This window comes from Stenotrophomonas sp. S4 (assembly GCF_054187805.2).
In genome coordinates this window covers 1,583,472-2,479,220 of record NZ_CM196188.1, presented here as the reverse complement: position 1 = coordinate 2,479,220, position 895,749 = coordinate 1,583,472, and the positions used below count along the sequence as shown (strand labels likewise).

General features: G+C 65.9%; 858 protein-coding genes, 16 tRNA genes, 1 other RNA gene, 4 pseudogenes and 1 riboswitch (2 of these 880 running past the window's edge). Of the genes and pseudogenes, 409 read left to right on the top strand and 470 right to left on the bottom strand.

Annotation, left to right across the window (positions count from 1 at the left end; all coding sequences use genetic code 11):
- The 3 genes from ACUZUJ_RS11625 to ACUZUJ_RS11615 all read right to left on the bottom strand — a co-directional run.
- Window positions 1-573, bottom strand: partial view of a TFIIB-type zinc ribbon-containing protein gene (locus tag ACUZUJ_RS11625; protein WP_458220030.1) — the beginning only. Its footprint begins 780 nt before the window's first position; the window shows 573 of its 1,353 coding nt (coding positions 1-573); it begins with the start codon at window positions 571-573; the stop codon falls past the left edge of the window.
- Window positions 574-593: 20 nt separating this feature from the next.
- Entirely contained in the window at window positions 594-1,733 is a 1,140-nt protein-coding gene (locus ACUZUJ_RS11620; RefSeq protein WP_119006311.1) for an SPFH domain-containing protein, read from the bottom strand.
- A gap of 101 nt (window positions 1,734-1,834) precedes the next feature.
- A complete protein-coding gene (locus ACUZUJ_RS11615) occupies window positions 1,835-2,719 on the bottom strand; it encodes an NAD(P)-dependent oxidoreductase (protein ID WP_458220029.1) in 885 nt (294 codons plus the stop codon).
- 416 nt (window positions 2,720-3,135) lie between these two features.
- Between ACUZUJ_RS11615 and ACUZUJ_RS11610 the strand changes: the two genes are divergently transcribed.
- Window positions 3,136-4,632 (top strand): helix-turn-helix domain-containing protein, encoded by a 1,497-nt coding sequence (locus ACUZUJ_RS11610; protein WP_458220028.1) that lies wholly within the window; start codon window positions 3,136-3,138, stop codon window positions 4,630-4,632.
- A gap of 58 nt (window positions 4,633-4,690) precedes the next feature.
- On the opposite strand, the gene ACUZUJ_RS11605 is transcribed toward ACUZUJ_RS11610, so the two are convergent.
- From ACUZUJ_RS11605 to ACUZUJ_RS11535, 15 genes are all read right to left on the bottom strand, one after another.
- Window positions 4,691-4,927: a hypothetical protein gene (locus ACUZUJ_RS11605; RefSeq protein WP_458220027.1), complete on the bottom strand. Its 237-nt coding sequence runs from the start codon at window positions 4,925-4,927 to the stop codon at window positions 4,691-4,693.
- Between the two features lie 40 nt (window positions 4,928-4,967).
- Window positions 4,968-6,212 carry a hypothetical protein gene (locus tag ACUZUJ_RS11600; protein ID WP_458220026.1) on the bottom strand — a complete coding sequence of 415 codons (1,245 nt, stop codon included), beginning with the start codon at window positions 6,210-6,212 and terminating at the stop codon, window positions 4,968-4,970.
- A gap of 20 nt (window positions 6,213-6,232) precedes the next feature.
- Window positions 6,233-6,580 carry a hypothetical protein gene (locus tag ACUZUJ_RS11595; protein WP_049445054.1) on the bottom strand — a complete coding sequence of 116 codons (348 nt, stop codon included), beginning with the start codon at window positions 6,578-6,580 and terminating at the stop codon, window positions 6,233-6,235.
- 47 nt (window positions 6,581-6,627) lie between these two features.
- Window positions 6,628-7,212, bottom strand: a complete 585-nt coding sequence (locus ACUZUJ_RS11590) for a RebB family R body protein (RefSeq protein ID WP_049445056.1) — start codon at window positions 7,210-7,212, stop codon at window positions 6,628-6,630.
- Window positions 7,209-7,445, bottom strand: coding sequence for a RebB family R body protein (locus tag ACUZUJ_RS11585; protein WP_005416652.1), 237 nt, complete (start codon window positions 7,443-7,445; stop codon window positions 7,209-7,211). Before ACUZUJ_RS11585 ends, ACUZUJ_RS11590 begins: the two co-directional genes overlap by 4 nt.
- A gap of 70 nt (window positions 7,446-7,515) precedes the next feature.
- Entirely contained in the window at window positions 7,516-7,788 is a 273-nt protein-coding gene (locus ACUZUJ_RS11580) for a RebB family R body protein (RefSeq protein WP_005416651.1), read from the bottom strand.
- Between the two features lie 60 nt (window positions 7,789-7,848).
- On the bottom strand, window positions 7,849-8,115 hold the full coding sequence (locus ACUZUJ_RS11575) for a RebB family R body protein (RefSeq protein WP_006446865.1): 267 nt from the start codon (window positions 8,113-8,115) through the stop codon (window positions 7,849-7,851).
- Between the two features lie 26 nt (window positions 8,116-8,141).
- Complete coding sequence (locus tag ACUZUJ_RS11570; RefSeq protein WP_005416649.1) at window positions 8,142-8,411, bottom strand: RebB family R body protein; 270 nt, start codon at window positions 8,409-8,411, stop codon at window positions 8,142-8,144.
- A gap of 43 nt (window positions 8,412-8,454) precedes the next feature.
- Window positions 8,455-8,745: a RebB family R body protein gene (locus tag ACUZUJ_RS11565; RefSeq protein ID WP_049445059.1), complete on the bottom strand. Its 291-nt coding sequence runs from the start codon at window positions 8,743-8,745 to the stop codon at window positions 8,455-8,457.
- Window positions 8,746-9,045: 300 nt separating this feature from the next.
- Window positions 9,046-10,356, bottom strand: coding sequence for a transporter (locus ACUZUJ_RS11560; protein WP_458220025.1), 1,311 nt, complete (start codon window positions 10,354-10,356; stop codon window positions 9,046-9,048).
- Between the two features lie 49 nt (window positions 10,357-10,405).
- Window positions 10,406-11,155: a hypothetical protein gene (locus tag ACUZUJ_RS11555; RefSeq protein WP_049445064.1), complete on the bottom strand. Its 750-nt coding sequence runs from the start codon at window positions 11,153-11,155 to the stop codon at window positions 10,406-10,408.
- Between the two features lie 13 nt (window positions 11,156-11,168).
- Window positions 11,169-11,873 (bottom strand): C39 family peptidase, encoded by a 705-nt coding sequence (locus ACUZUJ_RS11550; RefSeq protein ID WP_049445066.1) that lies wholly within the window; start codon window positions 11,871-11,873, stop codon window positions 11,169-11,171.
- Between the two features lie 99 nt (window positions 11,874-11,972).
- Window positions 11,973-13,295, bottom strand: a complete 1,323-nt coding sequence (locus tag ACUZUJ_RS11545; RefSeq protein ID WP_049445067.1) for a FapB/FapC family functional amyloid domain-containing protein — start codon at window positions 13,293-13,295, stop codon at window positions 11,973-11,975.
- A 42-nt stretch (window positions 13,296-13,337) separates the two neighbouring features.
- Window positions 13,338-13,907: a FapB/FapC family functional amyloid domain-containing protein gene (locus tag ACUZUJ_RS11540; RefSeq protein ID WP_458220065.1), complete on the bottom strand. Its 570-nt coding sequence runs from the start codon at window positions 13,905-13,907 to the stop codon at window positions 13,338-13,340.
- 41 nt (window positions 13,908-13,948) lie between these two features.
- The gene (locus ACUZUJ_RS11535) at window positions 13,949-14,479 is read right to left on the bottom strand and encodes a FapA family amyloid fibril periplasmic chaperone (protein WP_458220024.1); all 531 of its coding nucleotides are present in this window, start codon (window positions 14,477-14,479) and stop codon (window positions 13,949-13,951) included.
- Between the two features lie 396 nt (window positions 14,480-14,875).
- Here ACUZUJ_RS11535 and ACUZUJ_RS11530 point away from each other — a divergent pair, with 396 nt between their 5' ends.
- Window positions 14,876-16,231, top strand: coding sequence for a sigma-54 interaction domain-containing protein (locus tag ACUZUJ_RS11530; RefSeq protein WP_458220023.1), 1,356 nt, complete (start codon window positions 14,876-14,878; stop codon window positions 16,229-16,231).
- On the opposite strand, the gene ACUZUJ_RS11525 is transcribed toward ACUZUJ_RS11530, so the two are convergent.
- The 5 genes and pseudogenes from ACUZUJ_RS11525 to ACUZUJ_RS11505 form a co-directional block, all read right to left on the bottom strand.
- Window positions 16,232-16,540 carry a DUF6958 family protein gene (locus ACUZUJ_RS11525; RefSeq protein WP_049445075.1) on the bottom strand — a complete coding sequence of 103 codons (309 nt, stop codon included), beginning with the start codon at window positions 16,538-16,540 and terminating at the stop codon, window positions 16,232-16,234. It lies immediately after the preceding gene.
- Window positions 16,533-16,892, bottom strand: a complete 360-nt coding sequence (locus tag ACUZUJ_RS11520; protein WP_235434903.1) for a GFA family protein — start codon at window positions 16,890-16,892, stop codon at window positions 16,533-16,535. The genes ACUZUJ_RS11525 and ACUZUJ_RS11520 overlap by 8 nt, the downstream gene beginning before the upstream one ends.
- 105 nt (window positions 16,893-16,997) lie before the next feature.
- Window positions 16,998-17,069 (bottom strand): annotated as a pseudogene (locus ACUZUJ_RS11515) (GFA family protein); the annotation flags it as partial.
- 68 nt (window positions 17,070-17,137) lie between these two features.
- Window positions 17,138-18,019 (bottom strand): TolB family protein, encoded by an 882-nt coding sequence (locus ACUZUJ_RS11510; RefSeq protein WP_049445079.1) that lies wholly within the window; start codon window positions 18,017-18,019, stop codon window positions 17,138-17,140.
- Window positions 18,016-19,056, bottom strand: coding sequence for a hypothetical protein (locus tag ACUZUJ_RS11505; RefSeq protein WP_049445082.1), 1,041 nt, complete (start codon window positions 19,054-19,056; stop codon window positions 18,016-18,018). Before ACUZUJ_RS11505 ends, ACUZUJ_RS11510 begins: the two co-directional genes overlap by 4 nt.
- 91 nt (window positions 19,057-19,147) lie before the next feature.
- Here ACUZUJ_RS11505 and ACUZUJ_RS11500 point away from each other — a divergent pair, with 91 nt between their 5' ends.
- Genes ACUZUJ_RS11500 through ACUZUJ_RS11485 form a run of 4 tightly spaced genes read left to right on the top strand, consistent with a single transcriptional unit; the run spans window position 19,148 to window position 21,195 of the window.
- The gene (locus ACUZUJ_RS11500) at window positions 19,148-20,074 is read left to right on the top strand and encodes a LysR substrate-binding domain-containing protein (protein WP_049445083.1); all 927 of its coding nucleotides are present in this window, start codon (window positions 19,148-19,150) and stop codon (window positions 20,072-20,074) included.
- A complete protein-coding gene (locus ACUZUJ_RS11495; RefSeq protein WP_101765517.1) occupies window positions 20,071-20,532 on the top strand; it encodes a helix-turn-helix domain-containing protein in 462 nt (153 codons plus the stop codon). Before ACUZUJ_RS11500 ends, ACUZUJ_RS11495 begins: the two co-directional genes overlap by 4 nt.
- Before the next feature lie 10 nt (window positions 20,533-20,542).
- Window positions 20,543-20,968 (top strand): VOC family protein, encoded by a 426-nt coding sequence (locus ACUZUJ_RS11490; RefSeq protein ID WP_049445088.1) that lies wholly within the window; start codon window positions 20,543-20,545, stop codon window positions 20,966-20,968.
- On the top strand, window positions 20,965-21,195 hold the full coding sequence (locus tag ACUZUJ_RS11485) for a hypothetical protein (RefSeq protein ID WP_049445090.1): 231 nt from the start codon (window positions 20,965-20,967) through the stop codon (window positions 21,193-21,195). The genes ACUZUJ_RS11490 and ACUZUJ_RS11485 overlap by 4 nt, the downstream gene beginning before the upstream one ends.
- 7 nt (window positions 21,196-21,202) lie before the next feature.
- Here ACUZUJ_RS11485 and ACUZUJ_RS11480 read toward each other — a convergent pair whose 3' ends face one another.
- Entirely contained in the window at window positions 21,203-21,898 is a 696-nt protein-coding gene (locus tag ACUZUJ_RS11480; RefSeq protein WP_458220022.1) for an HAD family hydrolase, read from the bottom strand.
- A 180-nt stretch (window positions 21,899-22,078) separates the two neighbouring features.
- Between ACUZUJ_RS11480 and ACUZUJ_RS11475 the strand changes: the two genes are divergently transcribed.
- Window positions 22,079-22,936, top strand: a complete 858-nt coding sequence (locus ACUZUJ_RS11475) for a hypothetical protein (RefSeq protein ID WP_458220021.1) — start codon at window positions 22,079-22,081, stop codon at window positions 22,934-22,936.
- An 18-nt stretch (window positions 22,937-22,954) separates the two neighbouring features.
- Here the strand turns inward: ACUZUJ_RS11475 and ACUZUJ_RS11470 are convergent, their stop codons facing one another.
- Window positions 22,955-23,695, bottom strand: coding sequence for a DNA/RNA non-specific endonuclease (locus ACUZUJ_RS11470; protein WP_014037250.1), 741 nt, complete (start codon window positions 23,693-23,695; stop codon window positions 22,955-22,957).
- Between the two features lie 333 nt (window positions 23,696-24,028).
- Window positions 24,029-25,042: a DUF4034 domain-containing protein gene (locus ACUZUJ_RS11465; RefSeq protein ID WP_049445098.1), complete on the bottom strand. Its 1,014-nt coding sequence runs from the start codon at window positions 25,040-25,042 to the stop codon at window positions 24,029-24,031.
- 162 nt (window positions 25,043-25,204) lie between these two features.
- Here ACUZUJ_RS11465 and ACUZUJ_RS11460 point away from each other — a divergent pair, with 162 nt between their 5' ends.
- Complete coding sequence (locus ACUZUJ_RS11460) at window positions 25,205-26,779, top strand: S15 peptidase family protein (protein WP_458220020.1); 1,575 nt, start codon at window positions 25,205-25,207, stop codon at window positions 26,777-26,779.
- Window positions 26,780-26,933: 154 nt separating this feature from the next.
- Here ACUZUJ_RS11460 and ACUZUJ_RS11455 read toward each other — a convergent pair whose 3' ends face one another.
- Window positions 26,934-28,787, bottom strand: coding sequence for a hypothetical protein (locus tag ACUZUJ_RS11455; RefSeq protein ID WP_197621900.1), 1,854 nt, complete (start codon window positions 28,785-28,787; stop codon window positions 26,934-26,936).
- Window positions 28,788-28,836: 49 nt separating this feature from the next.
- Window positions 28,837-29,838 carry an NUDIX hydrolase gene (locus ACUZUJ_RS11450; RefSeq protein ID WP_049445107.1) on the bottom strand — a complete coding sequence of 334 codons (1,002 nt, stop codon included), beginning with the start codon at window positions 29,836-29,838 and terminating at the stop codon, window positions 28,837-28,839.
- A 459-nt stretch (window positions 29,839-30,297) separates the two neighbouring features.
- Here ACUZUJ_RS11450 and ACUZUJ_RS11445 point away from each other — a divergent pair, with 459 nt between their 5' ends.
- Window positions 30,298-32,460 (top strand): type I secretion system permease/ATPase, encoded by a 2,163-nt coding sequence (locus ACUZUJ_RS11445; protein ID WP_049445110.1) that lies wholly within the window; start codon window positions 30,298-30,300, stop codon window positions 32,458-32,460.
- Window positions 32,457-33,878, top strand: coding sequence for an HlyD family type I secretion periplasmic adaptor subunit (locus ACUZUJ_RS11440; RefSeq protein ID WP_049445112.1), 1,422 nt, complete (start codon window positions 32,457-32,459; stop codon window positions 33,876-33,878). The genes ACUZUJ_RS11445 and ACUZUJ_RS11440 overlap by 4 nt, the downstream gene beginning before the upstream one ends.
- 43 nt (window positions 33,879-33,921) lie before the next feature.
- On the opposite strand, the gene ACUZUJ_RS11435 is transcribed toward ACUZUJ_RS11440, so the two are convergent.
- Window positions 33,922-35,562 (bottom strand): fatty acid--CoA ligase, encoded by a 1,641-nt coding sequence (locus tag ACUZUJ_RS11435; RefSeq protein ID WP_049445116.1) that lies wholly within the window; start codon window positions 35,560-35,562, stop codon window positions 33,922-33,924.
- A 127-nt stretch (window positions 35,563-35,689) separates the two neighbouring features.
- Here ACUZUJ_RS11435 and ACUZUJ_RS11430 point away from each other — a divergent pair, with 127 nt between their 5' ends.
- On the top strand, window positions 35,690-36,364 hold the full coding sequence (locus ACUZUJ_RS11430) for a response regulator transcription factor (RefSeq protein ID WP_049445118.1): 675 nt from the start codon (window positions 35,690-35,692) through the stop codon (window positions 36,362-36,364).
- Here the strand turns inward: ACUZUJ_RS11430 and ACUZUJ_RS11425 are convergent.
- Genes ACUZUJ_RS11425 through ACUZUJ_RS11410 form a run of 4 tightly spaced genes read right to left on the bottom strand, consistent with a single transcriptional unit; the run spans window position 36,258 to window position 43,331 of the window.
- Complete coding sequence (locus tag ACUZUJ_RS11425) at window positions 36,258-39,704, bottom strand: hybrid sensor histidine kinase/response regulator (RefSeq protein ID WP_458220019.1); 3,447 nt, start codon at window positions 39,702-39,704, stop codon at window positions 36,258-36,260. The genes ACUZUJ_RS11430 and ACUZUJ_RS11425 overlap by 107 nt on opposite strands.
- A 35-nt stretch (window positions 39,705-39,739) precedes the next feature.
- Window positions 39,740-40,225, bottom strand: coding sequence for a MaoC family dehydratase (locus tag ACUZUJ_RS11420; protein ID WP_049445123.1), 486 nt, complete (start codon window positions 40,223-40,225; stop codon window positions 39,740-39,742).
- Window positions 40,222-41,100, bottom strand: coding sequence for an alpha/beta fold hydrolase (locus ACUZUJ_RS11415; RefSeq protein ID WP_458220018.1), 879 nt, complete (start codon window positions 41,098-41,100; stop codon window positions 40,222-40,224). Before ACUZUJ_RS11415 ends, ACUZUJ_RS11420 begins: the two co-directional genes overlap by 4 nt.
- A gap of 32 nt (window positions 41,101-41,132) precedes the next feature.
- Entirely contained in the window at window positions 41,133-43,331 is a 2,199-nt protein-coding gene (locus tag ACUZUJ_RS11410; protein ID WP_233490761.1) for a TonB-dependent receptor, read from the bottom strand.
- A gap of 198 nt (window positions 43,332-43,529) precedes the next feature.
- On the opposite strand from ACUZUJ_RS11410, the gene ACUZUJ_RS11405 reads away from it, so the two are divergent.
- From ACUZUJ_RS11405 to ACUZUJ_RS11390, 4 genes are all read left to right on the top strand, one after another.
- Window positions 43,530-44,534: an extracellular catalytic domain type 1 short-chain-length polyhydroxyalkanoate depolymerase gene (locus tag ACUZUJ_RS11405; RefSeq protein WP_049445131.1), complete on the top strand. Its 1,005-nt coding sequence runs from the start codon at window positions 43,530-43,532 to the stop codon at window positions 44,532-44,534.
- Window positions 44,535-44,619: 85 nt separating this feature from the next.
- Window positions 44,620-44,976 (top strand): excalibur calcium-binding domain-containing protein, encoded by a 357-nt coding sequence (locus ACUZUJ_RS11400; RefSeq protein WP_152682146.1) that lies wholly within the window; start codon window positions 44,620-44,622, stop codon window positions 44,974-44,976.
- Window positions 44,977-45,110: 134 nt separating this feature from the next.
- A complete protein-coding gene (locus ACUZUJ_RS11395) occupies window positions 45,111-45,926 on the top strand; it encodes a S1 family peptidase (protein ID WP_101766408.1) in 816 nt (271 codons plus the stop codon).
- Between the two features lie 33 nt (window positions 45,927-45,959).
- Window positions 45,960-46,628 (top strand): hypothetical protein, encoded by a 669-nt coding sequence (locus tag ACUZUJ_RS11390; protein ID WP_080347514.1) that lies wholly within the window; start codon window positions 45,960-45,962, stop codon window positions 46,626-46,628.
- Here ACUZUJ_RS11390 and ACUZUJ_RS11385 read toward each other — a convergent pair.
- Genes ACUZUJ_RS11385 through msuE (ACUZUJ_RS11375) form a run of 3 tightly spaced genes read right to left on the bottom strand, consistent with a single transcriptional unit; the run spans window position 46,585 to window position 49,275 of the window.
- Window positions 46,585-47,619: a methionine synthase gene (locus tag ACUZUJ_RS11385; protein WP_049445137.1), complete on the bottom strand. Its 1,035-nt coding sequence runs from the start codon at window positions 47,617-47,619 to the stop codon at window positions 46,585-46,587. The two genes, ACUZUJ_RS11390 and ACUZUJ_RS11385, sit on opposite strands and share 44 nt — an antisense overlap.
- A 39-nt stretch (window positions 47,620-47,658) precedes the next feature.
- Window positions 47,659-48,636, bottom strand: a complete 978-nt coding sequence (locus ACUZUJ_RS11380; RefSeq protein ID WP_049445140.1) for a DUF1852 domain-containing protein — start codon at window positions 48,634-48,636, stop codon at window positions 47,659-47,661.
- Window positions 48,637-48,693: 57 nt separating this feature from the next.
- Window positions 48,694-49,275 (bottom strand): FMN reductase, encoded by a 582-nt coding sequence (gene msuE / locus ACUZUJ_RS11375; protein WP_049445141.1) that lies wholly within the window; start codon window positions 49,273-49,275, stop codon window positions 48,694-48,696.
- 176 nt (window positions 49,276-49,451) lie between these two features.
- Between msuE (ACUZUJ_RS11375) and ACUZUJ_RS11370 the strand changes: the two genes are divergently transcribed.
- Both ACUZUJ_RS11370 and ACUZUJ_RS11365 read left to right on the top strand, forming a co-directional pair.
- Complete coding sequence (locus ACUZUJ_RS11370) at window positions 49,452-50,366, top strand: LysR family transcriptional regulator (protein WP_014647226.1); 915 nt, start codon at window positions 49,452-49,454, stop codon at window positions 50,364-50,366.
- On the top strand, window positions 50,366-51,235 hold the full coding sequence (locus ACUZUJ_RS11365; protein WP_049445144.1) for a methylenetetrahydrofolate reductase: 870 nt from the start codon (window positions 50,366-50,368) through the stop codon (window positions 51,233-51,235). Before ACUZUJ_RS11370 ends, ACUZUJ_RS11365 begins: the two co-directional genes overlap by 1 nt.
- Window positions 51,236-51,265: 30 nt before the next feature.
- Here the strand turns inward: ACUZUJ_RS11365 and ACUZUJ_RS11360 are convergent, their stop codons facing one another.
- Window positions 51,266-51,544, bottom strand: a complete 279-nt coding sequence (locus ACUZUJ_RS11360) for a hypothetical protein (RefSeq protein ID WP_049445147.1) — start codon at window positions 51,542-51,544, stop codon at window positions 51,266-51,268.
- 216 nt (window positions 51,545-51,760) lie between these two features.
- Between ACUZUJ_RS11360 and ACUZUJ_RS11355 the strand changes: the two genes are divergently transcribed.
- Both ACUZUJ_RS11355 and ACUZUJ_RS11350 read left to right on the top strand, forming a co-directional pair.
- On the top strand, window positions 51,761-52,288 hold the full coding sequence (locus ACUZUJ_RS11355) for a DUF6622 family protein (RefSeq protein ID WP_049445150.1): 528 nt from the start codon (window positions 51,761-51,763) through the stop codon (window positions 52,286-52,288).
- A 108-nt stretch (window positions 52,289-52,396) separates the two neighbouring features.
- The gene (locus tag ACUZUJ_RS11350) at window positions 52,397-52,774 is read left to right on the top strand and encodes a hypothetical protein (RefSeq protein ID WP_049445154.1); all 378 of its coding nucleotides are present in this window, start codon (window positions 52,397-52,399) and stop codon (window positions 52,772-52,774) included.
- A gap of 190 nt (window positions 52,775-52,964) precedes the next feature.
- Here ACUZUJ_RS11350 and ACUZUJ_RS11345 read toward each other — a convergent pair whose 3' ends face one another.
- A complete protein-coding gene (locus ACUZUJ_RS11345) occupies window positions 52,965-53,867 on the bottom strand; it encodes a LysR family transcriptional regulator (RefSeq protein WP_049445157.1) in 903 nt (300 codons plus the stop codon).
- Between the two features lie 109 nt (window positions 53,868-53,976).
- On the opposite strand from ACUZUJ_RS11345, the gene ACUZUJ_RS11340 reads away from it, so the two are divergent.
- The 5 genes from ACUZUJ_RS11340 to ACUZUJ_RS11320 all read left to right on the top strand — a co-directional run bounded on the left by ACUZUJ_RS11340 (window position 53,977) and on the right by ACUZUJ_RS11320 (window position 59,403).
- Window positions 53,977-55,098, top strand: coding sequence for a 4-oxalomesaconate tautomerase (locus ACUZUJ_RS11340; protein ID WP_049445158.1), 1,122 nt, complete (start codon window positions 53,977-53,979; stop codon window positions 55,096-55,098).
- Window positions 55,099-55,173: 75 nt separating this feature from the next.
- Window positions 55,174-56,232: an ABC transporter substrate-binding protein gene (locus tag ACUZUJ_RS11335; protein ID WP_458220017.1), complete on the top strand. Its 1,059-nt coding sequence runs from the start codon at window positions 55,174-55,176 to the stop codon at window positions 56,230-56,232.
- A gap of 14 nt (window positions 56,233-56,246) precedes the next feature.
- A complete protein-coding gene (locus ACUZUJ_RS11330; protein WP_049445162.1) occupies window positions 56,247-57,080 on the top strand; it encodes an ABC transporter ATP-binding protein in 834 nt (277 codons plus the stop codon).
- A complete protein-coding gene (locus ACUZUJ_RS11325; RefSeq protein WP_458220016.1) occupies window positions 57,064-57,840 on the top strand; it encodes an ABC transporter permease in 777 nt (258 codons plus the stop codon). The genes ACUZUJ_RS11330 and ACUZUJ_RS11325 overlap by 17 nt, the downstream gene beginning before the upstream one ends.
- Before the next feature lie 129 nt (window positions 57,841-57,969).
- A complete protein-coding gene (locus ACUZUJ_RS11320; protein WP_101765500.1) occupies window positions 57,970-59,403 on the top strand; it encodes an OprO/OprP family phosphate-selective porin in 1,434 nt (477 codons plus the stop codon).
- 87 nt (window positions 59,404-59,490) lie between these two features.
- On the opposite strand, the pseudogene ACUZUJ_RS11315 reads toward ACUZUJ_RS11320, so the two are convergent.
- Window positions 59,491-59,844: pseudogene (locus ACUZUJ_RS11315) on the bottom strand (fasciclin domain-containing protein); the annotation flags it as partial.
- Window positions 59,845-59,973: 129 nt separating this feature from the next.
- Here ACUZUJ_RS11315 and ACUZUJ_RS11310 point away from each other — a divergent pair.
- Window positions 59,974-60,360, top strand: a complete 387-nt coding sequence (locus tag ACUZUJ_RS11310) for a GFA family protein (protein ID WP_510468040.1) — start codon at window positions 59,974-59,976, stop codon at window positions 60,358-60,360.
- 196 nt (window positions 60,361-60,556) lie between these two features.
- Window positions 60,557-61,750 (top strand): hypothetical protein, encoded by a 1,194-nt coding sequence (locus ACUZUJ_RS11305; protein ID WP_458220014.1) that lies wholly within the window; start codon window positions 60,557-60,559, stop codon window positions 61,748-61,750.
- Window positions 61,751-61,756: 6 nt separating this feature from the next.
- On the opposite strand, the gene ACUZUJ_RS11300 is transcribed toward ACUZUJ_RS11305, so the two are convergent.
- Window positions 61,757-62,149, bottom strand: a complete 393-nt coding sequence (locus ACUZUJ_RS11300; protein WP_049445174.1) for a response regulator — start codon at window positions 62,147-62,149, stop codon at window positions 61,757-61,759.
- A 323-nt stretch (window positions 62,150-62,472) separates the two neighbouring features.
- Between ACUZUJ_RS11300 and ACUZUJ_RS11295 the strand changes: the two genes are divergently transcribed.
- Both ACUZUJ_RS11295 and ACUZUJ_RS11290 read left to right on the top strand, forming a co-directional pair.
- The gene (locus ACUZUJ_RS11295; protein WP_235434911.1) at window positions 62,473-62,793 is read left to right on the top strand and encodes a hypothetical protein; all 321 of its coding nucleotides are present in this window, start codon (window positions 62,473-62,475) and stop codon (window positions 62,791-62,793) included.
- 69 nt (window positions 62,794-62,862) lie between these two features.
- Window positions 62,863-63,624: a DUF72 domain-containing protein gene (locus tag ACUZUJ_RS11290; RefSeq protein WP_458220013.1), complete on the top strand. Its 762-nt coding sequence runs from the start codon at window positions 62,863-62,865 to the stop codon at window positions 63,622-63,624.
- Between the two features lie 174 nt (window positions 63,625-63,798).
- Here ACUZUJ_RS11290 and ACUZUJ_RS11285 read toward each other — a convergent pair whose 3' ends face one another.
- Complete coding sequence (locus tag ACUZUJ_RS11285; RefSeq protein ID WP_049445180.1) at window positions 63,799-65,046, bottom strand: arsenic transporter; 1,248 nt, start codon at window positions 65,044-65,046, stop codon at window positions 63,799-63,801.
- A 275-nt stretch (window positions 65,047-65,321) separates the two neighbouring features.
- Window positions 65,322-65,759 carry a winged helix-turn-helix transcriptional regulator gene (locus ACUZUJ_RS11280; protein ID WP_080347515.1) on the bottom strand — a complete coding sequence of 146 codons (438 nt, stop codon included), beginning with the start codon at window positions 65,757-65,759 and terminating at the stop codon, window positions 65,322-65,324.
- A 73-nt stretch (window positions 65,760-65,832) separates the two neighbouring features.
- Here ACUZUJ_RS11280 and ACUZUJ_RS11275 point away from each other — a divergent pair, with 73 nt between their 5' ends.
- Window positions 65,833-66,762: an aromatic alcohol reductase gene (locus ACUZUJ_RS11275; protein WP_049445182.1), complete on the top strand. Its 930-nt coding sequence runs from the start codon at window positions 65,833-65,835 to the stop codon at window positions 66,760-66,762.
- Window positions 66,763-66,804: 42 nt separating this feature from the next.
- On the opposite strand, the gene ACUZUJ_RS11270 is transcribed toward ACUZUJ_RS11275, so the two are convergent.
- From ACUZUJ_RS11270 to ptsP, 4 genes are all read right to left on the bottom strand, one after another.
- A complete protein-coding gene (locus ACUZUJ_RS11270) occupies window positions 66,805-68,058 on the bottom strand; it encodes a carbohydrate porin (RefSeq protein ID WP_458220012.1) in 1,254 nt (417 codons plus the stop codon).
- Between the two features lie 14 nt (window positions 68,059-68,072).
- Window positions 68,073-69,779, bottom strand: a complete 1,707-nt coding sequence (locus ACUZUJ_RS11265) for a PTS fructose transporter subunit IIC (protein ID WP_458220011.1) — start codon at window positions 69,777-69,779, stop codon at window positions 68,073-68,075.
- Window positions 69,780-69,865: 86 nt separating this feature from the next.
- Window positions 69,866-70,822: a 1-phosphofructokinase gene (gene pfkB, locus ACUZUJ_RS11260; RefSeq protein WP_458220010.1), complete on the bottom strand. Its 957-nt coding sequence runs from the start codon at window positions 70,820-70,822 to the stop codon at window positions 69,866-69,868.
- Window positions 70,819-73,329: a phosphoenolpyruvate--protein phosphotransferase gene (gene ptsP / locus ACUZUJ_RS11255; RefSeq protein ID WP_458220009.1), complete on the bottom strand. Its 2,511-nt coding sequence runs from the start codon at window positions 73,327-73,329 to the stop codon at window positions 70,819-70,821. The genes pfkB and ptsP overlap by 4 nt, the downstream gene beginning before the upstream one ends.
- Window positions 73,330-73,485: 156 nt before the next feature.
- Here ptsP and ACUZUJ_RS11250 point away from each other — a divergent pair, with 156 nt between their 5' ends.
- From ACUZUJ_RS11250 to ACUZUJ_RS11240, 3 genes are all read left to right on the top strand, one after another.
- Window positions 73,486-74,499: a LacI family DNA-binding transcriptional regulator gene (locus ACUZUJ_RS11250; protein WP_458220008.1), complete on the top strand. Its 1,014-nt coding sequence runs from the start codon at window positions 73,486-73,488 to the stop codon at window positions 74,497-74,499.
- Entirely contained in the window at window positions 74,460-74,939 is a 480-nt protein-coding gene (locus ACUZUJ_RS11245; protein WP_458220007.1) for a Rap1a/Tai family immunity protein, read from the top strand. Before ACUZUJ_RS11250 ends, ACUZUJ_RS11245 begins: the two co-directional genes overlap by 40 nt.
- A 256-nt stretch (window positions 74,940-75,195) precedes the next feature.
- A complete protein-coding gene (locus tag ACUZUJ_RS11240) occupies window positions 75,196-76,488 on the top strand; it encodes an NADH-quinone oxidoreductase subunit D (RefSeq protein WP_458220064.1) in 1,293 nt (430 codons plus the stop codon).
- Between the two features lie 9 nt (window positions 76,489-76,497).
- Here ACUZUJ_RS11240 and ACUZUJ_RS11235 read toward each other — a convergent pair whose 3' ends face one another.
- From ACUZUJ_RS11235 to ACUZUJ_RS11215, 5 genes are all read right to left on the bottom strand, one after another.
- A complete protein-coding gene (locus ACUZUJ_RS11235; protein WP_458220006.1) occupies window positions 76,498-77,154 on the bottom strand; it encodes a TetR family transcriptional regulator in 657 nt (218 codons plus the stop codon).
- A 56-nt stretch (window positions 77,155-77,210) separates the two neighbouring features.
- Complete coding sequence (locus ACUZUJ_RS11230) at window positions 77,211-77,786, bottom strand: TetR/AcrR family transcriptional regulator (RefSeq protein ID WP_458220005.1); 576 nt, start codon at window positions 77,784-77,786, stop codon at window positions 77,211-77,213.
- Window positions 77,787-77,862: 76 nt separating this feature from the next.
- Complete coding sequence (locus ACUZUJ_RS11225) at window positions 77,863-79,392, bottom strand: TolC family protein (protein ID WP_510468039.1); 1,530 nt, start codon at window positions 79,390-79,392, stop codon at window positions 77,863-77,865.
- 2 nt (window positions 79,393-79,394) lie between these two features.
- Window positions 79,395-82,442, bottom strand: a complete 3,048-nt coding sequence (locus ACUZUJ_RS11220; protein ID WP_119006272.1) for an efflux RND transporter permease subunit — start codon at window positions 82,440-82,442, stop codon at window positions 79,395-79,397.
- On the bottom strand, window positions 82,439-83,527 hold the full coding sequence (locus tag ACUZUJ_RS11215) for an efflux RND transporter periplasmic adaptor subunit (protein ID WP_458220003.1): 1,089 nt from the start codon (window positions 83,525-83,527) through the stop codon (window positions 82,439-82,441). Before ACUZUJ_RS11215 ends, ACUZUJ_RS11220 begins: the two co-directional genes overlap by 4 nt.
- Window positions 83,528-83,909: 382 nt before the next feature.
- Here ACUZUJ_RS11215 and ACUZUJ_RS11210 point away from each other — a divergent pair, with 382 nt between their 5' ends.
- The 3 genes from ACUZUJ_RS11210 (at window position 83,910) to ACUZUJ_RS11200 (ending at window position 88,895) form a co-directional block, all read left to right on the top strand.
- Window positions 83,910-84,995 (top strand): AraC family transcriptional regulator, encoded by a 1,086-nt coding sequence (locus ACUZUJ_RS11210; protein WP_014037210.1) that lies wholly within the window; start codon window positions 83,910-83,912, stop codon window positions 84,993-84,995.
- 392 nt (window positions 84,996-85,387) lie between these two features.
- Complete coding sequence (locus ACUZUJ_RS11205) at window positions 85,388-85,999, top strand: DUF3313 family protein (protein WP_458220002.1); 612 nt, start codon at window positions 85,388-85,390, stop codon at window positions 85,997-85,999.
- Window positions 86,000-86,246: 247 nt separating this feature from the next.
- Window positions 86,247-88,895, top strand: a complete 2,649-nt coding sequence (locus ACUZUJ_RS11200; protein ID WP_458220001.1) for an excinuclease ABC subunit UvrA — start codon at window positions 86,247-86,249, stop codon at window positions 88,893-88,895.
- Window positions 88,896-89,001: 106 nt separating this feature from the next.
- Here ACUZUJ_RS11200 and ACUZUJ_RS11195 read toward each other — a convergent pair whose 3' ends face one another.
- Window positions 89,002-89,955: an alpha/beta fold hydrolase gene (locus tag ACUZUJ_RS11195; RefSeq protein ID WP_101765486.1), complete on the bottom strand. Its 954-nt coding sequence runs from the start codon at window positions 89,953-89,955 to the stop codon at window positions 89,002-89,004.
- 168 nt (window positions 89,956-90,123) lie between these two features.
- On the opposite strand from ACUZUJ_RS11195, the gene ACUZUJ_RS11190 reads away from it, so the two are divergent.
- The 12 genes from ACUZUJ_RS11190 to ACUZUJ_RS11135 all read left to right on the top strand — a co-directional run bounded on the left by ACUZUJ_RS11190 (window position 90,124) and on the right by ACUZUJ_RS11135 (window position 99,893).
- Window positions 90,124-90,693, top strand: coding sequence for a TetR/AcrR family transcriptional regulator (locus tag ACUZUJ_RS11190; protein ID WP_101765485.1), 570 nt, complete (start codon window positions 90,124-90,126; stop codon window positions 90,691-90,693).
- A 61-nt stretch (window positions 90,694-90,754) separates the two neighbouring features.
- Window positions 90,755-91,231, top strand: coding sequence for a nuclear transport factor 2 family protein (locus ACUZUJ_RS11185; RefSeq protein ID WP_101765484.1), 477 nt, complete (start codon window positions 90,755-90,757; stop codon window positions 91,229-91,231).
- A gap of 328 nt (window positions 91,232-91,559) precedes the next feature.
- Window positions 91,560-91,892 (top strand): hypothetical protein, encoded by a 333-nt coding sequence (locus tag ACUZUJ_RS11180; RefSeq protein WP_101765483.1) that lies wholly within the window; start codon window positions 91,560-91,562, stop codon window positions 91,890-91,892.
- 368 nt (window positions 91,893-92,260) lie between these two features.
- The gene (paoA, locus tag ACUZUJ_RS11175) at window positions 92,261-92,908 is read left to right on the top strand and encodes an aldehyde dehydrogenase iron-sulfur subunit PaoA (protein ID WP_032127303.1); all 648 of its coding nucleotides are present in this window, start codon (window positions 92,261-92,263) and stop codon (window positions 92,906-92,908) included.
- The gene (locus ACUZUJ_RS11170; RefSeq protein ID WP_458220000.1) at window positions 92,905-93,855 is read left to right on the top strand and encodes an FAD binding domain-containing protein; all 951 of its coding nucleotides are present in this window, start codon (window positions 92,905-92,907) and stop codon (window positions 93,853-93,855) included. Before paoA ends, ACUZUJ_RS11170 begins: the two co-directional genes overlap by 4 nt.
- Window positions 93,855-96,059: an aldehyde oxidoreductase molybdenum-binding subunit PaoC gene (gene paoC / locus ACUZUJ_RS11165; RefSeq protein ID WP_458219999.1), complete on the top strand. Its 2,205-nt coding sequence runs from the start codon at window positions 93,855-93,857 to the stop codon at window positions 96,057-96,059. The genes ACUZUJ_RS11170 and paoC overlap by 1 nt, the downstream gene beginning before the upstream one ends.
- A 9-nt stretch (window positions 96,060-96,068) precedes the next feature.
- A complete protein-coding gene (locus ACUZUJ_RS11160; protein ID WP_458219998.1) occupies window positions 96,069-97,130 on the top strand; it encodes an XdhC family protein in 1,062 nt (353 codons plus the stop codon).
- Entirely contained in the window at window positions 97,106-97,732 is a 627-nt protein-coding gene (locus ACUZUJ_RS11155) for a nucleotidyltransferase family protein (RefSeq protein ID WP_458219997.1), read from the top strand. The genes ACUZUJ_RS11160 and ACUZUJ_RS11155 overlap by 25 nt, the downstream gene beginning before the upstream one ends.
- Before the next feature lie 54 nt (window positions 97,733-97,786).
- The gene (locus ACUZUJ_RS11150) at window positions 97,787-98,518 is read left to right on the top strand and encodes a hypothetical protein (RefSeq protein ID WP_458219996.1); all 732 of its coding nucleotides are present in this window, start codon (window positions 97,787-97,789) and stop codon (window positions 98,516-98,518) included.
- 329 nt (window positions 98,519-98,847) lie between these two features.
- Complete coding sequence (locus ACUZUJ_RS11145) at window positions 98,848-99,171, top strand: SEL1-like repeat protein (protein WP_479642934.1); 324 nt, start codon at window positions 98,848-98,850, stop codon at window positions 99,169-99,171.
- A gap of 22 nt (window positions 99,172-99,193) precedes the next feature.
- The gene (locus tag ACUZUJ_RS11140; RefSeq protein ID WP_458219995.1) at window positions 99,194-99,445 is read left to right on the top strand and encodes a hypothetical protein; all 252 of its coding nucleotides are present in this window, start codon (window positions 99,194-99,196) and stop codon (window positions 99,443-99,445) included.
- Between the two features lie 79 nt (window positions 99,446-99,524).
- The gene (locus ACUZUJ_RS11135; protein WP_458219994.1) at window positions 99,525-99,893 is read left to right on the top strand and encodes a hypothetical protein; all 369 of its coding nucleotides are present in this window, start codon (window positions 99,525-99,527) and stop codon (window positions 99,891-99,893) included.
- A 49-nt stretch (window positions 99,894-99,942) separates the two neighbouring features.
- Here ACUZUJ_RS11135 and ACUZUJ_RS11130 read toward each other — a convergent pair whose 3' ends face one another.
- From ACUZUJ_RS11130 to ACUZUJ_RS11120, 3 genes are all read right to left on the bottom strand, one after another.
- Window positions 99,943-100,413: a hypothetical protein gene (locus ACUZUJ_RS11130; RefSeq protein WP_510468085.1), complete on the bottom strand. Its 471-nt coding sequence runs from the start codon at window positions 100,411-100,413 to the stop codon at window positions 99,943-99,945.
- Window positions 100,414-100,770 (bottom strand): hypothetical protein, encoded by a 357-nt coding sequence (locus ACUZUJ_RS11125; RefSeq protein WP_336683683.1) that lies wholly within the window; start codon window positions 100,768-100,770, stop codon window positions 100,414-100,416.
- 457 nt (window positions 100,771-101,227) lie between these two features.
- A complete protein-coding gene (locus tag ACUZUJ_RS11120) occupies window positions 101,228-101,983 on the bottom strand; it encodes a tetratricopeptide repeat protein (protein ID WP_458219992.1) in 756 nt (251 codons plus the stop codon).
- Window positions 101,984-102,241: 258 nt separating this feature from the next.
- Between ACUZUJ_RS11120 and ACUZUJ_RS11115 the strand changes: the two genes are divergently transcribed.
- From ACUZUJ_RS11115 to ACUZUJ_RS11105, 3 genes are all read left to right on the top strand, one after another.
- Window positions 102,242-103,045 (top strand): mobilome CxxCx(11)CxxC protein, encoded by an 804-nt coding sequence (locus tag ACUZUJ_RS11115; RefSeq protein WP_458219991.1) that lies wholly within the window; start codon window positions 102,242-102,244, stop codon window positions 103,043-103,045.
- The gene (locus ACUZUJ_RS11110) at window positions 103,042-103,248 is read left to right on the top strand and encodes a hypothetical protein (RefSeq protein ID WP_458219990.1); all 207 of its coding nucleotides are present in this window, start codon (window positions 103,042-103,044) and stop codon (window positions 103,246-103,248) included. Before ACUZUJ_RS11115 ends, ACUZUJ_RS11110 begins: the two co-directional genes overlap by 4 nt.
- A gap of 477 nt (window positions 103,249-103,725) precedes the next feature.
- Window positions 103,726-103,881 carry a hypothetical protein gene (locus tag ACUZUJ_RS11105; protein ID WP_458219989.1) on the top strand — a complete coding sequence of 52 codons (156 nt, stop codon included), beginning with the start codon at window positions 103,726-103,728 and terminating at the stop codon, window positions 103,879-103,881.
- Between the two features lie 183 nt (window positions 103,882-104,064).
- Here ACUZUJ_RS11105 and ACUZUJ_RS11100 read toward each other — a convergent pair whose 3' ends face one another.
- From ACUZUJ_RS11100 to ACUZUJ_RS11070, 7 genes are all read right to left on the bottom strand, one after another.
- Window positions 104,065-105,294, bottom strand: a complete 1,230-nt coding sequence (locus ACUZUJ_RS11100; RefSeq protein ID WP_458219988.1) for a hypothetical protein — start codon at window positions 105,292-105,294, stop codon at window positions 104,065-104,067.
- A gap of 115 nt (window positions 105,295-105,409) precedes the next feature.
- Complete coding sequence (locus tag ACUZUJ_RS11095; RefSeq protein WP_458219987.1) at window positions 105,410-105,553, bottom strand: DUF3653 domain-containing protein; 144 nt, start codon at window positions 105,551-105,553, stop codon at window positions 105,410-105,412.
- Window positions 105,554-105,797: 244 nt separating this feature from the next.
- Window positions 105,798-106,664: a hypothetical protein gene (locus ACUZUJ_RS11090; RefSeq protein WP_197587586.1), complete on the bottom strand. Its 867-nt coding sequence runs from the start codon at window positions 106,662-106,664 to the stop codon at window positions 105,798-105,800.
- Window positions 106,665-107,238: 574 nt separating this feature from the next.
- A complete protein-coding gene (locus ACUZUJ_RS11085; RefSeq protein ID WP_406753191.1) occupies window positions 107,239-108,231 on the bottom strand; it encodes a P-loop NTPase family protein in 993 nt (330 codons plus the stop codon).
- 46 nt (window positions 108,232-108,277) lie between these two features.
- Window positions 108,278-110,143 carry a hypothetical protein gene (locus tag ACUZUJ_RS11080; protein ID WP_197587585.1) on the bottom strand — a complete coding sequence of 622 codons (1,866 nt, stop codon included), beginning with the start codon at window positions 110,141-110,143 and terminating at the stop codon, window positions 108,278-108,280.
- On the bottom strand, window positions 110,133-110,858 hold the full coding sequence (locus ACUZUJ_RS11075; RefSeq protein WP_458219986.1) for a hypothetical protein: 726 nt from the start codon (window positions 110,856-110,858) through the stop codon (window positions 110,133-110,135). The genes ACUZUJ_RS11080 and ACUZUJ_RS11075 overlap by 11 nt, the downstream gene beginning before the upstream one ends.
- A gap of 144 nt (window positions 110,859-111,002) precedes the next feature.
- Complete coding sequence (locus ACUZUJ_RS11070; RefSeq protein WP_458219985.1) at window positions 111,003-111,233, bottom strand: hypothetical protein; 231 nt, start codon at window positions 111,231-111,233, stop codon at window positions 111,003-111,005.
- Between the two features lie 905 nt (window positions 111,234-112,138).
- Between ACUZUJ_RS11070 and ACUZUJ_RS11065 the strand changes: the two genes are divergently transcribed.
- From ACUZUJ_RS11065 to ACUZUJ_RS11055, 3 genes are all read left to right on the top strand, one after another.
- On the top strand, window positions 112,139-112,468 hold the full coding sequence (locus tag ACUZUJ_RS11065) for a hypothetical protein (RefSeq protein WP_368850705.1): 330 nt from the start codon (window positions 112,139-112,141) through the stop codon (window positions 112,466-112,468).
- A 427-nt stretch (window positions 112,469-112,895) separates the two neighbouring features.
- Window positions 112,896-113,114, top strand: coding sequence for a hypothetical protein (locus ACUZUJ_RS11060; protein WP_197587583.1), 219 nt, complete (start codon window positions 112,896-112,898; stop codon window positions 113,112-113,114).
- A gap of 590 nt (window positions 113,115-113,704) precedes the next feature.
- Window positions 113,705-114,004 carry a hypothetical protein gene (locus tag ACUZUJ_RS11055; protein ID WP_083797339.1) on the top strand — a complete coding sequence of 100 codons (300 nt, stop codon included), beginning with the start codon at window positions 113,705-113,707 and terminating at the stop codon, window positions 114,002-114,004.
- A gap of 157 nt (window positions 114,005-114,161) precedes the next feature.
- Here ACUZUJ_RS11055 and ACUZUJ_RS11050 read toward each other — a convergent pair whose 3' ends face one another.
- Window positions 114,162-114,437 carry a hypothetical protein gene (locus ACUZUJ_RS11050; protein WP_135968493.1) on the bottom strand — a complete coding sequence of 92 codons (276 nt, stop codon included), beginning with the start codon at window positions 114,435-114,437 and terminating at the stop codon, window positions 114,162-114,164.
- A gap of 61 nt (window positions 114,438-114,498) precedes the next feature.
- On the opposite strand from ACUZUJ_RS11050, the gene ACUZUJ_RS11045 reads away from it, so the two are divergent.
- The 3 genes from ACUZUJ_RS11045 (at window position 114,499) to istB (ending at window position 117,591) form a co-directional block, all read left to right on the top strand.
- Window positions 114,499-115,113 carry a hypothetical protein gene (locus tag ACUZUJ_RS11045; RefSeq protein WP_197587582.1) on the top strand — a complete coding sequence of 205 codons (615 nt, stop codon included), beginning with the start codon at window positions 114,499-114,501 and terminating at the stop codon, window positions 115,111-115,113.
- A gap of 200 nt (window positions 115,114-115,313) precedes the next feature.
- Window positions 115,314-116,813, top strand: coding sequence for an IS21-like element ISPa36 family transposase (gene istA, locus ACUZUJ_RS11040; RefSeq protein WP_003097546.1), 1,500 nt, complete (start codon window positions 115,314-115,316; stop codon window positions 116,811-116,813).
- On the top strand, window positions 116,800-117,591 hold the full coding sequence (gene istB / locus ACUZUJ_RS11035; protein ID WP_003097544.1) for an IS21-like element ISPa36 family helper ATPase IstB: 792 nt from the start codon (window positions 116,800-116,802) through the stop codon (window positions 117,589-117,591). Before istA ends, istB begins: the two co-directional genes overlap by 14 nt.
- 174 nt (window positions 117,592-117,765) lie before the next feature.
- Here the strand turns inward: istB and ACUZUJ_RS11030 are convergent, their stop codons facing one another.
- The 5 genes from ACUZUJ_RS11030 to ACUZUJ_RS11010 form a co-directional block, all read right to left on the bottom strand.
- Window positions 117,766-118,143, bottom strand: coding sequence for a hypothetical protein (locus ACUZUJ_RS11030; protein ID WP_458219984.1), 378 nt, complete (start codon window positions 118,141-118,143; stop codon window positions 117,766-117,768).
- 121 nt (window positions 118,144-118,264) lie between these two features.
- A tRNA-Ile gene (locus ACUZUJ_RS11025) sits at window positions 118,265-118,367 on the bottom strand.
- Between the two features lie 1,170 nt (window positions 118,368-119,537).
- Entirely contained in the window at window positions 119,538-119,978 is a 441-nt protein-coding gene (locus ACUZUJ_RS11020) for an Imm44 family immunity protein (protein WP_430345640.1), read from the bottom strand.
- Between the two features lie 8 nt (window positions 119,979-119,986).
- Window positions 119,987-120,430, bottom strand: coding sequence for a hypothetical protein (locus tag ACUZUJ_RS11015; protein WP_458219983.1), 444 nt, complete (start codon window positions 120,428-120,430; stop codon window positions 119,987-119,989).
- 71 nt (window positions 120,431-120,501) lie between these two features.
- A complete protein-coding gene (locus tag ACUZUJ_RS11010) occupies window positions 120,502-120,981 on the bottom strand; it encodes a GNAT family N-acetyltransferase (protein ID WP_458219982.1) in 480 nt (159 codons plus the stop codon).
- 133 nt (window positions 120,982-121,114) lie between these two features.
- On the opposite strand from ACUZUJ_RS11010, the gene ACUZUJ_RS11005 reads away from it, so the two are divergent.
- A complete protein-coding gene (locus ACUZUJ_RS11005; RefSeq protein WP_458219981.1) occupies window positions 121,115-123,310 on the top strand; it encodes an AsmA family protein in 2,196 nt (731 codons plus the stop codon).
- 71 nt (window positions 123,311-123,381) lie between these two features.
- On the top strand, window positions 123,382-123,867 hold the full coding sequence (locus ACUZUJ_RS11000; RefSeq protein ID WP_049445281.1) for a TspO/MBR family protein: 486 nt from the start codon (window positions 123,382-123,384) through the stop codon (window positions 123,865-123,867).
- A 16-nt stretch (window positions 123,868-123,883) separates the two neighbouring features.
- Here ACUZUJ_RS11000 and ACUZUJ_RS10995 read toward each other — a convergent pair whose 3' ends face one another.
- Window positions 123,884-124,177 (bottom strand): hypothetical protein, encoded by a 294-nt coding sequence (locus tag ACUZUJ_RS10995; protein WP_032127324.1) that lies wholly within the window; start codon window positions 124,175-124,177, stop codon window positions 123,884-123,886.
- Between the two features lie 252 nt (window positions 124,178-124,429).
- Between ACUZUJ_RS10995 and ACUZUJ_RS10990 the strand changes: the two genes are divergently transcribed.
- The 3 genes from ACUZUJ_RS10990 to ACUZUJ_RS10980 are packed head-to-tail and all read left to right on the top strand — an operon-like array spanning window position 124,430 to window position 129,523.
- Window positions 124,430-126,667, top strand: coding sequence for an ATP-binding protein (locus tag ACUZUJ_RS10990; protein ID WP_049445284.1), 2,238 nt, complete (start codon window positions 124,430-124,432; stop codon window positions 126,665-126,667).
- Window positions 126,664-127,131 (top strand): response regulator, encoded by a 468-nt coding sequence (locus tag ACUZUJ_RS10985; RefSeq protein ID WP_049445287.1) that lies wholly within the window; start codon window positions 126,664-126,666, stop codon window positions 127,129-127,131. Before ACUZUJ_RS10990 ends, ACUZUJ_RS10985 begins: the two co-directional genes overlap by 4 nt.
- Window positions 127,124-129,523, top strand: a complete 2,400-nt coding sequence (locus ACUZUJ_RS10980) for a PAS domain-containing hybrid sensor histidine kinase/response regulator (RefSeq protein ID WP_049445290.1) — start codon at window positions 127,124-127,126, stop codon at window positions 129,521-129,523. The genes ACUZUJ_RS10985 and ACUZUJ_RS10980 overlap by 8 nt, the downstream gene beginning before the upstream one ends.
- Window positions 129,524-129,525: 2 nt before the next feature.
- Here ACUZUJ_RS10980 and ACUZUJ_RS10975 read toward each other — a convergent pair whose 3' ends face one another.
- From ACUZUJ_RS10975 to ACUZUJ_RS10965, 3 genes are read right to left on the bottom strand one after another with little or no spacing between them, the layout of a single operon-like run.
- On the bottom strand, window positions 129,526-130,227 hold the full coding sequence (locus tag ACUZUJ_RS10975) for a Rossmann-fold NAD(P)-binding domain-containing protein (protein ID WP_259337345.1): 702 nt from the start codon (window positions 130,225-130,227) through the stop codon (window positions 129,526-129,528).
- 1 nt (window position 130,228) lies between these two features.
- Window positions 130,229-130,903, bottom strand: coding sequence for a ChrR family anti-sigma-E factor (locus ACUZUJ_RS10970; protein WP_049445293.1), 675 nt, complete (start codon window positions 130,901-130,903; stop codon window positions 130,229-130,231).
- Window positions 130,900-131,523 carry a sigma-70 family RNA polymerase sigma factor gene (locus tag ACUZUJ_RS10965; RefSeq protein WP_049445296.1) on the bottom strand — a complete coding sequence of 208 codons (624 nt, stop codon included), beginning with the start codon at window positions 131,521-131,523 and terminating at the stop codon, window positions 130,900-130,902. The genes ACUZUJ_RS10970 and ACUZUJ_RS10965 overlap by 4 nt, the downstream gene beginning before the upstream one ends.
- 133 nt (window positions 131,524-131,656) lie before the next feature.
- On the opposite strand from ACUZUJ_RS10965, the gene ACUZUJ_RS10960 reads away from it, so the two are divergent.
- The 12 genes from ACUZUJ_RS10960 to ACUZUJ_RS10905 all read left to right on the top strand — a co-directional run bounded on the left by ACUZUJ_RS10960 (window position 131,657) and on the right by ACUZUJ_RS10905 (window position 146,707).
- Complete coding sequence (locus tag ACUZUJ_RS10960) at window positions 131,657-132,424, top strand: hypothetical protein (RefSeq protein ID WP_119006963.1); 768 nt, start codon at window positions 131,657-131,659, stop codon at window positions 132,422-132,424.
- Window positions 132,425-132,505: 81 nt separating this feature from the next.
- Window positions 132,506-133,456, top strand: coding sequence for an acyl-CoA desaturase (locus ACUZUJ_RS10955; RefSeq protein ID WP_458219980.1), 951 nt, complete (start codon window positions 132,506-132,508; stop codon window positions 133,454-133,456).
- A gap of 1 nt (window position 133,457) precedes the next feature.
- Complete coding sequence (locus ACUZUJ_RS10950) at window positions 133,458-134,735, top strand: NAD(P)/FAD-dependent oxidoreductase (protein ID WP_119006244.1); 1,278 nt, start codon at window positions 133,458-133,460, stop codon at window positions 134,733-134,735.
- Window positions 134,732-135,499 (top strand): DUF1365 domain-containing protein, encoded by a 768-nt coding sequence (locus tag ACUZUJ_RS10945; protein WP_119006243.1) that lies wholly within the window; start codon window positions 134,732-134,734, stop codon window positions 135,497-135,499. The genes ACUZUJ_RS10950 and ACUZUJ_RS10945 overlap by 4 nt, the downstream gene beginning before the upstream one ends.
- Entirely contained in the window at window positions 135,496-136,755 is a 1,260-nt protein-coding gene (locus ACUZUJ_RS10940) for a class I SAM-dependent methyltransferase (RefSeq protein WP_458219979.1), read from the top strand. Before ACUZUJ_RS10945 ends, ACUZUJ_RS10940 begins: the two co-directional genes overlap by 4 nt.
- Before the next feature lies 1 nt (window position 136,756).
- Entirely contained in the window at window positions 136,757-137,302 is a 546-nt protein-coding gene (locus ACUZUJ_RS10935) for a DUF2878 domain-containing protein (RefSeq protein WP_101765434.1), read from the top strand.
- Window positions 137,299-138,084 (top strand): DUF1295 domain-containing protein, encoded by a 786-nt coding sequence (locus tag ACUZUJ_RS10930; protein WP_101765433.1) that lies wholly within the window; start codon window positions 137,299-137,301, stop codon window positions 138,082-138,084. The genes ACUZUJ_RS10935 and ACUZUJ_RS10930 overlap by 4 nt, the downstream gene beginning before the upstream one ends.
- Window positions 138,081-139,154, top strand: coding sequence for an SAM-dependent methyltransferase (locus ACUZUJ_RS10925; protein WP_049445317.1), 1,074 nt, complete (start codon window positions 138,081-138,083; stop codon window positions 139,152-139,154). The genes ACUZUJ_RS10930 and ACUZUJ_RS10925 overlap by 4 nt, the downstream gene beginning before the upstream one ends.
- Before the next feature lie 8 nt (window positions 139,155-139,162).
- A complete protein-coding gene (locus tag ACUZUJ_RS10920; protein WP_049445320.1) occupies window positions 139,163-139,696 on the top strand; it encodes a lipocalin family protein in 534 nt (177 codons plus the stop codon).
- 298 nt (window positions 139,697-139,994) lie between these two features.
- A complete protein-coding gene (locus ACUZUJ_RS10915) occupies window positions 139,995-143,474 on the top strand; it encodes a DEAD/DEAH box helicase (RefSeq protein ID WP_458219978.1) in 3,480 nt (1,159 codons plus the stop codon).
- 282 nt (window positions 143,475-143,756) lie between these two features.
- On the top strand, window positions 143,757-144,383 hold the full coding sequence (locus tag ACUZUJ_RS10910) for a response regulator transcription factor (RefSeq protein WP_049445327.1): 627 nt from the start codon (window positions 143,757-143,759) through the stop codon (window positions 144,381-144,383).
- Complete coding sequence (locus tag ACUZUJ_RS10905; protein WP_458219977.1) at window positions 144,380-146,707, top strand: ATP-binding protein; 2,328 nt, start codon at window positions 144,380-144,382, stop codon at window positions 146,705-146,707. Before ACUZUJ_RS10910 ends, ACUZUJ_RS10905 begins: the two co-directional genes overlap by 4 nt.
- Here ACUZUJ_RS10905 and ACUZUJ_RS10900 read toward each other — a convergent pair whose 3' ends face one another.
- From ACUZUJ_RS10900 to ACUZUJ_RS10860, 9 genes are all read right to left on the bottom strand, one after another.
- Entirely contained in the window at window positions 146,708-147,463 is a 756-nt protein-coding gene (locus tag ACUZUJ_RS10900) for a SapC family protein (protein ID WP_014037169.1), read from the bottom strand. It abuts the gene before it with no gap.
- Between the two features lie 110 nt (window positions 147,464-147,573).
- Entirely contained in the window at window positions 147,574-147,846 is a 273-nt protein-coding gene (locus ACUZUJ_RS10895) for a hypothetical protein (RefSeq protein ID WP_005409616.1), read from the bottom strand.
- 385 nt (window positions 147,847-148,231) lie between these two features.
- Window positions 148,232-150,268: an elongation factor G gene (gene fusA / locus ACUZUJ_RS10890; RefSeq protein ID WP_049445332.1), complete on the bottom strand. Its 2,037-nt coding sequence runs from the start codon at window positions 150,266-150,268 to the stop codon at window positions 148,232-148,234.
- A gap of 414 nt (window positions 150,269-150,682) precedes the next feature.
- Entirely contained in the window at window positions 150,683-151,432 is a 750-nt protein-coding gene (locus ACUZUJ_RS10885) for a hypothetical protein (RefSeq protein ID WP_458219976.1), read from the bottom strand.
- 63 nt (window positions 151,433-151,495) lie between these two features.
- Window positions 151,496-152,257, bottom strand: coding sequence for a heme ABC transporter ATP-binding protein (locus ACUZUJ_RS10880; RefSeq protein ID WP_049445338.1), 762 nt, complete (start codon window positions 152,255-152,257; stop codon window positions 151,496-151,498).
- Window positions 152,254-153,297, bottom strand: a complete 1,044-nt coding sequence (locus ACUZUJ_RS10875) for a FecCD family ABC transporter permease (protein ID WP_049421974.1) — start codon at window positions 153,295-153,297, stop codon at window positions 152,254-152,256. The genes ACUZUJ_RS10880 and ACUZUJ_RS10875 overlap by 4 nt, the downstream gene beginning before the upstream one ends.
- Window positions 153,294-154,340, bottom strand: coding sequence for a heme/hemin ABC transporter substrate-binding protein (locus tag ACUZUJ_RS10870; protein WP_101765431.1), 1,047 nt, complete (start codon window positions 154,338-154,340; stop codon window positions 153,294-153,296). The genes ACUZUJ_RS10875 and ACUZUJ_RS10870 overlap by 4 nt, the downstream gene beginning before the upstream one ends.
- Window positions 154,341-154,391: 51 nt before the next feature.
- Window positions 154,392-155,768 (bottom strand): YncE family protein, encoded by a 1,377-nt coding sequence (locus ACUZUJ_RS10865; protein ID WP_049445531.1) that lies wholly within the window; start codon window positions 155,766-155,768, stop codon window positions 154,392-154,394.
- A gap of 122 nt (window positions 155,769-155,890) precedes the next feature.
- A complete protein-coding gene (locus tag ACUZUJ_RS10860) occupies window positions 155,891-156,919 on the bottom strand; it encodes an alpha/beta hydrolase (protein WP_049445345.1) in 1,029 nt (342 codons plus the stop codon).
- A 281-nt stretch (window positions 156,920-157,200) separates the two neighbouring features.
- Here ACUZUJ_RS10860 and ACUZUJ_RS10855 point away from each other — a divergent pair, with 281 nt between their 5' ends.
- Complete coding sequence (locus tag ACUZUJ_RS10855) at window positions 157,201-157,575, top strand: hypothetical protein (RefSeq protein WP_510468084.1); 375 nt, start codon at window positions 157,201-157,203, stop codon at window positions 157,573-157,575.
- A gap of 73 nt (window positions 157,576-157,648) precedes the next feature.
- On the opposite strand, the gene ACUZUJ_RS10850 is transcribed toward ACUZUJ_RS10855, so the two are convergent.
- The 5 genes from ACUZUJ_RS10850 to ACUZUJ_RS10830 all read right to left on the bottom strand — a co-directional run bounded on the left by ACUZUJ_RS10850 (window position 157,649) and on the right by ACUZUJ_RS10830 (window position 164,832).
- Window positions 157,649-158,020, bottom strand: coding sequence for a DUF805 domain-containing protein (locus ACUZUJ_RS10850; protein ID WP_101766402.1), 372 nt, complete (start codon window positions 158,018-158,020; stop codon window positions 157,649-157,651).
- Between the two features lie 210 nt (window positions 158,021-158,230).
- Entirely contained in the window at window positions 158,231-159,508 is a 1,278-nt protein-coding gene (locus ACUZUJ_RS10845) for a replication-associated recombination protein A (protein WP_458219975.1), read from the bottom strand.
- A gap of 230 nt (window positions 159,509-159,738) precedes the next feature.
- Window positions 159,739-160,377 (bottom strand): outer membrane lipoprotein periplasmic chaperone LolA, encoded by a 639-nt coding sequence (gene lolA, locus ACUZUJ_RS10840; RefSeq protein WP_049445350.1) that lies wholly within the window; start codon window positions 160,375-160,377, stop codon window positions 159,739-159,741.
- Between the two features lie 111 nt (window positions 160,378-160,488).
- On the bottom strand, window positions 160,489-162,432 hold the full coding sequence (locus ACUZUJ_RS10835) for a DUF3857 domain-containing protein (RefSeq protein WP_458219974.1): 1,944 nt from the start codon (window positions 162,430-162,432) through the stop codon (window positions 160,489-160,491).
- A 39-nt stretch (window positions 162,433-162,471) separates the two neighbouring features.
- Complete coding sequence (locus ACUZUJ_RS10830) at window positions 162,472-164,832, bottom strand: DNA translocase FtsK (protein WP_049445356.1); 2,361 nt, start codon at window positions 164,830-164,832, stop codon at window positions 162,472-162,474.
- Window positions 164,833-165,065: 233 nt separating this feature from the next.
- On the opposite strand from ACUZUJ_RS10830, the gene trxB reads away from it, so the two are divergent.
- Window positions 165,066-166,037: a thioredoxin-disulfide reductase gene (gene trxB / locus ACUZUJ_RS10825; RefSeq protein WP_458219973.1), complete on the top strand. Its 972-nt coding sequence runs from the start codon at window positions 165,066-165,068 to the stop codon at window positions 166,035-166,037.
- 121 nt (window positions 166,038-166,158) lie between these two features.
- Here trxB and ACUZUJ_RS10820 read toward each other — a convergent pair whose 3' ends face one another.
- The gene (locus ACUZUJ_RS10820; RefSeq protein WP_458219972.1) at window positions 166,159-167,667 is read right to left on the bottom strand and encodes an N-acetylmuramoyl-L-alanine amidase family protein; all 1,509 of its coding nucleotides are present in this window, start codon (window positions 167,665-167,667) and stop codon (window positions 166,159-166,161) included.
- Between the two features lie 191 nt (window positions 167,668-167,858).
- On the opposite strand from ACUZUJ_RS10820, the gene ACUZUJ_RS10815 reads away from it, so the two are divergent.
- Window positions 167,859-168,983, top strand: a complete 1,125-nt coding sequence (locus ACUZUJ_RS10815; protein ID WP_458219971.1) for a GNAT family N-acetyltransferase — start codon at window positions 167,859-167,861, stop codon at window positions 168,981-168,983.
- A 115-nt stretch (window positions 168,984-169,098) separates the two neighbouring features.
- Here ACUZUJ_RS10815 and ACUZUJ_RS10810 read toward each other — a convergent pair whose 3' ends face one another.
- Complete coding sequence (locus ACUZUJ_RS10810) at window positions 169,099-170,367, bottom strand: hypothetical protein (protein WP_101765427.1); 1,269 nt, start codon at window positions 170,365-170,367, stop codon at window positions 169,099-169,101.
- Window positions 170,368-170,439: 72 nt separating this feature from the next.
- Here ACUZUJ_RS10810 and aat point away from each other — a divergent pair, with 72 nt between their 5' ends.
- From aat to ACUZUJ_RS10795, 3 genes are all read left to right on the top strand, one after another.
- Window positions 170,440-171,180, top strand: a complete 741-nt coding sequence (aat, locus tag ACUZUJ_RS10805; RefSeq protein WP_101766401.1) for a leucyl/phenylalanyl-tRNA--protein transferase — start codon at window positions 170,440-170,442, stop codon at window positions 171,178-171,180.
- An 86-nt stretch (window positions 171,181-171,266) separates the two neighbouring features.
- Complete coding sequence (gene infA, locus ACUZUJ_RS10800; protein WP_005409596.1) at window positions 171,267-171,485, top strand: translation initiation factor IF-1; 219 nt, start codon at window positions 171,267-171,269, stop codon at window positions 171,483-171,485.
- An 89-nt stretch (window positions 171,486-171,574) separates the two neighbouring features.
- Window positions 171,575-172,069, top strand: a complete 495-nt coding sequence (locus ACUZUJ_RS10795; protein WP_458219970.1) for a hypothetical protein — start codon at window positions 171,575-171,577, stop codon at window positions 172,067-172,069.
- 57 nt (window positions 172,070-172,126) lie between these two features.
- On the opposite strand, the gene ACUZUJ_RS10790 is transcribed toward ACUZUJ_RS10795, so the two are convergent.
- The 3 genes from ACUZUJ_RS10790 to clpA form a co-directional block, all read right to left on the bottom strand.
- A complete protein-coding gene (locus tag ACUZUJ_RS10790; RefSeq protein ID WP_049445372.1) occupies window positions 172,127-172,414 on the bottom strand; it encodes a HigA family addiction module antitoxin in 288 nt (95 codons plus the stop codon).
- Window positions 172,415-172,422: 8 nt separating this feature from the next.
- Window positions 172,423-172,767 carry a type II toxin-antitoxin system RelE/ParE family toxin gene (locus ACUZUJ_RS10785; protein ID WP_233490860.1) on the bottom strand — a complete coding sequence of 115 codons (345 nt, stop codon included), beginning with the start codon at window positions 172,765-172,767 and terminating at the stop codon, window positions 172,423-172,425.
- Window positions 172,768-172,878: 111 nt separating this feature from the next.
- The gene (gene clpA, locus ACUZUJ_RS10780; protein ID WP_049445375.1) at window positions 172,879-175,164 is read right to left on the bottom strand and encodes an ATP-dependent Clp protease ATP-binding subunit ClpA; all 2,286 of its coding nucleotides are present in this window, start codon (window positions 175,162-175,164) and stop codon (window positions 172,879-172,881) included.
- 138 nt (window positions 175,165-175,302) lie between these two features.
- On the opposite strand from clpA, the gene ACUZUJ_RS10775 reads away from it, so the two are divergent.
- Window positions 175,303-176,115, top strand: a complete 813-nt coding sequence (locus tag ACUZUJ_RS10775) for an APH(6) family putative aminoglycoside O-phosphotransferase (RefSeq protein ID WP_458219969.1) — start codon at window positions 175,303-175,305, stop codon at window positions 176,113-176,115.
- Between the two features lie 79 nt (window positions 176,116-176,194).
- Here the strand turns inward: ACUZUJ_RS10775 and clpS are convergent, their stop codons facing one another.
- Window positions 176,195-176,521: an ATP-dependent Clp protease adapter ClpS gene (gene clpS, locus ACUZUJ_RS10770; RefSeq protein ID WP_005416477.1), complete on the bottom strand. Its 327-nt coding sequence runs from the start codon at window positions 176,519-176,521 to the stop codon at window positions 176,195-176,197.
- Window positions 176,522-176,633: 112 nt separating this feature from the next.
- Between clpS and ACUZUJ_RS10765 the strand changes: the two genes are divergently transcribed.
- The 8 genes from ACUZUJ_RS10765 (at window position 176,634) to ACUZUJ_RS10730 (ending at window position 182,088) form a co-directional block, all read left to right on the top strand.
- Entirely contained in the window at window positions 176,634-177,107 is a 474-nt protein-coding gene (locus tag ACUZUJ_RS10765; protein ID WP_458219968.1) for a hypothetical protein, read from the top strand.
- Between the two features lies 1 nt (window position 177,108).
- Window positions 177,109-177,570, top strand: coding sequence for an NUDIX hydrolase (locus tag ACUZUJ_RS10760; protein WP_049445384.1), 462 nt, complete (start codon window positions 177,109-177,111; stop codon window positions 177,568-177,570).
- Window positions 177,567-178,709 carry a tRNA 2-thiouridine(34) synthase MnmA gene (gene mnmA, locus ACUZUJ_RS10755; RefSeq protein WP_049445387.1) on the top strand — a complete coding sequence of 381 codons (1,143 nt, stop codon included), beginning with the start codon at window positions 177,567-177,569 and terminating at the stop codon, window positions 178,707-178,709. Before ACUZUJ_RS10760 ends, mnmA begins: the two co-directional genes overlap by 4 nt.
- On the top strand, window positions 178,706-179,320 hold the full coding sequence (gene hflD, locus ACUZUJ_RS10750; protein WP_032127363.1) for a high frequency lysogenization protein HflD: 615 nt from the start codon (window positions 178,706-178,708) through the stop codon (window positions 179,318-179,320). The genes mnmA and hflD overlap by 4 nt, the downstream gene beginning before the upstream one ends.
- Window positions 179,321-179,494: 174 nt before the next feature.
- A complete protein-coding gene (locus tag ACUZUJ_RS10745) occupies window positions 179,495-180,685 on the top strand; it encodes a methyl-accepting chemotaxis protein (protein ID WP_049445390.1) in 1,191 nt (396 codons plus the stop codon).
- A 98-nt stretch (window positions 180,686-180,783) separates the two neighbouring features.
- On the top strand, window positions 180,784-180,999 hold the full coding sequence (locus tag ACUZUJ_RS10740; RefSeq protein ID WP_014037139.1) for a hypothetical protein: 216 nt from the start codon (window positions 180,784-180,786) through the stop codon (window positions 180,997-180,999).
- A gap of 97 nt (window positions 181,000-181,096) precedes the next feature.
- Window positions 181,097-181,444, top strand: a complete 348-nt coding sequence (locus ACUZUJ_RS10735) for a hypothetical protein (RefSeq protein ID WP_101765423.1) — start codon at window positions 181,097-181,099, stop codon at window positions 181,442-181,444.
- A gap of 137 nt (window positions 181,445-181,581) precedes the next feature.
- The gene (locus ACUZUJ_RS10730; protein ID WP_101765422.1) at window positions 181,582-182,088 is read left to right on the top strand and encodes a hypothetical protein; all 507 of its coding nucleotides are present in this window, start codon (window positions 181,582-181,584) and stop codon (window positions 182,086-182,088) included.
- Window positions 182,089-182,197: 109 nt separating this feature from the next.
- Here ACUZUJ_RS10730 and ACUZUJ_RS10725 read toward each other — a convergent pair whose 3' ends face one another.
- Window positions 182,198-184,957: a bifunctional diguanylate cyclase/phosphodiesterase gene (locus ACUZUJ_RS10725; RefSeq protein ID WP_458219967.1), complete on the bottom strand. Its 2,760-nt coding sequence runs from the start codon at window positions 184,955-184,957 to the stop codon at window positions 182,198-182,200.
- A 130-nt stretch (window positions 184,958-185,087) separates the two neighbouring features.
- On the opposite strand from ACUZUJ_RS10725, the gene ACUZUJ_RS10720 reads away from it, so the two are divergent.
- Both ACUZUJ_RS10720 and ACUZUJ_RS10715 read left to right on the top strand, forming a co-directional pair.
- Window positions 185,088-187,190, top strand: a complete 2,103-nt coding sequence (locus tag ACUZUJ_RS10720; RefSeq protein WP_458219966.1) for a PAS domain-containing sensor histidine kinase — start codon at window positions 185,088-185,090, stop codon at window positions 187,188-187,190.
- A 4-nt stretch (window positions 187,191-187,194) separates the two neighbouring features.
- Window positions 187,195-188,967 carry an EAL domain-containing protein gene (locus ACUZUJ_RS10715; RefSeq protein ID WP_049445408.1) on the top strand — a complete coding sequence of 591 codons (1,773 nt, stop codon included), beginning with the start codon at window positions 187,195-187,197 and terminating at the stop codon, window positions 188,965-188,967.
- 94 nt (window positions 188,968-189,061) lie between these two features.
- Here the strand turns inward: ACUZUJ_RS10715 and ACUZUJ_RS10710 are convergent, their stop codons facing one another.
- The 4 genes from ACUZUJ_RS10710 to flgA all read right to left on the bottom strand — a co-directional run bounded on the left by ACUZUJ_RS10710 (window position 189,062) and on the right by flgA (window position 191,746).
- Window positions 189,062-190,282: an ATP-binding protein gene (locus ACUZUJ_RS10710; RefSeq protein ID WP_014037133.1), complete on the bottom strand. Its 1,221-nt coding sequence runs from the start codon at window positions 190,280-190,282 to the stop codon at window positions 189,062-189,064.
- Window positions 190,283-190,373: 91 nt separating this feature from the next.
- Window positions 190,374-190,712 (bottom strand): FlgN family protein, encoded by a 339-nt coding sequence (locus tag ACUZUJ_RS10705; protein WP_014037132.1) that lies wholly within the window; start codon window positions 190,710-190,712, stop codon window positions 190,374-190,376.
- The gene (gene flgM, locus ACUZUJ_RS10700) at window positions 190,709-191,014 is read right to left on the bottom strand and encodes a flagellar biosynthesis anti-sigma factor FlgM (RefSeq protein ID WP_005409579.1); all 306 of its coding nucleotides are present in this window, start codon (window positions 191,012-191,014) and stop codon (window positions 190,709-190,711) included. The genes ACUZUJ_RS10705 and flgM overlap by 4 nt, the downstream gene beginning before the upstream one ends.
- 75 nt (window positions 191,015-191,089) lie before the next feature.
- A complete protein-coding gene (gene flgA / locus ACUZUJ_RS10695; RefSeq protein WP_049442728.1) occupies window positions 191,090-191,746 on the bottom strand; it encodes a flagellar basal body P-ring formation chaperone FlgA in 657 nt (218 codons plus the stop codon).
- A gap of 141 nt (window positions 191,747-191,887) precedes the next feature.
- Between flgA and ACUZUJ_RS10690 the strand changes: the two genes are divergently transcribed.
- The 59 genes from ACUZUJ_RS10690 (at window position 191,888) to ACUZUJ_RS10400 (ending at window position 253,551) form a co-directional block, all read left to right on the top strand.
- A complete protein-coding gene (locus ACUZUJ_RS10690) occupies window positions 191,888-192,832 on the top strand; it encodes a chemotaxis protein (RefSeq protein ID WP_188489550.1) in 945 nt (314 codons plus the stop codon).
- A 149-nt stretch (window positions 192,833-192,981) separates the two neighbouring features.
- On the top strand, window positions 192,982-193,377 hold the full coding sequence (gene flgB / locus ACUZUJ_RS10685) for a flagellar basal body rod protein FlgB (RefSeq protein ID WP_005409576.1): 396 nt from the start codon (window positions 192,982-192,984) through the stop codon (window positions 193,375-193,377).
- Between the two features lie 3 nt (window positions 193,378-193,380).
- On the top strand, window positions 193,381-193,788 hold the full coding sequence (gene flgC / locus ACUZUJ_RS10680; protein WP_049442729.1) for a flagellar basal body rod protein FlgC: 408 nt from the start codon (window positions 193,381-193,383) through the stop codon (window positions 193,786-193,788).
- A 23-nt stretch (window positions 193,789-193,811) separates the two neighbouring features.
- Window positions 193,812-194,495, top strand: coding sequence for a flagellar hook assembly protein FlgD (locus tag ACUZUJ_RS10675; protein ID WP_014037129.1), 684 nt, complete (start codon window positions 193,812-193,814; stop codon window positions 194,493-194,495).
- A 32-nt stretch (window positions 194,496-194,527) separates the two neighbouring features.
- Window positions 194,528-195,751, top strand: a complete 1,224-nt coding sequence (flgE, locus tag ACUZUJ_RS10670; protein WP_014647063.1) for a flagellar hook protein FlgE — start codon at window positions 194,528-194,530, stop codon at window positions 195,749-195,751.
- A 32-nt stretch (window positions 195,752-195,783) separates the two neighbouring features.
- Entirely contained in the window at window positions 195,784-196,533 is a 750-nt protein-coding gene (locus ACUZUJ_RS10665) for a flagellar basal-body rod protein FlgF (RefSeq protein ID WP_101765417.1), read from the top strand.
- A gap of 103 nt (window positions 196,534-196,636) precedes the next feature.
- Window positions 196,637-197,422, top strand: a complete 786-nt coding sequence (flgG, locus tag ACUZUJ_RS10660; RefSeq protein WP_005416457.1) for a flagellar basal-body rod protein FlgG — start codon at window positions 196,637-196,639, stop codon at window positions 197,420-197,422.
- 22 nt (window positions 197,423-197,444) lie between these two features.
- Window positions 197,445-198,137, top strand: a complete 693-nt coding sequence (gene flgH / locus ACUZUJ_RS10655; protein ID WP_049442732.1) for a flagellar basal body L-ring protein FlgH — start codon at window positions 197,445-197,447, stop codon at window positions 198,135-198,137.
- A gap of 2 nt (window positions 198,138-198,139) precedes the next feature.
- Window positions 198,140-199,276, top strand: a complete 1,137-nt coding sequence (locus tag ACUZUJ_RS10650) for a flagellar basal body P-ring protein FlgI (RefSeq protein ID WP_101765415.1) — start codon at window positions 198,140-198,142, stop codon at window positions 199,274-199,276.
- Between the two features lies 1 nt (window position 199,277).
- A complete protein-coding gene (gene flgJ, locus ACUZUJ_RS10645; RefSeq protein ID WP_458219965.1) occupies window positions 199,278-200,477 on the top strand; it encodes a flagellar assembly peptidoglycan hydrolase FlgJ in 1,200 nt (399 codons plus the stop codon).
- Between the two features lie 8 nt (window positions 200,478-200,485).
- Complete coding sequence (gene flgK, locus ACUZUJ_RS10640) at window positions 200,486-202,366, top strand: flagellar hook-associated protein FlgK (protein ID WP_458219964.1); 1,881 nt, start codon at window positions 200,486-200,488, stop codon at window positions 202,364-202,366.
- Window positions 202,363-203,565 carry a flagellar hook-associated protein FlgL gene (gene flgL / locus ACUZUJ_RS10635; RefSeq protein ID WP_049442736.1) on the top strand — a complete coding sequence of 401 codons (1,203 nt, stop codon included), beginning with the start codon at window positions 202,363-202,365 and terminating at the stop codon, window positions 203,563-203,565. The genes flgK and flgL overlap by 4 nt, the downstream gene beginning before the upstream one ends.
- Window positions 203,566-203,989: 424 nt before the next feature.
- Entirely contained in the window at window positions 203,990-205,210 is a 1,221-nt protein-coding gene (locus tag ACUZUJ_RS10630) for a flagellin (protein ID WP_014037121.1), read from the top strand.
- A 72-nt stretch (window positions 205,211-205,282) separates the two neighbouring features.
- Complete coding sequence (locus tag ACUZUJ_RS10625) at window positions 205,283-206,473, top strand: flagellin (protein WP_510468083.1); 1,191 nt, start codon at window positions 205,283-205,285, stop codon at window positions 206,471-206,473.
- 86 nt (window positions 206,474-206,559) lie between these two features.
- Window positions 206,560-207,738 carry a flagellin gene (locus tag ACUZUJ_RS10620; RefSeq protein ID WP_075674529.1) on the top strand — a complete coding sequence of 393 codons (1,179 nt, stop codon included), beginning with the start codon at window positions 206,560-206,562 and terminating at the stop codon, window positions 207,736-207,738.
- Window positions 207,739-208,179: 441 nt separating this feature from the next.
- Window positions 208,180-209,598 (top strand): flagellar filament capping protein FliD, encoded by a 1,419-nt coding sequence (fliD, locus tag ACUZUJ_RS10615; RefSeq protein ID WP_075674530.1) that lies wholly within the window; start codon window positions 208,180-208,182, stop codon window positions 209,596-209,598.
- A gap of 128 nt (window positions 209,599-209,726) precedes the next feature.
- Window positions 209,727-210,143, top strand: coding sequence for a flagellar export chaperone FliS (fliS, locus tag ACUZUJ_RS10610; RefSeq protein WP_005416447.1), 417 nt, complete (start codon window positions 209,727-209,729; stop codon window positions 210,141-210,143).
- Complete coding sequence (locus ACUZUJ_RS10605) at window positions 210,140-210,433, top strand: hypothetical protein (RefSeq protein WP_010485909.1); 294 nt, start codon at window positions 210,140-210,142, stop codon at window positions 210,431-210,433. Before fliS ends, ACUZUJ_RS10605 begins: the two co-directional genes overlap by 4 nt.
- Window positions 210,430-211,008 (top strand): PilZ domain-containing protein, encoded by a 579-nt coding sequence (locus ACUZUJ_RS10600; protein ID WP_075674531.1) that lies wholly within the window; start codon window positions 210,430-210,432, stop codon window positions 211,006-211,008. Before ACUZUJ_RS10605 ends, ACUZUJ_RS10600 begins: the two co-directional genes overlap by 4 nt.
- Window positions 211,009-211,100: 92 nt before the next feature.
- A complete protein-coding gene (locus ACUZUJ_RS10595; protein WP_458220843.1) occupies window positions 211,101-211,733 on the top strand; it encodes a response regulator in 633 nt (210 codons plus the stop codon).
- A 323-nt stretch (window positions 211,734-212,056) separates the two neighbouring features.
- Entirely contained in the window at window positions 212,057-213,466 is a 1,410-nt protein-coding gene (gene rpoN, locus ACUZUJ_RS10590) for an RNA polymerase factor sigma-54 (RefSeq protein ID WP_458220841.1), read from the top strand.
- Window positions 213,467-213,480: 14 nt separating this feature from the next.
- Window positions 213,481-213,858 carry a response regulator gene (locus ACUZUJ_RS10585; protein ID WP_010485922.1) on the top strand — a complete coding sequence of 126 codons (378 nt, stop codon included), beginning with the start codon at window positions 213,481-213,483 and terminating at the stop codon, window positions 213,856-213,858.
- Window positions 213,855-215,357: a sigma-54 dependent transcriptional regulator gene (locus ACUZUJ_RS10580; protein WP_049442743.1), complete on the top strand. Its 1,503-nt coding sequence runs from the start codon at window positions 213,855-213,857 to the stop codon at window positions 215,355-215,357. The genes ACUZUJ_RS10585 and ACUZUJ_RS10580 overlap by 4 nt, the downstream gene beginning before the upstream one ends.
- Before the next feature lie 184 nt (window positions 215,358-215,541).
- The gene (locus tag ACUZUJ_RS10575) at window positions 215,542-215,958 is read left to right on the top strand and encodes a hypothetical protein (RefSeq protein ID WP_458220840.1); all 417 of its coding nucleotides are present in this window, start codon (window positions 215,542-215,544) and stop codon (window positions 215,956-215,958) included.
- Window positions 215,959-216,409: 451 nt separating this feature from the next.
- On the top strand, window positions 216,410-216,775 hold the full coding sequence (gene fliE, locus ACUZUJ_RS10570; RefSeq protein ID WP_014037113.1) for a flagellar hook-basal body complex protein FliE: 366 nt from the start codon (window positions 216,410-216,412) through the stop codon (window positions 216,773-216,775).
- Between the two features lie 13 nt (window positions 216,776-216,788).
- Window positions 216,789-218,435, top strand: a complete 1,647-nt coding sequence (gene fliF / locus ACUZUJ_RS10565; RefSeq protein ID WP_049442745.1) for a flagellar basal-body MS-ring/collar protein FliF — start codon at window positions 216,789-216,791, stop codon at window positions 218,433-218,435.
- 7 nt (window positions 218,436-218,442) lie between these two features.
- On the top strand, window positions 218,443-219,429 hold the full coding sequence (fliG, locus tag ACUZUJ_RS10560; RefSeq protein ID WP_024958226.1) for a flagellar motor switch protein FliG: 987 nt from the start codon (window positions 218,443-218,445) through the stop codon (window positions 219,427-219,429).
- Complete coding sequence (locus ACUZUJ_RS10555) at window positions 219,426-220,067, top strand: FliH/SctL family protein (protein WP_049442746.1); 642 nt, start codon at window positions 219,426-219,428, stop codon at window positions 220,065-220,067. Before fliG ends, ACUZUJ_RS10555 begins: the two co-directional genes overlap by 4 nt.
- Window positions 220,064-221,458, top strand: coding sequence for a FliI/YscN family ATPase (locus tag ACUZUJ_RS10550; protein WP_049442747.1), 1,395 nt, complete (start codon window positions 220,064-220,066; stop codon window positions 221,456-221,458). Before ACUZUJ_RS10555 ends, ACUZUJ_RS10550 begins: the two co-directional genes overlap by 4 nt.
- A 3-nt stretch (window positions 221,459-221,461) precedes the next feature.
- Complete coding sequence (fliJ, locus tag ACUZUJ_RS10545; protein WP_005416437.1) at window positions 221,462-221,929, top strand: flagellar export protein FliJ; 468 nt, start codon at window positions 221,462-221,464, stop codon at window positions 221,927-221,929.
- On the top strand, window positions 221,929-223,101 hold the full coding sequence (locus tag ACUZUJ_RS10540) for a flagellar hook-length control protein FliK (protein WP_458220839.1): 1,173 nt from the start codon (window positions 221,929-221,931) through the stop codon (window positions 223,099-223,101). Before fliJ ends, ACUZUJ_RS10540 begins: the two co-directional genes overlap by 1 nt.
- Window positions 223,102-223,238: 137 nt before the next feature.
- Window positions 223,239-223,754, top strand: coding sequence for a flagellar basal body-associated FliL family protein (locus ACUZUJ_RS10535; protein WP_049442749.1), 516 nt, complete (start codon window positions 223,239-223,241; stop codon window positions 223,752-223,754).
- A 10-nt stretch (window positions 223,755-223,764) separates the two neighbouring features.
- A complete protein-coding gene (gene fliM / locus ACUZUJ_RS10530; protein WP_014037106.1) occupies window positions 223,765-224,769 on the top strand; it encodes a flagellar motor switch protein FliM in 1,005 nt (334 codons plus the stop codon).
- Entirely contained in the window at window positions 224,766-225,101 is a 336-nt protein-coding gene (gene fliN / locus ACUZUJ_RS10525; protein ID WP_075674539.1) for a flagellar motor switch protein FliN, read from the top strand. The genes fliM and fliN overlap by 4 nt, the downstream gene beginning before the upstream one ends.
- Entirely contained in the window at window positions 225,098-225,517 is a 420-nt protein-coding gene (gene fliO, locus ACUZUJ_RS10520; RefSeq protein ID WP_014037105.1) for a flagellar biosynthetic protein FliO, read from the top strand. The genes fliN and fliO overlap by 4 nt, the downstream gene beginning before the upstream one ends.
- A 1-nt stretch (window position 225,518) precedes the next feature.
- Window positions 225,519-226,298 carry a flagellar type III secretion system pore protein FliP gene (gene fliP / locus ACUZUJ_RS10515; RefSeq protein ID WP_188489512.1) on the top strand — a complete coding sequence of 260 codons (780 nt, stop codon included), beginning with the start codon at window positions 225,519-225,521 and terminating at the stop codon, window positions 226,296-226,298.
- A 58-nt stretch (window positions 226,299-226,356) separates the two neighbouring features.
- Entirely contained in the window at window positions 226,357-226,626 is a 270-nt protein-coding gene (locus tag ACUZUJ_RS10510) for a flagellar biosynthetic protein FliQ (protein ID WP_005413254.1), read from the top strand.
- A 13-nt stretch (window positions 226,627-226,639) separates the two neighbouring features.
- A complete protein-coding gene (gene fliR / locus ACUZUJ_RS10505) occupies window positions 226,640-227,431 on the top strand; it encodes a flagellar biosynthetic protein FliR (protein WP_458220838.1) in 792 nt (263 codons plus the stop codon).
- Between the two features lie 279 nt (window positions 227,432-227,710).
- Window positions 227,711-229,846: a putative bifunctional diguanylate cyclase/phosphodiesterase gene (locus ACUZUJ_RS10500; RefSeq protein ID WP_049442752.1), complete on the top strand. Its 2,136-nt coding sequence runs from the start codon at window positions 227,711-227,713 to the stop codon at window positions 229,844-229,846.
- Window positions 229,847-229,975: 129 nt separating this feature from the next.
- The gene (flhB, locus tag ACUZUJ_RS10495; protein WP_014037101.1) at window positions 229,976-231,106 is read left to right on the top strand and encodes a flagellar biosynthesis protein FlhB; all 1,131 of its coding nucleotides are present in this window, start codon (window positions 229,976-229,978) and stop codon (window positions 231,104-231,106) included.
- 44 nt (window positions 231,107-231,150) lie between these two features.
- Window positions 231,151-233,211 (top strand): flagellar biosynthesis protein FlhA, encoded by a 2,061-nt coding sequence (gene flhA, locus ACUZUJ_RS10490; protein WP_170871758.1) that lies wholly within the window; start codon window positions 231,151-231,153, stop codon window positions 233,209-233,211.
- A gap of 145 nt (window positions 233,212-233,356) precedes the next feature.
- A complete protein-coding gene (flhF, locus tag ACUZUJ_RS10485; protein WP_458220837.1) occupies window positions 233,357-234,958 on the top strand; it encodes a flagellar biosynthesis GTPase FlhF in 1,602 nt (533 codons plus the stop codon).
- Entirely contained in the window at window positions 234,945-235,832 is an 888-nt protein-coding gene (locus ACUZUJ_RS10480; RefSeq protein ID WP_005416424.1) for a MinD/ParA family ATP-binding protein, read from the top strand. Before flhF ends, ACUZUJ_RS10480 begins: the two co-directional genes overlap by 14 nt.
- On the top strand, window positions 235,829-236,572 hold the full coding sequence (locus tag ACUZUJ_RS10475) for an RNA polymerase sigma factor FliA (RefSeq protein WP_458220836.1): 744 nt from the start codon (window positions 235,829-235,831) through the stop codon (window positions 236,570-236,572). The genes ACUZUJ_RS10480 and ACUZUJ_RS10475 overlap by 4 nt, the downstream gene beginning before the upstream one ends.
- A gap of 57 nt (window positions 236,573-236,629) precedes the next feature.
- Window positions 236,630-237,022: a chemotaxis response regulator CheY gene (cheY, locus tag ACUZUJ_RS10470; protein WP_005413247.1), complete on the top strand. Its 393-nt coding sequence runs from the start codon at window positions 236,630-236,632 to the stop codon at window positions 237,020-237,022.
- A complete protein-coding gene (locus tag ACUZUJ_RS10465; protein WP_006442968.1) occupies window positions 237,022-237,627 on the top strand; it encodes a protein phosphatase CheZ in 606 nt (201 codons plus the stop codon). The genes cheY and ACUZUJ_RS10465 overlap by 1 nt, the downstream gene beginning before the upstream one ends.
- A 2-nt stretch (window positions 237,628-237,629) precedes the next feature.
- Window positions 237,630-239,474, top strand: coding sequence for a chemotaxis protein CheA (locus ACUZUJ_RS10460; RefSeq protein WP_458220835.1), 1,845 nt, complete (start codon window positions 237,630-237,632; stop codon window positions 239,472-239,474).
- A 90-nt stretch (window positions 239,475-239,564) separates the two neighbouring features.
- Complete coding sequence (locus tag ACUZUJ_RS10455; RefSeq protein ID WP_014037096.1) at window positions 239,565-240,305, top strand: flagellar motor protein; 741 nt, start codon at window positions 239,565-239,567, stop codon at window positions 240,303-240,305.
- A gap of 1 nt (window position 240,306) precedes the next feature.
- On the top strand, window positions 240,307-241,323 hold the full coding sequence (gene motD, locus ACUZUJ_RS10450) for a flagellar motor protein MotD (RefSeq protein WP_014037095.1): 1,017 nt from the start codon (window positions 240,307-240,309) through the stop codon (window positions 241,321-241,323).
- A gap of 4 nt (window positions 241,324-241,327) precedes the next feature.
- A complete protein-coding gene (locus ACUZUJ_RS10445; protein ID WP_014037094.1) occupies window positions 241,328-242,110 on the top strand; it encodes a ParA family protein in 783 nt (260 codons plus the stop codon).
- Window positions 242,107-243,342 carry a chemotaxis protein CheW gene (locus ACUZUJ_RS10440; RefSeq protein ID WP_458220834.1) on the top strand — a complete coding sequence of 412 codons (1,236 nt, stop codon included), beginning with the start codon at window positions 242,107-242,109 and terminating at the stop codon, window positions 243,340-243,342. Before ACUZUJ_RS10445 ends, ACUZUJ_RS10440 begins: the two co-directional genes overlap by 4 nt.
- A 224-nt stretch (window positions 243,343-243,566) precedes the next feature.
- Window positions 243,567-243,875 (top strand): STAS domain-containing protein, encoded by a 309-nt coding sequence (locus tag ACUZUJ_RS10435; protein WP_014647026.1) that lies wholly within the window; start codon window positions 243,567-243,569, stop codon window positions 243,873-243,875.
- The gene (locus ACUZUJ_RS10430; protein WP_005409521.1) at window positions 243,872-244,237 is read left to right on the top strand and encodes a response regulator; all 366 of its coding nucleotides are present in this window, start codon (window positions 243,872-243,874) and stop codon (window positions 244,235-244,237) included. The genes ACUZUJ_RS10435 and ACUZUJ_RS10430 overlap by 4 nt, the downstream gene beginning before the upstream one ends.
- Before the next feature lie 45 nt (window positions 244,238-244,282).
- Window positions 244,283-246,277, top strand: a complete 1,995-nt coding sequence (locus ACUZUJ_RS10425; protein ID WP_458220833.1) for a chemotaxis protein CheA — start codon at window positions 244,283-244,285, stop codon at window positions 246,275-246,277.
- Window positions 246,278-246,659: 382 nt separating this feature from the next.
- Window positions 246,660-248,909 carry a methyl-accepting chemotaxis protein gene (locus ACUZUJ_RS10420; RefSeq protein ID WP_510468082.1) on the top strand — a complete coding sequence of 750 codons (2,250 nt, stop codon included), beginning with the start codon at window positions 246,660-246,662 and terminating at the stop codon, window positions 248,907-248,909.
- 158 nt (window positions 248,910-249,067) lie between these two features.
- Window positions 249,068-249,841: a flagellar brake protein gene (locus ACUZUJ_RS10415; RefSeq protein ID WP_119006213.1), complete on the top strand. Its 774-nt coding sequence runs from the start codon at window positions 249,068-249,070 to the stop codon at window positions 249,839-249,841.
- 218 nt (window positions 249,842-250,059) lie between these two features.
- Complete coding sequence (locus tag ACUZUJ_RS10410; RefSeq protein ID WP_119006212.1) at window positions 250,060-250,551, top strand: chemotaxis protein CheW; 492 nt, start codon at window positions 250,060-250,062, stop codon at window positions 250,549-250,551.
- A 136-nt stretch (window positions 250,552-250,687) separates the two neighbouring features.
- Window positions 250,688-251,071: a hypothetical protein gene (locus ACUZUJ_RS10405; protein ID WP_075674549.1), complete on the top strand. Its 384-nt coding sequence runs from the start codon at window positions 250,688-250,690 to the stop codon at window positions 251,069-251,071.
- Window positions 251,072-251,172: 101 nt separating this feature from the next.
- Complete coding sequence (locus tag ACUZUJ_RS10400) at window positions 251,173-253,551, top strand: methyl-accepting chemotaxis protein (RefSeq protein WP_101765399.1); 2,379 nt, start codon at window positions 251,173-251,175, stop codon at window positions 253,549-253,551.
- A 160-nt stretch (window positions 253,552-253,711) separates the two neighbouring features.
- Here ACUZUJ_RS10400 and ACUZUJ_RS10395 read toward each other — a convergent pair whose 3' ends face one another.
- Window positions 253,712-254,572: an IS3 family transposase gene (locus ACUZUJ_RS10395; RefSeq protein ID WP_101764920.1), complete on the bottom strand. Its 861-nt coding sequence runs from the start codon at window positions 254,570-254,572 to the stop codon at window positions 253,712-253,714.
- Window positions 254,569-254,862: a transposase gene (locus ACUZUJ_RS10390; RefSeq protein ID WP_087921478.1), complete on the bottom strand. Its 294-nt coding sequence runs from the start codon at window positions 254,860-254,862 to the stop codon at window positions 254,569-254,571. The genes ACUZUJ_RS10395 and ACUZUJ_RS10390 overlap by 4 nt, the downstream gene beginning before the upstream one ends.
- 772 nt (window positions 254,863-255,634) lie before the next feature.
- Between ACUZUJ_RS10390 and ACUZUJ_RS10385 the strand changes: the two genes are divergently transcribed.
- The 7 genes from ACUZUJ_RS10385 to ACUZUJ_RS10355 all read left to right on the top strand — a co-directional run bounded on the left by ACUZUJ_RS10385 (window position 255,635) and on the right by ACUZUJ_RS10355 (window position 264,004).
- Window positions 255,635-257,917, top strand: coding sequence for a methyl-accepting chemotaxis protein (locus tag ACUZUJ_RS10385; RefSeq protein ID WP_119006211.1), 2,283 nt, complete (start codon window positions 255,635-255,637; stop codon window positions 257,915-257,917).
- A 37-nt stretch (window positions 257,918-257,954) separates the two neighbouring features.
- A complete protein-coding gene (locus tag ACUZUJ_RS10380) occupies window positions 257,955-258,824 on the top strand; it encodes a CheR family methyltransferase (protein ID WP_014037084.1) in 870 nt (289 codons plus the stop codon).
- The gene (gene cheD / locus ACUZUJ_RS10375) at window positions 258,821-259,417 is read left to right on the top strand and encodes a chemoreceptor glutamine deamidase CheD (RefSeq protein WP_008264676.1); all 597 of its coding nucleotides are present in this window, start codon (window positions 258,821-258,823) and stop codon (window positions 259,415-259,417) included. Before ACUZUJ_RS10380 ends, cheD begins: the two co-directional genes overlap by 4 nt.
- Window positions 259,414-260,487, top strand: coding sequence for a protein-glutamate methylesterase/protein-glutamine glutaminase (locus ACUZUJ_RS10370; protein WP_119006210.1), 1,074 nt, complete (start codon window positions 259,414-259,416; stop codon window positions 260,485-260,487). Before cheD ends, ACUZUJ_RS10370 begins: the two co-directional genes overlap by 4 nt.
- A 317-nt stretch (window positions 260,488-260,804) precedes the next feature.
- Window positions 260,805-261,608: an alpha/beta fold hydrolase gene (locus ACUZUJ_RS10365; RefSeq protein ID WP_101765396.1), complete on the top strand. Its 804-nt coding sequence runs from the start codon at window positions 260,805-260,807 to the stop codon at window positions 261,606-261,608.
- A gap of 273 nt (window positions 261,609-261,881) precedes the next feature.
- Window positions 261,882-262,520, top strand: coding sequence for a hypothetical protein (locus ACUZUJ_RS10360; protein ID WP_119006208.1), 639 nt, complete (start codon window positions 261,882-261,884; stop codon window positions 262,518-262,520).
- A complete protein-coding gene (locus tag ACUZUJ_RS10355; RefSeq protein ID WP_458220942.1) occupies window positions 262,517-264,004 on the top strand; it encodes an XVIPCD domain-containing protein in 1,488 nt (495 codons plus the stop codon). The genes ACUZUJ_RS10360 and ACUZUJ_RS10355 overlap by 4 nt, the downstream gene beginning before the upstream one ends.
- Window positions 264,005-264,096: 92 nt before the next feature.
- Here ACUZUJ_RS10355 and acnB read toward each other — a convergent pair whose 3' ends face one another.
- Genes acnB through ACUZUJ_RS10340 form a run of 3 tightly spaced genes read right to left on the bottom strand, consistent with a single transcriptional unit; the run spans window position 264,097 to window position 267,358 of the window.
- Window positions 264,097-266,688 (bottom strand): bifunctional aconitate hydratase 2/2-methylisocitrate dehydratase, encoded by a 2,592-nt coding sequence (gene acnB / locus ACUZUJ_RS10350; RefSeq protein WP_458220941.1) that lies wholly within the window; start codon window positions 266,686-266,688, stop codon window positions 264,097-264,099.
- A gap of 40 nt (window positions 266,689-266,728) precedes the next feature.
- The gene (locus ACUZUJ_RS10345) at window positions 266,729-267,127 is read right to left on the bottom strand and encodes a type II toxin-antitoxin system VapC family toxin (protein ID WP_008267153.1); all 399 of its coding nucleotides are present in this window, start codon (window positions 267,125-267,127) and stop codon (window positions 266,729-266,731) included.
- Window positions 267,128-267,133: 6 nt separating this feature from the next.
- Window positions 267,134-267,358: an AbrB/MazE/SpoVT family DNA-binding domain-containing protein gene (locus ACUZUJ_RS10340; RefSeq protein WP_005409505.1), complete on the bottom strand. Its 225-nt coding sequence runs from the start codon at window positions 267,356-267,358 to the stop codon at window positions 267,134-267,136.
- A gap of 302 nt (window positions 267,359-267,660) precedes the next feature.
- Here ACUZUJ_RS10340 and acnA point away from each other — a divergent pair, with 302 nt between their 5' ends.
- Window positions 267,661-270,414 (top strand): aconitate hydratase AcnA, encoded by a 2,754-nt coding sequence (gene acnA / locus ACUZUJ_RS10335; RefSeq protein WP_458220940.1) that lies wholly within the window; start codon window positions 267,661-267,663, stop codon window positions 270,412-270,414.
- Between the two features lie 126 nt (window positions 270,415-270,540).
- Here acnA and ACUZUJ_RS10330 read toward each other — a convergent pair whose 3' ends face one another.
- Complete coding sequence (locus ACUZUJ_RS10330) at window positions 270,541-270,984, bottom strand: hypothetical protein (protein ID WP_014037078.1); 444 nt, start codon at window positions 270,982-270,984, stop codon at window positions 270,541-270,543.
- Between the two features lie 191 nt (window positions 270,985-271,175).
- Window positions 271,176-272,726 (bottom strand): BCCT family transporter, encoded by a 1,551-nt coding sequence (locus ACUZUJ_RS10325; protein WP_097048057.1) that lies wholly within the window; start codon window positions 272,724-272,726, stop codon window positions 271,176-271,178.
- Window positions 272,727-272,896: 170 nt separating this feature from the next.
- Here ACUZUJ_RS10325 and betI point away from each other — a divergent pair, with 170 nt between their 5' ends.
- The 6 genes from betI (at window position 272,897) to ACUZUJ_RS10295 (ending at window position 281,649) form a co-directional block, all read left to right on the top strand.
- Entirely contained in the window at window positions 272,897-273,487 is a 591-nt protein-coding gene (betI, locus tag ACUZUJ_RS10320; protein ID WP_014037076.1) for a transcriptional regulator BetI, read from the top strand.
- Window positions 273,488-273,525: 38 nt separating this feature from the next.
- Window positions 273,526-274,998, top strand: coding sequence for a betaine-aldehyde dehydrogenase (betB, locus tag ACUZUJ_RS10315; protein ID WP_101765391.1), 1,473 nt, complete (start codon window positions 273,526-273,528; stop codon window positions 274,996-274,998).
- 101 nt (window positions 274,999-275,099) lie between these two features.
- On the top strand, window positions 275,100-276,782 hold the full coding sequence (gene betA / locus ACUZUJ_RS10310) for a choline dehydrogenase (protein ID WP_119006204.1): 1,683 nt from the start codon (window positions 275,100-275,102) through the stop codon (window positions 276,780-276,782).
- Window positions 276,783-277,003: 221 nt separating this feature from the next.
- The gene (locus ACUZUJ_RS10305; protein ID WP_049443466.1) at window positions 277,004-278,680 is read left to right on the top strand and encodes a long-chain fatty acid--CoA ligase; all 1,677 of its coding nucleotides are present in this window, start codon (window positions 277,004-277,006) and stop codon (window positions 278,678-278,680) included.
- Window positions 278,681-278,841: 161 nt separating this feature from the next.
- On the top strand, window positions 278,842-279,714 hold the full coding sequence (locus tag ACUZUJ_RS10300; protein ID WP_458220198.1) for a crotonase/enoyl-CoA hydratase family protein: 873 nt from the start codon (window positions 278,842-278,844) through the stop codon (window positions 279,712-279,714).
- Between the two features lie 180 nt (window positions 279,715-279,894).
- Window positions 279,895-281,649, top strand: a complete 1,755-nt coding sequence (locus tag ACUZUJ_RS10295) for a hypothetical protein (protein ID WP_458220197.1) — start codon at window positions 279,895-279,897, stop codon at window positions 281,647-281,649.
- On the opposite strand, the pseudogene ACUZUJ_RS10290 reads toward ACUZUJ_RS10295, so the two are convergent.
- The 8 genes and pseudogenes from ACUZUJ_RS10290 to ACUZUJ_RS10255 form a co-directional block, all read right to left on the bottom strand.
- Window positions 281,646-283,821: pseudogene (locus tag ACUZUJ_RS10290) on the bottom strand (response regulator). The gene ACUZUJ_RS10295 and the pseudogene ACUZUJ_RS10290 overlap by 4 nt on opposite strands.
- Window positions 283,818-284,963, bottom strand: coding sequence for a cyclic di-GMP phosphodiesterase response regulator RpfG (gene rpfG, locus ACUZUJ_RS10285; RefSeq protein WP_014037069.1), 1,146 nt, complete (start codon window positions 284,961-284,963; stop codon window positions 283,818-283,820). Before rpfG ends, ACUZUJ_RS10290 begins: the two are co-directional and overlap by 4 nt.
- A 205-nt stretch (window positions 284,964-285,168) precedes the next feature.
- On the bottom strand, window positions 285,169-286,680 hold the full coding sequence (lysS, locus tag ACUZUJ_RS10280) for a lysine--tRNA ligase (RefSeq protein WP_049443463.1): 1,512 nt from the start codon (window positions 286,678-286,680) through the stop codon (window positions 285,169-285,171).
- A 183-nt stretch (window positions 286,681-286,863) separates the two neighbouring features.
- A complete protein-coding gene (locus tag ACUZUJ_RS10275; RefSeq protein ID WP_049443462.1) occupies window positions 286,864-288,504 on the bottom strand; it encodes an acetolactate synthase large subunit in 1,641 nt (546 codons plus the stop codon).
- Between the two features lie 63 nt (window positions 288,505-288,567).
- Window positions 288,568-289,953: an NAD-dependent succinate-semialdehyde dehydrogenase gene (locus ACUZUJ_RS10270; protein ID WP_049443461.1), complete on the bottom strand. Its 1,386-nt coding sequence runs from the start codon at window positions 289,951-289,953 to the stop codon at window positions 288,568-288,570.
- Window positions 289,954-290,616: 663 nt separating this feature from the next.
- Window positions 290,617-291,399: a helix-turn-helix transcriptional regulator gene (locus tag ACUZUJ_RS10265; protein ID WP_042358681.1), complete on the bottom strand. Its 783-nt coding sequence runs from the start codon at window positions 291,397-291,399 to the stop codon at window positions 290,617-290,619.
- A gap of 45 nt (window positions 291,400-291,444) precedes the next feature.
- A protein-coding gene (gene prfB, locus ACUZUJ_RS10260) for a peptide chain release factor 2 (RefSeq protein WP_014037064.1) occupies window positions 291,445-292,570 on the bottom strand; the annotation gives its coding sequence in 2 pieces (ribosomal slippage) (window positions 291,445-292,494 and window positions 292,496-292,570; 1,125 coding nt in all).
- A gap of 70 nt (window positions 292,571-292,640) precedes the next feature.
- Window positions 292,641-293,501 (bottom strand): LytTR family DNA-binding domain-containing protein, encoded by an 861-nt coding sequence (locus ACUZUJ_RS10255; RefSeq protein WP_119006198.1) that lies wholly within the window; start codon window positions 293,499-293,501, stop codon window positions 292,641-292,643.
- A gap of 175 nt (window positions 293,502-293,676) precedes the next feature.
- On the opposite strand from ACUZUJ_RS10255, the gene ACUZUJ_RS10250 reads away from it, so the two are divergent.
- Window positions 293,677-294,882 carry an acyltransferase family protein gene (locus ACUZUJ_RS10250; protein ID WP_458220556.1) on the top strand — a complete coding sequence of 402 codons (1,206 nt, stop codon included), beginning with the start codon at window positions 293,677-293,679 and terminating at the stop codon, window positions 294,880-294,882.
- Window positions 294,883-294,922: 40 nt separating this feature from the next.
- Here ACUZUJ_RS10250 and ACUZUJ_RS10245 read toward each other — a convergent pair whose 3' ends face one another.
- Entirely contained in the window at window positions 294,923-297,835 is a 2,913-nt protein-coding gene (locus ACUZUJ_RS10245) for a DUF2135 domain-containing protein (RefSeq protein WP_458220557.1), read from the bottom strand.
- A gap of 130 nt (window positions 297,836-297,965) precedes the next feature.
- Between ACUZUJ_RS10245 and ACUZUJ_RS10240 the strand changes: the two genes are divergently transcribed.
- Complete coding sequence (locus ACUZUJ_RS10240; RefSeq protein ID WP_049443482.1) at window positions 297,966-299,015, top strand: DUF1176 domain-containing protein; 1,050 nt, start codon at window positions 297,966-297,968, stop codon at window positions 299,013-299,015.
- An 83-nt stretch (window positions 299,016-299,098) separates the two neighbouring features.
- Here ACUZUJ_RS10240 and recJ read toward each other — a convergent pair whose 3' ends face one another.
- The 6 genes from recJ to ACUZUJ_RS10210 all read right to left on the bottom strand — a co-directional run bounded on the left by recJ (window position 299,099) and on the right by ACUZUJ_RS10210 (window position 307,937).
- A complete protein-coding gene (recJ, locus tag ACUZUJ_RS10235; protein WP_049443481.1) occupies window positions 299,099-300,856 on the bottom strand; it encodes a single-stranded-DNA-specific exonuclease RecJ in 1,758 nt (585 codons plus the stop codon).
- A 160-nt stretch (window positions 300,857-301,016) separates the two neighbouring features.
- The gene (locus ACUZUJ_RS10230; protein WP_014037058.1) at window positions 301,017-301,934 is read right to left on the bottom strand and encodes a 2,3-bisphosphoglycerate-independent phosphoglycerate mutase; all 918 of its coding nucleotides are present in this window, start codon (window positions 301,932-301,934) and stop codon (window positions 301,017-301,019) included.
- 4 nt (window positions 301,935-301,938) lie between these two features.
- Window positions 301,939-302,403 carry a transcription elongation factor GreA gene (gene greA, locus ACUZUJ_RS10225; RefSeq protein WP_026347191.1) on the bottom strand — a complete coding sequence of 155 codons (465 nt, stop codon included), beginning with the start codon at window positions 302,401-302,403 and terminating at the stop codon, window positions 301,939-301,941.
- Between the two features lie 8 nt (window positions 302,404-302,411).
- Complete coding sequence (gene carB, locus ACUZUJ_RS10220) at window positions 302,412-305,654, bottom strand: carbamoyl-phosphate synthase large subunit (RefSeq protein ID WP_049444856.1); 3,243 nt, start codon at window positions 305,652-305,654, stop codon at window positions 302,412-302,414.
- A gap of 148 nt (window positions 305,655-305,802) precedes the next feature.
- Entirely contained in the window at window positions 305,803-306,930 is a 1,128-nt protein-coding gene (gene carA / locus ACUZUJ_RS10215) for a glutamine-hydrolyzing carbamoyl-phosphate synthase small subunit (RefSeq protein WP_042358678.1), read from the bottom strand.
- 335 nt (window positions 306,931-307,265) lie between these two features.
- The gene (locus ACUZUJ_RS10210) at window positions 307,266-307,937 is read right to left on the bottom strand and encodes a 4-hydroxy-tetrahydrodipicolinate reductase (RefSeq protein WP_510468086.1); all 672 of its coding nucleotides are present in this window, start codon (window positions 307,935-307,937) and stop codon (window positions 307,266-307,268) included.
- 138 nt (window positions 307,938-308,075) lie between these two features.
- Between ACUZUJ_RS10210 and ACUZUJ_RS10205 the strand changes: the two genes are divergently transcribed.
- From ACUZUJ_RS10205 to ACUZUJ_RS10190, 4 genes are all read left to right on the top strand, one after another.
- Window positions 308,076-308,837 (top strand): 3-oxoacyl-ACP reductase, encoded by a 762-nt coding sequence (locus tag ACUZUJ_RS10205; RefSeq protein ID WP_458220558.1) that lies wholly within the window; start codon window positions 308,076-308,078, stop codon window positions 308,835-308,837.
- A gap of 4 nt (window positions 308,838-308,841) precedes the next feature.
- Window positions 308,842-309,237, top strand: coding sequence for a MerR family transcriptional regulator (locus ACUZUJ_RS10200; protein ID WP_458220559.1), 396 nt, complete (start codon window positions 308,842-308,844; stop codon window positions 309,235-309,237).
- Between the two features lie 55 nt (window positions 309,238-309,292).
- Window positions 309,293-309,874 carry an NAD(P)H-dependent oxidoreductase gene (locus ACUZUJ_RS10195; RefSeq protein ID WP_458220560.1) on the top strand — a complete coding sequence of 194 codons (582 nt, stop codon included), beginning with the start codon at window positions 309,293-309,295 and terminating at the stop codon, window positions 309,872-309,874.
- A 115-nt stretch (window positions 309,875-309,989) separates the two neighbouring features.
- Window positions 309,990-310,451, top strand: coding sequence for a DUF4304 domain-containing protein (locus tag ACUZUJ_RS10190; RefSeq protein ID WP_432591750.1), 462 nt, complete (start codon window positions 309,990-309,992; stop codon window positions 310,449-310,451).
- A 64-nt stretch (window positions 310,452-310,515) separates the two neighbouring features.
- On the opposite strand, the gene ACUZUJ_RS10185 is transcribed toward ACUZUJ_RS10190, so the two are convergent.
- From ACUZUJ_RS10185 to ACUZUJ_RS10175, 3 genes are read right to left on the bottom strand one after another with little or no spacing between them, the layout of a single operon-like run.
- Window positions 310,516-310,770 carry a DUF6587 family protein gene (locus ACUZUJ_RS10185; RefSeq protein WP_458220561.1) on the bottom strand — a complete coding sequence of 85 codons (255 nt, stop codon included), beginning with the start codon at window positions 310,768-310,770 and terminating at the stop codon, window positions 310,516-310,518.
- A complete protein-coding gene (gene feoB, locus ACUZUJ_RS10180; RefSeq protein ID WP_458220562.1) occupies window positions 310,770-312,635 on the bottom strand; it encodes a ferrous iron transporter B in 1,866 nt (621 codons plus the stop codon). The genes ACUZUJ_RS10185 and feoB overlap by 1 nt, the downstream gene beginning before the upstream one ends.
- A complete protein-coding gene (locus ACUZUJ_RS10175) occupies window positions 312,632-312,886 on the bottom strand; it encodes a FeoA family protein (protein WP_005409473.1) in 255 nt (84 codons plus the stop codon). The genes feoB and ACUZUJ_RS10175 overlap by 4 nt, the downstream gene beginning before the upstream one ends.
- 119 nt (window positions 312,887-313,005) lie before the next feature.
- Here ACUZUJ_RS10175 and ACUZUJ_RS10170 point away from each other — a divergent pair, with 119 nt between their 5' ends.
- The 6 genes from ACUZUJ_RS10170 to ACUZUJ_RS10145 all read left to right on the top strand — a co-directional run bounded on the left by ACUZUJ_RS10170 (window position 313,006) and on the right by ACUZUJ_RS10145 (window position 317,104).
- Window positions 313,006-313,794, top strand: coding sequence for an enoyl-CoA hydratase/isomerase family protein (locus tag ACUZUJ_RS10170; RefSeq protein ID WP_458220563.1), 789 nt, complete (start codon window positions 313,006-313,008; stop codon window positions 313,792-313,794).
- A 2-nt stretch (window positions 313,795-313,796) separates the two neighbouring features.
- A complete protein-coding gene (locus tag ACUZUJ_RS10165) occupies window positions 313,797-314,198 on the top strand; it encodes a VOC family protein (protein WP_458220564.1) in 402 nt (133 codons plus the stop codon).
- Window positions 314,195-315,091 (top strand): hydroxymethylglutaryl-CoA lyase, encoded by an 897-nt coding sequence (locus ACUZUJ_RS10160; protein ID WP_458220565.1) that lies wholly within the window; start codon window positions 314,195-314,197, stop codon window positions 315,089-315,091. The genes ACUZUJ_RS10165 and ACUZUJ_RS10160 overlap by 4 nt, the downstream gene beginning before the upstream one ends.
- A gap of 100 nt (window positions 315,092-315,191) precedes the next feature.
- On the top strand, window positions 315,192-315,962 hold the full coding sequence (locus ACUZUJ_RS10155; RefSeq protein ID WP_014037045.1) for an SDR family oxidoreductase: 771 nt from the start codon (window positions 315,192-315,194) through the stop codon (window positions 315,960-315,962).
- A gap of 49 nt (window positions 315,963-316,011) precedes the next feature.
- Window positions 316,012-316,578, top strand: a complete 567-nt coding sequence (gene yeiP / locus ACUZUJ_RS10150) for an elongation factor P-like protein YeiP (protein WP_005409468.1) — start codon at window positions 316,012-316,014, stop codon at window positions 316,576-316,578.
- The gene (locus tag ACUZUJ_RS10145) at window positions 316,568-317,104 is read left to right on the top strand and encodes a hypothetical protein (protein WP_101765377.1); all 537 of its coding nucleotides are present in this window, start codon (window positions 316,568-316,570) and stop codon (window positions 317,102-317,104) included. The genes yeiP and ACUZUJ_RS10145 overlap by 11 nt, the downstream gene beginning before the upstream one ends.
- Window positions 317,105-317,151: 47 nt before the next feature.
- Here the strand turns inward: ACUZUJ_RS10145 and ACUZUJ_RS10140 are convergent, their stop codons facing one another.
- The 4 genes from ACUZUJ_RS10140 to ACUZUJ_RS10125 form a co-directional block, all read right to left on the bottom strand.
- The gene (locus ACUZUJ_RS10140; protein ID WP_049444833.1) at window positions 317,152-317,847 is read right to left on the bottom strand and encodes a COG3650 family protein; all 696 of its coding nucleotides are present in this window, start codon (window positions 317,845-317,847) and stop codon (window positions 317,152-317,154) included.
- Between the two features lie 83 nt (window positions 317,848-317,930).
- The gene (locus tag ACUZUJ_RS10135; protein ID WP_049444831.1) at window positions 317,931-318,323 is read right to left on the bottom strand and encodes a nuclear transport factor 2 family protein; all 393 of its coding nucleotides are present in this window, start codon (window positions 318,321-318,323) and stop codon (window positions 317,931-317,933) included.
- Window positions 318,304-321,453: a multidrug efflux RND transporter permease subunit gene (locus ACUZUJ_RS10130; RefSeq protein ID WP_458220566.1), complete on the bottom strand. Its 3,150-nt coding sequence runs from the start codon at window positions 321,451-321,453 to the stop codon at window positions 318,304-318,306. Before ACUZUJ_RS10130 ends, ACUZUJ_RS10135 begins: the two co-directional genes overlap by 20 nt.
- A gap of 36 nt (window positions 321,454-321,489) precedes the next feature.
- Entirely contained in the window at window positions 321,490-322,638 is a 1,149-nt protein-coding gene (locus ACUZUJ_RS10125) for an efflux RND transporter periplasmic adaptor subunit (RefSeq protein WP_049444827.1), read from the bottom strand.
- A 129-nt stretch (window positions 322,639-322,767) separates the two neighbouring features.
- On the opposite strand from ACUZUJ_RS10125, the gene ACUZUJ_RS10120 reads away from it, so the two are divergent.
- Together ACUZUJ_RS10120 and ACUZUJ_RS10115 are read left to right on the top strand one after the other, a co-directional pair.
- Window positions 322,768-323,484, top strand: coding sequence for a response regulator (locus tag ACUZUJ_RS10120; protein ID WP_197622240.1), 717 nt, complete (start codon window positions 322,768-322,770; stop codon window positions 323,482-323,484).
- Complete coding sequence (locus ACUZUJ_RS10115) at window positions 323,484-324,560, top strand: ATP-binding protein (protein WP_049444824.1); 1,077 nt, start codon at window positions 323,484-323,486, stop codon at window positions 324,558-324,560. The genes ACUZUJ_RS10120 and ACUZUJ_RS10115 overlap by 1 nt, the downstream gene beginning before the upstream one ends.
- On the opposite strand, the gene ACUZUJ_RS10110 is transcribed toward ACUZUJ_RS10115, so the two are convergent.
- The 3 genes from ACUZUJ_RS10110 to ACUZUJ_RS10100 form a co-directional block, all read right to left on the bottom strand.
- Window positions 324,538-326,334, bottom strand: a complete 1,797-nt coding sequence (locus tag ACUZUJ_RS10110) for a DUF7844 domain-containing protein (protein WP_101765374.1) — start codon at window positions 326,332-326,334, stop codon at window positions 324,538-324,540. The two genes, ACUZUJ_RS10115 and ACUZUJ_RS10110, sit on opposite strands and share 23 nt — an antisense overlap.
- Window positions 326,335-326,374: 40 nt before the next feature.
- The gene (locus tag ACUZUJ_RS10105) at window positions 326,375-326,674 is read right to left on the bottom strand and encodes a DUF2388 domain-containing protein (RefSeq protein ID WP_014037036.1); all 300 of its coding nucleotides are present in this window, start codon (window positions 326,672-326,674) and stop codon (window positions 326,375-326,377) included.
- A gap of 62 nt (window positions 326,675-326,736) precedes the next feature.
- Window positions 326,737-328,125: a D-2-hydroxyglutarate dehydrogenase gene (locus ACUZUJ_RS10100; RefSeq protein ID WP_049444820.1), complete on the bottom strand. Its 1,389-nt coding sequence runs from the start codon at window positions 328,123-328,125 to the stop codon at window positions 326,737-326,739.
- A 169-nt stretch (window positions 328,126-328,294) separates the two neighbouring features.
- On the opposite strand from ACUZUJ_RS10100, the gene serA reads away from it, so the two are divergent.
- Complete coding sequence (gene serA, locus ACUZUJ_RS10095; protein ID WP_049444818.1) at window positions 328,295-329,536, top strand: phosphoglycerate dehydrogenase; 1,242 nt, start codon at window positions 328,295-328,297, stop codon at window positions 329,534-329,536.
- A 146-nt stretch (window positions 329,537-329,682) separates the two neighbouring features.
- On the opposite strand, the gene ACUZUJ_RS10090 is transcribed toward serA, so the two are convergent.
- Together ACUZUJ_RS10090 and ACUZUJ_RS10085 are read right to left on the bottom strand one after the other, a co-directional pair.
- Window positions 329,683-330,075 carry a hypothetical protein gene (locus ACUZUJ_RS10090; RefSeq protein WP_049444816.1) on the bottom strand — a complete coding sequence of 131 codons (393 nt, stop codon included), beginning with the start codon at window positions 330,073-330,075 and terminating at the stop codon, window positions 329,683-329,685.
- Window positions 330,075-330,689, bottom strand: coding sequence for an NUDIX hydrolase (locus ACUZUJ_RS10085; protein ID WP_080347507.1), 615 nt, complete (start codon window positions 330,687-330,689; stop codon window positions 330,075-330,077). Before ACUZUJ_RS10085 ends, ACUZUJ_RS10090 begins: the two co-directional genes overlap by 1 nt.
- A 133-nt stretch (window positions 330,690-330,822) precedes the next feature.
- Between ACUZUJ_RS10085 and ACUZUJ_RS10080 the strand changes: the two genes are divergently transcribed.
- Both ACUZUJ_RS10080 and ACUZUJ_RS10075 read left to right on the top strand, forming a co-directional pair.
- Window positions 330,823-332,298, top strand: a complete 1,476-nt coding sequence (locus ACUZUJ_RS10080) for an amino acid permease (protein ID WP_014037031.1) — start codon at window positions 330,823-330,825, stop codon at window positions 332,296-332,298.
- Window positions 332,299-332,380: 82 nt separating this feature from the next.
- Complete coding sequence (locus ACUZUJ_RS10075) at window positions 332,381-333,808, top strand: amino acid permease (protein ID WP_049444929.1); 1,428 nt, start codon at window positions 332,381-332,383, stop codon at window positions 333,806-333,808.
- A 67-nt stretch (window positions 333,809-333,875) separates the two neighbouring features.
- Here the strand turns inward: ACUZUJ_RS10075 and ACUZUJ_RS10070 are convergent, their stop codons facing one another.
- Window positions 333,876-334,250, bottom strand: a complete 375-nt coding sequence (locus tag ACUZUJ_RS10070) for a hypothetical protein (RefSeq protein ID WP_049444927.1) — start codon at window positions 334,248-334,250, stop codon at window positions 333,876-333,878.
- A gap of 251 nt (window positions 334,251-334,501) precedes the next feature.
- Between ACUZUJ_RS10070 and ACUZUJ_RS10065 the strand changes: the two genes are divergently transcribed.
- The 3 genes from ACUZUJ_RS10065 to mtnC all read left to right on the top strand — a co-directional run bounded on the left by ACUZUJ_RS10065 (window position 334,502) and on the right by mtnC (window position 336,492).
- The gene (locus tag ACUZUJ_RS10065) at window positions 334,502-335,143 is read left to right on the top strand and encodes a methylthioribulose 1-phosphate dehydratase (RefSeq protein ID WP_049445498.1); all 642 of its coding nucleotides are present in this window, start codon (window positions 334,502-334,504) and stop codon (window positions 335,141-335,143) included.
- Window positions 335,144-335,235: 92 nt separating this feature from the next.
- Window positions 335,236-335,793, top strand: coding sequence for a 1,2-dihydroxy-3-keto-5-methylthiopentene dioxygenase (locus ACUZUJ_RS10060; RefSeq protein ID WP_005409451.1), 558 nt, complete (start codon window positions 335,236-335,238; stop codon window positions 335,791-335,793).
- A gap of 3 nt (window positions 335,794-335,796) precedes the next feature.
- A complete protein-coding gene (mtnC, locus tag ACUZUJ_RS10055; RefSeq protein ID WP_049444925.1) occupies window positions 335,797-336,492 on the top strand; it encodes an acireductone synthase in 696 nt (231 codons plus the stop codon).
- A gap of 86 nt (window positions 336,493-336,578) precedes the next feature.
- On the opposite strand, the gene ACUZUJ_RS10050 is transcribed toward mtnC, so the two are convergent.
- The 6 genes from ACUZUJ_RS10050 to ACUZUJ_RS10025 all read right to left on the bottom strand — a co-directional run bounded on the left by ACUZUJ_RS10050 (window position 336,579) and on the right by ACUZUJ_RS10025 (window position 346,500).
- Window positions 336,579-339,197: a beta-mannosidase gene (locus ACUZUJ_RS10050; RefSeq protein ID WP_049444924.1), complete on the bottom strand. Its 2,619-nt coding sequence runs from the start codon at window positions 339,195-339,197 to the stop codon at window positions 336,579-336,581.
- Between the two features lie 91 nt (window positions 339,198-339,288).
- Window positions 339,289-340,515, bottom strand: coding sequence for an AGE family epimerase/isomerase (locus ACUZUJ_RS10045; protein ID WP_049444923.1), 1,227 nt, complete (start codon window positions 340,513-340,515; stop codon window positions 339,289-339,291).
- Window positions 340,512-341,507, bottom strand: a complete 996-nt coding sequence (locus ACUZUJ_RS10040) for a carbohydrate kinase family protein (protein ID WP_049444921.1) — start codon at window positions 341,505-341,507, stop codon at window positions 340,512-340,514. The genes ACUZUJ_RS10045 and ACUZUJ_RS10040 overlap by 4 nt, the downstream gene beginning before the upstream one ends.
- Before the next feature lie 7 nt (window positions 341,508-341,514).
- Window positions 341,515-342,828 (bottom strand): L-fucose:H+ symporter permease, encoded by a 1,314-nt coding sequence (fucP, locus tag ACUZUJ_RS10035; RefSeq protein ID WP_049444919.1) that lies wholly within the window; start codon window positions 342,826-342,828, stop codon window positions 341,515-341,517.
- Between the two features lie 60 nt (window positions 342,829-342,888).
- A complete protein-coding gene (locus ACUZUJ_RS10030) occupies window positions 342,889-343,938 on the bottom strand; it encodes a LacI family DNA-binding transcriptional regulator (RefSeq protein WP_014037023.1) in 1,050 nt (349 codons plus the stop codon).
- Between the two features lie 96 nt (window positions 343,939-344,034).
- Window positions 344,035-346,500: a GH92 family glycosyl hydrolase gene (locus ACUZUJ_RS10025; RefSeq protein ID WP_049444915.1), complete on the bottom strand. Its 2,466-nt coding sequence runs from the start codon at window positions 346,498-346,500 to the stop codon at window positions 344,035-344,037.
- Between the two features lie 1,045 nt (window positions 346,501-347,545).
- Between ACUZUJ_RS10025 and ACUZUJ_RS10020 the strand changes: the two genes are divergently transcribed.
- Both ACUZUJ_RS10020 and ACUZUJ_RS10015 read left to right on the top strand, forming a co-directional pair.
- Window positions 347,546-350,620 carry a TonB-dependent receptor gene (locus ACUZUJ_RS10020; protein WP_049444913.1) on the top strand — a complete coding sequence of 1,025 codons (3,075 nt, stop codon included), beginning with the start codon at window positions 347,546-347,548 and terminating at the stop codon, window positions 350,618-350,620.
- Window positions 350,621-350,844: 224 nt separating this feature from the next.
- Entirely contained in the window at window positions 350,845-351,039 is a 195-nt protein-coding gene (locus ACUZUJ_RS10015; protein WP_049444910.1) for a heavy-metal-associated domain-containing protein, read from the top strand.
- Window positions 351,040-351,117: 78 nt separating this feature from the next.
- Here ACUZUJ_RS10015 and cueR read toward each other — a convergent pair whose 3' ends face one another.
- The 3 genes and pseudogenes from cueR to ACUZUJ_RS10000 form a co-directional block, all read right to left on the bottom strand.
- A complete protein-coding gene (gene cueR, locus ACUZUJ_RS10010; RefSeq protein ID WP_049444908.1) occupies window positions 351,118-351,573 on the bottom strand; it encodes a Cu(I)-responsive transcriptional regulator in 456 nt (151 codons plus the stop codon).
- Between the two features lie 11 nt (window positions 351,574-351,584).
- On the bottom strand, window positions 351,585-354,086 hold the full coding sequence (locus ACUZUJ_RS10005; RefSeq protein ID WP_049444907.1) for a heavy metal translocating P-type ATPase: 2,502 nt from the start codon (window positions 354,084-354,086) through the stop codon (window positions 351,585-351,587).
- Window positions 354,087-354,260: 174 nt separating this feature from the next.
- Window positions 354,261-357,211 (bottom strand): annotated as a pseudogene (locus tag ACUZUJ_RS10000) (TonB-dependent receptor plug domain-containing protein).
- Window positions 357,212-357,824: 613 nt separating this feature from the next.
- Between ACUZUJ_RS10000 and ACUZUJ_RS09995 the strand changes: the two are divergent.
- Complete coding sequence (locus ACUZUJ_RS09995) at window positions 357,825-358,034, top strand: hypothetical protein (protein ID WP_197621925.1); 210 nt, start codon at window positions 357,825-357,827, stop codon at window positions 358,032-358,034.
- 127 nt (window positions 358,035-358,161) lie between these two features.
- Here ACUZUJ_RS09995 and ACUZUJ_RS09990 read toward each other — a convergent pair whose 3' ends face one another.
- From ACUZUJ_RS09990 to hisS, 16 genes are all read right to left on the bottom strand, one after another.
- Window positions 358,162-358,899 carry a copper homeostasis protein CutC gene (locus ACUZUJ_RS09990; RefSeq protein WP_049444901.1) on the bottom strand — a complete coding sequence of 246 codons (738 nt, stop codon included), beginning with the start codon at window positions 358,897-358,899 and terminating at the stop codon, window positions 358,162-358,164.
- On the bottom strand, window positions 358,896-359,894 hold the full coding sequence (locus ACUZUJ_RS09985; RefSeq protein WP_049444899.1) for a glycosylasparaginase: 999 nt from the start codon (window positions 359,892-359,894) through the stop codon (window positions 358,896-358,898). The genes ACUZUJ_RS09990 and ACUZUJ_RS09985 overlap by 4 nt, the downstream gene beginning before the upstream one ends.
- 51 nt (window positions 359,895-359,945) lie before the next feature.
- Window positions 359,946-360,968: a glucokinase gene (locus tag ACUZUJ_RS09980; protein ID WP_049444897.1), complete on the bottom strand. Its 1,023-nt coding sequence runs from the start codon at window positions 360,966-360,968 to the stop codon at window positions 359,946-359,948.
- Between the two features lie 84 nt (window positions 360,969-361,052).
- A complete protein-coding gene (locus ACUZUJ_RS09975) occupies window positions 361,053-361,337 on the bottom strand; it encodes a hypothetical protein (RefSeq protein ID WP_005409434.1) in 285 nt (94 codons plus the stop codon).
- Window positions 361,338-361,372: 35 nt separating this feature from the next.
- Window positions 361,373-362,962, bottom strand: a complete 1,590-nt coding sequence (locus ACUZUJ_RS09970; protein WP_049444895.1) for a calcineurin-like phosphoesterase C-terminal domain-containing protein — start codon at window positions 362,960-362,962, stop codon at window positions 361,373-361,375.
- A gap of 98 nt (window positions 362,963-363,060) precedes the next feature.
- Window positions 363,061-363,681, bottom strand: a complete 621-nt coding sequence (gene hisIE, locus ACUZUJ_RS09965) for a bifunctional phosphoribosyl-AMP cyclohydrolase/phosphoribosyl-ATP diphosphatase HisIE (protein ID WP_014037012.1) — start codon at window positions 363,679-363,681, stop codon at window positions 363,061-363,063.
- Entirely contained in the window at window positions 363,671-364,447 is a 777-nt protein-coding gene (hisF, locus tag ACUZUJ_RS09960) for an imidazole glycerol phosphate synthase subunit HisF (RefSeq protein WP_049444893.1), read from the bottom strand. The genes hisIE and hisF overlap by 11 nt, the downstream gene beginning before the upstream one ends.
- A complete protein-coding gene (gene hisA / locus ACUZUJ_RS09955; protein ID WP_049444892.1) occupies window positions 364,441-365,175 on the bottom strand; it encodes a 1-(5-phosphoribosyl)-5-[(5-phosphoribosylamino)methylideneamino]imidazole-4-carboxamide isomerase in 735 nt (244 codons plus the stop codon). Before hisA ends, hisF begins: the two co-directional genes overlap by 7 nt.
- Window positions 365,172-365,774, bottom strand: coding sequence for an imidazole glycerol phosphate synthase subunit HisH (gene hisH / locus ACUZUJ_RS09950; protein ID WP_024956882.1), 603 nt, complete (start codon window positions 365,772-365,774; stop codon window positions 365,172-365,174). Before hisH ends, hisA begins: the two co-directional genes overlap by 4 nt.
- Complete coding sequence (gene hisB, locus ACUZUJ_RS09945; protein ID WP_049444890.1) at window positions 365,771-366,844, bottom strand: bifunctional histidinol-phosphatase/imidazoleglycerol-phosphate dehydratase HisB; 1,074 nt, start codon at window positions 366,842-366,844, stop codon at window positions 365,771-365,773. The genes hisH and hisB overlap by 4 nt, the downstream gene beginning before the upstream one ends.
- Entirely contained in the window at window positions 366,841-367,935 is a 1,095-nt protein-coding gene (gene hisC, locus ACUZUJ_RS09940) for a histidinol-phosphate transaminase (RefSeq protein WP_049444888.1), read from the bottom strand. The genes hisB and hisC overlap by 4 nt, the downstream gene beginning before the upstream one ends.
- Window positions 367,932-369,227, bottom strand: coding sequence for a histidinol dehydrogenase (hisD, locus tag ACUZUJ_RS09935; RefSeq protein WP_049444886.1), 1,296 nt, complete (start codon window positions 369,225-369,227; stop codon window positions 367,932-367,934). The genes hisC and hisD overlap by 4 nt, the downstream gene beginning before the upstream one ends.
- Window positions 369,224-370,135, bottom strand: coding sequence for an ATP phosphoribosyltransferase (gene hisG, locus ACUZUJ_RS09930; protein ID WP_010482592.1), 912 nt, complete (start codon window positions 370,133-370,135; stop codon window positions 369,224-369,226). Before hisG ends, hisD begins: the two co-directional genes overlap by 4 nt.
- A 34-nt stretch (window positions 370,136-370,169) precedes the next feature.
- Window positions 370,170-370,478: a YerC/YecD family TrpR-related protein gene (locus tag ACUZUJ_RS09925; protein WP_005416326.1), complete on the bottom strand. Its 309-nt coding sequence runs from the start codon at window positions 370,476-370,478 to the stop codon at window positions 370,170-370,172.
- 410 nt (window positions 370,479-370,888) lie between these two features.
- Window positions 370,889-371,155: a hypothetical protein gene (locus tag ACUZUJ_RS09920; RefSeq protein ID WP_233490858.1), complete on the bottom strand. Its 267-nt coding sequence runs from the start codon at window positions 371,153-371,155 to the stop codon at window positions 370,889-370,891.
- A 26-nt stretch (window positions 371,156-371,181) separates the two neighbouring features.
- Window positions 371,182-372,579, bottom strand: coding sequence for a histidine--tRNA ligase (gene hisS / locus ACUZUJ_RS09915; protein ID WP_049444882.1), 1,398 nt, complete (start codon window positions 372,577-372,579; stop codon window positions 371,182-371,184).
- A 127-nt stretch (window positions 372,580-372,706) separates the two neighbouring features.
- On the opposite strand from hisS, the gene ACUZUJ_RS09910 reads away from it, so the two are divergent.
- A complete protein-coding gene (locus tag ACUZUJ_RS09910) occupies window positions 372,707-373,459 on the top strand; it encodes a Crp/Fnr family transcriptional regulator (protein WP_010482595.1) in 753 nt (250 codons plus the stop codon).
- Between the two features lie 101 nt (window positions 373,460-373,560).
- Here ACUZUJ_RS09910 and thrC read toward each other — a convergent pair whose 3' ends face one another.
- The 6 genes from thrC to ACUZUJ_RS09880 form a co-directional block, all read right to left on the bottom strand.
- The gene (gene thrC / locus ACUZUJ_RS09905) at window positions 373,561-374,847 is read right to left on the bottom strand and encodes a threonine synthase (RefSeq protein ID WP_458220228.1); all 1,287 of its coding nucleotides are present in this window, start codon (window positions 374,845-374,847) and stop codon (window positions 373,561-373,563) included.
- Between the two features lie 29 nt (window positions 374,848-374,876).
- Window positions 374,877-375,791, bottom strand: a complete 915-nt coding sequence (locus ACUZUJ_RS09900; protein WP_049445881.1) for a homoserine kinase — start codon at window positions 375,789-375,791, stop codon at window positions 374,877-374,879.
- Window positions 375,788-378,292 (bottom strand): bifunctional aspartate kinase/homoserine dehydrogenase I, encoded by a 2,505-nt coding sequence (gene thrA / locus ACUZUJ_RS09895; RefSeq protein ID WP_458220229.1) that lies wholly within the window; start codon window positions 378,290-378,292, stop codon window positions 375,788-375,790. Before thrA ends, ACUZUJ_RS09900 begins: the two co-directional genes overlap by 4 nt.
- Window positions 378,293-378,376: 84 nt before the next feature.
- Window positions 378,377-378,511, bottom strand: a complete 135-nt coding sequence (locus ACUZUJ_RS09890) for a hypothetical protein (RefSeq protein ID WP_005413160.1) — start codon at window positions 378,509-378,511, stop codon at window positions 378,377-378,379.
- 138 nt (window positions 378,512-378,649) lie between these two features.
- Window positions 378,650-379,600, bottom strand: a complete 951-nt coding sequence (locus tag ACUZUJ_RS09885) for a DMT family transporter (protein WP_458220230.1) — start codon at window positions 379,598-379,600, stop codon at window positions 378,650-378,652.
- A gap of 161 nt (window positions 379,601-379,761) precedes the next feature.
- Window positions 379,762-380,460, bottom strand: a complete 699-nt coding sequence (locus tag ACUZUJ_RS09880) for a helix-turn-helix transcriptional regulator (RefSeq protein ID WP_014036997.1) — start codon at window positions 380,458-380,460, stop codon at window positions 379,762-379,764.
- Between the two features lie 103 nt (window positions 380,461-380,563).
- Between ACUZUJ_RS09880 and ACUZUJ_RS09875 the strand changes: the two genes are divergently transcribed.
- The gene (locus ACUZUJ_RS09875; protein WP_235434940.1) at window positions 380,564-381,370 is read left to right on the top strand and encodes a DUF6491 family protein; all 807 of its coding nucleotides are present in this window, start codon (window positions 380,564-380,566) and stop codon (window positions 381,368-381,370) included.
- Here the strand turns inward: ACUZUJ_RS09875 and ACUZUJ_RS09870 are convergent.
- From ACUZUJ_RS09870 to ACUZUJ_RS09860, 3 genes are all read right to left on the bottom strand, one after another.
- Window positions 381,367-382,419 (bottom strand): linear amide C-N hydrolase, encoded by a 1,053-nt coding sequence (locus ACUZUJ_RS09870; RefSeq protein WP_014036995.1) that lies wholly within the window; start codon window positions 382,417-382,419, stop codon window positions 381,367-381,369. The two genes, ACUZUJ_RS09875 and ACUZUJ_RS09870, sit on opposite strands and share 4 nt — an antisense overlap.
- A gap of 67 nt (window positions 382,420-382,486) precedes the next feature.
- On the bottom strand, window positions 382,487-382,900 hold the full coding sequence (locus ACUZUJ_RS09865) for a DUF6691 family protein (RefSeq protein ID WP_049445878.1): 414 nt from the start codon (window positions 382,898-382,900) through the stop codon (window positions 382,487-382,489).
- Entirely contained in the window at window positions 382,897-383,334 is a 438-nt protein-coding gene (locus tag ACUZUJ_RS09860) for a YeeE/YedE family protein (RefSeq protein ID WP_049445875.1), read from the bottom strand. Before ACUZUJ_RS09860 ends, ACUZUJ_RS09865 begins: the two co-directional genes overlap by 4 nt.
- An 86-nt stretch (window positions 383,335-383,420) precedes the next feature.
- Between ACUZUJ_RS09860 and ACUZUJ_RS09855 the strand changes: the two genes are divergently transcribed.
- Complete coding sequence (locus ACUZUJ_RS09855) at window positions 383,421-383,744, top strand: ArsR/SmtB family transcription factor (RefSeq protein WP_458220231.1); 324 nt, start codon at window positions 383,421-383,423, stop codon at window positions 383,742-383,744.
- 3 nt (window positions 383,745-383,747) lie between these two features.
- On the opposite strand, the gene ACUZUJ_RS09850 is transcribed toward ACUZUJ_RS09855, so the two are convergent.
- From ACUZUJ_RS09850 to ACUZUJ_RS09830, 5 genes are all read right to left on the bottom strand, one after another.
- On the bottom strand, window positions 383,748-384,176 hold the full coding sequence (locus ACUZUJ_RS09850) for a BLUF domain-containing protein (protein WP_458220232.1): 429 nt from the start codon (window positions 384,174-384,176) through the stop codon (window positions 383,748-383,750).
- Between the two features lie 83 nt (window positions 384,177-384,259).
- On the bottom strand, window positions 384,260-385,393 hold the full coding sequence (locus ACUZUJ_RS09845) for a hybrid sensor histidine kinase/response regulator (RefSeq protein ID WP_458220233.1): 1,134 nt from the start codon (window positions 385,391-385,393) through the stop codon (window positions 384,260-384,262).
- A complete protein-coding gene (locus ACUZUJ_RS09840) occupies window positions 385,390-385,965 on the bottom strand; it encodes a chemotaxis protein CheB (RefSeq protein ID WP_458220234.1) in 576 nt (191 codons plus the stop codon). The genes ACUZUJ_RS09845 and ACUZUJ_RS09840 overlap by 4 nt, the downstream gene beginning before the upstream one ends.
- A complete protein-coding gene (locus tag ACUZUJ_RS09835) occupies window positions 385,965-386,789 on the bottom strand; it encodes a CheR family methyltransferase (protein WP_014036988.1) in 825 nt (274 codons plus the stop codon). The genes ACUZUJ_RS09840 and ACUZUJ_RS09835 overlap by 1 nt, the downstream gene beginning before the upstream one ends.
- A complete protein-coding gene (locus ACUZUJ_RS09830) occupies window positions 386,786-389,890 on the bottom strand; it encodes a response regulator (protein WP_458220235.1) in 3,105 nt (1,034 codons plus the stop codon). The genes ACUZUJ_RS09835 and ACUZUJ_RS09830 overlap by 4 nt, the downstream gene beginning before the upstream one ends.
- 151 nt (window positions 389,891-390,041) lie before the next feature.
- Between ACUZUJ_RS09830 and ACUZUJ_RS09825 the strand changes: the two genes are divergently transcribed.
- On the top strand, window positions 390,042-391,205 hold the full coding sequence (locus ACUZUJ_RS09825; RefSeq protein WP_424143697.1) for a two-component system sensor histidine kinase NtrB: 1,164 nt from the start codon (window positions 390,042-390,044) through the stop codon (window positions 391,203-391,205).
- Window positions 391,195-391,554 carry a response regulator gene (locus ACUZUJ_RS09820; RefSeq protein ID WP_014036985.1) on the top strand — a complete coding sequence of 120 codons (360 nt, stop codon included), beginning with the start codon at window positions 391,195-391,197 and terminating at the stop codon, window positions 391,552-391,554. Before ACUZUJ_RS09825 ends, ACUZUJ_RS09820 begins: the two co-directional genes overlap by 11 nt.
- A gap of 20 nt (window positions 391,555-391,574) precedes the next feature.
- Here the strand turns inward: ACUZUJ_RS09820 and ACUZUJ_RS09815 are convergent, their stop codons facing one another.
- Window positions 391,575-392,150, bottom strand: coding sequence for a TetR/AcrR family transcriptional regulator (locus tag ACUZUJ_RS09815; protein ID WP_049445860.1), 576 nt, complete (start codon window positions 392,148-392,150; stop codon window positions 391,575-391,577).
- 170 nt (window positions 392,151-392,320) lie between these two features.
- Here ACUZUJ_RS09815 and ACUZUJ_RS09810 point away from each other — a divergent pair, with 170 nt between their 5' ends.
- The gene (locus tag ACUZUJ_RS09810) at window positions 392,321-393,151 is read left to right on the top strand and encodes a universal stress protein (protein WP_049445979.1); all 831 of its coding nucleotides are present in this window, start codon (window positions 392,321-392,323) and stop codon (window positions 393,149-393,151) included.
- On the opposite strand, the gene ACUZUJ_RS09805 is transcribed toward ACUZUJ_RS09810, so the two are convergent.
- Window positions 393,099-393,992, bottom strand: coding sequence for a helix-turn-helix domain-containing protein (locus tag ACUZUJ_RS09805; protein ID WP_119006161.1), 894 nt, complete (start codon window positions 393,990-393,992; stop codon window positions 393,099-393,101). The two genes, ACUZUJ_RS09810 and ACUZUJ_RS09805, sit on opposite strands and share 53 nt — an antisense overlap.
- Before the next feature lie 145 nt (window positions 393,993-394,137).
- Between ACUZUJ_RS09805 and ACUZUJ_RS09800 the strand changes: the two genes are divergently transcribed.
- Window positions 394,138-394,698: a GNAT family N-acetyltransferase gene (locus ACUZUJ_RS09800; RefSeq protein WP_049445978.1), complete on the top strand. Its 561-nt coding sequence runs from the start codon at window positions 394,138-394,140 to the stop codon at window positions 394,696-394,698.
- Between the two features lie 7 nt (window positions 394,699-394,705).
- Here ACUZUJ_RS09800 and ACUZUJ_RS09795 read toward each other — a convergent pair whose 3' ends face one another.
- Window positions 394,706-395,170, bottom strand: a complete 465-nt coding sequence (locus tag ACUZUJ_RS09795; RefSeq protein ID WP_049445856.1) for a GNAT family N-acetyltransferase — start codon at window positions 395,168-395,170, stop codon at window positions 394,706-394,708.
- Window positions 395,171-395,334: 164 nt separating this feature from the next.
- On the opposite strand from ACUZUJ_RS09795, the gene ACUZUJ_RS09790 reads away from it, so the two are divergent.
- A complete protein-coding gene (locus ACUZUJ_RS09790) occupies window positions 395,335-396,225 on the top strand; it encodes a dihydrodipicolinate synthase family protein (protein ID WP_458220236.1) in 891 nt (296 codons plus the stop codon).
- A 34-nt stretch (window positions 396,226-396,259) separates the two neighbouring features.
- On the opposite strand, the gene ACUZUJ_RS09785 is transcribed toward ACUZUJ_RS09790, so the two are convergent.
- Window positions 396,260-396,336 (bottom strand) — tRNA-Arg (locus ACUZUJ_RS09785).
- 183 nt (window positions 396,337-396,519) lie between these two features.
- Between ACUZUJ_RS09785 and amaB the strand changes: the two genes are divergently transcribed.
- The 7 genes from amaB (at window position 396,520) to ACUZUJ_RS09750 (ending at window position 403,106) form a co-directional block, all read left to right on the top strand.
- Window positions 396,520-398,052 carry an L-piperidine-6-carboxylate dehydrogenase gene (gene amaB / locus ACUZUJ_RS09780; protein WP_049445849.1) on the top strand — a complete coding sequence of 511 codons (1,533 nt, stop codon included), beginning with the start codon at window positions 396,520-396,522 and terminating at the stop codon, window positions 398,050-398,052.
- The gene (locus ACUZUJ_RS09775) at window positions 398,052-398,855 is read left to right on the top strand and encodes an SDR family NAD(P)-dependent oxidoreductase (protein WP_458220237.1); all 804 of its coding nucleotides are present in this window, start codon (window positions 398,052-398,054) and stop codon (window positions 398,853-398,855) included. The genes amaB and ACUZUJ_RS09775 overlap by 1 nt, the downstream gene beginning before the upstream one ends.
- A gap of 137 nt (window positions 398,856-398,992) precedes the next feature.
- Complete coding sequence (locus ACUZUJ_RS09770; RefSeq protein WP_049445846.1) at window positions 398,993-399,277, top strand: DUF4190 domain-containing protein; 285 nt, start codon at window positions 398,993-398,995, stop codon at window positions 399,275-399,277.
- Between the two features lie 4 nt (window positions 399,278-399,281).
- Window positions 399,282-400,052: a class I SAM-dependent methyltransferase gene (locus ACUZUJ_RS09765; protein WP_049445844.1), complete on the top strand. Its 771-nt coding sequence runs from the start codon at window positions 399,282-399,284 to the stop codon at window positions 400,050-400,052.
- Window positions 400,053-400,060: 8 nt separating this feature from the next.
- A complete protein-coding gene (locus ACUZUJ_RS09760; RefSeq protein WP_458220238.1) occupies window positions 400,061-401,116 on the top strand; it encodes a quinone-dependent dihydroorotate dehydrogenase in 1,056 nt (351 codons plus the stop codon).
- A gap of 8 nt (window positions 401,117-401,124) precedes the next feature.
- Window positions 401,125-402,186 carry a UDP-N-acetylmuramate dehydrogenase gene (gene murB / locus ACUZUJ_RS09755; protein WP_458220239.1) on the top strand — a complete coding sequence of 354 codons (1,062 nt, stop codon included), beginning with the start codon at window positions 401,125-401,127 and terminating at the stop codon, window positions 402,184-402,186.
- A 32-nt stretch (window positions 402,187-402,218) separates the two neighbouring features.
- Window positions 402,219-403,106 carry a DMT family transporter gene (locus ACUZUJ_RS09750; protein ID WP_049445842.1) on the top strand — a complete coding sequence of 296 codons (888 nt, stop codon included), beginning with the start codon at window positions 402,219-402,221 and terminating at the stop codon, window positions 403,104-403,106.
- Window positions 403,107-403,245: 139 nt separating this feature from the next.
- On the opposite strand, the gene ACUZUJ_RS09745 is transcribed toward ACUZUJ_RS09750, so the two are convergent.
- From ACUZUJ_RS09745 to ACUZUJ_RS09730, 4 genes are all read right to left on the bottom strand, one after another.
- On the bottom strand, window positions 403,246-404,250 hold the full coding sequence (locus ACUZUJ_RS09745) for an aminoglycoside phosphotransferase family protein (protein ID WP_049445840.1): 1,005 nt from the start codon (window positions 404,248-404,250) through the stop codon (window positions 403,246-403,248).
- 99 nt (window positions 404,251-404,349) lie between these two features.
- Window positions 404,350-405,384 carry a heparan-alpha-glucosaminide N-acetyltransferase domain-containing protein gene (locus ACUZUJ_RS09740; RefSeq protein WP_049445838.1) on the bottom strand — a complete coding sequence of 345 codons (1,035 nt, stop codon included), beginning with the start codon at window positions 405,382-405,384 and terminating at the stop codon, window positions 404,350-404,352.
- The gene (locus tag ACUZUJ_RS09735; protein WP_049445835.1) at window positions 405,381-405,971 is read right to left on the bottom strand and encodes a TetR/AcrR family transcriptional regulator; all 591 of its coding nucleotides are present in this window, start codon (window positions 405,969-405,971) and stop codon (window positions 405,381-405,383) included. Before ACUZUJ_RS09735 ends, ACUZUJ_RS09740 begins: the two co-directional genes overlap by 4 nt.
- Before the next feature lie 97 nt (window positions 405,972-406,068).
- On the bottom strand, window positions 406,069-406,872 hold the full coding sequence (locus ACUZUJ_RS09730) for an APH(3')-II family aminoglycoside O-phosphotransferase (RefSeq protein ID WP_049445834.1): 804 nt from the start codon (window positions 406,870-406,872) through the stop codon (window positions 406,069-406,071).
- A gap of 128 nt (window positions 406,873-407,000) precedes the next feature.
- Here ACUZUJ_RS09730 and ACUZUJ_RS09725 point away from each other — a divergent pair, with 128 nt between their 5' ends.
- The 4 genes from ACUZUJ_RS09725 to ACUZUJ_RS09710 all read left to right on the top strand — a co-directional run bounded on the left by ACUZUJ_RS09725 (window position 407,001) and on the right by ACUZUJ_RS09710 (window position 410,709).
- Window positions 407,001-407,177: a hypothetical protein gene (locus ACUZUJ_RS09725; protein WP_235434936.1), complete on the top strand. Its 177-nt coding sequence runs from the start codon at window positions 407,001-407,003 to the stop codon at window positions 407,175-407,177.
- A 14-nt stretch (window positions 407,178-407,191) separates the two neighbouring features.
- The gene (locus ACUZUJ_RS09720; protein ID WP_458220240.1) at window positions 407,192-407,920 is read left to right on the top strand and encodes a GNAT family N-acetyltransferase; all 729 of its coding nucleotides are present in this window, start codon (window positions 407,192-407,194) and stop codon (window positions 407,918-407,920) included.
- 29 nt (window positions 407,921-407,949) lie between these two features.
- Window positions 407,950-408,666 (top strand): SDR family NAD(P)-dependent oxidoreductase, encoded by a 717-nt coding sequence (locus ACUZUJ_RS09715; protein ID WP_458220241.1) that lies wholly within the window; start codon window positions 407,950-407,952, stop codon window positions 408,664-408,666.
- A gap of 96 nt (window positions 408,667-408,762) precedes the next feature.
- Window positions 408,763-410,709 carry an EAL domain-containing protein gene (locus tag ACUZUJ_RS09710; protein WP_458220242.1) on the top strand — a complete coding sequence of 649 codons (1,947 nt, stop codon included), beginning with the start codon at window positions 408,763-408,765 and terminating at the stop codon, window positions 410,707-410,709.
- On the opposite strand, the gene ACUZUJ_RS09705 is transcribed toward ACUZUJ_RS09710, so the two are convergent.
- A complete protein-coding gene (locus ACUZUJ_RS09705; protein ID WP_049445826.1) occupies window positions 410,706-411,317 on the bottom strand; it encodes a TetR/AcrR family transcriptional regulator in 612 nt (203 codons plus the stop codon). The genes ACUZUJ_RS09710 and ACUZUJ_RS09705 overlap by 4 nt on opposite strands.
- A 104-nt stretch (window positions 411,318-411,421) precedes the next feature.
- Between ACUZUJ_RS09705 and ACUZUJ_RS09700 the strand changes: the two genes are divergently transcribed.
- On the top strand, window positions 411,422-412,498 hold the full coding sequence (locus ACUZUJ_RS09700; protein WP_458220243.1) for an MBL fold metallo-hydrolase: 1,077 nt from the start codon (window positions 411,422-411,424) through the stop codon (window positions 412,496-412,498).
- A 79-nt stretch (window positions 412,499-412,577) separates the two neighbouring features.
- Here the strand turns inward: ACUZUJ_RS09700 and ACUZUJ_RS09695 are convergent, their stop codons facing one another.
- Entirely contained in the window at window positions 412,578-412,874 is a 297-nt protein-coding gene (locus ACUZUJ_RS09695; protein WP_197621919.1) for a hypothetical protein, read from the bottom strand.
- Window positions 412,875-413,104: 230 nt separating this feature from the next.
- On the opposite strand from ACUZUJ_RS09695, the gene ACUZUJ_RS09690 reads away from it, so the two are divergent.
- On the top strand, window positions 413,105-416,224 hold the full coding sequence (locus ACUZUJ_RS09690; RefSeq protein WP_049445822.1) for a discoidin domain-containing protein: 3,120 nt from the start codon (window positions 413,105-413,107) through the stop codon (window positions 416,222-416,224).
- Between the two features lie 59 nt (window positions 416,225-416,283).
- Here ACUZUJ_RS09690 and ACUZUJ_RS09685 read toward each other — a convergent pair whose 3' ends face one another.
- The 9 genes from ACUZUJ_RS09685 to ACUZUJ_RS09645 all read right to left on the bottom strand — a co-directional run bounded on the left by ACUZUJ_RS09685 (window position 416,284) and on the right by ACUZUJ_RS09645 (window position 426,902).
- A complete protein-coding gene (locus ACUZUJ_RS09685; protein ID WP_101765347.1) occupies window positions 416,284-417,258 on the bottom strand; it encodes an ABC transporter substrate-binding protein in 975 nt (324 codons plus the stop codon).
- Window positions 417,259-417,274: 16 nt separating this feature from the next.
- A complete protein-coding gene (locus tag ACUZUJ_RS09680; protein WP_080347527.1) occupies window positions 417,275-419,020 on the bottom strand; it encodes an amino acid ABC transporter permease/ATP-binding protein in 1,746 nt (581 codons plus the stop codon).
- Window positions 419,017-419,568, bottom strand: a complete 552-nt coding sequence (locus ACUZUJ_RS09675) for a GNAT family N-acetyltransferase (RefSeq protein ID WP_049445818.1) — start codon at window positions 419,566-419,568, stop codon at window positions 419,017-419,019. Before ACUZUJ_RS09675 ends, ACUZUJ_RS09680 begins: the two co-directional genes overlap by 4 nt.
- The gene (locus ACUZUJ_RS09670) at window positions 419,565-420,785 is read right to left on the bottom strand and encodes a M20 aminoacylase family protein (protein ID WP_080347526.1); all 1,221 of its coding nucleotides are present in this window, start codon (window positions 420,783-420,785) and stop codon (window positions 419,565-419,567) included. The genes ACUZUJ_RS09675 and ACUZUJ_RS09670 overlap by 4 nt, the downstream gene beginning before the upstream one ends.
- 4 nt (window positions 420,786-420,789) lie before the next feature.
- Window positions 420,790-422,133: an LLM class flavin-dependent oxidoreductase gene (locus ACUZUJ_RS09665; protein WP_458220244.1), complete on the bottom strand. Its 1,344-nt coding sequence runs from the start codon at window positions 422,131-422,133 to the stop codon at window positions 420,790-420,792.
- 18 nt (window positions 422,134-422,151) lie between these two features.
- A complete protein-coding gene (locus tag ACUZUJ_RS09660; protein ID WP_119007859.1) occupies window positions 422,152-423,129 on the bottom strand; it encodes an MsnO8 family LLM class oxidoreductase in 978 nt (325 codons plus the stop codon).
- Window positions 423,130-423,143: 14 nt separating this feature from the next.
- The gene (locus tag ACUZUJ_RS09655) at window positions 423,144-423,521 is read right to left on the bottom strand and encodes a DUF3088 family protein (RefSeq protein ID WP_458220245.1); all 378 of its coding nucleotides are present in this window, start codon (window positions 423,519-423,521) and stop codon (window positions 423,144-423,146) included.
- Between the two features lie 142 nt (window positions 423,522-423,663).
- Entirely contained in the window at window positions 423,664-424,245 is a 582-nt protein-coding gene (gene msuE, locus ACUZUJ_RS09650; protein ID WP_458220246.1) for an FMN reductase, read from the bottom strand.
- 80 nt (window positions 424,246-424,325) lie between these two features.
- Window positions 424,326-426,902, bottom strand: a complete 2,577-nt coding sequence (locus tag ACUZUJ_RS09645) for a TonB-dependent receptor plug domain-containing protein (protein ID WP_458220247.1) — start codon at window positions 426,900-426,902, stop codon at window positions 424,326-424,328.
- 259 nt (window positions 426,903-427,161) lie between these two features.
- On the opposite strand from ACUZUJ_RS09645, the gene ftrA reads away from it, so the two are divergent.
- On the top strand, window positions 427,162-428,163 hold the full coding sequence (gene ftrA / locus ACUZUJ_RS09640) for a transcriptional regulator FtrA (RefSeq protein ID WP_458220248.1): 1,002 nt from the start codon (window positions 427,162-427,164) through the stop codon (window positions 428,161-428,163).
- 79 nt (window positions 428,164-428,242) lie between these two features.
- Window positions 428,243-429,487 carry a hypothetical protein gene (locus ACUZUJ_RS09635; RefSeq protein WP_119007855.1) on the top strand — a complete coding sequence of 415 codons (1,245 nt, stop codon included), beginning with the start codon at window positions 428,243-428,245 and terminating at the stop codon, window positions 429,485-429,487.
- 18 nt (window positions 429,488-429,505) lie between these two features.
- On the opposite strand, the gene ACUZUJ_RS09630 is transcribed toward ACUZUJ_RS09635, so the two are convergent.
- The 3 genes from ACUZUJ_RS09630 to ACUZUJ_RS09620 all read right to left on the bottom strand — a co-directional run bounded on the left by ACUZUJ_RS09630 (window position 429,506) and on the right by ACUZUJ_RS09620 (window position 431,738).
- Window positions 429,506-430,006, bottom strand: coding sequence for a hypothetical protein (locus tag ACUZUJ_RS09630; protein WP_119007854.1), 501 nt, complete (start codon window positions 430,004-430,006; stop codon window positions 429,506-429,508).
- A 91-nt stretch (window positions 430,007-430,097) separates the two neighbouring features.
- Window positions 430,098-430,685, bottom strand: coding sequence for a TetR/AcrR family transcriptional regulator (locus ACUZUJ_RS09625; protein ID WP_119007853.1), 588 nt, complete (start codon window positions 430,683-430,685; stop codon window positions 430,098-430,100).
- Window positions 430,686-430,793: 108 nt separating this feature from the next.
- Window positions 430,794-431,738, bottom strand: coding sequence for an AraC family transcriptional regulator (locus tag ACUZUJ_RS09620; protein ID WP_101766397.1), 945 nt, complete (start codon window positions 431,736-431,738; stop codon window positions 430,794-430,796).
- A gap of 108 nt (window positions 431,739-431,846) precedes the next feature.
- Here ACUZUJ_RS09620 and ACUZUJ_RS09615 point away from each other — a divergent pair, with 108 nt between their 5' ends.
- Window positions 431,847-432,686, top strand: coding sequence for an oxidoreductase (locus ACUZUJ_RS09615; protein WP_458220249.1), 840 nt, complete (start codon window positions 431,847-431,849; stop codon window positions 432,684-432,686).
- A gap of 48 nt (window positions 432,687-432,734) precedes the next feature.
- On the opposite strand, the gene ACUZUJ_RS09610 is transcribed toward ACUZUJ_RS09615, so the two are convergent.
- A complete protein-coding gene (locus tag ACUZUJ_RS09610; protein ID WP_458220268.1) occupies window positions 432,735-434,504 on the bottom strand; it encodes an oleate hydratase in 1,770 nt (589 codons plus the stop codon).
- A gap of 141 nt (window positions 434,505-434,645) precedes the next feature.
- Complete coding sequence (locus tag ACUZUJ_RS09605) at window positions 434,646-435,170, bottom strand: GNAT family N-acetyltransferase (RefSeq protein WP_101765336.1); 525 nt, start codon at window positions 435,168-435,170, stop codon at window positions 434,646-434,648.
- 165 nt (window positions 435,171-435,335) lie between these two features.
- Here ACUZUJ_RS09605 and ACUZUJ_RS09600 point away from each other — a divergent pair, with 165 nt between their 5' ends.
- The 7 genes from ACUZUJ_RS09600 (at window position 435,336) to ACUZUJ_RS09570 (ending at window position 439,245) form a co-directional block, all read left to right on the top strand.
- Window positions 435,336-435,791, top strand: a complete 456-nt coding sequence (locus ACUZUJ_RS09600; protein ID WP_458220250.1) for an SRPBCC family protein — start codon at window positions 435,336-435,338, stop codon at window positions 435,789-435,791.
- Window positions 435,792-435,801: 10 nt separating this feature from the next.
- A complete protein-coding gene (locus ACUZUJ_RS09595; RefSeq protein WP_049445795.1) occupies window positions 435,802-436,134 on the top strand; it encodes an ArsR/SmtB family transcription factor in 333 nt (110 codons plus the stop codon).
- Window positions 436,135-436,136: 2 nt separating this feature from the next.
- Entirely contained in the window at window positions 436,137-436,595 is a 459-nt protein-coding gene (locus ACUZUJ_RS09590) for an SRPBCC family protein (protein ID WP_458220251.1), read from the top strand.
- Between the two features lie 135 nt (window positions 436,596-436,730).
- Complete coding sequence (locus tag ACUZUJ_RS09585) at window positions 436,731-437,150, top strand: helix-turn-helix domain-containing protein (protein ID WP_049445792.1); 420 nt, start codon at window positions 436,731-436,733, stop codon at window positions 437,148-437,150.
- Window positions 437,147-438,013, top strand: a complete 867-nt coding sequence (locus tag ACUZUJ_RS09580; RefSeq protein ID WP_458220252.1) for an alpha/beta fold hydrolase — start codon at window positions 437,147-437,149, stop codon at window positions 438,011-438,013. Before ACUZUJ_RS09585 ends, ACUZUJ_RS09580 begins: the two co-directional genes overlap by 4 nt.
- Window positions 438,006-438,383, top strand: coding sequence for a DUF4180 domain-containing protein (locus tag ACUZUJ_RS09575; RefSeq protein ID WP_119007846.1), 378 nt, complete (start codon window positions 438,006-438,008; stop codon window positions 438,381-438,383). Before ACUZUJ_RS09580 ends, ACUZUJ_RS09575 begins: the two co-directional genes overlap by 8 nt.
- A 97-nt stretch (window positions 438,384-438,480) precedes the next feature.
- Window positions 438,481-439,245, top strand: coding sequence for a COG4705 family protein (locus ACUZUJ_RS09570; protein WP_458220253.1), 765 nt, complete (start codon window positions 438,481-438,483; stop codon window positions 439,243-439,245).
- Here the strand turns inward: ACUZUJ_RS09570 and ACUZUJ_RS09565 are convergent.
- Both ACUZUJ_RS09565 and ACUZUJ_RS09560 read right to left on the bottom strand, forming a co-directional pair.
- Window positions 439,242-440,024 (bottom strand): 3-hydroxybutyrate dehydrogenase, encoded by a 783-nt coding sequence (locus tag ACUZUJ_RS09565; RefSeq protein WP_458220254.1) that lies wholly within the window; start codon window positions 440,022-440,024, stop codon window positions 439,242-439,244. The two genes, ACUZUJ_RS09570 and ACUZUJ_RS09565, sit on opposite strands and share 4 nt — an antisense overlap.
- Window positions 440,025-440,085: 61 nt before the next feature.
- Complete coding sequence (locus ACUZUJ_RS09560) at window positions 440,086-440,565, bottom strand: tetratricopeptide repeat protein (protein WP_158297993.1); 480 nt, start codon at window positions 440,563-440,565, stop codon at window positions 440,086-440,088.
- A gap of 229 nt (window positions 440,566-440,794) precedes the next feature.
- On the opposite strand from ACUZUJ_RS09560, the gene ACUZUJ_RS09555 reads away from it, so the two are divergent.
- A complete protein-coding gene (locus ACUZUJ_RS09555) occupies window positions 440,795-441,136 on the top strand; it encodes a hypothetical protein (protein ID WP_152682156.1) in 342 nt (113 codons plus the stop codon).
- Window positions 441,133-444,339 carry a zeta toxin family protein gene (locus ACUZUJ_RS09550; RefSeq protein ID WP_080347525.1) on the top strand — a complete coding sequence of 1,069 codons (3,207 nt, stop codon included), beginning with the start codon at window positions 441,133-441,135 and terminating at the stop codon, window positions 444,337-444,339. Before ACUZUJ_RS09555 ends, ACUZUJ_RS09550 begins: the two co-directional genes overlap by 4 nt.
- Window positions 444,340-444,428: 89 nt before the next feature.
- On the opposite strand, the gene ACUZUJ_RS09545 is transcribed toward ACUZUJ_RS09550, so the two are convergent.
- Together ACUZUJ_RS09545 and ACUZUJ_RS09540 are read right to left on the bottom strand one after the other, a co-directional pair.
- Window positions 444,429-444,908, bottom strand: a complete 480-nt coding sequence (locus ACUZUJ_RS09545) for a hypothetical protein (protein WP_233490849.1) — start codon at window positions 444,906-444,908, stop codon at window positions 444,429-444,431.
- A 79-nt stretch (window positions 444,909-444,987) separates the two neighbouring features.
- Window positions 444,988-445,722, bottom strand: a complete 735-nt coding sequence (locus tag ACUZUJ_RS09540) for a hypothetical protein (protein WP_049445776.1) — start codon at window positions 445,720-445,722, stop codon at window positions 444,988-444,990.
- A 762-nt stretch (window positions 445,723-446,484) separates the two neighbouring features.
- Between ACUZUJ_RS09540 and ACUZUJ_RS09535 the strand changes: the two genes are divergently transcribed.
- Entirely contained in the window at window positions 446,485-447,060 is a 576-nt protein-coding gene (locus tag ACUZUJ_RS09535) for a 5' nucleotidase, NT5C type (protein ID WP_458220255.1), read from the top strand.
- Window positions 447,061-447,155: 95 nt separating this feature from the next.
- Here ACUZUJ_RS09535 and ACUZUJ_RS09530 read toward each other — a convergent pair whose 3' ends face one another.
- Complete coding sequence (locus ACUZUJ_RS09530; RefSeq protein WP_458220256.1) at window positions 447,156-447,995, bottom strand: type 1 glutamine amidotransferase domain-containing protein; 840 nt, start codon at window positions 447,993-447,995, stop codon at window positions 447,156-447,158.
- 96 nt (window positions 447,996-448,091) lie between these two features.
- Between ACUZUJ_RS09530 and ACUZUJ_RS09525 the strand changes: the two genes are divergently transcribed.
- The gene (locus ACUZUJ_RS09525) at window positions 448,092-449,015 is read left to right on the top strand and encodes a LysR family transcriptional regulator (RefSeq protein ID WP_458220257.1); all 924 of its coding nucleotides are present in this window, start codon (window positions 448,092-448,094) and stop codon (window positions 449,013-449,015) included.
- A 540-nt stretch (window positions 449,016-449,555) separates the two neighbouring features.
- Window positions 449,556-449,912, top strand: coding sequence for a hypothetical protein (locus ACUZUJ_RS09520; RefSeq protein ID WP_159360045.1), 357 nt, complete (start codon window positions 449,556-449,558; stop codon window positions 449,910-449,912).
- 91 nt (window positions 449,913-450,003) lie between these two features.
- Here ACUZUJ_RS09520 and ACUZUJ_RS09515 read toward each other — a convergent pair whose 3' ends face one another.
- The 13 genes from ACUZUJ_RS09515 to ACUZUJ_RS09455 all read right to left on the bottom strand — a co-directional run bounded on the left by ACUZUJ_RS09515 (window position 450,004) and on the right by ACUZUJ_RS09455 (window position 468,219).
- A complete protein-coding gene (locus ACUZUJ_RS09515) occupies window positions 450,004-450,924 on the bottom strand; it encodes a restriction endonuclease (protein ID WP_458220258.1) in 921 nt (306 codons plus the stop codon).
- Between the two features lie 214 nt (window positions 450,925-451,138).
- Window positions 451,139-452,746 (bottom strand): type I restriction-modification system subunit M, encoded by a 1,608-nt coding sequence (locus tag ACUZUJ_RS09510; RefSeq protein WP_458220259.1) that lies wholly within the window; start codon window positions 452,744-452,746, stop codon window positions 451,139-451,141.
- Window positions 452,743-453,882: an AAA family ATPase gene (locus ACUZUJ_RS09505; protein WP_458220260.1), complete on the bottom strand. Its 1,140-nt coding sequence runs from the start codon at window positions 453,880-453,882 to the stop codon at window positions 452,743-452,745. Before ACUZUJ_RS09505 ends, ACUZUJ_RS09510 begins: the two co-directional genes overlap by 4 nt.
- Entirely contained in the window at window positions 453,879-455,162 is a 1,284-nt protein-coding gene (locus ACUZUJ_RS09500; RefSeq protein WP_458220261.1) for a restriction endonuclease subunit S, read from the bottom strand. The genes ACUZUJ_RS09505 and ACUZUJ_RS09500 overlap by 4 nt, the downstream gene beginning before the upstream one ends.
- A complete protein-coding gene (locus tag ACUZUJ_RS09495) occupies window positions 455,152-458,148 on the bottom strand; it encodes a type I restriction endonuclease subunit R (RefSeq protein WP_458220262.1) in 2,997 nt (998 codons plus the stop codon). Before ACUZUJ_RS09495 ends, ACUZUJ_RS09500 begins: the two co-directional genes overlap by 11 nt.
- Before the next feature lie 67 nt (window positions 458,149-458,215).
- A complete protein-coding gene (locus tag ACUZUJ_RS09490; RefSeq protein ID WP_458220263.1) occupies window positions 458,216-458,425 on the bottom strand; it encodes a helix-turn-helix domain-containing protein in 210 nt (69 codons plus the stop codon).
- Window positions 458,426-458,884: 459 nt separating this feature from the next.
- On the bottom strand, window positions 458,885-460,450 hold the full coding sequence (gene guaA / locus ACUZUJ_RS09485; protein ID WP_458220264.1) for a glutamine-hydrolyzing GMP synthase: 1,566 nt from the start codon (window positions 460,448-460,450) through the stop codon (window positions 458,885-458,887).
- Entirely contained in the window at window positions 460,447-460,923 is a 477-nt protein-coding gene (locus ACUZUJ_RS09480) for a hypothetical protein (RefSeq protein WP_458220269.1), read from the bottom strand. Before ACUZUJ_RS09480 ends, guaA begins: the two co-directional genes overlap by 4 nt.
- Before the next feature lie 107 nt (window positions 460,924-461,030).
- Window positions 461,031-462,488: an IMP dehydrogenase gene (gene guaB, locus ACUZUJ_RS09475; RefSeq protein ID WP_026347169.1), complete on the bottom strand. Its 1,458-nt coding sequence runs from the start codon at window positions 462,486-462,488 to the stop codon at window positions 461,031-461,033.
- 518 nt (window positions 462,489-463,006) lie between these two features.
- On the bottom strand, window positions 463,007-463,885 hold the full coding sequence (gene folD / locus ACUZUJ_RS09470; protein WP_014036908.1) for a bifunctional methylenetetrahydrofolate dehydrogenase/methenyltetrahydrofolate cyclohydrolase FolD: 879 nt from the start codon (window positions 463,883-463,885) through the stop codon (window positions 463,007-463,009).
- A gap of 177 nt (window positions 463,886-464,062) precedes the next feature.
- Window positions 464,063-465,892, bottom strand: coding sequence for a monovalent cation:proton antiporter-2 (CPA2) family protein (locus ACUZUJ_RS09465; RefSeq protein WP_135968240.1), 1,830 nt, complete (start codon window positions 465,890-465,892; stop codon window positions 464,063-464,065).
- 218 nt (window positions 465,893-466,110) lie between these two features.
- The gene (gene moeB, locus ACUZUJ_RS09460; RefSeq protein WP_458220265.1) at window positions 466,111-467,247 is read right to left on the bottom strand and encodes a molybdopterin-synthase adenylyltransferase MoeB; all 1,137 of its coding nucleotides are present in this window, start codon (window positions 467,245-467,247) and stop codon (window positions 466,111-466,113) included.
- Window positions 467,248-467,307: 60 nt separating this feature from the next.
- On the bottom strand, window positions 467,308-468,219 hold the full coding sequence (locus tag ACUZUJ_RS09455) for a LysR family transcriptional regulator (protein WP_458220270.1): 912 nt from the start codon (window positions 468,217-468,219) through the stop codon (window positions 467,308-467,310).
- 119 nt (window positions 468,220-468,338) lie between these two features.
- On the opposite strand from ACUZUJ_RS09455, the gene ACUZUJ_RS09450 reads away from it, so the two are divergent.
- Window positions 468,339-469,373 (top strand): alcohol dehydrogenase catalytic domain-containing protein, encoded by a 1,035-nt coding sequence (locus ACUZUJ_RS09450; protein ID WP_458220266.1) that lies wholly within the window; start codon window positions 468,339-468,341, stop codon window positions 469,371-469,373.
- A 58-nt stretch (window positions 469,374-469,431) separates the two neighbouring features.
- Here ACUZUJ_RS09450 and der read toward each other — a convergent pair whose 3' ends face one another.
- The 7 genes from der to ndk form a co-directional block, all read right to left on the bottom strand.
- The gene (der, locus tag ACUZUJ_RS09445; RefSeq protein WP_014036905.1) at window positions 469,432-470,829 is read right to left on the bottom strand and encodes a ribosome biogenesis GTPase Der; all 1,398 of its coding nucleotides are present in this window, start codon (window positions 470,827-470,829) and stop codon (window positions 469,432-469,434) included.
- Window positions 470,830-470,846: 17 nt separating this feature from the next.
- Window positions 470,847-472,055, bottom strand: a complete 1,209-nt coding sequence (gene bamB, locus ACUZUJ_RS09440; protein ID WP_014036904.1) for an outer membrane protein assembly factor BamB — start codon at window positions 472,053-472,055, stop codon at window positions 470,847-470,849.
- Entirely contained in the window at window positions 472,055-472,693 is a 639-nt protein-coding gene (locus ACUZUJ_RS09435) for a YfgM family protein (RefSeq protein ID WP_032960761.1), read from the bottom strand. Before ACUZUJ_RS09435 ends, bamB begins: the two co-directional genes overlap by 1 nt.
- A 65-nt stretch (window positions 472,694-472,758) precedes the next feature.
- Complete coding sequence (locus ACUZUJ_RS09430; protein WP_458220267.1) at window positions 472,759-473,631, bottom strand: RodZ domain-containing protein; 873 nt, start codon at window positions 473,629-473,631, stop codon at window positions 472,759-472,761.
- 18 nt (window positions 473,632-473,649) lie between these two features.
- Window positions 473,650-474,435 (bottom strand): type IV pilus biogenesis/stability protein PilW, encoded by a 786-nt coding sequence (gene pilW, locus ACUZUJ_RS09425; protein ID WP_432591611.1) that lies wholly within the window; start codon window positions 474,433-474,435, stop codon window positions 473,650-473,652.
- Window positions 474,422-475,627, bottom strand: coding sequence for a dual-specificity RNA methyltransferase RlmN (rlmN, locus tag ACUZUJ_RS09420; RefSeq protein ID WP_510468081.1), 1,206 nt, complete (start codon window positions 475,625-475,627; stop codon window positions 474,422-474,424). Before rlmN ends, pilW begins: the two co-directional genes overlap by 14 nt.
- A gap of 10 nt (window positions 475,628-475,637) precedes the next feature.
- Entirely contained in the window at window positions 475,638-476,063 is a 426-nt protein-coding gene (ndk, locus tag ACUZUJ_RS09415) for a nucleoside-diphosphate kinase (RefSeq protein ID WP_008265389.1), read from the bottom strand.
- 321 nt (window positions 476,064-476,384) lie between these two features.
- On the opposite strand from ndk, the gene ACUZUJ_RS09410 reads away from it, so the two are divergent.
- From ACUZUJ_RS09410 to ACUZUJ_RS09400, 3 genes are all read left to right on the top strand, one after another.
- The gene (locus ACUZUJ_RS09410) at window positions 476,385-477,038 is read left to right on the top strand and encodes a TetR/AcrR family transcriptional regulator (protein ID WP_014646856.1); all 654 of its coding nucleotides are present in this window, start codon (window positions 476,385-476,387) and stop codon (window positions 477,036-477,038) included.
- Between the two features lie 39 nt (window positions 477,039-477,077).
- Entirely contained in the window at window positions 477,078-479,450 is a 2,373-nt protein-coding gene (locus tag ACUZUJ_RS09405) for a 3-hydroxyacyl-CoA dehydrogenase/enoyl-CoA hydratase family protein (protein WP_014036899.1), read from the top strand.
- A 99-nt stretch (window positions 479,451-479,549) separates the two neighbouring features.
- Window positions 479,550-480,758, top strand: a complete 1,209-nt coding sequence (locus ACUZUJ_RS09400; RefSeq protein ID WP_101765315.1) for an acetyl-CoA C-acyltransferase — start codon at window positions 479,550-479,552, stop codon at window positions 480,756-480,758.
- A 569-nt stretch (window positions 480,759-481,327) separates the two neighbouring features.
- Here ACUZUJ_RS09400 and galU read toward each other — a convergent pair.
- The 8 genes from galU to cmk all read right to left on the bottom strand — a co-directional run bounded on the left by galU (window position 481,328) and on the right by cmk (window position 489,614).
- Window positions 481,328-482,206 (bottom strand): UTP--glucose-1-phosphate uridylyltransferase GalU, encoded by an 879-nt coding sequence (galU, locus tag ACUZUJ_RS09395; protein WP_049445751.1) that lies wholly within the window; start codon window positions 482,204-482,206, stop codon window positions 481,328-481,330.
- Window positions 482,203-484,116, bottom strand: a complete 1,914-nt coding sequence (locus ACUZUJ_RS09390; protein ID WP_049445750.1) for a polysaccharide biosynthesis protein — start codon at window positions 484,114-484,116, stop codon at window positions 482,203-482,205. Before ACUZUJ_RS09390 ends, galU begins: the two co-directional genes overlap by 4 nt.
- A 3-nt stretch (window positions 484,117-484,119) precedes the next feature.
- Window positions 484,120-485,109, bottom strand: a complete 990-nt coding sequence (locus ACUZUJ_RS09385) for an MraY family glycosyltransferase (protein WP_049445748.1) — start codon at window positions 485,107-485,109, stop codon at window positions 484,120-484,122.
- A 3-nt stretch (window positions 485,110-485,112) separates the two neighbouring features.
- Window positions 485,113-486,291, bottom strand: a complete 1,179-nt coding sequence (gene lapB / locus ACUZUJ_RS09380) for a lipopolysaccharide assembly protein LapB (protein WP_005416232.1) — start codon at window positions 486,289-486,291, stop codon at window positions 485,113-485,115.
- A gap of 6 nt (window positions 486,292-486,297) precedes the next feature.
- Window positions 486,298-486,582 (bottom strand): lipopolysaccharide assembly protein LapA domain-containing protein, encoded by a 285-nt coding sequence (locus tag ACUZUJ_RS09375; protein ID WP_014036895.1) that lies wholly within the window; start codon window positions 486,580-486,582, stop codon window positions 486,298-486,300.
- Window positions 486,583-486,659: 77 nt separating this feature from the next.
- Complete coding sequence (locus ACUZUJ_RS09370) at window positions 486,660-486,965, bottom strand: integration host factor subunit beta (protein WP_049445746.1); 306 nt, start codon at window positions 486,963-486,965, stop codon at window positions 486,660-486,662.
- A gap of 87 nt (window positions 486,966-487,052) precedes the next feature.
- Window positions 487,053-488,738: a 30S ribosomal protein S1 gene (gene rpsA, locus ACUZUJ_RS09365; protein ID WP_005416230.1), complete on the bottom strand. Its 1,686-nt coding sequence runs from the start codon at window positions 488,736-488,738 to the stop codon at window positions 487,053-487,055.
- 198 nt (window positions 488,739-488,936) lie between these two features.
- A complete protein-coding gene (gene cmk, locus ACUZUJ_RS09360; RefSeq protein WP_014036894.1) occupies window positions 488,937-489,614 on the bottom strand; it encodes a (d)CMP kinase in 678 nt (225 codons plus the stop codon).
- A gap of 197 nt (window positions 489,615-489,811) precedes the next feature.
- Between cmk and ykgO the strand changes: the two genes are divergently transcribed.
- From ykgO to ACUZUJ_RS09330, 6 genes are all read left to right on the top strand, one after another.
- Window positions 489,812-489,937 (top strand): type B 50S ribosomal protein L36, encoded by a 126-nt coding sequence (ykgO, locus tag ACUZUJ_RS09355; protein ID WP_005409283.1) that lies wholly within the window; start codon window positions 489,812-489,814, stop codon window positions 489,935-489,937.
- A 172-nt stretch (window positions 489,938-490,109) separates the two neighbouring features.
- Window positions 490,110-490,412 (top strand): hypothetical protein, encoded by a 303-nt coding sequence (locus ACUZUJ_RS09350; protein WP_424143753.1) that lies wholly within the window; start codon window positions 490,110-490,112, stop codon window positions 490,410-490,412.
- Window positions 490,413-490,451: 39 nt separating this feature from the next.
- The gene (locus ACUZUJ_RS09345) at window positions 490,452-491,489 is read left to right on the top strand and encodes an agmatine deiminase family protein (protein ID WP_032130076.1); all 1,038 of its coding nucleotides are present in this window, start codon (window positions 490,452-490,454) and stop codon (window positions 491,487-491,489) included.
- Between the two features lie 159 nt (window positions 491,490-491,648).
- A complete protein-coding gene (locus ACUZUJ_RS09340) occupies window positions 491,649-492,536 on the top strand; it encodes a carbon-nitrogen hydrolase (RefSeq protein ID WP_458220904.1) in 888 nt (295 codons plus the stop codon).
- A gap of 14 nt (window positions 492,537-492,550) precedes the next feature.
- Window positions 492,551-493,081, top strand: coding sequence for a GNAT family N-acetyltransferase (locus ACUZUJ_RS09335; RefSeq protein WP_049442793.1), 531 nt, complete (start codon window positions 492,551-492,553; stop codon window positions 493,079-493,081).
- A 4-nt stretch (window positions 493,082-493,085) separates the two neighbouring features.
- A complete protein-coding gene (locus ACUZUJ_RS09330) occupies window positions 493,086-494,306 on the top strand; it encodes a TraB/GumN family protein (RefSeq protein WP_101765314.1) in 1,221 nt (406 codons plus the stop codon).
- Between the two features lie 89 nt (window positions 494,307-494,395).
- Here ACUZUJ_RS09330 and ACUZUJ_RS09325 read toward each other — a convergent pair whose 3' ends face one another.
- Genes ACUZUJ_RS09325 through ACUZUJ_RS09315 form a run of 3 tightly spaced genes read right to left on the bottom strand, consistent with a single transcriptional unit; the run spans window position 494,396 to window position 502,139 of the window.
- The gene (locus ACUZUJ_RS09325; protein ID WP_458220903.1) at window positions 494,396-497,479 is read right to left on the bottom strand and encodes an efflux RND transporter permease subunit; all 3,084 of its coding nucleotides are present in this window, start codon (window positions 497,477-497,479) and stop codon (window positions 494,396-494,398) included.
- A complete protein-coding gene (locus ACUZUJ_RS09320; RefSeq protein WP_458220902.1) occupies window positions 497,476-500,997 on the bottom strand; it encodes an efflux RND transporter permease subunit in 3,522 nt (1,173 codons plus the stop codon). The genes ACUZUJ_RS09325 and ACUZUJ_RS09320 overlap by 4 nt, the downstream gene beginning before the upstream one ends.
- Window positions 500,994-502,139: an efflux RND transporter periplasmic adaptor subunit gene (locus ACUZUJ_RS09315; RefSeq protein WP_014036886.1), complete on the bottom strand. Its 1,146-nt coding sequence runs from the start codon at window positions 502,137-502,139 to the stop codon at window positions 500,994-500,996. The genes ACUZUJ_RS09320 and ACUZUJ_RS09315 overlap by 4 nt, the downstream gene beginning before the upstream one ends.
- A gap of 205 nt (window positions 502,140-502,344) precedes the next feature.
- On the opposite strand from ACUZUJ_RS09315, the gene ACUZUJ_RS09310 reads away from it, so the two are divergent.
- Together ACUZUJ_RS09310 and ACUZUJ_RS09305 are read left to right on the top strand one after the other, a co-directional pair.
- A complete protein-coding gene (locus tag ACUZUJ_RS09310) occupies window positions 502,345-502,734 on the top strand; it encodes a c-type cytochrome (protein ID WP_049442797.1) in 390 nt (129 codons plus the stop codon).
- Between the two features lie 9 nt (window positions 502,735-502,743).
- On the top strand, window positions 502,744-503,205 hold the full coding sequence (locus ACUZUJ_RS09305) for a c-type cytochrome (protein WP_005416218.1): 462 nt from the start codon (window positions 502,744-502,746) through the stop codon (window positions 503,203-503,205).
- Between the two features lie 356 nt (window positions 503,206-503,561).
- Here the strand turns inward: ACUZUJ_RS09305 and ACUZUJ_RS09300 are convergent, their stop codons facing one another.
- Together ACUZUJ_RS09300 and ACUZUJ_RS09295 are read right to left on the bottom strand one after the other, a co-directional pair.
- Window positions 503,562-505,442 (bottom strand): ATP-binding cassette domain-containing protein, encoded by a 1,881-nt coding sequence (locus tag ACUZUJ_RS09300; RefSeq protein ID WP_101765312.1) that lies wholly within the window; start codon window positions 505,440-505,442, stop codon window positions 503,562-503,564.
- A 224-nt stretch (window positions 505,443-505,666) separates the two neighbouring features.
- Window positions 505,667-506,542: a LysR substrate-binding domain-containing protein gene (locus ACUZUJ_RS09295; protein WP_049442799.1), complete on the bottom strand. Its 876-nt coding sequence runs from the start codon at window positions 506,540-506,542 to the stop codon at window positions 505,667-505,669.
- A 102-nt stretch (window positions 506,543-506,644) separates the two neighbouring features.
- Here ACUZUJ_RS09295 and ACUZUJ_RS09290 point away from each other — a divergent pair, with 102 nt between their 5' ends.
- The 4 genes from ACUZUJ_RS09290 (at window position 506,645) to dbpA (ending at window position 510,141) form a co-directional block, all read left to right on the top strand.
- On the top strand, window positions 506,645-507,724 hold the full coding sequence (locus ACUZUJ_RS09290; protein WP_049442800.1) for a YeiH family protein: 1,080 nt from the start codon (window positions 506,645-506,647) through the stop codon (window positions 507,722-507,724).
- Between the two features lie 14 nt (window positions 507,725-507,738).
- On the top strand, window positions 507,739-508,341 hold the full coding sequence (locus ACUZUJ_RS09285; RefSeq protein ID WP_147416513.1) for a CbrC family protein: 603 nt from the start codon (window positions 507,739-507,741) through the stop codon (window positions 508,339-508,341).
- Window positions 508,342-508,385: 44 nt separating this feature from the next.
- Entirely contained in the window at window positions 508,386-508,658 is a 273-nt protein-coding gene (locus tag ACUZUJ_RS09280; protein ID WP_014036880.1) for a hypothetical protein, read from the top strand.
- 106 nt (window positions 508,659-508,764) lie between these two features.
- Window positions 508,765-510,141: an ATP-dependent RNA helicase DbpA gene (dbpA, locus tag ACUZUJ_RS09275; RefSeq protein WP_049461879.1), complete on the top strand. Its 1,377-nt coding sequence runs from the start codon at window positions 508,765-508,767 to the stop codon at window positions 510,139-510,141.
- 174 nt (window positions 510,142-510,315) lie between these two features.
- Here the strand turns inward: dbpA and ACUZUJ_RS09270 are convergent, their stop codons facing one another.
- The 4 genes from ACUZUJ_RS09270 to ACUZUJ_RS09255 form a co-directional block, all read right to left on the bottom strand.
- Window positions 510,316-510,852 carry an adenine phosphoribosyltransferase gene (locus ACUZUJ_RS09270; protein WP_014036878.1) on the bottom strand — a complete coding sequence of 179 codons (537 nt, stop codon included), beginning with the start codon at window positions 510,850-510,852 and terminating at the stop codon, window positions 510,316-510,318.
- Between the two features lie 590 nt (window positions 510,853-511,442).
- Window positions 511,443-513,008, bottom strand: coding sequence for a protein adenylyltransferase SelO (locus ACUZUJ_RS09265; RefSeq protein ID WP_458220567.1), 1,566 nt, complete (start codon window positions 513,006-513,008; stop codon window positions 511,443-511,445).
- Between the two features lie 32 nt (window positions 513,009-513,040).
- Entirely contained in the window at window positions 513,041-513,730 is a 690-nt protein-coding gene (locus tag ACUZUJ_RS09260; protein WP_049442804.1) for a glutathione S-transferase family protein, read from the bottom strand.
- Window positions 513,731-513,885: 155 nt separating this feature from the next.
- Window positions 513,886-514,095 (bottom strand): cold-shock protein, encoded by a 210-nt coding sequence (locus ACUZUJ_RS09255; protein WP_005416210.1) that lies wholly within the window; start codon window positions 514,093-514,095, stop codon window positions 513,886-513,888.
- A 302-nt stretch (window positions 514,096-514,397) separates the two neighbouring features.
- Between ACUZUJ_RS09255 and ACUZUJ_RS09250 the strand changes: the two genes are divergently transcribed.
- The gene (locus ACUZUJ_RS09250; protein ID WP_049442805.1) at window positions 514,398-514,886 is read left to right on the top strand and encodes a YaiI/YqxD family protein; all 489 of its coding nucleotides are present in this window, start codon (window positions 514,398-514,400) and stop codon (window positions 514,884-514,886) included.
- A gap of 13 nt (window positions 514,887-514,899) precedes the next feature.
- Here the strand turns inward: ACUZUJ_RS09250 and ACUZUJ_RS09245 are convergent, their stop codons facing one another.
- Window positions 514,900-515,769 (bottom strand): pseudouridine synthase, encoded by an 870-nt coding sequence (locus tag ACUZUJ_RS09245; RefSeq protein WP_101765309.1) that lies wholly within the window; start codon window positions 515,767-515,769, stop codon window positions 514,900-514,902.
- A gap of 124 nt (window positions 515,770-515,893) precedes the next feature.
- Between ACUZUJ_RS09245 and ACUZUJ_RS09240 the strand changes: the two genes are divergently transcribed.
- From ACUZUJ_RS09240 to ACUZUJ_RS09230, 3 genes are all read left to right on the top strand, one after another.
- Entirely contained in the window at window positions 515,894-516,442 is a 549-nt protein-coding gene (locus ACUZUJ_RS09240; RefSeq protein WP_049442807.1) for a YaeQ family protein, read from the top strand.
- A complete protein-coding gene (locus ACUZUJ_RS09235; protein ID WP_049442808.1) occupies window positions 516,439-517,623 on the top strand; it encodes a BaiN/RdsA family NAD(P)/FAD-dependent oxidoreductase in 1,185 nt (394 codons plus the stop codon). Before ACUZUJ_RS09240 ends, ACUZUJ_RS09235 begins: the two co-directional genes overlap by 4 nt.
- 91 nt (window positions 517,624-517,714) lie before the next feature.
- On the top strand, window positions 517,715-519,784 hold the full coding sequence (locus ACUZUJ_RS09230; protein ID WP_042359143.1) for an EAL domain-containing response regulator: 2,070 nt from the start codon (window positions 517,715-517,717) through the stop codon (window positions 519,782-519,784).
- A gap of 108 nt (window positions 519,785-519,892) precedes the next feature.
- Here ACUZUJ_RS09230 and fabV read toward each other — a convergent pair whose 3' ends face one another.
- The 6 genes from fabV to queA form a co-directional block, all read right to left on the bottom strand.
- Window positions 519,893-521,152: an enoyl-ACP reductase FabV gene (fabV, locus tag ACUZUJ_RS09225; protein WP_458220568.1), complete on the bottom strand. Its 1,260-nt coding sequence runs from the start codon at window positions 521,150-521,152 to the stop codon at window positions 519,893-519,895.
- 711 nt (window positions 521,153-521,863) lie between these two features.
- The gene (secF, locus tag ACUZUJ_RS09220) at window positions 521,864-522,844 is read right to left on the bottom strand and encodes a protein translocase subunit SecF (RefSeq protein ID WP_014036869.1); all 981 of its coding nucleotides are present in this window, start codon (window positions 522,842-522,844) and stop codon (window positions 521,864-521,866) included.
- Between the two features lie 15 nt (window positions 522,845-522,859).
- Window positions 522,860-524,716 (bottom strand): protein translocase subunit SecD, encoded by a 1,857-nt coding sequence (secD, locus tag ACUZUJ_RS09215; RefSeq protein WP_049442810.1) that lies wholly within the window; start codon window positions 524,714-524,716, stop codon window positions 522,860-522,862.
- A gap of 61 nt (window positions 524,717-524,777) precedes the next feature.
- A complete protein-coding gene (yajC, locus tag ACUZUJ_RS09210; protein ID WP_014036867.1) occupies window positions 524,778-525,122 on the bottom strand; it encodes a preprotein translocase subunit YajC in 345 nt (114 codons plus the stop codon).
- Between the two features lie 134 nt (window positions 525,123-525,256).
- The gene (gene tgt, locus ACUZUJ_RS09205) at window positions 525,257-526,387 is read right to left on the bottom strand and encodes a tRNA guanosine(34) transglycosylase Tgt (protein ID WP_458220469.1); all 1,131 of its coding nucleotides are present in this window, start codon (window positions 526,385-526,387) and stop codon (window positions 525,257-525,259) included.
- Window positions 526,388-526,584: 197 nt separating this feature from the next.
- A complete protein-coding gene (gene queA, locus ACUZUJ_RS09200; protein ID WP_458220468.1) occupies window positions 526,585-527,652 on the bottom strand; it encodes a tRNA preQ1(34) S-adenosylmethionine ribosyltransferase-isomerase QueA in 1,068 nt (355 codons plus the stop codon).
- A 211-nt stretch (window positions 527,653-527,863) separates the two neighbouring features.
- Here queA and ACUZUJ_RS09195 point away from each other — a divergent pair, with 211 nt between their 5' ends.
- Window positions 527,864-529,360, top strand: a complete 1,497-nt coding sequence (locus tag ACUZUJ_RS09195; protein ID WP_458220467.1) for an aminotransferase class III-fold pyridoxal phosphate-dependent enzyme — start codon at window positions 527,864-527,866, stop codon at window positions 529,358-529,360.
- A gap of 119 nt (window positions 529,361-529,479) precedes the next feature.
- A complete protein-coding gene (locus ACUZUJ_RS09190) occupies window positions 529,480-530,073 on the top strand; it encodes an LOG family protein (RefSeq protein WP_014036864.1) in 594 nt (197 codons plus the stop codon).
- A 19-nt stretch (window positions 530,074-530,092) separates the two neighbouring features.
- Here the strand turns inward: ACUZUJ_RS09190 and ACUZUJ_RS09185 are convergent, their stop codons facing one another.
- Entirely contained in the window at window positions 530,093-532,933 is a 2,841-nt protein-coding gene (locus ACUZUJ_RS09185) for a bifunctional diguanylate cyclase/phosphodiesterase (RefSeq protein ID WP_458220466.1), read from the bottom strand.
- Window positions 532,934-533,180: 247 nt separating this feature from the next.
- Here ACUZUJ_RS09185 and ACUZUJ_RS09180 point away from each other — a divergent pair, with 247 nt between their 5' ends.
- The 5 genes from ACUZUJ_RS09180 (at window position 533,181) to ACUZUJ_RS09160 (ending at window position 537,361) form a co-directional block, all read left to right on the top strand.
- A complete protein-coding gene (locus ACUZUJ_RS09180; RefSeq protein WP_229298213.1) occupies window positions 533,181-533,699 on the top strand; it encodes an RNA polymerase sigma factor in 519 nt (172 codons plus the stop codon).
- Entirely contained in the window at window positions 533,696-534,694 is a 999-nt protein-coding gene (locus tag ACUZUJ_RS09175) for a hypothetical protein (protein WP_458220465.1), read from the top strand. Before ACUZUJ_RS09180 ends, ACUZUJ_RS09175 begins: the two co-directional genes overlap by 4 nt.
- 40 nt (window positions 534,695-534,734) lie before the next feature.
- Complete coding sequence (locus ACUZUJ_RS09170) at window positions 534,735-535,331, top strand: IMPACT family protein (RefSeq protein WP_101766394.1); 597 nt, start codon at window positions 534,735-534,737, stop codon at window positions 535,329-535,331.
- Entirely contained in the window at window positions 535,324-537,096 is a 1,773-nt protein-coding gene (locus tag ACUZUJ_RS09165; protein WP_458220464.1) for an ABC transporter transmembrane domain-containing protein, read from the top strand. Before ACUZUJ_RS09170 ends, ACUZUJ_RS09165 begins: the two co-directional genes overlap by 8 nt.
- Window positions 537,097-537,166: 70 nt before the next feature.
- Window positions 537,167-537,361, top strand: coding sequence for a hypothetical protein (locus ACUZUJ_RS09160; protein WP_458220463.1), 195 nt, complete (start codon window positions 537,167-537,169; stop codon window positions 537,359-537,361).
- 218 nt (window positions 537,362-537,579) lie between these two features.
- Here ACUZUJ_RS09160 and ACUZUJ_RS09155 read toward each other — a convergent pair whose 3' ends face one another.
- From ACUZUJ_RS09155 to ACUZUJ_RS09145, 3 genes are all read right to left on the bottom strand, one after another.
- Window positions 537,580-538,704 (bottom strand): prephenate dehydrogenase, encoded by a 1,125-nt coding sequence (locus tag ACUZUJ_RS09155; protein ID WP_510468080.1) that lies wholly within the window; start codon window positions 538,702-538,704, stop codon window positions 537,580-537,582.
- Entirely contained in the window at window positions 538,701-539,609 is a 909-nt protein-coding gene (gene pdxY / locus ACUZUJ_RS09150; protein ID WP_049442819.1) for a pyridoxal kinase, read from the bottom strand. Before pdxY ends, ACUZUJ_RS09155 begins: the two co-directional genes overlap by 4 nt.
- 543 nt (window positions 539,610-540,152) lie before the next feature.
- On the bottom strand, window positions 540,153-541,352 hold the full coding sequence (locus ACUZUJ_RS09145) for an MFS transporter (RefSeq protein ID WP_458220461.1): 1,200 nt from the start codon (window positions 541,350-541,352) through the stop codon (window positions 540,153-540,155).
- A gap of 72 nt (window positions 541,353-541,424) precedes the next feature.
- On the opposite strand from ACUZUJ_RS09145, the gene ACUZUJ_RS09140 reads away from it, so the two are divergent.
- A complete protein-coding gene (locus ACUZUJ_RS09140; protein ID WP_075674721.1) occupies window positions 541,425-542,222 on the top strand; it encodes an AraC family transcriptional regulator in 798 nt (265 codons plus the stop codon).
- A 100-nt stretch (window positions 542,223-542,322) separates the two neighbouring features.
- Here ACUZUJ_RS09140 and dnaJ read toward each other — a convergent pair whose 3' ends face one another.
- The 4 genes from dnaJ to hrcA form a co-directional block, all read right to left on the bottom strand.
- On the bottom strand, window positions 542,323-543,447 hold the full coding sequence (dnaJ, locus tag ACUZUJ_RS09135; RefSeq protein ID WP_014036853.1) for a molecular chaperone DnaJ: 1,125 nt from the start codon (window positions 543,445-543,447) through the stop codon (window positions 542,323-542,325).
- A 154-nt stretch (window positions 543,448-543,601) separates the two neighbouring features.
- A complete protein-coding gene (gene dnaK, locus ACUZUJ_RS09130) occupies window positions 543,602-545,524 on the bottom strand; it encodes a molecular chaperone DnaK (protein WP_049446494.1) in 1,923 nt (640 codons plus the stop codon).
- Between the two features lie 182 nt (window positions 545,525-545,706).
- Window positions 545,707-546,222 carry a nucleotide exchange factor GrpE gene (gene grpE / locus ACUZUJ_RS09125; RefSeq protein WP_014036851.1) on the bottom strand — a complete coding sequence of 172 codons (516 nt, stop codon included), beginning with the start codon at window positions 546,220-546,222 and terminating at the stop codon, window positions 545,707-545,709.
- Window positions 546,223-546,285: 63 nt separating this feature from the next.
- The gene (gene hrcA, locus ACUZUJ_RS09120; protein WP_008266321.1) at window positions 546,286-547,350 is read right to left on the bottom strand and encodes a heat-inducible transcriptional repressor HrcA; all 1,065 of its coding nucleotides are present in this window, start codon (window positions 547,348-547,350) and stop codon (window positions 546,286-546,288) included.
- 115 nt (window positions 547,351-547,465) lie between these two features.
- Between hrcA and recN the strand changes: the two genes are divergently transcribed.
- Window positions 547,466-549,127: a DNA repair protein RecN gene (recN, locus tag ACUZUJ_RS09115; protein WP_101765294.1), complete on the top strand. Its 1,662-nt coding sequence runs from the start codon at window positions 547,466-547,468 to the stop codon at window positions 549,125-549,127.
- A gap of 93 nt (window positions 549,128-549,220) precedes the next feature.
- On the opposite strand, the gene ACUZUJ_RS09110 is transcribed toward recN, so the two are convergent.
- Entirely contained in the window at window positions 549,221-550,138 is a 918-nt protein-coding gene (locus tag ACUZUJ_RS09110) for a LysR family transcriptional regulator (RefSeq protein ID WP_458220460.1), read from the bottom strand.
- 97 nt (window positions 550,139-550,235) lie between these two features.
- Between ACUZUJ_RS09110 and ACUZUJ_RS09105 the strand changes: the two genes are divergently transcribed.
- On the top strand, window positions 550,236-551,501 hold the full coding sequence (locus ACUZUJ_RS09105) for an SGNH/GDSL hydrolase family protein (protein ID WP_458220459.1): 1,266 nt from the start codon (window positions 550,236-550,238) through the stop codon (window positions 551,499-551,501).
- 64 nt (window positions 551,502-551,565) lie between these two features.
- Here the strand turns inward: ACUZUJ_RS09105 and fur are convergent, their stop codons facing one another.
- Window positions 551,566-551,973 (bottom strand): ferric iron uptake transcriptional regulator, encoded by a 408-nt coding sequence (gene fur / locus ACUZUJ_RS09100; RefSeq protein ID WP_005409235.1) that lies wholly within the window; start codon window positions 551,971-551,973, stop codon window positions 551,566-551,568.
- 103 nt (window positions 551,974-552,076) lie between these two features.
- Between fur and ACUZUJ_RS09095 the strand changes: the two genes are divergently transcribed.
- Window positions 552,077-552,469, top strand: a complete 393-nt coding sequence (locus tag ACUZUJ_RS09095) for an outer membrane protein assembly factor BamE (RefSeq protein ID WP_014036847.1) — start codon at window positions 552,077-552,079, stop codon at window positions 552,467-552,469.
- Between the two features lie 35 nt (window positions 552,470-552,504).
- Here the strand turns inward: ACUZUJ_RS09095 and ACUZUJ_RS09090 are convergent, their stop codons facing one another.
- Window positions 552,505-552,762: an RnfH family protein gene (locus ACUZUJ_RS09090; protein WP_049445420.1), complete on the bottom strand. Its 258-nt coding sequence runs from the start codon at window positions 552,760-552,762 to the stop codon at window positions 552,505-552,507.
- A 3-nt stretch (window positions 552,763-552,765) separates the two neighbouring features.
- Window positions 552,766-553,191, bottom strand: coding sequence for a type II toxin-antitoxin system RatA family toxin (locus tag ACUZUJ_RS09085; protein WP_032959119.1), 426 nt, complete (start codon window positions 553,189-553,191; stop codon window positions 552,766-552,768).
- 57 nt (window positions 553,192-553,248) lie between these two features.
- On the opposite strand from ACUZUJ_RS09085, the gene smpB reads away from it, so the two are divergent.
- Window positions 553,249-553,752, top strand: coding sequence for an SsrA-binding protein SmpB (gene smpB / locus ACUZUJ_RS09080; protein WP_005409231.1), 504 nt, complete (start codon window positions 553,249-553,251; stop codon window positions 553,750-553,752).
- Complete coding sequence (locus tag ACUZUJ_RS09075) at window positions 553,749-554,180, top strand: GNAT family N-acetyltransferase (RefSeq protein WP_458220458.1); 432 nt, start codon at window positions 553,749-553,751, stop codon at window positions 554,178-554,180. Before smpB ends, ACUZUJ_RS09075 begins: the two co-directional genes overlap by 4 nt.
- A gap of 28 nt (window positions 554,181-554,208) precedes the next feature.
- Here ACUZUJ_RS09075 and ACUZUJ_RS09070 read toward each other — a convergent pair whose 3' ends face one another.
- Both ACUZUJ_RS09070 and ACUZUJ_RS09065 read right to left on the bottom strand, forming a co-directional pair.
- Window positions 554,209-554,781 (bottom strand): hypothetical protein, encoded by a 573-nt coding sequence (locus ACUZUJ_RS09070; protein WP_014036843.1) that lies wholly within the window; start codon window positions 554,779-554,781, stop codon window positions 554,209-554,211.
- 169 nt (window positions 554,782-554,950) lie between these two features.
- Window positions 554,951-555,412 (bottom strand): hypothetical protein, encoded by a 462-nt coding sequence (locus ACUZUJ_RS09065; RefSeq protein WP_458220457.1) that lies wholly within the window; start codon window positions 555,410-555,412, stop codon window positions 554,951-554,953.
- Between the two features lie 275 nt (window positions 555,413-555,687).
- Between ACUZUJ_RS09065 and ACUZUJ_RS09060 the strand changes: the two genes are divergently transcribed.
- From ACUZUJ_RS09060 to ACUZUJ_RS09045, 4 genes are all read left to right on the top strand, one after another.
- Window positions 555,688-556,320, top strand: a complete 633-nt coding sequence (locus ACUZUJ_RS09060; protein ID WP_101765290.1) for a DUF4388 domain-containing protein — start codon at window positions 555,688-555,690, stop codon at window positions 556,318-556,320.
- The gene (locus tag ACUZUJ_RS09055; protein ID WP_458220456.1) at window positions 556,295-556,996 is read left to right on the top strand and encodes a LuxR C-terminal-related transcriptional regulator; all 702 of its coding nucleotides are present in this window, start codon (window positions 556,295-556,297) and stop codon (window positions 556,994-556,996) included. The genes ACUZUJ_RS09060 and ACUZUJ_RS09055 overlap by 26 nt, the downstream gene beginning before the upstream one ends.
- A 177-nt stretch (window positions 556,997-557,173) precedes the next feature.
- Window positions 557,174-557,527: a transfer-messenger RNA gene (ssrA, locus tag ACUZUJ_RS09050) on the top strand.
- A gap of 156 nt (window positions 557,528-557,683) precedes the next feature.
- Window positions 557,684-558,892, top strand: a complete 1,209-nt coding sequence (locus ACUZUJ_RS09045) for a tyrosine-type recombinase/integrase (RefSeq protein ID WP_458220455.1) — start codon at window positions 557,684-557,686, stop codon at window positions 558,890-558,892.
- Between the two features lie 3 nt (window positions 558,893-558,895).
- On the opposite strand, the gene ACUZUJ_RS09040 is transcribed toward ACUZUJ_RS09045, so the two are convergent.
- The gene (locus tag ACUZUJ_RS09040; protein WP_458220454.1) at window positions 558,896-559,405 is read right to left on the bottom strand and encodes a hypothetical protein; all 510 of its coding nucleotides are present in this window, start codon (window positions 559,403-559,405) and stop codon (window positions 558,896-558,898) included.
- A gap of 456 nt (window positions 559,406-559,861) precedes the next feature.
- Window positions 559,862-560,659, bottom strand: a complete 798-nt coding sequence (locus ACUZUJ_RS09035; protein ID WP_458220453.1) for a KilA-N domain-containing protein — start codon at window positions 560,657-560,659, stop codon at window positions 559,862-559,864.
- A gap of 455 nt (window positions 560,660-561,114) precedes the next feature.
- On the opposite strand from ACUZUJ_RS09035, the gene ACUZUJ_RS09030 reads away from it, so the two are divergent.
- Window positions 561,115-561,780 (top strand): SOS response-associated peptidase, encoded by a 666-nt coding sequence (locus tag ACUZUJ_RS09030; RefSeq protein ID WP_458220472.1) that lies wholly within the window; start codon window positions 561,115-561,117, stop codon window positions 561,778-561,780.
- Window positions 561,781-561,787: 7 nt separating this feature from the next.
- Here ACUZUJ_RS09030 and ACUZUJ_RS09025 read toward each other — a convergent pair whose 3' ends face one another.
- From ACUZUJ_RS09025 to ACUZUJ_RS08885, 29 genes are all read right to left on the bottom strand, one after another.
- The gene (locus ACUZUJ_RS09025) at window positions 561,788-562,366 is read right to left on the bottom strand and encodes a hypothetical protein (protein WP_510468079.1); all 579 of its coding nucleotides are present in this window, start codon (window positions 562,364-562,366) and stop codon (window positions 561,788-561,790) included.
- Window positions 562,367-562,530: 164 nt separating this feature from the next.
- Complete coding sequence (locus ACUZUJ_RS09020; RefSeq protein ID WP_458220451.1) at window positions 562,531-562,920, bottom strand: hypothetical protein; 390 nt, start codon at window positions 562,918-562,920, stop codon at window positions 562,531-562,533.
- Complete coding sequence (locus ACUZUJ_RS09015) at window positions 562,920-566,432, bottom strand: TipJ family phage tail tip protein (protein WP_458220450.1); 3,513 nt, start codon at window positions 566,430-566,432, stop codon at window positions 562,920-562,922. The genes ACUZUJ_RS09020 and ACUZUJ_RS09015 overlap by 1 nt, the downstream gene beginning before the upstream one ends.
- On the bottom strand, window positions 566,429-567,046 hold the full coding sequence (locus ACUZUJ_RS09010) for a tail assembly protein (protein WP_458220449.1): 618 nt from the start codon (window positions 567,044-567,046) through the stop codon (window positions 566,429-566,431). The genes ACUZUJ_RS09015 and ACUZUJ_RS09010 overlap by 4 nt, the downstream gene beginning before the upstream one ends.
- Window positions 567,039-567,779 (bottom strand): C40 family peptidase, encoded by a 741-nt coding sequence (locus ACUZUJ_RS09005; protein ID WP_458220448.1) that lies wholly within the window; start codon window positions 567,777-567,779, stop codon window positions 567,039-567,041. Before ACUZUJ_RS09005 ends, ACUZUJ_RS09010 begins: the two co-directional genes overlap by 8 nt.
- Before the next feature lie 91 nt (window positions 567,780-567,870).
- Complete coding sequence (locus ACUZUJ_RS09000) at window positions 567,871-568,563, bottom strand: phage minor tail protein L (protein WP_458220447.1); 693 nt, start codon at window positions 568,561-568,563, stop codon at window positions 567,871-567,873.
- Window positions 568,560-568,958: a hypothetical protein gene (locus ACUZUJ_RS08995; RefSeq protein ID WP_197659328.1), complete on the bottom strand. Its 399-nt coding sequence runs from the start codon at window positions 568,956-568,958 to the stop codon at window positions 568,560-568,562. Before ACUZUJ_RS08995 ends, ACUZUJ_RS09000 begins: the two co-directional genes overlap by 4 nt.
- Window positions 568,959-568,960: 2 nt before the next feature.
- Window positions 568,961-569,479 (bottom strand): hypothetical protein, encoded by a 519-nt coding sequence (locus ACUZUJ_RS08990; protein WP_458220446.1) that lies wholly within the window; start codon window positions 569,477-569,479, stop codon window positions 568,961-568,963.
- A gap of 9 nt (window positions 569,480-569,488) precedes the next feature.
- Window positions 569,489-569,818, bottom strand: a complete 330-nt coding sequence (locus tag ACUZUJ_RS08985) for a phage tail protein (RefSeq protein WP_088476214.1) — start codon at window positions 569,816-569,818, stop codon at window positions 569,489-569,491.
- A complete protein-coding gene (locus ACUZUJ_RS08980; RefSeq protein ID WP_458220445.1) occupies window positions 569,815-572,604 on the bottom strand; it encodes a phage tail tape measure protein in 2,790 nt (929 codons plus the stop codon). The genes ACUZUJ_RS08985 and ACUZUJ_RS08980 overlap by 4 nt, the downstream gene beginning before the upstream one ends.
- Window positions 572,605-573,114: 510 nt before the next feature.
- The gene (locus ACUZUJ_RS08975) at window positions 573,115-573,414 is read right to left on the bottom strand and encodes a DUF1799 domain-containing protein (RefSeq protein ID WP_458220444.1); all 300 of its coding nucleotides are present in this window, start codon (window positions 573,412-573,414) and stop codon (window positions 573,115-573,117) included.
- An 8-nt stretch (window positions 573,415-573,422) separates the two neighbouring features.
- Window positions 573,423-573,731, bottom strand: a complete 309-nt coding sequence (locus tag ACUZUJ_RS08970) for a phage tail assembly chaperone (protein ID WP_164166315.1) — start codon at window positions 573,729-573,731, stop codon at window positions 573,423-573,425.
- Window positions 573,731-574,390 carry a phage tail tube protein gene (locus ACUZUJ_RS08965; RefSeq protein WP_458220443.1) on the bottom strand — a complete coding sequence of 220 codons (660 nt, stop codon included), beginning with the start codon at window positions 574,388-574,390 and terminating at the stop codon, window positions 573,731-573,733. The genes ACUZUJ_RS08970 and ACUZUJ_RS08965 overlap by 1 nt, the downstream gene beginning before the upstream one ends.
- A gap of 71 nt (window positions 574,391-574,461) precedes the next feature.
- Window positions 574,462-574,818, bottom strand: coding sequence for a DUF3168 domain-containing protein (locus tag ACUZUJ_RS08960; protein WP_458220442.1), 357 nt, complete (start codon window positions 574,816-574,818; stop codon window positions 574,462-574,464).
- Window positions 574,815-575,318: an HK97 gp10 family phage protein gene (locus ACUZUJ_RS08955; protein ID WP_458220441.1), complete on the bottom strand. Its 504-nt coding sequence runs from the start codon at window positions 575,316-575,318 to the stop codon at window positions 574,815-574,817. Before ACUZUJ_RS08955 ends, ACUZUJ_RS08960 begins: the two co-directional genes overlap by 4 nt.
- A complete protein-coding gene (locus ACUZUJ_RS08950; RefSeq protein ID WP_458220440.1) occupies window positions 575,315-575,665 on the bottom strand; it encodes a head-tail adaptor protein in 351 nt (116 codons plus the stop codon). The genes ACUZUJ_RS08955 and ACUZUJ_RS08950 overlap by 4 nt, the downstream gene beginning before the upstream one ends.
- Complete coding sequence (locus tag ACUZUJ_RS08945; protein ID WP_458220439.1) at window positions 575,662-576,141, bottom strand: head-tail connector protein; 480 nt, start codon at window positions 576,139-576,141, stop codon at window positions 575,662-575,664. The genes ACUZUJ_RS08950 and ACUZUJ_RS08945 overlap by 4 nt, the downstream gene beginning before the upstream one ends.
- Window positions 576,142-576,144: 3 nt before the next feature.
- Window positions 576,145-576,615, bottom strand: a complete 471-nt coding sequence (locus ACUZUJ_RS08940) for a hypothetical protein (protein WP_458220438.1) — start codon at window positions 576,613-576,615, stop codon at window positions 576,145-576,147.
- A gap of 61 nt (window positions 576,616-576,676) precedes the next feature.
- The gene (locus ACUZUJ_RS08935) at window positions 576,677-577,927 is read right to left on the bottom strand and encodes a phage major capsid protein (protein ID WP_458220437.1); all 1,251 of its coding nucleotides are present in this window, start codon (window positions 577,925-577,927) and stop codon (window positions 576,677-576,679) included.
- An 11-nt stretch (window positions 577,928-577,938) separates the two neighbouring features.
- Window positions 577,939-578,781, bottom strand: a complete 843-nt coding sequence (locus ACUZUJ_RS08930) for a head maturation protease, ClpP-related (protein ID WP_458220436.1) — start codon at window positions 578,779-578,781, stop codon at window positions 577,939-577,941.
- The gene (locus ACUZUJ_RS08925) at window positions 578,759-580,033 is read right to left on the bottom strand and encodes a phage portal protein (RefSeq protein ID WP_458220435.1); all 1,275 of its coding nucleotides are present in this window, start codon (window positions 580,031-580,033) and stop codon (window positions 578,759-578,761) included. Before ACUZUJ_RS08925 ends, ACUZUJ_RS08930 begins: the two co-directional genes overlap by 23 nt.
- Before the next feature lie 8 nt (window positions 580,034-580,041).
- A complete protein-coding gene (locus ACUZUJ_RS08920) occupies window positions 580,042-581,739 on the bottom strand; it encodes a terminase large subunit (protein WP_164166329.1) in 1,698 nt (565 codons plus the stop codon).
- Window position 581,740: 1 nt separating this feature from the next.
- On the bottom strand, window positions 581,741-582,154 hold the full coding sequence (locus ACUZUJ_RS08915) for a hypothetical protein (protein WP_458220434.1): 414 nt from the start codon (window positions 582,152-582,154) through the stop codon (window positions 581,741-581,743).
- A 182-nt stretch (window positions 582,155-582,336) separates the two neighbouring features.
- Entirely contained in the window at window positions 582,337-582,666 is a 330-nt protein-coding gene (locus ACUZUJ_RS08910) for an HNH endonuclease (protein WP_458220433.1), read from the bottom strand.
- Window positions 582,666-583,028 carry a DUF1064 domain-containing protein gene (locus tag ACUZUJ_RS08905; protein ID WP_458220432.1) on the bottom strand — a complete coding sequence of 121 codons (363 nt, stop codon included), beginning with the start codon at window positions 583,026-583,028 and terminating at the stop codon, window positions 582,666-582,668. The genes ACUZUJ_RS08910 and ACUZUJ_RS08905 overlap by 1 nt, the downstream gene beginning before the upstream one ends.
- Window positions 583,028-583,306 carry a hypothetical protein gene (locus ACUZUJ_RS08900; RefSeq protein ID WP_458220431.1) on the bottom strand — a complete coding sequence of 93 codons (279 nt, stop codon included), beginning with the start codon at window positions 583,304-583,306 and terminating at the stop codon, window positions 583,028-583,030. Before ACUZUJ_RS08900 ends, ACUZUJ_RS08905 begins: the two co-directional genes overlap by 1 nt.
- Window position 583,307: 1 nt before the next feature.
- The gene (locus ACUZUJ_RS08895; RefSeq protein WP_458220430.1) at window positions 583,308-583,790 is read right to left on the bottom strand and encodes a hypothetical protein; all 483 of its coding nucleotides are present in this window, start codon (window positions 583,788-583,790) and stop codon (window positions 583,308-583,310) included.
- Window positions 583,787-584,242, bottom strand: coding sequence for a hypothetical protein (locus ACUZUJ_RS08890; RefSeq protein ID WP_458220429.1), 456 nt, complete (start codon window positions 584,240-584,242; stop codon window positions 583,787-583,789). The genes ACUZUJ_RS08895 and ACUZUJ_RS08890 overlap by 4 nt, the downstream gene beginning before the upstream one ends.
- Entirely contained in the window at window positions 584,239-584,727 is a 489-nt protein-coding gene (locus ACUZUJ_RS08885) for a glycoside hydrolase family 24 protein (protein ID WP_458220428.1), read from the bottom strand. Before ACUZUJ_RS08885 ends, ACUZUJ_RS08890 begins: the two co-directional genes overlap by 4 nt.
- A 137-nt stretch (window positions 584,728-584,864) precedes the next feature.
- Between ACUZUJ_RS08885 and ACUZUJ_RS08880 the strand changes: the two genes are divergently transcribed.
- Window positions 584,865-585,554 (top strand): DUF4145 domain-containing protein, encoded by a 690-nt coding sequence (locus ACUZUJ_RS08880; protein WP_458220427.1) that lies wholly within the window; start codon window positions 584,865-584,867, stop codon window positions 585,552-585,554.
- Window positions 585,555-585,697: 143 nt separating this feature from the next.
- Here ACUZUJ_RS08880 and ACUZUJ_RS08875 read toward each other — a convergent pair whose 3' ends face one another.
- From ACUZUJ_RS08875 to ACUZUJ_RS08830, 10 genes are all read right to left on the bottom strand, one after another.
- Window positions 585,698-586,408, bottom strand: a complete 711-nt coding sequence (locus ACUZUJ_RS08875) for a hypothetical protein (RefSeq protein ID WP_458220426.1) — start codon at window positions 586,406-586,408, stop codon at window positions 585,698-585,700.
- Window positions 586,409-586,517: 109 nt separating this feature from the next.
- Window positions 586,518-586,916: a hypothetical protein gene (locus ACUZUJ_RS08870; RefSeq protein ID WP_458220425.1), complete on the bottom strand. Its 399-nt coding sequence runs from the start codon at window positions 586,914-586,916 to the stop codon at window positions 586,518-586,520.
- Window positions 586,913-587,215, bottom strand: a complete 303-nt coding sequence (locus ACUZUJ_RS08865) for a hypothetical protein (RefSeq protein ID WP_458220424.1) — start codon at window positions 587,213-587,215, stop codon at window positions 586,913-586,915. Before ACUZUJ_RS08865 ends, ACUZUJ_RS08870 begins: the two co-directional genes overlap by 4 nt.
- A complete protein-coding gene (locus ACUZUJ_RS08860) occupies window positions 587,212-587,715 on the bottom strand; it encodes a hypothetical protein (RefSeq protein ID WP_458220423.1) in 504 nt (167 codons plus the stop codon). Before ACUZUJ_RS08860 ends, ACUZUJ_RS08865 begins: the two co-directional genes overlap by 4 nt.
- Window positions 587,708-588,082: a Ref family recombination enhancement nuclease gene (locus tag ACUZUJ_RS08855; RefSeq protein WP_458220422.1), complete on the bottom strand. Its 375-nt coding sequence runs from the start codon at window positions 588,080-588,082 to the stop codon at window positions 587,708-587,710. Before ACUZUJ_RS08855 ends, ACUZUJ_RS08860 begins: the two co-directional genes overlap by 8 nt.
- Entirely contained in the window at window positions 588,082-588,369 is a 288-nt protein-coding gene (locus ACUZUJ_RS08850) for a hypothetical protein (protein ID WP_458220421.1), read from the bottom strand. Before ACUZUJ_RS08850 ends, ACUZUJ_RS08855 begins: the two co-directional genes overlap by 1 nt.
- Window positions 588,370-588,555: 186 nt before the next feature.
- A complete protein-coding gene (locus ACUZUJ_RS08845; protein ID WP_458220420.1) occupies window positions 588,556-589,119 on the bottom strand; it encodes a hypothetical protein in 564 nt (187 codons plus the stop codon).
- Window positions 589,120-589,123: 4 nt separating this feature from the next.
- Complete coding sequence (locus ACUZUJ_RS08840; RefSeq protein WP_458220419.1) at window positions 589,124-589,999, bottom strand: helix-turn-helix domain-containing protein; 876 nt, start codon at window positions 589,997-589,999, stop codon at window positions 589,124-589,126.
- A 22-nt stretch (window positions 590,000-590,021) separates the two neighbouring features.
- The gene (locus tag ACUZUJ_RS08835) at window positions 590,022-590,336 is read right to left on the bottom strand and encodes a winged helix-turn-helix domain-containing protein (protein WP_458220418.1); all 315 of its coding nucleotides are present in this window, start codon (window positions 590,334-590,336) and stop codon (window positions 590,022-590,024) included.
- A gap of 470 nt (window positions 590,337-590,806) precedes the next feature.
- Window positions 590,807-591,217 (bottom strand): hypothetical protein, encoded by a 411-nt coding sequence (locus ACUZUJ_RS08830; RefSeq protein ID WP_510468078.1) that lies wholly within the window; start codon window positions 591,215-591,217, stop codon window positions 590,807-590,809.
- A gap of 121 nt (window positions 591,218-591,338) precedes the next feature.
- Between ACUZUJ_RS08830 and ACUZUJ_RS08825 the strand changes: the two genes are divergently transcribed.
- The 18 genes from ACUZUJ_RS08825 (at window position 591,339) to ACUZUJ_RS08740 (ending at window position 599,700) form a co-directional block, all read left to right on the top strand.
- Entirely contained in the window at window positions 591,339-592,013 is a 675-nt protein-coding gene (locus ACUZUJ_RS08825) for an XRE family transcriptional regulator (RefSeq protein WP_458220416.1), read from the top strand.
- Between the two features lie 28 nt (window positions 592,014-592,041).
- Window positions 592,042-592,575: a hypothetical protein gene (locus ACUZUJ_RS08820; protein WP_458220415.1), complete on the top strand. Its 534-nt coding sequence runs from the start codon at window positions 592,042-592,044 to the stop codon at window positions 592,573-592,575.
- A 205-nt stretch (window positions 592,576-592,780) separates the two neighbouring features.
- Complete coding sequence (locus ACUZUJ_RS08815) at window positions 592,781-592,972, top strand: hypothetical protein (protein ID WP_005418759.1); 192 nt, start codon at window positions 592,781-592,783, stop codon at window positions 592,970-592,972.
- On the top strand, window positions 592,969-593,208 hold the full coding sequence (locus ACUZUJ_RS08810) for a hypothetical protein (protein ID WP_458220414.1): 240 nt from the start codon (window positions 592,969-592,971) through the stop codon (window positions 593,206-593,208). The genes ACUZUJ_RS08815 and ACUZUJ_RS08810 overlap by 4 nt, the downstream gene beginning before the upstream one ends.
- A complete protein-coding gene (locus ACUZUJ_RS08805) occupies window positions 593,205-593,468 on the top strand; it encodes a hypothetical protein (protein WP_458220413.1) in 264 nt (87 codons plus the stop codon). The genes ACUZUJ_RS08810 and ACUZUJ_RS08805 overlap by 4 nt, the downstream gene beginning before the upstream one ends.
- Window positions 593,465-593,800, top strand: coding sequence for a hypothetical protein (locus ACUZUJ_RS08800; protein ID WP_458220412.1), 336 nt, complete (start codon window positions 593,465-593,467; stop codon window positions 593,798-593,800). Before ACUZUJ_RS08805 ends, ACUZUJ_RS08800 begins: the two co-directional genes overlap by 4 nt.
- The gene (locus tag ACUZUJ_RS08795) at window positions 593,797-594,210 is read left to right on the top strand and encodes a hypothetical protein (protein WP_458220411.1); all 414 of its coding nucleotides are present in this window, start codon (window positions 593,797-593,799) and stop codon (window positions 594,208-594,210) included. Before ACUZUJ_RS08800 ends, ACUZUJ_RS08795 begins: the two co-directional genes overlap by 4 nt.
- A gap of 109 nt (window positions 594,211-594,319) precedes the next feature.
- On the top strand, window positions 594,320-594,562 hold the full coding sequence (locus ACUZUJ_RS08790; protein WP_458220410.1) for a hypothetical protein: 243 nt from the start codon (window positions 594,320-594,322) through the stop codon (window positions 594,560-594,562).
- A 91-nt stretch (window positions 594,563-594,653) separates the two neighbouring features.
- Window positions 594,654-595,037, top strand: a complete 384-nt coding sequence (locus ACUZUJ_RS08785; RefSeq protein ID WP_458220409.1) for a hypothetical protein — start codon at window positions 594,654-594,656, stop codon at window positions 595,035-595,037.
- A gap of 3 nt (window positions 595,038-595,040) precedes the next feature.
- Window positions 595,041-595,253, top strand: a complete 213-nt coding sequence (locus ACUZUJ_RS08780; RefSeq protein ID WP_046983583.1) for a hypothetical protein — start codon at window positions 595,041-595,043, stop codon at window positions 595,251-595,253.
- Window positions 595,250-596,146 (top strand): hypothetical protein, encoded by an 897-nt coding sequence (locus ACUZUJ_RS08775; RefSeq protein WP_458220408.1) that lies wholly within the window; start codon window positions 595,250-595,252, stop codon window positions 596,144-596,146. The genes ACUZUJ_RS08780 and ACUZUJ_RS08775 overlap by 4 nt, the downstream gene beginning before the upstream one ends.
- Window positions 596,139-596,840 carry a hypothetical protein gene (locus ACUZUJ_RS08770; RefSeq protein ID WP_458220407.1) on the top strand — a complete coding sequence of 234 codons (702 nt, stop codon included), beginning with the start codon at window positions 596,139-596,141 and terminating at the stop codon, window positions 596,838-596,840. The genes ACUZUJ_RS08775 and ACUZUJ_RS08770 overlap by 8 nt, the downstream gene beginning before the upstream one ends.
- Window positions 596,841-596,977: 137 nt before the next feature.
- Window positions 596,978-597,631 (top strand): hypothetical protein, encoded by a 654-nt coding sequence (locus ACUZUJ_RS08765; protein ID WP_458220405.1) that lies wholly within the window; start codon window positions 596,978-596,980, stop codon window positions 597,629-597,631.
- Window positions 597,628-597,822 carry a hypothetical protein gene (locus tag ACUZUJ_RS08760; protein WP_458220404.1) on the top strand — a complete coding sequence of 65 codons (195 nt, stop codon included), beginning with the start codon at window positions 597,628-597,630 and terminating at the stop codon, window positions 597,820-597,822. The genes ACUZUJ_RS08765 and ACUZUJ_RS08760 overlap by 4 nt, the downstream gene beginning before the upstream one ends.
- The gene (locus tag ACUZUJ_RS08755; protein ID WP_458220403.1) at window positions 597,819-598,403 is read left to right on the top strand and encodes a hypothetical protein; all 585 of its coding nucleotides are present in this window, start codon (window positions 597,819-597,821) and stop codon (window positions 598,401-598,403) included. The genes ACUZUJ_RS08760 and ACUZUJ_RS08755 overlap by 4 nt, the downstream gene beginning before the upstream one ends.
- The gene (locus tag ACUZUJ_RS08750; protein WP_458220402.1) at window positions 598,400-598,708 is read left to right on the top strand and encodes a hypothetical protein; all 309 of its coding nucleotides are present in this window, start codon (window positions 598,400-598,402) and stop codon (window positions 598,706-598,708) included. The genes ACUZUJ_RS08755 and ACUZUJ_RS08750 overlap by 4 nt, the downstream gene beginning before the upstream one ends.
- Window positions 598,709-598,719: 11 nt before the next feature.
- Window positions 598,720-598,953 carry a helix-turn-helix transcriptional regulator gene (locus tag ACUZUJ_RS08745; RefSeq protein WP_180843294.1) on the top strand — a complete coding sequence of 78 codons (234 nt, stop codon included), beginning with the start codon at window positions 598,720-598,722 and terminating at the stop codon, window positions 598,951-598,953.
- Window positions 598,954-599,214: 261 nt separating this feature from the next.
- On the top strand, window positions 599,215-599,700 hold the full coding sequence (locus ACUZUJ_RS08740; RefSeq protein ID WP_101765288.1) for a hypothetical protein: 486 nt from the start codon (window positions 599,215-599,217) through the stop codon (window positions 599,698-599,700).
- A gap of 14 nt (window positions 599,701-599,714) precedes the next feature.
- On the opposite strand, the gene ACUZUJ_RS08735 is transcribed toward ACUZUJ_RS08740, so the two are convergent.
- Window positions 599,715-600,176: a methyltransferase family protein gene (locus ACUZUJ_RS08735; protein WP_458220471.1), complete on the bottom strand. Its 462-nt coding sequence runs from the start codon at window positions 600,174-600,176 to the stop codon at window positions 599,715-599,717.
- Window positions 600,177-600,322: 146 nt separating this feature from the next.
- On the opposite strand from ACUZUJ_RS08735, the gene ACUZUJ_RS08730 reads away from it, so the two are divergent.
- On the top strand, window positions 600,323-602,344 hold the full coding sequence (locus tag ACUZUJ_RS08730) for an esterase/lipase family protein (protein ID WP_458220401.1): 2,022 nt from the start codon (window positions 600,323-600,325) through the stop codon (window positions 602,342-602,344).
- A gap of 18 nt (window positions 602,345-602,362) precedes the next feature.
- On the opposite strand, the gene ACUZUJ_RS08725 is transcribed toward ACUZUJ_RS08730, so the two are convergent.
- Complete coding sequence (locus ACUZUJ_RS08725; protein WP_235434919.1) at window positions 602,363-603,586, bottom strand: cytochrome P450; 1,224 nt, start codon at window positions 603,584-603,586, stop codon at window positions 602,363-602,365.
- Window positions 603,587-603,965: 379 nt separating this feature from the next.
- On the opposite strand from ACUZUJ_RS08725, the gene hchA reads away from it, so the two are divergent.
- Entirely contained in the window at window positions 603,966-604,838 is an 873-nt protein-coding gene (gene hchA / locus ACUZUJ_RS08720; RefSeq protein WP_049445438.1) for a glyoxalase III HchA, read from the top strand.
- A gap of 4 nt (window positions 604,839-604,842) precedes the next feature.
- Window positions 604,843-605,547, top strand: coding sequence for a PA1136 family autoinducer-binding transcriptional regulator (locus tag ACUZUJ_RS08715; protein WP_458220400.1), 705 nt, complete (start codon window positions 604,843-604,845; stop codon window positions 605,545-605,547).
- A 20-nt stretch (window positions 605,548-605,567) separates the two neighbouring features.
- Here ACUZUJ_RS08715 and ACUZUJ_RS08710 read toward each other — a convergent pair whose 3' ends face one another.
- Entirely contained in the window at window positions 605,568-606,794 is a 1,227-nt protein-coding gene (locus ACUZUJ_RS08710; RefSeq protein ID WP_101765284.1) for a cytochrome P450, read from the bottom strand.
- 400 nt (window positions 606,795-607,194) lie between these two features.
- Here ACUZUJ_RS08710 and ACUZUJ_RS08705 point away from each other — a divergent pair, with 400 nt between their 5' ends.
- The gene (locus ACUZUJ_RS08705; RefSeq protein ID WP_049445442.1) at window positions 607,195-608,052 is read left to right on the top strand and encodes an endonuclease/exonuclease/phosphatase family protein; all 858 of its coding nucleotides are present in this window, start codon (window positions 607,195-607,197) and stop codon (window positions 608,050-608,052) included.
- A gap of 19 nt (window positions 608,053-608,071) precedes the next feature.
- Here the strand turns inward: ACUZUJ_RS08705 and ACUZUJ_RS08700 are convergent, their stop codons facing one another.
- From ACUZUJ_RS08700 to ACUZUJ_RS08670, 7 genes are all read right to left on the bottom strand, one after another.
- Window positions 608,072-608,335, bottom strand: coding sequence for a hypothetical protein (locus ACUZUJ_RS08700; RefSeq protein WP_049414598.1), 264 nt, complete (start codon window positions 608,333-608,335; stop codon window positions 608,072-608,074).
- Between the two features lie 202 nt (window positions 608,336-608,537).
- Window positions 608,538-609,959 carry an efflux transporter outer membrane subunit gene (locus ACUZUJ_RS08695; protein WP_014646790.1) on the bottom strand — a complete coding sequence of 474 codons (1,422 nt, stop codon included), beginning with the start codon at window positions 609,957-609,959 and terminating at the stop codon, window positions 608,538-608,540.
- Window positions 609,953-610,690: an SDR family oxidoreductase gene (locus ACUZUJ_RS08690; RefSeq protein ID WP_049445446.1), complete on the bottom strand. Its 738-nt coding sequence runs from the start codon at window positions 610,688-610,690 to the stop codon at window positions 609,953-609,955. The genes ACUZUJ_RS08695 and ACUZUJ_RS08690 overlap by 7 nt, the downstream gene beginning before the upstream one ends.
- Window positions 610,691-610,754: 64 nt before the next feature.
- Entirely contained in the window at window positions 610,755-613,925 is a 3,171-nt protein-coding gene (locus ACUZUJ_RS08685) for an efflux RND transporter permease subunit (RefSeq protein WP_014036828.1), read from the bottom strand.
- Between the two features lie 112 nt (window positions 613,926-614,037).
- Entirely contained in the window at window positions 614,038-615,261 is a 1,224-nt protein-coding gene (locus ACUZUJ_RS08680) for an efflux RND transporter periplasmic adaptor subunit (RefSeq protein WP_014036827.1), read from the bottom strand.
- A gap of 91 nt (window positions 615,262-615,352) precedes the next feature.
- Window positions 615,353-616,123: an SDR family NAD(P)-dependent oxidoreductase gene (locus ACUZUJ_RS08675; protein WP_049445448.1), complete on the bottom strand. Its 771-nt coding sequence runs from the start codon at window positions 616,121-616,123 to the stop codon at window positions 615,353-615,355.
- On the bottom strand, window positions 616,120-616,347 hold the full coding sequence (locus ACUZUJ_RS08670; protein WP_014036825.1) for a hypothetical protein: 228 nt from the start codon (window positions 616,345-616,347) through the stop codon (window positions 616,120-616,122). Before ACUZUJ_RS08670 ends, ACUZUJ_RS08675 begins: the two co-directional genes overlap by 4 nt.
- A 147-nt stretch (window positions 616,348-616,494) precedes the next feature.
- On the opposite strand from ACUZUJ_RS08670, the gene ACUZUJ_RS08665 reads away from it, so the two are divergent.
- On the top strand, window positions 616,495-617,526 hold the full coding sequence (locus tag ACUZUJ_RS08665; protein WP_005409107.1) for a LysR family transcriptional regulator: 1,032 nt from the start codon (window positions 616,495-616,497) through the stop codon (window positions 617,524-617,526).
- A 191-nt stretch (window positions 617,527-617,717) separates the two neighbouring features.
- Here ACUZUJ_RS08665 and ACUZUJ_RS08660 read toward each other — a convergent pair whose 3' ends face one another.
- Entirely contained in the window at window positions 617,718-618,413 is a 696-nt protein-coding gene (locus tag ACUZUJ_RS08660; protein WP_010484399.1) for a YiaD family glycine zipper/OmpA-like lipoprotein, read from the bottom strand.
- Between the two features lie 140 nt (window positions 618,414-618,553).
- Complete coding sequence (locus tag ACUZUJ_RS08655; protein ID WP_119007684.1) at window positions 618,554-619,969, bottom strand: cryptochrome/photolyase family protein; 1,416 nt, start codon at window positions 619,967-619,969, stop codon at window positions 618,554-618,556.
- A 109-nt stretch (window positions 619,970-620,078) separates the two neighbouring features.
- On the opposite strand from ACUZUJ_RS08655, the gene ACUZUJ_RS08650 reads away from it, so the two are divergent.
- Entirely contained in the window at window positions 620,079-620,663 is a 585-nt protein-coding gene (locus ACUZUJ_RS08650) for an SMI1/KNR4 family protein (protein ID WP_101765282.1), read from the top strand.
- 19 nt (window positions 620,664-620,682) lie between these two features.
- Here ACUZUJ_RS08650 and ACUZUJ_RS08645 read toward each other — a convergent pair whose 3' ends face one another.
- Genes ACUZUJ_RS08645 through ACUZUJ_RS08630 form a run of 4 tightly spaced genes read right to left on the bottom strand, consistent with a single transcriptional unit; the run spans window position 620,683 to window position 626,300 of the window.
- Window positions 620,683-621,297, bottom strand: coding sequence for an inorganic diphosphatase (locus tag ACUZUJ_RS08645; RefSeq protein WP_458220399.1), 615 nt, complete (start codon window positions 621,295-621,297; stop codon window positions 620,683-620,685).
- A gap of 10 nt (window positions 621,298-621,307) precedes the next feature.
- Entirely contained in the window at window positions 621,308-622,675 is a 1,368-nt protein-coding gene (locus tag ACUZUJ_RS08640; protein WP_119007682.1) for a purple acid phosphatase family protein, read from the bottom strand.
- Entirely contained in the window at window positions 622,672-623,787 is a 1,116-nt protein-coding gene (locus ACUZUJ_RS08635) for an NHL repeat-containing protein (protein ID WP_049445457.1), read from the bottom strand. The genes ACUZUJ_RS08640 and ACUZUJ_RS08635 overlap by 4 nt, the downstream gene beginning before the upstream one ends.
- Window positions 623,787-626,300 (bottom strand): TonB-dependent receptor, encoded by a 2,514-nt coding sequence (locus tag ACUZUJ_RS08630; protein WP_458220470.1) that lies wholly within the window; start codon window positions 626,298-626,300, stop codon window positions 623,787-623,789. Before ACUZUJ_RS08630 ends, ACUZUJ_RS08635 begins: the two co-directional genes overlap by 1 nt.
- A 217-nt stretch (window positions 626,301-626,517) precedes the next feature.
- Between ACUZUJ_RS08630 and upp the strand changes: the two genes are divergently transcribed.
- Window positions 626,518-627,150 (top strand): uracil phosphoribosyltransferase, encoded by a 633-nt coding sequence (upp, locus tag ACUZUJ_RS08625; protein ID WP_005409099.1) that lies wholly within the window; start codon window positions 626,518-626,520, stop codon window positions 627,148-627,150.
- A 63-nt stretch (window positions 627,151-627,213) separates the two neighbouring features.
- Here the strand turns inward: upp and ACUZUJ_RS08620 are convergent, their stop codons facing one another.
- Window positions 627,214-627,693 carry an SRPBCC family protein gene (locus ACUZUJ_RS08620; protein WP_049445461.1) on the bottom strand — a complete coding sequence of 160 codons (480 nt, stop codon included), beginning with the start codon at window positions 627,691-627,693 and terminating at the stop codon, window positions 627,214-627,216.
- Window positions 627,674-628,099, bottom strand: a complete 426-nt coding sequence (locus ACUZUJ_RS08615) for an ArsR/SmtB family transcription factor (RefSeq protein ID WP_259337449.1) — start codon at window positions 628,097-628,099, stop codon at window positions 627,674-627,676. The genes ACUZUJ_RS08620 and ACUZUJ_RS08615 overlap by 20 nt, the downstream gene beginning before the upstream one ends.
- A gap of 59 nt (window positions 628,100-628,158) precedes the next feature.
- Here ACUZUJ_RS08615 and ACUZUJ_RS08610 point away from each other — a divergent pair, with 59 nt between their 5' ends.
- Window positions 628,159-628,452 (top strand): PsiF family protein, encoded by a 294-nt coding sequence (locus ACUZUJ_RS08610; protein WP_049445544.1) that lies wholly within the window; start codon window positions 628,159-628,161, stop codon window positions 628,450-628,452.
- Between the two features lie 83 nt (window positions 628,453-628,535).
- Here the strand turns inward: ACUZUJ_RS08610 and ACUZUJ_RS08605 are convergent, their stop codons facing one another.
- The 6 genes from ACUZUJ_RS08605 to rsmD all read right to left on the bottom strand — a co-directional run bounded on the left by ACUZUJ_RS08605 (window position 628,536) and on the right by rsmD (window position 633,351).
- Window positions 628,536-629,423 (bottom strand): MBL fold metallo-hydrolase, encoded by an 888-nt coding sequence (locus tag ACUZUJ_RS08605; protein WP_101765277.1) that lies wholly within the window; start codon window positions 629,421-629,423, stop codon window positions 628,536-628,538.
- A 120-nt stretch (window positions 629,424-629,543) separates the two neighbouring features.
- Window positions 629,544-631,274, bottom strand: a complete 1,731-nt coding sequence (ggt, locus tag ACUZUJ_RS08600) for a gamma-glutamyltransferase (RefSeq protein ID WP_458220398.1) — start codon at window positions 631,272-631,274, stop codon at window positions 629,544-629,546.
- A complete protein-coding gene (locus ACUZUJ_RS08595) occupies window positions 631,271-631,552 on the bottom strand; it encodes a YfhL family 4Fe-4S dicluster ferredoxin (RefSeq protein WP_004153175.1) in 282 nt (93 codons plus the stop codon). The genes ggt and ACUZUJ_RS08595 overlap by 4 nt, the downstream gene beginning before the upstream one ends.
- Window positions 631,553-631,684: 132 nt before the next feature.
- Window positions 631,685-632,176 (bottom strand): hypothetical protein, encoded by a 492-nt coding sequence (locus tag ACUZUJ_RS08590; RefSeq protein WP_004153167.1) that lies wholly within the window; start codon window positions 632,174-632,176, stop codon window positions 631,685-631,687.
- A 60-nt stretch (window positions 632,177-632,236) separates the two neighbouring features.
- Complete coding sequence (coaD, locus tag ACUZUJ_RS08585) at window positions 632,237-632,746, bottom strand: pantetheine-phosphate adenylyltransferase (protein ID WP_014036814.1); 510 nt, start codon at window positions 632,744-632,746, stop codon at window positions 632,237-632,239.
- A 26-nt stretch (window positions 632,747-632,772) separates the two neighbouring features.
- The gene (gene rsmD / locus ACUZUJ_RS08580) at window positions 632,773-633,351 is read right to left on the bottom strand and encodes a 16S rRNA (guanine(966)-N(2))-methyltransferase RsmD (protein WP_101765275.1); all 579 of its coding nucleotides are present in this window, start codon (window positions 633,349-633,351) and stop codon (window positions 632,773-632,775) included.
- Window positions 633,352-633,953: 602 nt separating this feature from the next.
- On the opposite strand from rsmD, the gene htpG reads away from it, so the two are divergent.
- Window positions 633,954-635,846 (top strand): molecular chaperone HtpG, encoded by a 1,893-nt coding sequence (gene htpG / locus ACUZUJ_RS08575; protein WP_458220397.1) that lies wholly within the window; start codon window positions 633,954-633,956, stop codon window positions 635,844-635,846.
- A 139-nt stretch (window positions 635,847-635,985) separates the two neighbouring features.
- Here htpG and ACUZUJ_RS08570 read toward each other — a convergent pair whose 3' ends face one another.
- A complete protein-coding gene (locus ACUZUJ_RS08570) occupies window positions 635,986-636,285 on the bottom strand; it encodes a hypothetical protein (RefSeq protein WP_458220396.1) in 300 nt (99 codons plus the stop codon).
- A 129-nt stretch (window positions 636,286-636,414) separates the two neighbouring features.
- Here ACUZUJ_RS08570 and ftsY point away from each other — a divergent pair, with 129 nt between their 5' ends.
- The 3 genes from ftsY (at window position 636,415) to ACUZUJ_RS08555 (ending at window position 639,248) form a co-directional block, all read left to right on the top strand.
- Complete coding sequence (gene ftsY / locus ACUZUJ_RS08565) at window positions 636,415-637,767, top strand: signal recognition particle-docking protein FtsY (RefSeq protein ID WP_458220395.1); 1,353 nt, start codon at window positions 636,415-636,417, stop codon at window positions 637,765-637,767.
- Window positions 637,768-637,848: 81 nt separating this feature from the next.
- Window positions 637,849-638,973: an A/G-specific adenine glycosylase gene (gene mutY, locus ACUZUJ_RS08560; RefSeq protein ID WP_458220394.1), complete on the top strand. Its 1,125-nt coding sequence runs from the start codon at window positions 637,849-637,851 to the stop codon at window positions 638,971-638,973.
- 5 nt (window positions 638,974-638,978) lie between these two features.
- Entirely contained in the window at window positions 638,979-639,248 is a 270-nt protein-coding gene (locus tag ACUZUJ_RS08555) for an oxidative damage protection protein (RefSeq protein WP_004153160.1), read from the top strand.
- Between the two features lie 74 nt (window positions 639,249-639,322).
- Here ACUZUJ_RS08555 and ACUZUJ_RS08550 read toward each other — a convergent pair whose 3' ends face one another.
- The 10 genes from ACUZUJ_RS08550 to ACUZUJ_RS08505 all read right to left on the bottom strand — a co-directional run bounded on the left by ACUZUJ_RS08550 (window position 639,323) and on the right by ACUZUJ_RS08505 (window position 646,277).
- A complete protein-coding gene (locus ACUZUJ_RS08550; protein WP_075674751.1) occupies window positions 639,323-639,775 on the bottom strand; it encodes a DUF6491 family protein in 453 nt (150 codons plus the stop codon).
- Window positions 639,776-639,882: 107 nt separating this feature from the next.
- Window positions 639,883-640,596: a lipoprotein-releasing ABC transporter ATP-binding protein LolD gene (lolD, locus tag ACUZUJ_RS08545; RefSeq protein WP_014036806.1), complete on the bottom strand. Its 714-nt coding sequence runs from the start codon at window positions 640,594-640,596 to the stop codon at window positions 639,883-639,885.
- Window positions 640,589-641,830, bottom strand: a complete 1,242-nt coding sequence (locus ACUZUJ_RS08540; protein WP_014036805.1) for a lipoprotein-releasing ABC transporter permease subunit — start codon at window positions 641,828-641,830, stop codon at window positions 640,589-640,591. The genes lolD and ACUZUJ_RS08540 overlap by 8 nt, the downstream gene beginning before the upstream one ends.
- A 23-nt stretch (window positions 641,831-641,853) precedes the next feature.
- The gene (locus ACUZUJ_RS08535; RefSeq protein WP_049445481.1) at window positions 641,854-642,303 is read right to left on the bottom strand and encodes a hypothetical protein; all 450 of its coding nucleotides are present in this window, start codon (window positions 642,301-642,303) and stop codon (window positions 641,854-641,856) included.
- Window positions 642,254-642,502, bottom strand: a complete 249-nt coding sequence (locus tag ACUZUJ_RS08530) for an FAD assembly factor SdhE (protein ID WP_005409080.1) — start codon at window positions 642,500-642,502, stop codon at window positions 642,254-642,256. The genes ACUZUJ_RS08535 and ACUZUJ_RS08530 overlap by 50 nt, the downstream gene beginning before the upstream one ends.
- 98 nt (window positions 642,503-642,600) lie before the next feature.
- Complete coding sequence (locus ACUZUJ_RS08525) at window positions 642,601-643,386, bottom strand: succinate dehydrogenase iron-sulfur subunit (protein WP_005409079.1); 786 nt, start codon at window positions 643,384-643,386, stop codon at window positions 642,601-642,603.
- Window positions 643,387-643,452: 66 nt separating this feature from the next.
- Window positions 643,453-645,243 carry a succinate dehydrogenase flavoprotein subunit gene (gene sdhA, locus ACUZUJ_RS08520; RefSeq protein WP_049445482.1) on the bottom strand — a complete coding sequence of 597 codons (1,791 nt, stop codon included), beginning with the start codon at window positions 645,241-645,243 and terminating at the stop codon, window positions 643,453-643,455.
- Between the two features lie 31 nt (window positions 645,244-645,274).
- Window positions 645,275-645,661: a succinate dehydrogenase, hydrophobic membrane anchor protein gene (gene sdhD / locus ACUZUJ_RS08515; protein ID WP_049400952.1), complete on the bottom strand. Its 387-nt coding sequence runs from the start codon at window positions 645,659-645,661 to the stop codon at window positions 645,275-645,277.
- Complete coding sequence (gene sdhC / locus ACUZUJ_RS08510; protein WP_024958620.1) at window positions 645,658-646,050, bottom strand: succinate dehydrogenase, cytochrome b556 subunit; 393 nt, start codon at window positions 646,048-646,050, stop codon at window positions 645,658-645,660. The genes sdhD and sdhC overlap by 4 nt, the downstream gene beginning before the upstream one ends.
- A gap of 56 nt (window positions 646,051-646,106) precedes the next feature.
- Window positions 646,107-646,277: a DUF1674 domain-containing protein gene (locus tag ACUZUJ_RS08505; RefSeq protein WP_005409075.1), complete on the bottom strand. Its 171-nt coding sequence runs from the start codon at window positions 646,275-646,277 to the stop codon at window positions 646,107-646,109.
- Window positions 646,278-646,316: 39 nt separating this feature from the next.
- Between ACUZUJ_RS08505 and ygfZ the strand changes: the two genes are divergently transcribed.
- Window positions 646,317-647,192, top strand: a complete 876-nt coding sequence (gene ygfZ / locus ACUZUJ_RS08500; protein WP_458220393.1) for a CAF17-like 4Fe-4S cluster assembly/insertion protein YgfZ — start codon at window positions 646,317-646,319, stop codon at window positions 647,190-647,192.
- Window positions 647,193-647,348: 156 nt separating this feature from the next.
- On the opposite strand, the gene ACUZUJ_RS08495 is transcribed toward ygfZ, so the two are convergent.
- A complete protein-coding gene (locus tag ACUZUJ_RS08495; RefSeq protein ID WP_458220976.1) occupies window positions 647,349-648,431 on the bottom strand; it encodes an ABC transporter ATP-binding protein in 1,083 nt (360 codons plus the stop codon).
- 352 nt (window positions 648,432-648,783) lie between these two features.
- Between ACUZUJ_RS08495 and zwf the strand changes: the two genes are divergently transcribed.
- The 5 genes from zwf to eda all read left to right on the top strand — a co-directional run bounded on the left by zwf (window position 648,784) and on the right by eda (window position 654,840).
- A complete protein-coding gene (zwf, locus tag ACUZUJ_RS08490; protein WP_049445486.1) occupies window positions 648,784-650,220 on the top strand; it encodes a glucose-6-phosphate dehydrogenase in 1,437 nt (478 codons plus the stop codon).
- Entirely contained in the window at window positions 650,217-651,224 is a 1,008-nt protein-coding gene (gene glk, locus ACUZUJ_RS08485) for a glucokinase (RefSeq protein ID WP_458220977.1), read from the top strand. Before zwf ends, glk begins: the two co-directional genes overlap by 4 nt.
- Window positions 651,221-651,946, top strand: coding sequence for a 6-phosphogluconolactonase (pgl, locus tag ACUZUJ_RS08480; RefSeq protein ID WP_458220978.1), 726 nt, complete (start codon window positions 651,221-651,223; stop codon window positions 651,944-651,946). The genes glk and pgl overlap by 4 nt, the downstream gene beginning before the upstream one ends.
- Window positions 651,947-652,004: 58 nt before the next feature.
- On the top strand, window positions 652,005-653,921 hold the full coding sequence (gene edd / locus ACUZUJ_RS08475) for a phosphogluconate dehydratase (protein WP_458220979.1): 1,917 nt from the start codon (window positions 652,005-652,007) through the stop codon (window positions 653,919-653,921).
- A 259-nt stretch (window positions 653,922-654,180) separates the two neighbouring features.
- Window positions 654,181-654,840 (top strand): bifunctional 4-hydroxy-2-oxoglutarate aldolase/2-dehydro-3-deoxy-phosphogluconate aldolase, encoded by a 660-nt coding sequence (gene eda, locus ACUZUJ_RS08470; RefSeq protein ID WP_049445493.1) that lies wholly within the window; start codon window positions 654,181-654,183, stop codon window positions 654,838-654,840.
- Window positions 654,841-655,167: 327 nt separating this feature from the next.
- Here eda and ACUZUJ_RS08465 read toward each other — a convergent pair whose 3' ends face one another.
- The 3 genes from ACUZUJ_RS08465 to ispG all read right to left on the bottom strand — a co-directional run bounded on the left by ACUZUJ_RS08465 (window position 655,168) and on the right by ispG (window position 658,012).
- A complete protein-coding gene (locus tag ACUZUJ_RS08465) occupies window positions 655,168-655,815 on the bottom strand; it encodes a response regulator (RefSeq protein ID WP_458220981.1) in 648 nt (215 codons plus the stop codon).
- A 201-nt stretch (window positions 655,816-656,016) separates the two neighbouring features.
- Window positions 656,017-656,766, bottom strand: coding sequence for a phosphatase PAP2 family protein (locus ACUZUJ_RS08460; RefSeq protein ID WP_119007670.1), 750 nt, complete (start codon window positions 656,764-656,766; stop codon window positions 656,017-656,019).
- Window positions 656,747-658,012 carry a flavodoxin-dependent (E)-4-hydroxy-3-methylbut-2-enyl-diphosphate synthase gene (gene ispG, locus ACUZUJ_RS08455; RefSeq protein ID WP_458220980.1) on the bottom strand — a complete coding sequence of 422 codons (1,266 nt, stop codon included), beginning with the start codon at window positions 658,010-658,012 and terminating at the stop codon, window positions 656,747-656,749. Before ispG ends, ACUZUJ_RS08460 begins: the two co-directional genes overlap by 20 nt.
- A gap of 114 nt (window positions 658,013-658,126) precedes the next feature.
- On the opposite strand from ispG, the gene ACUZUJ_RS08450 reads away from it, so the two are divergent.
- Both ACUZUJ_RS08450 and ACUZUJ_RS08445 read left to right on the top strand, forming a co-directional pair.
- Window positions 658,127-659,353: an ATP-binding protein gene (locus tag ACUZUJ_RS08450; protein ID WP_119007669.1), complete on the top strand. Its 1,227-nt coding sequence runs from the start codon at window positions 658,127-658,129 to the stop codon at window positions 659,351-659,353.
- Window positions 659,350-659,919 carry a response regulator transcription factor gene (locus ACUZUJ_RS08445; RefSeq protein ID WP_012510702.1) on the top strand — a complete coding sequence of 190 codons (570 nt, stop codon included), beginning with the start codon at window positions 659,350-659,352 and terminating at the stop codon, window positions 659,917-659,919. The genes ACUZUJ_RS08450 and ACUZUJ_RS08445 overlap by 4 nt, the downstream gene beginning before the upstream one ends.
- A gap of 129 nt (window positions 659,920-660,048) precedes the next feature.
- On the opposite strand, the gene pgi is transcribed toward ACUZUJ_RS08445, so the two are convergent.
- The 7 genes from pgi to pcnB all read right to left on the bottom strand — a co-directional run bounded on the left by pgi (window position 660,049) and on the right by pcnB (window position 666,145).
- On the bottom strand, window positions 660,049-661,563 hold the full coding sequence (gene pgi, locus ACUZUJ_RS08440; protein ID WP_458220952.1) for a glucose-6-phosphate isomerase: 1,515 nt from the start codon (window positions 661,561-661,563) through the stop codon (window positions 660,049-660,051).
- On the bottom strand, window positions 661,560-661,940 hold the full coding sequence (panD, locus tag ACUZUJ_RS08435; protein WP_006432456.1) for an aspartate 1-decarboxylase: 381 nt from the start codon (window positions 661,938-661,940) through the stop codon (window positions 661,560-661,562). The genes pgi and panD overlap by 4 nt, the downstream gene beginning before the upstream one ends.
- A gap of 87 nt (window positions 661,941-662,027) precedes the next feature.
- Window positions 662,028-662,525, bottom strand: coding sequence for a hypothetical protein (locus tag ACUZUJ_RS08430; RefSeq protein ID WP_458220953.1), 498 nt, complete (start codon window positions 662,523-662,525; stop codon window positions 662,028-662,030).
- Window positions 662,526-662,590: 65 nt separating this feature from the next.
- Window positions 662,591-663,430, bottom strand: a complete 840-nt coding sequence (panC, locus tag ACUZUJ_RS08425) for a pantoate--beta-alanine ligase (protein ID WP_049447197.1) — start codon at window positions 663,428-663,430, stop codon at window positions 662,591-662,593.
- The gene (gene panB, locus ACUZUJ_RS08420; RefSeq protein WP_004153072.1) at window positions 663,427-664,242 is read right to left on the bottom strand and encodes a 3-methyl-2-oxobutanoate hydroxymethyltransferase; all 816 of its coding nucleotides are present in this window, start codon (window positions 664,240-664,242) and stop codon (window positions 663,427-663,429) included. Before panB ends, panC begins: the two co-directional genes overlap by 4 nt.
- Window positions 664,243-664,276: 34 nt before the next feature.
- Entirely contained in the window at window positions 664,277-664,762 is a 486-nt protein-coding gene (gene folK, locus ACUZUJ_RS08415) for a 2-amino-4-hydroxy-6-hydroxymethyldihydropteridine diphosphokinase (protein WP_014036788.1), read from the bottom strand.
- Window positions 664,763-664,765: 3 nt separating this feature from the next.
- On the bottom strand, window positions 664,766-666,145 hold the full coding sequence (gene pcnB / locus ACUZUJ_RS08410) for a polynucleotide adenylyltransferase PcnB (RefSeq protein ID WP_119007667.1): 1,380 nt from the start codon (window positions 666,143-666,145) through the stop codon (window positions 664,766-664,768).
- Between the two features lie 52 nt (window positions 666,146-666,197).
- Between pcnB and ACUZUJ_RS08405 the strand changes: the two genes are divergently transcribed.
- Window positions 666,198-666,272: transfer RNA gene (locus ACUZUJ_RS08405), tRNA-Glu, on the top strand.
- Window positions 666,273-666,798: 526 nt separating this feature from the next.
- Here ACUZUJ_RS08405 and ACUZUJ_RS08400 read toward each other — a convergent pair.
- Entirely contained in the window at window positions 666,799-668,223 is a 1,425-nt protein-coding gene (locus ACUZUJ_RS08400) for a sugar porter family MFS transporter (RefSeq protein WP_119007666.1), read from the bottom strand.
- A gap of 190 nt (window positions 668,224-668,413) precedes the next feature.
- Between ACUZUJ_RS08400 and fdxA the strand changes: the two genes are divergently transcribed.
- The gene (gene fdxA, locus ACUZUJ_RS08395) at window positions 668,414-668,737 is read left to right on the top strand and encodes a ferredoxin FdxA (RefSeq protein ID WP_005409054.1); all 324 of its coding nucleotides are present in this window, start codon (window positions 668,414-668,416) and stop codon (window positions 668,735-668,737) included.
- Window positions 668,738-668,856: 119 nt separating this feature from the next.
- Here the strand turns inward: fdxA and ACUZUJ_RS08390 are convergent, their stop codons facing one another.
- The gene (locus tag ACUZUJ_RS08390) at window positions 668,857-669,372 is read right to left on the bottom strand and encodes a hypothetical protein (RefSeq protein ID WP_006432432.1); all 516 of its coding nucleotides are present in this window, start codon (window positions 669,370-669,372) and stop codon (window positions 668,857-668,859) included.
- A 32-nt stretch (window positions 669,373-669,404) separates the two neighbouring features.
- Complete coding sequence (gene dapA, locus ACUZUJ_RS08385; protein ID WP_049447188.1) at window positions 669,405-670,298, bottom strand: 4-hydroxy-tetrahydrodipicolinate synthase; 894 nt, start codon at window positions 670,296-670,298, stop codon at window positions 669,405-669,407.
- Between the two features lie 163 nt (window positions 670,299-670,461).
- Here dapA and ACUZUJ_RS08380 point away from each other — a divergent pair, with 163 nt between their 5' ends.
- The 10 genes from ACUZUJ_RS08380 (at window position 670,462) to ACUZUJ_RS08335 (ending at window position 676,381) form a co-directional block, all read left to right on the top strand.
- Window positions 670,462-671,022 (top strand): glycine cleavage system transcriptional repressor, encoded by a 561-nt coding sequence (locus tag ACUZUJ_RS08380; RefSeq protein WP_005409051.1) that lies wholly within the window; start codon window positions 670,462-670,464, stop codon window positions 671,020-671,022.
- A gap of 92 nt (window positions 671,023-671,114) precedes the next feature.
- Window positions 671,115-671,594, top strand: coding sequence for a peroxiredoxin (locus ACUZUJ_RS08375; protein ID WP_049447186.1), 480 nt, complete (start codon window positions 671,115-671,117; stop codon window positions 671,592-671,594).
- An 84-nt stretch (window positions 671,595-671,678) separates the two neighbouring features.
- Window positions 671,679-673,079, top strand: a complete 1,401-nt coding sequence (locus ACUZUJ_RS08370; protein ID WP_010484287.1) for a PhoH family protein — start codon at window positions 671,679-671,681, stop codon at window positions 673,077-673,079.
- Window positions 673,076-673,582 (top strand): hypothetical protein, encoded by a 507-nt coding sequence (locus ACUZUJ_RS08365; RefSeq protein WP_049447183.1) that lies wholly within the window; start codon window positions 673,076-673,078, stop codon window positions 673,580-673,582. The genes ACUZUJ_RS08370 and ACUZUJ_RS08365 overlap by 4 nt, the downstream gene beginning before the upstream one ends.
- Window positions 673,583-673,593: 11 nt before the next feature.
- Window positions 673,594-674,262, top strand: coding sequence for a YoaK family protein (locus ACUZUJ_RS08360; RefSeq protein WP_049447181.1), 669 nt, complete (start codon window positions 673,594-673,596; stop codon window positions 674,260-674,262).
- A 64-nt stretch (window positions 674,263-674,326) separates the two neighbouring features.
- Window positions 674,327-675,136, top strand: coding sequence for a bifunctional hydroxymethylpyrimidine kinase/phosphomethylpyrimidine kinase (gene thiD, locus ACUZUJ_RS08355; RefSeq protein WP_087922218.1), 810 nt, complete (start codon window positions 674,327-674,329; stop codon window positions 675,134-675,136).
- The gene (locus ACUZUJ_RS08350; protein ID WP_101765266.1) at window positions 675,133-676,059 is read left to right on the top strand and encodes an alpha/beta hydrolase family protein; all 927 of its coding nucleotides are present in this window, start codon (window positions 675,133-675,135) and stop codon (window positions 676,057-676,059) included. Before thiD ends, ACUZUJ_RS08350 begins: the two co-directional genes overlap by 4 nt.
- Window positions 676,050-676,126 (top strand) — tRNA-Arg (locus ACUZUJ_RS08345). The genes ACUZUJ_RS08350 and ACUZUJ_RS08345 overlap by 10 nt, the downstream gene beginning before the upstream one ends.
- Before the next feature lie 69 nt (window positions 676,127-676,195).
- Window positions 676,196-676,272: transfer RNA gene (locus ACUZUJ_RS08340), tRNA-Arg, on the top strand.
- A 32-nt stretch (window positions 676,273-676,304) separates the two neighbouring features.
- A tRNA-Arg gene (locus ACUZUJ_RS08335) sits at window positions 676,305-676,381 on the top strand.
- A 589-nt stretch (window positions 676,382-676,970) separates the two neighbouring features.
- Here the strand turns inward: ACUZUJ_RS08335 and ACUZUJ_RS08330 are convergent.
- Window positions 676,971-677,891: a LysR family transcriptional regulator gene (locus tag ACUZUJ_RS08330; protein ID WP_101765264.1), complete on the bottom strand. Its 921-nt coding sequence runs from the start codon at window positions 677,889-677,891 to the stop codon at window positions 676,971-676,973.
- A gap of 140 nt (window positions 677,892-678,031) precedes the next feature.
- On the opposite strand from ACUZUJ_RS08330, the gene ACUZUJ_RS08325 reads away from it, so the two are divergent.
- Window positions 678,032-678,733: a pirin family protein gene (locus tag ACUZUJ_RS08325; RefSeq protein ID WP_012510689.1), complete on the top strand. Its 702-nt coding sequence runs from the start codon at window positions 678,032-678,034 to the stop codon at window positions 678,731-678,733.
- A 56-nt stretch (window positions 678,734-678,789) separates the two neighbouring features.
- Here ACUZUJ_RS08325 and ACUZUJ_RS08320 read toward each other — a convergent pair whose 3' ends face one another.
- Both ACUZUJ_RS08320 and ACUZUJ_RS08315 read right to left on the bottom strand, forming a co-directional pair.
- The gene (locus tag ACUZUJ_RS08320; protein ID WP_101765263.1) at window positions 678,790-680,994 is read right to left on the bottom strand and encodes a TonB-dependent siderophore receptor; all 2,205 of its coding nucleotides are present in this window, start codon (window positions 680,992-680,994) and stop codon (window positions 678,790-678,792) included.
- 147 nt (window positions 680,995-681,141) lie between these two features.
- Window positions 681,142-681,837 carry an alpha/beta hydrolase gene (locus ACUZUJ_RS08315; RefSeq protein ID WP_049445631.1) on the bottom strand — a complete coding sequence of 232 codons (696 nt, stop codon included), beginning with the start codon at window positions 681,835-681,837 and terminating at the stop codon, window positions 681,142-681,144.
- Between the two features lie 184 nt (window positions 681,838-682,021).
- Between ACUZUJ_RS08315 and ACUZUJ_RS08310 the strand changes: the two genes are divergently transcribed.
- Entirely contained in the window at window positions 682,022-683,161 is a 1,140-nt protein-coding gene (locus ACUZUJ_RS08310; protein ID WP_049445633.1) for an MFS transporter, read from the top strand.
- Between the two features lie 81 nt (window positions 683,162-683,242).
- Here ACUZUJ_RS08310 and ACUZUJ_RS08305 read toward each other — a convergent pair whose 3' ends face one another.
- A complete protein-coding gene (locus ACUZUJ_RS08305) occupies window positions 683,243-684,361 on the bottom strand; it encodes an alpha/beta fold hydrolase (protein ID WP_049445635.1) in 1,119 nt (372 codons plus the stop codon).
- A gap of 185 nt (window positions 684,362-684,546) precedes the next feature.
- On the opposite strand from ACUZUJ_RS08305, the gene ACUZUJ_RS08300 reads away from it, so the two are divergent.
- The 4 genes from ACUZUJ_RS08300 (at window position 684,547) to ACUZUJ_RS08285 (ending at window position 691,427) form a co-directional block, all read left to right on the top strand.
- A complete protein-coding gene (locus ACUZUJ_RS08300; protein WP_101765262.1) occupies window positions 684,547-685,893 on the top strand; it encodes a c-type cytochrome in 1,347 nt (448 codons plus the stop codon).
- Window positions 685,890-686,816 (top strand): c-type cytochrome, encoded by a 927-nt coding sequence (locus tag ACUZUJ_RS08295; RefSeq protein WP_101765261.1) that lies wholly within the window; start codon window positions 685,890-685,892, stop codon window positions 686,814-686,816. The genes ACUZUJ_RS08300 and ACUZUJ_RS08295 overlap by 4 nt, the downstream gene beginning before the upstream one ends.
- Window positions 686,817-686,931: 115 nt before the next feature.
- Window positions 686,932-689,310, top strand: coding sequence for a TonB-dependent receptor (locus ACUZUJ_RS08290; RefSeq protein ID WP_049445638.1), 2,379 nt, complete (start codon window positions 686,932-686,934; stop codon window positions 689,308-689,310).
- An 8-nt stretch (window positions 689,311-689,318) separates the two neighbouring features.
- Window positions 689,319-691,427 (top strand): phosphocholine-specific phospholipase C, encoded by a 2,109-nt coding sequence (locus ACUZUJ_RS08285; protein ID WP_049445641.1) that lies wholly within the window; start codon window positions 689,319-689,321, stop codon window positions 691,425-691,427.
- A gap of 100 nt (window positions 691,428-691,527) precedes the next feature.
- On the opposite strand, the gene ACUZUJ_RS08280 is transcribed toward ACUZUJ_RS08285, so the two are convergent.
- The 4 genes from ACUZUJ_RS08280 to ACUZUJ_RS08265 form a co-directional block, all read right to left on the bottom strand.
- Window positions 691,528-693,123, bottom strand: coding sequence for an alkaline phosphatase D family protein (locus ACUZUJ_RS08280; RefSeq protein ID WP_458220844.1), 1,596 nt, complete (start codon window positions 693,121-693,123; stop codon window positions 691,528-691,530).
- Between the two features lie 10 nt (window positions 693,124-693,133).
- Window positions 693,134-696,067: a TonB-dependent receptor gene (locus tag ACUZUJ_RS08275; RefSeq protein WP_049445645.1), complete on the bottom strand. Its 2,934-nt coding sequence runs from the start codon at window positions 696,065-696,067 to the stop codon at window positions 693,134-693,136.
- Window positions 696,068-696,208: 141 nt separating this feature from the next.
- Entirely contained in the window at window positions 696,209-697,231 is a 1,023-nt protein-coding gene (locus ACUZUJ_RS08270) for a FecR family protein (protein WP_049445647.1), read from the bottom strand.
- Window positions 697,228-697,743, bottom strand: coding sequence for an RNA polymerase sigma factor (locus tag ACUZUJ_RS08265; RefSeq protein ID WP_049445649.1), 516 nt, complete (start codon window positions 697,741-697,743; stop codon window positions 697,228-697,230). The genes ACUZUJ_RS08270 and ACUZUJ_RS08265 overlap by 4 nt, the downstream gene beginning before the upstream one ends.
- 327 nt (window positions 697,744-698,070) lie before the next feature.
- Between ACUZUJ_RS08265 and aceE the strand changes: the two genes are divergently transcribed.
- Entirely contained in the window at window positions 698,071-700,743 is a 2,673-nt protein-coding gene (gene aceE / locus ACUZUJ_RS08260; protein WP_458220845.1) for a pyruvate dehydrogenase (acetyl-transferring), homodimeric type, read from the top strand.
- A 51-nt stretch (window positions 700,744-700,794) separates the two neighbouring features.
- Here aceE and ACUZUJ_RS08255 read toward each other — a convergent pair whose 3' ends face one another.
- Window positions 700,795-701,277 carry a hypothetical protein gene (locus tag ACUZUJ_RS08255; protein WP_049445652.1) on the bottom strand — a complete coding sequence of 161 codons (483 nt, stop codon included), beginning with the start codon at window positions 701,275-701,277 and terminating at the stop codon, window positions 700,795-700,797.
- A gap of 221 nt (window positions 701,278-701,498) precedes the next feature.
- On the opposite strand from ACUZUJ_RS08255, the gene ACUZUJ_RS08250 reads away from it, so the two are divergent.
- Window positions 701,499-703,829, top strand: coding sequence for a TonB-dependent receptor (locus ACUZUJ_RS08250; RefSeq protein ID WP_458220846.1), 2,331 nt, complete (start codon window positions 701,499-701,501; stop codon window positions 703,827-703,829).
- 120 nt (window positions 703,830-703,949) lie between these two features.
- Here the strand turns inward: ACUZUJ_RS08250 and ACUZUJ_RS08245 are convergent.
- The 12 genes from ACUZUJ_RS08245 to folP form a co-directional block, all read right to left on the bottom strand.
- Window positions 703,950-704,042: transfer RNA gene (locus ACUZUJ_RS08245), tRNA-Ser, on the bottom strand.
- 78 nt (window positions 704,043-704,120) lie between these two features.
- A complete protein-coding gene (gene csrA, locus ACUZUJ_RS08240; RefSeq protein ID WP_004152909.1) occupies window positions 704,121-704,324 on the bottom strand; it encodes a carbon storage regulator CsrA in 204 nt (67 codons plus the stop codon).
- A 147-nt stretch (window positions 704,325-704,471) separates the two neighbouring features.
- Entirely contained in the window at window positions 704,472-707,120 is a 2,649-nt protein-coding gene (gene alaS, locus ACUZUJ_RS08235) for an alanine--tRNA ligase (RefSeq protein ID WP_049445656.1), read from the bottom strand.
- 109 nt (window positions 707,121-707,229) lie between these two features.
- Window positions 707,230-707,721, bottom strand: coding sequence for a recombination regulator RecX (gene recX / locus ACUZUJ_RS08230; protein ID WP_049445658.1), 492 nt, complete (start codon window positions 707,719-707,721; stop codon window positions 707,230-707,232).
- A 110-nt stretch (window positions 707,722-707,831) separates the two neighbouring features.
- A complete protein-coding gene (gene recA, locus ACUZUJ_RS08225) occupies window positions 707,832-708,869 on the bottom strand; it encodes a recombinase RecA (RefSeq protein WP_010484252.1) in 1,038 nt (345 codons plus the stop codon).
- A 204-nt stretch (window positions 708,870-709,073) separates the two neighbouring features.
- Entirely contained in the window at window positions 709,074-709,709 is a 636-nt protein-coding gene (gene lexA / locus ACUZUJ_RS08220) for a transcriptional repressor LexA (RefSeq protein WP_005412936.1), read from the bottom strand.
- Between the two features lie 191 nt (window positions 709,710-709,900).
- Window positions 709,901-711,583, bottom strand: a complete 1,683-nt coding sequence (ubiB, locus tag ACUZUJ_RS08215; RefSeq protein WP_049445715.1) for a 2-polyprenylphenol 6-hydroxylase — start codon at window positions 711,581-711,583, stop codon at window positions 709,901-709,903.
- Between the two features lie 34 nt (window positions 711,584-711,617).
- A complete protein-coding gene (locus tag ACUZUJ_RS08210) occupies window positions 711,618-712,112 on the bottom strand; it encodes a CinA family protein (protein ID WP_005409020.1) in 495 nt (164 codons plus the stop codon).
- 122 nt (window positions 712,113-712,234) lie between these two features.
- A complete protein-coding gene (gene hflX, locus ACUZUJ_RS08205) occupies window positions 712,235-713,545 on the bottom strand; it encodes a ribosome rescue GTPase HflX (protein ID WP_049445660.1) in 1,311 nt (436 codons plus the stop codon).
- Between the two features lie 14 nt (window positions 713,546-713,559).
- Complete coding sequence (gene hfq / locus ACUZUJ_RS08200) at window positions 713,560-713,835, bottom strand: RNA chaperone Hfq (protein ID WP_004152891.1); 276 nt, start codon at window positions 713,833-713,835, stop codon at window positions 713,560-713,562.
- 96 nt (window positions 713,836-713,931) lie between these two features.
- Window positions 713,932-714,885, bottom strand: coding sequence for a tRNA (adenosine(37)-N6)-dimethylallyltransferase MiaA (gene miaA, locus ACUZUJ_RS08195; protein ID WP_049445662.1), 954 nt, complete (start codon window positions 714,883-714,885; stop codon window positions 713,932-713,934).
- Window positions 714,885-715,781, bottom strand: coding sequence for a dihydropteroate synthase (gene folP, locus ACUZUJ_RS08190; protein ID WP_049445664.1), 897 nt, complete (start codon window positions 715,779-715,781; stop codon window positions 714,885-714,887). The genes miaA and folP overlap by 1 nt, the downstream gene beginning before the upstream one ends.
- A 461-nt stretch (window positions 715,782-716,242) precedes the next feature.
- Between folP and ACUZUJ_RS08185 the strand changes: the two genes are divergently transcribed.
- Window positions 716,243-716,536, top strand: a complete 294-nt coding sequence (locus ACUZUJ_RS08185) for a transposase (protein WP_087921478.1) — start codon at window positions 716,243-716,245, stop codon at window positions 716,534-716,536.
- On the top strand, window positions 716,533-717,393 hold the full coding sequence (locus ACUZUJ_RS08180) for an IS3 family transposase (protein WP_101764920.1): 861 nt from the start codon (window positions 716,533-716,535) through the stop codon (window positions 717,391-717,393). The genes ACUZUJ_RS08185 and ACUZUJ_RS08180 overlap by 4 nt, the downstream gene beginning before the upstream one ends.
- A 215-nt stretch (window positions 717,394-717,608) precedes the next feature.
- On the opposite strand, the gene ACUZUJ_RS08175 is transcribed toward ACUZUJ_RS08180, so the two are convergent.
- The 3 genes from ACUZUJ_RS08175 to rlmE form a co-directional block, all read right to left on the bottom strand.
- Entirely contained in the window at window positions 717,609-717,794 is a 186-nt protein-coding gene (locus tag ACUZUJ_RS08175) for a hypothetical protein (protein ID WP_049482998.1), read from the bottom strand.
- A gap of 102 nt (window positions 717,795-717,896) precedes the next feature.
- On the bottom strand, window positions 717,897-719,831 hold the full coding sequence (gene ftsH, locus ACUZUJ_RS08170) for an ATP-dependent zinc metalloprotease FtsH (RefSeq protein WP_014036751.1): 1,935 nt from the start codon (window positions 719,829-719,831) through the stop codon (window positions 717,897-717,899).
- A gap of 69 nt (window positions 719,832-719,900) precedes the next feature.
- The gene (gene rlmE, locus ACUZUJ_RS08165; protein ID WP_005409014.1) at window positions 719,901-720,533 is read right to left on the bottom strand and encodes a 23S rRNA (uridine(2552)-2'-O)-methyltransferase RlmE; all 633 of its coding nucleotides are present in this window, start codon (window positions 720,531-720,533) and stop codon (window positions 719,901-719,903) included.
- Window positions 720,534-720,598: 65 nt separating this feature from the next.
- Between rlmE and yhbY the strand changes: the two genes are divergently transcribed.
- Window positions 720,599-720,904 (top strand): ribosome assembly RNA-binding protein YhbY, encoded by a 306-nt coding sequence (gene yhbY / locus ACUZUJ_RS08160; protein WP_004152868.1) that lies wholly within the window; start codon window positions 720,599-720,601, stop codon window positions 720,902-720,904.
- Between the two features lie 13 nt (window positions 720,905-720,917).
- Entirely contained in the window at window positions 720,918-721,292 is a 375-nt protein-coding gene (locus ACUZUJ_RS08155) for an Mth938-like domain-containing protein (RefSeq protein WP_119007646.1), read from the top strand.
- A gap of 27 nt (window positions 721,293-721,319) precedes the next feature.
- On the opposite strand, the gene ACUZUJ_RS08150 is transcribed toward ACUZUJ_RS08155, so the two are convergent.
- From ACUZUJ_RS08150 to surE, 5 genes are all read right to left on the bottom strand, one after another.
- Entirely contained in the window at window positions 721,320-721,808 is a 489-nt protein-coding gene (locus tag ACUZUJ_RS08150) for a hypothetical protein (RefSeq protein ID WP_458220918.1), read from the bottom strand.
- 179 nt (window positions 721,809-721,987) lie between these two features.
- Window positions 721,988-722,773: a peptidoglycan DD-metalloendopeptidase family protein gene (locus ACUZUJ_RS08145; protein WP_014036747.1), complete on the bottom strand. Its 786-nt coding sequence runs from the start codon at window positions 722,771-722,773 to the stop codon at window positions 721,988-721,990.
- Complete coding sequence (locus ACUZUJ_RS08140) at window positions 722,770-723,384, bottom strand: YqaA family protein (RefSeq protein WP_119007644.1); 615 nt, start codon at window positions 723,382-723,384, stop codon at window positions 722,770-722,772. Before ACUZUJ_RS08140 ends, ACUZUJ_RS08145 begins: the two co-directional genes overlap by 4 nt.
- Before the next feature lie 18 nt (window positions 723,385-723,402).
- Window positions 723,403-724,080: a protein-L-isoaspartate(D-aspartate) O-methyltransferase gene (locus tag ACUZUJ_RS08135; protein ID WP_075674795.1), complete on the bottom strand. Its 678-nt coding sequence runs from the start codon at window positions 724,078-724,080 to the stop codon at window positions 723,403-723,405.
- On the bottom strand, window positions 724,077-724,856 hold the full coding sequence (gene surE / locus ACUZUJ_RS08130) for a 5'/3'-nucleotidase SurE (protein ID WP_049445673.1): 780 nt from the start codon (window positions 724,854-724,856) through the stop codon (window positions 724,077-724,079). Before surE ends, ACUZUJ_RS08135 begins: the two co-directional genes overlap by 4 nt.
- Window positions 724,857-725,065: 209 nt before the next feature.
- Here surE and ACUZUJ_RS08125 point away from each other — a divergent pair, with 209 nt between their 5' ends.
- Complete coding sequence (locus ACUZUJ_RS08125; protein ID WP_075674797.1) at window positions 725,066-725,605, top strand: Smr/MutS family protein; 540 nt, start codon at window positions 725,066-725,068, stop codon at window positions 725,603-725,605.
- Between the two features lie 99 nt (window positions 725,606-725,704).
- Here ACUZUJ_RS08125 and truD read toward each other — a convergent pair whose 3' ends face one another.
- From truD to ACUZUJ_RS08075, 10 genes are all read right to left on the bottom strand, one after another.
- Window positions 725,705-726,736, bottom strand: a complete 1,032-nt coding sequence (gene truD, locus ACUZUJ_RS08120; protein WP_119007643.1) for a tRNA pseudouridine(13) synthase TruD — start codon at window positions 726,734-726,736, stop codon at window positions 725,705-725,707.
- Window positions 726,733-727,230, bottom strand: a complete 498-nt coding sequence (gene ispF, locus ACUZUJ_RS08115; RefSeq protein ID WP_005409005.1) for a 2-C-methyl-D-erythritol 2,4-cyclodiphosphate synthase — start codon at window positions 727,228-727,230, stop codon at window positions 726,733-726,735. The genes truD and ispF overlap by 4 nt, the downstream gene beginning before the upstream one ends.
- Before the next feature lie 34 nt (window positions 727,231-727,264).
- Window positions 727,265-727,963 carry a 2-C-methyl-D-erythritol 4-phosphate cytidylyltransferase gene (ispD, locus tag ACUZUJ_RS08110; RefSeq protein ID WP_458220917.1) on the bottom strand — a complete coding sequence of 233 codons (699 nt, stop codon included), beginning with the start codon at window positions 727,961-727,963 and terminating at the stop codon, window positions 727,265-727,267.
- Window positions 727,960-728,313, bottom strand: a complete 354-nt coding sequence (ftsB, locus tag ACUZUJ_RS08105; protein ID WP_049445679.1) for a cell division protein FtsB — start codon at window positions 728,311-728,313, stop codon at window positions 727,960-727,962. The genes ispD and ftsB overlap by 4 nt, the downstream gene beginning before the upstream one ends.
- 4 nt (window positions 728,314-728,317) lie before the next feature.
- Complete coding sequence (gene eno, locus ACUZUJ_RS08100) at window positions 728,318-729,610, bottom strand: phosphopyruvate hydratase (RefSeq protein ID WP_014036739.1); 1,293 nt, start codon at window positions 729,608-729,610, stop codon at window positions 728,318-728,320.
- 96 nt (window positions 729,611-729,706) lie between these two features.
- Window positions 729,707-730,036 carry a hypothetical protein gene (locus ACUZUJ_RS08095; protein ID WP_049445681.1) on the bottom strand — a complete coding sequence of 110 codons (330 nt, stop codon included), beginning with the start codon at window positions 730,034-730,036 and terminating at the stop codon, window positions 729,707-729,709.
- Window positions 730,036-730,383, bottom strand: coding sequence for a hypothetical protein (locus ACUZUJ_RS08090; RefSeq protein ID WP_049445683.1), 348 nt, complete (start codon window positions 730,381-730,383; stop codon window positions 730,036-730,038). Before ACUZUJ_RS08090 ends, ACUZUJ_RS08095 begins: the two co-directional genes overlap by 1 nt.
- The gene (gene kdsA / locus ACUZUJ_RS08085) at window positions 730,380-731,210 is read right to left on the bottom strand and encodes a 3-deoxy-8-phosphooctulonate synthase (RefSeq protein WP_458220916.1); all 831 of its coding nucleotides are present in this window, start codon (window positions 731,208-731,210) and stop codon (window positions 730,380-730,382) included. Before kdsA ends, ACUZUJ_RS08090 begins: the two co-directional genes overlap by 4 nt.
- A gap of 89 nt (window positions 731,211-731,299) precedes the next feature.
- Window positions 731,300-732,964 carry a CTP synthase gene (gene pyrG / locus ACUZUJ_RS08080; protein ID WP_014036735.1) on the bottom strand — a complete coding sequence of 555 codons (1,665 nt, stop codon included), beginning with the start codon at window positions 732,962-732,964 and terminating at the stop codon, window positions 731,300-731,302.
- A gap of 400 nt (window positions 732,965-733,364) precedes the next feature.
- Window positions 733,365-733,598: a hypothetical protein gene (locus ACUZUJ_RS08075; RefSeq protein WP_014036734.1), complete on the bottom strand. Its 234-nt coding sequence runs from the start codon at window positions 733,596-733,598 to the stop codon at window positions 733,365-733,367.
- A gap of 172 nt (window positions 733,599-733,770) precedes the next feature.
- Here ACUZUJ_RS08075 and parE point away from each other — a divergent pair, with 172 nt between their 5' ends.
- The 4 genes from parE (at window position 733,771) to ACUZUJ_RS08055 (ending at window position 738,373) form a co-directional block, all read left to right on the top strand.
- On the top strand, window positions 733,771-735,660 hold the full coding sequence (gene parE, locus ACUZUJ_RS08070) for a DNA topoisomerase IV subunit B (RefSeq protein ID WP_432591464.1): 1,890 nt from the start codon (window positions 733,771-733,773) through the stop codon (window positions 735,658-735,660).
- A gap of 140 nt (window positions 735,661-735,800) precedes the next feature.
- On the top strand, window positions 735,801-736,379 hold the full coding sequence (locus ACUZUJ_RS08065) for a GNAT family N-acetyltransferase (RefSeq protein ID WP_049445686.1): 579 nt from the start codon (window positions 735,801-735,803) through the stop codon (window positions 736,377-736,379).
- A 110-nt stretch (window positions 736,380-736,489) separates the two neighbouring features.
- Entirely contained in the window at window positions 736,490-737,986 is a 1,497-nt protein-coding gene (locus ACUZUJ_RS08060; protein ID WP_049445688.1) for a S10 family peptidase, read from the top strand.
- Between the two features lie 147 nt (window positions 737,987-738,133).
- Window positions 738,134-738,373: a hypothetical protein gene (locus ACUZUJ_RS08055; protein WP_152682153.1), complete on the top strand. Its 240-nt coding sequence runs from the start codon at window positions 738,134-738,136 to the stop codon at window positions 738,371-738,373.
- A gap of 17 nt (window positions 738,374-738,390) precedes the next feature.
- On the opposite strand, the gene ACUZUJ_RS08050 is transcribed toward ACUZUJ_RS08055, so the two are convergent.
- Both ACUZUJ_RS08050 and ACUZUJ_RS08045 read right to left on the bottom strand, forming a co-directional pair.
- Window positions 738,391-739,512 (bottom strand): inorganic phosphate transporter, encoded by a 1,122-nt coding sequence (locus ACUZUJ_RS08050; protein ID WP_014036730.1) that lies wholly within the window; start codon window positions 739,510-739,512, stop codon window positions 738,391-738,393.
- A gap of 13 nt (window positions 739,513-739,525) precedes the next feature.
- The gene (locus tag ACUZUJ_RS08045) at window positions 739,526-740,152 is read right to left on the bottom strand and encodes a DUF47 domain-containing protein (protein ID WP_004152833.1); all 627 of its coding nucleotides are present in this window, start codon (window positions 740,150-740,152) and stop codon (window positions 739,526-739,528) included.
- 292 nt (window positions 740,153-740,444) lie between these two features.
- On the opposite strand from ACUZUJ_RS08045, the gene ACUZUJ_RS08040 reads away from it, so the two are divergent.
- Entirely contained in the window at window positions 740,445-741,749 is a 1,305-nt protein-coding gene (locus ACUZUJ_RS08040) for a hemolysin family protein (protein WP_049445691.1), read from the top strand.
- Complete coding sequence (locus tag ACUZUJ_RS08035; RefSeq protein WP_014036728.1) at window positions 741,733-742,392, top strand: exopolysaccharide biosynthesis protein; 660 nt, start codon at window positions 741,733-741,735, stop codon at window positions 742,390-742,392. The genes ACUZUJ_RS08040 and ACUZUJ_RS08035 overlap by 17 nt, the downstream gene beginning before the upstream one ends.
- A 92-nt stretch (window positions 742,393-742,484) precedes the next feature.
- Here ACUZUJ_RS08035 and ACUZUJ_RS08030 read toward each other — a convergent pair whose 3' ends face one another.
- The 4 genes from ACUZUJ_RS08030 to ACUZUJ_RS08015 form a co-directional block, all read right to left on the bottom strand.
- Window positions 742,485-742,982, bottom strand: coding sequence for a pyridoxamine 5'-phosphate oxidase family protein (locus ACUZUJ_RS08030; RefSeq protein ID WP_101765247.1), 498 nt, complete (start codon window positions 742,980-742,982; stop codon window positions 742,485-742,487).
- 68 nt (window positions 742,983-743,050) lie between these two features.
- Window positions 743,051-744,046: an LLM class flavin-dependent oxidoreductase gene (locus tag ACUZUJ_RS08025; RefSeq protein ID WP_049445694.1), complete on the bottom strand. Its 996-nt coding sequence runs from the start codon at window positions 744,044-744,046 to the stop codon at window positions 743,051-743,053.
- A 190-nt stretch (window positions 744,047-744,236) separates the two neighbouring features.
- Entirely contained in the window at window positions 744,237-745,004 is a 768-nt protein-coding gene (locus tag ACUZUJ_RS08020; protein WP_049445696.1) for a sulfurtransferase, read from the bottom strand.
- Between the two features lie 294 nt (window positions 745,005-745,298).
- Window positions 745,299-745,664 (bottom strand): DUF6164 family protein, encoded by a 366-nt coding sequence (locus ACUZUJ_RS08015; RefSeq protein WP_049445697.1) that lies wholly within the window; start codon window positions 745,662-745,664, stop codon window positions 745,299-745,301.
- A gap of 70 nt (window positions 745,665-745,734) precedes the next feature.
- Here ACUZUJ_RS08015 and ACUZUJ_RS08010 point away from each other — a divergent pair, with 70 nt between their 5' ends.
- Both ACUZUJ_RS08010 and ACUZUJ_RS08005 read left to right on the top strand, forming a co-directional pair.
- Window positions 745,735-746,169, top strand: a complete 435-nt coding sequence (locus ACUZUJ_RS08010) for an FKBP-type peptidyl-prolyl cis-trans isomerase (protein WP_014036723.1) — start codon at window positions 745,735-745,737, stop codon at window positions 746,167-746,169.
- Entirely contained in the window at window positions 746,156-747,403 is a 1,248-nt protein-coding gene (locus ACUZUJ_RS08005) for a TIGR03862 family flavoprotein (protein WP_458220160.1), read from the top strand. Before ACUZUJ_RS08010 ends, ACUZUJ_RS08005 begins: the two co-directional genes overlap by 14 nt.
- Window positions 747,404-747,440: 37 nt before the next feature.
- Here the strand turns inward: ACUZUJ_RS08005 and ACUZUJ_RS08000 are convergent, their stop codons facing one another.
- The 4 genes from ACUZUJ_RS08000 to ACUZUJ_RS07985 form a co-directional block, all read right to left on the bottom strand.
- A complete protein-coding gene (locus tag ACUZUJ_RS08000) occupies window positions 747,441-747,902 on the bottom strand; it encodes a GNAT family N-acetyltransferase (RefSeq protein WP_458220159.1) in 462 nt (153 codons plus the stop codon).
- A gap of 75 nt (window positions 747,903-747,977) precedes the next feature.
- Window positions 747,978-749,600, bottom strand: a complete 1,623-nt coding sequence (locus ACUZUJ_RS07995; protein WP_100449783.1) for an FMN-binding glutamate synthase family protein — start codon at window positions 749,598-749,600, stop codon at window positions 747,978-747,980.
- A gap of 55 nt (window positions 749,601-749,655) precedes the next feature.
- Window positions 749,656-750,942, bottom strand: coding sequence for a nucleotide sugar dehydrogenase (locus ACUZUJ_RS07990; protein ID WP_458220158.1), 1,287 nt, complete (start codon window positions 750,940-750,942; stop codon window positions 749,656-749,658).
- Between the two features lie 134 nt (window positions 750,943-751,076).
- Entirely contained in the window at window positions 751,077-751,511 is a 435-nt protein-coding gene (locus ACUZUJ_RS07985) for a BLUF domain-containing protein (RefSeq protein ID WP_014036718.1), read from the bottom strand.
- Between the two features lie 131 nt (window positions 751,512-751,642).
- On the opposite strand from ACUZUJ_RS07985, the gene ACUZUJ_RS07980 reads away from it, so the two are divergent.
- Window positions 751,643-751,729: transfer RNA gene (locus ACUZUJ_RS07980), tRNA-Leu, on the top strand.
- A gap of 23 nt (window positions 751,730-751,752) precedes the next feature.
- Here the strand turns inward: ACUZUJ_RS07980 and hemN are convergent.
- Window positions 751,753-753,162 (bottom strand): oxygen-independent coproporphyrinogen III oxidase, encoded by a 1,410-nt coding sequence (gene hemN, locus ACUZUJ_RS07975; protein ID WP_049446459.1) that lies wholly within the window; start codon window positions 753,160-753,162, stop codon window positions 751,753-751,755.
- A gap of 44 nt (window positions 753,163-753,206) precedes the next feature.
- A complete protein-coding gene (locus ACUZUJ_RS07970; protein ID WP_049446087.1) occupies window positions 753,207-753,647 on the bottom strand; it encodes a group III truncated hemoglobin in 441 nt (146 codons plus the stop codon).
- A 179-nt stretch (window positions 753,648-753,826) separates the two neighbouring features.
- On the opposite strand from ACUZUJ_RS07970, the gene ACUZUJ_RS07965 reads away from it, so the two are divergent.
- On the top strand, window positions 753,827-754,114 hold the full coding sequence (locus ACUZUJ_RS07965; protein WP_049446085.1) for a hypothetical protein: 288 nt from the start codon (window positions 753,827-753,829) through the stop codon (window positions 754,112-754,114).
- Window positions 754,111-755,160: a 4Fe-4S dicluster domain-containing protein gene (locus ACUZUJ_RS07960; RefSeq protein ID WP_049446083.1), complete on the top strand. Its 1,050-nt coding sequence runs from the start codon at window positions 754,111-754,113 to the stop codon at window positions 755,158-755,160. The genes ACUZUJ_RS07965 and ACUZUJ_RS07960 overlap by 4 nt, the downstream gene beginning before the upstream one ends.
- A gap of 9 nt (window positions 755,161-755,169) precedes the next feature.
- On the opposite strand, the gene ACUZUJ_RS07955 is transcribed toward ACUZUJ_RS07960, so the two are convergent.
- On the bottom strand, window positions 755,170-755,406 hold the full coding sequence (locus tag ACUZUJ_RS07955; RefSeq protein WP_005416001.1) for a hypothetical protein: 237 nt from the start codon (window positions 755,404-755,406) through the stop codon (window positions 755,170-755,172).
- Between the two features lie 353 nt (window positions 755,407-755,759).
- Window positions 755,760-755,969, bottom strand: coding sequence for a helix-turn-helix domain-containing protein (locus ACUZUJ_RS07950; RefSeq protein ID WP_049446081.1), 210 nt, complete (start codon window positions 755,967-755,969; stop codon window positions 755,760-755,762).
- A 111-nt stretch (window positions 755,970-756,080) separates the two neighbouring features.
- Here ACUZUJ_RS07950 and ACUZUJ_RS07945 point away from each other — a divergent pair, with 111 nt between their 5' ends.
- Together ACUZUJ_RS07945 and crcB are read left to right on the top strand one after the other, a co-directional pair.
- A complete protein-coding gene (locus ACUZUJ_RS07945) occupies window positions 756,081-756,482 on the top strand; it encodes a helix-turn-helix domain-containing protein (RefSeq protein WP_005415999.1) in 402 nt (133 codons plus the stop codon).
- 22 nt (window positions 756,483-756,504) lie between these two features.
- Window positions 756,505-756,568, top strand: a riboswitch (Fluoride riboswitch).
- An 81-nt stretch (window positions 756,569-756,649) separates the two neighbouring features.
- Window positions 756,650-757,042, top strand: coding sequence for a fluoride efflux transporter CrcB (gene crcB / locus ACUZUJ_RS07940; protein ID WP_014036647.1), 393 nt, complete (start codon window positions 756,650-756,652; stop codon window positions 757,040-757,042).
- A 3-nt stretch (window positions 757,043-757,045) separates the two neighbouring features.
- Here the strand turns inward: crcB and ACUZUJ_RS07935 are convergent, their stop codons facing one another.
- The gene (locus ACUZUJ_RS07935; RefSeq protein WP_119007741.1) at window positions 757,046-757,879 is read right to left on the bottom strand and encodes an AraC family transcriptional regulator; all 834 of its coding nucleotides are present in this window, start codon (window positions 757,877-757,879) and stop codon (window positions 757,046-757,048) included.
- Window positions 757,880-757,975: 96 nt separating this feature from the next.
- Window positions 757,976-758,488 carry a P-loop nucleotide/nucleoside kinase family protein gene (locus ACUZUJ_RS07930; protein WP_049446079.1) on the bottom strand — a complete coding sequence of 171 codons (513 nt, stop codon included), beginning with the start codon at window positions 758,486-758,488 and terminating at the stop codon, window positions 757,976-757,978.
- A 261-nt stretch (window positions 758,489-758,749) separates the two neighbouring features.
- Here ACUZUJ_RS07930 and ACUZUJ_RS07925 point away from each other — a divergent pair, with 261 nt between their 5' ends.
- Both ACUZUJ_RS07925 and ACUZUJ_RS07920 read left to right on the top strand, forming a co-directional pair.
- Window positions 758,750-759,826 (top strand): alpha/beta hydrolase, encoded by a 1,077-nt coding sequence (locus tag ACUZUJ_RS07925; protein WP_458220157.1) that lies wholly within the window; start codon window positions 758,750-758,752, stop codon window positions 759,824-759,826.
- A gap of 90 nt (window positions 759,827-759,916) precedes the next feature.
- On the top strand, window positions 759,917-760,117 hold the full coding sequence (locus tag ACUZUJ_RS07920; RefSeq protein WP_088025576.1) for a hypothetical protein: 201 nt from the start codon (window positions 759,917-759,919) through the stop codon (window positions 760,115-760,117).
- Between the two features lie 32 nt (window positions 760,118-760,149).
- On the opposite strand, the gene ACUZUJ_RS07915 is transcribed toward ACUZUJ_RS07920, so the two are convergent.
- Entirely contained in the window at window positions 760,150-761,082 is a 933-nt protein-coding gene (locus ACUZUJ_RS07915; RefSeq protein WP_458220156.1) for a LysR family transcriptional regulator, read from the bottom strand.
- Between the two features lie 106 nt (window positions 761,083-761,188).
- On the opposite strand from ACUZUJ_RS07915, the gene ACUZUJ_RS07910 reads away from it, so the two are divergent.
- Window positions 761,189-761,809 (top strand): FMN-dependent NADH-azoreductase, encoded by a 621-nt coding sequence (locus ACUZUJ_RS07910; RefSeq protein WP_164162404.1) that lies wholly within the window; start codon window positions 761,189-761,191, stop codon window positions 761,807-761,809.
- A 57-nt stretch (window positions 761,810-761,866) separates the two neighbouring features.
- Window positions 761,867-762,631 carry a thioesterase family protein gene (locus ACUZUJ_RS07905; RefSeq protein WP_119007625.1) on the top strand — a complete coding sequence of 255 codons (765 nt, stop codon included), beginning with the start codon at window positions 761,867-761,869 and terminating at the stop codon, window positions 762,629-762,631.
- 15 nt (window positions 762,632-762,646) lie between these two features.
- Here ACUZUJ_RS07905 and ACUZUJ_RS07900 read toward each other — a convergent pair whose 3' ends face one another.
- Together ACUZUJ_RS07900 and ACUZUJ_RS07895 are read right to left on the bottom strand one after the other, a co-directional pair.
- On the bottom strand, window positions 762,647-762,916 hold the full coding sequence (locus ACUZUJ_RS07900) for a hypothetical protein (protein WP_042358614.1): 270 nt from the start codon (window positions 762,914-762,916) through the stop codon (window positions 762,647-762,649).
- Window positions 762,917-763,039: 123 nt separating this feature from the next.
- Entirely contained in the window at window positions 763,040-763,744 is a 705-nt protein-coding gene (locus ACUZUJ_RS07895) for an ArsR/SmtB family transcription factor (protein WP_458220155.1), read from the bottom strand.
- Window positions 763,745-763,849: 105 nt separating this feature from the next.
- Here ACUZUJ_RS07895 and ACUZUJ_RS07890 point away from each other — a divergent pair, with 105 nt between their 5' ends.
- Window positions 763,850-764,491, top strand: a complete 642-nt coding sequence (locus ACUZUJ_RS07890; protein WP_458220154.1) for a flavin reductase family protein — start codon at window positions 763,850-763,852, stop codon at window positions 764,489-764,491.
- Between the two features lie 10 nt (window positions 764,492-764,501).
- Here ACUZUJ_RS07890 and ACUZUJ_RS07885 read toward each other — a convergent pair whose 3' ends face one another.
- Window positions 764,502-765,023, bottom strand: coding sequence for a GNAT family N-acetyltransferase (locus tag ACUZUJ_RS07885; protein ID WP_458220153.1), 522 nt, complete (start codon window positions 765,021-765,023; stop codon window positions 764,502-764,504).
- Window positions 765,020-765,382: a hypothetical protein gene (locus tag ACUZUJ_RS07880; RefSeq protein WP_458220152.1), complete on the bottom strand. Its 363-nt coding sequence runs from the start codon at window positions 765,380-765,382 to the stop codon at window positions 765,020-765,022. Before ACUZUJ_RS07880 ends, ACUZUJ_RS07885 begins: the two co-directional genes overlap by 4 nt.
- Window positions 765,383-765,567: 185 nt before the next feature.
- Here ACUZUJ_RS07880 and ACUZUJ_RS07875 point away from each other — a divergent pair, with 185 nt between their 5' ends.
- The gene (locus ACUZUJ_RS07875; protein ID WP_458220151.1) at window positions 765,568-766,413 is read left to right on the top strand and encodes an AbiJ-NTD4 domain-containing protein; all 846 of its coding nucleotides are present in this window, start codon (window positions 765,568-765,570) and stop codon (window positions 766,411-766,413) included.
- A gap of 147 nt (window positions 766,414-766,560) precedes the next feature.
- Here the strand turns inward: ACUZUJ_RS07875 and ACUZUJ_RS07870 are convergent, their stop codons facing one another.
- The 4 genes from ACUZUJ_RS07870 to ACUZUJ_RS07855 form a co-directional block, all read right to left on the bottom strand.
- Window positions 766,561-767,805, bottom strand: coding sequence for an AAA family ATPase (locus ACUZUJ_RS07870; RefSeq protein WP_458220150.1), 1,245 nt, complete (start codon window positions 767,803-767,805; stop codon window positions 766,561-766,563).
- Between the two features lie 647 nt (window positions 767,806-768,452).
- A tRNA-Cys gene (locus tag ACUZUJ_RS07865) sits at window positions 768,453-768,526 on the bottom strand.
- A 66-nt stretch (window positions 768,527-768,592) separates the two neighbouring features.
- Window positions 768,593-768,668, bottom strand: a tRNA-Gly gene (locus tag ACUZUJ_RS07860).
- A gap of 142 nt (window positions 768,669-768,810) precedes the next feature.
- Window positions 768,811-768,886, bottom strand: a tRNA-Gly gene (locus ACUZUJ_RS07855).
- Between the two features lie 130 nt (window positions 768,887-769,016).
- Between ACUZUJ_RS07855 and ACUZUJ_RS07850 the strand changes: the two genes are divergently transcribed.
- A complete protein-coding gene (locus ACUZUJ_RS07850; protein ID WP_458220149.1) occupies window positions 769,017-769,418 on the top strand; it encodes a hypothetical protein in 402 nt (133 codons plus the stop codon).
- Window positions 769,411-769,839 carry a hypothetical protein gene (locus ACUZUJ_RS07845; protein ID WP_458220148.1) on the top strand — a complete coding sequence of 143 codons (429 nt, stop codon included), beginning with the start codon at window positions 769,411-769,413 and terminating at the stop codon, window positions 769,837-769,839. Before ACUZUJ_RS07850 ends, ACUZUJ_RS07845 begins: the two co-directional genes overlap by 8 nt.
- Before the next feature lie 23 nt (window positions 769,840-769,862).
- Here the strand turns inward: ACUZUJ_RS07845 and ACUZUJ_RS07840 are convergent, their stop codons facing one another.
- The 7 genes from ACUZUJ_RS07840 to ACUZUJ_RS07810 all read right to left on the bottom strand — a co-directional run bounded on the left by ACUZUJ_RS07840 (window position 769,863) and on the right by ACUZUJ_RS07810 (window position 776,683).
- Window positions 769,863-770,780, bottom strand: a complete 918-nt coding sequence (locus ACUZUJ_RS07840; protein ID WP_458220147.1) for an HlyD family secretion protein — start codon at window positions 770,778-770,780, stop codon at window positions 769,863-769,865.
- A complete protein-coding gene (locus ACUZUJ_RS07835) occupies window positions 770,777-771,505 on the bottom strand; it encodes an ABC transporter ATP-binding protein (protein WP_014036631.1) in 729 nt (242 codons plus the stop codon). Before ACUZUJ_RS07835 ends, ACUZUJ_RS07840 begins: the two co-directional genes overlap by 4 nt.
- A 10-nt stretch (window positions 771,506-771,515) precedes the next feature.
- A complete protein-coding gene (locus ACUZUJ_RS07830; protein WP_458220146.1) occupies window positions 771,516-772,655 on the bottom strand; it encodes an ABC transporter permease in 1,140 nt (379 codons plus the stop codon).
- Window positions 772,652-774,115: an efflux transporter outer membrane subunit gene (locus ACUZUJ_RS07825; protein ID WP_458220145.1), complete on the bottom strand. Its 1,464-nt coding sequence runs from the start codon at window positions 774,113-774,115 to the stop codon at window positions 772,652-772,654. The genes ACUZUJ_RS07830 and ACUZUJ_RS07825 overlap by 4 nt, the downstream gene beginning before the upstream one ends.
- Before the next feature lie 369 nt (window positions 774,116-774,484).
- A tRNA-Gly gene (locus ACUZUJ_RS07820) sits at window positions 774,485-774,560 on the bottom strand.
- Window positions 774,561-774,676: 116 nt separating this feature from the next.
- Window positions 774,677-775,783, bottom strand: coding sequence for an NAD(P)/FAD-dependent oxidoreductase (locus ACUZUJ_RS07815; RefSeq protein WP_458220144.1), 1,107 nt, complete (start codon window positions 775,781-775,783; stop codon window positions 774,677-774,679).
- Window positions 775,784-776,527: 744 nt separating this feature from the next.
- Window positions 776,528-776,683 (bottom strand): hypothetical protein, encoded by a 156-nt coding sequence (locus tag ACUZUJ_RS07810; protein ID WP_023103941.1) that lies wholly within the window; start codon window positions 776,681-776,683, stop codon window positions 776,528-776,530.
- A 29-nt stretch (window positions 776,684-776,712) separates the two neighbouring features.
- Between ACUZUJ_RS07810 and ACUZUJ_RS07805 the strand changes: the two genes are divergently transcribed.
- The 37 genes from ACUZUJ_RS07805 to ACUZUJ_RS07625 all read left to right on the top strand — a co-directional run bounded on the left by ACUZUJ_RS07805 (window position 776,713) and on the right by ACUZUJ_RS07625 (window position 808,947).
- The gene (locus tag ACUZUJ_RS07805) at window positions 776,713-777,465 is read left to right on the top strand and encodes a hypothetical protein (protein ID WP_023103940.1); all 753 of its coding nucleotides are present in this window, start codon (window positions 776,713-776,715) and stop codon (window positions 777,463-777,465) included.
- Window positions 777,466-777,583: 118 nt separating this feature from the next.
- The gene (locus ACUZUJ_RS07800) at window positions 777,584-777,796 is read left to right on the top strand and encodes an AlpA family transcriptional regulator (RefSeq protein ID WP_023103939.1); all 213 of its coding nucleotides are present in this window, start codon (window positions 777,584-777,586) and stop codon (window positions 777,794-777,796) included.
- Window positions 777,797-777,838: 42 nt separating this feature from the next.
- The gene (locus ACUZUJ_RS07795; protein ID WP_128730078.1) at window positions 777,839-778,714 is read left to right on the top strand and encodes a ParA family protein; all 876 of its coding nucleotides are present in this window, start codon (window positions 777,839-777,841) and stop codon (window positions 778,712-778,714) included.
- Window positions 778,698-778,946, top strand: coding sequence for a hypothetical protein (locus ACUZUJ_RS07790; protein ID WP_019726333.1), 249 nt, complete (start codon window positions 778,698-778,700; stop codon window positions 778,944-778,946). Before ACUZUJ_RS07795 ends, ACUZUJ_RS07790 begins: the two co-directional genes overlap by 17 nt.
- On the top strand, window positions 778,939-780,597 hold the full coding sequence (locus tag ACUZUJ_RS07785; protein WP_023835742.1) for a ParB family protein: 1,659 nt from the start codon (window positions 778,939-778,941) through the stop codon (window positions 780,595-780,597). The genes ACUZUJ_RS07790 and ACUZUJ_RS07785 overlap by 8 nt, the downstream gene beginning before the upstream one ends.
- A 15-nt stretch (window positions 780,598-780,612) precedes the next feature.
- On the top strand, window positions 780,613-781,173 hold the full coding sequence (locus tag ACUZUJ_RS07780; protein WP_023093474.1) for a DUF2857 domain-containing protein: 561 nt from the start codon (window positions 780,613-780,615) through the stop codon (window positions 781,171-781,173).
- 3 nt (window positions 781,174-781,176) lie between these two features.
- On the top strand, window positions 781,177-782,409 hold the full coding sequence (locus ACUZUJ_RS07775; RefSeq protein ID WP_028690964.1) for an STY4528 family pathogenicity island replication protein: 1,233 nt from the start codon (window positions 781,177-781,179) through the stop codon (window positions 782,407-782,409).
- Between the two features lie 318 nt (window positions 782,410-782,727).
- Window positions 782,728-783,507 carry a PFL_4669 family integrating conjugative element protein gene (locus ACUZUJ_RS07770; RefSeq protein ID WP_023103934.1) on the top strand — a complete coding sequence of 260 codons (780 nt, stop codon included), beginning with the start codon at window positions 782,728-782,730 and terminating at the stop codon, window positions 783,505-783,507.
- Entirely contained in the window at window positions 783,504-784,031 is a 528-nt protein-coding gene (locus ACUZUJ_RS07765; protein WP_128730080.1) for a DUF3158 family protein, read from the top strand. The genes ACUZUJ_RS07770 and ACUZUJ_RS07765 overlap by 4 nt, the downstream gene beginning before the upstream one ends.
- Window positions 784,032-784,104: 73 nt before the next feature.
- Entirely contained in the window at window positions 784,105-784,545 is a 441-nt protein-coding gene (locus ACUZUJ_RS07760) for a single-stranded DNA-binding protein (RefSeq protein ID WP_028690961.1), read from the top strand.
- Window positions 784,546-784,826: 281 nt separating this feature from the next.
- Complete coding sequence (locus tag ACUZUJ_RS07755) at window positions 784,827-786,839, top strand: DNA topoisomerase III (RefSeq protein WP_023103931.1); 2,013 nt, start codon at window positions 784,827-784,829, stop codon at window positions 786,837-786,839.
- A 519-nt stretch (window positions 786,840-787,358) separates the two neighbouring features.
- A complete protein-coding gene (locus tag ACUZUJ_RS07750) occupies window positions 787,359-788,966 on the top strand; it encodes a DNA cytosine methyltransferase (protein WP_207997089.1) in 1,608 nt (535 codons plus the stop codon).
- Between the two features lie 242 nt (window positions 788,967-789,208).
- Window positions 789,209-789,766 (top strand): hypothetical protein, encoded by a 558-nt coding sequence (locus ACUZUJ_RS07745; protein WP_023103929.1) that lies wholly within the window; start codon window positions 789,209-789,211, stop codon window positions 789,764-789,766.
- A 330-nt stretch (window positions 789,767-790,096) separates the two neighbouring features.
- Window positions 790,097-790,309, top strand: a complete 213-nt coding sequence (locus ACUZUJ_RS07740) for a hypothetical protein (protein WP_003290186.1) — start codon at window positions 790,097-790,099, stop codon at window positions 790,307-790,309.
- 21 nt (window positions 790,310-790,330) lie between these two features.
- Window positions 790,331-790,723: a hypothetical protein gene (locus ACUZUJ_RS07735; protein WP_023103928.1), complete on the top strand. Its 393-nt coding sequence runs from the start codon at window positions 790,331-790,333 to the stop codon at window positions 790,721-790,723.
- Between the two features lie 173 nt (window positions 790,724-790,896).
- The gene (locus tag ACUZUJ_RS07730; protein ID WP_017512402.1) at window positions 790,897-791,583 is read left to right on the top strand and encodes a hypothetical protein; all 687 of its coding nucleotides are present in this window, start codon (window positions 790,897-790,899) and stop codon (window positions 791,581-791,583) included.
- Between the two features lie 80 nt (window positions 791,584-791,663).
- The gene (locus ACUZUJ_RS07725; protein ID WP_017512403.1) at window positions 791,664-792,401 is read left to right on the top strand and encodes a DUF5983 family protein; all 738 of its coding nucleotides are present in this window, start codon (window positions 791,664-791,666) and stop codon (window positions 792,399-792,401) included.
- A 97-nt stretch (window positions 792,402-792,498) separates the two neighbouring features.
- A complete protein-coding gene (locus ACUZUJ_RS07720; protein ID WP_009459701.1) occupies window positions 792,499-792,777 on the top strand; it encodes a hypothetical protein in 279 nt (92 codons plus the stop codon).
- Between the two features lie 289 nt (window positions 792,778-793,066).
- Window positions 793,067-793,879, top strand: coding sequence for a hypothetical protein (locus ACUZUJ_RS07715; protein ID WP_023103925.1), 813 nt, complete (start codon window positions 793,067-793,069; stop codon window positions 793,877-793,879).
- 124 nt (window positions 793,880-794,003) lie between these two features.
- Window positions 794,004-794,357 carry a DUF3085 domain-containing protein gene (locus tag ACUZUJ_RS07710; protein WP_009459699.1) on the top strand — a complete coding sequence of 118 codons (354 nt, stop codon included), beginning with the start codon at window positions 794,004-794,006 and terminating at the stop codon, window positions 794,355-794,357.
- A 368-nt stretch (window positions 794,358-794,725) separates the two neighbouring features.
- Window positions 794,726-795,643, top strand: a complete 918-nt coding sequence (locus ACUZUJ_RS07705) for a DUF3577 domain-containing protein (RefSeq protein WP_128730085.1) — start codon at window positions 794,726-794,728, stop codon at window positions 795,641-795,643.
- Window positions 795,644-795,700: 57 nt separating this feature from the next.
- Window positions 795,701-796,390, top strand: a complete 690-nt coding sequence (locus ACUZUJ_RS07700) for a DUF3275 family protein (RefSeq protein WP_023103923.1) — start codon at window positions 795,701-795,703, stop codon at window positions 796,388-796,390.
- Between the two features lie 94 nt (window positions 796,391-796,484).
- Entirely contained in the window at window positions 796,485-796,808 is a 324-nt protein-coding gene (locus ACUZUJ_RS07695; RefSeq protein ID WP_023103922.1) for a hypothetical protein, read from the top strand.
- 101 nt (window positions 796,809-796,909) lie between these two features.
- Window positions 796,910-797,317 carry a hypothetical protein gene (locus ACUZUJ_RS07690; RefSeq protein ID WP_458220143.1) on the top strand — a complete coding sequence of 136 codons (408 nt, stop codon included), beginning with the start codon at window positions 796,910-796,912 and terminating at the stop codon, window positions 797,315-797,317.
- 16 nt (window positions 797,318-797,333) lie between these two features.
- The gene (locus ACUZUJ_RS07685) at window positions 797,334-797,594 is read left to right on the top strand and encodes a hypothetical protein (RefSeq protein ID WP_023095510.1); all 261 of its coding nucleotides are present in this window, start codon (window positions 797,334-797,336) and stop codon (window positions 797,592-797,594) included.
- A gap of 76 nt (window positions 797,595-797,670) precedes the next feature.
- On the top strand, window positions 797,671-798,321 hold the full coding sequence (locus ACUZUJ_RS07680) for a hypothetical protein (RefSeq protein WP_023095509.1): 651 nt from the start codon (window positions 797,671-797,673) through the stop codon (window positions 798,319-798,321).
- Window positions 798,322-798,385: 64 nt separating this feature from the next.
- The gene (locus tag ACUZUJ_RS07675; RefSeq protein WP_023095508.1) at window positions 798,386-799,495 is read left to right on the top strand and encodes a DUF6094 domain-containing protein; all 1,110 of its coding nucleotides are present in this window, start codon (window positions 798,386-798,388) and stop codon (window positions 799,493-799,495) included.
- A 51-nt stretch (window positions 799,496-799,546) separates the two neighbouring features.
- Entirely contained in the window at window positions 799,547-799,867 is a 321-nt protein-coding gene (locus tag ACUZUJ_RS07670) for a hypothetical protein (protein WP_023095507.1), read from the top strand.
- Between the two features lie 88 nt (window positions 799,868-799,955).
- Window positions 799,956-800,261: a hypothetical protein gene (locus tag ACUZUJ_RS07665; protein WP_023095506.1), complete on the top strand. Its 306-nt coding sequence runs from the start codon at window positions 799,956-799,958 to the stop codon at window positions 800,259-800,261.
- Window positions 800,262-800,396: 135 nt separating this feature from the next.
- Window positions 800,397-802,676 carry a helicase-related protein gene (locus tag ACUZUJ_RS07660; RefSeq protein WP_023095505.1) on the top strand — a complete coding sequence of 760 codons (2,280 nt, stop codon included), beginning with the start codon at window positions 800,397-800,399 and terminating at the stop codon, window positions 802,674-802,676.
- Between the two features lie 227 nt (window positions 802,677-802,903).
- Window positions 802,904-803,503: a PFGI-1 class ICE element type IV pilus protein PilL2 gene (pilL2, locus tag ACUZUJ_RS07655; RefSeq protein ID WP_023095504.1), complete on the top strand. Its 600-nt coding sequence runs from the start codon at window positions 802,904-802,906 to the stop codon at window positions 803,501-803,503.
- Window positions 803,500-804,141, top strand: coding sequence for a PilN family protein (locus ACUZUJ_RS07650; RefSeq protein WP_023095503.1), 642 nt, complete (start codon window positions 803,500-803,502; stop codon window positions 804,139-804,141). The genes pilL2 and ACUZUJ_RS07650 overlap by 4 nt, the downstream gene beginning before the upstream one ends.
- Before the next feature lie 14 nt (window positions 804,142-804,155).
- On the top strand, window positions 804,156-804,881 hold the full coding sequence (locus ACUZUJ_RS07645; RefSeq protein WP_033999121.1) for a TIGR03759 family integrating conjugative element protein: 726 nt from the start codon (window positions 804,156-804,158) through the stop codon (window positions 804,879-804,881).
- On the top strand, window positions 804,863-805,474 hold the full coding sequence (locus tag ACUZUJ_RS07640; protein WP_023095501.1) for a transglycosylase SLT domain-containing protein: 612 nt from the start codon (window positions 804,863-804,865) through the stop codon (window positions 805,472-805,474). The genes ACUZUJ_RS07645 and ACUZUJ_RS07640 overlap by 19 nt, the downstream gene beginning before the upstream one ends.
- Window positions 805,471-806,010 (top strand): integrating conjugative element protein, encoded by a 540-nt coding sequence (locus tag ACUZUJ_RS07635; RefSeq protein ID WP_023095500.1) that lies wholly within the window; start codon window positions 805,471-805,473, stop codon window positions 806,008-806,010. Before ACUZUJ_RS07640 ends, ACUZUJ_RS07635 begins: the two co-directional genes overlap by 4 nt.
- Before the next feature lie 4 nt (window positions 806,011-806,014).
- Window positions 806,015-808,201 carry a type IV conjugative transfer system coupling protein TraD gene (traD, locus tag ACUZUJ_RS07630; RefSeq protein WP_023095499.1) on the top strand — a complete coding sequence of 729 codons (2,187 nt, stop codon included), beginning with the start codon at window positions 806,015-806,017 and terminating at the stop codon, window positions 808,199-808,201.
- Complete coding sequence (locus ACUZUJ_RS07625; protein WP_023095498.1) at window positions 808,198-808,947, top strand: TIGR03747 family integrating conjugative element membrane protein; 750 nt, start codon at window positions 808,198-808,200, stop codon at window positions 808,945-808,947. Before traD ends, ACUZUJ_RS07625 begins: the two co-directional genes overlap by 4 nt.
- Before the next feature lie 53 nt (window positions 808,948-809,000).
- Here the strand turns inward: ACUZUJ_RS07625 and ACUZUJ_RS07620 are convergent, their stop codons facing one another.
- The 7 genes from ACUZUJ_RS07620 to ACUZUJ_RS07590 all read right to left on the bottom strand — a co-directional run bounded on the left by ACUZUJ_RS07620 (window position 809,001) and on the right by ACUZUJ_RS07590 (window position 823,305).
- Window positions 809,001-810,755: an ATP-binding protein gene (locus ACUZUJ_RS07620; RefSeq protein WP_023095497.1), complete on the bottom strand. Its 1,755-nt coding sequence runs from the start codon at window positions 810,753-810,755 to the stop codon at window positions 809,001-809,003.
- A gap of 17 nt (window positions 810,756-810,772) precedes the next feature.
- Window positions 810,773-813,523 (bottom strand): DEAD/DEAH box helicase family protein, encoded by a 2,751-nt coding sequence (locus ACUZUJ_RS07615; protein WP_128653394.1) that lies wholly within the window; start codon window positions 813,521-813,523, stop codon window positions 810,773-810,775.
- Window positions 813,523-815,241 (bottom strand): site-specific DNA-methyltransferase, encoded by a 1,719-nt coding sequence (locus ACUZUJ_RS07610; RefSeq protein WP_458220142.1) that lies wholly within the window; start codon window positions 815,239-815,241, stop codon window positions 813,523-813,525. Before ACUZUJ_RS07610 ends, ACUZUJ_RS07615 begins: the two co-directional genes overlap by 1 nt.
- 10 nt (window positions 815,242-815,251) lie before the next feature.
- On the bottom strand, window positions 815,252-817,024 hold the full coding sequence (locus ACUZUJ_RS07605; RefSeq protein ID WP_228383604.1) for an AIPR family protein: 1,773 nt from the start codon (window positions 817,022-817,024) through the stop codon (window positions 815,252-815,254).
- A 25-nt stretch (window positions 817,025-817,049) separates the two neighbouring features.
- The gene (locus ACUZUJ_RS07600; protein ID WP_033999115.1) at window positions 817,050-820,136 is read right to left on the bottom strand and encodes a TrlF family AAA-like ATPase; all 3,087 of its coding nucleotides are present in this window, start codon (window positions 820,134-820,136) and stop codon (window positions 817,050-817,052) included.
- Window positions 820,133-823,045, bottom strand: coding sequence for an SNF2-related protein (locus ACUZUJ_RS07595; RefSeq protein WP_033999112.1), 2,913 nt, complete (start codon window positions 823,043-823,045; stop codon window positions 820,133-820,135). The genes ACUZUJ_RS07600 and ACUZUJ_RS07595 overlap by 4 nt, the downstream gene beginning before the upstream one ends.
- A gap of 62 nt (window positions 823,046-823,107) precedes the next feature.
- The gene (locus ACUZUJ_RS07590) at window positions 823,108-823,305 is read right to left on the bottom strand and encodes a helix-turn-helix domain-containing protein (protein ID WP_023095491.1); all 198 of its coding nucleotides are present in this window, start codon (window positions 823,303-823,305) and stop codon (window positions 823,108-823,110) included.
- Window positions 823,306-823,512: 207 nt separating this feature from the next.
- On the opposite strand from ACUZUJ_RS07590, the gene ACUZUJ_RS07585 reads away from it, so the two are divergent.
- From ACUZUJ_RS07585 to ACUZUJ_RS07510, 16 genes are all read left to right on the top strand, one after another.
- Window positions 823,513-823,893, top strand: coding sequence for an integrative conjugative element protein, RAQPRD family (locus ACUZUJ_RS07585; RefSeq protein ID WP_033999109.1), 381 nt, complete (start codon window positions 823,513-823,515; stop codon window positions 823,891-823,893).
- Complete coding sequence (locus tag ACUZUJ_RS07580; RefSeq protein ID WP_003050225.1) at window positions 823,890-824,123, top strand: TIGR03758 family integrating conjugative element protein; 234 nt, start codon at window positions 823,890-823,892, stop codon at window positions 824,121-824,123. The genes ACUZUJ_RS07585 and ACUZUJ_RS07580 overlap by 4 nt, the downstream gene beginning before the upstream one ends.
- Before the next feature lie 16 nt (window positions 824,124-824,139).
- A complete protein-coding gene (locus tag ACUZUJ_RS07575) occupies window positions 824,140-824,499 on the top strand; it encodes a TIGR03745 family integrating conjugative element membrane protein (protein WP_023095489.1) in 360 nt (119 codons plus the stop codon).
- A gap of 12 nt (window positions 824,500-824,511) precedes the next feature.
- Complete coding sequence (locus ACUZUJ_RS07570; protein ID WP_023095488.1) at window positions 824,512-824,922, top strand: TIGR03750 family conjugal transfer protein; 411 nt, start codon at window positions 824,512-824,514, stop codon at window positions 824,920-824,922.
- Complete coding sequence (locus ACUZUJ_RS07565; RefSeq protein ID WP_003821110.1) at window positions 824,919-825,611, top strand: PFL_4703 family integrating conjugative element protein; 693 nt, start codon at window positions 824,919-824,921, stop codon at window positions 825,609-825,611. The genes ACUZUJ_RS07570 and ACUZUJ_RS07565 overlap by 4 nt, the downstream gene beginning before the upstream one ends.
- The gene (locus tag ACUZUJ_RS07560) at window positions 825,608-826,534 is read left to right on the top strand and encodes a TIGR03749 family integrating conjugative element protein (protein ID WP_458220141.1); all 927 of its coding nucleotides are present in this window, start codon (window positions 825,608-825,610) and stop codon (window positions 826,532-826,534) included. The genes ACUZUJ_RS07565 and ACUZUJ_RS07560 overlap by 4 nt, the downstream gene beginning before the upstream one ends.
- Window positions 826,524-827,954: a TIGR03752 family integrating conjugative element protein gene (locus ACUZUJ_RS07555; RefSeq protein WP_023464783.1), complete on the top strand. Its 1,431-nt coding sequence runs from the start codon at window positions 826,524-826,526 to the stop codon at window positions 827,952-827,954. Before ACUZUJ_RS07560 ends, ACUZUJ_RS07555 begins: the two co-directional genes overlap by 11 nt.
- The gene (locus ACUZUJ_RS07550; protein WP_023103901.1) at window positions 827,935-828,375 is read left to right on the top strand and encodes a TIGR03751 family conjugal transfer lipoprotein; all 441 of its coding nucleotides are present in this window, start codon (window positions 827,935-827,937) and stop codon (window positions 828,373-828,375) included. The genes ACUZUJ_RS07555 and ACUZUJ_RS07550 overlap by 20 nt, the downstream gene beginning before the upstream one ends.
- Window positions 828,375-831,242 carry a conjugative transfer ATPase gene (locus ACUZUJ_RS07545; RefSeq protein ID WP_023103900.1) on the top strand — a complete coding sequence of 956 codons (2,868 nt, stop codon included), beginning with the start codon at window positions 828,375-828,377 and terminating at the stop codon, window positions 831,240-831,242. The genes ACUZUJ_RS07550 and ACUZUJ_RS07545 overlap by 1 nt, the downstream gene beginning before the upstream one ends.
- 13 nt (window positions 831,243-831,255) lie before the next feature.
- Entirely contained in the window at window positions 831,256-832,020 is a 765-nt protein-coding gene (locus ACUZUJ_RS07540) for a DsbA family protein (RefSeq protein ID WP_023103899.1), read from the top strand.
- 178 nt (window positions 832,021-832,198) lie between these two features.
- Window positions 832,199-832,693 carry a RadC family protein gene (radC, locus tag ACUZUJ_RS07535; protein ID WP_023103898.1) on the top strand — a complete coding sequence of 165 codons (495 nt, stop codon included), beginning with the start codon at window positions 832,199-832,201 and terminating at the stop codon, window positions 832,691-832,693.
- Between the two features lie 161 nt (window positions 832,694-832,854).
- Window positions 832,855-833,301, top strand: coding sequence for a TIGR03757 family integrating conjugative element protein (locus ACUZUJ_RS07530; RefSeq protein WP_017514119.1), 447 nt, complete (start codon window positions 832,855-832,857; stop codon window positions 833,299-833,301).
- Entirely contained in the window at window positions 833,298-834,245 is a 948-nt protein-coding gene (locus ACUZUJ_RS07525) for a TIGR03756 family integrating conjugative element protein (RefSeq protein ID WP_023103897.1), read from the top strand. Before ACUZUJ_RS07530 ends, ACUZUJ_RS07525 begins: the two co-directional genes overlap by 4 nt.
- Before the next feature lie 9 nt (window positions 834,246-834,254).
- Window positions 834,255-835,649 (top strand): integrating conjugative element protein, encoded by a 1,395-nt coding sequence (locus ACUZUJ_RS07520; protein ID WP_128730093.1) that lies wholly within the window; start codon window positions 834,255-834,257, stop codon window positions 835,647-835,649.
- 5 nt (window positions 835,650-835,654) lie between these two features.
- A complete protein-coding gene (locus ACUZUJ_RS07515) occupies window positions 835,655-836,002 on the top strand; it encodes a hypothetical protein (RefSeq protein WP_077273848.1) in 348 nt (115 codons plus the stop codon).
- A 15-nt stretch (window positions 836,003-836,017) separates the two neighbouring features.
- Complete coding sequence (locus tag ACUZUJ_RS07510; protein ID WP_034006510.1) at window positions 836,018-837,538, top strand: conjugal transfer protein TraG N-terminal domain-containing protein; 1,521 nt, start codon at window positions 836,018-836,020, stop codon at window positions 837,536-837,538.
- A gap of 11 nt (window positions 837,539-837,549) precedes the next feature.
- Here the strand turns inward: ACUZUJ_RS07510 and ACUZUJ_RS07505 are convergent, their stop codons facing one another.
- The 3 genes from ACUZUJ_RS07505 to ACUZUJ_RS07495 form a co-directional block, all read right to left on the bottom strand.
- Window positions 837,550-837,915, bottom strand: a complete 366-nt coding sequence (locus ACUZUJ_RS07505; protein WP_049232029.1) for a DUF3742 family protein — start codon at window positions 837,913-837,915, stop codon at window positions 837,550-837,552.
- Between the two features lie 85 nt (window positions 837,916-838,000).
- A complete protein-coding gene (locus tag ACUZUJ_RS07500) occupies window positions 838,001-838,633 on the bottom strand; it encodes an RES family NAD+ phosphorylase (RefSeq protein WP_057380489.1) in 633 nt (210 codons plus the stop codon).
- A 12-nt stretch (window positions 838,634-838,645) separates the two neighbouring features.
- Window positions 838,646-839,272 (bottom strand): hypothetical protein, encoded by a 627-nt coding sequence (locus ACUZUJ_RS07495; RefSeq protein ID WP_023093422.1) that lies wholly within the window; start codon window positions 839,270-839,272, stop codon window positions 838,646-838,648.
- A 317-nt stretch (window positions 839,273-839,589) separates the two neighbouring features.
- On the opposite strand from ACUZUJ_RS07495, the gene mobH reads away from it, so the two are divergent.
- The gene (mobH, locus tag ACUZUJ_RS07490; RefSeq protein ID WP_458220140.1) at window positions 839,590-841,434 is read left to right on the top strand and encodes a MobH family relaxase; all 1,845 of its coding nucleotides are present in this window, start codon (window positions 839,590-839,592) and stop codon (window positions 841,432-841,434) included.
- Between the two features lie 80 nt (window positions 841,435-841,514).
- Here mobH and ACUZUJ_RS07485 read toward each other — a convergent pair whose 3' ends face one another.
- The 12 genes from ACUZUJ_RS07485 to ACUZUJ_RS07430 form a co-directional block, all read right to left on the bottom strand.
- Entirely contained in the window at window positions 841,515-844,166 is a 2,652-nt protein-coding gene (locus tag ACUZUJ_RS07485; RefSeq protein ID WP_458220139.1) for an excinuclease ABC subunit UvrA, read from the bottom strand.
- A gap of 25 nt (window positions 844,167-844,191) precedes the next feature.
- Window positions 844,192-845,970, bottom strand: coding sequence for a Na+/H+ antiporter NhaA (gene nhaA, locus ACUZUJ_RS07480; RefSeq protein ID WP_510468077.1), 1,779 nt, complete (start codon window positions 845,968-845,970; stop codon window positions 844,192-844,194).
- A gap of 143 nt (window positions 845,971-846,113) precedes the next feature.
- Window positions 846,114-847,427, bottom strand: coding sequence for a replication-associated recombination protein A (locus ACUZUJ_RS07475; RefSeq protein WP_128730101.1), 1,314 nt, complete (start codon window positions 847,425-847,427; stop codon window positions 846,114-846,116).
- A gap of 51 nt (window positions 847,428-847,478) precedes the next feature.
- The gene (locus tag ACUZUJ_RS07470) at window positions 847,479-848,786 is read right to left on the bottom strand and encodes an NAD(P)/FAD-dependent oxidoreductase (RefSeq protein ID WP_128730103.1); all 1,308 of its coding nucleotides are present in this window, start codon (window positions 848,784-848,786) and stop codon (window positions 847,479-847,481) included.
- Window positions 848,787-848,806: 20 nt separating this feature from the next.
- The gene (gene fghA / locus ACUZUJ_RS07465; RefSeq protein ID WP_128730105.1) at window positions 848,807-849,637 is read right to left on the bottom strand and encodes an S-formylglutathione hydrolase; all 831 of its coding nucleotides are present in this window, start codon (window positions 849,635-849,637) and stop codon (window positions 848,807-848,809) included.
- Window positions 849,638-849,691: 54 nt separating this feature from the next.
- Window positions 849,692-851,026 carry a DUF3422 family protein gene (locus ACUZUJ_RS07460; RefSeq protein ID WP_128730107.1) on the bottom strand — a complete coding sequence of 445 codons (1,335 nt, stop codon included), beginning with the start codon at window positions 851,024-851,026 and terminating at the stop codon, window positions 849,692-849,694.
- Window positions 851,027-851,208: 182 nt separating this feature from the next.
- Window positions 851,209-851,607, bottom strand: a complete 399-nt coding sequence (locus tag ACUZUJ_RS07455) for a VOC family protein (RefSeq protein WP_034007259.1) — start codon at window positions 851,605-851,607, stop codon at window positions 851,209-851,211.
- Between the two features lie 43 nt (window positions 851,608-851,650).
- Window positions 851,651-852,760, bottom strand: coding sequence for an S-(hydroxymethyl)glutathione dehydrogenase/class III alcohol dehydrogenase (locus tag ACUZUJ_RS07450; RefSeq protein WP_128730110.1), 1,110 nt, complete (start codon window positions 852,758-852,760; stop codon window positions 851,651-851,653).
- A 59-nt stretch (window positions 852,761-852,819) separates the two neighbouring features.
- A complete protein-coding gene (gene frmR / locus ACUZUJ_RS07445; protein ID WP_007182548.1) occupies window positions 852,820-853,095 on the bottom strand; it encodes a formaldehyde-responsive transcriptional repressor FrmR in 276 nt (91 codons plus the stop codon).
- Window positions 853,096-853,377: 282 nt separating this feature from the next.
- Window positions 853,378-854,268 (bottom strand): carbon-nitrogen hydrolase family protein, encoded by an 891-nt coding sequence (locus ACUZUJ_RS07440; protein WP_028690945.1) that lies wholly within the window; start codon window positions 854,266-854,268, stop codon window positions 853,378-853,380.
- Window positions 854,265-854,873 (bottom strand): GNAT family N-acetyltransferase, encoded by a 609-nt coding sequence (locus ACUZUJ_RS07435; RefSeq protein WP_023103883.1) that lies wholly within the window; start codon window positions 854,871-854,873, stop codon window positions 854,265-854,267. The genes ACUZUJ_RS07440 and ACUZUJ_RS07435 overlap by 4 nt, the downstream gene beginning before the upstream one ends.
- 1 nt (window position 854,874) lies before the next feature.
- Window positions 854,875-855,282 carry a ketosteroid isomerase-related protein gene (locus tag ACUZUJ_RS07430; RefSeq protein ID WP_023103882.1) on the bottom strand — a complete coding sequence of 136 codons (408 nt, stop codon included), beginning with the start codon at window positions 855,280-855,282 and terminating at the stop codon, window positions 854,875-854,877.
- 154 nt (window positions 855,283-855,436) lie between these two features.
- Here ACUZUJ_RS07430 and ACUZUJ_RS07425 point away from each other — a divergent pair, with 154 nt between their 5' ends.
- Window positions 855,437-856,342 (top strand): LysR family transcriptional regulator, encoded by a 906-nt coding sequence (locus ACUZUJ_RS07425; protein ID WP_023103881.1) that lies wholly within the window; start codon window positions 855,437-855,439, stop codon window positions 856,340-856,342.
- Window positions 856,343-856,492: 150 nt separating this feature from the next.
- Here ACUZUJ_RS07425 and uvrB (ACUZUJ_RS07420) read toward each other — a convergent pair whose 3' ends face one another.
- Together uvrB (ACUZUJ_RS07420) and ACUZUJ_RS07415 are read right to left on the bottom strand one after the other, a co-directional pair.
- On the bottom strand, window positions 856,493-858,469 hold the full coding sequence (gene uvrB / locus ACUZUJ_RS07420; protein ID WP_306725897.1) for an excinuclease ABC subunit UvrB: 1,977 nt from the start codon (window positions 858,467-858,469) through the stop codon (window positions 856,493-856,495).
- 375 nt (window positions 858,470-858,844) lie between these two features.
- The gene (locus ACUZUJ_RS07415; RefSeq protein ID WP_023835768.1) at window positions 858,845-859,276 is read right to left on the bottom strand and encodes a DUF488 domain-containing protein; all 432 of its coding nucleotides are present in this window, start codon (window positions 859,274-859,276) and stop codon (window positions 858,845-858,847) included.
- A gap of 484 nt (window positions 859,277-859,760) precedes the next feature.
- On the opposite strand from ACUZUJ_RS07415, the gene ACUZUJ_RS07410 reads away from it, so the two are divergent.
- The 3 genes from ACUZUJ_RS07410 (at window position 859,761) to ACUZUJ_RS07400 (ending at window position 863,758) form a co-directional block, all read left to right on the top strand.
- Window positions 859,761-860,702 carry a LysR family transcriptional regulator gene (locus ACUZUJ_RS07410; RefSeq protein WP_028698648.1) on the top strand — a complete coding sequence of 314 codons (942 nt, stop codon included), beginning with the start codon at window positions 859,761-859,763 and terminating at the stop codon, window positions 860,700-860,702.
- Window positions 860,703-861,216: 514 nt separating this feature from the next.
- The gene (locus ACUZUJ_RS07405; RefSeq protein ID WP_020924942.1) at window positions 861,217-862,383 is read left to right on the top strand and encodes a glutathione-independent formaldehyde dehydrogenase; all 1,167 of its coding nucleotides are present in this window, start codon (window positions 861,217-861,219) and stop codon (window positions 862,381-862,383) included.
- A 484-nt stretch (window positions 862,384-862,867) separates the two neighbouring features.
- Window positions 862,868-863,758: a LysR family transcriptional regulator gene (locus tag ACUZUJ_RS07400; protein ID WP_023103878.1), complete on the top strand. Its 891-nt coding sequence runs from the start codon at window positions 862,868-862,870 to the stop codon at window positions 863,756-863,758.
- Between the two features lie 22 nt (window positions 863,759-863,780).
- Here ACUZUJ_RS07400 and ACUZUJ_RS07395 read toward each other — a convergent pair whose 3' ends face one another.
- A complete protein-coding gene (locus ACUZUJ_RS07395) occupies window positions 863,781-864,074 on the bottom strand; it encodes a helix-turn-helix domain-containing protein (protein ID WP_009459591.1) in 294 nt (97 codons plus the stop codon).
- On the opposite strand from ACUZUJ_RS07395, the gene ACUZUJ_RS07390 reads away from it, so the two are divergent.
- Window positions 864,032-864,847: a substrate-binding domain-containing protein gene (locus ACUZUJ_RS07390; RefSeq protein WP_017514781.1), complete on the top strand. Its 816-nt coding sequence runs from the start codon at window positions 864,032-864,034 to the stop codon at window positions 864,845-864,847. The two genes, ACUZUJ_RS07395 and ACUZUJ_RS07390, sit on opposite strands and share 43 nt — an antisense overlap.
- A gap of 118 nt (window positions 864,848-864,965) precedes the next feature.
- Entirely contained in the window at window positions 864,966-865,934 is a 969-nt protein-coding gene (locus tag ACUZUJ_RS07385) for a Dyp-type peroxidase (protein WP_020924940.1), read from the top strand.
- Window positions 865,935-865,971: 37 nt separating this feature from the next.
- Here ACUZUJ_RS07385 and ACUZUJ_RS07380 read toward each other — a convergent pair whose 3' ends face one another.
- The 14 genes from ACUZUJ_RS07380 to ACUZUJ_RS07315 form a co-directional block, all read right to left on the bottom strand.
- Window positions 865,972-867,915, bottom strand: coding sequence for a tyrosine-type recombinase/integrase (locus ACUZUJ_RS07380; protein ID WP_023103875.1), 1,944 nt, complete (start codon window positions 867,913-867,915; stop codon window positions 865,972-865,974).
- 226 nt (window positions 867,916-868,141) lie between these two features.
- A tRNA-Gly gene (locus ACUZUJ_RS07375) sits at window positions 868,142-868,217 on the bottom strand.
- Window positions 868,218-868,510: 293 nt separating this feature from the next.
- Window positions 868,511-869,137 (bottom strand): CDP-diacylglycerol--glycerol-3-phosphate 3-phosphatidyltransferase, encoded by a 627-nt coding sequence (gene pgsA / locus ACUZUJ_RS07370; RefSeq protein WP_014036627.1) that lies wholly within the window; start codon window positions 869,135-869,137, stop codon window positions 868,511-868,513.
- Window positions 869,138-869,155: 18 nt separating this feature from the next.
- The gene (uvrC, locus tag ACUZUJ_RS07365) at window positions 869,156-871,000 is read right to left on the bottom strand and encodes an excinuclease ABC subunit UvrC (RefSeq protein ID WP_119007617.1); all 1,845 of its coding nucleotides are present in this window, start codon (window positions 870,998-871,000) and stop codon (window positions 869,156-869,158) included.
- Window positions 870,997-872,409, bottom strand: coding sequence for a hypothetical protein (locus ACUZUJ_RS07360; RefSeq protein ID WP_119007616.1), 1,413 nt, complete (start codon window positions 872,407-872,409; stop codon window positions 870,997-870,999). The genes uvrC and ACUZUJ_RS07360 overlap by 4 nt, the downstream gene beginning before the upstream one ends.
- Entirely contained in the window at window positions 872,406-872,894 is a 489-nt protein-coding gene (locus ACUZUJ_RS07355; protein WP_119007615.1) for a low molecular weight protein-tyrosine-phosphatase, read from the bottom strand. Before ACUZUJ_RS07355 ends, ACUZUJ_RS07360 begins: the two co-directional genes overlap by 4 nt.
- Window positions 872,891-873,664 carry a 3-deoxy-manno-octulosonate cytidylyltransferase gene (kdsB, locus tag ACUZUJ_RS07350; RefSeq protein WP_049446020.1) on the bottom strand — a complete coding sequence of 258 codons (774 nt, stop codon included), beginning with the start codon at window positions 873,662-873,664 and terminating at the stop codon, window positions 872,891-872,893. The genes ACUZUJ_RS07355 and kdsB overlap by 4 nt, the downstream gene beginning before the upstream one ends.
- A gap of 75 nt (window positions 873,665-873,739) precedes the next feature.
- A complete protein-coding gene (gene lpxK, locus ACUZUJ_RS07345; protein WP_119007613.1) occupies window positions 873,740-874,759 on the bottom strand; it encodes a tetraacyldisaccharide 4'-kinase in 1,020 nt (339 codons plus the stop codon).
- Window positions 874,759-876,507 carry a lipid A export permease/ATP-binding protein MsbA gene (gene msbA / locus ACUZUJ_RS07340; protein ID WP_075674846.1) on the bottom strand — a complete coding sequence of 583 codons (1,749 nt, stop codon included), beginning with the start codon at window positions 876,505-876,507 and terminating at the stop codon, window positions 874,759-874,761. Before msbA ends, lpxK begins: the two co-directional genes overlap by 1 nt.
- On the bottom strand, window positions 876,504-876,926 hold the full coding sequence (locus ACUZUJ_RS07335) for an ExbD/TolR family protein (protein ID WP_014036620.1): 423 nt from the start codon (window positions 876,924-876,926) through the stop codon (window positions 876,504-876,506). Before ACUZUJ_RS07335 ends, msbA begins: the two co-directional genes overlap by 4 nt.
- Before the next feature lie 3 nt (window positions 876,927-876,929).
- Window positions 876,930-877,592, bottom strand: coding sequence for a MotA/TolQ/ExbB proton channel family protein (locus ACUZUJ_RS07330; RefSeq protein ID WP_014036619.1), 663 nt, complete (start codon window positions 877,590-877,592; stop codon window positions 876,930-876,932).
- Window positions 877,593-877,595: 3 nt separating this feature from the next.
- A complete protein-coding gene (locus ACUZUJ_RS07325; protein ID WP_458220137.1) occupies window positions 877,596-879,995 on the bottom strand; it encodes a DNA internalization-related competence protein ComEC/Rec2 in 2,400 nt (799 codons plus the stop codon).
- A 59-nt stretch (window positions 879,996-880,054) separates the two neighbouring features.
- Window positions 880,055-881,398 (bottom strand): sensor histidine kinase, encoded by a 1,344-nt coding sequence (locus ACUZUJ_RS07320; RefSeq protein WP_014036617.1) that lies wholly within the window; start codon window positions 881,396-881,398, stop codon window positions 880,055-880,057.
- Window position 881,399: 1 nt separating this feature from the next.
- Window positions 881,400-882,071, bottom strand: coding sequence for a response regulator transcription factor (locus tag ACUZUJ_RS07315; protein ID WP_005415973.1), 672 nt, complete (start codon window positions 882,069-882,071; stop codon window positions 881,400-881,402).
- A 145-nt stretch (window positions 882,072-882,216) separates the two neighbouring features.
- Between ACUZUJ_RS07315 and ACUZUJ_RS07310 the strand changes: the two genes are divergently transcribed.
- Both ACUZUJ_RS07310 and ACUZUJ_RS07305 read left to right on the top strand, forming a co-directional pair.
- Window positions 882,217-882,984: a MipA/OmpV family protein gene (locus tag ACUZUJ_RS07310; protein ID WP_458220136.1), complete on the top strand. Its 768-nt coding sequence runs from the start codon at window positions 882,217-882,219 to the stop codon at window positions 882,982-882,984.
- A 30-nt stretch (window positions 882,985-883,014) separates the two neighbouring features.
- Window positions 883,015-883,299, top strand: coding sequence for a hypothetical protein (locus tag ACUZUJ_RS07305; RefSeq protein WP_014036615.1), 285 nt, complete (start codon window positions 883,015-883,017; stop codon window positions 883,297-883,299).
- 87 nt (window positions 883,300-883,386) lie between these two features.
- On the opposite strand, the gene ACUZUJ_RS07300 is transcribed toward ACUZUJ_RS07305, so the two are convergent.
- Complete coding sequence (locus ACUZUJ_RS07300; RefSeq protein WP_162838510.1) at window positions 883,387-883,527, bottom strand: hypothetical protein; 141 nt, start codon at window positions 883,525-883,527, stop codon at window positions 883,387-883,389.
- 182 nt (window positions 883,528-883,709) lie between these two features.
- Here ACUZUJ_RS07300 and ACUZUJ_RS07295 point away from each other — a divergent pair, with 182 nt between their 5' ends.
- Window positions 883,710-884,012, top strand: a complete 303-nt coding sequence (locus ACUZUJ_RS07295; RefSeq protein ID WP_197586696.1) for a hypothetical protein — start codon at window positions 883,710-883,712, stop codon at window positions 884,010-884,012.
- Window positions 884,013-884,143: 131 nt separating this feature from the next.
- Here ACUZUJ_RS07295 and ACUZUJ_RS07290 read toward each other — a convergent pair.
- The 3 genes from ACUZUJ_RS07290 to uvrB (ACUZUJ_RS07280) all read right to left on the bottom strand — a co-directional run bounded on the left by ACUZUJ_RS07290 (window position 884,144) and on the right by uvrB (ACUZUJ_RS07280) (window position 886,522).
- Window positions 884,144-884,218 (bottom strand) — tRNA-Val (locus ACUZUJ_RS07290).
- Window positions 884,219-884,316: 98 nt separating this feature from the next.
- Window positions 884,317-884,391, bottom strand: a tRNA-Val gene (locus tag ACUZUJ_RS07285).
- 106 nt (window positions 884,392-884,497) lie between these two features.
- The gene (gene uvrB / locus ACUZUJ_RS07280) at window positions 884,498-886,522 is read right to left on the bottom strand and encodes an excinuclease ABC subunit UvrB (RefSeq protein WP_049446011.1); all 2,025 of its coding nucleotides are present in this window, start codon (window positions 886,520-886,522) and stop codon (window positions 884,498-884,500) included.
- Between the two features lie 179 nt (window positions 886,523-886,701).
- On the opposite strand from uvrB (ACUZUJ_RS07280), the gene ACUZUJ_RS07275 reads away from it, so the two are divergent.
- Entirely contained in the window at window positions 886,702-887,196 is a 495-nt protein-coding gene (locus ACUZUJ_RS07275; RefSeq protein ID WP_235434946.1) for a GspH/FimT family pseudopilin, read from the top strand.
- Between the two features lie 52 nt (window positions 887,197-887,248).
- Here ACUZUJ_RS07275 and ACUZUJ_RS07270 read toward each other — a convergent pair.
- The 8 genes from ACUZUJ_RS07270 to ppnN form a co-directional block, all read right to left on the bottom strand.
- Window positions 887,249-887,325: transfer RNA gene (locus tag ACUZUJ_RS07270), tRNA-Asn, on the bottom strand.
- A 47-nt stretch (window positions 887,326-887,372) separates the two neighbouring features.
- Window positions 887,373-887,780, bottom strand: a complete 408-nt coding sequence (locus ACUZUJ_RS07265; RefSeq protein ID WP_014036610.1) for a type IV pilin protein — start codon at window positions 887,778-887,780, stop codon at window positions 887,373-887,375.
- A 23-nt stretch (window positions 887,781-887,803) separates the two neighbouring features.
- Window positions 887,804-891,559 (bottom strand): pilus assembly protein, encoded by a 3,756-nt coding sequence (locus ACUZUJ_RS07260; protein WP_049446008.1) that lies wholly within the window; start codon window positions 891,557-891,559, stop codon window positions 887,804-887,806.
- 13 nt (window positions 891,560-891,572) lie between these two features.
- Window positions 891,573-892,094 (bottom strand): pilus assembly PilX family protein, encoded by a 522-nt coding sequence (locus tag ACUZUJ_RS07255; RefSeq protein ID WP_049446006.1) that lies wholly within the window; start codon window positions 892,092-892,094, stop codon window positions 891,573-891,575.
- Between the two features lie 5 nt (window positions 892,095-892,099).
- On the bottom strand, window positions 892,100-893,257 hold the full coding sequence (locus ACUZUJ_RS07250) for a PilW family protein (RefSeq protein ID WP_049446004.1): 1,158 nt from the start codon (window positions 893,255-893,257) through the stop codon (window positions 892,100-892,102).
- 8 nt (window positions 893,258-893,265) lie between these two features.
- A complete protein-coding gene (gene pilV, locus ACUZUJ_RS07245) occupies window positions 893,266-893,763 on the bottom strand; it encodes a type IV pilus modification protein PilV (protein ID WP_014036606.1) in 498 nt (165 codons plus the stop codon).
- On the bottom strand, window positions 893,760-894,275 hold the full coding sequence (locus ACUZUJ_RS07240) for a pilus assembly FimT family protein (protein WP_014036605.1): 516 nt from the start codon (window positions 894,273-894,275) through the stop codon (window positions 893,760-893,762). The genes pilV and ACUZUJ_RS07240 overlap by 4 nt, the downstream gene beginning before the upstream one ends.
- Before the next feature lie 161 nt (window positions 894,276-894,436).
- Window positions 894,437-895,749 carry the 3' portion of a nucleotide 5'-monophosphate nucleosidase PpnN gene (ppnN, locus tag ACUZUJ_RS07235; protein WP_014036604.1) on the bottom strand. The gene runs 76 nt beyond the window's last position, so the window shows 1,313 of its 1,389 coding nt (coding positions 77-1,389); its start codon lies beyond the right edge, outside the window; it ends in the stop codon at window positions 894,437-894,439.

The following is an 895,749-nucleotide window of genomic DNA, read 5'->3' as shown; positions in this document are numbered from 1 at the left end:
GGGCAGCACCGCATCGGGCACCGCGCCGTTGGCGATCTGCTCGTTGACGCCGAATACATGGCGGCACCAGTGGCAACGTGCCGTCATCGTACTCTCGGTATTGACCGTCACCTCGGCGCCGCAGCCCGTGCATTTGAATGTCATCAGTGCCGAGGTGTCGGCGTCGATGTCACGTGCGCCGGAGGCGATGACCGTGCCGCGCAGCTGGTCGATGGCCTCGCCCAGCCCGAATTCCTCCTCCACGCGTGCGCCATGCCATTCGTGACGGCAGTACAGGCAGACCAGGATGTCGGTACCGGCCTTGGGCCGGATGTCGGTGGCGCCGCACTTCGGGCAGCGGTTGAGGCCGTCCTTCAGCTCGCTGGCCGACGTATCGATGGCCACAGGATCGGGCGCTTCCACTTCATCGCGGATGGCCTGTGGCAGTTTCGAGGTATCCAGCGGGAAGCTGCCGGGCAGGGGAGGGACGTCCTGCGGCGAACCGGGCCCATCCAACGACGCCGCCGGCAAGGGCGGCGGCGTCGCGGGCGCGGATCCGGGCAGCGGCGGTGGGCCGTTTCGGGGATCGGACATGTTCGTTGTGCGTCCTGCTGTTACAGGCCCAGTGCCTTGGCTTTCAGTGCGTCATAGTCGCCCTGGGTGATCAGGCCCAGGTCCAGCATTTCCTTGGCCTTCTTCAGCTTGGCCACCGGGTCATCCGCGGCCGGGGTGACCGGCTGCTGCATGCCACCCACACCGAACATGCCAGAGGCCATGCCGACGCCGACCAGGCCAGCCGCTCCGCCGTTCTCGCCGGCCGACTGGATGCCCTGGGCGACACTGGCCTGCAGGTTGGAATTGCCGCGCGAACCCGACAGCGCATCGGCGCGCTGCACGGTCTTCAGCAGTTCGCGGGTATTGGCGTCGTACTCGATCGAGACGATGGCGGTCTTGACGATGGCCAGGCCACGGTCCGACTTCCACTGGTAACCCTGTTCGACGGCGGCCGACAGGCTCTGCGCGAAGCCCAGCGAGTCCTGCTGCAGCTTGGTGATGCGGTTGCCCTTGCCCGGGTCGTTCGTATACAGGCTGAAGGCCGGGGCCAGCGAACCGACCACTTCATTGAACAGCTGGCTGGCGGCGGCGTTGTCCAGGTCGGTGAAGTCGAACACCTGGCCAGGACGCAGATAGCTGGCCGGCACGAAGTTCTTCACGAACAGGATCGGGTCGACGATCTTCAGCGTGTACGAACCACGCGTGACCGCACCCACCTGGGTGTTGAGGAAGCCGTCGTCCCAGTAGATTTCCGACTGGGTACCGAAGCGGTTGTCCGGCAGCTCCTTCAGCGAGACGAAGTAGGCCGCCTGCTGCGAGCCCGGTTGGCCGCCGAACTTGAAGCGCTCCCAGCTCTGCTTGATGAAGGTGCTGACCAGGCCGTCACCGGCGAAGATCGACTGCGAGTTCAGATCGTCCGAGCGCCACTCGTAGCCACCCGGTTCGGCGACGAATGCGGTGATCGCGCCGTCCTGGAACAGCAGCAGGCCGTAGCCCTCCGGCACGATGATCTTCGAGCCGTTGGTGATGATGTTGGACGAGCCGCTGGTGTTGGAGCCGCGGCCGGCGTTGGTGCCCTGCAGCACCGCCGCGAACAGGGCCGCCGTCGAGGGCAGGCCTGTCGGCACGGTGTAGAAGTCCTTCCACTGGTCGGCCAGCACACCACCGACCGCACCCTTCACCGCCTGTACCAGACCCATGTCCAACTCCCTGTGATTCGAGGGCAGGCACCATGCCTGCCGAGCTGGACTGAATATAGCAGCGGGCAGGGACCACTGTGGTGCCGGAAGATGAATCCGGATCAGGCCCCGCCGGTGGCCGGCGGGCGGCCCCGGATCGCCTGCAGCACGGCCGCCATGTCCAGCCCGCCCAGCCCCATCTGCTGCGCCCGCGCGAACAGTGCATCGCTGGCCTCGATCAGGGGGGCGTGCATGCCCGCCTCCCGCGCGGCATCGGCTACCAGGCCGCTGTTCTTCAGGACATCGGTGATCGAGGCCTGGACGGCGAAGTCCTCGTCGATCATCTTGTCGAGCTTGATCCGCGATACCTCGCTGGCCATCGGCCCGGCGTTGAGCACTTCGGCGAAGCGCGCCAGGGAAATGCCGTGGACCTCGGCGAAGTGCACGGCCTCGCCCAGTGCGGTGACAAGCGTGATCAGGTACAGGTTGACCGCCAGTTTCATGCGCAACGCCGCTGGCACCTGGCCGCACGCAATGCATTGCCGGCTCAGCGGCGCAAGCAGGGGCGAGGCCTCCGCAACGTCGGCATCCTCGCCGGCCAGCATGATGACCAGTTGCGCCGATTCCGCCTGCACCCGCGAGCCGGAGACCGGTGCCTCCACGTAACGTCCACCCGCCACGCGGATCTGTTCGCCCAGCGCCTGCGAATACGCCGCCGAGCTGGTGCCCATGTTGATCACCAGGCGGCCGTGAACGCGGGCAGGGAAGGTCGCCGTGTTCCGCCCCAGCACGCTGTCGATGGCCTCGTCGTTGGCCAGCATGAGAACGAGGGTGCGGCATGCAGAGAACACATCCTGCAGTTGCGTGACGGGCTGTACGCCGGCGATGCGTGCCGCTTCGTGGTTGCGCCCGGAGCGGGACCAGCCCAGCACGGTGTGCCCGGCCCGCGCGAGGTGGCCCGCCATCGGCGTGCCCATCACGCCCAGGCCGATGAATCCCAATGGCATGGCAGGTTCCCGATCATGGCAAGGCGCCCATCATGCCGCAGATCGGCGAAGGGCAGGTTGCGCGCAGCACATGCAGTTCACCACTCCCTGTGCTGCTTCGCAGGCAAAGATAATCCCGGATATTCACGTGATTATCATCACGATTTTAATGAAACTCGCCTTCGATAATCCCGGGGACGAATGCGCGTGTCTGCGCGTGGGGAACCGGGATCCGTCCGACGTCCGCTTCGTCGACCTACCGACGGCAACCCCCTGGGGGCATGGGGGCGGACAGTGTGCACGTTCACCTGCGTGTGCTGTGGCTGGCGCGAGGCGCGGCGGGGGCGTCGCAGCATCACGCAGTGAAGCCGCACGGTACCCATTGCGCGATCGCCCGCTGCAACGGCAGCGGGTTGCCATTCGAAAGGGGAGTTTCAATGCACAGGCAAGTCAGTGAGATGTTGCAGCGCGCCTATCGACCCCACCGGTCCTTGCCCGACCTGTTGGGCGCGTTCGTGAAGGAGTTTTCGCAACACCATGCAGTGCGAGGCGGCCGCGTCCATCTGCGCGGTTCCGGTGCAGGCCATCCGGACGGGGCCCCGATGGCGGACGCGGACGATGAAACCGGCGCCAGCCAGCGTCTGCCGATCCGCTATGCCGGTGAAGTGCTGGGCGAGCTGCAGCTGGAAACGCAGGCGGGGCGGCTGGACAGCAGTGCGCTGGCACTGGGTGAAGCATTCGCGCATCGCTGCGCGCACCTGATCAAGCGATACGAAGCACAGGCGTGGGCCGAGCAGGCGCTGAGCCGGCCGTTGCTGCTGGTGGGTACCTGCGATGCGCTGAAGCGGCTGGAGGAATTCATCGAGCGCGCTGCCGCCAGTTCACTGCCGGTGCTGCTGCGCGGCGAGTTCGGTACCGAGAAGATGGAACTGGCCGCCGCACTGCACAGCGGCAGTCCGCTGCGGCGGGGGCCCTTCATCGAGGTGAACTGCGCCCATCCCCAGGAGGAACCCTCGGACTGGTTCCGTCACGCGCGTGGCGGCACCCTGTACTTCCACGAAGTCGACGAGTTGCCGGTGGCGCTGCAGGGACAGCTCTCGCATTGCATCCGTGGCCTGCAGCCTGCATCGGGCGAGGCGGGTGCGGCACAGGCCATCCGGGTGATCGCGTCCACCAGCGCCGATCTGGAGCAGCGCGTGCGCGACCGGTTGTTCTCGCGGGCGCTGCTGGCCGGCCTCGAGTTCCTGACGGTGGATGTTCCTCCCCTGCGCGAGCGCACCGAGGACATCGGCGCACTGGTTGCGCGCTCACTGCAGATGCATGGCTTCAATCCGCAGGTAATCAGCGAGGACGTACTGCAGACGCTGCGCAGCCACGATTGGCCGGGCAACCTTCTGGAAATGGAGCGCGTGGTGGTTCGCCTAGCGGTCATGACCGGCGGCCGGAGCATCCGCCGCGAGGATGTGCTGCGGCATGCCCCCGGGTTGATGGCCGCCGATGATTCCGTTGGCGCCGACGCAGGGGCCGAGGCCCGCATGGACACGCCGGCAACGCAGGACAACGGGCGCGATGTCGCCGCAGCGGCGGCGGCAACGGCACAGGAAGGCCTGCACGATGGCCTGAAACGTGCCCTGGCCTATCTGAGGGACCATGCCGCGGAGCCGCTCACCCTGGGCGACCTCGCTCGCCAGGCCCATGTGAGCCAGTCGCACCTCGGCTTCCTGTTCCGCAGCGAGCTGGGCACGACCTTCAAGCTGCTGCTGCAGCAACTGCGTATCGAGCATGCCAAGCGGCTGCTGCGGGATGGGCAACGCCTGCGCATTACCGATGTCGCACTGCAGGTCGGCTTCGGTGACCTGAGCCACTTCGAGAAGAGTTTCCGGCGCGTGGTGGGGGTCAGCCCGCGCAGCTACCGGCGAACGCCGGATCAGTAAAACAAACGCCCCGGTGCAGGCGCGGGCCTGCCCGGGGCGTTGGGGGGCAGGCCAGGCGTTAGCGCGCGTTGGCTTCAGCAGCGCGCTGCACAGCCAGTTCGGCGGCTTCATCCGCACGGCGGGCGGCCTGGTTGGCGGCCTCGACCGCGCGTTGCGAAACCTCCATCGCGGCGCAGATGCCCTTTTCACTGGTGGCCATGGCGGCGTCCGCGAGTTCCTGGGCGATCTCCATCGGGGTTTTTCCCGCCGGATAGGCGGGGGTGGGCATGCCGGGAAGCGGGGTCGGGAAGGTCATCGTCGGTGCTCCTGCTGGGGATGAGGGGGGAACACCGTCGTCACGTTCCCCCAGGATATGGCGCAATGCCGCCTGGGCATCGGCCAGGATCTTCTGCGCCTGTTGCCGGGCCGCCAGGCGTCCGGCAGCAACGGCCGCGCCGGCTGCCGAGGCGAGCGCCTCCGTTGCTGCCTGCACGCCATCGCTTCCCGGCGCTGGAGGCGGGTTCACACCGTACCCGCCCGGTAGCCCACCTGCGCTTCATCGCCCAGGAAGTGACGGGGGGGCGGTAGTCCTGCAGGGTGATCACATTGTCCTCCACCTGTATCAGCGCCTGCCCTCTGGAGCCATCGACCGCGAACTGCACGCTGGCACCATCCTGCCCGAGCTGGCCACGCGAGACCGGGTGTTCGTTGAGGAATTCCTGCGCATCGCGCAGCTGCCACTGCGCGGCTTCGCGCAGGCCGTGGTCATCCCGCAGCAGGTCGGGGCTGTTGTCGAAGCACAATGCCATCTGCTGGGCGGCCAGTGAGATGCGTGCATAACCGATCTGCCGGTTCGCGGCCAGGCTTGCGGCAATCGCCTCGCGCACCTGCTCCGGCGACGGCAGCTGTGGCAGCTGCGGCCCGTCCAGGAAGTCGAACAGCATCGGCAGCAGCTGTTGCAACGCGCGGGTGGCACGACTCATTCGTTGCTCGCTGCTTCCGCCCCCTGCGCTTACGTGCTGGTAGAAACGGAAATAGTCGGCGAACTCAATGGGCCGGCGCGCGTGCAGCAGCGCGAAGCGGGCGGCGTCGGCCAGATCATCGCGCCCTGCGCTGGACATTCCCACCTCACCGGCCAGCTGGTGGAGCGCCACCGATTCACGGAAATCCAGCTGCTGCAGCAGGGGCGCATCGGCTGCGCCGATCGAGGCCAGGAAGGGCCGGAACGCACCGAGTTCGGTATTGGTCAGCAGCCGGTGCCTTGCCAGTACGCCCTGTGCCTCGCTGTGCGACAGGCGTGTCTCTTCGTCAAATTCCATGTGGCGCAAAGCACTGAGATCGCTGCTACCGAGGCTGAGCAGCTTGATCGGGCCGATCTGCAGGCCGATGCGCGGCAACCAGGTCATGCGTGAACCATGCAGGCCCTGCTGCACACCATCAAGCATCGCGCCCTCGTCGGCGAAGGCGTAACGGTGCTCATGTGATTCCATGGCCCACTTCAGCCAGTGCTCGCCGCCGTCGATGAACTGAAGGACATGCCTGCAGGATTGACTGATCAGGTTGGCCTGGGGGATGGAACGACCGGCAATGAAAACGCTCATGCGTGGCTCTCCTGGCGGCCTCACTGGGCCGGAAAATCCTTGAGGACGGTCGCAGCGGCACTGCCGACCCGGGTGAAGTCGTCGGTGGCCCCCTGCATCATGGTCTGCGCCTGCGTGAGCACCCTTGCATACTTTTCGTCCCCCGTCGCCAGGTACTGGGCCATGGCCACGCCGGCGGCGGTGGTCGCAATGGTAGAGACATTGCGCAGGGCATCGGCGGCATCCTGCACGGCGATCGCCGCAGACTGGGCCACCGACTGGTAGGCCTTGCCGGCGCCACTGGTCTTCACCACGGACGCGGACATGGTGGCCGTTTGCACATGGTTGATCACATCGATGACCTGGGCGTTGACGTAGCTCGGGTCCATACGGGCTCCTTGATGGGCGGGTGCGGCCGCAGGCGGCCTGCGCGGTGTCAGGCCCCGGCGTCAGGGTCGTCTGCCGGGGAAGGGGAGGCGGAGTCTGGCGCGGGATCCTGGGCGGGACCTGCGGCCGGATCCGGACCGGGCGTGGGGTCGGGCGCAGGACCGGGCGCGGGCGCTGCCGCATTGCCTGCGAGCGTTTCGAGTGCATGCAGGCTGCTGGTAGCGGCCGCAGCGTCGGCAGTGGCACCGTGGGTCTGTGCCTGCAGGACGCTGATGGCGGTCTTTCCTTCTGCGGTGGCCGCGGCGATCACTGCCGCAGGCGAAGGCGGCGCCGGCACCGGGCCGGGCAGGGGGATGACCTGCGGCGGTGGCGGCGGAGGGGGTTCCGGCGCGGGCGGCGGCACCGGCCAGGGGGCATTGATCATCTTCGCGCAGGTGGCGGTCACCGCTGCGTTGCTGACCATGCCCGCACCCTGCTGGCGCGCGACAGCGTTGTGCATGGCGGTGCCGAGCGTTTCCAGCATCACCATGTCCAGCATGCTGAAGGACTGCGCCGGCCCCTGGGCCACCAGCAGGGTCGACGCAGCGGTGACGCTGTCGACGATCTGGCTGTTGACGGTGTTCTCACTGTTCATGACGGAACGGCTCCCTTCTGGATGATCAGAGCCAGGACCTGTGCCAGGCTTGCGCCGGCGGTTACCTGGCCGCGTTGCTGGTTGGCCACCGCGTTCTGCATGGCAAGGCCGAGGCTGTCGGCCATCGCCAGGTACGTGGCGGACATCGCGAACGAGGGGGCGAGGGCGATCGCCACACCGGATCCGGCGCTGGTGGCTGCCAGCAGGTAGCCGGTGGCGGGCGATGCGGCCATCGATCAGGGGCCCGGCGTGACGCCGCCCTGAGCGGGGGCGCGGTGGTTGGCGTCACGCCGGGCCGACACGTCAGCGCAGGCCCAGGATTTCTCGGGTGGCCACGCCGTTGGAGGCGGTGTCGATCGCATACAGCGTAGACACCCCCTGGGTGGTCGACGCCTGCATGGTCACGTAGGACTGCTGCTGGTTGTTGGTGGCGTTGTGCGCGGCGTTGGACAGCGCCTGGCTGGTGGCCACGAACAGGTTGCCCATTGCGATGGCCGGTGCATCACCAAGCACCTTGGTGTTGACCTGCGAGACCGAATCGGTGATCTGGCTGTTGACGGCGGTGGGAAATGCCATGGTGGAAGCTCCTAGGATGGACAGCACTACAGGAACGGAGATTGCCGGCACTCAATGGATTCAGCCGAGAATCTTCCGGGTGGCGGCGCCGGTGGCGCCGGTATCGACGGCGTAGAGCAGCGCAACGCCCATCGTGGTCGCGGCCTGGGCCGTGACATACATCTGCTGCTGGGCGAGCGTCGCGTTGTGGGCGGCATTGGCCAGCGCCTGTGCGGTGGCCTGGTACAGCGTGCCCATTGCCGTGGCAGGCGCCACGCCCAGCACCTGCAGGTTGGCCTGGCTGACCGAGTCGGTGATCTGGTCGTTGACGGCCGTGGGAAATGCCATGGCTCAGCTCCTTGCCTGCCGGCGCATCACGCGCCGAGGATCTGCTTGGTGGCCACGCCGGTGGTGGCGGTGTCGATCGAGTAGAGCGTGGCCACACCCATGGTGGTGGCCGCCTGCGCCGTCACATAGGACTGCTGCTGCGCATTGGTGGCGTTGTGGGCGGCGTTGGCCAGCGCCTGCGCAGTGGCCTGGTACAGATTGCCCATGGCCACGGCGGGCGCGTCGCCCAGCACTTTGGTGTTGGCCTGGGTGACTGAATCGGTGATCTGGTCGTTTACAGCGGTCGGGAATGCCATGTCGATCTCCTTGGGGTTGGCGGGTCAGCTACGGAACGACGGATCAGGAACCCAGGCCGCGAACGCGGGTGCTGAGGATTTCCCTGCTTGCCACGGCGGTGGTTGCGGTATCGACCGAGTACAGCGTGGCCACGCCCATGGTGGTGGCCGACTGCGCGGTCACGTAGGACTGCTGCTGCGCATTGGTGGCGTTGTGGGCCGCATTGGCCAGCGCCTGTGCGGTGGCCTGGTACAGATTGCCCACCGCCACGGCGGGCGCATCGCCCAGCACCTTGGTGTTGGCCTGGGTGACCGAATCGGTGATCTGGTCGTTTACCGCGGTTGGAAATGCCATGTCCTGCTCCTGCGAAAGGGTGGAAGTGCGTGGTATCCAGTCTCACGGTGCGTTGCCTGCAGCGGCCTGGGCTTCACCGTGGGGCCAGAGTAGGAAATGGCGTCGCCGCCGGATTGGCGGAATCGACGGAGAATGCGGGCGGATCACCGTGAAGGTGCGGCGTGAATACGGCGGAACTGATGATCAACGCCGTCATCGCCAGCGCTGGCGGGTTGCCCGGGAGCACACACAGGGCCTGCAAAGGGGGGCCGCGATTCGGCGACGACGGGCAGCGGCCACGTCGTCGCCGGATCGGGCGGGTCAGAGCATGTACGGAATCTTGAATGCCAGGGTGAAGTCCGGCGCATCCGGGGTCAGCCCGATGCCCAGCAGGGTGACCAGCGTGGTGTGCTGGTTGAGCGCATAGGTCACGCCCAGATTCAGTGACGCCGCGTTGGCGTCGCTGCCGATCACCTTCATCCACTTGCCGCCCTGGAAACGGGTGGAGGCGCGGGCGCTGATGCGGTCGCTGAAGGACAGGCTGAGGCTGGTGCGCTCGTTGAACGCGAAGGCCACGCCGGCGCCGAAGTAGACCGAGCCACCCAGCTTCACATCACCCGGGTTGACCGTGTCGGGGTTGCTGTCGATGTCACTGAAACCACGCGGGAACGAATGCACGTAGCCGAGGTTGGCGAACAGGATCGCCGGATCGGCGGTCTTGACCATCGACAGGCCCACGTTGGCCTGCCACACGCCATTGCCGGTGGGTTGCTCCTTGGGCACGGCGAAGCGGATGTAGTCATCATCGTCGCGTTCGATCACCTTCCAGTCCAGGCCGTAAGGTGCGCGCCCGGTGGGAGCGGTCACGCCGGCGGTGAGCACGGTCTCCGGGCGCCAACCGCGCTCGCCGAACAAGCGGTAATTCGCGCTCAGGCCAATATCGCCCAGGCCGTTGCCATTGGTTTCTTCCTGCGCGATCGCGGCCGCCGCACCGCCGGCGCCACCCTTCTGGTAGACGGTGCGCCGCGCCAGGTAGGGCACGTCCAGGTTGAGCGTCAGGTTCGGGCTGACGCCCCAACGGGCGGCCAGATTGTAAGTGAGCGAATCGGATTCGACGTTCTCGATGGCGATGTTGCCGAGGAAGATCGCGTCCAGTGCGAGGAAGCCGTTGAGGGTGAGCTGCTTGCGGTCGTAACGGGCGTAGGTGAGGCTGTTCTCGACGGTGAAGCGGCGCGAGAACAGCGCCGATTGCTGCTGCTTCACGTCATCCACGCTGCGCCGCGATTCCTGCTTCGCCTGCTGCGCCTCGGCGGCGGTACTGGCGTAGCCCTCGCCACCCGGCGAAGATTGTAGAGTCGAGCCATGCTCGACTGCCGTAGCCGTAGCCGTAGCCGTAGCCGTAGATGGGGCCATCGGGCCAATCTTCCCACTCAGCCGCGCCTGCATGGCCTGCACCTGCATGTCCAGTTCGCGTAGTCGCCGCACTTCCTGTGCGTAGTTGGATTTCAGTTGCTCCAGCTGGTTGGCCAGTGCCTGCACGTCGGCGCCATCGTCCGCCGCGGGTGGCGCGGCGAAGGCAGTGCCCGCCAGCGCCGCCAGCGCCAACGGGGTGATCCTCATCAGGGTGTGCATGTTCGTGTCCTGCGTTGTGGAACGCTTCCCCCAACGCCGTGCCGTGGTGCTACCGGCCCGGCCCCATGCCGCGGTTCATCGCAATCGCCTGGGCCACGTTCTGGCTCAACGGCAGGTTGCCGCCCGCGGTATCCCGCACCAGCTCCAGCCGCAGCTGGTTGCTGGCGATCTGGCCGTCACCGTTCAGGGCGATGCCCTGGCCGACGCTGCCGTTGCGTATCCATTGCTGGACCAGGCCCTGGCCATCCACCTGCAACAGCAGGCGTGCCTGGTTGCCGTCCAGCACCGCAGAGGCCGAGAGGCCTGCATCCTGCGCACTGAGCGAATGCGCACCGTCACCCGACAGGGCCGGCACCGCGCCATTGCGGACCACCAGCGTGGTCGCATTGCGGGCGACGTTGCCATCGCCGGCCACCTGCACGCTCTGCACCAGGCCGCTGGCATTGGCCAGGCCACTGCTGTCGATGTGGCGCCCCTGCGTCTCCGGCAGCGGCGCATCTGCGGCGGTCACGTGCACGCTGGGCTGGAAGCTCAGTTTCGGGCTGCCGCCGCCACGGAAGTCCATGCCCAGGGTCAACGCCCCCTGCAGCACCGTTCCGTTGCCGGCCTGCCACTGCGAGACCATCGTCACCCCGAACCAGGCCACGGTATTGCCGCCCACGGTGTAGCGGCCCCGCATCAGGTTCAGTTCGGGATCCGGGATTTCCTTCAGGCCGCGGCCGGGCGCAGCATCCGCCGCCTGCAGGGGCAGGGCGGGGCACACCAGCAGCAGGACCATCAGCAGGGGGTGGCGGAACATGGCGGAGCCTCCTTCAGAACAGGTCGGCGTGGCTGAAGCCGAAGTCGACCAGTTCGGCATCGGTGATAGGCCCCTGCCGCGCGTACAGCGCGCGCGCACTGGGCCGTTCGCTGGGTTGCAGCAGGACCGTGTTGCGATCGAAATCACTGCCGATCACCACGAATACGGCGCGCGATGGCCACGCAGCGAGGAATTCAGGCAGCGCCAGGCTGCGGTTGCCAAGGATGGGATCAGCCACCTCGACCACGCCGTCGCGTACCTGCTTGAGCACCACGAAGTGGCGAAAGCCGCGCACGTCCATCAGGACAAGACCGGGAACGCGAAGCGTGCGCAGGCGTGCCTCATCGATGCGATAGCCGCGCCCGCGCATGCCCAGCGATTCCACGTAGCGCTTGATGTCGAGCAGCGAAAAGCCGCGCTCGGCCACCAGCGCCGGATCGGAGACCCCCATCATCCCTTCGATCACCGTGGCCTCGTCGGTATCCAGGTGGTAGGCATGGCGCAGGATGGTCGCCAGTGCGGCCGCCCCGCAGCTGTAATCGGTGTGCTGCCGCACCACGTTGCGGTAGCGCCGCTCCTGCATGCTTTCCACGTTCTGCTGCAGCAATGCGCCATTGGGCAGCACGCCGGCGAAACGGACATCGCCCGCCCATGCCGACGCGCTGCCCAGCAACAGCAGGCAGGCCAGCAGGCATATCGAGAGGCGGTAGCGGCTCATCGTGCTCTCCAGCAGCAGGAGGGAGCCCCTGCCCCAAGGGGGAGGAGGGACAGGGGCTCCCGGGAACCCGGCCATTGGCGGACGGCCGGGGTGGTGCGCTTACTCGCCGTTGCCGCCACCACCGCCGGTGCTGGGCTGGGCTACGGCCAGGGCCAGGCTGTTGGCCTGCAGGTTGCCGGTGCCCGCCGCCACGTTCACGCCGATGTTGCCGGAGGCGCCGGAGAAGGCACTGCCGGACAAGGCCGAGGTGTTGGTGGCATCGACGTTCACCCAGCGCGTGGTGCTGACCGTGCCGCTCAGGCTGGCGTACAGATCGGCCACGCCCAGTTCGACGAACTGGCTGGTGCCGCTTTCACGCGTATCGAAGCCCAGGCCGCCCACCCCCGGCCGGTTGGGGTTCATCGTGGCGTTCTGGATCTCGTTGTCCAGGTCGATGTGGCCGGTACTGTTGCCACCCGGATGCGGCAGTGCGCCGTTCCACGTATCCAGGTAGTAGTTGGCCATCTGGTAGGCGTTGCCGGTGCCGCGGTAGGTGCCGGCGCCATAGCCCAGCGTCAGGCCGCTGACGCCGCCATGCATGCCGACCTGCACGGTATCCGTGTAGGACTGCACGAAGCCGGCGTTGCTGACCGTGTTGCCGGTGGAGACCTGGTTGGAGCTGATGCTCGACTGCGCCACGGCGGTGGTCGCTACCGAGGCCGCGAGCGCGTTCTTCTGCTCGTTGTTGTTGCCCGAGGCGATGTTCACGCCGATGTTGCCGGACGCACCGCCGAAGGCATTGCCACTGAGACCCGCGGCATTGGTGACGCCGGAGTTCATGGTGGCGTTGCCGAAGCCGGCCTGGTTGACGAACACCTCGGCGTCGGCCATGCCGAAGCTGAAGGACGCATCGGCAGCGGACAGCGAGGCGGCGTTGTCCTGGGCGTTGTTGTCGCCCGATACCACGTTGAAGCCCAGGTTGCCGGAGGCACCGGCACCCACGCTGTCACCGATGGACGCACTATTGGTGACCAGGCTGTTGCTGGTGGCGTTGTTGCTGATCGACTGGCGGTTGTCGATCACCGCGATGGCCGCCGAGTCGAGGTCGATGTCGCCGGTGATGGTGGGGTCACCGGAGAAACTGACGTCGGTGCTGAGGCGCAGGTCCTTCTCCAGGTTCACGTCGACGCCGTGGTTGTTCTTTTCCTTGCGCTCGTCGGCCTGGATGGTGCTGTGCTTCTGCACGTTGACGTTGACGTTGACGGTGCGGTTGCGTACGTCGTTGTCGGTATGGTTGTGGGTGTCGTTGCGGGTTTCGCTGACGGTATGGTTGTGGTTGATGTTCGCGTTGGCGTTCTGGTTGTCCCAGCCATTGGCCGCAGCGGCGGTCGAGGCAGTGGCAATCGCCATGGCGAGCATGGTCCGTTTGACGGTCGCTTTCATGGTGCCCTCTCTCTCATCAGTGGTGCATCGGTTGGGTGGTTGTCACGGGCGGTCCTGCACGACCAGGCCCAGCACATTGGCCGTGTCGTTGCCGCTGCCCGCGATCTGATTGAGTTGCAGGACCCCGTCGAATCCCCGCAGCGCCGTGCTGGTGACACCAGCGCTGCGGGTGCCCGTCGCGACGCCGCGACCGGCGTCGTCCCGCCCCCCTGCCAACGCGGAACCCTCGGCGGCCAAGGCCGTATCGTCGGTTTCGCGTATGCCCTGTCGGGCCAGCGTCGCGCTGACGACGTTGAGTGTCGTGTTGGCGATGCCGCTGGCCTGGTTGATGGATGCGATGCCACTGGCGCCTGCCAGCGCGTTGCCGTCGATGACGGCGGTAGCGTGAAGTGGTGCGCTCAGCACGCGGTTGCCGCCCTGCAGTTGCCGGTTGCCGATCGACACGTCGGCACGTTCACCCGTGGCGATGCCACGCAGGTTGGCCTGCAGGTTGAGGTCGCCGGCCGCCTGGTTCACCGCGATGGCGCCGTTTGCACCCGCCAGGGCGTGACCGTCGATGCGGGCCACGTCGAGGTAGGCGAGCATGCCGCTGTAGTCGTCGGCATGCGCCATCAACGGCGTGGCGAACAGGACCAGCAGCCAACGTACCCGCTTCACTTGCCACCTGCCGGGGCCGGGCCCTGCAACGGGAACTGAGCGAGCGCGCCGCGCACGGTATCGCCGATGCCGCGGGTGCTGTTGCCGACCGCGCCGAGCGGGCCACCCAGGGCGCCACCGAGGCTGCTGCCGACCATGCCGTCACTGCTGCGGCCCAGCGTGCCGCCCAGGGCCTGCTGGGTAACCCGTTCAACCGTCGTGCCACGCGGCGACGCGGCGGTGGCCGCCTGGCCGGCCCCCATGCCGGCATAGTCCTCATCGCTCAGTTCGTCCATGCCGGTCGAGGCGCCACCGGTGCCCAACGCGCTGGCAATCTTGCGCTGTGGTTTCGGGTCGGCGATCAGCGCCATGCCAGGGGGCGCCATGCGATAGGCCGGCCGTGCAGACACGTCCCGCAACAGGACAATCTCGCCCGGTTGTGCCTTCACGCCCTGGCGGGCGCCGGATGCAGCGGCGTCCGCGCCGATCGCCAGCAGGGTCACTGCCAGTGCTGCGGCCAGGCCGCGAAACAGGGTGGTGCCGTCCATGCCGATCTCCCGCGATGGGTGCGGCGGAACCACGCATCAACCGTGCCAACCCCGGAAGGCCTGTGCGGCCTGCCGGCAGCTGCTGGACGGAGCAGGGTGCTGCTGCCGGGCTGTTACAGCGGCGTGGGAAAAATGTTGGGATTGCGCAGCGCCAAGCGCCGCAGGGCAAGGCGGGCGCCCGACTGTCGCACCGGTGTTACAGGTGCCGCCGCGGACTGTAACGACGCCGCTTCAGCCAGTGTTTTCTTGACGCGCCGCTCATTGCGCCGCCATTTAGCGCAGCGCTAGGATCCGCCCAACAAAGGCCGCCGCGGTGGCCGTAGAGGTCCCGGCGGGGGGCGGCACGCCGGTGATTGCCTGACAGTCCGCCGACGGTGTCCGGATGCTGGGGGAAGCATGGCGGCGGTCCCGGAGGCTTCAACGTCACGCTGCGTGCTCTGGTTCGGCGAGCCGCAGGCGAACGAGCGCAGCGCGCTGGCGGCTGCGGGCTGGTACGTGCGCCGTATCCATCCCGATCCGGCGATGGCCATCGGCCTGCGCGGGCGTGATCGGCTGCTCGCCGTGCTGGATCTTCGCCATCTGGATGCGCCGGCCCTGCAATTGCTCGCGCCGTGGATCGAACAGCACGCGCATCTGCCGTGGCTGGCGGTGCTGCCGCCTGGCGCAGGGCCCACGCCGGCGACCTGGCTGCCCCTGCTGCAGCGCTGCCTTGCGCGGTTCACGCTGCCTTTCGGGCTGCAGGATCTGGTGGCGGCAATGCGCAAACAGTTCGAGGCGGACGATCCTGCTGCCGATGACGCCTGCGGGGGACAGGGGCCGCGCGCATTGATCGGCGAAAGCCCTGCGCTGCACGCGGTGCGCACGGTACTGCACAAGTTTGCGCCGGTTGAACTTCCGGTCCTGGTGACTGGTGAAACCGGTACGGGCAAAGAACTGGCGGCACATGCACTGCATGCGCTGTCCGGGCGCGCTGGCAAGCCGTTCATCGCGGTCAATTGCGGTGCCATCCCGGCCAACCTGGTGCAGTCGGAGCTGTTTGGCCACGAGCGCGGTTCGTTCACCGGCGCCGACAAGCGCCAGATCGGCGTGTTCGAATCGGCGCACGGTGGCACCGTGTTCCTCGACGAGGTGGGCGACCTGCCGCCCGAGGCGCAGACCAGCCTGCTGCGCGTGCTGCAGGAGGGCACGTTCGAGCGCGTGGGCAGCAGCCAGCCGTTGCGGGCGGACGTGCGGGTACTCGCCGCCACCCACGTCGAACTGGAGCACGCGGTGGCGCAGGGGCGGTTCCGCAGTGATCTCTACTACCGGCTCAACGTGCTGCGCCTGCTGATGCCGCCACTGCGCGAGCGCGGTGCCGACGTGCAGCTGCTGGCCGGACACTTCCTGCGCTGCTTCCGGCTACGGCACAGCGTGCGAGCGCGCGGCTTCTCACCGGCGGCGCTGCAGGCGCTGCGTCGATTCAGCTGGCCCGGCAACGTGCGTGAACTGCTCAATCGGGTGCAACGGGCAGCGATCATGGCCGAAGGCGAGCTGATCAGTGAACGTGACCTGGAACTGGGCGAGCCGGCGCAGGCGCTGCCGAGCCCGATGCTGCACGATGCCCGCGGCCAGGCCGAGCGCGATGTGCTGCTGCAGACCCTGCGCCAGACCGGCTACAACGTCTCCGAGTGCGCGCGGCAGATGCAGATCTCGCGGGTGACCGTGTATCGGTTGTGCCGCAAGCACCGGCTGGAACTGCCGGCGCAGCGCTGATCAGCCGGCCGCGACGTGCTTGAACAGGCGCAGCGGTGTGCCTGGAATGCGCTCGATCACCCCCTTGGCCTCCAGGTCCAGCTGCACGGCCTTCAACCACCAACCCGCCGTGGCGCCTTCCGGGAACAGCGACGCGGGCAGGTGCGGCAACAGCGCCTGCTTCGCCTGCGCCACCGTCATCCCGGGAGGTTGCCTGGGCAAGGCGCGCAGCAGGGCCGTGCGCATGGCCATGTACTTGCCACGATCCACGCGCTGGAGGTGGCCGGGCGTGGTGATGCTTTCGATCTCGATCCGTTCGCGCTCAGGCATGGGTATCTCCCGCGACGTCGATGCGTGGGCTGCGGAAGCCCATGGCGATCCAGGCCGTCATCAGCCGGGCATAGAACCGCAGCGACCGGGTCTTCAGGTTCGGCACATCGTCTGGAAGGACAGACGCGTCAGGCAGATCACTGACCATCGTCCGCATCTCCACGGCGGGTCTTTCCGATGCCGGCCACAGCAGGCCATACAGGCTCAGCCAATGGCCACCGCTGAACTCCAGGAAGAGCGGCGTATTGCAGCAGCCCGCCACGACGCGGCGGCTGCCGCCCGTGCTGGACAATCGCAACGCGTGCAGCAGGGATTGCCCCGCCTCGATGCGTACGCGGTCCTTGCGCTGCATTACGAAATGCGTCTGGCCTTGTGGTCCAAGTACCTGCGGCGCTCCAGGCATCGACTGCAGCTGGGTGCCGGCCCTGCGGCAGCTGTCGCAGCAGCATTCGACGGTGGCGATGGGGCGACCGGTGATGGCCAGGCGGACCTGGCCGCAGGCGCATGCAAGGGACTGATGGGAGGGCATCTGCATTCTCTCCTTGGGTATTCATCCTCTCGACGAACCGGGGCGCTGGAAATCGACACCACCTGCCTTCAAGGCCGCGTCATCCGGTAGCGGACGCGGTACAGGTCCAGGCCCTCACCGCCTGCGCGTCGCGCTGAGTAGGTGAGCATGTCGCGGCGCGAACCATCCAGCATTGCGCCGTAGCTGTCGCCGCCGGGCTCGTTCACGGGCGCTGGCAATGCATGGCCCTCGTCATGGCGGCCTGCATGCTCGTAGGCGATGAACTGGCGCACCGGTGCACTGCCGAAGTCCAGGGCGCGGGCAAAGACCACCGTGCGGCCATCGCCGAGGAAGGTGGCATCGAATTCCTGCGCGGCGGTATTGATGCCGCCAGCCAGCGGCCGCGCCCGCTGCGCCACGCCGCCGATCATCGTGGCGCTATAGAGGTCATGACCGCCGGCACCGCCCGCACGATCGCTGGAGAACAACAGTGTGCGACCGTCCGGCGAGAGCATCGGTGCGAACTCGTCGGCCGCACTGTTCACCGCAGGCCCCAGATTCTCCGGTTCCCCGAAGCGGCCGTGGCGTTCCACGCTCACCCGGTACAGATCGTCGCCGCCCTGGCCGCCTGCTCGATCCGAACAGAAATACACCACACGGCCATCGGCGGAAAAGGCGGGATCGAAGTCACGGCCCGGCGTGTTGAACGAGACCGGCGTCGCCGGCCGCCAGCGCTGCCCATCGTGGTGGGAGACCCAGATGTCATACCCGCCCGGACCGCCGGGCCGGTTGCGGCTGAACCACAGTGCGGTTTTTCCGTCCGGGCTCAAGGTCAGTCGAATCTCGTCATGCTGCGTGGATGCAACGCCCGGGGCAAAGCGTTCGGCGGCGCCGACGATCTGCAGCAGCCTAGATGGAGACGCGGGAGGTGACGCAGCAACCAGCAGCACCACGGCCAACAGCGCCTTCATGCCTGTCGCTCGAAGTCGCTGACCCAGTTGGTTTCCCAGCTGCGTCCACCATCGGCCGAGGCCGCCTGTTCCCAGCGCGCCGAATGCGGGGTAATGCGTGACCAGATCACCCGCGTCTGGATCGCCCGTCCGTCGTGCTGGTCCTCGCCGAAGAAGCGGCCGACACCAGCCTCGAAACCACCGCGCAGCGGCGCGCCGATCCGGGTCGGCTCCCGGCCATCCAGCCACCAGCTCAGCCAGTGCTGCTCCGCCACATTCCAGGCGCGGATGCCCATGCCGCGCAGCGGTGCTCCCGGCACGTCCATCAGGTTGTCACCCACGTTACCGAATCCCCCCAGCACCGGCCAGTTGTGCAGGGTGCCGTTGAACGCGTCCCACGCATCACTGCCTGCCAGCCGAGCGCGCAGGCGGCGATGGCGCACGTTCCAATGGCCCACCAGGAAATCAAAATCACCCGGTGCATCCGGCCGCTTTGGAAGCGGAGAGGGGGCCGCAGCAGTGCGCCGGAACCAGTTGCGCCAGTTCACTTCCCAGTGCGCGCCGGCATCGTCGGAGAACGCCTGTTCCCACCACGGCTCATCGCCATGGATGTCATGCCAGCGGAACCAGACCTCGATGGGGCGCCCTTTGAAGTCATCGCGACCGCGGAAGCTGCCGCCATCGCCTTCGAAGACGCCGCGCACGGGCGCTTCGATATGGGCAGGGTTGCGTCCATCGATCCACCAGATCGACCACGTGGAAGACACCGGATCAAACGCACGCACGCCAAGGCCCCTGTAGGGGCCCGAAGGCAGCGCCATGACGTTGTCATCGATGGTGCCGAGCCCGCCCAGGGTCAGCCAGACCGCGCTGGAGCCGGTGAAGGCTTCCCAGCGGGTATCGCCCACCAGCCGCTCCTTCAGGCGTTGGTGCCGGACCTGCCAGTTGCCCTGCAACCATTTCCAGTCTTCGCTGTGGCTGGCCAGGGCCCATCCGGTGGGCACGGTGCCGGATGCTGCCGCGGTGGCCAGGGTGGCCAGGAACTGCCGTCGATCCATGTGCGTGATCCCATGCCGGAGGTGCCGCCATCGTTGCGGGTAAAAGGGGGATTGACCACGCAGGTATCGAGGGTCAGGCTAAGCCACACTTATGGTGACCCAACGCCAGCTGCCATCGCTTGCCGCCATCCGCGCCTTCGAGGCGGCGGCGCGGCTGGGCAGTTTCGCCCGTGCCGCCGAGGAGCTCGACACCAGTGCGGCATCGGTGAGTTACCACGTGCGGCGGCTGGAGGCCCAGACCGGTACCTGCCTGTTCCTGCGCCACGCGCAGCATGTGGAGCTGACGGATGCCGGTGCCAGCGTCGCGCAGGAGGCCACCCGGGCCTTCGACGCGCTTCGTGCCAGTTTCATGCGTGCCGCTGACATGGATGCGACGCGATTGCGCCTGTCCGTATTGCCGACGCTGGGTACCAGCTGGTTGACGCCTCGCCTGGGCAGCTTCCGGGCCCGCCATCGGAATCTCGTGCTGGAACTGGACCTGTCGGCAGAGCCGCAGGACCTGGCCGCCGGGCGTTTCGATGCCGCCATCCGCAATGGGCATGGCGAGTGGCCCGGGCTGCAGGCCACGCCCCTGTTTCCCAGTATTTTCACCCCGTTGTGCGCGCCGGCGCTGCTGCCGGCGGCAGACGGGCTCGGTCGCCGGGCGCTGCGGGTTCCACTGCTCGGCAGGCCCGACTGGTGGGCACTGTGGTTTTCCGCACATGGTGCTGTTCCGCCGCCGTCCAAGGAAAGCTTTGTCACCCCCTTTGCGATGGAGCATCTGGACGTCGGCGCTGCCATTGCCGGGCAGGGCATCGCCATCGGTTCGCCAATCCTGTTCCAGGCCGAACTGGACAGTGGGCGCCTGGTGCAGGCACATCCCGGAGTCGCCAGCGACGGGCGTGGTTTCTGGTTCGTGGCACCGACGGCGCGCAGCCGCAGCACCAAGGTCATTGCATTCGGTGACTGGCTGGGCGAGCAGGCCGCGCAGGCCAGGCATGCGGCGCGACATCATCTGGCGCGCACGGTGACGCCATGAACCAGAGCCCCGAACTGCTGCGACGCCTGCTGCGTGCCAAGGACCGGATGGATCGGGCCAGCCATGAGGAATGGCCGGTCACGCGCCTGGCCGAGGTGAGCGCCGTCTCGCCCGCGCATTTCGCGCGCTCGTTCAAGCAGGCATTCGGCCTGCCACCGCACCGTTACCTGCTCAGCCGCCGCATCGAGCGTGCCGTAGCGCTGCTGCGTGACACCGACCTGCCGGTCACCGAGATCGCCGCGCAGACCGGCTGGCGCAGCCTGGGCACCTTCGGGCGCATCTTCCGTGACATCACCGGCGACAGCCCCGGCAATGTGCGCGAGCGGGAGCGCGCCGGCCAGGCGGCGCCGGCCAGCGTGCCGGAATGCCACGCACGTGCCGCGCAGCGCCCGGACCTGAACATCGCAGTTTTGGAGAAGCGCCGCCGCGAGGCGGTTGCTAACGTGGACCCCACCTGAGGGAGGTCCCATGACAAACACTGTGAACACGGTCGGCCTGTATGTGCGCGACCAGGATGAAGCACTCGCGTTCTACGTCGGCACGCTCGGCTTCGAAGTGCACACCGACGTGCGCAATGGCAGCTATCGTTGGCTGACGGTACGCAGCCCCGGCCAGGACGGTTTCCAGCTGGGGCTGTTCGTGCCCGGTCCGCCCACCCACGACGCGGCCACCGCGCAGGCGCTGCAGCAACTTGTGGCCAAGGGCGCGATGCCGCCATTGGTACTGGCCGTGGATGATTGCCAGGCGCGTTACGCGCAATGGCTGGCGCAGGGCGTCGAGTTCACCCAAGAGCCGGTCGAACGCTACGGCGCCGTCGATGCCGGATTCCGTGACCCGTCCGGCAATGGCTGGAAGATGATCGAAGCCCGCTCTGAAGCGAGGCGCAAGCAATGAGCCGGGGCGCCTGGGCGCGGCCCGTGCATCGCTGGACCTCGATCGTCTTCACCCTGGCGGTGATCGCCAACTTCGCCGTTCGCGGGCTGGGGCAGGGCGAGCCTGCAGCGTGGATCACCTATTCGCCGCTGCCGCCACTGTTCCTGCAGCTGTTCACCGGCCTGTACCTGTTCGTGCTGCACTACGCCGGGAAACGCCGCAGCGCCGCACTGGGCGCTGCGGGCTGAGGCAACGTCAGGCAGCCGCGCTGGCCGCGTAGGCCGCAAGCAATGCCGGCAGCTGGTCCATGCGCTGGAAGATCACTTTCGCACCGGCAGCGCGCAGGGCTTCCGGTGTGCTGTGGTGCGGGCCACCTTCGCTGAAGCCGAACACGGTCGCACCTGCCGCAACGCCGGCGGTCGCGCCGGTCACGGTATCTTCGATCACCGCGCAGCGCTTCGGGTCCACGCCCAGCGCTGCGGCGGCGGCCAGGTACACGTCCGGGTGCGGTTTCGTGTGCGGCATGTCCTGGCCACTGAAGACGTGGTTGCCGAAGGCATCGAGGATGCCGACCTTGCCCAACTGCAGCTTCACCTTGTGCAGGTCGGCGCCGGACGCACAGGCGATCCGGCCGCCGGTGGCGGCGCCGATCGCGCGCACGGCCTCAGGCGCGCCCTGGATCGCAACCAGGTCGCGCTCCAACGCCCGGTCGCGCTGCTGGCGGAATTCCTCCAGCCATTCCTCGGTGAACGGCTTGCCGGTGCGCTCTTCGATCAGCCCGGCCAGATGGGCCACCGACTGGCCGAGGAAGACCTCGCCGGCCTGTGCCGGCGTCAGCGGCCAGCCGCGCTCGGTCAGCATTTCCGAGAGCACACGGGCCACCAGTGGCTCGGAATCGACCAGCACGCCGTCGCAGTCGAACAGCACGGCATCAAAGGGAAAACGGGACATCTACAGCTCCGGGAACAGACAAAGGGACGACGTGCCCGCCATTTTCCCACAGCGGGACGGGCAGGGCACGCTGGCCACAGGAACGCTAGACTGCCGGGGACACCCCGCCCAGCGCCTGCACGGGAATACGCCTTGAAGCGATTGCGATCATTCTTAGGTGCTTACCCCATCCAGTTCGCGATGGCCGCCAAGCTCTATGTGCTCTGCCTGTACCTGCCCGTAGCCCTCCACCTGATCGCATTCGGGTATCGCCTGGGGCCGCCCGAGGCCTCACGTGAAATCGGCAACGCGGTGGCTGAGCTCGGTTTCCGCCTGAGTCTGTTTGCCGGGGTGGCGGTACTGGTGTCGATGCTGCTGTTCGGGCGCCGCGGCGCGCTGCGGATCCGCCACCCGGTGATCGCTTCGATCGCCTTTTTCGGGTTGCTCGTCGTGCTGGATCGCGCCATGCGCATTCCGATGGCGCAGTTGCCGTTTCCGGTCCACAGTGTCGCAGCCATCAGTCTGGTTCCGCTTGCGCATGCACTGGTCCTCACGCTGCTGGCCCTGGTGCCGGCGCTGCTGATGCAGCTGCGCATCCGTGCCGAGGGCGAGCACCATCACCTCATCAGTGCCAGCATCGCCGGCGCGGTGACGCTGGTGGCCGGTAGCTGCCTGCTTCCCATCCTGGCGTTGCACTTGCCTGTGGCAATCTCGCCTGGCGAGTTCATCATGCCGGTTTTCGATGGGCCCGCGCAGTTGCAGATTGCCAGCCTGATCCTGCTGGTGGGCTGCGCGCTTGCCACGTTTGCCGGCCTATGGACCGGTGCGCCGTCGCCGGAACCCGCATCGATGGTGCGCACGATGGTGGTGTCGCTGGTCCTGCTTGCCACGTCCCTGCTGATCAGCCTGGCCAGCGTGGCGTACCTGCTGCGAATGCTGTCCGCTGGGGCGCCGACGATAGGTCGCGGGCTTGTCGTTGCCACCGTCGTCGGCGCCGTATTGCAGTTCCTGCTGGCCAGAGTGCTGGCGTCACGATGGCTGCGTATGCAGGCATCGTGACGTTCTCCCGCCCGTCGCTCAGCTCAGGTCACATCCGGCCGGCTGCGGCCAGGTGGTGGCCGGCAGCATGTTCTTCAGCGAGGCCGGTGCGTTGATCGCCACGTAGCTGGCGCCCAGCAGTTCTTCCAGATCGGCAATGGTCACCAGGTAGTTGTCCAGGCTGCCCAGGTTGGCCTCGTTAGGAATGATCCAGCTGATCGCCTTGGCCGTTCCGGTGTTCGGATCACGGGTGATGATCGTCTTCCAGAAGAACTCCGGTGTGGGAATGCCGTGGCTGGCCAGGAAGTAGTCGTTGGCGGCGTCGCCGTAGACCACGCCACCGTAGACGTCCACCGGCGCGATGTCGCGGTAGCACTCGGCCACGTTCTCGGCCTTCACCCAGATGCCCTGGTTGAAGCTGGACACCTGCGGCACGATGTTGGTCATGTAGTTGGCGCGGCGGATGTAGGTCGCGTCGTAGTCCATGTGGTTGGACGTGACCAGATGGCCGCGGTCATAACCGGACTTGATGCTGGCATAGGACGCGGTACTGGTCTGGCCCAGGCAACCGGCCGGCAGGTCCGGGTCCTTGTAGAAGCTGGACGGCCGTGCAGCCGAACCGGTATCGGCGGTGAGCGTGTACTCGTAGCGGGTGGCGCTGTGGATGCTGCAGTCGTAGGTGAGCACGAAGCCGCCCTTGTTGAGGGTGACCACCTGGGCCTGGGCTGCGCCGGCAAAGGCGCTGAGGACGAAGGCAAAGACGAAGCTTGCAAGGCGCATTGCGATTCTCCAGCAAAGGATTCGGGACGCAGCGACCCGCCACGACCAGGCCGGGCCTGTGTCATGTGAAGGCGTTGCGGATACGGGTGATGCGGAGTGCGGTGGGACTGACCGCGATGACAGGGCCATGGAGGCCGTGCGGTGTCGCAAGCGTCACAAGCTGTCGTCTTTTGGTCAATGACGAAAAGACCAAGCTGTGACCGCGCGCAAGCACTGGAGATGTGTGAGACGGAGCAGGGCGTGGCTGACATGCGCACGTGCTAAGCGCCCGACAGGTGTGAAGCGCATACCAGACCACGCATCCTCCGCGGCCCGGTCCTGCAGCGGTTGGCTCTACAAGGAAGCCTCTTGCCCAGCATCAGGCGCCAGGCAGGCGGCCCTGCTTTGCTCGCTCGAGTCCGCAATGACCGCCTCGCTGAAACCGCTGCGGCTCAACCACAGGCGATTCCACCGGTCCAGGGCGTCGCCGTCTCGCGCCCAGCAGGCGAAGCGGGTAATGGTCTCGAGGTTGTCGATGGTCGGGTAGCGCTGCGCGATTTCGTCCAGGCCCTGGCGCATCAGCGGCCAATCGGGCGTCGCCGCGTGGAAGTGATCGGCCGAGTACTCGGTGGCCGACCAATACAGACGTGCGTAGCGCATGGCCCGTTTCTTCTTCGGGGCACTCGCCATCGAGCGCCGTGCGAAGGCTTCCATCTTCTGTGCGCTGCCACCCCAGGCCGGCGTGAAGTGCTGCATGGCAATGAAGTGCAGTGGCTCGTAGTCGGGGAAGGCCTTGGCGGCACGGTCGACGAGCTTCAGTAGTTCTTCGTCATCTACGCTTTCGCGCAGCGCGATCAGTACGCTCATTTCGTGCCAGAACGGGTCGCCGCTGGCAACGCCCTCATGCGATTGCAGGTAGGCCTGCGAAACCGCATTGTACTCATGGAACTGGGCGCCATCTTCGGCGTTGACGGTGTTTGCATAACCATTGCCGCGGTAGCTCCAGGCCAGATTGAGCGGAATCCGTGCGGTCATCAGATGGGCCGCGGGCGACTTCGGCGCGTGCTGAACCCAGCGCGCCGCCCAGGCCGACCAGTGGTTCCAGGCGTCCACCTCCTGCCGCGCCGTGCCGATCGCACGCGACATGCAGATGTAGAAGCGGCCCAGCCGGGATTCGCCGGCGGCGTCGAGTTCTCCGTTGCGCAGACGAGCGGCCATCGCGTCGAGTGCCGCGAAGTCGTCGTTGGCCATCCATTGCGCGATGTCGGCGCAGTCGTTCGTCGGCTCCGGGGCATCCCCGGCCATGACTGAAGGGGCGAACAGACTGGCCACGCTCAAGAGCGTGCCGACGAAGAGCGTCCTGCGCATCGGGGGGGGCATCCTTGCTTTGATGAGAGTCTGCGGCAGTCCCGCAGCGCCGCGAAGCATATCAAGGTGGGCTTTGCGCCATGTTGCGTCGCAAGGTGCCAGCCACCATTCGCACTGGTACGGTCCAACCCGTTGCACCACCACCGACGGGGAGAGACAACGATGCGCAAGGTTCTGCTGCTGTTGATCCTGCTGACCGGGCTGGCGCCCACCGCCTGGGCGGCCACGGTCAAGACCACCCATCGCACCATCCCGAGCTGGGATGGCACGCCTCTCGGGGCTTTCGTCATCGAACCCCAGGACGCCGGCAGTGGCCGCTACCCGCTGCTGGTGATGCCCAGCAGCTGGGCGGTGCCCAGCGTGGAGTACGTAGGGGTGGCACAGACGCTGGCGCAGCGCGGCTATGTGGTCATCAGCTACAGCTCGCGCGGCTTCTGGGAATCGGGCGGCAGCATCGATATCGCCGGGCCGGCCACGGTCGAGGATGTCAGCGCGCTGATCGACTGGGCGCTGGACAATACCCGCGCCGACCCGGCAAGGATCGGTGTCTCGGGCATCTCCTACGGTGCCGGTACCAGCCTGCTGGCGGCGGCGCGCGACCCACGCATCAAGGCCGTTGCCGCACTGAGCGGCTGGGCCGACCTGCAGGCGTCGCTGTACAGCCATGACACGCCCAGCGCCCAGGGCATCGCCCTGCTGGTGGCAGCCGGCCTGGCCACCGGCCGCCCCGGCGCGGAGCTGGCCACCATCAACCGCAACGTGCTGGTCGGCAATTACCAGGGGGCGGTGGACTCGCTGCTGCCGGTGGCGGCGCAGCGCAGCCCGGCCAGCAGCCTTGACGAGATCAACGCCAACCAGCCGGCGGTGTTCCTTGCCAATGCCTTCAATGACAGCCTGTTCCCGCCGGGCCAGCTGGTCGATTTCTTCAACCGCCTGAAGGTGCCCAAGCAGCTGCAGCTGCGCCATGGCGACCATGCCCTCAACGAGGCCTTCGGTGCGCTCGGCATTCCCAATGAGGTCTATGCCGCCGTGGGCGACTGGTTCGACCACTACCTGAAGGGCGTGGCCAATGGCATCGACCGCCAGGCGGCGGTGCAGCTGAAGTCGCAGAAAGGCAGCTGGAGCCGCTATGCGGACTGGCAGGCCACCAATGCGGGTGCTGTCAGCTACGGGCTGACCGCGCCGACCGGGCTGCTGCTGCCCACCGGCGGGCTGGCGGAGAACGGTGGCGGCACCGGCTGGAATTACCGGATCGGCAGCGGCCTGCTGACCGCCGCCAATTCCGGCGTGGCGATGGCGTCCGGTGCGCTGCAGATGTTCAACCTGACGCCTGGCGCCTATGTGCCGTTCGTCGGCCGCAACGCCGCAGGTGTCTGGCAGGGCCCGATCCAGTGGAGCGCCAAACGCCTGGACGGTGCGCCGGAAGTGCGCCTGACGGTCACGCCCAGTCGCGCCAACACCACGCTGTATGCCTACCTGTACGCCGAGGATGTGCTGGGCAATGGCCAGCTGATCAGCCACAAGCCGTACACCCTTCGCGGGGCCACGCCCGGCCAACCGAAAACGATCGATCTTCGCCTGGAAGCGAGCAGCTGGAACCTTCCGGCCGGCAGCCGGCTGACCCTGGTGGTCGATACCGTGGACCTGCGCTATGCGGGCATCAGCCAGCTGGGCGGTGCGGTGACCTTCAGCTCGCCGGCCAACGCGCCTTCAGTGCTGACGGTGCCGTTGCATTGACGTGACGCCGCGCCCGTTGCGGCGGGTGCGGCACGACAGACCACGCGCAATTCCCAGCAGCTGACCGACTGGCGCTGGAGGCATGGATCCGCGAGGGAAGGGGGCCGATCAAGCCCGATGGAAACCCGCGCCCCCGCGCAGCGGTGACTGAAGATCACTCGCCCTGCGGCAACAACACCCGGATCATCTCGTGCTGCCTGGACAGATTCGCCCGTTGCACGAACCCCTGGATGATCGAGGCTGCCACCTTGCGCTGGTTGTCCATGTCCAGCAACGATGCGATGGCCTGCCCGGAACCATCGGGGCTGTCACGGAACGGGCAACCGACCGGGCCTGCAGTGGTCAACGTCAGGATCGCCTTGGCCACGCGCGCCGTCGGCGAGCGCGGCGCATCGAAGATCACCAGCGTTCGCTCGTAACTGATCCCCGTCGCACGTACGGTCGAGTGCAGGGAATCCTCGATGGTCATGTCCGCGCCGAGGTCCTGGGCAAGCGCAATGAGGCAGTTGGCCGCCGTCGCATTGCGCAACGTCGCAGGGTCGGTGCGGATGATCATCGCGCAGTCGACGCCGGAGATCGGCACCTGGGTGACATCCAGGTACGGGTTCTGTGCCAGCGTCCCGATCAACGCCAGATCGTCGCTGTAGCCACAGGATGCGGTAGATGTACCCAGGCGTTGCAGCAGCGTTGCGACCCGATGCGCACCCCACTGCCGCCCGTGCAGCAGGCGCTGCGTGTGGTTGGCCGACAGGGCACCGTGATCGAATCCCGAGGATGACGCCTGCATGCGCGCCTTGACCTCACGCATGCAGGCATCGACCTGCTGCATGCAGTTCTTGTCATCGGTGAACACCGGCGCCGCCGAGATGCCATCGATCACCCGGCCGAACGTCGCCAGATCGCCCTGCTGGTCGCGGTACCAGTCGTGGATGCGCTGCACATTACGGCGACGTTTCTCCAGCTTGTCCGCACCCGGCCAGCCGGGATAGGCGGCGATCTCGCACAGCATGGTCAGGCCTTCCCACAGGTGGTACTCCATGCTGGGCAGGGGCAGCCGCCAGCGCTCTTCCGAGCCTGCATCCTCGGCAATCACCAGATGGTTGCGGATGATGTCCGACCACACTGTCACGGCCTCCACGGTATCGCGGCGCGGCGTGGTCACATCGATCAGTTCCATCAGGATCGGCCGCGGGGTCACCGGGTCGTCGCCGGCAGGCGCCTTCGGATCCTTCACCCATCGCGCGTGCCAGGTATAGCCCATGCGATACAGCACGAACGGTTTGATGCCGTCGTTGAGGATGATGCCTGGCGGCGGCGGAGGGGTAGGCGGCAGCTGCACGGGCTGCGGCACCGGCGGCTGCGGAGGGGGCAGCACGGAGGGGCTTGTCACCGGCGTGGCGGTGCCGATGCCCTTCAGCGGGTCGCTGGTGAACAGATGCAGGCCCGCACGGTCGCGCTCGTATACCTTCCGGAACGTCTGCGGAGTGTCACATGTCACCAGGCACTGCTGGCCGGGCGGCACATGGATGTCCACCGATGCAAGGTCCACCACCTGGCCGGCCAACGGATTCTGGTGAGGCGGGAAGACGCTGATCTCCAGCGCGATGTTGAGGCCGGCACCCTGCATCACGTCGATCACGATGTCTTCAACACCGCCGTGCAGGGCATCCTGTGCCGGGATCGGGATCCAGGGGTTGATCACCACCTGCGTATCCCAGTCGGACCTGCCGAAATCGAACAGCGTCGGCGGCGGAACGGCCGGGCGTTCAAGCAGTGCGTCCAGCGCGTTGCCGCCCTTGACGTAGAAGAACATCAACGGCTCACCGGGCTTCAGGCTGTAGTCGCGCCGTACCTTGTTGGAAAGGCTGCGCAGCTGGTCCTTGATGTCCGACAGTGCCTTCACCACGACCGTGCGAACGTCGGGGTACGCCTGCGCGTTGTTGATCTGCGCGGTGAGCTGCTTGCTGATGTAGCGCCGGGCCTCGCGCTCGGGCGTGCTCTCTTTCATGGTGGGGCCTCACTGGGGTTGCAGGGGCGGGCAGGTGCGCGCTGGACGCTCAAGCGGGTGACAGCAGGGCGGCGATCTCCCGGTACCAGCCGATCTCCTGACTGCCGGGCCTGGCGGTGGCCAGGGCCTCGTCGACCTCCAGTGTTCCTGTGCCCGGAACCTCCACCCTTACCCCCAGGACGTTACGCAGATTGGCAACGGCCACCCGTCCGACGCTCGCCACCTCCCAGTCGGTCACCAGGCAGGACTGGGGGCGCGCAGGGTTGATGGCACTGGCCTGGACATTGTTCTCGGCCGTCTGGGCCATCAGCAGAAGCTCCTCGGCAGTTGTGCGGAAGCGAACGAGGGAGAAGCTGCCACCCCCATCCGGGAACAGCCGAGCACGCAGATCGCAAGCGGCGCGTCCCTGCGCAAGCCAGATGCCAAGCTCTTCCTCGAACTCGCGCCGCGCGGCACGCTCCTTGCGTTCGTTGTTCAGCCGGCCGCCGCCGGGTAGGGCGCATTGACCCGCCTGGTTCACCAGCGTCGTGGGCAGACCGTCCGACCACGCACCGACTTCGGCCACGAGACGTTGTGCGAGCACCAACGCACCGGTCCAGTTCGGGGTGCCCCGGGAGGACGGCGGCAACGCGTTTGCGAGCTCTCGCAGGGTTGCACGCGCAGCGCTGGTCGAGGGAGGGGTTCTGGCGTCTTCACCGAACAGGGTCTGCAAAGCGGCCAGCACCTCCATGGCGACGTCATCGGCTTGCGGATGCGTGCGTTCGGCGCTATCAAGCGCTCGGTCCAGCGCGTGCTTGGTGCGGGGTAGCGTACATTCACCGCGATAGGCGACTGATCCCGCGGCGCGCCAGGCACCGGAAAGCAGGTTTCTCACCACGTCCCAGTTCTGCTCGGTGCCGCCGCCGGACGCATTGTGGATGGCCAGCACCGCAGCCATCGCTTCGGCAGAAAGCACGACAACGGAATTGCTGCCCCACCAGCTGTTGAACACACGTTTGCGGACAACCAGATAGTGGGCTCCATCCCAGACTGCGACGTATACCTGGTTCATGCTCCACCCCCACGTTCAACCTGCGTGGAGGGGGCTGGGCGCATCGCCGCTGTGCCAGCGGTAATCCGGGAAAGGCATGCCATGTCTCGCTCCTGCGGGCTCGAAGGGGTGGGCTTGGCGGCGTTGCCATCGGGGCCTGGGCAGTGCGTCGCCGTGGATCCACTGTAGGAGCGGGAGAAGAAGGAGAATCGGCGGTAGCGATGATGTATGCGGTGGAACCGACGGAGCAGGAGGGGTTGAACGTCGATTCCGCCGTGTTGGGCTGGTATCGCCAACCCTGGATCCCGCCGACGGCGGCTGTGACGGTCATTACGGCTGGCCTTCCTTAGTCATGTGTCACGCATCCACATCTTGCGTACATTTCCGTTGCGCTCATGGCCGGCCCATTGACAGGTCATCGGGGCACCACCATGCTACGCGCCGGGGTCGCGCACAACGGAAGCTGCGCACAGGATAGATATGCCACAAGGGGATACGGCGCCGTCGGTGCCGGGGGAAGAGCGCGCGCAGGATGTACAGGATCTGGCGCTGCGCGGCTTGGTGCTGCTGGCTCAGTTCCACGGTATTCCGGCGGACGCCAGCCAGCTGGCGCATGACGCCGGGTTGGGCAGCGACTGTATGGATGAAACGGCATTGGTGCTGGCCGCGCGCAAGCTCGGGTTGAAGGCTAAGGTCGTACCGATGCCGCCCGCACGCTTGGCAATGGCCACACTTCCCGCCCTTGCGTTGGGTGACAACGGTGATGCATTCATCATCGCTCGCATCAGCGACGAGCAGGTGCTGATCCACGATCTGGCGCAGAAACGCCCGCAGAGCATTGACATGACCATGCTCCAGCAGCGCTATCGCGGACGCCTCCTGCAGGTGGCCTCGCGAGCATCCGTACTTGGCGAGCTGGCGCGATTTGATTTCAGCTGGTTCATTCCTGCGGTGATCAAGTACCGGAAGATGTTGCTCGAAGTCTTCGTGGTCTCTTTCTTCATCCAGCTGTTTGCGCTTGTCACGCCCCTGTTCTACCAGGTCGTCATGGACAAGGTGCTGGTACATCGAGGACTGACCACGCTGGACGTGATTGCGATCGGCCTGGTTTCGATTGCCGTGTTCGATATCGTCCTCAGCGGCCTGAGGACGTATGTTTTTGCGCATACCACCAGCAAGATCGACGTCGAACTAGGCGCGCGTCTGTTCCGCCACGTTCTGGCATTGCCGCTGGCCTACTTCGAGTCGCGCCGTGTGGGCGACACCATTGCTCGCGTACGTGAGCTGGAGAACATTCGCAACTTCCTGACAGGACAAGCTCTCACCTCGGTGCTCGATCTGCTGTTCACCGTGGTTTTTCTTGCGGTGATGTTCTACTACAGCGGCTGGCTGACCTTAATCGTGTTGATCTCGCTGCCTGTGTATGCACTCATTTCTGCAGGCGTCACGCCGTTGCTGCGCAAGCGCCTGGATGAAAAGTTCGCACGCGGCGCTGACAATCAGTCTTTCCTCGTCGAGACGATCAGTGGCATTGGTACGGTCAAAGCCAATGCGGTCGATCCCCGTGTCACACGCACATGGGACAACCAGCTGGCCGGCTATGTGAATGCTGGCTTCGGAGTCACCAAGGTCGCTACCGTCGGCCAGCAGAGCGTACAACTGGTACAGAAGCTGGTCAGCATCGCGATCCTGTTCTGGGGCGCCAAGCTGGTTATTGATGGCAAGCTTTCACTGGGTCAGCTGATCGCGTTCAACATGTTGTCCGGGCAGGTGGCTGCACCGATCATCCGATTGGCACAGCTATGGCAGGATTTCCAGCAGGTCGGCATATCCGTCCAACGCCTGGGTGACATTCTCAACACCCGCACTGAGCTGCCAGGGAGCCGAATGGCGTTGCCCCCCATCCAAGGTGATATCACCTTCGAGCAGGTCGGTTTCCGCTATCGTCCGGATACGCCCGAAATCCTTGCAGGCATCGATCTGCACATTCCCGCCGGGCAGGTCATCGGGATAGTCGGACGCTCTGGGTCGGGCAAGAGTACATTGACCAAGCTGGTCCAGCGGCTCTACACCCCGGAGCGGGGTCGGGTAATGGTCGATGGTCATGATCTCGCCCTGGCCGACCCGGCCTGGCTGCGGCGCCAGCTGGGCGTGGTACTGCAGGAGAACTTCCTGTTCAACCGGAGTGTCCGCGAGAACATCGCCCTGAGCGATCCCGGGATCTCGCTGGACCGGGTAATCAAGGCGGCGACACTGGCCGGCGCCCACGAATTCATCTCCACCTTGCCTGAAGGTTACGACACCAAAGTGGGCGAGCATGGCGCCGGACTTTCCGGTGGCCAGCGGCAGCGCGTGGCCATTGCCCGTGCGCTGATCACCGACCCGCGCATACTGATCCTGGACGAGGCTACCAGTGCGCTCGACTATGAATCTGAGCATGCGGTGATGTCCAACATGCGCGAGATATGCAAGGGCCGTACGGTCATCATCATCGCCCATCGGCTGTCCACCGTGCGCAGGGCGAACCGTATCGTCGTCGTGGACCGCGGCCGCATTGTCGAAAGTGGAACGCACGATGAGCTGCTGGCCCAGTCCGACGGGCACTATGCCCAGCTGCACCGGTTGCAGCAGGGGGTCGCATGAAGCACATCCGCGACGGCGTGCGTGATTTCGCTGCACGCTATATCGCGATCTTCCGCGGCGCGTGGCGGGTCCGGCACGCGATGGATCCACCCGCGCGCGCGGCGGACGAACTCGCCTTCCTTCCCGCCCATCTGGAACTGATCGAAACTCCGTCCTCTCCCACCGCCCGCTGGACGATGCGCATCATCATTGCGCTGTTCTGCGTGGCATTGCTCTGGGCCGCGATCGGCAAGCTGGATATTGTCGCCGTGGCGCCCGGCAAGACCGTCGTGGACTCGCGCACCAAGGTGGTGCAGCCGGCGGAGACCGGCGTCGTACGGCGGATCCTGGTACGCGACGGGCAGGTGGTGAGGGCAGGGCAGGTACTGATTGAGCTGGATGCGACTGCCACCGGGGCTGATGTTGCCAAATCAGGCGATGCGCTGCTCAATGCCCGGATGACCGCTATCCGGCTGCGGGCGCTGGGTGAGGCGTTGCAGCGCGGCATTGCCCCAGTGATCCGCGCCGAGCCTGACATGCCCGCTGGCCGCGTCCAAGCCGAGCAGGCGCTGGCACGAAGCCAATACGATGCGCTGCAGGCCAAGCGCCACAATCTACAGGCGCTGATCTCGCAACGTCGCGCCGAACTGGAAACCACGCAGGCCTCGGTCAAGCCACTGGAAGAATCGGCGCGGATCTCCAAGCTGCGTGCCGATGATTACCGAAGCCTGTTGGAAGGCAATTATGTGGGTCGTCACGACTATCTTCTGCGTGAGCAGGAGCGTATTGCCGGCGAGCGGGATCTGGCGGCCCAGCGCAACCGGGTGCAGGAGATCCGATCCGCCCAGTTGGCTGCGGAGGAAGAGTTGAGCGTCCTGGTGGCGGATTTCAGACAGCAGACCCTGGACGGCCTGCGCACCGCACAGGAGCAGATCGGTCAAATGACACCTGAAGTCTCGCGCACTGGCCAGCGCGATCACCAGATGACATTGCGGGCGCCGGTCGATGGTACCGTTCAGCAGTTGGGCATACATACCGTGGGTGGCGTCGTGACCCCGGCACAGCCATTGCTGGCCGTGGTGCCGAGCGAGGAGGCGCTGGAAGTGGAAGCAAGCATTCTTAACAAGGACATCGGCTTCATCCGCAACGGCCAGCCGGTGACCGTGAAGGTGGAGAGCTTCCCCTACACACGCTATGGGTATCTGACAGGCAAGGTAATCAGCGTCTCCCACGACGCGATGCTGGACGAGAAGCTGGGCCCGGTCTTTCCGATTCGCGTGAAGCTCGACAAGGCCACCCTGCAGATTGACGGGGTCACCGTGCGCCTGACGGCCGGCATGAGCTTGAGCGCAGAGATCAAGACCGGGAAACGGCGGGTTATCGACTATCTGCTGAGTCCGCTGCGCCAACATACCGGCGAGGCGATGCGGGAGCGCTAGCGCTGGAAAATCCGCTAAGCGACAACCAGCTTTGGCGTGGGAGTCAGCGGCTGCCGGCAGCTGACTCCGGGTCATGCAGTCCACGCAGCTTCTTCTTGTTGATCTTGCCGACGCTGGTGCGCTCGATAGCATCGACGAAGCGGACGCGCTCCGGAATCGCATAGCGTGAGATATCTCCTGAGCGGCTGCGCGCCGCCACCAACGCGATGATCTCGGCCTCGGTCACGTCACTACCGGGCCGCCTGACCACCAGAGGCAGCGGCCGCTCGCCCCATTTTGCATCGGCGATGCCGATCACCGCGACTTCGTTCACCGCAGGATGCAGGGCGATGATGTCTTCCAGCGCCAGCGAGGAGATCCATTCGCCACCGGTCTTGATCACGTCCTTGATGCGGTCGGTCACCCGCAGATAGCCGTCTGCATCGATGTTGCCGATGTCCCCGGTGTGCAGGTAGTCGCCCGCCCACAGCGTCGCCGAAGCGTCCGGATCGTGCAGGTAGCCCTGGGTGAGCCAGGGCGCGCGCACCACCACCTCGCCGGTAGCCACCCCGTCGTGGGCGACATCCCTCATCTCCGGGTCGACAATGCGCAGGTCCACCAGCGGCACCGGAATGCCGGCCTTGGTCCGCAGTGACAGCGCCTCATCCGGCCCGGCCAATGCATCGGCATCAATCTGTGCAAGGGTGAGCAGCGGGCAGGTCTCGGACATGCCGTAGCCACCGAAGATGTCGATGCCACGTGCAAGTGCACGCTGCGCCAGCGCCCGTGGCAGGGCCGCGCCGCCGATGATCACTTTCCAGTTGTGCAGGTCGGTCTGCGCGGCGTCGGGGTGGTCGAGCAGCATGTGCAGGATGGTCGGCACGCAGTGCGAGAAGGTCACCTGCTCGCGGGCGATCAGCGCCAGCAGGTTTCCGGGCAGGTAGCGGCCGGGATAGACCTGCTTGATGCCGAGCAGCGTGGCCACGTAGGGCACGCCCCAGGCATGCACATGGAACATCGGCGTGATCGGCATGTAGACATCGCCGCGGTGCAGCCGCCCTTGGCTCGGTGCGCTGCCCAGCGCGCCCATTGCCGCCAGCGAGTGCAGCACCAGCTGCCGGTGGCTGAAGTACACGCCTTTGGGCAGGCCGGTGGTGCCGGTCGTATAGAACACCGTGGCACGGGTGTTCTCATCGAAGTCCGGGAAGTCGTCGATCGGCGTTGCCGTGCGCAGTCCGGCTTCATATTCCGTCACGAAGCCCGGTGGCAGTGGCCCTTCCGAGTCGTCCAGCAGCACCCGCGTATGCAGGTCGGGCAGCTGATCTTCCAGACCCTCCAGCAACGGCAGGAACTCGCGGTTGGCCAGGATCACCCGCGCGCCGCTGTGGTTCAGGGTGTAGGCAATCTGCTCCGGCGCCAGGCGGATGTTCACCATCATCAATACCGCACCGATCATCGGCACGGCGAAGTAGGCCTCCAGGTAGCGATTGCTGTCCCAATCCATCACCGCCACGGTATCGCCCTGGCGGACGCCCAGCGATGCCAGCAGTCCCGCCAGCTGGCCGATGCGCGCCTGCAGCGTGCGGTAGTCGAAGCGGACCTTGTCGCCGTACACGATCTCCTGCCCGGGACGTGTCGCCAGCGGCGTGAGCAACAGCTGCTTGATCAGCAGCGGGCAGGTATCGGCAGCGGGAGGGCATGGCATGCGGATTCCTCATGGGGGGCGTATTGGTCGCCGGTTGTCCCCACCCACACTAGCCATCCATGCGTACCGCGCCAGCGTACCTAGGTCCCCTGTCCACGCCCGCGTGATTTGCTAATCTCGCCTTGACATGCCAAGCCTGCTTATCGCCGATGACCACCCCTTGTTCCGCGCCGCGCTGCATCGCGCGGCCGAAGAGGCCGTCGCCGACCTTCAGATCAGCGAAGCCGATTCGCTGGACAGCGTGCTGGAAACACTCGAACGCCAGCCGGTCGACCTGATGCTGCTGGACCTGCACATGCCCGGCAATCACGGGCTTGCCGGATTGGCGACCCTGCGTGCATTGCAGCCCGGCCTGGCGATCATCATCGTCTCGGCTAATGAAGAGCCGCAGGTGATCCGCCGTGCCCTCGATCTGGGTGCCGCCGGCTATCTGCCCAAGAGTTCGGGATTGAGCGAGCTGCAGTCCGCGCTGCATTCCGTGCTGGAAGGCGAACGTTGGATTCCGGCATTGCTGCGCGAGCCGGTGGCGAGGGTAGTTCCTTTCAGCAGGGATGCGGATCTCGCCGCGCGGCTGGCCAGCCTGTCCGCGCACCAGTACAAGGTGCTGAGCCTGGTGGCCGAAGGCCTGCTCAACAAGCAGATCGCCGACCGCCTGGGCGTGCAGCTGCGCACGGTCAAGGCGCACATGACGCGCATCATGGAACGGCTGGGGGTGCGCAATCGTGCGCAGGCCATCCGCGTACTGCACGAGATGGGGTTGGCCGATCCATCGCGGCAGCTTGAAGGGTCCCAGGACGCCTGAATCTTCGGGTCGCGGCCGCACCCTTCGTCGCCAACAGATGGTTGATCGCCCAGCGTAATGCCAACGGCTTGAAGGGCTTGCTCAACAACGAAAGCCCGGCTTCGCGTACCGCTTCGCGGGTATCGCTGCCGGTATCGGCACTGAGGATCACGGTCGGCCGCTGCCCGTGCACGGCCACCAGCCGCTTCCAGACCGCCACGCCCGTATCCTCCCCATCGAGGTGATAGTCGAACAGCCAGAGTGCCGCCTCAGCCGCTGACGGCCCGATCGATGCAGCATCGCCCACTGCGGTGACATCGCAGCCCCAGGACGTCAGCAGTTGCCGCATCGCCGCCAGCGCGTCCCGATCGTTGTCGACCACCAGCACGCGGACGCCCTTCAGCGTGCTGCTCCCCGCCACCGCCGGCAGGGCGCACGGTGCGGCTGGCGGAGCAGCCCGTAGCACCTGGATGGAGAATGCCGAGCCGCGGCCAGGGATACTCTGCAGGTGCAGCGGCGCATCCAGCAGTCCGGCGATGCGGTGCGCGATGGCCAGGCCCAGGCCAAGCCCTTGGCCATTGCTGCGATCACCGCGATGGAATTCCTCGAACACGATCGCCTGCTGCTCCGGCACGATGCCGGGGCCGCTGTCATGCACGCCAATCAGCAGTGCGTTGCCCTGCCGCCGCACGCCCAGTAGTACGCCGCCACGATGGGTGTAGCGGATGGCATTGGCCAGGAAGTTCTGCAGCACCCGGCGCAGCAGCAGCGGGTCGCTGTGCACCCAGGCACGGGTCGGTACATAACCGAACTGCAGGCCACGTGCGGCCGCCAGCACGGCGAACTCCTGCGCAAGCGGGTCCAGCACGGTGGACAGCGCGAACGGGCGTGGGTCGACCACCCAGCCACCTGCGTCCAGCCGCGAAATATCGAGCAGGCCCGACAGTAGGTCATCGGTGGAATCCAGCGCGCCGCGGATCTGGCGCAGGAAGCTGCCCAGGAACTCGGACTCGATGTGCTGGGACATCGCATCGGCCAGCAACTGGGCCGCATGCAGTGGCTGGATCAGGTCGTGGCCGACCGCGGTGAGGAACCGCGTCTTGGCCACGTTGGCCCGCTCGGCCTCGTGTACCGCCTGTTCCAGCCGGGCGGTGCGGTCCTGCACGCGAAGCTCCAGCGTCTCATTGCTGCGCTTGAGTGCATCTTCCGCCCGGCGGAACGCGGTGACGTCGGTGAAGGTGGCCACATAGCCGCCGCCTGGCATCGGATTGCCGCGGATTTCCACGATGGTGTCGTCCGGGAAGATGCGCTCGGACAGATGCGGCGTGCCGCGCCGCATGTGGGCGACGCGACGCTGCAATGCCTTTTCAGGCGAGTCGCCAACGGCAACGCCGATGCCCAGTTGCGCCAGCGCCCACGCAGTCAGGTGGACCACCGGCTGGCCCACCTGCAGCAGCTCCGGCGGGAACTTGAACAAGACGGCATAGCGGCTGTTCCAGGCCACCAGCTGCAACTGCGCATCCACCACGCTGATGCCCTGGCTCATGTTCTCCAGTGCGGCTTCCAGCAGGCGCTGGTTGAAGCGCAGCACCTGGGTGGCTTCACCCACGGCACGGGTAACCGCGTCCAATGGCGCCGCGCCACCCTCCCGCGCGGCCTCCACCAGCAGCCGGGCCATGCCTGCGCCGACCACGGCCGTCAGCTCGCGTTCCACCGCGATGACCCGGTCGTCATCCAGCATCTTTCCTGCATGCCCGTCGAGCAGCTGCCGGGCCCGTTCCTGGCCGAGGAAGCGGCCAGCAGTCTTGCGCAGCGATGCCGTGGCCACCGCATCGCGCTGGCGTGGCAGCGACGGGCGGACCGCGCGTGACACCAGCACCACGGCAATCAGGTTTGCCGCCAGGCTGGCGCCCATGCTGATGGCGATATGCCCCGGTTGCAGGCGCATCGACAGCAGCGACAGCCAGTGCAGCCCGTCGGGATGGGTCGACGGCGTTGCAGCGGGCACGATCATGGGCAACAGCACCAGCCACAGCCAGACCAGCGAGCCCACCACAATGCCGGCGATGATCGCTGGTGAGGACGTGCGCGGCCGGTACACCGCCAGCAGCACGGCCGGTGCCAGCTGCGAGAGCGCGGTGAAGGACATCAGGCCGAAGTCGCTGAGCGCCTCGGTATCACTCATCGCCCTGCTGTACAGCCATGCCATCAGGAACACGGCGAGGATGCCGGCGCGGCGCAGGGCCAACACGCGCGGGCGCAGGTCGCCGGCAGCAGGACCGCCATCGATGCCGCCCAGCAGCCGCGAGCCCACGCCGTGATTGCCGAGCATGATCGACAGTGTCAGCCCGGACAGGATCATCATGCCGGTGGCCGCGCTCAGGCTGCCCAGGTACGCCACCAGCGTCAACAGGTGGTGTCCACCAGCCTGCGGCAGGGCCAGCACATATAGATCCGGCGACACCGACGCTGGCAGCTGCGCGGCACCGTACAGTGCCATCGGCACCGACGGCAGCCCGATCAGCAGCAGATACACCGGGAACAGCCAGCGTGCCGTCTTCAGGTCCGAGGACTCTCGCAGCTCGACCACGCCCACGTGGAACTGGTGGGGCAGGGTGAAGGCGGAAATCGCGCCCAGCGCCACCATCGTCAGGTAATCCGGAATGACTGCGGGCGGCGGCAGGTGGGCCATCTTTTCCAGCAGGGGCGTGCCGGCGCGGTGCACCGACAGCCCGGCATACAGGCCGATCGCCAGCAGTGCCACCAGCTTCAGTACCGATTCCAGGCCCAGCGCCACCACGATGCCGCGGTTGTGTTCGGTGGCCGATGCCTTGCGTGCGCCGAACAGCAGGGTAAACGCCGCCATCGTCAGCGCGAACCAGAACGACATGTCCAGCTGCCAGCCGGCAGGTGCGAAACGATCGCCCAGCAGGACCCCCAGGCCCTGGCTGACCGCTTTGAGCTGCAGCGCGATGTAGGGAATGATGCCGAACAGCGCGACCAGGGTGATGGTGATGCCCAGGCCCTGGTCCGCGCGCAGCCGTGCGACCACCAGGTCGGCGATGGTGGCGCTGTTGTGCTGCTTGGCCAACCGCCCCAGCCGTGCCAGGAACGGCAGGCCGAACGCAAAGATCAGCGCCATGCCGACCAGCGTCGGCGGAATCGGGAAGCCCCATTGCACGCCCTGCGAGGCGGCCCCGTAATAGGTCCAGGCCGTGCAATGCACGGCCAGTGACAGCGCATAGATGACCGGCCAGATCCGTGCGAGGCGATGTCCCCGGCGCTCACCCCACAGGGCCACGCCAAACAACAGAACGGTCCACGCAATACAGGCGAACAGGACGATGGAGGGCGTCAACATCACTCCAGTGTAGGGAGAAGCGGGGCAGGGCGGCGCTAGGCGGACACCACGATCAGTGACAACTGCTCGGCGATCACTGCAACCTCGCCATCGTCAGCGAGCTCCACGGTCTTGCGCTGGGTCAGCAGCCACTGCCCCTGCTGCCGCGGCTGCAGGGAGACCAGCTGCGAACGTACCCGTACGTCCGAGCCGCTGGGCACCGGCGCCAGGAAGCGCACCTTGTTCAGGCCGTAATTGAGCACATGCGCGATGCCGGGAAATCCGGCCAGGGCGGCCACATCCTCTTCCACCGTCAATGACAGCAGCAGGAAGCCGTGGGCGATGGTGCGCCCACCCGGCAGCTGCGCCTGTGCACGCACCGGGTCGACGTGGATCCAGTTGTGGTCACCGGTGGCGTCGGCGAAGGCAGTGATCCGCGCCTGCGAAACGTGGGTGATGCTGCCCAGCCGCTCGCCGGCCGCCCATTGCTGGAGAGGGCGCAGGGCGGCCGGCAATGCCTCGGTGGATGCGGCGGTGCTCACCGCACGTCTTCCAGCAGGGCCAGGATGGCATCGCGTGCCTCCGGCTCGTTCAACATCGGCGCATGGCCCACGTCCGGCACTTCAACCAGGCGTGCGCGGGGCGATGTCGCGGCCATCTGCCGGGCAACATCGGCTGGCAGGATGTCGGACAGGGCGCCACGCACCACCAGCACCGGCACGCGTGCGGTCAACCCGCGAACCGCACGCCACAGCACGGGGCGCAGCAGCCACAGCACCCACGGTCGGGTGGTGCGGATCACCGCCGGGTCGTAGTCCAGTTCCAGCATGCCGTCTTCGCGCTGGCGGAACGTGCGCAGGGCCATGGCCCGCCAGTCCTCCACGGTGTAGCGCGGGAATGCCGCCTTGCCGATGGTGCCCATGTAGGCCGCGGCCTGCTGCAGATCCATCGGCGGCACGGGCTTGCCGGCGTACTTGCCGATCCGTGCCAGCGCCTCGCGCGGCACCTTGGGGCCGGCATCGTTCAGTACCGCCGCTGCAATGGTCTGCGGGGCACGCGAGGCCAGGGTGATGGTGACAAGCACACCCAGCGACGTGCCGACGAATACCGCCGAGTCGATGTGCTGCGAGCGCAGCAGCGCCACCATGTCATCGGCATAGGTGCGCGGGTTGTAGCTGGAAGGATCCTGCGCGCGTTCCGAACCGGCACGGCCGCGCAGGTCGACGGCGATCACGCGCCAGCCCACGCCGGCAAGCACGTCGGCCAGCGCGTCGAAATCAGCGCCATTGCGGGTCAGGCCGGGAATGCACACCACGGTCCCGCGCGACGCCTGTCCTGCCCTTGGTGCATGGTCGCGCGCATGCAGGCGCAGGCCATCAGTGCTGTTCCAGTACAGATCTTGGTAAGACTGCGTCATGCAGGGGCTTCCTGGAAATCGTAACGGGCACGCTAGAAATCGTAACGGACGCTGAGGCTATATTGGCGCGGCGGTCCATAGAAGCCAATCAGTGTGCCGACTGCCGGAATGTTGTAACCGGTGGTGCGGTATTCCTTGTCGGCCAGGTTGGTGCCCTGCAACGAGAGCGTCCAGGCATCATCCAGCCGCCAGATCACACCAGCATTCACCAGTCCGTAACCGCCCTGGCGGATCACCGGACTCAGGTCGGTGGTCGGCCACACATCGCTCTGGTAGCTGTAGCTCACCCGCGCCGACAGGTTGCTGCCGTTGGCCAGGTCGGTGCGGTATTCCACGTTCAGCGCCCCCGAGAATTCCGGTGCATTGGTGAACTTCATCTGCCGGGCCACGTTGATGCCGCGGTCCATGTACTCGTCGTACTTCGTGTCCAGCCAGGCCAGGTTGCCGGAAATCAACCAGTGCTGGCTGGGCAGGTACTGGTATTCGACTTCCACGCCCTTGATGGTGCCGGCGCCGGCATTGGTGAAATCACCGAAGAACGAGTCATCGATGCCGTCGCCATTGGTATCCAGGCCGGTGAACACCGACAGCTGGATGTCCTTGTACTTGTTGTAGAAGGCCGACAGGTTCAGGAACAGCCGCTGGTCGAGGAAGGCCATCTTGCTGCCGACCTCGTAGCTGTCCACGGTCTCGTCATCGAACGGCTCGGCCGAGCGGGGCACCGCCACCGCGTTGGCGCGGATGTTGTAGCCGCCGGACTTGAAGCCACGCGTGGCCAGCCCGTAGACCATGATGTCCGGGGTGATCTGGTAGTCCAACGAGACCTTGGGCGAGACGTTCTTGAAATTGGTCTTCTTGTCGAAGTCCGCGGTCACCGCCACCGGCCGGCTGAAACCCGGGTCGGCGTAGAGGCGGTTCAGCACGATCGCGCGCTTGTCTTCATCGGTGTAGCGGGCGCCCACGTCCAGCTTCAGCCTGCTGGTCAGGTCGAAGGTCCAGTCCGCATACAGCGCGATGCTGTCGGTCAGCACCTTGCCCTGGTTGTCGGCGAACTGCGCGCTGAAGTAGTTGTTCTGGATCTGCCCACCGGCCTCGCCACTGAACTGGTACAGGCCCACCACGCCGCGCACCCGGCCCCCGGCATCGTAGTTCAGCTGCACCTCGTTGCTGACCTGGTTGTCGTTGTAGGTGCCGCTCACGTCGGCCAGCTTGACCGGCGTGGTGTCGAAATCGATGTTGGCTTCACTGTCCGATTCGCGCTTGGCCACCACGTACTTCACTGCGATGTCGTCGTTCGGCCGCCAGTTCACCGTGGCCGACGCGCCCTTGGTTTCCACGTTGTTGAGGTTGCGCATGCCCGAGCGGATGTCATATCGGCTGTCCATCGGCGGGTAGGCGCGCAGGAACGGGTTGGGCGCCAGCATCTTCGAGCCGCGCATGCCCGACTGGTCATCGATCCAGTCCAGAGCGAACTGCACATCGAAATCATCGCCCGCATACGCCCCCAGGTTCAGGCGCGCCGCGTTGATCTGCTTGTCGCTGACCGGCTGGCCATTGAAGGTGTTCTCGCCGAAGCCGTCGTGGTTCATGCTGGCCACCGCCACGCGTGCTCGCAGGCCACTGTCGGCGCCGCCGATCGGGCCACCGATCGCCGCCTTCGCGTCCAACTGGCTGTAGTTGCCCACGGTGATCTGGGCGAAGCCCTCGGTCTGGGTGGGCAGGCCGCGCGAGATGTACTTGATCGCACCACCAATGGTGTTCTTGCCGTACAGCGTGCCCTGCGGGCCGCGCAGCACCTCGATGCGCGAAACATCAAACACATCCAGCAGCGCGCCCTGCGGGCGGGCGATATAGACGTCATCCAGGTAGATGCCCACGCCCGGATCGGCACCCCAGGTCGGGTCGGACTGGCCGACGCCGCGGATGTAGGCGGTGACCGTGCTGCTGGCGCCGCGCGCCGCATAGATGGTCAGGTTGGGCACCTGCCCATCCAGGTCGCTGATGTCCTGGACATTCATCCGGTCCAGCGCCTCGGAGGTGAACGCGGTGACCGCCACCGGCACTTCCTGCAGGGTTTCTTCGCGCTTGCGCGCGGTGACCTTGATGCTGTCCAGGTTGGTGGGTGATGCATTCCTGCCCACGGTCGCCGCCCCCTGCGGCGCGTCCTGTGCCAGTACCGGGCCAGACGCCAGCAGCGCGCCGATCATCAGGCTCAGACAATTCCGTTTCATTCGATCCTCCCCAGGGCATATCCATTGCAGATGGCCCGATGCCACCTCTGCAGCCAAGGCTAGCGGTGTCATCGGGCAGCGGCGAGTGGACCTAGGTCCAGTCGGCAGCCGCCACCGGATGCGGATACTGGGCTCGCCCCCAGCCGGACGCGTTCCCCGGTACTCCTTCATCCACGACTCACCCATGAGGATCTGGTCATGAAATCCGGAATCGATTCGATCAAAGCGATGGCGCTGGTGCTGTGCACCTGGCTGGCAACGGCGGGCAGCGCGCTTGCCGCAGGCCCGGCAGGGCATTGGGATATCGGCCTGTACGGCAACCTGTTCGGCGCCCGCGAATACCAGGTCTGGGTGCCGGCCGGCTACGACGCGACCCAGCCGCTGCCGCTGCTGCTGGTGCTGCATGGCTGTGTGACCGGCCCGAACCTGATGGGCGAGGCGTCCGGCTTCAATGAGGTCGCCGACAGCGAGGGTTTCATCGTGGTGTATCCGCGCCAGAACGTCACCTCCAATCCCGCACGCTGCTGGAACTGGCAGCTGCCGATCAACCAGGCGCGCGACAGTGGCGAGCCCTCACTGCTGGCCGGCATCGTGGACAAGGTGAAAGCCAGCTACAGCATTGATCCGCACCGGGTCTATGTAACCGGCATTTCTGCCGGCGGTGCGATGACCTCGATCATGCTGGCCTGCTACTCGAATGTGTTCGCTGCCGGCGCCATCCACTCTGGTGGCATGTTCAAGGGCGCGACCACCATTTCCGGCAGTGCCTACGCGTTGTTGGCCGGCAGCATCTACTCACCGGACAGCAACGGTCGGCTGGCCTGGCAGTGCTCGGGTTCGCCTTCGCCGCGCCCGCTGCCGGTGCTGGTGTTCCATGGCAGCGCCGACCTCACCGTCAACCCGGTGAACGGTGAGCAGGCGGTGCGCCAGTTCCTGCAGACCAACGACCTGGCTGACGATGGCCTGGACAACGATTCGGTGAAGTACGTGCCGACCAGCACCTATCACGGCCAGGTGCCGGGCGGACGTGCGTATACGGTGGACACCTACGCCTACGGTGGCAGGACGCTGGTGCAGCACTATGTGGTGCAGGGGATGGGGCATGCGTGGAGTGGCAGCCAGTCGGGCCTGCCGTTCACCGATCCGAAGGGCCCCGATGCCACGCTGATCACCTGGTTGTTCCTGAAGGACTACCAGCGCTGAGTGGCAGCTACTGCAGCGTCAAGCCTGGCGGTCGAGACACCATGCTAGCCTTCCCCTTGGCAGGATTGCCTGACAGGGGGAAGGCATGGATACCGGACGCCGGGATTCCATCGTATTGGCTGCATCCGGGATGCTCGCACTGGCGCTGTCCGCCAATGCGCTCGCGCATCCGGGCGGCCTCGACAAGCAGGGTTGCCACACCAACCGGAAAACGGGTGACTATCACTGCCATCGAGGCGCCCCAGCCGCACCTCGCTACGTCGACACCCCGCGCAGCAGTTTCGTCCCCGGTTCTGCGCGCGGGTCCGGGGCATTTGCCAACTGCGCGGAGGCCCGCGCCGCCGGGGCTGCGCCGGTACGACGGGGTGATCCGGGGTATGGCCCGCACCTCGATCGTGACAATGACGGCGTGGGCTGCGAGCCCTATCGGGGCCGCAGGTAGGCATGGCCCGCCTGGCTTCAACCGCCGTTCCCCCGCATTCGTCGCTCATCGCCGGGGATTGGTCGCACAATCTCCCCGTATGGCAGAGCCATGCCCTAGGCTGTTGTGATTGAACTGCAGGGATGAAAGCAATCATGAAGCGCTGGATTTTCCTGGCATTGGCCACGCTCCCGTTCGCCGCCGGCGCCGTGGTCATCCGCGATGATGTCGACGATGCCAGATATCAGATCGATGCATCGGTGTTCCCGGCACTGGCGGACATGCCGGGCGAGGGGCACGGCGTCCTGATCGCGCCGCGCTGGGTGCTGACCGCAGCACATGCAGCACCAATGGAGGGCATGGGCGCCACCATCACCATCGATGGGAAGGGCTACGGCGTCGAGCGTGTTTTCCTGCACCCCGGCTACCGGAGGATGCCCGAGGCGCTGGGCAGGGAAGCGATGGCAACGGGGAGTGCGTCGAAAATCCACGCGTTTCTGGCGGCGTCGGATGACATCGCACTGATCAGACTTGCCACGCCGGTGAGCGATGTGCCGCCGGTGGCGCTTTATCGTGGCGGCGCCGAGGTTACCCAGATCGCCGCCTTGATCGGGAAGGGCGCTACCGGCAACGGTGCGACTGGACTGGTGCCGGGCGGGCCGCATCGTACGACGCTGCGGCGGGCCTACAACGCGATTACCGGCGGCAACGCGCGCTATCTCTGGTACCGGTTCGATCCGCCTCCGCAGGGCCTGCCCCTTGAAGGCGTGCTCGGCAACGGCGACAGCGGCGGCCCGCTGCTGATCAAGAAAGATGGGGCCTGGCAGCTGGTGGGCCTCGGTTCCTGGATCACCGCCGTGCCCGAGCATGCGCTGGAAGCGGGCTTCTACGGGCAGGTGGTCTACAACGTGCGCGTGTCCCGCTACATCGACTGGATCGAAAGCCTGGTCGACCGTGACGCGTCACATTAATGGTTGTTTTCAAAGGTAGCCAGCACGCGTGCAATGTCGATCGCATGCGGCGATCTTGAACAATTCATCTCCCCGCGAGGGAGTGCGTTTGCATTCTCATCCCATGCGACGGCCGATCGTATGCTTCCGGCCATGCATTCCTCCTTCGATCTTCCCGCGTACATGACCGTCCCCCGGCCCTCCGGCTGGGTGCAGAGCGGCGAGCGCTGGGACCTGTGGTGGAACGGGCGCTCGGTGGCCAACATCGTGCCGCACGCCGTGCTTGGCTTCCGGGTGTACCTGGACGCACGCAAGATGTCCCAGACCAAGGTGGTGGCCGCCACGAATGTGCGACAGGCCAGGCGCTACGCAGAACGCTGGTGTGCTGCACGGCTCTGCCCGCAGCTGCGGCTGCGCGAGGCAGTGGCGCGCCTGGTGGACGTAGCGCCGGAGGCGAGCGCTGCGCCGTCGCCGGCACTTTCGGCGGAGCAACGGCAGCAGGCCCGCCGCCTGGCCGAGGCCGGGGCAGGGGAGGTGGCACGGATCAAGCAGGCGCTGGCACCGCGACTGCCCGCGACGGAGGCCAGGCCGGAGCTGCAGGCGCGAGGCGGAACCTGGTCGATACCCGGCCAGGCGCCGTCAAGCCGCCATTCGAACGGCAATGCCTCCTCTGCCGGGGTTATGCCGAGAGTTCCTCGCGCACGATCCTCGCCCCTTCGCTGAGCGCGCGCAGCTTGCCCCTGGCCACGTCGCGCGCCAGCGGCGCCATGCCGCAGTTGGTGCTCGGGTAGAGCTTGTCGGCGTCCACGAACTGCAGCGCCTTGCGCAGGGTGCTGGCTACTTCATCGGCGGTCTCCACCGTGCTGGAGGCCACGTCGATGGCACCGACCATCACTTTCTTGCCGCGCACCAGCTCGATCAGGTCGATCGGCACGTGGGAGTTGTGGCATTCCAGCGAGATGATGTCGATGTTGGAGGCCTGCAGCTTCGGGAACGACTCCTCGTACTGGCGCCATTCCGACCCCAGCGTCTGCTTCCAGTCGGTGTTGGCCTTGATGCCGTAGCCGTAGCAGATGTGCACGGCGGTCTCGCACTTCAGTCCTTCGATCGCACGCTCCAGTGCGGCTACGCCCCAATCATTCACTTCGTCGAAGAATACGTTGAAGGCGGGCTCGTCGAACTGGATGATGTCCACGCCTGCAGCCTCCAGCTCCTTCGCTTCCTCGTTGAGGATCTTCGCGAATTCCCAGGCCAGCTTTTCGCGGCTCTTGTAGTGCGCGTCGTACAGCGTGTCGATCATCGTCATCGGGCCGGGCAGCGCCCACTTGATCGGCCGCGTGGTCTGGCGGCGCAGGAACTTCGCATCCTCGACGAACACCGGCCTGGGGCGACTCACGGCGCCGACCACGGTCGGCACGCTGGCATCGTAGCGGTTGCGGATGCGCACGGTTTCGCGCTTCTCGAAGTCGACGCCGCTGAGGTGCTCGATGAAGGTGGTGACGAAGTGCTGGCGGGTCTGCTCGCCGTCACTGACGATATCGATGCCGGCATGCTGCTGTTCCTGCAGGGACAGGCGCAGGGCGTCCTGCTTGCCCTCGATCAGGCCTTCGTCCTGCAGTTTCCAGGGCGACCAGAGCTTCTCGGGCTCTGCCAGCCAGGAGGGTTTGGGCAGGCTGCCTGCGGTGGAGGTGGGGAGCAGCGTCTTCGTCGGCATTGTGTGGTGTGTCCTGGGGGCGAATGGAAAATCGATGGATCAGCGGGCGGCCCACTGCTCAAGCACGGCGCGGTACGGCTTGATGAAGTGTTCTTCGGTGAACCGGCCCTGCTTGACCGCCAGCTGGCTGCGCTCTTCGCGGTCGTAGACGATGCGGGTGGAAGAGTAGTCCTGGTGCTTCAGGCTGGGCTGGTAGACCTTGCCGGCCACGGAATTGGCGTTGTAGATCTCCGGGCGGTAGATCTTCTGGAAGGCTTCCATCGTGCTGATGGTGCCGATCAGTTCCAGGTTCGAGTAATCGCCCAGCAGGTCGCCCTGGAAGTAGAACGCCAGCGGCGCGACGCTGCCCGGCGGCATGAAATAGCGCACCTGTAGGCCCATCTTGTCGAAGTACTGGTCGGTGGGGGAGAACTCACCCTGGCGGTACTCCACGCCCAGGATGGGGTGATGGTTCTCGGTGCGGTGGTAGGTCTTGCTGCTGGAAACGCTGATGCAGATCACCGGCCCCTTGCTGAAGTTGGCGCGGTAGGCGTCCGAGCGCAGGAAGTGCTGGAACAGCTTGCCGTGCAGGTCGCCAAAGCCTTCCGGAATGCCGAAGGTGGCCTTGCCCTCGTTGCTGGCCGGCAGCACCACGCTGAAGTCGTAGTCGCGCACGTAGGACGAGAAGTTGTTGCCGACGATGCCCTCGGTGCGCACGCCGGTCTGCGTGTCGACGATGGTCGGCCGCAGCACCTCGATCAACGGGAAGGGATCGCTGCCGTCGGCGCCGTCGATGTGCATCTCCACCGAGATGATGTCCAGCTCGACCGCATAGCGGTCCGCGCTCGGGTTGTCCCAATGCGCCAGGTCGTTGAAGCGGTTGTTGATCATGCTGATCGTGTTGCGCAGGTTCTCCTGCCGCGATGCGCCACGGGCCAGGTTGGCGAAGTTGGTGGTGATGCGCGTGCCTTCGGCCGGCTGGTAATCCTCGTTGAAAGGGATGCGCGTGATGCTGAAGGTGAAGGTGTCGGTCGTCATGGGCGGCGTTCCGGTTTGCTGGGTGGCATCCGAATGCAGGGTGCTGGCATCCGGTATTCAGAGAGTTGCGGCGGTCTCGGCGATGGCGGGCGCAGCGCGATGGGACAGGGCAAGCAAGGGCATTGCCCGCTGCACGGCCAGTCGCGCACGTTGGATCAGTGCCTCGTTGTGCACGCGGCCCTCGGCGAAATCGCGATCGGTTGCGTACACGCCCAGGGGCAGGGTGCGGGCCTGGAAGAAGCTGAAGAGCGGCCGCAGCTGATGGTCGATCACCAGCGCGTGGCGCTCGCTGCCGCCGGTGGCGGCCAGCAGGATCGGGGTATCGACCAGCGCATCCTGGTCGATGAAATCGAAGAAGTGCTTGAACAGGCCGGTGTAGGAGCCGCGGTAGACCGGCGTGGCCACCACCAGTACGTCGGCCTGTTCGACAGCGACCAACTGCCGCTCGACCGCCTCGGGCAGCTGCGAGCGCCACAGCGCACCGGCCAGCTGTGGCGCAAGCTCACCGAGCTCGATCAGCTGCTGCTCGCAATGGACGTCTTCGCCGATCAGGCCCAGCAGATGCTCGGCCAGGGTGGCGGCCCGGGAGGGGCGTTGCAGTCCACCGGAAACGGCGACGATACGGAGGGGGCGGGTCATCTGTTCGCTTTCAGCAGGGGAGGGGCTGCTTCGGCGCAATCTGCGGGGGCGCAGTCCTGCGGGCCGGCTGGATCAGCAGGCTGTCAGGCAACCGAAGGCATGACCCGATCCTAGCCATGCCCTTCCATGACGTAAAATGGTATTACTTCACCAATCCATGAATGAGATTCATCGTCATGCTGGAACGGATCCACCTCAGCATCGTGCAGCAGGTCGAACAGCAGGGCTCGCTCACCGCGGCCGCCGGCGTGCTCAACCTGACCCAGTCGGCGCTCAGCCACAGCATGAAAAAGCTGGAACAGCAGCTCGGCACCGATGTCTGGCTGCGCGAAGGCCGCAGCCTGCGGCTTACCCAGGCCGGGCAGTACCTGCTGGCGGTCGCCAACCGGGTGCTGCCGCAGCTGGACCTGGCCGAGGAGCGGCTGGGCCAGTTCGCGCAGGGCGAGCGTGGCGCGCTGCGCATCGGCATGGAGTGCCACCCGTGCTACCAGTGGCTGCTGAAGATCGTCTCGCCGTACCTGGCCGCCTGGCCGGACGTGGATGTGGACGTCAAGCAGAAGTTCCAGTTCGGCGGCATCGGCGCATTGTTCGGCTACGAGATCGACCTGCTGGTCACGCCCGATCCACTGCTGAAGCCGGGCCTGAAGTTCATCCCGGTGTTCGACTACGAGCAGGTACTGGTGGTGGCCAGCAACCACGCCCTGGCCAAGGTGGATCACGTAAAGCCGCGCCAGCTCGGCCAGGAAGTGCTGATCAGCTACCCGGTGCCGTTCGAGCGTCTGGATATCTACAACCAGTTCCTGCTGCCGGCCGGCATCACGCCGCGGCGCCACAAGGCCATTGAAACCACCGACATCATGATGCAGATGGTGGCCAGCGGCCGCGGCGTGGCTGCCATGCCGCGCTGGCTGGTAGAGGAGTACGCCACGCGCATGGACGTGGTGCCCGTACGGCTGGGCGCCAAGGGCATCCCCAAGCAGATCTATCTGGGTGCGCGCGAGGCCGATACCGGTATCGACTACCTGCAGGCCTTCATCGAACTGGCCCGCAACAGCTCGCCGCTTGCCGGCAATGCACGCGAGGCGCGCTGATGCCGGCCGGTACCTCATCGCAGGCGGACGCCTTCATCAACGCCTTTTCACTGGAAGTCAGCGCGAAGGCCATGCCGGCACTACGTGCCGAGGCGGCCCGCATACCGCGCGGCACGGTCATCTCCCTTCCCTGGCTGGCCAGCGAGGACGACGACGCACGCTTGGTTGCCGCGCGCATGGTGCGCGAGCTCGGCTTCGAGCCGATGCCGCATCTCTCTGCCCGCCGCATCGGCTCGCACGCAGCGCTTGAGCGCTTTCTGGAGCGCGCCGCCAGCGAAGCCGGCGTCACCCGCTGCCTGCTGGTCGCGGGCGACCTGGCCACACCCGCCGGGCCGTTTGCCGACAGTGCTTCGATCATCCAGACCGGTCTTCTGGAGCACTTCGGGATCAAGGTCGTTGGTATCGGCGGGCACCCGGAAGGCCACCCGGTGATGAGCGCTGACGACCGCTGGCAGGTGCTTGGGCGTAAATGTCAGGCCATCGAAGCACGCGGCATGGCCCCCTTGATCGTCACCCAGTTCGCGTTCGATGCCGATACCGTGCTGGCCTGGCTGGATGCATTGCGCGCGCGTGACATCTCGGTTCCGGTGCTAGTCGGCGTGCCGGGGCCGGCCAGCATCACCCGGCTGCTGCGCTACGCCGCGATGTGCGGCGTGGGTGCCAGTGCATCGATGCTGGCCAGGTATGGCATCTCGATCGGCCGGCTGCTCGGCACGGCGGGGCCGGAGGTGTTCGTCGATTGCCTGGTGAAGGGGCTGACGGGCGCCCATGGCCCGATCAGCCCGCATTTCTTCCCGTTCGGCGGAATTGCGCCATCGCTGGAGTGGATCGCGCAGTACCAGCGGCGCGTTCGCGGCTCCGGCCGCTGATCCGTATCGATGGCTGTGCTGCCGGGCCTGTCAGCCCGGCAGTTCGCACTTCATCCTGCCGTCCACGTAGTACGGCTTGGGTACGTTCGGGTTCGGGCTGGTCTTCTCGAAGACCACCTCGAACGAGGCGGCATCGGGCGAGCCCTTGCGCTCGGTGCACTCGTCCTGCAGCTTCTTCTTGACCGCAGTGATGCCGGCATCGCGGTTGGCGCCCTCGGCGCTGTTGGTCAGGTTCACGGTCTCGGCCAAGGCCAAAGGGCTCAGCGCAAGCAGGCCGCCGGTCAGCATCAGGGTATGCAGCTTCGTCATGGTTGGTACCTGGCAGGTCTCCAATGAGGCCCCCAGCATAGGGCCGGGCCGTTAACGGTGTGTGCCCGCCGGGGTGAGGGGAGGGCGCGCAACGCCCCCGTAATCCGCGATGGCTGACAGCTGTCACTGGCTGCAACCCGGGCGGACGCGAATAGTGAGCGCCAAGGCGAGGGCACCTCGCCACCACTCAGCCACCACTCACCAAGGGGACCGCTCATGAACATGCTCCAGCAACTCGCCGCGCAGACGCCGATCTGGGTCTGGCTGCTCCTGGCCTTCCTGATCACCCGCGGCATCGCCGCCATGAAGCCGGGGGAGACCTCGCTGCAGAAGCTGGCGATCGTGCCCGCCCTGTTCGCCGTATGGGGTGCGTGGTCGATCAGCCATCGCTTCGGCACGTCGCTGAGCGCCTGGGGTGAATGGCTGGCCGGCATCACTGCGGGTGCCGCACTGGGCTGGCTGCTGCTGAATCGGCTGAAGCTGACGCTGGACAGCTGCACCGGCAAGCTCTGGCGCAACGCGGACTTCAGCCTGCTGCCGCTGCTGCTGGTCACCTTCTTGGTGAAGTACGGCTTCGAAGTCGCATTTGCGGTGTCGCCGTCGCTGACCGCCAATGCTGGCTTCAGTGCCGCCTACCTGCTGTTGGCGGGCGGATTCACCGGCATCTTCGTCGGCAAGTACTGCCGGTACCTGGCCTCGCTGCGGATGGGTGCGGCAGGCAAGGGGCTCGAAACCGCAGGCTGATCGCCCGGGTAGTGCCGGCCGCTGGCCGGCTCCGCCATGCAGGGTTGTGCGGGGCTGGAGCAGGCATCACGATGCCCGCCACTGGCCATCATCGGAAACGCTCACGTCATGAAGCCCACATCCTGGTTCTGGATCAACGTGGCCAGTCACTTCGGCATCGTCGCAGCCCTGGCCTGGCTGCCCGCACGGTGGACGGGGCAACTGGTGGAGGCTCTGGCCGTGACTCAGCCGGCTATCGGCGAAACCCAGCATCTGGCCCTCATTGGCTCCGTTTTCGGCTTCTGCGTGACCGCACTGATCCTGATGGGGGCGCTGACAGTCACCGGCGAACTCCTCGGTTTCTCCAGGCCCTATGCGCGGCGACCGGAACCCCAGAACCAAGCGCAGGTCGTCCACCGGAAGGTGCTGTTGACTGCCTTCGCCACGCTCTCGTGGGTGGCTGTGGGATCGCTCGCAGGTATTGCGTCGATCTTCGCTGTTTCGTGATGAAAGGCGGCCCCGTCAGCGCCCAGCGCGCCGGAACAAGTATCCGGTCGAGAACGGGCAGGACCTGCTCACCCTCGACATCTTCGGATACGCAGACTGAAGCGCCGCGATGGCATTGACGTCGCGCGCCTCTGCCGAGACATGCTTGGCTGGGGTTCGGACAGCACAGGTGCGTGAGACGCGCGCTTGCTCATACCTCCCCGCGCCACTGGCTCATCAGCATCTGAAGAAATCGCTCGGCCGTGGGCGAGAGCAGGGCGCCCCGTCGGCGGACGATGCCGATCGTGCGCGACACTACCGGGTTGCCGATCGCGCGTGTCACCAGGGTGGGGTGATCCCCGTCCGGCGTGGCCATCTTCGGTAGCACCGACACGCCGATACCAGCCTCGACCATGCCCAGTGACGTCGACAGGTGCGTCACTTCGTAGTGCCAGCTCAGTTTGAGGTTCTCGCGCGCCAGCGCGCCGTCCAGCAGCGTGCGGTTGCCGCTGGTGCGATGCACGGTGATCAGCTGGTGCTCGGCCAGATCAGCCCATTCCACTTTGCGCTTGCGGGCCAGCGGATGATCGCGCCGGCAGGCGAGGACGAAGGGGTCCTCGGCCAGCACGTCGAAATCGAGATTCGGATCGTTGGCGCCCATGAAGTTGATGCCGAACTCGACTTCGCCACGCTCCACTGCCTGCAGACCCTCCGTGGCCGGGATATCCAGGATGCGGAAGCGCACGTTCGGGTGCGCTTCGTGGAAACGCGCCATCACGCTGGGCAGGAAATAGAACGCCGCCGTCGGCAGGCACGCGATGGTGACGGTGGCGCCGCGGGTGTCCTCCCGGCCGCGCAGTGAGAAAAGCGAGCCATCGAATTCCTCCAGCATGCGGCGCACCAATGGCAGCAGGTTCTCGCCGACAGCGGTGGTGCTGACGCTGCGCGTGGTGCGCTCCAGCAATGGCGAACCCACGGCCTGCTCCAGTTTCTGTATCCGTCGGCTGAGCGCCGGCTGGGAGACGTGCAGGATTTCCGCGGCGCGATGGAAGCTGCGCGTCTCCGAGACCAGCAGGAAGGCGCGTAGATCCAGGATTTCGCAATTGATGCTCATTGGGTATCAATCATCCAAAAATCAGCAATTCACAGATCAATTGAGGCCATGCCAGTATCGAATCACAGAGGGGTCATTCATCTCCTATACGCATCAATCTAGCACACGTATGTCCAACGATCTGCTCAGCATTCCCTGCGTACTCATGCGCGGTGGCACCTCCAAAGGCCCGTTCTTCCTGGCCAGCGACCTTCCTATGGACATCGCTGAACGCGATCGCCTGCTGCTGGAAGTGATGGGCTCGGGCCATCCGCTGCAGATCGACGGCATCGGCGGTGGCAACGCGCTGACCAGCAAGGTGGCGATCATCGACCGTTCGAGCAGGGCGGACGCCGACGTGGATTACCTGTTCGCCCAAGTACGGGTGGAGCAGCAGGTGGTGGATACCTCGCCCAACTGCGGCAACATGCTGGCGGCCGTGGGCCCGTATGCCATCGAGCGTGGGCTGGTGCAGGCGCAGGATCCGCAGACTGAAGTGCGCATCCACAACGTCAACACCGGCAAGCTGATCATCGCCACGGTGGAAACGCCGGGCGGCCATGTGGTCTACCGCGGTGATACGCGCATTGCCGGCGCGCCGGGCTCGGCCGCGCCGGTCAGGCTCTCCTTCCTTGATGCCGCAGGTGCCCGCACCGGCAAGCTGCTGCCCAGTGGCCACGCGCAGGAAACCATCAATGGCGTGCCGGTCAGCCTGGTGGACTGTGCCATGCCGATGATGCTGGTGCGTGCCGAAGACCTGGGCGTGCACGGGGATGCCTCGCCCGCCGAACTGAACGCGGACGCCGCGTTCATGCGCCGGCTGGAAGCGCTGCGCATCGAGGCGGGCGCCCGCATGGGCATTGCCGACGCCGGCAACAAGGTTATCCCCAAGCCGGTGCTGCTGTCGGCGCCGCAACACGGCGGCGATCTGCAGGTGCGCTACTTCATGCCGCACCAATGCCACACCGCACTGGCGATCACCGGCGCCGTCGGCCTGGCCACCGCCGCCGTCACGCCGGGCACGCTGGCCCACACTTTGGTCGGATGCCTGTCCGTTCCCGGCCGCATTACCCTCGAACATCCGAGCGGGGCCCTGGAGGTGGGCCTCAGTCGCAGTTCGGGCGATGCGCCGGTGATTGCCAGCGTGGTCCGCACCGCGCGCCGCCTGTTCGACGGCCGGGTATATGCAACCTCGCCCGCGCCCGCCCGGGCCAGTACCACCCAAGACCGCCAATGGACGTCAGCGGCATGATCTGAAACCGGCCGGGTCGGCACAGGCGTGCCTGCCCGCCACCACAACGTAGATGCTTCACTCCTGGGAGGGATGATGTACAAGCAGTTCCTGATGGCCGCGCTGTGCGCGGCCGGCCTGGCCGCGGCCGGGTGCAGCAACAGCGGCCGCGCCGAAGGTACGGCCACAGGCAGCGCTGACACCGCACCGGTGCGCATCAGCGTCGGCTCCTACAACCTCAACAACCTGCCGTTCTTCATTGCCCACGCCAAGGGCTATTTCAAGGACGTCGGCCTCGACGTGAAGACCGAGAACTTCGCCCAGGGTGGCTCCAAGGTGCTGCAGGCACTGGTGGCCAACTCCACCGACGTGGCGGTGGGCTTCTACGACCACACCATCCAGATGCAGGCCAAAGGCAAGGACGTGGTTGCCTTCGTGCTGCTCTCGCGCAACTCCGGCCTGGTGATGGCGGGGCGCGAGGACGCCACCTTCGATCCAGCACGCCCGGAGACCATCAAAGGCCAGAAGGTGGGCATCACCGCCCCCGGCTCTTCATCGGACTTCTTCGTTCGCCATTTCCTGGCACAACACGCTATTCCGGTCGACAGCATCTCGCTGATCGGCGTCGGCTCGGGCGCCGCAGCGGTGGCCGCGCTCGAGCAGGGCAAGATCGACCTGCTGGTCAACTACGACCCGGCCGCCACCCTGATCACCGAACGCAAGGTCGGCAGGATCCTGCTCGACGCGCGCAGCGACGACGGCGCCCGCCAGGTCTATGGCGGCATGTACCCGACCTCGGTGATGTATGCCAACCAGAGCTTCCTGGAAAAGCGTCCCGAAGCGGCCGAGAAGATCGCCCGCGCCGAGCAGATGGCCTTGAAGTTCATCGCCGACAACAGTGCCGAAGAGATCGTGGCGGCGCTGCCGGACAGCTACGTCTCTGGCGACCGTGCCACTTATGCGCGCGCAGTGGAGAACGCCCGCGCGATCTTCACCCGCGACGGTCACTTCACGCCGGCCGACCTGGAAACGCCGTTGAAGGTGCTGCGCGAGTTCAACACGGATGTGGCCAAGGCCAACATCGATCTGTCCAGGACCTACACCAATGCCTTCGTCGAGCGTGCCAACGCTGCGACGCCGGCTGCCCAACCGTAAGCGGAGGTAACCCCATGGCCCTCAATGCCACCGTGCGCCAGCTCAATGGCGCACCGCAGCTGGAGCCTGCACAGACCATGGTCGCCATCGACAAGGTGACCATGTCCTTCGGCGAATTCACCGCCGTACGCGATGTCGACATCCAGGTGGGTGACGGCGAGTTCCTCGCCATCGTCGGCCCTACAGGCTGTGGCAAGAGCACCATCCTCAATTCCGTGGCGGGCCTGCTGAAGCCGTCTTCCGGACAGGTCAAGATCGACGGCCGTACGGTCAGCGGCGTGCAGGAATCGGTGGGTTACCTGTTCCAGCAGGATGCACTGCTACCGTGGAAGACCGCATTCCAGAACGTCGAGCTCGGCCTGCGCTTCCGTGGCGTGCCCGAAGCAGAGCGCAAGGCCAAGGCCAATGCGTGGCTGGCCAAGGTCGGCCTGGCGGGCTTCGAGCATCGCTATCCGCACCAGTTGTCCGGTGGCCAGCGCAAGCGCGTGCAGATGGCGCAGGCGCTGATCGTTGAGCCGAAGGTGATCCTCATGGATGAGCCGTTCTCGGCGCTGGACATCCATACCCGCCACCTCATGCAGAACGAACTGCTGCGGTTGTGGCAGGAAGACCGGCGCTCGGTGATCCTGATCACCCACGACCTTGAAGAAGCGATCGCCCTCGGTGACCGCGTGGTCGTACTGTCCTCCGGCCCGGCCAGCCGGGTCGTGCGCAGTTTCGATGTGGATCTGGAACGGCCGCGCAATGTGGCCGAAATCAAGCTGGATGACCGTTTCACCGACCTGTACCGCGATATCTGGGCCTGCCTGCGCGGCGAAGTGGAGAAGAGCTATGCACGCCAAGACTGACAAGTTCATCCAGCTGGCCCTGGTGGTCGCCGTGTTCGGTGGCTGGGAAGGCGGCATCGCGCTGGGCGTGATCGACCCGTTCTTCTTCCCGTCGCCGACAGCGATCGTGCAGCAGGCCTGGACCTGGCTGTCGGATACCTCGTTCTACCAGCACGTGTACATCACGCTGACCGAAACCGCGCTGGGCTACATCATCGGCACTGGCCTGGGTGTGGCTGGCGGCGTGTGGTTGGGCCTGAGCCGACGCTCGGCGCGCATCCTGGATCCCTTCATCAAGGGCTTCAACGCGATTCCGCGCGTGGTGCTGGCGCCGATCTTCGGGCTGTGGCTGGGACTGGGGCTGTGGTCGAAGGTGGCGCTGGCGGTCACGCTGGTGTTCTTCACCACGTTCTTCAACGCCATGCAGGGCGTGCGTGAGGTGAACCCGGTGGTGCTGGCCAATGCCCGCATCCTGGGGGCGAGCCGTAGCGACCTGCTGCGCCACGTCTACTTCCCGGCAGCGGCGAGCTGGATCCTTTCGTCGCTGCGTACCTCGGTCGGCTTCGCGGTGGTCGGCGCGATCATCGGTGAGTACCTCGGCGCCTCGGCGGGCCTGGGCTACCTGATCGCGCAGGCAGAAGGCAACTTCAACGCTGTGGGTGTATTCGCCGGCATCATCATCCTGGCCGCCTTCGTGCTGGTCATCGACGCCCTGCTGGACGTGGTCGAGAACAAGCTGATCACATGGCGCCCCAACGCCCAGGCACAGGCCACCAGCTGACCGGGTTGGGCTGAGCCCGCCTGACGCGCCGCCGGGCCGACCCGGCGGCGCCGCATCCTCCTGATCTTCCCCCGCACCACCGCAACGGGCCAGCGCCAGGCCAGGGGGCCGGCTGGCCGGAGAGAGCCCATGAACCCTCCCACCGTGCTGCCGATGGCAGCGCTGTCGGTCGCGCTCGGCCTGCTGTTGGCCAGCGGCCATGCCGACGCACAATCCACGTCCTCGCTTCCCGCGCCGCTGAGCCAGGCCGAGCTGTCACGCCTGGTGCAGCAGCAGGCGCTGCAGATCCAGCAGCTGGAAGCCCGCCTCCGCGCCGTGGAGGGCGGGCAGGGCAGTGCGGCCGCACCGCCCACGCCGCCCGCGCCTGCACTGGAGACGCGGGTGGCCGCACTGGAGTCCAGCCATTCCAAGCTGCCGAAGGTCTCCTGGGTCAAAGGTGCACCGGAGTTCAGCAGTGCCGACGGCACTACGGTGTTCCGTCCCCGCGGCCGCCTGTTCGTCGATGCCTCCAGCACCGACGGTTCGGCGGTCGCTGGCCGCAACGTTTCGGGTACCGAAATCCGTTCGGTGCGCCTCGGGGCCGAGGGGCGCTACGGCACCCTGGGCTGGGTGGTGGAGGGCGACTTCGCCGACAACGCGGTGGCGTGGAAGTCGGTCTATGCCACGCTGGACCACACGCTGTTCGGCGTGCCGGCCGACCTCACGGTCGGCAACCGCTTGAACGATCGCGGTATCGATGGCTCAAGCAGCACCTCCAACACGCCGTTCCAGGAACGCAACGTGGTCGGCACGCTGCTGCTGCCGCAGCGCGGCCTGTTTGGTGTCGGGCTCACCGAGCGAGTGTATGGAAAGGGCTGGCATGCCAGCCTGTCGGTGGCCGGCAACGATCTCAACAACGCGGGCACCGACAACGACAGCCAGACCTGGGCCACGCGCGTCCATTGGAATCCGCTGGACACCTCGGGCGCTACAGTGCATCTGGGCGCATGGGCCTTCCACGAGAAGATCCCCGCTGGGGCCAACGGCGTGGTGCGCAGTTCGGCCATTGCGGGGCATTTCAACGATCTGGTCAAGATCACGCCAGGCACGCTCCTGGGCGCCGAGCGCAGCACCGCCTACGGCGTGGAACTGGCGGGCTTCTTCGGCCCTGCATGGGCCACTGGCGAATGGGGTACGCGCAGCCTGCGGGGCAGCGATGCCAGCGGTCGCTATGACCGCGATCACGAAGCGTGGGCGATCTCGGCCGGCTGGTTCCTGGCGGGCGCGCAACCGTCCTACGCGGGCAAGACCGGTACCTGGGGGAAGGTGAAGGTCGCCGATCCAGTGACGCGCGGCGGCGGCGGCGCATGGGAGCTGAAGGGCCGCTACGAGGACGTGGACTACGCCGAGCTGCCCAGTGGCAGTACTGGCTACGCGTGGACGCTGGGGGCGAACTGGTACCTCAACGACTTCAGCCGGGTGATGTTCGAGGCGGTCCGCTGGCAGGCGCGCAACCGCAACGGCGCCGGAGAGGGTAGGGACGAAGGCACCACCTTCAATACCCGCCTGCAGGTGGCCTTCTAGCCGCCTGGGGTAGCCGTCGTTCGGCGTTCTCCGGGTGGCCCAGACTCCGACGCGGGGCAGTGTTGTGATGTCCCGCGCCGGACACGGCTACTTCGGCATCAGCACGGTGTCGATGACGTGGATAACGCCGTTGGACTGACCAACATCGGCGATGCTGATCCCGGCCTTGCCGCCCTTGGCATCCACAACCCACAGCTTGCCGTCATGAAGCGTCACGGTAAGCGGTTCGCCCTGGACCGTCTTCAGGGTGGCCTTTCCGCCGTGCTTCCTGGCGTCTGCGATGAGTTGGGCCGAGCTGAAGTTGCCCGGGACCACGTGATAGGTCAGGACCCTGGTCAGCTGCGCCTTGTTTTCCGGCTTTACAAGGGTGTCAACCGTGCCCGGGGGAAGCTTGTTGAAGGCTGCATTGGTGGGGGCGAATACGGTGAAGGGTCCCGCTCCGTTGGATGGCGCTGTTCGGCATGCCGATGCCGGTACTTCGACTGGTCGGAACAGTACAATCCGGAGTCGTCCACTCCTTGCTGGCCCATCATGTCGATTCGAGTAGCGTGTCTGTGTGGGAAGGTTGCCATGGATCTGCACGGGCAACCGGTAGCGCGCGCCAACTGCCACTGCGCATCCTGCAGGGACTTCTACGGTGTGGCGATGTTCTCCGCAACGGCATGGGAGACCGCCTCCGTCCAGATGGAAGCCTCCGAAGTGCGGACGTTCAGTCATCCCGAAAAGCAGTTGAAGAAGGCGTTCTGTGCCCATTGCGGTGAGGTTGTGTTTGGTACCAACCGGCTGGGTATGCACGTTGTTCCCAATGCGATGCTCCACCGCGGCGGCGAAGGGGATTCGCATCTGGCGTGGTCTCCCACAATGCACCTCTACTATCGCCAGCGGGTGGTTGATGTTCTGGATGAGCTGCCGAAGTACCTTGACGGCTGGGATGGCGCGCTCTACTCACCGGAATGACTGAGCAGGTGCAGAAGTGCCTGACTCCGCCCAGCACGACTATCCGTGGGCGCCTGCCGACGTCGGCGGGTCCAGGATGTTAAGCGGCTCAGTCCGCGCTGTTGCGGCCGATTGTGGCTGCCTACAACCAACGGCACAGGTGCCGCTGGTTGAGTCGCCCTAGCATCATCAGCACACTCCCTACAGGAACCTGCGAATGAACGCATGGGTTCTCGGCGCCATTCTCATCTGCTTGCCATTGCGAGCACTCGCTGTCCCCAACGCAGCCGAAGCACCGCCGACGCGTGTAATCGTGTTGGGGGTCGATCATGCGGCCCAGCTGGTTTCGCCCAATGACAGCCCAGCAACACTGGCTGCCTTTCTGGATCGTACGAAGCCCGCCGCCATCTGTGTCGAGCGATCGCCGGAAGCTTTTGCCCGGCACAGCTATTACGAGTTCACTTACGAGATCCAGGATGTAATCGTGCCTTTCGCGCGCGCGAGGGGCATAGCCTTGTGTCCTGTGGACTGGGCGCCGCCAGTAGAAGACGCCAGACTGGGATTTGGCCTGGACCTGGAATCCATTCCGGAAGTGCGCCCTGACAAGGGATTCCAGGCCTTCCTCGTGTTCCCGAAGCCAGCCCAGCTGACCAGGGACATCTTCCATGCAGATACTCCATCCAATCTTTCCAACATCCACGAGTGGGCAACCACTGCCGCAAAGCGGGCTGGAGACGACCTCCCACGACGGCTGTACCTTTATCGCACCTACCTGCAGGCCAAGCGCCTGGTTGCGGCAGCCAGGGCGTACGCCGGGGAGACCGTTGTCCTGGTTGTAGGCGAGTTTCACAAGCGCGATATCGAGGCCATTCTCTCGGACGACGCCAGCATTGAAATCGTACAACCCAGCGCGATAGGCAGGCCAACAAAGACACAGGAAACGAAGGCGAACAGCAATGCCTATCGGCATGCAATTGCCAGCTTCAATCTTCTGGGCGTGCAGGCAGAAACCGGCAATATTGACTACGCATTCGTGGAGGAATCGGTGTCTGGGCTGGTCGGTTCCGCACCGCGTGCTGAAACCGAATTGTATCGGACGCGACTGGATCTGCTTCGCAAGCGTATCAGCCCTGAAGAAGCCATCCTGCGGTATCAACGTATTGCAGCTTCCGCCGAAGACGCGCGATTCAGTTGGACGGGGGTGCAGGACCACGACCGCGTCGACTCCTACTTTGACCCCTTCGGAAACCTTACCGTGCGACAACGAGCGCTGCTGGAAAGTGCGCGCGAATGCGGAGCGGTCGGTCGCAAGGACGAGGTTGACAGGGTCTTCGACACCATTTCCAGCGAGCTCCCCCCGGCAAAGGCCCGTCAGTTCGGCGCGTACTTCTCTCGATACATCCGCGCTTGATTCCAGTCAGTGTCCGGTCGAAGAAGGGCAAACGCCTTCTATCGCCCGTTTAACCGCTCGTTGCAACTGGTCGATGTGAAACGGCTTGGCTACGAAAGCCGCGCGCCGGTGGCGCTGCGGCACCAGCTGGTCATACACCGCAGAAACGAAGAGATAAGGGATGCCGAGTTCGGCCAAGCGATCGGCAACCGGAAAGACAACGCCATCGCGAAGCTCCACATCCAGCACGGCGCCATCGAACGATTGTCTTTCCAGTAGGGCCATCGCATCAAACACACTGTAGGCGTGGGTCACCTGGCCACCTTCGTCTTCGAGCGCGCGCTCCATGAGGGCGGCAAGGTCGAATTGGTCCTCCACCAGCAGCAGGTTGCATCTGCGCTGGCTCATATCGCGTTGCATGCGCGCATGCCTGTGTTGCCTCGGGAGCTGCAGTGTGTGCCGTGCCGCATCAATGCCGTGAGTGCGGAGCGTCAGCCCGGCGCGAAGCCACTGACGTGCCGTCAACGCTGTCGATGGATCGTGGAGAGCGCCCGGGATTTCTTGACGGAATTTTGGCGGGGGGCATGGATACTCCCGCCATCTTCGGCACTGGAGCTTCTGTCATGCATCGACCTGGAACCGATCCTGCTTCACCGCGTGTGCTCCGTGTCGAATGCATGCCCCTGGACCGTGGTGGGGCCGCCGTCGTGGTAGAGCTGGATCGCACGCCTGAACGCGCGTGGATGAAGTCGCTGAAGCGGGCGTTGCACTCTGATGAGATGCTGGATGGCGTGCAGGTCAAGTTCGATGGCCGTTTTGTCTATGTCGTGGGGGTTGAGGTCGGCCTGCACCGGGCGCAGCACCGGGTGATGCGGTGCCTCCTGGGCCTTGAAACAGTGGCCAGCACGGTCTGTTCACAGCCGCGGATGGCCGGTAGTTCCAGCTTCGCGATCGATCCAGGCCGAGGCCGGATGCAGCGCCCTGCGGCGGTGGATGTGCAGCGGGTCGACGCAGCGGCTTCCCGGGAAGGTCGCGACCTCCCAATGGACGGGCTCTGTGCGTAACGCATCGACATGCGCAACCGGTGCGCCGCAGTGAGCAGGTCAGTGGCAGGCTGAGGATACGGTCGGCAGGTGCCTGGCGCTGCGGGCCCACCTTGGCCGATACGCATCGGTTGCGCCGGCTGGTCGCTGTCCCGGTCGGAGCAGGTGGACTTCGGGGAGGGTGACAGCGTGCTTCAGCGCTACGCCACCCGCCTGCCCATGGTCGAGATCAACTCCTCGTTCTATCGCCTGCACGTGGCCGGCACGTACGCACGGTGGGCTGCAAGCGTGCCAGAATACTTCCGTTTTGCAGTGAAGATGCCGCGCTCGATCAGCCATGAACAACGGCTTCGCGATGCAATGCAGCCGCTGGAGCAGTTCCTCGCTGGCGTGCGGGCGCTGGGCAAGAAGCTTGGGCCGCTGTTGCTCCAGTTGCCCCCCAGCCTGGCATACGACCGGGCTACGACGGAGCGCTTTCTGCAGGGCCTGCGTGCACGTAGCGAGCTCGATGTGGCCTGTGAGCCACGCCATCCCAGTTGGTTCACTACGGAAGTGGATGCTCTGCTGAGCGCCCATCGTGTCGCACGGGTTGCGGCGGATCCAGCGCGGGTGCCGGGCGCTGCGATTCCAGGCGGAGACCGCACGTGGAGCTATTGGCGCTGGCACGGGCAGCCGCAGATCTATCGCAGCGCCTACAGTGAACAGGTCCTGGCAGGCCTGGCCCGGGAGCTGCAGCTCGAATCGGATGCGCGACGATCAGTCTGGTTCGTGCTGGACAACTCCGCGCTGGGGCACGCCGCCCGCAACGCCCTGCGCCTGCAGGCCCTGCTGCAGCAGGGCCTGCAGGCCTGAGCCCCCCCCCCATCGTCCTGCTGCGCGGGGCTGCGAGCCCTTCTATGAATTCCGCGGGGATCAGCGGAACGGTGCGCAATTGGACCATCGCGGGGCATTTCAACAATCTGGTGAAAGACACGCCGTGCCTACCGTCAGCTGGCCTTCCAGGACCAGGCGCGGCCGGCATTCTGGTCACAGCAACAGCAGCGCCGCGATCAACGCAGGTGGCATCACCAGCGCGCCGATACGCATGAAGCCGAGCGCGCTCACATGCTCGCCTTCGCGACGCAACGCCACCAGCCACAGCATCGTGGCCAACGAGCCGGTCACCGACAGGTTGGGCCCCAGGTCCACGCCGATCAGCAGCGCGGCGCGGGTCTGTGCAGGCAGTTCAGCCATCTGGCCCAGCGAACCGGCCGCCAGGCCCACCGGCAGATTGTTGGCGATGTTGCTGAGCAACGCAGCCACGCCTCCAGCCAGCCAGCTGGCCTGGTGCGGCGACGCCTTCGCCAGCGCCTGCAGCGCGCCGGCCGCACTCTGGATGACGCCGGTCTGGGCCACTGCTTCCACCAGCACGAACAGTCCGGCCACCAGCGGCAACACGCCCCAGGAGACATGCCGCAGCAGCGGCAGCGGACTACAACGCTGGCGTATCACCACCACCGCCACGCTCAGCGCGCCGGCGCAGAAGGTGGCCAGGCCCAGGGGTCCGTTCAGCGCGGACGTCACCAGCAGTACGCTGCCAGTGAACAGCACGCCCAGCGCGCTCAGTCGGCCGCCCTCGGTCAGCGGGCGATGCTCCGGCGCAGCGACCAGCGGCTGCGCGATCTCGCGCCGGTGCACCCAGCGCAGCACCAGATAGGTGGCGCCGATCGCAGCCAGCGAGGGCAGCGCGAACTGTGCCAGCCACTGCAGCAGCGGCGGCATGTGCTGGCCGTACACCACCAGGTTGGCCGGGTTGGAGATGGGCAGCACGAAGCTGGCCGCATTGGCGATGAATGCGCAGACGAAGAGATAGGGCAGGGGATTGGCGCGGGCCGCCTTGCAGGCAGCGTAGACCGCCGGCGTCAGCACCACGGCCGTTGCATCGTTGGAAAGAAACACCGTCACCAGCGTGCCGACCAGAAACACCAGGTCGAACAGGCGCCGCCCTGAGCCTCGCGCATGCCGGACTGCATACAGCGCCAGCCAGTCGAACAGGCCTTCGCGCCGGGCCAGCTCGGCCAGCGCCATCATGCCGACCAGGAACAAATAGACATCCCGCCCCTCGGTCACCGCGTGCCAGGCAGTGCCGAATGACATCGTGCCACTGAGCGGAAGCAATGCCGCCGCGCCGAGCGCCCATACGTACTCCGGGATGCGGAACGGACGGATCAGCAGGCCGACGGTGGCGACGGCCACCGCCGTCCAGATGATCAGGGAAGAATGGGAAGCGAGCATGGGGTAGGGATGTGCGTGGTGCCGTCCATCGCGCCCCTCGCCGGCTCTGCGGCGAGTGCGGTCAGCGTGCTGGCACCCGCTGCGAACAGTGCAGGTGCCGGGGTTGCGGCATCATACCGTGCTGGCTGCCCAGCGAATGCCAGGGCGCGGCGCGTTCCGTGACGGTCGTGCCAGGGCATGCACAGCGGCGGGTTGCGCCTTCCATGTTACGGTCAAGCGACACCTCCCGTTGCTTCCCGTTCTACCGCGCATTTTTCGACTTCCCGCAGATCGGGTCAGTCAGAGGACACATTGCGATGGTCGTCATCGAAACGCTCCCGACAGCATCGGAATTCCTCAGCGTGCCCCACGACCCAGGTCCACATCGGGATCATCAGAACCAGCAGCTCCTTGCCCAACGGAGTGATGCTGTACTCCACGCGGGGCGGCACCTCGCGAAAGTCCTGCCTGTGGATCAGCCCGTCCCTTTCCAGCTGTCTGAGGGTACGTGTCAGCATGCGCTGGGTGATTCCCTTCATGCGCCGCGCCACATCGGCGTGACGCAGTGTTCCGTAAACACCCAAGGCATGAATGATTCCCAGGGACCAGCGGCTGCCTGCATGCGCAAGAACCTCACGGCGCAGGCCATCATCGTCCGCGCTCATGCCGTCGCATATCGCTTGTGAATGCCGCAGAAGCTCTTCGGAGCTCATGAACGGGGCGATCGGTATCATCGGTGTGCCTTCTTACGTGGCGATATGGGAGGGAGCAGAATCGCCGCCATCGTACACACACATGGTGGTTTGAATGTCTTCCCCGAATGATTCCCGCTCGATCCTGGTGCTGGGTGCCGGCGAGCTCGGAATGCCCGTCATTCGCAACCTTGCACGATTGGCTGGGATGCATGATGCACGCATCAGCGTGATGCTGAGAGAAGCCTCGATAGAATCCGTGCTTCCGGAGAAGCGCGCTGTAATTGATGAAATACGCTCTTTGGGAGTGACCATCGAGCCAGGCGACCTGGTGGCTTCCACGATCGACCAACTGGCCGTGCTCTTCTCCAGGTATGACACCGTGATCGGTTGCACCGGCTACGCCGCTGGCCGCGACACACCCATGAAGGTAGCGCGCGCCGCCGTGAAGTCAGGTATCGGCAGGTACTTCCCTTGGCAGTTCGGGGTCGACTTTGACGCCATTGGACGCGGTGGACCGCAGGATCTGTTCGATGCCCAGCTCGACGTACGCGACTATCTGCGCTCGCAGTCCGCAATGGACTGGGTCGTCATTTCCACCGGCATGTTCACCAGCTACCTCTTCGAGCCGGAGTTCGGGGTCATCGATCTTCCCGGCAGAAGGGTCAATGCACTGGGTACAGCCTCCAATGCGGTCACGCTGACGACACCTGAGGACATTGGAGCGATGACTGCACAGATCGTTTTCCACTTGCCCCCACTTCGGAACGAGATCGTCTATCTGGCGGGAGACACGGTCCGCTATGAGGAACTGCCTGCCATCCTGGAAGGCTATTTCGGCGCCCACTTCGAGCTTGCCGTCTGGGGGGTTCCTCAGTTGATGAAGGAGTTGGCCGATGATCCGACGAACATGATCAAGAAGTACCGCGCCGCCTTCGCCCAGGGCAGGGGCGTGTCCTGGGGCATGGATGGAACGTTCAATGCCAACGTTGGCGTGAAACTGGCGGGTGTGAACGACTGGCTGAAGGCCAATATAGAGGCCTGATGAACCATCCAGCGGTCATCGCGCTGAGGACCTGTGACTCTCCTACAGACTCCAATCGATCCGCATGCCTGCAATCAGCGCATTCGGCAGGTCACGCTGGCGTGCGGGTTCATTGAACTGGTCGGGATGCACGATGTAGTGCAGGTTCGGCGCAATCCGAAGTTGCGGTGTGACCTGGATGCCATAGCTCAGCTCCATCATCACCTGGCTTCCGTGCGGCGTGCCGCTGCCGCCGGCTGCCGCACGGGCCAGGCGAAGGTTCTCCAGCGCGATGCTGCTGTACTTCTGCTGGGTCACCACAAAAGCGATGCTGTCCTGCGGCCGGCGGGCGAACGTGCCCTTCTGCACCAGGCCGGCCTGCAGGAAATGATCCTCGATCAACTGGCCAGAGGTACCCTTGAGCACCGCACCGAACAGGGTCAGGCCGCGTCCGGCACCATCACCGGTGAGTTGCTGTTCGAAGCGGGCGAACGCGCCGGAGCGGCCACGACGGGTCGCATGGTCCTGGCCACTGAGAAGTGCCGGAATGCCGTTGGCATCGCGTAGTGGATCGAGATAGGTCGAGTTGTCCTGCCAACCACCGATTTCGTAGCGGGCTTTCAGTCGTGCCGAAGCAGGGCTGCGCCAGCCGATCGTGTAGGGCACGATCCAGCCCGTGGCCTGGTTCGTATTCCACTTCAGGCCGTGCTGGCCATCCTCCGCCTGGCTGGGATCGACCTGGTACGCGCCGACGCGCACATAGACATCGGGCGTCACCCAGGCCGTGGCATCGGCCATCCAGCTCGATACCGGCCACCAGGTGAAATTGCTGGTACGAAACACGTAGGTCGGGTTGCCGCAGGCCGAGTTGCCCTGGAAGTACTGGCAGAGCTCCGAACCAAGGTGGTGGATGTTGGCGACGCTGCGCCCGGCTTCCACCACCAATCGGTCGTTCAGCAGTTTCTGTTCAAGCGTCAGGTTGGCCAGGCGCGTGCCCTGGCCACCGTAGATTTCCTGCACCGAGGTGCTGTTGCCAGTGCTGCTGTTGGCCAGGTTGGCGCCATGGCGGTTGATGCCGTAGGCCTTGATCGTCGCGCCCCGCCAGCCAAACGCCGCGTCCAGATCCACGTCGGCGCCGAACATCAGCTGGCCAGCATAGGCCGTTCCGCTGCGCTTGCCGCCGTCGAGCGTGGCGGCCGCTTCGCCGGTGTAAGCCAGCTTGGGGGTGAGGACGTCGCTCGCGTCGGCGGCAGCGGCCAGGGGTAGCAGGGCCGGCAGGGTCGCCATCAGCAACAGGCGGCGGGAAGGAGAGGTCATGGGCGAGGTTCCTTTTACAGGGTGGGAGCCGTGACCGGCTTCTTGAGCACGCGCAGCGCGACCGCGGTGACGGTCACGCCGGCCACCAGTGCCAGCAGGTAGACGCCAAGGTGGGTGACCGCGTTCGGGATCGGCAGCACGAACACACCACCGTGCGGCACCTTCAGCTCGACGCCTGCGGCCATCGAGATCGCACCGGCCACGGCCGAGCCGAGGATCAGCGCCGGAATGGTGCGCAACGGGTCGCGCGCGGCGTAGGGGATCGCACCCTCGGTCACGAAGCTGAGGCCAAGCACGCCAGCGGCACCGGCCGTGCCGCGCTCCTCGGCAGTGAAGCGGTTGCTGAACAGCCATGTGGCCAACGCGATGCCCAGCGGCGGCGTCATGCCGCCGATCATCGTCGCCGCCATCGGCGTGTAGACCTGGCTGGAAATCAGTGCGGTGGAGAACGCGTAGGAGGCCTTGTTGACCGGCCCGCCCATGTCCACCGCCATCATGCCGCCCAGCAGCAGGCCGAGCAGAATCGCGCTGCTGCCCTGCATGCCGCGCAGCCAGTCCGTCAGCCAGGCCAGCAGCCCGGCGACCGGCGTGCCGATCACGTACATCATCAACAGGCCGACCAGCAGCGTGCCCAGCACCGGCAGGATCAGCACCGGCTTGAGGCCTTCGAGGCTGCGCGGCAGGCGCAGCGCACGGTTGATCCAATGCACGCCGTAGCCGGCGATGAAACCGGCCAGGATGCCGCCAATGAAGCCTGCATCCATGTTGACTGCGACCAGTCCGCCGATCATGCCCGGCGCGATGCCCGGGCGATCGGCGATGGAGTAGGCGATGTAACCGGCCAGTGCCGGCACCATCAACATGAAGCCGGACTTGGCACCGATCTGGAACAGCGACCAGGCCAGCGTGCCCTTGTGTGCATCGTCGAAGGCATAGATGCCGCCGAGGGCGAACGCCAGTGCGATCAGCAGGCCACCGGCAGTGACGAACGGCAGCATGAACGACACGCCGGTCATCAGGTGCTTGTAGGGGCCGGTGACCCTGGCCTTCTCGGGGGTGCGGCCTGAAGCCGCCGTACCCGCCTGCACGCCGGCCTCGGCCAGCGCCTTGCGGATCAGGTTCTGGCCGTCATTGATCGCCGACTTGGTGCCGCTCTTGAACAGGCGTTTGCCAGCGAAGCGCGACAGATCGACTTCGCGGTCGGCGGCGATCAGCACCAGGTCAGCGGCAGCGATTTCTTCGTCGCTCAATGCGTCCTGCGCGCCGACCGAGCCCTGGGTTTCCACCCGGATCGCATGGCCCAATGCCTTGGCGGCCTGCTGCAACCCTTCGGCTGCCATGAACGTGTGGGCGATGCCGGTCGGGCAGGAGGTGACGGCGACGATGCGCTTGCCGGCGTCCGCGGTGGAAGCGGTTGCTGATGTTGCTGCGACCAGCGCCAGCGCGGCAAGCGGGTCGTCCAGCACTTCACCGAGGCTGGCGCGCACGATCTGGGCGTTGCCGAAGCGCGCGGCATCTGCCTCGCCATCACCCACCAGCAGCAGCTGCGTTGCGGCGGCGGCCTGCGTTGCCGGCAGTGCCCCGGTCACGCCCTGGTCGCTGCGGATTTCGATCGCCAGTTCAGCCCCTTGCTGGCAGGCGGCGCGGCGCAGCGCTTCGGCGGCAAGAACCGCCTCGATGCTGCGTTCGCCGGCGGCGATGACTACGGTGGAAGCTTGCATGGGAACTCCTGGAATTCTTCGGGTTCGTCCTTGCAGTAGGGGCTATCGGTGGCCCGAGGCCAGCCGCAGCGTCCTCTGCAGGGGTTTCAATCCAACCGCTCGATCAGTACATCGCCGGTCCACGCGCGCACCTGCGCCGGGTCCAGCTGTCGCGCGTCGCCGCTCTCCAGCCGGCTCATCGAGAACGCTGTCGCCAGCCGCGCGCAACCCGCCAGATCCAGGGAGGGCTCCAGCAATGCGGCGGCGATGCCGGCGACCATGGCGTCGCCCGCACCGACCGTACTGCCCTGCGCCAGCCGCGCCGGTCGCGCGACCAGGGCGCCGCTGCGATCGATGAACAGCGCGCCGTTGGTGCCCATCGAGATCGCTACGAGTGCAACTCCGCGTTCGACCAAGGCCTGGCCCGCGGCCCGCAGGGCGCTGCGATCCGGCAGCGGCGTGCCGGCCCAGGCCTCCAGTTCGTGGCGGTTGGGCTTGATCGCGTAGGGCAGTACGCCTTGTGCGCCGCTCAACGCGGCGGCGAGCGCGTCGCCACTGGTATCCAGCAGTACGCGCGCACCAGCGGCGCCAGCCCGCGCCTGCAGTCGCGCCCATGCATCGGCTGGCAGCCCGGACGGCAGGCTGCCGGACAGCACCACCGGCTGGTCCGCCTGGAGCAGTGCGTCGAGTCGGCGTGATACCGCGTCCAGATCGGCGTCACACAGTGACAGGCCGGGCAGGTTGATGTCGGTGGTCTCGCCGTTGGCCTCGTCGACCAGCTTGATGTTGGTGCGGGTGCGGCCCGGAACGCGCAGGCAAGCGTCTGCGATGCCACGCTCGGAGAACAACGCGTTGAACACGCCGTCGTTGCCATCGCCGAGCACGCCCATCGCGGTAGTCGGCACGCCCCAATCGGCCAGGCAGGCGGCCACGTTGATGCCCTTGCCACCGGCGTCGTCGCGGGAGCTGCGGGCGCGATGCACGTGACCCGGTTGCAGGTGCGCCAGCCGCACGGTCTGGTCGATCGCCGGGTTCAGGGTAATGGTGACGGCGCGGGCGCTCATGCGCGCGCTCCATCAAGGGCGCGCACCTGCTCTGCGGTTTCGCAGTCCAGCGCGCTAGTGGCCAGCGCCTGCAGATCGGCCATCGCGTTGCCACGCAGGCGTGCCTTCACCGCCGGGATGTCGTTCGGAGTCATCGACAGTTCGTCCACGCCCAGGCCGGCCAGCAGCATTGCGCCAAAGGGATCCCCCGCCAGGCCGCCGCAGACCCCAACCCAGCGCCCATGCAGGCGTGCGCCGTCCACCGTCGTGCGGATCGCGCGCAGCACGGCCGGGTGCAGGCTGTCGGCCTCGGCGGCGAGTTCCGGGTTCTGGCGGTCGATCGCCAGCACGTACTGGGTCAGGTCGTTGGTGCCGATCGAGAAGAAGTCGGCATGGCGGGCCAGCACATCACTCTGGGCAGCGGCGGCCGGGACTTCAATCATGATCCCGATCGGCACGTCGGGCGCCTCGAGCTCGGCGCGCAACCGTTCGCAGATGGCGCGCAGTGCGATCAGCTCGGGCACCGAGGTGATCATCGGGAACATGATGGACAGGCGTGCGCCGTCCTTCGCCGCGCGATACAACGCACGCAGCTGCGGTTCCAGCAGGTCGGGGCGGCGCAGCAGCAGGCGCGCGCCACGCACGCCGAGGAACGGGTTTTCCTCGCGCGGCAACTCCAGGTGAGCAACCTGCTTGTCGCCACCGATATCGAGCGCGCGCACGATCAGCGGGCGGCCGTCGAGTGCCTTGGCCATCGCCACGTACGTGGCGTACTGCTCATCCTCGCTGGGCGTACTGCCACGTTCGAGGAACAGGAACTCGGTGCGCATCAGGCCGACACCTTCCGCGCCTTGCTCCAGCGCCAGTGGCACCTGCTCGGGCAGGTTGACGTTGGCGCCGATGTCGATGCGGTGGCCGTCTGGGGTCTGTGCCGGCTGCGCGCGTTGCGCCGCTTCACGCTCACGGATCTGCTGCTGTTCGGCGATCCACGCACGGGCCGAGGCGAGATCGGCCTCGGACGGAGACAGGTAGAGCCGCCCGCTGTTGCCATCGATGATCGCCTCGCGGCCCGCGCTGATCGCCAGCAGCTCCGCGCCAGCGGCAACCAGCGCTGGCAAGCCGAGCGTGCGCGAGAGAATCGCGGTGTGCGAGGTCGGCCCGCCCAGCGCGGTGGCGAGGCCGAGCACGCGGCCGGTGTCGAGGTTGGCCGTGTCGGACGGCGACAGATCAGCAGCGAGCAGGATGCAAGAATGTGCAGGCAGGTCGGCAAGGCCGCCACCCGCCGCAGACGGATCAAGCTGCGCCAGTACGCGCCGGCCCACGTCACGCAGGTCGGCGGCGCGCGCGGCCAACACCGGGTTGCCCAGTGCCGCCAGGCCGGAGGCGATCTGCTCGATGGCCTGGTGCCAGGACCACGCAACGCCATGGCCTTCGACCATCAGCTGGCAGGTGCGGGTAATCAGATCGGTGTCGTCGAGCAGCGCGGCTTGTGCCTTGAAGATCGCCGCATCCGAGGCACCGAGCCGGCGCTGGGTGTCGTCCTGCAGCGCGGCCAGTTGTTGGCGGGTGCGGCTGAGCGCGTCCTGCAGGTGTGCGCCGCCTTCGCCGAGAGGGGTGGGGCGGTCGGCGACCTCAGCCTGCGTGCTGGCCAGCACATGCACCGGGCCGATCGCCAGGCCGGGGCTGGCGCCGATGCCGACGATCGCCGCCTGTGCGTCCGGCGGATTCCAGCCCGCAACCGGCGCGGCCTTGCGCTGCGCTGCGCGCTCGGCATCGGCCTTTTCCTGTGCCACCAGCCCATCCATGACCTTGCGCAGTGCGGCCAGCAGGGCAGGGGCATCGGCGCCCTCGGCAGACACGCTGACCGCGTCGCCATGGCGCAACCCGAGCTGCAGCAGCGCCACCAGGCTTTTGGCATCGGCAGCCTGATCGCCCGCGCGAACCTGTGCGCGGGCCGCGAAACCGCGCGCTGTTTCGGCCCAGCGCGTGGCCGGGCGCGCGTGCAGCCCGCTTGGGTAGGCGATGGTCCAGTCGAAACGCTCGGCAAGGTCCGTCACCGGCACAGTGGGAGCCGTGGTCGAAACATCGCCAGCCAACGCGTTGATGATCTCGCTCGCATCGGCCGTGGTGAACAGGCGCTGCAGGGTCGCGTCATCCTGGATCAGCCGAGTCAGCCGCCGCAGCAGGGTGATGTGGGTATCGGACTGCGCGGCAATGCCGACCACAAGGCGGGTGACCTGGCCCGGGTTCCACTCCACGCCTTGCGGGAACTGCAGCACGGCAATGCCATCGCGGCGCACCAGGTGACGGTCCTCACCCAGCCCGTGCGGAATGGCCACGCCATGGCCGAGGAAGGTATTCGCCAGCGCCTCGCGCCGGCCCATGCTCGCCTCGTAACCCGGCGCAACGCAGCCGGCGGCGACAAGCATCTGCGCCACCTGGGCGATGGCGTCGGCCTTGTCGAGCGCACGCGCATCCAGGCGGATCAGTTCCCGGCTGACGGGGGCAGGGGTAGTCAAGGGCTGCAAGGCGGGCTCCGGGAAGAGGGTGCTGTGGCGTATTGGGAACGTTCCCAGTCCTCATTTCAATGTGCACTGCACAAAAAGCCAATACTGCTTTGGGGCTAGCATTGTCCTGGATGGCCATTTGGCCATGATCAGCGACAGTTTCCGGGAACGGTTCCAATGAGCATCAGCATCAACGACGTCGCGCGCGTAGCGGGGGTCTCCAAGTCCACGGTGTCTCGCGTGCTCGGCGGCGGCCCGGTCAGCGAGGCCGTGCGTGGCCGGGTGGAGGCGGCGATCCGCCAGACCGGGTATCACCCCAACCTGCAGGCACGGCGCCTGCGCGCCCGGCACACCGGCATCATCGGGTTGATCGTGGCGGACATCCGCAACCCGTTCTTCACCGCGCTGATCCGCGCGGTGGAGGAGGTGGCCTATCGTGAAGGCCTTCGCGTCACCCTCTGCAACACTGACGAGGACCCCGAGCGTGAGGCGCTGTATCTGCAGTTGATGCACGAGGAGCGCATCAGCGGACTGATCTTTGCGCCCACCCGGACCACAGTGGGGCGCCTGGAACGGCTCGCACTGGACTATCCCACGGTGCTGGTGGACCGCGCCGCACCTGGCGGGTCGATCGACAGCGTGGTGCTCGACAATCCGGCCGCGATGGCGGCCCTGGTCGAGCATCTGGTGGCGCGTGGCTATCGCCGCATCGGCGGCCTGTTCGGCAGCACCAGCACCACGGCGGCGGAGCGGCGGGACGGCTATCTCGCTGCGATGCGTACGCATGGGCTGGAGCCGGACTATCGCGAGGTTGAGCCCACGGCTGAAGCGGCCATTGCAACGGTCGATCAGTGGCTGGCCGGCCCGTCGCGGCCGGAAGCCATGGTCGCCAGCAACAGCCTGCTGCTCATGGGGGCATTGAAGGCCGCCCGCAGCGCAGGGTTGGCAATTCCTGGCGGGCTGGCGCTGGCGGGCTTCGACAACGAACGCTGGACCGAGATGGTCGAACCGGGCATCACCGTGATCGAACAGCCGGTCGAAGAGATGGGGCGCGCAGCGATGTCGTTGCTGCTTGAGCGCCTGCGCGCACCGGAGCTACCGGTACGCCGGTTGGTGATGACGGGCCGGTGCGTGGTGAGGGGGTCAACCGCATGGAATCCAGAAGGACGACAACCAAGGTCCAAGGCATGAGAGGACATCAAGGCCGACAGGCGCGTCGTCGCATGAGCCGACTGCTTATGCTTGGAGCCTGCTTCCTGGCCGGATCCTTGCTTGCGGAGACATCACCACCGAAGCGCACCTGGCTTGTAAGCGGCGCAGAGCTGATCACGCTACTGCAGGGAAAAGGGGCTGACGGATTCTGTGCCGGCGAACAGTGCCGGAATCTGTCCAGCGCCCGTGCCAGTGCCTACATCCAGGGTGCTGCCGATGCCAATCGTGGCCAGTGGTGTGGCCAAGGCCAGATCCTTCCACATGAACTGGTCGATCGTGTTGCCTCCCATCTCCAGCAACTGCCCCAGGACCGCTTGCAACAGAATGCTTCTTCGCTGGTTGTGGAAGGCCTGCGAACAGCGTTTCCTTGCGAACGCCGGGCATCGCGCGGTGGCATCGGACCGTCCAGGAGAAACTGACCCAACCTCATTGAAGTGATTTGCCAGGCTTGTTCCCCGCCGCAACCGGGGTTGGCAGCACGTGCCGCTGTCGAGAAATTCCGCGCGTTGACCGCAGATTGCTTCGGCTCGGGAACAATCCCAGCGCCCCACGTTCCAGACCAGGTAGTCCATAGCCTGCCTTCCTCGTCGAAGTAGCATCGACGCTTGGAGCATTAAGCACTTCCGCTGAATGCGTTCGGTCTACGGAAGCTATTGGATGAACACTGAAAGGACGATGGCGGGCGGGCCCGCCCCCATACGCGATGGTCGCCGGGATACCGAGATCCGTAACTACGTGATGAACCTCGGCCCCCAGCATCCCGCGGCCCACGGGGTCCTGCGCCTTGTGCTTGAGATGGATGGCGAGACAGTCGTGCGCGCGGATCCGCATGTGGGCCTGCTGCACCGGGGCACTGAGAAGCTGGCGGAGTCCAAGCCCTTCAACCAGTCCATCGGCTACATGGATCGGCTGGACTACGTATCCATGATGTGCAATGAACATGCCTACGTACGCGCGATCGAAACCCTTCTGGGAATCGAAGCGCCGATCCGGGCACAGTACATCCGTACGATGTTCGATGAGATCACCCGGATCCTCAATCACCTCATGAACATCGGAACGGGCGCGCTGGACCTTGGTGCCATGGCCGTGATGCTCTATGCATTCCGGGAGCGCGAAGAGCTGATGGACTGCTACGAGGCGGTATCCGGTGCTCGAATGCATGCCACCTACTATCGGCCAGGTGGCGTGTACCGTGACCTGCCTGAGCAGATGCCGAAGTACAAGGAGTCGCGCTGGAAGACGGGGAAGCAGCTGCGGCGGTTGAATGCCGCGAGGGAGGGGTCGCTGCTCGATTTCATCGAGAATTTTACCCGCGAGTTCCCGAACCGGATTGACGAGTACGAAACCCTGCTCACCGACAACAGAATCTGGAAGCAACGTACGGTGGGCATTGGCGTTGTGAGCCCGCAGCAGGCCATGGACTGGGGAATGACCGGGGTGATGCTGAGAGGCTCGGGCGTGGCATGGGATCTGAGGAAGAAGCGCCCCTACGCGAAGTACGATGCCGTTGACTTCGACATTCCGGTCGGCACCGCCGGAGACTGCTATGACCGCTACCTGTGCCGGGTCGCGGAAATGCGACAGTCCAACCGCATCATCAGGCAATGTGTCGACTGGCTTCGCGCCAACCCCGGCCCGGTGATGGTCCACAACTTCAAGGTGGCGCCGCCGTCCCGGCAGGAGATGAAGTCCGACATGGAAGCGCTGATCCATCATTTCAAGCTCTTCAGCGAGGGCTACCAGGTGCCGGAAGGTGAAACCTACGCAGCGGTCGAGGCGCCCAAGGGTGAGTTCGGTTGCTACCTGATCTCCGATGGCGCCAACAAGCCGTTCCGGGTGCACCTGCGTGCTCCCGGCTTCGCTCACCTCTCTTCTCTGGATGAAATCGTCAGGGGCCACATGCTGGCGGATGTCGTCGCCATGATTGGCACCTACGACATTGTGTTCGGCGAAGTGGATCGATGAGGAACCGGCTTAGCCCGCACATGGGGTGAACCACGTTCCGGCAGTCGCGAAGGGAACAGCCATGTGCAGCCTGAGCAGGTCTTCCACGGTGCTTGCCGCGCCCATCTCCAGGTCGAGGATACCGGGCTCCAGGATTGATCCCAGCAGAACGCCGACCGCGATCGCATGAAGGCTACGCGCCGCAGTGGCTGTATCAACGCCCTCGCGGAGCTGGCCCAGTGCCCCTGCGCGCTGGTATACAAGCTCCAGCATGCGGACCTCCGGCATCGCGCACGCTGCGAGCACGTCGCCTATGCCGCCCAGCTCACGTGATGCACCAGAGCGCAGGAGAAGCTCAACCGTTCGACGAACGCGTGCGGTGCGGCGCGTGTGATCAAAGACCCTGACCAGGTCCGCAAACAGAAGCCTGAACGGGTCACTACACTGCCGGATGGCGACCTCCTGCAGTCCTTCGGATGCATCTGGCCGCCCTCGCGCGGAGAGTTCACCCAGCAGGTTCTGGCGGGACCCGAAGTGCCAGTAGATCGCGCCGCGCGAATGGCCGCACTCGGTGGCGATCAGCTCCAACGTTGCGCCCGCGGCTCCGTGGCGCAGCAGGCACACCAGTGCGGCATCGAGGATCCTCTCACGCGTGGCGTGTGCGTCCTGCCTGGTTCTTCTAGCCATGGCACGGTTGCATCCCTGCCGTTCGATGAGCCCGTGGCCGCGCGTCCTGATCGTCCTTAGACAAGGCGATGGGACGGACCATGGCCACAGCGCTGTACCGGGATCTGCGGCGCTTGAATGTCGATCTTCGGTTCATTGGCGGGGGCAGGGCAGGACAGTGAGCCAAGCCAGAGACCATCGGCGGCGAGACGCGCAGACTTCAACGCGGGATCGTCCGCCTCGGACGGCTCGGTGGCCAGCTTCTTCTTCATCCACTCGATCCACTGCAACGCCGGCAACTGCGTGAGGTCCAGGCGAATGATCAGGGCCGAGAGCATTGCAACGTCGTGCCGTCTGCAGCCTTCCACGACAGATTCCACGTAAGCATTTGTAAAGGCGCCATGCCGGAGGCCGTTGGTACGCATCTTCTGCTCTACATCCAGGCTGAATCCCTGGAGCCAGCTGGCGAAAGTGGCATCGATGAGATCCTGCTTGGAGTAGAAGTGATGGAACATCGCGCCACGGCTCACGCCCGAGAATTCAAGAATCTCACTGACAGTGACCGAAGACCGACCGTTGCGGACGATAAGCGCTGCCGTTTCGCGGATGAGTATGTCGGGCACACGCACGGACGAACTATGGGTAGCGTTCAAGAGAGCTTTCCTCATGTAGCGGGCGACCAACGATCCGCCAGGCCGGTACGGCCTGGCGGATTGCCGTTCGAGCCAGTCAGTGATGCGCCGCGGATGCTTCGCTTTCGGCGCTCTTCCGGGAAGCGATGGGCCTGCCGAATTCAATCTCCGGGTCCGCCTTCTCGGGCTGCCATGCCCCCAGTGCCAGTTGCACCTGCACGTGGGCCATCAGCAGCCCGGCCTGTGCCGCCGCAAGCTCTCTGCGCGCCTTCTCGTGCAGCGCCTGCTGCTGCAGGCCGGCATCCTTCGGTTCGATTCCGGCGTCCACGCGGGAAGAAGCATAGGCCGAAGATCTGCTGCTGAGTGCCTCGGCATTCACCGCCTGTTGCATCCTGACGTTGGAACTCGTCCACGCATGCAGGGAGTCCTCACTCTCCTTCAGCGCAGTCAGCACGGTCTGCTCGAACGCATGCCAGCTCTGATCGCTGCCGGCGCGAGCGGCTTCCTCCCTGGCCTTTTTCCGGCCAAAGCTCAGCCACTCCCACTGAAGCTCCGGGCCGGCAGAGAAGCGCTTTGCACTGGAATCGCCCAGCGAACCGAACGGTGCAAGGATGCCGCCGAAGACATTCAGCGTGAGGCGCGGAAGGTGCGCGCGCTCGGCGAGTACGACGTTGCCAAGGCTTGCTCGCAGCAGTGCATCGGCCTTGGCGACGTCAGGCCGCCTCGCCAGGAGGTCGGTCGGCTGCGCAAGCGATGCAAGACCCGGCGGGGCCGGCAGAGGAGCCGGGGCCAGCAACGCCTCCCAGGTGTCGTCCCGCGCGGTCGGCGAGCGGCCCGCAAGAACCGCCAATGCGGCCCTGTCCGCCTGCAGCCGGGTAACGGTTGCCGCCTCCTGCGCCACCAGCTCGGCATGTTCGGATTCGACCGCAAGCGCCTCCCTGCGATCGACCAGCCCGGCCGCATACCGCGCCTTCACGCGCACAACGCGGGCCTTGCTCAGCTCAACCTCGCGCTCAAGAGAGGACAGGTTGATCTGGTCCATCCTGAGCAGGAAGTAGTTCTTCGCAATCTCGGCCTGGAGCACTGCGGCAGCCGATCTCGCGTCAGCCGCCGCCGCATCGGCCTTGCGATCGGCCATGGCTGCGGCGGTGCCAATGCGCCCGAACAGATCCAGTTCCCAGGAGAACATCTGTCCGGCGGACAGCAGTCTCTGGGAAGGGGGGCGGGGAAGATCCTGGCGATAGGGATCCGCTTCGATCTGGGCGGACTGCATGGCTTCGGCCTTGACCTGCAGCGCACCGCTCGGCAGATAGTCCTTGCGCGCCGCGCCTGCCAGCGCCCGCGCTTCCACCACGGCGGCAAGGGCAGACTTCAGGTCATGATTCCCACGCATGGCCAGGCTCACCAGTGCATCCAGGTTGGGGTCGGAGAAGTCCTTCCACCATTGCCTGTTGGGCGTCCCGGGCAGGACATCCGCGTCCAGCGCCGCCGGCGTGGGGGCCTGGCCCACATGATGCCGGGCTGCAGCGTCAGGGATCTCGGTCCTGGGGGCCACAGAGGCGCAGCCAGAAGACAGCGCCACGAGCACAGCAATCGACAGGCAGGCAACTCGATTTCCAATAGACATGATCATGCCTCCTCGGCCGGGTGAATGCGGTAGAGCGCGGCATACAGCGCTGGAATGAGACCCAGCGTGATCAGCGTTCCAAGGGCGAGGCCGCCGATCATCACGATCGACATGCTGGTCCACATGGAACCGCCAAACAGCAGCAGCGGGACGAGACCGAGAATGCAGACCATCTTGGTCATCACGATGGGGCGCAGGCGCTTTGCCGCAGCCTCTTCAATGGCCTGGAGGGGAGGCAAGCCATCACGCTGGCCTTCGTCGATCGCATCGATGAGCAGAATCGCGTTGTTGACGATGATGCCGGCAAGTGCGAGCAGCCCCAGTGTTCCGATGAAGGTCAGGCTGGTGCCACTCAGCTTGAGTGCCAAGGTCGCGCCGATGACCACGAACGGAATGCTCGCCAGGACGATGAGGCTCTTGCGGATGCTCTCGAACTGCCATACGAACAACAGGAACATGGCAGCAAGGCAGAGCGGGAGCAGCTTCTCGATGCCGTCGTTGGCACTCTTGCTTTCTTCGATCTCGCCACCGAGTTCAACCCGCACGCCCTGCTTGCGGAATTCGGAAAGGAGCGGCTCCACCTTGTCCGCGATCCCCTGGGCCGTCAGCTCGGAGCTCTTTGCAAGTACGGTGACCGCGCGCGTCTGGTTCACTCGCTGGATTGAAGACAGCTGCGGCGCCAACCGAAGCTTGGCCACCTGGCCAAGGGGCACGCTTCCGCTGCCATCCGCCTTCTGGATCGGGAGTGCCTCAAGCTGGCCGATATCCGTGCGCAGCGCCGCCTCTCCGCGGAGGATGACCGGGAGAACGGTGTCGCCCTCACGATAGCGGGAGATCGTCGCGCCGGTCAGCAGCATGTCCATGCTCTTTGCGATGTCCGCGCTGCTGATGCCAGCGGCTTGGGCCTTGGGCTGATCGACGTCTACATCAAGCTGGACAACCTGGCGTTCGGCATCGCTGGATACATCCACCATCCCCGGCGTGTCCTGCAGCGTGCGCAGCAGCTTCTCGGCGGCAATCCGATGTGCGCCGTCGCTGCTGGAGATGCGGAACGTCGCAACGCCGGCATCCGAAGATCCCATCGAGAATCGCTTGGGCTCCACCCGCACGTCCGGGAAGTGTGTTGCCATCACAGAACGCAGCCGCTCAATGGCCGCTTCATGCTTGACGCCCTTCGCAAGGGACAGCACGGCATACGCGCGGTGTCCTGCGGGAGTAGGGGGATTCAGTGCCAGGATGAAGCGTGGGCCACCATCGCCCATGTACAGGGCGTGGCTGGAGATCTCCGGAACGAGCTTCTCGTCGGCCAGTACCTTGCTGATCTGGTGAGCAACCGCCATCGTATTGGCCGGACTGGAATCCGGGGAAAGCTCAATGGCCATCTGCAGCTGATGGCGCTCGGACGGCGGCATCAGCTCGTTGGGGACGGTGGTGAACAACCAGCCGGAGGTTGCCAGCAGTGCAACCATTACGCCGATGTAGATGGCCTTGTGCCCCAGGATCCAGCGGACCTTGCCGCGGTACCAGCCCGTCAGCCGCTCGACCGCGCGTGCGGTGCGGCTGAGTTCGGCATGGTGATGGGCAAAGTACTTGCACAGCAGCGGAATCAGGGTAACGCCGATGACCAGCGACAACAGCAGCGCGATGGCCATCACGATGCCGAGGCTGCGCAGATACTCGCCGGTTTCCGTGCTGGAGATGGCCAGCGGCATGAACGCGAGGATGATCGCCAGCGAAGAAACCAGAAGCGGCACGAACATCGTGCTGCCTGCGTGAGCGGCAGCCTGGTCCGGCGACTCACCCAGCGAGAGCCGCCGCTCCATGTCCTCGGCAACCACGATCGCGTTGTCAACGAACAGGCCCAGGGCAATGATGATTGCACCCACCGAGATCATGTGCAGATCGATGTTCAGGATCTTCATGATTGCCATCGTCCCCAGCACCGTGGTCGGCACGATGGCGCTGACGATCAGGCCGGTCCTCATTCCAAGGAACAGCACGACGACCGCCATGACGATGGCCAGGGTCTCCAGGAAAACCTTGGCAACACGCAGCAGCTGGGTGGAAACAACCTCGGCCTGATCCGTGATCTGGACAAGCTGCATGCCGGCCGGCAGCGTTTCCGAAAGCCGTTCAACGTCGCCGCGCAGCAGATCGGCGAAGCTGACTACGTTGAGTCCTGGTGCCATGGAGACCGCTATTACGACGGCCGGCGTGCCATTGACGAATGCGCCGGTCATCGGCGGGTCCTGGGTCACCCGTTCCACTCGCGCAAGGGCGCCCAGAGGCACCGAGCCACCCTTCGGCAGCGGAATCGGCGTGCTCTTCAGCTGGGAGGGGTTGTCGGCGTCACCGCTCACGTTGAGCGCAATCTCCGACCCCCCGATCTCGACGTAACCCGCCGGCGCGATGACATTGCGCTTGGAAACCGCATCGGCAATCACATTGGGGTTGAGCCCGCGCGCAGCCAGGGAGGGCACGTCCAGGATGATCTGGACCTGCTCGTCCCTCACGCCATGCAGCGAGACACGCTCCACCCCGGGCAGCCGGAACAGTTCATCGCGCAGGCGGCGGGCTTCTGCCCGAAGCTCGCCTGCGCTGTAGCCTTCGCCGGTCAGGCCCATGGTCATCACCGCGACGCGCCCGAATTCGTCGTCCACGACCGGGCCAATCGTTCCCTCGGGAAGCTGGCTCTGGATGTCCCCCATGCGTGAGCGCAAGCGCTGCCACACGATGGGGATCTTTTCCGATTCCACGGTGGGGTAAAGATCAACGTAGGTGAACGCAAAACCTGGACGAACAGTCGTCCGGATGCGCTTGACCTCCGGCATTCCCCGAATGCTCTCCTCGATCGGGCGAGCGACAAGCTGCTCGACCCGGTCCACGCCGGCTCCTGGCATGAAGCTGAGTACCGTCGCCGTGCGAATGGTGATGGGAGGCTCTTCAGTGGACGGGAAGTCCAGCGCCAGAATGAGGCCGGTGAGGACGATCGCCATGATCGCCAGCAGAGTCAGTCGTGGACGCGCCAGTGAGAATGAGGAGAGGCTCATTGTTCTGATCCCATCTTCATGTCGACGGGCTTGATCTGCGTGCCGGGGCGGATGGCCTTGGCACCCGCGACCACGACGCGCTGACCGGCGGAAATCTGCCCACTCACCTCGATCCAGTCGCCGTGGTACTGACCCAGGCTCACTTCAGCAATTTCGGTCGTCTTGCCATCTTTTGCCAGCCGAAGCACCTGCCCCTTACCGCCAACGGCAGACGGCAGGACAGCACGAAATGGCACCTGGAGCCTGGCCGGGCCCGCATCCGCGCCAGTGATCTGGACCGACCAGGTCGAGCCCACGGTCGCCGCCTCGGGAACTGCGACGTACGCCGTACGCACGCCGCCGGCGTCGACGCGTCCGTCGACACGCAGCACCTTGCTCGCCACGGTGTCCGAGCCGCTGATCAGATTGACCATCTGCCCAACATCCAGGCGAGCGCTGCCCGGAATCGCGACAGACAGCTCACGGCCCGCACCATCGACCTGGATGGCAACAGCGCCGGGGCCCACGGACTGTCCAACTTCAACGTTGCGGGCGGCGACCACTCCATCGAAGGTGGCTCGCAGCGTGGCCTCCCCCTGTGACCAGCCGGCAAGTTCGTGCTGCGCGCGGGCGTTTCGAACAGCCGCCTTGGCGGCCGCCAGTTCGGCCTTCGCTGCGGTCATCTCCGCCGGGCTGAGCGCATCGGCCTTCTCTGCAACATTGAATCGCTCAACGCGACGCTGGACCTCGTCCAATGCCGCCTGCGCCCGTGCAACGTCACCTGCGGCGGATGCCTCCTGTGCTGCGAATGGGATGGAATCCAGGCGGGCCAGCACCTCGCCTTTCTTTACGGCATCGCCAGGTTCAACGAGTACTGCAGATACCTTTCCGGAAACCGGGAAGGACAGCTGTCCTCGCTGCGTGGCGCGTACGGTGCCGATGTAAGAGCGCTGATCGCCAGTGGCCTGTCGAACGGATGCGACGTACGCGGTACGTGCTTCGGGCGCGGCGCTTTCCGGTGTGTCGGAGCATCCCGTCATCGCGGACAGGGCAATGGCCAGTGCGCTGAGACGAGGCACCAGCGACCGAGTCATATGGGTCTTCACGTTCGGTTCCTTGCATGGGTGGTCGGTTCCACAGACCGGTTCGGCGCCGTCGGGTCTGCAGGCGGCGTAAATTTAGGGGGACACCTGCACCACGAACAGGACAGTTCTGGACACACAGGGGCTTGAACAGGTCAACTGGGACAGATGGCACACCTGCTGATCCCTCGTGGCAGGAGGCGTCCCGGCCTGAATCTGGTCAGCGACGTGAGGGCGTTGTTACTGCTGGTGCCCTCGAAGGGACATTGGAGGACGGGCGGGGGACCCAAAAGGTCAGAATGTGTCCGCCACGTTGAAACAGGTCCCCTCGCGGCCCGACTATGTCGATGTCGAACTACCTTTCGAATACGTGATGGCCCCTATCCCCAAGAATCTGCCGGCATCCATGGACTGGCCTGTCGCCGGCGAGGATGCCGCGCTGGATGCTGTCGCTCTCCATGCTTCTGAAGATCCAAATTCCGCAAGCGAATCGCAGATTGCAGAGATAGTGCCCACGGGGGCGAGGGCGATCCTCGGCCTGGTCGAGGACCGCGGGTTCTCTCCAGAGGAGCTATGCCGCGGGCTCGGCTTCACTTATCGAGATCTATCGATGAGGGACGTGAGGCTGTCCTATCGGCAGATGCGCCAGTTGTTCATGCGGGCTGAGCGTTTGCTGGGCGAACCTGCGCTGGGCCTGGCATTGGGGGCCAGACAGACGCCTATTTCATGGGGCGTACCCGGATTGGCAATGCTCACCTGCGAGACCTACGGCGATGCACTGACATACGGCCTCACCCATCAGCAGGCAATCGGCTCGATGCTGATCCACACGGTGGAGGAAGTGGGAAGGGAAGTGAGAATGGAAGTCCGGTTCAAACGATTCGACATTCAACTGGAGTCAGTACTGGTCGAGGACGCGTTCGCCGGATTCGTTGCGGTCAGCAGATACGTGGTTGGACCATCATTCGCGCCACTCAGGGTTGATTTCTCCCTCCCCAAACCGTCTGATCCTGAAGTCTATCGACGATTCTTCCAGTGCCCTGTGCGCTTCGATGCTGGCGTCAATCGCCTGACCATAGACTCACATTGGTTGAGCGCGCGCTTGCCCGGATTTGATCGGGTCAATTCAAGAATTGTCCGGGAGCAGTTGGATTCACTTCTTCCAACGCGAGGGGGGCGCAATGAGATTGTTGAATCCCTGTCGAGCCATCTTCGATGTGATATCGAGGCAACAACCAAGCAGAGTGAACTTGCGAGCCTGATCAATGTCAGCGAAAGAACGCTCCGCCGCCGCCTGAGCCGGCAGGATTCCAGCTATCGGGAGATTCGGGACGAAGCGAGATATGAACGTGCCCGCGACCTCCTGCTGAACTCAGAGTTGAGCATCGCCGAGATTGCAGAGGCGGTTGGATATTCCGATGCCCGCGCATTCCGGCGCGCATTCAAGCGTTGGGCAGGCTGCCTGCCGACCGAGTTCCGGGAATCCAGGTAGGCAGCATCCACCTCGGTTCCCGCGCTGCGGAGGGCCATCGTTGGAAGCCTGGCCACCCAACCACACCGGCTCGACGACCAGCTCATGCTGCCGGCGGTGGATGCGCCATCGCGATCAATTGTACCTGTACGTGTTCGGTCCTCCCCAGCCCCCTCCATCACCTGGGTAGAACCATGAAGCGTATACGGCTGTTTGAATCGAAGATCGCCGCGAGATTCCTTCTCGGTTGATTCCTTTCCACACAACCTGCGAAAGCAATGCACTCCGCAAAGCCCCAATACCCTGGTCCTGCATCAGCCATTCATCGATCCGCCACTCTGAAAAATGCACGGCCTGCCAGGCGCGGCACAACAGGCAGCTGGCGGCAGCGGGTCCCATGGATCATTGCAGGCATGGCAATGCTGTCGCTGGCCGCATGCAGCCAGGTTCACGTTGTCAGGTCAAACCAGGCCAGGACCTATGCAGGGCTCACCATGCACGGCGAGCGCCGGATGGAGATCGTGCCAGCGGGCAGCTCGCATGGGCGCTTTCAGACGGTGACTCTCGCACCCGTACTGCTGATGCCAGAGGTGGCCGCAACCCTGGGCCCGGGCATTGGCGAGCGCCTCAAGGCTGCCGTAAGCAGTCAGCTGCAGCGGCAGATCGACAGGCGCCTGGGCCGGAGCCTGACCGGGGCAGGGCAGCCGGGAACAGGGCTGTTGCTGCTTGCAAGGATCACCTCGGTGAAGGAGGCCTCTGCTGGCCTGAACATTGCCACATCGGTCCTTGTGGGGCCGGTAAGCAAGGGGCGGCTTTCCCTCGAGATCGAGGCGATCGACGCTAGCACTGGCAGGCAGGTAGCACTCCTGCTGCTGGCCGACGAGGCGGACATGAGAGACATCCGAAAAAGCTACACACCGGATGGCCATGCCAAGGCGCTTGCCGGTCGGCTTGCGATTGATGTGGTGGAATTCATTGCGCCGATGGTGAGACCACGCCAGCCTGTTTCACCATCGGCCGGATGAAGAGCGCCACCGATGCCGCGGTGGCGGCCCAGCCAAGTACATCGGGGTGCCTGTCGCCCTCCCATCGCGTAGATGGCTCACTCTAGCCCTTGGCCGCGCAACTGCGTACGAAGGGGGAAGTGCAGGGGGTATGCCGCTCGAGGGCAGGGGAAGCCCGTACCCTCACACCATTCACTCCACAGCGGCGAGAATGGCCTACCGGGCGCGCCCATTGTGCGGCCCGCCCACCGAATGCAGGAACGCTGAAATGTCCAACACCCCCTTTGGTGAATCGTCATGCGCTGCCGCCGCCAGCGGTTGCGTCGAGGTGCGCGGTGCGCGCGAACACAACCTCAAGAATGTCGACGTCTCCATTCCGCGCAATGCACTGGTGGTGTTCTCCGGCGTATCAGGTTCCGGCAAGTCATCGTTGGCCTTCGGTACCGTCTTTGCAGAGGCGCAGCGGCGCTACTTCGAGTCCGTTGCGCCGTATGCCAGGCGCCTGATCGATCAGGCGGGCGTGCCGGATGTGGACGCCATCGATGGCCTGCCGCCGGCAGTGGCCCTGCAGCAGCAGCGCGGGGCCAGCAATGCGCGTTCGTCAGTGGGCAGCGTGACCACCCTGTCCAGCCTGGTGCGCATGATGTACTCGCGTGCGGGTGCGTACCCGGCCAACCAGCCCATGCTGTACGCCGAGGACTTCTCACCCAACACGCCACAGGGCGCCTGCAGCACCTGCCATGGCCTGGGGCATGTCTACGAAGTGACCGAAGCACTGATGGTTCCGGACCCCTCGCTGAGCATCCGCGAGCGCGCCATCGCCTCCTGGCCGCCGGCCTGGCATGGCCAGAACCTGCGCGACATCCTGGTGACGCTGGGCTACGACATCGACGTGCCGTGGAAGAAGTTGCCGAAGAAGGACCGGGACTGGATCCTGTTCACCGAGGAAGCGCCCAGCGTGCCGGTCTATGCCGGGTTCACGCCCGCAGAGACGCGTGCTGCGCTCAAGCGCAAGCAGGAGCCCAGCTACATGGGCACCTATACCGGCGCGCGCCGCTACGTGCTGCACACCTTTGCCAATACCCAGAGCGCGCTGATGCGCAAGCGCGTGTCGCGCTACATGGAAGGCAAGCTGTGCCCGGCCTGCCACGGAAAGCGCCTGAAGCCCGAAGCACTCTCCGTCACCTTTGCCGGCGTGGATATCGGCGAGTTCATGCGGCTGCCGCTGGATCAGCTGGCGGCGCTGCTGGAGCCCATCGCACAAGGTGATTTCGGCGCGCACAGCAAGGGCGCTCGCACCCGCAGGAGCGCGACACCCCGCGATCGCGCCCGGCGGGCCGCGAGTGGCCAGGCGACCCACGAGGGCGCTCCGGACGTGCGGCTGACCTCCGCACTGTCCGAAGAGAAGCGCCTGGCGGCACAACGCTTGGCAGGCGGGGTCATGGCGCGGGTACGCCAGCTGCGCGACCTGGGCCTGGGCTATCTCTCGCTGGATCGCGCCACGCCAACCCTGTCGGCCGGCGAGCTGCAGCGCCTGCGGCTGGCCACGCAGCTCAGCTCGCTGCTGTTTGGCGTGCTGTACGTACTCGACGAACCCTCGGCCGGCCTGCACCCGGCCGACAGCCAGGCGCTGTACGACGCGCTTGAGCGCTTGCGCGACGGTGGAAACTCGGTGTTCGTTGTTGAACACGATCTGGAACTGATGCGCCGCGCGCAGTGGCTGGTGGATGTAGGGCCGCAGGCAGGGGAACACGGCGGGCGCGTTCTCTACAGTGGCGAGCCGGACGGCCTGCGCCAGATCCCGGAGTCGCGCACGGCGCAGTACCTGTTCGACCAGGTGCCCGCACCCGCGAGCCGGCAGCGCAACGCGAGCACCTGGCTGGAGCTGCAAGGCATCCATCGCCACAACCTGCAGGGCGTGGACGCACAGGTGCCGCTGGGGCTGCTGACGGCCGTGACCGGCATTTCCGGTTCCGGCAAGTCCAGCCTGATGGCGCAGGCGCTACCCGAGCTGTTGCTGCTGCACCTCGGGCATGAGCCTGCGGACGACAACGCCGATAGCGCGCCCACCGACGGGCCGACCGTGATCGAAACGACGCGGGGCACATTGGCAGGCGATATGGACGCCATCCAGCGGGTGGTGCAGGTCGACCAGAAGCCCATTGGCCGCACGCCACGCTCCAACCTGGCCACCTATACCGGGCTGTTCGATCACGTGCGCAAGCTGTTCGCCGCCACGCCCGCCGCGCGCCGACGCCGTTTCGATGCGGGCCGCTTCTCGTTCAACGTGGCCAAGGGCCGGTGCGAGACCTGCGAGGGCGAGGGGTTCGTCAGCGTCGAACTGCTGTTCATGCCCAGCGTCTATGCGCCGTGCCCGACCTGTCATGGTGCCCGCTACAACGAAGCCACGCTGAAGGTGCAGTGGAACGACCGCAACATCGCCGACGTCCTGCAGATGACGGTTGACCAGGCGCATGCGTTCTTCAATGAAGAGGATGCCATTGCCCGCCCGCTGCAGTTGCTGCAGGAGATCGGCCTGGGCTACCTGCGGCTGGGCCAGCCGGCCACCGAACTTTCAGGCGGCGAGGCCCAGCGCATCAAGCTCGCCACCGAGCTGCAGCGCAGCCAGCGCGGGCGCACGCTGTATGTGCTGGATGAACCCACCACCGGCCTGCATGCATCGGACGCAGACAGGCTGTTGGTGCAGCTGCAGCGGCTGGTGGACGCGGGCAATACGGTGGTGATGATCGAGCATGACATGCGCGCGGTCGCACAGGCGGACTGGGTGATTGATGTAGGCCCCGGCGCTGGCGGGGCAGGGGGCACCATCGTCGCGAAGGGAACGCCGCAACAGGTGGCGCGCGCCAAAGGCAGCAGAACGGCGCCGTTCCTGGCGAAGGAGCTGGCTTCCCTGTAGCGCCGAGCCATGCTCGGCTATCGATGTCCGGCGCCGGAAGGCCAGCATCGAGGCAGCGCCTTTCAACAGGAAACGGGCTCCGGCACATTGCCGGAGCCCCTGTTGTTTACTTTTCCTGCAGGAACGTCAGCAGATCCTGGTTGACCTTGTCCTTGTGGGTGTCGGTCAGGCCATGCGGCGCACCCGGGTACACAATCAGCCGTGCGCCCTTGATCAGCTTCGCCGACTGGCGGCCGGAGATGTCGATCGGCACGATCTGGTCGTCATCACCGTGGATCACCAGCGTCGGCACGTCGAACTTCTTCAGGTCGGCGCGGAAGTCGGTGGCCGAGAACGCGGCGATCGAATCGTAGGTGTTCTTGTGGCCACCCTGCATGCCCTGCGCCCACCATGCATCGATCAGGCCCTGCGACACCTTCGCGCCCGGGCGATTGAAGCCGTAGAAGGGGCCCGACGGGATGTCCTTGTACAGCTGTGCGCGGTTGTCCATCTGCGCCTTGCGGATACCATCGAACACTTCCATCGGCAGGCCATTGGGATTGTCGGCGGTCTTCAGCATGAGCGGCGGCACCGAACTGATCAGTACCGCCTTCTTCACCCGGCCGGTGCCATGGCGGCCGATGTAGCGCGCCACTTCGCCGCCGCCAGTGGAGAAGCCCACCAGGGTGACATCGTGCAGGTCCAGCGTGTTGATCACCGTGGCCAGGTCATCGGCGTAGTGATCCATGTCGTTGCCATCCCACGGCTGGCTGGAACGGCCGTGGCCACGACGGTCATGGGCGATGACGCGGTAGCCGTGGTTGGCCAGGAAGATCATCTGCGATTCCCAGCTGTCCGAGTTCAACGGCCAGCCGTGGCTGAAGGTAACGACCGGGCCGTCCTTGGGGCCCCAGTCCTTGTAGTAGAGCTGCACGCCATCGGCGGTGGTGATGTAGCTGGCGGTGCGCGCGATGCTGGTGACTGCCGCCGGCGTGGCCGGTTCGGCGGCCTGCGCGGACAGGCCGGCCTGGACCGAGAGGGCGAGGGCGGCAATGGCCAGGGTGCGGGCGAAGGTGTTCATGGGGGAACTCTCATGGGTGGGTGGTGAGGCGTACTTTGCGCCAACAATCAGGCGCCTGGGTGATGAACTGTCCGGATTTCTTGATAGATCGTCTTGCACGGTTGTGCACACACGAACCGCCAACCATTGCCCGTTGACAAGGGAGAACGCTCGTTCTACCTTGCAGCCATGCACAAGACCGGCACCGACACCGCGCAGAAGATCCTGGCCACGGCCGAGGCGCTGATCTACCAGAACGGGATCCACGCCACCGGCATGGATCTGCTGGTGAAGACCTCCGGCGTTGCCCGGAAGAGCATCTACCGTCACTTCGAAAACAAGGACCAGGTGGCCGCTGCGGCACTGAACGCGCGCGACGTGCGCTGGCTCGCCTGGTTCCAGCAGGAGTGCGACAAGGCTGACACCCCGGAAGCACGCATCCTCGGCATGTTCACCGTGCTCAAGGGCTGGTTCCAGTCCGAGGGCTATCGCGGCTGCGCCTTCATCAACACCGCAGGCGAAGTCGGCGATCCCGACGATCCGATTCGCCACATCGCAAAACATCACAAGCAGAAGCTGCTCGATTACACGCTGGAACTCACCACGCAACTGGATATCAAGCAGCCAGACGCACTGGCGCGGCAGCTGCTGGTTCTCATGGAAGGCGCCATCACCGTCTCGCGCGTGATGGGCGACTACACCGCCGCAGACACTGCAAGGGATGTTGCAAAGGTGTTGTTGGAGCAGGCCAGGCGCTGACGCCTGAGTCATCAAAACCCGTCGAAGCACCCCGTTCATCCACTTGATTGGAGGCTCCACCATGTCCATTGAAGCACCCCGTCCGCCGCTCCCCCCGTTCACCCGTGAATCGGCCATCGAGAAAGTGCGTCTTGCCGAGGATGGCTGGAACTCCCGCGATGCGGACAAGGTTTCGCTGGCCTATTCGCTGGATACCGAGTGGCGAAATCGCGCCGAGTTCACCCATGGCCGCGAGGAGGCCCGGCACTTCCTGGCCCGCAAGTGGAAAAAGGAGCTTGAGTACCGGCTGATCAAGGAGCTATGGGCCTTCACCGACAACCGTATTGCCGTGCGCTACGCCTATGAGTGGCATGACGACTCCGGCAACTGGTTCCGTTCCTATGGAAACGAGAACTGGGAATTCGGCGCCGATGGCCTGATGCAACGCCGCTTTTCGTGCATCAACGACATGCCGATCAAGGAAAGTGACCGCAGGTTCCACTGGCCGCTGGGGCGCCGCCCCGATGATCATCCGGGGCTGTCTGATCTGGGCATGTGATTCGCATTGCTTCCCGGAATGCAACATCACGCCCCCCTCCACGGGCCTACCGCAGCAACGGTGTGCTGCCTAGGCTGATCGCACACGGCACACGCCGTGTTCCTGGCCCACCGCTTGCGCAGTGGCCCGCCTTCCCATGAACCCTTCGGCCCGCTTGGCGGGCCTCTGTAGAGTCGCGCCATGCTCGACTATTGCCTGCCACCACGCCGCGCGCCTCAACCACGCCGCTAGCGTCCGCTTCCGGCCAACGGATGCACTCCTCATGTAAATCCGGCTAAGCTGCGGGGCGTCCACGCGTGGAAACGCCAGATCCCCTCAAGAGGCTGCCATGGAACCGCACTATCAGCTGCTGGCGAGCGTGCTCATGGGGGTGTTTGTCTTCCTGTTCTTTCTTGCACGTGACTACTTCAAGAGCCTCGGCTGGATGCTCGGCCCGTTCGACCCCAATCTAGGGTATCCCTCTGCTGCCAAGCTCATCTCAGCAGCCAACAAGACCATGCTCGTGATTGGGGCGCTCGTGTTGATCTGGGCCTTCATCGGGCCTTCTCCGTACCGCAGGAACTGGGAACTCGAGGCCATGGGCCTGGCCCTGGGGGCGTTGGCCTGCTATGTGCTGCTCATCCTTCTGGCCTCTACCCGCAGCCGATCCACACGGCAATGAGTCCAGCATCATGCACTGCCGTGGCAGCTCGCCCGGACCACAGCGGTTGCTGACCACCGACGCAGCACCGTATCCGAGCGCCGCATGGCGCAGTTCCGCAGGCCGGCCCATAGCGCGCCGTGGGCCTGTCTGGGCGGCTTTACCTGGGCATCAATACGCTGTCCGCGAGGCCCACGTTCGCCAGAGGCGGCGTTGAAGATGACCGGCCAGCAGGCTCGGCCGACGATGCAGGCACACCCTGGACAGGCTTCACAGATCTGTACCACCCAGACGGGCATAGTGCCCCTTTGGGTAGTCTGAGCGCGTCCATCCAGCCACGGGGTTTCCCCGAACGCCAGGAGGTCACTGTGCCAAGTTGGGACGAAGGAATGAAGTTGACGCGTCGCCAGGTGATCGCCGGCGGCGCCACGACCATGGCGATGTCCGCCGCACCGGGGGCGTCATCGCTCGCCGCCGAACTGGCGGCATCCCCGCCGCCCAGGCCGCCGGTCATCAGCACGGTGGCGTTGACGGTCAACGGCACGCATCGTGAGCTCGAGCTGGACACCCGCACGACGCTGCTCGACGCCCTGCGCGAACATCTGAAACTGACCGGCACCAAGAAGGGCTGCGACCACGGTCAGTGCGGCGCCTGTACCGTGCTGGTCAACGGTGAACGCATCAATGCCTGCCTCAGCCTGGCGGTGCAGCACCAGGGCGATGCCATCACTACCATCGAAGGCCTCGGAACCCCTGATGACCTGCATCCGATGCAGGCCGCCTTCATCAAGCATGACGGTTACCAGTGTGGGTACTGCACGCCGGGGCAGATCTGTTCGGCGGTGGCGGTACTGGACGAGATCAAGCGCGGTGTCCCCAGCCATGCGCAGGCCGATGTCAGCGCACGGCCCCAGGCCACCAACATGGAAATGCGCGAACGCATGAGCGGCAACCTCTGCCGCTGCGGCGCCTATTCCAACATTGCCGAGGCGATGCAAGAGGTCGCTGGCGCGGCCTCTGGAAGGGGGCGCTCATGAAGGTCTTCAGTTACGAGCGCGCGAAGTCTCCGGCCGAGGCAGCCAAGGCCGTCGCCCGCACCGAGGGCGCGAAGTTCCTGGCGGGAGGAACCAACCTGCTCGACCTGATGAAGCTGGAGGTCGAGACGCCCGCGCACCTGGTCGACGTGCAGGACATCGGCCTGGACAGGATCGAGCCCACCGACGACGGCGGCCTGCGCATCGGCACGCTGGTCACCAATACCGCGTTGGCCTCGCATGAGCGCGTGCGCCGCGACTATGCGGTGTTGACCCGCGCGATCGTGGCAGGCGCGTCCGGGCAGCTGCGCAACAAGGCCACCACCGGCGGCAACCTGCTGCAGCGCACGCGTTGTCCGTACTTCTACGACCCCCATCTGCCCTGCAACAAGCGCCTGCCCGGATCAGGCTGCGGCGCGCTCGAAGGGTTCTCCCGGCAGATGGGCGTGATCGGCACCTCGGACAGCTGCATCGCGACCTATCCGGGCGATATGGCGGTGGCGCTGCGCGTGCTGGACGCCTCGATCCAGACCGTCAATGGCGATGGCAGCACGCGCAGCATTCCGATTGCCGAGTTCCATCGTTCCCCGGGCGACACGCCACAGCAGGACAACGTGCTGCAGCGCGGTGAGCTGATCACCCACGTCACGCTGCCGGAACCGCTGGGCGGCCGGCACGTGTACCACAAGGTACGTGACCGCGCGTCCTATGCGTTCGCACTGGTGTCGATCGCCGCGGTCGTGCAGCGTGACGGCTCGGCGCGATTCGCGTTCGGCGGGGTCGCGCCGAAGCCGTGGCGCATCGAAGCAGCCGAACCCCTGCTGCGCGACAGCGTCAAGGCCGCGACCCGGCAGGTGTTCGCCGGTGCCCGTCCGACGCAGGAGAACGCGTTCAAGATCGCGCTCGCCGAGCGCACCCTCGCAGCCGTTCTGGCCGAAGGAGAGCGCTGATGCCCCTCGAATTCAACGCCCCCGCCGGCGACAACCTGTTCGACAAGGCCAAGGTGGTCGGCAAGTCGACGCCGCGCATCGACGGCCCGCGCAAGACCACCGGCACCACCCCCTATGCCTACGAGCGCCATGACGTGGCGCCAAACCAGGTCTACGGCTACATCGTCGGCGCGGGCATCGGCAAGGGGCGCATCATTTCGATGGATGCCTCCCGCGCACGTGCCGCCCCCGGCGTACTGGCGGTGATCACCGCACCGGAGACCAAACCGGTCGGCACATCCAACTGGAACAATGCGCCACTGTTCGGCGGGCCCGAGGTCGCCCATTACCACCAGGCCATTGCCTGCGTGGTGGCCGAGACCTTCGAGCAGGCCCGCGCCGCTGCGGCGTTGATCCGCACCCGTTACGAGCGCGGCAAGGGGCGCTTCGATTTCCCAGCGCTCGCGCCGTCCGCGCCGCTGGCCAAGGGGCGCGGTGGCAAGCCCGACCGGCAGACGCTGGGTGATTTCGACAGCGCTTACGCGAGCGCGGCGGTCAAGCTCGACGAGACCTACCACACAGCCGACGAAAGTCATTCGATGATGGAGCCGCACGCCACCATCGCCGCCTGGGAAGGCGACACGCTCACCCTGTGGACCTCGAACCAGATGATCGACTGGGCCAGGCAGGGCATGGCCGCGATCCTCGGCATCGATCCCGACAAGGTGCGTGTGGACTCGCCCTATATCGGCGGCGGCTTCGGCGGCAAGCTGTTCATCCGCGCCGATGCAGTGCTGGCCGCACTGGCCGCCAAGCAGGTCGGGCGGCCGGTGAAGATCGCGCTGCAACGTCCATTGATGCCCAACAACACCACGCACCGGCACGCGACCATCCAACGCGTCCGGATCGGTTGCGCGAAAGACGGCAGGATCTCCGCCATCGCCCATGAGAACTGGTCGGGCAACATCAACGGCGAGGACGGCGAGAACGGCACCCTGCAGACGCCCAAGCTCTATGCAGGCGCCAACCGCCTGGTGGCCAACTACATCGCCACGCTCGACATGCCCGAAGGCAATGCGATGCGCGCGCCGGGCGAAGCGCCGGGCCACATGGCGCTGGAAGTGGCGATGGACGAAATGGCCGAGAAGCTGGGCCTCGACCCGATCGCGTTCCGCATCCTCAACGAACCCGAGGTCGTACCCGGCGATCCGAGCAAGAAGTTCTCCGACCGCAACCTGGTGCGCTGCCTGCGCGAGGGCGCGGAACGCTTCAACTGGAACAAGCGCAACGCCAAGCCGGCGCAGGTAAGGGAAGGGCACTGGCTGGTCGGAATGGGCGTGTCCGCAGGCTATCGCGGCGCACCGACGATGAAGTCGGCGGCGCGGGTCCGGCTTGACGGCCAGGGCGGGGTGATCGTGGAAACCGACATGACCGACATCGGCACCGGCTCCTACACGATCATCGCGCAGACGGCAGCCGAGACCATGGGCGTGCCGCTGGACCGGGTCCAGGTGACCCTCGGCGACTCCCGTCATCCCGCCTCCGCCGGTTCCGGTGGCCAGTGGGGCGCGGCAAGCTCCACCGCAGGCGTGTACGCGGCGTGCGTCAGCCTGCGCCGCAAGGTGGGCGAGAAACTGGGCTTCGACGGCGATACCGCAGACTTCGCCAATGGCCGTATCCAGGCGGGTGGGCGGACCATCGACCTGGCCGAAGCGGGCACACTGTCGGCAGAGGACGGCATTGCCTTCGGCAAGTTCAAGCAGGGGTACGACGTCGGCACCTATGCAGCGCATTTCTGCGAGGTCGCCGTGCATGCCTACACGGGAGAGACGCGCATCCGCAGGATGCTGGCCGTATGCGATGGCGGCCGGATCCTCAACCCGCTGTCCGCACGCAGCCAGGTCATCGGCGGGATGGTGATGGGCGCAGGCGCGACCCTGATGGAGGAGCTGGTGGTCGACAAACGGCTTGGTTTGTTCGTCAACCACGACCTTGCGGGCTACGAAGTTCCCGTGCACGCCGACATTCCGCACCAGGACGTGGTCTTCCTCGACACGCTGGATCCGGTGATCTCGCCGATGAAGGCCAAGGGCGTGGGTGAGCTGGGCATCTGTGGGGTCGGGGCCGCGATCGCCAATGCGGTCTACAACGCGACCGGCGTGCGCGTGCGCAACTATCCCATCACCCTGGACAAGCTGTTGCCCGGCTTGCCAGACGTAGGCTGACCGTTGCGCATGGACCGACCCGTGGCCTCACCCGCCCTGGAGACCTCTGTTGCAGAGGGAATGGAGCCCAGGGATCCTGCCGGGCACGTGTCCGCAGCGCCGGGCTTCCTCACCGAAGGCAGCCCGCGGAGCGTGCTCGAGGCGGCGGTGACGCACCTGCGCGCGGCGGAGCACGCCGTGCTCGCGCTGGTGCTGGAAACCGATGGCTCCACCTACGCCGGTGCCGGCGACATGGTGTTGTTCTGCAACGGCAACCAGACCGGCTGGCTCAGCGGCGGATGCCTGGAGCCCGAGCTCGCGCGTCGCGCGGAGCAGGTGAGCGCGGCAGGGCAGGTCGACTGGATCGAGATCGACACCCGCAGTGACGAGGACCTGTTGAGTGGGTCCGCGCTCGGCTGCCGCGGCCGGCTTCGGATTGCGCTTCTGCCGTTGCGGGTCATGACGGGCATCGACACCGTGATCGAGGCTTGGCTGCGCGAGGGGGTGTCACTCCAGCGCGACCTTCGCACGTCGGGGCAGATCGTTTTCCGCGCCGGCCATCGTGAGCAGGCATGGCAGCTGAATCCGATGGACGGGGCGCAGCCCTTTGGAGAAGCAGCGTGGCGCTTGCCTTTGCCCCGGCTTCCGCGGGCCCTGCTGTTGGGGGGCGGTCCAGAAACGCCCTTCCTGGTTCCGTTGCTGCGGGGCCTGGGGTGGCGGGTCAGCGTGGCCGAACGACGAGCGCGCTGGTCCTCAGCGGGGCAGGGCGCGGATGCACAGCTCCAGGTGAGCCCGGCCGAGGCCCTCCACGCCGACCCGTGCGACGCGGTGCTGGTGATGCACCACGACTTCGAGCTGGACCGCGAGGCGCTGGTGGCCCTGGCCGATACCGAGGCTGCCTTCATTGGACTTCTGGGTCCGCGGCGAAGGCGTGAGGATCTGTTCAAGCTGCTGACACCGGATCAGCGCCACCGCCTGTCCCCGAGACTTCGATCACCGGTCGGCCTCAACATCGGAGGGCGGGGGCCGGAGGCAATTTCGCTCAGCATTGCCGCGCAGCTGCAGCAATGGCGAAGCACCGCCGGCACGTGACGGCCGCGCATGCGGTCGTCGTGCTTGCTGCGGGCGGCAGCACCCGGCTTGGCCAGCCCAAGCAGCTTCTGACCCGGCAGGGCGAGACCCTGGTGCATCGCGTGGTGCGGCTGGCGCTGGAGCTCGTGCCAGCGCAGGTGTTGGTGGTGGTGGGCGGGAACGCACAGGCCGTGACATCCAGTATTTCCGGACTGGGTGCCACCCCGGTAACCAACCACCACTGGGAAAGCGGCCTGGCCAGCAGCCTGCAGGTTGCTGGCACACACCTGCTGCCCAGTGTGGCCGCCGTGATGGTTGTGGCATGCGACCAGCCCGCGATCGAGCACGCCCATCTGCAGGCGTTGCTTTCGAGGGCCAGCGCCTCTGCGTCAGGATGCGCTGGCACCCGTCACGGAAACGCCCTTGGCGTTCCTGCAGTGGTGCCGCGCGCATGGTTCAATCAGGTGGGTGCAAGCGGTGACCGCGGCTTCGGAGCGCGCTTGAGGCAGCTTCCCATCGATGCCGTGCATGTCCTTCAAGCGCCGGAGCTGGGCCTGGATATCGACACGCCAGAAGATCTCGCGCGTGCGCGCCTTGCGGGCTGGATCGATGCCGGGAGGTGAGTCGTCGGCTACGATGGTGGCGCCGGCATCTGCGCCGGCGGGCAGGGGGACGCAATGGATATGCAGGCAGAGGGCGGATTCGATTCGCCGGACAGGACCAAGCACCAGGAACTGACCTTCCACTGGCTCTACCAGCGGGTGCAAGGGCTGGTTGAACATAGCATCTATCGTAAGGCGGGGAGGGTGGAGACCTGGTCGTTTCGCATCGGCATGGGTGCGGCGATCATCGGCATACTTACTGCTCAGCTTCCGGATCGGTGGTTGCCTACTGGCGCGGTACTCCAGGTGGTTATTGCCTGCCTTGCAATCGAAATCGGGGGCTTCATTGTTGGGGGCGCCCTGGCCGCCCGCAGAGGCATCCGCCAATTCAGTCAGCCACGGCTGTCGCACGCCAAGGAGATGGACGGTGACTTCGCACACTGGCAAGCGGTGGTTACCGAGCTTCGCCGTTTCCCTCGCATTGAGCGCGAGCGCCGCCTCAAGTATGTCAGTCAGCTGCGCAACAACATGATCGAGCGCATGGGCCTGATGTACGGCGGGCTGCAACGCCTTGGGCCATTCCCGCTGCTCATAGCGTTTTATTTGCAGTTCCGGGGATGGAAATGGGGCGACTGGGCAGGCGCCTTCGACGTCAGCCTGGTCGGCGGGTTGTTGATCCTCGCCATGGTGGTTCTGTACCTGTTGGGCTGGATGCTGATCAGCATGCGCATCCGCCTGGACACCTACGTCGCCTTGCTCGAAGGCTCCATCCACGAACCTGAGCCGCCGCAGCCCGCGCCTCTGTAGAGTCGAGCAATGCTGGACTACAGCACACCACATGGCGCCCCACCAGACACATCGCAAGCGAGAATCCGCACCCCCTTCTTCAAGACAAGCTCTGGGCATCCAGATCAAGGGAACTGCGGAAAAACACCCGCATGTGGAAAGGACAATAGCAATCTTGAGGAACAGGTGGATTTCATGAGCGAGGGCGGCGCCATCAAATGACCATATGCAGGGTAACCGGTCTTTTCATATGCCTGGCGGGTGCCGGGTTGGTTAATGCGCAGGTGCCCCCTCAGCCGGACAGGCCGATAGTTGAGCTTGACGGCTCGATCGCAACGGACAGCGCTGCGGTGCTTGATGACAAGCAGCTACTTACGTTGATTGGGCGCGCAGATGCAGGCGACGCTGAGGCGGCGTTTCGGATTTCACGCCACTTTGAGGGCAAAGGCACGGCCGGCAGCTCCCATATGTGGCTTGTCTATGCCGCAGCGCTGGGGCACCCGATTGCACAGTACAACGTGTTCTTCATGTTGAGGGACAAACAGGACTGTGAGTCATCCAATGAAGCGTACGCATGGCTCAAGAGTGCCGCGCTGAAGGGAGTGAAGGGCGCGGATTCCGAGCTAGAGCAAGCGGCTCGCATGGCGGCTCAGCGATGTGCCAGAAAACGATAGGAAGAGAGAATCCATCTACGAAATGAGCAGATACAATCGATTTCTTCAGGCTAACTACATCATGTTCTTCTGGGCACTCAGGCTGGTTGCCTGCCTTGGGGCTGCCGTGAATTCAGTATTCCTTGCTTTCGTGCTGATTGATCTTGCTGAAGGTAGCCGAGACTATGGGTTTGCGGGCTTGGCGTTTGTCGCTTTCTCTCTTTGCGTGGCATTTGCCATGTGGAAAATCGGGTCTGTCGGCCTGCTTCGTTTCCGGCAAGCGAAGGCATCATAGGTCTTACCAGATCGTACGGTGCTGGAACGCAATCTACCGGCAGGGCCACATCATGCAGCTACGGAGGAAGGGACATAACATGAACGGATTGATTCGAAAGTGTTGTGGCCTGGCTGTGGCGATCGGACTCGGAGTGGCGCTGTTCCCGCCTGTTGTGGTTGGATCGGAAGCAATTCAGACCTCAGAGTCGACTGTGATTTCTGCCTTCTCCAGGGCCTGTCAGGACTTTAGCCAGAAGCTGAAGGCACAAGTACATGGCACTACTGGGCTGGATCGCCACTTGGCGGATATTGATAACTACAAGGCAATCGTCTACCTGGAGGGCTCAAGAGTGGTTGTGCAGCTCATGCCGCTTCCCTATGGCAACTCCAGTGTTCGCGGAGGCGGCGGGAAGTACATCGTCGAGGGCGGTCCCGATGGCGAAATGACTTTCGAGCCTTACCGCTAGCCGAGGGGGGGCATCAATCCACGCCCTTGTAGCGTCGAACCAGGCTCGACTACTGCATGCCACATCGCACCCCCTCAGGCACCTCGCCCGCGAACATCTGCAGCACCCGATCCAACAGAACAGGTTCCGGCACGCCTGCCAGTACCTGCTCCAAATGGCCCAACGGCTGCAGCTGCCATTGAAGCAACGCACGAAGCTGCAGAACGGCGGGCGCCCGCTGCTCCGCGTCCAGCGAGACCCCCAGCAGCAGATGTTGCGAGCGCCTCTCCAGCCACAGCACCGGTACGTCTCGGCAATGAACCTGGAACTCGGCATCTCGATGCCGCTCAACAAACTGGAAGCCCTGTCGTGGCCGAGACTCCACGAACTGCATCGCCTGGCGGCGCAGTTGTGAGAATCGATCGTCGTTGATGCTTTGGAACCCGATAGGCGAGGGCACCGGTGGCGACAACCACTGCGCCTGTGCCGCAACCACCGCGACGAGACAGAGCGCGGTGGCCGCCCAGCGATGCGACGTCATTCAGCCGTCCGGGCGTACCCGTGTGCTGGCGTGCGCCACGAGGCCCAGCCCGGCCATGATCAGGCCTTCCATGACGCGCGGGCCGACGTATTGCTCCAACTCGCCGTTCTCGCGGGCACGCTGTGCGGCCAACAGGATTTCCAGCACCACGCGAAGGCCGGCCAAGGAGCAATCGGTATCGGCCAGGGCGATGCGTCTGCCCGGCATCTGATGGCGCTCAGGCCAGGGCTGGCCATCGGACGCAGCGCCAGAGCCGATGCTGTGCAGCAGGGCGACGAGCGTGTTCGGATCCAGCACGGGGCCGTTCGCCGGCGCGTCGTGGATCGGGTGCGGGGCAGGGGAGTGGGGCTGGGTCATGGCTGGGCTCCTTGCGTGCAGACAGAAGCCGCCACCGATAAAGGTGGCGGACGATGCGTGGTTCGAAACCCCGTGTGTGGATGACCGGGCAGGCGCAAGGCCTCCACGCACCGCCCGCCATAGCCGACTGACGGATTGCCAGCCGGCACCGCGCGAAGCAGTGCCGGCTGGCAAGTGCGAGCAACATCCACACAACCGGGGTTTCGAATCCCGACCACCGATGCACGGTGGCAGGGCAAGGAATACGCGGACCTATGCGTGATGCCAATGCAGTAGGGCCGATGACGTCACTACTTTCAACATTTTCAGAATCGTTGCATACGGCTCAACGAGGCCGGAGCCTTGCGTCGCAAGGCTGTTATCGATGTCGGTGGTGCAAGCCTGACGAGTGTCGGCATCCACCCGGTGGAGCCATGAGCGAGGCAGATGCGACAGGATTGCCAAAGGCCGCCAGGCGTCAGTAGCCCTTCAACGCGACCTTGGTCCGCTCCAGCCACGCGGCATTGTGGCTGCGCGCATGGCGCGACCAATGCTGGGCATCGTCGATGATGCTGGCGAACAGGCTGCGGGCTTGCTCACGATCGTCGGGCTGCGGCTGCGCCATCAGCCACTCGGCGTAGAGGCAGCGGGCGACCGCATCGTTTCCGCATTCCACGGCGCGCTCGAATGCGGCGCGAGTGCCAGGCGACTGGGTGGCGGCCAATGCCTGCGCATAGAGGAGGGTCTGTTCTGGCTTGCGGCGCACGTCCGGATGGCGGGTGAACAGGCCGTCCAGCGTCTCCACCGCAAGCGCGGGCTGCCCGGACTCGAGGCGGGCACGGGCAAGGCCGGTCAGGATGTAGGAATCGTCGCCCAGCGGTGAGCTGGCCGCCTGCTCGAGCAGGGTCCTGGCTTCCTCGGCCTGGCCGGCATCGAGCAGCGTCATGCCCAGGCGAACACGGTTCTGCACGGTGGGCGTGCGCGCAAGTTCGGCGCGAGCGTTGCGCAGGTCCTGGCCCGGGTCCATGAGCTGCTTGGCGGAGCGGACGACCTGCCGGGCGCCGCGCGAGTGACGGACTTCCGGGAAGTAAATCGCAAGGAAGTAGACGACGCTGCCGAGCACTGGGAACGAGAAGAGCAGGATGAGCCAGTAGAGGCTCTGGCCCGAGCGGATGGCGTGCACCGCGAAGAAGATGGCCGCCAGTACGTGGAGTCCGATTCCGATATAGGGCACGTGTGCCGCCTCGTCCTTGTGAGGGGTGGAACTATAGTGGGGGAGGGGTGGGGCGCCAATGGGCGGGGCGCTCGGGCGTGACGCGTCACGTCAATAGAGTGGATTCTGCAGAGCGGAGCGCAGCATGCCACTATGTGGCGGGGCCGCATCGATGGAAGGGGATACATGGAACGTACGCAGAAGACGCTAACGATGGCTGATGTTGCTGGATGGGGTTCGGCGCTGGTCCGCTAGGCGTAGCGCTGGGGGCATAGTGCCATGAGAAATTTGACTATTGATGGCCGCGCACTAAGGCTCGATCCTAGCGTAGCTCACACGCTCTGCTATGCCTATCTGCAACGTTTTTATGTGTCTAGTTGCGATAAAGATTCGCCCCATCTAAGATCAAACCAAATTATGGAAATCCCGACACCCGGCGCGCTGAAGATGGGGCGAAAGGTCGGGCTCATGGACCCACCAATGGGCAGTCTAAATAGAGAGGGAACTGTGCGGATGGCGGCCAATCAGAGGGCGCAACAATGCTGGGATCGAGCATGTGATTGCTTCGCAACTGCAAAGATTTTTGAGCGTCGAGCAAGGGCGTACCGTTCCAAGCTGGATTTGCTCTCCTATTTGGGAATTGGGGTTCCAGCAGTATTCGGGGCAATGGTTGCTGCGTGGGGAAAGGATGTCCTAACTAATCGTCCCCTTATGTTCTTAGTCGCCTCTCTCGGTGTGGTACAGGTAGCGATAAGTGTGGCATCAATCATCCGAAAGTGGCCGGAAGAATATGCATACGCCAATAGGTCTGCCGCCACAAACTATCAGCTAGCAGACGCCTTCAAGACGCTGGCGCCGAATGTCATCATTGCATCGCCAGAGATGAACAATGAACTGCAAAATTTGATCGCACGGGACCAGGCGCAAACTCAGAATGACACCGAGAAGCATGTATCAGAATCGGAAAAATCTTGGGGGCATAGACACGCCCTGAGACAGTTTCAGCGCAGTTGCGCCAATTGCAACACAGTCCCTACAGACATCAAACCATCTAGCTGCAGTCAATGCGGAGCATTTAAATGAATATCGATAAGAATGTGGCCCAGGTCTTCAATGGCTTTCTTCGTCTCGACGAGAGCCAGAAAATGAAGTTCATTGGAATGCTTAAGGATTATCAGTCTGGTAGCCAGCCGGCGCTCGAGTCACTTCGAGAGAGTGTCAACGCCTCTATTACCAAGATGCAGACCGGCCCCTATCGAGAATCGTGCGCCTGCTGCGGAAAGTGATTCCGCCATAGGCCAGGCCGAGGGCTGGTACGCAGACCCCATTGGACATTCCGGGATCGAGGTCGAGATCACGCACACCTGTCCGTAGATTTATTTACGGACGCTGCTAACTCTTGAGCTGCAATTGGCGCAATGGCTTCGTCGCCTTAGTACGAGCCGATCATGACCGGCGGCGGCTTGGTGGCGGAGGAAGAGAAGAAAGACGATCTGCCGGGCATGAAGGCTCAAGCTATAGCACCGCCAACCCGGCGCCGCAGGTGCCCGGCGTGCCAGTCAAGAAGGCTGAGCCCAATCCACTGGCGAAGCTCAGTCCTGAGCAACGCTAGGTCGCCCAGTTGCCGAAATCGGACCATATCCGGCTGGCGCTTACGGCGTCCTTCCGTGAACGCCAGGTCGGTATGGTCGAGTGGGTAGGGCAACAGTAACAACACCGCCGATCAGCTGAGCTTTGATGCACTCATTGCGATTGGCTGCCGCGTGCGCGTGTTCGCCTACCGGACCAAGCTGATCGCCGAGGATTTCACCGTGATTGCCGCCGCATGGCCGCGTCAGGCGTCGCAAAGTGACGTGGATTCGCGCCTACATTCAACTGCGACCAGTACCGCTGCCCGAATCATCCGCATCTGGGAATGAAGCCTCTCTGCAAGGGACTCGAGGCTCATGTGCTGCAAGGTGAGTCCAGGCAGGCCTGACAACCAAGCCAACCACTGAGGTTGTTGCGCTGTCTGCGATGGGTACGGATGCTGCGAAACGCTCGGGAATGGCCTGATTGGGACAGGCGATGCGCAGGCTGTCGAACGAATAGATGACCGAGCGCTAATCCTTGGAATCCGGAACTTGCAGCCACGATCCACGCCTACGGCTGATCATTCGTTCTAGAATCATCGATGAAATATTCTCTTCGTCAATCCGCATGGCTGCGGCTGACGGCGGTGCAGACGATATGCGCTCTACTTTCTCCAGCAACTTCTTCGACGCGTCATCATCCAGCATGGGAGCAGGCATCGAATTGTGTTGCTTGGGCGGACGCAAGTGCCGCCGATAGAGTTCAGATGTTAGTCCGCCATCAAGGGGGGCGACATCTAACGCCATAAGACCCCGCATCTGTTGATCGTTAGACAACGAACTCTTTAAGCTGGCGTCATTCGCCCCCAGATCCGCCTTCAGGTCGATGCCCCATACAAACTCCTGATTCTTCCTCATAAAAAGAGGTGCGCATTCTCGATGAAGCCTGTCTGATGATACAAACAGCATGCAGAAGGGCAGGTAGTAGAGATACGCAACGTCATTGATGTTCGAAGCGCGATCTGCCGATATCTTCCCAGTAGCCAATGCAATTTCAAAAAAAACGTCAACACTCAGGACGAACGCCGCGTACGGCGCAAAGCTCGCCAACGCACGCTGCCCCGTTGCGTGCCACCTTCGCCACACGTGTGGAACTATCGTCTCACTGAGGTTGAATTTCTCGATCGCCAAGGACAATTGAGCTGCCTCCGGCAAGGATAAGATCATAGAGTCAGCGGCATTCTTTGCATCAGCCAAACTCTTCACCTTTGAGAAATCAATTCCATAGGCGAGCGCCCGCTTAGCCACCTCTTTCAGATCAGTCTTGCCGAGTTGGGCACGCCACACCCTCGCGTACTCTCGCTCCGCAGCTTCAAAATTGGAATCCTGCCAGCGCTGCATCGCCTGGGCCTCAGGCGACGGGTCATAGCGGACACTGTGTTCGCCATTGATAGAAACAGGGATAGGACCGGGAGGGACGATCTGCCCGGTCATGGGTACCTTTGCACCCAGCAAGTTCTGGCCAACCAAGGTTCCATGGTAGACGTTGAGCGTCCCATGCATCTCCGGTGTACGGAACGCAATTGATCCGACCACTTGCTCTGCTGTTCGACCTTTTTTCATTTCTTTTCCCAAGTCAGCCAGCGTCTCGACAAAGAAGATCGGGCAGATAACCGACAGAAAGAAGTGATCAAAAAGCACGGCCTCGTCAACGTTCAAACCGTGGAGGAATGATTTGTCGAACAGAGCAATAGGGCCCATTTTTGCGATCCATGCCGCGCCGCAGGCGCACTTGCACGCAATTCTAGCCCGCCATGGGATGTAGGGGCGGAGCCCCTACCTGCAGCACTGGCCGGAGCTCGGCCCTCGTCCCGCACTATGTGCAGGCCAGGGACCACCAGGTCATGTCGCAGGGCTCCAGTTGGTGACCCTCAGGGGTGAACATATGCCCAGCTTGGAATCCGAAACCGGCCCAAGGGCCAGTCAGGTTGATGCGATCATGGGGATCGATCTTGCTCATGCTGCGATCTCATCCTTGTCAGGGGAGCTGATTGACGACAACAATTCGCTACACAGCTACGCCCCTAATTTCATGGAATATTCTTTGGCAGATGGGGCGGGTGGCTATCAAGGACAGTAGAGGACAAGTCGCTACAGTCGCGGCGATCTACGCACGAACGCCCCCGGTTTGAACGCGGCGCCGACAAATGACTCCGCACTCTATTTTCGCGACAACAATGTGCCTCATAGCCCTATCTGCGCGGCTACGAAGCGGTTGGGTACGATGGCATCGACGGTCGCGCGCTCGGCTTCTTGCCTGTTGTTATGGTGAGTGGATCGTCTACGATTCGACGTCTTTCGGGCGATGGCACCCGCAACCAAGTGATTCGGATCTGGTCGAGATGTCGCGGTCGAGCCCGCACCTCGATCGATGGCAACCACCAGTCCACACCGCTCCGCACATGGTTTTGAATATGCCTGCGGAGAACTGCATCCAGGCCTTGGGCATAGGCTCGTCGAATCAGGCCTTCAAGTGCGTGTAGTAGGCAGTCTCGCCCGGCAAGCTGCTCCAAAGCGTGGGCCCGCGCCGCTTGCAGTGATCTGGCGCGGTCGTCCAGCTCAATGCCACAGGCGATGATCACTCGGTCGATGAGACGGCCACACAGTTGCAGAATCTCGGGCTCTATTGCCGACAGATTCAGCCACATCTCACTGCCTTGAACTGGGCTGTGTGGCGTGATGAAACAATCGGGACGGGTGTGAACGTTGTCGCGCAAGGCCAACTTCGAGTCCAAGCCATGGAGGGGAACCAACTCCAGCGGGATTTGAACACTCCCTGGAAGGCTGCGAACGACTTCTATGCTCACCTTGCTCAGCATGGTGAGCACGCGAGCCGGAAGCGGAACGTAGGTCATTGGGCGCTCCGAGCCCAGGTGGCACCACGCCCAGCACTCACGCTCGTTCAGCTCGGCGTGCCCCTTCGTATTGAACTCTTCGATCTCAAAATCGGGGGTGCGCGACGGCGGAGCATCAGGTAGTCCCGCTTGGATGCGGTAGTGCTTGCGCCATCGATAATCGCAATCAGGGGCAACCAGATACCGAGTAAGACGCTGCTCCTTGGCCCAACGCAAGTATGCTTCCAACCAACCTCGCGCATGCGCTGAGGGGAATTTCCGCATCTGCGCCGACGCGACATCCACATCGAACAGGTCAGAACCGCATGGACAGGCGCCCAGCCGCTCGGGTCCGTCAAGCAGTGGGAACAGTGGACGCTGGCAGCGCGGGCAGGATTCGACTAGCTCCTGCTCGTGCCATGGACAGGCGACCATGGATGGCAGCTGGAAAGCTGCTGTGTGGTATCCATGCCGCGCGCACTCCGGGCACTGTCTAACCGGGGCGGGGAGATCAAGACTACCGGAGGTCTGCAGAGGCGACCAACTCTCCGGGAGCCAATACGTCCTGGCGTATGCTGGGTCGACGCCTGCGGCAGCGCATAGCGCCATCTGGACACGACCTGGGCGTTGAACCTGCATCAGCAGATCGAGGTCCTTCCTCAGCCGGAGACCAAGGGAGGACACCAACTCGCGCGGTTCCAATGCCATTAGGCGGCACACGCGAAGCAGTAGCCCATAGCCGGAAAGGTAGGGGTAAATGCCGAAGTCGGCCCCAAGCAAATCGAGTCGCGCAGGCCTGCTTGGCAAAGCTTCATGCATGGTACGCCGCCTCATCACTGGAGATCAGGTTGGCCCGTACGTACTCCAGGCGCAGATAGCCACTCGCCAGCAGAGCGGCGCGCACGTGTGGTGGCGTGAGCTCGTCGAAACCCCGCTCCTCAGCGGCACTGGCAAGCAAATGGCGAACAGTTAGCGCGAACGTAGCCATTGGCCAGGCATCACTGGTCGGCAACTTGTTCTCGGCCCGTAGCGCGATCACGCCATCGAGAATCAGCTCCGCCTGTGCCGCTAGGCGCCAGCCATTGTCGTACGCTCCGCGGGCGAAGAACCTGGAGAACGGCATATCCGGGGTAGGCCACGTCGCAGAATGGTCGTAACGGTCCAGGGCGTGCGCGATCTCCGCCAATCCCATTAGAGGCTGGAAGGCGTGGGTCGACATGAACCACCGCCGCAGCAGGTGGGAGGGGTACGCTGCCCAGTCATCCTGCGCGTTGACGCCAGTGGCATCGTTCTGACGAACGAAGACGATGAACAGGCGCAACCTTGCATCCGTCACCTGCTCGTCGATATCGGCGAGATAGTCGTACTCGGCACGCGTGATGCGCTGAGCGTTGTCGATGAACATTACCATCAACGGCAAGTCGGCCTGGCCGCATCGTGTTTTGACGAAGTTTACGATCCGGTCTCTGCCGCGCTGTGGCGTGAGACGATCGGATGTTGTTAGGTTCAGTCGAGTATTGAGCGCAGTGTAGAAGGCGCCGTCGCTACGCCGCTGCCCACTTGGCATGATCAAACGACTAGCCACTCCGATTGGCCTGTTATCCCGATCAACCAGCCATCGCGACACATTCTGAGTAAGATACTCTTGAGCACTGGTCTTTCCCAAGCCACCACCGCCGTAAGCAGGGGCGCCGTGGTGGTCGAGCTCAACGTTGCTAAGCACGTAGTTGGCGAACGCCTCGATGGGCCGAGTTGAGATGTGAAACCCGTTCGGGACGAAGATTGGGTGCTGTTCCGAAGACATGTGAGCCTCCGCATGCAGGATTGGATAGTGGAGAAGTGACCGGCCGTCAGTGGTCCCGTGAGCCGTCGAAGCTGATCCAGCCGCGCCGCGGGGTAGGTACGGTCAGGTCAACCGCCGGCAGCGGCGCGGATTGAGGCGGCTTCGCGCCTGACGCCTGCTGCATACGCGCCAGTTGGTCCACCGCCTTCTGGGAGTGGGATGCCAGCTTTCGCAGATGATCTGTGTATGCCTCCACAGCGCACTCGCAGCCGACAAACGAGAGTCCACCCTTCTGTTTGGTCCATTGCATTGCTAGGGCGCGGGTCGTCTCATCGTGAGGTGTGCGATCCCACGGAGGCATAGCACGTACGAAGCCAATTGGCACCGTGGCGCTGCGCATTAGCAGTAGCGTGCGCAAGTCGTGGCGGCAGATGCGTGCCAATACGGTCCTGCCAACCAGCTCCCACTGCTGGTCCAGTTCGGAACTTCGATAGCGCACGTACAAGTGATTCACATGCGGCAGCTCGCCGGTCTTGCGGTTTCCATGCACGACCAAGGGCACCAGCACGCTGCCCATCTCCCGAGCGTCCTTCTCTGGATCGGGCATCGACAACTCGAATGCGCGTAGCTGTTGCATCTGTAGGAATTGCAGTGGACTCAAACTTCCAAGTGCCGGATGCGGGGTCGCGTTGTAGTTGGCCACCAGGACGTCGAGCAGTTCTTCGAACAGATGCAGTTGTATCGGGTGAGCACCTGGGGCGAAATTGCTGATGCGCAACTTGCGTTCGCCCAACCGGGTGGCCGGCTCGAATCCGCCCGGCAGATCTCGGAATATGCCACGTTCTAAACGCGAGTACAGCTGCTCGACCACCGGTCGCGAACGCGGCTCATGGGCGCGCCCAAAGTGGAGAATCGCCCCGTGTGCACGTCTCATCGCGTCTTCGAAGCTGATCGAATGGTGGGCCTTAGCATTATCCATCGCGATACACCGGGCGCGTCGACGACCGCGATCGCCAGCCAGGCCGCTAGGCATTCCGGCTCCGGGGGCGTACTCCAGGCCCGGTATCGTCAGCTCACGACGCGTCCATGGGTGCAGGGCCCGCGCAACGCAGCTTGCTACATCCAGGTTGTTGTAGGCGCGACCGACTCGCAAGGTCCAGGCCAGGATCGCACGAGATTCGGTTTCCACCTCGCACAGGAACCAGAGTTTAGTGATCCTACGCTTGACCACTCCACCATTGGGTAGCGCCACTCCAAGTTCAGCTTCAATATCGCACGAGTGCGCATCGAACTCGGACCGATCGTAGGCATGTCCACGAAACGCATCGACGAGCACGCTCAGAGCTGGGCCCATTTCGTCCAAAGTCGGAATCGTCATGTCATCAATGCGCGCCTTGCGCAAGTATCGAAGCAGCGCCCTCCGGCCCTGGTCTGGCTGATTGAGCGGATAGAACGCGTGCTGATCTAGGCGTTTGAGCTCGGCGACGATCTTGGCGAGCAAACGTTCAAAGGCCTTTGGGGGCCGCCCAGGCGGCAACTTCGCGGTAAAGCCTTCGACCCAGGCCGCGATAGTCGGTTGCGCGCGTAGCAGATTACGCATGGCGTGAGGTTCGGCGATAGATGGCATTTGCACGTCGTCGGTGTCGTCACTCCCTTCGTAGACGCCCCACGGCACACACACGCGATAGCCGAACGGATGGCCGTCCCGGGCGAGCCTCGGGGCGAGCTTGGTCATGCGCTTTAGACGCCTCCGGCAAAGCCCATTGGACTCGGCGGCGCGACTCAAACTCATTTCCCCGGTAAGCACGGCGGTCAATGCGGCGCAGCGGCGCTGGAAGCGGTCAACGAATTCAGGCTTAACGGTGGACGCGTCGGGCTTAAACCAGCTCTTTAGTTGCTCGGCATCGAAGAGCTCGGTGCGGTCAGTTCGCATGGCAGACCTCCACCATCGCCTGCACGCCACCGGCGGCGTAGTCCACTAGGCGCAAGCTACCGGCATGCACCATGCCCGCCAACACAGCACGCACGCTATCGGCATCAAATGCCAGGTGCTGGATCAAGCTCGATAGGGTAAGACGCGGGCGATCGGTCAGCAGCGCCAGGATCTGTTCCTGGATGATTGAGCGCGACACCAGGCGTTGATAGGTCCACACGTGATGGAGCAGCTCAAAGCGGACGGCACAGTCGGCGATTGACGATATGAGTTCTCGCTCAGTGATGTAAGTCAACCGGAGGCCGTGGCGCTCTGCCGAAGCGTCGAGCACATCACGGTCGCGGATGGAGACTGTGCCGCTGGTGCTTCCGATAGTTCCCGAAGTGGGGATCGCCAAGTAGTAGCGTTCCTCGCCCTGTTTACTCCGGGTCCAGAACGAGATGTCGATCTCCTGGCGAGACGACAAGGCAATGCGACGCGGGCGTTCGATGTAGCACTGCAGGCTCGAATCGAACTCGAACTGCAAGGCAAGGGTCAGGTTTAGGAATTCGGCCACGGTCACAATGCGTGCGTTGCGCGGCGAAGGGAATACGAAAATTTCTCGACGGTTGCGTTCGCTGCGAGTGAGCTTGCGCGGCTCGTATGGCAGGAGGGGGTTGATGGCGTGCGACTTGGGCCTGAACTCGTCGCGGGTGGCGGCAGTACCGGCGGTCATAGGAGGTCTCCAGACATGTAGGCACGCGTGGCCCAAAAGTCACGCGACGCGGGGTGCGCACGGAGGGCGCGCCAGGGGAATGCTGCGATGCGGTAGACGCGGATCAGCCAGTAGCAAAGGAGTTCGGGAGCACCTGGGGATCCGTCAGGAGGCTTGGTCGCTATTCACATCCAAGCGGTACAGCCGGCCGAAGGCGCACAACACCTGCGGCCCACGCGTCTCCATCGGGGCGGGGGGTTCGAATTTGGGAGAATCGGACGCGACGCATGCGGGCTCTATGACCCAGCCTAGGTCGGCAGTTTCAAAATCGAGCTGGTTGCTTAATGTGAGCAGTTCAGCGTTCGGTGTAGGCATGGATTGCGGGTACACGTTCATCGCGAATCTCCTAAAGCGCTGCCAGTAGGCAGCACTTGACTAGGACCCAAGAACGCGCGACGCTGCAGTTTCTCAGGCGGCAGCATCTGGGGCCCCGGTTTCGGGGCCCGCTTGGGTCAAGCATGACAATCGATTTGAATTTCACGATTGAATAGGTCTGTGCTCACCTCTTGAAATTGAGGACTGAAGAACGGGCGCAGCTGGCTCTCCCGTGACTACGCGGGAACGTCTTCAAGTCTTATCGCCCCCTAGGGGCTTGGGATCACACACGAAACCTCACCGGCTCTCAGCCTTTGGGCTTGGGCTTGGGCTTGGGCGTGGGTTTTGGTTTGGTGCTGATATCGATATTGTCTAACGTCGTTGGAAAGCTCCTCTTGTTGGCAGCGTCCATACGCGGACAGGGCACTAAGGCCGAGCGCAGATCGCCGAACCTATCAGCTCCTATCGACCTACACAATACCTGTCAAATCAGTGAGTTGTCGCGCACGGCCAGATGGACTGCTCGTCTTCCCGATATGTCAACGAGAGTTTGCAATCATTGGTGCGGCATATAACAACCAGAGTCGCTCCGCCCATTTTTACTTTCGGCCTTGAGGCGTCGAATCGAGGCGGTGCCCGCCATCCTTCGACACTGTGCTTGGCTACAAACTAAACGATGAAGAGCGCACGCGCGCCGATGAGCTGGCATTGAATCTCCCCAACGCCTAACTCCACAACGAGCACCAGTCGCCAAGGGCTGTTCGCGTAGGCACTTACCCGGAAATCCCAATGTCCTGAAAGCCAAGGTACACGGGTGGACGATTAGCGCGCGTTATCGAGGGTAGGAGAGACATGGGCTTGGCTGGATTGTGGGCAGGCGTATCGTGGGTGATACTAAAATTGCCCATATGCTAGAGGATCCCCCATTGAGCGCCTCCATGCTTCCAAGAATCGTCGGCTTCGATGTCCCTCATCTACATGAGCGCGTCGATTCCTCGACTGATGAGGCTATCGTTGCGCTGTTGGATCTTGCGCCGGGTTCCCGATGGACCGAACTCTTCGTGAGGAAGTGCGAGGCGCTGGCGTCTCAGCTCTCCTTGGCAGAAGTCCGGGTTGAAGGCTCCAAGATCTACTTTTACGGGTCAATCAGCGACTCAAGAGCGCTCGCCGATGCGGTCATGTCCATCGTTCACGTGCTGAATGATCAGCTCATGCGAGAAGGGAACAACGCAGCCTCGCGCGAAGAAAATTCCTAGGAGCAAGAGAGGCGCGACCAGCATTGACCTGCGATCTCCGCTGCGCCAGGGTGACCGCGCAGACTGGATCGGGCCGCAAGTCTGCCCTCGAGGTCACCCAGCCATTCTGCGCGCGTTCCGTGCGGGTCTCTGATGTAGATGTCACATGCGAGCCGGATGACCGGGTCAACTTCATGGCGGAAGCTAATGGCCGGTAGCGCACCAGAGTTGAATGCCAATCCCCAATGCGTGAGTTCACGTTCGACGTCAACGAAATCCTTGTTCCTCTTGCGTTCCATGTTCTTCTCCTGTTAGAGCTGCACTGTACACCCTTAGAATCGGCGGCCTGTTCATGGCGCTTGTTCATACTGGCGCCAATCGGGCACGGCTGCGTAACACGCTGGGGGCCATTGTGGGGTGGCAGCAGATGGCTGCATCGGAGTAAGACATGAACAACACTTCCCAGCAACAGAACGACAATCGCAACTCGGATGCCGATAAGAAGCACCCGGGTCAGCAGGGCCAAACAGACGGGAAGGACCTCGGCGGTGAGGATTTGGCCGGAAAGCAAGGGCAGCAACAGCAGCAGCCGAACAGCACTGAGCCTGGTCAGCCAAGCCCCGGCCAGGCCCCAAATGTCGGTGTCGATCGCGACAATCGTCGTTGATGCATAAGGAGTGGCCGCGCCAAGCGCGGCTCCTTCCGTATCAACAGGATCGCCAAAATGTCGTCCCACGCTCAAGCTGTGAACTTGATGACGAAGATCATGTATCAATCGCGCCCGGCGACCACGACGACGATGGCTCAGTGCCGGACCTGCCAAGGGGAAAGCCCTGGAGGAATGGAATGCGCGCGGTGTTTGACTGAAAAGCTGGGAAGGGTGATTGCGAATAGAGGCGCTGCTCTTTGCTGGCTTGAGTCGTTCCTAAAAGTTCAGCGAGACGAAGCACACGTGTTCATATGTGCAAAGAGAGTTGATGCGTCAGCGTTGTAGCAGTCGCATTCCGACCTGACATTGTGCAAGCGTATGCTCGGTACATCTAGGAGCAACGCTATGAATTTCCCGATATGCATCTACGATCGAACGGGTACTGGGCTCCGGCTTCCTTCCGAGTGGTGGATTGATCTGCAGTCAGATCTCCCCGCACTAGTGAACGGTAGTGAGCGCATAGATCTACCACGTTCTTCGAAAGATGAGCGCCCTCGCCTGGATCCTGAAGTTCTCAGTGATCTATCCAGACGAATCCGGGGCTCGCAATGGCTAGAGTAGATCTAGCTCAACCGCCAGGCGTGCGCTGGCTTTTCTTCCGACTTCGCAATGGGCAATCGATTAGCCCGGCTAGGCTAATGTCTGTCTGGTGCGAAGCTACTGAATCAACCGAGTGCGCAGTCCGCCGCGAGATCATTGACGGTGCTGGCTACGTATATGCTCTCTATGCGCCAAATGGACTGCGCTCCCCCCGACGTGTGGAGCTGCGCATGAGAGCACTTCTGGAGGAAGCCGGGTACGCCTTCACGATGGGGAGCTTGGCTGGGAGGCATCCAGCCGACGGATGAGGGGGGCGCTTCCAAGGCTAAGGGACGATCACCCGATCCATTTCTCTGGATTCACTGCAGTCCTCGAATGCCTGCGTGTGCCTATCCAGGCCGTTGAAGAGCCCTGACTACGCGGCAAGCAGCGCCAAGCTACCGTCTCCGAGAATGTGGTCGTAGCCTATGAAGGGCGATCTACCGCACCAATTTGCTCGGTTAGAACCGTCAGCGATTGTTCGAAAGCTGCGGCGAAGGGATCGCTGCTGTCGCCCCGGTGTTTGGCCACAATGTTTGGCAGAAGCTGATGCCATGCGTCGGAGAGGTCGCTGGGTGTAGGATGGGTCAGTACGCAGATTCGCAACGCATACTCCATCGCCTTTAGGTAGCCGCGGTGCATCTCAAGTCCTGCCTCGCAGGCGTGGAGGCGATCGAGGATTTCCGTGATTTCGGTCGACATGGCAGTCTCGACAGGCGGGGGCGGGCAGGGGATAGTTCGCGGACACCTAGACGAGCCCGCTATGAGCATCCTCAACGTTCTGCTCACTCGTGACCACCTTGTCGTCGCCGTGGATACCTTGGCAGAGGATGCCCGAACAGGGGAGCATTCCGCGGGGGCGAAGCTGCTTCTGATCCCTCAGCACAACCTGGCGCTGGCCACTCGTGGCTCCACGCAGTTCTTCCTTCGCATCTACGAACTTGCCCTGCAAGCTAGCTTCCGTGCGGACTTCACGATGGAGCAGCTTTCCGCCGAGTTGGGGTTGGTGGTGGATCAATTATGGCCGAACTACCAGAAGGCGGCGGCCGAGGCAGGCCTGCCGCTAGAGCAGCTCGGGACCGAGTTAGTGCTGGGCGGCTGGTCGCCGAAGAAGGGGCGAATGATGGCCACGGCGTATGCCAAGAGCGACAGTCAGCGCCCGACCCGAGTCCAGCCGATCGGCGGGCAGCTGGCATCGCCCGGCGAACCGCTCCAGGCGGTGATGCCGAGCATGTCCCAGACCGATTTAATGGCCCATGCGCGCCTCCAGTCCAGCTACCTCAATGAGCAGATGGGCCGGCAGGTGGCGGGTGGTCGGCTGCTGGCTGGGTTCCTGCAAAACGGGCAGGCCGTGGTCAAGGATCTAGGGGCGATCTGATCTGGGCCGTAGTGCTGGAAGAATCGGCGGAACATAGTCGGAGGTAGCCCTGCGGGGCGTGCCCGGATTGTGTAGAACCCTGGGTGTTGGCGCGCATCCAGAACTGACCCACTTTCGGCGGTGATGCGCGGGTAAAACTGACCCACCTGAAGCCCACATCCTGAGCATCTTTTGCTCGGGGGATTTCAGGAGTGATCACCATGGTCATGTTGGCCAAGATCCGGCGGATGCATTTCCGCGATGGCCTGCCGCTGCGCGAGATCGCCAAGCGCACGGGCCTATCCCGCAATACCATCCGGCGATGGCTGCGCAGCGGCCAGTCCGAGCCGGTCTATCCCAGGCGAGCCTCGCCCTCCCGGCTCGATCCCTACCGGTCCCAGTTGGAGACGTGGCTGCGTGCCGACAGCCATCGTCCCCGGCGGGAACAACGCACCGCCAAGGTGCTGTTCTCGCAGTTGCAGGCGATCGGCTATCCGGGCACCTACACCCGGGTGACGGCCTTCATCCGCCAGTGGAAGGCGGCCGGCGGCGCCAGCCGCCGCCCGGCCTTCGTGCCGTTGCACTTTCCTCCGGGTGAAGCCTTCCAGTTCGACTGGAGCCGCGAGTACGCCTTCGTCGGCAGCCACGCCAAGATGCCGCTGGATCTCGCCCACGTGAAGCTGGCCTGCAGCCGCGCCTTCTGGTTGGTGGCCTATCCCACCCAGAGCCACGAGATGCTGTTCGATGCTCATACCCAGGCGTTTACCGCCTTCGGTGGCGTGCCGCGCCGCGGCATCTACGACAACATGAAGACGGCGGTGGACGGGATCGGCCAGCACCGGGAACGGCGGGTCAACGCCCGCTTCCACGCCATGACCAGCCACTACCTGTTCGCCGCGGAGTTCTGCAACCGCGCCGCGGGTTGGGAGAAGGGGCGGGTCGAGAAGAACGTGCAGGACCGGCGCCGACAGATCTGGATCGAGGCCGGGGCCCGCCACTGGCCAGATCTGGACACCCTCAATGCCTGGCTCGCCAGCGAGTGCCGCGCCGCTTGGCCGATGCAGGCGCATCCGGATGCCTCCGACATCACCGTGGCCGAAGCTCTGGAGGACGAACAGCCCCACCTGATGCCGATGCCCGCGCCCTTCGACGGCTACATCGAGCGGCCGGTGCGGGTCAGTTCGACCGCGCTGGTCAGCTTCCAGCGCAACCGCTACAGCGTGCCGTGCGAACACGCCCACGCCGTCGCCAGCCTGCGCGTGTATCCCTTCGAACTGGCCGTGGTGGTCGGCGAGGCCGAGGTCGCCCGCCACCGGCGCAGCTTCGAGCGTGATCGGGTCCACTACGACTGGCAGCACTACATCGCCCTGGTCCAGCGCAAGCCGGGGGCACTGCGTGACGGCGCGCCGTTCCTGTCCATGCCCGATCCGCTGCGCAAGCTGCAGCAGGTGTTGCTGCGCCAGCCTCACGGCGACCGCGCCATGGCCCAGGTGCTGGCCGCCGTACCCGTGCACGGGCTCGAAGCGGTACTGGTGGCGGTGGAACTGGCACTCGAGTCCGGCCTGGTGCGCGCCGACCACGTGCTCAACGTGCTGGGGCGATTGCAGCATCCGGACCGCACGATCGAGACGGTCGCCTCGCGAGTGACGCTGCGTCATCCGCCGGTGTCCGATCCGGCCCGCTACGACGCCCTGCGGGAGGCAGATCATGTCGACGCCTGACCTGCCGCTGCGCATGCAGCAGCTCAAGCTGCACGGCATGGCCAGCCAGTGGCCCGAACTGCTGGCCAAGATGCGCCTGCACACCATGGAGCCCGAACACTGGATGGCCGAACTGCTGCAGGCCGAGTCCGCCGAACGGCAGGTTCGTGCCCAGGCCAACCAGATGAAGGCCGCACGTTTCCCCGTCCATCGTGACCTGCTCGGGTTCGACTTCGCGGCCAGTCCCGTTGATCGCGCACTGGTCGAACGACTCCACCAGGGTGACTTCATCCACACCCCCGAGAACGTCGTCCTTGTCGGTGGACCGGGCACCGGCAAGACCCACCTGGCCACCGCCATCGGCATCCAGGCCGTGCGCCAGCATCGCCTGCGCGTGCGCTTCTTCTCCACCATCGAACTGGTCAATGCGCTGGAGAAGGAACAGGCCCAGGGCAAGGCCGGGCAGATCGCCCTGCGCCTGACCTATGCCGACCTGGTCATCCTCGATGAACTGGGCTACCTGCCGTTCACCCCCTCAGGCGGCGCGCTGCTGTTCCACCTGATCAGCAAGCTCTACGAGCGCACCAGCCTCGCCATCACCACCAACTTGGCCTTCTCCGAATGGGGTCAGGTGTTCGGCGACGCCAAGATGACCACCGCGCTGCTGGATCGCATCACCCACCACTGCCACATCCTGGAGACCGGCAACGACTCCTGGCGGCTGCGCAACAGCACCGCCGCCAACAAGACCAAAGCCAGAATCAGGGCAAAGGAGGCCACCACCCAGACCACCAACTGATACCCTCAGCCCCGTACACCGGGTGGGTCAAAGTTCAACGCGCAGCCTGGGTCAGTTTTAAGTGCGCGCCAACAAGCGGGCAAGCGGGCAAGCGGGCAAGTCTCTTCGGCTACTAGGGTGACTTGTCCACGGTAATCAGGAGTCACTCACGCTCAGGCACCGAATAGATAGCGGCTATTCTTCCTCATTGAATTCGATGAGCGCCGCACGCAAGACCGCGGCAGGATCGGCCCTAAGAACCTCCTCAGGGGTCGCGCCGTCCAGTAAAGCGTTGCAACTCATAAACCACTCAACCTCACCCCAGCCGGTCGTGCGCCCCTGATCGTCCGGCGTAAACGGCCCTTTCTCTCGCAAGACCGTCAGGATGTCGTGCAACTGACTGACGGGCTGGCCATCTTCCCCAAGCTGCCATGCGGGGTAGCGGTAATGGGACGACGGCGGATCCATGTATGCTGCGAGAAGCCGCCACTGCCGGCGGAGCTTCGTTGCCACTGTCGGCAGCGAGTTCTTATGTGCAGGATCGACGATCCTAGATACTTCCGCGGCGGTCAACCAATGCTCCGCCAACCTCGCGCGCTTTTGGGCAGCGGCGACCAAGATTGGGTGGAGGCTTTCGGAACGGGAACTCACCATCTCGCACCTGCGCTCTAGGACAAGAAGTCCTGCTTAGTGGTGGTGCCCCTGGTCGGAATCGAACCGACGTGTACGCGCTTATCTGGCGCGTGCTCTCACCGGGGTATAAGGCCGGCGCTCTGACCAACATGAGCAACAGGGGCGTGATCGATCTAAGCGATCACGCCGGTATTCGAGGGTCGAGCGAGGCCAGGCAGGTCATAGGGCAAGCATACCGGGATCGATACCAGGCTGCTATCAAAGGTGGTTGGTCGTTTGCAGCGCGCAGACACGCGAACGCCGGTTTGCCACGAAGCGAGCGAGTACCTCGGCCTTCCATTTCGGGGCAACTTGTAGTCAGTTTGTGATTCCAGAGGGCATCTTTTCGGTCGCCCATCGGGTCAGGGGCGATTGTTGGTCAGAAAAAGGGCGTCTGTTGGCTTGAGGGAGGGCACTTCTTTGTCGTCATACAGGAGCCAACAGGGAGGCAAGAGCCAAGCCAGAGCTTCAGCCATTGCCATGCGGAGCCGACAAAGCCAACCGCCGACCGATACAGCATTTCGCATAATGTATATTATGTTGTTAGGCTGCAGGCGTGGCTGGCACAGCGCTTGCCCAGCCCCCGGCTCCTACGTTGGCATGGAGCCTGATCAATGCGTGCTCGAAAACTGACCGGCCCTTGGATCGGTTTTTCGTTTAAGGGCGGCCGACTGGTCACCCCGAGGGACGCGAGCTACTGCCGGAATCTGGCGTGGCTTTCGCTGACAGCTGCCCAAGCCCACGAATGGCGCCGAATGATGGAGGCCAGACGCCTCGGCAGCAAGCCGCGCAAGAAGCTCCAGTTCGAAGCCGCCAACGTGATAGACCTGGCCACCGTCATAGGTCGCCCCCAAGAGCTACCAGTTCGTGGGACCTGATGGACATTTCCGCGTCGGCCATCGTGGCGGCCTCCTGCAGGTCCTGCCGGGCCGTGGACACAATCTGAGCTGCTTCTTTGCACGAATTGCAGGCCGGACCACATCGGGCCATTTGCACACACTGGTCAATGGGAAAATGCCGACATTGACCAAGGAATCTGCGAAACACGCGGGGCGCGTGCGCTTGGATGTACTCCTGAGCATTGGCGAGTCGTACCAGCACTTTACAGCCTCCGCATAGGCTAGGGAGCAGCCCTCCCCTACCCTCAATATATCTTCCCAATCGTTCGCCCTGGGCGACGCCCTCTTCCAGCCAGAGCAGACTACTGAGAGCCAAAGCTCTGGTCGGCCGCCCGGGCAGAACCAGCGAAAACTCTGCCAGAGCAGTAATGGCGCGAGGGAAGACACACCGCGCGACTACGACCCCTCACCTGGATCGTACTGCCACGCGCCCGACGTCTGGCCGTCATATCGGCTTTCGATGTCCTTCAGCCAAATCTCCAGGTCGCCAATAAAACGAATCTTATCGAAATCTTTGAACTTCACTTTGTTGAGCTGTTCCGAAAGCTGCTCAAGTAGCTCCCGGGAAACGTATCGCATCTTTTCCTTCATCGAAAGCGGGACGATGGTCGGCAAGTCCAGCATGACATCGGTATAAAACTCTGCCTTCTTCCTGCGGAATTGCACTCTACGGCTAAGGTTCAGTTCGGGGTCTTGACACAGCAGGAGCAATGCCACGCTCGTCACCTCGTCGCCATAGGACCGAGCGTCGAATTCTGAAGCATTGTCTACGTAGTAGTACAGGATCCTGTCTATTCGCGATTGCCAATCGTAGTCGGCCGTGAAATCCAGCTTCATTGAAACCCCTATCTTCTTACTTTATTCCCTGGAGGGAGCTGACCTGTCTGCGAGAGGAAGTTGTCAATTTTCATCTGCTCTAGAGTCAGCGCCTCTGCTTTTGTCCCGACAAACTCTTTCCTCAACTCGACTCCGCCCGTGCCGATTCCACTCAAATATTTCTGCGAGTATCGCTTGTCCGCATTCTGGGTTGTACCAAATTTCCACAATTCGCCCCTGGATAGCCAAACTTGAGCGGTGGGGTTTTTACTTCCTCTGGTCAGTATGGGCAGTTCGTAGTTGGCGTAGAGGTCAAGGCTGGGCAGCTGAACGAGCTGCCCTACAGGCCGACCGCCGATGGCAAGGACGGCGGCGATGCATATCCAAGCCACCAAGGTGAGCACCAGGATGCCGATGACGAACGTGCGTTGCCCCGATGGTGCAAGGAACGGGAATCTGGTTGCCGCAGTCATTACGGGTCCTCTGCAATGGAGTCGCCAAGGATTCTTGCTGCACGGGCAGGCCGCCCCTGCCCCACCTGGTCCTACAGGAACCGGTGCATCACATACACATCAACCAATCCCAGCGACCGATGCCGGAACGCCGCCGGCAGCGTCCCGACCACGGCAAAGCCCAGCTTCCGGTATAGCTCAACCGCTGGCGCATTGGTGCTGACCACGTAATTGAACTGCATGGCCAGGAACCCCTCCGATCTGGCCCGGACCAGGCTGTCTTCCACCAGCGCCCGGCCGATGCCACGCCCTTGCGTCAGCGGATCGACCACGTAGGTGGCGCTGGCCACATGCGCCCCCAGGTCCGGGTAGTTGGCGCCCATCTTGTACATTCCGACCACGCGCCCTTCCAGAACGGCCACAAAGGCCGCCTGCACTCCGAACCAGTGGCTCCGAAAGGTGCCGGCCTCGAAGGTGCCGGCGAACGGGAGCGCATCCTCCGCCGCAATGGCCGCCTTGAAAATCGCCCACATGGCGTCGAAGTCACCGGCGGTGGCAGCTCGGATATCCATGCGATTCCTCACGGATCGGCGTAGTGGGCAAGGCGGACACTAGCAGAATCCAGCAAGCGTCCCCTACCCGCTTCACGCGCCACCGCCATCGGTTCGGCAATAGTTGAGTGAATTCCGGCCCTTAGAGCAGTACATGCCCCCTACTTCCGCGCGCATCCCGCACCGGCTCCGCCGATGGCGCGTCGCTGGCTACATCCTGCTGGGCGTGTACGTTCTCTACCTGCTGGCCGGCAACATCTTCCTCAACACCCCGCTGTTCGACCAGGTCACCAACCGCAAGCCGCACAAGTTCGTGATGACGACCGGCCCGGCCATCACGCTGCTGCCGGGCCACGTCATTGCCTGGAACGTGCATATGCGCGGCCACGTCAACCACACCGTCTACGTACTGCACGCCGAGCGTGCCAGCGCCCGCCTGGCAGTCCTGCCCCTGATTAGCCGCGAAGTGCGGGTTCCCCGATTGCAGGCCACTGGCGTGTCGGCCGAGATCAGTCGCGTTGAGGACGCCATTCCGTCGCCCCCGCGCAGCGACCAGGGCTGGACCCTGCGTTTCGACGCCATCCACAGCGACAGCATTCGCAGTGCCCGGCTCGGCAAGCTGCTGATCATCGGCAAGGGCCGGGGCACGGTTGGGTTCCTCAAGCAGCTTCGCGGCGGTCCGTCCGAACTGTTCGATTCCGAGGTCTCGTTCAGTAAGGCGGACACCAGCTATGACGGCGTGCAGCTGCTGGGCGACATGGATCTGACCGCGCGCTTCAGCTATCCGCGCCACTATCGCGACCAGGCGCCCGGCCTGGCCAAGTTGAAGCTGCTGCATGCGCAACTGGAGGTGGATGCGCGCAGCCAGGGCCTGCGCATGGATACGGATGCGCAGACGCCGCGCATCTCCAGCTCGCCAGTGCCCGGCCGCCTGCAACTGGCAGTTCACATGATCGATGGCCAGCTGCAACCCGGTGACCACGCGCTCTGGCAGGTGCCGCTCTTCCTCGGCGATGGCGCGCCCAATCGCGGCGTGCTGGCCCTGCAGCTCAATGTGGCCAACGACCTGCGCCTGCAGGCCCGCCTGCCGCCACGCCCGGATTCGGCCGCCGGCATCGATGCCGACCTGCTCATCACCGGGCGCGAGATTCCGTTCCATCACCCTGCCCAGCTGCTGGAACGCAGCTCCGGTACCGTGCGTGGCGAATGGGCCTTCACCTCGCTCAACTGGATCCCTGCCCTGTTCGTGCGCAAACCATGGCTGCAACTCGACGGCGGCGGCACCCTGAAGGCCGATCTGCGCCTGCGCAATGGCGAACTGATGGAAGGCAGCACCGTGGACATTCCCTCCGCCGCGGCGGTGGCCGAAGTGGCCGGCGTGCGTCTGGCCGGTACCGCCAGCGCGCATGGCGAGCTGAAGGCCGGCAGCCCCAACCAGGCACAGCTGGCGATCCGGTTGCCTCGCTTCACCGCGCGGCCCAGCGATGCGAAGGATGTGCGGCTGTTCGACGGGCGTGACCTGGCCGTGGACCTCACCGGCGATGGCCGCCTGCAGGAACTGCGCAAGGGCGTTCGTGCGCGGTTGCGCTTCAGCCAAGCGACCATCCCGGACCTGGCCGCCTACAACCGCTACCTTGGCTCCCAACAGGTGCGCCTGCTGCGGGGCACCGGCAGCCTCAGCGGCGACGCCACGCTCGACACCGATGGCCGCGTCGGCCACGGCACCGCGCGGCTGCTGGGCCGCAATGCCAGCGCCAAGGTAGCGGGCCTGGACATGGGCGGCGATGTCGACGTGAATGCGACGCTTCGCCGCGGCGACTTCAACCAGCGCCATTTCGATCTGTCCGGCACCACCGTGGAGCTGCGCAATGTGCAGGTGGCGGGCACCGATTCCAGCAGCGTGTGGAAAGGCCGTGCCGTGTTCAAGCGGGGCCGCATCGACGCGCAGTCCCCGTTCCAGGTGGACGCCACCACCGATCTGACCCTGAGCGATGCACGCCCCTTGCTGGCGGTGTTCGCCAGGCGCACCGACTATCCGCGCTGGACGCTGTCGCTGCTCGACTCCGGCCAGGTCGATGCACAGGCCACGTTGCGCTGGCGCCCAGGTCATCTGCTGATCGACGGCCTGCGGGCCGAGAATGATCGCCTGTCGGTACGTGCGCGGCTGGATCTGCTGGAGCAGCGCAAGCGTGGTGATCTCTACCTGCGTTGGGGGCTGCTGGGCGCGGGCATCGAGCTTGATGGCGAACAGCGCCAGTGGCATCTGGCCAAGGCGCGGGAATGGTTCGATCAGCGCCCTTCGCTGTTGCCGGCTGGCGAAAGTGGAAGCGCCGCGGGTTCTTCAGACTGATCGCCCCGGGCTGCATCCATTTGCCGCTTCCGTTCGTATGAGCGTGTAAACGCAGGACGGAGCGGCACGGAATGAAGCGGCGTTCACAGGTTATGGGCCTTCTGGGATGGGGTGTGGTCACTTTTGCGGCGGCGGCAGTCGGCGCGTGGGCATCGACATCCGCCGCCAGCTTCTACGCCACCCTCGCCTTGCCCGCCTGGGCACCGCCTGCCACCGTGTTTGGCCCGGTGTGGAGCCTGCTCTACGCGATGATGGCCATTGCGGCGTGGCTGGTCTGGCGCGAACGCGGCTGGCGCAACGCACAGCCGGCCTTGGCGCTCTATCTGGTGCAGCTGGCCGTCAACGCCCTCTGGAGCTGGCTGTTCTTCGGCTGGAAGCTGGGCGCGCTGGCCTTCGTCGACATTCTTGTATTGATCACCCTGGTCTGCGCAACGATCGTTGCCTTCGCCCGCATCCATCGCGGCGCGGCGGTGATGCTGCTGCCTTACCTGGCCTGGATATCGTTCGCCTCGGCGCTGAACTTCGCGGTGTGGCGCGCCAATCCCGGGTTGCTGTGACCCAGTGTCAGTGCTCTCAGGCCTGTGCGACGCGCTGCGGCTGCCATGCACGCAGCAACGCCGGCTTGAACGCCTGCTGGCCACAACCCGTGGGGCATCGCACCACGCGTGCGGCGGTATGGCTGACCAGTCCCTGCCCCTCTTCCGCCTTGAACACCGTTTCGCAGCACAGGCAGCGCGCAACCAGCGAGTACAGGTGGAGCAGGCGCCCACTGGCCGGATCCTGCAGGGCATCCACATCCAGCAACTCGAATTGGCAGCTGTCGGCAAGCATGCGGTATGGCGTTGAAGGCAAGGTCTGCAGGTTCACGGGACGTGGTCACTCAGGAATGTGCGTTCACCCTAGGCAAGTCGGTGTCGAGCGCGCGTGCAGCGCACATGTACCTTTCGCGAAACATGCAAGTGCTGTTGGAATGTTCAGATGAAGAATTCAGGTTTGAATGAAACGTTCTTCACGCGCACGTGCTGGTAGGCGAATGCACGATTTTGCTTCACCATCCATGCATACCGGATGCAGCGCTGGGCCATTCCAGCCATCCACGAATCATGAGTCCCGCCCTTGATGCCTTCTGCCGAGCCCACGCACGACACCGCTAAGTCCCGTTGTGCGCGCGAACCGATCCACACGCCCGGTGCCATCCAGCCATACGGCGTGCTTCTGGTAGTGGAGCCACAGTCACTGCGGGTGCGTGAGCGCGCCATCAGCCAGCCGGGGTTGCTGCAGCAGTTCGGCGAACCCTTGATGCAGCATGTCAGCGAAGTACTGGGCGGCGTGCTGGCACCCTTCCAGGCGCTGTTCCAGCAGGCCACGGTGGGCAGCAGCGCCCATGTCGGCGCTGTGCACCTGGATGGCCATGGGCGGCATCAGCTGCTGGTGCATCGCTCCGCCACCGATCTGCTGATCGAGCTGGAGGCACCGGTTCCCGGCCAGCCGGGTTCGCTGGAAGAACTGTATCCGTCGATCCGCGAACTGATGACCGGCATCGAATCGGCTACCACCGTGGAAGATCTGTGCCAGCTGGCGGCCGCGCACATGCGCCGACTGACCGGCTTCGACCGTACCCTGGTCTACCAGTTCGATGCCGGCTGGAACGGCATCGTGGTCGCCGAGGATGGCAACGGCCTGTTGCCGTCCTACCTGGACCTGCGCTTCCCCGAGTCGGACATTCCGGCCCAGGCCCGCGAGCTGTACCGGCGCAACCGGGTGCGACTGATCGCGGACAGCAACTACACCCCTGCCCCGCTGATGCGCAGCGACGAACACCGCGACGCACCGGCCACCGACCTGAGCCTGGCCGTGCTGCGCAGCGTTTCGCCCGTGCACCTGCAGTACATGCGCAACATGGGCACCGGCGCGTCGATGTCGGTGTCGCTGGTGCATGAGGGCCAGCTGTGGGGCCTGGTGTCCTGCCACACGGTGCAGCCGCGCCGCCTGCCCTACCACGTGCGCACCGCCTGCGAATTCATGGGCCAGATCCTCTCGCTGCAGATCGCACTGAAGGAGCGTGCCCGCGCCATCGAAGAGCGCGTGGCGCGCCGCTCGGTGCTGGTAAAGCTGCTGGCACGCATGGCCGGCGATGAGGATTTCATGGCTGCGCTGCGCCACGATGAAGCCAGCCTGCTGTCGCTGACCGGCGCGGCAGGCGCCGCCATCGTGCACAAGGGCGACTGCATGCGTGTGGGCCAGAGCCCGCCCGCAACCGACGTGCTGGCCCTGGCCGATTGGCTGGCCGCACAGCAGGCCGGGCAGGAGACGTACTGCAGTGACCACCTGGCAGCCGACTGGGCGCCCGGTGCGCGCCTGTCCGACGTGGCCAGCGGCGTACTGGCGGTGTCCATTTCGCAGCTGCATGACAGCTACCTGATGTGGTTCCGCCCCGAAGTGCTGCGTACCGTGCGCTGGGGCGGCGATCCACGCAAGACCGCGGCACCCGACGTGGCACTGTCGCCGCGCAGCTCCTTCGAGGCCTGGAAGGAAACCGTTCAGCAGCGCAGCCTGCCGTGGAACGACGCCGACCGCGATGCCGCCCACGAGATGCGCACCGCCATCGTCGACATCGTGCTGCGCAAGGCCGAAGAAATGGCCGAGCTCAACGAGCAGCTGGTCCGCAGCAACAAGGAACTCGAAGCGTTTTCCTATTCGGTCAGCCACGACCTGCGTGCGCCCTTCCGCCACATCGTCGGTTACTCGGAGCTACTGGGCAGCTCGGCCGGCGAACGCCTCAACGATACCGAGCGCCGCTTCCTGGATACCATCGTGGAGTCGGCCAAATCTGCCGGAACGCTGGTGGACGACCTGCTGAGCTTCTCTCAGATGGGTCGCTCCACGCTCGGCCGGGTGCGGCTGGACATGGCCGCACTGGCCAAGGATGTGCGCCGCAGCCTGGCGCTGGACTACGCAGGACGCGACGTGCAGTGGACACTGGCGCCGCTGCCGGAGGTGCAGGCCGACCCGACAATGATGCGCCTGGTCTGGCAGAACCTGCTGGCCAACGCGGTCAAGTTCACCCGTGAGCGCGAGCAGGCAGCGATCGAGATCGGCCATGAGCGCCTTGAGGAGGAGGACCACTTCTTCGTGCGCGACAACGGCTGCGGTTTCGACATGCGCTACGTGGACAAGCTGTTCGGCGTGTTCCAGCGCCTGCACCATGTCGAGGAATTCGAAGGCACGGGCATCGGCCTGGCCAATGTCCGCCGCATCGTCGGCCGCCATGGCGGCCGCACCTGGGCCGAGGGCGAACCCGGCAAGGGCGCCACGATCCACTTCACCCTACCCCGTTCCACAGGAGATCACCCATGAGGGACCTGCGGCCGATCCTCTTGGTAGAGGACAGCCCCAAGGATGCAGAGCTGACGCTGGCGGCGTTGTCGCGTTGCCAGTTGCTGAACGATGTCATCCATGTACGCGACGGCGCCGAAGCGCTGGACTACCTGCGCTGCGAAGGCAAATTTGCCGGCGCCAACCACGGCGGCCCGGTGGTGGTGCTGCTGGACCTGAAGCTGCCCAAGGTGAACGGCCTGGAGGTGCTGGAGCAGGTACGTGGCGATTCGAACCTGAGCAGCACGCCGGTGGTGATGCTGACCTCCTCCCGCGAAGAGCAGGATCTGGTGCGCAGTTACGAACTGGGCGTCAACGCATTCGTGGTCAAGCCGGTGGACTTCAAGGAGTTCTTCGACGCCATCCAGGGCCTGGGCATGTTCTGGGGCATCACCAACCAGCCGCCGCCGCATCGCCCCAACGGCTCGGGGCAGCACGATGCGTGATGGATCGCGCCGCAGCGAGCGCCTGCGCATCCTCATGCTGGAGGACAGTGCGCTTGATGCGGAGCTGATCACCGCACAACTGCAACGGGCCGGCCTCGACTTCGAGGCCGAGCGCCTGTGGACCCGCAATGCCTTCATCGAGGCGATCGAGAATCGCGCCTTCGATGTCATCCTGGCCGATCATGTGCTGCCGGGATTCGATGGCGACGCCGCGCTGGCGCTGGCCCGAGAGCGCATCCCGCAGACGCCCTTCATCTTTGTCTCCGGCACGCTTACCGAGGAGCTGGCGGTACAGGCCCTGACCCGTGGCGCGCGCGATTACGTGGTCAAGCAGCGCCTGCAACGCCTGCCGGATGCGATCCGCCGCGCCCGCCAGGAGGCGCACGAGCGCACCCAGCTGGCCCACGCCCAAGCCGCCCTGAATGACAGCCAGGCCCAGCTGCAGCAGGTGACCGATGCCGTCCCGGCACTGATCGCCCAGCTCGACAGGGAGCATCGCTACCGCTTCGCCAACAAGGCCTTCCTCGACTGGCACGGCGTCAGCCTGGCCGAACTGCTGGGCCGTACTGCGCGCGATGTCAGTGGCATTTCCGCCTTCGAACATGCCCTGCCCAGCATCGAACGGGTGCTGCAGGGTGAGCGCACCCGCTTCCAGGTGGAACTGGCCCACCGCAGTGGCGAGTCACGATTCGTGCAGATGGACTGCGTGCCGGAGCGAGGCGCCGACGGCACCGTGGTCGGCTACATCTGCCTGGGCAGCGACGTCTCCGGGCTGAAGCAGGCCGAGCTCGCCCTGCGCGAAGACAACCAGCTGCTCGAGCAGCAGGTGCAGGCGCGTACTGCCGAGCTTCGGGCCAGCAAGCGACGCTTGCAGGCCATCTTCGAATCCAGCTTCCAGCACCAGGTGCTGCTGGACCAGGGCGGCCGCGTGGTCGACGCCAATATCGCCTCGTTGGCCGCCGTACTGGCCGACAAGCCCGATGTGGTGGGTCAGCGCTATGGGCAATCGCTGTGGTTCGCCACCAGCGGCGACGTCGGCACCCTGGTGGACCAGGCCGTTGCCGCTGCCGCGAAGGGGCACAGCTCGCTGCATGCACTGGATCTGGAGTTGCCCACCGGCCGTCGCAGCTACGATTTTTCGTTCCGTCCGCTATTGGATGCCGAAGGCGCGGTGACGGCGGTGGTGTCGGAGGCCGTGGAAACCACCGCCCGCCTGCAGGCCGAGCATGCACTGCGCCAGTCACAGAAGATTGAAGCGGTGGGCCAGCTCACCGGCGGCATCGCCCACGACTTCAACAATATCCTGACGGTGATTTCCGGCAACGTCGAACACGCCATGCTGCTCAGCGAGCGTGCCGGCGAGCCGGGCGCCATCGTCAGCCGTGCGCTGGACAACGCCCTCAAGGGCGTGGGCCGTGCCGCCAGCCTGACCCAGCGCCTGCTGGCATTTGCCCGGCGCCAGCCGCTGCACAGCCAGGCCGCCAATCTCAACGATCGCCTGCTGGACATGCATGACATGCTGCAGCGTGCGTTGGGCGAGCTGGTGCAGCTGGAAATCCGCGCCGCTGCGGACGTCTGGTGCGTCGAGATCGACGTCAGCCAGCTGGAGGCTTCGGTGCTCAACCTGGCCGTCAACGCCCGCGATGCCATGCCCCACGGCGGCCGGCTGGTGATCGAGGTCGACAACAGTCATCTCGACCACGATTACGCTGCCCTGTTCCCCGATGCAGCGCCTGGCGAATACGTGATGCTGCGGGTCCGCGACAACGGCCACGGCATGGACGCGGCCACCCTCGCGCGCGTGTTCGAGCCCTTCTTCACCACCAAGCAGGTCGGCCGCGGCACCGGCCTGGGCCTGTCGATGGTGCACGGCTTCGTCAAGCAGTCCGGCGGCCATGTGCTGATCGATTCAATGGAAGGTGGCGGCACCAGCATCACCATGATGTTCCCGCGTTCCGCGCTGGCCCTGCCCTGCGCGGCAAGCGCGCCTCAGACAGGCTTGGCGGGCTACTCGCCGCGCGAGGAAACCATCCTGGTGGCCGAGGACAACGATGATGTGCGTGCGCACACCGTTGATGCCCTGCGCCTGCTCGGCTATCGCGTGCTGGAAGCGCACGACGGCCCCTCCGCGCTGCGGCTGCTGGAACGTCCCGACACCCGGGTGGACCTGCTGTTCTCGGACGTGGTGATGCCCGGCATGTCGGGTTGGGAGCTGGTGCGTGAAGTGCGGGAACGCTGGCCGGAAGTCGCCGTGCTGTTCACTTCGGGGTATCCACGCGACCACGACCAGGTGGGCAGCCAGGGCCGGGCAGCCGCGCTGCTGCCCAAGCCGTTTACCCGCAGCGACCTGGCCCAGGCCGTGCGTACCGCGCTGGAAGGTGCCGCGCACTGAGGTCAGGCAACCGGGTCGCTCACGTCCATCGCGATCCGGTTGATGTCCGCGCACTCCACCGTGGCAGGCGGATGTTCCCTGCCGGCCAGTGCAATCATCGCCTGGCCGAGGGCCAGATTGCTGGTCATCAGCGATGGCGCAATCGCACCGGCCAGCTTCATCAACGGTGCGCCACCCCAGTACAAGGGCTTCAGCAGGGGATGGCGGGTATCAGTTCCCTCGACAGGGCGCACGCCACCCGGGCGCAGCATGACCGTGCGGACCGGCAGTTCCTGCAGTGCCCGCTCGGTCTCGCCCTTCACCCGCAATGGCATTACCCGGCTTCGCGCATCCGCGCCGGCGCCGGAGACATACAGGAAGCACCCCTGCGGATTCGCGGCGGCCCAGGCGCGGGCAACGGCCAGGGTGGTGTCCAGCGTCACCCGCCGGTACTCGGCCTCGGCCGTGCCCACCGGCGGAGCGCCGGCGCAGTAGAAGCAGGCGTCGAATCCCAACAGGTCATCCTGCCGTTCCTGGATACGCAGAAAGTCAGGCACGATCAGTTCGCTGCCAGTGCCATTGAGACTGCCCGGGTGCCGGACCAGGGCAGTCAGATCGGCGACCCGGGGCGAGCGCTGGCAGGCCAGGGCCACACCCTGCCCCACCAGCCCTGCAGCACCGGTCAACAGAACCCGTAGCGCGCCCGTTGCCATCGCCGCACTCATCCTAGAGCTTCACAAACCGCTGGATCTTCCGCGCCAGCCAGCCACTGAACACCAGTGGCGCATCCAGCGCCGACACGCAGATGCACGGCAGGCCCGGCGCCGTCACCGGTTGATGCTCCACTTCCTCATCCAGATCCGCCACGTCGCCCGGTGCAAACAGCCCCAGCGCATCGTTGTAGGAACCGCGCAGGATCTGGGTCAGCTCGCTGCGGCCATGGCTGTGCATGGGCAGGCACTTGCCCGGGGCGATCTTCAGCATGATCAGCGACGGCATCTGCTCGGCACGGATGCAGTGCACGCCCGGCGCCATCCAGCGCCAACGCAACCCGCTGAGCGAGGCGCCGAAGAAGGGGTGCAGCGAGGCAGGCAGATGGTCCGGGTCGGCCTCGGGCCGCTCCTTCGGCACGGAACGCGCGGCTCCGGTCATGGCAATCGGCATTTCCGCAGCCAACTGCATCAGCATGGCCTCACGCAACTGCTCACGCCGCGAATCGGCGGTGGACGGTTGTGTCTGTTCCAGCAGAGCGGAGCCGATCGCCTCAGCCTCGCGCAGGCGCTGGCGGCAATGCGGGCACTGCTCCAGGTGGGCGCCGGCCACGATGCTCAGCGGCGCCGGCAGCGCGCCGGCGGCATAGCTCATCAAGGTGGATTCATGCAGGTGGTGATGCGGATTCACAGCGCACCTCCCACTTTGGCCTGCAGTTGCAGAAACGCGCGGCGCAGGTGTGATTTGACCGTCCCCAGCGGCATGCCGAGTGCCTCGGCGATCTCGCTGTGGCTTTTGGCTTCGAAATAGGACATCCGCACCAGTCGCGCCTGCACCGCGGGCAGCTCGTTGATGCGCTGGCGCAGCCGTGCCTGGTCGGCGAACTGCTCGGCGCTGCTACGTTCGATCACATCCACCGTCGCAGCGTCCTCCACCGCCGCCTGCACCTGCATCCAGCTGCGTTCGCGCCGTATGCGATCGATATGCAGATTGCGGGCGATGCGATACAGCCAGGTACTCAGCGCCCCCTGCGCAGGATCGAAGTCGGCAGCGCGCAGCCATAGCCGCAGCAGGCTCTCCTGCGCCAGCTCCTCGGCCACCGCCTCAGGCACGCCCAGGCCACGCAGGTACACGCACAGCCGCGGCATGAAGTAGTCGTAGATCCGCATGAAACAGTCGCGGTCACGCAGCCGTGCCACGCCGTCCATGTCACCGGCCCAGTTCGTCGGCTCGTTGCTCGGCTGCTGGGCGCTGGACACGATGCGTACGCTATCGAAGTTGAGGAGGTGGCTGGCGGCGTCAGGGTACATCGGCGTTCGCGGCGGGCGGGTGAAGGTCTGTCCTCTGTACGGGCGGGGGCAGCAATTGGATGCAGGCAATGCAATGCATCCAACCAGCCGCTCCCGCCGTATCACCTGGACCCTTCCCTTCCGGATGAACGCCATGCGCGCTGCCTGGCTGTTGCTGTGCCTGCCCCATGCTGCGCTGGCGGCGCCCTGGCTGCGAAGCGAGGGCGTGGCGACCTCCAGCCAGGGCGCCGTCCTTTACCGTGAGGTGCACTGGCGGCGCGAGGCAGCGGAGGGCGCCGAGCGATGGGTGTTGTACCAATGCCCGGACGGCCAGCCATTCGCCCGCAAGCATCTGCCGGCAAGCGCCCGGCCGCAGGCACGGGGCTACTCGCTTGAGGATCGTCGCAGCGGCCAGAAGGCCGAGGTGGAGGCCGCCGGCGATTCGGTGTCGATCTCCTGGCGGGAAGATGGCACAAGCCCGCTGCGGCAGGGCAAGCTTGCGTTGCCGACGGATGCGGTGATCGATGCGGGATTCGACGCGGCGGTGCGCCTGCACTGGCCGGCGCTGCTGCGGGGCGAGCGCATCACGCTACCGTTCCTGGTACCGGCGCGCCAGCGCTACTTCCCGGTACAGGTGCGGCGCACCGGTCCTGTTCGCTGGCAGGGTATCGACGCCCAGGCCATCGAGGTCAGCCTTGATACCTGGTACGGCGGCATCGCGCCGCGCCTGGCCCTGGTCTACGCCACTGCCGACCGCCGCCTGCTGGAGTTCCGCGGCACCAGCAACCTGCGCGATGCGCGCGGCAGCTACCCGCAGGTGACGGTGCGCTTCCGCTCGCCACCGGCCGAGCAACCGGCAAGCGACTGGCAACAGGCGTGGGCGCAACCCCTGGTGGAGCGTTGCATCGTGACGCCCAGGTGAAATGGAAATTTACTGCGCCGTGGCGCATCCATTGCGCATCCTGCTGCGTAAAGGAAGACACGACACCCGCCGAGATCCGCCATGGCCTCTGTAGCGCCCCTTCCCCGTCGACGCTGGCACCTGCTGCGCACGCTGCAGCGCTGGTTCGATACCGGCAACGCCGCAGACGCCACCGGCGAGCGGCCGGGGCGCATCGACTGGTTGCGCGCCGTGCCCTTCGCGCTGATGCATCTGGCCTGCTTCGCGGTGATCTGGGTGGGCTTCTCGTGGACTGCGGTAATCGTGGCCGCAGCACTCTATGCGGTGCGCATGTTCGCCATCACCGCGTTCTACCACCGCTACTTCTCCCATCGCACCTTCCAGGCATCGCGTCCGGTGCAGTTCGTGTTCGCGGTGATCGGCGCCTCCAGCGTGCAGCGCGGGCCGCTGTGGTGGGCTGCCCACCATCGCCACCATCACCGTCACGCCGACCAGCCGCTGGACCCGCACTCCCCCCGTGAAGGCGGCTTCTGGCGCAGCCACATGGGCTGGTTCCTGACCCGCGAGGCCTTTGCCACCGATCTGTCGCGGGTACCGGACCTGGCGCGCTTCCCCGAACTGCGCTGGCTGGACCGCTTCGATACCGCCGTGCCGGTTCTGCTGGCCGCAGCGCTGTATGCACTGGGCGCCGGGCTGGAGCGATGGGTACCGGGCCTGCACACCTCCGGACCACAGTTGCTGGTGTGGGGCTTCTTCATCTCCACCATCGTGCTGTTCCATGCCACGGTCACCATCAATTCACTGGCCCATCGCTTCGGCCGCCGCCGCTTCGAGACCCGCGATGACAGCCGCAACAACCTCTGGCTGGCCCTGCTGACCTTCGGCGAAGGCTGGCACAACAACCACCACTTCTTCCCGGGCACCGTTCGCCAGGGCTTCCGCTGGTGGGAAGTGGACCTGACCTGGTATGGGCTGCGCGCGATGGCGGCGCTTGGGCTGGTCAAAGGGCTCAAGCCGATTCCCGAGTGGGTGCTGGCCAAGGCGAGGTACTGACATGCGCATCGCGATCATCGGTTCCGGCATTGCCGGACTGGCCAGCGCCTGGTGGCTGGACGGCGAACACGACGTCACGCTGTTCGAGGCCAACGACTACCTGGGCGGCCATACCCACACCCACGACGTGCAGGTGGAAGGCATGCGCATGGCGGTGGACACCGGCTTCATCGTGTTCAATCCCCAGCACTATCCGCTGCTGACCGCATTGTTCGACGAGCTGGGCGTCGCTTCGCAGCCGACCACGATGAGCTTCTCGATGCACAGCGAGCGCAGCGGCGTGGAGTACAACGCGACCTCGCTGGATGGCCTGTTCTGCCAGCGCCGCAACCTCGTGTCGCCGCGGTTCTGGGGCATGCTGGCCGACCTGCGCCGGTTCTACCGCGATGCCCCCCTGTTGCTGGCAGAAGACGAGGGCCCAACGCTGGGGCAGTACCTGCGCAGCCAGCGCTACGGCGATGCCTTCATCGACGAGCACCTGCTGCCGATGGCCTCCGCGCTGTGGTCGTCCCCGACGGCCACGGTGATGGACTTCCCGGCCCGCTACATGGCCCAGTTCATGGCCAACCACCAGATGCTGCAGATGACCGGGCGAGCGCCGTGGCGGGTGGTGAGCGGCGGATCGGCGCGCTATGTCGATGCCCTGCGTGCCCGCTGGCGGGTGCATGAGCGGCTGGAGTGCCCGGTGCAGTCGGTCGAGCGCATGCCCTGGGGGGCGCGCGTGCACAGCGCGGCCGGCGTGGAAGGCTTCGATCAGGTCATCCTGGCCTGCCACAGCGACCAGGCCCTGGCGCTGCTGCGTGACGCCGACTCCATCGAGCGCGACGTGCTCGGCGCCATCCGCTATCAAACCAATGAAGCGGTCCTGCATACCGATGCGTCATTGCTGCCGCGCAACCGCAAGGCGTGGGCGGCATGGAACGCCCATGTGCCCCGCGACCCTGCCGCGCCGTGCACGGTCAGCTACTGCATGAACCTGCTGCAGGGCCTGCCCGGCAACACGCCGCTGGTGGTCACGCTCAACCGCAGCGCGGCGATCGACCCCGGCAAGGTGCTGCGCACCCTGCGCTACGCCCATCCGGTGCACGACCATGCGGCAGTGCGCGCGCAACAGCGCTGGGCCGAGCTGCAGGGCCGCCGTCACACCTGGTTCGCGGGCGCCTATTGGGGCTGGGGTTTCCATGAGGACGGCATCCGCAGCGCCCGCCGCGTGGTCGATGCCCTGCGCACCTGCGAGCCGCACCGGGTCATGGCGGCTCACGGCGAGGTGGCCGCATGAGCGCCAGCGCGCTCTACTTCGGGCAGGTGATGCACCGCCGGCACCTTCCACACCCGCATGCGTTCCGCTATCCGATCGCACAGCTGCTGCTCGACCTGGATGAGCTCGACAGCGTGTTCGCCGGGCGCTGGCTGTGGTCGATCAATCGCCGCAACCTGGCCGAATTCCGTCGCAGCGATTACTTCGGCGATCCCGCGCGGCCTTTGGCCGATGCAGTGCGCGACCACGCTGCAGCCACCCTCGGCTACCGGCCCACCGGCCCGGTCCGCCTGCTCACCCATCTCCGCTTCGCCGGGCACGTGTTCAACCCGGTCAGCTTCTACTACTGCTACCGGGCCGATGGCAGCACGCTGGACTGCATCGTCGCCGAGATCACCAACACGCCCTGGAAGGAACGGCACGCCTACGTGCTGCCAGTCGCAACGGCCACGCACGAAGGCACCTCGCTGCGCTGGCGGTTCGACAAGTGCTTCCATGTCTCGCCCTTCATGCCGATGGATTGCCATTACGACTGGCGGTTCAACTGCCCTGATGAGGATCTGCGCGTGCACATGCAGGTCTGGCGCGACGGCGCGCGCCAGTTTGATGCCACCCAGGTCATGCAACGGCACGCCCTGGATGGCCGCGGGCTGGCCCGCGTCCTGGCCTGCTACCCACTGATGACCACCCAGGTGGTGGCCGCCATCCACTGGCACGCGTTGCGTCTGTGGCTGAAACGCAATCCCGTGCACGACCACCCCACCCTTGCCGAGAAACCGCGATGAACTCGATGACTCCTTCGGTCGCGCTGCCGCGCCCCGGCGCCTTGGATGCCTTCCTGCGCCGCCGCCTGCTGGCCCAGCTGGCCCCGATGCGCGACGGCCGCCTGTGCGTGCGCGACGCGCTGGGCGAAGTCTGGCTGGGTGATGCCCGCGGCGAACTGCATGTCACCGTCACCATCGAAGACCCGGCGTTCTATCGCAAGGTGGCGGCACAGGGCAGCGTCGGTGCAGGCGAAAGCTACATCCACGGCGAATGGCACTGTGACGACCTGGTCGCCCTGATACGCCTGCTGGTGCGCAATCGCGATCTGCTCGACAGCATGGAACACGGCCCGGCGCGCGTAGGCGGCTGGCTGTTGCGTGGCTGGAACCGCCTGCGCCGCAACAGCCGTGAGGGCAGTCGCCGCAACATCGCCGCGCACTACGACCTCGGCAACGACTTCTTCGCCCTGTTCCTGTCGCCGGACCTGATGTATTCCTCGGCCCTGTTCACCAAAGAGAGCGAGTCGCTGGAATCCGCCTCGCGGCGCAAGCTGGACCGCATCTGCCAGCAGCTGCAACTCAAGCCGGGCGACCGCGTGGTGGAGATCGGTACCGGTTGGGGTGGTTTTGCGCTGCACGCGGCGCAGCACTATGGCTGCCATGTCACCACAACCACCATCTCCGCGGAACAGCATGCATTAGCCGCCGAACGTGTGCGGGCAGCTGGCCTGCAGGATCAGGTCACGCTGCTGATGCAGGACTACCGCGACCTGCAGGGCCAGTTCGACAAGCTGGTATCGATCGAGATGATCGAAGCCATCGGCGCCGAATACCTGGACACCTACATGGCCACGCTGCAGCGCCTGCTCAAGCCCGATGGCATTGCCCTGCTGCAGGCCATCACCATCGAGGACCACCGCTACGAGCAGGCCTGGCGCAGCGTCGACTACATCAAGCGCTATGTGTTCCCGGGCAGCTTCATTCCGTCGATCAACGCGATCATGGCCGCCAAGACCCGCTCCAGCGACCTGCAGCTGATCGCCCAGCAGGACTTCGGCCACTCCTACGCACTGACCCTGCGCGCCTGGCGCCAACGGTTTCTCGCCAGGTTGCCCGACGTGCTGGCGCAGGGCTTCGATACGCGCTTCTGCCGACTGTGGGAGTTCTACCTGGCCTATTGCGAGGGCGGCTTCCTGGAGCGTTCGATCGGCGTTTCACATCTGCTGCTGGCGCGCCCGGGGCATCGTCCGGGTGCCTCGCCGGACCAGGGCAGCTGAGATGCGCCGGTTCTGGGCCAATCTGCTTGGCAACCAGCTGGTCTGGCTGTGCGCCGTGGCCGGCGCCGGGCGCGGCTGGCAATGGCCTGCGCTGCTGGCAGCATCGATCTACATCGGCAGCCAGCTACTGACATCGCCACAACCCCGGCTGGATCTTCGCCTGATGCTGCTGGCGCTGGCCTGCGCGTGGCTGGTCGACGCCAGTGCCGCCGCCAGCGGCACCGTGCGCTACGCCGCGGCTCCGCTGGGCTGGACGCCGCCGCCCTGGATCATGGCGTTATGGGCCGCGTTTGCGATGACGCTGACCACCTCGATGCGCTTCCTGCTGCGCCACCCTGCCCTGCCAGCCCTGTTCGGCCTGTTGCTGGCCCCGCTGGCGTATCTCTCCGCAGCGCGCGGTTTCGAGGCGGTCCGTTTCACTGCGCCGCTATGGCAGGGCCTGCTGGTGCTAGGCGTGGGCTGGAGCATCGCGCTTTCGCTGCTGTGCATGGCCGCTCGTCGCGGTTCCCGCACCATCCCGCCGCCCTTGGCCGGAGCACCGTCATGATCAATCTGTTGTGGGTCCTGCTGTATGCCGTGCTGGTGATGAGCTGGGGCTGGGCCTGGCAGCGCCGCCACCGCAACATCGGCGTGGTCGATGTGCTCTGGGCCAAGGGCGTGGGCGCTTCGGCCCTGTTGCTGGCGCTGCTGGGCGATGGCGCGATGGTGCCGCGGGTTGCACTGGGGCTGCTGGGCGGCCTCTGGGGCAGCCGACTCGCCCTGCACCTGTGGCATAGGGTCCGTCACGAAGATGAGGACGGGCGTTACCGTTACCTGCGCGAGCATTGGCACGGGCATCAAGGCAGGATCTTCGGCTTCTTCATGGCCCAGGCATTGCTGGTCGTACTGTTCGCCCTGCCCTTCGTCGCGGTGGCTGCCAATCCGCAGACAAGCATGACGGTGTGGATCGTGGCCGCCGCACTCGTCTGGCTGCTGAGCGTCGGCGGCGAGAGCCTGGCCGACCATCAACTGGCCCGGTTCCGCGCGAATCCAGCGAACAAGGGCCGCACCTGCCGCGATGGGCTGTGGCGCTACTCCCGCCACCCCAACTACTTCTTCGAATGGCTGCACTGGTTCAGCTACGTCCTGCTCGCGGTCGGCTCGCCACTGTGGTGGCTGGCGTGGGCCGGCCCGCTGCTGATGTACGTATTCCTGCGCTACCTGAGCGGCATTCCGTTTACCGAAAAGCAGGCGCTGCGCAGCCGCGGCGACGATTACCGCGCCTACCAGCGCAGCACGCCGATGTTCTTCCCCTGGTTCCCCCGTTCTTCCAAGGAGCATTCCGCATGAGCGCGATCCCGTCACTGAACCCGGCCGACGACACGGAAACCGGGCTGGTCGCCTGGGCCGAGCGCGGACTGGTTCCCGATGCGGCGCTGCGCGCCGGCATCCGTCGCCTGTGCGCGCAGCGCCTGCATGAGGAATTGGCGGGCGGTATCGAGGCGCAGTCCGCGCGCTTCAGCCGTCGCATCGCAGAGCTCGCCGACAGCCCGCTCGCGCTGCACACCGACGCGGCCAACCGCCAGCACTATGAAGTTCCCGCAGCCTTCTTCCAGGCCTGCCTGGGCAAGCGCCTGAAGTACAGCAGCTGCTACTACCCCACCGGGTGCGAAACGCTGGACCAGGCGGAGGAGGCCATGCTGGAACTGTATGGCCAGCGCGCCGAACTGGCCGATGGCCAGCACATCCTGGAGCTGGGCTGTGGCTGGGGTTCGCTGACCCTGTGGATGGCCGAGCGCTTCCCGCAGGCCAGGATCACGGCGGTGTCCAATTCGCACAGCCAGCGCCAGCACATCCTGGCGCAATGCCAGGCCCGGGGGCTGCACAACGTCGAGGTGCTGACCCGCGACGTCAACCAGCTCGAGCTCCCAGCCGCGCGCTTTGATCGCTGTGTCTCGGTGGAAATGTTCGAGCACGTGCGCAACTACGAACGCCTGCTGGCGCGAATCAGCCAGTGGCTGAAGCCCGACGGCGCGCTGTTCGTGCACATCTTCGCCCATCGCACGCTGATGTACCCGTTTGAAACCGAGGGTGGCGACAACTGGATGGGGCGTCACTTCTTCACCGGCGGACTGATGCCGGCGGCCGATACGCTGCTGCACTTCCAGCGCGACCTGCGGCTCGATCAACGTTGGCTGCTGGATGGCACCCACTACCAGCGCACCGCCGACCACTGGCTGGCCAACCAGGATGCAGCCCGCGAGCAGGTGATGCCGGTTCTTGTCGCGACCTACGGCCAGGCCGCGGCGAAGATCTGGTGGCAGCGCTGGCGCATGTTCTGGATGGCATGCGCCGAGCTGTTCGGCTACGACGACGGCCAGCAGTGGCTGGTCGCCCACTATCTGTTCCGCCCCCGTTGAGGTGTGACATGCGCATGCGCTCGCTGCTTCCCCTGCTGGCATTGAGCCTGTTTGGCTCCGGCTGCAGTTCCAGCGATACCCGTCCCCTGCCCCGCCCGCCATCGGTGGACGTGCCACGCTTCATGGGCGACTGGTATGTGATCGCCCACATCCCGTCCTGGCCGGAGCGCAAAGCCTTCGACGCCGTGGAGAGCTACGCATTGAAGCCGGACGGGCGCATCCAGACGACCTTCACCTATCGCAAGGGCAGTTTCGACGCCCCGCAGAAGTCGATGCACCCTGTTGGACGGGTCGAGAAGAACGGCAACGGCGCCATCTGGGGCATGCAGTTCGTCTGGCCGATACAGGCCGAGTACGTGATTGCCTGGCTGGACGACGACTATGGGCAGACCATTGTCGCCCGCAGCAAGCGCGACTATGTCTGGTACATGGCACGCACGCCGCAGGTATCCGAGAGCGACTACCAGCAGGCCGTGCAACGCATCGCGGCCATGGGCTACGACACCGGCAAGCTGAGGCGTGTACCGCAGTCGGTGCGCTGACGGCAGCGTGTATCGACATCTGGCTGGCGCCGGATGTCGCATTCATCACCGCAGCCGCATTGGCCATGCCGCACGCGCGCAGTCGCTGTCGGAGCCATGTGTACCCTCATCGCCACCGTCCCGGGCCAGCCAGTAATGGTCGCCGACGGCATTGCAGCCTGGCGCCCGAACCACGAACACTCAAGACTCGACCGCGGCGGCCGCTAATGGCCAATGCAGGGCTGTGCGCGCCGGTCACAATGGCCCGCGAAGGGCGCACTCCGGCCGCAGCCGATTTCACAATGGAAGGAACAGGCAGTTGAAGGAAGAACGACGCAACACGTTGCAGGCCAGGCACCGCGCGATCCTCAGCTTCTGGCACAGGGTTGAGTTCTTCATACCCTACGATCTGCAGGGCCAGGTCCTTGAGTCGAAAGACGCGGATTGGAGCGTACGGCTGCTGTCCAGGGATCAGCTGGAGCGACTGGACCCGCAGGATCTGTGGTCCCCACCCGTGCCATCCGGGCGCAGGCTGAGTGGATTCGATGTCTACCTCGGCATTTTCGACAAGGTCCAGCTGGCCGACATCACCCAGCGGGTACTGGCCGATACGCCGAGCGATGACGAATCGCTGGAGCAGGACGAACGGGCCGAACTGGAAGGCCTGACCTGCGCGGCCAGCCTGCGGGCCAACGCCGACGGCGTGATGCAGCTGGGTGAAATCTCGGTGTCGACCGTTCCGTGGGCACTGGGTACGATCTCCAGGCATGGCTTGCAGGGCCTGGACTTTGACGCCTTCCAGGCAAGCCTTGAAGCACTCAAGCGCGACGTGGCAACGTTCCGCAGCACCACTGCCACCCCCGCCGCACAGGATGAGGGCCCGATGCCCTGCAGCCCCGGCGACCTGCTGCGCCTGCTCGACATCCTGCACACCTGGTCGGGTCATGACCCGTCCGCGGGCGACGCATCCGCTCCCCTGCTGGTCATCCGGGCGAAAAGCGTTGAAGACAAGCCGAAGCCGGAACAGGTACCAAAGGCCGCACCCCCGGGATCCGATAATGCGTCAACGCCGGAAGCGGACGACGCCGAGGACGATGAGGCCCAATCCGAAGAGGACGCGGAGATCAGCATCCTCAACAGCTTCTTCGTCGAGGATATCGCGCGCGCCATCGGCGCACTGGACCAGGGCACTGCCAGTGCCCCGCTGCGCGCCTACCTGAGCCCATTGCCGGAAAGCCGGCGCGAAGACCTGTACACACCGAAAGGGCAGACGCTGATTTCCGAGCGGCTGCGGCCGCGGCACATCAATCGGGGCCACTGGCCCGGTGATCCTGCGCACACGATGAGCCTGATGCAGCAGTTCGCTGTGAACAGCATCTTCGAGCAGGTGCGCGACTCAGGCATTTTCTCGGTCAATGGCCCACCCGGGACCGGCAAGACCACGCTGCTGCGTGAAATCTTCGCTGAAAACATCGTGCGCCGTGCACGCGCATTGTCACAGTGCGCAACGCCCGCCGCTGCGTTTGATGCAACCCGCGAAGTGAACTTCGAAGGTGAGAAGCCGTGCAGGATCTCCCTGCTGAAGACCGACCTGACCGGCTTCGAGATGGTGGTTGCATCGTCGAACAACGCCGCCGTGGAGAACATTTCGCGTGACCTGCCGAAGAGCCGCTCACTGGGCAAGCCCGGAAGTTCGTGTTGGCGTAGTAGCACAGGGGACGTGACCTTTGACTACCTGCGGCCGCTGGCCCGCAACCTGCTCGATTGGAATGGCAGGGGCGCCTATGAGCGACCGGCAACAGATAGCGATGCCTGGGGGCTGATCAGCTGCGCACTGGGCAGGAAAGCCAACCGCGAGGCGCTTGTGCGGGCGATCAGCGTGGCCGGCCCGAGGAAGGGCGAAACGACCTCACCGAAGGGGTACGACCCGACCCGCCACCAGTCGCTCTGGCAATGGCGCAGCAGCCCGGCAGCCATGAGCTTCCAGGAGGCCCGGCAGGCGTTCGACCAGGCGGATGCGATGGTCAACGGACTGGTCGAAAAGCTTGATCGGCTCGCCTCGCTCAGCCGTGAAATCAGCGACAACGATCAGGAGAGCTTCTGCCGGTATACGGCTTCACAGCTTCGCGATGCACAGCGCGCGCATGAGCAAGCCGTACAGGCATTCATTGCGCTCGACAGCCAGCGCCGCAGGACCGATGAAGAGCTCGCGCTGCTCAAGGCGCAACGCACCCTGCTGAAGGAAGAGAAGCCTGGCTGGTGGGCCCGCATCTTTGATCGGCAACGTGCGAACAGCCATGCGGCCACAATGGCGCAGAACGCAGATCATCAGCAGCAATGGACCCTGCGCCGCCTCGAACTCGGGCCGCAATGTGATTCAGCGCAACGGCACCTGGACCGCACCGCGAGCGCCCTGGCCGAGGCATCGGCCGCCGCGCAGGTACGGGCGCAGCAGTGGACTGCAATGGCGGAACAGCTGGAACAGCTGAAAGCCGAACTCGGCAACGCATCCCATCCCGCCACCGCGGCCGAACTGGAGAATCAGGACTGGCAGATCAAGGGCGTCTGGAACAGCGAACAACTCAACGAGCAGCGTGCCAACCTCTTCGTGGCGGCACTGCAGCTTCACCAGGCCTGGCTGCACGAAGTCCTGCAGACAGGCGGCGGCTTCGCCCAGAACGTCATTGCGCTATGCCACCTGCTGGGCGGCAAGCGGCTGCAGGAGCCGCGCGATGCGCTGGCCATCTGGCAGAGCCTGTTCATGATCGTGCCGGTTGTCTCCAGCACGTTCGCTTCCGTCGCACGCCAGTTCCGCCATCTGGGACCGGACTCGATCGGCTGGCTGTTCATCGATGAGGCCGGCCAGGCCGTGCCGCAGGCGGCAGTCGGTGCACTGCTGCGCTCGAGGCGCGCAATCGTGGTGGGTGATCCGCTGCAGATCGAGCCGGTGTTCACCGTGCCGGTCAAGCTGTTGCAGGCGCTGGGCCAAACCAGCGCACTGCCCGCAGACATGAACGTCTCGCCCGACAAGACCTCCGTACAGGTACTGGCCGACGAGGCCAACCCGCTCGGTGCCCGCATGGAGTCAGGGGGCTCGCCGCTCTGGATCGGCAGCCCCCTGCGTGTGCATCGTCGCTGCGTCGAACCGATGTTTTCCATTGCCAACACGATTGCCTACGAGGGGAAGATGATCTTCTCCAACCCCTGGGAGCCAAGCGCAGCGCGGCCACCCGCTGACAGCCTGGACATCGGCGGCAGCGCCTGGGTACACGCCCCCGGCCGCACCAGCGACAAGCAGGTCGTGCCGTGCCAGATCGACCTGGTGCAGCAGGCGTTGGCGGCGCTCTATCACAGCACCGGAACCCTGCCCCCGGTCTATATCATTTCGCCCTTCAAACGCATCAAGAACGCCCTGCTCGAGCGGCTGCGGAACCAGGCTGCCTGGCTTGGCGCGGATGCCCCGCCCGGCACGCAGGCGCCACGCACCGCCGAGCTGCGCACGTGGTGCAGGGAGCGCGTCGGCACCGTGCACACCTTCCAGGGCAAGGAAGAGAGCATTGTCTGGATGGTGCTGGGGTGTGACACGGACACGGTGGGCGCGGCGCATTGGGCCTCCAGCAAGCCCAATCTGCTCAACGTCGCCGTCACCCGCGCCCAGCACCGCTGCTTCCTGATCGGAGACACCGCGCTCTGGGGCGGTCTGCGCCACTTCTCGGCCGCCCATGCCGAACAGTTGCCCCGCATCACGCCGGCGCAATTCCTGGATCGCATGTCGATCCCCCGCGTACAGACTCGATAGCCCCCTCCCCTGCCCTGACGGAGCCGCCTACCCAGGGCAGGGGCGCAAGGCCATGCCGACGTGACGCGTCACGTTAATAGCCCCAGTGGCCACGGCGGAAGCCACGCGCACACCCCTGACCAGCGCCATATTCATTTGCACCACAAATGAGTAGGCCCGGCCCAATCGGCCGCACAAATCGATCTTTAGGAATAGTCGTAAAAACGCAACACATTCGATGTTCGACGCGACAGCGGCGCCAGAATGACGGCCACGCCCACGGGCGCCGACCACCTCCCGCGCATGAATGGATTTCCTGCACCGCGTCGGCTACGCCTGGCGCTCCTGGACGACCACGAAGTGGTCCGCCGCGGCACCGCCCTCCATCTGTCAGGCGACCTCCGCTTCGACATTGTCGCCAGCCATGGCTGCAGCGACGCTCTGCTCTGCAGCCTGCAAGGCACGCACGTTGATGTGGCCATCATCGACCTCACGCTTGCCCGTGGCGACCTGGGCGGCATCGAGCTGGTTGCCCGGCTGTGCCGGGAGTTCCCGCGCACGCCGTTGCTGGCTTTCGCTACGCTCTCGCCCACCACCAACCTCAACAGCCTGATCGATGCCGGACTCAGCGGGTTCGTCAGCAAGGCCGAGCCGCTTCCTGCGTTGTCCGACGCCATCGTGCGGGTTTCCCAAGGCCTGACCCGGGTTCCGCCGGACGTCAGGCTGGCCGGCGATCGCGGCGAGCTCAGCCGCAACGAGCGCGAGGTGCTGGGCCTGCTGCTGGAAGGCTTGACCGTCTCCGAGATCGCACTGCGCCGGCACCGCAGCATCAAGACCGTCAGCACGCAGAAGGTTGCCGTGCTGCGCAAGCTGGGACTGCGCAGCGACGTGGAGATCTACGCGTTGCGCGAACGACTGGAGACACCGTGAGGCGCCAGTTGCCGTTGCGCCGCCGCTTTCTGTCCACCGGGCTGCTGGCGCTCCTTCTCCTGCCGGCTGCCTCGGCCGAAGATATCCGGTCGCCACGCTGGCTGCCGGGCAGCACGGTACGGGTCGCCACGACCCCCTCCCTGCGCCCGCTGCCCGCAGCCTTGGCCGATACGTCATCACCGCCAACGCTTGCCCATGGCTACGCCAACCTGGTGGCCCGGCACGCCCAGCTCCGTTTCCTGGAACAGCCCTATCCAACCGCCGCCGCATCGATCCTCGCGGTGTGCCATCACGAGGCCGATCTGGTCATGGTCTTTGGCGGGGCGAGGCACCAGGCCCTCCCCTGCCCCGACCTTGCCGCGTCCAGCCGCTTTCGTGGCGGCGCCACCCTGCTGGCCGGACGTGCCGACGAGTGGTTGCCACGGGAGATGCACGAACTCGACACGCGGGTCGTCGCCGTCGTTGAAGGCGGGCCCTACGCCGGCTGGCTGCACGCACATCACCCACAGGTCCGGCTGCGGCACCTGCCTGATCGGTACGCGGCATTGGCCGCCGTCGAATCGGGCCTGGCGGACGTGGCGATCGGCCTGGAGCCCACACTGCGCCCCCTGGTTCGACGCCACTTCAATGGCAGCCTGCGCCTGCAGTCGTTCGACAGCGGCTTCTCCACCGACCTCTACCTGCTCGTCCGCCACGAAGACCAGCAGCTGCTGGGGCGCATCCAACAGGCATTGCGCGAGATCACACTGGAGGAGCATGCGGGCCTCCTTCGACTCTGGGCGGGACAGACGCTGCCTGCCGCGGCCGGGAATGCACTGGAGTGGATGCAGACGTCGCCCCCGCGCGGGTGGCTGCTGCTGGCCCCACTGCTGATCGCCCTGCCGCTGCTGTGGCTCGCAATGCGCCACCTGCGGGCGCGCGGTGATCGCAGCGGCGCACATGCCATCGGAGTGATCAGCCACGAGATGCGCAACTCGGCGCAGGCCGTACTGACCTCGATCGAGCTGCTGGGGCAATCGACACTACCGAAGGGTGAACGCGATCTGCTGGACGCTGCCAGTACGGCCAGCCAATCCCTGCGCAGCCTCTTGAACCGCGCACTGGACTTTTCGCGCCTTGCGAGCGGCGCTTTCAAGCCGCATGCGCAAGCCTGCGATGCAGTTCAGCTGTGCCGGCAGGCACTGGAGGCGATCCGGCCTCAGGCCCAGCGGAAAGGCCTGCAGCTGCATCTCGATGTCCAGGACGCATCCCTGTCGAACATCCTGGTGGACGCCGATGCGCTACGCCAGATTGCCAGCAATCTATTGGCGAACGCGGTGAAATTCAGCGATATCGGCGGCATCGAGCTGCGCCTGCAGCTGATGCCAGCGGCGCGGCCCCGCGAGCTGCTGCTGGAGGTGATCGACAGCGGCATCGGCATCGCACCTGCACAGGTAGCTGTCCTGTTCCAGCCTTTCCAGCAAGGCAGCAGTGGACAGCAGCGTGGCGGCAGCGGCCTGGGCCTTTCCATCGCGCGCGAGCTGGCCCGCGCGATGGGCGGCGACCTCACCGTGCACAGCGTGCTGGGCCGTGGCAGTCGCTTCATCCTGCGCCTGCCGGTGTATCCGGCAGGCGCCAGCGAGGATGCCGAGGGCCTGTGCACAAGCGGTACGCCACTGGCCGGACTGCACCTGCTGCTGGTCGAGGACCACGAGCTCAATCGCCACGTCATCGCCGAACAGCTGCGACGCTGGGGCGCTGAGGTGTGCGCCGTGGAGGACGTGGCTGGAGCCCTGGCCGAACAGGCGCGACAGCCCCGCCCCATCGCATTGATCGACATCGGGCTGCGTGGCATCGATGGTCACGTGCTGGCGCGCGAACTGCGTGGGCATGCCGGGCAGGCAATTCGCCTGATCGCGTTGTCTGCCCGCACCGGACGGCGTCATCGCGCACGCTGCCGCCGCTCGGGCTTCGACGCGGTGCTGGCCAAACCGCTGCGCGCCGCCCACCTGCTGCCTGCGCTCGGCATTGCGCGACCAGGGGGCGTGGACGCAGCCGTGCAGACGATTGACATGGACGCGGCCTACATCGCCGACATCCGCGATGAGCTCGACAGCATGGAGCGGGTTGTCGATCGCGCGGACGCATCGGCACTAGGCCATCACGCGCACCGACTGCAGGGCACGCTGCAGATGCTGGGCCAATGCGAGCATGCGGCCATCGCGGCGGAGCTGGCCGATCTGGCACATGACGCCGCGCCGGACTGGGCCGATGCGCGGCGCCTGCTGGACGTGCTGAAGGCTGGACAGGGCTCCTACGCAGCGGGAACCCTGCCAGTGCCTTGATCAGGCGGCCAGGCGCTCGACCTGGCGACGGGTCAGGTCATTGAAGCGACCCAGCGACATCAGGTGCTGGTGGATCAGTGCCAGCCAGCCGCTGCGGTGCCACTCGACCACGGTTGCTTCCGGCAGTGCAACGAACTTCTCGACGTCCACCACCAGGAAGCCATTGAGGTTGAACTCGCGGCCATCCGGGGTACGCACGGTGGCGTTGCGCTCGACCAGCAGGCCGTTGTCGGTCAGGGCCTTGGAGAAGGCCAGGGTCTGTTCGTGCTCGCGGGTGTACTGGCCGCAGAACTCCAACGCCTGCTGCACCATTTCGGTGGCCTTGCCGTCGACGAACAGCGGCTGGCCTTCCTCGCCGCCCTTGACCACGCGCGGGCTTTCCTCGTCGATGCCCAGCAGGAAGTCATTCTCCGCGCCGGTGTCGATGAAGATGAAGGGGTGGCGGCGCAGGTAGGCCGGAATATAGGCCTCGTCTTCCCACAGGCCGTCCTTGATGAACAGGTTCTGGTCGGACACGCCCACGGCGGCCATCGGCACCGCGCCCGGGCCGGCGAACAGGATCGGGAAGTGGTGCAGGGCCAGCGAGAACTCGCCCAGCACCAGCGGAATGGCGTTGTTGCCGGCGGCGAACTCGAGCTTGCCCGGCAGGATGCGCAGATCGGCATGCACATCGGCCTGCAGCGGCACCGGACGGGTATAGAACAGGGGGGCGCCGCTCTGCGCCGCTTCGGTGGTGGTGTCGCTGGTGGTGGTCATCTTGGGAACCGTTCGATCATGCGCGCCTGCCATCCCGGGCACGCCAGCGGGAACAACCTGAATCCCGCATTATCAACAAGCTCGATGACAACGGCCACCCCACCGCCGAACTATTTCAGCTGCAGGGGATAGCGCTGCCAGAGTACGTGGACCAGGAACCCGGCCAGTTCGGTGTCGCGCGCGCTCACCGCGGCACGGATCTTGTCCAGCAGCACCATGTCGCTGCAGGAGCGCACGTCGGCATGATTGGCCTGCCCTGCCCTGCGCGCACGGTAGCGCGCGGCCCGCTGCGCATCGCTCATCGCGTACCCGAACTTGGGCGGACGACCGCGCTTGCGCGGCAGGGTCAGCTCCAGGGTTCCGGGGTCTTTGTCATCACGCATGGGCAGGGTGCGGGCGGCGGCGAGCAACGGGGGGTGCGCAATTTATCGTGAGGCATCACTTTAATCCAGCTTTTTCTGCAGTTTTGTTGCGATGCAGTGCAAAAACGGATCCCCTGAGAACGGCATCCACGCATGGCGTGGATCTACTGCAGAGCCCGCAACCCGATCGCCCATGGATCCACGCCATGCGTGGATGGGCAAATCCCAACGACACCCGGTAGATCCACGCCATGCGTGGATGTGCAAATCCCAACAACACCCGGTAGATCCACGCCATGCGTGGATGGGCAAACCCCAACGACACCCGGTAGATCCACGCCATGCGTGGATACGGGAACCGGCCAATACAAAAAAGGGAGCCCGCGAACGGGCTCCCTCACCTTCTTCATGCAGCGCGCACCGGCTCGTAGCCATGCAGGTGCGCCTGGCTGCTGGCCCTGCCCTGGCTCAGCGAGCGCAGCGAGGTGGTGTAGCCCACCAGCTGCGCCAGCGGCGCGAAACCGCTGACCTCGGCACGACCATCCTGGTCGTCGATGCGGGCAATGCGACCGTGGCGTCGGTTGAGGTCGCCGACCACATCCCCCACCGATGCCGACGGCGAATGCACCGTCACTGCCATCACCGGCTCCAGCAGCTGCGTGCCGCCCTCTGCCAGCGCGGCCTTGATCGCCTCGGCGCCGGCGCGATGGAATGCCATCTCCGAAGAGTCCTTGGCATGGGTCTGGCCATCGACAAGACTGACCTCGATGCCGACCACCGGATGGCCCTGCGGACCTTCCGACAGCGCGGCACGCACGCCCTTCTCCACCGCCGCGATGAAGCTGCGCGGCACCACGCCACCGACGATGCGGTCGTTGAACACCACCTGGTCGTCCTCGCGCGGGGCCACATCCAGCACCACATGCGCGAACTGGCCCTGGCCGCCGGTCTGCTTGACCAGCCGGCCCACTACGCCGGTCATCGCACGCATCGGCGTCTCCTGGTAGGCCACGCGCGGCGCACCTACGCCCACGTCGACCTTCCATTCACTGCGCAGGCGCTCGACCATCACCTCCAGATGCAGCTCGCCCATGCCCCAGACCAGAGTCTCCGCCGTGTCGCGATCGGTTTCGACACGGAACGACGGATCTTCCTGGGCCAGGCTGGCCAAGCCCTGTGCCATCCGGATCAGGTCGGCAGCACGCGCCGGCTCCAACCGCCACGCCAGCACCGGCGCCTGTGCCTGGATATTCTCCAGGCGCAGCGGCTGCGCACGCCCGCTCAGCGTTTCACCGCTGACCGCATCCTTCCAGCCGAGCACCGCGACGATGTCACCAGCCACGGCCTGTTCGATATCGTGGGTCTGGTCGGCCTGCACCCGCACCAGGCGACTGACGCGCCGCCCTTGTGGATGCTGCGAACTGGACACCGCGTCGCCCACCTTCAAGGTGCCCGAGTACAGCCGCACGAAGCTCAGGGCACCGTGCTGCTGGTGGGTGATCTTGAACAGCAGGCCGGCCAGCGGACCGTCAGGGTCCGGCGGCAGCACCACCTCACCGCTCTCGCTTTCAGCGGTGACGGCCGGCCGATCCAGCGGCGACGGCAGGTAATCGACCACCGCATCCAGCAGCGTCTCGATGCCCTTGTCCTTGAACGCGGCACCGGCCAGTACCGGCACACCGGCACCGGCCAGCGTCGCCCGACGGATCGCCGCACGCAGCAGCTCGGCGTCGATCGCGCGACCTTCCAGCCAGGCATCAGCCAGAAGTTCGTCATGGTCGGCCACAGCCTCGACCAGTGCGTCGCGTTGCGCCTGCCACAGGGCGCGCGCCGAGTCGTCCCACGGCGTGATCGTCGCCACCGCACCGTCCTGCCAGCGCAGTACCCGCTCATCGACCAGGTCGACCCAGCCGTTGAAGTCGCTTTCGCTGCCCAGCGGCACGCCCAATGCCCACGGTCGCGCCTGCAGCTTGTCCTGCAGCTGCTCCAGCACGCGCTCGAACGAGGCACCGACGCGGTCCATCTTGTTGACGAAGGCAATCAGCGGCACGCGGTGGCGACGCGCCTGGCGCCACACGGTCTCGGACTGCGGCTGCACGCCATCCACGGCCGAAAACACGGCCACGGCGCCATCAAGCACGCGCAGCGAGCGCTCGACTTCAATGGCGAAGTCGATGTGGCCGGGGGTATCGATCAGGGTCAGCCGATGCGGCGGCAGGTCGCGCGGCGCCCACTGTGCCTGCACGGCGGCCGCGCCGATGGTGATGCCACGTTCGCGCTCGATCGCCGAGAAATCGGTGGTCGCATTGCCATCGTGCACTTCGCCGACGCGATGGATCTCGCCGCTTTTCCACAGCAGGCGTTCGGTCAGCGTGGTCTTGCCTGCGTCGATGTGGGCAATGATGCCGAGGTTGCGACGGCGGGAAAGGGTCTGGGTGTTCATAAAGAGGTTCCTGCAAAGCCAACTCCAGGGGCCGCGCACCCCGGTTGGCGACAGGGTGCGCGGCTAGCGTTCGGTCTCGGCGATCTGGTGCATGGCACGTTCTCCTTGCGGTACATCGGGTTACGGGGAATGGAACTGCGGAAACGAAAAGAGCGCCCCGGAGGGCGCTCTGTCGAAGGTCCAGCGATGACCGTCTCAACGGCCTCGTGGGGCTCCAGGCAGACACGCCCGTTCCGCGCTTGCGCGGGTCAGGGTGAAAAACTTCAGGAGCGGCATCCGGTTCATGGGGCGCATTCTAGACCTGCCAATCTGGCGCGCAAGTGAATATTGCGTACATAAATGGAACGATGAGGCCGACGGGCATCGGGGTCGGATCCCTTTGCCACGGGCAAAGGGCTCTGACCCCAGCCGACCTCACTTGCACTCGTGCAGCGTGCGCGCCTCACCCACCGTCGCAGCCTGGTCGTCTCCCATCGAGATCCAGCCCTTCAGCGACATCGCCGGGTCCACCTGCGCCTGGCGGGGGCCGCCGCGGATCAACGCCTCGGTCCAGCTCCCCACCGGTGCCAGCTCGGACAGGCGAGCCGCCTGATCATCCTCCGTGCTGAACGTATCATCCGGCGAAGCGGGCTTGGCGTTGTTCACGGTTTCGGTCTTGCGCGCCCGCACCCGCAGCGCGCCGTCAGCCATGCGCTGGGTGGTGACGTCATACCGCTCCACACCGTAGGCCCAATTGCTTTCACCCGTGCGGCGCAGCTCGCTGCCATCGTCGGCCACCATCACCGCATCACCGGCCGCTTCGGCCACGGCTGCGATCGCCCCCAGCCCCGACATCACCGCCTGGTAGGTAATCATCTGCCGCTGCTCGGTGGTCAACGCACCGGCCTTCAGCTTGGCGGCGGGAATCTTCAGGTACGCCGCTTCCTTGCACAGCACCAGCACCTGCTGGTCATCCCAGCTGACCGACAGCTCATCATTGGCAAAGTAGCGGGTGGTCATCGCGGCGACCGGCGCGCCATCACCGGCCGAGTACCGGGTTTCGATCAGAGAAGCCTGCGCGGCCGCGCTCATCAGCGACACCGGCGAAGTCGATGCCGCATTGGCGGCGCCTGCGGAGGCGACCATCAGGGCCAGCAGCACGCCACGCGAAACATTACAGATCATTGCATCAGTCCATTGAAGGAAATCCCGTCGAGCATGATACGCGGTGAAGCGCGCTACGCTGACTCAGGTCACCACCACCAGCGGCACTCCACGGCGCGGATGCTCCAGCACCACCACATCCTGCTGGTAGACCCGCTGCAGATTGTCTTCGGTGAGCACCTGCAGCGGCGTGCCATCGGCCGCCACCCTGCCCTGCTCCAGCAGCACGATGCGGTCGGCATAGCCGGCAGCCAGATTGAGGTCGTGCAGCACCACGATCACACATGCGCCGGCCTCGGCACAGGCGCGCACACTGCGCAGTGTGCGTTCCTGGTGGCGCAGATCCAGCGCGGCGGTCGGCTCATCCAGCAACAGTAGCGGCGTGTCCTGCGCCAGCACGCGCGCGAACGTGGTCCGGGCGGACTCGCCGCCGGAGAGCTGCTGCACCTCGCGCAGGCGCAGCGCCTGCAGTTCGGCAGCATCGATGGCGGCTTCCACCTGGGCGTCATCCACCACCGGATCCGGCGGATGCGGCAGCCGCCCCATCGCCACCACTTCCTCCACGCTGAAGGCGAAACGCACACCGTGCTCCTGCGGCATCACCGCGCGCTCACGTGCCAGCGGCCCGGCCTTGTAGGTGGCCAACGGCTTGCCGAGCAGGCTTACCTCGCCCGCGTCAGCGCGCAGGTCACCGGCGGCGACTGCCAGCAACGTGGACTTGCCTGCGCCGTTCGGGCCCACCAGCGCGGTCACCGTACCCGGCTCGAACGCCAGCGAAATGCCATGCAGGATCTCGCGCTGCTGGCGGCGCACCACCACCTCGTGCAGTTTCAACAGCACGCTCATGGCGCAGCCTTGCGGCGCTGCTGCAGCACCAGCCAGAGGAAGAACGGCGCGCCCAGTGCGGCCGAGAACAGGCCCAGCGGAATCTCGGCCGGCGGATCCAATGTGCGCGCGGCAGTGTCGGCCACCACGATCAACAGCGCACCGAGCAGCCCGGACAACGGCAGCAGCCAGCGGTGTCCCGGGCCGACCAGCAGGCGTGCCACGTGCGGCACCACCAGGCCGACGAAACTGATGGAGCCGGCAAACGCCACCGCTGCCCCGACCAGCAGCGCGCTGAAGGCCACGAGGCGGCGACGCGTACGTGTGACATCCAGCCCGAGGTGCTGTGCCTGGCGTTCACCCAGCGCCAGCATGTCCAGCGGCGTAGCCAGCCGCTGCAGTGCGAACACACCAATGGCGAACAACGGCACCACCGCCGCCACGTCGGCCCAGTTGGCGCGCGCGAGCGAGCCCATCTGCCAGAACACCAGCGATTGCAGCTCGCTTTCGCTGGCGATATAGGTCAGGAAGCCGATCAGCGCCGAGCAGAACGCGGCCATCGCGATACCGACCAGCAGCAGCGTAGCGTTGCCCGTCCCCTTGCCCGGTCGGGCCAATGCGTAGGTCAGGCCGATTGCGAGCGCGCCACCAGCGAACGCGGCCACCGGCACCAGCCAGCCGGCCGCACCGGCCGCGCCGAGCACGATGGCGGCAACTGCACCCAGTGCCGCGCCCTGACTGACGCCGACGATGCCGGGGTCGGCCAGCGGATTGCCGAACAGGCCCTGCAGGCTGGCGCCGGCCATCGCCAGCGACGCACCGACCATCGCGCCCAGAAGGGCGCGCGGAATGCGCAACTGCCATACCACAGCCAGGTCACGACTGCTGACTGCCTGCGGATCAAGCAGGCCCAGCTTCACCGCCAGCGCCTGCATCACCTCCAGCGGCGGCAACCGCAACGGACCCACGGCGAACGACGCCAGCACTGCCCCCAGCAGTGCGAATAGCGCCACCAGCAACATCGTCCGCCCGCGACGGCGGCGCCGATCCGCCGGACTCATGCCTTCGGCAACGCCGCCAGGGCCTTGGCCAGCGCCAGCGCACCGGCACCGGAGCCCACGCTGGTGTACTTCAGCTGCACATCCGGCATCACCCAGACCCGGTTGGCCTGACCGGCCGGCGTCTGCTTCAGCGTCGGGTACGCCTTCCACAGGCCTTCGGCACCGCCGAACAGCTGCAGGTCATGCTCGGTCACCAGGATCACTTCCGGTGCCGCCGCGACCACGCCCTCATTGCTCAGCTGCGAGTAGTTCTTCACTCCCGCTTCGGTACCGATGTTGATGCCGCCCGCCAGTGCGATCAGCTGCGCCGACGCACTGTCGGCACCTGCAACGGTCGGTGAGCCACCGGCGCCGGTGGCCGAGACGTGGATCACTCGTGGCGCATGGCCCAGGCCCTTGCCAATCGCTGCAGCCTCGTCGAGCTGATGCTGCACCTGTGTGGCAAGTGCCTGCCCTGCCTCGGCCAGCCCTAGTGCGGCGGCGACCTTGCGCACCTTGTCCGGCGCCGGCTGCAGATCGTCGATGACCACGGCCGGCTCACCCACTTCGCGCAGCTTCTTCGCCAGTTCGGTGTGGCGGCGCAGGCTGTTGCCGAGGAACAGCGACCCCTTTAGGCTCAGCACGCCTTCCACGCCCGTGGTGCGGTTGAACAGGAACTGGTGCGGCGCGGCCAGGCCGGCCTGGGTGGTGGTGTTGCTCGGCGCGGCAAACACCTGCTTGCCCAGGCCCAGCGCCTCGATCACCGCGATGACGTCGTCGCCGCCAGCGATGATGCGACTGGTATCGGCCACCTCGACGTCGGCGCCGTCATCGGAATGCACCTTGGCCGGAAGTACGGCCTTCTGGTCGTGTGCGGACGGCATATCAGTGCCGGCCACACGCTGCCAGCCTGCCGGCAATGCGGCTTCCGCAGCCGCGGCTGCCGTCGACGACTCAGCCGGCTTGCCGGTATCCGAGGGCGCCGAAGAACCACCACAGGCAGACAGCGCCAGCGAGACAGCCAACGGAAGCGCACACAGGCGCAGACGGGACGCGATGTTCATGCTTGTTCTCCTTGCTGGCAGGGTGACGCGCACGCCGCCCTGCCGTGTGACTTACTGCTTCGGGGTGATGCGGGTGATGCGGTCACCCTTCGGGTCTTCAGCGCCGCGCGACTTGTTCACCGCGAACACGTTGCCCTTGCCATCGGCACGGACGTGGTTCGGCAGCGTGCCACCATCGAGGTTCGCGACCACCTTGCCGTCGCCGTTGACCACGGTGACGGTGCCGGCGCCACGGTTGCTGACGTAGGCCAGGCCGGAGGCATCATCGAAGGCGACGTTCAGCGCGCCGGCGCCGACCGGCACGTCATGCAGCACCTTGCCGGCGGCCACGTCGACGATCAGCAGGTTGTCGGTGCCCTGCGAGGCCACGTACAGGCGGTTGCGTGCCGCGTCGAAGGCTACGCCCGACGCACTGATCGAATTGCCCAGGTCAATGACCTTCTCGACCTTGCTGCTGGCCACGTCGATCACCGCCGCTTCCGGGGTGCCGATGCTGACGGTGAACAGCTTGCCGCCCTTCTCGTCCAGCACCAGGCTCATCGGGGTGAACTTGCCGTCATCCACGCCGGACTCCAGCGTCACCGCTGGCAGCTCCTTGAAGGTCCTGGCATCGAACACCGACAGGTGGTCCTCACCCGTGGCCGAGGCGAACACCTTGCCGTGGGTGCCATCGACCACGACGTCGCGCGCATGCGGCACGGCATCGACCGGGAACTGGTGGGCCAGCGACAGATCCTTCTGGCGGTAGACCGCGATCGAGTTCTGGCGGGTGTTGGTGACCCAGACATTGCCATTGGTGTCATCCACGCCCACGCCGTAGACCGCGTACACCGCACCATTGGTGCTGCCCGGCACCTGCGCCGGGGTGATCGCCTTGGTTACTTTCAGCGACTTCGGGTCCAGCTTCAGCAGCTGCGACTGGGTCACCGGCGGACGGCCCACGGCCGAGGTCACGAACACCGCATTGCTGGCGGCGCTGTAGGCGGACTGGTACAGGCCCGGCACCAGCTTGTTGGACTGGGTGGCGAACTGCGCCTGGCCGGACAGCGGCAGCTGCGGCGACACGCGCAGCTTCAGCACCGTGGCTGCGGCCGGCTGGCTGGCGCGCACCACCACCGGGTGGGTACCCGGCACGGCGTCGGCCGGAATGCTCAGCTGGGTCTTGAAGTTGCCATCGGCATCGACCACCAGCGGCTGCGTGTTGAGCACGCTGTCGCCACGCAGCAGGCTGACCTTCTGGCCCGGCACGAACCCGCGACCGACCACGTCGGCCGTACTGCCGGGAACCACGTTCTCACCGCGTGAGACGACCTCGCCCTTGAAGGTGGCATTGGCCGGCTGATCGAACACCGGCTGCGCGCTGGCGGTCACCGCCAGCAGCAGGCCGGCGGCCAGGGAGGTAAGACGGAAAGACGGACGGAACGACATGGCAGGCTCCTTGCACACGTAGGCCGCGCCACGTGGCGCGGGATTCATCGGTTGCCTGGGCCGCTGCACGTCGGCAGCCTCGCCTGGGTAGTGGGGTCGCACGGCATCGCGTGCGAAGGGATTCATTCGGCGGCGTTGTCACCGCCATCGGGCGCACCGTCGCCGGCACTGCGGTCGGTCACGCCGTACAGCTCATGCAGCGCCGCGTGGAACGACGCCGGCAGCATCGGGCCGTGGCCGAGGCCGGGGAACTCGCGGTACTGCACGCGCATACCCGGCACCTTGCCCAGGCGCTCGGACAGCTGCATCGCCGCATCCGGCGTGGCGCCGCCGATGCGGCGCAGGTGCGCGACCACGCGCGGATTGTTCATGTCACGCTTGCCGCGATCACCGACACGCTCGGCACCGCCCAGCATCAGCCAGAGCGTTGCCGGCTGGCCGTGCACGTTCTGCACGAACTGTTGTTCCGGATCACCCAGCGCCGCACCCTGGCTCCACCACAGCGACGGGCTGGCGGCCAGATAGGACTGGAAGGCTGCGGGGCGGGTGTACAGCGCATTGAGCACGAACAACCCGCCCAGCGAGTGGCCCCACAGCGCTTGCTGCTGCGTATCGATGCGTGCGCGACGCTCGACTTCCGGCTTGATGCGGCGCTCGATCACGTCCAGGAACGCGGCAGCACCACCGCCGACCGCCTGGGTCGTACCGCTCTCATCGTCGGCGCGGTCGATCCATGCGGTGTAGTCGCGGGTACGCGCCTTCGAATCGATGCGCAGGTCGTTGTCGTAGCCGATCAGCACCAGCACCGGCGGCGCCCTGCGTGCGGCCAACTCGGCCAGAAGCGGCTGGTCCAGCACCATCGCCACGGCATTGCCATCCAGCGCGTACAGCACCGGCGATGGCGTCTTGCCGGCCTTGGCCGGAATCGCCAGGTTCACCCGCCAGCGGCGTTGCTGGTCGGGGCTGTCCACCACGAAATGCTCGAAGCGATAGCTCGCCGCCGGCTCGTCGAGCACGGTGTGGCCGATCTTCTGCAGCGGATTGCGCTGCTGCGCATGGGCGTACGGAGTGGCCAGGAGCAGACCCATCATCAAGGCGGCCAGGCCGCGGGCCAACCGGCCCCGGCGCGAAGGCAGGACGAAATGCTTCATCAGCGGCGGCAGAAGCGGCCCACGGCCGCCGGTTCACAAGGGACCGCAGTCTACCTCAAACGCGAATGATTATCACATCGATCGAACGTCACGCTATGTATCACGCGCGCGATGACCCGGTTGCGCTGGACGCGGCACTCCCCTATTTTGCCGGCCACCGGGGCATTGGATCGCCCCGCTTACAGCGCAGCCACGGAGGGCGGGCAGCCTGCCGCCGACCAGGCCGCGTTCATCCGCGCCATGACCGCCATGGGATTGGATCCCATGATTGTGAGATTCCCTTGAAGCACACCACCCTGATCGCCCTGTCCCTCGGCCTGCTCGCCCCGCTGGCCGCCCACGCCGCGCAGGATCTGCCGTCGCTCTACCAGGCCTTTGAAGAGGCCGGCAATTCGACGTTGAGCATGGACCAACTCAACCAGACGGTGACGTTCACCGCCGTGGCACTGAGCGTTTCCAGCAACCTGGCGGGCGAACCGCTGATCGAGGCCGGCGACAACCAGGGCAATGTCCTGGCCCGGCTGACCAGCGACGATGCGCAGCAGGCCGCCAAGCTGAGCGCCCTGGAAGAAGGCGCAACGTTCACCGCCAGCTGCACGCTGCAGTTCAGTTCCGGCACGGACTACCTGTCCTTCGGCGATTGCAGCATCAAGTAAAGGCGAAGCCGGCGAAATGCCGGCTTCAGTTCATTGCCCCTGTAGCGTCGAGCCATGCTCGACTCCCGCAGCCTTACGGTCCTGTCGGCACCGGGCCGTACACATTCTCCTGCGGCGTACCCGGCATCAGCGCGAACACGAAGATCACCAGGCCGCCGAACGGAACGAAGGCCAGCAGGTACATCCAGCCCGACTGGTTGCAGTCGTGCAGGCGGCGCACGGTGACGGCGATGACCGGCACGAACGTGGCCAGCCAGAACACAACAAACAGGATGATCGACGCGATGCCCAGGCCATCGGACTGCATCACCAGCCCGGCAACGAGCGGCACCATCAGCACGGCGGAGACGATCAGCATGAACAGCTGGAACATCCAGTACTCACGACGGTTGGCACGGCCCTCGAACTGGGCGTAACGCTTCAACGGCAGAATCATTTCCTGCACGGCATCCATCCTTGAAAAAAGTAGCCGCGCAGTGTGCCAAAGACCGGCGCGCAGGACAACGTAGAATCGAGCCATGCATGTGTAGAGTCGAGCCATGCTCGACTGCCATTGCCCCTGTAGAGTCGAGCCATGCTCGACTGCTGTTCCAGAAGGCACCCGTAACCCGCGCAAGAGCGAAGTCGAGCATGGCTCGACTCTACATAAACCGGGTCAGCGGCCCTTTGCCGCCCTAGCCGCTTCGCGTTCGGCACGCAGCCGGTCCAGCTTTTCCTTCAGCTTGATTTCCAGCCCGCGCGGCACCGGGTTGTAGTACACGCGCTCGCCCATCGCATCCGGGAAACCGGTCTGGTCCAGCGCGATGCCACCTTCGGCATCATGGTCATATTGGTACTCAGCGCCGTAGCCCAGCTCCTTCATCAGCTTGGTCGGCGCGTTGCGCAGGTGCAGCGGCACCTCTTCGGTGCCACTCTCGCGCACATCGGCCTTGGCCTGGTTGAAGGCCGCGTAGCCTGCATTCGACTTGGCGGTGCTGGCCAGGTACAGCACCAGCTGCGCAAAGGCGAGCTCGCCTTCCGGACTGCCCAGCCGCTCGTAGATGTCCCAGGCCTCCAACGCCATGCTCTGCGCGCGCGGATCGGCCAGGCCGATATCCTCGATCGCCATGCGGGTCAGCCGGCGCGCCAGGTAAGACGGATCGCAGCCGCCATCGAGCATGCGGGTCAGCCAGTACAGCGCGGCATCCGGGTTGGAGCTGCGTACCGACTTGTGCAGTGCCGAGATCTGGTCGTAGAACTGCTCGCCGCCCTTGTCGAAGCGACGGGTGCGGTCGGCCAGTACCTGGGTCAGGGTCTGCGGCGTGATACGCCCACCCTCCCCGCCCGCCAGCTCGGCGGCGATTTCCAGCAGGGTCAACGCACGACGCACGTCGCCGTCGGCGGCGGTAGCGATTTCCAGCAGCAGCTCGGGGGCGACCTCGATGCCCTCCTCGCCCAGGCCGTGTTCGCGGTCACCCAGCGCACGCTCCAGCGCCTCGACGATATCCGTGGGCGAAACGCCCTCCAGCACATGCACGCGGCAGCGCGACAGCAGTGCGGAGTTCAGCTCGAACGACGGATTCTCGGTGGTGGCACCGACAAACAGGATGGTGCCGCGTTCGATGTGCGGCAGGAACGCGTCCTGCTGTGCCTTGTTGAAGCGATGCACCTCGTCCACGAACAGCACGGTGCGGCGACCTTCAGCGAAACGCTGTGCGGCCTCTGCCAGCACCTGGCGCACTTCCGGCAGGCCGGACAGCACCGCGGAGATGGCGCGGAATTCGGCGTCGGAATACTCGGCCAGCAGCAGCGCCAGCGTGGTCTTGCCGCAGCCCGGCGGCCCCCACAGGATCATCGAATGCACTCGCCCGGATTCGACCGCGCGACGCAGCGCGCTGTCCGGCGCCAGCAGGCGCTTCTGCCCGACCATTTCGTCGAGGGTGCGCGGGCGCATGCGCTCGGCCAGCGGGCGCAGATGTTCCCGATCGACGCTCAGCAGATCGGGGCCGGGAAAGGATGTTGAACGATGTCTTGCCACCCGCTCATTGTACCGCGAGAGCGTGCCAACCAAGGTTGGCACCCACCACGGCGGCCGGGCCATGAGCGGTAGTGCCGGCCGCTGGCCGGCAGATCAAGAGCGTGTCAACCAAGGTTGACACCCACCAAAGCGTTTCCGCCCAGAGATCAGTTGCCGATGACGTCGGTGCCCTTCGGCGGGGTGAAGCTGAAGGTGCCGGCAGCGAAGCCCGGGTTGCGCTTCCAGCCGCTGAAGCTGATCACGGTGCGCTGGCCGACGGCGTCGGTGATCTCCATCTTGGCCAGGCCCTGGGCATTGAAGCCCAGCGCGGCGTACTGGAAGCTGGCTTCGGTATCGCGCTTCGGCGACAGCGACAGCCACTGCAGGCCGTCGCGCTGCGCGGCCTCTTCACTGACGTCGTACTGCTGTTCCAGCAGCGCCGGGTTGATCAGCGCGGTCAGCGGGCTGTTCTGCTCTTCCTTGCCCTGCTCGCGCACGGTGGCCTGCTCCAGGTCCGGCTCGTACATCCAGACCTTCTTGCCATCGGCCACGATCAACTGTTCGTGCGGGCGCACGTACTCCCAGCGGAACAGGCGCGGCGCCGACAGGGCCACGCGGCCGCTGGTCGATTCCTTCACCTTGCCGCGGCTGTCGAACACCTGCTGGCTGAACTGGCCATCCAGGCCCTTCAGGCCACTGGTGAAGGTCTTCAGGTCATCGCGGGCGCCAGCCCAGGCGCTGCCGGCGGCGGCGCAGGCCACGGCCAGTGTGGTGGTGGCAAGGAAACGGCGGAAGCGGAAGTTCATGCGGGAATCCTGTGGGCGCGGGCGCCAGGAAAGGTGGTTGCCAGTGTGCCCAAATAAAGATGAATGGGCGATCAGGGCGACATTATGCCGCCCCGAACGTCCATCGGCGATTCAGCCGCCGGAGCCCGGCAGCTTGCCGTACAGCACCTGGCCACGGAAGCCACGACGCACTTCGCGGTACAGCGCGCGGAACGCCGGATAGTCCTGCGGCTGGCACAACGCCTCCGGGCCGCGCACCGCGTTCTGCTGCAAGCGGTGGTGCACGATCACGTCCTGGCCCTCGCGACTCCAGTCCACCCGATACTCACCGGCGGCGTTGGTGAAACGCTGGCTCGCCGGGATGGCGATGATCGGTGCATTGGCCGGGAACTGCAGGCGGTAGGTTTCCTCGCGCAGGCTGGCATTGCAGTAGAACGGCGTCTCGTTGGCCGGCGCCGAGGCGGTGGCGTACAGCCCACGTACCGACTCGCCACCCGGCGGGTCCGGAACGGCCATGCCGCCGGCCACGCTGAAGTCGGCGTAGTCCTCGGCCTGGAACGCCATGCGGTAGCCGAACGGCCGGGTCAGGTCGACCGGCACGCCCTGGATCTGCAGCTGCCCTCGCCCGTCGAAACCGGACGCGGCCATGATCTGCTCCTCGGCGCGCGCACGGTTCTGCGCGTTGAGCTGGGAGAACTGGGCACGCATGCCGATCTCGGCGTTCTCGCCCAGCTTCGGGATCGTCTCGCCGCGCAGGTTGCCGTTGGCGTCGAAGGTGAAACGCACCTCCATCGAGGTGGCATTGCGCTGCGGCGTGTTGGCCGGGGTGCGTGCCAGCGTGGCATCGCGGGTGCGCATCACCGGTGCGCCCAGGTCACCTTCCGGCAACTGCCCGAAGCGCGCCCACGCGGTGGTCGAATCCAGGTACAGATCGAATTCGGGGATGTAGGTGATGGCGTGGTTGAAGCGGCCGAGCACCGGGATCTTCGGCAGCGTCGGGCCGCCGCCGGCACCGATCAGCACCGGCGAACTGGCGATGCCCTTGGCTGCCAGCAGCGCCTCGAGGATCGTCACATGGTCCTTGCAGTCACCATAGTGGTTGTCGAGGATGCTCTGCGCGCTATTCGGCTCCAGGCCACCATTGCCCAGGTACACCGCCACATAGCGGATGTTCTGCGCGACCCAGCGGTACAGCGCATCGGCCTGCTCGCGGCGGTCGCTGATACCGGCGGTGACCTGGTCGGCCAGCTCCTGCAGTTCCGGCGTGACCTGCGCGGCAGGGCCGGCCTTGAGCTGGTAGGCGCGACCCATCTGCGACCAGTCACGATAGGTGCTCGCCATGATGTTCGGGCCAAACTCCCAGCCCGCCGCCGACCAGTTCTGTGCTGGCATGGCTTCGCGCCGCTGGTAGCGCCAGCGCCACTGTGCCTGTCCGTTCTTCACCGTTGGGCGATCACTGCCCTGCACGCCGCGGCTGTCGACGAACATCGGCAGGTTGGCCGGCGCACTCAGGGTGACCTCGGCGTCCTCGTACTCGGTGAAGACATTGAAGGTTTCCCACAGGCCGAAGTAGCCCGGGAAGTACGGCGTGGCCTGAGTGCGGCGCACCTGGTAATACAGGCGCGTGCCCGGGGCCAGGTTCGGGAACACGATCACCCGCACCTTGCGGTCGGCATACATCGCTGCCGAAGCGCTGGAGTAGCTCTCCTGGGTGTAGATGCGGTCGGCCGGTACGTCGCGGCGCTGGCCATCGGCGGTGATGGTGTAGGCGCCAAGCACTTCCAGCGTTTCCATCTTTTCGCTGTAGCTCAGCCGCACCTGGCTGAACTGCTCGACGGAGGCCTTGGTCTTGAGCAGGACTTCGTAGGTTTCGGTCTGCACATTGCCCGCATCCGGCCGCACCTGGTAGTCGGCGCGGTAACGGACAATGCTGAAATTATTGCTGGCTTCGGTATCGCCGCTGGTGGAAGGCGGCGCCGTGGCGGGCGCGGAGGTGGCGGTGTCTGCCAGTGCCGGGCCGGCAGCCATCAGGGCTGCCAGCGCCAGTGCCAGCGCGCTTGGTACGGGGTGAAGCATGCGTCGGTTCCTTGGACGTCGTGGGGGATACGTCGGGCCTTACTTCGGCGGCGGCGGTGCCAGCACCGTGCGGTCACCGTTGTGCTCGGGCGAACTGACCACGCCGGCCGCTTCCATGGCCTCGATCAGTCGCGCTGCACGGTTGTAGCCGATCTTCAGCCGGCGCTGCACGCCGGAAATCGAGGCACGGCGGGTCTCGGTGACCACCCGCAGCGCTTCGTCATACAACGGGTCGGACTCATCGCCGGCAGAGCTGTTCTCGGGCAGGCCGGTGGCACCGACGACCACGCCGTCGCCCATCGTCTGCACTTCGTCCAGCACGCCGTCGACATAGTCGGCCGGGCCCATCGCCTTGAGGTGTTCGACCACGCGGTGCACTTCCTCGTCGGAGACGAAGGCGCCGTGCACGCGCTCGGGCATGGCGGTACCCGGCGGCAGGTACAGCATGTCGCCGTGGCCGAGCAGGGTTTCCGCGCCCGACTGGTCGAGGATGGTGCGCGAGTCGATCTTGGAGCTGACCTGGAAGGCGATGCGGGTCGGGATGTTGGCCTTGATCAGGCCGGTGATCACGTCCACCGACGGGCGCTGCGTGGCCAGGATCAGGTGGATGCCGGCCGCACGCGCCTTCTGCGCCAGGCGCGCGATCAGTTCTTCCACCTTCTTGCCGACGATCATCATCATGTCGGCGAATTCGTCGATGAAGATGACGATGAACGGCAGCGTCTCCAGCGGACGCGGCGCCTCGCCCAGTTCCGGGTTCGGCTTGAACAGCGGGTCCATCAGCGGCTGGCCGGCGTCCTGCGCTTCCTTCACCTTCTTGTTGAAGCCGGCCAGGTTGCGCACGCCCACCGCGCTCATCAGCTTGTAGCGGCGCTCCATCTCGGCCACGCACCAGCGCAGGCCGTTGGCGGCCTCCTTCATGTCGGTGACCACCGGCGCCAGCAGGTGCGGGATGCCCTGGTAGACGCTCAGTTCGAGCATCTTCGGGTCGATCATCAGCATCCGCAGGTCTTTCGGCGAGGCCTTGAACAGCAGGCTCAGCACCATCGCGTTGACCGCCACCGACTTGCCCGAACCGGTGGTACCGGCCACCAGCAGGTGCGGCATGCGCGCCAGGTCAGCCACGGTGGAGCGACCGGCAATGTCCTTGCCCAGCGCCAGGGTCAGCACGCTGGCCGACTTGTCGTATTCCTTCGAGCGCAGCAGCTCGGACAGGTAGATCATCTCGCGGGTGACGTTGGGAATTTCCAGGCCGATCACCGACTTGCCCGGAATCACGTCGACCACGCGCACCGACTTCACCGACAGGCCGCGCGCGATGTCCTTGTCCAGCGAACTGATCTGGCTGACCTTGATGCCCGGCGCGGGCTCGATCTCGAAGCGGGTGATGACCGGGCCCGGGTTGGCGCCGACCACCTGGGCGTCGATGCGGAAGTCCTTCAGCTTGAACTCGATCTGCCGCGACAGCGCGTCCAGGGTTTCCTTGTCATAGCCCACCGGCTGCGGCTTGGGGTCGTCCAGCAGGGCCAGCGGCGGCAGGTCCGAGCCGTCGCCGTTGACGCCACGGAACATCGGGATCTGCGTGTCGCGCTTGGCCCGGTCACTCTTCTCGATCACCGGCTCCGGGCGCGGCTCGATCTTCACCGGCTCGCGCTTGGCGCGTACCTCGGCATCGGCCTTGCGCACTTCCTGGCGCTCCTCGCGCATCACCCGGGTCTGCTGCCACTCGGTGACTTCTTCCTTCTTGCGCGCCAGCAACGGCGCCAGCGACATCACGCCGCGACCGATCTTCTCCATCACCGTGAACCAGGACAGCCCGGTGGCCAGGGTGATCGAGGCCAGCAGCAGCACCAGCACGAACAGGTTCGCGCCCAGCGCGCCGAAGCCCACCGTGAGCGAATTGCCGACCAGCTTGCCGAGGATGCCGCCGGCGCTGGAGACATCGCCACTGAACAGCCGGACATGCAGGAAGCCGGTGCCGGCGATCAGGAAACCGACCAGGCCGACCAGGCGCAGCGCCGGGTCCAGGTCGTTCTCGCCCTTGCTCTCGCGCTTGAGGCCGAACATGGCGATCCACGCCAGCGCGCCCAGCACCACCGGCAACAGGAAGGCGATGTAGCCGAACAGCTGCAGCAGCACATCGGCGATCCAGGCCCCGGCGCGGCCGCCGAGGTTGTGCACCGGTGCGACCACGCTGCCGGTGTGCGACCAGCCCGGATCCGTGGCTGAATACGTGAAAAGACTGGCCGCCAGGTACAGCAGGGCCGGCGCGATCGCGATCAGGCCCAGATCGCGCCAGAGGCGCTGGCGGCGTGGATTGTCGGTCGTCGCCGCCGCGGCCGTGCGACGTGACGCCTTGCTGTCGTCGGACTTGGAGCGTTCGGGGACCTGCTTCGCCACCTTAGACCATACCTTTGGAATGCGCTGTTAGTGATTGATAATAAATGAGACGGCGTCAGTTTTCAGTTATGCGACATCTGACAGGGCGATCAGAGGGCCGGAACCACCGCTGGATGACGGCGTTCTGTTCATCGGCTTGAATCGCCCTGCCCCAGCCGCCACTCTATGACCAGCCACGGATGCTGCGCAAACATCGCCAGCGCCTTGTCCCATCTACCTTTTCGCGAGTCTACATGAGCACCAGCCTGCCCTCCCGCCACCAGCGCCTCGTCATCCTCGGTTCCGGCCCGGCCGGTTGGACCGCCGCCGTCTACGCCGCCCGCGCCAACCTGAAGCCGGTCGTCATCACCGGCCTGCAGCAGGGCGGCCAGCTGATGACCACCACCGAGGTGGACAACTGGCCGGGCGACGCCCACGGCCTGATGGGCCCGGACCTGATGGCGCGCATGCAGGCCCACGCCGAGCGCTTCGAGACCGAGGTCATCTTCGACCACATCCACACCGCCGATGTGTCGCAGCGCCCGTTCAAACTGATCGGCGACAGCCACGAGTACACCTGCGATGCCCTGATCATCGCCACCGGCGCCACCGCCAAGTACCTGGGCATCCCGACCGAGGACAAGTTCAAGGGCCGCGGCGTGTCCGCCTGCGCCACCTGTGACGGCTTCTTCTACCGCGACCAGGACGTGGTCGTGGTCGGTGGCGGCAATACCGCCGTGGAAGAGGCGCTGTACCTGTCCAACATCGCCCGCAAGGTCTACCTGGTCCACCGCCGCGACACCCTCAAGGCGGAAAAGATCATGCAGGACAAGCTGTTCAAGAAGGTGGCCGAAGGCAAGATCGAGACCGTCTGGCACCACCAGGTGGAGGAAGTGCTGGGCAACGACGCCGGCGTGACCGGCGTGCGCGTGAAGTCCACCCTGGACGGCAGCACCCGCGACATCGACGCCCACGGCTTCTTCGTGGCCATCGGCCACCACCCGAACACCACCCTGTTCGACGGCCAGCTGGCGATGAACAACGGCTACCTGGAAATCCGCTCGGGCCTGGGCGGCAACGCCACCCAGACCTCGGTGGAAGGCGTGTTCGCCGCCGGCGACGTGGCCGACCAGCACTACCGCCAGGCGATCACCTCGGCCGGCTTCGGCTGCATGGCCGCACTGGATGCAGAGCGTTATCTGGACGCGCAGGGCAAGGCCAGCTGAGTCGCTGACCTGCTTCTGTAGCGTCGAGCCATGCTCGACCCAGACCAAAGGCCGGCGCGAAAGCGCCGGCCTTTGTACTTTCAGTAGTGCCAGGCCACGCCTGGCGGACCGATGCCAGCCTTCACGCCCGCACGCACGCCTGCGAGAACTCGACCGGTGCCGTGGCAACGCCATCCGCGTCGCGCAGTACAGCACTCCAGCGCGCGACACACGGGTCTGGGCCATTGCAGGCGAGATTGATGGTCAGCGGTTTGGCAGGGTCATCGAACGTCGTCGCCGATGGCGTGCATGCGCCTTCCTCCGAACAGGAGGCCAGTGAGAGCTTCACAGACAACGGATACTGAGGATTCCCGGCATAGCCCAGTTCAATGTCCCGGGCCGCCTGGATCGGCACGTCGGTATCCGGCACCGGACGCAGTGCCAGGGGCTCGCAGGTCTTTCCTGTTGCCCACAGGCGATAGCCCTTCTCCACGCCTTTCATGGACGCCGAGCGGAAGACGGGGTCCTGCAATGCCTTGGCATCCTCCGGATTCGTGTGAAATGCCGTCTCTACGATGATCGATGGCATGTGCGCCTCGCGGTTCTCCCCTTTGTTCAGCGCGTGCGGAGCAGGAGCCACGGTGAACGCCCCATACTCAGGTAGCGAGTGAATCAGCTCCTTCATCGAGCACAGGACACTCTGTGCAAGGGCAGCATCCATCGGCCTACCAGGTTGCACGATCACACGAGTGCCGCGTGCCGCCCCCGAGGGTTCTCCATTGCTGTGCAGATGAATCGCTACCTCAGCGCCGTGGTGGTTTGCGAGCAGCGGCCGACTATTGATGTCTTCACGCTCCTCCCGATCCCAAAGCGCACTGCCTGCGTACGTATTCCATATCTTTGTCTCGGCCGGATACTGCTCCGCAATTGCGTAGCGCGCAGCTATGGTCCACCACTCTTCACCACTCTGCGGATGAGTCGACCCCGTGATCTGAACGCGCGGACGGACGACAGGCATTTGGCTCCTTTGCTCGATCACCGCCTTCAGGTCCGCGGCGTACGACGGAGTCAACAACCCCTCGGAGACGCCATTCCATTCATCTCTCGAGGTCACCCACCGGTTGTCCTTGTAGCTATAGAAATACCCATGTCCGGCTGCGACAAATGCCATCCCGGAACCAGTCGCCCCACGCATCCGCCGCAGCGCCTCTCCCGCCTCCCGCGCCGCGTCGTCCGCAGCCTTTATCTCGGGAAAGTAGTATTCGATCTCTTTCCCGTCATACAGAAAAACGACACGACTGAACGGCGCCGCCTGCTCGGACCAATGCAGTAGTCCAAAACTGATCTCGCTTCGCTGATCCTCGAACGACGGTCCGTAATCGGCAGGAAGGAAGACCCGATCCAGCGCTACGGTCACTACACCGTTGGCGATATCTGCTGACACCTCAACCCGGTGACTGCGCGCCTGGCCATCCACGAGACGAACGCGCTCCAGAATATCGCGCGCCTTCTGGGTCAAGAGGATGTCGAGCCCAGTGTCCTGCCCCATCGCAGGAGGAGCATCAACGGCCTGCGCGGGGCTGATCAACAGTCCGCTGCCCAAAAGAGACAGCAGGACAGAAAGGGATCCAAGGCGAATTTTCTGGTTCATTTTGGGTACTCCATGCAAAGAGTGAATGCACCGCTCCAGCGGCGCAGCTCACTCTGCCCCTGTGCATTCAGGCATTCCGCAACCAAGCGCACACGAATGGAGAATTCAAATTTTCCTCACCCCCAACCGGAACAAACCAACCCAGGCCCGCCAACACCGTTCGCGATCCACCTGGCCTATCCTTGCCAACCATGCCCTCCGCCCGCTTCCTCGACTCCCTGCAGTCCATTCCCGCCACCGACTGGGATGCCCTGCACGACGGCCAGAACCCGTTCGTCAGCCATGCCTTCCTGTCTGGCCTGGAACAACACGGCTGCCTGCGCGAGGACTGGGGCTGGCAGCCCCGGCACTTCACGCTATGGGAGGGCGACCGCCTGATGGGCGCCATTCCGGGTTACCTGAAGACCAACTCCCACGGCGAGTTCGTGTTCGACCACGCCTGGGCCAACGCCTATGCCCGGCATGGCCGTCACTACTACCCGAAATGGCTGGGCGCGGTGCCGTACTCGCCGGTCACCGGCCCGCGCCTGCTGGCCCGTCACGATTCAGAACGCGCCGCGCTGCTGTCGGCGTTGCGTGCTGCGCTGCCGGCACTGGACGTGTCCTCGGCCCATATCAATTTCCACACCGCGGGCGACGAGGCGCAGTTCGGCGATGACTGGCTGCTGCGCGAGGATGTGCAGTTCCAGTGGCAGAACCCGGGTGAGTGGGCGACGTTCGATCAGTTCCTCGGCGCGATGAACCACAAGCACCGCAAGAACATCCGCCAGGAACGGGCCAAGGTCACCCGCCAGGGCATCACCTTTCGCGTGGTGCATGGCGACGAGGCCAGCCGCGCCGACCTGCAGGCGATGTACCGCTTCTACCTGCAGACCTTCCTCGAATACGGCAACGCCCCGGCGCTGACCGAGGCCTTCCTGCGCCATCTGGCCATTTCATTGGGGCGCGGGCTGGTGCTGTTCCTGGCCGAGCAGGAGGGCCAACCGATTGCCGGTGCACTTTGCCTGCGCGGTGGCGACACGCTTTACGGCCGCTACTGGGGTGGCGCTACCCTGCCCGGCCTGCACTTCGAGGCCTGCTATTACCAAGGCATCGAATACTGCCTGCGAGAGGGGCTGACCCGTTTCGAGCCCGGAGCGCAGGGCGAGCACAAGCTGGCACGCGGCTTCCTGCCTACGCTGGTGCGCAGCCGGCATTGGGTGGCCGACACGGAGTTCGCCGAGGCGCTGCAGGACTGGTGCCGACAGGAGCGGCGCGATGTGCGGCGCTACCAGCAGGAGCTGCAGGGGCATGGGCCGTTCCGCGTAGAGCCGTAGCGGAAAAGCGTGCCAACCAAGGTTGGCACCTACCAAGGCGTCCGACCGAGGCAAGATCGGCACCCACCAGGCCATAGGGTTGGCGTTTACCAGCGCGATGGCGAGTGCGCTGCGCTCAGGTGCACTGCCAGAAGTGCCCACTCACCCGGCACGTCGCGCACCAGAACGTGTAGAGCATGCCGCCACTGCCCCACAGCAGCGTGCCCTCACGCGTGGTCGGCAGCGTCGAATCAAGCTGCATCACGAAGGGCATCTCCTCGCCGCAATCGATGCACGCCGGGTACCAGGCACTCTGCACCCAGCTGGGCGCACCGCCCACGCGTGACAGGTTCTGCCGATGATTGGACTGGCCCCAGTCCTGTTGCTGCCAGCGCACGCTTTCCAGCGCCACAAGTCCCACCTCGGCCTGCATCAGGTCGCCGCTGTCGGTGGGCGTGTTCGGCACCTCGCGGTACTGGCTGGGATGGCAGCCGGGCAGGCCCTCGCCGTCGTGGCGATAGAAGCGCACCGGCGGCTCCTCCCAGCCGCAGCAGTCCAGGCACAGGCCCAGCGTGATCTCGCCCGCTGCACCCGGCTGCAGCGCGGCAGCGTCGGTCTGCAGCAGGCGCTGCAGCGGCGCATGGCAGCTGCCACACAGCGCTTCCAGTGGTCCACCCATGTGGCCGGCGTGCTGTACCTGCCCACCATTCCAGGTCGGATGCAGGCGCCAGATGCGTTTGCGCCAGCTCGGCTCGTCGGCCTGCTGTGCGCGATGCTGCGCTCGACCGAAGCGGATGTGCAGCGGCTTCTGGTCATGCAGGTGGCGCGGCCGCGCACCGTTGGCCACGCCGGCCCAATGCGCCCAGACCTCGGGGTCCAGCTGCCCCCAGTCGGCGAGGTATCCGCGGGCCACCGGGTAGCTGTCCGGCTGTGTGGCGAGCAGCAGTACCCTGGCCCGCGCCATCTCACGATCGTCCCCGGCCTCGGCCAGGGCCTGCGCCCACTGCGCGGCCACCTCGGCTGGCAGGTCCCGCCATACCTGCGAGGCCAGCTGCAACTCGTCTTCAGTGGCCAGCGCCAGCAATGCCTCCCAGTCGTCCTGCAGCACCTGCGGCGCCTGGTAGCTGGCGAATTCGATCACGCTGGCCAGCAGTTCTCCGCGCTCGCCATCCCGATAGCGCCGCCATGCATCGGCAGCGACCGCGGGCACCGCCTCGTCCGGCAACAGGTCCAGCGCCATGTCGAGGAAGGCCGAGCCGGGCGAGCGTCGCGCCACGGCCTGCAGCATCAACTCACCCAGTTGGCGCGGATGCTCGGCGGCCAGCGACAGCAGCATGCCCTGGCTGTCGTTGCGCGTGCGCGGGGTGTCATGCAGGTCGAGGATGGCTGAGATCGGGTCGCTCATTCGCAGGCTCCTTGCCGTTGGATGCTGATGGTGCCAGACATCACCGATCACCACGGCGAATACAATGCCAGCATGACCCGCCAGCTGCCCTGGCGCCTGGCCGATGCGCCGGACGCTCCGTTCCCCCCGGCCGAGACGGCCCTGCGCCAGCCCGACGGCCTGCTGGCAGTGGGCGGCGACCTGCATCCGGCACGCCTGCTCAATGCCTACGCCGGCGGCATCTTTCCATGGTTCAGCGAGGGCGAGCCGATCCTGTGGTGGTCGCCCGACCCGCGCATGGTGTTCCGTACCGATGGCGTGCATCTGTCCAGCCGCTTCCGGCGCCAGTTGCGCGGCAGCACATGGGAGGTCACCGCCGACACTGCCTTCAGCCGGGTGATGCGCGCCTGTGCGGCGGCACCTCGCCCTGGCCAGGACGGCACCTGGATCAGCCCCGACATGGTCGAGGCCTACAGTCAGTTGCACGACCTCGGTTTTGCCCACTCCTTCGAGGTCTGGGACCGGCAGACGCTGGTCGGCGGCATCTACGGGGTGGCGATCGGAACGATGTTCTTCGGCGAGAGCATGTTCAGTGGCGCCAGCGGCGGCTCCAAGATCGCCCTGGCCGCGCTGGCATCCAGGCTTCACGGCTGGGGCTGGGCGTTGATCGATGCCCAAGTGGAGAATCCGCACCTGCTGCGGATGGGCGCCGAACACCTGCCGCGCGCGGCGTTTCTGGAGCACGTCCGCCACGCGGTGCGCCATGACGGCCGTGAAGGCCCGTGGACACAGGCGGTCGGACGCTTGCCGGCACGGCGTTTGGCCGGGGGTTAACACAAACTTTGCAAGCTGGGCCCGTCACGCGTAAAATACCGCGCCTTAGGCCCAGCGTGGCCGTTTTCTGAACCGCACAGGACTACATGTCGAAAGACGATTCCATCGAGTTCGAGGGCACCGTCAGCGAGACGCTGCCGAACACCACTTTCCGCGTTCGTCTGGAAAATGGGCACGAAATCATCGCCCACATCTCCGGCCGCATGCGCAAGAACTACATCCGCATCCTCACCGGTGACCGGGTCAAGGTTGAAATGACCCCGTACGACCTGACCAAGGGTCGTATCACCTACCGCATGAAGTAAGCGGTCGGCGCGCTGCGCCACTTCGACAAGGCCAGCCCTGGTTGCTGGCCTTTTGTCATGCCTGCAATCCGGCCCTGCCGGAGGTCATCGTGACCGAACTCACCGTGACGTCGGTCAGCCCTGCTTGCGGCAGATTCGCATCTGCATCCGTGGCGGCATCGTGGGACCCGATCCAGTCCGGATCGCCATCCCCCTGCCCCGCCATGAACATGCTCCCGCTGACCGCTCTGCTCGTCGCCGTTGTCGCGTCCACCAGCGCACTGCCCGCGCGCGCCGCCGACACCCCTTCCGCCGCCAGTGACTGCGTCCAACTGGGCAGCGATCAGCAACTGGTGCGCGCCGGCGCGTCGCGCAACATCCTGCTACGCAATGGCCAGGACCACTACGTCGTGCATTTCCAGGACGACTGCTCGGCAGCGGGCTACTCGCGGAAACTGAGCTTCTCCACGGACGGCCAACAGGGCCTGCTGTGTGCCGCTGGGCGCAGCCAGCTGCACACCGACTCCAGCCGCTGCACCGTGGCGCAGATCGAGCCTGTCGACGAGGCCACCTTCAAGAAGAAGGCCCGCCAGCGCAGCCGCTGACGGCGCATATGACGCATATGACAAGGGGGGCCGAAGCCGCCCTTGTCATGAAGGGCATCACCGCGCAGGCGCAACCAGTGGCAGCACCCGTGGCTGCTTATGTTGCCGCGCCAGCCAGAGATCGTAGTTGGATTGCAGCCCCATCCAGAAAGACGCCGTACTGACCCCGGCCATTTCCAGGCGAATGGCCAGATCAGGGCTGATGCCCGCCTTGCCGTTCAACACCCGCGACAATGCCACCCGCGACATTGCCAAGCGCTCGGCCGCTTCGGTCACCGAGAGATCCATCGGATCGAAGACCATTGCCTTGATCGTCTGTCCTGGATGTGGGTGGTGATGAATCATGCGCAGCCTCAGTGATAGTCCAGGTAGTCCAGCAGCTCCACGTCGCCACCGGTGAAACGGAAGGTGATCCGCCAATTCCCATTGACCCATACGGACCAATGCCCCTTCAGGTCGCCCCGCAGCTTGTGGAGGCGCAATCCAGGCATGGCGAGATCCCCGGGCGCCGAAGCCGCATCCAGGATCGACAGGATCATCAACACCCTGCTGGTGTGACTATGCCGGATCCCGCTGCTGATGCCGGAACGGTAGAGGCGCTCGAGACCCTTGTGGCGAAAGCCGATGATCATCACTGTATCCCGTATCGTTGCGCGATACAAATGAAGCAACACCCCATCGCGCTCACGGAACAGCATCGATGCCTCCGCACCCTTCCAGCAAGGCCGCAGGCGACAGACCCAGAACAACAAGGGCGGCCGAAGCCGCCCTTGTCATTTCAGGTCCACCGGGCCAGGCCCGGTGTCAGCTCACTCCACAGTCGCCGGCAGCAGGCGCTCCGGTTCGGCCTGGGTCTCGACCACCAGCTCGTCGTCGCGGACATCGATGTTCACCTTGCCGCCGTTGACCAGCTTGCCGAACAGCAGCTCGTCGGCCAGCGGACGCTTGATCTTGTCCTGGATCACGCGGGCCATCGGGCGCGCACCCATCAGCGGGTCGAAGCCGTGGTGGGCCAGCCAGTCGCGTGCGGTCGGGGTGGCCGACAGGCTGACGTGCTTGTCCTGCAGCAGCATCTCCAGCTCGATCAGGAACTTGTCGACTACGCGCAGGATGTGCTCGAAGCCCAGCGCCTGGAACTGCACCACCGCGTCGAGGCGGTTGCGGAATTCCGGGGTGAAGCTGCGGCGGATGGTCTCCATCGCGTCGGTGGCATGGTCCTGCTTGGTGAAGCCGATCGAGCGCCGCGAGGCCTGCGCCGCACCGGCATTGGTGGTCATCACCAGCACCACGTTCTTGAAGTTGGCTTCACGACCGTTGGTATCGGTCAGCACGCCGCGGTCCATCACCTGCAACAGGATGTTGAAGATGTCCGGGTGCGCCTTCTCGATTTCGTCCAGCAGCAGCACGCAGTGCGGCGTCTTGACGATCTTCTCGGTCAGCAGGCCGCCCTGGTCGAAGCCGACGTAGCCCGGAGGCGCACCGATCAGGCGGCTGATCGAATGCGGCTCCATGTACTCGGACATGTCGAAGCGGACCAGCTCGATGCCCAGCTGCAGCGCCAGCTGCTTGGTCACCTCGGTCTTGCCGACACCGGTCGGACCGGCGAACAGGAAGTTGCCGATCGGCTTTTCCGGATTACCCAGGCCGGAGCGTGCCAGCTTGATCGCCGAGGACAGCGTCTCGATGGCCGGATCCTGGCCGAAGATCACCATCTTCAGGTTGCGCTCCAGGTGCTGCAGCACATCCTTGTCGGTGGCGCTGACCTGCTTGGTCGGGATGCGCGCCATCTTGGCGACGATCGCCTCCACTTCCTCGACGTCGATCAGCTCCTTGCGCTGGCCTTCCGGCAGCAGGCGCTGACGGGCGCCGGCCTCATCGATCACGTCGATGGCCTTGTCCGGCAGCAGGCGGTCGCCGATATGTTTCACCGACAGGTCCACCGCTGCCTGCAGCGCCTCGTCGGAATAGGTCACGCCGTGGTGCAGTTCGTACTTGGACTTCAGCCCCTGCAGGATCTCGTAGGTCTCGCCGACCGTCGGCTCGACGATGTCGATCTTCTGGAAGCGACGGGCCAGAGCCCGGTCCTTCTCGAAGATGCCACGGTATTCCTGGAAGGTGGTCGAGCCGATGCAGCGCAGCTCACCGGAGGCCAGCGCCGGCTTGATCAGGTTGGAGGCATCCATGGTGCCTCCCGACGCCGAACCGGCACCAATGATGGTGTGGATCTCGTCGATGAACAGCACCGCATTGGGCACCTTCTTCAGCGCGGTCAGCACGCTCTTCAGGCGCTTCTCGAAGTCGCCACGGTACTTGGTGCCAGCCACCAGCGCGCCCAGGTCGAGCGAATAGATCACCGCGTCGGCCAGCACGTCGGGCACCGAGCCCTCGACGATGCGGCGGGCCAGGCCCTCGGCAATCGCGGTCTTGCCCACGCCGGCCTCACCCACGTACAGCGGGTTGTTCTTGCGGCGGCGGCACAGGACCTGGATGGTGCGCTCGATCTCATCGGCACGGCCGACCAGCGGGTCGATGCGACCGGCCCGGGCCTGTTCGTTGAGGTTGCTGGCGAACTCGGTCAGGGCATCGCCCTTCGGCTCACCCTCCCCGCCTTCCATGCGGCTCTCGCCCTCGGAGGAAGAGGACGGCTGCTCGCCCTCCTCACCCAGCTTGGCGATGCCGTGGGACAGGTAATTGACCACATCCAGCCGGGTCACGTCCTGCTGGTTGAGGTAATAGACGGCGTGCGAGTCCTTTTCGCCGAAGATGGCGACCAGCACGTTGGCGCCGGTGACCTCCTTCTTGCCCGAGGACTGCACGTGGTACACGGCCCGCTGCAGCACGCGCTGGAAGCCCAGGGTCGGCTGGGTATCGCGGCCGTCATCTTCGGCCAGGCGGGACACGGAAGCCTCGATGGCCTGCTCCAGCTCCTGGCGCAGGCGTTCGGCGTCGGCACCACAGGCCTTCAGTACGGCCTGGGCGGACGGGTTGTCGAGCAGTGCCAACAGCAGGTGTTCGACCGTCATGAACTCATGCCGGGCCTCACGGGCGCGCTTGTAGCACTGGCCGATGGTGTGTTCGAGGTCTTTGCTGAACATGGATTACTCCGGCGGCAGATGGGGACAATATGCGGCCTGACTACGCGATTTCCATCACCCTAGCGGATTGCTGCGTTCAGATGGCGTTAGCAGTGCGAATCGCTTGATCTTCATTCACTCCAGGACAGCCCACCCAGCATGAGCGAACCCTACCTGAGCCGCTGGCGATTGCGGCGTGATGGCCCGGCCATCGAAACGCCCCATGCCCAGCTCTGGCCGGTGCTGACCGCCGCCGGCGAACCGGCGATGCTGAAGGTCAGCAGCGAAACCGAAGAGCAGAACAGCCATCGCCTGCTGCGCTGGTGGGACGGTGACGGCGCCGCCCGCCTGCTGGCCCACGAGGGACCGGCGATCCTGATCGAGCGTGCCGGCGGCGACTCGCTGCGGCAACGTTCGATCGACGGCGACGATGACGCCTGCACCACCCTCCTGTGCCAGATCCTGCAGCGGCTGCACCGGCCACGGAGCGCGCCGCCAGACGACCTGGTCTGCCTGCGTAGATGGTTCGTCGACCTGCTGCAGCCAAGGGCGGCGCTGCCACCACTACTGGAACAGTGCAGATCGCTGGCGGAGGGCCTGCTGCGGGACGAGCGCGAGATCCGGCCGCTGCACGGCGATCTGCATCACGACAACGTGCTGGATTTCGGCGCGCGTGGCTGGCTGGCGATCGACCCGAAGCCGCTGCTGGGCGACCGCGCGTTCGATTACACGACGATGTTCAGCAATCCGGACCTGTGCGGTGCCGGCATCCATGTGGCCACCCGGCCCGAGCGCTTTGCCGCCCGTTTGGAACAGGTCAGCGCACTGGCCGGCCTGGAGCGCACGCGCCTGCTGCGCTGGATCGCGGCCAGCACGGCGCTGTCGGCAGTGTGGTTCAGGGATGACGGCGACCCGGCCGACGTGGACGAGGCGGTGGCGCGGATGGCGCTGGAGGCGCTGGCGGAGGGGTGAGCCAGGGTTCTGGTAGATGCCCACCTTGGTGGGCACGGCCGGCCGGTGCCGATACGCCCGGACGAGAACCGGCAGCCGGTCAGGCCTTTTCCATCGTGCACAGCAGCGGGTGCTGGTTCATCCGCGAGTATTCGTTGACCTGGGCGACCTTGGTCTCGGCCACTTCGCGGGTGAACACCCCGCAGACGCCGCGGCCGCGGGTATGGACGTGGAGCATCACCTGCGTGGCCTTGTCCAGGTCCATGCTGAAGAACTGCTGCAGCACATCCACCACGAAATCCATCGGGGTGTAGTCGTCGTTGAGCAGCATCACCTGGTAGAACGGCGGCGGCGCCACTTCCGGGCGCGCGGGCTCCACGGCAACGCCGTGCTCGTGCTGGGAATCGGGGGAGGACTCATGGGGCATCCACCCATTATAGAGGCAGCACCGGGCCTGCGTCGGCCCGCCGCAGATTGGACGGCACGCACGCCCACCGTCACAATTGCACCTTCTTTCAACGTTGCTTCACAGGATCTTCATGAAAAGGACCCTTCTCTCCGCCCTGCTGATCGCCCTGGCCGCTGCCGGCTCTGCCGCCGCCGCGACCAGTGCCGACAACTCCGTGGCCCGCCACCTGGACAAGCTGGGCTACACCTACGAAGTCGACGAGGATGGCGACTACCGCATGGTCTTCGACGTCGAGGGTGATCGCACCCAGATGGTCTACGTGCGCTCGGCGGTGGAAGATTTCGGCAGCCACAACATCCGCGAGATCTGGTCGCCGGCCTACAGCACCAAGACCAAGCAGTTCCCGGTGGCCGTGGCCAACCGCCTGCTGGAAGATTCGCAGGACGCCAAGATGGGCGGCTGGGTAAAGCAGGACACCACCGCCATGTTCGTGGTGAAGATCGACGCCGATGCCACCGCCGACCAGCTCAGCGACGCCATCGATGCGGCCATCCGCACCGCCGACGCGATGGAGCTGGAACTGACCAAGAAGGACGAGTTCTGAGTTGAACGCCACGCCGGACCCGCGCTGGGCACCGCACGCCACCGTCGCCACGGTGGTGATCGACGGCGGCCGCGTGCTGCTGGTCGAGGAGACCATCGACGGCCGCCAGGTGCTGAACCAGCCGGCCGGCCACCTCGAGCCGGGCGAAAGCCTGGCCGAGGCGGCCCTGCGCGAGACCCGCGAGGAAACCGGCTGGACCGTGCAGCTGACCCATTTCATCGGCTGCTACCAGTGGACCGCCGGCGACGGCACTACCTTCCTGCGCTTCTGCTATGCGGCGCGCCCGGTCTCGCATGACCCGGCGCAGCCGCTGGACACTGGCATCGACCGCGCGCTGTGGCTGACCCCGGCCGAGCTGCAGGCCGCCGGCGAGCGCCAGCGCAGCCCGCTGGTCTGGCAGGTGGTGGCCGATTACCTGGGTGGCCAGCGCCATCCGCTTTCGCTGGTCCGGGAGGTCGCATGAGCACTCCGCGTGTAATGGTGGGCGTCTCCGGTGGCGTCGATTCCTCGGTCGCCGCCTGGCGCCTGGTACAGCAGGGCGAGGCCGTGGCCGGCCTGTTCATGCAGAACTGGGCCGACGACGGCAGCGGTGACTGCCGCGCCGAGGATGACCGCCGCGATGCGGTAGCCGTCTGCGGCCTGCTGGGCATTCCGTTCCACTTCCGCGACTTCTCCAGCGAATACTGGCAGGGCGTGTTCGAGCACTTCCTGGCCGAGTATGCGGCCGGGCGCACCCCGAACCCGGACGTGCTGTGCAACCGCGAAGTGAAGTTCAAGCACTTCCTGGATGCCGCCCGCGAGCTGGGCGCCGAGCGCATCGCCACCGGCCACTATGCGCGGGTGACCCAGCGCGGCCACCAGTGGCTGCTGCTGCGCGGCGCCGACCGCTCCAAGGACCAGAGCTACTTCCTGCACCAGCTGGGCCAGGAACAGCTGGCAGCCACCCTGTTCCCGATCGGCGACCTGGAAAAGAGCGACCTCCGCCGGATCGCGCGCGACGTCGGCCTGCCGACCCACGCCAAGAAGGATTCCACCGGCATCTGTTTCATCGGCGAGCGGGATTTCCGCGAGTTCCTCGGCCGCTACCTGCCGGCCAAGACCGGCCAGATCCTCGACCCGGCCGACGGCAGCGTGATTGCCGAGCATCCGGGCGTGTTCTATTTCACTCTGGGCCAGCGCGAGGGCCTGAACATCGGCGGCGTGCGTGGCCGCCCCGCCGCGCCGTGGTACGTGGTCGGCAAGGATGTGGCCAGCAACGTGCTGTACGTGGACCAGGACCGCGACAGCCCATGGATGCTGTCCGACCGCCTGCGTTCGGAAACCGCGCACTGGATCGCCGGCTCACCGCCGGCACGGCGCTTCGAATGCACCGCCCAGACCCGCTACCGCCAGCCCGACGAGCCGTGTACGGTCGAGGTGCTGGACGATGGCAGCGTGCTGGTCACCTTTGCGCGCCCGCAGCGCGCCGTTACCCCTGGTCAATCGCTGGTGCTGTATGACGGTGATGTGTGCCTGGGCGGCGCGGTGATCGCCGCCACCGATGCGCCGCTGGAACAGCGCCTGCGCACCACCCCTTCCCCTTTTGAGGTAATCGCTGCATGAGTTTCACTGTCGACGACCGCGTCCTGGCCTTGGCCGGCATTGCCCAGGCCCTGCAGCAGGTGCGCCGTATCGCCGATACCGGCCATTCCGACGCCGCCGCCGTGCGCACCGCCGTGGACAGCGTGTTCCGCGTCGATGCGTCCTCGCCGCAGGAGGTGTTCGGTGACCGCCATGCACTGAAGGCTGGGCTGCGCCTGCTGCACAACTACTTCCGCAGCCAGGGCCAGGACCCGATCCTGCCCAAGCTGGCCCTGTCGGTGCTGCAGCTGGAGCGCCGCTTCGTGCAGGACGGGGCGACCGTGAACAAGGTCGCCTCGGGCATCGAGCGCGCCCAGCGCCAGGCCGTCGAGCTGGGTGACAGTGGCCACCCGGACGTACTGGCCAACCTGGGCGGCCTGTATGCCGACACCATCAGCCACCTGAAGCCGCGGGTGATGGTGCAGGGCAACCCGCACTACCTGGGCCAGGCCGGCGTGGTCGCCGAGATCCGCGCCCTGCTGCTGGCCGCGGTACGTTCGGCGGTGCTGTGGCGCCAGCTGGGCGGCAGCTACTGGGACTTCCTGTTCAGCCGCAAGGCGATGATCGAGGCCGTGGACCGCCAGCTGGCGTGAGGCCATGGGGTCAGAGCCCTTTTCCCGTGGAAAAGGGATCCGACCCCGCTTGACCCCGAGTTGCCCGGCAGCGCCGGAAAACCGGCGCATTCAGAATGCACTTCGAGGCACATCGACGTTAAAGAGAAAGGGGGTACGGCCGATACATCCTCCGTGCACCTCCCGAGAACGTCCATGTACTCACGCATTTTCATCCGTCTGGCCGCCCCCCTGGCTCTGACCCTGCTGCTCCCCTTCGCCATCGGTTTCGAATGGCCGGCCGCCCTGCGCTGGGCGATCCTGACCACGATGACGCTGAGCTGGCTCGGCTTTGCGTGGTGGACCACCCGCGCCCAGGCGCATCGCTCCCCGGAACATGCCCGTGTCCTGCGTGAGCAGGACCAGCTGCTGACCGAGCTGCGCAGCTTCGTCGGCAACGAAATCGACGGCTCGCGCGGCGAAGTGGAACGCGCCCGTGACCTGATCCGCCAGGCCGTGTCCAGCCTGGGCGGCAGCTTCGATGCGATGAACCGCAAGTCGCGCCAGCAGAGCCAGGCCCTGTCGCGCATCGTCGACCGCGCCGGTGATGAAGGCAATGCCGGCCTCGACGTTGCCCGTTTCGCCCAGCACGCCAGCCACCGCATGGAACAGCTGGTGGAAGCGCTGGAACAGGTGAGCGGCCAGAGCAGCACCACCGTGCAGCACATCGACCAGATGGCGCAGCACCTGGATGGCATCTTCGCGCTGCTGGAAGACGTCAAGTCGATTGCCGACCAGACCAACCTGCTGGCCCTGAACGCTGCCATTGAAGCTGCGCGTGCCGGTGAAGCCGGTCGTGGCTTCGCGGTTGTCGCCGACGAAGTGCGCAACCTGTCCGAGCGCTCGACCACCTTCAACGAGCAGATCCGCAAGCTGGCGCACAGCTCCAAGGACGCCATCGCCAAGGTGCGCGAGACGGTCTCGCACATGGCCTCGCGTGACATGGACCGCTCCCGCGAAGCGCGCCAGGAAGCAGCGGCAATGCTCGACAACGTCGCGCAGATCAATGCCTCGCTGGGCGACGGCATGCGCGAAGTCTCCGAGTGCGCCCGTTCGATCGACGGCAGCGTGGCCGAAGCCGTGCGCGCCCTGCAGTTCGAAGACATTGCCACCCAGGCGCTGGGCGGCGTGCACACCCACCTGGACCGCCTGACTGCGATCAACCGCGAAGCGGTGGCCCTGCAGGAACTGCTGCACCGCAATGGCGGCGTGTTCGACGAAGAGATCGCCACCGCCCTGCAGCGCACCGGCAGCCGCCTGCGCGAACTGCGCAGTGAGTGGGAGCGCCCGCCGCACAAGCCGGTCGCCCAGCAGACCATGGGCGCTGGCACGGTCGAGCTGTTCTGATCCTGATGTCCGCTGCCGTTGCCGGCAGCCCGCAAGGCCCCGGTTCGTCCGGGGCCTTTGCCTGTAGCCTGCCGTTGGATGCATCCTGTACGCGCACCATGACCCTGATCCGTGCCCTGCCCTCCCTCGCCGACACCGACCGCCCGCGCAACGCGAGCGTGCGTGAGCAGCTGCAGCAGCTGGAAGAGGTGGCACGCGAGGAGATCCGTGAGCTGCAGCAGCTGGCGGATGCGCGGCCTGGCCCGTCGCGGGCGGATGAGGCGCTGCTGGGACTGGCGTGGGACCTGGGGTTGGATGGGGAAGCGCTGAAGTAGATCCACGCCACGCGTGGATGGCGTTCACCGCCACCCGTTCCACACCCATGGCATGATCCACCCACGCCCCCTACGGCTGGACACGGAGTGTCGTCGCATGAGCACCACGTTCATGACCTGGCTGGGATTTGCTGCGATGGTGCTCATCGCGGTCACCTTCACCTGGCGTCCCGCCTACGCCACCTTGCGGCCGCCCCGGCATCGACCTGTCGCGTTCCTGTTCGGCAGCCTGTTCTTCATGCTGATGGCCTTTCTGTGCGCCTGGATGGCGGCAAGTGCGATCAATACCGGGCATGTCCATCTAAGCCACCACCGCGCCGGCACCATTGATGCATGGCGGGAGATCGAACCGGTGACGTATTGGCTGATCATCGTGGCAGCGTACGTGTTCGGGCTGCTGATCGCCAGCTATTCCATTGCAGGCATTGCGTTGATGAACCGGTAGATCCACGCCATGCGTGGATGGCTTTCATCCGCCGGTGTGACGTCTGGCCCTCGCCGCAACATCCGCGCATGGCGTGGATCTACCGGGGTGGCGAAATCGTTGTGGCATGATGCCCCGGTCCCGCTCATGGAAGACCGATGGCCATCGCCCTGATCGCAGTGCTGCTGATCGAGACCGTCCTTCTGATGGCTTGGGTGGCCGGCTATTTCAGCTGGGGCATCACCCTGTTCAATGAGCGCATCTCGGCGTCACCGGCCATGCAGGCCCGGCTCTCGCTGGGCAGCCTGGAACGTGACCTGCCGCAGGACAAATGGCTGCACCTGGCCTTCCATGCGCTCCCCGACGGCAGCATGGCATTCCGCGAGAGCTTCGCGCCGAGCTTCGGCCTGCGCTACTTCCCGGTGATGCGCGGTCGCATCGTACTCAACGCGCGACGGCACGAGGTGCGGGTGATCGGCCTGTGCAGCTGGTTCGTGGCGATCCTGTCACTGCTGCTGTTGCCGCTGGTAGCGATGCGCCCGATGGTGGCGCCCATGCTGCTGGTGCTGCCGCTGTTCCTGGCCAGCTATCTGGTCCAGAAGCGACGCTACGCGGCCATCGTCGAGGCGCTGCGCATGCAGTTGAAGGCGGAGTTTCCGAAGTAGATCCACGCCATGCGTGGATGATCGCGAGCGCGGGCATCCGTGCCGACCAACGGTCGGCACCCACCAAAATCGGCACCCACCAGAGCCGGGCTACACCAGCGTCCGGCTGTCAGCGCACCAGTACGGCTTCGCTGCTGGCGTCGGTGCGCACCGGTGCCGGGTGCTGCTGCCGCAGCCATTGCGCCAGGTCACGCGGGCTGAGCGGGCGTGAATACAGGTAGCCCTGGATCTCGTCACAACCCTGCCGGCGCAGCATGTCTTCTTCCTGGTGCGTTTCCACACCCTCGGCCACCACCTTCATGCCCAGCGCGTGGCCCAGGTGCACGATGGCCTGGGTGACTTCGGCCGTGCCTGAGTCATGCAGCATGCCCTGCACGAAACTGCGGTCGATCTTCAGGCGCCCCACCGGGAATCGATTGAGGTAATTGAGGTTCGAGAAGCCGGTACCGAAGTCGTCCACCGCCAGCGGCACGCCGTGCCGTTCCAGCACATCGAAGCAATGGCGCAGGATGTCGGTGTCACGGATCAATGCCGACTCGGTCAGCTCCAGCTCCAACCGCTGCGGCGGCCAGCCATGGGCATGGCAGATCTCGATCACGCGTTCGGCGAAGCCACGATCACGCAGCTGCACCGCCGATACATTGACGGCGATGCGGTCGAAGCGCAGTCCAGCGCGGTCCCACGCGGTCGCCTGGCGGCAGGCTTCATTCAGCACCCAGTCGCCGATGCGCACGATCTCACCGCACTTCTCGGCAATCGGTATGAACTCGGCCGGGCTGCAGTAGCCGATGCCGGGCCGGTGCCAGCGCAGCAGGGCTTCGATCGCCGGCGGTTCGCCCTGGTGCGCGTGCAGCAGCGGCTGGTAGGCCAGGCTGAACTCTTCACGCTCGATCGCGCCATGCAGCGCGTGCTCCAGCTCCAGCTTGCGCTGGATGCGGGCCAATGCGTCCTGGCTGTAGTACTGGTAGGTGTTGCGTCCTGCTTCCTTGGCCGCGTACATGGCGGCGTCGGCGGCACGCAGCAGTGAATCGAAGTCGGTCTGGGCATCGCCCAGCATCGCGATGCCGACACTGGCGCCGACCTTCAACGTGGTCTCGCCACGGCGCAGCGGCTCGGCCAGCGAGGCAATCAGCTTGCGGGCGACATGCCCAGCGTCTTCCGGCTCGGCCAGGTCGCGCAGCACCACGATGAACTCGTCGCCACTGAAGCGGCCGAACAGGTCGTTGTTGCGCAGGTTCTGGTGCAGGCGGGTAGCGGCGGCCTTCAGCAGCGCATCGCCGGTGGCGTGACCGAAGCTGTCGTTGATGGTCTTGAAGCCGTCCAGGTCGATGAACAGCATCGCCAGCGAGGTACCACGGTCGCGCGCTTCCTCGATGGCTTCGGCGGTCTGTTCGCCGAGCAGCACACGATTGGGCAGGCCGGTCAGCAGGTCGTAGTGGGCCAGCAGCTCGATGCGCTCGTTGGCCTCGCGCTCGCGGGTAATGTCACGGAACAGCACCACGAAGCGCGGCGGCAGGCCATCACGACGATCCAGCTCGATCAGCACCTGCACCCAGACACGCAGGCCGGACTGGCGGTAGAAGCACAGGTCCAGCTGCTCTGGCAGGCCGCCACCGGCGATGCGGACCAGCGCCGCCTCGAACGCATCGCGTGAGTCTTCGGTATACAGCGCCATCGCCTGATGGAGGGTGATCGGCTCCTTGCGCAGGCCGTGGATGCGATAGCACTCCTCGGTCCACTGCATGTGCCGGGTCTGTACCTCGATCTCGCAGCCGCCGATGCGGCCCAGCGCGGAAACGCGGTTGAGCAGCTCGGTGCGCCAGCGGATCAACGCGTCGGTCTGGTGCTGCTCGGTGATGTTCTGCACCTGGCCGAGCAGGCGCTTGGGCTGCCCGTCCATGTCCAGCAGCGGCTGCATCCACAGGCGCAGATGCTGCGAAGGTTCATGGCCGCGGGTCAGCTCCAGCTCGAGATTGGCGGCCCGGCCGTCACGCCACAGGCGCCGCCATGCTGCGCGCAGCGCACCTCGGGAACGCGGGTGCAGCTGCTTCAGCCAGCGCCGCTGGCCGGGCACGGCGCCCTGCTCCAGCGCCAGCAGCGAGCGCAGTTCCGGCGACCACCAGAAGTGGCCGCTGTTGGGGTCGAACGACCAGCTGCCCATGCTGGCGATGCGCTGCGCCTCGCTCAGGTGCAGCTGCTGTTCCTGCAGCAGCGATTCGAGCTGCTTCTGCTGCTCGATATCGGTATGTGTACCGACCATGCGCAATGGCTGGCCGTCGGCGGTGCGCGCAACCACGCGGCCGCGATCCAGCACCCACCGCCATTGCCCGTCGGCCTGGCGGAAGCGGAACTGCGCGCTGTACTGCTCGCTGCGCCCACGCAGGTGCTCGTCCAGCGCGGCGCGCACCTGGGCGATGTCCTCGCTGTGCACGCGCGACAGCATTTCGGTGGCGGTCTCGTCACCCAGCGCCGGCGTGCGCGCCACGCGGTCACTGGGAATGTCCCAGTCCCACAGGCTGTGGCCGGCGCTGTCCAGTGCCAGCTCCCAGCGCCCGCCACCGTCGACCGGCACCGGCTCGGGAATGCTCAGGGTGAACGCCAGCAGATTGCCGGCGCCGTCGTGCACGGCGCGCAGGTGCCCGTCGTAGTGTCCACGCGGGCCGCCCGGCAGCGTGCAGGCCACGATGCCGCCATCGGCCGCCATCAGGCGCAGATCTTCCAGCATCGGCGCATAGGCAGCCACGGTGGCTGGCAGGCCATGCTCGCGCGCAGCCGGGTTGGCCGCCAGTGGGCGCCCGGTACGGTCGACGATGACCAGCGCCGACGCAAGCGGGTGCTGCAGCAGGCTGGCGATGATCCCTTGGTCCACGCGATCTTGCTCCGGATGACACGCCCGTCAGCGGGGCACGCAGTGGTTAACGGCGCCTGCGGCGGATAATTGAGTGGTCACGGCACGCTGCGGGGTAAGATGACCGGCGCCCCTTTCACCCGTCCCGTCCATGCCCGCAGAACCGACCGGCAACGCCCCAGTTCCCGACCCGCGGATGGCGCAGGCGCTGAGCCGTGACCGGCGCCGGGTGGTGCTGAGCTACCTGGCGATGGCGCTGGCCTGGATGATCTCCACCGACAGCGTGGTGCAGGCGCTGGTGCCGGACCCGCAGCAGGCGGCCTTGTGGCAGGGCCTGAAGGGTTCGTTCTTCGCGCTGGCCAGCGCGGGCCTGCTGTACCTGCTGCTGCGCCCGCTGGCCGAACACGTGCTGCATACCCATGCGCGCCAGCAGGCCTCCGAGCTGCGCCTGCGGCAGATGTTCGAGGGCAACCCCGGGCCGATCCTGGTCTACGACCTGGACACGCTGGCGATCCTCGATGCCAACCCCGCCGCCTGCAGTGCCTTCGGCTGGGACCGCGACGAGCTGCTGGAACAGACCATCGACGCCCTGTGGCCGCCGGGTCAGGACCAGGCGCTGCAGACCAAGCTGGAGGCGATCCGCGAAGCACCCGAGGAGCTGTGCATCCTGCGCGCCCAGTTGCAGCTGCGCGATGGCTCGCTGCGGCAGATGGAACTGCGTTCCAACGCCATCAGTTACGACGGCCACAACGCCCGCCTGCTGATCGCCATCGACCGCACCGCCGAGGACCTTGCCCAGCTGCGCCGCGACCAGGCGCTGGCCCGGGTGGAGGAAGCCCATGAGCTGGCCCGCATCGGCGCCTGGGAACTGGATCCATCCACCGGGCTGGGCCGCTATTCCAACCAGGTCTATCGCCTGCTCGGCCGCCGCCCGCCCGAGGCCCGCCGTTGGCACCGCTTCGACGAGCTGCTGGTGCCGGCCGACCCGGCCACCGCCACCCAGACCGAACAGCTGCTGGCCGAACTGTGCTGCGGCGAGCCGGTACAGGTGGACGTGCTGCTGCCGCTGCTGTCGATGGACGGCCGTGCATTGATGGTGCACCTGCGGGCGGCCAGCGGTATCGACGAAGCCGGCCGCAGCCGCGTGCTGGGCACGCTGCAGGACGTGACCGAGCGCGAACAGTCGCGGCGCCTGCTGCGCGAGCGCGAGGAACAGTTCCGCGAACTGGTGCGGGTACTGCCCGACGGCGTGGTGATCCTCTCCGACGAGCATGTGCTGTACGCCAACGCCTGGGCCGCCGGCCTGTTCGGCTACGGCAGCCACACCCTGCTGGGTGAGCCGCTGTCGGCCCTGGTCGCTGCCGCCGACCTGCCGCGGGTGCGCAGCCAGCTGCGTGCCGGCCAACCCCACCTGGGACCCGGCCACAGCAGCGTGGTGGCCATGCAGCGTGGCGACGGCCGCAGCTTCCATGCCGGCCTGGCGGTGGGCGAAGTGCGCTACGGCGGCCGCGACTGCAAGCTGCTGATCGTGCGCGACCTGAGCGATTCCGAGCGCACCCGCAGCGCGCTGGAAACCAGCAACCGCGAACTGCAGGCGATGGCCGGGCGGCTGTTCTCGCTGCAGGAGGACGAGCGTCGTGCGATCTCGCGCGACCTGCACGATGACATCGGCCAGGCCATCACCGCGATCAAGCTGTCGGCGCATGCGGCGCAGGATGAGGACGATCCAAAGCGTCGTGGTGAGGATCTGGCGCAGATCGTCAGCCTGGCCGACACCACCGTGGCCAAGCTGCGCGACATCTCCACCCTGCTGCGCCCGCCGCAGCTGGATGCACTGGGCCTGGAGGCGGCGCTGAGCTGGCAGGCGCGAGTGTTGTTCCGCTCTTCGCCGGTGGAGCTGCTGGCCGAGATCGAGCCGCTGCCGCACCGCCCCGACAACAGCATCGAACAAGCCTGCTTCCGCATCGCGCAGGAAAGCCTGACCAATGCGCTGCGCCATGCACGCGCCAGCCAGGTCCTGCTGCAGCTGCGCGACGTCGGCCAGCGCGGCCTGCACCTGCAGATCCGCGATGATGGCGAGGGCTTCGATCCGGACGGCCCGCGCGGCCTCGGCCTGATCGTGATGCGCGAGCGCGCGCAGAGCGTCGGTGGCCACGTGCGGATCGAGTCCGCGCATGGTGAAGGCACCCTGATCGACGTCCATCTCCCCTACCAAGCGGCCAGCATGGCCGCCGTCGATTCACCGGAATACTGAGCCTATGTGGAATCCCAACCTGCCCCCGGTCAGCATCGATGATGCCCCCGACCGCCTTGGCGCCGGCAACCCCGAGCTGCAGGCGATGGTTGCCGAGGCGGCCTCCGGCGGCATCGCGCTGATGCTGATGCACGTGGACATCGACCACTTCGCATCGGTCAACGAGAACATGAGTGCCGAAGTGGGCGACCAGGCGCTGGTACTGGTGGCGCAGCGCCTGCAGTCCTACCTGCGCGGGCGCGGCAAGCTGTGGCGGCATGGCAGCGACGAATTCCTGATCGCGGTGCCCCGCACCGCGGATCTGCCGCTGCCGGAAGATTTCGCCGAAGAGATCCGCCAGCAGATGGAGCTGCCGCTGTCGGTACTGCCGTACACGCTGTTCATGACCGGCAAGCTGGGCGTAAGCCTGTGCCCGGAGCATGCCAGCAGCACGTCGCGCCTGCTCGACCATGCCGAGGATGCGCTGTACCAGGCCGCCCGCGAAGGCGGCAATGCCGTGCGCATCCATGCGGTGGACACTCCGCCGAGCGCACACAGCGAGAGCATCATCGCGCGCCAGATTGTCGATGCCATTCCCAATGGCGAGCTGAAACTGCGCTACCAGCCGCTGGTGAGCGCCCGCGACGGCCACGTGGTGGGCATGGAAGCCCTGCTGCGCTGGCAGTCGCCGACCCTGGGCATGCTGGTTCCGGAGCGCTTCATGCGCACCGCCGAGAGGCTGGGCATCATCGTGCAGATCGGCACCTGGGTGCTGGAAGGCGCGTTGAAACAGGCGCGGTTGTGGCGCGACCAGGGCTTCGATGACTTCACCATCGCGGTGAACGTATCCACCCTGCAGCTGCTGCGGCCGAACTTCTTCGCCGAGGTGATGTCCCTGCTGCAGGCGGCGGGCGTACCTGCGCAGATGCTGACGCTGGAAATCAACGAGAGTGCGTTGACCAACAACGTCAATTTCGTCCATGAAACGCTGGCCAACCTGCGCAACGAAGGCATCAGCCTGAGCCTGGACAACTTCGGCACCGGCGACTCCAGCCTCAGCGCGCTGGTGCGCTACCCGGTGGACAAGCTGAAGATCGACCGCAGCTTCATCAAGAGCGCGCCGGCCGGCAATCGCGAGGCGGCCATCGCCCGCGCGATCATCGCCATGGGCCACCAGCTGGGCATGACCGTGATCGCCAACGGCGTGGAATCGCAGGCCCAGCTGGGCTTCCTGCGCCGCAACGACTGCGATGTGTTCCAGGGCTACCTGTTCGGCGAACCGATGTCGGCCGATGCCGCCGGCATGACCCTGCGCCGCCGCTACCTGCGTCCGGAAGCCTTCGCAGAGACGCGCCCGGACCGTACGCTGCTGCTGCTGGACGATGAGGAGAACGTGCTGCGCTCGCTGGTGCGCCTGTTCCGCCGCGACGGCTACCGCATCCTGGCGGCCGGCAACGTACGCGATGCGTTCGATCTGCTGGCGATCAACGACGTGCAGGTGATCCTGTCCGACCAGCGCATGAGCGACATGAGCGGTACCGAGTTCCTGGGCCGGGTGAAGATGCTGTACCCGGATACGATCCGCCTGGTGCTGTCGGGCTATACCGACCTGAACACGGTGACCGATGCGATCAACCGCGGCGCGATCTATCGCTTCCTGACCAAGCCGTGGAACGACGACGAGCTGCGCAAGCACATCCACCAGGCGTTCCGCACCTACGAGGAACAGCGCCGCAGCAATGCCGGCCCGGCGCCGGTGGAAACCGGCGATGGTGGCGAGGACCGGCCGCTGCGGTGATGATCCCCTCCGGTAGAGCCGGCCGCTGGCCGGCTGCTCTGGGGTGCCTGGCTGGATGAGGTTGCCGGCCAGCGGCCGGCACTACCAGGTGCGGTCAGCGCGGCTGCTTCACCGGCAGCACCACGCGGAAGCGCGAGCCCACGCCCGGGGTGCTGTCCAGGTCGATGCGGCCGTGGTGCTTGTTGATGATGCTGTAGGAGATCGACAGGCCCAGGCCGGTGCCGCTGCCCACCGGCTTGGTGGTGAAGAACGGGTCGAAGATGCGCTGGCGCAGTTCCGGCGAGATGCCGCCGCCGGTGTCTTCGAATTCAACCCACACGTGATCGCCATCGACGCCGGTGCGCACGGTGATCGTGCCGCGCTCGGCGATGGCATGGCCGGCGTTGAGCAGCAGATTCATGTAGACCTGGTTCAACTCCGACGGCAGGCACTCCACCAGCGGCAACTGGCCAAACTCGCGCACCAGGGTGACCTTGTACTTGAGCTCGTTCCAGATGATGTTGATGGTCGATTCCAGGCCCGCGTGCAGGTCGACCAGCTTCCACGATTCGTCGCGGCCGGAATACGAGAAGTCCTTCAGGTCACGCACGATGCGGGTGACACGCTCGATGCCTTCGCGCGATTCCGCCATCAGCTGCGGCAGGTCGCGGCTGATGAAATCGATGTCCAGGCGGTCACGGATGTCGTCGATTTCCGGAATCAATGCCTTCGGGTCCGGCGCGCGCAGGGCGCGCTCGTAGGCTTCGATCACGGTGAACAGGCTGCGCAGGTACTCCTGCAGGCTGCCCAGGTTGGAGTGCACGTAACCGATCGGGTTGTTGATCTCGTGCGCGACGCCGGCGGCCAGCTGGCCGATCGAGGCCATTTTCTCGGACTGCAGCAGCTTTTCCTGGGTGCCATTGAGGCGCAGGTAGGCCTGGCGCAATTCGGCGTGGCGCTGCTGCAGTTCGCGCTCGTAGTCTTCCTGCCCTTCGATGTGGCGGAACAGCGCAAGGAAATGCCCTTCGCCGACCGGACCATGGTGGTACAGGTGGGCGATGACCACGCCCTCGCCCAGCGGCAGGCTGCCATTCCAGTGGCCGTGCTGGCGGGCCTGTTCCAGTGCATCGGGGGGCAGCAGTTCGCGCAGCCGCTGCGGCGGCGGCAATCCGCCGTCCTCGCCACTGGCCAGCAGGTTCTGTGCGGCCGGATTGGCCAGGGCCACCTGCCCGTCATCGGTGAACAGCAGCAGGCCTTCGCGCAGGCGCTCAAGCAGGGCCTGCAGCACCGGCTGCGGCGGAAGGGGGGCGGTAACCAGGGCGTTGGCAGCGGACACGGCGACTCGGGGCGTTCGAACAGGCGCCCAATATACGCGGTCATGCAGCGGGCTTCAGCCCGCCGGGAGGTGTTGTGCGACCGCCGTCGCGTCAGGCGACGGCGAGTGGCCGGCCGATGCTGACCGTGTGCGACTGGCCCTTGGCATCGTAGGCCGAGGCGTCTTCGGTGCGGCCGAGCTGGCGCAGCGCCCAGTTCACCTCGCGGCGGCGGCGCGACAGCAGCACGCCGTTGGCGCGGTTGCGCTCGGCCAGTTCCTGCAGCTGTTCGCCCTCACCCACCGGTGGCGCGCCTTCCAGCGCACGCAGCGCTTCCAGCTTGGCGCCAGTGGCCCGGATCAGGGCGTGCACGTCGTGCTCGACCAGGGCCTGGCGCTCAACGTCCAGGGCCTGGGCGAGACGCTGCAGCGGCTCGCTCATCGCCGCAGTCATCCGTGCAGCTGCTGGTCCAGATCGAGCATGCGCGATGCGATCGCGTCCGGATTGATCTTGTAGGTGCCGTTCTGCAGCGACTCGCGCACGGCCGCCACGCGCTGGGCGTCGATCGCCGGGGCGGTGGTCAGCTCACGCTCGATGGCCTGCAGATTGGTGGCCTCGCCGGTCAGGCGCAGGCTGTCGGCCGCCTCGACCGGGCGCGCCGCCGCATCGGTGCTGACGCCGGGCTTGTTGGCCGGGGTCGTCACGCTGCGCAGTGCCTGGGGGACCTGCAGGTTGCCGTCGATTTTCTGGCTCATGGGGTATCCTGGAGTTGCCGTTCACAAGGGATAACGGCCGCAGGGCCGTGATCTTTAGGGATATTTTGCGGTAATTCAACGCGCCACGATTACGTCACCTGCGGCATCGACCGTGCCCTGCACGATCCGCCGCGAGGACAGGTTCTCGACCGAAACCCGTTCGTTCTCACCCGCATCACCCATCGCACGGCCGGCAATGCGGACCTCGACCGAGCCGCGGCGCGACACCAGGGCCACATTGTCTCCTCGCTTGATGAGACGCTGGACCACCAGATCGTTGTTCGACAGCAGGGCTCCGGCCTGCAACGGACGGCGGGCGATGCGGCCGATCGCTGCATTGGGATCGGACAGCACCGCGCCGGCAATCCGGGCAGCGTCACGCTGGGCAGTGGTGATATCGGCGGCAGTGAGGGTTTCTCCAGTGCCGATTCCGCGGTTGAGCACCAGCACGGTCTGGTTGCGCCGCACCTTCACCGGCACGAACAGGCGCCAGCCGCCCGCATCGGGACAGCTGACCTCCACCGTGGTGTTGGCGGTGGGCTGCACCTGCAACGCGCCGCCGCATTTCGGCAGGCGCAGCGCATCGGCCACCTGCGCCTCGCCTTCACTGCCGGCCGGCAGTGTCGACAGCGCCGCGGTGCGGATGCTGGCCACCGGCTGCCAGTCCGCAGCGGTCGCCCACGGCGCGGCCACGGCGAGCGCGATGGCGAATAGGGATGTGACCCGGCGCATGGCGCCTCCTGTCGAAAGGATCTGGCCCAGGTGCGTGCAAGGGGTGTGCCAGATCGACGGGGCCGCCTTTTGTAGAGTCGAGCATGGCTCGACGCTGCAAAAGCGCTCAAGTTCCGTACCCACCACGCCGATACAGCAGCCATGTCCCATGACCTGCTCAACCGGATCGACCAGCGGACCCGACTGGCCGGCCACAACCGCCTGGCGCTGCTGCTGTTCCGTCTCGGCGGACGTCAGCTTTTTGGCGTCAATGTCTTCAAGGTGCAGGAAGTCCTGCGGCGCCCGGAGCTGTTCCAGGTGCCCGGCCTGCCCAGCCAGTTTTCCGGCGTGGCCGACGTGCGCGGCCGCTCGGTACCGGTGCTGGACCTCGGCCTGGCCATCGGCCACCCCGAGCGCGAGCCCGATGCGGATACCTCTCCGGGCTACCTGGTCGTCACCGAATTCAACCGCTCGATCCAGGGCTTCCTGGTCAGCGGCGTCGAACGCATCGTCAACATCGCGGTGGAAGACATCCACCCGCCGCCGGAACTGGGTGCCGAATCGAGCTACCTGACCGCGGTGACCCGCTTCCAGGGTGAGCTGATCCAGGTGATCGACGTTGAAAGCGTGCTGGCCGATATCGCCCAGGTGCGCGGTGAGGCGGTACTCGACCCAACGATGGCAATGCCCGCCGACGGCCCGCAGCTGCAGGTACTGGTGGTGGACGACTCGCGCGTGGCCCGCCAGCAGATCCGCAGCGTGCTGGACCAGCTGGGCGTGGGTGCCACCCTGCTTTCCGACGGCAAGCAGGCACTGGACCACCTGCTGCAGGTCCACGCCTCGGGCGAGAACCCGGCCGAGCGCTATGCCATGGTCATCTCGGACATTGAGATGCCGGCCATGGACGGCTACACGCTGACGACGGAAATCCGGCGCCATCCGGGCCTGGCCGGCCTGTATGTGCTGCTGCACACCTCGCTGTCGGGCGTCTTCAACAACGCCATGGTCGAGCGTGTCGGCGCCAACGCCTTCGTCGCCAAGTACTCGCCGCACGAGCTGGCCGATTTCGTGCTGGACCGCCTGCGCAAGGTCGCGCTGGCGGCGTAAGGCCCGCCGAGGGGTCGGATCCCGGAACGGGCTCCGACCCCGCATCGCAACGCGTCAACCACGGGGTCAGAGCCCCTGCGGGGATCTGACCCCACGCCTTTGGCACACCCCTTGCAGCTTCCCGGGCAACGTTCCCGTGGGAGTGCACCGTGCGCAACCTGATTACCGACTACCTGGGCGTCCACGCCCAGGCCATGCCGTTGCGCGAACAGCGGATGAAGCTGATCGCCAGCAACCTCGGCAATGCCGACACTCCCGGCTACAAGGCCCAGGACCTGGACTTCGATGCCGCCCTGCGCCACGCCCAGGGGCAGGATGCCAATGGCCTGATGGCCACCACCCATGAGCAGCACTACGAAATCAGTAGTGGCCTGAACCCGTTCCAGATCGCGCGCGAAGGCGTGCAGCCCAGCCTGGACGGCAACACCGTCGACCCCGATGCCGAGCGTGCCGCCTATGGCCGCGCCGCACTGGAATACCGCGCCTCGCTCAGCTTCGTCGAGAGCAAGGTGCGTTCCATGCTGACCGCGATCACGGGGCAGTAAGCCATGAGCAACCTGCCGATCTTCGATATCGCCGGCTCCGCGCTACAGGCGCAGTCGGTGCGCATGAGCACCATCGCCTCCAACCTCTCCAACGCCGACACCGTCGCCGGTTCCGCCGACGCCGTGTACAAGCCGCTGGAACCGATCTTCCAGGCGGTCACCAGCAAGAGCGATCCGAACATCACCTCGGTGAAGGTGAAGGAGATCACCCAGAGCGAGGCCGCGCCGATCAAGCGCTACGAGCCGGGCCACCCGCTGGCCGACGCCGATGGCTACATCTACCAGCCCGACGTCGATCCGGTGGCGCAGATGGTCAACCTGATCTCGACCTCGCGCAATTACCAGGCCGGCGTGGAGATGTTGACTACCGCCAAGGAACTGGCCCTGGCCACCCTGACCATGGGCCGCTGAGGCCCGCAGCACCGGATACCGCCATGACCACCGCCGTCAACAACCAGACCAGCCAGGACGTCTATTCCGCGCTGGGCCTGAACGCCCCCAACAGCAACGCCACGAAAAAGAAGAACACGCTCGACCAGGCCGACTTCCTGCGCCTGATGACCGAGCAGCTGCAGCACCAGGATCCGCTGAAGCCGATGGACAACACGCAGATGGTCGCGCAGATGGCGCAGATGTCCACCGTGCAGGGCATCACCGATCTGAACAAGACGGTGAAGGGCTTCCAGGAATCGATGGCCAGCGACCAGGTGCTGCGTGGCGCGGCGCTGGTTGGCCACCAGGTGCTGGTGCCGTCGGAAAAGCTGGTACTGGAGAAGGAAGGCAATGTCGAAGGCACGGTGGCCGCACCGTCGGCCGGCATCATCACCGTGGATATCACCGATGCCAACGGCGCCAAGGTCACCTCGCTGAGCGTGGAAGCCAAGGCCGCCGGCGAAACCGCCTTCCAGTGGGACGGCAAGGATGCCAATGGCAAGCGCATGGAGCCGGGCAAGTACTCCGTCGTCGCCAACCATGTCGACACCGCCGGCAAGAGCACCAAGCTGTCCACCTACGTACAGGCGCCGGTGGAGAGCGTGACCGTCGGTTCCGACGGCCTGTACCTGAACCTCAAGGGCCTGGGCACGGCCCCGATCGACTACGTGCTCCGCGTCAGCTGAGCCGCACATTCCGCATCAACCAGGAGCATCCCATGGGCTTCAATGTCTCGCTGTCCGGCATCAATGCCGCCAACACCGACCTGAGTGTCACCGCCAACAACGTCGCCAACGTCAACACCACCGGCTTCAAGCAGTCGCGCGCGGAGTTCGCCGACCTGTTCGCTTCGACCAGCTACGGCCTGTCGAAGAACCAGACCGGCTCGGGCGTGCGCGTTTCCAACGTCGCCCAGCAGTTCATCCAGGGCCACAACGAGCAGACCGGGCGCAGCCTGGACATGGCCATTTCCGGTGAAGGCTTCTTCACCATGAACATGAATGGTTCGCGCGTGTACTCGCGTGCCGGCAACTTCCAGACCGACTCGGCCGGTTACGTGGTCAATCCGCAGGGTGCACGCCTGCAGGTGTTCGCACCGAATGCCGATGGCACCAACTTCGATGCCGGCCGCCTGGTCGACCTGCAGCTGCTGACCACCGACAGCCCGCCGAAGCAGACCAGCGAAGTGAAGGTTGGCTTCACCCTGCCGGCCAACGCCAAGCAGCCGACGGTGGCGACCTTCGACCCGGCCGATTCGAACAGCTACAACCACTCCAGCGGTGGCATCACCGTGTACGACTCACTGGGCGTGAGCCACATCCAGGTCTCGTACTTCGTGAAGGGCGCCAACCCCAACGAATGGACCGTGCGCAACTATGTCGATGGCCAGCCGGCCGGTGCACCGACCCCGGTCACCTTCGACAACAGCGGCAAGCTGGTCGCACCGGCCAACGGCAAGGTCAGCCTCGGCACCTTCACCCCGACCACCGGTGCCGGCCAGTTGAACATGACGCTGGATATCAGCGGCTCGACCCAGTACGGCGAGAAGTTCGCGCTGCGCAACACCCAGCAGGACGGCTATGCCGCCGGCAAGCTCAACGAAGTGACCGTGTCCGAATCCGGCGTGGTCTACGCGCGCTATTCCAACGGCGACGACAAGCCGCTGGGCCAGGTCGCACTGACCACCTTCAACAACACGCAGGGCCTGGAATCGAAGGGCAACAACCTGTGGGTGGAGACCTTCGAATCGGGCACGCCGCGCACCGGCATGCCGGACACCTCCAACCTCGGCAAGATCCAGGCCGGCTCGCTGGAAGCGTCCACCGTCGATCTCACCGAGCAGCTGGTCAACATGATCACCGCGCAGCGCAACTTCCAGGCCAACGCGCAGATGATCACCACGCAGGACCAGATCACCCAGACCGTCATCAACATCCGTTGATGAGCTGCTGACCCTGTCACGGAACTCCCCGCATGGATAAAGCCCTTTACGTGGCGATGACCGGTGCCCGCGCCTCCCTGCAGGCGCAGGGAACGCTCAGCCACAACCTCGCCAACTCGGACACCCCTGGCTTCAAGGAAGCGCTGGCCAACACCGAAGCCTTCCCGATCAAGGGCCCGGGCTTTGCCTCGCGGGTGGATGCGCTGCACGTCGACGCCGGCTTCAACCGCCGGCCCGGCGCGCAGCACATCACCGGCAAGCCGCTGGATCTGGCGCTGCAGAGCGGCACCTGGCTGGCGGTGCAGTCCAGCGATGGCAGCGAAGCGTACACGCGCGGCGCGGCCTTGTCGGTGACCCCGAACGGCCAGCTGGTGACCTCCGGCGGCCGCCCGGTACTGGATGACAACAACAACCCGATCGCCATCCCGCCGTACCAGGCGATGGAGATCGGCGGCGACGGCACGATCTCGATCATCCCGCAGGGTGAAGGCCCGCAGACGATGGCGCAGATCGGCCGGATCAAGGTGGTGCAGGCGCCGGACGAGCGCCTCGAGCGTGGCCTGGATGGCCTGTTCCGCAACACCGACCCGCGCCAGCCGTTCGCCCCGGCGCAGGGCACCGCCGTGCACAGCGGCCAGCTGGAAGGCAGCAACGTCGACGCCGCCGGCGCACTGGTGCAGATGATCCAGCTGCAGCGCCAGTACGAAATGCAGGTGCAGGTGATCAAGCACGGCGACGACAACGCGCGCAGTGCCAACAGCCTGCTGCGCCTGGGCAGCTGACGGAATTCCGGCGCCGCCCGGGCGCGGCGCTGGCACACCGCTTGCACACCCGTTACCAAGGGCCGCATCGCGCGGCCGGCTTCACCCAGACAGGACACCGAAGATGAACCAGGCATTGTGGATCGCGAAAACCGGACTGGATGCGCAGCAGATGCGCATGTCGGTGGTTTCCAACAACCTCGCCAACACCAACACCACCGGCTTCAAGCAGGACCGTGCCAGCTTCGAGGACCTGCTGTACCAGCAGGTACGCCAGCCCGGCGGCTCTTCGTCGGCGCAGACCCAGCTGCCGACCGGCCTGCAGCTGGGTACCGGTGTGCGCGTGGTCGCCACCGCCAAGAATTTCGAACAGGGTGGCCAGCAGCAGACCGGCCGCGCGCTGGACGTGATGGTCAACGGCCGCGGCTTCTTCGAAGTGCAGATGCCCGATGGCAGCTCGGCCTATACCCGAGATGGCTCGTTCAAGATCAACCAGGACAGCGAGCTGGTCACCAACAGCGGCTACCCGGTGCAGCCGGGCATCCAGATTCCCGAGGGCGCGCAGTCGGTGACCATCGGCAGCGACGGCACCATCAGCGTGAAGATGGCTGACAACGCCGCCTCGGTGGAAGTGGGCGCGCTGACCCTGACCGACTTCGTCAATCCGGCCGGCCTGCAGGCACGCGGCGAGAACCTGTTCCTGGAAACCACGGCATCGGGCCCGGCACAGAACGGCAACCCCGGCCTGAACGGCCTCGGCACCGTGGTGCAGGGCGCGCTGGAAGGCAGCAACGTCAATGTGGTCGAAGAGCTGGTGTCGATGATCGAAACACAGCGCGCCTACGAAATGAATGCCAAGGCGATCTCCACCACCGACTCCATGCTCGGCTACCTCAACAACAAGATCTGACCGGCCCAACCGGGAAACCGCCATGTCGCCCCTTTCCAGACTCCTCCGCACTGCCCTCGCCTGCACCGTGGTCGCCCTGCTCGGTGGCTGCGTGATCGCCGGCGACGTGCGCCCCTACGCGGCGATGGCGCCGATCCAGCCGATCATGCCGCCGCAGGCCGCGCCGACCGCCGGTGCGATCTACGCCGCCGGCCCGACCCTGCAGCTGTACTCGGACCGCCGCGCACGCGATGTCGGCGACCTGCTGACCATCACCCTGCTGGAAAACACCACCGCGCAGACCAGTGCCAACACCGCCACCAACAAGGAATCCAACCTGAGTCTGGGCACCCCGTCCATCCTCGGCGCACCGGTCACCCTGGGCGGCAAGGACATCCTCAGTGCCACGGCGGCGGGCAAGCGTGACTTCACCGGCAAGGGCAACAGCGCGCAGAGCAACCGCCTGCAGGGCAGCGTCACGGTCACGGTGATCCAGCGCCTGCCCAACGGCAACCTGGTGGTACAGGGGCAGAAGAACCTGCGGCTGAACCAGGGCGATGAACTGGTGCAGGTGCAGGGCATCGTGCGCCCGGGTGACATCAGCCAGGACAACACCATTCCTTCCAGCCGCGTGGCCGAAGCCCGCATCGTCTACGGCGGCCGCGGCCCGGTCGCGCAGTCCAACGCGATGGGCTGGCTGAGCCGCTTCTTCAACTCCGGCCTGACGCCGTTCTGAGTATGGCCATGAAAATCCTCCTTTCTTCTTCCTGGCAGCGCCGCGTGGCATCGTTCCTCGCGCTGATGCTGCTGGCCGTGGCAGCACCGGCCAGCGCCGAGCGCATCAAGGACCTGGCCCAGGTCGGCGGCGTGCGTGGCAATGCCCTGGTGGGCTACGGCCTGGTGGTCGGCCTGGACGGCAGCGGCGACCGCACCAGCCAGGCACCCTTCACCGTGCAGAGCCTGAAGAACCTGCTCGGCGAGCTGGGCGTGAACGTGCCGGCGAACGTCAATCCGCAGCTGAAGAACGTGGCGGCTGTCGCGATCCATGCCGAGCTGCCGCCGTTCGCCAAGCCGGGCCAGCCGATCGACATCACCGTGTCCTCGATCGGCAACGCGGTGTCCCTGCGTGGCGGTTCGCTGCTGATGGCCCCGCTGCGCGGCGCCGACGGCCAGATCTATGCCATCGCGCAGGGCAACCTGATCGTCGGTGGCTTTGGTGCGCAGGGCAAGGATGGCTCGCGCGTCTCGGTGAACGTGCCCAGCGTCGGCCGCATTCCCAATGGCGCCACCGTTGAACGTGCCCTGCCCGATCCGCTCGCCAATGGCGGCGACATCACCCTGAACCTGCACAACAACGACTTCACCACGGTCTCGCGCATGGTCGCCGCGCTCAACAACGCGTTCGGCGAAGGGGCTGCGCGTGCGGTTGACGGCGTGACCGTGGCCGTGACTGCGCCGACCGATCCGGGCGCGCGCATCGGCCTGCTGGCGCGCATCGAGAACCTGGAGCTGACCCCGGGCAGCGCCCCGGCCAAGGTGGTGGTCAATTCGCGTACCGGCACCGTGGTCATCGGCCAGCAGGTGCGGGTCGGCCCGGCGGCGATCGCGCACGGCTCGCTGACAGTGACGATCCAGGAAAACACCAACGTCAGCCAGCCCAATGCCCTGTCCGGCGGCCGCACCGTGGCCAGCCCGCAGTCGACCATCACCGCCACCAACGACGGCAGCCGCATGTTCAAGTTCAGCGGCGGCACCACCCTGGACGAGATCGTGCACGCGGTGAATGCCGTGGGCGCGGCACCGGGCGACCTGATCGCGATCCTGGAAGCCCTGAAGCAGGCCGGCGCATTGAGTGCCGAGCTCGAGGTGATCTGACATGCGCATCAATCCCGCATTCGACCTGCACCCGGCGCAGCAGAACGACCCGGCCAAGATCGACAAGGTCGCGCGCCAGCTGGAAGGCCAGTTCGCACAGATGCTGGTCAAGAGCATGCGCGATGCCAGCTTCGGCGACTCGCTGTTTCCCGGCGAGAACAAGATGTTCCGCGACATGTACGACCAGAAGATCGCCGAGGCGATGACCCGCGGCAAGGGGTTGGGCCTGTCCGGCATGATCACCCGCCAGCTGTCCGGCCAGGCCGCCGAAGGCCCGGCGCTGGATACCCGCGTGGACCCGGCCAAGGCCAGCCGCGCCTACCAGCTCAACGCACCGGACAAGCCGGCACCGTCGCTGCCGCTGGAAGATGGCAGCCAGGCCGTGCGCATGCTGCAGCAGATGGCGGCCGGCGCACAGCACGGTGCACAGGCTGCGCTGGCACCGATGGAACAGGCACTGGACCTGATCGCCGGTCGCGAAAGCAGCACCCTGCACCGCTCGCTGGGCACCGAGGATCCGTACATCGGCGGCCTGCAGGGCGAGGACTGGTCCGCCAACAACGACCAGTGGTCGGCGACGGCCAGCAATCGCGGCACGGCCATGAGCCCGGCCGATGCGATGGCCACCCGGACCGCCGTCGCCCAGCTGGGCGCGCACACCCCGGAAGGTTTCGTCGCCAGCATCTGGCAGCACGCGCAGAGCGCGGCCAGGGAACTGGGCGTGGATGCCCGTGCGCTGGTCGCCCAGGCCGCATTGGAAACCGGTTGGGGCAAGCGCCACATCCGCCAGTCCGACGGCAGCACCTCGCACAACCTGTTCGGCATCAAGGCCACTGGCTGGAATGGCCAGCGCGTTGAAGCCGGCACCCACGAATACGTGGATGGCGTGCGCCGCAACGAAACCGCCAGCTTCCGCGCCTACAGCTCGCCGGCCGAAAGCTTCGCCGACTACGTGCGCCTGCTGAAGACCAGCCCGCGCTACCAGCAGGCCCTGCAGGCCGGCACCGATGTGCAGGGCTTCGCCCGTGGCCTGCAGCGCGCCGGCTATGCCACCGATCCGCGCTACGCCGCCAAGATCGCCGCGATCGCCGGTGGCCCGACCATCGAGCGCGCCGTGGCCGCCGTGGCCGACGCCGGCTCGCGCCTTGGCCAGACCTTCGCCAGCACCGCGACCGCGGCGCTGGGTATCACTCGTCGTTGAGGAACACCATGTCCAGCGTACTTTCCACCGGTACCGGTGCCCTGCTCGCCTTCCAGCGTGCGTTGGCGACCACCAGCCACAACGTGGCCAACCTCAATACGCCCGGCTACAGCCGGCAGAAGGTCAACTTCGCCACCGCCGATCCACAGAACTACGGCTATGGCACGGTCGGCAACGGCACCCGCATCACCGACATCCGCCGCACGGCCGACCAGCTGGCGATCTCGCGCCTGCTCGACAGCAGCGGTGAACTGGCGCGCCTGAAGCAGCTTTCGGGCATGGCCGACCGCGTCAATGCGCTGGTTTCCGACCCGGCCACCAATGTGGCCGGCGTCTGGTCGAACTTCTTCGATTCGGTCAGCGGCCTGTCGTCCAACGCGGCCGGCACCGCCGACCGCCAGAGCATGCTCGACGGCGGCAAGGCGTTGGCCAACCGCTTCGTGCAGCTCAACACCCACCTGAACAACCTCAACAGCGAGGTCAACAACGGCCTGCTGGCCGGTGCCACCGAGGTCAACCGCCTGGCGCAGGAAATCGCGCAGATCAACGGCGCCATCGGCACCAACATCGCCTCTGCCGCACCCGACCTGCTCGACCGCCGCGACCAGCTGATCACCCAGCTGATCGGCTACACCGGTGGCACGGCGGTGATCCAGGACGGCGGCATCATGAATGTCTACACCGCCGGCGGCAACGCGCTGGTGGTGGGTACCACGGCGACCAAGGTCACCACCGTGGCCGACCCGTACCAGCCCGAGCGCCTGCAGCTGGCGCTGGAGACCCAGGGCAACACCATCCGCCTCGACCCGAAGGCGGTTGGCGGCCAGATCGGTGGCCTGCTGGAGTTCCGCGACACCGTGCTGACCCCTGCCCAGGCCGAACTGGGCAAGCTGGCGGTGGGCCTGGCCGAAACCTTCAACCAGGCGCACCACCAGGGCGTCGACCTGTATGGCCAGATGGGCGGGGACTTCTTCAACATCGGCAACCCGCGCGTCACCGGCAACAACAGCAATACCGGCACCGCCAGCCTCAGCGCGACCTACGGCGACCTGGGCAAGCTGGATGCGCAGAACGTGGTGCTGCAGTTCGATGGCACCAACTGGAAGGCCAGCCGCGCCGACACCGGCGCCAGCATTCCGCTGACCGGAACCGGCACCGCCGCCGATCCGCTGCTGATCAACGGCGTCAAGCTGGTCGTCGGCGGCACGCCGGCTGCAAATGACCGCTTCCTGCTGCAGCCGACCGCTGGCGTGGCCGGCAGCATGGAAGTGGCGATCACCGATCCGTCGCGCATCGCCGCCGCTGCAGCGGTGAAGGGCGCGGCCGCCACCGCCAATACCGGTACCGGCAAGCTGAGCGGCGTCACCGTCACCGATTCGACCAACGCCAATCTGCGCAATCCGTCGGCGATCGTGTTCACCTCGGCCACCACCTACACCATCGACGGTGGCCCGCCGCAGACCTACACGCCCGGCCAGACCATCAGTGCCAGCGGCTGGAGCTTCGTGCTGGACGGTGCACCGAAGGTGGGCGATACCTTCAACATCACCCCGACCCCGGCCGGTTCGTCGGACAACAGCAACGCCTCCAAGCTGGCCAAGGTGGAAAGCGCGAAGGCGTTCAACGCCGGAACGGTGACACTGAACGGTGCGCTGGGTGGCCTGACCACCCAGGTCGGCGCCGCCGCACGCTCGGCCGAGTACTCGCTCGACGCGCAGCTGGTGATCAATGACAAGGCGCAGGAAGCCCGCGATGAAATCTCCGGCGTCAACCTGGACGAGGAAGCCGCCGACATGCTGCGCCTGCAGCAGGCCTACCAGGCCGCCTCGCAGCTGATCTCCACCGCCGACAGCATGTTCCAGACCATCCTGGGAGCCGTCCGCCGATGAGCAGCCGTATCTCCACCAGCATGATGTTCAACCAGTCCGTGTCGCTGATGATGGCCAAGCAGGCCAAGCTCAGCCACCTGGAGCAGCAGATCGCCACCGGCAGCAAGATCGTCAGCGCCAAGGACGATCCGGTTGCCGCCGGCACTGCGGTCGGCCTTGACCGCAGCCTGGCCGCACTGGACCGCATGAAGCTCAACGCCGGCAACGTGCAGAACCGCCTGGGCGTGCAGGAAAACACCCTTGCGCAGGTCAACGACCTGATGGCACGCGTCAACGATCTGACCATCCAGGCCAGCAATCCAGCGCTGAGCGCGGCCGACAAGAAAACGCTGATCACCGAAGTCAACCAGATCCGTGATGGCCTGCTGTCGCTGGCCAACGCCGACGATGGCACCGGTCGCTACGTGTTCGGTGGTACCAACGACGGCGACCCGCCGTTTGCCAAGATCAACGGCAAGGTGGTCTACCGCGGCGACCAGACCCAGCGCCAGATCGAAGTCGGCCCCGATACCTACGTGCGCGATGCCCTGCCCGGCAGCGAGATCTTCATGCGCATTCCCACCGGCGATGGCTTCGTTGACGGCAGCGCCGCGGCCGGCAACACCGGCAACGGCGTGCTGACCAACGTCACCCGCGATGGCAGCGACAGCTGGAACGGCCAGGGCTTCAGCGTCCGCTTCACCACCGGCAACCAGTACGAGGTGGTGGACGGTGCGGGCAACGTGACCGGCACCGGTACCTACAAGGCTGGCGACGATCTGGAAGTGAACGGTGTGCGCCTGCGCATCACGGGCGCACCGGCGGCGGGCGACAGTTTCAACGTACAGGCCGCCAGCAGCCGCGACATCTTCGCCACCATGGACAACCTGGTGGCAGCGCTGGGCGCCGACACCGGCACCACCGCGCAGATGACCGCGCAGCAGAACCAGCTGCAGAGTGCATTGCGCGACGTGGCACGCGCGTCCGAGCGGATGATCGATTCGCGTGCCGCAGGCGGTGCACAGTTGAAGGCGCTGGACAACGCGGCCGACATGCGTGAGGCCAATGGCGTGACCCTGAAGACCACGCTGTCGCAGATGCGTGACCTGGATTACGCCGATGCACTGAGCCAGTACCAGCTGCAGAGCACCGCGCTGCAGGCGGCGCAGACGATCTTCTCGCAGATGCAGTCGATGTCGCTGTTCAACAAGCTGCGCTGACGCTTCTCCTGCGTCACCCCTGAAAGGCCGCGATGCCCTGCATCGCGGCCTTTTTCCGTTTGCGGATTCCGCTACCGCTGCGCACGCCGTGCATGCCCTTGCGCCGGCGCCATCTGGCCGTCTCCGGCCGAATTTCCGTGATTGCCCTTCAAGCCCGGCCGCACCCCGCCGATACCTTCATCAGCGCTGGTCAGGCCCCGCCCGACCGCCCCTTCCGGGGCCGCTTCCACCCTGGCAACCGGGCGGAAAACCCCGGAAAAACAGCTTCCGGCAACAAATTCTGGCTCCAGCGGAATTCACGGCTAAAGGTTGTTGACAAAGCGCCGTTATTCATTTGGCAACAGCGAAGCACACAGCCACACAAAAAAACAGGCGGCGCTTCGTTTCATTCACCAACGGGTTCCATATAAGAGGAGACGACCCCATGGCACAGGTAATCAACACCAATACGATGTCGCTCAACGCTCAGCGCAACCTGAGCACCAGCGGCAGCTCGCTCGCTACCACCATCCAGCGCCTCTCGTCCGGCCTGCGCATCAACAGCGCGAAGGACGACGCGGCCGGCCTGGCCATCAGCGAGCGCTTCACCACCCAGATCCGTGGTCTGGACGTGGCCATCCGCAACGCCAACGACGGCATCTCGCTGGCCCAGGTCGCCGAGGGTTCGCTGAATGAAGTCGGCAACAACCTGCAGCGCATCCGCGAACTGGGTGTGCAGGCGTCCAACGCCACCAACTCGGCCAGCGACCGCAAGGCCCTGCAGGCTGAAGTGACCCAGCTGGTCAGCGAGATCGACCGCGTCGCCAAGCAGGCCGACTTCAACGGCACCAAGCTGCTGGACGGCAGCTTCACCAGCCAGCTGTTCCAGGTCGGCGCCAACGCCGGCCAGGCCATCGCCATCAACAGCGTGGTCAACGCCAAGGCGGATTCGCTGGGCGCGGCCACCTTCGCCAACGGCTACACCGGCACCAGCCTGGCAGCGGCCGACAAGGCCACCGCCGACACCACCTACTCCGGCCTGCAGGTCTCGGTAACCCCGCCGGGCGGCACCGCCACCACGGTCACCATCAGCGACTTCACGGTGAAGGCCGGCGAGTCGATCACCTCGGCCACCGCTGCAGCGATCAACAACAAGCTGGGTGAAACCGGCGTGGTTGCCTCGGTCAATGCCGGTGTCGTCAGTCTGGCTTCGGTCAAGGATGGCCAGACCTTCGCCCTGGGCGTCAGCGCGGCGACCCCGCCGGCCGGTGCCACCGCCGCAACCATCGCCGGCCTGGGCCTGACCGAGACCAGCACCAACGGCGGCACGCTGACCGGTGCAGCAGCCAGCTTCGTCAAGGACCTGAACGTCACCACCGCCGAAGGCGCACAGAAGGCGATGTCGATCGTCGACAAGGCCCTGGAATCGGTCAACAGCGTCCGCGCCGACCTCGGCGCGATCCAGAACCGCTTCACCTCGGTGGTGGCCAACCTGCAGACCTCCTCGGAGAACCTGTCCGCATCGCGCAGCCGCATCCGCGATACCGACTTCGCCAAGGAAACCGCCGAACTGACCCGCACCCAGATCCTGCAGCAGGCCGGTACGGCCATGCTGGCCCAGGCCAACCAGGTACCGCAGAACGTGCTCAGCCTGTTGCAGCGCTGACATGAGCCGCCCCCGGGGCACGTCGGGGGCGTCTAACCCAACTCACGTGCAACCGCTCAAGGACCTCTCCTCATGGCACAAGTCATCAACACCAATACGATGTCGTTGAATGCTCAGCGTAACCTGAGCACCAGCGGCAGCTCGCTGGCTACCACCATCCAGCGCCTGTCCTCCGGTTCGCGCATCAACAGCGCCAAGGACGACGCCGCCGGTCTGGCGATCTCCGAGCGCTTCGGCACGCAGATCCGCGGTACCGACGTCGCCATCCGCAATGCCAACGACGGCATCTCGCTGGCCCAGGTCGCCGAAGGTTCGCTGACCGAAATCGGCAACAATCTGCAGCGCGTCCGCGAGCTGTCGGTGCAGGCCTCCAACGCCACCAACTCGGCCAGCGACCGCAAGGCACTGCAGGCCGAAGTGACCCAGCTGGTCTCGGAAATCGACCGCGTCGCCAAGCAGTCGGACTTCAACGGCACCAAGCTGCTGGACGGTTCGTTCTCCAGCCAGCTGTTCCAGGTCGGTGCCAACGCCGGCCAGGCCATCGCCATCGACAAGACCATCGATGCCAAGGCCAATGCCCTGGGCGGCGCCAAGTTCGACACCAACTCGCTGGCCCTGGCCGACCCGGGCACCAACGCTGACTTCAGCACCAGCGGCCTGCAGATCAATGGCGTTGCCATTGCCGACGTCTCGGTCAAGCAGGGCGCCGACGCCGCTGCCACCGGCAAGGCCTCGCGTGAAGCACTGGTGACCGCGATCAACGCCAAGATCGGCGAGACCGGCGTCTACGCTGAAGTGAACGGCACCACCGGCGTGACCCTGACCTCGGTCAAGGACAGCACCAATGCCGACGGCTCGTTCAAGGCCATCACCGCGACCCCGGGCACCTGGACCGGCGCCACCGCGCCGACCTTCACCGCCACCACCGCTGCTGCGGCCCCGGCTGCGAAGTACGCCAGCAATCTGGACGTCAGCACCGTGAAGGGCGCCCAGCAGGCGATGGAAATCGTCGACAAGGCCCTGGGTGCGATCAACAGCACCCGCGCCGACCTCGGTGCGATCCAGAACCGCTTCACCTCGGTCGTGGCGAACCTGCAGACCTCGTCGGAAAACCTGTCGGCTTCGCGCAGCCGCATCAAGGACACCGATTTCGCCAAGGAAACCGCCGAACTGACCCGCACCCAGATCCTGCAGCAGGCCGGTACGGCCATGCTGGCCCAGGCCAACCAGGTGCCGCAGGGCGTGCTCAGCCTGCTGCGCTGATCCGCTCGCTGATCGACCTCCGGGCGCCGCATGGCGCGGCGCCCGGATCCTGAAACACGTTCCACCTTCGCCAAAGGAAAAGCACCATGGCACAAGTCATCAACACCAATACGATGTCCCTGAATGCTCAGCGCAACCTGAGCACCAGCGGCAGCTCGCTGGCTACCACTATCCAGCGCCTGTCCTCCGGTTCGCGCATCAACAGCGCCAAGGACGACGCCGCCGGCCTGGCGATCTCCGAGCGCTTCGGCACGCAGATCCGCGGTACCGACGTCGCCATCCGCAATGCCAACGACGGCATCTCGCTGGCCCAGGTCGCCGAAGGCTCGCTGACCGAAATCGGCAACAACCTGCAGCGCGTCCGCGAGCTGTCGGTGCAGGCCTCCAACGCCACCAACTCGGCCAGCGACCGCAAGGCACTGCAGGCCGAAGTGACCCAGCTGGTCTCGGAAATCGACCGCGTCGCCAAGCAGTCGGACTTCAACGGCACCAAGCTGCTGGACGGCACCTTCTCCAGCCAGCTGTTCCAGGTCGGTGCCAACGCCGGCCAGGCCATCGCCATCGACAAGACCATCGATGCCAAGGCCGGCTCGCTGGGCACCTCGACCTTCGCCACCGGCGCAACTGCCGCCCTGGCTGCCAGCACCGACGGCGCCCGCTTCTCCGGCACAGTGATGGGCGTGGATATCGGCACGGTTGAAGTGAAGGCCGGCGCCACCACGGCCGATGCCTCCAAGGCCGTCGCTACCGCCATCAACGCCAAGATCGGCGAGGCCGGCATCTACGCCGAAGCCAATTCCGACGGCACCCTGAAGCTGAGCTCGGTGAAGGAAGGCAAGGCTGTCGCCGCTGCCGATATCGCCCTGATGCGCAGCGACTACGACGCGACCGCCAAGACCTGGGGCACCGCGGCGGCTGCGGGCGCCTACACCGCCGGCACCGATACCTCGGCCAACGTGCAGAAGCTGGACGTGAGCACCGTGCTCGGCGCCCAGCAGGCGCTGGAAGTGGTCGACAAGGCCCTGGGTGCGATCAACAGCACCCGCGCCGACCTCGGTGCGATCCAGAACCGCTTCACCTCGGTCGTGGCCAACCTGCAGACCTCGTCGGAAAACCTGTCGGCATCGCGCAGCCGCATCAAGGACACCGACTTCGCCAAGGAAACCGCCGAACTGACCCGCACCCAGATCCTGCAGCAGGCCGGTACGGCCATGCTGGCCCAGGCAAACCAGGTGCCGCAGGGCGTGCTCAGCCTGCTGCGCTGATCCACGGCAAGAAGGCGCCGCTACCGTCGGGTCGAACCGACGGTAGCGGCAACCGGGAAGCCACGATGCACGAAGGCGCGGGCCATGCCCGGCCCGGGATCACTCCCGAACCGGCTTGGCATCGCCCGCTCCTGCGGACCTCTCTTTCAGCGCTGTACCTTTGACTGTACGTACCGGGCGGCTTCGTCTCCCCCCGATTGTCAGTAGCCTGATCCCTCCCCTGCATTGGGGGAGGGCTTTTTGCAGACTCCCGGCAGCCCGCGGTGAACCTACCCGCACCCTGCCCCAACCCTCCTGCAACCCGCGTGCCAGAAACCGCGCCAGGCCATTGGCACGGCACATGCATCAACGAAGTCCTCAAGACCCAGCGGCGCAGGCCGCTATTTTCGTTGACGACGGGCCACCGCACGGCGGCCAGGCCCGGATACCAGGAGAAACGACGTGGCAGACTTTGGATACGGTGGCATCGGCTCGGGACTGGATATTTCCAGCATCGTCAACCAGCTGGTCGCAGCTGACCGCAAGCCCGCCGACAATGCGCTGAACCTGCAGCAGTCCAAGGCCAAGATGCAGCTGTCGTCGATCGGCACCGTCACTGCGGCGTTCGACAAGCTCAAGACGGCATTGACCGCACTGAAGGCCACCACCGCCTTCGATACCCGTACCGTGACCGCCACCGGCAAGGCCGGCCCGACCAACGCCGACGACGTGCTGACCGCATCGGTGGCGCTGTACGACGTCGGCACGACCAAGGCAGCGGCCTCCAACGGCACCCACCTGGTGGAGGTGAAATCCCTCGCCACGGCGCACAAGCTGATTGCCGACACCTCGTTCCCCAAGACCGACACCTTCGGCGCCGGAACGTTGACGCTGACCGTTGGCGTTGGTGACAAGGCCAAGACCATGAACGTGGCGGTGGAGGACGGCGATACGCTGACCACCATCCGCAACAAGATCGACGCCGCCGGCCGCAAGGACGGCGTGCAGGCCACGCTGATCAGCTCCGGCGACAACCAGTACCTGTCGATCGCCCAGGAAAAGACCGGCGCCGCCAATGCGATCAAGCTGGAGTACAGCGGCAGCGACCCGAAGCTGGGTGCACTGGTCGGCAGTCTCAAGCAGAACACCCCGGCGGCCGATGCCGAGCTGACCATCGACGGCGTGACGGTTGTCAGTGCGAGCAACACCGTGGCGGACGCGGTGCCGGGCCTGACCCTGAACCTCAAGATTCCCGGCAAGAGCACGGTGGTGATCAGCACCGACACCGCCGCCGCGACCAAGGTCATGCAGGAGTTCGTGACCGCCTACAACGCGGCGATCGCAGCGATCAATACCGAAACCAAGTACGACGCCAAGACCAAGGAAGCCGCCACGCTGACCGGCGACGCGCAGATGCGTGGCGCCTCCAGCCAGTTGCGCTCGGTGATGTCGGGGGTGTTGAAGGCGCTTTCCGCCGATGGCCTGGACCCGAAGGTGCTGGGCCTGCAGACGCGCGGCTATCCCAACGCCGACGGCACCCTGGTGCTGGACACCACCAAGTTTGCCGCAGCACTGGCCAGCCAGCCCGAAAAGATCCGCTCGGCCATCACCGGCGATACCGGCGGTGCAGGCACGCTGTACACGATGGTCGACGGCTACGTCAGCACCACGGTCGGCAAGGAGGGCGCGTTCGTCGCCCGCACCAAGGGCCTGAACACCACGCTGGACAACATCGACAAGCGCCGCAAGGATCTCGACACGCGCATGAAGAGCGTGGAAGAGCGTTACAAGAAACAGTTCCTGGCGCTGGACAGCCTGATGGGCAAGTTGCAGCAGAGCAATACCGCGCTGCAGCAGCAGCTGGCACAGTTGAACCGCTGACGATGCGTGCGCGGCACTCAAGTTTGCCGTGCAACGCACCGATAACGGACGCAACAGCAATCATCGCCGCGCCGTCGGAACCGATCCCCACGATCACCCGACGGCACCCCGCGCAAGGAGAATCACGAATGTACGGTTCCAGCCGTCAATATGCCGAGCAATACCGCCAGGTGGGAGTGACCAGTGCGGTCGCCGATGCCGATCCGCACAAGCTGGTGGCGATGCTGCTGGCTGGTGCGCTGGAGCGCGTGCGGCGCGCCCTGGCCAGCCTCGAGCGTGGCGACCAGGCCGGCAAGGGCAAGGCGATCGGCGAAGTCTGCGCGATCGTCGGCCACCTCAACGGCTCGCTGGACCATGAGGCCGGTGGCGAGATCGCCGGAAACCTGTCGGCGCTCTATGACTACGTGCTGCAGCGACTGACCGAGGCCAACCTGCACAACGACCGTGCCGCGCTGGATGAATCGCTGCAGCTGCTGGGCGAGATCGACAGCGCCTGGAATGCGATCCCGCACGAACAGCGCCGCCCGGCCGCGGTGGCGCCATGAGCCTGCACGAACTGCATGCGCAGCTGGATGCCTTCGAGAAGGCCTTGGGCGAAGAATCCCTCGACCAGGCCGACAGCCTGCTCGACGGCCACGACAGCACCCTGCACGCCCTGCTCAGCCAGCCGCTGACCGCCGCCGACCACGCTCCGCTGACGGCCCTGTTCGAGCGCCAGCAGAATCTGCTCGGCCTGCTGCGCCAGCGCCGTGATGCCGTGGCCGCACTGATGAACGACGGCCAGCGCTCCCTTCGCGCGGCGCATGCCTACCTGCAGGCAGAATCGCTGGCATGACCTCGCTGCCGACCACCTCGCTGCACCACCCGGCCGAAAGCGAGCTGTTCGACGAGACGCTCAGCTGCGAACTGGCCCTGCCCGTCGAATTCCAGGCGGGCAGCGCGGCCGGCCGCACCAGCAGCGCCGAAGGCCTGCTGCGCAGCCTGGCGCTGGTCGAGGACAGCCGCGTCGACGAGCATGACGAACGCAACGAAGCCAGCCTGCAGCTGCAGCGTCTGGAAGCCAAGCTGGACCTGGCGATGGTGCTGCTCGGCCGGCTGGTGCGCCAGCAGGGCCAGGAGCTGACCCTGCGCCCGGTGCGCTGGTCGCGGCGTGGCATCCGCCTTCAGCTGGGCCCGCGCAGTGGTGCCACCCCCGGCCAGGCCGGCGTGGTGCGCCTGCAGCCCAGCGACTGGCTGCCCGACCACATCGACCTGCCGGTGGAAGTCATCGCCGAGGCGGCCGACGGCAGTGGCGGCCATTTCCTCTGGCTGCGCTTCCAGCGCCTGGGCGACGGCCTGGAGATGGCGATGGAGCGGCACCTGTTCCGCCTGCACCGCCGCCAGGTGGCCGAGGCGCGCCGCGCACGTTGAAACCCGCCACCCTGGCACTGCACGGCCGACCCTTGGCGCGCCCGTTCAGCTAAGTTAAGGTGGACTCCCCTACACGGATCCGTTGCGTGCCTGTGCGAGTTCTCATCGTCGACGATCACACCCTCGTCCGCGCCGGCCTGGCGCGGCTGCTGCAGGGGTTTGCCGACGTGCAGCTCGTCGCCGAGGCCAGCAACGCCGAGCAGGCCCTGCAGCTGGCCCTGCAGCACGCACCGGACGTGGTGCTGATGGATCTCTCGCTGCCCGGCCGCACCGGCCTGGAAGCACTCAGCGATATCCGCCTGCGCGCACCCGGCACCCGGGTGGTGATGATGACCATGCACGACGAAGCCGCGCACGTGCGCGATGCACTGGATCGCGGCGCGGTCGGTTTCGTGGTCAAGGATGCAGCACCGCAGGAGCTGGAACTGGCACTGCGTGCTGCGCACGCCGGCCAGGTGTTCCTGAGCCCGCAGATCTCGGCCAAGATGCTGGCGCCCATGCTGGGCCGCGAGAAGCCCACCGGCATCGCCGCGCTGTCGCCGCGCCAGCGCGAGATCCTGCGCCGCATCGGCAAGGGCGAAAGCAACAAGGAAATCGCCGCCGATCTCGGCATCAGCGTCAAGACGGTGGAGACCCACCGCGCACGCATGATGGAGTCGCTGGGTTGCCGGCGCGCCAATGATCTGTTGCTGCTGGCCGCACGCCACCAGCACGAGCTGGAATGATTGCCTGCTGGTGGGGTCAGATCCCTTTCCTGTGGAAAGGGATCTGACCCCTGCCCGGCACTGCACCGGCGACGAATTCCCGTCACCCTGACAGGCCCTGACAGGAATCCGTGCACGACGCACCGCGAACACGGCCGGTTCGGCACCACGAATCAATGACTTGGCGGCGGCCTTCGTCAACATCCCGCGCAAATGTGGGGAAAACCCCTACATCCTGTCGGGATATCTACGAAAGCCCTCAGGAACCCCCCGATTCCGCCCCCGCCGGATCAAAAGCAAGATGCGTTCCACAAGGCGCCGGGGAGCGGTGCCAGGGAACCACGATGAAGGCTGCACTCTCGACCCAGCTGGGCCAACAACTTCACCTCACCCCGCAGCTGCTGCAGTCGATCCGGCTGCTGCAGCTCGATGGCCTGCACCTGGAACAGGAAATCCAGCGCCTGCTGGACTCCAACCCGCTGCTGGAGATCGAAGAGGCCGAAGCGCCCGCGGCCGAGGCCACTGAAGCGAGTGCCACCACCCTCGACACCGCCGCCTTCGACGAACTGCCCGAGTCGTCGATGTGGGACGTGGCGGGTGCCAACTGGCAGGACGGTGACGACGACCGCATGGCGCGCATCGCCGCCGGCGAGTCGACCGACCCGCAGCTGCGCGTGCTGCAGCGCCTGTCGCTGGACATGGACGACCGCCAGCTGGCGGTGGCTGCATTCTGGCTGGACCACTGCGATGAAGCCGGCTACCTGCAGGCACCGCTGGACCAGCTGCAGCTTCTCGCCAGCGCCCAGTTCGACATCACCGCCGACGGCGTGGAAGCCATCCGCCAGCAGCTGCTGCATGGCGAGCCGGCCGGCATGGCCGCGCAGGACCTGCGCGAAGGCCTGCAGGCCCAGCTGCGCAGCCTGCAGGGCGTGGTGCCGGCCCGCCACCTGGCGGCCCGCATCCTGGATGGCGCGCTCGATGCGTTGGCCGCCCACGACTACCCCGCCCTCGCCCGCCAGCACGACGCCGAGATCGACGACGTGCGCGAGGCGGTGCGCCTGATCCTCTCGCTGCAGCCGCGCCCCGGCGACAGCCTGCTGCCCGAACGCAACGCCGTGGTGGTGCCGGACGTGGTCGCCTGGCACGCCGATGGGCAATGGAAGGTCGCCCTGAACCCGGCCACCAGCCGCCGCGTCTCGATCAACAGCCAGTACGAACAGGCCCTGGCCGAAACCAGCGAAGCCGCCCCGGCGCTGCGCGAGATGCTGCAGGAAGCGCGCTGGTTCAGCCGCGGCCTGTCGATGCGCTACGACACCCTGCTGCGCACCGCGCGGGTGATCGTCGAGCGGCAGGCCGCCTTCCTGGTCCGTGGCGAAGAGGCCATGGCCCCGCTGACCCTGAAGGAAGTGGCCGAAGAAATCGGCATGCACGAGTCCACCGTCTCGCGCATCACCACCGGCAAGTTCCTGCAGACCCCTCGCGGCACCTTCGAACTGAAGCACTTCTTCGCCGTGCGCCTGGAAGGCGCCAGCGTCTCCGGCCAGGCGGTGAAGGCCATGGTCCGCCGCCTGATCGACGCCGAACCGGCCGGCCGCCCGCTGGCCGACGAGGCCATTGCCGGCCTGCTGTCACGCCAGGGGGTGAACATTGCACGCCGAACCGTCGCAAAATACCGAGAACAACTGGATATCGCCCCGGCCCGCGAACGGCGCCGGCTCAGCGCCAGGCAACCCCAGCTGGCCCGGGTGGGCTGAAAAGGATGTTGGACATGAACAAGCTCACGGTCCTGCTGGTCGATGACCACGAGGGCTTCATCAACGCGGCGATGCGCCATTTCCGCAAGATCGACTGGCTGCAGATCGTCGGCAGCGCCGGCAACGGCCTGGAAGCGATCGAACGCTCGGAAACGCTGCGCCCGCAGGTGGTGCTGATGGACCTAGCGATGCCGGAAATGGGCGGCCTGCAGGCCACCCGCCTGATCAAGTCGCAGGACGATGCACCGTACATCGTGATCGCCAGCCACTTCGACGACGCCGAACACCGCGAACACGCGCTGCGTGCCGGCGCCGACAATTTTGTCAGCAAGCTGTCCTACATCCAGGAAGTCATGCCGATCCTGGAAGGCCTCAGGGAGGATCGATCGTGAGCGAATCGCGCATCCTGGTGCTGGACAACGACGCCGTGCGCGCTGAGCGCACCGTTGCCCTGCTGGAATTCATGGACTTCAACCCGCGCTGGGTTTCCGACGCGGCCGACTTCGACCTGGGCCGCCAGCGCCAGAACGACTGGATGGCCGTGATCGTCGGCAGCCTGGACGACACCGCTGCCAGCACGGCGCTGTACAACTGGCTGGGCGGCAGCAGCCTGCCGCCGCCGGTGCTGCTGGCCGATGGTGATGCCGCAGCGTTTGCCCAGCAGCACGGGCTGCACGAAGCCAACATCTGGCCGCTGGAAACGCCGCTGCGCCACGCGCAGATGGAAGCCCTGCTGCGCCGCGCCAGCCTCAAGCGCCTGGACGCCGAACACCAGGCCGGCGCCGCGCAGGACCAGGGACCGACCGGCAACGGCCCGGCAGTGACCGAGCTGCGCACCATGATCGAACAGGTGGCCGCGTTCGACACCACCGTGCTGGTGCTGGGCGAATCCGGTACCGGCAAGGAAGTGGTGTCGCGCGCGATCCACCAGCGCTCGCCGCGCCGCGATGGCCCGTTCGTGGCGATCAACTGCGGCGCCATTCCGGCCGACCTGCTGGAAAGCGAACTGTTCGGCCACGAAAAGGGCGCCTTCACCGGTGCGCTGACCGCGCGCAAGGGTCGTTTCGAAATGGCCGAAGGCGGCACCCTGCTGCTCGACGAAATCGGCGACATGAGCCTGCCGATGCAGGTGAAGCTGCTGCGCGTGCTGCAGGAGCGCAGTTTCGAGCGCGTCGGCGGCAACCAGACCATCCGCTGCAACGTGCGCGTCGTGGCAGCGACCCACCGCGACCTGGAAACCCGCATCGCCGAAGGCAAGTTCCGCGAGGACCTGTTCTACCGCCTCAACGTGTTCCCGATCGACGTGCCCGCGCTGCGCGAGCGCCGCGAGGACCTGCCGGCGCTGGTGGAAACCATCGCCGCACAGCTGGCCCGTACCGGCCGTGGCGAAGTGCGCTTCACCCCGGAAGCGTTGCAGGCCCTGGCCGGCTACGAATGGCCGGGCAACGTGCGCGAGCTGACCAACCTGGTCGAGCGCCTGGCGGTGCTGCATCCGGGTGGTTCGGTGCGCGTGCAGGACCTGCCGGCGCGCTATCGTGGCGATGCCGCGCTGGCCGTCCCGGCACCGGCGCCGGCGGCTCCAGTCGCCAGCGAAGAACGCCTGGACCTGCGCAGCTTCTCGTTCCACACCCCGGGCAGCGGCGGCCAGCCAGCGCTGGAGCACGGCATCGCAGTCAATCGCGCTGCAGCCCCGGCGGCACTGCCCGACGACGGCCTGGACCTGCGCAACCACATGGCCAACATCGAACTGGGCCTGATCAACGAAGCACTGGAGCGCACCCAGGGCGTGGTCGCCCATGCCGCCCAGCTGCTTGGCCTGCGCCGCACCACCCTGGTGGAAAAGCTGCGCAAGTACGGCATCGAACGCGAGCAGGCCGAACTGGCCGGCTGAACCGCGTTGCCAGCATGAAGGGGGCACGAACGCCTGGGCTTGCCCGGGCGTTGGTGTTTGTGGCGCCCGGGGTCAGATCCCTTTCCTGCGGAAAGGGATCTGACCCCACTGCATTTGCACGTTTTCCTAGAGACAACGGAATCGCACTGCGGAGCATGGCAAGGACACCCATGGAGGTTCCACCATGCATCGCCTCACCCTGTTCGTCGCCCTGCTCTACCCCGGCTTTGCCACCGCTGCCACCTGCACCCTGCCCACCACGCTGGACCAGCGCCAGTTCACCAACCTCAGCGACCCGCTGTACGCGCCGGACAATCCCAACGCGGGCCGCATGGTGCAGGTCAGCTTTGCCGGCAACCAGTACGTGCTGGACATCCTCGGCACTGATCTCCGCATCGGCGGCAGCTACCGCTACCAGCGCCTGGCCCCGCATATCGGGGAAATCCAGATGACCGAGGCCCACCCGGCCGGCCCCGCCCGCTACACCCTGCTGCTGACCTGCCTGGGCGACCGCCAGGGCCACTTCATCTACACCCAGCACGACGGCCCCATCGCACCGCGCCAGCGCCAGAATTCCGGCCGCTGGACCCTGCAGCCGTAGGCCAGAAAACCGACGCCGGATAAATGGCGCCTTCAACGGGGTCAGAGCCCGTTGCACAGCAACGGGATCCGACCCCGTGCCGACCAACGGTCGGCACCCACCATCACCATCACCATCACCATCACCATCATCAGCAGCAGCAGGTTCCAACAGATCGCGGCCAACTGTCGAAGGCGGGGTGGGTCCGGTTGCGGGGGCGTGAGCGCCATGGATGGCGCGACCGAGCCTACAGGGACGTATTCACGGCGCCCCCCGCAACCGGACCCACCCCGCCAACCCACGGAGAGCCTGCTTTTGACGTTGACGTTGACGTGGCCTCGGCGGGTGCAGGGCGCCGCCCTGCCAGCGCACACCCCCACCCTCACTTCACTGAATCGAAAACCGGTTTCGGCACGGCACTTGCACCTGCTCCAGCAGACAACCCCATCCCCTGTTTCTGGAACCGTTGCAGATGTCCCACTCCGTCACTTCGATCCTTTCGCAGATCCGCTCCTATCAGACCCAGATGGGACAGCCGGCGCTCAACCCGCTGGGCGAAACGCCGCGCAGCAATGCCCTGCCGGGCACGGTGCTGGATGCGCCGCAGGTGCAGCCGGCCAGCTTCACCGAAACCCTGCGTGGTGCGATTGCCGGCGTCAACGACGCGCAACAGAAATCCGGCGCCCTCGCCAAGGCCTTCGAAATGGGCGACCCCAGCGCCGACCTGGCCAAGGTGATGGTCGCCTCGCAGCAGTCCCAGATCGCCTTCCGCGCCACCGTGGAAGTCCGCAACCGTCTCGTCCAGGCTTACCAGGACGTGATGAATATGCCGCTGTAAGGAACGTTGACGCATGGCACTGACGCTCTCCAAGGACAGCCTGAACGCCGAGAAGGCCGGGCAATGGTTCGACCGCCTGCAGAGTCTGCAGATCACCCGTCGGCTGGGCCTGATGGCGATGATCGCAGTGGCGGTGGCGGCAGGCCTGTCCGTGTTCTTCTGGTCGCAGAAGCCGGGCATGGTCCCGCTGTACACCGGCCTGGACCAGAAGGCGACCGCTGAAGCGACCGACCTGCTGCGCGCCGCGCAGATTCCGTTCGCGCTCGACCCGGCCACCGGTGGCATCACCGTGCCGGAAAAGAACCTGCACGACGCCCGCCTGAAGCTGGCCGGCTCCGGCCTGACCGACAGCGGCAAGCTCGGCTTCGAGCTGATGGAACGCGACCCGGGCTTCGGCGTCAGCCAGTTCGTGGAAAGCGCGCGCTACCAGCATGCGCTGGAAACCGAGCTGTCGCGCACCATCAATACGCTGCGCCCGGTGCGCGATTCGCGCGTGCACCTGGCCATTCCCAAGCCCAGCGCGTTCACCCGCCAGCGTGACGTAGCCAGCGCCTCGGTCACCCTGGAACTGCGTGGCGGCCAGCAGCTGGAACGCAGCCAGGTCGATGCCATCGTGCACATGGTCGCCGCCAGCATTCCGGACCTCGCGCCGGAACGGGTGACCGTGGTCGACCAGAGCGGGCGCATGCTCAGCATCACCGACCCGAACAGCGAGGCTGCGGTCAACGCGGCCCAGTTCGAGCAGGTGCGCCGCCAGGAAACCTCGTTCAACCAGCGCATCCGCGAACTGCTGGAACCGATGACCGGCCCCGGCCGGGTCAACCCGGAAGTGAGCGTGGACATGGATTTCTCGGTGACCGAGGAAGCCCGCGAGCTCTACAACGGTGAACCGCAGAAGCTGCGCAGCGAGCAGATGAGCGAGAACACCACCAGCACGCCGGGCCCGCAGGGCGTGCCGGGTGCGACCAGCAACAGCCCGCCGGGCCAGCAGGCCGCACCGGCCACCGCGCAGACCCCGACCGAAAGCAGCAAGAACGCGACCCGCAACTACGAGCTGGACCGCACCCTGCAGCACACCCGCCAGCCGGCCGGCCGCATCAAACGCGTGTCGGTGGCGGTGCTGGTGGACAACGTGCCGCGCGCCGGTGCCAACGGCAAGGTCGCACCGCAGCCGCTGTCGGCCGCCGAACTGACCCGCGTCGAGGCGCTGGTCAAGCAGGCCGTCGGCTTCAACGCCGAGCGTGGCGACACCGTGTCGGTGATGAACGCCCCGTTCGTGCGTGACACCACGCCGGTCGAAGGCCCGGCCTGGTGGGAGCTGCCGTGGGTGCACGATGCCGGCCGCATGCTGCTTGGCGCGGTGGTGGTGCTGGCGCTGCTGTTCGGCGTGCTGCGCCCGGCGCTGCGCGCGATCACCGGCCAGAGCAAGAAGAACGACGAACAGGCACTCGAGCCGCATACGGCGGACGTGCAGCTGGTCGATGACGATGGCATGCCGCTGCCGGCGCTGGGCGCCGACCGGGCCAGCCTGGGCGGGCCGGATGCGCTGGCCCTGCCGGTGGATTCATATGAGGAACGACTGCGGATGGCGCGTGAAGCCGTGAAGACCGACTCCAAGCGCGTGGCCCAGGTGGTCAAGGGTTGGGTGGCCAATGACTGAGGCACCACTGACCGGCGTGCAGCGCGCCGCCGTACTGCTGCTTTCGCTGGGTGAGCTGGACGCGGCCGAAGTGCTGCGCCACATGGAACCCAAGGAAGTGCAGAAAATCGGCATCGCCATGGCCACCATGACCGACATCACCCGCGAGCAGGTGGAACGGGTGATGGACCAGTTCGGCCAGGAGCTCGGCTCGAAGACCTCGCTGGGCGTTGGCTCGGACGACTACATCCGCAACATGCTGGTGCAGGCGCTGGGCAGCGAGAAGGCCGGCAACCTGATCGACCGCATCCTGCTCGGCCGCAACACCACCGGCCTGGACGCACTGAAGTGGATGGACCCGCGCGCGGTGGCCGACCTGGTGCGCAACGAGCACCCGCAGATCATCGCCATCGTGATGGCACACCTGGAAACCGACCAGGCCGCCGACGCGCTGAAGCTGCTGCCCGACCGCACGCGTGTGGACGTGCTGCTGCGTATCGCCACGCTCGATGGCATTCCGCCGAACGCGCTGAATGAACTCAACGAGATCATGGAGCGCCAGTTCGCCGGCAACCAGAACCTGAAGTCGTCCAACATCGGCGGCGTGCAGTGCGCGGCCAACATTCTGAACTTCATGGACAGCGGCCAGGACCAAGCGATCCTGGGCGAGATCGCCCGCATCGACGCGCCGTTGAGCAACCGCATCCAGGACCTGATGTTCGTGTTCGACGACCTGGTCGACCTGGACGACCGCGAGATGCAGCTGGTGCTGCGCGAGGTCAGCGGCGAGCGCCTGGGCCTGGCCCTGCGCGGTGCCGACATCAAGGTACGCGACAAGATCACCCGCAACATGTCGCAGCGCGCGGCCGAAATCCTGCTGGAAGACATGGAAGCCCGCGGCCCGGTCCGCCTGTCCGACGTGGAAGGCGCGCAGCGCGAGATCCTGGCCATCGTCAAGCGCATGGCCGATGAAGGCACCGTCACCATCGGTGGCAGTGCGGAGGCCATGCTGTGAGCAACGTCGTGCGCTGGCTTGCCCCGGACCTGCTGGCCCAGCCCGAACCGGTGCTGGAGCAGGAGGATGCGTTCGAACTCACCGAGCCGGACCCGGAACACGAACCGGAGCCGCCGCTGCAGCTGCCCACCCTGGAAGAAATCCAGGCGATCCAGGACAGCGCCGAGAAGGAAGGGTTCGATCAGGGCCATGCCGACGGCTACGGCCAAGGCCAGGCCGAGGTGCGTCGCCTCGCCGCGCAGATCGAAGGCATCCTCGACAACTTCAGCCGGCCGCTGGTGCGGCTGGAAAACGAAGTGGTCGGCGCACTGGGCGAACTGGCCGTGCGCATCGCCGGCGCGCTGGTCGGCCGCGCCTACGAAGCCGAGCCGGCACTGCTGGCACAGCTGGTCGGTGAAGCAATCGACGCGGTCGGCGGCAGCACCCGCGAGGTGGAAGTGCGGCTGCACCCGGATGACATCGCCGCCCTCGCCCCGCTGCTGAACCTGTCGCCGACGCAGCGTCTGGTACCGGATACCAGCCTCAGCCGTGGCGACCTGCGCGTGCACGCTGAAGCGGTACGCATCGACGGCACCCTGGAAGCCCGCCTGCGCGGCGCGCTGGATGCGGTGATCCGCCAGACCGGAGCAGGCGCATGAACCCGGAATCACAAGCCGCGCCGCAACCGGCGCCAGCGGCCGACTGGGCCGTGGCCCGCAACCTGCGCCTGGCCAGCCGCCTGGATGGCCTGCGCGTGGACACCGCCCATGGTCGCGGCCTGATCCGCGAGGGCGTGCTGCGCCGCGCGGTCGGGCTCACCCTGGAAGCGGTCGGCTGCGAGGCGCCACTGGGCGCCAGCTGCAAGGTGGAAGTGGTCGATGGTGGCTGGGTCGATGCCGAAGTGGTCGGCTTCGCCGGCGAGCGCACCTACCTGATGCCCAGCGCCGAACTGCACGGCCTGCTGCCCAACGCGCGGGTGGTACCGTCAGCGCGGCGCGGCGGCGTGGAAGTAGGCGAAGGCCTGCTCGGCCGCGTCATCGACAGCGATGGCGTGCCGCTGGACGGCAAGGGCCCGATCCGCGCCGAAGGCCATGTCGGCATGGCCGGCGTCTCGATCAATCCGTTGGCGCGTGAACCGATCACACAGCCGCTGGACGTGGGCGTGCGCGCGATCAACGCGCTGCTGCCGATCGGCCGCGGCCAGCGTGTCGGCCTGTTCGCCGGTTCCGGCGTCGGCAAGTCGACGCTGCTGGGCATGATGACCCGCTATACCGCCGCCGACGTGATCGTGGTCGGCCTGATCGGTGAACGTGGCCGCGAAGTCCGCGATTTCGTCGAGACCACGCTGGGCGAGGAAGGCCTGCGCCGTGCCGTGGTGGTCGCCAGCCCCGCCGACCGGCCGCCGCTCGCGCGCCTGCACGGTGCCTACCGTGCCACCGCCATCGCCGAGTGGTTCCGCGACCAGGGCCTGAACGTGCTGCTGCTGATGGACTCGCTGACCCGCTTCGCCCAGGCGCAGCGCGAGATCGGCCTGTCGGTCGGCGAACCACCGACCACCCGCGGCTATCCGCCCTCCGTGTTCGCCAAGCTGCCGGCGCTGGTCGAACGCGCCGGCAACGGCGCCAAGGGCCGCGGCTCGATCACCGCGTTCTACACGGTGCTGACCGAAGGCGATGATCCGCAGGATCCGATCGCCGATGCAGCGCGCGCGATTCTCGACGGCCACATCCTGCTCTCGCGCCGCGTGGCCGACAGCGGCCTGTACCCGGCCATCGATGTTGAATCGTCGGTCAGCCGCGTGGTCACGGAAATCGCCGACGAACCGTGGCGCCTGCGCATCCGCAAGTTGAAGCGACTGGTCTCGGCCTACTCGGCCAACCGTGACCTGATCGCGATCGGTGCCTACCAGCGTGGTAACGACGCGGCCACCGACGAAGCCCTGGAACGCTGGCCGGAAATCATGGAGTTCCTCGGCCAGGACGTTGCCAAGGCCGCAGATCTCCCGCACAGCCAGGCGGCGCTGCAGCGTCTGGTGGAACAAGAGAGTTAAGCCATGAACCAGTCCAAGCGCATCGATCCCCTGCTCAAGCGGGCCCAGGAACACGAGGACGCGGTCGCCCGCGACCTGGCCGAACGCCAGCGCGTGCTCGACACCCATCTATCGCGACTGGACGAACTGCGCCGCTATGCCGAGGAGTACGCCAACGCACAGATGGCGGCGACCAGCCCGGCGCAGCTGCTGAACCGCCGCGCCTTCCTTGATCGCCTGGACAGTGCGGTCGAGCAGCAGCAGGCCACAGTCAACGGCAACCGCGAAAAGGTAGAGGCCGAGCGCGCTCGCCTGATCCTGGCCAGCCGTGACAAGGCGGTGCTGGAGCAGCTGGCCGCGAGCTACCGGGCGCAGGAAAAGGTGGTGACCGACCGCCGCGACCAGCGCGAGATGGACGACATTGGTGCGCGGCGCGCGCGCCTGGTGCAGGCCGAGGACCAGGACGGCGCCGAGCAGGGAGGCCGCTCGTGATGCCCGCCCCGCTCGCCAGCAGCGCCAACACGGCCACGCCCGCCAGCAGCAACAGTGCCGCGCGCGCCTCGCGCAGCGAAGGCGGAAAGGACTTCAGCCAGCTGCTGCAGGGCGGTGCGCCCTCCGCGCCGGTGCCTTCCAGCAGCGCCACGACGCCGACGCAGACGCCCTCCACGCCTGGCCAGCCATCGACCACCGACAGCAATGGCCAGGCACCGGGCGAACGCAGCGCGGACGCCGAAGCGACAACCGCTGAAACGCCGCCACTGCCCCCCGTTGCCCTGACCCCGGCTGGGCCCGGCGCCGACAAGGACAAGCCCGCCACGACCGAGGACGCCCCGTGGCCACCGCTCGGCCTGGCCGGCCTGGTGCTGGCAATGCAGACGCCTGCCGATCCGGCCGCCGCTCTGCCGGGTACCGCTGCACCGTCACTGGCCAGCGACGGTACGGCGCTGCCCACCACCCCCGCCACGAACCCGGCACTGCCTGCAGCCGCGCCGGCAGCGACAACCGCAGCCCCGGTGGCGGCCGACGGCAAACCGACGGCAACCAGCGCTGACGACGCCACCGCGCTGCCACTGCCGGAGATGATCCTGCCCGGCAAGCGCAGCGAGCGTGGCGAAGGCAGCGACGTGGCCGCCCTCGGCGACCGCGCAAGTGCGCCGCTGCTGCATGCACCGGCCGCAGCCGCCGTGCAGGACCTGAAGGCCGCGCTGGCCACCGGCAACGCGATCTTCAATGGCGAACCCACGCCGAAGCCCGTGCTGGGTGACGACGGCTTCGATCAGGCCATCGGTGCGCGCCTGGGCTGGCTGGCCGACCAGAAGATCGGCCACGCCCACATCCGCCTGAGCCCGGACGACATGGGACCGGTCGATGTGCGCCTGCAGTTGAACGGTGACAAGGTGCACGCCAGCTTCAGCAGCCCGCACGTGGACGTGCGCCAGGCACTGGAAAGCAGCCTGCCGCGCCTGCGTGAGCTGCTGGGCGAACAGGGCTTCCAGCTGGCCCACGCCGATGTTGGCCACCAGGCGCCCGGTGGTGACGGCAATGCGTCGGGCCAGGCCGGTGGCGGCGGCATGGCCGGTGACGGAGAACCGTCGCCGGGCGACGCCAGCGTGTCGTCCGCGCAGTTGATCCGCCAGCGCGGGTTGCTGGACGCCTACGCCTGACAGGCGTGCCAACCAAGGTTGGCATCTACCAGAGCGGGGCGGTCGGCACCCCGACGGAATTCCGTCGCCCCCCTCTGCCCCGCCTTCGGCACACCCCTTGCATATTCCGGTGAAGCAACCCTCAGGAGCTTCACCCCGTGGCCGCAGCCGCTGACAAAACCAAGAAGACCGCCGAGAAGGACAAGGCCGCCAAGCCGCGTAGTCCGATCCTGATCACCGCACTGGTGGCCGTACTGGCCTCCGCTGCCGCTGGTGGCGGCGTGTGGTTCTTCACCCAATCCAAGCACGAAGAGAAGACCGCGCAGGCGCCCAAGAAGAGCGCCACCCCGGCCCCGGCACAGTACTTCGCGCTGGACCCGGCGTTCGTGGTCAACCTCAATGGCCCGGTCGACGGCCCGCGTTACCTGCAGCTGGAAGTGCAGCTGATGACCCGCGACCCGGCCGCGCTGGAAGCGATCAAGACCCATGCCCCGGCCATCCGCGCGCGCCTGCTGATGCTGTTCTCGCAGGTCAGCCCGGACCAGATCGCCGATGTGGCCGGCAAGCAGAAGCTGCAGGCCGCCTCACTGGCCGAGGTGCAGAAAGTGCTCAAGGCCGAGACCGGCAGCAACGGCGCCGACGATCTGCTGTTCACCAGCTTCGTGACCCAGTAAGGGCCCACCGATGAATGATCTGCTGTCCCAGGACGAGATCGATGCCCTGCTCCACGGCGTGGACAGTGGCGCGGTCGAGACCGATGCGGAACCCCCGTCAGGCGAAGCGCGTTCGTACGACTTCGCCAGCCAGGACCGCATCATCCGTGGTCGCATGCCGACCCTGGAAATGGTCCACGAGCGCTTCGCGCGCCTGTGGCGGATCGGCCTGTTCAACCTGATCCGCCGCTCGGCCGAGCTGTCGGTGCGCGGCATCGAGCTGATCAAGTTCAACGACTACATGCACTCGCTGTATGTACCGACCAACCTGAACCTGATCCGCTTCAAGCCACTGCGCGGCACCGGCCTGATCGTGTTCGAGCCGACCCTGGTGTTCGCCATCGTCGACAACTTCTTCGGCGGCGACGGGCGCTACCCCACCCGCATCGAAGGCCGCGAGTTCACCGCCACCGAAATGCGGGTGATCCACCTGCTGCTGAAGCAGACCTTCGCCGACCTGCGCGAAGCGTGGGCACCGGTGATGGACGTCGACTTCGAGTACATCAACTCGGAGATCAACCCGCATTTCGCCAACATCGTGACGCCGCGCGAGTACGTGGTGGTGTGCCGCCTGCACGTCGAGCTTGACGGCGGTGGCGGCGACATCCACGTCACCCTGCCGTACTCGATGCTGGAACCGATCCGCGAACTGCTCGACGCCGGCATCCAGAGCGACCGCAACGACCGCGACGAGAGCTGGGGCAAGACCCTGCGTGAACAGCTCAACATCGCCGAAGTCACCCTGTCCAGCGTACTGGCCAGCAAGCGCATGACCCTGCGCGACCTGACCCAGCTGAAGGTCGGCGACATCCTGCCGATCGACCTGAGCCCGCAGGTGCCGCTGTGCGTGGAGAACATCCCGGTATTCACCGGCGAGTTCGGCATCGCCAACGGCATGAACGCCGTGAAGATCACCGCTACCCATCCGCCGGGCACCCGCCCGCGCGTACCCGTCATCCAGGAAGACCCGCAATGAACGAAATCGACGCCCTCGAACCGACCCCGGCCCAGTTCAGCAGCCTGCAGGCCGATGAGGCGAACGGTCCGGACCTGAACCTGGACGTGATCCTCGACGTGCCGGTGACCCTGTCGCTGGAAGTCGGTCGTGCCCGCCTGCCGATCCGCAACCTGCTGCAGCTCAACCAGGGCTCGGTGGTGGAACTGGAGCGCGGTGCCGGCGAATCGCTGGACGTATTCGTCAACGGCACCCTGATCGCCCACGGCGAAGTGGTGGTGATCAATGACCGCTTCGGCGTGCGCCTGACCGACGTGGTCAGCCCGAGCGAGCGGATCCGGAGACTGCGTTGAGCCTGCTGGCCTCCACCCTGCTGGCGGTCGGCAAGACCGCCGCGCCGATCGGCCCACAGGTCGGCCAGCACGCGGCCGCTGCACCCAGCCTGTTCGGTGCGGTGCTGGCGTTGCTGGCGGTGCTGGCGCTGGTGATCGGCCTGGGCTGGCTGCTCAAGCGCATGCCCGGCAGTGGCTTCCGCCCGGCCGAAGGCATGAAGCTGGTGGCCAGCCTCAGCGTCGGCGCCAAGGAGCGCGTGGTGGTGGTGGAGGTCAACGGCCAGCAACTGCTGCTGGGCGTCACCGCCGGCGGCATCAATACCCTGCATACCCTGCCCGAACCGCTGCCGCCGCCGGCACCGGTGCGCGTGCCGGACTTCAAGAACCTGCCGAATTTCGCCCAGCTGCTGCAGCAGCGGCTGCGCAAGGACCCCTGACATGCGTGTCACCCGTACCCGTCTTGCCACCCTGATGCCGTGGTTGTTGTTGCTTGCCCTGTGCCTGTTGCCGGCGCTGGCATTCGCCGCGCCCGGCGCGCCGACCACCCCGCTGCCGGACATCAACGTCGGCAAGATCGGTGGTGCGCCGGTCAGCCTGCCGCTGCAGACCCTGCTGCTGATGACCGCGATCACCCTGATCCCGTCGATGCTGCTGGTGCTGACCTCGTTCACCCGCATCATCATCGTGCTGGGCCTGCTGCGCCAGGCATTGGGCACCGGGCAGACGCCGTCCAACCAGGTGCTGCTGGGCCTGGCCCTGTTCCTCACCGCGATGGTGATGATGCCGACCTGGGACAAGGCGTGGAGTGCGGGCATGGCGCCCTATCTCAACGGTGACATCGACTTCCAGACCGCCTGGACATTGACCACGCAGCCACTGCGCGGGTTCATGCTGGCGCAGATCCGCGAGACCGACCTGATGACCTTCGCCGGCATCGCCGGGCATGGCACCTACGCCAGTCCCGATGCGATCCCGTTCCCGGTGCTGGTCGCTTCGTTCGTCACCAGCGAACTGAAGACCGCTTTCGAGATCGGCTTCCTGATCTTCATCCCGTTCGTGATCATCGACCTGGTGGTGGCCAGCGTGCTGATGTCGATGGGCATGATGATGCTGTCGCCGATGCTGGTGTCGGCACCGTTCAAGATCCTGCTGTTCGTGCTGGTGGATGGCTGGGTACTGACGGTCGGCACGTTGGCGGCCAGCTTCAACCCCGCCTGAGACCCCCGTAAAGCGCAGTCGAGCATGGCTCGACTCTACATACGCAGATGGAACCCGAATGTCTCCCGAACTTGCCTTGACCGAATTGCGTGGCGGCCTGATCACCGTGCTGTGGGTGGCCGGCCCGCTGCTGCTCACCGTGCTGGTGGTGGGCGTGGTGGTCGGTGTCGTGCAGGCCGCGACCCAGCTCAATGAACCGACCATCGCCTTCGTCGCCAAGGCGGCGGCGCTGACCGCGGTGCTGTTCGCGCTGGGCAGCCTGCTGATCGGCCACCTGGTTGAATTCACCACGCTGCTGTTCCAGCGCATTCCGCACCTGATCGGCTAGGACACGCGCTTCGATGGACGCCGCCACCCAGATGGCTGCCGACGGCCTGCAGGCCTTCGGCATGATCGGCACCGTGCTGTGGACCATGCTGCGCATCGGCGCGGTGGCCATGGCCATGCCCATGGTGGGGACCCGCGCGGTGCCGTCGCGGGTGCGCGTGGTACTGGCCGGTACCCTGGCCATCGCACTGACGCCGCTGCTGCCGCCGGTACCGGACTGGACCGGCTTCGACGCTGCCACCGTACTGACCATCGCCCGTGAACTGGCCATCGGCGTATCCATCGGCTTCATGCTGCGGCTGGTGTTCGAAGCCGGTGCGATGGCCGGCGAACTGATCGCCCAGGGCACCGGCCTGGCCTTCGCGCAGATGAGCGATCCGCTGCGTGGTGGCACCTCGGGTGTGATCGGCCAGTGGTTCTACCTGCTGTTCGGCCTGCTGTTCTTCACCGCCAACGGCCACCTCGCATTGATCTCGCTACTGGTGGACAGCTACCGCGCACTGCCGATCGGCGCCCCGCTGCCGGACCCGCACGCCTTCTTCAGCATCGCCCCGACCTTCCTGCTGACCGTGCTGCGTGGCGCCCTGACGCTGGCCATTCCGCTGACCGTGGCGATGCTGGCAGTGAACCTGGCCTTCGGCGTGCTCGCCCGCGCCGCGCCGGCGCTGAATCCGATCCAGCTGGGCCTGCCGGTCTCGCTGCTGCTGGGCCTGTTCCTGCTGGCCCTGCTGGCCGGGGAAATGGGGCCGCCGGTACAGCGCCTGTTCGACGCCGCCTTCCAGGCTGCAGACGCGGTCACACACTGACCCGATCATCACGTATTGCCGCTTGCCATGCATTCGTTTCTGTAGAGCCGAGCCCATGCTCGGCTGCCATTGGCCGGAACACTAGCCGAGCATGGGCTCGGCTCTACAGGGGCGCAGTTTCACGTTTTGCTGCTTGCCCTTCCCCCCGGTCTGCGCGTTAGAGTGAATGCGTGGCGTCCAGGGGGGACGCCGCACCTGGCCGCCGCCGTTCCGCGTCGGCCTGCCTCATGCATGCCCCACCGTGGTTTCCGTCGACAGGCAGGTCCGGGAGACTGACGAATGCTGGTAGGCACGTACAACCCGTGGCTGGTGGCGATCTCGCTGCTGGTCGCCGTGATGGCTTCATACACCGCGCTGGCGATGGCCGGGCGCACGGTGACCGCCCCGGGCAGGGGCGCGGCCTGGTGGTGGCGCCTGGGGGGCGGCTTCGCCATGGGCCTGGGCATCTGGTCGATGCACTTCATCGGCATGCTGGCCTTCGACCTGCCCATTCCATTGGGCTACGACCTTCCCATCACCCTGCTCTCGCTTGCGCTTGCCATCGCCTCATCGGTGTTCGCGCTGTGGCTGGTCTCGCTGCGCACCCTGCCCCACCCGCGGCTGGCCGGCGGCGCCCTGCTGATGGGCACCGGCATCGCCGGCATGCATTACGTCGGCATGGCCGCCATGCGCATGCAGCCAGGCATCGACTACGACCCGGGTTGGCTGCTGTTCTCGCTGATGGTGGCGGTGGCCGCCTCCTGGACTGCGCTGTACGTGGCGTTCCGCCTGCGCGCGCAGCGCACCCGCATCGGTGATCGCCTGGCGGCGGCGGGCCTGCTCGGCCTGGCCATCGTCGGCATGCACTACACCGGCATGGCCGCCGCGCGCTTCCCGGAAGGCAGCATCTGCGGTGCGGCGGTCGGCGATGGCCTGCAGAACGAGTGGCTGGCAATGCTGGTGGTGGTGCTGACCGTGGCGATCCTGGCCGTGGTGCTGGTGGTCTCATGGCTGGACCAGCGCGTGGAGGCGCAACTGCTGCGGCTGCGCAATTCGATGCTGAGCACCTCGTTGACCGATGCCCAGCAGGAACTGACCCAGGCCGCGCTGCATGATCCGCTCACCCGCCTGCCCAACCGCCTGCTGCTGCAGCGGCGCATCGTGCAGGCGCTGGCCGAGGCCGAACAAGGCGGCAACCGCTTCGCGGTGTTGTTCATGGACCTGGACGGCTTCAAGCAGGTCAATGATGCCTATGGCCATCAGGCCGGTGATGCGCTGCTGGTGGCGGTGGCCGAACGCACCCGCCAGCTGCTGCGCCCGCACGACCTGCTGGCACGGCTGGGCGGCGACGAGTTCGTGCTGGTGGTGCGCATCGAGCACGACGAGGACCTGCCGACCCTGGCCCGTCGCATCCTGCAGGCCGTGGGCAGCGGCCCATTGCTGCCGGACAACGAACTGCAGGTGACCGCCAGCATCGGCGTGGCGATCTGCCCGGACCACGCCGCCAGCGAGCGGCAGCTGATGGCCTTCGCCGATGCAGCGATGTACCAGGCCAAGGAATCCGGACGCAACGCCTTCGTGCTGTTCGCCGACTGGATGAACGACAGTGCCGAGCAGCAGTTCCGGCTGCTGGCCGACCTGCGCCGCGCGATCGGCAGCGAACAGCTGTTCCTGCACTATCAACCGAAGATCCGCGTGGCCACGCAGAAGGTGGCGGGCGCCGAAGCCCTGATCCGTTGGCGCCATCCGGACCACGGCCTGATCCCGCCGGACCGCTTCATCCGCCTGGCCGAGCGCAGCGGCGCGATCAACGAGATCGGTCGCTGGGCGCTGGACCAGGCCTGCCAGCAGCTGCGGCGCTGGCACGACGCCGGACATGATGGCTGGTCGATGTCGGTGAACCTGTCGCCGGTGCAGTTCAGCTCGCCACATCTGCTGCAGGATGTGCGCGAGGTGATCGAGCGCCATGGCATCCCCGCGCGCCACCTGGTGCTGGAGATCACCGAAAGCACGGTGATGCGTGACACCGATACCAGCCTGCGCCTGCTGCAGGCGCTGTCGGCGCTGGGCGTGGGCATCTCCATCGATGATTTCGGAACCGGCTATTCCAGCCTGCTGTACCTGAAGCGGCTGCCGGCCACCGAGATCAAGATCGACCACGCGTTCGTGCGCGACCTGGAACACAGCGCCGAGGACGTGGTGATCGTCTCGGCGATCGTGGCGCTGGGCCATGCGCTGGACATGGACATCGTGGCCGAGGGCGTGGAGACCGCCGCCCAGCGCGCCTACCTGGAGCGCCTGGGCTGCGACTTCCTGCAGGGATACCTGCTCGGCCGCCCGGTCGACGCGGCGCGCTTCATGCAGCTGCACGACCTGCCCCGGCCGCGGGTGGAACTGGCGCAGAGCCCGCCGCCCAGCGGCAACGCGCCCCTGTAGCCGAGGACGCCGGCCACGGCCTGGCGCTACCGGTGCCTGCTCTGGTAGGTGCCAACCTTGGTTGGCACATGAACCCATCACGGAACAGTTCTTGCACGCACCCCGGCATCCCCTGCCGCAGTGCCCGTGATGTCCGAGAACGAATCCGCCGGCGAAAAGACCGAACAACCTACCGAAAAACGCCTGCGCGATGCCCGTGAACAGGGCAACCTGCCGCGTTCGCGCGAACTTGGCACCGCCGCCGTGTTCGGCGCCGGCGTGTTGGCAGTGATGGCCATGAGCGGCTCGATCGGCCGTGGCGCCACGGCCTGGATGAAGCACGCGCTCAGCCCGGAACAGAGCCTGCGGCAGAACCCGAAGGAACTGTTCGGCCACTTCGGCGACCTGCTGCTGCAGTTCATGCTGGTGATCGCACCGCTGGTGCTGGTCTGCCTGCTGGCCAGCTTCGTCGCACCGCTGGTGATGGGTGGCCTGCGCTGGTCGCAGAAGGCGCTGCTGCCCGATATCAACCGCATGAACCCGATGAGCGGGCTCAAGCGCCTGTATGGCCCGGAAGCCATCGCCGAGTTCACCAAATCGCTGCTGCGCGTGGCCTTCGTCGGTGTGGCCGCCGGGCTGGTGGTCTGGACCGGCTTCGACACCCTGCGGGGGCTGATCCACCACCCGCTGGAGACCGCCATTACCGACGGCCTCGGCTTCACCCTGCGCCTGCTGCTGGCCACCGCCGGCGCCATGCTGGTGCTGGCCGCCATCGATGCCCCGTACCAGCGCTGGAACTGGATGCGCAAGCTGAAGATGACCCGTGAAGAGCTGCGCCGGGAAATGAAGGAAAGCGAGGGCAGCCCCGAGGTGAAGGGCCGCATCCGCCAGCTGCAGCAGCAGATGGCCAACCGCCGGATGATGGAAGCGGTGCCCACCGCCGACGTGGTGGTGGTCAACCCCACCCACTATGCGGTAGCCCTGAAATACGAGGGCGGCGCCATGAACGCCCCCACCGTGGTCGCCCTGGGCGTGGACGAGACCGCCCTGCGCATCCGTGAAGTGGCCGACGGCAACAAAGTCGCGATCGTCTCTGCCCCGCCTTTGGCACGCGCCTTGTATCGGGAAGGCCAACTCGGAAAGGAAATCCCCGTGAGACTGTATTCGGCCGTCGCCCAGGTCCTGTCCTACGTCTACCAGCTGCGCGCCTGGCGCACTGGCCCGATGCCGGACGCCCCGCACATCCAGGTGGATGAATTCGGCAAGGGAGGCCGCCCGTGAGCGCCCAGCCCTCCGCCGGTTTCAACACCCGCCGCGCCCTGGAAATGATCCGTCAGGGCCTTGGCGCACCGCTGATCGTGCTGGCCCTGCTGGCCATGGTCGTGGTGCCGCTGGCCGCGCCGGTGCTCGATGCGCTGTTCACCTTCAACATCGCCATCTCGCTGATGGTGCTGCTGGCGGTGGTCTACGTGAAGCGCCCGCTGGACTTCACCATCTTCCCGATCGTGCTGCTGATCACCACCATGCTGCGGCTGGCGCTGAACGTGGCCTCCACCCGCGTGATTCTGCTGAACGGCCAGAACGGCCACGACGCCGCGGGCAAGGTCATCGCCGCGTTCGGCGAGTTCGTGATCGGCGGCAACTACGCGGTCGGCATCGTGGTGTTCGCGATCCTGACCATCATCAACTTCGTGGTCATCACCAAGGGCGCCGGCCGCGTCTCGGAAGTGACCGCGCGCTTCATCCTCGACGCGATGCCCGGCAAGCAGATGGCGATCGACGCCGATCTCAACGCCGGTTTGCTGACGCGTGAAGAGGCCAAGCTGCGCCGTGAGGAGGTCCGCGAGGAAGCCGACTTCTACGGTGCGATGGACGGTGCCAGCAAGTTCATCCGCGGCGACGCCATTGCCGGCATCCTGATCCTGTTCATCAACATGCTCGGCGGCCTGGCCGTGGGCGTGCTGCAGCATGGCATGCCATTCGGCGAAGCCGCTGCCACCTACACCCTGCTGTCGATCGGTGACGGTCTGGTGGCGCAGCTGCCGGCCCTGCTGGTCTCCAGCGCCGTGGCGATGCTGGTTACCCGCGCCTCGCGCTCGCAGGACATGGCCCAGGCCATGACCGGCCAGGTGTTCGGCCAGTACCGTGCGCTGGCGATCACCGCCGGCATCATCGGCGTGGTCGGCCTGGTGCCGGGCATGCCCAACGTCGCTTTCCTGACGCTGTCCGCGATCCTCGGTTTCATCGCCTGGAAGGTGTACCGCAAGGGCAAGGCCCCGGCTGCCGATGCGGCGGGCGCTGGCACGGATGCTGCCGCGCTCAACGCACTCGGCCGCCCAGCCGCACCCGCACCGACCGCCGAACTGAGCTGGGACGAACTGCGCCCGGTCGATCCGCTGGGCCTGGAGGTCGGCTACCGGCTGATTCCGCTGGTGGACAGCAACCAGGGCGGCGAACTGATGGCACGCATCAAGGGCGTGCGCCGCAAGCTGACCCAGGATGTCGGCTTCCTGATCCCGTCGGTGCACATCCGCGACAACCTGGAACTGCCGGCCAACGGCTACCGCGTGCTGGTGCACGGCGTGCCGGTGGCCACCGCCGAGATCCATCCTGATCGCGAACTGGCGCTGGACCCGGGCAGTGCGCTCGGCGCGCTGGAAGGCATCGCCGGCAAGGACCCCGCGTTCGGCCTGGATGCCACCTGGATCCAGCCGCACCAGCGCGCCCAGGCCGAAACGCTGGGCTACACCGTGGTCGATCCGGCCACTGTGGTCGCCACCCATCTGTCGCACCTGATCCGCGAGCACGCGCCGGAACTGCTCGGCCACGAAGAAGTGCAGCACCTGCTGGCCAACCTGGCCAAGAGCGCGCCGAAGCTCGTCGAAGATCTGACGCCGAAGGCGCTGCCGCTGTCGGCAGTGGTGCGCGTGCTGCAGAACCTGCTGGTCGAGCGCATTCCGATCCGCCAGCTGCGCAAGATCGCCGAAGCACTGGTCGAACACGCGCCCAGCAGCCAGGACCCGGCCGTGCTGACCGCCGCCGTGCGCACCGCGCTGGGCCGCTTCATCGTGCAGGAGATCGCCGGAATGTCGGCGGAGCTGCCGGTGTTCACCCTCAACCCGCAATTGGAACGTGTCTTGCAGGAGTCCACGCAGGGCAACGGCGCCGCGCTGGAACCCGGACTCGCTGAGCGACTGCACCAGAGCCTGGCCGAATGTGTCAGCAAGCAGGAAGCCCGCAACGAGCCCGCGGTCGTGCTGGTACCTGGCCCGGTGCGCGCCGCGCTGGCCCGCCTGGTCCGCCACAGCGTTCCGTCGCTGTCGGTCCTGGCCTACAGCGAGGTGCCGGAGGACAAGCGCCTGAAGCTGGTCGGAACGATCAGCTGACGCCGCCCTCCGATGCGCCAGAAAACAGACACCACTTTCGAACCAACGCAACAGACAGATACCAAGGGGAACCCGCACCGTGCAGACCACCGACCACCCGAGTTCTCCGACCGCCACCCCGCCGTCTTCGTCCCGTGACCACAGCATGAAAATCAAACGATTCGTCGCCGCCGACATGCGCTCGGCCATGAACCTGGTGCGCAAGGAACATGGTCCTGACGCCGTGATCCTGTCCAACCGCCGGATCGAGGAAGGTATCGAGATCGTCGCCGCCGCCAACTACGACGAGAGCGCCGTGCAGCGTGCACTGGAAGCCTCGCGCCGTGATGTCGCACCGCCGCCGGCCCCCAAGCCGCGCACCGCCGCCGACGCGGTGATCGCCGCCGTCACCCGCCGCCGCAGCAGCACCCCGGCGCCGGAACCGGTCGCCGCCACCACCTCGGCCGTCGCCGCCCTCGCCCGCGCCGCCGTCGGCGCCACCGGCCGCACCCTGGACAGCGCCGACGAGATCGTGCCGACCCGCGGCAGCACCGGCTTCGCCGCCACCCTGGCGCGTGCCGCCGTCAACGAACCGGCGCTGCCGGACCAGATCTTCGCCCCGTTCGCCGAAGCCATCGTCGCACCGGCCAACCGCGCCCGCTTCCAGATCGACCCGCCGCATGAGACGCATCACGAAAGCGCGGCGCCGGCCGTGCAGCCGCCGCCGCTGCCGACCGCTGTCGTGACCGATGCACAGCCAGATATCGCCGCCAGCGAACCGGCAGCGGTCGAAGCCGTCGTCGAGGCCAGCCCGGCCCCGATGCTGGCCCCGGCACCGACGCTGACCGTGGTCGCCCAGGACGACGCCGAGATCCGCCAGCTGCGCCAGGAAGTGGCCGGCATGCGCCAGGTGATCGAGCGCGAGATGAACCGCTTCAACGACGAGCGCCTGCGTGGCTGTCCGGTGCGCGCCACCGCGCTGGACCTGATGGACGAATACGGCTTCGATGCCGGCCTGGCCCGCGACGTGGCCATGCAGATCCCGCTGGAGACCGAGGCCCACCGCGGCCGCGGCCTGATGCTGGGGCTGATCTCGCGCAAGCTGCCGATCGCCCCGGTCGACCCGCTGGAAGAAGGTGGTGTGATCGCCCTGGTCGGCCCGACCGGCGCCGGCAAGACCACCACCATCGCCAAGCTGGCCTCGCGCTTCGCCGAGAAGCACGCGCCGCGCGACGTCGCCCTGGTCACCACCGACACCACCCGCATCGGCGCCCGTGAGCAGCTGTATGGCTACGGCCGCCAGCTCGGCATCGCCGTGCACGAGGCCAACAGCGGCACCGACCTGGACCAGCTGCTGGAACGCCTGAAGGACTACAAGCTGGTGCTGATCGACACCGCCGGACTAGGCCCGCGCGACCGTGCGCTGGCCGCCCAGCTGCAGTGGCTGCGGGCCGCGCGCCAGGTGCGCACCCTGCTGGTGCTGCCGGCCAACACCAGCTTCGGCGACATGGACGAGGTGGTGCGCCGCTTCGGTGCGGCCAACCTGCAGGGCCTGGTGCTGAGCAAGCTGGACGAGACCGGCCGCTTCGGCAACGCCCTGTCGGTGGCCGTGGACCACGCCCTGCCGATCACCTGGGTGACCGATGGCCAGGACGTCCCGGAGGACCTGCACCGGGCCAGTGCGGCCAATCTTGTACTTCGCCTTGAAGATTTGCGCCGAGCGGCCGATATGCCCTGCAACCCGGAGTTGAACCATGCCGTCGCGTGAGTACGCCAAGCTGACCAAGACCTTCCCGCTGTCGGCCACCCGCAGCGAGCCGCTCGGCCCTGTGCGCACCATTGCCGTGACCGGCGGCAAGGGCGGCGTGGGCAAGACGAATGTGTCCGCCAACCTGGCCGTGGCGCTGGCCGGCATGGGCAAGCGCACGCTGCTGCTGGACGCCGACCTCGGCCTGGCCAACATCGACGTGATCCTGGGGCTGAACCCCACCTTTACGCTGGCCGACCTGGTTGCTGGCCGCTGCTCGCTGGACGACGTCATCGTCGAAGGCCCGAACGGCGTGCTGGTGGTCCCGGCCGCATCCGGCCGCCGGCACATGGCCGAGCTGGCCCCGGCCGAGCATGTCGGCCTGGTCAACGTGTTCTCCGAACTGGAACGCGAGCTGGACATCATGGTGGTCGATACCGCCGCCGGCATCACCGACGGCGTGCTGACCTTCTGCCAGGCCGCGCAGGACACCGTGGTGGTGGTCTGCGATGAGCCGGCTTCGATCACCGACGCCTACGCACTGATCAAGGTACTGTCGCGCGAGCGCGGCGTGGACCGCATCCAGGTGGTGGCCAACATGGTGCGCGACCCGAACGAGGGCCGCGTGCTGTACGAGAAGCTGACCCGCGTCTGCGAGAAGTTCCTCGCCGATGTCTCGCTGAACTACCTCGGCTGCGTACCGCAGGATGACTGGCTGCGCCTGTCGGTGCAGCGCCAGCAGCCGGTGGTGAAGGCCTATCCGTCCAGTCCTTCGGCGCTGGCGATCACCGAGATCGCGCGCCGCACCGCACGCTGGCAGGCACCGACCGAACCGCGTGGCGGTGTCGAGTTCTTCCTCGAACGCATTCTCAAGCAGCGCGGGGTGGCCGCATGAAAGGCGCAGCCCAGTACAAGGAAGTCCAGCGCTCGGCGGCCAACGAGGTCATCGCCCAGCACTCGGACCTGGTGCGGCGCATCGCCCACCACCTGGCCGCGCGCCTGCCGGCCAGCGTCGAAGTCGATGATCTGATCCAAGCCGGCATGATGGGCCTGATCGAAGCCTCGCGCAGCTATGACGCCGACCAGGGCGCGTCGTTCGAGACCTATGCCTCGATCCGCATCCGCGGCTCGATGATCGACGAGATCCGCCGTGGCGACTGGGTGCCGCGCTCGGTGCACCGCCGTGCCCGCGATGCCGCCGCCACCATCCGCCGCCTGGAACAGAGCACCGGCCGTGCCGCCAGCGCCACCGAAGTGGCCGCCGCGATGGAGATGCCGCTGCCCGAATACCTGCGGCTGATGGAAGACGCCGCACGTGGCCAGGTGCTGAGCCTGGAGTCGCGCATCGAAGACCAGGGCGAACTGGACACCGTCGCCCAGGGTGGCCCGACCCCGCAGCAGGTGCTGGAGCGCGGCGAGTTCGGCCGCGAGCTGGGCAAGGCCATCGGCCACCTGCCCGAGCGCGAACAACTGGTGCTCTCGCTCTACTACGAGCAGGAGCTGAACCTGAAGGAGATCGGCGCGGTGCTCGGCGTGAGCGAATCGCGGGTCTGCCAGATCCACGGCCAGGCCGTGCTGCGCCTGCGCGGCCGGCTGAAGATATTCGAGGCCGTCGACGCCGGCCTGGAAGAATGAACATCCCCGAGGCGGCTGCCCCCGGCCGCCCGGAATGAACAACAAAGGAACTCTGCTTTGAACAAGAACATGCGCATCCTGATCGTCGACGACTTCTCGACCATGCGTCGAATCGTCAAGAACCTGCTGGGCGATCTGGGCTTCACCAACACCGCCGAAGCCGAGGACGGGCATGCCGCGCTGTCGCTGCTGCAGAGCCAGCCGTTCGATTTCGTCGTCACCGACTGGAACATGCCGGTGATGACCGGCATCGAACTGCTCAAGGCGATCCGTGCCGATGCCAAGCTGAAGACCCTGCCGGTACTGATGGTCACCGCCGAAGCCAAGCGCGAGCAGATCATTGAAGCGGCCCAGAACGGCGTGAATGGTTACATCATCAAGCCGTTCACCGCGCAGACGCTTGAAGAAAAGCTCGGCAAGATCTTCGAACGCCTGGCGGCCAGCGCCTGATGGATACCACGGTCGACAAGAACGCCCTCGCCCTGCGCCTGCAGGAAGCCCTGGACGCACTGGAGTCCGGTGACGAAGCCGCGTGGCGGCAACGCATCGACGGACTGGTCGCGCTGCGCACGCAGCCGATGATGAGCGGCCTTTCGCGGCTCGCCCGCGAGCTGGGGCAGGCCCTGGGTGAACTGCCGACCGTGCCCAGCGAAGCCGGCGAACTGGACGATGCCTGCGCACGCCTGGACCACGTGGTGGCGATGACCGAACAGGCCACCCACCGCACCCTGGACCTGGCCGAGGAATGCCGCAGCCTGACCGAACAGCTGCGCGCCGAAGGCCTGCAGCCGGGCCAGGACGCGCAGCTCGAGCGCATCCGCCACAACCTCACCGAGATCGCCCTGACCCAGAGCTACCAGGACCTGACCGGGCAGATCATCCGTCGCGTGGTCGGCATCGTCCGCCGCGTGCACGAAGGCTTCGGCGCACTCGGCCTGCCGCCGGAACAGCATCGCACCGACCCGGAACTGGCCGGGCCGGCACTGAAAGGACTGGACCGCCACGCGGTCTCGCAGAACGACGCCGACGACCTGTTGTCGGATCTGGGGCTGTAAGCATGAGCGCGGTATCCGACGACATCACTGCCGATTTCATCATCGAGGCACAGGAAATCCTGGATCGCCTCGGCGAACAGCTGGTGTCGCTGGAACAGGCACCGCAGGACACCGAACAGCTCAACGCGGTGTTCCGGGGCTACCACACGCTCAAGGGCGGCGCCGGCTTCCTCGGTGTCACCGCCATGGTCGAGCTGTGCCACGCCGCTGAAGAAGCACTGGGCGCTGCACGTGCCGGCCAGGCCGTGCTGCAGGCCCATCACTTCGATGCCGCCCAGCAATCGCTGGACTACCTGCAGTCGATGCTGGATGCCGTGTCTTCCGGCACCGAGCCGGGCTATGCACCGCCGGACCTGATCGCCCAGTTCGACGTGCATGGCGGTGCCGTGGCTGCACCCGCCGCCGCAGCAGCTCCCGCTGCGGGTGGCAGCGACCTGATCACCGACGACGAGTTCGAGGCCCTGCTCGACCAGCTGCACGGCGGCAACGCACCGACCGCGGTGGCGCCGGCAAAGAAGGCCGACGACGGGCTGATCAGCGAGGACGAGTTCGAAGCTCTGCTCGACCAGCTGCATGGCGGCGCCGCACCCGGCGCCAAGCCTGCGGCTACGGCGGCACCGGCACCGATCGCCGCCCCGCGCCCGGCGGCCGCACCGGCACCGGCGGCCAAGCCGGCCGCCAAGCCGCTGGCCGAAGCCGAACATACCGTGCGCGTGGACACCAAGCGCCTGGACGCGATCGTCAATCTGATCGGCGAACTGGTGCTGTCGCGCAACCGGCTCAAGACCCTGCGCGCGCGCCTGCGCGACGAAGAACTGGACCGCGCCGTGTCCACCCTGGACATCGCCACCGCGCGCCTGCAGTCGGCGGTGATGCGTACCCGCATGCAGCCGGTGGGCAAGGTGTTCTCGCGCTTCCCCAAGGTCGCCCGCGACGTCGCCCGCTCACTGAAGAAGGAAGTGGACCTGGAGCTGATCGGTGCCGAGACCGAGCTCGACCGCAACCTGGTCGAAGCGCTGGCCGACCCGCTGGTGCACCTGGTCCGCAACGCCATCGACCATGGCGTGGAAATGCCCGACCTGCGCGAAGCACAGGGCAAGCCGCGGATGGGCCATGTGCGGTTGTCGGCGCAACAGGAAGGTGACTACGTCAGCATCGAGGTGCAGGACGATGGCGCCGGCATCGACCCGGAAAAGCTGCGCGCGAAGGCACGCGAGAAGGGCCTGATCGATCCGGAGGCCGCCGCCCGCCTGAGCAGCGAGGAGTGCCTGCACCTGGTGTTCCTGCCCGGCTTCTCGACCAAGCAGCAGGTCACGGATATTTCCGGCCGCGGCGTTGGCATGGACGTGGTGCAGTCGCGCATCCGCGAACTGAGCGGCCAGATCCAGATCCAGTCGGAGCTGGGCCGCGGCAGCCGCTTCCTGATCCGCGTGCCGCTCACCCTGGCGATCCTGCCGACCCTGCTGGTGCAGGCCGGCGAGGACGTCTATGCGCTGCCGCTGGCGCGCGTGATGGAAGTGCTGCACGCACCGCGCACCTCGCTGGGCTGGTTCGATGGCCGCGCCGTGCTCGACCGCCGTTCGCACACGCTGCCACTGGTCGATCTGCGCCAGTGGCTGGATGTGACGCCCGCCGCGTCGACCCTGCTGACCATCGTGGTGCTGCAGGCCGGCGAAGCGCGCTTCGGCCTGGTCGTGGACCAGGTGCGCGGGCGCGAGGAAGTGGTCATCAAGCCACTACCGAAAGCCCTGCGCGGCCTGCGCGGTTACGCCGGTGCAACCTTGATCGGCGATGGTCGCATGGCGCTGATCCTGGACGTGGACGGCCTGCGCAGCCCGCACGACTGACCCGCTTGCTGAACCCGTAAAACTGTGAAGTCGCACCAGTAGCCCGTACCGGTGTCTCAAGTCCCATTCATACAAGCCGATACCGGATCCATGGATAGACTCAGCCTCATTGGACTCTTTCTCGCCCTGGCCTCGCTGGTCGGTGGCAGCATCCTCAAGGGCGCCGGCCTGGCGTCGTTGTGGTCGCCTGCGGCGTTCGTGATCGTCATCGTCGGCACCGTGGCCGCGATCCTGCTGCATACCTCGCCGGCGGTGTTCAAGCATGCGTTCAAGATCGTGCGCTGGGTCGTGCGCCCGCCGCACAGCGATCGCCGCGAGCTGATCCAGCAGATCGTCGAGTGGAGCAACATCGCCCGCCGCCAGGGCCTGCTGGGCCTGGAATCGCAGGTGGAAGCGCAGCAGGACCCGTTCCTGCGCAAGGGCCTGCAGCTGCTGGTGGACGGCGTCGAGCCCGAATCGATGCGGCACATGCTGGAAATCGAACTGGGCAGCCAGGAACACCAGGACCAGGCCGGCGCCAAAGTGTTCGAAGCGATGGGCATCTACGCACCGACGCTCGGCATCATCGGTGCCGTGCTCGGCCTGATCGCGGTGATGAAGAACCTGGCCGACCCCAGCAAGCTCGGCCACGGCATCGCCGCCGCGTTCACCGCAACGATCTACGGCATCGCCTCGGCCAACCTGCTGTTCCTGCCGATCTCGGCCAAGCTCAAGAGTGTGATCTCGCACAACACGCGCGACCGCGAGATGGTCATCGAAGGCCTGATCTCGATCGCCCAGGGCGAGAACCCGCGCAACATCGAAACCAACCTCTCCGGCTTCCTGCACTGACATGGCCCGCCGCAAGCACCACGAAGAGCACGCCAACCACGAAGCATGGGCGATCCCCTATGCCGACCTGATGACGCTGCTGCTCGCCTTCTTCGTGGTCATGTACGCGATTTCCTCGGTCAACGAGGGCAAGTACCGGATCATGGCCGACGCGCTCACCGATGCCTTCGGTGGCGCGCCGCGCACGATCAATCCGGTGCAGGTCGGCAACAAGCAGGTGCAGGGCGGCGGCTGGGACAGCCCGTCGGTGATCAAGTCCGGCACCAAGGTCGGCCCGTCCGCACCGGCGCCCTCGCACGACCCGACGCTGCTGCCGTCGATGGCCTCGCAGATGCGCATGCCGGTTTCGGTGCACAACCAGGAACAGATCGCGCGCGCCGAGCGCCAGCTCAACACCATCGCCGACCGCCTGACCGCCGCGCTGGCGCCGCTGATCGACCGCGGCATGATCAGCGTGCGCCGCACGGAACTGTGGATCGAAGTCGAGATCAACAGCGACATCCTGTTCCCGACCGGCTCGGCCGCGCTGGACGTGCACGCGCGGCAGACCCTGGCCAGCCTGGCCGAGGTGCTGCGCGACGTACCCAACAGCGTGCGCGTGGAAGGCCACACCGACAACGTGCCGATCGCCACTGCCACCTTCCCGTCCAACTGGGAGCTGTCGGCCGGACGCGCCGCCAGCGTGGTGCACCTGTTCGCCGACCAGGGCGTGCAGCCGTCGCGGCTGGCGATGGTCGGCTACGGCCAGTTCCGCCCCCGCGAAGAGAATGACAGCGCGCAGGGCCGCAACCGCAACCGCCGGGTCATGGTCATCATCCTGGCCGACACCTCGCACTCGGTGGATCCGCTGGGCCAACGCCTGAACGCGGCCACCGGCGCCACCGACAGCACCGCCACCGAACAGGCCGCAGCAACGCCGGCCAGCGCCCCCACCTCCCCCATCGCACCGGTGACGTTGCCGCCGGTGCCGGCTGGCAGCCGCGTCGGCGCCGCCGTCCCCCCGGCAATGAAGGAGTAATCCGATGCGCATCTGGGCAGTCGCCAACCAGAAGGGCGGAGTCGGCAAGACCACCACCACCCTCGCCCTCGGCCGTGGCCTGGCCGCGCTCGGCCATCGCGTGCTGCTGATCGACCTCGATCCGCATGCCTCGCTCAGCCGCGCCTTCGGCGTGCCGGTGGATCCGCCGCCGGCCGGCGTGCTGGAACTATTCGGCGCACCGCCCGCCGACCTTGCCAGCCTGTGCCATGCCAGCAACATCCATGGCCTGGACTACGTCTGCGCGCAGTCGGCGCTGGCGACACTGGAACGCCGCAGCGCCAACCAGCCCGGTCTCGGCCTGGCCCTGCAGAACGCCCTGGCGCGCCACCAGGGCCAGCACGACTACATCCTGCTGGATTGCGCACCGACCCTCGGCCTGCTGATGATCAACGCGCTGGCCGCAGCCGATCGCCTGATCATCCCGACCCAGGCCGAGCCGCTGGCCCTGCACGGTCTGGATGGCATGGTCCGCACCGGCGAGATGGTCGAACGTTCGCGCCGCCGCCCGCTGCCGATCTCGATCCTGCCCACCCTGTTCGACCGCCGCACCCGCGCCGGCAACGAGTCGCTGCGCACCATGCAGGACCGTCATGGCAGCCGCGTGTGGGAAGACGCGATTCCGATCGACACCCGCATCAGCAACGCGGCAGGCCTGACCCTGCCGAGCGTCGGCGAGGACTACCCCGGCCGTGGCCTGGCCGCCTACCGCCGCGCCTTGAACTGGATCCTCGGCGAGGACGCCCGCGCCCTGGAGCAGGCCGCATGAACAGCACCGGCATCCTCGACGACTACCTGGACGAACTGCTGGGCGACGCAATTGTCGCGCCGCCTGCCGTGCTGTCGCCCGCCAGCGCCGGGCCAGGTCCGGCGATCGAAGCGGTCGCCGAACGCGAGCCGACCTGGGATGACCTGCCGGCCGAAGTGATCTACGAAACCGAGACCGTTGCCGCTGCCCCTGCCGTGGACAACGCCGCACTGGAAGCCGCTTTCGATGCCGCCTCCGCGCCCGTCAGCGTGATCGATGCAGAACGCGAACCTACCTGGGACGATCTGCCGACCGAAGTGATCTACGAAACGGATGCCGTCGTCGCGGCCCCGGCCGCGGATGAGACTGCACTGGAGGCGGCCTTCGAGGCCGCCGCCGCACCGGCCAGCATCGCGGCCGCCGAACGCGAGCCGACCTGGGATGACCTGCCCGACGAAGTCATCCACGGAACCGCGCCGGCACCCGCTGCGACCGCTGCGAAAAGCGGCCCGGAACCCACCTGGGACGATCTTCCGGACGAAGTGATCTACGAGACCGACCCGGCGGACAGCCATCGTCTCGCCCACACCGACAGCCCCGGCCTGCAGGCCGCCTTCGAGGCGGCCGCCGGTGGCGAAGACGTGCCCACGCCACCACCCGCCGTGGTCGCAGCGCCAGTGGCACCACCGGCCGCACGCGCTGCCGCCACACCGCCGCCGCGCGTCGCCATCGATGCACCCGCAGGCAACCGCCCCGGCACCTGGCAGGAGCTGCAGGCGCAGGCCCACCAACCGGCCCGCAGCCCGCATCCGCAGAACCGTCGTGCCGGCGAACGTACCTCGCGCTGGCTGCGCCTGCGCTGCGGCACCCAGGCCTATGCCCTGGAACTGCTGAAGGTCCAGGAGGTCGTGCTGCCGGTGCCGCTGCTGCCGCTGCGCGGCACCGCTGCAGCCATGCTGGGCATCATGAACCTGCGCGGCCAGGTGGTCCCGGTGATGGACCTGGGCCTGCACCTGGGCGCGGCCGCCGCCGAGGACGACGCCCAGACCCGCATCGTGGTGCTGGAAGAAGATGGCGAGACCATCGGCCTGCGCGTATCGGCAGTGGAGGATGTCGCCAACCTCACCGATTCGCAGATCGAGCCGCCGGATACCGCACGCATCTGCCAGATCTCCAACGACCTGTTCCGAGGCGTGGCCCGGGTCAGCCAGCGCCCGATGATCCTGCTCGACGCCACCCGGCTGCTGAGCTGAGCCGCAACGAAAAAAGGGGATTAAGTCGCAACTGGCTCGGCGGTTTGCGCGGTCGCCGTTGCTACTGGCAGTCGCAGAGCGGCGAGCCGTTTGCGACTTAATCCCCTCCGTCCCCTCTTCAAGGGCGACCCGAAAAGCACCGCATCGACGCACCGCGTCGATTCCCCTAAAGAACCCCACCGGGGTGCCGTTATGGATCACGGAACCGTTTGTCCGGAGCAACGATGAGCACTGTCGAACTGGGTGGGGATCTCGGCATCGAGAGCACTACCGAGCTCAAGAACCGCCTCGCCCCACTGGTGGAGCAGGCAGGCGAGCTGACCCTGGATGCCAGCCAGGTCGCCCGCATCCACACGGCCGCCGTGCAGGTGCTGTGTGCGTTCGTGCAGGCCCGCCGCGAGGCAGGCCTGGGCACCGGCTTCCACGGTTGCACCGCAACCTTCCGTGACGCCGCGCGCCTGCTGGGCGTCACCCAGGCCCTGGGCCTGGACGTAACCCATGACAACCTGAAATCTGTGGAGAACGCTGCATGAGCGCACGTATCTTGGTGGTGGACGATTCGGCGTCGATGCGCCAGATGGTGTCCTTCGCCCTCACCTCGGCCGGTTTTGCCGTCGAAGAAGCTGAAGACGGCGCGGTCGCGCTCGGTCGTGCCAAGGGCCAACGCTTCAATGCGGTGGTCACCGACGTCAACATGCCGAACATGGATGGCATCGCGCTGATCCGCGAGCTGCGCCAGCTGCCGGACTACAAGTTCACCCCGCTGCTGATGCTGACCACCGAATCGGCCGCCGACAAGAAGTCCGAAGGCAAGGCCGCCGGTGCCACCGGCTGGCTGGTCAAGCCGTTCAATCCCGAACAGCTGGTCGCCACCGTGCAGAAAGTGCTGGGCTGATCGCCCGGCACCGCTCCCCCTCTTCGCTTCCGGACCACCACTGCCATGAGCATGGACCTGCAACGCTTCCACGCCACCTTCTTCGAGGAGAGCCGCGAAGGCCTCGACGCGATGGAGGCTGGCCTGCTGGCCCTGGAATCGGGGCAGCAGGACGCGGAGATCATCAATTCGGTGTTCCGCGCTGCCCACTCGATCAAGGGCGGCGCCGGCACCTTCGGCTTCGACGCGATCGCCGGCCTGACCCACGTGCTGGAGACGCTGCTCGATGAGCTGCGCGCCGGCAAGCGGGCACTGGAAGGCCACGCCGTCGACGCCATGCTGTCCTCGGTGGACGTGCTGCGCGCCCTGCTGCGCGAAGCCGAACACGGCCAGGCTGCCGATCCCGCTGCGGTTGCTGCGGTAAAGGCGCGCCTGGAAGCGGTTCTTTCCGGCCAGGCCGCAGCGAGCACCCCGGCGGCCGCCGCAGCCAAGGTGGACGATACGCCGGAAGCCTGGCAGATCGGCTTCACCCCCGCGCCGTCACTGTTCATGAGCGGCAACGACCCGCTGCGCATCATCCGCGAACTTGAGCACCTGGGTTCGCTGCAGGTCGCCGCGCGCATGGACCGCCTGCCGGGCTTCGCCCAGCTCGATCCGCTCGAAGCTCACCTGGCGTGGGACCTGGGCCTGGTCGGCAAGGTGCCGCGCAGCAAGATCGAAGACACCTTCGCCTGGGTGCTGGACGACTGCGAACTGGACATCCGTCCGGCCGCGCCGCCGAGCCTGGCGACCCAGGCACCGGCCGCGGCCGCGGCCGCTCCCGCTCCGGCGGCAGCGGCGCCGTCGGCTCCCGCCGCGCCCGCCGCCAGCGGTGGTGCCAGCCAGGAAGCGGAAACCTCCATCCGCGTCAGCGTCGACAAGGTCGATGCGCTGATCAACCTGGTTGGCGAGCTGGTCATCACCCAGGCCATGCTCAAGCAGGTCTCGCACGCGCTGGACCCGGTCCACGCCGAGAGCCTGTTCGCCGGCCTGGACCAGCTTGAACGCAACACCCGCGACCTGCAGGAAGCGGTGATCGGCGTGCGCATGCTGCCGGTCGATGCGGTGTTCCGCCGCTTCCCGCGCCTGGTCCGCGACCTGTCCAGCCGCCTCGGCAAGCAGGTGCGCCTGCGCACCGTCGGCGAAGGCACCGAACTGGACAAGGGCCTGATCGAGAAGATCGCCGATCCGCTGGTGCACCTGGTGCGCAACTCGATCGACCACGGCCTGGAAATGCCCGACGTGCGTCGCGGTGCGGGCAAGGACGAAACCGGCACGATCACCCTGGCAGCCTCGCATCAGGGTGGCCACATCGTCATCGAAGTCAGCGACGACGGTCGCGGCCTGGACCGCACCAAGATCCTGGCGAAGGCCCACGAACGCGGCCTGGCCGTGCCGGACAACCCGACCGATTCGCAGGTCTGGGACCTGATCTTCCAGCCGGGCTTCTCCACTGCCGATGCGGTCACCGACCTGTCAGGACGTGGCGTCGGTATGGACGTGGTCCGCCGCAACATCCAGGCACTGGGAGGCGAGGTGCAGATCGAAAGCAGCCTCGGCGCCGGTACCCGCACGCTGATCCGCCTGCCGCTGACCCTGGCCATCCTCGATGGCATGACCGTGGCGGTGGCCGGTGAAACCCTGATCCTGCCGCTGGCCTATGTGCTTGAGGCGTTGCAGCCGCAGGCCGAGGACATCCGCAGCATGGCCGGCGAAGGCCGCGTACTGCGCGTGCGTGGCGAGTACCTGCCGATCCTGTCGCTGAGCGAGTACTACGGCTACGGCAACCGCGCACCGGGCAGCGAATCGCTGGTGGTGGTGGTTGAAGGCGATGGCCAGAAGATCGCGCTGGAAGTGGACGAGCTGGTTGGCCAGCAGCAGGTAGTGGTGAAGAACATCGAGAACAACTACCGCCGCATCGGCGGGGTGTCCGGTGCCACCATCCTCGGCGACGGCCGCGTCGCGCTGATCGTCGACATCGGCGGACTGGTGCGTTCGCTGCGGATGCCGCAGGCCGCCTGATCCACGCTGCAGGCGTGCACTGGACCGCCGCCCTTCGGGGCGGCGGTTTTTGTTTGTGCGCGCTCTGCCAAGGGGGTCAGATCCCTTTCCTGCGGAAAGGGATCTGACCCCAATCCACAGCGCGCCGCATTTTGTGATCTTCGTCAGCGCGATGGTTTCGCGCGCAACCACGCCACGCAAGCGAAAGCCCCGCCACTGCGGCACTTTCGCGCCGTCATCCCTACGCAACCGAATGTGATCTGCGTCCATAAAGTCCGCCCGGAACGCGCCGTTATTCCGCAATGACGGCCGTCACCGAACCCCACCGGGCACCACCGTTCGCGATGCAACCACCCCAGCCGGCGCACCGCCGCCGGCACCCTGCCCACCTGGAGCACCCCGCATGAAGTGGTTCCAAGATCTGCCCATCGCCCGCAAGCTGGCCGTGGGGTTCACACTTACCACGCTGATGACCCTGGTCCTCGGCGCCTTCGCCCTGCTGCGCCTGAGCGAAGCCAACAGCCAGCTCCGCGAAATGGCCGGAAACGATATTCCCTCGGTCCAGCACCTGGGCGAAGCGCGTTCGCAGCTGGGCGAGTTCCGTACCTACGAACTGGCCCTGCTGAGCATGCTCGACCAACCGGAAAAGGTGGCCGACTACAACAAGCGCATGGACGACACCGCCAAGGCCGTGCATGACGAGCTGGCCGCCTATTCGGCGCTGCCGGCGCTGGACAAGGAGCGTGAACTCTATCGCGCCGCGAACGTGCAGCTGGAACGCTACTTCGCCGCCAACAAGGCCATGCGCGAAGCCGTGGCCGCCGGTGATGGTGCCCTGGCGCAGCAGATCTCCGACGAACAATCGCGCCCGGCGCGTCGGGATCTGTTCGCCGCGATGAAGACCCTCGGCACCCACATCGCCGGCCTGATGGACGGCAAGATCGCCGCCGCCAACGCCACCCACCGCACCAGCATGATCGCCATCATCGGCTGCATCGTGCTGCTGTCGCTGGTGGCCGCCGCGCTGGCCACGGTCATCTCACGCGCCGTGACGGGTCCGTTGGGCAAGGCCGTGCACGCCATCCAGGCGGTCGCCCGTGGCGACCTGAGCGTCAGCACCCAGGCCACCAGCAAGGACGAAGCCGGCAGGATGCTGGCCGCCACCGCCGAAATGACCGCAATGCTGCGCCGCTTCAGTGAGCAGACCCAGCTGATGGCACAGATGCACGCGGGCCCGGACATCAGCCATCGCATTCCGGAGGATTTCCCGGGCGTCTATGGCCAGCTGGCCGGCGGCATCAATACGGTGATCTTCGAGCACCTGGACGCCATCCGCGATGCCATCGACGTGCTCAACCAGTACGCCATCGGCAACCTCACCCCGGACGCCCGCCGCCTGCCCGGCAGCCGTGCGATCCTGCACGAATCGATGGATGCAGCCAAGGCCAGCCTGCTGGCGATCAACTCGCAGATCCAGCAGCTGGCCGCAGCGGCCGCGGCCGGTGACTTCAGCCAGCGCGGCGACGCACAGCGTTTCCAGCACGACTTCAAGCTGATGATCGAGCACCTCAACACCATGATGCAGGTGGCCGACGGCAATCTCGGCCAGCTCTCGCAGCTGCTGCAGTCGATCGCCGCCGGCGACCTGACTGCGCGCATGGAGGGCCAGTTCAACGGCGTGTTCGCTCGCATGCGTGACGACGCCAACACCACCGTTGCACAGCTGACCCAGATCGTCGGCCAGATCCAGGCCAGTGCCTCCAGCATCACCCTCGCCGCCGGCGAGATCGCCTCCGGCAACAGCGACCTGTCGCGCCGCACCGAGCAGCAGGCCGCCAACCTGGAAGAAACCGCCGCCTCGATGGAGGAACTGACCTCCACCGTGCGCCAGAACGCCGAGCACGCACGCCAGGCCAACCAGCTCGCCATCGGCGCGCATGGCGTCGCTTCGCAGGGCGGCGAGGTGGTCGGCCAGGTGGTCACCACCATGTCGGCCATCGAAGCCTCGTCGAAGAAGATCGCCGAGATCATCTCGGTCATTGATGGCATCGCCTTCCAGACCAACATCCTGGCGCTGAACGCCGCGGTGGAAGCCGCGCGTGCCGGTGAACAGGGCCGCGGTTTCGCCGTGGTCGCCAGCGAAGTGCGTACCCTCGCCCAACGTTCGGCCGCCGCCGCCAAGGAGATCAAGGGCCTGATCGACGACTCCGTCGGCAAGGTCGCCGAGGGCTCCAGCCTGGTCCACCAGGCCGGCAGCACCATGGGCGAGATCGTCGCCTCGGTGCAGCGCGTGACCGACATCATGGCCGAGATCTCCGCGGCCTCGCAGGAACAGTCGGCGGGCATCGAGCAGGTCAACCAGACCGTGGTGCAGATGGACGAGACCACCCAGCAGAACGCCGCCCTGGTGGAAGAAGCCACTGCCGCCGCACGCGCGATGGAAGACCAGGCGGTGCAGCTGGGTGAAGCCGTGGCCCGCTTCCGTCTCGCATCGCAGGGCACGACAGCCATTCCTGCACGCCCGCTGGCAGCACCGGTACCGCGCCAGGTCGCGGCCGCCGCACGTGCGGCAAAGCCGGCTCCCGCCCGCCCGCTGCGCAGCTCGGCGGCGCAGCCGGCACTGGCCGCGGACGGCGACTGGCAGGAGTTCTGATGTACCCGGGGTCGGATCCCTCTTCCGCAGAAGAGGGATCCGACCCCACACGCATGGAAAGTGATGTGATTCTCACTTCATAATCCGGGGCAGAGGCCGATATCCCCATCGAGCCTCGCGCCAACGCGTGCTGGCGCCCGCCCCTGACCGTAGATTCCATGTCCGACGGCAACGACACTGCAGTGCATGATGTCCACGCGGCTGATGCCGCCGACGAACGATTCCTGGTCCGCAACCCGCGCCAGCTGCGCCAGCTGCTGCGCTCGCTGATCGACCAGCGTTCGCTGATCAACGCCCATATCGACGGCCGCGACCGCTCGTTCCCGACCGCCCTGCTCGACCTCGACGAAGACGAGGACTTCCTGCTGCTCGATGGCAGCCCGCAGGAAGCCTCCAACCGTGCCGCCGAACAGGCCGATCACCTGCTGTGCTTTGCCCAGCTCGAACGCGTGCTGGTGCGCTTCCGCCTGCACGAACTGCAGCGTGTGGACAACGACGGCCACGTGGCCTTCCGCGCCCCGCTGCCGGACGAACTGGTGCACCTGCAGCGCCGCGAGCTGTACCGGCTGGAAACCCCCGTCACCGACTCGCCGCAGCTGCTGCTGCCGCCCGGCGAAGCGCGGGCCGAAGCGCTGTCGATGCGGGTGGTGGACATCAGCGGCGGCGGCCTGGCCGTGGTGGTCCCAAGTGACTGTGCGGTGTTCGGCCTGCAGAAGCGCTATCCGGCGCAGCTGTCGCTGCCCGATGGCCCCGACCTGGATATCGAACTGGTGGTCTGCAACCTGCTGCCGCAGCGCCAGCCCAATGGCATCGAGGTCAAGCGCGTGGGCATGCGCTTTGAAAGCCTGCCGCGCGGCGCCGACAGCGCCATCCAGCGCTACATCTTCCGCATCGACCGCCAGCGCAAGGCCCGCCGCAACGGTGAGCTGTAAGGCCGTCCGACCGGCAGTGCCGGCCGCTGGCCGGCAACCCCGGAACGCATGCCGGGGTCAGATCCCTTTTCCCTGAAAAGGGATCTGACCCCATCCGCGCACCCTCCCTGGTAGATCCACACCAAGCGTGGATGCCTTCCCCCGGCACCTAAAGTCCCCTCCAACGGGGCCGATATCGAGCCTGACACCGGGACTTCCGGCAGAACCAGGACCCCTCGATGAACGACAAGACCAGCTCCGCCGCCAGCGCCGGTGGCGAATTCCTCAGCTTCACCCTTGGTGAAGAGCACTACGGCGTGGACATCCTCAAGGTGCAGGAAATCCGTGGCTACGACGCCGTCACCCGCGTACCGGATGCGCCGGACTACATCAAGGGCGTGATCAACCTGCGCGGCACCATCGTCCCGGTCATCGACCTGCGCCTGAAGCTGCGCCTGGACAACGCCCGCTACGACGCCTTCACCGTGATGATCGTGCTGAACGTGGAAGACCGCGTGGTCGGCATCGTCGTCGACAGCGTCTCCGACGTGATCCCGCTGTCGGCCGAGCAGATCCGCCCGACCCCGGAATTCGGTGCCGCCGTCGATACCCGCTTCATCTCCGGCATCGGTACCCACGACGATCGCATGCTGATCCTGCTGGACATCGAGACCCTGCTCGACAGCGCCGACATGGGCCAGGCCAGCCTCGCCGAAGACGTCGCCGCCTGAGCAAACGGAACTGCTTCACGTTCCAGTCACAAAACCCTTCAGTTCCCTCCGGCGATGCCGATAGGGGGACAGAAGCCGGTCGCGCAGGAGCGCGCAGGACCGGCCCGACCGTTACCATCCCCGGAGATACCCCTCGATGAAGTCCCTGCTTGCGTTCGTTTCGGCCGCTGTCCTGGCCACCACCGCCGCCTCCGCTTTTGCCCAGTCGGCCGACATGATCCCGCCGGAAATGGCACCGCGTTCGGTCGGCAAGGACGGCATGGTCTGTGGCAAGGTCGAAAAGGCCCGCTACGCAGAAGGTTCCGAAGGCCAGCCGACCTTCCTGTACATGGGCGGCGCCTTCCCGCGCCACACCTTCTCGGCCCGCATCGCCGGTGAGAACCGCGGCAAGTTCTCCTTCCCGCTGGAAACCCTGGAAGGCAAGACCGTCTGCGTGATCGGCAAGATCCAGCGCGACGCTTCGCGTGCGGAAATCGAAGTCAGCTCGCCGTCGGCACTGAAGCTGGCCAACATCAAGTAATCCGCTGTTCGTCGAGCCACGCCGGACCTGGTGCCGGCGTGGTTCCTGCTGCAACCGGGCCCGATGCCCGGGCGCGTCTGCCTTAGGAGCCTGCAACGCCCATGCCGTGGATCAACAACCTGAAACTGATGCCGAAGCTGATGCTGACCTTCGGCGTCATCCTGCTGGTGATGCTGCTGCAGGGCATCGTCGCCTATCGTGGCCTGCATTCGCTGAACAACGTCACCACCGAGCTGGCCGGTTCGCGCATGGAGAGCATCCGCATGGCCGGCGAGATGCGCGGCATGCTGGGCGAATACCGCAATGCCGCCTACCAGCAGTTGATCCGCGCCAGCGACGACGTCAAGTCCGATGCCCGCAAGCAGGCCGTCGAGCTGCGCGAGAGCATGGACAAGTCGATCAAGGGCTATCCGGCACTGGTCGACAACCCGCAGCAGAAGAAGCTGTTCGACACCTTCGCCAAGGAATGGAAGGACGCCCTGGCCTCCTATGACAGCGTCACCGAGATGCTGGAACTGGACCTGCCGGACGACGCCATCGATACCTTCGTCGGCGAAACCCGCACCAAGCACCGCAAGGCCGCCTCGGCGCTGGAAGCGCTGATCGCCGAAGACAACCGCCTCGCCCGCGCCTCGCGCGAAGAGGCCGAATCCACCTACTCCGCCTCGGCCGTGCTGACCGTGATCGCCCTGCTGGGCGGCGCCGCACTCGGCCTGGTGCTGGTCTGGCTGTTTGCCCGCGCCCTGGTCGGCAGCGTGCGCGGCGCCGTCTCGGTGGCCAACGAAGTGGCCGGCGGCAAGCTCGATGGCCACATCGACGTCAGCCGCCAGGACGAAGTGGGCGAACTGATGCAGGCGATGCAGCGCATGCAGCGCGACCTGCGCGAGCGCACCGAAACCGACCAGGCCATCGCCCGCGAGAACCTGCGCATCCGTACCGCACTGGATTACAGCTCGACCGGCGTGTACCTGACCGACACCAGCAACACCATCGTCTACAGCAACCGCGCCCTGCAGCAGACCCTGAGCCAGTACCAGGACGACGTGCGCCGCGACCTGCCGGACTTCGATGCGCAGGCGTCGCTGATCGGCAAGCCGGTCACCGTGCTTGAACACCGCGGCGAGATGGACCAGACCCTGCTGGGCAACCTGAAGGCACACGGCGTCGCCCGTCGCCCGATGCAGTACGGCGATGCGCAGTTCGCCCAGGTGGTCTCGACCATCCGCAATGAAGGCGGCGACACCGTCGGCTACGTGGTGGAGTGGCGTGACCGTACCCAGGAAGCGCAGGTCGAAGCCGAAGTGGCCCGCGTGATCGCCCAGGCTGCCGCCGGCGACCTGTCCGGCCGCATCGACGCCAGCGACAAGGAAGGCTTCTTCCTGCAGCTGGCCCAGCAGATCAACGGCCTGCTGGACGCCAACGCTGGCAGCATCGAACAGATCTCCGGCCTGCTCGCCGCGCTGTCGCAGGGTGACCTGACCGTGCGCATGCACGGCGACTACCAGGGCGTGTTCGCCCGCATGCGCGACGATGCCAACGCCACCGCCGCACAGCTGAGCGAGATCGTCACCCGCATCAAGCAGTCCAGCCGCGCGATCAGCTCGGCCGCCGGCGAGATCGCCTCCGGCAACAGCGACCTGTCGCGCCGCACCGAGCAGCAGGCTGCCAACCTGGAAGAAACCGCCGCCTCGATGGAGGAACTGACCTCCACCGTGCGCCAGAACGCCGAGCATGCCCGCCAGGCCAACCAGCTCGCCATCGGCGCGCATGGCGTCGCCTCGCAGGGCGGCGACGTCGTCGGCCAAGTGGTCACCACCATGTCGGCCATCGAAGCCTCGTCAAAGAAGATCGCCGAGATCATTTCGGTCATCGACGGCATCGCGTTCCAGACCAACATTCTGGCGCTGAACGCCGCGGTGGAAGCCGCGCGTGCCGGTGAACAGGGCCGCGGTTTCGCCGTGGTCGCCAGCGAGGTGCGTACTCTCGCCCAGCGCTCGGCCGCCGCCGCCAAGGAGATCAAGGGCCTGATCGACGACTCGGTCGGCAAGGTCAACGACGGCTCGGCGCTGGTGCACAAGGCCGGAGCCACCATGGGCGAGATCGTCGCCTCGGTGCAGCGCGTGACCGACATCATGGCCGAGATCTCCGCGGCCTCGCAGGAACAGTCGGCCGGCATCGAGCAGGTCAACCAGACCGTGGTGCAGATGGACGAAACCACCCAGCAGAACGCTGCGCTGGTGGAAGAAGCCACTGCCGCAGCACGTGCAATGGAAGAGCAGGCCGGTCACCTCAGCGAGGCCGTGTCGATCTTCGTAGTGGACGAAGCCGAGACCGTGGTTGCCCCGCGCATCGCCGCTGCCCCGGCCCCGCGTGCTGCTGCACCTGCCGCACCGGCCCCGGTCGCCCCGCCGGCCCGCCGCACCGCCGGTGGTCGTCCGATGGCCACCGAACTGGCCGACGGAGACTGGCAGGAGTTCTGATGCCTGCCTGACCTGACGTACGAGAACGCCCTGGCCCTGCGCCGGGGCGTTTTCGTTTACGGGGTATCTGGATATCCAGCCAACGGCGATGCCCCTCGGGGTGGTCGCGGAAGGCGGCGGATTGATCTGGCCCCCTGAAAACGGACGCCATGAAGCCGTTTCAGGCGGCAGCCCGGAGCTGCCGGGCGTAGTTGTTAGGCGAGTGGTAGCCCAGCGCCGAGTGTAGCCGGGCTGGATTGTAGAAGCCGTGGATGTAAGCAGCGATGGACTGGCTGGCTTGTTCCTTACTGGCGTAAGGCTCGGCAGCCTCTTCTGTCTTGAGCGTCGCAAAGAAGCTCTCGACCACGGCGTTGTCCCAGCAATTGCCAGGCCGGCTCATGCTTTGGACCACGTCATGGGACTGCAGCAGCTGGCGAAACTCGTTCCCCCAGTACTGCCCGCCACGATCGGAATGGAAGATCAGGCCAGGTCGTTGTGGATGCAGAGCCCAGGCATTGGCGAATGCTTTCACTACCAGTTCTTCAGTCAGGCGCCTGGAAACGCTGTAGCCCAGCACCTGCCGGGTCTGGACGCTGATGACCACGGCCAGATGCAGCCATCCCTGGCGGGTGGGGACATACGTGATATCTCCGACCCACGCCGTCGGTCCGGTTCCGGGGGCAAATTGCCGATCCAGCAGGTTGGGGGCGAGCTGAGATGAGCCGCCGGAGGATTTGGGCCGGAATCGGCCTTTGGTCTTGCCCTGGATTCGCTCCTCGGCCATTAACCGTGCCACGCGCTTGTGGCCAACTGGATGATTCCTGGCTCGTAAGGCCCTGACCAGCCGACGCCGCCCATAACTGCGTTTGCTGGCCACATGGATGGCCCGAAGCTCGGTACGGAGGGCCGAATCGACATCGCACGTTTGGGCACACTGGCGGCGCAGGTAGTCATGGAATCCAGAGACAGAAACCCCAAAAAGCCGACACAGCAACCTGGTCGGGTAGCGAGTCCTTTGACTGGCGACGAAGGCGTACCTCACTTGGACTCTCTGGCAAAGAACGCCGCCGCTTTTTTTAGGATTTCCCGCTCCATCTTCAGATTGGCGTTCTCGGCCCGAAGGCGGCTGATCTCGCTTTCCAGGTCAGTGGCCGGCCTGCGGGCCTCAGAGGTCAACGACCGGCCAGCACGGACCGCGTCAATCCAATTTGCCAGCGTCTTGACCGACATCTCCAGCTGACGGGCCGCTGCGGCAGGCCCGAGCGACTCGGCCAACTCCACGGCTTGGTGCTTGAACTCATCGGTGTAGCTACGACGGGTGATACGGGACATAAGGGGACCTCCAAGTGCGATCAAAGTATCGCCTCTTGGCGTCCGCGGACGGGGGGCCAGATCAGATTTCCTTCGCTTGGGCCGGGAGGGTGGGTTGCGCAGGGGACGCTGCAAGTACGTCCATGTAAGCTCGGTCGCCGCATCCATGCGGCTCACGCCCCTGCGCAACCCACCCTCCCGGCCACGGACACTTTCCGTGCGCGTCCACCCCGGATCGAAGAAAGAAGAGCAAGAGCAACAGCAACAGCCGCACCGCGTCCGGGGTCAGATCCGTTTTCCGCAGGAAAACGGATCTGACCCCTCTTTCCACTTGGAAACCCAACGCTCTTGCCGTCCGCCGAAGTGAAGCCCTGGCGGGCCGGGTCGGGGTGGGCAGGCAGGACCGTTGGCGCCATGGATGGCGCCATCGAGCCCCCATGGGTGAGGGCGCTTTGCTTGCGAAGCACTGCTTCGCAAGCGCCCGAACGCACAGCCGCCAGCGGCTGGGCCGGACCCCGGAGGGGGGTTCACGGCGTGTCCTGCCTGCCCACCCCGATCCGGCCAACCCGTAGCAACCCATCGCCATGACCTGCCGTTGCCGTTGCCGTTGCCGTTGCTGTTGCTCCAAAAGCCTGCCGCAGGCAGCGCCGCAGCCGCCGCTGCAAGGAAACCTGAATACGTTCGGACACCGCACCTCAATCCCCCGCCCGCGCGGCCGATAACGGGGTTGTCACCGCTTGTCCCGCTGTGACCGGCACGGCGCCGCCCGCCCGCTTCGACCTGGTCCTGCTCGATGAATCTCCTGCATCGCTGGCAACACTACTTCAGCAATCTCTCCGTCCGGCGCAAGCTCAACCTGCTGACGCTGCTCATCGCGCTCGGCGTGATCGCGCTGTCGGTGATCGCCGCCCGCATGCAGTACCTGGACCTGACCGAGACCCGCAAGACCGCGCTGAAGACCCAGGTCGAACTGAGCTACGGCATCCTGCAGCACTACCACCGCCTGGCCGGTACCGGCGAGCTCAGCGAAGAGGCCGCCAAGAGCGCCGCGCTGCAGGCGCTGGAGGTCATGCGCGCCGAGAACGATACCTACTACTTCAACATCTACGACACCGGCTACCGCCTGCTGATGCACCCGTTCCGCAAGGACTTGGTCGGCAAGGACATGAAGGACTTCCGCACCGACGACGGCGTGCGGATCTACTACGACCAGGTCGAAGCGGCCCGCGCCGGCGGCGGCTTCGTCAACTACCGCTGGGCCAAGCCGGGCAGCAAGGGCGACGTCGAGAAGGTCGCCTATGCCGGCCTGTTCGCGCCCTGGAACTGGGTGGTCAGCAGCGGTGTCTACATGGACGACGTGCAGAAGCAGGCGCTGGTGTTCACCGCCATCATGGCGGTCTCCGGTGGCGTGCTGGTACTGATCGTGCTGGCCCTGAGCTGGGTCATCGGCAACCGCATCGCCGTACCGCTGAAGCAGGCCACCGCCGTGGCCGAAGGCATCGCCGGCGGCAAGCTGGACAGCCACATCGGCCCGCAGCCGCATGACGAGACCGGCCGCCTGCTGGAGGCCATGGCCGGCATGCAGCAGCAGCTGCATGCGGTCATCTCGGGCCAGCGCGAAATGGCGCGCCGCCACGACGGTGGCGAACTGAGCTATCGCATCGACGCCAGCGCCTTCCCCGGCGAGTACGGGCTGATGGTGCAGGAAACCAACGCCCTGGTCGGCGGCCACGTGCAGACCCTGCACGACGTGCTGGACGTGGTGCAGCAGTATGCTGTCGGCGATCTCAGCCGCGACATCGCGCGCTACCCGGGCGAGAAGGCCGCGATGACCACCACCGTCGACACGGTCAAGGCCAACCTCGGCCGCATCAACGCCGAGATCAAGCAGCTGGCCAGCGCCGCCGCTGCGGGTGACTTCAGCCGCCGTGGCGACGCCCAGCGTTTCGATCACGATTTCCGCCTGATGCTGGAAAACCTCAATGCGATGATGGCGGTCAGCGATGACAACCTCGGCAAGCTCTCGCAGCTGCTGTCGGCCATCGCCGAGGGTGACCTGACCGCGCGCATGCACGGCGACTACCAGGGCGTGTTCGCACGCATGCGTGACGATGCCAACACCACCGTCGCGCAGCTGACCCAGATCGTCGGCCAGATCCAGGCCAGCGCTTCCAGCATCACCCTGGCCGCCGGCGAGATCGCCTCCGGCAACAGCGACCTGTCGCGCCGCACCGAGCAGCAGGCTGCCAACCTGGAAGAAACCGCCGCCTCGATGGAGGAACTGACCTCCACCGTGCGCCAGAACGCCGAGCATGCCCGCCAGGCCAACCAGCTCGCCATCGGCGCGCATGGCGTCGCCTCGCAGGGCGGCGACGTCGTCGGCCAGGTGGTCACCACCATGTCGGCCATCGAAGCCTCGTCAAAGAAGATCGCCGAGATCATTTCGGTCATCGACGGCATCGCGTTCCAGACCAACATTCTGGCGCTGAACGCCGCGGTGGAAGCCGCGCGTGCCGGTGAACAGGGCCGCGGTTTCGCCGTGGTCGCCAGCGAGGTGCGTACTCTCGCCCAGCGCTCGGCCGCCGCCGCCAAGGAGATCAAGGGCCTGATCGACGACTCGGTCGGCAAGGTCGCCGAAGGTTCCAGCCTGGTCCACCAGGCCGGCAGCACCATGGGCGAGATCGTCGCCTCGGTGCAGCGCGTGACCGACATCATGGCCGAGATTTCCGCTGCCTCGCAGGAACAGTCGGCTGGCATCGAGCAGGTCAACCAGACCGTGGTGCAGATGGACGAAACCACCCAGCAGAATGCCGCGCTGGTGGAAGAAGCCACCGCCGCCGCACGCGCGATGGAAGACCAGGCCGGCCAGCTGGCCGACGCCGTGGCGATCTTCCGCCTCGACAACCAGGTCTCGGCCGCGATGCAGGCCGTGGCCGCGCATGTCGAGCCGGTGCGCGTCGCCGCCGTGGCACGCCCGCAGCCGAGCCGCACGCCCGCACCGGCACCGATACCGGCACGCCGTAGCAGCAACGCCAGCACCTTCGTCGCCAGCGACAGCGACTGGCAGGAATTCTGAGACCCACCCGCGGCGGCTGCGGCCGCCGCCTCTGCCGATGGACACGTCCCCCGTGCAAAGTCCTACTCCCATCGTTACCGGCCCGCGCGAATTCGAGTTCGCCGACCGTGATTTCCGCCGCGTCTGCGACCTGATCTACCAGCGCGTGGGCATCGCCCTCGCCCCGGCAAAGCGCGACATGGTCTATGGCCGCCTGTCGCGCCGCCTGCGCACGCTGGGCATGCGCAGCTTCCAGCAGTACCTGGACCATCTGGAGCAGGAAGACGGTGACGAGTGGCAGGCGTTCACCAACGCCCTGACCACCAACCTGACCTCGTTCTTCCGCGAACCGCACCACTTCGACAAGCTACGCGAGGAGCTGCAGCAGCGCTCCAGCCGCACGCCGTTGCTGCTGTGGTCGTGCGCGGCGTCCACCGGCGAAGAGCCCTACTCGATGGCGATCACCGCCTGCGAGGCCTTCGGCACGCTGAAGCCTCCGGTGCGCATCATCGCCACCGACGTCGATACCCAGGTGCTGGCCACCGCCGGCCGCGGTGTCTACAACATCGATCGCGTCACCAGCCTGGATCCGGACCTGCGCCGCCGCTACTTCCAGCGCGGCAGCGGCCCCAACGAGGGCCAGTGCCGCGTGTTGCCGGCGTTGCGCGAGTTGATCGAGTTCCGCCCGCTGAACCTGCTCGCCCCGCGCTACGACGTCGGCGGCCCGTTCGACGCGCTGTTCTGCCGCAACGTGATGATCTACTTCGACAAGCCGACCCAGCGCGCCATCCTCGGTCGCCTGGTGCAGCACCTGGCCGACGACGGCCTGCTCTACACCGGCCACTCGGAGAACTATCTGCACGCCGCCGACCTGATCCAGCCCTGCGGCCGCACCCTGTACCGCCGTGCGGCAAAGGCCGGCGCATGAACGCCTCGCTGCGTACCGACGATGTGATGCGCTATCAGGACGCACGCTTCAAGACCATCGCCGCCAAGCTGTTGCCGACCCAATACCTGGTGGTCGATGACACTACGGCCCTGACCACCACCCTCGGTTCCTGCGTGGCCGCCTGCCTGCGCGATCCGGTACTGAAGATCGGCGGCATGAACCACTTCCTGCTGCCCGAAGGCAACGCCGGTGATGGCGCCCCCGCGCGCTACGGCAGCTACGCGATGGAACTGCTGATCAACGACATGCTCAAGCGCGGTGCGCATCGCAAGCGCATCGAAGCCAAGGTGTTCGGCGGCGCCAACGTGCTCAAGGGCTTCACCAGCAACCCGGTCGGCACCCGCAACGCCGAGTTCGTGCGCCAGTACCTGCAGGCCGAGCACATCCCGATCATTGCCGAGGACCTGTGCGGCATCCATCCGCGCAAGATCTGGTTCTTCGCCGATACCGGCCGCGTGGTCGTTCAGCGCCTGCCGCATGCGCATGAAGCCGAAGTGGCCGCCACCGAATCGGCGGTACGTGCACGCCTGTCCAAGGCCCCGGTCACCGGCGGCGTGGAGCTGTTCGAATGACCCTGACCGGCAACGCCCCCTGCCGGGTCCTGATCGTCGACGACTCCGCCGTCGTGCGCCAGATGCTCACGGAAATCCTGTCCAGCGATCCGTCCATCGACGTGGTCGGCACCGCCGCCGACCCACTGCTGGCGCGCGAGAAGATCAAGCGCCTGGCCCCGGACGTGATCACCCTGGACGTGGAAATGCCGCGCATGGACGGGCTGGCGTTCCTGGAAAACCTGATGCGCCTGCACCCGCTGCCGGTGGTGATGATCTCCTCGCTGACCGAACGCGGCGCCGACACCACCCTGCAGGCGCTGGCGCTGGGCGCCGTGGACTTCGTCTCCAAGCCCAAGCTGGACGTCGCACGCGGCCTGCAGGCCTACGCCGACGAGATCATCGCCAAGGTCAAGATGGCGGCGCGCTCACGCGTCCGCCCGCTGGTGCGCGCCGCCGCACCGAAACTCCTGCTGGACGCCGCGCCTGCGATGCGCCCCGCTGCTCCGCAGTTCCGCACCACTGACCGCCTGATCGCGATCGGCTCGTCGGCCGGCGGCACCGAAGCGTTGCGCGTGGTGCTGGAAGGCATGCCGGCCGACGCGCCCGCCGTGGTGATGACCCAGCACCTGCCGGCCAGCTTCAGCAGTGCTTTCGCCGAGCGCCTGGACCGCCACTCGGCCATGGCCGTGCGCGAGGCCAGCGACGGCGAAGCTGTGCTGCCCGGCCACGCCTACCTGCCGCCAGGCGGCAAGCACCTGCGGATCATCCGCGACGGTGCGCGCTGGCGCTGCCGTGTCGATGATGGCCCGGCAGTGAACCGGCACAAGCCCGCGGTCGATGTGCTGTTCCGCTCGGTTGCGCAGAACGCCGGCGGTAATGCCATCGGCGCCATCCTCACCGGGATGGGCGATGACGGCGCACGCGGCCTGCTGGAAATGCGCCAGGCCGGCGCGCCGACACTGGTGCAGGACGAGGCCACCAGCGTGGTCTGGGGCATGCCGGGTGCAGCGTTCAAGCTCGGCGCCGCCGAAGAACAGGTGCCGCTGGAACGGATTGCCGAGCGGTTGCTGGCGCTGGCCCGCGCCTGATGGGGAGCTGTAGAGCCGAAGGCAACGGCAGGAGTCGTTGCCAACGTCGCTTGCGACGGCCCGAAGGGGGCCGGGCAAGGACGCCCGGCATAGCCCATGCTCGGCTCCGCATCGGCCAAACACATCGGCCAGACGTCGCATTCAGCTCGTTCGATCTGGCGGTACCGTCGGACACTGGCATTTCACTAGTGCTGCTTACGCACATGTGTGCCGCAATCACCTCGATTGCGCCGGCGGGCGGATCCTGGTCGATCCGCCACATTGGACGTGCTTTCCCTGCACCTGCAGCGTAAGGCTCCCTTCCACGGAGCCTCTCATTGCCTCTTCTCACCCATCACGATATCGGCACCGGCTTTCCCATCGTTCTTGGCGGCAGCTATCTCTGGGGCCGCGACATGTGGGCGCCACAGATCGAGGTGTTGTCGCGGCACTACCGCCTGATCCTTCCGGAGCTGCCCGGCCACGACAACGATCTGCCCCTGTCCGCCGCCTTCACCACACCGGCCTGCCTCGCACGCGAAGTCGGCCGTTTGCTGGATGCGCTGGACATCCGCCAGTACGCGGTGGCTGGCTTGTCGGTCGGCGGCATGTGGGCAGCGGAACTGGCGCTGCAGCGCCCCGAGCAGGTCCGCTCGCTGATCCTGATGGACACCTACCTCGGTGCGGAACCGGAGGCCTCACGGCAGCGCTACTTCGGCATGCTCGACAGGATCGAACAGCTGGGCTGCATCCCCGAAGCCATGGCCGAACAGATCGTGCCGCTGTTCTTCCGCCCAGGCATCGCCATCGACGATCCGATCCGGTTGCTGTTCCGGCAACGGCTGCTGTCCTGGCCTCGCGAGCGCCTGCTGAACGCGGTGGTTCCACTGGGTCGCCTGATATTCGGTCGCCCGGACCGGCTGGGCGCCTTGAAGGATCTGGAGCGGGAAACGACGCTGATCCTGAACGGCGAACAGGACCTGCCACGGCCCCTGAGCGAAGCGCAGCAGATGGCCAGGGTGATCGGTTGCCGCCTGCAATCGATACCCGGCTCGGGGCATATCTCGACCCTGGAGAATCCCGCCTTCACCAGCGTGCAGCTCGATGCATGGTTGCGGCAGTCGCTACACGTCGCCTGCTAGCAAGCGGCCCGATGCTGGGCGGCGTCCCACGGGACGCCTCCGGCGCTGCACCTCGGTCTTGGAGCACAGCTGCACCGGGTCGTATAGTCAGACGTCGCAGAGCAATGGAACGCCGATGAACGATACGCCGCAACGCCCCGAGGCACCGGCATACAAGGATGAAGTGCCGGCGTGCCCCCAGCATGAAATGCGCAATCCGTCGCATTTGCCCCGAGGTGCCCTTCATGGTGTCGCCGCACCCCGCAAAACCTTGATCAGCGACGTGGACCGCTCATGCTGAAATCCGTCTCCTGCCTTGCTCATGTTGCGTTGATCGCATTGATCACACTGGCCATTCCAGGCTGCAACAAGGAACGCTCATATCCGGTCTACCGCGAGAATCCTGCGCCCAAGGATGCGCTGCCGATTGTGATTCGGGTCCACGATGCACCCGTGGATGTCCCCGTTCCTTCGGTCTTCGTCACGTATGAGATAGACCCACTCTGTCTCCCTCCGGTCAACAATTGGGAGGGGGTGCAGTACGAGCCGAATCAGCACAAGGTTGAGCTTCAGGCACAGCGCCTCAGTGCTACTGAATTCAGCAGTGTTGTATTCAACGACGGCATGGAAGTTGCCGACTATTACGGTCGGGGTCCGTGCACTTGGACACCTGCCCTCGTAGAAGCTTCGTTTTCCTTCATCACTGATGATCGCCCAATCCGCGCGTCCGTCGCAGCACTATTCACCGAGATTGAGGGCGGGAGAACCTTCACTGCCTACATAAAGCGGGCATTGCCGCCCTTGACCACAGGACAATCGCCGGAGCGGACTCCAACGGAGCCTTCAAGTTGGTACGAGAAGATGCCGCCAGAAAAGCGCAAGGAATACTTTCCAATCGAAGTCTCCACACGGATTGAAGGAGCATCGCAATGAATCCTAGAGAAAGCGCGACGCTCTCGGACAGTGTCTATAATGACCCGCTTCCGCCCGCCAATTCCGACATCACCATCGGCGGAACAAAGTACGAGGTCCTAGCCTGTCGTGACTCCGGGAGCGGATATCAGGGCATTGCCTACCTCAACATCAATACAAAGGAAGTCATCGTCGCCCACCGCGGCACCGAATTTGATCGTCAGCCCATGCTTGATGGCGGCATCGACGCCGCAATGGTCACCGCCAGAGTCAACGCGCAACTCGGCGACGCCCTCTCGCTCACAAAGCAAGCCATCAAATTAGCTGATGAAAGGGGATCCGGGTCTGTATATGTCACCGGCCACTCCCTCGGCGGCGCGCTCGCGCAGATCACCGCCCATCACTACAACCTCCCCGGCGACGCCTTCAATCCTTACGGTGCCGCGGGGCTGGCGTATCGCCTCCCTGAGGGCCAGCCGGCCAATGCGGCGCCCTTCACCAACCATGTGATGGCAGGCGACCTGGTCAGTGCGGGCGGCCCCCATTACGGCAAGGTCGAGATGTATGCGCTGCCCAAGGAACTGGAGGTTCTGCGCAACGCCGAGCAGGGCCAGCGCATCGCCTCACTCGGAACGCTCGGGATGAAAAGCGGCCATGTCATGTCCGCCGCCGTCGCGGTCCAGTTGGGTGACTCTCATCGATTGGTTCATTTCCTTGATCGCATGACCGACAAGGGTCCCGTGCAGTCTGTACTGGACAATCCCCAGGCCCGGATCACGGATCCTGAAGACCTGCGCCGGATTGCCGATTACCGCAGTGATGTTCATCAGCTGCGCGCCGGAGCGACCGTGCTGGTCGGCGGCGGACCTGGCCTGCTGCGCGACGGGGTCAATTACCTGCGTGGTATTGAGGAGGCCGGTGCGTACGCCCGCCACGAAGCAGAAGCGGAGCAGCGGGCCCGCACTGCGCTCAAGCCTGGGAAGCACCTGATCCAGGATGCAACCGACCAGGGCTCGCCCTCTCTCGGCAATCCCGGCTTCTCTCCCAGGAACCCAGTGCAGGAGAGCATCGAATCCACCCTGGACAAGGCAGGCCTGGATCCCAGGAAGGAAGGCCACCCAGACCAACCTCTCTACCGGCAGATTCGCGACGGTGTATCCGCTGTGGATGCCAGGCACGGGCGCAGTTTCGATGAAACCAGCGAGCGGATGACGGCCAGCCTGCTTGCCGCGGCCAAGAGCAGCGGCCTGGAACGCGTCGATCATGTGGTCCTGGGCAACCCACCCAGCGATGGCACCGGCCCTCGCATGTTCGTTGTGCAGGGAGCGCTCGACAATCCGGCACACCTGCGGTCGTCGGTCGCGATCAGCGACGCCGTCAATACGCCCGTGGAGCAATCGCTCGCGAAGGTTGAACAGATGTCGCAGGTACAGCAGGTTGCCCAGCAAGACCACGCCGTGGAGCAGACCCAGGAGCAGACCCGGACGGCGATGCGCATGGGCTAGGCCACCTGGCCCGGCGCACACAAAAAACCCCCGGCTTTCACCGGGGGTTCTTCGTTTCAACGGGCTACCGACCAGTGGCCGGCGTTACCGCATCAGGCAGCAACCGTCTTGGCCACGTCCTGGTATTCCTCGATCTGGTCGAAGTTCATGTAGCGGTAGATCTCCGCACCATTGGCGTTGATCACGCCGATGTCCGCCATGTACTCCTCCTTGGTCGGGATGCGGCCCAGGCGCGAGCAGATCGCGGCCAGTTCGGCCGAACCCAGGTACACGTTGGTGTTGCGCCCCAGGCGGTTCGGGAAGTTGCGGGTCGAGGTCGACATCGCGGTGGAGCCTTCGCGGATCTGCGCCTGGTTGCCCATGCACAGCGAGCAGCCCGGCATTTCCATGCGGGCGCCGGTGGCGCCGAAGGTGCCGTACACGCCTTCCTTGGTCAGCTCCGAGGCGTCCATCTTGGTCGGCGGGGCCACCCACAGACGGGTCGGCAGGTCACGCTTGCCTTCCAGCAGCTTGGCAGCCGCACGGAAGTGACCGATGTTGGTCATGCACGAACCGATGAACACTTCGTCGATCTTGGCGCCGGCGACTTCGGACAGGGTCTTCACGTCGTCCGGGTCGTTCGGGCAGGCCACGATCGGTTCGTGGATATCGGCCAGGTCGATCTCGATGACAGCCGCGTACTCGGCGTCGGCATCCGGCTCCAGCAGCTCCGGGTTGGCCAGCCACGCTTCCATCTTCTCGATACGGCGCTGCAGCGAGCGCGGATCCTGGTAACCCTCGGCAATCATCCACTTCAGCAGAGTGATGTTGCTGTTGAGGTACTCGATGATCGGCTCCTTGTTCAGGCGCACCGAGCAGCCGGCCGCCGAACGCTCGGCCGAGGCGTCGGACAGTTCGAACGCCTGTTCGACCTTCAGTTCCGGCAGGCCTTCGATTTCCAGGATGCGACCGGAGAAGATGTTCTTCTTGCCAGCCTTGGCCACGGTCAGCAGGCCCGACTTGATCGCGTACAGCGGGATCGCGTTGACCAGGTCACGCAGGGTCACGCCCGGCTGCATCTTGCCCTTGAAGCGCACCAGCACCGACTCCGGCATGTCCAGCGGCATGACGCCGGTGGCAGCAGCGAAGGCGACCAGGCCCGAACCGGCCGGGAACGAAATGCCCACCGGGAAACGGGTGTGCGAGTCACCACCGGTACCGACGGTGTCTGGCAGCAGCATGCGGTTGAGCCAGCTGTGGATCACGCCGTCGCCCGGGCGCAGCGAGACGCCGCCACGGGTGGAGATGAACTCCGGCAGGGTGTGGTGGGTCTTCACGTCCACCGGCTTCGGGTAGGCGGCGGTGTGGCAGAACGACTGCATCACCAGGTCGGCCGAGAAGCCCAGGCAGGCCAGGTCCTTCAGCTCGTCACGGGTCATCGGGCCGGTGGTGTCCTGCGAGCCGACCGAGGTCATCTTCGGTTCGCAGTAGGTGCCCGGGCGCATGCCCTGGCCTTCCGGCAGGCCACAGGCGCGGCCAACCATCTTCTGCGCCAGCGAGAAGCCCTTGCCGGTATCGACCGGCTGCACCGGCAGGCGGAACAGATCGGTCGGAGCCAGGCCCAGCGCTTCGCGCGTCTTGCCGGTCAGGCCACGGCCGATGATCAGCGGAATGCGGCCACCGGCGCGCACTTCGTCGAACAGCACTTCGGACTTGACCTGGAACTCGGCGATCACTTCACCGTTCTTCAGCGCCTTGCCTTCGTACGGACGCAGCTCGACCACATCGCCGTGCTCCATCTTCGACACGTCCAGCTCGATCGGCAGTGCGCCGGCATCTTCCATGGTGTTGTAGAAGATCGGGGCGATCTTCGAACCCAGGCAGACGCCACCGGCGCGCTTGTTCGGGATGAACGGAATGTCATCGCCGGTCCACCACAGCACGCTGTTGGTGGCCGACTTGCGCGAGGAACCGGTGCCGACCACATCGCCGACGTAGGCCACCAGGTGACCCTTGTCCTTCAGCGAGAGGATCTGCTGGATCGGGCCGCGCTTGCCGTCTTCTTCCGGGGTGAACGGCGCGTCGTCGCGCTTGTTCTTCAGCATCGCCAGGGCGTGCATCGGGATGTCCGGGCGGGTGGTCGCGTCCGGTGCCGGCGACAGGTCGTCGGTGTTGGTCTCGCCCGGTACCTTGAACACGGTGACGGTCAGGCTCTGCGGCACTTCCGGGTTGCTGGTGAACCACTCGGCGTCGGCCCAGCTCTGCAGCACGGCCTGGGCGTTGGCGTTGCCCGCCTTGGCCTTTTCCTGCACGTCATGGAACGCATCGAACACCAGCAGGGTCTTCTTCAGACCGTTGGCGGCGATGGTGCCGACGCTGGCGTCGTCCAGCAGCTGCACCAGCGGAGCGACGTTGTAGCCGCCGAGCATGGTGCCCAGCAGTTCGGTGGCGCGCTCACGGCTGATCAGCGGGTTCTGCTCGTTGCCCAGGGCGATCGCCGCCAGGTACGAGGCCTTGACCTTGGCTGCGTCATCGACGCCGGCCGGCACGCGGTGGGTCAGCAGGTCGAGCAGGAACTCGGCCTCGCCCTGCGGCGGGTTCTTCAGCAGCTCGATGACATCGGCCGTCTGCTGCGCGCTCAGCGGCAGCGGCGGGATGCCAAGCGCAGCGCGCTCGGCGACGTGGTGGCGGTAGGCTTCCAACATGACAACTCCCGGGTAATGCGTAGGTTGAAAAAAAGTGGGCTCAGGCTTGCGGCACGATCAGCTTCAGGCCCTTGAAGTAGTCGCGGTAAAACGTGTCGTTCCAGGTGATCAGGCCGTCGCACTGCAACAGTGCGTGGGCGCCGACCATGAATTCGTCCAGGCTGCGGCGACTGCCGCTGCGCTGGCGGTGGCGGCGGTGCATCTCGCCGGCGCGCAGCGCCGACTTGGCTTCCATCGGGTTGAAGTGCACGCCCATTTCTTCCAGCGCTTCGAGCACCTCGGCGCCGCCGCGCAGCGATGCGCAGACCTCGGCCAGGGTCGCGCCGCAGACCACTACGCGGCCACCGACCAGGCTCTGCCGGAGGATGGCTTCCACGGCATCGGCCTGCGGACCATTGCTGAGCAGCTCGACCAGCACCGGTGAATCGACGGCGATCATCACGGCTTATTCCTCGTCACGCACCGCGCGTACGGCCGCGTCGGACGATTCGAAGCCGTCCAGCGCGAACTTGCCGCGCGCCCGTGAAATGGCATCGTCAACACTCTTGCGCAGGATGATGCGGCTGCCGTCCAGCTCGACCTTCAGCAGCGTGCCCTTGGTCAGGCCGAGGGCATCACGCACCGCTTTGGGCAGGGTGATCTGTCCGCGTTCTGCAACAGTGGCTTCCATCAGTAGGCCCTCCAGAGTATGCACAAATTATACATACTTCCCCGGGCATACTTCCACCCTGAACAGGACCGGCAACCCGCCAGCCCTTGCCTCGCAAAGGATCGGCCACAAACGTGACATACGCCATACACCTTCCCCTGTAGTCTGGAACCGATGCCGCAGGCCGGAACCCGGCCCGGATGAATCCATTCAGTCTGGGGTTCATACTGGGACCACCGGGGCCGCCAGGCCCGCGGCGACCGCAAGCAGGCCCGCCCATGCGCGAGCCACTGCAAGCCATCCGCAAGAAGGAGTTACCCCGCATGAGCGATTCGTTCTCCACCCGCAGCCAGCTGAACGTCGGCGGCAAGACCTACGACTACTTCAGCCTGCCCACGCTGGGCCAGCGCTTCGATATCTCCCACCTGCCCTACTCGATGAAGATCCTGCTGGAGAACCTGCTCCGGCACGAGGATGGCGGCGTCACCGTCGGCAAGGACCACATCGAAGCCGTGGCCCGCTGGAACCCGGCGGCCGAGCCGGACACCGAGATCGCCTTCATGCCGGCGCGCGTGGTCCTGCAGGACTTCACCGGCGTGCCCTGCGTGGTCGACCTGGCCGCGATGCGCGACGCCGTGGTCAAGCTCGGCGGTTCGCCGGAGCAGATCAATCCGCAGATTCCCTCCGAACTGGTCATCGACCACTCGGTGCAGGTCGATGTGTTCGGCAAGCCGGACGCGCTGGACCTCAACGGCAAGATCGAATTCCAGCGCAACCAGGAACGCTACGGCTTCCTGCGCTGGGGCCAGAAGGCCTTCGACAACTTCAAGGTGGTGCCGCCGAACACCGGCATCGTCCACCAGGTGAACCTGGAGAACCTGGCCCGCGTGGTGATGACCGCGGACAAGGACGGCAAGCCCGTTGCCTACCCCGATACCGTGTTCGGTACCGACAGCCACACCACCATGATCAACGGCATCGGTGTGCTCGGCTGGGGCGTAGGTGGCATCGAAGCGGAGGCGGCCATGCTCGGCCAGCCGTCCTCGATGCTGATCCCGCAGGTGGTCGGCTTCAAGCTGACCGGCAAGCTGCCCGAGGGTGCCACCGCCACCGACCTGGTGCTGACCGTCACCCAGATGCTGCGCAAGCTGGGCGTGGTCGGCAAGTTCGTCGAGTTCTACGGTGACGGCCTGCAGCACCTGCCGCTGGCCGACCGTGCCACCATCGGCAACATGGCCCCGGAATACGGCGCCACCTGCGGCATCTTCCCGATCGACGCCGAGTCGCTGAACTACCTGCGCCTGTCCGGCCGCAGCGAAGAGCAGATCGACCTGGTCGAAGCCTATGCCAAGGCACAGGGCCTGTGGCACGAACCGGGCAGCCCGCATGCCCAGTACAGCACCACGCTGGAACTGGACATGGGCACGGTGAAGCCCTCGCTGGCCGGCCCGAAGCGCCCGCAGGACCGCGTGCTGCTGGAAGACGTGCAGAAGAACTACCGCGAAGCGCTGGTCGGCATGACCGCCAACCGTGACAAGCGCAGCGAGGATGTGTCCTCGTTCGTCAATGAAGGCGGTGGCGCCGCAGTCGGCAACGAGCAGCTGGCCAAGGGCTTCGCCGACATCGAGATCGAGAATCGCAAGGTACGGCTGAAGGATGGCGCGGTGGTCATCGCCGCCATCACCTCGTGCACCAACACCTCCAACCCGGCGGTGATGATCGGCGCCGGCCTGCTGGCCCGCAACGCGGCCGCCAAGGGCCTGAACCGCCAGCCGTGGGTGAAGACCTCGCTCGGGCCGGGCTCGCGCGTGGTCACCGACTACCTGGAAAAGGCCGGCGTGCTGAAGGAGCTGGAGAAGATCGGCTTCTACGTGGTCGGCTACGGCTGCACCACCTGCATCGGCAACTCCGGCCCGCTGCCGACCGAAGTCAGTGCCGGCATCGCCACCGGCGACCTGGTGGTCACCTCGGTGCTGTCGGGCAACCGCAACTTCGAGGGCCGCGTGCACCCCGAAGTGAAGATGAACTACCTGGCCAGCCCGCCGCTGGTGGTGGCCTATGCCATCGCCGGCACCACCGACATCGACCTGACCACCCAGCCGCTGGGCACCGGCAGCGATGGCCAGCCGGTGTTCCTGCGCGACATCTGGCCGAGCAACAAGGAAATCGGCGATGTCATCGCCGCCACCATCGGCCCGGAGATGTTCAAGCAGAACTACGCCGACGTGTTCAAGGGTGACACCCGCTGGAACACCATCGCCTCGCCGGACGGCAACCTGTACGAATGGAGCGATGCCTCCACGTACATCAAGAACCCGCCGTACTTCGATGGCATGACCATGCAGACCGGCAGCATCGACGACGTGCACGGCGCACGCGTGATGGGCCTGTTCGGCGATTCGATCACCACCGACCACATCTCCCCGGCCGGCAACATCAAGAAGGACTCGCCGGCAGGCCGCTTCCTGCAGGAACGCGGCGTGCAGCCGGCCGACTTCAACAGCTACGGCAGCCGCCGCGGCAACGATGACGTGATGGTCCGCGGCACCTTCGCCAACATCCGCATCAAGAACCTGATGTTCGGTGGCGAGGAAGGCGGCAACACCCTGTACTACCCCGCCGGTGGTGGCCAGCCGGAGAAGCTGGCGATCTACGATGCCGCCATGAAGTACAAGGCGGACAAGGTGCCGCTGGTGGTGCTGGCCGGCAAGGAGTACGGCACTGGCTCGTCGCGTGACTGGGCGGCCAAGGGCACCCTGCTGCTGGGGGTGAAGGCCGTCATCGCCGAAAGCTTCGAGCGCATCCACCGCTCCAACCTGGTTGGCATGGGCGTGCTGCCGCTGCAGTTCCGCAACGGCGAGAACGCGCAGAGCCTGGGCCTGGACGGCTCGGAAACGATCGACATCACCGGCCTGCAGGACGGTGCCAGCAAGCGTGCCACGGTCACCGCGACCAAGGCCGATGGCACGAAGAAGACCTTCGAGGTGTCGGTGATGCTGCTGACCCCGAAGGAAGTCGAGTACTTCCGCCACGGCGGCCTGCTGCAGTACGTGCTGCGCCAGCTGGCCAGCAAGTAACGCCGCACTCTCGGTAGAGTCGACTGCGGGTCGACTACCTAACAAAAGGGCCGGATCCTCGCGGATCCGGCCCTTTTCGTCTGCACACTGTCCCGCTCGCATCAGGTCACACGTCGACCCTCCCGATCATGGCCGCACGCCAAACAGATGCCACGACGTTTTCACTGCGGGGCCACTGGTATCCAACGACCATAGGCCTTCCTCCCACTCAAGATGCCCATCCGGCGCATCCTCGTTGAACACTGTCACCGACATCTCGCCGGCCGGATGCGGCGTGTCCTCGATGCGATAGCACACCGCACCGGCGTTTCCCTGGTAGACGTTTGAGAGGAAGCCCGGCGGGCAGCGCACATCCAGCACCCGGTAGCCGCTGCTCTCCTCGCTGGCATAGACGTTGGTGTGAATTGAATAGGTCACCAGCCCACCAGGATGCGGTGCCAGCTGCAGATTCAGTTCTGCCGTTTCACCCAGCGCGATCACTGGAAAGTTCGATTGCACCATCGCGTTCGGCACCGCATGGGCACTCATCGAAAGCGAGACCATCAACGCACAGCTCAGGATTCGGACCATGGCTCAACTCCGCAAAAGGAACGTTGAACGATGATTGCCGCGAACGACCCTGCATGTCTTTCAGTTCGCTACGAAATTGAGTAGGGCCGGATCCCTCGCGGATCCGGCCCTTTCGGTTTCTTCGCAGCCAGGCATGGCCTGGCTCTACTGCATCTCCGGCGACATCGGGATAATAGATGCCGGGTGCCCGATCACCGCCGCGGTGCGTCCGGGTCGGTGCGCAGCGCCTTCAGCAGGCCCCACATGTAGAACGCCAGGGTGAACGAGAACGGCAGGCCGCACAGCACCACCGCCGTCTGCATCGCGCTGAAGTTGCCGGCCAGCAGCAGGCCGACGCTGGCCACGGTGATGCCGGCCGCCCAGAACACGCGCAGCCAGATCGGCGCGTCGTGGCCATCCTCCACGCCATCGTCAACGCGACGGGTGCACAGGTTGGCGATCATCAACGTGCCCGAGTCGACCGGGGTCAGGAACAGCACGAAGCCGATCACCACTGCAGCGCCGGCCACGTACGGCGCGGCGGGCAGGTACTCCAGCAGCTTGAACAGCGTCATCGCCGCATCGTGCTGGGCCACGTCACCCAGGATCGCCTGGCCGTGATTGAGCACCAGGTCGATGGCGGTGTTGCCGAAGATCGACAGCCACGCCAGGGTGAAGCCGAGCGGAATCAGCAGCACGCCCATGATCACTTCGCGGATGGTGCGGCCACGCGAGATGCGCGCCACGAAAAGACCGACGAACGGCGCCCAGGCGATCCACCAGGCCCAGTAGAACAGCGTCCACGAGCCCATCCACTCACGGCCCTTCGGGTCGTTGAGGTACATGTCGAAGCTCTTGCGCACGAACGCGCCGAGGTAATCGCCAGTGTTCTGGATCAGGCCGTCGAACAGGTGCAGCGTCGGGCCGGTGACCAGCACGAACAGCAGCAGGCCACACAACAGGCGCACATTGAGGTTGGACAGCCAGGCAATGCCCTTCTCGACACCGGCGACCACGCCGATGGTGGCCACCACCATCATCACCAGCACGATCGCCACCAGCACCTGCGGCGTATCCGGGATGTGGAACAGGTAGACCAGGCCGGACTGCACCACCAGCGCGCCGATGCCGAGGTTGGTCACCATCGAGATCAGCGTGGCCAGGATGCCGAAGCCATCGACCATGTCGCCAATGCGGCCGTGGATGCGCTCACCGAAGATCGGGTACAGCGCCGAGCGCAGCGCCAGCGGCAGGTCGCGGCGGTAGGCGAAGTAGCCCAGGGCCACGCCGACCAGCGCGTACAGCGCCCAGCCGTGCAGGCCCCAGTGCAGGAAGGTCAGCACCATCGCTTCGCGGCCGGCGGCCACGGTCCCGCCGGGTTGCCCGGGCGGATGCAGGAAGTGGTCCAGCGGCTCGTAGGCGCCGTAGTACAGCAGCGCGATGCCGATGCCGGCCGAGAACAGCATCGAGACCCAGGCGACGTAGCCGAAGGCCGGTGATTCCTCGTTGTGGCCAAGGCGGATGCGGCCATACGGCGAGAACGCCAGCCACAGCACGAAGCCCAGGCACAGCACGATCAGCAGCATGTACCACCAGCCGAACGCAGCCGACACCTCGGCCTGCGCCCATTGCAGCCAGTGCTCGCTGCCTTCGGGATAGAGAACGGTGAGCAGCCCGAGGATGCCGATCGACACCGAGGAGCTGAAGAAGACAAAACGGTTCAAGCGCAGGGGCGAACGCTTGGGATGAGCCAGGGAAGACATGGGGTCGTCTCATCAAGTCCGAGGGAGCACATGGGCGGGGCCGGACCGGTAAACCGGGCCCATGGCGTGGGGCGCGAGCGCATCCTAGGGTTTATTGATTGAACGTTCAATCAATAAAAAGCATAATGGCCGGCAGCCCGATCCTTCGGGTCGCAATCCGTGGAGAGACAATGCCGAAGAAAGGCGTGGAACCGGTACGGCGCGAACAGCTGATCCGGGCCACTTTCCAGACCATCGACGAGATCGGCATGGCCGATGCGACCGTCGCCACCATCGCGAAGAAGGCAGGGCTGTCCAGCGGCATCGTCGCCCACTACTTCGGCGACAAGGACGGCCTGCTCAATGCTGCAATGCGGCAGATCCTGCGCGAGTTGAAGGACGCCGTTGCCCGCTACCGCGCCGAGGTCGGCGACGACCCGCGCGACCAATTGCGCGCCATCGTCGATGGCAACTTCGACGACAGCCAGATCAACGGCACCGCGATGCGCGTCTGGCTCACCTTCTGGGCCGCGAGCATGCACCAGCCGGAACTGGCCCGGCTGCAGCGCGCCAACGACCAGCGCCTGTTCTCCAACCTGTGCCACCAGTTCAACCGCCTGCTGCCCCATCCGCAGGCCCGCCTGGCCGCCCGCGGCCTGGCCGCGATGATCGACGGCCTGTGGCTGCGCGGCAGCCTGGTTGGCGGCCAGTTCAACGCCGAGAAGTCCCGGCGCATCGCTTACGGCTACATCGACTTCCAGTTGCAGGCTGTCGCGCTATAAGCGCTTCAGCACCCGCCCCCTTCCAAGGAGTACGCCCCATGACCACCCTGCCCGTCCAACAGCTCTACATCCACGGCCAGCGGGTCGATGCCACAAGCGGCAAGACCTTCAAATCCGTCAACCCGGCCACCGGTGAAGTGATCGCTGAAGTGCAGGTCGCCAGCCAGGCCGACGTCGAACGCGCCGTGCAGAGCGCGGCCGAAGGCCAGAAGGTGTGGGCCGCGATGACCGCCATGGAGCGTTCGCGCATCCTGCGCCGCGCCGTCGAGATCCTGCGCGAGCGCAACGACGAACTGGCACAACTGGAAACGCTGGACACCGGCAAGGCACTGGCCGAAACCACCACCGTGGACATCGTCACCGGTGCCGACGTGGTCGAGTACTACGCCGGCCTGGCCACCGCCATTGAAGGCATCCAGCTGCCACTGCGCGAATCGAGCTTCTTCTACACCCGCCGCGAGCCGCTGGGCGTGGTCGCCGGCATCGGCGCCTGGAACTACCCGATCCAGATCGCCATGTGGAAGTCGGCCCCGGCCCTGGCCGCCGGCAACGCGATGGTGTTCAAGCCGTCCGAAGTGACCCCGCTGACCGCGATCCGGCTGGCCGAGATCTACACCGAAGCGGGCGTGCCGGCCGGCGTGTTCAACGTCGTGCAGGGCCCGGGCCGCGAGATCGGCCAGTGGCTGACCGAGCACCCGGTGATCGAGAAGATCTCCTTCACCGGCGGCGTCGCCACCGGCAAGAAGGTGATGGCCAGCGCCGCGTCCTCGTCGCTGAAGGAAGTGACCATGGAGCTGGGCGGCAAGTCGCCGCTGGTGATCTGCGATGACGCCGACCTCGACCGTGCCGCCGACATCGCGGTGATGGCCAACTTCTTCAGCTCCGGCCAGGTCTGCACCAACGGCACCCGCGTGTTCGTGCCGCGCAGCATGCTGGCCGCGTTCGAAGCCGCCGTTGTCGAGCGCGTCAAGCGCATCCGCATCGGCGACCCCATGGCCGCCGAGACCAACTTCGGCCCGCTGACCAGCTTCCCGCACATGGAAAACGTGCTGCGCTACATCGAAAGCGGCAAGGCCGAAGGCGCCCGCCTGCTGACCGGCGGCGGCCGTGCCACCGAAGGCGCGCTGGCCAACGGCGCCTACGTGCTGCCGACCGTGTTCTCCGACTGCCGCGATGACATGACCATCGTCAAGGAAGAGATCTTCGGGCCGGTGATGAGCATCCTCGCCTACGACGACGAAGACGAAGTGGTGCGCCGCGCCAACGACACCACCTTCGGCCTCGCCGCCGGTGTGGTCAGCAAGGACGTCAGCCGCGCCCATCGCATCATCCACCGCCTGGAAGCCGGCATCTGCTGGATCAACACCTGGGGTGAATCGCCGGCCGAAATGCCGGTCGGTGGCTACAAGGAATCCGGCGTTGGCCGCGAGAACGGTATCTCCACCCTCGGCCACTACACCCGCATCAAGTCGGTGCAGGTCGAGCTGGGCGACTACGCCAGCGTGTTCTGACCGGCGCGCCGCGAGCACGCCCCATCGTCCGGCCACCGCGCCGATCCGACATCCCGCCGGGACGCCTGCATGCAGCGCGCCCCGGCCTGCAGGAGACACCCATGAGCACCCATAACGAGTACGACTACATCATCATCGGCGCCGGTTCGGCCGGCAACGTGCTGGCCACCCGCCTCACCGAAGATGCCGATGTCAGCGTGCTGCTGCTGGAAGCCGGTGGCCCGGACTACCGGCTCGACTTCCGTACCCAGATGCCGGCGGCACTGGCCTTCCCGCTGCAGGGCAAGCGCTACAACTGGGCGTACAAGACCGATCCCGAGCCCTTCATGAACAACCGCCGCATGGACTGCGGCCGCGGCAAGGGCCTGGGCGGCTCGTCGCTGATCAACGGCATGTGCTACATCCGCGGCAACGCGATGGACTATGACAACTGGGCCAGCATGCCGGGCCTGGAAGACTGGACCTACCTGGACTGCCTGCCGTACTTCCGCAAAGCCGAAACCCGCGACATCGGCCCCAATGACTACCACGGTGGCGACGGCCCTCTGCGCGTGACCACGCCGAAGGCCGGCAACAACGAGCTGTTCGCTGCAATGGTCGAAGCCGGCGTGCAGGCCGGCTACCCGCGCACCGACGACCTCAACGGCTACCAGCAGGAAGGTTTCGGCCCGATGGACCGCACGGTGACCCCGAAGGGCCGTCGTTCCAGCACCGCTCGCGGCTACCTGGACCTGGCCAAGCCGCGCCCGAACCTGACCATCGTCACCCACGCGCTGACCGACCGCATCCTGTTCTCGGGCAAGCGCGCGGTGGGCGTGCAATGGCTGCACAACGACCAGCCGCAGCGCGCCACCGCCCGCCGCGAAGTGCTGCTGTGCGGCGGCGCCATCGCCTCGCCGCAGATCCTGCAGCGCTCGGGCGTGGGCCCGGCCGACCTGCTGCGCAGCCTGGACATCGACCTGGTGCACCATCTGCCGGGCGTCGGCGCCAACCTGCAGGATCACCTCGAAATGTACCTGCAGTACGAGTGCAAGAAGCCGGTGTCGCTGGCGCCGGCACTGAAGCTGTACAACCAGCCGGCGATCGGTGCCGAGTGGCTGTTCCTGGGCACCGGCATCGGCGCCAGCAACCAGTTCGAGGCCGGTGGCTTCATCCGCAGCGACGCCGAGTTCGACTGGCCGAACCTGCAGTACCACTTCCTGCCGGTAGCGATCAATTACAACGGCTCCAACCCGATCAAGGCGCACAGCTTCCAGATGCACGTCGGTTCGATGCGCTCGCCCAGCCGCGGCCGCATCCATGTGCGTTCGAAGGACCCGCGCGAACATCCGAGCATCCTGTTCAACTACATGTCGCACGACCAGGACTGGCGCGAGTTCCGTGCGGCGATCCGCATCACCCGCGAGATCTTCGCGCAGCCGGCACTGGCCCCGTACAGCGGCCGCGAGATCTCGCCGGGCAGCGCGCTGCAGACCGATGCGCAGATCGATGCGTTCGTCCGTGAGCACGCTGAGACCGCCTACCACCCGTCGTGCTCGAACAAGATGGGCCACGCCGATGACCCGATGGCCGTGGTCGACGGCCAGGGCCGCGTGCACGGGCTGGAAGGCCTGCGCATCGTCGATGCCTCGATCATGCCGCAGGTGGTGACCGGCAACCTCAACGCGCCGACCATCATGATGGCCGAGAAGCTGGCCGACGTGATCCGCGGTCGCACCCCGCTGGCCCGCAGCACCGCGGCGTACTACAAGGCCAACGGCGCACCGGTGCGCAAGCAGGGCTGACGCAGGCGGCCTGCTTGGCGCCACGGTAGTGCCGGCCGCTGGCCGGCATCGCCCGACATCGCGGTTGCTGCAGATGCCGGCCAGCGGCCGGCACTACCAGGCAAAGAGGCCCTTCGGGGCCTCTTCGCGTTTTCCCTACGGCGGGGTATGCTGCAATGACCGGCCATTGTCGATACGCTCAGGGCCGGAACCTAATACATCACGATTCCTGGAGGGGGAATATGAGTCTGGATCGTCCCTGGCTGCAGAGCTATCCGAAAGGCGTTCCCGCCGAGATCGACGTCAACGAGTTCCATTCGGTAGCTTCGGTCTTCGACGCTTCCGTCGCGAAATTCCGCGACCGTCCCGCCTACTCCAGCTTCGGCAAGGTGCTCACCTATGGCGAGACCGACGCGCTGGTCGAACAGTTCGCGGCCTACCTGCTCGGTGAGCTCAAGCTCAAGAAGGGTGACCGCGTCGCCCTGATGATGCCCAACTGCCTGCAGTACCCGGTGGCCACCTTCGGCGTGCTGCGCGCCGGCCTGACCGTGGTCAACGTCAACCCGCTGTACACCGCCCGCGAGCTCAAGCACCAGCTGGTCGATGCCGGCGTGACCGCGCTGGTGGTGGTCGACAACTTCGGCGACACCGTCGAACAGGTCATCGCCGATACGCCGGTCAAGCATGTGATCACCACCGGCCTGGGCGACCTGCTCGGCGGCAAGGGCGTGATCGTCAACTTCGTGCTGAAGTACATCAAGAAGATGGTGCCCAACTACCATCTCAAGGGCGCGGTGCGCTTCCGCCAGGCGCTCAAGCTCGGCAGCCGCCACAGCCTGCCCAAGGTCGAGATCGACCACGACGACATTGCGTTCCTGCAGTACACCGGCGGCACCACCGGCGTGGCCAAGGGCGCGATGCTGACCAACCGCAACCTGATCGCCAACATGCAGCAGGCCTCGGCCTGGATCAGTGCGTCGGGCATCGAGATGGGCAAGGAGTGGATCATCACCGCCCTGCCGCTGTACCACATCTTCGCGCTGACGGCGAACGGGCTGGTCTTCATGAAGTTCGGTGGCTGCAACCACCTGATCACCAACCCGCGCGACATGAAGGGCTTCGTCAAGGAGCTCAAGTCGGTGCGCTTCACCGCCATCACCGGCGTCAACACACTGTTCAACGGCCTGCTCAACACCCCCGGTTTCGACACGGTCGACTTCTCGTCGCTGAAGGTCACCCTGGGCGGCGGCATGGCCGTGCAGCGCGCCGTGGCCGAGCGCTGGAAGAAGGTCACCGGCGTGACCCTGGTCGAGGCCTACGGCCTGACCGAAACCTCGCCGGCAGCCTGCATCAACCCGCTCACCCTGACCGAGTACAACGGCTCGATCGGCCTGCCGATCCCCTCCACCGATGCCTGCATCAAGGACGACAACAGCGCCATCCTGCCGCTGGGCGAGGTCGGCGAACTCTGCATCAAGGGCCCGCAGGTGATGAAGGGCTATTGGCAGCGCCCGGAGGAAACCGCCAAGACCATCGACACCGACGGCTGGCTGCACACCGGCGACATGGCGAAGATGGACGAACAGGGCTTCTTCTACATCGTCGACCGCAAGAAGGACATGATCCTGGTGTCCGGCTTCAACGTGTACCCGAATGAAGTCGAGGACGTGATCGCGATGATGCCGGGCGTGCTGGAAGTGGCCGCGGTCGGCGTGCCGGACGAGAAGTCCGGTGAGGTGGTCAAGGTGGTCATCGTGAAGAAGGACCCGAACCTGACCGCCGAAATGGTCAAGGAGCACGCCCGGGCCAACCTGACCGGCTACAAGCACCCCAAAATCGTTGAATTCCGAAAGGAACTGCCGAAGACCAATGTCGGCAAGATCCTCCGTCGCGAACTCCGCGATACGCCCGCCCAGTAAGGGTTTTCGGCAATTTGAACGGCACAGGGCCCGGGGCGGAAACGTCCCGGGCCCTTTCGCATGCGACGCCCCTGAGGCGGTGTAGCATCGCCGCGTGTGTGGACCGTTCGGCCCGCCGGCCACCCACCTGACACTGCGGGCCGCATGCCGAGGACCCTTCCATGAGTACCATCGAAAAGCTGCCCTCAAGCGGCTCGCCTTTTGCCACCATCCGTACCGAAGACAGTGCCGACGGCGCTGCCCACTGGCTGTTCATGCATGCCGATGCCGCCACCGGCATCCGTCCCTGCTGCCGCAATGACATGCTCGACGAGATGTGGAGCTATATGGCCGCCATCACCCGCAGCCCTGCCGAGCGCCACAGCGGCACCCTGCGGCATTTCGTGCTGGCCTCGGACGCCGTCGCCTACAACCTGGGCGGTGACCTGGACCTGTTCACCCGCCTGATCCGCGAAGGCAACCGCGACCTCCTGTTGAACTACGCCCAGCGCTGCGTGGAGGGCGTGCACCACCTGCATACCGGGTTCGGCGGCGATGTCCGTTCGATCGCCCTGATCCAGGGCGACGCCCTTGGTGGTGGCCTGGAAATGGCCCTGGCCTGCCACACCATCGTCGCCGAGGAAGGCAGCGGCCTCGGCCTGCCCGAGGTTCTGTTCGGCCTGTTCCCGGGCATGGGCGCCTACTCCTTCCTGTGCCGCCGGGTGTCACCGCACCTGGCCGAGAAGATCATTCTCGACGGCCGGGTCTACAGCGCCGAGGAGATGCATGCGATGGGCGTGGTCGACGTGCTGGTGAAGAAAGGCGAAGGCCGCGCGGCCGTTGAAGAACTGATCCGCCAGCAGCAGCGCACCCCACAGTCCTATCTGGCAATGAACGCCGCACGCAGCATTGCCCAGCCTGTCAGCTATGACGAACTGCTGGAGATCACCAAGGTATGGGTCGATTCCGCCCTGGCCCTCGGCGACCGCTCGCTGCGCACCATGGATCGCCTGATCAAGGCCCAGACCCGTCGCGCCAGTCTCGACGCGGCCTGATTCATCCCTCCCCCAGGATGGGTTCAAGCCCGGTTGGCCACCGGGCTTTTTTTAGGGGTGCAACACCTTCAGCTGGACCGGCCGGCAGTAGAACGAACCTCGGACCTATCCAGCACCCAAGATGAACACCGATAATCCCGCTGATGGCAATGGAGCCGTCGAGGCTGCAAGAAGGGATCAATGTTCAGTTGCTTGTTCGGTGCTGGAATCCAGTGGATTCATCTCAGAAGTGATGCCCCTCGCCTCTTCGGCTTCCCGGAGTTTCTCTCTGGATTGGCGTTGCTCCTTCTGGTCTGGACCATATTCGACGTGAGGTATCGATTCCGCGTCGCAACCGCGAGAATTCACGTCGAGAAGTTCGCGATGATTGCGATGATCTCGGTGGGCTGCCTTACGCTCCTCACCGACTGGTGGCGCGCCACGTCCCGACCGGTCATCGCCGGATCATTGCTCACTCCGGAGACCTGGCAGGCCGCTCTTGCCGCCGTGTTCTTCGCCACATTGATCGCCTGGACAATCGCGGCGTTCTCATCATCGAATCGATTCAGTGCCGCCAACGCAAACCGCTTTTCTGAGGCCGTCCAGAAGATCATCGATCGCGGAAGGCCAGATGAAATTTCAGTACTGGTCGAGGAACTAGGTCGCTCCATGGGAGAGATCGCTCGCCACCTGCATGCACCGGAAACAGCGCCCAGCGACGAACGATCCGCGCACGCATGCGCAGAGCGAATCGCCAATCGATTCAAGGATCGGAACGTCTGTCGCACCATCGTAGTTGAGTGCCCGACCGCCATTCCCGCATTCTTCAGGGAAATCCCATCCACTGATCGGCCACATCCCGCCGCTATCCGTTTTGCAGAGAATCTGGTTGCTGAAGCAATCAGACTCGATGGGTCGTTCCTCTACAACGAGGACTACTTCCCCGCAGAAGACATCGATGATGAGGCGCCCCCCCACCCGGCATCTGCCGCACTCGTCTGCAACCGCGCGCTACTCGATAACTCCTCAGACCTGCTGGCCCCACGCGAGGGATCTGCAGTCAGACTGAGCCTCCCCCAGTGGCACGCCTATCTCGGCCTGGTATCCCTGGCGCACGCAGCATGGATGGAAAATCCGTCGCCGGAACCTCCCGACGCACTGCATTGGGCACGCTTCTTCATTGATCGCCAGACCTCCGACCTTGCACAGATCAGGGAGCCCGTAACGTTCCGGAGCGAGTCCTACAAAAGTGTCGAAAAGGAACTGCAGTTCATTGGCAGATTGATCGCCCAGCTTCCGGAGACGCCGCCTCCATCGACAGGACGATGGGAGCCGGCAATCAGCTATATCGAAGCCATGGCGTTCTCGTTGATCGAGTCAGCCGCAGAGATGAAGGCCCCGCAGGCTTCGGCCACAAAAATTCAGTTCTCGCTCATCTGGGAACACCTGTTCTCGCACTCCATTCGTGCGTCGGCAGCAGGAAGGCAGTTCCAGGAGCGCATCGCCGCACGCATGCTCGCAAGTATCCGTGAATGCCCCAGCCCGGACGCTGTCCGCCTGCTCAGCTTCTGCATCAACGCTCTGGGCCTTTCGGCAACCACTGCCGAATCACGCTATGGAGAGCCCTGGCGCGCCTTCCACATGGATCTCCTGGCGTGGATGAAGACCCACCTCGGGCCCTTGCTGGAACGCTATCCACGCATGTCCGAGGACTTCGTTGAAGGCATCGAGTACGACGCCCCAAACCACACCTTGATCCGCTGGTACGTAAAGAGGGGCCAGCGCCAGCCGCACCCGCAAACCCTCCTGCTGACGCACCGGGAATCGATACGTCAGCCGTCCGACTCCGATCAGAAGCCAAGGGGCGCATCAAACTCCCTCGCCTGGATACTGCGCGCAGCGGAATCAGCGGCACAGCGGATTCTCGAACTCGCGCGACGAACCAACAATCCCTAACGCGCCTCACCATCATCAGCAGCACCGCGCAGGCGGCGTTCGGCCCGTGCCTCCAGCGCACGCCGGCCTTCCTTGATCGCGTCCTGCAGGATGTCCAGGCGCGGACGCCATTCGGTCTTGAGCTGCCAGTCGGCCATCCGCATCAGCTCGCCGGCGCGGTTGGACGCGCGCATCAGGCCAAGGTTGCTGGCCACGCCCTTGATCGCGTGGGACTGTTCGCGGAACACATCCCACTGCGTGGCCTCGCCGGCCTGCTCGGCCTTGCCCATGCAGCTCGCCACATCCTCCAGGCACTGGCGGATGAACTCACGTTCGAAGCCCTCGCCCATCCCCAACGAAGCCAGCTCGTCCAGCACGCTGCTGTCGAGCACCCCATCCTGCAGCGCCATCGGTCGAACCACCGGCGCGGCCATGGTCTTCAACTGGGCGTTGTTGGCGATCTCGGCCAGGGTATCGAGCAGGCGTACCGCCACCACGGGCTTGGCCAGGAAGGCATGCGCACCGGCCTGGGTACAGCGCTGGATCGCCTCGGGCGTGACATCGGCGCTGAGCACCAGCACCGGTGTGCGCGGACCGCCACCGGCCTGCATGACCCGCAGCTCCTTGAGCATGTCCAGCCCGCTCATGCCTGGCATGTGCAGATCAACGATGACCGCGTCGAACTCGCTGTCGGCCAGCGCATCCAGCACCGCCTCACCGCCGTCCACGCACAGCACGCGGTGCCCGGCCTTCTGCAGCAGGCGCTGCAGGACCATGCGGTTGGCCTCATGGTCGTCGGCCACCAGGATCTGCATGCTGCGCACGCGGGCGCGATGGCGCAGGAACGGATCGGCAAAGGCGATCACGTTGCCGCCCGGCCCGACGTCTTCGTCGCCGGTCAAGCTCGGCACCGCACCCGGCACCAGCGGCTGCGGCGGCGCGAACGGCAGCTCGACCCAGAAGTGGCTGCCGCGCGGCGGGTTTTCCAGATAGCCGATGTCACCGTCCATGGCTTCGACCAGGCCCTTGGCGATGGTCGTGCCCAGGCCGGTGCCCTCGTGGCGGCGCGCCATGCTGACGTCAGCCTGCTCGAAGGCATCGAACAGCCGCGCGCGCATGGCCGGCGCCACGCCGATGCCGGTATCGAGGATGTCGAAGCGCAACCGCACCGCGCCATTGGTATCCGCCTGGACGACGCCGACACGGATCTCGACCCGGCCGTGGTCGGTGAATTTGACTGCATTGCCGGCCAGATTCAACAGGATCTGCCGCAGATGCCCGACATCGCCGCGCACCCGTGGCGGCACACCGTCGGCGACCTTCACCCGGTAGTCCAGTCGCTTGGCCTTGGCCTGCGGCAGCAGGATCAGCCCGATCGCCTGGATCACATCGGACACGGCGAAGTCTTCGGCCACCACGCGCAGCTTGCCGGCTTCGATGGCCGAGATGTCCAGCACTTCCTCCACCAGCGCCAGCAGGCTGCGCGATGATGCCTGGATGGTGTTGAGGCACTCGCGCTGCTCGTCGTCCAGGCGCGTGGTCGCCAGCACTTCGGTCATGCCGTTGAGACCGTTCAACGGGGTGCGGAACTCATGGCTCATGTTGGCCAGGAAACGACCTCTTGGCCTCGCTGGCGCGGCGCGCCTCGGCCATCGCCTCGGTCAACTGCCGCAGCAGCGTCGAGAAGTACAGCGGCACCGCGGCCAGGCCGAGCCATAGGCCGATGGCCAGGCGGAAATTCTGCTGCCAGTACGGAGTCAGCAGCACGGTGCAACCGAAGCTCACCATCGCCATGGCCACCGCCACGTACAGATAGTGGTTGCCAAAGCGCATGCCGTTGCCGACCGTCACCCACATCACCACGATGTAGACCCAGGACAGCGGCTCGCCCATCTGCACCATGCCGGCAGCGATCAGGCCGTAGTCGGCCAGCATGCCCAGCACGCGGCGTGGATCCGAACGCGCGGGCCGCCACAGCAGCCAACCGAACAGCAGCAGCGACAGGCTCAGGCCGGTCAGCACGATCGCCAGCACGCCCACGTACTGCGTGTGCGGCAGATCGTGGCGTGGCGCAGGCAACAGCACGTAGGCCAGGATCAGGCTGATCAGGACAATGCGGACGATCTGCTGGCCGTGCTCACTGTCCTGGCGCTGGGACAGGCGCAGCCGCAGCTGCGACAACAGCCGTTTCACGCGCCCAGCCCCGGGCGCGCGGACGCCATCGAATGCTCGGCGCAGATCTGGTCCAGCTGCTCGCGGCCGCGCAGCAGTGCGTCCACGCATCGGGGATCGAACAGGCGGCCACGCTGGGCGTAGAGATAAGCCAAGGTGGCTTCCATGGTCCATGCTTCCTTGTACGGACGGGGTGATATCAGGGCGTCGAAGACATCGGCGACGGCCACGATGCGCGCTTCCAGCGGAATCGCATCGCCGACCAGCCCATCGGGATAGCCACTGCCGTCGTAACGCTCATGATGACGCAGTGCGATCAACGCGCCAACCTGGATGAAGCGATTCTGGCTACCACTCAGCAGTTCATGGCCAATGCGCGGGTGCCGGCGCATGATCGCCAGCTCCTCCTCGTTGAGCTTGCCCTGCTTGAGCAGCACCGCATCGGGGATGGCGATCTTGCCCATGTCGTGCAGCGGCGCGGCCATCTCGATCAGGCGCACTTCCTCTTCGGGCAGCCCGAGCTGGTCAGCGATCAGGCCAGCCACGCGCGCCATGCGTTCCAGGTAGGCACTGGTGCCGGCATCACGGAACTCAATCGCGCGCGCCAGCCGCGACAGTGTCTCGCGCTCCCGCTCTTCGACTTCATGCATGCTGGCCAGCAGCCGCTGTTCCAGCGACAACGCCCGCTGCTTCACGTTCTCGGTCTGTTGCCGCAGCTGCAACAGGTTGTAGCAGCGCGCACGCAGTTCGCGCGGGCGGATCGGCTTGACCAGGAAGTCGATGACACCCGCTTCCAGCGCGGCCTGCCGGATCGGCTCGTCGCCGACCACGGTGATCAGGATCACCGGAATGTCGCGGTGCTTCGGCAGGCGACGGAAACGGCGGGCGAATTCCAGCCCGTCCATCTCCGGCATGCGGTAATCGAGCAGCAGCAGGTCGACCGGATGCGCTTCGCACCACGCCAATGCGGTCAGCGGATCGCCGAAGTCATACACGCTCAGTTCCGGCGCGATGTCCTCGATGACGTGACGCAGCATCGTCCGGGCGGAAGTCTGGTCGTCAACAATGACGATGTTCAACGCGTACTCTGCCTGGTTTTTCGACCATGCTGGATCATCAGCAGGCGAGGATACTCTGCCGCTGCGAACGCTCGCACCCTGCATCGGCCTGACTCCCGTGTCATGCGTCCCGGTTCATGATCGTCATCACATTGTGAAGCGGGCTCTCCACACTGTGCACTCCCCTTGCCGCCGATCAAGCCACAACAGGCGTCAAGGTAGTGCAATAACGATACGCCGAGTGCGGGAGGCGTCAATCGCGCCGTCCCGTTTCGGGACGGCGCGCACAATCAGGAGTCAAAAAGACGACTTACTGCTCCGGACGCATGTACGGGAACAGCAGCACGTCGCGGATCGAACTGCTGCCGGTCAGCAGCATCACCAGGCGATCGACGCCGATGCCAAGGCCGCCGGTCGGGGCCATGCCGTACTCCAGCGCACGGATGTAGTCGGCGTCGTAGTGCATGGCCTCGTCGTCGCCACCCTCCTTCGCGGCCACCTGCGCCTGGAAGCGCTGGGCCTGGTCTTCCGGGTCATTCAGCTCGGAGAAGCCATTGGCCAGCTCCTTGCCGTTGACGAACAGCTCGAAGCGGTCGGTGTAGCCCGGATCGTTGTCGTTGGCACGGGCCAGCGGCGAGACCTCCACCGGGTGATCGGTGATGAAGGTCGGCTGGATCAGGGTGTGCTCGACGGTGGCCTCGAAGATCTCCAGCAGCAGCTTGCCCCAGCCGTAAGACGGCTTGACGCGGATCTTCAAGCGCTCGCAATGGCGCAGCAGCGCGTCACGGTCGGTGCAGTCGGCGGCGGAGATTTCCGGGTTGTGGTGGCGGACCGCCTCGTCCATGCGCCAGCGGCGGAACGCCGGGCCCAGGTCGATCTTCGCGCCATCCCACTCCACCTCGGTGCCACCGTTGACCGTCGTGGCCACGTCACGGATCACGCCTTCGGTCAGGTCCATGATCTCGTTGTACGTGGCATAGGCCTCGTACAGTTCCATCATGGTGAATTCCGGGTTGTGGCGGGTGCTGACGCCTTCATTGCGGAAGTTGCGGTTGATCTCGTACACGCGCTCCAGGCCACCCACGGTCAGGCGCTTGAGGTACAGCTCCGGCGCCACGCGCAGGTACAGGTCCAGGTCCAGCGCATTGTGGTGGGTGGTGAACGGCTTGGCCGCCGCGCCGCCGGGGATGTAATGCATCATCGGCGTCTCGACTTCCAGGAAGTCGCGGTTGTCCAGCCACGCGCGCATGGCGCGGATGATCTTCGAGCGCTTGATGAACACCGCGCGCGACTCCGGGGTCACGATCAGGTCGACGTAACGCTGGCGGTAACGCTGCTCGACGTCGGCCAGGCCGTGCCACTTGTCCGGCAGCGGGCGCAGCGACTTGGTCAGCAGGCGGATCGATTCGGCCTTGACCGACAGCTCGCCGGTCTTGGTACGGGTCAGGCCGCCTTCGACGGCGATGATGTCGCCCACGTCCCAGCCCTTGAAGGCGGTGTAGGCATCGCCCAGCACCGCGCCCTGCAGGAACAGCTGGATGCGGCCGGACTCGTCCTGGATCTGCGCGAAGCTGGCCTTGCCCATGATGCGCTTGGCCATCAGGCGGCCCGCCATCTTCACCTGGCGGCCGTTGCCTTCCAGAGCCTCGGCGGTCCACTGTCCGGCATCGGCGAATTCTTCCTGCAGGCGGCCGGCGAAGTCCTCGCGACGGAAGTCGTTCGGGTACGCGATGCCCTGCCCACGCAGCGCTTTGAGTTTCTCACGGCGCTCGGCGATCAACTTGTTTTCGTCGACGGGGGGGGTATCGGTAGCTTCGCTCATGGATCTGCGGGAATCGTGTAGTGAGGGGGGATGCTGCGCCCGGCACAGCCGGTTGCCCAGCATACCAAAACCGCCCTGCCCCGGCCCCGGCCCGCCGCCCGGTAGCCGCCAACCCTGGTTGGCGCTCTGCGTGTCGACCAAGGTCGACACCTACCGGGCGGATCGGCCGGCCCTGCTCCGGCCTTACCTGTTTCCTGGGAACGCCTGGCGCAACTCGTCCACCAGCACCCGCTGGTTCTCCGAGTAGTCGATCGGCACCGACACCAGATGCACCCCGCCCTCGTTGAAGGCCGCTTCCAGGGTCGGGATGAACTGCTCGATGGCCGTCACCTCGTGGCCCTTGCAGCCATAGGCCTCGGCATACTTCACGAAATCGGGGTTGCTGAAGGTCATGCCGTAGTCGGTGAATCCATCCACCGCCTGCTTCCAGCGGATCATGCCGTAGGCACCGTCGTTGAGGATCAGCACCACCAGGTTCAGGCCCAGCCGGCGCGCCGTCTCCAGCTCCTGGCTGTTCATCATGAAACCGCCGTCGCCACACACCGCAAGCACCCGCCGCTGCGGATACAGGATCGAGGCCATGATCGCCGACGGCAGCCCCGCGCCCATCGTCGCCAGCGCATTGTCCAGCAGCAGCGTATTGGCCACCTGGGTGCGGTAGTTGCGCGCGAACCAGATCTTGTACATGCCGTTGTCCAGCGCCACGATGCCATCCGGCGGCATCACCTGGCGCACGTCGTGCACCAGCCGCTGCGGGGTGAAGCCGGCCTCCTCGGCACGATCGGCCAGATGCTCCAGGATGGTCGGGCGCAGCGGCAGCAGCGCATCGGCGTTCGGCACCGCACCCTCGATGCGGTCGGCCAGCTGGGTCAACGAACGGCCGATATCGCCGATCACCTCCACCTGCGGGAAGTACACCTGCTCCACCGCCGCCTGCGAGTAGCCAATGTGGATCACGGTCGGCCCACCCGGGCGCATCACGAACGGCGGCTTCTCGGTGACCTCGTGGCCGATGGTCACGATCACGTCGGCCTGGTCGATCGCCATGTGCACGTAGTCGCGCTCGGTCAGCGCCGCGGTGCCCATGTACAGGCCCGAACCGCCGGCCACCGCGCCCTTGCCCATCTGCGTGGTGAAGAACGGGATGCCGGCGCGCAGCACAAAGGCCGACAGCGCTTCGCTGGACTGCGGTCGCGACGCCGCTGAAGCGATCATCAGCAACGGCCGCTTGGCATTGCGGATGATCTCCGCCGCCCGGTCCAGCGCCTCCGGGCTGGCAATGGGACGGTCCACCGCGTGCGGCGGAATCAGCGCCACGCCATCGACCTCATCGGCGGCGATGTCTTCGGGCAGCTCCAGCAACACCGGGCCCGGGCGCTCTTCCTGGGCGACACGGAACGCCTCGCGGACGATGGTCGGGATGGTGCGCGCCGAGACGATCTGCCGCGCCTGCTTGGTCAGCGGCTTCATCGTGCCGACGATGTCGACAATCTGGAAGCGCGCCTGCTTGCTGGCGACGATGCCCTTCTGGCCGGTGATCATGATCACCGGCCACGCACCCAGCAGCGCGTAAGCAGCGCCGGTGGTGAAGTTGAGCGCACCCGGGCCGAGCGTGGCCAGGCACACGCCGGGCTTGCCGGTCAGGCGCCCATAGGTGGCCGCCATGAACACCGCTGCCTGCTCGTGGCGGGTGATGACCAGCTCGATGCTGGAATGGCGCAGTGACTCGACCACGTCGAGGTTTTCTTCGCCGGGAATACCGAAAATGCGCTCAACGCCTTCGTTCTCAAGCGCGGCGACAAGCAGATCTGAACCCTTGGACATTGGAATGCCGTCCTTTTCGCTGGACTGATGGTGGATCGTTGCAGGAAGGATGAGAGCCGCGCGTCAACGCTTGTCGAACCATACCGTCTGCGCGTTGACGAACTCGCGGATGCCGAAGTGCGAGAGCTCGCGGCCGAAGCCGCTCTTCTTCACGCCGCCGATCGGCACGCGTGGGTCCGAGGCGGAGAAGCCGTTGACGAACACGCCGCCGGTCTGCAGCCGGCGCGCCAGCTGCATGGCCCGCGCGCGGTCGCCGGTCCACAGGTTGCCGCTGAGGCCGAATTCGCTCTGGTTGGCCAGCTCCACCGCATGGTCGGCATCGCGGGCCCGGCTGATCGAGGCCACCGGCCCGAAGGTCTCGGTATCGAAGGCCTGCATGCCCGGTTCCACGCCGGCCAGCACGGTGGGCGCATAGAACGCGCCCGGGCGGTCCAGCTGGTGGCCGCCGACCAGCAGCTGCGCACCGGCCTCCACCGAAGCACGCACCTGCGCATCCAGCTGTTCCAGCAGGTCCTGGCGCGCCATCGGGCCGATGCGGTTGCCCGCTTCACGACCATCGCCGATGGTCAGCGCCTGCACCTTCTGGCAGAACTGCGCCACGAAGCGGTCGTACACCGCGTCTTCAACGATGATGCGCTTGCCGGCGATGCAGACCTGCCCGGTGTTCTGGAAGCGCGAGGCCACCGCCGCATCGACGGCCGCATCGAGGTCGGCGTCGGCCAGCACGATGAACGGATCCGAGCCGCCCAGTTCCAGCACCACCTTCTTCAGCGCCTGCCCGGCCTGGGCGGCGATGCTGCGGCCGGCGGCCACGCTGCCGGTCAGGGTGACGGCGGCGATGCGGTCATCGGCGATCGCACGGCTGGTGCCCTCGCGGCTGATGTTGGCGGCGATGAAAGTGCCATCCGGCAGTCCGGCATCACGCCAGGCAGCATCAAGCAGCTGCGCGGTACCGACGATGTTCTCGGCCGGCTTCAGCAGGAAGCCGTTGCCGCCCATCAGGATCGGCACCGCCGCGCGCATCACCTGCCAGTACGGGAAATTCCACGGCATGATGCCCAGCACGACGCCCAGCGGCAGGTAGGACACGTAAGCCTTGTCATCAGGCACCTGGGTCGGTTCGTCGCGCAGGAACTGCGCGCCGTGGTCGGCGTACCAGTCGCACAGCACGGCACACTTCTCGATCTCGGCCAGCGATTCGGCCTGCACCTTGCCCATCTCGGCGGTGGCCAGCGCAGCCAGCTTCTCGCGGTCACGGCGCAGTACGCGCGCCATCGCACGCAACACCTGCGCTCGCTGTTCGAGGCTGCTGGCACTCCAGGCAGCGAAGCCGGCCTGGCCGCGATCGAGGATCGCATCGAGCTCGGCATCGGTGGCGAAGGGATGGCTGGCGATCTGCAGGCCGGTGGCCGGATCGCGGGAAATGGCGGTGGTGGGGGCAGCGGACATGCAGGTCTCCTGGTGTCTCGACAACGGGCGGCGGCCCGTCTCCTGCACAGGAATGTGGACCCTATGGAGGGGCACAACAAGGCGTCTGCTTATCCTGTGACCTGCACTTACCTGCCTGAATGGGGTGGGTTGTCCTGGCAGGGCTGCGCCCTGCACCCGCCGAAGCAACGGCAACAGCCGAAGCAACAGCACGAGCTGGTTTCCTATGGGATGGCGGGGTGGGTCCGGTTGCGGGGGACGGCGTGAATACATCCATGTAGCCTCGGTCGCGCCATCCATGGCGCTCACGCCCCCGCAACCGGACCCACCCCGCCTTCGACGGTTTCCTGCGATCTGCCGGAAATACTCTTGGGGTCAGATCCGTTTTCCGTAGGAAAACGGATCTGACCCCATCCTTGTGCATCGATATCTGACAGATGTGTCGACCAAGGTCGACACCCACCAACAGCCGCAGGAAACTGTCAGAGGCAGGGTGGTGTGGGTTGGCAGGACCGTTGGCGCCATGGATGGCGCCATCGAGCCCCCATGGACGGGTTTACGGCGTGTCCTGCCAACCCACACCGCCCCGCCATCCCGCAGGAAGCCAGCATTTGGAGTTGCTGTTGCCGGCCAGCGGCCGGCACTACCGCAGGTGCAGGGCTGCAAGCCCTGCCGAACAACCCTCTACCTACGCGGCAGGTAGGTCACCAGTGACAGATCGTGCCGGCTCTCCGGCACCAGCGCCACGTACTGCAGGTCCAGCAACCCGCGCGTGGGATGGTTCAGCTTCTTCGCACCTTCATCGAACCGACGCACGTCGTGCTCCGGCCACCACTGGCGGAACTCCTCACTGTGCGCCGCGATGTCCTCGACCAGTGCCAGGAACGGGGCCTTGTCCGGCGCCTGCGCCATCGCCGCACGGAAGCCCGCCAGCAGGCCGCGGGTCATTTCTTCCCAGTTGAGGATCAGCGTGCGGTACGGCGGGTACAGGAACATCAACCGCAGCGTGTTGCGCTCATGCGGCGCCAGCTGGCTGTAGTCCACGAACAGATCGGCGATGGCCGGGTTCCAGGCCAGGATGTCGAAGCGGGTGTTGCGCACATAGGCCGGGATCGGCTGCATCGCGTCCACCAGCTGGCGCAGGCCGTCGGTCACGCTCTCGTCCGGTGATTCCAGCGGCACGCCGTAGCCGGACAGCGCGAACGCGTAGGCGCGTTCGTCGTCGCTCATGCGCAGCACCTGCGCCAGCCGCTCCAGTACCTCGGGCGAGGCGCGTACTTCACGGCCCTGCTCGATCCACGTGTACCAGCTGACGCTGACGCCGATCGCCAGCGCGACTTCCTCGCGCTTCAGGCCCGGGGTGCGCCGGCGCCCGGCCGGGAGGCCGAGCGTGGCGGGGTCGACACGGGCGCGGCAGGCCTTGAGGAAGCCGCCGAGTTCCTTGCGTTCACTTTCGCTGCGCATCATCGCCCTCCATCACGGAGGGCGATGCTATCCGCGCAGGCGCGTCGATCAGGCATCGACGCGCTTGGAGCCCACGGCCAGGCCGGCCTTCAGGCTGGCCTCGACGAACTCGTCCAGGTCGCCGTCCAGCACCTTCTGCGTGTCCGAACGTTCGATGCCGGTACGCAGGTCCTTGATGCGGCTCTGGTCCAGCACGTAGTTGCGGATCTGGCTGCCCCAGCCGATGTCGGACTTGGTGGCTTCCACGGCGTCCTTCTCGGCGTTGCGCTTCTGGATCTCCAGCTCGTACAGCTTGGCGGCCAGCATCTTCATCGCGTTGTCGCGGTTCTGGTGCTGGCTGCGGCCGGTCTGGCAGGCCACGACGATGTTGGTCGGGATGTGGGTGATACGCACCGCCGACTCGGTCTTGTTGACGTGCTGGCCACCGGCACCGGACGAACGGTACACGTCGGTTCGCAGGTCGGCCGGGTTGATGGTGATGTCGATGTTGTCATCGATTTCCGGCGACACGAACACCGAGGTGAAGCTGGTGTGGCGGCGGTTGTCCGAGTCGAACGGTGACTTGCGCACCAGGCGGTGCACGCCGGTCTCGGTCTTCAGCCAGCCATAGGCATAGTCGCCTTCCACGCGCAGCGTGGCCGACTTGATGCCGGCGACGTCGCCACCGGACACTTCCATCAGCTCGGTCTTCCAGCCGCGCGACTCGCACCAGCGCAGGTACATGCGCAGCAGGATCTCGGCCCAGTCCTGGGCCTCGGTGCCGCCGGCACCGGCCTGGATGTCGACGAACGCGGCCGCATTGTCCATCTCGCCGGAGAACATGCGCTGGAATTCCAGCTTCTCCACGTGGGCCTGGTGCTTGTCGAGGTCGGCGACCACGGCCAGTGCGGTGTCCTCATCCTGCTCGGACTCGGCCAGCTCCAGCAGTTCGGTGGCGTCGTTCAGGCCATCGAGCACCGAGGCGATGCCGCCCACGGTCTTTTCCAGGCTGGAACGCTCGCGGCCCAGGTTCTGGGCATATTCGGCGTTGTTCCAGACGTCGGGGCTTTCCAGCTCCCGCGTTACTTCTTCAAGACGCTCTTTCTTGGCGTCGTAGTCAAAGATACCCCCGAAGCGACAGCACGCGATCGGTCAGATCGGTGATGCGCTGGCGGACAGGATTCAGTTCGATCATGTCGGCGGTTATGCATTCAAAAGATGACTGGTAATGATACCGCAGGCCGCGGGTGCCCGGAATGAGGGCCTCACCCTGCCCCCAGCGCCTGCCGCAGCAGCGGCAGCTGGCGCCGGCTGCAGGGCACTTTGGCCCCGTCGGCCATGTGCAGCAGGGCCTCGCCGCCGTCCAGCGGCTCGATCGAGCGCAACTGGCCCCGATGGATCAGCCAGCTGCGGTGCGGGCGCAGGAACACCCCCGGGTCCAGCCGCTGCTCCAGTACCGCCATGGTGATCCGCAGCGGGTAGTCGTGGCCGCGTACCCGCAGGTTCACGTAGTTCCCCGCGGCCTGGGCGTACTCCACGTCCGCAGTGGCGACCAGGAACTCCTTGCCCAGCTTGCGCACCAGGAAGTGCTGGGGGCGCTCGACCGGCTCCACCGGCGGGCCGACGTCGGGCTCGGCCAGCAGGCTCGCTTCGCCCTGCCGGCGCCGGCCGAACCAACTGGCAAAGTGCTCCAGTGCCACGAACATCGCAAACGTGCGTACATCCTTCAGGTATTCGTACGCAAAACGCTCCAGCCAGCCTGCATCGTCCTGGTACCGATACCCCAGCGCTCCATAGGCCAGGTGCCGCAGCAGCATCATCCCCACCACGTGCAGCAGCGACCAGCCGACGCTGGCCAGCAGATACAGCGGCAACCGCTGCTTCCAGGTATCGGCATGCAGCGGCCAGCGCTCGCAGCCCCACCACAGCAACGGCAGGGTCATCAGGACCAGGCAAAGGCTGCTGAACTCCCAGATCATCGGCTCCCACAGGCCGAGATCGGCGCCGCGGCGTCCGGCATCCATCACTTCGACCAGCGCATTGGTCACCGCTGAAGCGGACAGGATGGCCGCCCATACCAGCAGGCGGGCTGACGTGCGCCAGCGCGGTGGTCGGCCCTGGGTCATTGCTGCATCCATGTCGTTGCGGTGCTCCAGCCTGCCTCAAGGGACTGAGGGTAGCGGCTCCATTGGTCCCACCACCCCCGCCATTGGTCACTGCGCGGGTTCCGGCGGCCCCTTGGCGGTCGCTGCACGGACCGGGCGGCGTCACCTTGGCTCGACTCTCCGGCACACCATCCCCATGACCCGACGCCACGACATCGACGCCCTGCGCGTGTTCGCCTTCGCCCTGCTGATCCTCTACCACACCGCCATGGCCTACGTGGACGACTGGGGCTTCCACCTCAAGAGCGTGCACACGGCCGAATGGCTGCAATGGCCGATGGTGTTCGTCAATCGCTGGCGGATGTCACTGCTGTTCCTGATCTCGGGCATCGCCATCGCACTGATGCGGCCCGAAGGCAGGTTGCTGCGCTTCGCCGGCCTGCGTACCTGGAAGCTGCTGTTGCCCCTGCTGTTCGGCATGTTCGTGATCGTACCGATCCAGCCGTACTGCGAAGGCGTGGCCAACGGCCATGTGGCGCCCGGCTTCGGCCAATTCCTGCTGCGCTACTGGCAGGTGCGGCCCTGGCCGGAAGGCAGCTTCGCCGGCTGGCAGTACGGCATCACCTGGAACCACCTGTGGTACCTGGCCTATCTGTGGAACTACACCCTGGCGCTGGCCCTGCTGATGCCATTGCTGGGAACAACAGGCGTGCGCAGCGCGATGGCACGCGTTGCAGCCTCGCCCGCGCTGCTGATCGGCATTCCGTTCGCCCTGCTGCTGGCCTGGGTGGTCTGGCTGGAGCCGATCTATCCGTCCACCAATGCCCTGCTCGGCGACTGGTACCAGCACGCGAAGTACGCCACGGTGTTCCTGGCCGGCTACCTGCTGGGTCGCGAGCCACTGTTCTGGGAACGGGTGGTGGCCCTGCGCCGCACCACGCTGTGGCTGGCGCTGGCTGCGGTCGGCTGGTACATGGGCCTGCGCATCCTCGGCCAGGTACTGGCGGCCGATTCCCCCCTGCGGCAATGGCCCGAACCGTTCTGGGACCTGCAGGTCCGGACCAGCCAGTCGCTGTACGTATGGACCGCGCTGCTGGCCATCCTGGGCTGGGGAAAGGTCTTCCTTGATCGTCCGTTCCGCTGGTTGCCGTACTGCACCGAAGCCATCTATCCCTGGTATATGCTGCACCAGAGCCTGATCATCGCCCTGCTGTTCTGGCTCAAGCCACTGCAGCTGGGCCCGTGGATGGAACCAGCCCTGCTGCTGGCCGGTACCGTCGGTGGCTGCCTGCTGATCCACGAGCTGCTGATCCGACGCTCGCGCTGGCTGCGGCCGCTGTTCGGCCTGCGCGCCGATCCGCCTGCGGCGCAGATCGCACGCGCCGCGACAGCGCAGTTGTAGAGCCGAGCATGGGCTCGGCTCTACACGGGTGTCCGAACGGTCATTTCACCTCGAACTCGCCCACCAGCACGGTCTCGGCACGGTCCTTCAACCGCATCGTGACCATCTGGTCCTTCTGCTTCGGCGTGCCCCAGTGCGTGGTCAGGCGCAGCATCAGGGTCGTTGCACCGGTCACCAGCTGCTGGCGGCTGCCGAAATAGTTCGCCTCCACCTTGTACTTGCCCGGCTTGGCGTTGCGCAGCGAGAACTGCTCGGGACCATAGCCGCCGGTGAAGTCCTGCGACATCCGCCCGCCCTGGTAGGTCTGGCGGTTGCCGTAGTACGCGCGCTCGCCATTCGGGTCAGTCACCCACAGGTCCATGTCGCTGTTGTCGGCGTCCCACGACAGCACCACACGCAGGTCCAGCGGCATCGCCTGCAGCAGTCGCGGGTCGATGCTGCGGGTGTCCAGACGCGGCGTACTGCGCGCCACCAGGTTGGTCAGCTCATCCAATGCGATCAGGGCGATGCCATCGAAACGACTGTCCCACGGCCGCACCACCACCTGGTACAGCGGCGCTAGTGCCTGCTGCGGCTTGCCCGCTGCTGCCAGCGCCAGGCCCAGGTCGCGGAAGCTCTGCGGCTCCTCCTGACCCATCGCCAGCACCTGCTCGAACACCGGCACCGCCAGTGCCGGTGCATCGGCCTGCATCAGCCGGTAGCCGAGCACGCGCAGCAGGTGGCGGTTGTCCAGGTCCATCTCGGCAAGGTTCGACAGCACGCGCAGTGCCAGTTCGCGCTGGCCCTGCTCCAGCAGCAGGTCGGCCACGTCGAGGAAGAACGCGCTGCTGTCGGCATGGGCATCGCGCTCGGCCAGATAGCGGTCATAGAGCTGCGACGGCGGACCCTGGCGCAGGCGACGGGCGATGGCCGAATCCGGCTGCCATGCCGCCAACTGGATGCCGAGCTGGCCGTCGTTGGCGGCAGCGGATGCGTCGGCGGACCCGCTGGTGACTGCGATCGCATCCAGCGCCTTGTTCGATGCAGGTGCTGAACGGCGCGCGCGTGCGCTGCTGGCGTCCATGCGCTGCTCGGCAGCCGCGGCCATCGGTGAAGGCGCAGCCGGCGGGGCAGGCGCAGGGGCTGCCAGCATCGCCACGGATGCGGATTCGGCTGCGTAGCCTGCGGATGCAACTTCCAGCGCCATTTCCTTGGCCTGCGGCGGCGCGCCCTTCGGCCAGCTCCGGTTCCACCACTGCTGGCGCTCCTTCCAGCGAGCGGCCACTTCATCCAGGCGCTGGCGATCGGCTGCGGCGCGATCACGTACCTGCACTGCAAACCTGGCGTCGTACTCGGCGCGCAGCGTGCCGGACGGACGGATCGCATAGCGCAAGTAGTCCTCCAGCGTCTCCAGCACGATCAGGGAGGTATCCGGCCCGACCAGGCCGAACTGCTGCGACAGCAGCTGCATGGCTTCGCGGTTGCCTCGACGGTCGGCGCCGAGTTGCTGCAGACGGGCCTGCGCCCACAAGCCGGCCACCAGTTCACCGTCGTCACTCTTCTGCGTTGCCGGCAGCGCTTGCCATTCACCGCCGCCGACGCGCACCCGCATCGGCACGCCGTCGGCCGCCAGTCGTGCATGCAGCCACAACCAGCCCTGGGCTTCACTGCGACGATCGATCACCACGTCCTGTACGCCGCGGCCCGCATCGACCTGCACGTCCAAGGGCGACCACAGTAGTTCGCGAGCGGCCGCATCAACATCATTACCCAGCGCGACGAAGCGTCCGCCATGCGCTTCGCTCCAGCCACGCAGTCGCGTGCTGTCAGTACGGGCGCCGGCGCTGCTGATCGCGAACAGGCGTTGATCCGGCGCGAGTGCTGGCAGTGCTTCCGGCCCATAGGTCAGCAGACCATCGCTGAGCAGCAGGTACTCCTTCACACTCGGCTGCGGCTGCCACTGCGCCAGCGCGCTGGCACCGTCCGGGCGCACGGCCTGCAGCGCAGCACGCAGCTCGTTCCAGTTGCCAGCGCGGACGCGGAAGCGCCGCACCGGTTCGGCGCGGTCGCGCAGCACGGTCAATGTCACCGTGCCGTCACCCATCGCGGCGAAGTAGCGATCCAGCAGCGCGAACTCACGCGTGCGATTGCGCTGCCCCGCCGAACCGGAACCATCCCACAGCAGGCCGATCTCGCTGGGCAGCGTGCGGGGCGTGCTGTTGGCCGCCACCGGCAGCTGCGCCAGCAGGTAGTGCCCATCCTGCCAGAGCGCCACCTGGACCTGCGCCTGACGTGCTGCGGGCAGGCGCCACTGCAGCTGCGTCGGCAGCTGCGCGCCCTTGCCCTGCCAGTGCAGCTGGCCCGCAGTGATGCGGAACGGCGCCATGCCAGCGGTGGACGCGCCCGGCGCCTGCAGCTTCAATTCAACCGAAGACGCACCGGCGGCGAACTGCAGCGGAAGCGTCCACTGCCAGCCTTGTCCGGCGAAGGCCAACGGCTCACGAATCACCAGCTGCACGCGGCGGCTGCCGCCGGCCGGCAGCGGATAGATGCGCAGGCGGAACTGGTTGCCGGCAGTCTGCTCCAGCAGGCCCGGGTCGACACCACGCCGGGCGATTTCTTCGAACACCTGACGGCCACGGTCCTTGGGCACCGGCACGGCGTCACGCAGTTCGCCGTTGATGTCCAGCGCGAAGCCGGTGATCTGCTGGCCATCGGCCAGCGGGAACTGCAGCTCGCCCTCCAGCACGCGCCGGTTCGGGTTGTGGAATTCCAGGGTGATCCGGGTCTGGGCGACGCCGGCCAGGACCTCGCCTTCGATGCGCGCACGCTGGAGCTGCACAGGCTGTTCGGCGGCGGGCGCAATCAAAAGCAGTGTGGCGGCTTGCGGCCGGGCAATGCGTGGCGACTGGGCGCCGGCGGGCCAGATTGCGAGGGCAAGCATCAACACGCTGCAGCAACGGGCGAAGACCATGACAGGGCTCCAGTGGGATCGTGGACCTTTGAACGCGCGAACAGCCGGAACGGGGTTGAACGCCGTGCAGCTTTTCATCGCCCCCACCAGCAGGCACCATGCCTCCCATTCCCTACGTGCAAGGATGCCGATGCGATCCCTCCTCCCCGCCGCCCTGCTGGCCCTGGCCTGCCCATTGAACGCCAGTGCCGCTGCCCCGGCCAAGAGCCTGTATTTCCAGCACCACGACTGGATCGTGGCCTGCGACAACACCCTGACCTGCCGCGCCGCTGGCTATGCCCCCGATGATGGCAGCACCCTGAGTGTGCTGCTCACCCGCAAGGGCGGCCCGGGCCAGGCCATCCAGGGCCGCCTGTCGCTGCAGCCGGAAGAAGGCCAGCCCCAGCCCAGGGGCGCACTGCATCTGCGCATCCAGCAGCAGGATCTGGGCGTTCTGGCACCCGCAAAGGGCGAAGGCACGCACAGCCTGAATGCCACGCAGACCAGCGCGCTACTGTCCGCGCTGGTACGCGACGGTGGAGTCAGTGTGACCGATGGCGCCGGCCATCGCTGGCCGTTGTCAGACAAGGGGGCGGCAGCGGTGCTGCTGAAGATCGACGAGTACCAGGGTCGCCTTGGCACACCCGGCGCCGTGATGCGCAAGGGCAGCACGCCTGAATCCAGCGTCCCCGCCGCACTGCCGGTGCCGGTGGTGCGCAAGGCCGCTACCGTTGATTCGACCCCGGATGATCCGGCGTTTGCGAAACTGGCCGCCTCACCCGCCCTGCGCGCGGCGCTGCGTGCCACGCTGAAAGAAGACAGCTGCGAAGGCCTTCAGGAAGCCGATGCCGATACTCCGCTGAGCAACTCGCCGCTGGAGGTCCGCCGCCTGGACGCACAGCACGTGCTGGTCAACGTGCCCTGCTGGCGAGCGGCCTATAACAGCGGCGATGGCTACTGGGTGGCCCGCCCACAGCCGCCGTTCCAGGCAAAGTGGGTGACCAGCGATGCCATCGACTACGACGATGGCCAGATCATTGCCGCGCAGAAGGGCCGCGGCCTGGGTGACTGCATCTCGCAGAACACCTGGACCTGGAATGGCACCGCCTTCATCGCCACCTCGGAAGTGGCAGCGGGCCTGTGCCGGGGTGTGCCCGGCGGCACCTGGGAGCTGCCGACACTGGTAACCGAAATCCGCTGACTTCCCGGAAAAGGGGGACGGAGGGGATTAAGTCGCTTGTGCCTTGTTTGCCACTTGCGACTTAATCCCCTCCGTCCCCTTTTTCATGCGGGGAGGCTGTGCTCCACGATCAACTGGATGGCGCTGCCGCCGCGATAGTCATCGCAGGCCAGCCGGTAGGCGAGATGCACACGGCGGCCCGGCGCGTTGCCGTGCCAGCCACCGAAGTGGATCGCGTTGATCGTGCCGGGTACGCCGGGCAGGCGCAGCTCCAGCTTCAAGTGGCGCTCCTTCAACACGCGCCAGTTGGCCACTTCGAAGTGGCCATCGAACAGCGGTTCGGGGAAGCCCTGGCCCCACGGTCCAGCCAGGCGCAACGCATCGGCGTGGCGATGATCCAGCTCGTCTGCGGCCAGTTCGCCGTCGCTGAGAACCTGCTGCTGCAATGCTGCGGGGTCGAGCATTTCCAGCACGACAGCCACGAAGGCCGCCTTGAAATCATCAACGTGGTCAAGCCGCAGGCTGAGGCCGGCCGCCATGGCGTGGCCACCGAAGCGTTCGATCAGCCCCGGATGCCGCGCATCGACCAGTGCCAGTGCGTCACGGATGTGCAGGCCGGGAATCGAACGCGCCGAGCCGCGCAGGGTGTCGGCACCCGGTTCAGCCGGGGCGAAGGCAATCACCGGGCGATGCAGGCGATCCTTCATCTTCGACGCGACCAGGCCGACCACGCCCGGATGCCAATCGGCATCGAACAGGCAGGCCGCCACCGGGCGCTGGCCGGCCATGTCCAGCACTACGCGGGTCAACGCCTGCTCGGCGTCATCGGTCATCGATTGCTGCACCGCGCGCCGTTCCGAATTGATCTGCTCCAGCGTCTGCGCGATCTCGCGCGCCTGGCGCGGGTCTTCGGTCAGCAGCAGCGCGATGCCCAACGCCATGTCCTCCAGCCGGCCCGCCGCGTTCAGGCGCGGGCCGAGTGCGAAGCCGATGTCGGTGGCGGTCAGGCGCGCGGCATCACGGCCACTGGCTTCGATCAGCGCACGCAGGCCGACACAACCCTGCCCTGCGCGCAGACGGCGCAGGCCTGCGCTGACCAGCGCACGGTTGTTCGGGTCCAGCGCTACCAGGTCGGCAACGGTACCGACCGCCACCAGGTCCAGCAGCGTGGTCAGGTCCGGCCCCTTGCCATCGGCAAAAACGCCGGCCTCGCGCATCTGACGGCGCAGCGCCATCAGCACGTAGAAGATCACGCCGACACCGGCCAGCGACTTGCTGGGGAAGGCGTCGCCGTCCAGATTCGGATCAACGATCACGTCGGCCGGCGGCAACTGCGGGCCCGGCAGATGGTGGTCGGTGACCAGCACCTGCCAGCCACGCGCCTTGGCCGCGCTCACACCCGCGTGGCAGGCAATGCCGTGATCGACAGTAACCAGCAGGTCCGGTTTCAGCTCGGCCAGTTCCTCCACCAGTGAAGGTGACAGGCCATAGCCGTGCACCATGCGGTTCGGCACCGCGTGGAAGACGTGCTGCGCGCCGAGCATGCGCAGGCCTCGCACACCGACCGCACAGGCGGTAGCACCATCGCAGTCGAAATCGCCGACCACCAGGATGCGCTTATCGTTGGCGACGGCCTCGACCAGCAGTCCCACCGCATCGTCGATTCCGGTCAGCAGCTCGGGCGCATGCAGATTGCCCAGCTTCGGCTGCGCCAGTTCCGGTGTACCTGCGCCACGACTGGCGTAAAGCCGCGCCAGCAGCGGCAGCGTGCCCTCTGGCCAGCTGCCGGGCACGACCGCATCGCGGCGGCGGATCATCGGCGTATCAGAGGTGGGCTGCACGGCATCGGCGGCAAGGGACATCGGCATCGCCGGTTACGAAAGACAGAGGGATGATACCGCGCGTGGGAGAGGCTGGCGGGATTGCGCCCGGCAGCGGCGGTAGTGCCGGCCGCTGGCCGGCAACCCCGGCAAACATCTGGGGTCAGAGCCGTTTTCCGATGGAAAACGGATCCGACCCCGATCAATCGTGAAGCTGGCGCGGCTTCTTCCAGAACTGCCAGCGCTGGCCACGGTCCAGCTGGAACTGCAAGCCGTCCTCGAAATCCAGCACCAGCCGCTGCAGCTCGCCACGCTTCAACGCGGCCAGCAGCGGGCGGATCGCATCATTGCCGAGCTGCTGCAAAGAGCGCAGCTGGCGCAGGTCGACCAGTGCATCCACCGCCTGCTCACCATCCACGGCCACTCCGGCAGCCAGGGCCAGGCCCTGCAGCAGCGCATCGCGGCTGCGCACCTGTGCGTGCGGCGTACTGACCGACACCGGCATCACGCCGCCGCCCCAGAACCACAGCGAATTGATCGGCTGTTGTCCCTGCGCGGCGCGCTGCTGGTTCCAGGAATGGTTGTGCAGCAGCACCTGCGCCTCGGTCATCAGCGCCCGCCAGCGGCGGCCGCCCTCGCCTTCCGGCAGGTGCGAGAACAGGTCATCGCCCAGCACCTCGTCCGGACTGTCGAAATCCGGCAGGGCCAGGTCGATCGGAAGCCGCAGGTACCAGCGCGAAGGGTCCGGTGCGTCGAGCACGAACCCGGCATCGGCGAACAACGGCTGCAGCACCGGCAGCAGGGCCAGGCAGTCGGCCAGCGTCGGCCGCAGCGTTTCGCCGTAGGCCATCATCCGCGCGCCGTGCATGTCCGGCACCATGCAGGCCGGATCGGCACGCAGCCAACTGGCGCCCGCCGCATCGCCGACGTCGCGCTGGCGGGTCAACGCGGCCACCGGCCAGTGCGGCGCGGCGACCGTGAAATGGCGCGTCAGCTGCGCGCGTTCGCCCGGCGCGACCTGCACCGTCGTGGCGCGGCCGAGCGCACGCGCCACATCGTCCGGCAGCGCAGCCGCGGCAAAGCGGCTGCGCGCCGGCAACAGCAGGGTCGCCGTTGCCACTGGGTCAGTCCACGTAGCTGACGCTGACGATCTCGTACTCGCGCTGGCCGGCCGGGGCGTCGATCACGATCGAATCGCCTTCCAGCTTGCCGATCATCGCGCGTGCCACCGGCGAGGAAATCGCGATCAGGCCCAGCTTGATGTCCGCTTCCAGGTCACCGACGATCTGGTACTTCTTCTCTTCGTCGGTTTCCACGTCGGCCAGGGTCACGCTGGCACCGAACACCACCTTGGAGCCAGCGTTGAGCTTGCTCACGTCGATGATCTCGGCGTGTGACAGCTCGCCTTCCAGCTGCTTGATGCGGCCTTCGATGAAGCCCTGTTCCTCGCGCGCAGCGTGGTACTCGGCGTTCTCTTTCAGGTCGCCATGCTCACGCGCTTCGGCGATGGCGGCGATCACCTTCGGGCGCTTGACCGACTTCAGGTGATCCAGTTCGTCGCGCAGCTTCTGCGCGCCCTTCATCGTGATGGGGGCTCTCATGCATTCAACTCCTTGTGCAGCTCCTGCAGCGACCAGACGGGGCCGGTGCCACGGAATTCCAGTGAATCCACCAGCGCCTTGGCGCCGGCAATGGTGGTCGAGTAGGTGACGCGATGCTGCAGCGCCTCGCGACGGATCGAGAACGAGTCGTTGATCGCCGAACGACCTTCAGTCGTGTTGACGATGTAGACGATCTCACCGTTCTTGATCGAGTCGACGATGTGCGGACGGCCTTCGACCACCTTGTTGATGATCTCGCAGTCCATGCCGTGCTGCTGCAGCCATGCGGCGGTGCCACGGGTGGCGACCAGGCTGTAGCCACGCGCCAGCAGCGCCTTGGCCACCGGCAGCACGCGCTTCTTGTCCGGATCGCGGACCGAGACGAAGGCCTTGCCGACCGGCGGCGCCTTGATGCCTCCCGCTTCCTGCGCACGCGCGAAGGCAGCGTTGAAGGTGCGGCCGACGCCCATCACCTCACCGGTGGAGCGCATCTCCGGCCCGAGGATCGGGTCGACGCCCTGGAACTTGGCGAACGGGAAGATCGCTTCCTTCACCGAGTAGTAGTCCGGCACGATTTCCTTGGTCGCGCCCTGCTCGGCCAGCGTCTTGCCGGCCATGCAGCGGGCGGCGATCTTGGCCAGCGGCATGCCGGTGGCCTTGGACACGAACGGCACGGTGCGCGAGGCACGCGGGTTCACTTCCAGCAGGTAGATGGTGTCGGCACCTTCATCGCTGGTCTGGATCGCGAACTGGGTGTTCATCAGGCCGACCACGTTCAGGGCCTTGGCCAGTTCCACCACCTGGCGGCGCAGCTCGGCCTGGGTTTCAGCCGACAGCGAGTACGGCGGCAGCGAGCACGAGGAATCGCCCGAGTGCACGCCGGCTTCTTCGATGTGCTCCATTACGCCGCCGATCAGGACGTTGCCCTGCGCATCGGCAATGATGTCGACGTCGCACTCGACGGCGTTGTCGAGGAAGCGGTCCAGCAGCACCGGCGAATCGTTGGACACCTTCACCGCGTCGCGCACGTAGCGGGCCAGGTCGGCTTCGCCGTAGACGATCTCCATCGCACGGCCGCCCAGCACGTAGCTCGGGCGCACCACCAGCGGGTAGCCGATCTCGCGGGCCAGCAGCAGGGCTTCCTGGTCGTTGCGGGCGATGCGGTTCGGCGGCTGCTTCAGGCCCAGCTTGTCGACCAGCTGCTGGAAGCGCTCGCGGTCTTCGGCCAGGTCGATCGAGTCCGGGCTGGTGCCGATCACCGGCACGCCGTTGGCTTCCAGCGCGCGCGCCAGCTTCAGCGGGGTCTGCCCGCCGTACTGCACGATCACGCCCTTCGGCTGTTCCAGTTCGACGATTTCCAGCACGTCTTCCAGGGTCAGCGGTTCGAAGTACAGGCGGTCGGAGGTGTCGTAGTCGGTCGACACGGTTTCCGGGTTGCAGTTGACCATGATGGTTTCATAGCCATCCTCGCGCAGCGCCAGTGCCGCGTGCACGCAGCAGTAGTCGAACTCGATGCCCTGGCCGATGCGGTTCGGGCCACCGCCCAGGATCATGATCTTGTCGCGGTTGCTCGGCGCAGCCTCGCACTCGTCCTCGTAGGTCGAGTACAGGTAGGCGGTACCGGTGGAGAATTCACCGGCACAGGAGTCCACGCGCTTGTAGACCGGGCGCACCTTGTGCGCACGACGCAGCGCGCGGATGGCGGCTTCGTTGGTTCCGGTCAGCTGCGCTAGGCGCGCGTCGGAGAAGCCAGCGCGCTTCAGCTTGCGCAGGCGTGCGGCGTCCAGCGCGTCGATGCCACCGGCGGCGACGTCAGCTTCCGCAGCGATGATTTCCTCGATCTGGTCCAGGAACCAGTGATCGATGAACGACAGCGCGTAGATCTCTTCCACGCTCATGCCGGCGCGGAACGCATCGGCGACGAAGAACAGGCGCTCCGGGCCCGGCGCCTTCAGCTCGCGACGCAGGGTCTGCAGGTCTTCCTCGTTGCTCAGGTCCAGGCCGGTCGGGTCGAAGCCGACCTTGCCGGTTTCCAGGCCACGCAGCGCCTTCTGCACCGACTCCTGGAAGGTACGGCCCATTGCCATCACCTCGCCCACCGACTTCATCTGGGTGGTCAGGCGCGCATCGGCGGCCGGGAACTTCTCGAAGGCGAAGCGCGGGATCTTGGTGACGACGTAGTCGATCGACGGCTCGAACGAGGCCGGGGTCAGGCCACCGGTGATTTCATTCTTCAGTTCGTCCAGGGTGTAACCCACGGCCAGCTTGGCGGCGACCTTGGCAATCGGGAAGCCGGTGGCCTTGGAGGCCAGCGCCGAGGAACGCGACACGCGCGGGTTCATCTCGATGACGACCACGCGGCCGGTCTTCGGGTTGATGCCGAACTGCACGTTCGAGCCACCGGTATCGACGCCGATCTTGCGCAGCACGGCGATGGAGGCGTCGCGCAGGCGCTGGTATTCCTTGTCGGTCAGGGTCTGCGCCGGCGCCACGGTGATCGAGTCACCGGTGTGCACGCCCATCGGGTCCAGGTTTTCGATCGAGCAGACGATGATGCAGTTGTCCGCGGTATCGCGGACCACTTCCATCTCGAACTCCTTCCAGCCCAGCACCGACTCTTCCACCAACACTTCGGTGGTCGGCGACAGTTCCAGGCCGCGGCTGACGATCTCGACCAGCTCTTCGCGGTTGTAGGCGATGCCACCACCGCTGCCGCCCAGGGTGAAGCTGGGGCGGATGATGGTCGGGTAGCCGACGCGGGTCTGGATTTCCAGCGCTTCGTCCAGCGTGTGGGCGACGGCGGCGGTCGGGCATTCCAGGCCGATCTCACCCATGGCGACGCGGAACAGCTCGCGGTCTTCGGCCATGCGGATCGCTTCGCGCTTGGCGCCGATCAGTTCGACGTTGTACTTCTCCAGCACGCCGTGGTCGGCCAGGTCCAGCGCGCAGTTCAGCGCGGTCTGGCCACCCATGGTCGGCAGCAGCGCATCGGGCTTCTCCTTGGCGATGATCTTCTCGACCGTCTGCCAGTTGATCGGCTCGATGTAGACGGCGTCGGCCATCTCCGGGTCGGTCATGATCGTGGCCGGGTTGCTGTTGACCAGCACCACGCGGTAACCCTCGTCACGCAGGGCCTTGCAGGCCTGGGCGCCGGAGTAGTCGAACTCGCAGGCCTGGCCGATGACGATCGGGCCAGCACCGATGATGAGGATGGTCTTGAGGTCAGTGCGCTTGGGCATTTTCTTCTCTAAGTCAGTACAGCGTGACAAGGGGGGTGATCGCACGCTGTCGATCAGGAATCTTGATCCGCAGCGCCGCGCCAGCGGCAGCAGCGATGCGGGGTTTACGGTCCATCGCGACGCCACCGGCCGGCCGGCGGCGTACTGATCACGCCTTGGCCTGCTCCATCAGCACCACGAAGCGGTCGAACAGCGGACCGACATCGGTCGGGCCGGGCGACGCTTCCGGATGGCCCTGGAACGAGAACGCTGGCACGTCGGTGCGGGCCACGCCCTGGTTGGTGCCGTCGAACAGCGAGCGGTGGGTCACGCGCAGGGTCGCCGGCAGGGTCGCTTCATCGATCGCGAAGCCGTGGTTCTGCGAGGTGATCATCACCCGGCCGCTGTCCAGGTCCTGCACCGGGTGGTTGGCACCGTGGTGGCCGTGGCCCATCTTCATGGTCTGTGCGCCCGAGGCCAGGCCCAGCAGCTGGTGGCCCAGGCAGATGCCGAAGGTCGGGATCTTCACGTCGATGAAGGTCTTGATCGCTTCGATCGCGTAGTCGCACGGTTCCGGGTCACCCGGGCCGTTGGACAGGAACACGCCGTCCGGCTTCAGCGCCAGCACTTCGGCGGCCGGGGTCTGCGCCGGCACCACGGTCACTTCGCAGCCGCGCTCGGCCAGCATGCGCAGGATGTTGGTCTTCACGCCGAAATCGTAGGCCACGACCTTGAACTTCGCCGGCACGCTGACAAAGGCATTGGCATCCAGGTCCAGCTGGCCCTCGGTCCAGGTGTAGGTCTTCTCGGTAGTGACGACCTTGGCCAGATCCATGCCCTTCAGCCCCGGGAACTTGCGGGCGGCTTCCAGTGCCTTTTCCACGTCGATGTCACCGGCCATCAGCGCACCGTTCTGCGCGCCCTTCTCGCGCAGGATGCGGGTCAGCTTGCGGGTGTCGATGCCAGCGATGGCGACCACGCCACGCTGGATCAGCCAGTCCTGCAGCGACACCTGGCTGCGCCAGTTGCTGGGACGGCGCGGAACGTCGCGCACGATGAGGCCGGCCGACCACACCTTGGACGCTTCATTGTCCTGGTCGGTCATGCCGGTGTTACCGATATGCGGATAGGTCAGCGTGACCATCTGCCGGGCGTAGGACGGGTCGGTCAGCACTTCCTGGTAGCCGGTCATGGCGGTGTTGAACACCACCTCACCGACGGACAGGCCGGGCGCGCCTACGGATTCGCCCTCGAATACGGTGCCGTCTTCGAGGACGAGGATTGCGGCTTGGGTCACGGGAATCTCACTTTGGCTACCGAGGGGGCTGCCGAAGTCACGCCTGCGCTTCACGGAAATCCGGTTGCAAAAAAGCGCGGACGTACGGTCTGGGACCGGTCCGGCTTTCGTGATTCGGCGAGTGCGAATTGTAGCGCTGCCGGGGCGCTCGCGCCAGCGGTTATCGCGCATTGTAAACAGGCGATTGCGCATTCATTTCAATCCGGCGGCGTATGCGGGCCGGAGGCGGGGTCGGATCCTTTCCCGGATGGGAAAGGCTCTGACCCCAGGCGCCCTCGGATGGGGTCAGAGCCCTTTCCGCTGGAAAGGGATCCGACCCCAGGAATCAGCCCGCCTTACTGCAGCAGGTCCCGCACCCGATAGCTGCCCGGGGCCCGGCCCTGCAGCTGGCGGGCGGCGAACAGGGCGCCGCGGGCGAAGATGTCGCGGTTGGTGGCCCGGTGCACCAGCTCGATGCGCTCGCCCGGGCCGGTGAACTGCACCAGATGCTCGCCGACGATGTCGCCGGCACGCAGGCTGGCGTAATGCGGCTCCGCCCCGCCCCGCTGCGCGGCCGCGCCCAGGGTCAGCGCGGTGCCCGACGGCGCGTCCTTCTTCTGCGTGTGGTGCGATTCGACGATGTCACAGTCCCAGCCGGCCAGCGCCTGCGCCGCGCGTTCCACCAGCTCGTCCAGTACCGCCACGCCCAGGCTGAAGTTCGAGGCCCAGACCAGCGGGATGGACGCCGCAGCGGCCTCCAACGCCTGCCGCTGCGCGCTGGAGATGCCGGTGGTGCCCGACACCAGCCCTGCACCCCGCTCCACGCACAACGCCAGCAGCGGGTCGAAACCCTCCGGCAGGCTGAAGTCGATCGCCACGTCGAACACCGGCGCGCCGGACAGTTCGCTGGCACCGAAGAACGGCACGCCGTCGACCACGCGCTGCGCCGGCGCACGGCCGGTCACTGCGGCCACGATCTGCAGGGTTTCGGGATGTTCGGCGGCCAGCCGCAGCAGGGCCTGGCCCATGCGCCCGGAGGCACCGTGAATAAGCAATCGCAGGGGAGTCTGGTTCATGCCTGCAGGCTAGCGGCAGCACGCCTGCTCCGGCAAGCGCCATCACTGCTACGCTGCATGCCCTTTCATGCAATGGATGGCAGCCCCCTCATGCAGATCAGCGAACAGCTGGTGCTGGTCACCGGCGCCGGCCGCGGCCTCGGCCAGCACATCGCCCGCGCGTTCGCGGCGCAGGGCGCGCGCGTCATCGTCAACTATCACCGCAGCGAAGTCGCCGCACGTGCGCTGGCCGCCGAGCTGGGCGGCCAGGCGATCGCGCTGCCGGCCGACGTCACCGACCGCGGCCAGGTCGATGCGATGCTGCAGCAGGCGCTGGGGCACTTCGGCCAGGGCGTCACCACGGTGGTCAACAACGCGCTGGCCGCCTTCTCGTTCAATGGTGATGCCCGCGACGGCGCTGCTGCCATCGGCTGGCCGGCGTTCCAGGCGCAGTTCGAGGGCAGCGTGCGTGGCGCGCTGAACACCGTGCAGGCCGCCCTGCCCGGCATGCAGGCCCGTCGCTTCGGCCGGGTCATCAACATCGGCACCAATCTGTTCCAGAACCCGGTCGTGCCCTACCACGACTACACCGCCGCCAAGGCCGCGCTGCTGTCGCTGACCCGCACCCTGGCCGGCGACCTCGGCCCGCATGGCATCACCGTGAACATGCTGTCCGGTGGCCTGCTGCGCACTACCGATGCCAGCGCCGCCACGCCCGAAGCGGTGTTCGACTACATCGCCGCAAACACGCCACTGCGCAGCGTCACCACCCCGGCCGAGTTCGCCGATGCCGCGCTGTTCTTCGCCAGCCCGTGGTCGCGCGCGATGACCGGGCAGAACCTGGTGGTCGATGGCGGACTGGTGCGGGACTGAGCCAATGCGCATTTCCGAGGTCAGCCGCCTGACCGGCGCCAGCGCCAAGGCCATCCGCCTGTACGAGGCGCGCGGACTGCTGCCGCCGGTGCCGCGACTGAACCGCTATCGCGACTACAGCGAACAGGATGTGGCCTGGGTGCAGTTGATCCGCCAGGCGTTGGCGCTGGGCATCACCCTGGCCGCAGTCTCCCGTCTGCAGGGCCGCGACGGACGGCTCGACTGGCCGGCGGTGCTGGCCTTGCTGGAACAGCAGCGCTGCCGCATTGCCAGCGAGCGGGCACGGCTGGCGCAGGTCGAGCTCCACCTGCAGCAGGTCAGCGACGAACTGCGGCAATGGCTGCACTCCGGCAGCAGTGACTGCGTGCTGGAACTCAGCGGCTGCACCCCTGGCGTTTGACTCTGTCCCTGGGGCAGACCCCAACCTTGCGCACATTCCATTGCCCGAGGTTGCCGTGTCCCGCTCCATCCTGATCCTGCTTGGCCATCCCGACCGCGACAGCCTGTGCGGCGCCCTCGCCCAGCGCTACGCCACGGCTGCCGAGAATGCCGGCCATCGGGTGCGCCTGATCGCATTGGGTGACCTCGAGTTCGATCCGGTGCTGCGCCATGGCTACCGCCAGATCCAGCCACTGGAAGCCGGCCTGCAGGACGCGGCGGATGCGATCGAGGCCTGCGATCATCTGGTGCTGGCCTATCCCACCTGGTGGGGTGCGATGCCGGCGCTGCTGAAGGGCTTCTTCGATCGCGTGCTGCTGCCGGGGTACGCCTTCCGCTACCGGCGCGATTCGGTGTGGTGGGACCGGTTGCTGGCTGGCCGCAGCGCGCGGGTGATCACCACGCTGGATACGCCGCCCTGGTATTACCGCTGGATCTACCGCGACCCGGGCATCACCCAGATCCGCGCCACCATCCTGGAATTCTGCGGCATCCGCCCGGTGCGGGTCAGCCGACTCGGTGCGGTACGCAGCAGCAGCCCGGCGCAGCGGGAACGATGGCTGGCGTTGGCAGCAGAGCTGGGTTCACGCGCCAGGTAGATCCACGCCATGCGTGGATGAAATACGGGCCACGTTCCAGTGTCGCGTTTGCCAATTGACCGCCAGGCACTGCGCCTCAAGGCTGTGGGCCCCGCTTCCGGCCCAGGCAAAGCCCATGAAATCCTCGACCGTCTTCAGCAAGTGCGCCCGGAAGACCGGCTTTGCCGGCACGTCGACGACCCGCTACCGCTTGCTGGATGCCGCCCTGCTTGTCGTCAATCACCAACGCGCCAGCGAAAGCCGGGGTTTCTATGTGAATGCCGGGCTCTACTTTCCAGAGCTGCTCGCGTATCCCCTCACGCCTGACGATCTTGAAACGGCTTTCCGGTACCGCTCCAGCATTCCCACGCCCCATGTCGACTGGCGGATCGAAGAAACGCCGGGCCTGCGCCGGGCGTTCATCCAGCAGGACCTTGACGACCTGCTGGAGGCCGGAAACCGTGACGGACTGAAAGGCCTGCTGCTTGATGCCCTGGCCGACGTGGCGGGCTTCGCGGCAGCCCATGGAAACCGGGAGTCGGTGCGGCGACTGAACCAGGACGGAAGTTTCCGCGCGATCATCCGTAGAGAGGTCTAGTAGATCCACGCCATGCGTGGATCCGGGAGCGTGCGAACCAAGGTTCGCACCTACCAAGGCAGAGTCAATGCTGTTTGGGCGGCGTCGGTCCGCAGCTGTCGCAACCGCCACAGGCACCACCACCGCCCGTCGCCGGCGGCGCGATCTTCCGCCCCAGCGCCTGCAGCCAGGCAGCGCGGCCCGGCTTCAGCAGGGCCAGCGCCAGTGCCCCGCGCAGCGTGCGCACGGTGCCCGGGAACTGCTTCTTCAGCACCACCCAGGCACTGACCAGCACGGCCACCGCGATGATCAGGTACTGCAGCAGCAGTCCACGGTCCATCAGCCGCCTCCCAGCGCCCTGGTCACCTGGCAGGTGATCAGCGCAGCCACGTAGGCCGCAGCAAACAGGTAGAACGCCGAGAAGGCCATCGTCTTCCACGAATTGGTCTCGCGCTTGATGGTGGCCAGCGTCGAGATGCACATCGGGGCGTAGATGTACCAGACCAGCAGCGACAGCGCGGTGGCCAGCGACCAGCCGTCGCTGATCAGCGGAGTCAGCGCCTGGCTGGCGGCATCGTCATCGGCCGCCGACAGCGCGTACACGGTCGCCAGCGAGGACACCGCCACTTCGCGCGCAGCCAGGCCCGGAATCAGTGCAATGCAGATCTGCCAGTTGAAGCCCAGCGGCGCGAAGAACACCGCCATCGCATGACCGATCTGGCCGGCGAAGCTGTAGTCGATCGCCGGCATCGTGGCGCCAGCCGGTGCCGCCGGGAACGACAGCAGTACCCACAACAGGATGGTCAGCGCCAGGATGATGCCGCCAACGCGCTTGAGGAAGATCATGCCGCGCTCGTAAAGGCCGACCGCCAGGTCGCGCACGTGCGGCAGGCGGTACGACGGCAGCTCCAGCATCAGCGGATGCTCGCTCTTGTCGCGGCGCCACTTCTTCATGATCCACGACATCGCCAGCGCACTGAGAATGCCCGCCGCGTACAGGCCGAACAGCACCAGGCCCTGCTGGTTGAACACGCCCCACACCGTCTTCTGCGGAATGAACGCACCGATCAGCAGCGCGTACACCGGCAGGCGCGCCGAGCAGGTCATCAGCGGCGCGACCAGGATCGTGGCCAGGCGGTCACGCGGGTCCTGGATGCTGCGGGTGGACATGATGCCCGGCACCGCACAGGCGAAGCTGGACAGCAGCGGGATGAACGAACGGCCGGACAGGCCGGCGGCCGCCATCATGCGGTCGAGCAGGAATGCCGCACGCGGCAGGTAGCCGGATTCCTCCAGCACCAGGATGAAGAAGAACAGGATCAGGATCTGCGGCAGGAACACCACCACGCCACCGACGCCGGCGATGATGCCGTCGGTCAGCAGGCTGGCCAGCGGGCCTTCCGGCAGCACGCTGCCGACGAAAGTACCGAGCCAGGCGAAACCGGCCTCGATGCCGTCCATCACCGGCGTCGCCCAGGCGTACACCGCCTGGAAGATCAGGAACATCACCACGGCGAGGCTGACCAGGCCGAACACCGGGTGCAGCAGCCAGCGGTCCAGCGCGTCGTCGATCTTCGCGGTCCGCGCCGGCATGCGCACGGCGACCGACAGGATCTCGCGCACCTTGGCATGGTAGTCGATGCCACCCTCCGGGCCCGGCACCGGCGCATCCAGGTGCGGAACCATCGCATCGAGGCGCTCGACCAGGGCCTTGGCGCCCTGCTTGCGCACCGCCACGGTCTCCACCACCGGCACGCCCAGCTCGCGCTCCAGCGCGGCCACGTCCACCTGGATGCCGCGGCGCTGGGCCGCATCGACCATGTTCAGGGCCACCACCATCGGCTTGCCCAGTTCGCGCAGTTCCAGCGCGAAACGCAGGTGCAGGCGCAGGTTGGTGGCGTCGATCACGCACAGCAGCACGTCCGGTGCGGCTTCGCCCGGGTAGAAGCCCCGGCACAGGTCGCGGGTGATCGCCTCGTCCAGGCTGGCCGGCTGCAGGCTGTAGGCGCCCGGCAGGTCAAGCACGGCGAATTCACGGCCGGACGGCGCGCGCAGGCGGCCTTCCTTGCGCTCGACGGTGACGCCGGTGTAGTTGGCGACCTTCTGCCGGCTGCCGGTCAGCTGGTTGAACAGCGCGGTCTTGCCGCTGTTCGGGTTACCGACCAGCGCGATGCGCAGGGGGGCGGTAGCGGTGGTAGCGGTCATGCACGTCGTTCCTGGCTGGCGGCGTCGACCACGACGCGCTTGGCTTCACTGATCCGCAGCGCGAACCTGGTGAACCCGACCTGCACCAGCAGCGGTTCGCCCCCCACCGGGCCCTTGGCCACCAGGCGCACTTCCTCGCCCTTCACGAAACCCAGCTCGCGCAGGCGACGGGCAATGGCATCGTTGGCATGCAGGTCCTGCACGGACTCGACCACGGCCGAGGTGTGCAGCGGCAGTTCGGACAGCGTCATCTAGCGTGTTCTCTGCTGGATGTAAATGGTTCTCGATTCTAACATTCCCGCGTCGCGTCATGGCCCATGACCAATGGCCCGCTATGATCCATACAGGTATGGAGTGACCCTGGAATCCCATGAACGATGCTTTGCAGATCGAGCGCAGCGGCGCCACCCTCACTCTCTGGCTGAACCGGCCGGAGCTGCACAACGCCTTTGACGCCAGCCTGATCGCCCGGCTGACCGCTGCGCTGGAGGCCGCCGGCCGCGATGATTCGGTCCGGGCCGTGGTGGTGGCCGGCCACGGCGCCTCCTTCTCGGCCGGTGCCGACATGCAGTGGATGCGCGGCATGGCCGCCGCCAGCGAAGCCGACAACCGCGAGGACTCGCTGGCGCTGGCGCGACTGATGCGCACCCTGGACGAGCTGCCCAAGCCGACCCTGGCCCGGATCCACGGCGCGGCCTTCGGCGGCGGCGTCGGCCTGGTCGCCTGCTGCGACATCGCCATCGCCAGCACCTCGGCCCGCTTCGGCCTGACCGAAAGCCGTCTGGGCCTGCTGCCGGCGGTGATCTCGCCCTACGTGATCGAGGCCATCGGCCCGCGCCAGGCGCGCCGCTGGTTCGCCACCGGCGAGCACTTCGACGCCGATACCGCACTGCGCATCGGCCTGGTCCACCAGCTGGTCGAGCCCGAGCGCCTGGACGAGGCGCTGGAGCGGCAGCTGGCCCTGCTCGACAAGGCCGGCCCGATCGCCTCGTCCACCGCCAAGCAGCTGGTCCGGCAGGTCCGCGACAGCCATGACCGCGACGCGCTGGATCGGGATAATGCCGCCCTGATCGCGCGCCTGCGGGTGTCCGCCGAGGGCCAGGAAGGCCTGGGCGCCTTCCTCGACAAGCGCGCGCCCCACTGGGTCACGGAAGCCTGAACATGCTCGATCATCTTGGTTTGACCAGCGCCGACCTGGCGCGCAGCAAGACCTTCTTCCTGCAGGCACTGGCGCCGCTGCAGATCGGCGTGATGATGGAAGTGACCGCCGAACAGACCGGCGCGCACGACCACATCGGCTTCGGCAGCGACGGCAAGCCGTTCTTCTGGCTCGGCAATGGCGGCACCGCCAGCCACGGCGTGCACGTGGCCTTCGCCTGCACCAGCCGCGACCAGGTGGACGCCTTCCATGCCGCCGCCCTCGCCGCCGGCGGCCGCGACAACGGCGCGCCGGGCCTGCGCCCGTGGTACCACCCCGACTATTACGGCGCCTTCGTGCTCGACCCGGACGGCAACAACATCGAGGCGGTCTGCCACCGCCCCGCCGACGAGGTGGCCGCATGAGCGACTACGTCCGCATCGTCGAGGTCGGCCCGCGTGACGGCCTGCAGAACGAAAAGCAGTCGGTGGCCACCGCCGACAAGATCGAACTGATCAACCGCCTGTCGGCCACCGGCCTGCGCAGCATCGAGGCGACCAGCTTCGTCAGCCCGAAGTGGATCCCGCAGTTGGCCGACGCCGCCGATGTCTTCGCCGGCATCCAGCGCCGGCCCGGCATCCACTACCCGGTGCTGGTACCGAACGAACAGGGCTACGACCGCGCCCGTGCGGTGGGCGTGGAGGAAGTGGCGGTGTTCACCGCCGCCTCCGAGGCGTTCAACCGTACCAACACCAATGCCGGCATCGACGAATCGCTGGCCCGGTTCGAGCCGATCCTGCGCCGCGCCGCCGCCGATGGCGTGCGCGTGCGCGGCTACGTCTCCACCGTGCTCGGCTGCCCCTACCAGGGCGAGGTGCCACTGGCCGACGTGGTCCGCGTGGCGCGTGCCCTGCACCAGATGGGCTGTTACGAAATCTCGCTGGGCGACACCATCGGCGTCGGCACCCCGCGCAAGGCACGGGCGATGCTGCAGGCGGTTGCCGCCGAGATTCCGATGGCGGCACTGGCCGTGCACTTCCACGACACCTACGGCCAGGCCATCGCCAACATCGCCACCTGCCTGGAAGAAGGCGTGCGCGTGGTCGACAGCGCGGTGTCCGGCGCCGGTGGCTGCCCGTATGCCAAGGGCGCCAGCGGCAACGTCGCCAGCGAGGATGTGGTCTACCTGCTGCAGGGCCTGGGCCTGGACAGCGGCGTGGACCTGCCGGCACTGGCCGAGACCGGCCGCTGGCTGGCCGGCCTGCTCGGCCGCGCCACCGCCAGCCGCACCGGGCAGGCGCTGGCCGCCGCCGGCTGACCGTTGCGCTGCGCCGCCCCGTAAAGGCGGCGCAGTGCACAACAGCGGCGGTCGCGGCTTCCGTTAGAATCGGCGGTTCTCGAACCTGCAGGACCGTTCAATGCAGCTGTCTTCCGTACGTGCCGTGATCACTGGCGGCGTTTCCGGCCTCGGCCTGGCCGTGGCCCAGCACCTCGTCGCCCAGGGCGGCAAGGTGGCCCTGTTCGACCTCAACGACGACAAGGGCGCCTCCGCCGTTGCCGGGCTGGGTACCGACAAGGCCCGCTATTTCAACGTCAACGTCAGCGATGAAGCGGCCGTCTCGGCAGCCATCGACCAGGCCCACGATTTCCTCGGCGGCCTGAACGTGGCGATGAACTGCGCCGGCATCCTCGGCGCCGGCCGCGTGCTGGGCAAGGAAGGCCCGATGCCGCTGGCCGGCTTCCAGGGCACGGTGATGGTCAACCTGGTCGGCAGCTTCAACGTGGCCAAGGCCGCGGCCAACCGCATGCAGCACAACGAAGCCGGCACCGACGGCGAGCGCGGCGTGATCATCAACACCGCCAGCATCGCCGCCTATGAAGGCCAGATCGGCCAGGCCGCCTATGCAGCCAGCAAGGGCGGCGTGGTGTCGATGACGCTGCCGATGGCGCGCGAACTGTCGCGCTTCGGCATCCGCGTCAACACCATCGCCCCGGGCGTGTTCTGGACGCCGATGGTGGATGGCATGCCCGAGGCGGTGCAGCAGTCGCTGGCCGCGTCGATCCCGTTCCCGTCGCGCCTGGGCAAGCCGGAAGACTTCGCCAGCCTGGTCGGCTTCATCCTCGGCAACACCTACCTCAACGGCGAGACCATCCGCCTGGACGGCGCTACCCGCCTCGCTCCGAAGTGATTCCCCCCGGGCGCCGGGACGGCGCCCTCCCCCAACGACCTAGATCACCATGAAAGCCAACGACATCAAGAAGGGCAACGTCGTCGAGTACAACAACGGCGTGTACCAGATCCGCGACATCGAGCGCAGCTCGCCGCAGGGTCGCGGCGGCAACGTCCGCTTCCGCTTCATCATGTACAGCGTGCCGGGCGGCAACAAGCTCGATGCCAGCTTCGATGCCGACGACAACCTGGTCGAGGTCGAACTGCTGCGCCGCCAGTCCACCTATTCGTACAAGGATGGCGATGCGTTCGTGTTCCTCGATGACGAGGACTACACCCCGTACACCCTGGACGCGGACGTGATCGGCGACGACGCCGGCTACATCACCGACGGCCTGACCGGCATCTACGTGCAGGTGATCGACGAGCAGCCGGTGGCGATCCAGCTGCCGGCCTCGGTGGTGCTGGAAGTGATCGAAACCCCGCCGGAACTGAAGGGCGGCACCGCCACCAAGCGCCCGAAGCCGGCCAAGCTCAACACCGGCATCGAGATCATGGTGCCGGAGTACATCGTCAACGGCGAACGCGTGCTGGTGAACACCGCCACCGGCGAATTCGCTGGCCGTGCCGACTAAGCGCCTTGCGCTGATCGGCTGCCTGTCCCTGCTTGCGGCGTGCTCGCCGCAGGCAGCGGACAACGCTGCCGACGCCACGCCGAAGGCCACTCCGGCCGTGACGGCCGCACCTGCGGTGGAGGCACCGGCCGCCGTCGAGGCCACCGCCAAAGCGGAGCCCGCTACCGACCTGACCTCAGGCGATGAAGAGCTGGACAAGGCACGTGCGGCTGCCGGTTGCCCGGTCCCAGGCGATGTGTACGACGCCGATGACGTGCGCATCTACTGCGCGATGCCGGCCGACGTGCAGGCCTTCCTCGCGCGCGAGAACACCTGCCAGCATTTCGCCGGCGAAGAGCCGTACGACGACGAGCGTCGCCGCGAACTGGAAGAGGCCAGCGTGAAGTACTGCGAGGGCCGCGAGAAGATCTTCACCGATCTGGTCGCGCGTCATCGCGGTGACTGCGCTGTCCGCGCAGCGCTGATCGGAATCAACACACGCTATGACCTGGACTTCGATCTCGACCTGAAGCCCTGCGGGGGCTGACCCCTCGATGATGTAGAGCCGAGCGTGGACTCGGCTCTACAGATGGCTTACGGCTGCTTCGCGCCGAAATTGCCACAACCGTGGTACTGGCGGGTGCCGATGGTCAGGTTCACCTTGGCATCGAATGCCTCGCCACTCATGTCGTCCTGGCAGGTGGTGCGCTGGAAGCTGAGCTTGACGTCGGTGCCATCAGACGCCTTGCCGCTCCAGCCGTCAGCGCCTTCGGTGGGTTTGGCCACATCGAAGCGACGCTCACCATAATCGACTTCCACCTGCAGGCCCGGCGCATCGCCATCAACGACTGCAAGCCAGCCGGGTTCATTGCCGGTGGCACGGAACGCGGCATTGCCGGCGCTGCCATCGCCTTCGGTGGCTTCGACCGCATGGCACTCGCGATCGGCTTCGCCCTTCAGGCTCAACAGGCCGTCATCGCTGCCCTTGGTCCAGAAGCTGTTGCCCTTGCCATCGCCGTACTTGGCACCCGACGCCGCACGCTCGGAGGTCATGGCGAAGGTGCGTTCGCCAATCACCACCGTGGCCGCATCCTCGCCGTTGAAGGTCGCGCGCACGCTCAGATCACCACACTGGTAAGTGGTCTCGCTGCCGGTACCGGCGCCGGCGGCCGGTTCGGGCGCGGCCGGCGGCGCGGCATCATTGCCGCTCGCGGCGGGCGGCTGTGCCGGCTGGCACGCGGCCAGCACCAACCCGAGGGAGGCTGCCAACAGACTGGGAACTACACGCATGGCTCGACTCCTTGTCGACACTACAGAGATCTTCGACCCTACCACCTGCCGGTGAGCGGGGCCTGAAAGCGGCCTGACCGCGCTCATGCGGCCAGCACCGCCATCGACAACAGCTGCGCACCGCTGCCGCCGGAACTGCAGGTCCAGACCCGCAGAAGGCGCAGCTTCAGCTCATGCTCCCGGCCCTGCTGCCGCACGGACAATCGCACGTCGCTGGACAGCAACGCCAGACGGCCACACAGCAGCGTTTCCACCGCGTACGACTGCAGGCTGCGCACCTGCAGGCTGCCGGCCAGCCAGTCACCCAGCCACGGCAGCTCGAGCATGCGCCCGCCCTGCCCGTCCATCATGAACAAGGCTGGCGATACCAGTGCAGTCAGCGCATCGTGATCATTCTCCAGCAGCGCCGCGCACAGGCGCTGCTCCAGCGCCAGCAACTGCCGCTCATGCAGGTCTTCAACGATATCCCGTTCCATCCACGGATCCTTCCGGCATCGGCCGGCGCCTGCGCAGGCGTTGCGCGATCCACTGCCGCGCGCCCTGCACCACTACATAGAAGACCGGCACGAAGAACACCGCCAGCACGGTCGCACTGACCATGCCGCCGAACACGCCGGTTCCGATCCCCTGCTGGGTTTCCTTCGACGCGCCCTGCGCCAGCATCAGCGGCACCACGCCCAGCGCGAACGCCAGCGAGGTCATCACGATCGGCCGCAGGCGCAGGCGCGCCGCCTCCAGCGCTGCTTCAACCAGGCCGCGCCCCTGCTGCTGCAGCTGCCGCGCGAACTCGACGATGAGGATCGCGTTCTTCGCCGACAGCCCGATCACGGTGATCATGCCGACCTTGAAGAACACGTCGTTGGGCATGCCGCGCAACAACACGGCGGCGACCGCGCCGAGCAGGCCCAACGGCACCACCAGCATCACCGCCAGCGGAATCGACCAGCTCTCGTACAGCGCCGCCAGCACCAGGAACACCACCAGCATCGACAACAGCAGCAGCCACGGCGCCTGCGCGCCCGACTCACGCTCCTGCAGCGACTGGCTGGTCCACTGCAGGGCGAAGCCGGACGGCAGTTTTTCGGCCAGCCGCTCCATCTCCGCCATGGCCTGGCCGGTCGACACCCCGGAGGCCGGGGCGCCGGACAGGTTCAGCGCCGGGAAGCCGAGGTAGCGCTGCAGCTGCAGCGGCGCCTCGGTCCAGTGCGGGGTCACCAGTTCGGACAGCGCCACCATGCCGCCCTCGCTGTTGCGCACGTACAGCTTCAGCACGTCCTCCAGTTCCATGCGGTGCGGCGCGTCGGCCTGCAGGATCACCTGCTGCAACCGGCCCTTGTTGGGGAAGTCATTGACGTACTGCGAGCCCATCGCAGCCGACAGCGTGCTGCTGATGTGTTCGAAGCCCACGCCCATCGCCTCGGCCTTGGCGCGGTCGATGTCCAGCCGCACGCTGGTGCCTGCAGGCAGGCCATCGGCATGCACCTCGGACAGCAGCGGGCTGGCCTCGGCCAGCTTCAGCAGCTGCTGCAGGGCCGCGCGCAGCTCGGCCTGGCTCTGCCCGGTACGCGCCTGCAGGGCGAGCGAGAACCCGGACGAACGGCCCAGGCTGTCGATCGCCGGCGGCATCACGCTCATCACCTCGCCCTCGGCAATCGTGGACATCGCCTTCTGCGCGGCCTCCACCTCGCCGGCCGCGGTGGCGCCTGCGCGCTCGCCCCAGTCCTTCAGCATGGTGTAGGTCAGCGCCGCGCTCGGGCCGGAGCCAGAGAAGCTGTAGCCAAGGATCGACTGATTGGAGCCGATGCCTGGGCGCGAGGCCACATGCCGTTCGTAGGCTTCGACCACGGCCAGCGTGCGCTCGGCGGTGGCTTCGGCCGGCAGCTGGATCGAGGTCATGAAATAGCCCTGGTCCTCTTCGGGCAGGAATGCGCCCGGCAGCCAGTGCAGGCCCAGCAGCAGCGCCACCACCAGTGCGGCGAACACGCCCATCACCCGCCCGCTTCGCCGCAGCACCGAGGCCACGCCACGCTGGTAGCGCCCGGTCATCTTCTCGAAGCCACGATTGAAGGCACCGAACAGCCCACCACGACCATGGTGGCCATGGGTGTTCGGGCGCAGCAGGGTCGCGCACAGCGCTGGCGTCAGGCTCAACGCCAGCAGCGCCGACAACAGGATCGACACCGCCATCGCCACGGTGAACTGGCGGTAGATCGCGCCCACCGAGCCGCTGGCCAAGGCCATCGGAATGAACACGGCGGTCAGCACCAGGGTGATGCCGATCACCGCACCGGTCAGCTCGCGCATCGCCTTGATGGTGGCCTCGCGCGGCGGCAGGCCTTCCTCGGCCATGATCCGTTCCACGCCCTCGACCACCACGATCGCGTCGTCGACGATGATGCCGATCGCCAGCACCATGCCGAACATGGTCAGCACGTTGATCGAGAAGCCCAGCGCCAGCATCACCGCGAAGGTGCCGAGCAGCGCGATCGGTGCGACCAGCGCCGGAATCAGCGTGTAGCGCCAGTTCTGCAGGAACAGGTACATCACCGCGAACACCAGCAGCATGGCCTCCAGCAGCGTCTGCACCACCTTCTGGATCGAGATCTTGACGAACGGCGCGGTGTCGAACGGAATGCTCGATTCCACGCCGCGTGGCAGCAGCGGCGCCAGTTCGGCCATGCGCTCACGCACCGCCGACGCGGTACGCACCGCGTTCGCGCCGGGACGCAGCTGCACGCCGGCGGCGGTGGCCGGATGGCCGTCCTCGCGGGTGCCCCAGGCATAGCTCTGCGCGCCCAGTTCAACGCGGGCGACATCGCCCAGCACCACCCGTGAACCGTCGGCCCCGGCACGCAGCACGATGGCGGCGAACTGTTCCGGCGTGGACAACTGGCCCTCGGCGCTGAGCGGCACGGTGATGCGCTGGCCTGGAACACCCGGCGAATCACCAATGCGTCCCGGCGAGATCTCCAGGTTCTGCTGCTCGATGGCGGCGGCCACATCGCCCATGGTCAGGCCGTAGCCGGTCAACCGGGTCGGGTCCAGCCACACGCGCATCGCCTGCTCGGCACCGAACAACTGCACGCGGCCGACGCCATCGATGCGGCGCAGCTCTTCGATGATGTTGCGCGCCATGAAATCGCCCAGCGCCGCCTCGCTGACGCTGGCGTCCGGCGAACGCAGGCCGACCAGCATCAGGAAGCCGGAATCGGCGGCCTCCACGAACAGGCCGTTCTGGCGCACGCTGCGCGGCAGGCGCGGCTCGATCGCCTTGATCCGGTTCTGCACGTCCACCTGCGCCAGCTCGGGGTTGGTACCGGGCTTGAACGTGGCGGTGATCGAGGCTTCACCGGAGGTGTCCACCGACGATTCGAAGTACAGCAGGTGCTTGACGCTGGACAGCTCGCGCTCGATCAGGCCGACCACCGCATCGTTCAGCGTCTGCGGGCTGGCACCCGGGTAGCTGGCATAGATGCTGACGCTCGGCGGCGAAACCGCCGGATAGCGCTCCACGGCGAGCTGCGGAATCGCCAACACGCCGGCCAGGATGATGAAGATCGCCAGCACCCAGGCGAACACCGGGCGATCGATGAAGAAACGTGCCATGTTGGATTTCCCTGGAGGGACCGGCCCGGGAAAGGCTCAGCCCTTGCTGCCGGCCTGCATCGCACCGGCGCTGGCGACCGGCCTCTGCCAGTCGCGCGCATCGACCACCACGCCTTCCTGCAGGCGCTCCTGGCCCTCGACCACCACCTTCTCGCCCGCCTTCAGGCCGGTACGCACCAGCCACTGGCGATCAACGCTGCCGTCCACCTCCAGCGTGCGGATCACCGCCTTGCCGTCGGCGCCGATCACCCAGGCGTAGGCCTGGCCGCCAGCACTGCGCAGCACGGCCTGCTGCGGCACGGTCAGTGCACTGGCCGGGGCACCGCGTGGCACCTTCGCGCGCACGTACATGCCGGGCAACAGCTGGCGCTGCGGGTTGTCGACCAGGATGCGCAGGATCACATCGCCGGTGCGTGCATCGACATTGATGCCGGAGAACAGCAGCTGGCCGCGCTCGGGGAGCGGCTTGCCGGCGGCACCGATGATCGTCACCGGCAGCTCGCCACCACCGGCGGCACTGCGCTGCAGCGACTCCAGCTGCGCCGCCGGCTGGCGCACGTCCACGTAGACCTGGTCGATCTGCTGCACCACCGCCATCGGCTCGGCATCGGCCACGCCCACCAGCGCACCTTCGGTGACCAATGCCTGATCGATACGGCCGGCAATCGGTGCGCTGACCGTCGCATAGCGCAGGTCGAGCTGGCGACGGGACAGGATCGCGCGCGCTTCATTCACCGCCGCGCGCGCCTGCTCGTACTCGGCACTGGCGTCGTCGCGATGCTGCTGGCTGACCGCCTGCGCGGCAGCCAGGGCGTGCAGGCGCTGCGACTGCACGCGACTGCGGCCCAGCGCCGCTTCACTGCGCTGCAGCGCGGCCAACGCCGAATCGACATCGGCGCGGAATGCTGCCGGATCGATCTGGAAAAGAGGCTGGCCGGCGGCCACTTCGGCGCCCTGTTCGAACAGGCGGCGCTGCACGATGCCCCCCACCTGCGCTCGGATCTGCGCGGTGCGCACGGCGGCCACGCGGCCAGGCAGTTCGTCGTCACGCTGCACCACCTGTGGGCCGACGGCGACTACGCTGACGCGGGGTGCGGCTTCCGGCGTGGCTTCGGGGGTGGAGCAGGCCGTCATGGCCAAGGCGAGGGCCGCGATCAACGCGACCGGAGTCCTGAAGGTTCTCATTGCTGTGCACAATGCCGCGCAGGCGGCTGAAAGGTTCTGAAGAACCCAGTGTGCGTGGCGATGATGGGGTTTCGATGGAGGAACTGTGGAGATACGATGGAGGCAAGCACCTTAAGGCCCCGCCCCTGCATGCATGCCTCCCCTGCCCTCGCCGCCCTCGTCCTGATCGTCGAGGATGAGGCCGAGATCGCCGATATTCTCACCGCCTATCTGGAACGCGAAGGACTGCGCACGCTGCGCGCCGCCGACGGCCACAGCGCCCTGGACCTGCACCGCAGCGCCCGCCCCGACCTGGTCCTGCTCGACGTGCAGCTGCCGCGCCTGGATGGCTGGAGCGTGCTGACCCAGCTGCGCCAGCGCGGCGAAACGCCGGTGATCATGCTGACCGCGCTGGACCAGGACCTGGACAAGCTGACCGCACTGCGCATGGGCGCCGACGACTACGTGGTCAAACCGTTCAATCCGGCCGAAGTGGCGGCGCGCGTGCGCGCGGTGCTGCGGCGTACGCTGCGCGCCTCGCGCGTGGATGCACCCAGCGCGCTGCGCGTCGGCCCGCTGCTGATCGACTCGGCCACCCACGCCGTGCACGTGGAGGGTGAAGGCTACAGCCACGAAGTCCTGCTCACCCTCACCGAATTCAAGCTGCTGCACTGCATGGCGCTGGCGCCGACGCGCATCTTCAGCCGCAGCGAACTGATGCACGAATGCCTGCCGGAAAGCGAAGCACTGGAGCGCACCGTCGACAGCCATGTCAGCAAGCTGCGCCGCAAGCTGGATGAGGTGGGCATGGTCAACGTCCCAGCCAGCGTGCGTGGCGTCGGCTACCGGTTGATGGCCGACCGCTGATGCCCCCCCTGCGCCGCTCCGGGCTGAGCCGCCACATCATTGTTTCGATGTCGCTGATGGTGATCGGCGTCATCGTGATGATGATCCTGTCATCGTGGCTGCTGTACGCGGTGCTGGTCGAGTTCTTCCCCGGCAGTGCCGAGGAGCCGGAAAGCTGGCTGCCGACCGGGCCGGAACTGGCATGGATGGTGGGCGTGATCCTGACCGGGCTGGCGCTGGCCATCGCCGCCTCGTTCCGCCTCGCCCACCGCATCCTGTCGCCGTTGAATTCGCTGGTGGACAGCGTGCGTGCGCTCGCGGGCGGCGACCTGGGTGCACGCGCCAGCGTCGAGGAAAATTCGCCGGGCGAAGTGGCGACCCTGGTCGAGGACTTCAATGCGATGGCGCGCCGCCTGCAGCACATGGAGAGCGAGCGCGCGATGTGGCACGCCGCCATCGCCCATGAGCTGCGCACGCCGGTGACGATCCTGCGCGGCCGCCTGCAGGGGCTGGCCGAGGGCGTGTTCCAGCCCGACGAATCCCAGTTCCGCAGCCTGCTGGCCCAGGTCGAAGGGCTGTCACGGCTGATCGAGGATCTGCGCGTGCTGAGCCTGTCCGACAATGCGCGGCTGGACGTGCGCCGCGCGCGCACCGACGTGGTGGCCGAGGTGCATTCGGTGATGACCCTGGTCGACCCGCAGTTCCGTGCCGCCGGCTTCGTGCTGGAGCTGGAAACCAGCCGCGAGGAACACAACGCGCACTGCGACCCGACCCGCCTGCGCCAGGCGCTGCTGGCGCTGCTGGAAAACGCGCGTCGCTACGCCAGCCCGGGCAAGGTACGGATCGCCGTGCACGACACGCCCGGCCACGTGCTGGTCTCGATCGAAGACGAGGGCCCGGGCATCGACCCGGAACTGCACACGGATATCTTCACCCCGTTCATGCGTGCCGATGGCTCGCGTTCGCGCCAGGGCGGCGGCAGCGGGCTCGGCCTGGCGGTGGTCAAGGCCATTGCCGATGCACACGGTGGCCGCGTCTACTGCATCCCGGGCAGCGCCGGCGGCAGCCGCTTCGTCATCGAACTGCCGCGCCAGTAGCCGTACCGGCTGCCTGCATGCGCAGGTGTGCACCGAGTGCGGCCAGATTGGCGTCGATCGCATCCATTTCCTCGCGCTGACGGATCGGCAGCTGCTGGCGCAGCTGCACGCGCAGTGCCTGCCACGCCGGGACCGCCTGCGCGCTGGCAGTGGCCACGGCCTCGGACAGCAGCGCCCGCTCGTCACCCAGCGGCAATCCATAGCCGCCGTCCTGCAGCAGCGTCCCCGGGCGCAGCCACTGCCCGCTCTGCTCCAGCAAGCCCCGCAGGCTGCGCGCTTCAGCGCTGTCCGGTGCGGCCAGCAGCTGCCGCTTGAGCACATCGCGTGCGCGCAGCTCGGCGCGCCGCTGCGCGGCCTGTTCAAGCAGCAACAGGCCGGCACTGGCACGCAGGTCACCCTGCAGCAGCCACGGTGCCCGCCGCTGCGCAGGCAGCTTCAACCAGCCGCGCACATCACGCGCGGGCAAGGCCAGCTGGGCCGCGGCCACTGCGAACAACTGCTGGTAGTGGTCGCGCGCCGAGGCGAAGTAGTAGCCCTGCGCCTGCGCTGCATTGCGGTCCGTCAGCACCCCCTCGTCGAGCACGCCCAGCCGCACCAGTCGCCGCTTCAAACCACGCGGGCTCAACTGGGCCAGCCCGGCCTCGCCCAGCCCCGGCACACCGGCCTGCAGCAGCTTGGCGGTTTCCACCGCGCAGTTGTTGCTGACGAAGTAATAGCGCCCGTCATAGCTCCAGTGCACCTGCGCGGTGCGCTCGAGCAGGCTGGCGATTTCGCTGCGGTCCAGCTGTAGCGGCAGCGACTGCAGCCCGCGCAGCTCGACCTTGGTGTACTCGTCCACCACCTGCTGCAGGGGCAGCACGAACAGCCGCGACGGATAGCCACCGGTCAGCCCGCGCCAGTTGGAAATCTGCACGTCACCCACGAAGGCACGGAACGACAGCACGCGGTGGTACTCCAGGTCCAGGCGGCAGTCAGGCCCAGGTGCGCGGCCCGGCTTGCAGATCACCAGCCGCAGCATGCTGTGTCCCCAGCGACTCATCGGCTGCGCACTGCCTTCGGCGAACAGGTAGTCCACCGCGTAGACGCGCGCCGGGTCGAGCTGCAGCAGCGATGCAGCGCCCTCCTCCGATTCGGCCTGCAGCAAGGGCAGCGTCGTGGAGCACTGCGGCTGTGGCAGCGACGGCGGTGTTCCGAAATGCGCCTGGTACCACTGCGCCAACGCCGGACGCCGGCAGGCGAACTCGCCGTCGAGCACGAAATGCTCGGCGTTCACGGCCAGGTACTCGGCCGGGTTCGCCAGCTCATAGACATCCGGGCTGCGGTCATGGAAATCGTTGCCGCCACGGCCGAGGCGCCAGGGCTTGCGCTGCCAGCCCGCGAGATCACGCCAACGCATGCTCTGCGACCAGTCCGCACCGCCACGGTCTGCAACGTGGGTCAGCTCGTGCACCAGCGCGCTGCGGCGCGCACGGCGGGCGCCGGGCATGCCGTCATCCAGCAGGTCGCGGCGCAACGTGATGCGACCGCCGAACGTGCGGCCGTGCACCTTGGCGGGAAGGTCATCACTCCAGCGCACCTGCACCTGAGCCGGCAAAGCGCGCAGCAGGCCCTCCGGCAGCAGTGACTGCACGTCGGCGAGGGTCTGGCTGGCGAGCTGCTGCTGTGCAGGATCGAGACCAGACGGGTCGAGCTGCAGGCGATCAGCTGCATGCGCGACGTGGGCGATCAGCAGTAGAGCCACGCCGTGCGTGGCTGCGTTCCTTGCAGTTGTCATGGCGTTGCCGGCCAGCGGCCGGCACTACCCGAAGACGGGATCAACGCGCCAGCAGCGCGCGGGCCAGTTCCAGGTCGCTCTGCTGCTGTGCGGCAGTGCTCTGCTCACGCAGGTGGACAAGCGCCGCCTGCAGGCGAGCGCCACGGATCTGGCCGTCGCTGGCGACGAACGCGGCGGCATCGTCGCGCGCAGCCAGTACCACCTTGTCATCGCCCGAGCTGCTGCCCGAGGAACCGGAGGAAGCGCCCGTGGCCGAACCGGCCGACGTGCCGGCGAAGCTGGAAGCGAAGCCGGCCAGCGGCAGGGACAGCAGGGCGAGCAGCAGAAGCGGACGGGTCATCGGTTCGAAGCCGGTTGTTAGGAAGCGTGGAGCGTAACGGGTGCGTGAAGGATTTGCCCGGCTCAAACGTCGAACAGCTTGCCGGGGTTCAGCCGCGCTTGGGGATCGAACGCGCGTTTGACCGCCTTCATCAGGGCGATCTCGGCCGGGCCGCGGGTGCTGTCCAGGTAGCCCTTCTTGACCAGACCGATGCCGTGCTCGGCCGAGATGCTGCCGTCGAAGCGGGCCAGCACCTGTGCCAGCAGCTTGGTTACGTGCTCGCATTGCGCCACGAAATCAGCGTCACTGGTGTCGTCCGGCTTGAGCACGTTGATGTGCAGATTGCCGTCGCCGATGTGGCCGAACCAGACCACGTCGAAATGCGGATAGGCCTGCCCGATCAGCGCCTGGGTCTCGGCCAGGAACGCCGGCATCGACGAGATCCGCACCGAAACATCGTTCTTGTAGGGCTTGTAACGGGCAAGCGACTCAGTGATGCCTTCGCGCAGGCGCCACAGCTGCGCGGCCTGCGCGTCGCTGGCACTGATCACGCCATCGCTGACCCAGCCATTGCCCATGCAGTCCTCGAACGCGGCCATCGCCGCCGCTTCCTGGGCCTCGTCGCCCGCGGCGAACTCGGTGACCACGTAGTACGGATGCACCTCGTCGAACGGTGCCTGTGCGCCATGTGCCAGCACGTGCTCCAGCGCCCGGTCGGTGAAGAATTCGAAGGCCTGCAGCTGCAGGCGCGCGCGGAACGCGGCGAATACCTGCATCAGCACTTCAAAGCTCGGCACTGCCAGCAGCATCACGTTGCTGGCCGGCGGCGGGTCGGTCAATTTCACCGTGGCTTCGACGATCACGCCCAGCGTGCCCTCCGAGCCGATCAGCAGCTGGCGGAAGTCATAGCCGCTGGAGTTCTTGATCAGCCCCTTGTTGAGTTCCAGCAACTCGCCGTCAGCGGTGACCACCTTCAGCCCCGCGATCCACTCACGGGTGTTGCCGTAGCGGATCACGCGGATGCCACCGGCATTGGTAGCGATGTTGCCGCCGATCGAGCAGGACCCGCGCGCGGCGAAATCCACCGGGTAGATCAGGCCGTGATCCAGCGCGGCGTTGTGCACGGCCTCCAGTGGCATGCCGGCCTGCACCACCAGGGTGCGATCGACGGCGTCGTAGGCCAGCGCCTTGTTCATCCGTTCCAGGCTGAGCACCAGCTCGCCCTTGGCGGCCACCGCGCCACCCGAGAGGCCGGTGCGGCCGCCGGACGGCACCACGGCCACGCCCTCGCCTGCGCTCCAGCGCATCACCGCCTGCACCTCCTCGACCGTGGCCGGCAGTGCGATCGCCAGCGGCGCCGGCGTCCAGCGCCGGGTCCAGTCGCGCCCGTAATGCTCCAGGTCGGCCGGGTCGGTCTTCAGCTTCAGGCCGGGACAGGCCTGCTGCAGCGAGGCAATGCGGGAATCGGTCATGACGGTCCAGCGCGGTGCGTGAAGAACGGGCAAGCGTGCCAGCGGCACGCGCCAGCGTCCAGCCCTGCAGCCGTGCAGATGGCTACGGATGCAACCAATTGCGCACTGCACCATGGGCGGCACGATCTGGCATAGTGGTCAGCCCCTGTCCCACTGGCCGTGTTGCCCCATGTCGCCGAAGAAGACCTCGTTCCCGAAGCAGGATATCCGCGTGCTGTTGCTGGAGGGGGTCAGCCAGACCGCCGTGGAGGTGTTCAGCGCCGCCGGCTACAGCCAGATCGAAGCGCACACCAAGGCGCTGCCCGAGGACGAACTGAAGGCACGCATCGCCGAGGCGCACATCGTCGGCATCCGTTCGCGCACCCAGCTCAGCGCCGAGGTGCTGGCCGAGGCCAAGCGCCTGATCGCGGTGGGCTGCTTCTGCATCGGCACCAACCAGGTCGACCTGGATGCAGCCGAACTGGCTGGCATCCCGGTGTTCAACGCGCCCTACTCCAACACGCGCAGCGTGGCCGAGCTGGTGATCGCCGAGGCGATCATGCTGACCCGCGGCATCCCGCAGAAGAACGCCGAATGCCATCGCGGCGGCTGGTCGAAGTCGGCCAGCGGCAGCCATGAAGTGCGTGGTAAGACGCTGGGCATCATCGGTTACGGCCACATCGGCACCCAGGTCGGCGTACTGGCCGAATCGCTGGGCATGCAGGTGATCTTCCACGACGTGGAAACCAAGCTGGCACTGGGCAATGCCCGTGCAGCGGCCAGCCTGGACGACCTGCTGGCACGCGCCGACATCGTCACCCTGCACGTGCCGGAGACCCCGTCCACGCAGTGGATGATCGGCAGCACCGAGCTGGCGAAGATGCGCAAGGGCGCGCACCTGATCAACGCCGCGCGCGGCACCGTGGTGGACATCGCCGCGCTGGATGCCGCGCTGGCCAGCGAACACCTGGGTGGCGCCGCGCTGGACGTGTTCCCGGTCGAGCCGAAGGGCAACGGCGATATCTTCGAATCGCCACTGACCCGCCATGACAACGTGATCCTGACCCCGCACGTTGGCGGCAGCACGCTGGAAGCGCAGGACAACATCGGCGTGGAAGTGGCGGCCAAGCTGGTGCGCTACAGCGACAACGGCAGCACCCTGTCGGCGGTCAACTTCCCGGAAGTGACCCTGCCCGAGCACGCCGACAGCCTGCGCCTGCTGCACATCCACCAGAACGTGCCGGGCGTGCTGTCCAAGGTCAACGAGATCTTCTCGCGCCACAACGTCAACATCGACGGCCAGTTCCTGCGCACCGACCCGAAGGTGGGTTACGTGGTGATCGACATCACCGCCAGCGAGGAACAGGCCGCCGCCGTGCGCGACGAGCTGGCCGCGATCCCGGGCACGCTGCGCACGCGCATCCTGTACTGATCGAAGGTTCGGCGGGCATGGCCCGGCCCGCAAGATGACGGTAGCGCCGGGCCATGCCCGGCGACATGCATCAGCACCACGCGATCCCCTCATGGAGCGGATCTGCTGGGTTGCAGTAGAGCCACGCCATGCGTGGATGGGACACCTCAGAACCTTACGGCGTAAAGGCTCTTGTAGAAGTCCCAATGGATCAGAACCCTGTCTTCCATCGACAGGAACAGCGTATCGACGAAATCCAGCTCCTCGGCATGAACCAGCCAGTCCTGCAGGCGGCTGCCCAGCGAAGGCACCGCCCCATCCACCTGGACAATCGTCAACACAGCTTCGCCTGGCAAGCCAACAGCATCTGCAATCGCACTCAACTCCTGCGCCAGCCGCTCCCGTCCCACCCCAGGCACCTCCAGGCGCGATGGCACGCGCTGCCAGTCGATGGATGTGATGACGGGCAATGCAGCCTTGATCATCGCGAGTGCCGCATCCTGCTTCGCCTCACCACAGGCATGAGCCGCAACAAACGCTGCACAGCCGTCGGAGAGCATCAACGCGCCAACCACCGGCGCGCCATACGCTGCATGGATTCGTCAGATTCCGGATCGGCCGCGACCTCGGTCACCGGTCGCCAGGCCAGCTCCAGCGATTCCTCGCTGAGCACGAAGGCTTCGCCACCCAGCGCCCGGATCACGAAACGCACGTCGTAGTGCCAGTGCCCCGGCACGTCCTTGCGCTCTGGAATCCAGTGCTTGTCCAGATCGAAGATGGCCGGATCTTCCAGCACCAGGTCGCTCAGGCCCGATTCTTCTTCAGCCTCCTTCAGCGCCACCTGGGCCAGGTCGCGGTCGCCGTCGGCGTGGCCGCCCAGCTGCAGCCAGCGCTGCAGCTTGCGGTGGTGGGTCAGCAGCAGGCGCTGGCCATCGGCACTGACCAGCCAGCAGCTGGCGGTGAAGTGGCCAGCCAGGCGCTCGCGGCGGAACGGATCTTCCGGATCGTCCAACAATGTGCCGAATTCGGCAGCCAGTGCGTCGTGGGCGGGCTCGCGGCGGGCATAGTCCCGCAGCAGGCCACGCAGGCGATCGTCAAGCACGGCAAGGGTTTCGGCGGTCTGGCTCATGAATGGGCGGCGTTTGGAAAAATACTGCTCATTATCGCCGTTCATTGTTGCGATTGCGCTTGTGCGTTGGCTTCAGCTTTGGCTAAGGTACAGCGGGCCGTTCGCGCGGCCTTCACCATTCCAGGGTTGCCGGCAACGTATCGGCGGCCCACCCAATCCGATCACTAGGAAGTACTGCATGCTGAAAGCTCTGTTGAGGGTCAAGCCGGTTGAACCGGCCGGGCACGTCGATGCTGGCGAACCCATCGAAGGCAGCCTGGACGGCGAAGCCACGTTGAAACGGACCCTCACGGCTAAACACCTCATCCTGCTTGGCGTGGGTGCGGTGATCGGCGCAGGCATCTTCGTGCTGACCGGCCAGGCCGCGGCCAATCACGCCGGCCCGGCGGTCATGCTGTCGTTCGTGATCGCCGGCTTCGCCTGCGCCCTGGCGGGCCTGTGCTACGCCGAGTTCGCGGCGATGATGCCGGTCTCCGGCAGTGCCTACTCCTACTCCTACGCCACCCTGGGCGAGGGCATGGCCTGGTTCATCGGCTGGTGCCTGGTGCTGGAATACCTGTTCGCCTCGGCCTCGGTCGCGGTGGGCTGGTCGGCGTACCTGATCAGCTTCATCACCACCACGCTGCACATGCCGTTCCCGGATGCCCTCAGCGCGGCCCCGATTGCCTGGACCGGCAGCGAGTTCGTCTCCTCCGGCAAGCTGTTCAACCTGCCGGCGGTGCTGATCGTGGCGGCGGTGTCCGGCCTGCTGTACGTGGGCGTGACCCAGTCGGCCTTCGTCAACGCGATCATCGTGGCGATCAAGGTCACCGTCATCTGCCTGTTCATCGGCATCGGCGCGGCCCACATCGACCCCGCCAACTGGCAGCCGTTCATCCCGGAAAATACCGGCGTGCCGGGTGAGTTCGGCTGGAGCGGCGTGTTCCGCGCGGCCACCATCGTGTTCTTCGCCTACATCGGCTTCGATGCGGTCTCCACCGCCGCCGGTGAAACCAAGGACCCGCAGCGCAACATGCCGATCGGCCTGCTCGGCTCGCTGGCCGTGTGCACCATTGTCTACATCATCGTCTGTGCCGTGCTGACCGGCATGATGCCGTACCACCTGCTGGGCACCGACAAGCCGGTGGCCACCGCGCTGGAACCCTACCCGACCCTGTCGTGGCTGAAGACCCTGGTCGAGATCGGCGCCATCGCCGGCCTGTCCTCGGTGGTGCTGGTGATGATGATGGGCCAGACCCGCATCGCCTACACCATCTCCCGCGACGGCCTGCTGCCGAAATTCTTCGGCAAGGTCCACGCCCGCTTCCGCACCCCGTACGTCGCCACCATCGTGGTCGGCGTGATCGCCGCCGCACTGGCCGGCCTGGTACCGCTGAACGTGCTGGGCGAACTGGTCTCGATGGGCACCCTGCTGGCCTTCGCCACGGTCTGCATCGGCGTTCTGGTGCTGCGCTATACCAAGCCGGACATCCACCGCCCGTTCCGCGTGCCGGCGGTGTGGATCATCTGCCCGCTCGGCGCGGCGACCTGCCTGTTCCTGTTCTGGCAGGCGTTCGTGGTGCACTGGCACCTGTTCGTCGGCTGGACGCTGCTTGGCCTGCTGATCTACCTGGGCTACGGCATCCGCAACAGCAAGCTGGCCAAGTCGCCCTGATCCGCCTACGGGCCGGCCTCGTGCCGGCCCGTCCGTTTTCCCTGCGCGCCCCTGACGGCGCGCTTCGACAAGACCACCACACATGTTCAAGCAACTGTGGGCCACCAAGCACCCGCATGCCGCCCATGAAGACGCCAACGGCCTGAGCCTGCGCCGCCACCTCGGCCCCTGGGGGCTGACTGCCCTGGGTATCGGCGCGGTGATCGGCGGCGGCATCTTCGTCATCACCGGCCAGGCCGCCGCCAACCACGCCGGCCCGGCGATCATGCTGTCCTTCGTGCTGGCCGCCATCTGCTGCGCCTTCTGCGCCCTGGCCTACGCCGAATTCGCCTCGATGGTGCCGGTTTCCGGCAGTGCCTACACCTACACCTACGCCACCTTCGGCGAGCTCTCGGCCTGGTTCATCGGCTGGATGCTGGTGCTCGAATACGGCGTCTCCGCCTCGGCGGTCGCGGTCAGCTGGACCGGCTACTTCCTCAGCCTGCTCAGCCAGTTCGACATCCATCTACCGGCGGCACTGGTCAGCGCACCACTCGACGCGCAGCTGCGTCCGACCGGCGCGATCGCCAACCTGCCGGCCGCCGCCCTCGTGCTGCTGCTGACCTGGTTGTGCTACGTCGGCATCAGCAAGTCCTCGGCGATGAACATGGCGATGGTCGTGCTCAAGACCGGCCTGATCCTGCTGGTCATCGTGGTCGGCTGGAAGTACGTGGATACCAGTAACTGGACCCCGTTCATTCCCGCCAACGAAGGCCCCGGCAAGTACGGCATGGAAGGCGTGCTGCGTGGCGCGGCGATGGTGTTCTTCGCCTACATCGGCTTCGAGGCGGTGTCGGTGGCCGCGCAGGAGTCGAAGAACCCGCAGCGCGACATGCCGTTCGGCATGATGCTGTCGCTGGTGATCTGCACCGTGCTGTACATCGCGATGGCCGCTGTGATGACCGGCCTGGTGCCTTTCCAGCTGCTGGGCACCGATGAGCCGGTGGTGACTGCCGTGGCCGCGCATCCGCAGTTGGGCTGGCTGCGCTGGGTGGTCGAGGTGGGCGCGCTGGTCGGCCTGTCTTCGGTGGTGCTGGTGATGATCATCGGCCAGCCGCGCATCTTCATGATCATGGGGCGCGACGGACTGCTGCCGCCGGTGTTCACCAAGATCCACCCGAAGTACCGTACCCCGCACATCAACACCGTGATCACCGGCATCGGCATCGCGCTGCTGGCGGCGCTGTTCCCGCTGGACATCCTCGGCGAGCTGACCTCGATGGGCACGCTGATCGCGTTTGCGGCGGTGTGCGCGGGCGTGTTGATCCTGCGCCGCACCCAGCCCGACCTGCCGCGCCCGTTCCGCATGCCGATGGCATGGCTGATCTGCAGCCTGGGCGTGCTGAGCTGCCTGGCGCTGCTGTCGGCGATGACGATGCACAACTGGATGCTTATGGGCGTGTGGACGTTCGTCGGCTTCGTGATCTATTTCTGCTACGGCTTCAAGCACAGCCGCCTGCGCGCGAAGTAAAACAAGCGTGGCAGGGCCCTGGTGGCCCTGCCACGCTGCCCGCTGGCGCAGGGGGGGGGCGCCTCGCCTAGCGGCGATTGAACCAGATGAGTTCCTGTTGCCAGCCGGCACCGGCCATGCAGGCCCTGAACTCGCTGCTGCGGTCGGACGCATTCACGTCCACGATGTAACTCTCCTCTTTCGGCATCGGCACGAGGTTGTACTTGCCGTCGATCGTGCAGACTTCATCGAGCCTGCAGGGTACCTTGCGGTCCTCGTAGACAGTGCGCGTGGCCACCTCGTTCCGCACCGGCCAGTGATCGCCGGCCCGCGCCATGCAACTGGAGTGGGCGGGACCGAATGGCCGCGCACTGGCATCCATCTTCACCCATTCCATCGCACAGCCGCTGCTGGCCAGCATGGCACCGATCACCCCCATCATCCCCATCGCGCGCGTGATCATCGAAGTACTCCTTTCCTTGGCGCTCGCCGGAACTCCTGCGGCAACCCGATGGTGTTTCGCCGCACATGAGCTGTCCACGACAGGAATCGGTTCCAGCGCGAGCGCGGACGCCCCCATTCAGCCTGCGCTGTGCCTGCCACGATCCAAACGCTGTCCAGCGGCTGCCGATACACCGCATCGCGCTTCCAGCGCAGCAGTCCGGCACCACGCCGCAAGCCCGGCCATGGGCCGGATCACGTAAAATGGCGACCATGGACACCCCCACCTTCCCCTACGACACCGCGCGCCTGAGCGAACTGGCCCAGCTGCTGATCGACAACGTCCGCGAACTGGCCCATGCCGGCTGGACCCCGGCCACCAGCAGCAACTTCTCCCACCGCCTGGACGACCGCCACGCCGCGATCACCGTCTCCGGCAAGGACAAAGGCCGCCTGATCGAGGACGACATCATGGTGGTGGACTTCGACGGCCTGGCCGTCGGCCGCCCGCTGCGCCCGTCCGCCGAGACACTGCTGCACACCCAGCTGTATCGCCGCTTCCCGGAGATCGGCTGCGTGCTGCACACCCACTCGCCGGTGCAGACCGTCGCCTCGCGCCTGTACGCGCCGCAGGGTCACATCCGCCTGGAAGGCTACGAGCTGCTGAAGGCCTTCGCCGGCAACAGCACCCACGAGATGGCCATCGACGTGCCGGTGTTCGCCAACACACAGGACATGAACGTGCTTTCGAAGCAGGTCGATGACCTGCTCGACCGGCAGAACCTGTGGGGCTACCTGATCGACGGCCACGGCCTGTATGCCTGGGGCCGCGACATGGCCGAGGCACGCCGCCACCTGGAAGCGTTCGAGTTCCTGTTCCACTGCGAGCTGGAACTGCGCAAGCTGCGCGGCTGAACCCGCACGCAGGTGCAGATGCCGATCCGGAATCTGCACCTCGTGCCCACCCTGCTACCCTGTCTTCCCCCCGAGACGTTCAAGCTGCCGCCATGAGCCGACTGCGCATCTACGACGACACCCGCCCCGAATCGCCGCTGCTGGACACCCAGGACGGCGCGGTCATCGCTGCCGAGCTGCAGAAGATCGGCGTCACCTTCGAGCGCTGGCAGGCCACCGCACCGGTCGCGCCGGGCGCCAGCCAGGAGGAAGTGTTCGCCGCCTACCGCGCCGACATCGACCGCCTGGTTGCCGAGCGCGGCTTCAAGAGCGTGGACGTGGCCTCGATCGCCCCGGACAACCCGAACCGCGCCGAGCTGCGCAAGAAGTTCCTCGACGAACACTTCCACAAGGAAGACGAGGTGCGCTTCTTCGTCGCAGGTTCCGGCCTGTTCACCCTGCACGTGGGTGACAAGGTCTATGAGATCGAGTGCGTGAAGGACGACCTGATCGCCGTACCCGATGGCACCACCCACTGGTTCGACATGGGCGACGAGCCCAGCTTCGTGGCGATCCGCTTCTTCACCGAGCCGGATGGCTGGGTCGGTCACTTCACCGGCACCGACATCGCGCAGAAGTTCCCCCGTTACGTACCCACCCAGGCGTCCTGATCCATGCAGCCCCGCGTCATCCTGACCGACATCGAAGGCACCACCAGCAGCATCTCGTTCGTCAAGAACGTGCTGTTCCCTTATGCGCGCAAGGCGTTGCCCGCGTTCGTCGCCGAGCATGGCCAGCAGCCGGAGGTCCGCCGCTGGCTGGATGCCGTGGCTACCGAGATCGGTGGCGCCTGCCAGGACAGCTTGGTGGCCGAGACGCTGCAGGGCTGGATCGACCAGGACCGCAAGCACACCGCACTGAAGGCACTGCAGGGGCTGATCTGGGACGAAGGCTACCGCCGTGGCGACTACACCGCGCACTTCTACCCGGAAGTAGCGCCGGTACTGAGCGGCTGGCACGCCTCCGGCCTGCCGCTGTACGTGTATTCCTCCGGCTCGGTGCCGGCGCAGAAGCTGTTCTTCGGCTTCAGCGATGCCGGTGACCTCAGCCCGCTGGTGTCGGGCTGGTTCGATACCGAGATCGGTGGCAAGCGTGAGGCCGACAGCTACCGCCGCATCGTGCAGGCCATCGGCGTACCGGCCGGCGAGATCCTGTTCCTGTCGGATGTGGTGGAAGAACTGGATGCTGCCCGCGAAGCCGGCCTGCAGACCCGGCTGATCGATCGCCTGGACGACTACCCGCTGCCGCGCACCGGCCAGGCCGCCAACGGCCACGAGCGGGTCGAGAATTTCCAGCAGATCCAGCTGTAAGCAAGAAAAAGGGGACGGAGGGGATTAAGTCGTTTGTGGCACACATGGGCCACAAACGACTTAATCCCCTCCGTCCCCTTTTTTGCTCAACGGTCGTTGAGGGTCTTCATCTTCAGCGCTTCGCGCAGGGTAACCAGATCCACCGGGCCGCGCACCGCGATATCGCGGGTTTCGCCCGGCAGCAGGTCCAGCAGGTTGTCTTCGACCTGCACGTCCAGCGCACCGAAATCGATCCACGTCGCGCGCACATACGCCGCGCTTTCCAGCCGCAGGCGATAGTGGTCGCCCTCGATGCTCAGGGCAGCCTTCAGCGTCTGTCGCGGCAATACCTGGTCCTTCGCCTCGACGAAACCAACCACCTGGCGCGCACGGACCTTGCCATCCTGCAGCAGCTCGAACACCGCCATGGTGCGCTTCGGGTCGGCACCGGCCAACAATTCGGCATCGCGGAAATCACCGATCGAGGTCACTCCGGCCGCCGCCAGCGTCACCGCTTCCTCACGACGGCGCAGCACCTTCCCTTCCACGTCCATCACCCGCAGCCGCCAGCGTGCATCCAGTGCGGCACCGTCGTTGAGCAGCCTCACCCGCGTGCTGCCCTCGTCGCGCAGCGCGGCCACCGTCACTGGCGCAAAGAAGCGCCGCGCGGCGAAGTGCAGCGCCTTCCAGCGGCCGAAGTAATCCACGCTGGACCACGAGGCGCCCGGCCAGACATCGTTGAGCTGCCAGTACAGCGAGCCCATCGTGTATGGCCGCGAGGCGCGATGATGCAGCGCCGCCAGTGCGATGCCATCGGCCTGCATCACCTGGCTGAGGTAGACGAAGTCCTCGAAGTCCTTCGGCGTGCCATAGCCCAGTTCAATGTAATGCAGCAGGCGGCTGTTGCCCTCGCCGGCCATGAACTTCTGGTGCGCGCGGATCACCGGGCTGTCGATGCGCTGCTCGGCGTGGGTGGCGATCTGGTCCACCGTCGCCACCGACGGCCACGCCTGCAGCCCGTACTCGGACATGAAGCGCGGGGTCTCGCGCAGATAGGCCTGCACCGGCAACGCCGGATTGCCCCAGACCTGCCAGTAGTGCTTGTCGCCACGCATTGAATCGTTGGCCTTCTCGTCAAGGTCGTTGCTGGGCGAGCTGGACCAGTACGGCACGCCCAGCCCTTCCTCGCCCACCACCTGGCGCAGGTCGTTGCCGAACAGGTCGACGTAGCCCTGCCAGACCTTCGCCGCAAATGCCGGGTCGGCCGCCTTCAGGTCGCGGCCGTGCCCCCAGTCCTTCCAGGCGGTTTCTTCCTCGTTGTTGCCACACCACAGCACGATGCTGGGGTGATGGCGCAGCCGGCGCACGTTGTCGCGTGCTTCGGCCACCACGCTTGCCCGGAAGGCCGGATCGTAGCCCGGCTGCATGCCGCCGCCGAACATGAAGTCCTGCCAGACCAGCAGGCCCATCTCATCGGCGATGTCGAAGAACGCATCGTCCTCGTAGTAGCCGCCGCCCCAGTTGCGCAGCATGTTCATGTTGGCGTCGCGCGCGGCGGTCAGCACCTGGCGCAGGCGTGCGGCATCGACGCGTGCGGGGAAGACATCGAACGGAATGACGTTGGCGCCCTTGGCGAAGATCTCCACGCCGTTGATGACGAAGGCAAAGCCCTGCCCGCCCTTGCGGTCTTCCTCGCGGCGCAGTTCGACCGTGCGCAGGCCGATGCGCTGCTCGCGCGCCAGTGCTGCATCGGCGCCATCATCCAGGCGAGCCCGCACGGTATAGCGATCCTGCGCACCCTGGCCCACCGGCCACCAGCGCCGCGGCGTGGCCAGCTCAACCGGCAGCTCAACCGTGTTCTGGCCGGGCTTCAGCAACACCGTGCGTTGCACCTGGGCCACGTTGCGGCCTTCCGGATCACGCACATCCACATTCACCAAGGCCGAACCCGCAGCAGCACCCTGCTCCACCTGCAGCAGCACCGCCAGCTTCGCCTGCTCTGCACTCAATGCATCGGTTCGCACGGCAAGATCGGTCAGACGGTGCGCGTCCCAGGCCTGCAGGTCGACCCCGCGCCAGACCCCGGCGGTGACATAACGCGGGCCCCAGTCCCAGCCGAAGTGGTAGGCCGGCTTGCGCGCGAAGTTGCCGACCATCGCGTCCTTCGGCTCATCGCCATACGGCGACGGATAATTGCCAGCGATCTTGTGCGGCATTGCCTGCACACCCGGCAGCAGGGTGCGGATCGGCGAACGGAACACGATCTGCAGTTCATTGTCCCTGGCACGCAACCGCCCGTCCACGCGTGCACGCCAGGTACGGTGTGCATTGTCCGCACGCAGCAGCGGCTTGCCGTTGAGGCTGACCTCGGCATACGTATCCAGCCCGTCGAAGCGTAGCTCGGCATTCGGCTTGGCCAGCGTCGTGGCGTCCACGTCGAAGCGGGCACGGTACTCCCAGTCGGCGAGGCCGATCCATTGCAGCTCGGCCTCGGGTGCACCGACATACGGATCGCGGATCAGCCCATGCGCCAACAGGTCGGTGTGCACGCTGCCCGGCACCTTGGCGGCACGCCATTGCTGCAGGCCCGGATGGGCTGCGCCTTCGGCGTCGCCGGGCAGCATGCGGAACTGCCACTGTGCCTGCAGCGGCGCTGCGGTTGCCGGGAAGGCGGAGGCTGCGATCAGCAGCAGGAGCAGACGGACAACGAGGGAAAGACGATGCACGCGGAGCTCCTGTTTTTCCGCCGGACGTGATCCGGCGCTACCGATTTCGGATCGCCAGGCATGGCCTGGCACTACTGCATTCGAACGATCTTCAACGCACCACGTTCAACACTTCGTAGCACGCGCCCATGGTGTGGTAATCCACCTTCCCGGCCGGGCTCTTCTCGTCGCTGTACTTGCGGTTGTCGGCATCGAGGATGCGGAACCAGGCGCCGTACTGGTGGTCGACGAAGTGCTCCCACGAATACGCCCAGATGCGCTCGTACCACTGCCAGTAGTGGTCGTCGCCGGTGCGCTTGGCCATCAGCGCGGCGGTCGCCAGCGTTTCGGCCTGCACCCAGAAGTACTTGTCGTCGTCGCAGACGAAGCTGTCGCCGCCGATCGGGGCGCCGTCCATGCCGGGCTGCCGGCGCGATTCCGGTGCGAAGCCGTAGTACAGGCCGCCCCGGGCGTCGTCCCAGCTGCACGCGATGGCCACGTCGAACAGGTGCTGCGCGGTCGGCACCAGCCAGTCGGCCTGCACGTGACGATCGAGGATCAGCAGCAGCTTGGCCCACTCGGTCTGGTGGCCAGGCTGGAAGCCCCACGGGCGGAACAGATGCTTGGGATCGTCCAGGTTGTAGTCCCAGTCGATCTCCCAGTTGGAATCGTAATGTTCCCAGACCAGGCCACCAGCCTTGGCGGCCTGGCGGCGGGTCATGTTGTCGGCCAGCTGCAGCGCACGCTCGACATAGCGCTGCTCGCCACTGGCTTCGAACGCGGCCAGCATCGCCTCGCACATGTGCATGTTGGCGTTCTGGCCGCGGTAGCCGGTGAAGTTCCACTGGCCGTCAGCCTCGTCCTTGTACAGGCCGTGCTGCGGCTCCCAGAAGCGCGCTTCCAGCAGCTGCCAGGTCTCGTCCATCCAGTCGCGCGCCTGCTCGATGCCGGCTTTCAGCGCACAACTGTAGGCCAGCAGCACGAAGGCCACGCCGTAGCAGTGGTTCATGTCATCCTCGACCTTGCCGTCGCGCAGGGTCCAGGCATAGCCGCCGGTGGCCGGGTTGCGGTGCACCTCCCGCAGGTAGCGCACGCCGTGCTCGACCGCCTCGCGGTACTCGGCGTTGCCGAATTCGCGGTAGGCCATCGCATAGTTGAAGACGAAGCGGGTGCTGCTTACCAGGTGGCGATGGCTGGCATCGTAGATGCTGCCGTCATCGCGGAAGTAGTGGAAAAAGCCGCCGTCCGGATCGATGCAGCGCGGGTGGTAGAACGCCATCGTGTCGGCGATATGCGCGCGCAGGAACGCGGGCGAACGGAAATCGGGCGAGGTGCTCATGCGGTAATGTCCTGTGCCTGCAGCAGCTGCTGCACTTCATCGAGCGAGGGCATCGCGGCGAACGCGCCCTTGCGGGTAACAGCCAGCGCACCGACCGCAGCACCGAAGCGCAGCGTGGCGGTGATCGCCTCCGGGTCCTGGCAGAACGCAGCGAAACCAGCACCCGCCCCACCCCGCTCCAGCAGGCCGACCAGCACGCCACCGACGAAGGCATCGCCGGCGGCCGTGGTATCGACCGTGGCCACGCGGAAACTGGTCACCGTGCCGTGGTTGTCGCGGGTGTACCAGTGCAGCGTGGCTGCACCGTCGGTGACGATGACCCAACGTGCCTGCGCGGCCAGCAGGCGCCGCAGCACCGCCGCCTCGCCATCGGCGCCCATCGGCGCGGCCAGGTAATCCAGTTCCTCGCGCGACAGCTTGACCAGATCGGCGCGTTCCAGCGCCTGCCAAAGGCGCGGCGTCGGATCGACGTCGGCGGGCCACAGTGCCGGGCGCAGATTCAGATCGAGGCTGACCACCGCACCGGCCGCGCGCGCACGATCCATGCCGGCGAAGGTCGCCTCGGCGATGGCCGGCTCGGTCAGGCTGTTGGAGCAGACGTGGAAGCACTGCGCGCTGTCGAGGCACTCCGCCTGGAAGTCACTGTCACGGAACAGCAGGTCAGCCGCCGGCGGACGGTAGAAACTGAAGCTGCGCTCGCCACTGGCATCCAGCGCGACGAAGGCCAGCGCGGTCTTGGCGGCGTCGGTGCGCACGATGTAATCCGTGCCCACGCCGTGCTCGACCAGGCTGTCGGCCAGGAAGTCACCGAACATGTCGCGGCCGAGCATGCCGACGAACTGGGTCTTCGCACCCAGCCGCGCAGCCGCCACCGCGACGTTGGCCGGCGCACCGCCGGCGTACTGCAGGAACGCGCGCGGGGTGTCGGCCGAGGCCGGCGGCTGCGCTAGTAGATCGATCAAAATTTCGCCGAAGCAAACGATGGCACCCATTCCGGACTCAGCCTCCCTGCGTTGCGGAGGCCGGCGTACGCGCACCGACCAGTCCGTAGAAAATGATGTAGCCGTAGCACAGCAGCGGCAGGATGAAGCTGGCCTGCACACCGATGTGGTCGGCCAGCACGCCCTGCAGGTACGGCACCACGGCACCGCCGACGATGGCCATGATCAGCAGGCTGGAGCCCTTGTTGGTCAGCGGGCCCAGGCGCTCGATGCTCAGCGCGAAGATGGTCGGGAACATGATCGAGTTGAACAGGCCGATGGCCACCACCGAGTACAGCGCGACGTTGCCGGAGCTCAGCATGGTTGTGACCAGCAGCCCCACGTTGACCAGCGCGAAGATCGCCAGCAGGCGGCTGGGCGAGAAGCGTGCCAGCAGCGCCGAACCGGCGAAGCGGCCGATCATCGCCATCGTCCAGTAGGCCGACACGTAATGCGTGGCCTGCTGTTCGCTGAAGCCGCCGATGTTCGGCATCGACAGGTAGTTGACCAGGAAGCTGCCGATCGACACTTCGGCGCCGACATAGAAGAAGATGCCCATCACGCCCAGCAGCAGGTGGCGCTTGCGCAGCGCATCCAGGTAGCTGTGGTGGTGGCCCTGGTCGGCCTGCTCGGTGGCATCACTCAGCGCCGGCAGGCGGAACAGGAACACGAACAGCGCCAGCAACACCAGCGCCACCGCCAGGCCCACGTACGGGCCCTGCACGGCCTGCGCCTCGGCGGCACGGTAGGCCAGCTGCTCGGCGGCCGGCAGCGCCGCGATGTCATCGGCACTCTTGACCGTGTTGGACAGGATCAGCATGCCGCCGAAGATCGGCGCGATGGCCGTGCCCAGCGAGTTCAGCGCCTGCGCCAGGGTCAGGCGGCTGGAACTGGTCTGCTCCGGACCCAACAGCGCCACGTAGGGGTTGGCAGCGACCTGCAGCACGGTGATGCCGCTGGCCAGCACGAACAGCGCACCGAGGAAGGCGCCATACACACGCAGCTCGGCCGCCGGCCAGAAGCCCAGCGCGCCGATGCCGGCAATCACCAGGCCCGCCACGATGCCCTTCTTGTAGCCCAGCGCCGCCACCAGCCGACCCGCCGGCAGCGACATCAGGAAATAGGTGCCGAAGAAAGTGAACTGCACCAGCATCGCCTTGGCGTAGTTCAGCTCGAACACTGCCTTCAGGTGCGGGATCAGGATGTCATTGAGGCAGGTCAGGAAGCCCCACATGAAGAAGATCGTGGTGACGACAGCCAGCGCCTTGCCGTTGGTGACGGCGGGTGCGTTGCCCGAAGAACCCGATGGACGGGGCGTTGCGGAGATCGGCATGCGGTACGCGCCTCGATGCGCGGAAGGTCGTTGTTGCGTGGAAGGGGTGTATGGAAGGAATCAGTTCGGACGTGCGGCACTGCTTTCGCGGATGCGCAGCTGCACCGGCGCGACCGTGCGCCGTGGCGGCGCGTCCGGTTCATCCAGTCGTTGCAGCAGCAGCGCGGCAGCTTGCCGGCCCCGCTCGCGCGGGTCGGCGGTGAGCGTGGTCAACGGCGGCACCGCGACCGACGCCTCGGAAATGTCATCGAAACCGGTAACGGCGAAGTCGCCACCCGGGCGGATGCCACGCGAGTTCAAGCCCAGCATCAGGCCCAGCGCGACGGTGTCGTTGTAGCAGACCGCCGCACTCGGACGATGGCCATCGGCAAACAGCTCATCGGTGCGCGCCGCGGCTTCCAGGCGGTTCGGTGCCGACTCGATCATCCAGCCCGGCGGCAGCGACAGACCCGCCTCGGCCAGCGCCTGCTGGAACCCGGCACGGCGTTGGTGGCACGAACTGGACGCGGCGTGGCCACCGAAGAAGGCGATCTGGCGATGACCACGCTCGATCAGGTGACGCGTGGCCAGATAGGCGCCGTGCTGGTTGTCCAGGGTCAGGAAGTCCCAGTCGGCCCCTTCCAGTTCACGGTTGAACAGCAGCACGTTGGCATTGGCGCCCAGCGCCTGCCGCAGCAGCGCGGTGTCACTGCCCTCGGCTGGCGACAGGATCAGGCCGGCGGGCGTGTGCTCCATCAACGTGGACAGCACCGCTTGCTGTCGCTCCGGCGATTCGCCGGTACTGCCGAGCAGGGTCACGTAACCGCGTCCGCCCAGCGCCTCGTCCACGCCCGATGCGAATTCGGCGAAGAACGGGTTGGACAGATCGTTGATCACCAGCGCGATGCTCGACGAGGTCCGCCGGCGCAGATTGGCCGCCGCGCGGTTGTAGACATAGCGCTGGCGACGCAGCTCGGCCTCGACCTTGGCGCGGGTATCGACGTTGACCAGCGGGCTGCCGCGCAGCACCAGCGACACGGTTGCCCGTGACACGCCGATGGCACGCGCGATGTCGGTCACCGTCACCGCCTTGCCGGCGCGCTTGCTGGGACTGCTGCCGTTGTCGTTCATCGTCTTCCCGGACTCCGCTGGATGCTCAAGCCTAATGGATCAGGGCCCCGTCGTGCCGTGCCGTTCGCTGGGTCACCGCGAACGGCACAGTTCGGCTCAGCGCAGCTGGCTGCCCGGTGCCGCGCACCAGGACACCGGCAGGTCCTTCACCGCCGTACCCCAGCCCTGCTCCGGCGCCTTCGCGTCGAGCGCGAACTGCAGGCGCGGGCCCTGCTGCAGCTGGTTCCAGTCCAGCCACACCGGCGCATGCGCCTGGCCATCGACCTTCACGCCCTGCACGTACTGCAGGCGGCGGCCATCGGCGCCCGGCGCGTCGATGCGCAGCGTGCGGCCATTGCCCAGGTCCACTTCCACCTTGCTGAAGCGTGGCGTATGCAGCAGGAACTGGCCGCTGCCCGGCACCGCCGGGTACACGCCGATGGCGCTGAACAGGTACCAGGCCGACATCGTGCCGAGGTCATCGTTGCCGGTCACGCCGTTCGGCGCATTGGTGAACAACTGCTGCGCGGCACGCACCACCGCTGCGGTCTTCCACGGCTGGCCGATCAGCGTGTACAGCCACGGCGAGTGCAGGTCCGGCTCGTTGTTCGGGTTGTAGCGGAACTGGTTGTAGTAGCTGTACGGCCCGACCACCCACTCCTTGCGGGCGGCATTGAGCGGATCGGCCTGCAGCGCGTCCATCGCGAAGAACGCGTCGAGGCGGCGGCCGGCCTGTTCGCGGCCATCCATCGCTTCGACCAGGCCCGGCACGTCCTGCTGCGCCAGCCACTGGTACTGCCACGCCGTACCTTCATGGAAACCATGGTGCGAGCGCGGGCTGTAGTGGCCATCGGCCGGCGTGTACCACTGGCCGTCCTCGGTACGCGGGCGCGGGAAACCGGTGAAGCCAGTCTCGGCGTCGCGCACCTGCGGGTCCCACACCTTGCGCCAGTTGCGGCCGCGCTCACGCAGCGTCGCCGCGTCCTGCGCGTGGCCCAGGCCATCGGCCATCTGCGAAAGCGCACAGTCGGCCAGCGCATACTCCAGCGTCGCCGAACCGCCGTGGTGCGGATCAACGTCCATGCCCTTGGACGGGAACGCACGGTCGTAGACCACGTAGCCCTTGTCCAGGTAGGTCGGGTTGCCGGAACGGCCGGCCATCCGCGAGTTCAGCGGCGGCGTGCCGAACGCATTGCGGCGCAGCGCATCCCACGCCTGCGATTCACGGCCCTTGAGCGCGCCGAAGCGCCACAGGTCGACCATGAACGGTGTGACCGGGTCGCCGGTCATGATGTTGGTCTCGAAGTTGGCATAGCCCCAGCGCGGCAGCCAGCCACCCTGCTCGTCGATCGCCAGCAGCGTGCGGCCGATGTCACGCGCCACGTCCGGGCGGGTCAGCGCCAGCCACTGGTTCTGCGCGCGGTAGGTATCCCACAGCGAGAAGTACTCGTAATAGGTCCAGCCATCGGCGCGGTGGATGCCATCGTCATAGCCGCGGTAGCGGCCATCGGCATCATTGCCGGTCATCGGCTGCAGCAGCGCGTGGTAGACCGCGCTGTAGAACACGGTGCGGTCGTCGGCGTTGCCACCCTGCACGCGGACACGGCCCAGCTGCTCACGCCAGGACTGCTGCGACAGCGCGCGCATGCGGTCGAAACCGAGCAGCGACCCACCCTGCATGCCCTCCGCACGCAGGTTGGTGCGCGCGCCTTCGGCATCCACGTGCGAGATCGCACTGACCGCCGTCACCGACTGGCCCTTGGCCAGGTCGAAGCTGAGCCAGGCACCGTTCGGCTTCTGCTCGCCTTCCATGCTGTGGCGCGCACCCGGCAGGCCACCGCCCTCGCCCCAGGTGCCATGCGCCTTGAACGGACGGTCGAACTCGATGCGGAACCAGGTGGTGTACTGATGGCCGCCACAGAAGCTCTTGGTAACCAGCTTGCCTTCGACCACGCGGTCGCCGACCACATCAACCACGCTGCCGATCACCGAGTGGCGTTCGTTGGCCTGGCCGACATTGACCAGTACGTGGCCATCGCCGTTGCGCTGGCTGAAGGTGTAGCGCTCGGCCGCGGCACGGGTACGCGCGGTCGCCTCGGCGTCGATGCCGCCGTAACTGGTCAGCCGCACCTTGTAGTAGCCGGCCTGGCCGACTTCGCCGTCGTGGGTGTAGGACGCGGCGTAGGCCTTGTGATCGAACTGCTTGGCGTTGCCGGTATCGAAATCGCCGCCCGGGCCGATCGAGCCCGTGACCGGCAGCACCGACACCTGGCCGCCCTGTTCCCAGCAGCCGGCGCCGGAGATGAAGGAGTGGCCGAAGCCACGGATCTTGTCGTCGTCGTAGCGCCAGCCCGAATAGTGGCTGCCGATCGGGCTGACCTGGATCAGGCCGAACGGCGCCGACGCGCCCGGGAACGTATTGCCGTCGTCCTTGCTGCCGATGAAGGTATTGACCTCGCGCTCCAGCGCGGCCGGTGCCGCCTGCAGCAGCATCGGCACCGCCGACAGCGCGAGCAGGCAGGCCAGGCGCGCCAGCGGGCGCGAAGACAATGGGACGGCGGGAGCGGACGGCACTGGACGCATGTCGGGTTCCTGTAGTCGATGACGCGGAGGCAGGCGGCCGGGGCCATCCGGCACCGTTCCGCTGAGCCCTGCCCTGACCTGCAGAGAGCTCCCCCTGGAATGACGCCCGACCCACCAGACCGTGAATTTAGATCGATTCAAGTAGAGCATGCAGGTTCAGCCGAATGCATTCTGCGGCGCAGCATGAAGGGGGTGTTCGGCAGGGCTGCGCCCTGCACCTGCCGAAGCCGAAGCCGAAGCCGGAGCCGGAGCCGAAACAACAGCAAAAGCCGGCTGTCCGTGGGATGGCGGGGTGGGTCCGGTTGCGGGGGACGCCGTAAATACGTCCATGTAGGCTCGGTCGCCGCATCCATGCGGCTCACGCCCCCGCAACCGGACCCACCCCGCCTTCGACAGATTTCCGCGATCTGCAACGGATGAATCTCTGACGGATAACGAAATCAATCGGGGTCAGATCCGTTTTCCAAAGGAAAACGGTTCTGACCCCATCACCCCACGTGATTCCAGGGCCAATCCAACCGTCACCGGGAAACTGTCGAAGGCGGGGCGGTGTCGGATTGCGGGGTGTCCGCGGCATGGATGCCGCGGCCAAGCCCCCATGGACGGGTTTACGGCGTCCCCGCAATCCGACACCGCCCCGCCCAACACACAGACAACCCAGAGCCGCTTTGGCTTTGGCTTTGGCTTTGGCCGTTGCCCTGGCTTCGGCAGGTGCAGGGCGCAGCCCTGCCGACCCACCCTCCCCTGCGCACGAAAACGATTTCACTGATTTCAGCAAACCGTCATCCCTTCGCCACGCCAGTACCATATTGCGGAGCAGCATGCGCCCACGGGCGACCCATGCTAAAAATCGCCCGCCCATCGCTTAGATCGATCCAAGACGACGCTGCGATGGCCGGGAGTTGGGGGAGCAGCAACAGGACGTACCAGGCCACGTGCGCGGTGCTACTGCCACTGCATGGCGACAGCGACAAAGTCACTTCAAATTAGATCGATTCAAGTTGTCCGTGCCACGTCACCGGATCAATCCAGGAGAGAGGGAGAGATGGGAATGAAGCATTCAACACGTACGCACGGCCAGGACGCATTGTCACTGGCCATCGCGCTGGCCCTGGTCGCCGCCGTCATTCCGGCTGGCGCCGCCGCGCAGCAGGCCACCTCCACCGGCTCGCAGGAGGCCACCAACCTGGACAGCGTCCAGGTCACCGGCTACCGCTACGCCATTGAGAAGAGCCTGTCACAGAAGCGCGATGCCAACGCGGTGGTCGAAGTGATCACCGCCGAGGACGTCGGCAAGTTCCCCGACAAGAACGTCGCCGACGCACTGCAGCGCGTGCCCGGCGTCGTCATCACCCGCAGCGGTGGTGAGGGCAAGAGTGTCAGCGTGCGCGGCCTTGCGCCGGACCTGACCCTGACCCAGTTGAACGGCAACTTCGTCGCCTCCTCGGAAACCAACAACGAAGCGACCCGCTCCTTCAACTACACCCTGCTGCCGTCGAACATGCTGTCCAGCGCCGAGCTGTTCAAGTCGCCGGAAGCGCGCATCGACGAAGGCGGCATCGGCGGCACGGTCATCCTGCATACCCGGCGCCCGCTCGACATGGAATCCAACTCCGGCTACGTGAACCTGGAGGGCACCACCTCCGACACCAGCCACGATGTCGATCCGCAGGTGTCGGCGCTGTACTCATGGCACAGCAAGGATGAGCGCTTCGGCGTGCTGGTCGGCGTGACCCAGCAGAACCGCACCACCCGCACCATGGAAGCCAGCACCGAGGACTACCAGTGGTACGGCAACGGCACCACGGCCCGCGATGCCAACGGCAATCTGCTGGAACAGGATGGCATTCACTACTGGTGGGGCCAGTCCGGCTTCAACAACCAGGCCGGCAAGAACTACAGCGAGTTCTTCATGCCGACCTCGGTGAACTTCGCAGTGAAGGAAGAGAAGCGCGAGCGCAAGGGCGGGCAGCTGACCTTCCAGTTCAAGCCGGTCGACAACGTTACGATGACGGCCAACTACTTCCGCTTCGAACTGCAGGGCGACTACACGCAGAACATGCTGAAGGTGCCGGAGTGGAACCTGGCCCGTTACAACCAGGACGGCAACTGGGCCGGCGGCCGCCTGCTCAACGGCCTGGACTTCGACCCGAGTGGCAGCATCGTTACTGGCGCGCAGTACCAGAAGCTGGCGGGAAAGACCTACTACTGCAGCGAGGATGAAGCGGCGGCCGCCGGCCTCAAGCCCGGCGGCTGGGGCCCGGACGACTGCACCATCCCCACCCCGCAGCTCACCGGCGGCTACAGCAAGGAGAAGGCGCTGTCGCAGACCGCTGACCTGACCATCGACTGGGACATCAGCCCGCTGTGGAAGGCCTCGTTCACCGGTGGCCGCACTTGGTCCGAAGGTGGCCCGTCGATGAACTTCCGCATGTCGGCCAAGCCGCGCCGCAAGGTCGGCAACCAGTGGCAGTCCGGCAACCAGTACACCGCGTGGGACCTGACCGGCACGCCGTCGGTGCAGTTCTCGCCGGACCTGCAGCAGCAGTTGATGGCTGGCGTCGCGGAAGTCGATACCGGCTCGACCGACTCGTCGTGGATGCAGACGGAGGTCAAGCAGAACTACTTCCAGGCAGACGTCACCAAACTGTTCGAGGCCGGCTGGCTGGACTCGATCCAGTTCGGCGCCAAGTACCGCGATGGCAAGGTCCACCGCAATACCGGCAACACCTACTGGGTATGCCCGGGGCTGGACCCGTCCGACTATGACAACAATCGCTACCAGGCCGGTTGCGATCCGACCGCAGGCGATGCGCAGCCGGGCTTCTTCCTGTCCAACCCGATCAGCAACATCACCGGCGCCTTCAACGCCAACGTGTTCCCGGGCATCAACTACCCGGCCTACATCGATTACCTGAACAAGACCTACGGCGGCTCGCACAATCGTACCGAGGAAGACTTCGTCTACGACGTCAACGAAAAGATCTACTCCGGATACTTCCAGGCCAACTTCCGCACCGAGCGCGTCCGCGGCAACATCGGCGTGCGCGTGGTGCGCACCAAGCAGTTCGCCCAGTCCAGCGATTCGGTCGAGCGCTTCAACGATTACTTCGTCGACAACGCCAGCGGCGCGCCGATGAGCTGCGATGATCCGGCCGCCGATCCGAACCTGCGCTGCCAGGGTGGCTTCGTCCGCCTCCCTGACCCCCAGGTGCGCGACAAGGTGTACGCCCTGTCGTCGCTGGAAAAGACCTATACCGACGTGCTGCCCAGCTTCAACATCGCCTGGGACATCACCGATAACCTGGTGCTGCGCGGCGCGGCATCGAAGGTGGTCGCGCGCCCGAGCTACACCAGCATCGCCTACCCTGGCGGCCTGCGTTACATCAGCGAGGAGTACGCCAACGATCGCCGTGTCACCGGCGGCACCGACACGCCCGGCTGGTACGGCTCGGGCAGCAACAAGGCGCTGGAGCCCTTCAAGGCGGTCCAGTTCGACCTTGGCCTGGAGTGGTACTTCAAGCCGGGCGCGGTCGCAGGTGTTTCGCTGTTCCGCAAGAACGTGGACAACTTCACCGTGCCGGTGGTGCGCGACCAGCAGATGAATGTCGGTGGGCAGTCGGTGACCGTGCAGAAGTACGAGACCCAGGCCAACGGCCGCGATGGCGTGTCGCAGGGCGTGGAACTGTATGGCCAGTACACGTTCGACTTCGGTCTGGGTGTGCAGGCCAACTACACCTACAACGACACCAACCTGGCCTCGATCGTGCTGGACGGCGAGGAAATCGGCTCATCGCCGCTGGTCGGCAGTGCCAAGAACCAGGCCAACGTGACCGTGTTCTACGAGAACGACAAGTTCCTGGCACGTGCTTCGTACAACCGGCGTGGCGAAGTGGTCGGCGGACTGAACAATGGCATGACCACCTACACCAAGCCGTACAGCCAGCTTGACCTGAACGTGGCCTACAACCTCACCCCGGACTGGACGGTCACGGCTGCCGTGCTGAACGCCACCAAGTCCGAGCTGCGCAGCTACATCGGCAACGACAGCCAGGCCCGCCTGCTGTCCAACCTGTACGCCGGCCGCCAGCTGTATTTCGGCGTGAACTGGAAGTTCTAAGCCCGTACCGGGTTGCCCGGGCCCGCCCCGGCGCAACCCGCGCTCCGCCCCGGCGGGGACGTTCCTCCACGGCAGCCGCGCTGGTACAGGTGGCTGCCGTTTTCATTGGTGCGTGTTCATTGGTGCGTTTTCGTTGGTGCGTTGCCATTCAGTCCAGCGCTTGACCCTGCCATCGTTGGAAGGTGCACACTGGTCCCATCCCAAGAGCACCGAAGGAGCTACAGATGGAATTCCATGTCGACGGCATGACCTGCGGCGGCTGCGCGCGCAGCGTGACCCGCGCGATCCAGCAGATCGATCCGAACGCCAGCGTGGTGGCCGACCCACCGACCGGCCTGGTCAAGGTGCAGACCACCGCGTCGCAGGAACAGGTGTTCGCCGCGGTGAACGATGCCGGTTTCCCGCCGCGCAGCGCCTGATCCCCTGCCCGGCATCCACAACGAAGCCCGCCCCGTGCTCTGTCACAGGGCGGGCTTTTCAGTGCATGCGATATCGATTCAATGCTTCTGTACGCGTCGCCGCACCGCGCCGGTCTTCGCGGTATCGACCGGCACCGGCGTCTCATCGTTCTCACCCAGCCGCTGCAGGATCGGGCATTCCGGGCGCTCGTCGCCCGCACAGCAACTGATCAGCGATTTCAGCGTGTCGGCCATCTGCCGCATGTGCTCGATGCGCTGTTCCAGATCGGCAATATGCTGTTCGGCCAGGTGCTTGACGTCGGCACTGTGCCGCGAGGTGTCGTTCCAGAGACCGAGCAGATCGGTGATCTCGGCCACCTGGAAGCCGAGATCGCGTGCGCGGCGGATGAAGCGCAGGCGGTGGATATCCGCCTGCGAATACGCGCGGTAACCCGATTCGGTGCGATCGGCCGCGGGGATCAGGCCGATCTGCTCGTAGTAGCGGATCATCTTCGCCGACACGCTGGAGGCCTTGGCGGCTTCACCGATGTTCATGCGGATCTCCTTCAGTGGGTGGCAACGGCGGCATCCGCCATCGGCGGCTGGAAGCGGCGCAGGCGCAGCGCGTTGCCCAGCACGAACACGCTGGACAGCGCCATCGCACCGGCCGCGAACACCGGCGACAGCAGTACGCCCCAGACCGGGTACAGCACGCCGGCCGCTACCGGGATCAACGCGGTGTTGTAGGCGAACGCCCAGAACAGGTTCTGCCGGATGTTGCCCAGCGTTGCCTTCGACAGCGCGATGGCATTCGGCACGCCCTGCAGGTTGCCCGACATCAGCACCACGTCGGCGGACTCCACCGCGATATCGGTGCCGGTGCCGATCGCCAGGCCGACATCGGCCTCGGCCAGTGCCGGCGCATCGTTGATGCCGTCACCAACGAAGGCGACGTGGCCGTGCGTGGCCTTCAGGCGGCGCACCGCTTCGACCTTGCCTTCCGGCAGCACCTCGGCCACGACTTCATCGATGCCGAGCTGGCGTGCGATCGCCTGCGCGGTGCCGGCATTGTCACCGGTGATCATCGCCACCTTCAGGCCCAACTGATGCAGTGCGGCGATCGCCGCCGGCGTGCTCGGCTTGATCGGATCGGACACCGCGATGATCGCGGCCAGGCGTCCATCGATGGCCGCGTACATCGGCGACTTGCCCTGCGTGCCAAGTTCCGCCGCCAATGCTGCGAATGCAGTGATGTCCACGCCCAGATCGCGCATGAAGCGATCGGCACCGACCTCCACGCGTGCACCCTCGACACCGGCGCGCACGCCCATGCCGGTGACCGATTCGAAGTCGACCATGGCCGGCAACGCGATGCCCTGCCCGGTCGCGGCATCAACAATCGCGCGGGCGATCGGATGCTCCGAGCGCGACTCCACCGCGGCAACTGCCGCCAGCACCGTGTTGCGATCGAAGCCGGCAGCAATCTCCAGATCGGTCAGGCGCGGGCGCCCTTGGGTCAGCGTGCCGGTCTTGTCCACCGCCACCACCTGCGCGTCCTTCAGCAGCTGCAGCGCCTCGCCCTTGCGGAACAGCACGCCCATTTCAGCACCACGACCGGTACCGACCATGATCGAGGTCGGCGTGGCCAGGCCCATCGCGCATGGGCAGGCAATGATCAGCACCGCCACCGCATTGACCAGCGCAAAGCTCAGCGCCGGCGAGGGCCCGAAGATCAACCAGACGGCGAAGGTCGCCAATGCAGCCAGCATCACCGCCGGCACGAACCACAGGGTGACCTTGTCGACCACCGCCTGGATCGGCAGTTTCGAACCCTGCGCCTGTTCGACCATGCGGATGATCTGCGCCAGCATCGTCTGCGCCCCCACCGCCGTCGCGCGTACCGTCAGCGCGCCCTTCTGGTTGACCGTGCCACCCACCACGCTGCTGCCCGGCTGCTTCTCGACCGGGATCGGCTCACCACTGATCATCGACTCATCGATGTAGCTGCGGCCTTCAACCACCTCGCCATCGACCGGCACGCGCTCGCCCGGACGCACTTCCACCACGTCGCCACTCAGCACTTCATTGACCGGGATATCGACCGTGCGGCCGTCACGGATCACATGGGCGACCTTGGCCTGCAGGTTGACCAGGCGTTTGATCGCGTCGGAGGTACGACCCTTGGCCCGCGCCTCAAGGAAGCGGCCGAGCAGGATCAGCGCGACGATCACCGCCGCGGCTTCGTAGTAGACGTTCACCGTGCCCGCCGGCAACAGCTTCGGCAGGAATGTCGCCACCACCGAGTAACCGAAGGCCGCGGCGGTACCCACCGCCACCAGCGAGTTCATGTCCGGCGCACGCCGCAGCAATGCGGGCACGCCCTTCTGGTAGAAACGGCGGCCCGGGATGGCCAGCACCAGCGCGGTCAGCACGAACTGCAGGTACCAGCTGGCCTGCATGCCGATCGTGGACATCACCCATTCGTGCATGCCAGGGATCAGGTGCGAGCCCATTTCCAGCACGAACACCGGCAATGCCAGCGCGATGGCCAGGATCAGATCGCGCTTCAGTTCCGCACGCTCGGCCTCCTTCTTTTCTGCGGCCTCGTCATCGGACTGCACACCCGCCTCGATCACGCGTGCGTCATAGCCGGCCTTGTCGATGGCGGCGACCAGCGACGCAGCATCCGCCACGCCACGCACCGTCGCGCGCTCGGTGGCCAGGTTGACGCTGGCCTGGCTGACGCCGTGCACGGCCAACAGCGCACGTTCAACGCGGCCCACGCAGGACGCGCAGGTCATGCCCTCGACCGACAACTCGATGGTACCGGCCGGCACGTCATAGCCCACCCGCTCCACCGCCTGGATCAGCGCCGCGCGATCGACCGGACCCGATGGACGGATGTCCGCCCGCTCGGTGGCCAGGTTCACCGAGACACTGCCCACGCCTTCGACCCTGGACAGTGCTGCTTCGACCCTGCCCACGCAGCTGGCGCAGGTCATGCCCTCGATGGGCAGGCTGATGGTGGAGGGGCTGGCGGGGATTGCGGCGACGCGGGGCGCGTTCATGATCGGATTCCCGGGGATTCCTTCTGGATGCGGACAGGCTAAACCTTGCCATCGTGGGAAGGTCAAATCCAGCCACCCCGGGGTTCATGAAGGGGTTCATCCACGCATGGCGTGGATCTACCGGGCGGATGGGGGCGCCTTGCGGATCAAGGCCCGACGCCCCCGCTGTCCGCCTCAGAAGGTGAACACGTACTCCAACGCGAACTCGCGGCCGACCGCACCCAGCAACCGGGTCGGGGCGAAGTCGTAATCCAGCTTGTACGGGTCCTTGTGGTTCCAGCTGGCCGAATTGAACACGTTGTTGACGTAGACATTGACCTTGGCGTGCTCGGTCACCTGGTAGCCCACGTTGAAGTTCCAGGTAATGAACGGTCCGACCCGGCCGAAGTAGCGCGAGGTCTGCTGGCCGGCATTGGGGTTCGGGTTCACCGAACCATCCGGCAGCCGCGCCGGCTCCAGGCAGTTCAGCGACGGGCTGTCACTGGGCACGTAGCCATCGGCGAACGGCAGGCAGCCACCGGGGTTGTCCAGGCGATCGGTGCCCCAGTGGTAGCGCACGCCCGGCACCGAACCGATGCGGTCGGCATAGACGTTGGCGTTCCAGTTGCCGCGCTGCCAGGCCAGGCTCGCGCGCAGCTTGCTGCGCAGGTCGCGATCGCGGCGTTCCGGATTCGGGTCGGCGGCGTAGCGCTGTTCCTTGGTCGAGATCTGGTTGGTGTAGTTCACCCCCAGCTGGAAGCTGCCCCACTGGGCGGTCTCCAGCCGGTAGCGTGCGGTCAGGTCGATGCCGCGCACCTCGCGGCTGGCCAGGTTGAACGGGCCGCGCTCGATCGAGACCAGGCGACCGTTGCTGTCACGGTTCACGCGGGCCAGGATGCCGGCGCAGTACTCGCCACCGGCCGGGTTGGCCCACGGCGTACCGTCCATGTTCTTGCCGGTCAGGCAGCCGGCTTCGCTGGCCAGCACCTCATCGGCGCCGACGTCGACGATCATGTCTTCCAGCTTGATCGCCCAGTAGTCCGCGCTGACCGACAGGTTCGGCATCACGTCCCAGACGAAGCCGACCGTCCACGAATCACCGGTCTCCGAGCGCAGCAGCGGCGTGCCACGCCGGTTCACGTCGAACGTGTACCAGACATCGGTGTTGCCCACGCCACAGTTGTTGACCAGGTAGGCACCACTCTGGATGCAGCGCAGACGGTCATAGGTCTGTACTTCCGAACTGCTCGGCTGGCCCAGCAGGTAGTGCATGTCCGGCGCATGGAAGCTGGTGGCATAGGAGCCGCGCACCAGCAGCGCTTCGATCGGACGCCATTCCAGACCGACATTCCAGGTGGTTTCCTTCTGGCTGCCGATGTCCAGCGCTTCGCCGCTGTTGTCAGCCTTGTAGTTGCCATAGCGGTCGTAGCGCGCGGCCGCAGTGGCGGTCACGCTGTCCAGCAGCGGGATCTTGAACTCGACACCAGCCGAATAGCGGGTGCGCTCGCCGCCACCGCGATCGACGTTCTGCAGGTCGAAATCGATGCCAGCGCGCGGGTCGGGGCTGAGGTGATAGCCCTGCTGCGCGACTTCGGCCACGGCGGCGAACGAGATCGGACCGGCCCAACCCTGGAACAGTTCGCCGGTGATATCCGCCGAGGCCTGGTTGACCCAGGACGTTGCGCGATTCTTCGCGACGGTGCCCATCTGCCAGTACTGGTCCGGCGTCAGCGGGTTCCACCAGCGCGATTCGTTCAACGCGTAGATCGCCTCGCCGTCAGCGGTCGTACCCAGGCGCGGACCGAGGAAGTAGTCGTACGACTTCTGCTTGTCGACCACGTTCTGCCGCTCTTCCACGCGGTAGTAGGAGCGCCCCACCGTGGCGCTCCAGTCGAAGCGGTCGGCCAGGCGCCCGCGCAGACCCGCGCTCCAGTCCCAGGACAGTTCACGGTTGGTATTGCGCAGCGTACCCAGGCCGCCGACTTCGTTCGGGGTGAACTGGCGCACGCCGAGGATCGGGCGGTTGCGGTTGGCATCCCAGTAGTAGCCGTTGTCATCGTCGATCAGCGACACGCTGGGCGGATTGGTGCCCCAGATCGCTTCAGAGCGGTACACCGCCAGGTTGGTCCAGGCCTGCAGGTCATTGCTGAAATCGAAGGTGGCATACAGGTTGCCGGACACGTTCTCGGCACCGCCGGTGAGCAGCCAGTTGGTGTAGTCGGCGCTCATGCCGCACAGGCGGCCGGTGTTGCTGATGGTGTTGGCGGCGTAGTTGTAGACCAGCCGATCGGCGGTGTAGTACTCGCCGTTGAACTTCTCGCAGGTGCCCGCAGGTGGCGCTGGCCGGTGGTCGGATCGATCAGTGCCAGGCCGGCGGTGGGACGGAACCCGACCTTGCGTTGTTCCATGTTCCAGGACGCGTACGGTGCATCGTCGGCATCGTCCATCTGCGGGCGATCACGCCCGAACAGCGGATCGCGCTTGGTGTACTGCAGCGCGTAGGTCACGCTCCAGTTGTCGCCGGTCTTGCCGCCGGCCCAGGACAGGTCCCAGGTATCGCGCCCTCCCTCGGTGGAGGTACCACCACGCACGCGCACTTCGTCGCCGTCGTAGTTGGTTTTCAGGATGACGTTGACCACGCCGGCGATCGCATCGGAGCCATAGATGGCCGAGGCACCACCGGTCAGCACTTCGATGCGTTCCACCGCCGCGGCCGGAATGTTGCCGTAGTTGGAGAAGTTGGTTTCGCCGCCATAGGGCAGCGGGTAGTCGGCCACGCGACGGCCGTTGACCAGCAGCAGCGAGCGGTTCGGGCCCATCCCGCGCAGGTTCAGGCCGCTGGCATTGGGGGTGTGCGAGCCCCATTGCGAAGCAGCTTCGACGGTGCCGGTCGCTTCGGTGAGGGTCTTCAGCGCGTCGTACACGCTGACGAAGCCCTCCTTCTGGATCTGCGCGGCGGTGATCACGTTGACCGGTGCCGGGCCTTCGACGCCGGCGCGCTTGATGCGCGAGCCGGTGACGGTGACCGCGTCGAGATCCTTGGTGGACGAACGGGTGGCTTCCTGCGCGCTGGCCGCCAGGGGCAACAGGGCCAGGAGCAGGGCCTGGGACAGCAGGTGACGACGCTTGCGGACGATCTGAGCCATGGGTGGTTGCTCTTCGAAAGTGTGGACGCACGGGATGGATGGTGGCGCGGCACTACGACGGATCCCGGCGCCTGGATCGGTTCAGGACCGATGCGGCACCTCCCCTGTGGATCGATCCAAACTAAAGCACAGCTGAACCACGCCCGGCATGCGGCAACGCAGCAACGTCCGGCGGAACGCCGCTATCGGCTGCCGGCATCCAGAACAATCAAAGGGTTGCGAAACATCGCTGAGAGAACAGCGCACGAAGTGATGACACGATTGCGACAGACGCGCGCGGAACGGTTTTGTCCGTTGCGGGCCTGCGTCCTGGTCGGATCCAAACCGCGCAGCACCGGTTTCCGGAACTGCATGCAAAGGCTTTCCAACGTCCACCCGAAAAGCAGCCCATCGCGCCACTGCATGCACATCGCATCGAGATGTCATGCACTCTATCAAGGCAGGTCATTTGTTTACCGCACCAAGCACGATCACCGGTGATCGATGGAAGACGCCTCAGCGCCGACAACTGCAGCAATCAACGAGGTGAAGAATGCCAGCATTATCAGAGTTCTCAAATGTAACGAGCACTGCAATCAATGTAGTGATTAAAAAGGGGTATCGGGTATGGTTCATGAAAGAGACCGAGACCTATTGCGCCGAGAAGGATGGCTGGGATTTCATGGCCGACTCACCCTGTTCTTTGCTCGGCATCATCAGCATCTACGAGTTCAAGAACCCAAGCAGATACGAGGAGTACTGGTGGCTCGAGGAAGGCATTTCAGAATCCCAGCTAAGCTCTGCACCGCCTCGGTACACCTCGGTTGTGGATCGGCAACCATAGCTGGGCACTCGTCCGGCTCGCCGTAAGCGATGTGACACGACCACGTCACACGTGCGCTGAATGATATTCAGCGGTCAACAATGCGTCGTTGCAGAGCCGAGCACGGGCTCGGCTCTACATAAGCGGGTTACTCCACGCCGTCCAGCGCTTGCCGCAGGGCGGCCACGGTCGCGGTGGCGGTCTGGTTCCAGTCCGGGTCCAGGCCGCGCAGCGCCGGGTTCTGGAACTGCATCGCCGAGCGGCGCAGGCCCTTGGCAGAGGCGTGCAGTTCGGTGCAGCCGGTATGCCGTGCGACGGTTGCGATGTTGCCCGGGGCCAATCCGGCGCCGGCCATCACCGCGATACGCCCCGCCGCCTGGCTGACCAGGCGTGCCAGCACATCGGCACCGGCCTCGGCGCTGACCTGGCCGCCCGAGGTCAGCACGCGCTGGCAACCCAGCCCGATCACCTGCTCGAGCGCCGCCGGCAGATCGCGGGCGGCATCGAAGGCACGGTGGAAGGTCACCTGCAACGGCCCGGCAGCCTGCACCAGCTCGCGGCACAGCGCCAGATCGATCCCGCCCTGCACATCCAGCGCGCCGATCACCACGCCATCGCAGCCCAGCGCGCGGCACTGCGCGATGTCACGCAGCATCAGTTCGGTTTCCAGCGCGTCGTAGTGGAAGTCGCCCGGGCGCGGCCGCACCAGCACGAACAGCGGAATCGACAGGCGTTCGCGGGCCATCGCGATGCTGGCGAAGGACGGCGTGGTGCCGCCCTCGGCCAGGTTGTCGAACAGCTCGATGCGGTCGGCGCCGCCGGCCTGCGCGGCCAGCGCCGAGGCCAGCGAGTTGCTGGCGACCTCCAGGGTCAGCCGCGTGCTCACGCCTGGGTGCTCGTGTAGATCGACGGCGAGTCGCGCAGGTCATCCTGGCGCTGCCCATCGCACACGGCGTAGACGAAGCCGCGATGCAGCGCGTAGGCGCCCACCTCGCCCTGCTTGTTCATGGCCAGGAAGCACACCTGCAGTGTCTTGCTCGCTTCGGGGCGCTTGCGCACCACGCGATCGATCGCTTCGCGGCAGGCCTGCGCCGGCGAGCGGCCCTGGCGCATCAGCTCGACCACCAGGAACGAGGCGGCGTTGCGGATCATCTCCTCGCCCACGCCCGAAGCAGTGGCCGCGCCGACGTCGTTGTCGACGTACAGGCCGGCACCGATGATCGGACTGTCGCCAACGCGACCGTGCAGTTTCCACGCCATGCCGCTGGTGGTGCAGGCACCGGCCAGATGGCCCTTGGCATCCAGTGCCAGCATGCCGATGGTGTCGTGGTTGTCGCTGTTGCCGGGAATACCACGGCGCTCGGCGTTGATCTGCGGCTGGTACTTCTCGGTCTTCAGCCACTCGCGCCAGGCGGCTTCAGCCTGCGGCGTCAGCAGGTGCCTGCGCTCGAAACCCTGCTGCACCGCGAACTGCTGCGCGCCCTCGCCCACCAGCAGCACGTGCAGACTGTTCTCCATCACTTTGCGGGCCACCGACACCGGATGCAGGATGTCGACCAGCGCGGCCACTGCACCACAACGGCCATCGCCGTCCATGATGCTCGCGTCCAGGCTCAGCACGCCGTCGCGATCCGGGTTGCCGCAATGGCCGACGGTGGGGTTGCACAGCTCGCTCTCGGCCCAGCGTGCACCCGCCTCCACCGCATCCAGCGCGCTGCCACCCTGTGCCAGCACCTTCCATGCGGCCTGGTTGGCCGGCACGCCGAAGTCCCAGGTGGAGACCACCCTGGCCCCACCCTGCGTGCGCGCCTGCACGCTCGGCAATGCCGCCATGCCTGCGGCCAGTGCACCGGCCTGCAGGAACTGCCTGCGATCCACCATCTTCCCCTCCCAGTCTGCAATGCACGACCGGCCCGATGCCGGCCCTGCCGATCAGTCGTGCGTGGGCTGCCGTGCGGCGTGCCAGACCGCTGCGCCGAGCACGCCCAGCTGGCCATGCTCCACGCGCCACACCGGCACCTGGCGCAGCACCTCGGTCAGCACGCCCTTGTTGAGGAAGCGCTCACGGAAGCGGCCATCGGCCAGGAAATCCTGCACATGCGCGGAAATGCCACCGGCCAGGTACACCGAGCGCGCGCCGACGGCGATCGCCGCGTCGCCGGCCAGGCTGCCCAGCCAGGCACAGAAGACCTGCAGCGTTTCCACGGCCAGCGCGTCTTCTCCGCTGCGCGCGGCGCCGATCAGCGCCTCCGTACTGGTCCACACCGGGGTGACGCCGCGCAGTTCGCACAGGCACGGATACAGGTTCATCAGGCCACTACCGGACAGCACGCGCTCGTTGTCCACGTGCGCCCAGCGCTGCAGCAACTTGCCCAGCACCTGCAGTTCCAGCGCGTTGCCGGCGCCGAGCGCGGCATGGCCGATCTCGCTGGCCAACACCGGACGCTCGCCATCGGCGAAGCGCAACGCTGCGCCCAGGCCGGTACCGGCGCCCAGCACCAGTGCCGGGAACGCCTGCGCCGGATCGGCGTCGCCGTTCAGTGGCACCAGGGTTTCCGGCTGCAGGTACGGGATGGCCAGCGCCACCGCTTCGAAATCATTGATCAGCTGCAGCTCGTGCAGCCCGGACTGCGTGCGGGTGGCCGACAGCGTCACCGTCCACGGCAGGTTGGAATTGATCAGCACATCGCCATCGAGCAGGCCGGCGATGGCGACCACCGCGGTCTGCACCGGCTGGCCAAGGCCAGCGGTGAAATCGGCCAGGATCGCCGCCAGGCTGGGATGCTCTGCGCAGGCATAGGTGCGATGGCTGCCCAGCAGCGGCGCATGGCCAGGTCGGGTTTCTGCCAGCGCGAGGCGGGCAAAGGTGCCGCCGACGTCGGCGACGACCAGACGGCGCGGAAGACCGCCGCGGGCGGAGTCGGAGGAAACCGGGGACGCTGCTGCGATGGTCACGCTGGCCTGCTTGGATCGATTGAATCGCCCCGATTCTCAGGCATCGGGGCGGCTTTGCCTAGCGCGCCGATGGTTCAGGTTGGCCTACATGCCTTCCTGTTCGGCCACCTGCACGCCGTCCACCAGCACGCGCAGGCGCTGCGGACGGAAGCCGGCGAACAACAGCGGCCGGGTGCGCTCGACCAGCACTTCGTGGCCGGCGATGTGGCGCAGCCACGACTGTACCAGCGAGAACGAGAAGTGGGTGCCCGGATGCAGCGGATGCTGCACCCAGACCTTCTCGGTGGCGCTCTGCAGCAGCATCGCGCCGGTGAACCAGTGGCGGCTGAGGGTCACCGGCGTGGTGCCGGCCATGAAGCGGATATCCATGCGGGGTCCTTTCGCTGGAGCGCTGGTGCGCGGGGTCAGGGCTGGGCAGTCTGCAGGCTGTAGCTGGTGGTGGCGGTGAACACTGCACCATCAGGCTGGGTGGAGCGTACTTCGACCTTGTGGCTGCCTGTTGCCAGGTCGGTCGGCAGCGCGCCACGCCACAGGTGCGGCGACGCGGTGGCCTCCGGCGAACGGTCGTAGCCGCGCAGGCTGTCAGCCAGATCGTCGGCCACGTTCTCCACCATCAGGCGCGGGTCCGGCTGGCTGACCTGCTTCATCGGCTGCCAGGCGCCGCCATCAACGCGGTACTCGACCACGCTGGCATCCTCACCCATGTAGACGTTGGCGTAGACACCCCACGCCGGATAGGCCCCCTGGCGCAGTACCTTCGGCGCATGCAGGCCGATCTGCTCGCTGGCCGGCTTGCCGGCCACGCGGTACTGCAGGCGATAGCTGCCGTTGCCGGCCACGTCGAGCAATGCGTAGCCCTTCGGCGTGCCGTCGCTCATGGTGCTGTCCGGCACGCCAGCGGCATTCTTCACGCCCGACCAGAACGCACCGCAGTTGGCACCGACGTTGTATTCGTGCAGCGGCTTGTCGCCGTTCCAGCCCTCGGCCTTGCCGTGGTAGACGTGCTGCTGGGTGTGGCTGTGGCCGCTGAGCACCAGCACGTTGCGGAAGTCCTTCAGCAGGTCGAACAGGCGCTGGCGGTCGGCATGGCGGAAGGTCTCGCGCCCCGGCGCGGCGTCGAACAGCGGGATGTGCATGCCCAGCACCAGCAGGCGGTCCTTGTGCAGGCCCTTCAGGTAGCTGGCGAGAAAAGCGAACTGGTCTTCGCGCAGGCCACCGACGTACTTCGGCTTGGCCTTGGGGTCGTACACCACGTCGTCCAGGAACACGAAACTGGCGCCGCCCTCCTCCACCGCGTAGGTGTCCGGGCCGTAGATGTTGCGCCAGCTGTCGAGCGAATGCTCATCGCTGGCCGCATCGAAGTCGAGGTCGTGGTTGCCCGGCACGTGGAACCACGGCACGCCAAGCTGGGTAGTGACCTTGTTGATCGCCGGGTACAGGGCCAGGTCGTCGTTGACGATGTCGCCCAGGGTGGTGCCCATGCGCGCCTTGGTCTGGCCGACCAGCGGCGCCACGATCGACTGCTGGTAGTAGCCGATGTCCTTCAGGCTGGCGGTCTGCGAATCGGTGAACACCAGCATCTGGAAACCACGGCGGCTGTCATGGCGGTCCGCCTGCAGCGCGAAATCCCAGTTGCGGGTGATATCGCTGGTGGCGGCGATGCCACCGTACTTCAGCGCCGGCGAGCCGTTCGGGCGGTAGTGGCGCCAGAACGACGGCAGACCGTCGGTCGCCTTCGGGAAGGCGTAGGCATCGGGCTTGATCACGAACACGGTCTGGCCGTCGCGCACCGGCAGGCTGTAGCTGCCGTCGGCGGCAGTCTTGACGATGGTCTCGCCGTTGGAAACCTGCACCCCGGCCAGGCCCGGATCGGTCGCACCGCGCCCGGGCCGGCCGTCGCGCTCCAGATAGACCTTGCCGCTGACCACGGTGTCCGCGGCCCAGGCCGGCGAGGTCAGCAACAGGCAGCACAGCCAGGCGGCAGGCAGTTTCATGGGCGGTCCGGGAAAGAAGAAGACCCCCTATTGTAGAGCCGAGCCAAGCTCGGCTGCATTGCAGAGGTGGGTGCGGACCGTTGGTCCGCACGCCTTCCTCAACGATGACGCTTTTCCAGCACCGCCCGCGCATCATCCAGCGACAGCCCGCGCGCGCGCAGCAGCACCAGCAGGTGGTACAGCAGGTCCGAAGCCTCGCCGAGCAGCGCCTCATCATCCTGCGCCACGGCGGCCAATGCGGTCTCCACGCCCTCCTCGCCCACCTTCTGCGCGATGCGGCGGATGCCGCCCTCGAACAGGCTGGTGGTGTAGCTGCCCGGCGGGCGCTGCGCTTCGCGCATCGCCACCAGCTGGCCCAGCCCGCCCAGGAAGTCCTTCGGTGCCTGGTCGAAACAGCTCTCGGCACCGGTGTGGCAGGTTGGCCCCGCCGGGCGTGCCATCACCAGCAGCGTATCGGCATCGCAGTCGACGCTGATCGACTGCACCACCAGCACGTTGCCGGACTGCTCGCCCTTGGTCCACAACCGCTGCTTGCTGCGGCTGAAGAAGGTCATGTGGCCGATGGCCAGCGTGGCGGCCAGCGATTCGGCGCTGACATAGCCCAGCATCAGCACCTGCAGGGTATCGGCGTCCTGCACCACGGCCGGCAGCAGGCCGTCGCCCTTGCCCCAGTCCAGCGCCTGCAGCGCATCCAGCGACGGCCTGACTTCAATAGACATCCCGCACCTCGATCTGCTGTTCGCGCAGGTAGCGCTTCAATTCCGGAATGGCGATGGCGCCGCTGTGGAACACGCTGGCCGCCAACGCGCCGTCGACGTCGGCCTGGTCGAAGGCCTCGGCGAAGTGTTCCATTGCACCGGCACCGCCCGAGGCGATCAGCGGCACCTGGCACAGGGCCCGCGCCTGCTGCAGCTGCACGACATCGTAGCCACGGCGCACCCCGTCGCTGTCCATGCAGTTCAGCACGATCTCGCCAGCGCCACGCCGTTGCGCTTCGACGATCCAGTCCAGGGTCCGCAGCGGTACCGCCTGGGTCTTGTCAGGGTCGCCACTGAAACGGCGTACCCGCCACTGGCCGTCCGCTTCACGTACCGAGTCCACACCCACCACCACGCACTGCACGCCGAACTCATCTGCCAGCTCAGTGATCAGCTCCGGGCGGCCCAGCGCCGGCGAGTTGATCGACACCTTGTCGGCACCGGCGAACAGCACGCGGCGCGCGGTTTGCACGCTGTCGATGCCACCGGCCACGCAGAACGGAATATCGATCAGGCGTGCGATGCGCTCGATCCAGGCCACGTCCACCGAACGTGCCTCAGGGCTGGCGCCGATGTCATAGAACACCAGCTCGTCGGCGCCCTGGTCACGGTAGCGCTGCGCCAACTCGGCGATGTCGCCCATGTCGACGTGATCGCGGAAGCGCACGCCCTTGACCACGCGGCCCTCGCGCACGTCCAGGCACGGAATGATGCGGCGGCTCAACATGCCAGCGCCTCGCCCAGGTCCATGCGCTGCTCCAGCAGGGCCTTGCCGAGGATGGCACCGCCGCAGCCGGCAGCACGCGCCTCGGCCACATCGGCCACGTCACGGATGCCACCGGAGGCCTGCACTGCCACGCCCGGCAGCAGCGCCGACAGGTGCTGATAGAGGCTGATGTTGGGCCCGGCCAGCATGCCGTCGCGGGCGATGTCGGTGCACAACAGGTGGCGCATGCCGGCACGCGCATAACGCTGGGCCAGGTCATCCAGGGTCACGCCGGCATTCTCGGTCCAGCCGTGCACCGGCAGCTGCCATTGGCCCCGGGCATCCTGGCGGGCATCCAGCGCGATGGTGATGCGCTCGGCGCCGAACTCTTCCAGCCAGCCGACCACTTCGTCAGGGCGGCGTACTGCCAGCGAACCCACCACCACGCGGCCGGCGCCGGCGTCGAGGATGCGCGCCACGTCGTCGCGGCCGCGCACGCCACCACCGGTCTGCACCTGCAGCGGGGTCTGCGCGCGAATGGATGCCAACAGCGGCGCCAGCGTGTAGCCACCTGCGCGTGCAGCATCCAGGTCAACCAGATGCATCCACTGCGCGCCCTGCGCGGCAAAGGCCTGTGCGCGCGGCAGCGGATCGTCGCCATACGAGGTTTCCTGCGCGTAGTCGCCCTGGCGCAGCCGCACCACGCGGCCGTCGCGGATATCCAGCGCGGGATAGACGATGAAACTCATGCAGCAGTGCCCTCGAGGAAGTTGCGCAGCATCAGCGAGCCGGTCTCGCCGGAGCGCTCGGGATGGAACTGTGCGCCGTAGTAGCGCCCCTGCTCCACCACCGCGGTGAACAGGCCACCGTGGTCGCAGGCAGCGACGGTGTGGGTATTGAGTGGCGCCGCATAGCTGTGCACGAAGTAGGCGCTGGCGCGCTCCGGCACACCGCGCAGCAGCAGCGATTCACGCAGCGGGAGCAGGCGGTTCCAGCCCATGTGTGGCACGCGGATGCCGCATGCCGGCACCAGCTTGCGCACGACGCCGGGAATCAAGCCCAGTGTCTCGACGCCGGCCTCCTCGGAGCGCTCGAACAGCAGCTGCATGCCCAGGCAGATGCCCATCAGCGGCACTTCCAGTCGTTGCAACGGCTCCACCAGGCCCTGTGCGTGCAGGCGCTGCATGCCGGGACCGGCGGCGCCGACGCCGGGCAGGATCACCCGCTGCGCACCGACCAGACCATCCGCATCGCGCACCAGCCGCACCGTCGCGCCCAGGCGCTCCAATGCGTAGCGCACCGAGCCCAGGTTGGCACCGCCGGCATCGATCAGCGCAACGTCGCTCACAACGCCCCCTTGGTACTCGGCAGTGCCGTGCCCTGGCGGGCCAATGCCGGGCGCAGCGCGCGCGCCAGTGCCTTGAAGCAGGCCTCGACCTTGTGGTGGTCGTTGTCGCCCCGTACCTGCAGGTTGAGGTTCAAACCGCTGGCATCGCACAGCGAACGGAAGAAGTGCGGCACCAGCTCGGTCGGCATGTCACCCACCCGCTCGCGCTTGAACTCGCCCTCGAACACGAAATAGGGGCGGCCGCTGAAGTCCAGCGCAGCGCTGGCCAGGGTCTCGTCCATCGGCAGGGTGAAGCCGTAGCGGCCGATGCCGCGCTTGTCGCCCAGCGCCTCGCGCAGGGCCTGACCCAGCGCCAGCCCGGTGTCCTCGATGGTGTGGTGCTCGTCGATGTGCAGGTCGCCCTCGGCCTGGATGTCCAGCGCGAACCCGCCGTGCTTGCCGATCTGTTCCAGCATGTGGTCGAAGAACGGCAGTCCGGTGGCGATGCACGCATCGCCGGCACGGTCCAGATCGAGTTCAACGCGGATCTTCGTCTCCTTGGTGTTGCGCTGGACCACGGCGGTACGCGGCGCATCGGCCAGCGCGTGGGCGATGCCCGGCCAGTCCCACTCGCCACCGAACTGTTCGGTGCGCAGCTGGAAGCCACGGATGTTGAGGTTGTCGGCGAACTGCAGGTCGGTGATGCGGTCGCCGACCATGCCCGAGCGCGCCCAGTCGATGCTGCGGTCCTGCAGGTAGGCGGTCATCAGGCCAATGCCCGGTTTGCGGGTCGGCGCATTGTCCTGCGGCCAGCTGCAGTCGATCAGCACGTCACGGAAGGTGATGCCCTGGCTCTCGAAGATCTGCAGCATCAGGTCGTTGGGGCCATCGAAGCTGGCGCGCGGGTAGCGGTCGCTGCCGAGGCCATCCTGGTTGGTGACGATCACGAACTGGTAGCCGGCATCACGCAGCTTCAGCAGCGCCGGGATCACCTGCGGCACGAAGCGCAGCTTCTCGTAGGCGTCGATCTGGAAATCGGACGGCTCCTCGATGAGGGTGCCGTCGCGGTCGATGAACAGGATCGGGGTCATGCTGCGGCCCTCCGCGCCGACAGGGCCGCAAGCACGCGGTCATTCTCTTCGGGGCTGCCGATACTGATGCGCAGTGCATCACCCAGCTGCGGCGCGGCGCGCTGGTCGCGTACCACCACACCGGCATCCAGCAAGGTGTCGAACGCTGCCTGCGCATCAGCGAAGCGGACCAGCAGGTAGTTGCCGGACGAGCGGTACACGCGGCGAACGCCGGGCAGGCCCGGCAGCGCCGCGAACAGGCGTTCGCGCTCGGCGATGACCGTGGCCACGCGCTCGGTGGTGCGTGCCAGCGCGGCCGGCTGCAGTGCCTGCACGGCCAGTTCCGCGCACGGCGTCGGCACCGGGTACGGCGCCTGGCAGCGACGCAGCACGGCAATCAGCTCCGGGGCAGCGATCAGGGTGCCAACGCGGGCGGCCGCGAGCGCGTGCGCCTTCGACAGCGTGCGCAGCACCGCCAGGTTGGCGTGTGCGGCCAGCAACGTGGTCGCCGACGGGCGCTGCGCGTACTCGACATAGGCCTCGTCCACCACCACCAGCGCTTGCCCGCGCAACGCAACCGCTACGCGTTCGACCTCGTCCAGGGCGATGTCACTGCCAGCCGGGTTCGACGGTGCACACAGGAACACCAGCGTGGCATTGCGCGCCCTGGCGGCGTCGATCACCGCATCCAGATCGGCGCGCAGGCCATCTTCGCTGTCCACCAGGGGCACCTCAATCAGTGCGGCACCCTGCAGGCGTGCGCAGACCGCGTACATGCCGAACACCGGCGGCGTGACCAGCACACCATCGCGGCCCGGCACGCACAGGGCGCGCACCAGCAGATCGATGGCTTCGTCGCTGCCGCGGCCGATCAGCAGCTGCTGCGGCGTCACGCCGTACAGCGCCGCCAGGCCCTCACGCAACGCCAACGGCTGCGGTTCCGGATAGCGCCGGCTGTTGCCCGCCACGTCAGCCGGATTGGCCCAGGCCGACTCGTTGGCGTTCAGCCAGACCTCGCCCTGCACCGCCGCGCTGCGCGCCGAACTGTAGCCGGCGAAGGCCTGCAGGTCCGGGCGCACCAGTGCGAGCACCTCATTGATAGACGCGTTCATGCCGCCGCCTCCATGCGCAGGGCCACTGCACGCTCGTGCGCATCCAGGCCTTCGGCGCGGGCGATGATGCGTGCGCAGCCGCCGATTGCCGCCAATCCTGCAGCACTGGCACTCTGCACGCTGATCAGGTTCTGGAAGCTCGCCACGCTCACGCCACTGTAGGCACGCGCGGCACCGGCGGTGGGCAGTACGTGGTTGGTGCCGCTGCAATAGTCACCCAGTGCCTCGGGCGTGTAGTCGCCGAGGAACACCGAGCCGGCTGCCTGCACCTCTCCCAGCCACGCGCGCGGATCGCGCAGGGCCAGGATCAGGTGCTCGGGCGCGTAGCGGTTGCTGATCGCGAAGGCCTCGGCCAGCGAATCGACCTGGATCAGGCGCGACGCCGACAGCGCCTGGCGCGCGATCTGCTGGCGCGGCAGCAGGGCCACCTGGCGCTCCACCTCGGCTTCAACCGCCGCCAGCATCGCGGCATCATCGGTCAGCAGCAGCACCTGCGAATCCGGACCGTGCTCGGCCTGCGACAGCAGGTCGGCGGCGACGAAGGCCGGATTGGCGCCGGCATCGGCGATCACCAGTACTTCGGAGGGACCAGCCGGCATGTCGATGGCGGCGGCGCCGTCCTGTGCGACCTGCTGCTTGGCTTCGGTGACGAAGCTGTTGCCGGGCCCGAACAGCTTGTCGCAGGCCGGAATGCTGGCCGTGCCATAGGCCATCGCGGCGATCGCCTGCGCGCCGCCCAGCTTGAACACGCGCTGCACGCCGGTCAGCCGCGCGGCTACCAGCACTGCCGGATCGGCGCTGCCGTCGGCGCGCGGCGGCGTGCACAGCACTACCTGCGGGCAACCGGCCAACTGCGCCGGAACGCCCAGCATCAATGCGGTGGACGGCAGTGGCGCGCTGCCAGCCGGAACGTACAGGCCCACCCGGCCGATCGGACGCAGCATGCGTTCGCAGACCACGCCCGGGGCGGTTTCAACCGCATAGCCTCTGCCCATGCCGGCGGCGTGGAAGCGCGCGATGCGTTCGGCGGCGTCCACCATCGCCTGGCGCAGCTCGGCGGGCACGGCCGCTTCAGCAGCGGCGAATTCGGCTTCGGAAACTTCAAACGAGGCCAGCTCGACACCATCGAAGCGCGCGGTGATCGCACGCAGCGCATCGTCGCCCTGTGCACGCACCTGCGCGATCAGCGCGGCCACGGCATCGCGGGTCTGCTGCGCCACGGTCTGCACCGGGCGGGTCAATGCCGCGCTGCGCGCAGCCTCATCAAGTCGGGACCAGATCAGACGGTTCATGCCAGCGACCGCTCCACGCTCAACACCATCAGGCCCTGCGCACCGGCGCGCTCGAGTTCTTCCATGCGCTGCCAGCTCAGCGGGCCGGGACACATGGTCTGCAGGCGCAGCGCGCCGCCATCGGCCGGCAACCGCACCAGCGGCTCGGCATCGGCCAGCAGCTGCGCCAGCGCGTCGACGCGATCTTCGCTGGCACGGAACATCAGCAGCTTGCGGTCCTGCCGCTGCACCACGCCGTCGAGGCGGCGCAGCAGCATCGCGCGCAGCGATGCACGTGCGTCATCCGGCACGCGCACCGCGCCGGCCAGCACCGCCTCGCTGTCGAGCAGGTTGTGCACCGGGGTCAACTGGTTGGCGCGCAGCGTGGCGCCGCTGGAAACAAGGTCACAGATCAGGTCGGCGGTGCCCAGGCGCGGGGCGATTTCCACCGAACCGGACAGCTCGACCACCTGTGCATCCACGCCCTGCTCGGCCAGCCACTGCTTGAGGATGGCCGGGTAGCTGGTGGCGATGCGGGTGCCGGCCAGCTGCGCCGGACCCTGCCACTGCCATTCCTCGGGCACCGCCAGCATCAGCCGGCACTGGCCGAAGCCCAGCCCGCGCAGCGCCTGGTAGGCGTCAGGCAGGCCGATCTGACGGCGTGCTGCGGCCTGTTCGTCCAGCTCGTTGCGGCCGACGATGCCGAGGTCGCAGACGCCGTCGGCGATCAGGCCGGGGATGTCGTCGTCGCGCACCAGCAGCAGGTCCACCGGCAGCGATTCGCCGTAGCAGAACAGCTTGTCGCGGCTCTCGCGCCAGCTCAGGCCGCAGGCGCTGAGCAGGTTGCGGGCGGGTTCGGCCAGCCGGCCACTCTTCTGGATGGCGATACGCAGCCGGTCTCGTGCCGGCGCTGCCTGGGTTGCACTCATGGGGGAGGTCTCGAAGTTCGGAACGGGGCGCGGATCAGCGCGAAGCAAGGCGGTCGATGGCGGCGGCATAGCCTCGATGGCCATGCTCGAGCGTGCGTGCCACCCGTCCGGTGGTGGTCACGCTGACGCCCGTGCGCTCGTGGATCTCGCGGTACGGCACGCCCTGCTGCAGCAGCGGCACCACCTTCCAGCGGTCAGCCATGGCTTCCAGCTCGGCCGGGGTGCACAGGTCACGCAGGAAGGCCTCGACCTGTTCCGGCTCGCGCAGGGCGGCAAAGGCCCGGGCCAGGGCTTCCAGGTCGGCCTTCGGGTCTTTGGCGGCAATCTCGGGGCGGGCTTTCACGGGGTCGTTTCCATGCATCAATGTAATAGCGCGTTAGTACATTAGTGCATTCTTGCGCAGTGCGTCAAATCGAGGCTTGAGGGGGCGGCAGGGCTGCTGCCCTGCACCCGCCAAGAGCCAGGGCAAAAGCAAATGCAGATTTCCTGAGCGTTGGCGGGGAGCGTCCGGTGGCAGGGGACGCCGTAAACCCATCCATGGGGGCTTGGTCGCGGCATCCATGCCGCTCACACCCCTGCCACCGAACCCTCCCCGCCTTCGACAGTTGGCCGCGATCTGCTGGATCTCGCTGGGAAAGTGATCGAGAACGGCTTTCGTAGAGTCGAGCCATGCTCTACTGCACTTCGTCCAGAAACGCAGAACGCCCACCAAGGGGCGGGCGTTCTGCTTTCAAATCAACGACCTGGCCCGACTCAGGGCGGACAGCGCACCTCGGCCTGCAACGCCCCGCGCCGCAGGCATTCGCCGAACAGGCTGCCCTGCCGACTCGGCAGGGACTGGATGTTCTGCAACGCCCCTGCGCCCGCCGGGCACTTCCGCAAAGCCAAGGCCTGCAGGTCAGCCTCAAGCTGCGCACGGTCGATCACGTGGCAGCGGTCAACCTGCAGCCGGTACTGTGCCGGGCCCATCCGGGCACTGCGCAGCACAGGGTCACTCTGGCAGCCCGCCAGCAGGAGCACGGTGAGTACCCCTGCGGCAGCAGGCTTCACACCATCGCCCTGGACTGCTCCAGCTCCACCAGCAGGGTGCTGGCCAGCTCGTCGCGCGACACTTCGAACTGCTGTTCGCGCAGCAGGTCCTTCACCGCCACCACGCCGCGCACCAGCTCGTCTTCACCGGCCAGCACCACGAAGCGGATGCCGGCCTTGGCCGCGTACTGGAACTGCTTGCCGATCTTCTTCGGCTCCATCTGCACTTCGGTGTTGATGCCACCGGCGCGCAGGCGGCGCGCGATGTCCAGCGACTGCGGCATGCCCTGCTCGTCCATCAGCGCCACCAGCGCCTGCACGCTGCTGGCTTCGATGCCGTCGATCAGGCCGGCCTCGCGCAGCTGCCAGAACAGGCGCGACAGGCCGATGGAGATACCCACGCCCGGCAGCTTGGACTTGCTGTAGTGGCTGGCCAGGTCTTCGTAACGGCCGCCCGAACAGATCGAGCCGATCTGCGGGTGGTCGGTCAGCGTGGTCTCGTAGACGGTGCCGGTGTAGTAGTCCAGGCCGCGCGCAATGGAGAAGTTCAGGCAGTACGCGCTTTCCGGCACGCCCAGCGCCTGCACCAGCTGCAGCACTTCGCGCAGTTCGGCGACGCCGGTACGCAGGATCTCCGAAGAACCGGCGTCGGCTTCCAGCGTGGCCAGCTGCGCCAGCGCATCGGCATGGCCCTGCGAACGCACGGCGACGAACGCCAGGATCTTCTCGACCTGTTCGGCCGGGATGTTGAAGCCCTCGCCCACCAGCGTCTCGCGCACGTAATCGGCGCCGCGCTTGTCCAGCTTGTCCACTTCGCGCAGCACCGCCAGCTGGCGCTCGCCTTCGGCCACGCCCAGGCTCTCGAAGAAGCCGCGCATCAGCTTGCGGTTGTTCAACTGGATGCTGAAGTCACCGATGCGCAGTTCCGAGAACACCGCGTGGATGACCGCCAGCACTTCGGCGTCGTACCGCACGCTCAGGCTGTCCTTGCCGATCACGTCGATGTCGCACTGGTAGAACTCGCGGAAACGGCCGCGCTGGGCACGCTCGCCACGGTAGACGCGCTGCATCTGGTAACGGCGGAACGGGAAGGTCAGTTCGTGTTCGTGCTCGGCCACGTAGCGTGCCAGCGGCACGGTCAGGTCGAAGCGCAGCGCCATTTCCGGCAGCGAACGGTCGCCCGATTCGGCCGCGTTCGCCAGCGCGCCGGTGGACTGTACGAAGTACACCTGGCGCTCGGTCTCGCCGCCGGACTTGGTCAGCAGCACGTCGGACAGCTCGAACACCGGCGTCTCCACCGGCAGGAACCCGAAGCGCTCGTAGTTGCGGCGGATGACGTCCAGCATGCGCTGGAACGCAATCTGCTCGCGCGGCAGCAGTTCAAGGGTGCCGGGCGGGGTACGGGGCTTGATCACGGGCGGAACTCCTGCTGGAACGGGACGTGGGAGGGGGCGACATTCTAGCGCCCCCGCCTCGGGCAGGGTCGAACGGCCGCTTGAAGTATCATAAGGCCCTCCCCGCCCGCGATACGCCCCCCGCAACATGTCACGGCCTTCCGGCGCTCCGCCCGCCACCAACGATCCCGCCTCGCCGTCCTGCACCACGCTGGACTGCCTGCACTGCTCGGTTCGCCACCTTGCAGTGTGCTCGGCGCTGTCGCCCGATGAAGTGCAGGCGCTGGAACAGGTCACCGTCTCGCAGCAGGTCAGCATGGGCAGCACGCTGGCCCGCACCGGCGAAGAGCGTGACCATGTCTATACATTGACTGCCGGCGCACTGCGCCTGGTGCGCACCCTGGCCGACGGCCGCCGCCAGATCAACGGCTTCGTGCTGCCCGGCGACTACCTGGGCCTGAGCGGCAGCGACCACCACCGCTACGACATCGAGGCCATCGCCGACAGCCGCGTATGCCGCGTCGCGCTGCCACAGATGAAGGCCCTGCGCAGCCGTTTCCCGCACCTGGAGCGCAAGCTGCTGCAGCGCGCCTGCCAGGAACTGGATGCCGCACAGGATGCTGCGCTGGCACTGGCTCGCCTGCAGCCGGCCGAGAAGCTGGCCGATTTCCTGTTGCGCCTGGCCGCGCGCGAGGCCAAGCTGGGTGGCGACGGCCTGCGCGTATCGCTGCCGATGGGCCGCGGCGATATCGCCGACCATCTGGGCCTGACCATGGAAACGGTCAGCCGCACCTTCACCAAGCTGCGCCAGCAGGGGCTGATCGCCCTGCCCCACCTGAACGTGGTGGAGATCCTCGACGAGGACGGGCTGCGCACGTTGGCCGGTGAAGGATTGATCTGACCGCATCGCGGTCCGTGGGGTTGCCGGCCAGCGGCCGGCACTACCCGAATGCATATCCCTGGTAGTGCCGGCCGCTGGCCGGCAACCGCGTCCCTCTCCGATCAGCGCAGCAGCACGTCGCGCAGCGCCGCATAGTCAGCCGCCAACGGTTCGGCGTGCGCCGGCCGCTGCAGCAACGCATCCAGCGCAGGCGGCACCGCCACCGCTTCGCCGATCAGCGGCTCGACCACGGCCTCGAACTTGGCCGGATGCGCCGTGGCCACCACTGCCCAGTCGCCCTTGGCACCGCGCGCACGCAGGTCCTGCAGCACCTTCACCGCCGTCGCCGTATGCGGGCAGAACAGCTCGTCGCGGCTGGCATGCGCTGCCGCAATCGTCGCGCGGATGGTCACGTCATCCACCGCGAACGCACGGAACGCAGCACGCAGTTCCGCGTCGTCGCCGTGGTAGAGCCAGCGCAGTCGCTCGAAGTTGCTCGGCGCACCCACGTCCATTGCATTGGCCACCGTCGCCACACTGGCCTGCGGCTGGTAGTCGCCACCATTGAAGTACGCCGGCAGCACCGCGTTGGCATTGGTGGCCAGCACGATCTGGCCGATCGGTACGCCCAGCGCGCGCGCCAGCACCGCTGCCATCGCATTGCCCAGGTTGCCGGTCGGCACCACCAGATTGAGCCGGCGACGATGCGCGGCGTAGTGGGCCAACGCTGCATGGGCGTAGTAGCTCATCTGCGGCAGCAGTCGGCCCAGGCTGATGCTGTTGGCCGAGCTCAACGGCACCTGCGCCTGCAGTTCGCGGTCAGCCAGCGCCTGCTTGACCATCGCCTGGCAATCGTCGAACGCACCCGCCACACACAGGGCCTGGATGTTGTCGCCGAAACAACCGAGCTGGTGCGCCTGGCGCGGAGATACGCGGCCATCCGGATACAGCACCACCACGCGCACGCCGGGCTGGCGATGGAACGCCGCCGCAACGGCGGCACCGGTATCGCCGGACGTGGCGACGACGATCGTCAGATCGCGGTCCTTGCCGGCCTGCAGCCGCGACAGCGTACCGGCCAGGAAGCGCGCGCCGATATCCTTGAACGCCGCCGTCGGCCCATGAAACAGCTCCAGCACGTGGTCACCGTCACCGAGCGCACGCAGCGGCACCGGGAAGTCGAACGCTTCGCGGCAGATCGCCGGAAGCGCGGTCTCAAGCGCGTCGCCAGCAAAGAACGGTGACAGCAGATCGGCGGCGGTATCGGCCAGGCTCACCCCGGCCTGCAGTTCGCGGGCGGCCGGCAGAAGCGCGGGGACATACAGCCCGCCATCGGGCGCCAATCCGGCGGCGATCGCCGCGCTGAGGCCGACGGCCGGAGACTGGCCGCGGGTCGAAACAAATTGCATGGCTTCGGTATCCAGTAATGGGGAAGGATTCAGCACAAGCGGGCTCCCGGTGCATCCAGCGGCGATACCCAGGCGTCACTGTCGAAGCCGGCCGCAGCGAACGCTGCCTGCACCGGCGCCGCAGCGGCACGCGCCTGGTCGGCATCCTCGAACCAGGCGAACACGCTGGGTCCGGCACCTGAGATGCCCGCGCCCATTGCATGGGACGACAGCGCCGCATCACGGGCGGCTTCGAAGCCGGCAATCAATCCGGCCCGTCGCGGTTCGACCAGCACATCGCGCAGGCCCGCGCGTACCAGCGCCGCGTCACTGCGATGGCAGCCACTGAGCACCAGCGCGAGGTTCGCGCTCTGTGCCACGAACTCGCCCAGCGCATAGCTGCCTTGCAGGGCCTGGCGGGCACGGCGCGTTTCCAGCACCGCGTGCGGATGCACCAGCAGGCTGTGCCAGCTGGCAGGCACCGGGATCGGCAACAGGCGATCGGCCGTACACAACGCCAGGCCACCCAACAGCAGCGGGCCGACGTTGTCACCGTGACGGCCACCACTGGCCACCGCCTCGCCGTCCAGCGCGTACGGGTACAGCGCCTCGCGCGGCAGCGGGGCCTGCAGCAGCGCATTGGCGGCGACCAGCGCCGCGACACTCGACGCGGCCGAACCGCCCATGCCGGAACCGAACGGAATGCCCTTGTCGATCTCGACCGCGAAACCGAAATCCAGGCCCAGGCCTTCGCGCAGCGACATCAGCGCGGCCCCCGCGGTGTTGCCGGCGGCGTCCAGCGGCAGCGCGACCGCACTGCCACGGATCGCATCGATCCGCACCACCGGCTCTTCGATGCGGCGCACGCTCACGGTATCGCCGATACCGGCAATGGCATGGCCGAGAATATCGAAGCCCACTGCCACGTTGGCCACCGAGGCGGGCGCGAACGCACGTGCGATCACAGCCGCGCTCCTTCACCGGCGGCGACCCGCAGCAGGTCCGCGAACACACCCGCTGCCGTCACTTCCGGACCCGCACCCGGCCCCTGCACCACCAACGGGTTGTCGCAGTAGCGACGGGTGCGGAACTGCACCACGTTGTCGGTCAGCCGCAGGTTGGCGAAGGCATGATCGGCCGGCAGTTCCTGCAGGCCGACCGAGGCGCCATCGGCACCCAGCCGTGCCACATAGCGCAGCACCGCCCCCCGCGCCCGCGCGTCCTGCAGGCGTTGCCGCAGGCTGGCGTCGGACTCACCCAGCCGCGCCATGAAGTCATCCACGCCACCCTCGCGCAGCAGCGCCGGCACCAGGCTTTCCACGTCCACCTGCTCAAGGCTGAGCGCGTGGCCGGCTTCGCGGGCCAGGATCACCAGCTTGCGCGCCACGTCCACGCCCGAAAGATCATCGCGCGGGTCCGGTTCGGTGTAGCCCATCGACCGCGCCTGCGCGACCAGCTGCGAGAACGGCTGGCTGCCATCGAAGCGGTTGAACAGCCAGGCCAGCGTGCCGGAGAAGATGCCTTCGATGGCCAGCACCTCGTCACCGGTGTCGACCAGGTCACGCAGCGTGGTGATCACCGGCAGGCCCGCGCCCACGGTGGCCTCGTAGCGGAAGCGCGCACCACTGGCCGCCGCAGCCGCGCGGATGCGCTGGTAGCGCGGCAGCGGCCCGGCACCAGCCTGTTTGTTCGGGGTCACCACGTGGATGCCGGCCGCCAGCCAGCCCTCATAGCGCTCGGCCACCTCGGCACTGCCACTGCAGTCGATCACCACCGCATGCGGCAGGTGCGCGGCCAGAAGGTGCTCGGTGAAGCGATCCAGATCGCTGGACTCGCCCGCTTGCTGAAGGGCTTCGCGCCAGTCGGCGTGCAGCCCATCCGCATCCAGGCGCATGCGCGAACGCGAGGCCAGTGCGCGCAGGCGCAGGTCGACATTGGCCTTGGCCAGCAGCTGCGGGCGCGCAGCCAGCAACTGGTCCAGCAGCGCGGCACCGACATTGCCCGGCCCGATCACACCCACCGCGAAGGTCTGCGGCGACAGCCAGAACCCAGCATGGGCAGCGCGCAGCGCGCGGGTGGCATCGGCACTGTCCACCGCCACCGAGATGTTGCGTTCGGACGAACCCTGCGCGATCGCCAGGATGTTCACCTGCGCACGGCCCAGTGCCTCGAACAGGCGCGCCGCCACACCCGGTTGACCGGCCATGCCGTCACCCACCGCCGCCAGTACGCTGACGCCCTCGCTGACCTGCACGCGCTGCACCTGGCCCACCGACAGCTCATGCGCGAACGCATGCAGCAGTGCCTCGCGGCCACGCGCGGCTTCGGCGGCGCGTACCACGCAGCAGATCGAATGTTCCGACGAACCCTGCGAGATCATCACCACCGACACCTGCGCCTGCCGCAGGGCGGCGAATACGCGCTCTGCAGTGCCCGGCACGCCGATCAGACCGGTGCCTTCCAGGTTCAACAGGGCCAAGCCGGGGCTCAGGGTCAGGCCCTTCACCGGCCCGCGCGGCGAGCGCTCGGCACTGATGCGCGTGCCCGGATGCGCCGGCTGGAACGTATTGCGGATGAAGATCGGCAGGCCGAGGCGGATTGCTGGTGACATCGTCTGCGGGTGCACCACCTTGGCGCCGAAGTAGGCCAGTTCGCAGGCCTCGTCGTAGCTGAGCGATTCAAGCTGCACGGCCTCGGGCACCAGCCGCGGGTCGGCTGACAGCACGCCGTCGACGTCGGTCCAGATGTGCAGTTCATCGGCGTTGAACAGCGCGGCGAAGATCGCACCGGAGTAGTCGCTGCCGTTGCGGCCAAGCGTGGTGATGCGGTCATCACGATCACGCGCGACGAAACCGGTGGCGACCAGGCGCGGCTGCGGATGCTGCAGCCGCCACTTGGCGAGGCGGTCGGCGCTGGCTTCCCAGTCGACATCGACGCCCAGTTCGCCATGCCCGACCACCAGCACCTCGCGCGCATCGAGCACCGCACAGTCTTCGCCCAAGGCACGCAGGTGGGTGCCGAGCAGCTGTGCGGAGAACACTTCGCCCAGGCCCTGCACGCGGTCCAGCACCTCGCGCGGCAGCTCGCCGATCACCGCCAGCGCCGCCAATACTTCGGCCAGCTGATCGAAGCGGGCGTCGATCCACTCGACGGTCTCGCCCACCTGCTCGCAAAGCAGCGCCACGGCGGCGCCGCGATGGCGCGCGCGCAGCGCATGCCAGGCCTCGCGCCAGCCTTCATCACCCTTGGCCGCCAGCTGCGCCAGCTCGATCAACGCATCGGTGACCCCCTTCATCGCGGAGACAACAGTGACCTGCAGCGATTCGGGGCGGGCCAGCAGCAGGCCGGCAACATGGCGATAGCGTTCGGCATCGGCCACCGAGGTGCCGCCGAACTTGTGCACGACAGTGGACGGCGCAGCCAGATCGGCCGGGGCAACGGGATGGGCGGGGGCGTGGGAAGACATGCAGACCTCGGTAGGAGGCCCCGTCGCATGCAGGTGTCGAGTTTCCCCGCCACCTGGATGGTGCGGGGCCGTGGTTTTCGGGAGTTACACGAAGACGACGGGCCGCACCAGGGCAGTGGTGACGGTGGTGGTGGTAATGGTGGTGGTGGCGACCGGCGCAGTCGAACGGCCCGCGGTGGCGGGGGCGATCAGGCTGGCGTGGGCGGCATCAAGGACCATGACGCACAGAAAACACCGTGCGCCGGGCCGCTGTCAAGTGCTGCGATGCAAAAAATCGTTGCCGCGATCATCGGCCAACGTGCCGGCATTTGGTTGCATCTGAGACCAAGCGGCCATCAGTACGCTTGACGGCCGCATTCAGCCGGCATGTTCGGCGATCGCCCGTGGCGTGCGATGCGCATGCGCGCACAGCATCACGCCGGCCACCAGGAACACGATCGCCAGCGCTTCCAGCAGCGAGGGCCACCGCCGCTGCCAGGCAAAGGCATACAGCAGCGCGAACAGGGTTTCGAACACGATCATCTGCCCGGTCAGGGTCAACGGCAGCAGGCGGCTGGCGCGGTTCCAGAACGCGTTGCCGAGGATCGAGGCCACCACAGCCACGCCCGCGCTGATCGCCCAGAAGCCCCCCCACTGCGCCGCCGTGTGGGTGCCGCTGTGGCCGATGAAGGCCATCGGCACCAGCAGCAGGGCCAGGCCGCCGGTGGTGACGCCGGTCAGCAACGACCAGTCGTGGCTGGACAGGTCCGGTCGGCGTGCCAGCCAACGACTGTTGCCGATCGAGTACAGCGCCCACGAAAACAGCGCACCGAATGCACAGAGCAGGCCGATCAGGCGCTGCCGCCACGGTGTTGCCAGATGCTCGGACATCAGGGCTTCCCAGCCCACCAGCGCCACGCCGAGCACGCACAGGCCCAGCGCCAGCAGCAGCTGCTTCAACGGCACCGCGCCCTGCTCGCGCACGCCGACCAGGGTGACCACCACCGGAATCAGGCCGACGATCAGCGATGCCGCCGCGCCACCGGCCCACTGCACGGCCGTGGCCAGCAGCAGGAAATACACCAGGTTGCCGGCCAGGCTCAGCCACAGCAGCCCGAACCATTCGGCACGGCCCAGCCGCGGTGCCAACCGCTTCCAGCGCGGCAGCAACAGAGCGACGGCAATCAGGCCATAGACCAGGTAGCGACCGGCGGACAGTTGCAACGCATTGAACGACTGCAGCACGGCGGGCGCGAGGAAGACCACGCCCCACAGCGCGCCAGCGGCAACGCCATTGGCGATGCCCAGGGCCATCGGGTTGTTGCGCATTCGGGTTCTTCGGGGGGAGAGAACAGGCCGCGCAGTGTAAGCGCTCGCCAGCGGGCCGCTCTTGACCCAGGCTACTGCCCTGCCGCCTTTGTAGAGTCGAGCCATGCTCGACTGCCGTTCGCGAGGTGGTAGGTGCAGAAGCAGTCGAGCGTGGCTCGACGCTACAGTCCGGCGCTCCTGCGCCAGGCGGCCGGCGTCTGCCCGCACTCACGACGCAGCGCGCGGGTCAGTGCACTCTGCTCGGAATAGCCTGCGGCCAGCGCGATATCGCTGATCGGCGCCGCACTGGTACGCAGCTGGTGCTTGGCCCAACGCAACCGGCTGGCACTGAGCCAGGCCTGAGGACTCAGCCCGAACTCGCGCTGGAACAGCGCATGCAACCGGCTCTCGCTGACACCGACAAAGGCGGCCATGCGCGCTACCGGCCACGCCTGGCCCGGATCGACCTGCACCGCCGCGCACAGGCCCTGCATGCGCGCACCACTGCCCGCCGGTGCGAACACCTGGAGCAGCTGCGGCAGCAGGGGCGGCAACGGTTGGCCCTCACGCACCTGCGCCAGGCGCTGCCGCAGCGCCAGTGGCAGATGCAGCCAGCGCTGGCGGCACAGGTGCTGCTGGGTATCGTCATCGAGCACACCGGGCGCGCAATCGACAATCACGAAACCATTGGGACCGTCGGCCATCTGGTCATGCGCTTCGCCGGCTGCAACGAACGCCCCCTGCAGCAGGTCCAGGCGCCCACCGCGCCCCTCCATCTCGAACTGCAGTTCGCCCTGCAGCGGCAGCACCCACTGCGCATAGTCGTGGCGGTCCAGGCCGGTGGCCTGGCCGTAGTGCCGCAGGTGGAAGATCGCGCCCATGTGACGAGTGTGCGCGTGCTGACATTTCCCTGCAACGCGGCCCCGGCACCGGCCATGCTATGTTCCAGACGGTTCCAGACGCAGGGATGGCAGGATGAACAGCATGATCCGATTGCTTCCGCTGGCACTGGCCAGCGTCTTCCCCCTGGCCGCCCTGGCCCAGGCTCCATCCACGCCACCGGCCGCCGAGCGCATCGCACCTGCACCGCACTGCCTGGACGCACGTGACGTACGCCAGGTCGAGCAGGAGACGCCGACCGCCATCGCGGTCCGTGACGGCAAGGGCCAGGCCTACCGCATCGATTTCAGCGCAGCCTGCCCGGGCGTCAACGAAGCCAGCGCACTGCGGCTGGAGGCACCTTCGGGCTGGGCCTGCGGCCGTCCCAGCGAACAGGTGATGGTGGATGGCCGCCGCTGCGGCGTCGGCAGTGTCACCCCCATCGACAACCGAGAGTTCGCCAGCACCGCACGCCAGAGCAGCCGCCTGTACGCGGCCACCCTGCCGCAGGTGAACGTGACCGCCACGGGCAAGTCCAGCCGTGGCGGCAGCAGCCCGCGCCATACCTTCCAGGCCTCGCCAGCATTCTGCTTCGCCACCCGCCATGTGCGCAGCTGGAACGAGGATCCCCAGGGCGTGGTGGTGGAGACCAATCCGCGCCGCAATGGCGGCAACCGCTACTACCGTGTCGAACTGGCCGGCAGCTGCTCGATCCTGGCCGGGGCCACCTCGGTGGAATTCCAGTCCGGGTTCCAGAACGGCCTGATCTGTGGCAACCCGGGCGATCGCATCGTGGAGACGCCGTCCGGAATCCCCGGCGACATGCGCGCCAGCACGCCGCGCTTCGCCCGCCCGGGCTGCAGCGTGCTGGCGGTCTATCCGAAGGACGCGCCGGACCAGGCCTCGCGCTAGCCGTCGACGCCGAGGAAGGCGAACGGTGCACTGGGTACGAAGTGGCCCAGTGCATCGCCGGCGAACGTATTGCGCTGGTCCTTCCCAAGGTCGAGCTTGAGCACCTGGCCGCCGAAATCGACCTTGTTCAGATCGACCCAGAAGGTGTTGGGGGTCAGCGCCGATTCGAAGAAGTACAACCGCCGCTTGTGGTCGGCCACCGTGCGCCAGCGCGTCGATGAGATGTTCGGCTCGCCCGGCGTGGTGATGCCGTACGGCACCGACGCATTGCGGATCACGCTGAACACGCTGGCCAGCGCTTCCACCGGATCCTCGGCCTTGGGAATGGCGTTGATGTAGAACGACGCACGCGCGAAGCGGTCGGACGAGCGGTTGGTACCCGGCAGCATCACCGTGCCACCGATCTGCTGCCAGTAGCTGTTGAGTGCCAGCTGCTGCTCGAAGATCGGCGAGTTGGTCATCACCTGGTAGCGGCGGTCATGGTGGATCACCTGGCGCCCGCCGATGTACTCGACGATGGCACTGTCGCCGGTCGCATCGGACAGCGACAGGTGCAGCGTTGCCTGGCGGTCCTCGCCCGGCACCTTGTCGGTGACGATCGAGTACGGCTCACGCTTCAGCGCCGCCACCGCCTCGTCCACGGTCGCGAAATTGTCCAGCACATACTGCGCCCACAGCGAGATCGCCAGGCCCGGCTTGTTGCCGCGCTGCTGCGGATACTCCGATTCGACCAGCCACAGCAGGTTGGCCACCAGGCCTTTCTCGTTCATGCCATCGGTGGTCGATACATCGTAGCCGGTGGCCACCACCGAGCCATAGCGCGCCGTCCAGGCCAGCGACTTCGGGCCGGCCTGGCCGGTGCGCGCGATGCCGCGCGGCAGCACATAGAGGTTGGTCGCCACGTCGACCTTCCAGTCCATCGAGCGCGCGGTGATCACATCGCCGTTGTCGCCCAGGTACACCGCGCGCGTGCAGGCCAGCGCCGGTGCCACCGCAGCGGCCAGTGCGACCGCCAGCATTGCCCTGCCCGTCCACTTCATCCGTACCATGTCGTTGTGCTCCTTTCCCCGTGAACCCTGGATCTGACCGCACGCAGGGTGACACAGGGGTGAAGCCTCAGCGTACGACGCGATCGTGCAGCCAGAAACCCGCAAGCATCGCAGGCACGAACCACAGTGCTTCACGCGATGCGACTGCCAGCCCGGCGATGGCCGGTCCCGGGCAGTAGCCCGCCCATCCCCAGCCGATACCGAACAGTGCGGCACCCAGCAGCAGGCGGGCATCGACATCACGCGCACTGGGCAGCTGGAATCGCACCGCGAACCACGGCTGCGCGCGGCGCAGCGCCCAGCGCTGCCCGACCGCACTGACCAGCAGCGCCGAGCCCAGCACCCACATCAGGGTGGGATCGAAATCACCCGCGATGTCGAGGAAGCCGATTACACGGCGCGCATCGGTCATCCCCGAAAGCGCCAACCCCGCGCCGAACAGCGCACCTGCCGCTGCCGCGGCCCCTGTCGCGCGGCTCATGCCAGGCCTCCGCCGTGGCGGATGAGGAAGGTGGTGAGCATCGCGCAGGCCATGAACACCAGCACCGCCAGCAGCGAGCGCTTCGAGCCGCGCGCCATGCCACAGACGCCGTGGCCACTGGTACAGCCACTGCCCAAGCGGGTGCCGAAGCCCACCAGCAGGCCGGCGCCGATCAACTGCCAGGCAGGCAAGGCGTCGCGCAGCAGTACCCGCGGCGACGCGTCGGGCAGCGATTGCCACCACAGCACCAGCCCGGCCGCTGCAAGCAGGCCGGACAGGAAGGCCCAGCGCCATCCGCGCTCGCCATTTGCTGCGCGCAGGATGCCTGCGGCGATCCCGCTGATACCGGCCACGCGGCCGAGGGTGGCGAGCAACAGCACCGCGGCGGCGCCGATCAGCGCCCCGCCAGCCACCGCAGTCCAAGGCAGGTTCATGCCCTGCCCTCATTCACGCCATTCATGGGATTGCCCTTTTATTTAGATTTATCTAAATTAGACGCTTCTAAACAAAAAGGTCAACCATGCCCGGCACCCCGCTCGACAGCGCCGCGATGGCCGAGCACGCCGCACAGGCTGCTGCGCTGCTCAAGCGCCTGGCCCATCCTGCCCGCCTGCGCGTGCTGTGCCGCCTGGTCGAAGGCGAAGCCCCGGTACCGGAACTGCAGGCGCTGACCGGATTGAGCGCATCCGCGCTGTCGCAGCACCTGGCCGTGCTGCGCGAACTGGACATCGTGGCGACCCGGCGCGAAGCGCAGGCCATCCACTACCGCATGCAGGAAGGGCCCGCATTGGGCGTGCTGCAGGCGCTGCATGCCGCCTATTGCGGCGGCGGTACCTCGCGCTGACGCTCAGCCGGCGTGCAGCGCTGGCTGCACAACGTTGTCGAGCAGATCCACCGGCGTCGGCACGGAGCGATCGCCCTGCAGGGTACGGGTAAAACCCGACCAGTCACTGGATGACAGCTGGCGCAGCAGCGCCTCCTCCACCGGCAGCGCGCGCATCGACCAGTACGGAAACTGGCGCTGGCCCAGGCGGCCGCGCGCCAGTTCAATGATGTCGATATGGCTGCCGGCCTGCAGGATGCGTTCGTAGACCGAGTCGATGCCATCCGGCGGCCCTTCGATGTACTGCAGGAAACGCCCGCCATCGTGCAGCAGCACGCCGGTCACCCCGGCCATCTTGTTGAAGCGGGCCGCATCGTCGACCAGCGCCTGCAGCCGTCCAGCGGGAAGATCCGGCAGCACCCGGCTGACATAGGCGATCGCACGCAGTGGCATGGTGCTTCCTTGGCAATATGTACCGCCACGGTAGCAGTTGCGGACGAGCCCGTCTCAGATCCACGCCACGCTTGCTGAAGAATTCAGCTTGCCGCGTTTCCCGGGCCTTCAGAGCGCCGTGGCAGCGTCGCCTCGAACACCACCTGCCCCGCCTCGTTGCGCGCGCCGATGCGGCCACCGTGGGCGCGGACGAACTGATCAACGATGTACAGGCCCAGCCCCAGGCCATTGCTGGGGTGGAAACTGGCCTTGAACGGCTCGAACAATCGTGGCAGCAGCGCGTCGTCGATCCGCCCGGCGTTGCTCACCCGCAGCAGCACGCTGCGCGGATCACGGCCGTCCACCTCCACCCTCGCCTCGCTGCCATGGGTGAGCGCGTTGCCGACCAGGTTCGCGGCGACCTGGCCCAGCCGATCCAGATCACCCTGCAGGCGGGTATCGCCCTGCATGTCGAGATGGACCCGCGCGTGGCCGTGGGCGCTGCCCGCTTCGGCCACCACTGCACGCGTCACCTCCGCAAGATCGCAGGCACTGGCCTGCAGGCGCAGGCCGCCGCTGCGGATCCGCGAAAAGTCCAGCAGCTGCTCGACCATCCGCGCCATGCGCAGGGTGCTGGCTTCCAGGTACTTCAGGGTCTGCTGCGCACCGGCATTGTCCCCGGGAAGCTCCAGCGCAAGCTTGTCGGCACACAGCAGGATCGCCGACAGCGGCGTGCGCAGGTCATGGGTAAGCACGGCCGCCATCGTCTCGTTGAGCTTGAGCGAACGCTCCAGTGCCTCGTTGCGTGCCTTCAGCAGCTGGCGCTGCTGGTAGAGCTCGATGAAGACGTTGACCTTGCTCAGGATCACCTGCGGCGCGACCGGCTTGTGCAGGAAGTCGACCGCACCGGTTTCGTAGCCCTTGAAGGCGCGCACCGGGTCATCCGGCGAGGCGGTCAGGAAGATGATCGGCACATCGCGGCTGCGGTGCGAACCGCGCATCAGCTCGGCCAGGGTGAAGCCATCGATCTCCGGCATGTGCACGTCCAGCAATGCCAGCGCCACCTCGTGCTCCAGCAGCAGCTCCAGCGCCTGCGCACCCGAGCCCGCCAGCAGCAGGTTCACGCCCTCGCGCTGCAGCAGCGCCTGCATGGCTACCAGGTTCTGCGGCACGTCATCGACGATCAGCAGGTTGACCGGGGTCTGCGACTGCGCAGGGTCCGGTGGCAGCAGGTTCATGCAAACAACTCCTTCAGGCGACGGCACATCAGTTCAAGGGGCAGCACGGCATCAGCGCCAGCGTGCTGCAGGGCGGAGGCCGGCATCATCGATGCCTCGGCCTCCTCGGGACATTGCAGCCAGGCGCGGCCGCCAGCGGCGCGCACGGCGGCCACCCCTTCGCTGCCGTCACTGCTGGCACCGGTCAGCAGCAGGGCCAGCACCTGCGCACCGAACACCGCCGCTGCCGACTCGAACAGCGGATCGATGGCCGGGCGCGAAAACAGCACCGGGGCGTCGACCGACAACGCCAGCGAACCGGCGTCTTCCACCAGCAGGTGATAGTCCGGTGGCGCGAAGGTCACCGTGCCGGGCTGCAGCGGCTGCTTGTCCTCGGCCTCGCGAACCGGCAGCGCGCAGTACGGCGCCAGCACTTCGGCGATGCGGCTGCTGCGGTCGCGTGGCAGGTGCAGCACGGCCAGCACCGGCGCGGGCAGCGCCGCCGGCAGCGCGCCGAGCACCGCCTGCAGGGCCGCGACCCCACCGGCAGAGGCGCCGATCACCAGCACGGCCGGGCGTGTCAGCGACGCCATCAGGCGACCTTCCGGTACAGGCGATGCTCGCGCGAGCAGACCTCGAACGCACCGTGGTGGCGACCGAACTGCAGCGATTCCTTGCTGCCCAGGCCAAGGAAGCCGCGATGCACCAGTGCTTCGCGGAACAGGCCCACCGCACGGTCCTGCAGGTCGCGGTTGAAATAGATCAGCACGTTGCGGCACGAGACCAGATGTACTTCGGAGAACACGGTGTCGGTGGCCAGGCTGTGGTCGGCGAACACCACGTTGCGGCGCAGCTGGCGGTCGAACACCGCGCCATCGTAGGCCGTGGCGTAGTAGTCGGAGAGCGAAGCGGTGCCGCCGGCCGCCAGGTAGTTGCGGCTGAACTGGGCCATGCGGTCGATGCCATAGGCGCCGGCTTCGGCGGTGGCCAGCGCTGCCGGATTGATGTCGGTGGCATAGACAATGCTGCGCTCGAGCAGGCCTTCCTCGTGCAGCAGGATCGCCAGCGACCACACTTCCTCGCCCGTACTGCAACCGGCCACCCACAGCTTCACCGAGGGATAGGTGCGCAGCACCGGCACCACCTGCTCGCGCAGCTCGCGGAAATAGGCCGGGTCACGGAACATCTCCGACACCTGTACGGTGAAGAACTGCATCGCCTGCGCGAACAGGTCCGGCTCGTGCAGCAGGCGGTGCTGCAGGTCGGCCAGCCGCTCGCACTCGTAGCGCTGCATCGCCTGGCGGATGCGCCGCCGCAGCGACGACACCGCGTAGCTGCGGAAGTCGTAGTGGTAGCGCTGGTACAGCGCTTCCAGCAGCACTTTCAACTCCAGGTCGAACAGGGCCTGCTCGTTCATTGCCGCGAGCACCAGACCCGGCACAGCGAGACCAGCTTGTCGACATCGATGGGCTTGGCGATGTAATCGTTGGCACCGGCCTGCAGGCAACGCTCACGGTCGTCCGGCATCGCCTTGGCGGTCAGCGCGATGATCGGCAGGTCCTGCAGGTGGCGCTGCGCGCGGATCTCGCGCATCGCGGCCAGGCCGTCCTTCTCCGGCATCATGATGTCCATCAGCACCAGATCGACTTCGCGCTCGGCCAGGCGATCAACCGCTTCCTGGCCATTGCGCGCGATCTCCAGCGTCACGCCGAGGGGTTCGAGCACGCTGGACAGCGCGAAGATGTTGCGGACATCGTCTTCTGCCAGCAACACGGTACGGCCGTCGAGCACGGTGTCGCGCCGGCGCGCCTCGCGCAGCAGGCGCTGCTGGTCGGTCGGCAGGCTGGCCTCGACGCTGTGCAGGAACAGGGTCACCTCGTCCAGCAGGCGTTCGGGCGAGCGCGCGCCCTTGATGATGATGCTCTTGGAATAGCGACGCAGGCGCTGCTCTTCCTCGCGGCTGAGCGCGCGGCCGGTGTAGACGATCACCGGCGGGAAGCCGACGTCATCGTTGCCGGCCATGTGCTCGAGCAGGTCGTAGCCACTGCCATCCGGCAGCGACAGGTCCATCACCATGCAGTCGAAGGTAACCGTGCTGAGCTGTTCCAGCGCGCCGGCCAGGGTACCCACTGCAACGATCTGCAGCTGATCGCGGCCCAGCAGCAGTTCCAGGTTGTGGCGCAGCTCGCTGTCGTCCTCGACGATCAACAGGCGCCGCATGTCGCGCTGGCTGGTCTGTTCCAGCTGCTCGATGGCCGTCACCAACCGCTCGCGCGTGGTCGGCTTGATCGCGAAGCCGATCGCACCCAGCTCGCGTGCGACCTGGCCGCGCTCCATCGCCGAAACCACGTGGACCGGGATGTGGCGGGTGTCCGGATTTCGCTTCAGGCGCTCCAGCACGCTCAGGCCGGACACATCGGGCAGGCCGATATCGAGCAGGATGCCGTTCGGGCGCAGCTCGCTGGCCAGTGCCAGCGCTTCTTCCGCCGTGCTGGCCACCACGCAGTCGAAGTCCAGCTCGTGGGCCAGCGCCACCAGCGCTTCGGCGAAGGTGGCATCGTCTTCCACGGCCAGGATCAGCCGGCCTGCACGCTGGCGCCGGCCACGGTCGTCGGCCACGCTGGCCGTCGCCGTGACCGCGCCGGACGCAATCACCGGCGCAGCGGGCGCGGGTACATGCACAGGCGCAACCGCTGGCGCCACGACGGCGGCAGCGGGCGCCGCGTCCGATTCAAGCTTAGGTGCCCCCTGCAGCGGCAGCTCCAGGATGAAGCAGCTGCCACGGCCCGGCTCACTGTCGACCTGGATGGTACCGCCCATGCGCTCGGCCAGATCGCGCGAGATCGACAGGCCCAGGCCGGTGCCACCGTAGCGACGCCGGGTGCTGCCGTCCGCCTGGCGGAAGGCCTCGAAGATCACCTGCAGCTGCTCGTGGGCGATGCCGATACCGGTATCGCAGACTTCGAAGCGGACACGGCCATTGCCCCCTGCACGGACCTGCAGGCTGACCTTGCCGTGTTCGGTGAACTTCAGCGCATTGGCCAGCAGGTTCTTCAGGATCTGCTGCAGGCGCTGGTTGTCGGCCACCAGCTGGCTTGGCGCCAGCGCATCGGCCTCGATCTGCAGGGCCAGGCCCTTCTGCCTCGCCATCGGCTCGAACGTCTCGCGCAGGCGCTGCAGCACGCTGTCCACCACCACGACTTCGTCGGCCAGCTCGACATGGCCGGCCTCGATGCGCGACAGGTCCAGGATGTCGTTGATCAACGCCAGCAGGTCGTTGTTGGACGACAGGATCGCGCGTGCGTACTTCACCTGTTCTGGGGTGAGCGTGCCGTCCTTGTTGTCGGCCAGCAGCTTGGCCAGGATCAACGAGCTGTTCAGCGGCGTGCGCAGCTCGTGCGACATGTTGGCCAGGAATTCGGACTTGTAGCGCGAGGTGGCAGCCAGCTCGTTGCTGTTGCGCACCAGCTGGCCCTGCGCGACCAGCAGCGCCTGCTTCTGCGCTTCCAGCTCGTGGGTGCGCTCTTCCAGCTGCACGTTGCTCTGTTCCAGCTCGGCCTGCTGCTGCTCCAGGTGTCCCTGCGACTGCATCAGGCTGCGGCTCTGCTCTTCCAGCTCCTCGTTGGCCACGCGCAGCTCTTCCTGCTGCGCCTGCAGTTCCTCGCCTTGACGCTGCGATTCCTCCAGCAATACCACCAGCTGCGCGCGCAGCAGCGAGGCGCGCAGCGCCATGCCGATCGTTTCGGTGCAGCGCTCCAGCAGTTCGTCGTCGAGGTCGCGCTGCGCGCCGATGCGCGCGCGACCCAGCTCGATCACACCGACCACGGCGCCGTCGCTGCTGATCGGCGCCAGGATCCGCTCGCGCACCGGCACACGCCCGAGGCTGGTCTGCAGGTCGAGTACCGCGGCGTCATCGCCATACAGGTGGCGGATCCGCTCGTCACGCGCCACCTGCCCGGCCAGGCCTTCCTGCAGGGCCAGCGACGCTGGCGTGCCAGAAGGCAGCGCCATGCCACCGGTCAACTGCAGCCGCCCACCTTCCAGGCGATAGACCGCGCCCACATCGGCATCCAGCTGGCCGGCCAGGTGCGTTGCCGCCGCTTCTGCGATCTGCTCCGGCCCGAGGTCGCCGCGCAGGCTCATCGCCACCGCATTCTCGGCCTCCTGCAGCCAGAGCGCACGCATCGCCTGGCGCCGGGCCTGGATCGCGCGCGAGACGATCAGCGCGATCATCAGGAAGGCGCAGCCACCGATGGTGCGGTTGACGAACGAGAACGACGAGTTGTTGCTGGCTGGCGCCACGTTGAAGCCGATCACCAGCAGGACACAGGCGATCATCGCGACCACGAACGGCGCGCGCGCACTGCGCTGGAACACCGTGACGCCCACGGCGAGGAAGTAGGCCAGCCAGACCGCGTATCCCAGCGGCACCACCAGTTCCAGCGCGATGGTCGCCGACAGCAGTACGGCAGAGGTCATCCAGATCCAGCGGTCACGCGTAGTCGCACCAGGACGCATGCAGGTCGGTTCCAGAAGACAAAGGGTGGGTGATGGTACTCCCTGTCGCATTCAGCCGCACAGGACCAATGGCACGTGCCTGCCGTGCACGCATCCTTCACACTGCACTGCCTAGCTTCACGTCCCTCTCAGGGGTAACACTTATTTCCACGTGGACGCTGCCGCTTCTACGACGTCCGTGCTGACGGACCCTTCCCGACAACTGCGACTGTTGATCGACAGCGTGCGCGACCATGCGCTGTACCTGCTTGATCCCGAAGGCATCGTCTGCAGCTGGAACCCGGGCGCGGAGCGCATCAAGGGCTATTCAGCCGATGAAGTGGTGGGTACGCACTTCGGTCGTTTCTACCTGGCCACCGACCGCGAGGCCGGCGAACCGCAGCGCCTGCTCCGCCTCGCGGCGCAGCAGGGCCATGTTGCCAGTGAAGGCTGGCGGGTACGCCGTGATGGCTCGTCGTTCCGTGCCAGCGTGGTCATCGAGCCGGTCGTCGAAGCCGGCGAACTGCTTGGCTTCGTCAAGATCACCCGCGACATCACCGAGCAATGGCAGGCACAGCGACTGCTGCGGGATGCCCAGCGCGCGCTGCGCAACACCCAGCAGTTCGAGACGGTTGGCCGGCTCAGCCGCGGCCTGTCGCACGAGTTCAACAACCTGCTGACCACCATCGGCAACGCACTGGACCTGCTGTCGCTGCGCGTCAGCGGTGACGATGCCCGCGCCGCCGAGCTGCTGGACGCTGCGCAGGCGGCCACCGACCGCGGCGCCCTGCTGACCCGCCAGCTGCTGGCCTTCAGCACGGGCCAGACCTTGATCCGCGAACCGCTGGACATCAACACGCTGGTACGGCAATGGCTGCCGGGCCTGCAGCGCGCCTGCCCGCCCACGGTGACGCTGGACGCCTGCCTCACGCCGGGCCTGCCGCAGGTGTGCACCGACGCGATGCAGCTGCAGGCTGCCCTGGCCAATCTGGTGGCAAATGCCGTGGAGGCCACCATCGATGGCGGGCGCATCCTGATCGGCACCGCGCTGGAACATCGGCTCGACCCGGATGCGGACACGACGCTGCAGCGCGGCTATGTCACCCTCAGCGTCTGTGACGAAGGCCATGGCATGGCCGCTGACATCGCCGAGCGCGCCAGCGAGCCCTTCTTCACCACCAAGGACATCGGCAAGGGCAGCGGCCTGGGCCTGAGCCAGGTGTTCGGATTCACTACCCAGAGCGGCGGCTTCGTCGATGTGTCCACCACGCCCGGTGTCGGCACCACGGTCAGCCTGCTGCTACCCGCAACGGAGGACCCAGCCCATGACCGATGAACCGATCCGCGTACTGATGGTGGAGGACCAGAACGATCTGCGCGAGATGATCGGCCTGGCCCTGCGCGATTTCGGCATCGAGGTGGCCACCACCGCCGATGGCCACGAGGCGGCGGAGCTGCTGAAGGGCGAAGCGCGCTTCGACGTGGTGTTCAGCGATATCAGCATGCCCAACGGCATGTCCGGCATCGAACTGAGCGAGCACGTCGCGCGCGAACAGCCGCAGGCACGCATGATCCTGTCCTCCGGCTATGCGCGCTCGCAGCTGCCGCCGCTGCCGGAGCAGGTGGAGTTCCTGCCCAAGCCCTATCGCCTGCGCCAGCTGGTCGAGCTGTTGAAGCAGGACTGACGGCCTGCAGGACCAGACCGCTATTTCGCCGAGGCCTTCATCGCCCCATGACGGAACGACGCCAGCAACGTTGATGCCGCCATCGCCGGTGCCAGCCGACCGCGCGCCAGTGACCAGGTGATGCCGTAGAAACAGGTCCAGTAGAAGTCCGCCAACCACACTGCACTGAATCCGACGTTGAACACGCCGGCGTGCTGGCCGCGCAGGAAAAACGCCTCGAAACGCTCGCCGATCGGCGCCCAGCGCTCGGGCAGCAGGTGCAGGTCGCCCTGCCGCTGCTGCTCTTCCATCATGCGCGCGAACAGCAGCGTCACCAGTTCCCAGTCCGCCAGCAGGGCGTGGGTCACCTGCTCCAGCACCTGCATCGCATCGGCATCCCCGTCGAACCACGTGGCTGCGGCTTCCAGGCGCTCGAAGCCCGCAGCAAACAACGCCTCGTCGATCGCTTCGCGGGTGGGTGCGAAGCGATACAGCGTGGCCCGGCTGATACCGGCGCCACTGGCCAGCTCGCTGAGTGTGCAGCGCGGATGGCTGACCAGGGTGGCAGCAAGGGCGTGGTGCAGGTCGCGGCGTGTACGTGCTGCGGCAGGTCGCATGGAGGGGCCTGGAGGCGGGGTCCACTCACGCTAGCATGAATCATCCATTAATAAACTGAATCACCAATGATTCATCCGAATCATGGATGCGCTACAACGAAGGCGCGTCCGGCGCACCCGGGTCGGTGCATGGCAGGGAACGCGTCACAGGCATCGAAGGAGACAACGCCATGCTGCATCCACTACGCGACATCGCTGTGCTGTTCGATGCCAGCGACACCGGTGTGCGCGTATTGAACATCGCCGCCCATCTGGCGCAGGCCCAGCAGGCGCACCTGGTTGCAGTATCCACCGCCCAGCACCCCACCGACATCGCCAACGGTTTCGCCCGTGGCGCAGGCATCGCCGCCGCGCTCGACCACGAAGCACGCACCGACGCCGCCTGCACCGCGCAGCTCATGCAGAACCTGCGCGCAGCCTGCGAGCCACTGCAGATCAGCACCGAACTGCGCATCGTTTCGGACTATCTCGGTGGCGCCGATCTGGCCCTGCAATCGCTGTACTGCGACCTGATCATCGCCGGCTATCCGCACACGCCCGGCGCGCCCTCCGGCTGGCGTCCGCTGGGCACGCTGCGCCAGACCGGCGTGCCGATGCTGCTGGTGCCACCGCACTGGCAAGGCGAACAGGTCGGCAGGCGCATCGTGGTGGCCTGGAATGCCAGCAAACAGGCCCGTCGCGCCGTAGCCGATGCCCTGCCGTTGCTGGCCCGCGCGCAGGCGGTGCACCTGCTGATGGTCGACACGCCCAAGGCCGAGGCCACGCCCGGTGCCGAGATGGCCCAGCACCTGGCCCGGCACGGTGTCGAAGTCGAGATCCAGGCGATCAGTTCCACACAGGGCGGTGTTGCCGCAACCATCCGCCAGCATGTCCTCGATGCCGAGGCCGACCTGCTGGTGCTGGGCCCCTACAGTCGCAGCCGGGTGGTCGAGCGCGTGCTCGGCGGGGTTACCGAGGATCTGCTGTCCGAAGTTCCGGCACCGCTGTTCGTATCCCACTAGCACCGCCCTGCCCCGCACGGCGGTAGCCGGTCAGCGACTGCCCGGTGTGCCGCCGGAAGTAGCGGCACAGGTAGGACGCATCCTCGAAGCACAACCGCTCGGCGATGCGCCCGATCGGCAGCTCGCTGTAGCTCAGCAGCGCCTTGATCTCCAATACCACCTGGCGGTCGATCAACGCCTTGGGCGTTTCATCGAAGCACTCGCGGGTGAGCTGGGAAAGATAGAACGGCGTGATGCACAACGCGTCGGCGTAGGACTGCACGTCGCGCTGGCGGGTGCTGCGCTGGCCGACCAGCTCCCAGAAACTCCAGGCCAGGCGCTCGCGCCGGCTGACCGGCGCTGCCGCCACTTTCTGCACTGGCAGCAGCGTGGCGAACTTCAGGAAAAACGTCTGCAACAGGTTGCGCAGCATCACGTGCCGATAGCGGCCACCCGTGTGCTGCGCATCCATCAGCTGCTGCAGCCAGCCCTGCAGCAGCGGCACCTCCAGCGGCGACGGCACGCAATGCGGATGCTCGTGCAGGAACTTGAACAGTGCGTTGGGCAGCACATAGGCCACCTCCGACGCCAGCGCCTTCGGCATCAGGCAGACCACCGCCAGGAAGCCGCGCGATCGCTGCCGCAGCAGCGCCAGCGTGTCCTCGGCCAGCACCAGCACGTCGTGCCGCTGCACCGCCACCTCACGGAAGTTCAGTGCGAAGCGCGCACGCCCGGACACGCACACCAGAACCGCCAGATACGCGTGCCCGAATGACAGCGGAATGCCCTGCCCCTCGGCCAGCGTGCTGACCTCCAGGCGCATCGATTCGTCCTGATCCAGAAGCTGGGGTATGCGGTCCATGGGCCGATCCGGCTGGATTCCGGGGCACAGCATACGGGGCAACGCCAGTGAGTTGTGAAAAATACCGAAACCATCAAGATCCCGCCCTGTGCCCTTCGCCCGGCCCGGCCTAGCCTGTGCGCTCTCTTCCTGCCCCTGAATGGCCATGCCCCTGCACACCGAACGCCTGATCCTGCGCCCCTGGCGCGACACCGACGCCGCCGACCTGTACGAATACGCCCGCGACCCGCGCGTCGGGCCCATCGCCGGCTGGCCGGTGCACACCAGCGTGGAGGAAAGTGCCGACATCATCCGCACCGTCTTCAACCGGCCCGAAGTCTACGCACTGCAGAGCCGCGAGGACGGCCACGCCATCGGCTGCGTCGGCATCCTGATCGGTGCCGACAGCAACTTCGAGATCGGCGAGCGCGAAGGCGAGATCGCCTACTGGATCGGCGTGCCGTACTGGGGCCGCGGCCTGGTACCCGAAGCGGTGCGCGAAGTGATGCGGCATGCCTTCCTCGACCTGCACCTGGACGCACTGTGGTGCGGCTACTTCGCCGACAACCTGCAATCACTGAGCGCACAGAGCAAATGCGGTTTCCAGCATCACCATACCGAAGTGAACAAGTTCAACAGCTTCCTCGGCGACTACCGCACCGAACACATCAGCCGCATCACCCGCGAGCAATGGCAGGCGCAACAGGCTGCCGTGCTGCGCGCGTGATCACGACTCAGCCGGCACGGTGCTGCATGAACAGAAGTTCCGGTGTCGAAGCATCTTCCATCGGCTGGAAGCCCAGGTGGCGGTACAGGGTCACCCCCGCGACGTTGTCACGATAGACACGCAGGGTCAGCCGCTCCACCCCGGCCGACTGCAACGCCTGCGCCATCAGCGCCTGCATCAGGACACGTCCCAGTCCACGCCCGCGTGCCTGTGGCGAAACGATGATGCGGCCCAGGTGAAGCGTGCCGGAGGTCGTTGGCCAGTACTGGCCGAAACCAAGGCAGTGGCCATGCGCATCCAGCAGCACCCACCCCGGGCGCTGCTGCAGTTGCAGTGCCTGCGCGAATGCGTCCGGCGCGAGCGGATACGCCACGCCGGGACCGGCCCAGCGCTGGGTTGCGCTGGCCGAATCCAGCCACGCGCCGATGGCGGCGTAGTGCGGAGGCTGCACGGGGCGAAGGTACTCAGTCATGGCGTGCGCGCAAGGAAGGATGGCCGCCATGGTGCGCGATCCTCGCGGCCGAATCACGTTGCAGGGCAGCGCTTGAATTTTGTCCTAGGACAATAAACAATGCCGATCGTCCACGGTCGCCACACCTGGCGACCTCTCCTTTCCTTCTGCCCCCGGGGTTCGCCATGATCCACGGCCTCAGCGCCTTTCCTCTTACGCCGATGACCGAATCGAGCATCGACCTGCGCGCCTTCGCCGGGCTGGTCGAGCGCCTCGCAGCGGCCGGCGTGGACTCCATGGGCGTGCTCGGCTCCACCGGCAGCTACGCCTACCTGGAAAAAGCCGAGCGCATGCGTGTCCTGCGCGAAGCCTTGGCCCACGCAGGCACCGTCCCGGTCATCGTCGGTATCGGAGCGCTGCGCACTCGCGATGTGCTGGCTCTGGCAAAGGATGCCGAGGATGCCGGTGCGGCCGGCCTGCTGCTGGCACCCGTGTCCTACCAGCCATTGAAGGACCATGAGGTCTTCACGCTCTTCGAATCGGTGTGCATGGCAGTGCACACCCCGATCTGCGTCTACGACAATCCCGGCACCACCCACTTCCGGTTCAGCGATGAACTGCATGGGCGGATCGCCGCCCTGCCCAACATCGCCTCGATCAAGCTTCCACGCCTGTCCGACCATCCTGCCGAAGCCGCAGCGCGCGTCGCGGCACTGCGTGCCCATCTTCCTGCGCATGTCACGCTGGGCATCAGCGGCGACGCGGCCGCCGTAGATGGACTGGCCGCCGGCTGCGATGGCTGGTATTCGGTAACCGGCGGGCTGTTCCCTGGGGCGGTGCAGCAGATCACCCGCGCGGCCGGCAACGGCGACATGGCGACGGCCCAGGCCGTGTCGGCGAGGCTGGCGCCGCTCTGGGCGCTGTACGACCGCTTCGGCGGCATCCGCGTGATGGCGTGCGCAGCCGCGCTGATGGGCCTGTGTACCGAGGATTGCCTGCCACGGCCCTTGCTTGGGCTGCACGGTGAAGAGCGGGCGCGTGTGGCGGAGGTGCTGCGCGGCCTGGAGCTGCTGTAGCGCTCGAGGACGGGCGTCCCGGGCGGCGCGTGGGTGGTGACCCCGGCCCGATTCGAACGGGCGACCTTCCCCTTAGGAGGGGGACGCTCTATCCAGCTGAGCTACGGGGCCATGCAGCCGGGAAGTTTACAGGCAACGCACCCTGCCCTCCAAGCATTCATGTCCGGCCCGGCTCCGCTGGCGCGTTGCACCATGGCCGGACAGGGCGCTCTGCTACCATCGGCGATTCAGTTCATCGCGTCCCCCACCTGCCCGCGATGGCGCCAAACAACGTAACGAAACACAGGAGTCTGCATGTCTTCCGAGCTGCTCAAGTCCCTTGGCCTGGACGCGATCAACGCTGGCACGTACCTGGGCAACGGGGAGTGGTCGAGCGCGACCAGCGGTGAGCTGATCACCCCGGTCAACCCGACCACCGGCGAGCCGATCGCGCAGGTCCGCGCGACCACCGAGGCTGAGTACGAAACCGTCGTCGCCCGCGCCCAGGAAGCCTTCAAGGTCTGGCGCACCACGCCGGCCCCGCGCCGCGGCGAAGCCGTGCGCCTGTGCGGCGAAGCGCTGCGCAGGCACAAGGACGCCCTGGGTTCGCTGGTTGCCCTGGAAATGGGCAAGAGCAAGCCGGAAGGCGATGGCGAAGTGCAGGAGATGATCGACATCGCCGATTTCGCCGTCGGCCAGAGCCGCATGCTGTACGGCTACACCATGCATTCCGAGCGCCCCGGCCACCGCATGTACGAGCAGTACCACCCGCTGGGCCTGGTCGGCATCATCTCGGCCTTCAACTTCCCGGTCGCGGTGTGGAGCTGGAACTCGTTCCTGGCCGCCATCTGTGGCGACGTGTGCATCTGGAAGCCGTCCAACAAGACGCCGCTGACCGCCATCGCCTCGCTGAAGATCTGCAACGATGCCCTGCGCGAAGCCGGCTTCCCCGACATCTTCTTCCTGATCAACGATGCCGGCACCGCGCTGTCGGAGAAGATGGTCGATGACCGTCGCGTGCCGCTGATCAGCTTCACCGGCTCGACCCAGGTCGGCCGCACCGTCAACGAGAAGGTCGCGCGCCGCCTCGGCCGCTGCCTGCTGGAACTGGGCGGCAACAACGCCATCATCCTGGACGAAACCGCCGACCTGAAGCTGGCCGTGCCGGGCATCGTGTTCGGCGCCGTCGGCACCGCCGGCCAGCGCTGTACCACCACCCGCCGCCTGATCGTGCACCGCTCGATCTACGCCGACGTGCTGGCCACCCTGGTCAAGGCCTACAAGCAGGTGGAAGGCAAGATCGGCGACCCGACCGACGCCGCCAACCTGATGGGCCCGCTGAACAGCGACGGCGCCGTGCAGCAGTTCCTCGATGCCATCGCCCAGGCCAAGGCCGCCGGCGGCACCATCGAAACCGGCGGCACCCGCATCGACCGCGCCGGCAACTTCGTGCTGCCCGCGATCGTCTCGGGCCTGAAGAACAGCGACGCCGTGGTCCAGCACGAAACCTTCGCGCCGATCCTGTACGTGATGCCGTACGACAGCATCGACGAAGCCATCGACATGCAGAACGGCGTGCCGCAGGGCCTGTCGTCCTCGATCTTCACCCAGAACCTGAAGACTGCCGAGAAGTTCCTGTCGGCCGCCGGCAGCGACTGCGGCATCGCCAACATCAACATCGGCACGTCCGGTGCGGAGATCGGTGGTGCCTTCGGTGGCGAGAAGGACACCGGCGGTGGCCGCGAGTCCGGCTCGGATGCGTGGAAGGTCTACATGCGCCGCCAGACCAACACCATCAACTATTCGGATTCGCTGCCGCTGGCCCAGGGCATCAAGTTCGACCTGTGATGGCAAGCGACGCGGACACGTCCATGGGTCAGAGCCCCGCAGGGGCTCCGACCCTCGATTTCACCGGCCGCCGCGTGCTGATCGCCGGCGGCAGCAAGGGCATTGGCCGTGAAATGGCGCTGGCGTTTGCCGGCGCCGGTGCGCAGGTCTCGGTCTGCGCGCGCGGCCAGGCCGGTCTGGATGCCCTGCGCGCCGATGCACGGACGCAGGGCTTCGAACTGCACGCGTTCTCCGCCGATCTGGCCGACCCCGGCCAGATCCAGGCCTGGCTGCATGCCGCTGCCGACGCGCTCGGTGGCATCGACGTGCTGGTCAACAACGCCACCGGCTATGGCATGGCCGACGACGAGGACGGCTGGGCCGCCAGCCTGCAGATCGACCTGATGGCCGCCGTGCGCGCCTCGCGCCTGGTACTGCCGTGGCTGCGTGCCTCCAGCGACGCCTGCATCCTCAACCTGTCTTCGATTGCCGCGCAGCAGCCGCGTCCCGGTGGCGCGCCCTATGCCGCCGCCAAGGCCGCGCTTTCGCACTACACCACCTCGCAGGCGCTGGCGCTGGCCAAGGACCGGATCCGGGTGAATGCGATCGCGCCGGGCTCGATCGAGTTCGATGACGGCCTCTGGGACCGCCGCCGCACCGATGACCCCGCGCTGTACCACGGCACCCTGGCGAAGATTCCGTTCGGCCGCTTCGGCCACCCGCGCGAGATCGCCGACGCCGCCCTGTTCCTGTGCTCGCCGCTGGCGCGCTGGGTCACCGGCAGCGTGCTCAACGTGGATGGCGGCCAGGTGTTGATGGGCTGACACCGGCACCCGGTAGCTGCCAACCTTGGTTGGCATGCCTTTTGTCGACCAAGGTCGACGCCTGCCATCGTATCCGCCGGGCATGGGATTGCCGGGGCAGACGCACTATCATGTGCACACTGCCAAGGAGGACCCCGATGAGCGTGGCACCCCGACAGACAAGCGCCCTGGCCGTGGTCAGCCTGGTCATGGGCATCGCCAGCTGGACCGTCCTGCCCTTCGTGGCCAGCATCGTCGCCATCATCACCGGCCACATGGCCCGCGCCGAAATCCGCCGCCGCCCGCACGAACTGGAAGGCGATGGCCTGGCCGTTACCGGCCTGGTACTCGGCTGGGTGATGGTCGGCGCCGTGATCGCCGCCATCCTGGTCTTCATCCTGTTCTTCGGCGGCCTGGCCTGGCTGGCGGCGGTGTCGAACTGACGCCATGACCACTTCCGACAGCACCGAACGCTTCAGCAGCCGCGTCGCCGACTACGTCCGCTACCGGCCCGACTACCCACCCGCGCTGCTGGAGTGGCTGCACGGCCCGATGGGCGTCAGCCGCAAGGCACTGGTCGCCGACATCGGCGCCGGTACCGGCATTTCCAGCCGCCTGTTTCTGGCCAGCGGCCATCCCGTTGTCGCGGTTGAGCCCAACGCCGCCATGCGGGGCGCGGCCGAGCAATGGCTGGCACCGCAGTACCCGCAGTTCCGTGCGGTGGACGGCCGCGCCGAGGCCACCACACTGGACGATGCCAGCGTCGATCTGGTCAGCGTCGCGCAGGCCTTCCACTGGTTCGACACCGTGGCGGTGCGCGCCGAGTGGCAGCGCATCCTGCGTCCCGGCGGCCAGGCATTGATCTACTGGAATTCGCGCCTGCTCGATGCCAGTCCGTTCCTGATCGGCTACGAACAGCTGCTGCTGGACTACGGCACCGACTACACCGCCGTGGCCGAGCGCTACCAGGACGACGCCACCATGCAGGCCTGGTTCGGCCCCGGCCTGCGCGGCATGGTGGAGTTGCCCAACGTGCAGCACCTGGACTTCGATGCCCTGCGCGGGCGCCTGCTGTCCTCCTCCTATGCCCCTCAATCCGGTCATCCGCGCCACGCGCCGATGATCGACGCTCTGCAGCACCTGTTCGCCGCCCACGCGGTCGACGGCCAGGTTGCTTTTGAATATCGAACCCGAGCCTTCCTCGGCACGCTGGACTGAACCGACGCATGTATTCGCTTGCCCGCCCCTTCCTGTTCTCGCTCGACGCCGAGCGCGCCCACGGCCTCGGCCTGTCCGCACTGGACCTGGCCTATCGCACCGGTACCACGCCGCTGCTGGCCGCACGCATCGCGCCGATGCCCAGCACGGTGTTCGGGCTGACGTTCCCCAACCCGGTCGGCCTGGCCGCCGGCCTGGACAAGAACGGCGAGCACATCGATGCATTGTTCGCGCTGGGCTTCGGCTTCGTTGAAATCGGCACCATCACCCCGCGCCCGCAGGCAGGTAATCCGCGGCCGCGCCTGTTCCGCCTGCCGGAACACAACGCGATCATCAACCGCATGGGCTTCAACAATGCGGGCGTGGACGCACTGGTGCGCAACGTCGAGCGCGCGCGCAACCGCCGCGGCCTGCTCGGCATCAACATCGGCAAGAACAAGGACACCCCGAACGAACAGGCCGTGGACGATTACATCGCCTGCCTGGACAAGGTGTACCCGCTGGCCGACTACATCACTGTCAACATTTCCTCGCCCAACACCGCAGGCCTGCGTGAACTGCAGGAAGAAACCGCGCTGCGCCAGCTGGTCAGCCAGCTGCGCGACCGCCAGGAAGACCTCGCGGCCCAGCATGGCCGCCGCGTGCCGATGCTGGTGAAGGTGGCGCCGGACCTCAGCGAACGCGACATCGATGCCGCCGCCCGCGTGCTGGGCGAACTGCAGGTGGACGGCGTGATCGCCACCAACACCACCATCGACCACAGCAAGGTGGCCGGCGACCCGTTGGCCAACGAGGCCGGTGGCCTGTCCGGTGCGCCGGTGCTGGAGCAGTCCACGCTGGTGCTGCGCCGCCTGCGTTCGCGCCTGCCCGAATCGGTGCCGCTGATCGGCGTCGGCGGCATCCTGTCCGGCGCCGATGCCGTGGCCAAGATGGCCGCAGGCGCGGCACTGGTGCAGTGCTACAGCGGCCTGATCTTCCGTGGCCCGGCACTGGTTTCCGAATGCGTGGAGGCGATCCGTCGCCGCCGCGAAGCGCCCAGCCGCGGCGCGGTGGCGCCGCTGTGAGCGCGCCCATGGACACCGTCGACGGCAACGCCCCCCTGCGCTGGACGCTCACCCGTAACGCGCCGCTGCAGGCACTGAATACCTTCCACGTGCAGGCCAGCGCCGCGCAGCTGCTGGAACTGCACGATGCCGCGCTGCTGCCGGAGGTGCTGGCACTGCCCGAGGTGGCCAACGGCCCGCTGCTGGTGCTGGGTGCCGGCAGCAACGTGCTGATCGCCGAGGACCTGCCGGGCACCGTGCTGGTGTTCGGCAACCGTGACATCAGTTTCCTTGAACACCGCGCCGACCACGCGGTGGTCCGCGCCGGTGCCGGCGTGCCGTGGCATGGCCTGGTGATGTGGTCGCTGCAGGAAGGCCTGTCCGGCCTGGAAAACCTGGCCCTGATTCCCGGTACTGCCGGTGCCGCGCCGATCCAGAACATCGGCGCCTATGGCGCGCAGGTCGGCGAGTTCATCCAGGCGGTCGAAGCCTGGGACTGCCAGGAACAGGCCTGGGTGCGGCTGGACAACGAACAGTGTGGCTTCGCCTACCGCGACAGCGTGTTCAAGCAGCAGATGGACCGCTACCTGATCACCGCCATCGAACTGAAGCTGCCGCTGCTGCACGATCTGCGCATGGACTACGCCGGCATCCGCGACGAACTGCAGGCGCAGGGCGTGGAGCTGTCCGGTGCGGTGGACGTGGCCAATGCAGTGATCGCGATCCGCCGCCGCAAGCTGCCCGACCCGGATGTACTCGGCAACGCCGGCAGTTTCTTCAAGAACCCGGTGCTGCCGCTGGAACAGGTCGACGTGCTGCTGCAGCACTTCCCCGACCTGCCGGTGTTCCCCGCCGAGCAGGACGACAAGCGCAAGGTCTCTGCGGCCTGGATGATCGAATCCTGCGGCTGGAAGGGCTTCCGCGACGGCGATGCCGGCGTGGCCCCCAGCCATGCACTGGTCCTGGTCAACCACGGCAACGCCACCGGCGCTGAGCTGCTGGCACTGGCGCGCCGCATCTCGGCCTCGGTGCTGGAGAAGTTCGGCGTGCCGATCGAACCGGAGCCCCGCCTGCTCGGCGCACAGTGGTGAACAGCCCCGCCCTTTCCCCCAGCGCCACCCCGATGCGGGCGGCGCTGCTGATGCTCGGCAGCACGATGGCGTTCGGCCTGATGGCGGTGGCGATCCGCTATGCCACACGCTACGTGCCAACCCAGGAAGTGGCGTTCTTCCGCAATGCCTTCGGCCTGCTGGCACTGCTGCCGATGCTGCTGCGGCCCGGCCGTGCGCCCTTGAAGACGCAGCAGCTGCCACGCTATTTCGTGCGCAGCGCGATCGGCCTGGGCTCGATGCTGTGCGCGTTCTGGGCGCTGGGCCATCTCCCGTTGGCGCAGGCGGTTTCACTCTCGTACTCCACGCCGCTGTTCGTCACCATTGCCGCCGTGCTGTGGCTGGGCGAAACCGTGCGCGTGCGCCGCTGGGCCGCGGTCGTGGTCGGCTTCATCGGCGTGCTGGTGATCGTGCGCCCCGGCACCGCCGGCTTCACCGCCGGCAGTCTGGTGGCCGTGGGCGCGGCCGTGCTCAGCTCGTTGGTGGCGATCCAGATCAAGCAGCTCACCCGCGTCGACAGTGCCGATACCGTGGTGCTCTATACCTACGTGTTCTGGGTGCCGCTGTCGCTGGTCCCGGCGTTGTTCGTCTGGGTCTGGCCGACCGGGTCGGCCTGGCTGTGGCTGCTGGCCACCGGCGTGCTCGGCACCGTCGGCCAGCTGTTGTGGACCCGCGCGCTACGGCTGGGCGAAGTCTCCGCCCTGACTCCGATCAGCTTCCTGCAGCTGCCGCTGGTGACGCTGTTCGGCTGGCTGCTGTTCAACGAAAGCGTGGACCGCTGGACGATCATCGGTGCCGGCATCATCCTCGCCGCCAACGCCTACATCGCCCACCGCGAAGCCGTGCTGTCGCGCCGCGCCGCGAGCGCGGCCGCCTCTGCAGCGGCCAAGCCCGCCGAGTAGAGCCACGCCACGCGTGGATGATCCCTGCACCTGATCAACGATGGCGGCCCGAAGAGCCGCCGAGCGCAACTGTAGAGTCGAGCCATGCTCGACTCATCGCGCGCAGCGCGACGCTTCATCGATGGAAGGTGACGAGCATTTACAGCGCGCGATACACCCGCTCTGCCGCGTCGAACACGTTACCCGGTGCGAACTGTTCGCTGAGGAAATGCAGCGACTGCCGGCGCAGCTGCGGCGAACGATCCTCGCCATCGCTGCCCAGCAGAACCTGCTGGAACTCGATCAGGTCCTGCAGGATGCGCCAGTGCCGGTACCAGGCAATCCAGCGCGGGTCGCCGTGGTCGCTGCCATAACCCTCCTCGAAACCCAGCGGATTCTCGCGGCCCCAGCGCCCCCCCACCGCGGCACCGATGAACATCAGGTCGCGCTCGCGCGGTGCCAGCGACAGGCCATCCCAGTCGATCAGGTGCAGGCCGCCGTCGTTGCCCATCAGCAGATTGCCGGCATGCAGGTCGGTATGGCACAGGTGCAGCGCCACCGGGACCTCCTGCAACGCCGCGTGCAGCTGCACTGCCTGTGCGTGCAGCGCCGCGATGCGCGCGTGCTGCTGGTCCCATACGGAAACGAAGGCACGGCCCAACCCATCCCTGGCGGCGGCCAGGCCCTCGCCGGCCAACCATTGTCCGACCGTATCAAGCGCCGCGGTTTCCATCCGCAGGCTCGGCAGCGCCTCCTGCAGCGCCGGTGGCGGGCGCGCCTCGTGCAGGCGCCGCAGCACCTCGCCCAATCGTTGCCACTGCGTGCGACTCAACGCGGCCTCGAAGCCGGACTGGCCTTCCACGTACGGAAACAGGGTGAACTGCAGGCCCCAGCGCTGCACCGACGCTCCACCGGTCAGGGCCGGCCAGGGCGCGACGATTTCCTCGATACCCAGCGTGCCGCGCAGCCAATGCAGGGTGTCCCAGACGGCGGGGGCAACCTGGTAACTGCGGCATTTCAACCACCATTGCCCGCGCCGTGCATCGATGCGATACACGCTGGCGTTGGCATCGGCGCCAACCGGGCGTGGCACCACGGCGTTGGCGGTGATGCCATAGGACTGCTGAAGGACTTCGCCGAGATGCTGCGCCGAAGCGGATGACATGGATGCAAGCGGAAAGTATTACCTGCCACCACTATCGCAGATGCGCGGGCCGCGACACAGACATGTCCGTCACAACATCGTGCCTGCGCGACCAATGTGCTAGCCGGCAATGCGCCGCATCACCGCTTCCAGCGGCCCCCGCGCGAACCGCCAGGACCACAGCCACGCTGCGCCCGTGGCCAGCATCAGGAACAACAACGCCCACAACAGCACGGCCGGCAGCGAAGCACTGCCATCGAGCAGGCCCAGCCATTCCAGCGTCCCCATTCCCAGCAGGATGTGGCCGACGTACAGGGTCAGGGTCATGCGCCCTGCCGCAGTGAGCGGCCCCAGCCAGTCCCCCGGATACCGGCGGCTGACCCACAGGCACATGGCAATCGCGCTGCAGGCCGCGCCTGCGCCGGTCAGCACGTAGGCCGGTCCCGGCGGCATCGGTTGCGTCCCCAGCCACGCCTGCCAGGGCGTGCCGTGCGCCAGGTGCTGCACCCCCTGGCCCGCGCCGAGCAGCAGCACGCCCAGCAGCAACAACGCATGCTGCACCCGCGGCTGCGACAACTGCAGGCGTGCCAGCAGCATGCCCAGCAGGAAGAAGCACATCCAGGGCAGCAGGGGATGGAAGCCGTTGAACAGCAGGTTGCGCACGGCACCCGGCCAGTGCCAGAGACCGGCGTATTCCAGCGTCTGCCAGTTCCAGCCCTGGCTGTAGTCCCACTGCAGCAGTGCCCAGAACGAACCGGCCGCGAGGCCGGCGATGCTGGCCAGCAACACCTGCGGCGACGCGCGCAACCACAGCACCGCCAGCGCGAAATACACCGCGTAGTAATGCAGGATGTCGGCCGGGAACAGGGTCAGATTGAGCAGGCCCAGCACAAGCAGGAACAGCGCGCGCCGCCAGGTCTGCACGCTGGCCTGCATCCAGCCAGAGCGCTGCGTGGCCAGTACCAGGCCAAGTCCGGCCAGGGTGACGAAGGTCGCCGAGGCCTTGCCTTCCAGAAGACGGAAGAAGCCTGCCAAGCCACCCGTGCGCTCGGCAGGCACGGCCATCGCCAGGCGGAAATTGACCAGCACCATGCCTGCCAGCGCCAGATACCGCGCCAGATCCAGGCCGTGCAGCCGCCGGTCATCGGCGCTCATGCACGTGATCCCAGCAGCCGTACCAGCAATTCGAGGTCCAGCGCAGCGTCCTCCACGCTGCCGGCCTCAGCCAGGCCCTGACGCAGCGCATCGCTTTCGATGGCATCCAGCAACACCTGCGCCTGCAGTGCCGGGGCCAGCGCAGGGCGCCGCCGCTCGCGCCGCGCAATGCCCTGCAGCGCATCGCCCAGCACCTGTTGAAGCTGCCTGCGGTTGGCCGCGAAGGCCTCGGCCACGGCGCGGTTGCGTGCACTCTCGGCCAGCACCTCGACCGCGAGCGTTGCCCACTCCGGTTGCCGGCACAACGCGTGGAAGTCCTGCAGGAATACCAGTACCTGCGCGCGCTCGCCGTCGGCCGCCGCCAGCCGCTGCAGCATCGGGGCCAATTCCTCGCTTTCGGCCAGCGCCACCGCAAGGATGATCGCCTCCTTGCCCGGGAAGTGGTTGTAGAGATTGCCCAGGCTGACACCGGCCGCTTGTGCGATGTCGCGCATGCTGGTCTGGTGGAAGCCCTTGGCGAGGAAGCACTGCAGGGCCGCCTGCAGGATCAGGGTCACGCGCTGCTCATTGCGGTCGATTCGGCTCATGCCTCAAATAGTGAACGAACGTTCGTCCATTTTGAAGAATGGAGAGGTCCGCCAGCAGGGCAGCGTTCAGCCCCGCCCCAAGCCGGCCTGCGCGGCTTCAGAAGAACTCGTCGAGCAGACGGTAGAACGCCAGCCGTCGTTCGTCGGCCACAACGCCATAGCGGCGGAACAGCGGTGCGACCCACCGGGTGTCGCCGAAGTTGTGGACCAGGCTGCGCGCGGCCAACGCCAGATCCTGGTAGCGATCGGCCACGCCCAGCCGGCCACAGTCAATGAAACCGCTGAAGCGGCCCTCGGCTGCCAGCAGGTTCGGCAGGCAGGCGTCGCCATGGCTGACCACCAGATCCTCGTGATCGGGCCGGGTGGCGCGCAGTTCGGCGAACACCTGCTGCGCGCTCTGCCCCAGGCGTTCGTCATCGAAGTCATCGGCGTCGACCAGGCCCGCCTCGACACGTGTCTGTGCGGCCTGCAGGCGCGAGGCCAGCCGCTGGTCGAACGGACAGCTCGCCACCGGCAGGGCATGCAGGCCCCGCAGCGCGTCGGCCAGCAGTTCCACCAGGTGCTGGGGCGCGAGCGCCGGCGACGAGGCCAGATCGTGGCCAGGCAACGCACTCATCAGCAGCCAGCGCCGCCCCCCCTCCTCGGCGGTGGCGATCACCGTCGGCGCCGGCTGGCCCTGCACCTGCAGCCAGCGCAGGCGCGCTATCTCGTCGCCCAGCTCACTGAAGGCGTCGATCACTTCCGACTTCAGGAAGGCATCGGCCTGCCCTGGACGATGCACGCGGGCAACGTCCGCACGCGAAACACCGATCGACTGCCGTTCAATGCGCGCGTCGGCCAGCGCTTCCTGCCAGGCGTGAGGCAGGGGCATGCCATCCATGCGTGCGTGGGTTGCTTCCATGCCGGGGGACGCCTGTTGCCGATGACTGCACGGATTCTCGCTCATCCGGCATGCCCCCCGTCAACAGCACCCATGATGGAGCTGTGCCTGGCGCGCTGAACATTCCCGTTACGGAACGGCATGCATGGATGGACGAACGGCCACGCGCCGTCCACATTGTCGCCGACTGCCACGGGCCCTGCTGCGTGCTGTCCAACGATGCGGTGGCGATGCTGGACGAGGCCGGACTGGCGGCGCAGCAGCTCGCTGCCGGCTACCCCGAATGGAAGGCGTCCGGCCTGCAGGTGGATCTGCCCCGGCACTGAGCGAGACCACTGTCATGGATGATGCGTTTGCCCCGATGATCGATGCCAGCTGGCGGCGCATCTGCGCGGGTGAGCGCATGCTGCAGGACGATCCCCTGCTGTACCTGGCCTGCAGCGATGATTTCGACGAGGGTGAGGACGGCATGCTGCTGCAACCGCTTGCTGGTCCTGCGCGCGCGGTGCTGCGCCCAGTCCTGGCGGAACGCCTGCAACTGCACGCACGCGCGCATTGGACACTCGCACAGCTGCAGCAGCGGCTGATCGACGTCGGCCAGCGCACGCATGGCGCCGACCGCCTCTTCTATTTCCCTGCTGCAGAACTTGCGGCACTGGCCGAGCACCCTGCACCGCCCCACATCCGCCGCCTCGCTCCAGCCGACGCTGCTGTGTTCAACGCGTTCCAGGCCAGCGCCAGCAAGGAGGATCTCGATGCGGCCTGGGTCGAGCTCGACCACTGGCAGGTGTTCGGTGCCTTCGACGGCGAGCAGCTGGTCGCGGCCGGCAGCCTGTACCCGTGGAGCCTGGATCCGGCACTCGCCGACATGGGCGTGCTGACACTGCCCGAAGCCCGTGGCCGTGGTCATGCACGCCGGCTCGTGCAGACGATGGCCATATCCGCCCAGGCCTCCGGGTTGCAGCCGCAGTACCGCTGCCAGCTCGACAACACGGCCTCCATCACCACTGCCGAACGCAGCGGCCTGCGCGCGTTCGGCAACTGGGACCTCATCCTGGCGGCCCACTGATGCCGCCACTGCACAACCAGGGAAGCAACATGAAATTGATGATCATCGGCGCCAGCAGGGGCCTGGGACGCGCGTTCGTGGAAGGCCTCTGTGCCTCGGGTGACACTGTGATTGGTGTCTCGCGCACCCGCCCGCACGGCATCGCCTGCCCTGACGGCGTCACCCTGCAATGGATCGAAGCAGACCTGTCCCGGCCCACCGCAGCGGCCGACCACATCGCAGCACAGGCACCGGCCGATATCGATGTACTGATCCACAACCTGGGTATCTGGGAAGACAAGGCCTTCAGCGACGAGTACGCCTTCCTCGATGAAAGCGATGCAGCACTCACGCAACTGGTCGACGTCAACATCACCGCGACCCTGGTCCTGCTGCAACGCCTGCTGCCCCGCGTACTGGGCGCAGCGCGCCCGCAGCTGGTGCTGACCGATTCGACCTCGGCCCTGCCGCGCAGCGGCCGCCCGGAAGTGGCGTTCGGCGCCTCGAAGTTCGCCCTCAACGGCATCGCCGATGCGCTGCGCGAGGGCTTCCGCGATCGCCGCCTGGCGGTGACCAGCCTGCAGCTGGGCTACCTCAACACCGACGATGCACTGTCGGTGCCGGTTGCAGAGGCCGCAGCGCGCGGCGACGGTGAGCTGGTGCCGGTCCATGATGTCGTGGCGATGGTGCGCGCACTGCTGCAGCTGTCACCCTCCGGCTTCGTGCGCGAACTGGTGCTTCCGGCCATCGCAGACCCGCGCTACTGACCCGGCCGACCGGCGCAGGGCAGCATCAGTGGCCGCGCGCGCGGCCGTGGTTTACCCTGCTCGTCACTGGCCGTCGGTCACAGGCGGGAACCTGCTATGGATGCGCTTTCACGGGTCTCGGCCCAGGTCCTGGACAGCGCCCTGCCCAGCCTGCCGCTGTACCTGCTGCAGGCCACGGCGGTGATCGGCATGATCGGCGTGCTGCTGATCGCCACCCGTCGCGCCGGGCACGCCATTGAAGGCCGTCGCCTGTATGTCGGCGTGGCACTGGGCCTGATCTACCTGTTCAATTCCTGGTTCGTGGCCCGTTACACCCAGGGCGTGGTCAAGCTGCACCTCGGCTTCGACATCCTGCTGGTCAGTGGCCTGCTCGGCGGATGGCGTGGCGGCCTGGCCTGCCTGGCCGCCGCCCTGCTGGCCCGCTACCAGTTCGTCGGCACCCAGTTCTTCCTGCCTGCCAGCCTTGAGGCCGCGTTGCAGATGATGGCCGGTGTCTGGCTGCGCAGGCGCCTGCACCCACGCATGCTCAACGAGCTCTCGCCCCGCATGATCCTGCAGGCGTGGTCCGTGCGCATCGGAATGACCGCTCTGGGCCTGGCGCTGGGTGTGGCGATCATTGGCGCCGACCAGCTGCCGGTGGCCGAACTGGCGATCCAGCGCCTGTTGGCACTGCCGGTCTCGCTGCTGATGCTCGGCGCGGTGTTCGCGCTGGTCTACAACGATGCCCAGATCGATGCACAGCGCCAGCGCGAACAGGCCTGGCTGCGCGTCGACCCGATCAGCGGCCTGCCCAACATGCGGGCGCTGGGCGAACGGCTGCAGCATTTCTGGCGCGACAACGACGGCCTCGGCAAGGCCTGCCTGGTGGTGGTCGAAATGGGAAACCAGCGCGACCTGCGCCTGCGCTACGGCCCGCTGCAGGACAACGGACTATGGCATCGCGATACGCCGGCGGAGGTCCACCGGTTGCTGCCATCCCTTCCAGTGGACGATGTGGAGGTCTACCAGTTCGGCGACGCCGCGCTGGCGATCCTGGTACGCAGCATGTCCTTGACCGAGCTGCGCATCCAGGCCCGTATCACCGAGCTGGCCTGCAATCTTGCCGACCGCGTCGGCCGCGACTGGCCGGGCTTCCGACCACTGTTCCGCTGCGCGGTGGTCGAGCTGAAACCACCGACCGCCACCGATGAAGGTCACCTGCCGTTCCGGGCGATCACCCTCGCACTGAGCGCAATCGAGTCGGGCGTGGTGTTCTTCGATGACCCGATCCAGCGCGACAGCGAGATCGATGCGCTGATCGAGGTCGCACTCGAGCGCTGGCTGCAGCAGGGTGACGCCCCGCTGTGCTACCAGCCCAAGCATCGCCTGCACGATCGCCAGCTGGTTGGCGCCGAAGCACTGCTGCGCATGCGCGATGGCGAAGGCCGGCCGATTGCCCCCATGCGGGTGATCTCGCTGCTGCGCCGGCAGGGCCGGCTGGCAGACCTGGAATGGGCAACGCTGCAGTCGGCGGTGCACTTCCTGCAGCACTGCCGGCAGGACGGTGCGGCGCTGACCGTCGCAGTCAATGTGTCAGCCGAATCCCTGCGCCTGCCCGACTTCGGCCTGCGCCTGCAGGAGCTGCTGCAGCTGCACGACATCCCCGGTGCGATGCTGCGGCTGGAAATCGTCGAGTGGACCGAGATCGTCGAGCGCGACGTGGTCGATGCCAACATCGCACAGCTGCTGGCAGCCGGGATCACCCTGTCGCTGGATGATTTCGGCGCGGGCTATTCGACCCTGATCCTGCTTTCGCAGCTGGCCATCGCCGAGGTCAAGATCGAGCAGGCGTTGATCGCCACGCTGTCCGACGCCAAGTCGCAGTCGATCGTGCGCTTCATCGTCGAAGTCGCGCACCGCTGCGGTGCGATCGTGGTGGCCGAAGGCACTGAAACCCTGGCGCAGGAACAGCAACTGCGCGCACTTGGGGTGGATGTCGGCCAAGGCTATCTGTACTCGGCAGCGCTACCGGCCGACGAGTTCCGTCGCTTCGCCGCCAACTAGACGGCGTAGAAACCCAGGAACATGGCCACCGCCGATTCGGCGACGCGTGCGCGTTCCTGTGCGTTCAACGGCGGCTGCCCCATCGTCACCTGCGGCCAGAACGCGAAGCTCTTCACCAGCCCATGCAGCTGGTGGCCGGCGAACTCCGGATCGACCTTGCGCAGCCGGCCATCGGCGATTGCGGCGCGGATCCATGCGCTCTCGCCACTTTCCTTCTCGCCCATGCGGCAGACGATGGCCTGCGCCCGTTCCGGTGAGTGGATGATCTCGGCCATCGCGACCCGCGCCAGGTCGATGAAATTCCCGTCGCTGAGCAGGTCCAGCTTCTGGCCCAGCAACTGCAGCAGCTGCGCCTGCAACGGCTGGTCCGCGCGATACGGCAGTGCGTCGCTGGCCACGCTGCGCTCCCACAGCTCCTCCAGGATCATCGAGAACAGCGCTTCCTTGCTCGGGAAGTGGTTGTAGACGGTGCGCTTGGAGACCCCGGCCACCTCGGCGATGCGGTCCATGCTGGTCGCCTCGTAGCCCGATGCACGGAACTCCTCCACCGCCGCGCGCACGATGGCTTCGCGTTTGCGGTCGGTCAGGCGTTGCGGGGCACGGGACATGGCGGAAACCTGGCAGCTGAACGGATACCTCAATTTTACACCCGGCAGTGTACTTTTGAAAAACACGAAACTACACTGTGCAGTGTACCCAGCGGACGTCACCCATGAAGCGCCTGCTCCTTGTCCTTTTGCTTGGAATCCTCGCCGTGACCGCCTACACCTTCTGCAAGTCCTGGTCCCTCCCCGACTTCCCCGATTCGCCGCAGTACCGCGACGGCAAGTTCCGCAATGCCCTGCCGCGTCCTGCGATGGGCCTGCGCGACGGCGCGGAGATCTGGTGGACGTTCCTGTTCAACAAGCCCAAGGGCACCGTGCCCGCTCACCCGATTCCGGTGAAGCCGCTGGACCGCGCCACCCTGGATGTTGCACCGGATCGCAGCCTGTTCCGGCTGGGGCACTCCACGATCCTGCTGAAGCTGCGCGGCCAGTACTGGTTGACCGACCCGGTGTTCTCCGAACGCGCCTCGCCGGTGCAGTGGATGGGGCCGGCGCGCTTCCATGCACCGCCGATCAGCATCGACGAACTGCCACCGATCGCCGGCGTGATCCTCTCGCACAACCACTACGATCATCTCGACCATGCCGCGGTGATGCAGTTGGCCGGCAAGACCGCGCGTTTCATTGCGCCGCTGGGTGTGGGCGACCAGCTCATCGCCTGGGGCGTGGATGCCTCCAAGGTGGAACAGCTGGACTGGTGGCAGTCGACCGAAGCCAGCGGCCTGCGCCTGACCGCTACCCCGGGGCAGCATTTCTCCGGCCGCGGTTTGGGCGACAGTGACCGCAGCCTGTGGGCGTCATGGGTGATCCAGGACGGCGACTTCCGCATCTTCTTCAGCGGCGACACCGGCTACTTCGATGGCTTCAAGGCCATCGGCGAGAAGTACGGCCCGTTCGACCTGACCATGATCGAAACCGGTGCCTACGATCCACGCTGGGCGTTCGTGCACATGCAGCCCGAACAGACCCTGCAGGCGCACCTGGATCTGCGCGGCAGGTGGCTGCTGCCGATCCACAACGGCACCTTCGACCTGGCCCTGCACGAATGGCAGCAGCCATTCGAGCGCATCACCGCCCTGGCGGCCGCAAAGAACGTGCCGGTGGCCACTCCGATGATGGGCGAAGCGCTGGACATGCAGGCGCCGCAGGCGGGTACGCGCTGGTGGGAGATGGTGGAGCTGTAACAGCGGGTGCGCGTGACCTGCCGGAAACCATGTAGAGCCGAGCCATGCTCGGCTGCTTCCGAAGAATGTGCCGTGGACGTCAAACAGGCTCAGCTCTTGAGCCACCGCAAGTGGAGGCGCTGGCAGGATTGCTGACATCGACATGCACGGTTATCAATTTGGCTTCCGGTACCGCACTCTGAACCTGCACGCATGCGGCACGCGCGACATCGTCTGCGGCTGTGCCCTCTCGCTGGAATCGCAACGCCAACACGCCTGGCGAACCACTGCCCAGCAGCGCATCGTCGCATCCCACCTCTGCAAGAGCTCGCTCAAATGCACTGAGATCTTTTCCGGTATCAGGCACTCGGTACATCAGCGTGAAACTGAATTCCATCATCAATCCATTTCAGATCGGTGGTCGTTGCCAGTCAGGATAGGGGCCAACCGGCAGCCGTCCAGAGCCACATCCGTCAGCCAACCATCGATGGTGATCGCGCCTTGAACCGGTGAACGAGGCTGCCGGCCCAGTATCCGCGACCTATTGCAGTGCGTCATGTAACCGATTACATCCCTTGCTAGCGTAGCGCTCGCCCGATTCCGGCCGAACCTGCGAGGCTGTCCGTAATGACGTTGCGCGCCGAATGCTCCAAGGTCTCCCGCCCACCAGCCCCATGGCGAACTGCCGCCACCCTGGTGTTCGCCGTCCTGGCGTCCTCCGCGCAGGCACAGACCCTCCCCTCGCGCAGCCAATGGCAGGCCAGCGCTTCCTCGCAGCAGGTACCGGCGATGGCGATCAGCCACCTGATCGACGGCGACCCGAAGACCGTCACCGGCGGTGCCTTCAGTCCGGGCCACTGGTTCCAGATCGATCTGGGCGCACCGACGCTGCTGGCGGGCGCACGGCTTACCTGGGATGTCTCCAATCCAGAGGGCTATTCACTGCAGACCTCGCTGGACGGCACGCAGTGGCAGACCGCGTACACCATGACCGATTCGCTGGGCGACGTGGAAACGCTGTACTTCGCGCCACGCCAGGCGCGCTACCTGCGGTTGGCCAGCCCGCAGCGCACGTCCGACTGGGGCGTGTCGATCTTCGAGATGGAGCCGCTGGACAGCACGCTCAGCGCACGAATCAGCGGTGTCGATGCAACGCAGGCAGCGGCGCTCTGGCAAGGCGGTGGCACCGTCGCGGTTCCAGCCGGAAAAGGTGGATCCCATACGCTCGAGATCATGCTGCCTCGCGTCCAGTCCACAGCCGGTCTCGCGGTCGACTGGGCCGACGGCGGGCGCGGCGCCGCCCGCTTGCAGGCGCAGGACGCACAGGGCCGCTGGCAGGATCTCGCACACGATGCACAGGCGGCCAGCCATCGGCAGAGTTGGCTGGCCGCTGATACGGCACAACCTCTACGTGCATTCCGCCTGAGCGTGGACGGTGCAGCCCCGCAGATCGCGCGCCTGCGCCTGCTTGGCCCGAAAGCCGTGATGACACCGATGAAGCGCTACCAGATCGCCGCCAGCGGCGCGCAGCGTGCGCTGTTTCCGGCGTCGCTGCAGATGCAGCAGACCTACTGGACCGCCGTTGGCGTGCACGCAGGGCGGCAGAAATCCATCTTCGACGAATACGGCAACCTGGAAGCGTTCAAGGGTGCGCCGCTGGTACAGCCGCTCTGGCGAAGCGCCGACGGGCGCGCTGCAGGTGCCGCCGGGCAGCCCGTACAGCACGCCCTGCGCGATGGCTGGAAGCCTATGCCTTCGGCCACTTGGTCGCCGCAGCCCGGGCTGGAGCTGCGCAGTGAGGTGTTCGCCATAGAGCGCGATGGCCAGCCGGTGACCTTCCTCCGCCATCGACTGCACAACACCGGCAGTACCCGGATCGACGGCACGCTCAGCCTGATCGTCCGCCCCATGCAGATGAATCCGCCGTGGCAGAACGGCGGGCTGTCGCCGATCCGCGAGGTGCGCATCGACGGACAGGCCGTGCGCATCAATGGCCGCACGCTGCTGCACTCGCTCACGCCGGTGGCTGCGTCCGGCGTGGCGCCGTTCGGGAAGGACGGCGCAACGGAGATCACCGCGGACATCGCTGCCGGCGAACTGCCTTCCTCGCAGCAGGCACGTGATGACCAGGGTCTTGCCGCCGCCGCGCTCAACTACCGCGTGTCGCTGGCGCCGGGAGCCCGCGATGCCATCGTGGTCGCGTTCCCGCTGGGCACCGCCGCCGCCGATGCCAATGGCCTGCTGCCCGAAGCGCCTGCGCTTGGCCTGGCCACGCTGCCCCGTGATGCCAATGCGGCGTTCGATACGCTGGCCACGCAGGCGTCCGCAGATTGGCAGGCGCGGCTGGGCCAGGTCGGCCTGCGCCTGCCCGATCCCTCGCTGGTCGACATGCTGCGCGCACAGGCTGCCTACATGCTGATCAACCAGACCGGCCCGGCCATGCAACCGGGCCCGCGCAACTACAACCGCTCCTTCATCCGCGATGGCATGGCCACGTCGGCGGTGCTGCTGCGCATGGGTGAAGCCCGCGTCGCGCGTGATTACCTGGCCTGGTACAGCGCGCACGGCGTGCATGCCAATGGCCTGGTTTCGCCGATCCTCAACGACGATGGCAGCGTCAACACCGGCTTCGGTTCGGATATCGAGTACGACAGCCAGGGCCAGTATGTGGCGCTGGTTGCCGACGTTGCACGCCTGGATGGTGGGCCCGAGTCGGTGCGTGACTACCTGCCGAAAGTGAAGGCCGCACTGCGCTTCCTGCAGGAACTGCGCGAGCGCACGCTGGTGCCCGGTTACAAGGCCGACCAGCCCGCACCGGAGCGATTCGCGGGCATTCTTGCGCCGTCGATCAGCCATGAAGGCTATCCGTCGCCCACCCACAGCTACTGGGATGACTACTGGGGCCTGAAGGGGTGGCACGACGGAGCGTGGCTGGCCGAGTCGCTGGGTGACCACGAGACCGCCACCTGGGCACGTCAGCAGTACAAAGCGCTGTACGACGCATTGCACGCCTCGATCCGCGCCACGATGGCGTGGAAGGGCATCGACTTCATCCCGTCCTCGGCAGATCTGGGCGATGGCGATCCCACGGGCGTGTCGATCGCACTGGACCCGACCGGCGCGCAGAACGTGTTGCCGGCGGATGCGTTGCGGACCACCTTCGCCCGCTACCTGGAAGACGTGCGAAAGCGCAGCCAGCCCGGTGCGCTGTACGCCTACACGCCGTACGAGATCCGCAACGTGCTGAGCTATGTGCATCTTGGCCAGCCGGACGTGGCTGACGAGCTATTGCAGGGCCTGCTTCACGACCGGCGCCCGCGTGAATGGCAGGTGCTGGCCGAAGTAGTGCATTCACGGCTGCGCTTCCCGCGCTACCTCGGCGACATGCCGCATACCTGGATCGGTGCCGAATACGGCCGCACGCTGTTCGGCATGCTGATGCGCGAGGACGATGACGCACTGTCGCTGCTGCCGGGCACACCGCCCTCGTGGGTGGCGGGGGATGGCTTGGCGGTGGAGCGCCTGCCGACCGCGTATGGCACATTGCAGATGCAGGCACGACAGCGCGACGGGCTGCTGACGGTGGCGCTTGGCGAGGGGCTGCGCAAGGACACCGCCGTGCGCATGTGGTGGCCGAACCGGACCGCGCCGAAGTCTGTGCGCGTGGATGGACGCAGCGTTTCCGACTTCGATGCCGAAGGTGTTCGGCTGGCAAAGCCGTTCAAAACGCTGGAGGCGCGTTGGTAGAGCAGCCGAGCATGGCTCGGCTCTACAAAAGCAGCGGTAGCGCCGGGCCATGCCCGGCGTCAGAGCGTCGGTAACCCTGGCGGGTTGGTCTGCGACTGCGGCACGGCCTCCTCGGCCACGTTCCAGCGCGCCAATGCCTGCGCATAGGTACCGCTGCTGATCTGGGTGTTCAATGCCTGCGTCACCGCGTCGGCCAGGCCGCTGCCCTTGCGCGTGGTCACCGAGATCGCTGCGGCGTTCGGCCAGCCTCCGGGGAACAGGCCCACACGCCGCACCTTGCCGTCCCGCGCCGAATAGGCACCAGTAGCATTGGGCTCGAACGAGACATCGGCTCGGCCGGTGATCACCGCCAGCCGCCCAACCACGGCGTCATCGAAGTACTGGTACTCCACCGGCTTCAATCCCGCCGCGATGTTCTGCTGGTCCCACTGCCGCAGGATCTGGTCCTGGTTGGTGCTGGCACCGACCACCACCTTCAGCCCGGCCACGTCAGCCGGCTTTTCGATCTTCTGGATCGGCCCATCAGTGCGCGTGTAGATTCCCAGCAGATCGTAACGGTAGCTGGAGAAATCGAACTTCTTCTTGCGCTCTTCGGTCACCGTCACGTTCGACAGCACGGCATCGTACTTGCCTGATTCCAACCCCAACGGCCAGTCCGCCCACGCCACCGGCACGATCACCAGTTTCAGGCCCAGCCCATCGGCGATCAGCCGTGCGATGTCCGGCTCGATACCGACCACGTCCTTGCTGTCGGCGCCGTAGTCGGCCAGCGGCAGCTGCCCCGGATGCGTGGCCACGGTGAACGTGCCGGGCGTGACGAAGCGGTAGCCGGCGGGAATCAATGCCTGCGCCTTCGGATCGAAGGTGCCCTTGAGCACCGCCGTGTTCGCACCGGCCAGGCTGGTCGCGGCCACGGTGCTCGCGTCCGGTGCCTGCCGCACGCGCGAGTAGACGATGCCGGCGATGCCGATGACCAGCACACCCACGATCAACAGGGTGCTGCGCGAGGGGCGACGCGGTGCTGCAGGGCTCATGGTGTTCCTTTCGAAGTTACAGGGTCTTGGCCAGGAAATCGGCGGTGCGCTGCTGGCGCGGACGTTCGAACAGCGCCTCGGGCGTGCCCTGCTCGATCACCCGCCCCTGGTCCATCATCACCACGTGGTCGGCCACGCGGCGGGCGAAGCTCAGTTCGTGGGTGACGATCACCAGGGTGGTACCGGAGCTGGCCAGCTCCTCGATCACGCTCAGCACCTCGGCCACAAGTTCCGGGTCCAGCGCCGACGTGGGTTCGTCGAACAGCAGTACCTTCGGTTGCAGGGCCAGCGCGCGCGCAATCGCGATGCGTTGCTGCTGGCCGCCGGACAGCTGGCGCGGGAAGGCATCGGCCTTGTCGGCCAGGCCGACCCGTTCCAGCAGCGTGCGCGCCTGCTGCTCGGCCTGCGCGCGCGGCACGCCCCGCACCGCGATCGGTGCCTCGATGATGTTCTCCAGCGCGGTCAGGTGCGGGAACAGGTTGAAGCCCTGGAACACCATGCCCACCTCGGAACGACGGCGGCGGATCTCGCGCTCCGGCAGCTCGTACAGGGTGTCGCCATCGCGGCGGTAGCCGATCAGCTGGCCGCCGACGGTCACATAGCCACTGTCGGCACGTTCCAGATGGTTGATCAGCCGCAGCAGCGTGGACTTGCCGGCACCGGACGGGCCGATCAGTACCGTCACGCTGCCCGCGCGCAGGTCCAGGTTCACGTCCTCCAGCACCGGCTGGTCGCCGAACACCTTGCCTACGCCATGCAGCGACACCGATGCCCCCTCACCCGCTTCAACCTGCGCGGCAATGCGCGGGCGATTGACCACGCGCGGTGCGGAATCACCTGTGGCGCGCGTCGGTGACGAGACACGCGATACCGAGCGCTCGCGCTGCAGCTGGCCGCGCGCGAAGCGCTGCTCCACCCGTCGCTGCAGCAGCGACAGCACGGTCAGGATCACCAGGTACCAGACCGTGGCCACCATCAGCAGCGGCACCACTTCCAGGTTGCGCCGGTAGATCACCTGTACCGTGTAGAACAGCTCCGGCAGCGCCAGCACGTAGACCACCGAGGTGCTCTTGGCCAGGCCGATCACATCGTTGAACGCCGCCGGCAGGATCGAGCGCATCGCCTGCGGCAGGATGATGCGACGCACCTGGCGGCCACGTGGCAGGCCAAGCGCCGCTGCGGCCTCGTACTGGCCATGGTCGACCGACAGAATGCCGCCACGGATCACCTCGGCCGAGAACGCGGCCTGGTTCAAGGTGAGACCCAGCACTGCGGCGGTGAACACGCCGATCAGCTGCGTGGTCGGGTACGAGAATAGACTGATGCCGGTGAACGGAACCCCCAGCTCGATGGTGCTGTACAGGTAGCCCAGGTTGTTCAGCAGCAGCAACAGCACCAGCAGCGGAATCGAACGGAACAGCCACACATAGCCCCACGACACCGCCGACAGCAGGGGCGAGCCGGAGACGCGGGCCAACGCCAGCAAGGTGCCCAGCGCGAAACCGAGGCCGGTACCGAGCGCGGTCAGCAGCAGCGTACGGCCCAGGCCTTCCAGCACCGGGCGTGCGAAGAACCACTCGGCGAACGTGCCCCAGCCCCAGCGCGGGTTGCCCAGCACCGATTGCAGCCCGATCAGGATCAGGGCCAGTGCCAGCACCGTGCCGACCACCTGCAACGGATGCCGGGCCGGCACGATCTTCAACGCCGGTGCTGGCGCCGGGCGTGCGGCAATGCCATCCAGCGCGGTCGAAGGCGTGCTCATGCGTGGGCTCCATGCAACACGGCCTGTGATGGCACAACGACCGGCGCCGATACGCTCAAGTGCTTCTCGAACGGCAGATGCGCGATGGTTTCCGGGTCGGCCTGCAGGTCGAACAGCGCGGTGTAGCCATGGCTGAGGTACAGGCCGACCGCTTCAGGCTGACGGAAGCCGGTCGTCAGGAACACCCGCCGGTACCCTTGCCGCGCCGCCTGGTCTTCCAGCTCCTGCAGCACGCGACGCGCGATGCCCTGGCGGCGCAGCCCCGGCAGCGTCCAGATGCGCTTGAATTCGGCGGTATCCGGATCGCGGTGCGGCATGAAGGCACCGCCGGAGATCGCCACACCCTCGCGCAGCAGCAGCACGAACGCCCCTACCGGCGCCGCGAACGCCTGCGCCGGGTAGCGCTGCAGCTCCTCGCGGGCACTGCCGCCGATGCGCCGGCGCACGTCGGCGTAGCGGCTGTCGTACTCCTGTTCCAGCCCATCGAACAGAGGCCGCGCCAGTGGATCGTCCACCGAGGTATAGAGGAAGCGTTCGTTGCTGCTCATGCCACATCCTTCACCAGATAGTCTTCGGCCAGCCGCGCCCACAGGCTGGCGGCGGGTGCGATGGCGGCGTCGTTGAACACATAGCGCGGGCTGTGCAACGGTGCGCTGTCGCCGTTGCCGACGAACACGAAACTCCCGGGCCGCGCCTGCAGCAAGAAGGCGAAGTCTTCGCTGGCCGTGCGCGGCGCGAACTCCGACACCACCTGTTCGCTGCCGAAGCCCTGTACGGCCACGTCGCGGATGTAGGCGGTCTGCCGTGGATGGTTGATCACGCTGGGGAAGCCACGCGGAAACGCGATCTCGGCGAGTGCGCCGAACGCGGCGGCCGTCTGTTCGGCGATTTCGGTGACCCGGCGCCGCAGCGTGTCGCGCACTTCCGGCAGGTAGGCGCGCACGGTCAGCTTCAGCTCGACGACGTCCGGGATCACATTGGCGGCCTGCCCGCCGTGGATCGAACCGACGGTGACCACGCCCATCTGCCGTGGATCCACATTGCGCGACACCACGCTCTGCAGCGCGGTGACGATGTGCGCTGCCGCCAGGATCGGGTCGACGCTGCCCTGCGGCTCGGCACCGTGGCCGCCCTTGCCGATCACTTTCAGTCGCGCCCAGTCCACCGATGCCATCGCCGGACCGTCGACGAAGCCGAAGTGCCCCACCGGCACACCCGGCCAGTTGTGCAGGCCATAGATCGCATCCACCGGGAAGCGCTCGAACAGGCCATCGGCGATCATCTTCGAAGCGCCCGAACCGGTTTCCTCGGCCGGCTGGAACACCAGCTGCAGGGTGCCGTCGATGCGGCCGTGATGGGCCAGGTAGTGCGCCGCGGACAGCAGGATGGCGGTGTGCCCATCGTGGCCGCAGGCATGCATCAGCCCCTCGGTCTGGCTGGCGTACGCCAATCCGGAATCCTCGTGGATCGGCAGTGCATCGATGTCGGCGCGCAGGCCCAGGCGACGGCTGCCCTGCCCGCGCTGCAACGTACCGACCACGCCGGTGCCGCCGAGGCCGGTGGTGACCTCATAGCCCCACTGCTGCAACAGCTCGGCCACGCGTGCGCTGGTGCGGTGTTCCTCGAAGGCCAGCTCCGGGTGCCGGTGCAGGTCATGGCGGATCGCGATGGCCGCCTCGGCGCGCGCCGCGATGTCGGGCAATATACCCGTCGTTCGGGAATTCCGCTGGGCATGGCCCGGTGCTACCGCGCTTTCTCCGCTCATCGCCTTACCCTGCCTTCCGCGCCGGCTCGGCGTCGGTCGAATGGCGGCTGGCCTTGTACGGCAGGCCCAGATGCGCGCGCAGCGTCTGCCCTTCCAGCTCACGCTGGTGGTAGCCGCGCACCTGCAGGATCGGCAGCACCTGGGTCACGAAATCGTCCAGGCCTTCGCGCTGTGCCGCGAAACCGAGGATGAAGCCGTCGCTGGCACCGGCATCGAACCACCGGATCAACTCGTCGGCCACATGTTCCGGCGTGCCGATGAAATTCGGTCGCGGGCTCACCGCTTCCAGTGCCACCTGGCGCAGGCTCAGGCCCTTCTCGTGCGCGCCCTGCTTGATGCGATCGGTGGTGGAACGGAACGAGTTGCTGCCGATGTCACCCAGCTCCGGGAACGGTGCGTCCGGATCGTACTTGCTGAAATCGTGGTGGTCGAAGAAGCGCCCCAGGTACGCCAGCGCATCCTCCAGCGTGGCCAGCGCGGCGATCGCCTGGTACTTGGCTTCAGCCTCCTCCGCGGTGCGGCCGACGATGGGGCCGATGCCCGGGAAGATCTTCACGTCGTTGCCGCTGCGGCCGTGCGCGATCGCCGAGTTCTTCACCTTCTGGGTGAACGCGCGGGTTTCTTCCAGCGACGGCGAATGGGTAAACACCGCATCGGCATACTTGCCGGCCAGCGCGATGCCATCGTCGGACGAACCGGCCTGGAAGATCACCGGCTGGCCCTGCGGCGAACGCTGGATGTTGAGCGGCCCTTCCACCTGGAAGAAGCGTCCCCGGTGGTCGAGGCGACGGAATTTTTCCGGCGCGAAGAACGTGCCACTGTCGCGCTCGCGCACGAAGGCACCGTCATCCCAGGAATCCCACAGCCCCTGCACCACCTCCAGGTACTCGTCGGCAATCTGGTAGCGCAGCGCATGCTCGGGGTGGGGGCGGCCGTAATTGCGCCCCGACCCCTCCAACGGCGACGTCACCACGTTCCAACCGGCGCGACCGCCGCTGAGCAGGTCCAGCGAAGCGAACTGGCGGGCCACGGTGAACGGGTCGCTGTAGGAGGTCGACAGCGTGCCGGCCAGGCCAATCTTCTTCGTCGCCGTGGCCAGCGCCGACAGCAGCGAGATCGGCTCGAAGCGGTTGAGGAAGTGCGGGATCGACTTCTCGTTGATGTACAGGCCGTCGGCCACGAAACCAAAGGCGATGCCGTTGTCCTCGGCGGTACGCGCGATGTCGATGTAGAACTGCAGGTTGACGCTGGCGTCGGCCGGATTGGATGGGTGCTTCCACGCGTGCATGTGGCTGCCGGGGCCCTGCAGCATGATGCCGAACGGAATGTGGCGCGGGGTCGTGCTCATGGGAATCGCTCCTGCAGGTCAGGCCACCGCCGCGCGTGGCGCGGGCGACAGCAGTTCAAGGGATGTCAGGCGTGCGTCCAGGTCGGCCACCGGTGCATCGAGGATGAATTCGCCCACGCCGAAACGCCGGTGCAGTGCGTCCAGTTCGTCACGCACGTGCTGCGCATCACCGGACAGCACGCTGGGGCGCGTTTCTTCGATGCGGAAGTCGGCCACGCCCACCTGGCGCGCGTACTCGGCAGCTGCTTCGGAGCTGGGCAGATTCACCGTCTGCCCGGGACCGAGGTGCAGCTTGTAGACGCGCAGCGCACCGATATGACGCGCCGCGGCTTCGGCGGTCGGCGCGGCGAAGGCCACCGTGGCCAGCAGCGGTGGCTGCGTGGAAGCGCTGCGGTAGGCATCGAACGCGGCCTCGATATGCTTTGGGTCACCATCGAAGTGCGCGGCGTAGACGAAGCGCCAGCCGAGCTCGGCCGCCTGGTTTGCGCTCTGCGGGCTGGCGCCGAGCAGGAAACGTTCCGGCACCTGCTGTGGAACCGGCCGTGCCTGTGCCTCGGTTTCGGCGCCGGACAGATAGCCTTCCAGGTCGCGCAGTTGCTGGTCGAAGTCGGCGAACGCCGGGCGCCCGGCCGCCAGCGCGGCGGTCGAGGCCGGCAGGCCACCGGGGGCCTTGCCCACACCCAGATCGACGCGCCCTGGCGCCAACGCTGCCAGCAGGTTGAAGTTCTCCGCCACTTTGTAGGGTGCGTAGTGGCGCAGCATGACCCCACCACTACCGATGCGGATGCGCCGGGTCTGTGCCAGTACCCACGCAGCCAGCACTTCCGGTGCCGGGCTGGCCAGCGTCGGCGCAGCATGGTGCTCGGCAAACCAGTAGCGGTGGTAGCCCAGCTGCTCGGCGCGCTGCGCCAGCTGCAGGCTGTTGCGCAGCGCCTGCTCCGGCGAGGCACCTTCGGCGACCGGGCTCTTGTCCAGCACGCTGATCTGATAACTCATGGTCGCGTCCTCGCTCAGGGGTGAGCCACGGGAATGCCGAGCAAGCCGTTCAACGCGGCCAGGATCGGCTCGGCACCGGAGATGTACTGGCGATCAAGGTGCGCGCCACTGGCAAGTTCGCTGTGCACGCCCTGCGGCAGCACCAGCTTCGGCAGCGACTGGTCCTGCTCGCCGATCTCGGCGATCACCTCCCGGCGCGGCCGGGCAAAGCCGATGCGGCGTACGTCCAGCTGCGCGTCCAGGCCGTCAATGCTCGACAGCGCGCCTTCCAGCAACAGGCTGTGCCGGCAGAAGAAGCGCTGGCCGGGAATCTGGCCGTCCTCGAACTCACGGTCGAGCAGGAACAGGATGGGTTTGCTTGCTGCGTCGAAAGTCACTGGAGTCGTCCTCATCGGGGCCGGCAATGCGAAGCCGCTTCGATATCGATGCTAGAGATGCCAGCAGCCGCAACAGCGACGGCTGGCGACAATCGGCGGTCAGATCCGGCCACGCAGATGCGGCGTGGCCATAAGCAAAGCGCCGCCGGTTATGGCGTCAGGCAATACGTCGCAGCGGCGCCGCTACGGCCAGCGCCTGCGTAGCCAGATGGCCGGCTGCGCGCTCGGCCGCTAGCGCGATGCGTGCCTGCAAGGCTGCACTGTTGATGTGCTCGCCCTCGAAGTCGGCGGGCGTGGCATACACCCCGATCGGCAGCGTGTGCGCCTGCAGGAAACTGAACAACGGTCGCAGCTGGTGGTCGATCACCAGTGCATGGCGCTCGCTGCCGCCGGTCGCTGCCAGCAGCACCGGCATATCCACCAGCGCCTCCAGCCCGATGAAGTCGACCAGGTGCTTGAACAACCCAGGATACGAGCCGCGATACACCGGGGCGGCCACCACCAGCAGCTCCGCCGCCTCGATAGCCTGCAGTGCCTGCTCCACTGCCGGCCCCGCCTCATCGCGCGACAACGACTGGCCCAGTGAGCGCGCGATCGGTGCCAGCTCCACCAGCTCCACGCTGGCGTGCACCCGCTGCTGCAGCGACGCCAGCAGATGCCGCACCAGCAACAACGTGCGCGACGTCGCCGAGCTGGTCGGTGACCCCACCAATGCAACCACCTTCAATGCAGAAGACATGAACTGCTCCTCGATGATGCCGAACTACGTCCGGCTGCCTTTCGCTTTTGTAGAGTCGAGCCATGCTCGACTGCTCCAGATCAGAACCGGTAACTGACCCGCCCATACCAGTACGCACCCACATTGCTCAGCACATCGCCGCTGTCCCAGGTGGTCTCGATACTCGCCACATCGGTGGCACTACGCGCGTACTCCGGCACCTTGCGCGTGCGCTTGTCGAACACGTTGTTGATGCCCAGCGCCGCGCTCCAGCCCGCACCCAGCTCCACGCCACCGGACAGGTTGGTCACCAGCACCGGCGGCTGCTTGTATTCCACGCCGTTGTTCAGCCGCTTGATCGGGCCGTAGTAGGTGAAGTCCAGGTTCGAGCGCCAGCGCCCGTGCTGCCAGCCCAATCCCGCCACCTGCGTATAGCTGGGCGTGCGGAAGCGCAGCGCGTACTCGCTGGATTTGGTCAGCAGGTTGATGTTAGGCAGGCCCTGCAGCGCCGCCGGAATGTCGCTCACCTTCTGGATCGTGGTACGGCCGACATTGGCCGCGTAGCTCCAGCGCAGCTTGCCCCAGGCGGTTTCCTGGTTCGCTTCCAGGGTCAGCTCCACACCGCGTGTACGGGTATTGCCCACGTTGGTGAAATAGCTGGCGTAGAACGCATCGCCCGGCAGGATGCTGATGCCGGCCGAACCCAGCAGCGCATCGATGGTGTTCTTCTGCGCCGCACTCAGCACCGTCCCGCTGTTGTCGGTGATGCGCGCCGGATCCTGTGCGTTGTAGCCGATCTGGCTGGACTGGCCGAGCTGGCCGCGGATGTCGATCTGATAGGCATCCACTGCCAGGTGGAAGGCCGGGCTCGGGTCCCAGGTCACGCCCAGGCTGTAGTTGGTGGCCTTCTCCGGCTTCAGCGGCGTTGCCCCCAGCGCAAGAGCCGCCGGCGAAGACACCTGCGCCACCAGTGTGGTCCCGCACGGGCAGCTGCCGGTGGCCTGGTAGTACTGCGCGCCCAGGCTGGGCGCGTGGAAGCCATTGCTGACCGTTGCCCGCACACCCAGCGCGTCGGTGAAATCGAAGCGCGTGGTCAGGCGGCCGGTGGAAACGCTGCCGAAATCGGAATGGTCTTCCCAGCGCGCGGCAGCATCCAGGTACCAGCGCGAGGTGATGTTGGTGGCGGCACCCACGTACACCGCCTTGCTGGTGCGGGTCGCCTTCACCGCGTCGGCGGTGGAATAGCCGACGAAGGCTGCCGCACCGAAGCCGGTGTACGACTCCCACTGCCCTGCTCCGCGCTCGTACTGCTCGTGCTGATACTCGGCGCCCGCGCTCACCTCCAGCGGCGAGGCAAATGCCGCCACCTCGAAGCCGCGCCGCAGGTCCAGGTTGGCAATGCCCTGCTGGTAGTCCAGCTTGCCGTCGTAGAAGTCGGTGGGCGAGCCGGGGTACGGCAGCGAGTAGTTCACCGAATTGCGGGTATAGGTGCGCACCGTGCTGCGGTTGCCGGTCAGGCTGGCGTCGTAGTCCCAACCCGCGATCTGGCCTTTCACACCGGCCGTACCGGTGTACTGCTTCTCCTTGGTTTCCAGCACCGGCAGGAAGCCATCGGGAAACACGCTCAGCACGCCGGGGGCCTTGTAAGTAGTGAAGATCGTCGCCGGCAGGCGGAAATTCTGGATCGCCTGCGCGGTGCGGTCACTGGCCGTGGCGTTGGCGTAGAACTGCGCGCTCTCACCCAGACCATGGCCCACGTTCACCGCGAAGGCCTTCAACGCATACGACGGCGAGCTGAGGATGGTATTGGCTTCGGCATTGCGGCTGGCCTCGGCCGGGTTCGGCGCAGCACCTGCTGGCAATCGATTGTTCGGCCGCAGCGCCACCAGATTGCCGCTGCCGTCCACCGCCGGGTAGCTCAGGTAGCCATCGATGTAGCGGCGGGTGCGGATCGCATGGTGCTGGCGGGTGGTCTCACCGGCCAGGTTGACGAAGCCATCCTCGCCCCACGGCAGGCCGACGTTGGCGCGCACGCTGGTACGCGAACCATCACCATCGATGCTCTGCCCGCTCTCCACCGATACATCGCCACCGTGCGCCTGCGATTTCAGGATCACGTTGACCACGCCGGTGATCGCGTCCGAGCCGTAGATGGCCGAAGCGCCATCGCGCAGCACTTCCACATGGTCGATGGCCGAGACCGGAATCAACGCCAGGTCCGCCCAGGCATGGCCGGGGAACCCGCCCCCATTGGCCCCGCTTACATAGGCGCTGGCATTGCGGCGCTTGCCGTTGACCAGCACCAGCGTGTAGCCCGGCGACAGGTTGCGCAGCTGATAGCCGCGGATGAGGCTTTCCTGATCGCTCTGGTAACCGCCGATCTGGCTCAGCGACGGCAGGCTGCGCTGCAGCGCTTCCAGCAGGTTGCCCTGCCCGGTGGCAGCGAGGTCCTCGGCGGAGATCACGTCAATCGGTGTGGAACTGTTCTTCACCGTGCGCGTGCTGGTGCGTGAGCCGGTCACCACCACCGCATCCAGCGTGGATGCAGCAACGTTGGTCGCCGCCGCGGTGGTGGCAGGATCCGCATCGGCTTCCGCGGCATGGCTGGGCGTCGCAGCGAGGGCGGCAGCGATCAGGACAGCGAGAGTACTCAGGGCTGGGGCGTAGGCGGCAGGCATGGGGGCTCGTGGGGGTGGGCCGGAAACACGCTTCCATTCAAGGGCCTGCTCACCCACCGCGACAGGCGCGATCGCGTCACCCAGCCGTAACATCCGGCCACCCACATGACCGCTGGTAATGACGTTAGGCGGCCTGCACACACGGGGTCAGAGCCCTTCCTGCGGAAGGGATCCGACCCCAGCCTCCATATGCCCGCCCAGCATCACCTCATGCCCGCGCACCACTCAGCGCCCCGCACCGCCGCCGTAGCATCAAGCCATGCCCAGCCCACCCGCCGATCCCGCCGCGCCGCTCGTCGCCATCGTTGCCTGCCACGGCCAGGGGCTGTTCGAGTTCGGCTGTGCGGTGGGCCTGTTCGCGCCGATAAGGCCCGAGCTGGGCGTCGCCTGGTACCGCACCCAGCTGTGCGCAGGCGAGCCCGGCGCACTGCGCATGCTCGGCAGCACCCAGGTGCAGCTGCCCTACGATCTCGGTAGCGTCGATGACGCCGACATCATCGTCATCCCCGGTTGGCGCGAACCCAGCGAACGTCCACCGCAGGCCCTGCTCGATGCACTCATCCGCGCCCACGCTCGTGGCGCGCGCATCGCCTCGATCTGCTCCGGTGCCTTCGTGCTGGCCTGGGCCGGCCTGCTCGATGGCCGCCAGGCCACCACCCACTGGCGCCTCACCGAAGCGCTCGCGCGCGAGTTCCCGCGCATCGACGTGCGCGAGGACGTGCTGTACGTGGACACCGGCAGCATCATCACTTCGGCCGGCTCGGCCACCGGCATGGACATGATGCTGCACATGGTGCGCAAGGATTACGGCGCACGCGTGGCCAACCTGGTGGCCGAACGACTGGTGTTGGCACCCTGGCGTGATGCCGGACGCAGCCAGCGTGTCAGCCGCGCCATTCCCCATGGCGAGCCCTCGCGCCTGGCAAAACTGATGGAATGGATGCGCCGCAACCTGCGCGAACCACACTCGCTTGGCAGCCTCGCCGAGCAGGCCGCACTCAGCCAGCGCACCCTGCAACGGCAGTTCCTGGAAGCGACCGGCCTGTCACCCATCGACTGGCTGATCCGCGAGCGCGTGGCCTTCGCCCGTGAGCTGCTGGAAACCACCGACCGGCCCTTGCAGTGGATTGCCGAGCAGGCCGGTTTTGGTTCTCAGGAATCATTCCGTCGGCATTTCCGCAGCCAGGCCGACGCCAGCCCGACCGAATACCGCAGCCAGCATCGCAATGGCATCGGTGTCGACCGCCTGGTTGGCTGCTGAGCGCCCTCGTTCCCGACTTTCCACGCCATCACCACCGCTGCACTATAGGGGCATGCCCCACACTGCCGATGGAACGGTGATGACCAACAGCTCGTACCGGAATTACCGCGTTGGCATCGGCGTGTCGCTGCTGCTGGCCGCGCTGATCGCCACGCTCTCGCTGATCGCGGTGGCTACCCCCAACCTGGGCTGGGGCGTCGTGGCGCTGGCCACCGTCGCGATCTGGGTCGGCCTCCCGCTGCTGCTGGTCCTGCTGCTGGTGTGGCTGCGCTACATGGTGCGGCAGCGCGGGCGCATGCCCGGCCGTGTACACGCGTTGATGTTCGCGCCGACCACCGCGGCCCTGCTCATCGTCCCCGTGTGGCTCTCCCTGCAACGCAGTTGGGACAGCGTTGCAGGTGGCTCGCGTGCGCCCATCGCGGAGATGCATATCAACCTCAGCGGGCACCCCCTGTGGCTGGACACCTCACCGTACGCGTCCACCGGCTCCGGCGCTGGCCCGGATCTGCCCATGCAGGGCGACACGCCCGAGCGCTTCATGGCCTTCCACCGCTACCCCAACACGCAGTCCGACGCAGACCGCGCGTTCCCGTACGAAGACGCACGCCTGAAGCGCTCCGTTGACCACTACCGCTACGCCACGCCGTCCGGAGATCGCGCCGTCACCGATGTGCCACTGGTCCGCCAGGCGTATCCGGACACCACGCCGTTCAACACCGGATGGCGCCGCACGGGCACACCAGAGCTCGTGCACCTCTATTACCACTACAGCGATCATGTGGAGGTCGCACCCACGCTGGCACGTCTCAGCGGTCTCACCGCCGACGAGCTGGAGCGCAGCCGCTTCGAAGGCCTGGTGCTGTTCAAGATCCACAACTACGGCAGCGCGCCGATCGTGCGGATGGAAGTCAATGGCACCGCACTGGATATCGGCGACAGGGCCATTGCGAGCATCCCGGTCGCGCCCGTCGATTGCACCGCCTACGGCTTTCCTGCCGGTGTCGCGCTGATGTCGCTCGACCTGCCGCTGCAGGTGCGCTGGCAGACCGTCGCTGCGCCCACGCAATGGCACAGCGCGCGCGTGCAGGTGCCCACCTTCCGGCAACCGCAGCCACTGCAGGGTCAATCAACCTTGCAGCGCGTTCTGCTGTACGTGCTGCCCGATGATGCGATGGCCGCAGAGCGCTACGCCGAGGTGTTTGACGGCGATTCGCGGCGCGGCATCAAAGCCACCGGCCTGCCGGCCAATGCTGCGGCCCACGCGCGATGTGGCAGCGCCCGCGCCACCTACGGCGAAGGCGCCGACACCGTGCTGGCTGACTGACGCCCGGCGGCGGCGCTGTCAACCACGCGCGCGTACGCTGCGCTCATGAATCATCCAGCACTGCGCCAGAAAGCCGATCGCAAACACCACCGCACACCCCAGCAGCGTCTGCTGTATCACGGGCGCCAGCGGTGCGGCGGCAACAGGGTGGCCCACCGGCAAGCGGGTCAGCGTTTCGTTCACACCCGGCACCAGCGACAGCAGGAAACTGAAGGACAGCGCGAACGTCGACAGATAGCGCGCCGAGCGTCCCAGCCAGCGTAGGCGTGCCGCCAGAACACCGCCGAACGCCACCAGCAGCACGATCACGCCGAAGGCATGGCCTGGATTGAGCCCGCCTGTGCTGGAGACGGTGAACGAGGTCGCCACCGACAGCACCAGGCCAATCAGATAAACCTTGCCCGAGCGCGTGCCGGGATCGATTGCCCGGTGGCGGATGAAGCCGTACAGGCCGGCCAGGATCGGCGCCAGGCTGATGGCGGTATGGATCGCTCCGAGAAGGGAAAGGGGATGTGCCATGGAAATCTCCATTGATGAAATAAACCTACTAGTAGGCAGGCATTGAGGGCAAAAAGAAGGCCCGCGCTGCCGCAGGCCAGTACACATCACCTCAGGCGGTCGCACTCACGCGCGCGATCGCCAACCGCGCCAGCGCCGAGAACGTCGCCGCATCACCCAAACCACGGGCCGCCAGCATCGCACCGTGCACCGACGACATGAACGCCTTGGCCTCGTCTACAGCCGAACCCTGCAACTGCAGTTGACCCATGGCAGCGCCCTTCTCCAGGGTCACCGCCAGCCAGCCGCTCAGGTCCTCGAAATGGCCGCGCACTTCCTCGGCGATCTCTGCCGGAATCATCGGCGCTTCGGCGGCCAACATCGCGCAGATGCAGAACGACGACGTGCCACCTGCGATGCAGCTGGACCAGTAATCCACATAGGCGTTGAGCTCCTGCAGCGGGTCATCCAGCTGCCGGTCCAGCAGCGCCAGGCCTTCGCGCGCCTCGGCTCGGTAAAGCTCAACCACCGTGCGCACCAGGTCCGCCTTGCTGGGGAAATGGTGATGGATGCTGGCCTTGCTGATGTTCACCCGTGCCGACACGTCGGCATAGCTGAAACCGTTGTAACCACCGGCTTCCAGCAGCGATCGGGCATGCGCCAGGATCTCCTGGGCCTTTGGCGAGAGCGACTCTTTCATGAGTCTTAACCTACTAGTAGGTAGGCCTCCTGTCAACCACTCAGATTCCCTGGTAGTGCCGGCCGCTGGCCGGCATGTCGAGAACGCCGGGGAAACCCCGGCGGCCACTCAATGCGAAGACACGTACAGCGCATCCGCTGGTGGCGGTGGCAGCGCAAAACTCCGCCGCATCCGCGCCACCTCGGCCGCCGGCGGCAACGCGAACAGACGCTTGAACTCGCGGTTGAACTGGGACGGGCTGGCATACCCCACCGCCAGCGATGCAGCCTCGGCGGTCATCGCCTGCCGCAGCATCAGCAGCCGCGCCTGGTGCAGGCGGGTGGACTTCACGTACTGCATCGGCGACGTACCGGTAATCGCGCGGAAGTGGTCGTGGAAGGTCGCCACGCTCATGCCCGCCTCGGCCGCCAGCCGGCCCACGTCCAACGCAGTGGCATATGAGGCGTGGATCGTACGCAGCACCCTGCCGATGCTGCCGAAGCGGCCGCGCATGGCCAGCGCCTCGCGCATCGCGCCGCCCTGTGCCCCGGTCAGCACGCGGAAGTACACCTCACGCACCAACGCCGGCCCGAGCACGGCAGCCTCCAACGGGTCAGCCAGTGCCTCCAGCAGGCGTAGCACCGTGGCCTGCATCGGCGCCTGCATCGGGCTGGACATCATGCTCTGTGCCGGTGCCTCCGATGTGTCCACCTGTTCCCCCAGTTCAATCAGCAGGTCTGCCGCCAACTGCAGATCCAGATGCAGGTAGATCGCCAGCAGCGGCGCCTCTGCAGAAGCATCGGTTTCCATCGTGAACGGGACCGGCACCGAAACTGCCAGGTAGTGCTGCGCGTCGTACTGGTAGACCTGCTCGCCCAGGTAGCCGCGCTTCACGCCCTGGCAGACGATCACGATGCCGGGGTCATACAGCACCGGCGTGCGTGCCAGAGGCCGGTCGGAGCGCAGCAGCCGCACCCCCGGCAGCGGCGTGAGCGTATAGCCCTCCTCCACCGCCAAAGTCTGCAGCAGGCCGACCATGCGCGCCTGCATCTGCCGTCGCAGGGAATCGACCACCGGCACAGGCACCCCAGAGAAATAGGCAAGAATGGCCGAATCCTAGGCCTGTGGTGGGCACCGTTCAAGCACTAACGTGCAAGCCCTGTCCACCATGAGCGCCTCCCCATGTCCCCGTTCCGCCTTCTCCTCATCACCGGCGTCAGCAGCGGCTTCGGCCGTGCCCTCGCCCAGCAGGCACTGCTGGCCGGCCATCGCGTAGTCGGCACCGTGCGCAACGAATCCGACCGCCAGGCGTTCGAAACGCTGGCGCCCGGCCGCGCATTCGGCCGCCTGCTGGACGTCACCGATGCCGATGCCATCAATGCGCTCGTCACCGATATCGAAACCAACGTTGGCAGCATCGACGTGCTCGTCAACAACGCAGGCTACGGACACGAAGGCATCCTCGAAGAATCGACGCTGGCCGAGCTGCGGCACCAGTTCGAGGTGAACGTGTTCGGCCCGGCCGCGCTGATCAAGGCCGTGCTGCCGCACATGCGCGCGCGCCGCCGTGGCCACATCCTCAACATCACCTCCATGGGCGGCTTCATCACGATGCCCGGTATCGCCTGGTACTGCGGCAGCAAGTTTGCACTGGAAGGCATCAGCGAAGTGCTTGGCAAGGAGGTTGCGCCGTTCGGTATCCATGTCACCGCCGTCGCGCCGGGCTCCTTCCGCACCGACTGGGCAGGCCGTTCGATGGCGCGGGCACCGCGCAGCATTGAAGACTACGACGCGCTGTTCGATCCCATCCGCAGCGCGCGTGAGGCAAAGAGCGGCCACCAGCTCGGTGATCCGGTGAAGGCTGCGCAGGCCATGCTGCAGGTCATCGACAGCGACGCGCCGCCCAGCCACCTGCTGCTGGGCAGTGATGCACTGCAGCTGGTACGGGCGAAGCTGGCGTCGATGGCCGGCAGCATCGATACCTGGGAACATCTGAGCCGTTCGACCGACGGCGCGGTTTGAGGCCCGGAGGCAGCTGATGTCTTCATCAACTGCCTTCATTCCACCCGCTCAGTCCTCCTGCACCAGCTTGAACTCGCGAAGCAGGCCACCGATCTGGGTCTTGTCCAGCTTGTTCATCAGCAGGTTGCGCAGGAACGCCGGGCCAGGAATATCCAGCTCCTTGCCATCGCGCAGGCGACCGGTCGCCGCCAGCAACGAGCGCACGTCATAGGTGGAATTGAACACCTCCGGCACGCCGCGTTCGATCCCCAGCAGGGTGTACACCGCTTCCATCGGCGTGCGCACCGAATACTCGGTGGTAAAGATGCAGTCGCGCTGCTTCGATTCGGCAAACTGGCCGATGAAGGCGAAGTTCACCGCCCCCTCCGGCACCACGTCCGGGCGGTCACCGGCCTGGCGCGGCATGAAGAACGCGGTGATGTACGGCATCATCACCGGCACCGTCTTCGCGCCGGTCGCCGCCAGTTCATCGATTTCTTCCACCGGCACGCCGAGGTGATACAGCCACTCGCGGGTGATCTCCTCGCCGGTGCAGTCCTGCATCGGCTTCTTTACGTAATCGCCAGGCGTATCGACGAACAGTGAGTACACCCAGACCACGATCTGCTCCTTGGGCTGATTCTTGAAATGCGGCTGGCGGTTCACTGTCCAACTCATCAGCCAGCGCGAATCGCGCACGCTGACGATGCCGCCGGTCACCACCTTGCCACTGAACGGGTCGCGCTTGGCGATCTTCTGGATGTAGGCCGGAATGCGTGCATCCAGCGTGGTGACCGTCGCCGACTCCCACTTGGTCTGCGGAATGTGCGCACCGAACACGTCCGGGCGCCCGAACGCTGGATCCCTGGCAGCAATGCGACGCCACAGGTCCCAGGCAGGCGCCGGCCCCTCATTCAATCGCGCAGCCGTGTGGTGATCGCCATTGTCCGAGTTCTCGGTCAACGAACCGACCGTCATGAACACAAGGTCATCCGCGCCCAGATCCACGTCACCGGCTACACCGTCACGCGTCCAGTGGATGCGCGTGGCCTGCTTGCGGCCGGCCGCCAGATCGAAGTCGACATCGGTCACCTCGGTCCCGTACTGGAACACCACGCCCTGGTCCTGCAACCACTTCACCAGCGGCAGCACCAGCGATTCGTACTGGTTGTACTTGGTGAACTTCAGCGCCGAGAAATCCGGCAGGCCACCGATGTGGTGGATGAAGCGATGCAGGTACAGCTTCATCTCCAACGCCGAATGCCACTCCTCGAACGCGAACATGGTGCGCCAGTACAGCCAGAAGTTGCTGTCCAGGAAATCACGGCCCAGCACCTCGTCGATGCGCTTGTTCTCCATCTCCTGCCGGGTGGCCAGGAACAGCGCGATGATGTCCTTCTGCGCCTGCTCGGTCAGGGTGAACAGGCCGTCGGTGTGCGCATCCTCGCCGCGATTGATCGTGGCGCGCTGCAGGGAGTAGTTCGGGTCGTCCTTGTTCAACCAGTAGAACTCGTCCAGCACGCTGGCATCTTCAATCTCCAGCGACGGAATCGAGCGGAACAGATCCCACAGGCACTCGAAATGGTCTTCCATCTCACGGCCGCCGCGGATCACGAAGCCCTTTTCCGGCACCCTCAGGCCATCCAGCGCACCGCCGGGAATCTGCTGCTGCTCAAGGAGGGTGATGCGCTCACCGGCCATGCGGCCATCGCGCACCAGGAACGCGGCACCGGCCAGCGAGGCCAGGCCCGAACCGACAAACCATGCCCGCTTGCCATCGACACCGGCGGGCTTGCGCGGGCGCGCGAAGGCTTCGTAGTTACCACTGCTGTAGTACATGCGCTGCTCCTTCCTGGAGGGGGTCATCAGGAACCCGCAGTGGAATGACACAGCCATTCCATGCAGGTCATGGCCCTACTCTAGCGCCGAACCGATGTACCGTTTCCTGCACGCACGCTGCGACCGAATGACGCAGCCACTTCAGAGCTGTCGCCCCAGCAGCATGCCCGGCCAGCCATCCACGTTGAACGGCGCGATGCGCGTATAGCCGCAGGACTCATAGAAGCGCACCAGATCACCGTTGCCACCGCCGTAGCAGTCCACGCGCAGATGGTCGAGCCCGGCAGCCCGCGCCTGCTCATCCGCAAAGGCCATCAGGCGCCGGCCGATGCCACGCACGCGCACGTCACGCGATGCCACCAGTACCCGCACATACAGTTCCGGGCCGGTGGGCGCAGGCACATACGGCATCGACTCGCCCAGCGCCAGGAATGCGCGCACCACGCCGTGCTCGTTCCGGGCAACCCATGCACCGGGCAGCGCGCAGGCTTCGGTCACCTGGGTGATCCGGCGCGGCATCATCGACCACGGCTCACTGCCCCATTGCTGCAGGTTGCCGATCGACACGAACCATTCGATCACCTCATCGAACAGCGCCAGCACCGCGGGGGCATCGGCCTCGCTGGCACGGTGGATGTTCAAGATGTCCTTTCCAGCTTCAGTCATGCATGCACTCCCTGACGTTCCGTAGATCCAGTAGTGCCAGGCCATGCCTGGCAGGTGCCCAGTGTATTGATTCAGTCCCCTTCCACCGGATTTGACATGCAGGCATTTACCTGCATATAGTCCACTCAAGGGCGGCGCCTGCCGGCCCATCGCGAGGAACCCGCAATGGTGGATATCGCACACAGGGTCGGCATCAAGGCCCCCGCAAGTCAGGTGTACCAGGCCCTGGCCACCCCCGAAGGCGTCGCCGCCTGGTGGGCCGAAGACACCCAGGGCGACCGTGAGGTCGGCGGCACGGTCAAGGTACGTTTCACGAACAACGGCCAGGAAATCGGCGCCATGGAAATGAAGCTTGAGCAGCTTGTTCCAGGCGAGCTCGTGCTGTGGCGGTTCCTCGCCGGCCCTGCCGAATGGATCGGCACCCACGCGCGCTTCGTGCTGAAGCAGGAAGGCGACTACTGCATCGTCCTGTTCACCCACGAGGGCTGGAAAGAGCGCGTCGAGTTCACCTCCCACTGCAGCACCAAGTGGGCGGTGTTCCTGATGAGCCTCAAAGCCCTGCTGGAGACCGGCAAGGGCCAGCCCAACCCACACGACGTCAGGATCGACAACTGGAATTGAAGACATCCCCATGGCGGTAGACAACGTGCGCGACGCAGACAAGGTCTTCAAGGCACTGGCCGATCCCACGCGCCGGACGCTGCTGGACCTGCTCTGCGAGCACAACGGCCAGACCCTGGGCCAGCTGTGCGACCACCTGGACATGGCCCGGCAATCGGTCACCCAGCACCTGGGCCTGCTGGAAGACGCCAACCTGATCAGCACCGTGCGCCGTGGCCGCGAGAAGCTGCACTTCATCAACCCGGTGCCCCTGCATGAAGTCTACGAGCGCTGGGTACGCAAGTTCGAGCAGCAGCGCCTGAGCCTGCTGCATGACCTGAAACGAGAACTGGAAGGAGAATGACGATGTCCGCAGCGTCCACCCGCTTCATCCACGTGATCTACATCGCTTCCACCCCGCAGAAGGTGTTCGAGGCCATCACCCGCCCCGAGATCGCCAGCCGTTACTGGGGCCACGAAAACGTCTCGGACTGGAAACCCGGCTCGCGCTGGCAGCACGTCCGCGCCAACGAAACGCGCTCGGTCGAACTGGTGGGCGAGGTGGTGGAAAGCACCCCGCCCTCACGGCTGGTCATCACCTGGGCCGCCGCCTCGCAGGCAGAGAACCCGGACGCCTACAGCCGCGTCACCTTCGATATCGTGCCCTACCAGGACATGGTGCGCCTGACCGTCACCCACGACGAACTGGAACCGGGCAGCGGCATGGATACCGGCATCCGTCAGGGTTGGCCGATCGTGCTGTCGAGCCTGAAGTCGCTGCTGGAGACGGGCAAGGGTTTGGATGTGTTTGCGAAGCCAGCGTAGTCGTCGGGATGGTTGGCCCGCGCGAGCGGCACCGGGCAGATGGCCCCCCGGTCGCCGCCGCCGCGCAATACCAAATCGCTCCCACAAATTGCATTTCATGGAACAATAGGGAGCACATGGTTCTCGAGTTCCGATATGTCCCCCGCGTTGCTAACTGTCGAACAGGCTGCCCAGCAGCTCAGCCTGCACCCCAAAACCGTCCTGCGGCATATCCGTAGCGGCCAACTGCGCGCGACCCGCATCGGTAAGTCCTATCGCATCACCGCTGAAGACCTCGACGTGTTCACCGGCACCGTGCGTGAGCCCTCCGCTGCGCGCCCACAGCTGACCACGGTAGTGGATATTCCCGGATGCGGTGCGGCACGTGCCGCCGACTTGGTCCGTGCCCTGCATGCGCGCGTCACCGGCCGCGAGGCCGACGATGAGCCGCTGCGCATGGAGACGATCTATTCGCCTGAGCACGATGTGCTCAAGCTGATCGTGATCGGTGGCCTGGCAGGTTCCACGGCGCTGCTGGTCAGCCTGCAGCGTCTGCTGCAGGACCACAGCGCATGAAGCGGCAGCGCCCCGGCATTCCCACGCAGCGCGTACTTGCCGCCTACCGCCAGGTGCTTTCGGACTGGCCGGTACCACACGAATCGCACCATCTCGCCACCCGCGCCGGTTCGACATTTGTGGTCAGCTGCGGCTCCGAACACGGCCCTGCCCTGGTGCTGCTGCATGGCACCCTCAGCAATGCCGCCAGCTGGATGTTCGATGCCGCACGTTGGAGCGAGTACTACCGCGTGCATGCCGTCGACATCATTGGCGAACCAGATCTCAGCGAAGGCACGCAACCAGCGCTGGACAGCGATGCGCATGCGCGATGGCTGGATGATGTCCTCGACGCACTCGGCGTGCAAAGCGCTGCATTCGTGGGCCTGTCGTTCGGCGGTTTCCTGGCAATGGATTACGCGTTGCGAAGGCCTGCCCGGGTCAACGCACTGGTCCTGGTCAGCCCCTCGGGTATCGGGCGCCAGCGTGCATTCCTGCTCAAGGCGCTCCCATTGTTGCTGCTTGGCCGATGGGGGCGCGAGCGCCTGCGCCGTGCGGTCATGGGCCCCGCGCCACTGCATGCACCTGCACGTGCGCAGCCGCTGCTCGACCTGCTGGCATTGATCCGTGCCGAGGTCCGGCCACGTCCGCTGCGCATTCCCCGCATCAGCGACGAGCGCTTGGCTACGTTGCATCCACCGGCAGCCCTTGTCATGGGCGCGCGTGATGCCCTCATCGACACCCCTGCCGCCGCCGAACGCATGAAACGGCTCGTCCCGACGGCGGACGTCACCCTGCTGGCAGACGCCTACCACTACATCCCCGGCCTGCGCGAAGACATCCTCGCCCGGCTGCGTCGACTGCAGAGCCTCCAGCATGAATGATTCCATTGAGTACATCGGCACCACCCGTATCCTGCGCACCGAGACGCAGGGCCCCGCACTGGACGGCAACGGCCTGCGTGATCTGGTCGGCGACGCCCTCGGGCACCAGGCCGAGTGGATTGCCGTGCCGGTGCAGCGCCTATCGCCGGACTTCTTCGAACTGCGCTCCGGCATGGCCGGTCAGTGGCTGCAGATGCTGGTGAACTACCGCCTGTGCTTCGCCGTGCTGGGCGATGTCAGTGCCTACCGCGCGCAGAGCGAGTCGCTGGACGCATGGATCACCGAGTGCAACCGCGGCCACAACGGCTGCTTCGTTGCCCACTGGGATGCCCTGCTGGCTCGCCTTTCGGCCCCCGCCAGCGCGGGCTGAATGTCAGCCCCACACTCACCCTCACCGAACCCGGTTCCGACCGCACTCCGACGCCGCTCGCCACAGCATCACCCGCAGGCTCCCCAGGCGACGTTCGATGAGTGCTTCAGACGCAGATTCCCTGCACAGCAAAGTGGCGGCAGTCACCCTCGGCTTCTGGGTGATGAAGATCGCCGCCACCACCCTCGGCGAGACCGCCGGCGACCTGCTGTCAATGACGCTCAACCTCGGCTACGTGGCCAGCTCGGCCATCCTGCTGGCGATCTTTGCCGGCCTGCTGGGCATGCAACTGTCGGCGCGGCGCTTCCACCCGGTGCTGTTCTGGTCGGTGGTGCTGGCGACCAGCACCGCCGGCACCACCATGTCCGACCTGATCGACCGCACGCTCGGCCTGGGCTACGCCACCGGTGCCAGCCTGCTCGCCGGTTGCCTGGCGCTGGTGCTGTTGGCCTGGCGCCTGTCTGAAAAGTCGATCTCGGTCAGCAACATCGCATCGCGCCGCGCTGAAGGCTTCTACTGGACCGCCGTGCTGTTCTCCAACACGCTGGGCACCGCATTGGGCGATTTCCTCGCTGACGATTCCGGGCTGGGCTTCACCGGCGGCGCGCTACTGATCGGCAGCCTCATCGCGCTCACCGCGCTGGCCACCCGCATCAAAGGCATCAACCGGGTCATCCTGTTCTGGATCGCCTTCGTGCTCACCCGCCCGTTCGGTGCCACCTTCGGCGACCTGCTCACCAAGCCGCTGGAAAAGGGCGGCCTCGGCTTCGGCACGGTGGGCTCGTCGCTGGTGCTGTTCACCATTCTCGCCACGCTGGTCGCGCTGCCGATGCTGCAGCGGCGCGCGCAACCCGCCAATTAGCGGGCCGTCCAGCCCCCATCCACCGGCAGCGCCGTGCCGGTGATCTGGGCCGCAGCATCCGAGGCCAGGAACACCACCATCTCGCCCAGTTGCTCGGGCGTCACGAACTGCAGCGAGGGCTGTTTCTCGGCCAGCAACGCGCGCGCGGCGGTCTCTTGATCCGTACCCTCGCGCTCGGCCAACGCAGTGATCTGCTGCTCGACCAGCGCGGTACGCACCCAACCCGGGCAGATCGCATTGGCGGTGATGCCGGTGCCCGCGTTCTCCAGCGCGGTCACCTTGGTGAACCCCACCACGCCGTGCTTGGCCGCCACATAGGCCGACTTGTTCACCGAGCCGACCAGCCCGTGCACGGATGCGATGTTGATGATGCGACCGGCGCCCTGCTGCTTCATATGGGGCAAGGTCGCCGCCGTTGCATGGAACACCGCCGAGAGATTCAGCGCCAGGATCGCATCCCACTTCTCTACGGGAAACTCGTCGATCGATGCGGTGTGCTGGATACCCGCGTTGTTCACCAGGATGTCGATGCGCCCCATCGTCGTAACAGCGTGGGCGATCATGTTCCGCACCGCCTCACCACGGGACAGGTCTGCGCCATCATGCGCCACCCGTACGCCGAACTCGGTTTCCAGTTTGGTACGGATACGTTCGATCTCCGCCGCATCGCCGAAGCCATTCAGCACAATGTCGGCGCCCTGCCGCGCCAGCGCCGTGGCGATGCCAAGACCGATACCGCTGGTGGAGCCGGTGACCACCGCAACCTTTCCACTGAACATGGGCAAGCTTCCATCGGGCGTAGGCAGCCAGTGTAACGTCACCGGCCCCCGCACCCACGTTCTACGCGTCCACGCCCAATGAATACGCCAACAGGAACTCCCTGGCGTACTCATTCCCACCCTGCGCCGAAGCGCGGATCAGGTACACCGCACGTGGCACGTCCCTGGCCACACCCTTGCCATGGAACAGCGCCAGGCCAAACTCGTACATGGCCGACGGATACCCGGCCTCCGATGCCCGCTCAAAATGCGCGGCCGCCCGCGTGACGTCCTGCTCAACGCCGTCACCCATCAGCAGGCATAGCCCCATCGAGTAGATGGCCGGGATGTAACCCTTCTCTGCGGCTCGCTTGAGGGTCGCCAAGCTGTCCGCCTCGGCGTGTGCGTCGTCCTTGCCAGCAGGTATCGAAGAAGAAAGGAACAACGCTTCGGCACAGCCACGCGCAAGAGGCGGAGCGAGCAGCCGCCGCGCCGCCGCAATGTCACCACGGTCGAGCACCGCATCGAAGTCAGTCGTGAGCTGGGTGGGCATGTTCGTCATGGCGCAGGCTTCCTTCCTGTTTGCGGGCATCCATTCGCCCCATTGGGATTATGCATGCGCAATGCCGTGCATTCCTCCAGCCCACGAGGAATGGCGACCCAATGATCTGACTCGTGGGCCAAATCGACACAACCCATTTGCCTATACGTTGTCGCAAATAGCATTGGACCCACCAAGGCATGTGGGGATATTCTCGAATCTACGTGGATCTGCCCAAAAGGTGACAATCTTGACCCTTTCCTCTCCGCCCGTTCCAGCCAAACTCCGGGAAATGCTCAAGGACTATCCGGAACATATCGAACGACTGCAGGAAGTACTGAATCGATCAGCCGAACGATCACGACAGATTCCTTTAATGCCGTTCGACGACGCGATCTCTGCATTGGAAGGCAGGCTCGGAACGTTCATCATGGAGGCACGGAGTGAGCGTGCCGCTGCCGAAGCGGCTGGGAATCCCCAGGATATTGCCAATGCACTTGAAAAAGAACGGTTAATGCTTAGGGCGCGCCTACAAAGCCAATGGATAGGAGATGAGTCGATGTATTCCTATTTTCAGGAGCTAGAGCGTTGAGTTCAGCCGATTGGAGCCTCGCGCCCCAGGCGCATGCGCAGGTGTTTGCGGACAAGGTGCTTCCCCATAGTGGTCTGGACAGTACCACTCCTCAGGAGCACCCCAAGGCAATTGTACTCGCTGGACAGCCAGGCGCAGGTAAGAGCGGGGTTGCCGGTGCTGCGATTCGAGAGCTTGCTGGTGATGCCATTCCCATCGATCCCGACGCGCTGCGGGAGATGCACCGTGACGCTCCGCAGCTTGTCCAGCAGCACCCATACACCTGGTCAGGGCATACTCACAGCGATGCCAGCCAATGGGCCAAAGAGCTGCGATCCCTGGCAGTCGAGGGCCACAGGAATCTCATCCTCGATACGACACTAGGAAATGGCGACGCCGCAGTTAATCTGATCAAGAATCTCCAGGCCAAGGGCTACGAAGTGGAGATTCGGGGAGTTGTCGCACATCGGTTGGAAAGCGAGCTTGGTGTCGACCGAAGGTTTACTGACAAGCTGGACGACGAAGGCTTCGGCCGCTACGTCCCCGAAGACGTGCGCAAACACGTTTACGAAGCCTTGCCCGGAAATCTGGACAAAGTCCAGGCCGAGACCGGCATCCAGATTCGACTCTACAGTCGCGAAGGCGCTCAGGTTTATGACAGCCATAGCGATACCCGCCTACCGGGCGCAGCGCTGGAAGCCGAACGCGAAGCTCGACTGAAAGACCCTCGAATCACCCAATCATTGCGCGATGGCTGGCGCGCACAAGGCCGCTGGCACGCCGAGCTTGGGGATACCCTGCCCCACAACACAAAGGTCAGCCCACCAACAGCGGCAGCCGTTCTCGATGAGCGCGCAACGCTCAAGGTTGTTGAAGGCATAACGCCCAACATCCAGGAAGCACGCGGCATCGACCACACCATCCGCGTGCGTCCAAACATGGTGCGGGGTGCCGTCATCGGTGGCGCCGCAGCGACGGTCCTTGAAGCCGCCACGGAAGGAACAAGGATTGCCGACCTGTACGCGCGCGACAACCGGACGGGCGCGGAAGCCGCGCTGTTGGACTTCGGGGCACGCAGCGTCGGCGGTTGGACCGGCGCGGTGGTGGGCGCCAAGGTTGGTACGCTGCTGGGCATCGAGTCCGGCCCCGGCGCTATTGTCACCGGCATCATCGGTGGCGGGTTGGGCGCGTGGGGTAGCAGTGAGATCGTCGACTGGATCGAGAAATACCAGATCAATAACCAAGCCGACAGCACCGGCAGAATCTGGACGTTTGACCCGGCGCATCCTGAAAAGGGCTGGACGCACAGCGAGCGGGAAATCATAGGCACCGTCGGCACCCTTGCGGATCGCCCGATATACGGCGCAACCACGTTGCTCACGGCCGATGCCGAACTGACCCAGCAACTGAACTACCAGGCGTCAAGCCGGGCTGTCGGGCTGCGGCTGTCCGAGCCGGATCAACCGATCAATCCCTTCAGCATTGCAGGCGACGCCAGCGATACACCCAGCTCCCTTCCGCGTTCCTGGGAGCGCAACCCGGAGAACGGCGAATGGCGGCGCGAGGTCGTCCATCAGGTCCTCGAGCACGGCATCAAGAACACCACAGTAGAAGTGGCCGATGCCACCAAGGCCGCCCAGCTTGATGAAGCCGCACAGGGCATCATGGCCTTCAACGCCGCCCGCAGCTCGGCGGCCTTTGCCAAGCAGTTTGAGGAGGCCTACTCCGCACAAGGGTGGTCCCAGTACGGACCGATTCCGGATGAAGTGATGTGGGCCCGCGAGCATCCCGATCACGTACTCGCCTCCGACGGGCGCACCTATCAGCGCCAAGGCGATGGTGAGTGGCTGCATGACGGCTGGATCTACGACTCGCTGGCCGAGGGCAACATCCGCGACGAGTTGAACCGAACCTATCCGCAGATTCACGCCATCCAACAGATGGAGGCGCCCGTACCCGGCGCCCACGAACGTAGTATCGAGGCATTGACCGCCAACGAGCGCGATGCCCACGACCAGGCCATGCAGGAAGCCAATCGACTGGGTGTCGCTGCACCGCAGGCGCAGCAGATGGCCGCCGCTTCCGTGGCTGAGGTTCGCGGCGAGCACGCCGAAGAGCGCCTGACCCCGCAAGCGGTGATCAATGCGCACACTGATGGGCATACTGCACCGCCACCCAGCGCGCCGCCTCTGGCGCAGGAACACCGCACCTCTACGCCTGCAGCTCCAATGCCATCGGATCGTACGGAAGCCGTACAGGAACCTGCTCGCCGTGAAGCACCACGACCGGAGCCGACCGCAGTCGCAACGCCGCCGGCATCGAAAGAGTCAAGCGAGCGGCAAGCGCATACCGAGGCAAATCCTCCCGCGCCCCCGATGCCGGCTGTACCTGTGCCATCACCCGGCACTCCCTCCGCTGAGCGATCTCCCGCCCAGCCGGAAGTGAGTACATTACCTCCGCCGGATGTCGAGCACCCCGATCCCAAGCAGGAGGCCGTTGCGACTCACACCCACTCCTCGGTCTCGTCGATCCAGACCGAAGTAGCTGACGCCGCGCCGGTTACTGCTCGCCTCCACGAATTGGAAGCAACGCCCGCGCCGATCCATTCGGAGTCAGACGTTCCAGCCAACCCCGCAGCAGCCGAGCCCGCTGCACCCGAGCTGGCAACAGACGCCGCGCCCAAGGTCTCGGAGCACGAGCCTCCTTACACGTCGCCACCCGTGGAAGCACCGGTAGCACCGCCCCCGAGCGCAACGGCCCAGCGAGAACCCGAAGCACCGCCCGCGCCCCTGCTACCCACCCAGCCTGAGCATCCCGATCACGCCCTCTACCAACAGGTACGCGAAGGCGTGGCGACGCTGGATGCAAAGCACGGTCGCACCTTCGACGAAGCCAGCGAGCGCATGACCGCCAGCCTGCTGGTGCTGGCCAAGGACAACGACTTGGACCGCGTCGACCACGTGCTGCTGAGTAACGCCACAGCAGACAAGCCCGCCGGACATACGCTGTTTGTGGTCCAGGGCGAGCCCAGCGATCCCGCACACCAGCGCGCCGCAATGCCGACCGAGCTGGCCGCGCAGACCTCAGTCGAAGAATCAATGCAGCAGTACGACGCCGTCAGCCGCGAAGCGCAGCAGCGCGCCATCGCCAACCAGCTTGAGCAGCAGCTGGAAGACCAGCGCGTGCAGCAGGATATCCAGATCCGCGCCGCCAGCATGGGCTGATAGGGTGAAACACTGCCGAAATCATTCACAACAACCCGCCCTCCTGGCCCCTCTGTTTGCCAATCAGCGCCGCTGATATCGCCGCACAATCAGAAGAACAGACTCGCTCGCTCAACGGTCGCGAGCGGATTGGCCTTCCGCAGCGCCTCCAGAAAGAGCAGAAAGTCGCGGTTGAACAGCGTCAGGTTGTTGGTGAACGTCACGCACTTTCTGCCCGACGCTTTGCTGAAGCACACCTGCCAGACATAGCGCCCGTAGATCCTGTCTGAGGTGCGTGTGACCGAGGTGATCTGCGAGAGCGGAACGGCCGTAGGCACCGGACCACGCCGCAGGTAGAAGGACTCCGCATCAAAGAAGTAGTGCTCGCGATCCTCTTTTCCATCCACCATCACCAGGGTCATGGACCTACCGGAAATCCGGCGAGGTGGATTCAAACGCAGCGCTGATCCCAATGCAGAACGCGCGGTCGCTGACATTCGCCGAAGGGTGAACCAGAGGATCACCAACGGAAGTGCCGCGAGGACAATGAAGCCTACGGTCTTCAAAACAGTTTCCAGCGTGCTGGGCACACAGATCTCCAGGATGAACTTTCAGGCGATGCCCAAGTAGATCCACGCCACGCGTGGATGGCTGTCCCTCAACGCCCCATCACTTCCAATGATCCGGCCCCAAAAACGGCAGGCTCAACACAAACACCGGAACCGCCACCGGCACCAGAGCCGCGCCCAGCACCTTCCCAGCCGCCGTCCCCACACCCGGCTTGTCCTCCCTCTCCGGCAGGATCCGCTGCGCCCGCGCACTGATCGGTTGCGCCAGCTTCCCCTTCTCCGCCAGCGCAGCAGCATCCGGCAACCTCACCCGCTCGCCGTCGCCCTCGAACAGCGCGCTGTAATAGCTGCCGCCCTTCTTTGAAAGATTGCAGGCACGGTCAAACGCCAACGCGTAGCGGCTCCGGTCCTGCGGCAGGTAGTAGCGCGCACGCTCATCCACATACTTCGCCTCGCGCGGGAGCACTTCAATCCGCTCCAGCTTGAACTGCGCGGCCTGTTCCGGCGTCACCTGCTCCGGCCGCAGCAGCAGCGCATAGCTGCCGTGCACCTTGGCCTTGTTGGCCGGGTCGCGCCAGTCCTCATGGAAGTACATCTGCGCGCAGGCCACTGCCTCGCGCAGCGGGCTGTCCATCAGCGCCCGGTACTCACGGAACGGCGCGGCATTGAAGCGCATGGGCTCCTCAAAGCGCGGCAGCAGGTACAGCTGGCCGTCGTCGGCCACGAATGCGCCGGTGATTTCGCGGCTTGAGGCGTGCTCCTCCGGGCCACTGGCACAGCCGGACAGCAAGCCAAGGCACAGGGCGGAGAGAATGAAGTGGATGGACGTTCGCATGTCGTGTTCGAGGGCTTCCCTGGGAAAACGGCCCCGCCCGGAAGGACGAGGCCAGTCCGCCATGGTGCCACGGCAGCCCCGCCATGCCCAATCGAACGACTGGAGATCGAGCGGCTTCAGGCCGCTCGCGCTGATCAGCCGCAACCAAGGGCATGTACAGCACACACGCGCTCCGACATGATGATCGCGCGGGTCGGCGTGCTATATTGAGTCGGCCTGAGCATCCATCTTCTGTGGCGTCCTTGGATTGAGTCCGGACCGAGCGCAACAGGTATATCCCCGTTCGGCCTATCCGTAGCACTCGGGGATTATCCAATCACCAGCGCGCCAGATTGCTCCTTGGTTGGCGAAATGAGCCAGTGAGTGCGGGCCGTGCGTCTTGGCCAGGAGCCAGAGCAGCCACTCGGCAGGCATTTGAAGAAGCGCCGCGATATATACCGCATTTCAAGCTTGCCGATTACGGCATCAGCCGGGCGGCGTCGCCGTGATGCGATGCCCATCTCGGTTTCAATTCCGGCCGGTAGTGTCCGTAGTGTGTGGTTACGGCGCGGCGCACTGTCCCGCTGCAGCAGCGCCTGATGGACCCAAAAGGCACTCTGGCGTTCCGCGTTGGCGGGGGTTGCAGGCCATCACCCTTTCGCCCTGGACCGACGCCAGCGGCATCGCAATTGCTGCCATGTCTGTCGCAATCACCAAGCACTTTGCCCCGCTACTGGGGAACCGATGAAGAAGAAAGCCCACTCTTGAGAGGAGAACGCTGTAATGAACGCTGATGATGTGAAGTCAATACCGATGATGGACCCACTCGCGAAGCAGCGCACAGATGGATCGAGTGCATCCAGACGCACCATCTACGTAGATCTTGATGGCGTAATGGCCGACTTCGACGCGGCATTCCCCGCTCTGTTTGGCTTGGACCACCGCGTGCTTGCCGACGATGAAATGTGGGGGCACATCAACAACCACCCGTCATTCTTCCGCGACCTTCCGCCGATGCACGGTGCAGTGGAGTTCTTCCACAGCATCCACCACTTGAACCCGGTGATTCTCACCGCCTGCCCGAAATCGAACTATCCACTCGCTGCCATGCAGAAGCGGCAGTGGGTTCGCGAGCACCTGTCAGCGACCTGCCTGGTGTTGCCTGTGCTTGGCGGCAGGCACAAGCCTCTCTTCATGCACCAACCGGGCGATGTTCTGATCGATGATTTCGAAGCGAACTGTGATGCCTGGACAGCGGCGGGAGGCGTGGCGATCAGGCACTCCGGCGATTGGGCCGTAACGCGTCACGCGCTTTCCGAGATAGAAGATCTGTCAGCAACAGCGGTCGTGGCGGGCTGATTCTTCCCGCAACGGCCACGTTGATGTTTCCATAGACAGGCCGACGCGCTGGCCCCTCGGCCCTCAAGGCTGACAGCCCGCTTTGCAGCCCCGCCCTACTTCAACCGCTCCACCAACCGCTGCCCCACCTCCAGCGCAGAAGCCGGGTTCTGCCCGGTAATCAACTCACGGTCCACCACCACATGCCCCGTCCACGGCGTGGCATTGCTGCTGAACTTCGCACCCGCCCGCTGCAACGCCGTCTGCGGGTAGAACCTCATCTCACCGCCACCCAGCAACGGCTTGGCCTGCTCTTCTTCCTGGTTGCTGATCACCGTCATCTGGTAGCCGCTGTAGATCCACTTCGGCGTAGCCGGCATCGCACCCGCGTCCAGCTTCGCCACGAAACCACCGGCATCCGGCAGCGTGGACAGCAGCGCGATCGGCCCATGGCAGACCAGCGCGGTGGTCTTGTTGCGCTGGTGGAAGTCGGCCAGCAGCCGGCCCAGCGCCGGGCTCTTCAGCAGGTCCTGCATCGGCGCGTGGCCACCGGGAATGTAGACCGCATCGAAATGCGCGTAGCCCTGCTGCTCGATGCGCGCCAGGCTGACCACCGGCGAGGCCGTCGGCGAGGTCAGCGCCAGTTTCTCCAGCAGGTCCTTGTGCAGCGTCAGCTGCGCGGCATCGTTGCCGAAGTACGCCGGCGTTACCGAGGACGCATCCACCGTGGGCGCCCGCCCCTGCGGCGTGGCAAACGTCACCTCGTGGCCGGCGTCCAGCAGCAGCTTGACCGGCTGCATCAACTCGTTGAGATAGAAGCCGGTGGACAGCACCTTGCCGTCCTTCAGGTCCAAGTGGTTTTCGTCGGACAGCACCACCAGCACGTTGGCGGCCTGCGCGCCGGTGGCAGCCAGGGTCAGGGCCAGCCCTGCGGCCAGTCGGGTCATCAGGTTCATGGGGAGCTCCTATCGGGGAATGGCGGCCACTTTATTCATCGCCCCAGCGGCGATAAATTGGTCACATCGCAAAACATCTGTTCCCCGGAGAGCCAAATGAGCCGCAAGTTCGACTACCTGGGCGACGTGGAGGTGTTCCTGGCGGTGGTCGAGCACGGCTCGTTCACCGCCGGCGCGGTGGCGCTGTCCACCACGCCCTCGGTGCTGAGCCGCGCGGTTACCCGCCTGGAAGCGCGGCTGGGCCGGCAGCTGCTGCAGCGGACCACCCGCCGCGTGGGCCTGACCGACGCCGGGCGGCTGTATCTGGAACAGGTGCGCACCGCCTTCGGCCTGCTGGACGACGCCGAGCGCGACGTACTGGCCCAGGACGGCGCGCTGGCCGGCCGCGTGCGCCTGAGCGTGCCCACCACCTATGGCCACTACCGGCTGCCGCCCGTGCTGGCGCGCTTTGCGCAGCAGTACCCGCAGGTGCAGGTGGAACTGAACATCACCAACCGCAACGTGGACCTGGTGGCCGAAGGCTTCGACCTGGCCATCCGCCTGGGCCAGCTGCCGGACAGCGGGCTGGTGGGGCGGAAGCTGGAGGATGCGCCTTTGGTGCTGGTGGCTTCGCCGGAGTACCTGCAGCGCCGCGGCACACCGCAGACGCTGGACGACCTGCAGCAGCACCTGTGCCTGCCCTTCGTGATGCCGCGCACCGGGCGGCTGGCGCCGTGGATCTTCCGCGACGGTGGACGCGACGTGGACTGGCTGCCGCGCTCGTCCATCGAGACCTCCGACGATGTGCTGGGCGTGGTGTCGCTGGCCGAACAGGGCATCGGCATCTGCCAGAGCTATGCGTTCATCGTGCGCGAGCGGCTGCAACGCGGGCAGCTGGTGGAAGTGCTGCCGCAGCTGCGGGAAAGATCGCGGCCGTTCTCGGTGATCTATGCGCCGCATCGGCGGCAGTCGGCGGCGGCGCGGGCGATGATTGAGTTACTGGTGGGGAATGCGGGACCTACTGAGGATGGCGTCGGTTGAGGCTACGAGAGCTGCTGATGGTGTCGGGTTTGAACCGATATTCGAGCTGTGCGACTGATCGCGCGCCGCTTCTTGGCGAGTCGGATTAAGAGCTGTTGCAAAGAATGCCGTCGCGCTATTCGCTTGTGGCGTAGGCGATTGCGCCACTTTGATTCGCTATCAGCAGAGCAACTGCGCGAATGCATCCGGCGGTGTCGCGTGCTGCACGAATGGTGCGTGCAACAATAGTTCTTCGCTCTCGAATTCCACTTCGTGTTCGCCATTTTCTATTGGCGTTCGAAGCGGCGGTGTAAACACCATGGCGCGCCACCGACAACGGGTGGCCGGGCGTGCAAACCCGAGACGTAGAGTGAAAACGCTTGCCAGTCGGCACCGTCCTTGGGGCGGTGCCGGCTGGCAATCCGTCGGCCTATATGGCGGACGGTGCGTGGGGGCCTTCGGGCCCGCCGGTCACTTCTCTGCGTCCCGGTTTGCAACCCGCACCGTCCGCCACCCGCTCACACGGTGGCGCTGTTAAGCACAGCCACGGAAGCCGACGCCATGAACGAATCCGACACCTTCTCCTCGTACACCGTTGTTGAACCCATCAACGACGACACTCCCCTGCCCGACCTGAACTCCCTGCTCGGCATCCTCAAGCGCATGCGCGGCTGCGAGGGGGCTGATGGGCATCCTTGGCCAGAAACCGATGTGTCGCCCGGGCGTCGCGTGAGCCTGGCGAGGAGTGAGCGCGCGATGGTTGGGGCGCTCACGGTGCTGGAGCTTTTGCATGCGGCAGATCGCTGCCGGGTGGCCGCGGAGCCGGAGCGGCATTTGGATGAGGGGGTTGTGGATGGGCTGTTTCTGGCTTGCCGGGGGTTGGTTGAGTGGGCCTGTCACGAGGTTCGGCCGGAGTGAGGCGGGATCCGCTCACAAGGCCCGGAAATCAACCCCAACAGGGCTCGCAACTGCTCCCTCGAAAATGTCCCCTGACTGCAAATACTGCAAATCAAGCATCTTCGTCGAAATAATCGCTATCCACGGATGGGACCCGAAGAATACGCGAGCTCACACCCACCTCATTGTCGATCATGAGACCAACTAATCGGTTTCCATCGACGATAACAATGCCCTCAACAGAGCCAACGAATTCAACTGCCTGAGGCGTGAAGCCAGACGTGGTTATGAAAACTCCGCGTTTGGCCTTCTGTCCGGCAAGCGCCCCGTAGAAAGCCTGAAGCTCGGGCCTACCAACCGTGCTCTTCCAGCGCTTCGCTTGCACATAGACCTTGTCCAGCCCGAGCTTATCAAGCGAAATCACGCCATCGATTCCGCCATCTCCAGCGCCGCCGACGCGTAACAGGTCAGAGCGGCTCGCGCCGTACCCCAGTCGATGCAGGATATCGAGAACGATGATTTCAAACCGCCCGGGAGAAACACGCAGCAAGCAATCCAGAAGCTCAGCCGCTGTGGCCGATTTCAATTCAGCAAGTGCACTATCAAGTCGATCATCGGGGCTCAAAACCGGAGACCCGGGAGCTAGTTCACTGGATGCAGGGCCATCTAGCGCCGCAGCATCCACCGAAGATCGAAGCTTAACCGAGAGGTAGCCATTTGCGATTCTCCCAACCTCCGCATCGTCCAGCGGTAACGGATGATCGCTAACGTAATTTCTGCCAGCCTCCGTCAACTGCCAGACACCGCGTCTCGGGCTGGACGAAAGGCCAGCGCGCTTCAGCCGATCATGTGCCCAAGCCGCTCGATTCTTATAGACCTGCGCACCGCTATCCAACACCCGGAGCTTCTGCTCCTCGGTCAGCCCTAAGACACTGGCCGCAGCATCATATGCTGCGGCAGCAGCAACGCCTCCAGGGTGTCCCTCGAGAAAGCGCAGCACGGGATCGATGAATTTGTCGTAAGTTGGAATCATCAACTTTGCCCTGTACTGTGTCTTCTTAACGACTATAACCTAATCCGGACAATGGCCCTAAGATTCCCATCTAGCACAGGCAAGATCTGAGCAATTCTGACCCACTCCCGATAGCAAGGCCATCAGACGCTAGAGATTCCTGACCCACCCCCAATTCCCGGTGCATTTCAAAGTAGAAAATCCGGCGTTCTACGGCACCCATTTGTGGGATCGCCTAGGGCAATAAAGGCAATCCCAGTTCAGCCAGATACTGATTGTGTCGCTTCTTGGCTTCGGTAATCTTCTGTTCGGCGGCGAGCAAGTTGGCATGCACCACCGCCAAGTCGATCTCTTCCTCGGCCTCAGCCGTGCTCACGTAGCGCGAGATGTTCAGGTTGAAATCGTTCTTCTCGATTTCTTCCATGCTCACGCGGCGCGAATAGCGCTGCTCTTCCTTGCGGTACTGGTAGGTGTCGATGATCTTGTTGATGTGCTCGGACTGAAGCACGTTCTGCCGCTTGGCCTTGTCGTACTCCTCTGCGGCATTGATGAACAGCACGTCGTCCGGCTTCTTGCACTTCTTCAGCACAAGGATGCACACCGGGATGCCGGTGGAGAAGAACAGGTTGGCGGGCAGGCCAATCACCGTGTCAATGTGCCCATCCTTGAGCAGCTTGGTGCGGATGCGGGCCTCGGCACCGCCACGGAACAAGACCCCGTGCGGCAGGATGATGGTCATCACACCGTCCTGCTTCAGGAAGTGGAAGCCATGCAGCAGGAAGGCGAAGTCCGCCGCCGACTTCGGCGCCAGGCCATAGTTCTTGAAGCGCATGTCCTCGCTGAGCGATTCCGAGGGCTCCCAGCGATAGCTGAATGGAGGGTTGGCCACCACTGCATCGAACTTTGGCATCTTGGCCGGGTTGGTCTCGCGCAGGGCCTCCCACTCGTTGAGCAGTGTGTCGCCGTGGAAGATATCGAACTCCGAATCCTTCACCCCGTGCAGCAGCATGTTCATGCGCGCCAAGTTGTAGGTGGTGATGTTTTTCTCTTGCCCATAGATCTTGCCGATGCCGTGCGGCCCCATCCGGTGACGCACATTCAGCAGCAGCGAGCCAGACCCGCAGGCAAAGTCCAGCACGCTGTCCAGGTGCGAGCGTTGGCCCGTGGCGGGCTCCTGCCCGTCCAGCGTGACGATGGCTGACAGGATGCTGGAAATGGGCTGCGGGGTGTAGAACTCGCCCGCCTTTTTGCCCGAGCCTGCTGCGAACTGACTGATCAGATACTCATAGGCATCGCCCAGCGTGTCGCTGTCGGTCGAGAACTGGCTCAGCCCGTTCGCGATCTCCTTGATGATCTTGCACAGCTGAGCATTGCGCTCGGCGTAGGTCTTGCCAAGCTTGTCCGAGGCGAGGTTGATCTCGGAGAACAAACCCCGAAAGGTGCTGGCGAATGATTCCGTCTCGATGTAGCCCAGGCCCCTCTGCAGCGTCTTAAGCAGCTCACCATCCTGGGTGCGCGCCATCTCGGCGATGTTGCCCCACAGGTACTGCGGCTCGATCACGTAGTGCACCTTGCGGCGCATCTGCTTCTCGAATTCTTTGACATCGCCTTCGTTGGCCTCGTACCAAAGCTGCAGCGGCGTAGTAACTGAACCGTCGATTTGCTTCGGGTAGTCCTGGCCCAGCTCTTTTTTGGCAGCGGCCTCGTAGTTGTCCGAGAGGTAGCGCAGGAACAGGAAGGCGAGCATGTAGTCGCGAAAGTCATCCGCGTTCATGGCGCCGCGCAGTTGGTCTGCAATCGCCCAAAGGGTCTTGCCCAGTTTTTGCTTTTCGAAATCGGTCATGGTGTACCTGCTGGCCCAGCAGCCGGTGCAGGCTGGGGGAACAAATCGGGGTTGAACGGGTAGCGATTCAGGAAGCCATCAAGAATCGTCTTGAAGTGCTCCTTGTTCTCGTCTCCCATCGGCACGGGTTCGAACAAGGAATAGTCGCCGTGGCTCAGGATGTTGATGAGCCGGGCATACAAAACACCTTCCGGGTCGTCCGCATCGTCGGTCGGGATGCAGGCCGAGAACTTCGAGAAGCCATGGAAACTCGCTGACTTCTCCAGCACCGAGCGGAGCATGTTGAAGTGGTAGGTGTACAGCTCGCCCGAATGAGCAGCCTGGTAAAGGTCCGTCAGCACCGCCACATGGTGGAAGAACGGAGTCGCGCCGGTGTAGGCCAGGTTGTATGAGCCGTCCGTTTTGGATCGCGACAAGAAGTGCGCCGAGACTTTCTTCGACTTGCGCGCATCCAGTTCGTTGTGCATCACGTTGAAGAACAGCGGATGGTGCGACGAGATGACGACCCTCAGCGTGTTGTCTGCCTTGCTCAATAGCTGCGCCAGGTGGTTGCCCACGGAGACGGCGTTGTGCTCATCGAGCGACGAAATCGGATCGTCGATGTAGACGTACTTCACCCAGCGGTAGGCCTCGATCTCCGGGTCCATCGCCAGCCGCATGACGGCGAGGAAGAAGCACCAGACGAAGAGGTTCTCTTCGCCGCGCGACACCTTAATGTTGTCGATGACCTCCCCGTTCACCGTGCGCGAGAACCGCACCGCCCATTCCTGAGTGTCGATGCGGAAGTCAAAGTCCGCGTAACGCTGCAGCAGCGGCCGGATGCGGTTGTCCATCTCCAATTCGGCCAAGCCGGCGAAGAAGCGCGAGTCGGCGTTCAGCGTCAACTTGCGGTCGCTGTCACCCTCCAAGTCGTTGTCCCAATGGAATAGGTCTTCGGTGAAGGCATTGAAGTAAAGGGTGTCACGCGCTTCGCCGTTGGCACCACCCTGCTTGCCGATGTCCTTGAAGGCCATGGACAGGCGTGTCTTGCCGGTGCCGTTGTAGGCATACAGGACGATGGTCTTCTTGTTTTCCAACTCAGCCCGCAAGTGGGTTGCCAGGGCGGTCAGGTTGGCGAAGGTCTTTCCTGGCTTCATTCCTGAACCTCGTTGAGCGCCGGGAATAGCTGTTGCATCAGCCCTTTCTTGAAAACTCTAAGTTGCCCCACTCTCTGGGCTTGCACACGCACCAAATCATCAAGCGAGGAAAGGAATGATGATATTTTATCTTGTTCATCCTTATTCCGTGGATAGGAAATATGAATATTCTCAATGAGTCCCGCGCTTAGATTCGCCTGCCCTCCGGAATTGCTGATTTCCCGGATTTCTTTGTATCTGCCATTAAGGCTTTGAAAAACGAAGCTGTTGGATACTTCTCTCGACCTCAAGAGAATTGCTGCACAAGCTTGATTCGTGGCGGCGGCAATCCCTAAGACGGCAACTTTTCCGCGCGTCTGCCCCTGACCATACATGGCCATAAGTATCGTACCTTGAGGAAAAACCTTTGCCGACGACTCCTTTAGGCCCGCCTGGGTAATAAACTCTTCTGCTTCAAGAATGATTCCGGCGTCGATAAGTGAGGTGGTTACCCAGGGAATATCACCACCCCAATATGCCGGAATCGTGCGCGCCGGCGTTCCTCCCGATTGAATGGCTGCAACTTCGCTCAGCTTGGTTGAAACCCACGGAGCATCGCATTGGAACTCTGGAAAACGCAGGCGAGGGACGGCCTCTGCCCTCTGAGGGAAGAGCTCCAACACCAGAGCCATCTTATTTTCTCTGAGCGCCTTGAGCTTTTTTTCTTCCGCCTCTATCAGTTCGTCCAGGGAAGACAAGCAATCAGCGATGCACTGTTGCTCCGGGTGTGAAGGGATAGCCAGATGCAGCTCAGAAAACTGCTTGTAGCTAATCATCTTCCCGTCACGGAGGCCCTCTAGATTTTTTGTTAGCTGCCGAATAAATCGATCAGTCTTTAAGTAATGCCTAAAGTAATCTTTGGAGTTTTCGTTTTTTAGTCGCAGAATAACGTAGGCAGGACTGCAGATGCCACGATATTCTGAAAATTCGACCCCCCCCTGAAATGAGCGCAGGCTAATGATAAAGTCACCAACTTCTACGACTTTATAGCCCTCGATGCTCGCATCTGCTACCGATACATGATAATCAATGAGGTCGCGCGGAATCGCTCCGTGCTCCTGTGTCACAGCGAGAACAGGGAGGTCGGCGTTGTGTTCTTTATTGTTGACCTGATCGAAAACTTCTCCGCCAAGTTTTGTATTCCAGGGCGCAGAGTTGCGGAACTCAGGCAGGCGGAGATTGGGCAGCCTCACCCTACCGACGTTACTCTTCATCATTGCGGTGTTTTTATTATTGCTCATACGCACTCAACCCTGAAATCTCTCGCCCTTGCGCCAGTTTTTGCAGCAGCGGCGTGAGTTCTTCCATCAACGCCAGCTCCTTCTGCGTGCGGGCCTTCCAACCCAGATTCAGTGGCGTCATCAATTCGCTCAGCGCTTCGCCGTCAAAGATGCGGCGGCGCAGCACGCCATCGACGAAGCCTTGCAACGCATCGGTCCCCAGACCATGGCGCTGTGCCATCTCGGACAGCGCCCGGCTCTTCTTCTCAGACTTGAAGCGGTCAAAGTCCTTGCGAATGCCGTCCTCGTCCAAGGCCTGACCGACGGGCAGGCCACGTATGTATTCGGCGATGTCGTCGCGGTCGTCGATGAACTTGGCATCGGCCTGGATCAGGCCGATGAGCTGCTCGCGGTTCAAGGTCAGCTTGCCGGGCTTCTGCTGCGTCATGCGGGCAATCAGGCCCATGATGTAGTCGTAGTCGATCACCGCCGAGGCGAAGAGCACGAACTCGAAGTCGAGCTGCTGCACTTCGGGCGGCGCTTGGTCGCGGTCTTGTAGAGCCTTCAAGCGCTTGGCGATTTCCAGGTACACGCCCTTAAAACCCAGCATCTGGTCAGGTGGCACGATCTGCGTGATCTGCGACTTCTGCTCTTCCGACAGGTCGGTGTATTGATCCAGCTGCGTTTTGAGGCGCTGCACTTCTTTGAAGAGGTTGACGAACTGGCTGCGCGCAGCGTCACCCTTCAGGTTGGCGACTTCTTCCGGGGCGTTCGTCAGCCCTTGTGACTGCATGAAGTCCGCCAGCTTTTGCGTTGCGGCTTGCAAGGTGTCGATGACCTTGGGCGCCGGGTCCACCAGCCAGATTTCGCGCGGGTTGTCGGTCTTCTCGCCCGAGAACAGCGCGATGGCCTCTTCCACAGGTTCTTGCTGCTGGCGGAAGTCGAGCACATTGCCGTAGGGTTTGCTGTCGTTCAAGACGCGGTTGGTGCGCGAGAACGCTTGGATTAGGCCGTGGTACTTGAGGTTCTTGTCCACGTACAGCGTGTTGAGGTACTTGGAGTCAAAGCCGGTGAGCAGCATGTCCACCACGATGGTGATGTCGATCTTCTGGCCATGCGGCAGATCGGCATTCGGGTACTGCTGGTCCTTGATGCGCTTCTGCACATCCTGGTAGTACAGGTCGAAATCGGCAATGCGGTGGTTGGTGCCGAAGCGCGCGTTGTAGTCGGCCATGATGCGCGTGAGCGCTGCCTTCTTGCCTTCGGGGTCCTGCTGGTTGTCGGCCTTCTCCTGCGGCAGGTCTTCCTGAATCTGCTGCACGTCTTTGTTGCCTTCGGCAGGTGGGGAGAACACGCAGGCCACGTTCAGCGGAACGAAGCGGTCATCGTCGGCACGCCGTTTGTCCTGTAGCTCCTTGAATGACTCGAAATATTCGATCGCGTCGTTGATGCTGGCGGTGGCCAGCACGGCATTGAACTTGCGCCCGTTGGTGGCGGCATCGTGCTTGGCCAGTATGGTCTCGATGACCTTGGCTTTCGGTAACCCCTCGCCCGGCTTCGGCGGCTTCTTGCCCTCGGGCTTGAAGAAGTCGATGTGGAACTTCAGGACGTTTTGGTCTTCGATGGCGTGTGTGATCGTGTATTCGTGCAGGCAGCGCTGGAACAGGTCATCCGTGGTGCGGTAGCTGGCCTGCTGGCCTTCAATCTTCACGGCCGTGGCGTTCTCTTTGAAGATCGGGGTACCGGTGAAGCCGAACAACTGGGCCTTCGGGAAGAACTCCTTGATGGCCTTGTGGTTGTCGCCGAACTGCGAGCGGTGGCACTCGTCGAAGATGAACACCACGCGCTGCTCGCGCAGGAGCTCCAGACGCTGCTTGTAGGTCTCCTGACCCTGCTTTTCCTTCTGCTTGTTGCGCTTGCTGTTCTCGTCCAGCGCCAGGCCGAGCTTCTGGATGGTGGTGACGATCACCTTGTCGGCGTAGTCGTCAGACAGCAGGCGGCGCACCAGCGCCTCGGTGTTGGTGTTCTCTTCGACGCAGCCTTCTTGGAACCGGTTGAATTCTTCGCGGGTCTGGCGATCCAAGTCTTTGCGGTCCACCACGAACAGGCACTTGTCGATGTCCGGGTTGTCTTTGAGCAGGGTGGACGCCTTGAACGAGGTCAGGGTCTTGCCTGAGCCCGTGGTGTGCCAGATGTAGCCGTTGCCGCAGTTCTGGTGGATGCACTCCACGATGGCTTTGACTGCATAGATTTGGTACGGCCGCATCATCAGCAGCTTCTGCTCGCTGGCCACCAGCACCATGTAGCGGCTGATCATCTGGCCCAGGGTGCACTTGGCCAGGAACTTGTCGGCGAAGCTATCGAGCTGGGTGACCTTCTTGTTGTCCTCGCTGGCGAACTGGTAGACCGGCAAGAAGCGCTCGTCGGCATTGAAGCTGAAGTGCCGGGCGTTGTTGTTTGCGAAGTACCAGGTGTCGGTGCGGTTGCTGACGATGAAGAGCTGCAAGAAGCACAGCAGGGTCTTGCCATAGCCGTTGCCGGGGTCGCCCTTGTAATCGACGATCTGCTGCATAGCGCGGCGCGGGCTGACCGCCAGCGTCTTCAACTCGATCTGCACTACCGGCACACCGTTGATGAGCAGCATCACGTCGTAGCGGTGATGGCTGTTGTCGGTGTTCATGCGTAGCTGGTTGACGACCTCGAAGTCGTTTTTGCACCAGTCGCGGATGTTCACCAGCGTGTAGTTCAGCGGCGTGCCGTCGTCGCGCTCGAAGGCGTTGATGTTGCGCAGCGTTTGGGCGGCGTTGTAGGCATCGGGCGTGATAATGCTGTCCAGCAAGCGTTGGAACTCGCCGTCGGTCAGACGCACCCGGTTGAGTGCCTCAAATTTGGCGCGAAAGTTGGCCTCTAGCGCAGCACGGCCCCGGATATCTGGGCGATAGGTGTACTTGAGGTCACCAAGCTTGGCGATCAGATCGAGTTCGATTTGTTGTTCTGAGGTCGTCATGACTCTTTTCTCAAGGACCCAAATGGTCTACTAGCGCCATTGCATGAGCGGGTAAAAGCCGTAGTGCTCATGTGTGTTGACTCCCTGACTCAGTGGCACCTTCGTCGGCTCCGCCTGCGCGCACCCACTCGTCCACTTCGGACAACTGAAACTTCCACAGCCGCCCTACGCGGTGCGCTGGTAGGCCCTTGCGCTCTCTCCAGCGATAAACAGTGTCTTTGGCGACACCGAGATGCTGGGCCACGTGATCAGCAGTCACCCATGGTTCAGTACTCATGTCGATGGCGCTCTGGAATTATGTTCTAAAGTCGTCTTAAATCGTCTAAAGTCTATCATTGGGATAATATTTATGCATCAGCCTAGCCAACCTCAAGCTCCCAGATTGATCGACGTCACCGTCAACCGCTCATGCCCGAGTTCACGGCTGATTTGCTGGCGGGCGTGTCGGTCGACCAAGCGCTGCGACAGAGCGAATTGAGCCTTGCCAGGTCCGTCTGCTGCTGGTGACTTCCACCCCGTCAATACTTCATATCGCATCTGTGCATACTGATGCCGCAGCCCATGCATATTGCTAATCCGAAGGCAGCCTGCAGTTGAAGGCTCATGCATACGAGGTGGCCGGCAGATTCTGACCTTGATACAAATCCAGCGCGACGTGCCAAAAGTTTCGAAAAGAGAACACCAGGGCACGCACCACAAACAACAAGGGCGCCATTCGGCGCCCTCGTTCTTCAACTCACTCCCACTCAATAGTCGCCGGCGGCTTCCCCGAGATGTCATAGACAACCCGCGACACCCCCCGCAACTCATTGATGATCCGGTTGCTCACCGTCCCCAGGAACTCGTACGGCAGATGCGCCCAATGCGCCGTCATGAAATCAATCGTCTCCACGGCCCGCAGTGCAATCACCCACTCATAAGCCCGCGCATCGCCCACCACGCCCACCGACTTCACCGGCAGGAACACGGCAAACGCCTGGCTGGTCTTGTCGTACAGGTCCGCCTTGCGCAGCTCATCGATGAAGATGGAATCGGCCTTGGCCAGCAGTTCGGCGTACTCACGCTTCACTTCGCCCAGGATACGCACGCCCAGGCCCGGGCCCGGGAACGGATGGCGGTAGACCATCGTGCGCGGCAAACCCAGCTCAACGCCCAGGCGGCGCACCTCGTCCTTGAACAGCTCGCGCAGCGGCTCCACCAGGCCCAGCTTCATGTGCTCCGGCAGGCCACCCACGTTGTGGTGGCTCTTGATCACATGCGCCTTGCCGGTCTTGCTGCCGGCCGACTCGATCACGTCCGGGTAGATGGTACCCTGCGCCAGCCACTTGGCGTTGCTCAGCTTGTTCGACTCTTCGTCGAAGATCTCAACGAACAGGTTGCCGATGATCTTGCGCTTGGCTTCCGGGTCGCTCACGCCTTCCAGCGCGGCGAAATAACGGTCGGCGGCATTTACGCGCACCACCTTTACGCCCATGTGCTCGGCGAACATCGCCATCACCTGGTCGCCTTCCTGCCAGCGCAGCAGGCCGGTATCCACGAACACGCAGGTCAGCTTCTCGCCGATGGCCTTGTGCAGCAGCGCGGCCACAACCGACGAATCAACGCCGCCGGACAGGCCCAGGATCACCTCGTCATCGCCCACTTGATCTCTTACGCGGGCGATCTGGTCGTCGATGATGTTGGCGGCGGTCCACAGGGTCTGGCAGCCGCACACATCCATCACGAAGCGGCGCAGCAGCGCCTGGCCCTGCAGGGTGTGGGTCACTTCCGGGTGGAACTGCACGCCGTACCAGCGCTTTTCTTCGTTGGCCATGGCGGCCACCGGAATGCGGTCGGTGGTGGCGGTGATGGTGAAGCCCGGCGGCGCAACGGAGACGTGGTCGCCGTGGCTCATCCAGACATTCAGCTTCGGCTCGCCGCCGTGGTCGCTCAGGCCCTTGAACAGTGCATCGGGGTTGATCACGTTCACTTCGGCGTGGCCGAACTCGCGCTGGTCGGCGGCTTCGGTGGCACCGCCCAGCTGCGCGGCCAGGGTCTGCATTCCGTAGCAGATGCCGAAGATCGGCAGGCCGCTGTCGAACACTTCCTGCGGTGCGGCAGGCGCACCCGGCAGCGTGGTCGATTCCGGGCCACCGGACAGGATGATGCCCTTGGCGCCGAACGCCGCGATCTCGGCCGGGTTGTGGTCCCACGCCCAGATTTCGCAGTAGACGCCCAGCTCGCGGATGCGGCGGGCGATCAGCTGCGTGTACTGCGCGCCGAAATCGAGGATGAGGATCTTGTCGTTATGGATGTTGGTCATGGTGCCGTTCCAGTGGTGTTTTTCGCAGCGCCCGGCGCTTCAAGGCTCTGCGTCAGCGTGGCGATGAACGCCTCGCGTTGTTGAATATGTGAGGTGTCTTCCTCGTCCCAGCGCAGCATCAGCAGGCCGTGCGGTGCGTTGGGGTTGGAGCGGTCAGCGCGCGGCAACTCGGCGATCTCCTGCACTTCGGTGCCGGGCACGATGCGCCGTTGCAGCGCTGCCATCGAGAAGCCCGACTCCGCAGCGCCCCAGGACGCCCAGCGCACGCTCATCCGTGCGGGCTCCAGCGCGCCCAGTACCGGCGTCAGCACCGGATCATCCGGCCCGTGCAGCAGCTCGGTAATGCATTGCAGCGTGACCTGCAGCGGGCGCTCGCCGATGCCTTTCAGCAGCCAGCGCTGCTCGCCGGCGGCCTGCACCTGCCAGCCCTTTGGCAGCGAGAACGCGTTCTGGCACGCCTGCACGTCCTGCAATTGCGAAACCGCCGCGCCCGGAGACCCGGAGCGCGGCGGCGGTTCGGACAACGAACAGCCTGCCATCAGCAGGCTGCCCGTAATCGCAAGAGCAGTTCGCAAGCGCATCAGGCGCGGTAGTTCGGCGGCTCTTTGGTGATCGTCACGTCGTGGACGTGGCTCTCACGCTGGCCGGCGCCGCTGATCTTCACGAACTTGGGCTTGCTGCGCATGTCTTCGATGGTGGCGCAGCCCACGTAGCCCATGGTGGCGCGCAGGCCGCCCATCAGCTGGTGGATGATGCCGCCCACCGGGCCGCGGTACGGCACGCGGCCTTCGATGCCTTCCGGCACCAGCTTGTCTGCGGTGGCGGCGTCCTGGAAGTAGCGGTCCTTCGACCCCTTCTCCATGGCAGCCAGCGAGCCCATGCCGCGGTAGCTCTTGTACGAACGACCCTGGTACAGCTCGGTCTCGCCCGGCGACTCCTCAGTACCGGCCAGCAGGCCACCGACCATGATGGTCGAGGCACCGGCGGCCAGCGCCTTGCCGATGTCGCCCGAGTAGCGGATGCCACCGTCGGCGATCAGCGGGATGCGGTCCTGCAGCGCCTCGGCCACCAGGTCGATTGCAGTGACCTGCGGCACGCCGACGCCGGCAACAACGCGGGTGGTGCAGATCGAGCCCGGGCCGATGCCGACCTTCACTGCGTCCGCGCCGCTGTCCAGCAGCGCCAGTGCGGCTTCGCCGGTGCAGATGTTGCCACCGATGACCTGCACGTGCGGGAAGTTCTTCTTGACCCAGCTGACGCGGTCCAGCACGCCCTGCGAGTGGCCGTGCGCGGTATCGACCACGATCACGTCCACGCCGGCGGCGACCAGCGCTTCCACGCGGCGATCGGTATCGCCACCCACGCCGACGGCAGCGCCGACCAGAAGGCGGGTCGACAGATCCTTGGCAGCGTTCGGGAAGTCGGTGTTCTTCTGGATGTCCTTGACGGTGATCAGGCCACGCAGTTCGAACGAATCGTTGACCACCAGCACCTTTTCGATGCGGTTGCGGTGCAGCAGCTGCAGCACTTCGTCAGACGCGGCGCCTTCCTTGACCGTGATCAGGCGATCCTTCTTGGTCATGATGTGGCGGACCGGATCGTCCAGCTCGGTCTCGAAGCGCATGTCGCGGTGGGTCACGATGCCGGCCAGCTGGCCGTCGCTGCCCACCACCGGCACGCCGGAGATGTTGTGCGCCTGGGTCAGGGCCAGCACGTCGCGGATGGTGGTTTCCGGGCCGACGGTGATCGGGTCGCGGATGACACCGGCCTCGAACTTCTTGACCTTGGCCACTTCCGCGGCCTGCTGTTCCAGGCTGAGATTCTTGTGGATGATGCCCATGCCGCCGAGCTGGGCCATGGCGATGGCCAGGCGGGCTTCGGTGACGGTATCCATGGCTGCGGACAGGATCGGAAGCTTCAGCTTCAGGTCGCGAGTCAACCGCGTTTCGAGGTTGACGTCCTTGGGCAGGATGGTCGAATGGGCGGGGACGAGCGAGACGTCGTCGTAAGTGAGTGCTTCAGCCTGGATGCGCAGCATCGGCATACCCGAGATGTGGGGAAGCGCGACATTTTACCCCTTTTTCGCGCCCTGTGGCAGGGGGTAGATGCGACGCAGTGTCGCGCGGGCGGTGATTGGTTCAGGGGGGCCGCAACCTGCTCTCAGGGCATGGAACCTGCTCTCGGTGGGTGCGGACCGTTGGTCCGCACTGGAACCGCCTTTGGTAGGTGCCAACCTTGGTTGGCACAAACAGGGAGAGGCCTTCACCCCATCTGGAGTCCAGCGCCGGACGGATCGTGCCAACCAAGGTTGGCACCTACCAACAGCCGGTCGTCGGCCTGCCTGTGGTGGGTGCGGACCGTTGGTCCGCACTCTCTCTCAGACACCAGTGCCCCAGCAGGAGCCCCAGCCCTCTGGCATTGTGCCGACCAACGGTCGGCACCCACCAGCAGCACATCTCGCGAGCAGACCCAAGGGCCAGATCCAGCCGCTTTAGGTGGGTGCGGACCGTTGGTCCGCACTATCCCTCAGACATCTGAGACCAGCCCCAGCCGCCGTCAGCTAAGCGCTTCCGCCGCTTCCAACGTGTTCTGCATCAACGTGGCCACGGTCATCGGGCCCACGCCACCCGGCACCGGGGTGATCCAGCTCGCCCGCTGGGCAGCCGCTTCAAACCCGACGTCGCCCACCAGGCGGCCGTCATCCAACCGGTTGATACCGACGTCGATCACCACCGCGCCCGGCTTCACCCACTCGCCCGGCACGATGCCCGGGCGGCCCACCGCCACCACCAGGATGTCGGCGTTGCGCACGGCCTGTTCCAGCACGTCCTTGGGGGTGAACTTGTGGCAGCTGGTCACGGTGCAGCCGGCAATCAGCAGTTCCAGGCCCATCGGGCGGCCGACGTGGTTGCTCACGCCCACGATGGTGGCGTTGCGGCCGCGCACCGGCTGGTCGGTGTGGCCCAGCAGCGTGGTGATGCCGCGCGGGGTGCACGGGCGCAGGCCGAACTCGCGCAGGGCCAGGTGGCCGACGTTTTCCGGGTGGAAGCCGTCCACGTCCTTGCGCGGGTCGATGCGCTGGATCAGCCGGCGCGCGTCGGGGATGCCCGGCAGCGGCAGCTGGATCAGGATGCCGTTGATCTTCGGATCGGCATTGAGCTGGTCGATCAGGTCGAGCAGCTCGGCCTCAGTGGTACCGGCCGGCAGGTCGTAGTCATGTGCTTCGATGCCGACCTTCTCGGCGGCACGGCGCTTGTTGCGCACGTACACGGTCGAGGCCGGGTCGCCACCGACCAGCACCACGGCCAGGCCCGGACGGCTGCCACCGGCAGCCACGCGCGCGTCGACGCGCACCTTCAGGCTGTCGAGCAGGTCCTCGGCGATGCGGCGGCCATCAAGGATGCGGGCAGGAAGCTGGGGGGCGGAATCGGTCATCGGGAGCAGGCGTGGGGCGGCGGGGACGCTATTGTCCCCGATTCAGGCCCCCTCGCCCACCGCGGAATGGGGTCCTGATGGGGTCGGATCCCTTTGCCACAGGCAAAGGGCTCTGACCCCAACATGGCAGAACGGGTCAGAGCCCTTTCCTTCGGAAAGGGATCCGACCCGGGCGGGTCATTCCTCTTCCGGCACATCCTGCGGGTTCAGCGTCTTGCTCTCCCGCTTCGGCGCAGTGAACGGCGTCGGCGTCGGTACGCCCTGCGGGCTGTTGCCGTAGATCATCCGCGCGCCGGCATTCAGACCACCACCGGCAATCTCCAGCTCGAAACGCTCGGCATCGCGGCGACGGATCTGCTCGGCAATCTCCACCGCGTCGTCTTCATCCGCCCCCAGTTCCACCAGCGCGGCCTGGCCAAACAGCACTGCCGATTCAAAGGTCTCGCGAATCTGGAAATCGACACCGGCATGGATCAGCCGCAGCGAATGCTCGCGGTCGAACGAGCGCACCATCAACTTGGCCTGCGGGAATTCATGCGCCACCAGTTCAACGATGCGGTCGGCCGCCTCGGCCTTGTCCACGCACACCGCAATCGCACGCGCGGTCGCGGCGCCCGAGGCATGCAGCACATCCAGACGCGTGCCATCACCGTAATAGATCTTGAAACCGAACCGCGCCGCGCTCTGGATCATCTCCACATCGTTGTCGATGATGGTCACGTCCACGTCGCGCGCCAGCAGCGACTGGCTGGCGACCTGGCCGAAGCGACCGAAACCGATCAGCAGCACGCTGCCGGACAGGCCGTCGGCCTCGTCCACGCCGTCCATGTTCACCGTCGGCTTCGGCGCGATGCGCTTGTAGACCAGCACCACCAGCGGAGTCAGTGCCATCGACAACACCACCACGGCGGTGAAGTTGGCATTGATCTCCAGGTCGATCACGCCGGCCGATGCGGCGGCGGAGAACAACACGAAGGCGAACTCGCCGCCCTGCGCCATCAGCACGCCACGGTCCAGCGCCTGCGCGTGGTCGCTGCCCATCACGCGCGCCACCACGTAGATGCACAGCGCCTTGGCCGCCATCAGCGCCAGCACCAGGCCTAGGATCAGCTGCCAGTGCGCGGCCACCACGCTCAGGTCCAGCGCCATGCCCACGCTGAGGAAGAACAGGCCGAGCAGGATGCCGCGGAACGGTTCAATGTCCGCCTCGATCTGGTGGCGGAAGGTCGACTCGCTCAGCAGCACGCCGGCCAGGAACGCGCCCATCGCCATCGACAGGCCGGACAGCTGCATCAGCAGCGCCGCACCCAGCACCACCAGCAGCGCGGCGGCAGTCATCACCTCGCGCGCCTTCGACTCGGCCAGCACGCGGAACAGCGGGTTGAGCAGGAAGCGGCCGACCAGCACCAGGCCGACGATGGCACCGACGCCAATCGCCACCGACAGCCAGCGAGAACCCTCGCCATCGGCACTGCCGGCACTCGGTCCCATCCAGGCCACCAGCGCCAACAACGGCACGATCAGCAGGTCTTCGAACAGGAGGATGGAGACGATCTTCTGCCCCGACGGCAGCGCGATGTCGCCACGCTCGGCCAGCAGCTGCATGACCACCGCGGTGGAGGTGAGCACGAAACCGGTGGCGCCGATGAAGGCCACCTGCCATGGCAGGCCGAACAGTTTGGCGATGCTGGTCAGCACCACCGCACAGGTGACGATCTGCAGCGTGCCCAGCCCGAAGATTTCCTTGCGCAGGCTCCACAGGTGCGAGGGCCGCATCTCCAGGCCGATCACGAACAGGAACATCACCACGCCGAGCTCGGCGGTATGCAGGATCGCCTGCGGATCGGAGAACCAGCCCAGCCCGAACGGTCCGATCGCCAGGCCGGCAGCGAAGTAGCCCAGCACCGAGCCCAGGCCGGCCCGGCGGAACAAAGGCACCATCACCACCGCCGCGCCCAACAGGGCGACGACCTTGACCAGCTCGCTGGTCGCTGCTTCTACCGCCATGCGGTGTTTTCCCCAAGATCCAGAATCGGGTTCAACAATAGAGCAATGCCGATGACGGCAATAGCACGCATGTTGCGCCGGATTGTCTTGGATGTGGAACGATGCTGGGAGCGACCCCCAGCATCATCCCGAAACCCGATACATCCATCCACGCATGGCGTGGATCTACCGACGCATTAGTAGATCCACGCCATGCGTGGATGAATCCCCGGCCGGGTTCACCCACCCCGGCAAAACGCCGCGTAATCGATATACCCCGGGAACGGCACGCCCGGCGCGCACACCGGGCAACGCGGGTCCGGCCGGATGCCGGTCTCGCGGAAGCGCATGCCCAGCGCATCGAAGCGCAGCAGGCGCCCCACCAGCGGCTCGCCGATGCCCAGCAGCAGCTTCAGCACCTCGGTGGCCTGCAGCACACCAGCCAGGCCCGGCAGCACACCCAGCACGCCCGCCTCGGAACAGTTCGGCGCGAACTCCGGCGGCGGCGGCTCCGGGAACAGGCAGCGGTAGCACGGCGCCACGCCACGCTGGCGGCCGGCGTCAAACACGCTTACCTGGCCGTCAAAGCGCTCGATGGCGGCATACACCAGTGGCTTGGCGTGCTTGATGCAGGCGTCGTTGAGCAGGTAGCGCAGCGGGAAGTTGTCCGACCCATCCAGCACCACGTCCACGCCCTCCAGCAGCACATCCACGTTCTCGGACGTGACCCGTTCCGGCACCGCCTCGACCTCGATCGACGGGTTCAGCGCCAGCAGCCGCTCGCGCGCGGAATCGACCTTGAGCTGGCCGACGCTGGCCTCGGTATGCACGATCTGCCGGTGCAGGTTGCTGCGTTCCACGCGGTCATGGTCGGCGAAGCGCAGATGCCCTACCCCGGCCGCGGCCAGATAGAAGCCCGCCGGCGCGCCCAGGCCACCTGCACCCAGCACCAGCACGCGCGACTGCTGCAGCCGGCGCTGGCCGGCCTCGCCCACCTGTGGCAGCAGCAGGTGGCGCGAATAGCGATCGTAGAAGTCGCGGTCGGCAGCGCTGGCCAGGGGCTGTACCAGCGGCAGCGACTGCTCGCGCCAGGCCACGGTGCCGCCCATCACGGAAGCGACGCGGGTGTAGCCGGCCTCCAGCAGGAACTGCGCGGCATCGGCCGAGCGCTTGCCGCTCTGGCAGATCAGCAGGATTTCCTGGTCGTGCCGCGGCAGATGCGCGGCCGGGTCGGCCTGCAGCTCGCCCTTGGCCACGCCATGCGCGCCTTCGGCCATGCCCCCGGCCCGTTCGTGCGCCTCGCGCACATCGATCAGCACCGCGCCATGGGCCAGGCGCTCGCGTGCCTGCGCGGGGGAAAGCTCTTGGATGCTCATGGCCGCATTATCACGCAGGCCGCTCTGCCTTGCCTTGACCAATGCCCGGCGCTACCCGGACTACCCGCGCCCGCCGTGCTGTTCCTGAAGAAGACCGATCAGCGCTTTCAGCCCGGGCGGCACATGCCGATGGCCCGGGTAGTACAGCGAAAGACCGGGAAACTCGGGACACCAGTCCTCGAGCAGCCGCAGCAGGCGGCCATCGGCCAATGGCTCCAGTGCCAGATGCTCGGGAACGAAGGCAATGCCGATACCTTCAATGGCCGCGTCGACCATCAACGGCTGGTCCGTCAGCGTGATCGGCCCGGAGACGTTCACCCGCTCGGTGGTGCCTTGATGCTCGAACTCCCACCGGTAGATCGCCCCACTTTCGAAGCGGAAACGGATGCAGTCGTGCTGATGCAGATCCAGCGGCCGCAGTGGCCGCCCACGCGCCTGCAGGTACGCCGGCGAGGCAACCGCCGCGAACCGCATGGGCGCGGTCACTGCAATCGCGACCATGTCCTGGGGCACGGCTTCGGTCAGGCGGATACCCGCATCGAATCCCTCCGAAACGATATCGCCCAACCGGCCGTCACTGACGATATCCAGGTGGATCTGCGGGTACTGGCGCAGGAACCGCGCAAGCACGGGCTTCAGCACGAGCCGTATGGCGCCTTCACTGGCGTTGATGCGGACCGTACCGCGCGGCGTGCCAGCCTCAGTATCCACCGACTGCAGGGCCTCTTCGATCGAGGCCATGGCCGGACGCAGTTTTTCCGCCAGCCGCTCCCCGGCGTCGGTCAGCGAGACGCTGCGCGTGGTGCGATTGAACAGGCGCGCACCCAGCCGCTGCTCGAGCGCCTTGATCGCATGACTGATCGCCGACGGCGTGATGTTCAACTCCGCCGCCGCGCTGCGGAAGCTCCGATGCGCTGCCACCGCCAGGAACGCAGTGAAGGCGGCCAGATCACCTCCGCCGGATTGTTGAATACTACTCACCATATCGTTAAATATTGAAGCGATTGTCTTGATAGTCAACCGATTCTACGCTCCGGGGTGTCCGCGGGCACACGCCCTCGGCGCTCACCCACCGGGACAGGATCAAGACGATGAAAACGATGAAAGCGGTTGTGATGACCGGGCCGAATGCGCCGTGGCAGGTACAGGACGTCCCGATGCCCGTGATCGAACCGGGCCAGGTGCTGGTCAAGGTCCACGCATCAGGCATGTGCTACACGGACGTGTGGGCAACCCAGGGCTATGGCGGCGACATCTACCCGCAGACACCAGGGCATGAAGTGGTCGGCGAGGTCGTGGAAGTGGGCGCGGGCGTGCACACGCGCCGGGTGGGCGATCGCGTGGGCACCTCATGGGTCCAATCCGCATGCGGCCGATGCCCCTACTGCCGCGAGAGCCGCCCCTTGTCCGGGCAGACCGCGATGAACTGCGATGCACCCCGCACCACCGGCTTCGCCGCGCAGGGTGGACACGCACAGTACATCGCCATCTCTGCCGAGGGCACGGTACTGCTGCCTGACGGCCTCTCCTACGTGGACGCCGCGCCGATGATGTGTGCCGGTTACACCACCTGGAGCGGGCTGCGCGATGCGGCGCCCCAGCCACGGGAGAAGATCGCGGTACTGGGTATCGGTGGACTGGGCCACGTCGCCCTGCAGCTGTCCAAGGCCTGCGGCTTCGAGACCATCGCCATCACCCATTCCGCAGACAAGCATGCGCTCGCCCAGCAGCTGGGCGCTGACCAGGTCGTGGCCAACGGCAAGGAGCTGAAGGCCATCGGTGGCGCCGACGTACTGCTGGTGACCACCAATGAATTCAGCTCGGCCGAAGAAGCGATGACCGGCCTGCGTGTCGACGGGCGCGTTGTGCTGTGCGGCCTGGACTTCAGCCAGCCCTTCTCGATCTCGTCCGAAGGCGTGCCGTTCCACATGATGCGCCAGCGCGTGATCGGCGCCACCCATGGTGGCCAGCACTACCTCAGCGAAGTGCTGCAGCTTGCCGCCGCCGGCAAGGTGAAGCCGATGGTCGAGACCTTTGACCTGGACCGCGCGACCGAGGCGTATGACCGCCTGTCGTCGGGAAGGATGAGGTTCCGTGGCGTGCTGTTGCCGTGGGGCCACGCCTGAGGAAGGCGGCCACAAAGCGCGAACGAAAAAGGCGGCCCTCAGGCCGCCTTCTCGTGAATCACTTGCCCTTGACGTGCTTCATCAAGCGCCGCTTGGCCTTGACCTGCCGCTCGGTGAGGACGTTCTTCTTGCCCTCGTACGGGTTGGTACCCTCGCGGAAGATGAAGCTCACCGGCGTGCCGATCAGCTTGAAGCGCTTGCGGAAGAAGTTCTCCAGGTAGCGCTTGTACGATTCCTGCAGTTCCTTCAGGCGCGTGCCGTGCACGATGAAGGTCGGCGGGTTTGCCCCAGCCGGGTGCACGTAACGCAGCTTGGAGACGTGGCCGCGGATGGTCGGCGGCGGGTTGGTCTCGTACGCCACTTCCAGCGCCTTGTTCACTTCGCTGGTGGTGAAGGTCTTGTTCGCCGATTCGTGCGCGCGGTGCACCGCACGGAACAGCTCACGCAGGCCCGAGCCATGCTTGGCCGAGATGCGCACGGACTCGGCCCACGGCACGAAGCCCAGCTTCAGCGACAGCATGGTTTCGGCCTGCTCGCGCTGGTACTCGGTCAGGCCATCCCACTTGTTGATGGCGATCACCAGCGCGCGGCCGGCGTCGAGCACGGCACCGAGCACGGTGGCGTCCTGGTCGGTCACGCCTTCGGTGGCGTCGAGCATCAGCACGGCCACCTGGCACTGCTCGATCGACTGCATGGTCTTGACCACCGAGAACTTCTCGACGACCTCGTCCACGCGCGAACGACGGCGCAGGCCGGCGGTATCGATCAGCCGGTATTCGCGGCCGTCACGCTCCAGGTCCACGGCGATCGAGTCGCGGGTGGTGCCCGGCACGTCGGAGGCGATCATGCGCTCCTCGCCGAGGATGCGGTTGACCAGCGTCGACTTGCCCACGTTGGGGCGGCCGACGAAGGCGATGCGGATGCGGTTCGGATCGTTGTCCAGCTCTTCGCCGCTGCCTTCTTCCGGCAGGCGCTGGATCACTTCGTCCAGCAGGTCGTCCAGGCCCTGACGATGCGCGGCCGACACGGTCAGCATCTCGCCGAAGCCGTAACGGGCGAACTCCGAACGCACGGTGTCCTCGTCGGTGCCGTCGATCTTGTTGATCAGCAGCAGCGTCGGGCGCGACAGCTTGCGCAGCCAGGCCAGGATCTCGTCGTCCATCGCCGACGTTCCCTCACGGGCATCGACCACGAACAGGATCAGGTCGGCTTCCGCCGCAGCGGCGCGGGCCTGGCGGGTGGTAGCCCCTGCCAGTCCCTCTTCCTCTTCCGCGATACCGCCGGTGTCGACGACGAGGAAATGATTGTCCTCGTCCAGACGACAGACACCGTAATTGCGGTCGCGGGTGACGCCGGGCTGGTCATGGACCAGCGCGTCACGGGTGCGCGTAAGCGCATTGAAAATAGTCGACTTGCCGACATTCGGCCGTCCAACCAGGGCGACCAAAGGCAGCATCGCGATTACTCCAATTTTTAATTTGCCAACCGGAAGGCGGTCAGCTTGCCATCAACGTTCTGCACCAGCAGCACCCCGTCTGCGACGACCGGCTGGGCCAGCAGGGCGTCGCCGCCACTTTTTGCCCGTGCCGCCATCGCACCATCGGATGCCTGCAACCAGTGCACGTATCCCTTGTAGTCGCCGACCACCACGTAGTCGCCGTGCAGCGCCGGGCCGGTCAGCGAACGACGGGCCAGTGCGGTCTGCGACCACATGGCAGCGCCGCTGGCCTTGTCCAGGCCGAACACGCCGCCCTTGTTGTCGGTGACGAACACATTGCCCGACGACACCGCCACGCCACCGGCACCGCCATGGTCGCGCGCCCACAGCGGGCGACCGGTCGGGCCTTCGATGGCCATGGTCTGGTTCTTGAAGCTGCTCACGTAGAGGGTATTGCCCTCCAGCACCGGAGCACCGTCAACGTCGGCCATGCGCTCCAGCTCGGTGCGGCCTTCGCCGTTGCCGAGGTTCTGTTCCCACAGGGTGCGGCCATCCTGCTGGGCCAGGGCCGCAACCGCGCCCTCGTCCTTGCCGATGAACAGCACGCCCGGGCCGGTCACCACCGGCGCGTTGCCGCGTACGGTCAGCGCCGGCAGTTCGCTCGGGTTGAACCACTTCTGGGTGCCGTTGCCGGCATCGAAGCCGGTGACGCGGCCGTCGTTGCTGCGCACGTAGACCATGCCCTGGGCAACGGCCGGCGCGGCGATGACTTCACCCGGAACGCGGGCGCGCCACTTCTCGCTGCCATCGTTGATGTCCAGCGCGATGACCTGGCCATCCAGCGTGCCGATCACGACCAGGTTCTCACCGACACCCGGGCCGCCGGACAGGCGCAGCTTGGCCTTCTTCTTTTCCTTCTTCGGCTCCCAGGTCCAGACCTTCTTGCCGGTCTGCAGGTCGATGGCGTGCACGCCACCGGTGATCGCCGCAGCGAACACGTGGCCGTTGGCCACCGCCGGGCCCTGGCGCACGCCGATGCGGCGCTCGCCCTTGCCGAGGTTGACCGACCAGGCCTTGCTGACCTTCAGGGTCGGCTCGAACTTGACCAGCTCAGCCGGTTCCTGTGCCTTCTTCGCGGCCGCGTCCTTGCCGGCGAACCAGCCCTTCATGGTGCTGCAGCCGGTCAGGGCCATGCCCATCAGGAGCACGGTGGCGACGCGGGTGATCATGACCTTCTGACTCATCAAACCGACTCCGCAGGGGCGGCGACCGTGCCGCCGGCGTCCATAACCTTGGTTTCCAGCAGGCGCCGCTGCGGCGCTGCCACGTCCAGCGTCTTCAGCGCCTTCTCGTACTGTGCACGGGCGTCATCGCGCTTGCCCTGCGCCATCAGCGCATCGCCATGGATTTCCAGGCTGCTGCTGTCGGTGGCGCTGCCCAGCAGCTTGATCGCCTCGTCGCTCTTGCCGGTAGCCACCAGCAGGCGGGCCACACGCTGGTCGACCACGCGCTGCAGGTCACCCTCGACCTTCACATTGCGCAGGGTGGCCAGTGCTTCTTCGTTCTTGCCGGCGTCGACCTGGGCCTTGGCCAGCTGCAGCGCCGCGAGGTCGCCGTAGATGCTGGACGGGCCGGCTTCGAGCGCCTTGACCGCCTTGGCGGCATCGTCAAGCTTGTTCTGCTGCAGGCCCTGCAGGGCCTTCTGGTACTCGACATTGGCCGAGGCCAGCTTGCCGCCCTGATCCTTCTGGTACCACTGCCAGCCGGCAATGGCACCGATGGCGATGACTACGCCACCGAGGATGCTGGCGCCATTCTTCCGCAGCCAGCTGCGGACGCGTTCACTTTGTTCGTGCTCGTCGAGCAGATCGTCGATCGCCATGCGTACTCTCGCCCCGCCCGTCGGGAGGGACCATTGGGATTAATCGAAGGTGGTGAAACCGCGCCTCAGTGCGAAACCGGGACTACGGAGCCTTCAGAGGATACCTGAAAGCGTGCCACGTTGGCTCGCTGGTAGGGGGTCAGATCGACGATAGCGCCGTTCTGCTGAACCTGGACCGCCGAGGCGTTGCCCAGGGTCACCCGGGTCACCTGGCCCGGCGTGAAGCTGCGAGTCTCGCCGGACTTGATCAGCGCCTTCTCGACGGTGCTGCCGTCCGGGCCGCCGATGTCGACCCAGCTGTCGCCGCTGAACTGCATTTCCAGCGCATTGCCGGCGACCGCCGGGGCCGGCGCCGGGCGCGGCACCGGGGCCAGGGAGGCCACGTACGGGGTCGCCGCCGGCTTGCTGGCCGGGGAAGTGGCCGCTTCGGCCGGCGCGACAGCCTCGGCACCGGCTGCGGACGGGGTGACCGGCACGGCGGCCGGGATCACGTCCAGCGAGGCGGTGCTCGGCGACGGGGTCGCGCTGCCGTCGAAGTGGCCACGGGTAGCGAACCACACCGGCACCGCCAGCACGGCGGTGATGCCGACGTACAGCACGCGCCGGCCGAGGTTCTCGGCGATGCGGCGCGCACGCGGGGTGTGGGTATGGCTGACCAGGGTGGGCGGAACCACCGGGCCGACCTGGGCCTGTTCAAGCAGTTGGCCCACGTCCACGTCCAGCAGGCGCGCGTAGCTGCGCAGCTGGCCGCGCACGAACACCGGCGCCCCCAGCTTCTGCCATTGTTCCTCTTCCAGCGACTTGACCACCTGGACCGGCATGCGCAGGCGCGAGCCGACATCTTCGAGGGTCAGTCCGGCCGCTTCACGGGCCTGGCGCAGGCGGGTGCCGCAGCCGGCCGCAGTCTCGAGAGCGCTCACAGTCTGGTCATCAATCACAATGCATCAACCCTGGAGTTAGGAGCCCGCTTCCTGCGGAAATTCCTGTCGAATCCGCTGCAGATAACGATCAGATGCCGCCCGATCGCCCAGCCTCGCTTCGATTTGAGACGCAAGTTGTAACACGGAACGTGTTGCGGGTGCAGCCGCAATCCTACGTTCGGCGAAGGCCCGGGCCTCCATGAAGCGGCCCTGGCGGAAGCTCAGCTGGGCCATCGACTCCAGCGCGACCGGGTTGGCCGGAGCTGCGACGAGCGCCGCACGCAGGTCGCGTTCGGCACGTTCGAGCTGTCCAGCGTCCAGTGCGCAGCTGCCGGCGTTGGCCTGCGCTTCGCCCGGGGTGGCATAGCCCGGCGCCTGCAGCGCGCGGTCGAACCAGGCCAGCGATTCGGCCGGCTGGCCCTGCTGGCACAGCCAGGCCCCGTAGTTGTTGAGCACGTCTCCGCGCTGCGGCGCCAGCTCGGCGGCCTTGCGGAAATTCTCGCCTGCCTGGCGGGTGCGGCCACGACGGTCATCGATACCGGCCTGCAGCACCAGCGCATCGGGAGCCTCGGGCGCCAGCTTCAGTGCTTCGCGCACCTTGCGCTCGGCGGCGTCGAGATTGCCGACCTGCATGTCGCGCGTCGCCAGGGTCAACAGGTCGCGCCAGCGCACTTCGCGCCGCACGCTTTCCGGGTCACCCACCGAATAGACCGGCGCCTGGCTCGGCCCGAGCTTGGCCTTGGGATGGGATTTGCAGCCGCCGACCGCAACGGCCAGCACGCCTGCGAACAGAACCAGCCAGAGGCGGTCAGGCCGCGGCATCGCTCCCCTTCCCCGCCTGCAGCGTCTTGTTCAACTCCGCCTGGCGGCGGGTGCGGTCCATCACCTGGCCCTTGAGCTGGCCACAGGCGGCGTCGATGTCGTCGCCACGGGTGCGGCGGACCATGGTCAGCACGTTGCTGTCGAGCAGGATCTTCTGGAAGGCACGGATGTGCGCTTCTTCCGAACGCTCGTAGCGGGTGCCCGGGAACGGGTTGAACGGGATCAGGTTGACCTTGCCCGAATCCTTGGCCTGCACCGCGTTGTCGAACTGGCGCATCAGGCGGGCCAGCTCGCGGGCATGCTCGGGCTTGTCGTTGATGCCCTTCATCAGGGTGTATTCAAAGGTGACCGACTCGCGGCGCTTGTTGGCGCGCAGGTAGCGTGCGCACGAGGCCATCAGCTCGGCGATCGGGTACTTCTTGTTGAGCGGCACCAGGGTCTCGCGCAGCGCGTCGTTCGGCGCATGCAGCGACACCGCCAGTGACACGTCGCTTTCGGCGGACAGGCGGTCGATCTGCGGCACCAGGCCGGAGGTCGACAGGGTCACGCGCTTGTTGGCCAGGCCGTAGCCCAGGTCGTCGCGCATCACGCTCATGGCGCGCACGACGTTGTCGAAATTCATCAGCGGCTCGCCCATGCCCATCATCACCACGTTGGTGAGGCGGCGCATCTGGTGCGGCACGTTGCCCAGGTGGCGTGCGGCAACCCACACCTGGCCGATGATCTCGGCAGTGGTCAGGTTGCGGTTGAAGCCCTGGGTGGCGGTGGAGCAGAACGTGCAGTTCAGGCCGCAACCGACCTGCGAGGACACGCACAGCGTGCCGCGGGTCTTGTCCGGGATGTACACGGTCTCGATGGCGTTCTTGCCATCCACGCCCATCGCCAGCAGCCATTTGTGGGTGCCGTCGGCGGAGGGCTTGTCGAACACGATGTTGGGAACCAGCACCTCGGCATGGGCCTGCAGCTTGGCGCGCAGGACCTTGCCGAGGTCGGTCATTTCATCGAAGTCGGTGACGTAGCGATGGTGGATCCACTTCATCACCTGATGGGCACGGAACTTCTTTTCGCCAAGAACCTCGACGAAGAACTTCTCCAGGCCCGCGCGATCGAGGTCGAGCAGGTTCTGCTTGCCAGCCGTGGGTGCCGACTTCGGCAGCGGCTGGATGGCGGGGGACTGTACGACCTCGTTCACGGCATTACTCTCAGCGCGAGACGACTTCGGTGGCGGCGAAGAAGTAGGCGATTTCAATCGCGGCATTCTCGACCGAGTCCGAGCCGTGGGCGGCGTTGGCATCGATGGATTCGGCGAAGTCGGCGCGGATGGTGCCCGCAGCGGCTTCCTTCGGGTTGGTGGCGCCCAGCAGGTCGCGGTGGGCCAGGACGGCGTTCTCGCCTTCCAGGGCCTGGATCATCACCGGGCCGGAGATCATGAACTCGACCAGCGCGTTGAAGAACGGACGCTCGCGGTGCACGGCGTAGAAGCCTTCGGCTTCACGGCGCGACAGCTGCTTGTACTTGGCGGCCACGACCTTCAGGCCGGCCTTCTCGAAGCGGGCGTAGATTTCGCCGATGACGTTCTTGGCAACGGCGTCCGGCTTGATGATCGAAAGGGTGCGCTCCAGCGCCATGGGATGTCTCCAATGGAATCGGGCCGCTGATGGCCCGAAGGGTAACATGAAAAAAACCCGCGTCGGGACGCGGGCTTAGCCTGATAAACGTAGGCGAATTGTAAAAGATCCCGTGCAGTAGTGCCAGCCCATGGCTGGCAGGCAGGATGCGGGATATCGAGCGCCGGAGCCTGCCCATTCAGGATCATGCGTTGCCAGCCATGGGCTGGCACTACTGAATCCCTTGTAACCGGGCGACAGGATTTTGCTGCACTGCAAAATGCCATACGGTACCGTCTGGTCCTAGTATCAAACAATCGTTTGATTAAGGTCTGCCCGCCGATGGCCAAACCCGCCCACTTCTCGACCAAGGACCGCATTCTCGGCGCGGCCGAGGAGCTGTTCGCACAGCACGGCTTCGCCGGCACTTCGCTGCGCCAGGTGACCAGCCAGGCCGACGTCAACATCGCTGCGGTCAACTACCACTTCGGCTCCAAGGAAAACCTGGTCAACGAGGTGTTCCGCCGCCGCATGGACGAGATGACCGGCGCCCGCCTGTCGCAGCTCGAGCGCGCCCGCAGCGAACACCCCGGGCAGCTGCGCCCGGTGCTGGCCGCCTTCGTCGAACCGGCACTGGCGCTGGCCCAGGACCGCCAGAACGGCGGCGCCTTCGTGCGCGTGATCGCCCGCGCCTACGCCGAGAAGAACGACAACCTGCGCAAATTCCTGTCCGACCACTACGGCCACGTGCTGCGCGCGTTCGGCAAAGCCATCGGCGAGTGCGTGCCCGACCTGAGCAAGGAAGAGCTGTACTGGCGCCTGGACTTCCTGGCCGGCTCGCTTACCTATGCCATGGCCGACTTCGGGCTGATCAAGCGTCCCGCCGGTGTCACCGAAGCGGCGCATCGTGCCCATGCCGCCCACGAACTGATCCATTTCGCCGAAGCCGGGTTCCGCGCCGCCGCTCGCGCCAGCGCCCTGCCCGCTTCCCTTTGATTCCACCCAGTAACTGCTGACCAACAAAGGCCCTACACCATGTCCAATTCCCTGCTAGTCCGCCGCGCCGCCGTGCTGGGTGCCGGCGTCATGGGTGCCCAGATCGCCGCCCACCTCACCAACGCTGGCGTCGACACCGTGCTGTTCGACCTGCCCGCCAAGGAAGGTCCGGCCGACGGCATCGTGCTGAAGGCGATCGCCAACCTGGGCAAGCTGAGCCCGGCACCGCTGGCCAGCAAGTCGCTGGCCGAAGCCATCACCCCGGCCAACTACGAGTCCGGCCTGGAGCAGCTGAAGGACTGCGACCTGATCATCGAGGCCATCGCCGAGCGCATGGACTGGAAGCAGGACCTGTACAAGAAGATCGCGCCGTTCGTGGCCGACCACGCGGTGCTGGCCTCCAACACCTCGGGCCTGGGCATCAACAAGCTGGCCGACGTGCTGCCCGAGCAGCTGCGCCACCGCTTCTGCGGCGTGCACTTCTTCAACCCGCCGCGCTACATGCACCTGGCCGAGCTGATCCCGGCCACCACCACCGACGCCGCCGTGCTGGAAGGCCTGGAAGAATTCCTGGTCACCACCCTGGGCAAGGGCGTGGTGTACGCCAAGGACACCCCGAACTTCATCGGCAACCGCATCGGCGTGTTCTCGATCCTGTCCACCATCCACCACACCCAGCAGTTCGGCCTGGGCTTCGATGAAGTGGACGGCCTGACCGGCCCGCTGGTCGGCCGCCCGAAGTCGGCCACCTACCGCACCTCCGACGTGGTCGGCCTGGACACCATGGCCCACGTCATCAAGACCATGGGCGACACCCTGCCGAATGACCCGTGGCATGAATTCTTCAAGTCGCCGAAGTGGCTGGACGCGCTGATTTCCAAGGGCGCGCTGGGCCAGAAGACCGGCGCCGGCATCTTCCGCAAGGTCGGCAAGGACATCGTGGTGCTGGACCTGGAGAAGCAGGACTACCGCCCGGCCGACCGCGCCGCTGCACCGGAAGTGGTCGAGATCCTGAAGATCAAGAACCCGGCCGAGAAGTTCGCCAAGCTGCGCGAGAGCCAGCACCCGCAGGCGCAGTTCCTGTGGGCGACCTTCCGCGACCTGTTCCACTACAGCGCCTATCACCTGGCCGACATCGCCGAGACCGCGCGCGACGTCGACCTGGCCATCCGCTGGGGCTACGGCTGGTCGCTGGGCCCGTTCGAAACCTGGCAGGCCGCCGGCTGGAAGCAGGTCGCGCAGTGGATCGCCGATGACATCGTCGCCGGCAAGAGCATGAGCAACGCCCCGCTGCCGGACTGGGTGTTCGATGGCCGCGACGGCGTGCATGCCGCCGAAGGCAGCTACAGCCCGTCGCGCAACGCCAAGCTGCCGCGCTCGTCGCTGCCGGTGTACCAGCGCCAGCGTTTCCCGGATCCGCTGCTGGGCGAGAAGTTCGCGCCGGGCGAGACCGTGTTCGAGAACGACGGCCTGCGCATGTGGCACGACGGTGATGGCATCGCCGTGGTCAGCTTCAAGACCAAGATGAACACCGTGTCCGACCAGGTGCTGGACGGCCTGCAGGAATGCGTCAGCCGCGCCGAGAAGGACTTCCAGGGCCTGGTGATCTGGCAGCAGAAGGAACCCTTCTCCGCCGGTGCCGACCTGGCCGGCGCTCTGGGCCTGCTGCAGGCCGGCAAGGTCGACCAGTTCGAAGAAATGGTTGCCAACTTCCAGCGCACCAGCCAGCGCATCAAGTACTCGCTGGTGCCGGTGGTGGCTGCCGTGCGTGGCCTGGCCCTGGGTGGCGGCTGCGAGTTCCAGATGCACAGCGCCAAGACCGTGGCCTTCCTGGAAAGCTACATCGGCCTGGTCGAGGCTGGCGTCGGCCTGCTGCCGGCCGGTGGTGGCCTGAAGGAACTGGCCGTGCGCGCCTCGCAGGCCGCGGGCCCGGGCGGCGACGTGTTCGCCGAACTGAAGAAGACCTTCGAGACCGTGGCGATGGCCAAGGTGTCCAACTCGGCGGTCAACGCCAAGGAACTGGGCCTGCTGCGCAGCACCGACAAGGTGGTGTTCAACAGCTACGAGGCGCTGCACATCGCCAAGGCCGAAGCGCGCGCCCTGGCCGAAGCGGGCTATCGTCCGCCGCTGCCGGCACGCCGCATCCAGGTCGCCGGTGACGTCGGTATCGCCACCTTCAAGATGATGCTGGTCAACATGCTGGAAGGCCGTTTCATCAGCCCGTACGACTACGAGATCGCCGAGCGCATCGCCACCGTGCTGTGCGGCGGCAAGGTCGACCGCGGCACCCTGGTCGACGAAGAGTGGCTGCTGACCCTGGAGCGCAAGCACTTCGTCGAACTGGCCCAGCAGGAAAAGACCCAGGCCCGCATCGCGCACATGCTGAAGACCGGCAAGCCGCTGCGTAACTGATTGATGGCGGGTGCCGACCCTTGGTCGGCACTCCTCTGCCTCTGGTGGGTGCCGACCGTTGGTCGGCACTCCGGCTAAAAAATTCGAGAGATCACTGCAATGACCAAGCAAATCCAGGACGCCTACATCGTCGCCGCCACCCGTACCCCGGTCGGCAAGGCGCCCAAGGGCATGTTCCGCAACACCCGCCCCGATGACATGCTTGCGCACGTGCTGCGCAGCGTCGTTGCCCAGGCCCCGGGCGTGGACGTCAACCGCATCGATGACGCGATCATCGGCTGCGCCATGCCGGAAGCCGAGCAGGGCATGAACGTGGCGCGCATCGGCGTGCTGCTGGCCGGCCTGCCGAACACCATCGCGGCGCAGACCGTGAACCGCTTCTGCTCTTCCGGCCTGCAGGCCGTGGCGCAGGCCGCAGACGCGATCCGCCTGGGCAACGCCGACCTGATGCTGGCCGGTGGCACCGAGTCGATGTCGATGGTGCCGATGATGGGCAACAAGATCGCCATGGCGCCGAGCGTGTTTGACAACGACCACGTCGCCATCGCCTACGGCATGGGCATCACCGCCGAGAAGGTGGCTGAAGAGTGGAAGGTCTCGCGCGAAGACCAGGACGCCTTCGCCCTGGCCTCGCACCAGAAGGCCATGGCCGCGATCCAGAGCGGCGAGTTCAAGGACGAGATCAGCCCGTACGAGATCGTCTCGCACCTGCCGGACCTGGCCGACGGCCAGCGCATCATCACCCGCAACAAGATCGCCGACACCGACGAAGGCCCGCGCCCGGACTCCTCGGCTGAAGGCTTGGCCAAGCTGCGGCCGGTGTTCCGCAACGGCCAGTTCGGCGGCACCGTCACCGCCGGCAACTCGTCGCAGATGAGCGATGGCGCCGGCGCCGTGCTGCTGGCCTCGGAGCAGGCGATCAAGGATTACGGCCTGACCCCGCTGGCCCGTTTCGTCAGCTTCTCGGTGGCCGGCGTGCGCCCGGAAGTGATGGGCATCGGCCCGATTGCCGCGATTCCGAAGGCACTGAAGCAGGCCGGCCTGACCCAAGACCAGCTGGACTGGATTGAACTGAACGAAGCGTTCGCCGCGCAGTCGCTGGCCGTGATCCGCGATTGCGGCCTGGACCCGGGCAAGGTGAACCCGCTGGGCGGCGCGATTGCCCTGGGCCACCCGCTGGGCGCGACCGGCGCAATCCGTACCGCGACCCTGCTGCACGGCCTGCGTCGTCGCCAGCAGAAGTACGGCATGGTGACGATGTGCATCGGCACCGGCATGGGCGCGGCGGGTATTTTCGAAGCGCTGTAAGGTTCAAGGCTTTGCCGGCTGATTGCTGGTTGGCTGTGGGGCCCGGGTGGGTGAGGCTGCCCGGGACACGCCGTGAACCCGTCCCTGGGGGCTTGGCAGCGGCATCCATGCCGCTGACAGTCCCGGTCAGCCTCACCCACCCGCGCCATCCATCATTCCGCGCGGCGGAGGGGTGAGCAAAGGCAGGATCAAGAGCTGGGGTCAGAGCCCTTTGCTACGCAAAGGGATCCGACCCCGACTCGACGCTCGCGGAAACAAAAAAGGCAGCCACCGGCTGCCTTTTTGCTTTTGCTCTTGACCTTGATTCCGCCCTTCCCGTCCGCGCCCGCAGGAAACTGTCGAGAGGCGTGGGCAGGCCGCTGCAGGACCGTTGGCGCCATGGATGGCGCCATCGAGCCCCCATGGGTGAGGGCGCTTTGCTTGCGAAGCACTGCTTCGCAAGCGCCCGAACGCACAGCCGCCAGCGGCTGGGCCGGACCCCGGAGGGGGGTTTACGGCGTGTCCTGCAGCGGCCTGCCCGCGCCTCCCCCACTTTGGCAGGAAGGCGCTGGCGGAGCGCTTGATAAACCTTACTCCGCCAACATCGCCGCCAGCTTCTCCCGCGCCGGGCCAGCCAGCTTCGGGTTGTCCAGCGCGAAGCGGATCGTCGCCTCCACCAGCCCCAGATGCGTGCCGCAGTCGAAGCGGGTGCCCTCGAAGCGGTACGCATCGACCTCTTCGGTCTTCAGCAGCTGCGCGATCGCATCGGTCAGCTGGATCTCGCCGCCGGCACCGCTGCCGGTCTGCTCCAGCAGCTCGAAGATCTTCGGGCTGAGCACGTAACGGCCGACCACGGCCAGGTCGCTCGGCGCGTCCTCCGGCTTCGGCTTCTCGACGATCTGCGAAATACGGCCCTTGCGGCCATCGAATGCCTCGGTGGCGACGATGCCGTAGCTGGCAGTCTTCTCGTGCGGCACGTCTTCAACCGCGATCACGCTGGCGCCACTGGCTTCGTTGAGGTCGGCCATCTGCTTCAGCGCGCCGGCACCGCGGTTCCAGATCAGGTCGTCGGGCAGCAGCACGGCGAAGGGCTCGTCGCCGATCACCGCCTTGGCACACAGCACCGCGTGCCCCAGGCCCAGGGCCTCGGCCTGCGTGACAAAGATCGCGCGGACGCCGTTGGGCAGCACGTGCCGGATCAACTCCAGCTGTTCCTGCTTGCCAGCGCGCTCGAGCTTCTGCTCCAGCTCGTAGGCCTTGTCGAAATAGTCGGCGACCGCGTGCTTGTAGCGGTTGGTGATGAACACCAGCGTGTCGCAGCCGGCTTCGATCGCCTCATCCACGGCGTACTGGATCAGCGGTCGATCAATGATCGGCAGCATCTCCTTCGGCACAGTCTTGGTTGCTGGCAAAAAACGCGTCCCCAGCCCTGCCACCGGGAAAACTGCTTTGCGAATTCGCTTGCTCATTGGTGCCTGTTGGCCTCACGTGCCGGAAAAGGCACGACTTTAGCGGATGAAATGTAAGCATCCTGTTCGATTGGCGAGAACTCCGGCATCGTCGCAAACAGGATTTCCTGGATGCTGGCGGTGTCGTAGCTGGCAATCGCCTCACGCAGGCGTGGGACGTTGCCCAGCACCATATCCCGAGAGAACGTACGCACGCCGGCCTCGAGAATCTTCGGGTGCGCGGTCGAGCGGTAGTCTTCGTCCGAATAGAACAGCGTCTCGTGCAGCTTCTCGCCCGGACGCAGGCCGGTATAGATGATCTGGATATCCTTGTACGGCTGCTTGCCGGTCAGGCGGATCATCTGTTCGGCCAGCACGCGGATCGGCACCGGCTCGCCCATGTCGAGGGTGTAGATCGCGCCATGTGACGCCGAGGCGGCCGCCTGCAGGATCAGCTGGCAGGCCTCGGGGATGGTCATGAAGTAACGGCTGACTTCCGGGTCGGTGACAGTGACCGGCCCGCCACGCAGGATCTGCTCGCGGAACAGCGGCACCACGCTGCCAGCCGACGCCAGCACGTTGCCGAAGCGCACCGTGACGAAACGGGTATGCGTGGACTTCTGGTCCAGGCTCTGGCAGATCATCTCGGCGTAGCGCTTGCTGGCACCCAGCGCATTGACCGGGTCGACCGCCTTGTCGGTGGAGATGAACACGAAATGCTCCACGCGCGCTTCCAGGCAGGCGCGGGCCACGTTCTCGGTCGCCAGGATGTTGTTGCGCACCGCTTCGCGCAGCTGGCGCTCCAGCACCGGTACATGCTTGTAGGCGGCCGCATGGAAAGCGGTATCGACCGGGTGCAGCGACAGCGCGTGGCGGATCACCGCCGGGTCACCACAATCGCCCAGTACCGCCTCGATCTCGACATCGGGGAAGCTGCGACGCAGCTCGCCTTCGATGGTCAGCAACAGCAGTTCACTGATCTCCAGCAGGATGATGCGACCGGCGCCATGCCGGGCGCACTGGCGACACAGCTCCGAGCCGATCGAACCACCGGCGCCGGTAACCATTACGGTGCGCCCGCCCAACCAGCCGCGGATCAGGTTCCAGTCCGGCATGATCGGCTTGCGGCCCAGCAGATCCTCGATCGCCACTTCCTTCAACTGGCCCGGCAGCGACTGGCCCTGCAGGATGTCACTGAGCTTGGGCACGGTACGGAACGGCACGCCGGTGCTTTCGCAGATCGCGACGACACGCTGCATGCCCGCGGCATCCAGCGACGGCATGGCAATGACCAGCAGCTTGGCAGCGGTCTCGCGGACCACCGTCGGCGCGTCATCCAGGGTGCCGAGGATCGGCAGGCCCTGCAGCTTGGCACCACGCAGGTGCGGTGCATCGTCGAGCAGGCCGACCGGCTCGAAGTTGCCGGAACGGCGCAGGTCGCGCACCAGGGTTTCGGCAGCCTGGCCGGCGCCGAGGATCAGCACGCGGCGGGCGCTGGAATCGGACTGCAGTGCCTGGTAGTCCTTCCAGGCGCGGTACAGCAGGCGCGGCGCGCCGAGCAGTGCCGACAGCGCGAACGGATAGATCACCAGCACCGACATCGGCACGCCGTCGAAGCGCTTCCACATCAGCACCAGGACGATCGCCACCATGCCGATGAAGCTGGCCTTGAAGATGTTCAGCAGGTCGCTGACGCTGGCGAACCGCCACAGGCCGCGGTACAGGCCCACGCGCCAGAACACCAGGCCCTGCAGCAACAGGACCAGGGTGGTATCGACGTTCCACAGGGGCAGTGCCGGGGCGTTGGGCAGGATCGAGTAGCGCCCTGCATGGAGCAACTGCCAGCATGCCCAGACCATGAAGAGGTCGTGGCAGACGATGGCCGAACGCGGCATCAGGCCGAGGATTCTGTCCCGCCAGGGTGAAGCCATAAGTCAGGTATTTCCTTGTCGGTGGCGCATTCCATTGCGCAGGAGGAGCCAGAGGACGCTCAACGCGATGAACCACGTGATCGCCACGGCAGCCTCCCACCTCGGCTGCAAATTGGAGCAGACATTGAACACTGTAATACTGAACAGGCCCAAAGCAAAGTACATCCCTGTCACCTGGGGGTGACTGGCTCCTGCCTGCACCGCGCGCTGGTAGACGTGCTGGGTATGGGGTTCCATCCAGCGTTGTCCGGAAATGATGCGCGCCAGCAGTGTGAAGCCGGCGTCCACGAGGAACGGCGAAACCGGCACCAGCAGCAGGATCCAGTTGATATCGGTGCGCACGCTGGCGAGCGCCAGCACGGCGGCGACCGCATACCCCAGCGCGCCGCTTCCGACATCGCCCATGAAGATCCGGGCCCGAGGGAAGTTGAACGGCAGGAATCCAAGGCAGGCCAGGCCCAGGGCCACGGCGGCCAGCGAGTACGGCCACGGCAGCACCGGCGCCAGCCCCAGCATCGCCACGACGGCCTGGCTGGCAGCAATGCCATTGATGCCGTCCATGAAATTCCAGATGTTGATCAGCGAGGCGGTGAACAGCAGCACCAGCACCGCCAGCAGCCAGCTGCCACCATTCATCTTGACCAGGCCGGCCAGCAGCGCTGCGGCGATGAAATGCACCAGCAGGCGACGCATCGCCGGCAGGGGCCTGTGATCGTCCCACCAGCCGATGCCGGCCACCAGCACCAGCCCAAGGCTGGCCACCAGCACCGTCGGCGTGCTTTCGGGCCAGGCCCAGATGGCCACGCCGGCAGTCACCAGCAGGCTGATGACGATGGCGATGCCGCCACCGCGTGGGGTGGCGACGCTATGGCTGCGGCGTTCGCCGGGCTGGTCCATCAACTGCTGGCGCAGCGCATAGCCGCGTGCAGCCCAGGTCAGCAACGCACTCAGCAGGGCGAGCCCCAGCAGCGCGCCCATTACAAGCCAGGGCATGGATCAGAGCACCGCGTAGTTCAGCAGCGGCTTGACCGTCCCCCACTCCTTGCAGCTCGGACACTGCCAGTGGTGGGTACGCGCACCGAAGCCGCAGCGCGTGCAGCGATAGGCCGGGTTGCGCACCAGCAGCTGGTCGGTGATGTGCTTGAGGTCATGCAGGGTGGCGGTGGAATCGGCTCCCTCGGCGAGGGTCAGGTCGATCAGCGCGGATTCGCCACGGACCGACGGGCGATCCTTGAGCTGGCGGCCGAGGTAGGCACGGGCCGGCGCCACGCCTTCCTGCTCTTCCATCAGCCGGGTCAGCGCCAGTACCGGGGCGATTCCGCGGTAGTGCTCGGTCATCTCCGACAGGAACGCGCGTGCGCCTGCCAGATCGCCAACCTTGCGATAGTTCTGCATCAGCGCCGGCAGCAGTTCCGGCAGGTATTCGGGGTCGTTGCGCGCGGCACGCTCGAAGGCGCGGACGGCGGCCTCGGGATTGCCCGCGTCGGTTTCCAGCCGGCCCTCGATGATGCCGGCGCGCACCGACATCGCGTCGGCCTGGTAGGCCCGGGCGATCGCCGCCCTCGCCTCTTCCAGCTTGCCGGCGCCACGGAAACGTTCGGCCAGTTCGCATTCGAACTGCCCGATCAGCTTGCCCATCGGCTCGCCGGTGACGTCCTCGAAACGGGTCGCGTTGTCGATCGCCTTTTCCCAGTCGCGTTCGGCCTGATAGATGCCGATCAGGTGCTTGAGCGCCTGCGGTGCACGCTGATCCAGCTGCGCCAGCTCGGTGAACACGGTCTCGGCGCGATCCAGCAGGCCGGACTTCATGTAGTCCTCGCCCAGGGCCAGCAGGGCCTGTACGCGCTGCGCATCACTCAGGTCATGGCGATTGACCAGCCCCTGGTGCAGGCGGATGGCGCGGTCGACTTCACCACGGCGGCGGAACAGATGGCCCAGCGCGACCTGGGTCTCGAAGGTTTCCTTGTCCAGCTCGGCGATGTGCAGGAACAGTTCGATGGCCTTGTCCGGCTGCTCGTTGAGCAGGTAGTTCAGGCCACGGAAATAGGTGCTCGACAGGCGGCTGACCTGGCTGTCACCGTGGCGTTGACCACCACGCCGTCCGATCACCCACCCGGCCAGGGCGGCCAGCGGAACGAACAGGAAGAACCAGAACCACTCGGTGACGAAATCCATCTTCGATCAACGTCCATCAAAAGATTGGGGGGAAGCAACCGGTGCCGGCGAGGCGACAGCGGACTTGTTGGCGCGGCGCAGCTGGCCATAGAGCGGAATGACCACGCTCACCAGCACCAGCCCGGCACCGACCACGACACCGACCAGCAGCGCGGCGATCAGGGCCACGCCCACCGAGGTGTGCAGTTGGGTAAACAGCAGGTTGATCGACATCGCGGTCATGTTGACCGCACCGATGATCAATCCAAGGATCAGCACCGCCAGCAGGACCAGCAGACGAAAAACCTTCATGCGACAGCTCCAGTGGCAGGAGTCCGTAGCTTATCCGACTCGCGGCTGGATTCGCACGCGGTGGCGCGACGGAAGGCTCAGGCCGGATCGGCGTCCAGCGGCAGCACACTGCTGACCCGCTCGCGCAGTTCCTTGCCCGGCTTGAAATGGGGGACATGCTTGCCCGGCAGGGCAACCGATTCGCCGGTCTTCGGGTTGCGGCCCAGGCGCGGCGGACGATAGTGCAGCGAGAAGCTGCCAAAACCGCGGATTTCGATGCGATCCCCGGCGGCCAGCGATCCGCCCATCATTTCCAGCAACGACTTCACCGCCAGATCGACATCATCGGCCTTCAGGTGCGCCTGGCGGCGCGCAAGGATTTCGATCAGTTCGGATTTGGTCATTACCGGCTCACATCAGGGGCATCTCAGCCTGAAACGGCCCGGGCAATGCCCGGGCCGTCCAGGAAACAACGAACAGCGTAAGGCCGATTACTCGGACTTGTTGCCGTTCAGCTGTGCACGCAGCAGCGCGCCCAGCTGGGTGGTGCCGCTGGAAGCCGAAGAGGACTGGTATTCCTCCAGCACTTCGCGCATTTCCGCGTCGTCCTTGGCCTTGATCGACAGCTGCAGGGTACGGCCCTTGCGGTCCATGCCCACGAACTTGGCTTCGACCTTGTCGCCGACCTTCAGGTGCTGGGTGGCGTCGTCAACGCGCTCGTTGGCGATGTCGCGGGCCGAGACGTAACCTTCGATGCCGTCAGCCAGCTCGATGATCGCGCCCTTGGCGTCGACTTCCTTCACCACGCCTTCGACCTTGGAGCCCTTCGGATTGGCAGCCATGTACTGGCCGAACGGATCCTGCTCCAGCTGCTTCACGCCCAGGGAGATGCGCTCGCGCTCCGGATCGACAGCCAGGACGACGGCGTCCAGGGTATCGCCCTTCTTGAAGTTGCGAACGACGTCTTCGCCGGTGGTGTTCCAGCTGATGTCGGACAGGTGGACCAGGCCGTCGATGCCGCCGTCCAGGCCGATGAAGATGCCGAAGTCGGTGATCGACTTGATCTGGCCCGACACCTTGTCACCCTTCTTGTGGGTGGCAGCGAAGGTTTCCCACGGATTGGCGGCAACCTGCTTCATGCCCAGCGAGATACGGCGACGCTCTTCATCGACGTCCAGCACCATCACTTCGACTTCATCACCAACCTGGACAACCTTGGACGGGTTGACGTTCTTGTTGGTCCAATCCATCTCGGAGACGTGCACCAGGCCTTCGACGCCCGGCTCGATCTCAACGAACGCACCGTAATCGGTGACGTTGGAGACCTTGCCGAAGACGCGGCTGTTGGCCGGGTAACGACGGCCGATGTTGTCCCACGGATCCTCGCCCAGCTGCTTCAGGCCCAGCGAAACGCGATTGCGCTCGCGGTCGAACTTCAGCACGCGGACGTCCAGCTCGTCGCCGACGTTCACGACTTCCGACGGGTGACGCACGCGCTTCCACGCCATGTCGGTGATGTGCAGCAGGCCGTCGATACCGCCCAGGTCCACGAATGCGCCGTAGTCGGTCAGGTTCTTGACGACACCCTTCAGGATCGCGCCTTCCTGCAGCTTGTCCATCAGCTGCTCGCGCTCTTCCGAGTGCTCGCTTTCGACGACAGCGCGGCGCGAGACCACGACGTTGTTACGCTTGCGGTCCAGCTTGATGAGCTTGAACTCGAGTTCCTTGCCTTCCAGGTAGGCCGGATCGCGCACCGGGCGCACATCGACCAGGGAACCCGGCAGGAAGGCGCGGACATCCTTGATGTCCACGGTGAAACCACCCTTGACCTTGCCGCTGATGCGGCCGGTGATGGTTTCGTTCTTTTCCAACGCTTCTTCCAGCTCGTCCCACACCATCGCGCGCTTGGCCTTCTCGCGCGACAGGACGGTTTCGCCGAAGCCGTTCTCGATCGAGTCGAGGGCGACCTTGACGATGTCGCCTTCGGCGACGTCGATTTCGCCAGCGTCGTTACGGAACTGTTCGATCGGCACGATGCCTTCGGACTTCAGGCCAGCGTTGATCACCACGACGTCGCCGCGGACTTCAACAACGGTACCGCTGACGATGGCGCCCGGCTTCAGCTTGGCCAGGTTGGCCTGGCTGGCTTCAAACAGTTCGGCAAATGATTCGGTCATTAGATTTACTCTGTTGGACACATGGGTCGGTGGCGTCCCCTTCAGGGGAATGGCGACCGCCCGCCTGTTGGTCGACCCCGGAAAAGCAGGTCGTGTGTAGTAGGAAAACCGCCACGCATCATTGCGCGACGGAGCTGGTACAGCACTGCTATGCGCGACCACCGCCGATGCTGCTGGCAGCGCTCCCGCGCGAACGGATCAGGCAGCCGGAACCGGAAGCAGATCCATCACTCTGGCAACGACATCATCGATGCCGATGCCTGTGGTGTCGATGAGGACAGCATCGTCTGCCGGCTTCAGGGGCGCCACGGTACGCTGAGCATCACGGGCGTCGCGGGCCATGATCTCGCGCAGGAGGTCATCAAAGTTAACAGAAACCCCCTTGTCTTTCAACTGCTTATGCCGGCGCTCGGCGCGCTCCTCGGCACTGGCGGTCAGGAAGACCTTGTAGGAGGCGTCCGGGAAGATCACCGTGCCCATGTCGCGGCCATCGGCGACCAGCCCGGGCAGCTCCCTGAATGCGCGCTGGCGCTCCTTCAGGGCAGCCCGGACCTCCGGAATGGCGGCAATGGCCGAGGCCAGCGCACCGGTGGTCTCCAGGCGCAGTTCGTCGGTGGCATCGGTGCCGTTGACCATGACCCGCATGGCATCACCCTGCTCGACAAACTGAACGTGGGTGTCGAAGGTGCAGCGGACCAGCGCCGAGGCGTCGGAGGTATCGATGTCGGCCCAGCTTGCGGCGACGCCCACTGCCCGGTACAGCGCGCCCGAATCCAGGTAATGCCAGCCCATCCTGCGCGCGATGATGCGGCTGATGGTACCCTTGCCGGCCCCGGATGGGCCGTCGATGGTCAGGACGGGAGCGAGTGGATTCATGGGGGTCCCAGAGCGTGTGAAGAGGGCATTCTAGCCCCTGCCAGACGCCCCCAGCGGGATCTTTTGTGCAACCACTTGAAACCATGAGGAAAAGCCCGGTAGAATGGCGGGCTTGAACGAGCGTCAACTGCCGATTGTCTTTCGCATATCGCGGCCACGCTCCACCCGAACAACTACTGTTTACGCCGAGGTATGCCATGAAAGTCCTGTCCTCCCTGAAGTCGGCGAAGGCCCGTCACCGTGACTGCAAGGTCGTGCGTCGTCGTGGCAAGATCTTCGTCATCTGCAAGTCGAACCCGCGTTTCAAGGCGCGTCAGCGCTAAGCCTCACAGCCTTCCGGCTGCGGCTGGCCCTACGCGGGGCCGACCCGATGCAAGAAACCGCCTTCGGGCGGTTTTTTGTTTATGCGGCTTTTTCCTGCCGTTTTTGCTGTAATCGCCTTTCTTGACCACTGGGGAGTAGATCGAGATGAAGCGTTACCTGTCCGCCCTGGCCATGATGGCCACCCTGGCCGCCGCCACACCGGCACTGGCCGATACCCTGCTTGTCGATCGTGCCCGCGAGAAGCCGGCCGGTGCCGTGCCCGTGCGCGGCCAGAGCATGCAGCAGGTGCAGGCGCAGTTCGGCGCGCCCAACGAGCAGCTGCAGCCGCGTGGCGGGCAGAAGCGGCAGTGGCCGACCATCAACCGCTGGGTGTACCCGCAGTTCACCGTCTACTTCGAGAAGCAGAAGGTGATCAACGTGGTGGCCAACCAGGCGGACCCGAACGAAATCGGCCCGAAACCACCGATCCGTTGATCCCTTTACCCGCCGTGGGCGGGCCTGTGTAGCGAGACCATGAACCAGACCCTTCGTTTTCCTGCCGAGTGGGAAGCCCAGAGCGGCGTCCTGATTGCCTGGCCCACCGCCGACACCGACTGGGCCGACCGCCTGGGCCAGGTGGAAGAGACCTACATCGCCCTGGTCGCGGCCATCACCCGCTTCCAGCCGGTGCTGATCTGCGTGGCCGACGATGATGTGGAGACCTATGCGGAGATGCGGCTGCGTTCCAACCGCATCGACATGGACAAGGTCCACTTCACCACGGCGGCCTACGACGATACCTGGCTGCGCGACTCCGGCCCGATCACCCTGCGCCGTGCCGACGGCGGTTTCCAGCTGCTGGATTTCCGCTTCACCGGCTGGGGCGGCAAGTTCGATGCCACCCTGGATGACCAGCTGGTGGGCGTGCTCGACCAGGCCGGCGTGTTCAATGACGCACCGGTGCGCAGCATTCCGTTCGCGCTGGAAGGCGGCGGCATCGAGACCGACGGCGAAGGCACCCTGCTGACCACCTGGAAGTGCCTGCACGAGCGCCACCCGGACCGCGACCGCGCCAGCCTGAGCGCCGACCTGGCCGACTGGCTGCAGCAGGACCGCGTGCTGTGGCTGGACCACGGCTACCTGGAAGGCGACGACACCGACGCCCACATCGATACCCTCGCCCGCTTCGCCTCGGCTGACAGCATCGTCTACCAGGCCTGCGACGACGAGAGCGACTCGCACTACGCCGAACTGCAGGCGATGGGCAATGAGCTGGCCGCGCTGCGCACCAAGGATGGCCAGCCGTACCGCCTGTTCCCGCTGCCGTGGGCGCAGCCGGTGATCGACGAAGGCCGCCGGCTGGCTGCGTCGTACGCCAACTACCTGATCGTCAATGGCGCGGTGCTGATGCCGGCCTACGGCGACCCGGCCGACGACCTGGCCCGCGATGTACTGGCCCAGGCACACCCGGGCCGCGAGATCGTGCAGGTACCCTGCCGCTCGCTGATCTGGCAGAACGGCAGCCTGCACTGCATCACCATGCAGCTGCCGGCCGGGCTGTTGAAGGCGTAAGCGGTAGTGCCGGCCGCTGGCCGGCAACCATGCAATGCCTGATGGATCCACGGGATTGCCGGCCAGCGGCCGGCACTACCAGCACCCATTCAGCGCGCAACACGCCGTCGCCGTCCATCCGCGCTAACATGCAGGTTTTCCCCCGCAGGAACGCCCCGCATGAACTCGCGCAGCCCCCTTACCGTCGCCCTGATCCAGGAGCGCAACCACGGTGATGCCGCCGCCAACCTGGCGGTGATCGAAGCACGCGTGGCCGAGGCGGCTGCCCAGGGTGCCAAGCTGGTGCTGCTGCAGGAACTGCACAACGGCCCGTACTTCTGCCAGCACGAGTCGGTGGACGAGTTCGACCTGGCCGAGCCGATTCCGGGCCCGAGCACCGAGCGCCTGGGCGCGCTGGCGAAGAAGCATGGCGTGGTGCTGGTCGGCTCGCTGTTCGAGCGCCGCGCTGCCGGCCTGTACCACAACACCGCCGTGGTGTTCGAGAAGGACGGTACCCTGCTCGGCAAGTACCGCAAGATGCACATCCCGGATGATCCGGGCTTCTACGAGAAGTTCTACTTCACCCCGGGCGACATCGGCTTCACGCCGATCGATACGTCGGTGGGCCGCCTTGGCGTGCTGGTGTGCTGGGACCAGTGGTACCCGGAAGCGGCACGCCTGATGGCGCTGGCCGGTGCCGAACTGCTGCTGTACCCGACCGCGATCGGCTGGGACCCGGACGATGTGCAGGACGAGAAGACCCGCCAGCGCGACGCCTGGGTGCTGAGCCACCGTGGCCACGCCGTGGCCAACGGCCTGCCGGTGCTGAGCTGCAACCGCGTCGGCCACGAAGCCTCGCCGCTGGGCGCGTCGGGCATCCAGTTCTGGGGCAACAGCCACGTGCTGGGCCCGCAGGGCGAATTCCTGGCCGAGGCCGGCACCGACGCCACCGTGCTGCTGTGCGACGTCGACCTGCAGCGCAGCGAGCATGTGCGCCGCATCTGGCCGTTCCTGCGTGATCGCCGCATCGATGCCTACGGCGACCTGCTCGAGCGCTACATCGACTGAGCCGGAGCCCGCGCATGGCCGTCCTCATCCGTGATGCCGGCCCGGCCGACATCGACGCGATCACCGCGATCTATGCGGTGGAAGTGACCGACTTCGTCAACACCTACGAGTACGACATCCCGGACGCGACCGAGATGCTGCGCCGCATGCGCGACATCGTCGATCGCGGCTTCCCCTACCTGGTCGCCGAGATCGACGGCCAGGTCGCCGGCTATGCCTACGCCAATACCTACCGCACCCGCGTCGCCTACCAGTGGACCGTGGAGAACTCGGTCTACGTCGATGCCGCATTCCAAGGCAAAGGCGTCGGCACTGGCCTGCTGCAGGCCTTGATTGATGCCTGCGTGACGCGTGGCTACCGGCAGATGGTGGCGGTGATCGGCGAACCGACCAACACCGCGTCGATCAAGCTGCACGAACGCTTCGGCTTCGAGCTGGTGGGCGTGTTCCGTGGCCTTGGCCGCAAGCACGGCCGCTGGCTGGATACCGTGCAGATGCAGCGCGCGCTCGGCGATGGCGCCGACACCGCACCTTCCAATGAATGAACCCATGACTGAAACCCTTCCCGAAACCGGCGACGACCTGTTCGCCGGCCAGCCGGTGCGCGTCGTCGAACGCGACGGCGTGCGTTACACCCTGCTGGGCACCGCCCACGTCTCACGCGCCAGCGTCGAGGCCGTTGAAAAGGCCATCGACAGCGGCCGCTTCGATGCGGTGGCCGTCGAGCTGGATCCGCAGCGCCTGCAGGCGCTGAGCGACCCGGACACACTGGCCAAGCTCGACCTGGTCGAGGTGATCCGCAAGGGCCGCGTCGCCCTGTTCGCCGCCAACCTGGCTCTGTCCGCCTACCAGCGCCGCCTGGCCGAGCAGCTCGACATCGAGCCCGGTGCCGAACTGAAGCGTGCGGTGGAACTGGCGCGCGAGCGCAACCTGCCCGTGCACCTGATCGACCGCGAGGTCGGCCTGACCTTCCGCCGTGCCTCGCAGCGGCTGGGGTTCTTCGGCAAGCTGAAGCTGGTCGCCGGGCTTGGCGCCGGCCTGTTCTCGTCCGAGGAAGTGGGCGAGAACGAGATCGAGAAGCTCAAGCAGGGCGACATGCTGGAATCGAGCTTCGGCGAGTTCGCCAGCGAGAGCCCGGCGCTGTACGAGACCATCATCGGCGAGCGTGACCGCTACATGGCCACGCGCCTGCGCGAAGAACACGATCCGCAGCAGCGTGAGGTGTTGGCGGTGGTCGGTGCCGGTCACCTGGCCGGGCTGGCCCGCTACCTGGAAACCGACACCGAGGCGCCGGCGCCGCTGCGTGCCGAGCTGGAGGCGGTGCCGAAGAAGCGCAACATTCCGTGGTTCACGCTAGGCATCCTGGCGATCGTAGCGACCGGCATCGGCGTGGGCTTCTACCGCGGCGGCCTGGGCGTGGGCACCGAACTGCTGGCAACCTGGGCGATGTATACCGGCGGCCTGGCGGGCCTGGGCTGCCTGCTGGCCGGCGGCCATCCCCTGAGCATCCTCACCGCGATCGCGGTGGCCCCGTTCAAGCCGTTCCGCCTGAGCATCCCGACCGGCGCGTTCTCAGCACTGGTGGAAGCGCGGCTGCGCAAGCCAGCGTATGAGGACTTCCTGAAGCTGCGCGACGATGCGCAGAGCCTGAAGGGCTGGTACCGCAACCGTGTCACCCGCGTGGTGCTGACCTTCATGCTGACCAACCTGGGCAGCATGCTGGGCCTGTGGCTGACCACGTTCAAGGTCTGGGGCAAGGTGGCGGGCTGATGGTCCCCCCGGGCATGGCCCGGCGAAAAAAAAGGGGAGGCCGCCCCACTACGACCGGCCTCCCCCACACCACAACACGTTGTCGCGCATTACAGCCGGGCAGCGCCCGGCGCTACCATTTCCAGGCCGCGCGCACGGCGGATCAGCCGCGTCACGGCAGTGCGCAGGTCATCGAGCACCGCGTAGATCGTCGGCAGGAACAGCAGGCTGACCACCGTCGAGAACGCCAGGCCGCCGGCAATCGCACGCGCCATCGGCGAATACTCCGGGCCATTGCCGAACATCTGCGTATCGGTCAGCGAGATCGGGATCATCGCCAGGATTGCCGTGCCCATGGTCATCATGATCGGGCGCAGGCGTTCGCGTGAGCCTTCCACCAACGCCTGGGTGCGGCCCATGCCGCTGCGCCGCAGGTTGTTGATGTGCTCGATCATCACGATTCCGTTGTTCACCACCACGCCCATCAGCACCAGGATGCCGATGAAGGACATGATCCCGAACGAGGTACCGGTGATCCAGAACAGCCAGAACACGCCGAAGATCGAGAACAGCACGCCGCTCATGATCGCCGCCGGGAACAGCAGCGACTCGAACACCGCCGCCATCACCACGTAGATCATCACCAGCGCGATCAGCAGGTTGAACACCATCTGCTGCATGGCTTCGTCATCATTGCCGTAGTCGCCACCGTCGAAGGTGAAACCATAACCAGCCGGGAAGTTCATCGGCTTGAGCACGGCTTCGATCGCCTTGCGCCCGTCCGGTGCGGTGACCTTCTCGGCCAGGTTGGCCTTGATGGTCAGCGTGGTCTGGCGGTTGGTGCGTCCGATCTGGGTGGCCGACGAACCGACGTCCACGGTGACCAGACTCAGCAGCGGCACGCTGCGGCCATCGCCGGTGCGCACGCTGAAACCGGCCAGGTCTTCCGGGCTACTCTGCTCGGCGCCGGCGAAGCGCACCCACACCGGCACTTCATTGTCACCGCGGCGGAACTCGCGCATCGGTGCGCCGCGCAGCGCCAACCCGACGAAGCTGGCCACCTGCTCGGCGTTGAAGCCGAATGCCGCGGCGCGCTCGCGGTCGACACGCACCTTCAGCTCGCCGCCCTTCTCGCCGTTGTCGATGCGCACGTCGCGCAGTTCGGCACGCTGCGCCAGCAACGGCACCACTTCCTGGCCGATCTCCTGCAGCATCGAGCTGGAATCACCCACCAGCTGCACCTGCACGCCCTGGTTGCTGCCGCCGCCATCGCCGCCCTGGTTGCCGACGAAGTAATCGGTGCGGGCCGACTTCGGCAGGCCCTTGCGCAGTTCCTCCTGCAGCGCCTTGATGTCCTTGGCGTACTTTTTGTCCAGGGTGACGACCGTGGAGCTGCCTTCCTGCTCGCTGTACCAGGAGTACACCTGCTTCACGTGCAGGCGTTCGCGGTTCTGGTCGATCCAGTTCTCCACCCGCGCCACTTCCTCGGACATCTGGCGGTAGGTGTAGGCACCCTTCCACATGTAGCCGATGAAGATGTCCTTGCCACCCTCGCCACCGAACATGTCGATCTTGGTCAGCTTCATCGGCACCAGGCTGACCAGCACCACCAGCAGGATGCCGAACAGGCTCCAACCGCGGTGATGCAGCGACCAGTCCAGCAGCTGCGCGTAGCGCCGCTGCAGGCGCGCGATCAGGCCGGTCTGCGAGTGCACCAGCTTGGGCGTGGCCATGCGTGCGGACAGCATCGGGATCAGGCTGACCGCCACCAGCCACGAGGCCAGCAGCGAGACCGAGATGGTGATCGCGATCTGCGCCATGAAAATGCTGATGTTGTTGGTCTCGCCGAACAGGTTCGGCACGAACACGATGCAGTGGCACAGCGTACCGGCGCTGAGCGCGATGGCCACGTTGCGGGTGCCGATGATCGAGGCCAGCCGTGGCTGCCCCGGCATGCGCTCGCGCTCCTGGTAGATGCTCTCCACCACCACCACGGCATTGTCGACCAGCATGCCCACCGCCAGCAGCAGGCCCATCATGGTCAGGATGTTCAGTGTCACCCCGACGAAGTACATGAAGCCGAGGGTGATGGTGAAGCAGATCGGAATGGCCAGGGTCACCATCAGCGTCGACGGCCAATGGCGCAGGAAGAAGAACAGCACCGTGATCGACAGGATCAGGCCAACCGCGCCGGCCTCGGCCAGCTCCAGCAGCGAGGACGTCACCGCCTTGCCCTGGTTGTCGATCACCTTGATCTGCACGTCGCGCATGGACGGCTGCGCGCGGATCGCCTCGACTTCGGCCAGCGCCGCACGCGAGACGTCCACCAGGTTGGCACTGCGCTCCTTGAAGATATCCAGGCCCACCGCCGGGTTGCCGTCCAGGCGGCGCCCGTAGTTCATCCTCGCCGGCTTCAGGCGGACATCGGCGATATCGCCCAGGCGCAGGCCCTTGGCGTTGATCACCAGGTCGCGCATTTCCTGCAGGTCGGTGATCTCGCCCACCGGCTGCACGCGCACGCGCTGGCCGTTGTCGTCGATCTGCCCGGCCGAGATCGAGAAATTCAGCGTGCGCAGGCGCTCGCTCAGCTCGTTGATGCTCAACCCATGCGCGTTGAGCCGGTTCGGATCGATGGCGATCTCGACCTCGTTCGGCGGCGCACCGGTGATGTCGACCCTTGCCACACCCGGGATGCGCTCGATGCGCCGCTTGAACTCACGGTCGAGCATGTCATAGGCGGTGGTCAGGTCGGTGGTGCTGGCCAGGCGCACCTTCAACACGGGCTGGTCACTGCTGGACCACTTGAACACGTTGTAGCGCTGCAGGTCGTCGGGCAGGTCGCTGCGGATCGCGTCGATACGCTCGCGCGCGTCGGACGCGGCAATGGCGATGTCGCGGTCCCAGTCGCTGAACTCGATGTAGATCAGCGCCGCCTCGGAGGTGGCCGACGAGCGCATGCGCTTGATGCCGGTCATCGTCGCCAGCGATTCCTCGACCGGGCGGATGATGGTCCGTTCCACTTCTTCCGGGGTCGAGCCGGTGTACGGAATCTGCACGAACAGGAACGGCGCGGAGATGTCCGGCAGCGCCTCCAGCGGCAGCCGGAACGAAGCGATCAGGCCGATCACCACCAGCGACACGAAGCACATGATGGTGGTGACCGGGCGGCGGATGGAGAACTCGGCAACACTCATGCCGGTTCCTCCACACCCGCCGTGCCGCCCTCGTCGTCGTGCAGGCCCTCACCGGCGTGCTTGCGGCCGCGCTCACGGTAGTAGGCGTCGCCGCGACGATCCATCAGGTCGTACACCACCGGGATCACCAGCAGGGTCAGCAGCGTCGACACCAGCAGGCCACCGATCACGGTGATCGCCATCGGTGCACGCACCTCGGCGCCCTCGCCCATTGCCACCGCCAGCGGCAGGAAGCCGAACAGCGTGCACAGGGTGGTCATGATGATCGGCCGCAGGCGCGAGCGCGCACCTTCCACCAGTGCCTCGTGCTTGGCCACGCCGGCCTCGCGCAGCTGGTTGACCTTGTCGATCAGGATGATCGCGTTCTTGGTCACCAGGCCGACCAGCAGGATCAGGCCGATGAACACCACCACCGAGATGGGCTTGCCGGTCAGCATCAGCGCCAGGATCGCGCCGACCAGCGCCAGCGGGATGGTGAACAGGATCACGAACGGGTGCAGCAGCGATTCGAACTGCGAGGCCATCACCAGGTAGACCAGGAAGATCGCCAGGCCGAAGGCGAAGATCAGCGACTTCGCCGCCTGCGCCAGCTCTTCGCCCTGGCCGCCGATATGCAGGCCGACGCCCGCGCCCAGCGGCTGCTCGGCCACCATCTGCTGCACTTCACGCATGGCCGCGCCGAGGTCGATGTCGCGCAGGTTGGCCGACACCACCGCCACCCGGGTCTGGTCGGCCCGGTGGATCTCGCTGGGGCCAGTGGTGGCGACCACGTCGGCTACCGCGTCCAACGTGACCGGGCGGGTGCTGCCCGGGTTGACGATCAGCCGGCGGATGCTCTCCACGCTGGCGCGGTCGCCTTCCTGCGCACGCACCAGCACGTCGATCTTGCGGTCGCGGAAGCTGTAGCGGGTGGCGACGTCGCCGCGCACCTTCTTCACCACCACGTCGGCGATCTGGCGGGTGGTCAGGCCCAGCGCACCGGCACGCTCCTGGTCGAAGCGGATCTGGATTTCCGGGAAGCCCTCTTCCACCGTCGACTTCACGTCGGCGTAGTGGGCATTGCCGCGCAGCATCGCTGCCAGGCGCTGGCCGGCCACTTCCAGGGTGGCCATGTCCTGCCCGCGCAGCTCGATTTCCAGCGGCGTGGAGAAACTGAACAATGCCGGCCGCGCGAAGTCGACCTGGGCACCCGGGTGCTGGCTCATGGTACCGCGCAGGCGCTCGGTGATCGCCGCTTCCGTGTGCGCATTGCCGCCGCCTTCCATCACCACGGTCAGCTTGCCGATGTTCTCACCGCTTTCGGTCGGGCTGGCATCCAGCCGGGTGCCGCTGCCGCTTACGCCATACAGCGAGGCCACGCCTTCGCCCTTGCCGTGTGCCAGCTGCAGCTCGCGCACCAGCGCATCGGTCTGCTTGAGCGGCGTGCCGGCCGGCAGCTTCACCGTCATTTCGAAACGGTCCTGCGCCAGCTGCGGGATCAGGTCCGCACCAAGCATCGGCACCAGCGCCATGGTCGCTACGAAAATGATGGCGGCCACGCCCAGCACCTTGCCCGGATGCGCGAGCGCACTCGGCAGCAGGCGCAGGTAGCCACGCTCGGCGCCGGCATAGGGCTTCATCGCCAGGTCGCTGGCCTTGCGCATCACCGGGCCGATCACCGCGACCACGCCGCGCCACAGGCGCACCACCAGCCAGGCCAGCGCATAGAAGCTCCAGCGCACGCTGGCGACCACGCCACGGCGACCCAGCGCCACCGGCTTCTGCCAGCGCTTCTGCGGCTGCCACGCTGCGTTCGGCGCTTCTTCCGGGAACGCCAGCGGCGGCCGTCCCTTCAGCGAGCTCAACATCGGGATCAGGGTCATCGACACCAGCAGCGAGATCGCGATGGCGATCGCGACGGTCAGCGCCTGGTCGCGGAACAACTGCCCGGCGATGCCGTCGACGAACACCAGCGGCAGGAACACCGCGATGGTGGTCAGGGTCGAGGCGACCACGGCCATGCTCACTTCGCGGGTGCCGGCAATCGCCGCCTGCAGGATGCCCAGGCCACGCTCGCGGGCCTTGGCGATGCTCTCCAGCACCACGATCGAGTCATCCACGACCAGGCCGGTGGCCAATGCCAGGCCACCCAGCGACATCACGTTCAAGCTGAGGCCGAGCTGGCCCATGAAGAAGAACGTGGCGATGATCGAGACCGGCAACGACAGGCTGATCACGAACGTGCTCCAGCCATCGCGCAGGAACAGGAAGATGATCAGGATCGCCAGCAGGCCACCGATCACGGCATCCTTCTTGACGTCGGCGATGGCGTGCTCGATGAAGCGCGACTGGTCCTCGATGGTTGTCAGCTCGACGTCCGACGGGAACGTGCCCTTGATCTGCTCCAGGCGCTTGCGCAGCGCTTCGGCGGTGGACACGGTGTTGGCGTCGCCTTCCTTGTAGATGGCCAGCTCGACCGATTCCTTGCCGCCCAGGCGGATGATCGCTTCACGCTCCTTGTAGCCCTGGCGCACCGTGGCCACGTCCTTCAGGCGCACCGGCACGCCGTTGGCAACCACGCTGGAGCCACCACCGGACGATGCGCTCTGTGCCGCCGACGCCGCCGCGATGGCGGCCGCCGAACCGGTCGACGCGGCGATGTTGAACATCTGCTGCAGCGCCGAATCCGCCGCGCTGCCATTGGCGGCCTGGGTGGTCACCAGCAGGTTGCGGATTTCCTCCAGGTCGGCGAACTGATTGACGGTACGCACCAGGAAGCGCTGCGAACCCTCCTCCAGGCGGCCACCGGAAATATTGATGTTCTCGTCCTTCAGGCGCTTGATGACGGTGTCGATCGGCAGGTTCAGCTGGGCCAGCTTCTGCTGGTCGATGTCGACCTGGATCTCGTCCTCCAGGCCACCGCCGACCTTCACTGCTGCCACGCCAGTGACCGGCTCCAGTTTCTTCTTCAGGTCTTCATCGGCATAGCGGCGCAGGCCGGTCAGCTCGCGCACCGCATCGGCATCGCTGGTCGGCGCCGCCTTGTTCGACAACACCAGGCGCATGATCGGCTCGGTGGACGGATTGAAGCGCAGCAGCACCGGGGCCTTGGCCTCCAGCGGCAGGTTCAGCGCTTCCATCTTGTCGCGCACCTCCAGGCTGGCCTGGTCCATGTTGGTGCCCCAGGCGAATTCCAGCACCACATCGCTCTGGCCGGTGCGCGAGACCGACTTCAGCTTGCGCAGGTTCTTGACCACGCCAACCGCCTCTTCGACCGGCTGGGTGATCAGGGTTTCGATTTCAGTCGGCGCTGCACCGGTGTATTCGGTGCGCACGGTCAGCGTCGGATAGCTCAGGTCGGGCAGCAGGTTGACCTTGAGGTTGCCCAGCGCGATCAGGCCGAACAGCAGCAGCGTGACCGTGCACATGGCGATGGTCACGCGGCGGCGGGTGGCGAATTCCACCAGGCCGCCGCGCATGCTGGCGGCGGCGCCGTCGCTCGCCGGCGAGGCACCGTGGTCGTGGCCCGGCGCGGTCATTGCTTGCTCCCGGCCTTGTCTGCCGGCTTGGCGGCCGCAGCGACCGTCTTCGCCTTCGGGTCGGCAATCACCTGCACCGTGGTGCCGTCGCGCAGGGCGACCTTGCCGGCGGTGACCACCTGATCACCGGCCGCCAGGCCATCACGGATCTCCACCCACGGGCCCTCGGCGTAACCCAGCTTGACCGGAACGCGTGCGACCTTGCCTTCGCGCACGCGGAACACCGCCGGCTCACCGTCGTCGAGCAACGCCAGGCGCGGTACGACCAGCGCATCGGCACGCTGGTCGTAGTCGATGCGGATGCGACCGAACATGCCGGGCTGCAGCGCGTGTGCGGCGCCGTCGAAGGCGCTGACCACGCGAAACGTGCCGCTGCCCGAATCCACCACCGGCGCGATGCGATCGACGGTGCCGGTGAAACTCTGCCCCGGCAGCGCATCGGCCGCCAGCGTCACCGGCTGGCCGGCGCGCAGGGTGGCCAGCTCGCGCTCGGGTACGTTGAGGGTGGCTTCCAGCCGCGAGTTGTCGACGATGCGGAAGATCGGCGTGTTGATCTGCACGAAGTTGCCGGTCTTGATCGAGCGCGAAGCGATCACGCCGGAGATCGGCGCCACCACCGTGGTGTAGGACAGCTCCAGCGTGGCCAGGCGGTACTGCGCGCGGACGTTTTCCAGGTCGTAGCGCAGCTGGTCGACATCGGCGGCGCTGACCATCTGCTGGCCAACCAGCTTCTGTGCGCGCTGGTAGTTGTTTTCCAGCTTGCGCATCTGCGCTTCGCTCTGTGCCACGGCCAGGCGCGCGCGGTCCGGGTCCAACCGCACCAGCGGCTGGCCGGCGGTGACCCGCTGCCCTTCCTCGACCAGCACCGCCAGGGCTACGCCGGAGGTCTTGGCGACCACCTGCGACTCGGCGCGTGGCTCCAGCGCCGCAGTACCGGTGTAGCTGGCCGCGACGGCACGATGGCTGGCCACCGCGACTTCGACCGGGACGGCGTCGACCTTCTTCTCCTCCTTGGTCTCGGCAGCCTTGGCTTCGGAATTGGGCCCTGCGGCGCAACCGCCCAGCAGCAGGGAGGTGGAGATCAGCAGTGCGGCAGCGCAGATTCCGCTGCGACGGCCGGACAGGAAGGTTGGGTGCGACATCGTCAGATCCCTGGAGGATGCGTGGACAGGTGTGGTAGCAAAGTAATGCACCACTTCACGGCAACACCATATCCCAAAGGTCATGGTGTCTTCACGCCGCTGGTCGGCCCACCCCCATTTCAGCTAGATGAAACCTGAGGCTATACTCGGGGCGTTCCGTACCCCACGCCGGAACGACCAGACCCGAATCCCCGGAAACGACACCATGCGCCCGCAGCCGCTCGCCGCTTGTCTCGCTCTGGCCGTCCTCCTGCCCCTTGGGGCCGCCGCACAGCCCGCTCCTGCTCCTGCCACACCCTCCCCGGCCCCGGCTCCCGCCGCTGCGCCGGCGCCCGTCGCACCCACCGGCAACTTCGACAATGGCCGCGTGCTGGCCTACACCTGCCAGGGCTGCCACGGCATCACCGGCTACAAGAACGCCTACCCCAGTTACCGGGTGCCGAAGATCGGCGGCCAGACCCAGCAGTACCTGGCCCAGGCCCTGACCGAGTACCGCCAGGGCAAGCGCCGGCATCCGACGATGCAGGCGCAGTCGATGAGTTTCAGCGAACAGGAGATCGCCGATCTCTCTGTTTACCTGTCCACCGTCAAGTAAGGCCCGCCCATGTCGAAAGCCGCGCATCCGATGCGTCACGCCATCGCCCTGTCCGTTGCCCTGCTGCTGGCGGCCTGTTCACAGTCGCAGGTGGAAAACAGCGAGAAATCCGCCGCCGACCCGGGCCATGCCAGCGGCGAACACGGTTCTTCGTCCTCCGCTGGCCTGCCGGCAGGCCGCGAAGCCGCCGGTGAAGCCCGCGCCAAGGTGAAGGGCAAGGCCACCAACCAGAGCTGCATCGACTGCCACGGGGCCGACGGCAATGCGCCGATCGATCCGACCTATCCGAAACTGGGTGGCCAGTACGGCGATTATCTGGCGCATGCGCTGCAGGCCTACCGCGCCGGTGACCGCCAGCATGCGCTGATGACGCCGCAGGCGAAGGACCTGAGTGATCAGGACATCGCCGATCTGGCCGCGTATTTCGGCAGCCGGCCGAGCCAGCTGCGGGATCTGCACGGGGTCAAATGACCGCTCTGCGCGGATCATGACTGCTGCAATCTGATGCGTTCATGGGCGTTACTTTTCTTGATGACGCACATCCTTGTGCGTCACCCTGCGGGCCGGCTATGCCGTTCCACCCTGCTCCTGCAGTGCGGTGCGCGCAAAGAAAAGTAACCAAAAGAAACGCTCCGCCGCCCGCGAGCCGATGCTACGCACCGGTACCCTGCGCTCCTCGGCCCACCGAGGGACGCCGCGGGAACTCGCTGCGCTCAGACACCCGCGCCTCTTCGCCCTCGCCGGACCTGCGGTGCTCGGCTCGCTTCAAGGCGGAATCAGATCAAAAGCCACAGCCGCCCGCCGGGCGAGACGGCCGTGGCAGACGCTCAGCCTTCCAGTTCTTCCCAGCGCGCGTACGCGGCATCCAGCTCGGCCTGCACCTTGGCCAGCTGCTGGGTGTGCGCGGTCACTTCGGCACTGCTGCGGGTGTAGAACGACGGGTCGTTCATCGCCGAGGTCAGCCCTTCGACATCGCCTTCCAGCTTCTCGATGGTCTTCGGCAGCTGCTCCAGTTCGCGCGCTTCCTTGTAGGCCAGCTTGCGCTTGGGCGCAGCCGGAGCAGCGGCCGTGGCGGCCGGTGCAGCAGCCGCCGGCTTGGCTGCCGGGGCCGCGGCAGGCGCAGCCACGCTGGCTGCATAGCGCTGCCAGTCGCTGTAGCCACCGACGTACTCACCGATCACGCCGTCGCCTTCCATCACCAGCGTGGACGTCACCACGTTGTCGATGAAGTCACGGTCGTGGCTGACCAGCAGCAGGGTGCCGGTGTACTCGCCCAGCAGCTCTTCCAGCAGCTCCAGGGTTTCCACGTCGAGGTCGTTGGTCGGTTCGTCCATCACCAGCAGGTTGGACGGCTGCGCGAACAGCTTGGCCAGCAGCAGGCGGTTGCGCTCGCCGCCGGACAGGCGGGTGATCGGCGCGCGCGCGCGCTCGGGGGTGAACATGAAGTCCTGCAGGTAGGCATGCACGTGCTTGCGCTTGCCGTTGAACTCGAGGAAATCACGGCCTTCGGCGACGTTCTCGATCGCGCTCCAGTCTTCGCGCAGCACCGCGCGGTACTGATCGAAATACGCGATTTGCAGGTTGGTACCGGCGTTGACCTCACCCTTGGCCGGCTGCAGTTCGCCCAGCAGCAGCTTCAGCAGCGTGGTCTTGCCACTGCCGTTGGGACCGATCAGGCCGATGCGGTCGCCACGCAGGATGGTGGTAGTGAAATCGCGGACCATGGTGCGCTCGCCGAAGGCGAACGAAATGTCCTTGACGTCGATGACCTTCTTGCCGGAGCTGACGCCCTGCGCGGCTTCCATCTTGACGTTGCCGCTGAGGTCACGGCGCTGCGAACGTTCAGTGCGCATCGCCTTCAGGCGACGTACGCGGCCTTCGTCGCGGGTACGGCGCGCCTTGATGCCCTGGCGGATCCAGACTTCTTCCTGCGCCAGCAGCTTGTCGAAGCGGGCGTTTTCCTGCGCCTGCGCATTGAGGCGTTCCTCGCGGCGGCGCTCGTAGTTGGCCCAGTCGCCCGGCCAGCTGGTGACCTGGCCGCGGTCGATCTCGACGATGCGGGTGGCCAGTGCACGCAGGAAGCGACGGTCGTGGGTGACGAACACTACGCTGCCGCTCCAGCCCTTCAGGAACGCCTCGAGCCAGTCGATGGCCTCGATGTCCAGGTGGTTGGTCGGTTCGTCCAGCAGCAGCACGTCGGGGCTGGACACCAGCGCACGGGCCAGCAGCACGCGGCGCTTCATGCCGCCGGACAGGCGGCCGAACTCGGCCTCGCCGTCGAGGTCGAGCTTGGTCAGGGTTTCGCTGACGCGCTGGTCCAGGCCCCAGCCGTTGGCGGCGTCGATCTTGGCCTGCACGTTGCCGAGCGCTTCGCCGTCGAAGACCTCGGCATGGCTGAGGTGGTGGAACTCGGCCAGCCACTGGCCCAGTTCGCCGAGGCCATCGGCGACGACGTCGAACACCGAGCCGGCGGCGCCGTGTGGCACTTCCTGCTCCAGGCGGGTGACGCGCACGCCCTGCTGCACGCGGACTTCGCCGTCATCGGGCTTGTGGTCGCCGGACAGCAGCTTGAGCAGGGTGGATTTGCCGGCGCCGTTGCGGCCGATCAGGGCGATGCGCTCGCCCGGCTCGATCGACAGTTCGGCCTTTTCCAGCAACAACGGGCCGCCGACGCTGAAGTCGACGTTCTGTAGGGTAATCAGAGGCATCCGGATATTGTACGGGTTGGGGGCGTCGGCCGGGTTGCACCCGGCACCCGCGGTAGTGCCGGCCGCTGGCCGGCAACCTCAACGGCAACGGCAGAAGCTGGTCTGTCGGAACGGCATTCTGCTCTGGTGGGTGTCGACCTTGGTCGACACGGTAGATCCACGCCATGCGTGGATGAGCGCTACAAGAAGGGTCGATGGAGGGAATCGACTGGGAATCTGATGGCTTACCCCACCTCCCCCAGCAACGCCTGCAACCCCGGCAGCCATTGCTTGCCGGGGTGGCGTACCAGCCACAGGGTGCGCTGCAGGGCGGGCAGCGGGGTCTCCAACACGCGCAGGCGGCCGAGGGCCAGGGGCTCTTCCAGCGCGTGGCGGGAGAGGCAGGCCAGGCCGAGGCCGGCGATGGCGGCCTGCTTGATCGCTTCGGTATTGCCCAGCTGCAGGGTCTGGGCGAAGCCGCGCAGGTGCGGCAACAGCGCCTGCTCCACGGCTTCGCGGGTGCCGGAGCCGGGCTCGCGCAGCAGCCAGCGGGCGCGGCGCAGTTCGTCCAGCGACCAGCGCGCGGCAGCGTCGGCGGCGCCGACGATCACCAGAGGATCCTGCTGCCAGGCGGTCACCTGCAGGCCACGTTCATGGCACGGGCCTTCGATCAGGCCGGCGTCGACGTCCAGGCGCTGCACGGCGGCAACCACGCCGGCACTGTTGTCGATGCGCAGGTCGACTTCGGCCTGCGGCGCCTGCCGCAGCAGATCGGCGATGCGCGGCGGCAACAGGTAGTTGCCGATGGTGGTACTGGCCGCCAGCACCAGCCGCAGCGGTGCACCCTGCGACGGGTCGCCGCCAGCGGCCAGCTGCCGCTCCAGGTCGGCAGCATTGACCAGCAACGTGCGCGCCGGTTCCAGCAGCGCGCGGCCGTGGCCGTTCAGGGCCAGGCGGCGACCGATGCGGTCGAACAACGGCGTGCCGAAGTGCGCTTCCAGCTCCTGCAGGGCGGCGCTGCTGGCCGACTGCGAAAGTGCGATGGCCTGACCGGCGGCAGTGGTGCTGCCGTGGTCGGCGATAGCGACGAAGACCTGCAACTGGCGCAAGGTCAGGCGCATGGCGCTTACCTTCTTGATGGGTAGGTTTCACCCATATTATTCGTTTTACAGGTCATCGTCCCAGGTGCACGCTTGCCCTATCACTCCAGCCCTACCCTTGCCATGAACGCCCCCGCTCTCTCCTCCTGGTCCCTGCCCGCCCTGCGCCAACGCTGGCAGCCGCGCCTGCCCGGCCTGCTGCTGGTGGGCCTGATCGCCGCGGCGTCGCTGTACCTGGCCGAGCTTCCCTGGCTTCAGGCGCACGGCCTGAGCGCGCTGACCGTGGCCATCGTCGCCGGCATCGTGGTCGGCAACACCTTCTACCCGCGGCTGGCACCGAGCAGCGCGGCCGGTGTCGGCTTCTCCAAGCACTGGCTGCTGCGCGCCGGCATCGTGCTGTACGGCCTGCGCCTGACCTTCCAGGACATCGGCCATGTCGGCGTCACAGGCGTGCTGATGGACGTATTGGTGGTCGCCAGCACCTTCGGCCTGGCCTGCTGGCTGGGCATGCGCGTGTTCAAGATGGAGCGCGAAGCGGCCATGCTGATCGGCGCCGGCAGTGCGATCTGCGGCGCGGCGGCGGTGATGGCCGCCGAACCGGTGGTGCGCGGCCGCGCTGCGCAGGTCACCGTCGCGGTCTCTACGGTAGTGGTGTTCGGCACGCTGGCGATGTTCCTGTACCCCGCCTTGTATGCGCTGGTGCAATCGCACGGCTGGCTGGCGATGGACGCGCAGCAGTACGGCCTGTTCACCGGTGCGACGGTGCATGAAGTGGCACAGGTGGTGGCGGCCGGCCGCGCGGTCAACGAAACGGCGGCCGATACCGCGGTGATCACCAAGATGGTGCGGGTGATGCTGCTGGCGCCGTTCCTGGTCGCGCTGTCGCTGTGGCTGGCGCGTGGCGGCAAGGCCAGTGCCGATGGCAGCAAGGCGCGCATCGTGGTGCCGTGGTTCGCGTTCGGTTTCGTGGCGGTGGCCGGGTTCAACTCGCTGCACCTGCTGCCGGCCGGCCTGCAGGCGGGGCTGGTGCAGCTGGATACCGTGCTGCTGGCGATGGCGATGGCCGCGCTGGGCCTGACCACCCACGTCTCGGCGCTGCGCCAGGCCGGGCTGAAGCCGCTGCTGCTGGCGCTGATCCTGTTCGCCTGGCTGCTGTTCGGTGGCCTGGCGATCCATCAGGGTGTGTTGGCGGTGCTTGGCTGATCGCCACTCCCCGCTTGCCGAATCCATCCGCAGATCGTAAAAGAACGCACCCTGCGCTGGTCGACACGGACGACATGACCATCCATCACCTTCCGAGCTTCCGTTACCATCCGGACCCGGTTGCGACGGGCAACGTGGCGCCCTCCACTACCACCTGCAGGGTCTGCCAGCAGGCGCGTGGGTATGTGTATCTGCACGATGCCATCCACGCAGGGCGCGTAGATTACTCAGAGCAGATCTGCCCTTGGTGCATTGCCGATGGCCGCGCCGCGTCGGCGTTGCATGTGGCGTTTGCCTGCCGCCTGGATATCGACGAAAGCGTCCCTGAAGCCGCGCTGGAAGAGCTGTCCCTGCGCACGCCGGGCTATGCCAGTTTCCAGGGGGAAACGTGGCTGGCACATTGCAGCGATGTCTGCCGATTCCTGGGCGACGCCACCCTGGAGCAGGTGACTCAGGCCTCGGCAGCGAGCATCGCGGCATGGTGCGCGATCAACGACGCCGACGAGGCGGCCTGGTGGGATCTGGCCAGCGACTACACGCCCGGTGCAGATATCGGCTTCTATATGTTCGAGTGCCTGCACTGTGGCCTGGTTCAGTTCCATGTTGACTCGGCCTGAACCTTCTCCTGCGCAGGCCCGACATGGGCCGCTAGACTTGAGGCATGCCCGCCTCCGCCGCCCTGCTGCAGATCCCCTTGCGCCTGCTGGATGACCGCTACGGGCCAGGCAATGTCGATGAAGCCGAAGACATGCTGATCGGGATCGTGCAGGCGGAGATGGGCGAGCAGGCAACCTGTTCGTTCGACTTCGACACGCGGCACGCCAACCCGTGGTTCCATCAGCTGCTGCTGGAACCACGGGTCGCCGGAAAACCGGCCACCCAGGAGCAGCTGCAGGCGATGGCCGTACGGCTGGTGGCCCTCGGGCTGCACTGAAGGATGGACAGTGTCATCCACGCATGGCGTGGATCTACTGGATCGCACGCCCTGAGCGGGTGAAAAAGGCCGAGGGGACCAGCCTTCCGGACGGGTACAATGCGCCATGACTGACTTCTCGACCCTGCCGCTGAGCCCGGCCCTGCAGCCCGGCCTGGATGCCCTCGGCTACACCACCCTCACCCCCGTGCAGGCGCAGAGCCTGCCGGCCATCCTCGATGGCCGCGATGTGATCGCACAGGCGCCGACCGGCAGCGGCAAGACCGCCGCCTTCGGCCTGGGCCTGCTGCAGGCCATCGACCCCAGCCTGATCCGCGTGCAGGCGCTGGTGCTGTGCCCGACCCGCGAACTGGCCGACCAGGTCGGCAAGCAGATCCGCAAGCTGGCCACCGGCATTCCCAACCTGAAGCTGCTGCTGCTGGTTGGCGGCGTGCCGCTGGGCCCGCAGCTGGCGTCGCTGGAAGGCCACGATCCGCATGTGGTGGTCGGCACGCCCGGCCGCGTGCAGGAACTGGCACGCAAGCGCGCGCTGAACCTGGGCGCGGTGCGCACGCTGGTGCTGGATGAGGCCGACCGCATGCTCGACATGGGCTTCGAAGAGCCGATCCGCGAGATCGCCGGCCGCACCCACAAGGATCGCCAGAGCCTGCTGTTCTCCGCCACCTTCCCCGACAGCATCCGCACCATGGCGCGTGACCTGCTGCGCGACGCAGTGGAAGTGACCGTGGAAGGTGCCGACCAGGCCCCTGCCATCCGCCACCTGTTCTGCGAGGTGGAACCGGCGCACCGCCAGAAGGCGCTGGCTGGCCTACTGCTGAAGTACACGCCGGAATCGGCAGTGGTGTTCTGCAACACCCGCAAGGACGTGGACGAAGTAGCCAACTCGCTGCAGCAGTTCGGCTTCTCGGCACTGGCCCTGCATGGCGACATGGAACAGCGCGACCGCGAGGAAGTGCTGTTGCTGCTGGCCAACCGCAGCTGCAACGTGCTGGTGGCCAGCGACGTGGCCGCACGCGGCCTGGACGTGGAAGAGCTGGCGGCGGTGATCAACTACGAGCTGCCGACCGACGTGGAGAGCTACCAGCACCGCGTCGGCCGTACCGGTCGTGCCGGTGCCAGTGGCCTGGCGATCAGCCTGGTGGCCGGCCGCGAGAAGACCCGCGCCGAAGCCATCGAAGCGCAGATGGGGCAGCCGCTGGACTGGCAGAAGACGCCGCTGGCGACCTCGCGCCCGGCCGAGCTGCCGCAGGCGGCGATGCGCACCCTGCGCATCGACGGCGGCAAGACCGACAAGCTGCGCCCGGGCGACATCCTCGGCGCACTGACCGGCGACGCCGGGCTGTCGAGCAAGTTCATCGGCAAGATCGCGATCTTCCCGACCCGCTCCTATGTGGCGATCGCGCGTGAGCAGGCCAACAAGGCCGTGGCGAAACTGGAAGCCGGCAAGATCAAGGGCCGTCGTTTCCGCGTGCGGATGATGTGATTGAAGCAGCGTTGCCAGCCACGGCTGGCAACGACCTGGCCTGGTAGCGGCCAACCTTGGCTGGCCCGTCCATGGCGTCGGTTGCGAAAGGCGATGCCAACCAAGGTTGGCAACCACCGGCTCCCGGCCATTCGCTCTGGTAGATGCCAACCTTGGTTGGCACCCGCCCTTCGATCAGAACACCAGTTCGGTATGCAGCGGCAGTTCCGCTTCCCAGCGGGCGCGGCCGCCGAGGCCGTCGAGCTCGACCAGCACGCCGGCACCGACCACCTCAACGCCCAGGCGGCGCACCAGCGACAGCGCAGCGACCAGCGTGCCGCCGGTGGCCAGCACGTCATCGATGATCGCGACGCGGGCACCGGCCGGCAGTGCATCGGCGTGCACTTCGATGCAGTCGCTGCGGTATTCCAGCGTGTATTCCTCGCGCAGCACCTGGCCCGGCAGCTTGCCCGGCTTGCGCACCGGTACGAAGCCGACGCCCAGCTCCAGTGCCATCGCGGCACCGAGGATGAAACCACGCGATTCGATGCCGACCACTGCGTCCAGCTTCTGGTCGCGCCATCGGTCGGCCATCGCGGTGATCGCGCCGCGGAAGTCCTCGCCGTGGGCGAGCAGCGGCATGATGTCCTTGAACAGGATGCCGGGCTTGGGGAAGTCGGCGATGTCGCGCAGGCGGGAGGCCCACTGCGGAGCGACGATGGCGTCGGTCATGTCACATTGGCTATCTGATGGCGGCATAGGGTACCTGTTCCGGGCGCCGCCTGCCTGATGGGGGTGTCGGCCGGGCTGCGCCCGGCACCTGCAGAGGCCACCGCGCAAGCAAAGGCGAAAGCAAAAGCCGCATTCCGAGGGATGGCGGGGTGGGTCCGGTTGCGGGGGACGCCGTAAATACATCCATGTAGGCTCGGTCGCCGCATCCATGCGGCTCACGCCCCCGCAACCGGACCCACCCCGCCTTCGACAGTTTTCTGCGATCTGTCGTAGATCCACGCCATGCGTGGATGGGTCTCTATCGAAATCAAATATTTCGAGAATTGAACGAAAAGCATCCACGCATGGCGTGGATCTACCGTGTCGACCAAGGTCGACACCCACCCACAGCAGCGGGAATCTGTCGGAGGTGGGGTGGTGTCGGAGTGCGGGGTGTCAGCCGCATGGATGCGGCTGCCAAGCCTACAGGGACGTACTTGCGGCGTCCCCGCACTCCGACACCGCCCCGCCAAACCACGGAATCCAGCTTTTGCTCTGGTCGTTGACCTGGCCTCTGCGGGTGCAGGGCGCAGCCCTGCCGAAACCCACCCTCAGGAGCTGCAGGACAGCATCGAGCAACCGGCCCGATTGTCCGCCCACGCCGGGCGCTTGCCGGCGAAGTGCTCCAGCCCGGCGCGCTCGGTGTACGGGTCGCGCAGCACGTCCTGCAGTGCGTGAACGCCATCGAGGTCGCCCTGCTCTGCACGATCGATGGCTTCCTGCGCCAGCCAGTTGCGCAACACATACAGCGGATTGGCCGCGGCCATCTTCACCTGGCGTTCGCTGGCCGACAGCGGATCGCGGCGCAGGCGCGCCGCGTAATCCAGCAGCCAGTGCTGCAACGGCGCCTGCACCGCCTGCTGGCGCGCCTGGTCGTAGTACACCGCGTCCAGCAGCGCCGCATCCGGTGCCGCCGGATCGATACGCATCAGCGCGCGCCAGGCCAGGGTCATGTCCATGGCACCGTCCTGCATCAGCTGCTGCCAGCGCAGGTAGAGCTGCAGGTCGTCATCGTCGGCCGCGGCCAGGCCCAGCTTGGCTGCGGCATCGCGGCGCGTGCAGGCCACGAAGGTGGACTGGTACGCCGCCAGGCCCGCCTGCAGCGGTGCGACATCGGCAAACAATGGCGACAACGCCTGCGCCAGTCGGCTCAGGTTCCAGTACGCCACCTGCGGCTGGGTACCGAAGCGGTAGCGACGACCTTGTGCGTCGGTGGTGTTCGGTGTCCAGTCCGGATCGAAGTCCTCGACCCAGCCATAGGGGCCGTAATCCAGCGTCAGGCCGAGCACGGACAGGTTGTCGGTGTTCATCACGCCATGCACGAAGCCGACGCGCATCCAGTGCGCGATCATCTCGGCGGTGCGCACCGCGACCTGCGCAAACCAGTCGCCGTACAGCGCCTCGCCCTGACCCTCCAGCTCGGGGAAATCACGGGCGATGCAGGTGTCCACCAGCTGTTGCAGCAGGGCGGTTTCACCGCGCGAGGCCGGCAGTTCAAACGAACCGAAACGCAGGAACGACGGCGAGACCCGGCACACGATGGCACCAGGCTCGGCACGCGGGTGGCCGTCATAGAACATGTCACGCACGACGTCCTCGCCGGTACCGACCAGCGACAACGCGCGGGTTGTTGGCACACCCAGGTGGTGCATCGCCTCGCTGCACAGGAATTCGCGGATCGACGAGCGCAGCACTGCGCGCCCATCGGCGCCGCGTGAATACGGCGTCGGTCCGGCCCCCTTCAGCTGCAGCTCCCAGTGGCGGCCATCCGGTGCGACCAGCTCGCCCAGCGAGATCGCGCGGCCGTCGCCGAGCTGCCCGGCCCAGTGGCCGAACTGATGGCCACCGTAGTTGGCGGCCCATGGCTGCATGCCTGCATACAGTGCGTTGCCACCGAATACACGCGCGAAACCTTCGCTCTCGACGTCAGCGGCATCGAAACCCAGCAGCGTGGCCACCTCCGGCGACCAGGCCAGCAGCGTGGGCGCCGCCACCGGGGTCGGCATCACCGGTGACCAGGCCGCGCCCAGCACGTCGCGGCGACGCGGGCCGGACTCGGGGTCGCCCGGGAGGGTATGCAGCAGGCGGTTGTCGAAACGGGGGCTGTCGGTATCCATGGTGCTGAAGATGGGGGCGACGGCCGCCCGCCTCAATTGCCGCTGAGCGCCTGCAGGTGGCCGCCGTGGGCCTCGGCACGCTGGTAGGCCGGGCGCTCACCGATACGCTTGAGGAAGCCGCGCAGCGCCGGCTTGTCGTCGAGACCACCGCCACGCGCGGCAGCGGCCTGGATCGGGAAGCTCATCTGGATGTCGGCCGCACTGAAGCGCTCGCCGGCGAACCACGGGCTTTCGGCCAGACGGCGCTCCATCCACTCCAGGTGCAGCCGCCGCTGTGGACCGATGAAGCCGCGCTCGGCCTTGTCGGCAATGCTGCGTGCGATCGGGCGCGCGAAGAACGGCATCGGCGCGTTGCGGATGCGGCCCATCACCAGGGTCAGCAGCAACGGCGGCATCGCCGAGCCTTCGGCGTAGTGCAGCCAGTAACGGTAAGCGATGCGTTCGGCCCCGTCGGCCGGCATCGGTGACGGCGACAGCTGGCGTTGCGTGTCGTAACGGTCAGCGAGGTAGTCGAGGATCGCGCCGGACTCGGCCAGTACCAGCTCACCATCCTGCAGTACCGGCGACTTGCCGAGCGGATGCACGTTGCGCAGTTCCGGCGGCGCCAGCAGCGTCTTCGGATCCCGCGGATAGCGGCGCAGTTCGTAGTCCAACCCCAGCTCCTCCAGCATCCACAGCACGCGCAGCGAACGGGAGTTTTCCAGGTGGTGGACGATGCGCATAGGGGGTGATCCCTTGGGGAGACGCGCATCGTACCGCGCCGGCTGCATGTCCTTTGTAGAGTCGCGCCATGCTCGACTCTACAGAACGGCGGGCAATAAAAAACGCCGGAAGCTTTCGCTTCCGGCGTTCTGGCTACCCAACGGTAGCAGACGGATTAGACCGCCTGCACCTGGTCAGCCTGCATACCCTTCTGACCCTGGACGGCGATGAAGGTAACCTTCTGGCCTTCCTGCAGGGTCTTGAAGCCGGTGCCCTGGATCGCGCGGAAGTGCACGAACAGGTCCGGGCCGCTTTCCGGGGTGATGAAGCCGAAGCCCTTGGCGTCGTTGAACCACTTGACGGTGCCGGTCTGACGTTCAGACATTTTACTAACTCCTGAAACACATGTTGAAAAAAATCGCAGCCACCGGGTATCGGGGCCGAGACTGAGTTGCAGGCGTTGGTAAAGCGGATCGATGAGCGGATCGTGAGATCAACTGCACCAGGCCACGATTCACGGTGACCCTAGCAAACACAGTGGGTCGCACGATACGCGTGTTTTCTGCAAAAAGCGATAGTCCCGACGTTCATGGGAATACGTCACCCGCTAGGCGTGACAAGGGTTGGCAGCCTTTCGCGCCTAACTCCGAGTCCCCATTCAGGTTTTTCCTACCCTACACTGGGTAAATGACTGAAGCTGAAACCCCCGCTGAACACGCCTCCCCCCGCATCTGGGTGGATGCCGACGCCTGTCCCACCGTCATTCGCGACATCCTGTTCCGTGCAGCTGAACGGGTCGGGATCGAACTGACCCTGGTCGCCAACCAGTGGATCCGTACCCCGCCCTCGCGCTGGCTGCGCTCGATCCAGGTGCCGCAGGGGCTGGACGTGGCCGACAGCACCATCGTCGAGCGCGTCGCCGCGGGCGACCTGGTGGTCACCCAGGACATCCCGCTGGCCGCGCTGGTGCTGGAGAAGAAGGCCGTCGCGCTGAACCCGCGCGGCCAGTTGTACACACCTAACAACATGGCCGAGCGGCTGTCGATGCGTAATTTCATGGAGGAACTGCGCGGCGCCGGGGTCCAGACCGGTGGACCGCCGCCGCTGGGACCCCGCGACCGGCAGCTGTTCGCCGCCGAGCTGGACCGCTGGCTGGCGCGACGCCCGGCCCGCTGAGCGCCTGGCCGGCCTAAGCCAGCAGGCTCAGGCTGCGGCCGCTGCTGAACACCCGTCGTTCGCCGCTCAATGGGTCGTCGAAGGCCAGGGCCCGCGCCAGCAGCTGCAGCGGCGCCTCGGCGACGTTCGGCGGACGCTGCCGAAGCTGCGGGTACAGATCGTCACCCACGATCGGCGCCCCCAGCATCGCCATGTGCACGCGCAACTGATGCTTGCGGCCGGTCTCCGGCAGCAGCCGGTAGCGCCAGATCGGCCCTTCGGCCTCGATCAGCTCGATCCGGCTGCGCGCATTGGGCTCGCCGGACACTTCGGCCATGCGGAAGAACGGCTCGCCCGGCACTAGGCGGCTGTCCCGCTGCAACGGGAACTCCCGCGCGGGCAGCGCCGGTGCCAGGGCTTCATAGGTCTTTTCGATGCGCCGCTCACGGAACAGGCGCTGGTAAGCATCGCGCGACGCACGCTGGGTCGAGAACAGCACCAACCCGGCCGTCAGCCGATCCAGCCGGTGCAGCGGCACCAGATCGGCATTGCCGGTGCGGGCGACCAGCCGCGCCAGCAGCGTCTCGCGCACATGCCCACCCGCGGGTGTCACCGGCAGGAAGTGCGGCTTGTCGGCGACCAGCAGGTGCGCATCCAGATGGACGAGGGTTTCGGTGAAGGGGATCACCGGCTCGTCGGCCACCTCGCGGAAGTACTGGATTTCCAGCCCCACCTGCCAGGGCATGTCCGGCGCCAGTGCCCTGCCCTGCGCATCCTGCACGCGGCCACGGGCGAAACGGTCCTGCCATTGCACGCGGTCGATGCGCGGGAAACGCGCGCACAGGCCATCGAGCAGGCTGGGCCAGTGGCCGGGCGGCAGCTGCAGGCGGCTGGGCAAGCTCATGGCGTCCACTCCGGCCACGGAAAAGAGCGCAAGAGTGCCACCGTTGACGGCATGCAGACAGCCCAGCCACGGACACCCCCGGAGCAAACCTCTATCATTGTCGTCTTTAGTCCACGGATCCCCCATGGCTCTTACCGCCACCATCCGCAAGGCCGAACTGCAGATCAGCGACATGGATCGCGGCTATTACGCGACCCACAACCTGACCCTGGCCCAGCATCCGTCCGAGACCGACGAGCGCCTGATGGTGCGCCTGCTCGCCTTCGCGCTGAACGCCGGCGACCGCCTGGAATTCGGTCGCGGCCTGAGCACCGATGACGAGCCCGATCTGTGGGAGCACGACTACACCGGCGACATCCTGCAGTGGATCGACCTGGGCCATCCGGACGAATCGCGCATCCGCAAGGCCAGCAACCGCAGCCGCCAGGTGCAGGTGGTCAACTACGGCGGCAACGCCTCGGAGATCTGGTGGGGCAAGCAGGGCAAGGGCCTGGCGCGCTTCGACAATCTCTCGGTGGTCGACCTCGACGGTGCCTTCGTTGAACAGTGGGGCCAGCAGATCCAGCGTGCCATGCGCTGGAGCGTGCTGATCCAGGACGGCGAAGTGCAGCTGCTCAACGACCAGATCCAGCTCGACGTGATCCCGAACTGGCGCAAGCGCGCCAAGGCATGAGCACCATCCGCTGCGATGTGGTGGTCATTGGTGCCGGCGCGGCCGGGCTGATGACCGCGATCACTGCCGGCCAGCGCGGCCGCCAGGTGCAGGTGATCGACCATGCCAACAAGGTCGGCAAGAAGATCCTAATGTCCGGCGGTGGCCGCTGCAATTTCACCAACACCGGCACCACCCCGGCCAACTTCCTGTCGGCCAACCCGCACTTCTGCAAGTCGGCGCTGGCCCGCTACACGCCCTGGCACTTCATCGAGCTGGTGCACAAGCACGGCATCGCCTATCACGAAAAGGAACTGGGGCAGCTGTTCTGCGATGTCTCGTCCAAGCAGATCGTGAAGATGCTGGTGGACGAATGCCAGGCGGCGGGCGTGCAGATCCGTACCGACTGCAGCGTGCAGCGCATCGAGCACGGCAGCGATGGTTTCCGGGTGCACACCACGCAGGGCCAGTTCCATTGCGCCTCGCTGGTGGTTGCCAGCGGTGGCCTGTCGATTCCCAGCATGGGTGCCAGCGGCTTTGGCTATGAAGTGGCCCGCCAGTTCGGCCACCAGGTCCTGCCGACCCGCGCCGGCCTGGTGCCGCTGACCCTCAGCGGCAAGCACCAGGAGCGGCTGGCCGACCTCAGCGGCGTCGCACTGCCGATCGAGGCGCGCTGCAACGGAAAGAGTTTCCAGAACTTCATGCTGCTGACCCACCGTGGCGTGAGCGGCCCGGCCATCCTGCAGATCTCTTCGTTCTGGCAGCCCGGCGATGCGCTGGAGCTGGACCTGCTGCCGGGCCAGGATGCGGGCGAGTGGCTGCGCCAGATGAAGCGCGACCGGCCCGCCGCCGAGCTGCGCACAGTACTGGGCGAGGTACTGCCGAAGCGGCTGGCGCAGCGCCTGTGCGAGCACTGGCTGCCCGACCGCCCGGTGCGCCAGCTGGACGAGCCGGTGCTGCGCCAGGCCGCGCAGCTGCTGGGCGCATTCCCGCTGGTGGCCAGCGGCACCGAAGGCTACCGCACCGCCGAGGTCACCCTGGGCGGCGTGGACACCGCCGAAGTGTCATCCTCGACGATGGAATCCAAGCGCGTACCCGGCCTGCACTTCGTTGGCGAGGTGCTGGACGTGACCGGCTGGCTGGGCGGCTACAACTTCCAATGGGCCTGGGCCAGCGGCCATGCAGCGGGCGGCGTGGTGTGAACCACTTCGCCGTTCGACGCGCGCAAGGGGTGCGCGCATGGACGGTTCGCCGCGCATCGTGTATCTAGATTCGCAGATTGGGGAGCAGTGCATGCAGAACGCGAACGACATCACCATCCGCCTGCTGATCGTCGATGACAGCGGCGAGAATGCCGAAGCCATCGTCAGCACCCTGCGCAACAGCGGCATCGCGGTACGCCCGTGGCGCCCGCAGGACGCGGCTGAGCTGGCCCAGGTGCTGACCAGCCAGGCCATCGACCTGGTGCTGGCCTCGCCTTCGCAGGGCATCCCGCTGCAGCTGGCGGCCCAGCACATCGCCGCCAGCGGCAAGGACATCCCGCTGGTGCTGCTGGCCGAGCGCATCGACGAGGACGAACTGGTGCAGGCCAGCAGCCATGGCATCCGCGCCCTCGCCCTGCGCCAGCGCCCCGAGCACCTGCTCGCCGTGGTCCGCGACCAGTGGGTGGACCTGCAGGCGCGTCGCGGCCTGCGCCGCATCGAGGCGCAGATGCGCGAGACCGAGCGCCGCTGCGACGCGCTGATCGCCTCCTCGCGCGACCCCATCGCCTACGTGCATGAAGGCATGCACATCCGCGCCAACGACGCCTACCTAGAGATGTTCGGCTACGAGCATTTCGACGACATCGAAGGCATTTCGCTGCTGGACATGGTCGCCGCCCAGCACGTGGAGGGCTTCAAGCAGCTGCTGAAGGGCCTCAGCCGTGGCGAGGCGCCGCCGCCGCAGTACCAGCTCGACGCGCGCCACGAGGACGGCAGTGCGTTCCCGGCGACCATGGAGTTTGCCGCTGCCACATATGAGGGCGAGTCCTGCCTGCAGGTGGTGCTCCGCCGTCGCATGGAATTCGACCCCGAGCTGGCACGCGAGGTCGAGGACCTGCGTCAGCGCGACCAGGTCACCGGCCTGCTCAATCGCCCGACTTTCATGCTGCAGCTGGAAAGCGCGGTGGCCCAGGCCGGGCGCAGCGAGGGCCAGTTCGGCCTGCTGCTGATCGAGCCGGACCACTACGCGCGCCTGCTGCCGGACATCGGCCTGGCGTCGGCCGACACCCTGATCGGCGCGCTCGCTGGCCTGCTGGCCGAGGTGGTCGGCGAGGACGCACAGCTGGCCCGCTTCGGCGAGCACAATTTCGCTGTACTGCAGGCCGGGCCCTACGCGCAGACCGTGGCGCTGGCCGAGCGCATCCGCGAAGCCTACGCGGCACACGTCTTCAGCATCGGCGCACGCTCGGCCACGGTGACGGTCAGCATCGGTGGCGTGCAGGTGGGCGAGAAGATCGCCAGCATCGGCCAGGTGCTGGCGCGCGCCAGCGAGTGCACCCAGGCCGCCGCGGAGCTGGGCAACACCTGCCGCATCTTCGACCCGGCTGCCGCCGACCGCGTCGAGGAGGAACGTGTGCAGCGCTGGGTTGCGCGCATCCGCGAGGCGCTGGCCGGCGACGGCTTCCAGCTGCACTACCAGCCGGTGCTGAACCTGCAGGGCGAGCCGCTGGAGCTGTACGAGGCCTACCTGCGCCTGGAGAACAACGGCGAGCTGCTGAGCCCGACCGCGTTCCTGGGCATCGCCGAGGAACACGGCCTGCTGGCCGACATCAACCGCTGGGTGGTTTCGCAGGCCATCGCGGTGCTTGGCCAGCGCGCACGCGAAGGCAACGCCACCCAGGTGCTGGTGAAGGTGACGCCGGAGTCGTTCGACGATCCGCAGATGATCGCCACCCTGCGCCGCGAACTGCAGGCACAGGGCGTGCCCGGCGAACGGCTTTGGCTGCATGCGCCGGAGGCGAAGGTATTCACCCACCTGCGCAGTGCGCAGCAGTTCCTTGCCGAAGTGGCACCGCTGGGCTGCCGCATCGGCCTGGAGCAGTTCGGCTCGGGACTGGATTCGTTCCAGCTGCTGGCCCACTTCCAGCCGCAGTTCCTCAAGCTGGACCGCGGTTTCACCAGCGACCTGGCGGCCACGCGTGAGAACATCGACCGCATCAGCCAGATCACCGCGCGCGCGCAGGAAGCCGGCATCCGCACCATTGCCGAGTTCGTCAGCGATGCCAATTCGATGACGCTGCTGTTCAGTGCCGGCGTGGATTACGTGCAGGGCGACTTCGTCGGCCCCGCGCTGCCGGAGATGGGCTTCGAGTTCGGGTGACCGAGGGTAGTGCCGGCCGCTGGCCGGCAGCCTCTGGTACCCGGGGTTGCCGGCCAGCGGCCGGCACTACCAAACGAGAAGGCCGGCATTCGCCGGCCTTTTCGTTGATCAGGTCATGTCGACCAGATTTTCGATCTTCACGTCCGGATTGACGTCGGCCTCGTAGTCGACGCCTTCCACGCCAAAGCCGAACAGGCGCAGGAAGTCAGCCTTGTAGCCGGCCAGGTCGATGATCTCGTACAGGTTCTCGTTGGTGACCTGCGGCCACAGCGCCACCACCTTGCCCTGCACGTCCGCAGCCATTTCCTTGTAGTCGGCACGCAGGCGGCCTTCCTCGTCGACCAGCGCGACGGTATGGCCCTCGCCGTCAACCAGATCGTGACGCAGGCGATCGACCGCCACGCCCTCGGCCTTGCCGCCGTAGAGGATGTCGTACAGCACGTCGAGCTGTTCAATGCAGCCTTCGTGAGTGCCCTTTTCCTTCATCACCTTGAACAGCAGCGACAGGTACAGCGGCATGGTCGGAATCGCCGAGCTGGCCTGGGTGACTACCGCCTTCAGCACCGATACGCGTGCGTCGCCGCCGATCCTGGCCAGCTTCTCGCGCAGGCCCAGCACCTTGGTGTCCAGGTCCTTCTTGGCGGCACCGATCGAGCCATTCCAGTAGATCGCCTGGGTGATCTCTTCGCCCACGTAGGTGAAGGCAGTGGTGGTGCAGCCGTTGGCCAGCACGCCGGCATCGGCCAGCGCATCGATCCACATCTGCCAGTCCTCGCCCCCCATCACCGCGACGGTGCCGGCGATTTCTTCCGGGGTCGCCGGCTGCAGGTGGGTCTCGGTCAGCACTTCCTTGTCGGTATCCAGGCCACGCAGGGTGATCGGCTCGCCGATCGGCTTCAGCGTGGAGCTGATGATCTCGCCGGTCTTCGGGTGCTTGCGGCGCGGCGCCGCCAGGCTGTAGACGACCTGGTCGACCTGGCCGAGATCGGCCTTGATCATTTCGATGGTCTTCGCCTTCACTTCATCGGAGAAGGCATCGCCGTTGATGCTCTTGGCGTACAGGCCGGCTTCCTCGGCGTACTTGTGGAACGCAGCCGAGTTGTACCAACCCGCAGTACCCGGCTTGGTCTCGCTGCCCGGGCGTTCGAAGAAGATGCCGAGGGTAGCGGCGCCGCTGCCGAAGGCGGCAGTGATGCGTGCAGCCAGGCCGTAGCCGGTGGAGGCGCCGATCACCAGCACGCGCTTCGGGCCGTTCTGGATCGGCGGGCGCGCGCGGATGTAGTCGATCTGCTGCTTGACCGCGGCCTCGCAGCCGGTCGGGTGGGTGGTGACGCAGATGAAGCCGCGGACGCGCGGTTTGATGACCATGGATACCTCGGGTTGGCAGATGCGGCGCACGGGGCGCTCAGCAGGAATACGGGTGCGCGCCTGCGCGCGCGAACCGCAGGATCGTAGTGCGCGGGGCACGAATGCACAACCGACGGCGGCGTAGGGTGGAGTTTGTTTTGCAGGGTTGCACCCTGCACCGGCCGAAGCAACGGCCAGGGCGGAAGCAACGTCAAAAGCTGGATTCCTGAGGATCGGCGGGGTGGGTCCGGTTGCGGGGGACGCCGTGAACCCATCCATGGGGGCTTGGCCGCGGCATCCATGCCGCGGACACCCCCGCAACCGGACCCACCCCGCCTTCGACAGTTTTCCGCGATCTGTCAGGACAGTTCTTGGGGTCAGATCCGTTTTCCTCTGGAAAACGGATCTGACCCCATCTGGATTGCTCGATATCTGACCGATGTGTCGACCAAGGTCGACACCTACCAACTGCCGCAGGAATCTGTCGGAGGTGGGGCGGTGTCGGAGTGCGGGGTGTCAGCCGCATGGATGCGGCTGCCAAGCCTACAGGGACGTACTTGCGGCGTCCCCGCACTCCGGCACCGCCCCGCCATCCCACGGAATGCACGCTGTTGCTGTTGCTGCTGCTGCCGGCCAGCGGCCGGCACTACCGCAGGTGCAGGGCTGCAAGCCCTGCCAACAAAAAACCCCGCTTGCGCGGGGTTCTCTGTGTGTTGCGTGCAGCGCGAATGCTTACGGGCGACGGGCCAGGGCCTCGACGTCCTTGGCCTTCGGCAGCAGGTCCTGCTTGCTGACGCGCAGGAAACCGATCGTCAGCATCGGCACCGCCACCAGGATCGAGGACAGCACCACGATCACCGCACCGATCATGTGCGTCTCGGCCAGGCCTTCCATCGAGCTGCCGCCGTACATGTACAGGGCAAGTGCCGACAGGAAGAACATCACCGCGGTGATCACCGTACGCGACAGCGTCTGGTTGATCGAACGGTTCAGCACTTCCATCGAGTCCACGCGCAGGCTGCGGAAGTTCTCACGGACGCGGTCGAAGACCACGATCAGATCGTTGATCGCAAAGCCCATCACCGACAGCAGGCCGGCCAGCACGGTCAGGTCGAACTCACGGCCCAGCAGGGACACGTAAGCCACCGTCACGATCAGGTCGAACATCGCCACGATGCTGGCGGTGACCGCGAACTTCCATTCGAAGCGCACCGCGATGTAGATCAGGAAGCCGGCCAGCATGAAGATGGTGGCGTACAGGCCATTCATCGCCAGGTCCTTGCCGATCTGCGGACCCACGAACTCGTTGCGGAGCACGGTGGCCTGGTTGTCGGCGGTGGACAGTGCCTTCACCACGGCGGCGGCGGTGGCCTTGTCCTCGTGCGCGGCGTCGCCGGTACCGGCAGCGTGCTCACCATGCGGGGCCAGGCGGATCAGCAGGTCGGTGTTGCCACCGACGCTCTGCACCTGCGCGCCCTCAAAGCCGTTCTGCTCGAGCTTGGTGCGGACCTGCTCGACGTCCACGGCCTTGTCGAAGCGGGCTTCGATCAGGGTGCCGCCGGTGAAGTCCAGGGCGTAGTTGAAGCCCTTGACGCCGATGATGGCGACCGAGGCCAGGAACACGATGACCGTGACGACCATCGCGACATGGCGCCAGCGCATGAAGTCGATCTTGGTGTCGTTCGGGAGGATGTGCAGCGGAAACAGTTTCATGTGCGTGTCGTCCCGTCAGATGGCCACGTTCTGGAGCTTCTTGCGGCGGCCGTAGATCAGCGTCGCCAGCGCACGCGACACGGTGATCGCGGTGAACATGGAGGCGAAAATACCGATGATCATGGTCAGCGCGAAGCCCTTCAGCGGACCGGTACCGAATGCGAACAGCGCCACACCGACGATCAGGCCGGTCAGGTTGGCGTCGAGGATGGTGCCCGAGGCACGCTCGTAACCGGTCACGATCGCGGTCTTGCCCGGCACGCCGGCACGCAGCTCTTCACGGATACGCTCGTTGATCAGCACGTTGGCGTCCACCGACAGGCCGACCGACAACGCCAGGCCGGCGAAGCCCGGCAGGGTCATGGTCGCGCCGAACAGCGACATCACCGCCACCACGATCAGCAGGTTGAACAGCATCGCGATCGAGGTGATCACACCGAACATGCGGTAGTAGACGCTGAAGAACACCAGGGTGAACAGGAACGCGAACACCACCGCGCGCATACCGTTCTTGACGTTCTCGGCGCCCAGGCTCGGGCCGACCACGCGCTCTTCGACGAAGTCCATGGGCGCGGCCAGCGAGCCCGACTTCAGCAGCTTGGCCAGGTCTTCGGCTTCCTTCTTCTGCAGGCCGGTGGTCTGGAAGTTCTTGCCGAACACGCCGTTGATGTTGGCCACCGAGATCACTTCCTCGTTGACCTTGAAGCCACGCACTTCCTGGCCGTCGACGACGGTCACGGTCGGCACGCGCTCGGTGTAGACCACCGCCATCGGCTTGTTCACGTTGGCGCTGGTGAAGTCGAACATGCGCTGGCCACCGACGTTGTTCAGCGTCACGCTGACGGCCGGGGAGCCACTGTTCGAATCCGTCACCGCCTGCGCGCCGACCATCTGGTCACCGGTGACGATCACGCGCTTGTTCAGCAGGATCGGACCACCGCCGTCACGACGCTGGTAGACCTTCGCTTCCGGCGGGATGCGGCCGGCGGTGATGGCGTCCTGTGCGTTGCCTTCAACCACCGCACGGTATTCCAGGGTGGCGGTGGCGCCGATCATGCGCTTGGCTTCGGCAGTGTCCTGCACGCCCGGCAGCTGCACGACCACGCGGTCGGCACCCTGGCGCTGGATGATCGGCTCGGCCACGCCGAGCTGGTTCACGCGGTTGCGCAGGGTGTTGATGTTCTGCTCGATGGCGCCATTGGAGATCTGCGCGATCTCGGTATCCGGCACGGTCACCGTGATGCGGTTGCCGCTGACGTCGTAGCCGAGGGTCGGCTGCGCCTTGACCAGGGCGGTACGCGCACGCTGCGCGGCGTCATCGCCGGCGGACGGGCTCAGGTTGGCGACGATGCTGTTGTCAGCGCGGCGTTCCACCGACTGGTAGGCGATGCGCGCGTCACGCAGGGTGCTGCGCACGTCTTCGGTGTAGGCGTCCAGGCGCTTGTCGAGGGCGGCCTTCTGGTCGACCTGCAGCACGAAGTGCACGCCGCCCTGCAGGTCCAGGCCCAGCACCATCGGGCGGCCACCGAGTTTGGCCAGCCAGTCCGGCACGGTCGAGGCCAGGTTCAGGGCCACGGTGTACTTCTCGCCGACGGTGTCACGCAGGGCGTCGCTGGCAGCGGACTGCGCCTTCAGGTCCGGCAGGCGGACGATCAGGCTCTCCCCTTCCTTCTCGACACCGATGGTGGTGATACCGGCCGTCTTCAGGTCGGCCAGCACACGGTCGCGCAGCGCATCGTCGATCTGGCCGCCACGGTTGGCGGTGATCTGGAGGGCCGGGTCCTTCTGGTAGATGTTGGGCAGCGCGTACAGCGCACTGAGCGCCAGTACGATCAGGATGACGACGTACTTCCAGCGTGGAAATTCGAGCATTGCTTGGGTCCCGCGCGGCGCCATCCCCGGCGCCGCGGTTGTGCTTCGGAAAGGGAGTGGCTTACTTGGCCGAATCCAGGGTGCCGGTCGGCAGCACGCTGCCGACAGCGCCCTTCTGCACGCGGATGCGCACGTTCTCGGCCACTTCGATGGTGATGAAGTTGTCGCCGATGTCGGTGACCTTGCCGGCGATGCCACCGTTGGTCAGCACTTCGTCACCACGCTTGATCTTCTCCAGCATGGACTTGTGCTCCTTCTGCCGCTTCATCTGCGGGCGGATCATCAGGAAGTACATGATGGCGATCAGGATGATCGGGAACAGCAGCGTGGTCAGGCCCATGCCCTGCGGTTGGCCGCCGGCGGCCTGGGCGTGGGCGGCGGGAATCAGGAAGGCAAGCAGGTTCATCGTTGGTCCTTTGGTTGGGCGGCGCTCCGGCCCTTTCACGGGCACGGGGTGTCGACCGCGGATCTGGGTCAGCCTTGAAGTATGCCACGGCCCCGGGCGTTCGTCCTTGGGCCGTTTGGCAGGGGGTGTTCGGGTTACAGGGGCGGTGCTACCGCCCCGCGTGCCGCGTAGAAAGACTCACGGAAGGCCAGGAAGGTTCCCGCCTCGATCGCCGCGCGGATGTCGGCCATGAGCTTTTCGTAATAGAACAGGTTGTGCAGGGTGCCCAGCATCGGCGCCAGCATCTCGTTGCAGCGGTCCAGGTGGCGCAGGTAGGACCGGGTATAACCGCCGGTGCAGGCCACGCAGCCGCAGCCCGGCTCGATCGGGTCCATGTCGCGCGCGTACTGGGAATTGCGGATGCGGACGGTGCCGAACGAGGTGAAATAGTGGCCGTTGCGGGCGTTGCGGGTCGGCATCACGCAGTCGAACATGTCCACGCCACGTGCGACACCCTCGACCAGGTCTTCCGGCCGGCCCACACCCATCAGGTAGCGCGGACGGTCGCCCGGCAGTTCCGGGTCCAGGTGGTCGAGCATGGCGTTGCGCTCGTGCTCCGGCTCGCCCACGGCCAGGCCACCGATGGCGTAACCGTCGAAGCCGATCGCCTGCAGGGCCTCGGCCGAGCGGCTGCGCAGGTCGGTGTGCACCCCGCCCTGGACGATGCCGAACAGGGCCGCGTCGTTGCCCAGCTCGTCATGCGCATTGCGGCTGCGCTGGCCCCAGCGCAGGCTCAGCTCCATCGAACGGCGGGCGACATCCTCGGTAGCCGGGTACGGGGTGCACTCGTCGAAGATCATCACCACGTCCGAATCGAGCACCTTCTGGATCTTCATGCTCTCTTCCGGGCCCAGGAACACCCGGGCGCCGTCGGTCGGCGAGGCGAAGGTCACGCCCTGCTCGGTGATCTTGCGGCGGTGGGCCAGCGAGAACACCTGGAAGCCACCGGAGTCCGTCAGGATCGGGCCATCCCAGCGGCAGAAGCCGTGCAGGCCGCCGTGGTCGGCGATGATGTCCAGGCCCGGCCGCAGGTACAGGTGGAAGGTATTGCCGAGGATGATCTCGGCGCCCAGCGCACGCACCTGGTCCGGCAGGATGCCCTTGACCGAGCCATAGGTTCCCACCGGCATGAAGGCCGGTGTTTCCACCGTGCCACGCGGAAAGGTCAGGCGGCCACGGCGGGCACGGCCGTCGCGGGTCTTGAGCTGGAACTGCAGTCGGGACATGGAACGGTCATTCAGGCAAATAGTCGTCTATTGTCTCCCAAAACCGGGGCGACCGCCCATTCAGGCCTGAACGGACCGGCAGTAGAGCCACGCCATGCGTGGCTTTCCTGCCACCCAGGTTCCGGCAAGTGCGCACCAACGGTGCGCACCCACCAAGCCAGAACGGTGCGCACCCACCACAACCGGATGCAGGCGCCCTACTCCGCCTGCGGGAACAGCAGCATCGCGTCGCCGTAGCTGAAGAAGCGGTAGCGCTGTTCGATCGCGTGCTGGTAAGCCTCGAACACGCGCTCCTTGCCGGCAAACGCGGAGATCATCATCAGCAGGGTGCTTTCCGGCAGGTGGAAGTTGGTCACCATCGCGTCCACGCTGCGGATGCGGTAGCCCGGGGTGATGAAGATCTGCGTTTCACCCGCGAACGGCAGCAGCTCGCCATCGCGCATCGCGCTTTCCAGCGCGCGCACCACGGTGGTGCCGACGCCGATCACCCGGCCGCCGGCGGCGCGCGTGCGCCGCACCTGCTGCACCAGTTCGGCACCGACGTTCAGCCACTCGCGGTGCATCACGTGGTCCTTCAGGTCATCGGCACGCACCGGCTGGAAGGTGCCCGCCCCCACGTGCAGGGTGACGTGGCCGAAGTCCACGCCCTTTTCCTTCAGCGCGGCCAGCAACGGCTCGTCGAAATGCAGGCCGGCGGTCGGCGCAGCCACCGCGCCCACTTCACGCGCGAACACGGTCTGGTAGCGCTCGCGGTCGTCCACGCCCGGCTCGCGCTGGATATAGGGCGGCAGCGGCAGGCGGCCGGCGTGCAGCAACCACTGCTCCAGCGACTCGGGCACATGGAACTGCAGCACGTAGAACTCGCCGTCACGACCCAGCACCTCGGCTTCACCACCGGCATCCAGCGCAATGCGGCTGCCGGCCTTCGGCGACTTGCTGGCGCCGACCTGCGCGCGTGCCTGCTGGGCGCCGAGCAGGCGCTCGATCAGGATCTCGACGCGGCCGCCACTGGCCTTCTGCCCGAACAGGCGCGCCGGGATCACCCGGGTGTCGTTGAACACCAGCAGATCGCCCGGCTGCAGCAGCGACGGCAGGTCACGCACCTGCAGATCGGTGAAGGCATCGGGCGCGGGAGGCACCAGCAGCAGGCGGCTTGCGGAACGTTCGGCCAGGGGCGCCTGCGCGATCAGTTCAGCCGGCAGGTCGTAGTTGAAATCGGACTTCTTCAAGGCAGTGGGCGGCAACAGGTCGACAATGGCGCGCATTGTACGTCCAGCGTCTGCGAGCCGGCGTGCTTCGCGGCGAACGTCGCGCAAAATGCTGCTATGCAGCAGGTTTTTGCGGGGTTATCGCGCAAAAAAACAAGTGCTAGCATCGAGTCGGAAGTCCGCTGCACGAGCCTGCCCCCAAGCGCGCGTGATGACGCGCGTTTTGCTTTTGAAGGCCCGTGCGACCCATCGTTTCAGGAGATCTGCAATGAGCTTCATCGAACGCCTCGCCCCCCTGCGCACCCAGCCCGGCACCCGCCTCACCTCCGGCCTGGACGATGCCACCCTGACCGCCCTGTCCGCCAACCACCCGCAGCTGATCGCCGCGGTGGACGCCGCCACCGAGGAATTCGCGCGCGTGCAGGCCGACCTGGGGCCGCTGCTGGCGCAGGACGAACAGGCGCAGATCGACGCGATGCAGGACGGCTTCGTCAATTTCTATGCCGATGATGCAGTGACTCCGTACGTGGCGCTGGCCGCGCGCGGCCCCTGGGTGGTCACCCTGAAGGGCGCTGTGCTGTACGACGCCGGTGGCTACGGCATGCTCGGCTTCGGGCACACCCCGGACGCCGTGCTGGAGGCGATGGCCCGCCCGCAGGTGATGGCCAACATCATGACCCCCAGCCTGTCGCAGCAGCGCTTCATCACCGCCCTGCGCGCCGAGATCGGCCACCGCCGTGGCGGCTGCCCGTTCGCGCGCTTCATGTGCCTGAATTCCGGCTCCGAGGCGGTTGGCCTGGCCGCCCGCATCGCCGACGTCAACGCCAAGCTGCAGACCGACCCGGGCGCGCGCCACGCCGGCGCCACGATCAAGCGCGTGGTGGTCAAGGGCAGCTTCCATGGCCGTACCGACCGCCCTGCCCTGTATTCCGATTCCAGCCGCAAGAGCTACATGCAGCACCTGGCCAGCTACCGTGGCGAGGATTCGGTGATCACCGTGGCGCCGTATGACGAAGCCGGCCTGCGCAAGGTGTTCGAGGATGCCGCACGCAACCAGTGGTTCATCGAGGCGGTGTTCCTGGAACCGGTAATGGGCGAAGGCGACCCGGGCCGCTCGGTGCCGCCGTCGTTCTATGCCGTGGCCCGTGAGCTGACCCGTGCGCACGGCAGCCTGCTGCTGCTGGACTCGATCCAGGCTGGCCTGCGCGCGCATGGCGTGCTGTCGGTGGTCGATTACCCGGGCTTCGAAGGCCTGGATCCGCCGGACATGGAGACCTACTCCAAGGCGCTCAACGCCGCGCAGTACCCGCTGTCGGTGCTGGCGGTGACCGAGCATGCCGCGCAGCTGTACCGCAAGGGCATCTACGGCAACACCATGACCAGCAACCCGCGTGCGCTGGACGTGGCCTGCGCCACCCTGGCGCAGCTGACCCCGCAGGTGCGCGCCAACATCGCCGAACGCGGTGCCGAGGCCGTGCGCAAGCTGGAACAGCTCAAGAGCGAGCTGGGCGGCCTGATCACCAAGGTGCAGGGCACCGGCCTGCTGTTCTCCTGCGAGCTGGCCCCGCAGTTCAAGTGTTACGGCGCCAATTCCACCGAGGAATGGCTGCGCCAGCACGGCATCAACGTGATCCATGGCGGCGAGAACTCGCTGCGCTTCACCCCGCACTTCGGCATGGACAGCGACGAGCTGGACCTGCTGGTGGGCATGGTGGGCCGTGCCCTGCGTGAAGGTCCGCGCCGCGAGCAGGCTGTGGCGGCGTAAGCGCCCGCTTCGCTTCGGCGCTACAGAAGGAGCGATAATCCACCCGCACCCCGCCCGCAACCGCTGACCCGGTTGCCGGCGGGGCGTTTTCGTTTCCGCACCAAGAGACAAGACCCCCCATGAAGTCGATCTGCGTCTACTGTGGTTCCAACGCTGGCAGCAAGCCGGCCTACACCGAACGCGCCATTGCCCTGGGTGATCGCATCGCCCGTGACGGCCTGCGCCTGGTGTACGGCGGTGGCAACGTCGGCCTGATGGGAACCGTGGCCAATGCCGTGCTCGCCGCCGGCGGCGAGGTGACCGGCGTGATCCCGCGCCAGCTGGCCGACTGGGAAGTGGCCCACCGCGGCCTGACCGAACTGGAGATCGTCGGTTCGATGCATGAGCGCAAGTCGCGCATGTTCGACCTCGCCGATGGCTTCGTCGCCCTGCCCGGCGGCTTCGGCACCATGGAAGAGATCTTCGAGATGCTGACCTGGCGCCAGCTGGGCATCGGCAACAAGCCGTGTGCCTTCCTTGATGTGGAAGGCTTCTACGCCCCGCTGATCGGCATGATCGATCGGATGGTGGAAGAGCGCTTCCTGCATCCGGACCAGCGCCAGGACCTGTGGTACGGCTCGGACATCGAGGAAATGCTGGAATGGATGCAGAACTACCAGCCGGCCCAGGCCTCGAAGTGGATCGACGAGAAGCGTCGCTCCGCCCTGCGCTGAGGCGCCCCGGCGCGGTGGCTCAGGCCACCGCGCGCTCCCACGGTGCCGGGCGGCCCAGCAGGTAGCCCTGGCCGTAGTCGCAACCGAGCTCGCGCAGCGTCTGCCGCTGCGCCTCGGTCTCGATGCCTTCGCCGATGGTTTCAATGCCCAGGGTGCGGGCCAGTGACAGCACGCCTTCGACCAGCGCGCGCGTGCTCTGCACTTCCGGCCCATGCAGGCCGGCGATGAAGCTCTGGTCGATCTTCAACGTGCTGATCGGGAACCGGTGCAGGTAGGACAGCGCCGAGAAGCCGGTACCGAAATCGTCCAGCTGTACCTGGATGCCACGCTCGCGCAGGCCCTGCAGGATGCGCAGCGTGTGCGGGCCATCGTCCAGCAGCGCCACCTCGGTAATCTCCAGGCGCAGCCGGCGCGGATCGGCGCCGCATGCATCAAGCAGGCCGAACAGGCGGCCGCTGAACTCGGCCGAACGGAAATGGCGTGGCGATACGTTCACCGAGACATAGCTGTGGCCGCCTTCGGCCAGTCCCGCGATGACCTGTTCGTAGATCAGCCAGTCGACCTGTTCGATCAGGCCGCTTTCCTCGCCCAGCTCCAGGAACGCCCCGGGCAGCAGCAGGCCACGGCGCTCGTGCTGCCAGCGCAGCAAGGCCTCATGCCCCACCACCTCGCCGTCGGACAGGCGCACGATCGGCTGGTAGAACGGGACGAAGTCGCGGTTGTTGATCGCACGGCGCAGGTCGGCTTCCAGATCGAGGCTGCGCATGGCCTGCTCGCGCATGTCCTCGTCGAAGATCGCGCAGCGGTCATGGCCCTGCGCCTTGGCCCGGTACATCGCCGCGTCGGCGTCACGCAGCAGCTCCTCACCGGTGCGGTAGCGCGGGTTCCACAAGGCGATGCCCAGGCTGCCGGACGGGAACAGCTCGCGTCCGGCGATCCACATCGATTCCTGCAGTGCCAGCAACAGCCGCTGGCCGAAATCCAGCGCCTGTGCCAATCCCTGCGGACACTGCAGCAGCACCGCGAACTCATCGCCGCCCAGGCGCGCCACCACGTCCTCGGTGCCGGCCATCGATACGATGCGCTTGGCGACCTCCACCAGCATGCGATCACCGGCGGCGTGGCCGATGCTGTCGTTGACCAGCTTGAAGCGGTCCAGATCGAGGAACAGCACGGCGAATACCGGCCCACCCTCCCGTTTGGCCAACGCCAGCGCATCCTGAAGGCGATCGAGCAGGTGCAGACGGTTGGGCAGTCCGGTCAGCGCATCGTGCATGGCCTGATGGGTCAGGCGCTGCTCGGCACGCAGGCGCTCGCCGATCTGCCCGAGCAGTTTTTCGTTGACCTCGGCCAGCTCGCGGGTGCGTTCCTCCACGCGCTTTTCCAGCTCGGCATGCGCCGAACGCAGCTGCGTCTGGTCGCGCTGGCGCGCCAGCCCGGTTCCGATGTTCTGTGCAACGAAGGTCAGCAGGCGCTGATCGTGCACGCTGAACGTGCTGTTCTCGCTGTAGCTCTGCACCACGATCGCGCCGACCACCTCGTCGTCACGCAGCAACGGCACGCCCAGCCAGCAATGCGACCGTGCGCCCGATTCGCGTACTTCGCCGCTGGCCAGCAGTGCGTCGATCTGTTGCCGCGAAGCCAGCAACGGGCGCCGGTTGCGCACGACATACTCGGTCAGGCCACGGCTGAACGGGCGTGGCGCACGGCTGGCGTTGTGCTCGTCCACCGAATAGACGAAGTCCAGGCCGTTGCCGGCCCCGTTCACCAGCGCGATATAGAAATTGCGCGCGTCAAGCAGGCGCCCGACCACGCCATGTACCTGCCCGTAGAACTGGGCCAGGCTGTCAGCCGACATCGCCATCTCGGCGATGTTGTACAGCGCGGTCTGCAGCTGCTCGGCGCGGCGGCGCTCGGCCACTTCATCCTGCAGGCTGTGATTGGCGCGCTGCAGCTCCAGCGTGCGCCGCTCCACCTGTTGTTCCAGCCGGACCTGCGCCTGGCGTCGGTCCATCGCGGTCTGCACATGCTGCGCGACAAAGCCCAGCAGCGCCCGCTCGGCCTCGCCATAGCGGGCCGCCAGCTCATAGCTCTGCACCACGATGGCACCGCAGACCCGGCCATCGCGCAGCATCGGCACGCCCAGCCAGTCCAGACTTTCAGGGCCACGCTGCGGGTCGTGCTCCTGCTCGACCACGCGCGCCAGCAGCTCGCGCGAGGGGCCACTGAGCGGCTTGCCGTGGCGCAGCAACGCCACGGTCAGGCTGCGCGGCATCTCGCCGGCATCATGGCTCTGCGACGGATCGGCGACGAAGTCGTCGACCTGGTCGGCGAAGTACAGGAAGCGGATCTGGTCGCGGACATCGTCGTATTCGACGATGTAACAGTTTTCCGCGTACATCAGCGTGCCAAGCACGCCGTGCACGTGGCGCAGCATCTCCGACATCTCCAGGTCGGCGCCGGCCAGATCGGCGATCTGGAACAGCGCCTGCTGCAGCCGCTCAGCCTCTTCCAGCGCCTTGATCTGCCCGGCCTGGCGACCGCGCTGCAGCGCCAGCTCCATGGCCTGCCGGGCCAGCCCCCACCACGCCGCGGAAGGCACGGCACCTTCCACCGACAACTGCAGGCGGGCACCGTCGTATTCCCAGCCATGGCAACCGTCGCCGGCGCCCGGCGCCGTGAATGCGCCGGCCACCGCGACAGCCGGCCAGCCGCCCTGGCCGCGGCCCAGCTGCGGGTCGTCCCAGCCAACGCGGACCACGGCGGATTCCGGCAGCAGCGCATGCAATGCGCGCACCAGCGCCGTGCTCAGCACGGCCTCGTGTGGTGGCTCTTCCGCCGGTTCAACGTGCGTGGACAAATGACAATCTCTTGGCGCCGTCTGTGCGTCGCCTCCCCTGAGTCGCCGAGCATAGCGCGCCACCCGGGGGGCAATGGAAGCCCGTAAACCCCGAATCGTGCGCCCGTGCGTTTTTCCTGCTGTCCGTAGCCGCTTCCACGCCATGAACCTCGCCCTGCCCGCCCCCGTCACCGGCTATGCGCCACCGCCTGCAGGCCTTACCCTGTATGCCGTGGAAGCCAGCGCACTGCCAACCGATGAAGCCTTGATGCTGGCCTGGGCCGGTGGCGACCTGCGCGCGTTCGAAAGCCTGTATGCGCGCCATCGCAAGCGCCTGTTCGGCTTCCTGCTGCGGCAACTGCGCGACAACGCGCTGGCCGAGGAGATCTTCCAGGATGTCTGGCAACGGGTGATCAGCGCCCGCGCGGGATGGCAGCCTGAAGCTGCATTCAGCACCTGGCTGTTCCGCATCGCCCACAACCGCCTGAACGACCACTGGCGGGCCGCCCGCCATCGTCCCGCCGCACCGGCCGACGCCGACCTGCGCCTGGCCGCGATCGAGGACGGGCAGACCCCGGAAGCCGAGCTTTCCGAATTCGAACAACGTCGCCGCATCCAGCTGGCGATGGAGCAACTGCCGCCCGAGCAGCGCGAAGTGCTGCAGTTGCGGCTGGATCAGGAACTGAGCCTGGAGGAGATCGGCCAGATCACCGGCGTAGGCCGGGAAACCGTGAAATCGCGGCTGCGCTATGCGATGGACAAGCTGCGTGCGGGACTGAACGCATGAACCGAGACGAACCGCTGACGCCGGAAGAACGCGAGCTGGCGCGCCTGCTCGGCCGCCGCGTCGAACAGGCCCCACCGGCTGCACTGGACGCCACCATCCTGGCCGCGGCGCGCGCTGCCGTGGACGCACCGGCTGCCGAGGCCGTCGCCTCGCCGGACGCGCCACGCACGCAGCGCACACGTCCGCGTTGGCCGGCGGTGTTCGGCATCGCCGCCTCGATGGTGTTCGCCATCGGCATTGCCTGGCAGCTGCGCCCGGAACCGCCACCGGTTCCGGCAGGCGAGGCCGCTGTTGCTGCGGTACCGGCTGCGGCAGACGTCGCGGCCGCCAATCAGGTCGCTGAGAGCAGTGCAGCTGACAGCGCGGTTGCCGCTTCGGAAACCGCGGCCGAACCCGCAGTACCGCAGGCAGCCCCTGTTGCCGCCCCTCCGGCACCGTCCGCCGCGCGCGCACCCAAGCCTGCGCCGGCCGAAACCGCTGAAGCACCTGCCCAGGCTGCTCGTTCGATGGCGGCGGATGCGGCCACCGATACGTCCTTTGCCGCGCTCCCGCCCGCTCCGGCCGCAGCGCCGGCAGCAGCACCGCCCGCGCCACCCGCACCCGCCGCTTACTCGGTACCTGCACCGGCATTGGCGCCAGCCCCGGCAGGGGCGCTGAAAGCACGCACTGCCGAGGCGCCAGTAGCCAACGCTGCCGATGCCGAACGGGCGCAGGCGCTGGATCGGGTAGAGATCACCTCGATGAAGCGCCAGGCCCCGAGCCGCTCCGCACCCGGCGTCATGCGCCGCGGCGCCGACGCGGGGCTCAGTGCGGATGCCGTGCAGGCCGAAGTGGACGCGGATGCACAGCTGCCGCGACGGCAGTGGCTGCAGAAGATCCGCGCGCGGCGCGACGACGGCCAGCGCGACCTGGCCCGCGCCAGCCTGGAGCGCTACGTGCAGCAGTATCCGGAAGCGCGCCTGCCGCGCGACCTGCGCCCGCTGCTGGACGACTGAAGCGGACAGTGACCTCCGGCAAACCCGTAGAATGGCGGGAATGCCCGATACCCTCGCCCAGCCGGTCAGCCACACGCTGGAAGTCAAACACAGCCGCTTCATTGCCCATGCCGCGCCGATCGATGGCGCCGCGGCAGCATTGGCGTTCCTGCAGCAGGTGGCCGTAGCCGACGCGACCCACAACTGCTGGGCCTACCGGCACGGCCAGGACTACCGCTCCAGCGATGATGGCGAGCCCGCCGGCACCGCTGGGCGGCCGATCCTGGCTGCGATCGACGGCCAGGGCTTCGACCGGGTGATGGTGGTGGTCACGCGCTGGTTCGGCGGTATCAAGCTCGGCGCCGGTGGCCTGGTGCGTGCCTACGGCGGCGCTGCCGCCGAGTGCCTGCGTACCGCCCCGCGCGTGCCGCTGGTGGCGATGGCCCGGCTGCAGCTGCTGGCCGGCTTCGAGGATCTGGGCACCCTGCACGCCACCCTGCCCACCTTCGGCGCCGAAAAGCGCGATGAACAGTTCGATGCCAACGGCGTGTGTCTGCGGGTCGAATTGCCGGCCGATCAGGTCGATGCATTGAAAATCCGCCTGCGCGACGCCACCCGTGACCGTATCCGCATACAAGACGACGACCAGGATGACTGACAAGGACGACGCCCCCGCCTCGACCCCACCGCTGCGCCGCCTCGGCAGCCTGCGGACGTTGTGGCCGTTCGTGCGCCGCCACAGCGGGCTGTTCACCGCCTGGCTGCTGGCGCTGGCGGTGTCTTCGGCCGCCACGCTGAGCCTGCCCCCCGCCGTGAAGCAGATGATCGACCACGGCTTCACCAGCGGGGGCCAGATCAACCGCGCCTTCGCCCTGCTGATGCTGGTGGCGGTGGTGCTGGCACTGGCCACGGCCGCACGGTTCTTCTTCGTGTCGCTGCTGGGCGAAAAGGTCGTCGCCGACCTGCGCAGCCGCCTGTATGCACACCTGATCCAGCTCGGTGCCGGATTCCATGACCGCAGCCGCAGCGGCGAACTGGTCTCCCGCCTGACCGCTGACAGCGAACTGCTGCGCAGCGTGGTCGGCTCGACCATGTCGGTCGCCCTGCGCAGCAGCGTCACCGTGGTCGGCAGCCTGGCCATGCTGTTCGTCACCAGCCCGCGGCTGGCGGCATGGTCGCTGCTCGGCATTCCGCTGGCGGTGCTGCCGATCATCATCGGTGCGCGCAAGCTGCGCACGGTTGCACGCAGCAGCCAGGACCGCATCGCCGATGCCAACAGCCTGGCCAGCGAGACGCTGGGCGCCGTACGCACGGTGCAGGCGCATGCACGCGAGCCCTATGAGCGCGGGCGCTTCGACAAGGCACTGGGCGATGCGATCAGTGCCGCGCGCCGCCGCATCGGTGCGCAGTCACTGGTCACCGCCAGCGCCATCCTGCTGGTGTTTGGCGCCATCGTTGGCGTGCTGTGGCTGGGCGCGCACGATGTCATCGACGGACGCCTCAGTGCTGGCACGCTGGGCCAGTTCGTGCTGTACGCGCTGATCGGCGGCGGCTCGGTGGGTGCGCTGGCCGAAGTGTGGAACGAACTGCAGCGTGCAGCCGGTGGCATGGGCCGCATTGGCGAGCTGCTGCAGGAAGACATCGAGATCCGCGCGCCAGCGCAGCCCCACGTTCTGCCGCAACCATTGCGCGGCGAAATCCAGTTTGACGACGTGGTGTTCCACTACCCGCAACGTCCGGACCATGCCGCGCTGGACCACTTCAACCTGCATGTGCGCCCGGGCGAGACCGTGGCGCTGGTCGGCCCGTCGGGCGCGGGCAAGAGCACGGTGCTGTCGATGCTGCTGCGCTTCCACGATCCGGCCAGCGGCCACATCTGCGTCGATGGCATCGACGTGCGCCAGGTCGATCCGGCCGAGCTGCGCGCGCAGCTGGCGCTGGTGCCGCAACAGCCGACGCTGTTCGCGGCCAGTGCGCGCGACAACATCCGCTACGGCCGCCTGCAGGCCAGTGACGCCGAGGTCGAAGCTGCCGCGCGTGCGGCCGAGGCTGATGGCTTCCTGCGCGCGTTGCCGCAGGGCTACGACAGTGAGCTGGGCGAACGCGGTGCGCGCCTGTCCGGTGGCCAGCAGCAGCGCGTGGCGATTGCCCGCGCACTGCTGAAGGATGCGCCGATCCTGCTGCTCGATGAAGCCACCAGCGCGCTGGATGCGCAGAGCGAGCATGGTGTGCAGCAGGCGCTTGAGCGTCTGATGGCTGGCCGCACCACGCTGGTCATCGCCCACCGCCTGGCCACCGTGCTCAAGGCCGACCGCATCGTGGTGATGGACCAGGGCCGTATCGTCGCCGAAGGCACCCATGCCCAGCTTCTGGCCGAAGGCGGACTGTACGCTGAACTGGCACGACTGCAGTTCATCGATTGATGACGGCCGGCTAACATCGGCCGGACCAAGCTGGCCTCGCATCAGCAGCATCCGCTGAAGGAGGTACGTGATGTCATTCCGTCAGTTCCCTGCAGTCGACAGCAATGGCGAAAGCCACATCATCATCGAGTTCAAGCCCGAGGCGAATGGCACCGGGCATCACTCTGAAGCCACGCCGCGTTACGAGCTGGATGACGGGCGTCATCTGGTACGCAATGGCCGCGAATTCACTACCAGCGGCGGCGAACTGCGGTTGATGATCTAGCGCTGCCACCCTGCCTGGTGGGTGCCCACCTTGGTGGGCACTGGGTTTACCGTTGCGCCTGACGGGCGCGGCTGCGAAAACCAGTCGAGCACGGCTCGACGCTACAAAAAGGCGTGATCAATTTTTCGCCAAGCATCTTGACAGCCTTGCCTGACAAGGGCTGCGCTGGGTTATCCACACGTTTGCTCAGAAACCATCCACACCGCCTGTGGATGAATTCAGCCCAGCACCCGCCCGATGCCGCTGGCGTCCACGTCGGCGGCCGCCCGGGTGATCGCCGCCGGGTCGCTGCCGGCCACGAATCCGATGCGGAAGTGCACTTCACCGCCGGGCGTGCGTGAGGAATGGATCGAAGCCAGGCTGATGCCATGCTGCTCGAACACGTTCAGCAGCTCGCGCAGCGAGCCAGGCCGGTCCTCCGGCAGGTGTACCGACAGCGCGTTGCGCTCGGTCAGGTCGGCCAGCAGGTACCCCACGCGTTCGAACGTGTAGTTGCCATCCGCCAGCGCCTGCTCGCCGAAGGCACTGCGATTGGCCGACAGCAGCTGCTGACGGAATGCAGCCCGCGCGCGGTTGTCGCCCTGCCCGACCTGCACCTGCAGGGCCTGCAGCTGCCCCACCAGCCGCTCCAGCATCGGTGCCACGTACGGGTTGCCGAACTGGATGTCTTCGTAGATCGCCGGATTCAGCGACAGGATGCGCGAGATGATCGCCGTGTCCAGCTCGAACGACGCCGAACGGTACGGCATCATCGCGGCCAGATCGCCCAGCTGCGGCTGGTACTGGCGCAGCACGCCTGCCTGCGCCAGGTGGGTGGCATGCACCATCGCCTGCACCAGCGCCATCATCTGGTCGTGGTGCTGCGGCGTGGCGCGCACGCACTCGGCCTGCAGCGCCGTGCACAGCGTATCGACCCACGGCTGCCAGTGCTGCAGGCGCGCTTCGCAGACCACCATCACCCTGCCCTTCAGCGTCGGCGCCTTCGGTGGCGCGGTCATCGGGTGCAGGCCGACCACTTCGGCCTGCGAGGCCAGCATCGCCTGCACCGGTGCCTCCTTTACCGAGGTCACATCCAGCCATAGCCTGCCCTGCTCGCGGCCCGCCGACTTCCGCACGTACTCGGCGATCAATGCCGGCGTGTGCCGGATCGGTGCCGAGAACACCAGTACATCGGCCTGCGCCAGCAGCTGTTCCGGCGTGTGCGAGTCCGGGTCCGCCGGATCATGTCCGATCACCTGCAGCTGCAGGTGCTGCTGGAAGAAGCGGGTCAGCCAGCGCCCATAGGCACCGGCGCTGCCGATGATGCCGACCGTGCGCGGCGTGCGTGGATCCAGGCCGCTCATGCCACGCGTTCAGCGCGGAAGCGCGTTCCTTCGGCCAGCGCCGCCGGCGCAGCAGCGATCACGTCGAACTCCTCGAAACCGTTGTCCAGGGTCGCCTCCAGCGCCGCATGGGTGCCAGCGATGGCACGCGAAATCGCCTGCTGCATCGACTCACCGCGCAGCAGGAACGACACCACCAGCGACATCAGCACGTCACCGGTGCCGGCCACATCCACCGGCAGCAGCGGTGAGGTCCAGCGCCAGGTTTCCTCGCGACCGACCGCCAGGGTCACCAGTTCACCCGGGTTGCCGCCCACGCTGTGCGCGATCACCCAATGCGGGCCACGGTCCAGCAGCGTGCGCGCGGCGGCGATGGCATCGGCCTCGGCCAGTGCCGGCATGCCAGTCAGGCGATTCAGTTCGAAGGCGTTCGGCGTCACCAGCCAGGCATGCGGCAGCAGTCGCTCGGCGAAGATCGCTTCCAGGCCCGGTTCCACGTAGGGGCCGGTATGGGTGTCACCGATCACCGGATCCAGGCAGTAGCGCAGTTGCGGGCAGGCCGGCAGGATCTCATCCAACCAGTCGGCGAAGGCGGCACCGTTGGCGGTGCTTCCGAAGTAACCGGAGACAAGCATCTTCGCCCGCTGCGGCAGGCCGCGTTCGCGGGCGCCGAGCAGCAGGTCGGCGAACCAGTCGGCGGGCAGCACGCGGCCGCGGGTGGTGTCGTAGAACGGCGCATTGCTCAGCAACACGGTCGGGATTTCGGCGACGCGCACGCCGAGTGCACGCATCGGCGGCACGGCGGCGCTGTTGCCGGCGTGGCCGTAGACAAGTTGCGACTGGACCGAGATGACATCGATCGGCGACGGGCCGTCGGGCCGCTGGCGGCGGCCGTGGACGAGGTGGTTATCGAGAGATTCGCTCATGCCCGCATTCTACGCCCAAGGGGGTTTTCGGCAGGGCTTGCAGCCCTGCACCTGCAGAATCAACGTCAACGTCAACGTCAAAAGCCAAAGCGGCATTCCGTGAGTTGGCGGGACGGTGTGGGTGGGCAGGACACGCCGTAAACCCATCCATGGGGCTCGATGGCGCCATCCATGGCGCCAACGGTCCTGCCCCCCCACACCGCCCCACCTCTGACAGACTCCGGATGTCTGTTGGTAGGTGTCGACCTTGGTCGACACATCTTTCAGATATCGATAGACAAAAATGGGGTCAGATCCGTTTTCCTTCGGAAAACGGATCTGACCCCCAAGAGCTGTTCCGACAGATCACGGAAAACTGTCGAAGGCGGGGTGGGTGCGGTTGAGGGGGCGTGAGCCGCATGGATGCGGCGACCGAGCTTACATGGACGTACTTGCAGCGTCCCCCTCAACCGGACCCACCCCGCCAACCCACGGATAGCCAGCTTTTGCCGTTGCCTTGGCTTCGGCAGGTGCAGGGCTGCAAGCCCTGCAAACCCAAACTCCTCAGTGAACAGCAGGCCGCGACGGCGGCAGCCACGCCGCCACGATGCCCAGCAGCGGCAGGAACGCGGTCAGCTGATAGACGTACTCGATGCTGGTCTTGTCCGCCAGCAGGCCCAGCACGGCCGCACCCAGCCCGCCCATGCCGAACGCGAAGCCGAAGAACAGGCCCGACACCATGCCGATGCGGTGCGGCATCATTTCCTGTGCATACACCACGATCGCCGAGAACGCCGAGGACAGCACGAAGCCGATCAGCACCGCCAGCACCGTGGTCCACAGCAGGTCCGCATGCGGCAGCATCAGCGCGAACGGGGCCACGCCGAGGATCGAGGTCCAGATGATCGGCTTGCGGCCGATGCGGTCACCCAGCGGGCCGCCGAGGAAGCCGCCAGCGGCGGACGCCACCAGGAACGCGAAAAGGTGCAGCTGGGCCTGTGCCACCGGAATGCCGAAATGGTGGATCAGGTAGAAGGTGAAGTAGCTGCCGATGCTGGCCATGTAGAAGTATTTGCTGAAGATCAGCACCAGCAGGATCGCCAGCACCTTGGCCACGGTGCGCGGCGGATGCCGCGGCACCATCGCAGCCGTGCTGACCGGTCGTGGCGTGCCCAGATGCAACGCGTACCAGCGGCCGACATAGGTCAGTAGAGCGATGCCGATCAGGGCGGCGCCGGCAAACCACGATGCGGCATGCTGGCCATACGGCACGATCACCGCCGCTGCAATCAGCGGGCCCAACGCCGTACCGAAATTGCCGCCGACCTGGAACACCGACTGCGCGAAGCCGTGACGGCCGCCCGAAGCCAGCCGCGCAATGCGCGAGGCCTCGGGATGGAAGATGGCCGAACCGATGCCGACCATTGCCGCAGCCATCAGCACCACCGCATAGTTCGGCGCGAAGCCGAGCAGCAGCATGCCGCACAGGGTCGAGGCCATGCCGATCGGCAGCGAATAGGGTGCCGGGCGACGGTCGGTGGCCATGCCGATCAACGGCTGGAAGATCGAGGCGGTGAGCTGGTAGGTCAGCGTGATCAGGCCGATCTGGGTGAAGCTGAGGTTGAAGCCGCCCTTGATCACCGGATAGATGGCCAGGATCAGCGACTGCATCATGTCGTTGACGATATGCGAGGTGGAGATGGCGGCCAGCACGCCGGGAGCCACCGGGCGTGAGGTCGTTGCGGGAGAAGCCAGGGTCGACATGGACACAGTCAGGTTGGGGGCGAGCCACGCATGCTACGGTGGAGCCCCACTCCCTTCTGCCGCGTTCGGGTCATGGCATATCGCAAAAAGGACACTCCCTGCCCGATCCGCGAGACCGCGCCGTGGAACGAGGTGCCGGTACATCGCCCGGTGACCAGCCGCGCCCGCCACTACCCGCCCGGCACCCACATCGCGCCCCACCGGCATCGCCGTCACCAACTGGTCTTCGCCATGTCCGGTCTGATGGTGGTGCGCGCGGACGGCGGCCGCTGGGTCGTGCCCTCCACCCGCGCGATCTGGGTTCCGGCCGGCATGGCGCATGCGGTGGACTGCATCGCCGAAGTGCACATGCGCAGCCTTTACGTGGAACCGGACTTTGCACCGCAACTGCCGGATGGGGCGTTCGCAGTGCAGGTGGCGCCGCTGCTGCGCGAACTGCTGCTGGCCGCCAGCCTGATCGAGTCCGCGCACGTGGACGACAGCCGCGACGGCCGCGTGGTGCGCCTGCTGCTGGACGAACTGCACCGCATGGACGTGCTGCCGCTGCACCTGCCCTCGCCCACCGACCCGCGCCTGCAGCGGATCTGCCAGCACATCCAGAAGCATCCTGGCGACGATGCCACGCTGCAGGACTGGGCGCAGGCGCTGCAGGTGGACGTGAAGACCATCCAGCGCCATTTCGCCAGCGAACTGGGCATGACCTTCGGGCAGTGGCGGCAGCAGGCGCGGCTTCTGGCCGCCCTGGAGCGACTGGCGGTCGGCGACAAGGTCATCGATGTGGCGCTGGCGATGGGCTACGACAGCCCGAGCGCGTTCACCAGCATGTTCAAGCGGCAGCTGGGGCAGACGCCGGCGGCATTTTTCCGATGATCCCTTGAACGGCATCCACGCATGGCGTGGATCTACTGCACCACAAACGACAACGCCGGGCATGGCCCGGCGCTATCGTTCATCGCTTCCGTCGAAAAACTCAGGACGTCATCCGGTCCCAGAAGCCCTTAACGCCATCCATGAAGGTGGCCGACTTCGGCGAATGCTTGCGCGCTTCCTCGCCGACGAAGGTGGCTTCGAACTGTTCCAGCAGCTTGCGCTGTTCGTTGGTGAGGTTGACCGGGGTCTCCACCACCACGCGGCAGTACAGGTCGCCCTCGCTGCGGCTGCGCACCGAACGTACGCCCTTGCCACGCAGGCGGAACAGCTTGCCGGTCTGGGTCTCGGCCGGGATGCGGATTTCCGCTTCGCCGCCGAGGGTCGCCACGCGTACGGTGTCACCCAGCGCCGCCTGCGAGATGCGGATCGGCACCTCGCAGTGCAGGTCGTCGCCATCGCGCTGGAAGATCGCATGCTCGCGCACGCGCACTTCCACGTACAGGTCACCCGGCGGCGTACCGGCCGGACCGGCCTCGCCTTCGCCCTGCAGGCGGATACGGTCGCCCGTATCGACGCCCGCCGGCACCTTCACCGACAGCACCTTGTCTTCCTCGACACGGCCGTTGCCGTGGCAGGTCTTGCAGGGCTTGGCGATGATCTGGCCACGGCCACCGCAGTTGTGGCAGGCCTGCTGCATGGCGAAGATGCCGCGCTGGATGCGCACCTGCCCACGGCCATGGCAGACGTTGCAGGTCTCGACCTTGCCATCTTCGGAGCCACTGCCATCGCAGTCGCCGCACTCGGCCAGGGTCGGGATCTCGATGCGGCGCTCGACGCCGCGCACGGCCTCTTCCAGGTCCAGCTCCATCACGTAGCCGATGTCGGCACCGCGACGGGCCTGGCGCGGACCACCGCCGCCACCGCCAAAGATGTTGCCGAAGATATCGCCGAAGATATCGTTCATGTCCGGGCCGCCCGGACCACCGCCGCCCATGCCGTGCTCGAACGCGGCGTGGCCGTGGCTGTCGTACATGCGGCGCTTGTTGCCGTCGGACAGCACTTCGTAGGCTTCCTTGCACTCCTTGAAGGAGGCTTCGGCCGCCGCATCACCCGGGTTGCGGTCAGGGTGGAACTTCATCGCGCAGCGACGGTAGGCCTTCTTCAGCTCGTCGTCGGTGGCGGTGCGGGCAACGCCCAGCACTTCGTAGTAATCGCGCTTGCTCATATCGTGAATCGGGTTCCGGAAAGTCGGGATTCGTCAAAGCGGAAGAGCGGAACCAGGTCCGCTCTTGCGTCGGGCGCCCCGACACGCCGGTGGGCGGTCAGGACCCTGATGCGACAACGGGACGCTGATGGCCAGCGTCCCGTGTCGGTCCGGATCAGGACTTCTTGTCGTCCTTGACTTCGGTGAACTCGGCGTCGACCACGTCGTCCTGCGCCTTGCCGGCGTTGCCGGCGTCGGCACCCGGGGCACCGCCCTGGTCGGCCGAAGCAGCGGCGAACAGCGACTGGCCAGCTTCCTCCAGCACCTTCGACTTGGCTTCGATCTGCGCCTTGTCGTCACCCTTCATCGCGGTTTCCAGGTCGGCCAGGGCCGCCTCGACCTTGCCGATCACTTCGCCGCCGACCTTGCTGCCGTGCTCGGTGATGGCACTGCGGGTGCCGTGGATCAGGGCGTCGGCCTGGTTGCGGGCCTGCACCAGCTCCTGGAACTTCTTGTCTTCTTCGCGGTTGGCTTCCGCGTCGGCGACCATGCGCGCGATCTCTTCCTCGGACAGGCCCGAACCGGCCTTGATCTCGACCTTCTGTTCCTTGTTGGTCTTCTTGTCCTTGGCCGACACGTGCAGGATGCCGTTGGCGTCGATGTCGAAGGACACTTCAACCTGCGGCAGGCCGCGCGGGGCCGGCTCGATGCCGGACAGGTCGAACTTGGCCAGCGACTTGTTGAAGCGGGCCTGTTCGCGCTCACCCTGCAGCACGTGCACGGTCACGGCCGACTGGTTGTCCTCGGCGGTGGAGAACACCTGCGAGGCCTTGGTCGGGATGGTGGTGTTCTTCTCGATGATCTTGGTGAACACGCCACCCATGGTCTCGATGCCCAGCGACAGCGGGGTCACGTCCAGCAGCAGCACGTCCTTGACGTCGCCGCCCAGCACGCCGCCCTGGATCGCAGCACCCAGTGCCACGGCTTCGTCCGGGTTGACGTCCTTGCGCGGTTCCTTGCCGAAGAACTCGGTCACCGCCTGCTGCACCTTCGGCATGCGGGTCTGGCCACCGACCAGGATCACTTCGCTGATGTCGCTCGAACGCAGGCCGGCATCGTTCAGGGCGACGCGGCACGGCTCGATCGACTTCTTGATCAGGTCTTCCACCAGTGCTTCCAGCTTGGCGCGGGTCAGCTTGATGTTCAGGTGCTTCGGGCCCGAGGCGTCAGCGGTGACGTACGGCAGGTTCACTTCGGTCTGCTGGGCGCTGGACAGCTCGATCTTGGCGCGCTCGGCAGCATCCTTCAGGCGCTGCAGGGCCAGCGGATCCTTGCGCAGGTCGATGCCCTGGTCCTTGTTGAACTCTTCAACCAGGTACTCGATGACGCGGTTGTCGAAGTCTTCGCCGCCCAGGAAGGTGTCGCCGTTGGTGGCCAGCACTTCGAACTGCTTCTCGCCGTCGACGTTGGCGATCTCGATCACCGAGACGTCGAAGGTGCCGCCGCCGAGGTCGTACACCACGATCTTGCGATCCTTGTTGTCGCCCTTGTCCAGGCCATAGGCCAGCGCGGCCGCGGTCGGCTCGTTGATGATGCGCTTGACGTCCAGGCCGGCAATGCGGCCGGCGTCCTTGGTCGCCTGGCGCTGGCTGTCGTTGAAGTAGGCCGGCACGGTGATGACCGCTTCGGTGACCTTCTCACCGAGGAAGTCCTCGGCGGTCTTCTTCATCTTTTCCAGCACCTTGGCCGAGATTTCCTGCGGGGCCATCTTCTTGCCATCGCTGGTCGACACCCAGGCGTCGCCATTGTCATGGGCCAGGATGCCGTACGGGACGTGGGCGATGTCCTTCTGCACTTCGGCATCGGTGAACTTGCGGCCGATCAGGCGCTTCACCGCGTAGAAGGTGTTCTTCGGGTTGGTGACGGCCTGGCGCTTGGCCGAGGCGCCCACCAGGACTTCGCCGTCCTTGGTGTAGGCGACGATCGACGGGGTGGTGCGATCGCCTTCCGAATTCTCGATGACGCGGGCCTTGCCGCCGTCCATGATCGCCACGCACGAGTTGGTGGTGCCGAGGTCGATACCAATGATCTTGCCCATGGGGGAGACTCCTGAGGATGCTTGTTGGGGTCAGTCCGGCCGTTCGGCCGGTGGATGAATACGATGTGGGGGAGGCTTGTGGAACATTCAAGCCATCTCCCGAACGCTGTGTTCAGCGCCTGGAAAACCTTGCCGGGCATGGCCCGGCACGATCGGGACCGGGCATCGCCCGGCCCGATCGATCAGTCGGCGGCCACCACCACCAGCGCCGGCCGCAGCAGGCGCTCGTTGAGCAGGTAGCCCTTCTGGAACACGGTCACCACGGTGCCGGGAGCGGCACCCGGCGCCGGCACCTGGCTGATCGCCTGGTGGTGCTCCGGGTTGAACGGCTGGCCGGTCGGGTCCAGCAGGACCAGGCCATTGTCGGCGGCAACCTTCAGCAGCTGCTTGTAGGTCAACTCCAGGCCCTCCCGCAGCGGATGCGGGTCATCGCCGGCAGCCTTCAGGCCGGCATCCAGGCTGTCGAATACCGGCAGCAGCTCGCCCAGCAGCTTCTCGTTGGCGAACTTGCGGGCCTGCTCGATGTCACGGGCAACGCGCTTGCGCTGGTTCTCGAGGTCGGCGCGCTCACGCAGCGCATCGGCCTTGATCTGCTCGACTTCGGCGCGCAGGCGCTCCACTTCGTCGTTGACGCCGGCGGCGGCGGCCGCATCGGCGGCAGTCTGCTGGGATTCGATATCTGGATGTTCGTGGTTCATGTCTGGGTCCCTGGCGGTCAGTCTCCGCCTCCACCCACCCTAGTGTGGGCGGGATGCTGCGTTTCAAGCGTCGGATGTTCCGGGAGTGCGCCCGGCCGGCGAAAAGGCCGCGCCAAGCACATCGGCGGTGGCCTGGACCAGCGGGATCATGCGGTCGTAGGCCATCCGCTTGGGGCCGATCACGCCCAGCACGCCCAGCACCTGGCCATTGGCGGTATAGGGGGCGGTGACCAGCGAGACCCCCTGCAACGGCATCATCCCGGTCTCTTCGCCAATGAAGATGCGCACCCCCGGGGCCTGGATGGTGCGCTCCAGCAGCTGCAGGATCTCGCGCTTGCTGGAGAACAGCTCGAACAGCTCGCGCAGGCGCTCCAGGTCGGACAGGTCCTGCACCCCCATCAGGCGGGTCTGGCCGGCCACCAGCATGTCGTCGGCCGCCGGCTGCAGGGCCTGCTCGGCCAGCTCGATGCTGTGCGCCAGCAGCTGCTCCAGCTCGGAGCGGGCATCGCGCAGCTCCAGCAGCAGGCGGGTGCGGATCTCGGCCATCGGCAGGCCGGCGAAGTGCGCATTGAGGTAGTTGGCGACCTGCTCCAACTGGCCCGGCGCGAACTCCTGGCGGGTCTCGATGACGCGGTTCTGCACCTCGTTGTCGGCGAACACCAGGATCGCCAGCACCCGGCGCCCATCCAGCGCCACGAAATCGATCTGGCGGAAGGCGAACTGCTCGCGCCGCGGCGCGCTGACCACGCCGACGAAGTGGCTCATCGCCGACAGCAGCTCCGAGGCGCTGCCGAGCAGGGCCTGGGTGCTGCCGCCGCCGGCCAGCTCCTGCCGCAACCGGGCCAGCTCACCCTCGCCCGGCGGCTGCATCTGCAGCAGGCTGTCGACGAACACCCGGTAACCATGCGCGGTCGGGATGCGCCCGGCCGAGGTGTGTGGCGAGGCCAGCAGCCCCAGGTCTTCCAGGTCGCCGAGGATGTTGCGGATGGTGGCCGGGCTGACCTCCAGGCCGGCCACGCGCGCCAGCGTCTGCGAGCCGACCGGCTCACCGTCCTGGATGTAACGCGCGATCAGCGTGCGCAGCAGATGGCGCGCACGCGGGGCAAGCTGGTCGGGAGAACCGTGCATGGAATCAACCTGTGAGACACGGACACTAGATAATGGCGGCGGATCACCTTGGCAAGTCATTGGACCTCCCTCGCCCGCGTGCTAGCGTTGCGCGGCTGCTGACACCCCCTTACCCATGCTCAGACATCTTTCGATCAAGGATTTCGCCGTCGTCCGCGCCACCGAACTGGAGTTCGGGCCAGGCATGACCGTGGTTTCAGGCGAGACCGGCGCCGGCAAGTCGCTGATGGTCGACGCGCTGGGCTTCCTGTCCGGCCTGCGCGCCGACAGCGGCGTGGTCCGCCATGGCGCCGCGCGTGCCGAGCTTTCGGCCGAGTTCGCGCTGGACCAGCTGCAGGCCGCGCGCCAGTGGCTGGCCGACAACGAGCTGGACGACGAGGAACAATGCCAGCTGCGCCGCGTGATCCGCGCCGATGGCGGCTCGCGGGCGTGGATCAATGGCCGCCCGGTGACCCTGGCACAGCTGGGCGACCTGGCCGCGCTGCTGGTGGAGATCCATGGCCAGCACGAGCAGCAGGCCCTGCTGGCACGCCCATCACAGCTGGCCCTGCTGGACGCCTATGCCGGCAACGAGGACGAGCGCCGCCAGGTGCGCCGCGCCGCTGCGGCCTGGCAGGCCCTGGTCGATGAATCGCTGGCGCTGTCGCAACAGGGCGACGTCAGTGACCGGATCGGCTTCCTGGAACACCAGCTGCGCGAACTGGACCGCGAAGACCTGGAACCGGAGTCGATCGTCGCACTCGGTGCCAGCCACCGCCGCCAGGCCCATGCCAGCGCCCTGCTGAGCGCCTGCCAGGCGGCCAGCAACCAGCTCAACGGCGACGACGGCAGTTCCGCGCTGGACCTGCTGCAGCAGGTGCGCCACGAACTGTCGCGCCTGATCGAACACGACCCGCGCCTGGGCGAGGTGGACGGCCTGATCGAGAACGCCTCGATCCAGCTGCACGAAGCCCTGTCGCTGCTGGACCGCGTGCATGACGACCTCGACGCCGACCCGGAGCAGTTCGAGGAGAACGAGCGTCGCCTCGGCCGCCTTCACGACCTGGCCCGCAAGCACCGCGTGCCGATGGACGAGCTGGGCGCGCAGCGCGAGCGCATGCATGCCGAAGTGGAACAGCTGCGCGGCGCCGACGAACGCTTGCAGCGCCTGGCCGGCGAGATCGACAAGGCCGCCGCCGCCTGGCGCGTACAGGCCGAGGTGCTGACCGCCAGCCGTCGCAGCGCCGCTGCCGAACTGTCGGCCACCACCACCGGCATCATCGCCGAGCTCGGCATGGGCGGTGGCCAGTTCCTGATCGAGCTGGAGCCACAGGACGCCGGCAAGCCCGACCCGCAGGGTGCCGAACGCGTGGAGTTCCTGGTGGCGGCCAACGCCGGCCAGCCGCCGCGCGCCCTGCGCAAGGTGGCCTCGGGCGGTGAACTGTCACGTATCTCGCTGGCCATTGAAGTGGCTGCGCTGGACCTGGATGCGGTGCCGACCATGGTGTTCGACGAGGTCGACTCCGGCATCGGCGGTGCAGTGGCTGACATTGTTGGCCAGAAGCTGCGCGCCCTTGGCGAGAAGCGCCAGGTGCTGTGCGTGACCCACCTGCCGCAGGTCGCCTCCAAGGGCCACGCCCATTACCGGGTCAGCAAGGCCCCGGTGGAAGGCATGACCCAGAGCGCAGTGGAAAAGCTGGACAGCAAGGCGCGCGAGGAAGAACTGGCGCGCATGCTCGGTGGCGTGGAAGTGAGCAAGGAAGCGCGCGCCGCCGCCCGCAAGCTGCTGCAGGTGTAACGCGGGCCGGCTTCCGCGCGGTAGTGCCGGCCGCTGGCCGGCAACCCGATGGGGGTCGGCGAAGATCGTGAGGTTGCCGGCCAGCGGCCGGCACTACCCCCGTGGCTGCGTCAGATCGACCTTTTCCACCAGGAAATCGAGGAAGGCGCGCACCCGCAGCGGCAGGTAGCCGCCCTGCCCCAGGAACACGGCGTGCACCTCTTCAAGGTCACCGGGGTTGGCTTCCTCCAGCACCGGCAACAAGCGCCCGGCGGCAATATCCTGCTGCACCTGGAACGCTGCCAGCCGCGCCATGCCCAGCCCACCCAGCACCAGCTGGCGCAGTGCATCGCCGTTGCTGGCGCGCGCATTGCCACTGGGCAGCAGCATGCGTTCGCGACCGTCCTGCAACAGCGGCCAGCCCTGCATCGCCCGCGCATGGCCGATATCCAGCCGGTTATGCGACTGCAGCTCCTCAGCCGTGCGTGGCAGCCCGTGCTGCAGCGCGTAGGCGGGCGCAGCCACGATCATCATCCGCGTCGCACCCAGCCGCCGCGCCACCAGGCTGGAGCTCTTCAGGGGACCGGCCCGCACCGCCACGTCGGTGCGCTGCTCAAGCAGGTCGATCACCTCGTCGTTGAGGGTCAGGTCCACGCCTACCTGCGGGTTGCGTTCGAGGAACGCCGGCAGCAGCGGCAACAGGAAATGCTGGCCGAATGGCACGTTGGAATTGACCCGCAACCGCCCACGCGGCTCGGCATGGGCGCTGGCACAGCGCTCGGCCTCCTCCAGGTCGGCCAGCACGCGCAGGCCGCGCTCGTAGAACGCGCAGCCTTCCGGGGTCAGCTGCAACTGGCGGGTGGAGCGTTGCAGCAGGCGCGTACCCAGCCGCTGCTCCAGCCGGGCCACCAGCTTGCTCACCGCTGACGGCGTCATGTCCAGGGTGCGTGCGGCGGCGGAGAAGCCACCGGTCTCGATCACCCGCACGAACACTTCCAGTTCGCCGGATCGGTTGATGTCGGGTCGCGCCATGGCGATGAATCCAGTTCACAGATGATTATCCATGCGCAGTCTAGTTCACAGATCGATGGAGAATCACCATGGCCGTCCCTCCTCCCGGGATTGCCCGATGAACCGCTTCAGCCAGCTCACCGCGACCGCCTTGATCGCCCTGTCCAGCGCAGCCAGCGCCGCCCCGGACCCGCACTGGGTCGCCAGCTGGCAGGCCAGTCCGCAACCGGTCTGGGGCGCCGATTTCCTGTTCCCGACCCTGGTTCCGGCCACGCTGCAGGACCAGACCTTCCGCCAGACCGCGCGCATCAGCCTGGGCGGGCCCCGGCTGCGGGTGCGGCTGAGCAATGCCTACGGCACCGAGCCGCTGCGGATCGGGGCGGCCAGCGTGGCCGCACACGCGGGTGTCACCCCGCAGCCGCTCAGCTTCGACGGCCAGCCCGGCGTATCGATCGAGCCCGGTCAGGAACGGCTGAGCGATCCACTGGCGGTGGCCACGGAAGACCGCCAGGCGTTGCAGGTCAATGTCTTTGTGCCGGGGCCGACGCCACTGCAGACCTTCCATTGGGAGGGGCGCCAGACCAGCTGGATCGCCGGCGGCAACCAGACCCTGGCGCGCGACCTGCAGGGTGCCAGTTCCACTACCACCCGCCTGTTCCTGACCGGTATCGAGGTCGAGGCCAGCGCCAGCGCGCGCAGCGTGGTGGTGATCGGCGATTCGATCACCGATGGCGCCACCGCCAGCCTCGACCAGGACCAGCGCTGGACCGACCACCTGGCCGCACGCCTGGCACCGCAGGGCGTGGCGGTGGTCAACGCCGGCATCTCCGGCGGCCGGCTGCTGCGTGACGGCATGGGCGAGTCGGTTCTGGCCCGCCTGCAGCGCGACGCACTGGATCAGCCCGGCGTGGACAGTGTGATCGTGCTGATCGGCATCAACGACATCAGCTGGCCCGGCACCGCCTTTGCCCGCGCGCAGCCCCGGCCCAGCCTGGCCGAACTGCAGGCCGGCTATCGCGCCCTGGCCGAACAGGCCCATCGGCGGAGTCTACGCATCCTCGTCGCCACCCTGACGCCGTTCGCCGACGCCCTGCCCGGCACGCCGCTGGACGACTACTACCAGCCGGACAAGGAGGCCCTGCGCCAACAGCTCAATGCCTGGCTGCGCAGCGACAGCCCGTTCGATGCGGTGATCGACCTGGATGCGGCGCTGCGCGACCCGGCCGATCCATCACGGATGGCCGCCGCCTACGACTCCGGCGACCACCTGCATCCGGGCGATGCAGGTAACCGGGCCATGGCCGAGGCGGTGGATCTGGAGGTGTTGCTGGGCGCATCCGAAACCCCTGGGGTCAGATCCCTTTCCCAGGGGAAAGGGATCTGACCCCACCCAACGAAAAACCCCGGGCAAGCCCGGGGTTTCGTCGCATCCAGCTGGCCGGATCGGCTTACTTGCGCTTCTTGCGCACGTACAGCACCAGCGAGTGCTCTTCCAGCTCGTAGCCGTGGTCGGCCGCGATCTTGCGCTGCAGCTCCTCGATCTCGTGGCTTTCGAACTCGATGATCTTGCCGCTGTCCACGTCGACCATGTGGTCGTGGTGGCCGCCACGGTCCAGCTCGTAGACGGCCTGGCCGCCCTCGAAATTGTGCTTGAGCACGAGGCCGGCGGCCTCGAACTGGGTCAGCACCCGGTAGACCGTGGCCAGGCCGATCTCGTCGCCATGCTCCAGCAGCTGGCGGTAGATGTCTTCGGCGGTCATGTGGTGCTGGGCATTGCGCTGCTCGAGCAGCGCCAGGATCCGCATCCGCGGATGGGTCACCTTCAGGCCGACTTTACGCAGGTCGTGGGTTTCCATAGGTCTCCGTTCATTGGCGATTTAGCGCCAGCTGCCTCGGATTGGGTCGCGGTGGCACGCCGGGAGTGTATCATCGGTTTGATTTCCCCAACCGCCAGTCCCGATGCGCAATCTCCTGTTGGTCGCCGCCGTCGCCCTGTCCACCACCGGGTGCGGCATCATCTACAAGCAACCCATCTATCAGGGCAACCTGATCCGGGAAGATGCCGTGGCCAAGCTGCAGGTCGGGCAAAGCAAGCAGCAGGTCACCGCGCTGCTGGGCACCCCGTCCATTCCCGACCCGTTCCACGCCCAGCGCTGGGACTACACCTCCAGCCAGCGCGTGAACCGCCTCGGCCGTACCGAAGTGAAGAACTTCGTGGTGTTCTTCGAGAATGACGCCGTGACCCGTTGGGAAGGCGACTACTTCCCGGGCAACGACAAGGCCCTGGCCCAGCAGACCGTGCGCCAGTTCGGCCGCAACCTGCCGAAGGACAAGAAGAAGAAGGGCCGCTGAGGCCCCTGCCCGTCCGCAAGGACGGGTTGCCGGGATCAACCGCCGAGCGCGCGACGCCGGCGGTTGTCCTTGGGGTCGGCCAGCAGCGGGCGCAGCAGCTCGATGCGGTCCCCGTCCAGCAGCGCCTGCTGTGGACGTGCCAGCACGCCATGCACGGCGGCGGCCGGACAATCGGCACTGCCTTCAAACGCGGCGGCGGCGATGGCGTCGGCCACGGTCGCCCCCTCTTCCAGCTGCAAGTGGCGCGACAGTACGCGCTGCGGCCAGGCCAGCACCACCTCGACCTCGATCATCGCTCAGCCCTCGTCGGCGACGCGGACGAAATCGTTGACCATGCGATCGGCCAGCCCCTGGAAGCCGATCGCCAGTGCCGGACCGAGCAGGCGTGAGCTGGGTTCGAACTCCAGGGTCAGGGTGACCTTGCAGGCATCCTCGGCCAGTGCATGGAATTCCCAGCGGCCGTGCAGCTGCTTGAACGGGCCATCGCGCAGCTGCATGTCGATGCTGTGCGGGCGCTGCAGGGTGTTCTCAGTCTGGAACCAGGTACTGAACGAGCCCAGGCCCAGGTCCAGGCGCGCCACCAGGCGGTCCTCGCCCTGCTCCAGGATCTGGGCAGCCGAGCACCAGCGGAAACGGCGCGGATAGGCCTGGACGTCATTGACCAGGTCGAACATGCGCGCGGCCGAATGTTCGACCAGGGCGCTGCGGCGGATAGTAGGCATGAATACAGGACGTTTCGGCAATCGACCGGGCGGGCCCGAATCGGAGACAATACGAAAATGAGCAAGAACAGCGGCAAGGATAAAGCAAAGAGCGCGACGGCCAACAAAACCATCGCGTTGAACAAGCGTGCCCGCCACGAGTACCACATCGAAGAGCGCTTCGAGGCCGGCCTGGCCCTGCAGGGCTGGGAGGTGAAGTCGATCCGCGCGGGCCGCGGCAACATCATCGACGCCTACGCCTATGTGAAGCACGGCGAGATCTTCCTGATCGGCGCGCAGATCACCCCGTTGATCCAGGCCTCCACCCACGTGGTGGCCAATGACCGGCGCGAGCGCAAGCTGCTGCTGCACCGGAGCGAGATCGACAAGCTGGTCGGCAAGGTCGAGCGCGATGGCTACACGATCGTGCCCACCGCGATGTACTGGAGCAAGAACAAGATCAAGCTCGAAGTCGCGCTGGCCAAGGGCAAGCAGACCCACGACAAGCGCGATGCCGCCAAGGACCGCGACTGGGCGATCGAGAAGCAGCGTGTGATGCGTCGCGGCAACCGCGACGCATGACCGCCCCCATCGGCGCCATGGTGACTGCCAGCGCCGATGAAACGCGCACGTTGTGCGCGCGCCTGTTGGCCTTCAACCAGGCCCACGGCGGCGATGCGTTCGATGAGATTCCGGTCCGCCTGGCCTGGCATGACCAGCACGGCGCGCTGCGCGGTGGCGTGCTGGCCGACGTCTGTGCCGGCTGGCTGCAGGTGCACGTGCTGTGGGTGGATCCAGAACTGCGCGGGCAAGGCATCGGCCAGCGCCTGCTGGCGGAGGCAGAAACCGCCGCGCGCCACCATGGCGCCCGCAACGTGATGCTGGATACCTTCGACTGGCAGGCTGAAGCCCTCTACCTGCGGCAGGGCTACACCGTCTATGGGCGGCTCCCCGATTGCCCGCCCGGGCACGAGCGGATCTACCTGCGCAAACAGCTGTCGGGCACGTAGTCGCGTCGGCGCTGGAGCCGCCGGCCGCTCACCCTGCCAGCAGGCCCCGCCCGCGCATGCGTGGTGCCAGCGCCGCGTGCATCACGGCCAGGTGCATCACCACTGCCAGTTCCGGCGCATGACGGTCATCGCCCGCGCGCCACTGCTGCGCCATCCGGGCCGCGTCGGCCGGCAACAGGGCCAGCAGCTGGGCGTCATCCAGCGAATCGGCCGCGCCCTGCAACTGGCGCGCCAGCTGCCGCGACTGCCAGACATGCACGCCAATGCTGAGACTGGCCAGCGACATCAGGACCACGGCCAGGCCATGTTCGAACCACTGCGACAGCACCTCCGGCCCCCACAGCAGGGCCGCCATCACCGCCAGCGCCGGCAGGCGCCAGCCCAGCCAGTGGGTGCGGTCGCGCTGCGGCCAATGCACCACCACCGCGCTGGCCACCAGGGCCGCCGCCGCCGTGGCCGGCAGCTCGGTCAACCAGGTCGCCGCCAGCAGCACGCCCAGCACGGCCCAGACCCAGCCGGGGGGCAAGGCCCGCCGCTGGTAATCAGCCCCGACGGGTCCGACCAGCTGTCGCAGGCTGCGTTGTTGGCTTGCCTCGGTCACCCACAGTCTCCGTGTCTGTCCTGGCTCGGATGGTGGTCTTCAGTGTGTCGCAAATTCGTGCCAATGAAGTTACCAATCCGCTATGACCCCCGCAGTGCAACTTATTGCAGATTGACAACGCTGCGCGCGCGCCGCCAATCCCAACGCTCGTACCAGGCGCCGGATCAGCTCAAGTAGGGAGCGAGGGCTGCGCCACGATGGGCGGCTCCTGGCAACGTTCATGCACAGAGTCGACCGATACAGCGCAGACACGCTCACCGACGAACCGACGGTACTCCCGGTTGCCATCCTCAGGCTGATCCAGCCCGGGAACCTTCAGCAGGCACAGCCCTCGCGCCTGGGAAATCAGCTCCGCAGCCTTCACCATCGCCGTGGACCTGCCACCGAAGAAGGCGATACGCGATTCGCGCGAGTGCTCGGAGAACGTGTTGATCAGGTCCACGAGCGACCGCCTCAGGCCGACGACGTTCACCACCAGCAGGCTGTAGTGCCGCCATTCCACCAGCGTCGCCGCGCTGCACGCGTCACCGACCACTTCAACGCTGACCCGCGCATCGATCGACAGGCGCGACTCCATCGCAAGCCGCTCCATTGTTCGCTCTCCCACCAGCAGGACCCTGATCGAGGCCATCACGCACTCCTTCCCTATGTGTGCCCGCCGCCGAAAGCAGGGACTCCAGTGAAGGAGAAAATGGTAGGGAGGCGCATGCCGGCACCCAATAAGACAACCCCGAAAACAGCGGTGATTGCAGGTACTCCAGGGCTTGCAGCAGGGTGCGGCACGCCAGAATCGGAATGGTCTCATGCGGGCCAACGTGCTCCCCGCATTATTCTCGCCACCTCACAGTCGCGGCGTTCCTGCAGTGTCCGGGACCGCAACATGGAATGGATCGGGAGGGCAGAGGCATGGCGTTTCATGGCGACCTGGACGGCATCGACCTGGAAGACATCATCGTGCTGATTGGCGCACGGTCGGGCGTGCTTTCGCTCGGCCCGGTCCAGGGAAAAACCCTGAACCTGCATGTGGCCGCGGGACTGGTCGCATCGTTCTCCATCGAGCAGAACATCGAGGGCAAGGACCGGATCTTCAAACTTGCCCGGTGGTTCTCCAGGCACCGATGCAGTTTCAGTTTCGAACAGAAGCCGATCTACGCGACGCAGGCCCTGCACCTGGACCTGCTGCAGCTGTTTCCGCGCCGACAGCCGACCGTTTCAGCGACAGACCCGGCGACGGGCCCGCTATCCGATCCGGACACGGTGTTCATGCTGATCAAGGCCAAGAAGGCCGCGCTTCCACTGGAGCTCCAACGTTTCCTGGACCGGGTCGCGCCGATGCTGGAAAAGGGCGCCAGTGCGCACGACATCGCCCGGCGCACGCAGATGCGGCTGCAGGATGTACAGCTCGCACTGCACGGCCTGAAACAAGCCAGGAAAGCGTGGCCGGCGTTTGTCGGCACAACGCCACCGGCCCGCCCTGCCGGATATGGCGTGTTCTCGTGGCTGCTGCGCCCCCGTGCTGCGCGCGCTGCATCGGGGTGAACGGTTGCAGGATACGGGCTCCCAGACCGCTGCGACCGGCAAGACCGTGGTGGTGGCGGACGAGCATGCCATCTTCGTGCTCGGCATGGTGAGCTCGCTGCGGGTGCTTCCGCAGGTTGTGGTGACCGGCCAGACCACCCGTCACACCGTGCTGCTGGAACTGGTGGAACAGCAGCAGCCCGACGTGGTCATCACCGGCTACACCCTGCAGGTGGAAGGCAGCACGCACCCCGGCCACGCACCGATCGCGGATATCGGCCGCTTGTCGCCGAGCACCCGCATCATCGTCATTACATCGCAACCGAGCGACGCGCTACACCGGCGCATTCTGCGTGCAGGCGCCCACCTTGTGCAGGACAAGACCTGCCCCATCAACACCCTCATCCGGGGCGTGATCGACACGCTCAAGGGCGGTGCTCCCGCTGCTGCCCACAACCAGCGTCCAGTGATCGTCGGCACCGGTACCCTGTCCACCTGCGAGCAGCAGGTCCTTCGGCTCTATCTTTCCGGCATGAACGTCACCGCCATCGCAACGCTGCTGCAGCGGAGCAAGAAGACCATCAGCGCGCAGAAGATCAGCGCCATGAAAAAGCTCGGGGTATCGAGCAACCAGGAGCTGGTTCTTCTGGCCACGACCTTCCCCCCGCCCGAATGGCCGGAGGCGGGCGGGCGTTGAGCTGGGCCCAACCCTGCCGGCCGCCTGGCGTGGCAGATGGCTGCGTGGCTGCGTTCAGGCGGATCCACGTGCCGGGCGTGACTGTTCAGGAAGATTGCCGTACCATTCGCATCGTTGGGCAGGCCCTGCCCGTGGCGACACGGAATCGGCCCTGTACCTTGCAGCACTGTAGAAACCGGGGGTGCATTGGTTTCGACGGGGGTTGTGAAGTCGCCTGGCGCATGCCGAGGGGGTAGCTTTCCTCGTAAATCCAGCTGCAAAACTCTAGTTGCCAACGACGACAACTACGCTCTGGCCGCTTAAGGCCTAAGCCTCGAAACCGCTTGTGTCCATGCTCGCGGTGTAGAGTCACTATCATGGAATCGCGCTGGGTGGCTGCCTGTCAGTCCGGCACTAGAACACAACAGGCTGGTTCCCGGATGCGCTTTGCGCACCGTGCTGTTCGGGGACGAGATCCAACGGTGAGCTAAGCATGTAGTGCTGGGGATGGAGTGCCTTCGGACGGCGGTTCAATTCCGCCCACCTCCACCAACGAACGGTTCGTCAAGGACCGGAGAAGCCCGGAAACCCCCGCATCACAAGGGTTTCCGGGCTTTTTTACTTTCCGGCCTAGTTCGCGTCAGTTCGTTGCAGGCCGTGAGACGGTGGGGGCATATTTTGGGGCATCCGCCCGGACCTGAAAGACACATGCCCCCACTGACCGATCTGGCCATTCGCAAGGCCAAAGCAACGGACCGCACGCAGAAGATCTTCGATGGCGGCGGTCTGTACCTGGAGATCTCGCCCAAGGACAGCCGCTGGTGGCGGCTGAAGTATCGCTTCGACGGGAAGGAGAAGCGGCTCGCATTGGGCGTCTACCCAGACGTGACCCTGGCTCTCGCCCGGCAGCGGCGGGACGATGCGCGGCAGCTGCTGGCGCGCGGCGTGGATCCGGGCGAGCACAAGAAGGCGGCAGCCGTGGCTCGGGCGGAACTGGGAGCCAACACGTTCGAGGTCATTGCACGGGAATGGCTGGCCAAGCGCGATTGGGTGCCGAAGTACCGCATCAAGGTCGAAGCGTGGTTCGCCAATGACGTGTTTCCGTGGGTCGGAAGCCGACCAGCGGCCGAGTTGGAAGCGACGGATTTCCTGTCGGTCGCTAGGCGCGTAGAGGCCCGTGGCGCCATCGAATCGGCGCACCGAATCATGCAGAACTGCAGCCAGGTGATGCGGTACGCGATCGCCACCGGCAGGGCGAAGCGCGACCCGGTTGCGGACCTGCGCGGCGCTCTTACCCCCTCGCCAGAGAATCACTACGCCGCGGTCACCGAGCCCGTCGAACTGGCGCCCCTGCTGCGCGCCATGTATGGCTACTCTGGGACGCTGACGGTTCGGATGGCCCTCCGCCTCGCTCCAATGCTGTTTCTGCGTCCTGGCGAGCTACGACAGGCCGAGTGGGCGGAATTCGACCTCGAGGAGCGGATGTGGACGATCCCCAAGGGAAGGATGAAGATGCGCCGACCGCACATTGTCCCGCTGTCGGTGCAGGCTCTCGCGATCCTTGAGGAAATCAAGCCGCTCACCGGACGGGGAAAGTACGTCTTCCCCTCGGCTCGTTCCAAAGCAAGGCCCATGTCAGAGAACGCAGTGACTGCGGCTCTGCGCAGAATGGGGTTTGAGTCGGGAACGGTGACTGGACACGGGTTCCGCGCCACAGCGCGCACCATACTGGACGAGGTCCTGAAGATCCGGCCCGACATCATCGAGCACCAGCTGGCCCATGAAGTGAAGGATCTGAACGGCCGTGCCTACAACCGCACGACCCACCTCGATGAGCGCGTCCGGATGATGCAGGAGTGGGCGGACTATCTGGACAGGCTGCGCGACGGCAACGTGGTGCAGCTGCGGGTTGCTTGATGCCTACACGCCGCGGCGAAGCTGCTGCAGCCCTGCCCTCACCCACGCCTTGCGGGCGTCCCTCGGGCGGGGCTTGGTCGCCGGCATCGGCTTGGCGGGCTCCAACGCTTCCTTGACCCGCGCTGTGGCGATGGCCGTTGCCTCGGCCAGGCGCCGGGCCTGATCCTGCTGCTCGCGGGTTGGCGGCAGGCCGGGAAGCGGTTCGAGTGGTTCGGCTGGCGTGGTGTCCAGCAGCCGGGCCACAGCCGCGCGCAGGCGCATCTCTGGGTAGAGCCTGGCCGCGCACCAGCGCTCGGCGTAGCGCTTGCCCTGGGCGATGCTGGCGGCGGGAACCTCCTTGATCTGCCACATCTTCCGGGCATCCAGACGCACGCGCACAGCGCCATCCTTGCCGCATCTGATGTTGGCGATCTGCCGGCCGCTCCACCACAGCACCCAGGTATCGCCCAGCTGGACCCAGCCGGTGGGGATCGGGGCGGCGCGGAAGCCTTGGTAGCCGTGCGAGGGAAGCATGGCTGGAAGGATACGGCCGGCGGTCGCAGATCCTGCGAACGAGCCGGCCACGTGGCTGAACGGTTCTGGGTCCAGGATCAGATATGCGGGGAAGGTAGCGAGGCAGAGTCGACCGGAAGTCGCCCCTGCCTCAAAAGCTCAGCAACCGAAGGTTGGTTCGCCAAACTTCTTCCGCAGAGCGCTGACCAGCTCATGGTCACCCGTGAGCAAGGTTTCACTCACGCCCACGTTGGGCATCGCGCCAATCGCTCCTACTACAGTGTGCTTTCGCACAGTGAGAACAGCTCCGACAGGTACGGGCCGCTCCTCGCGACCGAAGTCATGCTTGTAGCTTCCGCTCACCCAGCCTGACGGGGTCAGGTGCTCATCTTCCCACTCATCGCTCAACGACATACCAGCCTCCGGTTTGACTCAGTATTAGGTGATGTCCCCGCCCCTTGGGCGGGAACAGGTGGCTCAAGCCGCAGGCAACTGCGGCACGCCCGGGGCTTCCAGCAGGATCTTGTCCAAGTAAGGAAGTGCGGCCGGGTCACGCTCGCGGAAGTACTGGTGTGCCTTGTTGGGCATCCACACCTCATTGAAGTGAAGCCGGAAGGCGTGGAGATACCCCACCGGGTACATCTTTGCGTCGCAGACACGCCCGTCCGCATAGCGATGCTTGTAAGTTGGCATCTTGGACGTGTCTACGCCCTGGTCCCGCAGCCACTTGGCGAACATCTTGCCTTCCGAGATGTCTGGCACCATTCGTTCGGGCAGAGTGTAGCCACGCGCCTCAAGAGGGGCGATCAAGGAAATCGCCAGTTCGCTCAAGATTGAGAAGTGCGTATAGGGAACCTGATCCTTGTTGGCCAGGTAGCGCTGGATATGATGCGGAAGCCCTGCCGTAGGAGCTCCACCAGGCTGGCGGCCAGACAACCACTCCCGCACCCACCGTGATACGGCTACGGCAAATTTCGGGGACAACCACTGGGCCAAATGCACTGCGGCATCTGGATGAACCCAAGTTCCTTGGGCACCCTGCCCGCCCCTAACTGACTGAACAAGAACCGATATGGGAATTCCCATATCGTCGGAAAGCTCGGTCAGGAAGGCCTCGGTTGAACCCAGACGCCGGTAGTCCGCGAAGAGCTTGCCCACTGCCTGACACATGGCAGTGGCATTGATGTACCCATCGAGCTTGCGCTGCTCAATGAGGGTGTTCTCCATCTGGCGATGGATGAGATGCAGCGACAGCTGCTGGGTGTTTCTGGTCATGTGGACTTAGCCTCTTGTGTTGCAGGCAAAGCCATGGCCTCAACTAGCGGAACTACGACGTAAGTCACAAATCGTTAGTAACGACTGATTGACACATATGACATACGGCGTATGATTCGCTCCGTTACTTCTAGGTAAGTTGTTGCCACTGCTCGGCACTGCTTGCGTAACACCGCCCTACCTAGTTGGCGCTAGGTGGGGCTTTTTATTGCCCCGACGGTGGCCGGGGAATCCCGACGGCCACAAGATAGTGAGGCGGTTCAGCCTCGTCAACGCCAAATGTAGTGAAATTCGGCAATCCTTTGTGCCGCAAGGGTTCCAGCATCGGCGCGCGGATCAATACCTTATGCGATGCCCATCCAAACTGCGCAGTCAAGCAAGTTTCGATGGTTATCAACAACTTAGGTATCCCTAATACACGCGCTGGCTACATCCCTCCGGCCTATGCTCCGGCCATGTGCGGCCGATTCGTCCAGCTCCCCGTGATCGACCTCGGCCAGCCGGGGCTGGCTGACCTTGCGCCCGGCCTGGCCGAGATCCAGCCCAGCTACAACCTGGCGCCGACGCAGCGCGCCTCGGTGATCCTGGACCGCGGCGAAGGTCGGCAGGTCACCCGGCTGGCGTGGGGCCTGCTGCCGTTCTGGGCCAAGGCCAAGGGCCTGCAGGGCTCGACCATCAACGCCCGGATCGAGACGGTGGCCACCAAGCCGGCGTTCCGGTCGGCCTTCAAGAAGCGCCGCTGCGTGATCCCCATGGCCGGCTACTACGAGTGGTCGGTCAGCCCCGAGGACGGGAAGAAAGACCCGTGGTTCATCCACGCCACCAGGCCGCTGCTGGCCGCCGGCCTGTGGGAAGACACCAGCCCCCTGCTGCCCGACGGGAACCTGGGCACCTTCACCATCATCACCGGTGACAGCAGCGGGGTGTCGGCCGACATTCACGACCGCATGCCCGTCTGGTTGCAAGCCGGTCAGCTCGATGAGTGGATGGCGGCCAGCCCGGACGATGCCATGGCGATGCTGCTGGCCAGTGAGCCACCGGCGATGGAGGCTTACCGGGTCAGCCGCGCGGTGAACACGCCGCGGAACAACCGCGAGGACCTGCTGCTGCAGGTCGCATAGCCCCGCATCATCCGAACCCCAGCGGCACCTCGGTCAGGTCCACGATGAAGATCGTGGCGTTCTGCGGCCCCATCGTCACGCCCCCCACGGGGAACGTGTTGGTGATGAGAATTTGCGAAAACGTCTCATGCTTTGACATGAAGATTCTGTTGTCGCTCGTCATGTGGAAAGCGTCAGCAGAGGCCGTGCACCGGTCTTGGGACACCGACGAGTAATAGAATCTCGGGGATGGGATAGCGATACCAATCCTGGTCCCAGGGAAGAACTGGCCAACCTCAACGAACGGAGTATTGACCGGCGGCGGTGGAAGCGGCACAACCTGCAGCACGCGCAACCCCTTCCGCCGCGAGTCATAGAAGACCGATCCGTCCTCCCCCCGCATGCGGAGCCCAACCGGCCCTGACGCGGCGCGCTCGGTAGCGTCGAACGTGTAGAACTCCAAGGTCTTGTTCGGAGCATTGCTCGCTGCAAACACGGAACAAGTCACACCAGACTGGACGATAGAGAAGCCGGTGATGTACGCGACACTGTCATTGATGTACCGGACAACATGCAGGTTCGTTGTTCCTGCAGTTGACGCCAGCAACCCACGGGGAGACCAGCTTGCGAATGGCGGTGAGCCAGCTGTCGCGCCACCTGAGAAGCTCCCTGTGTCCAACGTTCCCGACTTGGTCAGCTGAAGGTTTCGATAGCCGGCCCCAATCTGAATCTGCCCCGTGTCCTGATTTCGTATGCGTAGCCCGACGGCCATCAGCTGTATACCCCATAGTGAAGCGTGATGCCGCCGACGGTGTTCGTGGTCGGCTGGCTAGGGAACATCTCCATCCTGACGTGGTAGTTCACTATGTCAGGATCCCAGCTCCAGTTGATGCTGTTCCCCGAAATGGTCACCGATGGAACCAGCATCCCGTACACCGATCTCTGCCCCTCGCAGGTGAAGTAGTAGTAAGGATCGCCGCCAAGAAAATCATTGACGACGAGCCCCCCATTTGCCTCGGGCGGAGCCACCCACTTGTTGTTGGAGTTGACCGGGTTGTAGAGCGGAAACGTGTATGACCCGATCTTCTTCGACAGCTTCGTGGTGACCGACGTTTCCACGTACCCGCTCTCGCTCCGCACTCGCAGCCCTATGTCGACCATTACTGCAGCACTCCAAGTTCAATGGCGAGATTGCCGTTGGGATATCGGATGTAGATGCCCTGATTGGTGATGTTCAGCCTATACCCGCCAGCGACACTGCCATTGAACTCGAAGCCCCCGCCCGCCGCCTTGTTGATCCGCCAGCCGGTTTGCCCTGGCACGTAATCGTCGGACTGGATGGTGCCGCTGATCTTCGCGTTGGTGATCGCCGCATCGGCGATCTTGGCGCTGGTGATCCATGCGGTTCCGATCAGGGCCTGGTTGATGAAGGTCTGCCCGCCCTGGATCACGAACGGCGAGGTCAGCTGCCCGTTCACCAGGTTCACGAACGCAAAGCGATCGGCGGTAAACAGCACCTGGCTCTGGTAGCTGCCATCCGGCTGGTTCTCAATGCCGATGCCCATGCCGGCGGCGTAGTACTGCCCGTTGGCCGCGATCTGCAGCTTCAGGCTATACGAGGCGCTGATCTTGCCGTCCACGTCCACCACGGCTTCGCTGACCTGCTGCACCATCGCCCGGGTTTCGCCCACCGATGCCTCGGTGTTGTCCACCCGCCGACCCAGCGCATAGTCCCCACTGGCGATGACTGTCAGCGTGGTGATGGTGCCCGCGAAGGAGTCCTCATCGCCCGCGTTCCAGTCCTCGTCGCCGGCGTGCTCTGCGCTGTACTGCGCCACCAGGCCATCTACGCGGTTGCCCACCGCAGTGACCTTGCCGTCTACCTCCGTAACGTCCAGCTCCAGCTTGTCGACCCGCCCGACCAACGCCCCGGCCTCGGCGACGGCATCGCCCACGCTCTTCCACTTCGTGCCCGGCGGCTCCTCGTTCCCCGGGTCAGCATCGGTCCACAACCAGATCTTGCCGTTGTGCACCACCGTCTGGCCCTGCTCGTACGTGGCATCGGCAGCCCAGATCAACGGGACGATATCGCTGATGCTCTCGATTTCCGACAGCAGCTCCTGCCCCAGCGCGCTCTTGTTGATGAGGCCGGAGAAGTAGGCGTCGTACTCGGTCACGTCGGTGCTCGATTCGCCCACGACACCCGCACCAGCTGGATACCACGGCCCGATGTTGCCGCTGCGGTCCACCAACCGGCCCCAGAAGTAGAACTTCGCACCTGCAGACAGGCCGTCGAGCCGGTGCCGGTTCTGGGGATAGGCGAAATCGCCGAGCTTCGTCGCATTCTCCAGGTTCGAGCCAGCGCTGCGCCAGATCTCGGTGCGCTCGGTATCGGTCGCCCCAGGCGGAAATGCCCAGGCCAGCTGGATGCCGAACACCACCGAGGCTGCCGTCAGCGAAGTGAGCGCCGGCGGCGGCTCCGTTTTGCCCTGAATGTCGGTCAGGACGCTGAGGGCTGGCTGCGACACGGCATTGAGCGCGTTCACTGCACGCACCCTGGCCAGGTACTTGCCCGCGTAGATCCCGCGCACCTCCGCGCTGGCCGTGCCGACGCGACCGACACGCACCCAGTTCAGGTCGTCCCTGCGCCATTCCACGTCGTAGGCAATCGCCTTGTCGGCGGCGTCCCACTCGATGGTCAGCACCGGCGTTGCGATGCCCTGGTCGATCACCACATGCGAGGACATGCGCACGTTGGCCGGCGGCGGCTGCACGCTGGGCGGCACGATGCTGATCGGCGGCGGTTCCAGCCGGGTGCCGTCGTCGATGGCCGCAAACTTGTCCGGGCGGTGCTGCAGCGCGGTGATGCGGTAGGTCAACCCGTCGTCCTCAGTGATGCTGATCACTCGGAACTGCTGCATCACCAGGTCGCTCGATTCCGTCGCCCAGATCGACTGCGCCACCGGCACCACGCTCCAGGGCGCCGAGACGGTCACCACACGCGTCTCCGGGTTGACCCCGCTGATGGTGCGGGCTTCGGTCTTCCCACTCGGCAGCGTCGCGCGCAGCAGGTCTCCGGCCTGCATGGACGGCGGCACTACATCCAAGGTGAGGCTACTCGCCGCGGCTGCGCTGATGCGGCCAGAATTGCGCCGGCCCGCACGCGTGGCATCGGCGACCTGGATCACATCACCCGGCATGCAGTTCAGAGCGTCCAGGCCGACCGCGAAGCTGACTGTCTCGGTCTCCAGGTTTTCGCTGTAGAGGATGTGTAGCCCCACGCGCTGGGCCTGCGACTTCGAGTGGCAGCCGAATGCCGTCACCTCGATCTGATTCACGCCGTAGCGCGCGATGCCCTCCTGCAGCTGGACCGGCTCGACCTTCTGCCGGCCGAAGTCGTCGGGATCAGACCACGAAACCAGAGCTACCGTGTGCCGCGCTTTGCTGCCGCTGCCGGTGTAGGTGAATTTCCCGTCGACCACGTTGGCCTGGCTGTAGGTGTAGACCGGATCCTTCGGCATGTCCGCCGAGGCCATGATCTGCCCTGCCGCGTAGAAGCTGATGCCGCGGAACATGCTGGCCATGTCCTGCAGCACCTTGTGGGCCGACTCCCGGGTCTGCAGGTACAGGCTGCAGGTGAAGCGCGGCTCCATGCCGCCCATGCCGTCGCTCACCAGCTGATCGCAGTACTGCGCGATCTCGTACATGCGATACCTGTTCACCCAGTCCAGCGGGATGCGATCGCCCAGGCCGAAACGGTCGTTGGTGACCATGTCGAAGAACACCCACGCCGGGTTGTTCGTCCAGGCGGACTTGAAGGTGCCATCCCACACGCCGGTATAGGTGCGCGCGATCGGGTCGTAGTTGCTGGGCACGCGGATGATCCGGCCCCAGATGCGGTATGCGGTGGTCGGCTTACCCTGGAACTGGCTGCCATCGATCTGGATCGCGGCGATCGCGCAGTTGGGATAGCGCAGCTTGACGTCGATGATCTCGGTCATCGAGATCACGTTCACGGTGTCGGCGACGGTCGAACTGTTCGCGTTCGGCGTGAGGCGGCGGATCCGCACCTGCCACTGATTGCCCGGCGGCAGGTCGATGCGATGGCTGCGCTGATACTCCGTGGTGGTCTTGCCGCGAAAGGCGTTGGTCAGCACCGTGCTGAACGCGCCACCGTCGGTGGACAGGTCGATGGCGTACTCGACGGCGTAGCCCTCGGTATCGCCGTTCTCAGTGTTCTGTCGCTGCAGGGCAGGCACACCGAACCGGATCCGCACCGCCGACAGATCCTGACCGGAAGCCGTGCGCACCACCGGCGTGTCGCGCAGCTCAACGCCGACCCCGATCTCGTTCTCGACGGACGGGAAGCCGGCGATGTACTCCTGGTCCTGCGTGCCCGAGCGGGTCTCAACCCGAACGCCGTTGAAGTTGAAGGTGCCGTCGCTGTTCTGGATCGGCACCTCGTTGAGGTAGATGGACTGGTTACCGGCCACCAGGCCGCGGATCTCGCCCTCGCTGGTCAGGTCCAGCACCTTGGCGTAGGAGATCGAGTGCAGGCTATCCGGCGTCTCCACCGGCGTGCGGGCGTTGGTGCTGCTCTTGCCGCCGGCGCCGATCACGTCCGCGCACGCCTTGGCCAACGGGTCGTGCTGATAGTTGATGGCGCGATTCACTGCTGGTCCTCCGCGTAGATGCCGCCGCTGATCACCACGGATCCGACGACCATCCCCTTCGTGTCGTGGCCGCCGTAGGCGACGGGCACCGGGTTGCCTTGGGCCTGCACGTTCACAGGCCCGTTCATGCTGTAGTTCGGCGTGTTCTCGGCGCTCTCCTTCGTCCCCAGGCCACGCGGCTGGGGCGACAGCATCTGCACCACGCCGCCGATGGCCAGGCTCCAGCCCGCCGCGCCGACCGCGCCCCAGAACTTGGCGACGCCAGCACCGGCGCCCGGGCCGCCGTAGATTGTGGCCACTACGATCAGGGCCACGCCGACGATGGTCTGCAGGGCGCCACCGCGCTTGGAGCCGACCAGCACCGGTGCAATGCGGATATCGTCGCCACCTGGCGGATCGTGGAGCTGCGCCTTGCTCAGGTTCTCGCGGCCGATGAACACGGCGAACTCGATGCCCTGGTCCTTACACCCGGTCAGGAACTGCCGGAAGCCAGGCAACAGGATCCCGAGCGCGAAAATGGCCTCGGCTGGGCTGTTCACCGCCAGCTGGAACTTGCGGCCGAAGCGGGCGCCGAGGCGGCCGTAAAGCCGGACAGTGCGCAGGCGCTCAGTCATTGCCGGCCTCCTTGTGGCGGACGATGTAGCGGGTGCGCTCGGCCCACATGCCGCCGTAGACCACCGTTTCAGACAGGCGGCCGTGCATGTGGTGCAGCAACTTCCCGTCGCCCAGGTAGACGCCGGCATGGTTCGGCACCGGTGATCGGATCTGCATCAGGATCATGTCGCCGCGGCGAGGCTCGCCTTGGACCACCGCGAACCCCTCAGCCTGCAGCCGGTCCAGGCTGTAGAGGTCCTGGCCCTTCTCCCACCAGTCGTCCTCCCGTTCGTACTGGCTGAGCTGAATGCCCAGCTCACGGGCGTAGAAGTCGCCCACCAGGGTGTAGCAGTCCAGTACGCCGTGGGCGAACTGCCGGCCCACCAGCGGCGCCTCGTAGCCGCAAGGCTCGAACGTCTGCAGGTCGCCGCACTCTGGATCGGCGCCGACACACTGCCCCACGCTCACGATGTGCCATGGCAGACCACTGGCCTCGCACATGACGCGGTCGGCATCAGAGGCAGCCGCAGACGCGTTCGGGTGGCTGTGCACGACGGCCAGCACCTCGCCGCAGTCCTCGGCATCGGCGAAGTCCTCCGCTGGCAGCCGGAAATGCTCGCTGGGCGTGGTCGCCAGGTTCCTGCATGGGATGTAGATCTCCCCGTCGCGACCGGCCACGATCAGGCCGCAGCACTCGCGCGGGTACTCGGCCACGGCATGCGCCTGGATGGCCTGCAGGGTGCTCTGTTGCATGGATCTCGCCCATAGAAAAGGCCCGCACTGGGCGGGCCTTGTGGTGCTGCCGGTGCAGCGCGAAGTTCTGGTGGTGCCGGCAGGCGGGTCGTCAGGTGCGCAGCAGGCCGGCGGCCGGGAACCCACCATGCGGGATCGGCTTGTCTTGGCCGAAGCGCAGTTGGCAGCTGCGGACCAGGCCGGCGCACACGTCTCTGGCTGGGTCGTCAACCGGCTGGTCGTTGATATCGAAGTACGCCGAGCCGGTGTAGCCGCAGTAGGGACCGCGGTAGCCCCCGTGCAGCAGGGCGCTGCAGATCCTGGTGCACTGCCGCGCGGGCAGCTCCCGCCCGTTGAAGTCGGCCACGGTGGTCAGTTCGAACTCGACCGTTTCGTCGTCCTCGCCCACCTTGCGCTCGATGTACCAGATCTCATCGGGGAAGTGCTCGCCCGGGTCGGCCAGCGGGTTCCCCTCGGGGAAGTTGGCCGCGTCCAGGTACTTCACCAGCGTCTGCCGGCGAATCAGCTTGGCGCCGGCCAGATCCTGGAACATGCGGCATAGGGCGCCGATACGGCCATCGATGTTGCTGACCTTCAGCCGGGGATTGGGCTGCTGCTCGCTGGTGCGCTCGAAGCCAGTGGCGTTGATCGGCCACGGGCCATACTCCTGGCCCTGCCACCAGATCACCCCCGACTGCAGGTGCTGGTGGAAGTACAGCTGATCAGCGCCGAAGCTGCTGCAATCCAGCTCGTAGACGGTAACCCGGCCGCCGGGCTCAAGCTGCTGCGCGTCGGCGGTGATCATTGAAGCGAGACCTCTTTTCGGCCATCGGCGTCAGCCGGTAGAACCTGTGGAAGGTCCACAACGACCGTAACGCGCACCGTCAGCATGTAGACAATGTCCTTCGGCTCGCCAGATGTCCGATCCGTACAGCGGTACTCGATGTAGCCGCTGCCTGGGGCGATCGACAGCCTGACGGTAGGCTCGTCGTTCTCATCACGGAACACGCTGGCACGCCATCCTTCTGGCAGGCCGATACCGCCTCCGTGTACACGATAGATGCCGACTGAGACGCGTTCGGAAGTAAGGCCAGCCACGTCGAAGGGGATGCCTGTGCTGGTCCCTGGTGAGTGATCACCGTCCAGCACGATCTCGCCCGTCGACCGCAGATTGAGCGCAATGCTGATTCTCTCGTCCATGGTCAGGCCCGCTTGATGAAGTTGTTGCCGTCGACAGTGGTGTTCGCAGAGGTCCATGGGCGTCCACCGTCGATGGTGACGCCGGTGTTCGTGATCGGCTGCCCGAACTCCAGAATGCCCTGCTGGAAGCCGTTGACGATTCGCCGGAAGCGCCAGATGACACCTGTCCAGCCGGACCCAGCTACTGTCCGAACCGCTAGCAGTTGCATCTTGTCGTCATCGCCGTTCGGCGCCGCCAACTCAAAGATGGTTCGAACGGCCCCGGCTCCCGTTTCCAGCGGTGTCTGGGTACTCGAAATCGTCCCCGTAAATGAGGGGCTTGCCTTGGGTGCGGCAGCGTTGGCGGTGTTCTGGGCAGCCACGGCCTTGCCATCTGCAACAGCTGCAGCGTCGATGCCACTTGTTGCCACCCCCTCCAGATAGGTGTCGTTTGCGTTGATCTTCTGCGACATGACACGTGCGGGGTCGCCCTTCTTGCCGTTTGGCTGGACGGTGTCGATATCGATAGGCTGAAGTGCCATGTTCACTCCTTACGGCTGAAACGTCTGTTCGAAGGTGGCCGTGACGCTGTACGTCAGGCCACCGAGGTGGGAGTCGGTGTAGGTGTCGCAGTAGTACAAGCCCGTTCCCCACGGGCTGGCCCAAAGGAAGGAAGCACCCACGTGTGTATCGAGGAAGGCGACGATCTCGGCGATCACTGCCTTGGACGCGACAAAGCTCAGTTGGTACTTCCTGGAAACGGAGTTGATGCCCTCCGCCGCTTGTTGCGAGTAGCCGTCACCGAACCTTGCGCGCCTCACCGATGCAGTCGCGGAGCCGCTGCTCTGACTGGTGGCCTGCCAGTGGAATGTGTCGGTCATCGGCTGCCCCCCATCACCCTCATTGCACCGCCATCCTTCATTGACCGGATCTGCGCGTCGTTGATCTTCATGTCGATGAGCTGGCCGATTTCCTTGCCGAAGCGCTGCCACACAGGTGTGTCAGCAGAAACGTCGGTAGAGCCATCGGTGTTCACCACCACGTTGACATTCACCTGAGACGCTCCGGAACCACCACCATGAGCAGCTACGCCCAGCCGCCCATCGGGACCACGCCGCAGCGGCATGATGGCCTCAGGACCGGCCTCACCGAACACACCGGCTCCCTTCGCGAAGGCGAACAGCTGCGGGGAGCTGTAGACACCCCCGGAGTAGGCAGACAGGCTTGGCGAGGTGTAGACGCCACCGTTGGCATTGCGGCCGATGTTGGCGAGAAGATCGGAGTTGATCTGCTGCGTTCCGCTGGTAGCTGCAGCATTCCCCGCGGCAGTGACCCCGCCACCCCAAGCACTGGCGATCATCCCGGCGATGCCGACGATTGCCTGCTTTGCGGCAATGCGCGCCAAGTCGGCGATGATCGAGTTGGCCAGGTCGCGGAATGACAGCTTCCCGGTCATAGCGAACTGAACCAGGGCGTCCTCCGCGCCTTGGAACGCATTCGTCAGCGCCGAGTGTGCCTGGCCGGCTGCATTGTTGGCCTCTGTGGCATAGTCCTCGAAGGCTGCGCGTGTGCCATTTCGCCAGTCGCCCATCGCGGCAAGCCGGCGGGCCTGGTAGTCCTTCTCCAGCTGCAGCTGCTCATCCCTGTGCCTAGCAGCATTCGCCGCAAGCTGGTCCCATTGGTCCTGATCGGTGGCCACCTGGCGGTCGCCCAAGCGCTTCAGCTCGTCCTCGTATTCCCGCTGCACGTCCATCTGCCGGCGCAGCTGGGCGACGGCATCCTGGCCGCGTCCGTAGCTCATCAGGTCCAGCTCGTTACCCCGGCGCCGCGACTCGGCCTGCTGGTCGAAGATGGCCTGTTGCCGGGTTAGCGCCTCCAGGGTCTTCTTCTGCTTGTCCTTGGCCTCCACCAGGTCGCCAGTGGTCTTCAGCTCCTCCAGCATCGTCCTGATGCGCTTCCGATCGGCCTCTGGAATCTTGGTCCCCAGCCGGTCCAGCTCTTCCAATACCTGCACCCGCAGCCGCTGGCTGACGGTCAGCTTCTCCTCGCTGCCTGACTGCTCTTTGTTCAGAGCTACCTGCTGCTGGATCCTGGCAACGATCGATGTAGCCGGGTTCGTTTTGGAGCCGTCACCGCGGCGTGCCTCTGCCTCCTGGAACTGCTTGCGCGAGGCAGCCAATTCCCGGTCGATATCGGCCTGATCTTTGCCGAGCTTCTTGCCAAGGGCGACGATCTGCGCCTCTTCCGCCAGCTGCTTCTGACGCTTTGACAGGTTCTGTCCTGACAGGCGCTCCCATTCCTGCTGGTCCTTCTTCCGCTGCTCCAGCCGTTTGCGCTCCCCGGCGCTGTCGATCGATGCCTCTGCGCCGTCGCTGTAGATCCCCGCCATCGTGACGGTGGGCTTGGGGGCAAGTCCCCAGTACCGCTCGGCAAAGTCGTTCGCTGCACCAATCAGACCACCCGCGAGCTTTGCCTGACCTGATATCGGGGTAAAGAATGATGCGGCTTCCGCTACCGCGCCCCGCTTCAAACCGGTGCTGCGGGAGAGAAGGCGATCAGTGAGATCGATGTACCGCCCCAGCTCGTTGAAGGCTGAGGACGTGTCGTCCTTTACTGCCTTCCACCATTGGCTGACACCCGAAAGGGACTCACGCGCCTTGGCCGACACATCTCCAAGACTAGCGTGATAGATCCGGATCGCCTCAGTAACCGCTTCTTGCTGCCTCCCCTCTTCCTGCAGCGCGGTCACCCTATCGAGCTGCGCGCGGGTGAGGAAGTGCTCGGCCTCGTTCAGCTTGAGCAGTCCCTCAACCGGATCCTTTGCCAGCTCTTTGAACTTGTCGATGGTGGAGTCGATGCTCTGGCCGGTCGCGCCCTCCATCTCTGCCGCTGATTCCGAGACCAGGCGGAACTGTTCACCGGTGAAGCGTCCTGATGCCGCAACCTGTGTCAGCGCAGCCAGAGCCTTTCCCCGCGATACACCGCCAAGGCTGTCCATCTGCCGAGCGAGCGCCGCAATCTGCTCGGCACTGGTCCCGGCATAGTTCCCGGTCGTGATCAGCGCCAGTTCCGCTTGCCGCTGCGCCTCGCCAACCTGATACCAGGCCACTCCAAGCGCGGCAGTCGCCGCGGCAGCAGCCGTGAGCGGGTTGATCATCGAAAGCAGCTGCGACGCCAGGGCCGCGGCCGCTGGCCGGATTCCGCCGAACATGTCCTTGAGCTGGCCGCCCTGCTGCAGGAACACCGTCAACGGGTTCTGGCCACCCTGCAGACTGACGGCAATGTCCGTGATCTGAGCCGGAACGCCACGCATGGCTGCTGCCTGCTGGGCCGCGCTGACGCCATAGGCGTTCAGCTCCTTGCCCGAGCGCTTGGCTGCCGTTTCCGCGCGGGCCAGTTTCTGCACGATCTCGTCCAACACCGGTCCGCTAGTGCGCAACGCGGCGTTGTAGGCCAGCTGCTGAGACCGGGTCATGCCCAGGGTGTCGGCTTGGCGTATCAGCGTATCGATCCGACCACGTTCCGCACGGGACAGCTGCTGGTACTGCTGTTGTGCGCTGCTCGACATGTCGGCAACACCACGCTTTGCTGCGGTAATGGCGCTATCGAACTGCTGCGTATCGACCACCAGGTCAATGCGCGCGGCACCAAGTGATTGATCAGCCATCTATCTACCTCGGCCATAAAAAAACCCGCCAGTTGGCGGGTTCACGGACTTCTCTTAATTGGAGTGGCGCTATGCGCCTCCTCGTTCATCGAGCGGCACTCAATGCCCCGCGCAGCGAAACCGACACCCGAAGCCGCCAGCGCAACGATTGCAGACCAAACCCTGAACAAAAAACCCCGCCAACTGGCGGGGTTCTTCTTTACGAAAGTGGTGAGCAGCCCCTTAGGTGATGCTCAGAATTCCAACCCAAGCCAGCCAAGATCCATACTCTCGCTTGAGCTGATGCTGCAGCTTTCGAGCTGCCTCATCGGGCGAGGCAGCAGAGATGTTCCTGCATGACCGCCCGGTTACTTCGCGCCCTGAGTCAAACCTCAGAGTACGCGCGTACTTGACACTGTAATTCATAACAAGCCTTATGCCCCGCGGATTGATTCACCGTGGGAAATCCACCGGAACATCTACCGGGGCAAATGGAGCCTAACACAAACTAGGGCTGAGTCAAAACCTCCCCTACCCCTCCATCAGGCGAGCCATGGCTTCCACTTCGATCACCCTGATTCCCGCCATCACCTCCTCTCTGCGGTCGCCCTGCAGCCTCTCACGGTCGAGCTCCCGATGAACCTCTTGGTAGTCCAGCCCTATCAGGCCTCCGGCGCTGCTGCGCCACTGGGTGGAGACCCTCGAATAGATCGTGATCGGCAAGGCGCACTCCGGCCAAAGCTCAACCTCGGGCGCGGTGAAGTGCTTGGCCTTGAGGCCGGTGCCGACGAGCTCGGCCTCGGTGGGGGCGCGCCAGTACAGCGCCCCCACCGCCTCGATCAGTTTCCCTTGCGGGCCACCTGGATCGCCTGTGCGTAGCCGGTGATGATCACCGCGTCCAGGCCGATCTGCTGTTGCAGGGCCTCATCCACGCCGGCCGTATCCAGCGACACGTCCGCATCCCATTCCGCCACCATGTCCAGGATCGCTTGAGCCGGCGTGATCTCCTGCCCCGCCAGGCGCTGCAGGAGCGCGGTGTACGCCTCCTGTGTTAGGTGCCGATAGATCAGGTTGAGCTTCTGCTCGCGGCCGTGGCCGATGATGGTCAACGATGCCTTGAAGGTCTCCGGGGCCTTTACCTTGAACATCAGGCGCCCTCCACCAAAATCGAATCGGCCAGGGCCGTGAACGTCGCGGTGGTGCCCATCGGGGTGTTCGCGGTCATGGTCGGGTCGCCGTCGTAGCTCAGGTAGCCATACCAGTAAAGAACGTCACCGCCGGCAAGCTTGGCCCGCAGCACCACTGGCTCGCCCTTGGCGTCGACCGTCTTCAACGCCGGATACCAGGGCTTGGACGGGTCGTAGTAGAGCGGGATGGTGATGGTCTTGGCGTTCTTGAAGGTCGGGATCTGGATCTGGCGGCCGGTCGGGTCCTCCAGCAGGGTCCCGCTCCAGTACTGCTGTTCTCCGCCGGCGGTGGTCGGATCGCCCTGCTGGTCCAGGTCGATGAAGGCGGCCGCCTTGCGCAGCGAGCCGGCGCCGCTGGTGCCCGGGTACAGGGTGGTATCGGTGGTGTCGGTGCCGAGCAATTCGATTGCACCGGTGGATTCGGCGCCAGCGCGGGTCGTGCGGTAGTTCAGGGCCGGCCAGCCCGGGATCTCCAGCACCACCACATCGTCGGTGTCGACTGCATTGGCGGCAATGCTCGCCAATGCCGGCGCCGCCTTGGAGATGCCAGTGGTTGCGATCTTGGTGGCCAGCACCGGCGCGAAGCCGAACTGGGTGCCCTTCGGGAGCTTGAGTGCCATGTGTTGTCTTCCTCTGGTTGAAAACGAAAAGCCCGGCACTTGGCCGGGCTGTTGCGGGGTTGGTGGGTTGCCTACGGGTCAGGGAACCAGAGCCCGAAATCCAGGCGGGCGCCGTATCCCTTGATGGACGACTCGTACATGGCGACTGCGGCGCCGTAGGGCTCGGAATGGGGAACGCCGGAACAGATCGCATCCTCGATACGGCGGATCAGCGTATTGGCTTCGGACCTGGACTTGGACCAGATGGTTATCTGCACCCGCGCATGCTTGTGGTCCGGTATCGATCCTTCGAGGAACCACAGGGCCTGGCCGCCAACCTGCTGATACACCGCAAACGGGAAGACCGGCTGGTCCGGTGGAATGTCCGGGTAGAAGCGCCCCTGTACCAAGGGGGCGATCAGGGCATGGAGGGAACTTTCGTAGCTCATCCGCTGCCTCCTCGCGCCTCACGCAGTAGCTCAGGAAGCCGCTCCCTGCCCCTCTCAACCATCGCCGCCTGCGCGCGCGATAGGGACGCCTCGTACCCTGGCCGGACGAAGGGGTTGGCAGGCACCCATTTTGGCTGCGCCAGCGGAGCCCCCAGCGTCCAGGAGCCGTCCTTATCCTTGTAGACCGCATGCGTCTGCCAGTGCCCGAACTCCACCAAATGCCCGTGTGGTGCCTTCTTGGCGTTCCACGAGATCGAGTACACCTGCCGACTGTCGGTTGATCGGCCATCCCGGTATGCCAAGTAGATTGCGTCGCGGAGACTGCCGGGGCGCAGGCTTCCACCTTCCTCCGTGCCGACCGGAGCCCGCAGCTTCACCTCATCCCGAATGACCTGGCCACCTGCAACGCCCATGGAGCGCGCGAGCCTGACGCGGGAGTCGAGAAGCGCCTCCAGTCCCTTCACCGCGTCGGAGAAGTCAACGTTGGCCTTGATGCTCATCCGCTGTTGCCTCCCTGCTCAGTGATGATGAAGCCCTTGCCACGGTCTTTTAGGTCGCGAGTTACGCCCTTGACCTCAAAGATCAGGCCCTCGTGAACGATCCGCATGGACTCATCGACCGCGAACGACTGCAGAGTGGCGAATCGGACCATGAAGCTGTAGCGTGCGATCGACGCTGGCACCCCGCCGGCCAAGCTTGCGCGAATGGCGCCGAGTCCGGTTTCGTTGGCGATTCCTGCCCATACCTCAGCAACCAGCTCCCAGCCCTGATCAGGCTGGCCCCAGTCATCGGTCCCCTCGGCTGGGCGCTCGATTCTGATCCTCCGGTTGAGATCTGACGTTCTCATGGCGTCATCACCCGCCTGTAGGGCCGAAGAAGCGGAATCACACCCATCGGTAGTTCGACGGCGGTTGCTCCGATCACCACTGCCGCCTGGTTGTCCCACAAGTGCGCCAAGGTCAACCGGACGGCTGCAACCACGCTCGGGTTGACGACCATTCCAGCCAGGTCCCGCGACAAGGCCAGATCGGTCGACGCCTTGCGTTGCCTCGCGACGGAGCGCATCGCCGCTGCTTTGGCCGCGTCAGGCTCAGAATCTGCCGCCGTCATGGATGCGGAGTAGGCCGAGGCAGCTTCCGCCGCTTCACCCGGGAACGCGTCCAAAGCGGCATCCAACGCGGCCTGATCGGCGAACAACGATCGGTTAAGGTATGCCGCCGCCGCATCTTCGGCCGATGCGAGCAGCGCCGCCAGCTCTGCATCGGCGTAATCCCCATCGACCCTGCATTGGGCGCGGCACTGCTCAGGCGTCAACAGGGGCATGGCTCACTCCTTCTTGCCGTCGGCCAGCGCCGCGGCCAGCTTTTCAGGACCCCAGCGCTTGTCGAACGGGATACCTGCGGCTTCAAGCTGCGCCATCAAGGCTGGCTTGTCTTCGGCAGCGACCTGGCCCTTGTCGTCCTCGCCGGACAGCTTGTCGACGGTCTCTGCGATCAGCGCCTCGCGTGCGCTGTCCTCGAGCGCGTTCCAGTCCTCCACCGACAGCCCCGAGGCTGCGTGTGCGCGGCCAACCACGTCGCTCAACGATAGGACACTTCCGTCGGAAAGCTCGAAGCTCGCCGGCTGAACACTGGATCCCAGCAGGAACGGGGGCGGTGTGTCTGCCATCAGGCTGAGCGCACCGACAGAGAGTGCACCGGCCTCCAGCTCGGGCGGGCAGTCATCGCCGGCAACGAACTGGACGGGATAGATCTCGCCTTCCGGCACTCCACGGAAGGGCTTGATGAACTTTGCCATTGCGGCTCCTCGATCACAGGTTGGATGCCGGGCGGCGCGAGGCCGCCCGACGGGTGGGTGATCAGGCCGAAGCCGCGATCTTGAGGGCGCGCATCGGCTCGGGGTTGTGCACACCGCCACCCACGCGCTTGGTGGTGTAGAACATCACGTAGGGCTTGTTGGTGTACGGGTCGCGCAGCACGCGCACCCCCTTTCGGTCGAAGACCGTGTAGGTCTGCTTGAAGTCACCGAACAGCATGCCGATCGCGTTCGCCGCAACGTCCGGGATCGCAGCCACTTCCTGCACGGCGAAGCCGGCCAGGGTCGACGGCTGTCCGGCCACCAGCGACGGCTGCCACAGGTAGTTGCCCTGGGTATCCTTCAGCTTGCGGACCACACCCTGGGTCTTGCGGTTCATCGCGAACTTGGCGCCGCGGGTGAATGCAGACGGCAGGTCATAGACCAGGTCGATGATGCTGTCGCCGTTGATTCCGGCCGCGACACCGCTGTTCACGACCTTGATGGCACCGAACGGGTGCTTGGCAGCGTTGGCACCACCCTCTACGTAGGTCAACATGCCGAAGGGCTTGTTGACGCCATCGCCGGACCAGAAGCCGGTGCCTTCCTGCTTGGAGAACTCGGTCTCGACTTCGCCAGCCAGCCACGCTTCCAGGTCGATTTCAGCGTCATCCAGCAGCTGCTGAGTTGCGGCCGGGTTGGCATAGATCTCCCCCCACCCGAAGTTCAGCGACTGGAACTGTGCCGTACCGGTCTGCGGACGCGCCGCAGTTTCGCCAACCCACCCCGACGCAGTACCGCCCATGTTGAACAGCTTGGTCAGGCCGGCGCCCGAGCACGGCTGGACCGTGGCCAGCTGGCGCATGTCCGACAGGATGACCAGTCGGTCGGTGATGGTGCGGTCCCATTCGACAGGGGCCAGATAGCCGCCCTCATTGTCCGCGCCCTTGTTCAGAGCCGCCTGCACGTCACCCTTGCGGAAATGCGCGCGGAAGGATTCGGTGTACTCGGCATCGGCGACACCGCTGCCGGCGCTACCACCGCCCATCTGGAACGCGGCCATCTGGGTGTTGGCCTGGTCGACCGCAGCCTGCAGGCGGGTGATATCGGCATTGATGTTGTCGACCTTCAGGGCCTGCAGTGCATCGGCGCTGCCCTTCTTGATCTCTTCGAGCTGCTTGGTGTGCTCGGCCTTGAACTCGGCGAATGCCTTGTTCAGCGACTCCACCAGCGCCTTCACGTCGGGCTGGTTTGCGCCTTCGGCGCGCACGGAAACGAGGCCGCGCGGGACGCGGCCGTGGGTCATCTTGGTCATGTGTTGGCCTCTTAGGCTTTGATGTTGTCGAGAAGGCCCTGCAGCAGGGCCGAGGTTTCGTTGCCGCCAGCGCTCGGCGTAGCGGACCCGGCAGCGCTCGGCTTGCCGTTGAACAGCGATTTCAGGGTGTCGCGTCGCATGGATCGGGAGTGGCCGGCCTTGGCCATCGCCGCCTCGACCAAGGCCAACGCCTTGCGCCCGCCCGATGCCTGCTTGGCATCCTTGGTGGCGGCAGCTCCATCGAGAAGACCATCGGCAAAGCCGTCTTCCACCGCCTGGGCGGCACCAATCCAGGTCTCCTCGTCCATCATCCGAGCCGCCTCGGCCTCGGTGACGCCCGAGCGGGCCGCGTAGACCTTGGCCATGGCCGTGTCGAAGGGTTCCAGCAGCTTTGCGGCATCGGCCATGTCGTGCCGATTGCCGATGGCCACCGCCCAAGCGTTGTGGATCATCAGGAACGATCCGTCGCCCATCAGGATCTCGTCGCCGGACATTGCGATCACCGACGCCGCCGACGCGGCCAGGCCCATGACCTGGACCGTCACCCTGCCCTGGTGCTCGCGCAGCAGGTTGTAAATCGCGACACCTTCAAAGAAGTCGCCGCCGGGCGAGTTGATGTTCACCACCACGTCTTTGTCGCCGATGGTGCGTAGGGCGGCGCTGATCCGCTTGGCGGTAACGCCAGTGCCCTCCCAGTTTTCGCCGATCGAGTCATAGATCGAGATGCTGTTCGCGTCGTTGCCGGCGGCGCGGACTTCGGGCTCCCAGCGCTCGAGCGCATCGGGGCGCATATCGAACTGGGCGGCGCCGAGCCGCCGCTCGGCACGAATTTCAGGCAGCTGCCGGAGGCTCATTGCTCTTTCCCTTCTGTGTCATGGGGTTGATCAGGTCGTTGGCCCCTGGCTGATCCGATTCCGGATAGTCCAGCAGGTCGCGGATCTCGTTCTGCGTGTGGAACGGCGCCGTACCGCCTGAGCCGAGAGCGGCCTTGAAGAAGTCCGCCTGATCCTTGAGCGTGCCTCGCATCAGCGCCCGCACGTTGAACTTCGGCTGGTAGCGCTCCAGATCCCGCTCGTCGATCAGAGATCGCGCAATTGCCTGCTCCCAGTTGGTGAAGTGCTCCAGCATCGTGTACTGCAGGAAGAAGATGCCCAACTGCTCAATGCCAGTGCCCCAGCTGGTATCGCTCAGGAACAGGAGCGGTCGAGGCACGCCGTAGAGCCTGGCCACCTCCTCCACCTGTGCGCTGCGGTTCTCGACATGCTGGGCCTCTTGGGCGGTGCTGCCGAACTTGTTGGCCTTGGCCCCTTCCTCCAGAAGCATCCATTTCTGGGCTGCTGTCGCTCCAGCGTACTCAGTGTCCAGTGACCCACGCATCCGGCCATAGGCCATGTCGCTCAACGCCTGCGGAACCTCAATGGCGCCGCCGGCCATGTTGCCGGTCTCAAAGATCCGGCTTGCTGCCTGTTCCGCATCCAGCGCCAGGCGAATAGCCCGATCTGCCAGCTTCATCCTGGATAGGCTGGTCACGCCGTCCACGGAAAGATCGCGAATGTGCAGCACTTCCTCCTGCTTCAGGATCACCTCGCCGCGTTTCTTGCTGTTGTACCGGTAGATCATCCGCCAGTCGTCGCCAAGCTCAGCGCGAACCGCGAGGGAATCCATCGGGATGAGGTGGATTGGCCGGCCGGCGGACCACACGATTCTCGCGTAACCATCGCCGTGCCGCTGCCGGGCCAGCTCCATCTGCCGCTTGAACTCCAGCGGCGTCTGCCACGGATTTGGCTTGATCTTGAGTAGGCGGTGCGCTGGATGCTCAACGGCTATCCGCTTCTTCCCACCCGACTCAACTAGGTTCAGCGGCAGCATGCCGATGGTCCCGCAGATCAGAGACAGGCAGCGGAGTACCGCCATATTGCGCAGCTGGTAGCCGCCACCGCCATGGCCGGCCTGCGATCGGATGAATTCCAGTAGGGCCGGGTCATCCATTCCGGTGAACTGGCCGGCCTCAGCCCGCGCGTTTTGTGGAGGAGGCGAATCAAGGACGGCCGGAGGGTTCCAGTACCGGTCCAGGGACGCCAGATCATCGGCATTGAAACGAGACATGAGGTTCCTTATAGGAATCGGATGCCGCGGCTCTCGTAAACAGAGATACCGCGAGCAGTTGGATTGAGCGCCATCAACGAGACCGCATTGAACAACGCCATCAGCGGATCGATCTTTGCTGTCCCGCTGACTTGCTTGGTGATCGTGATGGCGTTTCCGGTCGGAACCACCTTTGCATTGCCTACTGACCAAGCCATCAATGGTTGCCCTGCGTGAACAAGGTCGCCGCCGGCCAATGCGCGTTCGGTCGTCTTGATGGCGCCGTTGAGCTTCCAGCCTTGGGAGACGGCCACAATCTGCTTGAGGTCGATGCCCCGATCCTCGGTGGTCAACTCGTCAACGACGGCGCCGATGCCTGCCGGGTCTACGCCGACGCCATTCTCTTCCGGCATAAGCCCCGCCAGCTTTATCCTGCAGATGGCGTCGGCCAGCTGATCCACGTCCTGGCCGGGAAGCTTGACGATGGTGAGATCACCGACCCGCTCGAACTCACGAAGCATGGTGACGATATCCTTGCGCCGCTCCAGCACGATCTCGTGCGCCCAGGCGTGAACCCAGGCCAGCCACTTGCGCGTTTCCCGCTCACGCCCTACCGCTGCCAGGCCCAGCAGATCGTCCAGCCCACCACCGTCGATCCCAGTGGTGATCACCTCGCAACGCTGCAGCAGATCATCCAGCGTCGCCACAAGCTCCGGACGGGCCTGCTGTTGCCAGAAGTCCGCGCCGGCCCAGCGATCGGAGCGTAGGTTTAGCCCAACCTCGACGTTGGCGTGCTTGGCCAGAAAGCCCCGTAGCGAGTGCTCACCAGCCTGGTCAGCCTTCTCGTACTCTCGCCGCAGGAACTCCGAGTCCACCGACACCCCGAAGTTGGGATTGACCAGCGGCATGTTCTCCAGCTTCAGGTGGTCGCCGGCAGCTACCATCTCAGGCGGGTGCTCATAGAGCACCGGTAACGACTGCGGATCCACGATCTTTCCATCGCGCACATCGCGCATGCGCTGAAGATCTTGCTTGAACACCCCGGCCGGCGGTTCATCAGACTGCGTCGTCAGCTTGATGACTATCCCCTCCGGGCGTGACGCCAACCCACCCACCGCTTCGCGGAACATGGCCTCGGCGTTGGGCCTCTTGCCGAATAGCCATTCCTCATCGATCAGTACCCAGCTGGCCTTCTTGCCGCCGACTGTTTCGCTATCGGCGGCCACCACCTTCAAGGTGGCCCCCATCGTCCGATGGGTAATGGTGCGCACGTGGTCCTGGACGTGGAACAGCTCGGACAGGTCTTCATCGACCTTGATCATGTCGCGGGCAGGTGCGAAGGCGTTGTTGGCGATTTCCACGGTCGGCGCCAGGATGATCATCTCCGCCGACACACGCCAGTTCAGGATCAGGGCGGTCACCATGATCCCAGCCGCCAGCGTTGACTTGCTGTTCTTCTTGGGAATCAGCATCAGCACTTCGCGGATCAGTCTACGACCGGTCTCCGCGTCGTAAGCGCCAAAGATCGCCGCCACAAAGTCGAATACCCATGGCTCGCAGGCCTCCCCGAACGTCGGACTACCAGGGGCATCCACGATCCGTAGCTGCTTGAACACCCTCAGCGCCTCTTCCGCTTGGTCAGGGTAGATCGGCGGCGGGATGATGCTCCTTCCCGTCCGCAGTCGATCCGCCCAGTCCAGGCAGGCCGTTGTGTAGGCGATTCCCATCTCAGTTCATCCGCGGGCGTGGCGGGGCGGAGGGTGCGAAGCGACCTGCGACGGCCTGTGCCTTCTGTTGGCGCTCCTCCTTCTTTCCGCCCTCCCCCTTCTTTGTGTGGGTGTAGGGCAATGCGGCCGAGGCCGCTTTCACTTGGAGCGCCGTTGCAGCCACGCGCCCCAGTGCAATGTCCTGGAGCAGGGTCAGCATGTCCTTTTCTTCCTGCTCAACCGGCACCGATTTGGTGCGCTTGAGGGCGCCACCGCCGGGTTGAGCCTCCAGCGAGACCTTCACTGCCGAGGCCTTGGCATTTGCTGATTTCTTCGGTGGAACCGGGATCGGCGGTTTAGGCTTCCGACCTGCGCCAGGCCTTACGCCGCCTGCGTTCTTTCGCGGGCCGCCGCTCTTGCCTTTGACGCCTGCCATTTGCTGATTTCCTATTCCAAGAGGGAATTTTTTCTGTGAATGGGGAGACGACCGGTCTAGGCCACAATCCGAACCATACTTTTACCCCCCCCCTCCGTATGCTCCACCAACGCCCGTGAAACAGCCGCGTGAAACTGATCGTCGTCACACATCGTGGAACTGCGCGTGGAACGCTGGAAGCCTCAGCCGCTCCGCTCCATCCGCTGCTTTGCACCGTCGTGGCACCGCTTGCACAGCGACTGGTGGTTCTTCGGGTCCCAGAACAGCCGGTGGTCGCCACGATGTGGGGTGACGTGGTCGACCACACAGGCGGCGGTGGTAAAACCTGCGGCCTGGCACATGACACAGAGCGGGTTCGCCTGGAGGAAGCGCTCCCGGTACTTCTGCCACTTATAGCCGTAGCCTCGTTGCGCGCTGCTCTTATCCGGGCCACGCCAACTACCTGGTGTGACGCTCTTGAGCCGTGCAGGAACTGGCTTCAGGCGACCAGGGACGGCATGCAGGCGAGCCATCAGAACTCCTCCACTTCCCAGCCGCCGCCGTCACGCTTGCGCCGCACCTTCACCGCAATGAAGCGAAACGGGTACATGGCAGCGGCAATCTTCATCTTGGCCCTGGCATCGTCCTGCCAGTGGCCCTTCACCTCGTGGCACTCCATGACGCCGTCGGCGGCCATGACCGCAAAGTCCGGCGTGTAGAACGTGTTGTCGGCCAAACGCAGCTTCATGCCCTCGAACCGGTGCCACTGGACCTCGCCCGCAGCCTGCAGCGCGCGCAGCCGCTCGGCATACGCGGCCTCTGTCTTGTTCATCTCGCCCGTCTTCAGCCGGCCCAGCGCCAGCACGCGGCGTTCCTGCGCCGTCTGCCGGACCATCAGGGCGAATCCGGCACAGGCTTACCCTGCACCTGGTCGATCGCGTCGAGCTGCGCCTCGTACTGCACCAGGCATCGCTTCCGGCCATTGCTCACATCGAATACGGCAGACGGCGCTGCCTCCTTCACCCACTTGCAGCGCTTGCGCAGCTGGGCGTCGATCGGGACATAGGTGGCCACCGGAACCGTGATGACGGCCGCTGGCGGCGGGTTCGGCTTGGTAGACGCGGCCTGGCACGCGGCCAGAAGCGCAGCGGTAGCAACCACGATGACGCGCATGTCAGTACCCCTTCAGTGCCGGGCAGGCGGAATCGAGCAGCTCCAGCGCCGCCTTGCAGGTGTCGGGCCGCTGCTCGTAGCGACCGCGCCAGGTGACAGCCTCCTTCTCGGATGCCTCGATCTTCCCGGCCAGGTCCTGAAGTGCGGCCGCGCTCTCTGCCTTCAGGGCTTCCAGCTTCTCGGCTTCCGCCCTCAGCGCTGCGGCGACCTCGGCTAGGCGCTGATCCCGGGTGTCCACGTCAGCCTGCAGTCGGGCGGCATCGGCCTGCCAGTCGGCCCGGACCTTGACCACCTGGGCGCTCAGGTCGCGGATCTTCTGCTCCTTCTCGTAGGCGGTCAGCCCGGACACCGCGCAGCCGAAGGCCAGGACTGCGCACACCACCTTGATCTTGCTGCCTGGCTTGCTCAGCCACTGAAGCGCATCGGCCGCGGCGCCAATGACAAGCGCCCACACGGCTCGAAGGAATCGAATCAGTACGTTCATACCTTGTCGCCTCCGATGGCGCCGGTGGCTTTCTCCACCATGCGCACATAGCCCGGCAGTAGCCGGCGGATCAGCACGCCGGACAGGCCGGCCAGCGGCAGCTGCGGGGCGCCCGCCAGTGCCGGCCAGATGGACGCCGCAACGGCGATGACCCATGCGGCCACGATGGCGTAGGCCGCGACCGCCGCAGCCAGGGCGGCCCAGCGCGCAGCTGTCTGCAGGAAGCGGTGACCGCGCCGACGGCTGGCGTCGGCGGCAACTCGCTCCGCGTCCTTCTCCGGCAGCAGCAGGACACCGATCAAGGCGCCGGCCATGGCCACCAGCAGCACAGACTGCGGCACACCCAGAATGACCCGCTCCGCCTCGCGAAGGGCATCCGCCGTCGCTGGCGCCACCACGGCAGCAGTGAACGTGCCGACGATGATTTTCATAGTGCTCACGGGCTCGGTCACGGCGCCACCGTCCCGCCGGCCTTGCGGTACACGACCAACAGGTCGGCAAGCTTCTGTTCGTGTTGGCCGTAGCCGGCGCCGGGCAGGCTCGCCCAGATGTTGCTGACGGCCTTGATGGCCCCGGGGATCTTGCCCGTCTGGATCAGCGGCAGCGCGCGGCGCTCCCGGATCTGCTGCAGTGCGATCAAGTCCTGGCTCAGAGGCGTGAAGTCCTTGAGGCCGAGCGTCTTCTTGTAGGCGTCGTAGTAGCGGCGCAGCACCTGGTAGCGGCCAGCCGCAGTGGACTGGATCTTAAGCTTGGGCAAGTCCACCAGCACACGCGGGTGGTCGGCGTAGCCGCGGAACAAGCCGCCGCCGACGATCACGTCATAGCCGCGGTCATTGGTGGGCTGCTTACCGTTGGCGGTCCCTTCGGACCAGGCCAGCATGTCGAGGAAGGCCACGACGTTCACGCCGCCAGCCTGTTGGGGAGTGATCTGCGCCATAGCGTCTCCGGAAAGAAAAAGCCCCGGCTGGACCGAGGCTACAAGTTGGGTCTAGCTCCAGATCTGAACAGCAAGTCTGGATGCCGATATCAATCAGTCGCTTTATGCTTGGGGGAGCAACCCAAGGAGCCATGGAAATGAGTAACAGGTACGTTGCGCCAGAATTTACTGCTACCGCCTTCAACTGCCCCCACTGCAATGCCTACGCAAAGCAAAAAAGGTCTCAGCTCTTTTATCCGGACGACATCGCATACAGGGCTTCATCCGCGTTCATGATTCGGTGTGAACACTGTGGTCGTGTTTCCTACTGGCTGAATATCGACAATCGACCAAGGATCGTTCACCCCCAAGCTTCAACGGCGACACCACCGCATGCGGATATGCCGGAAGAGGTGGCGGCTATCTACCAAGAGGCTGCAGAGATTGCTAGCAGCTCATACCGAGCCGCTGCGGCTCTCTTACGCTTAGCGCTACAGAAGCTAATGCCCTTCTTGGGAGAGAGAGGTTCGAACATTAACGCTGACATCGCCAGCCTTGTATCGAAAGGACTGCCCGTGCGAATCCAGCAAGCGCTCGATCTCTGCCGAGTGGTGGGCAACGAATCCGTGCATCCTGGTGAGATCTCAGATGAGGATGGACCCGAACTGGTGAACTCGCTGTTCTCCATGCTCAATCTGATCGTTGAGGATCGGATCACACGCCCCAAAGAGATTGAGGCTCTTTACCTCAAACTCCCTGAAAATAAACGCAAGGGGGTTGAAGTCAGGGATAGCGCCAAGGGCACGCGTCCATCGACAGAAGCCCGAGACTCTTCTGACCCGTCCTAACGGAGACTACCTAGCAAGAAAGTGATCAGGCGGGAGCAGTGTCGGTAAAAGATTGCCAGCAAGGAAAAGCCCCGGCTGGGCCGGGGCTTGCGTTTGGATGGTGGTCAATTTGCCCGCCAATCTGCGGACCCTGCAAGTCCTCACTACGCAGCGCGATTCAGTGCCCGGGAAAACTGCTCGGCAGCAACATGCTCCGCACTACGCATACGCTCAAGCATCCACTCGTATACCGGGCGCCAGAACCGTCGATATGCTGCATCGTCCGCGCCGATCGCCACCCCGCGCTTGCGCCCGCTGAGCTGCTCCAGCCCCAAGCCGCCGCACACCTCACACTCAACGACACCGATCCCTGCCGGCGCGGCCTGGACCCGCGTGCCCTCGCAGGACTTGCAGCAACCGCAGCTGGACATTTCCGCAACCACTGCGCCGGCCAGCACCCCAAGCTGCTCCATAGTGTTGTTCGGCCAGGCCGCAGCGCGCGCCTCATCCAGCGCGTTCTCGGCCCTCAGCAGCTCGCGCCGCTGTGCGTCCGTCACTGTGCTGCCACCCCAACCCATGCACGCCTTGGCGATGCCGAACTCAGTCCGAGCGGTGGCCAGGCCGTGCATCTGGCGAACGAACTCCGGGGCCACCAGCCCGATCACCGCCTTGCGCAGATGCTCGCGGCGGCGAGAGGCACTTTCTGGCCACCACAGCGCCTCCATCAGTTCGCGGCCAAGGCCATCCGGTACATATGCCATGGCAGCGGCAATGTCCTGCGTCGTCAGCTCCGGCCGGCCGCCGCCGGGGCCGGTCTCGAAGCGCTGCGTGGTGGGGCCCATCCGACTAGCCAGCAACTCTCGCGCCTTGTTCATTCCCATGTGCCTTCCCCTTGGTGGTTTTCTCGTGCAGCGCGCAGTCGCGCCAGGTGGTGACTTGCTGAGGCCCTTTTGAGGCCCTCGTTCTGCATCAGGTGGCAGCCGATCAGGACGGCACCTCCGGGCGAGCAGCCAAGGCGGCTTCCCACGCGTCCTGCATCTGGGGATCGTCGATGCAGCGCCGTTTGAGGACCCACGTCTCCATGAAGGCGATTTCCATTTCCTCCGGCAGCACCAGAGGGACCAAAACGAAACCGGTCGGCGGATTGAGCGAAGGCAGCTGCGCGCCCCTGAAGATATCGGGCCGCAGGTCCTCACGCCTTACTGCGCCGTCGGTGTATGCCTCCAACCTGGCGCACAGCCTCGGACCCGCCAGCTTGTGCCCGTGCGCCACCATGTACAGCGTCCGCACGGCGGTCCCTACCCGGGCCGCCATGCGACGGAGAACAACGCAGTTCGGCGTGCCTTTCCCGCCGTGGGCGGTGCAGAACTCGACCAGGTTCATTGGGCAACCTCCGGGCCGGCCGGCTCGGCCGCATAGTGCGTGATCGCCGGGTTGTCACCCCGCCAGCTGCCAAACACCGGCCGCCGGGTCTCCGAGTCCCACAGCAGCAGCCGCGTGTCGTCCTGCGGCGCCTCGGCAATCGGGCGCCAGGACAGCGGTGCCGACAGCGCAGCCTCAATCGCGTGGAGCGCACTAGCGGTGGTTACAACCACCTGCCTCCCCTGCTGGAAGTTCAAACGCCCGGCGTCGCTCAACTCCATCGCCAGCAGCTCGTGTGCCCTGGGTGCATAGCCGCTCATACTCGCTGCTCCCAGCTGGCCGTCAGGCGCTGCACTTTCCCGCCGCGTGCCTTGAACTCATCAACCGTCTCGGGCGGCCGCTGTCCGTCCTTTTCCTTACCCCACGCTTTCGCCGGGGCCAAGCCTGACAGCCGCTCCACCCGCGACCGGTTGATGGTCATCCTGTCCACGCGCGGTGCCTTCGGCTGTGCGCCGTTGCGCGCACGGTAGGCTCGACCACGATCGATGCGCCGCTCGCGAAGCTCCTGGGCCGTCGCCTTGTGAAAGCGCATACCCTGCCCGCTATAGCGGTAGGTGGCCGCCGCCCAAGCGCCGGTCTTGACCAGGTAGCCGCATTTCACCAGCCACGTCAGAACATCGCGAACGCCGTTGCGCTCCTTCGTCTTGTCGACGCCGGTCACGTCCATCAACTCGAACACTTGCTGGTGGCCGAGCGACTGGCCCTTCCGCGCTTCGAAAATGGTCCTGACCTCGTCGGACAGGCCTGTCGGCTTAGCCATTGGAAGTTCTCCTGAGATGGTTCACATAGGTCTGCTGCGCGATCAGTTCGTCGTCGGAGCAGTACAGTTCGTGGAAGGTCCTGGAGCCGTCTTTCAGGCTCCAGCCGTAAACCTTGGACATCCATGCGAACGACCTCCCCTCTTGCGGGATGCGCTCGTGATGCCACTGGCACATGGCGAACCCGAAGGCATGGCCGCGCCGGATGTTTCCTGACTTGCAGTGGTGGTAGTCGCAGCCGTAGACCACGCGGTGCTGAGGAAGCAGGTTCCGCATACAGAGCAGAAGGCAGACCATGCACGGCCCTGCCTTCGCCTTGCGGATCCGGCGTGCTTCTTCCTTAGTCGGCGGTGGTGCCTTCGACCACATCAGCGCTTGCCTTCAACAGGCGACCGATGCGGGCAAATCCGGCGGTAGTAGCCGATCCCGGGATGCGGCCCCTCCCACTCGGTCGGCATATCAAACCTCATGGTCATGTTCTTCTCGCAAGGGTTGTAGGTCCGGGGCGGGTCGCTGGTGGTGATCCAGTAGCGGAAGTGCCGACAGTCCTCGCAGGACGGAACTCCCTCCAAATCCTTGGCCTTCTGAGTGCGACGACGCACCAGCTCCTCTAACAACTGGTCAGTTGTGAACTGCTGTAGTGCACCGCCTTTCATCGCCTCCTTCTCTCGGTGCTGCGGCGTGCAGCAGTCAGTTCCTGGTCCTGCTTGTCCCACCCGGTCTGCCAGCGGCGCCGACGCGTCACACCGTCCTGCCCCATCTCGTACCGCGGCGCCGATTCCCGACTGCGGCAGGCATCGCGTGCCCAGCGGCCTGCCTGCTCCGCCTGGGCAAGCTCCGCTTCAGTCACCATCGAAGTTCAGCTCGGCCGCTGCCCGCTCCATCGCAGCGCGCGCAGACTCCCGGTCACGCACCGGCCGCACGCCATGCTTCTCCTGCTCGATCGCCAGCACCGGCTGCGGCAGCGGCTTCCCGTCGACCACGTGCTGGACAGCGCGCGTGTAGGCCTCCTCCAACATCCGGCGCTGCTGTGATCCGTGGTCGGCCGAGGCGTAGACGTGCAGGTCCAGCAGCGAGCGCACCAACACCGTGAACCCGCTCTGCGGCCGGCCCGGCGCCATCTCCCGCTCCACCGCTGCCATGACTGGAATGTCCAAGCACATCGTCAGGAACCGGCCCGCGTTCGGCGGCCACTCCCGGCCCTCGGTCAGGCAGCACTGCATGCCCTTCGCGTGCTGCGCCACCGTGCGGCCCTTCAGCACCTGGAACCACGTCGTGCCAGCGATGGTCAGGCTGCCGTCCTTCTTCACCGGCGCAGCGCCGTTCTCGCGCTCCCACTTCCCCGGGAACATCGCCGTCATCTGCTTCCAGAACTCCCACAGGTAGGCCGTGGCCTGGTCGCTCACCGGCTCAGCCGACGACGGCAAACTCTGCGTCGACGAACTCGGCTGGGTCGACGCCAGCGCCGTGACCGCCGCCATCGCCTCGGCGTTGGGCTTCGAACTGCTGCTGGAGCTGTTCGATTCGGTCGGCAGAACCGTGCTGATGGCTTGCATGGGTTGCTCCTGCGGATTGCTGGGCGACAGGGATTACGGGCAGCGCCAGGCCGGCGGCCATCGTCTGCTTCAGAGATTCGTTGGGGTCGTGGCCGGCGGCGATCAGGTCCAGCAGCTGCTGGCGGACCTGCAACCAGCCCTGGACCGACAGTGGCCGGCGGATCGCGGCGCGGTGCCGGACGAACCTGGCCAGCTGCTCGCGATCGACGCCGGTCGGCGTGCTGCCGAAACCGGCCAGATCGCGGTCGACCTGCTCGGCGGTCAGCGCCAGCGGATCGGCCTCGCGCTCACACTCGCGGTGTGAGGGTTGCTCTTGGTTGCTTTTGGTTGCTCTTGGTTCGGGTGCAATAGCTGTTGCACCCTTTTCGACGCCGTTTTGCACCCTTTCCTGCGCCGTTTTGCACCCTTCGGAGGCCTGTTTTGCACCCTTTGAAAAGGGTGCAATTTCTGCACCCTTCATCCATTCAGGGTTGATCCGGTACTGGCGGGTACGACCGCCTTCGCCGAACCCGCTGCGCCGGCCACCGATGCCGGCGTTGACCAGCACCAGCCAGCCGGATTGCTCCATGCGGCGCAGCTGGTACTGCACCGAACGCTCCGACTGCCGGGTCTTCTCGGCCAGTCGCGCAATCGACGGGAAGATGTGCGTGCCGTCGTCGTGCGCGTGGTCGGCAAGCGCCAACGCCAGCAGCATCTCGCCACCGCCCTTCGGGTAGCGGTCGAAGACCATGCCTGTAACTCGTGCGCTCACGTCAAATCCCCAAGGCCAGGTTCTGGCCCGGAGCTACCGGCCACCAGGTGCATGCGGGCTTGCCGGTGGTCGCGCATGGGGCGCTCGGACCGCGCCAGATCCGGCCCTCCCGAGCCAACTCAGGTAGGCGCCGACCCAGCATGTGGCGATCCAAGCCGGTCAACGTCGAAAGGTGGAGGCTGCTCTGGCCCGGATGGCGGATGACCGCCGCCTCGGCTTTGACATGCTGGATGCGCAGTGCGCCGCTTGCGACAAGGTCGGCAGCAGCGGCATGGCTGGTGTGCGGATCGGTGGAGCGCGCGAGAGAGCTGCTCATCGGTACTACCTCGTAGGGTCGTCGGGTCGCTTCAGTCCCTGAAAAGGGACAACTTCGCCGTTACTTCGCGGGAGCCGGTAGCGGCGCCCAAGTTCGCCGCGTGCCAGCTCGATTGCGGCCTCCTCGGGCGTGATGCCTCGCGAGGCCGCGTATTGCTCAAGCTGCTTTCGCTGGTCGCGCGACAGCTGAATTTCCATGGACCCTCCCCAGGGACTCGTTGGGTCCTTCAGGCCACATCACGGTCGGGGCTACGCTGTTCCAACGCGGCAAGGCCGGCCAGCACCAGGTCGCGCACGAAAACCGCAGGCTGGCGACCGTTGAAGTTCGCCGCCGCATCGATCAATGCCTTTTCCGTGTCGTTGAACCGGACCTTGATCGGGTTGTCACGAAGGTTCGAAGGATCTGCGTACATATCCGTATGAGAAAGTCAGGAGGGAGTGGTGGAACGAACTGCTACAGCGCGCGGCATGTCAGGCCACGTCGACCTGAGTGATTCGGTCATGGTCGAAATCCGTGGGGAGGGCGGCGTCGGGCGGCTTTGTCTCGCCGCCGAGCAGGCGCTGGATCTGCGGGAGAGCAGGCAACACGCCCTCCTCCGGCCAGCCCTCGACCTGCGATGCGGGGAGCTGCAGCAGGGTCGCCAGGTGCTTGTCGCTTGCGAGACCAAGTCGGGCGCGCAGCGCGCGCTTGCTCATTCGACTGTCGATCAGGATGCGGACGGCGTCGGAGTCCCCCAGTTGATTCGGAGTAAGCCGGTCGGCGTGCAGCCTCAACAACGCGAATGCGGTAGTTGCGCGGGGCGACTGTGATCGCCCTGAAGCGAGATCACCGACGGTCGAGCCAGCCGCGCCAATCGCCTCGCCGATCTGGGCATACGTCATCCCCCCCGACTGCAGGTCACCAATGATGGAAGCCCAAGATTTGTCCATGCCCGCAACACTACGGGATTCCGTAGACCAAAGTCAACGGCATTCCGTTACGGTTTTCCGTTCAAATTCAGAAATGGAGACCATTGGCAGCAGAATCAGAGCCGAGCGCGAAGCCCTTGGCATTAGCCGGGGCGAGCTGGCGAAGTTCGCGGGGATCGCACCGACGACCCTGTCGAACCTAGAGCTCGGCCTTTCGAAGTCGACCACCGCGCTTCACAGGATTGCCGCCCGACTAGGCGTTAAGACCGACTGGCTTGAAACAGGCCGGGGACCAAAGGGAGACGAAGATAGGTCAGTCGCAACGATCTCGGAGACTGAGACGCCACCCGGTTACGTTCGCTTCGACTTGTTCGAAGGGGGTGCGGGGATGGGTATAGGCATGGTCAACCAGGACTACCCGGAGGTGGTGAAAACCATCGAGGTTGCGGAGTGGGAGGTGCGGCGGAAGCTTGGCTATTTGCCCAAGCCTGGCCGTATCCAGATCATCACCGGCCGCGGGCCGTCGATGCGGCCCAAGCTCGAAGACGGCGACATTGTCTGGATCGATATCAGTTGTGACTACTTCGATGGCGACGACTACTACCTCATCAACATCGGTGGCGAGACCCAGATCAAGATGCTCCAGAAACGAGGGGACGGCCTATATGTGGTGAGCGTCAACACGGACTTCCCTGCCTACCGACCGGACCCTGGCGATGTAAGCATCTTGGGCAAAGCGCTGATTCATGCGGGGCTGCGCAAGTTCTGAACAACCTTCCTTTGTATGGAGACGCGGAATGGCCCTTATTGATTGTGCCGAATGCAAGCGAGAGATCAGCGATCAAGCTAGTGCGTGTCCAGGTTGCGGGGCGCCCCAGCGCCGACCTGTAGCCGCTTCTTCGCCGATGAAGGCGAAGACGTTCACGCCCCTTTCGGTGGCAGCGATCATCGTGGCAGTACTGGTTACCCTTATGGCCTTGGCGGTCACGTTCCGTAAGAAGCCAAACCAAAAGGAAGTCGTCGCCGCCGGCATGGCAATCATTAGAGGTCAGGTGGCTTCCGACATAAAAGTCGACATGGAGCCTTTCTCATTCAGAGCGTATGACGACGGCACGCACTATCACGTCTGCGGCAAGGCCACGCTTAACCGACCAGGCGACGGTCCGCTGGCGCTAAACAACGTGACGCAATCGGTCGTAGTCAGTTTCAACCGAGATGGTCGCGGGCTTGCAACGTTCAACGGCAGTGATGATCCAGCAATACAGGCTAAGTTCCGAGCAGCGTTTTCTGAGAAGTGCCGAACCGTCGGTGGGCGAAGCGTCCCCGACTGAATGTTCAGGTGGATGCCGCCTGCCCTAAAGCGTCTAGAGTCTCCTGCCCGGTAGCCCCTCCATAGCGAGGGGCTTTTTTATGAACCGAATTCCGTACGTTCATACTTCTGTACGGAATTCCGTTTGACAGCTAATTACGGTATTCCGTAGTCTATCTGTGTCGCCCACGCGGCCCTATTCCGGGGCCGGGCACAGGAGATCACGCATGGCCACCCTTTCCCTGGGCGTCAGCAAGGCCCCACCCACCGTCGTAGCGATTCCCTCCCTCGGCGTGGTCGCCATCAAGGTGGGCGCTGCAAGCCTCTACATTGAACTGGAAGAGGCCGACCACCTCTCGGTGGAGATCCAGCACGCCGCACATCAGCTGCGCGGCGAAAGCCAGGACGCCGCCGCATGAGCGCCGTCATCCTCTACTTCCCCACCCGCCGCGTTCGTGCCGCCGCCGTCGCCGAGGCCGTGCGTCTGGCCGCGCTTCGCCTGGGCTTCCACCCGCACAACGCGGACTTTGCAGCCATCATCGCCCGCCGCGACTTCCTCGAAGGCCGCTGCAGCGCCGCAAGGGCTATCAGCGACATGGTCGACGCCCTCAGCACCGCCATGCAACTTATGCGCGCCAAAGGCGGTGTTGCATGAACGCGCCTGGTGAAGTGCTGGCGGCCAAGCTGGCCGGCCGATGTGCGAATGGCCTCGAGCGCGGCCAGGGCACCAAGCTGCACGCGATCCCCGCCGCCCAGGTGCGGCGCAACGGCGGATATGTCGAAGCCACCGGCAAGGCTCTATGGGGGGCAGCGCCAGGCCGCCGTTCCGTGGGCTGGACCGCCTGCGAATCGCTTCCTGTGACCTGCCCTCGCTGCCAACGCGCCCTCGCGCGCGGCAAAGGCGGTGCTGCATGAGCCGTCAGTATCGCGACGACCACCCGGCGCTGGACACTCATCTCTCGGTGCTGGAAGGCGCGGCAATGGACGCGTTTGACGCCGGCTGGGACGCATATCCGCCGGGTGCGCGCTGCATCGTTCGCACGCAACGCTATGGCCACCCCGCGGTCGAGCGCGAGGCATTGATCGTTGGCACCACTGTCCACCTGCACCTCACCGTCAACGGAAAGCCTTGGGCGTCAATCAATGTGCGCACGAAGAACCTGAAAACCGGCAAGTACCGGGTTTTCTATCCCTCGGTCGAAGTCGACGGCAAGCCCAGCATCCGCGTCAAAGGCGGTGCCGTATGAGCCGCAGCGGATACAGCGACGATTGCGACACCTGGCCGCTGATCTGCTGGCGCGGTGCGGTTTCTTCCGCCCTGCGCGGCAAGCGCGGGCAGCAGTTTCTGATCGAGCTTCGCGATGCGCTCGACGCGATGCCAGAAAAGCGTCTCATTGCCGAGCAACTGCAGGACACCACCGGCTGCCACTGCACGCTGGGGGTGATCGGCGCCAAGCGCGGCTTGGACATGGCTGGCCTCGACCCCAACGACCGCGCGGCCGTCAGCAAGGCGTTTGGTATCGCCGAAGCGATGGCGGCGGAGATCGTTCACGAGAACGACGGCGAGTGGCGCTGGGACAACGAAACGCCCGAGCAGCGTTGGACGCGCATGCGTGCCTGGGTCGAGCGCCACATCGCCGACGGAGTTGCCTCGTGACCGACAACGATTTCTGCGCCGCCATGGCCGTCGGCATCCCGCCCATCACCCCGCCCGTCGGCCCGACGCCCGCGCCGGCCGAGCCCACCAGCGAACAGGAGACCGAGTAATGCGCCACCTGGCCCTGCCCTTCTACTGCGCCGCCGTCGTCGGCCTGCTGCTGGCGCTGCTCGCGCGCGCCATCTACGCCGGTGCCGGCTCGCTCCTCCCGCCGTTTGGTGCTGGCGTCATCTTCTTCACCTGGTGCGGCGTGCGCGACCTGTGGCGCAACTGGCCCGCTTTCCGCGAGGAGATGCGCCAGCGCTCGGCAGAGAGAGCGCGCACGCCGCTGCCAGCCGACGACACCCACTGACCCCCTGCCCTGCGCTCGCCCCCTGTAGCGCAGGGAACCCGCGCCGGCCGGGTTCCAACAGCCGGTAACCCATTCCACATCGAGATCCGCCATGACCACTTCTGTCGTCGTTGATTTCCACCACGAACCCGAGTTCCCCAAGCTGGACAACGGCGAGCGCCCGAGGATCGAACTGATCCGCGAACAGGTCGCGAGCTACGTCGAGGGCTACACCGTAGCCAAGGGGCACAAGCCCGCCCGCATCGTTCTGCAGGCCCAGGACCTCATGCACTGCCAGCGACGGGTCCGGGCCCGCATGCAGAAGCCACATCGCGACCAAGCAAAGGCCGAGTGGCAGGAGCGTCGCAAAGCCGGGTCGAAAGAGCGTTGGCGCGACGCCAAGCCCGAGCCCATCGCGTTGGACGGCATGACCTGGTGCGGCATCCCCATCGAAGGCGTCGGCTATAGCCGCCATCGCGCCGTCGACAAGCACTGACCCATGGCCAAGCCGGTCCAGATGGACATTTTCGACGACGACCCAGCGCGCGAGGCAGCCGCCTGGCGCGTGCAGGCGGAAGAGTCGCTGAAGCACTTCCAGTTCCCTGAATCGATCCGTCTGGAACGGCACGCCTACTACCTCGGCGTGGCCGAACAACTTGAAGCCAGGGCGCGCGGCGCGCGCTCCACCAACAGCAAGGACATGCAGGCATGAGCAACGACAAGACAACGCTGGCTGACGTGCAGCCAGGTGGAAAGGTGAGGCTGGCCACTGTGCCGTTCGACCGCGCACACAACCTGCTGGGCGACGCATACAACGCCGGAACTCACGGGATCGGCTACAGCCAGCAGGCAATGGAGCTGCACGACGCGATCATTCCCGCCCAGCGATCCCCAGCAACATGTAAGGAGAGCTTACAGGTTCAGCCCTCCCTGGATGGCCAGGGGAATGCGTGGGCTATCAAGCTGGCGCGTGAGTCGGCATTTGCCCACAGCAACGAACACGCCTATCTGCCGCAGACGAGAGAAGAGACCAACAGCTGGCAGCCACACGAATGGGTGGTTGCAGCGATTCAAGCTGCATTTCTCGGCCCCCAGCCTGCCCAGCCCTCCCCGGGTGGTCAGGGGGACGCGCCGAGCATCGACTACGAAGATCTGCTGGACCAGGCTAAGGACTTGATCCACTGCGGCTGTAGCGTTAACGGTGCCTTCGAGTGGCTGCTGGAACAGCTGACTGACGGCGAAGCGCCCGCCGCCCAGCCCGCGCAGGCCGTGGACCTTGGGCAGCCCGATCCGACGCTACTGCGCTTCTACCAGGTATCCGACTTCCCGTCGTTGGTAACGGCGCTCGAGGCACACGTCCTGCAGCTGATCGACCTGCGCAAGCGCAGCGTCAAACCGTGGGAGGACACCATGCCACCCACTCTGCTGCCGAAGTGGGTCCGCGAAAATTCCCCGGTGCTGGCGAAGGATTTGCTGGCGCTGGCCGAAAAGTGGCAGGACGAGGCCGCCGCAACGTGGGGCGAATCGCCTGCGCATGCAGCCAAGCAACAGTGCTTCGATGAGCTACACGCCCTGATCGACAGCAAGGCGGTGGGCAATGGCTAACGCCTACATCTACCGCGAGATGCAACCAGCTGAGCTAGGACTTTGGCATCGCAACAAGGGCTTTCATCAAGGACAGTTCTGCTCGATCAACCATCGCTATAGCCTCGCGGAGCGCCTCATCTATGGAGCCAAACATCAGTTCCCAGTTGCGGTCGCCTTCTGGAACCGCAAGAACCTCCGCGCCCGTTTGAAAGTGTCGAACCGATTCCATCGCACGTGCCAGCGTGGCCGCAAGATCGAGGTCCACAGCCGGCCACTTACTCATATCAAGCTCTCTCTTCGTGAGAACGTCGAGAGACCTGGCCTTCGCCAAGAGTTCCATTCGAGCAGACTCGTTCCGCTGGAGAAGTTCTTGCGCGGCCCACGCAGCCCCTTGCTCCTCGTGAAGCGGGAATCGATCTCGGATGGACGCCAGCTTGACAAGGACAGTAAGCACGTCCCCTCGATACGCGAGCGCAAAGAGTGCGTTCGCTTTTCGTCTGATCAACAGTCGTTGCACGGATGGAGCAAAAATCGCCGCGAAAACCGCCGCAACGGTTCCAATTGCCGCCCAAGCATTCCAGTTCACGGCACATGTTTCACCAAGCCACCAGCACTGACTCACTCCATCCAACACACCCATTCAGGCGCCTCCCTTTGGATTGATCTGCATTCTGCCACGCGGGTGGATCAGGCGGAGGCCGACCGTGGCTGACCAGCTGCTCACCGCTGCAATGGTCCACGTGTTCGCCCTGGCCGGGTTCCTGGATGGCATCGTCACCCTGTGGGCGATCAGCCGCGCATGCCGCGCCGCACGCAATGGGCTGCGCTGGTGCTGGCGGAGGTGCGCTCATGGCTGAGACACAGCGCGAGCGCGTGATGCACCGGGAGATCGGAATGGATCTCGCAGAGCGCGTCGTCCTGGACCTGCTGGAAAGCGGCTGGTCGCGCCAGTCGCTGCGGAAGCACGAAGCGGCCGGGCCGACCAAGTGTGGAAGCGCCTTCTACCTGCTGCGGGAAGGCGGTATCGCGGTTGCCTACTTCCCCATTGCCGAGTTCACTGACGCCAACGGCCGCGGGCTTTTCTTCCCCACCTGCAACTTCTTCCCGCCAGTCCACAAGTCTGCGCACGGCGACGTCGAGAGCTTGGAGCCATTCAAAGTTGGCGACCAGGTTATCTCGATGGACCGCCATCTGGATGGCTCGTGGCACTACGACGATGAAGTGCGGGCCAGCGAGTGGCATCGTTTGATCCCGATTTTCACTGTAGTTTCGGTACGGCCGCGTCCCGGGCACCACACGCAGTTCGGTGGCCGCGACTACTACCAGGTGAAGGTCAAAGACCGGGTGGGCGGTGGTGGCGGCTACCACGACCTCGTGCCCATCACCGGCAGACCGTGGCAGATGCGCGGCGAGGGGGAGTGCCTGATCCGCGTAAGGCCTACGCCCTTGGCCGTCGCTGCCCCTTCGCCGGCGCTTCCGGCTCAACTGGACCTGTTCGCATGACCGGCTTCAACCAGGCCAAGCACACCGCTCGCGTGTTCCTCTCGGAATGCCGTGGACGCCGGCACGGCCACGGCTTCTGGTTCGCCTTCAACGCTGCACAGCGCGCGCGCATCCGCGCCACTGCCCCCGCCCCGCTGCCGGCACCGCCGCGCGCACCGGCACTGCCGGCCCAACTGGACCTGTTCGCATGACCGCACCACTGCCCGTTTCCCCCGCCACCGTTGTCGAGGCCACCAAGGCATCGTCACCTGTCGCCGCGGTCATAGCTGCCATGCGGCGCGTCGATCCTGCCGGCGGAGCTGTTGCCGCCGACCAGGTGCGTGCCTGGTCCGACACTCTGATGACCGCGCTCTACACCGCGCAGCCAGTGCGCTGGGAGTACCGCCACAAGGACGATCACGCGCCGGGCTGCTGGATGCAGGCAGACGCCGGCCATGTCTACGGCGGGCACCAGCGAGGGCTTGTCGTCCGCGCCCTGTTCGAGACCCCGCGCGTAATCCAGCCCGAGAAGGTCCACGACTTCCAGGGCAGGGTCTGCGTTCGCTGCGGCGACAGTGAGGACTGGGCCGGTCCCGATTGTTCCCCGCTGGTCAAGAAGGTCGACCCGCGCACCCTTCTCCCGTTCGATCCGCAATGGCTGGTCGAGCCGCTGGAATGGCTCAGGGATGCCCGTTCAACCCTCAACCCGTACGAACGCCGCAGGAGGTCGGAACAAGCCGCCTTCCTGCTGGAAAAGCTGGCCGCCCACATCGAGGAGTGCAACAAGCCATGACCCAGGAACATATCAGCCACCCGGAAGGGTTGCCGAACTGCGCCGCCGGCCACCGCGCGCGCCACATCCACGACAAGCGCTGCGCCTCCGCCGGCGGTGGCCACCTGGTCGAGTGCGCCTGCAGGTCGACCAGCAAGCACGCCGATCCCGATGCGGCCATTGCGGCATGGCGCCGACTCAATCGCCCGGCGCGCAGTGCGCGGCCGGCAGCGGTGCCCGCGGCGGTCGACAACGTCCTGCAGTTCCAGCTCGGCCTGGCCGAGCGCAAACCCAAGACCCAGCGCGCGGCGCTGGCTGCAAAATGAAGGAGGACACCATGGCTGACGAACCACTCGTCTTTATTCGGATGCCGGAGGTCCGGCGCCGCACTGGACTGAGCAAGACCACCATCTACAAGAGGATCAATGAGCGCACGTTTCCGGCTTCGGTTCCTCTTGGAGAGGGCATGGTCGCGTGGATCGAAGCGGAGGTAGACGCTTGGCAGGCCCAGCGTCTGGCAGAGCGCCCCCAACCGGATCCCGGGGAACCGAACCAGCTAAAGGCCGCGTAGCTGGGGGCATCGTTGGGGGCACGCGCCGAATGCGGGGCCGAAAACCAATTTATTTATCAGTAACTTGCGCGCCTCGTGGGATAGAGCCCACCTCCACCATCTGTATGGCCTGTCGAGGCCGCAAGAAGCCGGATCTCCCGTCGATGGGGTTCCGGCTTTTTTGTGCCTGCTCGTCGTGCAGGAAGCGTGGCGCATAATCAGGATGAAGCTCCCCCTCCATCGCTGCATTCCCCCGCCCTGCTACCGCCAGAAGGATCTGCAATGAAAACCGCCACAACCACGCTCGCCCTGCTCCTCGCTGCTTTCGCCGCTGCCCCAGCCACACACGCTGCCACACCAGCCATCGCGCCCCCCGGCACCGCCACGCTCGAAGCGCTGCTGGCCTGCAAGGCCGGCTCGAACTTCAGTGCGGCCGAAGCCATCGATGCGCTGCAGGCGGCCGGCCTGGCCAAGAAGCCAGGCGGCACGTTCGAGCCGGAGGACAAGCCGGTCGCGCTGTTTGGCGGCACGGTCACCAGTGCCGATGTAAACGTGGCCGAAGGCGAGAAGAGCCTCTTCGTGTACTTGAACGGTGTCGATTCCAAGCGCCTGGCCAAGGCCTGGTCGGTGACCGAGGTCAACGAGCACGCCAGTACCGAAGAGCCGTCCTACGTGAAGCGCATCGACAAGCGCCACACCCTGCACGTGATCGCGGGTGACGACTACGAAGGCTATTCGGCAGCGGTGAAGTGCCAGATCAGCCGCTGATGGGGTAGCCGACGCTACAGCCAGCGTGGCACGCGATGACGGTACTGCGCGTACGCCTCCGGAAAGCGGGCCATCAGTGCCCGCTCCTCCGGCAGGATCTGCAGCCAGGTGATGTACACCAGGAACAGCGGCACCACCAGCAGCGCGATCAGGTTCTGCAGGTACACCATGGCCCCAAACAGGACCAGCGCCTGGCCGAGATACATCGGATTTCGCGTGCGGCGGTAGATTCCGCTGGTAACCAGCGCGCTCGACGCCGAAGGCCGCAGAGGATTGACGATGGTACCGGCGCGCTGGAACGACAGCTTGGGCAGCAGATTGAGCACGACACCCAGCGTCATCGTCACGCCTGCCAGCAGGATCGGCACCGGCACACGAAGGTGCAAACCCGGCAGCAGCCAGCGTGCTGCAAAGCCTGCAGCGGCGCACAGCAGCAGTACCACGGGCGGGGGAATGCGGGTTTCAAGCCAGGCCATCGCGATCACCGTGTCCCTTCCATTCACCGCAGTGTCACACGGGAATGGCTGAATCGCCCACGGCGGCCAGGCCCAAACCGACCGCCCGGTCTATTCCGCTTTGACAGGCCGGCCGCTAGAGTGGCGCCACCGCGCAGGAGGATCGTATGGCTACCACGGGCTTGGGCTTCATCGGCCGCACGACCCTCATCATCACCGTGCTGCTCACCCTGGGCGGCTGCGCGACGCTGCGCCAGTTCGGGCCGTCGGTGCAGGTCGCCTCGGTCACGCCCGGCCAGTACATCGCGCTCAAGCGCGGTGACATCCTCACCTTCGGCAAGCTCAGCGCGGCGACGACCGAGACCCTGCGGGTGGCCGGCCTCGACGAAGGCGTCTGCGCCAAGCCCGGCCTGCCCTGCATCGAGGCGATGGAAGGCAGCATCGTGGTGCGCGAGGAAGACAAGCGCTCCAGCCTGGCCGAGCTGTGGCTGCAGTATGCGATGACCCTGCCGGCGCCGAAGCGCGAGTACTCGGCATCCGGCCGCGCCAAGACCGCGATCACCGAACTGGATGCCGACTTCCAGCCGCGCCTCGATGCCTGGATGCAGGTCGCGCGCCAGGCCTACGCCTACCTGTTCTTCACCGAGCGCACCGCCAACCAGCGTGGCTTCGAAGACCGCCAGACCCAGGTGCGCGACTACTACAACCTGGCTGTGCAGGAAGCCTCGGTGCAGCTGTACAACGCGTATGCCACCGGGCGCGTGCACGGCCAGGCCAGCCATTTCCAGCTGGGCCGCTGGACCTTCGTGCTGGCCCCTTCAGGCGAAGCATCGCCGCTGGATACGCGTACCCCCACCGAGCTGGTACCGGCGGCCTCGCTGTCGTTCACCGGCACGCTGCGCAGCGTGCATCGCCGCGATGGCTTCGGTGCCGAGCTGGTGGCGGTGATGGACGACCCTGCCGGCAGCACGGCCACCCCGCCTGCGGCAACGACGCCTGCCACGCAGGCAGGCACCCCAGCCCCGCAGAGCTGGAGCGAGATGCCCTCGCCTTCGATGACGGTGCTGCTGCGCTTCTCGGGCAAGAACCTGTGGGAAGTGCTGCATGACGACGAGCCGGAACTGGAGATCCACGATCCCTACCAGGTCTCGGAAGTGACCCTGCATGGCCAGCAGGTGCCGCTGGCGGCCAACTTCACTGCGGGCTATGCACTGTGGCTGGCACGCTCGAACTTCAGCCACCAGTCGCTGCGCTCGTTGTTTGGTGGCAAGGGCGGCATCGACACGCCGCATCTTTACATGATGCAGCCCTACGACCCGAACCGCCGCGTGCTGTTGATGATCCATGGCCTGGCCAGCAGTCCGGAGGCCTGGGTCAACGTGGCCAACGAACTGATGCGCGACGACGAGATCCGCCAGGACTTCCAGGTCTGGCAGTTCTATTACCCGACCAACATGCCCATCGCGATGAGCCACGATGCAATGCGCCACACGCTGGCCGAAGTGTTCAAGCACTTCGACCCCAGCGGCAAGGCGCAGGCCTCGCATGACATGGTGCTGGTCGGGCACAGCATGGGCGGGGTGATCGCGCGCTTGATGGTGTCCTCTTCCGGCGACCACCTGGTCGACACCCTGCTGGCCACCGCGCAGATGACGCCCGCCCAGCGCGAGCTGCTGCGCACCAAGGGCGCGCCGGTGCTGACCTTCCTGCCGGAACCGGAAGTATCGCGGGTGGTGTTCATCGCCACGCCGCATCGCGGCACCGACGTGGCCGGCACCCGCCTCGGCCGTTGGATTGGCCGCCTGGTACGGCTGCCGCTGACCGTGCTGGAAGACGTGACGACGCTGGCCAACGACGGCCAGATCGATCGCAACGATGGCAAGCACGGCTACCAGATGAACAGCATCCAGAACCTGGACAAGGACGATCCGTTCGTCCGCGCCGTCGCCGACCTGCCGATGTCACCGAAGGTGCACTACCACTCGATCATCGCCCGCGCCAAGGCCGATGGCCCGCTGGAAAAGACCGACGACGGGCTGGTGCCCTACTGGAGCTCGCACCTGCCGCACGCGGATTCGGAGAAAGTGATCGTGTCTGGGCACAGCGTGCAGGAAGCCACGCCGGCCATCATCGAGCTGCGGCGGATCCTGCATGAGGACATGCAGGAATACGGACGAACGGGGAAGTAAGCCGCCGGCCCCGGCAGATCAGGCACCTGCCGTGCGCCGCGAGAACGTACCGTGCAGCGCTGCCGGGATCGCGAAGCCCTCCATGCGCACCTCGGGCCGGTAGCCGGCGCTGGGGGTGAAACGGAATTCGCGCGCCAGCAGCCCGCACAGCAGTACCAGCTGCGCGTTGCCGACCGCCGATCCCACGCAGGAACGCGTGGGGAAGCCATAAGGCACATAGATACCAGCGGTGCGCTTGCGCCGCTCCGGCAGCCAGCGATCGGGATCGAACTGCAGCGGGTCATCCCAGTACTTCGCCGAGCGATGCTGGATGAACGAGCTCAGCTCGAACACCGTGCCCTCGGCGATGGCCTGCCCTTCCACCTGCAGATCGCAGGCGGCCACGCGACGGTTGTTGAAGGGCGTGGAGTACAGCCGCATTACTTCCTTCAGGAAGCGCATGGTGCAGGGAATCCTGGCCATCGGCAGCGCATGGATCTCCGCATCCGAGAGCGGTGCGAATTCCTCCTCGATGCGCTGGCGCCAGTGCGGATGCATCTGCATCGCCAGCAGCAGGCAGGCGGCCATCATGCCGGGCACGCCGGAAATGGCGATCAGCTGCACGGTGACCAGGTAGGTAACCTTGTCCAGGCCGATGCGCTCGCGCAGGCTCAGCAATGACTGCGCGTAGTCCAGCGGCACGCGCCCGTCGCGTACGCGTCGCTTCAGTTCGGCGGCGATCGCCCGCGATTCGCCGCGACCGATGAGGAAGTTGCGCAGCAGATGACGCCGATGGATGACCTGCTCGACCTGGGTGGTGTAGCGCAGATGCAGGGCACGTTCGATGGCCGCGGTGCCGCGTGCGTCGAGCCCGTCGATCACCAGTGGCACCAGCGGATGCGCCATCACCTTCCACACGGCTGGCGTGGCATCCAGCTCGCGCCCGCACAGTGCGTCCAACGCCTGCCGCATGCGCGACTGCAGCGCCTCCAGGGTCTGCGCTCCGGTAAGCTCAGCACTGCAGGTGGCGATCAGGCTGCGTACTTCGGTCCAGCGCACGCGTTCGTGCCGGCGGAACAGGTCGGCCAGCGATTCGACCACGAACAGGTGCTCGGAATTCTCCTTGTCGACCTTGCCGGCCAGCTCCGGGCAGAACACCCCGATACCGCCGGTTTCCAGTTTCAGCACCGGTCCTTCGCGCTCCACGCGCGCAGCCAGGCGCTCGGCAGCAATGGCGCTGCCTTCATTCGACATCCCTTGCATGCAGTGCGTCTCCGGCAGGAAGGGACTCGAAAGACGAGTCCCTTCGTCTTGCTACCGCTCAATCGCGGGGTTGCCCCGCAGGATCAGAACTCGACCCAGAGCGGCCAGGTATTCCACACACTGCTCTTCTCGTTCGGATGGATATTCAGAGTGACGCGCAATGCTCGGGCGAATCTTTTCATTTTCATTCCTTTGCTTGCTGTGTGGTTATGCCGGGATTATCCCGGCACCGGCTAGATAACACGACATAATCCCGCTGTCCAACCGGGCCGGTGGCGCGATGCAACATCCGGGTGGTCGTCCATTGAGGGGAATCCCTCATCGCGCCTGCGCACGCGGCCTCCTATGCTGGGCTCACTTTCCCCCAACGGAGGTCCGCATGAACACGCAAGAGCCCAGCCGCCAGCCCAGCCCCGATCCGGCCGAGCGCGATGCCTTCTTCCCGTCGCCGTATTCGCTGTCGCAGTTCACCTCGCCGAAGAGCGACCTGTCCGGCGCCGAGTATCCGGATGCACGCCGCGATGGTCGTTGGAAGGTGCTGATGATCGCCGCCGACGAACGCTATCTGCCGACCGCCAATGGCCACCTGTTCTCCACCGGCAACCACCCGGTGGAAACCCTGCTGCCGATGTACCATCTGGACAAGGCTGGCTTCGATATCGACGTCGCGACGCTGTCCGGCAACGCCGTCAAGTTCGAATGGTGGGCCTTCCCGCGCGAGGACCGCGAGATCGGCGCCCTGTACGAACGCTACGAGGCGCGCTTCCGCCAGCCGTTGCAGCTGGACGAGGTGGTGGCTGGCCTGGGCGCCGATTCAAACTATGCCGCCATCTTCATTCCGGGTGGCCACGGCGCATTGATCGGCCTGCCTGAAAGCACGGCAGTGAAATCCGCGCTGCAATGGGCCATGGCCGGCCAGCGCCACATCATCACGCTCTGCCATGGCCCGGCAGCGCTGCTGGCGGCAGGTATCGACGAAGCCGGGGGTGGTTCGCTGTTCCGTGGTTACCGCATCTGTGCCTTCCCCGACGCGATGGACCGGCAGACACCGGAGATCGGCTACATGCCGGGGCAGTTGCGTTGGTTCTTCGGTGAACGCCTGGCCCAGCAGGGCGTGCAGATCGTCAACGAGGGCATTGATGGCAGCGTGCTGCAGGATCGCCTGCTGCTGACCGGCGACAGTCCGCTGGCCGGCAATGCGCTGGGCAAGCTGGCCGCGCGCACGCTGCTCGACGCGCTGGCCGGGCGCTGAGCCAATGCCTGCGCTGGTGCCCGCGCTGCTGGAACTGGAACAGGCGCGGTCGCTGGCCGCGGTGGGCGGCGTGCTGCGCGCCGCCGCCTCGCCACTGGGCTACGACCGGCTGCTGGTGTTCGCCACCGGAACCGGGCTGGAGCGCGACGCGCAGCGCGTGTACTGGATCGAGGGTGACTGGTTCGGCGACGGCAGCGATACCGATCTCACCCGCTACCTGCACGCCTGCCCGGTCAACCGCCATGTGCTGGACAGCAATGCGCCGTTCTTCTGGAGCAAGCGCCAGGGCGTGCGCGGCGAACGCTACCATGTGGTGAAGCAGCCGCGCGGCGATGGCCTGCATGGGTTGCAGGTACCGGTGTTCGGCCCGACCGGCCTGGAAGGTGCGGTCAGCTTCGCCGGCACCTCGATTGATGCGTCGGCCAGCGCGCGCCTGCAGCTGGAAATGGTCGGTGCGTCAGCCTTCCGTGCGGCGCGGCGGCTTGCCGAAGCGCCGGCGGATGTTCCCGCAGGCGCGTTGAGCGCACGCGAACGCGAAGTGCTGCGCTGGGTTGCCGCTGGCCGGCGCCAGGCCGAAATCGCGGCCACGCTGGGGCTGTCTGCACGCACGGTGGAGAACCATCTGCGGCGAGCGCGGCAACGGCTCGGCGTGGCTACCACCGCGCAGGCGGTGCGCGCCGCAGCCCGCCGTGGCGAGATTGAAGACTGATCCAGGCACTGCCGTTGCCGTCACGCGCAGCGCGGCGTCAGCGTACCGATGAAGTCGACCGGAATGGCAAAGCCTTCCAGCTGCATCCACGGTGTTGGCTCATCCTGTACCGTCAACTCGAAATCGCGGGTCACCAGCGCGCAGAACAGCAGCAGCTGCGCGTGGCCGACCGCACTGCCGATGCAGGCCCGCGAGGAAAAACCGAAAGGTACGTAGGCGCCCTTGTTGGCCTGGCGTCGCTCCGGCAACCAGCGATCAGGATCGAAGCTGTCCGGGTTCTGCCAATACTCCGGGGAGTGATGCTGGAAGTAGGACGACAGCTCGTACGCCCCGCCCTTGCGGATGCACACGCCCTCGATATCGATATCGTGCGAGGCCGGACGGTGCAGGGCGAACAGCCCCGGCCACAGCCGCAGGGTTTCCTTGACGAAACGCGACGTGCACGGCAGCGACTTGATCGGCAGTGCGTACAGCTGCTCCAGGCTCAGCGCCGAGGTTTCCTCGCGGATGCGCGCCTGCCAGTGCGGAAAACGGTGCATTGCGTACAGCAGGCTGGCCGCAGTGATGCCCGGCAGGCCCGACATGCCGGCCAGCACCATCGATACCAGATAGGCCACGCGATCCACCCCCACCCGCTGCACCAGCGGCAGCAGGGATTGCAGGAAGTCCTCGCGCGGCACGGTCCCGCGTGCACGACGCCGGATGTGCCGCGACACCGTGCGGGCCGCGCGGCGGGAAAGATGGAAGTCGATGATCCGTCGCCAGAACGAGAAGTTCTGCAGCACGATGGCGTTGTATCGGGTCTTCTGCTCACCGATGAGCGCATCGACATCGGAACGACTGAGGCCATCGATCAGCAGCGGCAACAGCGACTGCGAAATCGTCCACCAGCTCAGTTCGCTGAGGTCGTGCGGCCTGTCCGCGCGCTGGGCAAGGAAGCCGTGCATGCGCGTGTAGAGGTCGCGCATGTGGCCGGGACTGGCCAGCCGCCCGGCCTGCTCGCTCAGCAGTGCCCGCACCTCGCGCCACGCAACCGGATCCCTGCCTCTGCGCAGCCCGAGAAAATCAATCAGTGAATCCGGTACGGTGTGCTGGTCGGTGTTGGCCTTGTCGATCCTGACCGCCAGGGCCGGATCAAAGATGCCGACAACATCATTGTTGAAGCGCAGTACCGGCCCTTCGCGACGCACGCGTTCGAGCAGGTCATCGATGGAAACCACTTCCGCATCCGCTGCCCGCTCATCCATGCCCTGCCTCCAATGCCAGGGAAGATCATCGACCTTCCCTGGCGATGTCATCGAATACGTGGAGTCCTTCCGGTCAGAAGATATTCCAGTAGCGATACTTGGAACGGATGCACTGCGTGGAATTGTCCGAACGCAGGTTCAGCGACACCTGCAGGGCGCGAATCAATCGTGACATGGCACAGCTCCTTGTGGTTCCGTTGATGGTTGCTGCGGCGCCGGATTCAGTGGCCGGCAGCGCCGTTCTAGCACGCAGGCCCGCGCGGGCGGGTCAATGCGCCGTCAAGGCCCTGCTGAATACGCCGCGGCGACCGGCGGATACCGCCAGCGCACGCACAGCCATGAACAGGCAATCCGTGCGATGCTCCGTGAAACCGTTTTCATGGAATGGAGGGATTCCACGATGTTGTCACGTTTCCGTCGCCCCGTACTGTGTGCCCTGCTGGCGCTTGCCCTGCCTGCGACCAGCGCCTGGGCCGCAGCCCCCGCGCCGTTGAAGGTGATGTCGTTCAATGTGCGCACCCCGGCCGATACCGAACCCGGCAAGCGCTGGCCCGACCGTCGCGATGCGATGGTGAAGGTCATCCTCGATGCGCACCCGGCGGTGATCGGCACCCAGGAGCTGGTGCAGGAGCAGGCCGAGTACCTGGCCGGCCACCTGCCCGGCTACCGCTGGTTCGGCGAAGGCCGCCGCGGTGGCAGCGGCGACGAGCACATGGGTGTGTTCTACGACAGCACGGTGCTGGCGATCGAGGAATCAGGCAACTTCTGGCTGTCCGATACGCCCGATGTACCGGGCAGCATCACCTGGGGCAACCTGTATCCGCGCATGGTCACTTGGGCGCTGTTCCGCCGCATCGACGACGGCCGCCGCTTCTATTTCATGGATACCCACCTGCCCTACCGTGACGAGGACGAACCACGCCGGGTGAAGGGTGCCGAGCTGATCGGCAAGCGCCTGGCCAGCCTGCCGGCCGACCTGCCGGTGGTGCTGACCGGTGACTTCAACAGCGAGCCCGGCGGTGACACCTACAAGGCATTCACTCGTGTGCTGCAGGACACCCGTGCCCAGGTGAAGGCACCGCAGGGCCCGCGACTGACCTTCCACGATTTCACCGGCAAGGCCACCGTGCAGCTGGACTGGGTGCTGGTGCGCGGCTTCCGTGCGCGCAGCTTCCTGACCGATGACCGCCGCATCGACGGCGTGCTGCCATCGGACCACTTCCCGCTGGTCGTCGAACTGGACTGGCCGAAGCACTGAACCCCCACGGCAGCCACCGCTATAGCGGCGGCTGCCGCGACAGCAGGCGATACAGCGCCTGGTGCTGATCGCGCGCCTGGCAGATGCGGGCGCCGATTGCCAGGAACACGGCGACCCCGATCAGGCCCAGCCCCAGCATCGAATCCTGCAGGCGCAGGAAACCGACCGCGGCGGCCATCGTCGCCAGCACCAGCAGCACCACGACCGCCACCGACAGCCCCGCACCCGGTGGACCCGGATCGCCGAACAACATCCGTTGGGTATCCCGCCTTCCGTCCGCCATCGCCTGTCCTCCCGTGTGTCTGACCCACTAGTTACACGGCGGGCCGGCATTCCGGCAGAGTCAGAAACGTCACGACGATGGCAATGTGCACGGCATGCACCGCCCTTCCTGCGCCTGCCGCCCACGCAGGGAGCAGGACACACCGCTGCCGCGGGGCGTGAAAGCAGAAGGGGACGGAAGCCACTGCCTCCGTCCCCTGCGGTTACTGCACCTGCGCCACGCTCGGTTGCTGCGGTGATTGCCCCCAGCCGCCCAGCGCCTTGTACACGCCGACCACGCTGACATTGACTTCGGACTCGGCCGCCGCCAACGCGTCATCAGCCGCCAACTGCGTGCGCTGCGCATCCAGCAGGGTCAGGAAGTCTTCCGAACCCTCGCGATAGCGGATCTGTGCCAGCGATTCGGCACGCCGTGCCGCCTGCGCCTGCTCGACCACGATCGCCAGCCGCGCCTGCTGCTTGGAGTAGCGGGTCAGCGCGTTCTCGGTGTCTTCCAGGGCCAGCAGTACCGCCTGCTCGTACTGCGCGGCCACGCCTTCGGCTTCAGCCTTGCTGGCACGCAGGCGCGCACGCACGGTGCCGAAGTCGAATGCGGCCCAGCTCAGCGACGGGGTCAGCGACCAGGCCTTGTTGTTGCCATTGACCAGGCCGCTGGCATCGCCCCCCAGGAAACCGACGAAGCCGGACAGCGACAGCCGCGGGAACAGGTCCGCGGTGGCCACGCCCACGCGTGCGGTCGCGGCCGCCAGGCGACGCTCGGCCACGCGCACGTCGGCGCGCTGACGCAGCAGTTCGCGGGTATCGCCCAGCGGCAATGCCTTGGCGAAGGCCGGCACGTCATGCGGCGCGAGCATGTCGGTCAGCACTTCCGGGCGCTGGCCGAGCAGCACCGCCAGTCGGTTGCGCGACTGCGCCTCGGCCACTTCCAGCAGCGGGATGTCGGCCTCGATCGCCTTCAGGCGGGCGCGGCTGCTCTGCACATCCAGCTCGCTGCCGGCGCCCAGTTCCCAGCGCGCCTCGGTCAGCTTCTGCGTATCGCGCAGGTTTTCCAGGGTGTGCTGGGCTACGGCAATACGCTTCTGCGTGCCGCGCAGCTCGAAGTAGTTGCGTGCCACTTCGGCGGCGACCAGTACCTGTGCGTCGGCCAGGTTGGCCTGCTCGGCACCGAGGTCGGCACGCGCGGCTTCGGCAGCACGGCGCTTGCGGCCGAACAGATCCAGCTCCCAGCCGGCGTCGAAGCCGAGCTGGTAGCTTTCACTGAACACCCGCTGCCCACCCAGCTGCGGATCGGGTTGCTTGCGGCGGTCGTAGCTGCCGCCTGCGGTGATGTGCGGGGCCTGGTCGAAGCGGCTTTCGACGAACACCGCGCGGGCCTGGCTGACGCGGGCCACGGCCACGCGCAGGTCCAGGTTGTCCGACAGTGCGCCATGCACCAGCTGTTCCAGCACCGGATCATCGAACTGCGCCCACCAGCTGGCCACCGGCGAGACGGTGCTGAAGACCGGCTGCTGTGCGCTCTGCAGGACCACCGGTTCCTGCACCGGGGCCTTGTAGTTCGGGCCGACGCTGACACAGCCTGCCAGCACCAGGCTGGAGACGGCCATCGCCAACGTGCGGATCACCATGGCAGCACCTCGCCCAGGTAGGTGAAGCTGCCGTTCGGGCCTTCATGGCCGATCAGTGCCATCTGCACGCTGGAACGCGCGCCCTCGGCGATTTCGATTTCGCCCTGGCCACCGTTCATGTCGGTCTTCACGTAGCCCGGATGCACGGTGTTGACCTTGATCTGCGAACTGCGCAGTTCGTGTGCCAGGGCCAGCGTCCAACTGTTCACCGCTGCCTTGGAGGCGTTGTAGGCCGGGATCTTGAAATCGTAGATGCCCGATGCCGGATCGGCGTGCAGGGTCTGCGAACCGAGGATGCTGGAGACGTTGACGATGCGTCCGGCCTTGGCCTGCTGCAGCAGCGGCAGGAACGCCTGGGTCACCGCGACCAGTGCATAGACGTTGGTGTCGAAGGTGCGGCGCCAGGTATCCAGCGACTGCTCCGACGGCAGCTGCGCCGGGTTTTCCAGCAGCACGCCGGCGTTGTTGACCAGGATGTCGAGACGGCCGTGGCGTTCGCGCACCTGCTGCACGGCGTCGGCGATGCTGGCGCCGTCGGTGACGTCCAGCTGCAGCGCTTCCACCGGCAGGCCCTCGGCCTGCAGCTTCAGCGCCTGCTCCACGGCGGTCTCGCGCTTGCGGCCGGCCAGCAGCGTGTGCACGCCGGCCTGGGCCAGCTGGCGCACGGTCTCCGCGCCGATGCCACGGGTGGCGCCGGTGACCAGCGCGATCTTGTTCTGATGGGTATTCATGGATGCATGCCTTGTGAGGGGAAAGCCGCCGCCGGCCAGTGACCGGCGGCGACGGGGTTCCATGTCAGTGGTGGATGGTCGGCTCGCCGTGCTGCACCAGCTGGCCACCACCGTTGCGGGTGACGAACTTGCGCAGGGCCACGTAGAACACCGGGGTGAGGAACAGGCCGAACAGGGTCACGCCCAGCATGCCGGCGAACACGGTGATACCGGTCACCGAGCGCACCTCGGCGCCTGCACCGTGCGACAGCACCAGCGGCACGGTGCCGGCGATGAACGCGATGGAGGTCATCACGATCGGACGCAGACGCAGGCGGCAGGCTTCCAGCGCGGCTTCAACGATGCCCTTGCCGCCCATCTCCAGCTCTCTGGCGAATTCGACGATCAGGATCGCGTTCTTGCACGCCAGGCCCATCAGCACCACCAGGCCGACCTGCACGAACACGTTGTTGTCGCCACCGGTCAGCCACACGCCGAACAGTGCGGACAGCAGGGTCATCGGCACGATCAGGATCACCGCCAGCGGCAGCGACCAGCTCTCGTACAGCGCAGCCAGCACCAGGAAGGCCAGCATGATCGCCACCGGGAACACGATGAAGGCCGCCTTGCCCTGGGTCGCCTGCTGGTAGCTCAGGTCGGTCCATTCGGTGGTCATGCCCACCGGCAGCACCTTGCCGGCGATCTCGGTCAGCTTGTTCATCGCCTCGGCCGACGACAGCACGCGCGGGTCGGCTTCACCGGCCAGGTCCGCTGCCGGATAGCCATTGAAGCGCAGCACCGGGTCCGGGCCGAAGGTCTGCTTGATGGTGACCATCGAACCAATCGGCACCATCTCGCCGCGGTCGTTGCGGGTACGCAGCTTGCCGATGTCCTCGACCGTCTCGCGGAACGGACCATCGGCCTGGGCGATCACCTGCCAGGTACGGCCGAACTGGTTGAAGTCGTTGACGTAGGCCGAACCGAGGTAGGTCTGCAGGGTGTCGAACAGTTCGGTGAGCTGCACGCCCTGTGCCTTGGCCTTGACGCGGTCGACCTCGGCATCCAGCTGCGGCACGTTGGCCTGGTAGCTGGAAATCGGGAAGGCCATGCCCGGCGTCTGCGCAACGGTGCCCTGCATTGCCTGCACGGCATTCTGCAGCGCGCCGTAGCCCAGGTTGCCGCGGTCCTCGATGAACATCTGGTAGCCGTTGCCGTTGCCCAGGCCGAGGATCGGCGGCGGCATCATCGCGAACGCGAAGCCCTCCTGCAGACCGGCGATCTTCTGGTTGATCTCGGCATTGATCTGCGCGGCGGTGCGGCCATGGCGCTCGGCGAACGGCTTGAGCGGAATGAACGCCACACCGGTGTTCGGCGTATTGGTGAACTGCAGCGCGTTCAAACCCGGGAACGAGATGGTGTGGGCCACGCCATCGGTTTCCTGGGCGATCTTGGCGACCTTGCGCAGCATTTCATCGGTACGCGCGATCGACGAACCTTCCGGCAGCTTCACACCGGCGATCAGGTACAGCTTGTCCTGGGTCGGGATGAAGCCCGGCGGCACCAGCTTGAAGATCACGCCGGTACCGACCAGCAGGATCGCGTAGACCACGAACACCGCACCGCGACGGCCAAGGATGCGGGCCACGCCACGCTCGTACTTCTCCGAGCTGGACTTGAAGAAGCGGTTGAACGGACGGAACACCCAGCCGAACAGGCGGTCGATCAGACGGCTCGGGCCATCCTTCGGCGCACCGTGGGCCTTCAGCAGGCGCGCGGCCAGGGCCGGCGACAGGGTCAGCGAGTTGATCGCCGAGATCACCGTGGAGATGGCGATGGTGACCGCGAACTGCTTGTAGAACTGGCCGGTGACACCGGACAGGAAGGCCATGGGCACGAACACGGCACACAGCACCAGCGCGATCGCCACGATCGGGCCGGACACCTCACGCATGGCCTGGTGTGCCGCCGCGGTGGGCGACAGGCCTTCCTCGATGTTGCGCTCGACGTTCTCCACCACCACGATCGCGTCGTCGACCACGATGCCGATCGCCAGCACCAGGCCGAACAGGCTCAGCGTGTTGATCGAGAAGCCCAGCAGGTACAGCGCGGCGAAGGTACCCACCACCGACACCGGCACCGCGATCAACGGAATGATCGAGGCACGCCAGGTCTGCAGGAACAGGATCACCACCAGCACCACCAGGGCGATGGCTTCCAGCAGCGTGGAGACCACGGCCTTGATCGAGTCGCGCACGAAGATGGTGGTGTCATACACCGCTTCGTACTTCACGTCGGCCGGCATGGTCTTCTGCATCTCGTCCATAGTCGAGATGACCTGGTCACGGATCTCCAGTGCATTGGCACCCGGCGACTGGAAGATACCGATACCGACCGCATTCTTGCCGTCCAGCTGCGAGCGCAGGGTGTAGTCGCCGGCACCCAGTTCCAGGCGGGCCACGTCGGCCAGGCGCACGATCTCGCCATCGGTGCCGCTCTTGAGCACGATGTCGCCGAATTCCTTTTCGGTCTTCAGACGGCCCTGGGCATTGATCAGGGTCAGGAACTGGCTGTTCGGCAACGGTTCGGCGCCGAGCTGGCCGGCCGAAACCTGCACGTTCTGCTCACGCATCGCGCGCACCACGTCGCTGGCGGTCAGGCCGCGCGAAGCCACCTTGTCCGGGTCCAGCCAGGCACGCATGGCGTAGTCGCCGCCACCGAAGATCTGCGCGTCACCCACGCCCGGAATACGCGCCAGCGCATCCTTGACGTGCAGGCGGGCGTAGTTGCGCAGGTACAGCGTGTCGTACTTGCCTTGCGGCGAGGTCAGGTGCACCACCATCAGGAAGGTCGGTGACTGCTTCTGCGTGGTCACGCCCTGCCGGCGCACGTCCTCGGGCAGGCGCGCCTGCGCCTGCGCCACGCGGTTCTGCACCTTCACCGCCGCCGCGTCCGGGTCGGTGCCCGGGCGGAAGGTGACGGTCATCTGCAGCACGCCGTCCGAGCCGGCCACCGACTTCAGGTACATCATGCCTTCGACGCCGTTGATGGCCTCTTCAAGCGGGGTGGCGACGGTCTCGGCGATGACCTTGGGGTTGGCGCCCGGATACACCGTGCGCACGACCACCGACGGCGGCACCACTTCGGGGTACTCGCTGATCGGCAGGATCGGAATCGTGATCAGGCCTGCGGCGAAGATCACGATCGACAGCACCGCCGCGAAGATCGGCCTGTCGATGAAGAAACGGGAAAAGTCCATGGAGGAATTCCTGGGAAAGGCATTCGGCGGGCAACAGCCACCCTGCCCCTCGTCGGGACGACGAAGGCAGGGAAGGCTGCCGCTGGCGCCGGCAGCTAAGCGGGGACGCGGATCAGTGGTTCAGTGCGGCGGTGGCATCGCGGCCCGGTGCCGGCGCAGCCTGCGGCTGCATCGCCACGGCCTTGGCCTGCACCGGCATGCCCGGCATGAAGACCTTCTGCACGCCGTCGATGATCACCTTGTCACCGGCGGCCAGGCCGTGCTCGACGATGCGCAGGCCTTCAGCGGTGCGGCCAAGCTGGATGTCGCGGCGCTGCGCCTTGCCATCCTTGTCGACCACGTACACGTACTTGCGGTCCTGGTCGGTCAGCACGGCCTTGTCGTCGATCAGCAGGGCCTGGAACTGGCCGCTGCCGAGCAGCTGCACGCGGGCGAACAGGCCCGGGGTGAACTGGCGGTCGGCGTTGTCCAGCAGCGCGCGGACGCGGATGGTGCCGGTGCTGCGCGCCACCTGGTTGTCGAGGAAGTCGACCTTGCCCGCATGCGGGTAGCCCTCTTCGCCCGACAGGCCGACCTTCACCGGCAGTTCGCTGTCACGCTCGCTCGGGCGCTCGCCCTTGCGTGCCATCTGTGCGTAGCGCAGGAAGGTGCTTTCGTCGGCATCGAAGTAGACGAACACGGTATCCAGCGAGACCAGCGTGGTCAGTACGCTGGCACTGTCGCCGGCCGTGACCAGGTTGCCGGCGGTGACCATCGCGCGGCCGGCGCGGCCGTCGATCGGTGCGCGCACCTTGGTGAACTCCAGGTTGAGGCGGGCCGCATCCAGCGCAGCCTGCGCCGCCTGCACGGCGGCACCGGACTGGTCGGCGGCAGCGCGACGCTGCTCGGCGGTCTCGGTGGAGATCGCCTGCTGCTCGGACAGCCGCTTGGCACGCTCGGACTCGCTGCGGGCCAGCGTGGCCTGGGTGCGGGCGCGGGCCAACTCGGCGGCGGCACGATCGTATTCGGCCTGGTAGCTGCGCGCGTCGATGGTGAAGAGCACTTCGCCCTTCTTCACTTCCTGGCCTTCGACGTAGTTGACCTTGTCGATGTAGCCGGACACGCGCGGGCGCAGTTCAACGCTCTGTACCGCTTCGACGCGGCCGCTGAACTCGTCCCACTGGCTGACCTGCTTGACCAGCACCGGCGCGGCGCTGACCTGCGGCGGCGGCGGTGCACCGGCTTCTTCGGCATGGCCGCCGCTGCAGGCTGCAAGCACGGCCGCGGCGAGGATCGACACGCCGACCATCGCGATGCGATGGCCGAAACGATGTGGGGTGGTGTTGGGGGAAGTCATGGCATGCATCCGTACGGAGGGGTGGTACAGCTATATGAGAAGGTGTTGCGAAAATCGGCGGCGCATACTGCGACCTCAACCATGGTCGAGGTCAAGCAACGCCTGCGGTGTCGCGCCAAAGCGGAGGAACTTCCAGGTGCAGCAGGCCGCGCGGCAGTTCGGCATCGCTGCTGTCACAGCGGACGATGGCGCGGTTGTCGCGACACCCATCGAGCAGCGAGACCACGCGGCGACCGACCAGCAGCGAGCTGGGCCACTCGATGCAGGCGTTGGCCGCGTTGGCCGGGGTACACACCGGGCTGCAGACTTCCAGCATCTGCGCGCGCACGCCGATCGCCTGCGCTTCCTGGTGCACCACCTGCGCGTACATGCGCATCGCCGCGGCGGTGATCGAGCTTTCGCCGTAACCGGCCCACGGCTTGACTGCGGCCGGGCTGCCGATCATCACGTAGCGGCGCGCGTGCATGTTGTCCTGCAGCAGCGGCAGCAGATGGCGCACGGCGTGCACGTGCGGCATCAGGTCGGCGTGCAGCGCGCCGAGCAGTTCGTCGCCGTTGCGGTCAACCACGCGGCCGCGACGGTAGGGGCCGCCCATCGCGGCGATCACTGCAGCCAACGGACGCGGCCGCTGCGCGATGCGTTCGGCCAACGCCCGTGCCGAGCCGTCATCGCTGAGCGAACCCAGCACGGTTTCCAGGCCCGGCTCATCGGCGAACTGCTCATGCAGCGCCGCCAGCCGGCCCGGATCGCGACCGACCACCAGTACCGGGCTGCCGGCCTCCAGCAGGGCGCCGACCACGCCCTGGCCCACGGCACCGGTGCCGCCGAGGACCAGAACTTCGGGCGTCAGTATCCCATTCACGGGACATTTCCTCCCAAATCCGGGATAGTCCCAATTCGACGCAGTCGGTCGCCCTTGTGTGGGACCAGGCGGATGACGCCGCCACGCTGCTGACGCATGGGCGCGGTAAACTCACGAAAATCCTTGTGTACCAAGGAACTCGGACGAGCTTCGACGGTCATCGCCAGGTCCAGGGCGTTCTGGCCGGCATGCCGGAAGCGGGCAAGAATGTTGCGCAGGCTCATGGCGAGGGGGCTCCATTTCACGAATGGCGCCACGATAGACCTCAAACCTTTACTTGATTAGTCCTGATTAAGGGGAATAATCATCCCGCTCCCGGTCCAATCGTTCTGTCACGATTGTCCCATCCCCGACGTCCAGGATCCCCGACCATGTCCCACGATCTCAACGAGACGCTGATCTTCGTCAAAGTGGTCGAGCAAGGCAGTTTCATTGCCGCTGCCAAATCGCTCGGCCTGCCCAAGACCACGGTCAGCCGCAAAGTGCAGGAGCTGGAAACGCGCCTGGGCGCGCGACTGCTGCACCGGACCACCCGCCGCCTCGGCCTGACCGAAGCCGGCTCGATCTACCACGAACATTGCCAGCGCATCGCGCGCGAGCTGGAAGAAGCCGAGAGCGCGGTGAGCCAGTTGCAGTCCGGCCCGCGCGGCTGGCTGCGCTTCACCGTGCCCTACTCGATCGGCATCACCTGGATCGCCCCGCTGCTGGGCCAGTTCCATGCGCAGTATCCAGAGATCCGCCTGGACATGCACATGGGCAACGAGAAGCTGGACCTGATCGCCGGTGAGGCGGATCTGGCGCTGCGTGTCGGTGCCCTGCCCGATTCCAACCTGGTCGCGCGCAAGCTCGGCAGCCTGCGCACGCAAGTGTTCGCCAGCCCGGCCTACATCGAGCGCTATGGCGAGCCGCTGCATCCGGAAGAGCTGCAGTTCCATCGCATCCTGGCGATGCGCAAGCCGTACCACACCGGTAATTCACCACGCTTCACCTGGCAGCTGGGCGAGAACGGCGGCGAGCTGCGCGACTTCCCGGTCACCCCGCTGATGACGGCCAACGACATGTCCGCGTTGAATGGTGCACTGGTATGTGGCGAAGGCCTGCTGCTGACCGGTGATGTGATGGCCAAGCCGTTCGTCGAGTCGGGCATGGTACGGCGCGTGCTGGCCGGCTGGACCGGCCCGGAAGTGGACTTCAACGCCGTGTTCGCCGGTGGCCGCCTGGTCTCGCCGAAGGTGCGTGCGTTCGTCGATTTCCTGGTGGAAAAGCTCAACTTCGACGCCAACTACATGCTGGCGCAGTGCCCGGGCGCGAAGCTGGCGCAGCAGCAGAAGGAAAAGGAAGACGCCGCGCTGGAGAGCAGCGGCAAGCGCATCCTGGAGAAGGTCGCTGCTTCGGCGGCGTAACCGGGTTTTGTAGAGTCGAGCTCGCTCGACTTGGTTTTTTGAACGGTGCCGACCTTGGTCGGCGCCATTCGGAAAAGCCGCCACCGGGAGCGCTGTCGGCGTGCCGAGCAAGCTCGGCACCTACAGAAAATGCCGCCTGCAAGGGCGGCATTTTCGTTCCGGCTACGCCGGAACAGCAGTAACGCTATGCGTTACTGCTTGAGCGGAATCACGCGGATTTCGACGCGACGGTTCTTGGCACGGCCGGCATCGGTGCTGTTGTCGGCAATCGGATACGACTTGCCGGCGCCCAGCGTTTCGATACGCACGCTCTGCACGCCCTGGCCGATCAGGTACTGCGCCACCGAGTCGGCGCGTTCCTTCGACAGGCGGTTGTTGACCGCGTCGCTGCCGATGCTGTCGGTGTGGCCGACCACTTCGATCATGGTCTGGTTGTAGTCACGCAGGGTGCCTGCCACGCCGTTGAGCGAGCCGTAGAACTGCGGCTTCAGGGTCGACTTGCCGAAATCGAAGGTGATGCCATCCGGCAGGTTCAGCATGATGTTGTCGCCCTGGCGCTGCACATCGATGCCGGTGTTGGCGGTGCGCTCGCGCAGTGCGCGTTCCTGGCGATCCTGGTACTGGCCGACGGCAGCGCCGCTGAGCGCGCCGATACCGGCACCGATCAGCGCGTGCTGACGACGCTCGGTAGCGCTGTCGCCGGTCAGCAGGCCGGCGGCCACACCAATCGCGGTGCCGATCAGCGCATTGCGGCCGGTGCGGTTCTGCTGCTCGGTCGGGTTGCCGTACTGGTCACTCTGCACGTAGGAGCCGCCGGTGGCGCAGGCCGACAGGACGGCCGCACTCATCAGGGCCAGTGCGACGTTGCGGGTGGTGTTGCGGATCATGTGGTTCTCCTTGGTTTCCGGTCGGGCCGGCGGCTTGCGGGCGCAGAGAGAATAAACAGCCCAATGCGATGTCGGGATGATGATGCGGCGCGGCGACAGGGCCGCGTTCAGCTAACTGACTGGATCGCTCATCCCGCGCTTTACCCTGCCCCCGTCTCCCGGTAGGCGGCCAGCGCGGCATCCCGACCGGCGGCCAGGTCCACCAACGGGGTGCGCGGATAGCCGGGGGCATGCGCGGCCAGCAGCAGTGGATGCTGCCACGGCGCGAAGCGCGCCTTCACCGGCAGCGCGGCCAGTTCGGGCACCCAACGACTGATGTAACGGGCCTGCGGATCGAACTTTTCGGCCTGGGTCACCGGGTTGAACACGCGGAAATACGGCGCGGCATCGGCGCCGGTCCCGGCCACCCATTGCCAGCCCATCGTGTTGTTGGCCAGGTCGGCATCGACCAGGGTGTCCCAGAACCAGCGCGCGCCATGCAGCCAGTGCGCGCGCAGGTGCTTGCACAGGTAGCTGGCCACGATCATCCGCACCCGGTTGTGCATGTAGCCGGTGTGCCACAGCTCGCGCAGGCCGGCATCGACGATCGGCACGCCGGTGTTGCCGCGTTGCCAGTCGTGCAGCTGAGCGTCACTGGGCGTTGCCCATGGGAAGCGATCGAAGCGCGGGTTGAGGTTGTCGGTCGGCGTCTTCGGGAAGTGATGCAGCAGGTGATAGGCGAAGTCGCGCCAGCCCAGTTGCCGCAGGTAACCGTCGATGTCGGCGTCAGTGCCTGCACTGCGCAGCCCCTCCAGCGCATGGGCGATGCGCCACGGCGCGATCTCGCCGAAATGCAGGTGCGGCGACAGCCGCGAGGTCCCCACGCGATCCGGCAGGTCGCGCTGTTCACGGTAGCCGCGCAATGCACCGTCCTCGAACACGGACAGTGCCTCCAGCGCACCGGCCTCGCCCGGCTGCCAGTGCTCCCAGAAGCCGGTATCCCAGTCCAGCGTCGGTGCCAGCTGGAGATCATCCAGTGCGAGGCTGTCGACCGTGTGTGGCGTCAGTGCCTGCGGCGCGGCCTGCAGCGCCGGCAGGCGCCAATGACTGAGTACGTTGCGCCAGTACGGCGTGAACACCTTGTACGGCTGGCCCTGCTGGGTCGCGATGTCCCAGGGCTCGAACAGCAGGCTGCCATTGCAGCTCTGCGCGTCGATGCCCTGCTCGCGCAGCGTACGCTTGATGGTCGCGTCGCGTGGCTGGGTGGCCGGTTCGTACTTGCGGTTCCAGTACACCGCCTCGGCGCCGGTCTGCTCGATCAGCAACTGCAGGATCGGCAGGCTGTCACCGCTGCGCAGCACCAACGACGAACCACGCGCGCGCAGGTCCGCATCCAATCCGCCCAGTGAACGGTGGCGCCACGCATCGGAGGCCGCACCGGGCACCCACTCGCCTTCCTCGTGCGGCGCATGGATGTAGACCGGCACCACGTCGTGGCCCGCATCCAGCGCGGCCTGCAGGGCCGGATTGTCCTGCAGCCGCAGATCACGGCGGAACCATACCAACGCTACCGACACGTGCACCGCCTTCGTTGTGGAAGGCGCACATCATAGCCAGCGGCGGTGAAGGAGATGCGCGCAGACGCCGTCTGCTAGACTGCACGGCCGCTACCCGTTGGGCTCTGACATGGATGATCTGCACGCCTCATTCGCCCGCTTCGGGCTGCTGCATGCCCAGCACGAGCGTGACTGGCAGGGCCCGTTCCCGCTGCCCCCGGCACTGGCGTGCTTCTACGCGCAGGTCGGGCCGCTGGGCGAAGAGATCAATGCCAGAGTTGGCCGCGCCGGCATCACCGTTCCCGGCCTTGATGTCTGGATACCGCCACTGCAACGCCTGTGGAGCCAGCAGGCCGGCTATCGATGGCACGGCATCAGCGGCGAACGGATCAACGACTGGCCATCGAACTGGCTGGTGATTGCCGATCGCGGCGCTGATCCGTTCATCCTCGACCTGGACGACGGCCGTGTGCTGTTCAGCCACCACGGTGCCGGCCTGCTGGATGCCGGCGAGATCACTACCGATGTGCCGACCTTGATGGCGGCTCTGGCTGCTGCAGGCACGGTGTACCTCGATGCCGGCGATGACCTCTACAACGACGATGACGATGGCGGCATCCGTCCTGAATACCAGGAGGCAGCCGTACAGGCGGTGGCCCGGGTACTGGGCGACCGCATGCAGGCCGAGTCGTTCATCGAGACGTTGCTGGACTGAATCCACGCATGCCGTGGATCTACTTTTCGAAGCGCTTCATCGCTTCGATGATCAGCGTGCGCGCCTCGGCAGCATTGCCCCAGCCGTTGAGCTGCACCGGGTTGCGCCCGGCCGGCAGGTCCTTGTAGACCCGGAAGAACGCCTCGATGCGCTGGCGCTCGACCTCCGGCAGATCCGCCAGGTCGCGGATGCTGGCGTAGGTCGGGTCGACCTTGTCGGTCGGCACGCCGATGATCTTCTCGTCGTGCTCGCCGCCATCGATCATCTTCAGGTAACCGATCGGCCGGAAGCGCACGATCACGCCTGGGTGCAGGGGTTCGCGGGTCAGCACCAGCGCATCCAGCGGATCGTTGTCACCGGCCAGGGTGCGCGGCATCGAGCCGTAGTTGGCCGGATAGGCCACCGGCATCGACTGGAAGCGATCCACGTGTACCAGGCCGTCTTCCTTGATCTCGTACTTGGTGAAGCTGCCGGCCGGAATCTCCACCGCCAGATTCACCTCCTGCGGGGCCTGCTTCGGCTGGGCGACCAGGAACGGATGCAGCACGGTATCGGCGGCCGTCACCGCACTGGCCAGTAACAGCAGCGCGGCGCCGATGGCAGCGACAGGAAGGATTCGTCGGAGCGTGGTCATTGGCATCTCGTCATTCCCAGCAGCGGTCGGCGCGACCCGTGGCGGTCTGCGCACGCGGGCAGTCGCGCGGTGCGATGCGGCCTTCGGTCAGCTCCGTGCGCTGCTTTCCACCCTTGGCATCACGACGCAGTTCGAAGGCATCGTAAAGACGGCCGGTCACGGTGCGTGCTTCATAGCGCAGGTGCTGCGGGTCGATGTTCAGCACCTGGAACAGCTGGGTGTCCTCGGCCACCGGGTCCATCGTCCTGCGCGCTTCGTCGGAAAGGCGGTACTGCTTCGGTCCGGCCACGGTCACCACATACTGCGGCGTCGCGGCCTGCCCTTCGCCACGGCGGCCATAGGTGTGATCGTGGCCCTGCAGCACCAGATCGACGTTGTGGCGGCGTACCACCGGCAGCAGCACGTCACGCAACGCGGCGTTCTCGCGCCCTTCGCGCGGCGAGTAGAACGGCTGGTGCAGCAGCACGATGGTCCATGGCTGCGGGTTGCCGGTCAGGACCTTATCCAGCCACTGTGCCTGCGCCTTGGCCGTGCCGAGGTCGAGTGCCGAGGTACCATCGACCACGGCCACGCGCACGCCCTGTGCATCGAACCAGTAGCTGGTCTGCTGCGCGGCGGTGGCGCCATTGCCCGGCAGCGCGAAGGTCACCGGCCAGTGCCGGCCCAGCACGCGACGCTCCTGCGGGGTGTCCTCGAATTCCTCGAAGTACTCATGGTTGCCGATCGCGGGGGCCACCAGCGTTTCCTGCGCCAGCCAGCCGGTGGCGGCAAACCACTCGCCCCATTCGCTGTCGTCCATGTTGTCGCCGCCACTGACCAGGTCACCGGCGAACAGGCTCATGCGCGCCTGCGGCGCAGCCTTCTGCGCGGCACGCACCACGCGGCTGACATGGCTGACGTTCTTGTTCTGGGTATCGCCGAAGTACAGCAGGGTCAGCGGCTGGTCGGCGCCGGCCAGCGTGCGCAGCTGGTTCCAGGCGCTCCAGCTGCCATTGCCCTGCACGCGATAGACGTACTGGGTGTCCGGCTGCAGGCCATCGATGTCGGCACGGTGATGGTGCGACAGCCCGTTCTCGGTCTGCAGCGCACGCGTCGTCGCACGCACCTGGCGGATGCCCTCGATGGCCGGCGAATCTGCGGCCAGCGCGATCTCCAGCAGTGGCGCCTGCACGCTGCCATCGGTACGCCAGGCCACGGCGAAACCGTGGCTGGGATCAGCCGAGGGCGAGGCGACGATGCGGTCCGGCACCGACGTCGCTGCGTAGTGGCGGCTACCCGCCGGCACCTGGGTATTCGGTTCGGCCGCCGCGAACGACAGCGACGGCAGCGCCAGCAGCAGGCCCAGCGCCAGCGCGCGCATCACGCACTGCCGGCTCATGCGCCACACTCCAGCGGCAGCGCGAGCTGCTTGGCGATGCTCTCCCAGTCGAACGCCACCACGCCCTGGTCGTCATGCACCGCATACAGCGCACCGTGCGGGAAGCGCGCGCTGGGCTGCTGCATCATCCAGATGCCATCGGTGTTGGCCACGGTGTTGCCCTGGAACGCGCCGACCGGCTTCAGCGTGTGCCGGTCGAACAGGTGGAACACGCTGCGTTGCTTGCCCTGCTCGGTGGTGATCCACCAGCCGTCCTCGCCACAGGTGCGCAGGGTCACGCCTTCGGCCTGCGCCTTGAACACGTCGCGGCCGAAGGTGGTACCGGTGAAGCGTCCGGCCAGCGTGTAGACCTTGAACTCGCTGGCGTAGCTCTCGTCCTCTTCGGCAATCAGCAGCCGGTCGTTCTCGGGGTCGCCCCAGATCGACTCGACCACGCGCAGCGCACCGGCTTCGGTGGTATCGCCGATGCTGGCCACCAGCTTCGCCTCGACCTTGGCGCCATCGCGGGTCACGTGGTACTGGCGCACGCGCTTGTCCAGCTCGGCCAGCGGCGGCAGGATGTCACGCCCCTGCGCATCCTCGCCGTTGTCCCAGGAGTCGGTGACGTAGACGCTGTAGCCATCGGCACGGCGGTCGACCCACAGCCCGTACGGCTTGCGCAGGTCGTCCGCAGCGAACGTCGCCAGCGGCGTGAAGTCCGGCAGGCTCAGCACCTGCACGCGGTGATTGTCGCGCTCCACGATCCACAGCAGGTCGTCGGTCACCGCGATGCCGTTTGGGCGGTCGAACTGCCCCGGTGCGGTGCCGCTGCTGCCGACGTCACGCAGGTGCTGGCCGGTGCTGCCGTCGTAGACCACCAGCTTGTCGGTGGCCTTGGCGGTGGCGATCAGCCACAGCGTGCCGTCCGGCGCGCGCCAGGCCGCCGGCGAGTCGATGTTGTCGGCCGGGGTCATCGGGGAAAGGAAGGCCTCGGCGATGGTGGTCACCACGCGCCCGCCGCTGGCGGCCGGCGCGACCGCTCCCGCAACCGGATCGGTGCCGGTGGCCGGCGTGCAGCCGGCGACCAGCGTGGCCGCCAGCGCGGCGGCCAGGACAGTGACGCCACGCCCCATCACAGCGCCACCTTCAGGCCCAGCGCATAGGTGCGGCCGTACTCTTCCATCTGCAGGGTGCGCGAACGCGTGCCCTGGTACAGCTCAAGCGGCTTGTCCAGCAGGTTCTGCGCTTCGAAGTACACGCTCACGCGCGGGGTGAACTTGTAATCCAGCGAGAAATCGAGCTGGGTGTTGGGTGCCACATAGATGTCGAATGCGCGCCCCTTGCCGATGCTGTCCAGGTACTCGCTGCGGTACACCGCCGCCAGGCGCGTGCTTACACCATATTTTTCATAGCCGATGTGCGCGCTGTAGACATGCTTGGAGGCACGCGGCAGGGTGAAGTCCTCGCCCTCCCGATCCTTGATGCCGGCATCGAATTTGGTATCCAGCCAGGTGCCACTGGCACCGACCAGCAGGCCATCCAGGCCGTCCGGCAGGAAGGCCAGCTGCTGCTGCCAGTTGAATTCCGCGCCACGCACGGTGGCCTTGCGGCCATTGATCGGCTGGGTCACGTCGAAACCACCGTAGGCCGGATCATTGGTACGCACGGTTTCCACGATGTAGCCATCGATCGACTTGTGGAACAGGCCCAGCGAAACGATGCCGCTGCTGCCGATGTACTTCTCCACCGACAGGTCGATGTTCTTCGACTCGTACGGATCGAGTTCCGGATTGCCCAGGCGCACTTCCTCGTCACCCCGGCTGTAACCCACGCGCGGCGAGACGTCGCCGAAGGACGGGCGCGATACGGTCTTGTTGGCCGAGGCGCGCAGCACCCAGTCATCGGCCGCGTCATAGCGCAGGTGCAGGCCCGGCAGCACGTTGGTGTAGCTGCTGTTGGCCACGCGCGGGGTGACGGTGAAGCTGCGGCCGTTGGCGGCCACGTCCACCTGGTTGCCGACCGCCTTGAAGCGGGTGTTCTCCACGCGCACGCCGCCGATGATGCGCAGTGCGCCCACGTCCCAGGTACCCATGGCATAGCTGGCGAAGATGTCCTCGCTGGCCACGTAATCCTCTTCCAGCGACGTCATTGCATTGCCGCCGACGTCCTGCGGGCGGGCACTGTATTGGCTGCCGCTGGCCGCCCAGAACGCGCGCATCGCGGCCGAGTCCATGCCATCGCCCATGTTGCCGTGGCGATGCTCCGGCGAGGAAGTGGTCCAGCTCGACAGCGCCACCTTCGGGCCGACACGCAGTTCGCGCTCATCCACATTCACGTCGCGGTCGCGCCAGCGGCCAAGCAGGCCGAACTTGATGCTGCTGCTGTCGCCGTCGAAGCGCACGTTGACCTGTGCGCTGTGTTCCTTGTCGTTCACCTGCTTGGGCGAGAGCACGAAGCGGTCGAACGCGTAGTTGCTGTTGTCCAGCCACTGCGGGTTGTCGAAGCTGTAGCTCGGCAGGCGGCTGCTCTGGTCCAGGGTGCCGTTGAAGACCTTGCCGTTGAGCTTGAAGCGCGCCTCCATCTCGTCGTTCACGCGCTCTTCGGTACGGGTGTAGCCGATCCGGTAATCGACCACGGCGTTGGTCAGCTTGTTCTCGCCACCGAGGCTGGCCGCAAACGTGTTTTCCTTCTTGGTGCGGTAGCGCATGCGCTTGTCGATAGAATCCTTCGGCATGCCGTCCAGGCGGTACTGGTCGGTGCCGGTCTTGACCATCTTCGCGTCGTCGAAGTTGAAAATCACGCGCTGGCGGGTCTCCGCATCATCGAACTGGCTGTACAGCGTGCGCAGGTAGTACTTGCTGTCTTCGTTGGGACGCCAGTCGAGGTTGAGGTTGGCACCGATGCGCTTGCGCTCGATCTCGTACTTGCGGTGCTGCAGGTTGATCGCAGTCACGTCACCGGGGGCGGCATCGTCCTCGCCGTCGTACTCCACTTCGGTGTTGTCCGACTCGAACTTCCGCTTCTGGTAGTTCACGCCCAGCGCCACGCCGAAGGTATCGTTGAACACCTCGCTGTAGTTGAAGGCGGCCTTGGGGCTGGTCTCGCCGGACAGCTGCTGGTGGCTGCCCTCGATCTTGCCGCGCAGGCTGCGACCGTCGCGGTCGAAGGCCGACGCCGATTCCACCAGCACGGCGCCACCGATGGCATCACCCGGCATGTCCGGGGTCGGCGACTTGACCACGCGCAGGCGCTCGGTGGAATCGGAGGGGATCACGTCCAGCGGCGCGGCACGGCTGGAATCTTCCGGCGTGCCGATGGCGATGCCGTCCACGCTGACGCTGTTGAGATTGGCATCCAGGCCACGAATGACCACGAAGCGGCCTTCGCCCTGGTCGCGGGTCACACTGACGCCCGGCAGGCGCTGCAGTGATTCGGCCACGTTCTTGTCCGGGTACTGGCCCAGGGCATCGGAGGACACCGCATCCTCGATGGCATCGCTGCTGCGCTTGAGGTCGACTGCACGGATCTGCGATTCGAGCTGGGCGCGCACTTCAATGCGATCCAGGTCGACCGCGTCGGCCGCCACGGCGCCGGTGGCGGCTACCGCCTGCTGCCCGGCGGCCTGCAGCGGGGCTGCGGCCCCCATCGCCAGGGTCAGGGTGATGGCAACGGCCAACGGAGTCTTGATATGCACTGGGAATCCCCATTCCTGTTAAGAATGGGTCTGCACGGTATGTCCGCAAGGTTGCATGACCGTGACATGCATCTGCACATTTCATGTACGGCGGCTCGGGGCCCGGTTTGGGGTTCGACACGCCAATCCGGCAAAATGGCGTCCTCTCTCCTTTTCCCCCTTCCCGACCATGAAGATCGTCGAAGTGCGCCACCCGCTGGTGCAGCACAAGATCGGCCTGATGCGCAATGCCGCGCTCAGCACCAAGGATTTCCGCGAACTGGCCAACGAGCTGGGTACGCTGCTGGCCTACGAGGCCACCGCCGACCTGGACACCGAGCCGCACACCCTGCCCGGCTGGGCCGGCCCGGTCACGGTGCAGCGCATTGCCGGCGCCAAGATCACCGTGGTGCCGATCCTGCGTGCCGGCCTGGGCATGCTCAGCGGCGTGCTGTCACTGATCCCCGCCGCCCGCGTCAGCGTGGTCGGCCTGCAGCGCGATGAGGAAACCCTGCAGCCGGTGCCCTACTTCGAGCGCCTGACCGGCCGCCTGGAAGAGCGCGACGCGCTGATCCTGGACCCGATGCTGGCCACCGGCGGCACCCTGATCGCCACCATCGACATGCTCAAGCGTGCCGGCGCACGCCGCATCAAGGGCATCTTCCTGGTGGCCGCGCCGGAAGGCATCGAAGCGGTCAAGGCCGTGCACCCGGACGTGGAAATCTACACCGCGGCCATCGATGCCCAGCTCAACGACAAGGGTTACATCCTGCCGGGCCTGGGCGACGCCGGTGACCGCATCTTCGGTACCCGCGTCGGTTGAGCCGGCGAGCCGGGGTCAGAGCCCTTTCTGCGAAAGGGATCTGACCCCATCCCGCATTCCGGCCTACAGCCCGGCTGCGAAGGTTTCCAGCTGGCCGATGACGGTGTTCCAGCCGTCGAAGAAGCCCAGCTGCTCATGCTGGTCACGCAGGGCCTTGTCCGGGTGCATCACCCGCGCCGTGTAGCGGCAGCCCTGCCCCTCGTCCTCCATGGTGATGATGGCGGTGAAGCCCAGCCAGGGTGACTGCGGCCGCCAGCCTGCGCCCAGCATCGAGGTGAACACCAGGCGCTGCTGCGGCACGATCTCCAGGAAGCTGCCCGGATTGTCACTGCTGCCGCCATCCGGGCCCTGCATGAAGGTGTGGAAGGCCCCGCCGGGGCGCAGGTCGAATGCGCGCACCTCGGTGGTCCACGGCTCCGGGCACCACCACTGGCGCAGCAGTTCCGGGTCGGTCCACGCCCGCCACAAAGCCGCGCGCGGTGCGTTCAACACACGGCTGATGACCAGATCGGTATCGGGGTTGTTACCTGCGTCTACGGCCACGGGCCTGCTCCTGTCGGTGAAGGGTTTCGACGAAATCGACCATGCGGTCGGCGCGCGCCTCCCACACGGCACGCTGTTCGGCCAGCCACTGCTCGGCCTGGCCCAGCCGCGCCGGCACCAGTTCGCAGGTGCGTATGCGCCCCTGCTTGTGGCTGCGCACCACGCCGCTGCGTTCCAGCACGGCCAGATGTTTCATCAGCGAGGGCAAGGCCATCTGGAAAGGCTCGGCCAGCACCGACACCGTGCGTGGCCCCTGCCCCAGCGCGGCCACGATCGCGCAACGGGTCGGGTCGGCCAGTGCGTGGAAGACTTCCTGGATGGCGGGATCATACTTACCCATATGGCTAAGTAATACGCCGATCTGAATGCCGATGCAAGCGGACGCAGCCGAGGCGCGATTCTTCACGTGGCCTTGCGGGCCGGAAGCGAATGCTCCGCGCACCCGCCACCGCTTGGAGCACCCTGATGAAAGCCTCTTTCCTGCTGGCCGCCGCCCTGCTGGTCGGCCTGCCCCTGGCTGCCAACGCCACCACCCCGCAGCAGCAGCGCATGGCCGAATGCTCGGCCAAGAACAAGGGCTTGAAGGGTGATGCCTACAAGACCGCGCAGAGTTCCTGCCTCAGCGGCCACGCTGCCGACTCCAAGCCGGCCAATGCGCAGCAGGAACGCATGCGCAAGTGCAACGCCGACGCGGGCGCCAAGAAGCTGGCCGGTGATGCGCGCAAGACCTTCATGAGCAGCTGCCTGAAGGCGTCTTGACGCCTGTCTCTTGCAGGGCGCCATCCACGCATGGCGTGGATCTGCCGCGTCAGTGGAAGGCCGGGCATTGCCCGGCCTTTTCATTACCCCAGGGCGCGCGCCTTCAGCTCGCCCTGCTCGTGCAGGGTCACGAAACGCCCCTTGTCATCGCGCCCGAGCTGCGCCAGCGCGACCTGCGGGTCATGGGTGAAGAACAGCCGTACGTTGCGCGCCAGCTTGTCTTCAAGGAACTGCCGCTTCTCGTCGATCAGCAGTTCGGCGTTGCGGTCGTAACCCATGGTGATCGGCACGTGCACCCATGAACGCCCTGGAATCAGGTCGGCACAGAACACCACGCCACCGTGCGCACCCTCGCCTGCATGCGCGTGACCGACGATCTCGGCCAGCATCAGTCCCGGCGTATGCCCGTCGCTGTAGCTGAAGCGCACGCTGCGGCCGAGGATCTTCGAGTACTCCCCGTCCACCACTTCCAGCCGGCCACTGGCCTGCAGCAGGCCAGGCAGCTCCGGAATGAAGCTGGCCCGGTCACGCGGGTGCGGATGCACGGCGCGCTGCCAATGCTGTGCGCCGACCACGTAGGTTGCGTTGGGGAACAGCAACTCGGGCTCACGCCCTTCGCTCCATGCCGCCAGCAGTCCGCCGGCGTGATCGAAGTGCAGGTGGCTGAGCACCACGACATCGATGTCCTCATGCTCGAAACCCGCTTCGCGCAACGAATCGATCAGCACGTGCTGGCTTTCCTGCACGCCGTAGCGCTCACGCATGCGCGGGTCGAAGAATGCACCGATGCCGGTTTCAAACAGCACCGTCTTGCCTTCCAGCGGGCTGGCAAGCAGCGCACGGCAGGCCAGCTCGATGCGATTGAGCTCGTCCGGTGCCGCCCATTTTTCCCATAACGCACGCGGTGCGTTGCCGAACATCGCGCCGCCATCGAGGCGCTGCGAGTTTCCACGAATAGACCAGAGTTTCATGCGTCGATTATCGGCGCCGGCTCGTTAAATAATCGCTAGAAAGGAAACAGAAAACCCCGCCGACAAAGGCGGGGTTTCGATGATCTGCCAGATTGCCGGCCAGCGGCCGGCGCGACCGGATCAGCGCGCCGGTACGACCTGGGCGCTGCCCACCGGGTTGCGCGGGTCGCTGCCACCGAACAGTCTGTTCGCCTTGCGGTCCCATTCCACGGTCTGCAGGTTGCCCCACACGTGGCTGGATCCGCGGCCGCCTGCGGCGACGTCACCCGGCAGGTCGATCTTGTGGCCCATCGCCTGCAGCTGCTTCACCGTCGCCGCGTCGAATGCATCGTCCTCGGCCTCGATCAGGTCCGGCAGCCACTGATGGTGGTAGCGCGGCAGCGCGGCCACCTGCTGTGCGTCCAGGCCGGCGTCGTAGCCGAGGATGCCCAGCAGCACCATGGTGATGATGCGGCTGCCGCCTGGGGTGCCCAGCACCACCACCTTGTCGGCGTTCTCCATGAAGGTCGGCGTCATCGAGCTGAGCATGCGCTTGCCAGCCTTCGGCGCATTGGCCTCGTAGCCCATCACGCCAAACGCGTTGGGCGTGCCCGGCTTCAGCGCGAAGTCGTCCATCTCGTTGTTCAGCAGTACGCCGGTGCCCTTGGGAATCAGCCCCGAGCCATACAGCAGGTTGACGGTCTGGGTGGCGCCAACGCGGTTGCCATCGCGGTCGATGATCGAGAAGTGCGTGGTCTCGTCGTCTTCCAACGGCGTCGGGTTGCCCGACAGCAGGTCGCTGGGCGTGGCCTTCTCCGGATGGATGGTCGCCCGCAGGCCCTGCGCGTAGTCCTTGCTGATCAGCACTTTCTGCGGGATCTGCACGAAGTCCGGATCACCGAGGAAGAAGGTGCGGTCGCGGTAGGCGCGGCGCATCGACTCCACCACCAGGTGGGTGCGGTGCGCCGGGTCCATCTTCCTGATATCCCAGCCTTCCAGGATCTGCAGCATGCTGGCCAGCGCGATGCCACCGGACGACGGCGGCGGCGCGGTGGTGATCTTCCAGCCGTTGTAGTTGAACACGATCGGCTCGCGCTGCTTCACGCGGTAGCCGGCCAGCTCTTCGGCGGTCCACTTGCCACCAGCCTGCTTCACGCCGGCCAGCAGCAGCGAACCGGTCTGGCCCTTGTAGAAGCCATCGAAGCCACCGGCAGCCAGCCGCTCCAGCGTCTGCGCCAGCTCCGGCTGCTTGAACAGGTCACCGGTGGCGATCGGCTTGCCGTTGCGCAGGTAGACCTCGCGCGTGCCAGGGTAACGCTCCATCACTTCACGGCGCGAGGCATAGCCCTTGGCCATGCGGTCGTACACCGGGAAGCCTTCGCGCGCGATGCGGATCGCCGGCTGCAGCGACGCCGACAGGGGCAGCTTGCCGTACTTGGCCGACAGTTCGACCAGCGCTGCGGGCAGGCCGGGAATACCCGCCGACCAGGCACCGTTGACCGAACGATCACGGTCCAGGTTGCCCTGCTTGTCCAGGAAAGCCTGCGGGGTCGCAGCGGCCGGTGCGGTCTCGCGTGCATCCAGCATCACATCCTTGCCGGTAGCCGCGTCGTGCAGCAGGAAGAAGCCGCCGCCGCCCAGCCCGGAACTGATCGGCTCGACCACCGCCAGCGTGGACGACACCGCCACCGCAGCGTCGAAGGCGTTGCCGCCCTGCGCAAGGATGTCGATGCCGGCCTGGGTGGCCAGTGCGTGGCCGCTGGCAATGGCCGCGCCATCGGGGCGATCGGCACGGGCCGGGCTGTCGGCCCAGGCGATCGGGCTCAGCATCAGGCCGAGCAGCAACAGGGGGCGGACGATCAGCGTCTTCATTCGGATGGGGGCTCCGCGTAGAGTTCGGGGTGATCGTGCTGCAGCTGGCGCAGCTTGGCCAGCAGCTGGTCTTCCGTTTCCACGATCTCCGGGTCCGGGTCGATGCACTCGACCGGGCAGACGACCACGCACTGTGGCTCGTCGAAATGACCCACGCATTCGGTGCAGCGCGCAGGGTCGATCACGTAGATGGTTTCACCCATCGCAATGGCCTGGTTCGGGCAGGCCGGCTCGCATACGTCGCAGTTGACGCAGAGCTCGTTGATTTTCAGTGACACGGCGATACTCCTCGCCCGCGCCCTGGGACAAAGGACCGGCCAGCGCGGGCGCGCGGGCCGGTCAGGTCATCAGCGGCGTCCTTGCGGGACGCCGCCCGGGCCATGCCGGAGCATGGCCGCCATGGCTCGGTATTACTTGGCTTCGACGAAAATGTACTCGGCGCCGGTCGGCTGGATCGCAGCCTGCACGCGGGCGTTGTCGGCCGACTGGCCGATGAAGACGACGCGCACGCCCTTCATCGAATCCGGCGACACGTCCTTGAACACGGCCTGGATCATGTCAGCCATCTTGCCCGAGGCCGACGAACCGAAGGCCAGCATGTTGCCCGGCTGCACGCCACGGGCCACGGCCTGGGTCGCGCTCTCGGTCTGGCGCTCGTACTTGGCCTGGAAGTCCGGGTCCGATTCCGGCGAGAGGTAGTACAGGAACGGGCTGTTGGTGATGTTGCCCATGTTCTGGATCGCCACTTCCTGCAGGTACTTCTTCCAGCCTGCATCGTCGTCCTTGGACGGAGCGACCAGGGCCTGCTTGGCCTCGTCGACCGGAGCGGCCTCTTCCTTCTTGCAGGCGGTGAAGGCCAGGGCCAACGAAGCGATCAGCATCGCGCGCATGGTGGTGTTCATGGGTTTCCTCCCGGAATGGTGCGTGGTGTTGTACGTAATGGGGTGCGGGTACAGCGGGGCTTACGACTGTGCCGACTTCGCTTCGCGGACCTTGCGCAGGGCTTCGAGCACCGCGGCCGGCACGAAACCGGACACGTCGCCGCCCAGGCGCGCGATCTCGCGGACCAGCGAGGACGAAATGAAGCTGTGCTGCTCGGCCGGGGTCAGGAACAGGGTCTCGACCTCGGGGATCAGGTGACGGTTCATGCTGGCCATCTGGAACTCGTACTCGAAATCGGACACCGCGCGCAGGCCGCGCAGCAGCACCCCGCCCTGGACCGAGCGTACGAAATGGGCCAGCAGGGTATCGAAGCCGATGACCTCGACGTTGCCGTGGTGGGCCAGCGCGCCACGCGCCAGCTGCACGCGCTGCTCCAGCGGCAGCGCCGGGCCCTTGGACGGGCTCTGCGCCACGCCGACCACGACCTTTTCGAACAGCGGCGCGGCGCGGCTCACCAGGTCGATGTGACCGTTGGTGATCGGGTCGAACGTGCCGGGATAGACGGCGATGCGGCGGTTGGCCACGGTCATGGGCGGATGCAGATGTTCAGATGAGGTCAAAGTGTAGCAGTGGCGCGGCGGTACAGGGCAAAGCGCACCTCGCGGGTGCCACCCTCGCGGTGCAGCAGCCAGTCCGGCGGCAGCACCGGCACGTGGCCGGCCGGCGATTCCAGGTACAGCCAGGCATCGGCGGCCAGGTGCCGGGGCAGCTGGGCCAGCACGTCCTGCCACAGGCCATCGGCGAATGGCGGGTCGATGAAGACCAGGTCGGCCTGCTGCGCGGGTGCGCCCTGCAGCCAGCGCAGGGCATCGGCCTGCACGACGCTGATCTGGTCGCCGGCCTGCAGCTTGGCCACCGCAGCGGTCAGATTGCGCCCCAGCTGTGCATCGCGCTCGACCAGGGTGGCGTGGGCGGCACCGCGCGAGACCGCCTCCAGCCCCAGCGCACCGCTGCCGGCGAACAGGTCCAGCACGCGGGCCCCGCCGAGCCTGGGCATCAGCCAGTTGAACAGGGTTTCGCGCACGCGGTCGCTGCTGGGGCGAAGCCCCGGCAGGGTCGGCACCGGCAGGCGGGTATTGCGCCAGCGCCCACCGATGATGCGGACCTGGCCGTCATTGCCCCCACGACCGCTCATCGGCGCCCCCGGCGGCGGGAGGTATTCGAGAAATTCAGCATGAGCGGGATTGTAGTTCGGCCGGGCGGCGCCCGGGGACGCGCCAACGCATGCGCGCTGTCGCTCCCACGCTTCGCTGCGCGAAACGCGGGCCCCACCTACCAACTTCCACACCCCCGCCGCTTCGCGGCCGCCCCCTGACTCAGGGGGCTCTACCCCAGACGCGATCCGATGCCCGACATACAGGTGGGGTCAGATCCGTTTTCCTGCGGAAAGCGGATCTGACCCTGGTTTGGATTTCGATATCTGAGAGATTCCATCCACGCATGGCGTGGATCTACTGGCCGCCGGCCAACTGTCGAAGGCGGGGCGGTGTCGGATTGCGGGGTGTCCGCGGCATGGATGCCGCGGCCAAGCCCCCAAGGACGGGTTCACGGCGTCCCCGCAATCCGACACTGCCCCGCCATCCCACGGATAGCCCGCTGTTGCTTCGGCTGTTGCTCTGGCCTCTGCGGGTGCAGGGCGCAGCCCTGCCCGACCAACCCCTTGATTTCGGGACAATCAGCCATACCCCTTGGCGAGGCCGCACGCGCTGGCGCGGCATTGCACACGGAGCCTTATCGATGACCGAGACCACCCAGACCGAAACCCTTGGCTTCCAGACCGAAGTCAAGCAGCTGCTGCAGCTGATGATCCACTCGCTGTACTCCAACAAGGAAATCTTCCTGCGCGAGCTGGTCTCCAACGCCGCCGACGCCGCCGACAAACTGCGCTTCGAGGCCCTGACCCAGGCGGCTCTGCTGGAAGGCGACAGCGAGCTGCGCGTGCGCGTCAGCTTCGACCCCGCCGCCCACACCATCACCATCGAAGACAACGGCATCGGCATGAGCCGCGCCGAAGCCATCGCCCACCTCGGCACGATTGCAAAGTCCGGCACCGGCGACTTCCTGCGCCAGCTGTCCGGCGACCAGAAGAAGGATTCGCAGCTGATCGGCCAGTTCGGCGTCGGCTTCTACAGCGCCTTCATCGTCGCCGACGAAGTGGAAGTGACCTCGCGCCGCGCCGGTCTGGCTGCAGGCGAAGGCGTGCGCTGGACCTCGCGCGGCGAAGGCGATTTCGACGTCGCCACCGTCGACAAGGCCGAGCGCGGCACCCGCATCGTCCTGCACCTGAAGGACGGCGAGCACGACTTCGCCGATGGCTGGCGCCTGCGCAGCATCCTCAAGAAGTACTCGGATCACATCGGCCTGCCGATCCAGATGCCCAAGGAGGGCGGTGAAGAAGGCGCCGCCGATGAGTGGGAAACCGTCAACCGTGCCAGCGCACTGTGGACCCGTCCGCGCACCGAAATCAGTGATGCCGAGTACACCGAGTTCTACAAGCACGTCGCGCACGACCACAGCGACCCGCTGGCCTGGAGCCACAACAAGGTCGAGGGCAAGCTGGAGTACACCTCGCTGCTGTACGTGCCGGGCCGCGCGCCGTTCGACCTGTACCACCGCGATGCGCCCAAGGGCCTGAAGCTGTACGTGCAGCGCGTGTTCGTGATGGACCAGGCCGAGCAGTTCCTGCCGCTGTACCTGCGTTTCATCAAGGGCGTGGTCGACTCCAACGACCTGTCGCTGAACGTCTCGCGCGAGATCCTGCAGTCCGGCCCGGTCATCGATTCGATGAAGGCGGCGCTGACCAAGCGCTCGCTGGACATGCTGGAGAAGCTGGCCGCCGACAAGCCGGAGCAGTACGCCACGTTCTGGAAGGAATTCGGCCAGGTGCTGAAGGAAGGCCCGGCCGAGGACTACAACAACCGCGAGAAGGTGGCCGGCCTGCTGCGCTTCGCTTCCACCCGTGGCGACGGCGATGCGCAGAGCGTGTCGCTGGCCGATTACCTCGGCCGCATGACCGAAGGCCAGGACAAGATCTACTACCTGACCGGCGAGAGCTACAGCCAGGTACGCAACAGCCCGCACCTGGAAGTGTTCCGCAAGAAGGGCGTGGAAGTGCTGCTGCTGACCGACCGCATCGACGAGTGGCTGATGGGCTACCTGACCGATTTCGACGGCAAGGGCTTCGTCGACATCGCCCGCGGCGACCTCGACCTGGGCGCGCTGGAGAGCGAGGCCGACAAGCAGGAGCAGGAAGCGGCGGCGAAGGACAAGCAGGGCCTGGTCGAGCGCCTGAAGACGGTGCTGGGCGATGACGTGGCCGAAGTGCGCGTCTCGCACCGCCTGACCGATTCGCCGGCGGTACTGGCCATCGGCGAACAGGACCTGGGCCTGCAGATGCGCCAGATCCTGGAAGCCAGCGGGCAGAAGGTGCCTGACAGCAAGCCGGTGCTGGAAATCAATCCTGGCCACCCGCTGATTGCCAAGCTCGATGCCGAAGCCGATGGCGCGCGTTTCGACGACCTCGGCCGGGTGCTGTTCGACCAGGCCGCACTGGCCGCCGGTGACAGCCTGAAGGACCCGGGTGCCTACGTGGCGCGCCTGAACAAGCTGCTGCTGGAACTGTCGGCCTGATCGACAGATCGGGTGCCGGGCAAGGCTTGGCGATGCTCTGGTAGGTGCCAACCTTGGTTGGCACTGCTGCCCTGGTAGAGGCCAACCTTGGTTGGCGCCCACCAGGGGCAGCGGTTGGCACCTGCCAAAGCGGTGTTGCTCAGGCTTCCCGATCCAACAGCGAGCCCAGCATCTGGTCGTGGCGGCGGATCACCGCAGCATTGGCAGCGAAGGCCACCACCTCGGCTTTCGCGGCCAGCAGATCACCCAGCGGCGCGGGGGCATCGGCGCCGGTGGACGTCACCGAAGCCTGCACCCCACCCTGCTCGGTGGTATTGCGCTGCAACTGCAGGCGCTGGGCGTCCGGGGTCGCCAGGTTGGCCACGTTGTGCGCGGCCACCTGCACGCCCTGCTGGGCCGCACGCATCCCGCTGAGGGCGATTCCCATCACGTTGTCCATGGCGGTCTCCGGGCCGCACGACGCAGCCCTCCGTACCGGTTAACGGCCGGTGGGCCGCGACCTTGAGTCCACATCGGCCGGACAGGCCCGAGTGGTAGCATATCCCTCTGATTTCAGCGCCTTTTGCCAATGCTCAGTTTTTTCCGCCGCAAGAAGCCCCAGGATGCCCCCGCAGCGGAGGCACCCAAGACCCAGCACTACTCGGCTGAAGAGCTGGCGGCGGCATTCCCGTCGGCCGCGCCGGTCGAGGACAAGGAACCCGCGCCGGTAGCTGCGCCGGCCGCACCTGCCCCCGTTGAGCCGCCCCCGGCAGCGGTCGCCCCGGCAGCGGTCGCCCCGGTAACGGTCGAGCCCACCCCGGCGGCTCCCGCTCCGGTGGTCCCGGCCGTCCCGGCACCCATTGCCCCGGCCCCGATCGCGCAGATCGACGTCGCCCCTGTCGCTGCGCCGGCCATCGAGCCGATGCCTGCGCCACTGCCGGAACCTGCGCCTGCACCGACCCCAGCAGCGGTCTCCGACGACCTGCCTGCCGCCGCCTCGGTCGATGCCGCCCCGGCGCCTGCCGGCAAGCCCGGCTGGCGCGAACGCTTGCGCAACAGCGTCATCGCGCGCAGCTTCGGCGGCCTGTTCTCGCGCAACCCCAAGCTCGACGACGACCTGCTGGACGAGCTGGAAACCGCACTGATCACCGCCGACGTCGGCGTGGGCGCCACCACCGAGCTGGTCGAGGGCCTGCGCAAGCGCATGAAGTCGCGCGAGTTCGCCGACGCCAATGCGCTGCTGGCCGCGCTGCGCGCCGAGCTGATCGCGATCCTGCAGCCGGTGGCAAAGCCGCTGGTGATCGACCGCAACGCAAAGCCCTTCGTGGTACTCACCGTCGGCGTCAACGGCGTCGGCAAGACCACCACCATCGGCAAGCTGGCCAAGCGCTTCAAGGATGACGGCCACAGCCTGATGCTGGCCGCCGGCGATACCTTCCGCGCCGCCGCCGTGGCCCAGCTGCAGGCCTGGGGCGAGCGCAACGGCGTGGCCGTGGTCGCGCAGGGGCAGAACGCCGATGCCGCTTCGGTGGCATTCGACGCACTGCAGGCCGGCAAGGCCCGCGGCACCTCGGTGCTGATCGCCGATACCGCCGGCCGCCTGCACACCCAGTCCGGCCTGATGAACGAGCTGGGCAAGATCCGCCGCGTGCTCGGCAAGATCGACCCCACCGCCCCACACGAAGTGCTGATGGTGATCGACGGCACCACCGGCCAGAACGCGCTGTCGCAGCTGCGCCAGTTCAATGCCGCGGTGAACGTGACCGGCCTGGTAGTGACCAAGCTGGACGGCACTGCCAAGGGCGGCGTGGTGTTCGCACTGGCCCGCGAGTTCGGCATTCCGATCCGTTTCGCCGGCATCGGCGAGCGCCCGGAAGACCTGCGCGTGTTCGACCCGGAAGCCTTCGTCGACGCCCTGCTGCCCGAAGCGCTGGGCGCCTGATACACGTGCAGCCACGCATGGCGTGGCTCTACTGCAATCCGGTAGAGCCACCCCACGGGTGGCTGCCTCTCTGGAACACCGATGCCCCGCCAGCCGAACGCCAGCGCCAAGACTGCCCGGGAAGACGGTTTCGTCGACCGCCTGCTGCACTGGTTCGACGACCACGGCCGCCACGACCTGCCCTGGCAGCACCCGCGCAGCCCCTACCGGGTCTGGCTGTCGGAAATCATGCTGCAGCAGACCCAGGTGACCACGGTCATCCCGTACTTCCAGCGGTTCCTGAAGCACTTCCCGACCCTCCCCGACCTCGCCGCCGCCAGCAATGACGCGGTGATGGCACAGTGGGCCGGGCTCGGCTACTACGCCCGCGCACGCAACCTGCACGCCGCTGCAAAGCGCTGCGTGGAACTGCACGACGGCGATCTGCCACGTGACTTCGATGCACTGCATGCACTGCCCGGCATTGGCCGCAGCACCGCAGGTGCGATCCTCAGCCAAGCCTGGAACGATCCGTTCGCGATCCTCGATGGCAACGTCAAGCGCGTGCTCAGCCGTTACCACGGCATCGACGGCTTTCCCGGCCTGCCGGCCATCGAGAAACAGTTGTGGGCCATTGCCGAGGCGCACGTGGCGCAGGTGCCGGCCGGGCGCATGGCCGACTACACCCAGGCACAGATGGACCTGGGTGCGACGGTGTGCAGCCGCGCCAGGCCAGCCTGCGTGATCTGCCCGCTGCAGGACGCGTGCGTGGCGCGCCGCGAAGGCCGCACCGCTGAACTACCCACGCCCAAGCCCAGCAAGACCCTGCCCGAGCGCGAAGCAGTGGCCCTGCTGCTGCGCGATGCCCAGCAACGCGTACTGCTGCAGAAGCGGCCGGACACCGGCATCTGGGCGCAGCTGTGGACGCTGCCGCAGGCCGACGCCGGCAGCGAGCTGCAGGACTGGTTCGACGTGCACGTTGAAGGCTCCCTGGAAGACGCCGAAGAGCTGCCGGTGCTGCAGCACACCTTCAGCCACTACAAGCTGCACCTGCAGGTACTGTCGCGGCAGGTACACGGCCTGCGCGTGGAAGAACCCACGCTGCGCTGGGTCGCCACCGACGAGCTTCCCGCGCTGGGCCTGCCGGCCCCCATCCGCAAGCTGCTCGATGGCGCCGCGATCAAGGCGCCGAAACGAACGTCCAAGAAACCCCGCAACCACGAGTGAGTGCCATGTCCCGAACCGTCTTCTGCCAGTACGAACAACGCGATGCCGAGGGCCTGGACTTCGTGCCCTACCCCGGCGAACTGGGCCAGCGCATCTTCAACAACATCGGCAAGCAGGCCTGGGCTGCGTGGCTGGCGCACCAGACCATGCTGATCAACGAGAACCGCCTGTCACCGCGCACCCCGGAGCATCGCGCGTTCCTTGAAGGCGAACTGGTCAAGTTCCTGTTCGAGAAGGACGCGGAAAAGCCGGCCGGCTTCACCCCCGAAGCCTGACACGCAGGTAGTGCCGGCCACTGGCCGGCAACCTGGCATCTGCACGATGCCGGCCAGCGGCCGGCACTACCACGCTATTTCGCGGTTTCCGCCTCGCGCTCCTGCACCTGCGCCTGGCGCAGCTCCTGCTCGGAAGTGCGCAACGCCTTCACGTCCAGCTTGCGGATGCTGTTGATGAAGCACGGCATGCGCGGGCCACCGGTCGGGTCGCGCACCAGCACCTTGTCAAAACGCGACGACACCCGGCCCATGCTGCTGGTCAGCCCGATGGCGGTGGCGTAGGACAGGTCTGGACACGGGCCACTCAGTTCCAGCAGGTAAGCCTCGCTCGGCCGGGTCCAGACCGCCAGGGCGCTGTCACCCAGCTCGGTCCAGCCATTGAGGCTGCCGAAGAACTGCATGTCGTTCTGCGGCGCGCCGGCGTGGGCACGGTACAGATCCAGTTTCTCGGTACTGCTGAGCCGGCCGGTGGTCGCACAGGCGGCCAGCGCCAGGCAGAGTCCGGCGATCAGGATCGGGGTCTTCATGGCGATCTCCTCAGGGAACCTGCTGCGATCATGCGCCGGCCGATGTGCGGCCGGCGCGATGGCAGGTAAACCCGTTCAGGCGCCGGGAGGCGGCCGTTGCCGGCCGCTCAGACGTCGGCGTGGGCCAGTGCGTGCAGGCGCCCTTCGCGCAGCTCCAGCACCCGGTCCAGGCGCCGCGCCAGGCTGCGGTCGTGGGTGACCAGTACCAGGCTGGTGTGACGGGCGCGGTTGAGTTCCAGCATCAGCTCGAACACGGTGCCCGCAGTACGGTCATCCAGGTTGCCGGTCGGCTCGTCGCCGAGCACGCAGGCCGGATGATTGACCAGCGCACGAGCCACCGCGGCACGTTGGCGTTCGCCGCCGGACAACTCGCCCGGCTTGTGGTCCAGGCGATGGCCGAGGCCGACCGCTTCCAGCAGCGTGGTGGCCCGGCTGCTCGCTTCGGCCACGGCGGTGCCGGCAAGCAGCACCGGCATCATCACGTTTTCCAGCGCGGTAAACTCAGGCAGCAGGTGGTGGAACTGGTAGACGAAGCCCAGCGCCTGGTTGCGCAGCAGGCCACGCGCGGTGTCCGACAGCGCCGACATGCGCTGGCCGGTCACGTAGACCTCGCCCGCGGTCGGAATATCCAGCCCGCCCAGCAGGTGCAGCAGCGTGCTCTTGCCCGCACCAGAGGCGCCGATGATCGCCACGGTTTCGCCGGCGGTCACGGTCAGGTCCAGGCCATCGAACACCGGGGTCTGCATGCGCCCTTCGGCGTAGGTCTTGCCCAGTGCTTCGGCGCGGATCACTTCATCGCCGCGGTTGAAGACCTTATTCATAACGCAGGGCCTCCGCCGGCTGGGTGCGTGCTGCCCGCCAGGCGGGATACAGGGTGGCCAGGAAGCTCATCAGCAGCGCGACCACGGTGATCGCTACCACGTCGCCGGTCTGCATGTCGGTCGGCAGGCCGGTGATGTAGTAGACGTCCTCCGGCAGCAGCTTGACGTTGAACACGCTCTCGATCGCGCCGAGGATGCGTTCCAGGTTGAGGGTCAGGGTGATGCCGCCGATCAGGCCGGCCAGCGTGCCGAAGATGCCGATCAGCGAACCCTGCACCATGAACACCTGCATCACCCCGCCCGGGGTCAGGCCCAGCGTGCGCAGGATGGCGATGTCGGCCTGCTTGTCGGTCACCAGCATCACCTGCGAGGACACCAGGTTGAAGGCGCCCATGGCGATGATCAGCGACAGCAGGATGCCCATCACCACCTTCTCCATGCGCAGCGAGTGGTAGAGATTGGCGTTCTGCTGGGTCCAGTCACTCACGCGGTACGCACCGCCAAGGCTCTGCGCCAGGTCCACGCCCACTTCCAGCGAGCGGTCCATGTCGTGCAGTTTCAGCCGCACGCCGGTGGCACCGTCGCTGCGCAGCACCCGCTCCAGGTCCTGCATGTTGGCAAAGCCGACGCCGCGGTCGACCTCGTTGTAGCCGGCCTCGAAGATGCCACTGACGGTGAAGCGTTTCATTCGTGGCACCGCACCGGCAGGCGTGCCCTGCACTTCGGCGAAGGTCACCAGCACCTGGTCGCCTACGTCCACGCCCAGCCAGATCGCCAGTTCCTTGCCCAGCAGCAGGTTGAAGCTGCCCGGCGTGAGGCTGTCATAGCTGCCCTTGGTGACCTTCTTGTCGATCACCGACACCTTCGGCTCCAGTGCCGGATCGATGCCCTGGATGATCGCGCCCTGCACGCGCGGGCCGCTGATCATCGACTGGATCTCGATGTACGGCGCGGCACCGGCCACGCGCGGATCCTTGCGGGCGATGTCGACCACGCGCATCCAGTCCGGCATCGGCTCGCCGTCGCGGCTGATGGTGGTGTGGGCGGTCATCTGCAGCAGGCGGCTGCGGATTTCCTTCTGGAAACCGCTCATCACCGCCAGGGTGGTGATCAGCACCGTGACGCCGAGCGCGATGCCCAGGATCGATGCCATCGAGATGAAGGAGATGAAGCCGTTGCGGCGCTTGGCGCGCAGGTAGCGCAGGCCAATGGCCACGGGAATGGGTTTGAACATGCAGGCACGCCGGTCAATTCAGCTTATGGTGCCATCGTACGGGGCCGACGGGAAACGGCACGTGCGGCCACGGCCAGTCGCAGTTCACGTCGCTGCCCGGAATCGAGCACATCGGGCCAGAACAGCAGGCGCCGGCGGCGCCGTTCCTCACGCCAGAGCAACAACAGCCATGGGCCACGCACGACGAGTTGTGGTGCATCGGCGTCCTGCCCGGCCACCTGCAGCGGCTCGGGCGGTACCGGCAGAAGCACCGGCACGCGTGGCCTGCGCTGGCGCCAGGCCAGTTCGGCCAGGCCCACGCACCAGGCCAGCACCACCGCGGGCATCAGCAGCCGTGAAGGCAGATCCGATGCGCGCAGCAGCAAGGGCGCAGCCAGCAGCACCGCCAACTGGGCGGCGGCCTGCAGCCGCGAGGGGCGCCACTCAAGGCTTGAGGGCGAGGATCTTCTGCATGAGGGGGATCGCGTGCGCATGCGGGCAGGCCTCGTAGCCCATGAACCAGCGCCACAACTTATCGTCCTCGCAGTCGAGCAGGAACAGGAAAACCTCGCGCTCTTCGGTCGGCGCAGTGCTCCACTCGTGGTCCAGGTAACGGCCGAACAGCTGATCCAGCTCACGCATGCCGCGGCGGCAGCGCCAGCGCAGCTTCTTCAGCAGAACATCTTCTTCCATCGTGTTTCTCCAGATACAGCAAAGCCACGCATGGCGTGGCTTTGCTGGGGTGGCAAAGCCACGCGTGGCGTAGCTCTACCGGGTACAGCCGGGCCCGATCAGGCGCGGCGTTCCATCATCAGCTTCTTGATCTCGGCGATCGCCAGCGCCGGGTTCAGGCCCTTCGGGCAGGTCCGGGCGCAGTTCATGATGGTGTGGCAGCGGTACAGCTTGAACGGATCTTCCAGATCGTCCAGGCGCGCACCGGTGTCCTCATCGCGCGAGTCGATGATCCAGCGGTAGGCCTGCAGCAGGATCGCCGGGCCCAGGTAACGCTCGCCGTTCCACCAGTAGCTCGGGCAGCTGGTCGAGCAGCAGGCGCACAGGATGCACTCGTACAGGCCATCCAGCTTCTTGCGGTCTTCCGGCGACTGCAGGCGCTCACGGTCCGGCGGTGCCGGAGTCTGGGTGCGGATCCACGGCTTGATCGAGGCGTACTGCGCGTAGAAGTGGGTCAGGTCCGGAACCAGATCCTTGACCACGTTCATGTGCGGCAGCGGGTAGATCGGCACTTCCTTCTTGCCGCAGTCCGAGATGGCTCGGGTGCAGGCCAGGGTGTTGGTGCCGTCGATGTTCATCGCGCACGAACCACAGATACCTTCGCGGCACGAGCGGCGGAAGGTCAGGGTCGGGTCGATCTCGTTCTTGATCTTGATCAGGGCGTCCAGGACCATCGGGCCGCAGGCGTCCAGATCGACTTCATACGTATCGGTGCGCGGGTTGCTGTCGTCGTCCGGACTCCAGCGGTAGATCTTGAAGGTGCGCACGTTCTTGCCGCCGTTCTTGACGGGGAAGTGCTTGCCCTTCGTGATCTTGGAATTCTTGGGGAGTGAAAACTCGGCCATGGCTGCTCTCGTTGGCTCAGGCGGCCCGCGCCCGTGGGCGCGGATTGCATGGTAGGCGGGGTCGGATCAGTACACGCGCGGCTTCGGCGGCACCACGGACACGTCGTCGGTCAACGTGTACATGTGCACCGGACGGTAGTCGAAGCTGCACTTGCCCTTCTCGTCGACGCTGACCAGGGTGTGCTTCTGCCAGTTGACGTCGTCGCGGTCCGGATAGTCCTCGTGCGCATGCGCGCCGCGGCTCTCCTTGCGCTGTTCGGCCGAGTTGATCGTCGCCACCGCGTTGAGCAGCAGGTTGTTCAGCTCGTAGGTCTCGATCAGGTCCGAGTTCCAGACCAGCGAACGGTCGGAGACCTTCACGTCCTGGAACGAGTCGAAGATCTTGTCCATCTTCTCGCAGCCTTCCTTCAGCGTCTGGCTGGTGCGGAAGACCGCCGCGTCGGCCTGCATGGTGCGCTGCATGCGATCGCGGATGACCGAGGTCGGGGTATCGCCGTTGGCGTGGCGCAGCTTGTCCAGCAGGCCCAGCGCCTTGTCGCAGGCATCGGCCGGCAGCGGCTTGTGCGAAGCGCCCGGCTTGATGGTCTCGGCGCAGCGGTTGGCCACCGCACGGCCGAACACCACCAGGTCCAGCAGCGAGTTCGAGCCCAGGCGGTTGGCGCCGTGCACGGACACGCAGGCCGCTTCACCGATGGCGTACAGGCCCGGCACCACCGCATCCGGGTTGTCGCCGACCTTGCGCACGACTTCGCCGTGGTAGTTGGTCGGGATGCCACCCATGTTGTAGTGCACGGTCGGGATGACCGGGATCGGCTGCTTGTGCACGTCGACGCCGGCGAAGATGCGGGCGCTCTCGGCGATGCCCGGCAGCTTCTCGTCGATTACGCCCGGGCCCAGGTGGGTCAGGTCGAGCAGGATGTGGTCCTTGTGCTCGCCGACGCCGCGGCCTTCTCGGATCTCGATGGTCATCGAACGGCTGACCACGTCGCGCGAGGCCAGGTCCTTGTAGTGCGGTGCGTAGCGCTCCATGAAGCGCTCGCCGCTGCTGTTGCGCAGGATGCCGCCTTCACCGCGGACACCCTCGGTGATCAGGCAGCCGGCGCCGTAGATGCCGGTCGGGTGGAACTGCACGAACTCCATGTCCTGCATGGCGATGCCGGCACGCATGGCCAGGCCGCCACCGTCGCCGGTGCAGGTGTGCGCCGAGGTGGCGCTGAAGTAGGCACGGCCGTAACCGCCGGTGGCCAGCACCACGCCCTGGGCGCGGAACAGGTGCAGGGTGCCGTCGGACATGTCCAGCGCCAGCACACCGCGGCAGGCGCCTTCGTCATCGAAGATCAGGTCGAGTGCGAAGTACTCGATCATGAAGCGCGCATCGTGCTTCAGCGACTGCTGGTACAGGGTGTGCAGCATCGCGTGGCCGGTACGGTCGGCCGCCGCGCAGGTACGCTGCGCCGCCGGGCCTTCGCCGTACTTGGTGGTCATGCCACCGAACGGACGCTGGTAGATCTTGCCTTCGGCGGTGCGCGAGAACGGCACGCCGTAGTGTTCGAGCTCGATGATGGCCGGGATGGCCTCACGGCACATGTATTCGATGGCGTCCTGGTCGCCCAGCCAGTCCGAACCCTTGATGGTGTCGAAGAAGTGGTAGCGCCAGTCGTCCTCGCCCATGTTGGCGAGTGCGGCCGAGATACCGCCCTGGGCGGCAACGGTGTGCGAACGGGTCGGGAAGACCTTGGTCAGGCACACGGTCTGCAGGCCCTTGGCGGCCAGGCCGAACGTGGCGCGCAGGCCGGCGCCGCCGGCGCCGACCACGACCATGTCGTACTTGTGTTCGGTGATCTTGTAAGCGGACATCTAATCTGGATTCCTGTGTTGGTGCCTGGGCTCAGGCAACGCCGAGGGCGATGCGGCCCACCGCAAACACACTGACGATCATGCCGAGCACGGCGACGAACTTCACCGCGGTCTGCAGCACCAGGGCCAGCAGCGATTCGTGGATGTAGTCTTCCAGCACGACCTGCATGCCGAGCTGCGCGTGCCAGAACATGGCGATCAGCAGGCCGATCAGCGGCACGGCGTTCCACGGCTTGGCCACGGCGGCGGCGGCGGTCGCGTAGTCCGAGCCCAGCAGGCCCAGCACGAAGACCAGGAACCAGATGCCCAGTGCCACCAGGGCGGCGGCGGTCAAGCGCTGGTGCACGAAGTGCTCGGTGCCGGTCTTGGCCGAGCCAAGGCCGCGCACGTTCTTCAACGGGGTACGGAACTTGCTCACGCGGCACCTCCGAACATCACATAGGCCCACACCAGCAGGGTGATCACCAGGCTGCCGATGACCGACAGCCAGCTGCTGCGGATGAAGGCGGGGATGCTGAAGCCGATGGCGAAGTCCTGCACCACATGGCGGATGCCATTGCACAGGTGATAGGCGAACGACCATGTCCACGCGAACAGGAACACGCGGCCATACCAGGCCCCGGCATGGCCGGTGAAGCAGTTCCAGGATTCGGGCCCCATCATCAGGGCCAGCAGGCCGGCGGCGATGATGAGGGCACCAACAGACAGAAAGACGCCAGTGGCTCGATGCAGGATCGAGGTGGCCATCTGAATCTGCCAGCGATACACCTGAAGGTGCGGGGAAAGTGGGCGTTGTCTGGTCGCCATTCGCTGGGCTCGTTGTCTCGGCTGGGCGGCACGCGGCCGCGTTGGCTCAATGCTGATCAGAAATCGATGCAGCGTCCGTTTTTCTCCCAATCGCCATACCGCACCGGATCAAGTCCGCCGCGGCCGCCGAATTCTTCTGCTTTTTCCTGTTCCACGGGCACGGGTGCCGCGGGGACCAGCGGGGCTTCAGATTCGTCGTCGGGAGTGGGGGTTGTTTGGCCTATCATGTTCGGTCTCGCAACGCACAAATTTTAGACCTCGTTCACGTGCCTGACAACCTGCCCCCTGCTTTCGTCGGATATCCGCGCCTGCCCGGCCACCAGCTGCTGAGCCTGCAAGGCCCGGATGCGGCTGTCTTTGCCCACGCCCAGTTCAGCAGCGATGTCACCGCCCTGCCCCTGCAGCACTGGCAGTGGAGTGCCTGGCTGAGCGCCAAGGGCCGCACCCTGGCGGTGTTCCAGCTGCTTCGGCTGGCCGACGACCACGTGATGCTGGTACTGGCCGACGGCGATGCCGATGCGATTGCGTCGCAACTGCAGCGCTTCGTGTTCCGCCGCAAGGTGAAGGTGGAGGTGCGCAGCGATCTGGCGGTGGCCGGCGCGTTCACCGCACCCGAGGCCGCCAGCGGCGCCGCCATTGCGCAGACCGCAGGAGACGGCTGGGAGCTGGACCTGGGCAGCGATGCCCTGCCGCGCACCCTGCGTATCGGCAGCGCCGATGCCTTCGCCGCCGGCAGCGAAGCTGATGAGGCCGCCTTCACCCTGGCCTGGCGCCAGGCCGACCTGCGCTACGGCCTGCCGCGGCTGGACGAAAGCCAGCGCGAAGTGTGGACCCCGCAGCAGCTCGGCCTGGACCGCCTGAACGGCTACAGCGTGAAGAAGGGCTGCTATCCCGGCCAGGAAATCGTCGCCCGCACCCACTTCCTCGGCAAGGCCAAGCGCGCGGTGCAGCTGCTGCATACCGCCGCACCGGCACGGGCCGGCGATGGCGTGCAGCAGGACGGCGCGGCGCTGGGCACGATCGCCAGCGTGGCCGGCGACCTGGCGCTGGCGGTGCTGCCGCTGGAGGCCAGCGACGCTGATCTGCAGGTGGGCGACGCGGTGGCGCAGCGCATGCCGCTGCTGGACGGCTTGGCGCGCTGAATCCGGTGGGTTCTCATCCACGCATGGCGTGGATCTACTGAACCCGGTGGGGGCGGACCGCTGGTCCGCACGCCTTCGGTGAATGAATGGTAGTGCCGGCCGCTGGCCGGCAACCACGCATGGTTGAGGTTGCCGGCCAGCGGCCGGCACTACCGCTTACAGGCGCTCGCCGGTTTCCGGGTTGAAGAAGTGCAGGCCCTGCGGGTGGATCGCCACGCGGATCTGCTCGCCCACCGCCGGCAGCGTCTGCGGCGCCACGCGCATGGTCAGCGCATGCTGGCCACTGCTCAGATTGACGAAGATCTCGTTGCCGACCGGTTCGATGCCTTCGATGCGCGCGGTGAATGCATGCGCATCATCGGCAGCCGCCGGTTGCAGGTGTTCCGGACGCACGCCCACCGCGATTGGCTTCTGCAGCCATGCCGGATCGATCGTGGCCTGGCCCAGCGGTGCACGCCACTCGCCGTCGACCACGGTCACGCCGCCGGCGTCACCCTGCAGCGTGCCGCGCAGCACGTTCATCGCCGGGCTGCCGAGGAAGCCGGCCACGAACAGGTTGGCCGGGCGGTCGTACAGCGCCATCGGCGTATCGATCTGCTGGATGATGCCGTCCTTCAGCACCACGATGCGCTGGCCCAGGGTCATCGCTTCGACCTGGTCGTGCGTCACGTAGATCATGGTGGTGCCCAGCTTGCGGTGCAGCTGCGCAATTTCGGTGCGCACGCTGTGGCGCAGCTTGGCATCCAGGTTGGACAGCGGCTCGTCGAGCAGGAACACCGCCGGTTCGCGCACCAGCGCACGGCCCAGCGCAACACGCTGGCGCTGGCCACCGGACATCGCCTTGGGCAGCTTGTCCATCATCTCGGTCAGGCCCAGCGTCTGCGCCGCCTCGGCGATGCGCTTGTCGATGGTCGCCTTGTCATGACCGCGCAGCTTCAGCCCGAAGGCCAGGTTCTCGGCCACGGTCATGTGCGGGTACAGCGCATAGCTCTGGAACACCATCGCGATGTCGCGGTCCTTCGGCGCCACATCGTTGACCACGCGATCACCGATGGTCAGCGTGCCGCCGCTGATCTCTTCCAGGCCAGCCACCATCCGCAGCAGGGTCGACTTGCCACAGCCGGACGGGCCGACCAGCACCATCAGCTCGCCATCGGCGACCTCGAAGCTGGCGTCCTTCACCGCGACCTGGCCGTTGTCATAGACCTTGCGCACACCCTGCAACTGCACTTTTGCCATATCACCTATCCGGTCCGCCCGAAGCCGGGCTGTCTTTTGGGACTGCCTCGGCCCTCCCGATGGCAGTGATGATTGCGCGCCTGCCGCATGACGGCGAGCACTGCAATCGAATACAGTTGCCCATTCTGCCATGTAAACGTTTTCACGTGGCACTATCCGATGATCGGTGCGCACCGATCTGCGTCGGCGGTTGAACGAAGGTTCCGCCGAGGTAGTGGTTTCGAATGGAACGGTCTTCCGGTACCCCGGAGAACGCCCCTGACGAGCCTCGGACAGGCAGTTGCGCGGATGTCCCCCGAACCCAGCCATGAAGCGATTGACAACGATGTCACCCGGATCTGAAACTCGAGCGATGCACGACACCCTCTTCCTGTTCGGTGCCACAGGTGATCTGGCCCAGCGCTACCTGTTCCCTTCGCTGCTTCGCCTGCTTGGCGACGGCCTGCTGCCGGAGGACTTCCGCATCCGCGCACTGGCCCTGTCCGGGCATGACACCGAAGCCTTCCATGACATCCTGCGGCCGCGCCTGCAGCAGGCCATGCCGATGGCCACGCAGGACGACATCAGCGCCCTGCTGCGCCGCATCGACTACCGTTCGGTGGACCTGCGCGACGTCGACTCGGTTGCCGCCGCGGTCGCCGACCTGGTGCACCGCAAGTGCGTCAGCTACCTGGCCATCCCGCCGGGCCTGTACATCTCCACCTGCGAAGGCCTGGCCAAGGGTGGCGCCCTCGCCGCGCCGGCACGCCTGATGCTGGAAAAGCCGATCGGCAGCGACAGCGAGAGCGCCGAGGAAATCATCAGCACCATCGGCCAGTGGATCGACGAGGACCGCGTGTTCCGCCTCGACCATTACCTGGGCAAGGCGGCGGTGCAGAACCTGATCGCACTGCGCTTCGGCAACACGCTGCTGGAAGCGGTGTGGAACCGCAACTACATCGAATCGGTGCACATCCTGGTGGCCGAAAGCGAAGGCGTGGATGGCCGCGATGCCTATTACGCCCGCTCCGGCGCGCTGCGCGACATGGTGCAGAGCCACATCCTGCAGCTGCTGTGCATGGTGGCGATGGAACCGCCGGCCTCGCTGGAAGCCGACCGCATCCGCGACGAGAAGGTCAAGGTGCTGCGCGCCCTGCGCCCGCTCGATGCCAAGCACGCCGCGCGTGACAGCATCCGTGGCCGCTACACCGCCGGCACCATCAACGGCCAGCCGGCACAGGCCTACCAGCCGCCGGAAGGCAGCGACGTGGAAACCTTCGCCGGTGTCACCGCGCATATCGACAACTGGCGCTGGAGCGGCGTGCCGTTCCACCTGGTCACCGGCAAGCGCCTGCCCGAACGCACCACCCGCGTGGTGGTCACGCTGAAGCCGGTCACCCACTGGCTGTTCGAGCGCCCGCAGCGCGCACAGGCCGCACCGAACCGCCTGGTATTCCAGCTGCAGCCGCAGGAAAACATCGAACTGGGCCTGATGAGCAGCCTGGCCGGCCCGGAATGGGGCGCGCTGGAGCTGCATCCGCTGGAACTGGAACTGTCGGTGCCGACCGGCCTGCACCGCCGCATCGCCTACGAGCGCCTGTTCCTGGATGCGTTCAACGGCAACCACACGCTGTTCGTGCGCGACGACGAAGTGCGTGCTGCCTGGGCCTGGATCGACAGCGTGGCCGATGCCTGGAAGGACGCCAAGCTGCCGCTGGAACCCTACCCCGCCGGCCAGTGGGGCCCGGCCAACGCGGGCGAGTTCCTGCCGCAGGGCGTGGACGCGCCGGACAGCGGAGCGTCGGCATGAGTGCCAGCTCGCAGCCGGTGCTGGTCGCCGACATCGGTGGCACCAACGCCCGCTTCGCCCTGGCCGACACGTCGCTGGACGCACCGCTGCTGAAGGACAGCATCCGCGAGTACGCGGTGGCGGAGTTCCCGTCGCTGGGTGATGCCGCGCGCCACCATCTGGAACAGATCGGCGCCACGGCAAGCCGCGGCGTGTTCGCGGTGGCCGGTCGCGTGGATGGTGACGAAGCACGCATCACCAACCATCCGTGGGTGATCTCGCGCAGCCGCACCGCCGCCATGCTCGGGTTCGACGAGTTGCACCTGATCAACGACTTCGCCGCACAGGCGATGGCGATTTCACTGCTGCAGCCCGATGACGTGGTCCAGGTCGGCGGCGCCGCCTGGGTGCCGGGCAAGCCGGGCCAGCCACGCAACTATGCGGTGATCGGGCCGGGTACCGGCCTGGGTGTCGGCGGCCTGATCCTGCGCCACGGGCGCTGCTACCCGCTGGAAACCGAAGGCGGCCATGTCAGCTTCCCGCCAGGAACCCCGGAGGAGATCCGCATCCTTGAGATCCTGTCCGAACAGTTCGGCCGCGTCTCCAATGAGCGCCTGATCTGTGGCCCCGGGCTGGTCAACATCCACCGCGCCGTATGCGAGATGGCCGGGATCGATCCGGGCCAGCTGCAGCCGGTGGACGTGACTGCCCGCGCCCTGCACGGTGATCCGCAGGCGATGCGCACCGTCGATGTGTTCTGCGCCGTGTTCGGCGCCATTGCTGGCGATCTGGTACTGACCCAGGGCGCGTGGGACGGCGTGTTCCTGACCGGCGGGCTGACCCCGAAGATGCTCGATTCGCTGCAGCACTCCGGTTTCCGCCAGCGCTTCGAACACAAGGGACGCTTCTCCTCGATCATGGCGCGCGTGCCCTCGTTGGCGGTGATGCATCCCCACGCCGGATTGCTGGGCGCCGCCGCCTATGCCGCCGACGCCGAACGTGACGCACCTGGAGTTGCCGCATGAGCCCCACCACTTTCCACGACGACCGCATCGAGTTCATCAACCATGGCGATGCCGATGGCTGGATCGAAGCGGTGGCCGCCGAGATGGCGCAGGCCCTCAACCACGACATCAACGAAGTGGGCCGTGCCCGCATCCTGCTGTCCGGTGGCACCACGCCGGCACCGGTCTACCAGGCCCTGGCCGAACTGGACGTGCACTGGGACCGGGTGGAAGTGAGCCTGGCCGACGAGCGCTGGCTGTCGCCGCAGGATCGCGACAGCAATGCCTGGCTGGTGCGCGAACACCTGCTGAAGCGCGCCGAGGGCGCCCATTTCGATCCGCTGGTGCGGATCGGCAAGCCCCTGCCCGAATGCGTGTACACCGCCAACCTGCAGGCGCAGCACAGCCAGCCGCCGAGCCTGGTGGCACTGGGCATGGGCAACGACGGCCATACCGCCTCGCTGTTCCCGGGCTCGAAGGACCTGGCCCGCGCACTGGAAAGCACCCTGCCCTACGCCGCACTGGATGCCACCGGCTGCCCGGGCGCAAACCAGTGGCCGCTGCGCATCACCCTGACCCCGCATGGCCTGCGCCAGTGCCGCCAGCGCCTGCTGCTGCTGCGTGGCAAGCAGAAGCTGCAGGTACTGCGCCAGGCCCTGGACAGCAACGACGCCCAGCAGCACCCGATCCTCAATGCGATCAACCTGGAAGGCGCGCGCCTGCGCGTCCACTGGGCTGATTGATGTCGGCGGCGGCGCCGTGCCGCCGCTTGCCTCTCGCCACCTCGAACGCCGGTAGCCAATGAGCCTCCATCCGCAACTGCAAACCATCACTGAGCGCGTCATCCGCCGCAGCGCCGCTTCGCGCGCCGCTTACCTGGCCGCGATCGACGCCTCCCTGCGTGAGGGCCCGTTCCGCAGCCGCCTGAGCTGCGGCAACCTCGCCCACGGGTTCGCCGCCTGTGGCGGTACCGACAAGAGCCGCCTGCGCGGCGGCGTGACGCCGAACCTCGGCATCATCACCGCCTACAACGACATGTTGTCGGCGCACCAGCCGTTCGAGACCTATCCCGAGCAGATCCGCGAGATCGCCCGCGAGCTCGGCGCCACCGCACAGGTGGCCGGCGGTGTGCCGGCGATGTGCGACGGCGTCACCCAGGGCCGGGGCGGCATGGAACTGTCGCTGTTCTCGCGCGATGTGATCGCGCAGGCCACCGCGATCGGGCTCAGCCACGACATGTTCGACACCACCGTCTACCTCGGCGTGTGCGACAAGATCGTGCCGGGCCTGCTGATCGGCGCGCTGGCCTTCGGCCATCTGCCGGCGGTGTTCGTGCCGGCCGGCCCGATGACCCCGGGCATCCCGAACAAGCAGAAGGCCGAAGTGCGCGAGCGCTACGCCGCTGGCGAAGCCACCCGCGAAGAACTGCTGGAAGCGGAGTCCGCGTCGTACCACGGCGCCGGCACCTGCACCTTCTACGGAACCGCCAATTCCAACCAGGTACTGCTGGAAGCAATGGGCGTGCAGCTGCCGGGCGCATCGTTCGTCAACCCGGGTACGCCGCTGCGCGATGCCCTCACCCGTGAAGCCACCGAGCGCGCGCTCGACATCACCGCACTGGGCGACGACTTCCGCCCGCTCGGCCGGATCATCGATGAGCGCGCGATCATCAACGCGGTCATCGCGCTGATGGCCACCGGCGGTTCGACCAACCACACCATCCACTGGATCGCAGTAGCGCGCGCAGCCGGCATCGTGCTGACCTGGGACGACTTCGACGAGCTGTCGCAGCTGATCCCGCTGCTGGCGCGCGTCTATCCGAACGGCGAGGCCGACGTGAACCGTTTCGCTGCGGCGGGTGGCCCGGCGTTCGTGTTCGGCGAGCTGATCAAGGCCGGGCTGATGCACGGCGATCTGGTCAGCGTGGCGCGCGGCGGCATGGCCGACTATGCGCGCGAACCGCAGCTGCGTGACGGCCAGCTGGTCTATCTGCCCGGCCTGGAACGCAGTGCCGATGACGAGGTGGTGCGCGGCGTCGACAACCCGTTCGAGCACCAGGGCGGCCTGCGCCTGCTGCGCGGCAACCTGGGCAAGTCGCTGATCAAGCTGTCGGCGGTGAAGCCGCAGTACCGCACGATCGAAGCCCCCGCCGTGGTGGTCGATGCGCCGCAGGTGCTGAACAAGCTGCATGCCGGCGGCCTGCTGCCCGAGCATTTCGTGGCGGTGGTGCGTTACCAGGGCCCGCGTGCGAACGGCATGCCGGAACTGCACTCGCTGGCGCCGCTGCTGGGCCTGCTGCAGAACCAGGGCCGGCGCGTGGCACTGGTCACCGACGGCCGCCTGTCCGGCGCCTCGGGCAAGATTCCGGCGGCGATCCACGTGACGCCGGAAGCGGCGCGCGGTGGTCCGCTGGCCAAGGTCCGCGAAGGCGACATGATCCGCCTCGATGGCGAGGCCGGCACGCTGGAAGTGCTGGTGGACGCGGCCGAATGGGCGGCGCGTCCGCTGGCGCCGAACACGGCGCCTGCCGCGCATGACCTGGGCCGCAACCTGTTCGCGATCAACCGTCGCGTGGTGGGTCCGGCCGACCAGGGTGCGATTTCGATTTCGTGCGGGCCGGCGGCGGCCGATGGCGGGCCGTGGGAGTACGACGCGGAATACGAGCTGGGGCACGATGCGGCAGCTGCAGCGGCGCCGCATGAGGCGAAGGACGCCTGAGGTGTGAAGGGCGTTGCGGGTGTGTCGCGGCGGTGAGTGTGCTGGTGGCGGCGGTGAGTGTGCTGGTGGCGGCGGAGGGCAGGCCGTCGCCAGGACACGCCGTGAATACATCCCTGTAGGCTCGGTCGCGCCATCCATGGCGCGAACGGTCCTGACGACGGCCTGCCCTCCGCCGCATCACTCTCTCCGGCGCATCGACGCCGCGAAGTGATCACTGAAAATCAAATTCAAACGCAGAAGCAAAGGCAGAAGCAGAGCTATGGGTATCGAACAACATCAGGTGAAGGCGGCGGAGCTGTTGCATGCGGCGGGCATCCTGCCGGTGGTGACGATTCATACGCTGGACCAGGCGCGTGCGGTCAGCGCGGCACTGCTGGAAGGCGGTTTGCCGGCGATTGAGCTGACGCTGCGCACGCCGGTGGCGATGGAAGCGCTGGCAATGCTCAAGCGCGAGCTGCCGGACGTGGTGGTGGGTGCGGGTACGGTGCTGACCGTTGAGCAGATGCAGCAGTCCATCGATGCGGGCGCGGACTTCCTGGTGACCCCGGGTACGCCGCCGGCGCTGGCCGATGCGTTGGCCGCTGCGCCGCTGCCGGTGGTGCCGGGTGCGGCCACGCCGACCGAGCTGCTGTCGCTGTATGCGCGTGGCTTCCGCGTGTGCAAGCTGTTCCCGGCCACGGCCGTGGGCGGGCTGGCGATGATCAAGGGGCTGGCCGGCCCGGTCGCCGACCTCAAGCTGTGCCCGACCGGCGGCATCACCGAAAACACCGCCGCCGAGTACCTTGAGCAGAAGAACGTGGTCTGCATCGGCGGTTCGTGGATGGTGCCGGGCAACTGGATCGCCGACGGTGCCTGGGACAAGGTCCGCGCCAGCGCCGCCGACGCCGCGAAGATCATCAAGCGCGTACGCAGCCACTGAGCCCGACGCAACTGTAGAGCCGAGCCCACGCCCGGCTCCGCGACACGGGGTCAGAGCCCTTTCCCGCAGGGAAAGGGATCCGATCCCAGGCTATGAGCGCGCACAGCGCGCGACCCGCTCCTGCTCTTCCTTCTTCATTCCGCGGTGGACGCGCACGGAACCTGTCCGTGGCCGGGCGGATGGGTTGTGCAGGGGCGTGAGCCGCATGGATGCGGCGACCGAGCTTACATGGACGTACTTGCAGCGTCCCCTGCACAGCCCATCCGCCCGGCCAACCACCACAATCCTGCCGCACACCGCGAGGGGCTCAGCCGTTGGCCGAATCCCTCACAGCGGCCGTGCCGGATCCACCAGCCCATACTGGCTGGCCATGCGCGCCAGCGCGATGTTGTCGTGGATCCCCATCTTCTCGAACAGCCGCGCCTTGTGCGTGTTCACCGTCTTCGCGCTCAGGCTCAAGCGCCGCGCGATGTCTTCCTGGCGCAGGCCCTGGGTCAGCAGCAACGCCACTTCCAGCTCGCGCGGCGACAGGCTGTCGAACGGCGAGCCGTTGCCTTCCACGGTCGACAAGGCCAGGTTCTGCGCGATGCTGGTACCCAGGTAGCGCCGGCCCATGGCCACGTCGCGCACCGCACGCAGCAGCTCCTGCGCATCGCAGCCCTTGCCGATGTAGCTGGCAGCCCCCGCTTCCAGCAACCGCTTCGGCAGCGGCCCGTCTTCCAGCACCGACACGATCACCACGCGGGTGTTGCGGTGACTGCGGACGATGCGCTCGGTCACTTCCATGCCACTCACGCCGGGCAGGTGCAGGTCGCACAGCACTACGTCCGGCAGCAGCTGGCGAACGTCGCGCAGCGCGTCTTCGCCGGTCTCGGCTTCGCCCACCACCTCGATGTCGGTCTCCCCCGACAGGATCATCTTCATCCCGGTGCGGACCAGTGCGTGGTCATCCACCAGGTAGACTCGAATCGTCATTCACGTACCTCTTCGCATGCGGCCATTGCAGGTCAAGCTAGGCAGGGCGCCGATACCCCTGCAAGCGCGTTCGAGATGCGACCCAGGCATTCTGCCTTGCGCATCACAGTACCGCGCGTTGTGCTTGCCCCCTGTCTTGCAGAACCTGCTGCAACGAAACAACTGATCTATTACGTAGACGCCCCGGAGGGGTCATCCACGTCAATCCCCCTGTGATGATGCTTCGCTGGCCGTCGCTGGCGGCGAATCCTGACGTCGCCAAGGATGCCGGCGACTGAACATGACCAGATAGCACCCTACCACCCAAACCAGCGCGGCACACCACCCGGCCAGGATGTCGGAGGGGTAATGCACCCCCAGATAGACCCGGGAGACGCTGACCAGCAGGCTGAACGAGGGCGCCAGCACGAGCACCGGCCAGCGCCAGCGGGTATTCCAGGCCAGCAGCACCAGGGTCACGGCCAGGGTCATCGAGCCCATCGCGTGGCCACTGGGAAAGCTGAACGTCGATTCCGGCGCGATCGATTCCCACAGGCTGGGGCGCTGGCGCTGGAAGAAATGCTTGCTGCCCATGTTCAGCAGCGCCGAGCCGACGAAGCTGACCGCCACGAACGTGGCCTCGCGCCAACGCCGGTAGCCCAGCAGCACGCCGATGATCAGCACGTCGGCCGGAATCAGGAACCATTCGTAGCCCAGTCTGGAAATGAGCACGAAGAAGCGGTCCAGCAGCGGTGAATGCAGGCCATGCATCTGCCACAGCAGCGGCGCATCGAAATGGAACGATTCAAACTCGTGCACTTCGTCGGCCAGGGCGACGAAACCCGCCAACGGCAGCAGCACGCCACCGAACAGCAGCACCAGGCGCCAGGCATTGCGCGCCATCCAGTGGCGGAAACCGGAGGCGGACTCCGGCGCAGCGAGGATCGCGGGCTTATCCGGCGCTTCGGACATACTTGTGTTCGACGTAATCGTCGATCAGGGCGACGAACTCCTGGGCGATGTTCTCGCCACGCAGGGTCACCTTCTTCTCGCCATCGACGAACACGGGCGCGGCCGGGGTTTCACCGGTGCCCGGCAACGAAATACCGATGTTGGCGTGCCGCGACTCACCCGGCCCATTGACGATGCAGCCCATCACCGCCAGGGTCATGTTCTCCGCACCCGGGTGGTGGATCTTCCACAGCGGCATCTTCTCGCGCACATGGTTCTGCACCACCTTGGCCAGTTCCTGGAAGAACTCGGAGGTGGTGCGACCACAGCCCGGGCAGGCCGTGACCAGCGGCGTGAAGGCGCGCTGGCCGGTGGTCTGCAGCAGTTCCTGGGCGACGATCACTTCCTGCGTGCGCGACTGGCCCGGCTCCGGGGTCAGCGAGATGCGGATGGTGTCACCGATGCCTTCCTGCAGCAGCACGCTCAACGCCGCCGACGAGGCGACGATGCCCTTGCTGCCGATACCGGCCTCGGTCAGGCCCAGGTGCAGGGCAAAATCGGAGCGCTGGGCCAGGTCGCGGTACACCGCGATCAGCTCCTGCACGCCACTGACCTTGGCCGACAGCACGATGCGGTCGCGCGGCAGGCCGAGTTCCACCGCCTGCTCGGCCGAATCCAGCGCCGAGCGGATCAGCGCTTCGCGCAGCACGCGACCGGCATCCCAGGGCTGCTCGCGCAGGTTGTTCTCGTCCATCAGCTTCGCCGCCAGGGCCTGGTCCAGCGAGCCCCAGTTGGCGCCGATGCGCACCGGCTTGTTGTAGCGGATCGCGAACTCGATCAGCTGGGCGAACTGCAGGTCCTTCTTCTTGCCGAAGCCGACGTTGCCCGGGTTGATGCGGTACTTGGCCAGCGCTTCGGCACACGCCGGTTCGGCGGTCAGCAGCTGGTGGCCGTTGTAATGGAAGTCGCCGATCAGCGGCACGTCGATGCCCATCATCGCCAGCTTGTCGACGATGCGCGGAATCGCCCCAGCGGCTTCCACGGTATTGACGGTCAACCGCACCATTTCCGAACCGGCCCGCCACAGCTCGGCCACCTGCTTCACGCTGGAGGCCACGTCGGACGTGTCGGTGTTGGTCATCGACTGCACCACCACCGGCTTGCCTCCGCCTACGGTGACCCCGCCGATCTGCACGGCATGGGTCTGGCGGCGGGGCCAGGAGGTGGCATCGGAGGGAGGAGTCGGGCGGGTGACGGCGTCGTGCATGGGCGCATTCTACCGCCCGCCCCCGCATTCCGGGTGACTCGCATTCAGCCGGTGGCACGGCTGCGGCCTATTGTCGCAGGCACGGCCGCCCGTGAACGCATACGATGAGCGTGAATGACCGGTCCCGACGCCCCGTTTCTCCGTACCCTGTGCAGCCTGCGCTGGCTTGCCGTAGGCGGCCAGGCCGCCACCATCCTGGTCGCCACCTGGGTGCTGGGCCTGCCATTGCCGCAGCTGCCGCTGTGGGCAGGCGTGGCGGTGCTGACTCTGTTCAACATCTATACCCAACTGCGCCCGGAAGCGGCCGACACCGCGCCGCTGACCGCATTCGGCCACATCCTGGTGGACGTGATCATCCTGACCTGGATGGTCGGCTGGAGCGGTGGCATGGCCAACCCGTTCAGTTCACTGTTCCTGATCCTGATCGCACTGGCCGCGTTCGCCCTGCCCCTGCGCTGGGCACTGGCGGTGGCGCTGGCCTGCCTGCTCGGCTACGCCGCCAGCGGCATCTTCGGCCAGCCATTGCCGGACGGTTATTTCCGCGCGCAGGATCTCAATCGCTGGGGGGTGGTCGCCAACTTCCTGATTTCCGCCGCGGTGGTGCTGGCCTTCTCCACCCGGCTGGCGCTGGCCCTGCGGGAGCGCGAACTGGAACTGTCGGCACTGCGCGAGCGCTTCGCCCGCAACGAGGGCATCGTCGCGCTGGCCACCCATGCCGCCTCGGTGGCGCATGAACTGAACACGCCGCTGGCGACGATGACCCTGCTCGCCGACGACGTCGCCGAGCGCAGCGAAGAGCCGGAAGTGCGCGAGGACATGGAAACCCTGCGCGAGCTGCTGGTGCAGTGCCGGGAGCGCGTGCTGGCGCTGGCTGCTCCGGCCTCGGCCGACGCACCGGGCCGCAGCCACTCCAGCGCCCAGCAGGTACTGGAGCAATGGCGCCTGGTGCGGCCGACCATCGACCTGCACCGCAACGACGATGCGCCGCTGCGGCTGCCGCTCGACCCGGGCGTGGGCCATCTGCTGATGGTCCTGCTCAACAACGCTGCCGATGCCGGCGAGAAGGCCGGCCGGCCACGTGTGGACCTGGACCTGCGCATCGAAGGCGACGACCTGATCGGCGAAGTCCGCGACTACGGCCATGGCTTCGACGCCCGTGCCGCCGTGCTGCCGGGCAAGCTGTTCGGCAGCAGCAAGAGCGAGGGCATGGGCGTCGGCCTGGCCCTGTCCCATGCCACCATCGAACGCCTCGACGGCGAGATGTGGATGCGCCCGGCCCAGGGGGCCGGCAGCCGCGTCGGCTTCCGCCTGCCGCTGGCCCCACGCGAGGACACCCCATGAGCCTTCACCATTCCACCCTGGGCCTGCTGGTCGACGACGACGAGCTGTACCTGCGTACCCTGCAACGCAGCCTGGCCCGCAAGGGGCTTGAAACACAAACCGCACAGGATGCCGCCAGTGCGCTGGCGCTGGCCCGCCAGCATCCACCGGCGTTCGCGCTGATCGACCTGAAGCTGGGCAGCGATTCCGGCCTGGCACTGATCCAGCCGCTGCGCGCGCTGCGCGCGGACATGCGGATCCTGCTGGTGACCGGCTACGCCAGCATCGCCACCGCGGTGGAGGCGATCAAGCTGGGTGCGGATGATTACCTGCCGAAGCCGGCCACGGTGCCGATGATCCTGCGCGCCCTCGGCGAGGAAGACGACGGCCCGGCCGACGATGGCGAAATGGAAGTGCCCGATGCGATGACGCCGATCAGCCGCCTGCAGTGGGAACACATCCAGCAGGCGATGCACGAGACCGGCGGTAATGTGTCAGCGGCCGCGCGCCTGCTCGGCATGCACCGGCGCTCGCTGCAGCGCAAGCTGGCCAAGCGGCCGAGCCCGGAGCGCGACCCGAGCCGGTGACGTGGTAGTGCCGGCCGCTGGCCGGCAACCTCATGAACGGTGAAGGCATCGCCAGAATGCCGGCCAGCGGCCGGCACTACGAGAAGGCAGGACCACCGGTAGTGCCGGCCGCTGGCCGGCACCAGAACCTCAGCCCTTCAGCTGCGCCAGGATCTCGCGGGTCATCGGATCGGCAATCGCCACATCCTCGCCCTGCAGCGCCGGCAGCAGGCCACTGGCCAGCTGCTTGCCCAGCTCGACACCGAACTGGTCGAACGCGTTGATGTTCCAGATCACCGACTGCACGTACACGGCGTGTTCGTACATGGCGATCAGCGCACCCAGCGCCTGCGGGCTCAGCGCGTCGAGCAGGATCAGCGTGCTCGGGCGGCCGCCCGGGTAATCACGGTGCGGATCATCGCTGCTCTGGCCATTGGCCAGTGCCTCGGTCTGTGCGAGCAGGTTGGCCAGCAGGGCCTGGTGATTGATCGTGTAGGGATCATCGTTGTGCACGCAGCCGATGAAGTCGGCCGGAACGATGCTGGTGCCCTGGTGCAGCGCCTGGAAGAAGCTGTGCTGCACATCGGTGCCCGCCCCGCCCCACCACACCGGCACGGTGTCGGTGGTGACCGGCGCACCATCACGCTGCACGCGCTTGCCCAGGCTCTCCATCACCAGCTGCTGCAGGTAGGCCGGTAGCAGCGCAAGGCGCTGGTCGTAGGTCATCACCGCATGCGTGGCATGGCCCAGCACGTTGCGGTTCCAGATGTCGGTCAGGCCGTGCAGCACCGGCAGGTTGCGCTCCAGCGGTGCATCCAGCGCATGCGCATCCATCTGCGCGGCGCCTTCCAGCAGCTGCTCGAAGCGCTCGAAGCCGATCGCCAGCGCGATCGGGAAACCGACCGCCGACCACAGCGAATAACGGCCACCGACCCAGTCCCACATCGGCAGTACGCGATCGGCGGCGATCGCGAAGGCCTTCGCGGCACGTTCCGGATTGGCGCTGACGGCATACAGGCGCTCGCTGCCGCCCAGCCAGTCGTGCAGGATCTGGCCGTTGAGCAGCGTTTCCTGGGTGCCGAAGGTCTTGGAGATCAGGATGCCGGCGGTCTTGGCCGGATCCAGCGTGGCCAGCGTGCGCTGCATGGCGGCGCCGTCCACGTTCGACACGAAATGCACGCGCAGGCGCGCACCGGTGACCGGGCGCAGCGCGTCGGCGACCAGGCGTGGGCCAAGGTCGGAACCACCGATGCCGACACTGACCACATCGGTCACGCCACTGTCTTCCAGCGCGCGCACCAGCACGCCCATGCGCTGGCGGATCGCGCGCGCGGTGGCATAGGCCTCGGCCGCCACCCGCGCATCGACCACATCGCCACGCAGCGCGGTATGCAGCGCGGCGCGCCCTTCGGTCAGGTTGACCTGCTCGCCGCGGAACAGGCGCGTGATGGCGCCGCCGACATCACGCTCGGCAGCCAGCGCCAACAGCGCCTGCAACGCTGCGGCATCGTACTTCTGCCGGGCGAAATTGACATACAACGGACCGACCCGCAGCGCCAGGTCCTGTACACGGCCGGGTTCGGCGGCGAGCAGGCTGGGAATGCTTGCGCCCTTCAGGCGCTGGGCGTGGGAATGCAGCGAGTCGAATCCGTTGTTCGTTGTCATGCGGCCTGGGTCGGGATCGTGTCGTTGGTGTGGGTGATCTGGTTGTTGCCATCAACGTACACCAGCTTCGGCTTGAAGCTGTCAGCTTCCTGCTCGGTCATGCTGGCGAACGCGGCGATGATGATGATGTCACCGACCTGCACGTGGCGCGCGGCGCCACCGTTGAGCGAGACAACGCCGCTGCCTGCTTCGGCGCGGATGGCGTAGGTCGAGAAACGCGCACCGTTGGTCACGTCCCAGATGTGCACCTGCTCGAACTCGCGGATGCCGGTGGCAGCCAGCAGGTTGTCATCGATGGCGATCGAGCCTTCGTAGTTCAGCTCGGAATGGGTGACGGTGGCGCGGTGGATCTTGGTCTTGAGCAGGGACAGGTGCATGGGGGCGCTGCAACGGCAAAGGAAAGAGCGGATTCTAGCACCCGCTTGGCCGTCATCAGGGGGCTGCAGCAGGACGCTGAAGGCCGTTCAGGCGCCCTCGCCCGGCAGCGCTGGCGGCATGGGGCCAACGCTACCTGCCTGCGACAGGCGGAACACCGCATGGAACGCCCAGCCGGCCACCGCACCGAAGCCCCCGGCAGCCAGCACTGACAGGCCATAGCTGATCACGTCGAAGGTGTCGATGTAGCGCAGGCGCTGCAGCAGCGGGCCGCTGTCGTCGCCCGGCCAGGCACAGGTGGCCATGGCCAGCGCGCCCAGGCCGAACCCCACAAGGACGAAACCGACCCGGCGCAGGCGCTGCTGAGACTGCAGGATCAGCGCCATCGGCAACAGCACGGCAATGGCATTGCAGACCGCCAGTACGAACATCAGCCCGCCACCGATCAGGGCCGGCACCGGCGTACGCCCGAGGTCCAATGCGAACAGCAGGCCGCCGAACAGCTGCGCCGGCAGCATGCCGGCAGCCAGTACAGCGAAGATCGAGGCCTGGGCAAGGCGGCCGGCGTCAGTGGTGCGGGGTGTCATGTCCAGTCTCCCGTCCGTGGGATGTGAGAGGCGCCCATTGCGGGCGCCCCGGAGCCGCATGCGGCTCAGAACTCCAGGTTGTCGATCAGGCGGGTGGTGCCCAGCCGCGCGGCAATCAGCGCCACGCGGCCACCGCCGTCGAAGGTCGGCTCGGCCAGTTCCGGAGTGCGCAGCACGGCGTAGTCGACCTGGAAACCGGCGGCCTGCAGCGCAGCGGTGGCATCGGCCTCGATGCGCTCGCGCGCCTGCCCCGCGACGTAGCCCTCGCGCATCCCCATCAGGGTGCGGTGGAGGGTGGTCGCGACCGGGCGCTGTTCGGCGCTCAGGTACTGGTTGCGCGAACTCTTGGCCAGGCCATCCTCGTCCCGCACGATCTCCGCACCGACGATCTGGATCGGGAACGACAGCTCGGCCACCATCTGCTTGATCACGGCAAGCTGCTGGTAGTCCTTGCGGCCGAACACGGCCACGTCCGGCTGCACCTGCAGGAACAGGCGCGCCACCACCGTGCACACGCCATCGAAGTGTCCCGGGCGGCTGGCGCCTTCCAGTACTTCACTGACACCCGGCGCGTGCATGCGCGTGGTCCTGTCCACGCCCAGCGGATACATCGCCTCCACGCTGGGCAGCCACACGGCATCGCAGCCGACCTGCTCCAGCCCGGCCACGTCGGCCTCGGGCGTGCGCGGGTAGCGGCTGAAATCCTCGTTGGGGCCGAACTGGGTCGGGTTGACGAAGATGCTCGCCACCACCTTGTCGGCGTACTGGCGGGCCAGGGTCACCAGCGAATGGTGGCCCCCATGCAGGTTGCCCATGGTCGGCACCAGCGCCACGCGCAGCCCCTCGCGCTTCCACTGGGCGATCTGCTCGCGCAGTGCGCCGAGCTCGTTGAAGGTCTGGATCATTGGGCGTAGGCGTGCTGTTCGTCGGGGAAGCTGCCGTCGCGCACCGCGTCGGCATAGGCGCGGGTGGCACCGGCCACCGAGCCACCTTCGGCAAGGAAATCCTTGACGAACTTGGGACGGCGATGGCCACTGTCCAGGCCAAGGAAATCGTGCAGCACCAGCACCTGGCCATCGCACTGCGGGCCCGCACCAATGCCGATGGTCGGCACATCCACCGCAGCGGTCACTTCGGCAGCGACCGGGGTCGGCACGCATTCGAGCACCATGATGCTGGCGCCGGCAGCGGCCACGGCCCTGGCATCTTCCACCAGCTGGCGCGCGGCGTCGCCACGACCCTGGATCTTGAAGCCGCCCAGGCGCAGCACCGACTGCGGGGTCAGGCCCAGATGCGCGCAGACCGGAATCTCGCGCTCCACCAGGTAGCGGATGATGTCGACCTTGAAGCCGGCACCTTCGATCTTGACCATCTCGGCACCGGCCTGCAGCAGCTGCAACGAGGCATCCAGCGCGCGCTCCGGGGTGGCGTCGGCGCCGAACGGCAGGTCGGCCACCAGCAGCGCACGCTGCAGCACGCGGGCCACGGCGCGGGTGTGGTAGACCATGTCCGCCACGGTTACCGGCAGGGTCGAATCATGGCCCTGCACGACCATGCCCAGCGAGTCGCCGATCAGGATCAGGTCAACGCCGTTGGCGTCGAAAGTGCGGGCGAAGCCGGCGTCGTAGGCGGTCAACATGACCAGCTTCTGGCCATTGCGCTTGGCCTCGGCCAGGGCGGGAACGGTCCAGGGCTTGCTGTCTGCGTGGGTGCTCATGTGCTGATAACCGGGGGAGATAACCCGGTCATTATCACCCTATCGGCGCGATCCCGCAGGCATCGACCCGCATCACTGCATCCTGCACGCGTCCATGGCCAGGAATTGTCAGTTCCGGCGCGATTTCGGCCAGCGGCACCAACACGAAGGCACGCTCGTGCAGGTACGGATGCGGCACCTGCAGGCCGGGCTGATCGAGTACCTGCATGCCATACAGCAGCAGGTCCAGGTCCAGCGCGCGCGGCCCCCAGTGCATCGCCGGATCGCGCACGCGGCCAAAACCCTGCTCCAGTGCCAGCATCGCCTGCAGCAGCTCATCGGCCGGCAGCGTCGTTTCGACCGAGGCCACCGCATTGACGAACGGCGGCTGGTCTTCATTGCCCCAGGCCGGCGTTGCATAAAGCCGCGAGGCCTGGCGCAGGCGGGTCCCGGGCAGGCCGTCCAGCGCGGCAATCGCCGCGCCGACGGTGGCGGCCGCGTCACCAAGGTTGGCGCCGAGGCCGATCCAGGCAAGGGTCATCGCTTACTCGCCCGCTGCACCGGCCGTGGCACCGGGACGGCGACGGCGACGACGGCGCTTGCGCGGCGCCCCGCTCTCGTCATCCCCTTCTTCGCTGTGCATCGCATCCAGCGATGACTCCAGCTCACGACCGGACTGCGCCTGCGCTTCGCGCCAGAACTCGACATCGGCAGCATGTTCGGACGAAGCCACCTGACGCAGGCTGAGGAAATCGAACGCGGCACGGAAGCGCGGATGGGTCAGGGTACGGAACACGCGCTTGCGCTGGCGCGAGCTGAAGCGCGACTGCAGCAGCCAGATTTCCTGCATCGGCAGCGAGAAGCGGCGCGGCAGCGCGATGGTGCTCAACTGCTGCACGGTGACGCGGTCGGCGGCGCGGCGCTGCGCCTCTTCCGGTGCCACGCCCTGCTTGAGCAGGGTCGCCTGTGCGCGGCAGAAGGCCGGCCACAGCAGCAGCGCGAACAGGAACGCCGGCGACACCGGTTCGTCGTTGGCCACCCGTGCATCGGTATTGGCCAGGCCCTCGACCAGCATGCGGCGCAACGCGCCGGTGCGGTTGGCCTTCAGCGCCTTGGCGCTTTCCGGGAACAGCACGTCGAGCAGGCCGTAACGCTCAAGGCCTTCGAAGCTGGCCACGCCATGCCCGGACAGGAACAGCTTGAGCACTTCCTCGAACAGGCGCGCCGGCGCGGCTTCGTTGAGCAGGCCGGCCAGGTGCGGGATCGGTGCGGCAGTGCCCTCTTCGATCTGGAAGCCGAGCTTGGCCGCCAGGCGCACCGCACGCAGCATGCGCACCGGATCTTCGCGGTAACGCTGCTCGGGGTCGCCGATCAGCTTCATCAGGCGCGCCTGCACGTCCTCGAAGCCGCCGGTGTAGTCGCGCACCGAGAAGTCCTCGATGGCGTAGTACAGGGCGTTGCAGGTGAAGTCGCGGCGGATGGCGTCGTCTTCGATGGTGCCGTACACGTTGTCGCGCACGAGCATGCCGTTTTCCATCTCACGGTCGCCGCTGCCGTCATCGCTGTTGGCACGGAAGGTGGCGACTTCGATGATCTCGCGGCCGAACACCACATGGGCGAGGCGGAACCGGCGGCCGATCAGGCGGCAGTTGCGGAACAGCTGCTTGACCTGTTCGGGCGTGGCGTCGGTGGCCACGTCGAAATCCTTGGGTTGGCCATTGACCAGCAGATCGCGCACCGCGCCGCCGACAAGGTAGGCGCCGAAGCCGGCATCGCGCAGGCGATAAAGCACGCGCAGGGCGTTCGGGCTGATGTCCTTGCGGGAGATCGTGTGCTGGTCGCGCGGGATGACGCGCAGGCTGAACGGTGATGTAGCAGAGGAAATGATGTTGGCGCTTCCGGTTGAAGTTTCGGGATTGCCCAATGGCATCGAGGTGCATATACTAGCGCTCCTGCCTCGGCAGCGACACAGTTACGCTCCCTTCGTCTAGTGGTTAGGACGTGGCCCTCTCAAGGCTAAAACAGGGGTTCGAGTCCCCTAGGGAGCGCCAGTCGCCGCAGCAGGAACCGAAAAAGCCCGCCTCGTGCGGGCTTTTCTGTTTTCCGGGATTGCAGTGACTGCGGTCGGGTTGGTCGCATCGGCGCTTCCCTGCAATCGGCTTGAGCCGGTGGGGTCACCCAGGGCAGGACACGCCGTGAACCCATCCATGGGGGCTCGATGGCGCCTTGCTCGCGTGCGCTGTCCTGCGCACACGGCAAGACCGGGGTTGGGCTCCTGCCCAACCCGTCGGGCGCATGCGGCCACCCCATGGCGCCAACGGTCCCGCCCTGGGTGACCCCACCGGCTCCGGACGGTTTCCCGCGAACCCCGGCAACAACCGACCAGCGCTTCGCCGCGTCCGCACGCACCATGAAACTGTCAGGAGGGGGCAGGCCGCCCTCTCCAGGACCGTTGGCGCCATGGATGGCGCCATCGAGCACCATGGATGGGCTTTTGCGTGTCCTGGAGAGGGCGGCCTGCCCCCTCAAACTCGGGACAACCAGGCGCCAACGGAATGCAACCGAAGCCAGGCGACGTCAGCCTTCCATCTGCTCCAGCTCCTTGCCCTTGGTCTCGCGCACGCAGCGGACCACGAAGAAGATCGAGAGGATCGCGGCGACCGCGTAGATGCCATAGGCGCCAGCCAGGCCGATGCCGGCCAGCAGCATCGGGAAGGTCACGGTGATCGCGAAGTTCGAGGTCCACTGCGCGGCCCCCGCCACGGCCAGCGCCGGGCCGCGGATCTGGTTGGGGAACATCTCGCCCAGCATCACCCACATCACCGGGCCCCAGGACATGTTGAAGAACACCACGTAGACGTTGGCCGCAACCAGCGCCAGCCGCCCCATGCCATCGGACAGCTGAAGGCGCCCATCGACCAGGCTGCCGCTGGCAAATGCCACCACCATCAGCACCAGCGCCACCGACATGCCGACCGAGCCGACCCACAGCAGCGGCTTGCGACCAATGCGGTCGATCAGCAGCACCGTCAGCAGGCAGGCACCGATGCTCAGTGCGCCGGACAGCACATTGATCAGCAGCGCATCGCTTTCCGAGAAACCCACCGCCTGCCACAGCACCGCGCCGTAGTAGAACACCACATTGATGCCGACCAGCTGCTGGAACATGGCCAGGCCGATGCCCACCCAGAGGATCGGGCGCAGCTTGCCGGTGACCTTGTCGCGCAGATCACTGAAGCGTGGCTTGTGCTGGTCCTGGGACAGGCTGGCCTCGATCTCGGCCTGCTTGGCCGTGGCAGCGGCCTCGCCATACAGCCGCGACAGCACCGCCCTCGCCTGCGCCTGGCGGCCCTTCAGCACCAGGAAACGCGGGCTTTCCGGGATCACCAGCAACAGCAGCAGGAACAACCCCGACGGCAGCGCCTGCATCCAGAACATCCAGCGCCAGGCCTCATGGCCCAGCCACAAGGGCTCGGTCGAGGCGCCGGCGGCGCGGGCCAGCAGGTAATTGCTGAGGAAGGCCGCGAACAAACCGCAGATGATCGCCATCTGCTGCACCGTGGCCAGCCGGCCGCGATAGCGCGCCGAGGCGACTTCGGCGATGTAGGCAGGAGACATCACGCTGGCCGCCCCCACCGCAAAGCCGCCCAGCACCCGGGCCGCGATGAACAGCCAGGACGCGTGGGCCGCCCCGGCGCCCAGCGCCGAGACCAGGAACATCAGCGCGGACACGATCAGGACACCACGGCGCCCCAGGCGGTCGCCCAACCAGCCGGCCAGGAATGCACCGATCGCGCAGCCCAGCAGCATCGAGGCGACTTCGAAACCCAGCGCCGCCTCGCTGGAGTTGAAGGCCTGGCGCAGGCCATCGACCGTGCCGTTGATGACACCACTGTCGAAGCCGAACAGGAAACCACCGAGCGTGGCCACGCAACTGATCAGGACGATGAACGCCGTGTTTTCACCACCGTGGGAGGCGGTGCCGGACTGGGCTTGGGACATGGATGATCCTGCTGGGAAGGGAGCCCGGCCACCAGGACCGGTTGCCGCGCAGCGTCGCACAGGCCCTGCCGTGCCGCCAATGACCGCCACGGCCGCGCCTGCCAGACGCCCGTTTTCCGTCCCGCGCCGACACCGGGGGCCAACCTGTTCTAGAATTGGCGGGTTCAGGAATCGATCCACCCCCAAGCCCATGCCCTTTGTCGTCACCGAAAACTGCATCAAGTGCAAACACACCGATTGCGTGGAAGTGTGCCCCGTGGATTGCTTCCACGAAGGCCCGAACTTCCTGGTGATCGACCCGGATGAGTGCATCGACTGCACCCTCTGCGAGCCGGAGTGCCCGGTCAATGCAATCTTCCCGGAGGACGATGTTCCTGCGGGCCAGGAGGGCTTCGTTGCCCTCAACGCCGAGCTGGCGAAGGAGTGGCCGGTGCTGACCGTGCGCAAGGACCCGCCCGCCGACGCCGGCGAATGGGACGGCAAGCCGGACAAGCTGAAGCTGCTGGAGCGCTGAGAAGCGCCCGCTGCGGCAACGAAAAAGGGCGCCCATGGCGCCCTTTTTTGTTCTCGGCAGGTGCCAACCTTGGTTGGCACAGAAGCGCCGACCAAGGTCGGCCCCTACCCGACCCGCCCTTACTGGGCCAGCTTCGCCTTCAGTGCGGCGATCAGCTTCACCGGCGCTTCTGCAGTGGCCGGCAGGCCACGCGGGTCGACCGCGGAGATGTAGGCGCCGGCATCGACGGCGACCACGCGGACCAGGAAGTTGCTGCCTTCGTAGGCCACGTCATACGAGCCCAGCAGCTGCGCGCGGCTGGCGATGGTCACGCCTTCCACGCCTTCCAGCGCGGTGCCGACCTTGGCGAAAGCCTCGTCCTTGCCGCCGGCGATGGTGAAACCGGTGTTGCCCACGGCCGGGGCCGCAGCCACCGGGGCCGCCGGCTTGGTCGCCGAGGCAAGGGTCGGCACCTTGTTGTCACTGGTGGCGTTGGGCAGGTTCAGGTCCGGCGGCACTTCCAGCGGACGCATTTCCGGGGCCAGGGCGTAGTCGCCCTTGACGCCACGCTTGAAGCAGCCGGTGGTGCCGGCGGCAACGGCCACCGCAAGCAGGGCGTAGGACAGCACGCGGACGGTGGATACGGATTGACGCATGTGAATCTCCTGGGTCAGACCAAGACGGAAGGTCAGTGGCTGGAAAGGGCTTCGAGGGCGGCGATGTCGCCGGCAAGATGATCGGCCGCCGGATGGTGCGCCGCCGACAGCGGCAGCAGCGGCAGGCGCAGGTCGTGACCGATGCCGATACGGCGCAGCAACGCCTTGACCGGAATCGGGTTCGGCTCAACGCCGCAGAAATCATGGAACGGCTGCAGGCGCGCATCCCAGGACCCGGTGGCTTCGTGGTCGTGGGCGGCAGCCAGCTCGCACATCCGGCGGTAGGCGCCGGGCAGCACGTTGGAGCCGACCGAGATCAGGCCATCGATGCCGGCCCGGATCGAGCGCGCCGCCGTACCGTCGTCGCCACTGAACACGGCAAACTGCGGACTGCGCAGGGCGAGCAGCGCCTGCACCCGGCCGGTGTCACCCACCGCCTCCTTGATGCCGACGATGTTGGGATGGCTGGCCAGTTCGGCCACGGTCTCCGGCTGCATGTCGCAGCCGGTACGGCCGGGCACGTTGTACAGCACGACCGGCAGCCCGCCCTGGTCGGCAACCGCGCGGTAGTGCGCGATCAGGCCGGCCTGGGTCGGCCGCACGTACGGCGGGGTGACCACCAGCGCGTGGCTGGCGCCAAGGGCGGCGGCACGGCGGGTCTGTTCGATGGTCTTGGCGGTGCCCGACAGGCCGGTGCCGGCCATGACCGGAATGCGGCCGCCGATGCGTTCGACCGCGCTGGCCAGCAGCTGGTCGTACTCGGCATCGGTCAGGGTCGCCGCTTCGCCGGTCGAGCCAGCCACGACAACGCCATGGACGCCACCCTCCAGTTGCAGGTGCAGCAGGCGCTGCCAACCATCGGGATCGAGGGCGCCGTCGGCCCGGAACGGGGTCGCCAGCGCGGTGATGAGGCCGGAAAGGGACAAGGACGTGCTGCTCTTGGCTGGAAAGGGAAACGCCCGCCACGAAAGGCTGGGGGCGACCTGAATGTTACTTGCGGCGCGAAAGCACGGGCAAGTATGCTGGACACCGGTGGATCCCCGCCTCTGGCGGGCATTCAGACTAACGCATGCATTACCCGGAATCGCCTTGACCGACACCACCCCGCGCCCCGCGCCGAGCGAAAACCACCTCCTGATCAACGCCTATACGACGCATCCGGAGTCCCCCCTGCTGTCCGTCACCCGCCGCATCGCCGACAGCGGTTGCAACCTGGTGGACGCACGCCTGGCCACGGTCGGCCGCGATGTCTCGGTCACCGCCCTGGCCACCGGCTCCTGGGACTCGGTGGCCAAGCTCGAGGCGATGCTGACCCGGCTGGAGCGCGAGGAAGGACTGAAGCTGGTCTGGTACCGCACCGCCGCCAAGCAGGCGCAGTCCAACCTGCTGCCGTACATCGTCGAAGTGATCGCCGCCGACAAGCCGGGCATCCTGTTCCAGCTGGCCGACTTCTTCGACCGCCAGGGCATCACCATCGAGAACCTGCAGAGCACGCGCTACCGCGCCATGCAGACCGGTGCGGAAATGTTCAGTGCACAGGTCACCATCGGCGTGCCGGCCAACATGCACATCGCCGCGCTGCGCGACGATTTCCTTGAGTTCTGCGACCACCTGAACCTGGACGCGATCATGGACCCGATGAAGTTCTGAATGAATTCCTGATTTTTTCGCGCGCCTCTCACGGGCGCGTGGCGTTTCATGCAATTGTCTTGGAAAGAACCCAGGCTCGACAGAAGGACCTCATGAACAACGGCGATACCCTGGACAGCACCACCCTCTCCCTGCCGCTGGCGCTGTCCGGTGGCGAACAGGCCACTCTCGGCGACTACGTCGGCCACTGGCTGGTGCTGTACTTCTATCCCAAGGACAGCACCCCCGGCTGCACCACCGAAGGCATCGACTTCAACGCACTGCTGCCGAAATTCAAGAAGGCCGGCGCGGTCGTGCTGGGCGTCTCGCGCGATTCGGTGAAGTCGCACGACAACTTCTGTGCCAAGCAGGGCTTCAACTTCCCGTTGGTCAGCGATGGCGACGAAGCGCTGTGCAGCGCCTTCGACGTGATCAAGATGAAGAACATGTACGGCAAGCAGGTACGTGGCATCGAACGCAGCACCTTCCTGATTTCCCCCGACAGCCGCATCGTGCAGTCCTGGCGCAAGGTCAAGGTTGCAGGTCATGCCGATGCCGTTCTCGCCGAACTGAAGGCCTCCCAGTCCAAGTGAGTCCCACTGCCTACTGTGTCTGCCATCACCCTGCCCCGCAGCAGGCCGTGGTGGTTTTTCCCTGTCCGTAACCAGGAATCGACGATGACCCGAGGCAAGCGCATCTACGTGCTGGATACCAACGTGCTGATGCACGATCCCACCGCGCTGTTCAAATTCGAGGAGCACGACGTCTACCTGCCCATGCAGGTGATCGAGGAGCTGGACAACGGCAAGAAGGGCACCTCCGAAGCGAGCCGCAACGCCCGCCAGGTGAGCCGCTTCCTCAACGAGCTGGTGCAGGAATCCGGCCTGGACAACCTGGCCGACGGCATTCCGCTGCAGCGACCCAATGGCCTGCAGCTGCGCGGCAAGCAGAGCGCCGGCAAGCTGCGCTTCCAGACCAGCCATTTCGACGCCGGCAAGAGCTTCGGCAAGGTCATCCCGGACAACGCCATCCTCGGCGCGATCCTGGCGCTGAAGGAAGAAACCCCGGACCTGCCGGTGGTGTTCGTCTCCAAGGACATCAACCTGCGGATCAAGGCCGCCATCGCCGGCATCGTGTCCGAGGACTACGAGAACGACCGCGCGCTGGACGATTTCAGCCTGCTCTACACCGGCGCCACCGAGCTGCCGGAAGACTTCTGGAAGCGCCACGGCGATGACCTGCGCAGCTGGAGCGACAAGGGCCGCACGCATTACGAAATCCTGGCGCAGGATGGCGAGGAGTGGTACCCGAACCAGTACGTCTACCTGCCTGGCGAAGATGAAGTCGAGCTGCGCGTCAGCCGCGTGGTCGGCGACGGCAAGGTGGTGCTGTCGCTGGTCGATGATTTCCGCCACGGCAGCCACGCCGTGTGGGGCATCAGCGCACGCAACCGCGAGCAGAACTTCGCCCTCAACGCACTGATGGATCCGGAGATCGACTTCGTCACGCTGCTGGGCACCGCCGGCACCGGCAAGACCCTGCTGGCGCTGGCCGCCGGCCTGGCGCAGACGATGGACCAGCAGCGCTACCGCGAGATCATCATGACCCGCGCCACGGTCAGCGTTGGCGAGGACATCGGTTTCCTGCCCGGCACCGAAGAAGAGAAGATGACGCCGTGGATGGGCGCACTGACCGACAACCTGGAAGTGCTCACGCACAACCAGGAAGGCGGCACGTGGGGGCGCCAGGCGACCAACGACCTGCTGGCCAGCCGCATCAAGATCCGCTCGATGAACTTCATGCGCGGCCGCACCTTCCTGTCGCGCTATCTGATCCTGGACGAGGCGCAGAACCTCACCCCCAAGCAGATGAAGACGCTGATCACCCGTGCCGGCCCCGGTACCAAGATCGTCTGCCTGGGCAACGTCGAGCAGATCGACACCCCGTACCTGACCGAGACCACCTCGGGCCTGACCTACGCGGTGGATCGCTTCAAGAACTGGCCGCATAGTGCGCACATCACCCTGCGCCGAGGCGAACGCTCGCGCCTGGCCGATTACGCCTCGGAGGTGTTGTGAACCGCTGCACCCGCCTGCTGCTGCCCACGGCTGCGATCGCGCTCGCAGCCGCCCTGGGTGCCTGCACCACCACGCGCGGCCCGGCCAGCGTGCCGACCGCCGAGCGTACCGGCCAGTCCTGGGTGGTCACCCGCCCGATCATTGCCGCGCAGGTGCTCGACACCTGCTCGCGGCCCAGCCCCGGCCGCGAGGCCGGGCGGGTCAGCGGCTACTGGGCGCCCAGCCGGCAACAGGTCGACCAGCTGGAAGCGAAACTGTCTTCGCTGGAAGCCCAGGTGCCGAAGGTGCTCGACTTTGACCGCCAGTACGTCGGCATCGAAAGCGCAGGCCAACGGCTGATCTACATCAACGCCTTCCACCTGCCCGACGACAGCGGCATCAATCCGGCCCGCGAAGCGATCCGCGTCTGCGATGGCGGCGCGCAGTTCTGGGGCGCGGTGTTCGACCCGGCCAGCAACACCTTCAGCGAGCTGCAGTTCAACGGCGGCCTCGGCGGGCCCTGAGGGCCCCGCCGATGGGAATACGCCTGCCCACCTGGGTCTGGATCGGCGCGGTCGCGCTGTCGTGCGTGGCCGGCATGGTCAACGTGGTCGGCTTCCTCGGTTTCGAGCACCAGGCGGTCAGCCACATGACCGGCAGCACCAGCCAGCTCGGCATGGCACTGGCCCAGGGTGACTGGCGCGCGGTTGGCCACCTGTGGGGCCTGCTGATCGCGTTCTCGCTGGGCGCAATGCTCAGCGGCCTGCTGATCCAGGACAGCACCCTGCAGCTGGGCCGCCGCTACGGCGTGGCGCTGGCGCTGGAATCGGCACTGTTGCTGGTGGCCATTCCGCTGTTCGAACGGCACCAGATCTGGGGCGCCCTGGCCGCCGCCATGGCCTGCGGCCTGCAGAATGCAATGGCCACCACCTTCAGCGGCGCGGTGGTGCGCACCACCCACCTCAGCGGCATGTTCACCGATCTCGGCATCGGCCTGGGCCACCTGCTGCGCGGACTGCCGCTGCAGGTGCGACGACTGACCCTCAGCGGACTGATCATCAGCGGCTTCCTCGCCGGCGGCATGATCGGCGCCTGGCTGTTCATGCGCTGGCAGTACGACGCCCTGCTCGCCCCCGCCCTGCTGACCGGCCTGACCGGGCTGGGCTACGTGCTGTACCAGCAGTGGGCGCGCTGGCGGCATTGAATCAAGGACATCCACGCATGGCGTGGATCTACCTTCCCCAGCGGGACCACGGCACAATCGCTGGATGAGCCCGACCACTCCCGTATCCGCCCTCACCATCGCCGGCTCCGACTCCGGCGGCGGCGCCGGCATCCAGGCCGACCTGAAGGCCTTTGCAGCCCATCGCGTGCACGGCCTCTCCGCGATCGCCGCACTGACCGCACAGAACACCCGAGGCGTCATCGCCGTGCATGTGCCGCCGATCGATTTCCTGCGCGCACAACTGGATGCCTGCTTCGACGACTTCGACATCCACGCGGTGAAGCTCGGCATGCTGGCCAACGCCGAGGTGATCAACACCGTCGCCGACGCACTGGAGCGCCATCGCCCGCCGCACGTGGTGCTGGACCCGGTGATGGTCGCCACCAGCGGCGCACGCCTGCTGGAAGACAGCGCCCTGCAGGCGATGCGCGAGCGCCTGATCCCGCTGGCCACGCTGATCACCCCGAACACGCCGGAAGCAGAGCTGCTGGTCGGACGCAAGATCGGCAACGGCGATGACGCGGAGCGCGCCGCTTCCGCCCTGCTCGACCTCGGTGCCGGCGCGGTGCTGCTGAAAGGCGGCCACCTGCAGGAAGGCAACCGCGTGATCGACCGCTACTTCGACGGCGTCAGCAGCGAAGAATTCATCCACGCCCGCCTGCCACTGGATGCACATGGCACCGGCTGCACGCTGGCCTCGGCCATCGCCGCGCAGCTGTGCAACGGCCTGAGCCTGGCCAACGCCTGCGAAGCCGGCATCGACTACGTTGCACGCGGCCTGCAGCAGGGCTACGCGCCTGGCCGCAGCGAGGTGCTGGTGCTCGATCACTTCGGCGCGGCACCGCACGCATGAGCCTCGCACCGGACGTCATTGCCGTGCAGTGCACTGATGGCCATCGCTACGAGGTGATCGCCTGCGTGCCCGCACAGCCCATCGCGCGCCTGCTGTGGCTACCAGCGCTGGGCGTGGCCGCGCGCCACTACCTGCCGCTGGCGCAGGCGCTGGCGGCGAAGGGCGTGGCGGTGTACCTGCATGAGTGGCGCGGCAACGGCAGCAGCTCACTGCGCCCATCGCACACGCAGGACTGGGGCTATCGCGAAGTACTGGAGCAGGATCTGCCGACCAGCCAGGCGGTGCTTGTCGCGGCGGATGATGAAGCCGGCGCCCTGCCCTGGATCATCGGTGGCCACAGCCTCGGCGGTCAGCTGGCCTGCGTGCATGCCGGCCGCAACCCGCAGCACTTCAACCGCTTGTGGTTGGCGGCCAGCGGCTCACCGTTCTGGCGTGGCTTCCCGCCACCGCGCGGCTGGCTGCTGCCGCTGGTCTACCGCTTCCTGCCGTGGATCGCGCAGCGCCAGGGCGTGCTGCATGGTCGGCGCCTCGGCTTCGGCGGCACCGAAGCTCGCGGACTGATCGCCGACTGGGCGCGCGTGGGCCTGAACAACCACTACGCCGCGGCCGGCATGGACGAAGACCTCGATGCGCAGATGGCGCGCGTGCATGGCAGCGCGCAGGCGGTGCTGATGGAGCACGACTGGTTGGCACCGACCGGATCGATGCAGACGTTGCTGGCGAAACTGCCGAATGTGGACGCGCAGCTGCGCGTGCTGTCCGCGCAGGAACTGGGGACGCGCGCCGATCATTTCGCCTGGCTGAAGGCCCCGGACGCCGTGGCTGACAGCTTTTTCATTCAGTTGGATGAAAATTTTCACAAAACTATTGACGGTGCGCGCCGACATCCGCATAATTCCGCTCCTGTCGCAGGGCGCCCGTAGCTCAGTTGGATAGAGTACCTGGCTACGAACCAGGCGGTCGGGAGTTCGAATCTCTCCGGGCGCACCACTCGACAGGTTTCCAGCATCCGCCGCTGGAAATGCAGTAAAATTAGGCAGTAAGTTGATTGTGTACCGCGCGCCCGTAGCTCAGTTGGATAGAGTACCTGGCTACGAACCAGGCGGTCGGGAGTTCGAATCTCTCCGGGCGCACCATACACAGTCAGCACAACAAGTTTATGTAATTGGCGCCCGTAGCTCAGTTGGATAGAGTACCTGGCTACGAACCAGGCGGTCGGGAGTTCGAATCTCTCCGGGCGCACCATTACACCGAAACAGCAGGCCTCGGCCTGCTGTTTTTTTATGTGTGTTTTTCGGCAGGGCTGCGCCCTGCACCTGCACCTGCAGATGCCTCAAGCCAAGCCAAGGCAACGGCAACAGCAAAAGCTGGCATTCCCTGGGTTGGCGGGGCGGTGTCGGAGCGCGGGGACGCCGTGAACCCGTCCATGGGGGCTTGGCCGCGGCATCCATGCCGCGGACACCCCGCACTCCGACACCGCCCCACCTTCGACAGGTTCACGCGGCTGTTGGTAGGTGTCGACCTTGGTCGACACATCTGTCAGATATCGAATGAATTCATCCACGCATGGCGTGGATCTACCGTGTCGACCAAGGTCGACACCTACCAGAGCAGTACGCCGTTCCGACAGATCGCGGAAAACTGTCGAAGGCGGGGTGGGTCCGGTTGCGGGGGCGTGAGCCGCATGGATGCGGCGACCGAGCTTACATGGACGTACTTGCAGCGGCCCCCGCAACCGGCCCCACCCCGCCTCCCCACAGGAAACCAGCTTCTGCTCTTGCTGTTGCTGTTGCTCCAGCCCGTAGCGGGTGCAGGGCGCAGCCCTGCCGTACCCCTACCCCTTGGCCATTGCCTGCCACCACTGCGACAGCAGCTCCGGCCTGCGCAGGCGCTCGCGCCACCAGCGCAGTGCCGCGCCATCCTCGCCGGTGCGCCAGGCCAGCCAGAACGTTTCCTCCGGCTTGTGTTCCTCCACCTCGCGGATCACCAGCTGGCCACGCGCCACCGCCGCGCGCGCGCACGGCTCGGGCAGGAAACCGAAGCCCACGCCTTCGCACTGCAGCTTCAGCTTGCTGGCCATGTCCGGCACGGTCAGCATCTCCTGCCCCATCAACAGGCCCACCGTGCGCGGCAGCAACCGCCGCGCCGAATCGGAGACGGCGATCGCGCAGTGCTCGACCAGCTGCTCGCGACCAAGCAAGCCCGGTACGTTGGCCAACGGATGATCCGGCGCGACCGCGAACACGAACGCCACCGTACCCAGCGGCTCGACCACGTAGCCGCCGCCACTGGGCCCCTCGCCCGGTGCGCCGACCAGCAGGTCGGCGCGGCGGTCCAGCAGGGCCTCCCAGGTGCCGGACAGGGCCTCGCCGATCAGCCGCAGCCGGGTCGGCGCCTCCGCCTCACGAAACGCAGCGATGTCCGGACCAAGCAGCCAGGTCGGGAACACCGAGTCCACCGCCAGGGTCAGTTCGGTCTCCCAGCCCGACGCCACCCGGCGCACCCGCAGCTCCAGCTCGCGGGCCGCGCGCAGCAGATGCCGCCCCTCGTCCAGCAGGGCGCGTCCGGCCTCGGTCGGTTCGGCACGCGGGCCGACCCGGTCGAACAGCTGGACGCCGAGGTCCTCCTCCAGCTTGGCGACGGTGTAGGAAATGGTCGAAGGCACCTTGTGCAGGGCCTTGCCGGCGCCGGCGAACGAGCCGCGGCGGTCGATGGCGTCCAGGATCTGCAGGGCATCGAGGCTGAGCTTGAGCATTCGAATTTTTCGATGATGGCCGTCAAAACTATCCGTTTTTCAAACCCCGGGCGCAAGCGGATACTTCTCTCCAACGGGGAAACACGGCAACTACCGCCCTACCCCGCCCCATCGAAACCATCGAACAAGGAGATTCCATCATGCTGCAGATCCGCAAGAGCGCTACCCGTGGCCTGGCCGAGCATGGCTGGCTGTCCTCGCGCCATACCTTCTCCTTCGCCAACTACTACGACCCCCGCTACGTCAGCTTCGGCCCCCTGCGGGTGATCAACGAAGACAAGGTGATCGGCGGCCAGGGCTTCGGCACCCACAGCCACAGCAACATGGAGATCGTTTCCTATGTGCTGGGCGGCGCGCTGGAGCACAAGGACTCGATGGGCACCGGCTCGGTGCTGCGCTACGGCGACGTGCAGCGCATGAGCGCCGGCAGCGGTGTCAGCCACAGCGAGTTCAACCACTCCGCCGACGAGACCGTGCACTTCCTGCAGATCTGGATCTTCCCGGACGCGGAGAACATCACGCCGTCCTACGAGGAGACCCACTTCGCCCCGGAAACCAAGCGCGGCCAGCTGCGCCTGATTGCTTCGCCGGACGGTGCCGACGGTTCACTGCGCATCCATCAGGATGCCCGCATCTTCGCCACCATCCTCGATGGCGGTCAGAAGCTGCATCACGCCCTCGGCAACGGCCGTGGCGCCTATGTGCAGGTGGCCCGTGGGCAGCTGCAGGTCAACGGCATCACCCTGGAAGCCGGTGATGCGCTGCAGGTCAGCGACGAAGCGCAGCTGACCCTGGAAAACGGCAACGACGCCGAAGTACTGGTGTTCGACCTGCCGCTGTAACCGTAGCGCCCGCGATGCCATGACGCACCGCGGGCGTTTTCGTGCAGCGACTGGCGTCAGAACCTGTACGTCATCGCCAGCCGCACATTGCGCGGCTCACCCCAGGTGTAGGTGCTGTACCAGCTGAAGATCGTGTAGTAACGCTTGTCCAGCAGGTTGTTGACGTTGAGCGTGGCCGACAGGCGATCGTTGAATTCATAGCGCGCCATCGCATCGAGCAGCCAATAAGGCTGGGTGCGATGCACCACCTTGGCCTGCGTGGCCGGGTTGGTGATCTCGCCGAAGGTGGAATCCTGCCAGCGCGCGCCACCGCCCAGCGTCAGCCCCTTCCAGTCGCCGCGCAGGCGGTAGCTGGTGTGCAGGCTGAACTGGTTTTCCGGCTCCAGCGTGGTCACCTTGCCACCGGCCTGGCGCGCGATCTTGTGCGAGAACCCACCCTGCACCTGCCAGCCCTCGGCCAGCTGGCCAGACATTTCCAGCTCGTAACCCTTGGTACGCACCCCCATCAGGGCGCGATAGGCATCCTGACCATCCGGTGTCTTGCCACCGGTGGGCTGGGCAAAGTTGTCCTGGTCAAGCTGGAACAACGCCGCACTGGCATTGAGGCGACCATCGAAGAACTCAGCCTTCAGGCCCACCTCGTAGCTGCGGCCTTCCAGCGGATCCAGCGCCTTGCCCTGCTCGTCGCGCTGCCCCTGCGGTTTGAAGATGGTGCTGTAGCTGGCGTACACCGAGTAGTGCTCACCCAGGTCGTAGACCACACCGGCATACGGCACATAGACGCCGGTCTCGCGCGTGTCCGGCGAGCGGTAGCTGGCCAGACGGCTGCCGACGATCAGCTTCAACGGATCGGCCACGTCGAAACGGCCGACCACGTACAGGCCGTTCTCACGCGTCACTTCGTTGTTGCTGTAGCTGCGCTGCCACTCCGGCTCGGGAATGTCGCCCTGCCATGCGCGGTAGTCGGGTACTTCCGTCGGGTAGCCAGGCTGCGGCGAGTAACCGGTATTGGTCCAGCGCTTGCGCGAAGCACTGCCGCCCACCACCAGCTCATGCTCGCGGCCAAACAGGCCGAAATGACCGCTCAGATAGAAGTCGGCAGCGTTGCTGACGGTCTTGCCGACATACTTGCCCAGCCACAGCGACACGCCTTCGCCAGTGACCGGATCAGGATTTCCACCCGCCGCCCCGGCCAGCGCGGCGTCATAGCCGTTGACCTGGTGGTTGAGCTGCAGCTTGGCGACCCAATCGTTGTCGAAGGTGTGCTCCAGCGTGGCAAAGCCGGTACGCACATACTGGCGCCAGCCACTCCAACGGGTGCCGTTGTTGAACGAGCGCGGCATGTCATTGAAGTTGCCTGCACTGTCCAGCAGCGGAATGCCGCCCCAGGTCGAGCCCTTCGGATCGCTGTCCATCGCATCGCCCCCCACGGTCAGCAGGGTGCGCTCGCCCAGATCGGCCTCCAGCACGGCGTAACCGACCTTGCTGGTGCGCTGGTAGTGGTCGAGGTTGGAATGCTTGTCCTGCCACGCACCGACCGCGCGGCCGCGCACACGCCCATCGGCGGTCAATGGGCCACCCACATCGATCTCGGCACGATAGTCGTCCCAGCGGCCGACACCCAGCGTCGCACTGCCGGCGAAGTCCTTGCCCGGCTTCTTGCGCACCAGGTTGATGGTCGCGCCTGGATCGCCCATGCCGGTCAGCAGGCCGGTGGCCCCCTTGAGCACTTCGATGCGGTCATAGATCGCGGTATCGCTGAGCGTGTTGCCCGCCGAATAGGCCGAGTCACGCGACATCGGGATGCCGTCGTACTGGAAGTTCTGCACGGCAAATCCACGTGCGTAGTACTCGGTACGCTCGCTGTCGTAGGTGACGATGCTGATACCCGGGGTCACCCGCATGACGTCATCGATGCCGTTCAGGCCGAAGTCGTCCATCTGTGCGCGGGTAATGACGCTGATGCTCTGTGGCGTCTGGCGCGGCGTCAGCACCAGGCGGGTGGCGGTGGCGATGGTACCGGGCGTGTACGCGCCGCTGCCCTCGGTGATGGTGCCGAGCAGGTTGGCGGTGACCTGGACGGTCTGCAGCGTCTGCGATGCCGGCGTGCGGGGGGCCTTGTCCGGTTCGGTGGTGGACTGCGCGGCTGCGATGCCGCTGCTGGTCAGTGCGGTGATCAGCAGGCCCTGGGCAAGCGCCTGCGGCAACGCACGGCGACGTGGCAATGGGGACGAAATACGGGCATCAGGCACAGACAGCACGACGGGACCTCCACGATCGGGTGGGATCCTCTGGCGGCGGCTGGAGGGAAGACGGGGACGCGGCCGGATGGCCGCAGGCGCAGGAGTGTACTCCCCTGCGCCCCGGCTGTCGTGCGATGTGCTTTGGTGCGGCGCGCTGCCGCAGGCTCAGCCGCCGATGGCGGCGCAGGCCTCCAGGATCAGCGCGGTCACTTCCTTCGGCTGCGAGGCCAGCGAGGCATGGCTGGCATCCAGTTCCAGCAGTCGCTTGGGCTGCATCCTTGCGGCCATGGCCTTCTGGTTCTCCGGCGCGATCATGCGGTCGTGGCGGGACAGCTGGTACCAGCTCGGCCTGTGCTTCCACGCCGGGTCGCTGACCGCGTCACCAAAGGTGCTGGCCAGCGGCGCCTTCTGGGTCACTGCCATCACCCGGCCTTCGTCGGCGCTCAGGTCCTGGCAGAAGCTCTCATGGAACTTGTCCGCACGCAGCCACAGGTAGCCATCGCTGTCCGGTGCGAGGTTCGGCGCCGCCTCCGGCAGGTGCTGCTGGGTGATGCCTCCCGGGCTCTCGCCGGCATCGGGCGCGAAGGCAGCGATGTAGACCAGGGCCTTCACGTTGTCCTCGTTGCCGGCCTGGCTGATCACCGCGCCACCATAGGAGTGGCCAACCAGCACCACCGGTCCATCGATCTGCCGGATCATCTTCTGCGTGCGTCCTGCATCATCGGCCAACGACGTGAGCGGCAACTCCACCGCCTGCACACGGTCATGACCATTGCGATGCAGTTCCAGGATCACCTTGGCCCAATGTGCGGCCCCGCCCCAGAATCCATGGACGAGGAGGATGGTGGGTGTCGTGCTCATGTACAGGTCTCCGGCAGCGGCCGGCGGAATGCCGACCGTGCAGCCACTGTCCGTGTGCAGCGTTAATCGCTGGTGACGCAATCGGGCCACTGCAATCGTATGCGTCGTTCGATGTCATGCACGGCACTTGCCGACTCTGCCTGAAAACGTTTTCATACTGATTCCCCGGAGCCTCGCATCACGCATGACGCCCTCATCCCCACGTGCCCAGCAGCACGCTACCCGTGCCGCTTTCTTCATTCCCGGATTCGCCACCGCTGCGTGGGCGCCGATGGTGCCCTACGCCAAGGCCAAGGCTGGGCTGTCCGACGCAAGTCTCGGCGCGGTGCTGCTGTGTCTTGGGCTGGGTTCGTTGCTGGCGATGCCACTGGCAGGTGCGCTGACCGGGCGGCTGGGCTGCCGTCGGGTGATGGTGATCACCTGCGCGATGATGCTGTGCGCTCTGCCCTTGCTGGTGCTGGCGCCCTCGCCGGTGGCGCTGGGCGCGGCACTGTTCGTGTTCGGCGCCGGCGTCGGTGCACTGGATTGTGCGATGAACATGCAGGCGGTGGCGGTCGAGCGCGACGCCGGGCGCGCGATGATGTCGGGCTTCCACGCCTTCTACAGCATCGGTGGATTCGTCGGCGCCGGCTGCATGACCGGGCTACTGATCCTCGGCACGTCGCTGTGGCTGGCCGCGCTGGTTTCGGTGGCCGCTCTGCTGCTGGTGGCCGTGCTGTCGGCGCCGCATTGGCGTCCGCAACGGATCCTGCACGAAGGACCTCTGCTGGCGCTGCCGCATGGCGTGGTGCTGTTCATCGGCGTGCTGGCCTTCGTGGTGTTCCTTGCCGAGGGCTCGATGCTGGACTGGAGTGCGGTGTTCCTGGCTGAAGTGCGGCAGGTACCGCGCGACCAGGCCGGGGCCGGCTTCGCGTTGTTCACGCTGGCGATGACCGCGATGCGCCTGTTTGGCGACGGTATCGTCGAGCGCCTCGGACGCACCCGCACCCTGGTCATCGGCGGCATCACCGCCGCAGCAGGCTTCACCTTGGCCACGCTGGTGCCCTCGTTCCCGGTGGCGCTGGCCGGCTACGTGCTGGTCGGGCTGGGCTGCGCCAACATCGTGCCGGCGCTGTTCTCGATGGCGGGCCAGCAGCGGGTGATGCCGGAGAGCATCGCCATCACCGCGGTCACCACGCTGGGCTATGCCGGCATCCTCGCCGGTCCGGCGGCGATCGGCGCACTGGCACATGCCACCAGCCTCGGTTTCGCCTTCCTGTGCGTGGCCGCGCTGCTGCTCGGCGTCGCGGCGTCTGCGCGCTCATTGGCACGACGCGTGGCCTGACAGAAAAAGGGGACGGAGGGGATTAAGTCGATTCTGCCCCGGGTGTGCTGCAAACGACTTAATCCCCTCCGTCCCCTTTTCTCAGCTGCGTGTCAGCCACTCGGCCTGGGCCGGCAGCTGCGGTGCCGGGCACGCGCTCTGCGGATGGTGCTCGTCGCGCGCCATCCAGTCATCGACCACCCCGGCCAGCAGGTCCAGCCGCAACGGCAGGGTGATGTGGTCTTCGCCGCGCATTTCGATGTAGTGCGCGCGCGGGTTGGCCTGCGCGAGCTCGCGGCCCTGGCTGACCGGAATGTGCTGGTCGCCCTGCCCGTGCAGCAGCAGTACGCAGGCGCGGGTATCGGCCAGCGCGCGCGCCACGTCCACGCGGTCCAGATCGACGTCGATGCGGCGGCTGGCGGCGGCGATCACCTGGTTGATGTCCTGGCCGCCGTAGCGCCAGCGCGCGTACGACGCCACCGCCTGCGCCTTCAGGCCTTCCGGCTGCAGCCCCATCAGGTGCGGGATCATGGTGCGGATCGCCACGCCGGCATTGGCGAACGATTCCATCGCCACCACGCCTTCCACCTGGTCGCCGAGCTTGTCGGCGGTGAACACTGCGGTGGCCGCGCCGTACGATACACCGAACAGGTACAGCGGCCCGGTCACCTCGCCACGTGCACGCAGCTCACCGATTACATCGACCACGTCATCCGATTCATAGGTGCCATAGCCGGACGGACCGGCGCCGGACTGGCCATGGTTGCGCAGGTCGAGGGTGATCACGCGATAGCCGGATTCGGCCAGCTGCAGCGACCACGGCAGCATCGAATCGCCGTTCATCATCCAGCCGTGCAGCAGCACCACGGTGCCGCGCGGCGCCTGCGCATGGAACGGCTGCGGCACGGCCAGGCTCAGGCCGGTATCCAGCGGCAGGCCGTTCTCGTGGCGCTGCGGCAGGTAGTGGTAACGCGCGCCGTAGTCGCCCGGATCGAACACACGCCAGAAGATCGGCACGCCATCACGGCCCGGCGCGAAGCCATGGCGGTTGGGCAGTTCGGCGATGGCCGCAGCGATGCGCGGACGATCGAGCAGGGTCGATACGCCACCCGGCGCGATCAGCCGATCGGCGAGCGAGGTGGATGCGGCATTGATCGAGGAGGAGCATGCAGCCAGCCACAGGCCGGCGCACGCCAGCAACAACAGCAGCAGGCGCTTCATATCACGTCATAGGGGTGAATCAGACAGGTTGGGACGTTAACGCCCCAATAGTCCGGCCATCTATCGCGCGTGGATGACGGCTTGATGACAACGCAGGAACGATTCAGCTTGGTGTACAAGCTGTATCCGTTCAGTCATTGATCCGGATCAATGAACGCGCGCGCGGGATTGCCCACAGTGCCGCCATGCGCACCTCGTTCAAGCTCGCCATTGCCCTGGCCGCCACGCTGGCCGCCGCCTACGGCATCGCCCGCAGCACGCCCTACTGGTTCGCACCGCGGCAGACCGCGCAGGTCGACATCCACGATCCGGCGCTGATCGCGCAGGGGCAGTACCTGTCGCGTGCCGCCGACTGCGCGGCCTGCCACACCGCGCCAGGCGGCAAGCCCTTCGCCGGTGGCCTGGGCATGCAGACGCCGATGGGCACGATCTATTCGACCAACATCACGCCCGATCCGGACACCGGCATTGGTGCCTACGACTACGCCGATTTCGAACGCGCGGTGCGCCGAGGCTTCCGTCACGATGGCCAGCCGCTGTATCCGGCGATGCCGTATGCCTCGTACGTGATCGCCAGCGATGCCGAGATCAAGGCGCTGTACGCCTACTTCATGGGCTCGGTGCAGCCGGTGAAGCAAAGCAACGCCGACAGCACGATTCCGTGGCCGGCCAACATGCGCTGGCCACTGGCCTGGTGGCAGCTGCTGTTCGCGCGACCACGCAGCTTCAGCCCCGATCCGTCGCTGGATGCCGGCCAGCAGCGTGGCGCTGAACTGGTGGAAGGCCTGGCCCACTGCGGTGCCTGCCACACGCCACGTGGCCTGGCATTCCAGGAAAAGGCGATGGCCGATGATGGCAGCCGCCAGTTCCTGTCCGGCTCGGTGCTGGAGGGCTGGTACGCGAAGAACCTGCGCAATGAGTCGACCGGCCTGGCCAGCTGGAGCGAGGGCGAGATCGTCGACTTCCTGCGCACCGGACGCACCGATCGCTCGGCAGCCTTCGGCGGCATGGCCGATGTGGTCGAGCACAGCACGCAGTACCTGTCCGACGCTGACCTGCTGGCGATGGCGCGCTACCTGAAGCAGCTGCCGGCGCGTGAGGGCCGCGACGCACAGTGGTCGCCGGGTACCGATACCACCACCGCCGCACTGCGCAATGGCGACTACCGCGTGCCCGGTTCGCTGGCCTATGCCGAGCACTGCCAGGCCTGCCACCGCGCCGATGGCCGCGGCATGCCCCGCGTCTACCCGGCCCTGGCCGGCAACTCGATCGTATTCGCCGATGATCCCAGCTCGCTGGTACAGGTGACCCTGATCGGCGGCCGCACGCCGCATACCCCGCACGACCGCATGGCCTTCACCATGCCCGGCTTCGAGCAGCTGCCGAATGCGCAGCTGGCACAGATCCTGACCTTCATCCGCAGCAGCTGGGGCAACCAGGCCAGCGCAGTGAGCGAGGTCGAGGTGGCGCGCATGCGCAGGGTGGTGCGTGACAAGCCAGTGCACTACGTTCCGCAGGAGGCCGCACGATGAAGCGCTCGCGCAGACGTTCCCGCCTGCTGTTCGGTAGTGCGATCACCGTGGTGCTGCTGGCCGGTGCGGGCACCCTGGCCTATCGTCACCTGCATCCGGACCTGGATGCTGCCGTAGCCAGCACGATCGATATCCTCGATGCGCAAGGCAAGGTGGTCGGGCACTACCACGCGCCCAGCGCCGAAGAGATCAGCGGGCTGGGCAACGCCGAATCGGTGATGCTCGGCCGGCGCATCCTCAACGAGACCGCGCGCCTGCTGCCGGACAACGTCGGCAACGATCTGAACTGCAATTCGTGCCACATGGCCGAAGGCAAGCGGCCGTTCGGCAACCATTACTTCAACACCGGTGGTGGCGCCTATCCGCGCTACATGCCGCGGCCGGGCAAGGTGATCGGGCTGGCCGAACGCATCAATGGCTGCCTGCAGCGTTCGATGAACGGCAAGCCGCTGCCGAAGGACGCGCCGCAGATGCGCGCGATGCTCGACTACATGGCGTGGCTGAGCGGTCCCGTGCCAGACGGTGCAAAGGTGGCCGCCCCCAGCGAGGGACCCATCGACAGCACGCTGACCCCGGACCCGATCCGTGGCCAGGCGCTGTACGCCGTGCAGTGCGCGGCCTGCCATGGCGACAACGGCGAAGGCCGGCGCGACGCCAGCGGTGACATCGCCTTCCCGCCGCTGTGGGGCGACCACAGCTTCAACATCGGCGCCGGCATGGCGCGCCTGTACAAGGCAGCCGGTTTCATCAAGCACAACATGCCGCCGGCGGTGACCCGCGAGCCGCCGCTGGGGCAGCAGGTGATGCCCGACCAGGATGCGGTGGACATCGCCGGCTATTTCATCAACCAGCCCCGGCCGGACTTCGCCAACAAGAGCAAGGACTGGCCGCGCGACCCGAAACCCAAGGACGCACGGTACTGAAGCAAGTGGCGGGTGCCGACCGTCGCACAACACGATTCCTGCATCGTCACGTCATGCCGATGTCATTGGCGTTGCCGACACTCCGGGGCTTCCCTCCTCTGAAGGTCCGGTCTCGATGCGAACGTCTGCGTGCTTTCCCCGTGTCTCGCTGCTTGCCCTGCTGATCGCCCCCGCACTGGACGCCCTGGCCGAAGCACCGCAGGGCGATGCCGCTGAAGCGCGCAGCAGTGAGGCCCGCACCCTCGACCAGGTGCAGGTGATCGGCCAGGCCACCAGCTACGCCAAGACCTCGGTGCGCGCGGAAACGCTGAACCGCCAGACGGTGATGAGCAGCGTCAACGACGCGCTCAATGAAGTGCCCGGCGTGGTGGTCAGCGAAGCTGATGCCACCGGCTCGTCGGTGTGGGGCACGCAGATCAGCATGCGTGGCTTCGTCACCAACCGCGACACCCAGCAGATCGGCACCACCATCGACGGCCTGCCCAACGGCGGTTCGGGTTACGGCGGCGGCTCGCTGGCCAACCGCTACATCGACACCCTCGACCTGGAAACGGTGGAAGTCAGCCAGGGCACCGCCGACATCTCCTCGCGCTCGAACGAAGCGCTGGGTGGCACGCTCAACTTCCTCACCAGCGATCCGCTGCAGGACAGCCGCCTGCGCTTCGTGGTCGGTGCCGGTGACAACGAAGCGCGCAAGTACTACGTGCGCTACGACACCGGCCTGCTCGGCGGCCATACCCGCGCCTGGGTGAGTGCCTCTTCGGCGCGCGTGCATGACTGGATCGATGGCAGCGGCAAGACCAGCAACGATCACATCGCCGGCAAGTTCATCACCGAGCTGGACCGCTGGACGCTGACCGGCTACCTGTCCTACAACGATGCCGACGAGCCGGAGTACACCAGCGTCTCGCCGAAGGGCTTCGCCACCAACCCGGACCGCGACAACCTGGTTGGTACCCTCACCGGCATCCCCTATCTGGACCAGAACTACCGTTCCGGCTCGCGTGCGCTGCGCGAGAACACCTTCGGCTACCTGCGCGCGGCCTTCGACGGCGGCAACGGCTTCAAGGCCTCGGTGGCGGCCTACGGGCACCGTATGGAAGGTCGTGGCGACTGGCTGCCACCGTACCTGGCACAGGTCAGCGATGATGGTGCCGGCCGCCCCGAGTCGGAGTACATCGGTGGAAAGACCGTGTATGGCGGCAGCAACCGCGGCCAGATCTTCTTCGTCAATCCCGACGGCAGCGTCGCGCAGCGCCTGGCCAGCTGCACGCCGCGGCTGGGCTTCACTGCCGAATACGATCCGAACTGCTATGCCGGCAACGTGCTGGGCGCGCAGTCGTATCGCCACACCCACTACGACAATGACCGCATGGGCGTGACCGCCGACGTCGAGTGGCGGCAGACCTTCGGTGCGGTCGACAACACGATCCGCGGCGGCCTGTGGGTGGAGAAGCTGGACCGCTCGGCCCGTCGCGACTGGCACCGCCTGCTCAACGTCGGCCAGGACATCGCCTTCGACCACCAGCCTTACTGGGTGCAGTTCGAGGACAAGTACAAGGTCGACGAGCAGATGTATTACGTCGAGGACGTGGCCCGCTTCGGGCCGTTCAGCGCGCGCCTGGGCGTGAAGCAGTTCTTCGTCGACCAGTCGCGCCGCCGCGTGATCGGTGCCAGCGAGCACGTCAAATCCGATTCCAAGTCCGATCCGCTGCTGTCCACCGGCTTCACCTGGGCACCCGGCGTGGAAGGCATGGAGCTGTTCGCTGGCTTCTCGCAGAACTTCGCCGCCATTCCCTCCGGCGTGCTCGGCGAGACCGACCCGCAACGCTTCCGCAACGTCGAGCCGGAAACCGCCGACAACATCGAAGTGGGCATGCGCATCAGCCGCTGGCCGCTGACCGCCTCGGTCACCCTGTACAACATCAAGTTCGACAACCGCATCGTCTACCTGCCGGCCGGTTTCGTCAGCGGCATCGACTACCTCGGCGAGACCGACGGTGTCTACGAGAACTTCGGCGGCGTGGAAAGCAACGGCCTGGAGGCGGCGTTCGGCTATGGCTGGGACAACGGCTGGCGCCTCAACGCCGCCTATACCTACAACCGCTCCAAGTACCTGGGCAGTGGCGATGCCGCACGTGATACCCAGTTGGGCATCGTCGACGGCGCCAAGGTGATCGGCCAGCCCGAACAGACCCTGGTGCTGTCGGCGGACTGGCAGGGTGAGAACTGGAACTTCGGCCTGTCCGGTCGCTACCTGGGCACGCGCTACCTCGATGCCGCCAACGTCAACAAGCTGCCTTCGGCCACCGTGTTCAACGCCAATATCGGCTTCGACCTGCAGGGCCTGTCGCCGCGCCTGAAAGGCATGGGCGCCAACCTGGTGGTGAGCAATCTTACCGACAAGCGGTATCTTGCAGGGGTGGACGGCCGCGACAACGCCTTCATCGGCGCCCCGCGCACCGTCGGCATCTCCTTCCGTGTGGACCTGTGAGTGAGCCCGTGACCGATATCGGCCGACGCCGGTTGTTGCAGGCCGGCGTTGCCGCTGGCCTTTCCCCGCTGCTGCCCAGCATCGCCCGGGCCGCAGCGATCGCCCCCGCCGCGCAGACGCGCAGCCTCGAAGACCTGCAGCACATCGTGGTGTTCATGCAGGAGAACCGTTCGTTCGACCACTACTTCGGCACGCTGCCGGGGGTACGGGGTTTCGGCGATCGCTTCGTCGCTCCGGCGCAGGCACTGCAGGCCGGCGGCCGCGCGCGCAGCCTGTGGCTGCAACCCGATGCCAGCGGCAAGCGCGCGATCGCGCCGTTCCCGCTGGATACCGCTGCGCACTTCGGCTACATGCGCGTGGAAGGCACGCCGCACACCTGGCCGGATGCACAGCGGGCCTGGGACCACGGGCGCATGGGGCAATGGCCGAAAGCCAAGCAGAATCACTCGATGGGCTACTTCCAGCGCAGCGACCTGCCCTTCCAGTTCGCCCTGGCCGATGCCTTCACCATCTGCGACGCCTACCACTGCGCGATGCAGGCCGGCACCAACCCGAACCGGGTGTTCCTGTGGACCGGCCACAATGATGCACACGCGCGTGCTGGTGGCCCGGTGATCGCCAACTCGCACGACAACTTTCCCGAGCACGGCGGGCACCCGGCGTCGTACCGCTGGACCAGCTATGTCGAACGCCTGCAGAAGGCGGGCGTGTCCTGGCAGATCTACCAGGACATGGCCGACAACTTCACCGACAACCCGCTGGCCGGCTTCGAGGCTTTCCGCCAGGCCTACCGCGCTGCGCCGGGGCATGACCCGCAGCTGCGCGCACGCGGGGTCAGCACGCGTGGCCTGGCGCAGCTGCGCCAGGACGTGGTCGATGGACGCCTGCCGCAGGTCAGCTTCATCATCGCCGACGCGGCCGGCAGCGAGCATCCCGGCCCCTCCAGCCCGGCCCAGGGCGCGGCCTATACCGCACGCGTGCTGGATGCACTGACCGCCGATCCGGAGGTGTGGAGCCGCACCGCCCTGCTGCTCATGTTCGACGAGAACGACGGCTTCTTCGACCACATGCCGCCGCCGGCACCGCCTTCGCCCGTGGACGGGGGGTGGGCCGGCGCCTCATCGGTCAGTACCGAAGGCGAGTACCACCGCCATCCGGCACCGGGCGACGAGAAGTACGATGCCGCCGAACTGCGCGGCCGCCCCTATGGGCTGGGCCCGCGCGTGCCGCTGTACGTGATTTCGCCGTGGAGCCGCGGTGGCTGGGTCGATTCGCAGGTGTACGACCACACCTCGGTCGTGCGCCTGATCGAACGCCGCTTCGGCGTGGCCGCACCGGACATCTCGCCCTGGCGCCGTGCGGTCTGCGGTGACCTGAGCAACGCCTTCGACTTCGCCCAGCGCGATACCCGTCCGTTCGTACGTGGCCTGCCCGATGTGAGCGCGGTGGCCGCACGTGCCGCCGCCCTGCCGGGACGCACCGTGCCGACGTTGCCTGACGGACTGAAGCCGGCGAAACAGGAAAGCGGCGTACGCCCGGCGCGTGCCCTGCCCTACCGGCCGCAGGCATCGATTGCTGCGATCGACGGCTCGGGCGTGGACCTGACGTTGTCCTGCGAAGGTGCAGCGGCAGTGCTGCATATCTACGATCGGCTGCGACTGGGTGCGGTGCCACGCCGCTATACGCTGGTGCCAGGCACAGCACTGCAGGAGCGCTGGCCGCTGGATGCGCACGGTCGCTACGACCTGTGGCTGCTGGGCCCGAACGGCTTCCACCGCCATTTCCAGGGGGCGGCCAAGGCACCCGCCGTACAGGCTGCGGTCGAGCCTGCGGACGGCCAGCTGCGGCTGCACCTGCGCAATCTGGGTGACAGCTCGCAGCAACTGCGCGTGCATGCCGGTGCCTATGCCGGGCACATGCCCGAGCAGACGCTGGCACTGCCCGCGCATGCGGAGACGTCGTTGGCGTGGGATGCAACCCCTACCGCCGGCTGGTATGACCTGCAGGTCAGCGCGGGTGAGAGCGTGCTGCGCCTGGCGGGCCGCGCCGAGGATGGTCGCCCCGGCACCAGTGATCCGGCGATGGGCAGCGAACCACTGCGGTTCGAGCACGATTGAAGGATTTCTGTAGAGCCGAGCCCATGCTCGGCTGCTTTTCCGGTCCATTATCGAAGAGCAGCCGAGCATGGGCTCGGCTCTACAGAGTAGTCCGGTAGATTCAGGCGTCCTGCAATCCCGGCCGGCCGTGCTCCACCGCGTACCGCTTCCAGCTCTGCACGATACCGTTCGGACGCATCACGGAATCCAGCGTCTTCATGTCGCCGATCCACGCATCACGGGTGACATCGCACAGCACATAGCCACGCTTGTCGGTGGTCGCCTTCAGGTAAGGGCTGTGCGCAAGCTGGTTGTGGGCGTACGCATCCACGCCCTGGCCGTCGGCGCCGGACGTGATCGAGGTGGCAAGGAACTCGCTGGAGACCACGCCCGAATCACGATGGTCCTGCACCAGGTCGCTGGCGTAATGCCGGTGCGCGTCGCCACAGGCGGTCACCACGTTACCGAAGCCGACCTTCTGGATGTGGTCGAGCAGGCGCCGGCGGCTGTCCAGATAACCCGACCACTGGTCATCGGACGACTGCACCGCGCCGTCCTTCTCGCGCATGTAGTTGCCCAGCGCCACCTGGTGGGCGATGGTGTGCCAACGCGGCGCGGCATCGGCTAGGCCGTCGAACAGCCAGCGCTCCTGCTTCGCACCCACAATGCTGCGCTGCGGTGATTCCACCTCCTCACGCAGCGCCATGTTCACCGGCTTGCTGCGGTACTGGCGTGTGTCGAGCAGGTGCAGGTCCATCAGCGTGCCGTAGCGTGCGCGCCGGTACAGCTGCATGTGGCCATCGCGCGGGAATGCCGAGCGACGCAGCGGCATGTTCTCGTAGTAGGCCTGGAACGCCTGCGCGCGGCGCAGCAGGAACACTTCGCTGGGCGTATCGTCCTGGTCTTCGGCACCGGCCCAGTTGTTGTCCACTTCATGGTCATCGAAGGTGACGAACCATGGTGCCGACGCATGTGCGGCCTGCAGGTCGGCATCGCTCTTGTACTGGGCGTAGCGGCGGCGGTAGTCGTCCAGCGTGTAGGTCTGCGGCCCGACATGATTGCGCAGGTTGGTGAACGGCTGGCCGTTCATCTTCCGCAGGCCCGGCTGGCTTTCGCCTTCATAGATGTAATCGCCGTAGTGGAAGACGAAATCCAGCGGTTCCTCGGCGATGCGCCGCCACGCGGTGTAGTGGCCCTCTTCGTAGTGCTGGCAGCCAGCCACCGCGAAGCGCACCCGGTCCACCGCCGCCGTGGCCGCAGGCAGCGTGCGCGTGCAGCCCACCGCACTGGCATGGCCGCCCACCGTGAAGCGGTACCAGTAGGGTCGGCCCGGTGCCAGCCCTTCCAGCTCCACGTGCACGGCATGGCCCAGCTCGGGATGGGCCATCGCCGAACCCTGGCGCACCACCTTGCGCATGCGCTCGTCCGCGGCCAGCTGCCATTCGACCACCATTGGCCGGGTGGGCATGCCGCCGCCGAACACCAGCGGCTCGGTCGCCAGCCGTGTCCACAGCACCATGCCATCGGCCGAAGGATCACCCGAGGCCACGCCCAGGGTGAACGGAGTGCTGGCGAACCGCGGCGAGGCCAGCAGGTTGCGCGGGTTCAGCGCAGCGGCATCGGCCTGTGCGGCCAGCGCGCGCGCCGTGCCCATCCAGGCGCCAGCAGCGGACAGGCCGGCCAGGGCCAGGAATCGCCTGCGATTGATCGTCTCCACGGCTGTGCCCTCAGTTGTAGATGATGTGGAAGTAGAAGAAGCGGCCGTAGTCGTCGATCTCGGTACGGAAGCGCCCGTTCGGACCGGTGCTGTAGGTCGGCTGGGTGTTGAACAGGTTCTTGGCCTCGTACTTCAGCGTCACGTGCCTGCTGACCTTGTGGCTGAAGGCCATGTTGAAGGTCATGTACGGGTCGTAGTACGAATCCAGCCACTGGGTATCGCCGAAGTCGACCAGCATCCGGCTGCGGTAGGTTCCGGACAGGCGCAGCTGCGCGCTCTTCCACGGCATGCGCCAGATCACCGAGCCATTGAGCGACCAGTCCGGCTGGTACAGCAGGCGATCCAGGCGGCGCTCAGTGCCATCGCTGATTCGGTAGTTGGTCTGGCCCTCCAGCCGCGTGGCGTTGAAGTACATGTCGAAGCGCTGGCGGCCCCACTGCAGGTTGCGGTTGGCCACCGCGAACTCGACGCCGCGCAGCCTGGACTCATCGGTGTTCATCGGCTGGGTGACCCGGTAGCGCGTGTCACCCACGTTCTCGAAGGTAGTCAGGGTGTAGATGTCGTCCTTGATCACCTTGTCGAACAGCGCGATCGAGACCAGGCCGTTGTTGCCGTTGAAGTACAGGTCCCACGCCAGGTCGATGTTGGTGGAGCGCCGCGGCTGCAGGTTGGCGTTGCCCTGCTTGATGGTGCAGAAGCCCCTGCCCTCCTCGTCATCGCCACAGCTGGTGGTGGTGGCCTGGGCGATGTTGCTTGGCGTCGGCCGGCCCAGTGTTCGGCTGGCGGAGAAGCGCAGGCGCTGGTCCTCGGTAAGCTTGAACGTCGCATTCAATGACGGCAGCAGGTTGTTGTAGCCACCACTCGTCTTGCGGAAGGCCGAGGTATAGGTGGTGCCGCCATCGTCGCTGAACGGGCTGTACGCATCGAAGCGGGTGTGGTCGTAGCGCAGGCCACCGATCAGCAGCAACCGGTCCCAGGCGTAGTGGGCAGAGGCATAGGCGTTGGTGATGTCCTCCACGTACTTGTAGTCACTGGTGAAGTTGGCATTCGGATAGGCCGCATTGTTGCTGCCCAGCGTCGGCGCCAGCTCCTCGTTCCACTTGCGGTTGTCGATCAACGGGAAGCCCGGCACGCTGCCCAGCAGGGTCGAACCCGGATACAGGTAATCGTTGAGCGTGGCACTGCTCTTGTAGTAGTCGAAGTCGATGTCCTGCCAGATTTTCAGGTGCCGGTACTCGGCACCGGCGGCCAAGCCGAAGCCACGCGCGTCGGCATCGATGTTGTAGCTGAAGTCGGCGCGCAGGTTGTCGATGCTCTCCTTGGCATCCCGCGGCGAGACATAGGCCTGTGCCGGGTTGAGCTTGAACGCCGAGCTGGTCAGCAGGCTGGAATCGGATACCGCCACCGCATTGGGAAAGCCGTGGCTGTCGTTCTCGTAGTCGACGAACAGGTTGCTCGGGTAGGCGCGTACCCCCCAGTAGACCTGGCTGTTGTGGAAGGTCTCTTCGGTGTGGCCACCGCGCAGGGTCAGCCGCGAGCGATCACCGATATCCCAGTTGAAGCTGGCGATGGCGCCGCGGTTGCTGCGGTCCCAGCGGTCGTGGCGGTTCTTGATGTAGATGCTGTTGATCTGGGTGGTGCCGCTGTCTTCGGTCTGGTTGCGGATCGGAAACTTGGCGTTGCCGTACAGGTCTGTCTTGTTCATCGTCGAGTTCTCGTAGAACCGGTACGAGTACAGCAGCAGCGACGCGTAGAACGGATCGTCCGACGGCTTCCATTCCACCTTGGCCGAGCCACCGAAGTTGGTGATGAAGTTGGTGTAGGTACCGGTGCTGAAATTGCCGGGCGCACGCAACCCGTTCCAGCCCTTGGCCTCGTCCGGCCCGGTGGTGCCGTCGGTGAGGTACTTGCCGGCGTCGTTGTAGTAGTAGTTCGACTCCACCCAGCGCTTGACGCTGTTGCGCGAACGCTGCTCATAGCGCGCCACCGCGACGATGCCGAATTCCTGGCCGGCACCGAACTGGTTGGAGAACACCATCTTGGCGCTCTTGCCGAAGTGGCCCAGGGTCTCGTGGTTGCCACCGGCGCTGCGCTCGACATTGGTCTCGGCCGTGGAATAGATACCGGCCACATCGGCGAACACGTACTTTCCGGAACGGTCGAAGGCGCTGCGGCTGATGATGTCGATCACGCCGCCGATCGCGTCCGGCGCCTGCTCGGCGCTGAAACTCTTGTAGATGTCGGTGCGGGTGCCGATGTCGCTGGGAATCAGCTGCAGGTTGTTCATGCGCTCACCCGAGCCACTGCCACCCACGCTGGCAATAGCGATGCCATCGATGGTGGTGTAGTTGAGGTTGGCCTGCACGCCACGCACCGTCACGTAACGGGGCTCGCCGGCATCCTCCACCGCACTCAGGCCCGGCGCGGCCATCAGGCTTTCGGCCAGGGTTTCGTCGCCATAGCTGTCCATCTCGTCGTAGACCACCGAATCCTTGATCACCGGCGAGGTCTTCTTCTGGTCGATCACCTCATGCGCGGCAATCACCTTCACCGTGTCCAGGGTCGGCGCCACCACCGCCTCGGCCTCGCGCGGCTTCGGCGCGGCCGGCTTCGGTTCGTTGCGTGCGGGCGCCGGATCGATGGCGATGACGTTGCCATCCACCACGGTGTAGCCCAGGCCGGTCCCTGCCAGCAGCGCGTCCAGTGCCTGCTTGACGGTGGCACCACGCGGCACCGCCCCGGCCATGTGCGCTTCACTGCTACCCGAATACAGGAACTGCACGCCGGAACTGCGCGACAACTGTTCCAGCGCACGCGCCAACGGCTGCGCCGCGATCGGCGCCGACACGCGGGCCTCCAGGCCATCGACGGTAGCCGCAGACGCCAGCGGAACGCTGCAGGGAGACAGGGCGAGGATGATCGACAGGTAGAGCGTGTTGCGCATCACGGGTCCTTGGAAGAGAGAATGCAGCAGGTGCCGCTGCGCGGATCGTCAGCGGCTTCTCCCAAGTAAGAGCCCGCTTCCACCGAAGTGGAGAACGCGGATTCGATGAATCTTTTTTGACAGTGCGCGGCCACGTCGCCTTCAGCGACTGCCGACCCGCACCGTGTCGCCTTCGCGACGGACGACAAAGCGTGGGTCGCGTTCGAGGAAGGCCTGCAGTGCGCCGATGCGATGCGCGTCCAGGCTGCCGGACAACCGCGCTGACGCCGCGCCTTCATCCAGCACCCGCACCTGCACCTGGTTGTGCCGGTTGAACGCGGCAGCCACCTCATCCAGTCGCTCGTCCAGGAAGGACACCTTGCGTTGCTGCCAGTCCAGCAGCATCGACAGCGGCACATCCAGCGACTCCACGGCATGGCTGCGCGCGTCGACCTGCACCACCCGGCCTTCGCCCAGCTGTGCAAGGCGCCGCGCGTCCGTGCCCTGGCTCCATACTTCCACCTCGCCGTAAACCACGCCGATGCGCGTACCCTGCAATCGCCGGGATACGTCGAACACGGTGCCAATGTCGCGGATCTGCAACCCGTTCACCTGCACTTCGAACGGGCGCCGATCGCGTGCGATGTCGAACGTCGCCTCACCCTGCAGCAGTTCCGCCTTGCGGCTGAACCAGCCCATGCGTACCCGCAGTTGGCTGTCCGCATTGAGCCGTACCTGTGTCCGGTCGGGCAGCACCAGGTCACGCAGTTCACCATGGTCGGCGCTGTACAGCTGTTCGGTGGGCATCAGCTGCGGAACCAGGCCCACACCGAGCAGGGCGATACAGGCTGCGGCAGCCATCACCCACCTGCGCGTGCGGTGGCGCTGCGGCGCTGCGTGCGGCGCGGCGGATGCGCTACCGAACAGAGGCACCACCTTGGCGGCCGCCTGCCGTTGCGGCACCGGCGCCTCTTCAAGCAACGGCGATTGCAGTGCCTCGGCGACCTGCCGGTGCAGCGCGAGGGCGTGCATATAGGCGCGCACGTGTTCGGGCGAGCGCTTCATCCAGTCCAGGAACGCAACCCGCTCGGCCTCGTCCAGCACTCCCTCGCGATTGCGCAGGAACCAGTCCATGGCCTCGCAGGCGATCGTGTCGTCGGCCACGGGCGATGCGTTCCGGTTCATGTGTGCTCCCTGGCGCCCAGCGCCTTCCTGCAGGCCTCCAGCCCCTTGCCGATGTGCTTGCGCACCATGTGCACCGACACCTGCAGCTGCTGGCTGATGGCCGGGCAATCCAGCCCGTCGCGGTAGTGCAGCTCCATCACCCGCCGCGTGGTCGCCGGCTGTCGTGCGATGGTGGTGCGGATATCGTTCCAGCGCTGCGCGCGCTCGAACTCGCCTTCGATGTCTTCTTCGCTTTTCAGCACTTCCGCCAGCAGATCAACGTCTTCCAGCGGCGGCAGCGACGAACGCGCGCGCGCGTGCTCGCGTGCCAGGTTGGCCGCGACCGTGAACAGGTAGGCCTCCGGGTTCTCGATCGCTGCGGCATTCTCGCCGGTGGTCCGCAGCAGCCGCAGGTACACCTCCTGCGCCAGGTCCTCGGCGTCTTCGCTGGCAGAACCGCGGCGCAGGAAAAAGCCACGCAGCAGCCGTCGGCGCAGCGCGTAGCTCTTCTCCCAGATCCTCACGCTGTTCACGGCCGGCCAATCACCCCGAGGCTGGAAAGGCCAGCAGGGTGACGGCCATCGATGACAGTGGCGTTGCAGCAGGCGGCCAGGCCAGGCACTCCCCGCCCAGCACATCCGCCCATGATACGGCGCACCGCGCCAACCCTTGCTTCCCATAGACCCAAGCCGGGCCCGCCTATCGAAGGCACAGGGCCAGGCCTACGCTTGCCTCCCCGGTGACCGCTACGGTCGCCCTTCGCGTCACGGCCCCGCCGTTGCGACCCCGCTCCAGTGCTGTGCGCCCTGCCGGTGTTGTCGCCCAGGCAGGAGTCCGACCGCGGCCCTTTGGAGACAGTCATGAACCAAGCCCTGATCCCCTTCGATACCGACCCACTGGAAACGCGGGAGTGGCGTGAATCACTGGAGGCGGTGATGCAGGCCGGTGGCCGGCCGCGCGCGCATTACCTGATCGACCAGCTCAGCGAGCTGGATGCGCAGCAGCACGGCGACCTGCATACGCGCGCATGGACGGCCTACGTCAACACCATCCCACCCGAGCGCCAGCCGGTCTACCCGGGTGACCTGGCCATCGAGCGCCGCCTGAACGCGATGATCCGCTGGAATGCGATGGTGATGGTGCTGCGCGCGGGCAAGCACTCCAACGTCGGTGGTCACATCGCTACCTACCAGTCGGCGGCGGTGCTGTACGACGTGGGCTTCGACCACTTCTTCCGTGGCCGTACCGACACCTTTGATGGCGACATGATCTACATCCAGGGCCATTCGGCGCCGGGCATCTACGGACGCGCGTACGTGGAAGGCCGCATCGATCCGGCACGGATGGACAACTTCCGCCGCGAAGCCGGTCGCGAAGGCCTGTCCTCGTACCCACACCCGCGCCTGATGCCGGAGTTCTGGCAGTTCCCCACCGTGTCGATGGGCCTGGGCCCGCTGACCGCCACCTACCAGGCGCGCTACATGCGCTACCTGGAATACCGCGGCCTGAAAGAACACCAGGGCCGCAAGGTCTGGGCCTTCCTCGGCGACGGCGAGATGGACCAGCCCGAATCGCTGGCGGCGATCTCGCTGGCCGGCCGCGAGCTGCTGGACAACATCGTGTTCGTGGTCAACTGCAACCTGCAGCGCCTGGACGGTCCGGTGCGCGGCAATGCCAAGGTCATCCAGGAGCTGGAAGGCACCTTCCGCGCGGCCGGCTGGAACGTGATCAAGCTGATCTGGGGCAGCGGCTGGGACGACCTGCTGGCCCGCGACCACAGCGGCCTGCTGCGCCAGCGCATGATGGAATGCGTGGACGGCGACTACCAGACCTTCAAGTCGCAGAACGGTGCCTACGTGCGCGAGCATTTCTTCGGCCGCTACCCGGAACTGCTGGAGCTGGTCGCACACATGAGCGACGACGACATCTGGGCGCTCGCACGTGGCGGCCATGATCCACAGAAGGTGTTCGCCGCCTACCAGCAGGCGGTGGACACCAGCGGCCGGCCGACGGTGATCCTGGCCAAGACGGTCAAGGGTTTCGGCATGGGTGAGGCTGGCGAAGGCCAGAACATCAACCACCAGCTGAAGAAGATGAGCACCGATGCGGTGCGCGCCTTCCGCGACCGCTTCAACCTGCCGGTCAGTGACGAGCAGCTGGAAGACATGCCGTACCTGCGGCCGGAACCGGGCAGCGCCGAAGCCATCTACTTTGCCGAGCGCCGCCGCATCCAGGGCGGCCAGCTGCCAGCGCGCGTGGCCAAGGTCGATCCGCTGCCGCTGCCTCCGCTGTCGATCTTCAGCAGCCAGCTGCAGGGCAGCGGCGATCGAGGCCAGTCCACCACCATGGGCTTCGTGCGCATCCTCACCCGCCTGCTGAAGGACCCGGAACTGGGCAGGCTGGTGATTCCGATCGTTCCCGATGAATCGCGCACCTTCGGCATGGAAGGCCTGTTCCGCCAGATCGGCATCCACTCCTACCTGGGCCAGCTGTATACCCCGCAGGACGCCGGCCAGCTGAGCTACTACAAGGAAGCCAAGGACGGCCAGATCCTGCAGGAAGGCATCAACGAATCCGGAGCGATCTGTTCGTGGATCGCTGCCGGTACCGCCTACAGCAATCACGGCCTGGCGACGATTCCGTTCTATATCTTCTACTCGATGTTTGGCCTGCAGCGCGTGGGCGACCTCGCCTGGGCCGCTGCCGATGCGCGCACCCGCGGCTTCCTGCTCGGTGCCACGTCGGGCCGCACCACGCTGATGGGCGAAGGCCTGCAGCACGATGACGGCCACAGCCACGTGCTGTCGTCGGTGATTCCGAGCTGCGTGTCCTACGACCCGACCTACAACTACGAGCTGGCGGTGATCATCCACGACGGCCTGCGCCGCATGTACGTCGATCAGGAAGACATCTACTACTACATCACCGTACTCAACGAGAACTACCCGCAGCCGGCACTGCCCCCAGGCGCCGAGGCGGGTATCCTGAAGGGCCTGTACCTGCTGCGCCCTGCAGCCGCCGACAGCACCTCACAGCCACGCGTGCAGCTGATGGGCAGCGGCGCGATCCTGCGCGAAGTGGAAGCGGCGGCCGCGCTGCTGCAACAGGACTTCGGCGTCGCCAGCGATGTCTGGAGCGCGACCAGCCTGACCGAACTGCGCCGCGACGGCCTGGCTACCGAGCGCTGGAACCTGCTGCACCCGGCCGAGGCACCGCGCGTACCCTACGTGCAACAGTGCCTGCGGGGTCATGAAGGCCCGGTGGTGGTGGCCACCGACTACATGAAGCTCGTCGGCGACCAGATCCGTCCCTTCATCAACGACCGTCGCTTCACCGCATTGGGCACCGATGGCTTCGGTCGCTCCGACACGCGTGAATCGCTGCGCACCTTCTTCGAAGTGGATCGCCACTTCATCGTGCTGGCCGCCCTGAAGTCGCTGGCCGATGAAGGCCGCATCGAGCGCTCGCGGATGCAGCACGCCATCGACAGGTACGGCATCGACACCGGCAAGCGCGATCCGGCCGCCGTGTAAGGCCGCTGCGTTCACCACGCCCGTTCGGCGGGCGTGGTGAATGCAGCATCGCTACGGCATGCGCTTGAACAGGTTGGTCTGCAGGATCGGCGTACCGTCGTGGCCGTAGAACGCCTTGGTCTCGGTCATCGTCGCCCGGTCATCCGCCACCGTGTAGATGCGGGTGGAGGCCGGCGTGCCATGGTCCACCAGCTGCATCACCAGCGTGTTCGGTGCAGGCAGTTTCAGGTTGGCCTTGTCCGCGCCATAGGTGCCGGACAGGGCGCCCGGCGTGCCATCCAGGGCCAGCGTGCCGTCGGACTTCATGGTCTTGCCGTCGTGCAGGACGATGTCCACGTGTGAACTCCAACGCCCGGCACCGGCGTCCTTGAACTCCAACACTACCTGCTTCGGGCGCTGCGCCTCGGGCAGCGCTGATGTGGTGATATCCAGCGACCAGCGTCCCAGCAGCGGTGAGGGCGAAGCCTCCACTGCCAGCGCCGGAACGGCGGGAAGTGAAAGCGCAGACAACAACACAGCGGACAGCAGCTTCATGGCTTGCTCCGTTCCAGTGAAGAAGGCGCTGCGTGAGGCGCGGTGGGGGGCAGCGCCTCGGATCGTGCACAGCATCGGCGACCCGCACAAGCAGTGCACTGAATGCAAGGCAACCGCATCTGCGCGTTCCGCGTTTCTGGCCCGCCGGCAAGGCCCAATCCGCCCTTGTTGATACAAAGAGTTACGTTATAACATTTCACTCCAACTTCACGGATTGTGTCATGCGCCGCCATCTCCTTGCTGCAGCCATTCTGTTCGCCGTCCACACCGCCCAGGCCGCGGACGAACCCACCCTCCCCACCCTCCAGGTCCAGGCCTCCCAGCCCTCGCGCATCGACAGCCGGGTCACCGTCGACAACCCACAGGCACAGAACCGCACCCTCGGCGGCCTGCTCGAACACGTCTCCGGTGTGCAGAGCACGGCCTTCGGGCCGAACGCGGGCGCCCCGGTCATCCGCAGCCTCAGCGGCAACCGCGTGCAGATCCTGCAGGACGGCCAGTCGATTCTGGGCATGAACGCGATCAGCGGCGACATCAACATTCCGTTCGATCCACTGTTCGTGCGCAGCGTCACCGTCAACAAATCCTCCGACACGGTGCGCTATGGGAGCAACGCGATCGGTGGCAGCGTGGAGATCGACTCGGGCCTGATCTCGCGAAGCATGGAAAACAAGGACCAGTCGATGGAACTGGTCCTGCGCAAAGGCTTCAACGCCGCCGACGCGCAGGGCTTCCGCATGAACTTCAACAACCAGCGCAATCTCTCCACCAACCTGCAGGTCTCGCGCCAGCGCATCTCGCACTACGACATCCCCGGCAACAGCAAGGCCAGTGTCTGCAACACCGGGCTGTTCCCGGTCGGCGGCGGCGTCAATTCAGCGCTGGCCGACAGCTGCCAGAAGGAAGCGCGCGTCCAGCAGATCTACAACAAGGCCTCGCAGCCGTACATCGACCAGTTCATGACCGAGAACCCGGACTGGGCTGACGGCGATTTCTCGTTCTACACCAACGCTCCGACCTCGGTCTGGCAGCGCCGCACCTACATCAATCCGGTCAACCCGGCCTACGTGCCCGGCACGCCGTCGTACGTGCAGAAGCAGATCAACAACGATGTCACCCCCGACTACCATCACCGGCTGGGCAACAGCTATGCGCGCAACAGTCAGGTGGCCTTCGGCTCGACCCTGTTCTTCGACCGTGGCTACGTCGGTGTCAGCATCGATGCCAAGGACAGCGAGTACGGCGTACCGGGCTTTTCGATGCAGAACCTGTCGTTCGGTTCCAACTATGCCGATGGCCTGCCGGTGGGCGTGGTGATCAAGCAGCAGCGCTACGCGCTGGAAGCCCTGCTGCGCGATCCGCTGCCGTGGTTCGAGCGCGCGGAACTCCGCGTGTCCAGGCTGGACAACACCTCGGGCGAGCGGCTGGGCGCCACAAAGGCCAACGACTACGATTTCGAGAGCACCCAGGCCGAGCTGCTGCTCAGCCATCAACGCGTCGGCCCGCTCAGCGGCCTGCTCGGTTTCAGTCATCAGTCGCGTGATGTCACCGGCAGCGGCTCGCAGCGCTACCTGCCGGACGTGGACACGCGCAGCAATGCGGTGTTCCTGAAGGAGACGCTCGACTTCGGCTGGGCCACCTTCGACGCCGGCGTGCGCCACGAGCGCGTCGACCACACACTGCAGCCCAGCCGCTTCAGGACCGCGCGCAATGCCGCCAACACCAGACTGCAGGACCGCGACTACAGGCTCAACAGCTACAGCCTCGGCTCGTACGTCGAGCTCGGCCCCTTGTTCGCGGCCAAGGTCCGTTACTCATCCTCACAGCGCGCCCCAGAGATCAACGAGCTGTATGCCAGCAACGCGCACTATTCGGTGATGACGCAGGAAGAAGGCAACCAGAACCTGGAACCGGAGCGCGCGAAGAATCTGGAACTGACCGGCCTGTTCCACCTCGGTGGTTTCGAGCTGTCCGCCACCGCGTACCGGATGCGGTACGAGAACTACCTCTACCTCGGCTACTCCGGCCTGCAGACCGCCAACCGCCTGCCACTGAAGTACTGGAAGCAGACCGACACCACGGTGAAGGGCTTCGAGATCGACGCGTCGCAGGCATTGGACCTGGGTCGCTATGGCACGTTGAACGTCTCCGCCTTCGCCGACCTGGTCAAGAACAAGGCCGACCACCCCGATTCGCTGCGTGCCCACAATGACGGCGAGTACCTGCCGAACATGCCGACCAACCGCTACGGCGCCAACCTGCAGTGGCAGCGCGAAGGCTGGAAGGCACAACTGTCCAGCACCTACTACGACACGCAGAAGTACCTTGGTCGCAATGTCAGCGAGGAAGTGCCGCTGGATGCATTCAACCTGGTCGACCTGCAGGTCAGCCGCGAACTTCCAGTGCGCAACAGCTACATCGCCGGCATGGAAATTTTCGTCAACGGCAGCAACCTGCTCAATGAAGAAGCACGGCCGCACAACTCGCCACTGAAGTACATCGCACCACTGCCGGGGCGGGGCTTCCAGGTGGGGGTGACGGTGAAGCTCTGAGCGGACAATGGATCCGCCACCATCCACTGATCGATGATCGGTGGATGGTGATTCAGAGATGAGTACCGGAGCAAAGAAAAACGCCTGCAGATCGAGGATCTGCAGGCGCTTCTTTGTATCTGGCGGAGTGAGAGGGATTCGAACCCTCGATAGAGCTTTTGACCCTATACTCCCTTAGCAGGGGAGCCCCTTCGGCCACTCGGGCATCACTCCGGGGTTTTCTCCGCGTCTGGTGCGTTGCACCTCAGCGGGGCGTGAATCATAACGTTAATCGAGTGCGAAGGTAAAGCGTTATTCGGCAGAATTTTCGCTACCGGTGCCACCGGCTTCATCACCACGCTGGATGCGCTGGTAGATCTCTTCGCGATGCACAGCGACGTCCTTCGGCGCAGTGATGCCGATACGCACCTGGTTACCCTTGACGCCAAGCACGGTGACGCTCACCGAGTCACCGATCATCAGGGTTTCGCCGACGCGGCGAGTCAGGATCAACATTTTTGTAAGTCTCCATGGAACCGTGTGGAAGGGTATCCCCCACCGGCTTGACGCTCCGTCAAGAAGCGCTACCACGACAAAGGGAAAAGATTCGCAATGGTACCGTCAGCCGTCCCGCTCCTACAAGGAGGGGGACGGCAGGGTTCATCACAGGCGGGGGCTGACCCATTCGACGACTGCAGCCAGCGCAGTGGCAAGGGCGGGCCCGTCCTCACCACCACCCTGGGCGAGGTCCGGGCGTCCGCCGCCCTTGCCCCCGATCTGACCGGCGATATGGGACAACAGTTCCCCGGCCTTGACCTTGCCCATTGCGCTGCCGTTCACACCCGCGACCAGGGCCGCCTTGCCGTCCTGGGCGCCGGCCAGCACGATCACCGCGTTGCCGAGCTGCTGCTTCAGGCGGTCCATGGCATCACGCAGGGCCTTGGCGTCGAAGCCCTCCAGGCGAGCGGCCAGCACCTTCACGCCGGCAACCTCGACAGCCTGGCCGGACAGGTCGGCCGTGGCACCGGCGGCGACCTTGGCCTTCACGGCGTCCAGTTCGCGTTCCAGCTGCTTCTGCCGCTGGCCGAGCGCACGGATCTTCTCGACCACGTCGGCAGCGCTGCCGCCGAGCAGGTCGGCGGCCTCGGCCAGGCGGGCCTCTTCGGCGTCCACGTAATCCAGGGCACCCTGGCCGGTGACCGCCTCGATGCGGCGCACGCCGGCGGAAACACCGCCCTCGGAGGTGATCTTGAACAGACCGATGTCGCCGGTACGGTTGACGTGGGTGCCACCGCACAGCTCGGTGGAGTAGTCACCCATCTTCAGCACGCGCACGTGCTCACCGTACTTCTCGCCGAACAGGGCCATCGCGCCGAAGTCCAGCGCTTCCTGCATGGCCATGGTGTGCACTTCGGCGGCGTTGTTGGCACGCACCTGCTGGTTGACCTTGCGCTCGATCACCGCCAGCTCTTCCGCGCTGATCGGCTGGAAGTGCGAGAAGTCGAAACGCAGGCGGTCCGGCGCGACCAGCGAGCCCTTCTGCTGCACGTGGGTACCCAGCACTTCGCGCAGCGCGGCGTGCAGCAGGTGGGTGGCCGAGTGGTTGAGGATGGTGGCGCCACGGCGCTCGCCATCGACCTGGCCGGACAGCACATCGCCGACCTTCAGACCGCCTTCGGACAGGGTGCCGACGTGGCCATGGAACTGGCCAGCGAACTTCTGGGTGTCCTCCACCGCCAGGCGCACGCCGTTGCCGGTCAGCACGCCGGTGTCGCCGACCTGGCCGCCGGATTCGGCGTAGAACGGGGTCTGGTTGGTGATGACGATGACCGAATCACCCGCATCGGCCGACTGCACCGGACGACCGTCCTTGAGCAGGGCCAGCACGCTCAGGCCGTCGGCCTGCAGGCGGTCATAGCCCAGGAACACGGTCGGGCTGAGGGTGGCCACAAGCTCGGCCGGCAGGGTCACGCCGCCGCCGAACTTGCCGGCCGCACGTGCGGTCTCGCGCTGCTGTTCCATCGCGGCATCGAAGCCGGCGATGTCGACCGTCAGGTCACGCTCGCGGGCGATGTCCTGGGTCAGGTCGAGCGGGAAGCCATAGGTGTCGTACAGGCGGAAGGCGTCAACGCCCGGGATCACGCCATTGCTGGCCTTGCCGGCCACGTCCTCGAAGATCTTCATGCCGGCATCGAGGGTTTCAGCGAAACGCTCTTCCTCGGCCTGCAGCGCACGGGTGACGGTATCCACCGCCGCCGGCAGCTCCGGGTAAGCCTCGCCCATCTGCTCGACCAGGGTCGGCACCAGCTTGCTGAAGAACGGCTGGCGCACACCCAGCATCCAGCCATGGCGCAGGGCGCGGCGGATGATACGGCGCAGCACGTAGCCGCGGCCTTCGTTGGACGGCAGCACGCCGTCGACGATCAGGAACGAACAGGCGCGGATGTGATCGGCGATCACGCGCAGCGACTTGTTTTCCAGGTCGGCGGTGCCGGTCAGCTCGGATGCCTTGCGGATCAGGGCCTGGAACAGGTCGATCTCGTAGTTGGTGTGCACGTGCTGCAGGATCGCGGCCAGGCGCTCCAGGCCCATGCCGGTATCCACGCAAGGCGCCGGCAGCGGCACCAGGGTGCCATCCGGCTGGCGGTCAAACTGCATGAACACCAGGTTCCAGATTTCGATGAAGCGGTCGCCGTCCTCATCCGGGGAGCCCGGGGGGCCGCCAGCAATATGGTCGCCGTGGTCGTAGAAGATCTCGGTGCACGGGCCGCACGGACCGGTGTCGGCCATCTGCCAGAAGTTGTCCGAAGCGAACGGTGCGCCCTTGTTGTCGCCGATGCGCACGATGCGCTCTTCCGGCACGCCCACCATGTCGCGCCACAGCGCGTAGGCCTCGTCGTCGGTCTGGTAGACGGTGACCAGCAGGCGCTCTGCCGGCAGCTTCCAGACCTGGGTCAGCAGCTCCCAGGCCCAGGCGATCGCGTCCTTCTTGAAGTAGTCGCCGAACGACCAGTTGCCCAGCATTTCGAAGAAGGTGTGGTGACGGGCGGTGTAGCCGACCTGGTCGAGGTCGTTGTGCTTGCCGCCCGCGCGCAGGCAGCGCTGCACGTCGGCCGCGCGCACGTAGCTGCGCTTCTCCGCACCAAGGAACACGTCCTTGAACTGCACCATGCCGGAGTTGGTGAACAGCAGGGTCGGATCATTGCCCGGCACCAGCGGCGCCGACGGCACGATGGTGTGGCCTTTGCCCTTGAAGAATTCAAGGAAGTCGCTGCGGATCTGGGAAGTCGTGAATTTGGCGGATGCGTTCATTGGGGGCTGGCAGTCGGCGGGCCGGCGGACCCGGACCACCGGCCACGTTGGCCAGGGTCGCGAGGGACCACCGAAAACCTAAAGGGTATCAGGCCCGGCGCCGCCAGTCTCAGTCATCCGGGTCGTAGCGGGTCGCACGGCGGATGCTGTCGCCATCGAAGCCCCGCCGGGCCAGCAGATCGGCAGCCTTGCGCCGCTGCGCCAGGTCCTGCGGGCCGGCCTCGCCAAAGCGTCGGCGGACCAGATCACGGGCATTTTCCTGCCAATCGCCCTCATAACTGTCCATCGCCGCCGCAATCGCGGCACTGTCCAGGCCATGGGTACCCAGTTCGGCACGGACATGGATCGGACCATAGCCGGTGTTGGCGCGCATCCGCACCAGGTTCTCGGCAAATCGGGTGTCGTCCTGCCAGCCGGCCTCGGTCAGCTTGGCGACGGCCGCCTGCGCGGCTTCGTCTTCGATGCCACGGGCCGTCAACTTGCGGGTGAGTTCCTTGCGCGAGTGCTCACGGCGGACCAGCAGGCCCAGTGCCCGTTGCACGGGCGTCTGCTCGCGCGGCCGACGTTTGCGGCCGGTGGGAATGTCGTCAGCGTCGGACATCGGTGCTCCAAGGGTGGCGCCATCCCTGGCGCCCTGCCCATCCCTGGGCGATTCGAACCTGCGGGACAGGGCGACGTCACTGACGGCGCCGCCCTGCCCCACAGCAAGCCTTATTCGTCGTCGCCTTCGTCGTCGCCTTCCTCACGGCTGGCTTCGGTCGGCTGGAACTTCTCGCGCAGCTCGGCTTCGAGCTTGGCGGCGACCGTCGGGTTGTCGCGCAGATAGCCGCGGGCATTGTCCTTGCCCTGGCCGATGCGTTCTTCGCCGTAGCTGTACCAGGCACCGGCCTTCTCGACCAGCTTGGCGTCCACGCCCATATCGATCAGTTCGCCTTCGCGGCTGATGCCCTCGCCGTACAGGATCTCGGTGATGACCTGCTTGAACGGAGGCGCCAGCTTGTTCTTGACGACCTTGATCTTGGTCTGGTTGCCGATGATCTCGTCACCCTTCTTGATCGCGCCGATGCGGCGGATGTCCAGGCGTACCGAGGCGTAGAACTTCAGCGCGTTGCCGCCGGTGGTGGTTTCCGGGCTCTGGCCCGGCATCATCACACCGATCTTCATGCGCAGCTGGTTGATGAAGACCACCAGGGTGTTGGAGCGCTTGATGTTGCCGGTCAGCTTGCGCAGCGCCTGGCTCATCAGTCGGGCCTGCAGGCCCGGCAGCTGGTCACCCATCTCGCCTTCGATTTCGGCCTTCGGGGTCAGCGCGGCAACCGAGTCGATCACCAGGATGTCGACCGAACCCGAACGGACCAGCATGTCGGCGATTTCCAGCGCCTGCTCACCGGTATCCGGCTGCGACAGCAGCAGGTCGTCCACGTTCACGCCCAGCTTGGCGGCGTAGATCGGGTCCAGCGCGTGCTCGGCGTCGATGAAGGCCGCGGTGCCGCCCATCTTCTGGCATTCAGCGATGGCCTGCAGGGTCAGGGTGGTCTTGCCCGAGGACTCCGGCCCGTAGATTTCAACGACACGGCCCTTCGGCAGACCGCCAATACCCAGCGCGATGTCGAGCATCAGCGAACCGGTCGGGATGGCTTCGACGGGTTCGACCACGCGGTCGCCCATGCGCATCACCGAGCCCTTGCCGAACTGCTTTTCGATCTGGCCCAGAGCTGCAGCGAGGGCGCGCTTCTTGTTCTCGTCCATCGGATTGGTCCTTGCAGAGGTCGTGTCGTTGGGGGTGCTGTCTTTGGGGGTCTTCTTTGCCATGGGTTCACTTTAAGTCGGACGTATCGCACAGGCTGAGATTCTGCCCGGCGCTCTGAAAAGAATTATCGGACATCCGTACCAACCTCAGTGGAACCAGAGAATCGCCACAAAAGACCGCGGGGTAATGCGCTATGGAACAGGTCAACGGTTGGGCCGCAGCAGGCCGCAATAGAGGCCTTCGATCGCGAAGTCCTGATCCGGCAACACCTCGATCGGCTTGTAGTCGGGGTTGCGCGGCAGCAGGCGGATGCGGTCCTTGGCGATCTTCAGCAGCTTCACGGTGATCTCGTCATCGATGCGGGCCACCACGATCTGCCCGGAATGGGCATCGCGGGTGCGGTGCACACCGATCAGGTCACCGTCGAAGATGCCCTCGTCGATCATCGAATCGCCCTGCACCTTCAACAGGTAATCCGGCGCCGGCGAGAAGAACACCCGGTCCAGCACCACGAAATCGTCCGAGCCGATGTCGGCGCCGATCGGCAGGCCGGCCGCGACCCGGCCCAGCACCGGCAGGCGCAGGACGCTGTCGGGCAGGCCCGGCTCGGCCAGCTTTTCGACCGGCGGTGCCTGCACCAGGCGGATGCCGCGGGCCTGGCCGGGGATGCGACGGATCGCACCGGCCTGCTCCAGGGCTTCCAGGTGGTACTGGGCCGCGCGTACGCCCTTGAAGCCGAACGCACGTGCGATTTCAGTCTGAGACGGCGGTGCGCCTTCGCTCTCGATACGCTCGGCGATCAACTGCAGGATCGCCTGCTGGGTGTCGGTCAGGTCCATGGTTAGTAGTATTACTACTAACGCACTGGACTGCAAGTGCCGGGGGCGACAAGGGCATCGGCAATCGTCGCCGGCTTGGCCCGGCTGGCAGAGACAAAGGGGAGAGCAGAAGCAGCCGACCAGCGGTCGGCTCTACAGGAATCGCGCAGCGATTCCGCGGTTCCCGGGGGGAACCGCTGCGGTAAACACACTCACGTGTGTTTACCGCTTCTCCATATCGAGAACAGGATCCACACGCCGCAGAAGCCGGCGCCGATGAAGCCGCACACGCCCAGCGCCAGCAGCCAGCGGCTGGAGACGCCACCAACGCTGTGCATCACGATCGACGAGCCGATGATCAATGCGGCGGTGACGATGCCCATCACCAGCCGGTTCGCCGCGCGGTTGACCTGCTCGCCGAAGCCCTGCAGCGCGCTGGTTTCCACCTTCAGCTGCAGGCGCCCACGGCGGGCTGCCTGGACCAGCTTGCGCAGGTCGCGTGGCAGTTCGCCGGCAAAGTCGACCAGGCCCAGCAGGCTGCGCCGGCCACGCTTGAGCAGTGCCCTGGGCGCATAGCGCTGCAGCACCACCCGTTCCAGGAACGGGCGGGCAGCGCTGGCCATGTCGAAATCGGGGTCCAGCTGGCGGCCCATGCCTTCCAGCGTCAGGAACGCCTTGATCATCAACGCCAGGTCGGCCGGCAGGGTCAGGCTGTAGCTGCGCAGCAACTGGGTGATGTCACCCAGCATCAGGCCGATCCGCAGGTCCTTCAGCGGCACGCCGCGGTACTGGTCGACGAACTGGCTGATGTCGTGCTGCAGCCGGTTCTCGTCCACTTCCACGCCACCGGCCCAGTCCAGCAGCACGTCGGCCACGCCCTGCGGGTCCTGCTCGACCAACCCGTGCAGCAGCTGCGCGACCTGGAAGCGCCGCACTTCCGACAAGGCACCGACCATGCCGAAATCGATCACACCGATGCGGCCGTCTCGCAGGTAGATGATGTTGCCGGGGTGCGGGTCGGCGTGGAAGCTGCCGTCCTCCAGCACCATCTTCAGCACGATGTCCGCACCGCGCCGCGCCAGCTCGCGCCGGTCCAGGCCCGCCGCGTCGACGCCGGCCAGGTCGCGCCCGGGAATGCCGTCAACGAAGTCCTGCACATTCAGGCTTTCGCAGGTCCACTGCCAGTGCACGTCGGGAATCAGGATGTCGTCGCGGCCCTTGAAGTTGCGTGCGATGCGCTCGGCATTGCGGCATTCGGCGGCAAAATCCAGCTCGCGGCGCAGCGATACGGTGAACTGCTGCACGACTTCGGCCGGGCGGTAACGACGCAGGTCCGGCAGGCGCGCCTCGACGATCTCGGCCAGGCGGGCCAGCAGCCGCAGGTCGGCCTCGACCACATCGCGGATGCCGGGGCGTCGCACCTTCAGCACCACCTCGCGACCATCATGCAGGCGCGCGCGATGGGCCTGCGCCAGCGAGGCGGCAGCCATCGGGGTTTCATCGAGGAAGGCGAACACCTCTGCAGGCGATGCGCCAAGGTCGGCTTCGAGCTGCTCGCGGATATCCGCATACGGCAGCGCCGGCACCGCGTTCTGCAGTTCAGAGAGCTCGGCGATCCACTCCGGCGGCAGCAGATCGACGCGCGTCGCAAGCACCTGCCCAAGCTTGACGAAGGTCGGGCCGAGATCCTGCATCGCGCTGCGCACGCGCACCGGCGCGGTCATCCGCAGCAGTTCCTGCCGCTCCTCGTTCCAATGCAGGAGGCGCCCTGCCCGCTCCAGCGTACTGGCCAGCCCAATGCGCCGCACCACGTCGCCGAAGCCATAGCGGATCAGGACGACGGCGATTTCCTGCAGTCGGCCCAGGTCACGGACCGTGCCCAGCGTTTCCCACATCATGCGTGCTCCGGACGATTACCGGAGCAGCATGTCACAGCTGGGCGTCGATACCGCGCAATGCCGCCGCCACGGTTTGCCGGCGGATGGCTTCGCGGTCGCCGTCGAACTGGAACAGCTCGGCGCGCGCGTAGCCGCCCCGGCGCTTCCAGCCGATCCAGACGCTGCCGACCGGCTTGTCCGGGCTGCCACCGCCGGGACCGGCGATGCCCGTCACCGCAACGGCGATGCCGGCACCGGAATTGACCAGTGCGCCGGACACCATCTCCAGCACGGTTTCGCGGCTGACCGCACCGAACTGCTCCAGGGTCTGCGCGCGCACACCGAGCAGGCGCTGCTTGGCTTCGTAGCTGTAGACCACCATGCCGCAGTCGAAGAACGCCGAGGAACCGGCGATGTCGGTCATGCACTTGGCGATCCAGCCGCCACTGCAGCTTTCGGCGGTGACCAGCTGTAGCGAGGCCTGTTGCAGGCGCTGCCCGAGCGCGGCGGACTGGGCGTTGAGGTCGGCGTCGGTGGGGATGGACATCGGCATGACGGTGGGGTGAAGAACCTGCACGTTGTACCGCAGATGACAGCTGGATGTCGCGCCCCTCCGGCACGGTTGTGCTGCCGGCCAGCGGCCGGCACTACCGGGCATGGGCCGCTACCTCACCACTCCGGCAGCTTCTCCGGCAGCAGCGCCCGGATCGGCGCGCCATCGGCACTGGCGGCCAGCTTCTCGGCTTCGGCGATCGGCAGATCCACCTGCAGCAGCCAGCCCTCTTCATCGGCCTGTTCGCTGCGGATCACTTCCAGCTGGTGCAGGCGCGCACGCAGGCGGCCGGCATCCGGCGGCAGGCGCAGTTCACCGGTCACGTGCTGCAGGCCCAGGCGCTTGCCCAGCACCGCCTGCAGCAGCTCAAGGCCCTGCCCGTCACGCGCGGAGATCCAGACGCGTTCACGACGCGACTCGTCGGGCACACCGTCCTGGCCATCGTGGCGGACGTCGGCGCCGTCGATGCGGTCGATCTTGTTGAACACCAGCAGCTGCGGCAGGTCACCGGCACCGACTGCGGTCAGCACCTCATCCACCTGCGCTATGCGCTCCTCGCGGTGCGGATCGGCAGCGTCGACCACGTGCAGCAGGAAATCGGCCTCGCGCGCCTCGGACAGGGTCGAGCGGAACGCGGCGACCAGATCATGCGGCAGATCGCGGACGAAGCCGACGGTGTCGGCCAGCACCACGTTGCCGCCCGGCACCGCGATACGGCGCACGGTCGGATCCAGCGTGGCGAACAGCTGGTCGGCGGCGTAGGCCTCAGCGCCGGTCATGGCGTTGAACAGGGTCGATTTGCCAGCGTTGGTGTAGCCCACCAGGGCGACACGCGGCAGCTCGCTGCGCACACGCGCACGGCGCATCTGGGTGCGCTGCACCTCCACCTTTTCCAGGCGCTTCTGCAGCTGCTCGACCCGCTTCTGCAGCAGGCGGCGGTCGGTTTCCAGCTGGGTTTCACCCGGGCCGCGCAGGCCGATCGAACCGCCGCGCTGGCGCTCCAGGTGGGTCCAGCCGCGCACCAGCCGCGTGGCCAAGTGACGCAGCTGCGCCAGCTCGACCTGCAGCTTGCCTTCGTGGCTGTGCGCACGCTGGGCGAAGATGTCCAGGATCAGGCCGGTACGGTCGATCACCCGGCGCTCGAGGAAGCGTTCCAGGTTGCGCTCCTGGCCCGGGCTCAACGCATGGTTGACCAGGATCAGGTCGGCACCGCTGGCATCGGCCGCGGCCTTGATCTCGTCCAGCTTGCCGCTGCCGATCAGGGTCGACGGATTCGGACGATCCAGGCGCGCGGTGATCGTCGCGGCGATGCTGGCCCCAGCCGAGCGGGCCAGATCACCGAACTCTTCAAGCACATCGTCTTCCAGCTTGCCGAAATGGGGCTGGATCAGCAGGGCGTGTTCGCCCTTTTTCGAGCGGTCAAACATTCACCGCTCCGGTATTACTCGTCTGCTTCATCACCTGCCTGACCACCTTCACCCGACTGCACGTAACCACCGCCCGGGCCGACCTTCACATTGCGTGCCGGAACCACCGTGGAAATGGCGTGCTTGTAGACCATCTGACTGACCGTGTTGCGCAGCAGGACCACGAACTGGTCGAACGACTCGATCGTGCCCTGCAGCTTGATGCCGTTCACCAGGTACACCGAAACCGGCACGCGTTCGCGCCGCAGTGCGTTCAAGAAAGGATCCTGCAGCGATTGCCCCTTGGACATTGCACACTCCTGATTATTGTTCTTATTGGGTTGCCGACGGTTGCCACGGCCCCCGAGCCGCCCGCCGACCGATGATGTTACACGGCTGGCGGGGGTTCAGCGTGCGACGAAGGTCGACACCGCGCCGGCCAGGCGCTCGTGGTCGATATGGGGGTCGAACCAGCGCGCATCAAGCTCGCCGCGCAGCCAGGTCAGCTGGCGCTTGGCCAGCTGGCGGGTGGCGAAGATCGCCTTGTCACGGAAACGGGCGGCATCGCCCTCCCCGTCCAGGTACTCCCAGGCCTGGCGATAGCCGACCGCACGTACCGCCGGCAGGTCCAACGGCGCCTCCACGGCGGCCATTTCCGGCATCGCGCGCAGTGCCCCCACCTCGCCCAGAAAGCCCTGCGCCAGCATGGCGTCGAAGCGCGCCTCGATGCGCTGGTGCAGTACCGCGCGGTCACGCGGGGCCAGGACCAGCTTGAGCGTGCGCACCGGCAACGGCGCCACGCCCGGCCGGCGCTGCCACTCCGTGATGGGGGTGCCGGTCAGGCGATAGACCTCCAGCGCCCGCTGGATGCGCTGCGGGTCGGTGGCATGGATGCGTGCGGCGGCCGCCGGATCAACCTTGGCCAGTTCCGCATGCAGTGCCGCCCAGCCGCGTTCGGCGGCTTCGGCGCTGAGCGCTTCGCGCGTCGCCGGATCGGCCTCCGGCATCGGCGACAGACCCTGCAACAGCGCCCGGAAGTACAGGCCGGTGCCACCGGCCAGGATCGGTGTTCTGCCACGCGCCACGATGTCGGCCACGACCCGGCCGGCATCAGCGGCGAATTCGGCCGCCGAGTAGGTCTGCCAGGGATCGCGCAGGTCCAGCAGATGGTGCGGTGCCTGCGCGCGCTCGGCCGCATCGGGTTTGGCCGAGCCGATATCCAGGTGGCGGTACACCAGCGCCGAATCGACGCTGACGATTTCGCCGTCCAGCTGCTGCGCCAGGGCAATCGCGGTGGCGGTCTTGCCACTGGCGGTCGGCCCCATCACGGCGATCGCCAGCGGGCGCCGGTCGATGCCCATCAGTCTTCGTCCGGCCAACGGATCGTCGGCGTGGCGTCGGCGCGCGGCGTGGGCACCGCCTCGACCGCCTGCCAGACCTTCAACGCATCGACGGTGGCCGCCACGTCATGCACGCGCACGATGCGTGCACCGCGCTGCACCGCGATCAGATGCGCGGCCACCGAGGCCGCCACCCGCTCGGACGGCAGGTCGCGACCAGTCAGCTCACCCAGGCTGCGCTTGCGCGACAGGCCGGCCAGCATCGGCACGCCCAGTTCCAGGAAGCGTTCCGAGCGCGCCAGCAGGGTCATGTTGTGGGCCGTGGTCTTGCCGAAGCCGAAACCGAGGTCGACCAGCAGGTTCTTCTTCGCGATGCCGGCCATTTCAGCAGCGAACAGGCGCTGCACCAGGAAACCATGCACCTCGGCAACGACGTCGTCGTAGTGCGGATCAGCCTGCATGTGGCCGGGTTCACCCTGCATGTGCATCAACACCACCGGCACGCCGGCTTCAGCGGCGGCATCCAGCGCACCGTCCTGGCGCAGGCCGTAGATGTCATTGATCATGCCCGCGCCGGCGGCCACGGCCGCACGCATCACCTCCGGCTTGAAGGTGTCGATGCTGATCGGAACCCGGGTACGGGCGGCCAGCTGCTCGATCACCGGAATCACCCGGCGCAGCTCGTCCTCGACCGATACCGGCACGGCGCCCGGGCGGGTCGATTCGCCACCAATATCGAGCAGGTCCGCGCCCTCGTCGACCAGCTTCAGGCCATGGGCGACCGCCGACTCGGTGGTTTCGTGCGCGCCGCCATCGGAGAACGAGTCCGGGGTGACGTTGACGATGCCCATGACCCGGGCACGGTCGAGGCGCAGGATGCGGCCGGCGCAATCGAGCTGGGGCGAGGTATCGAACATGGGCAATCCTGCAGGGACAACGGCGGGTAGTTTAGTTCGGCAGGGCGGCGCCCTGCACCCGCAGAGGCCAGAGCGACAGCAAGAGCCGGAGCAACAGCTGGCTTGCTGAGGAATGGCGGGGTGGGTCCGGTTGCGGGGGCCGCTGCAAGTACGTCCATGTAAGCTCGGTCGCCGCATCCATGCGGCTCACGCCCCCACAACCGGCCCCACCTCGCCTTCGACAGATTTCTGCGATCTGTCGGAGCAGCTCTTGGGGTCAGATCTGTTTTCCTCCGGAAAACGGATCTGACCCCATGCTTGTACATCGATATCTGACAGATGTGTCGACCAAGGTCGACACCTACCAACAGCAGCAGGAATCTGTCAGAGGTGGGGCGGTGTCGGAGTGCGGGGTGTCTGATCTGGCCCCCCGTCCGCGGACGCCAAGAGGCGATACTTTGATCGCACTTGGAGGTCCCCTTATGTCCCGTATCACCCGTCGTAGCTACACCGATGAGTTCAAGCACCAAGCCGTGGAGTTGGCCGAGTCGCTCGGGCCTGCCGCAGCGGCCCGTCAGCTGGAGATGTCGGTCAAGACGCTGGCAAATTGGATTGACGCGGTCCGTGCTGGCCGGTCGTTGACCTCTGAGGCCCGCAGGCCGGCCACTGACCTGGAAAGCGAGATCAGCCGCCTTCGGGCCGAGAACGCCAATCTGAAGATGGAGCGGGAAATCCTAAAAAAAGCGGCGGCGTTCTTTGCCAGAGAGTCCAAGTGAGGTACGCCTTCGTCGCCAGTCAAAGGACTCGCTACCCGACCAGGTTGCTGTGTCGGCTTTTTGGGGTTTCTGTCTCTGGATTCCATGACTACCTGCGCCGCCAGTGTGCCCAAACGTGCGATGTCGATTCGGCCCTCCGTACCGAGCTTCGGGCCATCCATGTGGCCAGCAAACGCAGTTATGGGCGGCGTCGGCTGGTCAGGGCCTTACGAGCCAGGAATCATCCAGTTGGCCACAAGCGCGTGGCACGGTTAATGGCCGAGGAGCGAATCCAGGGCAAGACCAAAGGCCGATTCCGGCCCAAATCCTCCGGCGGCTCATCTCAGCTCGCCCCCAACCTGCTGGATCGGCAATTTGCCCCCGGAACCGGACCGACGGCGTGGGTCGGAGATATCACGTATGTCCCCACCCGCCAGGGATGGCTGCATCTGGCCGTGGTCATCAGCGTCCAGACCCGGCAGGTGCTGGGCTACAGCGTTTCCAGGCGCCTGACTGAAGAACTGGTAGTGAAAGCATTCGCCAATGCCTGGGCTCTGCATCCACAACGACCTGGCCTGATCTTCCATTCCGATCGTGGCGGGCAGTACTGGGGGAACGAGTTTCGCCAGCTGCTGCAGTCCCATGACGTGGTCCAAAGCATGAGCCGGCCTGGCAATTGCTGGGACAACGCCGTGGTCGAGAGCTTCTTTGCGACGCTCAAGACAGAAGAGGCTGCCGAGCCTTACGCCAGTAAGGAACAAGCCAGCCAGTCCATCGCTGCTTACATCCACGGCTTCTACAATCCAGCCCGGCTACACTCGGCGCTGGGCTACCACTCGCCTAACAACTACGCCCGGCAGCTCCGGGCTGCCGCCTGAAACGGCTTCATGGCGTCCGTTTTCAGGGGGCCAGATCAGTCAGCCGCATGGATGCGGCTGCCAAGCCCCCATGGACGGGTTTACGGCGTCCCCGCACTCCGACACCGCCCCGCCACCCCAAGGAATGCCCGCTTCTGCTGTTGCTGTTGCTGTTGAGGTTGCCGGCCAGCGGCCGGCACTACCGCAGGTGCAGGGCGCAGCCCTGCCGATACCCCTCAACGGCGGCGGCGCTTGCGGTCCACGTACAGGGTCTTGGCGATGCTCAGCACGATGCCGACCGCGATACCCACCACGCAGCCCAGCAGCAGGTTGTCGGCCCCCAGGCCCACACCCACGCCAACCACGGTTGCGATGACCATTTCGGCGGTGTGGGAAATCGGTTCGGGCTTCGGGGCGGACATGCGGGCTCCAGCGTCAGTTCGGTACTTCGGGATGGGCCAGCGGCCCAGAAACGACGAAGCCGGGTCGCCCCGGCCTCGTCTGGTGTCACGTGCAGCGGGCCGTCAGTGCGACTCGGCCGGGCCTGCGATCGGCGGCAGCGGACGGGCATCGCCGCCCTTGTCGTTGCCACCATCCTTGTTCGACTTGTTCCAGCCGGCCGGCGGCGGCGGATCGCGGCCTTCCATGATGGCGTCGATCTGCGGCGCGTCGATGGTCTCGTACTGCAGCAGCAGCTGGGACATCGCGTGCAGCTTGTCCAGGTTGGCCGTCATCAGCTCGGTGGTGCGTGCGTAGGCTTCGTCGAGGATGTTGCGCACTTCCTCGTCGATGCGGCGCGCGGTGTCGTTGGACACGCTCTTGTGCTGGGTGACCGAACGGCCCAGGAACACCTCGTCGTCCTCTTCGCCATAGGCGATCGGGCCGAGCTGGTCGGACAAGCCCCACTTGGTGACCATGTTGCGGGCCATCTTGGTGGCGCGCTCGATGTCGTTGGAGGCGCCGGTGGTGACCTTGTCGGCACCGAAGATCAGCTCCTCGGCCACGCGACCACCGTACAGCGAGCACAGCTGCGACTTGATCGCCACGCGGTTCATCGAGTACTTGTCGCCTTCCGGCAGGTACATGGTCACACCCAGCGCACGGCCGCGCGGAATGATGGTGACCTTGTAGACCGGATCATGCTCGGGCACCAGACGACCGACGATAGCGTGACCGGCCTCGTGATAGGCGGTGAGGGTCTTCTCCTCCTCGCTCATGGCCATCGAGCGGCGCTCGGCACCCATCAGGATCTTGTCGCGGGCACGGTCGAAGTGGTCCATGCGGACTTCCTTCTCGTTGCCACGCGCGGCGAACAGGGCGGCCTCGTTGCAGAGGTTGGCCAGATCTGCACCGGAGAAGCCCGGGGTACCGCGCGCGATCACCATCGGCTCGACGTCATCGGCCAGCGGCAGCTTGCGCATGTGCACCTTCAGGATGTGCTCGCGGCCCTTCACGTCCGGCAGGCCGACCACGACCTGGCGGTCGAAACGGCCCGGACGCAGCAGCGCCGGATCCAGCACGTCCGGACGGTTGGTCGCGGCGATCACGATCACTCCCTCGCCACCTTCAAAACCGTCCATCTCGACCAGCAGCTGGTTCAGGGTCTGCTCGCGCTCGTCATGACCGCCGCCCAGGCCGGCACCACGGTGGCGACCGACGGCGTCGATTTCGTCGATGAAGATGATGCAGGGGGCGTGCTTCTTGGCCTGCTCGAACATGTCGCGCACGCGGCTGGCGCCGACGCCGACGAACATTTCCACGAAGTCCGAACCGGAGATCGAGAAGAACGGCACCTTGGCTTCGCCGGCAATGGCCTTGGCCAGCAGCGTCTTGCCGGTACCCGGCGGGCCCACCATCAGCACGCCGCGCGGAATCTTACCGCCCAGCTTGGTGAACTTGGAGGGATCGCGCAGGAAGTCGACCAGCTCGCCCACTTCTTCCTTGGCCTCGTCACAACCGGCGACGTCGGCAAAGGTGACCTTGATCTGGTCTTCGCCCTGCAGCTTCGCGCGCGACTTGCCGAAGGACATCGCGCCCTTGGCACCGCCGCCACCGCCCTGCATCTGGCGCATGATGAACAACCAGAAGCCGATGATCAGGATGACCGGCAGGAAATTCATCAGGATCGCGCCCAGGGAGATGCCGCTGGACGGCTCCTCCTGCACGATCTCCACGTTCTTGGTGCGCAGCACGTTGATCAGATCACGATCGAACGGTGCGGTGATGGTGGACGACTGCCCACCCCGGGTGGTGTAGGTCAGCTGGCTGGTGCCGCCGCGCATGTCGCCGCCGAAGGCGACCTTCTGCACGTTGCCGCTGTCCACCTGGTCCAGGAACTGCGAGTACGACGCACCCTGCGCCCCAGCCCCGGAGGTCTTGGGCGAGAAGCTCTGGAAGACCACCATCAGCACGACGGCGACGACCACCCATAGCAGGAGGTTCTTGGTCAAGTCGTTCATCCTCATTGGCTCCGGTGTTCCTCTCAGTGCTGGCGTTGCGTTGGGGTCGAACTTGCGTACATTGCGAGCTTACTTCATGTGGGCGCGTTTTCCCTGACCCAAGGCATACACCTCGGGAGAGCGCTTGCGCGAGGCTTCCGGCTTGCGGATGGAGACCTTGTCGTACCGGCGGCGCATGTCGCGCACGTAGTCGTCAAAGCCCTCGCCCTGGAACAGCTTGATCAGGAATGCCCCACCGGTCTTCAGGTGGTTGTCGGCAAAATCCAGGGCCAGCTCCGCCAGGTGCATCATCCGCGGCTGGTCGACCGCGCCCACACCACTCTTATTGGGGGCCATGTCCGACAGCACAAGGTCTACCGGCTGATCCCCGAGCATGGCTTCAAACTGCGATAGGACGGCTTCTTCCCTGAAGTCACCATGAAGGAACTCCACGCCGGCCAGCGGCGGCATGTCCAGGATGTCCAGGGCCAGCACGCGCCCGGTGTCGCCAATCTGTCTCCGAACCTGCTGAGACCAGCCACCCGGCGCCGCGCCGAGGTCGACCACCACCATGTGCGGCTTCAGCAACCGGTCACGTTCGAGCAGCTCCTCGAGCTTGTAGGCGGCGCGCGAGCGCATGCCTTCGGCCTGCGCCTTCTTCACGAAGGGGTCGGAGAAGTGTTCCTTGAGCCAGCGCTGGCTGCTTTTGCTGCGGGTAGCCATTGAAAATAGGGGCTGATGGGGTCCTCATGATACCCTGATCGCCCCATTCAACCGTGTTTTCCTGCATGTCCATCGCCCTGACCGCCTCCCAGACCCGTTTCCTGCGCGGCCAAGCCCACGACCTGAAGGCCCTGCTGCAGACCGGCGGCAAGGGCGTGACCCCGGCCTTCATCGCTGAGCTGAACGAAGTGCTGGAGCGCCACGAACTGGTCAAGGTGAAGGTCGCTGCCGAGGATCGCGACGCCCGTGACGTGATGATCGGCGAGATTGTCGAAGCCACCGAGAGCGCGCTGGTGCAGCGCATCGGCCACGTCGCCGTGCTGTACCGCCCGAGCAAGGAACAGCGCCAGATCGTGCTGCCGCGCGGCTGATCGCCCTGACGCCATGCAGCTGAACCACGAACCGCCTGACTACGCCTACAGCCTGCGCGCCGCCGATGGCCGCTCGGCCAAGGTCAACGACCAGGTGCTGGGCAGCAGCTTTTTCCTGACCCCGGACCAGCTGGTCACGGACTGGCCGGTAGCGGCTGCCGCCGCGCTGCAGTTGTCGGACCTGGAACCCATCCTGGCGCTGAATCCGGCGCTGATCGTGCTCGGCACCGGTGACCGCCAGGTATTCCCGCCGGCGGTGGTGATGGCAGCCTGCCTGTCACGCGGCATCGGCCTGGAAGTGATGAACAATCCGGCCGCCGCGCGCACCTTCAACATCCTGGCCGGCGAAGGCCGCAAGGTCGCGGCCGCCTTCATCCTGGAAGGCTGAGTTCGAGTCGCCGGGTGCGCCCCGGCGCTAGCCGCCCGAAGGTGTGCAGCGGAAGGCCGAAAACTGCTGCAGCCGTCCGATCAGGCTGCCGCCCTGCCCCCAGCGGATATCCATGACCTTCCAGTCCGGGCCCTGCCGCTGCAGCAGGACCCGGTCGGTCCAGCGATAGTCGCCCACCGCCATGTCGACGCGGATCCAGGTGGCGTCACCGCTCGATCCGGGCGTTCCCACCGTTATCGTCTCCGGCCGGTCCGGCGCCAGCAGATAGGGGCTCTGGTCGAGCATGTGCGGCTTCTCGTCGTGCGCAGCAAGCGCAGCGCAGGCCCGCTCGTAAGTGCGCTGCGCGTCGACGGCTGAGCGCAGGGCATCGCCCAGCAGCGACGGAATGGTCGATTCGTTCGACGCCGGCGCCTGCACTGCGTCGTAGAGACGGGTGACCACGCCACGCGGATCGCTGGCTGCGATGGCCAGCGGCGCGACGATGAGCAACGCGAGAGCGAAAGCAACGCGGAACATGGGGCACCGGGACGGATGGGTCGGCTCAAGAATGCCGGGTATTCCCTACGCCGTGAAGGTGGGCCAGCGACACATAAGATCGCAAATGGCCGCATCTCTGCGGTACCCGGGTCGAGCATGGCTCGACGCTACAGGTCAACAACGCCGGGCAAGGCCCGGCGCCGCCTGATCCAACGGCGTCAACGCGCCGGCAGGTACTGCTGCGGGTCCACCGGCTTGCCGTTGTAGCGAATCTCGAAGTGGACCATGTCGCGGTTCGCACCGGTGCGGCCCATCTCGGCGATCTGCTCGCCGGCCTTCACGCTCTGCCCTTCATTCACAAGGCGCTTGCGGTTGTGGCCATAGGCCGACAGCCACTGGTCGCTGTGCTTGATGATGATCAGCTCGCCGTAGCCGACCAGGCCGGCACCGGAGTACACCACCACGCCGTTGGCAGTGGCCTTGACAGCCTGGCCGCTGGTACCGGCGATGTCCACGCCCTGCTTGGTCGCGTCACCTGCAACGTAGCGGCCGACGATCGCGCCATCGGCCGGCCAGCGCCAGGCGATGTTGCTCTTCACCGGACCAACCGGCGCCGGGGCTGGCGCGGTGCTGCCGGCGCTGCTGCCACCCGAGCGCGGCGGGGTGACAACCGTGGTCGGTGCGCGGCCGCCGCTGGCACCGGCCGGGTACAGCCGGATCACCTGGCCCGGATGGATGGTCGAAGGGTTGTCCAGGCTGTTCCAGGCGATCAGGTCGGCCGGCGTGATGTCATGGATGCGGGCCAGCGCGTAGATGGTGTCACCCTTGCGCACCACCACGGTCTGCCCGGGCTTGGGCACCGAAGTCTTCGGCGTGGTGACGCCACCACCGGCACTGCCGCCGCCGGGGCGGACCACGGTGGCGGTGCCGCAGGCGGCCAGGGTGGAAACCAGCAACGCCAGCGCGCCGATGCGCACTCCCTTGCTCAGACGATCAGGACTCATGCGAACTTCGACCTCCATACAAGCCAGACGATCAGCACCACCACCAGCGCGGTGGCGATCCAGCCCAGCGGTTCAATCCAGCGACGCAATGCCGCTTCGGCACGCGCACCACCGATACGGATGACCGCGGCCAGCACGAACACGCGCTTGCCACGACCGATCAGCATGCTCAACAGGTACTGCGGCATCGGTACGCCGACGATACCCGATGCCCACGTGAAGACCTTCATCGGGATGGGCATGAAGCCGCCCAGCACCAGGAAGGTGAACACCGCCCACGGCGACTCGACCATCTTCGCCTGCACGGTGGTGATGCCCTGCTCGATCGCCGGCAGCATGCCCAGCGCTTCGAACAGCGGCTTGATCGCCTCGAAGGCGTAGTGACCCAGCGCGTAGCCGACCAGCGCACCGACCATCGAGCCGGCCAGGCTGAGGGTGGCAAACCACCAGCCTCGCTTGGGCTGGGCCACGCACATCGGTGCCAGCATCACCTCCGGCATCACCGGGAAGATGATCGCCTCGAAGAAGCTCAACACCGTCAGGTAGGTCGGCGCGCGTTCGTGCGCGGCCCACTTCATCGCCCGCTCGTACAGCGGCCCGAAAATCTTCATGCAACCCTGCTCCGTGGATTAGTCGAGCATGCCAGACAGCAGCGGCACGAACGTGACCGGCGCCAGCACGCGTTGTTCGATGCTGCCATCGGGCTTGCGGTCCAGCTGCACCAGCGACTGCCCGCCCGGGCCACCGACCGGCGCCACCAGGCGCCCGCCTTCGGCCAGCTGCCCAACCAGTTCATCGACCAGTGCCGGCGCCGCGGCGGTGACCACGATGGCATCGAACGGGCCGTGCTCGGCCCAGCCGGCGCGGCCGTCGTCATGCTTGGTGCGGATGTTCATGCCCAGTGCGCGGAAGCGCTTGCGTGCCTGCCGCAGCAGGTCGCCGATGCGCTCCACGGTGTAGACCTCCAGGCCCAGTGCGCCGAGGATGGCGGCCTGGTAGCCGGACCCGGTGCCGACTTCCAGCACGCGCTTCGGCGCGACCTGGAGGACCGCCTCGGTCATCCGCGCGACCACCCAGGGCTGCGAGATGGTCTGGCCATGGCCGATCGGCAGCGCGGTGTCCTCATAGGCACGCGAGGCCAGCGCTTCATCGATGAACAGATGGCGCGGCACCACCCGGATCGCGTTCAAGGTGGATTCGTCGACAATGCCGACTTCACGCAGGCGGTCGACCAGACGATCACGCACGCGTTGCGAGGTCATGCCGATACCGACGGCTTCCGGCTGCAATCGCAGGCGTGGACTCATGCCGGCTGATCCAGCGCGGCGCTGAGGCCGCCCACCCAGCCGGCGACCTTCTCCAGCGCCTGGTAGCGGGTGAGGTCGACCTGGATCGGGGTGATCGAGATGTGGCCGGTGCGCACCGCGTGGAAATCGGTACCGGGACCGGAGTCCTGCTCACGGCCGGCCGGGCCGATCCAGTACACCTCGTTGCCGCGCGGATCCTTCTGCGCGATGCAGCCTTCGGCACGATGGCGGTTGCCGAGGCGGGTGACCTCGAAGCCCTTGACCTCGCTCCACGGCAGGTCCGGCACGTTGACGTTGAGGATGGTGTCGGCCGGCAGCGGATCGGCCTTCAGCCGGGCGACGATCTCCACCGCGGCACGCGCGGCGGTCTCGAAGTGCTTCGGATCGTGGTTGCGGCTGACCAGCGAGACCGCCACGGCCGGCAGGCCGAGGAAGCGACCTTCCATCGCCGCCGAGACGGTGCCGGAATAGATCACGTCGTCGCCGAGATTGGCGGCGTTGTTGATGCCGGACACGACAATGTCAGGCTCGAATTCAAGCAGGCCGGTCAGCGCCAGGTGCACGCAGTCGGTGGGTGTGCCGGCCACCGAGACGGTGTAATGGTCGATGCGCTTGAGCCGGATCGGCAGGTCCAGGGTCAGCGAGTTGCTGGCGCCGGAGCGATCGCGGTCGGGCGCAACCACCGTGACTTCGTGACCGGCCTCGCGCAGGACCGAGGCAAGCATCCGGATGCCTGCGGCGTCGACACCATCGTCATTGCTGACCAGGATTCGCATCTTCGATTTAACCGCTTGATTTTCCAAGAATTCGATTCCATCACCGTGCAGTGTGGGCGGGACCGTCGCGCTCCCCTGCGGAAGCGGTCGACCCTGCAAGGGCATCGTCTATTGTGCCGCATGCGAGCCGCCGGTCCTACCCTGTCGGCGGTCACGGGCGACATCGAACCGTCATAGGCAGACCTGCGCCGGCGGTTTACCCTGTGCGCATGTCGTACCCTGAAGACGAAGATCCGGCCGCATTGTTCCGTGCGGCCATCGGCGAAGTGACGCCGCTGCGCAAGGATGCCGAGCCGGCACCTGCCGCGCCCCGGCCGAAACCGCGTGCACGCATGGCCGAACGTGACGAGGCCGAAGCGGCCGGCGAGTTCGCCCGGCTGCTGCGCGACAGTACGCCACTGGAAGCCGGCGACGTGGCCAGCTATCGCCGCGACAACCTGCCACCACGCCTGTTCCAGCGTCTCAAGCGCGGCCAGTACTCGGTGCAGGACGAACTGGATCTGCACGGCGCCACCGCCGCGCAGGCCGAAGCCCTGCTGCGCCAGTTCCTGCTGGAAGCGCATGCACACGAGTACGGCTGCGTGCGCATCATCCACGGCAAGGGTCTGCAGTCCGATGGCGGTGCGCCGGTGCTGAAGAACCTGGTCGATCGCCTGCTGCGGCTGCGCAACGACGTGCTGGCGTTTCATTCGGCACCGACCGGACAAGGTGGCACCGGCGCGGTACTGGTGCTGCTGGCACGGCGTTGAGGTAAACCATCCACGCATGGCGTGGATCTACTGTGGCGAGCGGAGGAAAGTAGGTCCACGCCATGCGTGGATGCTCTTCGCCTCCGTCCCCTTTTCTGCTCAGGCCTGCGAGGCGTCTTCGACCGGGCCGAGCTCGTGCAGCACGGCGGTGGCGTAGCAGCCTGGCGGCAGCGCGAACGACAGTTCCAGCACGTCGTCGGCCAGCCACTGGTGCTGCAGCAGCGCCGGGCGCAGGCGCAACGCGCGGCGCTCCTGCTTCAGGCGCGCGTCTTCCAGGCCGGCCCGCAGTGCCTTCGACTCGTCGTCGGCCAGCGCGGCCAGCTCCAGCTCACGTGCCGCGTCGGTGCTGCGCAGCTCGCCTTCGCCCCACAGCGGTGCACTGGGATGGATGTCGAAACGCGCCAGCCGCTCGGCCAGCACATCGGTGTACGGCTCGGGGCCGAACACGCTGCGACTGCCATCGAGCATCCAGACTTCGCCATCGAGCGGCTGGTCCCAGTTGCCCTGCTCCACGCGCGCAGCCAGCACGCGGTTGAACAGCGCCGAACGCGCCGCCGACAGCAGCAGCGAGCGCTGGTCCTTGCGCATGCGACGGCCACCGAACATCGCCAGTGCGGCCGGCACGTTGCCACCGTCGCGGCCGAAACGCTGCTCACCGAACCAGTTCGGCAGGCCGCGCGCTGCAATCTGCTGCAGGCGCTCGCTGATCGCGGCGGCATCCCCCTGCACCTCGCGCAGCACCAGCTTGAAGCGGTTGCCGGCCAGTGCGCCGCGCTGCAGCTTGCGGTTGTGCCAGGTCGCTTCGAGCACTTCGATTTCGTCACTGGCCAGCCCGGCCAGATCCGGCGCGATGCGCTTGGGCAGGTGCACGCTGAAACGCTGGGTGGTGACCGCGTGGCGATCCTTCATGCCGGCGTAGCTCACCGCCATTTCCGGCAGGCCCGCCCACGTGGCCAGCAGCTTGGCCACATGCACGGTGTTGGCGCCGCGCTTGCGGATGTGCAGCAGCAGGTGCTCGCCTTCGCCGGTCGCCTCGAACGCCGGCAGTTCATCCACCTGGAAATCGTCCGGCGTGGTGCGGATGCGCGCCGTCAACAACGGCGCACCAAACGCCAACGGCAACGGAATCATGCCGCCACCAGCAGCACAACGGCCTGCGCGGCGATGCCTTCACCACGGCCGGTGAAGCCCAGCTTCTCCGAGGTGGTGGCCTTGACGCTGACCGCGTCCAGCGGCAACTGCAGCAGCCCGCCGATGCGCTCGCGCATGGCCAGCGCATGCGGGCCGACCTTCGGTCGCTCGCAGATCACAGTGATGTCGGTGTTGCCGACGCGCCAGCCGCGCTCACGCAGCAGGCTGTCACAGTGGCGCACGAAATCGCTGCTGTCGGCGCCCTTCCAGCGGTCGTCACTGGGCGGGAAATGCTGGCCGATGTCACCCAGCGCCAGCGCGCCGAGCATGGCATCACACAGGGCATGCAGGATCACGTCGCCGTCGCTGTGCGCGAGCACGCCGCAGCTGTGCGGCACGTTCACGCCGCCAAGCATGATGTGGTCGCCTTCACCGAAGGCATGGACGTCGTAGCCCTGGCCGATGCGGACGGGCGGGAACGGTGCGGTGCTCATGGATGCAACCCTTGCTACAGGGCCGCGCGGCTAATCAGCCGGCGCGGCGGGAAAGTACGAATTCGAACCGGTCCAGATCGGCCGGGGTGGTGACCTTGAAGTTGTCCTCGCTGCCCTCGACCAGCAGCGGGCGCTGGCCCTGGCGCTCCATGGCCATGGCCTCATCGGTGACTTCAATACCGGCGGCGGCGGCTTCGGACAGCGCGCGGCTGAGCTGGTGGCGGCGGAACAGCTGCGGTGTCAGTGCACGCCACAGGCGCTCGCGCGGCTCGGTGCCGTCGATGCCACCGTCGTCGCCGGCACGCTTGAGGGTGTCGCGCACCGGTGCGGCCAGGATCGCCCCGACCGGATCGGCACGACCGACTTCAAGCAGGCGGCCGAGATCGGCCAGGGACAGGTTGGGCCGCGCGGCATCGTGGACCAGCACGAATTCATCGGCGCGCACCGAGTCCGGCAGCGCCTGCAGCCCAGCCAGCACCGAGGCGGCACGGGTCGCGCCGCCGATGCAGGTCAGTACCGGTTTGCCGGCCCATTCACTCCAGCCCGGCCAGTCGGCATCGTCCGGACCGATCACTACCATCGCCCCGGCCACGGCCGGATGCGCCAGCAATGCGTCCAGGGTGTGGGCGAGCAGGATCTGCCCGCCCGCCTGCAGGTACTGCTTGGGCAGCGCCGCGCCGAAGCGGGCGCCACGGCCCGCGGCCGGAACCACCACCCAGATCGCCGCGCTCATGGCACGTCCGCCGGGTGTTCGCCAGCCTGGGCATTGACGCCTGCCGCGGGCTGCGCCGGGCGGACCGGCGCATCCTCGACCACGCGGTAGAACTTCTCGCCAGGCTTGATCATGCCCAGCTCGCTGCGCGCGCGCTCCTCGATGGCGGACTGGCCTTCCTTGAGGTCCTTCACTTCGGCAGCCAGTGCGTCGTTGCGCTGCTGCAGACCCTCATTGTCCCGCTCCTGGTTGGCGACCTGGGCTTCGAGCATCATCACTTCGCCCGAATTGCCCGGACCAAACCAGAAGCGGTACTGCAGCCAGCCCAGCAACAGGGCCAGCACCAGCAGCATCCAGCGCCAGTCGCGCATCGGCTCAGCGCTTCAGCGAAACGAACGCGTCACGACCGGCGTAACGCGCGCCGGCGCCGAGGGCTTCCTCGATGCGCAGCAGCTGGTTGTACTTGGCCACGCGATCGCTGCGGCACAGCGAGCCGGTCTTGATCTGGGTGGCGGTGGTGGCCACCGCGATATCGGCGATGGTGGTGTCTTCGGTTTCGCCCGAACGGTGCGAGACCACGGCGGCGTAGCCGGCACGGTCGGCCATGGCGATCGCTTCCAGGGTTTCGCTGAGGGTGCCGATCTGATTGACCTTGATCAGGATCGCGTTGGCGGTGCCCGAGTCGATGCCTTCCTGGAAGATCTTCGGGTTGGTCACGAACAGGTCGTCGCCGACCAGCTGCACCTTCTTGCCGATGCGGTCGGTCAACAGCTTCCAGCCGGCCCAGTCGTTCTCGGCCAGGCCATCTTCAATCGTGATGATCGGGTACTGCGCGGCCCAGTCGGCGAGGAAGTCGACGAACTGCTCGGAGGTCAGGCGCTTGTTCTCGCCGACCAGGTTGTACTTGCCGTTCTCGAAGAATTCGCTGGAGGCCACGTCCAGGCCCAGCAGCACGTCTTCACCGGCGGTGTAGCCGGCCTTGCCGATCGCTTCGAGGATGGTGTCGAGTGCTTCGACGTTGCTGCGGAAGTCCGGCGCGAAGCCACCTTCGTCGCCCACCGCCGTGCTCAGGCCGTGGCCCTTCAGCACCGACTTCAGCGAATGGAAGATTTCGGTGCCGGCACGCAGCGCTTCGGAGAACGAGGTGAAGCCGACCGGCAGCACCATGAACTCCTGGAAGTCGACGTTGTTGTCGGCATGCGCGCCGCCGTTGATGATGTTCATCATCGGCACCGGCAGCGACGGGGTCACGCCGGTCTTGGCAGCCAGGTACTGCCACAGCGCCTGCTTGTTCGATGCAGCGGCGGCATGCGCGGCGGCCATCGAAACACCCAGCAGCGCGTTGGCGCCCAGGCGGCCCTTGTTCTCGGTGCCGTCAAGGTCGATCAGGCGACGGTCGAGGCCAGCCTGGTCGGTGGCTTCGAAGCCCTTCAGCGCATTGGCGATGGTGGTGTTGACGTTGTCGACGGCCTTGCGCACGCCCTTGCCCAGGTAACGGGTCTTGTCGCCGTCACGCAGCTCGACCGCTTCCTTGGTGCCGGTCGAGGCGCCGGAGGGAACCGCGGCACGACCGAACGAACCGTCCTCCAGGATGACTTCGGCTTCCAGCGTGGGGTTGCCACGGCTGTCGAGGATTTCACGGGCGTGGATGCTGCGGATCGTACTCATGGTCGGGCCGGTTACCTGTATGGAGAGGGGGCGACAAAACGAATGCCGCGTGATTATCCCCGGCTGCCCGCCACTTGCCAAATGGCCTGGGCGGCATCAGCCCCAGCTGGACCCGATCACGATCAGGACCATCGACACCAGCAGCGTCAGCAATGCGCCTGCAATGGTGGCGCAGACCGCTCCCCGCCTGCGTCGCCAGGCCAGCACGATCGCCACCAGGCTGCCGAAGAACGACAGACCCAGCATGACCAGAGCAGCCAGAATCCAGTACTGCATGGCCCGCATGCCGTGGTTGCCGTCACCCGGTGAGCCGAAGCTGGCCGCGAAGGCCATTACACCCAGCAGCAGGGACGTCCAGGCGAGCACGGACAGCCCCAGCGCGATCAGGCCCCAGGGCCAGCCGCGCGCTGACGTGCTCGTATTCATCAAAGCAATCCGTAGAACAGGGCGCCAAGCCACAGCGAAAGCAGGATGATCGCCAGGCCAGCCGCCACCTTGCCGCGATTCAGCCGCCACGCAAGTACAGCGGCAGCGACGCAGCCCACGGCACCGAGCAGCTCCGCGACCAGCAGCGCAATGAAGTACGTCCGCAGATCGAGCGCGCTGCTGCCATCACCCGGGGGACGCACCGACGCCGCACCGATCAGCGCCAGGCCGAACATGCCCACGGTGAACAGCACGGCCAGGCCCAGTGCGATCAGGCCCCACGGCCACTGCTTCCAGTGCCGGCGGTGGCGCTGGTCTTCCAGCGCCACCCACGGGTCACGACTCACGCGAAGCGCGAGAAGCCGTGCTTCTTGGTCACCGCGTCAAGCTCCATCAGGGTCTCGAGCAGCGCTTCCATCTGGTCCAGCGGCCACGCATTGGGGCCATCGGACAGGGCCTTGGACGGGTCCGGATGGGTCTCGGCGAACAGGCCGGAGATGCCTACCGCCACGGCGGCACGGGCCAGCACCGGCACGTGCTCACGCTGGCCACCGGAACTGGTGCCCTGCCCGCCCGGCAGCTGCACCGAATGGGTGGCATCGAACACCACCGGGCAACCGGTATCGCGCATCACCGCCAGCGAACGCATGTCGCTGACTAGGTTGTTGTAGCCGAAGCTGGCACCGCGCTCGCAGACCATGATCTGCTCGTTGCCGGTGGCCTTGGCCTTCTCCACGACCGGCTTCATGTCCCACGGCGCCAGGAACTGGCCCTTCTTGATGTTGACCGGCTTGCCGGCCGAGCACACCTTGCGGATGAAGTCGGTCTGGCGGACCAGGAACGCCGGGGTCTGCAGCACGTCCACCACCGAAGCCACTTCGTCCATCGGGGTGTATTCGTGGACGTCGGTCAGCACCGGCACGCTGATCTGCTTCTTGACCTCAGCCAGGACCTTCAGGCCCTCTTCCATGCCCGGGCCGCGGAACGCGGTGCCCGAGGTGCGGTTGGCCTTGTCGAAGCTGGACTTGAAGATGAAGTTGACACCGAGCTTGTCGGTGACTTCCTTCAGCTTGCCGGCGGTATCGAGCTGCAGCTGCATCGACTCGATCACGCAGGGGCCGGCGATCAGGAACAGGGGCTGGTCCAGCCCGACCTCGAATCCACACAGTTTCATGGCGTTTCCTTGTTGTCCGCGGCACCGGCTGGGCCGGTGCGCTGGGGGTTGAAGCGTGCAAGATGGGGGCCGGCGGCCCCCATCACAAGTCAGGCGCGGGCTTCCTGCAGCAGCTTGCCGCCGGCCTTGCGCTCGCGCGCGGCACGGATGAAACCGATGAACAGCGGGTGGCCATCACGCGGCGTGGACAGGAACTCCGGATGCGCCTGGCAGGCCAGGAACCACGGATGCGCATCGCGCGGCAGCTCGACCACTTCCACCAGGGTGTCGTCCATCGACTTGCCGGCGATCACCAAGCCCGCATCTTCCAGCTGGGTGCGGTAGCGGTTGTTGAACTCATAACGATGGCGGTGGCGCTCGGCGACCACGTCCTTGCCGTACAGCTCACGGGCCAGCGTGCCCGGCTTCAGGCGCTGCTCCTGCAGGCCCAGGCGCATGGTGCCACCCAGGTCGCTCTTGTCGTCACGCTTCTCGACATCGCCGGTGGCGGTGCGCCATTCGGTGATCAGGCCGATCACCGGGTTCGGCGACTGGCGGTCGTTCTCGGTGCTGTTGGCGCCTTCCAGGCCGACCACGTTGCGCGCGTAATCGACGACGGCAGCCTGCATGCCATAGCAGATGCCGAAGTACGGCACGTGCTGCTCGCGGGCGAACTTCGAGGTCAGCACCTTGCCTTCGAAACCACGGTCACCGAAGCCGCCCGGCACCAGGATGCCGTCGACATCGGCCAGTGCAGCCATGTCGGTGCCTTCCAGGTCCTGGGCTTCCAGCCACTTCAGGTTGACCTTGGTGCGCTGGCGCAGGCCACCGTGCTTGAGTGCTTCGCCGACCGACTTGTAGGCGTCCTGGTGGTCGACGTACTTGCCGACCACGGCGATGGTCACTTCGTCCAGCGGGTGCAGGGTCGCATCGACCGCGTCTTCCCACATCGACAGATCGACCGGGCCGGCCTTGTCGGCCAGCTTCAGCTGGTTGACCACGATCTCGTCCAGGCCCTGCGCGTGCAGGCCCGACGGAATGCGGTACAGCACGTCGACGTCCGGCACGCTGATCACCGCGCGCTCGGAAACGTTGGTGAACTGGGCGATCTTGCGGCGCTCCGAATCCGGCACCGCCTGCTCGGACCGGCACAGCAGCACGTCCGGCTGGATGCCGATCGAACGCAGTTCCTTCACCGAGTGCTGGGTCGGCTTGGTCTTCAGCTCGCCGGCGGCGCCGATGTACGGCACCAGGGTGAGGTGCATGAACAGTGCCTTCTCCGGGCCACGCTCGGTGCGCACCTGGCGGATCGCTTCCAGGAACGGCAGCGACTCGATGTCGCCGACAGTACCGCCGATCTCGACCAGCGCCACGTCATAGCCTTCGGTGGCTTCGTCGATGCAGCGGCGGATCTCGTCGGTGATGTGCGGAATGACCTGCACGGTCGCGCCCAGGTAGTCGCCGCGGCGCTCCTTGCGGATCACGTTCTCGTAGATGCGGCCGGTGGTGACCGAGTTCTTGCGGCTCAGGCGCGTGCGCACGAAGCGCTCGTAGTGGCCCAGGTCGAGGTCGGTCTCGGCGCCGTCGTCGGTGACATAGACCTCACCGTGCTGGAACGGGCTCATGGTGCCCGGGTCGACGTTGATGTACGGGTCGAGCTTCATCATCGTGACCTTCAGGCCACGGGCTTCAAGAATGGCGGCCAGCGACGCGGCGGCAATGCCTTTGCCGAGCGAGGACACCACGCCGCCGGTTACGAAAATCAAGGGAGTCATGGCTGCAAGCATCCTGTCTGGAAATGGAAAACGGCAGCACCACGCGCACCCGGAGGGCGGGCATGGTGCTCGGAGGGGGTTTTCCGGTTCGCTGGGACAGCGAGGGAGGTGCGGGTCCGTGCGGCGGCACGCGCCGGACGGGGACCATCGTGCGAGGTCGGGGTGGCCGTGCCGGTCAAATCGACCGTCACCTGCGACCCGCCATGCTGGAAGCCACGCTTGGCCGCTCCAGCCCATTCGCAAATGGTGGACACGCACTTACTCCCGGAAAGCCATAGTTTACAGATTGATGGCCGCCAACCCAAGGGGCTTGTGCGGCCGATCCAACAAAAAACGCCCCGCTGGGCGGGGCGTTCCGGTGCGCAACCCTTGTCACAAGGGCGCTTGGCAGGTTGCGGGATCAGCGCTTCTTCCGCGCCTCTTCCTCTTCTTCCTTCTGCGGGGCCGGCTGGCCCTGCGCCTTCATTTCGGCATTGGCCTGGGCCCGACGCTTGGCCTTGGCATCGGCCTCGGCCTGCGCCTTGTCGGCCTGGTCACCCTGCTGCGGGGCCGGCTGGCCAGCGTTCTGCGCCACCACCAGCGGCACTGCAACAGCGGCAGCGGCCAGGATTGCAATGGTCAGCAACTTCTTCATGAGGTCCTCCTCGCGGTATGGCTTGGACGTTTCGACCCAACGGGGGTCGCCGGCGTTCAGATTCCAGCGGCTGCTATTTTACCCCCTCCCCGGCGCCGAGGCTGAACCGCAGGCGTGCAAAATCGCCGTCCAGACCGCACACTTGCGCGTCGCTCCGCGCTTTAGAAGATAGATGAACGCCCGCTATAACGCCGCCGATATTGAAGTCCTGTCCGGCCTTGACCCGGTCAAGCGCCGTCCCGGCATGTACACCGACACCGCGCGCCCGAACCACCTGGCGCAGGAAGTGATCGACAACTCGGTGGACGAGGCCCTCGCCGGCCATGCCCGCTCGATCGAGATCACCCTGTACAAGGACGGCAGCGTGGAGGTCAGCGATGACGGCCGCGGCATGCCGGTGGACATCCATCCGGAAGAGAAGATCCCGGGCGTCGAACTGATCCTCACCCGCCTGCATGCGGGCGGTAAGTTCAGCAACAACAACTACACCTTCTCCGGCGGCCTGCACGGCGTCGGCGTCAGCGTGGTCAACGCGCTGTCGACCCTGGTGGAGGTGCACATCAAGCGCGAAGGTGCCGAACACCGCATCACCTTCCGCAACGGCGACCGCGCCACGCCGCTGGAAGTGGTCGGCAGCGTCGGCAAGAAGAACACCGGTACCCGCGTGCGCTTCTGGCCGGACCCGAAGTACTTCGATACACCGAAGTTCGCGGTGCGTGCGTTGAAGCACCTGCTGCGCGCCAAGGCCGTGCTGTGCCCGGGCCTGACCGTGAAGCTGACCGACGAAGCCACCGGCGAAGTCGATACCTGGTACTACGAAGACGGCCTGCGCGATTACCTGAAGCTGGAACTGGGCGAACGCGAATCGCTGCCCGCCGACCTGTTCGTCGGCAACCTGAAGAAGGACACCGAGGTGGTGGACTGGGCCGTGGCCTGGCTGCCGGAAGGTGAGCTGGTGCAGGAAAGCTACGTCAACCTGATTCCGACCGCCCAGCATGGCACCCACGTCAACGGCCTGCGTACCGGCCTGACCGAGGCGCTGCGCGAGTTCTGCGACTTCCGCAACCTGCTGCCGCGTGGCGTCAAGCTGGCCCCGGAAGACGTGTGGGACCGCGTGTCGTTCGTGCTGTCGCTGAAGATGACCGACCCGCAGTTCAGCGGCCAGACCAAGGAACGCCTGTCCTCGCGCCAGGCCGCCGGCTTCGTTGAGGGCGCCGCGCACGATGCCTTCAGCCTGCTGCTGAACCAGAACGTGGAACTGGGCGAGAAGATCGCGCAGATCGCCATCGAGCGCGCCAGTGCGCGCCTGAAGACCGAGAAGCTGGTCGTCCGCAAGAAGGTCACGCAAGGCCCGGCCCTGCCCGGCAAGCTGGCCGACTGCATCAGCCAGGACCTGTCGCGCACCGAGCTGTTCCTGGTGGAAGGTGACTCGGCAGGCGGCAGCGCCAAGCAGGCGCGCGACAAGGATTTCCAGGCGATCCTGCCGCTGCGCGGCAAGATCCTCAACACCTGGGAAGTCTCGTCCAACAGCGTGCTGGCGTCGGAAGAAGTGCACAACCTGGCCGTGGCCATCGGCTGCGACCCCGGCAAGGACGACATCGCCGGCCTGCGTTACGGCAAGGTCATCATCCTGGCCGACGCGGACTCCGACGGCCTGCATATCGCGACCCTGCTGACCGCGCTGTTCCTGAAGCACTTCCCGGCGCTGGTCGATGCCGGCCACGTGTTCGTGGCGATGCCGCCGCTGTTCCGCATCGACGTGGGCAAGCAGGTGTTCTACGCCTTGGACGAGGAAGAGAAACGCACGATGCTGGACAAGATCGAGCGCGAGAAGATCAAGGGCGCAATCAACGTGACCCGCTTCAAGGGCCTGGGCGAGATGAATCCGCCGCAGCTGCGTGAATCCACCATCCATCCGGATACGCGCCGCCTGGTGCAGCTGACCGTGGACGATGGCGAGCAGACCCGTTCGCTGATGGACATGCTGCTGGCCAAGAAGCGCGCGTCCGACCGCAAGGGCTGGCTGGAGTCGAAGGGCGACCTGGCTTCGCTGGAAGTCTGATCCCGGCGCGGGGTCGGATCCGTTTCCTGACAGGAAACGGCTCTGACCCGGTTGCCCGGTAGTGCCGGCCCGGGGCATTACACCCCCATCGGCAAACCCGGCGGCGCCATAATGCGCGTCCATCCGCGTGGACCACCGTATTGGCCAGCCACTCGCTGCTGTTCCCCGGCCTGCCGCTGCACAGTGCACGGCTGGTCCTGAGCCCGATCCGCCGTGACGACGCCGCCGCGCTGTTCACGCTGCAGTCCAACCCGGATGTGATGCGCTGGTGGAACCATCCGGCCTGGACGCGACAGGCCGAAGCGCGCGAGCAGATCGACGATGACCTCGCCGCCCATGCCATCGGCACCCAGCTGAAGCTGGCCGTGCGCGAATCGCTGGAAGGTCCGCTGCTGGGCATCTGCGTGGTGTTCGCGGTGGACCGCGATGCCGCGCGCGCGGAGATCGGCTACCTGCTGGCCCCCGATCGCCAGGGCCAGGGCTATATGCACGAGGCCCTGCAACAGGTACTGGCCTACCTGTTCCGCACCCTGCACCTGCATCGCGTGGAAGCCGAGATCGACCCGCGCAACGCGCCCTCCGCGCACGTGCTGGAACGCCTGGGCTTCCACCGCGAGGGGGTGCTGCGCCAACGGTGGCGCATCCAGGGGAAACTGGCCGACTCGGCCGTCTATGGCCTGCTGGCCGACGACGACGCGGCAGCCACCCTGCCCGCTTGACCCAATCTGGCCAGTGGCGGCCTCGACGCGCGGCCATGCCTTTGGACACATACGGCATGGCCCGTCACCGGCCTAGCATCGGAACCCCCTTCCGCTGCCGATCCGGTGCCATGAAGTCCCTGTTGCATACTGCCGCGCTCTGCGTCGGCCTGCTCATCGCCCCAGCCAGCGTGCTGGCCGCGCCCGACGCCGAGGCCAAGCCTGATCCGAAAGAGGAGAAGACCGAAGCGCCTGCGCTGCCCGCCGACGCCTCGGTCCGCCAGAGCATGCGCCTGGCCGGCCGCACCCTGGACTACACCGCCACCGTCGGCACCCTGCCGGTACGCGATGCCAAGGGCAAGGTGATCGCCGACGTGGTGTTCACCGCCTACACGATGCCGGGCAAGGACCGGCCGGTGACCTTCGCGCTCAATGGCGGCCCCGGGGCATCGTCGGTGTACCTCAACATGGGTGCCATCGGGCCCAAGGTGGTGACCTTCGGCTCCGAGGGTGACAGCGCATCGGCGCCGGCCACCCTGCACGACAACCCGGGCACCTGGCTGGACTTCACCGACCTGGTGTTCATCGATCCGGTCGGCACCGGCTTCAGCCGCGCGCGCATCGGCGACGACGAAGCCAAGAAGGCGCTGTACAACCCCAGTGCCGACGTCGAATACCTGTCGCGTTCGATCTACGACTGGCTGCTGCGCAACCAGCGCATGGCCTCGCGCAAGTACCTGACCGGCGAGAGCTACGGTGGCTACCGTGGCCCACGCATCACCCACTTCCTGCAGACCCGGCTGGGCGTGGCGATGAACGGCTTGGTGCTGGTCTCGCCCTACCTGAGCCCGACCCTGGAAGACAACGCTGATGTCTCGCCGATGGCGTGGATGCAGACGTTGCCGTCGATCGCCGCGGCGCACCTGGAGCGCCAGGGCAAGCTGACCGATGCGGCGATGCGCGAGGTGGTGGAGTACACCCGTGGCGACTACGCCACCGCGCTGATGAAGGGCCGCAGCGATCCGCAGGCTACGGAAGCCATGCTGCGCCGGGTGACCGCGCTGACCGGACTGGACCCGCAGTTCGTGCGCCGCGCCGGCGGGCGCCTGGAAACCCAGGCCTACCTGCGTGAAGTGTTCCGCGACAAGGGCACGCTGGGCAGCCGCTACGACTCCAACGTGACCGCGTTCGATCCGTTCCCGAATGATCCGGAGCAGCGCGCCAACGATCCACTGCTGGACAGCATCATCGCGCCGACCACCACGGCGATGGTCGACTTCGTGACGCGGGTAGTTGGCTGGAAGGTGGATGCACGCTACCAGGCACTGAACTACGACGTGAACCGGTTGTGGGACCGCAATGGCGAGCTGCGCCAGGGCGCGGTGACCCAGCTGCGCCAGGCGGTGGCGATCGATCCGCATCTGCAGGTGCTGATCGTGCATGGCTGGAACGACCTGTCGTGTCCGTTCATGGGCTCGATCCTGACCGTGGACCAGATGCCGACGATGGGCAGCAACCCGGACCGGGTGCAGGTGCGGAGCTATCCGGGCGGGCACATGTTCTACAGCCGGGCGGACAGCCAGGCGGCGTTCCGCAAGGATGTGCAGGCGTTGTTCCAGCGTAATTGAGGGGGTCGGCCGGGCCTGCGGCCCGGCACCCGCTGACTGCAACGGCAACGTCCAACGTCAAAAGCCGGGGTTCCGTGGGCTGGCGAGGTGGGGTGGGGTTGCAGGACACGCCGTGAACCCGTCCATGGGGGCTCGATGGCGCCATCCATGGCGCCAACGGTCCTGCAACCCCACCCCACCCCGCCGCTGACAGGTTCCTGCGGCGGTTGGGGAGGCGACCGTCCGCTGTCGGTGGGTGTCTACTTCCTGCTGATTTGGTGGGTGTCGACCTTGGTCGACACGCTGGATACCGAGAAACGATCTGCCCATGAAAAAAGCCCGCCGGAATACGGCGGGCTTTTTCGTTTGTCGGGGTCAGATCCTTTTCCCGCAGGGAAAGGGCTCTGACCCCAAGGCCACTGGCATCAGGTCCAGCCGAACAGTTCGAACAGCTTCAGGATCAGGTACGCGCAGCCGCCGGCGGCCGGGATGGTCAGGATCCAGGCCCAGACGATGCGCTCGATCACGCCGAATTTCAGCGAGCGCGGGTTCTTGGCGAAGCCGACGCCCATGATCGCGGTGGAGATGCTGTGCGTGGTCGAGACCGGCATGCCGAAGTGGGCCGCCAGGGTCAGGATGGTGGCCGAGCTGGTCTCCGCGGCGAAGCCGTGGATCGGGTGCAGCTTGACCATCTTGTGGCCCAGGGTCTTGATGATCTTCCAGCCACCCGAGGCGGTACCGGCTGCCATCACCACCGCACAGGTCAGCACGATCCACATGGCGATGCCGTCACCGGCATGCGCGTCCGGGTGCATGAAGGCCAGCCAGGACGGCAGGTCGTTCAATGCGCCGGTGGCTTCGGCACCGATCAGGGTCATGGCGATGATGCCCATGGTCTTCTGCGCGTCGTTGTGGCCGTGGGCGAAGCCCATGTAGGCCGCCGAGGCGATCTGCGCCTTGCCGAAGAAGGCGTTGACGATGCGCGGGCGGGCCAGCCGGCCGATGGCACCACCGATCTTGGCCAGGCCGGCGATCAGCGCCCACAGCAGCACCATCACCACGATGCCGAGCAGGAAGCCGGCGATCGGCGAGGTGATCATCGGCACGAACACCTTCCACAGCAGGCCCTTGTTCTGCGCCCAGCTGCCCAGGCGCTCGGACCAGATCAGCGCGTCCCAGTTGTTGTGGGCGGCGGCCAGCCCGGCGCCACAGAGGCCACCGATCAGCGCGTGCGAGGACGAGGACGGCAGCCCCTTCCACCAGGTGATCAGGTTCCAGATGATGCCGCCCAGCAGGGCGCACAGGATCACCTGCGGGGTGACGTCGACCACGTTGGTGTTGAGCAGGCCCGAGGCGATGGTCAGCGCCACCGCGGTACCGGTCAGTGCACCGATGAGGTTCATGAAGGCGGCCAGCATCACCGCCCAGCCGGGCGAGAGCACCTTGGTCGCCACCACGGTGGCAATGGAATTGGCAGTGTCGTGGAAGCCGTTGATGAACTCGAAAACGAGCGCGGCCAGGATCACCACCAGGACAAGGGTCAACATGCGGCGGCGTCCGTCAGCTGTTCTTCAACACGATCTGGTACGCCACCACGCCGGCCTCGCGGCAACGGTCGATGGCCTTTTCCAGGATCTCGAAGAATTCCTTCAGCAGGAACATCTGCAGGTTGTCCAGGCGGCCGGAGTAGATGTCGCGGTACAGCTCGAGCATCAGGCGGTCGGCCTCGTTCTCCAGCGAGCGCAGCTTCTCGTTGAGCGCGGTCATCCGGTCCAGGTTCATGTGGCGCAGGTCGGCCACCATCTCCACCACCACGCCGGCGGCCTGTTCCAGCATCGCCGCGCGCGGCGCGAAGTCGATGTGCTCCAGGTGGGTCGTGGCCAGCGAATAGCGATCGGCGAACTTCTCGATCTGCTTGGGAATCTTGTACAGCGCCGAGCCCAGCGCTTCGATGTCTTCGCGCTCGATCGGGGTCATGAAGCTGTCCACCAGCGCCTGGCTGATCTTGTCCGAGGCCGCGCGTTCGCGCAGGCGGGCCAGCTTGAAGGCGTCCAGCGCGGGCTGGCGGTCGGCCTCGCGCAGCATGGAATGCAGCGCCTTGGCGGCGTCGGAAGCCGCGACGGCAGCCTCATCGAGCAGGGTGTAGAACTGTTTGCCGGAACCGAAAATGGTCTGCAGAGAGAACATTGAGAAACCTGTCAGCCGTCGCGGGAAGGACGGCACCAGACGGAATTATGACGGCTAGATGACCATCACGGGTATCCCCGCCCCCTTTCGAGGCCTTGGAACCCCCAACCTGAACAGGCGGTTGCCACCCTGCCATGCCCCTTTGCTAAGATGCCAGCGCGCCTTCGGGCGCACCTTATGGACGACGACCCTTATCCCCCTGCGCCGCGCCGGACCCTGTTCCTGAGCGCCAGCCGCCATCGCAAGCACCCGCCCTCCCTGCCACCAACCGGGGACGACGCCCGTGTTTGAAATGATCCTGATTGTCTTCGCGCTTGTTCTGCTGAACGGCTTCTTCGCCATGTCCGAGATGTCGGTCATGACCTCGCGCAAGAGCCGCCTGAAGCAGATGGCCGCCACCTCCAAGCGTGCCGCCAAGGCGCTGGAGCTGTCGGAGAAGCCGGAGAGCTTCCTGTCCACCGTGCAGATCGGCATCACCGTGATCGGCGTGCTGACCGGCTACCTCGGCGGTGAAGCGCTGGGTGAAGCCTTCGCCGGCTGGATCCAGGGCCTGATGCCCGGCTTTGCCTACGCCGGCAACATCGGTACCGCGCTGGCGGTCAGCCTGATCACCTTCATCACGCTGATCTTCGGCGAACTGGTGCCCAAGCGCCTGGCGCTGACCCGTTCGGAGGCCATTGCCGGCCTGGTCGCGATGCCGATGAGCTGGCTGGCCAAGCTGGCCCTGCCCTTCGTCTGGCTGCTGTCCAAGACCACCCAGCTGGTGCTGCGCCTGTTCGGCCTGGGCAAGGATGAAGTCGCCTCGGTGACTGAAGAAGAGATCCGCATGCTGGTGGCCGAGAGTCACGAGGCCGGTGTGATCGACGCCCACGAGCGCGACATGATGAACCGCGTCATGCGCCTGGGTGACCGCACCGCCGACAGCCTGATGACCCCGCGCAACCGCATCGCCTGGCTGGATACCCAGGCCGGGCTGGAGCGCAACCTGGAGATCATGGCCGAGCACGAGTTCTCGCGGTACCCGGTATACCGCGACAACGACATGGACGTGGTCGGCGTGCTTGAACTGAAATCGCTGGCCACGCGCATGGCGCGCGGTGACAACGCTCTGTTCCAGACCCTGCGCGAACCGCTGTACGTCTCCGAATCAACCCACGCGATGAAGCTGCTGGAGATCTTCCGCGAGGAACAGCAGTCGATGGCGCTGGTGGTGGACGAGTACGGCGAAATCCAGGGCCTAGTGACCATCAGCGACCTGATGGGCGCCGTGGTCGGCCGCCTGCAGGCGGTGGAGAACGCCGACGAAGATGCGCTGGTGGTGACCCGTGAAGACGGTTCGCTGCTGGTGGACGGCTCGCTGCCGATCGAGGACCTGCGCGAACTGATCGGCAGCAACGATCTGCCCGATGCCGAGGATGGCGATTACTACACGCTGGCCGGCATGTGCATCCACTACTTCGGCCGCATCCCGCACGCGGGCGAGTACTTCGACTGGGCCGGCTGGCGCTTCGAGGTGGTCGACCTGGATGGTGCGCGGGTGGACAAGCTGCTGCTGCGCACGCTGTCCGACGAGCAGGCCGATGAGCTCACCGCCTGAGGCCGGCCAGGGTCCGGGCGTTGAGCGCCCGGCCTACCGCAACGAGGGCATCCGCACCCTGCTGGAGATGTTCGCCTCCGGCGACCCGGCCGAGCACATGCCGCTCGGCCAGATCCTGTGCAACCTACAGCAGAGCGCGTTCGGCGTGTTCCTGTTCGTGGCGATCCTGCCCTCGTTCATCCCGATCCCGGGCATGGGCGGCGCGGTCAGCGGCCCACTGGTGATCCTGATCGGCCTGCAGATGCTGTTCTGCCTGCGCCGCCCGTGGCTGCCTGGCTTCATTGCCCGCCGTGGACCGAAGCGCGGCACCATGCACCGCTTCCTGGACCGCATCGACCGCCCGCTGCGACGGCTGGACCGGATGCTGAAACCGCGCCTGCCGCAGCTGCTGACACCGCTGCCTGCACACGCCTTCACTGGCCTGCTGCTGGTGCTGCTTGGCATCCTGCTGTCGCTGCCGATTCCCTTCACCAACTTCCTGTTCGGCTTCCAGCTGCTGCTGTTCTCGCTGGCACTGCTGGAACGCGATGGTGCGCTGATGCTGTTCAACTGGATCGCAGCGTTGGCGGCGATCGCGTTCTTCGGCTTCAGTTCGGGACAGCTGGTGGGCTACACGGTGGAGCTGTTCCAGCGTTGGTTCTGAGCCGGAATCCGGTAGAGCCGGCCGCTGGCCGGCTGCCACGTTTCCAGGTTTGCCGGCCAGCGGCCGGCACTACCAATGCCGAGCATCGGCCATCATCGAAGGTCGATGAAGCCATTGTCGGCCAACGGCGCGGGCTCGTCCTGCACGGCCGACAGCACGAAACTCAGCGCCGTCCCCAGCAGCGTGCCCGGGCCATCCCAGTATTCGGCCGAGTCGGCGCGCACCTGGATCAGGCGCAGGTTCGGGTCGTCCATGCCGCCCGGAAAGAACAGCTTCATCGCCGGCGACCACAGCTCTTCGATCTTCGCGCGGTCGTCGACGATGCGCGCACGCCCTGCCACCGACACATAGGTGTTCTTCGAAGGCGAGGCGTAGGCCACGTTGACGTATGGATCAAGTGCGATCTCGGCGACCTTGGGGCTGTCGGCGGTGATGACAAACCACAGATCACCGTCGAAGGTGACCTGCTGGGTGGCCAGCGGCCGGCTGTAGAGTCGTCCATCGACGCCGGTCGTGGCGAACATCGCCACCTCGACGTCCTTGATCAGCTCGGCCAGTTGGGCGATGTGTTCGGCGCGGGTATCAGCCATGTGGGGGCTCCATCGGTGTGAGCCCCCATCAGACGCGGTTCGGCCGCAATGGGCCGTGACGCAATTGTTCAGCCCGCGTGGCGGGTGTGCCAGGCGTGCATGGCCAATTCGAACGAGCGCAGGCGCGCGCGGTGGTCATACAGGTTGGCGGTAAGCATCAGTTCGTCGGGCTTGTGGCGCTCGACAAACGCGGCGATGCCTTCGGCCACCTGCTGAGGATCGCCCAGCACGGTGCAGGCCAGCGCCCGCTCCACACCCAGCTTTTCATGCGGTTCCCAGAAAGTCTCGATATCGTCGATCGGTGCCGGGATCTTGCCCGGTCGACCTCGGCGCAGGTTGACGAAACTCTGCTGCTGGCTGGTGAACAGGCGGCGCGACTCGGCTTCGCTGTCGCTGGCAACGACGTTCAGCGCCAGCATTGCGTGTGGCTGCTTCAACGTCGCCGAGGGGCGGAATTCGCGGCGATACACCGCCAAGGCTTCGTCCATCACGTCGGGCGCGAAGTGCGAGGCGAACGCATAGGGCAGGCCCATCGAGGCGGCCATGCGCGCGCCGAACAGGCTCGAACCGAGGATCCAGGTCGGCACCCGCAGGCCGCCACCGGGAACGGCCTGCACTGCCTGGCCAGGCTGCACCGGCTCGAAATAGTGCAGGAGCTCGCGCACGTCCTGCGGGAACTGGTCGGCGCTGTCGAAGTAGCGGCGCAGGGCACGCGCGGTTGGCTGGTCGGTGCCCGGGGCACGGCCCAGGCCGAGGTCGATGCGGTCCGGGTACAGCGAGGCCAGCGTGCCGAACTGCTCGGCCACCTGCAGCGGCGCATGGTTGGGCAGCATGATGCCGCCGGCACCGACGCGGATGCGCTTTGTTCCACCGGCGACGTGGCCGATCAGCACGGCGGTGGCCGCGCTGGCGATGCCTGGCATGTTGTGGTGTTCGGCCAGCCAGTAGCGGCGGTAGCCCAGCGCATCGGCGTGCTGGGCCAGTTCCAGCATGTTGGCGAAGGCAGCGGTGGTGTCACTGCCCTCGCAGACCGGGGCCAGGTCAAGGATCGACAACGGGATCATCAGCGGTTTTCCGTCACAGGATCCCCCATGCATGGGGTCGGCCAGGCGCGGCGGCCAGTGACGGTGGCGGGATGCTGATTCCCGTGGGGCCGGTTCATGGCGGGTCGCGCTTGATCCGGTGGTGCCGACCGCTGGCCGGCAGGCAAAGTGCCCTGGCAGCCGGCCAGCGGCCGGCTCTACCGGGGAAGCGTCAGAACGCGCTGGGGCGCGGCTCCGGTAGTGGCTGGTCGACCATCGGCTTCAGTTCGGCATCCAGCGCCACGCGCTCGTCGAACACGAAGCAGCGGCCTTCGTAACCTTCGCCGCCCACCTCCTCGAAGTAGCCGAGGATGCCGCCATCGAGCTGCAGCACGTTGTCCATGCCATCGTTGGCCATCCACAGTGCGGCCTTCTCGCAGCGGATGCCGCCGGTGCAGAAACTGACCACGGTGCTGTCCTTCAGCGCTTCGCGGTGCGGCGCCAATGCCTCCGGCAGGTCGGTGAACTTGTGGATGGGCAGCACCAGCGCATCCTTGAAGGTGCCGTACTCCACTTCCTGCAGGTTGCGGGTATCGAGCATCACCACCGGCTTGCCAGCGTCGTCATGCCCCTGCCGCAGCCAACGCTGCACGGTGGCCGGATCGATCGCCGGGGCGCGCGGATAGTCCAGCGGCTGGCCGTCATCGCGGCGGAAGCTGATGATCTCGTCCTTCACCTTGGCCTTCAGCCGCGCGAACGGCTGGTGCTCGCTCAGGCTGGTCTTGACCCGCATATCGGCAAAACGCGCATCGGCATGCAGCGCGGCGTAGAAGCCCTCGACCGCCTCCGGCGCACCGGCCAGGAACAGGTTCAGCCCCTCGCCCGCCACCAGGATCGTGCCGCGCAGCTCCGCCGCCTCGGCGCGCGCCAGCAACTGGTCGCACAGGGCCTGGGGGGCGTCAATGACGGCGAAATGGTAGGCAGCGGTATTGGCGATCATCCTGCCATTTTAGCGCCTCCTGCCCGCACAGACAGATTCAGGGGGTCAGAGCCCTCTGCGCGGCAGAGGGATCCGACCCCGGCAGGCACCCGGAACCTGTCAGAGGCAGGGCGGTGTGGGCAGGCGGGACCGTTGGCGCCATGGATGGCGCCATCGAGCCCCCATGGACGGGTTTACGGCGTGTCCCGCCTGCCCACACCGCCCTGCCCACCACGGATTGCCTGCTGTTGCTGTTGCTGTTGTAGTTGCCCTGGCATCGGCGGGTGCCGGGTGCAACCCGGCCAGAAGCCCCCATTACCCCCGCAACAGCATGAACGGCAGCAGCACCAGCGCCGCCGCGACTGCCATTCCCAGCAGTACCAGCACCACGAACACCGGCCGCCGCCGGAACAGGCTGCCGAACGTCTCCGCCGTGCCGTCGCGCAGCGCCTGTTCGCGCTCGGCGCGCACGCGCACACCGCGCGCCGCCTGGTACTCGGCCATCAGCGCCTTCGCACGCGGATGATCGGCATCCTCGCGCAGCCACAGGCCGCCATTGGAAATGCCCCAGGGGCTGGGTTCGGTGCGATACCAGGCGATGCCGTGCTGGTCGAGCAGCGTGCAGACATCGGCATATTCGTCGTCGCCGACATTGCGCAGATTGAGCAGGAGTTTTGCCATGCACCCATGATACCCGGCGCCGATGCGCTACCCTTGCCGCCCTCGCCCTGCGCCCTACCGGAGACGCCCGATGCGCCGCCTGCTGCTCCCCCTGCTGCTGTCCCTCGCCGCCGTTGGCTGCTCGAGCGAGCCCTCCGGCCCGCCGCCGGGCGGCACCCTGACCACCTTCGAACGCATCGATACCGTGCCCGGCACCGGCGCCGAGGCCGTCTCCGGCAGCAAGGTCACCGTGCACTACACCGGCTGGATCTACGACAACCGCACCGAGAGCAAGCACGGCAAGACCTTCGACAGCTCGGTCAGCCGTGGCGAACCGTTCACCTTCGCCCTCGGCGCCGGCCAGGTCATCCGCGGCTGGGATGAAGGCGTGGCCGGCATGAAGGTCGGCGGCAAGCGCACGCTGATGATCCCGCCGGACTATGGCTACGGCGACCGCCGGGTCGGCCCGATCCCGGCTGGCTCGTCGCTGGTGTTCGATGTCGAGCTGCTCGATGTCAAACCGTAATACCGCAACGCCCCATCGGGTCGCCGTCATCGGCGGTGGCCCGGCCGGCCTGTTCGCCGCCGAGCGCCTGCGCGCCGCTGGGCTGGAGGTGGACCTGTACGAGGCCAAGGGTTCACCCGGCCGCAAGTTCCTGATCGCCGGCAAGGGCGGCCTCAACCTCACCCATTCCGATCCGCGGCCGCTGTTCGACAGCCGCTACCGCGAGCGGTCCACGGCCGTGGGCCGCTGGCTCGACGGCTTCGACGCGCAGGCGCTGCGCGACTGGGCCGCCGGCTTCGGCGTGGAGACCTATGTCGGCAGCTCCGGCCGCGTGTTCCCGGTCGACCGCAAGGCTGCACCGCTGCTGCGCGGCTGGGTGCGCCGACTGAAGGAACAGGGCGTGCGCCTGCATGCCAACCACCGCTGGACCGGCTGGGGCAACGACGGCGCGCTGCGCTTCACCACCGAAGCGGGCGAGATCGATGTCCACGCCGATGCCACCGTGTTGGCGATGGGTGGTGGCAGCTGGCCGCAGCTGGGCAGTGATGGCGCCTGGGTCGCCCCCTTGCAGGCACGAGGCGTGGACATTGCGCCGCTGCAATCGGCCAACTGCGGCTTCGACATCGACTGGACGCCGTTCTTCGCCCAGCGCAATGCCGGTGCACCGTTGAAGCCGGTGGTCGCGCACTGGATCGACCTGGCCGGGCAGCCACAGTCGCTGCAGGGCGAATGCGTCGCCAGCGAGTACGGCATCGAAGGCAGCCTGATCTATGCGTTGGCGGCCGACCTGCGCGAGACCATCAACCGCGATGGACACGCCATGCTGTGGCTGGACCTGGTGCCTGGCCGAGACGAGGCGCGCCTGCTGGGCGACCTGTCACGCCCGCGCAAGGGCCGCAGCTTCGGTGAGCACCTGCGCCGCCAGGCCGGCCTGGATGCGGTAAAGGCCGCGCTGGTGTTCGAGATCCTCGGCAAGGATGCGGGCAACGACCTGCCTGCCGTGGTCGCCACGCTCAAACGCCTGCCACTGCGCCTGCTGCGGCCACGGCCGATGGCCGAAGTGATCAGCACCGCCGGTGGCGTGCGCCTGGACGCACTCGATGATGACCTGATGCTGCGGGCGCTGCCGGGTGTGTTCTGTGCCGGCGAGATGCTGGACTGGGAAGCGCCGACAGGCGGCTACCTGCTGACCGCGTGCTACGCCAGCGGCCTGCGTGCCGCCGAGGGCGTGATCGGTTGGCTGGCCGGGCGGTGACGCCTGCGTTGTAGCGTCGAGCAAGCCCGGCTCTACATCACCATGGCCTGCGCATGCTCACCGAGGCCAGCGCCACACCGCTGGGATGCGCATAGGCTTCCTCGCGCACGCTGACAAAGCCCTGCCGTTGATAGAACGGCACGGCATTGAGCGAGGCCGACAGAACCACCTCACGCTCACGATCGGCCATCGCCAACAGGCGCTGCATCAGCGCCTGGCCGATCCCCTTTCCGCCACGATCCGGATCGACGAACAGCGCGTCGACTTCATTGGCATCGGCATCGAACACGCCGAAACCGAGCAGGCCGCCCTGTCCGTCCTCGGCCACCACGCAACCACCCTGCCCCAGCAGCCTCGCGTACTGCAGCGGCGGTGGCGAGGCCGACCACGGCGCAATGACCGCCGGCGGGTAATGGCTGCTGCAGGTCTCGCGCACACAGCGCGTGCGCAGCGCCCACAACGTGGCGACATCTTCGATGGTGCCGATCCTGAACTGCATGGCGCCTCCTTGTAGGGTCGAGCTTGCTCGACTGCGTGGAAAAGCAGTCGAGCATGGCTCGACGCTACAGAATCGTTATCGCGACTTGCTGGCGCGCAGCGCCTGGATCTTCGGCGGCGGCTGGAACGAATCGCTGCGTGCATCGGCCCAGAATGCATGGAACACCGCATGGTCCGGCACCTTGTGCAGCAGCTCGCCCGGTTCCAGGTAGCGGTACAGCGACGCCAGCGAACGGATTTCCACCGGCGAGACGCGGCGCAGGATGTGCTCCGGCCCCAGCTCGGCCGGATCGTTCAGGCCCGCCGCACACAGCAGCTCCTTCAGGGCATGCAGCGTGTGCTCGTGGTAGCTGTAGACACGGGTGGCCTTGTCCGGTGCATCCAGGTGCTTCCAGCGTGCCGGGTCCTGGGTGGCGATGCCGGTCGGGCACTTGTCGGTGTGGCAGCTCAACGACTGGATGCAACCCAGCGCGAACATGAAGCCACGGCCGGCATTGCACCAGTCGGCGCCGAGCGCGATGGTGCGCGCGATATCGAATGCGCTGGTGATCTTGCCTGCCGCGCCGATACGGATGCGCTCGCGAAGATCCAGGCCGACCAGAGTGTTGTGCACCAGCAGCAGCGCCTCGTGCATCGGCACGCCGACATGGTCGACGAACTCCGCCGGTGCTGCGCCAGTACCGCCCTCGGCACCGTCGACCACGATGAAATCCGGCAGCAGGCCGGTTTCCTGCATTGCCTTGGCAATGCCGAACCACTCCCACGGGTGGCCGATGGCCAGCTTGAAACCGACCGGCTTGCCGCCGGACAGTTCGCGCAGGCGGGCGACGAACTGCAGCAGTTCGACCGGCGTCGAGAACGCCGAGTGACGCGACGGCGATACGCAGTCCACGCCCATCGGCACGCCACGGGTCACCGAAATCTCGGCGGTCACCTTCGGCGCCGGCAGCACGCCGCCATGACCGGGCTTGGCGCCCTGCGACAGCTTGATCTCGATCATCTTGACCTGGTCATGGGTGGCGTTGGCGACGAAGCGCTCTTCGCTGAAACCGCCCTTTTCATCACGGCAACCGAAGTAGCCCGAGCCGATCTCCCAGACCAGGTCGCCGCCCATCTCACGGTGATACGGCGAAATCGAACCTTCGCCGGTATCGTGATAGAAGCCCCCCCGGCGCGCGCCCTCGTTCAGCGCGCGGATCGCATTGGCCGACAGTGAACCGAAGCTCATCGCCGAGATATTGAACACGCTCGCCGAATACGGCTTGGCACAGTTGGCGCCGATCAGCACGCGGAAGTCATGCTTGGCGATGGCGGTCGGCGCCAGCGAATGGTTGATCCACTCGTAATCCACCGCATAGGTGCTGCGCAGCGTACCGAACGGCACCGTGTCCATCTCGTTCTTGGCGCGCTGGTAGATCAGCGCACGCTGCTGGCGCGAGAACGGCACGTCCTCCAGGTCGCTCTGCACGAAATACTGGCGGATCTCCGGGCCGATCGACTCCAGGCCGTAGCGGAAGTGCGCCATCACCGGATAGTTGCGGCGCAGCGTGCTGCGCTTCTGCAGCAGGTCCCAGGTCCCCAGCGCCACCATCGCGGCGGTCAGGCCGACGCCCCAGTACCAGGCCGGCCAGATCGTGGCCAACCACAGGCAGATGGGGAACATCAGGATGGCGAGCAGGTAGACGATATACCGGTGCATGGCGTTCCTTGGTTGCAACTGCCTGCGAGTCTACCGCGCTGCCCGCCGCCCTGGTTTACAGGCGATCGTCAACCACGTTGCGTGGCCAGGCCGATTTCACGTCGTAGACCAGGCCGCCCGGTGCCAGCAGCGACCGGATACCGGCCTCGTCCATCGCCTTGAAGCGGGCATGGGCTACCGCCAGCACCACCGCGTCATAGGTCCCTGCCACGGGTTCGGCCAGCCACTGCACGCCCTCATCGGCCAATGCCGCCGGGCCGACCCAGGGATCACTGACCTCGACCTGAGCACCGGCATCACGCAGGCGCTGCGCCAGCTCCAGCGCGCGGCTGTTGCGCAGGTCCGGGCAATCCTCCTTGAAGGTCACGCCGAGCACCAGAATGCGCGACTGCGCTGGTACGCGACCACGTTCGGCCAGCATCGCCAGCACCCGCGACGCCACATGCTCCCCGACGCGGTTGTTGACCTGCCGCGCGGTGTGGATCAGGTCCGGGTGATAGCCCACGCTCTCGGACTTGTGCAGCAGGTAGTACGGGTCCACGCCGATGCAGTGGCCGCCGACCAGGCCCGGCCGGAAGGGCAGGAAGTTCCACTTGCTGCCGGCCGCATCCAGCACATCCTGGGTATCGATGCCGAGCCGGTCGAAGATCAGCGCCAGCTCGTTGACCAGCGCGATGTTGACGTCACGCTGGATATTCTCGACCACCTTGGCCGCTTCGGCCACGCGCATCGACGGCGCCGGGAACGTACCGGCGGCAATAATGCGCTGGTACAGGCCATCGATCACCGCAGCCACTTCCGCTGTCGACCCCGAGGTGATCTTGCGGATGTCGGCCAGGCGCCGCTGGCGGTCGCCGGGACTGACCCGCTCCGGGCTGTAGCCGCAATAGAAATCTTCGTTGAAACGCAGGCCCGAGCCTTCTTCCAGCAACGGTACGCAGACCTCTTCGGTGGTGCCCGGGTACACCGTGGATTCGTAGATCACCAAGTCGCCCGCGCGCAGATGGCTGGCAATCAGCCGCGTAGCCGAACGCAACGGCTCCAGATCGGGCTGCTCATAGGCATCGATCGGGGTTGGCACGGTAACGATGTAGACATTGCAGGCATCGAGCAGGGCCGGATCGCTGCCGTACTGCAGCTGCTGTGCACTGGACAGCTCATCGGCCTCCATTTCCAGCGTGTGGTCCTGACCATCGCGCAGCTCGGCAATGCGATCAGCATCGATGTCGAAGCCCAGCGTCGGCCAGTGCCGGCCAAAGGCCACCGCCAGCGGCAGGCCGACGTAGCCCAGGCCGATCACCGCGAATCGCGGGGCCTCCGCTGCTGCAAGGGAAGCGCTCACTGACATGTCCTGCGCAACGGCATGCGTACCGCCATGGCTTCGGCCGACCTGATCATTCGCTGCACCACTCCGGGTAAATCCACGCCAGAAAGGCTACAGCCTAACGGCCCGAGTGCCTGGCCGCCAAGATGGGATCAGGAGCCCAGTGCGACCGCAGCCGGCTCCAGTTCGCCATCGGCGCCGGTCCAGGCCTGCAGCAGGCGCTCGAAGCCACCGCTGCCAAGCAGGAAGCCCGGCCACGCCGATTCGACGATCTGTGCCAGCAGCTCCGCATCGATGCGCCGGGTTCCCATCGACCAGCGCGGAAACGCCCGCTGCGCCACCGGCGCGCGGCAGAGCACCTTCAGCTGGCCATGGCTGCGCGCATTGACGATGCGCTGGTACACCGAATCGATGCCATCTTCGGGACCCTCCAGATACTGCAGAAAGCGCGAGCCGTCGAACATCAGCACACCGGTGACGCCGGCTACACGGTTGAATGCCGTGGCATCGGCCAGCAGGCGGTCAAGATCGGTTGTCTGCAGATCGGCGCGGGCCTCACTGGCATAGGCAATCGCGTGCAGCGACATCAGGTGGCTCCCCCCCTGGGAACGATGGCTGGGACTATGACATGAATAGGAACGACAGTTAAGCACGTCACTGCGCCGATGCAATCCAGCCGCCGTGCGGCGGGTGGGCTACAATCGGCGCCGCGCTGCAGGCCCGGATGGCGAAACTGGTAGACGCATCGGACTTAAAATCCGCCGGGGGCAACCCCATGCCGGTTCGATTCCGGCTCCGGGCACCATGCATGCACTGCGCGACGGAACCTCAGATCGCACGCGAGTAGCGCGGCTGCTCGTGGGCGGCACGCAGGTACGGGTCGAAGCACATCGCCAGCAGCCGCAGCAGCGGCCGCCCCGGCTCGCTGGCGCGCACCACACCGTCGCGGTATTCGGCCAGGCCATCTTCCTGCAACCGCTGCACCGAACGCAGGTCTTCGGCAAAGTACCGCTCGAAATCGACGCCATGACGTTGGCCCAGCACCATGCCATCCACCTCGCCCTGGCACATCAGCTGCTGGATCAGTTCCGCACGCAGCTGGTCGTCGGCACTCAGTGCCACGCCGCGCCAGACCGGCAGCTGACCCTGGTCCACCGCATCCTCCCACGACGGCAGATCGCGCGGATTCTGGCTGTAGGTGGCACCGATGTGGCTGATCGCACTCACGCCCAGGCCGAGCAGATCGGTATCGGCGTGGGTGGTGTAGCCCATGAAGTTGCGATGCAACTGGCCGGCACGCTGCGCACGCGACAGATCCTCTTCCGGCAACGCAAAGTGATCCATGCCGATGTACTGGTAGCCGGCCGACGAGAGCCTCTCCACCGCCAGGCCCAGCAGCGCAAGCTTGTCTTCCGGTGAAGGCAGCCGGCTCTCGTCGATCTGCTTCTGCGCACGGAACAGATGCGGCAGGTGCGCGTAACCGTAGACCGCCAGGCGATCCGGGCGCAGCGCCAGCACCCGTTCGAGGGTGCGGCCGAAGCCTTCCAGGCTCTGCCCCGGCAACCCGTAGATCAGGTCGACGTTGACCGAACGCATGCCGCTGTCGCGGCACGCGCGCAGGATGTCCAGCGTCTGCTGCACGCCCTGTATGCGGTTGATCGATTCCTGTACGTGCGGATCGAAATCCTGCACGCCCAGGCTGGCGCGGTTGAAGCCCAGCCGCGCCAGCATGGCGACGTCGCGGGTATCAATGAAGCGCGGATCGAGCTCGATCGAGAAATCGCGCTGCGGCGAATCGCTGAAATCGAAGCGCCGGCGCAGCCCCTCCACCAGCGTGGTCATCGCCTCGGCATCAAGGAAGTTCGGCGTGCCGCCTCCGAGATGCAGCTGGATGACCTCGCGGCCGTCCTCGAACTGCGGCGCCAGCAGGTCGGCCTCGGCCAGCACGCGCGAGACGTAGCTGTGGCCACGGCCGCGATCGCGGGTGATCACCCGGTTGCAACCGCAGTAGAAGCAGGGACTGGAACAGAACGGCACGTGCACGTACAGCGACAGCGCACGGGCCTGCTGGTTGCTGTCGGCGATCGCCTGGCGCAGCGCCGGCGCGTCGAAGCCATCATGGAAATGCGGCGCGGTCGGGTACGAGGTGTAGCGCGGGCCCGGCCGGTCGTGCCGGCGCAGCAGGTCGGGGTCGAAGGTCCAGGCCAGGCCACCGGCGGCGGGAGAGAACGTGTCCATGCCGCCAGCATCGCGCCGCGCAGACGTGACCGCCTTGACCCAGATCAATCCTTGGCAGGGATGCCCAGCACCGGCAGGCCCACCTGCGGCCAGCGCAGCATCTGGTAGCGCTTCCAGAAGGTGTCACCGATGCGTGCGGCCACGTCGTTGGCCAGCTCCTGCATCGGCGGGTTGTTGCACTCGGCGGTAGTGATCCGGAACAGCACCAGCCAACGGTCGAACAGGTCCTTGTCCAGCTCGATGGCCATGTGCTTGGACATCGGCGAGCCCTTGAAGCGGCGGGTACCGCGCAGCATCGCCGACCAGAAATCGACCAGCTGCGCCAGGTGCTCCGGCCAGTCGTGGACGTGCGCCTCGAACACCGGCCCCAACCGCTCTTCCTCGCGCACGCGCGCATAGAAGTCGTGCACCAGGCGGGTCACTTCCTGCTCGGTGCACAACTCGGGCGAGGCGACGGGAAGAACAGGCGGCTGCGTTGCGTTCATCGGGGTACCCAAAGCGTGCCGGCAGTGTGCCCCAGCCGGGCCGCACCACCGTTGATCCAGATCAATGTCGACGCAGTCCGCTGCACCTAGGCTGACACGCTTGCAGGAAGCATGCCCTGCGGATGCTGCGCCGGCCTCGGCGGAGTATACGCGCCGCCCTCATTCCGATCCGGGACAGCATGAACAGACCCTCTCCCAGCCGCCGCCAGCAGCTGATCCAGCACTGGGGCGCCATCCTCTGGCCCAGCTTCATCGCCGCGGGCCTGGCCAGCGTGGTGTTCTTCGCCTTCGTCGATCCGTTGCGACTGCAGGCGATCAGTTTCCCGGGCACGGCGATCAGCCGCGAACTGGGCTATACGGCAGGGTTTTTCATGTTCTGGTCGGTGACGGCAGTGTCCAGCGCGGTCACCTGGTACCTGCAGCGCCCGATGCCCAGCGACGACGACGACGAGCTGCCGCTGGGATGAGCATGCCCTGCACTGGAACTCCACGCCCCTGGCGTTGGCGCGGCGCGCTGAGCGCGCTCCTGCTGGCACTGTTCTATGCGTTGCCATGGCTGCGCTGGAACGGGCAGCAGGCGCTGCTGCTGGACATCAATGCACGACGCTTCGACCTGTTCGGCTGGACATTGTGGCCCGGCGACGTCGGCGTGCTGATCGGTCTGCTGGCGGTGCTGGCCGTTGCCCTTGCGTTGCTTACCCACCTCGCCGGCCGTGTCTGGTGCGGCCACGGCTGCCCCCAGACGCTGTGGCGGCGTGCCTTCGACTGGATAGCACACGGCATGGCGCGGGTTTTGCCGGTGCCGGCGGTGCGCCCTGCCACCCAGCTGGCCTGGGCGTTGCTGTCGCTGTGGACCGGCATCACCTTCGTCGGCCTGTTCAGCCCGATCGGAGAACTGGTGGACGCTGCGCCACACGCCGGCTGGAGTGGCTGGGAAACGTTCTGGGTGGTGTTCTATGCCGCAGCGACCTGGGGTAATGCCGGCTTCCTGCGCGAACAGGTGTGCCGTTCGCTGTGCCCATTCGCGCGCATGCAGCCACTGCTGACCGATCCGTACACGCCCCGCATGTTGTACGACGCGCGCCGCGGCGAACCGCGCGGCATGCGCCCGTCGGGCCTGGGGGGCGTGCTGGGCCGCGGCCGCGGCCTGCTCGACCCGACCACCGCGCAGGACTACGTATTCCGTGCCGCGCATCCGCTGCTGGCCGGACCGATGCCCACCTTCAGCGCCGACCGCCTGGGCGACTGCACCGATTGCGCCGCATGTGTCAGCGCCTGCCCGATGCAGCTGGACATCCGCCAGGGACCGCAGGCCGATTGCCTGGCCTGCGGCGCCTGCCTGGACGCCTGCGCGCGGCAGCAGCACCAGGCCGGTTTCGGCTCGGGGCTGGTGCGTTACTGCAGTCCGCAGGCCATGGCCGGGCAACCGCGGCAATGGTGGCGACCGCGGACCCTGGCACTGCTTTCGATGCTGCTGGCGTTGTTGGCCTGTGGCGCCTGGCGCCTGCTTTGAATCAACGGATCAACGCGGCCCGTTGGCGTGCGGCGGTACCAGCTGCGCACGTCGGACAATGCCGAGCTGCTCGATGATCAGCGCCATTTCATTGGTGACCTCGGTACGCTCGGTCCCCTGCGGGACCAGGCGGTCCAGCACCTGCTGGTAGGTATCCCAGAACGCCGGACCGCATCCGTGTTTGTGATAACTGGCTTCCAGTTCGCGGCGTACCCGTTCAGCCAAGCCATGCATGCCGTATTCCATACGACCTCCGTTGGACTTGTTCTGCATCGTTGACGGTCTACCGACTCACTTGCGAGCTACTGAAAGACTCCCGGGCTTCACGCCCGGTTGATGCCAATTAGTCATAGATTTCACGACAGGTCAATTACATGCAGCGACTTTCGTGATCGAAATTATTAATCGTTCACGAAACCACATACGGGATGACAGGGTCCCCGGATGGGGCGGACCCGACACACTACCCGATCCCCCCACCCCCTGCTCCAGTAGGCATCACCGATGGCCGAGCCCCGTTCCATCGAAGTTTCCTATATTGCTAAGCATACTTAGCAAACCACGCTTAGAGTGCTATATGCGACAAAATGCGGCGCAGTTCAGACCTCTTCGGCCTCTGCGGCCTCAGTCGCCGGGAACAGATTGGGGTAGCGCTGATGCAGGATGTATTGGCGCAGCGCAGGAATCGGGAAGTCCCTGGGCCATTGCGACACCGCAGATCGGCTTATGCCAAAGAAGCGCGCCAGTTCGGCATCGGTCCGGAAACCCAGCCGGATGCGCACCTGCCCCTTGCTCCAGAATTCGGTCACGGTCGGTCCTTCTGTTAACCAGACTTATTCTTGGAACAAGGGAACTTTGCGATCTACGCGTTAAGCTGGCTTGCATAGATGAATACTCTCGGCCAACGACTCGCCATTGCCATGAAGAAAGCCGGGCACCCTCGCCCGGCCGATCTGGCCCGCGCCGCCGATTCGACGACGGCAACCATCAGCAACTGGCTCAACGACCATGTCAGCCCCGCCCATGTGAAGGCCGAACAGCTGTTCCGCATCGCCGATGCGGCCAAGCTGGACGCGCGCGAACTGCTGTATGGCGTGAGCGGGCTTGGCGTCGGTGAACGGGGCAATACCTACATCCCCAGCCAGGCCCACCTGGACGTCTGGCAGGACGCCTACGAACTGGTCAGCCATCTGGTGGAGGAGAAGGGGCTGGAGATCGATCATCGCCGCCACGCAGCATTGGACCTGCTGGCCTTCGAACTGCTGATGGACGGCTTCAGCCGCAGCAAGGTCATCCGGGTACTGACGACCTCGATGACGTGAATGCACTGCCGCTGGTAGCATGGTCGTCGATGGGGATGGGGCTCCCCCGATAACCGCCTGAAAGGGCTGATGGCTCCTGCCAGGACGAACCGGTGTTCGTCGACGGCAGGCCGTGCCCGCCCTCGGCGTTCGCCATCGAATCAGCGAACCCCTACCCGAGGCACGTGATGCACGCATTGAACAACTATTTGCTGGTCTTCATCGGCGGCGGACTTGGTGCCTGCCTGCGCCACGCCTGCAACCTGATCGGTGCGCGCGTGGCGGTCGGCAGTCCGTGGCCCTGGTCGACCTTCCTGATCAACATCAGCGGCGCACTGCTGATGGGCGTGCTGGTCGAAGCCTTCGCCCTGCGCAATGGCGCCTCGCCGCAGCTGCGACTGCTGCTGGCCACCGGCGTCCTCGGCGGCTACACCACGTTCTCCACCTATGCACTGGAAATCGGCCTGCTGCTGCAGCGCGGCCAGCATGGCCTGGCAGCGCTGTACGCCGGCGGTTCGGTGGCACTGGGCCTGGTCGGCCTGTTCGGCGGCATGAAACTGGCGCGGCTGGTGCTGGGCTGAGGCTTAGGCAGCGCCGGCGCGGGCCTGTCCGCGCCACTCCCGCGGCGACTGCCCGGTGTGCGCCTTGAACGCGCGCGACAGCGCCGCTTCGCTGCCGTACCCCACATCGTCGGCAATCCGCTTGAGCGGTCTGCCCTGGCGCAGCGCCTGCTGCGCCAGGCCCACCCGCCAACCCTGCAGATACTGGCCCGGCGTGGTGCCCATCGCCTCACGGAAGCTGGCGGCAAACACACTGCGCGACATGCCGGCGACGTCGGCCAGGTCTTCCAGCGTCCACGCCTGCGCCGGCGCTTCATGCATCGCCACCAACGCCAGCCGCAGCCGCGGATGGCCGAGCCCGGCGAACAGGCCACCACGCATCTCGCCGCCTTCCATCAACTGGCGCAGCACCTGGATCATCACCACCTCGAACAGCCGGTTGACCATCGCCGCACGCCCGCAGCGCTGCTCGAAGGCCTCTTCGAACAGCAGCTCCAGTGCTGCGCTGCCGCCGTAGAGATCCGCCAGCGGCATGCAGATGAATTCGGGCAACGCGGCGCTGATCGGGTTCAGCCGGCCGCCCTCGAAATGCAGGTTGGCGCAGGCCATGTCGGCGCCCTGCTGCGGATCGGTACTGAACCGGTGCGGCATCGGCCGCGGGTACAGCAGCAGGCTGGGGACGTCGACCTGGAGGGTCTGCTGGCCGTGGCTGACCTGCAGCGGCCCCCGCCGCACCAGGTGCAGCTGGCCGGCCTCATCTTCCCCCTGCAGGGTGTTGATGCCGCACAGCGCGCCGGCATGGAACACCGAGGCGGTGACCGCGAAACGTTCGAGCAGGATGGCGAGACGGTCGACCACGATGGGACTCCAGATCAAGCGAATAGGGTTCAATGCGTCAGATCGTATCGGAATCGCCACCACCATGATCGACTGAACACGGCCATTTGCAGGAACTCACCCCTCCTGTGCATGACGGATCACCACGAAGCCCTCCTCCGGCACAGGTGCCACGAAGTGGCAGGTGATCTGCTCAAAGGCTTCATCGCTGGCCTGGAACGGGTGCTCACCGCGCGCGTTGCGGGCACGCAGACGCGCCTTGCAGATGGCGTCGGGAACATCGAGAAAATGCAGCTGATGGGCAACGCCGGCCGACTCGAACAGTTCGCGGCCCCAGGCGCGGGCGGCGGGCGTGTTGAACGGAACGTCGAGCACGACCGAGACGCCGGCCTGCAGGATCGCGCGGACATGCTGCGTCAGCGCAGCGCGCAGTGCTGCCGCGCGCTGCAGGTAGTCGGCGACGGAATGGATCTGGCAGGGATACAGCGCCGCCAGCCAGGCGTCTTCGCTGATCAGCACGTGGCACGGCTGCGCCACCAACCGCTGCGACAGAGTGGACTTTCCGGCGCCGATCTTGCCGCACACCAGGTGCAGGGTCGGGGCGTCGCCGGTCGATGAAAGAGGGTGCATCTGCGTTCTCCTCGGTGGATTCCAGTACCCGGGAGAGCGCCGCATGCAACCCGCCTTCCCGGGCGGGTTGCATGGCCATGACGACCGCGCGCTACCCCGCCTTCCCGTGGGGAACGCGGATAATCGACGCGGCAGTGTGCTGGGCCATGCCGCCAGCGTAGAGCGCAGCACGGCCGACCGGCAATCCCCTGCGGCAGTGCAGCGCGCGCAACAATTCGCGGGCATCTATGCTCGGCGCCATTCCCGGATGGAATGACCACGATGCGCCCCTTGCTTCGATGCGCCCTCGCCCTCGGCCTTCTGCTGCCTGCGGCATCGCTGCTGGCTGCGCCACCCACTGCACCACGCATGCTCAGCGGCGAGCTGCAGGGCGCCCCCTGGCGCCTGGACGTACCGGCTGGCTGGAACGGCGACCTGGTGATGCTGGCGCATGGCTATGAACCAGTGGGTGTGCCACGCTCTACGCCGATGACCGCCAATGACAGCACTGCAACGCTGTTGGCCGCGGGCTACGCCGTCGCGCAGAGCGCCTATGCCAGCCAGGGCTGGGCCGTGGCCGATGCGATCACCGACATGGAACGCCTGCGCCAGCACGCGCTGGGCGAACTCAAGCGCGTGCGCCACACTTGGCTGCTCGGATTCTCGATGGGCGGCGCAGTGACCTTGGCCAGCCTCGAGCGCTACCCGCAGCACTACGCCGGTGGCGTCTCGCTGTGCGGTGCCAACCTCAGTGGCGAACAGATCGCCACTGACCTGCTGACCACGCTGGTCGCCTTCGATTACTTCTTCCCCAACGCGGAAGGCCTGCCGGCCAGTGGACTGGCGTCGCATGAAGCGGCCGCGTTGCCGCAGGCAGCGCTCTATCAAGGCATCGCCGGCGCGCTGCAGCAGAACCCACAGCATGCCGAGGTACTGGCTAGGCAACTGCAGGTCGCTCCGGATGCGCTGGCCGGCACGATCAGCCTGCACGCACTGGTCCTGCACGAACTGGCGACACGTAGCGGCGGCATGCCGGTGGGCAACAGGGGCGTGGTCTACCGCGGCTTCGGCGACGACACGGCGTTCAATGCCGGCGTGCAGCGTGTCGACGCCGTGCCCGCGGCACAGGCCGATGTCCGTGCGAAGCTGGCACTGAGCGGCGCGTTGAAGCGACCGCTGGTGATCCAGTTCAACAACAACGATCCCACCATCGTGCCGCATATGCAGACGGTGTATCCGCAGCTGGCGGCCCATGCCGGCGCACGGCCGTTGCCGAAGGTGCTGCCTGCGGCAGGCGAAGGGCATTGCGGCTTCTCTGAAGCCGACGTGGTCGAGGCGTTGAAGGCTGCACGGCGGTGAGCACAACGCGTGTCGCGGTGCATCAAGGCCGCGATGGAAGGACTGCTATGGTAGTCCCGCCCATTGAAGGGCACACAAAGGACTGACGTGATGATCAAGACGACCTTGAAGACCGTGATGTTCCTTGGCATGGCCGTAACCGGCCTGGCCTTCGCCGCAGGATCCTGCGAGTTCTGCACGCTGAAGTACGAGCAGTGCCTACGTACATCACATGGACCGCTGGGCAAGACCTCCGAGCAGTGTCTGGCCGAGTACAAGCTGTGCCGCGAAACGGACTGCCCGTCGCCCTGACCGGCATCCAGCCGGCTCCTGCGGGAGCCGGCTCAGCGCCCACCGGCGCGTCCAGCCTCCACCTCCAGCAGGCGCGCCGGCAACTGCTGCAGCAATGCGTCTACCGCCACCCGCGTCTTCAGCGGCAGGTGGGGCACCCGCGGCCACACCGCGTGGATCGGATAGATCGCACTGGAGGCAACCGGAAGAACTTCCAGCAACCGTCCCTGCTGCAGGGCATCGCGCACCAGCCAGTACGGTAGCCAGGCCACGCCCAGCCCTGCCACGGCCGCATCAGCCACGCCCTGCAGATCGTCCATCTGCACGCGTGCATCCGGCTTCAACACCTGCGGCTCGCCATCCACCCGCATCTTCCATTCCATCACCTGGCCGCGCCGGCTGTAGGCCACCGCCTCCAGCCCACGCAGTGCGTCGACGGTGCGTGGCAGCTCGCGCCCGGCCATGAACGCCGGCGAGGCGCAGATCGCCATGCGGTGTTCACCCAGCGGCCGCGCCACCAGATCGCTACTGTCGGGCAACGCGCCAATGCGGATCGCCAGGTCGATGCCCTCTTCGCGCAGGTCGGCCGTACGATCATTGAACTGCAGGTCCAGCGCCAGCGCCGGATGCTGGCGGGCCAGCTCAAGCAGGATCGGTGCGATGCACAGGTGGCCGAACAACACCGGCAGGGACACGCGCAGGCGACCGGCAACCTGGGTTCGCCCGCCCTCGAGCGCGGCCTCGCCTGCACGGATTTCCTCCAGCGCGCGCAGGCAATGCTGGTAGTAGAGCGCCCCGGCCTCGGTCAACTGCTGGCTGCGTGTGGTGCGCAGGAACAACGGGGTGCCGAGCCGCGCCTCCAGCCGCGCAATGCTCTTGGCCACCGCCGAGCGGGTGACCTGCAGCGCGTCGGCCGCCTGCGCGAAGTTGCCGGCCTGCACCGTGGCCACGAACACGTCGATACCGTTCAGATCGGACAGGGCCACAATGTATCCAACCAGGAACCAATGGAAGGAAAAAATAGCGCCACTGGCGAAGTTTTTAAAGTCTAGAGTGGGCGCCCTCCCCTTCCACGCAGATCGACTTCCCGCCATGAGCAAGGTGCTTGTCCTCCACTCCAGCCTCAACGGCACCGCCTCGCGCAGCGCCGGCCTGATCAATCGTTTCCTCGCCGAGCGTGCCGCGCAGGGCTTCGATGACGACGTCACCGTGCGCGACCTCACCGCACTGGACCTGCCGGTGCTGGATGAGGAGATCTTTCACGCACTGCGCGGTGCAGAGAACCCGGGCCCACGTGCGCAACAGGCCATCGCGCTGTCCGATGCGCTGATCGGCGAGCTGATGGACAGCGACCTGCTGCTGATCGCCGCACCGATGTACAACCTCAACGTACCGACGCCGCTGAAAAACTGGTTCGACCTGGTCGCCCGCGCGCGCGTGACCTTCCGCTACACCGACACCTGGCCACAGGGCCTGGTCCAGGGTGTGGAAGCGGTGGTGTTCAGTCCGCGCGGCGGCGTGCATGTCGGCCAGGGCACCGACACGGTGACGCCCTACCTGCGATCGGTGCTGGGCCTGATCGGCATCACCGAGGTTGATTTCGTCTACGCCGAAGGCATGGACATCCGTCCACATGGCATCGAGCAGGGCATGGCCCGCGCGCAGGCACAGTTGACCGCTTTGGCGCAGCGCATGCCGTTGCCGAACGCTTAGGATGCAGGGGCCGGCAACCGCCCTGCCGCCTCTTTCCCCGCTGAAGCAACGCACCCGATGGCCTTCTTCGAACGACTGAGCGACACCCGTTACCTGCCGACCGAGCATACCGGCGGCGCCTGGAACATCCGCGAGCAGCACATCGCGCCAGCGATCGGACTACTGGCCCACCACCTCGAACGCGACGCAGCGGCACGCGGTCATGGCTTCCTGATCGCGCGCCTGTCCTACGACATCCTCGGCACCATCCCGATCGAAGCGATGGACGCCGAGGTACAGGTGCTGCGCGGCGGTCGCACCATCGAACTGGTGGAGGCCACACTTCGACACGATGACCGTCCGGCGCTTCGTGTGCGCGCCTGGTTGATGCGCCCGAACGATACCGGGGCCATCGCCGGCACACCGATCAGCGGCATTGCGCCGCCGGAATCGATGCCGGCGTGGGACCCGGGCACGGTCTGGCCCGGTGGTTTCATCCAGAGCATCGAGATCCGTCGCCACGACCAGGGCCCCGGCCGTGCAACCTACTGGGCCCGCGCAACGCAGTCGCTGCTGGATGGTGAAGCGGTCAGCCCATTGGCCCGTGCCGCCACCCTGTTCGACCTGTCCAACGGCATGGCGGTACGCGCCGATCCGAAGGAGGTCGCCTTCCCGAACCTGGACCTCACCGCTCACCTGTTCGGCATGCCCGAAGGCGAGTGGCTGGGTTTCGACACGTCGGTGTCGTTCGGCCGCCAGGGCATCGGCCTGACCAGCACCGTGCTGCACGATGCGCGCGGCCCGATCGGAACACTCGGCCAGGCGCTGACGGTGCGCCCGTAAACGCAACGGGCGGCGTCAGCCGCCCAGCGTGCCCATGGTGAAGGTGTAGCCGGAACTCATCAGGAACTCGCGCATGCGCATTTCCGCACGGCGCGGTGAGGCCAGATTGGCCGGTGCATACAGCGCGTAGACCACGCCGGCGCCTTCGATTGACTCGCGCCGCACGCCACAGTGGCGGGTCTCCGAGGCGACCACCCAGCCATCCTTCAACCGGTCCGGCCCTATCGATTGGCCGTTCATCAGCCGGAACGTCAACCAGCGTACTTCCGCAGCGGATTTGCTCATCGGCGGCATTCCGGCTGCGTACTGCGGTCCATCATGTCCTTGCTCGCCATTGCAGCTCCCTAAGACTTGGAACCTGACCATAGCGCCTCCGCATGTCGCGGGTGAATGAGACTGACCGGGCGCTCAGGTCGCCAGGCCGAACCGCTTCCACAACGCCTCGCGCCCCGGCGGGGTCAGCCGCAGCTCGCGACGGCCTTCAACACGCCGCAGCCAATCGTTGTTCACGAAGCTGTCCAGCATCGCCTCGCCGACCAGCCCGGCCAGATGCGGGCGCCGCTCGGTGCAGTCCAGGCATCCCCGGCAATAGCGCGCGGGCCTGGTCGTTACCGGCTGCTGCAGCACCTCGGCCATCGGCTGGCCGAGCTCCCGCAGGAACGCCGCCCCCTCTGCGCTCACCTGCCAATAGCCGTCGCGCGGCAGCAAGTGCCCTGCCTGCAGCAGGTGATCGGTGATGGCCACCGCATGCACGCCGGCGAGGTGGCGATAGCATGAGCGCGCCTCGCGCAACGCCGGCAGGCTGCGTGACGCGGCGGCGGTGCATGAGGGCGTGCGCTCGGCCACACGCAGGATGCCCTCCAGCATGTCCGCGACCTCGGTCGACGCCAGCCGATGGTAGCGATGGCGGCCCTGCGGGATGACCACCAGCAGATCGCCTTCAATCAGGCGCCGCAGGTGCGTGCTCGCCGTCTGCGGCGTCACCCCGGCCACCCGCGCCAGTTCCATCGCGGTGTACGCGCGGCCATCCATCAGTTGCAGCAACATGGCGGCGCGTGCCTGGTCACCGACCAGGGCACCGACACTGACAAGGGAACCGGAGGTGTGGACCATGCCGGCATTGTGGCATGCAGGGCCGGGCCGACAGTTCGATGCAGGCCGAAGCATTGCCGGCCCGCCCCGGCGCACAGTCACCGCCCCGCTCTTCCGAGAACCGCAGTGACGAACCCTTCGATCCAGCGTCGGCGCATCACGCCTTCGGTCCTGTACCCGGGCACGCCGGTACTGCTGATGACCACGCTCAATCCCGACGGCAGCAGCAACATCAGCCCGCTCTCTTCGTTCTGGGCGCTGGGCAACCGGGTGGTGCTGGGGCTCGGCACGCAGGGCCAGGGCTATTGCAACCTGCAACTGCGCAACGAGTGCGTGCTGAACTTTCCGTCTTCTGCACAGGCGGCACAGGTCGAGGCCATCGCGCGTGCGACCGGCCGCGATCCAGTTCCCGACGCCAAGCAGGCGATGGGCTACGTGCATGTGCGTGACAAGTTCGCGCTGGGCGGCTTCAACGCCATACCGTCATCGCAGGTGGCACCCGCCACGATTGCCGAGTGCCCGCTGCAGGTGGAAGTCACAGTGATGGCAATGCACGCACCCAGTGATGACGATGGCCAGCACTTCGTGATCGTCGAAGGCCGCATCCGCTGCGTGCATGCGCACGAGGCGATCACCCATGCAGGCAGCCAGCACATCGATGTCGCCCGCTGGAAACCGTTGATCTATCTGTTCCGCCACTACCTGGGCGTGGGTGAACCGGTCGGGCGCAACTTCCGCGCGCAGACGCCGGCCCACGAACCGGCGTAGAGCTGGTGATTCAAGGTGGCGGCGATGATGGGTGGCTGGTCACTGAAATCCAGTACGACACCATGTCCACATAGCGGCCATCGCGCTTCACCGCGCGCGGCTCGACGCCGGATTCGGTGAACCCCAGCGATTCGTACAGTCCACGCGCAGCAGCGTTGTCCGCCAGCACCGTCAGCGTGAGCGACTCGATGCTGTCCATGCGTGCCGCCGCGAATGCCGCAAGGAACAGTTGACGGGCGATGCCATGACCACGATGGGCTGCGCCAACATGGACGCTGTGGATCTCCGCCGTGTGCCGCCGCGCCAACCGCACCGGACGCACATAGCGCAGGAAGCCCGCCAGTTGTGCCTGGTCAAACGCACCGAAGTAACGGGTATGAGGATCATCAAGCTGCGCCCGCATCACCTGCGAGGAATCGCCGACCGCCTCGGCCAGCGTGGACAGGAATGCAGCGGGCGACTCGCGCAACGCCTGCAGGCGAGCGTCCCAGAGCATGTCCGCATCGTCTTCGGTCAGTGGCCGGATGATCATGTCGCGCGCCTGCCGCAATTTCTATGCTGGAGCCAGCGTAACAGTCCGGACATCATCAGCCACAGGCAGGCCATCCCCATCAGCGACGTCGCCGGCGCCCCCCAGCCCATGCGCGCGGACGCGTCGGCACCGAGCGCCAGCTGGAACAGCAGTGGCGTCAGGATCGAGAAGATGCCGATGGCATACATGCCATGCAGCGAGCTGCCCGTGGTGAAGGCGCCGTTGCCGAACATGGCGACGCCGAACAGCAAGGAGGTCAATGCGGTCAACGCGAATCGGCGCCCCCAGGCCAGACTTTGCATAGCGCGGTTGCCGTGCGGAAAAACAAAAAAGCCCTGACCGGAGTCAGGGCTTTTCAATTGGAGGCCTCAAGCGGAATCGAACCGCTGTAAAAGGATTTGCAATCCGAACATTTTATAGAAATTTCAACACCTTACCGGATACCGACACCTAACGTGCCGCCTGAGCCATCGGGGCTTGCAGCAGCACGGCCTTCGGCGCGTCTACACTGTTACCGACGCTCTTCTTCTGACGGAACATCCGAATGCTCTTTTCACAGCGCATGGGACTAAGCCCGGTAAGGGTGCAAATTCAGCTCAATGATATGGACAACGCGCTACGGGTTGCTTTATGGAACTCGTATCAACCGGCTGTAATCGCTGCAGGCAAGAAGGATGCGTTCTCGAGGAACTCCCCTCTGATGCCTTACTTTCAAGCATTGTGGGATGAGGTACTCCACGAGCCCGTTGACAAGATCCCGTCGACGTACGATCGCGCCACAGCTGAGATCCGCGTTCATTTCTTCGCAATTGAATGGTATCGAGTCTACGAGTTTCTTGAATTCTCGATGTCGTCAGCTCTACCCAGGTACTATCGAGAGCGACTTGCCCCGCGCATCAACGTCGCCCTTGAAAGAGAAATGTCAGGCTACAGACTAATTGGTAATTTATTCTCACCCATCACAGATTCCCAAGAGATTTCAAATATCGAAGAGGCGCTGAACCGTAACGACGCGCACGCGGGCGCGATCTCACACTTGCGCACAGCGCTGACTCTAATGTCGGATCGAATTAATCCCGACTACAGAAATTCAATCAAGGAGTCCATTTCCGCTGTGGAGTCGATGGCAAAGCATCTAACCAACAATCCGAAGGCCAGCTTGGGCGATGCCCTCTTGGTTCTCGAGAAGAAGGGCGAAATGCATAACGCACTCCGCAGAGGTCTTTCGTCGCTTTATGGATACACGTCAGACGCTCAGGGAATTCGCCATGCCTTGATGGACGAGGCCAACCTGACATTCGTCGACGCAAAATTCATGCTTGTCGCGTGCAGCGGATTTGTGAATTTCATGATTGGAAAGTCCTCGCGCGACGGATTACCAACAAACTAAAAATCAGCTCCTTTGACGTCAAGAATCAACAACCCATGCGAAATAAATTTACGCATTGAAGTCGCTTTGGGCGAGTTCCGACAACAGATCAAACTGCCATCTTACGGACGCAATTACTATTCCGCATCGGCGCCGCTGATACTTCAGCTATCGCGCCGACTTCGGATCACCAAAGTACTGAATCCAGAGGGCAAATCCACGCTGCTGGAGCCTGTATACGCCATCCTTAGCCGAATCCTTCTGAATTATTCTGCGGGAAGTGAGCGCCTGAATAGCGTTGGACAGACGACCCTCTGTTCCTTTGAACTCCGCCCTGATCTCTGACTTCTTAATCCAATCATTACCACGAGCAGCCATAATCTTTAGAACCTGCCGATACTCATCGGACTTGATCTTGTCGTAGAAATCGGACTGATAGTACTTTAAGCCGATAGTCTCGATCGCACCACCGCGCGAATAGGCCGATGAATTAACATCATCCAGCGTAATTTCCGACCCCTTAGCCGCATTAAAGGCTGAAAATGCGAACTGCTGAATAAAATGCGGATACCCTTCGGATAGCAGCGCAATCTGCTCCTTCGCATCCTCAGCTATCGTTATCTTTCCGGCAACATTTAGCTTATTGGCTTCAGCCATCCCCAGCTCGACCACCCGCCTCCTGTCTTTGATCTCAAGCTCACGAATGGGAAGGGGATCGAATATGCGCACTGACGATTCATGAGATTGGCGTAGCTTGTCGAACGTATCCGGCAGACCTGCAACAATGAAGCAGACGTGGTTGCACGACGCACGAAGTAAGGCCTCGGTGATGGTTTTTAGCAGGTAGCCAAGCCTTAACTCAGCTGAAGCGTTGTCAGCCTCATCGATGACTATGACAAGACCTTCTCGGCGATCCTCCCCTTGCCCAGGTTGCGTAATTCGCGCAACGGTCTCAGCGAGCGAATGGCAAAAATCGGAAATGACAATTTCTTCTTCAGAGTCCTTCCGGGCTCGATCAATACTCGAGTCCATAATTTTGACACGCTGAAGAAAGTCCCAAGTTTCAGCCAGAAATTTCCGAACAACCTCGGTCTTACCGACCTCGCGCGCAATTTCCTTCTGCAGGATCTTCAGGAAGGTGACGAGATCAGTCTTTTCGGAAATCTGGGTACTCGCCACGCAGAACTTGAAATACCCGAAATCGCCGCTTTCTACCTTACCTCTGGCCACAGCCGACTCGAACCACAAAAGGGAGGACTTCCCGATCCCCCTATCGCCAGTAACCAGAAAGTTGATGGGCTGTCCGGCACGGGTCTGAGCGAAACCGTGCTCAAGTTTGTCGAGCTCGTTGAGACGACCGGCAAACATACCGACCGGCACCGGCGAGCCTGGCTTAAATGGATTGATTCTCACTGGAACTCCCTTTCATTGCGCGATTCAAGTAGGCGCGCTCGACCGCGTGCCCAGCCAAGTGCCTTGCCAAACACCTCACCGAGAGGACGAGACGGGGCATTCTAGCCTTAGACCAAGCGACTGCGCTGGCAGAGCCGCTAGCCCTGCGCCCGAGACTGAGTCACATTCAACGAGAGCGACTGCGCATGCCTACAATCAACCACCCTTTAATTGGGTACTTCGCCCTGGGCTTGGTCTCCTTCGGAGCTCGGCGCGGCTCCAGCGCTTCCCTGACCCGCGCTGTGGCAGCTGCCGTTGCCTCGGCCAGTCGCCGGGCCTGCTGCTGCTCGCGAGTTGGCGGCAGGCTGGGCAGTGGCGGCTCGGGCTGGATCGGGGTGCTGTCGGTCATGACTGGCCTGTGGCGCTCAGATAGACAGGCTGGGGCAGCAGCCCCGCCCGCTTGATCGTGTACTGCCAAGAGTCGCCCCGGCGTCGCTTGGTTGCCATCCCTGCTCAAACGCACGTAAACGCACTCGGCACATGTTAACTCGAGTTTGCCACCCGAAAACGGGTGGCAGTCCGATGATTTTGGGGGCGAATCCGGGGATTTCGGACTCGGGCGCCGAACACCAGGCAAAGAAAAAGCCCTGATAAATCAGGGCTTTATTTGGAGGCCTCAAGCGGAATCGAACCGCTGTAAACGGATTTGCAATCCGGTGCATAGCCACTCTGCCATGAGGCCAACGTACTGCGCGCCAGGAACAGGGCCCTGACAAGACAAAACCCCAAGATGGGGCCTGTCGGAACATGGAGCGGGAAACGAGACTCGAACTCGCGACCTCAACCTTGGCAAGGTTGCGCTCTACCAACTGAGCTATTCCCGCGTAAGCCGACATGGTACCGGAAATCCGGAACACACACCAGCGATTTCACCTTTCTGACTGCGCGTAAAGCCTTGTGGCCCAACGTGCCCCGCCTTGCCGTGGCGGGAGAAAAACAAGGCCCCTACCGGGGCCCTGTAGAATCTGGAGCGGGAAACGAGACTCGAACTCGCGACCTCAACCTTGGCAAGGTTGCGCTCTACCAACTGAGCTATTCCCGCAGATTCCGTTCGACCTGCGTCGAAGGAGCGCTATTGTGTCCAAATTCCTTCACGCCGTCAACAGTCTTCACACGATGCGGTCACGGGCGTCCGCACTGGGGTACGCTGCCCCACCCGGTCCCGTTCGCCCATGTTCTTTCGCGGCACGCCCCTGTTGATCGCCCTGCTGCTGCATCTGCTGGTGGCGCTGCTGTATTGGGCGCTGATTCCGCTGGGAATGAACTGGTATCGCGACCATTTCGGCTTCACCTCCCATCGCGACATCGGCCTGGGCATCGCCCAGTTCCATCTGTTCTGGATGTTCATTGGCGCCCAGCCGCTTATCGCGGTGTTGCGGCCATTGTTCGCCAAGTTGCTGGTGCTGGCGATCCCGTTGGTGTTCGCGACTTGGACGCTGATGCACAACCACCCGCTGCGCCTGCTGTACTTCACCATCGGGCCCGGCCTGCTGGCACTGGCCGCAATCGCGGTGAGCCTGCGCTATTCGTCGCAGGGAACCTCCCGCCCCACCACGGACACCGCCGATGCCTAGATGTTACATCCGCCTGTTCTGGCTGCTGGTCGCGCTGACCTGGCTGGCGCTGATCGCTGCACTGGTCAATGCCGGCTTCACTCCTGACTACTGGCTGCTGCACCATCTGGAAGGCGCCGAGCTGCCCTACCCGACCAGCACCGTCATCGTGTTCGCGCTGCTGGGAGCCGTCGAACTGGTGGTGGCCGCGCTGATCGTGCAGCCCTGGAAACTGAAACGTCTGTGGCTGCGCCTGCTGATCGCGTTCGCGTTGCTGGTGGTGTGGTCGGTGCCGTGGATGCTGTCCGCGATGCACCAGCCGCCGGTGCACGGCATGCACCTGCTGTGGTTGCTGCTGCTGGACGTGGGGCTGCTCCTGGCGCTGTGCGTGGTGTCTGCAGTGAGTGCGTGGCGAACCATCAGGCGTCGAGGAGCCCCATAGGCGGCCCCGTCGCAACACCAGGCTTACTTCCGGAACTCCACCCGCACGTGCTGGCCGAAGCGGGCCTTGGCCTCACCTTCGAACTCCAGCACACACTCCACCACCTTGGCCACGCCACGCCCGGCATCTTCGGGCAGGCGTGCCTGCGCGAACACGGGGCTGATGCGCACCACGCGTGCGGACGGCAGCGTGCTGGTGTTCTCGGCACCATCGCTGTCCGGCACTACGGTGGCCTTCATGCCCACCTGCACGGCATCGGCATAGGCGGCGCTGAGTTCGGCGCGCACCTGCAGCGGGCGCGCCGGCAGCAGCGAGATCGCCGGCTTGCCAGCCTGCACGAAGGCACCGAGCCCCGGCACCTGTCCGACCACGGTGCCGGCTTCCGGCGCGCTCAGCGACATCTGCTGCAGTTTCAGCTTTGCGTGTTCCAGCTTGTGCTGGGCCATGTCGACCTGCGCACCGGCCACATCGACATCGGCGCGCACACCTGCCAGCTGCTGCTTGGCCGCATCGGCCTGCTGGTTGGACGACACGCCTTCGCTGGCGCCGGTGGACAGACGGGTCGCGTTGCGCTCCAGTTCGCGCAGCTGCGCCTGGCTGCCCTTCAGGCGGTCATTGGCCAGGGCGAGATCGGCGGTGGCCATCGCCACCTCCTGCTGCAGCAGGGCACCATCCAGCGACAGCAGCAACTGTCCCTTCTTCACCGTGGCGCCCTCCTTCACCGGCGCGGCGGTGATCGAACCATCCACCGGCGGCGCCAGCGCGATCAGGCCACCCTCGACGTCGATGATGCCGCGCGCCACCGCGACCTTGCCGGCGGTGGCGTCGGCCTTGCCCGAAGGCGCCGGCGCGGGTGCAGGCGCGTCCTTGGAACAGGCGCCGAGCAGCAGTGCCGCGGACAGGGCCAGGCTGAGGGGGAGCAGGTGCGACGTCTTGGTCATGGGGCGGACTCTACAGTTTCGTTCTGGCGGCGGTCATCACGGACCATGCCGTCTTCCATGGCGATCACCCGATCGGCATGCCGGATCAGGCGCGGATCGTGGCTCACGCACAGCACGGTGGCGCCATGCGCACGTGCGTAGCGGTGCAGGATGTCGATCACGCGCTGGCCGTTCTCGGCGTCCAGCGCGCTGGTGGGTTCGTCGGCGAAGATCAGCGTCGGTGACTTGGCGAAGGCACGGGCAACGGCCACACGCTGCTTCTCACCGCCGGACAGCTGCGCCGGGCGCATGTGGCTGCGGTGGCTGAGGCCAACCTCCTCCAGCGCCCTGCGGGCCAGCGGTTCGCTTTCGCGATTGCTCATGCCGCGGTAGCCCAGCGGCAACTGCACCTGCTCCAGCGCGGTCAGCGCCGGGAACAGGTTGAAGCCCTGGAACACGAAGCCGACATGGTGCAGGCGGAAGCGCTCCACTTCACTGCGACTCATGTGGCCCACGTCCTGGCCGAGCGCGTGCACGCGACCGCCATCGGGCGACGACAGGCCGGACAGCAGCGACAGCAGCGTGCTCTTGCCGCAGCCGGATGGGCCCGACACCAGCGTCAGCTCGCCGGGATAGATGTCCAGCGACAGGCCGCGCAGCACCGGCACCTGTACATCGCCGGACATGAAGCCCTTTTCCAGTGCGTCGGCCTGCAGGGTCGGGGCGACGGCGCGTATGGAAGTCATCGGCCGGTCCTCAACGCAGCAGCAACGATGGATCGGAGCGGACGACACTGCGTACCGCCATGATGCTCGACAGCATGGCCATCACCGCGACCAGCGCCACGCAGCCGATGATGACCATCGGCGTCAGCTGCACCGGCACGCGCTGGGTCTGTGCGATCAAGAGCACGACGGTGCTGAACGCCGCCGCCAGCAACATGCCCACGCCGCCGATCAGCAATGCCTGCTCGAACACCACCCGCGCCAGCGCATAGCGCCCGGCACCGAGTGCGTTGAGCGTGGCGTACTCACGCACCGAGCCGGCCACCACGGAAGCAAACGACTGGTTGGTGATCACTGCGCCGACGAAGCAGACGATGACGGCCATGAACAGCACCGCGATGCCGGCGCCGGTATCGAACAGCCAGTATTGCTGCGAACGGCTGGCGAACTCCGGTGCAGTCCAGAACTCGACCGGCGTGGCCTGCCCCATCGACGCGGCCAGGCGGTCGCGCACGCGGTCGGCCAGGTCCGGCGAACGCAGGCCCGCCACGAAATAGGTACTGCCCTCGTGCGGATCGGTGCCAGCAATGGCGCGCGCGGTATCCAGCGACGCCAGCACATTGACGCCACCGAGGCCACGCAGGCCGGGTTGCGCAGCGACCACGCGCACCGCCTTGCCGTTGATCCACGCACGGTTGTTCTGCAGGTCCACGCCCAGCGTATCCAGGTCGGCGCTGTCGACGATCACCGCACCCGGCTCACGCAGCTGCGCGCGCAGGTCGGCAGGCAGGATGCGCGCGAACATCATCGCGTCGTCCCGGGTGGAGATGCCGGACAGGTACACCGACACATTGCCGGTGCCCTGCGCGCGGGACCGCCATTCACCATCGACCCACTCGTAGGGCTCGACGCGGGTGACATCCGGGTCCATGCGCAGATGGCTTTCGACATCCGCGCTGATTGCATGGCCGTAGTTGACGCTCTGGGTGCCGGGGAAACCGGCCCAGATATCGGCGGATGAAGCCTTCACGTAGATCGCGGCGGTACCGAAGATGCCCAGCACCAGTGCCGCCTGCACGATCAACAGCACACCGGCGAAACACATCGCCAGCACCACCGGCAGGAACCGGCGCCACTCGTAGGCCAAGGTCTTGCGGGCCAGTGCGATCATTGCGAATCGCCCTCAGCCTCGGCCGGCAGTGGTGCGCCGCCCAGGGCGCGGTACAGCGAGGCGAATGCGAGCACGCGCGCGCCCTGCGCACCGATCAGATCAGCCTGCGAGGCCAGTGCGGCACGCTGCGTGTCGAGCCCATCGAATTCGCTGGACAGGCCCAACTGCACCTGCCGCGCCTGGCGCTTGACCTGCTGGCCGGCGGCATCATCGGCCGCACGCAGCGACTGGATGCTGCTGTCCTGGCGCGCCAGGCTACCCAGTGCGCCTTCCACTTCGCTCACACCTTCCAGCACCGCCTTGCGGTAGCCGAGCAGCGCGGCATCCAGCTGCTTTTCATCGGCATGGAAACGCGCGCGGCGCTGGCCCCAGTCCCACAGCGGAATATCGATGTATGGGCCGATCGACGGACTGGAGTCGGAGTTGGAGCGGGCGTTCTGGGTAAGGTTGTACGCGTACAGGATCGAGCCGCCGAGACTGACCCGCGGATACATCGCTGCGCGCGCGGAGCCCTTGCTGGCAGCAGCCTGCATCACTTCTGATTCGGCCAGCAGGATCTGCGGCCGATGGCGCAGCAGATCGGCCGGGACCTGCTGCAGCGAGAACGCACCCAGCTTTGGCGGCGTGCGATAGGCACGCCAGGCCGGGTCCGGGCCATCACGGCCCAGCAGCAGGGCCAGCGCACGGGCAGCGTTGTCCGCATTCTCGCGGGCCTGCGCTGTGGCCGCCTGGGTCGCCGCCTGGCGTGCACGCAGGCGATCAAGTTCGCCGGGCTCATCCAGGCGCAGCCGCTGGCGTACCAGGGCCAACTGTTCGCCGCGATCGTCCACCACCTGCTGGCGGGCCAGCAGGTCCTGCTGGGCCTGCGCCACGGTCAGATCCAGATAGCTGCGCACCACGTCGGCGATCACCGCGACCTGCGCGGCATTGCGCAGCGCCTCGGCATTGCCGGCCGAGGCCTGCGCGCTCAACTGCGCGCTCTCGGCGGCACCGAACAAGCCCAGGTCCCAGATCGCTTCGATACCGGCGTGGAAATAGGTGTCGACCGCGGCGGCATCCTGCACCTGCTTGGCGCTGGCCGAGATTTCCGGCAGGAAGCGCGAGTCCGAAGTGCCGGCGACAATCCGCACGGCCTGCAGGCGCAGCGTGGCCTGCTGCAGGTCGAGGTTGCCGGCAATGGCCTGATCGACCAGTCCATCCAGCGCCGGGTCGGACAACACTTTCCACCACTGTTTGGCGTCCACTGCCACACCCTGGCCCTGCGGCACCCGGGTCCAGGTGCTGGGCGTGCGATCAGGCAGGTCCGGAACCGGCACCGACATGCAGCCCGCCAAGGCCAGGCTTGCGAGCAGCGCGCCGGGGCGCAGCACTGCCTGCAGGGAGAATCCGCGCCCGGTCCTGGGCACTGCCACTGGAGTGATACGCCTGACCACCAGCCCGCCAACGTGTAGAAGGAGCATGAAGGCTACCGTGCGATTGTGGAGCGAACATGGAGAATTGGTCCGAAAAAGGTCACAACACGCGTGCGGTTCAGGCAACGCTGGCGTTGGCCTTTCGCCAGCCTTTCACCGCATGCGACGCACGGAACGCTGATGCAACATCCAGGCCATTGCGTCTTGTTGCCGTCTTCGCCGAGCCCCACGCCTGCGGTCGTCCCCACGACCGATACGACCCGCCATTCCGATTGCGACACTGACGTCGGATCCGTCACGCCGGGCCACTGATACCACGCCCGCCATGAAGATGCCGTGGCGCGACTGTAGCGGCCCTGCCGGCCAACTTCATGACAAACGAAAAACGCCCCCTTTCGGGAGCGTTTTTCTTGAATCTGGAGCGGGAAACGAGACTCGAACTCGCGACCTCAACCTTGGCAAGGTTGCGCTCTACCAACTGAGCTATTCCCGCAGATTTCATTCGACCTGCGTCGAAGGAGCGCTATTGTGTCGATATTGCTGCACGGCGTCAACAGGAAATTTCAGGTGACGTCAGCGGCGGCGTTCAGACGCCCCTACCTACTCCCTTCACGTGCGCAGGCCGCGGCGATGGAAGTAGATCTGCTCGGCGATGCGCCGCGTGGCAGCCGTGTGCAGCAGCGCATTGAGCGGCCAATCGGCCTGGAGGCGATCCATCGCCCAGCGCAGCAGGCGCTTGCCGCGGAAGGCCGGGGCGACCTGTTGTGCTATCCGTTCGGCGCCCGGCCCTTGGCCACGCAGATGGCGGGCAATCGCCTCGCCGACCGCCCAGCCGTGCCGCCACGAGGAATGGATGCCGCCGGCCGAGAGCGGCGAGACGGTGCCCGCCGCGTCACCGGTCAGGATCAGGCGCGGGCCGGTGATCGGGCCGTCCGGCCGGCCGCACGGCACCAGACCGGCGCGGGTGGCCGAGGGACGCGCCGAGGGCGGAATGCCGACCACATCGCGCACATGCTCAAGGAAGCCATCGATATCTGGCGGCCGCACCCGGTCCGGGTCATGGCGCACTGCCAGCCCGACCTGCAGGCCGGTTGGATTCTGCGCGACCCAGCCGATATAGCCCGGCGCATAACGCTTGCTGACGAAGCAATGCAACGCATCACCCTGCGGCAACTGGAGGCCGGCGAACTCACGTTCGACGCCATAGAGATTGTCGCGCACCTGGCCGAGGCCAGTGCGCCGGGCCACGCGTGAGCGCGCGCCATCGGCGCCGACCAGATAGGCGCACCGCCCCGCCCCTTCCACCTGCCAGCCGTCACCATTGCGATGGGCGTCGGTGAAGGACTGCTGCAGGCGAAGGTCTACGCCATTCGCGCGCAGCTCACTGGCCAGCCATCGCATCAGGTTCGGCGTATCGGTGGTGAGGAAGTAATAGCCAGGTGCTGCCAGCAACACGCTGCGCAGGTTCGGCGCATACAGACGCACATCCGCGACGCGTTGCACTAGGTGTTCGGGCATGCGTCCCAACCAGGTCTGCTCCATCGCCTCCTTCACCACGATGCCGGTGGTGTGCAGGCGTTCGCCGGGGTCGGACTTGCGTTCAAGCACGCAGACGCGCAGGCCGTATTGGGCAGCGGCCAACGCGCAGGCGGCACCGGCGAAACTGGCGCCGACGATGACCACATCGTGGTCGTAGACGGAGGATTGATGAGGCATCGCGACATCGCCCGACTGGAACGGAGATGCAGCTTCGCGAGCGCGCGTGGTGAAGCGATGGGGTGGCGGTGAAGCAGGGATGAAGTACCTGGACTCAAACGAAAAACGCCCCCTTGCGGGAGCGTTCTTCTTGAATCTGGAGCGGGAAACGAGACGTGTACTAGGACAGTAAGTCGTTGTTTCCCAATCACTTTCTTCGTTGGGCTGGCCAGCGAAGACCTCAATTGTAGCCTTGTTTTTCGTCCTCGGCAACAAATTCGTCCAAAGAGTTCCACAGACGTCCAAAGAGCTGCACTCAGCACACCAGACCCACGATCGGTACATCGTCGTAGGCAACTCCCTCGAACTCATCATCCACGCCCGGTCGTCTGCCCCGCATCCATCACCGCGAAGACGATCAGGCAGATGGTTCTGGTGATGGCACAGCTCGGATGCCACCTAGGAACGCCTGCACCACAACTCACAGGCGACCTTCTGGTCAAGCTCCTTTGAAAGAACGCGCACGCTGGCCACCGCGTTTCCGCACACGATTCTTTGTCGATATATCAGGATGACGGGACAAGCATGACAGGTGCGGGTTTGCTGCGTCCGGCTGGACATTCGAGGACGATTGCGGCCCCCTCACGTTTCCTGAGACCGCTGGCATATCAGGTCATACCTAGACGGTTTTGCAGAAACCGTAACTTCTCACGACCCTGATAGCGTGAGCGTCACTGTCGAGCCTACGTCCCGATGCTCGACCTTCTAATCGATGAATTTTTGCACATCGAGCACACGACGACTACCAGTTGCGCGAACTGGTGAGAAGTATTCAAACCACATGACGAAGCGGCCTTCGGTGCCCACTTCCTGCACAGACGACAGGCCGACCATGAGGTCGGTAACAAAGGAGTCGGTCATGTAGTTCTTCTCCTGGAAGGAGACGGAGCATGCACGAGAACAAGAATGATGCACCAACATCAAAGGTGTTCTATCGCCCGATCGAAGCGTCCATCCGCTGGGCCGGGTTGCTGCGATACGAGCAGGTGATCCTGGCTTCGATTTCGTCGCCAAGGCGCCTGCCGCAGTCGTTGGACTGCCCACGTTGTGCCGAGCTGCGGCTTTGCACCGAACGTATCTTCGACGGCATCCTCAATGGAGAACTGCCCTTCGGGCAGAACGGCATCACGACGCGCGATTCAACGCTGATCGACTCCCCTGATCTGACGGTGCGCCACGTCGATCTGAAGCGCTGGATGCGCCAACACTATCCCGAGCAGCGACCGGGCTTCCTCTTCTCCCGAAGCGAGCGCATCGCCCATCCCTTCATCTCGGTGGAAACTGGGCAGGCGATGCTAGTCGAGCGCCTGGCCCTGAAGTCCACCTTGGACCAGTACAAACGCCAACTGCATGAGTTGCAGGAAAAGCACGGAGCGCTTCTCAAGCAGATGGTGCCCTCTGCTGGCACACAGCGCCTGATCAGTGATCGCGCCGAAGCCACCTACCTGAACATTATCGGCAGCATGCTGGACCTGATGCTCGGCCAGTCGCCTTCGGGCGTGCCGTACTCCAGCTTCAAGACGCAGGAGGCGGTGGTCAGCGCATTGGTCGCCCATCACAGCGGCGCCATGGGGATCGCGGAGCGGACGCTAAACGGCAAGTTCGCCACGGCCAGACGCCGGCTGCGTAGCGCGGCAGTCTGAGGTTTTCCACCTTGTATGTGCAATCGCGGAGATTGCATTTGCAATGTCTTTTCGCGTCCATGTCTATTGAATGGAGGTCACGCCAACAAACGCCACTGAGCGTTCAGGAGTGACCGCCATGTCGCAAACACCTGCACTGCCCGCAAGCGAGCGCCGCATCCTGCGGCTTGATGAAGTCGAAACCAAGTCGGGTTTCAAGCGCGCCCACATCTACAACCTGATGCGCAAAGGCCTTTTCCCGAAGGCGCTGCGCCTGGGCGTGCGCGCGGTCGGTTGGGACTCCATCGAGATCGATCAGTGGATCGCCGAGCGCGTCAACAACCGGGTCTGACCCGTTCTCCAGCGGACTTCCCATCCTCACACGGAGAACGCCATGCAGGTCGTATCCATCATTTCAACCAAAGGTGGCGTCGGCAAGACCACCACAGCCGCGAACCTCGGCGGGCTTGCCGCGGACGCGGGGCTGCGTGTACTGCTGCTCGACCTCGACGTGCAGCCCACCTTGTCCTCGTACTACGAGCTAGGCCACCGCGCACCTGGTGGCATCTACGAGTTGCTGGCCTTCAACGAGCGCGACCTCGGACTGCTTGTGTCCCGCACGATCATCGAGGGCCTGGACTTGGTGCTCTCCAACGACCACCGAGGCGAGCTGAACACTTTGCTGCTGCACGCGCCGGATGGGCGCCTGCGGTTGCGCCATCTCTTGCCGGTCCTGGCGCCTCTCTATGACCTGGTGCTGATCGACACTCAAGGCGCGCGCTCGGTGCTGCTGGAGATGGCGGTGCTCGCCTCCAACCTCGCGCTGTCGCCCGTGACCCCGGAAATCCTCGCGGCGCGCGAGCTGCGGCGCGGCACCATGCAGTTGCTCGAAGACATTGCGCCCTACCGGCACCTGGGCATCGAGCCTCCACCTCTGCATCTGCTCATCAATCGCGTCCACCCTGTGTCAGCCAATGCACGGCTGATCCAGCAGGCCCTGCGCGATCTTTTCCAGGACCACGCCGGCATCCGCGTGCTGGCCACCGACGTGCCGGCCATCGAGGCGTATCCGCGTGCAGCTACGCGCGGATTGCCAGTGCATCGGGTCGAATACCGCCAGCCGCCGGGCAGAGTCGCCCTCGCCGCGCTCGACACCATGCGCGGCCTCGCAGACGAACTATTTCCGCAATGGCGGCACCGATTTGCCATGGTGTCCGGCCGTCCGCCACACCCTCTTGATGCCGGGAGGTCCCATGGCGAACGCACATGAGCTAGCCCGAGGCCACAAGCGGCTTCGCGCCCTGATCGAGTTCGCGGTTGGCGAAGGTTGGCACGTCAAACGCACGCCTGGCGGCCACCTCAAGTTCACCAAGCCTGGCTGCGCCGCGATCTACACCAGCTCGACGGCAAGCGACCACCGGGCGACCCTGAATGCCCGTGCGCAAATCCGCCGCGCCGAGCGCGAGGCCCGATACCAAGCGCAGGGAGGCGGCCATGGCTGAGATCACCTCCCAGCAGATGGCTGGCAAGCTGCTCGCGGCCGGGTTCGAGCGCAGCGGCCCGTCAGCCTCGACCTTGAGCGACCCGATCGCCGACACCCCCATGGTCGTGACCCTAGATCAGTTGCGCCCCTACGACCACGATCCCAGGAAAAAACGCAACCCGGCCTACGAGGAAATCAAGGCGTCCATCCGCGAGCGCGGTCTGGACGCAGCGCCGGCCATCACTCGCCGACCAGGTGAGTCCCACTACATCATCCGCAACGGTGGAAATACTCGGCTGGCGATCCTGCGCGAACTATGGTCAGAGACCAAGGACGAGCGGTTTTTCCGTGTATCGTGCCTGTTCCGGCCGTGGCCCAGCCGCGGCGAAGTCGTCATGTTGACCGGCCACTTGGCCGAGAACGAATTGCGCGGGGGCCTCACGTTCATCGAGCGCGCCCTCGGCGTCGAGAAGGCGCGCGAGTTCTACGAGCAAGAAAGCGGCACCACCTTGAGCCAGTCCGAGCTGGCCCGCCGCCTCGCCGCCGATGGCTTCCCGGTACAACAGTCGCACATCAGCCGCATGAACGACGCGGTGCAGTATCTCCTGCCCGCGATCCCCACCGTGCTCTATGGCGGTCTCGGTCGCCATCAGGTCGAACGCCTGTCGGTCATGCGCAAAGCCTGCATGCTCGCGTGGGAGCGCTACGCCAAGGGTCGCCCACTGGTTCAGGACTTCGACGAATTTTTCCAGGAAGTGCTGTCGCAATTCGACGTCCAGGCCGACGAGTTCTCCGCGCAGCGTGTACAGGACGAGCTGATCGGCCAGATGGCCGAGATGCTGGGTGTCGATTACGACGTGCTCGCCCTGGACATGACCGAATCCGAGAGCCGGCAGCGCGCCTTGGTCAGCGACCCAACGCCGCCATCGACGCCGCCTGCGTTGCCGGAGCCGGGAACCATCGCGCGCCCACCTGCCAACACTGCGCCACCCATCGCAGGGGCTGCATCCGCAGCGCCGCCTGCAGGCCGACCTGCGGCAACGCCTTCGACGCGCGAGAGCGACACGGATGCCAGCCAGGCAAGTCCGGCCAACCCTGCGGTGGGTGGCGATCTGCTTCGGGAGCACATCGTCTCGCCGGCACCGACGACCGAACGGCTCCAGTCCATTCAGCGCATGGTCGCCGACCAGTTGGGTGATGCGCTGCCGCTCGACTTCTCGGCGAGTGTCTTGCAGTCCATCCCTGTGCAGGCTGGCGGGCTCTATCCGATCTCCGATGTCTGGTACATCGATCCCGGCGTGGACACAGCCGAGCGCCTGCGCATCCACATCGCACAGTTCGCCCGCGAAATCGCGGGCGAGGCAGACCTGGACGAGTGCATTGATGACCGTGCAGAGGGTATCGGTTTCGTCTGCCGGGCCCGCACCCAAAGCTCGGCACCGCTGGGCCGTGCCGTCCTCGCGCTGTTAGCGTGCCTGGCCGGTCAGCGGCCCGCCGACGTCGGCCTGCACGACGGGCAAATCGTCATCGAACTGCCGGCGCTGCTGCACGGCCAGGGTGATGCGGCCCAGCGATTGAGCGATACCTCGCTGGTCAAGCTGTTCCGGCTGCTGCGGCTGGCCCGGCGCCTGCTCGACCTTGAAGCCGGCGCTGCAGGCGTTGGAATGTGAGCGAGGGAGGCCAGCATGTCCGCACCACACCCACTCAACCAGGCCGTCATCGCCCAGGCCCTCTATGACCTGCGCAATGGGCAACTGCGCCGGTGCAAACTGATGGGGTTTGGCGAGGAAGAACTGGACGCCCTCAAGCATCCCGCGCTGATCAGCGTGCTCGCCAACGCTAACGTCTCCTGGTGCTCGGTGACGGTCAACCGCGAAGTGCTCCGGCGACTGCTCAAGCAGGCGCAGGACGTGGAGAAGGAAATCGCCACGGTCGATCGCATGCTCAGGCTGGGCGCGAGCACCGAGATGGTCAGTCGGTTCTATGGCCTGACCCACCAGGAGGTGGCGCTTCGCCGCGAAATCCTCGGCCTGCCGAAGCGCAAGGGCCGCCACCCCGTGCTGGACGAGAAACAGGACACGGAGCTGTGGCGGCAATGGAAGGCCGTGACCGGCAGCAGGAATGTCGATCTCGAAGACGAAACCTCCATCCTCGACGCTACCATGGACTTGGCCGAAGGCATGTCGCTGCCTCTGTCGGTGGTCTGGGCCTCGATCAAGAGCTGGGTCGATCAGGGATTGGGTTGAGCCATGGCCGTGGACGACACCGCACCACGCCGTGGCCCCGTCGCACTCGCGGATCTGTTCGATGCTGCCCTGAAAGACCTCGCGCCCAAGCCCAGCCCCAGTGCGCCAGCACCCGTGCCTACGCCGACGCCCGCCACGTCAGGCGATGCCTTCCTCTTCAGCGGCAACCGGCACGAGACCGTGCCGCGGCGGCTGTTCCTCGACCGTCGCCTGACGCCGCTGGAGCGCAACGCCTGGCAGGTGTTCCGGCTGATGCTCAACGACGACGGCATGACAGCCTTCCCGACGTATGAGCAGCTTCGACCCTGGCTGGCGTCGATGCCCTGCGCCGGGCAGGCCTCGCATGAAACCGTGGCCCGAGCGTTGACGCTGTTGCGCCTCACCCGATGGTTGAGCCTGGTACGGCGACGGCGTGACCCCAAGACCGGCCGCATCCTCGGCAACCTCTACGTTCTGCACGATGAACCACTGACGCCCTTCGAGGCCATGCAGCTCGACGCCGACTACCTGGCACTGGTCAGCCAGTCCCTCGGCCATTCGGCCAAGGCTGTCCAGATGGTCGGTCTGAACACCCTCAAGGAGATCGCGGAAGATCCGATGCTCTCCGGACGCACACTGCCGTCGCGGCTACAGGTCCTGGCCGAACGCCTCGCCAGCCAAGGCATCACGGCCGCCGAAAGTTATCCACAGGAGGATGCCGCCCACGATTCCGAAGAAGGAGCATCGAGCCTTCTTCGGAATGCGGACGACCCGTCTTCGGAATCCGAAGCAGGGGCGAAACCCGCGCCAGACGCCTCTCTTCGGAATCCGAAGCAGGCCCGTACAGTACGTAGTAGTCGTATTAATGAAGTACGTACTACCGCGCAGGCGCGCGCGCTGGGCGATCTGCAATGGCCCAAGCGCTTCACGGAACTGAAGGCAGAGCAGCAGACAGGTGCCAGGGTGGCATTGCAGCAGGTCGATGCCGCGCTGAGACAGGCCGTGCTGGACGACTGGGCCGCACGATGCAGCAGTCATGGCATCCGCAATCCTGCGGGGTATCTGTTCGGCATCATCCAGCGCGCCATCCATGGCGAGTTCAATGCCTGGGCCAAGAAAGACGCGCCATCGGCACCCGTCCCGCCAAACGAGCGGCCACCAGCAGCACCGCCACCTCAGCCGCAGGGTAAGCCAGTGCCGCCGGAAGTCGCCAAGCAGCACATCGAGCGGCTACGCAATCTGCTCGCCAGCAAGTGAGCCGGCATGCAAGTCGGTGAAAGTAGATGCCCATGGCCGCCAATAGAGCTATCCCCTGGGGATAGTTCCGCTGCTGGGCACAACGCCAAGTTGTCGCAGGCCTGGGATCGACCATCTGCCGCAGCATCGGTGTTGCCTACCCTGATCCCGGCGTGCAGCGTTCGTTGACGCTCCATGGAGCTATCCCCTGGGGATAGCTCGCGCCGCATGCAACCGCCGCGCCCTAAACCGGGGCCCGCCGGGATTCGGATTCTTGACTGACTGCCTTCCGCTTCCTGCCGAAGCTGGCCGCTCCTTTTCCAACAACGAGCGGACACCATGGCAACCAATGAACCTCTGCAACTGAATCTCGGCTCCCTGCGCAGCGCGATGTCGCTGACCCTGCACACCCATCACGCTTCCCGCATCTGGCACGGCCGCGCCGCCGCCGAGGGGCGACCGGGCATCGTCGGCCTGAACGGCTACATCGCCCAGATGAACAAGATGCGGCGGGGCTCGGAGCAGGACGACCCGTACTCGGACTGGTGGATGCTGCGCATCGAGGACAAGCTCGACCAGACCAAGGTCACGCTGCAATCGCTGCGCGAGCAGGTGGACCAGGCGCTGGCGAGCGTGCCACCGGCGCTCAGCCTGGGCGAAAACCTCAACGTGCAGCCGGTCAAGCTCCCGCTCTTCGTCAACGCGCAGCTCGGCTTTGCCGCGGTCTATCTCCTGGCCGACTACGACGACATCGCCCGCAAGCTGATCCTCGCCCACCACACCGCGCTCATCGACCGCAGCACCTTGGAACGCTGGCTCAACGAGGGCGCGCATGCGCTGCGCAGCCTGTTCTCGCTGGCCCAGCAGTATCGCTACTCGGGCTGCACCCGCGACGATTTCGCGGCGAAGAACGCCGCTGCGCGAGTCGCGCTGGAGAAGTACGGCGAACTGCCGCAGGAGGTGCTGGAGGGGACACGCCGCTCGAAGTTTGCGCCACCCGTCGTGCGCCGTGGCCTGCAACAGCGTGGCGACGGTCCTGCCACAGCGCCTCCGCCCAGCGACGAAGCCGCCACCGCAGAGCCGCCCGAAGCGCCAGCCGGCGAGGACGAGCCCGCATGAACGATCTGAACCAACCGACCCGCTACTTCCGGGGCCTGCAACAGGGTGCCTTCATGAGGCTGGAACACGCGGCCTATCTAAAAGGCCTTTTAAAGCCTTTTAAGGGTAAAGGGGACTTCGAGGCCTGGGCCAGCCAGTGCTTCGCCATGCGCGACGAGTTGATTGCCTTGGCACAGCGACAGGTGCTGGAACAGGCATGCGGGCACCCCTTCCACCTGCTGCCCATCGAACTGGCCCAACAGACCACTGGCGCAGGAACCGTCTTCTTGCGCTGGCGCAGACACGACAGGTCGGCCATGGGCGTGGCGCTGTGGCGGGAGCTGATCGCCAGCAGCAGCACGCCCGTCAACCTGCTGGCCGACCTGCACGCGATCGAACTGCAGCGCATCACGTTGAACATGCAGATCAGCCTGCTGCACACCTTGGGCAGGCAGGCGCAGGAATGCGCCATCAAGGCCGCCGAGGCGGACGACGCCTACCTGCACCGGCTCACGTCCGTTCCTGCCGCAATGCGCGATCGGTGATTGCGCCGGGCATCCCAGCACGCGCCCGGCGCCGACGAGGCACGGGTATTTCAACCACCACGGAGATCACACCATGAGCACGCATTTTTCTGGCGAAGGCAACATCGGCTCGCCACCGGAGTACCGCGAATTCCCCAACGGCAATGACGAACCCAGCCGCTTGCTGCGCCTGAACGTCTATTTCGACAACCCCGTACCCAAGAAGGATGGCACCTTCGAGGACCGCGGCGGCTTCTGGGCGCCGGTGGAAATCTGGCACCGCGACGCCGAGCACTGGAAGGACCTGTACCAGAAAGGTATGCGCGTGCTGGTCATCGGCCGCATGGAGCGCGAGCCTTGGACGGACAACGAAGATCAGCCGCGCGAGACCTGGCAGATCAACGCGCGCAGCGTCGGCATCCTGCCGTACCGCATCGAGTCCGTGGCCCTCAGTCCGAAGCCGCAGGAGGCAGAACCGAAGCCACAGGCTGCCCAGGAATCGACCGCGCCGAAGGAGGCGAAGCGCAGGAAGTGAACCGGCATGGAGGGCGGCCGCCGTAGTGCTTCGCCGCCCTCCATGCACCCCGCAAGCTATCCCCTGGGGATAGCTCCATCAACGTCCATCGACTTCCACGCTCCCGCAAATCGCGGCTACTGGTCCGCACACCTGCGGCCACGCGCCATCCCCGCCCGAGCCATTCCATCGGCGTGAAAGCGGTCGCCGGCGCATGCGGCTTGTTTGCTGCTACCCCAGGTGGCGCTCGGCATCCTCGATTCCAGCAACTCCATGAACAACGGGAATCGGGATGGACGGACATGCGGCTGTTCTTGTGCGAGAAGCCCTCCCAGGGCAAAGACATTGGCCGAATTCTCGGTGCCACGCAGCGCGGTGAAGGCTGCCTCAACGGTTCCGGCGTCACCGTCACCTGGTGCATCGGCCATCTCGTCGAAGCGGCAGCCCCCGAGGTCTATGACGCGGCGCTCAAGCGCTGGTCGCTGGAGCAGTTGCCCATCATTCCTCAGCACTGGCGGGTCGAGGTCAAACCTAAAACCGCCACGCAGTTCAAAGTCGTCAAGGCGCTTCTGGCTAAGGCGACCCAGCTTGTCATCGCCACAGATGCCGACCGCGAGGGCGAGTTGATCGCCCGCGAGATCATCGACCTGTGCGGCTACCGCGGTCCCATCGAACGGCTGTGGTTGTCGGCGCTCAACGATGCGTCCATCCGTGCGGCACTCGGCAAGCTCCGGCCATCGGCCGAGACGCTGCCGATGTACTACTCGGCGCTGGCGCGCTCTCGGGCGGATTGGCTCGTCGGCATGAACCTCAGCCGCTTGTTCACGGTGCTGGGACGGCAGGCCGGCTACGACGGCGTGCTGTCGGTAGGCCGCGTCCAGACCCCCACGCTCAAACTGGTCGTGGACCGCGACCGCGAGATCACCGCCTTCGTGTCCGTGCCGTACTGGGCCATCGACGTGTCCCTGTCCGCCGGTGGCCAGACTTTCGCCGCGCAGTGGGTTCCCCCGAAAGCATGCACCGACGACGCCGGCCGCTGCCTGCAGCAGCCCATCGCGCAGCACGCCGCGCAGCAGATCCGCGCCGCGGACAGCGCCCAGGTGGTGGCGGTCGAAACCGAGCGCGTGCGGGAAGGCCCGCCGCTGCCGTTCGACCTGGGGACCTTGCAGGAGGTGTGTTCCAGGCAGCTTGGGCTCGATGTGCAGGAGACCTTAGACATTGCTCAGGCCCTATACGAGACGCACAAGGCCACGACGTACCCGCGCTCCGATTCGGGCTACCTGCCCGAAAGCATGTTCGCCGAGGTGCCAACGGTCCTCGACAGCCTGGTCAAGACCGATCCCTTGCTGCGACCGATCATGGACCAGCTCGACCGCACTCAACGCTCACGCGCCTGGAACGACGCGAAGGTGTCTGCTCACCACGGCATCATCCCGACGCTCGAACCGGCGAACCTCTCGACCATGAGTGAGAAGGAACTGGCAGTGTATCGGCTGATCCGGGCACATTACCTGGCGCAATTCCTTCCTCACCACGAGTTCGACCGCAATGTGGCGAACCTCTCCTGCGGCCAGCAGACGCTGGCGGCCACCGGCAAGCAGGTCGTCGTCAAGGGGTGGCGCCTGGTGCTGGCCGAACCGCAATCCGAGGAGGATGGCGACCCTGCGGCGCGCAGCCAGGTACTGCCCGCGCTGCGCGAGGGCCTGGCATGTCAGGTGGCCGACGTCGATCTGAAGGCGCTCAAGACGCTGCCCCCTCGGCCCTATACGCAGGGCGAGTTGGTCAAGTCCATGAAGGGCGTCGCCAAACTGGTCTCGGACCCGCGCCTGAAACAGAAGCTCAAGGATACGGTCGGCATCGGCACCGAAGCGACGCGGGCCAACATCATCAGTGGCCTGCTGACGCGGGGCTACCTCGTGAAGAAGGGCCGCGCCATCCGTGCCTCGGATGCGGCCTTCACCCTGATCGACGCGGTGCCCACAGCGATTGCCGACCCAGGGACAACCGCCGTCTGGGAACAGGCGCTGGACATGATCGAAGCTGGACAGCTCACGCTGGACGTATTCATCGGCAAGCAGGCTGCATGGATCTCACAGTTGATCGCGCAGTACGGCAGCACGTCCCTGTCCATCAAGGTTCCCCACGGACCGCCTTGCCCACAGTGCGGCGCACCGACGCGCCAGCGCACCGGCAAGAGCGGCCCATTCTGGTCGTGCAGTCGCTACCCCGACTGCAAAGGCACGCTGCCGGTCGAATCCGGCACGTCCAAGCGTGGTGCCTCGCGCCCGCGCCGCAGCGGCCGCAAAGGCTCCTGACCGACCCCGTTCCCCGTGAACCGTGCCCGCCATCGGCGGCGCGGCCTGTGTTCCGCACGCCCTGCGGGACGCCCAGCGCGCAACGCCTTCTTGTCCGTGTGCGCGTCCCGCTTGGTCATCCCCGGCCGCGGGACCTGAAGGTAGCTTCTCCGCGAACCGCCTCCTGCGCGTTCTGCTGATCTGCATTTCTCCCGCCTCTGCGAAGGGTCCCCCGGTGGCTTGCCAAGCTGCGCGAGCCACCCGGAGACCCTTCGTGGTCAGCGGTATTCGGTGCCGGTGCCCGCCGGCGCAAAAACGGGCTCCCTTTGTGCGCGGATGTGCGCCAGACGATGCCGGCGCGAACCACGACATGCGCCGGGTGTGATTGCTGATGAGCAGACGGTTCTAGCGACGACCGGGCCTGCACCAGCCCACGGGTGGTTCTGTCCTCCCGAGCCGAAGGCCGCAGGGCCTTCGGCGCCTTTCTCCTGCCTATCAACGTCCCGGCCCGCCCCGGGCCACACGAACAGGAGACCCGACATGAACCCGCAACCTTGCACCCTTCGCGGTGCGCCCCAGGCCGCGCCACTGCTGTACGGCAGCGTGTGCAGCGGCATCGAGGCCGTGAGCCTCGCATGGCAACCCCTCGGCCTCAAAGCCGCGTGGTTCGCCGAGATCGAGCCGTTCCCGAGCGCCGTGCTCGCCCACCGTTACCCCCATGTGCCCAACCTGGGCGACATGACCGCGATCGCCCGTCAGGTGCGCGCCGGCACCGTGCCGGCGCCCGACATCCTGGTCGGCGGCACGCCGTGCCAGTCGTTCAGCGTTGCCGGCGCGCGCCAGGGGCTGAACGACCCGCGCGGCGCCTTGACCCTTGCCTATGTGGAGCTTGCAAATGCCATCGACCAAACCCGCCACCAAGACCGCCGCCCGCCGGCAACGCTCGTCTGGGAAAACGTCCCCGGCGTCCTCAACGACCGCAGCAATGCCTTCGGGCATTTCCTGGGCGCACTGGCCGGAGAAAGCCGTGCGCTCCAGCCGCCAGGGGAAAAATGGGCGCACGCTGGTTGTGTGTCTGGACCCCGCCGCCGCATCGCCTGGCGCGTGCTCGACGCTCAATATTTCGGTGTCGCCCAACGCCGCAAGCGCGTGTTTCTTGTGGCATGTGGTGGTGATGACCTCGATCCCTCCGAAGTACTTTTTGAGCGCACAGGCCTGCGCGGGGATTCTTCTGCGGGCCGCGCGCCGTGGCAAGAAGCTGCCCGCGCTGCTGGACCGGGTGCTGCAGCAGCAGGCGGATACGCAGGATTCGCTGGACTGAACCAGCCCTACGGCAAGGTCACGACGACGTTCGGATTCAGCGGCGGCATTGGCCCCGTCGATGTTGCGGCATGCCTGATGGCCGCGGGTCCCAAGCACGACATCCGCACCGAGACGTTCATGGTGCAGTCCATCGCCGGCAGCATCGCCCACACCCTCGACACCGCCAACAACGGCAAGGGCAGCAGCGAGGACGGTACGGGAAAGGGCGTGCCGATCATCGCCTTCACCGCCCAGGGCAGCGGCGCGGACGCCACGATCGACCTGACGCCGACGCTGCGTGCCGGCGGGCATCGCAACAGCCATGCGAACGCAGGCGTCGTGCCCGCCATCGCCTTCGCGCAGAACAACCGCGGCGAAGTGCGCTTCGAGTCGGGCCATGGACAGGTGTCTTGCACCGTCCTGTCCAACGGCAAGCCGGGCTACGGTGTGCCGATGGTGGCCTGCGTTGCCCTGCGGGGACGGACGCAGGGTCTTGCTGCCGAACTGGGCGGAAGCGTTGCGGCGGCGTTGCGTACCAGCGGCGGCGGCGCAGACAAGCCCCATGTCCTGGCCCCCGACTTCGAGGCACATTTCCGCTACGACTGGAATGAATCCGGTGCAGAGGACTGGTCGCAATGGCGGGTGCGGCGGCTGATGCCCATGGAGTGCGAGCGGCTGCAGGGCATGCCCGACGACTACACGCTGATCCCGTATCGCGGCAAGCCTGCCGCAGACGCTCCGCGCTACAAGGCGATTGGCAACTCCATGGCCGTCCCGTGCATGGCTTGGCTGGGCAACCGGCTGGTGCAGTGCCTGCACAAGACGGACTCGACCGCTTCGGATTGATCGACGACGCAGCCTGCCGGCCGCGCCATTCTCCCCCTGCATTGCCGATGTATCGGCAGCAGCCCGCAGCCAGGGTGTCAAGGCTGCCGTGGGTTCCGCCCACGCCACCCACCAGTTCGCTTCGGCATCTCACCGGCGAACGCTGCCCACCGGGGCATCGATGCCTCCTTTCTCCAACCCACGGGATGGTCGCCACGTCCCGTCAGGGGCATGTCGCCACCCGGTCGATTTCAGGACTTCCCATGGACACCATCACCAAGCAAGACCGCATCACGCTGAAGAACCTCAAGGTCGCCGACTTCGCCAGCGAGGAAACGCTGTGCTTCACCGCGACCATCGTGTTCGACGGCACTCCCATCGCCGAGGCCCGCAACGACGGGCATGGCGGCTCGACATTCCTCCGCGCGCTCAACGGCAAGACGACGCTGCTGGCTCAGGCCGAAGCCTTTGCCAAGGGCTTGCCGCCTGCGCCGCTCGATCTAGGCCAGGAGGGTGAAGACCCTCATTACATCGACATGACGCTCGACTTCCTGGTCGATGAACTGGCCGATGCCATGCACGCGGAGCGCAAGGTGCGAGCCGCCTTCAACCGCGACATCGGCAACAAGGTGCTGTTCATCAAGGACGGCAAACTGCTGTTCATCAAAGGCATCAAGCTCAAGGCTATCGCCGACCGCAAGGCGTACTTCGCTTCGCTGCGCACCAGGCAGGCCCAGCCCATCGTCATCCTCGCCGAGCTTCCGCCCGAGCGGGCATTCGACCTGTGGAAGCAGCATGTCCTGGGCGACAAGCCCGATTGACCCAGCGCCACCGCACCCTCCTGACAGCCCCGTACTCGATGCGGGGCTTTTCTTTTCCTGTGCTCATCAATCGGGGCTGGGCCGAATGCCGTTTTCCAACTGACGCGGCGCAGCCCTCGCACGAAGCTGCCTGCATGTTCGCTGATTCGTCAGCACATGCCAGCAGCCAGGGTTCCAGGCTGCCGCGGGTCTCTCCCGCGTCACCCACCAGTCCGCATCGCATCAATTCTGCGGATGAGCGTCCCCGTGACGCTGATGCTTTTTATCAACCGCGTGCGGGAGCTGCCATCCCGTGAGGGACAAGGCCCCGCTTTTCCAAGGAGCCCGTCCATGTCCCAGCAAGCCTCTTTCGGCCAGTTGGCCCTGACCTACTGCGGCAAGTTCCTGCCGCTCGAAGTCTTGCAAAGCGCCGCCGGCCACTACATCGGCACGCGCGATACCGAAGGTCCCGTTTCGCGGGAATCCCGCGAGTACTTCCGCAGCTATGCCGCGGCTCAACGCGCCCTCGAAAGAGGCGGCTGGTCCCAGCTCGCCATTCCCTGATCCAACTGGAGAAATCACGTCATGAACCAGCTACTGCCGCGGGAAGTCGTCGATCAGATCATGCGGGAAGAGCAGCATTTCGCTGCCGCGCCCCAAGCCTTCTTCGAGGCCTGGAAGCGCGGTGTCGAGATTGCTGGTCCCGAGTGGTTCGGCGACGGCACCCGTGAAGGCCTGAACCAGGCCAACACCAAGTGGGATTTGCGTCCCGACATGCTGCGGCTCAACGATGCCCTCGGCGTCCTGAGCAGCGGCGAACGCATGTTCCTGTCCGCCATGGTCAGCTTCTACAACGCGCGCGAGGGCGGTGCCATGCTCAAGCGCTGCCGCTTCCACGGGCTGTCGGACTTCGACGGTCTCGATCTGGAACGCCGCAAGGTCATCGCCGACCTGCTGGTGAACTACAGCGGTTGGTGAGCCGGTCTCCGGCACGCCACTGTCCTCTCGATCCCCCCGTGAGGGACATGCGCCCATAAGGCCATGTCCCTCAATTTTTCTTCCCCATCGCCCGACGCCAACGGCCTTGGGCTATTCCCTGCGGATGCCATCGTCCGCATGGGCTGGCTCCGCTCTTCTCGAAAGGAGCCAGCATGGCAAACAACTACTACGAAGGCACGGGCGTTCTCGTGCTCAACCGCGTTACTCCCGTCATCAAGGCACTGTTCGGTGCTTTCGCGCTCGACGAAAACCATCCCGGCAATGGGCAGGCCTACATCGCCCAGATCGCCGAAACCAATGATCCACGCTGGACAGATGTGCTGGACGGTCTGGAAAATCTGGCCACACAACTCGGCATCCCCATGCCCGACGACGAAGAGTTGTCGATTCCGCCTCTGCTTGAACGGCTGGCCGCGCACTTCGGTGCTGACCAGGACGGGGAGCTGGAGAACCTGATCGAGCACCACCAATTCGAGGACGGCGCCGACCTGGAAGCCCTGCTTCTGATCGCTACCCGCTTCGATGACGGCCATAACCTGACCGCCATCCAGTTTGAGGGCTGCTGGTATTGCAGCAAGCCAAGGCTATTCGAGTTCGGCGGCAACGGCTGCTACCTGAGCCGTGAGGTCCAGGTCTTCAGAACGTCCTCGCAGGCGCTTCAACTCGGCGATCAACTGCGCAACACCATCCTGGCCGCCGACATCGAAGAGGCCTCAGCGTTGATCGCGCTGGAGGCCGCCAACCTGCTTGCCGGCATCACCGATGAGCAATTTCGCCTAAATGTGCGCCATCGCATCGCCGAACGGCTGGTTCAGACGCCAACGATCAGCGCCGACTGACGCATTTTCCACTTTCAACCCGCCGGGTCCAATTCCCGGTGGCGGAGATTGGCCCCAATATTCAAATCTGGAGAGTTCCCATGTCCCAGAAACCCAATCCCTTTCTCCGCGGCTACTGGAATCTGAAAATCGTCCGCACGCTGTGCATCGGCTACGACGACGGAAGCCCGCATGTCTGGCGAATCATCCACGCGAGTCAAAAGCACTTTTCCGACGAGGAACTGATTTCATCCTCGTGCATCGTCACCAGCGATTTCGCCGTGGTCAGGAATGGTCCCGAACCCGTGAGTGCCGAGGTGCTGGCCGAATGCGATACCGCAGAAGGTGTCAGCGGCGAAGGTGTAATCGGTGCCGTGGTCTATGCCATCCATGGCGACGACTTCGACGGTCGCCCCATCCACGTCGGCGACGCCTATTCGGCAGAGGCAGCGCGGGAAGTCGTACAGCGCCTGAGTTTCGAGACCGGCTACTACAGCCGGTGCTGGGAAATCAGCAGCGCACACATCAGCCAAGAAACCGGCCAATACCTCGCCAACCTGGCAGACCTCGCTACGCCGGAGGCATTCCTGTTCATCGCGTTCCGGGTTCCGTACAGCCCGGCGATCGGCATCAAGCTGATCTCCACTCCCTGGACGGACAAGAACCTGGACCACGCCGAGGGCATCAGTGCGGAGCAGCTTCGCCAGGAGCACCGAAGCAAGGGTATGCCGGATGACCTGGCGAACGTCATTGAACTGGCTGGCCAGGCCGACGTGCGCATCCTGATTCTCGACGCCGACGCACCCGTGCTGTTGGGCCTGCCGTTGGCCGAATCCTAGCAGCCGCTCGACGCAACATCCTTCCTCTTTGTTCTCCCCCATACCGGCCCGTCTCCCTCCCGGAGCCGGGCTGGTCCATTTTCATAGGAGCAACCTCATGTTCCCCGACCTCATCTCGCGCACGCCAGACTTCGAGCACCAGCTCGGCGCCTGCGTCAATGCCATGGGCCAGGACGACGCCATCGGCCAGATCCTGGTATTCGAGCGCATGAGCGGCACGCTGCACATGCGCCATATCGCCAGCGCCGACCTGGTGGACACCGACATTGACGACTACGAAATGGTCGTCTTCGACGGTGGCAACACCAGCGGCGATACATGGAAGCATGTCTTCTTCCCACGTCAGCGCGAGCACTACTTCGTGTACGAAGCCTGACCCAACCAAGCCCCTTTTCGAGGGGCTTTTTCTTGTCCGCAGCGCAGGAAAGCGGGTGCGACGCTGTGCGATTTCTTGCAGGCAGGCCGCCCATTCCAGAGCCATCCTTGCTCCATGTTCGTCGGCGTTGCCGACACATGCCCTGGCAGCCGAGACCTTCAAGGCTGCAAGTGCGGGAAACCGTGCTGGTCGTTTCTTCCTATGGACGTACCCCGTCCGTTCACGCCACCCACAAGGGACCTCTCCCTTGCGGGCGGGGAATCCCTTGTTCTTCCTCAAGGAGATTCCCATGGACCGTTCCCTCATCAAATCCATGATGCCTTCGCTTGTCGCGGGCCATGTCCCTCGCAACGTGCGTTCGTTCAAATACCGCGTATTCGATGATCAGCCGCAGTCCTCGACGTTGGGCTTCGCCATTGACCCTCAGCCCTTCAACGGCAAGGTAGTCTCCGCGACCGACGATGCCATCGTCGTCAAGCTCAAGCCTTCCGAGTTCGCCGTGCTCGATCCCAACCTGGTGACCACCGTTCCCAGCGAGGGCGCCAAGGTCCATGTCCAACCCTACGCCCGGCGACGTTTCGACGGGCTTCGCGCGGACACCCCGGAAGTCGTCACCGAGAAGACTTCGGATGGCACGCCTTACACCATCACGAGGCATATCCTTGGCAAAGCACCCGCCAAGCTGCCCATTCCCGAGCCGCAGTGCATGGAGCTGGGCCAACTCATCGAGCAGTTGGAGGAGATGCCCGCGCCCGACGGGTTCCGGTGCATCACCCACATGCTGGTCGATGCAGGTGCCCGCGACTTCGCCTGGGTCGATCCCAAGCCCTCCAGGATCATCGAGACCCCGCCGGCGATCAGCTTCACGGTCTCAACCACCAAGTTCGAGGGTCAGGTGACGATCCTCTACGACCGTGGCGGCGACACCTACGTGGTGGAGCTGCACCGCGACGGTGAGTTGGTCGATAGGCACGACGAGGTGTATTTCGACATGCTCGGTGAAGTGCTGGAGCGGCTCATCGACGACGGGCGCTGGCGCCTGATCGACGTGAGCGTGATCGACGCCAAAGCCTTTCGGCAACGTCAGGCGGTTCCAGCCTGACGTGCCAGACAGGAAGCCTAGCGGCACGACTGATCAGTCCACAGCCTACCGGCGACTGCCCCACAAGCCTTCCATCCGTTTCGGTGGAGGGCTTTTTTCTTCATCCATACAGGAGATTTCAACCATGTCACTGCGATTCAGAGGCTCCGACCTGCGCCCCGTGCTTGCCGAAGCCATCGCCAACCAATGCCGCGTCGCCCTGGCCAAGGACCAGGGCGTGTACTTCCTCGCCGAGCGCGGAGAGCGCCGCCCCGATGGCCGCGTGAAGCTGCTGGCCTATGCCGTCGGCTGCAACCCGGATACCGACCCGTTCGATGACTGGTGGGAACTGGCACGCGCCGAGCTTGGCGGCGACGACTTCGGCGAGTTCTTCGACCCGAAAGACAGCGTTTTCACTCGCATTCTGCAAAGCTCAGATGATCTGGAGCTGTCCGCCACCGCTACGTATCTGTCGCTGGCGGCGGTGGAATCGGCGTAGTCCAAAAATGTCCGCATACCCCTTGAAGCCCCCATTTCGGGGGCTTTCTTTTGGGCGGAACTGGGCAGCCTGGAAAAAATGGGAAGCGCCCGGATGCCGATTGATTGCTGTCGCGCGCGCGAGGCCCGGCCATGCTGACCCCATGCCTGCTGACGTTGTCAGCGACATGCCAAGCAACCATCGGTCTTCAAGGTTGCGTCGCAGTTCCCACTGCGTGACCGAGCCAGCTCGCACCGCATCCATCCGCGAGCGGCCACCAGTCTCTGGTGGCGGATGCTTTCGCCTTATCGACCCACCGCGGGGTTACGCACCTTTCCCCGCATGCGTGGGGCTGGTGTGTCTCCGCTTCTTCCCTATGGAGATTCACCATGAACACCACGTCCAACGAGAAATCGTATTTCGACCTCCACACCTCGGGCATCGGCTACATCCAGCGTGTCCGTGAAGTGCCTGTCCGGGGCGGCCGCCGTGCGCAGCCTTTCCTGGCATGCACCGTTGCCGCGCTGGTCGGCCCCGCCAGGGACCCCAGCTACCGCTACTTCGACGTCAAGGTCTCGGGTGCCGAGGCCAAGAACCTCGTCCAGCGCTACATCGGCGTTGACGATCCCAAGCAGCGCCCGCTGGTGCGCTTCCGCCTCGGCGACCTGTGGGGCGATGCGTACATCCGCGACAAGGGCGAGCGCAAGGGTGAAGCCGCCGCGTCCCTCAAGGCGCGACTGCTCAAGGCCGAGCCGCTTGACCGGGCCGAACTGGCTTCCATCAAGCAGCACGAGCTGATCACCCGCGGCATCGGCTACCTCAGCCGTCCGAAGGACGTCACCCCCAAGGATGGCGATCCGTTCCTGTCGTGCTGCGTCGCGGCTCTGGCCGGGCCTGTCGGTGAACCGGACTATCGGTACTTCGACACCATCGTCGCCACCCCTGAAGCCGAGCACCTGGTTCGCCGGTGCGTGCAGGCCATCGAAGGGGACCGCAAGGTGCTGATCGCCTTCAAGTTGAACGACATGAAGATCGATCCGTACATCCGCACCAAGGGTGAGCGCGCCGGGGAGCCGGGAGCGAGCCTGGAATCGACGCTGATCCACATCGGTCTGATCAAGATCGACGGCACCCAGGTCTATCCGACGAGCCAGGCGCAAGCCGAGGAGTCGCAGGCCGAGGACGCACCCGCGCCCGAAGCCGAGGACGCCGCCGACACCGCTGCCGACCAGCCTATCGAGCCCGCCGAGCGCGAGCCCGCAGGTGAAGTCGAAGAGCAGGAGCCGGCATTGGCTGCTTCGTTCTGATCCGGCATGGCCCCTCACGGGGCCTTGCCTTTTTCCTATTCCTCAAGGAGAAGCATCATGGCAGTCACATCGGCACCCGAGAAATCGGCCACTCCCATCATCGTCCCGGGCCAGCTCGCGCTGCGCACCATTCATGGCCGCAACGGAAAGTTCAATGTTGGCAAGCTCGAATGCCAACTCGGAAAATTCACGATTAAAGACGCGGAGTTGGAGCAATACCCCGAGGGCAAGTATCAAGGGGAGTTCGTCCTTCGCTACATCTTCCTCAAAGGCTATCCGATCAGCGACGGCAGCATGCGTTTCGAGATGCGCGCCAACCTGGACGGTATGACACTTTTCGGCATCGACAAGCTGAGCAAGGCCGAAGCACATAGCTTCGCCCCGCAGGAAGTCGATCCGCTCGATGAAGATCAAGGGACACAGCCTGCGACAACGCCGGCCAAACCCGCCAAGGCATCCAGGTCCGCCAAACCTGCACCCGTGCAGACGTCCGCGGACCCGCTGGTCGATACCACGCCCTTCGGCGTGGACGCGCCGCCTGCTGCGGCTGCTGCCCCCGGCAGCACCGAGGATGGCGACGCCGCGCTGTTCGGCCTGTTGTGGCCGCTGGGCGAGTCTGTGAAGCTGGATTCGACCATCGACCGCCGCGCCCTGCGCGCCCAGATCGCCCGCCTGGGCGAACTGGGCTACGCGCTGGACTTCAAGACGCAGGAGTGGAGCCGCCAGGCCGAACTGCAACCTGCGTGATTGCAGACACCGCATCCGCGGTGTTCTTCATCCACCCGCTGGGGTTCCTTCCCCATGCGGGGGTGGCCTCGGCTTTCTTCTGGAGGTCTCCATCATGTCCACCATCACTTGCGATACACCCCGTTCCGCGCTGGACGAAACCGCGTGGCGCGCCGTTTGCAAGACGGCCGCCGAGCATGCCCAACGTGGTTGCGGCCTGTCCTGGGATCACTGGGTCACGCTTTTCAGCTCGGAGATCGACGCGCAAGCCAGTCGATTGCCGGAAAGCCAGCGCGTTCATGCGCTGGAAATCGCGACCCAGGAATGGGACTACGCAACACCTGCCGAACGGCAGGAAACCCAGGACTGGCTCGCTGAAAACGGCTGCTGTTCGCATGGGATCACGCTGGGTTGCTGCCCGGCCGGTTGCGGTTCCTAGCCCGCACTGCATTCCATCGCCGCACACGCGGCATTCCATCACCCGCTGGGGGTTCTTCCCCACGGGGAGGCCTCTGGCTCTACTTCTTCAGGAGGCCTCTCATGGGCTGGTATTTCTCTCCCCAATCGCGGTCTGAACTGATCGCCGAACTGATCGCACCGCAGGAGACCGAGCGCGCCAGCGTGAAGGTCATCGCCCACACGCTGCGCGGCAACGTCCTCTGGTCCGTCGCGGAAGTGACGGCCAGGGCCGAAGGCGTGCATCGTCATCTGGCGCCGGGCCAATCCCTGCGCTACATCCGTTGCGATCTGCTCGAACGCAGCGGCGGCCAGTGGGGCTACAAGCCGCTGGACGAGTCCATGCACCCGTACTACTACTCGTGCCCGCTGTCCTATCTGGATCTCGCACCGGAGCAGTCCGCCGACTGGCGTGCAGGCGTTCGCGCCTACCACGCGCGGCGGCGCACACCCACGGCACCTGCGGCACCCACCGCAGCGCTGATGGCCTGAGCCAGGAGGAACCGACATGGACTCGATCCTGGCTGCGCTTCCGCCCTCGCTGTTGAAGCTCGTTGAAGGGAGTTTGTCCAACGACGAAGTTTCGTCCGACGAGGAAATGCTGGAGTACTTCATCAGCAACGGTCTCACCGAGGAACAGGCACGGCAGGCACTGACCTACCGCGACCAGTACCTCAACAACATCTACCTGGAGGGCTTCACGCCAATCACTTCGGTAGATGAGGCGCTGCACTTCAACCCGCACACCCGGCAGTTCGAGCCGGACTGAGCGGCTTTCTTCCACCCCCTGGGGCAGTACTTGCCCCAGCGGGCGGTGCTGTTCCCGTTCATCCGAGGACACCACCATGCCCGCAAACACTTCTTCCACCACGCTGTATCGCATCGACGAATGCTCCGACGTGATGGCCGACGCTTGCGTCGGCGATGACCAGGGCAATCTGATCTTTCTGTCGATCTGGGCGCGCGACACCGCCGTCCAGCAGTTCCTCGCTCGTCTGACCCTCGGGCGCGACGAACAGGGCCTGGACCAGTTCCACGTCATCACCGACCAGGGCGGCAGCGTCCCGGTGTTCGTCAGCAACGTCGATCGCCTGGAAAAGCGCATGACCCGCGCCTACCGGCGAACGCTGTTCGGTTCGCTGTCCAACGTGTGGCTGTTCGACCGCCGCTGCGTCAAGCCCGACAAGGCCAACGCCAGCGCACTGGCATTGCTGCCCAAGGGCAGCGCCCACCGGCTTGACCGCCTGTGGATGCTGGTACGGGACACCTGCCCACTTCCGCTACTCGACCACTGGCGCGAACCCGTGCTGGAACTGCTACAGACCCGCGAGATGCTGGCCCGCCTTCCGTTCGCCCTCGGGCCGCTGGAAGGCCATCGGCTCGCCATCGATGTGCCGGCGCTGACCCTGGCGCTGGGCTCTCTGATCCGCAGTGACGTGCTCACCGCCTATCCCTATCCGGCCAAGATTTGGACGCCGGAAGCGGTAGCGGCTTGACCCACCCGCGAGAGCACGCCAAGGCGTGCTCTCGCACTTCATCCCCGCCAACCAGGAGACTTCCATGGCCCTCATGTTCCCGCGGCTCGCCCGCAATTTCGCCAAGAACGGGTATTACCCGACCGACGAACCCACGCTCGAAAGAGCCCTCAACGCACTGATGCCCAGCGATGGGCCGATGTGCATCCTCGATCCCTGCGCCGGCGAAGGCGTGGCGATCGCCGAAGCCGCTCATGCCCTCGGGCGCGAGCAGGCCAAGGCGTTCGCCGTCGAGTTCGACGCGGAACGGGCACGCCATGCCCGCGGCCTGGTCGATCACTGCCTGCACGCGGACCTGATGGACACGATGATCTCCAAGCAATCGTTCGGGCTGCTCTGGCTCAACCCACCGTATGGCGACCTGTCCAAGGACGTCAACGGCAACATCGGCTATCAGGGCCAGGGCCGTGCCCGCTTCGAGAAGCTCTTCTATCAGCGCAGCCTCTCGCTATTGCAGTATGGCGGCGTGCTGGTCTTCATCGTCCCCGGCTACGTGCTCGACGCCGAGCTGGTCGGCTGGCTGACGCGCCACTACACCGATCTGCGGATCTACCGAGCGGTGGAGACGCAGTTCAAGCAAGTGGTGATCTTCGGCCGCAGGGTGCGTCAGCGCGAGCTGGCACCCGATGGGCTCAAGGCCGTGCGCAATCTGCTGCTGCAGGTCGGGCTTGGTGAAGTCGAAGCCGAGGAGCTGCCGAGCGAATGGCCGTTCCTGCCGTACATCGTCCCCGCCAGTCCGGCCGAGCCAGAGCACTTCTTCCGCGTGACGATGGAGCCGGAGCAGTTCGCCGATGAAGTCGGCCGGCTGCAAGGCCTCTGGCCGTCGCAGGACACGCACCTGGGGGCCGCGCAGCAGTCGCTGCGTCCGCCAGCGCGTGCCTTGTCCCACTGGCATCTCGCCCTGGCCCTGGCCGCGGGCGCGATCTCGGGGGTTGTGCGCTCCAAGACCGGGCGCGTGCTCGTCGTCAAAGGTGACACCCACAAGGACAAGACGCTTCAACGCGAATTCACCGAACGCGAAGACGGCTCCATCGCCGAGACCCGCATCCTCACCGACAAGTTCGTGCCCGTCATCCGCGCGTGGGACATGACGCCCGGCTCCGCTACACGGGGCGAGGTCCTGACCATCCGTTAATCCACCGGACGCGCTGCCGTCCTGCTGTACCACCTCGAAGGAGAAACACCCATGTTCTCAAGCCTGTTCAAGCGGCCCGCGCCGCAGAAGCAACCGTTGTTCGCACCAGGTACGTTGCAGTTGAGCGAGAAGGTGCATTGGCTGGCCCGCAAAGGCCTGATCGACCCCTTGGCTCTTGTCCAGCGCCATGTGCGCGGTGACTGGGGCGAGACCGATGAGGCCACCCGTCAAGCCAAAGATGTCGCAATCCGTGGGGACGATCCGATGATCTCCCACTTCAGGATCACGCCCGAACTGGTGTTGATCGTCAAAACCAGCGAGGACCACCAGACCACGGTGATCCAGCTTCCCGAAGAACGGGACATGATCTGACAGCACCATCGTCGTCTTCATCCACCTGACGGAGCCACTTCACTCCGCCAGGGGTGTCGTGGCTCAATGACTCATCAAGGAGGAGCCCATGGCATCACATCGCGTTGAAACCTACTGCCACAGGCTGGCGTTTCCAATCGGTGCGCTCATCTTCAGCAGAGGCATCGACCGCCTGGTCCGCACGGGTCGCCTCGACCCGATCCCGTACTTCAGGCGCCACACCCGTGGCGACTGGGGCGACGTCAACCTCCAGCAATGGCAGGCCAACAGCACTGCACTGCAATCAGGTGCATCGCTGGAATCCCGCTACGTGATCCATCCGGGGCTGGCCATCCGCATCGTCACCGATGCGCAGCGCAGCGCCACCGTCATCGTGCTGCCGTCCGAAGACTGAGCACGATTCACCAGCAGGCCGCCACGGCCGGCAACTTCGACCACCTCGGCCAAGCGCCGATTTCCTTCCCACTGCGGGGCATGCCATTGCCCCGCTGGGGGTGGTGCATGCCCCATTTTTCATTGGAGCATCACCATGTCCCTCGATCTCGAAACCACTGCCGCTGAAGCCGCGCCCGTACAGGGCGAACTGCTCGATGCGGAATCTTCCCCTCTGACCCTGAGCCTTCAGGATTTCGTCGGCGAGTTCGGTGACGAACTGCTCGACGCCCTCAACAGCGCCAACCCGCCGGTCTATAACGGCCAGCCGCAGGCGCACCGACAACTCATCGTCGCCAGCCTCAAGCGCAAGCTCTTCCAGGCCCAGGCCGAAGTCGTCCACGCCGCCGCGGAGCTGCTGATCGATCGTGGCGAACGCGCCGCGATCGTCAATGGCGAAATGGGCTGCGGTAAGACGACCGTCGGCATCGCCACGGCCGCCGTGCTCAACGCCGAAGGCTACCGCCGCACCCTGGTTCTTTCCCCGCCGCACCTTGTTTACAAGTGGCGGCGCGAGATCCAGGAAACAGTGGCGGGTGCCAAGGTGTGGGTGCTCAACGGGCCGGATACGCTCGTCAAGCTCATCAAGCTGCGCGAGCAGTTGAACGTCCAGCCCACGGGCCAGGAGTTCTTTGTCTTGGGCCGGGTCAGGATGCGGATGGGGTTCCACTGGAAGCCCGTCTTCACCCAGCGACGCACCCGTCACGGCAACGTGGCGGCTTGCCCGGACTGCGGCACGGTCATCACCGACCTCGACGGCGAGCCGGTCAACCCGGTCGCACTCCAAGCCGAGGAATACCGCAGGAAGTGCAGCCATTGCGCCGCGCCCCTGTGGACGCTGATCCGCCCACGCAGCCTGTCTGGCAGCGACCAGTCCTCAGCCGTGCTGAAAGCCTTGAAGCGCATCCCGACTATCGGGGAAGTCACCGCGCAGAAGCTGATGCAGAAGTTCGGCGACGGGTTCCTGGCGTCGATGCTGGGCGACAACATCCATGAGTTCATCAACCTCATGGACGGCAACGGCGAGCTGGTGTTTTCCGACCGTCAGGCCACGCGCATGGAGCGTGCGATGGCCAACATGGAGTTCGGCTTTGGCGAGGGCGGCTACCAGCCGTCCGAGTTCATCAAGCGCTACCTGCCGCAAGGCACGTTCGACCTGTGCATAGCGGACGAGGCTCACGAGTACAAGAACGGTGGCAGTGCCCAGGGCCAGGCCATGGGCGTGCTGGCGGCGAAGGCTCGCAAGACCTTGCTGCTGACAGGCACGCTGATGGGCGGCTACGGGGACGACCTGTTCTACCTGCTGTTCCGAGCCCTGCCTGGGCGGATGATCGAAGACGGCTACCGCCCGACCACGAGCGGCAGCATGACCTCGGCGGCCATGGCGTTCATGAGGGACCACGGGGTCCTCAAGGACATCTACTCCGAAAGCACCGGCACGGCGCACAAGACGGCCAGGGGCACCAAGGTATCGGTGCGCACGGTCAAGGCTCCCGGCTTCGGGCCGAAGGGGGTCTTGCGGTGCATCCTGCCGTTCACGATCTTCCTCAAACTCAAGGACATCGGCGGCAACGTCCTGCCGCCGTATGACGAGGAGTTCCGTGAAGTCGCAATGGACACGGCGCAAGCCGCGGCCTACCGCGACCTGGCGGGTCGGCTGACCGCGGAGCTGAAACAGGCTCTGGCGCGACGCGATACGACGCTGCTGGGTGTGGTGCTCAACGTGCTGCTGGCCTGGCCGGACTGCTGCTTCCGGTCGGAAACCGTGGTGCATCCGCGCACGCGCAACACCTTGGCGTTCGTCCAGGCTCAGTTCAACGAGTTCGAGGTGACGCCGAAAGAGCGCGAGCTGATCGACATCTGCAAAGAGGAGAAGGCGCAGGGCCGCAAGGTTCTGGCCTACACGGTCTATACCGGCACGCGCGACACCACGTCGCGCTTGAAGGTATTGCTGGAGCAAGAAGGTTTTCGGGTGGCAGTGCTGCGCGCAAGCGTGGACGCCAGCCGCCGCGAAGACTGGATCGCCGAGCAACTGGACCGTGGCATCGACGTGCTCATCACCAACCCCGAGCTGGTCAAGACGGGCTTGGACCTGTTGGACTTCCCGACGATCGTTTTCATGCAGTCGGGCTACAACGTGTACTCGCTCCAGCAGGCGGCACGCCGCTCCTGGCGCATCGGACAGAAACAGCCGGTGCGCGTGATCTACCTCGGCTACGCCGGTTCCTCGCAGATGACCTGCCTGGAGCTGATGGCCAAGAAGATCATGGTCTCGCAGTCCACCTCCGGCGACGTGCCCGAATCGGGCCTGGATGTGCTCAACCAAGACGGTGATTCCGTCGAAGTCGCGCTGGCCCGGCAACTGGTCGCCGCCTGATCCCCACGCCAACGCCGGCCTCGCGCCGCCGGCTTTCCATTGTTCCCACCTTGCAGCCACGCCCACGGTCTCCGTGGACGTGGCTGCATCTTCACTGGCCCCTTCGGGGGCCTTTTTCTTTGGAGGGAGGCTTTCGGTAAATCGGGCGCTGCCTGGTTCGCATTGTTTGCTGCCGCTCGTGGCCCGAGCGGCGATGGTGAGGGCTCGATGTTTCAGGACGACGCGCCATGTGCCCCTCTCCACCCTGGTTTCACCATCCCGAACGCCGCCTGCTGGCGGGTTTTCTCGGCCTGCTTTGGTCGGTGCTGGCCGGTGGCTGCGCGACGACGACCGCGCCGGTCGCGCCCCACACCATCGAGGAAGTCTCGGCCGCGCCCGAACCCGAGGCGCCGGAGTACATCCCCGTCGTGCGCTACGGCCGCTATACCCTCGTGGAACTCGCACCCACGGCGGCGCAGCGCGACCTGCTTTTGCAGACCATCGATGTCGCCATGCCGGAAGACGCCCGCGCCACGGTCGGCGACGGGCTGCGGCATGTGCTCAGGCGCAGCGGTTACCGACTCTGCGAAACCGCGCATGCCGTGGTCGAGCTGTACGCACTGCCACTGCCGGCAGCGCACTTGCACCTCGGCCCCATGACCCTGCGCGATGCGCTGCTCACGCTGGCTGGCCCGGCCTGGGAACTGCATTCGGATGACCGCGCACGGCAAATCTGCTTCGAGCGGCCCGGCGACAGCATGGCCGCCGACAACGCCCACGCGCTGCCCGCCACCGAGGCGGCGCAGACCTTTCCGCTGGCGCCCGCGGCATCGGGAGGCCAGCCATGAACAGCCCGCAGCCCGCCCATCGTTCAACGGCCGCCGTGGTGGTGCAGAGCCTGATGTGGCTCTGGCTGATCGGCCTCAGTGTCCTCGTTGCCCTGGGTTACCAGGCGATGAACGACCAGGCCGACCAGGAGCGCCTGGATTCCCGCCTGCAACGCCTCGAAGCGCAGGCAACAGGCCTGGCCGAGACCATCGAGGCCATCCAGCAGCGTCCGGCCGTCGCAACGGCGGCGGATCTCAAAGACATCCGCCAATTCCTGGAAGCTCGTGCAGCCCAGGTCGAGAAAACGCTGAGCGCCTATGCCGCTGCCGACGACCTTCAGGCGCTGCGCGCCGAAGTCGAGCAGGTCAAGGCGCGGCAGACCGCTGCGCGCGCCGCTACACCCGCCCAGCCGCGCACCAGGAACAAGCCCACCGCCAAGCCCGAACCACCGCCGCTCCCGTTCCGCATCGTCGGGGCCGAACTGCGTGCCGGCGAGCGCAGCGTGTCCGTCGCGCCAAGCAATGGCGACTTCACGCCCGACCAGCTTCAGGTGCTGCTACCCGGCGATGCGGTCGGCCCGTGGCGCTTGCAGGCCGTCGAGGGCAACACCGCCGTGTTCCAGGCCGGCGACCAGACCCGCCGCGTGGCGATCCCCTGACCGGAGCAGATCGCATGAAGCCATCGATCATCCTTTCCGCGCTCTTGCTGGCGTCCACCCAGTGGCCCGCCTGGGCGCAGCAGCCCGCCACAGCCCCCGCCCGCAATGCGCAAAGCCAGGAGCGCCCGCTGGTCGCTCGCGTTCTGGATGACCGGGTGGCGAGCGACTGGGGCCTGCAACCGCAGGAGTGGGCGCGCTACCGCGAACTGATGGACGGGCCGCTGGGCATCTACTCGCCCAACCTGGACCCGCTGTCGGCCCTGGGCATCGAGGCCCGCACCGACGAGGAACGGCGCCGCTACGCAGAGCTGCAGGTGCAGGTCGAAGCGCGCCGCGTGGAGAAGCTGCTTGCCTATCAGCGCGCCTACGACGAGGCCTGGCAGCGCCTGAACCCCGGCATGCAGCGAGTGAACCTGCCGGACGACAAGCCGGTCGCCGGAGCCACGCGCGGCTCCGGCCGCACAGCGGTGTTCGTCAAGGACGGCTGCGATGCCTGCGGCCAGCTCGTGCAGCGCCTGCAATCGGCGGGCACCGAATTCGATCTGTACATGGTCGGCAGCCGCCAGGACGACGGGCGCATCCGCGACTGGGCCAAGCGCGCGAACGTCGATCCGGCGCGCGTGCGCCGCGGCACCATCACGCTCAACCACGACGGCGGTCGCTGGCTGTCGCTGGGCCTGCCCGGCGACTTGCCCGCAGTCGTGCGCGAGGTGAACGGCCAATGGCAGCGCCAGCCGTAGTCGCCACCTCTGTTTCGCAGTTCTTGCGCGCACTGACGCTCGCCGCCGGCCTGGGCGCCTGCGTCGCCCAGGCCCAGGCCCAGGAGGTTCCGCCGCCGGCCTACCAGCTCGCCGCGCAGCGCGCAGGCATCCCCTCGACGGTGCTCTACGCCGTGGCCTTGCAGGAGAGCGGCATCCGCCGCAATGGGCGCATCGTCCCGTGGCCGTGGTCGCTCAACGTCGCCGGCCAGTCGCGCCGCTATGCGACCCGCGCCGACGCCTGCGCGGGCTTGCAGCGGGCGATGCGCTCCACGCCGCACACGCGCATCGACGCGGGTCTGGGCCAGATCAACCTCGGCTACCACCAGCAGCGCTACGCCACCGCGTGCGACCTGCTGGACCCGTACCGCAACCTCGCCATCGCCGCCGAGATCCTGCGCGAGCAGCACACCCCCGGCGAGGACTGGTTGCTCGCGATCGGCCGCTATCACCGTCCTGCGGGCGGTGAGCCCGCCGCCCGCTATCGCCGCAGCGTGTCGCGCCACCTTGCCCGCGTACAGGGCGCGCGCGCAACCGCCGCGGTTCTCGCCGCACGCCAGGAGACATCCCCATGACGACATCCCATCTGGCCTTGCGGGGCCTGCTCGTACTGCTGGCAGGCTTGCCGCTGGCCTCGCTTGCCGGCGAGCCGCTGATCGTGGTCGAAGACCGCGGCGGCGCGTCGGCGCTGCCGTACTACGAAGCCCTGAACCTCCAGCCGCGTGCCAACGCGCCGGCCCGGCCGCCGATCCCGACACCCCAGGTTCCCGCCACGCCGGCGGACGAGGCCGCGATGCTGCCGGTGCGCAGCGCCAAGCTCACGCCCGGCACCGTCGCGCGGCGGGTCATCGAGGCCCCGGGCCTGCGTCCTTTCGTGGTCGTCGGCGACGACGAGGCGTCCCATGCCTGGCTTCGCCGCCAGGCGACCGCGCTGCGCGAGCGTGGCGCGGTCGGCCTGGTGGTCAACGTCGAGACCATGCAGGGCCTGGCGCGGCTGCGCGCACTGGTGCCCGGTGTACCCCTCGCGCCCGCGTCCGGCGACGACCTGGCCGAGCGCCTCGGCTTGCGGCACTACCCGGCGCTGATCACGGCCACCGGCATCGAGCAATGAAGCCATGTCGGGGAAACAGCCGGTCGAGGTACTGCTTCGCCCAGCGGTGGAGCTATACACCGTTGCCGCATGCGCGGGCGCCGCGTTTCTGTCCCTGGTGGCCCCATGGTCGCTCGCGCTGAGCCCGTCCATGGGCGTCGGCAGCGCGCTGGCGTTCGGCGCCTACGGCGCGATCCGCTACCGCGATGCCCGCGTCATCCTGCGCTACCGGCGCAACATCCGCCGCCTGCCGCGCTACGTGATGACCAGCAAGGACGTGCCGGTCAGCCAGCAGCGGCTGTTCGTGGGGCGCGGTTTCCTGTGGGAGCAGAAGCACACCCATAGGCTGATGCAGACGTACCGGCCGGAGTTCCGCCGCTACGTCGAGCCGACGCCGGCCTACCGGCTGGCTCGACGGCTGGAAGAACGATTGGAGTTCGCGCCGTTCCCGCTGTCTGGGCTGTCCGCGCTTACCGGCTGGGACGTGCCTTTCAACCCGGTGCAGCCGCTTCCGCCCGTGGGCGGCTTGCCCCGTCTGCACGGCATCGAGCCCGACGAGGTGGACGTCAGCTTGCCGCTCGGCGAGCGCGTCGGTCACTCGCTGGTGCTGGGCACCACGCGCGTCGGCAAGACCCGGCTGGCCGAACTGTTCGTGACCCAGGACATCCGGCGCGTGAACGCCGCGGGCGAGCACGAGGTGGTGATCGTCATTGACCCCAAGGGCGATGCCGATCTCCTGAAGAGGATGTACGTCGAGGCCAAGCGCGCGGGCCGCGAAGGCGAGTTCTACGTCTTTCATTTGGGCTGGCCGGACATTTCCGCGCGCTACAACGCCGTGGGGCGCTTCGGCCGCATCAGCGAGGTGGCCACCCGCGTCGCGGGGCAGCTTTCCGGCGAAGGCAACAGCGCGGCGTTCCGCGAGTTCGCCTGGCGCTTCGTCAACATCATCGCGCGCGCCCTGGTGGAACTGGGACAGCGACCGGACTACATGCTGATCCAGCGGCACGTCATCAACATCGACGCGCTGTTCATCGAGTACGCCCAGCATTACTTCGCCAAGACCGAGCCCAAGGCCTGGGAGGTGATCGTCCAGATCGAGGCCAAGCTCAACGAGAAGAACATTCCGCGCAACATGATCGGGCGCGAGAAGCGCGTGGTGGCGCTGGAGCAGTACCTCTCGCAGGCACGCAACTATGACCCGGTGCTGGATGGTCTGCGCTCTGCTGTCCGATACGACAAGACCTATTTCGACAAGATCGTCGCCAGCCTCTTGCCGCTGCTGGAGAAGCTCACCAGCGGCAAGATCGCGCAGCTCCTGGCCCCGAACTACTCCGACCTGGCCGACCCGCGCCCGATCTTCGATTGGATGCAGATCATCCGTAAGAGGGCCATCGTCTATGTGGGCCTGGATGCACTCTCCGACGCCGAGGTCGCCGCAGCGGTCGGCAACTCGATGTTCAGCGATCTCGTGTCGGTCGCCGGGCATATCTACAAGCACGGGATCGACGACGGCCTGCCGGGCGCATCGGCCGGTGCGCGCGTGCCCATCAATGTCCACGCCGACGAATTCAACGAGTTGATGGGCGACGAGTTCATTCCATTGATCAACAAGGGGGGTGGCGCAGGCCTCCAGGTCACCGCGTACACGCAGACCCTCTCGGACATCGAGGCCCGCATCGGCAACCGCGCCAAGGCCGGTCAGGTGATCGGCAACTTCAACAACCTGTTCATGCTGCGTGTGCGCGAAACCGCGACCGCTGAACTGCTGACTCGGCAACTGCCGAAGGTCGAGGTCTATACCACCACCATCGTCAGCGGCGCGACCGACAGCTCCGACATTCGCGGGGCGACGGATTTCACGTCGAACACCCAGGACCGCATCAGCATGTCCAGCGTGCCGATGATCGAGCCGTCGCACGTCGTCGGCCTGCCCAAGGGCCAGTGCTTCGCGCTGCTGCAGGGCGGCCAGCTTTGGAAAGTGCGCATGCCGCTGCCGGCCCCGGACCCGGACGAGGTGATGCCGGCAGACTTGCAGCAACTGGCCGGGTACATGCGCCAGAGCTACAGCGAAGCGACGCAGTGGTGGGAGTTCACCAGCGCCCCGGCATTGCAGGACGCAGCCTTGCCTGATGATCTGCTGGATGACGCCGCGCTAGCCGAACCGGCCGCCTTTGGCGCAGGCGATACGGATAGCGACGAGGCAGCGCCATGAGCGACGCGGCCAGCACCACCCAGCGAGAGCAGAACCGCCGTCGGGGTTTGATTATCGGCACGATAACGCTGCCATTTCGGCTGCTCGGGGTGCTGATCGGCTCGCTGCTGTTCTCGATCGTGATGGAGTGCGTCGGCATGCACCTGTTCTGGAAGGATCAGGGCTGGCGCCATTCCCAGCAGATGTTGCAGTACGAGCTGGGGCATCTGTCCAGCCACTTCACGCGCAGCGTCGTCGTACAGGAGCCGGGCCGCACGGCGCACGAACTGGTGGATACCGGCTACGAATGGGTTTTCGTGCGCTCGGGGCTGCTGGAGCGTATGAGCCAGACTGCCGAGCGTGCGCGCACGCCCAGCCAGGGGCAGACGCTCAATTTCCGCTACTACATCAGTCAGGTCTATGTCTGGGCCGAGAACTACCTGATTGCCGCGGCCTTCACCACCCTCACGTTCCTGGTGCGCCTGCTGGTTCTGGTGCTCACGCTGCCGCTGATCTTCACCGCGGCGTTCGTCGGCCTGATCGACGGTCTTGTGCGGCGGGACGTGCGCCGGTTCGGCGCGGGCCGGGAATCCGGCTTCATCTACCACCGCGCGAAGGCGAGCCTGATGCCGCTGGCCGTGCTGCCGTGGATCACGTACCTGGCCTTGCCGATCTCGGTGCATCCACTGCTGATCCTGCTGCCCAGCGCCGCCTTGCTGGGACTGGCCGTGAGCCTGACTGCGGGTAGCTTCAAGAAGTACTTATAACCACACACAGCACCGAATATCGACGTTCGGTGCATATTTAGAACCGAAAGAGATCAAGAGCTCTCCGTCCGGAGCAGCCACTCAATCTGTCGCCGTGCTGTGGAGATGATCTGTCCAAAGATTCGCTCCTCAACATCCGGCTCACGATTTCCAGTAGGAAAGTCGGCAGACCTGCCTCCACCGACCAACAAAACCTGAACAGCAGAGCCAACGTACTTTGTCAGTTCATGCCTATAGCCGATTGCCTGTACGTAATCACCGTGATTCAGCGCGTGGCTTGGCCGTTTGAATTCGATCAATAAGTACTTGCCGCTCAGATTCTCGTTGAGAAGCAGGTCAGGACGTTTGTCGGCCTTGTCTCCCGTATAGACCTTCCCAAGAACATCTTCCACTTGTCGCCGCAATGTGCTGTTTGAGCTGAACAGGGAATACTCCGGACCAAACACCCACAAGTTACGTTCCAGGGCTTTGTGCAAGACGGCCTCGGTAGTTGTTGCGTCACGAACAAGCAGTTCCAGTTGATCAAGAAAAACTTGGCGCGCTGCGGCTTGCTGAACCAGGAATGCCATCTCTGCCAAGCCAAACTCATCCAGCCGCTCGGCCACCACTGCAACGTCGCTCGAAGTTGCTTCCGCAATGTGCTCAAGAAGAATACGGTAATCGGATCGTTCCATTGCCTCCAGCAACACATTCACCACCGGCTCGACCTTGCTCTCCGGTTCGCCGTAATACTTGTCGAGGATTTTCTTGATCGCCCGATCTGCAAAAACCCTTTTGTGTTCCGGCAGCGCTGAGAGTCGAGTAAGGATCGCTTTTTGCAGTCGAGCCTGTGCAAGCTGGATCTCTTGCCGGTACTGCTGCTCATACGCCTCCCGGAGAATGGGCTGGACGTATGCCTCAACCTCCTTCAAAAGTTCACTATTCTCAACGGCAGCATCCCAACCAGCAGTGATGTGATCGCGCAGTCCGTCCGCCTCGACTTCGCCGTAGAGCTTGCGAAGTAACTTGCGCGGGAAGTCATCCCGTTGATCCAAGCCAAAGAATCCTGGCCGCCCCACGGCCTTGCCATCCACGCGCAAGGTAATGCCAGGCTGACGCAATCCTGACTTGCCATCGCTGATAGAGAACCGCAGTTTCACCTTGCCCACATTTGGCAAGGACTGATCCTGCTCTGCATAACGCCCTGATACGTCGTCAACATCCAGACGCTTGTCGTCAACCGTGATCGCGAAGTCATCCTGCCGACCGTAATCCTGTAACAGGATCTGGCGTAGGCGGTTGGCATCCGGGTAAGCCAAACCCTGGTGCAAGTCGTTGAGCGTAATGGTTGTCCCGTGGAGTTCGGGCGCGCACGGTTCGCTGTGCAAGCTGATATCCAACTGCTCGATATCTTCAACGCGCGCAAGGTCATCCAAGCGCAGCGAAATCCGGCACAGGCGGCCGCGCGCACGCGTTTCGAGCATCATGGTGGCCGCCGCCATGAGGCCAGAAAACTTGCCGATGCCTTTTCTGCCCTTGACCGGGCGGCTCTTCCCGGCGGTACGTTCTCCGCGCCGTGAGCGGCGATCGGATGCAATGGCCAAATAATGCCGCCGCAGCTCCTCTTCGGTCATACCGCTTCCATCGTCCTCAATGACGATGGAGCCACCGCTCAGTGGCTTCGGGAGAGTGACAGATACGTGCTCGGCGTCGGCATCCCACGCGTTATCGACGAGCTCCTTCAACGCCCGCTCTGATGACGGGTATTCCTGACTCAGCAATGTGGCGAGTCGGGAATCAACCTGAAAACGCAGCTGGGCACGGCTCATATCAACGCTCCTTCAAATCAGTCCTTCACTTCGAACCGCAGGAAATCGGCCAGCCGCTTCGACTCTGCGATTTCATCGTGTGGCACCAGGATGTATTTCCACGGCTTGCCACCGACGTTTCTGGCGTGATCTGAAGCGTATTTGCACCAGCGCAATGCCGCCGCAGCCTTGGCGACGACTTCATCCGATTTCAGATCGTCGCGCTTCTTGGTCTCGGCCAGCAGGATGAACGCATCCATTTCCACCACGAAATCCGGCACGTACTCCGGCTGCTCGGTGCCGAGCTTGTAGTAGATCTGGAACTGTCCCTTCGCGGGCTTGAACCACTTGTTCGCGTCGCGTTCGAGGATGACGGCGAAGCGGCGCTCGGTGTCCGAGTCGAACTTTTGCAATGGGTAAAGGCACTTGGTGAACCCGCCGAACAGCATCTGCTTGATGCGGCCCACGTCCTCCACCGTTTCGCGGAAATGGCGCGGGGCTTGTCCCGCCGTAGCGGTGTAGTTGCAGGCTTTCAGTTCCGTGAAGCCGCGACTGACCTGCACCTCGAACTCGGTCGCTTCCTCGAAGAAGTGCGCCATCATCTGCGAGTGGATTTCCTTTGCGATGGTCTTGCGCTGCCCATTCAGCACGTTGACCGCCTCGGATTCCGAGAGGTAGCTCTGCAGGTGCCGCACCATCTGGCCCGCCAGGTCATAGAGCAGGTCGGCGTGGGTGAAGTAGTCGATGTCGTCGAAGTCCACCAGCGCGTGGACGATGTAGTCCTCCGGGCGCTGTTCTTTCAGGCCGATTTCCGCCGCCAGCGCAAATTGTTCGTTGGTGCGCAGCATCTGGCCGACGATCTCGCGCTCGCCCGGTTGCAGGCGAAGCTGGCTCACGTCCAGCAAGAACGGGCGAAAGCCGGTCGTGACCTCACCCTTGGGTACAACGGCAATGCGCGGGATGTCGATAGTCTGTTGCACCACGATCTCGGTGGTCTTGGCTACCACTTTGGTCAGATCAATCACCGGTGCCGCATCGTCCGCGCCTGCCAGCAGGTTGCCCTGCATCGGCTTCAGGCGTTCTGCCACCTCCGCTTGAATGACCTTCTGCACCTCGGGCGTGAGCAGTGCGCCACTGGTCGGCACTAGATCACGCTGCGTCTCCAGCTTGCCGATGACTTCGATCACCACGCGCGCCGCTTGCTTCTCGGCATCGGTGGTGAACACCGGCGTCGGCGCGGGTTTTGCCTCGCCACCATCCGAGTCAGAGTAGGCAGCCGCCGAGGCTGGATCAACTGCGGGCGCGGCATCCGCCAGTCCAAGCCGCGCTGCAGCACCGGAGCCGACCTGCACGCTTACCTTCTTGTCGTCGGCACTGGGCACGTCGAGGATGATCTGCTTCAGGCGAATCGGCGAATCGCCACGGTTGGCCTCGTCGATGATCTCCTGAAACTTGTCGTGGGCAACGATGTTCAGGCGATCCACCGCCGCCACGCCGGTGCGCTTGCCATAAGGCAGGCGCAGGCCGCGCCCGATGCTCTGCTCGATCAGCGTGCGCGCGTTGGCGGCGCGCAGCGGCACGATGGTGTAGAGGTTGGTCACGTCCCAGCCCTCCTTGAGCATGTTGACGTGAATCACGATCTCGGTCGGCTCGTCCACACTCTCCACAGCCAGCAGGCGCGAAATCATCTCTTCCTCTTCCGCGCCGGTGCGGCTGGAATCGACCTGGATCACCTTGCCCGCGTAACGCCCTTCGTAGAAGGCTTCCGATTCCAGAAGTGCCAAAAGACTCGCAGCGTGCGTGGTGTCGCGTGCGATGACGAGCATGAAGGGCTTCACCGGCTTGACACCGTTCTCGCGGGCATAAGTGAGCAGCTCGACCTTCGTGGTTTCGTGCAAGCGCACGCCGTCTTCCAGCTTGGTCTTCTCCACTTCTTCCGGCGTGTGGTCGCTGGCCTTGAAGTTGCGTTGGGTGACAACCGCAGGCTCCTTGACGAAACCATCCTCCATCGCCCGCGCCAGCGGGTAGTCCATCACCACGTTCTTGAACGGCACCGGCCCCTTGCTGCTTTCGACGAACGGCGTCGCCGTTACTTCCAGGCCGAACAGCGGCTTCAGCTCGTTGATGGCACGCACGCCCGCGCTGGCGCGGTAGCGGTGCGATTCGTCCATCAACAGCACCAGATCGGGCAGGTTCGCCAAGTGGTTGAAGTAGCTGTCGCCCAGCACTTCCTTCATCCGCTTGATGCGCGGCTCCTTGCCGCCGCGCACTTCGGAGTTGATCTTGGAGATGTTGAAGATGTTGACGCGCACGTCGTGGGCGAAACCCTGCGGTTGGTCGTCCACCGCTGCGCCAGTCTGGTCGTAGTTGTCACCGGTGATGATCAGCGGTGGCTGCTGCGCAAACTCGGCAATGCCCTTGAACACGTACTTCGGCGTGTTGCGTGTGAAGTCCGTGATCAGCTTGTTGTAGATGGTCAGGTTGGGCGCGAGCACGAAGAAGTTGTTGATGCCATGCGCCAGATGCAAATAGGCGATGAACGCGCCCATCAACCGCGTCTTGCCGACGCCCGTGGCCAGCGCGAAGCACAGCGAGGGAAACTCGCGCTCAAAGTCCTCCAGCGTGGGGAACTCGGCCTTCAGCGTGGAAAGAACGGCGGCGATATCCCGCTCATGGCCCAAGAGGTCAGGCGAGGTTTCGAGCGCGCGAACCAAGCGTTTGAGAGATTCCTCCTGCGGCGGGCGCAGCGACAGACGACCGGTGACGGCGTGCAGGACACGGCTGTTCATTACTCGTTCTCCCCAAACAGACCGCCCTGATTCAAATGCGCAGCGGGCACTTTCCTGCTCTTGGTTTTCTTGTTCGCTCCGGCGGCTGCCGAGGCATCAACGGGATCGGGCTTGGCCATCGGCAGGTTCGCCACGTTGAGGCTGTAGTCGTCGTGGCCCCATTCGCAGCGGGCCAGCACCATCTTCGGAATCTTCTTCAAGGTCAGGTTCGGCCAGCGTTCTGCCGCCTTCGCCGCTGTCACGCCTCGGAAGGCAGAGCAGCAGACCAGCAGGCTCCGGTCGGAACCCACTTCGTCGGAGAGTGCCTGCAACTGGTCGGCAGACAAGTTCTGCGTGGTAACGTAGATGAAGTCGCGCTCGCTGGAGTGGCCGTGCTGCCACCACTGCACCTCGGAGGGTGCGTAGGTAAAACCTTCCACTTTCGCCAGCGCTTCGGCTAGTTGCGCGGCGTTGTATTCAGGATTGATGACCGGGTTGCCCCAGCGGTCGTTGACGATCAGGCTGGGCGCGAGGCTGTAGTAGCGGAAGCCGCCTCCGCCTTGCCAGTTCACGCTTGCCGTGACGCCGCCTTTGTCTTCACCGGCGATGACTTTCTGCAGGCGCGGAATGATGTGCGTGTGACAGTGCTCTCCCAGTTCCACCATGATCCAGCGAAGGCCCATCTTGTGCGCGACCGCGCCAGTGGTTCCAGAGCCAGCAAAGGAATCGAGGACAAGATCCCCGGGGTTAGTAGACATATCAAAAATGCGCTTCAGCATGTCTTCTGGCTTTGGAGTATCAAAAACATCTTCTCCAAACAATGTCTTTTGATGCGCCTTGGTTTGCCGTGTTGTGTCGAGGTCATTCCATATCGTTGGATAAGGCCGCGATGGACTATCCGGTGCAAACTCTCGGGTATACGGAATCCAGCCGGTTTCGCGCTTTTTCCAAATCAACTCGTTTTTTTCAATCAAATCCTCAACAGAGGTTTTCCCCATTGCCCATCGTGCCTCCCTGCCATCATCGTGAATCGGCAGTACTTCCGTTCCGTCAGGAGCGGTTAATGGAAAGAACATCGACGGACGGTCAGAGCGAAGGCTATTCTTGCCGTTCTTTTTCAAGAGACGGTCGCGATACGGTCTGTCAGATTCGGCATCTGGCTTACGGTACGCCGCCAATATCGAATCATCGTATTTCTGTCTGAATGGGCGAGATCCAGGAGTTTTCGTAAAACACAACAAATACTCGTGATCTGGCGTGATTGGTACTTTGTTATCGTTCGGGCTATCTACCTTTTTCCAGATAAACGTCGTGACGAAACAAGCTCGTCCAAACACCTCATCGCACAGCACCTTCAGGTATTGCGCTTCGTTGTCGTCAATAGTGATCCACAGCGAACCATCATCTGCTAGCAATCGCCGAATGATCTCCAGCCGGTCGCGCATCAGCCCCAGCCAAATGGAGTGTTCTAATCCATCGTCGTACTGCTTGAACGCGCTGCCTGTGTTGTAAGGCGGGTCAATGAACACGCACTTCACCTTCCCCGAGAAATCTTGCTCGAGAGCCTTCAGCGCCAGCAGGTTATCTCCGAAGATCAGCCTGTTATCGAAGATATCGTTCTCTGTAACGCGATGCTGGGCGTGGTACGACTTGTCCGGGTCTTCGAGCAGAATGCGCGGCTCCAGCTTGGGGCGCTTTTCCTTGCCGATCCATGTCAGTTCTAGTTTTTGCTTGCTCATGGCATCGCTCTCATAGTTGGGGGGCCTTGCCCGACAAGTAGTCGAGCAGGCGCTTGCGCGGATAGGCATCCGCCGCAGTATCGATATTGCGCAGAGTGGGTAGCGTTGGATCGGCGGTCAGCGCGAAATGCGTTTCCATCAGGTCGGCCATGAACGAGGCGACGCTGCCCTGATTGCGGAAGTAGGCCAGTGGCCCCTCGCCGAGCAGGCGTTGCCGCCCGAGGTCGAAGGTCTGCTGCCGCAACTCGTCGAGCGGCTGGCTGATCAAGCCGGGAATTGCTGCGGCGTCCATGACCGTCGCCGCGCCGATGCGTTGGCGCAGGCGCTTCATCATCACAGCCGTGATGACATGAGTGGCGTGGCGGTAGATCAGCTTTTCTTGGCTGCGCGCCGCCGCCTTCTGCTCGTAGTCGACCACCAGCGTGCGGATGGCCCGGTGGCACAGCACGGCGTTGAGCAGGGCCACGCCGGTCAGGGTGGCCGGGAACAGCGCCTGGTATTCGGCGGATTCCGGATTGGCCAGCCGCGCCGGTTCGCTTTTGAGCCAGACCGCGTAGCGCGGATCGTCCTGGCGCGAGGCGAGCGCGCGCAGCGCCTCGTCGAGCGAAATAGCCTGGAGGCCGGTGGCCGAGGCTTCCGGACGGTAGTGGTAGGCGAAGCCGAGATGCGCGATTTCTTGCCGCAACCGCTCCTGGTTTTCGTCCAGCGAAGCGAAGTTCGCTGTCTGCACTGGGTTCTGGTGGTTGCGCGCCTTGGTGACGCGCTTACCGAACGGGCCGTCCGCCGGGGCCTTGATCAAGGTGAGCATCACCTTGGCATCGTCGATGTTGCTGCCTGGATGCTGGGCCACGAACTCGGCGGCGGACGCGACCGTCTGCGCGCCGTTGATGATCGACAGGCCACGAACCTTGAACTTCCGGAACCCACTGCTGGGGTTCTTTCCCTTCAACTCAATCTCGTCGCAGACCGCCGTCACGCCGTTGTTGAGGTAGAAGAAGCTGCCGGGATCGTCGCGCAGGGTCGTCTTGATGGCCTTGTTGACGTCGGATCGGCTGCTGCCGAGGAAGTAGCGGATGTTGCGCTCGTACAGCGCCTTGCCCTTGTCCTTGTGCAGCGCGACCAGGTCGGTCAAACGGGCGATGCCGTAGTACGTCGTGCGCGGGTTCTCGACCTTCGCGTGCTTCTGCAAGGCGATGTCGGTATGAACCGGCGGATAGGCTTGCTCCGCCAGCAGGTCGCGGGTGATGTCGACTGCCGCGTAGTAGTCCACCTGCTTGTCGAGCCGCTCTTCGTCGAGATCATCGTCGTCCAGCAGCACTTGCAGCGCATCGATGGCCGACTGCGACACACCGTCCCCAGTGTAGGGCACGACCAGTTTGATGCGACTGCACGCATCGAGCGCGCCTTCGATCTCGGCCTTGCGGTTGTGGACGTTCCCATTGAACCCGGTGAAATCCTGCTTCAGCAGCAGCCGGATGCCGGTGCAGAACGATTGTGCTTCATCCTGCTTGAACTGCTCGGATTCCTTCAGCTTGGTTTGCAGGAGGTAGAGCGTTTCCGTGGGGGCGTGGTAGTGGATCGCATCCAGCCCCTTGTCGTTGAAATCGTCCACCACGGAAGCGGCGGCGTCCTTTGGCGTGATGTTGAGCAGCTTGTTCAGGGCGAAGGCGCTGAAGGCACGCGAGAGCTGCTTGGCAGCCTGATCCTCCGGCTTCGCCGCACCCAGGAGGGGCGGAAGGAACGGCACGAAGCGCTCCGCCAGAATCTTCTTCAGGACGGTCATGTGCTGTGGTTCAAGGGCCGCCATGTCAGTGGTACTTCCCGTAGCGGTTCTCGAATGCGGGTTTCGTCCCCTCCAAGATGGTCACGACAGCTTCGTTCAGCCCCGTGTTCTCGATGGCTCCCGATTCGTAGCGGATAGTGGAGTCCGATGCGCGGTCGAATCTTGCGTGGATGATTTGTTCGGCGTCGCACACAACCGCCAAATTGGGGTTGTGCGTGACCATGATGATCTGCCGCTGCTTTTTGGCTTCGGAGAGAACGGGAACGAGCAGACGGAACACCGTCTCGTTGTCAAGATTCTCTTCCGGCTGATCAAGAATGATGGGGGTTTTTCCCTTGTCCACCAGCAAGTAGAAGATCAGCAAGAGCGCGCCACGTTGACCAGGGGACAGTTGCTCGATCTGCGTGTCCTGGAAGAGGAGCGAGTAGCGAGGCTCAAGGAAGTTCAAGCCAAAGATGAGGTCATAGACGGCCGCGGCCGGCTGCCCCTTCTTCAGCAAACTGAATATCCCGGCATCCGAGCCGGAGGCCTTCGCCGCTGCCAAAACCTTCTCCTGCAAGGAGGCAATGAAGGCTAGCGCCCCATCCTTGCTGTTCAGGTCATGGCCATCGAACAATCTTCTGATGGTCGCCGGTGCTTCGTCCTGCCCGCGAAAGTCACCTGCGGTCTGCTTGATCAGAGCAAACAACTGGTCGGCGATGGCGTCGGCGGATGCCGCCAGCGTTGCCTGGAACTGCAGCCTGTAGTCCTCGCGTATCAGGACATTTTTCTGAATCAGGTCTTGCACCGGCTTGAACAGTTCCGCACGTGCACGCCGCTGTGCATCGAGGGTATCGAAGATTTCCCCGGACAACTGCAAACGCCTCGCTTCCAAAACCTTGAGCTGCTGCGGAAGCTCCTCGATCTGCTCGATTCTGGTTTCCAAGCCGACCTTGGTCTCAGGGTCGGTGATTGAGCCGATGAGTTCGTCGCGCTTCGTGTTCCATTCCGCAAGCTGGCGCTGGTAGGCCTCATATTGCTGTTGCGGCGCGTTCAACTTTGCGGTGAAACCTTGCTGGGTTGCAGTGGCGGAATTGAGGACTTCCGCCAGTTTTTCAGCCTCGATCTTTATCTCGCCTTGCTTCGTCGCCAACTCGGTCGATTTTTCTTCCAGAACGGCGGTCTTGATGTCGATGGCGGCAAGATCGGACCAAGCGAAGCCAAGAAGATTGAGATCGTCGGAGACGGTTTTTTCGGCTTGATCGAAAGCACGTTGCAGCAATCTCAACTGCTCACGAATATTTCCTATGGCCTTTTGACGTTTGGCCAGTTCAGTGGTCTCGCCAGCGATCTCTTGGCTGCGCTTTCTGGCAGCGTCCACCTGTTGACTTGCTGCCGCCAAGCCTTCAGCCGCTTGTTTCTGCTCGGGGCTCATAGCTTCGGTCGGCACCGCAACCTCCGCAGGCTTCAGCTTGTCGTGTTCCTCGATCTGCTTGCTCTTCAGCAGGAGCAGATCAGTGAGTTTTTTCAGTTCAATGGGTTGAAGCTGCTCCTCGATGCGAACGATGGTTGCGTTGGTCGATGTCAGTTCCTTGCGGTATTCACCCAATCGGTTCCTGAGCGATTGCTCCTGCTGCTCGGTCAACTGATCGAAGTCGAGTGCGCCAAGCCTCATTTCTTCGCTCGCATGGGAGAAGATCACTGACCTCAGCTCTTTCTCAAATGCGTTCGACTTACCCGATACGTGCTCATTGCAAAGCTCTTCGAAATAGCCCTGCGGGATGTAGCGAACAAGCTCGGCCTTCTCCTCTGAAGGTGACTCATTCAACGGCCTGGACTCGGTGCTTTCGTCTCGCCAGGTTAGCGTTCCGGTGAAGTGGCGAGCGGGCTCGCCGGTCTTGCCCCAAAAGCGATCCCTCTTCAAGAAGCTGAAGTGCTTGGACTGCTTGGAGTTGCCGAGCGTCGCGATGACATCCGCCAATGCACTCTTGCCACTTCCCTTGTTCCCAATAACGGCGACAAGATCGGGGTTCAGCAGGATGTCACAGCCATGCAGCCACCGCCCAACGCCAGCCTTGTCCCCTGTTTTGGTGATCTCGATCGACTCGATGTAGAAGGTCTTGTTGGACTCGACTTCTTGAACCTTGGGCGGCTTGTCACCAATGAAGGAGCGTTTCGCTGGCTCAAGAATGGCTTGCTTGAGGCCGTGGAACGTCGGGTCGGCTTTGATCCACGTCCTTTTCCCGGAGGGGAAGTCGCCATAGCCCCGCTTGTTGTTGTCGCCAGGTGTTCCAACGAAGCAGTGGGCGTCGCTTCCTGAGACTGCCAAGCGCGGAATATTATTCAGACCTGCTTGAAAATTCTTGAACCACTTGGCGTTGCCGGCTGTCTGCTCGCCAACAAATGCGCCACGCAGGTCGGTGTCTCGTGTCTCGAAGATCGGAGAAGTTTGAAAGAGGTTCATGGCATAGGCGTAGTGCTCTTGCCACCCAACCTCGGCCAGTCCGTCATTCGTATCAAACGGCATAAGGCCAATCGCGTGCTCGTTCGGGACCTTCCGAATCGCTTCCCTGTATGAGTCAGCGTTGATCTCCGCAATCACCGCCCCAGCAAGCAGAGCCTTCTCGTCGGAAGCATCTACATCGGCCTTTTTGAAGCCGTGATGCTTCAACTTGTCCTCGCCGACCTTCCTGGCAAGCTCTCTCAACGCAGGCTCGGAAAGTGGCCTGTCCACTAACTCAATGCGCAAGGCAGATATGAAATCCCTGAGCACCTGTTCATCGACCTCGTTCGAGAACAGTACGTGTGCATTCAGTCGCCCCTTCATTGGCGCGGCAAGCCGAAGTTCGATCCCTGGAAGGACGGTTTTTTTCAGGACGGGGGCGTCCTCGTCCTTGAGGCGCTTTCGTAGTGCAAGCCAGCCGTCAAAGGTCCAGTAATCCATGATCGCGAACACAGCCGGTTCTGCCTTGTTCATGGCTTCGATCATTTCATCGACCAGCTTCTTGCTCTTTGCAGAAGAGAGATCGACATCGAACCTATCTCCCGACCAATGAAACGATGCTGGTGTATGGACATGCAGATCCCACTGCCGCCAAATTGCACCCCGAGAAATATCTCTTTTTGTAATCATGTCAGCCCCCACTCGATAGTGAACAGCGTGCGCTCTTCCACCCGTTGATGGAGCTGCACCTCCAACTGACTGATCAAGTCGTTGCGCTGCGCTTCGACCTCATCCTGCCGATTGAACAGTTCCCGCCGCAGCTTGCTGCGCTTGCCTTCCAGTTCGCGCTGCTTCTTCTGCCATGACAGTTTTTCTTCCAGCGTGGGCGAGGTGGCTGCCGTGCGGCGAACTTCCTTGATCTCGCGGTCGATCTCCTTGATTTCTTGCTCAAGGCCGAGTTTCAGGTCATCGGCCCAGGCGTCCAACTTCTGCACTTCCTGCTCGAAGTAGCCAAGGTTGCGTTGGTTGATGTCGCGCAGCAGCTCCGTCTTGCGGGTTGCCACGTTGGCTACCAGCGTGGCGTCGCCTGCGTTATTGAACAGGCTCGCTGCCTGCGTGGTCGCGGGCAGGCGCAGCAGCTTCTCCGGGTCTTCTTCGTCCAGCGACACGCCGTCAGTAGTGGTGGCTGCAACCAAGAGATGCTGCTCCTGATTGCCCAGGGCTTCGACGACAAGCAGCTTGAGCGTGAGCCAACCAGCCTTGCCGCGATACGGCTCCAGGGTGCTGACCTTGCTGCCATAGCCTTCATAATCGAACACCAGCTTGGCCCCATCGAGCGTGCGGGTCTTGGCCTGCTGCGCGATCCACAGCGCCAGCGGATGATTGATGCGGTACAGGTGCGCGTCACCGGAGCGGCGTGGCAGTTCGTAGCGCCCCAGTTCGATGCCTTCAATGCTGCTGCCTTCGATGCCATCCGGCGCGCGCCACAGGTGAAAGCCGTCGTCATCGAAGCTGGCGCAATCGCCCAACTCTGCCCGACTCAAGTCCATCAGCATCCGCTCGAAGCGGCTGCGGGCGCTGCGGCTGTCCTCGGCGCGGACGCGGAGTTTGTCCTGCACTTCCTCATCGAAGTTCTCCAGCAAAATCTGTCGGGTCTTGACCATCGCTTCGCTGATCTCGCCGGAGAGGTCGAGTTGGAGCTGTTCGAAGCTGGCCTTGATTTCGCTCGGGTTGCGGCAGTTCTGATAGATGTCAGCGATGCGGCGTTCAAAGTCCACGCCGGAGCCAATCGTGCCCAGCACTTCATCGCTGGCCCCGAACACGCCGTCGAACAGTTGGAATTTCTGCTCCAGCAGTTCGTACACGCGGGCGTCGGCCTCGTTGCTACGATCCACGAAGTTGACCACTACCACGTCGTGCTTCTGCCCATAGCGGTGGCAGCGCCCAATGCGCTGCTCAATGCGCTGCGGGTTCCACGGCAGGTCGTAGTTGATGACCAGTGAGCAGAACTGCAGGTTGATGCCTTCCGCGCCCGCTTCGGTGGCAATCATCACCGTGCCGCGTTCCTTGAAGTGCTCGACCAGTGCGGCGCGCGTGTCGGCGGTCTTGGAGCCGGTGATGTGGTCAGTGCCTTCGTGGCGTTTGAGCCAGTCCTTGTAGATGGCCTGCGCGCGGGCGTCGCTGTTGGTGCCGTTGAAGAGGACGATGCCGTCGCCGTAGGACGTGTCCGCCAGCAGGCTCAGTAGGTAATCCTGCGTGCGCCTGGATTCGGTGAAGATGATGGCCTTCTTGGCCGCGCCCAGCCGATTCAGTTCGGCGAATGCTTTGTCCAAGGCCGTGAGTAGCGCCTTGCCTTTGGCGTTGTCGCGGATACTGGTGGCCAGCGTTTTGAAGTGGCGCAGCTCGTCGATCTCGTTGGAGATGGCGGTGCGCTCCTCTTGGCTAGGCCCGGCCGCATCCGCTGCCGGGTCGTCCTCGCCGTCGGCGAAATCCTCTGCGCCGCTTTCGTCAGCAACCTCATCGAGCGACTCGTAGTCCTCGTCCAGCTCGTCCGTCAGATCGACCACCGGCGATGCATCGAGCACGCCTTGCAGGCGCTTGGCCATCGTTTCCAGCGCGCCCGCAATGGCGTGCGTGCTGGACGCGAGCAGCTTCCACAAGACGAGGGAGATCAGTTGCCGCTGGCTTTGCGGCAGCGCTTGCAGGTTGGGGCGGCGCAGGTAGTCGGCGACGAGGCGGGACAGTTCCTGCTCCTCGTTTGACGGGGTGAATTCCTGCACGATGGCCTTGCGCGCCGTGTAGGAGACGTAAGGCTGCACCTGCTTGCGCAGGGTGCGTTTGCAGACGGTGGCCAGCCGTTCGCGCAATGCTCCGAAGGCTTGATCGCGCCCGCTGGAGGTGAATTGCGCGCGGAAGCTGTCAAGGTCGCCGAATACACGATCATCGATAATGCTGACGAGACCATAGAGTTCCACCAGCGAGTTCTGCAAGGGTGTGGCCGTGAGCAGCACCTTGGAATGGACGTGCGCCATTGCGTCCTTGAGCGTCTTGGCGATGACGTTGCTGGTCTTGTAGACGTTGCGCAGGCGATGGGCCTCGTCCAAGACGACCAAGTCCCACTCGATTTCCTTGATATCTTTGGCCTTGGCCTTGGCGAACTGATAGGAGCAGATGATCGGGCCGGATTCCGACAGAAAGGGGGCCTGCTGCCCCTGTTTGCGGGCCGCGTTGTAACTCTTGGCTTCGAGGATTAGCCCCTGCAGACTGAACTTGTCCTGCAGTTCCTGATGCCACTGCTTGCGCAGGTTGGCCGGGACGATGATGAGCACCTTGCGCCGTCTCTCCGCCCAGCGCTGTGAAATCACCAAGCCTGCCTCGATGGTTTTGCCAAGACCCACTTCGTCGGCCAGTATGACGCCACGCGAAAGCGGGTTGCGGCAGGCAAAAAGGGCGGCGTCAACCTGATGCGGGTTGAGATCGACCTGCGAATCGACCAGTGTCGAGGCCAGCGATTCAACGGTGTCGCCCGCCGCGCGACGGGTGAGCAGCCACGCGACGTACTGGCTTTGATACGGCGTCAAAGGTTGCTGCGTCGTCAACGGTGATTCTCCCCTTGTCCTGTCCCGGACTTGATGTGGTGGCAAGTGTGGCAAAAACTCACTCAAGCCCCCGGCTTCTGCTTGTTGGTGCTTTCGGCAATCCAGCGCTCAAGATCAGAACGACAGAAGCGCCAGGTTCCCCCCAGCTTGAACGCGGGAATCTCTCCCTTTTGAGCCAGGCGATAGACCGTCCTTTTTCCTGCTTTGAGGTAAACCGCCACCTCTTCAAGTGTGAGGATTTCGTTTTCGGCATCAGTCATCTGCAAACCTTCTCGGTTGGTCTTTCATAGCCTTAGTTTGCCAAGTCTGCTCAATTCTACTAACGAACACTTGTTGCAGGCCACTATTCAGTTGGCGAGTTTCGAAGCTCTCGATAACCCGGTTACCGCGCAGTTCCTATTGTTTGCAGCATGAAGTCGCCCTGATCTCCACGATCAAGCCATTGCTGATCACACAGGAATGGCGCGATGTTGGCTCCGGTCTGGCAGCGCGCCGCGCATCGCGGCGTGCCCATTTTTCTCGTGACGGCCCTGCTGCTGGGTCAGTCCCCGATGGCGTTGGCCGAGTCCCCCGCACAGCGCCAGGAGCTGGTCGCCGCGCTGCGCCAGCTCGATGCGCTGGAGCGCACCGTAGCCGACAGCGCCGCGCGTGCCCCCATCCAGCCGGGCGAGCGCTACCACTTCGATTACCCGCGGCTGCTGGCTGACCTGGCGCGCGTGCGCGCCGGCATCCAGGCCCATCTCACACCGTCGCGTGCCCAGCCGCGCGACCCCTCCGAACTGGCCGGCGACTACCGCACCGAGCGGGCCGCCTCGCCATCGCCGACGACTACGGAAGCCAAGCAATGAACGGCGCCCAGGTCTCGGCATTTCAAGCCAACAGCGGCATCGCACCTTCGGCGATGGCGACCGTCCTGGTCGGCGTCGTGTTCGCGGTCCTGCTCGTGTGGGGCGTCTGGGCCATCCGAACGGCCTACGTGGGGTGGTCCGAGAGCCGCCTCAACCAACGCCAGTTCCTCGGAGTCTGCATCCGCTTCGTCGCGATGTACCTCGTCCTGAGCTTCTTCCTCCTCTCCTGACCTGAAAGGCACGACCATGCAAAACCGCATCCTCCATTCCCGTCTTGCCCAGCGCGCCGCTGTGGCACTGGGCGCCGCCGCGCTGCCCGCGCTGTCGTTTGCGCAAGGCTTGCCGCAGTTGGAGAACCCGACCCGCGGCACCGGCAACGGCATCATGGAAACGATCAGGAACTACGGCTACGACATCATCATGCTCGTGGCGCTCCTGGTCGTGGCGTCGATGTTTATCGGCGTCTGCTACCACGCCTACGGGACCTACGCGGAAATCCACACCGGCCGCAAGACCTGGGGCCAGTTCGGCCTCACCGTCGCGATCGGTGCCGTGCTGCTCGTGATCGGCATCTGGTTGCTCACCGAAGCCACCGGCATCCTGTAAGGCGAGGCCGGTATGTCCGAGCAGCAGCACGTCCGTGCGGACGGGACGGTCACGTTCCTTCCGCACCGGCTCAACCGCCATCCCGTTGTTGTGCGCGGCCTGACCGCCGACGAGCTGTGGATCTGCTGCGGCCTGTCCGGCGCCGCCGGCCTGCTGGTCGGCGCGCCGCTGTCCTGGGCGTTCCGCACGATCGCCATCGCGCCGACGTTCGTCGTCCTGGGTGTGGCCCTGGGCGTCTTCATCGGCGGCGGCATCCTGCGCCGGCTCAAGCGCGGGCGTCCCGACACCTGGCTGTACCGGCAACTGCAATGGCGCATCGCCACGCGCCATCCGCTGATGGCGGGCTGGGTGAGCGGCCACGTGCTGATCTCGCGCTCCGGCTTCTGGACCACCCGAAGGTCTGCCTCAAGGGGGACACGATGAGCCGCTTCAAGAACGAGATCACCCACCTGCAGGCGCACATCAAGACGCTTCGCCTGGGTGCTGGCGCGCTTGTCATCGTCGCCCTAGTCATGGGCGGTGGATGGTGGAGCGCGCCGCGCGACCTGACCATCCACGTCCCGCCCGACCTGCGCTCCGGCAGTACCCGCAAGTGGTGGGAAGTGCCGCCCGAATCGGTCTATGCGTTCACGTTCTACGTGTTCCAGACCCTCAATCGCTGGCCGACGAACGGCGAAGAGGACTACCCGCGCAACCTCCATACGCTCTCGCCGTATCTCACCCCGTCCTGCCAGGCCTTCCTGCGCGCGGACTACGACTACCGCCGCAGCACGGGCGAACTGCGCCAGCGCGTGCGCGGGATTTATGAAATCCCCGGCCGCGGCTACGGCGACGACCCCACGGCGCGCGTGCGCGTGGTCTCTGACCGCGACTGGGTGGTGACGCTCGACATCACCGCCGACGAGTACTACGGCGCCGAGCAGGTCAAGCGCGCGCTCGTGCGCTACCCGGTGAAGGTCACGCGGGTGGACGTCGATCCCGCCCGCAACCCGTTCGGCCTGGCGCTGGACTGCTACGACGGTGCGCCCCAGCGCATCAGCGCCCCGGAGCCGACGCGCCCGGCGCCTGGCGGCCTGTCTCCGCAAGCGCCCCAAGGAGGAAACACCCCATGAAGCATCCTGTACTCGTGCTGCTGGGGCTGCTGGCCGCGGCCGCGGCACCCGTCTCCCATGCTGTGGAGATTCTGCGCTGGGAGCGCATGCCGCTGGCGGTGCCGCTGAAGGTCGGCCAGGAGCGCATCGTGTTCATCGACCGGAACGTCCGCGTGGGCGTGCCTGCGGGCGTGGGCGAACGCCTGCGCGTGCAGAGCGCGGGTGGCGCGGTGTACCTGCGGGCCAGCGAGCCGATCGAGCCCACACGGCTGCAATTGCAGGACGCCGACACGGGCGCGCTGATCCTGCTCGACATCGCGGCGGAGCCAGCCAAGGACGGCGAAGCCGAGCTGGAACCAGTGCGCATCGTCGAGGGCAACAGCACCCCGGCGCGCTATGGCGATCAGCCCGGCGATGACAACGAAGCTCCGGCGCGCGCCCAGGACCAGGCCGGCGCGCGAGCGGCGCGACGCGAGACCCCGGTGTCGGTTGTCCTGACGCGCTTTGCCGCACAGAACCTCTACGCGCCGCTACGCACCGTGGAGCCGCTGCCGAGCGTCATGCGGGTGAACCTGCGCCGTGACCTCGACCTCGGCACGCTGATGCCGACGCTGCCCGTGCGCGCGGTCGCGCTCGCGTCATGGTGTCTGGAAGACCAGTGGGTGACCGCCGTGCGCCTGACCAACAGCAGCAGCGGCTGGATCACCCTGGACCCGCGCGTGCTGCAAGGCGATTTCCTCACCGCCACCTTCCAACACGAGGCGCTTGGCCCGCGCGGGACGCCCGAGGACACGACCGTTCTGTACCTGGTGACGCGCGGGCGTGGCCTTGCGCAATCGCTGCTACCAGCGGTCAACCGCTTCGACCCGGCCGTGCATCTCCCGCAACCGGAAGCCGGTTCCCAGGATGGCACCGACCGCAAGGAGGTCCGCCATGCGCAGTAATGGACTCCTGAAGTGGCTGATGATCCCGGTTGCCGTGCTGGTGCTGTTCGTCGCCATCCGGCTGTTCTCGGGAGGCAGCACTTCGGCACCACCGACCGCGGATGCCGGCGCCAAGCTCACGCCAGCGGAAATGAAGGCGCTGGGCATCGAGGGCGATACCCCGCGCGACACCGTGGCGACGCTCGTTGCCCAAGTGAAGCAGTTGCGCACCGAGCTTCAGACCGCGCTCTCGGACAACAAATCCCAGCGCGAAGAAAACCAGCGACTGCGCCAGCGCGAGAACTCCATTGACCAGCGCATCAATTCGGCCCTCGACTCCGAGCGCACCAACCTGCGTCGCGACCAAGAGCAGGCAGCCAGCGCGCGTCAGCAGACCGAAGGGCTGCTGGCCGACCTGCAACGGCGCCTGGACAGTATCGGCGGACGTGGCGGCGGCCATGCCGACCTGCCGGTGGGTCTGGGGCTGCGTGACGGCGACGAGGCCGGCATGGAAGGCGGCGTGCGCTGGGTCGAACCCGACGATGCGAGGAAAGCCGAGGGGCGCAACAGCAGTCGTGGCACGGGTAGCGGCATGAGCTTCCCGACGAGCTTCGGCCCCGCGCAGAGCACGTTGGAAACCACGGCGGAAACCGTGGCGAACGCGGGCGCACGCGCCGCAGGCGTGAAGAGCGCCAAGGCGGTCTATACCGTACCGACCAATTCGACGCTGATGGGGTCGGTGGCGATGACGGCGCTGATCGGCCGCGTGCCGATCGACGGAACCGTCAACGATCCGTACCCCTTCAAGGTGTTGGTCGGACAGGACAACCTGACCGCCAATGGCATCGACATTCCCGACGTGGCCGGTGCCGTGTTCAGCGGCACCGCATCGGGCGACTGGACGCTCTCGTGCGTGCGCGGCCAGGTACGCAGCATCACCTTCGTCTTCCACGACGGCACGATCCGCACCATCCCCGAAGACCGCGACGGCAACCAGCAAAACAACCAGCAGCAGAACTCTCAAAGTGGAGGCCTGGGCTGGATCAGCGACCCATACGGCATTCCCTGCGTCAGCGGGGAGCGGCGCAGCAACGCCCAGCAGTACCTTGGCTCGCAAGCCCTGATTACCGCCGCCGGTGCCGGCGTCGCCTCGCTGATCGACAGCGACAGCGGCCAGATGTCCTACGTCGGCGCCGACGGCTCCATCGGCAGCGTCGGTATCTCGGGCAATGAAGCCGTGGGCCGCATCCTGGCCGGTGGCGTGCGCGACATGGCCGACTGGGTGAACAAGCTGTACGGCCAGGCGTTCGCCGCTGTCTATGTCCAGCCCGGCGCGAAGGTCGCCGTCCACCTCGAAAAGCCGCTCGCCATCGACTTCGATCCCGAAGGCCGCAAGGTCGATCACCGCGCAGGAGAAAGCCATGCTCTCGAACTTGAATAAGGCCCTGGCGCTGGCCCTCGCCGTCGCGGTGCTCGGCGGCTGTGCCACCAGCAAGGAAAAGCTGCTCCCCCACGGCGACAGCACGATGATGGACATCTGGCAGCAGAACGCCGGTGACGGGGGTGGTGGCGCCGGCCAGGTGGCGCGCAGGCAATTGCTCGATGCACGCCAGAGCCTGCGCCGGACGCTGACCGAGGCCGACGTGGAGGCCGCGCCCACCGAGCAGATGCGCTACACGCGCACGGCGCGCAACGAGGTCTATCGCCAGTTCCACCGCCTGCCGAACCCCGATCTTGTCATGTATGTGTACCCGCACCTGGCGGGCACCGATCCCGTGCCGGTTCCGGGCTACACGACGGTCTTTCCCCTGTACCAGCGTGTGCAGTACGCCATGCCGGGCGAGCGCGTGGAGGACTACTGATGCGCTGGAAACTCCCCTGGCCGAAGCTGGCTGCATCCGATGGTGGCAATGACGAGCAGCCGGACGGCTGGCAGCGCCACGTCGAGGCGTTGCGCCAGGCCGGCATTGCCGAACCCGGAGCGACGGTCCAGGGCCGCAGGCCGGCGACCGTGGCGGACGAGCAGGCGATGTACGACGTTGCGCAGTCATTCGCGGAGCTGCTGCCGTGGGTGGAGTTCCTGCCGCCGTCGAAGTCCATGCTGCTGGAGGACGGGCAATCGGTCGCGGCCTTCTACGAACTGGTCCCGCTAGGCACCGAAGGTCGGGAACCGGGCTGGCTCGCTCATGCCCGCGATGCGCTCGAAAACGCGCTCCAGGACTCGTTCGATGAGCTGGATGAGAACCCGTGGGTGCTCCAGCTCTATGCACAGGACGAGCCCAGCTTCGACCAGTACATGCAGACGCTACGCGACTACGTGCAGCCGCGCGCCCGCAGCACGGCCTTCACCGAGTTCTACCTCCGCTTCTTTGGCCACCACCTGCGCGCGGTGGCCAAGCCCGGCGGACTGTTCGAGGATACGGTGGTCACGCGGTTGCGCTGGCGCGGCCAGACGCGGCGCGTGCGCATGGTGGTCTATCGCCGGGCCGCCGGGCAGGCGAACCGCCGCGGCCAGACACCCGAGCAAATGCTGAACATCGTCTGCGATCGCCTCTGCGGCGGCTTGGCGAACGCCGGCATCCAGGCCCGGCGCATGGTCGCGGCCGATGTTCACGACTGGCTGCTGCGTTGGTTCAACCCACGCCCCACGATGCTCGGGCCCGGCGCTGAGGAGCGAGAGCGCTTCTATGCGCTGGCCCGCTATCCCGACGAGGTGGAGGAAGGTGAGATTGAGCTGGCGAGTGGTCGGGACTTCAGTCAACGGCTGTTCTTCGGTCAGCCTCGCTCCGATGCCGAGCACGGCACCTGGTACTTTGACGGTATGCCGCATCGCGTACTGGTCACCGACCGGCTACGCATGCCGCCCGGTACGGGGCACCTGACCGGCGAAACCCGCAAGGGGGACGCTATCAACACGCTTTTCGATCAGATGCCCGAAGACACCACGATGTGTCTGACCATGGTGGCGACGCCCCAGGACATCCTCGAATCGCACCTGAATCACCTGGCGAAGAAGGCTGTCGGCGAAACACTGGCATCGGAACAAACGCTCAAGGATGTGCAGGAGGCACGCTCGCTCATCGGCAGCGCGCACAAGCTCTACCGCGGCACGCTGGCCTTCTATCTGCGCGGACGCGATGAAGCCGAACTTGACAGGCGCGGTCTGGATCTCGCCAACGTGATGCTCAACGCGGGGTTGCAGCCTGTGCGCGAGGACGATGAAGTCGCGCCGCTCAACAGCTACCTGCGCTGGCTACCGTGCTGCTACAACCCTGCGCAAGATCGACGGAACTGGTTCACCCAACTGATGTTCGCCCAGCATGTGGCGAATCTCTCGCCGGCGTGGGGTCGCAGCCAGGGTACGGGTCATCCGGGCAACACGTTCTTCAACCGCGGCGGCGGGCCGATCACGTTTGATCCACTGAACCGCTTGGACAGGCAGATGAACGCCCATCTGTTCCTGTTCGGCCCCACCGGCTCGGGCAAGAGCGCAACGCTCAACAACCTCTTGAACCAGGTCACGGCCATCTACCGGCCGCGGCTGTTCATCGTGGAAGCCGGCAACAGCTTTGGCTTGTTCAGCGACTTCGCAAAGCGCCTGGGTCTGACCGTGAACCGGGTCAAGCTGGCTCCTGGCTCGGGCATCAGCCTGGCGCCGTTCGCCGACGCTCGCCGGCTGATCGAAACGCCCAGCAACGTGCAGACGCTTGATGCCGATGCACTGGATGAAGAATTGCCAGCCGATTCCTCGGTCATGGAGGAGGACGAGCAGCGCGACGTGCTGGGTGAACTGGAGATCACGGCACGGCTGATGATCACAGGCGGCGAGGACAAGGAAGAAGCCCGGATGACGCGGGCCGATCGCTCGCTGATCCGCCAGTGCATCCTCGATGCCGCCGAGCACTGCGTGGCCGAGAAACGCACGGTGCTCACGCGCGACGTGCGCAACGCGCTGCGCACGCGCGGCCAGGACCCGACGCTGCCCGAGATGCGGCGCGTGCGGCTGCTGGAGATGGCGGACGCGATGGACATGTTCTGCCAAGGCACGGACGGCGAGATGTTCGATCGCGATGGCACGCCGTGGCCCGAGGCCGACATCACGCTGGTGGATCTCGCGACCTATGCCCGGGAGGGCTACAACGCGCAGCTCTCCATCGCCTACATCAGCCTGATCAGCACGGTGAACAACATCGCCGAGCGCGACCAGTACCTGGGCCGTCCGATCATCAATGTGACCGACGAAGGCCACATCATCACGAAGAACCCGCTGCTTGCGCCCTACGTTGTAAAAATTACAAAAATGTGGCGCAAGCTAGGGGCCTGGTTCTGGCTGGCTACACAAAATATCGACGATCTGCCGCGTGCCGCGGAGCCCATGCTCAACATGATTGAGTGGTGGATCTGCCTGTCGATGCCGCCCGATGAGGTCGAGAAGATTGCACGCTTCCGCGAACTCTCGCCCGCGCAGAAAGCGCTGATGCTCTCGGCGCGCAAAGAAGCGGGCAAGTTCACCGAGGGCGTCATCCTTTCCAAGAGCATGGAAGTGCTGTTCCGCGCCGTGCCGCCCAGCCTGTACTTGGCGTTGGCGCAGACCGAACCCGAAGAGAAGGCCGAGCGCTACCAGCTCATGCAGCACTACGGCTGCACCGAACTGGAAGCGGCCTTCAAGGTGGCCGAGAAGATCGACCAGGCGCGCGGCATCGAGTCGCCGGCCTTGGAACTGTCGTAAGACGGAGAACGCCATGGAACAGAAACGTCCTTCCATTCCGATGCAGGTCCAGGCGTTCCGCCGCCGCAACGGGCGGCCCCGCTGGCCCTGGGCATTGGCTGCTGTGCTGGTCGCGCTGCTGCTGATCTGGCTTGTGTCAAGGTCGCCCGGCGAATCCCCGCCGCAGCCGCCCACGCCGGTCAGCATGGCACCGGTGGCCGGGCCGCCCTGGCTAATGGGCAACCCCAAAGGCCGTTTCACGCTGACGCTCTATGCCGACCTGGAGTGCCCGTTCTGCCGGGAGTATTTCCCGCAGCTCAAGCGGTGGATCGGCAACAACACCGACGTGGCGCTGCAATGGCACCACCAGCCGCTGGCCGAGCACGAGCCGGCCGCGTCAGCCGAGGCACGCCTAGTGGAATGCGCTGCCGAAGCAGGTGGGCATGTCGCGTTCTGGCAGGCGATCGAATGGGTCTATGCCCACACGCGCAGCGACGGCCAGGGCTTGCCCGATGGCTTGCGGTACCCCGAATCGACGCCAGCCAGCGAGCAGTGCATGGCAAGCGAAAGGCCCAGTGCGGCTATCCGCGCCCAGGCTGCGGAAGCCACCAAGAGCGGCGTAACCGCCACGCCGTCGCTGCGCCTGCTCGATCGCCAAACGGGCCAGGCCATCCTGCTGCAGGGGCCGATCGAGGGCGATGCCTTGCTGTCAGCCATGGACATGCTGGCGGCTGAGGGTCCGACCAGCACACCCACATCCGAAATGCCTGCCGACGTCGTCGGCGACATGCCCAGGTAGCCCCGGTCTTCAAGGCTACGGCGCAGTCCTCTGCGCTGACCGCGACTCGTTCGCCTTGCATCCTGGCCGCGAACGGTCACCGCAATCGCGGTGATGGATGCATCTTTTCATTCTCATCCCCAGGAGGGCTTGCCCTCGGGGGCGCGCGCCCTCCGATCTCACCGTCTGGAGGTTCGCCATGTCTTTCGCCATCAATGACTCCTGTGTGGAGTCGCTTTCCGCCGTAGCTGCCCAGCACGAAGACTGGATCATCCAGCAGGCCATCGTGCTGCTGGAAAAACGGATCTTCAAAGCTGGACCATGCCTCAGCCAGCCGGCCGCCGTGCGGGACTATCTGCGCGTGAAACTGGTCGCTGAACCCAACGAGATATTCGCCGCTGTGTTCCTGGATAGCATGCACCAGGTGCTGGCCTACGAGCCATTGTTCAGGGGCACGATCAACTCGACTTCTGTTTATCCACGTGTCGTCGTACAGCGTGTGCTGGAGTTGAACGCCGCCGCGGTGATCTTCGCGCACCAGCACCCCTCGGGCATCTCCGAGCCGTCGAGCGCGGATCGTGTGCTGACCCAGCAACTGCAGGCCGCGCTGGCGCTCATCGATGTACGGGTACTGGATCACATCATCGTAGGCCAAGGTTCCCCGTTCTCCTTTGCGGAGTCAGGCCTGCTGTAACGGTCGCATTGCTTCATTGATCCTCGCGGAGGCTTCGGCCTCCGTTTTTTTATGGCCCGGGACAAGCAGGTATGCGGGCAGCCCGCGATGCGCATTGTTTGTTGGGGTGGCATCGGGTTCGCGTTTGACTATGGCCCTGATCAACTTTCGGGGCACGCGACATGCCGGCATCCTTTTCCACGTTCGCGTCGGGCTGGCGAACCCTTGGTCTCGTCGTGGCGCTGCCGGCGTCCCTGGCCGTGTTCAGCCCCGTCACCTTCGCAGCCGACGTACTGGTCGTCACCGACAGCCACCACCCGGTCAAGACCATGGGCGGCGAGCGGCTGATCGAGCTGGACGAAGCCCGCCGGATTGAAGCGGAGCTTTCTGCGGAACTGCCCGCCGCCCCCGAACAGGCGGCGGCCACCGTCAAGCGTCGGCTGAACCAAGGCGGCGCCGACCTACAGCGCCGCATCGCTTCCGCATACCAGGGCGTCACCGACGCATGGAGCCTGGGCATCACCAGCATCCCGGCTGTCGTGGTGGATCAGCGCTACGTGGTCTATGGCGAGCCGGATGTGGCCCGCGCTGTCGCGCGCATCGAGCAGCGTCGGAGGACCCAGCCATGACGAGGCCATTCGACCTTATGCGCCGCATGCGGGCTGGCGTGGCTTCCTTGCTGCTGCTCAGCGCCACGGGTAGCTACGCCTTGAACACCACCGCCATCGTTGCCTCGGTGGCCTCGCCCGATTGCTTGGAGTACCGGGTGGTGGGTATCTGCTACTGGCTCTACTGCACCTGGGGAGGCTGCACGGTGCGCACCTCTGTCAAGGTGCGCCACTACATCCCCGATGCGGTCGTCTCCAGCTACAGCAACACGGGCGAGAACCCGTGGGTCGAAGTCCGGGCGATGAGTACGGCCAACCCGTCCGCCCAAGCGGGCGGCGATGGAACGACGAACGAGGATCACGAAAACAATCTCGCGAAATTCAAGAACGCCGACGTGATCGGCCATCCCGGCGTCGAGGTGTTCAACCAGTTTGTTTCGTCCTCGGGCTACTTCTGCGAGGGCGCGGGAACGGCATTCATGCCGTATCTGCTCAGCACCTTGGACACGCTTGCCTGGCGCTACAACGTGCCCGAGATGGCCTACCCGGAGGCATTGATTCCCGGCATGCGCGAGGTCGGCGCACGCACCACGATGAACCTTTGGGGCAACGTGTATCCCCGCGGCGGCTTCCTGCACCAGACCGACGACCACAAATCGGGAGCCGTGGTGGCCCAGCGTGCGGGCGATGTCGTCACGCGCCGCGGGCAGTTGCACGTGTACCAGCCGCTGCTTGCCAATGCCCGCGATGGCTACTGGCCCGCCAGCGCGCTGATGGAGGGTGATGCCTCGACTGGCAAGTGGCAGGAACTCACGCCCGTCCTGTCCTCGTCCTGCACGGTTTTCCCACGCACCGGCTTCCTGACTCAGGCCCAGCAAGGCGACTACGCCTGGGCGCTGTGGCGGCCGTATGCCTGCTGCGAACGCCGTGGACAGGTGTTCCTTGGCAGCGTTGATTTCCTTTGAGGTGCCGCGATGAAGCGTTCCGACTCTATGCAGTTCTCCCCACCGGCTCGTGGCAAGAGGATCTGTTTGGCGCTTACCGGCGCGTTGGTTCTGGCAAGCGGCGTGGCCTGGGGCCAACTGGGCTACCAGACCAGCGGCAACGTCATCGGCGATGACGTCATGTACTCCATCGGCGGCGGCAGCGCCGTTTCGATGGGCCGCGCAGCCGGCATGCGCTCGCTCGGCGTGGGTGTCGGCTGGAACAGCAATCTGATCTGCGGCGACATGAGCATCCAGACCACGTTGAAGAATCAACTCAACGGTGTCACCAATGGCTTTCAGCAGATCATGTCCTCGGTGATCCAGAGTGCTACGAGTGCTGTGGCGTCCCTGCCGGCGTTGATCATCCAGCGTGCAGATCCAGGCCTCTACAACCTGCTCACCAACGGCGTTCTGCAAGCGCGGCTGGATTTCGACCGCTCGAAGCTGACGTGCCGCGCCATGGCCGAAAAGATGGCCGAAACGGCTGGCGGCCAACTCGGCTGGAGCCAGATGGCAGAGGGGTTGGCGCTGCGTGACGCTGTTTCGAGCACGGATGCCGTCTCGGCCATCGAGCAGGCCGAGACGCGCCGTGGCAACGATGGCGTGCCCTGGGTCGGGGGAAGCAATGCCGGCGGCTCCGGTCAGCCCGCGATCAAGGTGGTCGGTGACGTCACCCGCGCGGGCTACAACCTGGTCAATGGCCGCGGGGTGACCGACACGTCGGCAATCGCTCCGGCCAGTTGCACGAGCCTGTCGTGCCAAACCTGGACCACGCCGCAGGCGGCCATCGAGTGGGCAACACGGGTGCTCGGCGAGAAGGAGCAGCGCACCTGCGACGCCTGCACCAAGACGGAGACGGTGCCCGGCGTCGGGCTGACGCCCCTGATCCAGGAGGAGTACGACGCCAAGCTGCAGGCGCTCCAGGACCTGGTCTCCAAGGCGAAGAACACGACGCCCGAAAACCTGCGGGAGGCCGGCAGCGCGTCGCTGCCCATCACGCGCGGCGTGGTCGAGGCACTGCGCGACGAACCGGACCAGCACCTGCTGTCGCAGCGCCTGGCGTCCGAGGTTGCGCTGGCGTCGGTGCTGGAGAAGGCGCTACTGCTGCAACGCACGCTGCTGACCGGCAAGAAGGAGCCCAACGTGGCGGCCAACCAGCTCGCCGTGGAGGCGGTGAACCACGAGAGCGACACGCTCGATCGCGAGATTCGCAACCTCAAGACCGAGCTGGAGCTGCGCCGGGAGCTGGCGAACAACTCGCCCATGGCGATCATCCAGCGCCACAGCACGCGCGCGGCGGGCTCGCGTGGCATCTACGAAGGCGATCCGGTGCCTGACCGCCTCGATCAGTTGCAGAAGGGCAATCCGGGAGGCCGGCCATGAGCCTGATGCGTGCGGCCTGGCTGCGCCCGCGCTGGCTGTTCAACCGGCGCGCAGCGAAGGCGCTGCTGTGGACGATGGTACTCGCGGCCGTCGCCGTGGGTGCCAACATCGTTGGCATCTACCTCGTCGGAAGTGTCGCGGGCTGGGAGCGTTGGCTGGCGGCAGCAGCGGGCTACTTCCTGGTCTGGCGGCTGTGCCTGTATGGCGCGACGGCCTACGGCTGGGTCTGGATGCGTCGCCGGCTGCTTGCGCGTGAGGACGACGCGCAAGCGCGGCGCCGCCTGGTACGCAGCGAGATCGCCGGCGTCGTTGCCATCGTGGCGCTTGAAGCCAGCCTGTTGATGCAGGGCTGAGGGGAGGTCCGAGCCATGACGCTTTTCACAACCGACTACCTGGAGTACTACCTGACCTTGGTGTCCTGGATCGTCAACAACGGCATCTGGGCGGTACTGGTATCCAGCGGGGTATTCGCACTGCCCTTCGTGGCGATCATCGTGCAGGAATGGCTTAAGGCCCGTGCGGAAGGTGCCGACGAAGGCAACAAGGGCGTGCTCTCGGCCGCACGCATCGAGAACCGGGTGTTCGTCGCCATCGTGGTGGTGATGTTCGCCGGCATCCCCTTCATCGACGTGGACCTCAACACAATTCAGTACGACAGCTCGCGCTCGGCCCAGTGCCAGGTCAACGTGCCGCAGCCCACGGATACCGGCTGGTCCCAGTCCTTCAGCACCATCAACAACCAGAGTGCCAAGGTGCCGGTCTGGTGGGCCTTCATGCACGCGCTCTCGCGCGCCGTCACCAGCGCCTCGGTGGCGGCAATCCCGTGCGGGACAGACCTGCGACAGATGCGCATGGAGATCGACGCTACCCGCATCAATGACCCGGTTCTGGCTCAGGAAGTGGCCGATTTCACACACGACTGCTACGGACCTGCACGCGCTAAATTGTTCATGGCGCGGCCGGAGCTGGACGAAGCTCAAATGAACGACGTGACCTGGATCGGTTCGAGGTTTTTCACGGATACCGGCGGCTACTACGACAGCTACCGTTCCAGCACGGCGCGCGAGTCATGGCCCTATGACGACACCCGCGACGCAGGGCTTGCGCAGGTGGCCAGTGGCGGCGGCTACCCGACCTGCAGGCAGTGGTGGGCCGATGGCAGCAACGGCCTGCGGGCACGGTTGCTGAGCCAGGTGGACCCCAGCTTGTTGAATCGCTTGGCGGGCTGGGCCGGGTTCCTGAGCCGTACCGAGGTGGACGATTCGGTGGTCCGTACCATCGCGTCACCGCGACAGCAGAAGCTCAACCAGGGTTCGGTCTATACCGACTACGGCGGCCAGATCGACAAGACCCTGCCGAACATCGTGACGCGGGCCACGGGGGATGTAGGAATGGCGGTCGGGGCACTTGCCGCATTTCCCGCCATGGACGTGGTGCGCCAGGCGCTGCCCATGGTGCTTGCCTTGCTCAAGATGGCACTGGTCATCTGCATCCCGCTGGTGCTAGTCGTGGGCACCTATGACCTGAAGACGGTCGTCACCGTCAGCGTCGTGCAGTTCGCGCTGTTCTTCACCGATTTCTGGTTCCAACTCGCACGCTGGATCGACAGCACCATCCTCGATGCACTCTATGGGTGGGGCTTCGGCTGGAACCGGCCACACACTAACTTCGATCCACTGGTGGGGCTGAACAATGCCTTTGGCGACCTGCTCCTGATGTTCGTCATGGGCACGATGTTCCTGGTCTTGCCGGGCTTTTGGCTTGCGAGTCTTACCTGGGTTGGGATTCGGGCCGGGCACGTCATCCAGGGGCTTTCAGATGGCAGCAAGAGCGCCGGCCAAGCAGGCGGTAAGGGCGCTGGGGCCCTTACCGGAGGTAAGCTGAAATAGCGCGGTGCCGATCAGTCGTCGGTGTACAACTCGTGCGACGTATCGTTGTACAGATTGGGATCGTAGCCGGGTGTCTTGCGTAGTTCGGTGAGGTCGGTGAACGGCCACTCGTCTTCTTCCGAGGTATTGGCAGCCGCCGCCCATCCCGCCACCACGACTCCCAGCAACACGAGTGCGAACCAGAAGGCGGCGTAGAGCAGCGCGCCCAGCACAGCCAGCTTGACCGCCCACAGCAGCACTGTGACACCAACCGAAGGCACCCCTTTGGCCACCAACCAATTCGATACCCGCCGTTCGCCACGCGCATAGGCACGCCATCCGCGGCCAAAGGCGCGGCCGATACGTTCTGCGGTGCTGGTGCGGGTTGTGGTGTTCATGGTCGTCTCCTGCTACTGAGGAATGCCTATTCCAGTGTGCTCCACTTCATTCCGTTTCGGGCTTCCAATGTGTCTTCTCGCTGCTTCAGGACGCTTCGTCATCCGGTTCTATCGGGCCGGGGTCGGGTTCCACGCCGATGCGGTAGGTGGCAACGAAACGCGGCCAGTCCACATGGTCAATCAGATCGATGTCCTCGATGACGCTGACCTTCGTTCCCGCACGCTCGAACAGGGCGATGCTCTTGGCGGGATAGTTGTTGCGCGACGGATAGAGTACCCCGTCAAACAGAGGTTGGCCGTCGTCGCCGACCATCGCATGCACATGAGCGGACACCTGCTGCGTGTGCGTGTAGCCACGGCTGGCCAACTGCTCCAGGTTCAGGCCAAAGTAGCCCGCCATGACGCCTGGTGCCGTGAGATCGGCCAGAAGCACGTCGGCCATCACCCCTACGGCGCGCACCATCCTGCCCTGGACTTCTTTCAATGCGATCGAGCGCTTCGCGTCATCAAGCCACTGATGCTTGTGAAACACCGACTCCATCAGCGCCGTGGGCAGGTCGCGCCCCAGGTAGAGCACGCCGTAGGTCCGGGCAGGGTCGTCGTAGCGATTGGTGCTGCTGCGGCCATAGTACAGCGGGCTGCCCCGATAGACGACGCGGCTCACATGCTGGAGCAGTTCACCGGCATCGATCAGGAACGAAGGCAGCTCGTGGCTCATGGCAGTCTCGCTTCAATGCACCTGAACGCCCAGCACGTTGAACACGGCCTCGGCTACGTCGTCGATCGTGCCATGCGTCACCGCATCCACCGGCGAGCGACCGCCCAAGCCTTCGAGCGGTTCGGACAGTGCGCGGTAGATCGTCCAGTGATCGATACCCTCGACCTCCTGAAGCACGGTTTGGGTCAACTGCTGTTTCACCGGGTCGAGCTGCCAGTCGGGCAGCTTCTGACCGCGCGGCCCCACGTTCAGCGCCAGCAGCCGACGCGCGAGGATGTCCTTGTAGATCTGCTGGCGCGACTTGTCCGCCAGCTTGGCGAACTCCGCGGGCGGCAGGTTGTGCGGCTGGTTGAAGGTTTCCAGCAGCACGGCGCGGCCTCGCTGGACGTCGGTTTCATTCGGTGCCCAGCGCGTGTCGGCGCGCAGCGCGGCCGCCTTGCGTGCAAGGGCCTGCCCAACGGTCTCCCCCTGCAAGTTGGCGGGCAGTGTCACCGCTTCCACGCGCTCGTGGACGAACGCCTGCAACTCGGCCGCGAAAGCCGTGGCATCCCGGATTTCGACGGTATCCGCGAAGCGGCGTACATCTTCCACCGTGACGCGCGGCAGACGGTCGGCAATGAATTCAATGGCAGTGGGCATGGTCATCTCCCGAGTAGGTTTGAGACAGGCTCCACTCTAGTCGCCTTTGTCGCGTTTGTCAACTTTGACGCCTAGAGAGCAACCTACCCGGCGGAAGCAGCGCCTTCGCAGCATAGACCGAGGCCAGCGCCTGGTCGCCGTCCAATGCATTCGAGCGGGTTCCACATTGACGGTGGAGCCGCAGTCCAGGCCCCGCTATACCGAAACGGTTAAAGGCCAAAGGGTCGAAATGGCAAGGGAATGGGGTGCAAGGGGAAAGGCCCTACCTCGAAAAGGCCAAAAGGCCTCCCGGTCGGCCCGTCATTAGGACACCTCACATGCTCTCCCTGTTCCAGCGAAAACGGCCCCCGGTCGCTGCCGCACCGACGCCACCACCCGTCACCGACCTCCCGAAAGGGCTGCTGCGTCCTGAGTCGGCCGCATCGCTGCTGGCCACCCCACGCCGGCAGAAGCTGCTGGAGCACATCTGGCAGCGCACGTCGCTCTCACACCGGCAATTCGCCACCCTGTACCGCACGCCCCTGGAACGCTACGCCGAACTGGTCCAAGCCTTTCCGGCCTCCGAGGCGCATCACCATGCCTATCCGGGCGGCATGCTCGACCACGGCCTGGAGATCGTGGCCTACAGCCTGAAACTGCGGCAGTCCCATCTGCTGCCCATCGGTGCCAGTCCCGAAGACCAGGCGGCGCAGTCCGAAGCCTGGACCGCCGCCGTCGCCTATGCTGCGCTGCTCCACGATATTGGCAAGATCGCCGTCGATCTACACGTCGAACTGGCCGACGGCAGTACTTGGCATCCGTGGCATGGCCCGCTGCACCAGGCGTACCGATTTCGCTACCGTGACGACCGCGAATACCGCCTGCACAGCGCCGCAACAGGCTTGCTCTATCGCCAACTGCTCGACCGCCACGTCCTGGACTGGCTCAGCGACTATCCGGCTCTCTGGGCACCGCTGCTCTATGTGCTGGCCGGTCAGTACGAACATGCCGGTGTACTGGGGGAACTCGTCGTGCAAGCAGACCGGGCGTCGGTGGCCCAGGAGCTGGGCGGCGATCCGGCGCGCGCCATGGCCGCGCCCAAGCACGCACTGCAACGCAAGCTGCTGGACGGGTTGCGCTACCTGCTCAAGGAACAGTTGAAGCTGAACCAGCCGGAAGCCTCCGATGGCTGGCTCACCGAGGATGGTTTGTGGCTGGTGAGCAAGACAGTCTCGGACAAACTGCGCGCACACCTCCTGTCTCAGGGGATCGATGGCATTCCTGCGAACAACACCTCCGTGTTCAACGTGCTGCAGGACCACGGCATGCTCCAGCCCACCTCGGACGGCAAAGCGGTCTGGCGCGCGACCGTCACCAGCACGACCGGCTGGTCCCATTCGTTCACCCTGTTGCGTCTCGCTCCCGCGCTGATCTGGGAGTCTGGCGAGCGACCAGCACCTTTCGCAGGCACGGTAGAGATCGACGCGACGCCGGCGGAAAACGACGCCAGCATGTCGGCTCCCGCGCCAACCGTCTCGGTGAACCCAGCGCAGGGAGGTCAAGAGCCTCCAATTTGGGAGGACGACAGCACCACCATCGTTTCACCGCCCGCGGCCCAGCCCGTGCCCGACGTCATGGAGGATTTGCTCGCGATGGTGGGCTTGGGTGAGTCGGCCGGCGTTGGCCAGGATGCCGAGGAGTTCCTCCACACCCCCGCGCCAGCAACAGCCGCGACGTCCATTCCATCGCCTGCACCTGCACCCGCGCCTACGCCTGGGTCATCGGCAACGAAGCCATCCGCGGAACAGTTCATGGTTTGGCTGAAGCAGGGAATCACCTCACGACGGCTCATCATCAACGACGCGAAGGCGCTCGTGCATACGGTGAATGACACGGCCTACCTGGTCAGCCCGGGTGTGTTCCAACGCTATGCGCAGGAGCATCCCGAAGTGGCCGCGCTCGCCAAGCAGGAGAATCAACAGGATTGGCAGTGGGTGCAGAAGCGCTTCGAGAAGCTGCAGCTACATCGCAAGCACCCCAATGGCCTGAACATTTGGACCTGTGAAGTCACGGGCCCGAGGAAGTCCCGCCGACTGCATGGCTACCTCCTTGAAGATGGGTCCTTGGCGTTCCCCGAAATACCGCCCAACAATCCCTATCTTGCTCTGACTCAGGAAGGATGACGCGATTCGGGCATTGATCGCCACCGTCGTTTGGCGACGATCAATACCCCGCGAAAGCTGGCAACATTTGGCGAACTGAGCTACTCGGCCCGCGCCAGCTCTTGGGCAAGGAACGGACCGGTTCTGCTGCCAGACGTTCGGGCCACCTGCTGAGGGGAACCCGCCACCACGATGCTGCCGCCGGCATTGCCCGCGCCGGGCCCCACGTCGATCACCCAGTCGGCCTGAGCCACCGCGCGCATGTCGTGCTCGATCATCACCACGGTGTTGCCGGCATCGACCAGGCGCTGCAACTGCACCAGCAGCCGGTCGGCGTCCGACGCATGCAGCCCGGTAGTCGGCTCGTCGAGCACGTACAGGCTTCGGCCGCGCTGGCTGCGCTGAAGCTCGGTCGCCAGCTTGATACGCTGCGCCTCGCCACCGGAAAGCTCGGTGGCCGGTTGCCCCAGGCGCAGGTAGCCCAGTCCGATATCGCGCAGCAGTTGCAGTGGCCTTGCCACAGCGTCTTCACCCGCGAAGAATTCGCTGGCTTCGTCCACGGTCATCTGCAGCACCTCGGCGATGTTGCGCCCGTTCCATTGCACCTTCAGCGTGGCCTCGTTGTAGCGTGCGCCATGGCACGTCGGGCACGGCGCGTACACGCTGGGCATGAACAGCAGTTCCACGCTGACGAAGCCCTCGCCCTCGCAGGTCTCGCAGCGCCCCTTGGCGACGTTGAACGAGAACCGTCCGGCATCGTAGCGGCGGCGTCGCGCATCGGGCGTGGCAGCGAACAGCTTGCGCACATGGTCGAACAGGCCCGTGTAGGTGGCTAGGTTCGACCGCGGCGTGCGCCCGATCGGTTTCTGGTCCACCTGCACCAGACGCTGTACGGCGTCCACGTCGCCCGCCAGATGGCCGCCGGTCGCTTCGATCACTGCCGGCCCTTCGCTGGTGGCGCTTTCGGCTACATCGTCTTCCGGCTCGTGGCCCAGGTGCAGCAGCACCAGCTCCGGCAGGGCCTGCGCGACGAGGCTGGACTTGCCCGAGCCGGAGATGCCGGTGACGGCCGTCAGCACGCCCAGCGGAATGCGCGCATTCACGCCATGCAGGTTGTGGCGGTGAATGTCCTGCAGCTCCAGCCAGCCGGTCGCTTCGCGTGCCCGGCTTCCCGGCGCGGGGATCTCATCGAACAGGTAGCGTGCAGTACGCGATTCGGCAATCTTGCGCAGGCCATCCGGCTCGCCGCTGTAGAGCACGCGGCCGCCACGCTCCCCAGCATCCGGCCCGACATCCACCAGCCATTGCGCGCGGCGCATCAGGTCCAAGTCGTGCTCCACCACGAACACCGAGTTGCCGGCGTCGCGCAGCCGGTCGAGCGCGTCGTACAGGGCCTGGCTATCGGAGGGGTGCAGGCCCGCGGAGGGCTCGTCGAGCACGTACACGACACCGAACAGCAGGGAACTCAATTGCGTGGCCAGCCGCAGGCGCTGCAACTCGCCGGCCGAAAGCGTCGGCGTGGCCCGGTCCAGCGTCAGGTAGCCCAGGCCCAGCCCACGCAGTTGGCGCAGGCGTGCCATCACGCCACCGGCCAGGCGCTGCGCGGCGAGGCGCTTTTCTTCCGATAGCGCCGAGGTGCGGCGCACGTCGGGCGATACCGCATGGACGGCGCGGCCGGAGGCCGCGCGTTCGGCACGGTCGCGTCGGGTCGCTTCCTTGTCCGTAGCCGCCCCCGCTGCATGGGCGCGGAAATCGCCCTGGGCGATGGGTTCGAGCAAGGCCGCCAACTGGTTCAGCGGCATCTGCATGAACGCGCCGATGTCCACGCCGGCGAAAGTGACCGACAGCGCCTCGGGCTTGAGCCGCTTGCCGTGGCAGGTGGGGCACGGTTTGCCCTCCATGAACCGGGACACGCGCTTTCTCATCAACGCGCTCTGGGTGTTGGCAAAGGTGTGCAGCACGTAGCGCCTGGCGCCGGTGAAGGTGCCCATGTAGCTCGGCTCCATCTTGCGCTTGAGCGCGGCGCGGGTTTCGGCGGGCGTGAAGCCGGCGTACACCGGCACCGTCGGTGTTTCCTCGGTGAACAGAATCCAGTCGCGATCCTTCTTCGGCAGGTCCTTCCACGGTCGGTCAACGTCGTAGCCCATGCTGACCAGGATGTCGCGCAGGTTCTGGCCTTGCCAGGCGGGGGGCCAGGAGGCGATCGCCCGCTCGCGGATGCTCAGGGAGGGATTGGGCACCATGATGGCCTCAGTCACCTCGTACACATGGCCCAGGCCGTGGCAGGTCGGGCACGCTCCCTGCGGCGTGTTGGGCGAAAAATCCTCGGCGTACAGCATCGGCTGGTTGGCTGGGTAGGCGCCGGCGCGCGAATACATCATCCGCACCAGGCTGGACAAGGTGGTCACACTGCCCACAGAGGAACGCGCGTTGCTGGAGCCCCGCTGCTGTTGCAGCGCCACCGCCGGCGGCAGGCCGTCGATCGCATCGACGTCCGGCACGCCGGCCTGGTCGATCAGTCGCCGCGCATAGGGGGCCACCGACTCGAAGTAGCGCCGCTGGGCCTCCGCATAGATGGTGCCGAAGGCCAGCGAGGACTTCCCGGAGCCGGAGACACCCGAGAACACCACCAGCGCGTTACGCGGGATGGAGACGTCCACCTCCTTGAGGTTGTTCTCGCGCGCGCCACGCACCTGCACGAGGCCGCTGGCCGCAGCGGTACAAGAGGATTCACCGAAAGAATTGTTTGGCATGTTCTTATCCTGTAGTTCGTCCCGCTCAGGACGGGACTTCCTGAGTTCGGGTGCCGCGGCGGCTGGCTTCGAGCGCTGCGGTGAGAGTGCGGGCGTCGTAGCTGCCGCGCAGGCGGCGACCCTCGACGAAGAACGTCGGCGTGACATGCGCACCGCTGGCGACCGCACTGGCGAGGTCGCGCTCGACACGCTCGATCACCGCAGGGCTGTCGAGATCCGCGATGAACCGATCGACGTCGAGCCCAAGCTCTACGGCGTAGCCGATCAGATCCTCGCGCTCCAGCGCGTGCTGACGGGTGAACACGAAGTCTAGCCACGGCCAGAACATCCCCTGATTCGATGCCGCCTCGGACGCACGCGCGGCGATCGGCCCATGCGGGTGGTGCGGCAACTGGCGCACCACATACCGCAGGTCGTCCCCGAAGTGGGCGCGCAGATCCTCCCAAGAACCGGTAGCGTGCGCACAGTACGCGCACTCGAAGTCCACGTACTCCACCTGCGTGAGCTGCGCGTCCTCTGGCCCGCGAATGTGATCGACCTCGGGATCGACCGGCGGCTCAAGCACCATCGGCAGATCGGCGGTCTCCTCACCCCACCTGCGAGCGGCAACCTTGAAGATGAGCCGCCCGAGCAACGTGGCGAGCATCATCGACACGAGCACGCCGACCGTCGCCTGGCGGCCCAGGTCGGAGGTCGTGCCGAACGCGAGTCCGATGATGAGCAGCGACACGGTGAACCCGATCCCGGACAGTGCCGCACCACCGAACACGCTCCCCATTCCGACACCCGCCGGCAGGCGCCCCAGGCCGAGGCGGACCGCGGCGAGAGTGATGAGCCCGATGCCCAGGAGCTTGCCGAGCACGAGCCCCGCGATGACGCCCCAGGTCACGGGCGAGCCGAAGGCCTCAGCGAGCAGCCCACCACGCATGTCCACCCCGGCGTTCGCCAAGGCGAACACCGGCACGATCAGCAGCGCTGTCGGCAGCCGCAGGAACTCGTGCAGCCGCTCGTTCACCGAGATACCCCGGGACAGCCCGCAGTCCACTGCGCGAGCCGATGCGGCACTCGGAGACTGCCAGAAGTCACGGAACAACTGTCTTGCCGCGACGACCTTGTGACGTTGCGTTGCGTAGGCGGGGATCAGGAGCCCCGCGGCCATCCCGGCGAGGGAGGCATGGATGCCGGAGTACACGGTCGCGAGCCACAGCACGATCACGATCAGCACATAGGGCGTTGCCCGCCACTGGCGGTTGCGCCCTAGCAACCACAACCCGACGAGACTGGCGAGGGCGATCAGCAACGGGACGACCCGGATCTCCTCGCTATAGACGATGCCGATGATGGACACGGCGAGGAAGTCATCGACCACGGTCAGGGTGAGCAGGAACACACGCAACTGACCGGATAGCCGCGGGCCGACGATCGCCAGGGTGCCCAGCATGAACGCCGTATCGGTACCGACCACCGCCCCCCACCCGTGCAGGCCCTCACTTCCGGCCAGCCCCACGATCAGGACATACACCAGCGCGGGAAGCACGACACCCGCGACCCCCGCGATCAGAGCGAGACGGGCACGGCTGCGGTCCCTGAGCGACCCGTGGGCGAATTCCTGACGCACCTCCAGGCCGATCAGGAAGAAGAAGACGACCATCAGGCCGTCGTTGACCCAGTGATGCAGATCCATGTGCAGGCCCAGCGGCCCGAAGTCAAACCCGACGTCCAGGTGCCACAACTCGAAATAGGCATCGGATAGCGGCGAGTTCGCCCACGCCAGCGCCACGACCGTGACGATCACCAGCAGCACCGCAGCACCAGACTCCGTGTGCAGATAGCGGGCAACTCGTCTTCGTCGGATACTCGCCGAGGATTCACCGAGAGAAGCGTCTGGCATGTTCTTATCCTGTAGTTCGTGAGGTAGCGATGGGCCGATTTCGGGGGAGATGTCGGTCAAGCGTCCGGGCTTGGCGGCGTCGCGTCATCGAGCGAGCGCAGCCAAGTAAGCCTTTCTCCCAGCCTTCGCTCGACGCCCCTGTCCGTTGGCTGGTACCAGCCCGGCCGCGCCACGCCCTCGGGAAAATAGGTTTGCCCAGCGGCATAGCCGTTGGGCTCATCATGCGCGTAGCGGTAGCCTTCGTGATATCCCATCTGCTTCATCAGCTTCGTCGGCGCATTGCGAAGATGGAGCGGCACAGGCTGGGAGCCGCTGCGCTTGACGAATGCCTTGGCCTGATCCCAGGCCGCATAGGCGGCATTCGACTTGGGGGCCAGAGCGAGGTAAGTCACCGCCTGGGCCAGCGGTATCTCGCCTTCGGGCGAGCCCAGCCTGTCGTAGGCCAGCGCGGCATTGAGTGCCAGTTGCAGCGCCTGCGGGTCGGCATTGCCGATGTCTTCGCTGGCCATCACCACCATGCGGCGGGTCACCTGGCTCACGTCGCCGCTGCCGTCGAGGATGCGGGCCAGCCAATACAGGGCCGCATCGGGGTCGGAGCCCCGTAGCGACTTGTGGAAGGCTGAGAGCTGCCAGTAGAACTCGTCACCGCCCTTGTCGAACCTGCGCAGCGATGGACTGGTGGACAGCTTGGCGAACTCGCCATCGACCACGGTCTTGCCAGCGCCCGACGCCGCATTCGTCACCTGCTCAAGCAGATTGAGGAAGCGCCTGCCATCGCCATCGGCAAAGCCCTTTAGCAGGTCCAGCGCGTCCGCGTCCAACGTGACGCCCTGGAGATGCGGCAGTGCGCGTTCGTAGAGCTGGTTCAGTTCGTCGCTGGACAGCGGTTCGAGGGTATAGACCTGCGCACGCGAGAGCAGTGCGGAATTGACCGCCAACCCCGGATGCTCGGTCGTCCCCCCCACCAGGGTCAGGAGCCCCGACTCGACATGGGGCAGCAGGGCATCCTGCTGCGCCTTGTTGAAGCGATGGATCTCATCGACGAAAAGCACCGTCGATCGACCATGGTTGTCCAGTTCGGCCTGGGCCTCGTCGATGGCTTGCCGGATGTCCTTCACCCCGGCCAGCACGGCCGAGATGGCGATGAATCGGCTGTCGGTCGTACTGGCGGCCAGGCGCCCTAGGGTGGTCTTGCCCACGCCTGGGGGCCCCCAGAGGATGAACGAGTGCAACTTGCCCGCCTCGAACGCGAGACGCAGCGGCTTGCCGGGGCCGAGCAAGTGCCGTTGCCCGACGAATTCGTCCAGCGTCTTGGGCCGCAGGAGTTCGGCCAAGGGAGGCTTGGGCTTTGTCGTGAATAGATCGGTCAAGTTCCTCTCCCTGGCATTTCTGATAGTTGACGTTCCGATAAAGTGGGCACCTCAATCCAGAGAGCCGGATTTATCCAACGCCGTGGGCTCTTTGTCGGCAATCGCATGCATGATGATGCGAGAGCCGCGGTAGCCGATGCTGTGGTTCCATACCCAGCTCAAAGCGACGCTGAGACGATTTCGCGTACCGATCAGAAAGTAGATATGCGCGAGCTTCCAGATCCACCACGCAAAGGCACCACGCAGCTTAACCCGCCCCATGTCAATCACGGCCAGGCTGCGGCCGATGGTGGCCAGGTTCCCCTGATGCCGGTATTTGAAAGGCCCGTCAGCGGACTTGCCTTTCAAACGCCGTCCAATGAGGTTGGCGACGTACTTCCCTTGCTGTTTGGCGGCCGGGGCGATGCCCGGTACGGGCTTCCCGTCGGCCATAGTGCACGAGGCGGTATCGCCGATGGCGAAGACCTCCGGGTGGCCGGCCACCGTCAGGTCGGGACCGACGACCACTCGACCGGCACGATCGGACGCAGCACCCAGCCAGCGAGCCGCGGGAGACGCCTGAACCCCGGCCGCCCAGACGATGGTCTTGGCCGAAAGGGGCTTGCCGCCATACACCACGCCGTCGGCCGAGCATTCGGTGACCGGAGTACCCAGCACGACCTCGACCCCGAGCTTTTCGAGCGCCTGGCGCGTATAGGCCGACAGATCCTCTGGAAAGACGGACAACAGACGCGGGCCAGCCTCGATCAGTACGACACGCGACGTGCCCGGGTCGATCGAGCGGAAGTCACGCGCCAGCGTGTCTCGTGCAAGCTCGGCAATGGTTCCGGCCAGTTCGACTCCGGTGGGACCACCACCGATGATGACGAACGTCTGCAGCGCGGCACGCTGCTGGGGATCGCTCGTGCGCTCGGCCTCCTCGAAGGCCGCGAGGATTCGGCCGCGAATGGTCGTGGCATCTTCCAGCGTCTTCAACCCCGGTGCGAAAGCCCCCCATTCGTCATGTCCGAAATAGGCATGGGTAGCGCCTGTCGCGAGCACGAGCGTGTCGTAGGCTTGCCGCGAGCCATTGTTGAGAATGACCTCGCGCGCGTCCTGGTCGATACCTTCCACTTCCGCCATCAAAGTGTTCACTTCCGGGCGATTGCGGAAGAGATAGCGAATAGGCCAGGCGATCTCCGATGTCGAGAGTGACGCCCCTGCAACCTGGTAAAGCAAGGGTTGGAACAGGTGATGATTGCGCCGATCGATGATCGTCACATCGACCTCGGCACCGGCAAGCTGGTTGGCAACTTCGATCCCGCCAAAGCCCGCCCCGATGATGACGACGTGATGTCGGTTTTTGGAGGTCTTTATCATGACCTGATCTCCTCTCTGTATCAGCGTTTCAGCGCCGAGGCGTGGTGTGCCATGTGCTCGCCAATGAAGCTGGCAATGAAGTAGTAGCTGTGGTCGTAGCCTGGGCGCAGATTCAACGTGAGCGGGTGCCCCGTCTCGTCGCAGGCTTTGCGCAGCAGATCGGGCTGAAGCTGACTCTCCAGGAACTCGTCGCCCAAGCCCTGATCCACCAGCAGCGGCAGACGCTCCTGCACGGTGCGAATCAGCTCCACGGTGTCGTACTGCTTCCACGCCTCCCGGTCGCTGCCCAGGTACGCCTCGAAGGCCTTGTGTCCCCAGGGAACCTGGGTGGGCGCGACGATGGGCGAGAAGGCCGAGACGCTTCGATAACGGCCCGGGTTGCGCAGGGCGATGACCAGAGCACCGTGTCCCCCCATGGAATGGCCGCTGATGCTCCGCTCCGCTGTCACGGGAAAGTGGGCCTCGATCAGCGCCGGTAGTTCCTGCACCACGTAGTCATACATCCGATGATTCGCAGCCCAGGGTTCCTGCGTGGCGTTGACGTAGAAACCCGCCCCCTGTCCGAGGTCATAGGCGGGATCGTCGGCGACGCCTTCGCCGCGAGCGCTGCTATCGGGTGCGACGACGGCAATGCCATGTTCGGCCGCGTAGCGCTGGACTGCGGACTTCGTGATGAAGTTCTGCTCGGTGCAGGTGAGGCCCGAAAGCCAGTACAGCACCGGCACCTTGCCGTGCTGCGCCTGCGGAGGCAGATAGACGCCGACTTTCATCGTGCAGCCCAGCGTCGTGGATTCATGCTGATAGACGTCCTGCCAACCATCAAAGCTGGTGTGATGTTCGACGCGTTCCATGTTGTTCTCCTGTATTAAAACGGCGCTGCGATCGCGCGCCAGGGTGGCAGTCCGTCAGGAAGGTTTCTCTTCCGCCGCCGTGTCGCCGTGGGCGTGTCTGATCCTGCGCACGATCCACCAGATCGTCAGCATCACCACAGGCACCAGAACCGCCGTCACCGGCGCCACAACGTCGTGAACGAGCGGAATGCCCTTGAGCAGATAGCCGAGAAGGCTCACGACGTAATAGGAGATTGCCGCGACCGACAGGCCTTCGACGGTTTGCTGAAGGCGCAATTGCATCTTGGCCCGGTTGTTCATCGAAGCCAGCAGATCGCGGTTCTGGCGTTCGAGTTCGACGTCGACCCAGGAACGCAGCAAGGCGATGGCCCGGGTCAGCTTGTCGGAGAGCTTGGCCTGGCGTTCCTTTACCGATTGGCATGTCCGCATGGCTGGAGCGATGCGGCGCTGCAGGAAATCCGCCCAGGTGCAGTACCCGGATACGGCCTCTTCCGAAAGCGCTGCCAGCCTTTCCTCGACGATCTCGTAGTAGGCACGGCTGGCGCCGAAGCGATAGAGATTCGCCGCAACGCCGGCTTCCAGCTCGGCAGCCAGGCCGGTCAGTTCGGACAGCAGCACGTCGCTGTCGCGCCGTTCCACCAAGCTCGTACACATCTCTTCGGTGATCGCTGCGAGCCGCGACTCCATGCGTCGCAGTTCCGACGCCATCGATCGTGTCAACGGCAGCGACAGCAACGCCAAGGTACGGTAAGTCTCGATCTCCAGCAGACGTTGGGCCAGCGCCCCCGCCCGCGCCGGGGTCAAATCCCGGGCAAGGATGAGGATCTGCGTCAGGCCGTCCTCATCCTGTCGAAAGTCGGTCAGGATGGCGGCAGAGCCGTTCTCCACCAGCGAGTAGCACAGGCTGGCAGGATCGAAGCGATCGGCCTCCTTCTGCGTTTCCGGCGTCCATGGAAGCAGTCTCAAACGGATGCCGGATACGACCTGGCCCGGAGCGACAAATCCATGCTTGAACGGGTTTTCGCCGCACGGCTCTCCCGTCTCGGAATCCAGCGAAGCGCACCAGAGATACGTCGAGAACTCGGTGTGCTTTTCGCAGTGCAGGTCTCCCTCGTCCCATGTCACGCCGTGAAGCGGCGTAGCATGGTCGGGCTCGGCAACGCCGAAGCGATGAGACAACTCGCTCATCGCCACCTGATCCTTGGCCACGTCGCCTTCGGTCATGAAAGCGAGCTGCAATATGCTGCGGGGGGCCTGAAGCAACAGATGCGGGCGCGCGTGCACTTCACCCACGGCTGCAGCACGATCGGCATAGGCCGGCATGCCGTACACGGTGGCGGTCGGGGCGGGTTGTGCGGTCGTCGTATCGATGTTGGCCGGCTCTTTCATAACGACCTCATTTCTCATTGGTTGAAAAACACGCTTCAAGGTAAATGCCCGCAGCCATGCGTTTCGCACATGGCTGCGGGCCGATCTTCATGAGCAGGCACCGCCCTACAGGGTCTGTCTAATAGGCTCGCCGGATAGAGGCTTGTGCTGGCCCTTTCAGAACGCCCTCAGCTTCCTTGCTTTCAGACGAAGGTGTACGAGCAGACCTTGTTGCCCGCCGGATCACGCAGGTAGGCCGCATAGGCACCCGGCAGGTGACCACGCGGGCCGGGCTGGCCCTCGTCGGTGCCGCCTGCGGCAAGGCCGGCGGCATGGAAGGCATCCACTTCGGCGGGAGTGGCGGCCGCAAAGCCGATCGTCACGCCGTTGCTGGAGGGCGCTTCACCATTACCCGGGCGGGCGATGATGAAAGCCGGCTTTTCACGACCGAAAAGCACCCATCCGTTGCCGAAAGGACCGAGGTTCTTGATGCCGAGAGCACCCAGGGCGGCGTCGTAGAACGCGGCCGACTTCTGAACGTCGGCGGCGCCGATGAAGACGTGCGAGAAGATGCCGTCGCCGGAAATGACAGGATTGGACATGGTTAATTTCCTTGGTGGTTGGTGTTGAATGGAGAGTGAGTGATCAGTAGTGGATCACCGTGCGAATCGACTTGCCTTCGTGCATCAGGTCGAAGGCCTTGTTGATGTCGTCGAGGCCCATGGTGTGGGTGACGAACGGGGCGAGATCGATCTCGCCTTTCATTGCGTCTTCCACCATGCCCGGGAGTTGGGTGCGCCCCTTGACCCCGCCGAAAGCAGAGCCCTTCCAGGTGCGGCCGGTGACCAACTGGAACGGACGGGTCGAGATTTCCTTGCCGGCACCGGCGACGCCGATGACGATCGATTGGCCCCAACCACGGTGGGCAGCTTCCAGGGCCGAGCGCATCACGTTGACGTTACCGATGCACTCGAAGGTGTGATCGACACCCCAGCCGGTCATCTCGATGAGAACCTCGTGGATCGGCTTGTCGAAGTCCTTCGGGTTGAGGCATTCGGTCGCGCCGAAGGTACGAGCCAGCTCGAACTTCGCCGGATTGGTGTCGATGGCGATGATTCGACCTGCCTTGGCCTGGCGTGCACCCTGAATCGCAGCGAGACCGATGCCGCCGAGGCCGAAGATGGCCACCGAGTCGCCCGGCTGCACTTTGGCCGTGTTGTGAACGGCGCCGATGCCGGTGGTCACACCGCAACCCAGCAGGCAGACGTGCTCGGGATTGGCGTCCGGGTTGATCTTGGCCAGCGAGACTTCGGCGACCACCGTGTATTCGCTGAAGGTCGAGCAGCCCATGTAGTGGTAAAGCGGCTGGCCGTTGTACGAGAAGCGGGTCGTACCATCGGGCATCAGCCCCTTGCCCTGGGTTGCGCGAACCGCGACACACAGGTTGGTCTTGCCGGACTTGCAGAACAGGCACTCGCCGCATTCGGCGGTGTAGAGCGGAATGACGTGATCGCCAGGCTTCACGCTGGTCACACCTTCGCCCACCTCCACGACGATACCCGCCCCCTCGTGACCCAGCACGACCGGGAAGAGACCTTCGGGGTCGTCGCCCGACAGGGTGAAGGCGTCGGTATGGCAAACGCCGGTATTCGTGATCTTGATGAGCACCTCGCCCTTGCGCGGCGGCTCGACGTCGATCTCGACGATTTCCAGCGGCTTTCCTGGCCCGAAGGCAACTGCTGCACGTGATTTCATGATGTCGCTTCCTTTACTAGCTAACTAAATTTGCCCTCACCGAGGGCACCCTGGTGCCTCTATCGCAGATAGGAGCGGACGATAGAGATGGTCTCGTCAATGGACTTGTTCTGCGAATCGCTCCTGATTTCGCTACTGGGAAATTCTTCCCGCAGATAGCTCTCCAGAACGGTTGCCATCAATCCGTTGACTGCCCCACGAACGGCCGCAAGCTGCTGAAGAATTGCAGGGCATTCCGCACCTGCATCAAGCGCTTGCTCAAGAGTCGCTACCTGACCTTTGATGCGCCGGATGCGCGTCAGTGCTTGCTTCTTTTCTTCCGGACTGTGTGGCATCGAACACCTCTCTACTTGGGTACACCGCCGCATTATACAATACTCCCCCATAGTATATGCGGCCGAACTTCGCCACAAATTCTGTGCTCTTCGAGCACTCTTACAGGCTAGTACAGGTTTGTTCCCAAGAAGCGCAAAACATTCAAATCAATGAATATTTCTTGCATGTATCGACAGCATCGGGGCAAGTTCAAAACTGGTCAAACTGGAAAAATCTATGCGCAGATAGATATGACCTATCTAAGCCGACTCATCGAGTTGAAGCTATCAAGATGAGACCGGCTAGGCGACCTGATGACCCGAGTGTCGCGCTTTCCGCAGTGCAGGCAACATCTGTCCGTCCCAGTCACGATCGACCGCAACCTGGGCCTGTTCTTGGTTTCGTTCGAGTGCTTCAACGTCAAGATCACCGATCGCCCATGTCTGCGTGCCGCAAGTAGTCGCGAGAATGCCATCCTCGGGGAATCCACGATCCATGGGTGCATAGATCGTGGCCTCGCCAGTGTTCGTGTCCAGCGCCGGACTCCAGTCAGCAGCTCCGGTCGTCACGGCCTGTGCGACGAACATCCGGTTCTCCAGTGCCCGCGCCATGCAGCCCACACGAACCCGGGTTGCACCTGCCCTCGTGTCCGTACAGCTCGGGACCAACAGCAGGCGTGCACCCGCCTCTCGCTGGGCTCGCACGGGCAATGGAAACTCACTGTCGTAGCAGACAGCGATGCCGGCACGCACGCCATTCAGGTCGAACACCTTGAGTTCGTCGCCCCCCTCGATGACGCCAGTGTCTTTCTCGAACCCCGTCAACTGCAATTTGTCCTGGTAGTCACGCGTGCCGTCCGGCGCAAACCACCACGCCCGGTTGCGATAGCGATCCGGTCCAACCCGGGTCAAGAACGTACCGGCCTGAATGGTCATGCGCAGCTCGCGCGCCAGGTCGGTGTACAGGGCCAGCCACGCAGGCTGCAAGGCCTGCAGCGCGGCCAGCGAGGCGTTGAAATCCTGGCGGATGCCAGGCTCGAACATCGCAGCCAGTTCGAGGGACAGATATTCGGGCAAGACGGCCAGTTCCGCTCCGGCACGGCTCGCCTCCTCCAGAACCCGCCGCTGCCGCGCTGCGAATGCCTCGAAGCCCGTGGGCTGACCCACTGCGTATTTCGCAACTGCTACTTTCATTTCGCGTTCTCCAGGGAGCGCAGCCACATCGTGAGCGTCTGCTCGGTTTCGCTCGGCTCACCCACCTGTTTCCAGGGCAGCGTAACCTTCATGTCCGACTGCCGCACGTAGCCACGACGGGTCCAGAAGGGATCATTACTGCGGTAGTTGGAAGGACGCCGGGGATCGTCGTCTGCTCGATCCACCGACGCGAACGATGTCCACTGCATGCCGCCCAACGAACGGGCATGCGCTTCGCGTTCGTCAAAGAAGCGATGGCCCAGGCCAAGGCCCCGGAAGGCCGGGAGCAGGACTGATTCGCCGCAGTAAAACACTGCCTCCATCGGGATTCCTCGATCGGCGAACGGCACCTGGAAGGCCGGCTCCGCATCGCCGAGCGGCAATCCCGTGGACGCACCCACGACCACGTCATCAGCGAGCGCGAGTACCAGCAGGCTGTCTGCCGAACGGGCGTACATAGCGAGGTAGTGCTTCTCGTATTCGGTGTCGCCCTCGTACAGGTAAGGAAAGCTGCGGAAGACGCTCGCCCGCAGGCCTGCCACGGCATCGAACCATTCGGCAATGTCCGGACCACGACGAACCAGCACCTGCACGTCGCTGGTCATTTCAGGCGTCCCCTCCAACCTGTGCGATCCAGTCGCCGAGGTTGTAGTAGTTGGTGACACGAGCGATCTTGCCATCGCGGATCTCGAAGAACGCGCCGCCCGGCAGCACGTAGCGCTGGCCCTGGGCTTCCGGCAGCCCGTCGTCCGTGACCTTGTATTCGCCATGCACCACGTACTCCGCGCCTGCACACAGGCCGTCGGCGCTGACCATCACCACGATCCCGCGCAGTTGCTCGCCATAGCAGCGGTCCATGCGCTGCAGGAAGGCGCGGAAGGCTTCGCGACCGACCTCACGAGCGCCCTGGTTCAAGTCGTGCGCGACGTCATCGGTCAACATTGACAGCATGGCCTCGCGGTCACCGCGGTTGAAGGCGTCGTAGTAGGCAGTGATGAGGGTCGCAGCGTTCATTCGCGTTCCTTATTGGGTTGTTCGGAGCGGAGCATTCCGGGGTGTTGTCAGTCTGGGCAACCGCGCCTCCCTTGTATATGGAATTGTTGCGATTTTATAATTCCACAATCTGGAACAATCAACGAGCAGCGAAATCGGCCATAAGGCGTGCGTCATGAACAAGGAAATGGAACTACTGCGCATCTTTCGGGTGGCGGCCGAAAGCAGCAGTTTTCGCGATGCGGCCGTCCGGCTGGGGACTTCTCCGCAAGGTGTAACCCGTGCCATCCAGCAACTGGAGCAACACTACGGCGAGGTGTTGTTTCATCGAAGCACGCGCCAGGTGCGCATCACCGCCTTCGGCGAAGGGCTGCTAGACCAAGTGCGCCCCGCATTGGAGCGGTTCGAGGATCTGTGGCGAACGCCTGGCTCCGACCAGCAGGCCTCTCTGTCCGGTACGGTTCGCATCACCGCACCGCACAGCTTGGGCACCAGAGCGGTGCTACCGGCACTGGAGCGCGTGGCCGCGCGCCATCCCGGCATCACGCTGGATGTGCGCCTGTCCGATCGCATCAGCAATACGGTTGACGAAGGGATTGACGTCGGGATCAGGGTCGGATTCATGCGCGATAGCCGCTTCGTCGCACGCAAGGCCGCCGACATGAGACTCCCCATCGTTGCCGCTCCGCGCCTGATCAAGAAAGTGGGCGTACCTGCAAACATCGATGCGCTAAGCAGCCTGCCAGTTACCGTGGCCTTGGATATCAATACCGGCCGTCCCTGGCCTTGGCACTTCAAGGCGGGACGCCAGTGGACACCTACCGCACCCACTCTCGTCGCCGACAATGCCGACATGGAAATGGGAGCGGCGCTGGCCGGGATCGCGTTCGCGCAACTGGCGGACTACATGGCCGCCCCCTACATTGCCAGCGGGAAGCTCGTGCGAGTGCTGGAGAACGAAGAACCTCCGGCATGGGGGTTGTACGTCTATCGGCCTCAGCGTGGCCCCATTCCGGGAAGGGTTCGAGCGGTATTTGATGAAATGCTGGTCGCCGTTGGATCGTTGCCAGCTTTGCGCTGACACGTCGCAAGACGCTGTAGGGCACACACCTTGGAAAGCGGGGCACTGAGCCTCGGCGGCTCACCCCTCCGGTTGAATGATGAGCCGACCGTCTGCCCGCTTGCCCCAGGTGCAGATCGGTCGGCCATGCAACCCAATGCCGGCGAACGATTAGATGTAAATGAATTGCCGGTACAACCCATCCAACTGATGACGAATGTCTTCGACGCGCTGCTCGTCACCGGTATCGGTAAATTTGAGTAGCTGCTGTTCCTTGGCAGTGATCTGATCGCAAAGGTCGGACAAGTTCTCGCAGAAAGCCTCGGAATGAACGGTGGGCTCCTCCGTATTCGTCTCTTCCCCTGCTAGTTTTCGCACAGACGAGGCTGGAGAAATCCCATTTTCCTCGTTAAAGGCAATTTGAAGCTGCCTGCGCCTATTGGTCTCATCGATCGCCTGCTTCATCGCCGGCGTCACCGCGTCGGCGTACAAGATCGCCTTGCCGTTTTCATTCCGAGCGACTCGACCGATCATCTGAATGAGCGCATGGGCCGAACGCAAGAACCCTGCACGGTCTGCATCGAGAATGGCAACCAATGATGCCTCTGGAATATCCAGCCCTTCGCGCAAAAGACTAATCCCAATCAAAACATCGAACTCTCCTGCGCGCAGGCCATTGATGATCTCAACACGATCCTCCGCTTTTATGTCCGAATGCATGTAGCGCGCTCGAATCCCGTTGTCCGTCAAGAAATCCGTTAGCTCTTCTGCACTGACCTTCGTCAGCGTAGTCACAAGCACTCGATTCTTTCTCTTCACGCACTTCGATATTTCGGCAAGCAGGTCATCTATGTATCCATCCGCTTTCCGCACTTCAACCTTGGGGTCAAGCAGTCCCGTTGGCCTGATAACCTGTTCGACAACCCTGCCTTTCGACACCCTCAGCTCGTAGTCGCCCGGAGTAGCGGAAACAAAGATGGTCTGAGGCTTGACCTTCTCGAACTCGTCAAAGTTCAATGGCCGGTTGTTCTTCGATGAAGGCAAACGGAACCCGTAATCGATCAGCGTGTCCTTGCGCGCCTGATCCCCCCGGTACATTGCGGATATCTGTGGCACCATGACATGAGATTCATCGACGAACAGCAGCCCGTCTTTCGGCAAATAATCCAGCAACGTGATCGGAGGAGAAGCTGCGTCTCGGTCGCTGAAGTAGCAGGAATAATTCTCCATCCCCGAGCAATAGCCGACCTCGCGCATCATTTCCACGTCATGCGTGATCCGCTCGTACAGCCTGTTTGCCTCGACCAAGCGATTATTCCTGTTCAGCTCGGCAACCCGCTCTTCCATATCAGCGAGTATCTTTTTGGATGCAGAATCTATTTTGTTCGTGGGCGGTGCGAAAAGCGTTTTTGGCGAAACCAAATAATGGTCTATCTCTCCCAACGTCTTGCCAGTAACAGGGTCCATCCATTGGACAGACGCAACAGTGTCATCCAACAGTTCCACCCGAACCGCCCTGTACTCGGAATCAGCGGGGAAAATGTCAATCACATCACCTTGGACGCGGAACGTTGCACGCTTGAGAGTGCGCTCCGTGCGATCATATTGCAGCAAAGCCAAGCGACGAATTAGCTCTCTCTGGTTTAGTTTGACCCCAGGGGACAGAGCGATCTGTAGCGCTCGATATGCATCTGGATCACCCAGGCCGTAGATTGAAGACACCGAAGCGACGACGATCACGTCACGACGCTCAATCAAGGATTTGGTCGTGGACAGGCGCAGGCGCTCAAGGTGGTCATTGATGGCCGAGTCCTTTGGAATGAAACGATCGGTGCCCGGCATATAGATTTCGGGCTGAAAATAATCGTAGTAGGAAACGAAGTACTCGACCGCGTTCTCAGGAAAGAAGTGCTTCATTTCACCATAAAGCTGCGCGGTCAACGTCTTGTTAGGAGCCAAGATCAACGTAGGCCGCTTCAGACGATGAATCACATTGGCCATGGTGAAGGTCTTACCTGAGCCGGTGATACCTTTCAGCGTCTGGTGCGTCGCACCTTCTTCTATGTCCGACAGCAGGCGCGCTATCGCCTCTGGCTGGTCCCCCGCCGGCGTATAGTTGGAGTGCAGAATAAACATACCGGTTGACATTAGATATCTCCTAATTGAGCTACTTCAATTTGTCCTGATGTATCGGCTATTCCAGAAGACCTATAGCAGTACCAAACTGGGGTGTAAATGACGGCGATCCTGCCGCGCCCCACCTGGGCGTAGGCGTCGCCAACATGATAGCCCAACACATGGGCGGGCTTCCCAGTGCATATCCGCCGATCGCCACGACGTCAGCCAGCGGCCCGTCTGCCAATGCACCTGGAGCCACTCGCCTCGTTGAGCGCTGACATCGAGCCGTGGCGGGCGAGGTTGCTCTGTACGCCCAATGTGTGGCGCCGGCTCCCGCCGATACGCGCCTTTGTCTCTCTCAGCCCTCCAGACGAGGCGTTGGAAACGTGGAGCTACGTCGCCCCTCTAAAGATGCACGATCTCAACATTCGGCCATTTGCCTGCAAGGTACTCGGCCACTAGCCTCCGATGGCAGTGATGGGGCTTGTCTTCGCTGCAAAGCAGGCAACTGTTATCAATCTTTTCTTTATCGATTGACTCAATCTTTCGGGACGACATTAAATCCAGAAATTTACTGGCGTAGATATCCCAATCTCCCCCTTTTATTTTATATTCCTCGAACATGTCTTTGGTTGGAGCAAGTGCTGGTAGATGTTCATATTCCATCCCACACAACGCCTCGGAAAAATATCGAAGATCCTCGCGTTTAGCGAATCCGGCCAATTGCGAAACATTATTCAGGCGAACATCGACAAGGCGCTTGGCACCAGAAGCACTTAACTTGGTGAAGAAGGACCGCGCGGAGGTCTTAGTGAATCCAATGGTGAATATCTTCATCTGCCTTATTCCCCTCATTCCTTCATCCATAAATGGCTGTTATTGAGCTACCGCCAGGCATGCCCGTCAATCGCAGCTAAGGAAACGCTGGGGGCATGGTGTACTAGCTGCGCCACAACGGCCATGGCAGGCTCCATTCTCTCGCCGCTTCAACGGCCACGACCCGAACAGCTCAAGAGCTTAGCACCGCCTTTTGCGGTTGCGTGCCTCACCACTCACGCTTACTCCCTTCCAGAACGCGCCAACTGCTAAGCTACATGAGGACGACTCGCCCACAGCGCAAAGCACCTGTGTTCGCGCTATTGGCTGTCCCGTGCGTTGTGGTGCTGACCGTCGATGACGAGTCGAACCTACTGTATGGGCACTGCGCGCGGCAGCCTTTCATGCGTGCCAGCTACGTGCCCAAGGTTGGACGCGGATCGAAGCGTGCGCAGGGTTTTTCGTGAAAGTATAAAATCTAATCAACTTTATCAGAAGAAAATATATGATCGTAAGAAACTTTGAATACTTGCTTGCTTTGCACCGTGAAGGCCATTTTGGCAACGCGGCCAAAAGCTGCAATGTTTCTCAGCCGACACTCTCCGCGGGCATTAAGCAATTGGAGGAAGACATGGGTGTCGAGATCGTGCGTCATGGCCGACGCTATGACGGCCTCACTTCTGAAGGGATGCGCGTACTGTCTTGGGCTCAGCAGATGTATGACGACTGCAAAGGGCTGGAGCGAGAACTCTCCGCACTACGGCGAGGTATAGAGGGGCAATTCCGGCTAGGGATACTCCCAGGAACTGCCGGTGTAGCGCCCACATTAAGCATCGCCCTTGCTGAAAAAACACCCTTACTTCAACAATCAGTTCTGGTTTCCGGCGCTTCTTCCCTGCTACAGGCGATTCGAGAAAACAATTTGGATATCGCACTCATGCATTTGGAGGATATCCCAGGGGAAGACTTCGATACTCACCTTCTGTACCGTGAACGCATTTTCCTTTTTCACGCCGCGAGAACACAGCAACCCCGAAGCACAACGTGGGACCATGTTCTCAATAGACAACTCTGCGTGCTGAACTCGGCAGTACCTGAACCCATTCAAGATAGGCTGATGCAATGTACCGCGCAGACTATTCGCACTGATTCAATTGACGTGCTATCGGCACACGTGGCGACAGGAAAATATTCGGCAGTTCTTCCGCAATCTCTCGCCGGCCAACTCGCGCACATTCCAAATCTCCACGCAATCGCAATCAATGGACCAATGTCGCACTCAAATGTCGGATTCGTTGCTGGGAAAAATGCGTTCGAGGCACCGTCATCGCGTGCATTGCTCGAAATGGTGCACACCCCCGAACTCGCCGCCACTCTTCAATCCGTTATATCGATCCATCGTCGGTTCCAGCCCAAAGCAGACTCATCTCAAAGCCCCCTGAAATAGCGAGTCTTGAAGAGCAACTCTGTATTGCTTCAACCAGGCGAAGATTGCAGGCATGCCGTGTGCGCCGCTAACAGGCGCCACGTGCTGAGCAACCCATCGAAGGCCACTAGGTCCAGGGGCAACTCGGGGGACAGGAGTACCTGCTGCATGCGGCCTCCTCATGTCTCGCTGGGTCGAGCTGACTGTTCCTAGATCAAGCTAGGAGGCGCGATGTAGCGATGATCGTTGCCCTCTCCCGGCTAGGAGACGAGCACGGCTCGACGATCCCGCGTAGATAGATCGTGCCTATCTGCACATAGATTATTCCAGTTTGACCACTTCTGAGCTTGATCCGATGCTGTCAAGACCGCAGAAGGAGACGCGGCCAACGGCTAGGCAGTACCACGATCGTTCTTCTTGACAGCGGTAAATTTCGTTTCCCACTTCGATTTAGAAGATGGAAACATTAACGCACAGAGGTGACGAAATGACTCCGACCGGTAACCGAATCGTGACTTTCGAGAAGCCCTTGGAAATGAAGGTCAACACCTTCAAATTTCCAGAGCTGATAACCCCTCAAGGGAAAAGCGCACCCCATGGCGCTATCCTCAAAATAGTTACCACAAATATCTGTGGCAGCGACCTTCACATTTATCGCGGTTCGTTTGCTGTTCCTAAGGGAATGACCATGGGCCATGAAATGACCGGCGAAGTGATCGAAGTGGGATCAGACGTCGAAGTCGTGAAGAAGGGCGACATCGTTTCCGTTCCCTTCAATGTGGGGTGTGGGCGTTGCTACAACTGCAAGCATATGCGCTCCGATGTATGCGAGAACACCAACCCCGAAATCGACTGCGGAGCCTACGGGTTCAACCTCGGTGGCTGGACGGGGGGGCAAGGTGATTATCTCTTCGTACCGTATGCGGATTTCAATCTCCTTCGCTTCCCTGACAAGGATGCCGCCATGGAAAAAATCCGCGACCTGACCCTTCTCTCTGACGTATTACCCACAGCTTTCCATGGGTTCGCTGGCCCAGACTGGCCAGCCGCGCCGGCCTACGTCGTCGGCGAAAACATCCTGATCTTCGGTGCCGGGCCGGTCGGCAGAGCGGGTGCCGCCTGCGCCAGACTTCTGGGTGCAGGCGCCATCATCGTTGCCGATTACATTCAAGAGCGGCTGGACCTTCTCAAGCCACACGGCGTGGAAACCATCAACCTTTCCGACGGCGTGCCGATCGAGGAGCATCTCGAACGCATTACCGGGCACAGGGAGGTGGATCGCGTCATCGACTATGTTGGTGTGGACTGCCGCGGGTTTGGCGCGGAGGCTGACAAGATCGTGGAGAGCGCTGTTACCAACGCAATGCTCAAATATGTCCGCTTCGGCGGAATGACCAGTACGGTCGGTGTGTACTGCGCAAACCCGATCTCGAAAGACCCGAAAGCCAAGAAAGGCCATATGGATCTGGAATGGTCCAACGCCTGGATCAAGTCGCCGCGAATGTCGGCTGGTCAATCTCCGACGGCCAACTACAACCACGCGTTAATGCGGGCGATACTGAACGATCGCATGCCTTACCTTTCGCCGATGATGAACACTAAGTTCATCAAGCTCGAAGACGCGCCCGCCGCGTACAAAGAGTTCGACGCGGGTTCTGCATACAAGTACGTCATCGACCCGCATGGTTCAGTGCGGCATTAAGCATCCGGCGCGGGCTAAGCATCAGGATGTCTCACACTTTCTGGTGAGAGGCATTCTGGTCCCGCCAGTCTCCGGGCAGCAACTGGAGCCGGCGAATATTTTCGCCGGCATTTGCCGTCTGCCCCAGGGTACTTGCCTTGGCTCGGACCAGGAGCAGAGCCTCAGCAACCCGCAGGTGATGATCAACCGCAAGCGTGTTCAAGCGCTTGGTTCGCAATCGGCCAAGGGTCAGACGGGGACGATGCACGGCATCCATTGACGTGCGTGGCTGGAGATAGCCTTCGTCTGATCCTTATCACCCCACGGACTTGATCAGGCTCGCCTAGTGTTGTGCCTGCCTCGGGCCATCGCACGGTCAACCCAGCCCTGGCTCATTCAGCCAGAAGTTTCCAATGATGTGGCCGAACTCGCCGCCGCCAGAATGGCAGTCACTTCTATAGGGAGATAGCACAGTGTTGGATAAGTCGGAACGGGAGGGTGGCCTATGGAGCTGCGCCATCTTCGCTGCTTCGTAGTTCTTGCTGAGGAGCTACATTTCACGCGGGCGGCTGAGCGCCTGCATATCGAACAACCACCGCTATCACGAGCCATCAAGGAACTTGAGGACGAGTTGGGCGTAGTGCTCTTCGACCGAAACCGACGAGGAACAGTTCTAACGGCGGCGGGCGCGGTCTTCTTGCAAGATGTTCGCCGTCTATTCACAGTGCTGGAACAGGCTCGTGAAAATGCCAAGGCTGTGGCATCGGGCTTGCGCGGTAGCCTGCGCATCGCTGTATCAGATGGGGCTATCGATCCACGGCTGTCGGCATTTCTGGCTCGTTGCCGCGCCGAGGAGCCGGAGATCGAAATACGCTTGTCAGAAGTGCCTCTGGCAGAGCAAGTGCGTGGCTTGCGTTCGGGCGACTTCATGATCGGGTTCGCGCACACGGGCGATGTCGGCGACGGTATCGCTGCCGAACCAATCTGGCACGACCCGCTGGTGATTGCGGTGCCAGCTCGTCACTCATTGCTCACCTACAAGGAGGTGCCACTTCAAGAACTTCAAGGCCATCCACTTGTCCTGTGCGACCCGCAGGTATGCGAGGGCTATTGCCGCGAACTCAAGCGGCTGCTCAACACGTTGGAGCACAAGCTGAATGTTGTCGAGGAAGTGTCCTCGCTGGACATGATGCTCACGTTGGTCGGCGCCGGCTACGGCATCGGCTTCATGACGGCGACCAAGATTCCCATCTCCCAACGGCCGGATGTGGTGATCCGCCCCTTGGCGATGGATTCTGCCGTGATCACCACCTACCTGCTTCGGCCGGACGGCGGCAATTTATCGGCTTCGGTGGAGCGATTTATCGTTCGCCTTCGCGACTCTTCGGACGGTTGACGGAGCCTGGCAGGCTAGACACTCAGGGATCAGTGTCGGCACGCAGATTGCGTTCGGTCGCCGTCATCAGGTCAGCCGCGCTTATTCCAAGTGCCGTAGAAATTTTCAGTATGAGCGGAAGCGTGGGCACGTGCTCACCACGCTCGATCTTACCCATGTGAGAACGCGAAATGCTTGCCCGAGATGCGAACTCGTCTTGCGCGACTCCTTGAGCGACGCGCGCAGCGCGCACGGCCTGTCCGAAGGCTAACGCCGACTCGGATTCATACGTCGATGTGCCAGAAGGACGGCCTGGCTGAATTGTTGATTTCTGCATTAGCAGAAGCGTCAAACAATCTGCCACAATTAACCACGTTAAAGATAACGACGTTAAACTTCACTCTTTCCTGCAACGCTGGTTTGCCTTTCTGGACAGATCGCTTATTGGGGGCCCTCATGCATGACGCCACCAGCCAGTTTTCCCATTTCAGGCTTGCTATCGCGCCCGGAGTGCCATCCTCTTGCCTCACAACGCTTCTTGCCCTACAGCGCGCGGAGGAACCAGAAGTCACCATCACGTTCTTTGAGACCTCAGCCGATGATCTGTTGACGGGCCTTGAGGAAGGCCGCTACGACGCTGGAATGACGCTTCGGAACGCTGGTGCTCCGGCTGTGAAAAGCCAACCGCTCTGGGTGGAGAACGTGGCTGTTGCAGTGCCGCTGGGGTCCCCCTTAGTTGCCCAGGCGAAGATCACGCTTGCCGAGCTTCTGGACTATCCGGTGTTTCGCTGGCCGGCGGAGGCTTGCCTACTGCTGGATCAGCGACTGTCCTTTCTTCCGTTGAGCCAGCAGAGCATTCAGCACGTGACTTCGTTCGAGATGATGGCGCTTTGGGTGACCGCTGGCTACGGAGTGGGGCTCTCCGCGCAATCGCGCATTGAGCGTGCCCATGCGTGGGGGATCACTATGCGACCGCTTTCAGACGGCCCCTACGAGATCGTGACATACCTGCAGCGGCCCCACGGACGAGCCAATGTTGTTTCTGAGCGGTTCGAGCACAGGGCAATGCTGGTTGCCAGGGACAGGGCGGCTTGCTCGAATACCCCATAGCCCGCTCTCGCCGAGGCTGCGTGCGGGTAATTGCAGCGGCACGCGCCTGTTAGCGCGCCAGTGATAGCGCTTCCATCTCTGGCAATATGATGAATTAACATGGTCTTTGGAGGCACGAATGGTTGGAAGTGGTTGGGATCGAGTACCAATTGACTCGCAAAGCATCGATGCGCCGCTGTCGCGCGCGGCGGTGTTTCTCACGTTGACGGTCGCCGAGGGCCACGAGGCCCTTCAGGCGGTCGCCGGCGTCTTGGACGGGCTGGACGACCTGATCAAAACGGTGGGCTTCCGCGATCTCAACGGCCGGCTGTCGTGCATCACTGCACTGGGATCGGCGCTATGGGACCGTTTCCAGACCGGGAAGCGCCCGAAGGAACTACGGCCCTTCGTGCCCATCGAGGGTGCCAAGCACACCGCGCCTGCCACGCCCGGCGACCTGTTCTTTCACATCCGTGCCGAACGCGAGGACCTCTGTTTTGAATTCGAGCGCCTGCTGCTGGACCAACTGGGCAGCAGCGTGACGGTGGCCGACGAGGTGGTCGGTTTTCGCTACTTCGACTCCCGCGACCTGCTTGGCTTTGTCGATGGCACGGCCAACCCGACCGGGCACGACATCGGCGCCTCGACGCTGGTCGGCAGTGAAGATCAGGCGTTCGCCGGCGGCAGCTACTTGGTGGTGCAGAAGTATCTGCACCAAATGCAGCCGTGGGCTCGGCTCGCCAAGGACGAGCAAGAGCGGATCATCGGCCGGGAGATCGTCAGCAATGTCGAATTGCCCGACGCGACGAGCGGCCAGAAATCGCACAAGACCCTCGCCACGATCGTGGACGACGACGGCACCGAGCACGACATCCTGCGCGACAACATGCCCTTCGGCCGCCCCGGCCAGGGCGAATATGGCACCTACTTCATCGGCTACTCCAGGCATCTGTGGGTGACGCAGAAGATGCTGGAGCGCATGTTCCTCGGCGATCCGCCAGGCATGCACGACCGCCTGCTCGATTTCTCGACGGCGCACACCGGCGCCGTGTTCTTCGCTCCCGCACCGCGCACGCTGAGCGAACTCGTGGAGGCGGTGCAAGCGTAATGCAGGGGCCGCAAGGCCCCTGCAAGGTTTGAGAGCCCTATGCTCCGTCTAGAACTACTGCGCTATCCACCAGCCGACGAACGCTTTGCCGCACATCCTCGGGGATGGGGTACGGGGCAATGGCCTCGGGCATATCCGCATAGTGCTGGTAGTCGCCCATGATGACCTGGATGATCGCCGGCACGTTGGTCGGCGTGACCGCATCAATGGCCGCGCGGTCCCCCAGGTCAGGGTGCGGCTGGGTCAGCATGCGGTACAGATCCCACGAATCCGCGTGCGGGCACTGGTTCATGAGCACCTGGGCCAGCTTGTGCTTGAGCGGCACCAGTTGCCAATCGGGAACACGCTGCCCCCGATTGCCCAAACTGATGGACAGCAACTTGCCCGCTTTCAGTTCGCGGTTGATCTGGTCCTTGGACTTTCCGGCCAGCTTGCCGAACAGCGGGACCGGCAAGCTGCTTGGAGACTCGTAGATGGTCAGCATTTCCTCGCGCTCGCGCTGGATCGCGGACACTTCCGGCTCTGGGGCATGCGTCGGAGGCGGCGGTACCTGAGACAGCCGCTGGAACGTGATGCCGCCGCTGCTCGGGGTTACGACAATAGGCGTGGCCACGACGGGCGGGACGCCGGGAGGAGTGGGCTCGGCCATCGCGAGGGTCGCATCCACCGCTTCCTCCACTTCTGCCATCGCCGGCGCCCCGTCGATACGGATGGTCAGATGCGCGCTCGCGGCTTCCACTTCGCCCTGTTCGAGCAGGTCGAGCCGATCGGCCCAGTCCTGCATCATCCGACGGCGCGGCTCAACGTACTTGGCGTGGTTGTAGGACGAACTCACCTTGTTGGGGTCGGAATGGGAAAGCTGCGCGTCCACCCAAATCTTCGGGTAGCCAATCTCGTTGAGCGCCGTCGAGATAGTGCCGCGGATGCCGTGGCCGGTCAGGCGCCCCTCATAGCCCATGAGCTGCACGGCCTTGTTGAGGGTGTTCTCGCTGATGCGCTTCTTGAGTTCGCTGCGGTGTGACAGCAAGTACTTCTGCGCCGGCCGCATCACCCCCAGGAGATAGCGCACGATCTCGATGGCCTGCAGGGATAGCGGCACGATATAGGGGGGCACATCCTGCGGCCGCTTCCCTGCCTTGCGCATTTCATCCTGGAGCTGCTTGACGATCTGCGGTGGGATGATCCACAAGCCCCTGTCGAGGTCGAACTGTTCGGGTTCGGCCAATCGCAGTTCGCCGGTGCGCACCCCGGTCAGGAACAGCAGCCGGACGCCAAGCTGGGTCTGCCAGCCACGGGGGTTGTAGAGCCGGAGCTTCTGGAGGAACTCGGGCATCTCGGGCAGGTGCAGGTAGGGATTGTGGGCTACGGGGGGCTTGGGCTCTGCCACCACGTCCAGGTCGGCGGCCGGGTTGACTTCCAACCCCTCGGCAATGACCAGGGCATAGCGGAACAACTGGTTGAACCAGGTGCGGACCTTCTCGGCGGTGGTGAACGCCTTGCGTTTCTCGATCGCCGCCAAGACGCCCAGGAGTTGGGGGCGGCGAATGTCGTAGATCGACATTCTTCCCAGGGTGGGCAACACGTCCTTGTTGAAGATGCGCAGGATCTGCGACAGCGTGCTTTGACGGCCTTCCTTGAGTTCCTTGCGGCGATGCTCGACCCAGGCATCGAAGACGGTCTTGAAGGTGTATTCGCCCGCCAGCTTGGCCGCGTGCCGTTTCTGGTCGCGCTCGACCTGAGGATCGATCCCCCTGGCGAGCAGGGCCTGGGCCTTGTCTCGCTCGATCCGGGCCTCGCGCAGGCTGAGAGCAGGATAGCCGCCCAGGCACAGGCGCTTTTGCTTGCCCAGCCAGTAGTAGCGGAATTGCCATGACTTGCCGCCTGCGGCTGAGACCATCAGGCCCAGGCAGTCGTTGTCGGAGAGGGTGTAGCGTTTTCCGGTGGTCTTCGCCTGCCGGACGGTCAGATCAGAGAGCGCCATTTCGAGACTCCTAAGTAATGACTTAGGCCCTATGCTCGTCATGGTCCCCGCTCAGCCCCAGCAACTATCCGGTAGCCGACCCACCCGTATTCTTGTGCCTTATTTGGTCACTCAAAAACGGTAGCTGTGGGTGGATTTCCGTGGCACTCGCTGGAATGAAAAAAGGAGCCGAAGCTCCTTTTTTCAATGACCTACAGACCCCAGTAGAAGTCTGTGGATCAAAATTTGGAGCGGGAAACGAGACTCGAACTCGCGACCTCAACCTTGGCAAGGTTGCGCTCTACCAACTGAGCTATTCCCGCTTGGGAGGCGAAATTCTACCTGTTCCAAGGATGGCGTCAAGCGCTTTTTCTCAGGGTCTGCAGGGTGCCCGGCGGCGCGTATCCACGCATGGCGTGGATCTACTACAGCATCCGCGCAAACCGATGGATCCGCATCATCCGTGGATGCAGCGTTTCCAGTAGATCCACGCCATGCGTGGATGGGGCATCACCGTAGATCCATCCAGCGCGTCGAGTAGATCCACGCCATGCGCGGATGGTTGCACCGATGGGCTCAGAGCCCTTTCCTGCGGAAAGGGATCCGACCCTGGGGCTCAGTTGCCCAGCTTCTTCTGCCGCGCACGCTCGCGCGCCGCGCGCTCGTCATCGCGCAGGCTCGGCCAGGCGGCGTGCAGGTACTGCAGGCCCGACCACAACGTCAGCACGGCGGCAATCGCCAGCGTCCAGTCGCCGATGTGGAACACCGGCCAGCCCATCCAGATGTCCTGCACCGGCACGTTCGGAGCCACCGAGTACAGCAGGCACAGCAGTGCGACCATCTGTGCGGTGGTCTTGATCTTGCCAATCATCGCCACGCGCACCTTGGCGCGCTGGCCCAGTTCGGCCATCCACTCGCGCAGCGCCGACACCGCGATCTCACGACCAACGATGACCGCTGCCCAGAACGCCATCCACGGCGTCGGGTGACCCTGCACGATCAGGAACAGCGCCACCGCCACCATCAGCTTGTCCGCGACCGGGTCGAGGAAGGCGCCGAAGGCCGACTCCAGCTGGTAGCGGCGGGCGATCCAGCCGTCGAGCCAGTCGGTGATCGCAGCCAGGCCGAAGATCGCCGCCGAAGCGAAGTTGGTCCAGGTGTAGGGCAGGTAGAACACCAGCACCAGCACCGGGATCATCACGATCCGCAACAACGTCAGCCAGGTGGGCAGGGTCAACTTCATGCTTGCGTGCTTCTCTCTCTACTCGGCCGCATCAGGCGTGGCCAACCCGTGCAGGTTAGCGTAGATACGCGCCGCGAGGGCGTCATTGATGCCTTCCACCCTGGCGATTTCCGCTTCGCCAGCGGCTTTCAGGCCCACAAGACCGCCGAAATGCTTGAGCAGGCTGGCACGGCGGCGCGGCCCGATACCGGGAATGTCTTCCAGCTTGCTGGTCATCCGCGCCTTCTGGCGGCGGCCGCGGTGGCCGGTGATGGCGAAGCGGTGCGCCTCGTCGCGTACCTGCTGGATGAACTGCAGCGCCGGGTTGGCTGCGCCCGGGCGCAGCTCGCGGCCATCGGGCATCACCAGCGCTTCGTGGCCGGCGCGGCGCTCCACGCCCTTGGCCACGCCCACCAGCAGCACGCCTTCCACGCCCAGGTCGGCCAGCGCGGCCTGTGCCTGCGCCAGCTGGCCGGCGCCACCGTCGATCAGCAGCACGTCCGGCAGCACGCCCTGCTCTTCCACTGCGCGGCGGAAACGGCGGTCGATGGCCTGGCGCATGGCGGCGTAGTCGTCGCCCGGCTCGATGCCGCTGATGTTGAAGCGGCGGTACTGCGCGCGCACCGGGCCGGCGGCGTCGAACACCACGCACGAAGCCACGGTCGCTTCGCCCAGGGTGTGGCTGATGTCGAAGCACTCCACCCGCTTGACCGGCTCGGCCAGGCCCAGCATGTCGCGCAGCGCATCGCTGCGCGCGTGCTGCGCATTGCGGCTGTTGAGTTCAGTGGCCAGGGTCAGCTGCGCGTTGCGGCTGGCCAGTTCCACATAGCCGGCGCGCTCGCCGCGCACGTTCCACTTCAGCTGCACCTTGCGCTCGGCCGAGGCCGACAGCGCGGCGACCAGCAGGTCGGCATCGGGAATCTCGCGATCCAGCAGGATCTCGCGCGGCGGCTCGAATTCGATGTAGTACTGCGAGACGAAGGCGGCAAGCACCTCTTCCGGGCTTTCCTCGCCATTGGTGCGCGGGAAGAACGGGCGGGTGCCGAGGTTGCGGCCATCACGGAAGGCCAGCAGCAGCACGCAGGCCTGCGAACCCTGCATGGCCACCGCCAGTACGTCCAGGTCGGCGGCACGGCCATCCACGTACTGGCGGGTCTGCATGCTGCGCAGCGAGGAAATCAGGTCGCGGAGGCGCGCGGCCTGCTCGAACTCCAGCGCCTCGCTGGCGGCCTGCATCTGCTCGCCCAGCTCACGGGTCAGCTCGTCGCTCTTGCCTTCCAGGAACAGTGCGGCGCGGCGTACCGATTCGGCGTAGTCCGGCGCCGGCACCAGCTCCACGCAGGGCGCGCTGCAGCGACCGATCTGGTACTGCAGGCACGGCCGCGAGCGGTTGCGGAACACGCTGTCCTCGCAGCTGCGCAGCTTGAACAGCTTGTGCATCAGGTTCAGCGTTTCGCGCACCGCGGTCACGCCGGGATACGGCCCGAAGTAGCGGCCGGGAATGGCACGCGGGCCGCGATGCAGTGCAATGCGCGGCCAGTCCTCGCGGGTCAGCAGCACATGCGGGTAAGTCTTGTCATCGCGCAGCGAGACGTTGTAACGCGGCGACAGCGACTTGATCAGCTGGTTTTCCAGCAGCAACGCCTCGGCTTCCGAGCGCGTCACGGTCACGTCCATGCGCGTGATCTGCGAGATCATCGACATGATCCGCGCGTTCTTCGGGCTGCCGTTGAAATAGCTGCCGACGCGGTTGCGCAGCGCACGCGCCTTGCCCACGTACAGCAGGGTGTCGTCGGCCGCGTACATGCGGTACACGCCGGGGGCGGTGCTGAGCTGGGCCGCGAAGGCCTTGCCGTCGAAGACCGGAGCGGGAACGTCGGTCATTCGCTGATCGGCACTTCGCTGAGCACGCCGCTGTCGGGATCGAATCGCAGCACGGCGTGGGCGTCGGTCTCGGCGATCCACACCGCACCTGCGCCCACCGCCAGTCCAGCCGGGCCATGCAGGCGGCGCGGCAGCGGCTGGGTGGTCAGTTCGCCGCCGCCCAGGCGCAGCGTGCGCAGGCGACCGTTGCCGGTATCGGCAATCCACAGCAGCGGGGCGTCCGCGCTCAAGGCGATCGCCTGCGGGAACTGCAGGCTGGCCTGCGCGCGCGGGCCGTCTTCACTGCCGAAGCGCCACGGCCCCTGCCCGACCAGCGTCTGCACCAGGTCGCCGCGCAGCTGCAGTGCACGGATCGAGGATCCCAACGCATCGGCGACGTACAGCACCTGCTGCACCACGGCCAGCGCGGTCGGTTGGGCAAAGGCAGCCAGATGGCCGCTGCCATCCCGCTCGTCGATGGAACCACTGCCGGCGCGCCATTGCAGGCTGCGCTGGCCCAGGTGGTAGCTCCAGATACGGTTGTCGCCGGCCATCGCGATGTGCAGCTGGTTGTCGGCGATGGCCAGGCCGACCGGATGGTCCAGCGAGACCTGCCGCGCCTGCGCGACCGGACCTTCCACCGGCGCACCGGGACGCCCGTTGCCACACAGCGTGTCGACGATGCCGGTCAGCAGGTTGATGCGGCGCACCGCGTGGTTGCCGGTGTCAGCGACGTACAGCGAATCGCGCTCCAGCACCAGCGCCTGCGGGCGGTGGAACGCCGCTTCGGCGAGGTTGCCGTCCATGAAATCGGCGGTACCGAGGCCGAACTGGCGCAGGATGCGGCCGCCATGGCTGCATTCGAGAATGCGGTGATGGCCACTGTCGGCGATGTACAGGCGTTCGGTGCTGACCGCCAGCCCCAGCGGGAAACGCAGCGCCTGGCGCGGTTCCGGATGCAGTTCGCTGCCGCCGCGCGGCGGCGCCGAAGGCGCGCCCTGGCACAGCGCGTTCAGGGCGCGCTCCAGTTCACCGGGTGCTCCCTGCCCGACCAGCCGCTGCTGCTCGCGGCCCTGCGCGTCCAGCAGCACCATGGTCGGCCAGGCGGTGACTCCGAAGCGGCGCCAGCCATCCCAGTCGGCATCGAGCAGCACGGGCATGGCCAGGCCCTGGCGGCGCAGCAGCTTCAGTGCGGCATTGGCATCGCGTTCGAAATCGAAGCGCGGCACCTGCAGCACCAGCGGCTGCAGCTTGCCGGGGTGGCGCGACAGCCATTGGCCGAATTCGGCCAGGCGTTGCGCACTCCAGGCGGAGGCCGCATTGACGAACAGCAGTGCGACCGGCCGGCCGCGCAGTTCGGTCAGGGTGCAGGGGGTGGCATTGAGCCAGGTGGCGAACTCGGGCAGGTCCGGGACGGGCTGGACGTTCATGACCCGATTATGCCGGAGTCGGCGTCCTGCAACAGTCGTGCCACCGCACGTTTTGCAGCATCGTCGACCAGCGACCAGACCTGTTCGAAATGATCGCTGCCGCCGGTGTAGGGATCAGGGATCGCTACCCGACCCTGCCCGCCCGACCAGGGCAGGTACAACGCCAGCCGTTCACGCTGCGCCGCCGACGCCAGGCGCCCGGCATCACGCAGGTTGGCCTCGTCGGCACACAGGATCCAGTCGAAACGGTCGAAATCCACGGCCTGCAGCTGGCGTGCGCGCAGGCCACCGATGTCCACGCCGTGCCCGGCCGCGCAGGCGATCGCGCGGCGGTCCGGCGGCTCGCCCACATGCCAGTCGCCGGTGCCGGCCGAATCAACCTGCACCTGCCCGGCCAGCGGCGAGGCATCCAGGCGTGCGCGCAGCGCCCCTTCGGCCATCGGCGAACGGCAGATGTTGCCGAGGCATACGACCAGCAGCCTCATCGCGCCGCCATCGCCTGCAGCAGCCCCTCGGCGCGCTCCAGGTCCTCGGGCGTGTCGATGCCCGGCGGGAACGGCTCGGGCGAGATCGCCACGCTGATCGGGTAGCCCGCTTCCAGCACGCGCAGCTGCTCCAGCGATTCGACCTGCTCGAGCTGGCCTGGCGGCATCGCCGCGAACTGCTGCAGGAAGCCGGCGCGATAGCCGTAGATGCCGATGTGGCGCAGCCAGGCATGGCCGTCCGGCAGCGTGTCGCGGCTGCGCGCGAAGCCGTCGCGGTGCCAGGCGATCGGCGCGCGGCTGAAGTACATCGCTTCGTTGCGCACGTTGCGCACCAGCTTCACCACGTTCGGGTCGAACAGGGTGTGCGCGTCCTCGACGGTCGTGGCGAGGGTCGACATCGGCGCATTGCCAGCGACCAGCGCATCGGCCACCGCGCGGATGCCGGCCGCCGGTGCGAACGGCTCGTCACCCTGCAGGTTGACCACCACCGTGTCATCGGCCCAGCCGGCAATGCGCGCGCACTCGGCCAGGCGATCGGTGCCGGAGGCGTGCGTGGTCGCGGTCATCGCCACCTTCACTTCGGCCAGCCCGGACAGCGCATCGGCAATGCGCTGATCGTCGGTCGCCACCCAGACTTCACGGGCACCGGCCTGCAGCGCGCGGCGCGCCACATGCAGCACCAGCGGCTCGCCGCCCAGCGGGCGCAACGGCTTGCCCGGCAGCCGCGAGGCGGCATAGCGGGCCGGGATGGCGACGACGAATTCGGTCATGCGGGCGGTACTCGGCAGGCTCGTTACAACGGGAATGCGGCCAGCGGCGCGTGAATGCAAGCGCCGCCGCGCCACTCAGTTCGGTCGCAGCTTGTCCAGGCGATCGGTCAGCGCCACCCAGAACGCCGCGGGCAGCTCGGCGCGCAGCGGAACCGCGTAGTGCCAGTCGTTGCCGAACGCACGGCATTTCACCGCGTCCTTCTCGGTCATCAATACCGGCAGCTGGCTGCCGAAGGACAGGTCCTGCGGCTGGTAGACCTGGTGGTCGGCGAACGCATGCGGCACCACGCCGATCCCGCGCGCGCGCAGCATGTCGAAGAAGCGCTGGGGATGGGCAATGCCGGCCACCGCGTGCACGCGCTGGCCCTTGAAGTACGCCAGCGGGCGGGCGCGGCCACCGGCCAGCGGCTGCGCACTGTCGATGTGCAGCGCCATCGGCCACTGGCCGAAGCCACAGGCCTGGGCTGCGGTTTCCTCATCGGCCTGACCGAGGTTGACCACCCGGAAATCGCATTCGCTGGCGCGGCTGACCGGCTCGCGCAACGGCCCGGCCGGAATCATCCGGCCATTGCCGTAGCGACGCTGCGCATCGACCACTTCGATCTCGATGTCGCGCGCCAGGCGGTAGTGCTGCAGGCCGTCGTCGCAGACGATCACATCGCAGCCGGCCTCGATCAGCGCCTTGCCGGCGGCGACACGGTCGCGGTCCACGCGCACTGGCACGCCGGTCTTCCAGGCAATCAGCACCGGTTCGTCACCGCCCTTGGCGGTTGGCGTATCGGCCTGCACCCACAGCGGTTTGTCGGCGTCTTCGCGACCATAGCCGCGGCTGGCCACGCCCGGCTTCCAGCCGGCCGCGCGCAGGCGCTCGACCAGGGCAATGGTCAGCGGCGTCTTGCCGGTACCACCGGCGGTGATGTTGCCGACCACGATGACCGGCACCGGCAGCGAGTGGCGCTTGCGCCAGCCACGCCGATAGGCGCGCCGGCGCAGTGCGGTGACACCTGCGTACAGGGGCGCCAGCAGGCGCATCGTCCACGGAACCGGGGTGCCGTCGTACCAGTACGGCGGGGTCTGGGTACCCTTGCCGGCCATCAGTCCTGCCTTTCGCGGAACTGCATGCTGTGCAGATGCTGGTACAGGCCGCCCAGTTCGAGCAGCTCCTTGTGGGTGCCGCGTTCAACGATGCGGCCATGGTCCATCACCAGCACCTGGTCGGCATGCTCGATGGTCGACAGGCGGTGCGCGATGACCAGCGTGGTGCGTTCCGGCATCAGGCGCTGCAGCGCATCCTGCACCAGACGCTCGGATTCGTTGTCCAGCGCCGCAGTGGCTTCGTCGAGGATCAGGATCGGAGCATCGCGCAGGATCGCGCGGGCAATCGCCAGGCGCTGGCGCTGGCCACCGGACAGCAGCGCGCCGTTCTCACCCACCGGGGTCTGCAGCTGCTGCGGCATGCGTGCGATGAATTCCCAGGCGTTGGCAGCTTCGGCGGCCGCACGGATCTGCTCGTCGGTCGCTTCCATGCCATAGGCGATGTTGGCGGCGATGGTGTCGTCGAACAGCATCACCTTCTGACCGACCATCGCCACCTGGCGGCGCAGGTCGGCCAGCGGGTAGTCGTCCAGGGCCACGCCATCGAGGGTGATGACACCGCCGCTGGGCTCGTAGAAGCGCGGCACCAGCCGGATCAGGCTGGTCTTGCCGCTGCCCGAACGACCGACGATGGCCGTCACCGTACCCGGCCTGGCAACGAAGCTGATGTCATCCAGGGCAATGCCACTGTCTTCGCGATAGCGCAGCATGACGTGGTCGAACGCCAGTTCGCCGCGTACGCGCTGCACGCGGTGCTGGCCCTCGTCACGCTCCACCGGCATGTCGATGATGCCGAACAGGCGCTCGGCGGCGGAAACACCGCGCGAAATCGAGGTCTGTACGCTGGTCAGGCGACGCAGTGAGGGAATGATGGCCATCATCGAGGTCATCAGGCCCATGAACTGGCCGGCATTGAGGCGGCCCGCGAGGGCTTCGCGGGTCGACACCCAGACGATCACCGCCAGCGCCAGTGCGGCCAGGAACTGCACCACGCTGGACGCGGCGGCGCGGGTAACCTCGACCTTCATGTTCAGCGCCAGCATGCGGTTGGCCAGGCGCGAATAGCGCGAGATCTCGTGCTGCTGGGTGCCATGCACCTTCACTTCCTGCTGCGCGGCCAGCGACTGCTCGGCGGTCTGGGCCATCGTGCCCATGCCGTCCTGGATGCCGCGGCTGATGCGCCGGTAGCGCTTGCCGACGTAGGACACGATCACGCCGATCAGCGGCACCACCACCAGCATCGCCAGGGTGACCTTGACGCTCATCTGCAGCATCACCGCCAGCATCGCGATGATGGTGAGGGTATCGGCCACCACGGTCTTCAGCGCGTCGGCGCTGGCCTGGGTGACCTGTTCCGTATCGAAGTTGAGGCGGCTGACCATCACCGGCGTCGCTTCGGTATCGAAGTGCGACGACGGCAGGTGCAGGTACTTCTGCAGCACCTGCTCACGCAGGTCGCGGACCACGCTGCGGCCGGTCTTGGCCAGCGTGTAGTCGCTGACCCAGGTGGCCACGCTGCGCATCAGGAACAGGCCGAGGATGGTCAGCGGCAGCACCACGGCCGCGCGCGGCTGCGGATCGACGAAACCTTCGTTGACCAGCGGCTCCATCAGCTTGGTGAAGTGGTAGCCGGCCAGGGCTTCGACCACCATGGCGATGACCGCGCCCACCATGAATACCCAGTAGGTGCGGGTGTAGCCCAGCAGACGTTTGTAGATCGGCCACACCGGCGCGTGATGGGAACTCATGGACGCACCTCTGGCGCAGTTGCAATGGCGATACGACGGAAACCGAGCTGACCGAGCGCGTCCTGCGCAGTCACCACGGCTTGGTAGGGAGTACGCGCGTCGGCGCGCAGCAGCACGGGCTGGCTGCGATCACTGCCGGCGACGGCGGCGATGGTCTGCTTGACCGACTCGACATCGCTGCGCAGCACTTCCTGGTCATTGATGAAATAGCGTCCTTCGGCGTTGATCAGCACGCTGAGCGAACGCGGCGGCTCGTTGTTGGGCTGCTGGCTGGCGGTAGGCAGCTGCACCTGCAGCGTCGAGCGCGCATCGAAGGTGGTGGTGACCACGAAGAAGATGATCAGCACCAGGATGACGTCGATCAGCGGGACCAGATCGATATGCGGCTCATCCTGGGATCGGTCATTGCCGATACGCATCGATCAGGCCTTCGCCGTGGCGGCGTTGGCGGGGCGTGCCGACGGTGACGGGTTCATCACCCCCGGGCGACCGTCGAGCGTGTCCAGCAGGGCGCTGGCTTCCTGCTCCATCTCCACCACGTAGCCGTGGATGCGGCCCTTGAAGTAGCGATGGAACATCAGTGCCGGGATGGCCACGATCATGCCGGTGGCGGTGCACACCAGGGCCTTGCCGATACCGCCGGCCAGCTGGTTCACATCACCCACGCCATGGTCGAGGATGCCCAGGAACATCTGGATCATGCCGATCACGGTGCCCAGCAGGCCCAGCAGCGGGCCGGCCGACGCGATGGTGCCCAGCGCGTTGAGGAAACGCTCCATGCGGTGCACCAGATGGCGGCCGGTATCCTCGATGCGCTCGCGGATCTGGTCGCGCGGGCGGTTGCGGGCTTCCAGCGCGGCCGCCAGCAGTGCGCCCAACGGCGAGTTGGCACGCAGGGTCTGCAGGTGCGCCGGGTCAAGCTTGCCGCGCGCGGCCCAGTTGCGCACTTCTTGGCCGAGGCCGGGCGGCAGCACCTCCGTTCGCCGCAGGGACCAGAAACGCTCCAGGATGATCGCCAAAGCCAGTACGCCCAACAGCAGCAGCGGCACCATCGGCCAGCCACCGGCCTTGACCAGTTCCCACACGTTTCAACCCTCCGGCCCAACGGCCGCTTGTTCGATCGGCGATAGGATAGCAGCCGACCGCGCCCGCCCAGCGGCATCCCACCACCGGGATGCATGGATACGCTGTTCACGCAGCTGCAGCCCTTGTGCGCCAAGCCATACGCGGATCGCACCAGACTCCACGGTGGACACCACCTCGGCCCCCTGCGCCTGCCAGCGCCGGACCACGTCCCGGCGCGGGTGGCCGAAACGGTTCTGGTGCCCGGCCGAGACCAGTGCCAGCCGGGGGGACACCGCCGCCACCCAGGGCGCGCTGGAGCTGCCGCCGCTGCCATGGTGCGGCACCAGCACCACATCCGCCTTCAGCGCCGCCGGAGACGCCCGCAACAGCGCCTGTTCGGCCGGACGGCCGATGTCCCCCGGCAGCAGGACCACGCCATGGGCGCCGGCCACGCGCAGCACGCAGCTGTCCTCGTTTTCGGCCCGCTGGCTGCCGGCATCCGGGTGCAGCACCTGGAAATCGACGCCGTCCCAGTGCCAGCGCAGGCCGCGCTGGCAACGCCCGGCCCCGGCGATCGTACTGCCTGGCGGCGCCAGCAATGACAGACCCGGCAGCTGAAGACGCAGGCGCGGCAGGTTGCCCGCATGATCGAGATCGTCGTGGCTGAGCAGCACCCGCTCGGGCGGAGCCTGGCCCAACGCCCGCAGTGACGGAACCAGGATTCGCTCACTGCCCTCGCCCCCGTTCGGCGGCCCCACGTCATACCAGAGCGCATGCCGCGCGGTACGCAGCAACACCGCCGTACCCTGGCCAACGTCGTGCACCAGCAGCTCCAGCTCCCCCTCGGCCGGGCGCTCACGCGCCGGCCACAGCAGCGGCAGGCACAGCAGCAGGCCAGCCAGCCCGCCCCCGGCACCGCGTGGCAGCAGCCCCCAGAACACACCCAGCAGCGCCGCCGGCACGGCCCAGGCCGGCGCCTCGGCCAGCCACCACATCGCCTGCGGGTGCGCCGCCAGCGGCTGCAGGGCCTGCCAGCTGATCTCGAACAGCCACGCCGCCGCACGCCACGCCCAGCACCCGGCCCCCTCATGCAGCACCTGCAGGGCGGTGCCCAGCAGCGACAGCGGCACCACCAGCAGGGTCCACCATGGAATGACCGGCAGGTTCACCAGCGGCCCCAGCCAGGCGGTGCCACCGAACAAGGCGATACCCAGCGGCAACAGGCCGACGCTGGCCACCCCCTGTGCGGCCAGGAACCCGCGCAGGTTGGCAGCCATCCCGCGCGGACGTCCCTGTGGCAGGCACCACACCAGCCACAGCACGCCACCGAAGCTGAGCCAGAAACCCGCTGACAGCACCGACAGGGGCGCCGGCAACAGCAGCGCCAGCGCCGCCAACGCAAGCCCCTGCACGGCACCGAGCGGGCGCCGCCCGCTGCGTGCCAGTGCGATCAACCCGATCATCAGCGCCGTGCGCACGGTCGGCAACTCGCCGCCGGCCAGCAGCGCATAGCCTGCTGCGGCCAGGGCCGCGGCGCAGGCCGCCGCCTGCGGACGTGGCCAACGGCAGGCCAGCAGCGGGCACAGCCACCACAGCCCGCGGCACAGCAGCGCCCCCAGCCCCGCGACCACCCCGACATGGAACCCGGAAATGGCCACCAGATGGGTCAGTCCCAGCGCCCGCAACTGATCCCAATCACTGTCGGACAGGCCACGCGTATCGCCCAATGCCAACGCCTGCACGAAGCGCGCGGCCGGATGGGCCGCCTGCGCGGCAATGGCGGCACTGGTGCGCTCACGCCATGCCGGCAGGCCATGCGCGGCCTGCAGCTCACGCGCGCTGGCCGGCGCCCGCACTGTCCCACTGCCGGACACGCCTCGCAGCAACGCATGGCGCTCACCGTCGAAACCACCGGGATTGATCCGCGAACGCGGCGCCCGCACGCGCAGGGCCAGATGCCACTGCGCGCCGGCCAGGACCTGATGGCGCCCTCGCCCGGCGTCGCTGGGATCGGTGGTACGCCAGGCATCGTTCCAGGTGACCTGCAGGCGCTTGCCACGCAGTGATGGCAGGTCGGTGCTCTCATTGACCTGCAGCAGGAAGCGGGTGTGCGCGGCGCCGTGATCCGGCAGATCGATGACCCGGCCACTGACCACCACATTCCGTGGCGGCTGGCCCGGTGGAAGCTGCTCCTGCAGCGCCCAGTGCCCGTGCACCGCCGTCCAGCCAACACCGAACAGCACGACCGCAGGCAGACGCCCGCGCCAGCGCAGCCCCCACCCTGCACTGCCGAGCACGATCATCAGCGTGCAGGCCCACAGCGGCGGCAGCAGCGGCAGCTGCACGCAGGCCAGCGCGCCCAGCGTCAGCGCCGCAGCGGCGCCACTGCCCAGCAAGGGAGACGGGGAACGCTCATCGGCCATGCAGCCAGCCTGCCGCCGCCGGCAGCAGGTTGCCTATCGGGACTTGCCCCGAAGCTGCGTCAGCGTCGAACGCTGCCGCGATGGAAGTTGACCCGGAAGCTCGCGCCGCCCCCGGAGGCCTCGCCGACACTGACCGAGCCACCGTGGTGCTGCACGATTTCCTTCACCAGGTGCAGGCCGAGACCACTACCGCTGCCCGCCGCGCGCAGGCGATGGAACGGCTCGAAGATCGCCTCACGATCGCCCACCGGAATGCCCGCGCCCTGGTCGCTGACTTCCAGCAACCCGCGCGTATCCAACCGCACGCAGATGGTGCCACGGCCACCGCCATGCACGATCGCGTTGTGTACCAGGTTGGCGATCACCCGCCCCAGCGCCAGGCTGTCGCCGTGGATCCACACCGGCGCTTCCGGCGCATCCACTTCGAAGCCATAACCGGCGCCAACCACCAACGGCGCCAGGTCCGCCGCTGCTTCACGCACCAGCAGGGCCAGGTCCAGCCGCTGCAATGCACCCACGTTGCGGTCCAGGCGCTGCAGGTCGAGCAGGTGCTCGGCAACATTGCCCAGCCGTGCCACGTCGGTCAGCAGCTGCGATTTCAGCTCGCCCTGCGGCAGCTGCGACAGGCGCGCCTGCACCACGGCGATCGGCACGCGCAGCTCGTGCGCGGCGTCGGCAAGGAACTTGTCGCGCGCGGCATAGCCCTGCTGCACTTTGTCGATGGCGTCGTTGAACGCTTCCACCAGCGGTGCCACTTCCGTGGAGACCAGCTGCGCATCCAGGCGTGCACCGGGCTGGCCGATGTCCAGTTCCTTGGCCTGCTGCGCGGAACGGCGCACGCCTCGCATCGCACGGTGGATCACGGTCGGCATCACCAGCAGGGTGACGACGATCAGTGGCAGGAAGAACCACAGGCCGATCAGGCGCAACACCATCAGCGCGCCATCCAGCAGCCCGCCCTTGGGTGCGCCACCGACCATCACCGTGATGCGGCGCCCATCCTCGTTGCGGATCATGACCCGCGCCACGTCCAGATAGGGCGGTACCAGCGAACCCAGTTCAGTGGCACCCACGGTCGGCAGGCGGGCGAGCAGCGGCGCGTGGATTGCCGGAATGGTGCCGCGCTCCAGCCACATACCCTTGTCGTCCACAGCGGCGAACCAGAGATTGCCGCCGGCGTTGGCATCGAGCTTGTCCCAGCGCGCCTGGTCCAGCACCAGGCGGCCGCCTTCGCTGTGCACCGCCTTGGCCACGGCCTCGGCAACGAACATGTCCATGCCCCAGGAGTCCTTGTCCCCCCAGGTCAGGATCAGCGCGACCACCGCGAACAGCACGGTAAAGGCCTGCGCCAGGAACAGGCGCCAGGCCAGGCCAAGGGTGATCGAACGGATCGGACGGGCCATCTCAGGCCTCCGCCAGCAGGTAGCCGACGCCCCGTATCACGTGGATCTCCACGCCGGCACCGGCCTGCTGCAGCGCCTTGCGCAGCTTGGAGATGTGCGCGTCGAGCGCATTGGACTGGATCTCATCGTCGAAACCGTACACCGCAGCCTCCAACGCACTGCGGGTGACCGTGCGCCCCTGCCGCATCGCCAACGCCTGCAGCACCAGCACCTGCCGCCGTGGCAATGCCAGTGGCTGGCCCTCCACCTGTGCCTGCAGCGATTCGAAATCGAACTCGAGCCGCCCCAGCCGCAGGCTTGGCGTCACCATCGCCGAGGGCCTGCGCGAAACGGCGCGGATGCGTGCCATCAGTTCCTCGATCGCCACCGGCTTGACCAGATAGTCATCGGCACCGACGTCCAGGCCTTCGACCTTGTCCGACAGCGTGCCCTTGGCGGTCAGCATGATCACCGCCAGGTTCGGCCGCAGCGCGCGCGCCGTCGCGACGAATCCGGCGCCATCGCCATCGGGCAGCTGACGGTCGAGCAGCAGCAGCTGGTGCACCGGTTCGCGCAATGCGAGCGCGGCCTCGGCCAGGCTGCCGACCACGTCGGCGACCACGCCCTGCCGCTCCAGGCCCGACTGCAGGGCACGGGACAGATCAGGATCGTCTTCGACCAGGAGGATGCGCATCAGGGACTCGTCAACCGGAAACGCTGCCGATCATAGTGCCTGGCGCCGTGATTTTGCGCCCATGCATGCCGAACGCGCGGGCGCAATGTTCTGACAATGTTGCCCCGTCACCATGCGCAGCCATCCCCTGCAACGTGGCTGATCGATGCCGTCGCTGTCCCCGACCCTGCTGCGCCCGCTGCTGTTCACCGCTGCCCTCGGCGTGCCGCTGCTCGCCCATGCTGCCGGGCAGGACCCGGGCGTGCAGGCCGGCATCAGCGCTGGCGCCACCTCCGGCGCATACGCGCACTATGACGTCAAACCGCTGGTGGTACCGGCCGTTGCCTGGCAGGGCGAGCGCTTCTTCGCCAGCCCTGGCTCGCTGGGCATGTACCTCTACAAGGGCCAGGGACTGCGCCTGTCGGCGGCGGTCACGCCCTACACGCTGCGCTTCAAGACCGACGATGTGAACGATGCGCAGCTGCGCCGCCTGCACAGCCGGCAGATGTCGGCCATGGCGGGGATCAACGGTGAGTACAGCGCCGACTGGGGCATGGTCGAGGCCAGCGTGATGCGGGAAGTCACCGGCCATGGCGGCGGTATCGAGTCGCGCCTGCATTACAGCTACCTGATCCAGGCAGGTCGCTTCACCTGGGTGCCGCGGGCGGGCGTGGTGCATTCCAGTGCACGGCTGCTCGACTACTACTACGGCATCAGCGACGAAGAAGCACTGCGCTCGGGCCTCGCCGCTTACCGCCCGGGCAGTACCACGTCGCCGAGCCTGCAGATCGCGGTCAGCACGCCGTTGGGCACGAAATGGCGCGCCACCGGCGTGGTGGCCAACCAGTGGTTCGGTGATGCAGTGAAGGACAGCCCGATGGCACGACGTGGCACGCAGACGTCAGCCTTCGTTTCCCTGATGCGCGCCTTCTGAGCGCGTGCCCCCTACGGACAAGGACCCCCCATGGCCTCCGTCTCCCCCGCCACCGAAGCCCACGCGATCCTGCGCGCGCCCGACCTGGACAGCGCCGAGCGCGTCTATCTGGGGCTGATGCCCGACCTTGAACACGTGAACGCACTGGCACGCCGTGCAGTGGGCCTGTCACGCGTTGCCGACGCCGCACGCGGCTATGCGCTGTCGATGACCCTGGTCGGACTGCGCCTGCAGGAGCTGGAGATGGGCGAACCAACGGCCCGGGAACATCGCCAGGCGACCCTGCGCAGCCTGCGCCAGGCCTTCAGCGCCTGACGACACACGCACGGACACTGCCGCCGCGCTCTTGCGGCGGCACCCGTATTCACTGCATCAGCAGAGAAGCCCGCGCGGCAGCGTCGCTCAGCGCAGCGTGGTCCACGCCAGCAGCGCGCACAGGATCGCAACCCAGATCACTGCCTTGAACGTGCCTTCCAGCATGTTGCCGCCGAACAGGCGTTCCAGGAACGGATTGGGCCTGGACACCGGGACGTGATCGCTCATGCGGCAGCTCCTTGCAGTGATGGCGCGGTTGCGCGGTAGCGCCGAGTCTACGCCTGCGCGGCCCGGATTCATCGGCGCCTGCCTGCCTTTGGCGACGCAATCCCCGCCTTCGTCGCAGGCCGGCTGCGGTGCCCGGCCGGCCATGCCAGCCTGCATGCACTTTCCCGCTGGAGCACCGTGCCATGCCGATGCTTGCCCTGATCCTGCTGTTCTCCAGCCTGTTCGGCAACGGCAGCGGGCCCACCGAGGATGCCCTGCGCAGCCAGATCCTGCGCACCGAGGGCCCGCAGGACACGCATGAAGCGCTGCCCCTGCAGCTCTATCACCTGCGCCAGGACCGCGTGCTGCGCCTGGGCAGCCAGCAACCGGCAGGCGACCACGGCGGCAGCCCTCATGCTGCGCTGGCCCGGGTACGTGTGGCGCAGCTGTGGGAGCGCGTCGATGGCCACTGGCAGATCCAGCGTTCGATCACCATCACCCGCTGATTTCACGCCACTGAACCGGTAGGGAGGCGGCTTCGCGGAAACGCCGGGGCACTGTCCCCGGAACGAAAAAAGCCGGCCCCGGGGCCGGCTTTCATCCTTTCCACCGCTACACCGGCAACGCCGGGAGCAGGTGGTGGGCGGTACAGGGTTCGAACCTGTGACCCCTACCATGTCAAGGTAGTGCTCTACCGCTGAGCTAACCGCCCATCTTGTTCTTGCCGCCCGAAGACTGGCCTTGTTACGTAAAAACCCGGCGCCAGGGCCGGGCTTTGCAGTTCACGACAGCCCTCCTGCGAGGACTTCGTGGTGGGCGGTACAGGGTTCGAACCTGTGACCCCTACCATGTCAAGGTAGTGCTCTACCGCTGAGCTAACCGCCCGTTTTGCTTCTGCATTTCCGCGATTGCGTCGGTGCAGGCCGCGTATATTACGGATGCCGGCAGGGAAGCGCAACACTTTTGTGAAGATGATGCTGCACTGCCGCGTTCAGCCCAGGCTGGCTTCCTTCAGCTGCCGGATCTGGTCACGCACGCGCGCGGCATCCTCGAATTCCAGGTCCTTGGCGTGCTGGTACATCTGCTGTTCCAGCGCCTTGAGACGGACCCCAAGCTGCGCCGGCGACAGCGAACGATAGTCGGCCGCCTCTTCGGCCACGCCCGCCCGACCCTTGCCCTTGCCCTTCTTGGATTCCTTTTCCGCGGCATCCGAACGCGCGCCTTCGAGGACATCGACGATCGGGCGCGCCACCGAGCGCGGCACGATGCCATGTTCTTCGTTGTACTCGACCTGCTTGGCGCGGCGACGGTCGGTTTCATCGATTGCCGCCTGCATAGAACGGGTGATCCTGTCGGCATACAGGATCGCCTTGCCACGCACGTTGCGGGCAGCGCGGCCGATGGTCTGGATCAGCGAGCCGGTGGAGCGCAGGAAGCCCTCCTTGTCGGCGTCGAGGATCGCCACCAGCGATACCTCGGGCATGTCCAGGCCCTCGCGCAGCAGGTTGATGCCGACCAGCACATCGAACTTGCCCAGGCGCAGGTCGCGGATGATCTCCACGCGCTCGACCGTGTCCACGTCCGAGTGCAGGTAGCGCACGCGGATGCCATGCTCGGTCAGGTATTCGGTGAGGTTCTCGGCCATGCGCTTGGTCAGCGTGGTGACCAGCACGCGGTCACCCGCCTTGATGCGCTCGTTGGCCTCGCTCATCAGGTCGTCGACCTGGGTGCCCACCGGGCGGATCTCCACCACCGGGTCGATCAGGCCGGTCGGGCGCACCACCAGCTCGGTGATCTCGTCACCGGCCTCGCGGTATTCGTAAGGCCCCGGCGTGGCAGACACGTAGATCGCGCGCGGGCAGCGCTCCTCCCATTCCTCGAAACGCAGCGGACGATTGTCCAGCGCCGACGGCAGCCGGAAGCCGAACTCGACCAGGGTCTCCTTGCGTGAGCGGTCACCCTTGAACATGGCGCCGATCTGCGGAATGGTCACATGCGATTCGTCGATCACCAGCAGCGCATCGGCCGGCAGGTAGTCGAACAGGGTCGGCGGCGGCTCGCCCGCGTTCTTGCCGGTCAGGTGCCGTGAGTAGTTCTCGATGCCGTTGCAGTAGCCGACCTCGGCCATCATTTCCAGGTCGAACTGCGTGCGCTGGGCCAGGCGCTGCGCCTCCACCAGCTTGTTCTGCGCGTACAGCTGCTCCAGCCGTTCCTTCAGCTCCACCTTGATCGTCTCGATCGCCGCCAGCACGCGCTCACGCGTGGTCGCATAGTGGGTCTTCGGGTAGACCGTGAAGCGCTGCATGTTGCGCAGCGTCTCGCCGGTCAACGGATCGAACAGGGTGATCTTCTCGACCTCGCCATCGAACAGTTCGAGGCGCAGTGCTTCGCTGTCCGACTCGGCCGGGAACACGTCGATCACTTCGCCGCGCACGCGGAAGGTACCGCGCTGCAGCTCGTACTCGTTACGTGTGTACTGCAGCTGGGTCAGGTGATTGATCAGGTCGCGCTGGTCGATGCGCTCGCCCCTGGACAGGATCAGGCGCAGCGACAGGTAGTCTTCCGGTGCACCCAGGCCATAGATCGCCGACACCGTCGCCACCACGATCGCATCCGGGCGCGACAGCAGGGTCTTGGTCGCGGCCAGGCGCATCTGCTCGATGTGCTCGTTGATCGAACTGTCCTTCTCGATGAAGGTGTCCGACGACGGCACGTAGGCTTCCGGCTGGTAGTAGTCGTAGTAGCTGACGAAATACTCCACCGCGTTGTGCGGGAAGAACGCCTTGAACTCGCCATACAGCTGCGCCGCCAGCGTCTTGTTCGGCGCCATGATCAGCGTCGGCTTCTGCACGTTCTGGATGACGTTGGCGATGGTGTAGGTCTTGCCCGAGCCGGTCACGCCGAGCAGGGTCTGCTTGGCGATGCCGGCCTCGAAGTTGCTGGTCAGCTTCGCGATGGCATCGGGCTGGTCGCCCGCCGGCGAATACGGCGAGACAAGTTCAAAACTGTCGCTCATGGTGTTGCCAGTTCCCGGGAAGGATGAGTATACGGGGCAAGGGGTGATGGCTGGCTGAGGGGTCGCCGGGCAGCCCGCCACGGGGATTCCCGATGGCGGTCGCGCAGCCCGGCGCGGAGGCTGGATGCATGCACCCGACCTACACCCCCTGCCCCCTCGGCCCCCGCTCAGCGCGGGGCGTGCACCTGACTGAACTGCTGGTGGTCATCGCCGTGCTGGCGGTGCTGCTGGCCGCGTCCTGGCCGGCGCTGCAGCCCCTGCTGCTGCGGCAACGCGCCGATGCACTGCAGCTGACCCTGCACGCGAGCCTGTCCAGCGCGCGCAGCGAGGCAGTGCGCAGGCGTGAGCTGATCGGCCTCTGCGCCAGTGTCGACGGCCTGCGCTGCAGCGACGACTGGAGCGCAGGCTGGATCATCTACCGCAGTGGCGACCGGCGCGGGGAGCCGGCGTCGTCGGAGGTGATCCTGAGCCATCACACTGGGCGCTCGGACGTCTCGATCCATGCCCAGGCCAGCAGTGGGCGCCCGCAGCTGTTCTTCCAGGCAGATGGACGCAGCCCGGGGGCCAACCTGACCCTGCGCATCTGCGCAGGCAACCGGCTGCACGGTGCGCTGATCGTCAACAATGGCGGCCGCGCCCGCAGTGAGCGCGTGGACCGCGATACACCCTGCTGAATGCTCTCGCAGAAAAGCAAAAGCCGCGATTTCTCGCGGCTTTTGCAGTATCTGGCGCCCGAAGTTGGACTCGAACCAACGACCCCCTGATTAACAGTCAAGTGCTCTAACCGGCTGAGCTATTCGGGCGGGGAGGCGCATTGTACTGGTCGATTACAGGAAGATCAACACCTGTTTCACCAGCAGCTGGCAACGCCGCCGTCAGCCGTCTTGCGGTTGGCCTGGTCCACGCTCATCGTGCCGCAGCTGTCCTTGGCCTGCGTGCCCTGCGGGGTGGCGGTGATGGTGAAGCTGGTGCCATCCCCCTTGTAGTCCAGGTTGTAGCGCACGGTACCGCCATCACGCGGCGACACCTTGGTCGGCAGCGCGTAGCCGGTGTAGGAGTTGTTGCTGGTGTGGTAGCGCTCGGCACGCTGCGCGTACTCGGCCAGGTCCGCCTTCACCACCGCACGATGCGATCGGCGCACGTACTCCTGATAGGACGGAATGGCGATCGCCGCCAGAATGCCGATGACGATCACCACGATCATCAACTCAATCAGCGTGAAGCCAGCCGCGCGGCGAGGCATGGGAGTGTGCAACATGAGCGTGGATCCTCGCACTGGGGTTACTGGAGCTGGCGCCAGGACTGGCGACCGCACGGGTAAGGCAGATACAGCGACTGGCTGCCCGCCGCACCGACGGCCATCCAGCAGGTGCTGCCTCCGGGCGGCCCCTTGTTTTCCGTCGGACGTGGCAGCACGGACAACGAGACGTCACGCACCGGCGCGGTTCCCCCGGTCTTCAACGCGATCGCCGCGGTCCCTGATCCGGGCTGGCTACCGGCCGGCGAGCCGTAGCGGACGTTCTCCAGCATCGGCAGGCCGCTGATCGACGACAGTCCGAACAACCAGTTCGAGCCACTGGTCGAACAGCCGACCGTTTCCATGTTGGGCACATAGGTCGGCATGAAAACGATGCCACTGACCAGGGTCGGATTGCCAACCGCGCGCTCGCCATTGCCGGCAGGCAGCTGGATCATCCAGCCGCGCGCATTGGCTGGAGCCGCACCCGCCGTGATCTTGCGCTCATCGGCCCCTGCAGCGGCGGCTGCTGCCGTGTACGGAACCAGGTTGGCAGCGGTCACCGTCGAGGTCACCGTCTTGCCCGACAGATCGTTCACGGCATACAGCGCCTGCTGCGCCTTGTCATCCTTGTCGCTGGTGAACGAGAAGCTGCCGGTGCCGAAATACAGCATCACGCCACCGGAGGGCCCGGTCGCGGCGGTCATGCCACCGGTGATCGGCTGGCGGTAGGTCTTGTTGGAGGAGTCCTGGGCCGCCTGGCTGGTGAACATCGGCACGGTCAGCGTGGTATTCGCACTGCTGGTCAGGTCGAACTTCCACACCGCGCCACGCTGATCGGCTGCATAGACGGTGTCGGCCAGTCCATCACGGCCGCGCGCATCCTGGCTCGCGCCGGTCCAGCGATCGACCACGACCACATTGCCCAATCCATTGTCCCCGGAGATGCCGGCGCCTGAGGTGCCCTCGACCGCTTCGATCATCCGGATGTCGCCGGTGGCCATATCGACCACGAACAGCACCGCCTTGCCGTTGGCGCTGCCGTAGCCATTGCCGAAGATCGCCTTCCAGGCCACGCCGGTACCACTCTTCACCGGCACGATGACCGGCTTGCCCAGCACGAAGCCGATGTTGTTGCGTACCTCGTCCCTCAGCGACGAGTTGATGTCGCTGATTTCCCACAACACGTTGCCGGTGCCGAAGCTGTCCGGCGTGGTGACGTCCAGTGCGAACACCGAACGGCCACCGGCACCGGTGGTACCCACCAGGCTGGTCTGCCAGCTGCTGCCATTGAAGGTATCGGACACGGCAACCGGGCCATCGACGTAATAGCGATGACGGAACGTCTGATCGGCGGTGTCGGACTTATAGGGGAACAGCAGGTTGGCCATATGGCCCAGCGCGGTAGCCGGGATGTAGGCAAAGCTCTCCTTGCCACCCGTGCCATCCTGCTTGGCATCAGCCTTCATGCCGCCATCGAAGGCATGCAGCATGCCGTCGTTGGCACCGACATACACCATGTACCGCTGCGACTTGGCCTTGGTGGCCAGGTAGTCCGTATAGCTCTTGGCGTAGGTGCCACCGAGCTGGCGGTAACCGTAGTCGTCCAGCGGCGAGCTCACCACCGGCGCCGAATTGACGATGTCACCCAGCGGCGTGGTCCGGTCGCGGTACTTGCCGCCGTTGCGGACTTCGGTCGAGCTGTCGGCACTGAGATAGTTGATGGCGCTGGCCAGGTCGGCCTTGATCGTCGTCAGCTTGTCGCTGGAACAGACCAGCATCGTCGCGTACTTGCCGCTGGGCTTGCTGCACAGATCCTGCAGGCTGATGCGGGCGCTGTTGAAGTCCACCGGCGAACCCAGCTTGTTGGCCACGATCCGGCGACCGGACGATGTCAGGCGGCTGGAGGCTTCCCACACCTCGGTGAGTTCCGCCACCTGGTCGGCGTTGACCTTGACGCTGGATGCGGTCAGCTTGCTCGACCAGTCGGTGCCACTGTTGGTGATGTCATAGCGCGGGGTCACCGCCAGCGAGCCGGTGCCGATGCGCGCACCACTGATGCCGATCGTTCCCGACGGCGATGCACCACCGGTGATCGAAGACAGCACCCGGCGCATGGCCTCAGTGACATCTGCCGGGGTCTGTGCGTTGATGAATTCGCCACGGCTGTTCACGGCCGCGTGCCACAGTTCATCGATGACGGTACCGTCATCGACATTGATCGGGTTGCCGTTGCCGGCCCAGTTCGGCGGGTTCTTGTAGGGATCGTCGGTCGCTGCCTGGTTGACGCCATAGATCTTGCCCTGCGCGCCCAGGGTCACGCCGTAGAAATTCATGTGCAGGTCGGTCTGGCAGTCCAGGCGCTTCCAGTCCGGGCTGCTCTTGTCCAGCGAATTGCACTTGTCACTGACCGGCACCTGCCCGGCCGGGAAGCTGGTCCCGGTACGCAGGGGCGTGCGGGAACCGGCATAGGCCGCCGCCGCGATGTCGGCGATGGTATTGCTGTAGCCATCGGCGAACGGAATGGACGGCAGATGGGTCGAGTTCACCGAATCGGCATCACCGAAACCGCTGTTCGCCGTGTTGCCGGAGTTGGTGTAGCCGTCGGTGAACAGCATGCCGCCGTTGCGCTGGCAGGCCAGCTGGACCGGCGCGCCGCTATCGGTACGGCGGAACTGGTCCACCAGGTACTCCACGGCGCGACGATTGGGCGTGCCGCCACTGGCGGTCAACCCGTAGATCTGCGAGTACAGATCAGCACGGTTGGTGACCATGTCGTACATGGTCGCGTTGCTGAGCTTGTTGATGGTGAAGTAGCCCACGCGCATCGTGTCCACGCTGACCAGCGCGGCCGTCGACGAACCGACGATCGCCAGCACACGGTTGCGGTGGTACTGGAACCAGTTGGCAAAGTTCTGGATCGCGGCGTTGTAGGCCGCGGAACTTGAATAGTTGCCCGACTTGATCTGGTAGCGGCGCATGTCGCAGCCGGGGCCACATGCCCCTGCGATCAGCGGCCGGCTGGCATTGTCGGTCTTGTAGCCCGCCGGTGCCGGCGCCGCCGCTGGCAGGTAGAACGTGGCCGGGAAATAGGTCACCGCATAGGTGGTGTTGCCGGTGTTGCTGATCGCCGCCGTACTCCAGCCACGGCCGGTGTAATAGGAGTTACCGGTGCCGGACAGGTCGGGAATCCGCATGCCGCTGACGAACTGGAACTGCTCCGCCGTCGTGGAACGGTCGGTCGTCATGTTGTACACGGCGTTGTAACCGCGCTGGCCCGAACGCGGATCGGCGCGGGTCTGGGTGAGCACCGCGTCAGCCCAGAGCGTGCCATCGGCATTGGTCCACGGGCGGTAGGTCACGTCCGGGTTGAAGTAGCTGGCGTTGTAGACATGCGAACGGGCGAAGCCGTAGATGTCCAGCGGCGGAATGGCGCGACCCGGCGAATACTCCTTGTTGAAATCCGCGTGCGGGTACAGGTAGAGATAGCAGTCCACCGAGTTGTTGGCGCACGCCGTACCCACGCTGAAGAAGCTTCCATCGTTGTTGAAGAAGCTGCCGTTGCTGGAATTCCAGCGCATGCGGCCGTCACCACCGGGGAACATGCGCTCGAAGTTCATCGAACCCGAATCGTCCACCGCCATGATGAACGCCGGTGTCGCGCGCGTCTGCACGTTCATCGGCTCCTGCGCCAGCACGCCCTGCGCCTGTGCGGCAAACAGGGTATGCGCCAGATAGCCGCCAGCGGCCAAGACGGCAAGGCCAACGCCTGCCAGGATCCTGCGGTTGCGAGTGTTCATGGGCTCCCCACCCTCACAGCTTGAATACGGTATCGATCGCCGCACGCGACGTCGCATCACTGGTGGTATCACCGGCATACGTCGTGATCTGGTAGACCGGCGTTGGCTTCTCCACCGACTTGCCCATGTCCAGCGCACCCTCCCCCTGGATGCAGCCCTGGATTTCACGGACATAGATCGCCGGCTTGCTGCCCAGCTTGGTTTTCGCGACCCACCCCGAAGGATCGAAGCCGTCATCGCACTGCTGGCTGATGTCGGCGGACGTTACGGCCGGATTGGTACCGGCATCCTTCCGGTTGGCGATGTTCTCCACCGCGTTCTCGGCGCTGCGCGCCGCACCTTCGGCGTTCTGGAACGCCATGTTGGTCGCCCGGTAGCCGGCCGCCATGCGCTCCTGCATGCCGGCCACCTGCATGCCGATCACGCCCAGCAGGGCCAGCAGCACCAGCATGATCAGCGCGACGTAGAGCACGGCGCCCTGCTGCCGTGCCTGGGCAACGAAGGGACGGCGCCTGGAGGAAGGATGAGTGCGCATGGTCGTCAGTTCCCGAACAAGCGGTTGCGCAGCGCAACGGACGCTTCATAGGCGCCACGATGGCGCTGGTCGTAAGGATCGGCCGGGGCAAAACCCACCCCCAGGATGGCCGGATAGGTGGCCGCGCTGCCCGGCGCTTCGGCCGACGCACGCTGCGGACTGCGCGCCAGCAGGCCCACCTGCACCATGCCGACGCGGCGCCACTGCCCTGCGGCGGTCGCATCGGTGCCGGTGCTGACCGCACTGGCCACGCGCTGGTCGACGATGCGACCGGTCGGCGGCGTGGGCAGGGCAATGTTCGTGGTGGCATCCAGGCCGTACAGGAACTGCATGTTCTCGATGCCTTCCACCAGCTCCTCGCCATCGGCGTAGCCGCCGGCGCCATTGGCGCGTGCCCGGTAAAGCGCCGGCTCGCCATTGGGATTGGTCGCGATGTAGTACGCCATGCCATCGGCGCGATACAGCATGGTCATCGCGTTGTTGACCGAATAGTTGCTCAGGTCGACCTTGTCGACCTTCACCGTCGAACCGGTGATGGTGGCGGGGAATACGTCCGCACGGGTGCAGTCGGCCACGCCGAAGACCGTCGGCGTGCCTGCGGCATTGGCCTTCAGTCGGGCCATGCCATCACTGGAGACGGTCAGGGTAGTCGCGCCCGCGGCCACGGATATGCCGGTGACGACGGCCCCTTCCGGACTCATCAGGCGCAGCACCAGGATGTCGCTGCCCGGCAATGGTGCCGGCTTGAGGTTGGCAATGCTCTTCGGAACCGACTGCGCCGCACTCCACGCACGGCCCAGCGTCAGCGTGGCGCCCGGCGCCGTACCTGCAGCCTCGTATCCCTGCACGGGAACCGAGAAATCCTGCGGGTCGCCACTGCCCGAGCTGATGCCCAGGTGGTAGCCGACATCGCCGGTGTTCTTGACCACGTGGGCCTGGTCGTTGACGCAACCGAAATGGCCGGCCATGCGCAGGTCACGCTGCAGGAAATCCAGCGCGAAGCGCGCGTTCTCCTGGGTGCGGGCCGCGCCTTCGGACAGGCGTGACGCCGCACGCGAGGCGATGAATATCTGGGTGACGCCCAGCATCAGGACCAGGCCGATGACCATGGCGATCATCAGCTCGATCAGCGACAGGCCTCGGGCTCGCGAAATTGGACTCATGGGCGCGTTCACAGGAAGGTCGTCAGGCCGAAGGTGGTAAGGCTGTCGGGATCCTTGGGATCCCAGCGCTGGTCCCCCCAGCTGATGGCCACGGTGACCTGGCCGGTGCTCTGCACGAAGGTCACCTGTGCGCTGGCCTTTTCACCGAGCGTCCGCGCGACCTCGCACTGCCAGCGCGCCACGTTCGTCTTCGGCGTCACGGCGGCGCCGGTCGGCCAGGAACAGGCGCCGCTGGGCTTCACCGAGCCGGCCGAGAACGAGGCCGAGGAATAGGCGCCACCGGCCAGGGTGTCGGTGCGCTGGGCGCGCATCAGCTCGATCAGGTCGTTGGCCAGGTTGGTGGCCTGGGTACGGTAATTCGCGCTCTGCACGAAGCGGACGTTGGTGGTCTGCAGCAGGGCAAAGCCCAGCAGCCCGAATGCCAGGATCAGCACCGCCACCATCACTTCGATCAGGCTGAAGCCGCCCTGTGAAGACCGTGGGCGGGCCAGGTTGCGGCGGCTCATGAGCAGGTTCCCTTGGTCACCCGGACCTGGCCGGATTGGTTGATCGTCAGCGTGCTTTTCGATTCACCGGCCTTGCACGCATCCGGCGACAGCACCAGCGTCTGGTCAGCAACCGCCCGGCGCCGGCCGCGCCCGTCGAAGGCGATGACCGCACCCGGCGGACCCACCACGCTGAGCTGCGGGTTGCCCTGCGAAAAGCGCAGCGCGACATCATTACTGCCCATCTGGCCGTCGCCATCGAGGTCCGACCAGGCCAGTACGCCCTTGGACCAGTCGCCATCACAGGCCTTGCCATCGGCGCTGCCACAGACACCGCCACCGTTGCTGTTGCGGATGCCTTCACTGCGGGCCAGGTTGGCCAGCGCGATCAGTTCATTGTTGGCGGTCGCCAGCCGGTTCGAGCGGATCATCCCGCGGAAGCTCGGATAGGCGATCGACGCCAGGATCACGAAGACGGCCAGCGTGACCATCAGTTCAACCAGCGTGAAACCGTTTTGCCGGCGCAAAGACATTGGACGCTCCCCAGCGTGTTGGTGGCCACGATGGGCCATCGCCCCGCCACCGGCAAGCGGCGGCAGGATGAACGGTCAATCCGGGGCGACGGGCGTCAAAGGCTTGACGACCCGCCCTCCCCTGCCAGTGCCGGCGCGATCCCCATCGCGCCGGCCCGGATTCAGGCCAGCACCTGGTAGCAGGGCTGGTATTCGCCGGAGATCTTCATCCGGCGCTGCTCGACGAAGGCGCGCAGCAGCGCATCCAGCGCCTGCATCATGTCCGGGTCACCGTGGATCTGGAACGGCCCGAACTGCTCGATGCGGCGCATACCGTCTTCCTTCACGTTACCGGCCACGATGCCCGAGAACGCCCGGCGCAGGTCGGCCGCCAGCGCGTGCGGGGCACGCCCGTGATGCAGGTCCAGCGCCGCCATCGCCTCGTGGGTCGGCACGAACGGTTGCTGGTACTCCCACGGGATCTCGATCGACCAGTTGAAGAAGAACGAATCCTTCTGCGCCAGGCGGTGCTCGCGCACGCGCTTGATGCCGTTGGCCATCTTCTTGGCCACCGCCACCGGGTCACCGATGATGATCTCGTAGCGCTCGGCAGCCTCATCGCCCAGGGTCAGGCGGATGAAGCGATCGATCTGCTCGAAGTACGGCGCGGCCACGGTCGGGCCGGTCAGGATCAGCGGGAACGGCAGGTCCTTGTTCTCCTCGCGCAGCAGGATGCCGAGCAGGTACAGGATCTCTTCGGCGGTACCGACGCCACCGGCGAACACGATGATGCCGTGGCCGATGCGGACGAAGGCCTCAAGGCGCTTCTCGATGTCCGGCATGATCACCAGGTGGTTGACGATCGGGTTCGGCGACTCGGCGGCGATGATGCCCGGCTCGGTCAGGCCGATGTAGCGTGTCACGGTACGGCGCTGCTTGGCATGGGCGATGGTGGCGCCCTTCATCGGGCCCTTCATTGCGCCCGGGCCGCAGCCGGTGCAGATGTCCAGGCCGCGCAGGCCCAGCTCGTAGCCGACCTGCTTGGTATACAGGTACTCATCGCGCGAGATCGAGTGGCCGCCCCAGCACACCACCAGGTTCGGATCACCCGGGTTGAGGATGCGGGCGTTGCGCAGCAGGCCGAACACCGCATTGGTGATGCCCTCGGACGACTCCAGCTCGGCGGCGTAGGCCGGGCCCATCTCGATGGCCATGTAGGCCAGATCGCGCACGACGGCGAACAGCAGCTCGGCGACGCCGCGGATGATCTCGCCGTCGACAAAGGCCATCGCCGGTGCGTTGACCAGGTCGATGCGCACGCCGCGATCCTGCTGCGCCACCTGGATGTCGAAATCAGGGTAGAGATCGCGCGCGGCGCGCGGATCGTCCGAGGCGCTGCCGCTGGTCAGCACGGCCAGCGCGCAGCGACGCAGCAGCTCATGCATGCCGCCCGCGGAGGCATCGCGCAGGCGTGCCACCTCGGCCCGCGAGAGCA

What these genes read in the sequence shown, in the direction of transcription:
- ACUZUJ_RS11620 (WP_119006311.1), bottom strand. Translation starts at nt 1,733, where the DNA reads ATGGGTCTGGTACAGGCGGTGAAGGGTGCGGTCGGTGGTGTGCTGGCC.
- ACUZUJ_RS11615 (WP_458220029.1), bottom strand. Translation starts at nt 2,719, where the DNA reads ATGCCATTGGGATTCATCGGCCTGGGCGTGATGGGCACGCCGATGGCG.
- ACUZUJ_RS11610 (WP_458220028.1), top strand. Translation starts at nt 3,136, where the DNA reads ATGCACAGGCAAGTCAGTGAGATGTTGCAGCGCGCCTATCGACCCCAC.
- ACUZUJ_RS11605 (WP_458220027.1), bottom strand. Translation starts at nt 4,927, where the DNA reads ATGACCTTCCCGACCCCGCTTCCCGGCATGCCCACCCCCGCCTATCCG.
- ACUZUJ_RS11600 (WP_458220026.1), bottom strand. Translation starts at nt 6,212, where the DNA reads ATGAGCGTTTTCATTGCCGGTCGTTCCATCCCCCAGGCCAACCTGATC.
- ACUZUJ_RS11595 (WP_049445054.1), bottom strand. Translation starts at nt 6,580, where the DNA reads ATGGACCCGAGCTACGTCAACGCCCAGGTCATCGATGTGATCAACCAT.
- ACUZUJ_RS11590 (WP_049445056.1), bottom strand. Translation starts at nt 7,212, where the DNA reads ATGAACAGTGAGAACACCGTCAACAGCCAGATCGTCGACAGCGTCACC.
- ACUZUJ_RS11585 (WP_005416652.1), bottom strand. Translation starts at nt 7,445, where the DNA reads ATGGCCGCATCGCCCGCCACCGGCTACCTGCTGGCAGCCACCAGCGCC.
- ACUZUJ_RS11580 (WP_005416651.1), bottom strand. Translation starts at nt 7,788, where the DNA reads ATGGCATTTCCCACCGCCGTCAACAGCCAGATCACCGATTCGGTCTCG.
- ACUZUJ_RS11575 (WP_006446865.1), bottom strand. Translation starts at nt 8,115, where the DNA reads ATGGCATTTCCCACGGCCGTCAACGACCAGATCACCGACTCGGTCAGC.
- ACUZUJ_RS11570 (WP_005416649.1), bottom strand. Translation starts at nt 8,411, where the DNA reads ATGGCATTCCCGACCGCTGTAAACGACCAGATCACCGATTCAGTCACC.
- ACUZUJ_RS11565 (WP_049445059.1), bottom strand. Translation starts at nt 8,745, where the DNA reads ATGGCATTTCCAACCGCGGTAAACGACCAGATCACCGATTCGGTCACC.
- ACUZUJ_RS11560 (WP_458220025.1), bottom strand. Translation starts at nt 10,356, where the DNA reads ATGCACACCCTGATGAGGATCACCCCGTTGGCGCTGGCGGCGCTGGCG.
- ACUZUJ_RS11555 (WP_049445064.1), bottom strand. Translation starts at nt 11,155, where the DNA reads ATGTTCCGCCACCCCCTGCTGATGGTCCTGCTGCTGGTGTGCCCCGCC.
- ACUZUJ_RS11550 (WP_049445066.1), bottom strand. Translation starts at nt 11,873, where the DNA reads ATGAGCCGCTACCGCCTCTCGATATGCCTGCTGGCCTGCCTGCTGTTG.
- ACUZUJ_RS11545 (WP_049445067.1), bottom strand. Translation starts at nt 13,295, where the DNA reads ATGAAAGCGACCGTCAAACGGACCATGCTCGCCATGGCGATTGCCACT.
- ACUZUJ_RS11540 (WP_458220065.1), bottom strand. Translation starts at nt 13,907, where the DNA reads ATGGCGCATGCCGACGACTACAGCGGCATGCTCGCCTACCTCGACGTG.
- ACUZUJ_RS11535 (WP_458220024.1), bottom strand. Translation starts at nt 14,479, where the DNA reads ATGGACGGCACCACCCTGTTTCGCGGCCTGGCCGCAGCACTGGCAGTG.
- ACUZUJ_RS11530 (WP_458220023.1), top strand. Translation starts at nt 14,876, where the DNA reads ATGGCGGCGGTCCCGGAGGCTTCAACGTCACGCTGCGTGCTCTGGTTC.
- ACUZUJ_RS11525 (WP_049445075.1), bottom strand. Translation starts at nt 16,540, where the DNA reads ATGCCTGAGCGCGAACGGATCGAGATCGAAAGCATCACCACGCCCGGC.
- ACUZUJ_RS11520 (WP_235434903.1), bottom strand. Translation starts at nt 16,892, where the DNA reads ATGCAGCGCAAGGACCGCGTACGCATCGAGGCGGGGCAATCCCTGCTG.
- ACUZUJ_RS11510 (WP_049445079.1), bottom strand. Translation starts at nt 18,019, where the DNA reads ATGAAGGCGCTGTTGGCCGTGGTGCTGCTGGTTGCTGCGTCACCTCCC.
- ACUZUJ_RS11505 (WP_049445082.1), bottom strand. Translation starts at nt 19,056, where the DNA reads ATGGATCGACGGCAGTTCCTGGCCACCCTGGCCACCGCGGCAGCATCC.
- ACUZUJ_RS11500 (WP_049445083.1), top strand. Translation starts at nt 19,148, where the DNA reads ATGGTGACCCAACGCCAGCTGCCATCGCTTGCCGCCATCCGCGCCTTC.
- ACUZUJ_RS11495 (WP_101765517.1), top strand. Translation starts at nt 20,071, where the DNA reads ATGAACCAGAGCCCCGAACTGCTGCGACGCCTGCTGCGTGCCAAGGAC.
- ACUZUJ_RS11490 (WP_049445088.1), top strand. Translation starts at nt 20,543, where the DNA reads ATGACAAACACTGTGAACACGGTCGGCCTGTATGTGCGCGACCAGGAT.
- ACUZUJ_RS11485 (WP_049445090.1), top strand. Translation starts at nt 20,965, where the DNA reads ATGAGCCGGGGCGCCTGGGCGCGGCCCGTGCATCGCTGGACCTCGATC.
- ACUZUJ_RS11480 (WP_458220022.1), bottom strand. Translation starts at nt 21,898, where the DNA reads ATGTCCCGTTTTCCCTTTGATGCCGTGCTGTTCGACTGCGACGGCGTG.
- ACUZUJ_RS11475 (WP_458220021.1), top strand. Translation starts at nt 22,079, where the DNA reads ATGGCCGCCAAGCTCTATGTGCTCTGCCTGTACCTGCCCGTAGCCCTC.
- ACUZUJ_RS11470 (WP_014037250.1), bottom strand. Translation starts at nt 23,695, where the DNA reads ATGCGCCTTGCAAGCTTCGTCTTTGCCTTCGTCCTCAGCGCCTTTGCC.
- ACUZUJ_RS11465 (WP_049445098.1), bottom strand. Translation starts at nt 25,042, where the DNA reads ATGCGCAGGACGCTCTTCGTCGGCACGCTCTTGAGCGTGGCCAGTCTG.
- ACUZUJ_RS11460 (WP_458220020.1), top strand. Translation starts at nt 25,205, where the DNA reads ATGCGCAAGGTTCTGCTGCTGTTGATCCTGCTGACCGGGCTGGCGCCC.
- ACUZUJ_RS11455 (WP_197621900.1), bottom strand. Translation starts at nt 28,787, where the DNA reads ATGAAAGAGAGCACGCCCGAGCGCGAGGCCCGGCGCTACATCAGCAAG.
- ACUZUJ_RS11450 (WP_049445107.1), bottom strand. Translation starts at nt 29,838, where the DNA reads ATGAACCAGGTATACGTCGCAGTCTGGGATGGAGCCCACTATCTGGTT.
- ACUZUJ_RS11445 (WP_049445110.1), top strand. Translation starts at nt 30,298, where the DNA reads ATGCCACAAGGGGATACGGCGCCGTCGGTGCCGGGGGAAGAGCGCGCG.
- ACUZUJ_RS11440 (WP_049445112.1), top strand. Translation starts at nt 32,457, where the DNA reads ATGAAGCACATCCGCGACGGCGTGCGTGATTTCGCTGCACGCTATATC.
- ACUZUJ_RS11435 (WP_049445116.1), bottom strand. Translation starts at nt 35,562, where the DNA reads ATGCCATGCCCTCCCGCTGCCGATACCTGCCCGCTGCTGATCAAGCAG.
- ACUZUJ_RS11430 (WP_049445118.1), top strand. Translation starts at nt 35,690, where the DNA reads ATGCCAAGCCTGCTTATCGCCGATGACCACCCCTTGTTCCGCGCCGCG.
- ACUZUJ_RS11425 (WP_458220019.1), bottom strand. Translation starts at nt 39,704, where the DNA reads ATGTTGACGCCCTCCATCGTCCTGTTCGCCTGTATTGCGTGGACCGTT.
- ACUZUJ_RS11415 (WP_458220018.1), bottom strand. Translation starts at nt 41,100, where the DNA reads ATGACGCAGTCTTACCAAGATCTGTACTGGAACAGCACTGATGGCCTG.
- ACUZUJ_RS11410 (WP_233490761.1), bottom strand. Translation starts at nt 43,331, where the DNA reads ATGAAACGGAATTGTCTGAGCCTGATGATCGGCGCGCTGCTGGCGTCT.
- ACUZUJ_RS11405 (WP_049445131.1), top strand. Translation starts at nt 43,530, where the DNA reads ATGAAATCCGGAATCGATTCGATCAAAGCGATGGCGCTGGTGCTGTGC.
- ACUZUJ_RS11400 (WP_152682146.1), top strand. Translation starts at nt 44,620, where the DNA reads ATGGATACCGGACGCCGGGATTCCATCGTATTGGCTGCATCCGGGATG.
- ACUZUJ_RS11395 (WP_101766408.1), top strand. Translation starts at nt 45,111, where the DNA reads ATGAAGCGCTGGATTTTCCTGGCATTGGCCACGCTCCCGTTCGCCGCC.
- ACUZUJ_RS11390 (WP_080347514.1), top strand. Translation starts at nt 45,960, where the DNA reads ATGTCGATCGCATGCGGCGATCTTGAACAATTCATCTCCCCGCGAGGG.
- ACUZUJ_RS11385 (WP_049445137.1), bottom strand. Translation starts at nt 47,619, where the DNA reads ATGCCGACGAAGACGCTGCTCCCCACCTCCACCGCAGGCAGCCTGCCC.
- ACUZUJ_RS11380 (WP_049445140.1), bottom strand. Translation starts at nt 48,636, where the DNA reads ATGACGACCGACACCTTCACCTTCAGCATCACGCGCATCCCTTTCAAC.
- msuE (WP_049445141.1), bottom strand. Translation starts at nt 49,275, where the DNA reads ATGACCCGCCCCCTCCGTATCGTCGCCGTTTCCGGTGGACTGCAACGC.
- ACUZUJ_RS11370 (WP_014647226.1), top strand. Translation starts at nt 49,452, where the DNA reads ATGCTGGAACGGATCCACCTCAGCATCGTGCAGCAGGTCGAACAGCAG.
- ACUZUJ_RS11365 (WP_049445144.1), top strand. Translation starts at nt 50,366, where the DNA reads ATGCCGGCCGGTACCTCATCGCAGGCGGACGCCTTCATCAACGCCTTT.
- ACUZUJ_RS11360 (WP_049445147.1), bottom strand. Translation starts at nt 51,544, where the DNA reads ATGACGAAGCTGCATACCCTGATGCTGACCGGCGGCCTGCTTGCGCTG.
- ACUZUJ_RS11355 (WP_049445150.1), top strand. Translation starts at nt 51,761, where the DNA reads ATGAACATGCTCCAGCAACTCGCCGCGCAGACGCCGATCTGGGTCTGG.
- ACUZUJ_RS11350 (WP_049445154.1), top strand. Translation starts at nt 52,397, where the DNA reads ATGAAGCCCACATCCTGGTTCTGGATCAACGTGGCCAGTCACTTCGGC.
- ACUZUJ_RS11345 (WP_049445157.1), bottom strand. Translation starts at nt 53,867, where the DNA reads ATGAGCATCAATTGCGAAATCCTGGATCTACGCGCCTTCCTGCTGGTC.
- ACUZUJ_RS11340 (WP_049445158.1), top strand. Translation starts at nt 53,977, where the DNA reads ATGTCCAACGATCTGCTCAGCATTCCCTGCGTACTCATGCGCGGTGGC.
- ACUZUJ_RS11335 (WP_458220017.1), top strand. Translation starts at nt 55,174, where the DNA reads ATGTACAAGCAGTTCCTGATGGCCGCGCTGTGCGCGGCCGGCCTGGCC.
- ACUZUJ_RS11330 (WP_049445162.1), top strand. Translation starts at nt 56,247, where the DNA reads ATGGCCCTCAATGCCACCGTGCGCCAGCTCAATGGCGCACCGCAGCTG.
- ACUZUJ_RS11325 (WP_458220016.1), top strand. Translation starts at nt 57,064, where the DNA reads ATGCACGCCAAGACTGACAAGTTCATCCAGCTGGCCCTGGTGGTCGCC.
- ACUZUJ_RS11320 (WP_101765500.1), top strand. Translation starts at nt 57,970, where the DNA reads ATGAACCCTCCCACCGTGCTGCCGATGGCAGCGCTGTCGGTCGCGCTC.
- ACUZUJ_RS11310 (WP_510468040.1), top strand. Translation starts at nt 59,974, where the DNA reads ATGGATCTGCACGGGCAACCGGTAGCGCGCGCCAACTGCCACTGCGCA.
- ACUZUJ_RS11305 (WP_458220014.1), top strand. Translation starts at nt 60,557, where the DNA reads ATGAACGCATGGGTTCTCGGCGCCATTCTCATCTGCTTGCCATTGCGA.
- ACUZUJ_RS11300 (WP_049445174.1), bottom strand. Translation starts at nt 62,149, where the DNA reads ATGCAACGCGATATGAGCCAGCGCAGATGCAACCTGCTGCTGGTGGAG.
- ACUZUJ_RS11295 (WP_235434911.1), top strand. Translation starts at nt 62,473, where the DNA reads ATGAAGTCGCTGAAGCGGGCGTTGCACTCTGATGAGATGCTGGATGGC.
- ACUZUJ_RS11285 (WP_049445180.1), bottom strand. Translation starts at nt 65,046, where the DNA reads ATGCTCGCTTCCCATTCTTCCCTGATCATCTGGACGGCGGTGGCCGTC.
- ACUZUJ_RS11280 (WP_080347515.1), bottom strand. Translation starts at nt 65,759, where the DNA reads ATGATACCGATCGCCCCGTTCATGAGCTCCGAAGAGCTTCTGCGGCAT.
- ACUZUJ_RS11275 (WP_049445182.1), top strand. Translation starts at nt 65,833, where the DNA reads ATGTCTTCCCCGAATGATTCCCGCTCGATCCTGGTGCTGGGTGCCGGC.
- ACUZUJ_RS11270 (WP_458220012.1), bottom strand. Translation starts at nt 68,058, where the DNA reads ATGACCTCTCCTTCCCGCCGCCTGTTGCTGATGGCGACCCTGCCGGCC.
- ACUZUJ_RS11265 (WP_458220011.1), bottom strand. Translation starts at nt 69,779, where the DNA reads ATGCAAGCTTCCACCGTAGTCATCGCCGCCGGCGAACGCAGCATCGAG.
- pfkB (WP_458220010.1), bottom strand. Translation starts at nt 70,822, where the DNA reads ATGAGCGCCCGCGCCGTCACCATTACCCTGAACCCGGCGATCGACCAG.
- ACUZUJ_RS11250 (WP_458220008.1), top strand. Translation starts at nt 73,486, where the DNA reads ATGAGCATCAGCATCAACGACGTCGCGCGCGTAGCGGGGGTCTCCAAG.
- ACUZUJ_RS11245 (WP_458220007.1), top strand. Translation starts at nt 74,460, where the DNA reads ATGGAATCCAGAAGGACGACAACCAAGGTCCAAGGCATGAGAGGACAT.
- ACUZUJ_RS11240 (WP_458220064.1), top strand. Translation starts at nt 75,196, where the DNA reads ATGGCGGGCGGGCCCGCCCCCATACGCGATGGTCGCCGGGATACCGAG.
- ACUZUJ_RS11235 (WP_458220006.1), bottom strand. Translation starts at nt 77,154, where the DNA reads ATGGCTAGAAGAACCAGGCAGGACGCACACGCCACGCGTGAGAGGATC.
- ACUZUJ_RS11225 (WP_510468039.1), bottom strand. Translation starts at nt 79,392, where the DNA reads ATGTCTATTGGAAATCGAGTTGCCTGCCTGTCGATTGCTGTGCTCGTG.
- ACUZUJ_RS11220 (WP_119006272.1), bottom strand. Translation starts at nt 82,442, where the DNA reads ATGAGCCTCTCCTCATTCTCACTGGCGCGTCCACGACTGACTCTGCTG.
- ACUZUJ_RS11210 (WP_014037210.1), top strand. Translation starts at nt 83,910, where the DNA reads ATGGACTGGCCTGTCGCCGGCGAGGATGCCGCGCTGGATGCTGTCGCT.
- ACUZUJ_RS11205 (WP_458220002.1), top strand. Translation starts at nt 85,388, where the DNA reads ATGGCAATGCTGTCGCTGGCCGCATGCAGCCAGGTTCACGTTGTCAGG.
- ACUZUJ_RS11200 (WP_458220001.1), top strand. Translation starts at nt 86,247, where the DNA reads ATGTCCAACACCCCCTTTGGTGAATCGTCATGCGCTGCCGCCGCCAGC.
- ACUZUJ_RS11195 (WP_101765486.1), bottom strand. Translation starts at nt 89,955, where the DNA reads ATGAACACCTTCGCCCGCACCCTGGCCATTGCCGCCCTCGCCCTCTCG.
- ACUZUJ_RS11190 (WP_101765485.1), top strand. Translation starts at nt 90,124, where the DNA reads ATGCACAAGACCGGCACCGACACCGCGCAGAAGATCCTGGCCACGGCC.
- ACUZUJ_RS11185 (WP_101765484.1), top strand. Translation starts at nt 90,755, where the DNA reads ATGTCCATTGAAGCACCCCGTCCGCCGCTCCCCCCGTTCACCCGTGAA.
- ACUZUJ_RS11180 (WP_101765483.1), top strand. Translation starts at nt 91,560, where the DNA reads ATGGAACCGCACTATCAGCTGCTGGCGAGCGTGCTCATGGGGGTGTTT.
- paoA (WP_032127303.1), top strand. Translation starts at nt 92,261, where the DNA reads ATGAAGTTGACGCGTCGCCAGGTGATCGCCGGCGGCGCCACGACCATG.
- ACUZUJ_RS11170 (WP_458220000.1), top strand. Translation starts at nt 92,905, where the DNA reads ATGAAGGTCTTCAGTTACGAGCGCGCGAAGTCTCCGGCCGAGGCAGCC.
- paoC (WP_458219999.1), top strand. Translation starts at nt 93,855, where the DNA reads ATGCCCCTCGAATTCAACGCCCCCGCCGGCGACAACCTGTTCGACAAG.
- ACUZUJ_RS11160 (WP_458219998.1), top strand. Translation starts at nt 96,069, where the DNA reads ATGGACCGACCCGTGGCCTCACCCGCCCTGGAGACCTCTGTTGCAGAG.
- ACUZUJ_RS11155 (WP_458219997.1), top strand. Translation starts at nt 97,106, where the DNA reads ATGGCGAAGCACCGCCGGCACGTGACGGCCGCGCATGCGGTCGTCGTG.
- ACUZUJ_RS11150 (WP_458219996.1), top strand. Translation starts at nt 97,787, where the DNA reads ATGGATATGCAGGCAGAGGGCGGATTCGATTCGCCGGACAGGACCAAG.
- ACUZUJ_RS11140 (WP_458219995.1), top strand. Translation starts at nt 99,194, where the DNA reads ATGAGCAGATACAATCGATTTCTTCAGGCTAACTACATCATGTTCTTC.
- ACUZUJ_RS11135 (WP_458219994.1), top strand. Translation starts at nt 99,525, where the DNA reads ATGAACGGATTGATTCGAAAGTGTTGTGGCCTGGCTGTGGCGATCGGA.
- ACUZUJ_RS11130 (WP_510468085.1), bottom strand. Translation starts at nt 100,413, where the DNA reads ATGACGTCGCATCGCTGGGCGGCCACCGCGCTCTGTCTCGTCGCGGTG.
- ACUZUJ_RS11125 (WP_336683683.1), bottom strand. Translation starts at nt 100,770, where the DNA reads ATGACCCAGCCCCACTCCCCTGCCCCGCACCCGATCCACGACGCGCCG.
- ACUZUJ_RS11115 (WP_458219991.1), top strand. Translation starts at nt 102,242, where the DNA reads ATGAGAAATTTGACTATTGATGGCCGCGCACTAAGGCTCGATCCTAGC.
- ACUZUJ_RS11110 (WP_458219990.1), top strand. Translation starts at nt 103,042, where the DNA reads ATGAATATCGATAAGAATGTGGCCCAGGTCTTCAATGGCTTTCTTCGT.
- ACUZUJ_RS11100 (WP_458219988.1), bottom strand. Translation starts at nt 105,294, where the DNA reads ATGGGCCCTATTGCTCTGTTCGACAAATCATTCCTCCACGGTTTGAAC.
- ACUZUJ_RS11095 (WP_458219987.1), bottom strand. Translation starts at nt 105,553, where the DNA reads ATGAGCAAGATCGATCCCCATGATCGCATCAACCTGACTGGCCCTTGG.
- ACUZUJ_RS11085 (WP_406753191.1), bottom strand. Translation starts at nt 108,231, where the DNA reads ATGTCTTCGGAACAGCACCCAATCTTCGTCCCGAACGGGTTTCACATC.
- ACUZUJ_RS11080 (WP_197587585.1), bottom strand. Translation starts at nt 110,143, where the DNA reads ATGCGAACTGACCGCACCGAGCTCTTCGATGCCGAGCAACTAAAGAGC.
- ACUZUJ_RS11075 (WP_458219986.1), bottom strand. Translation starts at nt 110,858, where the DNA reads ATGACCGCCGGTACTGCCGCCACCCGCGACGAGTTCAGGCCCAAGTCG.
- ACUZUJ_RS11070 (WP_458219985.1), bottom strand. Translation starts at nt 111,233, where the DNA reads ATGAACGTGTACCCGCAATCCATGCCTACACCGAACGCTGAACTGCTC.
- ACUZUJ_RS11060 (WP_197587583.1), top strand. Translation starts at nt 112,896, where the DNA reads ATGAACAACACTTCCCAGCAACAGAACGACAATCGCAACTCGGATGCC.
- ACUZUJ_RS11055 (WP_083797339.1), top strand. Translation starts at nt 113,705, where the DNA reads ATGGCTAGAGTAGATCTAGCTCAACCGCCAGGCGTGCGCTGGCTTTTC.
- ACUZUJ_RS11050 (WP_135968493.1), bottom strand. Translation starts at nt 114,437, where the DNA reads ATGTCGACCGAAATCACGGAAATCCTCGATCGCCTCCACGCCTGCGAG.
- ACUZUJ_RS11045 (WP_197587582.1), top strand. Translation starts at nt 114,499, where the DNA reads ATGAGCATCCTCAACGTTCTGCTCACTCGTGACCACCTTGTCGTCGCC.
- istA (WP_003097546.1), top strand. Translation starts at nt 115,314, where the DNA reads ATGGTCATGTTGGCCAAGATCCGGCGGATGCATTTCCGCGATGGCCTG.
- istB (WP_003097544.1), top strand. Translation starts at nt 116,800, where the DNA reads ATGTCGACGCCTGACCTGCCGCTGCGCATGCAGCAGCTCAAGCTGCAC.
- ACUZUJ_RS11020 (WP_430345640.1), bottom strand. Translation starts at nt 119,978, where the DNA reads ATGAAGCTGGATTTCACGGCCGACTACGATTGGCAATCGCGAATAGAC.
- ACUZUJ_RS11015 (WP_458219983.1), bottom strand. Translation starts at nt 120,430, where the DNA reads ATGACTGCGGCAACCAGATTCCCGTTCCTTGCACCATCGGGGCAACGC.
- ACUZUJ_RS11010 (WP_458219982.1), bottom strand. Translation starts at nt 120,981, where the DNA reads ATGGATATCCGAGCTGCCACCGCCGGTGACTTCGACGCCATGTGGGCG.
- ACUZUJ_RS11005 (WP_458219981.1), top strand. Translation starts at nt 121,115, where the DNA reads ATGCCCCCTACTTCCGCGCGCATCCCGCACCGGCTCCGCCGATGGCGC.
- ACUZUJ_RS11000 (WP_049445281.1), top strand. Translation starts at nt 123,382, where the DNA reads ATGAAGCGGCGTTCACAGGTTATGGGCCTTCTGGGATGGGGTGTGGTC.
- ACUZUJ_RS10990 (WP_049445284.1), top strand. Translation starts at nt 124,430, where the DNA reads ATGCCTTCTGCCGAGCCCACGCACGACACCGCTAAGTCCCGTTGTGCG.
- ACUZUJ_RS10985 (WP_049445287.1), top strand. Translation starts at nt 126,664, where the DNA reads ATGAGGGACCTGCGGCCGATCCTCTTGGTAGAGGACAGCCCCAAGGAT.
- ACUZUJ_RS10980 (WP_049445290.1), top strand. Translation starts at nt 127,124, where the DNA reads ATGCGTGATGGATCGCGCCGCAGCGAGCGCCTGCGCATCCTCATGCTG.
- ACUZUJ_RS10975 (WP_259337345.1), bottom strand. Translation starts at nt 130,227, where the DNA reads ATGAGTGCGGCGATGGCAACGGGCGCGCTACGGGTTCTGTTGACCGGT.
- ACUZUJ_RS10965 (WP_049445296.1), bottom strand. Translation starts at nt 131,523, where the DNA reads ATGTACCCTGACGCCGCCAGCCACCTCCTCAACTTCGATAGCGTACGC.
- ACUZUJ_RS10960 (WP_119006963.1), top strand. Translation starts at nt 131,657, where the DNA reads ATGCGCGCTGCCTGGCTGTTGCTGTGCCTGCCCCATGCTGCGCTGGCG.
- ACUZUJ_RS10955 (WP_458219980.1), top strand. Translation starts at nt 132,506, where the DNA reads ATGGCCTCTGTAGCGCCCCTTCCCCGTCGACGCTGGCACCTGCTGCGC.
- ACUZUJ_RS10950 (WP_119006244.1), top strand. Translation starts at nt 133,458, where the DNA reads ATGCGCATCGCGATCATCGGTTCCGGCATTGCCGGACTGGCCAGCGCC.
- ACUZUJ_RS10945 (WP_119006243.1), top strand. Translation starts at nt 134,732, where the DNA reads ATGAGCGCCAGCGCGCTCTACTTCGGGCAGGTGATGCACCGCCGGCAC.
- ACUZUJ_RS10940 (WP_458219979.1), top strand. Translation starts at nt 135,496, where the DNA reads ATGAACTCGATGACTCCTTCGGTCGCGCTGCCGCGCCCCGGCGCCTTG.
- ACUZUJ_RS10935 (WP_101765434.1), top strand. Translation starts at nt 136,757, where the DNA reads ATGCGCCGGTTCTGGGCCAATCTGCTTGGCAACCAGCTGGTCTGGCTG.
- ACUZUJ_RS10930 (WP_101765433.1), top strand. Translation starts at nt 137,299, where the DNA reads ATGATCAATCTGTTGTGGGTCCTGCTGTATGCCGTGCTGGTGATGAGC.
- ACUZUJ_RS10925 (WP_049445317.1), top strand. Translation starts at nt 138,081, where the DNA reads ATGAGCGCGATCCCGTCACTGAACCCGGCCGACGACACGGAAACCGGG.
- ACUZUJ_RS10920 (WP_049445320.1), top strand. Translation starts at nt 139,163, where the DNA reads ATGCGCATGCGCTCGCTGCTTCCCCTGCTGGCATTGAGCCTGTTTGGC.
- ACUZUJ_RS10910 (WP_049445327.1), top strand. Translation starts at nt 143,757, where the DNA reads ATGAATGGATTTCCTGCACCGCGTCGGCTACGCCTGGCGCTCCTGGAC.
- ACUZUJ_RS10900 (WP_014037169.1), bottom strand. Translation starts at nt 147,463, where the DNA reads ATGACCACCACCAGCGACACCACCACCGAAGCGGCGCAGAGCGGCGCC.
- ACUZUJ_RS10895 (WP_005409616.1), bottom strand. Translation starts at nt 147,846, where the DNA reads ATGCGTGATGACAAAGACCCCGGAACCCTGGAGCTGACCCTGCCGCGC.
- fusA (WP_049445332.1), bottom strand. Translation starts at nt 150,268, where the DNA reads ATGAACACCCAGACCCTTTCCCGCCGTCGCAACCTCGGCATCATTGCC.
- ACUZUJ_RS10885 (WP_458219976.1), bottom strand. Translation starts at nt 151,432, where the DNA reads ATGATCTGTAATGTTTCGCGTGGCGTGCTGCTGGCCCTGATGGTCGCC.
- ACUZUJ_RS10880 (WP_049445338.1), bottom strand. Translation starts at nt 152,257, where the DNA reads ATGAGCGTGCTGTTGAAACTGCACGAGGTGGTGGTGCGCCGCCAGCAG.
- ACUZUJ_RS10875 (WP_049421974.1), bottom strand. Translation starts at nt 153,297, where the DNA reads ATGAGTCCGGCGGATCGGCGCCGCCGTCGCGGGCGGACGATGTTGCTG.
- ACUZUJ_RS10870 (WP_101765431.1), bottom strand. Translation starts at nt 154,340, where the DNA reads ATGAACATCGCGTCCCGTCTGCGCCTGTGTGCGCTTCCGTTGGCTGTC.
- ACUZUJ_RS10865 (WP_049445531.1), bottom strand. Translation starts at nt 155,768, where the DNA reads ATGTCGTTCCGTCCGTCTTTCCGTCTTACCTCCCTGGCCGCCGGCCTG.
- ACUZUJ_RS10860 (WP_049445345.1), bottom strand. Translation starts at nt 156,919, where the DNA reads ATGAAGCATTTCGTCCTGCCTTCGCGCCGGGGCCGGTTGGCCCGCGGC.
- ACUZUJ_RS10845 (WP_458219975.1), bottom strand. Translation starts at nt 159,508, where the DNA reads ATGCGCCCGCGCACCCTCGACGAAATGGTCGGGCAGAAGCGCCTGCTG.
- lolA (WP_049445350.1), bottom strand. Translation starts at nt 160,377, where the DNA reads ATGAACTTCCGCTTCCGCCGTTTCCTTGCCACCACCACACTGGCCGTG.
- ACUZUJ_RS10835 (WP_458219974.1), bottom strand. Translation starts at nt 162,432, where the DNA reads ATGCTTCACCCCGTACCAAGCGCGCTGGCACTGGCGCTGGCAGCCCTG.
- trxB (WP_458219973.1), top strand. Translation starts at nt 165,066, where the DNA reads ATGAGCACCAGCCTGCCCTCCCGCCACCAGCGCCTCGTCATCCTCGGT.
- ACUZUJ_RS10820 (WP_458219972.1), bottom strand. Translation starts at nt 167,667, where the DNA reads ATGAACCAGAAAATTCGCCTTGGATCCCTTTCTGTCCTGCTGTCTCTT.
- ACUZUJ_RS10815 (WP_458219971.1), top strand. Translation starts at nt 167,859, where the DNA reads ATGCCCTCCGCCCGCTTCCTCGACTCCCTGCAGTCCATTCCCGCCACC.
- ACUZUJ_RS10810 (WP_101765427.1), bottom strand. Translation starts at nt 170,367, where the DNA reads ATGAGCGACCCGATCTCAGCCATCCTCGACCTGCATGACACCCCGCGC.
- aat (WP_101766401.1), top strand. Translation starts at nt 170,440, where the DNA reads ATGACCCGCCAGCTGCCCTGGCGCCTGGCCGATGCGCCGGACGCTCCG.
- infA (WP_005409596.1), top strand. Translation starts at nt 171,267, where the DNA reads ATGTCGAAAGACGATTCCATCGAGTTCGAGGGCACCGTCAGCGAGACG.
- ACUZUJ_RS10790 (WP_049445372.1), bottom strand. Translation starts at nt 172,414, where the DNA reads ATGATTCATCACCACCCACATCCAGGACAGACGATCAAGGCAATGGTC.
- ACUZUJ_RS10785 (WP_233490860.1), bottom strand. Translation starts at nt 172,767, where the DNA reads ATGCTGTTCCGTGAGCGCGATGGGGTGTTGCTTCATTTGTATCGCGCA.
- clpA (WP_049445375.1), bottom strand. Translation starts at nt 175,164, where the DNA reads ATGTTCAGCAAAGACCTCGAACACACCATCGGCCAGTGCTACAAGCGC.
- ACUZUJ_RS10775 (WP_458219969.1), top strand. Translation starts at nt 175,303, where the DNA reads ATGAGCGAACCCTACCTGAGCCGCTGGCGATTGCGGCGTGATGGCCCG.
- clpS (WP_005416477.1), bottom strand. Translation starts at nt 176,521, where the DNA reads ATGCCCCATGAGTCCTCCCCCGATTCCCAGCACGAGCACGGCGTTGCC.
- ACUZUJ_RS10765 (WP_458219968.1), top strand. Translation starts at nt 176,634, where the DNA reads ATGAAAAGGACCCTTCTCTCCGCCCTGCTGATCGCCCTGGCCGCTGCC.
- mnmA (WP_049445387.1), top strand. Translation starts at nt 177,567, where the DNA reads ATGAGCACTCCGCGTGTAATGGTGGGCGTCTCCGGTGGCGTCGATTCC.
- hflD (WP_032127363.1), top strand. Translation starts at nt 178,706, where the DNA reads ATGAGTTTCACTGTCGACGACCGCGTCCTGGCCTTGGCCGGCATTGCC.
- ACUZUJ_RS10745 (WP_049445390.1), top strand. Translation starts at nt 179,495, where the DNA reads ATGTACTCACGCATTTTCATCCGTCTGGCCGCCCCCCTGGCTCTGACC.
- ACUZUJ_RS10740 (WP_014037139.1), top strand. Translation starts at nt 180,784, where the DNA reads ATGACCCTGATCCGTGCCCTGCCCTCCCTCGCCGACACCGACCGCCCG.
- ACUZUJ_RS10735 (WP_101765423.1), top strand. Translation starts at nt 181,097, where the DNA reads ATGAGCACCACGTTCATGACCTGGCTGGGATTTGCTGCGATGGTGCTC.
- ACUZUJ_RS10730 (WP_101765422.1), top strand. Translation starts at nt 181,582, where the DNA reads ATGGCCATCGCCCTGATCGCAGTGCTGCTGATCGAGACCGTCCTTCTG.
- ACUZUJ_RS10720 (WP_458219966.1), top strand. Translation starts at nt 185,088, where the DNA reads ATGCCCGCAGAACCGACCGGCAACGCCCCAGTTCCCGACCCGCGGATG.
- ACUZUJ_RS10715 (WP_049445408.1), top strand. Translation starts at nt 187,195, where the DNA reads ATGTGGAATCCCAACCTGCCCCCGGTCAGCATCGATGATGCCCCCGAC.
- ACUZUJ_RS10705 (WP_014037132.1), bottom strand. Translation starts at nt 190,712, where the DNA reads ATGACTGCGGCGATGAGCGAGCCGCTGCAGCGTCTCGCCCAGGCCCTG.
- flgM (WP_005409579.1), bottom strand. Translation starts at nt 191,014, where the DNA reads ATGAGCCAGAAAATCGACGGCAACCTGCAGGTCCCCCAGGCACTGCGC.
- flgA (WP_049442728.1), bottom strand. Translation starts at nt 191,746, where the DNA reads ATGCGCCGGGTCACATCCCTATTCGCCATCGCGCTCGCCGTGGCCGCG.
- ACUZUJ_RS10690 (WP_188489550.1), top strand. Translation starts at nt 191,888, where the DNA reads ATGTCCCATGACCTGCTCAACCGGATCGACCAGCGGACCCGACTGGCC.
- flgC (WP_049442729.1), top strand. Translation starts at nt 193,381, where the DNA reads ATGAGCAACCTGCCGATCTTCGATATCGCCGGCTCCGCGCTACAGGCG.
- ACUZUJ_RS10675 (WP_014037129.1), top strand. Translation starts at nt 193,812, where the DNA reads ATGACCACCGCCGTCAACAACCAGACCAGCCAGGACGTCTATTCCGCG.
- flgE (WP_014647063.1), top strand. Translation starts at nt 194,528, where the DNA reads ATGGGCTTCAATGTCTCGCTGTCCGGCATCAATGCCGCCAACACCGAC.
- ACUZUJ_RS10665 (WP_101765417.1), top strand. Translation starts at nt 195,784, where the DNA reads ATGGATAAAGCCCTTTACGTGGCGATGACCGGTGCCCGCGCCTCCCTG.
- flgG (WP_005416457.1), top strand. Translation starts at nt 196,637, where the DNA reads ATGAACCAGGCATTGTGGATCGCGAAAACCGGACTGGATGCGCAGCAG.
- flgH (WP_049442732.1), top strand. Translation starts at nt 197,445, where the DNA reads ATGTCGCCCCTTTCCAGACTCCTCCGCACTGCCCTCGCCTGCACCGTG.
- ACUZUJ_RS10650 (WP_101765415.1), top strand. Translation starts at nt 198,140, where the DNA reads ATGGCCATGAAAATCCTCCTTTCTTCTTCCTGGCAGCGCCGCGTGGCA.
- flgJ (WP_458219965.1), top strand. Translation starts at nt 199,278, where the DNA reads ATGCGCATCAATCCCGCATTCGACCTGCACCCGGCGCAGCAGAACGAC.
- flgK (WP_458219964.1), top strand. Translation starts at nt 200,486, where the DNA reads ATGTCCAGCGTACTTTCCACCGGTACCGGTGCCCTGCTCGCCTTCCAG.
- flgL (WP_049442736.1), top strand. Translation starts at nt 202,363, where the DNA reads ATGAGCAGCCGTATCTCCACCAGCATGATGTTCAACCAGTCCGTGTCG.
- ACUZUJ_RS10630 (WP_014037121.1), top strand. Translation starts at nt 203,990, where the DNA reads ATGGCACAGGTAATCAACACCAATACGATGTCGCTCAACGCTCAGCGC.
- ACUZUJ_RS10625 (WP_510468083.1), top strand. Translation starts at nt 205,283, where the DNA reads ATGGCACAAGTCATCAACACCAATACGATGTCGTTGAATGCTCAGCGT.
- ACUZUJ_RS10620 (WP_075674529.1), top strand. Translation starts at nt 206,560, where the DNA reads ATGGCACAAGTCATCAACACCAATACGATGTCCCTGAATGCTCAGCGC.
- fliS (WP_005416447.1), top strand. Translation starts at nt 209,727, where the DNA reads ATGTACGGTTCCAGCCGTCAATATGCCGAGCAATACCGCCAGGTGGGA.
- ACUZUJ_RS10605 (WP_010485909.1), top strand. Translation starts at nt 210,140, where the DNA reads ATGAGCCTGCACGAACTGCATGCGCAGCTGGATGCCTTCGAGAAGGCC.
- ACUZUJ_RS10600 (WP_075674531.1), top strand. Translation starts at nt 210,430, where the DNA reads ATGACCTCGCTGCCGACCACCTCGCTGCACCACCCGGCCGAAAGCGAG.
- rpoN (WP_458220841.1), top strand. Translation starts at nt 212,057, where the DNA reads ATGAAGGCTGCACTCTCGACCCAGCTGGGCCAACAACTTCACCTCACC.
- ACUZUJ_RS10585 (WP_010485922.1), top strand. Translation starts at nt 213,481, where the DNA reads ATGAACAAGCTCACGGTCCTGCTGGTCGATGACCACGAGGGCTTCATC.
- ACUZUJ_RS10575 (WP_458220840.1), top strand. Translation starts at nt 215,542, where the DNA reads ATGCATCGCCTCACCCTGTTCGTCGCCCTGCTCTACCCCGGCTTTGCC.
- fliE (WP_014037113.1), top strand. Translation starts at nt 216,410, where the DNA reads ATGTCCCACTCCGTCACTTCGATCCTTTCGCAGATCCGCTCCTATCAG.
- fliF (WP_049442745.1), top strand. Translation starts at nt 216,789, where the DNA reads ATGGCACTGACGCTCTCCAAGGACAGCCTGAACGCCGAGAAGGCCGGG.
- ACUZUJ_RS10550 (WP_049442747.1), top strand. Translation starts at nt 220,064, where the DNA reads ATGAACCCGGAATCACAAGCCGCGCCGCAACCGGCGCCAGCGGCCGAC.
- fliJ (WP_005416437.1), top strand. Translation starts at nt 221,462, where the DNA reads ATGAACCAGTCCAAGCGCATCGATCCCCTGCTCAAGCGGGCCCAGGAA.
- ACUZUJ_RS10540 (WP_458220839.1), top strand. Translation starts at nt 221,929, where the DNA reads ATGCCCGCCCCGCTCGCCAGCAGCGCCAACACGGCCACGCCCGCCAGC.
- fliM (WP_014037106.1), top strand. Translation starts at nt 223,765, where the DNA reads ATGAATGATCTGCTGTCCCAGGACGAGATCGATGCCCTGCTCCACGGC.
- fliN (WP_075674539.1), top strand. Translation starts at nt 224,766, where the DNA reads ATGAACGAAATCGACGCCCTCGAACCGACCCCGGCCCAGTTCAGCAGC.
- fliP (WP_188489512.1), top strand. Translation starts at nt 225,519, where the DNA reads ATGCGTGTCACCCGTACCCGTCTTGCCACCCTGATGCCGTGGTTGTTG.
- ACUZUJ_RS10510 (WP_005413254.1), top strand. Translation starts at nt 226,357, where the DNA reads ATGTCTCCCGAACTTGCCTTGACCGAATTGCGTGGCGGCCTGATCACC.
- fliR (WP_458220838.1), top strand. Translation starts at nt 226,640, where the DNA reads ATGGACGCCGCCACCCAGATGGCTGCCGACGGCCTGCAGGCCTTCGGC.
- ACUZUJ_RS10500 (WP_049442752.1), top strand. Translation starts at nt 227,711, where the DNA reads ATGCTGGTAGGCACGTACAACCCGTGGCTGGTGGCGATCTCGCTGCTG.
- flhB (WP_014037101.1), top strand. Translation starts at nt 229,976, where the DNA reads ATGTCCGAGAACGAATCCGCCGGCGAAAAGACCGAACAACCTACCGAA.
- flhA (WP_170871758.1), top strand. Translation starts at nt 231,151, where the DNA reads ATGATCCGTCAGGGCCTTGGCGCACCGCTGATCGTGCTGGCCCTGCTG.
- flhF (WP_458220837.1), top strand. Translation starts at nt 233,357, where the DNA reads ATGAAAATCAAACGATTCGTCGCCGCCGACATGCGCTCGGCCATGAAC.
- ACUZUJ_RS10480 (WP_005416424.1), top strand. Translation starts at nt 234,945, where the DNA reads ATGCCGTCGCGTGAGTACGCCAAGCTGACCAAGACCTTCCCGCTGTCG.
- ACUZUJ_RS10475 (WP_458220836.1), top strand. Translation starts at nt 235,829, where the DNA reads ATGAAAGGCGCAGCCCAGTACAAGGAAGTCCAGCGCTCGGCGGCCAAC.
- ACUZUJ_RS10465 (WP_006442968.1), top strand. Translation starts at nt 237,022, where the DNA reads ATGGATACCACGGTCGACAAGAACGCCCTCGCCCTGCGCCTGCAGGAA.
- ACUZUJ_RS10460 (WP_458220835.1), top strand. Translation starts at nt 237,630, where the DNA reads ATGAGCGCGGTATCCGACGACATCACTGCCGATTTCATCATCGAGGCA.
- ACUZUJ_RS10455 (WP_014037096.1), top strand. Translation starts at nt 239,565, where the DNA reads ATGGATAGACTCAGCCTCATTGGACTCTTTCTCGCCCTGGCCTCGCTG.
- motD (WP_014037095.1), top strand. Translation starts at nt 240,307, where the DNA reads ATGGCCCGCCGCAAGCACCACGAAGAGCACGCCAACCACGAAGCATGG.
- ACUZUJ_RS10445 (WP_014037094.1), top strand. Translation starts at nt 241,328, where the DNA reads ATGCGCATCTGGGCAGTCGCCAACCAGAAGGGCGGAGTCGGCAAGACC.
- ACUZUJ_RS10440 (WP_458220834.1), top strand. Translation starts at nt 242,107, where the DNA reads ATGAACAGCACCGGCATCCTCGACGACTACCTGGACGAACTGCTGGGC.
- ACUZUJ_RS10435 (WP_014647026.1), top strand. Translation starts at nt 243,567, where the DNA reads ATGAGCACTGTCGAACTGGGTGGGGATCTCGGCATCGAGAGCACTACC.
- ACUZUJ_RS10430 (WP_005409521.1), top strand. Translation starts at nt 243,872, where the DNA reads ATGAGCGCACGTATCTTGGTGGTGGACGATTCGGCGTCGATGCGCCAG.
- ACUZUJ_RS10425 (WP_458220833.1), top strand. Translation starts at nt 244,283, where the DNA reads ATGAGCATGGACCTGCAACGCTTCCACGCCACCTTCTTCGAGGAGAGC.
- ACUZUJ_RS10420 (WP_510468082.1), top strand. Translation starts at nt 246,660, where the DNA reads ATGAAGTGGTTCCAAGATCTGCCCATCGCCCGCAAGCTGGCCGTGGGG.
- ACUZUJ_RS10415 (WP_119006213.1), top strand. Translation starts at nt 249,068, where the DNA reads ATGTCCGACGGCAACGACACTGCAGTGCATGATGTCCACGCGGCTGAT.
- ACUZUJ_RS10410 (WP_119006212.1), top strand. Translation starts at nt 250,060, where the DNA reads ATGAACGACAAGACCAGCTCCGCCGCCAGCGCCGGTGGCGAATTCCTC.
- ACUZUJ_RS10405 (WP_075674549.1), top strand. Translation starts at nt 250,688, where the DNA reads ATGAAGTCCCTGCTTGCGTTCGTTTCGGCCGCTGTCCTGGCCACCACC.
- ACUZUJ_RS10400 (WP_101765399.1), top strand. Translation starts at nt 251,173, where the DNA reads ATGCCGTGGATCAACAACCTGAAACTGATGCCGAAGCTGATGCTGACC.
- ACUZUJ_RS10390 (WP_087921478.1), bottom strand. Translation starts at nt 254,862, where the DNA reads ATGTCCCGTATCACCCGTCGTAGCTACACCGATGAGTTCAAGCACCAA.
- ACUZUJ_RS10385 (WP_119006211.1), top strand. Translation starts at nt 255,635, where the DNA reads ATGAATCTCCTGCATCGCTGGCAACACTACTTCAGCAATCTCTCCGTC.
- ACUZUJ_RS10380 (WP_014037084.1), top strand. Translation starts at nt 257,955, where the DNA reads ATGGACACGTCCCCCGTGCAAAGTCCTACTCCCATCGTTACCGGCCCG.
- cheD (WP_008264676.1), top strand. Translation starts at nt 258,821, where the DNA reads ATGAACGCCTCGCTGCGTACCGACGATGTGATGCGCTATCAGGACGCA.
- ACUZUJ_RS10370 (WP_119006210.1), top strand. Translation starts at nt 259,414, where the DNA reads ATGACCCTGACCGGCAACGCCCCCTGCCGGGTCCTGATCGTCGACGAC.
- ACUZUJ_RS10360 (WP_119006208.1), top strand. Translation starts at nt 261,882, where the DNA reads ATGCTGAAATCCGTCTCCTGCCTTGCTCATGTTGCGTTGATCGCATTG.
- ACUZUJ_RS10355 (WP_458220942.1), top strand. Translation starts at nt 262,517, where the DNA reads ATGAATCCTAGAGAAAGCGCGACGCTCTCGGACAGTGTCTATAATGAC.
- acnB (WP_458220941.1), bottom strand. Translation starts at nt 266,688, where the DNA reads ATGTTGGAAGCCTACCGCCACCACGTCGCCGAGCGCGCTGCGCTTGGC.
- ACUZUJ_RS10345 (WP_008267153.1), bottom strand. Translation starts at nt 267,127, where the DNA reads ATGATCGCCGTCGATTCACCGGTGCTGGTCGAGCTGCTCAGCAATGGT.
- ACUZUJ_RS10340 (WP_005409505.1), bottom strand. Translation starts at nt 267,358, where the DNA reads ATGGAAGCCACTGTTGCAGAACGCGGACAGATCACCCTGCCCAAAGCG.
- acnA (WP_458220940.1), top strand. Translation starts at nt 267,661, where the DNA reads ATGAGCGATTCGTTCTCCACCCGCAGCCAGCTGAACGTCGGCGGCAAG.
- ACUZUJ_RS10330 (WP_014037078.1), bottom strand. Translation starts at nt 270,984, where the DNA reads ATGGTCCGAATCCTGAGCTGTGCGTTGATGGTCTCGCTTTCGATGAGT.
- ACUZUJ_RS10325 (WP_097048057.1), bottom strand. Translation starts at nt 272,726, where the DNA reads ATGTCTTCCCTGGCTCATCCCAAGCGTTCGCCCCTGCGCTTGAACCGT.
- betI (WP_014037076.1), top strand. Translation starts at nt 272,897, where the DNA reads ATGCCGAAGAAAGGCGTGGAACCGGTACGGCGCGAACAGCTGATCCGG.
- betB (WP_101765391.1), top strand. Translation starts at nt 273,526, where the DNA reads ATGACCACCCTGCCCGTCCAACAGCTCTACATCCACGGCCAGCGGGTC.
- betA (WP_119006204.1), top strand. Translation starts at nt 275,100, where the DNA reads ATGAGCACCCATAACGAGTACGACTACATCATCATCGGCGCCGGTTCG.
- ACUZUJ_RS10305 (WP_049443466.1), top strand. Translation starts at nt 277,004, where the DNA reads ATGAGTCTGGATCGTCCCTGGCTGCAGAGCTATCCGAAAGGCGTTCCC.
- ACUZUJ_RS10300 (WP_458220198.1), top strand. Translation starts at nt 278,842, where the DNA reads ATGAGTACCATCGAAAAGCTGCCCTCAAGCGGCTCGCCTTTTGCCACC.
- ACUZUJ_RS10295 (WP_458220197.1), top strand. Translation starts at nt 279,895, where the DNA reads ATGTTCAGTTGCTTGTTCGGTGCTGGAATCCAGTGGATTCATCTCAGA.
- rpfG (WP_014037069.1), bottom strand. Translation starts at nt 284,963, where the DNA reads ATGCAGGGTGCGAGCGTTCGCAGCGGCAGAGTATCCTCGCCTGCTGAT.
- lysS (WP_049443463.1), bottom strand. Translation starts at nt 286,680, where the DNA reads ATGAGCGAAGCTACCGATACCCCCCCCGTCGACGAAAACAAGTTGATC.
- ACUZUJ_RS10275 (WP_049443462.1), bottom strand. Translation starts at nt 288,504, where the DNA reads ATGTCCAAGGGTTCAGATCTGCTTGTCGCCGCGCTTGAGAACGAAGGC.
- ACUZUJ_RS10270 (WP_049443461.1), bottom strand. Translation starts at nt 289,953, where the DNA reads ATGTCCGCTGCCCCCACCACCGCCATTTCCCGCGATCCGGCCACCGGC.
- ACUZUJ_RS10265 (WP_042358681.1), bottom strand. Translation starts at nt 291,399, where the DNA reads ATGATGCGCAGCGAAAGTGAACGCAAGGAACTCGGCGGCTTCCTCAAG.
- ACUZUJ_RS10255 (WP_119006198.1), bottom strand. Translation starts at nt 293,501, where the DNA reads ATGACCCAGGGCCGACCACCGCGCTGGCGCACGTCAGCCCGCCTGCTG.
- ACUZUJ_RS10250 (WP_458220556.1), top strand. Translation starts at nt 293,677, where the DNA reads ATGACCCGACGCCACGACATCGACGCCCTGCGCGTGTTCGCCTTCGCC.
- ACUZUJ_RS10245 (WP_458220557.1), bottom strand. Translation starts at nt 297,835, where the DNA reads ATGGTCTTCGCCCGTTGCTGCAGCGTGTTGATGCTTGCCCTCGCAATC.
- ACUZUJ_RS10240 (WP_049443482.1), top strand. Translation starts at nt 297,966, where the DNA reads ATGCGATCCCTCCTCCCCGCCGCCCTGCTGGCCCTGGCCTGCCCATTG.
- recJ (WP_049443481.1), bottom strand. Translation starts at nt 300,856, where the DNA reads ATGTCCCTTGCCGCCGATGCCGTGCAGCCCACCTCTGATACGCCGATG.
- carB (WP_049444856.1), bottom strand. Translation starts at nt 305,654, where the DNA reads ATGCCCAAGCGCACTGACCTCAAGACCATCCTCATCATCGGTGCTGGC.
- ACUZUJ_RS10210 (WP_510468086.1), bottom strand. Translation starts at nt 307,937, where the DNA reads ATGGGCCAGGCCCTGCTGCGGCTGGCCGCCGAACATCCCGAAACCCTG.
- ACUZUJ_RS10205 (WP_458220558.1), top strand. Translation starts at nt 308,076, where the DNA reads ATGCAGATCAGCGAACAGCTGGTGCTGGTCACCGGCGCCGGCCGCGGC.
- ACUZUJ_RS10200 (WP_458220559.1), top strand. Translation starts at nt 308,842, where the DNA reads ATGCGCATTTCCGAGGTCAGCCGCCTGACCGGCGCCAGCGCCAAGGCC.
- ACUZUJ_RS10190 (WP_432591750.1), top strand. Translation starts at nt 309,990, where the DNA reads ATGAAATCCTCGACCGTCTTCAGCAAGTGCGCCCGGAAGACCGGCTTT.
- ACUZUJ_RS10185 (WP_458220561.1), bottom strand. Translation starts at nt 310,770, where the DNA reads ATGGACCGTGGACTGCTGCTGCAGTACCTGATCATCGCGGTGGCCGTG.
- feoB (WP_458220562.1), bottom strand. Translation starts at nt 312,635, where the DNA reads ATGACCGCTACCACCGCTACCGCCCCCCTGCGCATCGCGCTGGTCGGT.
- ACUZUJ_RS10175 (WP_005409473.1), bottom strand. Translation starts at nt 312,886, where the DNA reads ATGACGCTGTCCGAACTGCCGCTGCACACCTCGGCCGTGGTCGAGTCC.
- ACUZUJ_RS10170 (WP_458220563.1), top strand. Translation starts at nt 313,006, where the DNA reads ATGAACGATGCTTTGCAGATCGAGCGCAGCGGCGCCACCCTCACTCTC.
- ACUZUJ_RS10165 (WP_458220564.1), top strand. Translation starts at nt 313,797, where the DNA reads ATGCTCGATCATCTTGGTTTGACCAGCGCCGACCTGGCGCGCAGCAAG.
- ACUZUJ_RS10160 (WP_458220565.1), top strand. Translation starts at nt 314,195, where the DNA reads ATGAGCGACTACGTCCGCATCGTCGAGGTCGGCCCGCGTGACGGCCTG.
- ACUZUJ_RS10155 (WP_014037045.1), top strand. Translation starts at nt 315,192, where the DNA reads ATGCAGCTGTCTTCCGTACGTGCCGTGATCACTGGCGGCGTTTCCGGC.
- yeiP (WP_005409468.1), top strand. Translation starts at nt 316,012, where the DNA reads ATGAAAGCCAACGACATCAAGAAGGGCAACGTCGTCGAGTACAACAAC.
- ACUZUJ_RS10140 (WP_049444833.1), bottom strand. Translation starts at nt 317,847, where the DNA reads ATGCGTGTAGTTCCCAGTCTGTTGGCAGCCTCCCTCGGGTTGGTGCTG.
- ACUZUJ_RS10135 (WP_049444831.1), bottom strand. Translation starts at nt 318,323, where the DNA reads ATGGAACGGGATATCGTTGAAGACCTGCATGAGCGGCAGTTGCTGGCG.
- ACUZUJ_RS10130 (WP_458220566.1), bottom strand. Translation starts at nt 321,453, where the DNA reads ATGGCACGTTTCTTCATCGATCGCCCGGTGTTCGCCTGGGTGCTGGCG.
- ACUZUJ_RS10125 (WP_049444827.1), bottom strand. Translation starts at nt 322,638, where the DNA reads ATGAGAACCTTCAGGACTCCGGTCGCGTTGATCGCGGCCCTCGCCTTG.
- ACUZUJ_RS10120 (WP_197622240.1), top strand. Translation starts at nt 322,768, where the DNA reads ATGCATGCCTCCCCTGCCCTCGCCGCCCTCGTCCTGATCGTCGAGGAT.
- ACUZUJ_RS10115 (WP_049444824.1), top strand. Translation starts at nt 323,484, where the DNA reads ATGCCCCCCCTGCGCCGCTCCGGGCTGAGCCGCCACATCATTGTTTCG.
- ACUZUJ_RS10110 (WP_101765374.1), bottom strand. Translation starts at nt 326,334, where the DNA reads ATGACAACTGCAAGGAACGCAGCCACGCACGGCGTGGCTCTACTGCTG.
- ACUZUJ_RS10105 (WP_014037036.1), bottom strand. Translation starts at nt 326,674, where the DNA reads ATGACCCGTCCGCTTCTGCTGCTCGCCCTGCTGTCCCTGCCGCTGGCC.
- ACUZUJ_RS10100 (WP_049444820.1), bottom strand. Translation starts at nt 328,125, where the DNA reads ATGACCGATTCCCGCATTGCCTCGCTGCAGCAGGCCTGTCCCGGCCTG.
- serA (WP_049444818.1), top strand. Translation starts at nt 328,295, where the DNA reads ATGTCGCCGAAGAAGACCTCGTTCCCGAAGCAGGATATCCGCGTGCTG.
- ACUZUJ_RS10090 (WP_049444816.1), bottom strand. Translation starts at nt 330,075, where the DNA reads ATGCTCTCCGACGGCTGTGCAGCGTTTGTTGCGGCTCATGCCTGTGGT.
- ACUZUJ_RS10085 (WP_080347507.1), bottom strand. Translation starts at nt 330,689, where the DNA reads ATGAACGGCGATAATGAGCAGTATTTTTCCAAACGCCGCCCATTCATG.
- ACUZUJ_RS10080 (WP_014037031.1), top strand. Translation starts at nt 330,823, where the DNA reads ATGCTGAAAGCTCTGTTGAGGGTCAAGCCGGTTGAACCGGCCGGGCAC.
- ACUZUJ_RS10075 (WP_049444929.1), top strand. Translation starts at nt 332,381, where the DNA reads ATGTTCAAGCAACTGTGGGCCACCAAGCACCCGCATGCCGCCCATGAA.
- ACUZUJ_RS10070 (WP_049444927.1), bottom strand. Translation starts at nt 334,250, where the DNA reads ATGATCACGCGCGCGATGGGGATGATGGGGGTGATCGGTGCCATGCTG.
- ACUZUJ_RS10065 (WP_049445498.1), top strand. Translation starts at nt 334,502, where the DNA reads ATGGACACCCCCACCTTCCCCTACGACACCGCGCGCCTGAGCGAACTG.
- ACUZUJ_RS10060 (WP_005409451.1), top strand. Translation starts at nt 335,236, where the DNA reads ATGAGCCGACTGCGCATCTACGACGACACCCGCCCCGAATCGCCGCTG.
- mtnC (WP_049444925.1), top strand. Translation starts at nt 335,797, where the DNA reads ATGCAGCCCCGCGTCATCCTGACCGACATCGAAGGCACCACCAGCAGC.
- ACUZUJ_RS10045 (WP_049444923.1), bottom strand. Translation starts at nt 340,515, where the DNA reads ATGAGCACCTCGCCCGATTTCCGTTCGCCCGCGTTCCTGCGCGCGCAT.
- ACUZUJ_RS10040 (WP_049444921.1), bottom strand. Translation starts at nt 341,507, where the DNA reads ATGGGTGCCATCGTTTGCTTCGGCGAAATTTTGATCGATCTACTAGCG.
- fucP (WP_049444919.1), bottom strand. Translation starts at nt 342,828, where the DNA reads ATGCCGATCTCCGCAACGCCCCGTCCATCGGGTTCTTCGGGCAACGCA.
- ACUZUJ_RS10030 (WP_014037023.1), bottom strand. Translation starts at nt 343,938, where the DNA reads ATGAACGACAACGGCAGCAGTCCCAGCAAGCGCGCCGGCAAGGCGGTG.
- ACUZUJ_RS10025 (WP_049444915.1), bottom strand. Translation starts at nt 346,500, where the DNA reads ATGCGTCCAGTGCCGTCCGCTCCCGCCGTCCCATTGTCTTCGCGCCCG.
- ACUZUJ_RS10020 (WP_049444913.1), top strand. Translation starts at nt 347,546, where the DNA reads ATGGGAATGAAGCATTCAACACGTACGCACGGCCAGGACGCATTGTCA.
- ACUZUJ_RS10015 (WP_049444910.1), top strand. Translation starts at nt 350,845, where the DNA reads ATGGAATTCCATGTCGACGGCATGACCTGCGGCGGCTGCGCGCGCAGC.
- cueR (WP_049444908.1), bottom strand. Translation starts at nt 351,573, where the DNA reads ATGAACATCGGTGAAGCCGCCAAGGCCTCCAGCGTGTCGGCGAAGATG.
- ACUZUJ_RS10005 (WP_049444907.1), bottom strand. Translation starts at nt 354,086, where the DNA reads ATGAACGCGCCCCGCGTCGCCGCAATCCCCGCCAGCCCCTCCACCATC.
- ACUZUJ_RS09995 (WP_197621925.1), top strand. Translation starts at nt 357,825, where the DNA reads ATGAAAGAGACCGAGACCTATTGCGCCGAGAAGGATGGCTGGGATTTC.
- ACUZUJ_RS09985 (WP_049444899.1), bottom strand. Translation starts at nt 359,894, where the DNA reads ATGGTGGATCGCAGGCAGTTCCTGCAGGCCGGTGCACTGGCCGCAGGC.
- ACUZUJ_RS09975 (WP_005409434.1), bottom strand. Translation starts at nt 361,337, where the DNA reads ATGGATATCCGCTTCATGGCCGGCACCACGCCGGTGACCCTCAGCCGC.
- ACUZUJ_RS09970 (WP_049444895.1), bottom strand. Translation starts at nt 362,962, where the DNA reads ATGAAACTGCCTGCCGCCTGGCTGTGCTGCCTGTTGCTGACCTCGCCG.
- hisIE (WP_014037012.1), bottom strand. Translation starts at nt 363,681, where the DNA reads ATGTCTATTGAAGTCAGGCCGTCGCTGGATGCGCTGCAGGCGCTGGAC.
- hisF (WP_049444893.1), bottom strand. Translation starts at nt 364,447, where the DNA reads ATGTTGAGCCGCCGCATCATTCCGTGCCTGGACGTGCGCGAGGGCCGC.
- hisA (WP_049444892.1), bottom strand. Translation starts at nt 365,175, where the DNA reads ATGAGTTTCATCGTCTATCCCGCGCTGGATATCCGCGACGGCCGCGTG.
- hisB (WP_049444890.1), bottom strand. Translation starts at nt 366,844, where the DNA reads ATGACCCCGATCCTGTTCATCGACCGCGACGGCACCCTCATCGAGGAG.
- hisC (WP_049444888.1), bottom strand. Translation starts at nt 367,935, where the DNA reads ATGAACGCGTCTATCAATGAGGTGCTCGCACTGGTGCGCCCGGACCTG.
- hisD (WP_049444886.1), bottom strand. Translation starts at nt 369,227, where the DNA reads ATGAACCGTCTGATCTGGTCCCGACTTGATGAGGCTGCGCGCAGCGCG.
- hisG (WP_010482592.1), bottom strand. Translation starts at nt 370,135, where the DNA reads ATGAGTGCAACCCAGGCAGCGCCGGCACGAGACCGGCTGCGTATCGCC.
- ACUZUJ_RS09910 (WP_010482595.1), top strand. Translation starts at nt 372,707, where the DNA reads ATGTCACGGCCTTCCGGCGCTCCGCCCGCCACCAACGATCCCGCCTCG.
- thrC (WP_458220228.1), bottom strand. Translation starts at nt 374,847, where the DNA reads ATGCAATTTGTTTCGACCCGCGGCCAGTCTCCGGCCGTCGGCCTCAGC.
- thrA (WP_458220229.1), bottom strand. Translation starts at nt 378,292, where the DNA reads ATGTCTTCCCACGCCCCCGCCCATCCCGTTGCCCCGGCCGATCTGGCT.
- ACUZUJ_RS09890 (WP_005413160.1), bottom strand. Translation starts at nt 378,511, where the DNA reads ATGGTCCTTGATGCCGCCCACGCCAGCCTGATCGCCCCCGCCACCGCG.
- ACUZUJ_RS09885 (WP_458220230.1), bottom strand. Translation starts at nt 379,600, where the DNA reads ATGCGCAACAACCCGATGGCCCTGGGCATCGCCAATGGCGTTGCCGCT.
- ACUZUJ_RS09880 (WP_014036997.1), bottom strand. Translation starts at nt 380,460, where the DNA reads ATGGGCGCGATCTTCCACCTGCGGCACTACGGCCAGGCCACCGGCCTG.
- ACUZUJ_RS09875 (WP_235434940.1), top strand. Translation starts at nt 380,564, where the DNA reads ATGATCCGATTGCTTCCGCTGGCACTGGCCAGCGTCTTCCCCCTGGCC.
- ACUZUJ_RS09870 (WP_014036995.1), bottom strand. Translation starts at nt 382,419, where the DNA reads ATGGTACGGATGAAGTGGACGGGCAGGGCAATGCTGGCGGTCGCACTG.
- ACUZUJ_RS09865 (WP_049445878.1), bottom strand. Translation starts at nt 382,900, where the DNA reads ATGAGCCGCGCGACAGGGGCCGCGGCAGCGGCAGGTGCGCTGTTCGGC.
- ACUZUJ_RS09860 (WP_049445875.1), bottom strand. Translation starts at nt 383,334, where the DNA reads ATGAACCTGCCTTGGACTGCGGTGGCTGGCGGGGCGCTGATCGGCGCC.
- ACUZUJ_RS09855 (WP_458220231.1), top strand. Translation starts at nt 383,421, where the DNA reads ATGCCCGGCACCCCGCTCGACAGCGCCGCGATGGCCGAGCACGCCGCA.
- ACUZUJ_RS09850 (WP_458220232.1), bottom strand. Translation starts at nt 384,176, where the DNA reads ATGCCACTGCGTGCGATCGCCTATGTCAGCCGGGTGCTGCCGGATCTT.
- ACUZUJ_RS09845 (WP_458220233.1), bottom strand. Translation starts at nt 385,393, where the DNA reads ATGAACCTGCTGCCACCGGACCCTGCGCAGTCGCAGACCCCGGTCAAC.
- ACUZUJ_RS09840 (WP_458220234.1), bottom strand. Translation starts at nt 385,965, where the DNA reads ATGGCGTCGCTGACACGCCCGGCCGTGCTGGTGATCGGCGCCTCTGCC.
- ACUZUJ_RS09835 (WP_014036988.1), bottom strand. Translation starts at nt 386,789, where the DNA reads ATGAACGAGCAGGCCCTGTTCGACCTGGAGTTGAAAGTGCTGCTGGAA.
- ACUZUJ_RS09830 (WP_458220235.1), bottom strand. Translation starts at nt 389,890, where the DNA reads ATGCGTCCTGGTGCGACTACGCGTGACCGCTGGATCTGGATGACCTCT.
- ACUZUJ_RS09820 (WP_014036985.1), top strand. Translation starts at nt 391,195, where the DNA reads ATGACCGATGAACCGATCCGCGTACTGATGGTGGAGGACCAGAACGAT.
- ACUZUJ_RS09815 (WP_049445860.1), bottom strand. Translation starts at nt 392,150, where the DNA reads ATGCGACCTGCCGCAGCACGTACACGCCGCGACCTGCACCACGCCCTT.
- ACUZUJ_RS09810 (WP_049445979.1), top strand. Translation starts at nt 392,321, where the DNA reads ATGCTGCATCCACTACGCGACATCGCTGTGCTGTTCGATGCCAGCGAC.
- ACUZUJ_RS09805 (WP_119006161.1), bottom strand. Translation starts at nt 393,992, where the DNA reads ATGGACCGCATACCCCAGCTTCTGGATCAGGACGAATCGATGCGCCTG.
- ACUZUJ_RS09800 (WP_049445978.1), top strand. Translation starts at nt 394,138, where the DNA reads ATGCCCCTGCACACCGAACGCCTGATCCTGCGCCCCTGGCGCGACACC.
- ACUZUJ_RS09795 (WP_049445856.1), bottom strand. Translation starts at nt 395,170, where the DNA reads ATGACTGAGTACCTTCGCCCCGTGCAGCCTCCGCACTACGCCGCCATC.
- ACUZUJ_RS09790 (WP_458220236.1), top strand. Translation starts at nt 395,335, where the DNA reads ATGATCCACGGCCTCAGCGCCTTTCCTCTTACGCCGATGACCGAATCG.
- amaB (WP_049445849.1), top strand. Translation starts at nt 396,520, where the DNA reads ATGTCTTCCGAGCTGCTCAAGTCCCTTGGCCTGGACGCGATCAACGCT.
- ACUZUJ_RS09775 (WP_458220237.1), top strand. Translation starts at nt 398,052, where the DNA reads ATGGCAAGCGACGCGGACACGTCCATGGGTCAGAGCCCCGCAGGGGCT.
- ACUZUJ_RS09770 (WP_049445846.1), top strand. Translation starts at nt 398,993, where the DNA reads ATGAGCGTGGCACCCCGACAGACAAGCGCCCTGGCCGTGGTCAGCCTG.
- ACUZUJ_RS09765 (WP_049445844.1), top strand. Translation starts at nt 399,282, where the DNA reads ATGACCACTTCCGACAGCACCGAACGCTTCAGCAGCCGCGTCGCCGAC.
- ACUZUJ_RS09760 (WP_458220238.1), top strand. Translation starts at nt 400,061, where the DNA reads ATGTATTCGCTTGCCCGCCCCTTCCTGTTCTCGCTCGACGCCGAGCGC.
- murB (WP_458220239.1), top strand. Translation starts at nt 401,125, where the DNA reads ATGGACACCGTCGACGGCAACGCCCCCCTGCGCTGGACGCTCACCCGT.
- ACUZUJ_RS09750 (WP_049445842.1), top strand. Translation starts at nt 402,219, where the DNA reads ATGCGGGCGGCGCTGCTGATGCTCGGCAGCACGATGGCGTTCGGCCTG.
- ACUZUJ_RS09745 (WP_049445840.1), bottom strand. Translation starts at nt 404,250, where the DNA reads ATGTCATCCGCTTCGGCGCAGCATCTCGGCGAAGTCCTTCAGCAGTCC.
- ACUZUJ_RS09740 (WP_049445838.1), bottom strand. Translation starts at nt 405,384, where the DNA reads ATGAGCGCCGATGACCGGCGGCTGCACGGCCTGGATCTGGCGCGGTAT.
- ACUZUJ_RS09735 (WP_049445835.1), bottom strand. Translation starts at nt 405,971, where the DNA reads ATGAGCCGAATCGACCGCAATGAGCAGCGCGTGACCCTGATCCTGCAG.
- ACUZUJ_RS09730 (WP_049445834.1), bottom strand. Translation starts at nt 406,872, where the DNA reads ATGGAAGCAACCCACGCACGCATGGATGGCATGCCCCTGCCTCACGCC.
- ACUZUJ_RS09725 (WP_235434936.1), top strand. Translation starts at nt 407,001, where the DNA reads ATGGACGAACGGCCACGCGCCGTCCACATTGTCGCCGACTGCCACGGG.
- ACUZUJ_RS09720 (WP_458220240.1), top strand. Translation starts at nt 407,192, where the DNA reads ATGGATGATGCGTTTGCCCCGATGATCGATGCCAGCTGGCGGCGCATC.
- ACUZUJ_RS09715 (WP_458220241.1), top strand. Translation starts at nt 407,950, where the DNA reads ATGAAATTGATGATCATCGGCGCCAGCAGGGGCCTGGGACGCGCGTTC.
- ACUZUJ_RS09710 (WP_458220242.1), top strand. Translation starts at nt 408,763, where the DNA reads ATGGATGCGCTTTCACGGGTCTCGGCCCAGGTCCTGGACAGCGCCCTG.
- ACUZUJ_RS09705 (WP_049445826.1), bottom strand. Translation starts at nt 411,317, where the DNA reads ATGTCCCGTGCCCCGCAACGCCTGACCGACCGCAAACGCGAAGCCATC.
- ACUZUJ_RS09700 (WP_458220243.1), top strand. Translation starts at nt 411,422, where the DNA reads ATGAAGCGCCTGCTCCTTGTCCTTTTGCTTGGAATCCTCGCCGTGACC.
- ACUZUJ_RS09695 (WP_197621919.1), bottom strand. Translation starts at nt 412,874, where the DNA reads ATGGAATTCAGTTTCACGCTGATGTACCGAGTGCCTGATACCGGAAAA.
- ACUZUJ_RS09690 (WP_049445822.1), top strand. Translation starts at nt 413,105, where the DNA reads ATGACGTTGCGCGCCGAATGCTCCAAGGTCTCCCGCCCACCAGCCCCA.
- ACUZUJ_RS09685 (WP_101765347.1), bottom strand. Translation starts at nt 417,258, where the DNA reads ATGAGCCCTGCAGCACCGCGTCGCCCCTCGCGCAGCACCCTGTTGATC.
- ACUZUJ_RS09680 (WP_080347527.1), bottom strand. Translation starts at nt 419,020, where the DNA reads ATGAGCACGCCTTCGACCGCGCTGGATGGCATTGCCGCACGCCCGGCG.
- ACUZUJ_RS09675 (WP_049445818.1), bottom strand. Translation starts at nt 419,568, where the DNA reads ATGAGCAGCAACGAACGCTTCCTCTATACCTCGGTGGACGATCCACTG.
- ACUZUJ_RS09670 (WP_080347526.1), bottom strand. Translation starts at nt 420,785, where the DNA reads ATGAGCGGAGAAAGCGCGGTAGCACCGGGCCATGCCCAGCGGAATTCC.
- ACUZUJ_RS09665 (WP_458220244.1), bottom strand. Translation starts at nt 422,133, where the DNA reads ATGAGCACGACCCCGCGCCACATTCCGTTCGGCATCATGCTGCAGGGC.
- ACUZUJ_RS09660 (WP_119007859.1), bottom strand. Translation starts at nt 423,129, where the DNA reads ATGAGTTATCAGATCAGCGTGCTGGACAAGAGCCCGGTCGCCGAAGGT.
- ACUZUJ_RS09655 (WP_458220245.1), bottom strand. Translation starts at nt 423,521, where the DNA reads ATGAGGACGACTCCAGTGACTTTCGACGCAGCAAGCAAACCCATCCTG.
- msuE (WP_458220246.1), bottom strand. Translation starts at nt 424,245, where the DNA reads ATGTCTTCTGCATTGAAGGTGGTTGCATTGGTGGGGTCACCGACCAGC.
- ACUZUJ_RS09645 (WP_458220247.1), bottom strand. Translation starts at nt 426,902, where the DNA reads ATGCCTGCCGCCTACGCCCCAGCCCTGAGTACTCTCGCTGTCCTGATC.
- ftrA (WP_458220248.1), top strand. Translation starts at nt 427,162, where the DNA reads ATGCCCAGCCCACCCGCCGATCCCGCCGCGCCGCTCGTCGCCATCGTT.
- ACUZUJ_RS09635 (WP_119007855.1), top strand. Translation starts at nt 428,243, where the DNA reads ATGACCAACAGCTCGTACCGGAATTACCGCGTTGGCATCGGCGTGTCG.
- ACUZUJ_RS09630 (WP_119007854.1), bottom strand. Translation starts at nt 430,006, where the DNA reads ATGGCACATCCCCTTTCCCTTCTCGGAGCGATCCATACCGCCATCAGC.
- ACUZUJ_RS09625 (WP_119007853.1), bottom strand. Translation starts at nt 430,685, where the DNA reads ATGAAAGAGTCGCTCTCGCCAAAGGCCCAGGAGATCCTGGCGCATGCC.
- ACUZUJ_RS09615 (WP_458220249.1), top strand. Translation starts at nt 431,847, where the DNA reads ATGTCCCCGTTCCGCCTTCTCCTCATCACCGGCGTCAGCAGCGGCTTC.
- ACUZUJ_RS09610 (WP_458220268.1), bottom strand. Translation starts at nt 434,504, where the DNA reads ATGTACTACAGCAGTGGTAACTACGAAGCCTTCGCGCGCCCGCGCAAG.
- ACUZUJ_RS09605 (WP_101765336.1), bottom strand. Translation starts at nt 435,170, where the DNA reads ATGACTGAAGCTGGAAAGGACATCTTGAACATCCACCGTGCCAGCGAG.
- ACUZUJ_RS09600 (WP_458220250.1), top strand. Translation starts at nt 435,336, where the DNA reads ATGGTGGATATCGCACACAGGGTCGGCATCAAGGCCCCCGCAAGTCAG.
- ACUZUJ_RS09595 (WP_049445795.1), top strand. Translation starts at nt 435,802, where the DNA reads ATGGCGGTAGACAACGTGCGCGACGCAGACAAGGTCTTCAAGGCACTG.
- ACUZUJ_RS09590 (WP_458220251.1), top strand. Translation starts at nt 436,137, where the DNA reads ATGTCCGCAGCGTCCACCCGCTTCATCCACGTGATCTACATCGCTTCC.
- ACUZUJ_RS09585 (WP_049445792.1), top strand. Translation starts at nt 436,731, where the DNA reads ATGTCCCCCGCGTTGCTAACTGTCGAACAGGCTGCCCAGCAGCTCAGC.
- ACUZUJ_RS09580 (WP_458220252.1), top strand. Translation starts at nt 437,147, where the DNA reads ATGAAGCGGCAGCGCCCCGGCATTCCCACGCAGCGCGTACTTGCCGCC.
- ACUZUJ_RS09575 (WP_119007846.1), top strand. Translation starts at nt 438,006, where the DNA reads ATGAATGATTCCATTGAGTACATCGGCACCACCCGTATCCTGCGCACC.
- ACUZUJ_RS09570 (WP_458220253.1), top strand. Translation starts at nt 438,481, where the DNA reads ATGAGTGCTTCAGACGCAGATTCCCTGCACAGCAAAGTGGCGGCAGTC.
- ACUZUJ_RS09565 (WP_458220254.1), bottom strand. Translation starts at nt 440,024, where the DNA reads ATGTTCAGTGGAAAGGTTGCGGTGGTCACCGGCTCCACCAGCGGTATC.
- ACUZUJ_RS09560 (WP_158297993.1), bottom strand. Translation starts at nt 440,565, where the DNA reads ATGACGAACATGCCCACCCAGCTCACGACTGACTTCGATGCGGTGCTC.
- ACUZUJ_RS09540 (WP_049445776.1), bottom strand. Translation starts at nt 445,722, where the DNA reads ATGCGAACGTCCATCCACTTCATTCTCTCCGCCCTGTGCCTTGGCTTG.
- ACUZUJ_RS09535 (WP_458220255.1), top strand. Translation starts at nt 446,485, where the DNA reads ATGAACGCTGATGATGTGAAGTCAATACCGATGATGGACCCACTCGCG.
- ACUZUJ_RS09530 (WP_458220256.1), bottom strand. Translation starts at nt 447,995, where the DNA reads ATGAACCTGATGACCCGACTGGCCGCAGGGCTGGCCCTGACCCTGGCT.
- ACUZUJ_RS09525 (WP_458220257.1), top strand. Translation starts at nt 448,092, where the DNA reads ATGAGCCGCAAGTTCGACTACCTGGGCGACGTGGAGGTGTTCCTGGCG.
- ACUZUJ_RS09520 (WP_159360045.1), top strand. Translation starts at nt 449,556, where the DNA reads ATGAACGAATCCGACACCTTCTCCTCGTACACCGTTGTTGAACCCATC.
- ACUZUJ_RS09515 (WP_458220258.1), bottom strand. Translation starts at nt 450,924, where the DNA reads ATGATTCCAACTTACGACAAATTCATCGATCCCGTGCTGCGCTTTCTC.
- ACUZUJ_RS09510 (WP_458220259.1), bottom strand. Translation starts at nt 452,746, where the DNA reads ATGACCGATTTCGAAAAGCAAAAACTGGGCAAGACCCTTTGGGCGATT.
- ACUZUJ_RS09505 (WP_458220260.1), bottom strand. Translation starts at nt 453,882, where the DNA reads ATGAAGCCAGGAAAGACCTTCGCCAACCTGACCGCCCTGGCAACCCAC.
- ACUZUJ_RS09500 (WP_458220261.1), bottom strand. Translation starts at nt 455,162, where the DNA reads ATGAGCAATAATAAAAACACCGCAATGATGAAGAGTAACGTCGGTAGG.
- ACUZUJ_RS09495 (WP_458220262.1), bottom strand. Translation starts at nt 458,148, where the DNA reads ATGACGACCTCAGAACAACAAATCGAACTCGATCTGATCGCCAAGCTT.
- ACUZUJ_RS09490 (WP_458220263.1), bottom strand. Translation starts at nt 458,425, where the DNA reads ATGAGTACTGAACCATGGGTGACTGCTGATCACGTGGCCCAGCATCTC.
- guaA (WP_458220264.1), bottom strand. Translation starts at nt 460,450, where the DNA reads ATGACCAACATCCATAACGACAAGATCCTCATCCTCGATTTCGGCGCG.
- guaB (WP_026347169.1), bottom strand. Translation starts at nt 462,488, where the DNA reads ATGCTGCGCATCCAGGCTGAAGCACTCACTTACGACGACGTCTCGCTC.
- folD (WP_014036908.1), bottom strand. Translation starts at nt 463,885, where the DNA reads ATGACCGATTCCGCCCCCCAGCTTCCTGCCCGCATCCTTGATGGCCGC.
- ACUZUJ_RS09465 (WP_135968240.1), bottom strand. Translation starts at nt 465,892, where the DNA reads ATGGCGGTAGAAGCAGCGACCAGCGAGCTGGTCAAGGTCGTCGCCCTG.
- moeB (WP_458220265.1), bottom strand. Translation starts at nt 467,247, where the DNA reads ATGAGCATCCAAGAGCTTTCCCCCGCGCAGGCACGCGAGCGCCTGGCC.
- ACUZUJ_RS09450 (WP_458220266.1), top strand. Translation starts at nt 468,339, where the DNA reads ATGAAAACGATGAAAGCGGTTGTGATGACCGGGCCGAATGCGCCGTGG.
- der (WP_014036905.1), bottom strand. Translation starts at nt 470,829, where the DNA reads ATGCTGCCTTTGGTCGCCCTGGTTGGACGGCCGAATGTCGGCAAGTCG.
- bamB (WP_014036904.1), bottom strand. Translation starts at nt 472,055, where the DNA reads ATGAGTCAGAAGGTCATGATCACCCGCGTCGCCACCGTGCTCCTGATG.
- ACUZUJ_RS09435 (WP_032960761.1), bottom strand. Translation starts at nt 472,693, where the DNA reads ATGGCGATCGACGATCTGCTCGACGAGCACGAACAAAGTGAACGCGTC.
- pilW (WP_432591611.1), bottom strand. Translation starts at nt 474,435, where the DNA reads ATGCCGCGGCCTGACCGCCTCTGGCTGGTTCTGTTCGCAGGCGTGCTG.
- ndk (WP_008265389.1), bottom strand. Translation starts at nt 476,063, where the DNA reads ATGGCGCTGGAGCGCACCCTTTCGATCATCAAGCCGGACGCCGTTGCC.
- ACUZUJ_RS09410 (WP_014646856.1), top strand. Translation starts at nt 476,385, where the DNA reads ATGGCCAAACCCGCCCACTTCTCGACCAAGGACCGCATTCTCGGCGCG.
- ACUZUJ_RS09405 (WP_014036899.1), top strand. Translation starts at nt 477,078, where the DNA reads ATGTCCAATTCCCTGCTAGTCCGCCGCGCCGCCGTGCTGGGTGCCGGC.
- ACUZUJ_RS09400 (WP_101765315.1), top strand. Translation starts at nt 479,550, where the DNA reads ATGACCAAGCAAATCCAGGACGCCTACATCGTCGCCGCCACCCGTACC.
- galU (WP_049445751.1), bottom strand. Translation starts at nt 482,206, where the DNA reads ATGAGCAAGCGAATTCGCAAAGCAGTTTTCCCGGTGGCAGGGCTGGGG.
- ACUZUJ_RS09390 (WP_049445750.1), bottom strand. Translation starts at nt 484,116, where the DNA reads ATGGCTTCACCCTGGCGGGACAGAATCCTCGGCCTGATGCCGCGTTCG.
- ACUZUJ_RS09385 (WP_049445748.1), bottom strand. Translation starts at nt 485,109, where the DNA reads ATGCCCTGGCTTGTAATGGGCGCGCTGCTGGGGCTCGCCCTGCTGAGT.
- lapB (WP_005416232.1), bottom strand. Translation starts at nt 486,291, where the DNA reads ATGGATTTCGTCACCGAGTGGTTCTGGTTCTTCCTGTTCGTTCCGCTG.
- ACUZUJ_RS09375 (WP_014036895.1), bottom strand. Translation starts at nt 486,582, where the DNA reads ATGAAGGTTTTTCGTCTGCTGGTCCTGCTGGCGGTGCTGATCCTTGGA.
- ACUZUJ_RS09370 (WP_049445746.1), bottom strand. Translation starts at nt 486,965, where the DNA reads ATGACCAAATCCGAACTGATCGAAATCCTTGCGCGCCGCCAGGCGCAC.
- rpsA (WP_005416230.1), bottom strand. Translation starts at nt 488,738, where the DNA reads ATGACCGAATCATTTGCCGAACTGTTTGAAGCCAGCCAGGCCAACCTG.
- cmk (WP_014036894.1), bottom strand. Translation starts at nt 489,614, where the DNA reads ATGAATCCACTCGCTCCCGTCCTGACCATCGACGGCCCATCCGGGGCC.
- ykgO (WP_005409283.1), top strand. Translation starts at nt 489,812, where the DNA reads ATGAAAGTCCTGTCCTCCCTGAAGTCGGCGAAGGCCCGTCACCGTGAC.
- ACUZUJ_RS09350 (WP_424143753.1), top strand. Translation starts at nt 490,110, where the DNA reads ATGATGGCCACCCTGGCCGCCGCCACACCGGCACTGGCCGATACCCTG.
- ACUZUJ_RS09345 (WP_032130076.1), top strand. Translation starts at nt 490,452, where the DNA reads ATGAACCAGACCCTTCGTTTTCCTGCCGAGTGGGAAGCCCAGAGCGGC.
- ACUZUJ_RS09340 (WP_458220904.1), top strand. Translation starts at nt 491,649, where the DNA reads ATGAACTCGCGCAGCCCCCTTACCGTCGCCCTGATCCAGGAGCGCAAC.
- ACUZUJ_RS09335 (WP_049442793.1), top strand. Translation starts at nt 492,551, where the DNA reads ATGGCCGTCCTCATCCGTGATGCCGGCCCGGCCGACATCGACGCGATC.
- ACUZUJ_RS09330 (WP_101765314.1), top strand. Translation starts at nt 493,086, where the DNA reads ATGACTGAAACCCTTCCCGAAACCGGCGACGACCTGTTCGCCGGCCAG.
- ACUZUJ_RS09325 (WP_458220903.1), bottom strand. Translation starts at nt 497,479, where the DNA reads ATGAGTGTTGCCGAGTTCTCCATCCGCCGCCCGGTCACCACCATCATG.
- ACUZUJ_RS09320 (WP_458220902.1), bottom strand. Translation starts at nt 500,997, where the DNA reads ATGACCGCGCCGGGCCACGACCACGGTGCCTCGCCGGCGAGCGACGGC.
- ACUZUJ_RS09315 (WP_014036886.1), bottom strand. Translation starts at nt 502,139, where the DNA reads ATGTCGCACCCAACCTTCCTGTCCGGCCGTCGCAGCGGAATCTGCGCT.
- ACUZUJ_RS09310 (WP_049442797.1), top strand. Translation starts at nt 502,345, where the DNA reads ATGCGCCCGCAGCCGCTCGCCGCTTGTCTCGCTCTGGCCGTCCTCCTG.
- ACUZUJ_RS09305 (WP_005416218.1), top strand. Translation starts at nt 502,744, where the DNA reads ATGTCGAAAGCCGCGCATCCGATGCGTCACGCCATCGCCCTGTCCGTT.
- ACUZUJ_RS09300 (WP_101765312.1), bottom strand. Translation starts at nt 505,442, where the DNA reads ATGCCTCTGATTACCCTACAGAACGTCGACTTCAGCGTCGGCGGCCCG.
- ACUZUJ_RS09295 (WP_049442799.1), bottom strand. Translation starts at nt 506,542, where the DNA reads ATGCGCCTGACCTTGCGCCAGTTGCAGGTCTTCGTCGCTATCGCCGAC.
- ACUZUJ_RS09290 (WP_049442800.1), top strand. Translation starts at nt 506,645, where the DNA reads ATGAACGCCCCCGCTCTCTCCTCCTGGTCCCTGCCCGCCCTGCGCCAA.
- ACUZUJ_RS09280 (WP_014036880.1), top strand. Translation starts at nt 508,386, where the DNA reads ATGCCCGCCTCCGCCGCCCTGCTGCAGATCCCCTTGCGCCTGCTGGAT.
- dbpA (WP_049461879.1), top strand. Translation starts at nt 508,765, where the DNA reads ATGACTGACTTCTCGACCCTGCCGCTGAGCCCGGCCCTGCAGCCCGGC.
- ACUZUJ_RS09270 (WP_014036878.1), bottom strand. Translation starts at nt 510,852, where the DNA reads ATGACCGACGCCATCGTCGCTCCGCAGTGGGCCTCCCGCCTGCGCGAC.
- ACUZUJ_RS09265 (WP_458220567.1), bottom strand. Translation starts at nt 513,008, where the DNA reads ATGGATACCGACAGCCCCCGTTTCGACAACCGCCTGCTGCATACCCTC.
- ACUZUJ_RS09260 (WP_049442804.1), bottom strand. Translation starts at nt 513,730, where the DNA reads ATGCGCATCGTCCACCACCTGGAAAACTCCCGTTCGCTGCGCGTGCTG.
- ACUZUJ_RS09255 (WP_005416210.1), bottom strand. Translation starts at nt 514,095, where the DNA reads ATGTCTGAACGTCAGACCGGCACCGTCAAGTGGTTCAACGACGCCAAG.
- ACUZUJ_RS09250 (WP_049442805.1), top strand. Translation starts at nt 514,398, where the DNA reads ATGACTGAAGCTGAAACCCCCGCTGAACACGCCTCCCCCCGCATCTGG.
- ACUZUJ_RS09245 (WP_101765309.1), bottom strand. Translation starts at nt 515,769, where the DNA reads ATGAGCTTGCCCAGCCGCCTGCAGCTGCCGCCCGGCCACTGGCCCAGC.
- ACUZUJ_RS09240 (WP_049442807.1), top strand. Translation starts at nt 515,894, where the DNA reads ATGGCTCTTACCGCCACCATCCGCAAGGCCGAACTGCAGATCAGCGAC.
- ACUZUJ_RS09235 (WP_049442808.1), top strand. Translation starts at nt 516,439, where the DNA reads ATGAGCACCATCCGCTGCGATGTGGTGGTCATTGGTGCCGGCGCGGCC.
- ACUZUJ_RS09230 (WP_042359143.1), top strand. Translation starts at nt 517,715, where the DNA reads ATGCAGAACGCGAACGACATCACCATCCGCCTGCTGATCGTCGATGAC.
- fabV (WP_458220568.1), bottom strand. Translation starts at nt 521,152, where the DNA reads ATGGTCATCAAACCGCGCGTCCGCGGCTTCATCTGCGTCACCACCCAC.
- secF (WP_014036869.1), bottom strand. Translation starts at nt 522,844, where the DNA reads ATGAAACTGTTTCCGCTGCACATCCTCCCGAACGACACCAAGATCGAC.
- secD (WP_049442810.1), bottom strand. Translation starts at nt 524,716, where the DNA reads ATGCTCGAATTTCCACGCTGGAAGTACGTCGTCATCCTGATCGTACTG.
- yajC (WP_014036867.1), bottom strand. Translation starts at nt 525,122, where the DNA reads ATGAACCTGCTTGCCTTCCTGATTCCCGCCGCCCACGCCCAGGCCGCC.
- tgt (WP_458220469.1), bottom strand. Translation starts at nt 526,387, where the DNA reads ATGTCCCGACTGCAGTTCCAGCTCAAGACCCGCGACGGCCGTGCCCGC.
- queA (WP_458220468.1), bottom strand. Translation starts at nt 527,652, where the DNA reads ATGCGCGCCATTGTCGACCTGTTGCCGCCCACTGCCTTGAAGAAGTCC.
- ACUZUJ_RS09195 (WP_458220467.1), top strand. Translation starts at nt 527,864, where the DNA reads ATGAGCTTCATCGAACGCCTCGCCCCCCTGCGCACCCAGCCCGGCACC.
- ACUZUJ_RS09190 (WP_014036864.1), top strand. Translation starts at nt 529,480, where the DNA reads ATGAAGTCGATCTGCGTCTACTGTGGTTCCAACGCTGGCAGCAAGCCG.
- ACUZUJ_RS09180 (WP_229298213.1), top strand. Translation starts at nt 533,181, where the DNA reads ATGCTGGCCTGGGCCGGTGGCGACCTGCGCGCGTTCGAAAGCCTGTAT.
- ACUZUJ_RS09175 (WP_458220465.1), top strand. Translation starts at nt 533,696, where the DNA reads ATGAACCGAGACGAACCGCTGACGCCGGAAGAACGCGAGCTGGCGCGC.
- ACUZUJ_RS09170 (WP_101766394.1), top strand. Translation starts at nt 534,735, where the DNA reads ATGCCCGATACCCTCGCCCAGCCGGTCAGCCACACGCTGGAAGTCAAA.
- ACUZUJ_RS09165 (WP_458220464.1), top strand. Translation starts at nt 535,324, where the DNA reads ATGACTGACAAGGACGACGCCCCCGCCTCGACCCCACCGCTGCGCCGC.
- ACUZUJ_RS09160 (WP_458220463.1), top strand. Translation starts at nt 537,167, where the DNA reads ATGTCATTCCGTCAGTTCCCTGCAGTCGACAGCAATGGCGAAAGCCAC.
- ACUZUJ_RS09155 (WP_510468080.1), bottom strand. Translation starts at nt 538,704, where the DNA reads ATGAGCGGCCTGGATCCACGCACGCCGCGCACGGTCGGCATCATCGGC.
- pdxY (WP_049442819.1), bottom strand. Translation starts at nt 539,609, where the DNA reads ATGAGCGAATCTCTCGATAACCACCTCGTCCACGGCCGCCGCCAGCGG.
- ACUZUJ_RS09145 (WP_458220461.1), bottom strand. Translation starts at nt 541,352, where the DNA reads ATGTCGACCCTGGCTTCTCCCGCAACGACCTCACGCCCGGTGGCTCCC.
- ACUZUJ_RS09140 (WP_075674721.1), top strand. Translation starts at nt 541,425, where the DNA reads ATGGCATATCGCAAAAAGGACACTCCCTGCCCGATCCGCGAGACCGCG.
- dnaJ (WP_014036853.1), bottom strand. Translation starts at nt 543,447, where the DNA reads ATGAGCAAGCGCGATTACTACGAAGTGCTGGGCGTTGCCCGCACCGCC.
- dnaK (WP_049446494.1), bottom strand. Translation starts at nt 545,524, where the DNA reads ATGGGCAAGATCATTGGTATCGACCTCGGCACCACCAACTCGTGCGTG.
- grpE (WP_014036851.1), bottom strand. Translation starts at nt 546,222, where the DNA reads ATGAACCACGAACATCCAGATATCGAATCCCAGCAGACTGCCGCCGAT.
- hrcA (WP_008266321.1), bottom strand. Translation starts at nt 547,350, where the DNA reads ATGCACGGTTCTCCCGACCAGCTTGCCCCGCGTGCGCGCCATCTGCTG.
- recN (WP_101765294.1), top strand. Translation starts at nt 547,466, where the DNA reads ATGCTCAGACATCTTTCGATCAAGGATTTCGCCGTCGTCCGCGCCACC.
- ACUZUJ_RS09110 (WP_458220460.1), bottom strand. Translation starts at nt 550,138, where the DNA reads ATGGCGCGACCCGACATCAACCGATCCGGCGAACTGGAAGTGTTCGTG.
- ACUZUJ_RS09105 (WP_458220459.1), top strand. Translation starts at nt 550,236, where the DNA reads ATGAACCGCTTCAGCCAGCTCACCGCGACCGCCTTGATCGCCCTGTCC.
- fur (WP_005409235.1), bottom strand. Translation starts at nt 551,973, where the DNA reads ATGGAAACCCACGACCTGCGTAAAGTCGGCCTGAAGGTGACCCATCCG.
- ACUZUJ_RS09095 (WP_014036847.1), top strand. Translation starts at nt 552,077, where the DNA reads ATGCGCAATCTCCTGTTGGTCGCCGCCGTCGCCCTGTCCACCACCGGG.
- ACUZUJ_RS09090 (WP_049445420.1), bottom strand. Translation starts at nt 552,762, where the DNA reads ATGATCGAGGTCGAGGTGGTGCTGGCCTGGCCGCAGCGCGTACTGTCG.
- ACUZUJ_RS09085 (WP_032959119.1), bottom strand. Translation starts at nt 553,191, where the DNA reads ATGCCTACTATCCGCCGCAGCGCCCTGGTCGAACATTCGGCCGCGCGC.
- smpB (WP_005409231.1), top strand. Translation starts at nt 553,249, where the DNA reads ATGAGCAAGAACAGCGGCAAGGATAAAGCAAAGAGCGCGACGGCCAAC.
- ACUZUJ_RS09075 (WP_458220458.1), top strand. Translation starts at nt 553,749, where the DNA reads ATGACCGCCCCCATCGGCGCCATGGTGACTGCCAGCGCCGATGAAACG.
- ACUZUJ_RS09065 (WP_458220457.1), bottom strand. Translation starts at nt 555,412, where the DNA reads ATGGCCTCGATCAGGGTCCTGCTGGTGGGAGAGCGAACAATGGAGCGG.
- ACUZUJ_RS09060 (WP_101765290.1), top strand. Translation starts at nt 555,688, where the DNA reads ATGGCGTTTCATGGCGACCTGGACGGCATCGACCTGGAAGACATCATC.
- ACUZUJ_RS09045 (WP_458220455.1), top strand. Translation starts at nt 557,684, where the DNA reads ATGCCCCCACTGACCGATCTGGCCATTCGCAAGGCCAAAGCAACGGAC.
- ACUZUJ_RS09040 (WP_458220454.1), bottom strand. Translation starts at nt 559,405, where the DNA reads ATGCTTCCCTCGCACGGCTACCAAGGCTTCCGCGCCGCCCCGATCCCC.
- ACUZUJ_RS09035 (WP_458220453.1), bottom strand. Translation starts at nt 560,659, where the DNA reads ATGACCAGAAACACCCAGCAGCTGTCGCTGCATCTCATCCATCGCCAG.
- ACUZUJ_RS09030 (WP_458220472.1), top strand. Translation starts at nt 561,115, where the DNA reads ATGTGCGGCCGATTCGTCCAGCTCCCCGTGATCGACCTCGGCCAGCCG.
- ACUZUJ_RS09020 (WP_458220451.1), bottom strand. Translation starts at nt 562,920, where the DNA reads ATGGTCGACATAGGGCTGCGAGTGCGGAGCGAGAGCGGGTACGTGGAA.
- ACUZUJ_RS09010 (WP_458220449.1), bottom strand. Translation starts at nt 567,046, where the DNA reads ATGACTGAGCGCCTGCGCACTGTCCGGCTTTACGGCCGCCTCGGCGCC.
- ACUZUJ_RS09005 (WP_458220448.1), bottom strand. Translation starts at nt 567,779, where the DNA reads ATGCAACAGAGCACCCTGCAGGCCATCCAGGCGCATGCCGTGGCCGAG.
- ACUZUJ_RS09000 (WP_458220447.1), bottom strand. Translation starts at nt 568,563, where the DNA reads ATGATCACCGCCGACGCGCAGCAGCTTGAGCCCGGCGGCCGGGTTACC.
- ACUZUJ_RS08995 (WP_197659328.1), bottom strand. Translation starts at nt 568,958, where the DNA reads ATGGACGAGAGAATCAGCATTGCGCTCAATCTGCGGTCGACGGGCGAG.
- ACUZUJ_RS08990 (WP_458220446.1), bottom strand. Translation starts at nt 569,479, where the DNA reads ATGGCACTTCAGCCTATCGATATCGACACCGTCCAGCCAAACGGCAAG.
- ACUZUJ_RS08985 (WP_088476214.1), bottom strand. Translation starts at nt 569,818, where the DNA reads ATGACCGACACATTCCACTGGCAGGCCACCAGTCAGAGCAGCGGCTCC.
- ACUZUJ_RS08980 (WP_458220445.1), bottom strand. Translation starts at nt 572,604, where the DNA reads ATGGCTGATCAATCACTTGGTGCCGCGCGCATTGACCTGGTGGTCGAT.
- ACUZUJ_RS08970 (WP_164166315.1), bottom strand. Translation starts at nt 573,731, where the DNA reads ATGTTCAAGGTAAAGGCCCCGGAGACCTTCAAGGCATCGTTGACCATC.
- ACUZUJ_RS08965 (WP_458220443.1), bottom strand. Translation starts at nt 574,390, where the DNA reads ATGGCACTCAAGCTCCCGAAGGGCACCCAGTTCGGCTTCGCGCCGGTG.
- ACUZUJ_RS08960 (WP_458220442.1), bottom strand. Translation starts at nt 574,818, where the DNA reads ATGAGCTACGAAAGTTCCCTCCATGCCCTGATCGCCCCCTTGGTACAG.
- ACUZUJ_RS08955 (WP_458220441.1), bottom strand. Translation starts at nt 575,318, where the DNA reads ATGAGCATCAAGGCCAACGTTGACTTCTCCGACGCGGTGAAGGGACTG.
- ACUZUJ_RS08950 (WP_458220440.1), bottom strand. Translation starts at nt 575,665, where the DNA reads ATGAGAACGTCAGATCTCAACCGGAGGATCAGAATCGAGCGCCCAGCC.
- ACUZUJ_RS08945 (WP_458220439.1), bottom strand. Translation starts at nt 576,141, where the DNA reads ATGCCCCTGTTGACGCCTGAGCAGTGCCGCGCCCAATGCAGGGTCGAT.
- ACUZUJ_RS08940 (WP_458220438.1), bottom strand. Translation starts at nt 576,615, where the DNA reads ATGGCAAAGTTCATCAAGCCCTTCCGTGGAGTGCCGGAAGGCGAGATC.
- ACUZUJ_RS08935 (WP_458220437.1), bottom strand. Translation starts at nt 577,927, where the DNA reads ATGACCAAGATGACCCACGGCCGCGTCCCGCGCGGCCTCGTTTCCGTG.
- ACUZUJ_RS08930 (WP_458220436.1), bottom strand. Translation starts at nt 578,781, where the DNA reads ATGAGCCTCCGGCAGCTGCCTGAAATTCGTGCCGAGCGGCGGCTCGGC.
- ACUZUJ_RS08925 (WP_458220435.1), bottom strand. Translation starts at nt 580,033, where the DNA reads ATGTCTCGTTTCAATGCCGATGATCTGGCGTCCCTGGACCGGTACTGG.
- ACUZUJ_RS08920 (WP_164166329.1), bottom strand. Translation starts at nt 581,739, where the DNA reads ATGGGAATCGCCTACACAACGGCCTGCCTGGACTGGGCGGATCGACTG.
- ACUZUJ_RS08915 (WP_458220434.1), bottom strand. Translation starts at nt 582,154, where the DNA reads ATGGCAGGCGTCAAAGGCAAGAGCGGCGGCCCGCGAAAGAACGCAGGC.
- ACUZUJ_RS08910 (WP_458220433.1), bottom strand. Translation starts at nt 582,666, where the DNA reads ATGGCTCGCCTGCATGCCGTCCCTGGTCGCCTGAAGCCAGTTCCTGCA.
- ACUZUJ_RS08905 (WP_458220432.1), bottom strand. Translation starts at nt 583,028, where the DNA reads ATGGTCCGGCAGACGGCGCAGGAACGCCGCGTGCTGGCGCTGGGCCGG.
- ACUZUJ_RS08900 (WP_458220431.1), bottom strand. Translation starts at nt 583,306, where the DNA reads ATGCGCGTCATCGTGGTTGCTACCGCTGCGCTTCTGGCCGCGTGCCAG.
- ACUZUJ_RS08895 (WP_458220430.1), bottom strand. Translation starts at nt 583,790, where the DNA reads ATGAACGTACTGATTCGATTCCTTCGAGCCGTGTGGGCGCTTGTCATT.
- ACUZUJ_RS08885 (WP_458220428.1), bottom strand. Translation starts at nt 584,727, where the DNA reads ATGGCGCAGATCACTCCCCAACAGGCTGGCGGCGTGAACGTCGTGGCC.
- ACUZUJ_RS08880 (WP_458220427.1), top strand. Translation starts at nt 584,865, where the DNA reads ATGAGTAACAGGTACGTTGCGCCAGAATTTACTGCTACCGCCTTCAAC.
- ACUZUJ_RS08875 (WP_458220426.1), bottom strand. Translation starts at nt 586,408, where the DNA reads ATGAACAAGGCGCGAGAGTTGCTGGCTAGTCGGATGGGCCCCACCACG.
- ACUZUJ_RS08870 (WP_458220425.1), bottom strand. Translation starts at nt 586,916, where the DNA reads ATGAACCTGGTCGAGTTCTGCACCGCCCACGGCGGGAAAGGCACGCCG.
- ACUZUJ_RS08865 (WP_458220424.1), bottom strand. Translation starts at nt 587,215, where the DNA reads ATGAGCGGCTATGCACCCAGGGCACACGAGCTGCTGGCGATGGAGTTG.
- ACUZUJ_RS08860 (WP_458220423.1), bottom strand. Translation starts at nt 587,715, where the DNA reads ATGGCTAAGCCGACAGGCCTGTCCGACGAGGTCAGGACCATTTTCGAA.
- ACUZUJ_RS08855 (WP_458220422.1), bottom strand. Translation starts at nt 588,082, where the DNA reads ATGTGGTCGAAGGCACCACCGCCGACTAAGGAAGAAGCACGCCGGATC.
- ACUZUJ_RS08850 (WP_458220421.1), bottom strand. Translation starts at nt 588,369, where the DNA reads ATGAAAGGCGGTGCACTACAGCAGTTCACAACTGACCAGTTGTTAGAG.
- ACUZUJ_RS08840 (WP_458220419.1), bottom strand. Translation starts at nt 589,999, where the DNA reads ATGGTCTTCGACCGCTACCCGAAGGGCGGTGGCGAGATGCTGCTGGCG.
- ACUZUJ_RS08835 (WP_458220418.1), bottom strand. Translation starts at nt 590,336, where the DNA reads ATGAGCAGCTCTCTCGCGCGCTCCACCGATCCGCACACCAGCCATGCC.
- ACUZUJ_RS08830 (WP_510468078.1), bottom strand. Translation starts at nt 591,217, where the DNA reads ATGACGTATGCCCAGATCGGCGAGGCGATTGGCGCGGCTGGCTCGACC.
- ACUZUJ_RS08825 (WP_458220416.1), top strand. Translation starts at nt 591,339, where the DNA reads ATGGAGACCATTGGCAGCAGAATCAGAGCCGAGCGCGAAGCCCTTGGC.
- ACUZUJ_RS08820 (WP_458220415.1), top strand. Translation starts at nt 592,042, where the DNA reads ATGGCCCTTATTGATTGTGCCGAATGCAAGCGAGAGATCAGCGATCAA.
- ACUZUJ_RS08815 (WP_005418759.1), top strand. Translation starts at nt 592,781, where the DNA reads ATGGCCACCCTTTCCCTGGGCGTCAGCAAGGCCCCACCCACCGTCGTA.
- ACUZUJ_RS08810 (WP_458220414.1), top strand. Translation starts at nt 592,969, where the DNA reads ATGAGCGCCGTCATCCTCTACTTCCCCACCCGCCGCGTTCGTGCCGCC.
- ACUZUJ_RS08805 (WP_458220413.1), top strand. Translation starts at nt 593,205, where the DNA reads ATGAACGCGCCTGGTGAAGTGCTGGCGGCCAAGCTGGCCGGCCGATGT.
- ACUZUJ_RS08800 (WP_458220412.1), top strand. Translation starts at nt 593,465, where the DNA reads ATGAGCCGTCAGTATCGCGACGACCACCCGGCGCTGGACACTCATCTC.
- ACUZUJ_RS08795 (WP_458220411.1), top strand. Translation starts at nt 593,797, where the DNA reads ATGAGCCGCAGCGGATACAGCGACGATTGCGACACCTGGCCGCTGATC.
- ACUZUJ_RS08790 (WP_458220410.1), top strand. Translation starts at nt 594,320, where the DNA reads ATGCGCCACCTGGCCCTGCCCTTCTACTGCGCCGCCGTCGTCGGCCTG.
- ACUZUJ_RS08785 (WP_458220409.1), top strand. Translation starts at nt 594,654, where the DNA reads ATGACCACTTCTGTCGTCGTTGATTTCCACCACGAACCCGAGTTCCCC.
- ACUZUJ_RS08780 (WP_046983583.1), top strand. Translation starts at nt 595,041, where the DNA reads ATGGCCAAGCCGGTCCAGATGGACATTTTCGACGACGACCCAGCGCGC.
- ACUZUJ_RS08775 (WP_458220408.1), top strand. Translation starts at nt 595,250, where the DNA reads ATGAGCAACGACAAGACAACGCTGGCTGACGTGCAGCCAGGTGGAAAG.
- ACUZUJ_RS08770 (WP_458220407.1), top strand. Translation starts at nt 596,139, where the DNA reads ATGGCTAACGCCTACATCTACCGCGAGATGCAACCAGCTGAGCTAGGA.
- ACUZUJ_RS08765 (WP_458220405.1), top strand. Translation starts at nt 596,978, where the DNA reads ATGGCTGAGACACAGCGCGAGCGCGTGATGCACCGGGAGATCGGAATG.
- ACUZUJ_RS08760 (WP_458220404.1), top strand. Translation starts at nt 597,628, where the DNA reads ATGACCGGCTTCAACCAGGCCAAGCACACCGCTCGCGTGTTCCTCTCG.
- ACUZUJ_RS08755 (WP_458220403.1), top strand. Translation starts at nt 597,819, where the DNA reads ATGACCGCACCACTGCCCGTTTCCCCCGCCACCGTTGTCGAGGCCACC.
- ACUZUJ_RS08750 (WP_458220402.1), top strand. Translation starts at nt 598,400, where the DNA reads ATGACCCAGGAACATATCAGCCACCCGGAAGGGTTGCCGAACTGCGCC.
- ACUZUJ_RS08745 (WP_180843294.1), top strand. Translation starts at nt 598,720, where the DNA reads ATGGCTGACGAACCACTCGTCTTTATTCGGATGCCGGAGGTCCGGCGC.
- ACUZUJ_RS08740 (WP_101765288.1), top strand. Translation starts at nt 599,215, where the DNA reads ATGAAAACCGCCACAACCACGCTCGCCCTGCTCCTCGCTGCTTTCGCC.
- ACUZUJ_RS08735 (WP_458220471.1), bottom strand. Translation starts at nt 600,176, where the DNA reads ATGGCCTGGCTTGAAACCCGCATTCCCCCGCCCGTGGTACTGCTGCTG.
- ACUZUJ_RS08730 (WP_458220401.1), top strand. Translation starts at nt 600,323, where the DNA reads ATGGCTACCACGGGCTTGGGCTTCATCGGCCGCACGACCCTCATCATC.
- ACUZUJ_RS08725 (WP_235434919.1), bottom strand. Translation starts at nt 603,586, where the DNA reads ATGCAAGGGATGTCGAATGAAGGCAGCGCCATTGCTGCCGAGCGCCTG.
- hchA (WP_049445438.1), top strand. Translation starts at nt 603,966, where the DNA reads ATGAACACGCAAGAGCCCAGCCGCCAGCCCAGCCCCGATCCGGCCGAG.
- ACUZUJ_RS08715 (WP_458220400.1), top strand. Translation starts at nt 604,843, where the DNA reads ATGCCTGCGCTGGTGCCCGCGCTGCTGGAACTGGAACAGGCGCGGTCG.
- ACUZUJ_RS08710 (WP_101765284.1), bottom strand. Translation starts at nt 606,794, where the DNA reads ATGGATGAGCGGGCAGCGGATGCGGAAGTGGTTTCCATCGATGACCTG.
- ACUZUJ_RS08705 (WP_049445442.1), top strand. Translation starts at nt 607,195, where the DNA reads ATGTTGTCACGTTTCCGTCGCCCCGTACTGTGTGCCCTGCTGGCGCTT.
- ACUZUJ_RS08700 (WP_049414598.1), bottom strand. Translation starts at nt 608,335, where the DNA reads ATGGCGGACGGAAGGCGGGATACCCAACGGATGTTGTTCGGCGATCCG.
- ACUZUJ_RS08695 (WP_014646790.1), bottom strand. Translation starts at nt 609,959, where the DNA reads ATGGTGATCCGCACGTTGGCGATGGCCGTCTCCAGCCTGGTGCTGGCA.
- ACUZUJ_RS08690 (WP_049445446.1), bottom strand. Translation starts at nt 610,690, where the DNA reads ATGAATACCCATCAGAACAAGATCGCGCTGGTCACCGGCGCCACCCGT.
- ACUZUJ_RS08685 (WP_014036828.1), bottom strand. Translation starts at nt 613,925, where the DNA reads ATGGACTTTTCCCGTTTCTTCATCGACAGGCCGATCTTCGCGGCGGTG.
- ACUZUJ_RS08680 (WP_014036827.1), bottom strand. Translation starts at nt 615,261, where the DNA reads ATGACTTCCCCCAACACCACCCCACATCGTTTCGGCCATCGCATCGCG.
- ACUZUJ_RS08670 (WP_014036825.1), bottom strand. Translation starts at nt 616,347, where the DNA reads ATGAGCCTGCGCAACATTCTTGCCCGCTTCCGGCATGCCGGCCAGAAC.
- ACUZUJ_RS08665 (WP_005409107.1), top strand. Translation starts at nt 616,495, where the DNA reads ATGTCCCACGATCTCAACGAGACGCTGATCTTCGTCAAAGTGGTCGAG.
- ACUZUJ_RS08660 (WP_010484399.1), bottom strand. Translation starts at nt 618,413, where the DNA reads ATGATCCGCAACACCACCCGCAACGTCGCACTGGCCCTGATGAGTGCG.
- ACUZUJ_RS08650 (WP_101765282.1), top strand. Translation starts at nt 620,079, where the DNA reads ATGGATGATCTGCACGCCTCATTCGCCCGCTTCGGGCTGCTGCATGCC.
- ACUZUJ_RS08645 (WP_458220399.1), bottom strand. Translation starts at nt 621,297, where the DNA reads ATGACCACGCTCCGACGAATCCTTCCTGTCGCTGCCATCGGCGCCGCG.
- ACUZUJ_RS08640 (WP_119007682.1), bottom strand. Translation starts at nt 622,675, where the DNA reads ATGAGCCGGCAGTGCGTGATGCGCGCGCTGGCGCTGGGCCTGCTGCTG.
- ACUZUJ_RS08635 (WP_049445457.1), bottom strand. Translation starts at nt 623,787, where the DNA reads ATGGGGCGTGGCGTCACTGTCCTGGCCGCCGCGCTGGCGGCCACGCTG.
- ACUZUJ_RS08630 (WP_458220470.1), bottom strand. Translation starts at nt 626,300, where the DNA reads ATGGGGGCCGCAGCCCCGCTGCAGGCCGCCGGGCAGCAGGCGGTAGCC.
- upp (WP_005409099.1), top strand. Translation starts at nt 626,518, where the DNA reads ATGAAGATCGTCGAAGTGCGCCACCCGCTGGTGCAGCACAAGATCGGC.
- ACUZUJ_RS08610 (WP_049445544.1), top strand. Translation starts at nt 628,159, where the DNA reads ATGAAAGCCTCTTTCCTGCTGGCCGCCGCCCTGCTGGTCGGCCTGCCC.
- ACUZUJ_RS08605 (WP_101765277.1), bottom strand. Translation starts at nt 629,423, where the DNA reads ATGAAACTCTGGTCTATTCGTGGAAACTCGCAGCGCCTCGATGGCGGC.
- ggt (WP_458220398.1), bottom strand. Translation starts at nt 631,274, where the DNA reads ATGAAGACGCTGATCGTCCGCCCCCTGTTGCTGCTCGGCCTGATGCTG.
- ACUZUJ_RS08590 (WP_004153167.1), bottom strand. Translation starts at nt 632,176, where the DNA reads ATGAACACCACCATGCGCGCGATGCTGATCGCTTCGTTGGCCCTGGCC.
- coaD (WP_014036814.1), bottom strand. Translation starts at nt 632,746, where the DNA reads ATGACCGTGGCCAACCGCCGCATCGCCGTCTATCCCGGCACGTTCGAC.
- rsmD (WP_101765275.1), bottom strand. Translation starts at nt 633,351, where the DNA reads ATGAGCGGTCGTGGGGGCAATGACGGCCAGGTCCGCATCATCGGTGGG.
- htpG (WP_458220397.1), top strand. Translation starts at nt 633,954, where the DNA reads ATGACCGAGACCACCCAGACCGAAACCCTTGGCTTCCAGACCGAAGTC.
- ACUZUJ_RS08570 (WP_458220396.1), bottom strand. Translation starts at nt 636,285, where the DNA reads ATGGACAACGTGATGGGAATCGCCCTCAGCGGGATGCGTGCGGCCCAG.
- ftsY (WP_458220395.1), top strand. Translation starts at nt 636,415, where the DNA reads ATGCTCAGTTTTTTCCGCCGCAAGAAGCCCCAGGATGCCCCCGCAGCG.
- mutY (WP_458220394.1), top strand. Translation starts at nt 637,849, where the DNA reads ATGCCCCGCCAGCCGAACGCCAGCGCCAAGACTGCCCGGGAAGACGGT.
- ACUZUJ_RS08555 (WP_004153160.1), top strand. Translation starts at nt 638,979, where the DNA reads ATGTCCCGAACCGTCTTCTGCCAGTACGAACAACGCGATGCCGAGGGC.
- ACUZUJ_RS08550 (WP_075674751.1), bottom strand. Translation starts at nt 639,775, where the DNA reads ATGAAGACCCCGATCCTGATCGCCGGACTCTGCCTGGCGCTGGCCGCC.
- lolD (WP_014036806.1), bottom strand. Translation starts at nt 640,596, where the DNA reads ATGAATAAGGTCTTCAACCGCGGCGATGAAGTGATCCGCGCCGAAGCA.
- ACUZUJ_RS08540 (WP_014036805.1), bottom strand. Translation starts at nt 641,830, where the DNA reads ATGTTCAAACCCATTCCCGTGGCCATTGGCCTGCGCTACCTGCGCGCC.
- ACUZUJ_RS08535 (WP_049445481.1), bottom strand. Translation starts at nt 642,303, where the DNA reads ATGCGCACGCGATCCCCCTCATGCAGAAGATCCTCGCCCTCAAGCCTT.
- ACUZUJ_RS08530 (WP_005409080.1), bottom strand. Translation starts at nt 642,502, where the DNA reads ATGGAAGAAGATGTTCTGCTGAAGAAGCTGCGCTGGCGCTGCCGCCGC.
- ACUZUJ_RS08525 (WP_005409079.1), bottom strand. Translation starts at nt 643,386, where the DNA reads ATGGCCGAGTTTTCACTCCCCAAGAATTCCAAGATCACGAAGGGCAAG.
- sdhA (WP_049445482.1), bottom strand. Translation starts at nt 645,243, where the DNA reads ATGTCCGCTTACAAGATCACCGAACACAAGTACGACATGGTCGTGGTC.
- sdhC (WP_024958620.1), bottom strand. Translation starts at nt 646,050, where the DNA reads ATGGCGACCAGACAACGCCCACTTTCCCCGCACCTTCAGGTGTATCGC.
- ACUZUJ_RS08505 (WP_005409075.1), bottom strand. Translation starts at nt 646,277, where the DNA reads ATGATAGGCCAAACAACCCCCACTCCCGACGACGAATCTGAAGCCCCG.
- ACUZUJ_RS08495 (WP_458220976.1), bottom strand. Translation starts at nt 648,431, where the DNA reads ATGGCAAAAGTGCAGTTGCAGGGTGTGCGCAAGGTCTATGACAACGGC.
- zwf (WP_049445486.1), top strand. Translation starts at nt 648,784, where the DNA reads ATGCACGACACCCTCTTCCTGTTCGGTGCCACAGGTGATCTGGCCCAG.
- glk (WP_458220977.1), top strand. Translation starts at nt 650,217, where the DNA reads ATGAGTGCCAGCTCGCAGCCGGTGCTGGTCGCCGACATCGGTGGCACC.
- pgl (WP_458220978.1), top strand. Translation starts at nt 651,221, where the DNA reads ATGAGCCCCACCACTTTCCACGACGACCGCATCGAGTTCATCAACCAT.
- edd (WP_458220979.1), top strand. Translation starts at nt 652,005, where the DNA reads ATGAGCCTCCATCCGCAACTGCAAACCATCACTGAGCGCGTCATCCGC.
- eda (WP_049445493.1), top strand. Translation starts at nt 654,181, where the DNA reads ATGGGTATCGAACAACATCAGGTGAAGGCGGCGGAGCTGTTGCATGCG.
- ACUZUJ_RS08465 (WP_458220981.1), bottom strand. Translation starts at nt 655,815, where the DNA reads ATGACGATTCGAGTCTACCTGGTGGATGACCACGCACTGGTCCGCACC.
- ACUZUJ_RS08460 (WP_119007670.1), bottom strand. Translation starts at nt 656,766, where the DNA reads ATGTCCGAAGCGCCGGATAAGCCCGCGATCCTCGCTGCGCCGGAGTCC.
- ispG (WP_458220980.1), bottom strand. Translation starts at nt 658,012, where the DNA reads ATGCACGACGCCGTCACCCGCCCGACTCCTCCCTCCGATGCCACCTCC.
- ACUZUJ_RS08450 (WP_119007669.1), top strand. Translation starts at nt 658,127, where the DNA reads ATGACCGGTCCCGACGCCCCGTTTCTCCGTACCCTGTGCAGCCTGCGC.
- ACUZUJ_RS08445 (WP_012510702.1), top strand. Translation starts at nt 659,350, where the DNA reads ATGAGCCTTCACCATTCCACCCTGGGCCTGCTGGTCGACGACGACGAG.
- pgi (WP_458220952.1), bottom strand. Translation starts at nt 661,563, where the DNA reads ATGACAACGAACAACGGATTCGACTCGCTGCATTCCCACGCCCAGCGC.
- panD (WP_006432456.1), bottom strand. Translation starts at nt 661,940, where the DNA reads ATGCACCTGTCCCTGCTCAAGACCAAGATCCACCGCGCCACCGTCACC.
- ACUZUJ_RS08430 (WP_458220953.1), bottom strand. Translation starts at nt 662,525, where the DNA reads ATGACACCCCGCACCACTGACGCCGGCCGCCTTGCCCAGGCCTCGATC.
- panC (WP_049447197.1), bottom strand. Translation starts at nt 663,430, where the DNA reads ATGATCCAGACCTTCAACGAGCTCGGCGCACTGCGCGAGCAGATCGCC.
- panB (WP_004153072.1), bottom strand. Translation starts at nt 664,242, where the DNA reads ATGAGCACCCACGCAGACAGCAAGCCCTGGACCGTTCCCGCCCTGGCC.
- folK (WP_014036788.1), bottom strand. Translation starts at nt 664,762, where the DNA reads ATGACCCTTGCCTGGATCGGCCTCGGCGCCAACCTTGGTGACGCGGCC.
- ACUZUJ_RS08400 (WP_119007666.1), bottom strand. Translation starts at nt 668,223, where the DNA reads ATGTCCCAAGCCCAGTCCGGCACCGCCTCCCACGGTGGTGAAAACACG.
- fdxA (WP_005409054.1), top strand. Translation starts at nt 668,414, where the DNA reads ATGCCCTTTGTCGTCACCGAAAACTGCATCAAGTGCAAACACACCGAT.
- ACUZUJ_RS08390 (WP_006432432.1), bottom strand. Translation starts at nt 669,372, where the DNA reads ATGCGTCAATCCGTATCCACCGTCCGCGTGCTGTCCTACGCCCTGCTT.
- ACUZUJ_RS08375 (WP_049447186.1), top strand. Translation starts at nt 671,115, where the DNA reads ATGAACAACGGCGATACCCTGGACAGCACCACCCTCTCCCTGCCGCTG.
- ACUZUJ_RS08370 (WP_010484287.1), top strand. Translation starts at nt 671,679, where the DNA reads ATGACCCGAGGCAAGCGCATCTACGTGCTGGATACCAACGTGCTGATG.
- ACUZUJ_RS08360 (WP_049447181.1), top strand. Translation starts at nt 673,594, where the DNA reads ATGGGAATACGCCTGCCCACCTGGGTCTGGATCGGCGCGGTCGCGCTG.
- thiD (WP_087922218.1), top strand. Translation starts at nt 674,327, where the DNA reads ATGAGCCCGACCACTCCCGTATCCGCCCTCACCATCGCCGGCTCCGAC.
- ACUZUJ_RS08350 (WP_101765266.1), top strand. Translation starts at nt 675,133, where the DNA reads ATGAGCCTCGCACCGGACGTCATTGCCGTGCAGTGCACTGATGGCCAT.
- ACUZUJ_RS08330 (WP_101765264.1), bottom strand. Translation starts at nt 677,891, where the DNA reads ATGCTCAAGCTCAGCCTCGATGCCCTGCAGATCCTGGACGCCATCGAC.
- ACUZUJ_RS08325 (WP_012510689.1), top strand. Translation starts at nt 678,032, where the DNA reads ATGCTGCAGATCCGCAAGAGCGCTACCCGTGGCCTGGCCGAGCATGGC.
- ACUZUJ_RS08315 (WP_049445631.1), bottom strand. Translation starts at nt 681,837, where the DNA reads ATGAGCACGACACCCACCATCCTCCTCGTCCATGGATTCTGGGGCGGG.
- ACUZUJ_RS08310 (WP_049445633.1), top strand. Translation starts at nt 682,022, where the DNA reads ATGACGCCCTCATCCCCACGTGCCCAGCAGCACGCTACCCGTGCCGCT.
- ACUZUJ_RS08305 (WP_049445635.1), bottom strand. Translation starts at nt 684,361, where the DNA reads ATGAAGCGCCTGCTGCTGTTGTTGCTGGCGTGCGCCGGCCTGTGGCTG.
- ACUZUJ_RS08300 (WP_101765262.1), top strand. Translation starts at nt 684,547, where the DNA reads ATGCGCACCTCGTTCAAGCTCGCCATTGCCCTGGCCGCCACGCTGGCC.
- ACUZUJ_RS08295 (WP_101765261.1), top strand. Translation starts at nt 685,890, where the DNA reads ATGAAGCGCTCGCGCAGACGTTCCCGCCTGCTGTTCGGTAGTGCGATC.
- ACUZUJ_RS08290 (WP_049445638.1), top strand. Translation starts at nt 686,932, where the DNA reads ATGCGAACGTCTGCGTGCTTTCCCCGTGTCTCGCTGCTTGCCCTGCTG.
- ACUZUJ_RS08275 (WP_049445645.1), bottom strand. Translation starts at nt 696,067, where the DNA reads ATGCGCAACACGCTCTACCTGTCGATCATCCTCGCCCTGTCTCCCTGC.
- ACUZUJ_RS08270 (WP_049445647.1), bottom strand. Translation starts at nt 697,231, where the DNA reads ATGAACCGGAACGCATCGCCCGTGGCCGACGACACGATCGCCTGCGAG.
- aceE (WP_458220845.1), top strand. Translation starts at nt 698,071, where the DNA reads ATGAACCAAGCCCTGATCCCCTTCGATACCGACCCACTGGAAACGCGG.
- ACUZUJ_RS08255 (WP_049445652.1), bottom strand. Translation starts at nt 701,277, where the DNA reads ATGAAGCTGCTGTCCGCTGTGTTGTTGTCTGCGCTTTCACTTCCCGCC.
- ACUZUJ_RS08250 (WP_458220846.1), top strand. Translation starts at nt 701,499, where the DNA reads ATGCGCCGCCATCTCCTTGCTGCAGCCATTCTGTTCGCCGTCCACACC.
- csrA (WP_004152909.1), bottom strand. Translation starts at nt 704,324, where the DNA reads ATGTTGATCCTGACTCGCCGCGTCGGCGAAACCCTGATGATCGGTGAC.
- alaS (WP_049445656.1), bottom strand. Translation starts at nt 707,120, where the DNA reads ATGAACGCATCCGCCAAATTCACGACTTCCCAGATCCGCAGCGACTTC.
- recX (WP_049445658.1), bottom strand. Translation starts at nt 707,721, where the DNA reads ATGTCCGACGCTGACGACATTCCCACCGGCCGCAAACGTCGGCCGCGC.
- recA (WP_010484252.1), bottom strand. Translation starts at nt 708,869, where the DNA reads ATGGACGAGAACAAGAAGCGCGCCCTCGCTGCAGCTCTGGGCCAGATC.
- lexA (WP_005412936.1), bottom strand. Translation starts at nt 709,709, where the DNA reads ATGGACCTGACCGACACCCAGCAGGCGATCCTGCAGTTGATCGCCGAG.
- ubiB (WP_049445715.1), bottom strand. Translation starts at nt 711,583, where the DNA reads ATGTGGGAAACGCTGGGCACGGTCCGTGACCTGGGCCGACTGCAGGAA.
- ACUZUJ_RS08210 (WP_005409020.1), bottom strand. Translation starts at nt 712,112, where the DNA reads ATGTCCATCCCCACCGACGCCGACCTCAACGCCCAGTCCGCCGCGCTC.
- hflX (WP_049445660.1), bottom strand. Translation starts at nt 713,545, where the DNA reads ATGTTTGACCGCTCGAAAAAGGGCGAACACGCCCTGCTGATCCAGCCC.
- hfq (WP_004152891.1), bottom strand. Translation starts at nt 713,835, where the DNA reads ATGTCCAAGGGGCAATCGCTGCAGGATCCTTTCTTGAACGCACTGCGG.
- miaA (WP_049445662.1), bottom strand. Translation starts at nt 714,885, where the DNA reads ATGGGCATCGACCGGCGCCCGCTGGCGATCGCCGTGATGGGGCCGACC.
- folP (WP_049445664.1), bottom strand. Translation starts at nt 715,781, where the DNA reads ATGTTCGATACCTCGCCCCAGCTCGATTGCGCCGGCCGCATCCTGCGC.
- ACUZUJ_RS08185 (WP_087921478.1), top strand. Translation starts at nt 716,243, where the DNA reads ATGTCCCGTATCACCCGTCGTAGCTACACCGATGAGTTCAAGCACCAA.
- ACUZUJ_RS08175 (WP_049482998.1), bottom strand. Translation starts at nt 717,794, where the DNA reads ATGTCCGCCCCGAAGCCCGAACCGATTTCCCACACCGCCGAAATGGTC.
- ftsH (WP_014036751.1), bottom strand. Translation starts at nt 719,831, where the DNA reads ATGAACGACTTGACCAAGAACCTCCTGCTATGGGTGGTCGTCGCCGTC.
- rlmE (WP_005409014.1), bottom strand. Translation starts at nt 720,533, where the DNA reads ATGGCTACCCGCAGCAAAAGCAGCCAGCGCTGGCTCAAGGAACACTTC.
- yhbY (WP_004152868.1), top strand. Translation starts at nt 720,599, where the DNA reads ATGTCCATCGCCCTGACCGCCTCCCAGACCCGTTTCCTGCGCGGCCAA.
- ACUZUJ_RS08155 (WP_119007646.1), top strand. Translation starts at nt 720,918, where the DNA reads ATGCAGCTGAACCACGAACCGCCTGACTACGCCTACAGCCTGCGCGCC.
- ACUZUJ_RS08150 (WP_458220918.1), bottom strand. Translation starts at nt 721,808, where the DNA reads ATGTTCCGCGTTGCTTTCGCTCTCGCGTTGCTCATCGTCGCGCCGCTG.
- ACUZUJ_RS08145 (WP_014036747.1), bottom strand. Translation starts at nt 722,773, where the DNA reads ATGAGTCCTGATCGTCTGAGCAAGGGAGTGCGCATCGGCGCGCTGGCG.
- ACUZUJ_RS08140 (WP_119007644.1), bottom strand. Translation starts at nt 723,384, where the DNA reads ATGAAGATTTTCGGGCCGCTGTACGAGCGGGCGATGAAGTGGGCCGCG.
- ACUZUJ_RS08135 (WP_075674795.1), bottom strand. Translation starts at nt 724,080, where the DNA reads ATGAGTCCACGCCTGCGATTGCAGCCGGAAGCCGTCGGTATCGGCATG.
- surE (WP_049445673.1), bottom strand. Translation starts at nt 724,856, where the DNA reads ATGCGAATCCTGGTCAGCAATGACGATGGTGTCGACGCCGCAGGCATC.
- ACUZUJ_RS08125 (WP_075674797.1), top strand. Translation starts at nt 725,066, where the DNA reads ATGTCGTACCCTGAAGACGAAGATCCGGCCGCATTGTTCCGTGCGGCC.
- truD (WP_119007643.1), bottom strand. Translation starts at nt 726,736, where the DNA reads ATGATTCCGTTGCCGTTGGCGTTTGGTGCGCCGTTGTTGACGGCGCGC.
- ispF (WP_005409005.1), bottom strand. Translation starts at nt 727,230, where the DNA reads ATGAGCACCGCACCGTTCCCGCCCGTCCGCATCGGCCAGGGCTACGAC.
- ispD (WP_458220917.1), bottom strand. Translation starts at nt 727,963, where the DNA reads ATGAGCGCGGCGATCTGGGTGGTGGTTCCGGCCGCGGGCCGTGGCGCC.
- ftsB (WP_049445679.1), bottom strand. Translation starts at nt 728,313, where the DNA reads ATGCGCGACTGGCGCTGGATGCTGCTGGTGCTGGCCCTGTTGCTGGGC.
- eno (WP_014036739.1), bottom strand. Translation starts at nt 729,610, where the DNA reads ATGAGTACGATCCGCAGCATCCACGCCCGTGAAATCCTCGACAGCCGT.
- ACUZUJ_RS08095 (WP_049445681.1), bottom strand. Translation starts at nt 730,036, where the DNA reads ATGAATACGAGCACGTCAGCGCGCGGCTGGCCCTGGGGCCTGATCGCG.
- kdsA (WP_458220916.1), bottom strand. Translation starts at nt 731,210, where the DNA reads ATGAAACTGTGTGGATTCGAGGTCGGGCTGGACCAGCCCCTGTTCCTG.
- pyrG (WP_014036735.1), bottom strand. Translation starts at nt 732,964, where the DNA reads ATGACTCCCTTGATTTTCGTAACCGGCGGCGTGGTGTCCTCGCTCGGC.
- ACUZUJ_RS08075 (WP_014036734.1), bottom strand. Translation starts at nt 733,598, where the DNA reads ATGAAGAAGTTGCTGACCATTGCAATCCTGGCCGCTGCCGCTGTTGCA.
- parE (WP_432591464.1), top strand. Translation starts at nt 733,771, where the DNA reads ATGAACGCCCGCTATAACGCCGCCGATATTGAAGTCCTGTCCGGCCTT.
- ACUZUJ_RS08060 (WP_049445688.1), top strand. Translation starts at nt 736,490, where the DNA reads ATGAAGTCCCTGTTGCATACTGCCGCGCTCTGCGTCGGCCTGCTCATC.
- ACUZUJ_RS08055 (WP_152682153.1), top strand. Translation starts at nt 738,134, where the DNA reads ATGGCGCCAACGGTCCTGCAACCCCACCCCACCCCGCCGCTGACAGGT.
- ACUZUJ_RS08050 (WP_014036730.1), bottom strand. Translation starts at nt 739,512, where the DNA reads ATGTTGACCCTTGTCCTGGTGGTGATCCTGGCCGCGCTCGTTTTCGAG.
- ACUZUJ_RS08045 (WP_004152833.1), bottom strand. Translation starts at nt 740,152, where the DNA reads ATGTTCTCTCTGCAGACCATTTTCGGTTCCGGCAAACAGTTCTACACC.
- ACUZUJ_RS08040 (WP_049445691.1), top strand. Translation starts at nt 740,445, where the DNA reads ATGATCCTGATTGTCTTCGCGCTTGTTCTGCTGAACGGCTTCTTCGCC.
- ACUZUJ_RS08035 (WP_014036728.1), top strand. Translation starts at nt 741,733, where the DNA reads ATGAGCTCACCGCCTGAGGCCGGCCAGGGTCCGGGCGTTGAGCGCCCG.
- ACUZUJ_RS08030 (WP_101765247.1), bottom strand. Translation starts at nt 742,982, where the DNA reads ATGGCTGATACCCGCGCCGAACACATCGCCCAACTGGCCGAGCTGATC.
- ACUZUJ_RS08025 (WP_049445694.1), bottom strand. Translation starts at nt 744,046, where the DNA reads ATGATCCCGTTGTCGATCCTTGACCTGGCCCCGGTCTGCGAGGGCAGT.
- ACUZUJ_RS08020 (WP_049445696.1), bottom strand. Translation starts at nt 745,004, where the DNA reads ATGATCGCCAATACCGCTGCCTACCATTTCGCCGTCATTGACGCCCCC.
- ACUZUJ_RS08015 (WP_049445697.1), bottom strand. Translation starts at nt 745,664, where the DNA reads ATGGCAAAACTCCTGCTCAATCTGCGCAATGTCGGCGACGACGAATAT.
- ACUZUJ_RS08010 (WP_014036723.1), top strand. Translation starts at nt 745,735, where the DNA reads ATGCGCCGCCTGCTGCTCCCCCTGCTGCTGTCCCTCGCCGCCGTTGGC.
- ACUZUJ_RS08005 (WP_458220160.1), top strand. Translation starts at nt 746,156, where the DNA reads ATGTCAAACCGTAATACCGCAACGCCCCATCGGGTCGCCGTCATCGGC.
- ACUZUJ_RS08000 (WP_458220159.1), bottom strand. Translation starts at nt 747,902, where the DNA reads ATGCAGTTCAGGATCGGCACCATCGAAGATGTCGCCACGTTGTGGGCG.
- ACUZUJ_RS07995 (WP_100449783.1), bottom strand. Translation starts at nt 749,600, where the DNA reads ATGCACCGGTATATCGTCTACCTGCTCGCCATCCTGATGTTCCCCATC.
- ACUZUJ_RS07985 (WP_014036718.1), bottom strand. Translation starts at nt 751,511, where the DNA reads ATGTCGCTGCACGCGATTGCCTATGCCAGTGAGGCCCGCGCCGATCTG.
- hemN (WP_049446459.1), bottom strand. Translation starts at nt 753,162, where the DNA reads ATGGACACGTTCTCTCCCGCCGCCGGTGGCCTGGCCTGGACCTTCGAC.
- ACUZUJ_RS07970 (WP_049446087.1), bottom strand. Translation starts at nt 753,647, where the DNA reads ATGAACGCAACGCAGCCGCCTGTTCTTCCCGTCGCCTCGCCCGAGTTG.
- ACUZUJ_RS07965 (WP_049446085.1), top strand. Translation starts at nt 753,827, where the DNA reads ATGAACAGACCCTCTCCCAGCCGCCGCCAGCAGCTGATCCAGCACTGG.
- ACUZUJ_RS07960 (WP_049446083.1), top strand. Translation starts at nt 754,111, where the DNA reads ATGAGCATGCCCTGCACTGGAACTCCACGCCCCTGGCGTTGGCGCGGC.
- ACUZUJ_RS07955 (WP_005416001.1), bottom strand. Translation starts at nt 755,406, where the DNA reads ATGGAATACGGCATGCATGGCTTGGCTGAACGGGTACGCCGCGAACTG.
- ACUZUJ_RS07945 (WP_005415999.1), top strand. Translation starts at nt 756,081, where the DNA reads ATGAAGAAAGCCGGGCACCCTCGCCCGGCCGATCTGGCCCGCGCCGCC.
- crcB (WP_014036647.1), top strand. Translation starts at nt 756,650, where the DNA reads ATGCACGCATTGAACAACTATTTGCTGGTCTTCATCGGCGGCGGACTT.
- ACUZUJ_RS07930 (WP_049446079.1), bottom strand. Translation starts at nt 758,488, where the DNA reads ATGCACCCTCTTTCATCGACCGGCGACGCCCCGACCCTGCACCTGGTG.
- ACUZUJ_RS07925 (WP_458220157.1), top strand. Translation starts at nt 758,750, where the DNA reads ATGCGCCCCTTGCTTCGATGCGCCCTCGCCCTCGGCCTTCTGCTGCCT.
- ACUZUJ_RS07920 (WP_088025576.1), top strand. Translation starts at nt 759,917, where the DNA reads ATGATCAAGACGACCTTGAAGACCGTGATGTTCCTTGGCATGGCCGTA.
- ACUZUJ_RS07910 (WP_164162404.1), top strand. Translation starts at nt 761,189, where the DNA reads ATGAGCAAGGTGCTTGTCCTCCACTCCAGCCTCAACGGCACCGCCTCG.
- ACUZUJ_RS07905 (WP_119007625.1), top strand. Translation starts at nt 761,867, where the DNA reads ATGGCCTTCTTCGAACGACTGAGCGACACCCGTTACCTGCCGACCGAG.
- ACUZUJ_RS07900 (WP_042358614.1), bottom strand. Translation starts at nt 762,916, where the DNA reads ATGAGCAAATCCGCTGCGGAAGTACGCTGGTTGACGTTCCGGCTGATG.
- ACUZUJ_RS07895 (WP_458220155.1), bottom strand. Translation starts at nt 763,744, where the DNA reads ATGGTCCACACCTCCGGTTCCCTTGTCAGTGTCGGTGCCCTGGTCGGT.
- ACUZUJ_RS07885 (WP_458220153.1), bottom strand. Translation starts at nt 765,023, where the DNA reads ATGATCATCCGGCCACTGACCGAAGACGATGCGGACATGCTCTGGGAC.
- ACUZUJ_RS07875 (WP_458220151.1), top strand. Translation starts at nt 765,568, where the DNA reads ATGCTCTTTTCACAGCGCATGGGACTAAGCCCGGTAAGGGTGCAAATT.
- ACUZUJ_RS07850 (WP_458220149.1), top strand. Translation starts at nt 769,017, where the DNA reads ATGTTCTTTCGCGGCACGCCCCTGTTGATCGCCCTGCTGCTGCATCTG.
- ACUZUJ_RS07845 (WP_458220148.1), top strand. Translation starts at nt 769,411, where the DNA reads ATGCCTAGATGTTACATCCGCCTGTTCTGGCTGCTGGTCGCGCTGACC.
- ACUZUJ_RS07840 (WP_458220147.1), bottom strand. Translation starts at nt 770,780, where the DNA reads ATGACCAAGACGTCGCACCTGCTCCCCCTCAGCCTGGCCCTGTCCGCG.
- ACUZUJ_RS07835 (WP_014036631.1), bottom strand. Translation starts at nt 771,505, where the DNA reads ATGACTTCCATACGCGCCGTCGCCCCGACCCTGCAGGCCGACGCACTG.
- ACUZUJ_RS07830 (WP_458220146.1), bottom strand. Translation starts at nt 772,655, where the DNA reads ATGATCGCACTGGCCCGCAAGACCTTGGCCTACGAGTGGCGCCGGTTC.
- ACUZUJ_RS07825 (WP_458220145.1), bottom strand. Translation starts at nt 774,115, where the DNA reads ATGCTCCTTCTACACGTTGGCGGGCTGGTGGTCAGGCGTATCACTCCA.
- ACUZUJ_RS07815 (WP_458220144.1), bottom strand. Translation starts at nt 775,783, where the DNA reads ATGCCTCATCAATCCTCCGTCTACGACCACGATGTGGTCATCGTCGGC.
- ACUZUJ_RS07810 (WP_023103941.1), bottom strand. Translation starts at nt 776,683, where the DNA reads ATGACCGACTCCTTTGTTACCGACCTCATGGTCGGCCTGTCGTCTGTG.
- ACUZUJ_RS07805 (WP_023103940.1), top strand. Translation starts at nt 776,713, where the DNA reads ATGCACGAGAACAAGAATGATGCACCAACATCAAAGGTGTTCTATCGC.
- ACUZUJ_RS07800 (WP_023103939.1), top strand. Translation starts at nt 777,584, where the DNA reads ATGTCGCAAACACCTGCACTGCCCGCAAGCGAGCGCCGCATCCTGCGG.
- ACUZUJ_RS07795 (WP_128730078.1), top strand. Translation starts at nt 777,839, where the DNA reads ATGCAGGTCGTATCCATCATTTCAACCAAAGGTGGCGTCGGCAAGACC.
- ACUZUJ_RS07790 (WP_019726333.1), top strand. Translation starts at nt 778,698, where the DNA reads ATGGCGAACGCACATGAGCTAGCCCGAGGCCACAAGCGGCTTCGCGCC.
- ACUZUJ_RS07785 (WP_023835742.1), top strand. Translation starts at nt 778,939, where the DNA reads ATGGCTGAGATCACCTCCCAGCAGATGGCTGGCAAGCTGCTCGCGGCC.
- ACUZUJ_RS07780 (WP_023093474.1), top strand. Translation starts at nt 780,613, where the DNA reads ATGTCCGCACCACACCCACTCAACCAGGCCGTCATCGCCCAGGCCCTC.
- ACUZUJ_RS07775 (WP_028690964.1), top strand. Translation starts at nt 781,177, where the DNA reads ATGGCCGTGGACGACACCGCACCACGCCGTGGCCCCGTCGCACTCGCG.
- ACUZUJ_RS07770 (WP_023103934.1), top strand. Translation starts at nt 782,728, where the DNA reads ATGGCAACCAATGAACCTCTGCAACTGAATCTCGGCTCCCTGCGCAGC.
- ACUZUJ_RS07765 (WP_128730080.1), top strand. Translation starts at nt 783,504, where the DNA reads ATGAACGATCTGAACCAACCGACCCGCTACTTCCGGGGCCTGCAACAG.
- ACUZUJ_RS07760 (WP_028690961.1), top strand. Translation starts at nt 784,105, where the DNA reads ATGAGCACGCATTTTTCTGGCGAAGGCAACATCGGCTCGCCACCGGAG.
- ACUZUJ_RS07755 (WP_023103931.1), top strand. Translation starts at nt 784,827, where the DNA reads ATGCGGCTGTTCTTGTGCGAGAAGCCCTCCCAGGGCAAAGACATTGGC.
- ACUZUJ_RS07750 (WP_207997089.1), top strand. Translation starts at nt 787,359, where the DNA reads ATGAACCCGCAACCTTGCACCCTTCGCGGTGCGCCCCAGGCCGCGCCA.
- ACUZUJ_RS07745 (WP_023103929.1), top strand. Translation starts at nt 789,209, where the DNA reads ATGGACACCATCACCAAGCAAGACCGCATCACGCTGAAGAACCTCAAG.
- ACUZUJ_RS07740 (WP_003290186.1), top strand. Translation starts at nt 790,097, where the DNA reads ATGTCCCAGCAAGCCTCTTTCGGCCAGTTGGCCCTGACCTACTGCGGC.
- ACUZUJ_RS07735 (WP_023103928.1), top strand. Translation starts at nt 790,331, where the DNA reads ATGAACCAGCTACTGCCGCGGGAAGTCGTCGATCAGATCATGCGGGAA.
- ACUZUJ_RS07730 (WP_017512402.1), top strand. Translation starts at nt 790,897, where the DNA reads ATGGCAAACAACTACTACGAAGGCACGGGCGTTCTCGTGCTCAACCGC.
- ACUZUJ_RS07725 (WP_017512403.1), top strand. Translation starts at nt 791,664, where the DNA reads ATGTCCCAGAAACCCAATCCCTTTCTCCGCGGCTACTGGAATCTGAAA.
- ACUZUJ_RS07720 (WP_009459701.1), top strand. Translation starts at nt 792,499, where the DNA reads ATGTTCCCCGACCTCATCTCGCGCACGCCAGACTTCGAGCACCAGCTC.
- ACUZUJ_RS07715 (WP_023103925.1), top strand. Translation starts at nt 793,067, where the DNA reads ATGGACCGTTCCCTCATCAAATCCATGATGCCTTCGCTTGTCGCGGGC.
- ACUZUJ_RS07710 (WP_009459699.1), top strand. Translation starts at nt 794,004, where the DNA reads ATGTCACTGCGATTCAGAGGCTCCGACCTGCGCCCCGTGCTTGCCGAA.
- ACUZUJ_RS07705 (WP_128730085.1), top strand. Translation starts at nt 794,726, where the DNA reads ATGAACACCACGTCCAACGAGAAATCGTATTTCGACCTCCACACCTCG.
- ACUZUJ_RS07700 (WP_023103923.1), top strand. Translation starts at nt 795,701, where the DNA reads ATGGCAGTCACATCGGCACCCGAGAAATCGGCCACTCCCATCATCGTC.
- ACUZUJ_RS07695 (WP_023103922.1), top strand. Translation starts at nt 796,485, where the DNA reads ATGTCCACCATCACTTGCGATACACCCCGTTCCGCGCTGGACGAAACC.
- ACUZUJ_RS07690 (WP_458220143.1), top strand. Translation starts at nt 796,910, where the DNA reads ATGGGCTGGTATTTCTCTCCCCAATCGCGGTCTGAACTGATCGCCGAA.
- ACUZUJ_RS07685 (WP_023095510.1), top strand. Translation starts at nt 797,334, where the DNA reads ATGGACTCGATCCTGGCTGCGCTTCCGCCCTCGCTGTTGAAGCTCGTT.
- ACUZUJ_RS07680 (WP_023095509.1), top strand. Translation starts at nt 797,671, where the DNA reads ATGCCCGCAAACACTTCTTCCACCACGCTGTATCGCATCGACGAATGC.
- ACUZUJ_RS07675 (WP_023095508.1), top strand. Translation starts at nt 798,386, where the DNA reads ATGGCCCTCATGTTCCCGCGGCTCGCCCGCAATTTCGCCAAGAACGGG.
- ACUZUJ_RS07670 (WP_023095507.1), top strand. Translation starts at nt 799,547, where the DNA reads ATGTTCTCAAGCCTGTTCAAGCGGCCCGCGCCGCAGAAGCAACCGTTG.
- ACUZUJ_RS07665 (WP_023095506.1), top strand. Translation starts at nt 799,956, where the DNA reads ATGGCATCACATCGCGTTGAAACCTACTGCCACAGGCTGGCGTTTCCA.
- ACUZUJ_RS07660 (WP_023095505.1), top strand. Translation starts at nt 800,397, where the DNA reads ATGTCCCTCGATCTCGAAACCACTGCCGCTGAAGCCGCGCCCGTACAG.
- pilL2 (WP_023095504.1), top strand. Translation starts at nt 802,904, where the DNA reads ATGTGCCCCTCTCCACCCTGGTTTCACCATCCCGAACGCCGCCTGCTG.
- ACUZUJ_RS07650 (WP_023095503.1), top strand. Translation starts at nt 803,500, where the DNA reads ATGAACAGCCCGCAGCCCGCCCATCGTTCAACGGCCGCCGTGGTGGTG.
- ACUZUJ_RS07645 (WP_033999121.1), top strand. Translation starts at nt 804,156, where the DNA reads ATGAAGCCATCGATCATCCTTTCCGCGCTCTTGCTGGCGTCCACCCAG.
- ACUZUJ_RS07640 (WP_023095501.1), top strand. Translation starts at nt 804,863, where the DNA reads ATGGCAGCGCCAGCCGTAGTCGCCACCTCTGTTTCGCAGTTCTTGCGC.
- ACUZUJ_RS07635 (WP_023095500.1), top strand. Translation starts at nt 805,471, where the DNA reads ATGACGACATCCCATCTGGCCTTGCGGGGCCTGCTCGTACTGCTGGCA.
- traD (WP_023095499.1), top strand. Translation starts at nt 806,015, where the DNA reads ATGTCGGGGAAACAGCCGGTCGAGGTACTGCTTCGCCCAGCGGTGGAG.
- ACUZUJ_RS07625 (WP_023095498.1), top strand. Translation starts at nt 808,198, where the DNA reads ATGAGCGACGCGGCCAGCACCACCCAGCGAGAGCAGAACCGCCGTCGG.
- ACUZUJ_RS07620 (WP_023095497.1), bottom strand. Translation starts at nt 810,755, where the DNA reads ATGAGCCGTGCCCAGCTGCGTTTTCAGGTTGATTCCCGACTCGCCACA.
- ACUZUJ_RS07615 (WP_128653394.1), bottom strand. Translation starts at nt 813,523, where the DNA reads ATGAACAGCCGTGTCCTGCACGCCGTCACCGGTCGTCTGTCGCTGCGC.
- ACUZUJ_RS07610 (WP_458220142.1), bottom strand. Translation starts at nt 815,241, where the DNA reads ATGAGCAAGCAAAAACTAGAACTGACATGGATCGGCAAGGAAAAGCGC.
- ACUZUJ_RS07605 (WP_228383604.1), bottom strand. Translation starts at nt 817,024, where the DNA reads ATGACCGTCCTGAAGAAGATTCTGGCGGAGCGCTTCGTGCCGTTCCTT.
- ACUZUJ_RS07600 (WP_033999115.1), bottom strand. Translation starts at nt 820,136, where the DNA reads ATGATTACAAAAAGAGATATTTCTCGGGGTGCAATTTGGCGGCAGTGG.
- ACUZUJ_RS07590 (WP_023095491.1), bottom strand. Translation starts at nt 823,305, where the DNA reads ATGACTGATGCCGAAAACGAAATCCTCACACTTGAAGAGGTGGCGGTT.
- ACUZUJ_RS07585 (WP_033999109.1), top strand. Translation starts at nt 823,513, where the DNA reads ATGTTGGCTCCGGTCTGGCAGCGCGCCGCGCATCGCGGCGTGCCCATT.
- ACUZUJ_RS07580 (WP_003050225.1), top strand. Translation starts at nt 823,890, where the DNA reads ATGAACGGCGCCCAGGTCTCGGCATTTCAAGCCAACAGCGGCATCGCA.
- ACUZUJ_RS07575 (WP_023095489.1), top strand. Translation starts at nt 824,140, where the DNA reads ATGCAAAACCGCATCCTCCATTCCCGTCTTGCCCAGCGCGCCGCTGTG.
- ACUZUJ_RS07570 (WP_023095488.1), top strand. Translation starts at nt 824,512, where the DNA reads ATGTCCGAGCAGCAGCACGTCCGTGCGGACGGGACGGTCACGTTCCTT.
- ACUZUJ_RS07565 (WP_003821110.1), top strand. Translation starts at nt 824,919, where the DNA reads ATGAGCCGCTTCAAGAACGAGATCACCCACCTGCAGGCGCACATCAAG.
- ACUZUJ_RS07560 (WP_458220141.1), top strand. Translation starts at nt 825,608, where the DNA reads ATGAAGCATCCTGTACTCGTGCTGCTGGGGCTGCTGGCCGCGGCCGCG.
- ACUZUJ_RS07555 (WP_023464783.1), top strand. Translation starts at nt 826,524, where the DNA reads ATGCGCAGTAATGGACTCCTGAAGTGGCTGATGATCCCGGTTGCCGTG.
- ACUZUJ_RS07550 (WP_023103901.1), top strand. Translation starts at nt 827,935, where the DNA reads ATGCTCTCGAACTTGAATAAGGCCCTGGCGCTGGCCCTCGCCGTCGCG.
- ACUZUJ_RS07545 (WP_023103900.1), top strand. Translation starts at nt 828,375, where the DNA reads ATGCGCTGGAAACTCCCCTGGCCGAAGCTGGCTGCATCCGATGGTGGC.
- ACUZUJ_RS07540 (WP_023103899.1), top strand. Translation starts at nt 831,256, where the DNA reads ATGGAACAGAAACGTCCTTCCATTCCGATGCAGGTCCAGGCGTTCCGC.
- radC (WP_023103898.1), top strand. Translation starts at nt 832,199, where the DNA reads ATGTCTTTCGCCATCAATGACTCCTGTGTGGAGTCGCTTTCCGCCGTA.
- ACUZUJ_RS07530 (WP_017514119.1), top strand. Translation starts at nt 832,855, where the DNA reads ATGCCGGCATCCTTTTCCACGTTCGCGTCGGGCTGGCGAACCCTTGGT.
- ACUZUJ_RS07525 (WP_023103897.1), top strand. Translation starts at nt 833,298, where the DNA reads ATGACGAGGCCATTCGACCTTATGCGCCGCATGCGGGCTGGCGTGGCT.
- ACUZUJ_RS07520 (WP_128730093.1), top strand. Translation starts at nt 834,255, where the DNA reads ATGAAGCGTTCCGACTCTATGCAGTTCTCCCCACCGGCTCGTGGCAAG.
- ACUZUJ_RS07515 (WP_077273848.1), top strand. Translation starts at nt 835,655, where the DNA reads ATGCGTGCGGCCTGGCTGCGCCCGCGCTGGCTGTTCAACCGGCGCGCA.
- ACUZUJ_RS07510 (WP_034006510.1), top strand. Translation starts at nt 836,018, where the DNA reads ATGACGCTTTTCACAACCGACTACCTGGAGTACTACCTGACCTTGGTG.
- ACUZUJ_RS07505 (WP_049232029.1), bottom strand. Translation starts at nt 837,915, where the DNA reads ATGAACACCACAACCCGCACCAGCACCGCAGAACGTATCGGCCGCGCC.
- ACUZUJ_RS07500 (WP_057380489.1), bottom strand. Translation starts at nt 838,633, where the DNA reads ATGAGCCACGAGCTGCCTTCGTTCCTGATCGATGCCGGTGAACTGCTC.
- ACUZUJ_RS07495 (WP_023093422.1), bottom strand. Translation starts at nt 839,272, where the DNA reads ATGCCCACTGCCATTGAATTCATTGCCGACCGTCTGCCGCGCGTCACG.
- mobH (WP_458220140.1), top strand. Translation starts at nt 839,590, where the DNA reads ATGCTCTCCCTGTTCCAGCGAAAACGGCCCCCGGTCGCTGCCGCACCG.
- ACUZUJ_RS07485 (WP_458220139.1), bottom strand. Translation starts at nt 844,166, where the DNA reads ATGCCAAACAATTCTTTCGGTGAATCCTCTTGTACCGCTGCGGCCAGC.
- ACUZUJ_RS07470 (WP_128730103.1), bottom strand. Translation starts at nt 848,786, where the DNA reads ATGATAAAGACCTCCAAAAACCGACATCACGTCGTCATCATCGGGGCG.
- fghA (WP_128730105.1), bottom strand. Translation starts at nt 849,637, where the DNA reads ATGGAACGCGTCGAACATCACACCAGCTTTGATGGTTGGCAGGACGTC.
- ACUZUJ_RS07460 (WP_128730107.1), bottom strand. Translation starts at nt 851,026, where the DNA reads ATGAAAGAGCCGGCCAACATCGATACGACGACCGCACAACCCGCCCCG.
- ACUZUJ_RS07455 (WP_034007259.1), bottom strand. Translation starts at nt 851,607, where the DNA reads ATGTCCAATCCTGTCATTTCCGGCGACGGCATCTTCTCGCACGTCTTC.
- ACUZUJ_RS07450 (WP_128730110.1), bottom strand. Translation starts at nt 852,760, where the DNA reads ATGAAATCACGTGCAGCAGTTGCCTTCGGGCCAGGAAAGCCGCTGGAA.
- frmR (WP_007182548.1), bottom strand. Translation starts at nt 853,095, where the DNA reads ATGCCACACAGTCCGGAAGAAAAGAAGCAAGCACTGACGCGCATCCGG.
- ACUZUJ_RS07440 (WP_028690945.1), bottom strand. Translation starts at nt 854,268, where the DNA reads ATGAAAGTAGCAGTTGCGAAATACGCAGTGGGTCAGCCCACGGGCTTC.
- ACUZUJ_RS07435 (WP_023103883.1), bottom strand. Translation starts at nt 854,873, where the DNA reads ATGACCAGCGACGTGCAGGTGCTGGTTCGTCGTGGTCCGGACATTGCC.
- ACUZUJ_RS07430 (WP_023103882.1), bottom strand. Translation starts at nt 855,282, where the DNA reads ATGAACGCTGCGACCCTCATCACTGCCTACTACGACGCCTTCAACCGC.
- ACUZUJ_RS07425 (WP_023103881.1), top strand. Translation starts at nt 855,437, where the DNA reads ATGAACAAGGAAATGGAACTACTGCGCATCTTTCGGGTGGCGGCCGAA.
- uvrB (WP_306725897.1), bottom strand. Translation starts at nt 858,469, where the DNA reads ATGTCAACCGGTATGTTTATTCTGCACTCCAACTATACGCCGGCGGGG.
- ACUZUJ_RS07415 (WP_023835768.1), bottom strand. Translation starts at nt 859,276, where the DNA reads ATGAAGATATTCACCATTGGATTCACTAAGACCTCCGCGCGGTCCTTC.
- ACUZUJ_RS07410 (WP_028698648.1), top strand. Translation starts at nt 859,761, where the DNA reads ATGATCGTAAGAAACTTTGAATACTTGCTTGCTTTGCACCGTGAAGGC.
- ACUZUJ_RS07405 (WP_020924942.1), top strand. Translation starts at nt 861,217, where the DNA reads ATGAAGGTCAACACCTTCAAATTTCCAGAGCTGATAACCCCTCAAGGG.
- ACUZUJ_RS07400 (WP_023103878.1), top strand. Translation starts at nt 862,868, where the DNA reads ATGGAGCTGCGCCATCTTCGCTGCTTCGTAGTTCTTGCTGAGGAGCTA.
- ACUZUJ_RS07390 (WP_017514781.1), top strand. Translation starts at nt 864,032, where the DNA reads ATGTGCCAGAAGGACGGCCTGGCTGAATTGTTGATTTCTGCATTAGCA.
- ACUZUJ_RS07395 (WP_009459591.1), bottom strand. Translation starts at nt 864,074, where the DNA reads ATGCAGAAATCAACAATTCAGCCAGGCCGTCCTTCTGGCACATCGACG.
- ACUZUJ_RS07385 (WP_020924940.1), top strand. Translation starts at nt 864,966, where the DNA reads ATGGTTGGAAGTGGTTGGGATCGAGTACCAATTGACTCGCAAAGCATC.
- ACUZUJ_RS07380 (WP_023103875.1), bottom strand. Translation starts at nt 867,915, where the DNA reads ATGGCGCTCTCTGATCTGACCGTCCGGCAGGCGAAGACCACCGGAAAA.
- pgsA (WP_014036627.1), bottom strand. Translation starts at nt 869,137, where the DNA reads ATGAAGTTGACCCTGCCCACCTGGCTGACGTTGTTGCGGATCGTGATG.
- uvrC (WP_119007617.1), bottom strand. Translation starts at nt 871,000, where the DNA reads ATGACCGACGTTCCCGCTCCGGTCTTCGACGGCAAGGCCTTCGCGGCC.
- ACUZUJ_RS07360 (WP_119007616.1), bottom strand. Translation starts at nt 872,409, where the DNA reads ATGAACGTCCAGCCCGTCCCGGACCTGCCCGAGTTCGCCACCTGGCTC.
- ACUZUJ_RS07355 (WP_119007615.1), bottom strand. Translation starts at nt 872,894, where the DNA reads ATGAGGCTGCTGGTCGTATGCCTCGGCAACATCTGCCGTTCGCCGATG.
- kdsB (WP_049446020.1), bottom strand. Translation starts at nt 873,664, where the DNA reads ATGACCGAATTCGTCGTCGCCATCCCGGCCCGCTATGCCGCCTCGCGG.
- lpxK (WP_119007613.1), bottom strand. Translation starts at nt 874,759, where the DNA reads ATGGCCGGCAAGGGTACCCAGACCCCGCCGTACTGGTACGACGGCACC.
- msbA (WP_075674846.1), bottom strand. Translation starts at nt 876,507, where the DNA reads ATGAGTTCCCATCACGCGCCGGTGTGGCCGATCTACAAACGTCTGCTG.
- ACUZUJ_RS07335 (WP_014036620.1), bottom strand. Translation starts at nt 876,926, where the DNA reads ATGCGTATCGGCAATGACCGATCCCAGGATGAGCCGCATATCGATCTG.
- ACUZUJ_RS07325 (WP_458220137.1), bottom strand. Translation starts at nt 879,995, where the DNA reads ATGGCCGATGAGCGTTCCCCGTCTCCCTTGCTGGGCAGTGGCGCCGCT.
- ACUZUJ_RS07320 (WP_014036617.1), bottom strand. Translation starts at nt 881,398, where the DNA reads ATGGCCCGTCCGATCCGTTCGATCACCCTTGGCCTGGCCTGGCGCCTG.
- ACUZUJ_RS07315 (WP_005415973.1), bottom strand. Translation starts at nt 882,071, where the DNA reads ATGCGCATCCTCCTGGTCGAAGACGATCCTGATCTGTCCCGTGCCCTG.
- ACUZUJ_RS07310 (WP_458220136.1), top strand. Translation starts at nt 882,217, where the DNA reads ATGCCGTCGCTGTCCCCGACCCTGCTGCGCCCGCTGCTGTTCACCGCT.
- ACUZUJ_RS07305 (WP_014036615.1), top strand. Translation starts at nt 883,015, where the DNA reads ATGGCCTCCGTCTCCCCCGCCACCGAAGCCCACGCGATCCTGCGCGCG.
- ACUZUJ_RS07300 (WP_162838510.1), bottom strand. Translation starts at nt 883,527, where the DNA reads ATGAGCGATCACGTCCCGGTGTCCAGGCCCAATCCGTTCCTGGAACGC.
- ACUZUJ_RS07295 (WP_197586696.1), top strand. Translation starts at nt 883,710, where the DNA reads ATGCCGATGCTTGCCCTGATCCTGCTGTTCTCCAGCCTGTTCGGCAAC.
- uvrB (WP_049446011.1), bottom strand. Translation starts at nt 886,522, where the DNA reads ATGAGCGACAGTTTTGAACTTGTCTCGCCGTATTCGCCGGCGGGCGAC.
- ACUZUJ_RS07265 (WP_014036610.1), bottom strand. Translation starts at nt 887,780, where the DNA reads ATGTTGCACACTCCCATGCCTCGCCGCGCGGCTGGCTTCACGCTGATT.
- ACUZUJ_RS07260 (WP_049446008.1), bottom strand. Translation starts at nt 891,559, where the DNA reads ATGAACACTCGCAACCGCAGGATCCTGGCAGGCGTTGGCCTTGCCGTC.
- ACUZUJ_RS07255 (WP_049446006.1), bottom strand. Translation starts at nt 892,094, where the DNA reads ATGCGCACTCATCCTTCCTCCAGGCGCCGTCCCTTCGTTGCCCAGGCA.
- ACUZUJ_RS07250 (WP_049446004.1), bottom strand. Translation starts at nt 893,257, where the DNA reads ATGAGTCCAATTTCGCGAGCCCGAGGCCTGTCGCTGATCGAGCTGATG.
- pilV (WP_014036606.1), bottom strand. Translation starts at nt 893,763, where the DNA reads ATGAGCCGCCGCAACCTGGCCCGCCCACGGTCTTCACAGGGCGGCTTC.
- ACUZUJ_RS07240 (WP_014036605.1), bottom strand. Translation starts at nt 894,275, where the DNA reads ATGTCTTTGCGCCGGCAAAACGGTTTCACGCTGGTTGAACTGATGGTC.